The organism is Ktedonobacter sp. SOSP1-85 (assembly GCF_016587415.1).
In the GTDB taxonomy this organism is placed as follows: Bacteria; Chloroflexota; Ktedonobacteria; order Ktedonobacterales; family Ktedonobacteraceae; genus Ktedonobacter.
On the sequence record NZ_BNJI01000002.1, the window covers coordinates 115,344 to 1,038,089 of the forward strand.

Consider the following 922,746-nt stretch of genomic DNA (forward strand, 5'->3'; position numbering starts at 1 on the left):
GCCAGATCAAGATCCCAACCCCGGTGATGCACCCGATACACACTACCCATACCGCCCTCACCCAGTTTATCCTTTACCTCATACTGCTCCAGAATGACATCCCCTGTCCGCCAGTTCTGGTGGTTCATGCTGGTCCTCCTTTGTTGCCTGAAACGATCGCCCTATACTGGGCCTGAAGCACACAAGAAAAGGCAAATGGAGATCTCTCTTCTCTTGAAGGTTTCACTTTCTTTCTCTTGTTATACATTACTTTATGATGTGAAACTATGACTACGGTCACAGCATGGAAATCGAGTGGAAATAGAATGGAGGACCGATAGGGGTCCCGACATTTTTTCCCTCATACGCACCAACTTAAGCAAGGATGAGGCAAAAAGAAGCTCCATCTGCGATGATATCAAAAGCGATTGAGATATCAGAGGGTGGCCTAAGATGTTAGCGAAAATGTGCAGGAAGCCTGGATGAAGCTCAGACTGTGAACTGAATGTACTTTCAGTGAAGTCAACAGCCTATTCACGGTTGGTTGCTCCGCTCAGATTTTACGCTCGATCAGGGAAATGAGAGAGGAAAACTGTGAACTGAAAAGATTTGCCATCCACTCGTTTTTAGAACAAAGTTACGCTAATGCACAAAATTGCCAGGAGTAGGGATAGGTAGGGCCTTGCGGCCTTTCCCCCCCTCCAAACGCAGCATGCGACTTTTACCGCACTGCGCTTTCCAGTTGGGTCCAAGTACTCGCGAAGAGCAGATTCATGGAAATCCATGGGAAGGCGCACCAAGAGGTCGAGCCTCTCGTCATCTGCATTCCTTCCTTTATCCGTTTATTTCGTTTTCTCAGGACTTACCCTGGCGGACCTTCACCGTGTCCATCCCATTACAGGAAGGCATTTGGCATGAAGTAGACCGCCAGCGAGGTACCGATATTTGCTTAGACCTACCTGGAAACCAGGTGGTATCATAAGCTCGGCCCTTTTCCAACGGCCCCTTCCCGAACGTGACGGGCGCCTTTCGACGCATCATCGCTCTCCAGAGATCTGTGCCTTTTCAGCACCACTTTTAAGAAAGATCTCTTGACACATCCATGTCAACCCTTCCTTTTACGTGTGATCTCCTGTCGTCCTTCGCCCTGTATGTGAATTTCCCACACGCCTTGGTGGAGCGTGACTTCCACGACTACTGTAACGACTCTCTAACCTTACCGCTCTCGCGGGTTAGGTCAATCCTCAGTTCCCCCAAATGTCTCCGTCTGTACGTAGGTGCCCATTTCGTCATTTCCCTCTCCGTGAGGGCTGGCTCCAATGAGAGCTTGCAGCAGAAATAGTACCATTCTCCTGCACATTGGACACAGGCGATAATCCCGTTCCTGTGGGCTGGCGGTTTTCCGCCATGACTTGGATTAAGCCAATCAAGACTTCACCATATACAGCGTCACTTACTGACCTCTGGCTCCTGGGACTGGAGCTTCACCAGCATTTTGCACGACATGCTATTTTCCCCTCACGCCTTTCGGGTGAAGGTGTCCCCGCTCTCGTACGAGAGCGAGTAAGTCGCTGTGTTACTCACCTTGCTCTAGTGAGCTTACCCCGACGGGTAAGAGAGACATTTGTGGCACAAAGGCGCACTACTACGCCGCCTCCGTCCGCTCTTCCACCCGCTAGCATTCTCGCGGCTCTTACGAGCAACTGGTGGTATGAGCGTTCCCTGATTTCCCATCGAGGAGTGATAGCAATCCGTAGCTGCCTGCTTTACGCCGGGCGGGCAATGGAGTAGTGCCCATCGGACCAAGAAGCCAATGAGCCAGCCGCCTTGCCATTTTGGCTAGAGGGTAACAGCCATTTTCCCTCGACGGCGCGTAACGACATTTACGCAGGTTCCTTACGTCAGCATAGATCGCAGGGGTAGCCCGATGGCTCCTTTGGCTAGACCCATCTGGTACATTGTCAGCGGGCTTCCTACCCTCAGCAGTGCCACTGCTGAACGCAGGCCGCTTACCCCTCGTACCACTACTTAAGTACGACTCTTTGAGCAACTCCTCGATAAGCGAACAGGCGCACTCTTAGTCCTACCTCAAATAGGGATATCACCATGACATGCTCGCGCGATAGCTGAATGCTCATATCTTTTCTCCACAATTCCTCCACACCGGCGTGGATAAGTTCGTGGATAAATGGGTTGTGCCAGAGTCTATGGTTCAGGTATGCTTCTTAGGAACGAGCGTTCTTTCCTCTCTTACGCCCGACGGTGGCCCCTCTATTTCTTCTCCGATCTTATTGTGCTTTTTCTTATCAAAGAAGGGAACCATCATGCCTGCAGCCATCGAGGAAGAGGAGCAGCATCTCGCTCCGCGCAGTCTTGTTGTCCGTCGCCGGCCGAGGCCAGCGCCAGGGAAAGCGCCAGCGGTCCAGACGGTGCGTGCCTCTCAGTTCGCAAAACCACGAGCGCAGCGCACCACCACAACCGAGGAGGTACAGAAATTTTCGCGGCCGTCAGCTCCACCGAGGTCAGCGCGTCAAGGAGGGAGCTGGCTCCTGCCACTTGGGTTGGGAATGTTGTGCGCTCTGCTGCTTGCCCTCGCTGAGTCCATGGCGCTGACCTGGAGTAACACCTTCATCGACCAAATTCACTATGGCTACCCGCGAACGACCCAGGTGGACCACATCGTCGGACACGAACGCGATCCACGAATAGCAACGCACTTTACCGCTATTAATCTGAAAGGCCAGGTGTTGATTTTTGAGGTTCCTGGCGGCTATCCAGAACATGCGCGACTCCTGCAAGGCCCTCGCCTTGTTGGCCCTGGCGCTGACCTGGCACCGGTCATGCTCACCTTCACAGGTGATGCACAGCATCCTGACCTGGTAGTTATAGTCAATGGGCTGCAAGTGATGTTTCACAATACAGGAACGAGCTATGCGCCGTTTCGGTAGTGCGATGCGAGCAGGGACCACACCACCAGGTTACTGCACCTCGCGGTCATACTGGAATGTGGTCCCCTCAATCCGCACATTGTAGTATGTGTAATACTCGTCACCCAGCCTCACTTCTGCACAGCCTGCGCGGGTCTGCCCAATCGCAACCATCGCGAAGGCCAAAGCGCCTAGCGGCATTTTTGCCACCATGGGGATCGTGGCAAAGGCTTGCTCATCGGTTATGGCTCCAAACAGGCGCACCTCATAGGTTGGCCTCATGTAGGATCTCCTTCCTTCATGTTCATCTTGCTTCCATTCTATCAGCTTGTGCTTGTGCCTACGTGCATACTAGATCAAGCGGGCGAATCGGCTCAGTTCCAGGCTCTATCGCTTTGTACGGTGAGACAACCCATAATATCAAATGTCATTCCCACTAAGGGGGCCTTGGCAGGTAGGTTCTACGACCCTATAATACGAAGAATATGAACTTTACTCCGCAGCAAACAATGTATACACGATCTCGAGATGTAGGCGCGCTTATTGATCTCACCACCCAGTTCTGGGCTACTTATGGGGCCTGCGCTCGGGCTGCGCGTGGTCGCGTCCTTCTTCATCTTCCTGGTGGGCATAAGCAGGTTATTAGGCTTCTGTCCTGGTATCCTATTAGGTACCTGGATGTTCAGACAAATAGCCTCCTCCTCGGCTATCCTCAGGATCTTATCTATGACCTAGAGCGTATTTCGCTTACGGCTACGACAGAATACGGCCTGGCCAAAGGCGTTCTTCTGCCGAATTACGAAGATGAATACGGTGTCCTCTAAGCTCGACTTTGTACATTTTTTTCTTTGGCTAACAAGTGCTCTGAGCCTCTCCTCCAGCGAAAAGAGCTTCTGAAGAGCCCTGGGAAGCCAGCAGCAAGGAAAAACGTTGGACCAGCTGCCCTTTTTCAACGTCACCTGCACCAGCCTGATGTTGAAAAAGTCGGCGAGCGGAGAAGCACCCTGTATTTCGTATCATGGGGATTTTTACATAACCCCCCATACGCACCAACTTAAGCAAGGCAGAGGCAAAAAGAGGCTCCATCTGCGATGATATCAGAAAGAGAAACCTGATATCGAGAGCAGAAGGAGCACAGACAGGGCAAATGGAGCACACGTCGAGCAGTCTTTGAAGCACATCCTGGAAGAACGAGCGAATGTCCTGGCCCGCGAAACGGGCTGTATTGAACGGCAGAGAAAATTCAGTGGAGCCGACCTGCTGCAAACGCTGGTTTTTGGCTGGCTGAGCCATCCGGATGCTAGTCTGGAGCGGCTCGCATCCATGGCGACCATCCGCAAGGTGGAAGTGACAGATACCGCGCTGCACAAACGCTTCACGGAGCCCTGTGCCCACTTCTTGCATGCGGTGTTTGAGGAGATGGCCAGTGTGGTCGTTGAAGCCAGCCAGGATGTCCCGTTGGAGCTCCTGTGTCGCTTTCAGTCAGTCGTGCTGGAGGATAGGAGCAGTATCGCCCTCCCAGAGGAATTGGCAGAGCAGTGGCAGGGATGTGGGGGATCTCCTGGAAAGGGGCAAGCTGCGGTGAAATTGCATGTTCGTTGGGAACTCAAACGGGGACAGGTGCAAGGCCCAAGGCTCACGCACGGACGGATCATTGATCGATCCAGTCCGTTCAAAGATGATGGCTTGCCGGTGGGAAGTCTGTATATCGCCGATCTGGGGTATCTGGATTGGGGAGCGATTGCTGCTCGACGAGCGGCTGGCAGTTACACGCTCACTCGTGCCCAGGCCAGAACCAACTACTGGACGCCGGAAGGCAAACCGCTGGAACTGGATGCGCTGCTCCCACAGCAGGTCGGACAGACCCACGAACGCTGGGTTCGTGTGGGCAAAGAGCATCGGCATCTGATGCGTCTGCTCATCTTGCGAGTTCCCCAAGACGGAGCTTCGCGACGACGCGCCAACTTGGAGGCTGATGCCAAGCGACGCGCTCAACCCGTGCGGGAGCAAGCCTGGAAACTGGCCGACTGGACCATCTTGCTCACCGATGTCCCTGCGAATCTTCTGAACTTGCAGGAGGCTCTCGTCCTGGTGCGGGAACGATGGCAAATGGAAATGCTTTACAAGTTATGGAAGCAATACGGGCGGATTGATGAATGGCGCACCACGAATCCCTGGCGCGTGCTCTGTGAACTGTATGCCAAGCTCATTGGACTGCTCCTGCAACACTGGCTCATTCTCCTGTTCGCCTGGCAAGATGAGCAGCGCAGAATGCCGCAAACTGGCACAGGTGGTCCGCGATACCGCCAGTTCGCTGCTGGAAGCTTTTGCAGGGGAGCGCTCGTTTCTCTCTGCCCTACAAGCCATCCAACGTCGCATGCGTTTAGGGTGCCAAATGAACAAGCGCAAAAAGCATCCCAATTCCGCCCAACTCCTCCAGCGGAGATCGACCAACTGGGCTTTGAGTCCTTAAGTTGGTGCGTATGGGGGGGTATGCAAAAACCCCCTAATAGGTCTGTGCTGAAGCTTCGCGAGTATCTGCCACGTACCATGTGAGCAGGAGCTCTTGCGTCGTGTGGTTCTCGGTTACGACTACCCACGGCCACTCTGAGTATTCCAGTGCAGCCTGGTCATTTCTGCTCAGTTCAGTGGAACCGCTCGGGTGACTGTGAAACACGGCTACGATAGACAAGTCTGCTTCTGCTGCAAGCAGGCGCACCCGGCGCATTTCGTGATCGGGGATAGCAAAGCCACCAACCGTACTGACGGCGTTCAGCGTGCTCACCACCCTGTGCACAATCAAGCGTGTGCCGACGCGGCTGCCGAGCAGGACCCCGCAGCACTCGCGTGGGTAAGCGGCTTCAAAGGCATAGTGTAGTTGAAGGCAGTGCTCAGCTAGTATTTCCATCTTTCTGTCTTTTTTCTACTCCCCTGGACTTTCGTCCACCAGTTAGTGGAGTCCAAGATTGAGAACGTTTAGTGAATTTAGAGAAATTATAAATTTGACGCCTAAGCCCACGGTGCCAACTATCATTGCCAAAATGCCTAAGAAGAGCAAAACCTTTCCCAACTTGCAGACCCACCCATCATTACCATCGTTACAGTAATATGTGTCAAGGTAACCCCCGATAAGAACCGATAGCAACCCAGCAGCGAACACGATGATAAACGGGTCATTCCCGGCATAGGTGGACAAGCCTGTATCCTCGAGTTTGCGCTTATGCTGAGCAAGCAACTGAACACTCTGGAAGGCTCCGCTCAGGATCACATCCGCTATTTCCAGATCGTGTGGCTCGCTTGCCACGAGGCCCAGGGAAGCCCCATTGCTCTGGTCAAATTGTTCCACCATGCGCTCGAATTGCCCGCGTCTCAACAAACCATCGAGGCTTTGCGGAGCACCGGAGGCAGAATGTATCAGGACGGCGCGCTGTACCTGCTCTTGCCCCGCCAGCTTGACCTCGCTGACCAGCTTCCCGTCCTGAAGCACAAGGAGACCGCCCAATTTCTTCATATTCTCGTCCAGGGTGGTCCAGAGATCCTCTGTCAGTCCCTCGTCTTTCAGAAGCTGCCGCGCCTGCGGGTCGTTCGTGAGGTCATTCCACAGGTCATTGATCTGAACAGAGCCAGCGGCTTTGACGCCGTCAATCCAGCTGTTGAGCATGTGATCTAACCTGCCCGCTTGTTTGAGGTGTTTTGTGGCTCGCAGTGTGGCCGCCGCGAGAGTCTGCCCATCGGACAGGGCCTGGCTCGCCTGCGCTTGCACCTCATGTTCAAAAGTCAGCGGGACGCCCTTCTGAGCCGCCTTCCAACTCCGGGCCTGTGTCAGATAGTTCTGATAGCTGAGCAGGCTGGACGCTTTCTCCAACGCCAACTTCTTGTCCTGGCGTATGGCGCTGGAGTTGATCGGACCTTGAGAAGACAACTGGGGCGACTGCGTCATCGCCGCGTAGAATTTGGAAAGGATGTTTTCGTTAGACATTATATTACTCTCCCAATTGTTCCTCACTCCCTCTTTAGGAGTTACTTAATACTCCGGTAATTGGTGCTTTTATTACATCGAGCGGCGACGCCAGATTCCATCTCACCACGAGAGCGTGCAACGTGCTAGAGGTAAAACCTCCGATATCTGCGATGGTGAACTGTTCGATTAAGGGAACATACATAGGCAGGAGCTGCGCCACGAGCAGATTCTGGAGAGCTGGCTGCAACTGCGGTTGGGTGCCCACTGGCTGATCGAACATTTGTAAACTGAGCACGAAAGGCTCGACCGCCGGTGCGGCAAGGTCCCCCAAATCGGTCACCTGCTTGCCATTGGGATCCCATAATGCCAGGAGTTGAACAGTCTGCTCGGACACGAGTCGCAGCGGGTCTCCAAGTGTGTTGTTAGTGGAGGCCTTGATGCTGCTCTCTTTGAGCGTGTCGCTCAAGTTCACCTGAACCCGTGCCTTGCCCGTTCCCGTCTCATCCGAGTTCGAGTCTATGGGCATTTCCACCGGTACATCCCCAACGATGGGAGTATAGATGGCATTCGCATGCCACAGTCCCGCCAGGACCGCCGAAAAGACCTTATCCGAGACGTAATAGGCAAAGTCTCGCCCGGAGAGGAATGAGCGCACCATGTTAAAGACACCGCCGGAATCATCGCCGAGGCTGACGCAGAATGTCAGGACCTGACCCTTGTCATCTTGCACGAGGAGATCCTGGACATGCAGCGCCGGGAGTTGCAGGCGCGCAAGCTGATTGGGCGTGAGGCTGCCAGCGAGCGCTACCGTGGGCGATAGACCCACGTCGGCTTGGTTCAGCAGCGGGGCGATGGTCTGGGCCAGCAACGAGGCGGCATAATCGGTCTTGAAGAATTCGACCAGGATGGGGTCGTTCGACTCGTAGGCGGGCTGTACGCCTTCGAAATTGAGCGCCAGCCAGAATTGGAGCGCAGGAGAGAAGATTACCAGTTCGGCGGGCACATGCATCAGCGCCGTGCCTACGGTTAATGGTATCCGGTCTCCCTTTGGCAGGGCGCCGGGACCCGACCCTTGGGTGATGCCGCCGATTGAAATAGTTCCCTCGGTGATGCCTCTGACTGATGATACTCGGTTTCCACGGGAGCCGCCGGGAGCGGTTCCCTCTGTGCCACTGGTTGCAATCAGATCCATGCTGGGCTTGAACAAGTTGAGCTGTACCGCCCAACTGAGGTCGACCATCCGTCCAGGTCGAATGCGCGAGCGTGCGGTCGCCCTCGATCCCGCGGTGGTCCCCGTGGTGATATCAGACAGCGGCGGCCAGTGGAAGGTTTGGGGTGACGGATCGATCATCTGGACTTCGACAAACAGCCCACCCCGAGCAAAGTCGATCGGCCTGATATGCGGCTGGATTGCCGCCCGTAGACCGGGAGGCACAAGCTCCGATTGGTACGGCACACGAACGCTCAATTGATTGAGGCCGCGCTGTTCCAGGTTGAAAGTCAACGCTCGGCGCAGCAAAAAACTGCTGAACTGCAGGACGGAATCAAATCCTGCGGGTATGGTGCTGGGCGGTTGCTCAAACTCATTCACTCCGCTTACCATGCCCCCCGGGAATAGTTGAGAAAGAACCATAGTTTCCCTCCTTGCAGCCTATGTTGCTAGTATTGTGATGGACGACAATTAGATGGCAACAATAAATGGCGTCAAACTGTATTGGTCTCTGAGTGCCTCCGCCAGTTTTTCCGCGTATGGCCTAATAGGCCGACCACAACCTCGGACCTGCCGCTGGTGAGTTCCATTAACGGCGGAAGCTTGACTAAGTCCAGATGATTCATGGTTTTTCACCGTTTCAAATACTGGTGCAGCGAAGCAAACGCCAGACACTTTATAGACGCCACATCTGAGGTTTATTGGGTGATACAGAGGTAGGCCCAGGAGTGCGTCTGTTTGCTTATCGAGGAGTTGCTTGAAGAGCCGTACTTGAGTAGTAGTACGAGGGGTGAGCGGCCTGCGTTCAGCAGTGGCACTGCTGGAGGTGGGAAGCCCGCTGACAATGTATCGGATGGGCCTAGCCGAAAGGGACCATCTGGCTACCCCTGTGATCTATGTCGACGAATGGGGCACTGCCCCGCGAAGGAACTCGCACAAGTGTCGTTACTACCGAAAGGGGAAATGGCTGTTACCCCTTAGCCAAAATGGCATGGCGGCTGGCTCATTGGATTCCTGGTCTGATGAGCGCTACTTCATTGACCGCCTGGCGTAAAGCAGACAGCTACGGATCGCTATCACTTCTCGATAGGGAATCAGGGAACGCTCACACCGCCAGTGCTCGTAAGAGCCGCAAGAATGCCAGTAGGTAATGGCAGAGATAAGGTGTAAAAGCAGCTTCTGCAGTTTGAGCGGCTCATATGGCTGTCCCAGGAAGGAATCCTTGCCATATACCTCTATCCGTTAACGAGAGCGCAGAAGAGTCAGATCGTCCGTTTAGCCTGGGTGTGTGCCTACTGGGTACTGCATCCTGGGGGGACTGTTGAGCACAGACATACGCGAAGTTGGCAACTGTTAGAGGTCTGGGAGGTTGAGGTAGACGCGGATCTCTTCGCCGCTGTTGAAATAACGTTCACAGTGCCTTCAGGCTAAAGCTGCGTATAGAACGGCTGTATAGCAAAACACAACGGGTGAAGAACGTGATACGCGAAAAGGAAGGATTGCGACAGTAGGCTCCGGTTCGCGTACCTGGGTGCTGGTAGTAAGTGCGACGAGTTGACAGATTTTTGGGTGAAGAGTGAACAACCGGTGCGAAGAGTGAACAATCGTATAGATGTCCCTGGAAAAACCGCCTCTCATCTGGTATTCTTCTTTTGAAAACTGTAAATTGCGTCCTTTAGACCACTCTTGTCGGAAGGATACGGATGGTTACACTGGCTGTCGCTTGAGTAAAAAGAAGCAACAAGAGGCAACGGTAATGCACAAACAATTTGAGCACGTGGTGGTAGTGGATGTTCGCACCACTTGCTGGGAAAAAGGAGCACGACCAGAAGATGATGAGCATGAGATCATCGAGATCGGGACGTGTATCCTGGATATTCCCACCCTCTCGATTGCTCAAAAGCAGAGCGTCATTCTGCGACCACAGCGCTCGAAGATCAGCGCCTTTTGTACCGAGCTGACCACCTTGACGCAAGAACAAGTCGAGGCTGAGGGAATTGCCTTTCCGCAACTCTGCTTGCAATTGAAGCATCAGAAAATGCACAAGTATGCCTGGGCTAGCTTTGGAGAAGATCATCGACTTCTCGTCGAGCGCGAATGCCTCGCCCGCCAAGCCCCCTATCCCTTAAATGCTCTCCATTTGAACGTGCGATTGCTGACCACCTTCCACCTCCAGCTTACCCAGGCCCCCAGCCTGGCTCGCACGCTTCAGATGCTTGGACTCCCACCTCAGGAAGGACACCGTGCTGGTGATGCGGCATGGAGTTGTGCCCAGGCCCTAGCATTCTTTCTAGCGCGTTTGAGAGGACAGCCCGAAGCAATAGAGATAGGGGTGAAATGAAGGTTACTGCGATCAGGGGCAGGCCATCGGGCGTGACGAGCACTACGTAGCATGTTCCCAAAGGGCAAAGGAGCGAAAGCATTGATCACCACTTGGTGCAGCGGAACGAACATGCGCGATGACAGGAACTGTCACCTACGAGTTCCCATGCCAGCAAAGACACGCTCACCTCGCGAGGTCTCTCCACCTATTCTGAGAGAGCATACTGGCCTATTAGGCCTATACACAGTTCGCTTCGCTCAGCTATTTGCGTCGTCGCGAAGAGGGTGAGTTGCCGCGCCTCCTGTTGCGCCGTTTGCGTTGTGGCGTCAGGGATCGAGCCTTGAGAGCGCTTTGTTGGATGGGCGAGTTAGCTTCTTGAGCCATTGCGGGTTTGAGGGGAACTCCTCCCCAGACGGAAACAATGTATTGCTGGCCGATATTCATAAGGAGGGAGACGACGCGGTAGAGCGCCAGGCCTGCCGCGAAGTGCCAGGCAATGAGAACGGTCATGGCGGCAGGAAGAAGGAGTAGCAACCATTGCATATTCTGTGAGATATGTTGCATGGTGTCGCGTGTCTCGACTGCGGCCAGTGGTTGGGTCAGCCAGGTCTGGAGGAGGGTGAGTAGCCCGGTCAGTAGCGGTAGAATCGCCGTGGGATCGGGTGCGCCAAGCGAGATGTGCCAGGTGGCGTTGAGCACCGTGAACCACGTGAGGTGCAGATTGGGGAGAGAGGTAACGTGAGCAACAAAGGGATAGAGATAGCGATTGATGTCAGCAACCGAAGGCGCTTGCAGGATCATATTAAGGGCGAAGTATAGCCCAGAATAAATGGGAGCCTGAATAAGTAGTAAGAGGAAGGTCGAACTGGTACGAATACCATTCGCCTTATACAGTTCTTGCAAAGCGCGTGTCTGAGCCAGGCGATCAGAGGTATAACGCCTACGAAGCGCCTGAATCTCGGGCTGGAGCCGCCTCATCACTTTGCCCTGGCGCACCTGTCGCAGCGTCAGGGGCAGGAGGAGCACTGAGATGCTGACCGTCAGCATGACCAGTGCCAGGCTAAAATCCCCAAGCCAGGCATATAACTGAAGTAGGGCGTTAAAGATGGGATACGTAAAAAGCGTGTGGAAGAGATCTAGAATACTGGACATAAATTCCCTCACCAGGTAAACAAGTAAAAACTGCCTTTTACTTGTTTACGTCAGAAGAAATATAAAGTTGAATAAGGTGTGTAGTGGCGTGCTGGCTCTGCCAGCGCGCCACTACACACCTTATTCTGCTCTCCATAGTGGCCTGTTAGGCCCAGGCGCGAAGTTTACAACACTAAGGCGTGAGAGAGCTTCAAACCAAGCAGTACATTGTAGGGTTCGCGTGATCGAACATCACCGATAGGTGCCGTTATCGGCACTGTCCATCGCTCAAGATAGTCCAATCGCAACTGACAAAAACGGACTCGTTCACTTTGGGGCGAGGTGGGGATCACATAGCGGATCTCCACCTCCTCATTCGTTACAACGACGCGGTCGATCAACAACTCGATCAGCATCCGTTTTTCTTCAAAGGTAGCCTCAGCCAGACCGTGCTGAACATGCTGACAAAACGCTTCAATGGACTGAACCATGGCCGCTAGTTCGTCGCGCTGTCCAACGTTGGCTTCTAACTGACGAACTTGCTCAGCCAGAACTTGGAGACGCTGCTCCAGTTCTTTCCGCCGCCGTGCGTACTCCGAGAGGTCGAACACCTGAGCCAGATAGGCGTCGGTAAGCCGTTCCAACTGATGCTCGATGCTCACGCGAGCTTTGCGGAGATTCTCTCGTCGCGCGTGGAGTTCTTGCGGGAGCCACTGCCCACCCCGCGCTCGCTGGAGGGCCGCTGTGATCATGTCAGGATGTGTGAGAACCTGGCAAACATCTTGCCAGACGAGATCATCGAGCTGGCCAGTCGGGATGAAACGCGAAGGACACTTTTCCTGACGGCAGGAGACCAGAGGCTGGTTCTTCCCTCGGCAGGTATAGTAGGCATACCCTGGATGACTGGTGTGACCGATGCACGCGAGATGGCAGATCCCGCAACTCACCAGCGCACGCAAGAGGTACGAATGCGCCGTGTTGTTACGGCGGGCAAATTGCTGGTTCTGAGCTAATCTGGCTTGCACTTGCTCGAATTGCTCCTGGCTGATAATGGCAGGGATCTGAGCGATGGCGGTCCACTCTTCTGCAGGGGTTTGAACATGCCCCGTACGCCCTCGGCCGATGGGCATGACAGGGGACTGTCGCCTCTGGGCAGGGGTTGCGTGTGTCCGACCGATATACACTGTTCCCGTATAGACCGGGTTGGTGAGAATACTACGCACTGACCCTGGATTCCAGCGGGACTTGCCACTAGAGGTGGGCACCTGATGCTCCGTGAGGTGTTTCGCCATCCCGAGCAGCGTCTGCCCACCTTGTGCGTAATGGACAAACATCTCTGTAACTGTGGCCGCTTCTGCTGGCTCCACACGGACTCCTGTTGGATCGCGTGGCCGTGCAGGATCAACGCGATACCCATAGGGAGGACGCGTCCAGGGCAACAGTCCACCAGCTTGATACTTCTGGAGACGGCCACGCCGCATCCGCTCCGCGATCAGACTGCGTTCGTACTCCGCCACGGCTCCCCGGATCTGTAACACCAGTTGATCGTGAGGGTCCTGACTCATGGGACGATCGGTAAATTCGACTTGGCACCCTCCTCGTTCAAGTTCTTCTGTCAAGAGCACCTGATGGATATACTTGCGGGCTAATCGGTCGGGCGCAGTGATCACGACGCGGTCAAACTTGGCTAAACGAACTTGATCGCGTAAACGATCCAATCCTGGTCGCCGCAGATTGGCCCCGCTATAGCCGTCGTCACGAAAAATGTGCTCATCACACCACACCCATCCATGTGTTTGGCTATGCTTCCGAAGTTGTTCTAATTGCTGTTCAATAGTTTGCGCTTGCGCCTGGCGTTGGGTAGACACGCGCACATACATCGCTACGTTCATCCCTTTCCTCCTGATGTGGCGCTTCCTGCAAACGGCCTGGTGGCGCATCCAAGCTCCATCGGACCAGATTCTGATACGCTTGATCCCATCGTTGTTGCGCGTCGGCTGTTGGGACGACGGAACGCCGGACGCTCCACTGACGTGTCTTCATACGTATCCTCCTGAGAATCACATGCCCATTCATGTGCCTCATTAGGATACCTTGTTTGTGGAGTTGCCGAAAGGCGCCTGCGTAATGGCAATCTCCACCAACTGAAATGGAGAGAGCTGATCCGGCTCAGACAGAATTTGTCGTTTGTGATTGTACCATCAAATCGCCTCTATGCTGCTGATAAGATGCAGATTTTGAGGATGATCGATCAGAAAAGACAGTGCCGATAAGATTAGTAAATAGCGTGAATGTTCGACGGTTTTTAAGCTCAATGATGGGAATTCGGCGCGAATGTTGGGAAGCGACTGGCTCACTGAAAGTGAATCCGCTCTAGAAGCAGCTTGTTGCATGCACACGGTGGAAATTCATGGCAGCGTTTTCTTGTTTTTGTTGAGCGTGATTTCTGTCACATTTCAGTGCCACTCTTCGTTTCTGCAGCAGAACATCATTGTCATAAAAACGGAGGGAACAACGTGATGCGATGCATGACGCCACTTGGCGCAATCATCCTGGGTGCCATTGCCGGCGCTGTAGGGACCACGGCGATGGACCTCGCACTGTACGCGCGCCACCGTGCCAGCGGCGGTAGCGACCGATTCCTGGCCTGGGAATTCGGCGGCAAGAGCGATTGGGAGAGCGTCTCGGCCCCCGCACAAGTGGGCCGTCGCCTGTATGAGGGCTTGCTGCAACGTCCACTCGCCGACCGTTGGGCTCGCCTGACGAATAACCTCGCGCATTGGGGGTACGGCATCGGCTGGGGCTGCACCTTCGGGGTTGTCGGTGGAACGTTGCGCCGCCTGCCCCTGGCGGCGGGCCCAACGTTCGGAGCCTGCGTGTGGGTGAGCAGCTACGTCACCTTGCCGCTGCTGGGGCTCTACAAGCCAATATGGAAGTACAGCTTCACAGAGCTGGCTCCAGATCTGGCCGCGCATCTCGTCTACGGCACCGTCACCGAACGCACCTTCAGCACACTGGCATGACGAGCCGTCACGTCACTGAAACTCAAAGAAGCGAACATGAGGCGAACCACGTTGCTGTGAATTTACAAAAACGGTGTGCAAACGTCCGCTTGTAGAGTGGCTTTTCTCAGACGCTGAATGGTCGATTCCCATGTTTCGCGCCGATTTCCTAACATTCACCTTAAAAACCGTCGATCATTCGCGCTATTTACCAAAGATGCACTGGCCGCTAACGTTGTAAATTTCTCCGGCGGGCCTAATAGGCCAGAATGTTGTTCTGGTTTTCTCTGACGTATATCTTCGCCCGAAATGGAATTTGACCCATAAACCTGCCCAAAGTTTTCTTCTCCCAGATAGCTCGGATTTTCATTCACGAACCCACGTTTCACGCCTCAATCTGGTGGAGAATTACGTCAATGCGGCGAGAAAATGCGTCACTACCTTGTTTTTGATTCCAAAGTTGGGTATGCTCTCAGCAGAGGTATCCAGCACGCCATGCGGAAATGGTTGTAAATGTGATTACTGAATGGCGTAGTTTTTTGATAAGTATATGATGCTTATCGCAGATAGCCTTCCCAAAGAGAAAGCTCTTGAACCCGCTTACAAAGCCCTTTCCCTCGTTAAGGGAGGGAAAAAGCAACACCGAAATTACGTCAAACAATTATCAAATTTTGTCGCCATTTAGTAATCATATTTACACATGAATGAAGGTGGGCCATCGCCATGACCGGAATCGAAGCTTCGACCTCTCTCCCTCCCTTGCCGCGCTGGTTCGGACCTAGAGCCAGCCCAGATGATCCGGCCGTCTCGGCCCTGATCGACCGCGTCGCGCGCGGGGCCGGGTGGGCAGACATCGGCGGTTCGTTCAACCTCAACGTGCGAATAGACGCTGAGACGCCGGTTGTCCTCCGGGTTCATAGGCCGTGGGTAACGCGCGGCCGAGTGGCTGGATTGCGACGCCTGCGCGAGCGGCTCCAGCGCACCCAAGTCCGAGTCGCTCGGCCGATTCGGATGTTCGGCTCCGACTTTGTGAGGGTCGCTGATCGTTGGGCTGAGCTTGAGGAGTTCATCGATCACGTGCAGCCACCGGCGACCCAGGATTCCTACGTCCGCCTATTCGAGGAGCTCGGACGTCTTCACGCGGCGCTCAAAGCAGTCTGGGAGCCCAGTCCGCCCGAACCTCTCGACGACCACAGGACATTCGGCCAACTGCGTTACTCGGTCGGCTTCACTCGCTGCCGGCTCGGACCCCGTAGCGAGCCGGTCGTGCGTCGGATGCGCCAACTGATTGGCGAGCTGTCCAAGCTCCGCAAGGGTGTCGAACTGCCATTCGCGCCGATTCACGGTGACTACCGCTTGGGCAACGCGGTTGAACTGTCAGACGGCTCATGGGTCACCCTGGACCTGGATTTTGCGAGGGTCAGGGAGCGGCTGTACGACATCGCGGGCGCTCTGAGCCTGATGCGCGACCTTCCCGGCATCGCCACCAGCCTGAACCCGGGTGCACAGAGCGGCGAATGGATCGAGCCGCGACTACTGCTCGACGCCTATGAGCGCACCGCTCCGGAACCCCTGACTCCCGACGAGCACCGTTGGCTTCCCGGGGCTCTGGCCCTTGTACCCTTGCACTGGGCTGCCACCGCCGGACTCGCAGGAGACGGCGTCGAGGAGGCGGAGAGCGCAATGAGCGCCGCCGAGACCTGGTGGTCGCGTCGGGCTGAACTGTCGTCGTAGTCCGGCGGCTGCGCGACAAGATATCCTTGATCCGATTGCTGCCGCGACAATCCAGCAGTAAATGGGGAAAGAAGCCTGAAGCATCGATTGCAATCGCCAGACCCTCTCCAGTGATCTGGATATGTTCGACGCGCATCACTTCCGGTAGAGAAAGCAGAGATATCTCTTCCATCATGAACTCCCTCTTGCGAGAAAATACATGTTTCGATGAGACGCTATCACCTTTCACCGATATGTCGCAAAGCAAGCGAATGGTAAACCCCAAGAGTGGACTTGCACTAGAGCCGTCTTAGCCCAGACTTGACGCATATCTTCGCTATTTTCTCCCTCTGACGCATATCTCCCCCTTTTGGCGAATTTATGAATCTTACGCAACCTTGCTGATGAGTAATGTGGTATACTAAAAAGTTGAACATTTTTTCGCTTTTTTAGAGCTTTTTTGAGGATTCAAAAACCATTCTATGATCATTTTTCCAGACCTTCCTCACGTCGAAGTAGAAGGAGTAGAAATAGCTGAGGAGATCACCCTGACCTTACGGACGACCTCCCCAACTGCTCCTTGCCCCTCATGTGGGACCGTATCTTCGCGCATCCAAAGTCTCTATTCACGTGCACTCCGTGATCTTCCTTCGGTTGGACGTCCGCTTCGTCTCATTCTGCATGTGCGTCGTTTCTTTTGCAAAAAGAATACCTGTGCGCAAAAGATCTTCGTTGAACGGCTTCCAGAGCTTTGTCACCCTCACGCTCAGCGCACCAAACGGCTCCAAAAGGCCCTCTGTGAGCTCGGACTCAAAATCGGGGGCCAAGCCGGAGCGGATGTGGGAAGTGAGTTGGGCATCAGCGGAAGTCGCGATACCATCTTGCGTCTGGTTCGCCAATCACACCCGTCAGCTCAATCAGCCCCACACGTTATTGGGCTGGACGACTGGGCACGCAGGCGCAGGCTGCGCTATGGAACCCTGATCTGTGATCTGGAATTGGGCCTGCCCATTGACCTGCTTCCCGACCGCTCGGTCAAAACGGTCTCCACCTGGCTGCTCAAGCATCCCTCCATCAAGGTGGTTAGCCGCGATGGGTCCTCGGAATATGCGTCAGCTATTCAAAAAGGGGCCCCCCAAGCTGTACAGGTAAGTGACCGCTGGCATTTGGTGAAGAATCTAGCTGCATGTGTCTCAGTGCAATTGACCCAAAGCCTGACGCAACTGCGTCGTGCTGAGCAGACAGAAGCCAAGACCCTCGACGGGCAGCAACCCTCACCTGAACGTCAAAGTCATCCCAGGACACGCGCTGAGAAACGAGCACAACACGCTCGTCAAGCGGAGCGAACAACTCGTTACGAGCAGATGATGGCACTGCAACAGCAAGGGATGAAAAGCATTGAGATTGCGGCTCACATGGGTATGGCACCACGAACCGTTCGGGAGTGGCTTGATCGCGGAGATATTCCTTATTCCGGTTCTCGCAAGCCTCGAACACGTCTCATCGATCCCTACAAGACCTATCTCCTGGAACGCTGGCAACAAGGGTGCCGCCAGGGAGTACAACTGGAAAGAGAACTGAGAGCAAAAGGGTATAAAGGATCACCACGAGCCATCTATCGCTACCTGGAGACGGTAGATGCGTTGAGCTTTTCTGCCCGCAAAAGCGGTTCCCAATTAGCGACGAAACCACTCAATCCCCTCTTGACTCTCTCGGCACCACAGGCCACCTGGCTCTTTTTCCGCAAACATGAGGATTTGAAGGAAGAAGAACGGGAGACCCTTCAACAGTTAAGGCAGATGAGCCCACACCTTGAGACCGCCTACCAACTGGTAGAGATGTTTCTTCACATGGTCCGTGAGCGTACAGGAGAACAGCTTGACGCCTGGCTGGCAGCGGTGAAAGCCAGCCATCTTGAAGCGTTTGAGTCCTTTGTGACGGGTGTGCAACAAGACAAAGATGCCGTTCTTGCGGGATTGACGTTACCTTGGAGCAATGGTCCTTTGGAAGGAAATGTGAATCGGCTTAAGCTCATCAAAAGAAGTATGTATGGTCGCGCCGAAATCGATCTGCTCAAGCTTCGTGTGCTCCATCACAGCAAAAAGAGTCAGGAGAGAAAAAGGAAGCAAAAACAACAAGTGGCTCATTTGAAGAAACCGAAGAGTATGAAAAATGGCGTAATTTCCCAGCATACCACAACTGCGATCAGCAAGGTTGCGTAAGAATCAATTTATGTGTCAAACGACAATGTGATAACGTAAAGAGTGTTGGAAATGATAAATATACCTATTCATTGGGGTGTTGAAGTATCTGCTGATCAAAAGGCATATTTTGCAGAGCTATTACATAAACTTGCCGTAATAATTGATCCTGGAGATAGTTTGAGAGAAGTTCGCATTATTGCTGATAATGTTCTACCCTTAGAGGTCCAATTATGGGTGGGAAAACCCTATCAACCCGGACCTCATCTCCCAACCGGTGTTGCAGTTCCGGTTGAGCAAGGAAACGCTGTTGCAAGCAAGGTTTTTATTCGCAAAGTCTTCTTTGGTAGGTCAGAGACTCTAGAGGGGCAGCTCGAACAGTTATCTACCCTCTTTGAAGAACTTTATCATTGCCGGCTTTATCATCAAACCTGGCAGCGTCGTGGGTACATTAATTCCCGTTCTACCGACCCCTACTCCCACGATCTGTTTACAGTAAGCGGACAAGTACATGATGAGTATGCAGTTGCGCGACAGAAAAATATATTTTTCGGAGAGCGAATCAGCTTGCACGACGAGCAAGGACAAACTATTCCTTTTTTTATTGAATATGGTTCCTTATTAGCGGAGCTTCTCGACCAAGCTCTGGGACAATTACAGATTCGTGGTGTTTCCCACGCTCCACTTTCTGTACGTAAGAGTGATATGCTTTCTATTGCCTACCGTTTCATTTTTGAACCACTTACTCGTCATGCTGGCTTCTTAGCTCCAATTCCTCCTGCTTATCCTCTTCGTGTACCTAATAATACCCCAGAAAGTAGTACATTTTATCGAGATATTATTGCACCATATTGGACACCGATAAAAAGCGCTCTCGAATTATCTTTTGATAGTCAGTTTGCTGAAACTGAAGAAGCAGTGCATATCATAAGCACAACAATCGATGCATGCCTGGATAAGCTTCTGAAGATCTAGTTTTGGCCTCTGAGGAACAATAGAACTAAAGTGTACACTAAGCCAAAGCGTTGTTTTGCTTGATAAGCCATGTGATGGTGCGTTTAACTTGTTAAACAATGTTTTAGGGTGACAAGGAGAGGTCCGTGAAAGAGTTAATCAAGCGTATTGTGGCTATTGGTATAAGCGTGATCGTTTTTGTATCAAGTGTTCTGGGTATTGCCCAGACCTTTGGCTTTACCCTGCACTTTACCGATATCTATATCCCTAATCCAATTATCATTATCATCTCGATTGTGGTTGCGGCTCTTTTGTTTGTGGCTGCATTTTTCTTGGGAAGCATATATGTGTTACGTGTGATTGTGATGGGTATTGCAAGCTTGCTCGCTCCCAAATCTCCAGAGGAGCAAAAGCGTTTGCGTGAGATTGTGAACCAGATGCCCTCTATGGCAAAAAGTAAAGAGCCTGGCGTTTGACTAGGCTCTTTGTGTGGTGTGGGTGTAGTTATTCCCCTTGTAGCTTAGCGTACATTTTCGTTCCACTGTTTTACAAAATTTCAGTGAAAGAAACCAGATGGGGAGCGGCTTTGTCCAGGAAAGTTTGTCCCAGTGCTCAAGATTGAGGGCAACGTTTCACGTTTGCGGGCCAGATCTGCTCACTTCGTCGGGCATTTACCATTCGTGTCACCAGGGGCAGTGTGATGGTGAATTTGAGCTCACGTGGGATTAATGGAACGAAAAAATCACGCTACGTTAGCTGTCATGAGCCGCAAGGTAGCGGGTATTTAGGGCATCTTTAACGTGTTTTGTTCACCTTGACACTCAAGCATAGAATGCGAGTATGTTTGTCCATGTTATGCATGGAGAAGGCTTACCCGGCTTAGGAGTGGAATGCTAGACCTTTGGTCTGTGCTAGCGTGAACAGAGATTGTCCCCTCACTCCGTAAAAAGCCGGGCAGGTCATGCTATGCGACAAAAAGATGCGCCCCTCCAGATGGAGGGGCGCTCTGGTGTTTGCTTACTTAATCCGTTTCCATTCGTCAAGGTGCTGCTGTAATTCAGCAATGAGATGAGGCTGTAACTCAATCATCATGCCCTGGCCAGAGTAGTTGACAACCTTCTGAACAAAATCATGTACGGTCATTTCCATAGTTCCCACCAAGTGTGCCGGTGGGGGACCAGACACACACCAGAGCTTACCAGCTTGCGCGATGAGTGATAGTGGCTCCTGGTGGTCTTTAACTTTAAATGCCAGGTGAAACACGCTCCTAGTAGGCTCACGCATCTCTACACGTAACCCTACCAGCATGTTATGCTTGCCAAGATTCCCATAAAACCATGTGCATATGGCATAGCCGCCCTCTTCTGAGTGGCGATCCAAGAGCGTTTTAACATCTGGCCTCTCGGAAAGATTCAGCCATATAACAGCGATACCATCGCCAGGACTAAGCATCAGTATATCTACATCATCCACAGGTATAGCCGAGCGAAGCATCAACGTCAAATCTTCCATCTTGCCTCCCTTCTGTTATCATGTAAGCAAGAGCTTTGCTCTTTTCCGATCTCACACCAGGGCGGGCTTGTGCTACCATTGCTCGTTCCTGGTGCTTCTGTGTGAATGCCTCTAGTATACTCTACATTTGCTTTATGCGCTTTTCCATCTCTCGCCAGGCGTGGGGATCACACTGAGACAGGACTAGGATCTTGACGAAAATGTGCATTAGCAGAGGTAGGGCTAGGAGTGCGCCTGTTCGCTTATCGAGGAGTTGCTCATAAGAGCCGTACTTAAGTAGTGGTACGAGGGGTAAGCGGCCTGCGTTCAGCAGTGGCACTGCTGAGGGTAGGAAGCCCGCTGACAATGTACCAGATGGGTCTAGCCAAAGGAGCCATCGGGCTACCCCTGTAATCTATGCTGACGTAAGGAACCTGCGTAAATGTCGTTACGCGCCGTCGAGGGAAAATGGCTGTTACCCTCTAGCCAAAATGGCAAGGCGGCTGGCTCATTGGCTTCCTAGTCCGATGGGCACTACTCCATTGCCCGCCCGGCGTAAAGCAGGCAGCTACGGATTGCTATCACTCCTCGATGGGCGCATCAGGGAACGCTCATACCACCAGTTGCTCGTAAGAGCCGCGAGAATGCTAGCGGGTGGAAGAGCGGACGGAGGCGGCGTAGTAGCCAAATGCCTTCCTGTAATGGGATGGACACGGTGAAGGTCCGCCAGGGTAAGTCCTGAGAAAACGAAATAAACGGATAAAGGAAGGAATGCAGATGACGAGAGGCTTGACCTCTTGGTGCGCCTTCCCATGGATTTCCATGAATCTGCTCTTCGCGAGTACTTGGACCCAACTGGAAAGCGCAGTGCGGTAAAAGTCGCATGCTGCGTTTGGAGGGGGGGAAAGGCCGCAAGGTCCTACCTATCCCTACTCACTAAGCGGAGCCCTATTGGGGTCATAACATTTTTACCCAGCAAAATTCCCGCTAAGCAGATGACATTTAGTACAATAGGGGTAAAATACGCATCATGACCTCTCAATCAGTCGTGAAGGTTGGCTCTCATCTCAGATGGTAGGATGAAGAGTCGTCTTTCTGCTTCGCTGGCTGCTCACGGGCCTCGATCGAATGCAGCTTCTCCATGAAAATAGCGCTATTGTCTGCTATTTCTCTCTATGCTTAGCGGGAATTTTGCTGGGTAAAAATGTTATGACCCCGAGATTATCACGCAAAGTGCGGGAGAGCCGAAAACATAGGGGAAAAATGCCGGGCCCCCCAGTATGTCTTTCTTGGATGTCACATTTTTCGCGTTTCGGCATCTCTATATAGATGAACTTGCACAGAGCAGCGCTCTCTGTGACGAAAAGCGCCTGCTGCTATAAGGAGAGTTGTATGCCGCACCAAGATAAAAATACTTCTCCGATAGATCATGACCAACTCTTTGATCGATATAACTCGCTCATCTTTGCATACTTGCGTTCGTATACCATTTCACTCGAGGATGCTGAAGATCTCACCCTGGAAACATTTATCACGGCGTTAGAGAGTATTGATATTATCACGTGGGAGGGACCAAGGCAGCTTGCTTGGCTGAGGCGAGTGGCTCATAACAAATTGATGGAACGCTATCGCCATCTCCAGCGCCATCCTATTCTCGCACTTGACCACCTCACTGATATCATTCCAGATAGCCCTCATCCCGAGCAGATAGTTTTACGTAACGAAGAGCAGGCGCAATTATGGCTCTATATTCAGCGATTGCCCCTTTTGCAACAGCGACTCTTGCTTCTACGCTATGGGTATGGATTACCGACCTTGGAGATCGCGACCCTCCTCCAGAAAAGTGACCAGGCGATCCGCAAACTGCTTTCGCGCACCATTTGCTCTCTGAGAATAATGTATGCTCATTCCCTAGTGGAGAAAGAAGAGAGGTCATGAACAAGCACGAGTATCAAGATTTTCTTCCAGAAGAAGCAGATAATGTAGAACTTATTGCACACGTACAGGACATTCATCGCACGATGCCTCAAGATGAGCAGGCACTGGATCGCCTCCGAACGCGCTGGTACACAATGCGCCAAGAAGCGTTCTCGGGGTCCAGCACCCTTTCACCCAAACCCGAAAAGACACCAGTACGCAGAGACTTGCACAAACGGTCAACAGCCCTCTCCACCAAAGGGAAGACCTGGCTACGCCCACTAAATGCGATTGCAGCCATTCTCATCGTCTGCCTCTTAACCGGGACATTTCTCGTCACCATTTCTTTCCTCAAGCAGAGAACGATGACAACGGTCTCACAAGCAAAAGGAACATCCGGGATATGGCTTGGTTTTAGCCAAACATTCACTATGCTTGATGAGCAGGTGGGATGGATGATGGATCACCATCTCCAGACAAAAGAAGGGTATGCATCAGTGGAGCGTACAACTGATGGAGGGAAACACTGGCAACAAGTCACGCCGAACCTCTCTCCTCAGAAAGAATACTCATGGTCACTCTATGTACGCGACAAGCTAACGGCTTGGCTCATCACGAGATATGATGGAGAAAGATACGCAGCACTCTACCGTACGCTTGATGGGGGAAGAACATGGCAACGTTTCAATTGGCCTTATGCATCAGTACCCCTGGATTTTATGACGTTTACCGATCAGAACCATGGGTGGCTCCTACTTGTGGAATCCCCTTTCGTCATCAATCTCGGTGATGTCAGAACAGGAGCATATAATAGCGATGCTGATAAAGGGCTCCAGCAATTTTTGCTCCATACCAATGATGGAGGAAAATCCTGGCAAAAGATCGGTCCACTTCCAATTGCAGGAAGGATTGAGCAGGTGCAGTTCTTGGATGAACACACGGGGTGGATCACAAGTGAGACAGTTACATTGAAAAAAGGTGCGTCTCTCTCGCAACATACTGGGTACCTCTATGTGACTCATGATGGTGGACGTACGTGGCAACGACAATTACTCAGTGCCACGCTGGCAGGTATCAAACCAAATGCCTTTCTCAATCTCACGTTTTTCAACACGCAAGAAGGGTATCTCTATGCGGAATATAGTGATGTGGACGTGAACTTACACTATTACTTATATGTGACCCACGATGGGGGCACATCCTGGCAGAGAAGCGGGAATGCACTTCCCTACAAGGGCTTAATCATCCCTCCTGTAGAGATCCCCCAACAACAAGTCCTCCCTGATAGCCAACATATTGTCCAATACCAGGTAAGCCAAATTCCGTCTCAGATAGAAGCTATCACCATCTTCTCACTGATCAATGGTCGCTGGCAGCAAACTCAAGCCACTTTTCAGAGACATAATACGACGACTTTAAGCATCATACAGGGCTTTAGCTTCCTCTCCACCCAGAGGGGATTTGTCATGATCCAAGCAGAGCGGGGGGCCGAGAATTCTACCATACAATCGATGGAGGTAAGACGTGGCAGAAAGTGGGCAGCATATCATGATCAGCACATCCAAACGACGTTGCACCACCGCCTAAAGCAGGGGTGAAGGGGTTACGACAGGTGCCGGAATTTGGGGTCATAACATTTTTACCCAGCAAAATTCCCGCTAAGCAGATGACATTTAGTACAGCAGGGGTAAAATACGCATCATGACCTCTCAATCAGCCGTGAAAGTTGGCTCTCATCTCAGATGGTAGGATGAAGAGTCGTCTTTCTGCTTTGCTGGCTGCTCACGGGCCTCGATCGAATGCAGCTTCTCCATGAAAATAGCGCTATTGTCTGCTATTTCTCTCTATGCTTAGCGGGAATTTTGCTGGGTAAAAATGTTATGACCCCCTATTGGGACCCGATGGAGCCCGTATGGGCACAAGTGGGGACCTGGCAAGCGAGAAAATAGGCGCGGGACAAAAAGGTACCCGGACAGATGCTATCCGGGTACTAATGGGGCGAGAATGGAGATGTCAAGAATACCATTTGTGGATAAAGGCCTCGATAGAATGAGGACGAAAGAACTCAGCCTCAACGAGAGCTTCAAAGGGAGCTGCCAGAAAGTCAAGAGAAGCATGGTTCGACATGCGCGCAAGAATGTCCTGATCCCGTGCTTCTGTATTCAAGAGAGGCGCGCCTTGGCGAATATAGGGGTTTGCCTACAGTTGGAACAGAAAGTTGGAATAGGAAAATAGCCCAAAAGATCCATACTTCTCACAAAGAATTTTAGAAAAGCTCTTCAGAAGAAGACGTCAGGGGACGAAGAGGGCGACGGTGACCTTGAGCAACACTCTCAGGAAGCACGAAATGATAGGTACCATGAACATTGATATGCTGAAAGCGAAGCGGAGCAAGTCGTTCCACATCCTCTGATCGAACCTCTTGTCCGCTGTTGCGTAGCTCGTCCAACACGTCCTGGATATACCAGGTGTTCCAGAGAACGATCATGTTGACCACAAGCCCAAGCGCACCCAACTGATCTTCCTGGCCCTGGCGATACCGTTGACGAAGCTCCCCTCGCTGTCCATGAAACACATGTCGAGCCACACTGTGCCGTCCCTCTCCGCGATTTAATTGGTTTTGAATACGTCGGCGATAGCCTTCGTCATCAATATAGTTGAGTAAATAGAGCGTCTTGGCAATCCGACCAACTTCCGAAATGGCACGTGCAAGCGTTGTTGGCCGTCCTCCTCGTTGGAGGGATTGGATAAGTGTCGAAGCGTGAACAGTATAATGGATCCCATAATTAAGACAAAATGTTGAGGTGGCTGAAGGTGGAAGGAGGAACCATGTCGGTCATAAGAAAAACGTACACAACTGAGTTCAAAATGAAAGTGGTGAGGGAGATTTTGCGAGAGGAGAAAACACTCTCACAAATCGCTTCGGAATATGGAACGCATGCCAATGTCATTTCCCGATGGCGAGATCAAGCGCTCGCAGCTCTGCCAGGATCCTTCAATGACCAGGCAGCAACAGATCAGGCCGCCAAAGAAGCGGCCTGGGAAAAAGAACGTGAGGAATTATATGCCGAGATTGGGCGCGTTGAGTACACAACTGGCCTGGATCAAAAAAAAATGTGGCCACCTGCTTGACTCGCGATGAGCGAGTCAGGCTGATAGACTGGAGCAAGGCGAACCTTTCCTTAAGCGTACAAGCTCAATTATTGGGACTCAATCGAAGCAGCCTGTATTATCAGCCAGTTCTGCCTTCAGCCGAAGAAATTGCGCTCAAGCATCGGATTGATCAGATGTATACTGACCATCCCTACTATGGATCACGCCGAATCACGGAGCAACTCAAGCGAGAAGGAATGCAGGTCAATCGCAAAGCAGTCATCCGGCATATGCATGAGATGGGGTTGGTCGCGGTCTATCCTGGTCCCAATCTCTCAAAACGTGCTCATCAGGCTGCAATCTATCCGTACTTGCTTGCCAATATCACTGCAAGTTACCCCAACCATATCTGGGGGTTAGACATTACGTACATTCGGCTAAGGCAAGGCTGGCTCTATCTCGTCGCAATTTTGGATTGGTATTCGCGATATGTGCTCGCCTGGGAACTTGATCAGAGCATGCAGGTAGCCTTTGTGCTCGAGGCCATGCAACGGGCACTCGCTCATGCCAAACCCGTCATTTGCAACAGTGACCAGGGAAGCCAATTTACGAGCACACCCTATCTTGACTTGCTCAAGGCTCATGATGTGCGCATCAGTATGGACGGAAGAGGAAGAGCACTTGACAATATATTCACAGAACGCTTGTGGAGAACTATTAAGTACGAAGAGGTCTATATCAAAGATTACAGGAGCCCTCGGGAGGCACGTCGCAGTTTAACGGAATACTTGCAATTCTATAACGAGCGTCGTCTTCATCAATCGTTGGAGTATCGTACTCCAGCAGAGCTGTACTTCAAGTAAAACATGAGGAACATGACTGAAAAACACAAGGCCATGTTCCTCTGGAACCCAACACAGAGACACCTTCGAATCCCTTCTGTTTGTGTCTTGACAAAGGGGTCCACAAAATGTTGCGACGAAAGTCTCATTTTGAAAGCTTGGGGTATCCGACGGTTGCATCTTTTTCTTTCCTTCGTATTTCCTTCGTATTTATCTATGGTAAGTATAGATAAGAAGCAGCTCTAAAGCAATGTGACTATGACAAGTAGGGGCGGCTGATCGGGCTACATCTTTGTGGATTAGAACTCGCACAGGTTCCCTCGGAAGTATGGCAATTTTCGTCGCTGTGACAGCTTTGTTTATCTACCGGTCAGCTTATTATGTTGCCAGCGGAAGTGAATAACCTCTTTGCTCTACAATCGCTTACTCCAAATCACCACCAACTTAGCGTTCTGCCAATGGAAGTGGGCAAACTCTCCGCTCTACACATACTTTGGCTGGGCAGAAATCAAATGAGTATATTGCCAGCGGAAATAGGCAAACTCTCCGCTTTGCGGTGGCTTACAGCACTTGCTTGTTGACGATAGAGGGGAATGTCACTTCTTCACAGGAAGCACAACGACAATGAAGGACGTTCAAGTGCCACTTCAATCAGAGGTACATCTCGTTGCGAACCCCTAGACTCTTGCATTTCGCACGCGTTTCTGTTTGCCCTTTCTCCCTCCTTTGAGTTGTGCCACAATCAAGATGCTTATGATGACGAGCAGAAACCATGAGCTAATCTTCTCAGGCGAGACAATACGCCACATCTGTACCTGGTCAGGATAAGCCCATGCGCCGAAGAAGGTTGCAATGTTCTCTGCAATCCAGATAAAAAAGCCTATCAAAAAAAATGCCGCGATAAGCGGCATGCGATAGGACTGGTGATCGACTGAATAGAGAACGCCTGTCCGCCAGAAAACGCACGCCAGGAGAACAACTAGCGGCCAGCGCAGGTCAGGAATGAAGTGGTGCGTAAAAAAGTTCAGGTAGATCAGCACTCCCAACGGAACGATCCAGTATAGCGATGGCCAGCGCACCATCTCCAGATGCAGACGATGCCAGGCCTGACAGATATAGCTTGCAACACTGGCATACATAAAGCCGCTATAGAGTGGAACACCGCCCACCTTTGTCCATGCGTCCTCTGGATATGCCCACGAACCCATATGAACTTTGTAGAGTTCCAGGAGGAGTCCCACGAGGTGAAAGACGGCGATCACTTTGATCTCGTCTTTCGTCTCCAGCCCGCTACGGTACATGATCCATTGCGTTCCCAGACAAACGCCCAAGAGAATATCATAACGATGTGGTAACGCAAAGTGTTTTGAGAGCGCCAGTGAGAGGAAGATGACAGCAGGAAACATACATGAGAGCGCTTCTTGTGTAGTGAAGTGAAAAAGAAAATGCACGATTTTCAATGGATGCTATCTCCTTTATTTTTTGCTACACGATGATGAGGATGTGATGCATGACTCTGTTGAGAACCGCAGGCAGAACTAAAAGAAGTGTAGAGCTCACGCGGAGAAAACGCGAGTGGTTAGACACCAGATCAACGGTACTCGTGTGAAAGAGATGCAATAGTATTGCAACACCCGAGACCTTCTAGGCTGTACTCAGGTGATTGGTTGAAGTGTCGTTACTGAAGTATCAAGAGAAGAGCATTGCTTCCCTGAGCAATTGCACAGGAAGTAGGACTACACCCCAAACAGTAGCCGTCTATCTCAAAGTATGGTGTTGCTCGATACTGCTGCTTCCTCACTTCGCCCGAAACTGGGAAGGACTTCGCCCAACATTGGGTGGTTTTCCTCTTCCCATTTCATATCCTCGTTGAGTACACTTACCCCTGACACAGAGAGATCAATACCGAAGAAGGAGCTACTCGATGTCTCACCTGTTTACTCGCGCCTTACTCTCACTCATGACAAGAAGACCGTATGTCATACTCACAAGATGGGGAGGGATTGTTCTGCTTGTGATAGCGGGGATACTGCTCACTGTTCATCCTCCTGCTCCCTATGGGGCATCTCCCGCCGTTCAGGGGACCTCGCTTTCTGCTCCTCCCGTCACCCAGGCAGGTGGAGGCGAAAACACGGACATGCCTTTCAGCCCATCCTCTCAGCAACAAACCTTTGCCTGTGGCATCGGGGATGTGGCCTGCTACAGCAATGAGTTTCTGGCCAACCTGACCGAGCAGATCTGGAATATCGTGCGCCCCATCATCGAACTCTTTATGCAGAATCCCTTCAATTTCCTGTCCCAGACACCCGCGCTCGCTACCTATGACAACAGCCAGATTCAGCAGATGGTGAGCTGGGAGTTGGGCTTTCTGGATACCGCCGTGGTGGTCCTTGTCGGCTTCCTGGCCTACAATGTGCTCATTGGGCGAAGTATCGGCGTTCCCATGCCCTCCCTGCACGAAGCCCTTCCCCGGCTCTGCGTGGCCTTTCTTGCCGCTCACATCAGCCTGTATGTGTGTCGGCTCATTATTGACTTCAATAATGCCCTCTGCCTGGGTGTCGACGAGCTATTTCTTCACTCTTTTCTCAAGGACACCCTTTCCCTGATGATTAACTTCGTGGGGCAAACACCCGACCAGGTCGCCATCGGCTTCCTCTTGCGCGTCTGGTTTGTGATCTTCCTCTTCTGGCACATGGTCTGGCTCGCCTGGCAAATGCTGGTCCGTCTTGCCGTGGTCGCCTTGCTCACTGCCCTCTCTCCACTGGGCCTGCTCTGCCTGGCGCTGCCGCAAACCCAGCGCTGGGGCCAGATCTGGCTCTCCGCCTTTGTCTCCACCGTCATGATCCAATTTCTCCAGATCACCGCACTCAGCCTGGGAGTGCTCCTGGTCAGCTATAGCACCAGCATCCAGATCAGCACAGGCCCCGTCGCAGGACTCGACACCATCATCCAGCAAATTGTGGCGCTTCTTCTGAGTGGAGCCGTGTTCTACCTGGTCCCACGTCTGCCCTCCATGATCCAGAACTATGCCCTGCGTCCGATCTTGCAGGCGCAACAGCAAGCCGACTCCGTCCAATCACAGGTCACGACCCAGGTCGAGTCGATGGCCATTCGAGCTATCGCGGCCCTCTAAGCGAAGGGAAAGGTAGGAGAGAAAGGATGCTCAAGTTCCTTCTTCTTGGCGGCCTGGTCCTTGTTGTGTTTGGAATGTTTGGCACAAGCATGACCGTGGCAATGGACGCACAAGCTCAGGGAGCCCCTCAGACAGCATATCCAGGTCTCTCAACCATCGATACCTCGGACTCGGGCAAACGTGGCGACGTGGTGCAATGGGCGCTCAAGATGGCGGCTCACCTGCACTGCACGCCCGCTCGCCTTCCTACCGATTGCCAGGGCAGTGGCGCTGACCACTACTATGACGCGGGTTTCCCGCCTGAGATCGTCGTGTGGGCCAACGCGCACTGTCCCGGGTGTGCCTCCTGGAGTTCGGATAACTTTCAGTGCGTGGTGTTCGTCATCGCCGCCTATGCCTATGTCCAGCCACTCCCCGTCCAGGAGCAGAATGCCAATCAGTACTGGGAGCACTTTGCCTCCCAACCTGGCTGGCAGCGCCTCCCTGCGCGTGGGAACCTCCCACAACCTGGCGATATCATGGCCTGGAATGGAGGGGTCTATGGCCATGTGAGCATTGTCCTTGGCGTTGCCCCTCACCATACCGCCATCACCTTTGCCCAGGCCAATGGCGAGTTCCCGGTTCAAACGCTTCCGCTCAACCCGGATGGATCAGTCAATACTCAGAACGGGTACTGGAATGCCTTTGAGGTGGTGGGCTACCTCCACCCCCTGACCCTTTCCTAAAGAAAGAACGAAAAGGAGAGAATAACAATGATTACCATGATTTACTGGCACCCGGCGCTCGCTGCCACCGTGGTGCGGGTCCTGGAAGGACTGCCTGCGCTTCACCTTGTGGGCTGGCTCGCTGACCATCCCATTCCCCATCCCCTCTTCCCACTCGCCATAGCAGCCGCTGGGGGAGGAGGAGGGGACGCCTCGACTATCACACAGTTTTTCAAAAATCTCTATGACAACGGCATCAAACCCGTGGCCTATGCTGTCGCCCTCTTCTTCTTTGCGTGGGGAGCCATTGGCCTGATGTTTCCTCATGAGCGATCCCAGGATCACGCGAAGGCCGCGCTCTACCGCGCGCTGGGAGGGCTGGCCCTCGTGTTGCTTGCAACGGCCATCTCGTCCATCATCAATAACGCCGCCCCCTGATTGGGTGAAGAGACACGCCCAGCTCTTTCCAAATGAAAGGAGTTTTTTGCGATGACATCGACCCACACGACAGAGGTATCCACTAGACGCCAGACCTACACCGTGCCCACGCACATAAACGAGCCTGATAAGCTGCTCTTTGGGCTCACCGCACGTCAGCTTCTTCTCCTCATCACGGGCGCAAGCGTGGCCTATGCCACCTGGCTCCAGGTGCTGACCTGGGCCATGGCCTGGGGGCAGGATCTGCTCTGGAGCCAGATGCTCGCGTTGCTGGTCGTGCTTCCACTCATTCTGGTGACACTCGCCTTCACCTTCCTCCAGATTGCCGATCGCTCGCTTGAACTCTGGGTCGTGGTCTGGATGCGCGCGCCTGGCTCCGGTGACCTCTGTCTGGCGCAGCGCCAAATGGGATGAGACCGAGCAGCGTCGTCTTCACGCACGAAAAAGAGCCCACACACGGCAGCAGGCACAGGGACAGCGTGAGCACGAACAGGAGGGATGGTCATGACCGTGCAGGATGAGCAGCTCACCAACGAAACATCGTACCTCACAGCACAGCAGGAGCGTTCCCAGATGGGAACGATTCGCTCAGAACGCGCGCGCGCGCAACGTCCACCTCGTACTCGTCGCCGGCATCGACGGAAGCGGAAACATGGGAGCGTGCAGCAGCAATTTGTCTTGCTCGATCACATTGTTCAGGATGTACAGGTCAATCGGGCTCCCCTCTCAGAGGGACCGCGGGAACGTGACTATCTGGCAGCCCTTGAGATTCGAGCCACCAACTACACGCTCAAGTCCCCCCAGGAGCGCTCGACGATGATGCTGGCCTTTCGTTCGCTCTTGCGTTCGCTGCGCTTTCCCATCCAAATCCTCATTCGTTCTCAGCGTATGGATCTCTCCACCTATGTGGAAGAGCTTCATGCTCACGAGGCCCTCTGGCAAGGAGAAGCCTCCGAAATCGCCATCTCGCATGAACGCGCGATGCGTCTACTTGGAGCTGAGCGTACCCTCATTGATCGCCGCTTTTACCTCCTGCTCACCGCTGATCAAGAAAACGCGCAGAGCACCTGGAACAGCTCCCTCTGGCGCCTGCTCAGCCGTCGAGCCAGAACGCGTGCGCGACAGGCACGCCTGGACGAAGCCCAACAGATCCTTGCCACCCGCGTTCAGGCCATACAACATCAACTGGCCGCGATGGGGTTACTCAGCCATCGCCTGGCAGGCAAAGAACTGGCCGATCTGACGCATGGTGCGCTCCAGGGAGAGCAGGCGCTGCGCTTTCCGCTACCTGAACGCATCTTTGCCCTCTCCGACAAACCCTTCGCGCGTCCAGCCCTTGATGCGCTCTCGCCCTCGTCCCAGGAGGAAGAGACCTCGTTCGATCCGTATACCGTCGAGATGGAAGAGGCCTTGCTCCTGCCCTCAGCCCGTGACCGCTTGCTGGCACCTGCTGATCTCATGGCCCTCAAAGACCTGCTGGCCCCAGAAAGTGTTCGTGTTACCTCGCGCTATCTGCAGGTTGGCGCGGAATATGTGCGAGGGCTCGCCGTCGTTGGGTTTCCACGCGAGATTGTGGAGGGGTGTCTCTCACCGCTGCTCGCCTGTGATGAGATCTTTGATCTGTGTTTTCATTTCTCGCCACAAAACAATGCCGAATTCGTCAAGCGACTCCTCTTCCGCAAAGAGCAGTACGCCTCCACCCAGCGCATGAACCTGCATCGAGGCAGGCAGCAGGACCCCACCCTCCAGGTCGCTGAGGCCGATGTAACGGCGCTCATTGGGCCGCTGGCAGCTGGAGAAGAAAGCATGCTGGAGATAGGGTTCTACCTGTTAGTTCGTGCGCCCAACCTCGCCACTCTTAACGCGCGAACCGACCGTCTACACCAGATCCTGCATCAGCATCTCTTTGTGGCCCACCCAACCACCCTGGAACATGCTGAGGCTTTCCGCGCATGCCAACCCACCTGTATGGATACGTTGGGACGTACCTTCACAACGACCAGTACCGTCGCCGCCTGTACCTTCCCCTTCATGAGTGAGTCGTTCGCCATGCAGGATGGCACCTTTGTAGGGGTAACTACGAGTGGTGAACCCGTCCTGCTCAATCCCTGGGCGCTGGAAAGTCCCCATGAGTTTTGGGGAGGAGTCACCGGAAGTGGCAAGTCCTATGCCGTCAAGCTGTGGCTGCTACATCAACGCTTCCGCCATCCCGACACCCAGGTCCTCATTCTTGACCCGTCCCGCGAATATGAGCGCCTGGTCGACGTGTTTGGAGGAACGGTCCTTCGTCTCTCACCAGGGTCAGAGCACGCCATCAATCCCTTTGATGTGCTCCCGCGTGGCGTCGACATGGACTGGTATGTCACCACCCAGCGGCGAGGAGACCGGCTCGCAGAAAAGATGACGCAGTTGCACGCTTTCCTGGACCTACTGCTTGCTGAGTACATCCCTCATCCTACCACCCTCTCTGCGCGGGAGAAGGCCTTCCTGGATCGGGCCTTCTACGAGTGCTACCGGCGGGTAGGCATCACGACAGACCCACGCACCCATGATCGGCAGGCGCCCTTCTTGCGCGATCTCTACGATGTGCTCAAAAGCGGAGTAGTTGGCCAGGATGACTATGGGCTCGCTGATCGGCTGGAGCGCTACGTCCATGGTAGCCTCTCTGGTCTCTTCAATCGCCAGACCAGTGTCTCCTTGGATACTTCGCTCATCAGCTTTGATGTGAGCGAGTTACGGGGCAGTCGAGAACTGCGTCCCATCGGCATGTTTTTGATCGCGGAACTCATCTGGTCGCAGGCTCTCTTTCATCCACGCCCCAGGCGGTGCTACATTGATGAGGCCTGGTCCCTCATCGCCCATGAGGAAGGGGGGCGCTTTCTGGAACGCCTGGCACGTGAGGCACGCAAACACTACCTGAGCCTGGTCACCATCACCCAGAATCCGGAACAATTCATTCTCAACCCCTACGGCAACATCATCGCGCAGAACGCGCTCATCAAAGTCTTAAAACGCCTGGATAGCGTTGGCGCTCAGGCAGCCAGTGAGGCATTCGGACTCACACAGGAAGAAGAGCAGTTGCTCCTCTCCATGCCACAAAACCGGGCCTTGCTCTCTGTTGGCTCCAAACGCATGCTGGTTGAAATGAATGCCTCACCCGAAGAGCATGCTCTCATCACCACCGATCCACAAGAACTGGCAGTTCAACGCCAGCAGACACAGAAGGAAGGAAAGACAGCATGAAGAGCCTCTGGCCATTAACACAGCAAAAGTCTCTCTCCTTTGTCGCCCGCATCACCCCTGCTCGCGGGATGACACTGGTAGAACACAGCGGCCTGGAAGGCACCATGCAATCCCTGGTGCTGCAAGGAAGCGCGCTCGCTCTGGAAATCGCAAGCACACCTGCCAACGCACACCAGGCACGCAGCGTGCAATTTCTGCTACGCGCCCCATCTGAAGACGCTTTACGTGCCGCGACACGGCAGATCCAGGTGCGCTATCCCCAGGCTATCGTGCGCCACGTACCCCCTGAAGAAGACCCGTTCCACGTACAAGAACATGAGACAATAAGTGCGATGGAACTGCGAGCGGGGGGAGAAGCCTACGAGACGCTGCGATCCTGGTCTCCCGGGAAGTCCCCTGAGCAAGGGATCGATCCATTGCTCGGGGTGCTCACCACGCTTGAGCATCTTCCCGCCGGGATACGCGCCATTACCCAACTGGCGCTCACTCCGCTGCCGCCGACCTGGGCGCGCAAGTATCAACGCCTCTCCGTCGAACACCCACTTGAAGAAGAGCGAGAGCAACGTCGAGAGGCACAATCACGCCTGCGCCGGGACGCACCAGGCTGGGAACAACTCGTACTCCTGGGCATCGTGGTAGGGCTCCTGCTCGTCTGGAATTATGGTCAGGCGCATCACCTCGTCCCCTCGTGGCTCCAGGAGGATATGCTCAGTCTCCTGCATGGCTCCCTCCCCCATCTCTCCTCTTCCCAGCAAGCCATCCTTGGGATAGGGCTCGTGGTGGGAATCACGCTCATCGCGGGAACCATCAGAGGAATACACTGGCTGGGAGAGCGTCTGTTTGGTGAAACGCGCTACTACGATATGAAACGGGTGGCAGAGAAAATCAGCAAAAGTGCCTACCGGGCGCGTCTGCGTGTCTATCTCATCGAAGAGGCGGACCAGATGGATACAAATCAAGGGCAATCGCTTGCACAGGCACCACAAGCACAACTGGCAAACCTCACCATCAGAGCGCGGCTCGCGTCCTCCTGGCAAGCGTTGCAGCGCAAGCGAGCACAGCAACGGCGCCATCAACAGATGCATGCCACCCTCGTTGCCGCCTACAGGCATGCTCACACCGCAACAGCCTACTTCACCACCCACGGGCTCTCCGCACGTCACGCGCAGCGCCTGACGCGGGAAGACACCTGGTGGCAAGGTCTCCAACGGGGCTCGCTCTTTCTGACCGGAGAAGAAGTGGCCACCCTCTGGCATCTGCCACCTGGAGACCACTTGAGTGAAGGGACCAATGTGGAACAACGGCAAGAGCGCTCGCTGCTCGCCCCCCACGTGCTCACGACCGGGAACGGGTGGCAGCTTGGCACGTCAACACACGCTGGCAGAAGCGTGCCGGTGCGCTTTCCTCCCTCGGAACTGCTCAAGCATAAATTCGTGATCGGGCGGACCGGCAAAGGCAAGAGCACCCTTTTTCATCACCTGGCACTGGCGCATCTCTCTACCTGCCCACGACCGCAGCCTGGCCTCTGCGTCATCGAGCCGCACGGTGACTTGATCGAGGATCTTCTGGGGTTGCTGCCACCAGAACGAGAAGAGGAGGTCGTTCTTATCGACCTGCATCAACAGGGATTTCCTCCTGGGATCAATCCCCTTGATGCCACGCAGGTTGCCTCCCTGGAAGAAGCTGACCTCATTGTCAGTCATCTTTTGACGACCTTCAAAGGCATCTGGAGCACGGCCTGGGGACCACGTGTGGAGAATGTCATGCGCTTTTCGTTGAAGACGCTTTTAGAGGCCAACCGGACACTCGTACATACGGACCCCCACCAGGGTCCGGAGCAACAATACACTCTGCTTGATCTCACGGTCTTACTCAACAAACAGAGTTTCCGGGCGCGCGTGCTCGACCTGGTGGAGGATGTACATGTGCTTGACTGGTGGTATCAGTATTATGAACGTCTGGATGCCAGAATGCAGGATGAGATCACGACGCCCGTCCTGACCAAAATCTCGGCCTATGCCAGCGCGCCGATCTCGCGGCGTCTGCTTGGGCAACCCATCTCAACCATTGATTTCCGCCGCGTGGTGGAGCAGAGCCAGATCCTGCTCGTCAATACCGCAAGCGGATACATAGGCCAGGATGTCTCCTCGCTCATTGGAGCGTCCATCCTGGGTCTCTTTTCAGCGGCGCTCTCACGGCAACTCTCCCTCCCGCCAGCAGAGCGCAACGTCTTTTTACTCCTGGTCGACGAATTGAAGAATTACCCGGTCAATTACGGCTCAATCTTGAGCGAATTACGTAAAGCGGGCACCTTCCTGGTCCTGGCAACGCAATCACTGGCCCAACTCGATGTGGTGGACCGGGCCTTGCGTCCAACCGTGTTTGCCAACGCAGACCATCTCTTTGTCTTTACGCTCGCCGGAGAAGATGCCTACTTGCTACGGCACGAACTAGGGCACCTGCTCAGCCCCGAAGACATGACCAATCTCCCCGACTATACCTGCTACGCGCGCTGGTCGCTCAACGGGCAACGGTTACCGTTCTTTTCCCTCACCCTTGATCTGCCACCTTCCGGAAATACGAAAGTAGCAGAGCACCTGCGCGAGCAATGCACATTGCGGTATGGTCGCCCAGTCGATGAGGTCGATACCGTTCTTGATCTGCTCAATGCGCGTCATGGAGCGCGTCCACGCAAGAAAGAGAGTACTCCAACTCATGAACAGACAGCTTCCCCATCACCACAATCAGAGCCAGCCCTCCCTGCTCGGGAAGCACACAACTCAGATGTGGCACCATCATTCCCCCCACCTAACACCACGCCCATATCTTCCCTCTCTCGGATGGAGGAGAAAGAGAATGCAACTGTTCCCCAAAAAGTGGGAAAAAGGGATCAACCATGGGCAAGACGCCACACTTTCGAGCTTCTTGACATATGAGAACATTTGTCCTATACTTGAAAAAATAGTAGGCAAGAGAAAGAGCAGAACTGCATGATTCGCGCCCATAAGATCAGACTGCATCCCGCACCTGAACAGGCCAACGCCCTTGCTCGTGCCGCAGGCGTTGCTCGCTTTGTGTGGAATTGGGCGCTGGCCGAATGGAACCGCCAATACGAAGCCGGGGAGAAACCCACTGCCTTGAAACTCAAGAAGCAATTCAACGCGATCCGGCGGGTGCAATTCCCCTGGACATGGGAGGTGACGAAGAACGCCTCAGATCAGCCCTTTCTCGATCTAGGAAAAGCCTTCACCGCGTTTTTTGAAGGCAAAGCCAAATGCCCCACGTTCAAGAGCAAGAAACAAAACAAAGCCTCCTTTTACCTTGCCAACGATCAATTCGAGGTGGGGGATCACCGCCTGTGGGTTCCTAAGCTCGGATGGGTCAACATGGCGGAAAATCTACGCTTCAAAGGTCGCGTGACCGGAGCACGCATCACGAAAACAGCAGACTGGTGGTTTGTGTCTCTCCAGGTCGAACTCCCAGATGCGATCCCGACGAAGAAACCAGCCGCTGTTGGTATCGATGTCGGACTGAACCGATTGGCCACCTTGAGTACAGGAGAGGGAGTCGAGAACCAAGCCTTCCTCAAAACGGCGCTCAAAAAATTGCGTCAGGCCAATAAGCGACTGCATCGCCGCAAACCGGGATCAAAAAAACGCGAGAAAGCGCGTAGACAGGTGGCACGACTCCATTATCGTATTACCTCTCTGAGAGATGATGTGCTCCACAAGCTCACAACCAAGCTTGCCAATTGCTATGGAAGCATTGGCATCGAAGACCTCAACCTCAAGGGACTGCTCAAGAATCGGCGGCTGTCTCGTTCGTTCTCTGACGCAGCATTGGGCAAGCTGCTCTCCCTGCTCGGGGCGAAGGTAGAGCAGCGGGGTGGACAGGTGATCAAGGTGGGACGCTTCTTTCCTTCGAGTAAGACCTGCCACTGCTGCGGCTGGAAGTGGGAAGCGATGACGCTCAAAGATCGCACCTTTGTCTGCCAGAATCCATCATGCCCCTATTTTCAGTTCCCGCAAGATCGCGATCAGAATGCGAGCCAGAATATCCTGCGGGAAGCCCTTCACTTGATCGGGCTCATTGACCAAGTCGTCACCGGTATTGGCTCAGACGAGGACGTAAACTTGCCTGCGGACGCGGGGTAAGACCAAAAAGGCTTCGGCCTTGAGGCTCCTACGGATGAAACAGGAACAACAAAAGGTGTAGTAGAGCTATGCTTGCATACGTTTTACTACATTAATTGGAGCAGAGAATCACCATTACGCAGGAAGCACAAACGACCACAGTTCAGGCCGAGCAGGCACGCTCATCGAGCGAGAAACGAGTCCGTATTCGCCGCCCGAAGGCACAAGTGACGCAGACTTCAGCACCTGTTGATGAGGGACCTTCCCGAGAAGAGGCTGCTTTGCAACAAGAAATACAAGCCTCGCCTCAACCTGTTCCTTCCCCAACCTTACCTATCGAACGTATCTGAAGGCTCTCCCGGCTCACATTACGAGTGCGAGCCTGACTATGAAGGGTGTGTCTGTGAGACTGGCGTACTTGCCAGTCTCACAGACACACCCTTCATCCTGAGCGCCATAAGCGTGAATGTTCGCAGTCAGCAAGGATGCTACTTACGCACCATGCTATTCTGATACAGGAGATTGCGGGCGCTGTTGACAGCACCAGCTAGCGCTTGATAGCCCGCACTGTTTGGATGGAAAGAATCATGAAGCGCGTCATTCAGGCCCGCGATTTCGTTAATCCACTCCTGGCTTTCGTCAGCGGTACAGGCTTCGTGACCGGCGAAAGCCTGCTCAACCTCCTGCGTGGCAGCGGAGACTCCAGCCTGACTCGCTGCTTGCGCGATGGTGTCGTTCAATTGCGCAGCCAGGTCCCGAATCATCTGCATTTCGCCCGCGCCCAGACCCGTGTAGACGATAGGGTTATGACAGTCCGCGATAGTTGGGTCCGCGACGAGTAAAGGGTAACCAAGGATAATGATATCTGCTCCCGGTGCCGCTGTCCTTAGTTCCTTATAGACCTGAACCAGGCGTGGCTCCAGGTTCGTAATTCGTTGCGAGATCGCGTCGCGTCTGGATTTACAGGAAGTAAAGCTCGTGATGCAATTAGTTAGCTCAGACGAGAAACCAATATCATTGCCACCAATCGTGAGCGTAATGAGCGTCTTCCCGCGTGGGTAGCTTTGGAGTTCACCAAGTTGTGTGCCAGGTAACCAGGAATACTGAACGGTCTTGTCAATGTTATCCGCCACGGCTCCTGAGCAGGCAATCAAAATGGGTGTTGGTGCGCCAGAAGCAAGCAGATACGGATAGCTCTTGGTGGAGCGATAGCAATTCTTCGCGCCATTATAGGGCGGCGCGCCGTCGCCAGCCGTGTAAGAGTCACCAAGAGCATAATAGTTGTCATAGCTCCCAGAAAAGCCTTTTGTCCGAACTTCAATAGGATCGGACGACGGCCCCTGAGTTGTTTCCGCTACAGGCGTGATACTAAAGCGATACCAGCGTCCTACCTGTAAGCCGGTTAGCGAATACGAGGTACCAGTCACAACCGTTGGAAGCTGCGTCGTTTGCCCGCTCACCAGGTCCGTTTCATTGATCAGGTACCCCGTCGCGTTCGTTGCCGCGCCCCAACTGAGTGATACCTGCTGGTTGCCAGGCGTGCCATTGAGAGACGTTGGCTTGCCCGGTGTCACCGCCTCTGCCAGAGCGCCGCCAGGGAAAAAAATAGTTCCCGCCATCGCCACGATAGCAGGAACGAAGAGCATGAGCCAGAAGCGTGAAAATAATGGGAGCTTTTGGCCTCTCACCGAAACATGAGGGGAGTGTCGCATGGTTCCTTCCTCTCTTTACTCGAGCCGATTCAGGGAAACACCAATACATCCTATGTGGTATTTGCCACTACGCTCACCTCTGAGCGCACTCGAGCAGATCTATTTCAAGAGTAACATGCAAAACACTCTATTGCAAGCGTTTGAGGTATGGATTCGGAGAACCTTTGTACCTGCGACTTCGCGTCCTCTGCCACGTTTCACCTGTCCGGCTCAGGAGGCCCGCGTCTCTAGAGACGCGGGCCTCCTGAGCCGGACAGGTGAAAAGCAAATTTATCCCGTTGCAATAACCACTGCCTTTTCAGCCTGAATATGCTGCTGGAGTTGGGCCTGTCTGAGCCGTAGCATCCCTTGCAATGCCTCAGGAGAAATGCCTTTGTCCAGAATCTCGACAATCTGTGTGAGCCCCAGTCCAAGCTCCTTAAACGCCAGAATGCGATGCAGGTACGACAACTGATCCATCATAAGAATAGCGCCATGCGGGGACCTCAGGCTTGAGCCATGGAGAGGAGCATGGAACACTCCGTTTCTCATTGCATGCAATTGACGAATAGTACTCATATATGGTACACTTTGTGCATGGAAAGAACCGTGCGGATTCAGCTCCAAACGACGGGAGAACAGGCCAGAGCCTTGCAGGAGACGCTGGCTCAATTTACCCTGGCCTACAATCATGTGTGCGCCTACGGCTGGCACCAGGGCGAGAAGAATGGCGTGCGACTGCACCACGCCACCTATTACCAGACCAAAGCCCTCTGCCCTGGACTGGTGAGCGACTTGCTCATTCAGGCTCGCGTCAAGGCCACCGAAACGCTCAGGAGCGCCTTCACCTGGAAAGCCAAAAAGGAAGCGGCTTCCTCCAAAAAAGCCGCCAGGGCGCAACAACAAGGCAAGCCTGCCCCACCCTTCAAGCCAGTTCGCTGTCCTTGTTCGCAGCACTGTGCGGTTCGCTACAATATCCATACCTACACCCTCGACTGGGCGAGTCAAACCGTTCGCCTCTCTACGACCCAGGGCAAGATGAGCCTTGCCTTTACCGTTCCTCATTTCAGCGAGCGCTATCGAGGCTGCAAGATTGCCACGGCCGATCTGCTCTGCTGCAACGGACGTTGGTGGTTGCATGTGGTGGTGAACGTCCCCGAGCCCGTGGTGCCGCCTCATCCCGAGGTCATCGGGGTGGACCTGGGCCTCAATCGCCCTGCAGTCACCTCCACGCGTCACTTCCTTGGCACCCGCCGCTGGAAAGAGATCGATCGTCGCACCTTTCGCCTTAAACGCAAGCTGCAGTCCAACGGATCCAAATCGGCCAAACGCCACCTCAAGAAGCTGGCACGCAAGCAGATGCGCTTCCACCGGGACTGCGATCATGTGCTCTCCAAACACCTGGTGCAGCAGGCTGCCCCTGGCAGTACGATGGTGCTTGAGAACCTGACCAACCTGCGAGAAGGGGTTCGTCACCGCAAAGGAGAGGGACAGCGCAGGCTGCATACCTGGTCCTTTGCGCAATTGTACGGCTTCATTGCCTACAAAGCTCAGGAGCGAGGGATCGTAGTCGAGCGAGTCGATCCGCGCCATACCTCGCAAACCTGTTCGCGTTGTGGGCATCAGGAGCGCAACAATCGTCGCTCGCAGTCGCTCTTTCACTGTCGCTTCTGTGGATATCAGCTCAACGCCGATCTCAATGCGGCGATCAATATTCGAGACAAATATTGTCTTGCTCAGAATGGTAGACCTGTTCTGAGTGGGCCGCTGTCAGACGGCCTCTCGTCTCAGGCTTCGGCCTAGGGACAAGCCCCTGCATGTATGCATGGGGTCTCTGACCGTGTAGAATCTATAGTCAGTCTCAGGGTCGACATGGATCGGCTTGAGGAGTCCGATCTCATCGTAGTAGCGCAAGCTGGTCATCGGCACCTCGGCGAGCCTGGCAAAATCGCGAATCTTTAACATCTCATTTTATCTCTTCCTGTCCGTTTGCAGATAGGTGAACAGTTCTTGTCACAAGCATACAACCTTCAGGTAGGGTGAAAGTCAAGAGGGGGAATGAGTGTTTGGCCGATCTGGTTCAAATGAAAGATGTGGGCAAAGCGAGGTCTTGCTCTATCTCTGACCCAAGGGTCAAGCCCGTTTCATATACTGGAAAGGGTCTGCACTCTGATATAGTATGTCTTTGCGTCGGCACTGCGAGGAGGGAAGGCGTTTGGGGCCTAGAAGACCTAAGACCTTCCAGACCCAAATACTTCTTCCGCGTGCGGGTCAGCAGGCACAAAGAAGTAATGAATCCGTAGAAGCAACCTGGGAGACTTTTTCCTTGACTGGTAATGCGGCTTCAATCAATCCCTCTTCGTCAAAGTAGCTGATAGCATCTCCAAGATTGATCAGTTCTAGATAGGAAATAATTGTTTGTAATTGTTCTATAGTCATGATCTCTCCCTCGCTGTCACTTAAAATTCCTCTCCATCAAGGAGACTTTTCCTTGGCGATACAGACAATATGTACCGGCATGAGATGCGGAATGGACATAAACAAATTATCATCGCTCAGGCACATCCTCTACCTTGCCAGACAATATGAGCATATATCAATATTTTGCCGGAGGCATGGGTCAATGTACCCATTTTCTCCAGGTTGGGTGAGAATCTGCCCTTCCTCTTACTTTACATCCAACCACTTTATTAACTCACCAACGAACTATTTGTTGTCATATTACAAAAAGTAAGTACATATGTCAATAGGTAGAGTTATCGGACCGAGCGTAAAACCCCTGCCTTGAGGCCTGTCTTTTCCCCACATCTTTTTGGAGGAACTTCACAAGCCCCTCGCTCTCCATGTGTTTGTGAAACACTCAACAGGGGGAGTTGGCCTCCTATGCTGTTCCACAAAATCTGATTGTAAAATGTGGGTAAAAGACAGCCATAAATGGCGGGGTCTTACGCTCGACGTGATAACGAATATATGAAGGCGTCTCACATAAGACAGTGAGCAGGCCTGAATGGCTGGTTCGATGGTTCAGAGAAACTACTACGTGGCAACTTCCCACACGAAAACACAAGCAGGCCAAAGGGTCCCTTTGGCCTGCTTGTGTTTTCTACCCTGCTCTAGTTTTCCGCATTGCTCCCCTTTCGATGTGGAGAACATGTGGAAAACCGTTATCAGGCATGTGAACGGCAGTGCCTCATACTCATTCACTCAACGCTGGCAATAATCATGCCTATCTGACCGGTTCCGGGGCCTGACATACAGACGCATTTTCCCCTGATGGCATCAGATGCGCGAGAAGCCTGGCCAGCGGATCGGTGAGAGGAACATAGATACAGGTCAAAAAGACATTAAATCCCAAATGCGCCATGGCTACTTGCATTCCAGAGCTGGGCCAGTAATACATGAGGAAGGCTGCAAGGGGATGCAGAAAAAAGAAGAGAAGGCACGCGCCAATGCACTTCGTCCCTGTATGAATTAGTGCCAGGCGTTGTCCCATGTAGGCATTGCGAGAACCGGCCGCCAGCAGCGAGGGAAGGGTCGTCCCAATATTTGCCCCCAGGATGACTGCCAGTGCCGGCACGAGAGGCAGAACGTGACGTGATGTCAGGGCAAGCACCAGCCCGATGGTAGCGGTACTGGAATTGAGCACCATGGCCAAGGCTGTTCCCATGAGAAGGAGGAAGAGAGGGGTATTGGCAAATGTCTGGAGTCACCTACTCCAACAAATTCCGAAAGAAAGGTTGTAAATTCCAACATTATTCGGCTCATGGCCACTTCGGGGGACGATAAGCTTATCTATGGTCTCCGTTTCCAAAAACGTGCTCGGAGCGTCAATTGAATAAACCTTTCAATTATCCTTTGCTCTCAAAGTGGACAAGAGCCGCTTCCTGTTGGAATTTACCACTTGGGCTGGTGTCAAACGGTGAAGCGATGAGTATCTTTCTCGGATCTTGAAACGTGCCATGCTGGGATGCATTGGAAGGGAACGACACGTCAGCTCTACTGTTTGTTCCAGCATCTCTTATTGAGACCTGGATGGAATCACGCGTCAACAGCAGAGGAGAACCAACCATGGCTCAGATCACGCCCATCGAACTACCAGCTTCAGGAGGGGTTAGCACCGGGGCAGGGGAAGTCTACTTTATTGGGAACGCCACCACCCTCATCACGTACGCGGGGTTCACGCTTCTCACCGATCCCGCCTTTTTGCACAAAGGAGACTACACTCCACTTGGTCACGGCATCTATACCCGGCGCGAGGTCGAACCGGCTTGCTCTCCCCAGGACCTGCCGCCACTCGACCTGATCGTCCTCTCGCACTATCACGGCGATCACTTTGATGAAGTGGCAGCGAGGGAGCTAGACAAGCAGATTCCCATTGTCACAAACGGGTACGCGGCGGAACAGCTCGCTCAGCTGGGATTTACGAACCTCCACACGATTGACACCTGGGAAGCGCAACCAGTCAGAAAGGGCGATGCCGAACTCCTTGTAACAGCTATGCCTGCCAAGCACGCTCCTGACGAAGTTGTCGAGCTCCTACCGCCAGTGATAGGCAGTATGTTAGAGTTCAGCCAAGGAGGAAAACATCTGTTCCGCCTCTATATTACGGGGGATACACTCATCCATGATCTCCTTTACGACATTCCCAAACGCTACCCCGACATTGACCTGGGGCTCTTCCACGTCGGAGGCACAATGCTCCTGGGCATACTGGTCACTATGAACGGGGAGCAGGGTGTGCAGGCAGTGAAGATCGTCCACCCTCGTGTGGCTATCCCGATCCACTTTAACGATTTCTCCGTTTTTCTCTCAGGGTTGGACGATTTTCAGGCAGCGGCAACGAAGGCATCCCTCACCACGAGCATGCACTACCTCCTGCAAGGCGACACCTATCAATTCAGCGTGGAGCGAGGCGGGATATGATGCTGTCCCGATAACTCAGAAGCAAGTACTCAGGCGAAGGGGAGAGCCGTATGCCGCTATAAACGGCATGTACTGGTTCGGAGAGGGGGACTCTGAATTGTCCTTTGCGGTGTATCCAAAGACCGACACGCTCCACGTACCATCCGTTTTTTAGTGAACATTGCCTCAGCAGTTGTTCTGAGTTCGCTTTTCAAAAGGAGGAAGGAATGTCCCGGCAGATGTCCTTTACCACAGATGACACCGGCGTTGTCTTTATTGACCCGCGCTGAGTAGCGGTTGGTTTCGTAGACGATCATGCTGTATCCGTTGAGCCGGGCACTGGTCGTCGCGCAACAATCGTAGGCAAAAGGTGGCAGGCTACGCAGCTGCGGACGTTCGTGCTCCCACATTTGCCCAATGGTGGAGCGCTGCCGACTGACCCGGCGTTGATCATCCTTGAGGCAGGCTTTGAGTAAGTGCAGATTCAACTCCTCGAAGGAGGCCACATCGGGGATGGGCACGAGAAAATTTCTGCGACTAAACCCAACCGCTGCCTCGACCCCACCTTTCTCCCATCCAGCAGCAGGTTGGCAGAAATGGAAGTGTCAGAACGCAGGATAAAGCCGGATGACTGAAGGAATGGCTCCCCACTTTCGCTCCAAAAAGGCCAGAAAAAGAGTTCATTGTCCCCACCCTTCGCTCATTTTAAAAGAGCATTTCCCCACTTTGGACGAGATTTCCCAATCATGTTCTGAGTTCTGACACTTCCTCCCTCGACCTCTCTTCATAAGCCCGCCCGTCTCTTCCTTTGCTCCAACCAGGCCTCCATCATGCGTCCGGCCAGACCTCCGTCTCCCTGCTCCTTCCACATTCCTCCCTGCAATTCCTCCCTTCTCGGCTCGTTGCGCATTCCAGACAGGATCATTGTGGGAAATGAGCAATAATTTTCCTCGCTCGCGCAGATCGCGGCCGCTATACTTTGAAAAAGGCCTGTTGCATTTCTATCGTGTGAAAGAGAGGTTTTCATGAACAAGCTTGTAGCGCTTGCCCTGTGTGGGGCAACCCTTCTCGGTGGCTTGGGATTCTGGGCCAATGGCCATCACACAGCGGCAGCCACCGCTTCCCCTTCGACTGTTCATGCCACGCACATCGCAGTTGTTCCGAGCGGGGTGGTCCCAAGCGCAGTGGTCCCAACTGCTGCCCGACAGACCACCCAACCACCTACCAGGCTGAGCAGTTACCTCTTTTGCTTTATCTATATACATAATTTCCCTTTCCATATTCTAGTAAGAAGCATTTTTCCCGTCAAGCTTCTTCTGCACGACCATCTGTTTAAACGCAGAATCAGGATCAAAGTTAGTATCTGGGGGAAGATGAATGAGAAATCCACCACTCATAACATGTTCCCAAACACCACCATGCTCCTCAATAGCCTGCTGGAAGGCCAGAAATGAGGCCGATTCAAGGAAGTGTCAGAACTCAGAACATGATTGGGAAATCTCGTCCAAAGTGGGGAAATGCTCTTTTAAAATGAGCGAAGGGTGGGGACAATGAACTCTTTTTCTGGCCTTTTTGGAGCGAAAGTGGGGAGCCATTCCTTCAGTCATCCGGCTTTATCCTGCGTTCTGACACTTCCCCGAAATACGCACGGTGGATAGTACCCATCTACAACAGCCCAACGACAATGGATCGGAACGGGGGAACCCCGTCAATAGCTCTTGCCCGTGGTCGATCGGACAAGTAGGAATCCATCCAATGCTTGACGGAGAACGATGGTCTAAAAAGCAAATGCCTGGGGGAAAGCCCCAGGATAGGCTAACGTAGACCCTGCTGTATGGAGGATAGAGAGTGAGTAGAAGAACAGATAGGAATATGCGGCCTCATCAAGAAATTGATGAAGCGAGCGGGACTTGGAAGAACCTGCCCTGGAAGAAACTAGAGCAGCACGTCTTCCGTCTTCAGAAGCGCATCTATCGAGCCAGTCAGCGTGGCGAAACGAGAAAAGTAGAGAAGTTGCAAAAGTTGCTGATGAAATCGGAAGCCGCACGACTCCTTGCGGTACGACGGGTGACACAAGACAACCAGGGGAAGAAAACAGCGGGCATTGACGGGAGAAAATCTGTCAATCCCAAACAAAGACTTCTCATGGCTCAAGCCATTCACCCGAAAAACCAGCACCGTCAAAAAGCCAAACCGGTACGCCGCATCTGGATACCCAAACCAGGGAAGAAAGACGAACGCAGGCCGCTAGGTATTCCCATCCTGGTCGAGAGGGCACAGCAAACTCTGGTAAAACTGGCCCTAGAACCGGCTTGGGAAGCGGTGTTTGAGGGAAACAGCTACGGTTTCCGACCAGGGCGCTCATGTCACGATGCCATAGGAGCAATCTTTAACGGTATCCGCTTCAAATCCAAATTTGTGCTGGACGCCGATATCAAAGGTTGTTTCGACAACATCGACCAAAAAGCGTTACTCCAAAAGCTCAAAATATATCCGCAGCTTTGGCACCTCATGAGAGGATGGCTGAAGGCAGGAGTACTAGAAGGGGTGGACTTCACCCCAACGGAAACAGGAACGCCGCAGGGCGGCCCACACACTCCTCCCGCAATAGTGCAAACATGGCGAGTGGTGGTCCGAGGGAGAAGGAGGAGTCTGAGGTCCAACGCGAAAGATCACGTGGACCTGCTCCTCATCAATCTCCACCCGTTTGACAAGCGTTCGAATAAGCTCCCGACGTGTTAGCCAATCAGCGTCATGCAGTCCCTCTCTCACCTTCGCAGCAAAGGTTTCCAGCCGTCCAAGGATGAGCCGAAGCTCCTGCTCCAGGCTGGCCTCATCTTGGATCTGTCGAATATGCTCTTGCACCTGCGCGAGCCGTTCTCGCATCCGTTTGATCCGCGGTTCAAACTCTGCCTTCTCGATGGTGCCCTCCGCATAACTGTCAATCAAGCGAGCAATCCCCTGCCGCAGCCTTCCCTGACTTGCCAGGAACCCTCTCAGTTCTGGGGATGGCTCCTGCTCCGAAGTCTGCAGCCGCTGCCGATACTCCTGCTCTAAGCGCGTTGGATCCTCTAGCAAGGCACACACCTCATTCCAGACGGCCTCTTCGAGCAGATCCGTCCGGACTTGCTTGTTCCAGCAGAGCCGGACGCCGCCGAAGCGATAGGCATCGGCTCCAATGCAGCGGTAGTAGGCATAGGCCCGTGGATGACCTTTTCTGGCACTGGGACTGATCGCTTTGCCATAGAAAGCATACCCACACTGACCGCAGACCAGCAAGCCCTGCAGCAGATAGCGTGCGCCTCGTTTCCCGAGACGTGCCCGCTGTTGATTTTCGCCCAGTTGTTCTTGCACAGCCTCGAAGAGTGCTTCATCAACGAGGGCTGGAACAGGAATGCTCATCCAGTCTTCGCGAGGGACATCCTGGGTGGAAACGGCTCGCCGCGGCTGCAGAGGACGTCCTCGTTGCGCACGGAGTCGTGGCCGCAGTGGTTCCAAGCGCGTTTTGCCGAAGGCGGCTACCCCTTTGTACGCCGGGTTGTGCAGCATATCGCGGACCGTGGCCCGATCCCAGACCGTTTTGCCCGTTCGGGTGCGCTCTTTGGCCGCTGTGAGCCGCCGGCAGACCTCCCCGATGGAGCAGCGATCGCGTCCCACCCAGGTGAAGACCTGACGAACCACGCGGGCCTCCTCCAGGAGGATGTCAAAGCGTGCCTCTCCCGCCCCATCGTGTTTGCTGACATAGCGATAGCCGTAAGGAGCCCCACTCAAGACACTCACGGTTCCCACGTGCGCTGCATGCCGTTTCCCCCGACGGCTGCGTTCCATGATTTTCGCGCGTTCATATTCGGAAATCATGCCCTGGACTTGCAGTAAGAGCTGATCTTCAGGCGTTTGCCCCACTTCTCGATTGAGAAAGACCACCTCGACGCCGGCGCGCAACAATTCTTCAAGCAGAAGGACTTGATGAGCGTAGTTGCGGGCGAGCCGATCAGGACAATGAACAAAGATACGGTCGAGACCTCCCGCAGCCGCCACATCACGCAGTCGCTCTAACGCGGGGCGAATGAGCGTCGCTCCGCTGTAGCCATCGTCGATGAACTCATGCTCAGGAGGAAGTGGCAGACCTAACTCGGCCACGCGAGCGCGCAGTTCGCGCACCTGGCTCTCAATCGTCTTGGCATCACTCTGTTGTTCTGAAGAGACACGGGCGTAGATGCCCACTTGCACTTCATCCATGACAGCTTCCTTTCTCCGACACTCGTCGGCTCTGGAAAACCTGTTCAGTGATGGCTCGCTGAGCAGGAAGGTGCCGTCGAACGAGAGGCACAAGACAGCGATAGGCGTGGTGCAGAACAGTGTGCTCAAGGCGGTTTGGCTCAAACATGACCTGCACCTCCAATACGATGGCAGTTTTGTGAGATCGCTTGGTCATGGCATCCTCCTTGATCTCGCGTCTGTACACCTTCAGCCCAACGCCCACTCCCATGCAGTGGGGCTCCGTGAAAACCATCTCCATAGCTCGCCTGAAGGTGGTTACGCGGGATCGCTACTTGATACACGAACCCCAGAACCAGTTTTGCAACATTGGGGGTGGCGTGCTGTCGCCGCTACTAGCTAATATCGCTTTGCACGGCATGGAAAAAGTGGCAGCAAATGTCTGTTCGAAGCAGAAAGGGCAACCAATCTTAATTCGATATGCAGATGATTTCGTCATTTTACACGCCGACAAAGAAATATTAGAGAGAGCAACAAAAGCAGTAATGAAACACTTAAAAGGCATGGGACTCTGGTTGAGCCCGAAGAAAACAAGAGTCACCCATACGTTAACTTCATATGAGGGGAACGTAGGTTTTGACTTTTTAGGCTTCTCCGTACGTCAATTTCCAATGGGAAAAACCCATACCGGAAAAAACACGCAAGGAAAACCCCTTGGGTTCAAAACCTTCATCACCCCGAGTAGAGAAGCCATCAAACGCCACACGCTCCAAATGAAACTGCTGATACGAAAACGAAAATCTGCCCCTCAAAAGGCGGTCATTAGCGCGATCAATCCCGTCATCCGAGGCTGGGCGAACTACTACAAGTGGGTAGTGTGCAGCAAGGCATTTCATGCCTGCGACCACAACACCTTTCGCCAACTCGCACGATGGGAACAAGCAAGGCATTTAGGGAAGAGCAAAAGATGGGTCAAAGACAAATACAGCATTCCCATTGACGGATCCCAACGGTTCGGCACCTACATCCGAGATAAAGATGGGAACCCCAAAGCTGTATACGTCCGATATCATACAGAAACGCATAGCCAAGACTACGCAAAAGTCAGAGGATCGGCGAGTCCGTATGATGGGAACCACATCTACTGGTCACAGCGACTCAAGCAACACCCGCTTATGAAAAGCGAAAGAGCAAAACTCCTCGCCCTTCAAAAAGGACAATGTCCCAGATGCGGACTCTACTTTCGAGACGGCGATGTCCTAGAAACGGATCATATCACCCCAACCGCACTTGGTGGAAAAGATGATATCAGCAACAAATGGGTTTACCATCGCCACTGCCATGATGAGAAAACCGCCGAGGATGTAGCGAGAATCGCGCAACACAAGGCGGCTGGTGTCAATCACAGTTGACCATACACTGAGGAGCCGTGTGCGGGGAAATTCGCATGCACGGTTCTGGATTGGCGGTGGCGGGAGTGATCCCGCCGCCGACCATACGAAGCGAGATGAGGAGCGGTTTTTCCTGATAAGTTTGTGCTAGTGCTCACGATTGAGGGCAAATTCTCACGTTTGGGGGCCAAACCCACTTTTCAGGTCATTTACCAGATAGTAAATTGGGTGCGCATCAGCACAACTTTTGAGGTGAAACTGACAAAATCAGCGCGAAGAGTCGAAATTGACCATCCAGAACCTGGAGAAACCGCTCCTCATCTGGTATATTTCTCTCAGAGTTGTAAATAAGAGACGTAAGGCGCGCCTCATTTATCGCTCGGACAGGAGGGGTACCAATGGTTGCGCCGACTGTGCATGCACGCGCACTCTCAACCCTCAGGGCGAGGTCTTGCAGCTCAAAGCTCACGACAAACGCAAAACCAGCACGCCCAATACCGGACCACGTTGGGCCAAAGTGGAAACTGACTGGGATGTGATCGGGAAGTAGCCCTCTCCTGTTCGTTTCCCCACCCATAGCAGGTCAACATTTCGCCCACCGATTCTCAAAATTGACAATCCAAAGCGGGTAAATTGTCCCTCTCGTGCTCTTGAAAGCAGAGCAGAAACACGCTACTCTGAGAGGAAATTTACCCAGTCCTATCAGCGAACATGGCTTAGCGCTACGTTAGCTATCATGGGACACAAAGTAGGAGACATTATGAACGTCGATAAATCGACTCATCCATCTGTATATCTACTTCGTATCGTTCTCGGTCTAGGCATACTTTTTGCGCTCTGTTCCCTTTGTGCTGCTTTAGGGGCTTTCTATACATATGGCGGGATATCCCAGTGGTGGTTAACCATCTCGGAAGGTGTACGCCACGAAGGCGTTCTTTACCTCAATGGAGCGGGTTTTGAAGTTGCTTTCTTCGGATCCGTTCTCATAAGCATCTTGGGTTTATGTGCTTTTGTATTCACCTTTATTGCTTATCAACGCAGGAAAATAGGAAAAAAGCCGATCGTGTGGGCAATGCTTCTGTTTGGAATAGCCATCCTCATATTGATGGGTTCAATCATGTCTGGCAAAACGTTCTGTACTGCTGATGCAGGTAAATATGGAAATAGCGACAATGTTACCTGTACCATTCCGCTCCATCCTTGAAAATTTACAGGGCCGACTCCTCAACGATATCTTGATTAACAGAATGATGAGAGAAGAAACCAGATGAGGAGCGATTTCTCCAGGTTCTGGATGGTCAATTTCGACTCTTCGCGCTGATTTTGTCAGTTTCACCTCAAAAGTTGTGCTGATGCGCACCCAATTTACTAGCCACTCCTTGATATGATATATTAGTGAGTGTATCTTTAGGGTGTAATATTACAGTAGAAGCTATTAATATATTTATCGCATAACATGGTTTTATTTAGAGGAGGGACCCATGACGCGTCATCAAGGAAGCCAGGATCCGGATAGCTCCTCTGCGCGAACCAACAGCTTGTCACGAAGGCAGTTCCTGGCCGGGGCCGCAGCCCTTGGTGCGATTGGCTGGACTCCAGTCTTCGGCGTCACATACGCCTCCGCCTCCCAGATCCCGCCCAACTTCCCGACTTCAATCGCACTGTATAAACAAGCGTTCCAAAACTGGTCCGGCGAGATCATGGTCGACGACGTTTGGACCTGCATTCCCCAGACGCCCGGCGATGTGGTGACTGTTGCCAACTGGGCTCTGGCCAACGGCTATCGCATTCGACCACGGGGCATGGGTCACACCTGGACACCGCTAACCGTCCCGGCCGGATCGAGCTCAACCAATGTCGTGCTTGTTGACACCACGCAGCACCTCACGACCGTGACTGTTAACGGCCCGGGATCGCCTGCCACAGTCGTAGCCCAGGCCGGAGTCACAATGGACGTGCTGCTCGCCACGCTGGAGGAAGCTGGGTACGGCCTGACAGCCACGCCAGCTCCAGGGGACCTGACGATTGGCGGTGTGTTGGCGATCGACGGGCACGGTACTGCCATCCCCGCACAAGGCGAGACACCGGCTCCAGGGCACACGTATGGGTCCGTCAGTAACCTCATTGTGTCGCTTACAGCCGTAGTGTGGGACCCGAGCAGCGGACAGTACATTCTGCGAACCTTCGCTCGCTCGGATTCCGCCACCAGAGCGCTTCTGGTCCACATCGGCCGGGCTTTCGTCACTGAGGTGACGTTGCAGGTGGGCACCAATACTCGCCTCCGGTGCCAGAGCCGGGTTGACATCTCTGCGGCGACGCTCTTCGCGGCACCGGGTTCCGGTGGATCACAGACCTTCGCCAGCTTTGTTGAGAGCGCCGGCCGGGTCGAGACCATCTGGTTTCCCTTCACGAACAATCCCTGGCTGAAGGTATGGACGGTCTCGCCCACCAAGCCGCTCTCGTCGAGGGAGGTCGATAGCCCATACAACTATGTATTCTCTGACACTATCCCCAAGGTCGCCTCCAATCTCATCTCAGAGATCGAGGCTGGTGACGTAGCCGTGACGCCCACTTTCGGGCAGACCCAGTATTCCATCGTGAGTGCAGGTCTTATCAGTACCGACACGATGGACATCTGGGGGTGGTCAAAGAACCTGCTGCTATACATACGGCCCACGACGCTGCGCGTGACGGCGAATGGCTATGCGGTATTGACGAACCGCGGCAACATCCAGCGTGTTGTCAGTGAATTCGCTGCCTACTATCAGTCGCGACTCGCTGCCTACCAGGCACAGGGCAGCTATCCCGTAAATGGGGCAATGGAGATCCGCGTGACCGGGTTGGACGTTCCAGGTGATCTCGGGGTCCCGTCAGCTGGCTCGCCGCAGCTCTCGGCGCTGCGCCCACGTCCCGATCACCCGGAGTGGGATGTGGCGGTGTGGCTTGACGTCCTCACTATCCCAGGTACCCCACAGGCTGACCAGTTCTACTGTGACCTCGAGACGTGGATCTTCGGGAACTACTCCGGTTCTTATGCCGCGGTCCGACCCGAGTGGTCGAAAGGCTGGGCGTACACTAACAGCGCCGCCTGGGCCGACCCCACGGTGTTGACCAGCACAATTCCCAACGCCTACCGGGTGGGACAGGTGGCGGGTGACGATTGGGATGCGGCGATCGGGGCGCTGGACACCTACGACCCCCACCGCATCTTCGCTAATGCCTTTCTGGATACCCTGCTGCCCTGAGCGGTGGAGCGGGCACCCTCCTCAAAACGCTACACTGCGGCCGCTCTCACCCGTGCAACTGAAGAGATACTGTGATGGCTCCCTACGCCTGATTCTCATGGGATTTCCAGGAAGAAATACGGATGACAGGCGTGGTAGTGATGGGCCGACGTGCCTACGACATGGGAGAGGGAGATCTCATGGATTACGAATATCAAGTGCTGATCTTTGTCCTGACTCATGCTATTCCGGAAAAGGGGGCCTGAGCTTGCCCCCCCATGGGCATTAAGTTTAGAGAAACTGACAAAAGAAAGCTCCTTGAGAGAAGATGAAGTAATCACAAATTTCATCAAGGACCTTTAGGCCCGTCGTCGAAATTTACAACGGCAAGCTACCAGGGCACTCTATGAGAGAGACGAGTAAACAACGCTAAGGCTACACTATTGCCTCTACTACTCTCGATAAATGCTTGATCCCCTCGCGTATTTCCTGTTCATTGACTCCTGCATACCCCAAGAGTAGCCCTGGACGCTTGAGTTCTTGCTTGTTACATGCTGAGAGCGCACGAACATCTACTCCTTGCCGTGCTGCCAGTTGTGAAACCAGGCGGTCGTCCAGACCTTGCGGAAGCCAGCCGATCAAGTACATTCCTGCTTCATGTTCCGCCAATTCAATCACTCCAGGCAATTCTTGCCGTATTGCCTCAATCAGTATCTGCTGGCGATGGGCATACAACGTCCGCATCCGCCGGATATGCCGGAGAAAATGGCCTTCCATGATAAAATCAGTCACAATGGCCTGTTCTAACGTGGGAGAGGAGTGTCCAAGTAATGCTCGCATAGCAAGAAAGGGTTCCACTAACTCAAGTGGCAATACGATGTAGCCCAATCGCAGCGCCGGAAAGAGCACCTTGCTAAACGATCCCATGTAAATGACTCGTCCATGCGTATCCAGACCTTGCAGAGAAGCAAGTGGGCGCCCACAATAGCGAAACTCGCTGTCGTAATCATCCTCCAGTATCCACGCTCCTACACGTTGCGCCCAATCGAGCAGTGCAAATCGCCGTGCCAGGCTCATGGTGACTCCAAGGGGATACTGATGCGATGGAGTAACGTAGGCCAGGTGTGCTCTCTCGCACAGCCGTTTGCCAGCCTCTACATTGAGTCCTTCTTGATCGAGTGGGATGGAGATAACCCTGGCACCAGCCCCCAGAAGATTTGCGCGTGCTCGGGGATAGCCGGGATCTTCTACCCAGACCATATCCTCCTCGTCGAGGAGGATCCGAGCCGTAAGATCGATGGCTTGTTGAGCTCCTGAGACAATCAGCACCTGCTCAGGCTGACAGCTCACTGCTCGCGAAGCTGTCAGATACTGAGCAAGTGCATTCCGTAAGGGACGGTAGCCTGCTGGATCGCCATAGGTTAGCAGTTCAAGCGGTGGATGGTGGTAACGTCGTGCTGCCAGCCTAGACCATACGTCGAACGGAAATGCATCCAGAGCGGGCAATCCCGGCTGAAAAGCTCTGGCTGATAGTGCTTGGACGGGGGGAAGCAATGGGGAATGCATCACCTGTTGGACGCGTTGCGACAATCGAGGAAGCTTCTTCCTCTCCTGAAGAGGAGCTTGTTGGGCATGCACCTGCAGCATCTCTTCTGGTAACGTCGATGCCACAAACGTTCCTGCTCCAACACGTGCTTCGAGATACCCTTCGGTAACAAGCTGTTCAAAGGCCGTGATGGTAATTTGGGCCAAGAGTGAGCAGGTTTCAGCACGAAGCATGATCAATCGGCGCGAAGGGTGAGCAGCTCAACTATTGATGGGAGGAGAAACCGCTTGAGACATCTTTAGAGTAAAGAACGTAGAAGCCGCTTCTATACTTGTGCGAACGTCCTTTCATAGATGAAAGAGCGAAACGAGAATATGGAGGAGCTGGCTTGAGAACAGAAACGGAACGTAAACGTCTTCTCAAAAAACACAGAAACAACGTCACGTTTTAACGTTAAACGTTGATGTTCTTTCCGTTTTTTCTCCTGCGTTTTTATCTCCAAAGATTTGAGAGGCGGATTGTTCTGGATCATTTTGTAAATTCGCGTGCGAATTTGCCCGTTATATGCAGGCTTCAGTAGTAGTCTGACCTGGCGAGACTCGCTCCTTTCAACCCAAAAACTGGGCCGAAGGAGAGGAGCTTCTGCTCACAATTCAAGCAAATTTTGCTCATGAATTTACACCGCCGAAAGTGATGAACGTGCTTCCAGAGCCATGTTTCCAAACAGCAATAGTTGAGCTGCTCGCTCTTCGCGCCGATTGATCACTCGTCACCCTAAAACCTGATCAATCTTCGGTTCTTACACACTCTCGGTGATAAGCTCTTCAATAAAGTGATGGGTATCCCGAACTCTGAGCTTGAAACGTGAGAGAAGCCAGAAAGATAAACTCATCCTTCACCGAGAGTGTGTAAGAACCAATCTTCGCACTTACTACCACTTTCGACTCTCATTTGACCTTGTTCTGAGTTCTGACAGAACCCCTTCGAAAAGGACCAGTCCAAAGAGGAAGCCGAGGAGACAGCCCAGGGCAGGCGGCGTTCCTCGTGAGATGGTGTGGAGTCGTCATCTCAACAGAACAGGAGCAGGGAGGGCTTCCACCCTTTGCATTCCTCTTTACTTCTGCAACACAGCCCTTTTGCGAAACCCTGAGACACGTTTGCCAATGGGGCTTAAAACCCGGTTTCTTCGTCAGTGGAACGATCCCATTGGATGTCAGCGAAATTCACCCCTGGTTGGAGCACGAGGTTCATGAGAATCAGCCAAGGAATACCTCGCAGGTCGGTCCCCTGGAAATTCGCCCCATTCACTATGGCGTCTGTTAACTCAGCTTGCCGTAAGCGAGCATTTCTGAGGTCAGCATTACTCAGCCTTGCTCCTTCCAACCTTGCCTTGTTCAGCTTTGCTCCCTGCAAGATGGCGTTCATGAGCCGCGCCCCGCTGAGGTCCGCATAGCTGAGGTCCGCATAGCTCAAATTGGCTTCTTGCAGATTGGCTCCATGCTGGCTCATTGCGTGCAGATTGACTCCGCACAGGTTGGCACCTTGCAGGTTGACTCTAGACAGATTAACTCCACGCAGATCGGTTTCGCTCAGGTTGGCACTATCTAGCCGCGCATTTTCCAGACGGGCTCCACGCAAATCACTCCCGCGCAGATCAACTTTGCTGAGCGTACAAGCTCTGAGATCGGCTTTGCGCAGATCACTCTTGTTTAACTTCGCCGCAGACAGATTGACTGAGATCAGCTCGGCTTCGTAGAGATTGGCTTCACTCAAATTTGCCTCGTGCAGGTTGATGCGGATCAGTTGAGCCTGGCACAGGTTGGCTTCGCGTAGATCGGCATTGGTCAGGTTGGTATCATCGAGAACGGCATTCGTCAGATTGGCTCTGCGCAGGGTAGCATTGGTGAGATCTGCATGCTTCAAGCCAGCTCCTTTCAATTGAGCCTCGGAGAGATTGGCTCCTCTCAAATCGGCATCATAGAGCCGGGAAACATTCAGATTCCCTTTGACCAGGTTGGCTTCTCTGAGGTCCGCCTTGTGCAAGCTGGCTGCGGACAGATCGGCCTCACTCAGATTGGCGCCGTTTAGCTGTGCGAAGCGCAGATCAGACCTGCGCAGACAGGCTCCGCGCAGGTCGGTCCCGCGCAGGTCGACTCCGCTGAAGTCAGGCCGTCGCACATTCTGTTGCTCTCTCCACTGGTTCCACGCTCCGATCCCCTGCATGAGTTGATCAATACATTCCTGATCTGCTATCGGATTTCTCCCTGGCTTGTTTCAAGGTTCTCCAGGCTTTTAGGAAATGAGCGAGAGAGCCTGGGAGGGCACTTTTCCCTGGTCCGTTTTTTGCCTGGTCGCGCCTGACCAGGTTGGCTTCTCTCACGCTTTCTCGTACCTGGCTGACTGGCATGCTCTTCTATTGTATGCCAGCGGAAAGAAACGTGGCAAGAGGCGTAAGGAGAGAAACCAGCACTCTGAAGTTCTCGTATTGTCAAGTTGATGCCTGAGCTGAGCAATGTGAGAGAAGAGCCCCGCATTGCATCACGAGAAATCGGTTCACCGTTACTTTTGGTGAATGATGATCTCCTATATCGAGATTCTTCAAGCCCGCTATTTACGCTAGAAGCAATTTCAGTCTAATCAGATAATCATGCAGAAATTAGGCTCTTGCTCACTTTCAGTGTTTAAGCTCATCAACAAGCGCGCAAATTACCACTACAGCAATAAAGCAACGCCAATTCAGCACCTGCGGCTGTATAGACAATCATGCGTATTTGGGATATTATCGAAAAGACGCATTGATGTAGAGCAACGGGCACCTGAAAGAAATTGATGTAGAGGGAATACAACGACACATGACAGAGCAGTCAAAAGCGTTAGAAAACATAAGCGAAGAGCTTCTCACCCTTATTCGCGCCTCTGTAGAGATGGGTTTGGCCTCGATTGAGGGTGACGAGGATATGACCCCGATATTTAATAATCCCATCAGCATAATTGTTCTTGACACGAAAACAATCGAGGAAGCCCGCGCAACAGTCCAGAAGGTCATTCAATCTGGGACGATTGAGCGTGGTGTGCTGATCTATAATGGCCGTGTGACACTTCCTACCGGCGAAAGGCATCGCTTGCTACTCCTGGAAGGTTATGAGAGCGGTCAGGATACCATTGTCCGCTTTAATCAATACTATCGACCACCCGTCAAAGCGGGCTTCTTTGGCAAAAAACGCCCCCTGGAGAGGATTGGCCGCTTGAAGTTCATGCCTGCTTCAATAAAGGTGAAGGAAATCCAGTAGATATTAGCGACACAGATTCGGAAGTGCTTATAAATGGCGCGCCTATCCTCATAACGAGGGCAGGCGCGTTGTTTAGCTTATATTGCTTAGTGAGCGGGCGTTGACCAGCTATTGTCGGCTGCAGCGTGGGGCGAGTCCGGGGCAATCTGCATGATCTCGATGCGGTTGCCATCGGGATCGGTCAGCCAGTACTGCCAGTTGTTGTCCAGGCCACGGGTAGGCTCGCCGCTGATGGGGAGGCCACGCGTCTCCAGCTCTTTGAGTGTCGTTGCAATGTCCTCGACAAGAAGGCAGAAATGGTTGTCGCCGACCTAGGAGGACTTGTTCTCGCCAGTTGTGCCTGGGAAGAGTTCAATGAAGTGTCCTGGGGCGATCTGGAGATAGACAATCCAGGGCGAGGGCGTCCCCTCGCGATCCAGGCGGAAGGTCTCACGCAGACCCAGCTTATTGCAATAGAAGTCCAGCGAGTGCTCCAGGGTGGAGTTGGCCCAGTTTGGTGTAGTCGACGAAAGAAAAGGAGAAGACGAACGAGACTCTTGTTTTCTCATTTATTTTCTGCAAAGGGTCTCTCTTCTTCAGAAAAGTCTACCTTTGATATTGCAAAGGTAGACTTTTCTGAAGAAGAGAGACGTTTCGAGATGATAGGAGATCTTTCAGCAGTGGTAGACCCTTCATGCGCACTGGAATGGTAGACTCTTCGGCAAAAGGTAGACCTTTCACAGACGCATTGAGGCTGCGTTTCGGGGTTCGCTTGTCCGGTTGCTCATGCTTTCCAGTCTCATCATCAAAATGGCGAGTGAGCCTATGAGGACGACACTCTCACAGGCCTATTCTAGACACTCCTCTGTCAAGTGAATTCGCCTTCACTTTCAAGATTCTTGAGGAAGTCTTAACTTTGCATCTCCACAAAAACAGTTCTGCCCCACTTGCCCACTAGGACTCCATCAGCCTGTGTCGCCTCTGTGATCGGCTTCTCAGTAAAGGCAGCATGGAGAAGGGGTAGTAGAGCACCACCAATGTTCTGTTTGAGAGTTCCATATTGGCACATGGATATTGGCTGCTCGGTCATGCTACTGCTGCTAGCAGTTGTTGATGAGGGGCTGGCAGCGGCCTTCGCGGGCGTGCCCGCGCATAACTTCGCGCACTTCCGCGAGTTACTGGGTATTCCGTCTGAGGTCACTCCAGTTGGCGTGATTCCCGTTGGCCACCCAGCACAGGACCGCCTCTCACCCTCACTCAAACGCGGTCGCAAGGCGACCACGGATTTCATTCATCACGAGGGCTGGTAAACTGAGATAGAAGATGGCGGGTGGGCAGATGCCCACCCGCCATCTTCTATCTAGAATTAAAAAGCCCGGGAAATATGGATATTGTGTTAGCCACAGCAAAGCAAAATACAGTATTTTAGATAAAAAGCTGTGCTTTTAAAGGAATGAGTCGGGCATATCATTCAGATAAGCAAGCAGTAGCTAAGGCTGTAGAAACAGGCTGAGCGAGAGCGAGAAACCAGGCTACAAGAAAGGGGGGATGTGCTAGCGTAAATGCAGCAGATACAGACAGAAGAAGCACGCCTACAGGAGTGCAGTCACCTCGTGCTTATTATTGCGGCTCGCCTCCTGCACCATGATCTCATTCACCTCTGCAATCTTTGCTGCCAACTCATCGGAGATCATGCGCTCCACAGTGCCCTCCGGCAAAGGTGGCTGCTGCTCCAGTGGTGCTCTCTTGCGAGCGGCCACCCATCGGTCCTCTCGGAACTCTTTGGTGTTCTCAAACTTATAGGCATAGGCGATGCCACGGTAGCGTGTCTGCGAGCGCTCGATCACGGCGCGTACTGTGCGGGAAGTCCAGTCTGATTTGCCATTGGGGCTTGGAATCTTGTTGTCTACGAGGTACTTGGCGATAGCGAGGATACCATGCCGAGCTCATCTAGCTCCTCACAGATGATGTAGAAGTGTGCAGCAATGCGAGTGAGGCGGTCATAAGTGCGCACCATAATGCTATCAACCTCGCCGTTCAGGTAGCGCTCGCGCATCTCCATGAACTTCTTGCGCTCCTTCCAGACGGTGCCTGTGAAGATCTCTTGCACTACGTCTACCACAATCAAGTCGAGCTGTGCCGCATGTACTCTGCAATCCTTCTCCTGCTGCTCCAGGCTGGTATTATCTTCCTGCGCGTCACCAGATACATGGCAATAAATTCAGCGTCAATGATCACCTCATGAGGAAGAGGGCGCTTCCCCTCACCTGGCGTGATCCTTCCACTGTGCGCGGCGACTTCAAGCACCCACTCCAGGTAGTTATAGGTTAATCCACCATTCAACATCCACTCTGCCCAGGCCACCATTTCGGCGGGTGGCTCTTCCTGCCCCTCAACATACTCACGGTATTTCTTGTGCGTGCCACAATCTTACACTCCCTCGCAAATCAAAACAATAAAAGTATAATGGGGGCGGAAAACTGGACAGGGGGATGAGATAAAATAGCAGGAGGGAGAGCACATTCACAAGGAGGAAGATCGTGGCAAGTTCACCGAAGAAGTACAGCAGTGATTTTAAAGTGAAAGTGGCCTTAGAAGCCATCAAGGGACAGAAAACCCTCAACGAGATCTCATCAGAGTATGGAGTTCACACCACTCAAATCACGCAATGGAAAAAGCAAATGCGCGGATCGAACTGCCACAGATCTTCGCACGTAACGGCAATGAGCGAGCCAAGAGCGAAGAAGCCCTCATCGCTACCTTATATCAAGAAATCGGTCAGCTCAAAGTCGAGCTGGATTTCCTGAAAAAAATCTGGTCTTTCCCGTTGAGCAGAAGCGGCTCCTCATCGAGCCTGAGCATCCTCACTTGTCGATTGTCCGTCAGTGTGAGTTGTTGGGATTAGCCTGTTCGAGTTACTATTATCAGCCGGTCCCTGAGAGTGAGGAAGATCTACTCTTAATGCGCCTGCTTGACGAACAGTATACCAGGACACCATTTTATGGGAAGCGCAAGATGGTCGCCTTCCTGGCAGAGCAAGGGTATATGCTGGATCGCAAACGCGTCAGGCGGCTCATGCAACGGATGGGGCTGGAGACGATTTATCCCAAGCCACGGCTGAGCCGACCTGGCGAACCAAGTGTGCGTTATCCGTATCTCTTGAGAGGAGTAAGTATCACCAGCCAAGATCACGTCTGGAGTAGCGATATTACCTACATTCGCCTGGCCCGAGGGTTTGTCTACCTGGTGGCCATCATTGATTGGTTCAGCCGCTATGTCCTGGCTTGGGAACTCTCAACCACTCTGGATACCAGTTTCTGTTTGGATGCGCTTGACCGGGCTTTGGGGGCTGGGCAACCTACCATTTTCAATACGGACCAGGGAGTTCAGTTTACCAGTCACGAGTTTACCGCTCGTCTGCTTCGCTCAAACATTCGCATCAGCTGGGATGGGCGAGGGCGAGCCCTAGATAACGTGTTTGTAGAGCGTTTGTGGCGCAGTGTGAAGTATGAAGAAGTCTACCTCAAAGACTACCAAACGGTTTCAGAGGCGAGGAGTGGACTCACTCACTACTTCCATTTTTACCATCATGAGCGATATCACCAGTCGCTAGGCTACAAAACACCTTTTGCGATGTATCGCTCTGAGCATTCGTCATGACTTTTCCGTACTGCTGAGTCTACTCTCAAAATTGGTCAATTTCTGTCTAGACAAACGGTACCACCATATAAGTGCAAGTGGTGTGGAACTTGGGAAGTGTATGAATGTGGTAATGCACACACGCATTTCGGATCGGCGCTGGTTTGCAAAGACTGTAACACATACGACGGAAAGCCCGGCCTGGTCTGCAACGGAACGAGGCACCCCTCTAACAAACCGCGGTGGGACGTGTAGAGGGGCGAATGGAGGCACTACAATAGCTGCAAGGTCGTTAAGATGAGACAATTCTTCTACAGAAGAAATCCCCATGTCCCCACGTTAGGGGGCGATACCAATGATCCATCTGGCTACACACTACACAGGGTCGGCTCTACGCCACTAGCTATATGCGCGGCCTGCTCGAAGCAGTTCAGCCTGAGAGATAATTCTTATCTAACGAGCAAATAATATTTTTCAATGGTATTCTGTGTTTGAAAAGTGTTTAAATAAACCACATTAAGAAATACATTTCTCTTGACTATCATAGGACACTATTCTATACTTCCTGTATGAAACATAGTAGAGTATTCTATGGTAGTTGGAACGAGAAATGCCTTACCGTAGCACCGAGCGTAGTGAGCAGCGGCGTCAACAAATGCGGCAAGCTCTGATTACTGCCACGCGTGATCTTTGTGTGCCTCAGGGGTATAACGCCACGACGATGCAACAGATAGTGCGAGAAGCTGGTACCTCGATAGGCAACCGTTATTTCTATTTTTCCACCAGAGAAGCACTACTGAGGGCAGTTGTTGAAGATTTTACCACTTCTATCGGTCAGGCTATCGATATCGCCATTGCTCCTCTTCCTCCTGGTCCTGAGCAACTCGCCGTTGGGCTGCCCAGAGCCGTCTGGGCTACGCTATCCCAAGCCGATCTCGCCCGTGTTTTACTTGTCGAAACCCGGCTCCCTGAGCTACGATTCACTGTTCTGCACTACTTTCTTTTACGCCTGTCTCTTTTTCTACAAGCGGGCCATCTGGCTAATGAAAATACTTCTTTAGAGCTGGTCACACTGGCCTTGCAAGGCACAACCTTCCAGATACTAGAAAGCGTGATTATGGGCGTTACCGTAGCGGACGAAGATACTATTGCCAGGTTTCTCGTCTAGTGGGATCTTCGCGCACTCGGCGTGTCAGAGGAACGAATTCAACAGGTGCTTTTAGTACTGGAGCCATTCCTGCTTCAGTTTGCGCTGACAGGACGACAAAAACAGCATATGCAGCTGAGGAGATAGAGGAACTATAAGTACGCTTGCTCTTCACTTCGAATATATCAAACAATGTCGATGTATTTTGCTGCGTGTTTTCTGTAATGCGGTACACAGTAGCACAGTTCTTTGCGAAGGAATAGAACAATGCAAGAAGAAAGATGCGCAACCTGTGGAAAAGACATCTCTCATGGCGAGCTTGCTTGCTCGCAATGCCTGGCAGAATCCCAAGGTCCTTCAAATGCTCGTTCCTCTTTTCAACAATGGTTCTCGCGCCGTACTTTTCTGGCAGGCGTAGGAGCAGTCCTGCTAGGCCTGGTTACCGCACCCTGGAACACTGTGCGCGCTCGTCCCCTGGGATCTCATACACACGTATCTATTGCGTCACGAGACCTCTCTTTCTGGGAAGCAGAAGGACGAGCTTTTGACCAGCAACCCATTTTCGGCGATAAGTTTAGCGCCAGCCAGGTGAAGCCCGGCCTGGTCCCTCTAGGAGGGGATTATTGGGATGGTCCCTATCCTGTGGGGAACCTCAGCAACTACTGGCTGAGCACCGAGAATGAGCATACTGGCAGCCTCACATCGCATGAGTTCGCTATTGATGCGAACTATCCATGGTTCAGTTTCCAAATAAGTGGTCATACAGACCTGAAGACCCATCGTCTTGAACTACTAGTCAGGGTAACGGCAACCAATGTGGGTACCTTCGCAACGCAAACCAGCTCATATCCGTTGGTGAGCATACCTGGTCAGGGCAAATTCTACTGTATTTATCAGGCTACCGGTCATGGAACAGAGATCATGCGCCAGGAAGTGCTGAATGTGGGCTGGCTCGCTGGTGAACCAGCACGTGTGCGCATCATTGATAACTCTACCCTGGGTCATATCAACATCTCTGATATCCATTTTCTCGCCGAGGCTCCCCAGGTGGCAGTCAATGGGGGAGCAGTGAACACTCCCCTGTGGGGGTGGGCGGATATCCATACCCATCCAGCCGCAAACCTGGCCTTTGGGAGCGCCATTTTCTGGGGTCAGCCAGATGGTCCTATCGATCAGGCCCTGGCCTGGTGTTCACCGCTGCATGGGGCAGATGGAACAGGCATTGTCTCTAACACTGGCCCATTGATGGCTGCGGCTGAGCAGAAAGGCTACGGCATAGATATTGGGCATGGAGTTGGTGGTTTCCCGCTCTTCGACGGGTGGCCAAAATTCACCACGATCATTCATCAGCAGATGTACATTGATTGGCTCAAGCGTTCCTATCAGGGCGGACTCCGCCTGATTGTTGCGCACGCCGTCAATAACGAGGCGCTGGCGAATGCATTTAACGCACCCATGGCATATGACGACATCACCATGGTAGAGGTACAGATCGCCGCGCTCAAAGCTCTGGCCTCCCGCCATAGTGATTGGATGGAGATTGCCTACACTCCCGCTGATGCGCGTCGAATTATTGGGGAAAACAAGCTCGTTATCGTGCTCGGCATCGAAGTAGACACACTGGGCGGCTTTGGAGATTCCAACACGTGTGTGGACGCGGATGTGCTGGCCTACCTTCAGCATGTGTACCATGATCTAGGTGTGCGTCATCTCTTCCCCATCCATGTGGCAAACAATGCCTTTGGCGGAACGCAGATGTACATGGAGCTCTTTAATGTAGACAATCATTATCTGCGTGGAAAGTATTATGAGGTGGAAGATGGTTCAGCCACAGGCGTACAGTTTCGCCTGGGCGAGGACACAGAGGCGGCAGTAACTATCGAGAGAGACCTGGGTGTGTATAATCCACCGGACTACTCCAAAATTCCTGGCGGACACGTCAATAGAGCTGGCCTGACCATCCACGGAAACTACATGATTCAGGCCATGATGAGCCTGGGCATAATCATTGATGTGGACCACATGTCGCAAAAGAGCGTCGATGGAGTCCTGGGCCTGGCTGAGCTCTACAATTATCCGGTAGTTCTGGGGCATACGGGCTTCCGCGAACTGTCCTGGCAACGTGGAACAGAGACAAATAATAGCCATAAATACGCGCACGAAGGGTTAAAGACAGCGGCCACTATCCAGCGCATTCGGAACCTGGGAGGTGTCATCGCCCCGATCACCAACCAGGACGATATTCGCCCGGTGAGTGACGTCATCCCCTCGCTGACAGCTAAGGTCAACAACGATTGTGCCGGTTCAACCAAGACCTGGGCGCAATCCTACCTCTACGCCATCACCCACATGGGTGGTCAGGGGGTAGCCATTGGAACGGATGTCAACGGTTTTGCGCGCTTCCCAGCCCCGCGTTTTGGCATGAACGCCGGTTACAACCTCGATTATAATATCAGTGGCTACGGACCCGATACTATCCGTAACCCCTTACGAGCGCAACAGGTCGCTGCGCAAAGCAACGGCGTGCGCTACGATGCGCCAATCATCTCGCCTCGTCACTATCGCTTTGAGGGTGTCCTCCTGGGCGATGTGTACAACACGACCGATCAGGACATCTGGCAGGCCATGGGTCTCTATAACGCTGGCTTAAATCCCTGGACGAATGACACTATTCCTGACGCTACCAGGCCAGCCCTCAATTTCGCTAAAGGATTTTTTGCTACCAGGAAGAGCCAGTTAGATATCTTACCCGATCCACTCGACCTGAATTCTCCCTTTGAGGAGAAGACGGCCTTCCTGGTGAAAACAGGGCAGCAACCCTCATCTTCTGATGCGCGACAGGTGCGAGATCTCTATCCCAAAGTGCTGGCCATCTGGCAGCGCTGGCAGTCCATGCAGGGCAACAACACGCCATTAACGCGCAGTTATGCTGGTCAACGCGACTTCGATATTAATATTGATGGGGTAGCGCACTACGGTATGCTGCCAGATATGCTTCAGGACCTCAAAAATGTCGGCCTTACCGATACTGACCTGATACCGCTGTTCCGCTCTGCCAATGACTATATTGTTATGTGGGAGAAGTGTGAGCAGCAGAAACAGCAAATCCAAATATAATTGGCTTGCCTGCTATGCTATGTAGTCTCACAAGCGGGTGAAGACCCGAAAACACATGAGAAAGGCATACGGTGATGGCTGTTGCCATACCAAAAAGCCTGGTAAGTTTGGCTCACAATGTCGTAATCTGGATACAGCATTGGCACACAACGCCAGCCTCCCCCTTGCAGCACTATGGGCCAGTGCGCATGGTGCGTGATGTCTTTCAGATCAGCGGCTTTCTCCTCATAGATACTTTGGGCCGCATCCGTCAGATTATCCTCAATCAGGAGGCTCCTTTAGCGCTTGTTTTACTCATCCCTTTGCGGGCGCTTGTCGCTCCCTCACACGTTGCTATTCAGTTGGCCCAGACTTCGCTTCCAAGGAGGTGATGAGGGTGGTGGTTTTCTTGTGTTTCTATGTTTTTTTTGGTATGCTGCACTAGGTAGTGGCTGGTGCTGCCATTTTCTGGGCATTATTTTAAGAGAAAGAAGGAGCGATGGGCATCTTACGTCATTTAGAAGTGAAAGATTATCATCCAATTATTCAAGTAGTGGATGAATGGTGGGGTGGACGCCCTATGGCCAGCCTTCTTCCCAAACTCTTCTTTGAGCACTTTCAGCCGACCAGCTTTGTGATGGAGCAGGATGGGGTTATACAAGGGTTTCTTGTCGGTTTTCGTTCTCAAACTACTCCTACCCAAGCGTACATTCACTTTGTTGGAACCGACCCACATTACCGAGGGCAGGGAATTGGTCGCCGCCTCTATCAGCACTTCTTTGGAGTGGTTAGCAATCTGGGATGTACTGAAGTGCTTTCCATCACTTCCCCAGTCAACAAGGGATCGATTGCCTTTCATACAAGGATGGGCTTTGAGATCCTCCCCGGGGATGCAGAAACCGATGGAATTGCAGTTACCACGAACTATGATGGATCTGGCGTGGATCGCGTCTTATTTCGGCGTCGTTTGTGAAAACAGGTTGTTTGGGACACGAAATGGAGGAGGCAACTGCAATTTTTTCACTGGAAACGAGCGCAAATTTATGCATATCATAGGTAACCCACTTTAGATCCTCTTTTTCTTATTTACTACCCCTAATGTATACACATCTGGTACCATAGACCAAAGCCTTTTGGGAAAGCACGTTGTCACTAACGACGCCTTGTAAATTGAGGACGTCGCGTGCAACTCGTGCTGCATTCCTCAAAGGAGGGAACGGGGTAGGTGGTGCAGCGGAAGAAGAACGTGGTCGAAACTCTGGGCTGGCTTACAGAGCGGGTGAACAACACAGAGAAAAAAGCGTTGGATCGCTAATCTCGCCCTCTCTCTGCTCTTTTTGCATGCATTACCGCTTCTCCGAGGCTCTCTCGCGCTCGAATTGGCCTTCAACCACGTTCTTCTTCCGCTGCACCACAACCCCGATGACACACGTCGTGTGCGCGTCAACTGCTAGGTATCCCTCTTGCGGGGCAGGGTCACCGTAAAGGTCGATCCTTTCCCGGCTTCACTGTCCACCGTGATCGTTCCTCCGTGGCCCTTGACGATCTCTGCCACAATGTACAATCCCATTCCCAAGCCGGGGATCGCTCTCTGCCTGGGATCGGTGGCCCGATAGAACCGCTCAAAAATCTTGTCGCACTGCTCTCGCGGGATGCCCAGGCCATGATCGCGGACATGGACCGTGACCGCATCTTCGGAGGCGCTCAGGTCCACCTCGACCGTCTCGGCATCCGGAGAATACTTGATGGCATTACTGATCAGATTGATAAAGACCTGTCCGAGTCGGTCTCGATCTCCGATCAGGCTGGTCCCCACGGTGCCACGCACCATGATGGTATGGCTCGGATGAGTTTGTTGCATGGTGTCGGTAATGTCCTGTAGCAAGGCATCCAGATCGACTGTCTCCCAGACATACTCCAGTCTGCCCGCCTGGATCTTGGAGACATCCAGTAACTCTCCAATCAGGCGTTCAAGTTGCTTGACGGGCCCCTCTACCCTGGAAAGCGCTGTGGCAGCCTCGTGATGGGATTGCCTTTCCAGTCGTTTTCGTGCCAGTTGAGTCTGCATCTTGAAGGCCGTGAGCGGGTTCCTCAGTTCATGGCTGGCCATGCTGATAAAGTCATCCTTGCGCTGCTCTAACTCCTTGCGGGCCGAATTATCCAGCACAAAGACGATCCTTTTGCATGGGGAATGCGGTAAGGCGACCCCACCCGCGAGCACAGGAAGGCGACTGCCATCTTTACAGATGTACTCTTTCTCATATGTTACCGACCGCTGGGCGGCCAGTTCCTGATGGGCCTGCTGGGTAGAAGCCAGATACTCTGGAGGCGTCATCTGCATCCAGTTGATGCGTCCTTCGCACAGATCTTCGCGAGTATAGCCGGTCATGCGCAGAAAGGTGTCGTTGGCGTCCACAATCTGCTCCCTTTCGTCGGCAAAGATGCCGATAATGTTGGAGTTCATCAGGACGCTTGCGCGCTCCTGACTCTGGCGCAAGGCTTCCTCGATGCGCTTCTGCTCGTCGATATCGGTGCTGGTGCCAAACCATTTGACGATCTGACCCACTTCATCACGCACGGGCATGGCGCGGACTAAAAACCAGCGATATTCCCCAGTGTGAGCATTTCTTAGACGCTGTTCGTACTCAAACATGTCTCCTGTGTCCAGGGCATGCAGCCAGTGCGCTCGGTTGCCTTTATGATCATCTGGATGGAGAAACTGGAGGTGAGCCCATTGGTCGCTTTGTAGTTGCTCAAGCGTCGATCCGGTGTAGTCACGCCACCGCTGGTTCGTGTACGCGAACTGGCCATCGGGGCGTTTCGTCCACACCAGTTGTGGCACCATTTCGGCCAGCACCCGCAGGTTTTCCTCGCTGGCTTTGATTTTCTGTTCAGCCTGTTTCTGCTCATCGATGTCAGTGCTGGTGCCAAAATATTTCAGGATCGTGCCCTGCGCATCTTTGAACGGTGCTCCTCTGGCAAGAAACCAACGATAGTCTCCGGTGATACCATTGCGCAGGCGCTGTTCCGCTTCATAGGGCCTGCCTGCCTGGACGGCGCTCTGCCACCCCGCCAGGACGCGTTGCCGGTCATCGGGGTGGATGGCCTGGAGCCAGCCGTCCCCCTGGTATTGTTGGGAGGTCATGTCGGTATAATCGCACCAGCGTGAGTTCGCGTATTCAGCAGAACCATCGGGACGCATGATCCAGACAAATTGGGGGATGGCATCGATCAGGGAACGCAGTTCTGCTTCGGCCCGCTTTTTGTCATGAATATCGGTGCAGGTACCAATATATTTGAGGATCGTACCCTGGGCATCGGTGTAGGGTGTGGCTTGCATCAGGAACCAGCGATACTCCCCGGTCGTGCCATGGCGCAGGCGCTGTTCCGTTTCATAGGGCTCGCCGTTCTGGACGGCGCGCTGCCATGTCTCCAGGACGCGTTGCCGGTCCTGCGGATGCGTACACTGCATCCATCCCTCCCCCTGGGCCTCTTCGGTGCTCAGGCCCGTATAATCGCGCCAGCGTTGATTATACGAGTCGACGTACCCGTCCGGTCGCCCCGTCCAGACCAACTGGGGAATGGCATCGATGAGGGCATGGATGTCTCTTTCGGCTCGCTTGCGCGTGGTGATGTCGATGCCGGCGATGACGAGGTACTCGACGTGGTAATTCGCATCCATGTGGGGGGTGATCACGCTCTCAAAGGAAAGGAGCATCCCTTCCCTCGGGCGAACCAGGGCCTCGAAGCGCACCGTTTCTCCCCTGCTGGCTCGCGCGATGGCTGCGCGGAGCCGCTCTTGGCTGGCAGGAGCAAAGGACCACCAGGAGGTCTCGGCCAGCGGTTTGCCAATCACCTCCTCGCGTCGGACCTGCGCGTCGTCTAAGGGGACCGCATTGATATCCAACACAATTCCCTCGGGTGTCAGGAGCCCGATCCCGGTCTGCAAGCCATCCAGGTCATTGATACAGAGGCGCTCGCCCTGGGGAAACGTCTCCTGGCGTGGTGCTGGTGCTCTCATCTGGTGGAACTGCAACATGAGTCCCCCGACGGTGGAAGCGAGGTGTACGTGCAGCCAACTCTGGGTGACAGGCGAAACATACTGCACTTCGGTCAATGTTCGGGTCTGTCTGGTCTTGCGCACGGCCTGGTAGAGCGCGATGCTCACCAGAGGCGTCGCGCAGCGCCAGAAGCTGCTCCCAAGGTATGCCTCGGGTGTGGCGCCGAGCATGGCCTGCGCACTCGCATTGGCATACACAATGGTCTCGGTGTCATCGACGACAAACAAGGCGCCAGGAAGCGTCTCAAGCATGGTGAGGAGGGTCTCACTCGACGCAGGAGTGACACGCTCTGTTCGCTTTGGAGTGGACATACGACGGTAACTCTCTCTTTCCCATACCCCATCCCTGAGAACGAAGATGCATTCCTGCTCGAACCGAAAGCACGTCTAGTGAAATGATGTGATATCTGTGAGAAACAAGCAAGCTGGACTGGACTCCCGTACCAGGTCTCGAAGAAACAGGAGAACGAGCACCAACGAGAGATGCTCAAACAGCCTCGCAGAACGCTCTAGAAGCAGAGCATCCTCGAAATGTGGGAAACAGTGCCGAGAACGCTGCTTCTTTTGCTTCTTTTCTTATGGGAAACCGTTCTTGCAAAAGTCAGTAGCGGCTTCTCGTTGTTGGTCGTTCCGTTCTTTCTCACGGGCTTAGGTATGACGAAAAAGGCAGGTGCGGGGAACATCCAGGGCGACTCTTGCGATCGAGTTCCAGCCAGTTGCATTTGCAAATTTACAGTATAAGATCCAAACTTCGCCACTTTGACGTAATTATTCGCCTAAAAATGGTACTCAAACAAAATTTTCTCGGGAAATCGATCATTTTCTGAGTTCACCTAAAAAAGGCGTAACTATTCAGGTTCACGAGAAGGAGGGAAAGAGAGGAGCACCAGCGAGCACCGTTTCAAGAGCAGTGAGCAGGCGGTGGCCTTGTTTGCGCATGGTGGAAACGTAACTGCGCAGACGGCAAAAGGCATCAGCCCCTTGGACGGAGCGGAAACAGCCAGAGATTTTTTGTTGCACCTTGAGCATCCGTAGGTCCCGTTCGGCCAGATTGTTATCAAAAGGCACACGAAAATCACGCACGAAGGCCAGCACAGCATCAGCATGGATGCGAAGCCGATCTAAAAGGTTGCGTGCTGGGTGTTGCTTGGATTTGCCTCGTTTGCCTGATCGAGCGAGAGGCGGGGCCGGAACTGATTGATAGCCTTGCTCAAGAATCTGCTGATAGTGCTCCATGAGAACCACTTGCATGGGCTCAGCAAAGGCGTTCCATCCTCGAGCTTTGGCCTGAGCAACAAGTTCACGCATCAACAGCAGCAGCACCTTCATCTCACTCGCCCAGAGCTGATGCTCTTCTTCGGCGAAGAAGGTTAGTTCTCGCAAGTGATGCACATTGCAGAGGGCATGGCCCTTGCCGTACGCCCAGTAGCTGCTCCAGCCATCATGCACGCTCAGCCCTTGCAAGCGCGAAGCGATGCCAATGGCTTGCAGGGCCTCTCGCCCACGCTTAGGATGATGCGCATAATGGGTGAGCTGAGGGGTTGAGACGACATGAACCCAGTGGCGTTTGCCTTGGACGTAGAGGCCGGTTTCATCTTGATTGACAACGTCCTGGGTGATGAGCGCTTCTTTGAGGGCCTCTTCAACGGGTTCAAGGCTCTGGTGAGCACGGATGACAAAGCCCTCAATGCTTGCAACGGAAAGCCGATGCCCAAAGAGATCTTCAAGAACCTGGCTCACCCGAGCATAGGGCAACAATTGGACCTGGCTCAGATACACAGCCAAGGCTTGCAGAGAAGGTCCATATTGCACGGGTGCTCTGACTCCGACTGGAAAGTCGGCTCTGCAAAGCGCTCCACACTCAGGGCAGGCTACCTGCTGCACCTGATGCTCGGTCACCTGAAGGGGGTGAGATGGCAGATCGAGCACTTGTCGGCGTGCGGTGGGCCGGGCTGGCGTCAGACGCAGGTCACAGGAACAATGCTCACACTGCATTGGGCGATGAACCACGATCTGGTCTGGGTCGTGCCGTTGCAGCAACGAACGGCCTTGATGACCAGACTGCCCACCAGGACGCTTGCCGCTGCGCTCACGTCCAGAGCGAGGACGACGCGCAAAGCGGTCAGAAGAAGGAGGCAGGCCACTGTTATGGCTGTCTTTCTTCTGCTGGCACTCCAACTCGTGAATGCGTTCTTTCAAGCGCGTATTTTCTTGGAGGGCTTCATCCAATGCACGACGCACCGTGGTGAGTTCTTGGATCAGCCAGTCGATTTGAGCATCTCGGTCCATATGCAGAGCGTACCTGATTTCTTGTGCACAATGCAAGTCTTTTTAGAGAACCTGAATAGTTACGAAAAGGCGAGGTTATAAGTCAGGAGTGGCGAAGTTATGAATCTTACGCAACCTTGCTGATGAGTAATGTGGTATACTAAAAAGTTGAACATTTTTTCGCTTTTTTAGAGCTTTTTTGAGGATTCAAAAACCATTCTATGATCATTTTTCCAGACCTTCCTCACGTCGAAGTAGAAGGAGTAGAAATAGCTGAGGAGATCACCCTGACCTTACGGACGACCTCCCCAACTGCTCCTTGCCCCTCATGTGGGACCGTATCTTCGCGCATCCAAAGTCTCTATTCACGTGCACTCCGTGATCTTCCTTCGGTTGGACGTCCGCTTCGTCTCATTCTGCATGTGCGTCGTTTCTTTTGCAAAAAGAATACCTGTGCGCAAAAGATCTTCGTTGAACGGCTTCCAGAGCTTTGTCACCCTCACGCTCAGCGCACCAAACGGCTCCAAAAGGCCCTCTGTGAGCTCGGACTCAAAATCGGGGGCCAAGCCGGAGCGGATGTGGGAAGTGAGTTGGGCATCAGCGGAAGTCGCGATACCATCTTGCGTCTGGTTCGCCAATCACACCCGTCAGCTCAATCAGCCCCACACGTTATTGGGCTGGACGACTGGGCACGCAGGCGCAGGCTGCGCTATGGAACCCTGATCTGTGATCTGGAATTGGGCCTGCCCATTGACCTGCTTCCCGACCGCTCGGTCAAAACGGTCTCCACCTGGCTGCTCAAGCATCCCTCCATCAAGGTGGTTAGCCGCGATGGGTCCTCGGAATATGCGTCAGCTATTCAAAAAGGGGCCCCCAAGCTGTACAGGTAAGTGACCGCTGGCATTTGGTGAAGAATCTAGCTGCATGTGTCTCAGTGCAATTGACCCAAAGCCTGACGCAACTGCGTCGTGCTGAGCAGACAGAAGCCAAGACCCTCGACGGGCAGCAACCCTCACCTGAACGTCAAAGTCATCCCAGGACACGCGCTGAGAAACGAGCACAACACGCTCGTCAAGCGGAGCGAACAACTCGTTACGAGCAGATGATGGCACTGCAACAGCAAGGGATGAAAAGCATTGAGATTGCGGCTCACATGGGTATGGCACCACGAACCGTTCGGGAGTGGCTTGATCGCGGAGATATTCCTTATTCCGGTTCTCGCAAGCCTCGAACACGTCTCATCGATCCCTACAAGACCTATCTCCTGGAACGCTGGCAACAAGGGTGCCGCCAGGGAGTACAACTGGAAAGAGAACTGAGAGCAAAAGGGTATAAAGGATCACCACGAGCCATCTATCGCTACCTGGAGACGGTAGATGCGTTGAGCTTTTCTGCCCGCAAAAGCGGTTCCCAATTAGCGACGAAACCACTCAATCCCCTCTTGACTCTCTCGGCACCACAGGCCACCTGGCTCTTTTTCCGCAAACATGAGGATTTGAAGGAAGAAGAACGGGAGACCCTTCAACAGTTAAGGCAGATGAGCCCACACCTTGAGACCGCCTACCAACTGGTAGAGATGTTTCTTCACATGGTCCGTGAGCGTACAGGAGAACAGCTTGACGCCTGGCTGGCAGCGGTGAAAGCCAGCCATCTTGAAGCGTTTGAGTCCTTTGTGACGGGTGTGCAACAAGACAAAGATGCCGTTCTTGCGGGATTGACGTTACCTTGGAGCAATGGTCCTTTGGAAGGAAATGTGAATCGGCTTAAGCTCATCAAAAGAAGTATGTATGGTCGCGCCGAAATCGATCTGCTCAAGCTTCGTGTGCTCCATCACAGCAAAAAGAGTCAGGAGAGAAAAAGGAAGCAAAAACAACAAGTGGCTCATTTGAAGAAACCGAAGAGTATGAAAAATGGCGTAATTTCCCAGCATACCACAACTGCGATCAGCAAGGTTGCGTAAGAATCAAGTTATGGTCTTTTTGACAAGGTCTTTGTAACCTGAAACGTTTGAGGTGCATACTTTTTGGCATCCTCGATCAATTCCTGGCGCGTTTGCTCATTCAAAAAACCCGCTAGCGGCAGCATATGGGAAAAACGGCTCATCTGGGCAGCCAGCAAGGCCCACCCTTGAATAACAGGGACATGTTGTCTAAGACCGTCCTCAACGGAAAGCCCGAAAACAGCAGGCCGATAAAAAATGAAACCCTCAACCAGCTTAGCGGGCTGATAAAAACGCGTAAAGTACGCGCTGTTTCCACCATACCAGTCTGTCTTTAGCTCTTTGATATTGTCCCAGGGAGTGTAGACCTTATAACCAAGGCCATTCAGTATCACACCCTGTGGGGAGGTTATCAGGCGCATGCGCCGAAAGCCAAGAAAGACCAGAACGCCAAGCACTGCCATAATGCCCGCCCCAAAAAGGAACACGATACGTGATCCTATATCGATAGCCATGCGCAAAGACAGCACAAGGAATACCGCGCCAAAACCAAGACCAAGGGCAAGAATAAACAGGTGCGCAACTAGCAATATGCTGTTCTGCTTATAGACTTTTTGTGGGACCAATGCTGAGGAATCAGTTTGAACCATTTTGTGTCTCTCCTTTAAGTTCATAATTTTCATTTAAGACCCGATTGACAAATAGAGGGCTTTTCTCTGTGAAAAAAACGCTGAACAGTGTACAAGCCAAATGGTAGGATTGGGATTAGCACACAACGTAGCTGCCTCCAGATCTTTCAGTTGTTGCCTCCAGATCTTTACGGGTCTGGAGGCAGTTATCTATGTCCAGTAAATGCTTCGAGGAATGAATCTTATTCGGGTTTCCAGACGTGGACCGTGTGGTCGGCGCTGGCAGAGGCGATATATTGACTATCAGGAGACCAGACGACCGAGTAAACATAATCTGTATGGGCAGTGTAGGCGTAGACATGGGTCTTGTTTGGGTCCCAGACCTGGACAGTTTTGTCGTAACTGGCCGAGGCGATGCGTTTGCCGTCAGGAGACCAGGCAATGCTACTGACACTCCCTTTATGTTGACTAAAAACGGTGCTTGTCTGACCTGTCTGCGCGTTCCAGATGCGAACAGTCTGGTCATCACCGCCCGAGGCGATCTGCTTACCATCAGGAGACCAGGCGAGTGCGTATACGCGACCATTGTGCCCTTTATAGGTCTGTGCGAGGCTGCCGTTTGAAGCATTCCAGATCTGAACGGTGCCGTCATAACTGGCGGAGGCAATAAGCTTACCATCGGGCGACCAGGCAATACTGGTGACGTAGTTGGTGTGTCCCTGGTAGGTGCGAATGGGGTCGCCTGTTAATGCGTTCCAGATCTGGACGGTTTTGTCATAGCCTGCTGAGGCGATGTATTTTCCATCAGGTGACCAGGCAATGGAGAGGATCGCATCTTTATGGCCTTTATATGAAATGACCCTATCTCCACTTGTCGCGTTGATAACGTCAACAGTGTAACTGTTCCCTCCGCTGGCTACATACTTACTGTCAGGCGACCAGGCAACGGCATTAACAATAGCATAGTCCTGAAAACTTGCCTGTTTCTTCCCTGTTTCCGCGTTCCAGATTTGCACACTATCATCATTGAGGCCACCAGAAGAGGCGATGAGTTTCCCATTAGGAGACCAGGCAACCTGCCAGACGACTGAGGTATGCCCGGTGTAGGTATACGGTTTGATGGTAAGTTGGGGAACCGCAGGCATATTGCTCTTCGATGTAGTGCTATTGCTATGCTGGAAACGCGGTATAACGAAAACAACGAGACCCCCTCCGATGATTGCCAGGAGGAGAAACATGCAGATGATCGTGATAATGAGACCCGTTCGTGAGCGCTTGCGTAATACTCCAGGTGTATTTGTCGATGGTACGGTGTTGTATCCTGCGTATGCTTGTGACGCGACACCAGAGCCATTGTGGGGTATTGGTGTAGGATAGTATGGTTTACCACAATTAGAGCAGAAGGTCGCGTTTGGAGCCAGGGCAGTTCCACAGTTGGCACATACGCGCCCAGACGTTTGAATCATGACCCATATCCTTTCAAAGTATGTCTGTCGTTTTGGCTGCTTGCGCTTGATCACTTCTGATGAATGGAAGAGAGCGAGAAAATCTTTACAAGAGCAAGTATGGCATAGAAATTTGCTCAACAAGTATAGCAACTGTTTGGCGTTTATAAGGCAAGAGTGTAGAAAAGACATGTTGGTGCAAAGATGCCGGAAGAGGAAGGACTATGCGCATGGAAGATGCAAAAGCGAGGGTCAAATCCACGAAAAAGCGTTCCGAGAAAGCGATGCCAAATCAACAGTTAAAGGAGGCACGCCAGATGCGTGGTTGGTCCCAGCAATATGTAGCTGACCAGATTGGTGCTGACTACTACTACCTGAGTCGCTGGGAGCGTGGCACCACTTCGCCAAGCCCTTACTACCGGCAGAAACTCTGCGAACTTTTCGGGAAAAATGCCTATGAATTGGGATTCCTGCAAGAGAAATCTGTTGAAGAGGAGTTCGAAGGGGCAGTCGAGTCTGGAACGCTTCAACCCACACGAACGGAAGATATGCTGTATTCCTTCGTACTGCCTGCTACGGGTGAGCCTCTTGGCCGGGATGAAATCCTTGCTTCGCTGACAGCACAACTCTGTTTGGAACCCGCCCAGCGAATGGTGGCACTTTATGGACTGCCTGGTGTCGGTAAAACGACGTTGGCGGCGGCACTATTCACGCAAAGCAGGATTCTCGATCATTTTAGCGATGGCTTCCTATGGGCAAGCGTGGGGACACAGCCCAACCCTCTTGCTGTCTTTAGCCGCTGGGGGCGTCTTCTGGGCATCTCTGACGCCGAGGCTGCAAGGTTAACAAGTATTGAAGCATGGTCACAGACGTTACATCTGGCGATTGGGAGCCGTCGTATGCTGATTGTTATTGATGATGTTTGGCGAAGCGAAGGCGCGCTGGTCTTCAAAATCGCTGGAGCGCATTGTGCATATGTGTTTACCACGCGCTTCTCAACGGTCGCGATCCAGATAGCAGGAACGGGTGCGGTGGCAGTGCCGGAGTTGCCGGAGTCGGTGAGCCTGTCATTGTTGGAGCGCCTGGTTCCGGGCCTGGTAGCCTGCGAACCGCAGGCTGCACACAATCTTATACGTTCAGTGGGTGGGTTACCACTTGCCCTAACACTGGTGGGTAAATATTTGCAAGTAGAAATGCATAGTGGTCAGCCACGTCGCCTCTTTACCGCGCTGGCGCGTTTGCACACAGCCGAGGAGCGGCTGCGCTTAAGTGCTCCCCAGGCGCTCTACGAACGTTCTCCATCATTATCTCGCAATGAACCCATTACCTTGCAGTCCATTCTCGCGGTGAGCGATCAACTTTTGCCTGCCAAGGCGCAAGAGGCTCTGCGCGCCCTCGCCGTCTTTCCGGCTAAACCCGATACCTTTTCAGAGGAGGCTGCGCTTGAGGTGAGTCACACTTCAACCGGCACGCTCGATGTCTTGAGCGATATGGGGTTGATAGAGAGTGTCGGTATCGGGCGCTATACATTGCACCAGGTCATAGCGGATTACGCGCGTGTCCATCAGCGGACACAGGTTCCATACTATCGCCTGGTTGCCTACTTTATTCAGTTTGTGACCGTCCAGGAGACCGACTATGAACTTATGGAATTGGAGAGCAACAACATCCTGGCGGCGCTGGAGGCTGCGGCCACTTTGGGCTTGCACGCGGACTTTATTACACTTACACACGCGAGTATGCGCTTCTGGGTTGAACGCGGATTGTACGCGCTTGCCATGACGTACCTGGAAAAAGCCAGGGAGTTTGCCGAACTTGAACAGGATACACCGACACTTCTACGTACGCTCCTTCACCTGGGAAATGTCGCATTGAAGCAAGGGAAGTATGATCAGGCCTCTCAGCAACTGCAACAGGGACTCGTATTGATGCAGGGAGACGAGGATTGGGAGTTGACCTGTGATGTGCAGATACTCCTGGGGCGCACGGCTCTCTTTCAATGTCAGTACCAGTCAGCCGATGCGTATTTGCAGCAAGGAGTATTACTTGCGCGTCAGCATGGCGATACGCAACGACTTGGTGCTGCATTGAGATCGCTAGGGGCCGGGGCAAATGAGCAGGGCCAATATGCGTTGGCCACAACCTACTTCAAAGAGAGCCTGGACCTGGTTCGTCAGGGGCAGGATGTTGCGTTGCTGATTGAATTGTTGTCGGGTATGGGGCAGAATGCAAGCTATCAGGGAGACTACGCGCAGGCAGAAGCCTACTGGCAAGAGGCGCTTGTGCTTGCTCGTAAGATTGGGTATCGGCATGCACTATCGATCTTGTTAGGGAATTTAGGCGCGACAGGTATGGAGCAGGGACGATATGCGCAGGCGGAAGCCTATTTACGAGAAGCTCTGGCGAACTCACGCCAGATGGAAAATCGAGAGTTTGCCTGCTCTGATCTGGGGAATTTAGGTGCCCTGTTTCTGGAACAGGAAGATTATAGCCAGGCACATCGCTATCTTCAGGAAGCGCTGGATCTGACGCGTCAGACAAAGAATACCTGGTTGCTTTGTGGGGTACTGAATTATTGGGGTGAACTGCATCTTCGATGCCCGGACCTGGATATCAGCGTCGCAGAGGCTGCATTTCGGGAGGTCTATGAACTCGCGTCGGTTGGCTTGCAGGAGTATAAGGCCGAGGCGCTCTTTGGTCTGGGACGTGTGGCCTTGCTTCAGGGAAATGTCTATGACGCTTGTAAACTGGGCCAGGAGAGCCTTGCTATTCTTGACGTTATCGGAAATCGCACACGTACGAAAGTCGCTCAATGGCTCAAGACATTACCAGTTCAAGAGACCGAGATCGAATAATGCCTCTGACACTATTTGATCTCGATCTCTTACGTGCAAAAAACAGATGCGATTAGGAATTTGAGGCGGCATCAGCCAACCCACAACAGACGTAATCTCACGGACACAACGTGCTGCCCAAACGATGGGTGATGGCATGATTGTCTCATACGAAAGACTGGTATACACAGCACAAGAGGTAATAAGTATGAATGAATCGTTCAGTTCGCGCAAAATGAAAAAAGTCACATCTCTGACTAACCAGGAAGGAGACCATATCCAATGCAGCACAACGAGCCTCGCCCTATGCCTATCAATATATTTTTCTGTTACGCTCGCGAAGATGAAGTGTGGCTGAACAAACTCAAAGCTCACTTGATATCACCTTGTGGTGAAGCCAATCGTGAACGAGAATAACTGTTTCAAGGAGATGGAGGGATTGGTATGATCATTATCCCTGAAGAACGCTTTGTGGAGTCGCCCTATATCGAGTGGGTCGCCCATGGATATACGGTTGCGGATGGTCTTACAATGCGTCCGGCAGGATATAACTGGCATCTCATCTTTACGCGACACGAAGGTGTCCTGCGAACCTTAGTCGTGGGCGCATTGGAGGCGGCAAGGCCGCTCAGCTATGTGGCAGGGGCAGAGACCCTGTGGATACGATTCAAGGTCGGGACGTTTCTGCCCCATCTGCCTGCAACAGATACCCTCAATCGGGAGATAACCCTGTCAGAAGGCAGTGGGGACAATTTCTGGTTGGAGAGTAAAGTTTGGGAAATCCCAACCTTTGAAAACGCAGAGACCTTCGTGAAACATCTGGTGCGAACAGGCGCGGTGACCTGTGATCCACTCATAGAAGCGGCGCTCCGTGACGAACTGGCTCCCACTTCGGCTCGTACCCTGCGATACCGCTTCCAACACAGCACCGGGCTAGGACAACATCACATCCGCCAGATAAAACGCGCTCAACGTGCGGTGGAACTCCTCCGCCAGGGGAATCCCATTCTAGACACTGCCCATGAACTGGGTTACGCCGATCAATCTCACCTGACCCACTCACTGAAGCGCTTCCTGGGCTCTACCCCTGGTGAGATAGTGGCTTCTCATGTCCTGCCAGGATAGTTTGCCGTTTTTTTCAAGACGTGAGTACCTACCCTGGCGTAAGATGCAGATGTTGCTGACAACACTCGATTTCAGCAAATGAAAGAGGGAAATGTCTGTGTCGTTGGAATCCAAGGTCTGCGTCATCACACGCGGATATACTCGCGAAGGAGCCAGAGTTTTTCTGGCAGATCGCACTCAATCGAAACGCGATCAGGTGGCGGATGAATGGCTCCGCCCTGCACTGTCGAATGCCAGGGTCACTGTTCGTCTCGTGCATGATTGCACTGCTATGGAGGGAATACATGTCCGATCTTGTGTGTGAACTCATCATCAGTCTCGACGGCTTTGCCCGAGGTCAGCGTTCACCTGCTTATTATGGCTATTTGGGTCCCGATTTTGCCGACTGGATCAAGACCAACACGGCGCTTCCGCATCGGATGCTCATCGGACGTCGGACCTACGAGGCTATGGAGGGAATACCCGCCGAAGTGCGGGACGAAGGATGGCAAAGGATGGCAACAACGCCGGGCTGGCTGTTCTCGCGCTCCCTGGAGGTGACAGACTGGCCGGGGCTGAAAATCGTCCGCGATGACTTGGTGGGCTTTGTGCGCGAACTGAAACGCACAGACGGCCCCGAGTTGCGGACCCTGGGTAGCATGTCGCTGGTCCGGCAACTGCTCGCGTCTGGCCTGGTGGATCGCCTCAAACTCGTCGTCTGCCCCCTGGTTCTGCCGCAAACGGGCATGGAACCGACCTTTGAAGGGCTGCCAGACACCGGCTTCGACTTACTCTCGTCCAGGGTTCTTGATGGGCGCGTCCTGCTTCTAGAGTATCGGCCAACAGGGGCACCGCCATATAACCCTTAAGGAAAACTGCGACTCTTCCAGCCGTCTTGTCCTGCTTGCGACATCTTCCATGGACAAAATGACACCTATCCTGACCTCTCAGTCCGCTTGAGGCGAGAAGCACACGTCGGCAAGCGGATTGCCAAGGGCAACAGCACTTACGGTCAGGATAGGTGTCTCGGCTCTCATGGAAATAGAAGGAAACAATCAAGGCAAGAAGCCACTTTAAGAGTGTGTGGGGTCACTATATTGGTCAGTGATATGGCCAGGTATTACTTCGAGGCACAGCAAACTCCTGCAACCGAACCATTTTCTCAGCACTGACCATTTGGAGCAGGCCATCTTGGATTTCATGGCCTCAGACTTTTTCACATCTCTTTAAATCTTATGCGCGGCGTCAGGCGCGCCAGTGCGGACCGCTGTTGCCTGGGGTAGTGCGTGCCCGCTGCACAGCAGGCACGCACTACCCCAGGTGCAGAACCGCCTTGCCGGTGAACTGTCGTTGCAGCAAGCGTTGCGCGATATCAGCAACATCGTGCCAGGAAGCCTCAACCTCAATGGGCGTACGCAGCTTTTGCGCTGCCACCTGCTGCGCCAGCCAGGCCAGATCTTCAGCGGCTGCACGCTGGCGTAATTCTATATACATTCTCAGCCCGTAGAGGTTCACGCCCCCGGTAGCATTGGCTTTGCTGAGATCAATGGTCACCTCTGGCGATACCGACCAGCCCAGCGAGACACAGGTTCCCCCCGGTGCTATCAATGTGAGTGCGCTCGCCAGAGCCTGTCCACCCAGCGACTCGATAACCAGGTGGTACGGGCCATAAGCACGCGCCGGCTCAAGATCTTCCCCCACGACCACCTCATCGGCTCCCGCCTCGCGAACGAGCCCCGCGTTGCGCGCCTGACGAGAAGTTCCGACAACATAAGCACCGCTTTGCCGGGCTAGCTGGTGCGCGAAGAGCCCCACACCACCGGTGGAACCGGTAATCAGCACGCGCTTATTCAGTAAAAGTCCACCTTTCTCAAGGGCACGCAGCGCCGTGAGGCCAGCAACAGGCAGGGTCGCGGCCTGAGCAAACGTCACGCCATCAGGAAGCACAGCCAGCGCGTGCGTAGGAACCGCGACCTGCTCAGCCCAGGCGCCTGAAACAGGCATAGGCATGCCCACAACCCGGCTGCCGACCTGTGGTCCTGTCCCATCGGCCGCCTGCTGGATCACCGTTCCAGCCAGATCCCAACCGGGCCGCCAGCCCGCTTCAGCCGTCATAGCGCGCATCACTTCACCGCGATTCAAAGAAACGGCCTCAACCTGAATAAGCGCCTGCCCGGGACCCGGCTCGGGCGCTGCGACCTCCCTGATGGCCAGCCGCCCCGCAACATCAGGATCAACAACGATCGCACGTATAGAACTCATGGAACGCTTCCCTTTCGTTTACAGACCATTCCGCCTGGTTTCAGACAGCGCCTGGGCGAAATAGCCTTCTACATAATACTATGACGGCATAATAATAACAGAAAAAAAGAGGCTATGCGTGTTCATCTGCTGGCGAAAGCGAGCAGCGCGCGACATTGGCTGCCGCCTGATCGAGCAGGCGCTGAAAGAGCAACTGTTCAGCCTGACTCATCCCCTGCACCATACAAGCATCGAGATCTTGCAAGATCTGCGCAGCTGGTTCCCCAAGAGTGCGCCCCTTTTCCGTCAGATACACCCGCGAGATGCGTGCATCCTCAGCATCCTCACGACGGATCAGCAGCCCCTCTTTCTCCATACGCTGCACCATCTTAGCCACCGTACCAATCTCGACCTTGAGCCGCGCTGCGAGCTGCGACTGCGAAAGGCCATCGTCCTCCAATAGGCGGAAAATGACATGCTCCTGACCCGTGTACAGGCCGATCCGCTGACAACGTACGCCCGACTGCTGGCGGTGTCCCTTAGCAAGCCGGACCAGGGACATACTGATACTCCCTTGCAGATACGTTGCGATTGGTTCTTTCATAGACAACCCCTGTTATTATTATGCCGTCTAATTAATAATAATAATAGGTGAGAGGGAGTGCTGTCAACCCCTCTCCGAATAAATCGGAGAGAGAAAACCTGCATTCAGATCAGTCAGATCAGTTTGAGAAGCTTTTCAGCGTTTATTTCAAAATGCTCTTCTAGCGTAATGATCTTCATCTATCTTCTCCTTTTACCTGCTCTGCTGGGAGCAATTCGGCCTAGTCTGGCGTGCACAGGCTGCGCTTCCGGCTCCCCTCTATGCGCGCGTCAATTCCTCAAATAGATCAATATCCTTGCGCACAATGTCCAGGCTGGAGCGCCAGAAGGCGGCGGAGCGCACATCAATGCCGAAGCGTGCGGCCAGCGTGGCAGCATCTCCCAGTCCCGTCGAGGAGAGCAGGTCATCATAACCGATCTTGAAGCTTTCTGAATCTTGCTGGTAACGAGCATAAAGACCGAGACCAAAGAGCAAGCCGAACATATACGGGTAGTTGTAGAACGAGAGGTGTAACCAGTAATAGTGCGGCTTCATGGCCCACATGTAGGGGTGTAACAGGTTCTCGTCCAGCCCGTCGCCATAGGTCTCCTTCTGCGCTTCTACCATCAGTTCGTTGAATTCATTCTCGGAAAGTTCGCGCTGCTTGCGACGCTCGAAGACACGGCTCTCAAAGAGGAAGCGGCTGGTGATGTCCACGACGGCTTGGCACGAGCGATGGAGCGAGGACTCCAGAATGGCGATCTGCTCCTCTCTGTCGGCCCTGGCCAGGGCGGCGTGGGTAATAATGGTTTCGCAGAAGATGCTGGCGGTCTCAGCCAGCGTCAAGGGTGTCTCTTTCTGGAGCGCGGTGCGCGTGGCCAGATGAAGCTCGTGATAGCCGTGACCAAGTTCGTGGGCCAGCGTGCTGACGCTGTTGAACGAGGTCTGAAAGTTCAGGAAGACGCGCGATTCGTCCCGGCGCAGGGGCACGCAGTAAGCGCGATCAACTTTGCCGGGCCGTGGTTCAGCGTCGATCCAGTTCTCGCGAAACGCGCGGACTGCGAAGTCCGAGAGACGCTGCGAGTAGGTGCCGAACTTTTCAACAATAAAGTCACGGGCCTCGTCAAAATTCCAGGTCTGCTTTTCCTTGCTTACGGGCGCGCCAAGGTCGTACCAGGCAAGCTTTTCCAGACCGAGCACACGAGCCTTGGCGCGCAGATAGCGATGAAAATCGGGGAAGGACTCGCACGTGGCAGTCAGCATAGCTTCGAGTGTGGCCTGATCGATGCTGGAGTCAAAGAGCGATGCGTCGAGCGGCGAGTTCCAGCCCCGGCGGCGCGAGAGCGTATTGACGTGGCCTTTGATGCCATTGAGCGCGGCGGCCAAGGGTACGGCGGCTTTCTTCCAGCTAGCCAGTTCGGCTTCATAAGCCACGCGGCGTGTTTCGCGGTTGGGATCAAAGGCCAAGGTGCGCACGACGCTCATGGGCAATTCCTGACGCTCACCCTGCACCTCGATGGGCACGAGCATTTGTGAGGTGATGTCGCCATGCAATTTCTCCCAGCCCGCACCGCTGCTCAATTTGAGTTCAGCGGCCAGATTCTCTTCGACGGGCGACATAAGGTGCCGCGCTTGCTCGCCGGCTTTGTGGAGCATGTAGGCGTGCTCACGAGCTAGTTGTGAGCAGGCAATCAAGCCTTGCACATCGAGCGAGCCGATCCAGGCGGTGTAGCGCGTGACAAGTTGCGAGAGGTTGACCGCCTGCTGCTGAAATTCACTGTAACGGGCCCGAGCGAGCGTGTCCTGCGTGTTGGTGGTGACGAAGCAGCCCAGGTAGGTACCCAGGGTGGTCGTTTCCTCCAGCACATCGTTATAACGCGTCGTCACTTCCTCAAACGTTTGCGCTGTCGCGTCATCGAGTTCTGAGGCTTCCCGAGCCTGGATGCTATGTGCATCGAAAAGCTGAACAAGGTCGGCTACTTGCTGCGCGAAATGGGCAAAGCCCTGGTGAAATTCGGGCGAGTCCAGGCCCGGGTAGACCACACTCATGTCCCAGCGTGGGGGCGTCTTGGTCGTACTCATAAGGAAACCTCTTTGTTCGTATCATCCTTCTCTTCAGAGTGCGGATATCATTCGAGATACCCACACTGCCGTGAGCAACTGCGAATGATCTCTCGCTTGTGTCGGAGGCGCTCTCTGGATCGCGACTGTAATGCACACCAAACGTTTTCTCAATTACTTTTGCCACCCGTTTTGCGGTCCACACATCACCGCGAAACCTGTAGGCTGGCGCTCCTTTCGCTAGCAACTCTGGGATCTGAGCAAGCTCGTCCACCGTTAAGCGAGGGGATGCGCCTTTGGAATGATGCGCTTTCAACGCTTCTTCTCCCCCTTCTCTGCCCCGTTTCATCCACTGACTCATAGTGCTCTCGTTTACTCCTAAAGCGTAAGCAATGTCCTTTTGTCGCCATCCGTGTTGTTTCAGTTCCCAGGCGCGTTTACGCCGTTCTTCTCGCCAATCGGCTTTTCTCGGTACTCCCATCTTCTCATGGTATCACAGTTTACTTGCCTATGTCGAGATCAGTAGGTGCAAAGCCTATAAGGAGTTTCTTTGTCGAAGTAGGGCATAGTTATCGTAGTGGTTTGACTACTATCGGAGAAAGCGGCCAGTCTGGCGACGACTCACGTGCCATGCTGTTGCCACAAAGAGGATACCCTCAATCGTAAAGTTCATTCCTCCAAGCAAGAAGTAGCTAAGCCCTTTTTCGAAAGTGGGCTGAAAAAAGGATGAATACACATAGGCGGCTCCATAGAGCATCATGCCAACACCCACTGCCCAGGTAGCAATCAGGAGCATCCAATGCACGGGGCGCTGTGTTTTTGGCCGCACGAGGGCGACAACCACTCCCAGGATACAGATGCCAGCACCAAACAGAGCAACTCCAAGCTCCTGGGCAATGACCCATTCATATATCGTAAACCCGATCATTCCCATGTACGCCAATATGAGGGTAACCATCTGCATGTAGCCTTGACTCATCCAGCGAAATCGCCAAATTAACGCCAGCGGGAACAGCGCTGCTGCGGTAAACAAGAGAAGCGAAAGGGTCCAACTGAGTACATACAACCAGGGTTCGTGGACAAACTGGCTTTCACCATTGATAGATTCCCCACTCATGAAGAAATAGAGATGGATGGCGACAAACCACAGCCCCCAGGCGCAGGCAGCATATCCTATCCATACGTTCCAGCGCGCGATCCGAGAGGATGAAGCGCCTGCTTGATGCTTTGTTATCTTGATCATATCGGTCTTCCTTTCCGTGAAAACGAAGCTGGATTTGATGATAAATGAATATACTTCAATGTTTCTGCTGGGAGAAAAAATTCGCCCTTGTTATGAGATGAGTGCGATTTCGGTTAGCACAGGGTAATGATCGCTGGGATAGATGGGAGGAGCCGCTCAACTCTATTTGCCGGCGCAGGAGGAAGCGGATGAGACGCACCTTCAAAGCCCAAACGCCCACCATAGGCCCAATAAATGTGAAATGCAATAAAGATGACAACCCAGAGAAACGCAGCATACGCGGCCCACGCTCTGTGTACCTGCACTGGCGATCCATTAAAGGATCTTTTTTGATGGGAAACCATTTGTCGCAAATATCTTTCTCAGGAGCTCTTTGTGTGTGTAAGAGAAGCATATGGCCGAATCAACTCCTCTGACACGTGCCAGAGACGTTTGCGCACTGCCACGTCATAGGAACGCTTGGAGGATGGTGTTTGCTTGCACTTGGAGAAGTACTTCCCACTTACTCCCTCCACCTCGGGCGAGGTTGCCAGGTAGAGTGTCGTCTGCGCTCCTTTTTCCGCACTTGTTCCCACCAAATTGTTGAACGTTCCAATGAGACGCACCAAGCCTCTCAGGTTATCATTGAAGTTGGTGGCGACCGCTCCTGGATGGAGCGCATTCACGGTGATGCCCGTCCCTTTGAGTCGGTCGGCCAGTTCGTAGGTGTAATAGAGTTGCGCCAGCTTGGAATCAGCATAGGCTCTTGAGGGGCTATATCGTCGTTCGCCTTGCAAATTTGCAAAATCAATTTGCCCGAGGGTATGCCCAGCGGAGCTGACATTGATGATGCGCGCAGGGACGCTGGCCTTGAGTGTATCCAGCAGCAATTGGGTGAGCAGGAATGGAGCCAGGTAATTAGTGGCAAAGGCGTACTCCAATCCGTCAGGGGTCATTTCCCGTTCACTCTTCAATCCCCCTGCGTTATTGATCAACACGTGAAGCTGCGTGTATTTTTGTGTAAACGAGCTTGCGGCGCGGCGCACCTGGGAAAGCTCAGAGAGGTCGGCGACAATCAGGTCCACCTGCGCATTTCCGCTCGCCGCTTTGATCTCTGCCTGTGCGGCTTCACCTTTCGCGCGATTGCGGCAGAGCATCACCACCGTCGCGCCCATCCTGGCCAGTTCTCTGGCCGTTGCCTTCCCAATCCCCGAACTGCTCCCTGTCACCAGACACACTTTTCCTTGCATGTTTATTGTTGCCATGATAGATATCTCTCCGATCTTGGAAACTGAAACACATTTCATCCACGATCTCAAACGTGTGGATGAGAGAAATGACCATTGAACGTATCATGCTTCTGAGAATCCCCTTGCAAGGAGTCTCATTTCACACAGGTTGAGACTCTTGAGGCATCGAAACTTCTTTCCCAGGCGCGAACGCTTGCAGATCCTCAAATGACAAGGAGAAGTCAGGAATGATCTCATCGAGGATCGCCTCGAAACGTTGAGGATAGCCCTGGAGAAGCTCTGCCAGTAGTTGCCGCTCCTCTGAAGCTTCTCCCACAGCGAGTAAGGTGGAAAGTATGCGTGCATTAATCACTTCGCGCGGTGAGATCAGCAGTCCATTCATCAAGAAGTTTTTGAGTATGTACGTTTGCCCCTGCTTTCCTTCTTGCAGCAATTGTCGATCATGCACCGGGGCATATCTGAGATACAGGTCGAGATACAATTGGATTAGCCTGACGCCGCGCAATGGCGAAGGACCCATATAGGTGACGCCTGGCACGCTGAGATCAGAGACACTACTGAGCCACCAGGCCGGGGCGATGGCTTCCTGCATACGCTGGAGCACGTGTCGTTCAAATGTGGGTTGGGGACGGCTCTGCTGCTCGTGCAAACAACGCGCCAGAGTCTCTGCTTCAATCGCGGCCACGCTCATGCCTTGTCCGTAGATGGGGTCAAAATTGCACAGGGCGTCTCCCATGACCAGCAGACCAGTGGGCCAATCCTCCATCTGCTCAAAGTGATGGCGAACACACACCGGGATGCGGTAGCCGCGCGGATTGTCCAGCGGCTGAGCGTCTTGCAACAATTTGGGAAGGCATGACCCAATGGCGACGGCGAGTCGTTGCTCAAACGCCGCAGCATCGGTAGGAGGATAATGGCCTCCGATATTGCCGATGATCACGGCGCAGGTGTGGTTCTCAAGGAGCGAGAACGCGACCCCATCGCTCTGAGAGAATGGTTTGAGCGCGTTACTCCACTCGTGATGTGCGTCCGTCGGGAATTGGTAATAGCGGGTGCTATAGCCAATTGCGGAATGGACCTGCTCATTCTCAGGCAGAGTATAGCCCAGTTCCTGGAGCCAGTGGGGGAGTTTGGAGGAACGTCCACTGGCGTCAACGATCAGGTCTGCTGCGATGGTTGTCTGCTCGACAAGTTGTTCACGCTTGCGTACGCAGATCCCTGTGATGCGTCTCCGATCAGATGATGCGACGAGGCTAATCACGTCCTGATGGGTCAGAAAACGCACGCCTGCACACGCCTGCACGCGCTTGCGTATTTCCCACTCCAGCAGGCCCCGACTACACGATGCATCTTTGCCCGTGGGGTTTGGAGTGCTGAGGGCCGTGCGCCCATCCTTGGCAATCAGAAGACTTTTGGACTGCTCCAGAGAGAAGGCTCCGTGCTCAAGCAAACCATCAAGAAAACCAGGAAACAGGCGTTCCAGGATCATCTTGCCACGTGGCAACAACCGATGGAGATGATGTGATTGAGGCGTGCCTGCACGTGGTTGGGGCTCTACGGGCAACGCGTCTCGTTCTACCACCAGCACCTGCTCATAATACTCCGCAAGAACTCGTGTTGCCAGCAAGCCAGCGATGCCTGCACCAATCACTACTGCCTGCCGTTGCTTTTCTCGCGTTCCTGTTGTTTCATCCTGCATACTAGAGGACCTCTCTTGTTCTTCTATTTCTTTTCTGCTATCATTCTGGTTTGATATGGACGACAGCGTACAATCATCACGACCGTTGCTCGCACTGTTCTTCTTTCTAGTGGTCGTACCACCATGCTCTCGCCCAGCTTTACGTTTGTGTTTTGTCGCAAAACACACCATTTGGCCTTCGGAACGACCAGACGAGCTGCAGTCGTTTGTGCTACTCACCACGAACGTGTAGCCCTTGTTTCTCGATTTTTCTCGCGGAGTTTGAGAATCCCCTCAATTGCATTGGGAACGACCGGTTTCTAACCCTCCAACTCCCGGAAACGGTGATTAGGGTAGTTTATGGCCTTTCTTCCGCTTTGCTCATACTCTGTCGCTGGTCGAGTACAAGAAGCGCCTGTTGGATGCCCTGCCGATAGGTCGGGGCAAGCACTGGTTTCCAACCGAGTTCACGCGCCGCCTTCGCGTTGGAGACGCGCATGGAGGTCGCGAAGAAGTCGGTCGCCAGGGGGGCTAGTGGACGCATCATCCAGCTTGGGAGGGAAAAGGGCCTGGGGAGGTGCGCCTGCTGGCACAGAAACGCGAAGAAGTCTTTATTGGGTACCGGTTCGTCATCGACGATGTTATACGCTTCTCCTGCCTTGCCCTGTTCGAGGGCTGCGACCGTGGCGGCTGCCGCATCTTCCAGATAAATCCAGGACGTGATCGCGCGGCCCCCATCAGGCAGAGGAAGGCTTCGGCGGCGCAGGGCCTCCAGGAGAGGGGCGAGAGATGCTGCCCCATAGAAGTATCCATAGCGCAGCGATATCCCCTCGATCCAGCCTGCTTGGGTCGCCTCCCAGATCTGCCGCTCCAATGAGCGGAACCCGGCTACGTGCCGTTCAAGTTGGGAAGAGCTTCCAGCAGGTGCGAACGGACCGTCTTCAGTGATGACCTTTTCGTCCCAGTCCCCATAGCCATAGCCCAGCGTCATCGACTCCGCAACGAACCTGCGTGCTCCTACCTGCCTGGCGGCAGCGAGCAGATTCGTGGTCCCAGCATCGCGCAGCGCGTTGGTGGCATACATATCCTGATGACGCAGAGGTGACTTCTTGAGCGCGGTCAGCGCATGAATGACTGCGTCGGCTTGCATCCCTTTGACCGCTCTGAGCAGGTCGTCGCGATCCATCACATTTGCCTGGATTGGGTGAGCGCCAAGGTGAGAGAGGTGATCCATACTCTCAGGGGAACGGGCCAACCCAAGAACTTCATGTCCTTTTGCGATGAGGGCACGGGTCAAAGGGGTGCCCAGAGCCCCACTCGCTCCAGCAATCAGCACTTTCATCATAGCCTCCTAACTACGAAACTCTTTCAATAAACATGCATACCTTCTGGAATGCCGCTCGCTTTCCCAGATCTCCTAAAAGCCAAGTTGCTGCTTGACCAGGACCATCGTGATACGATCAGACTCGTGCTCTGCATTGATGGTCAGCAGTTTATTGATGGCGCTGGGCTGTCCGTAGACTTGCTGGGCACGTTCATTTTCTAGGGGAAGGCTATATTCGTGGATGCGGCGAAGTCCATCTTCTAGCGTCTGCACGAGCTTTTGCGTGCCAACCACCCAGATCACCGTGCTCGCGCCAAAAACGGCGGCCCCTAACTGGCTGCCAGATGCTGATGCAATGAGCACCTCGCCCTGTTCAGTGATTGCCTGGACACTTCCCACCAGGACATCGGGAGCAGCGACCAGTGTGCGCATCTCGCGGTGCTGTGTCGCCCGATCAAGCGTCGATAACCGAGCGCGCACCGCTTGAAAGCGGTTTGCGTGTTCGATCTGCTCTGCCAGGCCAATCACCTCAAGGGTACGCGAGGGCGAATCATAGACCTGCGCGCCATTGGGGATCAGGTCAAGCACATACGTTCTTGCTTCTTCGCCGGTCTCAAAGACAACCACTCGTATACCGTGCGCTTGTAGTGCCTGGACGGTCTTCTCGATCTGCTTCTCTGATGCCAGTTGCGTGAATTCAGAATGTGATAGATTAGTAGCCATTGAGATTGTTTTCACTTTCTTGTCTTTTCTATAGTGTCACATCCGTAGGGTTTCCTTTGTCATAAGAATGACAAAACAAAACGAGGAAATGTGACCGATGCGAGAGGCCCACAACTGGCTGCATCTCTTCCGTTCCGATTGCATCGGCCAGATTCCCTTCGTTATACCTATGACAAACCGAAACGAGGAAATGTGACCAATGATAGAGACACACAACTGGCTGGCTGCGCAATTTGAGGCGGAGCGTCCTCGCCTGCAAGCGATGGCCTACCGCATGCTTGGCTCCCTCGCCGAGGCGGAGGATGCCGTCCAGGAGACCTGGCTACATCTCTTCCGTGCCGATACAAGTACCGTCTCGAACCTGGGCGGGTGGCTGACGACGGTGGTGGCGCGCGTCTGCCTCAACATGCTGCATGCGCGCAAGTCGCGGCGCGAGGAGTCTCTGGAAGCGTCTGTGTCTATGCCTATCACCAGCCGCGAGGGCGGAATTGATCCTGAGGAAGAAGCTGAGCTTGCCGATGCGGTGGGTCTGGCGCTGCTGGTAGTCCTGGACACGCTTGCTCCCGCTGAGCGCCTCGCCTTCGTCCTGCACGACATCTTCGCCGTGCCCTTTGATGAGATTGCTCCTATTGTGGAACGTTCGCCGGTGACGACCAGGCAGCTTGCCAGCCGTGCCCGTCGCCGCGTGCGAGGGTCGGCACTGGTGAAAGGCGCTGATCTAGCCTCCCAACGAGAAGTCGTTAATGCCTTCCTCGCCGCCTCGCGCGAAGGTTCCTTCGACGCACTCCTGGCAGTGCTCGACCCAGATATTGTGTTCCGAGCCGACCACGTAGCCGTCTCCCGAGGCGCGGTAAGGGAGGTTTGTGGCGCACAGGACGTCGCCAGGGGAGCCAGGCAACTCCTGGAACGCATCCCGTTCGCGCAACCGGTGCTCGTGGACGGAGCAGTGGGAATCGTTCTTGCCCCGCGTGGGCGGCTCCTGCTCCTCCTGCGTCTCACCATCAGGGATGGCAAGATCGTCGCCGTCGATGCGGTCGTCGATCCTGCACACCTGCACCAGTTGCGCCTTGCGGTCCTGCCCGACTGACGAGTCACAGGTGGCTGCCAGCAGTCATCTGTTCATTCATGTGAGGTGTGGAAGCGAGACAAAGAGGATCGAGTAGTGGATCTGCGGCAGCCGTCGCGGCAGGCTTCTGCTCGTTGGCGTTGGGTACACAGGCCGGTGGCTCCGTCATTCGTCCGGCAGCTTTTTGACGAAAACTCCGGTGCTGGCTGTCCCAAACGGTCCCTATCTTACTCAGGCGTCGCCAGAGGCGCTGATGCGCTTCGAGCAGCATCTGTTGCGACTTGAAAAAGCTGGGTATACGATCAAGCGCGTGGCGGCCCTCCAAGATATTCAGGCTATTCACATGAAGCACCGGCATATAACCAGTGCGGAAATGGCACAGATACATGCGAGTTGGTTCGCAGCCTATGAGTCGCTCTATCGCCCACGCACAGCAGAGAAAATTCGTGCTGGACGATCAGTGAGCACAGAGCAAATAGTACAGGCTCGTGCCGAACGTGATACCCTTCGAGCCGAGCTAGAGACGTTCATGAGGCAAGAAGGGATTGATCTCTGGGTATGTCCAGCGGCCATTGGGCCTGCTCCAGAAGGTATTACGAGAACCGGCGATACAGCGATGAATGTGCCCTGGTCATATATGGGTATGCCTGTGTTGTCACTGCCGGCAGGGAGAGCAATGAAGCGATCCCTTGTGAGGAAACCAGACGTCTGAGAAAGCGCGAGAACTTTTTCAAATAATGCGCGAACATCAGCCTCGGTTTCAACAGGCATAAGGAGTTTTCCGCCATTGGACTGTAGGGGTATACCTTACCTCGTTCCATCCTTAGAAACTTTTCTTTGACTGTATCGTATCTAGTCCTACAGTTGTAGATGAAAGAGTAGTCTCTCCGGAGAAGCCTGATCAGCGTTCCCGGTTCGTATGAGCAAGAGGATCGTGCTCTCTTCTTAACGCCTCTTGCTTGATCGATTCTCCAGAGAGTGGCGTGGATAGGACAATGGATGTGGTGACAGGTCCAGCACTCATGAGTTGATTGAGGACCTGTTCCAAATGGGTGATCGATGTGACGACCAACTTCAAGAGAAAGCTCTCATTTCCCGTGACACGGTGACATTCCAACAGTTCCGGGAGTTCCGCCATAAGGGCACGCAGGCCAGCCTCCGTCTGGGGAGTCGTGGTAATGCGGACAAAGGCCATCATGGGCAAACCAACCTTTGCTGCATCGACGCGCGCTCCATAGCCAGTAATCACCCCAGCATCTTCCAGTTTGCGCACCCGTTCAGCGATCGCTGGGGTAGAAAGTCCCACCCGGCGGCCTAGTTCAGGAAAAGAAAGCCGGGCATCTTTTTGCAGTTCCCGCAGAATGCTCCACCCCGTATCATCCAGGAGGCGATCATCTTTGAAAGTCATTACACCATTTCCTTTCGACTTTGAAAGAAGTATAGCATATCTCTTTGGTAAATGCATGTACTCAACGCTGCTTTCCTGTTATACTCTGCACAGACAAGCAGACCTTTCAAGGAGATCCCATGACCAAAACCTTTTCGGAACAAGAAGTTCTCACCTTTGCGCGTCTTGCCTATCAAGAAGGGAACGCCGCCTTTGGAGTGGAACGAGACCACTGTGCATTGCTCGTGATCGATATGCAGGAGGAGTTTGTCAAACCACACTTCACGCCCTTCTGGGTTCCAGAAGCAACGCGACAGGTTCCGCGCATCAAGCGACTGATTGAGATGTGCCGCACAGTCAGTATTCCGGTCATTTATACGGCCTTTGCCAGGACCCATCATTACCTGGATCGTCCCCTCGCTGGGCCGCTCATGCCCAATCGCTATGCCGAAGAGGATGCAGCCTGGTTTCGCGATGGCGTCATCTGGCACGAACTGGCTCCCTTAGAAGACGAGATCGTGCTCAGCAAGCCGTCGTATGGCGCTTTTTATGATACACCCCTGGAGACTATCCTCAAGAACCTCCACAAGGACACGGTAATTATCTGTGGCACGCTCACCAATTTCTGTTGTGGGACCACTGCTCGGCAAGCGTATGAGCGTGGTTTCAAGGTCATCATCGGCAGCGATATCACCGCCACCGATGATCCTGCGATGCAGGAGCCCGAATTACAGGTGCTCAGAAAAGGCTTTGCAAAAGTCCTCTCTCTTGATGAGATTCTCGCCCAGCTTTCCCAGCCTTGAAGTGTATGTCCACCATGATTTCTGTCTCGGTAGGAGATGCCTTCATGCCTCTTCATGCTCCTTCAGCCCGTGCCTCTGCCTTACCTGAAGAGATTTGGGCCACTGCATTCAATGAACTGGGGCAGCAAGATCAGACATGCTTTTGCGCGGCCAGAATCGCATCAGCGGGCGATTGTCTATGTACAGGGATTGATGGGGATGATGGAACGTAAAAATGGATGGCAAGTAGCGGAAGCGGTGGGAGAAGCCACTCCCTATGCTATCCAGCATCTTTTGGATCGAGCAAAGTGGGATTGCGATGGGGTTCGAGATGCGTTGTGTGCCCATGTCTCGGAGAAACTTTCGACGCCTAAAGCAGTCGTGGTCATCGACGAGACGGGCTTTCTCAAAAAGAGGAGCAAATCGGTCGGAGTGCAACGGCAGTACAGTGGCACGGCGGGACGGATCGAGAGTTGTCAGATCGGCGTGTTTCTTTCCTACACGAGCGCACGTGGACATGCCTTATTGGACCGGGAATTGTATGTGCCGAAAAACTGGGCAGATGATCAGAAACGCCGTCAAGAAGCTCATGTGCCAGATTCAGTGACGTTTGCGACCGAACCGGAGCTAGCGCAACGCATGCTCGAACGAACCCTGGATTCAGGTCTTCCCGTCGCCTGGGTCACAGGCGATACCGTCTATGGCAGCGCCCGGTCCCTGCGGATGGCTCTAGAGGAGCGCCGACAGGCATAGGCCTTGGCGGTAACCTGCAAAGAGCAGGTGGAAGTGCAAGGCGTTCGCCAACGAGTGGATCAGCTCGTCCAGGCTCTCGCGAGAGGAGATTGGCAGGTATTGAGTGCAGGCGCAGGCAGCAAAGGCCCACGCCTCTTCGTATGGGCACATATCGAACTGGCAGCACCATTACAAGCGTCAATACACCCTCGCTCGTCATCTACAACTGTAGGACTAGGCCGACAACGAGTCGAACGTTGCCTACGGGAGCTTCCTTACACACAGCTATTATTGAAAAAAGCGCTTTGTACTTAACAGGTGACATGGAACAGACCGATGACTGTGCCGGTGGCCTCATTCCAGGTTTGGATTGCCTGGGGTGTGGGCAACAAATCCACCTGGCATTGTTTTTGCTGGAAATACTCAGTTGCCTCATCAGAAAGTCTGACATTGCCAAACTGTCCCGTGCCAATGATGAGCCGTTTCGTCCCTTTTTCATAGATGTATTTCGCCTCGTCTTGAGAAAGTATGTGCGATGTCCCATAGAGGGCCTTAGATAATTTTTTCTTCCGCTTTTTTACCTGGCCACTCTGCCTGATCATCACATCGTGCGCGAAGACGGTTCCTTCGATGGTAATTGAGCCAAAGATAGTCTGATCAATGCTGGGTTTCATCTTGTTACTCCTCCACATCTATGTGGCATGCCAATGTAGGCTCGTTCAAGAAAAAGTGCTCTGTGGACAAAAAGCTTTGGCTATAGTATATATCACTAAGCAAAGGCGTGGCTGAGAGGCAGAGCCGCCTACCTATTCTCTCGCTCATCTGTAATTGACCCGATTGGGAAGAATACCTGAAGTGAAGGGGGAAGGAAGAGCATCTCTGCTCAGGACGAAGGCACTTTACAGTGGGTGGCCTTATTGCATGCCTGGTACGCGTATTATCAGCACAGCCAGATCCTGGTGTCATTGCTCGCCCGGGATTTCAAGGCAGGCTCGACCAGCGAAGACGAAAATGGGACTTTGTCAGGCCCCTACACTGCCTTGCCAGATGACCTGGCAGCTGGACAAGGCCCTTTCCTACCGGGTTGGCACCCAATTGATGAAAGTGCCCTGCACCTGATCAAAGGCGAGCCTGATGCGCTAAACCACGTAGTCTACTGGTCCGTTGCGCTGCCTGAGTCAGATTATAGCTAGGATTTACACGCTCTAGAAAAGCAAAATAGCCCTTATCGCTCTTGTTGTAAGGGCTATTTTGTATATCATGCAAGCTAGCTCTTCGTAGAGGAGTGCAAACAATAATGAAATGCGTGCGGCAAACCGGCAATATATACTGAGAGGGGCTTCGCTTGAAGAGAAGCTAACTTCAGCCGCAAGATATTCGTCGTCAGCAACAAGAAAAAGGAAGTGTTCGCTTATGGAATGCATCGTTCGAGGTGTTCCTCTCTTTTATGAAGTCTATGGAACAGGTACTCCTATCATTTTGCTTCACGGATTCTCTTGTGATCATCGACAGATGAAGGGCTGCCTGGAACCGCTTTTTTCCCAGCTGCAAGGATGGCAACGTCTCTATCTGGATCTACCTGGTATGGGGCAAACGCCCGGCAAGGAGTCTCTCAAGAGTACGGATGACATGCTCGATGTTGTCGTCAATTTTATCGACGCTGTCATTCCTGGGCAACCGTTTCTTCTCGTGGGCGAATCCTATGGGGGATATCTGAGCCAGGGAGTAGTCCACCACAAGTTTGAGCAGGTTGCAGGGATGGCGCTCATTTGCTCTGGCGTTATTATGGAACGATCCCGACGCGATCTTCCACCGCGCACGGTGATGGTTGAAGACCCAGTTCTTTTGGCTCAGCTCGATCCTGCCGATGCAGAAGAATTTACTTCGATGGCTGTGGTGCAGGATCAATATCATTGGGAACGTTTTCGAGATGAGATTCTCAAGGGGGCGAAAATTGCCGATGAAGCGTTCCTTCAGGAAATCAGTCAGCGGTATAGTTGCTCATTTGATGTTGGGAAGCTTCCACGCCCTTTTCCTAGACCAGTCGTGCTTCTTACAGGGAGGCAAGATCATGTTGCAGGGTACCGCGATGCCTGGCGCATTCTGGAAAACTATCCCCACGCAACATTCGCGGTCTTGGACCGCGCCGGTCATAATTTACCAATTGAGCAGCCTCAGCTCTTCAATGCCTTGATAGGCGAGTGGCTGGATCGAGTGCGCGAAACCATGCAATCGTATTCTTTCTCCTAATGGTGGGTTACATCCACCAGGACCGTGAACGTAAGTGCGTTGCGAATTACTGAAAAGCTTGGCCGCTTCCTACTAAAAGATTGGCCATGAGCAGTTCTCACCGGGAAATGGGAAACAAGGCCACGCACGCCTTGCTTCCAGAAGCGTATCAGAGCTTTTGTGTGGCCTTGTGTGTCAATGATGGAAGGCTCTGGTTATTGGGAACTGCTAGTTTCTTCTGATGCCTGACTCAATTGCTTTAACCGTTGTAATCGTTCGTTCTCCTGGGCTACCAACCAGATATCCTGACTCAGCAACGTATAGGCCCGGGCGAAGTACGCTCGGCTCTCTGCTGCCCGGCCTAAGATGAGCAGACATTCCGCGATCTCCTCAGAGACATATCCATCCTGTTCCTCTTCGCTCTTTTCCCATTCGGCAAGCAGTTCCTGTTGCAAAGCAAGTGCTTCTGCTGTGCGTTGCAAGGAACGCAGCGCTCGGCCCACACACCACCGGGCAATCCGTCTCTTGCGTGCCGTCCCATGCTCCCGCTGCCAGGCCAGAGCCTGCTGAAAGAATTCCAGAGCGCGTTGATATGCTCCCTGGTCGTGATAGGCCCACCCCAGGTTGTTATACAAGGAACCGCACCACCCACGTGCTTGCTCGTCGGACGAGGCGAGAGCAGAATGGAGGGCGGCCTGGTTCCAGGTGGTTTTATCCTCGAAGGAACTAGCCACGATGGCCAGCATGTGGGCGGCATCCACTGCAAAAAAAGTGGCTTGTTTGTGGACTCGGGCAAGTTCCCAGGCTTGCTGAAACCAGATCTGCGCCTCGCCGGGGTAACCTGAAGAGTTGAAGACTCGCCCTCGCTCCAGAAGATAGCGAATGGTTGGCACCACCAGTTCTGGATGCAACTGATCCTTCACGCAGTCCAGGGTAGTGTGTGCCTCTGTAAATTTTCTCTGAAGTCCTTGCGTGCGTGCAACTTGCGTGAGCAGTTGCAGATGATAGGAGCGGTCGCGGGTGTGCTCTGCTTGGGCAAGCAACTGGCGAAACGTTGCCTCTGTCTGGTCGGGATGCTGGTAGTCCCACAAGGCATCAAAATCGTATGGGGGCATGCTTTTTTCTCGCTTTCCAGTAGATATGCTGAGTTTTCCAAATAACCAGATAACTTCTGAAGAAAACCGAACTACTCAACTCTTCCTCCTCCTCGGGGCAGAAATGGAAAGAAAGCATCTCTGGATGGAGATGTTGCGTTGCTCTCCGGTTCTGCCAGAACTCAAACCAGATTTTGGCACAGAGCTCATATTTCTGGTATGCTGATCTTACCATTCTGACAGAACGAGGAACGTGACTCATGAACTGCCCCCACTGCGCCGCAACGAGCACCAGGGAACGAACAAAGAAAACGAAACTTGGTTATGCAACGTTCTTCTGTCCAAACTGTCAGCACATTTTCAACGAACGAACTGGCACGCCTTTTAACTCTCTTGAATTTCCTACCGACGTTGTCCTGCTTGCGGTCTTGTGGCGGCTACGCTACAAACTGAGCCTGTGTGACGTGGCTGAAATGTTTTTGGCGCGAGGTTTTACATTCACACATGAAACGGTCAGAGAGTGGGAAGCACGATTTGCTCCTCTCATTACCAAACAACTGCGGGCAAAACGCCGGGGACAAGCAGGAACCTCCTGGTATGTAGATGAGACCTACTTGAAAGCGCATGGCAAATGGTGTTATGTGTATCGGGCAATTGGTCACGATGGCAATTTGGTGGATTCCATGTTGAGCGAGAAACGGAATATGGCGGCAGCCAAACGGTTTTTCCAGCAAGCAGTTGCAGTGGTTGGCTTTGTCCCTGATCAAGTGACGACTGATGGTCACACGTCCTACCCGCGAGCCATCCACGAGACGATGGGTCATGATGTGTTGCATCGGACCAATAAGTATCTTCATAACCGTCTGGAGCAAGATCACCGTGGTATCAAACAACGGTATTATCCTATGCGCGGCTTTGGAACCGTTGAAGCGGCGGCACGCTTTTGTTGTGCTTTCGATGAGTTGCGCAACTATCTTCGTCCTCGCCGCACTACCGGAGAGGTGGTCTCTCTCCTGAAACAACGACAGGTTTTCCTCCAGCGTCTGGGAGCCCTCCAGACGCTGCTATAAGCAACCTCATAAGCCAGTGATGCAGTGATAAACAATTCTCATGAGTCCGGTACGCTTTTCTGTGATCTCAGATCTGACAGAACCGGACGGCTGGCTTAAGCACTTCCTCGCACCATTGGCGGAAGCTCGTAGGAGTGGTGGACTCGGGGGTGCGCGGCTCGGCGGTGGCGAGTCCCTGATCGTAGGCCGCCATCATATCGACCAGGGCTTGCGCCATAGCCTCGGACCTCCCATATCTGGTCAGCGTGGCCTTCAGGGCTTCACCAGGGATCTGCTGGAAGCGCACTGGCCTGCCCAATACCTCGGACATGATCTGCGCCATGTCGTTGTAGGAGAGGTCCTCAGGGCCGAGCACCGGGACACTTGCGACTCCGCTCCAGGTGTGATCGAGCAGCAGCCTGGCGGCAACGCTGGCGATGTCTCGGGTAGCACAGGTTGGCTGTTTGAGGTCCCCGGATATCATGTCGAAGAACATGCCCTGGTTCTTGATCGACTCGACTTGACGGAGCAGGTTATCCATGAAAGGAGGCATTGCCAGCGCACGGTAACTGACCCCCGTGCTTGCGATCAGGTCGTCCATAGCCAGCGATGCGGTGACATTGCCAGCTTTCCCGGACACTGCTGCCCCACGACCGAAGGCCGAGACGCCGACCACCCGCTTGATACCCTGGCTCTTGAAGGCGTCACACGCCGGTCGGCTGAAGCCCACATAGGCGGCCTCGACGCTCTCGGCGTGGGGGTCCGGGGGCACAAGCCAGAACACGCTGTCTGCGCCTGCGAACGCCCTGCTGACGACATCGAGGTCGCCGTGCGATCCCTGCACGACTTCGACGCGCTCGCGCTCGCGCGGGGACAGACGGGAGGGATCGCGCACGATCACGCGGATCGGCTCGTCGCTATTGAGCAGGTTGTGAAGAACTTGATGGCCGATCAGGCCAGTGGGAGTTGTAATGACGATCATGAAAACCACCTCCAGGAGAGAGATCGTGTGATGACTATTGCTTGCATTGAGATAGTCCTTCCTCCATCTTTGTGTGCTCTCGCTGCGGCGAACACGCCCTGCCGGAACAGGTACCCCTGCATCTGATGGCTGCCGCATTTCTCGAGTGAACAGAAGTATGTCGGATAGACAACGCTGTTATCTAAGCAACACATTCGTGTATACTACACAGGAGGAATAGTAAGCTGTCTCTGAACTGAAAGCAATCAGCAAACAGACCGGATCGTTGTTTAGACAACACCAGAGGGCAACTGTTGCATTTCAGAGGGGGATTACGAGGACCTTTACCAGGGTAAGGAGGGAACATGACCACACCGGCTCATGAGAATGATCCACGGGTCAAAAGGACCCGTCAGTTGTTGCTGCAAGCGTTCATCTCATTGCTTGAAGAACGACACAACATTCACTCTATCTCAGTGCAAGATATCACAGAACACGCAACGGTCAACCGGGCCACCTTTTATGCTCACTTTGAAGACAAATATGCTCTCTTAGAGGTCTGGATGCGCGAGAAGTTTCACCATGCGTTGGAGAGCCAGCTTCCCGCCACATCCACCTTGCAGATGAGCACCTTGCGCCTGCTTATTCTCGCCGTGTTCGATTTTCTTGCCCTCTGGCAGTATCACCTCAAGCCAGCCGATAGGCAGTTTGTGCCGTTCTTCGAGGTCGCTTTGCAGCAAGAACTCCAGGAGGTCCTTCTGCACTGGCTGAACCAGGTCCCATCGTCGGTGCCCGTCTACCAGGAAATAGTAGAAACCACGGCGCTGATCATCAGTTGGGCCATCTTCGGTCCCGCAGTGCAATGGAGCCGTGGAGACCAGACCATCACGAAAGACGTGATGGCCCAGCACGTTTTGGCCGTCGTGATTGCTGGCTTGTCACCTGTTGTTACTGTTACTTGACCGATACTCTAGTACTACTTTGGTAGTTTCGTGTCTGTGAGCTTGTAGCAAACAATCGAAGCTGAGCACTGCCGAGATATTTCGTGCTCATATTGGCTCTCGATATAGCTCGTCAGTTACAAACTAACAGAGTAGTATTAGGGCGCCGACTGCTTCCAATGACCCTCGGAGATGACGTTGACGACGCCATCAACCACTTGTATAGCGGTTTGATCGTCAATCAAGTATGTCGGCACCGGCATGCTGGCGGCCCATTTTTCAGCGTTGGCCATGGAATTGTCTGGCATAGAAGGGTAATCCAGATGCGGAAAGATCGCAAAATCAACCAGTCCCAGCGTTCTATCGCCACCGGTGGGCGGCTTCCAGCGGACGAAGTCCTCCCCGATGCTGGGGGCCATCACCATGCTCCCGGCGCTCAGTCCCACATAGACCATCTCGCGCGGCAGCTCCGGCAAGAGATCGGCCAGTCCGGATTGCCGCATCCAGTAGCACAGATACATGGGATCGCCGCCTTCCACCAGCAGGACATCCGTCTCCTGGACCAGCGGGAGCCAACGCTCTTCACCGATACTGGGCAACGCGGTGAGCTCCAGCAAGCCCAACGACTTCCACCCCAATTCGCACATGGAGGTGTATCCGTCAGGGAATGGAGCGGTGTTGGTCTCTCCGCGGATCAGGCGGGCGACCATGGACGAACCATTGGTGTTGGCGTGCAGCGCGGTGGGAATGTACAGGGCGCTGGACTCAGCGATCGGTTTGCCCAGGAGCGCTACCAGCGCGTCATGGATACTGGTGTTGGTGATGCCACCCGAGGTGAGAAGAAATTTCATAAATGGTTCTCCTTGCCAATTTCATGGGAGCCGAAAGGCTCCTCCAGTCCCTCTCTTTGAGACTGAAGCAGAACTCCCCCAGAACGGAACGACTGTGTTTCTGCCAACATGGGTCGTCTGCTCTCGCTATCAGTCTTGCACACAAAGGTCTTCCGCTCCCCAATTGCATGCAAGATATCCTACCATCTTACAAAGCAAAAACTTCTCCTATCTTGCTCTTTTGGCCATGCAGCATTACCGCCGCGCATTCCAAAACACGGTCTAATCCGGCCTTGGTGCGTTCCCGGATCAGATCCCGCTCGAACTCAGCGAGCGCGCCCATCATGTGAAAAATCAGTTTCCCGCCTGGAGTGGTGGTATCGATCTTCTCCGTGATGCTCACAAAGTCGATTTCCCGCTCCTTGAGCGTGTTGAGGAATTCGATCAGATGCTTGAGTGAGCGACCTACTCGGTCCAATCTCTAGACGACCAGCATATCACCTGGTCGCAGATAGGCCAGCGCCTCATCTAATCCCTTACGCTCAAATTTAGAGCCAGTGATTTTATCAAGGAACCATTTCTTGCATCCCGCTTTCTTCAAGGCATCGATCTGAAGCGCCTCATTCTGTTCCTATTTGGAAACCCGGACATAACCGATATACATCATTCCCTCACTTTCGTGTCAGAACTCATGAAAATACCGATCAATTGACACGTTGACTCTGCCATACGTTTTGGCACTGTGCAATGAGCAGAGAGCCGTATGGTTTCGAGAAGGAAAGAAGGCATGTCAAAAACGATCGATTTTGAACCATTCGCTTGACGCGTCATTGAACCGTCTGGACAGACGAAGCTGGAGCGGATGGCGCACGCTTGCAGGCTCGTCTCCCCTTTGCTATACTCACCCTGTTGGGGAGTTGAGGAAGACGTTCATTGTGGAGTTGTGGAGAAGAAAGGACGCCATGCCAAAGCCAGCCGCTCATGCTCTGCTCTGGTCTCCCGAGAACCAGTGCTATTTTTTGCATACCCTCAACCAGCCACCACTGCCCATGCTTCCAGAAGACAAGGAAGCGTGTGGAGGGCCTGGTTGGCGACGCATGCCTCCTTTTCCTTTCAGGGCCAACATAGTCATTTGAATGTCCTCAAAGAGGGTCGGTCTCGTGGGAATGGCTACTGGTATGCCTATCACACCCATTCCGGCCAGACCCGGAAGCGCTATCTGGGAACCGATGCGACCGTGATCCTGGTTCGTTTAGAGGAGATGGCACAGGATCTCCACGAGGACCAGCAGAAGCCGTCGTCGTTCCCCTCGCGCGTGCTGGAGGCGAGGCCTGTTTCCTTGCAGCTCTTCCCTGCTGGTAACGAGACCCCTTCTCGCCTCGTTGAGCCTGGTGACTCCTTCGATGATCCCGACATGCTGATGGTGCTGACCAGGCTGGTTCCTCCCCCTCTTCCTGCCGCTCTCGTGGGACGGGAGCGTCTGCTCTCGGCTCTGGAGACCGCGCTGTCTCGCCCACTGACCCTGCTCTCTGCCTCTCTCTCGCTTGCGGGTGCGCGGGCACCTGGTCGAGATCCGCGATACCGATCTGCGCTTTACGCGGGAAGAAACGCAGCGCTTTCTCACGCAGCGCATGGGACTGGCCCTCTCGGAGGCCGACATCACGCTGTTGGAAGCGCGCACCGAGGGCTGGATTGCCAGCCTTCAACTGGCCGCCCTCTTCCTCCAGAAACAGACGGACCTCTCGGCTTCAGTGCACCTGCTCAGTGGCAGCCAGCGTTTCCTGCTCGATTATCTGCGCGAAGAGGTGCTCTCTGGTCTGCCGGAAGACATGCAACATTTTTTGTTGCAAACCAGCGTGCTCACCCAATTGAACGCCTCTCTTTGCAATGCCATTCGGGGCAGAGAGGATAGTGATCGCTTGCTGGACCAGGTAGAACGAGCCAATCTCTTCCTCCAACCCCTCAACGAGAGTCGGCAGTGGTACCGCTATCACGCGCTCTGGGCGCAGGCCATGCAACACGAGGCACCTCGTCGCCTCGGAGGGACTGCTGCTGTGCAAGGGCTTCACCGCAAAGCCAGTCAGTGGTATGAGCAACAACAGATGCTGCCAGAAGCGATTGAAGCGGCTCTCCGGAGCGAAGATTTTTCCCATACAACGACATTGATCAAGCGCTTTGTGGCTCCCAACAGCTTTCGGAATGAGTATCATCTGCTGCGCTCCTGGTTGGAACAATTGCCAGGGAGGTAGTGCGAACCCAACCAGAGCTGTGTTCCCTCTTTGTGCTCGCGACCATGTTTACGGTTGATCGACGTTCACCAGCCGTCCAGGAACGTTCTGAGCAGCTTCTCCAGTGGGCAGAGCAGGGCTTTGAGGTACAAGGGCAATGGGAGCAATTGGGGGATGCGTTAGAACTCCACGCCGAGTTGGCCTTCTATCAAGAGGATTTCCCGCGGGCACTCACGTTAGCGTACCAGGCGCGGCCCCATCTTTCCAGGGAAAGTGTCCTCTATCCCGACAATCTGTTGGCGAACGCGTTAGAGGCCTTTCTTGCAGGTGAGGTTGATGGAGCCTGGCCATCGCTCGTGGAAAGCCTCGAACTCTCAAAGCGCATCAATTCTGTTGTGAACGTGTTTTCGACGTTCCTCTACCTGGGAGGTATCTGCCTGGAAAAAGGCGAACTCCAGCAGGCCTCCCACTACTATCATCAGGCCCTGTCCTTCATTGAGCATGACCAGGAGTTATCCCGGCAACAATTTCTGGCCACCGGGAACATGGACCCTTTCTTCACCTCATGGGTCTATCATAGCCTTGCTCAGCTTTCCTATGAACGCAATGAGCTGGCTTTGAGGACAATGCCGGAGGAGGCAGTCCATATATTTACCTCGGGGGGGCTTATCCAGGCTCGCCTGTTGCACGCATCTGGAGAGACCGCGCGCTCGGGGCGCCGCTCCTGGGGATAGAGCGGATGGTTGGCAAGGCACCGCAGCGTCCCGTCTGGTTGCAGAGTAAAGGCGGAACCAGAGAAGCCATGGGTAAAGGTATGTTGCTGAGGTTGGAAAGAGTAACAGTGGTGGCTCGCTTGATCAGTTTCGAGCAGTAGTCTGGGATCTCCCGAGTCGGAAGCAAATCTGGAAGTCTCCGCCAGTTGGACACCTTGGCAACACCTCTTATCCTAGTGCCCTTGCCCCCAGTGGGGCCTCTTTTGCTCTCTGCCAGGACATCGGCGAGAGTTTGCACTACGATAGCAGTACGAATACCATCGTGCAGATCTGGGATATTCAGAAGAACCGCCTGATCAAGGACTGGAATGTTCAAGGTTCTTCCCCTGGGCCAGGGCAGACAGGAGATTTTGCCGTCACGACTCTCGCCTGGTCACCAGATAACACACGCCTTGCCGTGATCTGCACTGGCGGGTTTGTTCAGGTCTGGGATGTGACAGAGGGTTCCCGCCTGTGGACATCTCCCATTTCTAATGGACGAGGAGTCTCCGTACAATGGTCTCCTGATGGAACCACGTTGGCCTTGTGGACATTTAACGAGCAGATGGAGATGCTGGATGCGCATACCGGCAAGCGCCTTTTCCAAACCGCTGCGCTGAATTTCTCCCAACATGATGTAGATGGGCTGAGTCGTGGTATTACTCAAATCAGTGAGTCTCTGGTCTGGTCTAGCGATGGCACACGCCTGGCCATGTTGATCGACGAGCAAAGCACCTCTGTGGTGCAGGTCTGTGATGCCCGCACAGGTCAACGTCTTTTTACCTGCCAGCACTTTGAGGGGCGGTTGACTGGCTGCTCCTGGTCGCCGAATGGGCGCTATCTGGCTGCGGGGAATATTGCTGGTGGCTCTTCTGCAGACGAAACCTTGGGAGAAGGCTCGACCATCCAATTCTGGGATGCTCAAAACGGAAAAGCGCTTTTCTCTTATCAGGCACCCAGGGCTTCCGAGCGATTGGCCTGGTCTCCCGATAGTCATTTCCTTGCAACTTACAACCCTCAAGACTATGGGCATAGGGGAATACACGTCGATTTCCTTCATTTTGCTCTTCAGGTGTTTCAGGTCGTGTGACTGGGAAGTTCCACTCCCACCACGCCACCGGGAAGAGATTCATCGTTCTCGTCAGTCTCCCGTACATGAGGAGTAGCCCTCACCCCACTTTCAACCTGAGCACTGGTAGCCCCTCCTGGCCTTCCTTCGCGTAACCGGATTACGGCGGCACGAAGTGAGAATGCTGCACGTTGCACACATTCAGGAGCAGCCAGATGGACATGTCGTAATTCATGTGCAGGGGAAGGGCGGAAAAGTGCGCCAGGTCCCGGTCATATTAGGGCAAGAAGCAACCGTGCTCAGCCTGGTGCAAGGCAGGAACGAGGAAGAAAAGGTCTTTCCCCATATCTCCAGTCACCTCGATATCCATGCCTACCGGCGGCAGTATGCGCAGACACTCTATCGAGAACTCTCGGGACTGCCCCTTCCACCTTCCGCTGGTCGGCTTCCACGCGGCATTCTCGACGAGCAGGCCATCCTGGCCGTCTCACGAGCGATTGGGCATAACCGACGAGATGTGGTCCTGACCTACTACCTGCGTTAATCACGATACCATTCCAGGAACGACAAGGTTCCTGTTCATATACATTTCCATTCACTGGCTCATCGGGTGCGGCAAGTTTTTTTGCGCGCCCAGAAGGCCTATGGGCAGAGGATTGTTGAAAAGGAGAATTCAGTCCCAATGGGCAAAACCGTGCAAGATTCCATCAACCTGAGTACGATTGACGCATCAGCCTCCCTCATCCTATCATTTCTCACAAGATGAGGAAGGCGAATCACACAGAAAATTGTCTAGCTGAGCTTCGTATACGTGACATCGAAGTCGTGCTCCCACGTGGAACCATCACGTGATTTCTCCCAGCAGGCAGTGATCGTTTTGCCGTTCTGGTTTACTGTGCCCTCATAGCGCTGCCAGAATCCTGGGGCTTCTCTCCACATCTTCCACACACCTTCCGAGAAGCTCATCCCATAGATCCTCGAAACGCTTCGCGAGTCATAGTAGAGCACGGTATAGTTTGGAGCCGATTCATCTCGACCGATGAGCCAAAGGGCAGCGGGCGCGCTTGGTGGTTTGTCGCCCATGCGCATCAGCAAAAAAGCTCCGTTCTGCACCCATTCGAAAGAGATTGATCCTTTTGCTGTATCGGATGGGTGAGGAAGAAAAGATGCATTGGAAAGTTCCATTGTCCAATCGCCAACCAATCCTTCAAGAGATTTGAGTGCAGGGTTTGGCTGAGACGGAGGTGTCTTCTCTTGTGCATGAGTAAATTCATCTGTCATCCGGTTTTCTCCTTTTCCTTTCAGAGGGGACAGCTATTGCACAGATAACCCTAGTATAGGGCAGGAAAAACCGAAAAACTTCTTCTGTTTTGCTCTCATCAGCAGAGGGCTCGCATCATGTCGAAGTTAGCTTGCCCTGTCAGTTCGCTGCTGAAAGGAGGCCTCTCCGCGTATCGATGCGAGGTGCACATTCCTGCCAATGCAACAGGTTATAAGGTGCATGAAATTGGGAGTAAGATCCTGAACGTTTCGAGCGCTTGACGATCTCAACAAACGGACCAGCCTGTTGAAAAACCCTCCGATGGATGAGTATACCTGACAATTACACTACTATTCACGCTCAGATTTTACACGCCACCTGTAAAATGATGAGCTAATTCGGACTTTTTCAACAGGCTGCGGTCGATTTTGCAACTTGTCAGTCTTCGTGCGCAGAAATGAGCTATGAACTGGTGTCAGTCGAATGCCGCCGCCAAGGTCACCCTGCAAACGGATCTGCTCAACGACGATTGGGCTATCCCTCAGTGGTTGCGCGCTTTTCCTTCGCCACCAGCCTTTTAATAGATATCCCCAAAGAAGGGTCGATTCTGACCTCCTTTGAGGATATACTGTCTCTATCGAGACAATATAGAAGGAGTACAATATGACGACACTACCAAAGAACGTGCAACCAATCCCTGATGGCTATCATAGCGTGACGCCGTGGATCATTTCACGAGACACGGCTCAGCTCCTTGATTTCATAAGCAAAGCATTTGGCGCGCAGGAATTGGGACGGGTCTACAACGAGGATGGCACCATCGGTCATGCCGAAGCCAAAATTGGCGACAGCATCGTTATGGCCTTTGATGCGCAAGAGGGATGGCCTGTTACTCCTTGCTTCCTGCGCCTCTACGTCCCCGATGGGGATGCCGTGTATCAGCAAGCGCTTGCTGCTGGAGCGACCGCGGTCTCCGAGATGACTACCCTGGCCTTTGGCGACCGCGTGGGACGCGTCCGCGACCCCTTTGGTCATTTGTGGTGGATTCAGACCCGCCTGGAAAACCTCACCCTTGAGGAAATGGCAAAACGTGCCGCAGAGCCGCAGTATCGCGAAGCGATGCGCTCTTTTCAAGCATCTCTTGATCAGGAGATGAAGCACCGAAGCGAAGCCGAAAGCCACATGGGTGCCTCTCGATGATGCGATCAACAACAGGGGAACTCTCCCTCTCATGGAGCCAGGTGACTGCTCGTAGACTAGTTCGCCAAGGGCTCGACATCCCCTCACAGAGCGCTCGACCAGCAGATATCGTGAGAGCGCTCTGTGGAGCGCACGCTCAGGTAGTATCTGCGGCCTTCTGGTCCATCGGGCTACGAGGTACCTCTCTCACCTCGACAGAGGTCAAAGATGCCCTGTGGACCGAACATAGCTTGGTCAAAACATTCGGCCCACGCGGCACGGTTCACCTGCTCGCGACACAAGATCTGCCTCTATGGGCTGGTGCGCTTTCAGCGATACCTCCGTCCCACAACGGTCATCGCAAAGAGGTACGACTTACTCCCGAGCAAACCGATGAGGTCATCAAGGCCATTGCTGCCGCGCTTGTCGATACCGAGTTAACCATTGACGAACTGAGCGATGCGGTGATTGCTGCCACCGGCCCCTGGGCTGGCGAGCGGGTCATGCCTGCTTTCAACGATATGTGGCCTCGCTGGCGCATGGCTCTAGCTCAGGCTGGCTTTCGCGGCGCGCTGTGCTTTGGCCCCAATCGAGGTACCAAAGTCACCTACACCAGTCCGCGAAGGTTTCTCCCAGCATTTGCTCCCCTGGAAGAACGAAGAGCGCTCGTTTGGCTGCTCAAGAGCTATCTCTCTGCCTATGGGCCAGCCACACCTCAGCACTTCGCACAGTGGCTGAACGCCCCACGGAGTTGGGCAAGGGAGCTATTCAACGCTCTTTCTGATGAACTTGAGGAAGTTTCAGTCAACGGCAGTCTGGCATGGGTGGTGGCTGGAGATACCGCCTTCCCGTCCAGTTCGCTTCAAAGCGTCCGGCTCCTTCCCTACTTCGACGCCTATATTGTCGGCAGCCAATCGCGGGAGCTGCTCTTTCCCGGACAAGCCGCCCAACGTGCTTTGACTCCGAGTGGACAGGCGGGAAACTACCCGGTGCTCCTCATCAATGGAATTGTCGCAGGGGTCTGGCATCAACGGCGCTCTGGCCGCTGGCTTGATATTACCGTAGAACCATTTGACCAACTCACCGCAATTCAACGCCACGAACTCGATGGGCAGGTAGAGCGTATGGGAGCGTTTCTCAATACTCAACCTCGATTGACTCTTGGTCCAGTCATTGCAGGCGCACATGCATGAGTATGCGGCTATCCCATTGTCGAGGAAGCCTTTGCTTGCTTGATAATGGGACAGGCATACAAGAAGTTTGAATGTGGGATGCAACAAACGAAGGTTTAGCCGCAATACCCAATCAGGCTCAACCTCCACTAATGCGGCCGCGACCGTCGTCGAGACGCGAAATTTGGCTGAGTCAACGACTCTCACACGTCTCTTCTGTGCTTGCTTTTGAGAAAGCTCTTCCTCTTCTGAGTGTATTCGTGCGCAAAGCGTTTCACATCTGTGAAACAACTGTAATTTTCTCAGCATGTGAAAGATAGATACGTCAGGTAGAATAACGTACGGGGCATCTCGTGCTGATAGTATGCGTCGCGAAATGGAGGTACTGAGCCCACTGCACAAGTCAATATTTCATAGCAGTGTGGTACTGTGGGAGCTGCGCTGCTAAAGCACGCGCTTATACCATCTCCGGGTAATGGGTGATCAAAAAAGGGAGTGGAGGCTGTTCCCAGCGCACCGTCCCATCTCTTTTGTAAATCACGGCTATCAAGGTTTTGGGGTCAGTACAGATCAAATGGCGAGGAGTTGCGTCAAAATCCTCGCCCGATGGTTTCTCAATTTCTTATGAGAGGAGAGGTGCGGCTGCTCAACTATTCCTGTGCTTGCCTTCCGCCAAGAAAAGGAGAAAGAACTGGGAGCAGCAGATCAGGTTGGTCGACAATGTTGTAATGGGTAGCGCCAGGCAAGATGGCGAGTTGTGAGGGGATGAGGTTTTCACCACTCCAACCGGCATCCTTCAAGCCACCGCCAAGGAGGTGGAAAAACTCGGCGGCGTGCGAGGGAGGAAATGAATCCGAGTCGCCAGCGATAATTAAGGTTGGAGTTTTCAAGGCGGAAACACTGTCTCTCCAATCATAATCCCGACTCATGGCTTCCCTCATGGTGGCGACAAAGCGGAAAAAATCTTCTGGCTTTGGTGCGACACGCATATAGGCTTCGTACATGGGAGTCCCAACGAGGGATTCGGGATCGATGGCTGCCATGCCTGCTAGAATTTCGGGATACCAGCCGGTTCGTTTGAAGGGAATAGAGATCACGACGAGTTTGTTGACGCGTTCTGGATGGCGAATGGCGGTCTGGAGCGCCACGATGCCCCCAAGAGAGTAGCCAAGAAGATCGGCTGTTGCGAGTCCGAGATGCTCTATCAGACCCACGATGTCATCGGCCATATGCTCAAATAGGAAAGGGCGATCGGTGAGGGCTGTACGCCCGTGCCCGTACAAATCGACTCCGATGACCTGGTGGTTCTGAGTGAGCGCGGGAGAAAGAGCGGCGAACATATCAAAGGTTCCAAAACCACCATGCAGCATGATTAACGGCGAGCCCGTGCCATGAAGCTCATAGTAAAGATTGATCCCGTTGACAGGAGCGTATTTTCCTGCTGGATGGTTCATATTGGATGGCGTTGTCATGAGCAAAAACTCCTCGATTTTTGTGTAATGACAGGCGTGCTTACAAGATGCCACGCACCTATTCTACCGCCTTGGAAAGAAGAAAACTTCTCCCATCTTGCCCTTCTTGCACATACATACCAGGCACGCATTGCTCCACCAGGCACCTCGCTCGGAGGGTAAGGAAGTCACCTCAGCATCGCGAACGTAGTAGGCCACCAGTGGAAAAGTGTAGCGCGACGTAGATATGCTGGATCGTTTTGAAGGGTGACACAGCGCGCAGCTTGCACTTCTTGCAGTTCATCCAGCATCTTGAAGTGACGATTGGCGATAGCCTCATTGGAGAGTGGCCAAAGGCGCTCGCAGGGCTGCAACTCTGGTGAGTAAGGTGGCAGAAACACCAGATGGATGCCGTCAGGAATCACCAGCGTCTGACTGCTATGCCAGCCGGCACCATCCCTGACCCTGGATGATGCGCCGATCAGGGCCAGTCCACAATCCACCATCAGGAGAGATTTGCTCAAGCAATTGGCGTAACTGATGCTTTTGTCCGCTGGAAAGAAGAGCTGGAGCGCCTGCGTTCTGTTTCCGCTGATCGGCAAGTACCTGCGGCCCACCTTGGTTGTAGCGACGAGCAAGTATCCGAATCCAGTTAGCACAGTAGCCGGTGCTCTCTGTCACCTCCCTGACGCGTTTCCCCTGAGCCAGCAGCCAGATGATCTGAAAGTGACTGCGTTCGACAGGGCAGGCTGCCTTTCGGTAACGATTCTCCAGTTCATCAATACTGATGTGCGCAGCAATGCAGACATATTTGGGCACTGGCTTCTTCTCCTCTCAAAGTGAAACCTCTTCAAGATAAGGTTCTTCTAGCACTTCGTTTTTGGGGAAGGTCAACAGTGCTTTTGATCATTCTTCAGTCGGATTTGGTATTATATCAAATCCGTTTAGGCCGTGTATAATGTGGGCATGGCAAAAAGAGTGACAGTGAAGACGGAACTGACAAGCGAGGAGCTTCATGAGCGTTACCGAAGCACTACTGATGCTGTTGAGCGGACGCATTGGCATATTCTGTGGTTGATGACGGAGGGCCACACCCCAAACGAGATTGCGACCATGCTTGGCTACACGGCTCGATGGATTCGGACGGTCGTCGGACGCTACAATTATGGAGGCGAAGCCGCTATCCGAGATCAGAGGCTCACCCTTCCAGGTGCCCCCTGCTTGCTCACCGTCGAACAGCAGAAAGAACTGGATCAAGCTTTAGATCAGCCTCCTGCTGATGGGGGGCTCTGGAGTGGCCCCAAAGTCGCAGCTTGGATGGCAGAGCGCCTGGGTCGCGAAGTGGACCCTCGTCGCGGCTGGGATTACTTGCAGCGGCTGGGCAGAAGCACGCGCGTGCCACGCCCACAGCATGCGCGAGAGCGACGAAGCGACACAGCAAGCTTTTAAAAAAACTCCCAGAGGAGGTCGAAAAGCTCCAACAAGCGTATCCAGAGGCGAGAGTTGAACTGTGGAGTCAGGATGAACACCGCATCGGTCTCAAACCGATCCTACGCCGTGTCTGGGCCCGAAAGGGGACCAGAGTGCGAGCAATGGTGCGACCTCGCTATCAGTGGATGTACCTCTACGGATTTGTAGAGCCAGAGAGCGGTAAGACCAGTTGGTTACTCATGCCTACCGTCAACACAACGGTCTTTTCCCTGGTTCTCTCCGCTTTTGCCCAAGAACAAGCAGTGGGACCGAACAAGCACCTGCTCCTGGTCCTGGATCAGGCAGGCTGGCACAAGAGTGCCGATCTGGTGCTTCCTGAAGGTCTGCACTTGCTCTTCTTGCCAGCGCATTCGCCAGAGTTGCAACCAGCAGAACGCTTGTGGCCTCTCTCCAATGAACCACTTGCCAATCGGGTCTTCACTTCGCTTGACGAACTGGAACGGGTTCAGGCCGAGCGCTGTCGCTGGCTCCAAGCTCATCCTGAGTGCATTCGCGGGCGCGCCTCCTTTCATTGGTGGCCTGCTTCTCTAAACACTACTTAAACAGATTTGACATCATTCTTCGCTCATGATTCATGAGAGACCAGGTTATCTAAGGTCGACATTCCATTGTGGACCTAGATAACCTGCAATTTACAAGGAGGCTTTAATGGTCGGTCTTCTACACCAAGTTTTGGATCCTAATAGACAGCCCATTTATGCACTGGCTTGCTCTCCTGATGGGCGATATATTGCCTTCGGAGGTGATGGATGTGAGGTACACATTTGGGATAGAGGGAATAGAGCAATAGTTTCCACCTATCAAGAACATGAGAGTAGTATTTGCGCATTGATTTGGACCCTTGATGGAACAAGATTGGTTGTTGGATATGAGAGTGGGCAGATAGATATTTTGGATACTTTGGCACAAAAGATTATTTTCTCTTATCACGGGCATAGAGAGACCATCTCAAGTTTAGCTTGTTCTCCTGATGGAGAACGAATTGCCTCTGCAAGCTATGATCATACTGTACACATTTGGGATATTCAAACTGGACAAGTAAGAGGAATTTATGAAGAGCATATGGATGCCGTGTTTGCAGTCTCTTGGTCATCTGATGGAACACATATAGCAAGTGGAGGCTCATACGACGATGTTGTGTATGTTTGGAAGTGGGATACTCTAGAAACCATCATTACCTATTCAGGACACGGCAGTGAGATTCGGTCTGTGGCTTGGTCACCTGATGGTCGGTACCTTGCATCTGGATCTGCTGACAAGACAGTGCAAGTGTGGAATGCGTTCACTGGCATACCTGTTTATACTTATCGTGGACATGCCGCAAGTCCTCTAGGAAATGTCTGGTCTGTAGCCTGGTCTCCTAATGCGAAATATCTTGCCTCATCTGGCGATGATTGTACTGTGCAAATTATTGATGCACAATCAGGAAAACATGTAGTGACGTTTAATGGGCATCACGGCCATTGGTGGATTCGGTCGTTTGTCTGGTTTCCTGATAGCACTACTCTCGCATCTAGCGATCATGAGGGAGTCTTATCAATTTGGTCTATAGCATAGTGTACATTGTGGTCTTAACCCAGAAACGTGGATTTCATTGGTGGCCCTCTTTGAGACACGGCTTAAACGGATTTGATATTACATATGATGGCACGGCTCGACGCTATGGCGTTTTCAGAAGAAACTGCTGAATCACGTTTGTGCGCTGCTCTTTCTCTGTTGTGAGATCCACCATGGCCCGCGTCCATGCACGGAACTGCTGGCGGTCTGCTACGGGAATGCCCAGCAGATCAGAGATCACGGTGAGCGGCAGTGGATAGACAAAATCCGCGATGAGATCCATCGCTCCCTGCGCTTGGATGGCATCCAGCAGGTCATCGGTAATCTGTTGGATATGCGGGCGTTGGTGCTCAATCATGCGCGGGGTAAAGGCTTTGGAGACGAGATGGCGCAACCGAGTGTGGTCGGGCGGATCAACCATCAACAGCGTGCGCAGATCGAACGTTCCCCAGGTCTCATCCCGTTGCTCCTCTGATTCTGCGAGCTTGCGGCGATCCTTGGTGAAACGTAGATCAAGGTCCAACCTTTGTGCAAACCGCTGTAGAGTTTTTACGCAAAGGCATAGCCTGTCAAGTACGCCCAGATCATAACCAGGAAGGCTACCTGGTACAAACTTCGGCCAATTCACCAGCGAGAAACCCAACCAATTGGGGCGAGCGTCAGCTCACACTGGATCGGCAATCTTGCCTGGCTGTTGCAACAAGCTTCATAGACCCTTGAAGCCCGGATGGGTGGGGAGCCGTCTACGTAAGGAGGTCACCGTGCCACACGGGCTTCAAGCGCTAACCCTGGCTCTCCCGCTACCTCCATCATTCTACTCCTTGAATGAGTTGCCATCGTGCATTCTTCTGCCAATTATTATATGAGCGCTACCCCTATGAACAAGCCATTCCAGCTCGTTGCCAGCCTCCTCCCAGTGGCATCTGCGTTAGTCTCGTGCTAAATACCAATCCAGCACTCGTAAGGCGCGCAGGGTGATCCACCGGCTCGGCTGGCCCTCCCTTTCGTCCGTCTCGACCAGCATCTTACCAGGGTACTGGGTCTCGAGCGGCCACCGGCCATCGCCGTCGCGCTTCGACACGACCAGGTCGATCGCCTCGGCTACGCGCTCATCGGGCGTGACACCGGCGCGGCGCAGGTATTCGAGCCCCCGCAGCACGTCGTAGTGCCACCAGGTCGGGAAGGCGAAACGCGTCCACACAGCGTCGCCTTTGCGATCTCGCTCGATCACCTCGCCGGTTGACCGCCGACGGAAGAGGTGGCGCTCCAGGAGGTACTCCTGCCCGCGGAGACGGGCCGCGGTCAGCGCCGGGCTGCCCCCGCCCGCTCGTTCGTATTCGAGCAGGGCTTCGAGCACGCAGATCGTGGTGTTGAACGACGATCGCATCGAGCCATTGGGCGCCTCGCAGTTCCAGCCGCCATCGGCCAGTTGTTCGCCGAGCAGTCGGTCGATGATGCCCCGGACATCCTGGCCGAAGTAGGCACCGCTTGCCGCCACCTGTCCGTTGATGCAGGGCTCGACCTCGCCGGCAAAGAAGGGGTTGTCGTCCGCTTCCTGTGGACCGCATCCTTGCCACGTCACGCGATCACGAACGAGGCCCACCGCCCGTCGTGCCTCGGAGCTTTCGGGATCGAGTCCCATCTCCCGCAGGAGCGACAGGACGTGCATCGTGGAGTCCCACCCGCGACTCCACGCCGCGCCGCCCCACCGCCCGTCGGGCGCCTGAAGGGCGAGCAACCGCGCGCCGGCGCCCTCGGTTGCGACCCTTGCGCGCTCGGCCGCAACCTCTTCGTCGGGCGCATCGGTCAGGTCTCGCATCACCTGCCAACGGATCGAAGGGTCAGAATCAAGCAGCCACCGTATGACCGAACTCTTTGGCTTCGGGGCCTGCCATTTGGGTGAATGTGTCGACATCTGCTAATGCTCCTTCCTTTGGTGAAAAGACGCTGTTGATGGCTTCACTCGTATGATACCTATTTCGTCTCGCCGTAGCAATTTGGCATCCGCCCAAGTCTGTCCAGTATCTGGTCTTGTGCAAACAAGACGTTCTTTGCGTTCGGGTTCGCGCACAATGTCGAGCGGCGCGGCACCCTGAGCGTAGGATGAAAATACATCCTTGTCGGGATGCGCGAGATGCGGGAACGTGGCGTGAGACGCTGACACCCTACCTGACGCCGACGGTCAGGTCTTTGTCTTCCATTTCCCAGGCGTGATCTAGCGTGTGGTATGCGGTGTGCCGAATCAGATACCGCAGCGGCCAGGTTCGCGCCATTTTGCCTTCAGCATGGAACGCCCGAATGGCGTTGCGATAGGCGTTGTGGTGCGCTTGCAGACTCTCGTCGATCAGCATCGCCCCTTGGGGAGTGAGCACGCCGACCTTCTGTGCCCACTTTTGCTCCACGGCAATCGTATGATTGACGATGTGATCCCGATCACGCCCTCCCCCTCGCGGACCCTTCCGCATCTGAGCCGACACGCGCAAACGCACGTCATCGAAAAACGCCCAACACGCCTGCATCAAGGCCAGTTCCCGTTCCAATTCTCCGCTTGAGAGGTCTTGCCTATCGATGCTTGAGAACGCGAACGAGATGCCCCAGAAGTCGGTTGAGCCCATGCCCGGATAGTGCTCGACTACGTCAACCGTAGTGAGAACTGCAAACGCTGCATCCATCCCAGCCAGCTTCGCCACCTGGGCATAGCGTGGAAGATAGGCTTGCAACCTTTCAACTGCGGCCTCGCCGGTCTTCGCACCACGCTCGAGACCGGGCCAATCCGGCGCCACTGCCGCCACCTTCTTGCCTTTGGGTCCGATTTCGAGCGTCACTCGAAGTTGATGAGCCATCTCTGCTCTCCTTCCAGTCAAGAGGTTACGTTTTTGCCCCTTTGCCTTTCTGCTTCTTTTCTCAACATGGTACCATCAAAAGCGGTCAGAACCGACCCTGATATCGACGGCTTCATCTTCCAGCGTGACGTTTTTTGCCTCATTCGACTGCACACCCCTGAGTCTCGGCATCATATGGCAAGGTGTCTGTTTTTTCAATGCTGTCCCTCCTTTGTCTGACAAGACAGCATTTTTGCCAAGATATCTGAGAATCACGCCTGAAAATGCGTGAAAATGGTCGCACTTTTGGCCCATTTCAGGTATTGAAACAGATCATTGATGATATAGCGAATCCTTGACAATCACTGAGAATCATGGTACACTTTTCCTATGAAACTCAGTGATTACGCAAAACAACAAGGGGTCCGCTATGAGACGGCCTGGCGCTGGTTCCGAGACGGCAAGATTCAGGGTCGACGCGTGGGAGCGCACACGATCCTGATCGATGAACCTGCAAGATCCGCCAGCCCGGTGAAAGCTGTGACGGTGGTGTACACCCGCGTCTCCTCAGCCGAGAACAAGGCGAACCTGGACAGTCAGGCGGAGCGGCTCGTGGCGTACTGTGCGGCTCGTGGCTATCAGGTGAGCAAGGTGGTCAAAGAAATTGGTTCGGGGGTCAACGACAATCGGCCCAAGTTTCTGGCGCTCCTGGCTGATCCCAACGTCGGGCGGATTGTCATTGAACACAAAGACCGGGGGACGCGCTTTGGCTTTCGCTATATTGAGACGCTCCTCACCGCTTGCGGGCGGGAAATCGAGGTGGTCAATCAGGCCGAAAATGAGACCGAAGATCTGCTCACCGACCTGACGAGCATCATTTATAGCTTCTGTGCCAGACTCTATGGGCAGCGTCGAGCGAAACGAAAGACCGAGCGCATTGTCCAGGAATTGGAGGCGCAAGATGCACCTGGTTGAAAAGCATGTGATTGCGCAGACCGATCCGCGCTTTGCCTGCGTGGATGCAGCCTGTTTTGCCTCCAAGAATCTCTACAATGCCGCCCTCTATGCGTTGCGTCAAACGTTCTTTTTGACCAACACCAGCCTCTCCTATCCTGCGCTGGATAAGCGGATGCAAGAGCACGAGGCATACCGGGCGTTGCCTGCCAAAGTCGCGCAACAGGTGCTCAAGCAGGTCTGCACCGCCTGGTCGAGTTTCTGGGCGGCGCTTCTGGTGTATCGAGAAGCCCCGGCAACGTTCGTGGGGCGTCCTCACCTCCCAACGTACTTGCCCAAGGCGAAGGGGCGTAACCTGCTCGTCTATACCATGCAAGCGGTGAGCCGGGGCAAACGGACCCTGGATCGGGGGATCATCCAGCCCTCGCAACTGGGCATCCAGGTGAAAACCCGGCAAGACCCCAAAGCCATCGCGCAGGTGCGCGTGGTTCCCAAAGTGGGCTATGTCGTGGTCGAGGTCATCTCTGAACACGAACCCACCGTCACGGCGGTTGATCCTGATCTGCTCGCCGGACTCGATCCGGGTATGGATAATCTGGCCACGCTAACTTCAAACAAACCAGGCTTTGTTCCGGTGATTGTTAACGGGCGTGGCATCAAATCCTGTAACCAGTATTATAACAAACAACGAGCAGTGTTCCAGAAATCCCTGGGACATCCTGGCCGAAGTCGGCGCGTGGAACAGTTGACGACTCGACGCAACCGGCGGATCGAGCACGACCTGCATACGGCCAGCCGCTTCCTGATTGATCTTTTGGTCGCCGAGGGGATCGGGACGTTGATCATCGGCAAGAATCCGTTGCAAAAACAAGCGATCCGCCTAGGGAAGCGCACCAATCAGCACTTTGTGCAGATCCCGCATGCGCGCTTCATTGAGATGCTGCAGTATAAAGCGGAACTGGTCGGCATTGGCGTGATCCTCACCGAAGAGTCGTACACGAGCAAAGCCAGCTTGCTTGATCTCGACCCCCTGCCCGTGTATCGCAAAGGCGAGCAGGTGGCCTACCAGTTTAGCGGCAAGCGCATCGAGCGGGGACTGTATCGAGCAGCCGATGGGCGAGTCATCCATGCTGATGTCAATGGCGCAGGGAATATTATCCGCAAAGTAGCTCCTGGAGCTTTCGAGCGCAAGGGAGTAGAGGATGGGGAGTGCAGGGTCCATCTGCCGGTAGTCCATCCGGTGAGGAAGTCATTCCCTCACAAACCCGCTCGCGAGAAAATCCTGGCTCCTGTCAGGATTCGCTAGTCGCGACGGAACTATACTTGCTCTCTCCAGCATCGATGCCCCAATCGCCGGTCGGGCATCCTGAACGAGATAACGCGGATCTCCCGGGAGGAAGAGGTATTGTCATGGAGACACCAACCCAAATCACTCTGGTGCTCGCTGCTCAAGCGGGCGATCAGAAGGCGTTCGAGACCCTGGTGGGCGTATATCGGCGTGAACTGCTCGTACATTGTTATCGGATGCTGGGCTCGCTCTCCGACGCCGAAGATCTGGTGCAAGAGACCCTGCTGCGAGCATGGGAGAAACGTGCGACGCTCACCAGCCCGCAATCCTACCGTGCCTGGTTGTACCGCATCGCCACCAATCTCTGCCTCAATCGGCTCGCGCGCGCTCCTCGACGGCTCTTGCCATCAGAAACCCATCCACCGAGCGATCCCAGCAGCCCTGCACCACCACGGCTGCGGGAGCCGATCTGGCTGGAGCCGTTTCCTGATGATCTGCTCGCAGATCCCGGGGCCGATCCCGAAGATCGTGCGGAGAGGAGCGAACGAATCACCCTGGCCTTTCTGATGGCGCTGCAGCACTTAACGCCAGTGCAACGGGCTATTTTGCTCTTGCGTGAAGTGCTGGAGTGGGAGGCCTCCGAAGTAGCCGAATGGCTCAACCTCTCCGTTCCCGCTGTCAATTCCGCCTTGCAGCGTGCTCGACGTGCTTTGCGCCAGCGCAACGTTGGAAGCGAGGCGGAGATGGTCCTGCCTCGCCCTCAGTTACAAGAGCTTCTTGACCGCTATGTGACCCTCTGGGAGCAAGCAGACATCCCCGGTCTCGTGGCGTTACTGCGAGAGGATGCCTGGTTCACCATGCCGCCGCTTCCCGCATGGGTCCAGGGAAGAGCAGCTATCGCTACACTGTTCCAGACGAGTCTGTTTACTCCCGGCCAACAATGGCATCTGCTTCCAACGCGCGCCAATAGCTGTCCAGCGTTCGGCCTCTATCGGCGGGAGGCTGGGGCAGACGACTCTCAGCTTTTTGGCCTGGTGGTTCTGGATGTGGAGGGCACCCAGATTGTCAGCATGGTCGCGTTCCTAGAGGTGTCCAGCCTCTCATTCTTTGCTCTGCCGCCCAACCTGCCACACGTACGCAGATCGATGGATGAGCAAGGCTCGTGACATCCCCCGTTCACCACAGTACTGGCGGAGCTCGGGAAACGTTCCACGCATGATGGAGATGCGCGGAGCTCTGCTCCCCATCAGTACTGTGGTTCATAGGTGAGATTGACAATGCCTTTAGAGAAGCTCTTTGTCGCAACAAGCTTCAAGGCGGCGGTTTCGCCCTGCCGGAAGAGCTGTTTGCCCTGCCCGAGAACAAGCGGATGGATCGAGAGATCGAGGACGTCGAGCAAGTGGTGCTTGAGCAACGTCTCTGCGAGAAGACCATGCCCATAGATGAGAAGATCGCGTCCTTCTTGCTGCTTGAGCTTGGTCACTTCAGCGATCACATCGCCTCGAACAAGCGTCGAGTTGTTCCATTCGACTTTTTCCAGCATTGACGAGAACACATACTTTGGCATGGCATTGACCCTGTCAGACCACGGGTCAGGACGTCCCGGCCAAATCTTGGTAAAGTCCTCATACGTCGTGCGGCCCATCAACAGCGCGCCGCAGGAGAGCGCTTGGTCCAACTCGTACAGCAGATACGCCTCGTCGCGGTAGGGAGAAAATCTGGAAATGTGTCGATCCCTATTCTCTTCTGAGATGGCTGCTCCTTCGAAAACGCCGTCTAACGAGACGACGGTATGTGCGATAATTTTACGCATAAGATGGTGTCCTTTCCTCTTCAAATTCGATGTGCGAGAGGGATCAATCCCCTTTCACCTCTAGGACACTCAATTGATCCCAAACTCATCGCGAATGATCAGCAAATTTGGGAAGAGGGCGGTAGCCGCATCGATGAGCGCAAAAGGTAAGAGGAGAAGAGGATTTTCCGCAGATTGGTATGATGGCAAAGGGCACCAATCACGCATCATCCCAAAGCAACAAAGTACCGCTACAGCGGTATGCGGCAAGATTGAGCCCCTTTCAACTGGCAGCACGAATACGATTGGCGCAAGCAAGAGGCGACACTCAACAGGTACACGTAGTTTCGCACAGACCTCGATGGCTTGAGCATTCATTTTATCCATGAGCGGGGCAAAGGACCGAATCCACTGCCGATCATCCTCACCCATGGCTGGCCCGATTCGTTCTACCGCATGCACAAGATCATCCCCATGCTCACCGACCCGGAAAGCTTCGGAGGCAATGCGGCTGACTCTTTTGATGTGATTGTTCCCTCCATTCCTGGTTTTGGTTTCTCCGATCCAGTGCGAAAGCCAGGCTGGGCGGTGAAACAGACGGCGGAGTTGTGGGCCAGTTTGATGCGAGACGTGCTCGGCTACCAACGCTATGCCGCGGCTGGTGGGGATTGGGGCAGCCCCATCTCCCAACTCCTGGCGCTCAATAATCCCACATCGGTCATCGGCATCCATCTGACCGACATTGGCTTTCAGGCCACCATGAACCTGGACCCATCGAGCCTGACGCCTGTCGAGCAAGAGTACCTGAGAGCGAGGCAGCAGAGATTCTTTCAAGAGGGTGGATATGTCATGATCCAGTCAACCAAGCCACAAACGCTGGCCTATGGCCTCTCCGATTCGCCTGTCGGGCTCGCTGCCTGGATCATCGAAAAATTCTATGGGTGGAGCGACGTCGATGGTGCTCTTGAGCGTAAGTATACGAAAGATGAACTGCTTACCAACATCATGATCTATTGGGTGACTCAAACGATCAATTCCTCGATTCGCTTCTACTATGAGGAAAGCCACGCGCCATCCCTCAAAACGGGGCAGCGCGTCGAGGTTCCAGTGGCAATAGCCCTCTTCCCCAAAGATACTCCTGCTCCTCGCGCCCTTGCGGAGCGCACCCTGCGTATCGAGCGTTGGACAGAGATGCCACGAGGTGGGCATTTCCCTGCTCTAGAGGAACCAGAACTGCTGGTAGAAGACCTGCGGGCTTTCTACCGTTCTTTGCGGTAGTCAGATCAGATGGCAATCAACGGACACGCACAAGGGAGGGAGAAAGGGCCTTTCTCCCTCCCTTGTCTGCAAGATCAGTCGTGTGATCACAAGTCGTGTCGGAGCAGCCACTCATGATACCATGAGCTGTTCGCACCCGTTTTAAGGCAGATAGCCGCAGTGGCGAAACCACCCATGAGCATCGTTAGCAGTAATAGTGAGAAGTGCTTGTTACTGCAACACAACGCGATCTCCTGTACAAGTAATGCGTCCTGGCTCGATATCTTTTTGTGTGCTCAGTCCTGACAGGCCCTTGACATCTGCTAAATGCGGGTATATACTTGCATTATGAAAAGCACATTTCCCTGTCATTGCACAACGCTGCGCTACGCAGCACAGACACTCACCGAGGGCTATGATCGAGTTCTTGCGCCCAGTGGTCTCAGGGTGACCCAATATGTGCTTCTGAGAAGCATTCTTCATGAAGAAGCTGAGCAAAGCCTTACCGAGCTTGCCCAAAGGCTGGGAAGCGATCGTTCGACCATTGGGCGAAATGTGCGTATTCTCGCACGCGATGGGTTGGTTTCTCTCAGGAGAGGGAGCGATCGACGGGAGCATACCGTCCACGTCACCCAGAAAGGACGTGAAACTTTTTCTCTTGCCACTCCCTTGTGGGAAAAGTCTCAGACAGCTGTTGAAGAGACACTCGGAGAGGATCAACTGAAAACGCTGAGGACGCTCCTTTCTCAATTGGAAGAGATACGTATCTAATTTTTTGTCCAATGCGGGTATATACCCGCATTGGACAAAAGGGGGGTCAGCCATGAAGGTGAGTATTGCTGACCCCTTGAGCTTGATCTCAGCCTCACTGAGGATGCGCTGGTCATCGGTTCTCGTTGGGCGCTGAACAAGATGGCAAAGCAAAGAACATAGCAAAGAGAATCAGTCTGGAGAAACATGATGAGTTCAAAACGGTTTTTGATTACAGGAGCAACAGGAGCAACGGGTGGAAACACCCTCGAATTGCTTCTTGAACGAGGCTACCAGGTGAGGGCATTCGTTCATAAGCGCGACGAACAAAGTACCCAATTAGAAAAACGAGGCGTTGAGGTCGTTGTGGGGGATTTGCTCGATTTCACCACGATTCGGCCAGCTCTCGAAGACGTTTCAGGTGCCTACTTTGTGTATCCCATTGCTCCCGGCCTTATCGAGGCCACCGCCTACTTTGCGCAAGCCGCCAAAGAGACCAGGGTCCCAGCCATCGTGAATATGTCGCAAATCTCAGCAAGGCGCGAAGCGAAGAGTCACGCCGCGTTCAATCACTGGACGGCAGAACGCGTCTTTGATTGGTCAGGTCTTGCCGTCACCCATCTGCGCCCGACCTTTTTTGCCGAATGGTTTCTCTATCCAGCATTTGCCCAACAGATTAAAGACGGTTTGGTGCGATGGCCGTTTGAGGGCAAACATGCCCCCATCGCGGCGGAGGATCAAGCACGTTTCATTGTAAGCGTTTTAGAGCACCCATCAGCACATGCAGGGCAAATATACCGACTGTTTGGCCCCAAAGAGTACACCTACGCCGAGGCATTTGAGAAAATTTCGCAGATCTTGGGACATCCAATCAGGTATGAAAGAATATCGTATGAAGCGTTTCACGAGCAATTGCTCAAGATCAGGAGTCCTTTCTTTGCACAGCATATCGTGGAAGTGGCGAAAGATCACGGCAATGGTGTTTTCTCTGGCACAGATGAAGTGATCGAGCAAATCACAGGCCAACCGCCAATGGGCCTTGAGGAATTTATCACAAAGCACCGAGAGGCATTTGAATGAGTTGTCTCCATGATCATTGAAAGCGTGTCTCCTCTCTGTTCTCGTCAACAGAGGGGAGACACGCCGGGATCAGTAGCGAGAAGGATATGGACGCAAGATGCCTCTATCGCAACGGGGATACGGCTTGCCCGTACGAAGCCGGAACGCTTTGAGGTGGCGGCTGACTCTGCTTTGGCCAACATTCGTCAAGCGGTAGAGCATGCATCTCGTCCCGGAAAACGTGAGATGGTGCTGTTGACGGCATCGTGCCGTTTCTCAAGAAAGGAAGAAATAATAGGCTCATGGGAGCGCTACTCCTGTTCTTGAGACCGAATAGGGGCTGCTCCATGATGCTCATGGGCCAAGCACGTTGCTCTGCTTACAACGACTGATGGCCCAACGACGAGAGAAAGGAACATTGATGGTGGAGAAGCATTTTTCTCTTCGGAATGCCTGGGATAACGAGCGGGGGATCATCCGAGACCTCACCGTCGCTGCGTATGCGCAGTATCAAGACGTGATGCCTCCAGCTTTCTGGACACGCTATCAACACAATCTTATCACCGCCCTGGATGGGGAAGGGAACTTCGAACGGATTGTCGCTGAGCAGAATGGATCGATCATTGGCAGTGTTTTGTTCTACCCGCCAGAGTCTGATCCCTATGCGAGTGCAGCTATCGGCACCTCCTATCCAGAGGTCCGGTTGCTCGCGGTTCTCCCACAGATGCGTGGGCAGGGCATTGGAACCGCTCTCATGAAGGAGTGCGAACGACGTGCTCGGGAGGCGGGAGCACAGGGCATCGGGCTGCACACGGCAGAGGTCATGCAGGACGCGATACGCATGTATGAGCGTCTGGGCTATGTACGCACTCCCGAAACCGACTTTCGGCCCGGCGAAGGCGTGATTGTGCTCGGGTATCGACACACGTTACGTTATGAAGTTTCGCAATAACATTTGCACAAGGAGAATAATCATGAAGGTTTTGGCTTTAGGTTCGTTTGCCAAGACGATCACGAACGAGCAGCTGAAGCAGATCATGCGGAAGGAAGTCTCCGACACCTTGAAGCTGTATCTCGACGGCAAGATCGACCAATTCTGGTTCCGCGAGGATAAGCCCGGCGTGGTCTTCCTTGTGAACGCCGCATCTGTTGAAGGAGCCAGGTCGATTATCGAAGCTTTGCCGCTCGGGGCCAACGGCTACCTTACGTTCGAGTACATTCCGGTCGGTCCGCTCAAGCCTCTCGGTCTGCTCATTGATGACTCCATCTCGTTTTCTGTTTAACCTAACGCTGGGAAGCCAGTTCAGCATACTATTTACACAAAATTCGCGAGATGGCCTCCATTGAGCCCCTCAACCCAAGTAATACGGATAACGGTGAAACATGGCGCAGGATGAGACCGGAATGCGCGTAGGCACAAGCGGCTGGTGGGTCCATGTGTGCGCGACCGAGCACCTGACCCACTACGGGGCGAACAAGAGCAGAGGGCGCGAGGGCATGGATGCGATTGGGATTGCCCCGCAGTTTGAGGGCATCTCGGTGCATGATGGCCTCCCCAGTTATCAGGGCTACCGCTTTACCGAAGCGTTGTGCAACGTGCATCACTTGCGGGATCTCACTTTTATTGAGGAGGAACTCAAGCAGGATTGGGCAAAAGACATGAAAAGCCTGCTGTTGGAGATGAAAGAGGCCGTCTCGCAAGCTTGCGCCCAAGGCCAGCCGGAGCTGGAGACAGCAGCCCTTGCTGTTTTGCTCACGCGCTACGATCAGATTGTCCAGGCTGGGTACCAGATCAATCCGCTCGTGATGAAACCGAAGAAGTCGGGCCAGTACAAGCGGCTGCCGGGGCGGCCCAGGCAAAGCCTGGCGCGTAATCTCCTGGACCGCTTTGTCCAGCGAAAGTGAGATGTGCTTCGCTTCCTGCTGGATTTTACCGTGCCCTTCGATAACAACCAGGCTGAGCGTGATCTGCGCATAATGAAAGTACAGCAGAAGGTCTCAGGCTGTTTTCGTACCGAGGAAGGGGTGAAGGGCTTTTGCCGCATTCGCAGTTATCTCTCAACGCTCCGCAAGCAACGCATTCCGCTGTTTTCGGCACTGGAGCAGACGCTGGCGGGCAATCCCGTTCTTCCCGCTTTTTCATGACCCATCTGAACAGTTACGATTTTTACACGTACCGATGAAGTACCCTTGTCAAGTGGAGGAAGAAAAACGGGACTCCCTGTTTTTGCCATTCATCAAGTACAAACTCCCCTCACCACAGGAGCGCGAGCTGAGTCAAGGCTTGCGAGGCGCGAAGCAGAGTAGAGCAAGCCGTAGGGCTTGGCCTTGACGCCTGGTAAGCCTGCTACACTCATCTGTGCTCTTGATGCTATATTAACCACTAAACCAGCAATTTCCGGTCAAAAATGAACTGGTGCTGTTCTCGCTCGCTGCTGCTCTGGTCGCGGCTGCCTGCTATGGTTTTTCGAGCATCTATATCAAGCGGTATACCAGTGGGACAAGCCCCCTGGCGGTCGCCACATGCAGCCAGTTCGGGGCCAGCCTCTTTCTGTTGCCCCTGACCTTTGTGGCACCACCGCTGCATGTTCCGACCCTTCCCGTTCGCGCGGAAAATTGCCTGTGAGAGCCACTTCCAGATTCTCTTGTACAAAGCGCTGCTTCATGCGGATCACGGTGCGGCGACTGATGGAAAGCGCCTCGGCAATCTGCCCATTGGTGGAACTGGGTTCACCCTGGCGCTGATCGCTCATCAGCAACACACGCGCCACTAAGTAGTGTTTGGCTGGAGTACTACTCAGATGTATCATCGTCTCCAACCATCGACACTGCTCCTCATGCAATCTTACGGGGTAGGTGTAGTGAGAGGTTCTCATGACAGTACTCCTTCTACTGCATCTCCTAGAGGTAAGACTGGAATCACTGCAAAAATAGCTCGGAACGCAATTTGCCAGATTGCTACAGATCGCTCAGAATCCATGCCAGATTTTCAGGCACGAAGAACGAGGAGTACGAGAGCGTTCTTGTTCTGGAAGCCAGTCGCTCTCTGGCCTCCACGGGATTGCTCTGCAGGACACGCGAACCTGGGGTTACCCATCGTGAGAAGGGGCTTCGAGCCTTGCCATCTGGCAGTTAAACTCGTAGAGAGGTGCTGCATCCTCATTGCGTCGTTGTTCATAATCGGCCAGCGCCTCTTGCAGAGAACATGTATTGGAGATCCCGTTCTCGACTGCGTCGGCAAGCAGTTGAGCATCCCGGAAGGCGTCACTCATCCCATGCGCCAGAATAGGATCTTTGCAATGACCCGCATCTCCAGCCAGTGCCCAGCTTGGCCCATAGGAACGACGGAAAAAGTTGGGAAGATCCCCCGTTCCAACGAAGCGTTCCGCTTGCTCGCCCTCTCGTAGCCGTGTGGCAAGATGTGGAGTATACTGCTCAAGCGTCTCCAGAAAGTGACCTTTGATATCGCGCCGAACTTCATCGAACTGAACGCTCGGCCATTGCACAGCAACCACTACTTTCTTATCATTAGTGGGAAAGGTAATGATGGCGCGCTGATCGCGCTGATAGATTTCTTGCCCTTCCAGTGAAACACCGCTCCAGTAGCTATAATAGCCACAGGTGAAGGTGGGTGCAACCGAGTAAGTGGGAGCCTGGACGAGGCGTGCCACCACCGAACGCTTCCCATCGGCCCCTATTACGAGCGTCGCCTTCTCGCTGATCTCTTTGCCGCCAACCTGGAAACCGCGTATTCCGGTTACCTGTTCTTCCTCCCAGAGCAATTCTTGCACATGGAAACCTTCCCGCAGATCAACTCCCGCCTCGACAGCCGCGTTGACAAGGATCTGATCAAGTATGATCCGTCGTGGAGCATAGCAAGCGGCAACTCCATCTGTAGGCTCGACTGCTTCAGTGAACGAGGTAGGACCAACATCAATGGTTCTGCTCCTGATCTCCGGGCACCCGGTCGCAACGATGCGCTCTAAAATTCCCCAGCGCTTGAGATGAGCTGCTCCCCATGCTTGGAGGAAATGACTGGACATGGTATCGCTGGGGAAGGTCGCTTTATCGACGAGCAGCACCCGGTAGCCTTTGCGTGCCAACAACATGGCGGTTGGTGCCCCGGCACAGCGAGCGCCGACAACAATCACATCGTACATGGAAGAGGACCTCTCCTTTTCGAGAATACGCTTCTATTCATGACAGTCCAAAAAAATCAGAGAAAAACTGCAAAAGATGTGTATGTAGAAGGAAACGTTGTCCACAGAAAAACACCATCGTCAACAGAGCGAACCCTTTGCACAAAGGCTTGACTGCTTCGAGCATATCAGGCCGTGTACAAGTTATTTGGAATACTGATACTCGCTCGTATGGCCGCAGAAACCTTCCCTCCGTTATGTGTTTCTCTCAGCTTGTCTTTGGCTAGTCTACCACCACTATCCTGACATCTTCTGTCAGGATGCATTCATCTTCTGTGACAGCTTGAGGTAGTTGAAGCCGTCACTGCTTCAACTATGTAAGATTGTCACACAACTGGTCAGGAGACTGAGTATCAGGTTGTTGCACGGGATAGAGGCGTTTGAGTTTGATGGACACACCCGCCATACAGAAATGCCAAACCTTGACACCTCCATGGCCCTCTGGTAGTATGTACATTGAATGATGAGTCGATCAAAAAACGACGGAGAGAGAAACATGCCACGCCCATCGACCGAGAATCAGCGCATCCGCGACGAGCGCCAGAAACATATTTTGCGCGCTGCTGCACGTGTATTTGCCCGCAAGGGACTGATGGCGGCCACCATCTCGGATATCGCGGCGGCGGCACAGGTGAGCCATGGGCTTACCTATCACTACTTTACAAGTAAGGAAGAGATCTTTAAACAACTGGTCACGCGCGCAATGCACGGCAGCGAACGGCTCCTGCGCGAAGCTCACGCCCGCGAAGGGACGGTCACCGAACGGCTCCGTTGGCTCCTCACTGAAATGATCGAGGGTGCCAAAGAGTCCGCTGATGACCTGCTCATCGTGCAACAGGCTGTGATCAGTGAAGCGGTACCGCCTGATATTCGTGAACTCGTCCTTCATGGGTCACAAATCCCGCTTGAACTGTTGAGCAACCTTTTGCATGAAGGCCAGCTCCACGGCGAGATTGTCGCTGGCAACCCAGACCAACTGGCCTTGCTGTGTTTCGCCTGTATCCAGGGCATCTGCTCAAATACAACGCTCTCCCTCAATCAGTACAGTATCGAGCCAGAGACGTTGCTTCATCTGTTCCTGAACCATTAATTTTTTTGACTCTGTTTTTGATTGACTAGTCAGTTGAAAAAGGAGGAGAGAGATGACCACCCCCCATCGCGAAAAAGATATCGAGCGCTTCGATCACTGGGCCAGCACCTACGAACATTCCTGGCTGCAACGAGCCTTGCTTGATCGAGTACATCAAGCCATACTTGCTCTAGCAGCAGGGATTGTCCACCAGCCTGGGAACATCCTTGACGTCGGTTGTGGAACGGGAAAACTGCTGCGCCTCGCTGCTTCCTCTTGGCCGCAGGCACAATTGATCGGCTCAGACCCAGCCTCTGGTATGATCGAGATGGCACAACGCCTCACTCCCAACGCCACATTCTTTCCTTGCGCAGCGGAAGCATTGCCGCTCCAGGATGCCTCGGTTGACTTGGCGCTGAGTACCATGTCTTTCCACCATTGGCAGGATCAGGCAACAGGTCTCCGCGAGATCGCACGTGTGCTGCGTCCTGGAGGATACTTTCTCCTGGTGGATGGCTCCTTCCCAGGCTGGGTGGTGCGAGTGGCTCATATGCGGCGCTTTCATAGCCGCGCCGGGCTGCGCACACTCTTCACCCAAGCAGGCTTCCATGTCCAGACGCAGCAGGCAGTCATATGGCGCAATGTGCTTGTCACTGTTGGGCAGAAATAAAGCAGCAGAGAGCAAGAGTACAGACATGAGTATCTTTCACTACACGTATCCGGTCAGATTGAGTGAAGAGCAGCGAAGGTTTCTGGAAACGATGGTGCAGACCAGCAGAACACCAACCAAGCACTATCTCGTTGCACGCGCCCTCTTGATGAGCGATCAGAGTCAAGGTGAACCCAGTCACACCAGCCCAAAGAGGTGGTACATGAGGATCGTCACGCTGACGGCCAGGACTGTTCCAGCCAGTGCCTGGAACCATGTATGCGCATGCAGCCGCCAGCGTGCCCAGCCAACAAGCACTACCAGCGGTGACAGGAACAAACAGAGCGGTCCCCAGAGCAGGCAGCAGACCGTCACCGCGCCTGCTATCCCGACCAGATGCAGGCTAATTTTCCAGTACTGGGTGATGACCGCAGCAACGGCGACGGCGGCCAGTGTAGCCGTCACCGTTGCGAGAAGGCGTGACGATGTATGCACGAACAGCAGCAAGACGAAAGCAAGCACCATACACGCCAGGCCAAAGAGCAGGGGAACCCGGCGTTGCTCGCGTTTGCTGACATGGTGATCGCTATAACGTCCTCGACGTACTCCCTGCCAGATAAAGAGGAGCGGAGCGAGAGAAATACCGAGCACAGCAATACTCCACCAGAGGAGCGCGTGGAGAACATCCGGTGCCGTTGCGAGAGCGACAAGAAGAAAGGTGGGCAGGGCAACGAGGAGCGGGTTCGTCACTTCAGAAATGACCTTTGCTCCCCATTTTCCTGGCCCGACAGAGAGGGTGGTGTGTTCCGATTAAAGGCTGGATGGTTTGAGCACCGTGAGTTGGAAAGCGCCTCCGTGGTCGTGGGCATGTTGGACGGCTTGATTGACTTGTTCAAGCGAAAATGTAGAGACGGAGAATGGTTCAAGGGTGAGCAGGCCACTGTGAATCAACTCAACGAGCAGCGAGGGCGCATGCCTTGGACACATCCATTGGCCGCGAATTACCAGGTTGTTGCGCATCACGTAGTTATAAGGGATATCCAGATTGGCTTGCACGCCCCCCATCAAGACAGCTGTTCCTCCAGGGCGCACAGCCATAATGCCACGGCGGGTTGGTGCGGAATCATGGATGGGTCCCAGGATATCCAGCAGGCAATCGATAGGACCTTCAGCCGCTTCCATAAAGCGTTTGCGGTTCATCGCTTCATCTTCAGATAAAGAATAGGCCGAATACGTGATGGAAGAACTTTCAGTACCTTCTCTCAAGCGATTACTACCAGTCGTTTCATCTGCAGAAAGTAGCACAGGACGGACGCGCGAACCGAATTGGCGTACGAGTGTGTTAAGAGCTTGCTCATTGCGCCCAGGTGCAACGACACGAGCCGCGCCCATAGCCACAGCGATAGCTACTGCAGCACTGCCAAAGTGACCGGTGGCGCCATTCACCATAACAACCTGTCCAGGCTGGAGGCCCGCAGCTAAGAATCCACTGTAAGGAACCAGCAGTGTATTCATCCAGGTAAGCTTAGCGGGATCAATGGAACGCACATGGTCGAGAGAAAAAGCATTCTCAAGGGGCAAAAGCATTTTTTCGGCAAAAGAACCATTCCTGAAGTGTGCCTGGAGTTTCTGTGGCCCCTCGCCAGAAGCGACCCACCCCTGCAACATAATATCCGGGGAAAGCGCATCATCGCGTGACCGCACGGTGGGATCGCAGAAAACGAGCTGGCCGGGTTTGAGTCGAGTAGCGTCGGGACCGATTTTTTCTACGAGACCAACAGCGCCACAACCGGGAGCGAGTGGCAGCAATAAGGGATAGTGCCTTTGTCCGGTAAAGACTTCCTGTGCATAGGCCAGGACTGGAGCAGCCAGTACGCGAACAAGGACTTCGCCTGCACCCGGCACCGGTTCAGGAATATCTTCAATGGTAAGAGGTTGACCGATGGTTTTGAGAATTGCGGCTTTCATATAACATGTCCTTTCTGGATTTGCAAACTTGACATTGCTGCCCTTATGCGGGCATGCTAATTCTGGTAGTAGCATGCCACAGGTCCTGAGGCGCTACCAGAGCGTACTGATACTGGTATTGTTACCACCAGGGAAGGGAGCGCAAGATGACAAAGAACAACGAGCAACGTGGAGAACTGGCAACCTTCTTACGCACGCGCAGGGCCAGGCTGTCACCAACAGACGTGGGATTGCCACGCACGGCACGCCGCAAGACGGTGGGATTGAGACGAGAAGAAGTAGCACAACTTGCCGGTGTCGGGGTCACCTGGTATACCTGGCTGGAACAGGGGAGAGAGATCAACGTCTCCGTCCAGGTCCTCGATAGTCTGGCACAAACCTTACGGCTTTCTGCGGAGGAGAAAGCACATCTGTTTCTTCTGGCAGGTCAAGTACCACTTCAGCATCCTGCACCTCAGCAGGAACAGGTCAGTCCTTTCTTGCAGAAGTTGCTTGAGCACCAGAGAAGTAGCCCAGCCTATATTATGGGCCGGAGATGGGATGTGCTGGCCTGGAATCGTGCGGCGTGCCAGGTTATCACAAACTTTGCAGCACTGCCAGTAGAGGAGCGCAATATCATGCGTTTCATCTTCACCTATGAGGAATCTCGCCATCGTTTCGTGGATTGGGAAGCAATGGCGCAACGGATTCTGGCACAGTTCCGCGCGAGTAGCAGCCACTATCGCGATGATGAACAGTTGGGTGCACTGATTACAGATCTGCAGCATTGCAGTCCAGAATTTGCGTGCTGGTGGCCGCGTCATGAGGTGCAAGGGAGACAAGCTGGACAGAAGAAACTTCTTCATCCTCAAGCAGGTTTGCTTGAACTCGACCATAGTACTTTTCAGATCGATGGCTCTCCAGGGTTGAAAATGGTGATCTATCTTCCAGCAAATGAGGAAACTGCCAAGAAACTCGAACAGCTCTATAAAGACACCAGTATGGTCGGCGAAAGGATTGCTCCTTCCGCCGCCAATCCAGAACCGGGCATGATCGTTTCCCATCACCCGGCTCCTCAGTGTATGGTCACTTGTGATGGATACCAGCCGCTTTCTGTTTGGCAATGATCGCCAAATCTTCAGCGGTTTTTTCATCGTGGCAATGACGGTGATAGACCCATTTGTTGCCCCTATTGTCCTTTCCTCCAAGAACGGTGGGGACAATGTGATCGACTTCGAGCAGATCACCATCGCGAAAGTAGAGTCCACATCGTGGGCATTGCCCCTTTTGTATTTGGAGGAGCTTTGCCTTTTCGTTGTTCACGAGTGGATGCTGTTTGAGCCGTTTGACCCAGTAAAGCAGGTTGCCGTCATATGGGCTTGAGGTTCCTTTTACCAAGACATAGTTTTGATGGTGGGTGTCCACATGGCTCACCACATACATTGGTTTGCGGTTTCCTTCCTCATCCCTGAAGTACGTTCCGAAGCGGTTTCGTTCTTCAACTCTGATGAAGTACTTTTCTCTGACCCATTGCTTGCTTTTCTTCGGGTGTCGTGTGTTTCCCCATCGCTTGAGTTGAAGAAAGGTGATATGATCGCAGGTATTGAATGCCTCCGTGCATATCACCCAATGGTGGTAGAGACACCACCCTCGAATGATGGGATTGAGGTCACGGATGACTCGCTCTTGTGGAGCGTTTCTTTGTTTCCTCAACACTTGCCCAATCTGTTGCGTATGGCGTTTGATGGATTCCTTACTGGGTTTGATGACCGTTTTGAAGCCCAATGGCTTTCCATGAGTACTTTTTCCAGTGTGGGTTTTGCCCACCGCAAATTGTCTGATGGTGTAGCCAAGAAAATCAAAGCCTACACTTCCTTCGTGAGGAGTAAGTGTATGGGTGATTTTCGTTTTCTTTGGGCTTAACCAGAGTCCCATACCTTTGAGCCATTCAGTCACGAGCGTTGCTGCTTTTTGTAGCTCCTCTTTGATGGGATGAAGCACCACAAAATCATCAGCATATCGTATCATGATGGGTTTACCACCTTGATACTTTGCCTCTCTGGTTGCCGTCTCCATTCCATGTAAAGCTACATTCATGAGTAAGGGCGATATGACGCCACCCTGCGGCGTTCCGCTCTCGGTTGGACTGAAATCCAATCCTTCCATGACTCCTGCCTCGAGCCATCCTTTGATCAGATGATTCAGTTGAGGAAATGCATGGAGTTTCTCTAGTAACGCGTCGTGGGAGATGTTGTCGAAACAGCCCTTTATGTCGGCATCAAGGACAAATTTCGGTTTGCCTTTGATAGCCAGGAAGATTGCTCCGATGGCATCATGGCATGATCGCCCTGGTCGGAAGCCGTAACTATTCGATTCAAACACTGCTTCCCAGGCTGGCTCCAATGCCAGCTTGACCAGTGCTTGTTTCGAGCGCTCCATCATGACGGGAATGCCTAATGGCCTCCGCTCGTTTGGTTTGCCTGGCTTAGGTATCCAGACGCGCCGCACAGGTAATGGTCTTTTGTTGTGTTTCCAGTGCTTGGGGTGGATTTGTTGGGCCAGGGCGAAGCGTTCTTGAGGAGGGACCGATTTGACTCCATCCACTCCTGCCGTTTTCTTGCCCTGGTTGTCCTGTGTCACCCGTCGTACTGCCAACAATCGGGCAGCTTCCGATTTCATCAAGAGCTTTTGCAGTTTTTCTACTTTTCGCGTATTCCCACTCTGTTTGGCTCGATAGGTAGGGTAGGCCGCTGGCGAGGTATTGTTAACCAATCCTTTTCCCTCGGCCTCCCTCAGAACCGGACTTGATACTTTTGCATCATCCGGCTCGCCAGTGATTTATGTCCTGATATTCTGTCCGACAGGTCTTCCGGCATGGATAGCCCTGTGACAGTCTTGGCAGACGACAAGCGTCTTTCTATGCCTCGCTGCCATACGCTTTGCCCAGGTTGGCTTTTCGGCTTTTCCTTTCATGTTCAGGTCGGCGAGCTTGCGAATGTGATGAACTTCGATGTTCTCTCTTGATCCGCAAAGTTCGCATTTCTCCGCAAGAAGTCGTTTCAGTACTTCATTGCGTTGATTTCTAAACACCAGGAAGGGCTGATCGATGAGAATGGCTGCGTTTTGCCATCGCAATGGTATCCCACCAAAGCGCGCTACAAGCGGCTTTTTCCCTTCTCGCGGAACAATGACTTCTAGGCATTTCATGGTTCCATGTGGAGTTTTCGTCGTGGTTTGGTATTTCCTCACCACGTCGATCACTTTCTCTTTGTGCTTGCTCGCCAATGTTTTGAGCAGCGATTCCTTCATGATCCAGTGAAGTTTCCAGAATTGGGGAATGTTCTGGGCCAGCAGGTAGTACTGCACAATTCCGCGATATTCCAACTGGTATCGGCTCATGATTGTGAAATCATCATCATTTCTGAGCTCGGGACGATGAGTAGGCTTCCCGTGTTTCATGTAGATGCTGCATTTCTTCTCGATGACCGTTGTGGGAGCGCGTAACACAATACGTCCGTTCACCGAGCGGTGTCCGAGTCGATCATGTTTGGTATTTTCATGCTGCGTTGCAATCTCATACCCAAGAAAACGCGCTACCTCTGTATGTGCATGGGTAATGAGGGTCTTTTCCTGGGACAGTTCCAATTTGAGATGATCGCGTAGGAACTCTCCGAGTTGGCGCTTGATGTCTTCTGCTTCTTCCCTTGGTCCAGCAAATCCAAGCAATGTGTCATCCGCATATCGCACATAGCGGAGTCGCCTGTAATCGGGGTCGTAGGGATCACGACGTGGCAGTTTTTGCATCTGTTTGAACAGTGTTTTCGCCTGCTGTTTGTTTCCCTTTTTCCTTACCCGATACGAGCGCGTTTGGAGCGCGTCGTAGGAAGGATTGGTTTTCCTCATGTCCCCTTTGGTGTAAGCTGGAATGAGGGCTTGCTCGACATATTTGTCCAATTTGTCCAAATAGATATTGCTGAGTATTGGTGACACCACGCCGCCTTGTGGGCTTCCGCTCAGGGTTTCGTGATAGCGCCAATCCTCTAAATATCCAGCTTGGAGCAAATTCCGTATGAGTCGGAGAAACCGGTTGTCGTGCATCTTTTCTCGCAGAATTGCCAACATGACCTCGTGGTCGAGCTGGTCAAAACATTGAGCTATGTCTCCCTCCACCAGCCATTTCGTGCCTGTCCACGTGTTCTTGACTTCGCTGAGTGCCGTATGGCATCCGCGTTGTGGTCGAAACCCATGGGAACATGGACTGAACTGTGGCTCGTAGTATGCCTCAAGAATTTGCCGAATGGCTTCCTGAAGCAATTTGTCCGTCCATGAAGGGATACCGAGCGGCCTTAATTTCCCGTTCTTCTTGGCGATGTAGGTTCGCCGGACTGGAGTCCATCGATAGCGTTCGTGGCGAAGATCGTCGATGAGATGCTTGATTTTCTCCAGTTTCATTCCGTCTACGGTTTCTCCGTTGCTTCCTGGTGTCATGGCGCCGTCGTTGGCATACAGGCGGGCGTAGGCGCGCAGGTAAAGCGTTGGATTGTACAAGAGTCGATACACGTCCTCTAAAGGAAGTCCGCGCTTGCCTCGTTCATGGATGATATTCAGGACTGTTTCAGCATCCCGCATCTCGCTTGCTTCCCTTTCTGAATATCAAATCACCTGTGACCCTTCGCCCTGTGCGTGACTTTCTCACGCGCCCTGATGGAGCGTGACTTCCACGACTACTATGGTCACTCCGTCACCGTGAAGCTCTCGCTTTGTAGGTGATCCCATGGTACGTCACTGAGATACGTGGTAGTGCAACGTAGGTGGCCTGTTCGTTTCCTTCAATGACATCATTTGCCATCGTTCTCTGCTCTCAAGGGTGCAACACACACGCATCTAATGTATTGCAGAGCGAGATACCGTTCTTAGACGCTCTAGCGGCAGAGTCAAAAGCTCTCTGGAAACTGGGCTTTAAGCAGTTTAGCCTTCACCATATTGCACAGGTCTTGCAGTACCACAACCGCAGCGTCTCGGTTGCCCACCGCTTTACGAGTATGCTATTTTCCCCTCGGCCTTTCGGTTTCAGGTAAGCTCGTTGACCTTCGGCACATCCCTTGAGGTGCCACCTGGCTATGCCAAGGATATCTCAGTGCGCCTCATGGCGCACATGCGCTTTTGAATGCGGAAACAATACTGTTCTAGCTTACGCCAGGGGATCTTGCTCCAAGCCACGCTCATCTCATCAGTTTCCTGAGTTGATGACGTTTTCCTCTCTCTCATTCTACTCATCTCTCTATCCTCCATACAGCAGGGTCTACGTCAGCCTATCCTCCCCATTACAGAGAGGCATTCGCTTCTTAGACCATCTCTCCCTGTGTGACATTGGTTGGAACCTACTTGACGTATCGACCATCGTCAAGAGTACAACACAGGGTTACTCCGTTCAGATCTGTTGTTGTCCGCTGTTGTAGGTGGGTACTATCCACCGTGTGCCGTTCATCATGGGGTAGGACGATGACGAAATCGTCCTACGACGTTCCATGGGGTTCATGGAGAAGGCACAAGTACCATTTTGGTCAAGCCTGTCATTCCGCGTAGGCTTGTTCATCATGACGATGGGTCAGTCATACCTTCAATTCACTCCCTGGTGAGAGAGCATTTCACCATGACAGCACGTTACAGGCTTCTACTGCCTCGGACTTGCAGCTTTCTCGCCTCACATCCCGCTTCGTGGATTGATGTCCAGTCGCTACCACGGGGATGTCACTTTCTGGTGCCCATACACCAGGTGAGGCTTTGCACCTCACACCAACAGATCAGTTGTGTTGCAGTTCATCTGCAACCAGTCCATCCTCATGCATTCGCATGTTTCGGACTAACAGGATCGCACTCGTCATATGATGCTTGAAAGGGGTGCGCAGTCGAATTGGGCAAAAAAGCCCTGAGACTTGAAAATGGCAAAGAATCTGGGTACGATTGATGCATCTTCGGCCATTCGCTGGGAGGAGATTGTCGTTGTCTGGTACAGAGTGAGAACAAGTAGGCACAGGCAGTATAGAGGTGCTCACCCTTACATTCTCCAGCGGGGAGACGGCAGCCGATTTCAGCTCGGTAGCATCTCGACAAATCAAGAGCTGAAACACAGGATTGAGCAGGAGACAGCACGCCTACTCTTTCCAGAAGCACTGGTCACTTACCAACAAGGGCATCAGCTTTCCTTTGGCCCATTCACTCTCGACCAGTCAGGCCTCACTCGCAAAAGAAAATCGCTGCCCTGGAACGAGGTTGCAATGTTCCAGTTCGCCAATGGTTCTCTCTTGATCAAAAAGCAGGGTCGCTTCTTCGCCTGGGCCGACGTTAGTTATGAGGCTATTCCCAATCTGCACATCTTTCAGCGGCTTTCTGCCATGATCCTGGGCAGATCATCTGAGGAAAGTGACATCTCCTGATGAGCAATGAGCTGGAGAAAAATACTGTACCTCGAAGTAATTCCTGGCCAAATTGGTCACCCAGATAATGTTCGCCTATGTACTTCAAGTTAGGTCTAGCCTTGATCGCCATTATTGTGCTTCCATTGTTCAGAGACCCATATCCTGGCCACGAGTTCTTTGTGCTCCTTTATTGCCTGATCCTGGGAAACCCTCTTCGGAAACTGCGAACCGGAGGTTAGTATATATGTCATTTTGGCCAGCATTCTGTCGCTCTCTGCACTGTTGCAAAAGCGAGCGTCGGCCGGAACCGCTGCATCTGGCGATTGTGACCTCTCATCGAGTATCAGGTGCTCATCTCTTTGTTTCTCGTTCCTCAATAGCTTGCATGAGAACATGCATGGTTGACTGAAGCATTGCGCTGTCAAAAGCGAAGGTTGCCCCAACTGCTGCAAACAACTCTGGAACGATTTTTGTGGCTCCGAGCGCAAGCGCAGAGCGATACTGCTGCATGGCTGCGTGTGGATCTCGTCGATAGTTGCTCCAGACTTGCAGTGCCCCAAGTGCTGCGATGGCGTACTCGATAAAGTAGAAAGGAAAGCAGTAGATATGCTCAACCTGCTGCCATTCTGCTCGGAGGGCATCATCCAAGCCGCTCCAATCGATCCAGGGAAGATAGCGCTTTGATACCTCGGTCCATATCTGATCACATACCCGTGGGTCCATTGCCTGGGAGGGATGGTCGTACACCCAGTGTTGAAATGCATCAATCCGGGCACTATTTGGGAGCCAGTGCATCGCGGTTCTTTCCAGTCGCCGCACACAGAGATGGTCTTCCTCCCTCTGACTGCACAGCCCTGCCTCGTGCAGATGCATAAGTCCTATGAATTCCATACTGGTTGATGCCACCTCCATAAATTCGAGCGGAAGAAAGCCCTCCTTGCGTTGATGAAGATAAGGAAGTTGACGCATCTCGAACTCGTGAAAGGCATGCCCTGCCTCGTGCAAGAGCACAAAGACATCGCGAACCGATCCCCCCAGATTCGCAAAGAGGAACGCTCGTCGGCTGGCTTGGGCCTCGCGTTTGCCCGCACTCTGTGCCCATTGCTTGAGCCTGGCGAGCCGTTGCTCCAAGCGGGTTCGTCGTTTCGCCACCTCCGAATTTTCCACCGCCACTTTGGCAAACCTGTAGTTGGTGTCCAATCCAGAGGCAAAAGATAATCTTTGATGACATTTTCCTGAGCAGGCCAGCGATGAATGTAAGTCTGGGCAAGCTCGATGGCATCGATGTCCTTAGTCTTTTCTGTGGTCACAAGTGACATCGCCTTCGCTTCTCTCGTTTCCATCATTCCTGTCTTTCCTGTTGCAGGAGCCGACAATAGGCCTGATCTGTTTGTTCCTCGACGAGAGTCAGTTCAGGCTCATGAGTATGAACGGGCCTTCGCGTTGTTTTCCGGTCCGTTCATACTCATGGGCCAATTCTGACAGAACCCCAGGACAAGCCTCTCCCTGAGTTCTGACAGACCCATTTATTCGACAGACACGCGTGGGACTGATCTGCTCATCAGGCGAATCGCCAGCAGAGCGATCCAAATGCCGCCGCCAATGATGCCAATCCGTTCAATGAGTCCTGTTGGTCCCCCGTCTAACAATTTGGCGGTGAGGACGAAGGCGACATCAGAGGCGGCGACCAGCAGACCAGTGGCAACCGAATACCAGGACCAGCCGCGCCTCTCGAGCGCCGCATCGCGCCGTGCCAGCACGAAGCAAGCCGCAATCAGCGAAGTGAACTGAAGCTGACCAAAGAGGATATGAATGGCTCCGTGAATGGTTAGCGCGCTCGACGCTCCTGGTGGGTAACCTAGCGCCGGGTCGGGAAGGATAGGCCCGGTGACGATGAAGGTGAGGCCATAGATGCCGAGCAGTATGGGTCCCCAGGTGGAACCACGTCCGGTGCGCAGGAGCAGCCTCATCCCGATGGCAAAAGCGAGCAGGAGCGCTCCGGTGACGATGTAGTTGGTGATTTGTATCCACCCACCATCCCCCAGTTCGAGGTTGCTGTCAGGGACTATCCAGGCGTTGTAGCCAGGGCGTATGGCCCCAAGGATGAGAATGACAACACTGTTGAGCAGCGGAGCAATGACACCGCAAGCCAGCAGCAGTCTCATCGCCGCTGACTGCTCTCCAGCGCTTTGTGCTGAGGTTTCCATGTGTTTTTCTCCTTTGACGTAAGATGAGGGAATCATGATCGTGTGTTCCTTTCATGATTGCTTTGGTGAACAGGCTCCTCCTGTGAAAGTCGTGATCAGGGGAAAGCCAGGCCGACTTCCGAAAGAGGTGGGCACAAGACGTAACCACACGTTGGTTCCATACGCGTCCACGCTGCGTGTGAGAAAGCTCAACATGCGTCAAGCATTTCCGAAAATGCAGGCAGCAGCAAAGACCAGCACTCCTCCACCAACCACTTGCAGTGCCGAAGAGTCATGGAAGAAATCGGCGTCAATCATCTGCTATCTTCGTACCGATGGTGATACGCACAAAGCGCGCAACAGGACCTGGCTGCGCCTGTACATCCAGACCCGCCTGTTCAAAAAGCGCACGCATCTGTGCTGCACTGTGAACACGTGGAAGCAGCCATGCAAGCCAGGTGGGTAAGGTGAAATCAGCGAGCAGAAAGGAGCCACCAGGTCGCAACACTCGGGCGACCTCACGCACACCGGCAGCCTGATCCCGCCAGTGATGAAAAGAGATGGTCGAGAGCGCTAGATCGACCGAGGCATCCGAGAGGGGCAATGCCTCACCGGAGCCCATGGAGAAGTGAGCCTCTGGTGTGAGCTGGCGTGCGACTTCCAGCATTTTGTGCGCTGGATCAACCCCAGAAAGGTGCGCCTCCGGCCAATAGCCATGCACTTTCCGCAAGAGTCTCCCGCTCCCACAGCCGATATCCAGCACACTCACCGGTTTGAAGCGGCTGGCGGCTTGATGTAATACGGCAGAGTGAACCGGATCAAACAGGCGTCGCTGCATCCAGGAACGTTCGTACGTCGATCCCCAGCGCTCGAAGAGTTCAACATCAAGTGTGTGGTGTTTGCTTTTCATTTTCTATTTTCCTTCTTTCGCCTTCTCTGTTCCAGTTTTCAGAATGGCATGTTTTCTACCGAATATGGTATTCTGAGGAGAGAATACAAGGGAGGGTTCTCCCTGGCAAGCACACGCCAGGGAAACCGTTCTCTACCGAACAACTGGCTCTGATTGTTCGTCAAAGAAGGAGGGGCAGGAGTGAAACAACAGAAAGCCGATCGTCGTTCCCAACGTACCTATCGCCTGGTGAGTTCTGCCTTTGCTGAACTCATGGTAGAAAAACCCTACGATGAGATTCTGGTGCAGGATATTTTGGATCGGGCGGACATTGGTCGTACCACCTTCTATGCCCATTATTTCGATAAAGAGGATGTCCTCAACAGTATTGTAGAGCAGGAGCTGGAGCGGCTCACTCGCCAGATCACCCATGCAGCAGCAAGGCAACGGGTCGTGCCGAGTCTAGAGCTGTTTGAGCATGTGTACCACTCTCAGAATCAGCCGTTTCTGGCCCTGATGCGAAGTCGTGCGGGCGAACCCTTGTGGGAAGCCTTGCACACGGCCCTCTGCCAAGCGATTGAACCGGCGCTCTGCACCCTCTGTGCAAAAAAACGATCTCCGTCGATCCCTCTGCCAGTAGTCTCACAGTACCTGGCCGGGGCCTTGCTCACCTTGCTCAAATGGTGGATTGCTGCTGATATGCCCTACCCACCAGAACAGATAGAAAGCATCTTCCAACAACTGGCGCTACCCGGCGTGTGGGCCATGCTCAAGGAAAAGTGAGCAGAAATCGGCGAGGGTAGTGTTGCAAAAAAATTAAAACTCAGCAAGTCGAAATACATATGAGCATATTTCACAAGGAAAAGATCCAGAAAACTCACCTTTTCTCTGCGGCAATGATTCTGCTGCCGTAATTACTTGCTCCACGTTCTCATCTCAAAATTTTTTGCAACACTACCTTTCCCAATGCCCAAGCCGTGGCGGAAGCAGGTGTTGAACCCCTCATCCAGGTGTTGCAGGCACAGAAGCCCGCGCGGTATGGTCGCCCGACTGCCCAAAAACTGGTGGCTCTTGCGAAGCAGAGTGTGAGCAGCGGGCGGACGGTCGGTCAGTCTGCGGATTCTCTGCGACCAACTGGACCATACCCAGGCGAATCTGGCCCGCTTAGAAGCCGCGATTGAGCAACTCCTGACCAACGATTATGGTCAGCGTGGGGAAGGGCCTTTCCTTTCTCTGTTATGCGCTCTCTTTACTTTTTGCGTTCCAGCAGAACAACGGGGACCTGGCGTGTGATCGTCGCGGCAAGTTCAGCGAGAGCCGGTATCTTCTGTACCTGGATACGCCCGAGTCGCTCCCCCTCCTCGCTATCGACGACGATGGCTCTGGCCTCGAACTTCTCAGTGCCAAGCTCGACAGTCACATCGGGGTGTGCGACCAGATTGTGATACCAGGCGGGATTGGTTGGCGCGCCCCTGTTTCCGGCGAACACGTAGATGCGACCGCCTTCGGACAAGTATACCAGTGGGCGGGTACGAGGTTCGCCACTTTTTGCCCCCGTCGTCGTCAGCAGCAGTAAGGGAGCGTTAGTGAATTGACCACCAACGTTGCCCCCGCTGGCACGGAACTTTTCGATGATCTGGCGATCCCAGTCATTCAAGTCATGTATCTCAGTCATGCGCATCCTCCTTGCGATAGCATTGTATACGTATCCTGGGCCTCCCTTATGAGAGGTGAATATACCAGTCTTTTGACTCGTGTTTTCGGCATCGGCCCGCTACAGGGTCAGATCCGCTCAGGGACAGGCTGGAGCGGGTAGCGAGTCCCAGTGAGTTGCTCGGAAACAGCCCAGAGGCGATGTGCCAGATTGGCGTCCTGCGCGGTGGCAGAGCGTCCGATGAGCTGCGGAGCGCCGCGCATGTGTGCGAAATGGCGGGGCCCGGCGAAGCTGTTGCCAGGGATGTCGGCGACAGCGGCATACAGGGTAGGCAGTGCGCCCATATCGGCGTTCTGCGCCAGCAACTGGATCATGATCGCGGTCAGACCGGACGGGCGGCGGCCAGCATGGTTGTAGATGTTCGTTGCGACGAAGCCGGGATGCGCCGCGATCGCCAGTACTCCCGACCCTGCGGCGTTCAGCCGACGCTGCAGCTCCGCAGTGAACAGCAGGTTCGCCAGTTTCGATTGCGCGTAAGCGCCAAATGATCGGTAAGGTTTGCGCTCCCAGTTGAGGTCGTCAAAGTCGATGCGACCAGACCGCTCAGCCTGCGAGGCAACGGTCACGACCCGTCCGGTGATGTGCTCAAGGAGCAGGTTCGTCAGGGCGAAGTGACCGAGATGGTTGGTGCCGAACTGCATCTCGAATCCATCGGCGGTGTGGGAAAGCTCCGGTCCCCCCACGCCCGCGTTGTTGATTAGCAAGTCGATCCCGCCATCCCAACCGGCGGCGAACGCCCGCACGGAGTCCAGGCTGGCGAGGTCGAGTTCGCGGACCTCGGTCACGCCAGTTGTGATAGCCGCAGCCGCCTTGCCTTTTTCGATATTGCGCACCGCAAACACGACGCGTGCTCCGGCCTCTGCCAGCGCACGTGCCGTAGCCAGCCCGATGCCGCTGCTGGCGCCGGTCACGATCACCGTTTTGCCGGTCATGTCAGGAATGTCAGCGACACTGAAAGTACTCATAAGAAAATTCCTCCAGTAGATGTAGAGTAGGGAGTTCGATGGTATGATCACCTCATGTTTTGTCTACCATAACAAGTTGTTATGGTAGACAAAACATGAGGTGATCACACCCAACCAGCCTGGACATCATCTCTCATGATGGAAGTAGTGCCCTTCTTCGAGGTCCTGGATCAGCGTGGGGTGTACTGGCTGCCACCCCAGCAGCTCGCGGGTCAGCGCGCTCGACGTTACGTTGTCCGTTGAGGAGAAGAGTCCGAGCCAGCTGAAGTGCTTGCCCGCATCCTCAGGAGAGATGGAGACCACCGGGACATCGAGATGCCGACCGATCACCTCGGCGATGGTGCGAATCGGCACGCCCTCCTCCGCGACCCCGTGCAGCACTGATCCCGCCGGGGCCTTCTCCAAAGCCAGGCGGAACAGGCGAGCGGCATCAAGCTGGTGTACAGCGGGCCAGCGGTTAGACCCGTCGCCGACGTAGCCGGAGACGCCCTTCTCTCGGGCGATAGAGACCAGGACCTCCGCGAAGCCGCCTCTTCTTTTGTCGTGAACCGACGGAGACAGTCGCACGACCGATGAACGCACGCCGCGCTCAGCCAGCGCGAGCACCGCATTCTCCGACGCGACCCTTGGCCTGGACGCGACCGACCCGGCGTCGGCCACATCCTTCTCTGTCCCGAGATGCCCCTGCGGGAGGAAGAATGCGAGCATCAATGTTCCCGAGGTGATCACGAACGGCTTGCCGGAGCCTTCGAGCGCTGCTCCGATTGTCTGGACGGCGCGTAGATCTGTTCGCGCGGAGCCCTCGTAGTCCGAGAAGTCGTGGACAAACGCGAGGTGGATGACGCCGTCGGACGAGGCCGCCCCGCTGCGCAGGCTGTCAAGATCATCGAGGGAACCGCGATGCACCTCCGCACCTGCAGAGGCGATTTTTGCAGCGGCAGCATCGGAACGAGCCAGGCCGAGGACCTGGTGCCCTGACTCGATCAACTCGCGGACGACGGCGGAGCCGATGAATCCTGACGCACCGGTAACGAAAACTTTCATGAGAAATGCCTCCAGTAAATGTAGAGTAGGGGGTTCGATGGTGTAGCCACCCCCATGTTCTGATCTTTCATGGCGACAAGTTGATGCCTTCGCAACAACTTGTTACAATAGACAGTGTAGTCTGGACAGTGCCACGGGGCAAGCATCAATGCTTGTCTTTTGTTACATATGCAACACGGAGGGAAAAATGTCGCACGAAGAACAGACAGACTTACGTATCCAGCGCACCCATAAATTCTTGCAAGAAGCGATGATTGAACTGATTACCGAGAAAGGGTTTGATGCCATCACGGTGGGCGACATTGCTGAACGGGCCATGATCAATCGAGCTACGTTCTACCGCCATTATCAGGATAAATACGATCTGGTAGTCAAGATCTTTGAAGAAGCAGCCAATCACCTGGTGGAGGATATGAAACCCTTCCACAAAGACATTGATCCTGGTGAGAAGGAGGAGAATCTAGTAGGGCTCTGGAGCCAGTTATTTGAGCATGTCGCTGAACATGCCAGGCTGTACCGAGCGATGTTGGGGAAAAACGGCAGTCCGTGGTTTGCAGCCAGGATGCGTGAGCACACCATCAAGCTCATGCTTGAGAAGGAGAGACGGTGGAAACACCAGGTGGAACCCAGTCAACCGATTTATCCAGCCACGCCCCCTGAGCTGCCTATCATGCAACTTTCACATGTTCTGGTTGGCACTATCGTCTGGTGGTTGGAGAGCGAAAAGCGCTACACGCCCAGACAAATGGCAACCTGGTTTTACCGCTTTGCGTTTTATGGCTATCTCTCTGCACGCGGGTATGAGGCTCCTACGCCAGGGAAAGAATGAGCCTCATTCTTTTGTTGCAAGAACAGCCATTTCATCCTATACTCACGAGAAGTTTGCGACTCTCGCATGGGATCGGACCTGATCGAGCGCTTTGAACACGGTTGGCAAGATCGCGCGTGGTGTATGTACACCATTCTGACTTCTATCGAAGACTGGGGAGCGGCTTCTCACATGGTGAGTGGTTGTGCTATGCACTCTTCGCGTTGATGGCTCTCTTGTCACCTTCTTTCCCACCAATTTACAAGATAAGGTATAGGAGTAACTTTTGTAGCTATCGTACTCGTCTTATGAGTACGGCGGGCCATGGTAGGATCAATGCCTTTACGGCGGCTCACCTCTGTGATCCAGGTTGCAAGTTAGCTCATCCGCACTTCTCGTGCTCAGCCATTTCAGCGGGATAAGAAGAGGAGCGTGCGTGAGTTTGATGTCCGCGATACAATAAGCAGGGACATTTCATTTGTAAATGATTCTGGTTCGAGCGATCGGTGAGGTAGTATTGCATATCGCCAGGAGCGCTGTGGCACGTCCTTTGATCCCATCCAAACGTGGGAGAGCACGGTCTTCTGACGTTCTAGCCAAAGACGAGGAGGTCTTCCCATCTCATGCCGGTATTTTCTTCTCCTCGTCATGGAAAGAGAGGCCAGCCACATCAAAGGAGGAGCATAACTGAAGCGCGTTTTCTGGCTCTCGCCCACGGGTGTGCTGATGTCTTTTGGCTGCTAACCCCCGAGGGCTCCATGCCGGAAGCAGGCTTCAGCTGGTATACTTTTACCGGGCAAGGCAAGCGTGCGTGTCTTGGATATGGCTGGCTTGATGCCTTGCACCCTCTTGATCAACCGCAGGTCGAAGCAATGCTTCACCAATTGGTCACCACTGGCTCTCTTCGGGAGATCGAGTGTCACCTTCGTCGGAATGATGGGAGCTATCGTCTGCTTCGCCTGCGCGCGATTCCGGTCTACGAGCCTGCTGGCACGCTGCACGAAGTGCTCATCTGCGGCACCGACCTCACCCGGCAGGAATGGCCCGGACGCATGAGTGACGCGTCCCTCCAGTTAGCCTTGGCCGCATCTGGGGTGGGCATGTGGGAGTGGGATTGTCTCACCCATCACCTGCTCTGGACAGATCAAGAGAAAGCCCTCTTTGGCTGGTCAACCGAGGCGCCCGCAACCCATGAGCGCTTCCTGGCGGCACTCCATCCCGATGATCGCGAGCGCGTCGATCGCATGATTGCTCAGGCACTGGCTGAACCGCGGGAATATTTCACTGATTACCGCGTGATCTGGCCAGATGGCAGTGTACATTGGCTCTCCGACCGTGCACGAAGCATCGCGGATGCACAGGGCAATCTGGTACGCCTGGTGGGGGCGACGGTCGATATTACGGAGGTGAAGCAGGCGGAGGAACAGGTTGTCGCGATTCTCGAAAGCATTACGGATGCGTTTTCCTATGTGAACAAGCAGTGGCGCTACACCTATATCAATCGCGGGCTGGAAAAGTTGATCGGAAAAAAGCGGGAAGAGGTGGTGGGTCGGTCCTTTTGGGACATGCTTCCTGAGATTGTTGGGACTCCATTCGAGCGCGTGTACCGCGAAGTCATGGAGACACGGCAGACCAGGCATATTGAAGGTTTTCATCCGAGCTTCCGGCGCTGGTTGAATATCCACGTCTATCCGACTCCGGATGGGATTTCCTTTGATTTGCAAGATATCACGCAGCGCAAACAAGCAGAGGAAGCCTTGCGCGAGAGCGAGGCGCGGTTTCGCGGACTCGTGGACTCCAATCTCATCGGGATCGCGGTCTCTGATCTGGAGGGAACGATTCACGAGGCCAATGACGCCTTTCTCAATCTGGTAGGGTATACCCAGGAAGATCTGGGAGCGGGGCGTATCCAGTGGAGCATGCTGACCCCGCCAGAATATCAGGCGCAATATTGGCAGATCCTGAAGGAACTGTTCACGACGGGGAGGGCCCAGCCCATTGAAAAAGAGTATCAAGCGAAAGATGACAAGCACGTCCCGGTTCTGGTTGGCAGCACCCTCTTCAGGCGGGAAGGGGCGGAACCTCTGGCGATCACGTTCGTCGTCGATCTCACTGCACGCAAAGAGATTGAGCGGCAAAAAGATCTCTTCTTAGGGATGACCAGTCATGAACTGAAAACGCCACTGGCGGCACTGCAAGGTCTACTCCAATTGGTTCAGCGACGGATGAAACGCGTGGTCACGACGGCAGACCATCTGTCTCCAGAGGTGAATGCATTCTTTGAGAACGTGGCGAAGAGCATGGGGGCTTCCATGCGCCTGATAGATGTGCAAACGCGGTTGATCAATGATCTGCTGGATGTTTCGCGCATCACCGCCAACACCTTGCAACTCTCGCTGCGCCGCTGCGATCTGACCAGTATCGTCCATCAAACCGTTGATGACCTGCGAGCGATGGCTCCTGAGCGCGTCCTCTTGCTTGATATCCCAGAACAAACCAAGGTCTCGGTGTTAGCGGATCAGGATCGCATCAGTCAGGTCATTACTAACTATGTCAACAACGCGCTGCGATATTCAAGCCCCGATCAGCCGGTTCAGATTGGCCTGACCCTCCAGGAGGGCCGTGCTTGTGTTTGGGTGCGAGATCACGGACCCGGGCTCTCCGAAGATGCTCGGCAGGACATTTGGAAGCGCTTTCATCAAGTCAAAGGAGTGCCTGTGCTCAGTGGCTCGGGGAAAGGGTTGGGCCTGGGCCTGTATATCTGCCAGACACTCATTGAGCAACACCAGGGAAACGTTGGGGTAGAGAGCACCCCTGGGGAAGGTTCCACGTTCTGGTTTACCCTACCCCTCACCCCTGAGAGCGAAAAATGAGGCCTCATCTCCCTCGGGACAGGCAACCTCTCGAAGATCCTCGTCTCGTTGGCGGCATGAATACAAAGCGCACACTGAACAGAAACAAGAAGATGCTCTTTCTGAAAGGCGCGCACAATTGAAAGCTTTGAAAACGATGGATCTGGTAGCCTAAAAGCATCGGTTGAACGGATTCAACGTGCCATATCGTCTGCTAGATTCTCAGTTCTGACACATCTCGCTATTTTGATGATGAAGCAGAGGTCAGCCGCTGTGAGATTCTGGCGACATGACCCCACTTAGGGATAACCTCGGCTTCGTTGAATGCAGCTTTTCGGAATTCGTCTGCACTTTAAAGATTCTTGAGGAAGTCTTAACTTTGCATCTCCACAAAAACAGTTCTGCCCCGCTTGCCCTCTAGGACTCCATCAGCCTGTGTCGCCTCTGTGATTGATAGGAACGCTGCTTGCATCAAAAGGGGATCGACTTCTTTTTCGAAGCGAGGTTCCAGGTGAAACAGCTGACGTCTTCAATCAGGTTACGCAGGCCCTGGCTGTGCTCTCGTTTGCACCAGATGGTGTGCCTTGTTTTGGCCAGCATTTTGACGCTCAGGCAATCCTTGCAGGGTTCTTTGGGGAAGAGGCCGCGAAACGCTACTGTCAACGTATCACAGTCAGTGGGCAAGCCGGACGCGGGCCAAGGAACGCCAGCGATATGCGCCCTGGTGTTAGAGCGGCTACCTCCTGCTGCAAAGGTGCTGGAACTCGGTTGTGGGGTAGGTTTGCCGGTGAGCGGGAGTGAAGGTTGTTACCTGTAATCCCTATACTCCCGCTCATGTCGTTTCGTGCCACAATCATTGAACAGCAGAGGTATGCCTCTGGCTTTACTTTACAGCGCCCTGGGTAAGACCCGCAATAAACTGGCGCTGGAATACAAGGAACATAAGGATAATGGGTAGCGAAGCCAGCACAGCGCCCGAGAGTAGAATCCCATATTGATAGTCATATGGACCAACAAGGGACGCGATTCCCAGGTTAGCGACAAACATGGATGGATCGGTAGTCACGACGAGTGGCCAGTAGAAGTCATTCCATAAGCCAGTGAATGAGAGGATGCCTAGCACGGCCAGCCCCGGACGAACCAGGGGAAGGACGATGCGCCACCAGATCGCGAACTCAGATGCCCCATCAACGCGGGCAGAATCGAGAATCTCGTTGGGAACGGTTGATGTGTACTGACGCATCAGGAAGATCCCAAATGCTCCAACTGCGCGAGGGATAATCAAAGACTGGTAGGTATTGAACCAGTGAAGTTCGCGGATCACCTCAAATTGAGGAATTTGCAAGACCTGAGGCGGGATGAGAAGTGTTACCAGCATAAGGGTGAAGAGGACATTCTTGAAACGGAAGTCATACTTCGCGAAAGCAAAGCCCGCCAGCGAACTGAGCAGCAGAGAGGTAATTGTGCCGCCAATGGCTACAATTGCCGTGTTTAACATCCAGCGTGCGAAGGGAAATTGCGTAAGCAAGGCCCCCATATTTGCCAGGGTTGGGTTGCGAGGCAAGAGCGTAATTGGCGTACCAAAGATCTCCGTGTTGGGCTTGAAGGCACTAAAGACCATGTAAAGGAAAGGTATAACTGTCAGAAGCAACAGCAAAAGGAGCAGAAGGTTGACCAGCACTGATCCGGTAATAAAAGAATAACGACGTTTACGGGCGGCAGGAGAAAGCTGCATTTTTGTCTTCGGTTCCTGAAGCATTGTATCAATGCTTGCCATGATGAGATCCTCTCTAAAGAACCCTGTGCGTGAGGCACAGGCAAGGTACATAGCGCAAACTACCCGGCTATCACGCTACATCTGAAGAGGCTGCAGTTCCATACCCCCCGAAGAGTTTAATATTCAGTACGGAGAGGATGAGCAGCAGGAGCGTCATCGAATAGGCAATAGCACTCGCATAGCCAACGTTAAAGTTCTGGAAGCCCTGGGTGTAGACATAGAGCGTAATGGTGAGCGAGGCATCTGAAGGACCTCCACTGGTGAGTAGCAAAGGCTCAGCGAAGAGGTTATAAGAACCGATAATGGCCTGGATGACGATAAAGAGCGTCACTGGCTTAAGTAGCGGAAGCGTAATGGTCCAGAAAGCCTGCCAGCGATTAGCGCCGTCGATCATAGCCGCCTCATAGTACTCTTTATTAATGGCATTGAGACCCGCCATCCAGAAGAGGGTATTGATGCCCAGATAGGTCCAGATACCAATGAGGATAAAGGCTGGCATGACAACTGGCTGATCTGTAAGCCAGCCAATCTGGGGAATACCAAACCAGCCAAGCGCGACATTGAGCAAGCCATATTGCGTATCAAGGACGCGCGCGAAGATAACCGTAATGACCACGGTTGAGGTAATGACTGGAAAGAAGAGCCCTACGCGGTAAAGCCCTTTCCAGCGCACGAAGAGGGAATTGATAGCCAGGGCCATGATCAGGGCCAGGGGAGTGAGGACAAACAAACTACCGAGAGCATACTTCGTCGTATTGAGCACAGCAGTATAGTAGCGGGGGTCCTGGAAGAGATGGATGTAGTTGCCAAAGCCAAAAAACGTCTTCTTATCAAAGCCAAAGCCTTTGAAGAAGCTGAGCCACAAGGAGTAGAGGATGGGATAGATCCCAAATACCAGGAAGAGAATAAAGAAGGGTGAGATGAAGATGTAAGGAGCGAGCTTGCGTTGATTGCGATGCCACCAACTGCTACTCTGGCGAGGTTGGGCTGTCATGCTGGTATGTATCTGAGTCATGTGCATCTCTCCTTTGGGAATGGCATACGCGAATATTCTCAGGAGCTAAGTGGAGCCATGTGCTAAGCAGTTTCGAAATTGATGATGCTTAAAGCCTGGTTATAAGCAGTTTGTAGCGCCGACTCTGGCATGACGCCCGGCTGCTGTAAACAGGGGGTGAGTGCGAGACGTGTAAAAGCATCTGTTGTCTCAGGCCAGTAGGGGGAGTTATACCACTGGTTTATCTCTGGCGAAACCTCTTTGATGATCTCACCCGCCCTCTGATTATCAAAGAACTTCAACGGCTCGCTTAATTTGGCCTGTTCCAGCGCTGGCTTATAGGTTGGCCAGGTCTGGCGTATCCCATAGTCGCCAAGTAACGCTTCGATGCTTGTGTGCTCATAGAGCACAAAGTCGAGTGCTTCCTCAATACTGGAAGAGGTCTTAAGCACAGTAACGCCAGTACCGCCCTGCGTGGCGGTCCGTGAACCTCCCGCCTCCCATTGCGGAAGTGGTTGCAGATGCCACTTGCCAGCAGTATCTGCCGCGTTCTGTTGTACGAAACCGCTAAAGTTCCAAGAGGGGCCGATCAGAGAGGAAAATGTACCATCAGAAACCTTGGCCCAGTATGCCTGACCAATGGGGCGTATCCCTGCCCACTTTTCGTTGATGGCCTGCTTTTGATAGCGAAGCGTGTTTAAACCTTCAGAGGAGTTGAAGATAGGTTTGCCATTGGCATCAAAGAAGCCGCCTTTGTGTTGAAGTGTCTGTATCCACCAGTAACCGGAGTCGTTGAAGGGGAAATCGATGAAATATTTGCCTGTAGCTTTTTGATAACGCCGACCTGCTTCCGCGAACTCATCCCAAGTATTAATGGGGGCCTTAATACCGGCCTTTTCCCAGAGATCCCAACGGTAACTGAGCAGACAGGTGTTCAATTCATTGCCAATACCATAGATCTTGCCTTTCCAGGACCAGGGATCGGTAGCCGAAGGATGATAAAACTTGTCCATGACTCCCATTTGCTGAAGCTTAGGAGCGATATCCACAAAAATGACGTCGCCTTTAATGAAGCGCGCGAACTGGCCAATCTCGATGTCAGCGATATCGGGACCGCCTGAGCCAGCCAGGGCCGTAATCAGGACCTTGTCGTGCATTTGCTGAAAAGGAAAGATCATCCAGTTGATCTCGAAGTCGGGCTTCTTCTCCTTCTTGTAGCGTTCCCAGGCTTGTTGTTGCCATTGGATACGAGTGTTGGAGAATGCCCAGAAGTTGAGCGTCTTCTTGGCTCCAGTATTGATAGCCGGTGCGCAACCACTCAGCAATAAACTGGCTCCCGCAGTCGCACTTCCCACGGCCTTGAGAAAGGATCGTCGATGCATCTGCATATACGTACTCCTTCGTCCATATATCCATCTATACGCATGAGTAGACAACAGCTCATCTGTTACTAAATGCTAACTTCCATGTTGCATAGCATGAACAACGTGGTAACAGGCAAACAGATAAGGCTTACAGAAAAGATAACGTTTTCTAGATTGATTTGTCAAGCTTTTTGTGTAGAATTAAGCAACAAAACCATAAGACGATTTGACATGAGCATATTACTTACAGGGTTATTGAAGAGGTTTCACCAATCTATGTATGAGCCCCTCAAGACCTTTGCCTTTCTCTCCGATGGTTCCCACATTGACAACCCCAGGTTTTTTCGTGAGGAAGAGAACGCTCTGGCCAAAGCCCAACGCCGCCTCGCCAGGGCCCAGAAAGGAGCAGCGGTTCTGCTTGCCAGAACGAGCCTGAATGATGGCATCCAGTTCCTGCTGCGCCTGCTGGATGTTGCCCACGTAGATCAGGCCCATATTTTTTTCCGTAGGGGCAGAGAAGCCGACTGAGCCGATGTGATACACTCTCCAACAGGAAAGAAACTCAGAACCAGCAAGGAGAGACGTGCATGAAGCCAGCCAGGACCTATCCTCACGTCAGCCGACGTTTTTACCGTCCCGAAGTGTATCACTGCCCCAACTGCCAGAAACGGCTGCGGCGGGCCGTGACCTTGTCGGAACGCACAGTGATCACGTTGCAGGAAGTCATCAAACTGGTGCATGCGGGCTACCGTTGCCCAGATGAACAGTGTGTGGGACATCAGCGGACCTACCGAAGTGCGCGAGCGGATGCGCTGGGGCTGCCTCACTTCACCTATGGGTTGGATGTGGTGCTCCTGGTGGGACGGCTGCGGCTGGTCGAGCACCGAACCGTCGATGAAATGCATCGCGAGCTGCTCGCTCGTCTGGATCCGTTAGGAGTGAAGATCGCGCGCCGGGAAGTCTTGTATTTGTTTGATGCGTATTGCACGCTGCTACGGGCAGCAAGCGCGGCCAACGAGGACAAGGAATGGTTAGCCCAGGTGGAGAAGAACGGGGGCATCATTGTGGCCATCGACGGGATCCAACCCGATAAAGGCAATGAAACGGTGTACCTGGTGCGCGATGCGCTCACCGGGCGAGTCCTGGTGGCCGAGAATGTGCTCTCCTCAGCGACTGCCGTGATGAAAGCGCTGCTCACTCCAGTCGTCGAGCTCGGAGTACAGGTGCTGGGGACGATCAGCGATGCCCAGGAAAGTGAATTGCTGGCACTCCAGGAGCTCTGGCCAGAGGTGCCACATCAGGTGTGTCAGTTCCATGCGTTGCGCGATGCCTCCAAGACCGCCTTTGAAGCAGACAAAGCGGCGAAAACGGCGATCCGCAAACGCTTGCAGCCGAAGGTTCGTGAGGTACGCAAACAGATCCAGAAGGCCCTCTCGACCGCCTCGCCTCAGGAAACCGAGCAGCTCCGTGTGCTGGATACGTACGCCACTGGGATCTTGACTGCGCTCAATACCGATGGGGTGCAACCGCTCACCTTTGCCACGGTCCAGGCGAGCCAGATGTTGGAGGAGATCGAAGCCAGTCTCCAGCGGCTGGTGAAAAAAGGGGCGCCGTGAGTCGGCGGTGTGAGCAGAAACTGGTCCGGCTGCGGGCGATTGTGGCAGAACGGGCAGCCTGGACGGAGCAGCTGGTGCAGATCAAACACCTTCATGGCTGGCTCTGCGAGGTCGAAGCGATTCTCGCGAAAGAAGCGACGCCCTTACCTGGAGAACCCGTGAACAATGAGACGGTGGGGCGGCGGCTGGATGCCTGGCGAGAGGACATGGTCGGGCTGCTGGAGGCGTCCACGCTCTCCGAACTGGAGCAGGAAGGGCTGCGGCAACTCTTGCAAGTACTCTCCAACCTGCGCCCCTCCCTGGTACAGTGCTATGAGCGGGAAGACTTTCCCCGCACCAACAACGACCTGGAGCGCAATATTCGCGCGCTCAAAACGCAGTATCGCCGCGTGAGTGGCCGCAAGAATTGGAACGCGTACTTGCTGCGCTATGGACGCTGTGTGGCCTATGCCGCCTGGTGGGAGCAGGACGAAGCTCATTGTCAATTATTGCAGCGCCACGTCACCCAGATGGACCGGGGTCGGTGGAGAGAACTGCGCCAGCAGACCACCAGTGCACAACAGGAGCAGCTCACGCGGTTCCGCTTCCGTCACAAGCGTTCGTCCGTGCTGGCCTTGCTCGAATCACGCTGGAGTGAGGCTATCCAGTCGGCCTCTTTGCCCTGACGCTTTTTTTTCGCCACACGACCTCTCCAAACCAGGCAGGGGTCGAGAACTGGGACTCCAGGGTCTTGCTCCACAAAGCCACGTGCGCATATAGACATAGACTCGTCAATATGCTACTCTTCTTGAAGAGACCCTGTTTCATCGGCAGGAACTGCATCGCTCCCTCAACAATACTGAGAAGCGCGCAAGAGCCATTCCTTTTCTGGTGTCTTTTGAAAGGAGACACGATGTCTCAGACTCCGCCACCATCAGATGTGCTCATCATCGGTGCTGGGCCAACTGGGCTCACCCTAGCACATGAACTACTTCGTCGCGGGATCACGCCACGTCTCATCGAGAAAACCCCTTCCGCTTCTCCCAATAGCAAAGCGCTGGGAGTGATGGCGCGCACCCTCGAACTCCTGGCCTCATCGGGTATTACCAAAGAGATGCTGGCACAGGGGGTGAAGGTTCCAACCTTGCAGGTCTGGAGTTTGGGGCGGCACCTGGCACGCTTTGACTTCGCTACCGGCATTGACAGTCCGTACCCGTTTATCCTTATGATCCCACAGCATACGACCGAGGCCATTTTGACCAGGCATCTGGTTCGCCTCGGCGGCACCGTTGAACGCGGTGTTGAGCTGGTCGGTCTTACCCAGAGAGATGATCGCGTTGAGGTCGTCCTGCGTTCGGCCAGCGGGAAAGAGAAGCGAAGCTCTTGCCGCTTTCTGATCGGCTGTGATGGTGCTCATAGCAGCGTTCGCAAGCTTCTCGGAGTGCCCTTTGTCGGAAAGACGGTCGAGCACAGTTTTGCGACTGGGAATGTGCGCATGCACGGAGACTTCCCTCGCGACCAGGCTCTAGCCTACCTCCATCGTGGTCACCTCATCACCTATTTTCCTTTACCGGACGGCCAGCATCGTTTCATCCTTGCCTCTCCCCGAAGATGTGCGCCTACGGGAGACGTCACGTTAGAGGAAATTCAGCAGGCGATAGAGATCTGTGGGCCGAAAGGAAGCCGTGCAAGCAATCCAAGCTTTCTCGCTCGCTACCACGTCCATCAGCGTAAGGTGACTCAGTATGTGCATCAGCGAGTTATGCTCGCTGGGGATGCCGCGCACCTGCATTCTCCGCTCGGAGCGCAGGGGATGAATACCGGTATGCAAGATGCCATGAACCTCGCTTGGAAACTGGGGCTGGTAGTACAGGACCGGGCACCGGCTCGGTTGCTGGAAAGCTACCAGATCGAACGCGAAGAAGTTGGCAGGCGACTCTTGCAGGATGATGAGGGGATGGTGCGCCAGGCGTTTCTGCACCATCCTCTCGCAACTCCGGCCCGTGACTGCGCTGCGCCCTACCTGACGCAGCACTCCGAGGTGCAACAGGCCATCACCAGGACGGCGGCAGAACTGTCCATCTCCTATCAGTACGGGCCGCTGGTCTCCGACTATCGTGGAAAGGGAGAAAAACCGGCTTCCCCTCGAGTTCACGTGGGTGACCGCGCCCCCAACGGCCTCCTCTTTTCAAGAAAGCAGGCAGTTCCCTGTCAGCTCTATGATCTCCTCACGGGAAAAGGCCACGCACTTCTCGTCTTCCAGCATCACCGGGAGGATGAAGTGCAGCGCGAGTTGCAAGCTGCGGTGGCTCCCTGGCAAGATCTTTTGGAGGTCTATCCTATCCGAAGGCATGAGTTGGAAGAGTCAGGTGGACACACCTGGTACGATCCCGATGGCTTGCTCGCTGAGCGCTACGGCGTCGAGGATTCGGGGCTTGTTTTGATCCGCCCAGATGGCTATATGAGCTTCCGCAGTCGTCCGATTGCAGCAGAGCCATTGCGCTGCTATCTGCGTGCCCACTTCTCTCATCGGCACACGTAGGAGTGGAAAGAGGGAAAGAGGGAGCAAGACGACCGACGATCAGCCCGGCAGCGTCTCGTTGCCGCGATGCTCGCAGGTCAATCCTGGCAAGACATCGCCCCAACGGAGACCGTGCCATTGAAACGAGTGATGGCCTATCGCTTAGTACAGGCGGTACGCACAAGAGGGGATGGAACGTTAGCAGGCGGGCGACACGGCCATCCGTCGAAACTCCGTGGAGAGGCACGAGTCTTTCTGGAAGAACAGTGCCGACAAGCTCCTTCCACGCCGAGCTCCACCCTCCAAGTGAAGCTGTGAGAGCGTTTTGCTTTGAGCGTGAGTATCAGTCAGATCAACCGTACGCAAGCGGCTCTCGGTCTGAGCAATCCTGCTGCGGGCTCCAGGCAGGAAAGAAACGGGAGGAGAAGAAGTCTCCCCTCAAGCCCAGTGGCAGGAGGGGGGAGGGGGCCTGTTGCTGTTAGCGGCTGCCCATCAAACGCACTAGGAAAAAACGTGTCGCTACAAGTTGTCTTTTTTGATTTATATGAAACATTAATTACCGAATATACTTCTCCCAGGCAATCTCTCGCTTCGACAGCCGCTCTACTGGGTGTGGACACCCAATCTCTGGATCGGGAATGGCGAGCACGCCATCATTCACGTATGGTTGGGCACTATCCTGATGTTGCCAGTGTCTTGCGTGAGATTTGCCATGCACTGGGCCATACGATTGATGAGCGCGTGATTTGTGCTCTCGAACAGGAGAGACAGGCTACGAAAGCTCTGCCCTTTAAACATATTGACCATGCTCTCTTAGAGGGGCTCCGTGAAATACGGAAAACGGGAGTAATGCTAGGAGTAATCAGCAATTGTGCTCCTGAGGAAGCTATGGGATGGAGTACTTCACCGCTGGCGCCGTTCTTTGATGACTATGTATTTTCGTATCAGGTTGGATATGCCAAGCCGGATCCTCACATCTATCGCCTTGCCTGTAAGCGTATGGCGATAGAACCGGGGCAGGCTATCTTCATCGGCGATGGTGGAAGTGGCGAACTAGAGGGTGCAGCCCGGTTGGGCATATGTGCCTATCGTGCGGCCTGGTTCTGTGATTTATGGCCGGATGAGTGGCCTTCGTATTATCCTGATATGACTGGCTATCCTTTATTACACTCCTTTGGGGATGCATGCTCATTGGTCAAAGAAAAATATACAGCAGGATGCTGAGTGCGGTTCCAGATCTGGTCGGTCTTCTTTGGCCAGATCTGGCTGTTTGGTGTGTCCTGGCATCTATCGCCTGTGTTCAGGTTGGTTGTTGGGGAACATTGGTGACAGGAGCGAATAGAGCAATCACAAAACAGAGAAAAACGACCATTGCCAATCCAATTTGTAGGCCAAATCTATCAGATACAAAGCCAATGATTGGTGGACCGATAAGCAGACCGCAATAGCCACAGGTTGTGACAGCGGCAAGCGTAGCTCCAGTTGATTGCTGAGAAACACGGCTAGCTGCGCTTAAAATAAGCGGGAAGATGATGGAGAGCCCCAGCCCAATGAATGCGAAGCCTAGCAGAACTGTCGGGGTCCACGGTACGATGACTCCTAAGCCGAGTCCGATGCCTGCAAAGAGAGCAGCGATTCGCACTAAGACACCAGGACCTAGACGCATAGCCATATAATCACCAGTAAAGCGTCCAAATGCCATGAATAAGGAAAATACCGCATAACCTGTGGCCGCTAATCCAGCACCTGAATGCACGATTTCGGTGAGATAGACAACGCTCCAGTTTCCCATTGCACCTTCGCTGAGTAAGGCACAGAAGGCAAGGATACCCAGCAACAGTAAGATGTGGGATGGGAGAGTCAATCTAAATTTCCAGACAGATTTTTCACGGCGTGTGACTGCCTCGGGCTGCCTGTTTTCCTGGACTGGTGGTGTAGATAAGAGCCAGCGGGTAATTGCAAGGACACTGATTGCCCCAATAGTAGCTACGATGAGGAAATGGAGTAAAGGGCTCAGTCCCTGTGAAGCAACAAAGCCTCCAACAAAGGCGCCAAATAGGCTTCCCGCACTGTAACAGGCATGGAATGAGTTGAAAATAGGTTTTCCATATGCCTGCTCTACACTGGCTCCTTGCATATTCATTGTGACATCCATGGCGCCATTACTTGCTCCGCAAAATACAAGGTTGAGCATTAAAAGCGGGAGGCTTGGTTCTAAGGCAAGAAGAGGTAGAACTATGCATAGGCAGAGTGCTGCCAGCACCGTGATGGTTTTACTACCAATAGAAGCTGAGACTCGGCCAGCTATATTCATAGCAATCAGTCCTCCCAGTGAAGCCCCCAACAACGCGATCCCTAATCGTCCCGCCGATAAGGTGATGCGGGCCTGGATATCGGGAATACGCGTTGCCCAGGTAGCCAGGAGCGTCCCATTAATAAAGAAAAGTACAATGACCGCAATTCTTGCCTGACGAAGTCTTTGTTGGTTCTCCTGAGAGAGGGTTATAGATGTTGCAATATCTTTCATGCGACGTTTGCTCCAGATGGAAATAAGACACATCAGAAATTACCAGGCGTTAGTGTCGACTGATAAATGCGTTATATTTTGTCAGCAATTCATGGGCTCGGTCTTCTACCTCAGATAGAGGCAAACGTTTACAATCATACCCAAGCATGTTTTGCAGGACTGCGGCATGTTTTTCCGAAAAATGGACAGTACCATCATCTGCTATGGATTCAATACCATTCATCCTGAGTCCATCTTGATTGATGCGAATGGCCTCTTCACGTGTGAGTCCTGGTGGCAAAATGACTTCGATTCCCTGGGCTTTTCTCTGTATGGGATACGTTCCTGGAAGGCCATCGGGCCCAGGTGCATGTGTAATGGCCGAATTTTCAGTAGTAAGCGTCTCAAGGATCGTTGCTGCTGTGGCGGCTGTAAGCAATTGGGTATATTCATGCTTTAGTGTCAGTGGTAATGTGCGAAATAGTGCCGGGATATCGAGCTGTGGCGTAATATCCTCGCCTCTGGAGAATGCTGTGAGATGGAATGGAACCCCTCCTGCTGTCCCTGATCGGAGCATTTGCGATACGTCAGCGTGTGCAAAGAAAAAGATCTGTATGTACTCTACTGATTGGTGGAGCTGAGTAGCGATCGCTTGCCGTAGTGGTGAGATGGTATTGGCAAGATTCCCAATTCCGCTCGTTGGTGCCAGTCCAACCTTAGCGAGGACCGGGTGTAAATTATCCGGAGCAGCCGCATTGAGCACGATTATTTTTCTTCTTGTTTGTTGTACTGCCTGCATAAGTTTATAGAGGGGGGCAAGCGTTATTGGCATCCAGGCTCCCTGCGCTTTCTGTAACTGCTGGCTAAGAGCATCGGGGATCTGTCTAGAAACGCTCGTTGCAGAAAGCATTGCCATTGATGAAAAGATTACATCAGGCTGGAATGCAGAAATGATATGACTCATTTGATCAATATTCCAGACATCCATGGAGGTAGTATCGACATGGATTGATTTGCCGAGATGGAGAGCGGCACTGTGCGTCCAACGGCAGCGCTCCTGAATATAAGCTTGATTGCGTCCTGCTACTAAAAATTGATCGCCAGGTTTGGCACGTAGCACAAACAAGTCAAACACTTGTGAACTCAAGTTTCCAAGACCGGCAAAGAGAATCTTCACCAAATAATCTCCTTTATATGACCGCAGCTCCTTTTTTTATAGAGATACCTGCAAAAAACAGGTACTGCTATTGTGCTAAAAGCTGTTTGAGATAGCTATTGAGAAATATGCCATTCGGATCCAGGTTAGTGCGGATGCGTTGAAAGTCCTGCCAGCGAGGATAGAGCTGAGCCAATTGTTCTGCTTGCTGCGTATGGAATTTACCCCAATGTGGTCGTCCCTGGTAGTGTTTAAAAATGTCTTCGACGGCCGCAAAGAAAGGGCGATAGGGCATAGCGTGATACATATGAACTGCGATATACGCGGTTTCACGTTGATACGCCGGGCTGAGCCAGATATCGTCTGCTCGCCCAAAACGACATTGCACTGGGCCATGGACTTTGAATTGGTTGCGCTCGATACATTGTGCAATGTCCCGCATGGTTTGCCTGGCACATTGAGCTGGTAAGGCGTATTCCATCTCGTGGAGTGGAGATCCCGGCGTAAAAGTGAGAACGCTATGGCTATAGTCGATTTTTTCGACGTCGATAAGCGCTTTTTCGAGTAGCCCGCAGATAGGCGTACAGAGTGCTGGTATGTGTCGGCAGGTTTCTGAGAACGACCAGTAGAGTAGACGTCTAAAGGTGGGATTACGCAAATGCCGGTTCGACATTTGTATCATCTGAGGTGCGGTTGCCGTGGTATCCTGAAAAAATTTTGCATGAACCCATGGCGTATGAGGATACCAGTAGAAACCAAAGTGTTTATATTCCTGCTGGTACTGCTCTAGATTGTCAAGACAATCATCCAGGCGCATACGACGGCCCTGATAGTGGAGATAGTGGGCTGGAACCACGCGCAGCTTTACTTTGATAATGATACCTAACGTACCCAATGAGACCAATGCTGCCTGAAATATTTCAGGCTGTTGGTCAGGAGAGCAGACTAACTGCTCTCCTGTAGCTGTTATCAGCGTGAGTTCTACTACTTGCGTTGAGAGATTGCCGAAGCGGATACCTGTACCGTGTGTTCCCGTGCTGATTGCGCCCGCAATGCTTTGCACCACAATATCTCCAAGGTTCTCCTGTGCCAGTTGATAGTGAAGCAGTTCCTCTCCCAGGCGTGCCAGAATGGTGCCACCCATGACGGTCGCTGTGCTCTGTTCGGCATCAATGGCACTGATCCCCTGGATGCGCTGTAACGAAATGATGACATCGCTGGTGGGCACCAGCGGGACCATAGAATGGCCGGACCCGGCAACGCGTATATGGTGCCCCTGATGATTATGCGCTTTCACCAATTTTGTCAGCGCATCAATATTGTCAGGGCTGGCTATGACCTGTGGTGTACATTGCACAGTGCCAGACCAGTTTTTCCATTGGAATGGTTTTATCTGTCTCATAGAGGGTGCTCATGTTTTTCTTCATCTGCATAAATGTCGATAAGCCGGTTTATCAGCTTTTGTGCATCCTCTTTTTTGCGCTGGAACGAGTTGCGGCCAATGATGGAGCCGAACCCACCGCCTGCGCGAATCGCCCGTGCCTGTGCCAGCAATTGCTCTTCGTCGTTAAACGGCCCACCGGAGAAGATAACCAGGCGACGTCCATTGAAGGCGGCCTGGACGATATGTCGAATGCGATCGGCGGGATCCTCAACCGGGATCTGATACTGCTGATACGTCTCTTTGGCGGCAGTTTGTTCGACCCGTGAGGTTGGAAAGAGAACTTTGATGATATGAGCTCCGATCTGGGCAGCGATATGGGTGGTATAGGCCGTGGTGTCAACTGATCTCCACTCTTCTCGTTCAAGGTTAATGCCAAAGGGATAAGACCAGACGACAACAGCCAGACCAGCCGCTTTGGCCTGGGCGGCGAATTCACTGAGCTGCTCATACATCTCTGAGCGCAGGGTTGAGCCAGTGTAGATTGTAAAACCAATACCGACACAGCCCAGCCGAAGTGCGCTTTCAACTGTCGAGGTAATCGTGCTCTTAAATTCGTTCCCGCTCTGGAGAGAATCCATACTATTACACTTCAAAATCAAGGGGATCTCCCCACAGTAGTCAGAGACGCCTGCTTCTAAAAAGCCGATTGGGGCAGCATACGCGCTGAATCCGGCGTCTATTGCAAATTGGAAATGATATCGTGGGTCATAGGCCTCTGGATTGGGGGCAAAACTGCGTACTGGTCCTATTTCAAAACCCTGATCAACCGGGAGAATAAGAAGTTTCCCTGTCCCTCCAAGTTTGCCGTGGTTCAGGATGCGAGCAAGATTGGTACGAACACCAGGGTTTTCATTGGCATACCAGCTCAGTATTTCACGAACACGTTCTTTCATAGTCATGACTCCTTTTTTATTGTGATGAGTGTTGATAGATGTTCCGTCAATGCTGCGTTATGCATCTGCATGATCCAGGCTTGTGCTCAATAGCTGAGCAAGTGTCCGGCTGTTTGGGTGCTGCATCATCGTATAATGCGTCCCCTGAACAGTAGAGAGAGAGAATTCTGGTAGCGTTAGCTGTTGCCAACTTGAGGCTGCTGTACTCGGTGTTCCTTCAGGAAGATCGCGTGCCTGAAAGAAGAGAAGCTTGCCGAAATAGGGACGTGGTGTATAGTGCTGAAAAGCTCCTTTGTTTTGCCGAAATGTAGAGAAGAGTCGTAGCAGAGAAGCCGTATCTAACTCGGGAGGGAAGATCCCAGCACGTTGTGCCTGCTCGAGTATCGAGCGCACCAGTTCTTGTGGATGGGTGTGATGATGATTGAGATGGGCTGCTGATATATGTTTTCCCGAGAGACCCTCTAGATCGTGCAAGAACTCGCTCACAATACTCTGCTCATCGGAGAGATGTCCTGGTGCGTAACTATCGAAGAGCGTCAATGTACATACTGTGTGTCCCTGTTGTTGAAGCTGCTGGGCCATCTCAAAGGCGATGACGCCACCTAGTGACCATCCTCCCAGGTGATAAGGGCCGGTTGGCTGTACCGCGTACATTGCTTCAATATACCGCGCGGCAAGATCTTGCAGGCGAGGCTGTGTTGTTTGCCAGGAATCCGGGTCGGGTGATTGGAGTGCATAGAATGGTCTATCTTGATCTCCATCACGGGCGATATCAAGATAGCAGAAAACTTCACCTCCAATTGGATGGACGCAAAAGAATGGATATTTTTCTCCAGATGTGCGCATGGGAACCAGGATAGAGCGAGGCTGCTGCGTATCTTGTTGACGAATAAGGCTGGCCAAATGTTCAATCGTCGCATGTTGAAAAAGCGTGGAGAGTGGAAATTGCTGTTGGAATGCATGCTGAATGTGTGCCATCAGGCGTATCGCGAGGAGCGAATGCCCTCCTATCTCAAAAAAATTGTCGGTGATACCAATGGTCTGGTGTGGGAGGAGTTCTTCCCAGATACGGACTAGTTGTAACTCGATAGCATCGCGTGGCGGAGTATAGTTTTGCTGGGGCCCATGTGGAGCATGGGTAGGGAGCGGGAGGGCCGCTAGATCTAATTTATCATTTGGTGTGTGAGGAAATGCGGGTAAGTGTATAAATGCCGATGGGAGCATATATTGAGGCAACTGTTGGTATAGAAATTGTCGTAATTCCATTGATGAGGGAACCTGGTTTATCTGTGTCGTGAAATACGCGAGCAGCAGCGCTTCATCATCGGGCTGCTTGTGTGAGATGACAACACACTCATGGATAGCTGGATGACGGTGCAGTACTGCCTCGATCTCACCAAGTTCGATACGGAAGCCACGAATCTTCACCTGATGGTCGAGACGACCCAGAAACTCCAATGCGCCATTTTCGCGATAGCGTACCAGATCACCCGTTTTGTAGAGCCGTGCCCCGGCTTTGTCAGAAAATGGATGAGGAATGAAGCGTTCGGCTGTTAGCATTGCCTGGTTATGATAGCCACGAGCGATGCCGGCTCCCCCCAGATAGAGTTCACCCGCCACCCCGATGGGAACCGGTTGGAGTTGTGCATTGAGCACATATGTCTGAGCGTGGTTGATCGCCGGCCCGATGAGTGGTGGCTGATTTTGACCTGGTGTATAGTGCGCTCCAGTCGCCCAGATCGTGGCTTCAGTGGGTCCATAGCCATTATAGAGTCTGTGTGTTTTAGCTACCTGGTCAGCCAATTCTTTGGGCAGGGCCTCTCCTGCTGAGATAAACATATGCAGGCCAGAGAGTGCATTGCAGTCCAGGGTTGCTAGCACTGATGGCGGCAGCGTTGCTTGGGTGATGGCGTACTGGGTGAGGAAATGTTGGAGGTCGCTACCCGGCAGCAAGGCCTCACGTGCCCCTAGAACCAGAGTAGCACCAGCCGTTAAGGCCAGTGAAATCTCAAAGACCGAGGCATCGAAGCTCAGAGAGGCAAATTGCAAGATACGGTCCTGGGGCTGGATGGCAAAGATTTCCTGCTGCGTCTGAGCCAGATAGAAGAGCCCCTGGTGTTCAATTTGTACTCCTTTGGGTTGACCAGTCGAACCGGACGTATAGATCATATATGCCAGCGAGTGGGCTGGGATGGTCAGTGAGAGATTCTCTGGCGCTCCATTGCTGAGTTCAGGCCAGATTCCATCAAGCGCAATGTATGCACAGGAGGATGCTGGGAGGCGAGGGAGAAGATGTTGTTGGGTGAGCAGAAGAGAGATCTGAGCATCATGCAACATGAAAGAGAGGCGGTCCGATGGGTAGGATGGGTCGAGTGGCAGGTAGGCACCACCGGATTTGAGGACGGCAAGGAGCGCGATGAGCATGTCTGGAGAACGTTCGACAGCGATCCCGACCAGTGTTTCTGGACCCCCTCCCTGCCTTCGCACATAGTGGGCAAGTTGATTGGCTTGTGCGTTGAGGTGTTGATACGTAAGCTGTTGATCACCAAAGATGAGAGCTATGGCATCAGGTGTTTGCTCAGCGCGTTGCTCAAAGAGGACGTGCAGGGTGGAGGGCGCTGGCGCGGGCAATTGGGGAGACTGCCAGCCCTGGATGAGTTGGCGTCGCTCCTGTTCAGGTAAGATCTCCAGACGACTGATGGGACAGGCCGGGTGCGCGAGAATATCGGTGACCAGCACCTCATAGGAGCGGGCCAGGCGCTGTATCGTGGCTGCTTCAAAGAGATCGGTCCGATATTCCAGGGTAGCGTGGAACATGCCTGCTTCCTCTTCAATGATCAGGCTGAGGTCAAATTTGGTGGCGTGGGACTCGATGGGAAGCCATTGGGTGCTGATCTCAGCAAGCGAGAGCGGGGCGGTAGCCTGGGGCCGGAAGAGAAACATCACCTGAAAGAGTGGCGAGTGGCTGAGCAGGCGTTGGGGATGGAGCGCTTCGACCACCTGCTCGAAGGGGAGATCCTGATGCTCATAGGCTTGCAGAACGACGCTTTTGACCTGCTGGAGCAGGGCCTGGAATGATGGGTCCGCCGAGAGATCAAGGCGCAGTGCCAGAGTATTGACGAAGAAGCCGATCAGGTGCGCGACTTCTGGCCGGGTGCGGTTGGCAATGGGGGTGCCGATGACCAGGTCCTGCTGTCCACTATAGCGCTGCAGCAGGACCAGGAAGGTGCTCAGAAAGAACATGAAGGGTGTGCAATCACACCGGCGGCAGAGCTCGGCAAGGGAAGGATGCAGCTGCGTGGGCAACGTAAACGCGTATTGAGCGCCTGCCGTCTGCTGAACGGGAGGGCGAGGATGATCAGTGGGCAGTTCCAGCAGAGCAGGCGCATCGGCGAGTTGCTGTTTCCAGTAGGCGAGCTGCTGCTGGAAGATAGGAGTCTGGAGCCATTGGCGTTGCCAGAGCGCATAATCGGCATACTGCACAGAGAGGGTCAGTAGGAGCGCCGTGGTGCCGGTCAGGTGAGCATTATAGAGCAGCCCAAGCTCATGTAGCAGCAGGTCCATCGACCAGCCGTCAGAGGCGATATGGTGCATGGTGAGGATCAGGTGATGCTCGTGTGGGGAGAGGCGCAGAACATGCAGGCGGATGGGGAACTGCTCTGCGAGCAGGAAGGGAGCGTGGGCATCCTGCTGGCGAAGCGCGTGGGCGGTGGCCTCGCGCAGTGGCGAAGGGAGAGCAGAGAGATCAATGCAGGAGAGCAGATGCTCTGGCAGGGAAGCGAGGGGAGCGATGACCTGAATAGGATCTCCATCCAGGGAAGCAAAGGTCGTGCGCAAGACCTCGTGGCGCAGGATCAGGTCCTGGAGACCGTGAGCCAGTGCAGAGAGGTGCAAGGGTCCCTGACAGCTGAAGGCCAGGCTCATATTGTAGCTGGCATCAAGGGGGCTGAACTGATCGAGGAACCAGAGGCGTTGTTGGCCAAAGGAGAGAGGCAAGGGGTGATCGCGGGAAGCGGGAGCGAACGTGGGCAGGAACGGAGCCTGCTCGTGGTGCTGGGTCTGGGAAAGCAATTGGGCGAGTGCCGTGATGGTAGGAGCGGCAAAGAAGTGACGCAGAGAGAGGTCGATAGAGAAGAGTGCTCGGATGCGAGAGATCACCCTGGTCACGAGCAGCGAGTGGCCGCCCAGGGAAAAGAAGTTGGCAGTAACGCTGATCTGTTGCTGGGGGAGAGCCAGGACCTCGGCCCAGATGGAGGCAAGCGTCAGCTCGATGGGAGAACGAGGTGCGACAAATGAAGCATCGTGGATCTGGGCGCTCAGATCGGGAGCCGGGAGGTGACGACGATCGAGCTTGCCATTGGGAGAGAGGGGGAGGTGATCCAGGAACACAAATGCTGATGGGACCATATATTCTGGGAGATATTGTTGCAGGAATTGACGCATGCTTTCCGCTTTTATTGTCTCTTCTCCTGCCGTCGTCATATACGCGATCAGGCGTTTGTCATCTGTACGATCCTCATGTACGATGGCAACTACTTCTCGTATGGCAGGATATTGCCTGATGACCGCTTCAATCTCGCCGAGCTCGATACGGAAGCCGCGCAGCTTGATCTGGTGATCTGTGCGTCCAAGATATATCAGCGCTCCATCGGATCTGCGGCGTCCCAGGTCGCCAGTGCGATACAATCGTGACCCAGCGCGTCCACTGACCATGTCCGGCACAAAACGCTCAGCGGTCAATTCCGGACGTTGCCAGTAGCCACGTGCGAGACCGGCACCACCAATATATATCTCGCCGGTTACGCCGATAGGCACTGGTTGTAGAAAGGTATCGAGGATATAGACTTGCATCTGATCGATTGGATATCCGATAGCGTTCGCTTGGTCTGAAGGCTCATTCCCGATCTGATAACTTGTGGCATCTGCTGCAACCTCTGAGGAGCCATACAGATTGAATAAGTGAGCAGCTGGTAAGCACTGGCGAAAGCGTTGTATGAGATCCACAGGAAGCGCTTCGCCACTACTTGTCCAATGCGTAAGCCGGTAGAGCTGTGTCTGAAGAACGGCATCCTCCTCCTGGAGTAAAACGCGTAAGAGCGAAGGCACCAGGACAATCCGGCTGACGGCATACTGCGCTAATTGTTCTCGTAAACGAGGTGGATCCTTGACAACTTCATCGGTTAGGATGACAAGCGGCACTCCTTGTAGAAGGGGTCCAAAGATCTCTGACACCGCATCAACGAAACTCAGGTTCGTTTTCTGGCAACAGATCTCCTGTGCAGTGAAAGGTATGGTTCGCCACATCCATTGTAAGCGATTGACTATTGCGCCATGAGTACCCAGGACACCTTTAGGCTTCCCAGTTGATCCCGACGTGTAAATGACATAGGCCAGATTCGCATCACTGAGGGTCAGAGAGGGGGAGCCTGGCTCTGTCTGTGTAATCTGTTCCCATTGCTGATCGAGCGCAATAATAGTAGGCCCTTGCGATGGTAGGAGTGTACGTAACGTGCTCTGGGTCAGGACAAGCGTTACCTGGCTATCGGCGAGCATAAAGGCAATCCGCTCGGAAGGATGCGTCGGATCAATCGGAACATACGCCCCTCCTGCTTTGAGGATGCCTAATAATGCGACCAGCATGGTCGCGGATCGTTGTAGACATACACCGACTAAGCTCTCTGGCCCAATCTTTCTTGCTCGGAGATAACCGGCAAGCAGATCAGCATACCTGTTCAGTGTTTGGTAGCTGATCTGCTCTTCATTGCAGATTGCGGCTATGGCATCAGGTGTCTGTTCAGCGCGTTGCTCAAAGAGGACGTGCAGGGTGGAGGGCGTAGGCGCGGGCAATTGCGGAGACTGCCAGCCCTGGATAAGTTGGCGTCGCTCCTGTTCAGGTAAGATCTCCAGACGGCTAATGGGACAGGCCGGGTGCGCAAGACTATCGGCGACCAGCACCTCATAGGAGCCGGCCAGGCGCCGTATCGTGGCTGCTTCAAAGAGATCGATCCGATATTCCAGGGTAGCATGGAACATGCCTGCTTCCTCTTCAATGATCAGGCTGAGATCAAATTTGGTGGCATGGATCTCGATGGGAAGTCGCTGGGTGCTGATCTCAGCGAGCGAGATTGGGGCGGCAGCCTGGGGCTGGAAGAGAAACATCACCTGAAAGAGCGGCGAGTGACTGAGCAGGCGTTGAGGATGGAGCGCCTCAACTACTTGCTCGAAGGGGAGATCCTGGTGCTCATAGGCTTGTAGGGTGACGCTTTTGACCTGCTGGAGCAGAGTCTGAAATGATGGATCCGCCGCGAGATCAAGGCGCAGCGCCAGGGTATTGACGAAGAAGCCGATCAGGTGCGCGACTTCTGGCCGGGTGCGGTTGGCAATGGGGGTGCCGATGACCAGATCGTGCTGTCCACTATAGCGCTGCAGCAGGACCAGGAAGGTGCTCAGGAAGAACATGAAGGGCGTGCAATCACACTGGCGGCAGAGCTCGGCAAGGGAAGGATGCAGCTGCGTGGGCAACGTAAACGCGTATTGAGCGCCTGCCGTCTGCTGAACGGGAGGGCGAGGATGATCAGTGGGCAGTTCCAGCAGAGCAGGCGCATCGGCGAGTTGCTGTTTCCAGTAGGCGAGCTGCTGCTGGAAGATAGGAGTCTGGAGCCATTGGCGTTGCCAGAGCGCATAATCGGCATACTGCACAGAGAGGGTCGGTAGGAGCGCCGTGGTGCCGGTCAGGTGGGCATTATAGAGCAGCCCAAGCTCATGTAGCAGCAGGTCCATCGACCAGCCGTCAGAGGCGATATGGTGCATGGTGAGAAGCAGGTGATGCTCGTGTGGGGAGAGGCGCAGGACCTGCAGGCGGATGGGGAACTGCTCTGCGAGCAGGAAGGGAGCGTGGGCATCCTGCTGGCGAAGCGCGTGGGCGGTGGCCTCGCGCAGTGGCGAAGGGAGAGCAGAGAGATCAATGCAGGAGAGCAGATGCTCTGGCAGGGAAGCGAGGGGAGTAATGACCTGAATGGGATCTCCATCGAGGGAAGCGAAGGTCGTGCGCAAGACCTCGTGGCGCAGGATCAGGTCCTGGAGACCGTGAGCCAGTGCAGAGAGGTGCAAGGGTCCCTGACAGCTGAAGGCCAGGCTCATATTGTAGCTGGCATCAAGGGGGCTGAACTGATCGAGGAACCAGAGGCGTTGTTGACCAAAGGAGAGAGGCAAGGGGTGATCGCGGGAAGCGGGAGCGAACGTGGGCAGGAACGGAGCCTGCTCGTGGTGCTGGGTCTGGGAAAGCAATTGGGCGAGTGCCGTGATGGTAGGAGCGGCAAAGAAGTGACGCAGAGAGAGGTCGATAGAGAAGAGTGCTCGGATGCGAGAGATCACCCTGGTCACGAGCAGCGAGTGGCCGCCCAGGGAAAAGAAGTTGGCAGTAACGCTGATCTGTTGCTGGGGGAGAGCCAGGACCTCGGCCCAGATGGAGGCAAGCGTCAGCTCGATGGGAGAACGAGGAGCAACAAATGAAGCATCGTGGGTCTGGGTGCTCAGATCGGGAGCCGGGAGGTGACGACGATCGAGCTTGCCATTGGGAGAGAGGGGGAGGTGATCCAGGAACACAAATGCTGATGGGACCATATATTCTGGGAGCTGTGTACTCAGTACGCGGCGCATCACACTGGAATCTGTATTTTCTCCTACCAGATAGGCAACCAGTTGTTGCTGATCGGGTACATCCTCGCGTAGCACGACCACTGCCTGACGAATTGAGGGTAATTGCTGTAATATCGCCTCAATCTCGCCGAGTTCGATACGGAAGCCGCGTAATTTTACCTGCTGATCTTTGCGTCCCAGGAATACAATAGCCCCATCAGATCGATAGTGTACAAGATCTCCCGTACGATAGAGACGTGCGCCTGGCTTTTGACTGAAAGGATGGGGGATAAAGCGTTCAGCTGTCAGTTCAGGACGATTGAGGTAGCCATAACCCAGTCCATTTCCCCCCACATACAACTCTCCGACGGCACCGATGGGAACAGGTCTGAGCCAGTCATCAAGGATATAGAGCTGCGTATTGTTGATCGGCCGTCCAATGGGGGGATCAACAAGTTGCGCATTGTTAACATAGGTAAATGCGACTGCGTCACTGCATTCAGTCGGACCGTAGTAATTCACCAGAGCCGTCTGTTGTAAAGGTCCCTGGATAAGAGGTTGTAGCCGTGAGATATGGATAGGCTCACCACCTAGAACGACTGTCCGTAGAGACGACAGTGATGTCAATGGGGTCTCCTCAAGCAATGGATAGAACATACTGGGAGTGCAATTGAGAAGCGTAATGGCTTGCTCTGCAATCGTGTGTCGAATGATGGCTGGATCATAATAGTGAGACGGTAAGAGATGGACCGTTCCTCCGGTGAGTAAGGGGGCAAACAAATTTTTCTGGGTCAGGTCAAAGCTAAAAGAGGTGACAATCAGGATATGGTCACGGGATGAAATATGCATAGCGCTGACAAACCATTGGAGCATATTGATAAAGTTCTGATGTGCGATGACCGCTCCTTTTGGTTTACCCGTGGAGCCTGAGGTATAGATCATATAGATCGGATGCTCAGGACGGCTCAGATTGATCAGATTATCATGAGATGTTTGCCAATCTATATCTGGTACAAGTATTGGCGTCGTAGTTACAGGCAAGCGGTGCCGAAGCGAAGATTGCGTCAGGAGTAGTTGGAGCTGCGCGTCTTCTATCATATACGTTAAACGCTCCTCTGGATAGGCCGCATCCAGAGGAACATAGGCTGCTCCCGCTTTGAGAATAGCGAGCATTGATACTGCCAGTTCCAGTGACCGTTCCATGCTGACCCCGACCAGCGCTCCTGGCCCGATACCCATGGCACGCAAAGAGTGGGCCAGGAGGTTGGCTGCATTATTGAGTTCTCGATACGTTTTGCGTTCTCCCTCAAACACCAGAGCTATCGCCTCGGGCGTCCGTGCGACCTGCTGTTCAATGAGTTCATGGAGACAGGAAGCCGGGGGAGACTGGAGCGTCGTAACATTCCATTCATGCAGAAGTTGGAACTGTTCCTGTTCTGGCAAGATATTGAGCTGGCTGATGGGTCGATCTGGGTGGGCAACGATATCGTCTAGCAAGATCTGGTAATAGGATCCCAGGCGTTGCATTGTTGCTGCTTCAAAGAGGTCGGTGCGGTATTCCAGAAATGCCTGAAAAGCATCAGGCTCTTCCACGATAATTAGACTCAGATCGAACTTGGCAGTATTCGTATTGATTTGCATGCGCTGTGACCTGATATCGGTGAGCGCGATGGTGGTCGTGGGCTGTGTCTGGAGAACGAACATCACTTGAAAGAGCGGGGAGTGATTGAGCATGCGTTGCGGTTGCAGCGTTTCGACGAGCTGATCAAAGGGCAGGTCTTGATGTTCATAGGCTTCCAGCGTGATCGTTTTGACCTGCTGGAGGAGCGCTTGAAATGATGGATCTGCCGAGAGGTCGACACGCAGAGCCAGGGTATTGACGAAGAAGCCGATCAAGTGAGCGACTTCCGGGCGATTGCGATTGGCAACAGGAGTGCCGATGACCAAGTCATGCTGCCTGCTATAGCGATGCAGGAGCACCTGGAAGGCCGCTAAAAAGAGCATAAAGGGTGTACAGCCGTGCTGACGAGCGAAGCGTTGAAGGGCCTGGACTCGATGGAGAGGAATAGAGAACTGGTGGAGGGCTCCCTGTCCCTGCTGTTGAGATGGAAGAGGGTGGTCGTAGGGAAGTTCCAGGAGGGCAGGAGCGTCGGCGAGCTGTTGTTTCCAGTAGTCGAGCTGCTGCTGCAAGGCGGGACCCTGGAGCCATTGGCGTTGCCAGAGAGCGTAATCAGCGTACTGCACAGGGAGGGCAGGCAGGGACGCAGCATGTTCATTTACCTGAGCATTATAGAGTTGCCCAAGCTCATGCATAAAAATATCCATCGACCAGCCGTCGGAGGCGATATGGTGCATGGCAAATAATAGCTGATGCTTTTGCGGTGCCAGGCGTAAAATGTGTACTCGTAAAAGCGGCCCATGAGATAAATCGAAAGGGTCGTGGCTTTCTTGTTGTGTAAGCTGCGCGATGGCCTGTTCACAGTCCTGCGTAGAGAGAGACTGAAGATCAATGAGCAGGAAAGGAAGAGGTAGCGTCGCGTGAATCTGTTGTAGAAGCTCATTTTCGTGTTGCTGAAAGGTAGTTCGTAGCACCTCGTGACGTTGCACGATCTGATAAAGACTGATATTGAGCGCTTCCAGATTCAGTGGTCCGGTAAGTTGCACACCTTCAACAATATTGTAAGAGGCGGGATCGGCTGCGAGTTGATTGAGGAACCATAAGCGCTGCTGCGCAAAGGAGGCAGCAGTGAGCGCAGAGCGATCCTTACGGACAGGAATTTGCTCAGACAGGTTCGTTTTTCCTTTTTGCAACCTCTGGAGTAGCAATGCTCGTTTTTGAGGAGAGAGGTTGAGAATACGTGCTGTTGAATCATTCACGATATGTCAGGCTCCTTTGGATCTTTTTCTACTCCTGGGCGAGAAATGCCTCGACCTCTTCATCGGTGAGGGCATCAAGTTCAGCTAGAAGCTGTTCAGTCTCGCTATCGTCAATGTGTGCTGTGAGGGATTGGATCACGTGTTCTGCCACTCCGGCGACAGTTGGTGTTTCCAGGAGTGAGCGCAAAGAAAGTTCTGCATGAAGCAATTCTTGTATCCGGGTCAGTACGCGAGTCGCCAGCAGCGAATGGCCGCCTAGATCTAAAAAGTTATCGTAGACGCCAATAGGCTCGATACCCAGCAATGCCTGCCAGATTTCTACAATGGTTTGTTCTATCTCATTGCGAGGTGCCACGTAGGCCGTCTGTAGCTCTGGTCTCGTATGGGATGTGTCAATTGACCTGGGCGCTGGCTGCGGAAGTAAGGGTTGGCGCTTCTGCCTGATCCATTGCGTGACACGTTCCTCGAGGTTTCCTGTTGAGACAATCACTTGAGTCAGGAAGTCAGTCGAAAGGATGCGTAGCCATGCATCGATCCCTTCATCAGGAGTCAAGGCCAGATGTGCCAGGCGTGTGTCAAGCAGCGTTTTATCGGTAGATTCCTGCTCAAATTGCCATCCATCCCAGTTGATACTAATCCAACGGGTCGAGGTCTGAGCTGTCTGCTGCCATACGAATGCATCGAGGAAGAGATTGACCGCGGTATAGGCTGCAAAGCCCAGGCCTCCTAAGATGGACGAAAGCGATGAGTTGAGGAGACAGAAGTCCACATTTCTGTCACGCAGTAGACGTTCTAGCACCAGTACTCCATGAATTTTTGCTTCCATCTGTGCATCATAGATATGGGTGTTTGTATCGTGAATAGTATAGAAGATTTGCTCTGGACGTGCTCCGGCTGCATAGATGACACCATGTATCGTACCAAATTGGTCTTCAGCCTGCGCCAGAGCCGAACGCATCTGCTCTTCATTGGCTGCGTCCGCCGAGAGTGTAAGTATCTCTGCCCCATAGCTTTCCAGGCGTCGTAACGTCTGGATTTTTCGTATCTCGCTCTCAACCATATCATGATTGGAGAGGCAGGACTCCCATTGAGCTCTTTCGGGGAGGGGACTGCGTCCAATCAGAACAATTCTGGCGCGCTTTTGCCGGACAAGATATTCTGCCATCGCCAGTCCAATCTGACCCAGGCCGCCGATAATGAGATAGGTGCCTTTCTCGCGTAGGCATACATGGTCTGTTATTGCAGTATCAAGGTGCGTTGGCTCGTATAACTGAACCCAGCGCTGATCTCCTCGATAGGCCACAATAGAATCAGTCGTCGGCGCTAGCAGCTCTGCATGGAGTTGCGCCTGTTGCCTTTGTAGCTGTCTGCTCTGGGGTGCCGGTTGATCAAGGTCGATATACGTGCAGGTGAGGAAAGGATACTCTTGTGGTATAACTTTACAGATGCCACCAAGTGTCGCCTTCTCTGGCACAATAGACTCGGAGCCTGTGACAGTTTGCGTTGCATTTGAAATGACCGTGATCTGTATCGGCGTTGTTTGTTGTGCCTGGTCAATGGCTTGAATGGTGTAGAGCAGGCTCAAGAATCCACGCTCCTGAGTACTATGTATGCGCATATCATGTGGATCAAGCGGTTCGGCCTCGAAGGCATAGGTCATAGACCAGGCATGCACAATATTGTGCGGCCAGCGATCAGTCAACTGGAGGTCGTGGAATAGTGCATCGTAATCGGAGCGTGAACGAGGGTCCAGCAGATACAGGGCATCGCCTTGTCTGGTAAAGCGCTCTCCTACACGAATTTCTATGATCTGTTGTTGGTTCTCCCGTAGGGCTTGCACCATGCTCTGCGTGCTTGTTTCCGGATCGCTAAATACCAGCCAGCATGTTGAAGATATGCTCGTTTGCTTATGCCCATAGTCCAGGTAGAGCGGGGCACGTTTCCAGGTGGGAATGTAGAACCAATCGGACAGCGCTGCTTTTTGAGTACTCGCGCTGTGCGTACTTGGTTGCTCCTTTTCTCGTGGCGCAGACTCAATCCAATAGCGCTGACGTTCAAAAGGATACATTGGTAGCGGAACTCGTCGCTGGTGCTGGTGGGTGTGGAAGATCGCCCAATCGATAGAAACGCCACGGAGCCATAATCGACCCAGCGTTGTGTAATGGGTAAGCAGTTCAGATTCCGTCGTTTGCGCTGCCGGAAGTGAAGGCAATACCTGCGCGTGACTCATCAAGTTATGCTGCCTGACCAATGAACTGAGTGTATGTCCTGGACCGACTTCCAGCAGGAGCGGTAAGGGTTCCTGGAAGAGCGTTTGGACACCCTGAGCAAATTGGACACACTGCCGGGTGTGTTGTACCCAGTACATTGGATCCGTCGCTTGTTCTGGCGTAATCCAGGTGCCGGTAAGATTAGAAATATACGGTATCTCTGGTGACTGCAATTGAACCTGGCGTAGCCGTGAGGCGAATGCATCGAGCATCGGTTCCATCATTGGCGAATGAAAAGCATGGGAGTTTTTCAGGCGTTGATAGGCAATGCCTTGTTGGGACAGACGTCGTATGAGGGTGTCGATCCTGGCGCTTGGACCAGCGAGGACACATTTTTGGGGAGCATTAATCGCGGCCAGTGAAATATGCTCATCCAAAAATGCTTGAGCCTCTTCGGCAGAAAGAGCGATAGAGACCATTGCTCCTGGTGGTAATTGTTGCATGAGCTGACCACGATCGGCTACGAGCAACAAGGCATCCTCAAGTGAGAGAACCTGAGCAAGGCAAGCTGCCACATATTCGCCAAGGCTATGACCAAGCATTGCCTGTGGTGTAATGCCATGAGAATACCAGAGTTGTGCCAGGGAATACTCGACCGTAAAGAGTATGGGTTGCGTAAGCCATGTTTCATCAAGGTTTCTGGGCGTTTCCGTGTCTGGATATTCAGCAGGATACAGAAGTGATCGTATGTCCAATCCTAATCGAGGGCGAAGGATCTCCGCACATTGATCAATCGAGACGCGAAATACAGGTTCGTGCTGATACAACTGAGCTGTCATAGAGACATATTGTGAACCCTGACCGGGAAAGAGCCAGACCAGTGATGGTGTGCTCTCGTTCCAATGATCGGTGTAGACGCGCTCTGGAGTGTGTATTGAGAGGGTCTGGAGTGTATCATTGCGCTGTTGACAGAGCAGTATACGTCGGTGGGCGAAAGCCTGTCGACCTACGTGTAGTGTGTAGGCGATATCATTGAGCGACAAGAGTGGATGTTCCTGGATGTAGGTCAGAAGACGTGTTGTCATTGACTCCAGCGCAGCTATGCTTCTAGCCGAAAGCGTCAATACTTGCCAGGAATTGTCTGAAGGTGTTTTTGTAGGCGCTAATGGCTCCTGTTCCGGGGGGCATTTTCCAGAATGACATGAGCATTTGTGCCTCCGATGCCGAACGAACTCACCGCAGCTCTGCGCTGATGTGTGGTTGATTGCCAGGGGGTCAATAGGGTATTGACGTAAAAAGGGCTCTCTGCAAAATCAATCAGTGGATTGGGGGTTTCAAAGTGCAGACTGGCCGGAATCTCTCTGTGTTTGAGTATCAGAATGGTTTTGATGAATCCCGCAATACCTGCAGCAGCATCCAGGTGCCCGATGTTCGTCTTCACCGAGCCAAGCGCGCATCCGTTCTTTTTTGTCATAGCAGAGCCATACGCCTGTTTTAATGCCGCAAATTCTATGGAGTCGCCCAGCGGTGTCCCAGTACCATGTGCCTCAATATAGCCGATGGTATCAGGGTCTATTGCCGCTTGCTGTAGTGCCTTCGTAATCACGTGCACCTGTCCTTGCAAGCCAGGAGCTGTATAACTCACCTTGGCGGCTCCATCGTTGTTGATCGCAGAGCCTCGGATGACTGCATGAATTGTGTCACCATCCTGGAGAGCAGCAGATAGCCGTTTGAGCACAACGACACCCAGTCCATCGCCACCGACACTTCCCTGTGCCTGAGCATCAAATGCCCGGCAATGTCCATCGGGGGAAGCAATCCCCCCTTCTTGATACCAGTATCCTGTGGTTTGTGGAATACGAATAGAACACCCACCGGCCAGAGCCAGTGAACTCTCGTTATTGCGTAGGCTCTGACACGCCAGGTGGACCGCCACCAATGACGTTGAGCAGGCAGTTTGAATCGTGATCGCTGGCCCGCGAAGGTTGAGCTTATAGGATGTACGGGTAGCCAGAAAATCCTTTTCATTGCCTAATTGAATCTGGAAGCTATCGGCGAAATGTTCCGACTGCGCGTGAGTTTCAGGGTAGAACGGAAGATAGCTACTTGAACTGACGCCAGCGAAAAGTCCAACCGATCCCCGATAGTCTGTGTTCCCGTAGCCCGCATGCTCAAGAGCCTCCCAGGCGCATTCCAGAAAAAGACGCTGCTGTGGATCTATCGTCTCGGCCTCCCTGGGGCTGTAGCCAAAGAAAGAAGCATCAAAAAGATCAATGTCGTCTATGAACGCGTTCGCTTTGACATACTGGGGAGATTGCAGTGTCTGAGCATCAATGCCAGCGCTTTTCAGTTCTTCAGCGGTAAAAAAGGAAATGCTTTCAACCCCGTTGCGCAGATTTTGCCAGAACTCAGCAATATTTTTAGCGCCCGGGAAGCGACCGGCGAGGCCGATAATCGCAATTGGCTCATTGCTGGTATCCTGTGTTTCTCGCATTTCCAGTGTTTCAGGCGTCTCTCTCAAGGAAGAGAATTGTTGAGGTGCCGTTTGTTGCGATGAAGAAAGAAACGCAGCCAGAGCATTGATGGTTGGATATGCGAAAAGGTCGAGCACCGAAACGTCAAGCTTGAAGCGCTGCTGCAGTTCTCTTTGAACGCGTATAATCAGCAGGGAATGACCACCAAGATCGAAAAAGTTATCATGAGGCCCGACTTGCTCTCGGTGCAATACTTCTTGCCAAAGGTGTATGAGTTTTTGCTCAAGGGTCGTCAACGAGAGTGCCTGCGTCGCGGGAGGACTTGTAATCGTGAATGATGGATCTGGGAGTGCCAGACGATCTATCTTACCGCTTATTGTGAGTGGGAAGGCAGGTAGCGAAACGAAATGAGCCGGAACCATATAGGCAGGGAGTTGGTGCTTGAGTGCCTGACGCAGTGTCTCTATCCAATCTGGTGGGGTGCTGGTTGTTACCACATATGCCACTAAGGCAGGCATGTTGTCGTTATCTTCTTTCGCCAGAACGAGACATTCCCGGACCAGGGAATGCGTTAAGAGTGTGGCTTCAATCTCTGCTGGCTCGATGCGAAAACCACGGAGTTTGATTTGATGGTCAATTCGGCCAAGAAATTTGATACTTCCATTGGCTTGATAACATGCTAGATCACCAGTGTAATACAGACGAGCGTTGGGATGATCACTAAAAGGATCAGGCAAGAACCGCTCGGCCGTGAGGTCTGGGCGATTGAGATAGCCACGAGCGAGTCCGACACCTGCAATAGCGATTTCCCCTGGTTTGCCTACTGGAGCGATTTGCCCCTGGGTATCGAGTATATATAGGTGTGTGTTAGCAATGGGATGGCCAATCGGAATATAGTCAAGCTCGGATGTCTGGCTGCATTCCCAGAAGGTCACGTCTATAGCAGCTTCGGTGGGGCCATAAAGATTGTGAAGCTTTGTCGACGGGAGGCAGTGGAAAAAACGCAGTTGATGATGTGTTGATAAAGCTTCACCGCTACAAAAGACGTGCCGTAATGATACGCAGCGGTCCATACCCGGCGTGTCCAGGCAGGCCTGTAGCATAGAAGGCACGAAATGGACTATGGTAATGCATTGCTGGGTGATGAGATGAAAAAGAGCCAGGCAATCACGTTGTGTGCCGGGTGGTGCGATAACCAGACATGCCCCAGAGAGTAAGGGCCAGAAGAGTTCCCAGACAGACACATCAAAACTAAAAGGCGTTTTCTGTAAAACCCGATCTGTTGAGGTAAGGGCATAGGTCTCTTGCATCCAGTTCAGGCGGTTACACAGGCCACGATGCGTATTCATCACACCTTTTGGCTGTCCCGTAGACCCGGACGTGTAGATCGTATAGAGGAGATTATCAGGATGAGTCATCACATCTGGATTGGTAGTCGCATAGGTAGAGATTGTCTCCCAGGCATCCTCCAGGTAGATTGCTGTGATTGTTGTGTCAGGCAGAGATAGCTGTACATTCTTTTGTAAGAGCAGTACCGGTGCGTGGATCTCCTGCATCATCCATTGCAAGCGTGCAGCGGGATAGTCCGGGTCCAGCGGAACATAGGCACCGCCAGCCTTCATAATTCCCAGTAAGCCAAGAATCATATCGAGAGAACGTGTCATACATATACCTACAAGGGCATCGGGGCCGACTCCGAATGATTGTAAGTAATGTGCGATTTGATTTGCACGCTCATTGAGGGCACGATAGGTCAGAGTCGTATGCTCAAACTGAACTGCAATTGCGTCGGGTGTCAGTTCCACCTGTGCTTCTATAATCTGATGAAGGCATTGATTATTGGGAGGGGAGGAGATTTGTGTTGTCTGCCATGTGGAGAATGCCTGATTTTCTTCATCCGTTAAAAAAGAGAGCATCGCAAGAGGATTGGTTGGGTGTACCACGATTGTGTTCAGAAGACGTTGAAAATGAGCCACCATATAGGTGATGGTTGATGCCTCAAATAGATCAACCGCATAGCGGAACACGCCAGAAATTCCATGGGGTGTTTCTATCATCTCTAATTGGAGATCACATTGTATAGTTTCAGTGTGAACTTCCAGTTGCCGCACTTCAAGCTCTGGTATGGTTGGCTTATCGAGGTGAAGGGTCTGATTCTGGAAAAGGAACATGATCTGAAAAAGTGGGTTGTGACTTAAACTACGTTGAGGTTGCAGCAATTCTACAAGCTGTTCAAAGGGCAGATCTTGATGAGCATAGGCCTCCAGGATGATATTGCGGACATGGTGTAAAAAATCCAGAAAAGGCATATCGGCTGCCGGATGGGTACGTATTACCAGTGTGTTAGCGAAGAAGCCTAGTAAAGGTTCAAGTTCAGTTCTAAAACGATGAGCAATTGGCGTTCCTACCGCAATATCACGCTGGTCACTGTAGCGATAGAGTAGGGTCTGAAATGCTGCCAGTAAGACCATAAATACGGTGACCTGTTCACGTTGTGCGAGCGCGCGCACACGCTGTGAGGTCTGTGGAGAAAGAAGAAATGGTAGACTGGCGCCCTGAAAGGACGGGATCGGAGGGCGTGAACGCTCACCTGGAAGTGTCAGGACTGGGGGGAGTCCCTGGAGTTGTTGTTTCCAATAGGAGCTTTGTTCTGTGAATTTCTCCTGTTGATGGTATGCTTGTTGCCAGTGCGCGACGTCTGCATACTGTACGGAAAGCTCCGGCAAATGTGGTTCTTTGTTTAGAACAAAACTACTATAGAAAGAAGTAAACTCGTGAAGGAAAATATCTATCGACCAATCATCAGTGATGATATGGTGCATTGTCAGGAGAAGTATGTGCTCGTGGTCATCCAGCCGGAGGAGCATGACGCGTAATAATGGGCCATGTGCTAGATCAAAGGGTCTGTGAATTTCCTGAGTAATGATCTGTTGCACCTGCTGCTTTTTTTCTGTACCATCCTGGGTGCTAAGCTCAATCATGAGAGGTATGATTGGTCGATAAGGTGCTATGGACTGGAACGCTTGCCCTCGGTCATCAGGAAAAGCCGTTCGTAAGATCTCATGTCGTTGCATGATGTGATTGATGCTCTTATTGAGCACTGCGAGCTGTAGTGAGCCACGCAAATGGAGTGCAACCGGGACGATATATGCTGGCCTGGCAACTTCTAATTGATCCAGAAACCATAAACGTTGCTGCGTAAAGGATAGTGGGGCTGTGTGTGTGTGCGGGCGTTTTGTAATAGGCGGCAGTGATACTTGTGTTTTGTTATGCAGCGTTTCCTCGATATATCTTGCCATTTTTGCAATGGTTGGCAGCGCAAAGAATATTTGCAAGGGCACTTCGATCTGGAAAAGATCGTATATTCTGGCTGTCATTTGTGCCGCGATTAATGAGTGGCCGCCGATAGTAAAAAACGAATCATGTACTCCAATGTGTACAACACCCAATAACTGTGTCCATAGCGCCAGTAAATTTTTTTCAATAGAAGTACATGATCCTTCCAGGTCTGTTTCGGGTAATTGATCCAAGGCAGTAGGCTGTATGAGCATATGTCGATCAATTTTCCCATTTGGTGTGAGAGGGAAGGCTTGTAGAAAGGTAAAGCGAGAAGGAAGCATATAGTCTGGTAACCGTTGTTGAAGATACGCTCGTAGCGCATCTTTATCTGAAGCGTTCTCAGGATGAGGAATAACATAGGCGGTTAAGGACTGGTAGCCAGATGCATCTTTTTGCGCAACCACAAGGCTTTGCTGAACAGAGGGATGGGTATTGAGAAGCAGCTGAATCTCATCTGGTTCAATGCGGAAGCCGCGAATCTTCACCTGATGATCGAGGCGACCCAGAAACTCCAGTGCCCCATCTGCGTGAACGCGTACCAGATCGCCCGTTTTGTAGAGCCGGGTCCCAGCTTCCTTGCTGAACGGATCGGGGATGAAGCGTTCGGCCGTTAATGCCGCCTGGTTGCGATAGCCACGAGCGATACCGGGTCCCCCCAGATAGAGTTCACCGGAAGCTCCGATAGGAACCGGTTGAAGTTGCTCATTGAGCACATGCGTCTGAACATGGTTGATCGCCGGCCCAATGAGTGGTGGCTGGTCCTGAGCGGATGTGTAGGATGTATAATATGCCCCCGTAGCCCAGACGGTCGCCTCCGTAGGGCCATAGGCATTATAGAGACGATGTGTTTTCACCAACTGGTTTGCCAGTCCCCTGGAGAGCAATTCCCCAGCCGAAATGACTGTGTGCAGGCAAGGGAGCTGATCGCTGGTGAGGGAGGCTAGAACTGACGGAGGAAGCGTTGCATGCGTGATCGCGTACTGCTCAAGAACGCATTGGAGATTCTTGCCCGGTAGCAAAGCCTCACGCGTCGCCAGTGCGAGGGTCGCGCCAGCCATCAAGGCCAGACATATCTCGAAGACTGAGGCATCGAAGCTCAGAGAGGCAAATTGTAGAATGCGGTCCTGGGGCTGGATAGCAAAAATCTCCTGCTGCGTAGAGGCGAGAGCATAGAGGCCTCCATGTGTGATTTGCACCCCTTTGGGCTGGCCAGTTGAGCCAGACGTATAGATTATATAGGCCAGATTGTGTGGAGAGATCATCAAAGAGAGATCCTCTGAAGGCTCATCGGCGATAGCAGGCCGGGTGAGGTCCAGTGAAAGCAGAGGCAAAGATGAGGCAGGAAGTTGAGCTGTGAGGTATTGATGCGTGAGCAAGAGAGAAATGTGAGCATCATGCAACATCAAAGAGAGTCGCTCTGAAGGATAAGTAGGATCAAGAGGAACATAGGCTGCGCCCGTTTTGAGGACAGCGAGGAGCGCAATGAGCATATCTGGAGAGCGCTCGATAGCAATGCCAACCAGCGACTCAGGACCAATCCCTTGCCGTTGTAGGTAGTGCGCTAATCGGTTGGCTTGTTTATTTAATCCTACATATGTTAATGAAATATCCTCGAATGTAACGGCAATAGCATCTGGCCGAAATAGCACTTGTTGCTTGAAAAGCAGCAGAACTGACATTTGTAACGTATCCATGTATACAAAGGACTCCTTGAAGCTGAACCAATGTTTTCACATTTGCTAGGTTCTATTTATAATTTTTATGGAAAAATCAAGGCCCGGCAAAGTCATTGATACTTGTATGTTATAATGCCCCACGAACGGATAATTTCAGCCCGATTGTTCCAGGATCAAGGTTTGTAAACATAGAGTATTCTCTCAGAAAATACTCATGTCATAATTATGTATACAAAGTGCTATTTATAATAATACCATATACGAATAGAAAAATCTTCTTGAAAATGCTTAATTATATGATCAGTGGAACAAGATAACGCAGGAAAACTCATCACATAACAGCCAACCTCCCCAATATTTCACTGTTCCAGTATCTCTCCCCTTTATAACTCAGTAATAACCTCCGCTCCTACAAATAAGTTGACAATACCAGATCGAGAGTCCTTTCCACCATCAGAGCTGGAAACAGTTTCCTGGGTCCTGGCGAGATTCGTCCTCATATACGCATGATTTGCCCCTGGTGAGGGCCTAAGAAGATAATTATACTGTGACCATGTTTCCCTTGAAAGAGTTACGACAAAGGACAACCAGGGCAAAACCACATGTGGTTCTGATGTAACAGCGAAAGGACGACAGCTACGCAGTCTACCGCTACAACACAGGCTGTTGGCACCTTTGCAAAAGGATCTGTGGTCATTGCTCCTTATCTAAGTTGCCCCCTGAGCAGATGTCAAGTAACTGAAATAAGGGGGCGCCCTGTCGCAGAGTGTTTCCGAATTGAATAAGGAGTCTAATATGATGCCGAAAAATATTGCTGGTATTGCCATTCCTGATAGTTCCCTGGCCAACGAAGCCGCAGAACTCCTGCGCGAACATGGAACCCCACTGCTTTGGAACCATTCACATCGCGTCTACCTCTTCGGAGCCCTGCAGGGGCACCAGGCAGGGTTGCGCTATGATCCTGAATTGCTCTACATTAGCGCGCTCTTCCATGATCTCGGACTGACAGAGAAGTACCGTAGCCCAGACAAACGCTTTGAGGTTGATGGGGCCAATGCAGCACGGAATTTCCTTGAACAACATGGCATTTCCAACGAGTCTACCCAGCTTGTGTGGGATGCGATTGCGCTCCATACTACTAGAGGAGTAGCTCAATACAAGGAGCCGGTGGTAGCACTTGTCTATCGTGGTGTGGTTTTCGATGTAATAGGGGATCACTTTGAAGAACTTTCCGAGGAGACACGCTCTCAAGTCGTGTCAGCCTTCCCTCGTGAGGGTTTCAAGAACAAGATTCTGCATGCATTTCTCGATGGCTTTCGACACAAACCGGAGACAACGTATGGCAATATCAATTCCGACGTCTGTGAGCGCTACCTTCCCGGCTACAAACGTCCGAACTTTTGTGACTACGTCCTTCAGTCCCCGTGGAATGAATAACAATGCGTTGCCTTTGCCGGGTATCATAATTTAATCCAACTCCAGGTCAGCTACTTTCAGCTGGTCTGGAGTTGGATATATGGAAATCCTTTGGAATTTTGCCTTCTTTCTTGTTGTCATCTTCTGGCCCAGAGCCACCGCGATAAGAAAGAAGGCAAAGCGATTTTTTCGCAAACTGCTTAAAGATTTGCACTGTGCGCTACGCGTGACCACCGCTGATCCGCTGAAGAGTTATGGGGCGGCCAAACGTGAAACTATCTTGCCTGGGGTGGAGCATCGTCAGCGCAAATGGTTGAGCAGTCGAGCAGAGAAATCGCATCAGCCGACGCGACTGAGCGAGAGGAAATTGCGGCGCTTCAAATCAGCACAACACGCTCAACGCTTTCTCTCCCTCTCCACCTCTGGGCTGAAAGTGACGCCACTTGTGAGTCTCTTGAGGGGAAGCGTCACATGAAAGGTTGATCCTTTCCCGACCTCACTCTCCACCCGTATCGTGCCTCCATGATGCCTGACAATCTCAGCCACAATGTAGAGCCCCATCCCCAGCCCTGGGGCGGCCCGCTGGCTCAGATCAGAGATACGATAGAAGCGTTCAAAGATCTTCTCGTGCAGTTCCTGTGAAATGCCAATGCCGTGATCACGCACACTGACCGTCACGGTCTCACTGGAAACACGGCGGTCAATCTCAATCGTTGTGGCACTAGGAGAATACGTGATCGCATTGCAGATCAGATTGGCGAAGACCTGTTCGAGCCGCCCTTTATCTCCGATGAGCGTGCATGGGGCAGTCCCACGCACCACGATGGTATGGGTCGCACTCACTTGCTGCACAGATTCCGCAACTTCAGAGAGCAATGCCTCCAGATCCACTGGCTCCTGAACGTATTCAAGCTTCCCCGCCTGGATCTTGGACCCATCAAGCAACTCTTTAACCAGGCGTTCAAGGAGCTTCACTGATCCCTCCGTCATTGAGAGCACCGCGGCCACTTCATGATGCCCTTGTTTCACCAGGCGTGTTTTTGCCAGTTGGATACATATTTTCACGGTGGTCAGCGGTGTCTTAAGTTCATGGCTTGCCATGCTCAGAAAGCTCTCTTTGCGCTGCTCTAGCTCTTTGCGGGCGGAATTATCCAGCACAAAGTAGATACTTTGTGCTGGATAATGTGGTAAGATGGCACCTCCCACGAGCACAGGCAGGTAGCTGCCATCCTTACACACGTACTCTTTCTCATAGGGCTTCATCGACTGATATCGTGCGAGTTCCAGGTGTGCTTGCCGGGTACGATCAAGATCCTCTGCAGAGGTCATATGTACCCAGTTCATCTTCCGCTGGAGCAGATCTTCTCGGCTATAGCCGGTCATACGCAAAAAGGTATCATTAGCTTCCAGGATCTCTTCCCCTTCGGCGACGATGATCCCGATAATATTTGAAGCCATCAGTGCATGCGTTCGCTCCTGACTCTGGAGTAAGGCTTCCTCTCTCCGTTTCTGCTTTTCGATATCGGTACTGATGCCGAACCAATGGGTGATCTGTCCTGCGGTATCACGCACCGGGAGCGCGCGAGCCAGAAACCAGCAATAGGTTCCTGTCTGACCATCCCTCAGCCGATATTCAGTCTCATAAGGCTCACCTGTTTCAAACGAATGTTGTCGCAGAGCCAGCGTCCGTTCAAGATCCTCAGGATGCACGAACTGACGCCACCCAGAATCCTGTATCTGCTCAAAGCTGGCCCGCACCAAACGGCAATACCGAACATTGACGTAATCAACCCGACCATCTGGCTGTGCTGTCCATACCAGTTCTGGAATGGCCCTCAAGAGCGTCGAAAGGTCAAGAGGTGGTACGAGCGAGGCGCTCACTGGAGATGTATCATCAAACATAGCGTGGTCTTGCCCCCTTTCACATGCCCAATCCCTTGCGCGAATGAAGCGTTCTTGCCCTGACTCTCAAATGGTGCGCTTCAACATTCTCTCCATCAGAGCCATTGTGGCGAGGCATGGTCATTGATGTAGAAAACAACGCTTATGAGAGTGAGGATACGAAAACGTATAAGAAAGACATCCTGAGCGGCTTGCTCTTTCCCCCAGGTCACCTGGAGAATGCAGGTCTCACAGAAAGTGTCAGCAGTCAGGTGCTTCTATCTGCGCTGGTTGTATCCAGATAACGGGAAATAGCGTCAAGAGGGGAACCCCAACGGATTCCATCTCCGGCAAACAGAACGGGAATGTGGCTTGCCAGAGCTATGCTTCTTTTCCCCACTGTGCACGGAGAATGCCCCTACGCCATGTGGTGCAAGGTACGGCTCAACGAGGGAGGCATACCAAATTGCCTTTGCCAGAGTCGGCGAAAGTGCCGCACATCCTCAAACCCACATTGTATTGCGACATCCTCAACACGGAGGGTGGGATTAGCGAGCAATGTTGCCGCCAGTTCAAGGCGCAAACGCTGATGGTATTGAACTGGGGTCAGTCCCGTCGCCTCCTTAAAAGCACGATTCAATCCCCGAGAACTGACCTTTGCAATGTCGGCCAACTCATCGAGCGAAACATGCTCTGCAACATGACTGATCAGGTAATCTTGCGCACAGTGAACGCTAGAATGGAGATGTGTACGATATTCCAGGTAGATGCTCCTTTGTGGCTCGGACCCATTGCGCCGCATATACACAACCAGATGGCGCGCAACCTGGGCTGCAAACATCGGCCCCTGAGCATGTTCCAGAAATGCCAGCGCCAGATCAATACCGGAGGCAATTCCAGCACTGGTGGTAATCGTCCCATCATGGACGAACAACACATTATCGAGTACTCTAGCGCGAGGGAAGCGCGCTTGCAGCAATTCCAACTTCGCCCAATGTGTCGTACATCGTCGACCATCAAGAAGCCCCGCTTCTCCCAGAGCAAAAGCACCTGTGCAGACGGATGCGATATGCGCTCCTGCCTGAGAGGCGGAACGAAGCCAATCGCGCGTCTCCTGATCAAGCAGAGTCGCTTCTAAGGAAAAGTGTTCCCACTCCATTCCTGGCACGATGATCAAATCGTCCCTCGTGACAGAAGCAAGAGGGGTAAGTTGGGCAACAACCATCCCCTGTGCACTTTCCTGTATCGCTTGCGGGGAACAATAGTGCAACGTATAAGGCGCTCCCGCTCGGAGAGCAGTATCAAACACCTGCGCAGGACCTGCTAAGTCAAGCAAATGCACATGAGGGGGTACGAAAAACACAATGCGTTGCGCCCTGCTGTCGGTTGACTCCATTGGGCTTTGATTCTGAAGGTGCATCTTCTCCATATCTCCCTTCGATGTAGAAAAACCACGAGGAAAACATGTCTACATCAGTCTCCCATTGGAAGGTATGGACAGAGTATATGTCGTATCTGGGGTCTTCGCTAGAGGCAAATTCTGCCAAAGAAAGGACGGATCTCGCCAGAAGCTATAAATGGCGGAGAAGGTAACGTAGTTTCCACGAGGTGAACGATGTTCTCGATATTGATCTGGGACCTAAGAACCATTCGTGGCTCGATGCTCCCATCCCGAAATCGTAATGGAATGCTCGCGCAGTTCTGTGGCAAAATGCTCCTGGATCGTGGCCAGCAATTCATCGATGGAAATCGGCAAGGTCTTCTCATCGATTCCTGCAAGAAGAAAGGGTCTTGAGTATATATTTGCTCGTGAGTTCACTTCTCTTAAATCCCTTAGCACGATTCTTAAATGGTGAGGATGCCCTCTCGTCGGAGCAGATAACTCCTTGATGTCTGCCCATCTGATCAGAAAAACTCCGCGTGAAGTATTGCATATTCATCTGTTTCTCTTCATGAGGAGGAGGACTAGCAACGTCTCTCTCATCTTGTCCTCTGGATGTTTTTCTGGTGAGGCTCTCTTTGCATTTGTAGTATAGCACGAGGGCTGGTAAAATGAGATAGAAGATGGCGGGTGGGCAGATGCCCACCCGCCATCTTCTATCTAGAATTAAAAAGCCCGGGAAATATGGATATTGTGCTAGCCATAGCAGAGCAAAATACAGTATTATAAATAAAAAGCTGTGCTTTTAAAGGGATGCGTCGGGCATATCCATCAGAAAGGAGAAAGGAAAAGTCAGATGTTCATTCGCCGCACATTTACGGGGAAAAGCAGGGAAGCGCACTCTGAAAAAATGCGTAGCGTAGAACAACGCTTTCGTACGCTTGTCGAATTTAGTTCAGAGGGCATCAGGCTTCTCGATCTCCATGGGCAGGTCCTCTACACGAATGCTACCGCCGCACAACTACTCAACCTGCCCTCCTCCAACACGCTATCTATTAGCCTCTATGATGTCCTCTCTCATGCTGATAAGCAAGCAGTAGCTAAGGCTTTTGAACGGGTTACTACTGCTCCAGGCCTATCGGCAAAGGCGCAGTATAGCATCACTCAGGCCGATGGAACCACGCGCTGGCTAGAAGAAACCTACGTCAACAGGCTCAATGTACCAGACCTGGCAGCCATTGTCGCTACATTGCGCGACATTACTGAGCAGAAACAGGCTGAGCGAGAGCGAGAAACCAGGCTACAAGAAAGGGGGGATGTGCTAGCACAAATGCAGCAGATACAGACAGAAGAAGCACGCTTGCAATTACAAGATTTTGTAAAAAAACTGGTTATCGAGCAGGATATGTTGCGCGAGCGCGAGGCACAGGCTCGTACAACTGCCGAACTGACTTCAGACTACGCCTATGCCTACCACTTCCGCCCCGATGGGACGATTGAGCGAGAGTGGACGACCAGCGCCTTTAAGGCTTTGACGGGTTTTGAACCCGAGGAGTTCGACGAACGCGGCTGGGAGCAGTTCATCCATCCAGATGATAAAGAACAGGTTGAGGAGCGCCTGCGAACCGTGCTTGCGGGCCTATCCGATGTGCGCGAGTGGCGCATCACAACCAGGCAGGGTGAGATACTCTGGCTACGTGACTACTGCCGTCCTATACTCGATCCGGAAACGGGTGAGGTCGTGCGCGTCTACGGCGCAGTCCAGGATATCACCCAGCGTAAAGAGGCCGAGCAGCAGAAAGATGATTTCATTGGCATGGCGGGCCATGAGTTACGGACGCCTCTTACCTCGGTCAAAGCATATGTACAGCTTGCGCGGCGCGGCTTGCAACGCCTGGCCAATCCAAGCATTAGCGAAGCGGAGAAGATAACCCGAATCGATGACCTGCTTGAGCGGATAGAGCACCAGGTACAGATTCAGACGCGCCTGATAAGCGACCTGCTCGATGTCTCACGCATCACTGCCAATAATTTAGAGCTGCATTTCGATGTCTGCGACCTGGTCAAGGTCGTACGAGAGGTAGTCGCCGATCAACGAGCTGTCAACACCGAGCGGCCCTTTAATCTTACGCTACCAGAGGTCGACACGCTGCCAGTCATTGCCGACGCGGACCGAATAGGGCAGGTGCTCAATAACTATCTCACTAACGCACACAAATACTCAGATGATAATAAACCTATCGAGGTGCGCCTGGAGATAGAGCGTGAGTTTGTGCGTATCTCGGTTCAGGACGAGGGACCAGGCCTGACACCCTATGAGCAGCAGCGTATCTGGGAGCGCTTCTATCAGACTCCAGGCAAGAAGGTCCAGCATGGGCAACGCCCCGGCCTGGGCCTGGGCCTCTACATCTGCCAGACCATCATCAGCAAGCATAATGGGGAGATTGGAGTCACAAGCCAGCGTGGCACAGGCTCGACCTTCTGGTTCACACTGCCCATCATTCAGCAAGGCGATTGAGTCCATGCTAGCATGGATCCTACAGAGGGGTGGTATACCACTCGGAGGCGATGGTCAGGCCCGCGTCGCTTAGCATGGAGCGTTTGGCGTGGTCAAGGTGGGCGCAGACAACGACGATCTGGGCCGCGCCTCGCTGCTTTGCCTCCCCCATAACGGCCTCCAGTAATTTTCGCCCGTAATGCAGCCAGTCTTCGTGCGTTGCGACACAAAAATCATCGACACTACACGTCAGGCCGGGTACGTCATAGACAGGCGGCGAGGGTACAAAATTTGCGATTACGAAGCCGATGACCTCTCCGTCTCGCTCATAAACCAGCGTAACGATATTTTCACGCTGGACTAGCTGCGCGAACCAGGCGCTCTGCTTCTCGCGCGCATCCGTGGCAGGTTTCCAAAAGACAGGCTGATAGTGTGCATACTCCTGGCGCCTTTGCTCCGCCAGGTCAAGCATACGTGACACATCGTCAGCGCTAGCCTTCCTGATAGCTTCGCTCAAAATCGCTTCTCACTTTCACTGGCAGAGCGCGGGTGACGCAGAAAGCATCACCTGCGCTCTTACTGCTTAAAAAAGCAAACTTCTAAGCAGGACACTCATCGAGGACGGGATCTGGAGTAACCTGCGTTCCTTCGGGGGCGGGAAAGGGCTGTTTGAAGGTAAAGGCAAAGGCTGAGGGGCCGTGAGCTTGCAGGTGCTCCAGGCGCGCCTTCGCCTCTGGCACCGTTGGCACATGTCCTTCTGGCACCCACCAGAGCGTGGTGTATACGCCTTCGAAGCGCTCAAACCACTGCCGGCGCTGCTGCAAGACCTGGCGATGCGCGCTGTTATAAACATAATCCGCAAGCGCCGGAAGCGACGCCCAGACCGAGAGATTGACCAGGATTGCATTATCATCAAAGGGGCGAATGGCGGTGGCGTCGCCCTCCTCAGACTGCAAACGCCAGATAAAACCAGGGCTACGATCTGCCAGGGCATTAATCGGATCAAGCTGGGCAACGAATTCTGCCATCAGGGGATCGCTCAGGGGGGCACGCATACGCGCAACATTGACCTGGGCCAGGTGGTACATGTATGACTCCTTCACACTTGAGACTTTATTCTAGAGATATTTATACATAGCAATAGTATACAACAATGCCTGTATAGCCTCTTGAGAAGCTCAAATTTTTCATTATTGACCGGCTTTAGCACGATGGCTTACGCTCGACCGGTTACATTAAGGAACTTAGAAAAGGGATGTATCCGTTGTCAGACCTGGGCGCGGAGGAAGGCCAGGACGAGACGGTTGAACTCGGCGGGTTGTTCCAGGTTGGGGAAGTGAGCGGTGCCGCTGATCGTGGCTTTGCGCGCACGCTGGATATGGGTCGTCATATAGTGGGAGCCGGCGAGGATGTTGCGGTCATCGAGATCTCCTACAATAATCAGGGTTGGGACATGGATCTCTTCCAGGCGTTCCACGGCGGGCGGCTGTAGCTCCTGTTCGGATACTCGGTTGAAGAAGGCGACTTTATTAGCCATGGCGACACGGTTCATGGCTTCGACGCGCTGGATGAGGGCAGGCGGAAGATGATCGACTCGGCGCTGCACACCAACCAGCCAGTAGCGCGTCTCAAGATCGGCGGCCCGCTTGATATTTCCGGCGCGTACCGCGGCCACGTGCTCCTCCAATAGGGTTTGCGCGGAGGCATCCTCTATGTGATATTCATAGCCATTGGGAGTACTGGCTACCACGGTCAGGGAGCGCACACGCTGGGGATAGGCCAGGGCAAAATCCAGGATGGTGCACCCTCCCATGGAGCAGCCTACCAGGTGCGCGGACTCAATGTGCAGGTAGTCCAACAAGGCATGGAGGTCCTGGTAGTGTGCATACGTGCCTTCCACCAGTGGGGTCTCGCCAAAGCCGCGCAGGTCATAGCGCACGGCCTGGTAGGTGGCGGCAAAGCTAGCAAACTGCTCGTTCCACATGCTTTTATCAGTGATGCCAGCGTGCAGGAAGACGACTGGCTGACCCGTGCCTGCGATCTCATAGGAGAAACGTGTGCCATTCAGCGTGGCAAAGCCTACGCGTCCGTGCTCCTCGCTCATAGGTTGTTCCTCGCTTTCCCTCTAACGACCTTCTGGCTTTTAGCATAGCACAAATATGGCTCAGGCAACAAAAAATCCGACGGGGCTGCTAATACTGTTCCAATAATTAAGCCGAAAAATGTGAAGCACACCCTGGTGGCGCGAAATTTCGCTTGACAAGAAGGCTGAGTATCTGGTATCCTAGGCTCTAGTAGATAGGAAAAAGGCCCTGAGCCCAGGTGGCTCAAACATTGAAAGGAGCGTGCCATGATGCGCAAAGAAATCATGCCGTATCAACTGCATCACGTCTCCGAGAGGGCCATTGCTGCTAGCTGGCATCCATAAGCCAGGGCAAAGATAAGACCATAAACTGACAGGCCACCTCGTGAAGGTTGGTCTTTTTTATTGTGTGAAAAGAGGCCATGAGCGTGATGCTCATGGCCTCTTTTCGTTGTTCTGGAGCACATATCCGCTCTGAAATAAGAGGTGACACATGCACAACTTTCTAAACAATCACAACAACCACAAACAACATCTGTCTACATATATAAGGAGCAACCATTGTCTAAGCGAAAATTGTTACGCGCACTCGAAGAGCAGGAAGAACTAGAGGCCTTACAAGAGCAAGCCCAGGATGAGGCGGACCCCATTCAGGCATCGCTCGACTCTTTCTTCGCGGACGGCCTGATTAGCGAGATCCTGCACGTTGTGAAAAGTGGCAAGGAGGCGACCGTCTATTGCTGCCGCGCCCATCCCTCTCAGGATGTCCCCTATGTCGCGGCCAAGGTCTACCGCTCACGCAATAATCGCGGCTTTAAGAATGATTCGGTCTACCAGGAGGGACGCTACGTCGGCGACCAGCGTATCAAGCGCGCCATGAAGAATAAGTCGGACGCAGGACGCGAGGCCCAGTTCAGCATGTGGATCGCGCACGAGTTCACGATGCTCACCGGGCTATATAAAGCCGGAGCCACGATTCCCAGGCCCATCGCCCATAACAGCAACGCGATCCTAATGGAATACCTGGGAGAGCCGCAGCTGCCCGCGCCCGCTCTCCAGGGTGTACAACTGGCCCCCGACGAGGTCTATCCCACCTTCGCCAACCTGATGGACAACATCCAGCTCTGGCTCAAGCATAATGTCGTGCATGGCGACCTCTCGGCCTATAACATCCTGTACTGGCAAGGCAAGGTAACCATCATCGACTTTCCCCAGGCGGTCGATCCCCGCTTCAACTCACACGCCTACAACCTGCTACTACGCGATATCGATAACATTTGCAAATACATCGGACGCTATGGCCTGCACCGGGATTCTACCGAGCTTGCGAACCGCCTCTGGCACCAGTTCAAGAACTCGCTGCTGTAATCTGGCGTGATTTTTGGTTCGTAATTAGCCTTGACTTTCCGCACATTTCCAGGTATACTTGATTGTACTTAATAAATTTGATTTTGCGAAGGGCCACATCTCTGTGGTCCTTTTCTTTTTGCCCTTCTCTTCTCATTCTTCGTCTCTGGTCTCTAGTAGATGTGGTTGGACTGGTTCGGTCATGGCACGCTGGAAAAGGGATGTGTGTGGGAGACGGCAAAGCCGTTTCCCACACACATCCCTTTTCCCTTCTACTCAGAGAGCGAGATTGCGAGCTGGAACGAGATCAAAGAGCTGTATACCTGCCGCAGACCCTGCCTGTGGAGCGCCATGAAGTCCGCCAGGAGAAAGGTAACGAGGAAGGAGCTGGCTCCAATGAGGCTGAAGGCGCACCAGGCTGGCAGAGGGAGGCGTAGGATATAGTAGGCGCTGATCACAACGATGGGGAAATGCAGCAGGTACCAGTGGAATGAGGCGCTGCTGCTATATTTGAGCAGAGGGCATGTGCGGTTCATATATGTGCCTCCCAGCGCCAGCATAGCGATGAGGCTGGACCAGAGTGCGATACATTGGGTCGCCTGGTAAAGCATGGAGTTCAGGGTATAGCGAGGTATCAGCAGTTCGCCGCGTAGGAGTCCCATACACCAGAGGGCCAGGAGCGTGCCGAAGCAGAGCATGCTCAGTGCGAGCGCCTGGCGTCCCTGCTGGCGCAGCATCTTCTGGATAGAGGAGTTGGCAAAGAGCATATAACCATACATATAGATGAGCAGCCAGCAGGAGGCGTCCGCGAGGCTACAATACTCAGGGAAGGCTGGAAGCAGAGTCAGCCGCAGAAGCAGGAGAGGGAAGGCCAGAGTTAACAGGCCGCCGGGACAGTTGCCCAGGCACGCGGTCCACGTCTGCCCTCTAGCACTCCGTAGCAAGAGGCACAGGGGAAGCGTCAGTAGCGAGAAGCCGAGGAGGTACGCCAGGAACCAGAGATGGTGAATATAGAGCATAATCAGGTAGAGCTTTCCCCTGAGCAGGATCTCGCCTAAGAAGTAGGGATAGAAGGCAAAGAGAGAACCTTGATAACTATTATTGCTTGCCATCGTCACATAGGCCTGTAATGGGAAGAGCAGGACGAAGCCCAACGCAAGTGGCGTAAAGAGGCGGGAGAAGCGCTCCCTGACAAACTCGGCTGGCGATTTGCGTTTTAGCGCGAACCAGGTACTGGCCCCTGCCAGGAGAAAGTAGAGGGCCATACACCATTGCGTGAGCGCGGGCAGGAAGGCCGCGAGCGCGTCGCTCTGTAAACCTGGCGCGTTGCGGGCCTGGTAGAGATCATGAAACATCTCTACACAATGGATCAAGACGACGAACACGAATGCAAGCGTTCTCAGCCAGTCAAAATAGTATAGTCTTTGTGTTTTCTGTGCTTCTTTATGTACAGCATTCATACTATTACATCTTTCGTTGCAACTACTGCTCTGTTCGGTCTCATTGAAAGGTATTCATGCCGCCTGCGGCGGCAGGGAAAAGGGTCGCAGAGGGGCTGACGCCCCTCTGCACTCCCCACTTTGGAGATGTGCGTTGAGAGGGGTTAAAGCAGAGGGGTTAACCCCCCTCTGCACTCCCCACTTTGGAGATGTGCGTTGAGAGGGGTTAAAGCAGAGGGGCTGACGCCCTCTGCACTCCCCACTTTGGAAATGTGTGCGTTGAGAGGAATAATAGAGGTTAAATGTGAACGGGTTATCGCCAAACTGGAGTAAATTTGTGGCCAAAGTGTGTCAATTATGTATGGGGTAAGAAGGGGCAGTAGACATACTTCTGTAACATCTTTGCCTTATGCTATACACATTCTCGTAATTTCACACTGTTATAGCGAGGTCATCCAATGCAAGCGCAGGAGCCCCTTTCAAGCAGCAATAGAGGCCAGGCAAAATTATGGCCCGCCGCTGCCTATCTTTTACTCTCATTTCCGTCAGGAATACTGTATTTCGTTGTCCTGATCGTCTTCGTGGCCCTGAGCGTGGGCTTACTCATTGTCTGGATTGGCATTCCCATGCTCATTCTGGGGATGTATCTGAGCTGGCAATTCGCCATCTTCGAGCGCTACCTCACTATGCGCTGGCTCAATTGCTACATCACGCCGCTTGCCCTCTCCCGGCCTCCTAGAGAGAGCTGGCTTCAGTATCTCCGCGCGCATCTCACCAATAAGATGACCTGGAAGACGCTGGCATTTCTGTTGCTCAAATTTCCCCTGGGGATACTCAGCTTTGTCTTCGCCATCCAGGTTCCGATCTTGATGCTGGTACTGGCCTTGATCACGTTCATCCTGGGTTTCGTCTGCACGCCCATACTCTATCTGATACTCGTGGCCCGCAACGCGCCGCTTGTGATACGCTGGCCTGGACAGAGACCAATCTACCTTCACAGCATGAAGGATCTTGTACGTTATGTGTTTACGGGCTTTGGCCTGGTGCTGCTGCCCAGGTACATTCTTCTGGGAATGGCCTGGATATGGCAGCAATTGGGGCGCGCCTTGCTGGGCATGAACAACCAGGATCTCCGTGTCGCCGAGGCAGAAGAACAGGTGAGACGTGAACAGGCCAAAGTCGAGCGTGCCGAGTTGAGCCGCCAACAACTTATCGTCAATGTCTCGCATGAGCTACGTACGCCGGTCGCCAGCATACGCGCCCATCTGGAGGTGTTGCTTAAAGCCTGCGCGCAAGAGAACGGCCTCGTGCTCCAGCCCCAGGAGTTGAGTAATTACCTGGGCATCGCGCATCGAGAAACTGTACGCCTCGGCTCTCTGGTTGAGGACCTGCTCTCGCTCTCGCGTACGGAAGCCGATAAGTTGCGCCTGAATATGGCCTCGGTTCCACCCGGCGAAGTAATTGAAGAGGTCTACCAGGCGCTGCTCCCCCTGGCGCGCAAGGAGCGTATGATTACGCTGGTCCGCTCGCTGTCTGAGAGCTTGCCACGCGTACAGGCCGATCACCAGCGTCTCACCCAGGTCCTGATGAACCTGGTACGCAATGCCATCACCTATACACCTGATGGGGGCATTATCTCTATCTCGACACACCAGAAGCACAGCGATTACCTGGTTATCGCGGTCGCGGATACGGGGATGGGCATTCCAGCCGATCAACTAACGCAGATTTTCGAGCGTTTCTACCGTACGGATAAATCACGCTCACGCTCCTCCGGCGGCTTTGGCCTGGGCCTCTCGATTGTCAAAGACCTGGTAGACGCCATGGGAGGGAAGATAACGGTTGAGAGCCAGGAGGGCGAGGGAAGCTGCTTCCACATTCATTTGCGGCTCGCCCAGGGGGCAACAAACTGGTGATGACAAATTAGCGATAACAAAACAAACAATACCGCAGCAATAAGGCCTGGACGCCAGCACAAGCGGCGTGTACACTAAGCATGGGCTTGGGACCAATTCCCATGTATGTATTTTCACATGTTGTTGCGAAGGAGAAGTTGCCACATGGCTCGCGTGCTTGTTGTTGAGGATGAAGTCGCTATTTGTAACCTGATTTGCGCTGAACTGAGCGCCGAGGGGCATACTGTCTACCAGGCCAATGACGGCCTGCAAGCGCTGACCCTGGTTGAGCAGCACCAGCCACAGCTTATCATCCTCGACTGGATGTTGCCCGGCCTGGATGGCCTCTCCGTTTGTCGCCGTTTGCGCCTGAACTACCTCATGCCTATTCTTATGCTCACCGCGCGCAATGAAGAGATCGACCGGATTCTAGGTCTGGAGGTGGGGGCCGACGATTATATTAGCAAGCCTTTCAGTATGCGTGAGCTTATGGCCCGGGTGCGCGCCATGCTACGCCGCGTCGACCTGGACCAGCGCCTGGCCCAGACCCTCCAGCAGGCTCGAACAGAACCCCCAGTGGCGCAAGTATCACCCGCGATAACACCCACACCAGGCCACCCCCCTATCATACGCGGACAATTGGAGATCGACCCCAATGCCCGCATTGCTAAACTTCATGGCGAAGGTATCATGCTCACGCCTAAGGAATACGAACTGCTGATTTTACTGGCTTCACATCCTGGGCGCGCCTTTAGCCGCGAGTTCCTGTTGCAGCAGCTCTGGGGATACGACTACGATGGCTTTGATCGCACCGTCGATACACACGTCACACGCCTGCGCAAGAAACTCGGCGGCGTAGGAGAAAAAATTGTCACCGTCTGGAGCGTTGGCTACCGCTTCGTAGAATAGAGCCAGGGCTATTTAATCCTCCCCCTTAATCTTCCTCTAAGAAGTTGAGAAGAAAGTTGTGGTTGTATTTATACTAAAAAAACAGTGGTGTATGAGCATCGCTGTTTGCTTTTCAATCAAAGTTTACCGGTGGTACGTTAGCGAACCATCGTGACCGCCGAGCCAGAAAGGGAAAACGCATGACTACTACGTTACAGCGACCCGTACGCACGCAACTCACCAATGTTGCTTTCAAGAAGACCGCAACCGCCTCCTCCGAGTGGAGCGAAGCATGGAAAGCGGAGTTCGCTCTTGATGGACACCGTGAGGGAGGAGATGGACATGCCTGGGCTCCCAAAAATCGCAATGTGTTACCAGCAGATGAACTGACGTGGTGGCAAGTGGACCTTGGTCGTCTCCATCGGATCTGGGAACTCGACCTCACTACGCTCAGTGATCGCGACTATCCGCTGAGCCGCTACAACTTCGAAATCCAGGCTTCTGAAGATAGGCAGAATATGAGTCATTATCGCGTACTTGGAAGGGTTGATAGCGTCCACAGCCTCCCTATAGCAGGGACCCTGACCCTCGCGTTTGATACCCCTGTCTCTGCGCAATACATTCGCGTTGTCAAACTGACGACAGAGGCTAATCCCTATTTTGATATGGCGATTGCTGAATTTCGCGTGTGGGCGGAATAAGAAGTCGCGGTGGAAACTTCACATCCAGGTGTGAAGTTTCCATGTATTCATTCTTCATATCCGGGTATGGCAAATAACGAACATAGCTCTTCCACCTTTTCTCTGACTTCCGATTTTACATCTTCAGGTAATATATATTGCCTTTCATTACGCACAGAGATCGATATTATCGACAACAATACCTACATGATGCAATCTCATGTGTATCCTTTCCGGTGGCTCCTTGTCTGTTTCATATACTGCAATAGAATACAAGAAAGCAATCAGCCAATGCTTCCTTGACATAATGTAGTATTATGTTGAAGGGCAATCAAGCTGTCAATAGATTAAAAATTCGGTATTCAGACTATTCATGTTTCTGGCTCACTCTTTATTTAAAAATTTAATAAACCTGGCAATTGTTGTGAACTACCACTGAGCTGAAGACACAGCGGCTTCTTCGGGAGTCACTGAAGACCCAGTTCAGTAGCTTCGCAAGAAGCCTGAGTTCACCAGACTCAGCCCCAGAAATGGGCGCTACGTTCGAAGAGGTCAGGACACCTGCGGTTGACGCATCAGACCGCTGCTCTGTCGCTTGGGTTTAAGTAGGACTGAGGAAAGGTCCGGTGATCCAGGTGCAAAAAGCCTTTTGAACATTGTCGAGATGAAGCCGGATTCCCTTGGTGGTCACAGCGAAGGGATACGCATCACCTGCCTTCGGGCAGAGTTTTTTGAGTCAATGGATCGTCTCTTGCTCAAAAGAACAAGGGGCGGTCCGGCGATTCATCCACGAGGCTGAAGACCTCGTGGTTTTCTCGCCGCTCATGTATAAAGGCAAAAGTTTCAACCCCTATTCCTGTTAGGATTAACAAGTGGTTAAAGGCTCCACTACGCCAAAACGACATAATCCGTTTCTCGGACCTGTAACACTCATGCATACAGCAAGGATAAAATGGTGATTGATACAACAAAGGCCAATCCCTGGCTCCCCTGGCCAAGTGTCCATCCACGACCCCCCCCCTCGCCTGTTCTGTTTTCCCTATGCAGATTGTCTTCTTCCGACAACTTGCATTGTTTGCCAGTAGTTGATAATCAGCATATCCAACTGCAATTAGGGTGCTAAATCTGAGGGCGCCAAGAGAAAGTAGGACATTGACGGATGGCGGACTACATTGGACAGCAATTAGGCAACTATCGATTAACGCAGTTGCTTGGAAAAGGAGGCTTTGCCGAAGTATATTTGGGAGAGCATGTGCGGTTAGGAATGAAAGCGGCTGTAAAGATCTTACATACCAGCCTTTCGGAAGATGAGACTCGCGCCTTCCAGCAGGAGGCACAGACCATTGCTGCTCTCTCGCATCCACATATCATCCGGGTATTGGATTTTGAGGTACAAGCGGGTATCCCATTTCTCGTGCTGGATTACGCCCCCAACGGTACACTGAGACACAAGCATCCCAGAGGTACCCGATTGGCTCCATCGCTGGCTGTTGATTATATAACTCAGATCGCCAGCGCACTGCAATTTGCCCATGATCGTAAGATCATCCATCGCGACATCAAGCCAGAGAATATGCTCATTGGGAGTTGGGGAGATATTCTGCTCAGTGATTTTGGCATTGCCACGATTGCCCACTCCACCTCCTCTATGAATACGCAAACATTAATGGGCACCCTGGCCTACATGCCACCAGAGCAGATCAAAGGGAAGCCACGCATAGAGAGCGATCAGTATGCCTTAGCTGTAACAATCTATCAATGGCTAACGGGAGAACTCCCCTTCCAGGGCTCTTCCATGGAAATGATCGCGCAACACCTGGCAATACCAGCGCCTCCCCTGCGCAACAAAGTATCCGACCTGCCAGTCGAACTGGAACAGGTTGTCTTGAAAGCCCTAGCGAAAGATCCCAAAGACCGCTACGGGCAGGTCCAGGAATTCGCATATATGTGCGAAAAAGCGATAAAAAATGTGGAACAGCCAGGAACGCAGCTTGCGAATCAAGAAATTTCAAACACACTTCCTGGAAGAGCTTACACTTCTGTGAAAAGCAGCGATCTCATAACACCAATAGTATCACAGCCACTTCAGCAAACCACGGATTATTATCTTAACAAAAGCAAGGCTCTCATTGAAGTGAAGCAGTATCAGGAAGCATTGGCTATGTGTGAGCAGGCGTTGCGATTTGACCCCTCCTCTGCTTTGCTTTATGTGAACCGAGCCAGTGCTCTCTGTGGATTGAAAAGATATCAGGAGGCCCTTGAAGCCTGCGATCAAGCACTTCAGCGCGATTCTCGTATTTCCCTGGCTCACTATAATGCAAGCGAAGCCCTCATGCAATTAGGCAGGCACCAGCAAGCCCTTGAAGCCTGCGAACGGGCACTTCAGTTTGACCCTTCCTTCCCCAAAACCTATATCAATAAAAGTCGAGTTCTCATTGAATTGGGCAGATACCAACAAGCCCTTGATACCTGCAATCAAGGGCTTGTATATGACTCTCATAACGCCCTGGTACACAACAATGCAGGTGTGGCTCTCATGAATTTGGGCAGATACCAGCAAGCTCTTGAAGCTTGTGAGCAAGCCATCCGGCTTGATTCCTCTTCAAGCCTGCCCTATGTTACCAAAGGTTGGGCTCTCATTGAATTGGGACGATACCAGGAAGCCCTGGTTGCTTGTAATCAGGCACTTCAACATGATGCTCAGGATGCATGGGCACACAACAATGCAAGCGTGGCTCTCATGAAGATGGGGAGATACCAGGAAGCTCTTCATGCCTGCGAGCAGGCACTACAGCTCAATCCTCACAATACAAAAGCACATGCAAACAAGACGTTCATACTTCAAAAGCTCAGGCGCTATTAGCTGAAATAATATATAAATAAGGTGAATGATGCGGTTAAGCGAGTAACGGGAAAGCAAGAAATAACTGTTATTAGCAAGGCTCTACATCCACAAACATATTATACAAGTTTATAATTCAATTTACGAACTTTTTATTACACTTGTTGCTCAAGTATAGCAGTCATATTAGAGGTGCATAGACAGTACATCTATGCTCAAGAGAAACTACAAAAACAAGTCAATAATAATTGCGATTCAGGCACACCTTCAATGGTGCAAATCTCCGTTTGGGCATAGCTCCCCCTGTCAGGGCAACTTACCGGATTTCGATGCGAAACTTGGATATTCCCCTATAAACATCTTACTCGGTTCATGTTGTCCTGACAAGGATTTTTAGCCCAATGGGTAGGTCAGGTATGTGTCAAGAAGGTAGGCTCATACGTCTTTTACGGCTCTTGGATTGACACGACAATTGGTGTGAAGGTACTGCGCGACTCCGTTCTTGAAGTCGTAGATCGCGACGGTCTGTGTGTCCTCAAGCGGATCGTCCGAAGGCATTAAGAAGTGCGTCTCGCTTATCGGAAGCAGCTCGTATTTGATGCGTTCTGGTTTATCGAGAATTTGTGCCTGCAGAGAATTGAGAACGAATGTCAGGTAGAGCTTCCCGTCTTCGGCTTCTACTTCGTAACGGGCACCTGGCCGCTCGTAAGCACCTTCATACCTGGACAAGTCGAGCGAAAGCGTCGGATCGGGTCTCGGCAAGTCTGGGATCGTGACTGCTCCAAGGTCGGCCAGGATTTCATTGAACACCTTTTTGTAGAAGCACTCTCGCGGTCCTCCATTGGTCAGCATCGAGATCGCGATGTTCGAATCCGGCAGAATTCGCAGACGCGCGTTCTGACCAACAGTGCTGCCGTCGGTCGCGTAGACCGTCTCGCCGTGCCAATTACACACAATGAGGCCCAGCGCCCAGTACGGCCCGAACATGTATGGATCGGGAATGGGAACCCGCGACTCCATCATCTCGCGCATGATCTTGGCCGAGACAATTTGTGTCCCGTTTGGCGCTTTGCCTCCGTTGAGGAAGACGTGTGCCATCGCGAGCACTTCCCGAATTGTCGAGGTGATGTTGCCCCCCGGCCCGAAAGCGCGTGGCAGGTAAGCCAGTGGCGAAACAATGGGTCCCTCTTCAAGGGACCGGATCAAATGCCCCGTCGCAGCCCGATCCTGGTCCACTTGCTCACGCCAGCTGCTCGTGCTGGTCAATCCCAGGGGGTCGAAGAGACGATCCTTCATAATGTCGTCCCACCGCTTGCCGTCAATCACCTCCATGATACGTGCGAGGATCGCGTAACCCAGGGCTGCGCTGTAACCATGGGTGTAGCCCAAAGGCTGAACTTGCGATGCACTGGCGATGTTGTCGACCATACACTCATAGACATCGTCGTCTTCGCCGGGATAGCCGTAGTCCTCCTCGATACCGTTCGTGTGGTTCAGGAGATGCCTGGGCGTAACTTTGGCGCTGACCTCGGGGTCGGCGACCTTGAAACCGGGGAGGTAGGTCCGCACCGGCTCGTCCAGGCCGACTTTCCCTTCGTCGACGAGTTGCATGAAGGCGAGGGCAGTCCATGTCTTGGTCATGGAGCCGCACTGGTAGATGGTGTCGGTCGTCGCGGGTTCCTCCGTTGACAGGTTCTTGACACCGACGGCGAAGTCGGTGATCTCTCCGTCATAAAGAACACCGATCGCAGCACTCGGGATCCCGTATTCCGAAAGGAGCTCGGAAACCCGAGCTTGAATCTGCGTTGCATCTATCCCTTTTGTCATTGAGGGCCTCTCTTTATCTCAGTATTGTGCTGGTGTCGGCAGCTACTTCTTCGGGAGGCCGACCGCGTTAGTGGCGTCAGCCTCGAAGTACTCCGTCGTGCCAAAGGGGCCGGCGTGCTCCTCGAAGAAGCTCTTGACGCTGTCGATCGAGTCATGAACGATAACGTTCACCGCCTTAGTCCCGTCGGTGCTTCCCACTGCCAGGGTCCACCTGGCCCCCTTGGGCAGTTGGCCGTACGCCTTCTTCAGGGAACCCCAGAACTTGTCGTTGTCAGCGATCGTGGAAACAGCCATTACGTGCATCCTTTGTCCTCCTCAAATTTTAATAATAAAAAGTGGAATAGTCTGATGTCGCCGGGCACGACATGTCGCTGAAGGAGCAGGCACGCTCGCCCTGCTTCGCCTCATCGTGACACCTGACCCTCGCCATGCTATACTATATTCGCTGATATGAGCAGCGAATATTTAGAATCTATCCTTACATTATCAGACAGATTCATCATATTTATCTGATGATGTAAGATAAATATATTGTAGGATGGAGGGACGAGCCTTGTCAAGCTTTTCTCAGGATGAACGCGCGAACACCCGTGAGGAGTTTTCGCGGGAGATCCGGCAATTCACTGAAATCAACGCCTCTTTCTTTCGGGTGGCGGCAACTCGAATCGGGATAGCCGTTACGGATATGCAGGTGCTCGATATCCTTGATCTCATCGGTCCGGCGACTGCTGGGCAGCTCGCCGATCTCACGGGACTGACGACTGGGGCGATCACCAGAATACTCGACCGATTGGAGAAAGCCGGACTTGTGCGCCGGGAGCGCGATCCCAACGATGGCCGCAAGGTCATCGTCCGCCTCGAAAGGGGCAAGGATGAAATGAGCAAGGTTCGCTCGATTCTGGATTCCGTTGAGAAGACGTGGGGTGAGGTGGCGTCGCGCTATGACGATGAGCAGATCGCTTTCCTCCTGGAGTTTCTCAAATATAGCAACACGCGATCCAGGAAAGAACTTGCTCAGTTGCAACATGAGGCGCCAGCAGGCGAAGGAGAGATCTTCTCCGCGCCGCTAGAAGGCCAGGAGAGTGGCCGGCTCGTCGTCTCCTGCGGAATCTCCCGGCTGACTGTGCGCGCGGACGAGGAAATGGCGGAACTTTACCAGGCCCGCTTCGAGGGACCGGTACCGGGCGTGAAAGCGAAAGATGGGGTGGTCACCATCCGCTATCCGAGGCGCCTACTGGGCCTGGGCGAGAAGCAGGGCCAGGCGGTGGTCGCGCTCAGCATCGCCATCCCGTGGCGGATCGCGATCCAGGGCGGAGCAGCAGAGGCCGTCGCCGAACTGGGCGGGCTCAATCTCGCGGGGCTGGAAGTCAAAGGAGGATTTAACACGATCCGTCTGGATCTCCCCACGCCCTCTAGCATGGTTCCTATACGGCTCGCAGGAGGAGCGTCAGAGATTATCGTGCGCCGCCCCGCAGGAGTCGCCACCCGCATCAACTTCAAGGGCTGGGCCTCCGAGCTGGCCTTCGACGATCAAACCTTCAGCGTTGCGGGCAACATCTCGCAACTGCAAAGTCCTGGTTTTGATCCGACTGCCCCATGCTACGACATCGAAATCACCAGCTACGCCAACAGAGTCACCATCACTTCTGGCTGACGGCAGATCTGGCTTCCGACATGCTTGCATGTTTCCCAAAGGTGAGTCGCACCCGAGAGCAAAAGAGAAGAAGTTTTGCCAATCCTTCTGTGTTATACTGCTGCTTTGTACAGCTAGGAGCGGAGACGCGGAAGGCCTGAACAAAGGCGTTCCGACAGCGGAATAAAGGCGAAAGCCTGGTGAAAAGATCAAGAGGGAACATAGATCAGCATGGTTCAAGAATATATCGAGATTCGTGGCGCCCGCGAGAACAACCTCAAGGATGTCTCACTGAGGCTGCCCAAGCGCAAAATCACCATTTTTACCGGTGTGTCAGGTTCGGGGAAGTCATCGGTGGTATTTGATACCATAGCAAACGAAGCACAACGGCTGTTGTTCGAGAATTTTAGCATGTTCATTCGCAGCTTCCTGCCACGCTATCCTCAACCAGACGCCGATACGATTGAGAACCTGAGCATGGCGGTGATTGTTGATCAGAAACGTCTGGGTGGGGGATCGCAATCGACGGTGGGCACGGTTACTGACATCGCGTCTGTGTTGCGCCTGCTCTTTTCGCGCATCGGTCAACCCTACGTGGGCTCTGCAAATGCGTTTTCCTTCAACGATCCCCAGGGCATGTGTCTGGAGTGTAATGGGCTTGGCCGCAAAGTCGGCATTACCCCGCAAGATCTGATTGATACAACAAAATCGCTGAACGAGGGAGCTGTCATCGCCCCAGGACTGGCCGGATGGGAAAGCGATCTTTATGCGAATTCTGGCTACTTCGACAACGACAAGAAGATAGCCGATTATACAACAGAGGAACTGGACCTGCTTCTCTACAGCGAACCGCACAAACATACGGGTCTGGCGTACAACACCTATGAGGGTCTGGTGTACAAGTTCAATCGCAAGTTCGTTGCGCGGGACATCCAGACGCTCTCGCCTCGCATCCGGCAAAAGGTCGAGCCTTTATTGAAGCTCGGCCCCTGTCCGCTCTGCAAGGGGGCCCGGCTCAACCAGGCCGCCTTAAGCTGTAAGGTCAAGGGGTACACTATTGCCGACATGGCAGCGATGGAGGTTGATGAGCTTTTAGAGGTAGTCAAGGGTATCACAGAACCAGCGGCGGCACCAATCGTTCGCACGTTAACCGAACGGCTGCAACATCTGGTGGAGATTGGCCTGGAGTATCTCAGCCTGGATCGACCCACCGATACGCTGTCCGGGGGTGAGTCACAGCGAGTGAAGATGGTCAAGCATCTCAATGGGAGCCTCGTGGATGTGATGTATGTCTTCGACGAACCGAGTGTCGGATTACACCCGCGCGACGTCCACCGTTTGAACGAGCTGCTCGAAAAATTGCGTGATAAAGGGAACACGGTGATTGTGGTGGAGCATGATCCCGATGTCATAAAAGTCGCGGACTACGTTGTGGATATGGGGCCATATGCAGGGAATGAAGGCGGCCAGGTCGTTTACGAGGGTAGCTTTGCTGGCCTGCTCAAAGCTGACACGCTCACCGGCAACCATTTGCAGTCTGCAAGGCCGCTTAAGGATGAATTTCGGCAGGCCAGCGGTACCTTCCCGATTGTTCATGCGACGGTCAATAACCTGAAGGATGTCAGCGTAAATATTCCTGCCGGTGTCTTGACGGTAATCACGGGTGTGGCTGGCTCGGGCAAGAGTTCATTGATCAATGAGGCTTTCCTGGGCCAGCACCGGGACGCGGTGGTGATTGACCAGTCAGCTATGGGTACGTCCAGCCGTTCCAATCCCGCCACCTATACTGGTATCATGGATGATGTACGTAAAGCTTTTGCAGCGGTGAACCACGTCGATGCCGGTCTATTTAGCTTTAACTCAAAGGGGGCCTGCTCCAATTGTCAGGGTCTGGGCGTTACCTACACCGACCTGGGCTTCCTTGAGGGTGTCAAGCTTCCTTGTGAAGTGTGTGGTGGGAAGCGTTTTAAGGACGAGGTGCTGACGTATACCTTAGATGGGAAATCCATTGCCGATGTCCTGGGCATGACCATCCACCAGGCGCTGGAGTTTTTTACAGTCAAAGGTGTGCAGCAAAAACTCCAGGCCATGAGTGATGTGGGTCTTGACTACCTGACACTTGGTCAACCTTTAAGTACGCTCTCCGGCGGCGAGTGCCAGAGGCTCAAGCTAGCCAGCGAACTCCATAAACAGGGCAGTATCTATGTCATGGATGAGCCGACAACTGGCCTGCACCTGTCAGATATTGGTCGCCTGCTCACCATCATGAACCGGCTGGTCGATGGCGGGAACACCGTGATTGTGATTGAGCACCATCTCGATGTGATTCGCAACGCAGACTGGATCATTGATATGGGTCCAGAAGGCGGCAATAAGGGCGGCATGGTCATCTTCGAGGGGACACCGCGAGAACTACTCGGCGCCAGGCATTCGCTGACGAGCCAGTATTTGGGATAGATGCTGGTCTTTGATTTCCGAGAGACCGGGCCAGTTTCCTCCACTCGTGAACATGAGTAGAGGAAACTAGCCGCTCAAAAAGCTCCGCCGTGTGAGCAGACTTCTGTTGACAATAGGAGCCTTCGACGTCTATGCTGTAGGCACAGAAGGTGATGATGATCGACAGAATGAGAGAGACGATGGATGGCACGAACAACCCCACGCGTTGAGCAAGAAGTCTTAGTGTTGCCGGACGGCAAAAAAGCCTTGGTGACGGTTGGGTCACAGCAATGGTATTCCTGGCTGGCTGATGAGAAGAACGGTTCCTTTTTCTTTGTGAACGAAACCGGTTCATTTACGGCGCGCAAGGAGCGCCGGAAACGAGGTGGGTGGTACTGGATCGCCTACCGGAGCCGGGGTGGGAAACTTGCCAAGACCTATCTTGGGCGCTGCGAAGACCTGACCCTGGAACGGCTTCATGAGGTGACCTCCATGCTGGCTGGACATTCGGCCATACAGCCGAATATGGCCTTGCTTCGTCCAAACCTGCCGTTGGTCCCAACCAAATTTCTTCCTCCGCTGCTTTCCATCCCCGCAAACAGATTGATTGAACGCACAACGTTGCTGGAGCGTCTCGATCAAAGCCTGAGTGTCAAGCTCATGCTTGTAACCGCCCCGGCGGGCTTCGGGAAGACAACCCTCTTGAGCAGATGGTATGAACGCTTCAGGCAACAACAGGGAAACGAAAGCACCATCGCCTGGCTCACCCTGAATGAACGAGACAACGAACCCGCCCGCTTCTGGAACGCGATCTGGAGTGCGCTGCGAGGCGGGCTGGAAAGTGCTGACTTTGATGTTGCTGTACCGCTCTTCTCGACGCCCCAGATGCCTCTGGAAGCTGTCCTGGCTGCCCTGGTGAGTGCTTTGAGGAAGAAACCAGTTGGTGTCCTCATTCTGGATGACTATCATGTGATTACGCATTCCCAGATCCATGAGGGCATGAACGCTCTCCTGACCTATCTGCCAGCCCATATTCATCTTATTCTTGCCAGCCGGAGTGAGCCGCCGTTGGCCCTGGGACGAGCCCGCATGTATGGGGAACTCGTCGAGTTAAGGGCCAGCGATCTCCGCTTGACGCAAAACGAAACCAGGCGTTTTCTGCATACCATCACCGGTGTGACACTCTCGGATGAGGAACAGGCTATCCTGGAACAGCGGACCGAGGGATGGGTCGCAGGTCTCCACCTGGCGAGCCTGGCTCTGCGAGGACACGAGCCTCCAGGTGAAGTCCTGTCACGTTTCACCGGGAGCCAGCGCTCCTTCTTTGACTATTTCGCCGAAGAGATCTTCGCCCAGCAGACGGAGGCCGTGCAACGCTTTCTCCTGTCGACGGCCCTGCTGACAGAACTCACTCCATCACTTTGTGCGGCTATGGGTGACAGCCCTGGACTCCAGGGAAGAGAAGAGTATGCCCGGAGCCTGCTCGGCAGCATCGAGCGTGCCAATCTCTTTCTGGTCCCGCTGGACGAAGAGCGCCAGCGATATCGGTATCATGCCCTTTTCCGCGAATTCCTCTGCGAGAAATTGCGGCGCAGTCAGCCTGGTCTTGTCTCGCCATTATACCGACGGGCCGCTGACTTCTCTGAGCAGCAGGGGATGAAAGAAGAGGCGCTGGAATACGCCCTTGCTGCGCAGGATACAGAGATGGCTAGCCGTCTGCTTGCGCACATGGGTGAGGAATGGTTGTGGAAGAAGGGTGAGGCTAGGAGACTGCTGGCCTGGATGCAGAAGCTTCCCGATCAATCGCGCGAAGAACACCCACATCTGGAGATCCTGCACGCCTGGGCTTTGCTTTTGAGTGGGCACAGTGATCTGGAGGAAGTGGAAACAAGGCTTTGTGCCATCGAGAGGCGCCACGAAGAAGCGGTGAGCGGTGCGCTACGCGGAGATATCGCGGCCCTGCGCGCCAGACTGGCCGCCTTTCGCGATGATATTCCCCAGGTGATCGTGTTTTCCCAACAGGCCCTGCAAGCTCTGCCGAAAGAGCGAGCGCTCCTGCGTGCCGATGTCGCCTTTGGCTTGAGCGGGACATCCAGGAATCTCGACGAGTCCTACCGCCTGCTTGCAGAAGCGCGACACCTCAGCCTTGCTCTGGGCAGCTTGCGCACTGCCATGTTCGCCAGCCGCTACCTGGCTGCGACCTGTGTGGATCAAGGCAAGTTAACCGAGGCAGAAGCCATTCTCCAGCAGGCTCTGTATCTTGTGGGAGAGGGAGAGCAGGTGCGTGTGCCAGTCGCGAGCTTTATCCATATCGGGCTGGCTGAGCTCTGCTACGAACGCAATGAGCTCGTTGCAGCCCGCCGCCATGCCCTCCAGGGGATCGAATTGGGCGAACGCTGTGGGGAGATCAAATCGCTCTTATATGGCTACTGTCTCCTGGCCCTCATCTCCGCAGCTCAGGGAGAGATCGAGCAAGGGTGGCAGCACGTGTGGCAAGCGGAAAAGATTGCCCTGATGGGAAAAGTCACCTGGCTGAGCGAACGCATGGCCGCGATTGCCGTCCACCTGGCCCTCCTGGAGGGGGATCTGGGAAAGGCGAAGTGGGCGCTCCGCAAACAGGGGATCAACTCCGAGCAAGAGGCTGAGTACGCGCCAGGCGACGAGCAGGAAGACGAGCGGCTGATGTTAGCCAGGGTCTGGCTGGCCGAAGGGAAGTACAGCGCAGTGATCCACCTGCTTGAGCCGGTCGGAACTATCGCACGGCAGAGAAAACATCTGAAAAACGCCTTCGCGGTCCAGGCGTTGCAAGCGATCGCCCTGAGCGGATTGCGAGAACAACAGCAGGCCGTGCATCTGCTTGGCGAGACGCTCAAACTGGCGGGGCCAGAGGGATACTTGCGCACCTTTCTTGACCTGGGGAAGCCAGTGCAAAAACTCTTGCAGAGAATTGAGAAAGCAGGGAGCGCAAAGGGATATGCACGCCAGTTGCTCGATGCCTTCGGCAAAAGCCTCGATCCACTGGAACCCTCTGGCGGTTTGAGCGAGCGGGAGCATGAAGTCCTCCAACTTGTCGCTGCAGGCATGTCGAATCAAGAAATTGCTGACACGCTGATCGTCGCGGTGAGCACGATCAAAGTCCATATCAGGCACCTGTGCCAGAAACTAGACGCCCAGAACCGCATCCAGGTGATTGCCAGAGCGAGAGAGAGGGGCATACTATGATTCAAATCGCACAGCAGTTGGTTGAACCCAAATTTGCCCCAAAACTCCTACAATAATCGCAACAGGAATTTTTCACTGGATACGTCCATACCGCTTCAAAATGGCCAGGGTCTCGACGAGTGAAAGGGCTTGTGCCCAATGGTTATCTCGCCCATCCATGGAGTGCGCGGTACACAACGCATTGATCACGGCTTCTTCAGTTGTCTCGACCACCGCTGCGAAGAGCCCATCTATGGCTGGGTTCTGTTCGTTGAGCACCTGCACGCTGCGGACGAGAGGGCCTGCATCATGTGGAATGCGGTCAGCCGTCGAAAAGGCGATAGCCAGGTCGCCACTGCCATGTCCGCCAGAGGTCCCGGTGCGTGCGAGACCAAGCGGCACCCGCCGAGCAAGGCGACCAAGCTGGCGCGCATCAAGGGGCGCATCGGTTGCTAATACCACAATAATTGACCCCTGCTCCCGTCCCGGCTCCTGTCCCACGTGTTGCGCCACACGCTTCTGGCGCTGCTCCTCCAGTTCACGACCGACCGGAACCCCACCGATAATCAAATCGCCGCAGCGCCCAAAATTCGACTGTACTAGCGCACCGAGCGTGTATCCGCCCTGAGCGGGCGAGAGACACCGGGAAGCTGTTCCAATCCCGCCAGCAAAGCAATAAGTCGTCATCCCTGTTCCTGCTCCAACGTTGCCCTCCAAGACCGGCGTGCCAGGAGCAACAGTGAGCGCAGCGCGTACCTCTTGCTCCCCGACATGCCGACCCCCGATATCGTTAAGAAAGCCATCGTTGCATTCACACACGACGGGATTGACCGTGCCCGTCGTGACGCCGATCGCCGGGTTTCGCTCGACCATAAAGGCCACGAGCGCGTCAGCGACCCGACCCACGTTGAGCGTGTTTGTCAACAGAATGGGCGTTTCGAGTTGCCCAAGCTCAGCAAGCTGTACCAGGCCGATGGTTTTGCCGAAACCATTGAACACCGAAGCTGCAGCCGGCACCTTCAAGCGGAAGAGATCGTCGTCGTGCGGCAGGATTGCAGTGACACCCGTGCGTACCGGTCCCACTCCGCGGACCAGTGCGCCATTTCCGCGTATGAGCGTCGTATGGCCAACACGTACGCCTGCGACATCGGCGATGCTATTGGTTGTTCCCGGAGGCAGTGTCCCAAGGATAATCCCCGCCTCGCGCGCACGCATGCGCGTGTTGGGATCTCGTTCACTCATTATATCTCTCTCCTTCTTCTGTTTCTCTCTGGCCCCTGTTGAGGGCTAGTACGCTGTTCAATTTCGTTTGAAAGGGATTCATACCGCCTGCGGCGGTAGGGAAAGGGACGCAGAGGGGCTGACGCCCCTCTGCACTCCCCACTTTTCCATTGACACCTGCGCCTCCAAAATCTTATACTCAGTATAAGTTTGTTCCCGATGTATGCTTATATTCAATATAGCAAACAGATGAGAGGAGAAGCTGTGTGAATAAGCAACCTGATATGAACGGTGGAGGAGTTGCATTCAACTTCTTCAGCAACCAGTCTTCTGAGAATCCGTTTCCATTGCTTGCCATGGCACGCTCAATGGGGGCCGTTCTCCCGGTTCCTCTTCCATACAGTGACGGACAGAAAGCCTGGATGATTACACGAATGGAGGAAGCAGTACAGGTCCTCAAGGACAGCAAACGCTTCACTGTTGATAGAAGGGCAGCCGACTCGAAAGGTTTCTTTCGGCAACGGGAACGTGAGTTCGCTGACGCTCCTGGTCTACTCGGGCAATCCATGATTTCGGTCGACGAGCCAGACCATCGTCGTCTTCGAGGCCTGGTTTCCAAAGCCTTTACGCCCAAATATATCCAGAGCTTGCGACCTTCCATTCAACATATTGCCGATGAATTGCTTGATCGTGTACAGGACCAGGGGCATATGGACCTTGTGCATGACTATGCCTATCCGCTCCCCATCAATGTCATCTCCGATATGCTCGGGGTACCTAAGAAGAACCGGGAGCAAATTCGCCAGTGGTCAGAGGCTCTTGCCACTGGAGGGCCCGGCGATGAGCAACGTCGCAAACGCATTCAAGCCTTCTCCAACTACATTGTGGAACTGGTCGCCGAGAAGCGCAAGAACCCACAGGACGATTTGATCAGCCAGCTTATCCAGGCCGAAACCGAAGGCGACTATCTCAGTGAACCAGAACTCCTCTCGATGGTGGGCCTGCTCATCTTCGCGGGCCATGAGACGACATCCAACCTGATTGGCATCGGGACGCTCGTCTTGCTTGATAATCCAGAACAGTTGGCAAAGTTGAAGGCCGACATGAGCCTTATTCCCTCAGCAGTAGAAGAGCTTTTGCGCATTAACGGACCGGTGCTCATGCCCGCGCCACGCTTTGCCACAGAAGACACAGAGCTAGGCGGGCAGCACATTGGCAAAGGTGATATCATTATTACGGCACTGGCGTCTGCGAATCGTGATGAAACACAGTTCTCACAGTCCGATGAACTGGATATTGCACGTGACTTGAATCGGCATATCGCCTTTGGGCAGGGCATTCATATCTGCCTGGGTGCCCCTCTCGCTCGTCTGGAAGGAGACATTGCCTTCACGACACTGCTACGGCGTATGCCCGACCTGAGACTCAATGTACCACGCGAATCGGTTACCTGGCGAGGCTCCTTCAATCTGCGTGGTCTGACCAGCCTTCCCGTCGCATTTTAGTCGAAAGCGTCAGATACTGATTGATTGCAGTGCGGGCGCATTACAATCAATCAGTCATCTCCACTATGGAGAGTGAACGCGCCAATTTTCTTGAAAGGGAGTGGACATGCGTGAAGCAAGAGATTGACCGTTTACCCCTGCGTGAACGAAATCGGCAACGTACGATGCGGCGTATTATTGAGGCAGCGATCGAATTATTCTCAACCGCTGGCTACGACCAGACGACGATGGACAACATCGCAGATAAGGCCGAGGTTAGCCGGGCCACATTATTTAATTATTTCTCCACCAAACGAGCCCTGCTGCTTCCTTTCGCAAATGACCTCTACGAGAAGAATATTCAGCCACAGATACTTTCCTATCTGAAGGAGCAACCAGCCACACGTGATGTGTTACGGTTTCTGTTCATGAGCATCTACGAGCAAGTACTCACACTCCCTGAGATGGAGCGAGGTCTGCGAGCCGAACTCTTTCAGCCACAGCCTGCAATGATGAAGCTCAGCCACGGTCATGGCTTTTTCAAGACACTTGTCACGATTGTTCAACAAGGGCAGCAACGGGGCGAGATCCGTACTGATATCTCAGACGACAAACTTGGTCGTTATGTGGGAACCCTCTACGTATCACTCCTGATAATGGAACGTAAAGACAGCACATCCACGAGTTACGTGAGCGAAATCGACACCTTGCTCGCCTTCCTCCAGGGCGCACTCAAGGGATGACGCGATGACACCTTCACAGACCAACAAGCCAGTTCCAGGCGGAGAAAGATGGAACGTCGTCATCTTCCATCGATTACAGGGCAATCGCATCTAAATTTTCAAGCGGCCTGTAGAGAGCATCTATACAGCAGAGATTTAAAAATGGGCTTGTTAGGGCATGGCTTGTAGAGCCAATTCCCCAAATTAGATGCGATTGCCCTGCCATCGATTACTACTTATTTGCTTTTTTTACATGTTTATGTTATAATTACAGTTGCATAGTTTTTCCTCAAAACAAACCTCTCCAGTATATCCTCGTAAAGTGTTCTCTATACGTGCGCGTGTTGGAAGGGATGGGTGACGTGTGGAACAGAAGCAGCAGGTATCGTGGTTTGGACGTATACGCCAGGCAGTGAGTGGCGGCGCGCGGGGTGCGCGTATCAGTGAGCAGATGAATCCCGGTTTTTTCTCCTCGACAGCGGGTGTGGAGGAGGAGCGGCGCTGGGGCTATGCCAGCGGCACCGAGGAGGACTACTACTGGCGGCGCCTCTCGGACAACTTCTACCTGAAGGATCTTGTGCCCTCAGCCTACCTGGAGATGCACAACCAAGTCTACGAGGCCTATCACGCCAATCCCCTGGCCTTCGCCATCATTGAGATGACGACCAGCTTTGTCCTGGGGCGCGGTGTCAAGCTGGATGCCAGCAATAAACGTGTCAAGAAGGTCTTCGACGAGTTCTGGCAGGCCAATAGTATGGATGAGCGTGTCTACACCATCTGCAATGAGCTGGCCCTGTATGGCGAGATCTTTGTGCGCTACTTCGTCAATCGCTTCGATGGCAGCGTCAAGGTGCGCCTGACCGACCCCTCGCTTATCGACCAGATCGAGACCGATCCCGAGGATATCGAGACACCACTCCGCTTTCATCGCCGCCCGGTGGGCGAGAGTGCCAGCGCTCCATCCTCGACGACTGGCGGCTTAAAGCTGGTCTTCAGGCCGGGAGAGCGCGAGACGGAGGGCGAGTGGTTTGAGGCCGACAGCCAGATGCAGCAATTCGCCATCAACAAGGTCTCCAACGCCAAGCGTGGCAACTCCGACCTGGCAACCATGCTCCCCTGGCTCCGCCGCTATAAAGATTGGCTGACCGACCGTGTACGCATCAATAAATATAAAGGGGCCTTCATCTGGGATGTGACCCTGCGCGGGGCCGATCGCAAGACCATCGATACCAAGCGCATGGAGTATTCGACGCCTCCCCAGCCTGGCTCCGTCCTGCTGCATAACGAGGCAGAGAGCTGGCAGGCCGTCCAGCCCGCCATCAACGCCAATGACGCCAAAGAGGATGGACGGGCCTTGAAGCTTATGATCGCAGTTGGCGCGGGCCTACCAGAACACTACCTGGCAGACTCAAGCAACGGCAATCGCGCCACCGCCGCCGAGATGGGCATGCCCACCCTACTCAAGTTTCAGCGTCGCCAGCGCTATATGAAATATATCCTGCGCTGTATCCTCGACCGCGTGCTTGCCGAGGCTCAGAGCGCCGGTCGCCTCGGCGAAAACGTCAATCTCAGCTATGACCTGATCTTTCCCGAGATCGACCTCGACGATAATAAGCAGCTTGCCGGGGCCGCTAACGCCCTCACGCAGGCCCTCACCGCCGCCAAGGCCCAGGGCTGGCTCAGCGATGAGACCGCCATGCGCCTGCTCTTCAAATTCGCTGGCGAAGATATCAGCGTCCACGACGAGCTGGCCAGAATACGCGGCGAGCAAACCTCATGCCAGGCACCTCCTCCATAGGACGCCTGAAAAAGGCCCCAGAGGCACAGGATCAGGATCAGGATCTGCGCTTCCGGGGCCTTCTCCACATCGGGCCTGCCTCATACATTTCACCTTATGTGTACAGCAAACAAGACGAGGGCGGACATCTAGCCATTTCTCTTTGGGATTCCCGCTCTTGACAGTGCCATATTTACCTATTAGAATGCACGCAAAGCATCTTCAAAGGATTTGATATGTCACAAGATCTCTTGATTCTTCTTGTTCTGGCAGGCATAGTTTTACTCGGTTTCTTGATCTACATTGGTATCCAGGTCTATCGAAGCCGCTGGTATAAGACCCATGGGAAAGAAGTCATTGCCACAGTTGTTGATATTGAAGAACGCGAACGAGTCTACAACCGCCGCATTTATACAAAGTATAAGGTCTATGCACATTGGAAGGATCCCCTAACAGATCTCTCCTATGACTATGAAAGTCGTTGGGTACATAATCTCCCGCGCGTCCTCTATCCCAACAAGAGCAAAGTCAATGTCTATATCCAGCCAGATGAGCCTGAGAAATATCTCTTCAAGTTGTAGCGGACCACCATCCACCACTCTTCCCTTTCAGGTCTTTCGTTGATCCAATCACTCACTATATGAAGGCTGTGCCCGGTCGTGAAACGGGCGTTCAGGACGCGGATTGGATTGCCGATTTGTTGCAGCACGGCTTGCACACTGCTAGCAGTGTGCCTGATCAGGTACGAGACCGCAACGCTGCTGGCCGCTTATGTCCTGTACTTCCGGGCTTCCTCCAGTTCCTCCGGGGTCAGTGTGTCCGCCCTCACGTTACTCACGGTCACGATCTTCCCGTCTACCGGGCACTGCATCCTCCGGAATGGGCCCAGATGCACGGAGCCGAATAGGCGGGACGTCTGGCTCGCCACGAACAGGTGCCCATCGGTGCAGCGCAAGATACGATCGCCGAAGATGGCCATCAGCTAGCTCCCCTCTCTTGATTCCGGTGCAGGGCTTCACAGGTCCCGCGCCAAGTCACGGTCACGACGCTCTTACGATTCTACCGCTCCTATCCTGGCACCTCGCCCGGAAAGACACACGGTCTAAGCGTTTCAATCCACCGCAGCTATTTCGCTTGCTACCTCTGTAATATACATCCAACGCTTGGCAATTGCAAGATATAAATATATCTAATCATTGAAAAATTGAGCTTGCCCCATTTTTAAAGTGTGTCCGTAGCAAGACACACTCTTATCTTCCCACATACTCCAAAACAAAGCGGGGTAAACACCCTTGTGTCTCTAGTGGTGGCTACCTGCCTCCATGATGTGCTGCTCGACCAATACAAGCCAGCAGTATAGGCAGTTAGCGAGTAACCATCACCCACCACTCCAGTTTGATGAGAATTACATCTTCTACGAAAGAGATTGCTTCTCCACAACCTGGGGCAGTCCCGATGTTGCGCAGTCGTAGATGGCACGGATACAGGAAAAATTGAAGAGTGCTTGCTCATTTACTACTGCTGCTGATGGTTGATTGTGTATGCGTTGATAGAAATACACGAGCGGTTTCTCTCCGAAGCGCAGGGCCTCTGCTGCCGGTGGGGGGAAAGCGATGATTCGGCTCTCGCTTGCCCCATCGCGGTCATAGGTGTGCGTCAGGGTGGCACGACCTCTGGACAATGGCCAACTCCAGCGTAAGGAACCGTTGACGCCGGTAAATTCGATCATGGACTGCTCCTCGCTATGAGTGCCGGAGGCGCGTTCGTAATTCATGATCACGTTGCTGCCATCGACGAGCGTATAGCGGAGCGTAGCTCCGGCGTGCTGTTCGACGTCAACGATGGTTTGCGGAAGAAGGTGCAGGGCGGTGGCGGGATTGGCCAGCCAGGCGTTGAGCACTTCCACGCGCCTGGGTTGTAAGAGATCATTGAGCACGGTAAATTCGTAGGGAGCACGATCCATTAAGGTTCCACCACCGCTTCTGGCCTGGTCGAGAAACCAGTGTGTCTGAGGCTGAAACTCGATCCCTGGGCGATTACGCTGCTCTAGATTGAGAAAGCGCACATGATAAAGCTGGCCCAGTGCTTGCTTCTGCAGGAGACGGCGTGCCTCCTCGGCTGGCGGCCAGTTGAGACACCTGACACTACAGCAGCCAAGCAAACGGTGATAAGCGTGGGCTACCGCCAGCATATGCCGCGCCTGCTCCTGATTGAGCGCGAGGGGCTTCTCACACAGCACATGCCGGCCTGTAGCCAGCGCGGCACAGGTCAGTTCTTCATGCGCGAACGGTGGAGCTGAGATGATGACGATGTCATTCTCATCTGCTGCTTCAGCCAGCATGGTTTGCGCGTCCTCAAAGGCCCGCGCCTGAGGATATTCCCTGACAAAAGCTGCCAGCGCTTGAGGATTGGGGTCTGTGACCGCCAGCATAACCTGTTCCGGGTCAGGCAGGCGTTGGATAGCGGCGGCGTGGGAACGCGCGATGACTCCCGCCCCAACAAGATAAATACGTTGCGTGCTCATTCTCTGCCTTGATTTCTTGAAAGCGACTACTGGTCTTTGATCTGATCCGCTTGATGATTGGGCCTGCGCTTTTTACGCATGTGTAAACTGCTTGAGATAGGTCAGGCTTTCCATCAGCTGTTGCTCTTCATAGGCCACGATGACCTCGGCTGGCTCATGGCGTTCAAAAGGCGTTTGCCATTTCTCGGATTGTCTTGCGTTCGTATAAACGAAGCGCAGCACACGCGCAAGCTGTGACGCTGAGCGCGGTGGATACGCTGGCCAGTAATCGTCAGCTAGCACTCGGATATGACGCGCCTCTAAGGCTCCCATTTCCAAGGACATGGTAATATCTGGGCAAAATTCTGCCACAATGGCAAAAAGGTGCGGGAAGTCGATGACTCCCTGACCTATGGGACTGCGTGCCAGGCGATAGCCTTCGTCTGTAGGAAAGATCCAGTAGTCTTTGAGATGGACGTTTTTGAGATGTGGTCCGATGCGCCTGACAAAGTCCAGGGGTTCTTCAGCCGTAGCCAGCGGATTACCAGTGTCCAGCGTAATTCCAAAGCGGGATGAGTCGATAGCGTTGCATAGCCAGAGAAGCTCTTCCGAAGCCAGGTCTTGATGATTTTCGACGGCGAGATTCACTCCGACACGTTCGGCAACCTGTGTGACCGCGCGCAATCCCTCCAGCACTTCTTCTAAAAACGCCTTCCAACGGTTTGCAATGAGCCTGCGATCCCCGCCGATTTGCGCGCCTCCTACCACGGTACGCACTGTTTCCACGCCTAGCCGCGCTCCCAGTTCAAGCGTTTCCGCCAGCTTTTCAGGGGCATATCCTCCTGTTGCCAGATTCAGGAAGAGCTGATGCTCCCGAGCGTACCGCGCCACAGCATCAATGTCCTCCCCCTCCAGAAGCACTGCCGGCAGTTCAGCTCCCATCAGTCCACAGATCCGCGCGCGCTCTAAAAGCTGGATCGGCTTGATCCGGGGGCGCCCGGACTGGGGAGCCAGGCCCATGCTAAAAACGGTGCCATATGCTGTAAGGCCAAGCCGCATAGAATCTTTCCTTTCTTACTCGGCTGTCCATCCGCCGTCAATGGTCAGGGCTGCGCCAGTCATGAAGCTAGAGGCGTCCGACGCCAGGAAGACGATCGCCCCCGCCAGTTCCTCCGGTTTGCCCCAACGCCCCAGCGGAATGTGGTTGAGAAAGAACTGGTTGGCCTGCGGATCATTGATAACCGGCGCATTGAGTTCAGTCGCCATGGGACCAGGACAGAGGGCATTGACAGTAATTCCATGCCTGGCCCATTCCAGCGCCAGAACTTTGGTCAGTTGAAGCACACCACCTTTGCTGGAGGCATAGGCGCTGCGCTCAGGCAGAGCGACCTGCGCGAGCATTGAGGCGAGATTGATGACTCTGCCCGCGCCCTGTCTCTTCATATGGGGAGCCACAGCCCGCGCGCAGAGAAATGGTGCCTTGAGATTGGTCTGTTGCACCAGATCCCAACTGGCTTCGTCAAAAGCCTCGGCTGGCTTACGAATATTGATGCCGGCGTTGTTGACCAGGATATCGATGCGCCCGAAGGCTGCGATAACGGCCTCAACCATTTGCTCGATCTGCCGGGCGTCGGTGACATCGACCGCCAAGCCAAGGATACGGCGTCCAGTCGCGGCAGCCAGAGCCTCCGCGCCACGCTGCGCTTTCTCTTGATCCCTGCTTGTGACTACGACATCAGCTCCAGCCTCCGCCAGAGCCCGAGCCATGACCAGGCCCAGTCCTCGCGTTCCCCCTGTGACCAGCGCGAGCCGGCCATCCAGCTTAAACATGTCAAGCGCCATAGACACTACTCCTTTGTGACAACTACGGCCTGGCGGCGGCGATTGGCCGTGTGACGGGCGGCACATCTGGCACATCGACCCAGCGCCGCTCCCGCGCGGATTGCAAAACAGCGTCGATCACCGCCTGGCAGCGCATCCCATCGTAAAAGGTTGGAATGTCATTGCCTCCCGTGAGAATAGCCTGAATAAAAGCAAAATCCTGATCATAGCGGAAAGTCACGGTTGGTTCGCCGAGAGAGGGATTGCGTGGCGAATCGGGATAGACCAGGAACTCACGTGGCACCTCCCGCACCTCCAGCGTGCCGTCAGGGTGACCGACGAGAACCTCATGAGGGCGATGCAGATGATAGATGAGCGTGCCTTCTGTTCCGTACACTTCAAACTCATCGAGGCCATATCCGCCCTTTCCGCGTCCTTTGGCGACCTTGCTCAGATCGAACGAGGCCATTGTGCCCTGCTCAACACCCACACCAGCGGCAAACTCGGCCAGAAAAACAGAGGCATCCTCAACATCGGCGGGGAACGGTTCTCCGTCAGGAGTCGGGCGCACAGGCGCGAACGTGCGTGTCAGGCCGACCACACGGGCGATCGGGCCAATTACGTCATGACAGAAATCGATGCGGTGCGCGCCCATATCTCCCACCTCACCAGAGCCTGCCAGGTGACGCTGCTGGCGCCAGCCAAGCGAGGTCTCTGGAAAATCCTGCAAACGTGCCACGCGCAACTGACGCGGCAGACCGACCAGTCCCTGGCCCACCAGGTGTTTGAGATAGCGCATAGCGGGCACAAAGCGATAGGTAAACGCGGTCATATGGCGCACCCCGCCGGCGACCGCTGCTTCATACATTTCTACTGTCTCAGCGTAGGTCATGCCAAGCTGTTTCTCAACCAGCACATGCTTCCCCGCCGCGATAGCCGCGTGCGCGATCGGCGCGTGCAGCAGCGTGGGTGTCGCTATAACCACCGCGTCCACAGCAGGATGCTGGAGCAAGCGCTCGTACTCAGTGAAGGTATTCGAAACATGATACTCCTGCGCAACCCGCTTGAGCCGCTCGGCGTTATCATCACACAGAGCGATGATTTCCGCCTGCTCGCAGCGCTTCAACCCGGGCAAGTGGACGCTGTTACTGATACCCCCCAGACCAATCACGCCTACTCCAACCCGCGATTCTCGCATGGCATTGCTCCTTCCCTGAAAACAGGTTGACAAACTGAGTGGTTATTGGCTACAGTAATTGGTAATATAACTTTACCAATTACTGTAGCCAATAACCACTCAGTTTGTCAACCTCGAAAGACGATTGAGAAAGGCAGGAGAAGCCAGTGTTTGAAATGCCTCCCAAAAATGCCCTTTCCGAAGACATCGTGAACAAGTTGCTCGCTCTCCTCAAGGAAAAGAAACTCCAACCAGGCGATCGTCTGCCCTCCGAGCGGGATCTGGCGGAACAACTCCAGGTGAGCCGTCCTTCGCTGCGGGAGGCCTTGCGAGCGCTCTCGATCATGCATGTAGTGGAAATACGGCAGGGTTCTGGCACATACATTTCTTCTCTCGAACCCCAAAGTCTGGTCGAGCATCTTGATTTTGTCTTTGCTCTGGCTGATTCAACCTACCTCTCGCTTTTTGAGGCGCGCAAGGTGGTGGAGGTCGGCATCTGTGGTTTGGCGGCGCAGCGCATCACCAATGAAGAGGTCACTCGCCTGGAACGCTGCCTGGAAAAGTCGCTGCTTGGATTGACCGATGCGGAACTGTATTTTCAGGCTGATGTGGAATTACACGAAATCATTACCGAAGCAGCCGCAAGCCCTATTCTCAGCAGGATCATGGCCAGCATCCATCATCTGAGCCTCGCCAGTCGTAAACGCACCGCTGTGTTGCCGGGGATCGCTTACCAGGTTATTGAAGATCACCGTGCCATTATCCAGGCACTCAAGCAGCGTGATTCCAAGGCTGCGCGCCAGGCCATGTATCAACACCTTACCCATATCGAGCAGCGACTGCTCGATGATCTCGCGGCCAGTGCCACCACGACCGCGCCCCAGCCGACTACAACGGCTGAATCATGAGAGGAGACAATGGAATGTTGACCGATTCAGAGATGAAAGCACTAGTCTGGCTGGGACCGGAGGATATGCAGCTTCGCACTGTCTCGCTCCCCGAACCTGCTCCCGGTGAAGTGCTGATTGAGACAAGCGCTATCGGCATCTGCGGCTCTGAACTAAGCGGATATCTCGGCCAGAACAGCCTGCGCCGTCCACCGTTGATTATGGGGCATGAAGCTTCTGGTCGTATCCTACAAGCAGGCGAGCAAACGACCTTCGCCGATGGCACCACAGGCCAGGTGGGGACGCGTGTGACCTTCAACCCTCTGATCGTCTGTGGTGCCTGTGATCGGTGTCGTGCAGGTTATACCAACCTCTGTCGCCAACGCCAGCTCGTTGGCGCGCACCGCCCAGGCGCTTTTGCCTCCTACGTAGCCGTGCCTGCCACCCAATGCTGGCCTGTGCCAGAGAATCTCTCGGATACTGCTGCTTCTCTGGCAGAACCGCTGGCCTGCGCCATCCGTGCCGTCACACTCGCTCATATCTCTCCGGGAGACAGCCTGCTCATCATCGGAGCCGGCCCCATCGGCCTCTTTTGCCTGGCCTATGCCCGTTCACTAGGTATTACAGAAATCCTTGTGAGCGATATGCTTCCCGCGCGCCTAGAGATTGCGCAGCAATGGGGAGCAAGCGCAACCCTGAATGCGCGCACAAGCGATGTCGTGCAAAGCGTCCAGCAGATCTATCGCGGCGGCGCAATGGCGGTGATTGACGCTGTCGGCGCAACCGCCACACGAGCGCAGGCCATTCAGGCCGTGGTCCCTGGTGGCCGCGTCGTTTTTATTGGCCTCCATGATGAGGAATCGCCGCTCGCCGCGAATTATCTTATTCGGCAAGAAGTGACCATTACCGGCAGTTTTGCCTATACCCACCATGATTTCGGCAGCGCCGTGGCCATGTTGAAAGCAGGCAAGCTGCGGTCAGAGGCTGACTGGCTGGAAGAACGCCCGCTGGCTGAGGGACCGGCTGCCTTTGCCGAACTGGTCAAGGGCACGGCCAGAGCAACAAAGATCGTACTGCGGATGAGGTAAGATTCTTCTCTAAGATCTTATTCCGAAACCCAACGCCACTGGCGTGTCTAGCGCTTCGCGCTCAGGGTTTTCGGAGAAGTAGTAAGAACAGGAGAAAGGATAGCGGATGAAACTGGCTTTAATTTCTGATATTCATGGAAATCTTTTCGCCTTTGATGCGGTTTTAGAGGATATTCGTCGGCGTAAGGTTGAGCATATCCTGTGTCTGGGAGACGTTGTTACCTCTGGTCCTCAACCACGTGAGGCGCTCGCTCGCCTACGAGAAATCGGCTGTCCTACTGTAATGGGCAATAAGGGTTCCTCGCACTCCTTTCACAACGTGGAATGCCGCATACGGAGTGGTTAGTCAATTCGTGGAGCAAAGATTAATATTCTGATACCAAACAGTTGCCATCGGGTTTGGGTCAGTTCAGGGCCGTCATCTTCAAATGTGCGTGCCTTAAACAGGCTGCGGGTGAAGTAGCCGTTACTTGAGTACACGGCTACTGGACTCCTATGATGGTGACCAGGGTTCGGGCAGTTCGCTTGCTCCAAGCAGGCGGAAGATAACCTTGACCGAACCAAAGCTGACCACATCTCCGTCCTGGAGGACTTCTGGCTTGTGCGGGTTTAGAACCAACTCTCCCAGGCGTGTCTTATTTCGGCTATTCAGATCTTCGAGAGAGAAGCACGTTTGCTCGATGTGTATCTGCGCATGCCGACGCGAGACGCTGCTCGATGTATCGAACGGCGTCAGGTCAATCCCTGGCGTGATATTACGTTTGGGATCGGCCCGTCCGACAACGACACGATCCTCTTTGATGGCGATGCGTTGCACGATCTGTCCGTTCTGCTGAATATCCAGAAATGCGTAAATTTTTGCGCTCTCCGGCGCTACTGGCCCGATGCTGAGTTTCGACCTGATGATCGTCTGCTCCCCTTCTGCCAATTCCTGATGTTTGCTGGATCGGGGCCGGAGAAGGGTCTGCTCCCCTTCTGCCAATTCCTCATCTATTTTGAGCTTCGCGCTCGCCTGGTTCGCCATGGCTGGAAAAGACTTCATGACCGCAAGCAGGCTCGCCACATGCTCAGGACGCTGGAGGGGGTGTTCGGCCTCAAGTTCCGGCAGGACCGAGAGCACCCTCCCGTTGCGCACGAATAACCTTCTCCAGTTGGATGGATCGAGGGGAATGAGGGCATGGCGCCGGCGTCGCGCGGCGCCGATTGCGCTGGCGCGCGCGCTCGTGTCGATACCACTCGCTTTACTGATCTGTTCGATACGTTCGGCGCCGAAGTTGATCGGGGCCGCCTGGCTGTATTCCTGCGCGCTCACCTGAAGCCAGGCGTAGGTGTCCTCCTTAATGCGATCAGCGAGCCGGCGAAGGGCATCAGTTGGTAAGGTACCCGCATCCCGAGCCTGCCAGTACTCAAGAACGCGGGCGCTGTGCCCAATCATCCCGGTCATCGCTCCACCACTGGTCAGAAAGTGACCATTGCCAAAGGAATCGCCAGCGACCACGCCGTTGACCGCAATCAATGGATCATCGCCAACCCGCTCGACAAGGCTGAATAACGTGGGTCCATAGATCATCTGGACCTTCATCAACTCCTGCCTGGGAATGTCGAGAATCTCTGCGGCTTGCTTGATATAGTAGTCATAGATCAGTTGTTGGTAGGAAGCGAAGAACTCGGGCGAACCAGGGTCCGTTCCCACTGGAAGGAGTCCCGCCTCGATGGGATCGAAGGTTGTAAAGTCTGGAACCTGAACCAGAACCCAGCCGACCTCTGGATCATTCTCATGGCCCACAGCGATCTGCCGCACCCAGTATTCCTTGCCATTCTGGTCGAACGCTGAAGAGATTCTCCGCCGTAGGCGACCACCTACAAGCACCTCGACCAGGCCCGCCAGGAAATCCGCCTGCGCCACCACTGGCCCATACCCGTCTCCATGGTCAACCTCGACATCATGTTGCTCAAATCCCAGGCGGTTCGCGTCAGTACTCTTAAATCCCTGGGCGATCATGAACAGTTCGGGAATACCCAGGTCAATGATCTCACTATTCGGCTCCCTCACACGAACGAACTGCCCCTTGAAGTCAAATTCCTTGAGACTCTCAATGCGAATCCGCTTCCGACCATCGGGACCATCAATGAAACCCTCACCCTCCTTCGGAACCACGCGGTGATGCGTAAACAGTTGGACCCGAGGCTTGCTGTTCGTCTCTCGATCCTTCTGTTCGATCATCTCCAGATAGCGACGCAGCAACTTCTGAATGGAGGCAGCCTCCGCCTGGAATGTCGACGGGCCATCGAGCACCTCCATCATCGAAGTGCGAATCTTGCGAGGGTCAGGCTGCTCTGGCGGCTTGGGTGGCTCTAACACCGTAATGACGCGGTTGGGCAGGCCATCGCGCCAGCGGTCATCAATAAATTCGACATTGTGAATGGTTCCCACAATATGCTGGTCCGCGTCAAAGCCATCGATGATCTCATCGGCGACGATATCTCCAGCGGAAGTATGGGGCTGTAGAAGCACTCAGCGAGGCGAAATAATCGTCCATCCCCCCGACGAGGCAACCTGGCCTCGCCATATCGTTCAAGCATCATCTGATCGATCAGGCCAAGTTGGTGATAAAAGTCTGCACGGATATTCCAATGTACGCCAAGGAAGGGATCACCACGCATCTCAACACCTACCGCGGTCCGCCCCAGTGCCACAGTCCACAACATGGCCATCATGTTCGTACCGCCCAGACCCAATGCCAGAAAGTCTGGATCGCGTATCACGCCGTTCATAGGTCGCGTTACCCTCCTCATAAACATGTACGCTTTGTGCGATTAACGGATAGAAAGTGAGAGGTGTAGTACGCTTCTGTTACGAAAGAAAACAAACAAGGAGCGTACTACCGATGCTTGAGAAAGCAACACTTCTCACGACTCTTTTTACCATAGTTGACGACACAATGAAAGGATCAGCCGTGAGATCCAGCAAGCCTTACATCAGCCTGGTCCAGCTCTCCGCCCCTCTGAGAGCGAGCTGATCACTGGGGAGGATACCAAGGCGAGCTTGAGAGCTGGCGCCCTTGATTTTTGCTGTCTGTTGATTTACTATTTGACCAGAATAATTTTTTGAGTCAATAAGTCATTTTCTTGTCTCGTCACTCTTGTGTGACGAGACGAACTTAAGGGAGATCATGGAAACCAGAAGCAAGATCACTGATGGAACGTCAAACGACAAAGGGGGACCTGCTCAGCCTGACGAGCGTATGATTCGCGAACAGCGCCTGCTTGATGTTGCGAGCGCCCTGCTAGTGCGCTGGGGCTACCGGAGGACCACCCTTGACGATGTGGCTCGCGAGGCAGGTGTGGGCAAAGGCACGATCTATTTGCACTGGAAGGACAAAAAGGATCTGTTTCGTGCGGCCATCTGGCGCGCCAACCACCAGGTCAGCGAAGACCTCAAGCAGCGGATTGCCGCCGATCCAGAGGGGGGGTTACCGCATCGGCTGTGGATGCATAGTATGCTTGCTGCCCTCACCAATCCCCTTGTCGCGGCGCAAATCCGGGGTCAGCCAGACCTCTTTGCCGGACTCATCGACACGTTTGATCCCGCGTCCCGCGAGCAACTGGTGGGGCATGCCGACACCTACGTGGCTCAACTGCAACAGGCTGGACTGATTCGCACAGATCTGCCAGTTCCGGTCATTACGTATCTGCTCGCCTCCCTGAAAATGGGGCTGATCTCCGCGCCTGAGCTTGTCGGTCAGAAAAACATGCCATCTCTGGAGCAACTCGCCGTGGCACTCAGCGACCTGTTACGCCGCTGGTTGGAGCCAGAACAACTCCCTAGCAATACGGAAGCCGGCAAACAGGCTCTCGGCGAGTGGCTAGAGCAGTTCAACAGCATGGAAGGATAACGTGAGAAATATGGACACGATGAACACCAACCAGAATCTTGTCCAGTCGGGGCGCGTCACTACAGAGGGCGACGACCTGTACTATGAAGTACGTGGCCAGGGACAGCCATTCTTGATGATCCCAGCCGCCGGCGGGGATGGAGATTATTATGCGGCGGTGGCGGATCTGCTCTGTAACGAATACAAAGTCATCACCTACGACCGGCGTGCCAATGCCCGCAGTACCATGCATGCGCCGCAGAATTTTGAGATCAGCCAGCAGAGCCGGGACGCCGTGGCCGTCCTCCACGCAGTCGGTGAGACCTCCGCCTTCGTGTTTGGCAACAGCAGCGGCGCGGTCATTGCCCTGGACATGGCAAAAACCCAACCGCAGGCGGTGAGGGCGGTCATTGTGCATGAGCCACCGGTTCCGCGGGTGTTGCCACTCCCGCAGGCTAGAAAATGGCAACGTCGCTTTGCGAGCGCCTATCTGACGGCCTTTCGCTTTGGCTCGTATGTGGCTGCCACCCAGTTTATGCTTGGCGTTCGCATCCCCATGCTCAAAATAGCCCGGGCTCAAAGAAGGTCAAACGAGTACACCAGAAGCCGTAGAGAACAGAGTGGGGAACACCGCCTCAGCGTCAAGGTCGGCGTCGAGTTCCTGGTGAAAGGGGAATTGCTGCCCATGACGAATTACCTGCCAGATGTTGAACGGATCAAACACAATGGCGTCAAGGTCTTCATGGCCGTGGGAGAATGGGCTCGCTCAAGAAAGACCTGGCACCTCCAGGTGGCTCATATCCTGGCAGAACAGCTTGGCTGCGAACTGGTGACGTTTCCTGGCCATCACGGCTCGTATGAGGATATGCCGCAGGAATGGGCTGCCACCCTGCGCAGGGTATTGCACCAGGCAGAAGCCTAACCTGGTGGCTCAACACCAACAAGAAGCCGCACGGTTTCTCACTGACAGCGGGTATGTCACAAAAGAAGGATATGCATGACAAAAAGAGGTCGTATTTTCTTACCATAGTGTCGCTTCGCCGCATTGAAAAAGCGCAGGATTGGAGCGTACAATTTGCCTTAACGAATACAATTGATGGCAATTTTAGTAGAGAATTTTGCAGGAGGTTGAAGATGTTTCGTTGCCTCAATACGGGTGCATTGTCATTATCTGTGCATGTTGAGGAAGCACTAGGGCTAGCGTCTCGTCATGGTTTCGCGGGCCTGGATCTTCCTATCGGTGAATTGTTTCGACTCGCGGAAGCATCATCTGTGCAAGAGGTAAAGGATCTCTTTCATTCGACAGGAGTGCGTGCTGGGAGTTGGGCACCACCGGTTGATTATTATGGGGACGAAGCGTCGTATCGGGCTGGATTGGAGTTACTCCCAGCATACGCGAAGTTCGCTCAGGCACTGGGGAGTCCCCGGTGCTGTACCTGGGTTAAGCCTTTTTCGGATACACTAGAGTATGAAGCCAACCTGGAATTCCATATACAGCGCTTGCGGCCAATTGCGCGCATTCTTGCTGATTCTGGCTGTCGCTTCGGATTGGAATTTGTTGGGGCGAAGACGTTTCGGGCTGGTCATCGCTATGAATTTATCTCTACACTTCAGGGGATTTTAGACCTTGGCGAACGCATCGCCACAGGGAATGTAGGACTACTGCTTGACAGCTTCCATTGGTATACCTCGCATGGTTCATCTGAAGATCTCACATATTTAAGCGTTGATCAGGTGGTCTCTGTTCACTTGAATGATGCCCCTGTTCACAGGAGCGTTGATGAACAGATAGATAATCAGCGCCTTCTACCAGGCACAAGTGGGAAGATCAATATCACTGATTTTCTTCAAGTGTTGAAGCGTATGCACTATGACGGTCCAGTCGTCGTTGAGCCATTTAATGCTGAATTGGCGAAGCTGCCTGCCGATGAGAGGGTGGACGCGGTCAAACAAAGCCTGGACAAGGTATGGACGCTGGCTGGCCTCGCGTAAGCCACGAGAATAGAGTCGACATCAATACATAACATTCTCAGCTACCTTCATATCCATCAACTGCTGTAACTTCGCTAGCGTATCCGTTTCGGGCAGCGGTGTATAGATCATGATTTTGAGTTCGGGCGCGGTAGGCACCTGTAAGGTTGTATGCTCAAACATCAGGCGTCCTACAAGCGGATGCTCTATGCCTTTCCGTGCATCGGCTCTACCGCGTACATCGTGACGGGGCCACCATGCGCGAAACTCAGGGCTTACGCGCTGTAAGTCGGCGATCAAGCGTTTGAACCATTCTTCATCGGCATAATACACACTATCAGCACGGAATTCCGCTAGCACTTTCTGCGCTACCTGCTCCCACTTGGGGCTGTATATATGAAGACTCATCGGATCAGCAAAAATACGCCAGACAGCATTATATTCATATGGCGGCACCGACCTCGACAGCAAAAAGACATGCTCAGCAGTGGTGTTCCATGCGAGATAATTCCAACGACGACCAACAACGAAAGCTGGAGTAGGACTGAGCGAGTCAAGCACACGGCGTAACGCAGGGCTTACCTGTTCATGAGCTGCGTGTGTATCGACGAGGTGTTGCTGACCAGCAAGCAAGAAAAGATGTTGCCGTTCGTCGGGCGTGAGTTGTAACGCATCTGCAATGCTATGGAGCACCTCGCTTGAAGGGTGAATATCGCGCCCTTGCTCCAATAGGGTATACCAGGAAACGCCCACATTCGCTAGCTGCGCCACCTCTTCGCGCCGCAATCCTGGGGTGCGCCGCCTCCCACCACGTATTAACCCGACCTGTTCAGGCGAGAGGCGCATACGCCGAGTGCGTAGAAAATCCGCCAGGTCCTGTCTGCGTTGTTCGTCGCTCACCATCCTCTTTGCTCCTTATCCTGCTAGTCTCAATCATATGATAAAGCGGCTCTGGTTATACGATAGCCATTATGGCATACTCCTCAGTGTATCACACATCGTGATTGTCGTCGTTTCAACGAGAGAAAGAGAAAAATTTTTATGGTATCGCATTCAGCCAATGAATATAGCAATTTGCCAGCCACAGCCGCAGGAACGTTCACCATGGCCGAGGGTCTGACAGTCACCCGCATGGGGTATGGCGCGATGCAGTTAGCTGGCCCGCACGTGTTCGGGCCACCCGCCGACCGCGGCGCTGCCGTGGCCGTACTGCGCGAGGCGCTGGCGCTGGGTATCACGCACATCGACACGGCCGACTTCTACGGACCGCATGTCACCAACCAGATCATCAAGGAAGCCCTGCACCCCTATCCCGACTCGTTGCACATCGTCACCAAGGTCGGAGCGTTGCGAGACGCCGAGGGGAACTGGCCGCAGGCGGTAGCTCCCGAGCAGCTGCGCCAGGCCGTGTACGATAACCTGCGGAACCTCGGGCTCGATGCGCTCGACGTCGTCAACCTGCGCGTCGGGGGGTTAGACAGCCCCATTCCTGGCTCGATCGCCGAACCGTTCACGGTGCTCGCGCAACTGCAGCAAGAAGGACTGATCAAGCACCTCGGTCTCAGCACCGTGACCGCCGAGCAGATCGCCGAGGCACAATCCATCGCGCCGATTGTGTGCGTGCAGAACTTCTACAATATCGCCAACCGGGCCGACGATGAGCTGATCGACTCCCTCGCCGCACAGAGTATCGCCTACGTGCCCTACTTCCCGCTCGGTGGCTTCTCCCCTCTTCAGTCTGACAAGCTGAGATCAGTCGCCGCCCGCCTCAACACCACACCGATGGCCGTCGCGCTGGCGTGGCTGCTACAGCGCTCACCAAACATTCTGCTTATCCCAGGTACCTCATCCGTCGCGCATCTGCGCGACAATGTCACCGGTGCTGCGCTGACCCTTTCCGAGGACGAGCTGACCGAGCTAAACAGCGTTGCCTCATGAGCACAACCACAAAGACTTGTCCCCTGCTTCTCCTTCGCGGGAGGCAGGGGACAGCTACATGTTTAGAATCCTACTCTCAAGCCATGCAAACAGTGATTCCCATTTCTTGTAACTGCATCACCACATCAGTGGGAGCGTCGCGATCAGTGACCAGCGTCTGCATAGTTGTTATTGGCGTGATCGAATGGAGTGCTACTTTGCCAATTTTCGTGTGGTCTGCGAGGATAATGGTTTGTTGCGCGCGCTCCATCGTCAGGCGGTGGGTCAGGGTTTCCAGTTGATTGGGGCCCGTCAGCCCATAAACGGGGTGCAGGCCAGTAACACCGAGAAAGGCCTTCTCCACATAGATCTGACTCAAGCTCTGCTCAGCAAGAGGGCCAACCAGAGCAAAGAATTCGTCCAGCTGTAAACCGCCGGTCAATGTGAGCGTAATCCCCTTTGTGCCCGCCAGTTCCATGGCAATATTGACAGCATTCGTCACTACCGTCAATGGTCGGATCTGGGCGTGACGGATAGCGCGTGCCAGGTAGGTCGTTGTCGTGCCTGGAGAAAGCGCAATGGCATCACCTGATTGAATTAAACCTAGGGCTGCTTGCGCGATTTGCGTCTTCTCTTCGACCTGCCTACTCATATTCGTTTGAAACGTCAGCTCATGGCCATAAGCGCTATAGGACAACATGTCGATGAGAACAGCACCTCCATGAACGCGGCGAAGCAGGTTCTGCTTTTCCAGGCGCTCTAAATCACGCCGGATCGTAGAGGTGTTTACCTCTAGTTGACAACTCAACTCTTCTGCATCAACGCGTCCAAGACGACGTAATTCCTGTAAGATAAATTCGGCTCGCTTTGCTCCGTTGGCCATGTTCCCTCTCATGCACATTTTCAGTGGGGCCATTATAGGTCTCCCTTGACCATAAGTCAAGAATTACGCATATCTTGTAGGATTCTTCTAAAAACGCGCAATATTTTTGCACGAATGTGCATTGACAGCGACGAATTGAGGCATTATACTGGGAACAGAACGATATGATCACGTCTTTATAGTAGAAAATGGAGCTTAGATCTTCTATGAAAGTGTTAGTCACTGGTGGTACTGGCTATATTGGCTCACACACAGTGCGAGAAGTAACAGCTCGTGGCTATGATGTGGTGGTGCTTGATACGCTGGAGAGAAGTAGCAGGCAGACGATTGGTTCACTTCCCTTCTATCAAGGAAGTATTACCGATGATGCGTTTCTTGAGCGCGTCTTTGCACAGGAGAAGCCCGACGCAGTTATTCACTTTGCCGCCTACAAAGCGCCGGGTGAGTCGATGCTCGAGCCAGAAAAATATTTTCGTACCAACGTTGGCGGGACCATCTCGCTGCTCGAAACAATGGCTCGCCATCAGGTACGCTTCGTTGTGTTTTCGTCCAGTTGTTCTGTCTTTGGTACCCCTACGCAACTGCCCGTCACGGAGAATGCCCCGTTCAGCCCGGAGAGTGTGTATGGCGAGACGAAGCTGATGGGCGAGACCTTGCTCAGGTGGTTTGAGAAAACGCGCGACATTCGCTATGCGGCGCTGCGCTATTTTAATGCATCAGGCGCCTCGCTCGACAATGTGATCGGCGAAGACTGGGACCGCACACAGAATCTGATTCCGCTGGTCATGAAGGCGGCGCTGGGTGTTACCCCCTCGATCAAGGTGTTTGGCACTGATTATCCCACCGCGGATGGGACGGCTGTGCGTGACTATATCCACGTAGTGGACCTGGCGATTGCGCATGTGAAAGCGCTTGAGTATATCCAGCGGACCAATACCAGCGAGGCCTATAATCTGGGAACGGGCGTAGGCAATTCGGTCCAGGAGGTGATCAACGCAGCCAAGCGTATCAGTGGTGTTGACTTCAAGGTAGAATATGCTCCACGCCGCCCTGGCGATCCTGCGGCAGTCTGGGCTGATTGCCGCAAAGCAGAACGTGAGCTGGACTGGAAAGCCCAGTATGATCTGGAAGTCATTCTGCAAACGGCCTGGAGGTGGCACAGCACGCATGTGCAGGGTTTTCCTAACTGAGCACATGCCACCTTTCCACAAACTTGTTCAAGCATTCCTTCTCATCAGGTATGGAGTATGCTATGACACTACCCCCAACAGCGCACCAGGCAGAAGCTATCTGGGAAGAGCGCTGGCATCCACTACGTGAGGAATGGGTGGTTATCGCCGCCCATCGGCAAAATCGTCCCTGGATTGGCGCAACGGTCGACAACACGGCCGCCTCTGTCCCATCCTATCTTGCAGATTGCTATCTCTGTCCCGGCAACCAGCGTATCAGTGGTCAGAGTAATCCGCAGTATGAACGGACGTTTGTATTTGATAATGATCATCCCTGCGTTGGTCAGGATGCGCCCGCCGAACTGGCTATTCCTGCACCCCCTAACCGCGTACGCCGCGCCCAGGGACATGCACGGGTCATCTGTTATAGTCCATTGCATAATTTGACGCTTGCCGAGATGCCCCTTGCTCATATCACTGAAGTGGTCCAGGTCTGGCAACAACAAACGCTGGATCTGGGCAAGCGCGATGCTGTAAAGCACGTGCTCTGCTTTGAGAATAAGGGCGAGGTGGTTGGAGTCTCCAATCCACATCCACATGGCCAGATCTATGCAACCAACTTTGTGTTTAAGACGATTGAGCAAGAATTGCAAGCCTCGCAACGCTACTTGAATGAGGCCGGGCGTAGCCTCTTTGCCGATATCATTGCCGCTGAGCAGACCGATGGCCGGCGTATTCTTTTTGAGGATGAGTATAGCATTGCGTTTATCCCCTATTTTGCGCGTTACGCGTATGAAGTGTACCTCGCACCAAAGAGAGGCGTTCCACATATTCACGCCTTGACCGACGCGGAAACGGCTTCTTTGGCACAGGCGCTCAAGCAGGTGACGGTGCGTTTTGATAACCTCTGGCAGATGCCCTTTCCCTACGTGATGCCGTTGCACCAGGCCCCCTGTGATGGTGGAGATTATCGCGCCTATCACTTCTTCATTGCCTTTCACCCACCCTTGCGGCGCCCAAATGTGCTCAAATATCTGGCTGGCCCCGAAATCGGGGGTGGAAATTTCATCAGCGACACGTCCCCGGAGGCGAAAGCCGCTGAACTGTTGGCTCTACCAACAACGCATTATCGAGAGTTGTGAGGTGTGAAATGATCGCAAATGCAGCCAGGCTCCTGGCCCAGTTACGCACTATCCAAGCAGCCATTCGTGACGCGGTGGTGACTGTTTGCGAGCAACAGGCCATTGAGCAGCTCTCGCTGGTGGTGGCAGAACAGGCCGGTGATACCATTTTCGCCATTGATCGCATCTCTGAAGAGGTCTTGATCGAACATTTCAGCGTCCTGTCCCAGGAACGCTCATTTGTGTTAATCGCAGAAGGCCTGGGTGAGGATGGAATTATGACCTTTCCTGCGGGAACTGCGCCTGATGAGGCAGAGTTACGTATCATTATCGACCCCATTGATGGGACACGAGGGTTGATGTATCAGAAACGCGCGGCCTGGATTTTAACAGGGGTGGCTCCTAATCGTGGTCCCCTGACCGGTCTCCACGATATCGAGATCGCGCTTCAGACAGAGATTCCGCTGGTCAAGCAGCACCTGAGCGATACGCTCTGGGCTATGGCGGGCCAGGGCGCGCAAGGCGAACGCGTGAACCGCATAACAGGCGAGCACTCTCCGCTGCAGATCCAGCCGTCACAGGCGACAACGATCGCCAATGGGTATGGTAGCATCGCGCGTTTCTTCCCAGGTGGCCGCGCCGAACTGGCAGAGATCGAGGATACGGTGATTGATCGTATCCTTGGTCCAGGAAGCGAGGGGAGGGCGCGCACCTTTGAAGATCAGTACATTTCATCGGGTGGCCAGCTCTACGAATTATTGGTGGGGCACGATCGCTGGATCGCGGACCTGCGCCCCGGCATTGATGCCCAGATGCGCGCTCGGGGGCAGATTTTTGGCTTATGCGGCCATCCGTATGATCTCTGCACCGAATTGATTGCGCGTGAGGCGGGGATCATCGTGACCGACGAGCATGGAGAACTGCTTGCAGCACCGCTCGATGTGACCTCCAACGTCACCTGGATCGGCTATGCCAACCAGGCTATTCAGCAGCAGGTCGCTCCAGTGTTACACGACGCGCTGCGCCAGCGAGGGCTTTTCACCTCTCAAACAACAAAGGAATATACCTAATGTGGCGATTTACACACGTGCCAGAGTCGACACGGGCGGACGCCGAACGCTTTCTGTCGAACCTGAACAAGCAGGCTGATTTTTTCTCTCCCCAGCAATCAGTCGTGGTGGCGCGCGCGCCTGGTCGCCTGGATCTGATGGGCGGGATCGCCGATTATTCGGGCGCGCTCGTCCTGGAGTTGCCGCTTGCCGCCGCCACCTGGGCCGCAGTCCAGTTTAGCGATGAGCCAGCAATTACGCTGCGGAGTACAGGGGTTGAGGATACACCGCAGGTGACGATAGAACTCGCCGAACTCGCCAGGCTGGATTATACCGCGGCACACACCCTCCTCACCCGTGATCCCGAGCGTTCCTGGGCAGCCTATGTCGCCGGGTGTCTGATTGTTTTACAACGTGAGTGTGGGTTGCTAGTGGAGCGTGGCCTGCGTCTCTTTCTCCACTCAAATGTTCCGGCAGGCAAGGGCGTCAGTTCGTCGGCCGCGCTTGAGGTTGCGACCATGCAGGCGTTATCTACGCTCTATGATATGCATATCGCTGGTCGTGAGCTGGCACTTCTCTGCCAGAAAGTAGAAAATCTCGTTGTCGGGGCGCCATGCGGTATTATGGACCAGATGACCTCGGCCTGTGGCGAGCAGGATAGTTTGCTGGCCCTGCTCTGCCAGCCAGCCGAATTGCAGGAGAGCATCACGCTTCCAAACGAGCTAGAAGTCTGGGGAATTGATTCAGGGATTCGTCATGCCGTGACCGGCGCAGATTATGGCTCAGTACGTATCGGAGCTTTTATGGGCTACCGCATCATTGCTGACCTGGCTGGCCTGCCAGTCCAGACCCAGGGGGAGCAAAGCGTTTCCATCGAGGACAGTAGATGGCAGGGCTATCTGGCAAATATTTCCCCCTCGCTCTGGGAGAGAGCGTATCGCGAGCGTCTTCCACATCAGATCCATGGCGCAGCCTTTTTGCGTCAGTACCAGGGCTCGACGGATAGCGTGACACATATCGACCCAACATGTACATACGCCGTTCGTCAGCCAACGGCCCACCCGATTTACGAGCACCATCGCGTACGCCTCTTCCGTGCTCTACTCGCGCGCCCAGTGCTCACTGACGAAGACTGTTGCCTGCTCGGCGAGCTGATGTATCAATCACATGCCAGCTATAGCGCTTGTGGCCTTGGCTCAAACGGAACCGACCGTCTGGTAGAACTGGTGCGTCAGGCCGGACCTAGAGCCAATCTCTATGGAGCAAAGATTACTGGCGGTGGCAGTGGTGGAACCGTCGCAGTCCTTGCCCGACGCGGCTCACAGGCGCAAATTGAACACATTGCTGCACTGTACGCGCAGGAGACAGGATATGCCGTTGAGATTCTGGGAGGCTCTTCTCCCGGGGCAGTTGCCTGGGGTTCTCAACAACTTGTCGTCGCGTGAGCTCCGAAGAATGCACCAGAACAGATAGAAGACACTTGATCATCAATGCCACAACATGTTTTTAAGGGACCTGCCTCTTATCTGTCGATTGGATGCTTCGTACATGCTGTGGCTTTGCTGGAGAGAAACAGTATACTTTTCTTCTGTATCACTATGAGCGGGATGGGTGGACCCCATTGAGAGCAGCATCCGACCGACGCTACTGAAGTACGCGTCTACATATCCAGGACGAGATGCCCCGTACCTTGATATGTAAATACGTACTTCAGTAGCGTCGTGCCCCCGCAAAGCTCAATGCTTCATGCTCATATATCTAGGAGGAAAGTATGTCAAGGAAGAGACACTTTCGACTACTATCATTTGCCATTGTAGCGCTGCTACTCTGTTCCGTCGCGGCAATGGTCACGCTGCAGTCGCCTGGTGCTGCCAGAGCAGCCAGCGTACCAACGGGCCTGCATGTGGTAGGAAATCAGATTGTAGATGGCAGTGGACATGTCTTTGTGTCCCATGGGGTAAACCGTATGGGCACAGAATACCAGTGTACCAAGAGTGCGACAAACGCGCCCACCGACTTCGACGGGCCAGTCGACCAGGCGACAGTCAACAATATGCTGGCCTGGGGCATCAACAGCGTGCGTGTACCTCTGAATGAGGACTGCTGGCTGGGCATCAATGGCTTTCCCGCCAATGGGAGATCGGCCGCGCAATACCAGGCAGACATTGTCAGTTGGGTGAATTTGCTGAACGCGAATGGCCTGGTGGTCATTCTTGATCTGCACTGGAACAATTCCGGAAGCAATCAGTCGACAGGTCAGCAACCAATGACGGACCTGGATCACGCCCCAGCTTTCTGGACCTCGGTGGCAAATACGTTCAAGAGCAATTCATCGGTAATCTTCGATCTATATAACGAACCCCACGACATTAGCTGGACCTGCTGGCTTAGCGGTAGTACGGCCCCCCAATCGGGGAACTGCTCCAGTGTGGGATTTGCCGTGGCTGGAATGCAGACGCTGATCAACACCGTGCGTGCCACAGGGGCGACCAATATCCTGCTATTGGGCGGCCTGGCATGGTCAAATGATCTCTCGCAATGGCTGGCGAATAAGCCCAGCGATCCGCAGAACAATCTGGCCGCCTCAGTGCATATCTACAATTTTAACGCGTGCTCCAACAGTAGTTGCTGGGATTCGCAGATCGCGCCAGTCATCGCGCAGGTACCGGTGATCGCTGGTGAGATCGGCGAGAATGATTGCGCCTCTGGTTTTGTCAATACATTGACGAGCTGGTTCGATTCACATAATACCGGGTATCTGGCCTGGACCTGGACAGCCAGCGGCAACTGCGGCGGCACACCAGCGCTGATCAGCGACTGGAACGGTACGCCGACGAACTATGGTGCTGGATACAAAGCGCACTTGCTCTCACTGGGTGGCACGCCTACTCCCACGCCAACCGCGACTTCAACCAATACCCCTACGCCTACTCCAACCACCACGAGTACGCCTACACCTACTCCAACCACCACGAGTACACCCACGCCTACTCCGACCTCCGGGAGTTGTAAGGTAACCTACACGGTGACAAATCAGTGGACGGGTGGCTTTGGCGCGACCTTTACGATTACCAATACCGGGTCAACGCCAATCAACGGCTGGAGCCTGCAATTTGCCTTCCCTAATGGGCAGACAATCACCCAGCTGTGGAACGGGAACTACACACAGAGCGGGGCCAACGTGACGATCACCAACCTCTCCTATAACGGAAGCATTCCCGCGGGAGGCACGGTAAGCTCGGAACCTGGCTTTAATGGGTCCTGGAGCAGCGCTAATAATCCGCCGACCTCCTTTACTCTCAATGGTTCTCATTGTAGCGTCGGATAAACATCGTAAACGAAGCAGGCGACCGGTCAGCCACCTGCTTCGTCTCGCCCTCGTCTCACGCCCAATTTTCCGCTCGACTCACTGAACACAAATAATTTCCAGTATCCGTTCCACCATGAGAGACAACAGGATGATATTCCACTAGCTAGTCCTGGATGTTTCCTTACTACTTATCCGAAAATCTGAGCGCGCTTGCCGTGCCACCTTTAGGTGGTCCCCGAATGGGGGAAGCGCTAGGCACGCGAGTGACGTTGGGTTTCGGAATAAGATCTTGATCCAAGGAAGGAAAAGGAAAATAATGATGTTTCATCGTCTCACCCGAAAAGGATTTTTCACAGTAACATTGGTGTTTCTCCTCTTAGCGTTTGTGTGCAGCATGCCTTTGCTCAAGGCATCGGCCGCCGATACGCTCGGTTCAGCAGCAGCGGCAAAGGGCCGTGTCTTTGGGGCTGCAGTCACAGGCAATCTCCTTGGCACGACGCCATACACGACCGTTTTTGATCGTGAGTTCACAGGCACCACTCCCGGCAACGAAATGAAATGGCAGACGACCGAGCCTTCGCAAGGTACGTTCAATTTCGGACCTGGTGACGCCATTGTCGCTCATGCCCAGGCTCATAATATGAAGGTGCGTGGTCATGCCCTGGTCTGGCATAACCAGCTTGCAAGCTGGGTCAGCAATATCACCTCGGGTACGGCGCTCCTGAGTGCTATGCAGAATCACATTACCGGTGAAGTGAGCCATTATAAGGGCGAGATCTGGTACTGGGATGTCGTCAATGAGGCATTCAACGATGATGGGACACGCCGGAGTGACATCTTCCAGAATGAAATCGGGAACGCCTATATCGAAGACGCCTTTGTGTCTGCTCACGCGGCTGATCCCAATGTCAAGCTGTGCTACAACGACTATAACATCGAAGGCGTTAATGCAAAGAGCACAGCCGTCTACAACATGGTCAAGGACTTCAAGGCACGTGGTATCCCCATCGACTGCGTCGGTTTCCAGTCCCACCTGATCGTGGGTCAGGTGCCATCAGACTTCCAGGCCAACTTGCAGCGCTTCGCCGATCTCGGCCTTGATGTGCAGATTACGGAGCTGGATATTCGTATGCCAACTCCTGCCAGTAGCGCGAACCTTCAGCAGCAAGCGACCGACTACAGTAAGGTCGTATCTGCCTGCCTGGCAGTTACCCGTTGCAACGATATTACAACATGGGGGGTGGGAGATCCAGACTCATGGATACCAAGCACCTTCTCTGGTCAAGGGGCAGCACTGCTTTTTGATAATAACTACAACCCGAAGCCAGCATACACTGCTGTTATTCAAGCTCTTGGTGGCGGGATAAGCGTCACGCCCACGCCAATCGGCCAGACTCCCACGCCGACCCCAATAAATACACCGTCCCCAACACCAACCCCATCGCCTGTTGCTGGAAGTGTCCATGTGGCCTATCAGGTGGTGGACCAGTGGCCGGGCGGCTTTACGACAAATGTCACAATTACCAACAATACTTCGACAGCCATTAATGGATGGACATTAAAGTTCTCGTTTCCTGGAACGCAACAGATTACCAATCTCTGGAATGGTCAGGTGACGCAATCCGGGAACCAGGTAACGATTACTAATGCCAGCTATAACGCGACGATTGCTCCGGGAAGCTCTGTCTCGTTGGGCTTCAATGGGAGTTGGAACGGGAGCAATCCTGCCCCAACCTCGTTTACCCTGAATGGGACGCCGACCAGGTAATTCATTGATACCTTACCAACGGAATTAAAAAGCCGAATTTCAAGCTGCTGCCTGTGAGGCAGGTAGCAATACCTAAAGCCGGGAACGAACAAAAACGGCCCCATAAGTGTCAAGATAAGAGATGCCTGCTTGGTCCCACGCCCATGCAGGAGAAAAAAGGATGTGCTTCTAAACCCCCATACGGGGGCGCAGGGGCACTACCAAGGCTCCTCCTGCATGGACGGCGGACCTCGCGTAACCCATCCTGCAGAAGCATAGACTCCTTCACTTGACGCCAATGGGAACGAACAAAAACGGCCCTTAGGGATTACCGCCGTAAAGGGCCGCTGTGTTCAAACAGCGACGACGCGGGGGGCGCTTGCTCTACTTGGTGGTGAAAGTTGATCGCAGGTGCTTGCTGTTGACGACCCCCACGACGCCGAGCAGGAGCAGTCCGCAGACGCCCTGTTCGATCTTCATCCACAGCGGGAAGGTGCCGGGGAGCGCGATGATGACCACGATAGCTACCAACATGATGGCGGAGACGAGCCGGAGTCGGAGGTACCCGCCACGGGAGCCGCGGGCCATCTGGGCGGCGAAGAAGGTCGTGAGCAAGGCAGAGGCCACGACAATGGTCCCACGGACCCAGACCGCCGGGGTCACGATTGCTGTGTTGTCGCGCAGCAAGACGATGGCTACGAGGGTAAGCATGCTGAGGCCAAGGTAGCAGCCAACGAGCAGCTTTACGTTACGGAATGCCGTCTGACTCTGCGGATGATTCAGGTGTTCTTCGGTGATGATGCGGGCAGTCATGATATAATCCTTTCTTCATGCCTGTTGTTTCTCTGTCTTCGGTTCGACCATTCAGTGAACTCGATGGGTCGAGTATAGCCGGCATCAGCTCATTGATGCCCGTCCCATCGGTCACGAATCACAGGCCTATTTCTGCGCCTCTCTGGTATGACCTGCGTCATAGGTCAATCGGGCGGACCTATGACCGCAGACACTAGCGAGCGAGAAGAAACGTCGGGTATACTGAGGAAAACAAACACAACATATCTCTCACAGGAAGCTGGACGGATCCATGATAGGCAAGCGAGAACAGATCATCCTTACACATCCCATCCCATTCGGCTGGTTCCAACGCTCGGCTGCCTCTTGCGTCGCTGGCATCGGCTATCTCTTCGGTCTCTTTCTGGTGCAGCGCACCCTGGTCAGCGTTCTTCTGCTTACGGGGATCTATGGTGCCTGGCTCTTGATCTATCATCTCGGAAGACGACGCGCCCATCCCGGTTGGTTGCTTGCTTTGTTCTGTCTGGCTTGCGCCTCTCTCTTTCTCCCTTTGCCGCGTACGAACGTCTATTGGCTCCCGATCCTCCCAACCATGACTGCTTGCCTGATGATGGTGACCAAGCCACGCGTTCTCGGTCTGCTCGCGGCAGGTGTCCTCTGGCTGAGTACCAGCCTCGCGCTTGGCCTCCTCACCCGGCAGTGGGATGCTGGCGGTCAGATGATTCTCCTGATCTCGTTTAGCTCTACCTGTGGATGCACGGCGACCATCAGCGAACTCGCGGCGGCCCACGCACAACTACGGGAGTATAGCGCCCAGGTGGAGGAACTCTCCATCATCCGCGAGCGCAACCGGATTGCCCGCGAGATCCACGACACGCTTGGCCACTCGCTGACGCTGCTCGCGGTCCAACTGGAAACGGCCACGCAGCACGAAATGCGCGGCGATCCCTGTTTACGCGAGGAGCTCCTGGAAGCGCGCCAGGTGGCGAAATCCTGCCTGACGGACGTTCGTCATTCCGTCGAGGCGCTCCGGCCCGACGAAGTCACCAGCGGTTCGTTGCAGGAGCAGTTGCGCAGTCTGGTGGCGGCCTGCGAAGCCACCAGCCGAGAGCCTCGGATCACGCTTGATCTGGAAGAGGTGCCCCCCCCATTGCATCCAGACGTGTGCCTGACGCTTTACCGCTGTGCACAGGAGGCGCTGACCAATATTCGCAAGCATGCACACGCGACGAAAGTGCTGCTGCGCCTCTCCACAAACGATGCGCAGGTAGAACTGACGGTGCTGGACAACGGCCAGGGGTATCTACCGAAGCACGAGCACAGCGCATCTGGCTTCGGCCTACGGGGCATGCGCGAGCGTGTCACGAGTCTTTGTGGGACACTGCGGGCTGGTCCGGAACCACGGCACGGTTGGCGCGTTGAAGTGATCATCCCGCTCACACAACAAGGGCAAGCGGAGCAGAGCTCGACATGCGCACGCCAAAAGAAGGAGAACGTCTAGCTATGGCAGAACGGATTCGTGTCATGATTGTGGATGACCAGCGCCTGCTGTGCGAGGGCTTTCGCAAGCTGATTGAGCTGGAATCGGACTTGGAGGTGATCGGCATAGCAGGAGATGGCAAGGAAGCGTTGGCGATCGTCGAACGCCTCCAGGCTGAACACATGCTTCCTGATGTGGTGCTGATGGATGTACGCATGCCACGTCTGGATGGAATTGCCGCGACGCATGCCCTCAAAGAGCGCTGGCCTGAAATCCGCGTCATCATCCTGACAACCTTTGACGATCGAGAGCTGATCCAGACTGGTCTGCAAGCAGGGGCTCTGGGCTATGTGCTCAAGGACATTACCGCAGAGCAGCTCGCGGCAGCTATTCGGGTGGTCGCACAGGGACAGGTTCTTCTGCATCCCGATGTTGCACATAAAGTCCTGACTTCCCTTTCTTCTGCACAAAGCTTGCCCGCCGTGACCGCTCCTGCTCCCCCTACGTTCGATGGCGTGTGCGACGTAGAGCAGTTAACCGAGCGTGAGCGGGAGATTCTGACCTTGCTTACGCGTGGTGCCTCCAATCGTGAGATCAGCGAGACCCTCTACATCGCGAGCGGCACCGTCAAGAATCACCTCAGCAACATCCTGGGCAAGCTAGGGGTACGCGACCGGACGCAGGCGGCACTCAAAGCCAGAGAACTCGGGTTGCTGTAAAAAAAGCACGGGGTGCATAGCGTGTGTTCCCTGGAAATCTGCATGGATATGAACTTTTCATCCTCTGATACGTTAAATCCATGCCCAGTGCAAAGAGTGGTCTTGCTGTTTCTCACTCTTCTCTTTGGTGGAAAACGTGGCAAAGATGAGGCCAAGGACAGGCAGCACCCCCTATCGAACTCGCTCTCTTCCCAGGAAGAGATCTGCTGAGTGAGAAGATCAGTCTGTTCACAGCCAAAGTAGCTCGATGTCGCACGCACATTATCGTGATGACTCCTCATGTATGACAGCCTCACCATTGTGAGCAAATTGGACCAGACCAGGTAGACATTCGACCAGGTGTACAAGAGAGAGTGTTGGTGTGTTCTGGACGAACACACCAACACTCTCTATTACTATGAGCGCCACAGCGCGAGGATGCAAGCGGCTCAGGAGGTACTACATGTCGTGCCATTGAGGGTGAAGGAAGTGGGAGGCGAATTGGCGCTACTCCAGGAACCGTTGAAGCCTGGAGGGGAGCTCAGCGTAGCCCCCGGAGCAATCGAGCCATTATAGGACAGGTTGGTGATCGTCACATTGGCCCCGCTCTGCGTGTAGTTCCCGTTCCATACCTGTGTGATCGTCTGGCCATTGGGGAAGGTGAATTTCAGCGTCCAGCCGTTAATCGCCGTGCTCCCGGTATTGGTGATCGCGATGTTCGCGCCAAAGCCGCCAGGCCACTGGTTGGTCACCGTATACTGCACCTTACAGGCAGTGCCGGGGGTGGGTGTCGGGCTTGGTGTTGAGCTTGGCGTGGGCGTGGGGGTCATGGTTTGGGTCGGCGTGGGCGTGGGTGTCGTGGTCTGGGTCGGTGTGGGCGTAGCAGTTTGGGTTTGCGTCGGTGTGGGCGTGGGTGTCCCTCCTGACGAACTTGGGAACAGGATATCGACATCGGCCATGGCCATAGCGATATCGGACTGTGCCCAGAAGCGGTGGTAGTTGAATGTAGGCGCGGAACCACCATTCAGGTACGTCTGTACCTTCGACCAGGCGGGATCCGATGGATACTTGGGGCGCTCGCTGAGGAAGGTCGTTGACGAATCCAGCGTCGCGCCCTGAGCGTTCTTGCCCGTCCAGCCAGAAGGAATAGAGACGGAGTCGTTAAACTGGTTGTAGTCCTTGCGGGTTTCGGGGTTGGAAACACCAATGCTGTCTGAGTAGTTGGTCCACATGTCGTCCAGCAGCGTCTGGGCCAGGGTGCGTGACGCAGCATCGCCGGACTTGGCGGAGTAGTAGAGCAACGTCTTGGCCAGGGCAGCCGCTACACCTACATCTGTTGTGGTGTCCACCACGGTCACATGCAGGCCCGAATTGTTCACCGAGGTCGTGCTGGAAGTCCAGTTACCACCCGGCTGGCCGCTCCAGTTCAGGGTCGAGGGGATGGCATAGGTTCCATTGGAGTTGACCGTCGTCGCCGACTTGGTCCAGGCAACCCATTTATCCAGGATCGACTTGGCCGTCGCATTACCAGTCTCATAATAGTACTCGGCGACGCGCTCCATGGACCAGGCCTGGAAGCCGAACCAGTTGTTGCTGGGTGGATCGTGGTATACTGGCTGCCAGTCATATGCCATGCCGTAGAAGGTCGGAGTACCGGCAGGAGGAGCGCTGTAGCTGCCATTCCAGCTATTGGTCGCACCACCGGCAATCGCGCCTTCAGACGACTGTAACCACGTATAGAACTGCAACTGGCGTTGTAAGCTGGTTGCCCAGTCACCGGGCGCGCTTGGAGATTTGGGTTCGAGCGCGGGCACGCTGCTCAGCGCCCACGCGGCCAGAAGGTTCTGATAACCCTGGTGGGCCGCGCTGGAGCCAATGCGCCATGCCCAGCTACCGGAAGAGGGGACCGCCCCGCCCCAGGCGTAGTACCAGTCTAGCAGGTAGGTCGAGCTGTTCTTGCCACTACCAGCAGCACAGCTCGTGCTCGTACAACCTAACGTCTTAAAGTACTTGTCATACGTACCATAACGCAGATAGTCACCCATCTTCGCGGCTTCGGCAACTTGACTGGCAACGGCGCTCCCCTGCCCCTGGGCATTCGCCCACGTGTAGGCCCAGAAGGCCGCCTGGACGGTACGCGCGTCGGCGTCAGGAGCATCGGTATAGCGCCACTGCTGCGAGTAGCTGCCACCCGAAGCCGGTGTGTTGAAGAGGCTCAAGAAGCCGGTACCATCGTTTCTGCCCCAGGTGAACGTCTCACATTCTGGATGGACGACCGTCTTCCAGACTGACTCCGAGGCACCGCGCTGGTACGAGTTCACAAAGGACGGCTTGGTTGTGCCATCCCCACAATGGCCGTAGCCATACCAGTTGTCGGTGTCCAGCAGCCAGGGCATACCATAGATGTCGGCGGTGCCGTAGGTCTGCTGGAGTTCGCTCGCCAGTGGGTCCTGTCCCACAGATACACTGGTAGACAATTGAGTTGGATAATCGGTGATGTTGGGGGACTCGGGCGCATATTGCGCGGGGCTGCTAGCATTGTAGCCACTATTGGTCGACTGGTCGGCATGCGATGGAATCATATATTTGTCCATCGTCGCCCAGGCGCTAGTGAAGGGTTGCCAGTTTCCCGTCACTTCACCATACGTCGCCTCCAGCCAGAGCCAGAAACTGAAGGCTTCCGAGGTCGTTTCATGCCCATAGTCTGGCGCTTCAACGATGAGCGTCTCCACCGAGTGATAGGGGATGCCCAGTGGGCTGAAGTACCCGTTTGCCGGATTCTTGATCTCACCATACAAAGTCAAGAAACGCTGGGTATAAGTAGATGTGGCTTGCGTAGCGCCTGGACTGGCATGCGCGACCGGAATACGTTGGACGCCTAAAACGCCAGAAATCACAAGCGCGATCGCTATGATCACCAGCGATATGGATTGAGAGATCCTCTTCCTGGTCATTCTAACCTCCTTGTTATGAAAGATGTTAACCCAGAGGATGCAGGTCATCCTAATATTGCCCGCCTGCTCGTGACATTGATGTTCCATCATAAAAATCGCGGGCAGTTCACCTATCGATTCATCACCTCCTTCCATAGATGTCTGATGTATGATTCCTCTGGCGAATTTTAGTAGGTTGTTCGAACAGGCTTGTGTGGAACGCCCAAAATAGTGGTAGGGACCCGATTTATCGCGTCCGAAGGCCATAAATGGCCTGTCGGCGCAGCCGTGTTTTTGCGATATGGCAAGCACATGGTGACGTGAAAGGGGTTTCCAGCGTCTTTGGGGCTGCGCCCGCAGGCGATCAATCGCCTTCGGACGCGGTAAACCGGGTCCCTACCGGCCTCTGGAGCCGTCTGGCTACCTTTTCACGCTCGGGCACATGTCCGGATAAAATTTACCAGCGGAGTCATGTATCGCATATATAGTGAATTTGTGCGTGTAAACGTTCACGTGAGCGTTTACGGGCGAGTGTAAGTAATGTTAATATACTAAAATGACTGGTTTTATTTGTATTGTAGCTAATCCTTCTCTGGCACACAATGACATGCGCTAGACACCCTGTAGACAGGTAGAAGCAACAATATATGGGATTCTCGGCCAGGTGCTTAGTAACTGTCTAGTATATGCTCTTGTGCCCAGGTCAGGGATTAGATACAGTAACATCATACCTGGGTTTAGTAGCGTCGTGCTACTCTGTCGTTCTCGCTGTTCACAAAATACGAGTATTTGTGCTGACGTACTCTATGCTACCCGGCGTAGCTGGGTACACTCTGAAAGGATGCAGAGTTATATGATGTTGCTCAAGACGCTCGGCACACGCAGGTTGAAACGACCATTTACGATGATCCTACCCCTGCTCTGCGTGTTTCTCCTGGTGGTTTTTCTCATAGGTCCATTGCATACCCCAACCGTACATGCTGCTCCAGCCATTAACTATGGGGAAGCCTTACAAAAGAGTATTTACTTTTACGAAGAGCAGAGTTCTGGCCCTAAACCGTCCTGGAACCGTGTACCCTGGATTGGAGACTCCGCTCTGAACGATGGTTCAGACGTTGGTCTTGATCTGACTGGCGGCTGGTATGATGCCGGCGACCATGTCAAATTTGGTTTGCCGATGGCCTATAGTGTGACCATGCTCGACTGGGGCATCATCGCGAACCGCAATGCCTATGTCCAGGATGGTCAGTTGCAGTATAGTTTGAACAATATCAAGTGGGCCACCGACTACTTTATCAAGGCGCATCCTTCGCCTGACGTATTATATGGCCAGGTTGGTGACCCTAATGCGGATCACTCCTTCTGGGGACCAGCAGAGGTTATGCAGATGACTCGCCCCGCATACAAGATCAGTGAGAGCTGCCCAGGCTCAGATCTAGCAGGCGAGACAGCCGCCGCGATGGCCTCGGCCTCAATTGTTTTTCAAGCGACCGATCCAACCTACGCCAGTACACTCCTCACCCACGCCAAGCAGCTCTATTCATTTGCCGACAATTTCCGGGGCAAATACGACGCCTGTATTACTGCCGCCAGCAGCTTCTACACCTCATATAGCGGCTATAATGACGAACTGGTTTGGGGAGCCCTCTGGCTCTATCTCGCCACGAACGACTCCAGCTATCTCACTAAAGCCGAGAACTATTACAGCAACCTCAGCTACCAGTCACAGACCACCATCCACTCTTATCAGTGGACGATTAGCTGGGATGATGTCTCCTATGGCTGTTACATCCTGCTGGCACAGATCACGGGCCAACAGCAGTACAAGGACGACGCCCAGCGTTTCCTCGATTGGTGGACGGTCGGGGTAAACGGGCAGAAGGTTACATATTCTCCTGGTGGCGAGGCATTTCTCAGTCAATGGGGATCGCTGCGCTACGCGGCCAATACAGCGTTCTTAGCCCTTGTCTATGCCGACTACCTGGGAACAAGCAATTCACTGTACTCGCGCTACCATGATTTCGCCGTTCAGCAGGTCAATTACATCCTGGGCGCGAACCCGCGCAACTGTAGCTATATGGTCGGCTTCGGCTCATGCTCTCCCCAGACGCCGCATCATCGTACCTCGCATGGCTCATGGGACGATAACATCACGGACCCCTCCTACCAGCGCCATATCCTCTACGGTGCTGTGGTTGGTGGTCCCAGTTCAGCCAACGACTCCTTCACCGATAATCGCCAGGATTATCAGACCAATGAACCTGCTGACGACTATAACGCGGCCCTCACCGGCGCGCTGGCGCGTCTGTACAATGAGTATGGCGGCAGTCCGGCGGCTTCACTGCCCGACAAGGCCAAAGATGACGACGAGATCTACGCGACGGCCGCCGTTAATGCCTCGGGTACAAATTTTACCGAGATCAAAGCCATCTTCGTCAATAAGACCGGTTGGCCCGCGCGCGTAACCAGCAATCTCTCCCTGCGCTACTACTTCACGCTGGAGCCAGGAGTGACCCCGAGCATGCTTTCATTGAACACAAATTATACCGAGTGTGGAAGCCACCTCTCAGGGCCAATCCAATACTCCGGCAACATTTACTATATAACGGTAAGTTGCGCGGGCACTTCGATCTACCCTGGCGGGCAGAGCAATTACCAGAAACAGGTGCAGTTCCGCATCACCAGTTCGGGAGCGTGGGATCCTACCAACGACTGGTCCTACCAGGGGGTCGCTACGCCTGCCGGTACCACTCCAGTCAAGGTCACCAATATTCCGGTGTTTGATGGCAGTACGCAGGTATGGGGCAATACCCCCAACGGGGGCATACCAACGCCCACACCCACACCTGGCACTACGCCAACTCCCATACCGACGCCTGGCACTACGCCAACTCCCACACCCACACCTGGCACTACACCTACTCCCATACCCACACCTGGCACTACGCCAACTCCCACACCCGGGACGAGCTGCAAGGTACAGTATACGGTGACCAATCAGTGGGCTGGCGGCTTTGGCGCGAATATCGCGATCACCAATACCGGGAGCACGGCGATCAACGGCTGGACGCTGAAATTCACCTTCCCCAATGGCCAGACGGTCACACAGGGATGGAGCGGCACCTTCTCACAGCAGGGCAGTGCGGTGACCATTACCAACCTCTCGTATAACGGCTCAATTGCTCCGGGCGCCTCACTGAGTTCCGCCCCTGGCTTCAATGGCTCGTGGAGTGGCACCAATTCGCCTCCCACTTCCTTCACTCTCAATGGCACGACATGTAGTACCTCCTGAGCCGCTTCCGGCCAGTTATGGGCTTTAAGAGATTCACCGGGCAATAAGCCAACTGGCCTGAACCATCTTAGTCTGCTGCGAAAGGAGTCGCGCCTTGCTTACACGAAACGTGGGTGACGGTCGTTGCGTCATGCATTGTTTTTTTCTGCCGCTAACGATGCTCTTGCTTTTACAAGCATTTGCCAGCTGTAGCACCGATGCTCATACGACCTCTCTGCCCTCTGCTCCAACGGCCTCACAGACTCAACCCGTGCCAACCTCTGCGCCACCAGTACCAACTTCAACGTTACAGCCATCAGCCCTGCATGGGCCGACAAACTTCCTGCTCGCTACGCCCCTCAACTTTTCCAGCGCTGATGGGGCGACAAAGGATAACAATGGAGCAATCACACCCCTGGCTGCGAATGCCATCAAAACAGAGATTACCGGCGAACTGAAACGCCTCCTCTTTGTGGTTGACAACAGCGATCTCGTCAAAGTCTACAGTCCAGGAGCATCGCCCATAACGGCCCAGGTTGCGCTACATACAGATGGCGGCACGGCTATCGACTATACCCAGGTAGTGAACTCCGAGGCGGGCTCCGTCACTATCACGTTTAATGGCGTATTGCTCAAGGACCAGATGACGGCCACCTATCAACAGCAATACGCCCCTTCCATCCTGATTAACGCAAGCGAGAGCGCGGTAGTAGTTGCCTTCACAACGCAGGTAAGGTGGATAGAAGCAAAGCAGATACCAGCCGCGCCTGGGCATGGGCAATATCAGCGCACGAGTAACGGTGGGGTTGCCCTCTCCTGGTCCGCAGGGCAGAATGCTACGGCGTACAACGTGTATCGCCTGATCTCTGATCATGATCAGCAGTTTCAATTACTGGCTACGGTAAAGAATACCTCGTATATCGACGATTCAGCGGAAGCCATACACGATGTCAACTTAACCAAGGGGATTACCTATGCCATTTTCTCTCTTGGGCCAACCGGCGTTGAAAATCCCGGTGGTATCATCATAGCCGCATCGCAATAAATTTTCATTATGAATGTGAGGGTTGCGCTCTCTTGTTCTGAATAATGATGAACAGTCCAGTACAGAAGAGAAGGAGGCCAACTGTTATCATGATGATAATGATGGGCCACTGATACGGCTCCGGCAGATACAGCGCGAGAAACCAGGAAAGCACCCTCGTACCACTCAGTTTCATCACCATCGGCACTATCCCTTGAGGGATGAGTGGAATCCAACACGCTGATAAGCAAAGAAGAACTACTTGCCGTTTTGCGCGAGAAAGACCAGAGAGCAAGCCATTCGCGCCTTGGTGCCTGGAGGGGCTACTCGATCCCGAACGCATCAGATGCAGCAGTTCAGATCCCCGAGCTTCAAGTCGTCGGTAAGCAATACGACCAAGCAACCAGGAGAAAAGAGCACCAGTAGCAATGCCCACACCAACGCCCACCCATTGGAGAAGGGCATTGTTCTGTGTCATACCAACCAGCACTACAGAGGCCGCAGGTATGGCTGTTATGGGAACCAGTACAAGCATAAGGACGGCCTGCCCCATATCGCTACTTGCCTGCAATAGATCCTTTTTTCGCAGATGAGGCTCGGTTCTGGGAACAAGATAGAAGACTGAGGTCAACAGAAGAAGTCCTGCTGCTCCACCCAGCAATGCTGGAAGCAGGGCCAGCACCCAGGGCCAGGCCCAACTTTGCCCACTCACAGCAGTGCAAACAATGGTGAGTACCATTGCTGTCGGGGCAACGACCAGTACCCATGCTGCTTGTCTGCCACGCACATCATAACGCTCTGCATGGGGAACCACCAGGGTGAGCCAGAGCGCGCTCCCATCTGTCCCGTAGAAGTTGGTGATCATGGCAGCCATGACGATGAAGATTGCACTCACGAAAGGGATGAAGACTGTGAGGCCTAGCGCCAGAGGGAGGAAGCAGAAGAGAAGGGCATAGAAGAGTGCGAAATAGAAGTAATGCATGCGCATCGGATCACGCAACCAGCTCACAAGCTCTTTGCCAAGCACTGCGCCTATGGGGGTGGTCGAGAACAGATGATGTTGGTATACTGCTCCCATCCTCCACTTCGACGGATGAGTTGCTTTTTTCGTTGTCGTGCGCCGCACAAGCAATGCGCTCCATGTCATCAGTAAGAGACCAATGAGTGCCACCTGACAAAAGATTAGAGCAGTAGAGAGCAACCAATTCGATCTACTGGCTGCATCTATCGCAACAAGCCCCCAACCAGAGGGGAGCGCACGTACTGCCCCAGAAAGCAATGGCGGGAACCCCAGGGTGAGCGCCTGGCTGATGGTTGGAACCAGTGCCCATCCTGAACCTAAAAGAGCCATGATCGTGGCACTGATGAGAGCGCCAAGAGCGGCACCGATCTGCGAACTCATCGCCTGGTTAAATACTTCGGTTGTCAAGCGAGAGAGCAGAATAATGAGAACCAGTTGGAGGAAAGCGGCTGGTATGGCGACAAGAAGAGGTCCAATGCCTCCTCTGGCACCATAGACAATCAGGCTGGTGAAGGCGACCAGGGTAACGAGTGCTCCAGGTCCTACAAAAGCTGTACTCAGCAACCCCAGAGTTAAGCGACGTGGGGGGATAGGGAGCAACGTAAAGTGCTCTGGGCGCAGGGTTTGATCCCCACCTCCGAAGAAAATCGGTCCCATGATCCATCCAAGCAACCAGAGGGAGAATGTCGCTGCAAGCACATCTATTGAGAGGCTTTCGAGGCTGAAAGAACGCGTAGCAAGCCAGATGGTCCCTACTGCAACGAGCAGACCGAGGGAGATACCACTGACCAGATTGTTCGCTCGTTGTGAACTCATGGAGTGTCGTAACACTGACCATTTCATGCGGATCAAAATGCCAACCATGATAACTCCTCATCACCTTTGTGACGCGTACCAACTAACTGGATGAAACGATCTTCCAGCGTCATCCCATCACGTACCTGCTCCAGGGAACCAGAGGCAATCACGCGCCCTGAAGCGATCACCGCAACCTGATCACAGAGTTGCTCAACCAGGGCCATCACATGGCTGGAGAAGATGACAGAACCACCAGATGCCACGAACCGTTTCAGAAGTGATTTAATAGTAGATGCCGAGAGAGGATCTACTGCCTCTAGCGGCTCGTCAAGGATGAGTAATCTCGGGTTATGCAGCAAGGCTGTAGCCAGGCCAATCTTCTTGCGCATCCCGGTCGAGTAGTCGATCACCAATGTTTGTTCAGCGTTGGTCAGTTCGAGGACCGAGAGGAGTTCTTCAGCACGCTGGGCAACCGCACTCGCCGACAGTCCTCGCAGTAAACCAAAGTAGGTGAGGATTTCCCGTCCCGTCAAGCGTTCGGGCATGGAAAGTCCATCAGGCAATACCCCGATCAGTTTTTTTGCCTGGGTTGGCTCTTTCCAGATATCGATGCCGAAGATCCTGGCCGTCCCTGTATCTGGTCGTAACAAGCCAACGGCCATTGACAATGCAGTCGTCTTACCAGCACCATTGGGGCCGACAAGTCCGAAGAACGAGCCAGCAGGCACGCTTAAATCAAGAGAATCCACTGCAATTGTCTCGCTGAACGTTTTAGAGAGTGCAGTGAGTTGAAGTGCCGGAATAGGTTCCTCCTTATTGGATAGAGGGGGTTGCGGAAAGGCATGTTCAACAGGAGTATGGTTGTTATTTGGTTGCAGAAAATGTCGATTCATTCTTCTATCTTTCTTATCATCGCTCATCGGAGAGGGGGGGCTGCTAGTCAGAACTCACGTTCTGTTACTTCTCCCATGTCAAGGGCAACTGCTTCACCCCCAAAACGGACATGCTCTGAATCAGAGACAGCGGCGCATCGGACACGTGCCAGGAGCCAGGCAGGCGGTCGAGCATCGCGCTCAGCACAATCTTCGCCTCCAAACGCGCCAGGGGAGCGCCCAGGCAGAAGTGGATGCCACGCCCGAAGCCCAGGTGCCGATTCGGCTCGCGCTCGATCATGAACTGATTGGCATCGGGGAACTGGGCCTCATCACGATTCGCCGAGGCAATCCAGGCAAAGAGTAACTTGCCAGCTTCGATGCGCTGATCGCCAATCGTCGTCTCGGTCGTGGTCCCGCGTATCGTAAGTTTGAGCGGCGAGTAGTAGCGCAGGGCCTCTTCAAGAGCGCTCGGCACCAGGTCGCGATTGGCACGCAGACGTTCCACCGCTTCAGGATGCTCATCCAGGCACAGGATGGCATTGCCAAGCAGATTGGTCGTGGTCTCGTTGCCTGCGACCAGGAGCAGCACGCAGAACCCCAGCAATTCCTCGTTGCTCAGGCGCTCCCCATCCACTTCAGCCAGCAGCAGCGCGCTCACCAGGTCATTCTGGGGATGCGCACGCCGCTCCTCAAAGATCTGGGTGAAGTAGGCACTCATGCTGTCTGTGGCCTGCATGACCACCTGCCTGGCCTCTTCCGTCGCTTCCTCATCTCCCGAGACGAAAGCATCAGACCACTGCTTAAAATCCTCACGCCGCTCTGCTGGAACCCCCAACAACTCTGCAATGACCGTGACAGGCAGCGGATAGGCCAGATCCCTGATCACATCCATCTCACCCACCGCCTGCACCTGGTCGAGCAAGCCATTGGTGATCTCCTTGATGCGCGACTCCATGTGAGCCACCATGCGCGGCGTGAAGGCTTGCGACACGAGATAGCGCAACTTGTGATGACGCGGCGGGTCCATACGGAGCATGCTCGAACTGATCGGAGTGGCATTGCGGTACTCGGGTGGCAGGAAGCTGCTCTCATCGGAAGAAAACGTCGCGTGATCAGTGAGCACACGTACCACATCCTCGTAGCGGAAGATGTGCCATGCCTGTATATTCGGGTCGAAGAAAACGGGTTGTGTCTCACGCATCTGACGATACCAGTCATACGAGGCTGCGAGCTGTTCTCTCTTGGAATTTGTTTGCATCATTCTTCTTCTTTCTCTTTTTATGATCTTTTACTTCATTGGTGGTACATGCCCCACACACGTGAGCAGATCTGGCCCTCAGACGTGGGGCATGCTTTACAGACGAGCGTACATTCTGTCGGCTCTCTGTCATGTGGACGTATCGATCAAGAGCAGAGATGGTGTGAGCGCCTTTCCTCGGATACGGCCCTCTTTTTACACGCGCTTTTGATAGGCTCTCATCGCAAAGATGTAGGCCACCACCAGAATGCCGACGCACCAGGCAAGCGCCACCCAGATCTCCTGAGACACGGGCTGTCCATACAGCAACGCACGGATGGTGTTCACGATCGCCGTCACGGGCTGGTTTTCGGCAAAGACCCTGACGACCAGTGGCATCGATTTGGTGGGCACAAACGCCGAGCTGATAAAGGGCAGGAAGATCAGCGGATACGAAAAGGCGGTGGCGCCTTCCATCGATTTGGCGCTCAATCCGGCAATCACCGCTAGCCAGGTTAACGCCAGCGTAAACAACGCGAGAATACCGACGACGGCCAGCCATGGCAGAATGCCCGCCGACGAGCGAAAGCCCATAATCAGTGCAACGAGGATGATAACCGCCAACGAAAGCGCGTTGGAGACCAGTGAGGTCAGCACGTGTCCCCACAGCAGGGTGGAAGGGGCAATCGGCATAGAGCGGAAGCGCTCAATGATCCCCTTTTGCACATCGTTAAACAACCGGTACGCCGTATAGGCTATCCCGCTCGCAATCGCAATCAGTAAAATCCCAGGTAATAAGTAATTGACATAATTGCCTGTCCCGGTTTGAATGGCGCCACCGAACACATACACGAACAGCAACATCATCGCAATCGGCGTGATCGTGACCGTGAAGATGGTGTCCACACTGCGGAAGATATGGCGCATGGAACGACCAAGCATCACGCTCATATCGCTGAAAAAGTGCTTCTGGATCCGGGTTCCTGAGTAGTTACGCTGTATGGTTTCCTGTTTCTGTATCGCTTGCATTTACAGTGCCTCCTTTTTGCCAATGATGGCCAGAAAGATCTCCTCCAGGGTCGGTTGTTTTTCCACATACTCCTTTTGAGCAGGGGGAAAGAGCTGTTTGAGCTCTGCGAGCGTGCCGCTGGCAATGATCGTGCCCTCATGGAGAATGGCAATGCGATCAGCAAGCTGTTCCGCCTCGTCCAGGTACTGCGTGGTCAAGAAGACGGTGATGCCACCATCAGCCAGCTCCTTCACCACCTTCCACATCTCGATGCGGGCCTCGGGGTCCAGCCCGGTGGTCGGCTCGTCAAGGAACAGGATCGGCGGTGTTCCCACCAGGCTCATGGCGATATCAAGTCTGCGGCGCATCCCGCCTGAATACGTCGACGCACGGCGGTTGGCGGCATCGGTTAAACCGAAGCGGGTCAGCAGATCGTCGGCTACCTGGCGCGGATTCTTGAGGTGTCGGAGCCTGGCGATCATGATCAGATTTTCTTTCCCGGTCAATATCTCATCCACGGCGGCAAATTGCCCGGTCAGACTGATTGCTTGCCGCACGTGGGCTGGCTGTGACGCCACATCAAAGCCGTTGACGATAGCCGTTCCGCCGTCCTGTTTGAGCAGCGTGGTGAGGATTTTGACCAGCGTGGTCTTGCCCGCGCCGTTGGAGCCGAGCAGGGCAAAAATGCTGCCCTGCTCCACGCTGAAATGCACGCCTTTTAAGACATCAAGCTTTTTGTAGGATTTTTGTATATCTTGTACCTGAATTGCAGTATTTGACACATTTTTTCTCCTTATGATAGAACCGTTACCTTCGAGACATCAGCTCCCAAGCCTTTGAGCGCGGCATACGTGAGCTTATCCATCATCGCGCCGTCAAAGTGAATGGATTGTATGGCACGCTTCAGAGACCAGATCCCCACCTGGCGGAAAGACACATTTTTGAGGGTCGCGCCCTGAAACGACACATCCTTGAGTGCCGGCAGGTCAAACGTGACGCTGAGAAAGGTCTGCCCATCAAGTCGCTGTCCGCTCAGGTCGGAATGTTTGAAGTCCACGCCGAGAAAGCGACAGCGTTCAAAAGTTGTTTTTCTCAGGTCGGTCTTCGTCAAGGTGACATCCGTCAGCGTGACGCCGATGAATTGTGCTCCGACCAGCCCCGACGTGCTGAAGTTGGTGCGCACAAGGATGGCTTCACGGAAGTTCGCATCTGTCAGGTCAAGGGTGGAGAAATCGCAATCGGTCAGATTGGCGCCTGCAAAATTGGCTTCACGGACATCACTGCCTCGAAATGAGCTCCCGGTGAGGTCTGCGCCTGTAAAGTCAGAGCCGCGCAACGCGCTCCCTCGAAAATTTCCTTTCTGCGCGATCACGCCCGCAAAGTCGCTCTGTGGCAGATGGCTCGCACTCAAGTTGATGGCTACCTGCCGCTCCAGCGCGTGGGAGAGGTTGGCGACCTCCCGGACGGTTTGCTCAATGTCGCCGATACTCTCAATGGTCATGGTCAAGGCGGTTTCATCATCCTTGCCCTCGGCTTTGAGCTCACGGAAGCGCTCCTGCAAATCAGAGAGCAGATCAGCCTGTAATTCGGCGACGCTTTTGACCTCCTCGTAGGGAGCAAACACGCCGTGTACATAGTTGGTCAATTTCTCATTCATAACACTACCTTTCCTTTACAAGAAGTTCTCCAGCACGCGCTTGGCGTACTCCCAGTTGCGTTTGTTGGGATACCTCGTATGCTGATTATACGGCATAGTACTATGATTGTCAATGTAGTATTCAGATTACAATACTTTGCCCGATAAACCAGCGCTCGGTGCTTTCTTTGGCATCCCTGGGGTGCATGACAAGCTTCCGTGTCGTCGTTTTGTACATCCTAGTCCAGGGCTTGCTCATTCGTCTCAAGGGAAAGCAGAACGAGCCCGAGACTTTGAATTTTCAAGAGAACCCGGTAGAGTGCCGCTTGATCGACCAGTAACCCGCGCAGCACCGTTTTGCCGGATGCCTCGTGAAGAATATCGAGTCCCTCAAACCATTCTTGCCAGGACGTGTCCAGATGTCCTTCGATAGAGATAGAGCATCGCATCTGCAACGCCTTCCTCCTTTCGTTCAGGATGGTTGAAGTATAAAGCCCCATCGGGTGAGTTGTGATCGCCCGATGGGGTGGTTGTGAGCGGGTGAGGGGAGGAGGAAAGATTAGAGCAAGGAGAAGCGCCGTGCCGCCTCGCTGGCTTCAACACGACTGTGAACATCTAGCTTGCGGTAGAGGCTTTGGACGTGAGTTTTTACGGTATTGAGCGAAAGCACCAGGGTGTTTGCTATCTCTGGATTGGAGCGCCCGGCGGCCAGCAGGCGGAGAACCCGCTGCTCTTGCTCGCTGAGCGGGTCCAGGAGCAGTGAATTCTCCCCGCGAGGCTGCGCCTCCCGGGTTGGCTGAGCACCTGATTCCTGGGCAAATGCGCGCAGAAGGATCCGCGTGTAGGAGATTAGCGCAGTCTCGCGCAGTTCCGGCAACAGCGTTTTCAACAACGCCTCCATTGCCGAGCCTTCGTCCAGAAAGACGCGTTGGTAGTTTTCAGGGTGAGCTAGCCTCAATGCCTGGAGAAGAGAAGATCTGGCCTGGCTGTGCTCCTGGCAAGTAGCGTGGGCCAGGGCCTCTAGAATCTGCACTTCCAGCACGCTCCGCTTGCGTCCCTGAGCCTGGGCCTTCTCTTTCCAGGGAGCTAATTCCTTCAATGCGGTTTCCCCTCTCTGTTGCGCTATGTGCAAACGTGCGAGAAGCAGCGCTTCCTCCTGCTTTTTCAAGTGTGACAAACCTTGCTCAGGCGTTTGGGAACTCCATACATGCTCCTTTGCCTGAGCCCATTGTTCAACCGTGTGAAGATCTCCCTGTGCCAGACGAAGCCGTGCCAACAAGACACGTATCGAACACAAAGACCAGGGAAAGCGGGCATGCCTCTCCCATTTCAAGAGCAATTCCTGAGCCTGGGAGGTTTTTCCACAAGCATGGAGGAGGCGAGCCTGGATGAGCCCCCCCGAAGCATGAACGTGGATTTCGTCCTCCGGCTTTGCTCTCAACGCCAGTGCTTGCAACAGATAACGTTGAGCGTCTGCTACTTCATTGTGTTCATACGCGAGCCGAGCAAGACAATGGTAGGCCCAGGAGACGAAGAACGGCTCGGTGCCCCCTGTTTCCAGGAGAAATTGCTGCTGACCAAGACTTTGATCTTCATCGATGTGGCCCAGTGCTTGATGGAAGTAGTGCGAGGCCCTGCGCAGCTCGCCTTTTTCCAGGCACACCTCACCCAGGAAGAGGGCTGCCCCGAAGGCGCCGGCATAATCGCCGAGGTTTTTTATCTGCTCGTACCCCTTGAGAAGATACTGCCAGGCCACCTGCACCTCACCCGCGAGTAAGGCTTCATAACCCCTGGTCAAAAGATTATTAGAATACATGAGACTACGCTCGGTAAGGAGTGGTTGAGCCTGGTGGGTCAACGCAAACAGATGCATCAGGTCTTCTTGAAAAAAGGCCAGGACCGCGTGAAGTTGCAGAGCATCCCCTCGCCGTTCCCACTGTTCTCTGGCTTCAAAGCCCTGCTCTGCCCACTGGAGGAGCTGCTCGGAACGTGTCCAGGTATCAGATGAACGCCGATCGGTCGTAATCATCAAAGCATCTGCTGCCTGGAAACAGAGTTCCGGTTGGGCTTGCAGCACCTCATCCGGTATGCGTCTAAGCCAGGAGCAGACCAGGTGATACTCATTGCGAAAGCTATTAGGAGCCACAAAACGCCCAATCAACGCCGTTGCACGGGAAAAATGCTCGCCCCTGAGAGCTGCTTCAATCGCTTCCGGCAGCAACCGCTGCTGCTCATACCACTGGCTCGCTTTGCGGTGAAGTTCACGCACTGCGGCTGCTCCCAGGCGCAGGCGAGCTTCGTGCTGCATCGCCTGCGCCCACAGGGCGTGATAGCGATACCACTGCCGACTCTCGTCGAGGGGTTGGAGAAAGAGATTGGCCCGTTCCACCTGTTCAAGCAGGTGATCACTATCCTCTCTGCCTGTCAGAGCATCGCAGAGCAAGGCACTTAAACGGTCGAGCCCGCTGGTCTGCAACAAGAAGTCTTGCAACGCTTCAGGCAGGCTTGCGAGGACCTCTTCGCGCAGGTAATCGAGCAAGAAGCGTTGGTTGCCTCGCAGTATTTGCACATAAGCGGACGGGTCGGCGTGTTTCTGCAGCACGAGGGCCGCCAGTTGCAAGCTGGCAATCCACCCTTCGGTGCGAGCTTGTAGCAGCGCGACATCCGTCTCCGAGAGGGCGAGCCCCATGCGCTGAGTGAGAAAATCCTGCGTTTCTTCCTGCGTAAAGCGCAACTCGCTATTGCGGACCTCTCCCAGGTGCCCGCGCACCCGGAGGCGGGCGAGAGGAAGCTCTGGATCAGTGCGACTGGCCAGCAGCAGATGCACATGCGGTGGCAGATGCTCCAGCCAGAAAGTCAGCGAGGAGTGAATCGTTGATTCATTGATGACGTGATAATCATCCAGGATCAGCAGGATGGGCGAGGTCTCCGCGTGCTGGCCAGCCAGTTCATTGAGCAAGGCTGCCAAACTGGTCGCGAGAGGAGCAGACGCCTGTAGCAGCGTGAGCGCGCGTTCCCCGACCCCAGGCCAGCATCTGCGCAGAGCCTCAATCAGCAAGGTCCAGAAGCGCGTCGGATCATTGTCCATCTCTTCCAGAGGGAACCAGGCCACCGACTGGGGATGCCTGTGTGCCCAGCTCGCAAGCAAGGTGGTCTTGCCCCATCCAGCGGAAGCGGAAAGGAGGGTGAGCGGACGAGTGAGGGCGGTATCCAACGCCGCGAGCAACCTTTCTCGTACGACCAGCGTGGCAGGCAAATGTGGGGGAGAGAGCCTGGTCATCACGATCGTCGTTCTCAGCTCACCGGGTTCGCTGCCTTGCTGTGTCGTGGTGGAAGTGGCCTCTCTGCCAATATGGGCAGTCTGCAATTCGCCAGGTGGCGACTCCCGAAAGACTCGGGCTACCTCCTCTAGACGGGTAAGCGTCACAGTGGCACTTCGTCCGAGATAGCGCTTGTGGGTCTGGCCAGCGGCTGTATGGTAGGCATACCAGTAGCCTGCGCCTCGTGCTCGCTGCTCTTTATAGACGTTAAGATGCCCGTGTTGTCCCTGGAAAGAGAATGAAGTATGGGTTGTTAACCAGGCAAACCACGGCCCCTCGGTTCCCAACTCAATCCACATCGGTCGTTGGTCAGAGATATGGAGGTTATAGGCGTTGCTCTCAGGGGACCAGGTGAGAGTCGCTGCAGGTGTTTTTGGCATACGTCCTTGTTCCACAAATAGGTTCTTCCCAACATCCCAACAAGGATGAGTATATCATAGAAGAGAAACTGCAGACAAGACGAACGTTTCTATCACATCCTGTTTGAGAAGCCACTCGGCAATGATGATGCTCTGCTTCCCGATGATTTTCAATGGCTTAGAACTCGAAATCTGATTATGAAAAACATAGCTCTTGAGGGTTGTGGTGCTGGATACCTGCGGTATCCAGCACCACAACCCCTTACCCCATGTGAATCACCTCAGATGCCAGAGGTGAGATGGAAGAAATCCCCTCCACTCAGGAAGTACTACACGTCGCTCCGTTGAGGGTAAACGAGGTCGGAGCCTGGTTGCTACCACTCCACGAGCCATTGAAGCCCGGAGGGGAGCTCAGCGTAGCACCCGGAGCAATCGAGCCATTATAGGACAGGTTGGTGATCGTCACATTACTGCCCTGCTGCGAGAAGGTGCCGTTCCATACCTGGGTGACCGTCTGCCCATTAGGGAAGGTGAATTTCAGCGTCCAGCCGTTAATTGCTGTGCTCCCGGTATTGGTGATCGCGATATTTGCCCCAAAGCCGCCAGGCCACTGATTGGTTACTGTGTACACCACCTTGCACGTGCCAGATGGCGGTGGAGTTGGGGTGGGTGTATTCGTCGGGGTAGGCGTGGGTGTATTCGTTGGGGTAGGAGTGGGCGTTGTAGGCGTAGGTGTAGGTGTCCCTCCTGTGCCAGGTTGTAAAACCACGGTCGTGAGCGAGTAAGGCGCTATGCTCACGCTTGAGGATGATCCCTGCGTCGAGGTGATGGCACTGCTATTCTCGCCATAGGTGTAGAGCGTCGCGTTCGCGCCCGCGCTGTAGCCGTTAAGCGAGAGCGAAACGTTATAGGTCGTGTTGGGATCCTTGTTGATCAGCAGCACGGCGAGATTCCCATTGGCCTGTTTGACCGCGTGGACAGCCACCAGGCTCTGATTGGACGAGGACGAGACCTGCGTATCCCCCGGGCTGAACACGTGACCGAGCATTTCCAGGCCGTAATATGGCGGGAATGGTGTGTCCGCCGGTGGCTCGCTGACGCCTCCCGATGAGCTGCCATTAGACAACACACCCATATCGCCATAATTGGCCGTACCGTACAGGCTGGAACTATTGTCCCCACTGGTCGAGATGCCATTATGCTCAGCCCACCAGTCGACATTGAAGACACCGTTTTCTAGCCAGGTCATATACGCATCGGCCAGGAATAAGCCATTGACCAGGCTGACCGTTTGCTTACCAGGAGCATAGCCACCGCCATTGGAGTTCATTTCGGTCACGGCGATGCCAGTCTGGCTTGCCCTCGACCCCAGATATTGCGTATAGAGGGAGCGCAGCGTGGCGACCTTCCCGGCGATTTCGGCAGGGCTACCCAGTAACCCGGCATCGGTGTAGTTGCCACCCGAGGCATAATCCGTGTACCAGTGAATAACCCCGAAGTCCATGTAGGGACCGGCAATGGAGAGCACGGTATGGTTCCAATCCATCGTATCGCCATCGGTCGTATCGACACTGCCATCGGGCCAATCACCAGGGGTAGTCAGCACCACGCCGACCTTGATCGTCGGGTCCACGGCTTTCATGGCCTGGATCATCTGCACGGCATTCTGAGCGTAGGCGGTGGCGCCTTTCTTAGAGTGAGTATCGTATTCCCAGTTGGCGGTATAGCTGCCATTGCCGTACAGCTCATTGCCAATCTCCCAATACTTGATGCCATAGGTATGGCCAGTGCTACTGCCTCCCGTGTAGGTCGGTACCGGACCGCTATAGCCAGAGCCGCCTTTGTTCGCGTACTGTACCCAGCCAGCGGCCTCTTGCGGCGTGCCCGAGCCATAATTGACTGTAATGATCGGCTGCGCGCCGATGTTCTGGACGACGCCCATGAAGGCATCAAAGGTATTGCTGGGGTTGGCATAGCTCTGGCCTGACACTGTCGTATTCGATTGCCAATGATAGACATCTGAGGTCGAGCCGCCAGGATAGCGCACGACATTGACATGCGCGTTTCCAAGCGCGGTGGTCGCCGCGCTGTCAAGCATATTCCCATTCCAGACGGCGGTATTGATCCCTTCGCTTGTGTTGGGAAGAACACCTAGAGGTTGGCTAGCGTTAATCGTGACCTGGGCACTGGTCGCGGCAGCCGCGTGACTCAACGGGCTTACAACCAGGATGGACAGCATCAGTATGCAGCACATCCCCACCCCGATCATCCATTTTACCCTCCCATAGGGCAAACTCAAACTACCCGACATCCTTGTCATAACGAACTCTCTTTCTCTTCATAAATACTGGCATTCTCTCAGACAGAGAGAGAATGCTTATGAGGAGCTTGTTTACCAAGAGTCCCGCGTGCGGGACTTTCATTCCCCCTGCTCTAACACAGCAGGAGAGATCGTAAGCGTTACCGTGAATGTTTACGATCAAACGTAAGCAACGATAAGAGCCTGAAAGAGCCGATTCTGTCTGTATTGTAACGAATCCTTATCTAGCATCCAATAGCATCTACTAGACATATTGTAGACAGATAGAAGCCTCCAAATGACGTGGGTGACGTCGCCTGCGATGGCGGCGACAGTTCTCCGTCCCGATATTACGCGGCGTAGGTCTGTCTGGTGATCCTGTTCCTGGCGATCCTGGGCAGCCTGAACGTCTTCGATATCGTGCAGACACTGACTGGTGGCGGCCCTAATTTGATCGTTGGTTAGAAGGGGTGATACCATATCCATAATGGATTAGAGATATTCTCTCTTCAGAAGCAATGAGAAATCTGAGAGGAAGAAAATATGCCCCCAATAGAGGAAAAGAGCAAGCGCTTCGGTGATTTGACCTACCAGGAGATTGGCAAACGTGCTCAACAGGGCTGGTTAGCGATCATTCCTACTGGTTGTACCGAGCAGCAAGGCCCTCACCTTCCGGTCGACTTTGATACCTGGTTTGCTGAAACGCTCATGGTTGCAGCCGCTGAAAAAGCGGCGCAAGATGCTGCAGTCCAGGCTGTCGTGTTACCGGCGATGCCCTTTGGGCCAACGCCGGAACATCGCAACTTTGGCAGTGGATTTATTGATGTCCCCGTCAGCTTGCATGATGCATTGATCGAAGCGACCTTGACCTCGTTGGTGACACAGGGGTTTAAGAGAATGGTCATCTGGCGAGGCTGTGGCGGTCATGCTCTAAACGGGGTCGTTGAGCGCTTCAATCAGATGTACCAGGGCAAGGCGCAAGCATTCTTACCACCTCATCCCTTTCATGAGATCTGGTGCCGATTAGCTGACCCCATGATTCCTGTCGGGCACGCGGATAGCTTTACCACATCGATTTCGCTCTATCTCCGACCGGAAACAGTTCGACAAGAGTGGATCACCAATCCCCATTCCACAGAGGTTGACTGGAATGATCCAAACCTGGATTTTGCTCGTTATTCCTCTACCGGTGTGATCGGCGATCCGACGTACGCGAGTGCTGAGCTGGGCAAGAGATTATGGGAAGCCGTTGTCGAAGAAGCCGCTCAAATGCTGCAAGAAATTGTATCACTACCGTTGTGCCGTTGAAGCCACACTGGATGCCATGGGGGAAAAAACGCCAATGACGCCAAAGGGGATGGACGGGCCTTGAAGCTTATGATCGCAGTTGGCGCGGGCCTACCAGAGCACTACCTGGCAGACTCAAGAGAGATGATCGGGAATGTGGTATACTCATCAACATGAGATCACCCATTTTTGCGCGTCTCTTGGCTAAAGACGAACGAAAATGCAGAGAGAAACATGGAATCAACAATCCAGCCCCACCATCAACCAGGGCTCTCCCAGAGAGATGTCGTCGGCGGGACGACTCGCGCTCTGATTCCCACACAGAAGAGGATCATCGTCGTCACTGGCATCCAGGCTGCCGGGAAATCAACCATCTCACACTTACTTGCCCAGCGTTTTGTACGAGGCGTCCATGTCGAAGCCGATATTTTGCAGCACATGATTGTCTCAGGAAGCCAGGGAGCCCGAGAACCGGGCCCGCTCACAGGAGAAGAAGCTCGACAGTATCGGCTGCGCCTCAAACATATGTGTCTCCTTGGAAAATCGTTCTCGGAGGCAGGCTTCACCGTGGTACTCGACGATATTATCACTGGTGAAGATTGGCCCGAGGTGCAGATGTATTTACAAGGAACCTCTTACTCCTTGATTGTCCTCGCTCCGCGCGTCGAGGTGGTTGCGCAGATTCGCGACAAGAGTCGTGCCAAGCGGCCCCTTGGCGAAGCGTGGGCGCTCTATCTCGATCAGGTTCTGAGGACAACAATGGAGGGCATTGGCCACTGGATTGATACATCTGAGCAAACACCCGACGAAACAGTTGACCAGATTCTTCGCCAACTCTGGCCTGAACAGGAAATCTAACACAACCTCCCAAGTGCTGAAGGCAGGCTTGATCTTCTTATGGATGAGCGCATCGAGAGAAGACACAGAGAGGCTACACATGCACCTTTAATAGGATTGCGTGGCATCCGCTCCGGTTACTTTCGTCCCCGGCGATTTACTGTGATCCATTTTGGGAAGGTTATCCATGATATTGGTCAATACCACGGCATTTTCCAACTCCAAAGCACTGTGTCCCGCCGTAGTTCTTACATAACTCGCCGGTTCCGTCCCTACATCCCTGAGCGCAGCCACCAGAATATCCGCCTGGTACATAGGACATACCTGATCAAAACGGCCGTGTACAATATATATAGGAATATCTTTAATTCTTTCCACATTATTAATCAAATAATTATTTTCCATGAACATATTATTCGTAAAATAATGGTTTTCAATCTGGGCAAAACTGGTGGCGAATTCATCCCTGTCGTATTTACCGACATTTTTAGTATTAGGAACTATATTGCTTATTACCTCTTCCCACTTCGACCACGCCACCAGCGCTTTCCTTTTTGTTTCCTGCTGCTCGGGAGTCTTCGGAACCATATCAAAAATTTCTTTATAGGCCTTTACCATATCCTTGCGTCTATTCTGGGGAATAATTTCAACGTACTCTTTCCACTCTTCAGGGTAGAATAGATAAGAGCCGGGCGCTGTCACGTTATAGGGGCCTTTATGATACGTTTCCGCATTGCCCTGATACATGTAATCCAGATCCTGCTTGGTAGCCTGCCAGATACCCCGCAAAATTAGAGTTTGCACGGTTTTCGGGTATTTGATTGCATAAGCTTGGGCCAAAATACTTCCCCAACTGCCGCCAAATACATGCATTTTGCTTTTAATCTCCAGATGGTCACGCAGCTTGGCAATATCGTCCACCAGATACGGCGTTTCATTATTCGCCAGCCCCGCCTGTGCGCCATCCTTTGCTACGTTAGGCACACTTTTGCCACACCCGCGCTGATCAAAGAGAATGATACGGTAACGTTCGGGATCAAAAAACGGGAGAAATTAGGGGTACACGTGCCGCCCGGCCCTCCATGAAGAAACATAACGGGTCCCCCGTCAGGATTGCCATATTCCTCGTAATAAATCTTATGCGGAGATTTCAGGGGAGGGTTATCGTCTACCTGTAACCAACCGTTCTTTCTGTAAGACTGCTGGGGATATTTCCAATCCTCATCGGTCATTTTGCTTGTCTGCTGTATCGTTCTCTGTCGCATATATATCCTTTTCTGTTCATCATTGGCATTCTTATGTGCGGGCAAATCCGCATAAACTACTCAACTCACTCTCCCGGCGCTCTTTATTATACAACCCGCGAATTCCCCTCTTCATCCTCTCGCCTGTAGATTGGTCTCGATGTAAAAGAAAAACCCTCAGCGAAACAAGATTTCTTGACAGAAAGGGGCTATAGAAGCTACACTATATTCATAAAACCGAATAAACGTAAGCGTTTAACGTCAACCAACGCACATCGGCACAGCCTGCGATAACATAGAGGGCTGTAGGATGTGAAGGTTGGCGCTTTTTTGTTCCCTTCCACTATCCCAACGCCTCTAAAGCCTTAAATTTTGCCATACGGCATGCATTTTTAAGTGGGTTATCGCGGGAGACAATTTCTAGATCAAGGAAAACACATGGAACCTATCGCTGATGAAACGGCATTATCAGAGGATCAAGCCAGAGATATTTCACCTCCTGTAGAGACACCAAATACTTCCACCAGTGCCTTACAGTTCCTCGACTTTCGCCTGCTTTTTACTGGCGTGGGCCTGGCGGGTTTTGGGCAACAGATGCTGGCGGTCGCCATTGGTTGGGAATTATATATCCAGACGAAGTCCGCGCTTGTGCTTGGAGGAGTCGGGCTGGCCCAGGTGATTCCGCTTATTCTCCTCTTCCTACCCGCTGGCTATATCGCCGACCGCGTCAATCGCAAATACATTGTGCTTGTGGCACAGTTTGTTAACGTGCTGGCCGCTCTAAGCCTGGCGCTTCTCTCCTATCTGCATGGTCCCCTGGTGCTAATCTATTGCTGCCTGGCAGCGATAGGTGGAGCGCAGAGCTTCAGTCAGCCAGCCAACTCGGCGCTGGTCTCGCAGGTCATTCCAGAGACGGCCTATGAGAACGCCATGACGTGGCGCAGCAGCATCTCGCAGTTATCAGCCGTGATCGGACCTGCGGCGGGCGGCTTTCTGATCGGCTTCTTTCAGGGCGCGACTCCCGTCTATCTCCTGAGCAGCGGTTTCTTCCTGACCTTTGCTATCTTGCTTATCTTTATCCATGTTCAGCCACAAAAGAAAGCCCTGGGAGAGGGGCGCAAGCTCAGCTCACTCGTGAGTGGTGTGCGCTTCCTTGGACAGACCAAGGTCATGCTAGCGGCGATTACGCTCGACCTCTTCGCGGTCCTGTTTGGCGGGTCCGTCGCGCTCCTGCCTATCTACGCGACGGGCATCCTGCATGTCGGACCTGTAGGACTGGGATGGCTCCAGGCCGCAGACTCTATTGGGGGCATCGCGATGGCGCTCTTCCTGGCACGCCGTCCTCCCTTCAAGAGGGCTGGCCCGGTGCTGTTGCTGGGGGTAGCCGGCTTTGGCCTGGCAACGATTGTCTTTGGCCTCTCGCACTGGTTCTGGCTCTCATTCCTGGCACTGATCTTCATTGGCGCCTTTGATAACATCAGCGTCGTGATCCGCTCGACCCTCGCGCTGGTGCGCACTCCAGACGAGATGCGCGGCAGGGTGAGCGCGGTCAACTCGCTCTTCATTGGCACCTCCAACCAGCTAGGAGGCTTTGAATCGGGACTCACGGCCCAACTGCTGGGCCCCGTAGCCGCGGTCGTGGCCGGTGGCATTGGCACCCTGTTAGTCGTGCTCGTCGTCGCGGGCGCCTTTCCCGACATCCGCCGCCTGACCACGCTGCGCGAGTAATGCGAACCCGCTACTGGCGTACGCGGCTACTCTCCAAAGTAGCCGCGTACGCCAGTAGCGCACCCCTCGCTATGGAAGTACACACAAATGCGGGCCAAATTTGACCGCTTTTCGTGAGATACTCTCACTAGAAAATTTGTCGTTGCGAACTATGAAAGGGTACTTCCATGACTGTACAGCCTTTTAAGACCATCGTCCTCGACCTCTTGCAGCAGGGGCATCGCGATAAAGAAGCTTTTTTGCAGGAGCTAATGCAGTAGAACGAAAGAAAGTAGGAAAGTGAACCGATATGAATAGGTATGAAAGCACCCATCTTCATCCGGCCACTCACCGAAAACGAACAAAACGAGATCCAGGCAAGATTACGTTCCTCCTCAGCCTTTGTGTTGCGTCGCTGCCAGATTCTCTTGGCAAGTGCTCGTCACGAACATGCCAGAGCCATAGCCAAGCAACTGGGTTGCGACGACCAGACCGTTCGCAATGTCATCAAAGGCTTCAACGAGCGCGGACTCGCCGTGCTCAAGCGCGAGTCCTGCCGCCCACATCACCTTCGCACAAGCATTCCCGACGACGCGTTAGAGGCGTTGCAAGACCTCTTGCACCGCAGCCCTCGCGACTTTGGGCTCAACCGCAGCCTGTGGAGCTTGCCTCTGGTTGCCAAGATCAGCTTCGAACAAGGAATCATTCCGACTGCGACCAGCGTCACGAGCGTGTGCCGTGCGCTCAAACGCTTGGGAACCAGTTGGAAACGCGCCAAGCACTGGATTACTAGTCCCGACCCACAATACCAAGTAAAAAAAACGCTCGGCAACGGTTGATTGCCTACGCGAGCCTTCAGTCCGACTGGGCCATTGGCTTCCTTGACGAGGTCTGGTGGAGTCGCTTTGCTCTTCCTCGCCTCCACGCCTGGCAAGACGCAGAGCACCCCGTCCGTCTGGTTGAGCAATCCTGGCTAAAGGATGATCCTGACCCCAAAGCACTGGCTTGTTATGGCGTCCTCTGGCAACAAGGGAGCCATGATGATCCTCTACGAGAGGAGATGTGGCTCCGTTTTGTCACGGGACGCCCAGTCAGCGATATCACCATTCAGTTTCTGGATTGGTGTTGCCAGCACTTGGCAGCACAAGGCAAACGGCATTGGCTCCTCATTTGGGACAATGCCTCCTGGCATGTGAGCAAGATGGTACGTACCTGGATCCGGGAACACAACCTCACCGTTAAGCAATCCCATCAAGGCGTTCGGATTTTGCCTTTTCAACTGCCCACCAAAAGCCCCTGGCTCAATCCGATTGAACCAAAGTGGGTCCATGGCAAGCGCAATGTGGTCGAACTTGATGGCTTGCTTTCGGCCCATCAATTAGCCAGCCGGGTCTGCGCTTACTATGGGTGCTCGTATGAACCACATTTAACTCTTTCCGAAATGGTTTCGTAATCTTGCACTAAGCGAGACCGAACGGACTGCCATTGGGACGCCGGAACTCTGGTCTGCCAAAGATCACGTGGCTCATAGGACCTTCTGGCATCGGGACTTTGTACGCAGGTTGACTGCCATCCAGCAGCATCAGGAGATCCCGGAGAGCGAAGAAGACGAGGACCAGCTCAACGCGAGGAATTTTGAGGAGCACAAACTTCGCCCCTTCTCAGAGATACACACCGAATCTGAACGAGTCCACACCGAACTCATCACGTTAATTGAGCAACTCAGCGAAGAAGATTTGACAGCCCCGGGTCGCTTCCCCTCGATTTCCGGGGAAAGGCCATTGTATACAGTCTTCCTGGGCGGTTGCTACGAGCACGACCAGGAGCATCTCGCGCAGTACTATTCCGACCGTCACGATCTCCCACGGGCAATTGAGATCCGTGAGAAGTGCGTCAGCAGAATCATTGAGGCTGAAGTGCCAGAATGGGTGAAAGGGAGTTTCCTCTATAATCTGGCCTGCTTCTACGCGCAACAGAACCAGTTGGAGAAAGCTGCCGCGCTCTTACAGGAAGCGTTGACACTCGCTCCTCGTCTCAAAGAGCGCGCAAAGAGCGACCCTGAACTGGTTGCGTTACGCGATCTATTGGAAAGCGAGAACCTATGAGCCTGCCTTCTCTGCTCGTTCGACCTCCACGTTATCCAGGTAAATTATCATAGCATATCCCACGGGATGCGCAACGAGATGTAGCTCATCACTCAATGAGCTTGGAAATGTCCTTTTCTCAGGGCAAACAAAGACGATAAAGGGCAGGCTGACCTCCGAAAACGGCTGGTGACCCCCTTGCGAAGACAAAGACTAGTCTTTTCAACGGAAGATGTGTATAATTGAAGATACTTCGGAAAAAGAAGCGAAAGGCGTTGCTACCGAGAACACCTAAGAGGGGCCGATCTCGTCAGCAGGAACGCTTCTTCTTGCACACTTGTTCTCGTTTTCTGGAGCACATGCACTCGTTCACGAAATTTTCTCAAGGAGCGTACAATGCGGATACGGATGAAAGAGACGACCGCGATGATCTTTGGGATAATTATGGGGCTAGTGATGCTTGTGGGAGGTCTCTATCTCTTGCTTTCGCCGAATGTAGGCTGTGGTGGGCAGACGATGAGTTCAGGGGATACCTGTGTGTCCATGAGTAGTAATGGTTCTATTGTAACAAGCAATTATAGTGGCCAGCAAAGAGGGCAGCAAGCGATCGGGATAGTATCCCTCGTTCTGGGGGGACTGCTGGCAGCAGGGTGCGGGTATGTGCTTGTTTCCTCAAAACGGCAGAGACGTACTTCGGTTCCTCCTACTTCTCATCAGAAGACACAGAGCCTTTCTTTCGAGGAACTGATGACGCTGGGAGAGAAAAAGCCCCAAGCGCATCGCTACGCGGATGCGCTTGGGGCTTTTCGCCAGGCCGTGAAAGAAAAGCCGTGGGATGCTTCTGCTCATTCTCGTTGTGCCTACGTCCTGCTCCATCTCCATCAGCAACAAGAAGCGTTAAAGGCATTAGACGCGACACTTGCAACATCTCTGCTTCCCAACCAGAAACAACTCATAGTTGATGCTTCCTATCAGAAAGCTCTTCTGCTCAAAGGGATGAAACGATATCACGAGGCGCTGGAGACCCTGGATGATCTGCTCCAACTGGACCTGGAAAACGTGAAGGCTCTGGCTACAAGGGCAGAACTGCTTACTCTTCTGCAGAAACAATAAGTGTCAAATCGAACTTTTGGCGGAGGTGTATTTTGTCTTGCATGCTCTTCCTCTTGTTCCTAACGTGGTAACGAGTGCCTCCCATGCGGGTCAAGGCCAAAGCAAGCGCGCCCACTCTCCTGGATGCGGTTCAAAGTTTTGCGGAGAGTGGTATTTTATTCTACATTGAAGAGTAACTCAGAAGAGGTACGATTTGCTGTACCACAACATTTACCCTTTGTAACGTTCTCTTGCATTGCTGGTAATATATGAGAATACACGCCCAGCGTCATGGAGATCTGGCTATGTCCTGAGATTTCTCAGCTTTTACCGCCTTCTCTTACGCTGTACAGCGGCAACGGCTTCTTTGATGGTGAGTGCGATGAGAACTAATCCTACAAGCCCAATGATACCACCAATAAACGAGAGTATGGCAGCGAAATTGCCAGCAAAGCTGTTTTTATATTTTTGGCCCTGCTGCTGAGCAAGATCCTCGTTCTTTCGATTAATGGCATTTTGAGCGTTTTCTATACGCTGCTGTTTCTGGTAGACTTTCTGTTCATCATAAGAATAAGTGCCGACTTTGGCTCCGCTGAGCAGATGGTCACACTGGTCAGTGGGAGACATTGGGCTATTGTTGCAGGTAACGGGAGCATTGGGGTTTGGATCAGTTGCTGTGACTGTCGGAATTGGTTGATAATCAGCAGCTTTTTCATGCGCATCCAGGAGAGCGGCCAGCCCGATCAGAGCCGCGGTAAGACAGAAACAGATAAGTATGGCCACGAGGCCGCAACGGAGATTTGTTTGTGGTGAAGGTTTTGCTGGTTGCATACTATCGTTACTCCTTGAGAAACCTATATACATATAATATATACACATTTGTGCATGTAATGCCACTTTGTGTTACTCACGATCCTCATAAAACCCACGCGATGCGCAACAAGCCGAGAACAAGTTGAGAGAAAAGCCAGATAATCGCTCCATTCGGCGCTCAATGGCTGCTCAAGCTCCCGCGCTGGTGATAAACTGGTTGTATACTCATGCAGAGGGAAGGAACCTTGCATCATTTCCACGAAATATTTCAGGAGCACTTGTATGTCATCAACAGCGTTCTAGGAGGCCCTTGATGCGCTCGTCTCAGCCTGCAAGCTGGTTATTTCGCGGCTCCTCTCTTTTCGCAGGCAGAGTGTATATTCAATGAACAGTTGACACGACGCCTTGAAGTCCTGGGCATTACGGTCTTTTTGCCATAGCGAGATGGCGTCGAGAAAAACAAACCATCCCATAGCAAAAAGGCTTGACTTTTGGTTTTTTCAGGAGTATGCTGTTTTCTAACAACGTTAAATTTTCAAACGAGGTTAGATAATGAGTTTGAAACAACGACGAGAACGGGAAAAGCAGGCGATGCGCCAGGGCATCCTTGAGGCGGCCCGCCAGCTGGCCCGTACGGAAGGATGGTCGGCGGTCACGATTCGCAAGATAGCGGAGCAGATCGAATACAGTCCTCCGATGGTCTATGAGTACTTTGCCAGTAAAGATGACCTGCTGCTGGAACTCTTACGCGAGGGATACCGCGACCTGGCTACAACGATGCAGCATACCTCTCACGCAACCGAGGATAGCGAGCAGCGGCTACTCAGCATTGGAAACGCCTATTGTCAGTTTGCCCGCGCATATCCAGAGTTATACCAGGTGATGAATGGCCTGGGAGGCGTTCCCTTAGAGGCACAAGAACGCATGCTTGCCGCCAGGGAGGTATGCCGGATTACCTTAGAGGCGTTAACAGCCTGGACACAGAGCAATGGAGTCACACTAGCCAATCCTGATGAGACCGTAGAGATTCTCTGGGCACTTCTGCATGGATTGGTCAGCCTGTACATCATTGATCGCTCCCAGGAAGAGGTCTTGCGAGCCGAGCGCCTGGCGCAACAAACGCTCCAAAGTCTCCTGGCCGCTTGGAGCATCTCTAAGTCGGTCCACTAGTTGTTTTCTCTGCATCTAACTTTGTTAAATTTTTATCCATAGTTAGACATATTGAGGGACGAGCCAGCAGGGAAGCCTGTCGAATCGAAAGGGATCACTGCGATGCCAACCATCTCTCTTGAGCAGTTGGAAAACCACATTCAGGAACTACAAGTATTACAGATGCTTCTGCCGCGATGCGCATGCTCCGCTACACTGGCCTCTGTTACGAGCCTGGTTCAAACCTTATGTCAGGAGTTTGGACCAGCAAGCACGCTTGAAGATACCATTCAGGTGCTGGTAGGGAGACATTTACAAATACAGATGCAGACACGAAAAACGCACGCCATGAAAGCATAGTCTTTCAATCCATCGAACATTGTTAGTTTTTTTTACATAGTAAACAAAAAAGGTAAAATTCAGTGAATACGCAGAACGAACTTCATGTCATCTTTGGAATCGGCCCGGTTGGTCTCTCACTGGCTGAGGAATTGCTCACTCGGGGGAAACGCGTGCGCCTCGTCAACCGCAGCGGGAAGGGGCAGATTCCCGCAGGTGCTGAATTGATGGCAGGCGATGCGTCCCAGCTCGCAAATGCGCAGGAACTCAGTCAAGGAGCGGCCGTCATCTATAATGCCACTCACGCCCCCTATGAGCAGTGGCCAGAGGTGCTTCCCCGCCTACAAGAAAACATGATCGAGAGCGCAGCCGCTACTGGAGCAAAATTAGTGGTGATCGATACGCTGTACCTTTATGGCGAGACACACGGGAAGCCAATGACAGAGGCCATGGCCCATACAGCCACTTCACGCAAAGGGCGTATGCGAGCACAACTGGCCTGGGGATATTTGCAAGCCCATCGTGTGGGCAAGGCTCGTGTGACTATCGGGCGAGCGGCTGACTTCTATGGACCACGCGTCCTCAATTCATCTTTAGGCCAGTATGTCTTTCCGGCAGCGCTCTCCGGTCAGCCAGTTTTGACGCTTGGCAACATCGATCTGCCTCACAGCTACAGCTATATGCCCGATATCTCCAAAGGCCTGGCCACTCTTGGAGAGCAGGATGATGCGCTGGGACGTGAATGGCTCTTACCCGTGGCTCCAACCATTACGACACGCCAGGTACTCCAGATCATTGGCCAGGAGCTTGGGCAAATTCCCCAGATCTTTAATGTGCCAACCATAGAACAAGCCAGGGCTGCTGGTATCTTCGACGAAACCTTTGCACATGAGTATACCGAGTTGTTCTATCAATATACCGAGCCCCAGATTGTCGAAAGCAGCGCCATTGAGCAGGCCTTCGGCTTACATGCGACGCCCTGGGAAGAGGCACTTCGAGCAACCATTCGCTGGTATCAAGAGCAGAGCCGCCCCTCCAATTCATAGGCGTCACGTTTACAGCACACCGCTTTATCGCTCAGTGTGAATCAGCCATCCTATAACGTGAACCAGCTCCCAACGCCGGTTCGCGTTATAGGCCAACCGCCCGCCGAGATTGAGAGTGGGCGGTTGGCGAATTGCAGGTAGAATCGCTCGATGTCGCCTGCCAGCCGCTGCCAAAGCCTTGCCAGGTGAGAATAACATGTCCCTGGCATTTGGATTTAAGCTCGCTACTTGCGTACGCGGCTACTGAGGCTGCGTCCGGCGTACGCGGCTACTACTAGTTATGCGGACGCAATAGTCGGGCCATTCTCCAATTTGGGAGGTATGGTGGTTAACATTCTTGGTTTTCCCCTGGGGCATATGGCCGTTTTTGGGGAGAAACTGGTGTATGTCCGGCATTATCGCATATACTTATTGATAGATAACGATACATACTGGAGAAATGCTAAGCGCGGCGTCATCTCCGGCGAGAGGAAACGCCGGGGCGTGCGGCGCCAGATATATAGGGATATTTAGAGGGATATTTATGTCGGCAGCTACGATGACGTCTTTTCTGGCCATGTTGATGTTGCTTATCACCGCCGTTGTGGGGGTAAGCGCCTGGCGAGAGCATAGGCATAACAGGCAGATACTTGCCACGCAGAATCGCCTCCCAGCCCATCCGCTCGACCGACATGTGACCGCTATTTTGCACCTCAACGAGGGCCAGATCGTCTCTATCGAGAGTCCAACGGCCTCGCTGCCATCAGTCGCGACGCGCTCTCCCTGGTCGACGCATAGGCGCTCGCTGGTCTCTGTAGGAGTGCTCGTGCTCTTTGGCTTAACCCTCTTTCTCCAGGTAGGCCTGGCGGGTGGGACGCTCGCGAAGTTTTCGCAGGGTACCCTGGATGGACAGTACAGCAATAGCATAAGCTATTCGCCCTCTGGGCATGTCCTGGAGCAGCCCGCGAAGACCAACCCGGGCAATCCAGGTACTAACGATCCGGTATTTCTCGACGCGAGCGCGCGCCTGGTACGCCTCGACTCCGCTGATTCCAGCCAGTACTCCACGCTCTATGAGCGCCAGACGTGGGTCTATTCCTCCTGCTCGGGCTTCGCTATGGTGATGGTCATGGATGCCTATGGACGCCACCTGATCGCCTCCGATGTGCTGCAAGAGGAGCTTAACCTGGGCGTCTGGAGCGTCGATCAGGGCCTCTTACGTGAAGAGGGCATCTCCATGACAGCCAACTACTTCGGCTTCAACACGAGCTGGGGCCACACCATGACGCTCCAGCAGGTCATCGATACCGCCAACAGCGGCAAGCCTGTGATTGTGAGCGTGCGCCACCCAACATACTATCCCTATGGGCATATCTTCGTGGTGCGCGGCGGCGATGCCCAGAACGTCTATATCGCCGATTCCGCCCCCACCAATTTCCACAGCATGTCACGCGCCATGTTCCTCGGCATGTGGCAGACCTTCAGCGCGGTCTTGACCCCCCGCTAAGTAGAGCAATTGCAAAGTTGTAGGGTCCATGCTGGCATGGACTCTTCGGCCCGTAGGCCGCTGCGTCCCCGAATGGGGAATGCCCTGCCGCTGGAGAGATCGCTTCGTTCGTAGTCCATGCCAGCATGGACCCTACAACATCTCTTAATTAGGGTCAATTCTCGCCGCATAAGCATATATACTGGGGCCATAACATCATTCGTTGGAGGAACAACACTTATGTCTGGAGTGACCGATTTCGATTTTCTTCTTGGCTCCTGGAATATTCGCAACCTGCGGCGGACAAATCCCTTCGCACCTGAGAAAGAAGGCGTATGGGAAGAGTTTCCAGCTTTTTCCACAAGTGCCAAACAGCTTGATGGCCGAGTGCGGGTCGAGCAGTATGAGGCAACCCTGCCCAATGGAGAACTTGTGCAAGGAATGACCATTCGCGCCTTCGATCAGGAGACACAGCAATGGTCGATTGTCTGGCTCGATAATCGCAATTCACCAGATTTCAGACCGCTATTGGGACATTTCGAGCACGGCGTGGGGCTTTTTTATCAAGTCATTGAATCTCCGCTTGATGGAAAGCCAGTACATATTCGCTTTATCTGGGACCAGATCACCGAGAAGAGTGCTCGCTGGCAGCAAGCCTTCTCCTTTGATGGTGGTCAGACCTGGGATACGAACTGGATTATGGACCACCAGAGACAGTAAGCTGGAAACGAGTTATTTTGCATGCGAGCACTTCACGGATGTCATCGCGCGCAAGGTGAAGGCCCGAATTAGTGGTAGGGACGCGGTAAACCGCGTCCCTACCGGTCTCTAAAGCCTCTGGATATCTTTCCACGCTCAGAACTTGTCCAGACAAAATTTGCCAGCGGAATCAGCATATCACGCCATGATATGTAGAGGCGTACTTTAGTAGCGTCGTCCTCCCACGAACCCTAAACGGCCTCTGCGGCCGCGAGATGCACTAACTCTGCATCTTTGGCATCGAGGGCTAAGACTTTGCAGGCCTGGGGAGGGAAGACAAGGCGCACCTGGCTGCCTGGTGTATAGCTTGCAGCCTGGCGCGTGGGAATATCAACCAGGAGCGTTGTGGTTTCATCGATGCTTACATGCAGGCGCGTAAACGGCCCTAGAAAGGTACGGAGGTCAATTCTTCCCGCCAGAACGTTCAGGCCATCGTGAGTGTCCTCATCAACCTGGATAGCAATATCTTCAGGGCGAACCATGATCAATACGCTCTCGCCATCGCGGAATTGAGAGAGGGAAGAGACCTTCAAGGTCCGTGTGCCAACCTGGCATAGACCCTTGGCCGCCGACTCGATGATCCCGTTGAACTGGTTACTGTTGCCGACAAAGGTTGCGGCAAAGGCTGTCTGTGGCTGATTATAGATGTTTTCGGGAGCATCCAATTGTTCAATTTTGCCTTTTGCCATCACCGCAATGCGGTCGGAGAGCGAGAGGGCCTCTTCCTGGTCATGAGTGACATAAATAGCCGTTATCTTCAGCTCTTGCTGAATACGACGGATCTCGTTACGCAGCGAGATTCTGACCTTGGCGTCAAGCGCCGAGAGCGGCTCATCAAGCAACAAGACTTTTGGCTCGACGGCCAGGGCACGCGCGAGTGCGATACGTTGTTGCTGCCCACCCGAGAGTTGATGAGGGTAGCGCTGCCCCATCTCGGCCAGTCCAACGAGTTCAAGTAATTCGGCTGCGCGTTTCTGGATAACATGCTTAGGCTGGCGTTTAATAGTCATGCCAAAACCGATATTATCCTGAGCGCTCATATGCGGGAAGAGAGCATAGGATTGAAAGACCATTCCCATCAGGCGTTTATTGGCCGGGCGGTTGGTGATATCTTCGCCATCAAGCAAGATGCTACCAGTTGTAGGCGTTTCAAAGCCCGCGATCATACGCAGGAGCGTGGTTTTACCACAACCACTCGGCCCAAGCAGGGTCAAGAACTCGCCCTGCTTAATCGACAGGTCGATGTTATCGACAGCAGCGGTATGTCCAAAGTGCTTGGATATATCTAGTAGTTCGAGAAAAGCCATATCTTATTCCTTATCTGCAAATCCATAAATCCAAAAGACACAATCCTCGTTTATCTCCCCCCGCCAATTTCAACGGTCTGTCCTTTGCCTTGAGCCCTGCTGCGCACCAGTACAAGGATGCCGAGGACACAGAGCAGCGTGATGAGAAAGCTCATAATGGTGAGTAAGGCAGCCTGGTGAGCGTTGCCCTGTCCAATCTGATTCAGATACACAGGGAAGGTATAGATGCCCGAGAGCACGGCGATAGTGAACTCACCCATAGCGGTCGAAAAGGTCAGCAAGGCTGCGCTGATGACACCCGGCCAGATATTTGGCAAGATGATAGTGAGAAAGGTGCGCCACCAGCCACATCCCAGGTTTGAGGCCGCTTCAGAGAGCACCCGTGTATTGAGCGCGCGCAGACTGTTATCGATAGGACGATAGATAAAGGGGAGAGCAATCACCACGTAGGCGAAGATCAATAGCTGTGGCGTATTAGCGATAGTGAATGGCTCATTACTCAGCATAGGAACCAGCCCGAGTGAAAGCACGTCAATCCAGGTATGGGAATCGCCAAAAACTTCCAGGTAGCCCAGCGAAAGAACGATTGGAGGCACCGCAAAAGGCAGGAGGGAGAGAAACTCCAGCAGGGGACGGGCCTGGGGTAGGCGGAGCTGCATCCAGTAAACAGTAGGCGTAATCAATATAACCGCGATAAGCGTCGATGCAATGGCTAATCCCAGCGAAAGGAGCAGCGTTTTCGCAAAATCGCCATCACTGAATACCTGCGTCAGGACACCGAGGTTGAAACGGGAACCATCGTTAAGGCCAAAAACCAGGGTCGCCCCAAGCGGAATAATAAGGTAGAGCATCACTAGAAACAGGATAATTTTATCTAATGCCAGGGAGAAACGTTTCGCCTGTTGTTGTTTCATATCACTTCCCCTACCTTCCCTGCCAGGTGCTGGCGCGACGCAACATAAACACATAGAGAGAGACAGAGATCACAAGGACAAGAATCATCCCTACGGCCAGGGCATTTCCCAGGCCTACATCGACACTCACATTGCCTGCAACCGCGAAGCTAATCAGGATCGTAACCAGGTTAATATTGCCTTGCGCCAGTGCATAAGCCGTGGCAAAGGCGCCAAAGGCGTTAGCGAAGAGCAACATCAGTGCCGCGATAAGCGATGGGAGGAGGATCGGGAACGCCACCTTACGCCAGTAGGTAAAAGTCGATGCGCCCAGATTAGTCGCCGCCTCGCGCCACACATTCCGTAAAGCGCTTAACGCGGGAACAGTGATCAGCAACATGAGCGGCAGTTCAAAATAGACGTAGGTAAGAGCCAGGCCCCAGAAGTTATACAGATTGAAACCCAGATCATAGAGATTGACATGGAACCACGTCTTAAAGAGCACCGTCACAAAGCCCGTAACCCCCAACGTCGAAACAAAGGCAAAGGCCAGGGGAACGCCCGAGAAGTTAGCGGCCAGGCTGGAAAAACCTATAAGCAGATTGCGCAACCAGCTGGTGCGCATGGTATAGACACCATAAGCCGCAATAAAGCCGATAACAACACTAATCAGCGCGGAGACCAGCGAGAGCGAGATGCTTGTCTGGAAGGCACGTAACGTGCTGGGTTGCGTGAGAATTCGCTGATAATTGTCCAGCGTAGCGGCTCCCTGATCATCCGTAAAACTGCTCTGGAGGATGACAAGGGTCGGTAGAATTTCAAACAGTAGGCAAAACACAAGGAACGGAGCCAGGCCCAACCAGCTTACCATCGAATATCCCCAACGTATGCCTGAGCGGCGCTTGACAGAGCGGCTAAGCGTGACCTGAGTTGTATCTGTGCCTGGAATAACAGGAACGTCCATCACACCACCTTCTACAAGAACATGTGAGGGGCAAGCATACATCCTGCGCCCTCACACGAGTATGAACGCTTCTCAATCGAAGAGAAGCATGAAAAGCAATTACTGCCCAAGCACCTGGGACTGCCAGTTATTGGAGAGCGCGGTCGCGGCAGCATCAAGCTTGCTGAGGTCTGTCACGAACTTCACATTAGCATACTGTTCGGCTGGTGGAAGTTTGGCCGCCAGTTCAGTTGGAACCTTGCCAGCCTTGACCAGGGACTGATAGCGAGCAGGGTGCGCATAGCCCTTCAGGTAGTTCAACTGGCCCTCATCTGAGAAGATATACTCCATCCACAGACGCGCTGCGTAGGGATCTGGGGCCGTTTTGTTGATAATGGAGACATAGGGACCGGCAATAGAGCCATCCGAGGGGATAATAACCTTTAGATTGGGCTTACCCTTGAGTTGATCGCGGAAGCCTAAGCCCAGGTAGTCCCACATGATCGCGATAGCGACCTCGCCCTTGGTGACATTGGCCAGGCTCGAACGAGCAACGGTAAAATTACCCTTTCTCTTGAGCTGAGCGAAGAAATCAATGCCTGGCTGAATGCTATCAAGGCTACCGCTCGTCGCCAACGCGGCGCTGTAGACAGAGATAAAGGCATCATTGGCTTCACGTGGATCGCCATCGATACCAACCATATTCTTATAATCGCCATTGAGCAGATCCTTGAAAGAGGTCGGCTCATTTTTTACCAGGTCTGTATTAATGATGAAGGCCTGGGCGCCCCAATACTCGGTACACCAGTTGCCCTTAGGATCCTTCAATTCAGCGGGGATATCATCCCATTTGGAATGTTTATATGGAGTCACCAGTCCCTGCTGAACAGCCTGTGGACCGAATTTAAAGCCGACATCGCCGATATCGCCATGGGGATGAAGCTTTGATTTTTTAAAGACCTCCAGCTCCTGGGCGGATGAGAACTCAGCCTCGGCCTGGTACTGCACCTTTACATACTTCGAGGTATAGGTATCCAGGATGTCTTTATAGTCGGCCCATTCGGGTGGAATGCCAATTGCTTCAAGCTTTCCCTCTTTTTTCGCTTTCTCAAGAAGCGTCTCGATAGCGATTGGCCCGGCAAGGTCAACGGAGGAGGCAGTGGTGGTTGAAGTGGCGCTACCACATGCCGCTAAAAAGGCGGAGAGAGAGGCGGCGGAGAGGCCTAATGCGCCCGCCTGTTTGAAAAATAAACGGCGAGCATAACGCTCATTCATATCTACCATAATGCATAGCTCCTGGTCTGAAAAATTGTAATGCATACTTAAGCAGCCAGGCGTTCAGTCAGGCGTCCAAGACATTCTGACTGTTGCGCAGTTGCGGGTAAGGTATACAAGACAGCAAACAGAGAGTTATCTGGTAGATACAGATTGACAGGGCAAAGAAACTCGATATCATCGAAGGCAGAGAAAAGATCTTCTTTGATACCTAGAAGACAGTGTAGTGTTGAGCTTTCAAGAATACAATAGCTATTTGTCTACATTTTTCCTACAACATACATACATTTTATCCATAATAAATTTCTTAATATATTGTTCACAGTAAAATTACCAGATATACATCTTTCTTAAAAAGTACTTAACACTAAGCATGTACATTCTAACTACAGAGAAAAAAGAGATACAGACATGACAGAGGCAAGCAGATATATATATGTTTGGTTCGTTACACGGGCCAAGAAGGGTAAAAGAGTGTGGGAAGCGGCTGTTGTTGTGCCACTTCCCACACTCCTTACCCTATTTTTGTAGGGTCCATGCTGACATGGACTTAAGGGCGCGAGGGGCGGTCGCCCGAGGCGGATTGCAGAAGATAGCGACCAGCCAGGTTCTTCAAAAGTGGATCGAGCAACGTACCGGTGGGGGCAAGGCGCAGCGGGACGCGTCTCGCCTCCGACTCACTGACGATATTCACCAGGCGCAACACCTCGCCCCGGATGCGCTGTAACTCTTGCTCTGACTGGCTAGAGCGTTGCAAGCGTGAGAGTAGCGTATTCAGCGAGACGGCAACCGTCCAGAGCACATTCTCCTGGGCAAGCGGTGCGCGCGTGGCAAAATTGCCGTTTGCCGCCTCCACCAGTGCCCGCTGAATCTGCTGAATGCCAACCTCCAGGTCACGCTTCTGCTCGGCTAGCGCGAGCTGCAAACGCTCAACCTCCTCGATACGGTCTACGCGCTTAAAGGCTCGTAGGGCGCCGCGCACCCATAAGTAGGTCACGACCGCAACGACAATCTGCAAAGCGATGGGGCGCACAAGCAGGGTATACGACATTATAAGCCAGAAATGTTCGAGATCGGGGGCGTGCGGTTGCAGGAGGATATCTCCCCAAATGCAGCCAATATTGAGGGCAGCCACAAAAAAGACGCTGCTCGGCGGGAGCAGCGAGACCGCCACCAGTTCTGAGAAGACGAGCAGGTCAAACGTAAGAAAGCCATTCATGTCCAACATGCCACTTGGCGAGGTAATCAGGTTGAGCATAATGGCCGCATTCACCGTAATCACGCTTAGTATTCCTACCAGGGTCACATGTCCCAGGCGATTGAGGAAGAGAACCAGTAAGCAAATCCCAATAGCGGTCAGAATAATGGGAAATAACAGGGGATTTTTAGCGAGGAGTGCGAGTCGGATAAAAGAGACAAGGACAACAAGCATAAGGAGAAGGATAAGGCTGGCGAGACGAGATCGGCGAAGCTTATCCTGCACGGCAAAAGAGGTTTTGGCCTCTGGATCAGTGGGAGTGGCAACCTGGTACCACCAGTTTAATGGTTTCATAGAGCCGGTCGGCTGGGCCGGTTGAGAAGAAACAGTTTTCCATACATCGTTGTTCTTGTCTTCAAAAGGAGACAAATTTTTGCTATCCATGCGAGCGAAGCTCCTACGCCACAAGGCTATGTCTATGCCTATTAATTTACAGAAAAAGCGCTTTTTCTACACCTCACCTATTTTGCTATATATTTGTATATAAAACAAGGGAGCGTAGTACTATTTGAGGGGTAGAATTTAAGGGGTGCTGAACAAAAAGAGGCGCAGAAGGGGAATCCTTCTGCGCCTCTTTTTGTTCAGCACACTATTAAGAAACTGAAAACAGGGCCGCGGACTCGGCAAAGCCATAAAAATAGCGGTTCATGGTTTCGTAGGTGCCCTGTTCGTGGAGCTCGTTGGCAATAGTGCGCACCAGGCCCATGGTCGAAAGCATGGCGTTGTGGCCAATACTGATACGCGCTACGCCCAGTTGAAAGAGTTCGGGTGCGGATGGTCCGCCAGGAAGCGAGAGAAGGTTGAGCGGGACGGGAATTTCGCGCACCAGGATCTGGATAATTTCCGGGTCGAGGAGCAGGGGAACAAAGATGCTATCGGCACCTGCCTTAATATAAGCCCTGGCACGCTGGATAGTTTCCTCCAGGCGCGCCTCTCCCTCACCTACCTGCGCCAGGTAAGTATCGGTACGCGCATTGATAACCAGGGGGAGACCAGCATGATCCGCCACTTCACGTGCGGCTGCGATGCGCTCCACCTGCGCCTCTAACGGGAAGAGTGGATGTGTGGAATTGCCAGTATTGTCCTCAAGATTAATGCCGACTGCCCCGGCTTCAATAACACCTTGAACGGTGTCCGCCACGTCCCTGGGCGCTGGCCCATAGCCAGCCTCAATATCCGCGCTCACCGGAACCTGAACAACTGAGACCATACGTGCGATAACCTGGAGCATCTCCTCACGCTTCATCCGCTCCCCATCGGGATAACCATAGCTAAAGGCAATACCCGCGCTTGTGGTGCCTATGGCGGAAAACCCTGCCTCTTCAAAGAGGCGCGCGCTCGCCGCGTCCCAGGCATTAGGCAGTAGTAACGAGGAGCCACGCTGCTGTAAGCGTAGAAGTAATTCCGCTTTTTCACGTTGTGTCATATTAGCTTCTATCCCTCCGCAATTAATATATTGTAAGTTTATTGTTGCTTTGATGACATCATTCTACGCGAAAATCTGCATGCTTGCTGGCGGTTTTCGGACATATACACCGAGACACACTATTAAACAGTATGAACAAGAAGAACCAATATAGGTCCGACGCGTACATAAGTAGCATCGGGCCTATACTATAAACGGCTATTTGTCGCGGTGCAGTTTAAAAAAGAAGGGTTGCTCCATGCCTTTGAAGTCCATGATGCCCAGAAGCGTGTCTTGATCAATGAGGCGGAAGGTGTCGCAGATCGGCAGGTTGTCATAGAGCATGGAGGCGCTGACTTTGCCGCGATACTCCACCATGCGCACACGCGCCTTCGCCTGGCGGGTCTGCAAGAGGAAGCGCGTCATAATTATCAACTGGCGCGTTAGTTTGTTGCGTGGAAAGGGCAATTTGAGCACAAGAGAAAGGGGCAGGCGCTTGGGATCGATGGCGAAGATCTGGTTATGGTTATCAGAAAATAAGAGAGGGTGAACATGGTCGCGATCAATAAACTCTTTGCCGTACCAGCCAAAGGCCTCCAGCATCCCATCCATAGGGTGATGGGTGGAGACCTCGCTCCCACGCCACCTGCCCAGCATGGTCTCGATCTCGACACCTGGCAGGGCGTCGCACAATTCAAGCGCCTCTTGCAGGCTCATACGATCCTGGTATGCGCGCTCTCGCAGCGCGTCTGCTTCTGTCATCGGATACTCCATCCCGCTACTTGCGTACGCGGCTACTGTACGCGGCTACTGGTTTATGTAGTGGTTGAATTCATGGCATGAGTCTTCGGTGAAGGCCAGGTTAGAGATTTGCCGGGTGATGACCTCTCGCGAGATATTATATCGCCGGGCATAGAGCTGGTCGATGGAGCCAAAGATGGCCTCCTCGTAGGGCAGCTGGAGGTGGGCGCAGGCATCTCGTACGGTCTGCTCAGATGGTCCCTCGACCTCAACAAAGGGCTCTAAGAACGGCCAGGTATCAAGGGTAATTTGCACGCCATCCAGGTCCCATAACTCACGCTTGCTCTCCTGGTAGGCACGTCTGCGACATCCCAACATACTCAGTAACACTGATGTTTGCTCAAAATCGTTGACTTCGATTTCGAGCTCTTGCTGTAGTTCGATGGCCTGACCTGTGATAGCTTTCAGCGTCAGGGTAATCCGATCTCCCTCGTGTCGTAGACGCAACCATGCGCCAGGAATATCCTGTCCCTCTGGCAGGTCAAACACGTAACGCTTCTGGAGAAATTCTTCGCGCTCCAGCCGGGCCCGACATTGTTTAAGGCGCTGGCGTATCTCCTCCAAATCGACATCAGGAAATGTGGCCTCATATTCAGTACGCATGGCTCTCGCTTTCTTGTTAAAAAAATAGCGGAGGTGAGAGAGCAACTTGTGATATACAAGCGGCTTCTTCATGATACAATAGGGGACACAAAAGTTGAAAGGCATCGATATGACATCGACATCTACCAGACCGCGGGCTGCTGCCGCGGTTCTCCGCAATCAAAACCAGGAAATTCTGCTAGTAAAGCATCGGTGGCGTGACGGAAGCTCTTCATGGATCTTACCAGGGGGTGGACTCTTGCCACAAGAGAAGCCTGAAGAGGCTGCGTTACGTGAGTTGGAAGAGGAGACGGGCTTGAAAGGAAGAGTTCTCCGTTTCCTTTTCACGCTCCCCTACGATTTAGGCACGTCGGAGGTCTTTCTCGTTGAAATTGATGCTCAGGCGGAAGTTACGCTGGGATATGATCCAGAAGATGCAGAGGCGGAGCACAAAATGCTAGAGGATGTGGCATGGTTCCCAGTTGAGGCCGTCTCTGATAGCCCTGAGGTACAACGGGTGCTTACCTGTCTGCATGAAGGTCAAATGTAATCTCCTTCAAATACACCAGCTTCCCCAAATAAGACAGAAGGTGTTATCTATTTTTACTCTTTTCTCGCTATTTAAACAAGCGCCTTCCGCCACCATCAAGGCGAGAGATAACGTGTGTGATGCACTTGCGTGGCGTGCTTTCCACGCTCAGGCATCTCTCTTGAGGGGAAAGGCCACCGTAAAGGTCGAGCCTTTCCCGACGTCGCTGTCCACCGTGATGGTTCCCCCATGACCCTTGACGATCTCCGACACAATGTACAACCCCATACCCAGGCCGTGGATCGCCTTCTGCTTCGGATCAGTGACCCGATAGAAGCGGTCAAAAATCTTGTCGCGCTGCTCTCGCGGGATACCCAGGCCATGATCGCGGACCCGAATGGTCGCTGACTCAGGGGAGGTGAAGAGATCCATCTCGACGGTCTGGGCATCTGGAGAATACTTAATGGCATTGCTGATCAGGTTGGTGAAGACCTGTTCCAGCCGGTCTCGATCTCCAAGCAGGTTGGTCTGCACCGCGCCACGCATCAGGATGCGATGACTGGGATGGGTCTGCTGCATGGTATCGACAATTTCTCGCAGCAACGCGTCGAGATCCACCGTTTCCTGGACATACTCCAGTCTGCCTGCCTGGATCTTGGAGACATCCAGCAACTCTTCTACCAGCCTTGTGAGTGTGTTGATCTGGGTCTGCATGCTGGAAAGAGCCGAAGCCGAGGTGCCTTGCCTGGCCAGTTGCCTGTGCAGCAAGATGGTCTGTAGTTTCAAAGTAGCCAGGGGATTCCTCAGTTCATGGCTGGCCATGCTGATAAAGTCATCCTTGCGTTGCTCGAGTTCCTTGCGCGCGGTGTTATCCAGCACAAAGCCGATCGCTTGGCATGGGTGATGCTGTAAGATCACCCCACCCACGAGCACTGGAAGGCGACTACCATCTTTACACACGTACTCTTTCTCATAGGGCGTTATCGACTGCTGCGCGGCAAGCTCCTGATGGGCCTCTAAGGTCCGAGCTAGATAGTCTGGAGGGGTCATGTGCAACCAGTTCATGCGCCCTTCCCGTAGGTCTTCCTGGGTATAGCCGGTCATGCGCAGAAAGGTGTCATTAGCGTCCACAATCCGATCGCCTTCGTCGACAAAGATCCCGATAATGTTGGAGTTCATCAAGACGCTCACGCGCTCCTGACTCTGGCGTAAGGCTTCCTCCGTCAGTTTCTGCTCCTCGATGTCGGTAGCAGTCCCAAACCATTTCAGGATCATCCCCTGATCATCTCTGTGTGGCACTCCTCTGACAAGGAACCAGCGATACTCCCCGGTCGTGCCATGGCGCAGGCGCTGTTCCGCTTCATAGGGCCTGCCGGTCTGGACGGCACGCTGCCACCTCTCCAGGACGCGCTGTTGGTCATCGGGGTGGATGGCCTGGAGCCAGTCATCCCCTTGAGATTGTTCAGAAGTCATATTGGTATAGTCGTACCAGCGTTGGTTACAATATTCAGCAGAACCATCGGGGCGCATCATCCAGACGATTTGGGGGATGGCATCGGCCAGAACACGGATTTCGTCTTCGGCCTGCTTTTTGTCATGTATATCGGTGCAGGTGCCAACATATTTGAGGATCGTGCCCTGGGCATCTGTGTAGGGCGTAGCTTGCATCAGGAACCAGCGATACTCCCCGGTCGTGCCATGGCGCAGGCGCTGTTCCGCTTCATAGGGCCTGCCGGTCTGGACGGCGCGCTGCCATGTCTCCAGGACGCGTTGCCGGTCCTCAGGATACGTACACTGCATCCATCCATCCCCCTCGACCTCCTCGGCGCTCAGGCCGGTATAGTCGCGCCAGCGTTGATTATAAAAATCGACAGAGCCGTCTGGTCGCCCGGTCCAGACCAACTGGGGAATGGCATCGATGAGGGCATGGATTTCTGCTTCGGCTCGCTTGCGCGCGGTGATGTCGGTCCCGACATAGACGAGGTACTCGACGTGGTGATCCACGTCCCTATGGGGCGTGATCGTTGCCTCAAGGTGAAGGTCCATCCCCTCCCTAGGATGAACCAGCGTCTCGAAACGCACCGTTTCTCCCCTGCTGGCACGTGTGATGGCTGCGCGTAATTGATCTTGACTCGCGGGATAAAAGGTCCACCAGGGGGTTTGGGCAAACGGCTGGCCAATCACCTCCTCGCGTCGGATCTGCGCATCTGCTAACGGAGCCTCATTGATGTCCAACAAGATCCCCTCGGGCGTGAGAAATCCGACTCCGACATACATGTTCTCCAGGACATCAGCGGCGAGGTGTTCGTCTGGGGAAGACGTCTCTTGGCGTCGTGTTGGTGCTCTTTTCTCGTGGACATGCAACACCAGCCCCCCAGCGGTCGGAACGAGTTGCACATGCAACCAGTTCTGGGTGACGGGAGAAATATACTCCACTTCGGTTGGTTCCCGGGCCTGTCTGGCCTTGCGCACTGCTTGATAGAGCGTGGTGTTCACCAGGTGAGGAGCACCACGCCAGAAGCTGTTCCCGACAAGTGCCTCTGGTGTGGCGCCTGGCATGGCCTGCGCGCTCGCATTGGCATACACGATCTTCTCGGTGCCATCGATGACAAATAAGGCACCAGGAAGCGCTTCAAGAATGTGGAGGAGCGTCTCACACGACCCAGGAGTGGCACGCTCGGTCTGCTTGGCATTCGACATATAGAGGTCCCCTATCCTTTTCACACGCCCCTATCCCTGGTAGTGAAGATGTGTCCCTGCTCTCACCTCAAAAAACCCAGTAAAATTATGCGATAGATGCGAAAAACAAGCAAGCAGTACTGTACTACAATACTGCTCCAGTTATCCCGGTGAAATAGCTCGTCTGTCTGGGGATTGCCAAGCCAGCAGAGGCGAAAGTTATCGTTGCCCGCCAGGCTCAAACAATGCAGGCGCACCTATGCATGTTCAATCGCCTACCAATCTCGCAAGGAGGGCAACCCTCAGGTACGCTTATCATTCGCCAAAATTTGGTCAGAGGCAATTCCTCCCTCTTTTGTGCAAATAAAACAGAAGGTGTCATCTATTTTCACTCTTTCCCTACCATTTAAAGCGGCTCCTCACCTCATTTTGCTGGTGTCGACTCTCGAAGTTTTAAAGAGTTGACACCAATAATGACACCAAAACGCCCCGAAAAACGCTCAAATTAGCCCTTCAAACAGGGTATTGAGTTTTTCCGCAACCTCCGCTTGCATGGTGGGGAGAATATGAGAATAGGTGCTCATAGTGGTGTCGATATTCTCGTGACCGAGGATTTCCTGTACCAGCCTTGGGTGAATACCCAGGCTTAAGAGTAGTGTCGCGACCCCATGCCGCAGGTCGTGGATGTGCACCTTTGGGAGCTCGGCCTTTTTCAGCAGCGAGTAGAAATGGGCAATAACAGTTGGTTTCAAGAGATACCCGCCTACGCGCGTGCAGAAAACCAGATCGCGCTCTTCCCACGTATCGCCAGCCCTGAGCCTCTCCTGGAGTTGCCGGGTTCTCTGTTCCTTCAGAGCGTCGACGGCGAAACGCGTTAGCAAGATTTTGCGCTTGCTCCGTTTTGTTTTCGGCTCTCCTTCGACGAAATGGCAAACGCCATTCGCATCAGCGAGGTAGTTCACATTCCTCTGCACGGAGACGCTCATCTCCTGAAAATTGAAGTCGCTCCAGTGCAGGGCCAGTAATTCCCCGTGACGCATTCCCGTTGTGAGGGCCAGAATAAAAAAAGCTTCGAGGCGATCCCCCTGGATAGCCTGCAAAAACTTCTGTATTTGCTCTATCGAGAGAGGCTGTACGCGACGCGCGGATTCTTTGGGGACCGTAACGTGCTCGGAGACATTGTGCGTAACAAGCCGCCAGCGCACAGCGTTGGCGAGCGCATTATGGATAACCTTGTGCATGGACGTGACAGAGCTCGCAGACTGGCCCTCCTCCAGTTTGCGCGTGTAGAAGGTCTGGATCTGCTGCGCCGTTAGCTTCTGAAGCTGGATGTGCCCCAACGCGGGAAGAATATGGTTCTTAAGAAGCCCGTGGTAGCGAGCATAGCTACTCGGTCGAAGGGTTGGCTTATGTACCTCTTCCAGCCACTGTGTTAAGTACTTGCCCACTGTTTGTTTCGGGCCTGTCGCGAGCACGCCCTGTTTCTGCTCAAATAGAGCCTGCTGAAGCTTTTCGTAGGCCTCATCTTCGCTTTGGGCATACAGTTCCTTATAGCGCCCGGTCTCCTCGACCTTAAACTTTGCGACCCACCGACCATCACCTGCCCGTTGGTAAACGGACCAGTTGCCGGGCAGAACCTTCCTGCGCCGTTTAGAACCCTTACCGTCTTTCTTCCTGCTTGCCATAACGACCTCGCTTTCACCTTTGATGGGGTCTTTGTTGCTAAATCCTGCTGAAAACCTCAAGAAGCCTCTGTTTGAGGTTAGGCTATAAGATAGCAAAGAGGCTTCCCTGGGCGTTGTGTGCGCGTTTTTTGCTTACTCTTTTTCGCCTTCATTGTGGAGAAAATCAAGAATTCTTTGTATCGCATTCTCATAGTGGTCGAGCGTGATAGGTGCTATGGATATCGTGGAGGTATCGCGCCAACTGACTCCTAACATGCTCTGTACCACTCTGGGCTCGGCTCCAAGCATCAGCAGCAAAGAGATGGTCGTATTACGCACAGCGTGAAACGGGGTGGAAGGAAGGTTCGCCTCTTCCAGGGCCTGCTGAAAACACTGGCTGAGGCGATAAGGTGAGAGATAGTTTCCCCTCTCGTTGGGAAAGACGAGGCCCCTTTCTTCCCACTCCTCACCGGCCTGCTGGCGTACCTCGTGTTGCACTTGCTGATGGCGTTGGAGGTGTTGTACGAGCAAAGCGGGAAGTTTGATTGCTCGCTGGTGAAGAGGCGCGCACTCCCGTTCTAAGAAGTCACTTTTCGGGAAGAGCGATACGCTCCGATGAATGGAGAGGGCTCGCGTTTCCATCTCCAGGTCTTGCCAGTGCAGGCCGAGCAGTTCTCCCCGTCGTAGGCCTGTGCTGAGTGCTACCAGAAACAATAGGCCGATCCCCTCCTTTTCCGCGGCCTCCTGCAAAGAATAAAGCTCGTTTCTTGTAAACACCCTCACCAAGTTTCTCGTTTGTGGGCCACGTGCTCTCTTCTTCGGTTCTGTCATTCTCTTGTTCCTCTTGTTCTTTCTGAAGCTGAGAGCCACGTACAGAATGATCTTGTACGTGGCTCTCAGCTTCTTTTTTCAATGGTAGACGGCATTCATGTTGCTTTTAAAAAGGATGGTCGCCAGTCTCGAAAGGGTGATCCTCGCTATTTTCCGAGCCAAGTGCTTGCGTCACCGTGCTGCACGAGGTGACCGCATTCGCCATGGCTTGCAGGGTGTGTAGCTGTCCCCTGGCTCGGTCAATCCCTGTCTGATAAGGGCGTTCAGGAAGTGGATGTCCGATATGTGTGCAGGCATCTGCCAGCTTGATGTAGTTATCATTCAGAAAATGCCCCAGGTGCGGGCGGAGATCCTCACCAATAAAATTCATGCGAGGGAGCTGCTCACGGAGGGCTGTCTCGTTGAGCTTCTCCCGGTCAAAATCCTGCGCGAAGCTCACGATATAGCGACCCTGAAGATACTGCTCGATCCGTGGCCAGGCCTCGTGAATCGAGGGGGCGTGCTCCAGATCCTCATTGCGCAACCCGTTGATCTCGCTAAGATGTGGCGTGAGAGGATGCTTGGGCTTGATCAGGATGTCCTCAATGAGGGTGCCCGTGCGATCTAGAAGCGTCACGCGTACGATCTCGGCGTCTTCGGAGAGACCCGTGGTATCAATCTCCAGGAAGGCCAGGTTCGGCAGGGCAAGCACCGCATTTGCCCAGAGGACTTCTCGCTCTGGCGGGAGAGCTGGCAGAGACCGAACGATTCGCTGAAGTCTTTGCAACTCACTCTCCATGTATTGCAACCCCTCGTACAAGCTCGCTCGTAACTGCACACGCTCTTGCAAGTCCTGATAGCTTTGTACAGGTCCTTTGGCGCGTTCATCGGCGACACCAGTACCCAGAGTGACAACAATAGAATCCAGACTTTTAGACATAGAGAGGTTCCTTTCTGGTCTGAGACCACAAAACTTATAAAGAAACAGGCGAGACCAGATGAGGCATACCTCGTCTCGTCTCGCCTTTACAGAGGGGAAGGGCCTACACAACACCGCGCGTCTCTAGCTCTTTGAGCCAGGCAATGAGTGAAGAGAGCATGACGCGACGCACGCCATCACTCAGTTTGACCGAGGGAAGGCCGTCTCGGAGGTAGTCATAGACTTTAGGACGCCCAACGCCCAGATATTGCGCTGTCTGCTCAATGGTAAGCGCACGCTCCTGGCCAATATCGAAGGGTGGTTGTTGGGGCGTAACATCAGTAGCGCTCTCTTTCTTCTTGCGACCACGTCGGGTTTTCTCTGAGGTGCTAGAGGAAACAGGTGCTACAGGTATCAAAGCACGCGACATAGGTGTTTCTCCTTCTGAACTATTCGCTTAAAGAGCAGGGAATAACGCCAAATCGAAACCGGAGGAGCGCGTGTTACTAGACCGCGCCCCAACAGTGTCGCTTGTTAACAATTTCAATATGCTGGTCCTGATCTGGTCGAGTACGAAGCGGTGCATCAACAGCAGGTTTTGACTCTTCACTAAAGGGGAGAAAACCTATACCATCGACTATCCATGCAACCAGAGCACACAATGACTGCTATTCTAACTGGATTATTTCTTTCTCCATATCAGCCTCCATAAGAAAAGCTCTTATAACACCAGCTATAAGAGCTTGAAATCTAGACAAACATCATTTTGAGTTGTAAGGGTGGTAGCGACTTGTAGTGGGGTGTGGATCGAAACGAGAGTAACCAATCACGCGGCTACTCGTGATTGCAGACAAAGCGTGATGGTTAAAGACTCCCTCCCTTCTCTACGACAAGCCAGCAATAGTCGCTCAGCTGTTTGAAGCCTAATATGGAGTAAGGGATTTCTGGTTGCTCGTGTTCTAGAAGATAGCGCAGACTCTCAGGGCGCTTAGCATAGAAGCGTTTTACACAACGCAATGCGCTTTCCCTGGATCGGAAACGTACCATTGGCTCTTGAAGTGGGGGGAATGATTGGTACTGAAAGCCATGACTGGCAAACCAATGATAATCCTGTGGTAGTGGCCAAATCATCACAATTTTGCCACCCGCTTTCGTCACACGCCACAATTCGGCCAATCCAGACTCGCCTCCCTGGGCTTCCTTTGGCTGGAACGCTGAGCAAGATAGGGCCAGATCGACGCTATCATTTTCCAGCGGCAAGTGATCAAAACTCCCCTGACGTAAGATCACACGCTCAGATTCTCCTTCGTCGAACAGCCTGTGTTCCAGAATACGCAATAACTCTGGAGCAGGATCTACCGCGTAGACCAGCCTTGCTCCATGGCGTAAACACTCAAAGGTAGCACGCCCACTCCCTGCTGCAGCATCAAGGACGATGTGATGATGTATATCAGGCTCCAACTGCTCGAAGATGCTTGGATGCAATAACTCACCTTCTGTTAACTCGTGGTACCATTGAGGGGTTTTCCAGTAGGTCAAATCCCAGAAGAGCACATTGAGCACATATTCACGGGCTTGACGGATCTGATCGTCTGATATCGGGAGGAGCAATATTGTTCGAAAGTAGGCTTGTTGCTCAGTTGGAAGAGAGTATTCGATACGCTTGATTATGACATCTGATACGCCGTGGAGACTTTGAGCAAGGCGCGTCACTTCTAGTTCCGTTCCTCTACTTGCCAGCAAGCGGTGTAAGGTGGAGTCATCAAAGACCATAATATCTTCGATATGGAAAGGATTCTCGAAGAGTGAACCCATTTTCGGCTCTTCACTCGCATCTTCTAAAAAAGGCCATGTATCCATTTCTGCTCCTTTTTCTCTGTTTCTCTTAGAGGGTGCCTTAAGCTGGATTTCATGGGAGAGATTTGTGTAAGCAAAATATGCAGTATGCAACAAAGTAATATATTTCTTCTGCTCACAGCACTCGCAAGCATCTCATCTTCCATATGCTCCAGTGAAATTTACAATTTTCTCATCTCAAGACATGCTCTTATGATAGCAGAAGCGAATAGTGCTTTTAGGGGTAGAAGAGGGACAATTCATCTCTTTGCAGACCTCAAACTTTCTGAGCGCTGCTGTAGATTGATCTTGCCTCCAAAGCCCTTATAGCACCATCTATAAGGGCTGGATATATCTTTACGCCAACATCTCAGCAAGGGCGAGTCCATGCTGGATCGTGTGTCCTGTCTTCGCTTCAATGGCTAACGCTCGTTCCATAACTGCCCGGCCCTCCTGGGTGTAGTAGCCAGTGCGCAGCTGCTCAGGACTCTTGAGAAAGCACATCACACATGACATCCGGGGGCCGCCCTCCACGTCTGTTTCATACATGTCCTGCTTGGTCATGCCCTGGAGCTCATAACAGTAGTGAGGCTCGACCTGACAGGCTCGCATCTTTTGAAAGACCTCAATCCGTCGCCAGGAAAGCACAGGACGCCATTCATACATCCACCGCTGCTTCAGGCCAGAACGTTCACGCCAGACAGGCAACTTTGCCCGTCCACGAGACTCTAAGGCCCGCTCACCCAGACAGGTCACTGGATGATCACCCAGCAGGTAAGCATTGGCCCTGGCCCAGGAGTTGAAGTTATCGCGCTTAAAGTAGGATGTACAGAAGCGAACCGAAAGAGAGGGCCATGCTTACCGCCACTCCACCAGGTCAAGCACGCTTTCTACTTGGCGTAGGTACTTCGCCTGACGAGAGCCACAGGCCCGACACCAGGGGATTGAAAGCGTCGCACATGAGATAAGGTAGCGATGGTGGCATTCCAAACATTCATAGCCGCTGTAGCTTGCCTGTGTGCAGTAGAGCGGAACGCCTAACCGTCGGCAAACCGTTTCACAATACCCCACCGTTCCAGGCCAATCTTCCAGCACAATTTGATGGTGAGCGATTACCAGGTCGTGGGGTACTATTTCTAGTACCTGGAGCAACATGGCGATGCTGTCCTTCCCGCCACTCACGGAGACCACGACCCGTGTTAGTTGGCGCTGGCCAGCAAGATATTCATCCAGAAGAGAGGGACTCATTGTTTCTCCTCAAAAGAAAAGCCCCTATAGCTGGTGCTATAAGGGCTGGTTTGACTATCCATTCCTAACATTGATGCACTTTACTTTACCTTTGCTTTTGCGTTAATCTAAGCATGAAGTGCGAACAGTGTATTCAACGCATGGAAGGGGATTTCAAAAGACATGAAGTCAACAAGGACGATGCTTCTAGGTATCGTGATTGCCTTGCTAGGTGTGGGTCTTGCACAACCAGCGAACAATGAGCTGGCTGTGCAAACTTTCGGTACACCGTCACAAGCTGTAATTTTCTATTACCCACTCTTCTCCCTTCTTCTTATTTTCCTGGGGACAGTTGTTGGGATTATTGGCTACTTTCAGAAGAATTGAGAATGATCTAGAAATGCAACCAGCCCTTAACACCAAATGCTATAAGGGCTGGTTCTATCTCTTCGTACAAATGTAACAAAAACAGTAAGTGCTACGTCTTTAATAGAGGAAACAATGGAAGATAGATGCACAGCTATGCTCTCCCATCATTTGTACAGGATTGAGAAATGAGGTGTCTCTTAATGAGATGGAAATTGTGCTTCCTCCTATCTATTCTTTTTCTTTCACTGGCTGGTTGTGGATCAGTAGCCAGCACGTCAACACTATCTGAACCAACGGTACTCCACGTAGAGCGGGATAGTTTGATCCCCCTCAATCACTTTGCGCCTCTCTCTCGTACGATTACCAGAGGAGATGCTGTTCAAAAGCTGTATAACGCGGCCTCGGCTCTGCCAACGTTCACGGATACAAGAAATAGAAGTTGTCCAGCTGATCATGGATTGATTTATCACCTCCGTTTTTTGCATGCAAGCACGCTCATTCAGCAATTGGATTTACAACCTGGAGTATGCGGGGGTGTCTCCATAAGTAAAGATGACGTACGTCCCGATACCTATACTTTTGATACGCTGTTTGCACAAACGATAGGGATACCTCTTTCTCAAGTCTATGCAACTCCTTTCCCTTTAAAAACAAAGCCGGTTCCATAAACAAAGGCTGCGAGATGCAGGTCCTTCACTTTTACAGAACAAAAGGCTCCCTCTTGGTCTATAGGTTATAGGTAGACTTTTATGCCTGATTAGAAGTTCTGATATATTTTCATTGAAAAGGCCCTTATCGCAGATGCTATAAGGGCTGGTTATACCACCTTGTAGCCCTACTGATAGGGGTTCAGGTGTTCTTCAGGCGCCTCTCTGAAGGAGAGCGCTAAACCCTCGCCAGTCTTTCAAGAATGTGACCCTGTCCATGACTTGCATATTGAGGCGCGAGGAGTCGATGAGGCGGACGGTTTGCGCGTCTCCCCCGGCCAGGACGACGATATGGCCTCCACCAAAGGCCGGTGGGGGAAAGCTGACGATGCTTGGTTCCCCTCGCTGTGCCAGCGCGATCAGCTCATCGAGGGTACGCATATGGCTGATGGCTGTGCCTAGCCCAAAGCGTGCGGCCGTGCGCGTGATGCCCTCGTCGTCGAGCAGGCCCAGCTCCACGGAGATGGCATTGACGGCCAATTGCGCGTGCAGGATGTCTGTGAGACGGTAGGCCTGCCCTGTGTAGTAGTTGATGATCACCGTCAGTGCGGCAGAGGAGCAGGTCGAGAGGTGCCAGTCGTCGTATTCTTGCTGGTTGGCGTACTGGCTCATATCCCACTGGTTAACGCGTACGAGGTGGTGTGATTCCTCTGCCGAGTGTGTGTCCGCTGGGGTCGCTGTGACTGAGGACGATTGCGCATGCGTCTGGGCTGTAGGTGTCGCGCGGACATAGCTCCAGAAGACAAAGAGGACACAGACAAGCAGAAGAAGCAGCAGCACGTTTTTTGTAAGGTCTCGCATAATGGGTTCCCTTCAAAAAGAAACCCCCACACATGCGTGGAAAGCAAATGTGGGGTAAGTGGTAAAAAGCACGAAGAGTGAGCAGATTTTAAGGTGGAGCGTGAGCAATCGGTGCGAAGAGTGAGCAGTTCAACTATTGACAATGAGAGAAACTGCTTGAGAGGCGGATCGTTCTGGATCGTTTCTGTCAATTCGCACGCGAATTTCCCCGCTTTTGCCCGTTAGATGAATGAGAGATTGAAAGTCTCCAGAAAGGATTCTGCTATGAAAATAAAGATCGGACCTCTCTCCTTAGATATACTTCTGTTTTTCCGTCTTTGGTTGGCTGCACACGTGTTTTTTGGATTGTGTATAGGCATTTTCGTGGCTTTTGACTCCGTTTTGCTCCTGATAGATCAAATCGCTCCTCCTTCGTGGCTGAACCTTCTCATCGGAACAGCGTGGCTGTTGCTTCTCATCTTCTACATCCTTCTTGGAGCAGCCTTTATCTACTTTGTCGCCCGCTTTCTTCGTCGTTCCTCTGGGTTAGAAGAGGAGCGTGTCCAGAGACATATGGCTCTCTTGAGCGGTCTCCCTTTTTACGCCCTCTGCTTGCTTTTCTTGATGGCGTGCATTTATGGTGCTCTTTTTCCTGATAGAGTGGGTGGTCCAGCTGCGTTCGCAAGTGTGGCTGGCTTTATTGGTTTCACTCTTGTCTCGTGCGGCTACTTGCTTCTGTTACGTTTCTTCTTAGGCCGCTCAACTGCCATTGCTCATCAGGAAAAGGAGAAGTAAGAGGTATGCAGCAGTTTCTTGCTAGGCCGAAGCTCCGGCCTGATTTCCCATCATTGGACCACCTTCATCCGAACCATCGGCCTCTTTACCAAGTGGGGCGCCTTCGCTGGGTTGCTCACAGCATTCCATGCCAGTGCCCCACATGGGGAGCGGTTTTTCAAGTGGTCAATGGTTGACCTGCTCACTCTTCGCACCGATTGCTCACGCTCCACCTTAAAACCTGCTCGCTCTTCGTGCTTTTTACCAGTAAGCAAAGGCTTTGATGATGGGCATGGCAATCACTGCTGACGTGCCATGTTGCGCTTGTTATTAGAAGTCGTATCGTTCCTGATAGCGGTCTTTTCGTGTCCCTGCCATGACTTGATGCTGAAGGGCTTTGGTCCATTGCCAGAGCCCGTAGAGCACGATTGCCCCAAGCAGGTCAAAAAGCGCAAACGCTGATGCGCTCCAGCGCAATTCTGGCGTTCCTCCTATCATCGAGGGAAGGAAAAAGGCAGCGGCATGGCCGCCAAGCATCACCCAGACAATCCAGAGCGAGGACTGCATCTTCGCGACAGAGCGCCGATAGCTCTCACTCCAGAGCTGGTGATAGGGGCGTGGCTGGTTTTTGAGCCACCATGCCAGGCTCGCCACGGCAAGAACATAGAACAAGGTGATGACTGTAAGAAACCCGAGAATCCATTCCATGTGTTTCTCCTTCGTGGCTATTCAATCCTGAGGCGTTTCCCACGCTTCAAGTTTGCATAGGCCCGGACTTTGGCCTTCAAGCGGTAGCGTGTCGAGCGTGGAATATGCCTTTCATCTTCGAGCAATGTGAGGGCTTCCTGTTTCTGGGTAAGAATAGCTGCGACAAAAAGCGCATGCCCTGAGCGAGACCCTCGAAACGTTTTGCTCTCTAGCGCTGAAAGGGGGTGGGCTGTCTCACCAGGGTTGTAGACTTTCCCCTCTTCCACAGACCACACCGGAATAGGAAGACAGCTATCATGCCTGGCACATACCACCATTTCAATGAGTCCCATGCCATACAAGTTCAGTCGGTGCTCGTACCAGAGCGAGCTGCGCACCAGCACCACACATTCAAATTCCCGGTCAACCGTCCCTCGTTTGAAGTGAACGCGAATGCGATGACCGGGACCATCATTCATCTGGCGTACGCCCGTCGTGTACGCCCTGGATTCTAAGACAGAGAGGATCTGGTGACGCGTACGTAAGAGCATACCCATGTCCCCCCTTCATCAAACTAACGGAGCGTGCCATTCTCCTGATCATCGAGGCCCTGGTTGCGCATACGCCTGACCGCTTCACGCTGGCGTTTCGCTTCCTCGCGTGCGTCTGCATACAATTCCGTTAAGAATCGCTCTCCCTCTCGCCGAAGGTTCCGATCCTCTTCCATCTGTTCCAGCTTCATGCGGGCTTCTTTCTGCTTGGCTCTCGCTTCGCCAAGCGTCGTCATGACCCGTTGCAGCTTTGCAGCGCGCTCAACCTGCTCATTGGCGACGGTATCGACATCCGTCATCAGTTCCGTCCCGGCGAAAGACACTACAAACATGGTGATGAACAAGGAGAGAATACGAATGCCGACCAGCGCCCAGACCACCTGATGTGTAAAAAACGTGGAATCTTTAGTGGCGCCGTAGAGGAAGACCACCTGAGCGCTAATATCCATGACCGCAACCATCCACCAGAGCTTTTCCTGAAGGCGGACGGCTTTCAACTCATGGTCCTCGACCTCCAGGCCAGCCCGCCGTCGTTTAAAAATGGCTTCTTTGTTGAGTTCGAGCAGGACCGTGAGGTAGAGATAACCGAAATCAACCAGGACAGCAAAGATGCCTGTCAGAACTTCCAGCGTCTGGTCGGTCTTGGAATAGATGTGGCTAAAGACCCAGATACTCTCTGGAATCGTCAGGCACAGGACGGCAAAGGGGGCAAAGGTTTTGAAGACGAAGATAATCCACTTCTTCATCCGCGCATTGAGTGAAACCCCTGTATGGGCTTTAAGCACAATGCGTACGGCCTCGGCCTCCAAACTATCAATAGAGGTGCCAGGAAGTTCCGTCACGTTGGCATTGATGGTGATCGTCTCATCTTCCGATGCTTGCTGCCCCTGGGGTGCTGGCGTCTGTGTGTCCTGAGGTGCAAGAGCTTTAGATGTGTTCTTTGAGCGTTCCTGCTCAATCAAGCGTTGAGCCTGGGGGCGCAAACGTAACTTGACATCGTTTGGGTTGATATCATCGCCGGAGCCATTAGAAAGCGCCTGTGTGAGATCAGCATCATCGACCTGGGGATCGAAGTACACGATCTCGATCACGCGCTGGAGCGCAATGTCTTGCTTCGCTTTCTTCTTGGCCCGTTCAAGGACGGTGCTCTCATCGTATTTCTGTTTGAAAAAGTCGAGACGTGGCATAGATGAAAAACTCCCTCTCATTTTTAACACAAAAAAGGAGAGGCAAAAATGGTAAAGGTACCGGTTTGGCTGGAAAATGTACCGGAGATGTACCGTTAAGCTCGCCTCCATTCTCACCGGAGTCCCATGGGTGTCTCATGCCATCTCATGGATGTCTCACCAAATGATGCGCAAAAGGACGGGCCAAATTCTGGTCTCGCAATACTTCCGGTGACATACCCCGAAAAAAAGAGGAGAACATCACCGAGCTTTCATACCTTCCGCACACGTTCGGAATGGCGGTTCCAAAGAGGATGAGGCCCGGTGATTCCTCATGGTTCACTTAGGCTCGACGCTGCTGTGGCTGCGCGGGCTGCTGCTGTGACTGGCTCGTCGAGGAATTACTCCCACCTTTACGAGCCTGGAGGCGAGTTTGACGGGCGCTCTGGAACTTCGTAGTATGCTGCGTTCGTGTGGTACGAAGCGCGTTGCGCGCAGCTTCCTGGGCCAGCGCCCTGGAGCAGGCGCGTCCGATCTTGCCGTACACCACGGCGGCCTCGGCAGATGTGGCCGTGTTTTCAATCTCCCTGATCATTTCCTCTGAGAGGGTCTCCAGGCGGTTCACTTCGGTTTCTGAGAGCATGTGTATCTACCTCCCTACGCTCAATACAAACACTATTCATATGGGAGTGCAGGAGCAGCACCTCTGAGCGCAAAAGGCGCGGCTAACCCACGAGACAGGATGCCTATTGCAGCACCAAGAACAAAACCTACACCTATATATGTACAAAAGCGTCAACTACTTTTGGAGAAAGTGCGTATTTGGCAATTGCGTTGCCCTCATCCCTCGTCATTTCTGCTTCCGCCATTGGAATGGTGTGATGGACAGCGCGTGAAAGAGCAAGATAGGAGAAGTTTTCTTTCGATATGAGTGGGTAAGCTAGAGGCGTTGGAAGTTAGAAAAAGAAAAAGGAAGAGACACACGAGCGTCTGCACGACTCGATGGTGACAAAAGCGTTCATCGGATGAGCATGAACAAGCATGACGGGGTTCCTCGCATAACTTGTCGATGGACACATGGTCACAAGACAGAACGTGGATTTTTCGATAATGGCTTTCCCCAACAACCCAGAACAAAACGAGACAAATAGGAGGATGAAAATGTTACTGAAGAACAAAAACGCCGTGATTTACGGAGCAGGAGGGGCCATTGGTGGTGAGGTTGCCCGCGCTTTCGCCCGTGAGGGGGCGAAGGTCTTCCTTGCTGGTCGCACTCTCTCTTCGCTCGACACAGTGGCCCAGGATATCTCCAACACAGGGGGAGTGGCTGAGGCAGCTCAAGTCGATGCGCTCGACGAGCAGGCAATAGAGAGTTACCTCAGCGAAGTGGTAACAAAAGCCGGGAGCATCGACGTTTCTCTCAACGTTATCGGACTCGGCGATATCCAGGGGGTGCCGCTCGTTGAAATGCAGCATGAGCACTTCGCGTTACCGATCGTAAACGCGATGGCGACACATTTCCTCACGGCGACCGCTGCAGCACGTCATATGCGCAAGAACGGGTCGGGTGTTATCCTTGCCCTCACCGCCCAGGCCGCTCGTAAGCCATATCCCAATGTCGGCGGCTTCGGAGTTGCTGGAGCCGCAATTGAGGGATTTTGCCGGCAGCTAGCGGCTGAGGTAGGCCCGCAGGGCATCCGTGTCGTCTGCTTGCGATCAGCCGGCTCTCCAGACACACCCGGCGTAGATGAAGTCTTCAGCCGTCACGCCGAGAATGCTGGCATTTCCCGTGAGGCATTCGAGGCTGGTATCGCGGAGAAAACGCTGCTGAAGCGACTGCCCAGACTCGCCGAAGTAGCGAATGTGGCCGTCCTGATGGCCTCGGATCAAGCCAGTGCGATCACTGGAGCGGTTGCCAATGTGACCTGCGGCGAAATCGTGGACTAGCCAGCAATAGTGAGCTGGGACCGTTTTTTGGGTTGATTGGAATTAAACAGTAGAAATGAGGAAATGATGTCGATGACCCCATATACCATCGCTATCCTGCAGGCAGACTTAGACGATCTGCAGGAGCGGTTGACGCGTGTTCGCTGGACCAATGAGCTGGCTGGAGTAGGCGGAGACTACGGAGTGGACCTTCCCTCCGTCAAGAGGCTGGTCGAGTACTGGCAGAGCGGCTATGATTGGCGCATCTGGGAAGCGAAACTCAATGCCTATCCGCAGTTCACCACCACCATCGATGGACAGAACATCCATTTCCTGCATGTTCTCTCTGGGGAAGACAACGCGTTGCCACTGATACTCACCCATGGCTGGCCCACCTCGGTGGTGGACTACCTCGATCTGATAGGTCCGCTCACCGATCCCCGCTCTCACGGTGGCGAGGCGGGCCAAGCCTTCCACCTGGTCATCCCATCGCTTCCCGGCTTTGGGTTCTCTGGACCCACTACCGAGAAGGGCTGGGATCGCTACCGCGTCGCCCGCGCCTGGGCTGAGCTGATGCGCCGCCTGGGTTATGACCGCTACGGCGCACACGGCATGGATTGGGGCTCGACGATCTCCCCGGAGGTGGGTCGCTGCGATCCTGAGCATGTCGTTGGCGTGCACGTCACCGAGATTTTCTCATTTCCCTCTGGCGATCCGGCTGAGATGGCAGCCTTGTCTTCGAAGGAACAAGACCAGTGGCAAGCCTTTCAAGAGTGGGTGAAAAAGAAAGGAGCGTACGCGACGGTGCAGTCCACTGTTCCCCAGACCCTTGCCCACGCCCTGGCCGACTCACCAGTGGGCCAGCTGGTCTGGAACTACCAGATGTACGGAGACGAGCTGAGTGACAACTACATCCTCACGAACGTCATGATCTACTGGTTGACGAATACGGCGGCATCTTCGGCTCGCTTGTACTACGAGGACGCTCATGCCGAGCAGGTCCCCACTGAACCGACCACTGTCCCGCTCGGATTGTGCAATTTTGCCGATGTTTATCAGTCAATCCGACGCTTTGCCCAACGCGATCACCAGAACATCGTCTCCTGGAATGTCTATGACCGGGGCAACCATTTTTCCACTCAGACCGCTCCCGACCTGCTCATCAACGACCTTCGGACCTTCTTTCATAAGCTCTGTCCAAAGAAAGAAGCTAACCTCGGCGACGAGGGGTGAGCGAGGTGTTTCCTTCGCAGCCTGGAGAGTGAACAAGCATGTCCTCCCTCCCTCACACTATCCGTATCCAAGGCGCGTGGAGCAAGAAAAATGAAGTCCGACAGGAGAGAGGTACTGGAAATGTACATACCAACATAAAACTGGTCATTTCCCAACAAACCTTCTGGTGAAGGCGTTTGTTGTGCAAAGAAAGATGATGAGATCCACCAGGATAACTGAGTCAATTTCACCAGTTTCATGTTGGTATGTACAGATTGATACGAGTATTGTGAAACCTGTGCGCTGGCTTAGCACACGTGTCTGCTCATGATGAGCCAGATGTAACGTTGCGTCGATTGGGGGACCTGGCACCCCCATTGCCCACCCCCGACCCTGAGCGCATGTGCCAGGCACCCACCACCACAGTTATAGCCAGCCAGGGCTTTGGCATAGTCTTTCTCATTGGCCTGATAATATCTCGCCATCAGTTGAGCCGCTGCATGCAGGGCCTGATGAGGGTCTACTGGGTCAATTCCCAACCCCTTAGCTATTTCAGGCATAAACTGCGTGATGCCAATCTCGCCCGATCCTCCGTGAGCATTCAGGTTGAATCCTGACTCTTGATTGATCTGGTTCACGAATAGATCAGGGGGGACACCTGCGGCTGTGGCTGGCTCGCTGCGGAACCATTTCCACCTTTACGGGCCTGAAGGCGGGTCTGACGGGCGCTCTGGAACTTGGTGGTATTGCTGGTACGAGCGGTACGCAAGGCGTTACGTCCCGCTTCCTGAGCCAGCGCCCTGGAGCAAGCGCGGCCGACCTTGCCGTACACTACGGCGGCCTCGGCGGATGTAGCGGTGTTTTCGATCTCCTTGATCATTTCCTCGGGGAGTTCCTCCAAGTGTTTCACTTCGGTTTCTGTAAGCATGTGGCTTTTCCTCCCCGCGCTCAGTGCAAACACTATCTTTAAGAGTGGACCGCGTCCCTGAGCGCAAAAGGCGCGGCTATTCCCACGAGACAAGATGCTTATTGCAGCACCAAGAACAAAACCTACACCTATATATGTATGCGGGCACACACTACTTTTGGGGAGATGCATAACCCTCTCCCGTGTTATACTGATAAATGTCCCGGAAAGTGGCGGCTCACCCATTGACGAGCTGAAAAACCGCTCCAGATGCGAATGGTGTGTGCAGAGGGGTACATTCATCGAGAACGACCTCAGAGCAAGAGGTGGTAAATAGCACGAATGTTCGGCGATTTTTGAGGTGAATGGTAGGAAATCGGCGCGAAACAGGGGAATCGACCTTGCAGGCCTCCATAAAATGGCTCCAGAAGCGAGTGACAGTACGCCATTTCTGGTAATTCAGGCAATCAGCAAAAAGAGTATCTGAGGCTTGACCGGCATCTACCTATCGAAAAAGCGACGTGGAAAATCGGCACAGGCGCGCCTCCTCGAATTGCTGTTCACCAATCCGCTGATTTTCCACCGTTTGCACGTGATGCGTGGTCGAAGCAAGTGTGGGTTTGGGAATACTCCTCGCGACCTCAGGGATGTCTGCTTCCTGACACCGTGTTGGTTGTAATCGCGCCTGCACGCTCGTAATTCACGATAATGACACCACTTGGGGAAACTGTGCTCTCCGTCACCTTGAACGCCGCCGGGATGGTGCCATCGGCAAACAACCGTTTTCCACCGCCCAACGTCAGCGGAAATATCTTGAGCCAGAACGCATCGACCAAATCATGCTTGAGGAGCGTCTGAACGAGATTTCCACTTCCGTACACGTGCAAATCCGGCCCTTGCTGTTGCTTGATGTTGCTGACTTTTTCCGCAATGTCTCCGCCTAAAAACACGGAGGGCTGCCATTCGTGAGAAGTCAGGGTATTCGAGGCGACGTACTTGGTCGCTGCATTGACGCCCGGCCATATGTCCGCATGTTGCGGCCAGTACGGTGCCCAAATTTCAAAGGTTTTGCGCCCCAACAACAGATCAAACGGCATGTTCATCTGCCTGTTCATGACTGTTCCAGTAACATCGTCGGCATATGGAGCTGTCCACCCGCCATACGCGAAGCCACCACTGGTATCTTCCTCTGGCCCGCCGGGGGCTTGTATGACACCATCAAGGGAGACGAATTCGAGTACAATAACTTTTCTCATGACCGAGTTCCTCCAACATCTGGCGACCTTTGGTGCTGATCACGTGTGTTCATCGGTGTTTCCTTTCTTTTCTCTCCCTCTTGCATTCGGCATGACTGATGGAGAGTGTCGATTTTCTTGCAATGTGCATGTGTATCTATTCTGCGAGCCGAGAAAAAAACGGCTATTCGGATGTTGCTTCAATCCTCGGCCCGGCTCTCATCTGGGAAAGATCAGCCGACGCGCCTGCGCCTTCCTTGACCAAAGCCTATCAGGGGTGGAGTGAAGGTTACTGTCATCAGGGGCAGGACATCAGGCAAAGGACGCAAAAGCGAAGAGAGAAATGGGTCATTTGACTCATGGATCAGAGAGAAGCATTGGATATACTTTCTCTTAGTCACTGCTTAAACGCACATAGGAGGTAGGTGATGAACAAGCACGTTCCTGTCGTCCCTCGTCTGTATTGGAGAGCGCAAGTCAGTTGCGGTTTCTCTGTCTTCCTAGCCATCGTGTGCCTGACAAGGATAAGTATTCTCAGTTCGCTTTTCCCGTATTCATCTGGCGATGGGTGGTTTTTTGGGATCTATGCCCTCTCTCTTCTCCTGACATTGGATACTTTGGTCGTTGTGTTTCGGCCACAATGGAAAGGTCGAGGGCTCGCAGCCTTCAGTATGCTCCTCACAATGGGCACGTTCCTGCTCCACGGAATCTGGTTTTGTTGGCAAGTCGCAACCCATCTGCACTTTCTCGGGTAAGGCATGGGAGCAAACCTGCTTGCCACTGTACAAAGGGGACAACGAGGCATAACTTGCACATGAGGAGGAAACTTGCCTGTTATGCCCGATGTCCTGCCCCTGGTAACAGTAACCTTCATTCTACCCCTAGCATGAGTGCTGACGGAAGTCGTTCTCCTACGAATTTACAACATGCGCATGCAACAGCCCGCTTCTCAAGCCATTTTACGGAGTTCTGCGAGGTCGATTCCCCTGTTTCGCGCCGATTTCCTACCATTCACCTCAAAAATCGCCGAACATTCGCGCTATTTACCAAGAGGACAAGGCGCCTTTCCTAAGGTTCTCTGCCGGGTGGTGCGACTGCGACGCATGACGTCTTTGGATGGTCAGCGTGCCGCTCGGTGGGAAAAATGGTAGGGGCCTCATAGAGATGTTGAGCATATTTTTTCACAAGTACCCCTGAGGTTTATACATCTCATTGATGTGCAGAAGCCGATAGTCCTATGAAGAGGACAAGCGACTTCACCGGTTTCCCATTGTACAGTTTGCTTGTGGCTCGAAGATATTACATCATTTGAAGAGAGTTCTTGAGGTGAGAGCAAGTACGCATCTTCGCTACCAGGGATGGGGACATGTGAAAGGGACAGTGACCGCACTATGCCGAATCCAAAGCCGACCGAGCGTCTTACTCCCGCGTTGAGCGAGACGCTCCTCACGCTTCTTGAGACGCTTCCTGGTGCCTTGTTTGTCGTCGATGACGCCGCGACGATTGTCTATGCCAATGCGAGCGCGCAGACGCTCACCGGTGCCACACGAGAGGAATTATTAGGCAAGCCCTTGTGGCGCGGCGCTTCCCACCTGGTGAGCACCGCGCTCTACCAGGCCATCCAGAAGGCCACACAGACCCGAGCACCAGGCGAAGTGGAGTATCGTTCTCCCGTGACGGGGACCTGGCTGCATGTGCAGCTCGCTCCCACGGTTGACGGGCTGATGATGCAGGTCCACCAGGGGAGAGCCGCAAGCACAGCAGCCCAACGCCAGGAGACGGTTCCCCAGGGCGAGCGCCTCGGCCTCGATGACCTGGATGGCGTGTTGAGCAGGATCGGCGTTCTGACCCCCGAAGGGATCGTCCTGGAGATCAATGAGGACCTCTTAGTGCATGCACAGATCCGACGCGAGGAGGTCATTGGCCAGCCTCTCGCCGAAACTCGGTGGTGGTCCTTTTATCCGACCAGTCAAGCACAGCTGCGCGCCGCCATCGCGCGAGCCAGCAGGGGGGAAACCGTGCGGTTCGAGGCGGTGGTTCACCCCAGAGAAGGGATGGACCGTCACCTGGACGTCGCAATCACCCCCCACAGGGATGCGGAGCACCACATCGAATACCTCGTCTATGTTGGGATCGACATCACCGAGCGCAAGCGCGCCGAAGTGGAAATCCATGCCCTCATCGATGCCATCCCCCAGCAGGTCTGGACCGGGCGACCGGATGGGTATGTCGATTTTTATAATCAACGCTGGCGCGACTATACTGGTCTGAGCACTGAAGAGGCCCAGGGGGATGGATGGATGCAGTGTACGCATCCCGATGACCGGCAACGCGTGCTCTCCGTGTGGCAGAACGCCGTCCAGACCGGCACGCCATATGAAACGGAACATCGCCTGTGCTCTGGCACGACCGGAGCCTATCGCTGGTTCCTGATGCAAGCTGTGCCGTTCAAAGATGCGCAGGGCACGATCCTCAAATATATTGGCACCTGCACCGACATCGAGGACCAGAAACAGGCCGAGCAGCAGCTCAAAGAAAACGAGGAAAACTGGCGGGTGCTGGCCGAAACGGTGCCACAGCTCGTCTGGACGGCACAACCTGATGGATCTTTGGAGTACTGGAATCAACGGTGGTATGACTATACCGGCTCCTCCCCCGAGCACGCATTGGGCCAGAGATGGAGTCAGTTCTTGCACCCTGACGATTATCAGCACACCCAGACGGTCTGGCGTCATGCGCTCGAAACGGGTGAGCCCTATGAGATCGAATATCGTTTCAAGGACGGCCAAACGGGGAGCTATCGCTGGTTCTTAGCCCGCGCCATGCCCGTGCGTGATAATGCCGGCCTGATTACTAAATGGTTTGGCACCTGCACTGACATTGAGGACCAGAAACGAGCGGAGCAGCAGCTCAAAGAAAGCCGGGAGAACTTGCATGTGCTGGCCGAAACGGTGCCACAGTTGGCATGGACCACGCGACCAGATGGCCGTCTTGACTACTGTAATCAGCGCTATTATGAGTATACGCAGGCCGATTTTGAGCAACTCCACGGCTACGGATGGCGTCAATTCTTGCATCCTGAGGATGCTGAACGTATGCTGGCTCTTCGGCAGCACACACTCCAAACAGGTGAACCCTTTGAGAGCGAACATCGTCTCAGAAATGGTCAAACGGGAGCCTATCGCTGGTTCTTAGCCCGCGCCATGCCCGTGCGCGATGAAGCGGGTCAGATCGTCAAGTGGTTTGGCACCAGCACCGACATTGAGGAGCAGAAACGGACGGAGCAGCAGCTCAAAGAAAGCCGGGAAGAGCTTCGCGTTTTGCTGGAGACGATGCCTCAGCTTGTGTGGGCTACTCGACCGGATGGCTTTCTGGAATATGGCAATCAGCACATCCTTACCTATCTGAACGTTCCCCTTGAACGGGTCAATGGAGACCAGTGGTTGCATTTCGTCCATCCTGATGATCGACAAAAGACGTGGACTGTCTGGCAGACGGAGCTCCGCACCGGCCAATCTCATGATGTCGAATATCGCCTGCGCGAGGGCAAGACGGGGAACTACCGCTGGTTTCTGGTACGAAGCATCCCTTTCAGAGATGAGCAAGGACACATCCTGAAATGGTTTGGAACTTGCACCGACATCGAGGACCAGAAGCGGACGGAGGAAGCCTTGCGCCAAAGTCAGGAACGAGCGAGCGTCCTGATGAACTCCAACATTATCGGGATCTATGTCGGCAAAGGCGACCAGATTGTGGATGCCAACGACACCTTTCTGTACATGACCGGCTATACACGAGAAGACCTGCGTGCCGGGCGCATGAACTGGTCGCACATGACTCCTCCAGACTATCTGGCTCGGAGCTTAGAGGCCCGGCAGGAACTTGACGCCCAGCAGTCGATAACGCCCTATGAGAAAGAGTATGTGTGTAAAGATGGCAGTCGCCTTCCCGTGCTCGTCGGCGCGGTCCTCTTAGAGCATCACTCGTCCCAAGCTATCACCTTTGTGCTGGATAACTCAGCGCGCAAGGAACTGGAACAACGCAAGGATGACTTTATCAGCATGGCCAGCCATGAACTGAGGAACCCACTTACCGCCTTGAAACTGCAGACCACCTTGCTGCACCGGCAACTGGCCAAGCAAGGCCTCCAGACTCCGGCACTTTCGAGCATGGAGACTCAGATCAACAAACTCACCCGGCTGGTGGAAGAATTGCTGGATGTCTCCAAGATCCAGGCAGGCAGATTGGAGTATCGGCTGGAGATGGTGGATCTCGACGCCTTGCTGCGGGAGGTGGCAGATACCATGCAGCAGATCTCCACTACTCATACCATTGTCGTGCGTGGCGAGACTCTTTGCTCTCTGGAAGGGGATAAAGACCGACTCGGACAGGTTTTCATCAACCTGATCAGCAATGCCATCAAGTATTCTCCCGGCGCAGAGACGGTCGAGATGGACCTGAGCGTCTCCCCTGAGACCACTACCATTCGGGTCCGCGATCATGGCCTGGGTATCCCGCGAGAACAGCGCGGCAAAATTTTTGACCGGTTCTATCGGGTCACTGGTCCCAGGCAGCGAGCGATTCCCGGCCTGGGCATGGGGCTCTACATTGTGGCCGAGATTATCAAGCACCATGGAGGTACCATCACCGTGGACAGTGAAGTTGGGAAAGGCTCCACCTTTACGGTCACCCTTCCTAAGAAGCGTGATTCCCTGGCGGGCACCAACACGGATGAAACAGAGTGAGATGCTTGACGAGTAGACACCAAGGGTAGACTAGCCAATGGAAAGACTCTCATCAGAGAACGTTTCCCTCCATAAGGTTGCAAACTTGAACCAAGAAGAGGGATGCCTGACTGTAGAAAGCGCGCTACGCACGTTATGAGCACATGCGCTAAAAGCGTGAGGTTGCTCGCCACCTCACGCTTTTAGGGAAATTTACCCTTTTACACTATTTTCGCTCAGTTTTACTAAATTTTGGTATTTTTCCTGTTGAGGTGAGTGTACGCCTATATTCCGTCTATTCACTGTTTTGATGATTGAGACGAGTCCACGGAACCGTGAGCCTCCTTAGCATACACGCCTGCTCATGATGAGCCAGATGTAGCGTTGCGTCGATTGCGGGATCTGGCATCCCCATTGCTCTCCACCAACACTGAGCGCGTGGGCCAAGCATCCACCGCCGCAGTTATAGCCAGCCAGGGCTTTGGCGTAGTCCTTCCCGTTGGCCTGATAATATCTCGCCATCAGTTGAGCCGCTGCATGCAGGGCCTGGCGTGGGTCTGCTGGGTCAATCCCCAGCCCCTTGGCTGTCTCCGGCATAAACTGGGCAATACCAATCTCGCCCGATCCTCCACGGGCGTTTGGGTTAAAGCCGGATTCCTGGTTAATCTGGTTCACAAACAGGTCAGGGGGGATACCTGCGGCCGCTGCTTCCTGGCGGGCCATATTCTGGTACGATGTCGCGCTGGAAGAGGTGAGGGCTGCCGAAACGGGTTTGACATTCGTTCTGAGGTTCGCAATCACGAGGCCAGCGACGAGGCAAAGGAAGACAATACCAAAGAAACGCTTCATGCGTTTACCCTCCCGCCGGGCCTGCACGTCATGCTATACTACACATGTACATGCCCCGGCATGCTACAACCTGTAGCGGGACGTGTTTGGACGGCTCGGCCCGCTATAGTACAAAACTAACAGTAGCCCTCCTATAGGGCTACTCTTTACGCCAGTAGGTATCAATGAGTACCTCTGGCGCGGGGATATGAACCACCTTGAGAAAATCCCGGCAGGCCTGCACCATCACCTCCTTCATGGCCTGCTCAGCTTCCGCCATACATGACTCTGGACACTCCACTACGATCTCGTCATGTACCGCTAAAATCAGGTGCGCGCCAGGTGGAAGCGATGCATGCAGGAGTGCCAGGGCGCGCTTGAGAATGTCCGCATTCGTCCCCTGAATGGGGTGGTTTTTCGCGGAACGTTCTGCGCTGGCGCGTACCTCTCTGCTCCAGTCCACCGAAGTCGGTATCGATCCGAATGTGCGCCGTCGCCCAGCTAGCGTCACTGCATAGCCTTGCTCTAGTGCCTGCTTCGCGGTAAGTGGGAGCCAGCGCGCAATTCCCCGGTAGGTTTCAAAGTAGGTGCGGATCAAGGATTTTGCCGTCGGGAGGTCGACGCCTGCGCGGTTCGCAAGACCGTTCGCTCCCATCCCGTACGCGAGGCCAAAGTTAATGGTCTTGGCGATTTTGCGCACCGGTACGCCTTTGTAGAGATGCTTTTTTGTGTCGGTCTCAGGCGAGAGATGAAACATCAGCTTCGCGGTCTCAGCGTGCAGGTCCTTGCCTTCGGCGAAGAGGCGGAGCATGGTCTGATCACGCGAGACTTCCGCGAGAATACGCAGCTCGATGTTACTGAGATCCGCCTTGAGGATGCGGTACCCAGGTGATGCCACAAAGCAGCGACGCACCGGTTCTTCCTGGCCTTCTTCCTCTTCTTCGGCCGGGATTTGCTGGAGGTTGGGCTTGCTACAGATGATGCGCCCGGAGACGGCCCCAATCTGAGCGTAATCGGTACGCAATCGACCGTCGGTATCGATCATGGCAAGCAGGTTTTCCCCAAAGGAACTGGCAAACTTGTGCAACTCCTTCCATTGCAGGAGTGACGCAACTGCCGTATGCTCCTTGGTATAGGGTTCGAGCGTTTCCTCATCGGTCGCAGTGACGGGAACGCCAAGGGCTCGGAGCGCAGCTAGCAGTTGCGGCGGCGAGGCCAGATTGATGGTTCCCCTTTCTTTGGGCTGTGGCGGCTTTTTATGGGTGGCCTGCCACTGGGCAAGGCCCTTGCGTCGGAAGGGTTCCCAGCTGCTCTGTGCAGGGTTGGCGCGGTAGGCTTCGACCAGGCGTTTCTCCTCCTGGGTCAGTGCGGCCTGGTAGTCATCACACGCACGCTGTAACGCAATGCCTAGCGTCTCTCTCAGCTCAGGCTCCAGTGCCTGCTGACGCGCCTGTTTGCGTGCGAGGATGGAACGCCAGCGCTCGACATCAATGCAAACACCGCGCATCTCCATCGCTGCCAGCGCTGGAACGGCCTCGTTTTCGAGGTGGACGACCCTCGCTAGTTTCAGCTCCTTGATACGGGGTCGTTGGTGCTGCGCAATGGCATAGGGGATTTCAATGTCCTGCACCATGTAGACCAGTTGCTCAGCAGGGAAGGGGGCCACCCATTCCGTTGGGCGAGTGTGGAGTCCTGGGAACCATGCGCGTGCCTCTTTGGAGACTGGCAGGCGGTAGCGAGCCGCTGACTCGCGCATTCCTGCTCGGTTGAGGCCAACGCCATGGATAAGTTGCTCGGCCAGCATGGTGTCATAGACGCGAGGAAGATGCACCTGAAAATGGGCAGCCAGAAACTTCCAATCAAATTTGAGGTTATGCCCAATCCAGGTGATGCCGTCCAGGTGAAAGAGGTAGTGAAGGACTTCGCGCCAGAGGGCCTGCTCTTCGAGAGGAAGGTTGTAGTAGGGTCTCATATCAATGACGGCAACTTTGCCAGGCCTGCCCAGGGTGATCGCAACCACACGGTCGAGGTGTTCGTGCATACCCGTCGTCTCCAGGTCGACGACGAGGCTCTGATAGGTCTGCGTCCATTCGATAATACCTGCGACATCTTGCAGGAAGAACGGGGCCGAAGTCACACGTACGAGCGCTGGGGAGACCGCGCGCTGGGTACGCAAAGCCTGGTTGCGACAGTCTTCACAGAAGGGGTCTCCCTGGTCGCTGTAGCAGGTTGCGGATCGCTGGCACTGACATATGCTGCCATTTGGCGTGGCAGGGAGATCAGTGATCGGGGGAGCCGAAAGATGTGCGATCAGTTCGGCCTTCCTCTGCGCCAGCTGCTCGCACAGTTCCGGTGTGATCATCCCTTTTCTGGGCGCCTCAATTTTGAGGCGATCTCCTGCCAATGTCACGGCAATGCCCTGGTCTTGAAGCCCTTGAAGCAATATAGCAGGAGATGGTGTCTGTGTTTTCATGGGTGTATCTCTCCGAGATCCGACTTGCGGGAAGTTCACATGAACTTCCCGCAATTTTTGTGAGGCGGTTTCTTTACAATGAGGGGTTGGCGTGGCTTGCAGAGGCGCTTTATGGGTTTGGCTATCAGGAGCGAGACCTACTTGTGCGGGAAGTTGCGGAAGTTGTAGCCCGTGCTATATATATGTACTTTCTCCCTCAGAATTTTCTTTATACGTAACGGGTAGAACTTCCGCAACTTCCCGCACGACTTTCCAAACACCGAGTTTTCGATGCGAGTCAACATGCTTCTCCAGACGAAAATTCTCCTCGCCAAAGCATGCATCAACCCACTTCTCAAGCGCCCTGCCGAGGCGTATGCTAAAGCTACGGGGCTTCTCTTTCAGGGCGATTTGCAGGGTTTCAGGGAGCGCCTCAAAGAGGGGAATATTCTCACAACTTCCCGCAACTTCCGCAGAAGATTCGTCTTCGTGAGATAGCTCATTCTCGTTCTCTGAGAGATGGGCGATCACTTCCTTAATCGTGACCCCATCTTCCCCAAGGAGTGAATGCCAGGTGCGTAGGAATAGTTCCCACTGCGCAGAAACTTCATCCGCCTCCTCATAGAGCTTCCCCAGATTGGAGAGAAAACCAGAGACACCAGCATATTCGAGAATGCCTCCGACGGTATTCACCCATCCGGTAAATGTTCCCAGAGCAGGCAAATGAGCATACTTCGGCTTCCCGGCCGCAAACCAGGCTCTTGCGAGTGTGAGCAATGCTTTCACCAGCTTGCCCCGGTGCTCAGTAACCCAGGAAAGAAGGTCCTCATGTTTAAATCCTTTACGCATAAAGGGGCGTGATACTTTGGCGTCCAAACGAATACGGTAGCAGCGGCGAGCAAGGTCGCCGCCTAGTCTGATATTATTGCCTGTAGCGAGCCAGGTTGCCCGATGGGGGACCTTCGTCATCTTTGATTGGCCGAGAATACGGCCTTTCCATGTCGTGGAAGTGAGTACACCGTCCAGATGCTTGGATTGGAGGCGCCCCGTGATATTGTCGATGGTGATAATGGTAGAACCCTCAAGCAGGAGAGAGGTAATCGCCTTCTGCAATTCCTCCTCGCTGTCTGACATCGTGAGAATGGCGGCACTGGTGCCGGTTGCGATCACCGACACCACATCACTGAGTAAGCCCTTCCCGGTTCCCTGTTTGGGAGCATCAATGAGAGCAAGTGGTACGTGGCGAGCGATTGCCGGGCGCAGGATCGGAGTGAGAAGCAGACCCAGGGCATTCGCTTTGTCTGCTTCGCTCACGTACGGAAATTCCCCGATGGTATCCCAGAGCAAGGCCAGGGCCTCCTCGCGTTCCTGTTGTGTGGGATGGAGCGAGACTGTGCAGTCTCCCATGCCAGGGACTGGTGCATAGTAAAGTTTGGTTACTTGGTCATATCCTGGTGTATCAAGGATAGATCCATCCGGGCGAATCACAGGTGTTTCCACGATGGCGGCCAACGGGGGAAAAGGGAGGAAAGGAGCCTGTGTTTGTCGAGCAAGCGCCTGTTCAGCAAGCTCCCTGGGCGGAGAGATCGGCACCTTCTCATATGCGCCTTCTTCTCCAGCAACTTTTCTTAGCCGGTAGTAGTTGGCAGTCTGGGTGAGCACCTCCTTGACTTCAGTGACGCCCATCTGGGCAATGATCGGACGTCGCATCTCGTCACGACTGACACGAACCATGCGCGAAGACTGCATGAACAAGGAGGGATTGCGCCGTTCCTGCCGCATAATTGCGTCAATCGCCTGGTCAGTGCGCTCACGTAGTTGCGAGTTGTTGATCAGGATCTCTGGCAGTGGCTTCGGCTCCTCTGGCTCCTCAGGGGTTGCGGTCCCCGTGACCGTCGTTCCCGATCCGTTCCCTCTTCCACCGCCTCGCTGACCACTTGAAGCAGACTGCGCACCTTCAAGAGGGGTCCAGGGTTCACGGGCTTCTGAGCCATAGGCACTTCCCAGGCTTGCTAGTGCTTCATCGATGGTATAGGGCTCCACGATGCCTTTGGTATTTGTCTTTGGGGTGTGCTCGACATACTGGCTCATGACCCCCTCCGCCTCGTTGGCAGTATAACCGTTGTCGCGCAGCTGGCACACGAGCCAGAAGCCAGTATCGTTGCGCCCATTCCCCTGCTCATGGATATGTTTGAGCGCACGCTCAAGAAGGGTCGAGGCTGCAATGCGCGTCGTCGATGCCGCGCTGGTCACTTCCTGCCCTCTGGCGGTGCTGGCTGAGACCGGAGGCTGAAGCAGGTTCAGAAAGGCCCTCAGTTCCTCGGGCAAACAGTCGAGAGGGTCAAGCTGAGGATCACGGAGCCAAAGGTAGGGTCCGCTCTCGCTCTCCCCGCAGAAGGCCGCATAGCCTCCATCTGCTCGGATATCCAACCCCGGCCAGCGCGCACCAAGTTCACGCTTGCTCTTACTGTTGAGAGTGGGAACAGGCCAACCGGGATGCTCAAGGTAGACATGCGCGCCGCCTGAGCCTGTTTGAACGTGTGGGCTGAGTCCCAGCCTATCGCGTGTTTCCTGCCCTGCTTCCCCATCGAAGTCGAGCACAACCAGACGGTTGATTTTGCCAGTGATGACCGCCCACAATTGCGGTGCGTATCGCCGCTCCCAATACTGGATCTCTTTGAGCGAGGCGCACCGCGTTTGATGTATTTTCCACCCCAGCCGCTTGGGCGTTCCATCAGGATAATAGGTTCCTAAGGGAAAGGGGCGCTTGCCAGCATCGAGCGGAAAGACGGACCACCCACGCTGCTCTAATGCATCACGAGCAATCTGGGATGGGACCATCTCAGCCCAGGCCGGGGCTGAGGGACGCGATGAAGTGAGAAGCATTCGAGACCTTCCTTTCAGACTCGATGAGCGATTGAAGGAGCAAAAGAAGGAGAGCAGGCCATGCGGGACTACTCATATGGGGAATTTGCCTCATGATGTCTTTTGCCTGGATCTGGGGGCCTGTCTGGCGACGCGCTGTTTGGCTTTTGCTTGCTCACGTCTCGCCTTTTCTTGTCCGATCAGATCCGAGGCCTCGCCGCTGGTAATCTCTGGCTGAAAGTCGAGACCATAGTAGCGCAGCGTGGAGAGTTGTTTGAGAGATGCTGGGTACGAGCGCCAAGGCGCATGGCTATCGACCAGCACCCGCTTTTTCTCGTCGGTCTGCAAAAGCCGCGCTTTCATCTCGGCATGGGTCTGGGCCCATTCCAGCGGGGATTCTTTGAGCCAGAGCTGTGGCTTGAAGGTTGGTGCGAGTTTTGCCCAAACCGCATAGTACCCCTCCCTCAACGCGGAAGGGACGAGCGCGATCCGGTGCCTGTGCTCGCCGACTTCGAGGACATACGCCCCACTTGAGAGGCGCTTCCAGTCCATGGGTGCCAGGATATTGACGAGGAGATCGCTCGTGCGCGCCAGCACTTTGGTGGTTCGTTCATTGCCCTCCTTCCCTGGCTCCGATGGAGCTGGAGCCTCAGCCGCTTCGGTGTGAAGGCGATGGCGTGCCTCAGTGATACTCTCCCCATTGCGCATGTCTACACCCAGCGCCTGCTGAAGCAGTTGCGGTTGTAGTCGATGCTTGAGGCAGTTGTCGGTGACATCGAGGATCACACAGTCGCGCTTGCCTGGAGCCAGTCGCGTCCCTCTGCCTATCGCTTGAGTATAGAGCGCACGGGACTTAGTTGGACGGGCCATGATAATACAAGAGGTTGCGGGATGGTCATACCCTTCAGTGAGCACGCTGACATTGCAGAGCACCTCAAGCTCTCCTCGTGCATACGCCTGGAGGATATGCTTGCGCTCTTCTTGAGGCGTGTCGCCGCTGACCACAGCGGCCCGAAATCCCGCCTTCTGGAAGGCTTCGGCCAGGTGGTGGGCGTGCTCGACGGTAACCGCAAAGCAGATGGCCTGCCGATCCTTAGCATGCGCCTGGTAGGCACGCATGATGCGTAGGTTACGCTCGGGGGTATCGACAGCCTCCTCCAGCTCTCTGGTTTTAAAGTCGCCTCCTTGTGTGTGTACACCATCCAGGGATGTTGTGGTTCGGACTGCAATGGCGCGCAGGTCGCAGAGGTAGCCTTGCTCGACCATCTCAAGGATGGTGGTGGAAAACACCGGCTCCCCAAAGATGGACTCAATGCGCTGCTTATCGAGCCGGTCAGGGGTTGCGGTCACTGCGAGCACGAACGCGTTGGAGAGGGCTGCAAGCACCGCCTTGTAGCCATCAGAGGTCGCGTGGTGGCCCTCATCGATCACAACCAGCTGGTACCTAAACTGGGAGAGGTTCTTGAGGTGCTCAGGCCTGCTGATCGTTTGGATCGAAGCCACTGTGGTGGATGCGCCCCACTCATGTCGTCCAGTTCCCACCTGCCCAACGACTGCAGTCGGGTCAGCGAGGCGAAACTTATCCGCCGCCTGTTGGAGCAGCTCCTGACGGTGAGCGATCACCAGGGTCGTGAGACCGAGCCGTCGCGCTACTTCGGTAAAGACGACGGTTTTGCCGCACCCGGTGGGAAGCACCACCAGTGCTTTTCCACCTTCGGGCTGTTCCTGGTACGTATTCAGGACGCGTTGTACACATTCCTCCTGGTAGGGCCGAAGCGTGAGCGCCAGTGGTGGTGACGGTGCTGAAAGCATAGGCAAGGGGTCCTTCCTAGAAAAAGCCCTCCTGCACCTATCAGGAGGGCTCATTACGCTTCTCAACGTCTACTTTTGTTCTCTCGCTTTTATTGCGTTTACTTACTTGATTTGTCGCCCCTTTACGAGTTAAATATCTGTGATGGCTACATTGCTCTAGATGTAAGAGAAGAGGAAAAGTACGGTGAAGCAAAAATTGGCACATTGGTGGGGAAAGCGAAAAATGAGCATCGCTACGATTTTGGGAATCACAGTGTGCGTGGGGTTAGTTGCACTTTCACAATATCAAACGCCCAAGTCTCTTTGGGAATGGATGCAACTCCTTGTCGTACCTCTTGTCCTGGCAGTGGGTGGTTTCTTGCTCAATCACACGACAAGCAAAACTGAACAAGAAAACACCGAAAAACGATACGTAAATGACCAGGAAATAGCCAAAGAACGATATTTGAACGACCAGGCGATCGCGAAGGATAAACAACTGGAAGATTTACTCCAAACTTATTTAGATCGAATGTCCGATCTTTTATTAGAAAAGAATTTGCGCCAATCGGCAGCCGATGCTGAAGTCAGGAATGTTGCCAGGGTAAGAACACTGACTGCATTGAAGCAACTAGATACACCTCGAATAAATTATCTGCTTGCATTCTTACGAGAAGCCAAGCTCGTGACCAGTGAGCGAGGCGCCAGTATTGTCTCTTTACATCAAGCAGATATGAATCGTATGGATTTGAAAGGATTTGATGCCCATAATCTAGATCTGAGCGAAGCGGATCTCAGTGAAGCGAACCTGAGCGGCGCCAATCTTGAGCAAGCCGATTTGAGCGGGGCTCGCCTCAATGAAGCGAACCTGAACATGGCCAGACTCAGTAGATCGAGTATCAGAGGATCTCACCTCTTTAAAGCTCGCCTCAACAGGGCAATACTTGTCGGAGCCGATCTCAGCATGACTGACCTTATAGGAGCAGATCTCTGCCGAGCGGATCTCAGCGGGGCAAGATTGCACAAAACCCACTTCGATGGAGCAGACCTCAGTAACGCTGATTTGAGATCTGCCAAGCTTGAAGGAGCCTCTTTCTGCCGAGCGAATCTCAGAGACTCTTACCTGAACAAAACCGACCTGAGCGATGCAGATCTTAGCTTCGCAGATCTCAGCAATGCGGATCTGAGCGGAGCGTGTCTCAATGGAGCGAATCTCAGTGGAGCCAATCTGAGCGGGGCGGATCTCAGCAATGCAGACCTCAGCAATGCAGACCTGAGTGGTGCCAACCTACGTGGGGCGGATCTCAATGGTGCTATTCTCAACGGAGTAGTGCTTCTCGATACAAACATCCAGCAGGCATTGCGTGTCTCTAAGGATCAGCTCAGTAAGGTAAGGGTGAATCATGGCCAGCCATCGCAGTAATGCCCTGGAGGGCTAGCATATTCATTTGGAAGCTTGTCCGGTTCAGTATAGTAGCCCCGACCAGCTCCTTCCGCGATGGCTAAGCGGCTAAAGGACAACTGCAAGATCTGAAGAAACCGAAGACTGGCTCACCAGAAAAATGGGTGTGACAAAGAATATCCGAGCAATGAATGGAAAACATGAGGAGGATTGCTGTATGTTTGATAGTCTTTCGCATCTGAACCAGAGATTTTCGCCGTTCTGTGTGACCTTCGCTTGAGGGATAGATGGGCCCGAGATGCTCACCCGCTTCGGAGGAGACCCGTCCCATGCCTGGCCGATCCCCTGTGGAGATCTTGATACGTTCCAAGATCTTGAAGCCTATGAGGATCTCGATATCTGGCAAGATCTCCACGGACCTATTCTTCAGGTAGGACAGTGCGGAAACTGGGTTTTTGCCATTGAATTGATGCATGAGGATCAAAGCATTCGTCCGGAAGTGCTTTGCGCCCTTGCAGCCGGAACCGTAGCAGTCTCGGTGTACCGTGACGTTAATGCTCTCACACTCTTGAGTTATGCGGAGAATGGAGTGCTCTTGGAACAGTTTGAAGCATCAGATCCGATTCCAGATCGTCTCCAGACAGTGCTTCGCCAGGCAAGAATCGATCCGAATAGCGAGAATCGGAATGCCATCCAACTCATGTCTGCCCTCCTTGAGGCTCTGGGGATTCGCCTGGATGAGGAAGACCTAGCAAAACCGTTGCTCACCGGGATGATGACCCCATTGCCATAAACCTGAGAGGGCTGTCTATCTAAGGATATTGTTCTCTGGGCGTTCGAGAATCTAGACCTTTTTCACAGCCCATTCCTGCAGCCAGGAATTGAAGGGCTTCACTGTCTTCTCCAGTTCATAGTATCCCGGGCGTTCTGAGGCATACCAGTAACACAAAAAACCACGCTGATCACAGCAGATCTCCACGCAATCGCCCCAATCACAGAGGGGGATAATCTGGCGCGGCCAGACCTCAGCAGGGAGAAGAAGAACTTTGGAGCCAAATGCTTTCTGTTGCCACTGGTCAGGCGAATAAGCCTCAAGGTCTACCAGGGATGCAGAATCACTATGATTTTTCACCATGGACTCCTCGTTGTAGAACATCCCCCCATTCGGAAGCGCGGTATAGCGCGTTCCGTACCCTCCAATCGTTCCTCTCAGTCCCGCAGCAGGTCCGAAGCCGCCGTTGGCGAGGGAGAGATAAAGGTCGGTCAACTCTTTTGGCAAAGGGAAGCCAAGGAGGTCTTCTGTGACCCGAATTTGTTCGGACGTCGCTGGAAGACACCAAAAAACCGCTAACGTTGTGTTTCTCGGGCGCAAACCCGTTGGTCCATATCCCGTCACTTGAGCCTTTAACCGAATTTGCTCGATAAGTTGTTCGGTCGTAGGTGTGATATTCATCTGTTGTTGCTCCACAAAATCCTGCAAAGGGAGGGCCAGCCAGTCTGAGACCAGCAATGCAATCGCAATATCCGAGATTTCGGCCCGCTCAATCCGTTGCAAGGTTGCAGCGCTGACGCCAATCTCAGAAGCGGCATCGCGCAAACTCTGCTTCCCGCGCTTCGTTTGGACCATGGCGGCCATTCTCTGCGCATCAAAAACGCTTTTCACAACCCATTCTCCTATGGCACTTGTTTCTTTAGAGGTACATGTACCATAAGAGAAACAATCTTGTCAAGTCTTTCAAGGATACACCGGGATGACATCCTGAGCCCTCACGTTTATTGGTTTCGTCGTGTTGGGCTTGGGATCGCCAGGTGTATAGGGGCCGTAGGGGTAGTCAGCAGGAGCAAACCCGCTAGGAGAACCGGCCTGAATCTCCCAAACAGAAAGATCAACTGAAACGTTCTCTCTACCTGGCTTCTGCTTGATGAGTTGTTGCAACGTTGTCTGCCAGGCAGGAAACCCCTCATCGCAGGTATCACAGACTCGTACCTGCGAAAACACCACAATATGAATGACGTGAAGGTTTTTGAGTTTGGAGTAAACCTGGTCGGGAAACAGGTTGAATTGTACGTATCTCAGTGATTTCTGCTCACAGTGATTCTTATTGTTCTCCCTGCCGTACCCCTCATAGATCAACCCGGGAAGCGTTGCCAGGTTACCCTGTGCATCTTCAAGGACAACGGTGAAATCGCAATAGTTGGCATTACTGCGATTGACTCTCCGATAGGCCTCGGCTTCCTGAGCCAATGCATAGGCTTTTGCCCCGGCATCAAATCCGCCTCCTGGCACACCTTTAAGCCCGCCACTGCCAATGAGAGCGCCGCTATACAACAGGGCCGCCACGACAAGGCCTACAATGAGTACAATGATCCAACAGCCACCAGAACGGTGATGTTGCGCACCGCCGGTACGGAGCTTTTCGCCCTCGTCTTGATCCTGGTCCAGCTCTTCGAATTCCTGGTCTGGAGAAGACATGTTTTTCCCCCTCTTTGTGAGGTGTTAAAACTGTAGTTGCTGATTTGTAGGCATAAAAAAGCCCTTGAACGAAGGTGATCAAGGACAGGTGAAGTTTACGCGTAGATCCAGGGAACTCAATCGCCAGCATCATCGACAGGGGGCGGTACTGTTGTCGTAGTGGTGCCTGTATACTCACGGGATGCGCAACAAGATGTGCATTCGTCTGAATCCGCCTCGCAGGCTCGTTCAACGCTCACACTTTTTAAAACAGCGCAACCACACATTTGACAAGAGCAATCTGTCTACGTTAAGATCGAGACGAGTACTTCATTCAAGAGAGCAGAGGACAATACCATGCAACCCATTCCATGCGTGATCCTCCAGCCTCTCCGAGATCTCGCTCCCGCAAACCTAGACTCAGAATACTGAAAAGAAACAGAGGGAAAATTTATCTCATGCAGAATGAGCTTCTTTTGTTGAGCAGTTCAGCCGTTTTTGGCATGAAACCGTTGGAATACGCGCTGGATGTGGTGAAAGAATTTCTGAATGGCGAAAGCAATCTTCTCTTTGTCCCCTATGCCCTTGCCAATTACGATAGCTACACCATGAGGGTGCAGAACATGCTGGCCCCACTCGGCGTCGCTGTCGAAGGAATACACACGGCGGTCAACCCTCGTCAGGTCGTAGAGACGGCCCGCGTGCTCTTCGTTGGAGGCGGCAACAGTTTCCGCCTTCTCAAAGCGTTGCAAGAACACGACCTCCTTGCCATTGTGCGCGAACGTGTCGAGGCTGGCGAGTTGCGCTACATGGGATCGAGTGCAGGCACAAATATGGCCTGCCCCAGCCTGCGGACGACCAACGATATGCCCATCGTCCAGCCATCCTCCTTTGGCGCATTCGGCTTAATCCCATTCCAGATCAACCCACACTATCTCGATCCCGATCCCCATTCCCATCATCAGGGAGAGACGCGTGCTGATCGCATTGAGCAGTTTCTGGAAGAGAATGATGTCCCCGTGCTGGGGATGCGTGAAGGTTGCTGGCTACGTCGGAGTGCTTCCGCGCTCATTCTGGGTGGCATCACTGGGGCACGTCTCTTTACCCGGAACGCAGAACCACAGGAGATCACCCCAGGGACAGATCTTTCCTGGCTGTTAGAGACGCGAGCTCGCTTTGATTGGCGTGGGTAGTCAACTGCGTCCCGTGAATCACATCGTTGCATTGCTGAAGCTGCATGTCACCTCTCATTTATGGGTGCAATGTAATAGCGTGAAGCGTATGCTCGGGAGCCTCTACAGACTCAGCACACCTGCACCGTGTTGCATAGGCATGCTCAGCCGCTTTGGCTAGCGCTTCTTCTTCCGTTTGCCCTTCTGCGGTATACAAAGAGTGATAGCCACAGAAACGGCACCAATAGCCTCCTACAAGCGCTTTCGCAGTGGAATAGGGGCTGATAAGCGGCTCTTTGCCGGTAATAGCAACAATCTCGTCATGATAATGCACACATCGATCAGGATGAGATTCTCTGTGAGCTGCCATACGTTCCCAGCGCTGGCAGTCTCGCGCTTGTTCCTGCTCCCAATGGACCTGACAGGCCTGCACGGCATCTTGCGGTCGAGAGAAATGCATGTATTCGCACTCATCGTCGAGGATTCCATATGCAATAGGCGTACCTAGTGGGTGAGAGACAGTGGCTTCGAGGGGATACCACTCATCGCCAAAGTGAACAATTGCGTACCCAGGAGGAAGGGTTTGAGGCCTCATCAATAGACTCTCTTTCCAGGGCATCCAATGCCCTTTGTAGCAAAGGTCGAAGAAAAAGAGGGGTACTACAAGGACGCGCTAAGAGAGGACCAGGAATGTTAGGAGACGGCCTCGCCATCTGTCAGGCACCGACTCAGATGCTTATGAAGGTTTGCAAGCGCACGCTGCTTGTGCTGTTGGACGTTTTGCCTACTCCAGGTAAAGCGGCGACTAATGGTTGCGAGCGACTCAGGAGGACCGTCAACACCATAGAAATGATGGAGAATGACAGTTTGCTGTGCTGGCGTCAGTTTCGCGATAGCTGCCTGAAGCTGCTGAATAAGGCTTTGAGACCTATGAGGAAGGGGGGCTTCTTGCTGGAAAGGGGCTGCGATCACATCAGCTAGACATGTCGCGCGATCACTTTCACGTGAGAGAGGTGCATCCAGACTCAGCATTCGTAATCCATGTGTGCGTGTATGAGAAGAGGCACTTTTGATCATGGCCAGGCGTGCAGCCCCCATCAAGTACGCATATGGATTGGGCTTGCAGAGTGCTTCTGTATAGACTTCGAGCAAGACGAGATTCGCCTCCTGGACGAGATCCAGCCCGTCGATTACAGCCTCTGTCAGGCACATCTGGCGTGCAAATCGGTATGCCATGGCGCGCAATTGCGGTTGCAGAGACAGGATCACCATATCGCGCATGGACACATCAATTTCGGCAGGAGGCGTCCCATCAACATCAATGGCGGTACCCTGGGTACTCTCGCGATGCTCGGTCGTGCGGACCGGCTCTCTTAAGAGCATGGCAATATTTTGACGCATAACGTCTCCTCAGTCGGCTCGCGAGGAGCGACTACATGCATGATAGACAAAGTACAGGTGAGCAGAGAGAAGAGCGCTAGGCAGCCTGAAGGAGGTGTTCAGGCACTCCGATGAGCAGCCGCCAGGAGTGCCGCTGTTCGCGCTTGTTGAAGTATGGGATCGCATTTACCACGCGTTGCCTGGCATCGCGATGCCAGCGTTGTACCTGGGCGATCAGAGCACAGTTTGTCTTCACCGCGAGGTGATTGACCTGCTCCGTGGAGCGATAAAGCCTATCCATGAGGGTATCGATGGCCGCGCAGAGGAAGGCCTGCTGCATATGAAATGCACCGATGGAACGGGTCGAGACTTCGCGCAGTTTCTGGAGAGTATGTGCCTCGGTAGGTGTTCCGGCCATGACGGCTTTAAAAGCCTCTTGTAAGCGTTCCTGTGTGACTTCCACAGGCAGATCCAGACGCTGAAGGGCGACGGCTGGCTCAGGAGTGAATGGCTTTTTCTGTTCCTCTGGCTCGATGCGAATAGTTGGCTGATTCGCGGCTGCGCGTGCCTCAAGCCGTGCGAGGATAGAGTCGGGATCTGCGCCGTCTAGCCGTTTGTCCCAGGGCGCTGCATAGCGTAGCTGTTCTTCTGCGATGAAGACCTTGATAGGGTGGGTATGAAGCAACTGGGGGGTAGCCGCAACTTCGGCTTGATAGAGATCGCCACAGGAGAGGCAACGAAGGACACGGAGGTGGCAGAGACCGTCATGCGAAGCCTCCTGGCGTAGAGTAAGTGGCGTGAGACCGTCTTCCTCCATCTGAAGAGGATCGTCAGAAAGGATCGTTGCTGGTGCAACACACGGGTTGAAGAGACCAATGCGTTGCGCGAAAGTTTGCGGTGTCGTTGTCATAGTTGGCTCCTTTTCATACTAAAGCCGACTCGTGATTGACACCAGGCCTGAGTTGCGATAAGGTAAGAGCAGGCCCGATGTTAGGGCATCTGGACTGGGAAGTTTTCCAGGCTTTAGCCAGTCCAGATGTGAGTTGGGTTCCGGAACGCCCGTAGGTGTTGTCAGCGCCTGCGGGCGTTTCCTGTTTCAAGAATAGTGCATTTTTGCGTTACTGAGCCTTCAAAGGCCCATCATTCACCCTTGAAATACCCATCAGAGCATTCAAGGTTCGTAAGAGATCTTAATACCATCATGATAGCATTATGTTCTCTGGCGAACATAATAATTATGTCTCCTGGCGAACCTATTTGTCAAGGGGGTATGGTATAATGTTGTCCAATGAACATAATTTCATGAGGGAGGCTTGCATGCTAAGAGACATTGATGCTGGCCGGGAGTGCATTACAACGCCTGATGCCTCGATGAGGTCTGGCTTGAGTACCACACATCTGGCTCGTCTACTGAGGAATGGGACGTTGGAGGGCAAAAAGCTTGGGAATGATTGGCTTGTCTATACTGACTCACTAGAAAAATATCTGGCAAAACCACGCAAGCCTGGCCCCAAGGGCCCTATAAAGAAAAAAGCTATCCGGAAAGATAATTCTTTATCTTCATCGGAAGACGCTGGAAGTAAGACGTTATAAGTAGTTATAAGAGTTCGTGGATGCTGTTCTAGAGTAGTGCGAAGTAGCTAATGGCCAATGAGAGTGTGCATGGAGGTACCTCGATGAAAAACACATTACTTCGCCTGGAGCGGATGCGTAAGAGCTGGACACAGCAGCAATTAGCGGATTTTGCGGAAGTATCGCTATCGACCATCGAACGAGCGGAACGAGGCGAACCAATCAGAGTTGATAGCATCCAGAGAATATGTTCTTGCCTTAACAAGTCTCCCGAAGAACTCGGATTATTAAAGACAGGTATACCTCTGGAAGATATCACAGGTTCATTAAACCCAGAGGATAATGATATGCACAGACGCAAGGCTTTACAACTACTGGGTATAACAGGCTCCTCACTTATAATAAGTACTTCCTCTGCAACAATAGACTTGGACGAGTTGGAGACACTCTTTAGTCGAAAACTAGCACGTCTTCAGGAATGGGTTCTTGAGGGTTTGGAAGATGGAACACGACTACGTTGGCAACTCTACTATACGAGCGGGAATACACTTACTGAGGATGGATTACGCAATCAGATCATAAAGCTAGAGCAACTGGCCGATGAGGGTGGACCAGCACATGCTAAAATTTGCAGGGTGTTAGCGCAAAACTATCAGTTAGCAGGAAGCTTAGCTCGCGACAAATTCCACTACACAATGGCTCTGGATCAATTCCACAAAGCCCACATAGCTGCTGAAGAGTCGCAGTCATTCGACATGGTAGCTACAGCCGTCGCTCGACAAGGACTAGCGCTCCTCCGACAAGAGAATGTAGAAAAAGCTTTAGCCTTGTATCGTAATGCCTGCCAAATTGCTGTTAAAGCAGATCCTCTTACAAAAGCATATGTAACTTCAGGGCTGGCGGAGGCTCTTGCACGAAATGGGCTTCGGGATGAATGTTACCGAACCTTAGACCAAGCAGAACTTCTCTTCGAGCGCGCTCAGGGCGTTCCCCTGGAGGAAGACTTTTCATATGTGCGTCTATCCCTCCAGTCGCTGGAAGACTCGCGAGGCGAGTGCTATGTGCTTCTTGGGGAGCCATTAAAGGGCTTAGAATATCTCCAAACGGCCGCAGAAAGTCTTGATCAGAAGATCAGTCGCAACTATTGTAGATTGCTTATGCAACAGGCAGAAGCATTTCTCGTAGCAGAGCAGCCAGACCTGTGCGTACAGTATGCCCTCCAAGGATTACAAATTGCTCGTATGATTGAAAGCACCAGCAACATCAATTGGTCTCGTGAAGTCTACATGAAGCTACGAACCTCAAAATGGAAAAATGAGGGAGTGGTAAGCGAGCTAAAAGCTGCTATTGACGCTTAGTTGAAGGGGAATGTTATATGTTGAGATATGAGGGAGCCTCTGTTTATCTGGGGCATGCACAAATCTCAGCGAGCCGCATAGGTGTAGGAACTTGGGCTATCGGAGGAGGATGGGGGCCACAGCCTGATAATCAATCATTAAACGCTCTTGGTAAAGCTTTGGAACTTGGCAGCGCAGTAATTGATACTGCCCCACTCTATGGGAATGGCCATGCGGAACGATTAATAGCCCAGGCTTTCCGCTCCCAGGGGGAGAAAGTCACTACTTTAACAAAAATATATCCCCTTCAATACCACTGGGCGCCAGCTCCCGGTACTCCTATTCAGACCACTTTTCCTGCTAAACACATCTTTGAACAAGCAGAGGCAAGTCTACGACGCTTAGAAACAGATTGCCTTGATTGTCTTCTGTTTCAAACGTGGTGTCCCTCCTGGGCCAAGGAAACAGAGTGGTATGAAACTATGGTAAAATTGCGAGAACAAGGTAAAATTCGCTCCTTCGGCATTTCGGTAAGCGATCATCGTGCTTACGAAGCTAATGAGATCATCAAATCCGGATTAGTGGACATAATTGAAACGCCATACAATATCCTCGATCAGCGTGCAGCCCACCATCTTTTCCCACTCGCAGTGAAGCACAATGTAAGCATCATTGCTCGTAGTCCTTTAGCTTCTGGGGCTTTGACTGGCAAATGGTACGACGAAATGAAATTCCACCGCACCGATTGGCGCAGGCGAGTTTTCAGGGAAAAGGTGCTGCAACGGACACTTCGACGTATCTCGGCAATAAAGGATCTAGTAGAGCCTGGAACAAACCTTGCCCAAGTTGCTATACGCTTTTGTTTAAGCCATCCAGCTGTGACTTCTGTCATTCCTGGAGTGCGTTCTGAGGCTCAGGTGACATGTAATCTTGCGGCTCTCGAACAAGGGCCACTACAACAAACGTTACTTCATCAGATTGAGAGATTGTGGCAGGAAGATTTCCAATATGAGGTGCGAACAAGTGTGGGAGAAGAAGGAGAGGGGTAGGTTATGCATGAAAGATGCTAGCCTTGAATAATTGCGCGGACCAGAAGTGCTGACCTATCGAGCACGAGGTTCGCGCAACCGATGGCCTTTGCCAGAACATGGCTTGAGAAGTGGTATGAGTGTTTTTTTTCGGCATACGGATGTGAAAAAAGGTCGCGATTTGGAGAGAAAAAGCGTATGATAGAAGAGGTTCGCGCAGCATGAAGAAGGAACGGTCTGTCCAGGTTGGGTGACTGGGCAGCGATAGCAGCGTCCCTTGCGGGTCGCTGAGGATTGAAACAAGCTGGTGGCCATTTTATCCATGCTGGTGCTGGCATAGCAGCGTCCCTTGCGGGACGCTGAGGATTGAAACACCTCACGGCCTGAAACCATGTACCAAGCCACCAGATAGCAGCGTCCCTTGCGGGTCGCTAAGGATTGAAACAAGGGTGCAAACTTTGCCGGAGTACCGCAATCTAAAGTAGCAATGGCCCCGAATGGGTTGCTGAGGATTGAAATATCAACGCAGAGCCTTATGACCTTGCGCGAGCACGGTAGCAGCGTCCCTTGCGGGTCGCTGAGGCTTGAAACACAGAAGAACAGCTACGCTATGCAGCTCCCTGGGTTGTAGCAGCGGCTCGAAAGGGTCGCTGAGGCTTGAAACAACTACACACACTACAGTGGCACTTCTTTTGGAGAAGGATGGGCTGAGCGAGCCTCGGAAGCTCAGCAGTTCGGAGGAAGTGAAGTCCAACCAAGCGATCAGCTATGCCAGGTGAGCTTGCAGAGCCTTAGCTGCCTGTTCTAAGACCGCAATGGTCAACTCGTGGTTGGGTGCCAGACGCTGGATGTAGTTGTGGTTGCGGATATGCCGATGCGCCCGCCAGGCCCCTTTAGGGACGCGCCACTCGTGATGAGCCGTGAAGTGGCCCGATTTTCCCACAAACCGAAACGAGTCCTGCTTTGTTACCCAGGCAAACCACTCCCCTGTATCAGGCTCAAAGGGGAGCACGCCATGCTTCGGACAGATCACTACATAATACCCCTCTTCGCCATACTCGACGCGCGGGATGACATGAACCGGCTTGCGAGGCGTTTTGGCAGGAGGATGAGAGCGGGGAGCCTGTGGTGCAGGCTTGGATGGACGACTGGTTGCCCTGGCTGGCCTTGTTGGAACAGTTGGGGTGGTTGAGGCTTGCTCGTGCTGCTGGAGCAGGAGGGTGAGATCAGCCACCTGCTGTTGCAAGGCGGTGATCTGGGTCTGTAAACAGGAAAGCTGCTCAGGCAGCTCAAGGAGCGCAGCAGGCAACGGAGGGACCTCGCTCTTCACAGGGGCCAGTGGAACCTCGGGAAGATTAACCAGGCTGCGCTGATGCAAGCGAGCCAGCATCTGGAGGTGTTCCGATCTCACCCCTTTTTTACGGCCATCGCAGGGATGGCTTTGGAGGGGAAGCTGCGCATCAGCCAGCCAGCGGTGCAGCGTTTTGACATCAATGCCGAGGTGATGAGCCGCCTCGGCCACAGACACAAAGATCATGGGATTACTCCTTTCGGATAGAGTGCCTCACAAGAACGACAAACGAACCTTTTGACGTGTTGGGAAAAGTCCTGGGAGTTTCGCCGACAAAAGGCAAGGGATGATGACGAGGAAAATTCCCCGGAAAAGTCCTGGGAGTTTTCAAAGGCAGGTGTGCTGACAAAAGGTAAGGGATAGGTACGAGGAGCATTCCCCAGAAAACTCCTGACAAGAGCAGCAGCCAGCTTAGGCTGAACGGGCTTTTTGGCGACGGCGACGATGATAGTAGCCCGCCCAATACTGATGGGTGCGCCGAAAGAGGGACCAGGCAGAGATGAGAGGTGCCGAAGTGGGAGCAGGAAAGAACAGGCGAGCCAAGAGATGGTGCACTTCGGAGGGGGTCAGCGGGAGCAGCGGTAAACTGGGTGGAGGTTCCTCCTGGGAACCTGGGGGAGCAAGTTGCTTGAGACAGATGTTGACCAGGAAGGCGTAGGCCAGTATCACCAGGGTGATGTGGCGATACCAGCCGAGATAGCTGCGTACCTCATACTGGTCAAGTCCCAGCGCTTTGCACGCTTGCAGGTCCTCTTCGATGTGCCAACGGCAGCCAATGGCCTGCACCATGGTGGGCAAGGAGGTGTTGGAGAGAGCCCAGACCAGGAAGTAGGCCACCTCGTTTGGGTTGTCCAGACAGCGGCGAAAAACGAGCCAATGGCGACCGTCGGGGGTGCCTGCCTGTACGATCGGCAAGCAAGCCCAATCAAAAAGGCGCTCCCCTTTGGTGCCCTGACTGGCAGAGAGGCGCAGCCAATCCCGAGCACGCAGCGCTTGCTTGGCAATACTCGCTACATCACTGAGCAGGCATCCGGTTGGGGTTTGTACACACATGACTTCAATGGAGGGAACGGCCATCGCGTAGGCGTAGCCTTGCTCTTCGAGGAAGAGCCGTAGGTCGGGACTGTGGCCGTACACGGTATCGGCTACCACCCAGCAGATGGACAAGCCTGCCGCCTGAGCACGCTGGACCATACGTTTAGCCAGTTCAGGTTTGGTGGCAAAGGGAACCTGATCGGGGATATGAGCGGCTCGCCTGCGAAGCAGATCAGCGCACCACTCTTCGGGCAGATACAACTCGCGGTCGATGAGGGCATGGCCCCGGGCGGTGACGTACGAGAGAAAGACACCTACTTGACAATTTTCGACGCGCCCGGTACGTCCACAATACTGGGGGGCGACGCCAGCGGAGTGGTGCCCGCGTTTGGGAAAGCCGCTTTCGTCAATGACGAGCACCGGGAAGAGCGGGATGCCGGTTTGTGTCAAAGGGTGCAGAAGCAGGGTTTGGCAGACCAACGCACGCAGATCATCACGCACCCCATCCTCGTTCCAGACCGCCTGCGAGAGCAAGCGTTGCATGCCGTAGGGCCGTGCTTGTCGGGCGTGTTCAGCGATGTGCCAGCCATTTTTTCTGGGGATGTCACTCAGGACAGCTTGGAGGTAGAGTAAGGCGTGCAGGTGGACTTCGGGGCGCGCAAAGCGGGGAGAGAGACGCTGATGCAGGTGCAGTAAGCTCTGGAGCCAACTGCCCATCTCACCCAGGTTTGGCCCGGCTTGCTCTAATATGGTACACTGACGTTGCTTCATGCCTTTCTCCTGATCTATGAGACAGCTCGAATAATAACTGTAAATACTTCTAGCATGTCACATCGACACGCGAATGGCATGAATTTTTTGCTAATCGACGTGAGTTCTGGATAAATCGACCATTACCAATATTGTTTCTCCAGCATTCAGATGCTCTCATCAAGAGACTCCTTTGTCAGCTTCAAAGCTCAACTAGAAAAGGTCCTAAGACAGATGAAGATTTTACAGACCCTTACCAGGCTTTATATTCGCAGGGAACACCTTGCCACCAGCGTGAAGTTGTATGAAACACAGTTTCAGGTGAAAAGCAGCATGCGTGTCACTTTTCCTGAAGTTGGTTTGGAGGCAGTACAGGTGGGACCGTTGCTCCTCTTCGCTGGCCCAGAACAAGCGCTGGCTGCCATCAAAGGCACGCACGTGAACGTCCTGGTTGATTCAGTTAAAGAGTGGTACGATTTCCTGAGCCAGCAACAGGGAATCGTCTTTCTCGAAGAGCCTCATTATGCGGCAACCGGTTGGGAAATGCGTGTGCAAAATCCCGATGGGGTCGTGTTCAAATATGTCGAGCCCAGTTCTGGAGACGGCTCTTTTTATCAGGTTGTGTAAGTAACATGAGTTCTGGATACGTGCGCTCCATCGATGCACGTATCCAGAACTCATGTTACTCAGGGGAAATTCCGGGGAATTTGGTTCTCTTCTCAAGATGGGATGTCTCGCCGGGGAAACAAAGGGGAAGAAATGAGGAAAATTCCGGGGAATTTGGTTCTTTTCTCAAGTGCCACTGTAGTGGGTGCACACCGCGCACATCAAAGTCTGAATAGTTGCAGCGGCGCGTTGGCGTCGCTGAGGATTGAAACTCTTCAAGGTATTGCTGGAAGAGATGGAATGTTCAGGTTGCAGCGGCGCGTTGGCGTCGCTGAGGATTGAAACAGCGAACGGTATTTATCGCCTGATAGGCTTTTTACACGCTGCAATAATTGCCCAGTTTGAATCTTCCCAAATATAACTGCATGATGTTATATTTATGGATACAATCTATCTGTACTAAATACACTTAATGCTCCATTCCACAATAATTTCATTAAGATTAGATCGACTCAATCCTAGTGATGGTGAAGGACTTAATGTACAGCTTGAGAGCTCAAAATGCGGGAAACAGCCGAAAACGCTATCAATGAAAATATTTATATCATAATCATTAAAGGAGAGTTTACGAATGCGACGACTCAATGTGCGCCCAGCCCAGATTGACGAGTGTATTCAAAAGTCTATGTTTGCGTTTAGCTTTAAGCCACAGAATCCGGAATTGCAGCCAGGCGAGCTTCTTCTGCTTCAACTGGTAAAAACAGAAGCAGTCCGGTTAGGGAAATTGCACAGTCGCATCGATTTCGCGCTCGTATTTGACCACATCGAGCCAGACCATGATGGGGCGATTAGCCGCCTACATTGGCCGAAAGAGAACCGAGTATGGCCATGGATTGTTTATGGCTCAGCGACGGTCCCGACCATCCCTTTCAGTCTGGAAGATCTAGGCCTATCTGTGGATTATGACGGGCAAACTAACCCGCGGTACATCGAGCCGCGTGATGAGCAACTTATTAGACCTTACATTCAGTGGACGCTCGCCGAAGTTCCAGAGCCAGCTTTGCAACTTGTATCTGCTTCTGAGGTCGTGCAAACATTCGGTCAAAAGCGTACACTTGCGGCCATCTATAACCACGATCGCATTGCTGTCTTGCACAAAGTCCCAAAGAGAATGGTGACAATTGAGCAATTTACACGCAATCAGTTCCTTGCAGACAACCTCAAATCATATTATGGGAACCGCTGCCAGGTATGCGGCAAAGATTTTTTACCAGACTATGGTGTTGCTTTTTCTGAGGCGCATCATATCCAGTATCTGGCTCAAGGTGGTCTGGATGTCAGTGGTAACATTGCGGTACTCTGTCCAAACCATCATCGAATTATTCATTCCACAAACGCTCAATTCAATCGCAAAACTCTTACATATGAGTATCCAAATGGATTGCGAGAACAACTGCTTCACCCTGATCACTTCGTAAACGCACCACCATTCCTAGCCCTTGGATGAAATCATATTTTATATTTCACCGACTAAAGGAGGGTTGAGTCAAGGGTAAGTTGGACCGCTAGAAAAGCTACTCGATCTCTTCGTCAAGACGTCCCATACTTCTGGAGGCGCAACTCTTAGGGCTGGAGTCCCACGCAAGCAACTCATGCTGGCCGCGATGTTAATAAAGGAATTTGCGTATATGCATCACATGGGAAAGATGGCTTTATCAGATTGTCCCGTTTCTTATTCTCGCTTACAATGGCACCTAATACGCTTAGATTTAGAGCACTTTGTTTCCAGGTAGGTCGTGGTGCCTGTAAAAACATAGAAAGAAAAACAAGCAGCTATGAAAACCGTTACAGCAGCTATCCTCATATTGAATGACAAAATCCTTATCGCGAGAAGAAAAAAAGGGGATATTCTGGAGGATAAATGGGAATTTCCTGGGGGAAAAATTGAACCTGGCGAATCACCGGAACAATGTCTCAAGCGCGAAATGATGGAAGAATTCGGTGTTGAGATCGAAGTAAAAGATTTTTTCTGCTCGAGCATTTTCCGCTATCAGCATATCGAGATTGAGCTTTTAGCCTACCGTGCCGTGTATGTACAAGGTGAATTCCAACTTAATGCTCATGCAGAGATACAGTGGGTTACGAATAAAGAGCTCATGAAGTTCAATTTTTCTGAAGCAGATATACCTATTGCGCAAAAACTATACGAATACAATCTCCGTTAACTTTGCCTAGTTCTGTTTTCTGGCAGATATCTTCTAATTGTTCTTGATAGGAGAGAGGACGCGCTTATGTCATATGTAGATGGATCTACATGCGGTTGGCACAGCACTATCAATGCCTTTCTACAAACCTCTGAACATGACTGGCTACGCAGTCTTCAACACCACCATCTCGCTTGTATGAACGAGCAAGCCAATGCATCACAAGTGAGAGCATGGCAGAATTGCTTCAAAGTTCTTCAAACGCAGCTGGCCGCTCTCGTAAACCTTCGTAGGGATACGGCTGACTGGAATATTGTTTTTGAATATGAGTTGCCACGAGAACGTGGCCGGCGCATTGATGTTGTCATTCTAGCCCGTACCACAATTCTTGTTCTCGAATTCAAAGATTTTAGTACAATTCAACGAGCTCACATTGATCAATCTTCTGCTTATGCACGAGATTTGCAGCATTACCATGCGTATTCACACAATTATCGCGTCTATCCCCTCCTCGTTTTAACCCGCTCAAACACACATACTGTTAAAGATGATGATGTTTATGTCACCTCACCAACTAACCTGGTAGACTTACTCCAATCTTTGGTAACAACTGAAAACAAGCCCTCAATCGATCCTTATAAATGGTTGGCTGCAGATTATACTCCGCTCCCATCGTTGGTAAGTGCAGCTCGTACAATCTTCCGCCACGAGCCGCTGCCTCAGATCCGGCGAGCACAAAGTGCTGGTATCCCAGAGACCATAGCGAAGCTATTGCAGATTAGTCGGCAAGCACAAATGAACAACGAGCATCACTTAGCGCTTGTCACAGGCGTTCCAGGTGCTGGGAAAACGCTGGTTGGGTTGCAATTCGTCTACGAAAATCACTTTGGCGATAGCGAAAGTAAAAGAACAGCGGTATTTTTATCTGGGAATGGGCCGCTGGTCAAAGTACTTCAGCATGCTCTCAAAAGCAGCGTTTTCGTTCAGGATGTCCACGGCTTTCTAAAACGATATGGTGGCACGCAAAAATGGTTGCCAGAAGAGCATATCTGGGTATACGACGAAGCTCAGCGCGCATGGGACGCAAAGAGGGTTCAAGAAAAACGAGGACACAGAGCCTCAGAGCCTGAAGACTTTCTCCGCTTAGCTGAAAAAATGAATTCCTGGACACTCATGATAGGGTTAATTGGTGAAGGACAGGAAATCCATTTGGGAGAAGAAGCTGGTATTGAACAATGGAATTACGAGAACGGTACCAGGGCCAAGAAGAGAAGCGCTATGGGCTGCTAGCATCATCAAAAGCAAAGAATTTGAGTGCCTATGGCATACACAACGATTACAACTACACCAAGAACTTACGTGAAGGCCCTTGGTATAACGACTCTCCAAATTCTAACTTTTCTTGCTGTCAACTTCACGATGTAGCTACTGAGTTTGCTTGCCAAGGGCTTGAACTAGACTTTCCTATCATAGGATGGGGGAGTGATTTAGACCGTGTTTTGGAAATGGTAAGGGAGAAGCACTGTGATAGACTGGAAGGATGAGTACAAGTTATCCCAGCAGTCTTTCGGATGCGGAGTGGGCATGCCTGCAACGCCACCTGCCTCCTTTCCCCAAACGTGGCAGACCACCAATGCATTCGTTGCGAGCCATTTTTGACGCGATTTTCTATGTCCTGCGCACCGGTTGTCCGTGGCGCTATCTGCCAACGAACTTTCCGCCATGGCAAACGGTGTTCTATCATTTTCGCCGTTTGCGCCTCAAAGGCATTTGGTTTCGGCTGCTCACGGCCCTGCGAGAAGCCGAACGCGAGCGAGTGGGCAGGAACGCACAGCCCAGTGCTGCAATCATAGATGCTCAAAGTGTCAAGACCGTCGAGGAATCCGCCGGGATCTGTGGCTTCGATGGGCATAAGTGTGTGAAAGGACGCAAGCGCCATATTCTCGTGGATGCACTTGGCCTTCTCCTGGCCGTGTACGTCACTCCTGCCGATTTGCACGATGGGAAAGGTGCCCGATGTCTGCTCGTCGGACTCGCCCCACTCCTCCCACGCCTCAAAAAAATCTGGGCCGATGCGGCGTACCGTGGGCAGGAATTGGCTGTCTGGTGCCAAGCGGAGGGTGGCTGGGATCTCGAAGTAGTCGAGCGACAGCCAGGCACGCGTGGCTTCAGTGTTCTCCCCAGACGGTGGGTAGTGGAGCGATCACTGAGTTGGATCTCCCGTAATAGAAGAATGAGTAAGGATTACGAACGAAAAGTGCAGACCAGTGAAACGCTGATCCAGGTGGCGATGATTCGACTGCTGCTTGCTCGTCTGAGGCGAAGCAGCTGACCTGTTTCTAAAGACATACAGCGAAAGCCACTCCTTTCCTCAATCCTTCCCTGTAAATCCCAGGATGAAACTGGTGGCTTTCACAACAATTATCCTGGTAGGCAAGCTACTTATTGAGATCTTGCCCACTGGGATAATTGTTGTATTTTCGCCAGAATAACTCGATCATAAAGCAATTTGTTCTATTCACTTTTAGACCGGTACCCTTACCAGGGAACGTTGCCTGTTGTGTGAGGCAGACGATGCCATATCGGACAGGCATGGTGGCTCAGCGGTCAGAGCGTGTGAGGACCTCTTCCCGCAACCGTTGAACGTCGCGCATCGGGGGGGCACCGAAGAGGTTTTTGTACTCACGATTGAAGTGGGAGGCGTCCTGGTAGCCCACACGATAGGCTGCGCTGGCCGCGTCGAGGTCTTCACTCAGCATCAGACGTCGTGCTTCCTGGAGTCGCAACTGTTTCTGGAATTGCAGAGGGCTCAACGTTGTGACGGCTTTGAAGTGGTGGTGGAACGCTGAGACGCTCATACCCAGTTCGTGCGCGAGAGTCTCAATACGCAGTGGCTGGTCGAAGTTTTGATGGAGGAGCGCAACTGCTCTGCTAATATGGGTGGTATGGCCCTCCTGGATCGCCAGGTGCCGGAGCCTGCTCCCCTGTTCTCCCTTTAGAAGCCGATACATAATTTCCCGTGTGATCAGTGGCTGAAGAACTGGCGCTTCGTCAGGGGTATCCAGGAGCCTGACAAGCCGAACGATGGCATCCAGCAGATGGACATCCAATAGGTTGACATCAATGGCCCTCGTATGGGCAGTGCCGGGAGGCAAGGTGTAACTCGCCTCAAGCATCACTGCACTGACAAGGGCGGGGTCCAGTTTCAGGCGAAGACCGAGGTAGGGCCGCTCCTTTGAGGCTTCCAGAACCTGAGAGACATTGGGCATCTCGACGGTGATAAGCAGGTAATGCATGGGATTGTACTGGTAGCGGCTCTCACCAAAAAGCACTTCTTTGTTTCCCTGAGCAGTGACACACAAGGATGGCTCAAGGACACTGTGATGCGACTTGAAAGGGGCTGAGGAGCGGGACAGATGCAACCCCTGGAGCGGCTGGCTGGTCCCATCGAAACTCATGGCCTGCCCAATTCGCTCGCTCAGTTCTTCACGATTGGCTGCGAGCCTCTTCGTTTCGCGCTCTGCTGGCTTGTGGATCATGACACTCATCGAAACCTCTCCTCTGGTTTATCGCTGGCAGGTCTGGAAGACGTGCAGAATCAGACAATCATTGGCGAGAATCATTCTATCACCTGGTGCGAAGGTGCGTCTATAATGACTACCAGGGGAGCAGGAGGCGACACCGAACAGCTCTGGACAGTCTCCGAAGAGCGATGGAGAAGGACTGAGAGATATGGAATTGAAAGAGGCTCTTCCATTCTCAGCGTTCTACGCTGGCTATCCAACAATCCAAAGGAGAGAGATATGGAATACAAACGGCTAGGCAATTCAGGGTTGAAAGTTTCACGGATCATTTTGGGCTGTATGGGTTTTGGGGACTCATCACTTGACACGTATAACGCGAATAAGTGGGCGCTCGGGATCGACGAGGCTCGGCCCATTCTTAAGCAAGCTCTGGAAGCGGGGATTACGACGTTTGATACGGCTAATTCTTATTCGCTCGGTGCCAGTGAGGAGATTATTGGCAAAGTCCTCTTTGAACTGGCCAGACGCGACGACGTGATTCTTGCGACCAAGGTCTTTTTCCCGATGGGGCCGGGTCCCAAAGATACTGGACTCTCCCGGGCCGCTCTCTTTGCGCAAGTCGAGCAGAGTTTGAAGCGGCTCAAGACGGACTATATCGACCTGTATCAGATTCATCGCTACGACCCCGATACTCCGATAGAAGAAACGTTGGAAGCCTTGCACGATCTGGTGAAGAGCGGCAAAGTGCGCTATATCGGTGCCAGCAGCATGCCTGCCTGGCAGTTTGTTCAAGCACAGTATGTGGCTGATTTGCATGGCTGGACCCGCTTTGTCTCGATGCAAGACCATTACAACTTGCTCATGCGCGAAGAAGAACGGGAAATGTTGCCGTTCTGTCTCAACCAGGGGATTGGGGTGGTTCCGTGGAGTCCGTTAGCGCGAGGCCTATTAACTCACGAATGGAATGCGCAAACCAAACGTAGTGCAACCGACCAGTTTACGAAAGCCCTTTACTCCAAGACGGAGGAAGCCAACCAGCAGATCGTCGAGACCGTGAGAACTATTGCCCAAGAACGCCAGGTTCCCATGGCGCAAATCGCTCTGGCATGGCTGCTGCATAAGGAGGCGGTGACTGCGCCTATTGTTGGCGCGACCAAACCACAACATCTAACGGACGCTGTCGCGGCAGTCGATCTCAAACTGAGCGACGAAGAAATACGACGGCTCGAAGCACCTTATATCCTCTAGATTCCTGTGGGTCGCTACCTACGCTCGGGCGTCCGAACATGGCTGGCCAAATAGGAAGGTGTGTCACGCCCTTTGCCGTGCATCTCAAAGGAATACCGTGAGCCCCCGCTTGTCAACACACGAGTGGGGGGACTCATTTAAAACCCATACATACAGAGATTCACACGAAGATCGCTCTCAAGAGGCCCTCCCCATCAGGCGCGTCTCCTCAAGTCAACAAACAAACGGAAGTCGATACGGATCTGCTTTTCCCATCTCTCATCAGGTCGGCAAAAGGTTCACGATCTCACAGGCTCCTCGAGGAGGTTTTTCTTCTTCATATTCAGATAGCCCTTTTGCGCATTCCAAAACACGCTCTTATTGTGGAAAAATAGCAAGTGGGTGAGTCCTCCCCAAACTCGATCACAAGCGAGGGATCCACATCAACTTCGAATCAATAGTTATAGAGTTTTATTATCCCGAGGACGGGATGGTTTTATTGTTTTTGTGCCACAAGAACCTCTGATGGATACGACATATCAAGTACTTATATCAGCTGGGCTTAACCAGCTATAGCGTCGTTAATACCGTTTCGACATCGAGCATTTCTTGATTACGCTTCACTAAGAGATGTTCGCCATCTGATCCAACGCTATTTCAAGTTTTTACAATCATGAGCTACCTCATCATGCTCTGAACCATCAGACATATGGAAAAATCTTGGGCTCACCCGCCATCTTGATGATAAGACTGGAAAGTATGAGCAACCGGGCAAACAAACCCCGAAAAGCTGCGTTCAACGAAGCAGAGGTCAGCCACAGTGAGGTTCATGCGGTATGTTTTAATACGCTTTGCCGCTCAGATATTCCCCTCAACATCAAAATGGCGGGTGAGCCTTATTTACCAGCTGGCTCAGGCCTTAAAAACATGCGCTTAAGTGATATTTGTCGATGTGGAGCAAAAAGCATCGAGGTTGACCAGCACCAACCTCGATGCTTTTTGTTTTTTGCTGCTGGTGAGTTTAGGATTCGATGGCCAGGGGCTTTTCTTCACGCTAGTCTTCAAGCACCGCCTTGTGCTGCGCGTGTTTTGCCTGGTGTCCAAGCGCTTCCTCTTCGCTTCTTGTTCGGAAGTCGCATCCTGGGGCACTGCACTTCCACCAGCCTTTGTCGAGCAGATTAAATACCAACACAACCAACAGGATAACCAGGAGTATGGGCAAGGTCGATACTGCAAAGGCGTTCGGGTTGTTTAGTGGGTCCATTCCTCTTCTCTCTCCTTATCCCTGAAAAAACAAAAGCGAATTCGAGCATGCACATTTACAATTGTACTCGAGTTTACAAGAGACAAGCGGCATTATGTTGCGATCCGATTTTCGAGCTGTGACAAGGTGATATAGTGACACCAAATTTGACACCAACGACACAGAACACAAGAGAATTCCACGTAACACAAGAAGACACAAATGCGAGACTAGAAGATAGAATCCTACCTGTAATATACGAAAATGCTCCTGACTATGGTGTGGTTGGACGGTGAATTTCCGCCTCTTTTTGGCAAATAAGACAGAAGGTGTCATTTTGGCAGGCTATACTGCTTATTACGACCTTGGAACGGATTAGTCTGAAAGGAGTCGGTTTATGCGGTATGGTCTTTCGCTCCCAAATGGTGGCGTATGCGGGGATGCACGGGTGCTGGCAGAGTTGGGATGCTTGGCGGAAGAGGCAGGCTGGGATGGAGTGTTCGTCGAGGATTATATTGTGCATCAGAGCGATGGAGCGGTGCCAACTTGTGATCCCTGGATCGCGATGGCAGCGATGGCCATCGGCACGAAACATATACGCCTGGGAACGTCAGTGACGCCATTAAGCAGGAGGCGGCCATGGAAGGTGGCACGCGAGGCGCTGGCACTGGATCAACTGTCAAATGGACGCTTTATTCTAGGGGTAGGTTCAGGCGACGCGGGGGAGGCCGGTTTTACTCGGGTCAATGAAGTGAGCAATGCAAAAGAGCGCGCGAAGATGCTGGACGAGGCGCTGGATGTCATCGTAGGGTTGTGGAGCGGCAAACCATTCAGCTATGAGGGGCAATATTACCAGGTGCGGGAGATGACCTTCCTGCCAACTTCGGTGCAGAAACCACGCATCCCCATCCTGGTCGGAGGAGGCTGGCCACTAAAGGGGCCATCGCTCCGGGCGGCACGCTATGAGGGATGCTGCCTCTACAAACAACATGAGCCGGGAGATGACAGCGATTGGGCGCCCGATGAGGTGCGTACACTCAAGGAGTTTATCGAGAGCCATCGCAGCGAAGAGCAGAGAGGCAAGCCCTATGAAATCAAGCTGGGAGGACGCAGTCGTTCAGCAGACTGGGAACAGGATCGCACCCTGATGAAGTCGCTGGCTGAGGCGGGAGTCACCTGGTGGGTAGAGTACATACCCGCTGGCGACCTGGAGACGATGCGCGAGGGTGTATTACGTGGGCCGTTGCGGGTTGGGTAGGCACAACGCTGCATAAGCACGCGTCTACATATCATGGTACGAGCATATCGCGCCATGATATGTAGACGCGTGCTTATGCAGCGTCGCTCAGGCTCCCTCCGTCCTAGAACGTGACTGGCAGGGCCGCGAGGGCGCGCAGAGAACCAGCATCCTTGTAGGCGACCTGCTCTGGGGACACTGCCAGGCGCAGGTTGGGTAGGCGACGGAGCAGGGTTCCAAGGGCGACCTGGCCCTCCAGGCGGGCGAGGGGTGCGCCCAGGCAGAAGTGAAGGCCTTTGCCAAAGGCCAGGTGCTGGTTCTCCTGGCGCAGGATATTCAAGACTTCGGGGTCCGCGAATTCCTGGGGATCGATGTTGGCCCCCAGCAGGGCGCAGCGCACCATCTCGCCTCGACGGATTACCTGGTCATGCAACACGATGTCTTCTAAGGCCCAGCGCGGAGCGGTAAGACTTACGGGAGTGGTATAGCGTAAAAGCTCCTCGATGGCTGAGGGAAGCAAGCCAGGATCGCTTCGCAGAAGCTCTAGCTGGTCCGTATGCTCTAAGAGGGCCAGCGTACCATTGCCAAGCAGGTTCACCGTTGTCTCGTGTCCAGCCGTAAGCAGCAGAAAGATCATGGAGATAAGCTCATTCTCGCTCAGCTTATCGCCCTGCTCTTCGACGCGCACCAGATCGCTTGTCAAACTGTTGTCTGGATGTTTTCGCTTTGTAGCTATCAGTGCTTTGACATAGTTGATGAATTCTGCCTCGGCGGCCCGGCCTGCGGCCTGTTTCTCGGACGAAAGCGCGGCACCCTGGCTCTGCACGATGGTCTGGGTCCAGGTCCGAAACTGCTGGCGGTCTTCCGATGGGACGCCCAGCATTTCCGAGATAACGATAATGGGCAGTGGAAAGGCAAAGTTGGCGACCAGGTCCATCTCTCCCTGCTCCTGAACGGCGTCGAGCAGGTCATCCGCGATCTGCTGGATACGTGGGCGCAACTGCTCGATCATGCGCGGGGTAAAGGCTTTGGAGACCAGGGTGCGCAGGCGGCTATGGTCTGGAAGGTCCGTGTTGAGCAGGTGCCGCATGCCAGCGAGAGGCACATAGCGCTCAGCGCTTCCTCCACCGGGACTCTGCTCATACCCTGGGGGTAGAAGCTTCTGCATGTCTATGGTCAGGCGCGGATCTTTCAAAAGCGTGATGATGTCCTCATAGGTAGTCGCCAGCCACATATCCTGCCCCATCCAGTTCCAGCGGGCGAGGGGTCCCTGCTCGCGTAGACGCGCATAGGCCGGATAGGGATTATGTTTTTGCGCGAAAACGTCCTGTAATGTGATTTCTGTCATCTTGATTCCATTCCTTTCTCGGGCCGCGACTCTGTGGGATCGGCCATCATACCAGCGACCACAAAAGCTACGATATACTCGCGAGCGCGTTCCAGGCCCGCGCGAGATGAGAGGTCCTCTCCTGGTAACAGCGTCTTATATAAAGGTAGGGAGGCGAGATAGGTCAGGCATAGCTGCGTGATTGTCGACAACTGGATCGCGGGCAGATAGTCTGACCTGAGCAGTCCCGCGCTGCGCGCCTTATGAAAGAGGCGCTCAAACTGGTCAAGATCTTCATTAGGGAATTGTGAGGCAATCTGGGTATAGATCTGCCAGCCCTCAGCCATCTCCCAGGTCATGATACGCACAAAGCGTGGATGCTCAAGCAGGTAATCGAAAAGAGTGTAGAGCATCGATTCAAGGAAGGACTTGAACTGCTGAGCCTGGAGAGCGAGGGTTTCGTCCACCAGCAAAGGCGCGAAGACGCGAGCCAGGAGGATATTCGATTCCTGGTCGGCCCGCTTAAGCACCTCGGTATAGAGGCCAAGCTTATCGCCAAAGTAGCGAAAGATCAGCTTCTTATCATAGCCCGAGGCATGGGCAATTACGTCAACGCGCGCACCATCAAAGCCATGTTCCGCGAAGACGCTCTCCGCCGCCGCCAGAATAGCCTCGCGGCTGGCCTCTCCCCGTCTCTTTCCAGCTTCAGTCATGCTAGATCTCTCCTCGTAAAAATGTCACCAATTAGTGACGTCACTAACTAGTGACAATAGTACACGGAAATGCAGGGAGATGTCAAGGGGAAAAGAAGGTAGCGACAAGAGATTGGCGCGGAAGAGTTCGGCACAGAACTTGCCAAGCTACATAGAAATATTTCGGTAAGAGACGGTGGTCATGGTTATGCTCCTTTTGATGAAAATGCGTCCATGCTAGGGGCCTTAATGGTCCACACGACCCACAACGTCCCGCAGATGACGAGAGTCGTGACGGGGCTCCAGAAGGCGATCCCCAAAGCGACCAGATAGCAAGGGAAATCGAGAAAAGAAAGGACCATGCTCGTGGGGGGGCGCCAGCCAGACGGATCGTTTCTGCGCTGCTGCCGCGTCACCACCCACCAGAGCAGATTGTAGGAAAAATTAAGAACCGCTATATAGCCAGCATAAATAGCACACGCAACTGAGGCCGCTAGCGTTGTCAAATAGGCTCCAAGCAGGGCCGTAGGGAAGGGAACCGCCGAAACGATGAGTAAGAGTATCCCATTGATAAAGAGTAGCCCTGTTTCCGCGTGTCTCGCCCATTGGAGCAGACGATGATGGTAGACCCAGGTGATAAGCACCGTCGCAAAACTGAACATAAAGGTCAGGTAGGTTGGCCACTTTGCCCCCAGGGCCGCCGCTAACGTGTGAGGGGTGATAGTCGCCAATACAGGTACCTGCAAATTTATAAAAATCGTACCCTGCAAACCCAACTACCAGTACAGCCACTCTATGTGCTGTGCAATCACTTATGGATTACGTTGGTTCTGGAGTATATAATTACCCATACCGTGTAGATTTGAGGCATGGATAGGTATATGGTAGAAGCGGCACGTTATACGTTCAATATGGCGGGTATCATCATGCATCCTGGAGAGGAGCGGGTCCTCTTGCGGGCTGTGCAGGGCGGCTGGATGCTGCCCCAGGTGGAGTGGCAGGCAGACGAATATGTTTCGTGGAAAGAGGTCGCCCGCTTTAATCGTGAGATGCAGAGCTTGCTTGACGTGGGTTTGTCGACGGTGCGCTGCCTGGGCGAGGACTTTGAGCGCGCGACAATGCGCTTTAGCCGGGTCTATGTCATGGAGTTACACTCGTCCCACGATAATCTTCCGGCTGATGCATGCTGGATGGATGTTGAAGCCTTGAAAGAGATTATGATCACGCCGCCGGAGCATCTTGTATGGCTGGAAGAATGGTTGGCGAAGCGGGACGAAGAGGAGCGCACTCCCTGGTATCATCCTGGCTGGTTGTCGAGGGCTGAGGCCTGGATTGAGCAAGCATTGGCGAAGCTGGAGGTCCAGCCCATAGTCTCAATAGAGCAGATAGGCGTGGCGGAACGCGGCAGCCTGCTGCGAGTGCAGACAGCAAAAAACACTTTTTATTTTAAGGCCCTGCCTGCGTTCTTCCAACATGAGCTTACGCTGCTACAACACCTGGCACGATACCAGGTAGGGTGTGTGCCAGCGCTTGTGGCCGTGGATGAGCGTGAACGCTGGCTCTTGATGCATGACTTTGGCGATAGACACCTGGACCAGAGCCTGGACCTGGCGGATTGGCAGGAGGCGCTGCGCCGCTATGCCATATTACAGATTGATCACAGCGCACAGGTGGAGCAATTAGAGGAGCTGGGATGTCCACGCCTCCCACTGGCGACCCTGCCAGAGCAGCTTGGGCACTTGCTCACAAGTGAGCAGTCGTTGTTATTTGACACGCCTACGGCCCTCTCGCTAGAGCAGGTACGGCGACTGCATGACGCACTGCCGCTTACACGCTCGCTCTGCCAGGAATTGGCTGGCTATGCGCTCCCAGAGACTCTTGAGCATGGCGACCTGCACGCGCAGAATATTGTTCTGAGCGAGGGCGACTACCTATATTACGATTGGACTGATAGTTGTATCGCCCACCCCTTCTTTAGCCTGTACCCTTTCCTGCTCGACATTGAGGCCCGCTGGCCCGAGGCCCGGACTCGCCTGCGCGAAGCTTACCTTCAGCCCTGGGAGCGCTATGCCACGCGTGAGCAACTGGTAGATGCCTTCGAGCTGGCGCAACGACTGGCACCCCTGCACCTGTCTATGCTCTACGCCACACTTGTCATCCCGCAGATGAAGGACAGGTGGGAGATGCAGCACGGCATCCCCCTTAACCTCAAAGTGCTGCTGGATCGCCTGGATGCAAAAGTGCGCAATGGTTAACAAGAGCAAATAGAAGAGTGTGATAGAATAGCAACTGAGCAATCGTAAAGAACAAATGCCTCGTCTCTGTTCCAGAAGAAGGACCGTTAACAATGGAAGATCAACCGATGACGTATGCGATTGGAGACCTCCACGGGGAGGTGACCCTCCTCCGTCGATTATTAGCGCTTCTGCCCATACATGATGAGGACACGCTTGTTTTCTTAGGAGATTGTTTGGATCGCGGAGAAGACTCGGTGGCAACCATCCTCGCTTTGCGAGAACTCAAACGAACCCATGCAGCGTGCATTTTCTTACGAGGCAACCATGAAGATGCATGGCTGGCTTGTTGGAACGGCGCCCACTTCACTCATGTCCCCGATATTGAAGGAGCGCTCCAGGTCTGGGAGGACTGTGACGGATCGCTCCCATTTGCGGTGGGAGACTGGTTAGAAGAGACATGTATCGAATATGAAGATAAACACGCCTACTATATCCATGCCGGGCTACTACCGGGCAAACCTATTTCGCAGACATCGGCTTTCTACAAAATGTGGGGGGTGAAAGGCTTTCTTGAGAGTGAGTACGATTGGGGAAAGCCGGTCGTGTTTGGTCATTGGAACCTGCCGGAGCCACTCGTACAAGCCAACAAGATTTGCATCGATACGGGAGCCTTCCGCAGAGGAAAGCTGACGGCGATCCGGCTTCCAGATTGCCAGATTTTCCAGGTACAACGAGATTCTTGATTTCAATTTGCTATCCCTGGAGTTAAGCTGTGAAGGAGAGTCATGTGTCTATAGGAAGAATATATCTACAAGACATGGAGCAAGCCAAAGAGCTGTTGGAGATACAGCGAGCGGCCTACCTGATTGAGGCGGAGCTGATTGGCTCGTTCGCCATTCCAGCCTTGCAGGAGGATTTGGAGACGCTTCAAAACAGTGACGAGATCTTCTATGGCTACTGGATAGATGACAGATTGGCGGGCGCCATCTCGTATAAGAAAGAGGGTGGCCTCCTGGATATTTATCGCCTGGTGGTTCATCCCAGTTATTTCCGACGTGGGATCGGCAAAGCGCTTGTAAGCTTTGTGGAGGGTGTCGAGGAAGGGAGAGAGAGGATTATCGTTTCAACGGGAGCCAGGAACTTGCCTGCTAAAAGGCTATACGAAGGTCTGGGCTTTAGCGAGAGAGGGGAGAGAGAGGTCATACCGGGACTCTGGATTACGCTTTTTGAGAAGATTGAGCGTTGTTAGTCCATGCAAGCATGGACCCTACAACACAATCTCAGAGATCTCTTACAAGAGGTGCTCGTCGATGGCTTCGGAGAAGCGTTCGAGGGCGATGAGAGATGATTCGGAGCGGCGCGAGGCGACGGCGACGTAGAGGGCGTCAATTACGCTGAGATGGGCGATGCGGCTGGTAAGGGCCGCGGTACGGAAGGCGGTCTCGCGCGAGGCGGTGATCAGGGCGATATCGGCGTACTCGCTGAGCGGCGTGTGTACATGGCTGCTCAGGAGAATGCAGAACGCGCCAGCGGCGCGGGCTGAGCGGAGTGCGTTCAGTGTCTCGCGCGTGCGACCAGAGTGTGAGATGGCGAAGGCGACGGAGCCTGGGGGCAGGTTCGCGGCCGAGACCGCCTGCATGACGGCATCGTGAGTTACGGTCACGGGCAGACCAATGCGCAGGAAGCGGTAATAGGCGTCCAGGGCGACAGGCAGGGAGGGGCCAATGCCATAGAACTCAATGCGCGTGGCGCCTGCCAGGGCTTCGACCGCGCGCTCTAAGAGCTGCTCATCAAGCACGGCCAGGGTGTCGGCGATAGCCTGGATATCCGATTGGAGCACCTTGCGCGCTACCACGCCTACACTGTCATCCGGTAGAATGTCTTCGTGAATCTGATGGAGCGGGGTCATACTCTCCGCCGCCAGGGCGAGTTTGAGGTCGCGTAATCCCTGGTAGCCGAGCGAGCGGCAACAACGTACGATGGTCGCCTCGCTGACCTGAATACGCTGTGCCAGGGCCTGGACCGAGAGATGAATCGCCTCCTCGGGGTGCTGTTCAAAGAACTGTGCCACGCGTCCCTCGGCCTCAGTCAAGGTCTGCGAGGCGGCACGTAAACGCGCCTGGACGCCTTCTGAAATGAGGGGACGCTCCTGTGATTGCGACATGAGTATGACCTTCCTCTCCATCACATCTGCTGCTTGCTGTCAGCAAAAGTATATCCCGCTTTTCTGCGCGAGGCAACTTGTTGGCATGACTTCTTGCGCCCGCATCACACCTTCTACCCAGAATAACTTGCACGTGGGGTGTGGAAAACACCCCATTTATAGCGGGACCTCAAAAATCCGCGTCGTCAGGATGCCGTCTTGGATGGTTACCAGGCGATAGTGCAACGGTTGAAGACAAAAGAACGGCTCATCCAGAAACACTACCTGGGGAGCCGTCGAGCGCAGCCCAAAGACGGGAATGCCGCGCTTCACCTTCTCATAGGTCGTATGCACATGTCCACTAAGCACACCCAGGATCTGTGCTTGATACTGGGTTGCAATATTCCAGAATATTTCACTCTTCTCTTTATCCAGAAAATAATCATCCTGCCAACGATTGCCCATGGGAACCATGTGATGGTGGGTCAAGATCACTGATGGGAATCCGGCCTGTAATGAGCGCTCAAGGTAGTCCAGAGTCTCAGGATAAGCAACGGCATCATCGCCCGCGCCAAAATCCAGGCAGATAAATTGCACGCCTTTGTGCTGGAAGCTGACATTCATCAGAGGCATGGGAGGCGTATCGGCAAAGAGATAGCGGAAAAACAGCTCGCGGTCATCGTGATTGCCAGGCAGAAAATACATAGGGAAGGCCTGCAAGCCCTCTAGTGTGACTAACGCTGGTCCCGGCGCAGCGGAGACAGCCTGCAACTGAAACATCTGGCAGAAATTGCTATAAGATACCTCCGACGCATCATTGACCAGGTCGCCGGTCGTGATCAAGAAATCGATACGCTCGCCGACATTTTCCGCGATATGGCGTAGCACCTTGCGTACAGCATAGGCGGTTGCATATCCGCGCATCAATTGAGACTCGGTCTCCCCCAGGTGGTGGTCGGTAATCTGCACAAAAGAGAAAGCCATGCCTTTTTTCTCCTTACCTCATTAACGAATGAAATTTTATTTCTTTTTAGTGTATAGAGAAATAAAGTTTCTGTCAAGAGGGTTAAGCTTTCGCGCCTACGGCGCTCAAGGGGAGTATGTGTATTGGCATGACTGGTGGGCGAATGCCCACCAGTCATGCCAATACACATACTCCCCCTTAAAAAGAAGGTGGTAAGCTATCACTCACCTTGACAGAAATGAAACTTTATTTTATCTTTGTTTTAGGAAACAATATTTCTTTTTAGAGCAGGAGGCTGGGTGATTATGAGTCCTTTTGTGTTTCTGCTGGTGCTTGTGGCGGCGTTTTTGCATGCGAGCTGGAATTTTCTGGCGAAGAGGGCGGGGAATAGCAAGGGTTTTGTCTGGTTATTTAATGTGCTGGCGAGTATTATTTACGTGCCTGTGTTATCGTATGTGCTCTTCGCCGGGCATACGTCGTTCAGTTGGGTCCAGGTGGGTTTTGCGCTGGGGAGTTCCTGCCTGCACCTGGCCTACTTTCTCTTCTTGCAGCGAGGGTATGAGACCGGGGACCTCTCGCTCTCCTATCCGCTGGCGCGCGGCACGGGTCCGCTGCTCTCAACCCTCTTCGCCATCGCGATTTTTAACGAGAGGCCAGCGGTGGGCGCGCTGGTGGGCATAGCGCTGCTTATCGTGGGGATCGTCTTCCTGGTGGGGAATCCCCTGCGCATCTTTGCTGAGGGAAAGCGCCGCGCTATCCTGTACGCCCTCATCACCGGCGTGTTTATCGCTATCTATACGCTATGGGATAAAGAGGCCGTGAGTACGCTGCATACCTCGCCGCTACTGATGATGGAGTTTCCAAGCATTGTGATGGCTGTTTTGCTGCTGCCAGCTTCGCTAAAGCATTGGGGGCAGGTCAAGGAAACCTGGAGATCGCAGCGCCTGGAGGTATTGGGAGTTGCGATTCTCTCTCCCCTGGCCTACCTGCTCATTCTATTTGTCCTGATCTCGAATCCAGTCAGCCAGGTCGCGCCACTGCGCGAGAGCAGTGTTTTGATCGGTACCCTGATGGGGACACGCCTCCTGGCGGAGAAACAGGGCGCGCGGCGCATAGTCTCGGCCGCGCTTATCCTGGCGGGGATTACGCTTCTCGCGATCAGCTAGACCTGATGAGTTTGACCTCGTGAGATAGAATGGGAGAGTGCAAAACGCGCACACCGTCGTCTTTAACGCAAGGAGAATGGATTTTATGGCGAGCAACTTCACCTCATCCGAAACCGGCCTCCCCTCATACGACGAACCCATTCGCATTGTTCCTGTACATTCGCCCTCTCTAGAAACAGCTGCTCCTACGGCGCAGCTTGTCTATAACAATGGTCCCCTGCTTACCACTGTGGAGGTCTACACCGTCTTCTGGGGCTCGCAGTGGCAGCAGGCACCCGAGAGCGACCTCGTGCAGAAGCTGAACTCCTTCTTTGACTATATCCTGACCAGTCCTCTGCTGGACCAGATGGCGGAGTATAGCACCGCCGAGCAGAAGATTGGGCGCGGGAGCCGCTCTGGCACGACAACCCTTACCACTTCAGAGCCCGGCTCTAATGTCACAGACGACCAGATCCAGCAATTCATAACCGATGCGATTGCTAACTCTACGCTACCACAACCCACAGCCAATACGCTCTACTTTGTATACCTGCCGAGCGGGACAACGGTCACGATGAGTGGTGATAGCTCCTGCTCTTCGTTCTGCGGCTATCACAATGCCATCAACAACAAGGTCTATTATGCCGTCATGCCCTACCCCGACTGCGCAGGCTGTACCAATAACCTCAGTGCGTTCGATTCGCTCACATCGACCAGTTCGCATGAACTGTGCGAGGCGATCACGGACCCGGTCCCCGGGCAGGGCTGGTACGATCAGGCCAATGGCGAGATTGGCGACATCTGCGCCTGGCAGACCCGTCAGGAGGGGAACTATACTATCCAAAAAGAGTGGTCAAACAACTCTAACTCCTGCGTCTAGAATGGCACGACGCTACTAAAGTACGCGTCTACATATAAAGATACGGGCGTATCATATTTTTATATGTAGACGTGTACTTTAGTAGCGAATTCACAACATCTGTAGGGTCCATGCTGGCATGGACTGCCGAGGCCCGCAGGCCGATATCCCGCCGTTGCGGAGGTCGCTTCGCTCGCAGTCCATGCCAGCATGGACCCTACATCTATAAATTACGTAAATCTACCATTTAGTAGAGTCGTCCGTTACTCTTCTGTGATATCAGGCTAGCAAAATGCGTATTAACCACATATACGCTTTTGCGTTTATAGCATGCTAGCAAGCTTTAAAGCTTTCTGTTTGAATTGCCCTTTCTAAGAAAGAGATACCACATGCCACTATCCTCGCCGTTAGCCGCCACGTCACAGGATAGCCATACGGCTCTGGAACATAAAAAATATCGTCACGCAAATACGTCTGGCAGCATGGGGGAACGCCTCCTACCCTATTTATTGGCGTCTATCGATGCCTGTATCGTCCTGGTAGTGTTAAAGGGCATGGTGAACGCTCCACCTTTTAGAGAAGTTGACCAGGTTGTTCCGGCCTGGTGGCTCTTTCTTATGGCCTGTGGCTTGCTCTGGCTGGCACAAACTATGCAGCGGCTGGTTGGTTTCTGGCTGGCGCGGCATTCACAAAGTGAGGGTGTTACATTAAAACGACTGAGGCAGCTTACCACGCGCTGGTACTTGGGGTCGCTTCTGGTGCTGCTCCTGGTCGTGATCTGGGTCCAGTGGTATACTCAGCAAGCCTTCCTGCTTGATCCGCGCTGGCTGGCCTTCGCATTCGATGATATTACCAACAATCCCCTCTATATCGTCCAGGCGCTCTTCATCGCCATGCTTATAGGCTTTTTCGGCGTCCGGGGTCTCACCCTGTCGAGGAAGGAGATCGAGGCGCAAGACATCGTACAGGTATTCAAGAGTGGGATTGGCTTTCTCCTGGGCGTACTGCTGGTGCGCACGATTGGGGGAGTAAACACCACGGACAGTGCGCTCTTGCTGGTCATTCCGGGCTTCCTCTTTCTGGGCCTGCTAGCACATACCCTGGCGAAGGCGGCGGAGAAGCGCAATGAGCATTATCACGCTCAAGGATTGTTGGGGAGTGTCCGGGCACAGGAGGGAAAGCTCTTGCTCAACATCCTCCTCTTTAGCCTAGTGCTACTCCTGGTGACGCTATTGATTACCCTTATACTCTCGCCCAACTGGCTGGCTCAGTTGACTGATCCCTTCTTCCACTGGCTAAAGTCTTTGCCTACAAATCAGGTTCCCCCTCACGGAATCATTGGTGACAAGCATAAAGTAGCTAAACAACCCGGACCAGGGCAGGCCGATCCAGAGTGGAACATTTTGCTACGCCTGGCGGCTGGCATCCTGGCAGTCGTACTAGTGCTCATCTTAAGCACAAGGTGGATGATAGCGCGGGCCGCGAGGAGGCGCCATACACAGCAGATCATTGTAGAGATATATACCAGCGCCTGGTCCTGGGAGCTCTTTAAAGAGCAACTCAAGGCCTTCTTCAAGAGCCTCTGGCAAGGCATCTTCAGGGGCCTGAGCACTCTGCATACACGTATGCGTAAGCAGCAGGACATAGCCTGGAGCGAGGAGCTTACGGGCGAGCCCGCCACGCGCACCGTGCGCGAGATCTATCGCGCATTTCTCCGCCACGCCTTCAAAGCAGGTTATGCGCGCCATATTGACGAGACTCCGGCCGAGTTTCGCCAGCGCCTGCTTGAATCCATGCCCGCTGGAGAAGGAGAACTAACCCGGCTAACCAATGTGTACACTATGACGCGCTATAGCGGCACCCAACCAAGCGAAGGCGAGATAGCAGCCATGCGCCAGAGCTGGCAGGAGCTACGCCCCAAGGTAAGGTGAGGATTAATTGTGTGATGCCGGGTTGCCACAGGCAACCCGGCATCACACAATTAATTCCAAATATCAATATAGAGGCACTCTTCTTAATCGGTGTGAAAGACCTCGCGCATGACGGACCACCACTCGCCCTCGGCCCGGTCGGCGAGCGGCTCTTGCATGGGGTCGGTGTGCTGCCACCATTCCTGCGTCTTGGGATCGGCGGCCATGCGCGCCATATCGGCGGCGAAGTCGTCGCCAATATATTCAAAATAGGCAAAGAGCAGGGTGCCGTGGCGAAAAATAGTATAGTTACGGATATTGCAGGCCTCGATTGTGGCTAGAACCTCCGGCCAGACCTCCTCATGGATGCGCTCATAGGCTTCGATCTGCCCTGATTTTACCCTGATAATCTGTCCATAGCGTTTCATGTTCTGAATCTCCCTCCTCGAAGATAAGAGTACGCGAGAAAAGAGTGTTTTGTCAATGAGAAGGCGCCAGCCAGGTAACCTCAGATGTGCTATACTCAAAGGTACTTCATCAGAGGAGAGAAGGATCTTATTCCGAAACCCAACGTCACTCACGTGACTAGCGCTTCGCGCTCAGAGTTTCGGATAAGAAGAGAGGGAATAACGTGAAGCAAGATCTATTCTCACCGACCTCGCTAGGTTTTCTGCGTGTCGCGGTCGTGGTACCAGAATTGCGCGTGGCGGATATTCGCTATAATACACAAATTATTATTGATGCCTTGCAGGAGGCGGCAGCACGCGGGTCCCGCCTGGCCCTCTTTCCTGAGCTATGCATCACTGGCTATACCTGCGCCGATCTTTTCTATCAATCCGTGTTGCTCGATCAGGCGAGCAAGGCCCTGCTCGCAATCGCCCAAGCAGCGGCAGAGGCACAGATAGCTGCCGTTGTGGGCCTGCCCATGCACCTGGGAGGAAAGCTCTACAACTGCGCCGCCTTCGTCAGCGATGGCAAAGTCCTGGGCATCGTTCCCAAAACCTATCTACCGAGCACGAACGAGTATTATGAGGAGCGCTGGTTTAGCTCTGCCAAGGATGCCCCACTGAGCGAGATTCAGCTCGCAGGCGAAAGCATTCCCTTTGGGACCGACCTGCTCTTCTCCGCCAACAATTTCCCTGGCTGTATGTTTGGTATTGAGATCTGCGAGGATCTGTGGGCGGTCCAGCCACCCAGCGGCAGCATGGCTCTGGCGGGGGCGACCGTGATCCTGAATCCCTCGGCCAGCGATGAGATCCTGGGCAAGGCCGAGTATCGACGCGCGCTGATCCAGCAGCAGGCAGCACGCTGCCTGGCGATCTACCTCTACGCGGGGGCGGGACCGGGCGAGTCCACGACCGACGTGGTCTTCTCCGGGGGCGCCTACATTAACGAGAACGGGCGTATGCTGGCCGAGACGGAGCGCTTCCTCTTCTCCACTCAGATGGCCGTGGCCGACGTGGATGTGCAGAGTATGAACCACGAGCGCCTGCGCAATAGCAGTTTCTCCTCGGCCCTTCCCGATAGGGCCTATCGCACGCTGGCTTTCAACCTGCCCGAGGGAGTTGGATCAAGAGAACAGGCAGAACTCCTGCGCAATGATCTCACGCCAACGCCTTTTGTCCCCGCCGATCCCTCGCAGCGGGCCAAACACTGTCAGGAGATCTTCCACCTCCAGTCAGTGGGCCTGGCTAAGCGGCTCAAGCATACAGGCATCAAAAATATTACGATTGCCCTCTCTGGTGGCCTGGACTCGACGCTAGCCCTGCTGGTCGTCCAGCAGGCATTTGAGATGCTGGGATTGCCACGCGAAGGGATTGTAGCAATCACCATGCCTGGCTTTGGTACCACGAACCGCACACGTTCCAACGCGGAGCGGCTAGCGGAATCTCTGGGCATCTCCCTGCGCCAGATCCCCATTCACGACGCGGTTCTCCAGCACTTCAAAGATATCGGACACGATCCCAACCTGCACAATGTAACTTATGAGAACGCCCAGGCTCGCGAGCGCACACAGATCTTGATGGATATCGGCAATCAGGTTGGCGGCCTGGCGGTGGGTACTGGCGACCTCTCCGAGTTGGCCCTGGGCTGGTGCACCTATAACGCCGACCACATGTCGATGTACCACGTCAACGCGGGCGTGCCTAAGACGCTTGTGCGCTACCTGATCGAGTGGTGCGCCGAGAGCGTCTATAACGGCGTCACCTCCGAGGTGCTGCACGACATCAATGCCACACCCATCAGTCCCGAGCTGCTGCCCCTGGGCGAGAACGACGCGCTTGTACAGGAGACAGAGGCCACCATCGGCCCCTACCTTCTGCACGACTTCTTCCTCTTCCAGGTGGTGCGCCACGGCTTCACGCCGCGCAAGGTCTACTGGCTAGCCTGCCAGGTCTTCGCCAAGCACCACCAGCCCGCCGAGGTCCTGGAGTGGCTGAAAACCTTCTACCAGCGCTTCTTCGCCGCCCAGTTCAAGCGCTCGGCCATGCCCGACGGCCCCAAAGTAGGCTCAGTGGCCCTCTCGCCCCGCGGCGACTGGCGTATGCCCAGCGACGCCAGCAGCGCCCTCTGGCGCCAGGAGCTGGAGGAGCTAGCCAATTAACACGAGACGGCTTTTGATGCCGGTAGGGACCCGCTTTAGCGCGTCCAAAGGCGATTCATCGCCTGTAGGCGCAGCTCAAACCATTTCTGGGTTGTGATGTAGCCCTGCAAAAGAATGGCTTGCGTCGCACTGCCATGAATGGCATTCGGACGCGCTAAAGCGGGTCCCTATCGGGCTGGGGAACCACCGGGCGAAGGGGACGCCATTGTTAATAGGTTAGGGGTATAATAAAGGCTGGAAAGGCGTTATTATAGAGAGGTATAAAAATTGTAGATTGTGCAAGGATGTGGGTAGATGGCACACTCGCTTCAGCCGGGCGCGCAGGGTGCGCAGGAACCGTTCGACTTTAACCAGATCTTTATTGGGCGCGAGCAGCAGATGGCCGAGTTTTGCCGCTTGCTGCGTGAGTGGAAGTATATGCTAGCCCAGGAGGAGGCCGACGCGCCCGGCACACCAGAGTTTCCCTCACCTCGCAACAAGCTGCCAGGGCTGGTCGTGCTGCTCTATGGGCGCGGCGGCTTTGGCAAGAGCACGCTGCTCAACCGTTATTATGGCATCGCGGCTCAGGCGAACGAGCAGGGATTGGGTGGACGTCTCACGCTCTGCAGCCCTGTGGATTGGGAGTTCGCCGTCGAGGGGCGGCGCACGATCTATAATCCCTCTCAGCCCTCCCAGGGGCAGGCCCTCGACCCGCTGGCATACTACAAGGATCTCTGTGTGCAGCTCGCCTCCAGGCTCGACAGACAGCCTGGAGATTTTCGCGCCTATCAGCAGGCGGTCGGCGAAGTGGAGAAGGTCAGACACGAGAGCGGCAAGATCCTGGAGGAGGTCAGGCGCGAGCAGGATGATCTCGGCTCAGCCCTGCGCGGGGCGACTATTGACATCGTGGCCAGCGCCCTGAGCACGTATGTACCGGGAAGCAAGGGAATTGTCCAGAACGAGAAGGTCAAGAAGGGGGCGGACACGCTGCTCCAGCTGACGGGCGAACAGATCAGCTACCTATACCAGCGCTTCCAGCGTCGCCTGGGCGAGCGATTGGAGGAGTATCTGGACCCGGCGCGGAGGCTGGGCTTCGCGTTGGGGCGGGACCTGGCCCATTGCGCCGCGAACTATCCCCTCCTGATCTTCTTCGATACCTATGAGGAGGTCGACGAGGGCGATCAGCTCCTACGCCTGGTCATGGCCGCGGCGGGTCCGCGCGTGGGCTGGATCATCGCCGGGCGCGACAACCTCTGGTCGGGCGTGGGCCAGCGCGAGCGCAGCACCACACCCGAGTATGGCTACAAAGACCTAGTCCCCTTCGAACGCGGCCTCTCGATCAACTTCAACTCCGAAGACGTCGGCGCCTTCACGCCCGATAATATCCGAGAGTACTTCGAGCTGCTCTGCCAGCACTTCCCCTGCGAACCCCCCCTGCCAATGCTGGCACAGGACGAGATCACACGCGTCTGGGATGTCACAAAGGGCATCCCCCTGACCGTCAACATTGCCGCCACGCTCTACAGCGAGACCGTGGATATCAACAAGGTCACCGAGGAGGTCGAGGGGCGCAAAGAGATCATCGACAAGATGGTCTACCGCTATCTTCAGCACACACGCATCGACGAGAGCGAGCGCGGCAAGCTCTACGCCCTGGCCCTGCTCCGGCGCACCGATGAGTCTGTGATCCTGGCACGGGCGCTCGGCCTGACGCCCGAAGAGGCAAAGACACGCTACAAAGAGACGCTCAGTCACCTGCACCGCCGCTACAGCTTCATCTTCACCGAGAAGGGCGAGCCCTCGCTCCACCAGGAGGTACGCCACTTCCTGCGCCTCTTCCTCCTGGAGCGCCGCAAAGAGCCAGAGATCCAGGCCATCAACAGCTCGCTGAAAGAGAGCATAGAGACCGCCCTGCAAGAGCTAGAGCAGCGGCGAGCATATAGCACCCTTAAAGAGCGCCTGCTAGACGAAGACTGGACCGCCCTCTACCTCGACCTCTGCGAGCAACTCTACTGGCTCGACCTCACTGAGGGTCTGCGATACCTCCTGCCGTTTATGATTGTGGCAACTATCTATAACCGTAGGATCAATCGTGAGGCAAGGCAAATAGGAGCCTTCTTCGCTAATTCACTTCCTATGCGAGAAAAAAGCAGGTGGAATTGGGCAACCAATGGGCTTATTTACTTCTATAGTCGGAAGTCATCCTCAGAAGCATTGGCCCTTGAAGAACTCCATAGACACTATTCTCAGTCACCAGGAAGGCTTCCAGCGCTATTGAATTACCCTCAAGAACTTGAGGCGGCCCTCTACTGGCGCCTTGGAGATGCAAATCGCTGGCAGAATGAAGCGAAGGCAGTGGAATGGTATGAGAAAGCGTTTGAACAACTACCTCAAGAAGAAGAGCTGAAAGAAGCACTTGCTGAAGCTTATTATGACCTTGGCTACAAACTTCACGGTGAAAAAAGATACAATGAGAGCATCCACTTTTTGAATCAGGCCATTGAGTTAGAACCGAAGCATATACATGCATTCATTGTACAAGGCATTACCTATGCCGGACTGCAACAGTTTGACAAGGCCATTAACAACTTTAACACTGCCATTCGCCTCAATCCCAGCTACGCTATTGCCTACTTAGGTCGAGGATATTTGTACTTACATGTTAAAGATATAGAAAAGGCGCAACAAGACTTTGCAATAGCAACAGACAAAGGCCCCGAATATGTGATGACTAAATGGATGCACACTTTCGCATCTTTAACCAATACAAGACCTGGGCTGGATTTGGCGGAACGTTTGGAGCAGATTGCAGCAATTAACCCGTAAGAATCTACGGCTCAACTTTGTCTAGGAGTTGCGCTTGGGCTGCGGGGAAAGCTCGAAGAAGGGTTAGAGAAATTAGAGGAGATGCTTCGAGAAGAACCTGAAGCGGAAGGGGAGCTTTTCTGGAAGGGGATGTTATGCGCCTACTATTATCGGGGGAGGCCGCACCTGGCTGTGGAGGCAATTGAGCAGGCGCTGGCACATAATTTGCCGCCGGTGTTGCTGAGGCCGCTCTATTGGTTGCGGGAGGATAATCCGGCGTTCTTTGAGCAGTATGCCAGGCCTCTGCTGGAGCGGTACGGGGTGTGAAGCATCTCCCGCAACCTCCCACGCCCATGCAGGAGAAAAAGGAAGTGCTTGTAAATCGCGCACCTCCTGCTGAGCGTGGGGCATTCCCTAGAAGGTGAGAGTAGGTGCGCGGTTTACAAGCACTACTCGATCTGTAATTGCTCATTTACTTATCATGGAAAGGCAGGACGCCATATGGCATTCATTACGCGGACGTATGTAGAGGAGGTGGATAGGGAGGCGGTGCTGGCACTACGGCGGACGTGTACGACGCCGGAGAACGTGGCCGATTATCCCTCGCTGACGGATCTGCATGAGTTTCTTAATCCGGTGCGGAGTGGGCAACACACACATATTCGGCTGTGGGAGGATGGCGAGGGCCAGCTCCTGGCTTATGCGAATGTGGCGCTTCCGTCTGGCTTCTTCTCATTCTTGATACATCCACTGGCGTGGGAGACGAGCATTCCCACAGAGATTATCGCCTATGCGACGGCGATGCGCGCCGCCAGTGGAGTGGGCGAAGAAGAGCGAGGGTTGGGAACCAATTGCCGCGATAGCGATGAGCAGCGGCTGCACTACCTTCTCCAGGCAGGATTTGTGCTTGAAGAGGGCGAGGTACCAGTAATGGTGCGGACACTTGCCGAGGAGCTTCCTGAACCGAAGCTACCAGTGGGCTACAGGCTGCGACATGTGGCGGGAGAAGCGGAGGCCGAGGCATGTGTTGCACTGCATCGCGCCGCTTTCGGCACACAGAATATGACGGTTGAGCAGCGCCTCTCGATCATGCGCGAACCGGATTATGATCCTCGCGGGGACCTGGTGATCGAGGCGCCAGGTGGAGCACTCATCGCGTACTGTATATGCCAAGTACACCCTGAGGAGAACGCGCAGAGTGGACGCAACTGGGGCTATACCGACCCTATAGGTGTCCACCCTGACTACCAGCGCCGGGGACTGGGCCGTGCCGTGCTCCTGGGCGGTCTGCATTACCTCAAGGCGCGGGACGTCGACACGGCCTCCTTCATGACCAGCAGCGATAATGCCTCCATGCTCGGCCTGGGCACCACCGCTGGCTTCCACAGGCTCTACGCCTACCACTGGCTCTCGAAAAAAGTGTAGTAGCCGCGCCTCTTGCTTTTACTGGGCGATTAGCGTATATTGATGGTATAAGATTATTTTGGAGGAACGATTAGTGAGTAAACGAGCAACGCCAGGTACGCGAGTTTCCTGATAAGGTTTGCCCGAAGCTGACTTTTCCCGCTGCTTTCTTTGTGAGGCGCTGTGTGCCTCTCTTTTGCATATCCCTGGTTTGCTTTTGGCAGGCGTTGTCTCGTGGCAAAAAGCCTTCTGCTTGCTTGTCTCTTTTCATCCTCTGAGACGCTCTCCTTCTGGAAACTCCTTCTTCCTGCTTTACCCCAATGTGCAAGTTACTTCTGCCGCCTGCGGCGGCAAGAGGGTGAGGAGATTGGGGACACCCCAAACCCCGCCAGAGGCGCTGCCCCTGGACCCCATTCACACGCTAAGAGGTTTGAGGCATCTCAACCTCACTAGGACACTGCGCCTCTGAACCCTCACTCACTTGCGCATCACGTTATATAAATATGATCAGACAGGCAAGGGCTTTGAGATTGTTTCGACAGAAGGAAGTATCTGTTTTATGGATTTCTTTAAGTCGCTTAGTCACCGTGCTTTTGCCCTGCTGTGGAGCGGGCAGACTATCTCGCGCCTGGGTGATAGCTTCTATACGGTGGCGCTGGCCTGGTGGGGGCTGGAGAAAACGGGTTCGGCGACCACGATGGGCCTGGTGCTGATCTTTGCTAATGCGCCGACGCTCCTGCTACTCCTGCTGGGAGGCGTGGTTGTAGATCGCTTCTCGCGCCTGCATATGATGCTGGGCTCAGACTTCGCACGTGCTGCTATTGTAGGCGTGGCCGCGCTCCTGGCCGCCATGCAACTGCTGGAGGTCTGGCATGTGCTAGTCATCAGCGCGCTCTTCGGCGTGGTAGATGCCTTCTTTTATCCCGCCTATACCGCCATCGTGCCGGAGGTCGTGCCGTCCGAGGCCCTGCCCAGCGCGAACTCACTACGCAGCATTAGCGCCCGCCTGGCTGGCATCATTGGCCCCCTGCTGGCGGGCCTGGTGATCGCCCAGGGCGGCACAGCCCTGGCCTTCGGCTTTGATGCCCTGTCTTTTATCGTCTCGGCTATCTGTCTGCTCTCCATGCCGCGCAAGGGCGCCCTGGTACGCACGATGGAAGCTGAATCGAGCGTGCTGAAGGATCTACGCGAGGGGATCGGAACGGTGCTCGCCTCGCCCTGGCTGTGGGTGACCATCGCCGTCGCGGGCCTCAGCAACCTGACCCTGAGCGGCCCCCTGGACGCGGCGATGCCCCTGCTCGTCAAGCTGCGCTTTGGCGCGAACGCTCAGCTCTATGGCTTTATCCTGGCCTTCGAGGCCACGGGCTCGATTCTGGCGGCGATCTGGCTGGGATGCATGAAACGCCTGCGCCACCGGGGCTACCTGGTCTACCTTCCCTGGATGGTCGCGTCACTGATGCTCTTTGTCATAGGCCTGCCCCTGGTGCTTGTGGTGATGTGCCTCGTGATGTTCATATTGGGAGCAGGTACGAGCACGCTCAACCTGGTCTGGGCCAATAGTCTGCAAGAGCTGGTGCCGGACGAACTCCTGGGGCGCGTCTCCAGCATCGACGCACTTGGCTCCTACTCGCTTCTGCCCATCGGCTACGCCCTGGCGGGCATAGCCGCCGACCACATCGGACCCTCCATGACCTTCCTGGTTGGCGGCCTCCTCAGCGTGCTTATCGTCGGCCTGGGGCTACTGCATCCCGGCGTGCGCAACATAGATTAGCTCAATAAGATGCAGTGCCGCCTCCTGAGCGGAGGCGGCACTGCATCTTATTGAAACATATGTAATATTTATGCCAAACCCTCCTGGGTCGGGTAGTTTCCACACCATCACCCTGCTTCAGGCTTACAAGCTGGCACGATAAAGTCCTCCAGTAGGCGCCTGACTGACGAACCTGGTACAGGTTCACATGTGGTAGCGACAACGAGGTCGAGCTGCGGTAGCACAGCGATGATCTGGCCCCCAAAGCCAATAGCGCATTCAGCAGAGTAGCCAGCGAAGCCTGATCGATACCAATAATAGCCATAGCCCTCGTTGCGAGGAGTCCTGGTGTGCTCGCTGGTAGCCTCTTCAATGAAGGCGCTGGAGAGTACCTGTTGTTCATCCCAGCGGCCACGCATGAGATAGAGATAGCCAAGCTTCGCCATTTCACGCGTTGTCAGGCGCAAGCCAAAGGCTCCAATATAATAGCCCTGTGCATCTACTGCCCAGGGAAGATGCCCATCTGATAAACCAAAGGGATGCATGGGTCCTGCCAGGGAGGGATGCCGAAGCCAGGGATCGGGATTACCTTGGCTATCGCGCCAGATACCTAGGGTATCGAAGAGGTACGTGCGCGCAAATTGCGCTGTTGTCATGCCTGTGACACGTGTAAGCAAAATAGTGAGCAAGTGCGGGTCAACACTGTTATAGTAGTAGACTTCTCCCGGCTCATCACGCATGGGCAAATCTAAGAGCCTCTGGATCGTCGCGCTATCTTCAAGAAAGTGATCAATTGTGTCTTCACCGGGCGTCTGGAGTCCGCTGGTCATGGTCAGCAGATGGCGGAGCGTGACACGCTGCTTGCGCTCATCGAGATTGGCGGGAGCGTATTCGGGAAAGAAGCTGAGCAAGGGCTGATCCAGGCTGTGAAAATATCCCTTTTCCAAAGCGATACCAATGAGTGTAGCAAGCACAGACTTGGTGACTGAATTCACGTTATGATATAGGTCGCGCTGCCCTCCGTGATAGTAACTCTCAAAGACGATAGCACCAGAGCGTATAACCAGGAGGCTAAGTAGCCTCTCGATGTTCTGCGCCTCAGCCTCTAGCTGGCATAATATATCGCCATTCACCCCTAGCATTTCAGGCTGAGCAGTTGCCCATTCACGTGTGGGCCAGTTGAAAAGCGGATTTCGTGTCAAGGGTCCCTCCAAGTTCAAATGTAGTTACTTCATTATATGCTTTTTGGGGCCAGACCCACGGTTTACACCACCTTACTTACATTGACATCCTCCCCATGGCTAAAGCCAGGGGATTCCTCGAGTCACCTCGAGGGTTTCCTGCTTCGCGGAGTCTTGCCCAAACGAGCCAAAACCCGTCCAGGTCTTACGGACTCTCCACAGGCGTTGAGGACCGTGAGCCCCACGGTCACAATATTCTTGGCAGCATTGATGTCGCGGTCATGGTGGACACCACACCCTGGACAGTCCCATTGACGAACATCAAGCGGTAAGGAGGTGAGAATATGCCCACACGCGAAACACCGTTTACTGGAGGGATACCACTTGTCGATCTTGACCACGTTGCGACCGTACCAGTCGGCTTTGTATTCCAATTGGGACACAAACTCGGACCACCCCACATCACTGATGGCTTTGCTGAGGGTCGGGTGCTTGAGCATGTTCTTGACCTGCAAGCTCTCTACGCAGATCGTTTGGTTCTCACGGATCAGGCGAGTCGAGAGCTTGTGCAGAAAGTCACGGCGACGATCAGCGATACGGGCGTGAAGACGTGCGACCTTGAGACGTGCTTTGTCTCGATTCTTCGACCCCTTTTTCTTCCTGGCATGGCGGCGTTGGGCTTTCGCCAACTTCTTCTCATCCTTGTGAAAGAATCTGGGATTGCCCACCACTTCGCCCGTGGAGAGGACGACAAAGGACTTCAAGCCAAGGTCAGCACCAATTGCCTGCTCATTGGCAGGCAATTGGGCAATCTCGTCTTCCACCAGGATGCTGATGCGCGTAGCGGCCAGCACAGTCTTTGGAGATGGTGACACTCGAAGGGGGGGCGTCTTTTGGCAGAGGGCGCGACCAGCGTATATCAAGGGGCTCACTCATCTTGGCAAGGGTGAGACAGCCCTTGCGCCAGGTGAAGGCATTGGCGGTATAGGTCGCGGATTGGGTGTTCCGTTTCTTGTGGAAGGCAGGATATTTGGCACGCCCTTCAAAGAAATTGAGAAACGCTTTGTCCAGGTGACGAAGAGCCTGCTGCAAGGGCACACTAGAAACCTCATTCAACCAGTGGGTCTCTTCTTGCTGTTTCAGCTCAGTCAGCAAGAGGCTCAGATCTTTGTAATAGAGGCGTCGCTGCTCGTTGTAATAGGCATCAGTTTTCTTGCGCAATGCCCAGTTATAGATGAAGCGACAGCACCCAAAGGTCTGAGCAAGGATCTGCTGTTGTTGTGCTGTGGGGTACACCCGGTACTTGAACGCGCGTTTCTATTTCATGCATTACATTATAGCATATAAGATGTAAAGATACAACAATGTGCACCACCTTATCCACCTCATAAAAGGAACGCGCCATTCATCCCCATGTTTCAAAAACCTGACTCTTACCCACATTTAACAAAGCGAGCTTGAGCACAGACCGTTTCCATTGAAAATGAAAACCCATCAGCAGCGTTTCCAAGCTCACACATGCGATCAATTGTTAAATGTGGGTAAAAGACAGTGTTTCAAAAACAGGGGTCTTCTGGCGCGGTTTGATAAACTGGTACATCCTCGACTTTCCATTCATTGTTCACTTTGATCATCTTGACGTTCGGTGATCAAGTCCCTGATGAATTGCAGGCTCGTCTGAATGCGCGCGACATCGATCTCGCCCTCGGAGTCGACAGCTCGCGCCTCCAGGCTCAGAGCTCCATCAAATTCAGCTGCTTTCAGTTGCCGCACAAAGCGATGAAAATCAATATGCCCCTCGCCCGGATGCAGGTAGTAGCGCCCCTCGCTTGAGGCGAGCAGGCCATGGTGGTCTTTCAGATGCACATGGCGTACCAGCTTTGCCTGCCAGAGCCAGGAGGCTGTGAAGACGGCTTCAAGCTGATCATGCCACGCCAGGAATTCAGTATCTAAGGTCACGCGCGCACGAGGATCATGCTCAAAGGCTTGCTTGACGTTGGAGAGGGGGTCAGCACGATTACAGGGAATGGTCTCGATAGCCAGCGTGAGCCCATAATGCTCAGCGAGATCCAGGCAACGCGCTAAGGGTTGCAAGTTATACTCCAGATGGAAGTCAGACGATGGCATCCCCCACAAATGGAGTACTGCGATCTTTACCCCTAGCTGTTGGGCGAAGATGCAATTCTGCTCAAAGCGCAGGACTCCCTGCTCTCGCCCGCTTGTATCACTGCTGCCGAAGTATTCGCCGATGCTTTTCTCCATATGCATTACCGGGAAAGGCAGCTTGCAGGTGCGTAAGGCACGGATAATGGGTTCGGGCTCTTGATACCAGCGAGGATAAAACATAATTTCCAGGCCATCCGCCACAAACTCCTGGCTATACTTCAAGATGACCTCGTGGCAGTGAGGGTCAGAATTGCGGGTGAAGGCACCAGTTGAACAGAGTACTTGCATTTTTCTCCTTTGTAGCCGCGTACGCTAGTAGCGGACTCACTCACTAACCGAGATTTCACTCCCCACAGGGGACGCGGCGGGAAGCGGCTCGACAACGTGCAGGGCGAGACGGGCCTCGCGGACGCGGCGCGCGTTGCCCAGGATAAAGTAACCAAGCGCAATCAGCAAGCCCGTGACGAGACAGCATTGCCAGAAGAACGTTGCACCCAGGTATTGCAAAGCGAAACCGCCTAGCGCGGGCGCGATTACAGTTGACAGGGCGCGTACAGTCTGGAAAACACCTTGATAGGTACCACGCAGGTGCTTTGGCGAGATGTCGACAATGATGGCAGTCGAAATGGGATAATTCAGGATCTCACCTACTGTCCAGATCATGACGCCCACGAGATAGCCAGGATAGGAATGCCACCAGCTAAACACGCTCATGCCAGCCCCCAGGAAGAGGGCAGCAATCGCCAGCGAGGTGTTTGGTGAGCGTCGATTGAAAAACGCGGTGAGTGGCAGGCTGATGAGGACCACCTGGACGGCGTTGATGGCCATGACCGAGCCATAGATAAGCGGACTCAGGCCGTGCGCCTGCATATCAAGCGGCATGGCGGTCACATGCTGAAAATAGACCATATCGAAGAGCAGCCCTAATAGTGCGTAACTCCAGAGCCAGGGATCGGCCAGGGCTATGCGCAGCAACCCAGGTCGCTCGGTGCGCTCCTCACTCTTGACTGTGCGAAGCAGACGCGTCTCAGGAACACCAAACCAGATCAGGACGCCAAAGCAGAACGTGGTGAGCGCGTCGCCCAGGAAGAGTAGCAGATACGAGACGGGAGCCAGCAGGCCCGCGATGATCGGGCCAATGGCTGAACCAATATTGTTCGCCCAGTAACGCAGACTATACGCCTGCGCCAGCTTATCACGCGGCGTCATATCGGCAATCGCCGCTGAGGTCGCGGGACGCGCGAGGTCATTAAACAGCATATAGATGATCGCCAGGACCACAATCAGCCAGACGTTCCCCGCGAAGCTCAAGGCCAGCATCATCACCGCCGCAGCCAGCAAACTAATCAGGATCGTGACCCGGCGACCAAGCATATCGGCCAGCATTCCACCACATGCACCCGCCGCCAGCGAACCTAATCCCATGAGCGAGACGACCAGCGCGGCCTCGCTAATGGAGAAATGCCGGAAAGAGGTAAGATAGAGCGCGAAAAAGGGCATGACAAAGTTTCCAGCACGATTAATAAAAGAACCTGTGATAAGGAACCAGAAGGGGCGCGAGAATTGGAGATTTGTAAAAAATGTTTTGAATCGATTTAGAGGCGATAGCAAAAGAAGATCCTTCCATGTATAGAGCACACAGAGATACATCATTACCTGAACAGTTCCAGTGTATAATCCCTGGGGATAGCTCGTCAAGGAAACGGATCTGGACACAGGGCTTCCAATTCTCAAAACGGGAGGCAAAAAAGAAGAGTTTTCCTTGTAGAATACAAAAACCAAACTTCGTACCAAGGAAAACCCTGTGATGTCAAGCTCAGGATAGAGCCCGTTACTAGCATACGCGGTTACTCCTGCATCAGAGGAGTAGCCGCATACACCAGGTTAGAAAGGTACATTATTTTGTGTAGATGGTATAATTATATTAAAAGTTTGTTTACGCTAGCTAAAGCACTTAGAAGCTTGTGTGGTAGGAAAATATTATGTATAGTGGGAAATGTTACGTATAGTGGGGAATGTAAGCTCAGCGTTGGCTGAAAGATTAGCGCGGTCCCATGCTACCTTTGCATCGTTGCATGAAAATGCAAGAACTGAACGAATCATTTGATCACCCACGGAAACAAGAACCTACGCGAAGTTGCCCTGACCTTTGATGATGGACCCTTCCCCAATTTTACAGCGAAGGTACTGGACGCTCTTGAAGCGTATCAAATTAAAGCCACCTTCTTCTGCATCGGACGCCAGGTTCAGGCCTTTCCTGATCTGACGTTGCGCGCCTATAAGGCCGGGTATGAGATTGAAAATCATAGCTGGAGTCATCCCGACATGACCGGTTTAAGCCTGAAGGGCCAGTACTGGCAGTTGCAACATACCAGCAACACGATCGAACGGGTAACCCACCAGCGACCTCTTGCGATGCGTCCCCCCTATGGGGCATATAACGCATCTTCACTTCAACTCGCAACCAGCCTCCGACTGGTCGCGGTGGCCTGGGATGTTGATGCACACGACTGGTCGCGCCCCGGCACGGATACAATTCTACATAATGTGCTCGACTATGTGAAAAATGGCTCAATCATCCTGATGCACGATGGGGGGGGCGACCGCTCCCAGACGCTTGCCGCCCTACCAAAAATAATAGAAACCCTCCTTGGGCGCGGCTACCGCTTTGTGACCATACGCCAGCTACTCTCGCGCCTACCCCACGAACACAAATGAGAATCTGCGTTATGTCTCCCTAATGAATTCAGGCGCGGTCGGAAGGGCTCTTTGAATCAATGAGACGGTATGCTCGATGAGCGGCCTATGCTCTAGCAGCAATATGGGAGAGAGCAACCTTGCTGTTAGAGCATAGAGCTGGAGACCGGCCCGCACCTGTTCGTGCAGAGTGAGGGCATGTCCGCGTTCATCCTCAATACCAAAGGCGGCGCGGCGCAGGCGCACCCATTCTGGCTGATCATCCATAGCCTGCGCCACCTCGTCATAGATAGCATTATCACCAGAGAGTAAGATACCATGCTGCACTTTCATTACACGACTCATGCTCCAGGACAGGCCAAAGCGAGCATTCAACAGGCGCCCGACGTCATTGCGGCGTAGACCTTCCAATCCCTTGCGAGCCTCCTCGGCATTGCCCACCAGCATCTCGCTCGCCCAGCGGTTGGCTCGCTGCTGCATAGCATCATCCCATACAAAGACTTTGGCCCGGGCCTGGATCTGAGCAAAATAGCCCTCGCGATCCAGCAACGCCCGAGCACAGCGCACACCAGCAATCGTATCAGTCGCCGCCTGTGGCTCATGAAACCAGCGCTCGACTTCATCCGGCCCAACCGTACTCACAACCAGCAAGCGCTCCTGAAAGAGAAAGCTCTCCGGCTCAGAGGGCTCTGCTTTATATGTAAAGCGTACCAGGTCGATATCGCTATAGGGTCCAGCCTCTCCTCGCGCATGGCTCCCCATCAAGACAAGCGCGCACACCTCTGGTGCATCAAAACGCGCTACCAGGTCATTGAATGCAATACTCATTTTATTTACCAGCCACTTTCACTACATCTCCTTACAATTTTTTGGTCCTGGTTCGAAGACAGAAGACTGTTGGAGACATGGCGGAGCCATCACATCTTTGGTAGGCACCCCAAGCGTACTAGCAAAGAGAGACCAGAAGGCTTCATCTGGCAGATACCTTTCACCTTTTGACACCACGACCAAGCGACAGCCAGTAGGAGCGACAACCATCCCTGGCAGTGTGATATTCCTCTCGGAAAAGGTCAGGCGATAACGATAACCTGAATCCCTTGGGCAAGAAACGGAGTAATGCGTGATGCGTGGCAAACGAAAAATAGCGGTATAAAGCGTTTGTACCCGTTGTGGATCTTGAACGGTTTGGGTAAAGTAGGTCTTAATATCAATAAAGACAGGAACATCGATCTGAGGAGGAGCGTTGATAAGGTCAACATGCAAGCGATCAGGCTGACTAATCTTAGTTTCCTTAACTTTCGGTTGATTGGATGGCCCCTGTGCTGATATATTGTCACAGCTAGCAAACACAAGCACAAGGAACATGCTCAAACAGAGAGCTATTATTACCCGGCTGTTACACTTCATAATCCCTCCTTAATACATGAAGGCTTTTACGTCAAATACATCTATCTCTCTTAGAGAAGACGTGTATCTCTCTTTACTTGTTCCATAAGATAAGCATAAGAAAGTGAGATAAAGACAAAGCCATGATATACCACCTATGTCTTTATTATTGCTGACACTATAAATATCTCGGCCAAAAAAAGAGCTTTCACGATAGTAGTCCACTACCAAGTGCATATCCTCACGCCTAGTAGCGAAACCAACTTTTATACTTTACGTTTCTATATCTTGCAATTTAGCACCAGTTAGTGATATTGTTGGCGAATTGGTTTCCTGAGCTCAAACCAGAGATTTGTTGTTCTCCTTCACGAGCCCAATTTTTGATTTCGCCAACCACATCTTAGTGGGGTTCTACCCAAATAAGTTACAGGTCCGATATACAATCAGCTCATGAATGAACTAGTGGGTCAACTGACAAATGGCTGGCAAACCCGCATGGCCGCCCCAGAGCCAGCTAACCGGCGCAGGCGAGCGCGTTCACGACGCCTGCGTCGGTTGCCATTCCAGACAAAGGGTGTCGGATCAGCATTCCAGCCTGCCACCGTCTGCTCTAACCACTCAATGACTTGTTGCGCATCTTTGGGATGCTGCCCGCAGAGGGCGCGGCTCACAATGATGCGCTGCACCGACTCCGCCATGTTGAGCCAGGAACCACCAATGGGCGTGTAGAGCGGCATGACTCCGTGATCAAAGAACCAACGCACCAGATCATATGAGAGGTGTCCCGCCAGATTATCCAGCACCAGTACAATGCGTAAGGGCGGCTCAGGATTGCGTGGGGGATGGCCCAGCCAGGTCTCCCAGCGTGCGCAGACAGGGCGCTCCTCCTCCGGCAGCTGGCTTGCTGCTGGATGCTTCTTTTCGATGTCAGCTAAGATCTCGGTGAGTTGCTCGATCAGCCAGGGATGCAACACCGCGTTAGGAGCAGACAGCACGCCTTTGGCGCGCAGGTGGCCCGTGGCTGGACGGAACAGAGTCAGCAGTTTGGCGGTGCCCCCGCGCTCGTACTCATGTGGTTGCGTAGCAGGATGGCCTTCTGGTTCCCACGAAGCCCCTGGCTGGGGAATGGCCTGATAGGGTCCGGCTTCGTCTTCGTTCAACTGCACAATTCCGTCTGCTTCGGCTTGCTCGCAGGCCAGTTCGATCAGTCTTTTTTTTCCGGCGTCTCCAGGTCATACACCGTCACTGTCCCGCTTTTGCGCTTGCGCAGCGCGTAGCCGGTATGGCACCAGGTCCGCGTGCGCTGGTAGCTGTAGCCTGCTTCGTGGAGCACCTCCCGAATCGTTTCGGCGGCGACCTGGGGCAGGTCCGTCTTGCGCAGGGCATCGCGTAGCAGCATCAGCGACCAGGTGGCCGTCTGATCCTTTTTACGATCCGGTTCGCGCTGGACTTCTGCGAGGATAAGCGCCCGCTGCGCGCTCGTATACGTTGGTTTGCGACCACGCCCGGTTGCTGTTTCCAGAACCGCAAGCCCACACTGGTTAAAGCGGTGAACTATTTGAGCCACTGCCTCCCGGCTCAGACCCGCTTCCTGCCCCGCCACTGTCAGCGTCGCTCCCGCTGCCACTGCCAGCAGGGCTTTGGCTCGTTTCACGGCATCCAGACGCTCACTCGTCGCTTTCACTACTCGTGTCAGCTCTTTCTGCTCTTCTTTCTTCAGATCTCGGAGTTCTTCTTTTCTTGGTCTTCCCATCGCTGGCTCCTTCCTGCTTCTTTTTCCTGCAGTTTACCCCTTTCTTTCCTCTTTTGCAAACCAATTGCGAGTTGACCCACTAGCATATTTACACGAAGCAATCGAGACATTGTACGGGACTTTCGCCAGTTATCCATTGCGTCATCCCGTTATAGGCTGTCCTTGCTGCGTTTCCAGGGCAGATCAGGAGCGAATTGCCTCCAAAGTTCTGCGCCAGTTGGACGGCTACGACCTGGAGCGGTTTACATGGAAGGCTATGAGCACCTGGGGAGATGAGGACGACTTCAAACATTTTCTGCCGCGTATCCTGGAATTGGTGAGTGACGCCCAGGAGCGGAGAGACCTACCGTATCTCTTCGTCATCTTTGGGAAGCTGGGCTACTGCAAAGAGTGGACAGAGCAAGAGCGTGAAGCGGTCACCAACTATCTGCTAGCGCTCTGGCGCTGGATACTGGCGGGCCATCCGGGGCGCGAGGAGGATAGCCTGCTCGCCAGTGAATACCTGGAGGCGATGCTCTATGGTATCGATGATTTGGCGCCTTTTCTGAACGCCTGGCGAGATATGTGCATGCCTTCGTCGCTGCGCCAGCTCGCCGAGGTGATCAGCAATCATGCCTGGGACAGCCGATTAGCCAAAAGCAGCCAGGTCCAGGCCTGGCTACGCGAGGATGCAACCGGGCAGATGCTGGAAGAGGGATTTTACACATACATAGATGAGGACTGGGTAGAGGAACTGGCGCTGGCGGTGGAGGTGTGGGAGTGGACTGCGAATAGCGCGCTCCTGGCGTACACGGCTCCTAGAGATCCTCTCTAGGAGCCGTGTACGCCAGGAGCGCGCTATTCACTGAAGCCATTGATCAGCATGTCGCCCCAGGCCTGGCGCTGGGGCCCGGCGGGGTCGTGCTCGACGCGACTCTCGCGGTCGAAGATCATGGTCGCGCGCTCCTTGGGATTATAGGCGGGCCAGTTGGGGCCGGGAGCGCCTGTGCGGGCAAAGGCGAGCCAGGCCTCGCTCATAGCGTCGGCAATACCCTGGCGTTCGGGGCCGCCACCACCAGTAAAGCCTACGGCATAGGTCAGATTATCGAAGACGAAGGGAATCTCCAGGGCGTGCGTCGACTTCAGGCGCCCATTCAGGATCGGCGTCTCCCAGGTAAAGAGGTACATGTAGACCGGGGCCGCGCCCTGGGCGTATTTGCGCTCGGCCAGGGTGATCGAGTTGATGCGCATCATGCGGTCGCTGCCGATGGCCGTGTAGATGTCGGCAGGGGTTCCCTGGGGCTGCGCGTCACGATAGGCTGCAATCAACTCGTCCGCTCTGGCGCCCGCGAATTGGCTCACGCGAGCGCGCAGACCCGCCTCGTCGAGCGTCGCCAGTCCAGTATCGGCCAGCGTAAAGAGGGTGATCTCGTCCTTGTTTGTGCCGATTAGCAGCGGCACATTGGCGGAGATAGCAGGTGCGAACGGATCAAAGGGTTGCTGGAGGATGACCACGCCATCCATGACTGGTCCCCAGCCTGCCAGTGCGTTCGGGTTAATCCTGGCGTTGGCCTCAAAGAGCCGCTCAATAGGGATATCACGCAGACGCTCGACATCGCCTGGGGCGATCTCAAGCTCACGCAGGAGCTTCTCGGCGCGATGAGTAGCCTTCGCTCGTGGACTCACACGCAAGGCGGGACCGCTCTGGATGATGGCGCGATGGAAGAGACCCTGCGCGGCAGGCATGGCCATGAGGATGCTGACCTTGGCCCCGCCGCCCGATTCACCAAAGATCGTGACATTACTGGGATCGCCACCAAAGGCCGCGATATTGTCGCGCACCCACTCCAGGGCCGCCACGAGGTCGAGCATGCCGACATTGCCAGAGGCTGCGTACTCCCCGCCCGCCAGCTCGCCCAGGTAGCAGTAACCCAGCGGACCAAGGCGATGGTTGACCGTCACGATCACGGCATCGCCCCGGCGTGCCAGGTTGGTCCCTTCGTAGAAGCCCGCCGAGCCCGAGCCCATGGTAAAGCCGCCACCATGGCACCAGAACATTACCGGTCGTTTGCCACCGTCATTGAGCGCGGGGGTCCACACGTTCAAATAGAGGCAGTCCTCGCTTAGAGGCTCGGGCTCCGCGCCGCCACTCAATGAGAGCATCACTCCCAGGCCGCCCTCTGGCTGGGGACTGCTAGCGCCATAGCGCAAAGCATCGCGCACGCCGCTCCAGGGTTCGGGTTTCTGTGGAGGAAGAAAGCGTCCACGCCCGGCGGTTGAGGCTCCATAAGGAATACCTTTAAAAACATAAATGGAGTTCTTTGTGGCGCCTCGGACCTGGCCCGAGGCAGTTGCAACAATCGGGTCCATCATCATGACTCATAGTCCTTTCTATGTTTTCCGTTGTCCCATGCCCATGCAGGGTTGTCCACAATAACCATGTATGCTAGTAGCGGGCATCCCACGCCCATGCAGGGTTGTCCACAATAACCATGTATGCTAGTAGCGGGCATCCCACGCCCATGCAGGGTGGAGAAGATAGTGCTTCTAAAGGGCGCACCTACCTTCTCCACCCTGCCGGGCGTGGGGACATTCGCGGACATTCGCGTAGTGAAGTGAGGGTAGGTGCGCCCTTTAGAAGCACTACCCGATCTGCCTACAAGTTAGCGATACTCCTCGGTGAGCATCTTCTCCAGGGGCACGATGCTGTCGGCCAGGCCACCTTCGCGATTACGGGCCAGCCAGACCTGGCGGAAGTCGCCGAGAAGGCTCTGGACATCCTTGCGCGCGCGCTCTAATAGATTGGCGTTGGTGGGATCATGCGCTAGTTGGACGCGCAGGCTGGCATGGTGCATCAAGCGGCACACCAGTTCATACTCCTGCACAATCAGCGCGGCGTCGGGAGCTTGCAGGCGGATGCTCACGAGCTCACGCTCGATCTCCAGAAGTTGCTCGTCGGCCTGGATGAAGGTTTGGAGCGGGAAGAGCGGATCATCTTTCACCTGCGCGAGCGGGCGGTGCAGAGCCCAGAAGTGAGGCGTGCTATTATGAATGATCTCGAAGAGCTGGTAGACATTACCCAGGCGCGCGATAAGCTGGCCCATCTCCCCCTGCTCATCCTGAAAGGCATAGCGACCCGTCAGAGCTGGGATATCGCTGTCGGTGTTGCTCGCCAGGCACCAGGAGTAGGCGGCACCCGCCGCGTAGCCAGGATAGCTTATCGGCAAGGGCTGCCAGTGTCCGTTATCACCCCAATCGGTGTTGAGATAACCGCTGGCACCATAGGTTCGAGCCGCCTCAGCCGCGCTACGCAGGTTCCCCAGGGCGTTATCGACGCGCCCCCCAGCGAGTTCCATGAGGAGGTGCCTGGGCAGACATAGAAGGACATACCAGACGCCGCCAGGTGCTCGCTGCGCTCGGCGAAGGGATGGTTATCCTCATAGCCCCATTCGAGAGCAACCATATCACGTGGTAACTCTTTAAAGAGCTCGGGGTAATCATTCAGGATATCGCTCCAGAACTGCACAGTGCGCCCCTGACGTTGCGCGATATCGCGAATCTTGAGCACATACTCCAGGTAGACCTGGTCCAGTCCGCGCTCCTGGCAGGCCTCCTGGCTCTGGCCGTGTCCCACATCAAAGGTCTCGTCGCAGCCGATATTGACTACGCGGCTCGCAAAGTGCGGAAGCAGCTCACTAAGGAGTTCTTCCACCAGGGCCACGCTGCCAGGCTGAACGGGGGCGAGGCTGAATGGTCCCTCTAGCGTTCCCCAGGGAACGGGGAAGCTCCCGCTCGTCTCGGCCAGGTGCGCGTAGGTTGGATGAATCAGCCAGCGCTTCATATGTCCAAAGGTGTTCTGGTTGGGGACCAGCTCTACAAAGCGCTCACGGCAATAGGCATCCAGCTCCAGAATCTCTTCGCCTGTCATGGGTGAGGACTTGCCCCACACCTCCTGGTGCGCGCGATAGGCGAAGGTATGCTCAGTGTAGAGTTGAAACTGGTTGATCTTCCAGGAGGCCAGGAGATCGATGAGCTGGAACAGCGTCTCCATGGTCGGCACTTTATCGCGGCTGATATCAAGCATCACGCCACGTGCCGGGACATCGGGCCAATCGAGGATCTCCAGGCAGGGCAGGACACGCCCACACTGCTGGAGCAATTGGATCAGCGTACAGATGGCGTAGAAGAGGCCCACGGGCGTCCGCGCCGTAAGCGTGATGGCCTTAGATGTCACCTGGAGCTGGTAACCCTGCTCGTGGCCCTCCTGCTGCGGATCAAGGACGAGCTGTATGCCAAATTCATCACTCGCCATACCTGCTCCAGAGGCACGGATCTCGGCCGTTACAGCCGCCTGGTCGAGCAGGGCATGCTGCAAGCGTTGCGCGATGAGGAAGATAGCCCCGGCCTCGCTGGCGTGCAAAATAATAGAGGCGCGGGCCGGGAGGATGCAAAGATCCTCGTCTCGGCGCACTGAGCGCGGCGCGGGCAGGAAATAAAGGTCTTTGAGGTCGTTCATAGAGAGCGGTTTTCCCTTCCATGCAAATAATCATGAGTGTCTATCTATCAATTAAAAACACCCACCGCTGACTTTGTCAATTGGAAGAGTTCGTTATCCTTGAGGCCTCTTTCGTTTCAAGACAAAGAGGGGGAAGAAGTGAAGAAACGTGTGCCACCCTGCTGGCGAAAGAGGGCTGGAGTCAGGCCAGTGCGCTGGCGAAAGAGTGTGGTAAAGTAGCGGACGTCGGGGTAGCCGCAGGCCTGGGCGATCTCTTTGATCGGCATGTGGGCCTGCCGGTCCAGGAGAAGCTGCGCCGCCATCTCCAGCCGCAACCTGGTAAGATAGTCCATAATCGAGTCGCCAGTGACCTTGCGAAAGAGACGCGCAGTGTGGCGCTCGCTGAGATGCACCTGGGCCGCCAGGTCGCGCATGGTAATCGGGCGCGCATAGTTATCACGCAGGTAGCGCTTGATTGTCTGCGTCACAGCCTCCTCTGGACTACGAACTGGCGTGGGAAGCGGCTCACACAAGTCACTCGTATCCACGACGGAGCGCGCAGTATCCAGCAGGAGCTTGATGACCAGGCCCTCAACAACCTGGAGATAGCCCGGCTCACGACGTGTGCCCTCCTCAGTCAAGAGTTCGAGCGTGCGCAGCATCGCCGTGGTACGCGCACTAACCACGGATGGCGAGGCGAGATAGGCCCGGAGGAGCTCGTCCACGCCCGAAGCAGGCGCATTGTATGCATCAGCTCGCTCATAGAGCGTATACGACCAGAAATAGATGCCCAGCGGATCTTTCTCGGATGAGATAATCTCATGCGCCACACCGGGTTTCGCGATAAAGACATCGCCCACATGAACAGCATAGTCCACTCCAGCGAAGCGGAAGAGGCCCTGACCCTGGAAGGCATAGCAAACCTCAAAGAAGGAATGAGTATGCAGGTAATTCCGCCACCAGCGCGGCCCAATAAAGCCCCAACCCACAATCTCACTCTGAAAGCTACCCAGGCGTAACGAGAGCGTGAGATGGCTGAGATCGGTAAAGCGCTGGCGCGGCGCGAGACTATCCAGAGTAGGCCTCCTCTCTTTAGAGATAAGATATCATAGGCGCCCGATTGATGACGCTGCTGGCAAATTTTGTCAAGTTGTCCGAACAGGCTTGTGAGAAACGCCTGAATTGTTGGTAGGGACCCGATTTATCGCGTCCAAACGCCATTTATGGCCTGTGGGCGCAGCCGTGTTTTTGCGCTGTTACAAGCACATAGTGACGTGAAAGGTCTTTTTCAGCGTCTTTCAGGCTGCGCCCACGGGCGATTAATCGCCTGTGGACGCGGTAAACCGGGTCCCTACCGGTCTTGAAAGCCTCTGGATACCTTTCCGCGCTCGGAAACGTGTCCGGACAAAATTTGCCAGCAAAGTCATCAATCAGGTGCCTATGGAATTTGGTTTAGCGGATCAATACCCCGCAGGATCATCCCCTGCCCACGTGACTTATGTGTATCGACGGTAGGCGGATCGGCGGGATCACGCATCTGAATCAGGACGGTTGTGCGCGCCTCACTGCTTACATTCACGCCCGAGCCATGAATGGTCAGGTAGCTAAAGAAGAGCACATCACCAGCCTCGGCGGGGCAGGGCTGCGACGCCTCAAGGGGATACTCATCAAACGAGAGGTGCCAGCTTCCCTCGGGATTATGCGGAACCGGACCCAGTTTATGGCTGCCCGGCACCACGCGGACACAGCCCTTCTCCAGCGGCGCGTCATCGAAATGCACAATCGCCGCGATCATGCTATGGTTGGCATGCGGGAAAAAGGGATGATCCTGGTGCAGCGGGAAGGGCGATCCCTTCTCGGGCGGCTTGATAAACATCTTTGTATGATGCAACTGCACATTCTGGCTGCCAATAACATCAGCCGCAACACCCGTAATCCGTTCATCGAGGATCAGACGACCAAACGAGGCCGCGTAAAACTGCACATCATGACAGTGTAGGATTTTTGTATCGGTCGCCATGATCGCGTCGCGCGCACTGCCCCAGGTCGCATCGATATTGCGCTGGGCTGCCAGTCGATCCGCCAGTTCATGACACTCCTGGCGATATGCCGCCGCTTCCTCTCTGGAGAGCAATCCCTTTACCAAAATATAGCCGTTTTCATGGTAGAACGCCAGTTGTTCCTGTGTAAGCATGCCAAATCTCCTTGCCGCATGGCACTCATTACAACGATCAAACTATAGCCATAGTCTAACCGCCAGCATGGCTGAGAACAATCAAGCGCAGGGACAACTTTGTTTGTAAAACAGACATAGAGATAGACAGATAGATAAAACATGGTAACTTCGGTTAGCGTTTGCTAAAATAGCCTGTATGGCTGCAAAAACACATTTCTCAGAACAAGCATTGAAAGATATTCTCTCCCGTTACACATTGGGAGAGCTTCTCGCGTTTGAGTCAGTTACCACGGGAACGGTACAGACAAATTACTTTCTTCAGACGACACAGGGTAGATTTGTTTTCCGCTACTATCAGAATCGCTCCCTGGAGTCCGTCTTGTTTGAAAGCGAGCTCATTCGCTACCTGACACGCTGCAATTATCCCTGCCCGGCTGTATTACAAGACAGAAACGGGGAACATGCTGGCATCTATAACGAAAAACCGTATGCCATCTTTGAATTTGCCACAGGTCAGCATCTAGAGCATCCTAACGAGGCACAGAAGAGGCAGCTTGTCCAGCAAGTTGCCGAGCTAAACACCATCACCAGGGACTATAAACCACTGCATACACCATATAGGTTGAACTATAATGTAGAGACTTGCTGGGAACTAGCTCAAGAGGCCACTCAAAGGATCAACACTGCTCAAGCCAGAGAAAAGCTGGCGTGGCTTGAGCACACGCTCGCAGGGCTCCATCTACCGCCATCCCTTCCCAGGGGAGTCTGTCACTGTGATTTCCATTTCTCCAACCTACTCTTCACAGATGGGAAGTTTAGCGCTTTAATTGACTTTGATGATGCCAACTACACCTTCCTTCTCTATGATCTCGCTGCCTTGATCAACCCTTTCCAGGCTTCTTTCGACTGGAACACCTGGCATCGTTTTCAGAAGGAAGAGAATGTATTTGATTTCAACGAGACAAGGACCATCTTGCAGGAATACACCAGGCATCGGGCTTTGAGCATGGACGAAAAGCGGCACCTCTTTGATGTGTATAAATTGAGTATCCTCTTCGACTGTATCTGGTATTTCGAGCGCTGGGAAGGTGAAGACTTTTACGAGCGACGCAAAATCGGCTACCTTGACCGTTTAGGAAGAGACCAGTTTTATGCACAAATCTTTGCCGGCTGAACGGTCTCTCGCCATATTACATCTTTACGGGAGTATCTCCCGATGAATAGAGAGATGGTGATGAGTAATGCCCATCACCATCTACATGGTAAGCCAGATCTAGAAGTGACCGCCCGCGCCACCACCAGTGCTCCCGCCACCAAAACTTCCGCCGCCAGAGGAGGTACTTGACGGTATATATGTATGCGTATGCGTGTAGGTATTGTGGGCCCTGTAACCGTGATCACGACCACCTGGGGTCCAGGGACCTCTTCCTGAGCCTCTCCGCCGCCCGAGGGCAACCGCGATAATAATAAGCGCGCCAAGCAAAACAAAACCCAGCACAATCGCGACCACGATGCCAACCGGAGTAAGTGAAGATTGCTCATGATTCAGTGTCCCCTGGAGCGAGGCGATGGCCGCGATGGTCGCGCTGGTATAATCGCTCTTGTTATCCTTGTGAAAGGCATCGCCGAAGGCAGAGACGGCGTTCTGGGCCTGCTGATTGGAGAGCGAGACACTGGTGCCGCTCTGGATAGAGACGTTGCGATGCACAGTATCAATATCGATCACAATTGATTGCTGATCGGGAAGGAGACTACGCGCCTCCGTGTTGAGTGCATCCAGGTCTCCTTGAAATGTATTAGTCGTATAAACGATGAGGTCATTGGGAAGCTTCGCGCCCGCTTCTTGAACTGAAGCGACATTGAGCACCTGAGCCTGGTCATGAATAGTCACGGTTTTGGCGAGCCCGCTCAAAGGCATCATTAGCAGGCATATAAGTGCAAAGAGCAGGGCCAATACGAGGGAGAAAGCTTTATTTCTTCTTCTCCCAAGGTTGATATGCATAGCGCCCATTCCTTATATGTGATAGATACATGATAGACAGTAATTCTTAAAGAGATGGACGCTAATTACACGCGCTTCTCAAAAATATGGATATGTCCATATTCAGGATAAAGTGACCACCATCTGGCGCTTCACTGTGCGGTAGCCGAGCTTTTCGTAGAAGCGCAGCGGTCCGGCGGCAAAGTCCCAGGACTCAAGCTGGAGCTCGATCGCGCCCCGCGCCCTGGCCCAGTCATGAGCCGCCTGCATGAGGGCTCGACCACAGCCCGTTTTCCGGCAGGCCTCGGTTACAAAAAGGCTCTGTACGTAGCCATAGCGATGGGCCACCCTGAGCGGATGTACCTCGTCTTCGCGTAGGTATACTTCTACAAAGCCGATGATGCCGTCGGCTTGCTCAGCCATCAGGATCGCGGCATCCTCCCGCTGGATGATGTCGCGCAGGCCCTTTGCTAGTTCGCCAGTTTGCTGCTCGCGCACCTCCACTCTATCGGGCATACGCAGCCAATCGGGAAGGCCCACGACATGATAGAGGTGAAAATCCCAGTACAGGGGACAAAGCTGAGGAATATCCGCTTCCGTTGCGGGACGCGTCGAGAATGTCTCCATTGTTTTCTCTTTCTGCAGCATATACATTATTCTCTTTTTAGAATATAGATATATATAGGGAATTTGTCACGCTTCTAGAGCGCAATTCTCGGGGCCACCTTACTGCATTTCGTTGTGATGGTTACCAGAATAAGCAAAATCGATGATATACTCAGCGTAACCACTGCCCTAACACGCATAAGCCTCTTCGATAGCTGGCCCTTATCGACACTTGATCAGCGCGAGGTAGATATTCACGAGCGCCTGACCCCGATTATCCCCATGAAAGCAACATGTATTTTGCCTGGAGTCCCTCAGCCCAGAAGGCGCTATCTGGATTGAGGTCAAATCTCGCCCCGAAAGCATATGGGCCAGGATAGTCCTTTAAAACTTGTAATGCGGCCATAGATCCTTCCTCTCTGTAAAATCAGGTACCTCTCGATGAACAAAAGCCTAGCCATTCTACAGGTAACAGAAGTTAATTTCAAGTATTTGCTTTTCTTGTTCAAATAGAGTATGGTTAATGTTATCACAGCAATTAATCTAACCAACCTTATCTTAGGAAGGAAAGAAAAGCTGATAAAAAGACCGTATTGACGTTTAGATAATGCTATTTAACTTTTAAAAGTGGGTTATAAAAACGACTATAGAAGCTCGCTACATAGTAGGTAGATAAAGCATTTGACTATAAAATTCCTAAACATGGCTATAAAAGTATTTAAAATTTATGTATATCCAATTGCCATTTTCACTTTATCTATAACTTTACGCTTAATTTACAATGTAACGATTGCGCACAGTTATCAGCCTACATTTGATGCCGCTCTCTATGATATGATTGCGCGTAATATCGTTTCACATCATTGCTATTGTTTACACAGTAGTCATCAAACAGTGAGCCGCCCGCCTTTCTGGCCATTTGTCATAAGTGCTATATATTATTTTTTTGGTGAAAATGAATTTTATGCACGCCTCTTTTACTGTTTTCTTGGCTCTGGGACTTGTGTAGTCATTTATTTCTTTGCACGAGATCTCTTTGGTCGGAGGATTGGCTTATATAGTGGTATAATTGCGGCTCTCTATCCGGGCCTGTTTATTTATGATGGATGGCTATATTCTGAGTCTCTCTATACCTTTCTTACAACCAGTTTTATTTATACCCTTTTTCGACTTCAAAGATCTTCTCTGGCAGTTCAAAGCCCTTCAGAGCAGCAGTGGCTAAACAAATTAAGCTATAAAATGGTGAAGCAACGACATCTTTTTTTGTGTGGCCTACTATTAGGATTTATAACGCTTACTCGCCCAAATGGCGTGCTTTTGCTTGGCCTGGTCGGCATCTGGGGCATTTTTGTCTCTGTTGCAAAGATACTTCCCTGGCATACTGTACTCAAATATGTACTGGTCATTGCTTGTATTGCAGCTATTATAGCGATCCCCTGGACTTATCGCAACTATACAGTGACCCACAAATTCGTGCTTATCTCTACTGGTATGGGAGAAGTTCTTTTAGGTGCGTATAACAATACCATCGTTGATGGAGATCCAGGAGTTCGTGGCAGATGGAGACCGCCGGCCGATGCTCGCAATCATGACACATTCGGCTATACCCCCGATGATGATAAAGTGGACACGATGCGAGCGTTGTCATGGATACATACACATTTAAACGTAATCCCATATATTCTCACCATCCACTTTATCAATATGTGGATACCCTATACCTACGCACATGGTCTCCCTTTTGAAGCCTACCTCAATCAGCCAGCAGCACAGGTTATGATATATGCTATCACTATTACAACCTTTCTTATGATCGGTTTAGCAGTTAGCGGTTTTTTCGTGACCTGGAGACTAAAAAAGCAACAACTGCTTACAGTTTATCTTTTTCTAGCAACAACAATAATGCAAAATATTGCCTTTTATAGTGATATGCGTTTTCGTGCTCCTATTGAGCCACTACTAGTTTTGCTCGCAGGAGGTATGCTCTGGTGGCTGACACTGGTGTTCGCAAAGAGGCCTCTACCAGCAGAAACGTCATTCTGACGGCATCTGCATATGCTCTTTTAAGAAAGCCGAGCATTGTGGGGACTGCTAAAGCACACGCAGCCCCCACAGCACAGCGCCCACAGCATCGTTATATGAGATCATATTTGGAGATTCGTGAGCATTTTGCGGTAGTAAGTGCAACCTGGGTAATCCCCGTTTGCTGACTCAAAGCTTCCCATTGCTCCTGGCGTGGTCCGGCAGATCCTGACACAATCGACGCCACCCCTCCTGGGTTCCCTATCGCAGGAGGGAGGCAATCTGTGTCATTGTGCTTCGTTGAGCATGTCCTGTGAGGTGTTCCACAACCTTACAGCGTTCTCAGGGTCGATGGCATATGCCGCTACCCCTCGACGAATACCGGGCTGATGTGGCCCAGCTTCGTTACAGTCTTCAAAGTAGCGACCGCTGACGCCCTCGACTAACGGTGAGGCGGCCAACAAAACAGAGGTCGTCGCGCCTTGCTCAATATTTTTAATCGATACCCCTGTGCTTGCTGGGCCTGACTGTGCGGGGTTCACTGGTGCATCTTTCATGTGGCGTCCAAGATTGGTATTGGCGATTCGACCAGGGTTTAGTGCATTGGCAACGATACCATCACTTGCCCAACGCCTGGCCGCTTCTACTGCAAACAGGATGTTGGCCGTCTTGGATTGTCCATAAGCAACCCATGTATCATAGGGACGAGCGTGAAAGTCGATGTCATCAAAATCCACCTCGCCATTGATATGACCCACCGAACTGACTGACACAATACGAGCGTGTCCCGTCGCGGCCATCGCGTCATGCAAACCAAGCGCCAGCGCAAAGTGGCCGAGATGGTTCGTGGCGAATTGCATCTCGTGCCCTTGTGCACTGAGCTCCCGCTCTGGAATGGCCATGACGCCGGCGTTGTTCACGAGGATATCAAGTGAGCCCTCCCAGCCTCTCACAAACGCGCGTACCGAATTCAGGTCTGACAAGTCGAGCTGCCCGACACGAATATGCTGATTGCCTGTCGTCTGCCTGATGTCTTTGGCTGCCTGTTCACCTGCATGGGTATTACGAACGGCGAGCATCACTTCAGCACCAGCTTGCGCCAGAGCGCGAGCCGTTTCCACTCCGATACCGCTTGAGCCACCTGTGACAAGAGCTCGTTTCCCACGTAAATCGATCCTTTCAATGACTTCCATCGCGGCTGTTGTCGCACCGAATGGTGTGGTGATTAATTCTGCCATTTGCTTCCACCTTTATTAGTTATCTTAAATTCTTCACAATGCTCTCGTACTCTTGATGCTCAAGAGATGAAGCCCTCTTCATGTCCGTAGTATAAAAAACCTCAAGTGCTTGAGGTCAAGACCTTTCAGTGTTTCTCTTGAACGTTATGAGCTATAACCAAAACAGTGTAAACCGGGCACATCCTCCTCTCACGTGGGTACGAAACATCTGTCAACTGGTCGCACTTATTACCACATTTTCAAAAAGATATCGCATTTATACTAATATTTCTGCTCTTCTATTTGCATTTTTTATAAACATATGTTATAGTTTCTAAGGTTACTGTAATAAGAATGTTTTGTTTGTAGTTGACTCCTATATATCCAGGATAGTTTCTGGTACTTCCATAGTCGTATAACATATTCTCCTATCCACATGCTAGAGGGTTTGCCCGTTCACTGGCAGGGCACGTGGGACGGGAGAAGGTTGGTAAGGATGGGATGGAGAGGGGTTTCCACAATGAGACAACTACTACGTTTGCCACAATCACTATTACTAAGCAGCCCAATCTTCCTCGTGGGTGCAGTCCATGCCGCTCGATAACCGGAAGGCGGCTCACATCCAGCAGATGGTGAATAAAAGCTTCACCGGGCGCCAGCGTAATGTTGTGCTGGTCACCAATACTGCTGGCAGCTACAGCTATAGCGCGATGGCAGTCGTCTTCCGACCCGACCTGGCCATCGATCCACAAATACCTGACCAAAGCGGGATGCCACCTCATGCGCAAGCGGAACTCGTGCTGATCGCGCCCCTGGGCACCAATCTGGCCGGCGTCGTCTTCATCGCCGACACACCGACCGCGACCACAGCAGCCGTACAGGCCGCGCCCAAGTACGAGATCATCACCAGCGTTCCCGCCGGCATCATCCCAGGCGGCACGCACCTACGCGTCTACTTGCGCCGCTTCAGATAGCTGTAGTGTGAGTCCATGCAAGCATGGACCCTACAACACGCTCGACGCCCAAACCTTCTACCGGGTAAGGTGTGTTGATGGGACATCGCCCGCCACTAATATCGTTCGGCAAGCCACCCTCATCGAGTAAGGTGTGCTGGTTGGTGATGCCTGGCCAGAGGCCAGGCATCACCAACCAGCACACCTTACCCCCCCGGCGAGCCACGCAGTGGCGAGAAGTCTACGCGACCTGAATGTATATAAAGAAAGGATCAATGCTATGAAAAATAAACAACAGCTTGATATACATATGCACAACTCCTTTCACGAGGCGGACGCGATTCCACCCACAAGTACGCGCCCCACACTGGAGCCTGATGCCTACCCCGGCAATCCCTATAGTGTTCGCAATATGTCCTCTCTGGCCCATGACCCCATTCAACCTCAGTTCGACAGCGAGCTTCCCACGCACCAGGACCTGGGTTTTGCCGACCAGTTGGAAATGGAACTCTGGCTGGGCCTGGAGATTACCCCACCACTGCCAGCGACGCCTCCCCCGCTAGCGAAGGATGAGCGCCCAGGCGACCTGGCGCCCCAGGCCCAGGAGATGCTAGATGAGCAGCTACACAATGAGGACATTGGGGAGAAGATATATCCCGAGGTATTCATGGATCAATCCAACATCAATAGCCACCGCAGTCGTGACCTGACCCTCCAGGCCCAGGGACTCGCAGACGACCAGCTCTGGCAAGAAGAACAATGGGGGGACGGCGAGCAGGAGCCGAACTCATGAACCAGCACCCACATCAGGCAGAGGAGCCGCTCACAAACGCCTCTCAACAACCGATCACGATCACAGAGGCGCGTATCATTGAGCGCCTGGCTGATGCAAGCGTAGGCGCCGGGCATGCCGTGCGCGTGACCGTCATCCAGGGCGGGCGCTCCAAAAATGGCTTCGTCTATGATCAGGCAGCGCTGCGGCAGATCGCGGCGCTGCTGGAAGACACGCATGCCTATGCCGATCACTCGCGCTCGGAGGCCGATCTCCAGACGCGCAGTGTCCGCGATGTCGTGGGCTTCTACCACGACGCGGAGTATATTGCGGGCCCGGCTGGGCAGCCAGGACATGTCGATGCCACTCTGCACATCTTCGAGGCCGCCAACTGGCTCTGGACACTGATCAACGAGGCCTGTACCCTGGGTCGCCCTGAGCTGATCGGTCTCTCGGTCGACCTCTTCGGTGCCTGGCAGGTCAACGAAGCCACGGGCGCGAAAGAGATCAGCGCCATTCACACCCTCAACTCCTGTGATGTCGTTACCCGACCCAGCGCGGGCGGCGCCTTCCGCCGCATCCTCCATGCCGAGTCGTCACTATCAGAAGGAGAACATCTTATGGCAGAGCAGCACAACACACAGACCTCCGAAATCACCTCCTCAACCTCTATTACTCCGATAGATGCGCCCATTACCAGCACCCCCTCTGTCGCCACCCAGGAGATCGACCGCCTGCGAGAGGAACTGCAATGCCAGCGTTGCGAACTGCTGTTGGAACGCCGCCTGAGCGAGAGCATCCTGCCCGAGCCAGTCAAGACTCAGGTGCGAGGTCGCTTCCAGCAACGCCTCTTCGAGGAGCAAGAACTGGAGCATGAGCTCTCCTCCGCACTCACGATGATGGCCCAGTTGACGCGCGACGGTCTCGTACGCGGTCACGGCTATGAGAAGGCCAGCATTACGGGTATGGTGAGCGAGGCCGAAAAGGTTCAGGCCTGCTTCGACGCCATGTTTGACCTGGAGATCGACACAGGTCGCCTGGGCAATGTGCACGGCTTCACCAGCATCCGCGAGGCCTACGCCCGCGTAACGGGCGATTCCAGCCTCCAGGGCGGCATCAGTGGCTCCAGTCTGCTTGGGCAGCTTCCAATGTCTCCTTTCGGTCCCACGGGCTTCATTAGCGAGGCTGATGTCACCACGGCCAGCTTCTCCTACCTGCTGGGATCAAGCATGAACAAGCGCCTGCTCAAGGACTACCAGGCCTGGCCCGCCGAGTGGATGAAGTTCGTTTCTATCGTCCCCATTCGCGACTTTAAGCAGCAGAGCCGCGTGCGCATGAGTGCCTTTGGTAGCCTCGCCATCGTGCCCGAGGATATCCCCTACCAGAGCATCACGCTAGGCGATAGTGCCGCCACCTACGTAGCACAGAAGCGCGGCAATCTCGTGCCCATCTCGCGTGAGGCCATCATCAACGACGACCTGCATGCCATCAAGCAGATTCCGGGCAAGCTGGCCGTGGCCGCCGCCTATACCCTGGCCGAGTTCGTCTACGGCTTTCTTGCCAATAATCCGAGCATCTACGATGGGCAACCCCTCTTTACCACGGGTGCGCCCCACAACAACCTGGGAGCGCAAGCCCTCTCAACGCTCGCGCTGCAACAGGGCGTCACCGCCATGCGTGAGCAGACCAACTTTGCGGGCAAGCGCATCGGCCTGCGCCCACGCTACCTGATCGTACCACCCGAGTTGGAGTGGACCTCGATGGTCGTGACCAAGTCGGCTGGCGTCCCTGGCTCACCCAATAACGACATCAACCCCATGCTCGGCTACGTCCAGCCCATCGTCTCGCCCCAGCTGACCAGCGCCACGCAGTGGTTCCTGGCGGCCGACCCGCGCGAGATCGACACCATCGAGGTCGGCTTCGTCGGTGGGCAGGTCAACCCCGCCCTCTTCATCCAGGACCAGCCCATGCTCGGCCTCAACTTTACACAGGATGTTTTAACTTTTAAGGTGCGCCACGAATACGGCTCATGCGTTACAGACTTCCGTGGCCTCTATAGGGGTGTCTAGAGTTGGATGTGCGCTACTTTACGTACGCGCCTACAGGGGTGAGCTTTTTGGGAGGAAGGCTAGATATGCTTTCCGGACAATACGCACCCTTCGCGTTCACCATGCCCGCCTGCGTAGGCGCGTACGTAAAGTAGCGCACGCTCACCAATTTCCAAAGGAGCCTTAGACATGAGTGGATTCACCAATAATGACGGCTCTGGCCTGGTCGGCGCGCTCAATCCGCAGGGGATCGGGCAGACCCTGCGCGTCGACACGGGCGGGAACCTGCTTGTCACGGGCGGGACACTCCAGAACGCCCTGCTCAGTGGCAAGAGCTTTAGCGCCACTACGGGCAAGCAAACTGCCAGCAGCGCGGCGGTCGTGGCCTGCTCGCTCTACAACAATACCAGCGCCAACATCCTGCTCTACTCGATTACCTGCCTCTCGGGCAGCATACGCACGCACCAGCTCACGCGCGGCACGAGCAACCTGGCCCTGGGCAGTAACGCGCTCGTCAGCAATGCCAGCCTGGGCGGGAACAGCTCGCTCCTGCCCGCTGGCAACGTAACCTACGCCAATAGCAATCAGACCATCAGTGGCACGGCGCTCGACGCCTTTAGCGCTCCCGCCGGCCAGCTCATCGAGGTCCTGGGCAACGGCTCCCTGCTCCTGCTGCCAGCCAGCGCCAGCAACAGCCTCACGCTCTACCTGGACCTCGCCGCCGCCGGAGACTGGAAGATCACCTATAAATGGCTTGAAATATAAGTGTATTGGTGGACGGGCTGCGCCTGTCCGCCAATACACCTGACCTGGTGAGCCACGTAATGAGGCAAAGTCAATGTGTTAAAGAACATAAGAAGGAGCAAGCACCATGATGAACATTATGGAAATCAACTTTGGTCGCTATAGCGGCACGCAGACCTGCCCCATCGGCACCTATGTCAACATGCGTACCTTCGCCTATTACCAGCAGGCCAGTGATGGGACACTCCCCCTGGCGGGCACGTGGCACCTGGTCAGCACAAACGCTACCCTCACCGCCACGGTCATCGCCAGCACCATCAACACTGTCCTGGGAACAACCTATACCGCTGGCAACTTCCATAGCTATAGTGCAGGCAGCGATGCCCTCCCCGCCAGCCAGCTCGGCCAGGCCTGTAACGACGCGTAGGGCCTCGACACCGGACGCGGGAACACTGACCAGTGAGGGTAGGTGCGCCCTTTAGAAGCACTACCCGATCTGTGACGACGCGACAATCACGCTGATAGGAGGACAGCATGGCGCAGATCATCAAGCGTGGCTTCATCGCCAGTTTTAACCCGGCAACCTATACCTGCTCGATCTACCTCTTGGAGGCGCAGACCGTCACGCTTGATAATGTCCCGGTCGCGCTCCACGTGGACAACACGAGTATGCTGACCGGGGCTTACTGCGCCGTCCTCTTCTTCGATGAGCATAATCTCAATGACGCCGCCGTCATCGCGACCTATGCCAGTCCCACCAGTGGTAGCATCCCGGCCTATAAACCGGGACGCGTCGCCTTCATCCCTAAATACAAAATCTACGACGCCAGCCTCCCCGTCGGCGCGACAACCGTCACGGCGGCGGGCGTCAGCAATATTCCCGGCGCGGCCAACGCCGTGCTCTGTAATATTGCCTACATCTGTTCCAGTAGCGCCAGCGCGACCCTGAGCATTGGCCCCACGGGCGCGCCCACCTGTACTATGAACGTCCAGGCGACAAATAAGGAGATCGACATGAGCTGTACCGTGCCCCTCAGCGGCGGACAGTTCGTGTTGAACGCCAGCATCGCCAGTTACGCCACAGTCTACATTTATGGCTACATCATGTAATCAGCCGAAACAAAATAAAAGAAAGGACACAACACCATGCCAGAGCAGAAATCGGGCCGCAACGCCAAGAAAAATACTCCACAATTCACCCTGCGCTACTGGATCGAGCGGATAGAGCAACAGGTCAACGCTCTGCTTGATGGCATCGACCTGGGCGAGCTTAACGCCAAACAACGCCTGGAACTGGCAATCAAGTACATCGGTCTGCTCCAGCGCTACTACCTCATAGAGCAGGAGCAAGAGCAGGCCCAGAACTCAGACGACGAGACCTATGTCCAGCAGAAGATCATCGATTTGGCGGAATGGATGCGTACACCACCCTCACATCGCGACAAAACATTCGAAGATGAACAAGAAGAATGAAAAAGCCTATTACTATAGTACTCATTGATTTACGCATATTCTGATGCATGTTAACATGGGGCATGCTTCAAAGGTTTTGGTAGTGTGGTATTCGGAGTAGGAGCGTAGCAATGATTGCCCTCGTACAAGACAATAACGATCTGGCCTATGTGCTCGAAAAGTTTCTCGAAATGGAGCACATAGACGCCACCAGTTTCCCTAGCATGCTTCATTTTAACCTTCAGCGTTCACAAGGCTACGAGATGCTTGTAGTAAGTAGCGATAGTATTATAAAAGTGGGGCTGCCCCTGGAGATACTCCTGGGCAGCCCCATCCCAACCATTGTTACCACCGCCTACGATGAGGTGGCCGACTGGTGCAGCGAGCACGACATCTCCTGTCTGCTTCTCCCCTTCACGCTGCACCGCTTTCTCAAATTTCTGCACCACAACCAGGCCCAAGCCCTACAAGCCTGATTGCCAGAGGCACCCAGCTCGCTATCCCACCCACCCGGCATCTCTTGACTATATAAAAATTTATAATCCGAAACACATTAGAGCATATATAAATATCAATACTATAAATGCCCAATTATTGGTAGGAACCCTAGCGGGTCCCTACCGTCTTGTTAGGTTGGCTTGTTGAGCTAGCTCGTGAGGCTAGGCGCCTCTGGCGGCTCACTTCGTAGAGGCAGATGGAGGTGGCGCAGGCCACGTTCAAGGAGGAGGCCGATCCTACAAGGGGGATTTGCACAACCGCGTCGCACAATTCTTTATAGGCCGCGCTCATGCCCCAGGTTTCGTTTCCGACGACGAGGACCGTTGGAACAGTAAAATCATGCTGCGAGATTTCCTGTTCGGCTTTCTCGTCGGTACCAATAACCTGTAAGGCGCCAAGCTTCTTTTTCGCGCTTTGCAGCCAGGGTTCAATATCTCTCTGCGAGGGCAGCCTGACCGTCGGCAGGGCAAAGAAGGAGCCGGTGCTCGCGCTAATCGTTTCAGGATCATAGAGGTCGACGGCATGACCGGTAATAATCAAGCCATGGGCCTCAAGCGCGTCACATGAGCGAATGATCGTTCCCAGGTTGCCCGGGCTAGCTGGCCGGTCAAAGACCACCACAAGTAGATTCTGAGTCAGGGGAATACGTGCTAGGTCGTCCTCGGGCATGGCAACCAGCGCCAGCAGCTCTGAACTCTCGGCTTTATTGCTCAATTTCTCTAGCAAGTGCAGGGGAACTTCAAAATGCGTCTGCGCCTGGGAGCGCGCTAGAATACCCTTCGCCCAGTCCGAGAGCTGCTTTTCGCGCGAATACACGAAGGCATTGATCGTCCAATGGTGCGCAAGCGCCTGGTTGATAGGTCGCACGCCCTCGATAAAGAACTCTTTGTGGCGGAGCCGTTTCTCTCGTTTTCTGCGAAGCGTTTCGATATATTGAAATTGGTTATTCTCTGAATAAATCTTGACTATGTTCGGTCTCTTCACGTCTACTATTCCTCTATCCCAGATTGTCCACCGGATGCAGGTGGGAACTTTTTCCGTATCTTACCCGGTTTTTCTGGATTGGGCAAACTTTTACGGCATAGCGAAAAAGGGAGGATACGGAGGAAGATAGGTCGTTTTGCAACGAGTGGGAGGCGGGGCTATCTGCCCCGCCTCCCACTCCCTCTTGCTTTATCGCAAAGCACTCAGGTAAATCAGGCTACCGGAAACACCCGAACAACAGTCTGCATATTGGGGATTGTGGTGGGCTGTGTACTGGGCGTTGTTGAAGGTGTGACCTGGCCTTTGCTCATTATGGATTTCGTCTCAATAGCGAGCATATACTTGCCATTGGGCGACCAGGACAGCTGAGAAATTTGCACAGCACCCTCTTTGTAAACATGCACGACCTTGCCGCTATTAGCAGCTACAATCGTGATATTGCTTTCATAACTATTCTTGCCCAGTTGTGTAGAACCATTATAGGCTACCTGCTGACCATCAGGCGACCACGTTACCAAGTTGGCTCCAGGGTAACTGGTAACCATTTTATGGGTCTCCACATTCCAGACCTGGATAACTTCAGGAGCATTCATTTCGATTTTGTCAAAAGCGAGGTTGTGCGTCTGTGGCTGGAAGACAAGCGAACCAGAGTTACCACCGCCATTCTGTTTGAAGACAAGCGCACGGCTAGAGACCTTCCAGACCCATACAAAATTTGAGTCTAGACCACCACCCTGCGTATCGAAAACGGTACTGGCTAGATACTGACCATCAGAGGACCAGGCCAGGCCAGTTCCATTGTAGTCACCATCCCATTTTAGCGTGTAGTCAAGCGTGGCGGTCTGCGAGTTCACAACCTGAATGTAGCCGTAAGGCCCCGCGCTCACGTTTAACGCGATGGATTTACCATCAGGCGACCAGGCAGCGGCCCTAAAGCCCAGGCCACCACTGGCGGGGAACAGGGTCGAGAGATGTGAGCCGCCAACCAGCGAACTCATGGCTCCTGGAGTAGTCGCATGCGCCAGTGATGTCGTGTACGAGCGCACAACCGACCCCGACCGGCTATCGACTATACGAAGTGCCTGATTGGTAGAAATCGCGATCAACTGGCTATCTGGCGACCAGGATAATCCATAAGCCCACTCATTCGCTCCAGGAAGCTTGGCTGTCTGGAGCGTCTTACCAGTTGTCGCGTCCCAGATCCGTACACCACTATTAGTGGTAGAGGCAATCCGCTGGCTATCAGAGGACCAGGCCATATTCTGAAAGCCCATCTGGTCACCTGGAATGGTTACAGCATTGTTGCCAGTAGGCTGCGGGGTAGGCGACGGCTTTGGCGTGGCGCTAGCTACCGCTTTGGGATTGTTTGAGCCGGAGGCACCCAATTGCGCGAAACGGCTCTGCGCGACAAAGAAGCCGCCGACCAGGACGGCCAGGATAATAACGGCGACCAGGAGGCTCAGAGAGCGCTCGTAGCGTCTAAGACCAGTTTTTTTATCGTCCATGATGTTTTTTCTATTACCTCGCTGTATGCGTTGTGCCTGGAACAGCGCTTGCTCCTGCGGAGCTGGCAGAGGCCTGAGAGGCGGACGCGGCGTGGCGCCGATCTTTTCTATCAATCCGCGCTGCTCCACCAGGCGCTCTTCCACCCGCCGCAACACCTGCTGATAGCGCGTAAACTCTGGATCATATACACGCTGTAGGTCCTGCACCAGGCGTATATTCACGTCCTCAGACCGCTGTCCAGGCAGATGAGGTTGACCGGCGGTCAACATCTCTTCAATTGACTCATCTACGCGCTGAGGGGAGAAAGGCTCATTGTATTCATTCATGCTATGTGTTTCCTCCTACTCATTTTCGTAGACTTTGCGTAATAATTTGACTGCACGTGAGAGCATGACACGGACCGCGCCCTCACTCTTCTGCACAATAGTCGCAATTTCAGCGCTGCGCAGGCCATGAGCAAAACGTAGGCGTACCAGCTCCTGTTGCAGAGCGGGCAAACGCTTAATGTGTTCCTGTAGGCGTGTCGCCTCCTCTTTACGAAGCAGCACGACTTCAGGCGTCACATAGTCCTGCTCATATTCCTCCTCTGGCACGAACTCCAGGGAGATGCCCTGCCGGCGCTTGAGCTTGCGATGATAATCCGTCACCTTGTTGCGCGCCACGCACCAGAGCCAGGCCTCCTGCTCCTTCGTGCCCAGGCCTTCAAAGCCTGAGCGTTCCAGGGCCGCCAGAAAAACGTCGAGGAGCAGGTCCTCCGCGTCCTCCAGCGAGCGCAGATGCCGATACAGATAAGCCAGGAGCGCTGGCGAGTACTGTCGATAGACCGCGGTCAGATAGGCCTTATCATTCAGCGAGGGAGTGTGCTCTTTCCGCATATATTCCCCTACTTTATGTATTTTTGAGATCTCGCAGAACACATCGTATAGGTACAATTTTTGTTACAATAGCTTTTCAGGCAATCCAAATGGGGGAGAACATATGGAGAAGGGTGTGGTGATGGCCTGGCAGAGCCAGGCCATCACCACACCCTTCTCCATATGAAGCACCTTACTCGCCAAGCACGCCAGATGCCGCCTGCTCAGGCTCGGCTACGCTGGACGACATGCATACCAGCCAGACGCAGGCGCCTACCAGCAGCAGCGCGACGCCTGCCACGGTGAAAACATTGCCCACGCCGAAGAGGTCGGCGATGATGGCTCCTAGCAGAGGCGCGAGGAATTGGAAGGCCGTCTGGATGCCGTTGGCCATGCCGGAGACACGCCCCATCATCTCGGGCGGCGTCTCCTTCTGTAAGAGATAGCCATAAGGGACAATCATCGCCGCCACGGCCAGGCCACCCAACAACCAGAGAATGGTCCAGAACGGGGGCCATATATGCAACTGGATAATAATGCCCAGGCCAATCAGGCCAATCATCACGCCTACCCCGATATCGCCCGAGGCCATTAAGCGCAGAGGTGAAAAGCGCTTTCCCCACTGACCAACGATCAGACCACCGAGCACGGTTCCCAGGCCAATAGAGCCCACAGCGAAGCCAAAGAGGGAGGAATCAAAGCCCAGGGCTTGAAGCGCCAGCGCCGACATAGAGTCGAATGTGCCAATAATAAAAAGAGCTACGGACGTGCTCAACACAGCAGCCAGTAGCAGGCGGCGTTGAAGGATAAAGGCAAAACCAGCGCGAAACTCCAGCCAGAATTTGCCCCTGGCTGGCGCCTCCTTCTCCTCGGCATTTGTGGCAGCGGGAAGTACCAGGCGCGGCAGAAAACTTAAGAAGAGGGCCGAGGCTAGAAAGCTGACCGAGTCGCACACAAAGGCGGCATACGCGCCACCCAACAAAACAATAATGCCGCCAAGGGCCGGACCCAGGATCTTCGCTACCTGGAACATCGTCTGGCTAAGTGAGTTGGCGGAGAGCAGATCCTCTTCCGGGACCGCCCCACGAATGAGCGCCTGCTTGGCCGGATCAAAGAAGGTGCTCACGGCGCTCGCCAGGACCACCAGCACCAGCATAATATAAATATTCGAGGCCCAGACCAGACACAACACCAGGCCAGCGCGCACGAGATCACACACAATCATCGTAGCCTTACGCGGCCAGCGATCCACCCACACCCCCGCCACCGGCCCAAGCAGGACCATGGGCAGGAACATCACAATCGAAAAGGCCGCCAGGGCATTAGCCCCCAGGTGCCAGCGGTAGACAATAATACTGATAATCGCCAGGTAGTTTAACCAATCGCCCAGGTTAGAGATGGCCTGGCCGAGAAATAAGAGACGAAACGAACGATGAGACAATGCCTGCAAGAGCGCCACACGTCGCATTCTGGTTCCTTCCACTAGAAAACAACCATGCTAAATATACTTCAGGTTCTCCAGTATAGCATAACAGGGTTGTTTGCTGTGTTGTTTGATAGCTATAATCCATACACGTCTAAAACTATAGAAAACACAAAAAGAGGCACCCTTAATGAGACAACCCGATATTAAGCCATGTCCTGAATGTGGAGGGCGGCGTGTATTTGTCGAGGCTTTAACACCCGTTCATGGAGGATTTAATCTCCTTATGCTCAAACAGCCCCTGCGTTCAACTCCACTCTTCAGTAAGAAAAATAGATACTCTGATACAGTCGCCCTTACCTGTCTTGTATGTGGATACACAGCGATGTATGCGACCAAACCAGATAATCTTAAACCAGATAGCAAGTAAAAACCTATTCTCGATATATTATTTTTCCCAGGAGCGTATCTATGCTTAACACTCCGCCCGAAACTATTTACAGAGAGGCAAGCGAGCACCATGTTGGTAAACCGCTCAAGTCTTATCGCAATAAAAAGGAACTTGCTCTTTTAATTCTTGCGCTGGCCTTGTTTGTCATATCCACATATAGCCTCATCTACTCTATTTATGACTACCATCAATGGCAAAGCCGAGCCCAGAGTACCAATAACTTTTTTAAGGTATGTCCAACCTGTACTGAGAGCGATAAAGAGAGCATACAAAATATTGCTGACTCTAGATTACAAAACAAGCAGAGCGAGATCTGGCTATCCTGTCTCCCATTGCTTGTCTCGCTTGCCATCTTCCTTCTCTACTGGCCCGAGCGCAAAAAGCGTCTATATTTGTGCAGCGAAGGGCTGCTCTTTACCAATGGCAAGCAAACAAAGTCTATCCGCTGGGATGAAGTCGAAGAGGTAACCAGTGATACAGCGAGTTGCACACTCAAACGGGCCGATGAGAGCACGTTTCCTATCGAAAGTGGCCTCATAAATAGTGAGCGCTGGAAAGTTATCGAGAATAGGTTAGAAGAACGCTTACGTCCGAGTATGCTTGAGCGCTATGAGCGCGGCGAGACGCTTAATTTCGGCGACCTCCTTCTCGACACTCATGGAATAAAACGCAATGGCTATACCAATACCTGGCACGAGGTCGCCGATGCGCGCATCGAGGGACAGCGGATCGCATTGAAAATTGGCAACGAGTGGGAAAGGTTGCCGGGGAAGATTCCCCTGGCGCAACTCTGTGTTGAGCTGATCCAGCACGCCAGGGGTGGGGTATAATAGGCAGGCATCAAGCAGTATAAATAGAGAAGGAAGAGCAACATGTCCACGATTGAGATATTTCTTCACCAGGAGCAACCAATTGATCCTCACGCAGTGCGCGAGCTTTACACTAGCGTCGAGTGGTGGCCTGAACGGACCGAAGAGCAGATCGCCCAGGTCCTTGCCAGCGATATCGCGGTCGGGGCCTGGGATGGCGAGCGCCTGGTTGGCTTTGCGCGCGTCGTTTCCGATCATATCTTCCATGCCTATATCGAGGATGTGATGATCCATCCCGCCTACCAGCGACAAGGCATTGGACAACTCTTAATAGCTCGCTTGCTAAAGGCGCTCTCCACTATCAAGACCATCACGCTCTTCTGCAAGGAGAGGCTTCTTCCCTTTTATGAAACCCAGGGTTTCCGCGCCTTCCCATCCCAGGTCGTTATGCACCGGTTGCCATAAAGACCCTTAAAACCATGGGTGGGCGCCTAATAATACCACCCTCATCATTTGCACATTCGCGTGTTATACTTCTTGAGAAAAACTACTTTGCAAGATAGAGAAAAATGTATGCAACAATCGTCGATGGTGCTCTTCTGCGATGAGTGCGGGCTGGCCAATGAAGCCACCGCCAGCCATTGCGCCTCCTGCCAGCATTCACTTGTCCACCAGGATCATGAACACGACGCTCCACCAATTGCACCTATCACTTTTACCCCAAAGCCTGTACTCGAAGTGTGCGCCGGGGCTGCTCTGGACCAGGAGGACCAGGAGTCGTTTGTAACACCATCCAACACCTTAGCCTGCGATTTTCAACCCGGCAGCATCTTGGCCGGGCGCTACCAGGTTCAGGAAGAGATCGGACGCGGCGGCTTCTCTACTGTCTATCGCGCCCTCGACTTGAAAGCTGGCCCCGACCAACGCCTGGTTGCAATCAAACGCATTCAATTGAAGCAGCTCTCCGCACGCCAGATCATCGATGCCACCGAGACCTTTAACCGCGAGATTGCCATGCTAGCGCGCGTGAAAAATCTGAGCGGCATCCCCACCTATTACGAGCACCTGACCGACGCAGAAAACTGGTATTTGGTCACACAATATATTGAGGGCCAGACCCTGGAAGAGTATTTGCAGAAAGCTCCAGGCGGTTATCTTGAGGAGAAAGAGGTCATCGCGCTGGGCATCCAGCTTGCGGGCCTTCTGCACACTCTGCATATCACGGCGCCACCAGTTATTTTTCGCGACCTCAAGCCCTCGAACATTATGCTCACGCCCGATAACAAGCTATTTTTGATCGACTTTGGTATTGCACGCACCTTTACCCGTGATAAGGCAAGGGATACCGTACCACTCGGCTCCCCCGGCTACGCTCCGCCAGAGCAGTACGGCCGCGCCCAGACCAGCCCGCGCTCCGATATCTACAGCCTGGGCGCGACCCTGCAAACCCTACTTACCGGTCGAGATCCCCTGGAGCTAGGAGAGGGCGAACCCTCGCGCAATCCCAGGCCAATCTCACCTAACCTCGGCAAATTCCTGGATAAAATGCTCTCCACCGAGGCCGCGCACCGCCCTAAGGACATGGAGCAGGTAAGGTTGCGCCTGGAGAATATCGCTGCACGCCCCATCATGATTTTTATCATGGGTATGGTATATGGATGTGCTTTTAGCATCCTAAGCTTATTAAAGCCTATTCTGCCTGCTGGTTTAAGGGATTGGAGCGGATTTTTATGGCTCTTTGTAGCCGCCATCCCCGAAGGTACTATCCGCCACATACTCAAATTACCACCGGACAATCCAAAGGGATTCAGGCGCTACTGGTTTTTTGGCCTTCTCGCCTTTATTTCATTTTCAAGCATGGTTCTCTGGTTATGTCATACCTTCTTCGGCTAGCCATAGCAGTTGACTCTTTAACACCCATATGCTCTTAGGAAAAGTCTCTGGCGTGATCAATTGCCCATTCTTTGTAGGTATGTGCCGGGGTGCCGGTGATTTCTTCAACTATGGACGAGATTGGTTCTGGCTCCCTGACGAACCCTGCCCAGGCGTTGAGCATGCCATCTACCATCGCGGGCGGCAATTGGGTCAGCATCTGTTGGCGGATAACCTCGGGCGAAATCTCTTCATAGCGCAATGGACGTCCGATAGCCTCACCAATGGCCTGCACCTGTTCAGCCTGGGTGAGCACTTGAGGACCGGTCAGGATATACTTTGCCCCATTATGCCTGTCGCTGGTCAAGGCTCGAACCGCCACCGCAGCCACATCCTTCTCATGAATCAGCGTCCTGGCAGCCGCCGCATAAGGCCAGCGTACAACATCGCCAGAGCGCGTTTGTTGTGCCCAACCGAGCGTGTTCGTCGCGAGTCCACTGATACGCAGGAATGTCCAGTTAAGGTCAGATCCTTCGATCAATTTCTCGATAGTGGCGTGAAAGTCGGTAATCGGCTCAGCCTGTTGCGCGCGTCCTTCACGTATGCTCATTGATGAAAGATAAACCACGCGCCGGGCGTGCCTTTTCAGCTCATCCAGAACCGCGGGTGCCAGGCTCGTAGGTAAGCCAGGCCAGACCAGGAACACAGCCTCAACTCCGGCTAAAGCCTCACCTAACATGCTGGGCTCAGCCAGGTCCCCGCGCACAATTTCAACCCCGTCCGGCAGATCAACAGAACCGGGATTACGAACCACGGCCCGGACAGGAACGGCCATGTCCAGCAACTGAGATACCACGTGCCGGCCCACATTACCAGTCGCTCCTGTAACCAGAATAGTTTTTCTCTCTGAAAATCCATTTTCATTTATGCTCATCTTACACACTCCTGCTCCGATTTTCCTATGCAAACGTATGCAAGCACACGTTTGCACCGAATTTCGTTGTTCCTGTTTCATCCGTAGGTGCCTCCGGGCCGAAGCCCTTTGGCCTTACCCCGCGTCCGCAGGCAAGTTTGCGTCTTCGTCCGAGCCAGTACCGGAGACGGCTTGATCAATGAGCCCGATCAAGCGAAGGGCTTCCCGTAACACATTCTGACCAGCGTTGTGATCTCGATCCTGCGCAAACTGATCATACGGGCAAGCAGGATTCTGGCACACAAAGATGCGATCCTTGAGCCTCATCACTTCCCACGTCCAACCGCAGCAATGACAGGTCTTGCTGGAAGGAAAGAAACGGTCCACCTTGATCACCTGTCCCCCACGTTGCACCGCTTTTGCCTCGAGCAGACGTCTGAGGGTGCCCAGCGAGGCATCGGCGAACGAGCGAGCGAGACGGCGATTCTTGAGCAGTCCCTTGAGGTGGAGATCTTCCACTCCGATGATCCCGTAACTGTCTGCCAGCTTGGTTGTGAGCTTCTGAAGGACATCCTGGCGCAAGCACGTGATGCGATAATGCAGACGGGCGACCTGTCGGCGCGCTTTCTCCCGATTCGCGGATCCCAGTTTTCGGCGATGCAGGCGTTTGTTGGCCTGACGCAATTTCTTGAGGGCGGTTTTGAGGAAGGCTTGGTTTTCGACTTCCTCTCCTGTACTCAAGGTGGCCAGGCGGTTGAGCCCCACATCGATACCCACGGCGGCTGGTTTCTTCACCGCGATGGGATCAGGGATCTCGACCTGGATGGAAACAAACCACCAATCCGCTGTTTTGGTGATGCGCGCCCCTTTCACGCGGCCCACAAACCGCAGCTTCTCAGCCAGATTGACCCATCCGAGCTTGGGGATCCACATGCGATGATCCCCCAACTGGAATTGATCGTTGGCAAGGTAAAAGGAGGGTTTGCTTGTTTTCTTGCGCTTGAACGTGGGGCGTTTGGCTTTCCCTTCAAAAAACGCGGTGAAGGCTTTTCCCAGATCGAGAAAGGGCTGATCTGAGGCGTTCTTCGTCACCTCCCATGTCCAGGGGAATTGCACCCGCCGAATCTCGTTGAATTGCTTCTTGAGTTTCAAGGCGGTGGTTTTTTCTCCGGCCTCATATTGGCGGTTCCATTCAGCCAGCGCCCAATTCCACACAAAGCGAGCAACGCCTGCGGCACGAGCAAAGGAGTTGGCCTGCTCAGGTGTGGGATGCAGTCTGATCTTATGGGCACGAATCATGCGGTTCTGCTCTTTCTCTTACCTCATATTTTCTTCAGTATAGGACAAATGTTCTCACCTGTCAAGAAGCCCGAAAGCGTGGCGTCTTGCCCATGATTGATCCCTGTTTCCCACTTTTTGGGAAACAGTTGCATACTCTTTATAGCCTTTAAGGAAAGCTTGGCCTCGTTACAAAAGAGTTTAAGGCACAAATGAGCATCCCGCCTTGTCTGAAAGGCCAGTTATTCCCCTGCCCATTAGAGCGGTACGCCGTGGCATAGAGTTAAGTGGGGAGCGCGTCAGCTCTTTCATGTCACCATTGTGCCTCCACTCATCAGGCTTCTCAGACTGGAAGCTGGCGCTACCTCGCACTGGCATAGAGCCGATGCCCTTAAAAATGCTGCCAACCTGGCCTATGAAGTATGTAGCAACATGGCCACGCAGCATAGCTATGCCTGGCCTCAAGCACTGGCAGAGCGTGTAAAGCTCAATGAAGAAAAGTAGAGAGGCATTCTCAGTGAGTTAAGAATGCCTCTCTCTTTGTTGTGCTTCGACTGCTTTGACGCCCGGCGTGATTTTAGTTCGCGGTCAGAGACACGTCATCGACATACATATATCCATAGTAGGACTGGCTGTTAGAGTTCTCGTGGTCCAGGAAGCGGATGCCAATCGTCTGGCCCGCATAGCTGGAGAGATTGAAGGTTGCCTGCACCCAGGCGCGGTCATTAGCAGTCTTCTTAAAGAGCTGCTGCACGACCTGTCCGCTGCTGTTAATGACGTCTACCTCCTGCCAGGCATACGTGCTAGAGTCATTGGTAGTTGGCCAGTAGTAGAAGCTGAGCGACGCGCTGGTAGAGGTACTGGGAATAGTCACCATCTGGTAGGCGATTGAATCCCCTTGCTGACCACTGGTGGCACCGACACGCAACGAGTAGCTTCCACTGTGTTTCTGAGTGGTCGAGCGTACCGGATTAGGCGAACCCGAGTAGGTCCAGTTGCCGCTCGCCTCAAAACCACCATTTTGAATCAGGTTGCTGCCCGTCGGCGTCCCAGTTGGAGAGGGCGTAGGTGTAGTAGATGGCGTATGCGTTGGAGTGGGGGTTGGCGTTCCGCCGCTACCGCTGCCAAACTGAATATCAAGGATGGCATGCAGTTCAATACCGTTGGGGGCAACGCCCGTCTGACCATGCAGGAAGTCAAAGAAGCCGACACCAGTAACGGTCACAGGGACATTGGCAGTCTGGAAGCTACTCGTAACGTTATAGCGGGCATCAAAGGCCGTGCGGGCCTTCTGAATATCCGACATCAACGGGCTGGAGGAGCCGACGCAGGCTGGATCTGGAATCTCGACAATCATGGTCTTGCCCGATGTATCGCTGAGGATCAGGTGATAGTCGGAGTCGCTCTCCAACTTGTATTGTGTCAGTGTTCCCTGGACCTGGTAGACGGTGGTTTCGGTTGGCTGGATACGGTTATTGGCTGGCAGAGTGCCTGGCGCGGACAAGGCAGTTAAGGTGGCAATCGTGGTTGGGGTGATTGACTGGAGATTGACCAGGCCAATATCGGCATCCGTACCTGTTTTGACCGCCCAGCGCTCCACACCACAGCTTCCCGTGCTGCTCAATGGTTGAGATCTAAGGCTCTCATGGTCTGCTTCAGCATCTTGCAGGTCCTGTGGCTGTGCGAGCTTCGCGCTGACAAGCGAGTTGTACGAATACCCCACGCCTACAACCACAAGCAGAAATACAAGGACGAGGGCGAGCAAGAAGCGCCTTTTGACGCCAAAATCTCGGATGAGTAGGAACAATCTTTTCATACAAAACTCCCTTTCTGAATGAAAAGCGTACCCTCTTTGGTTAAGAGAGGAATGACACCAGAGGCAAAATAGAAGAGAGAATTTTTATGGTTCTCTGCATAAGTATAACGTATATTCTTTATACAAACATTAATAACGCGTTAAAGCAGCACTTTGACGTGAGCCACTTTATTCCTTTTATTCGCTGGCGCCTACGCGAGGAGATGCGCCGTCACTATGCCGCCGTGGCCAGCGGACTCCCCGGCGAACCTGAGTACGCGGCTGGCGAGCTACGCGCCTTCAAGCGGCTACGCGAGAATGGCGTTAATTTGTACTAAGAGACATACGTGATGAAATAGACTCCTGCCTCTTTCTTTCTTGCTGCATATATATATCTCCACTCAATGCTTTTGATTTCCTGCCGTTTTTGGCAAAGTACGATTCGATTGCCTTCAGTTCAATCCAGATTGAGCAACCCGAAGATGTCCTGGTGGATTGAAATAGTTAATCTGGAAACGATCAGAGAGAAAGCCAGATTCGTCGCGGGACCGTGGACCTGCCAGGAGCGTCGAGAAAGAGGGGGGCGGGCGATGATGAAATTTTGCCATACGTGATTTGTCCTTTACAAGCGATATATCTGGGGTTTGCGATGCTCCAGGCAAGGAATCTGTGCACGCGTACGCTCGATCTGGGAGAGGTCGATGTCGGCAACAACGACAGTAGGCCTATCCTGCGCCTGGGCAAGCACGATTCCCCAGGGATCAACGACCATAGCGCGTCCGTAGCACTGCTTATCATATGGATGCTTGCCAACCTGGGCGGGCGCGACCACGTAGCAGAGATTCTCAATGGCCCGCGCACGCAACAATATCTCCCAATGGTCGCGTCCTGTATGCAACGTAAAGGCAGCGGGGACCAGCAAGATCTGTGCCCCCTGAAGCGCCAATGAGCGATAGAGTTCAGGGAAGCGCAGGTCATAGCAGACACTCAGGCCAAAGGTAATACCATCTATCTCTGCCGTTGTAACCTGATCGCCTGCTACTATGCGATCAGACTCATGGTGTTTCTCACCATCGGCGAGGTCAACATCGAAGAGGTGGATCTTGCGATAGGTTGCGACAATCTCACCATCCCGGTTGATAAGCACAGACGTATTATAGAACTTTCCCTCTAAGGATGGATGCGGCTCCACGATGCTCCCGCCATGGATGATCATCTTATGTTTGCGCGCCTTCTCCTGCAAGAGCTGGATCGCGGGGCCAGAAAGCGTTTGCGCCGCGTGCTCATACCCCGCGTAAGGCCCCAGGTAGGTCCAGAGTTCAGGTAAGGCGGCAAACTGAGCCCCCAGTTCTGCGGCCCTATCTAAAAGCCGCGCGACCGCTGCCATATTCGCCTCGGGATCATCCTGTGAATTGAGTTGCACTACCGCTGTCCTCAAGGACATAGACGAGCTTCCTTTCATTGTGCTATCTGACCAACGCTGCAATTAGCCTGGAAATTTACGATGTCCACGCGCCCCAAGTACCGTCAACTAAAGAGCATCAGCGGCGTCCGTCAACAGTCAGGGATCAGCCTCCCTACACACTTCTCTAAACGCTTTACATTCTTCAAGAGTTCTGTTACATTCCTGCAGAGGAATATGCTTTTATTTCACGCTTCATATCTCAAACATTTTGAGAGTGTCAAGCAAGCACCATACCATATTTCTTGAGCATTCCTCTCCCTATTACTCATCTTCACAAAAAGAAGGTTTCTTTTTCATGAGTGATCAGACCCCTTACAGCTTCAATCTACCACAACATACTCTCTCTAGCGAACACTATCAGACAGGTCTGGTTGCGAGACTTTCCAAGAGGTCATTATGCTAACCATCAACATCGAGACAGCCCGTCGCTTCATTCTCGGCAAACAGGGCTTGTGGCCCGGACGGCGCTGGCGAGGCATCGAGGGCACCGAGCAGGCCATGCATGCGATGGAATACCTGCAACTCGACCCGCTGCACATCATCGCTCGCAGCCAGGACATTAAGCTGCACAGCCGCGTCCTCGATTACACGCCTGGCATGTGGGAAGACCTGGCCTATCAGCAGCGCAAGTTCTTTGACTGGGGTGGCTGGCTGGCCGTCCGGCCGATGGACGAGCTGCCGCATTGGCGCGTGGTCATGCGCCGCGAGCGCGATGGCGACTATGGCGACTCGCGCATTCGCCGCATGGCGCGCGAACACGCCGATGCCATCGTCGAAATGCGGGCCATCTTGCGCGAGCGCGGCACTGTGAGCAACCGCGACTTCAAGATGGCGACGCGAACACGAACACAGAGTTATCGCGGCCGCAAGGACAGCGCGTTGGCCTTGTATTATCTCTGGCGCACCGGCGAAGTGATGACGCACCACCGCAAGAACTTCGAGCGCGTGTACGCACTCACGGAAACGGTCGCGCCTGCGCATCTCATGTGCGAAAGCGACGAGGCCGAGGCTGACCGCTTCTTGATCAAGAAGGATGTCAGCTTCTCAGGCCTGTCGCAACCGAGCCGTGTGGCCGAGTCGTTTCGCGGGCACGGCGAGTCGGATCGTGCAGCGAAGAAGCTGCTCGAGGCGATGTTGGCCGACGGCGACCTCATCGAGGTGCAGGTTGAAGGCTGGAAAAGGGTGCACTACGCGCTCGGGAGCGACGCCGCGGTGCTGGGCGATGTGAGCGCTGGGCGCGTGCCGAAGGCCTGGACGCCTTTGGAGACAACCACGACTCAAGAGGTCGTCTTCCTCGCGCCGCTCGATCACGTCAGTGCACGAGGGCGAGCCAAAGTGTTGTTCGGCTTCGACTACGTGTGGGAGGTCTACAAGCCTGAGCACCAGCGCAAGTTCGGCTACTACACGTTGCCGATTTTGTGGGGTGACCGGCTCGTCGCGCGGTTCGACAGCAAACTCGACCGGACGACCAACACGTTTGTCATCCTGGGCTTGTGGCTGGAGGATGAGGCTCTCGGCAACGATGAGGACTTTGCGGAGGCATTGGCTTGTGGGTTTGCGCGATTCGTGAGGTTTCTCGGCGCGAGCAAGCTGGATGCAACGGCGATTCGCGAGCCGCTGCTGCGCCGACGCGCCTGCGAATCTGAACATTCACCGTCTTCCCAAAGCAGTCTGATGATGTATGACCAGACCTCAGCTAAGTGAATGCGCAATCTTTTGGCACTCCTCACTAGTACTCCAGGTGACACCCATGTTTGTGCGATAATGCAAGGAGTGTGGCAGGCACACGCTTATGCGGAGCGCCTGCTTTTCTTAGGAGGAAACTATGCGTTTAGGATTGCAAGTAGGCATAACGAAAACTCAAAATCGCTCTCTTAGCGATTATCTTATTGGCCTGGCCGAACAGGCGGACCTGGCAGGCTTCTCAACGCTGACAGTGCCGGACCACTTCTCGCTACGGCCAGAGAGTACGCCCTGGCTCAGAAGAGATGAGAGTAGTTCGGTACCGGCCGTGACCGATTTTTATGAGGCCTGGAGCGTGCTGGCCTTTATCGCGGCTCGCACCAGCCACATTAAACTTAGCACCATGGTCTCTGGCATCACCATGCGCTACCCGGCAGTCCTGGTGAAGACGGCGGATACCCTGGACGCGCTCTCAAATGGCCGGGCATACCTGGGCCTGGGCGCGAGTCCTGGTTTTGGCGCCGATGAGCACCAGCGCATGGGTCTGCCCTTTCCCCCGGCAGGCGAGCGCGTGACACGTTTAGAAGAGGTGCTCCAGATGGCTCTGCAGCTCTGGTCAGGCGAGGATAAGCCCTTTGAGGGGAAATATTATCAGCTCGCAAGCACCCTGGGCGACCCCTTCTATATCCAGCGGCCCCATCCCCCCATCTTGATCGCGGGCCAGGGCAACAGGATGCTACGCCTGATGGCCAGGTACGCTGACGTGGTCAGTATTGGCTTTGCACAAAATCTTGACGACATGCGCGCCAAGCTGGAGGCTCTGCATAAGCATTGCGAGGACTTGAATCGCCCCTACGAGCAGATCCAGAAGACCACGCTCATGCTAGCGCCTACAGCGCATAATGGGCACCTGGACCCGGCAGTACTCAACACATTCAGGGCCCTGGCCGAGCTTGGCATCGATGAAGTCATGATTGGCGCCCCCGCCGATCCCGCGACCTTTGATCTCCTCGCTACTGAGCTACTCCCGGCCGTGGAAAAAATCCCCGTCGCCGGGCGCTAAATGGTGAATTCACATAATCTGTAGGGTCCATGCTGGCATAGACTCGCGAGGCCCGCAGGCCGACATCCCGACGCTGGAGCATATCGCTTCGCTCGCAGTCCATGCCAGCATGGACCCTACACATAGCCAGCTCGCAGTCCATGCCAGCATGAACCTACACATAGCCAGCAAGAGAAGGAGAATGAATCTCATATGGGCAGCATCAAGCAAGCGGTTTCCTGGTGGTGTTTCGCCAACAGGGGCATGACGCCCCGCGAGTTACTACAGGCCAGCGCCGACATTGGCTATCAAGCTGTTGAGCTGATCGAGCCAGAATACTGGCCCCTGGTCAAGGAGTTCGGCCTAACTATCGCCTCGACCAATGGCGGTCTCTCCATTGAGCGGGGGCTCAACCGGCGCGAGCATCATGCACAGTTGGAGCGGGATATCCGCGCCACCATCGAGCAGGCGGAAAAATGGAGCATCCCCAATGTAATCGTCTTCAGTGGGAACCGCCAGGGGCTTGACGACAGAACCGGGGCCGAAATCACGGCAGAGGGCCTGAGCCGTGTCGCCAGGATCGCCGAGGACGCTGGCGTCACCCTGGTTATGGAGCTGCTAAATAGCAAGGTCGACCACCCCGATTACCAGTGTGATAAGTCTGCCTGGGGAATCGAGGTCTGCCGCATGGTCAATTCGCCACGCGTCAAGCTGCTGTATGATATTTACCACATGCAGATCATGGAAGGCGACATTATACGCACCATTCAGGACCACCACACGTATTTCGCTCACTACCATACGGCGGGCAATCCTGGCCGCCACGAGCTTGACGAAACCCAGGAACTCAACTATCCACCCATTGTACGCACAATTCTCGCCACCGGCTACGAGGGCTACCTCGGCCAGGAGTTCGTACCCCTTGGGGACCCACTCACAGCACTCAAGCAGGCGTTTGCCCTCTGCAATGTAAAAATATAATTCGATGTAGATGTGTACAGAATGTGGGCATCTGCCCACATTCTGTACACATCTACATCGAATTATGTACCCAAAGTATTAAAGGATGGTCCCATACTCGGCACACATCTGTTCGTACCAGGTGCGGGAGTATTTGTGCTCGTGGGGGTGCAGGGCGTGCTGGCAACGGGCGCTGTAGAGCTGTCCCAAGAGTGTGGCCGCTTGAATGATGCGCTGCTCCTCCGGGGTGAATGGCTGCTGGCGCGCCGCTTCGTAGTCGGCGATAAAGGCTGCGGCGTCCGCGTGGGTAGTCTCGACGTTGGTTATGCCTGGCTGCTCGCTATAGGTGAAGGTGGAGGCGGTGGCGCCGACGCTGACCAGCTCCGAGCGCAGGGTGAGGCTATCCCAGTCGTAGACCATGCGCAGGTGATCGTTCATGAAGCGCATCTGGTTAGCCGAGAAGTCGCCGTGAGCCAGGACAGGTGCTTGCTCGTCGGCTTCGATGATTCTTTTGACCTTCCAGGCCAGTTCGTCAATCCACTCCGCGCCCTCGCGCGTGGCCTCAAAGTCAAAGATGGCATTATGCGGTTTGGGCCAGAGAACATCGGACGGGAGACGCAGGTCAAAGGGCGTTGGATCAATGCCAGCCTGCTCTACATGGCGCAGGAGCTGGATCAATTCATGAAGAGCTGTGGCAATGGCCTTACGAATCACCGGCTCATGCGCGTCCCTGAATACGCCCTCATCGATCAGTTCATCAATGGTTGCCAGCCCCCTCCCCAGTGGACGCGGTCCTAAGATAGGCCGTGGACAGGGATAGCCCCGCTCAACTAAATAGCGCTGCACGTTTCCCATCTGGGTCAAGAACGTAAGGGGGCGCTCAGGCTTATGGGCCTTGATGACGATACGCTGCCCGCCAGGCATCTCTAGCCCAAAGACGACGCCGATACTACAGAAGAAGAAGAGCGCCTCGGCTGGCTGCTGGCCCAGCTCCGCGTCACAGAACTCATAGATATGGCGTGCTACCGTCGCTGGCTCTTCGCTCTGAAAGATCTCTTGCAGGAGCGGGACCTTGCCCCAGGGGGCGATGCGTTCAGCAATTAGCTTCGTCATGTGATCGAGCATCTTTTCTGCCTCTTTCTTCAATGTGCTCCTTAATAGTATCATATGCAGAGGAAAATGATGAGCAGAAGGAGTTGGTTATGAACTGGTTGGATCTTAACGCGGAGGCTGTAAGCACCGGGCTGGGGCTGGGCGAAGAGTTCGCGCCCTGGCTGGCGGAGTTGGAGCGTATTGGGGCGCCTACGCTGCCCTCAAGTTTACCTGATGAGCATGAGATTGATGAGCTATTCGCGCACCTGGGCATCGCGCCGGAGGCTGGGGAGGAGCTGCGCGCCAACTGGCCCTCACCTGAGCGCAATCCAGAGCTGTGGTGGCTGTTGCAACACTGTCATAGGCAGCTGGTGACGCTCATGGGGAGATCGGATATCTCCCTTTATGGTCAGTGGCACCGCCTCCCATCTCACCTGGGAGCCTTGGGCAGGCTCTTCTTTATCTATGTCTACCTGGCAACCGTGCCTGCTGTGCGCCAATGGCACCAGGAGCGGGGCATTGAGGACGCGGTCTCCTGGGCGACCCTTGCCGATCTAGGTGAACATATCGCCATCCACCGACGTGTGTATGGTAACGCGGGCCTATACAGCCACATATGGCTGACGCTACACTTTCGCGGGATCATCTACCGGCTGGGCCGCCTCCAGTTTGAGCTGTGGCGCTTCTCCCCCAAATGGCCAATCTATGATGAGGCGAACGGCGATAATCTGCCCGAACCAAAGCCCTTCCCTGAGGCGCCCGCGCTCTCCATCCATATTCCCGAATCAGGAGGATCAATAGACCCGGCAGCCTGCGACGCCTCGCTTGCCTGGGCCCGCGAGTTCTTCGCCCGCCACTTTCCCGAGAAACAATATCTCTTTGCGCGCTGTAACTCATGGCTGCTTGATCCCCAACTTGCGGACTATCTCCCACCCACAGCCAACATCGTGCGCTTCCAGCGACACTTCAACCTTGTTCCCGGCGGCGAAATCGGCGATGAGGACGTGATCTGGTTCGTCTTCAGACAAGATGGGACGTCGGTCGATCAATTACCGACGCGCACAACGCTGGAACGGGCCGTCGTCGAGCATCTACAGGCTGGCAAGCACTGGGAGATGCGCTCCGGGTGGATGACGCTTTAAGGAGAAGTAGCGTGCTCTCGACCGACGCTGCTAAAGCACGCGTCTACATATCAAGGTACGGGGCATCTCGTCCTTGATATGTAGGCGCGTAATTTATTAGCGCCGAGGCTTGTCCTACACTGTTTGAGTTTCGCATAGGATCTGCGTCTATTAGAAAGTAATAGAAAGAAAAGGCGTGCAAGCATATACCTATCCTGCCCTTTTCTGTGCAGATGAGGAAAGAATGAAACCTATACCATTAGATTCCCGCTTCTATGAGTCTCAAGGGCTGGCAGAGACCTATCAACTAGGGGAACTGCGTAAAGAATTCACGCCCAATATCTGGATGTATATATTCATTTGGAGCTCGTTTCCTATTGTAATGCTGTTTATAAACTTTTATCGCTATCCTATCAACGATGCGTCATTCGCCACCACGTGGCTCTCTATCTGTGGACTGGTCATCCTGGGCTGCCTTACGGTCATAATTGTCCTCTATAGAGGGCGCAACAGGCGCATATATGTCTATGAGCACGGGCTGCTTGCGGTGCGTACCAATGGCGTCGAGGCCGTTCGTTGGGAGGAGATAGCCATTGTCTGGCATAAGGTGACGCGGAACAAAAATAGTATTACGCACTCCTACACTCTTCAGCGGAAAGATGGCAGCGAGTTTAAGCTTGGTTTCTTCTTCCGCACAAATCAAAAACTGGGAAGTATGATCGAGGAGGAGACCGCGCGCCTGCTCTTTCCGCAAGCGCGGGCCTCCTATCAGCAGGGGCAACCACTTTACTTTGGGCCATTGACCCTCGATCTATCTGGCCTTACCTACAACACGAAGTTTCTGCCCTGGAACGAGGTCGAGGAGATACAATTCGGGAGGACGGTCATAGTGGTGAAAAAGCAGGGGAAGATCTTTAATTGGGCCAGCATATCCTATGGGAATATTCCTAACCAGCGCGTATTACAACAGCTCTCCACCGGTGTTTTGTACCGATCATATGAGGGAGCGTGAACATCCTCTGCCGCACGCTTCCTCATACATAGCTTACTCGATGACGCGGAGGACTATTTTGCCGCGCACATGGCCCGCCTCGGCGATCTCGTGTGCCTTGCGCGCCTCCGCGAGCGGCAAAATCGTCTCGAAGGCGACACGCACGCGTCCCTCACCAACCAGCCTGGCGATTTCGGCTAGCTGGCCCACATCGACCTGTACTCGCTTGCCCTTGACGAGCACGCCAGCCTCGGCGACCCGTTCGGGCGTGTAGTAGTTGAAGTTCACCGGGATCAGCGTTCCACCGCGCCTGAGCGTAGCGAGCAGCCTGTCGCTGTTCGCGCCTCCCACCATATCGATGAGCAGGTCGACATCGCGCGCCGCCTGTTCTACAGGTGTAGTTGTGTAGTCGATGAATTGATCGACGCCCAGGTCGCGCAGGAAGTCGGCGTGACGGCCTGACGCTACTCCGATGACCCGCGCTCCCCTGACCTTTGCCAGTTGGACCGCGAAGTGACCGACGCCGCCCGCCGCGCCGTTGATCAGGACCGTTTGCCCGGCTTGTAGATTTGCCTGGTCAAAGAGTTCCTGCCAGGCTGTCAATCCAGCCATCGGGATTGCCGCCGCCTGGAGATGGTCGATGGTCGCTGGCTTGCGGGCCAGTTGCGTCACAGGGGCCGTGGTATACTCGGCGTAGGTCGAGGCCCGTTCGGGGAAGCGGATCATGCCGAAGACGGCGTCGCCCTCGCGGAACTCGCTCACGCCCGGTCCCGCCGCCTCGACAATGCCAGAGGCATCGAAACCCGGAATACTCGGACGGGCGACGCGAGGCCGGAACTTCTCCGGAATGTCGGGAAAGCCCCTCTGCCCGCGCCAGTCAGCGGGATTAATGCTCGCGGCATGAATGCGCAGCAGGACCTCGCCCGGTCCCGCCGTGGGACGTGGCACGTCCTCATACACTAAGACTTCAGGCCCTCCTTCCTTATATATGCGTATGGCCTTCATAGTTTCAGCGTTCATATCTCCTCCTTGTATGCTTGTTAAGATTATCTTTTGTCCAATCGCGGCTGCTTGACTTCTCAACTGCTGCCTTTCATACTAGGGGAAAGAGAACGCGCGATCAATAAGCAATCGCGGATGTGTGTTGGAAAGTGAACAAAAGAGTCAATCTGTCGGGTCGCTACCCGGCAGTAAAGGAACAGGAGCAAGCGTCATGACGACCCCTACGAAGCGCATGGACCGGAGCGTCCAGCGAACGCGCCAGTTGTTGCGGCAGGCATCCATTGATGTGATGAAAGAGAAGGGCTTCAGTGCCACGAGCATTCGGGATATTGCCGAGCGTGCCAACGTCAATCGAGGAACCTTTTACGCGCACTTCGCGGACAAGTACGACTTGCTGGAGGCGCTGCTCCGCGAGGAGGTTCAGCATCTCATACTAGACGGACTTCCCCCCGTGTCGCGCTGGGACAAGGACACGTTGTGCTTGCTCATTCAGACTGTGCTGGAGGGATTCGAGAAGCTGCTTCACGCTTGCTATCCATCGCCAGTCAGGGACGCCTTGCTCGAAAGGGTTATACAGGAGGAACTGGCAGCCCTCCTCCTGGCGTGGTTGAAACAGGCGAGGCAAGGGACGACGCACAGGCAAGTATCGCTGGAAACGACCGCGCAGGTCGCGAGCTGGGCTATCTTCGGCGCGGCGGTCCAGTGGAGCCGGGGAACGACCACAAAGACCTCAGAGCAAATGGCCCAGGATGTCTTGCTCATCATCACAGAGGGGATGGCTCCTGGCATGTTACGCGCCAGGTGAGATCAAGTGTAGAGAACGAGAGAAGAGAATCTAATCTCGGCGGAACGCTCCAAAGCCAGTGCCAGTCCATAGGCGAATGAAGAAGATGATACCCCAGATGGTGGCGGCGGCTGTAGACAGGCGTTCAAAGAGGCCAGCGATCTCGCTATGCTGCCCATTGAGCATCCCAAATGTGGCAATGAAGACAATCGTTAAGATTCCTGTGATTACCGACCATGTGGCCCAGCCACGCCATTCGGGTTCCCGGGTAAAGCGCCGGGCAAGGACGAAGAAACCTGAAGCGATAGATATAAGGGAGATGAAGGCAAAGATGACATGTAGCGTCCCGTGAAGCGTGGGAGGCACGAGGACCGCGCCCTTGGGATAGCCATACGCCGGGTCCTGTGAGAAGATGCCGTCGGCAATCAGGGCCACGCCTTGCAGGGCGCGAAAAATCGGATACCAGGTCGCTCCCACGCCGCCTTTGAGGAATACGCGCCAGCCAATAGCGGTCAGGATGGCGCTCAAGCCGAAAGCGATAAAATTGACTTGCTGCACCCAGCCGCCAGGTCCCAGGCTCAGCGAGCTAATCGACTGCTGTAAGGCATTGTAATCGGGACGTGTGGCCCCCTCAACCAGGTAGGTGGTCGCGAAAAGCAATGATCCAAGCGTTCCACAGGTAAGCCATACCAGTAAAGGCGTAGGAACTGGCCTGTTAAGTTGAGGTGTTGCATCAGAATGACTCGCTTGCTCTTCTCCATACTCGAATGTCTCTTCCATTGTTAGAATCCTTTCTTTATTGCTCTTAAATTATCTGCCAACATATACAAGTTGTTTCTGCCGCCTACGGCGGCAAGGGGGAAAAGAATGTGGGGACACCCCACACCCCGGCAGGAGGGTCTCCCTCCTGCACCTCCCCTCAATTTTGTAAATCCATTACTCAGGTTTGTTGTTTCTGCTGATAAGTGTAGAAGAAAATGGGTGAATATCCATCCGCGCCAGGGATGACTTAGGGTTGAGATTTGCGCGTGGATAATCTCAACCCTGAGGTGGATGTTAATACGGATGAGGTACGCTACAATACGATACAATAGAGAAAGGCGTTTCTATCGCTTCAATAGGAGAAGGCGGCTATGAACCTGTTACCGGAGAGTGCAATATTTGAGGTGGCATCCGGAGAAGAGCGGCAAGCCTGCCGCTGGTGGCGCGATGTCCGGCTGGGGCCAGGCGTCCCCTTTGCCTTTGGGCGAGGGATCGCGCTGACCTCAGATATGATCCTTGTAAGTGTCCTGGTCGTTATTGGCCTCGGCACACGCACACCCGCGACAACAGTTATATTGATGGAGCTGCTCTTCGCGGGCATTCTGGCGCTGATGCTTGTTACCAGGCTGCTTAAACATAGTCTGCTAGTCGTCTGTGCCTACCTGACCGTGCTTGGTCTGGGCAGTATCTTGAATCTCGCCTTTCCGGGCGCCTGGGGAAATGTAGGCTTCTACTCGCTCTGCGTGATCACCTGCTTTCGCCTGCCGCGTCGCTGCTCTCTGCCCCTGGTGAGCCTAAGCATTCTGGCGTTTGCCTACACCAATGGGATGCTGAGCTTTCTCCCCCTGCCACAGCCAGCCTATGCAGGCGTCTCCGTCTTTAATCTCATCCTCCTGGGGGCGCTATGCTGGTTTGGCTTAAACCTGCGTGCGCAATACCGGCTCGTCGTGCGCCTGCATGAAGTTCAGATGCAGCTACAGGAGCAGATGGCACGCAATGCGGAGCTGGCGGCCGAGCATGAGCGGACGCGAATCGCACGCGACATTCACGATGTCCTCTCGCATTCCCTGGCGGTGCTCTCGATCCAGCTCCAGGCGGCGCGGCACCTGCTCACGCATAATCCCGAGCGCCTGGCGAGCAAGCTAGATGATATGGCGGCGCTCCTGCGCGAGAGCATCACCGAGAGTCGCCAGGCAGTTGGCCTGCTCAGAGCACAGCTAGCGGCACATGCCAGGAGCGAGAACCTGGGCGAAAGCCTCTCCCGGCTCGCCAATACCTTTAATGAGCGAACCGGCATCCACTGTCACTTTAGCGAAAGCGGGGCGCCCCAGCAGGTAAGTGCCCAGCAGTGGGAAACGTTGCACCAGGCCCTGCGCGAGATGCTGACCAATGCCCACCGCCATGGAGCGGCCGAGACAGCCGAGATCACCCTCCGCTGGCAAGCCACCAGTCTCAGCCTGGCAGTACACGATAATGGACAAGGAAGCGCTCAACCAGCACCACAAACGGAGAGTATTAACGTAGGTGGGCATCATGGAATCGAGGGCATGCGCGAGCGTGCCATAGCCCTGGACGGCGAGGTCGTAGCCGGATCCGCCGTCGAAGGTGGCTTCACAGTCACGCTCCACCTACCACTACAACCGCCTGTTGCAAGCGCTATGCAGAAAGAGAGAACAGCGTGAGCGAGGAAAAAATTCGCGTTCTCATCGTTGATGATCAGCGCCTGATGCGCGAGGGGCTGCGCATCATCCTGGAGGGAGCACCCGACATCGAGCTTGTTGGCGAGGCCGAGAACGGGCTGAGCGCGCTCCAGATCGCCGAGAGCCAGGAACCTGATGTCATCCTGATGGATATTCGCATGCCCGTGCTCGATGGCATTGCCGCAACCGAGCGCGTTCTCCAACAGGCGCTCAAGAGGCCACGCATCCTACTCCTGACCACCTTCGATACACCGGAGCTGGTGATTGAGGGCATGCGAGCGGGCGCCTCCGGCTACCTGCTCAAGGATTGCAGCGCGGAGGAGTTGTGTACCGCCATCCGGGCCGTGGCGCGTGGCCAGGTACTTTTGCAGGCATCAAGCGCCGCACAGCTCCTTGCCAGCCTGCAAACTCGACCAGCGGCCCTGGAAGCCACTCCCTTAAGCGTGGCGGAGCAACTGGGGCTGACCACGCGCGAACTGGAGGTCGTGCGCCTGGTCACGCTAGGACAGAGCAACACTGAGATCGCCGCCACGCTCTTCGTCAGTGAAGCTACCGTCAAGACCCACATCAACCATATCTTCTCCAAACTGGGCGCCCGTAACCGCTCCCAGGCCATCATCAAAGCCCGCCAGCTCGGCTTAAGCCGAGAGTGAAAAAGTATTATATATCCATTTAGGCAAAGGGACTATAGGTTCGGCAAGAGCAAGATCGAAGAAGTTTTGGCCTCTCCTCTATGTTACGATACTCACACTCCCGCTCATGGGAGCACATCATCGGAAGCAAGGAGCAGGCATCCATGACAGAACAGGCATCTCCCCTCGTCACATTTTACCAACAAGGTTGGGAGAACTACCAGCAAGCCCTCATCGCAACCATCGCATCGCTTTCATCCGAACAACTTGCCCTCCCTATTGCACCACATTACTTGTCAATCGGAGAACTTCTCGCCCATATGATCGATGCACGCGTCTCCTGGTTCTCCAGGTGGCTGGGAGAAGAAAATGCCGATATGGCTCACTGGCATGAGGTACGGAGCAGAAACGAGCAAGCTGTGTATGAGGCCGCAGAACTGGTCGCCATATTCGAGAAGACCTGGCACGTAATGTCTTCTGCCATGACCCGCTGGACTTCCGCTGATTTGGAACAGCTTATTTCACCTCCGGCCTCTCATCAGGCATGGCTACAAAATCAAGGGCTAGAAGAAGAGCCTGAGCACACCCGACAGTGGATTGTCTGGCATGTCCTTGAACATGAGATCCATCATGGAGGCGAGCTTTCCCTGGCATTGGGAACATATGGTCTGGCAAGTTTCTATACCTGGTGAGTAAGCCCATCCTTCATCAAAAGCAAGGAACATAAGAAAGCGGGACGGTGAACCTCAAGCGGTCCACCGTCCCGCTTTCTTATCATAGGCTCAGGCGTAGATGCCGAATTCTCATGTCCCTAAGCCAAACAGTTAGTCACACGCCACCACACAGCTGGCGTGTGAACCAACGAAGCTAGAGTATAATAAATGTAGGTCCTGTAAGAGTCAGTTATTTCCCTCACCTATCTACTGAGTCACCCTAATTACAGGAGCTACAGAGATAAGGCGAGCCGGGATCTCTCCCGGCTCCCTTTTTGTTAAGAACTTTCGGTAACCTGGTTATGGATGCGTCCAGGTGTACCAGCCAGTATCATACTGGAGACCACTCTTCTGGTAGGTGAAGGAGTATTTGACAGTTTGGCCTGCGCTAAAGCCGCCAACGCTATACTCCCAGTGCCCGGTTCCACTGTTATAGCTCATATAGACGTTCTGCTGGGTGTTGCTGCCCACGATATAGTGCACGATCACATAGCCCGCCGTCCAGCTACAAGGCTGGAACCAGAGGAGGCCCGTGCTGGAGTTGACGCTCTGTGCACCCTGGGTGAAAGTGCTTCCCGTACAGCCACCACTGGGTGTGGGCGTGGGTGTGGGTGTAGATCCGACGGGCGTCGGTGTGGGCGTGGGAGCCGTCCCATTCGAGGTATAGACCTGAACGTTGTCAACGAGCATCGGCACATTGGGCTGGGTCGCGGAGGTGGGCGTATTGGTGCCGGAGACACCGTTGGGGAAGCCACCGCCGATGGCGAGATCGAAGATGATAAAGAAGCCATGATCGACGGCACTGGACCAGGTCGTCGCGTCCACCTGCGAGGCACTGACCGTAAAGTAGTTGACGCCATCCAGGTACCAGTGAATCTGCTCTGGGGAGACACTGCGATCAATGATCTCAGTATAGGTATGGTAGCCAGTCTGACAGCCTGAGCACGCCCGCTGACCGCTGCCAATACCCGTGGTTTCATTGCAGGGACCGCCGGGCGAGACGCCGCAGTGCAGCGTGCCATACACCGAACTCAGGCCGTTGACATCCTCCATAATGTCAATCTCGCCATCATGAGGCCAGTTATGGTCTGTGCGATAGGGAGTTCCCAGGGTCCAGAAGGCAGGCCAGTAGCCCAGAGCCGCCGAGCCAGAGACATTGGGCTGTTGCAGCGAGGCGGTAATCTTCAACTGACCGCCAGCGGGCGCGGCAAAGTTATCCTGTACCGTTTCGATACGCCCGGAGGTCCAGTTTCCGCTCCCGTCGCGCCTTGGGGTGATCGCGAGATGTCCACTTCCATCCAGGGAGACGTTAGACGTACTGTTGGTCATGTTCTCAATCTCGCCCGTACCCCAGCCCGTGCCAGTATCATACTTCCAGGTACTTGTATTTACACCGGTACCAGCGGCCCCATTGAAATCCTCGTTGAAGACCTGGTTCCAGGTAGCAGCCTGGGCGCTTGACGTCTTACCATAGGGGAAAAAACTTACAGCGGCGAAAACCAGAGCGGCAATAAGTAGGAGTGCCGCGATGTGGAAGGTGCGCCGCCGTCCTGGCGGTCGCGAGGAAACAAAATTGCTTTGCATGGATTGCTCCTTCTCCGATGACATTATCGGCTATAGCAAATCAACATCCTTGTATTTGAGCTACTGGCACAGCTCCTGTGCCTTCAGCTCTGCTATTGCGGAGATGGGTCATACGCGAGATCGCTGCTAGATACAGCTTGTTTGTGGTTGCAACCACCCCCTTTCCGGGTAAAACATTACAACGAAAAAACACGACAACATGATGACTACGCGACAAGCTATTGTAGGGTTTATGCTTGCATGGACTTCTCGCCACTGTGTGGCTCGCCGGGGTAAAGGGGTGTGGTGGTGGCTGGCGGGCGTAGCCCGCCAGCCACCACCACACCCCTTTACCCCGGCTATCTTCTAAGTCTTGACGGACAGGGATGCCTGAGTGCTGGATGCTCTAATCACCATGCTGGTTGGTAGTTGCAGGTGCACAGGTTGATCCCACTCGGAGAGCTGGAAATCTGTTGGCGCCTGGACTTGCTGCGATGCTTTTGGGCCAGCGAGGTATTGGGGGTCGATCATGTTCAAGAGCAGCTCGGTGGCTCTGCGACCCATTTCAGAGAAGGGCTGGTGTACAGTGGTTAAAGGAGGGCGCGTATAGGCAGAGAGCAGATTATCATCGAAGCCCACAATCGTCACATCTTCTGGGACGCGGATTCCCTGCTGCTCCGCGTACTCCAGCACGCCATAGGCCATCTGATCATTGGCGACAAAAATGGCGCTGGGCCAGCTCGCCCGCTCACGTGCGAACAATTGCTCGGCACACTGGCGACCATGCAGCGGCTCAAAACCGCCCTGAAGGAGCAGTTCAGGCTCAGGCGCGATCCCTGCCTCCTGCAATGCCTGGCAGTAGCCCCTATAGCGCTCATTCGCCCAGTAGTAATGCTGTGGGCCACTAATATGCGCAATGCGTGTGTGGCCAAGTTCCAATAGATAGCGGACCGCAGTGCGAGCACTCTCCCTGTTATCAATACCCACCCAGGGGATGTGTCCAGGCTCCTCCTGGTCATCGATCAGGACAATGGGCAAACCATCTTGCGCGAGGCGGGTAATCTGAGGCATGAGTTCATCTGTGAAGATAGCGAGCAGACCGGAGACCAGGTGCAGATTCAAAATACGCTTGACCACTTCAGAGTGATTGCACTCGGCATTGGCGAAGTTGATGCTGTAGAGGACGATTTCATACGCGCTATCTTCGATATATTCGGCGACGCCACGTATAATCTCGGGTAGAGCGGGCCAGACCAGGGGAGGAGCCAGTACCCCTATCAGGTGCGTATTTCCGCCCGCCAGGCTAACCGCGGTAGCATTAGGCACAAAACCATGTTCCTCAACCACGCGCATAACACGCGCGCGCAACTCGCCATTCACGGATGGATTGCCGTTCAGCACACGCGAAGCCGTGGCCTTCGATACGCCTGCCAGGCGCGCAATATCCTGAATGGTCAGCTTTTTCTGCATGCCCACGCTCCCGCTTCTTCGCGATACACTCCTAGTAAACAACTGTGTTGTTGTGAAAAGTATAAGTTAGAAACCGGTTTCTGTCAAGGGAAGATAAAATTGTGAAGGACTGGCTGCCTGGCAGGTGCCAGGCAGCCAGTCCTTCACAATCATAACCAGGTTAAGCGCTAACAGGAGCGATAGTGTCCGCTTTCTCTGGTACAATAAGGGAAAGATGTAGGAACAATACCATAAGCCTCATTGAAAGGATTCGAATCCATGCCCGAGAATGGCTCGACCCTCGCGGTCTTCTACGAAAACTGGCTGAACTATCAGAATTTAATCATTAAAGCCATCGCACCACTGACCTCTGAGCAGCTGACGCAGCGCGCCGATCCCCGCCTGCGCTCAATCGATATCATCCTGCGTCACGTCATTGGCGCGCGTGCGCGCTGGTTCCACCAGATGATGGGGATAGGAGACGAAGAGTTTATTAGTATGGGAGGTTGGGACAGGCGGGATGCGCCTGAACGCAGCGCCGCCGAACTGGTCCACGGACTGGAGAAAACCTGGAGCGTCATGTATGAAGCAATCTCCAGATGGACGGAGGAGGACTGGCATATTACCTATCAGAACGATCCTGGCGACGAGCCAGAGACCTTCACCCGCCAGTGGATCATCTGGCACCTCATCGAGCACGATATCCATCACGGCGGCGAGGTCTCCCTGACCCTGGGCATGCACGGCCTGCAGGCTCCCGACCTGTAGCCCGTTACTGACGTATGCGGCTACTTGAGGCCGGCCTCAAGTAGCCGCATACGTCAGTAGCAGGCTCAAACCTTCTTCACGTAGCTGTAGTCGAGCGCGACGCGCTGGAAGCCGACGGACTCATAGAGACGGCTGGCAGGGTCATTACCATAGCCGGTGTTAACGCCGACGCGCGTGGCTCCTAGAGCTTGTAGACGCCGCATACCTTCGTACAAGTGTCGCAAGCGCTCCAGATCCTCTGCGCCACCAAATGGGCGCGAAATATAATCCATGCCTTGTCTCTCCTCGTCTTTGCATATCTACGCCATTATATGCAGAGCGGACGGCGCTTGTAAACGGCGCATCTACTCTGGGTCCGTATCCATCCAGCTTCATTCACGACCTTCTTCCTACTCTTTCTAAACAACAAGCACTCGCTTCTCCGCCAGAGGGATTCCCCATACAACTTCGTCGAACACAGTCAGCGTCAGATTGTCATCCTGGAGGAAGGGTGTGAGCAGTTTTCTAACTTCTGCATCAAAGGTCTGTGCCGCGGCCTTGTCCATGCGTTCTCGTGAGAGGCCATTGCGCGAGTGGAGGGAGTAAATATAGTCTTCTATAGATTGTACAAAGACGCTCGAATGTGTACGAAAGCTTCCCTGTTTCTGGAAGAGGTGACGCTCTTCCAGTTCCTCAATGAGGTCGTATGGGCGGTACTCTTTATTCGTGGAGAAGTGCTGAATGAGTGCCCCGAGTCCCTCATTCCAGGGTGCAGGCTCGTGTCCGCGCTCAACAATCGCCAGGTAGCCATGTGGGGTCAAGATGCGGTGAAACAGGGACATGACCACATCCCATTCCATCCAATGCAGGCTTTCTCCAGCTGTGACAAGCCCATAGGGAAGCTGTAGCTCGACCTCCTCCACACGCCCATAGATCCAGCGCAGGTGAGGATGATCGCCGCCGGGGAGCGCTCGCCCCTCGTTTAGCATAGCCTGCGAAAAGTCGACGGCATCAACGCGCGCCACCAGGCCTACAAGCCGACGCGCCAGGTCCCCAGTGCCGCAGCCCACATCGAGGACCGTCCGTGGCTCGTCGGAGATAAGCTCAACGAGCTTGTGAATGGCCTCATCAGCATAAGGCGGTCGGTGGTGATACGCCTCAGCAATGCTGCTATCCTTAAATTGTTCGGCATACTTCAGGCCGAGATGACCAGGTTTCGGCTTCATACCAGTGCCTCCTTTTCCCATAGAATCAATAAACAGAGACATTTATCCTCCTCAATTACGGATAAATATCCCCAGGGTTATATAGGCATCACTCTGGCAGAATGGCCATTCACAGAGCAGCTAGTGCTTCGCCCATGCAGTGGACATCAGCCGTTTAATGTTGGGATTTCCACCTGTTGATCGGTGTGGCATAGATAACACGTTGTTTTTCAATCATTTGGGTCATGCTCATCAATCCTTTCCTTCTGTGATGCCATGGTGGCATTCTCTTCTTCCGGGGTGGATGGTGTGCGTGGCTCATCAAGTAAATAGCTCCGCAAAGCAGCCAAACGATGATCCCAGCGTGCTTCGATGGCCGCAATCCAGGTTGTGACGGACTGCAAGGCCTCTGGATGTGGCGTATACCGCCGTTCTCGACCGGCCTCGTGGACTACCACGAGGCCGGCCTCCGCCAGAATCGTCAGGTGCTTGGTCACTGCCTGGCGTGTGATTGGTAAACGTGCAGCAAAGCTCGTTGCTGTCCCAGACCCTTCTTGGCAGAGCTGTTCGAACAACAAACGGCGCGTTGGATCTGCGAGGGCCACTAAGACCAGGTGCGTCTGTGAATCTGTCATCGCATGTTCCCCTCTCCTGTTTGCGACCCTGAAAACGCCATACACAGGAGAAAACGCAAACGGTGGATGCTGCTTGTGCTATGTTGCTGAAATGGTGCTCTCAAGGTACACACGCAGCTAAGGTGTTTCCTCCTTGTGAATTACTCCACTTTTCCATTCTTTTTAACTTGCAACTATTCGATTGCATAAGGATAGTATATCTCAGAAAACACATTTACGGTTGAATGATAGATCGCCGAGCGGTTCCATCGGCCCCTGTCCTTGCATCTCCAGACGCCAGATCTCCTGCTCTGGTTGCCATCCGCACTTGCGGTAAAAGGCACGGGCATGCTCATTGCTGGTCGTGACATACAACTGTATGCACGCTGCTCCACTCGTGGCTGCCCAACGCTGGGCCTGGCACATCAGATGCTGAGCCAGACCCGTGCCGCCATACGAGGCGCGCACATAGAGCGTGGACTGAGGCAAAAAGGGAGAGGGGAGTCTTTCTTTATCCATGAGCATCTATTTTACCTTGCAAAAGGGCGCGAAGTTGGGTACAATCAAAGCATTATAGTATCGCTTAGACAGAAGCGGCCTGGGTGGCTGCTCGCAAGAAAGGTAGGTATCTTCTGCATGTTGTTGTTTTTCGCTTTGGGCTACTTTGAGGTCAAACAAACACGGCAGAGATTACATACCAGAGCCCCGCTCGCATTGCATATGACGAGAGAAGCATCTCGCGCCTTTATATGTAGACGCGTACTTCAGTAGCGTCATCCCCTTCGTGTTTGCTCACCTGGCCTCATTGTATCCCTTTAACCTCTCTCCTCTTGCCTTTTAAAGATGTTTTTGGGATTTCATGACTATAAGAATCAGAGGCTTTGAGATGCAAACACGCAATAGTGTTGCCACTATATACCTGCTCTTGAGGGGTATCTCCTCGCTGTTTGTGGCCGTTGTCTATACGGTTGAGTTGATCTACCAGGCTCAAAGTATTGGGCTTAATCCTTTCCAACTCGTCCTGGCTGGTATGGTTAATCAACTGGTGGTCTTTGTGTGCCAGGCCCCAACGGGCGTGCTGGCAGATATGTATAGCCGCCGCTGGGCGGTGGTGAGTGGACTGCTTATCATTGGACTAGGCTTCTTGATCGAGGGCGGGATTCCGTCGTTCGCAGCTGTGCTCGCCGCCCAGGCGTTCTGGGGCCTGGGGTCCTCGCTGATGGATGGCGCTGACGCAGCCTGGATCGCCGATGAACTGGGAAGCGAGCAGGTAGGCTCGCTCTATCTGCGCGCGACCCAGATTGGCTGGCTCTGTACCTTGCCGGGCATAGCGCTTGGCGCAGGTCTGGGCAGCATCCACCTGAATCTACCTATGCTTGTAGGTGGAGGCGGCTACCTGGCCCTCGGCCTGCTACTGGCCGTGATCATGCCGGAGCGTCGCTTCAAGCCCGCCACCAGGGAATCCGGCTCATCCTGGCGCCAGATGCAGCAGACACTGGTGAAGGGCTTCCGCCTGGTCCGCTTCCACCCCACATTGTTGGTTATCCTGGGAACAGGTGTTTTCTCGGGGGTTGTGGGAGAGGCCTTTGGGCGCCTATGGCAATATCACCTGCTGCACAATTTTGCCTTTCCAACTATAAGCAATCTGCCCTCAATCACCTGGTTTGGTGTTATCGAGATCGTCATTGCCCTGACAAATATCGTCGGGATAGAGATCGCTAAACGCCGCCTTGATACCAACAACCAGCGAGCCGTGGCCTGGGGCCTCTGGCTCATTGAGGGCGCCACCCTACTGGGTATTGTGCTCTTTGCCCTCTCCGGACAATTTGTCCTGGCCCTGGCGGGTCTCTGGCTCCTCACGACCGCCAATGGACCTCGCATTCCTCTCCGGCAAGCCTGGATTAATCAGCATACGCCCTCCAGCGTTCGCGCCACCATTCTCTCGTTTAACTCCCTGGTGGGCGCGCTGGCGGCGATAGCAGGTGGGCTGCTCATTGGCGCGCTGGCTACAGCCCTGACAACCCGGCCCGCTCTCCTGTTCTCCGGGCTGCTACTGCTTCCCGCCCTCTACCTCTACGCTCGAACCCTTCGCGGGAAGCAATCAATTACGACAACAAAAACTGAGGAGGAAGACATCATGCCCGAAAATACGTAATCGCGTCTCATACATACATAAACGTGCGCTACTGACGTACGCGCCTACGCAAGTGTGCTGGATGAAGGACTTGCGTAGGCGCGTACCTTGTGCCCTTTAGTGGTAGATTCACGTAGTTCGTCGATGTAGGGTCCATGCTGGCATGGACTGCCGAGGCCCGCAGGCCGAGACCCGAGCGCAAGCAGATCGCTTCGCTCGCAGTGCATGCCAGCATGGACCCTACAGATGTTGTGAATTCACCATTTAGGGTAGTCAGTAGCGCACCTCCTTCGCTGGTGACGCGGCAGGGTGGGCTGCTCCTCAAAAGCCACTCCGGCTCAGATTTCAAATTCCTCCCTTGAGAGATATACTGTGAGCAAGCTAGGAGCAAACATCATGACTCAACGACCATTAAGCCCAGAAGAAAAACTGCATATTGTTCGACACCTGATAAGCGGCGAAAAGTACCTGGGCCAACTCAGTCGTGAGTACGAGGTCTCGCATACCGTCATCAGCAACTGGCATGAGGCCTCTATTTTTGAGGTAGGCAATGAAAGTCAATGAGAAGCAACGAAAGCATCGACAAGCTGACCACCGTCACTCGTGGCGGCATTCTCCTCTCCTTGGCTATCCTCTTGCTGTTCTCTTTACCGCCGGCGCGTTTTTGATTCCCCTGTCTGAGAAATCTTTGGGTATTGAGGATCGTTTTATTGAGCCGCCGTTTGTCATCGCTATGCTTCTGGTTGGATGGCTCTGGGGTATCGGTCCAGCACTGCTGGCTTTGCTTCTCGAAATCCTTGCTCTCGATTATTGGATTGTCCCTCCTTTAGGAGGTATTGATTTTTTCCTCTGGCCCGATATTGTTTCATTCGCGCCGTTTATTCTCATCCAGCTCATTGTCCTGGGTCTGATCGTCGTTCAGAAAAACTACCGGCAACAGCTTCTCCATGCTAACCAGGCGATCTCTCAACATGCTGAGGAATTGGCGGAGAGCAATGCTCAACTCGAACAAGCGGATCGGGTCAAAGATCAGTTTCTCTCAATGGCCTCCCACGAACTGAAAACACCGGTGACGGGTATTCAAGGGTATGTACAATTGCTCCTGCACCGATCGAAGAAGCAATGCATACAGAATCCGGAATGGCTTCCCATGTACGACGCTCTGGGTAAAGTGGATGAACAGACCCGGCGGTTAACGGAGCTAGTGAATGATTTGCTCGATATCAATACGTTGCGTTCAGGGAAGATGCCGGTGCACCTGGCATCCTGTGAGCTAGGTTGCCTGTGCCGGAGGGTTGTCGAAGAACAACAGGCTTTGGTAGGTCGTTCAATCGATCTGCGACTTCCTGCCGATCCTGTGACCGTGCAAGTCGACGACAGACGATTCTCTCAGGTCGTGACCAATCTGGTCAGCAATGCTTTCAAATATTCACCTAAGAATACGTCCATACTCGTGGAGGTGAGCCAGAGACCAGGAGAGGCCATCCTTGCAGTTCACAATGAAAGCCCTGTGCTTACCAAAGAACAACAGAAAACCCTTTTTGAGCCATTCTATCGGAGTCCTGAAGCCCGATCCTCCGCGACATCCGGATGGGGGCTGGGACTTGCCATTTGTAAAGAAATTGTTGTATCGCACAACGGACGCATCTGGGTAGAGTCTTCGGCAGAAAAGGGCACGACCTTCTTTGTCGCCTTGCCTCTTCCAACAAGTTCGGAAAGCGCATAGCTCAAAAACGCGCGACAAAATCATATTCAATCGTATCAGACTATTCAGTGGGTATGTGTTACAATAATTGAGCTGTAACGCGCAAGAAGCCGATGACAAACAGTGAGAAAGAATGGATGCAAGTATCTATGGACTACCAACAGGTCACGACCCTTTTGCAAGAAGCCTACAATCGCGAGAGTGCCAGCAAGCGCAACCAGGCCAAAAAAGAGGATTGGAAGGTTGCCGAGCGGCAGGATTTTCTCGACCTCTTACAACGTGAGGGGAAGCAAACACTGCTAGAGGTGGGAGCAGGAACCGGCACGGATGGCCTCTTCTTTCAGCAGCAGGGCCTGCGCGTCGTCTGCACCGATCTCTCGCCTGCTATGGTCGAACTATGCCGCGAGAAGGGCCTGGAGGCTCACGTCATGGATTTCCTGAGCCTGGACTTCCCCCCCGCCTCCTTCGACGCGATCTACGCGCTCAACTGCCTGCTCCATGTGCCAACAAAGGATCTCCCCAGTGTGCTGGAGAAGCTGCGCGACCTCCTCCGCCCAGGCGGGCTCTTCTTCCTTGGCGTCTACGGCGGCAACGAGCAGGAGGGTATACATGAGGAAGACTCGCATAAACCATCCCGTTTCTTTGCCCATCACACCGACGAGTTCATGCGCGAGGCCGTCTCACCCTTTTTTGAGATTGTCTCCTTCAAATCTATCTCAATCACAAATTCAGATTGGCGCTTTCAATCCCTGGTGCTCAAGCGCTAGTGTGTTTTGAGCTTTAAATCGAGGTCCAGGTTGGGTAATAAGTGATAACTATTATGGTTGACTTGATACTCAACCGTGCTTCCCTGATTGTTTACCTGGTTTCCGCTATTGCCTGCATTATCCTGGTTATTGCCCTGGTTCCCTGTGTTCCCCTGATTGGTTCCGGTATAATAGTTGGTGGCATTGTTGTTGTCAGAGCCCTGATTGACTAGATTATTTATCTGGTCTTTATTTCCCTGGCCCTTAGGGGGAGATTTCCCGGAAGATGTCCCCGCGTTATTGACCTGGTTGCCAGCATTCGCGGCATTATCCTGGTTCAAACCTACATTGTAGCCCTGGTTCCCTAAATTCCCCTGGTCAGCTCCTATAAACAGCAGTGATAAGGATATCTATTGTCCCACGACGACATAATTAATTATGCGAAGATATATTTCTAACTTTTATCATCCTACTTCCAGGGAAATCCAGCAACTCCCTCCAGTACTGGGAGCAAGGGACCTTGTGGTCTTCTTGCTCTTTGATGTGGTGGTCTTTTCAGACGTGATGCTGATGCAAATAGAAGAGCCCTCGGCTCTGCTCTACTGGATACTTGGCGCATGTATCTTCTTATTCCCTGCCGCCCTGGTCCTCCAATGGCTAATAAAGCGCTTGCCGGGACAGGGAAGCTTTTATGCCTGGACCAGTCTTGTCTTTGGTACAGTGCCTGGTTTTATCGCTACCTTTAGCGTGTGGATTACAGGCATGATCCTTACCGCCGCGTCCATTGAAAATACAGTGGGTTATCTGCGCATTCTCAAACCAGGATGGCTTGCGATGCCTGTTCAGCAAGGCATAGCGATGATGATAGTGCTCTTGCTTGTCACGGGTATCAGTTGTATACCTCTTATTCACTTAAAAAAACTTTTATTTTATGCCTGCATCTGTTACTGTGCTCTCTACATTATCTTAGGCGTAGATGCCCTCTTATGGTTGCTTCATGGCCACCACTCGGCCCAGCATTGGACTCAACCTGAAAACTGGCTCCTGATGAACAGCAATGTGCAGCATAACTATAGTGTGGTTATGCTCTCATTCCTTGGCGTTAATCACCCTCTCTTTCTTGGGAATGAGGTGCGCGGAGGAGAGGCAGGGCTACACCGGGCCTCCAGCTATGTCTGGTGGGGAAGCGTCATCACGCTTCTCCTCCATCTACTCGCGACAATGAGTGCGTCTGTCTTCCTCTTCTCTCACCCTACTAATGAACTACAAGCGGGGTTCGAACTCTCCTTCAAGGAACTAGGCTCACGCCTGGCCCCTCTGGCTGTAGTTGTACTCGCTGGCGCGGCTATCTTCCAGGCCGTGGTCTTCATGTTCCTTTTCGCTCGTTTACTGGTAACCCTGGCTCAGCACCAGCGTGCCCCTTCTTCCTTCGCGCGCGCCTATCTTCCAGGCGTCCCCCTCCTCAGCCTGCTCCTACAGGCACTGGTGATTGGTATCGTGCTCTCGCTTGGTTTTATTCTGCTCCCCTCTCTGTTTGGCGAGAACGCTGTTTTTGTGGAGATGACACGCAATGCTTACCAGATCCTGCTGGCGGGAGCCAGTGTGATTCTTTTAGGTTCGATGGTCCTAATTTTTCTACTGCCCGTCCTGATCGTCTATCATAGGCCCTTACAGCATGAGTTGTCTCTACGTGTGCGGCCCAAACATATTTTCCTGCTCCTGGTCGCGCTTATGGGGGTCAGCGCATCACTTCTGGGTATCTGGACCACGCTTTCTGCTTCCTGGATCACAACGCTCTCCAACAAACGTTGGAGCAGCATTGTGCTTATCGTTGTGCTCGTCATCTTGCTCTTAAGCTGGTTATGCGGCGAGTCGCCACGCCTGCGCACGCTGGCGCACTATCAACAGGATGAGACGACAAAAGAGCAAACCTTGCGTGAACAACTACAGGAGGCGTATCAACAACAGGAGGTATTACTCTCAGAGCTGGACCGCCTCTATCGCGAACAGGCACTCGCCGCGCTCACCGACCCCGTGACGGGCCTCCCTAATCATCGGGCTGTGATGAACGCCCTTGAGGCAGCTTTCAAGGCAGCTACAACCCCCTTTGCCATCATCTTTATGGACCTGGATCATTTTAAAAACATCAATGACCGCTGGGGACACCGGGCAGGAGATGCAATCTTACACGAGGTTGGACAGCGCTTACGCGCGGGGATACGCGCAGGAGATTTTATTGGTCGCTATGGTGGCGAAGAGTTCGCCGTACTATGCCACAATGTGACGCTTGCGCAGGCCAGCGAGATGGCACAACAGCTTCAACTCACCCTGGCGCGCCATCCCTGTTCCTGGCACACAGAAGGGCAGACGCATAACATTGTCGTTACAATAAGTATAGGTATAGCCCTCTACCCACTACACACGACAACACAAGCGACTCTCCTGGAACTGGCAGATCTCGCCATGTATCAGGCAAAGCAAGCTGGGCGAAATTGTATCTGTATCGCGTCAACTAGAGATGAGCAGGTTTGAACTATGCTTACATCTTCACAGAAGCCCTCACCCCTACCATCCTTGCCAGCTATACTCAGCACACGCGACCTGATTGTACTTGTAGTAAACTTTGTACTGCTCATCGACACTATTGCATATGCCCAGTTTGCCGGAGGTAGCGCCTTACTTCCTTTACTTGTCGGCATCGTATGCTTTCTCCTTCCGTCCGCCTTTATCATACAGTGGCTCACCAGCCGCCTCTCACACTGGGGGAGCTATTATGATTGGGTCGAGCACCTATTTGGGCGTTATACCTTTATTGTTATTTTTAATGTCTGGTTCCCCAGTATTCAAACGCTTGGAGGGATCTTAATCGGCCTGGCGGGCTCCGTTCAGGATAGCCTGCCTTACTGGCTACAAACCCCTGCGGGCAATAGCATCTTCTTACTAGGCATGCTCTTTCTGGCGGGATTTATGGCCTGCTTTCCCACGCGCCTCCTGCTCCGTTTTCTCCTTGTCGCCTGCCTCTTTACGATTGTAGCCTGCTTCTGGCTTGGGGGCATCTCACTCTGGTTTCTCTGGCATAGCCAGGCCTCCTCGCCTCTCTTGCTCATCTCTAGCTGGCACCTCAATAACACAACATCGCCTCTCTATGGCGAGATAATCTTTGCCCTATCAGGCCTTCCCTTCCCCATCTTCCTCTGGTCTGAGGTCCGCCAGGCACACTCCGGGCGCCCGCATCCCTCAAGCTATGCCTGGTGGGGCGCGATCATCATCGGGCTCTGCTATCTTCTTATCTCCGCTTCCCTGCTCATCCTGGTCCCTCCTACGGAGAAGAGCACCCTGCTTACCGCGGGACAGGTGATCTCGCTCAAGCTGGGTAGCGGGCCCGGAGTCCTTTTCCGCTGGATACAGCTCTGTAATTATGGGATTATGCTGACAACCTCGATCTTTTTCTATTCGCGTGCCCTCTTCTTGCTTGCCCAGCATCGCCGTCTCCCTGCCTTGCTCGCTCGCTTCAATCGCTTTGGTGTTCCAATCTACAGTACTAGCGTACAGACCATCGCGACGGCCTGTCTCATGTTCCTCTCCTTCTTTATACTGCCACTACTTTTTGAAAATCCTAATCAGCTAGGAGAGACGGCACAGATTATTTCACAGGTCTTCCTGGCAAGCTCAAGCGTGCTCTGGTCAGGTTCTATGATCGTTATGTTTCTACTGCCGATAATACTGCTTTTTCGTCCACACCGTTCTACGCACCGTCTCCGACGAGAGCGCATTGCGGTCTCGCTTATTTCGTTCGTGGGCATAAGCGCGACCCTGGCAGGTAGCTGGAGCGTATTGACCGTCTCCTGGATAGCCAATTACATTTCGGGTGCGCATTGGAGCATTCTCATTCTGCTGGTCGTATTCAGCACGCTTGGCATTAGCTACATTGGGAGCGAGTCTCCTCGTCTGAGAACATTTCTCCGTGAGCAAAAGTTGTTGATGGAACGGGAACGACAGATGAGGCAAGAACTCGATCAGGCATATCATTACCGCCACCAACTGCTTGAAGAGCTAGGAAGGCTCTACCAGCAGCAGGCTCAGGCCGCGCTTACGGACCCGGTAACTGGCTTACCAAATCACCGTGCCATTATGGATAAGATGGAGGAGATACTTACGACCTGCCTCTCTGAGCAGCGTACCTGTGCGATCCTCTTTGTTGACCTGGATCGTTTCAAGCAGATCAATGATCGTTGGGGACATATCGCGGGCGATACCGTACTTGTGCAGATTGGTCAGCGCTTCCGCTCGGCTCTGACACCTCAGGAGTTCGTGGGGCGTTATGGCGGTGAGGAGTTTACCCTGATAAGTGCTGATAAAACGCTAGAGGAGGCGCTCGTACTCGCCAGGCGAATCCAAGCGCTTCTCACCTTTCAGTTACCTATCTCCCAGAGCGAGAACAACATAGCCCTTATTTCCGTTACCGCCAGTATTGGTATTGCGCTTGCACCACTTCATAGCACAACACTTGAGGGGTTACTGGAGTACGCGGACCAGGCAATGTACCAGGCCAAGCAGCGTGGGAGAAATGCCATCTGTTACGCATACAAACATGAGAACCTTATTTCTTGGAGATGCTCTTACTAATTCCAAAGGTCTAAGGCTGGTTACTACAAAATATCCTCAACCGTTCTACGAACTGAATAGATAAATGCCACTATAAGGCTACAGAACACCGCTCATTGCCGCAGAAACCAGACCCTTCTCAATTTTTTCATAGTAACCGGAGGTTATTTCATGTCCCTGACATCCCTAAAGCCCCAGGTGTGCGATGAACAAGCTCCCTCGGCCAAAGGGGCTCGTTCCCTATTAACCTGGCTGAAAAGCTGGGAGCTCTATGCCATTCTCCTATTAGCGATTCTCTTCCGCTTTTATCTGCTTAAAACAGGCGGATTTATGGATGACGAGGCGATTGTCTTTCGCATGGCCCATGACGCCTTCGCACACGGACTCTTCCCTATTACCAGCAATCGGGCCTCGCTGGGAAATCTTAATTTTCCCCTCGTTGAGTATATCTTTATGCTACCCGCCGCCTTTAGTGGCGACCCATTGGGGGGCATATCCTGGTTGCGCTCTTCAATGTCGTGGCGATCTTCCTCGCATATTTCTTTACCCATAAGTATTATGGACGGCTCGCCGCAATCATTGTCGCGCTGCTCTATGTCACCTCCGTTGCAGCCCGAACATACAGTCAAGATATCTGGCAGCAAAACTTACTGCCGCCCCTGGTGATACTCTTCTTCTTCTGCCTGTTTCGTGGTGTCGTAGCCAGGCGCGGCAACTGGCTCTTTCCGGCGCTCGTTCTGCTGGGGCTACTCTATCAACTACATGGCAGTTCTCTGCTGCTCGTCATTCCCTTACTAGTAGCATGTGTCCTGGCATATAAGACTATTCGTTGGCATGAAATCGTCCTGGCGGCCCTGGTTATCTTGCTCATCATCACCCCCTTTATTTATTGGGAATTTCAGACCAATTTTCAAGATATTCAGATCATGCTCAACGCATCAAAAAGAACTGTTTATTTTGACACAGTATCTATCGACTATTACAAATACTTTCTCTCTGCCTACTTTATGAGTCCAGCATTTCGTGTGGACATAAGTCCAACCCTTCACGTGAACCAGTTGCCAAATTACCCAACCTCGATACTCCTCACCACGCCGCTGCGCCATTTGCAACGTCCCCTTCGCCTTGAGAGCGAGGTTGTGATGCCACTACTCTTCGTGGTCAGCGCCGTAAGCGCGTTGCTTACTGTCATCTGGCCGTCAAGACGTGAGCAGGCATCACAGGCGGCAAAAGGTATCAAGGGACAGGTTTGGAACTGGCTGAAGGACTTCTGGGCATCGCCTGCTCGCCAGGGCCTCTTGCTCCTCCTCATCTGGCAGGTTATTCTACCCTTGACACTCCTGCGGCACTCGATTCTACTCTATCCACATTACTACATCATGTACCTGCCAGGTCAGTTTATTCTGATTGCCATCTTTGTGACCAGGGCTGTGAAGTTCCTGCAACAGCATCGCTCCCTTGGCACAACAATCGCACGCTTTGGCCTGCTCACGCTCGTTGCGCTCATCCTCTTCGCCCAAACCCTGGGTATATCGATCATGATGATTGATACGGCTCAGAGCCGCTTCGATGCGAATATTACCAGGCACAGCTTTGACGATCTCGGATCTATGCAGTCAGCCTTAAACGATGCGGATCAGTTTGCCCAGGCTCATCATATTCAGCGCATCTATATCTCGACCGCGATTCCCGACGGGCAGGCACTGCGCTACCTGGCGGAGCAACTGCACACCCCGACCACACTCTATGACTCGACCATGTGTACCGTCCTGCCCGGCTCACAGGCTGGCTCAGTCCTCTATATCGCTGACCCGGGGAATGCCATTCAGAACCAGCTTATCCAGCAGTATACCCACGCCACGCTTGTCGCCCGCCCACCCCGCCTGGGCCAGCAACCCTACAATATGTATCTGCTGACCGCCCAGGCTGAGCCCGCGCCCGTAACAGGCACATTCAGCAGCAACCTCAAGGCGTTAAGCTCCTCCGCGCAGGTCCTGCACACGCCTGATAACCAGCTTCAGTGGCTCTCAACCCGCTGGCAGGTTCAGCAGACCCGACCAGCAGCGGCACGCACCTTCTACAATACCCAGTTTCTCTTTAATCCTGCTGGCTCGGCCAAAGACAATCCCACTTGTCAGCTCACCGCTCTCAACCAGGGAGATCAGATCTTCACCCAGCAAGCCATTTCTACAACAGATCCAATGCCAACCGCATTGACCTTCCAGGTACAGACCAGTACCAGCGTGCCTGTCACCCGGCCCCTGGGTCCCTTAACGCTTACCACCTATGACAACGTTGTACAGCAGACACAAACGCTGCAAACCGCTACTGGTCAGCAGAGCGTGACCATGCCTGTAAAGATGCAGTAAGCGAGTAAATATGACAATAATCGGAGGTTATTTCATGTCCCTGGCATCCCTAAAGCTCCAGGAGAGCGATGAGCAAGCTCCCCCGGCCAAAAGGGCTCGTTCTCTATTAACCTGGCTGAAAAGCTGGGAGCTCTATGTCATTCTCCTGTTAGCGATTCTCTTTCGCTTTTATCTGCTTAACACAACCTCATTTATGGATGACGAGGCGATTGTTTTTCGTATGGCCCATGACGCCTTTGCGCATGGGCTCTTCCCCGTTACCAGCAATCGGGCCTCGCTGGGAAATCTTAATTTTCCCCTCGTTGAGTATATCTTTATGCTACCCGCCGCCTTTAGCGCGGACCCGCTGGGAGGCGAGATGCTAGTCGCGCTCTTCAATGTCGTGGCAATCTTTCTTTCCTATTTCTTCACTCGGAAGTATTATGGACGGCTCGCCGCGATCCTTGTCGCGTTGCTCTATGTCACCTCCGTCATGGCCCGGGCATACAGTCAGAATATCTGGCAGCAAAACTTGATGCCCCCCCTGATCATGCTCTTCTTCTTCTGCCTGTTTCGTGGTGTCGTAACCAGGAGAGGCAACTGGCTCTTCCCGGCACTCGTCCTGCTGGGCCTGCTCTATCAGCTTCATGGCAGTTCTCTGCTGCTCGTCATTCCCTTGCTAGTAGCCTGCGTTCTGGCGTATAAGACCATTCGCTGGCACGAAATTGTGCTGGCTGCGCTGGTCATCTTGCTCGTCATCACGCCCTTTATCTACTGGGAATTTCAGAACAATTTCCAGGACATTCAGATCCTGCTCAATGCATCCAAGAGAACCATTCAATTCGATACACAAACCATCGACTATTATCAATACTTGTTCTCCGCCTACTTTATGAGTCCAGCATTGCGCGTGAATCATCTGCCAAACTATCCAACCTCGGTACTTGTCAGCACACCACTGCACTATTTGCAGCGTCCCCTCCGCTTTGAGAGCGAGCAGGTGATGCCGCTGCTCTTCGTGGTCAGCGCCGTAAGCGCATTGATTACCGTCATCTGGTCCCCCAGGAAAGAGCAGGCGACACAGGCATCACAGGGTATCAAGGGGCAGGTTTGGAGCTGGCTGAAGAATTTCTGGGCATCACCTGCTCGCCAGGGCCTCTTGCTCCTTCTCATCTGGCAAATCATTCTACCCTTGACACTCCTACGTCGCTCGATTCCTCTCTATCCACATTACTACATCATGTACCTGCCAGGTCAGTTTATTTTGATTGCCATCTTTGTGACCAGGGCTGTGAAGTTCCTGCAACAATATCGCTCCACATATACGGCTATCGCACGCTTTGGCCTGCTTACGCTCGTTGCTCTCATCCTCTTCGCCCAAACCCTGGGCATGTCTGTAATGTTGATCGATACGGCTCAGGGCCGCTTTGATGCGCATGCCGCCTACCCGGGCTATGAGAATCTCTCGTCTATGCAACCGGCCTTAAATGAAGCAGATCAGTTTGCCCAGGTCCACCATATTCAGCGCATCTATATCTCGACCACGTTTGCCGATGGACAATCGCTGCGCTACCTGGCGGAGCAACTGCACACCCCGGCCACACTCTATGACTCGACCACGTGTACCGTCCTGCCCGGCTCACAGGCTGGCTCAGTCCTCTATATCGCTGACCCGAGGAATGCTATTCAGAACCAGCTTATCCAGCAGTATACCCACGCCACGCTTGTCGCCCGCCCACCCCGCCTGGGCCAGCAACCCTACAATATGTATCTGCTGACCGCCCAGGCTGAGCCCGCGCCCGTAACAGGCACATTCAGCAGCAACCTCAAGGCGTTAAGCTCCTCCGCGCAGGTCCTGCACACGCCTGATAACCAGCTTCAGTGGCTCTCAACCCGCTGGCAGGTTCAGCAGACCCGACCAGCAGCGGCACGCACCTTCTACAATACACAGTTTCTCTTTGATCCCGCTGGCTCGGCCAAAGACAATCCCACCTGTCAGCTCACCGCTCTCAACCAGGGAGATCAGATCTTCACCCAGCAAGCCATTTCTACAACAGATCCTATGCCAACCGCACTGACCTTCCAGGTACAGACCAATACCAGCATGCCTGTCACCAGGCCCCTGGGTCCCTTAACGCTTACCACCTACGACAACGTTGTACAGCAGACACAAACGCTGCAAACCGCTACTGGTCAGCAAAGCGTGACCATGCCTGTAGTGACACAGTAAGCGAACAAGCGCTACTTACGTACGCGCCTACGCAGGTGGGCATCCCCCCGGTTGCTAAGCAATATGCAACCTTTGCCTTTACCAGGCAACCCAGCGTAGGCGCGTACGTAAGTAGCGCATTCCCTTACATAAAATTATTGGCAGGGATAGAAGGCCACGGGGACGCGGCGCAGGACGTAAACCTTGCGCTGGCGCAGGAGGCGCACGCCCTTTGGCGTCGTGTTATAGCGTACGTAGAGGTCGAGCGCTGCCCAGTCGCGAGCGGCCTCATATGGACATGGCGGCAGGCGCCAGTTGCTGAGCATGGCCCACATCTGCTTCAGGTAGGCCTCAAAGTGCTCTCCATCGCGGAAGTACTCCTCGTAGAAGTACACCTTGGAGCTTACTGGGAAGAGTCCCAACTCCGCGTATGTGCTTATAATCAACTCGTGATCGGTGTAGTAGTAGGGTGTATAGTGCCTGCGGCCAAAGATCTCGCCCAGCGGATAGCCATCGAAACCACTGACAAACTCCTGCACCACCATGGCTTCCTGGCGCAACTTAGGTATAAGTTGCTCGCTGAAATTCGGCCCCCGGCGGCTATAGGCCAGGTCAAAGGTATCGTCTGGCAGACTGGCAATGGCTTCAGCATCGTAAATACTACCATACACGGTAGTTACGTTCTCCAGGCCCAGGCGCTCAGTGCGCAAGCGTGTGGCCGCCAGCAGCTCTTGATTTTGGTCCAGGCCCCAGATATGCTTCACCTTTGGCGCCAGGCGGCAGAGGGTCTGTCCCGCACCACACCCCAGGTCCAGCACATTACGCTCCGAGGTGGCATACAGGTCCAGCAAGCGATCAACTTCAGCAGTGGGATTCTCGCCATAATACTCGACGAGAGCAGGGGAGACAGCAGACGTATAGCTAGTAAAGGCGCCATAGCGCTCGGCCAACTCGGCATCAAAATCAAACATGCATCAAACTCCAGTCATTGCGTGACACAGAGAGGGCGCAACACAACAACCCTCCTGCCAAAAGGAAAAGTAATAGCTCGCGGACATGCCTCATCTGTAGGGTCCATGCTGGCATGGACTCTTCTCCCAAACGATCCGCAAGTAATTATCCCCTATCGCCTCTCAAGAGGCATGCAATGACTAAAGCAGCACAGTAAAGTTCCAGCCTTTCAATCTATATACTCAAGTATAACACACAAAAAAGTATCAACGGACCAGTTATATATGCACAAGTGCTAGTTGTCGTATCCCCCATTCAATTTCGTCGTCTCTCTCGGCGACTTGTGTGAGGACCCGTAAATCCTCCTCTATGCTATTGATCAGGTCAGGGGAGTAGTGTTGTTGGATGAATGGCTGGTGTTTCCAGGATTGAATATTCATCCAAAACATCATCGCGGCTTGTGCCGTCGTCACTTTGACGGCCTGCACCCGATTTCTATGTATTTGAAGGGAATTGCTTTGTGTTAGCGCCTCTAAGGATGGTCCTATGTACAGATTATTTGCTTGATGAGCTAGCATGGTCGCAACGATCTCTAGATACTGGGCAAGCAATTTATGCTGTGTATGAATCCATTCCGTCTCTTCTATCAACAAGAAACCGCCTGGTTGCAATTGTGTCGCCCAACGCTCAATGATAGATTGGGGCTGTTGGAGGTGAGTCAGCAGGAAGCGGCAGTAGATCAGGTCCGCCGGGCTGTAGGGAAAGGGTACAACAGTGATATCATGACAAGCAAACGAGATATGAGGCGTTGCAGTCTTTTGTGCAGAGGCGATAAAGCTTGGAGAGAGATCCAGGCCAATCACTTGTTTTGCTTGAAGAGTGTCTGCAAGCAGGTGTGTTGTGCAGCCTGGTCCACATCCCAGATCTATCACAAGAGAGGGCGTCTCCTCAAGGCACTCGCGCAAAAAGAGGCTTGTTGACGCAGAATATACTTCCGCGAGCACTTCTAGTCGCTGTCTGGCACGATCAGTGTGCGTAAAAGCGTAGGTCATCTATCCTCCTTAGAAAGAGAAAATCGCTTTATTCTCTGATAACATAGGCGCCGATGTAGTTAATAGGCCTTTTCATCCTATCACATCGTGCAGAGGCCGTGTAATGATGCAATATCAGCGGACGCGGTCGTTTGCAAGGGCCTGCCGCACTTGCTGGAGGAGCTCGGCATACTCAATGCTTTGCGGTGTTGTGGTGTCGATTGCAATTACCTGGCCACCAAGCGACATGGGCGCAAGCTCTCCCTGTAAGAGCCGCTCTTTGTTGTCTTCAAGCCATTCCAGGTCACTGTGGCCTGCGTGGCGTTCTACGCTCTCCACCCGTGCCAGGAAGCGTTCCAGCAGGACCTGGCCATCGGCCTTACAGAGAATCTGCAGTGGCTCAAAGTCATAAGTGCTTTGCAGTTGCAGGAACTCGGCGCCCCTCAATTCTGGGCGCCCAAAGAAGCCCTCGATCAAAAGGGATTGCCCTGCTGCTAACAAACGACCGGCAATGTAATAGAGCAGGGCGAAAGAGGCGGAGCCAAGCTGTGAGGGTAGCTTATTGCTCGCGCCTCCAAGGCCATCATGAAGCGCCTCAAATATCCCATCTCTGGAGAAGACTGGAAGGTGCGTATCCGCTCCCAGGCGCCTGGCCAGGGTTGTCTTTCCAGCCCCAGGGAGACCATTTACAATTACCAGTAACGGCTTGCCCATATAAATCCTCACCTTCCTCTTAAAAAAGTATCAACTTCAAGACCTGGATCAACCTCTTTTCAACCTTCCTCGACGCACTATATCATCGAGAGACATAGGTAGAGAAAGTATATGTCAAATGCCAGAGGAAAACACCGGCATTTCGCCCGATGCGCCCAGATTGACGCTTATGCTATGCTACAAGAATGAGCAAGGCCTCTCCTGTATGTGATAGAATAAAGCGAACATAGAAAAAATGTTCATCAGGATAGAATAGCAGTCAGGAAGGCAGAGACAAAATGAGCCAACCCACACCAGATTCCACGACCAATCAAATTCTCCTGCGCGACGTGATCGCAAGCGACCTCCCCATTTTTTACGAGCAGCAGCTAGATCCCGAGGCCAACTATATGGCGGCCTTCACGACCAAAGACCCAACTGACCGCGAAGCCTTTATGCACCATTGGCAGAAGATTCTCAAGGATGAGAGCACCACGAATAAGACTATTATTTCTGGGGAACAGGTGGCAGGAAGCGTCTCGAGCTATCGAGATGAAGAGATGGAGGGGCCAGAGGTCACCTACTGGCTTGGCAAGTCCTACTGGGGCCAGGGCATCGCCACCCAGGCCCTGGCGGCCTTTCTGAAGATTATGCAGGTACGCCCCATCTTTGCCCGCGTGGCGAAGGATAACCTCGCCTCACGCCGCGTTTTGGAGAAGTGCGGCTACACCATCTGCGGCGAGGGCAAGGGTTATGCCAACGCCCGTGGCGCGGAGACCGAGGAGTTTATTCTCCGCCTGGAAGTTTGAAGCGCAAGAATCAGATAGTCTCCCATTCATTTATGCCGTATGCTTGGCACATGTAGAGGCCATGCTGGCATGGCCTTATACCACACCTGAAACATGTAGGGGCCATGCTGGCATGGCCTATCCTCGCATAAGCACAAAGAATGGAGCTATCCTAATGCATAGAGTCATCGAACCGAAAATTCTCTACTTTGGCACGCCCGTCGTCCTCATCAGCACACGCAATCCAGATGGATCGTTCAATCTCGCCCCGATGTCCTCAGCCTGGTGGCTAAACCAATCATGCATGTTGGGAATGAGTGGGAGATCAAAAACGGTGGAGAATCTGCTGCGCGAGGGCCAGGGCGTGCTCAACCTCCCCTCGACCGAGCTTGTCGGCGCGGTCGACCGGCTGGCCCTCACCACAGGGAGCAATCCCGTCCCTGAATCCAAGGCAGAGATCGGTTATCGCTATGAGCCGGACAAGTTCGATATCTCAGGCCTAACCCCCATCCCTGCGGACCTCGTCAACGCGCCACTCGTAGCCGAATGCCCGGTCCAACTGGAGGCGCAGGTCGAGCAGGTACACGCCTTTGACGAGCAGAATGGAAGCATCAAGGCTATCGAGATGCGCATTCTCCGCGTCCACATCGCGGAAGACCTCCTCGTCCCCGGCACAAGCAACTATATCGATCCCGAGAAATGGAGCCCTCTTATCATGAACTTCTGCGAGTTCTTCGGTCTCAGCGGCAAAATCCACCCCTCCCGCCTGGAGCCCGCCTTCTACGGCCTCCCACGCAAAACAGAACCAGCCTTGCACAACTCCATGCAAGCATAGTCCGAAATTATGAAGCCCGAAATTTGACAAATAACATTTGCATTCTTTGCATCCTTATATTACCATACTGTTCCCCCTATGCACATCGTTCCTTTGAACGTTTTTTCTGCTGCTTTTCGCCGTATACTCTAGTTGAGGCTGAGGAAGGAAACGATGGGGGCCCGTTGTCCTCTCCAGATTAAAACGCTTCGCGAGCAAATTGTATACGTACTCTATTTATGAGCAAGAGGAGTCATAATGACGGCAGGTAAAAAGCTGAGCTTTGGCATCAAAACGGTACCACAGCATACGACATATGAGGATATGCTCCGCGTCTGGCAGGAGGCCGATAGTATCCCATCCATTGAACACGCCTGGCTTTTCGACCACTTTATGCCCCTGGGGAAGGATTTCACAGGTCCCTGCCTGGAGGGTTGGACGCTGCTGGCAGCCTACGCGGCTGTAACCAAACGCGTACGCCTGGGCCTGATGGTGACAGGTAATACATATCGGCATCCGGCAGTGTTGGCCAATATGGCAGCCACTGTAGATATTATTTCAGGGGGTCGTCTGGATTTCGGCATCGGCGCGGGCTGGAATGAGCGTGAGCACAGCTCCTATGGTATCCCCCTTTACTCTACTGGAGAACGTATACGGCGCCTTGGCGAGGCATGCGAGATCATTAAACGGATGTGGACCGAAACCGCGCCAGGCTATGAAGGCAAATACTATCAAATAAAAGACGCTTACTGTGAACCCAAACCCATACAGAAGCCTCATCCGCCCTTTGTTATTGGCGGAGCGGGTGAGAAACTGACCCTGCGCATCGTTGCTCAGTATGCCTCTATCTGGAACTTCGTGGGAGGCGGCGCTGAGATTTTTCAGCAGAAGAGCGCCGTCCTCGATAGCCATTGTGCCGCCATTGGACGAGATCCACAAACAATTCAGCGCTCAATCCAAGTATTGGTCTATCCCGAAGACCTAGAGGAAACTCGCAACCAGGTACGCAGCTATGCCCAGGCAGGCGCGACCCATCTCATTCTGAGTTTGCGCGCGCCCTATCCAGAAGGTATCGTTCACCGCCTCGATGAGGAGATCATTAAACCGTTATCCAGAACTTAGACATTTAGGACATGCCTAAACGATGTCTGGTTCCTGCTTCAACCACCATTGCTTGATGTCTCAAGTCTGACATGATGTCCACAGGCGTATTACTTTCCGTGTAACTCACGGTAGTTCTCATGTTCTGCTAATCGTGCGAGGTTCTTCGCGGCATTATAATCTCTGTCAGTGACATAGCCACAGTCCTCGCACACAAACACCCGTTCATTGAGTCCAAGCTTCTCGCGCACCGTGCCACAGCAGCTACAGGTCTTCGACGACGGCTCCCAGCGGGATACGATGACGACCCGCACTCCAGCCGAAGCCGCCTTGTACTCAATCTGCCGTCTGAACTCGTACATGCCCACGTCGGCTATCGCTCTACTCAACTTGCGATTTTTGAGCATGCCTGAAATGTTGAGGTCTTCCAACACAAGAGCAGCCGGGCGCTCATGATTGGGCTTGGTTCTCGCCACCAGAGCACTCGTCGCCTTATGCAGAGTATCTTGACGCACATGAGCAATGCGCGCATGCATGCGCGCGAGTCTGCGTTGCGCTTTCTTGCGATTGTTGCTGCCTTTCTTCTTGCGTGAATGCCGCCTGCACACCCGTTTTAATTTCGTGATCTTTTTCCTCAGTGCCTTGGGATTGTCAAATGTCCTTCCATCAGAGACGACGGCTAACGTCTTGATGCCCAGGTCAACCCCGATCACCTCTCCGGTTGCAGGCGTTGGCTCGGCTTGCTCCTCGTGCACGCACATGGAGACATACCAGCGGCCACCATGCTCAGAAAGGGTCGCAGAACTGATCTTGACGTTCATCGGCACGTAGTTGTGCTCTTTCAGTCGAAGCAAGCCAAGACGGGGCAACTGGATGGTATCAGGATAGACATGGATGAAGCCGGTAAAGCGAGCACTGCCAATAGCCTTCTTACGGCTTTTGAAGCGAGGATAGCCACATTTCCCCTTCCACTTGCCCTCTTTTTTGAGACGGCACTTGCGAAAGAAATGCTTGAAGGCATTGTCCAGGTCACGCAACCCCTCTTGAAAGGCACACTTGCTGATCTCATACATCCAGGGCATGGACGCTTTGAGGGCGTTGATTTCCCGATGCAAATCGATAGCGGTGGGCGTTTTCTCCCCTGCCTTGTATGCCTCTCGTTTGCGGCGTAGGCCATAATTGTAGGCCCAGCGAGAGGCCCCAGCATGTTTGCGGCAAAGCGTCTGTTGCTCGTTATTGAGGTCAAGTTCTACCCGATAGCCACGTATCATCTTCTACTCTTCTTCCATTAGGGTGAATGTGGAACAAATATACCACACCGTTGCTGCTGGTGCAAGGAAAGAGACATCCATGCTTGTCCTTCTTTGTCTATACTCTCGAAAACAAATTATAGCCCTTGAAAGCAGAATTTGAGAAATAGGCTTCGATTCTTCGAGAGGGATTTTCTTGTAAAAAAGAGAAAAGAGCTTGTACAATAGAGCAGGCTGCTACAAGTTTTCTGAATTATTTGTCTCTTTTGCATGAAAGAGGAAGTATGAGCAAAATTCCTATTCAAGAAGTCAGTGTACAAGAGGGATATGCCCTCTGGTCTGCCTCGTATGATCAGGAAAAAAATGGCTTGATCTTTCTTGAAGAACGGCAGGTAGATCGGCTGCTGGCTCCGCTCTCGTTCAGCAAGGTACTCGATGTGGGCACCGGGACCGGCAGGCATGCCTTAAAACTCGCCCGGCGCGGAGCATATGTCACCGCAATTGATCAGTCCCCCGAGATGCTCGCCGTGGCGAGCCTTGCGGCACAGCGCGAAGCCCTGCCGATTGATTTTCACCTCCTCTCGCTAGATAGCGGTCTGCCTTTCGCGGCAGGCCAGTTTGACCTGCTGATCTGTGCTCTCACGCTGTGCCACGTTCCTGACCTGGCCCATACGCTTCAGGAGTTTGCGCGTGTGTTGCAGGATGGTGGTTCCCTGCTCATTACCGATTTTCATCCCAACCATACCCTCTACGGTTGGAGGACGGCCTTCCGGAGCGCGGGAGTACTCTATCATCTTCCCACCGTAGAGCGTACCAAAGATGATTACCTGGAGGCAATCCAGGCCTGTGGTTTGACGATCCTCGATACAGCCGAGAGCCTCGTCGGTGAAATACCAGAGGGCTATCTTCCAGAAGAGATGCGACGCACATATGCTGATAAGCCGTTTTGCTTAAGCATTCTGGCACGCAAGTAGATTAATAATTAAACCCCTAAACTATCTTGACAAAAGGGCCTCTCGTCGTATATGGTACAGCTATTAAATATCGCTACTATGTAGCATTACCACAAAAGAATGGAGAATTACATGCGCCAATTCAACAATACAAACAAGGAGATGAAAATGAGAAAAGAGCACATACAGAGGATTGTACTGAATGACAACAGTGAACATTGGGATCGTCGCGCACGTAGACGCGGGAAAGACCAGCCTGACGGAGCGCATACTGTTTGAAACCCATGTCATCGACGCCACTGGTCGCGTTGACCAGGGCAATACCCAGACCGATTCACTAGACCTGGAGAAGAGACGAGGCATCACGATTAAAGCCTCGGTCGTTTCCTTCTTTATACAAGATAAAACGCTAGATAAAACCCTTAAAATCAACCTGATTGATACCCCCGGGCACGCAGACTTTATCGCCGAGGTTGAGCGTTCTTTCAGCGTGCTAGATGCGGCGATTCTGGTGATATCCGCCGTGGAGGGGATTCAAGCGCAAACCAAGTTCCTCATGTCCCTCCTCACCAGGCTTGGTATTCCCACGATCATTTTTATCAACAAGATTGATCGAAGCGGAGCACAATCCCACACCCTCATCAAGCATATCAAGGAGAAGCTCGCGGAATCAGTGCTTCCCCTCTATACCCCTGAAGATCTCGGCACAAAGCAGGCCTTTATTGTCGAAAATAGCTTTAGCTACGCCAAAAATCCAGCCTTCATGGAGGAGTGCATTGGGCTGCTCGCGCTCAACGACGAGGCCTTCCTTGAGGCTTACGTCAACGAAGAGCAAGTGGCAGAAAAGCAGGTCAAAGAGGCACTGAAGCGCCAGGTTCGAGATGCCAGACTGTACCCCATCTTCTTTGGCTCAGCTATGACCGGGATCGGCGTTGCTGAACTGCTCGCTGGCGTCGCAACCTTCTTCTCAGAAAATCCCAGGTCAGAGGATGGCCCTTTATCTGGGGTCGTCTTCAAGATTGAGAAGGAGGCATCGGGCGAGAAGATCGCCTATGTGAGGATCTTTTCGGGCAGCTTGCATGTCAGAGAGTATGTGCCTGTGAGCCGAAAAATCAGCGAGAGCGAGGTCGAAACCCACACAGACAAGGTGAAAAAGCTGCATGTCTTCTGGGAAGGGAAAATGCTTCAGTCTTCCAGCGTCGAGGCGGGCGAGTTCTGCAAGGTCTGGGGCCTGAAGGACATTAAAATTGGCGATGTCGTGGGAGAGTGGTCCGACAGCATCAAGGATCTGCATTTTGTGGCCCCGCAAATGGAGGCACGTATCGAAGCCCGGCACCAGGAGCAGAGTCACCGGCTCTATCAAGCCCTGCTGGAGCTATCGGAAGAAGATCCGCTGGTCAAAGTACTGCAAGATACCTTTCATCATGAGATCTACCTGCGACTCTTTGGCGAGGTACAGAAAGAAGTCATCGAAACGATGCTTCAGGAAAACTATGGCCTGGACGTCCAATTCTCAGAGACAAGGGTCGTCTGCATCGAAAAGCCCGCCGGGACCGGGCAGGCCCTGGAGGAGATGGGAAAAGGAGGAAATCCCTTCTATGCAACCGTTGGCTTTAGAGTCGAACCAGCGCCCCCTGGCAGCGGCATCAGCTATAGGCTAGAGGTAAAGCTGGGCGCGCTTCCCCTCGCCTTTCACCGGGCGATTGAAGAGACAGTCTACGAGACCTTACAACAAGGACTCTACGGCTGGGAGGTCACCGACATTGTCGTAATCGTGACGCATACCGGCTACAGCAGCCCTGTCTCAACGGCGGCTGACTTCCGTAACCTGGTGCCACTTGTGGTGATGGAGGCACTCTCTCAGGCGGGTACCGGGGTCTATGAGCCCCTGAACCAGTTCGAGTTGAGCGCCCCCGCCCATGTTATCAGCCAGGCTATGTTCAGGTTGTCAGCACTAAAGGCAAGTGTTGAGAGACCAATCCTGCGCGGCGAAACCTTTCTCTTGGCGGGTACGCTACCCGTGGCGACGACGGAGGAGTTTAAAAGAAGCCTGCATTCGTTTACCGAGGGCGAAGGCATTTTTCTGACGAAGCCCTCCGGGTTTCGCAAAATAGAGGACGCCTTCCCCACCAGAAAGCGCGCCGACTTCAACCCCTTGAACCGCAAGGATTACATGCTGCACATCCTGCACACGTATTAAAGTGTAAGGAAGCCCACCGCCCATGCAGGAGGACTGAGGATGTGCTTGTAAACGGCGCACCTACCTCAGTCCTCCTACTGGGCAGCTGCACACGGTTGATACTCCCCACACTCGGCAGGAGAAAAAAGGTAGGTGCGCCGTTTACAAGCACATCCTTTTTCTCCTGCACGAGTGTGGGATGCTGGCTTCCTTCCCCTCCCACATGGATATCGCTTCGCTCGGAGTCCATGCTAGCATGGACCCTACAAGCGCCAGATTTTGAGGTTGGAGAAGCTCATCTCGGAGGTGCTATTCCTGGCGTAGGTGGTCAGGCCAAGGGCGCCATTGGCATAAGTGTTATCAATAAAGCTATTTACAAATTTGCCGTTGACGTAAAAATGGAAGGTCGATTTGTGCGCAATGAGCATAAGTGTGTTCACCTGCTGCGAGCCCGTTTTAAACTCATCGGAGTGCGCGCCTGAAAGCAGCGAGTACTTATACAGTCCACCACTGTAGACAAGCACCCTGTAGGCACCTTGCGTGCTGTAGAGCAGGGTATAGTGATTGCCCTGGCTGGGATAGCGGAAGGAGATCCCTCCCTCGTCTCCCTGTGCGATTGTAGCATCAATCTGCATTGCGAAGTCGCTATAGCTTGTCTTCTCTTTGCATGTATAAATAGTCTTCACTTTCGTCAGCGTTACATGGTATGCCGCATCCTTATACTCACAGGCATAGGGATGACTATTAGAAGCGGACACAGTCTCTGTCCAGGAATTTCCACTCGCGCTATCGAGCTTAGAGGTCGTTGTAGGAGGTAAGGCTTGCACTCCGGAGTAAAGCGCGTTCGGATTGTCCCATTGCAGGCCTTGAACAGCTTGGCTCCTCTGGTTATTCTGGGCGACAAAATAAGTTATGCCACCACCTAGAAGCACAACCAGCGCGATCACTGTCACCAGCGTGACGATGAGAGCAGTCTTCTTACGACGGCGAGGCTGATTTGGCGCCGTCCCGGCGAAATATGGAGCGTATGCGCTCTGTGTGGCATATGGATCATTGGCATTGGATGGAAAGCCCGGCGCGGGATAGCCCGCATAGGGAGCGCCAGGGGCAGGCGTTCCCGGCGCAGACGCATACGCCGTAGGGGCAGGAGCTAGCTGAGACGGAGCTGCATACTCCTGATAGGGCGCTGGCGCTCCGTACTCTTGATAAGACGCGGGTGCCTGATAGACCTCAGTCGGCTCGGATGCCGCATGGGATGCTCCCTGCTCCTGGTCGAAAGGAGAACTTTGAAATACCTCAGATGGCGTAGGTGCCGCCTGGGGAGCAGGTGCAATCGAGGTTCCACACTCCGAGCAAAACCTGGCTCCCTCAGGCAATTCACTATGGCAATTCTGACATTGCATAGATGTTCTGTTCCTTCACAAATAAATACATGCGTAATGAAAACTCATCCGCATGATTATGCCATATATCTGTTTGCTTGTACAGAATAAGATAATAGGTTGTGTGAGTGGGCTGGCTCTGCCAGCCCACTCACACAACCTATTATCTTTACTACTCTCATCGTTTTCTACTCCTCACTCGTGATGTACTTGAGTGTTTGCACATAACATTGTTGGGTCCATGCTTGCATGGGACTCAGAAACAAGAGAGGAAGAGGAGATGATTCAGCATCCTGCCTTCAAAGTGGAGGAGTGGAGCGTACGCGAGACAAAGCTGCATTTTGATGTCCTGGCACAGACGGAGTCTATTTTCGCGCTCTCAAATGGACATATCGGGCTACGCGGCAACCTGGATGAGGGCGAGCCTCACGGACTACCCGGCAGCTATCTAAACTCTGTCTACGAGCTGCATCCCCTCCCCTACGCGGAGAGCGCTTACGGCAACCCTGAGTCCGGGCAGACGATCATCAATGTTACCAATGGCAAACTGATCCGCTTGAGTGTAGAGGATGAGCCATTCGACATCCGCTATGGTACCATCCATAGCCATGAGCGCGAACTAGACTTAAGAAATGGCGTCCTGCGCCGCAGCGTATGCTGGACCTCGCCCGCCGGGCAAACGGTAAAGGTGACCTCCACCCGGCTGGTCTCCTTTACCCAACGCGCCATAGCGGCGATCAACTATGAGGTCGAGCCAATAGATACGCCCATGCGCCTCGTGCTCCAGTCCGAGCTGGTCGCCAACGAAGAAATATCCACAAAACAGGGTGACCCACGCGCGGCAAGCACGATTACCAAGCAGCTGGTGAGTGAGGAGAACCACGCCAAAGGGATGCTTGGGCTGCTAGTACACCACACCCAGGAGAGTGGCCTGCGCATCGGGGCGGCGATGGACCATGTGATTGAGGGGCCAGAGAAAATGGCCGTTGATGTCGATAGCTCACCCGATATCGCGCGTTTAACTGTGACGGCACAGGTGAAGCCAGGCGAGAAGATCCGCATCGTCAAATTTATCGCCTACGGCTGGTCGAGCCTGCGTTCTCGGCCTGCCATCCACGACCAGGTCATTGCCGCGCTCTCGGCGGCGCGCTTAACGGGCTGGGAGGGATTGCTGGCGGAACAACGCGCCTACCTGGATGCCTTCTGGGGCCGGTCCGATGTCGAGATCGAGGGCGATCCCCAGATTCAGCAGGCGGTACGCTTCGCGCTCTTCCACATCCTACAAGCTGGGGCCAGGGGCGAGCACCGACCTATCCCGGCCAAGGGTCTGACCGGCCCCGGCTATGATGGGCATACTTTCTGGGATACCGAGATCTTCGTCCTGCCAGTCTTGACGCTCACCCAACCTTCCGTGGTAGCCGATGCCCTCTACTGGCGCTACTCTATTCTGGACCAGGCACGTGAGCGCGCGCGACTCCTTGGCCTGAAGGGTGCAACCTTCCCCTGGCGCACCATCGCGGGCGAAGAGTGCTCAGGCTACTGGCCCGCGAGCGTCGCCGCCTTCCATATCAACGCCGATATCGCCTACGCGGTCGTGCACTATGTAGGAGCCACCAATGACCTCAAATTTGAGCAAGAGGTTGGCCTGCCCCTGCTCGTGGAGACCGCCCGGCTCTGGCGCTCGCTTGGTTGCGAAGATGCTGAAGGCAAGTTTCGCATAGATGGCGTGACCGGACCCGACGAGTATAGCGCCCTGGCCGACAATAATGTCTATACGAATCTCATGGCACAGCTCAACTTGCGCGCCGCCGCCGAGGCGGTCGAACGCCACCCGAAGTCAGCGCATAAGCTCAACGTCAAGGATGAGGAGGTCAAGAGCTGGCTTAGTGCCGCTGAAAACATGCTTTTGCCATACGATAAGCGCCTCAAGGTGACGCCACAGGACGAGAACTTTACGGAACACGAGGTATGGGACTTCTCGCAGACGAAAAAAGATGAGTATCCTCTCTTTCTCCACTACCACTATGTCCATCTATACCGTAAGCAGGTCGTGAAGCAGGCCGATCTCGTGCTCGCCATGCAGCTCTTCAGCAGTGCCTTTTCTGCCGAACTCAAGGCGCGCAACTTCGCCTACTATGAGCCGCTCACCGTGCGCGATTCCTCGCTCTCAGCAAGCACCCAGGCCGTGCTCGCCGCCGAGGTTGGTCATCTTCAGCTCGCCTATGACTACCTGAGCGAGGCCGCGCTTATGGACCTGTATAACCTGGAGCATAACACCCAGGATGGGCTGCACATGGCTTCACTGGCTGGAAGCTGGACCGCCCTCGTCGCGGGCCTGGGAGGCCTGCGCTGTCAGGATGGCTCGCTCACCTTCGCGCCCCGCCTGTCTGAGGGGATTACACGCCTGGTCTTCCGCATCCTCTTCAAGGGCCGCTGCCTGCTCGTCGAAATCAAGCCGGGCGAGGCCAGCTACCGCCTGCTGGATGGCGACCCCCTGCAAACCTGGCATCACGGCCAGAAGATAACGCTCTCTACCAAAGAAGCCACAACCCGGGCCATCCCACCCATCAAGGCTGGGGCACCACCCAAACAGCCGGCGGGACGCGCACCAGCCCACCGCGAGTCAGTTTACGATTCTTCTAGCGGCTCCTCAAATTCAATGTCGTAGTAAATCTCATCCATGCTTAGCTGCAGGTCCAGGCTCGCCAAATGCAGAAGCTGCCCGCGCTGGTAGTCCTGGTAGCGCCATTCGCCTCCTGATCTAGAGTAGACCCGGACTTCGGGAGCGAATTGGTTCACAAACATGATCTCTTCGATAGTGCTACATGCCATATAGGCCTGGAGCTTATGGTTCTTATCCTTGTACTCAGTTGATGGGGAATGGACTTCTACCACTATATGCGGCGATTGTATGATCTTAATGTCTTGTTTGTGGTCTGCCACATCGCATGAGATAGTGACATCTGGATAGACTTTTTCACCATTAGCAAGCACCTGCATATCTGAGCCAACGACAAAGCAAGGGCCTGAGCCTCTTTTGAGCTGGCTTCGTAACTCTGCCGATATATTCAAGCAGATCGTTGCGTGTGCGCGTGAGCCACCAGCCAGATTATAATACAACCTGCCGCCGATGAGCTCCAGGCGAAGCTCAGGGTAAGCGCGCTCCAGCGCTTCATACTCTTGCTCGCTGATAGGCGAGCCATATCGGGGCAACGCTTGCCTCTCGGGGTTTATCGCCATACTATCCTCCTCCTCATACACAATACTGCATCAAGTATAACATATGATATGATAATACAATGGCTATGGCGCTGCTAAAGCACGCGCCTACTAGATGCTCTTCCTCCGAAATGGGTCGGTATCCTACAAGGCTCTAGCGCTAATCCTCGGTCTTTGATGTCGCGTAAGGACACTTCTGCTCTGCCGTTGCTTCTGTCGTCGACGCTTGGGAAGCATGGTTGGTGCTTTTGCGCTTATAGCGAATATAGGTCTTTTCGGGCCGGGCGGCACCCAGGCCGTAATCCACACGAGGATCTTTTGTGATCAGCTCAAGGTCAAACTGCTGGAACAAAAGCGCGGTAATAATCATCATCTCGTTGTTGGCAAAGTTCATGCCTGCGCATTTATGCGTTCCACCGCCAAAGCCAATTAGAGAGAAGCGATGCTGACGATCCTCTTCCCGGCCGGGAGCATAACGCAGTGGATCATAGGTAGCAGGGTTCTGGAAGAGATCTGGCAGCCGCTGGGCAATGTCTGCCGCGACCATCAAATTCCATCCCTTGGGAATCCGATACTCGCCAACCTGAATGTCTTCTTCGGCTCTACGCGCAAGCACATCGGCAGAGGGATGCATCCTGGTTGTCTCCTGAACGGCCCAGAAGGTATGTTTCATGGAACTGAGGTTTTTGGCCGTGAGGGCTTCACCAGGAGGAAAGCGGTCGGCAATCTCTTGCTGGAGCAGTTGCAAATACGAGGGCGTCTGTAAGAGCTGAATAATAGTCCAGGCAGCCTGGCCAGCGGTTGTTTCATGCCCAGCAAACATCAGTCCCATAATGGTTGCGATAACCGCGTCATCCTCCATTGGCGTACCATCTTTATACGTGGCTGTAGCGAAGTCCAGCAGGAAATCATCATACTGCTCGGGATGGGCACGCCGCTCGACGACAAAGGGCCAGATCATTTCGCGTAGCTTCTTCTTGGCCCGATCACGGCGAATGAATTTTGGCAAGGGCAAGTAAGGTGGGAGAGCAGGGTCAATGGCTTTGCCCAGTATCAAGTACAACTTCCAGAACTCTGGCCCCAGACTATCGCGAAAGTCTTTACCCATCAAGGCATGCGCGGCCACATTCTGCACAACCTGCGTCACGGCGGCCCTCAATTCCAGCTCTCCCTGCTCCCCAAGGGTATCAAGCCACTGCTGGACCTCCAATTGCATAATACCAAGATACTTGATCATTCTTTCGCTCTTAAAAGGTTTGAGCAGAATGGGGCGCTGCGCGAAATATACCTCTGGCGGTGCAGTAAACCCGACCTCGCCCAGGGCCGCCTTGAGATAGGCATAAGATTTATGCATGCTCAGTTTTTTGTCTGTCTCAGTAAAGAAAATCTGCTGATACTCTGGACCTATCAGAAAGGCCACCGGCTGACCGAGCAGGCGAATGCCAAACACAGGACCCAGGCTATCAAATCCTCTCTGCAAGAGACCGTGACGATCTTTCATAAACTCAAGCAAGTTGCCAACCACAGGCGAACCAGGAAGCATTGGAGGAGTAGAATTCATAAGTTGCTCCTTCACAGCCGTTAAAGAGATATCGATCTGCCGTTACAAAATACAAAGTCCTGTATATGATAGTACCATATGTTGCTAACTTTATCACGCGTAGGGATATTATAATAATGTTTAGTTCGTATTTCTTGCCACTAATAAGGAGCCATTTCGTGTCTATTACACGCTCTCCCTTTCGGGGCATGGTTGATGTGCCGCGCATCCTGCCCCTGGTCGCCGCTATGCCACTCTCCTCTCGCCACGTGGTTGACTTGCCCTGGCGCTTGAGTGCGCCGCGTATGCAAGAGGGGCGTGACGCTGTTCTGTGGGAGGACACCCTGGGACAAATTGTAGGCTTCGCGGCCTGGCAGTATTACTGGGCCGCGCTCGACTTCTTTATCTTGCCGGGACCCACGGCACAGCAGGTTGAGCAAGATATCTTCGCCTGGGCTGAGGAGTGCTTTCAAAAATTGGACGCGGAGCGCGGACGACCTCTCCCCTACTGGGTCGAGTTTCGCGATGACGACCTGGCACGGCGCGAGCTGGTCGAGGCGCGTGGCTATCTGCTGGACGAAGGGGATCACTATGTGGCGCTTGAGCATCCGCTGACAGATCTCCCACCAGTTCCAGCCCTACCCGAGGGCTTTACCCTGCGACCACTCGCGGGCGAGCAGGAGGTCGCGGCCTATGCCGAGCTTCACCGGGCGGCCTTCGAGAGCACCTCCATGACGCCAGAATGGCGAGCGCGCACGCTCCAGATGCCCCCGTACCGGCCCGAACTCGACATAGTCGTGAGCGCCCCCAGTGGCGAGCTGGCGGGCTTCTGTGTTGGCTGGCTGGCGCCTGAGCGCGGCGTGGCCCAGATCGAGCCACTGGGCGTCCATCCACGCTATCAGCACCTGGGCCTTGGGCGCGTCCTCCTGCTGGAAATGCTGCACCGTTTCCAGGCGCATGGAGCAGAAAAGGGCCTCGTTGAGACAAACCTTGAGCGCACCGCCGCCCGCAAGGCCTACGAGTCGGTTGGCTTCTCCCAGGGCCACATTGTCTACCGCCAGGGCAAATGGATGACAGAGTTGTAGGGTCCAAGCTAGCTTGGACTCTTCTCGCTAGAGCAACGCGCATCGTTCTCCGAGAGTAAGTCCAAGCTAGCTTGGACCCTACAACCCAATGACTGCTACAATAAACAATAAAACATTGGAGGTACGATGTCCGATACACTTACGACAATTCACGGCGTTCAGGTTCTCGTCTGCGCGCCAGAGGGGGCCAAGCTGCGAAGCGAACAGGATGCTGTGGAATTGATTGGTGAGACCTTTCAGCAAGGGGTAGAATGGATCATTGTACCAGTAGAGCGCCTTGAAGATGATTTTTTCCAGCTCAAGACCCGACTTGCAGGTCACTTCATTCAGAAATTCGTCACCTACAGGCGCCACCTTGTAATCCTGGGCGATATAGCTAAATACGCAGCTCAGAGCCGCGCATTCAACGATTATGTCTACGAAACGAATCGTGGCAACGACGTATGGTTTCTGCCCGATATGCAAGCACTCGAAGATCGGCTAAAGCGCATGCAGCAAGGTTGATACGTGAACAAAGCCGAGGTAAACAAAGATTATTAAGAGAGGGGACAGATCTACTCACCTCCAATCAAGGAATGCTTGCTGGATTGGAGATGAGGTTTCCCCGCGGTGGCGCGCAGGACGCGCGTTTGATGAGGGGGGTGGCAAGTTCAATACGAACGCTCTCGACCGGCTCACCAGCTATCAAACGCAACAACAACTTGGTCGCGACACGCCCCATCTCTAAGAGGGGCTGGTGGATAGTCGTCAAAGCAGGCGTCACCCATTCCGCGTAAGGCATATTGTCAAATCCAATCACGCTCATCGCTCCTGGGACCGCTATGCCACGCTCAAATAATGCTCTGTACACGCCGAGACACTGCTCATCACTCCCTACAAAGATGGCTGTAGGCATTTCTGGCAACGCAAGAATCTGCATCATCTCTTGATATGCCTGCTCGGCATGAAAATCAGCAAAATGGATCAGCGCTGGATCAACAGGGACGCCTGCCTCTTGTAGGGCGTGACGATATCCAGCAATCCGATCTTGTGTGCAAGGATGATCAGGCAGACCCATCAGGGCCGCAATACGACGATGGCCCAGAGATAACAAATACTCGGTCGCTAGTTTTCCACCAGACCAGTTCGTCGCGCTCACCGAAAGATCTTCTGGTCCCAATTCTCCAAAGGGATCCACCACAACAAAGGGAATACCACGACGGGTTAGTTCTTGTAGGTAGAGAGACCGCTTGTCAGCGAGAACCAGGACTGCTCCATCGATCGCCCCTTCGGATAGTCTCTGCCGCCACTGCTGCTCTCGTTCTCTAAGGGCGTGGGTTGAGGCAAGCACCATGCGTACCTCTGTAGGCAGGAGGGCCTCTTCGACGCCGCGCAAGATCTCGAACGCATAGTAACTGTTCAGTTCTTGCCCAACGAGAAAATCGATCTGCCCGCTGTTTCCTTTTCTTAGCGAGCGGGCTGCTTTATTAAGCATGTAGCCTCGTTCCGCCATCACCCGCTCCACGCGTTCACGGGTAGTTGGAGCCACGTCCGTGCGTTGATTAATCACTTTCGAGACCGTCGCAACCGAAACGCCAGCCACAGCAGCAATCTGTGCCATTGTCAGCGGCGGCTCTTCTGGAGATTTCGCCATCTCACACCTTTTCGATAACCATTTCGACAGTATATTTGACAGTGTAACGCACTACCTCCAGGACTGTCAAACGTATCCTATTTGACCTTAGTAATCAGGGCACTCTCCTTGACAGCCGATTTCCGCCATGCTATGCTCTAAAAAACCTTGAAATTATCGCAATGGATTTCGATACACATTTAAGCAAGAGGAAGCATCTTTCATGGATAGCACTCCATCTACACTGCCTAAGCGTCGCTTGCAGGGCTTGATGCTGTTTAGCATACTCGCGGCTCTACTCTCAACTCTCTTTCTTGAAGCACTCGATAACACAATGGTTGGCCCCGCGCTACCACAGGTCATTCATCAGTTTCAAGGCGCTGATCGATATAGCTGGGTTGCAACGGCCTATCTCCTCTCCTCTACTATCGTAATTCCTGTTGTTGGGAAATTCTCAGATCAGTTTGGGCGCAAGTGGCTTTTGCTTGGTGGAGCCTGTCTCTTCCTCCTGGGGTCGCTCCTCTGCGGAATTTCGCAAACGATGGATCAACTCATTGCTTTTCGCGCCTTGCAGGGCCTGGGAGCTGGTATGGGGATTACCCTGGTGGCGACACTCATCGGCGACATCTTTCCGCCTGAAGAACGGGCCAAGTGGCAGATGAGCGTCAACATCGTCTATGCGCTTGCCAACCTGCTCGGACCAGGACTGGGCGGCTGGTTTACCGATCACGGCCCCTTGCTTACTCCGTTCGTCACAAATATGACACGGTGGCGTTGGATCTTCTACTTAAATCTCCCACTCGGCATTATTGCCCTGACTACCTTGCTCCTGTTATTGCCTTCAGGCATCTCGGAACGCAGTCCCAATCCCGATGGGCGCTCAATATTCAAGCGCATCGATATTACTGGCTCACTCCTATGTATGAGCGCCACCACATGCCTGCTGCTGGGACTTACCTGGGGGAGCAGCCAGCCCTCGGCCTGGACTTTGCCGCAAGTGGATGGCATGCTAGTTGCCGCTGCCATGCTTTTATTGTTCTTCCTGTACGCTGAACATCACGCGTCAGAACCAATTCTGCCCCTGCATCTTTTCCACAACCAGGTCTTTGCAGCAGACGCAGCCCTGGCTCTGCTGGTATATATGATCCTTCTTGGCCTGGCGATCTATCTACCACTCTCCCTGCAAGTAATATGGGGTCTATCAGCCACTAGCGCGGGCATAAGCATCACGCCCTTTCTCCTCTCCATCACCGGGGGAGCAACCCTCGCTGGCTGGTTAATTGCTATACGCAAACGTTACCAGGCAATACTTATTGTGGGCATAAGCATTATGGCCTGTGGGGTCTTTTTTCTGACACGCATAGCGCCTCCAACTAACCTCCTGGCGATGATCATCTGTATGGTTTTGGCCGGGCTTGGCATTGGCTCGATTTTCTCCGTACTCTATCTCGCGGCCCAGAACGTGTTGCCATTGACACAACTGGGCGTGGGCAGCGCGGTCATACGCTATCTCGGTCAAGTTGGTTCAACGCTAGGAGTAGCTCTAATAGGCGCTGTAGTCAACCAGTCTCTCATCAGTTCTGGCAAGCAAACAACTGCGACATTCATGATTGCTCTCCAGCATGGCTTCCTAGCTGTATTGGTCTTCTGCGCTATCGCTCTGCTAGCGGCCTGCTTCCTGAAAGATCCTCCAGTCATACAATCGCCAGGATAAGAAGCAGCAAGAATTGCACTACTGTGTAGATGAATTTGCGCTAGACCATGAAGACGAAGGAGATAAGTAAACAGCGGAAGGCCCTGGCATGATGCCAGGACCTTCCGCTGTTTGTCACCTTATGAGACGTAACCCTTTATAGAAGAGGAACCTTTGAAGTGTGTCCTCCCAATGCCCACGGGATGCGCAACGAGAGTCCAGCGTCCTGCTTCATCAGTTTAGAATGCCTATAGCTTGAAAAAGCCCAGAGGAAACAAAGGTGGTGCACCAAAGCGCCATTTGCTGGGGGGGATAGGGCATTCCATTTTCGAGCCACCAACGGATCATACTGATTAACCAGTTCGTCAGAGAAGCAACGGCTAGCTCTTCTGGCATTCGTTCGAGAGCGTTCTGCGAACTTCTAGGGGGCAGATGGAGACGCTTGCCCAGCAGTTCCGCCAGGGTGTCATACATCTTTGCGGTGAACCATACATTCCTCACCATCACCCGATACAAACTCGAATACTCAGCAATGTGTGTGAAAGAGGCAGCCAGGAGGAGGGTCGCCCCCTCGACTTCGGAGGCGGAGGGGGACTTAAGTGGAGAGCGCAGATCGCAGGTAAGTTGATCAATCGCTTCTTGAAACAGGCTGTTGCCTAACGCATATTTATCCTGATAATGGCGATAGAAGGTGGCCCGATTCACCATCGCCCGCTCGGCAATTTCCCCCACGGTAATCATCTCAAAACGTTTTTCGGCCAGTAAAGCAATCAACGTCTCCTGAAGGAGTTTGCGTGTAAACCTGGCTCGGATATCCTGGTGTTTGCGCATCAATTTTCCCTTTGTGTCGTCAAATGCGACAGCGTTCCATCTTTGATGCTTGCTTGTGCTCGGCTGTCGCCCTATACTCCATTCAGCGACAGTATATCGTATTTTGCGACACCATGTTGCCTCTACTGCTTACCCTCCATCTGGTTTTGAGGAGAAAATATGTCTTTTGAAACAACATCGCTCGTAGTCAACCTGCTCGGCATTGTCCTTGGCATCTTCTTCCTGTTTGCTGGGGCAAGGAAACTGTATGGGTGGGAATGGGCGAAAAACAGTTATCTCAAACATCACCCGCTTTGGGTCTATTACGTTTCTGCGGTCGTGGAGGTCGTTTCCGGAATCGGGCTCATCTTACCCCCTTTGAGATTCGCCGCCGCGCTTTTGCAGCTCCTGCTGATTCTCTGCGTCTCCATTCATCCCTGGCATCATGTCGAGGTCAAAAGTGTTCTTCCTGCGGTCATTACGACGTTCTTGCTTCTCTTGTTGCTGTGGCTGACCCGTCCTTGAGCGGCGCGTGAAGCATGGTTTTGGCACGGCAGGCAAGGAGCATATCCCACCAGTATGACGCAATCAGAAGTCACCATCCAGATTACGCCAGAATCCAGGCCCTCGACTCCTTCCTGGTTGGCAGAAGTGACCGCCTTTGCTCAGGTGTTGACCCATACAAGACTCTTGAAGAAGATCCAGGGCCAGGTGCGGTTTGCCCACGCGCTTTGGTCACTACGACCTGATCGATTGTTGGAGATACGGGCGCATCCTTCAAGTGGGCACTGGATGACCCCCAGGACATCAAGCTGCGGCTCAAGCAGCTTGATGTGGTCAAGGAATTCAGAACGCGTGAACTGGTCGGGTTTTCCCGCTTCCCGTTCTGGATGCGTGTGCTTTATCGAGCGATGGAGGTCAGCCCTGCGCTGCGCAGGTTGGACCATATACTTGTTTACCGATTTTAGCTCACGCGTGGTGAAGCCATCGGAAACTGCTCAGCCTCCTGTGTACTCTCGTACCAGGCTGTTGCCGAAACATCCCATGCGCATGGCTATGGCTTGAGGGAGAGCACCGCTTTGCCATGCTCCAAATCGACAGGCACCGAGTTCTGATGGTGCACGATCAGCCACTTGCCGTTGATCTTACGGAAGCAGGCGGTCCAACGCAGCCAGAGAGCAGTCTTCTGCCCATTGGTCCTGGTTCCGCTTATCCGGTTGAGGCTGTAGGTGAATGCAACGTCACCGCCCACAGTGATGTTGAGGTCGTGAAATTCATAGTCTATCGGCCCCTGGAACGACGAGAACACCTCTTCCCAAACTTTCCTGAATGCATCTGCTCCTATGTATTGCAGCGGGGGCACGATGTCGAACGACACGACCTCCTGCGCGTAGATAGACATGAGGCCTTCGATGTTCTTGTCATGAAGCGATCTGATGCAATCGTCTAGGAGTCCTTGGATTGCTGCTTCCTCGTTTTTCTTGTTTTCTTCGACTGCCATAGTTTCCTCGTTTTTCTTGTTTCTTCGACTGCCATAGTTTCCTCCTGAGAAGACGCCTGGTATGAACCGCAAGTTCTCGTGGTGATTGGCCCTCGAATTCCGTGTCTGAACGGGGTTGAAACCACAAGGCGTTGACAGTTCAGATGAGAACGAGAAACAGGCGTCTCTTCCAGGACTCAATTCTCACGCTCAAAACGATCTGTTTTTGGCGATACTCCTGAGATACATATCATTCTCGCAGGATTCCGCCAGGAGGGCTAACGCGAACCTCTCTTTCTAGATCCCTCAAACAGAAGACAGAACAGATGCCCAGATTGTGACAGCAGGGCAGCTTCTTTTTTCAAAAGGACGTCGCGTAACAAGAAGAGGGCCTACTTCTCCTGCCTGCTGAGATCCATTACCCAGTTTGTCTCCCAGGTGTTTCCTCCATCCACGGAAAACGCCTGCTCCCAATGGCACGACGTAGGGGTAATGTCCGACCAGAGCCACCGACACAAGATGTGCTTGCTCCCAAAGGTTTCGTGCGCATAGAATGCTCCACGCCCTTGGTGAAACCCGCCAATCATCGGGAGAGTATAGGTCCCCTGGGCTCCTTCTGCCGTTCCTCCTGCGTAATAGATGCTCCACTCCCCTGACTCGGGGTCAAAGAGGCGCGTCGAAAAAGCTTCCACCGTACCCGTTGCTCGATACATGTTGACCTCGCTGACACTGCCCCACCCCGCCAGGATCTTGTGATCCACCGCTGTCCCCTCAAAATCTTCCCAGGATGCGGAACCCTTGAGCCACTCCCGTAGCCGTCGATGGTGGATATTCCACCGTCCAATGATGAAATCAAAATCAGTTCGTCCATCCTGGGACGCTCCATGTGACGCGGTCATTGTATTTCTCCTCTATCAAACGACCATTTTCACGTTGGGTCGTGTAATCCATACACGACGGTCTCCTTTGTAAAACTGAAATGGCTCGCGACGCAACGCGAGCGCGCTCTCCTGCATGCGAGTGGCGCTCTGTTCAAACATGCCTTTATGCAGTGCTTCGCGCATCCAGAAAAAGCTGCCATTGTTTAAGCAGGCTCAGGGCAAAAATGTCATGCACCACAAACGGATCGCGCGCAAACAAGTCAACGACTGCTTGCTCGCTTTCAGCCTCAATGACGACCAGTGATCCTGTGGCATCGGCGAAGGGGCCACCAAGAACCACCATCCCGCTTTCAAAAAGCTGGTCCATGAAGTCGGCATGTTGCGCCCAATATGGCTGTTCGCGCACCGTTTTGCCCTTCATCCAGGCCGACCCAGGTATCCAAAGGAGAACAAAAGTGTTGTTCATGCTCTTTCCTTGTTTTGGTAGTGAGTTGCTGCTTGCTTCTCTTTGCGTGCCTCACGTACAATACTATAGTCTGAGGATGGCATTCCCAAAAGGGCCACATTTTGCAGCATGGCAGATGCCACTTGAAGGAGCAATGATGCCTGGAAAAAAATTCGCACCCGGCCTCGATCTGCCCATTACGCTTGATCGTACCGCATCAACATCGATCTATCGACAACTCTGTGAGCAATTACGGCGAGCTATTCTCGATGGGCGCGTCTCAGGAGGGACGCGCCTCCCCTCGACGCGCACCTTAGCACAGGCTCTTGGCGTCTCACGGACGGTCACGAGCTCCGCCTATGATGAGCTTTTTGCCGAAGGGTATCTGGAAGGGCGGCACGGATCGGGGACCTATGTCAGAACGGATCTTCCTCCGCTGCCACGTCAGACTCCTTCGCTGCCGAATACTCTTCCGCGCTGGCTTGAGAAAGCTCCTCCGCTGGTGTACGAAGCAACCATTCCCCCGCAGGCTATCGCCTTTCGCCTGGGGATACCTTCCCTCTCATCTCTCCCTCTCCGTGTCTGGCGCGAGACCTGGGGAACGGTCACTGCTCGCTTGCCACCGAACAGCCACGGTCCCACCGATGGAGACCCGACGCTGCGAGCAGAGCTTGCCGCCTACCTTGGGCGATCTCGCGGCCTGGCCTGTACCCCAGAGAACATTCTTATCACAGCGGGAGCCACGCACGCGCTTGACCTCGTCGTGCGCGCAACGCTCTCCGTCGGTGATTGCGTCGGAATGGAGGAGCCGGGCTATCCTTCTGCCCAGCAGACCGTGTTGGCCCGGGGAGGACGCCTCTTGCTGGTGCCGGTTGACGAGAATGGGATGCAAGTCGAACGGCTCCCACATGGACCTGCCGCTCCACTACTGGTCTATACCACCCCATCGCACCAGTATCCACTTGGAACCCGGCTCGCCGTTGACCGACGTCTGGCGTTGCTGACCTGGGCTCAGGCCAACGATAGCCTGATTATCGAGGATGATTACGATAGCGAGTTCCGTTTCGATGCCCTCCCGCTCCCGGCCCTGGCCAGCCTTGATGAGGTCGGGCGCGTCGCCTACATCGGAACATTCTCCAAAGTGCTGACCCCTGCCTTGCGCGTTGGCTATCTGGTAGCTCCTCCCCAACTGTGTGAACGGATCAGGCAACTCACGTATCTGACGGATGAGCAGGTTTCCTGGCCGCTGCAACAGATGCTCGCTGACTTCATCGCTCGGGGCATCTGGATCGACATATTCGACGCATGCGGTATCAGTATGCGCAAAAGCGACGCATCGTGGCGCAAACTCTTGCACCCATCGCGCATCTCGCGCGCTTACGTGGGCTGGAAGCTGGCCTGCATGTTTATCTTGAACTGGAATCCTCAATTTCGGCCACGCGCGTCGCGCATCTGGCTCGGCAGCGCAATGTCATCGTCACCCCTCTTGACTCCTACTATCTTGGTCCCCCTGACCGTTCTGGTCTGCTTTTGGGCTATGCAAGCCTGGAGATCCCTGAGATTCTTCACGGCATGACGGTCCTGAGGGAAATCATTGCACACGTTGCAGGCCTTTGAAGCACTCTACCGCCTGATCTTCAGGTGCTCTCATTCCCAACATGTAAATCTTCGCGTAAGATCCTGTCAGGGTCGCGACTCCCACGCCTGTATGCTATACTAAACTCCGTTTGTACATGCGGATAAAGAACATAAAAGGAGAAGGTACCAGAACGTCATCGAACCTCAGCTCGACGAGGCCATCGCCCGCCAGCACAACGCGGAGAGGTATTGGCACGTTCCAGGCTACATCGTCATCTCCGCCAGCAAAACCTTCTAGAGATGTGTGGGAGATGATTGTCCTTCTGACCTTTGGAACAGGCAGGAACTACCCTAAAGGACAGTGTGCTTCCATAAGAAGAATGCTATTATTTTTCAACAAACAAAATGTAAGTATCTATTTAGAAGAAAGCTCAAAGCTAATTGTAAGGAATGATGAACATGAGTGTCTTTACGGAAGCAGAGTTGAAATACATGCAGTCTCAGCGCCTGGGCAGGCTGGCGACGGTGAACGCGAAAGGGGAGCCGCAGGTGGCTCCTGTATCCTTCCGCTACAATCCAGAGCTTGATACTATCGATATTGGTGGCCATAATATGGGGCAGTCGCAGAAGTTCCGCAATATCGCGCGCAATGGCCTGGCCTCGCTCGTCATTGATGATGTTCTGCCACCCTGGAAACCACGCTGCCTGGAGATTCGCGGACGCGCCGAAGCGCTCGGAGAAGGTGGACAGGTGGTAATGCCTCAGTTTAGCTCCGAGGTCATACGTCTAAAACCAACGCGCATCATCTACTTTGATTCCACCGACCCCGACAGCGGCTCCCGGCGCGACGTTGAGTAACTGACCTGGCCCACACATCACTATCAGCCAGCGTAGAACCAAGCCAATGGTAAACTCCTACAAGCGAAGGGCGAAAAGATGGAACGCTCTATGGCGCAAACTACACGCCTGCGCTCTCCTCAGCGGCTGCCTGTTGCCAGGCGTAGAAATATGCCTGGTCTCCGGTGGTAAAGAGACCATACCAGGCTTCAAGCACACGTGGACTATAGGCCTGTAACTTCTGCAAAATATGGTATGCGAAGGCAATGGAGGCGGTCGCGCTCGCCGTAATCAGGTTGTCATCGGTCACCGCTGGCTGGTCTTGATAGAAAGCCTCGCCACGATAGTCCAGCGCTTGCAGGTACTCGCGAGCATTGCTCGTATGGGGTCTATCATCCAGTAGGCCTGCCTGCGCCAGGCCTGCGGTCGCGCCGCAGATAGCCGCTACAGGCACATCTGCCGCTAAAAACTTCCTGGCTTTATCGATCGCTTCAGGATAACCGCCCTGCTCCCAGGCACCACTACCAGGCAAAATCAACATCGCGCTCTGCGCTGGTTCTAGTTCAGCAAGCTGGAGGTCAGGCAGGATGGCCAGGCCGCCAGCCGTTCTGATTGGCTCCCAGCTCACCCCAACAGTTCGCACACTATAGCCTACAACTGGATTATTCAGCATGGGCAGCACATAGCCTATCTCCCAATCGGAGAGGCCATCACACACAAACAAGTGGACAATTCTTGGGTCCATACGTACTCACCCTATCCTTTCTCATGCGCACAGAGCACTATTTGCTCTCACACCGCTACTGTAGCACATTTACAGGATAGAATTGGCCCTCTTAACTCACCCTGCTATTTACAAAATCGTGCATGCCTGCCCATTCGCGCCAGATATTGGTCATACATTCCCATTGCCACTGTTCGTGGTTGACGTGGCGCAGGCGGAAGAAGATAGCGTAGCGGATATAAGGCGAAGTATTTATGGTGATTCCATGCCCCAATTGATAATGGCAGAGGACGGCATCGCCGGGCTGGGCGGTAATCTGCTGTAGCTCAGGCAAATTTACCTCGGGCAGACCCTTGAGGAGGGACTGTGGCGTGTGCTTGCGAAAATAGTCCTCATATAACCGATGCGTTCCGGGCCAGACCGCCAGGTTACCCATAAAATCATGAGGAATAGCGCTCAGGAAGACGCCGATAAGCGCCGTAAAATTGTCTATCGTTCCCTCTTTGACCCCATTGTTTGCCGAATACATTCCATCCAGGTGAGGACGAGGTGGGCGGGTGGGACCGGGCGCGGGAAAGCGCAGAGCAATCTGGCCACTTTTTACAGGACGAATACTCCCCTGTCCAATAACCGACTCGCTCAGGCTCCAGAGCGGCGATTCAGTGAGTAAACCGGTAATTTCTGGCGATGCCGTAATTTCTGGGCAGTATGTTTGTGCCCGTAAGATAGGTAAGCGCTGGGGATCCATCCCCTCAGAACCCAAAGAGGCGTTTATCGCATGCAAGGCCTTCTCAACCAGCTCCTGCGGCACAATACCAGGCAGTGCCACATACCCTTGTTCGTAAAGCGCTTGCTTCTGTGTAGGTGTCAATTCCATGACAGAAATCTCCTTCCATGGGTAAAACAAAGCATTTACATGTTTCTATGCGTTTTTTTATAGTATCAGCTTTTGAGAAAGATCGTCAAACGCCTAGCCAGGACCTTTAAAAATTATTTCATGTAGCGCTTCAAAAAGGCTCGCGTTTTGGCGGCATATACTTGAGGGTCGGTCGAGTAGGCCATGCCATGGGTCGCCTCAGGAATGATCAGGAGTTCTTTATCTACAGGGCAAGCCTCGTAGAGAGGGTAGACCATCGAAGTGGGGACGAAGGTGTCGTCCGCGCCATGGATGAAGAGGGTTGGGAGCCGGGTCTTGCGCACCTGCTTGAGGGCCGAGGCCTCACCAAAGAAGTAGCCGGCGTGCAGCTTGCAGACCAGGCTCGTCAGGTAGACCAGGGGGAAGGGTGGTAGCTTAAACATGCGCCCCAGTTGGTAAGAGAGAATGTCCTTCACTGAGGTATAGGCACAATCGGCAATCACGCACTTTACCTGCTCCGGCAAGCGCTCTCCGCCCGTCATCAGGACCGTCGCGCCCCCCATCGAGATGCCATGCAGGACAATTTCGCTCTCTGGGCCAACGCGCTGAATAATAGAGTGAATCCACTTGATGTAGTCCAGGCGGTCGGGCCAGCCAAAGCCAATATAGCCGCCATCGCTGGCGCCGTGCCCACGATCATCGGGCATAAACACATTATAGCCAAACTCTTCATGATAGAGCTGAGCCAGCAAAGCCATATCTTTCTTGGCGTGACCGGCATAGCCATGCGCCAGGATGGCAGTCTTCGCCGTGGGAGCCGGCGCGGGCAGGTAATAGCCGCGCAATTTCAGCCCATCCATAGACATCATGTCGATGTCCTCAAAGGGCTGCCGCTCGATCCAGGGCGTCTCCTCGACCGGAACATCCCCCTCCTGGTAATTAGGCAGGTCGGGACTCGTCGCCAGCATCTCCTTGCTCGCTTGCCGCACGATCCCCAGGCGGTAAAAGTACAGCGGTGTGGTCAGCAACACCAGCAGAACAATACCGAGAATTGCGAGTATAATCACAAAAATTGTCGACACGCGTTACAAATCCTTGTTGCTTAAGATTTTTTCTTGTTTCGGTGGTATGGTGGTCCTGGCAGGCTGCGCCTGCCAGGACCACCATACCGCCGAAACAGCACGCGCATATCTTATCATCACACCTCTACTATAACAAGCGAGCAGGAAACTCTTACATTCATCGCCAGCTCCAGTTCTTGACCTCTTCAACAGGAAGGCTCAACACCTCTAAGACGCGCTCATAGAGCTCATCGGACCAGGTCAGCGAGGGCTCACAGCGGCAGCAGTAATAGTCGTTCCCGCCATCGCCTCGCGGTTCGATATACGCAAAGCGGCAGTTGCATGCTGGACAGGTATTTTTCAACTCAAGCTGTTCCTGCACTCCCAGGCGCTCCAGCAAGCGTCTGACCTTTTGACGCGCCAGATAGGGGAAAGGATCTACCTCCGGCTGCTGCGGCTCCAGGGCAACACTCGCTTGCTGCCCTTCATCACATGGCATATTTGCCCAACGTGTAGGATCCATGCTGGCATGGACTCCTGCCCCCCCTGGCTGAAGCTCAACCACTGGCGGAATCGCTTCGCTCGGAGTCCATACCAGCATGGATCCTACGGAGGCTTCATGGCTATAGGAATTTCCTTGTGGAGAGGGGCAGGCAATGGTAGGAGTGGGATCCTGGGCATGCTCCTCGTCTTTCGCCAGGGGATTTATTGCCTCGCCTGGCTCATCTGGCTGAATGACGTTCGGTTGTTTGTTAGCACCTTGCATACTGAATTCAGGTAATACGCCTGGCTGCTCATCAGATGTTCGCGCGTTGATTTCAGCTGGCTCGGCTGGCTGCATAGAATCCTCCTCACAAGGCTCCAACATTGGTGTGATGGCCTCTTTATCCACTTCTTCATCCCTCGCCTGATTGGCAGGTTCTGGCAGAGGCTCGCCGCGTGAGAGTGCCTTGCAGGCATCGACGACGGCGTTTTTCAGGGCTGTAATAAACCAGGGCATACGCTTGATCTGCCCCTGGTCGGTGTGGCTGCGCACGCCAGGCAGAGCATAGGCAGCATCCCGGTAATACTCTATGGTCTGGTAGAACCAGTCTTCGACGGTGCTAGCGTGGTCCTCCAGCCCCGCTTCGAAGGCGAAGTGCAGGAGGCGCTGCATGTGGTTCACCAGGTTGCTCTGCGTCGAGTAGGGATTGGCATCACGGAACTTCTCCGAGACGCTGTAGCCCAGCAGCATCAGGCGGCGCGTCAGGGGCCGGCGAGGCTGCATACGCTGCTGCTCCTTGATGCTAGGCAGGCGCTGCGGGCGATACTGTTGTGCCACGTCTTTCTTGCCTGTTGGCCTGGTTTTCCCGCCTCCAGCCTTGCGCCGGGCTAGCTCCTCGTGTGTGAGCGGTCCCTGCGCCAGGGGCCGATAGTGCTCCTGCCAGTTGCCACCTCCTGGCTGCACGGCGACCTGGGCCACAAGCTGCCTGGCTGGCTCCTGGACCTTCACTGCTGCCTGCTTGACCGCGTCAACCGGGCGAGGATACCACATGGGCGGATTGGGCCGGTATTCCCACTCTCGCGGATTGGGACCCGGCGGAGGTGTGTTCTGTGCCTGGCGGACACGTGGTCTCTCACTCAGTTTAACGGGCTCAGGCAGCGCTTCAATAAGCGAGTCAGGCCAGTACGCAGGTTCAGGCATCACCTCCTCGGGTGAGATCGACCAGTACATTAGCTCCTGTGGCTTCTCACTCGCATAAGGCGGTTCCTGTGGCTCCTCGCTGACGGCACACGTCATCTGCGCCTCCTGTCCGCTTGCTTCTGTCTGCTGTACCTCAGCTTCTACGCTTGCTTCATGCTTGCTCACCTGCTCGGGGCCAATTTCTCCAAAAGCGGGGGTGCTAGAAGGCTGCTCGTCCCGAGAATGCTGCCCACAGGAGTCTCCCTGAGTGGGAGTTATCCGCCTGCAATGCTCGCAGCTATACTTCTGGCGTAGATCCTCTTCTTCTCGCAGAAAAATCTCTAGCCATTTTTGCAAAAAATCCAGCTTCGAATTCGAATTCGAAGTTAAACTATTATAAACTATAGTATCTATACTATAGAGGGAATATTCTTGGAGATATTTATTCCAAAGTGCGCTTATTTTGTCTTTATCGCACTTTAGTACATCTTCTGCATTTACAAGCTTGAGCGCAAGCACATGGATCTCGGATTCGAGCGCACCGGTGTGCTGATAGCAATAGCTGCACTGATGGTTAGAGCAGCGGACAGCGGGTCGTAGTTCATGACCCTGAGACTGGTGACGCTTAGGCCCAGGCTTCTTCTTAAAGAGGCGCTGGTAACAGGCGAAGTCGCGCACCTGGTCGAGAATTCCCTCGTGGTTAAGAATAAACTCGGCGTATTCCCAGGTGGGTGGTACATATCCTGGCGAGCGCCTCCATTGCAGAAAACGATACGCCAGGTCATAGAGTGGTTGAAAGAGCTTTAGCGTGACGAGGCGACACTGGTAACTCTCATCCTCATTCTGACGGAAGATCCAGTCCTGTTGCAATATCAGCAGGCCTCGCTCATGTAGCGCCTTAAGGCCATTACTCACCGTGCGGTCACAGCGGTTCATAAACTTCGCCAGGGCTTTGGCCCCGACATAGGCCTTGGGAAATTTCTTCTGAAACTCGATGATTGCTTCCCAGAGGTTACATTCCGCGCTAGAAAGAATGTGTTTTATCAGCTCGCGAAGGAGATGTTTTCCATTCTCCCCTTCAAACTCACGATAGCCAAACTGGAAGGTAGTAGTACTTTCAAGTGGGGTATTTTTAGAGATTTTTTTTGAGGTTATTGATGCTACTGCTGGCGTATCCTCGCCCTGGTGGCTTCCCTGCACCGGCTTTAGGTGCGGCATAGAGACCTTTCCAGACTGTGGTACTACGCTACAAGAGGCACTTATATTGATATTTAATTCGTTGACAAGCTCAAGAAATGGCTGTATTATACCCATACACATATGGGGCGGAATCACCTGAGAAAGCTACTGACGGCTAATCGGTACTTCTCATACAAAAGGTGGTTCCGTTTTCCTTTCTATAGAATTACGGTATACACCTGCGTAGCAGTGAGAAGTGTGGACAAGTGCCATGGGCATATCTGCGTGTTTGACTCGTGGTCATAGTGTTGCTGTCCCTTCCACCTATCAACCGCCGCATACACATGCAAAGAAGATGAAGCTACCCTCTCGCATATCTTGTATATTGGTGCATTTGTTCTTACTTCCAATCATATCACATAAACCCATCTATTGTACAGCCTTTATCCAAATGTTCTAAGCACGATTTTGTGGTAATACCTCACAGCCAAAATAGTATGTTCATATGCATGAAAAGCTCCGCCTTAAACTGCTAGCCCATATTTCCCCTTCTCAAGAGAATCATCGCACCTGCGGCGCTCAAGGGTAAGGGTTGTGGGTGGAAAAACGGCAAAGCCGTTTTTCCACCCACAACCCTTACCCCGAGGAGAGCTTGCGAGCCAAGGCAGCGGTGGGCATGGCTTCTAGAACGCTATAATGGTATAATACGCTAAATAGAACATATTTTCATGGAGGGACCTGATGAAGGTAAAGCAACGCCTCGCAGGCAAGTGGCATGAGCAGCACCAGCGGCCAAGGGGCCAACTTGGCCGCGTGGTTGGCGAGAGGATGATACAACAGCACCAGCCAGAAACTGACTGGACGCTTGAATTGCTGGACATTCAGCCAACGGATACAGTTTTAGAGGTAGGCTTTGGTGCGGGCCGGGGCATCATGCTAGCTGCAGCGAAGGCCTCGGCAGGGCACGTCATGGGTATTGACCTCTCCGAAACTATGGTGCAGGTAGCGGCAAAGCGCAACGCACAGGCCATCCGGGCCGGACGCGTCGTCTTAAAGCAGGGAGACATCGCAACCCTCCCCTTCGAGGATCAGCAATTCGACAAGATCATGACCATCCACACCTTTTATTTCTGGCCCGAACCTTCACAGATAGTCCAGGAACTAAGGCGTGTTCTCAGACCCGGTGGCAAAATGATTGTCACGCTGGCGACGGGCATGCTCAACGCCCAGGGAGTGGAAGAACTATGGCCCCTCCAGGCCACCCTTGAGGAACAAGTCGTGCCAGACATGCTGCGCAACGGCTTCAAAGTGGCGCGCCTGGAGCGCGGCCCCTTCTCCCGCCAATACAACAACATGGCCTTGATTGGCGAGAAATAATAATTGGCTTGACAGTGGCTTGCCCCAGCACATATGATCCTTAACAGTAACAAGCAACCAATAGCGCCGCTGGCGAGCGGCGCTATCCGCGAGAAATTGTGAGGATACATTCCATGTTCACCTTGCGCCGTTATGAGCCTGCTGATCGAGAAGCAGTCGAACACTTGCATGTGCATGCCATTCAGCAGACCGGGGCCTATCTGGGACGTGGTCCCTGGGATGATGATGTCTATGCCATCGAGGAGGTGTATCTCCAGAATGGTGGAGAGTTTCTGATTGGTGAATGCGATGGCCAGTTCGTGGCGATGGGCGCCTTCAAGCGCACAGGTCCGGAACGCGCTGAGATCAAACGCATGCGTGTCCACCCCGATCACCAGGGGCACGGCTACGGCCAGCTCATTCTGACCGAACTCGAAGCCCGCGCCCACGCCCTCGGCTATCGGACCCTGCACCTCGACACCTCCATCCTCCAGCTTCCCGCCCAGAGGCTCTACGAGAAGAACGGCTTCCGCGAGGTAGGCCGCGACAACTACCAGGGCATTGAAGTAATTTTGTACGAGAAGCAATTGAGTTAAAAGTCAAAACATAGGCGCCACGGCTCGCCCCCGAATGGGGGGTTACGGCGCGGGGTGGCTTTCCAGGCCGGTAGGGACCAGCTTTAGCGCGTCCGAATGCCATTCATGGCAGTGCGGCGTAAGCCGTTTTTGCCTTGGAAACGTGTCCGCAACGATGGAAAAACAGGAGCGTTTGAGCTAGCGCCGAAGTGCGATTAATCGCCTTCGGACGCGCTAAAGCTGGTCCCTACCGGAAATGAATGCACCTCCCTTATTATTCGCTCTATTAAAATAGCGTCTATATTACATTAAATGCGGGATAGTAGGGCGGGCTGGCGGCCTCGGGCCAGCGTTGGGTGAGCTGTTTGGCGCAAGCGTGCAGGGTATCGCCCACAGCCTGAAGGTAGCCAAAGGATGCGCAGGCCTGGACAGCGGAGTTGAGATAGAGCAGGAAGCGCTGGCGGTCGGTAAGCGCGATCAGCAGGCGATCCTGCTCCAACATCTTTTCCAGGGGGCGTATCATGGCGTGAAAGCTCAGTGCCCAGGTGACGCAGGCTCCAACCAGCCCACGGTAGAAGAGCGCGTCATCTCCAGCGGCAGAACAGCCCTTTACCAGCTCGGCCCGGTAGGCAGTCTCCATACGCTCTATCAGCGGCTCCGGCATGCGATAGACGCACCAGCACGTTGGGAAGGGCATGCGGCAATAGGCAGTTTCAAGCAACGCGTGCGTATAGCGAGCGCCCTCAAAGTCCAGCAAGCACCAGTGCGTACCATCGAAGAGGAAGTTATCCGGCGCGGCATCTGACTGCACGAAGACATTGAAGGGACCGGGAGCAAGCAGGCTAGCGCGCAGGTCTTGTAGTTCCTCATCCGCGCCCGGCTTAACCAGCACATCCAACAAGCCAGTGATCTCATACAGGGCTGAGGAGAGCCATTCGTAGTTATAGTAGCTATCACTGCTCGCGACTGGCCCCAGGCGCTCGCGTATGCTCACATACTCCGCCTCGCGCCCGGCTGTCAAAGCATGCAGGCGTCCATGTAGACTGGCATAGGCCATCAGCCCGGCCTCGGCAGCCTCTGGATTGCTTCCCAGCAGCAGGTGATCCAGGCGCGTCCCCGCCTTGAGATCCTCCATCACATACAGCCCCACCTGTGGATCTCCACCATAGAAGGCAGGAGCAAACGGCTCTGGTGCCTCCACTTGGCTTAGAAATTGTAAGCTAGCCCAATCATTAAACAGACGCCAGGCCGCGCCATTCCCCGCCTCGGGGGCGAACGTCTCGCTATTGGTATGCTTCACTATCACGCTCTCAGGCGCCGATCCCGGCCCCTCCTGCACTGGGAAGCGCAACACGCGCGAGCGCGCATTCCCCTGCAATTCCTCCCCCTCACCCAACTTTACCCGCCCACCAAATCTCTCTGAGAGAATGCTCTCGACCCTCCTCCCGGCCGTCAGCAAGAGATCGCTCATAACATTATCTTTCTATTCAAAAGACATAGCACGCCGCCCATGCATGAGGACTGAGGATGTGCTTGTAAACGGCGCACCTACCTCAGTCCTCCTGCTGAGCGACTGCGGATTGTCTTCCTGGTAAGAGAACAAGGCAGGCGCACGCTCTCCTCTTCGTCAGCCCGCCCAGCAGGAGGGGAAAGGTAGGTGCGCCGTTTACAAGCACTACTTTCCCCTCCTGCATGGGCGGGCGTCCCCCCTGAAATACCTTTTCCCTCCTGTATGGGTGACGCCCTATGGATAACCAACTCTTCTATCTCAATCTTTTAATGCGTACCCGCTTCAACACCCCTTGCGGAAAAACACTCCTACTATCCAGCAAGCCAATAGTAATAGACTCCAGCTTTTCAAGCCGCTCCAGCACTGTAAAATCGTTCACCTTGGGTAGGTTGTACAAATCTAGGGATGTGAGTCTGGGCAACCTCTCCAACCCAGAAAGATCTGCCAGTTCAGGAAAATCAGACAATGAGAGTGAGGTCAGAAGTGGCAACTTCTCCAGTATTGTCAGATCTCTTATCTCTCCCAGACCTGACAATTCCAGAGAGGTCAGTTCCGGTAACCTCTCTAGCACTGTTAAGTCCCTTACCTTGTCCAGATATGACAATTCCAGAGAGGTCAGTTCTGGTAACCTCTCTAGCACTGTTAAGTCCCCTACCTTGTCCAGATATGACAACTTCAAGGATGTCAATTCCGAAAACTGCTCCACCACGGTTAGGTCCCTTACCTGGGGCAGGGCTGACAACTCCAGAGAAGTCAGGCCTGGCAGCCTCTCCAGCACGGTTAGGTCCCTTACCTGGGGCAGACCTGACAACTCCAGAGAAGTCAGGCCTGGTAACCTCTCCAACACGGTTATTTCTCTTACCTCGTGCAAGACTGACAACTTCAGAGAGGTCAGTCCTGGTAACCTCTCCAGCACTGTTAGGTTGCTTACCTCACGCAGATCAAACAACTCCAGGGAGGTCAGTCCTGGCAATCGCTCCAGCACGGTCAGGTCCCTTAACCCAGGCAAGGATGACAACTTCAGGGAGGTCAGTCCTGGCAATCGCTCCAGCACGGTCAGGTCCCTTACCTCGTCCAGGTCAAACAATTCCAGGGAGGTCAATCCCGGCAAACTCTCCAGTACGGTTAAGTCCCATAACAACTCCAAAGAGGTAAGATGAGGAAGCCAGGGCAAGAGTTCAAATGTTTCTGATGAGGCGACAGCACTCTTGACATGAGCGAGGAAGCGTTGGGCGTAGGCAGGCTTATCGATAACGCCTTTAAGTCCCAAGACCAGCGCTCCTATAACCCTATTAGTATCGTCTTTAGTGTAGGCCATAAGTGCCTCATATGCCGCTTCAGTCCCTATCTGGAGAAGGACGCGAACGCAGGCCGCGACTATATATGAGCTATACTCAAAGCGAGGGGCCAGGTGGGGGATGCCAAGCGTTCCGGCAGCGCTCATGGACTCAACCTCTTCGACGCTCTGGAAGGGGACGAGGGTGGCGAGGCCCTGCGAGATCCGAGCCTGGATCTCTGGCTTCATCTCTTCGTGTGCAACCTGGGTGCAGGCTGCGGCCAGGAGGTAGAGCTTCTCGCGGACGCGTTTTCTGGTTTCGGCTCGCTTCAGGAGACGCTCAACGAGGTTTTCGCGGACGGTGCGCGGGGCAAGACCGACAGTGAGCAGGACGACCTCGCGCCACTGGTCATCGTGGGCATGCTCGACGAGCAGGGGGATGTCGTTCTCATCAACCACAGCTTTGGCGGCGAGATACTCCTGGAAGGTACGGTGCGTAAAGTCGAGCGCGTCCTTGACTGGCTCGCGTAGGATGCCTGAGCGCTCAATAAAGAGCTGACGCGCATCCGCTCCTTGCAGATTGTCCGGCACGCCAAGCATACGGCCAAGGCGGCGCGTCAGTCTCTCATCTACAGTCTCGATGGAGGCTTCGGTCTGCCCGTTGCGCACGAGCCAGTAGGCCAGGTCGGAGAGCAGCAGGCTCTTTTGCTCGTAGGAGAGCACGGCGGCGGGATAGTCCACCAGCGAGATACGTCTGACCCGGTCGCGTCGCTCGATGAGCAGCTCACAGCAAGCCTCGTAGAGCGCGACCCGGTTGGAGGGAAGCTGCTGGCGCCACTCGCGATTGAGCGCGCAGAGCATGGCGCAGAGTATGGGACTGTTGGCTAGCTGCTGAAGGGCGTGGTTGTCCCGGATCTCGGCGACGAGGCGCGTCGCGGATGCACGTAAGTCTTGCTTCTCCTGCGCATCCTGGAGATTGGCCGCAATAGCATCGTGCCAGTGGGTAATAAAGTCCTCGATGGCCGCCGGACTCCTAGGAAGTACCTGCGCTTCTTTGAGCTGCTCCGATGGCGGGAGATCATCCTTGCTCGCCGCATATGGACGCGAGGTGACGATAAAGCGAGACGCGGGATAGCTTTCAAGCAGATCCGCCAGCCAGGTATAGACACTTTCACGCATGGCCCCTGGCACCTCGTCGATACCATCAATCAGCACAATGGCGCGGCCATCCTGCAATTGCCTGTGGACCCATCCCTGGGGCATCGCGCCCGCGATGGCCGGCGCGACCAGACCTGGAAAGTCTTCAGGCGCCGGCCAGTACGGCACACCCCCATCTTCAAGGCGCACATGACGGCGCAAGCGAATGAAAAATGGTACCAGCCCATTCCAGGAAGCCAGTTCTGGCGGGAAGCATTGCGAGGCCGCCTGCACAGCAATCCAGCGCATCAAGGTAGTTTTCCCCGATCCGGCATCCCCACGCAGCAAGAGGTAGGAAGACTCCGCTAGCAGCTTAGGAGCCTCCACCACCGTACGCACCAGTTGCGATTTGGGCGCCAGATTGGGATCGCGGTGACGAAACTTTTCATGTTCCTGGGGCGGCCTGAGTACCTCGTACTCAAGCGAGGGCGCGACATAGGATAGGCTCAAGGAGTATTTGCGGGCCGTGACCGACATCCCGGAACCAAAGAGTTCTAGCTCATCCAGCTTGCGAATCACCGTCCGGCAATAGTCCAGCTCAAAGCGCTTCGCCTCTACCTGGGGATTGAGCTGCTGGCGCAGACGCGTGACCTCGTCCACAATACGCTCGGCGGTCTTCACGAGCTGGCGCTCGCGTAGAAGCACCTCGGAGAGCGTGCGCTCGGTAAATTGGGGAAGCTGCGAGGCGATATCCACAATATACTGGCAGGATTCATTGACGATCCGCTCATAGAGATATCCCTCGCTCTGCGAGAAATGATAGGAGCTTGCTGGATGCTCCTTCAGCAACTCGCGCGCGATCTCGACTGGCTCCAGGTTATGCCGCGCCAGGAGGGCACTATTAGCCGTGTTCAGTGTATCGGCTACGGCGTTGGCGATGGCTGCGCGTGAGCTCTCATCCAGGGCGGCTCCCTCTATCTCGAAGATGGGGACCAGGCTCTCGCCCACCTTCTCCCCAATGGTCTCGAGCTGCTGGCGCGCACGCTGTTGTGCCAGGCGATCACTGATCTGTGTCTTCAACACATCCGTCAGGCTCGAAGCGACATCTGAGACCAGGGCATTGCTACTGAGCCAGCGCGTCAGCAGTCCCTTGGCAATCGCGCCTCCAACGTCAAGCATCAGTATCTCTAAAAGCGGCATATGACGGTAGCCTCTCTGCACTCTTTAAATGAAATAGAAGCAGATCGATTTTATAAGAATTCCAGGCACCTGTCAAACGATCAAGGGGGAGGGGTGTCCGTCATATTTTTGCGCGTTGCATCACATAGACGCCACGTTCACGGCGCGTCGATTCATCATCTGGGCACTCGGATGCCTCACTGACGCGTCAATGCGACCCACGTCATACGCCCTTGCTGCCTTTTTTGCAGCTATGTAGACAGGTATGAAGGCGCTGGGGGAGCATTCCAACCCAGGGGATACATCGGCCCGCCGTAAACGTGGGGCAATACGCATCAAGTTTAGGAGTATTGCTTACCTCCCACGCCCATGCAGGAGAAAAAAGGAAGTGCTTCTAAAGGGCGCACCTACCTTTTTTCTCCTGCCGGGCGTGGGCATTTCCATTCCCAGAGAAGTGAGGGTAGGTGCGCCCTTTAGAAGCACTTCCCGATCTGTGATGCAAGTGCGGTGCTGGCCTAAACTTGATGCGTATTGGACGCGGTAAACCGGGTCCCTACCAGCCTCTGGAGCCGTAAGGAATCGTAAACGTGGGGCCTATGTGAGGCAGCCCTGCAAAAAATTGACGTCACCAAGAGGGTGAGAGCCGCACTACTGAAACACGCACCTATATATCATGGCACGACACGCCCCGTACCTCTATATGTAGACGCGTGCTTCAGTAGCGTCGTGCCAGGTTCACATATTTGCCTGCAGGCATGCCTGTACATCGGCGATGGCCTGCTCAGTCTCCCCACAGTGGATGGCGTGGATGCCCAGCGCCTGCGCCGCTGCAATATTCTTCTGGTTATCATCCAGAAACAGCATCTCCTCGGGTTGCACGCCTAGACGCTTACATGTCAATTCATAGATGCGTGGGTCGGGCTTGGCGATGCCCTCCTCGTGAGTATAGATGATCAGATCGCACATCTCCTCAAAATGGTAGCGTTGCTGCTCTTCGCGCCGAGCACCTACAAAGCTATTGCTCAGGATGGCCGTCTGATAGCGTGGGCGCAGGCTGCGAAAGAAGTCAGCCATGGGCACATTCAACCGGCCACAATACCAGTCCCACATCTCACGCATATACTCCTCTACCTGCTCCTGATCCATGCCCAGGCGTTTACCCATCTCCTGATGCACATGCTCCTCAGTACACTCACCCAGAGAGCCAGCCAACCATATCGGTTGCATGCGTTGATTCAACTCCCCAGATTGCAGGCCCAGGCGTTGCTCCCATCGAGCGTCGAGGCCAATATCCACCAGTTCAATCACATCCAGTTCCAGCACACCCCCAATATCAAAAACTACAGCACGAATAGCCATTTGTCCATTCCTTTTTTAGTAGAATTCTCTGCACATCATTATATCCGTTACAGATATATCTGTTATGGATAGCGTAACACCCACAGGGCCATACGTCAAGGTGGATTTAAAGCTTTGGAGGGGAAACTAGCTGTACCAATTTTTGTGATGATGGTACAATCAGAGGCATCCACATGGGAATAGAAAGCAGGGAAATGGTGATGTCTGAAAGCTTACAACAACTGGCCGAGAATATCTGGATCTTTCCTCGGGATCGAGATGCCAACAAAGTACAGCCAAACGTTGGTATTATCTGCACAGCGACGCAGACGGTACTCATAGATAGCGGCAATAGTCCCTCACACGCGCGGCGTATCCAGGCCGCGCTGGAGAAGATTCAGGCGCCCCCGCTCAGCCATATCATCTACACACATCACCATTGGGACCACACCTTTGGCGCCTGCGTCTTTGGCGCGCCGGTTATCGCACACGATCTCTGCCAGGAACTGCTCACACGCTCAGCAGAACAATTGAGCAAGCAGCAAGAGTCGGCGCAGCATAACCCTCTGGCCCAGGCCATCGAGCGAGAGAGCATATTCCGCTATATCCTCCCCACTACCACCTTTGCGCGAACTATGACTTTGCCGCTGGATGGACTGACCTTAGAGCTGGAACATGTTGGGGGCGCCCACGCCGCTGACTCAATCGTCGTACGTATCAAAGAGCGTGGTGTGATGTTCCTGGGCGATTGCTATTATCCCCCGCCCGCTTATCAGCAGAGCGACAAGCAGAAGACCAACTGGTCCATGCTCGCATCCTTCATCAAGGAACCAGGCTTTGAGATCTTTGTTGAAGGTCACAGCAATCCCCTCAAAGGAGCCGAGTTCCTCAAACGGCTAAGCATATCGCTCATGGCGCGCATCTAGAACATCGGTCACATAACAGTGATGAGAGGGGACAAGCCAGCGACCACGACTGTCAAGACGTGATGGACCATCTCCTCTGCCAGGATGATGCGTTCTCCCCGGCTCCATTGAGCGGCTGGACCAAAGATCGCCCAACTGATGACCAATGCTGTTGTTTCTACGATTTCCCTTTGGTTAGGATCTCTTGAGACAACAGGCGTGAGCCAGGTCAGGAGAACTTGATAGAGTTCTTGTTGCAAAGCAATCTCGAAAAGCGGCTCAAACTGCCTATCGGCAGGCTTGAGCTGATCACGAAAGCGAGCAAGAAAATGAAACACGGCCAAAATAAGCAAGCGGAGCGTGTCAATCTGCAAAGTGGATGAAGCAGGGAGCTCACTCAAAAGCGCCCGGTGAAACTTCTCGCGCATCCAGCTCTCCAAAAGGGCATATTTGTCTTCAAAATGGGCATAAAACGTGGCCCGATTCACCGTGGCCAACTTTGTAATCTCTTGCACCGAGATGGAGTGAATGTTGTGCCTTTCTTCCAGTAACGCCATGAACGCTTGCAGCAGCAACTGACGGGTGCGCTGCACTCGTGGGTCGTTTCTATTCACTACTCCAGGCATCTTTTCGCCTCGCGATCTGCGCGTTCTCATTCACACGTCGTAGAAACCAACACTTTCCCTTTGATGTTGTCTACACAACAATCTGGTCTATTTGCTGATTGCCGAAAAACCGTGATTTCTCTTACACTTCCAACAGTACAACAGTGTAGTATACACTAAACTGTTGCTTATACAACAATGTTGCGTATTCAATGAGCACTGTTGAAAGAGGAAAAGGAGAGAGATAGATCTATGACAAACATGCTTTCCAATGAGGCCAGGGAGTTTCTCCGTGAAGACCGTGTGGCAGTGGTCAGTACTTTAAACAAAGATGGGAGTTCCCACGTAACCTCAATCTGGTATCTGCTGGCAGATGATGGGACACTGATCATAACGACCCCGGGCCGCAGCCAAAAAATCAAGAATCTGCGTCGTGATCCTCGCATAGCGCTTTGTGTGGGAGGTGCGGGTCGCTCTGTCAGCCTCTATGGACGCGTTTCCATCAGCGAAGATCAGGCACTCGTCCGGCAGGATATCGAGCAACTAGTCGAACACTATGTGAAAGAGGCAGGCATGCGGCCGCAAGTAGTGACGACCTTACTCCAGCGAGCTCCTGTGGCTCTGCATTTCCTACCAGAAAAAGTCACCGAGTTTTCCGCTATGAGCGCCGGGAGTATACTGAGCCAATAAAGTATAGCTCCGCGTGCCTGTAGGCGGCGACCATGAGTACCTGGCAGGGCCAATTACTGCACCGTCTTCTTCAGGCCTGGCTCGTGCTCGCTCTCGGACGTTCGAGAGCGAGCACGAGCCAGGGGCAGAAGACTGAAAAACCCATTGGCGTCAAGTGAAGGAGCCTACGCTTCTGCAGGATGGGTTACGCAAGGTCCGCCGCCCAGCTGGTGGGGCCTGGTAGTGCTTCTAAAGGGCACACCTACCAGGCCCCACCGACTGGGCGGCTGCGTGTCCCTAGCACGCCCCACGCCCAGCAGGGACGGAAGGTAGGTGCGCCCTTCAGAAGCACTACCTTCCGTCCCTGCATGAGCGTGGGAACCAAGCAGGTATCTCTTATCTTGACGCTTATGGGGCAGAAGACTGAAAAACCTTACGCAGATTTGATATGTTTTGCCGCAGCAGGGTCCAGATATATCGTTACATTGCTATGCGAGCGGAGATATGTTGCGGGAACATTCGCATTGACGGGGCCATTGATTGCTTGTTGGACAGCATGCGCCTTCTTGCTCCCCGAAGCAATTAAGATAATTCTCTGGGCCTCCAAAATGGTCGCAATGCCCATCGTAATAGCTTCACTTGGAGTGTTCGTTTCTCCACCAAATTCAGCGGCAGCGTTCTGCCGAGTAATCGGATCGAGCGTTACCAATCGCGTGCGTGTATCCACGTCTGATCCAGGCTCGTTAAACCCAATATGGCCATTCTCACCTATCCCCAGAAGCTGCAAGTTTATCCCTCCTGCCTGCTGAATTTTTTCCTCATATTCAGCGCAATAGTTTGCTATGTCCTTTCGGGAGAGTGTGCCATCGGGAATGTGGATATGAGCAGGATGTATGTCAATGTGATCGAAGAGATTTGCGCGCATAAAGTGATGGTAACTCTGGGGAGAATGAGTGTTCATAGGATAGTATTCATCAAGATTGAAGGTAATGACCCGTGAAAAATCCAATGCTTTCTCGCGAGCGATGCGAATAAACTCACGATAGAGTAAGATCGGTGTTTTTCCCGTAGCTAACCCAAGCACGGTAGGTAAATCTGCGGCATTGCGCATCTGAATCAAGTTGGCAATTTCTGCCGCTCCCATGCGTGCAATAGCCCTGTCGCTTTCTGCGATCACAACCTCTGGTTTTTTCTGAGTCACTATATGCATACCTTCTGACCTCCATAAAGCTTAGTTGCGCTCATAGGTATAGACATCTATACCTATTGCTCTCTCATTTGAGACGTCTCATGAGAATATGAAGTAACATTTTCAGACAGAGTTTGAGGACATTTCCCAACGCAGAAAAACCAGCAAACGGGGAGTCAATCGTTCTACCCAGTCTATGCCAGCATCTCCAAACCTTTCCTGGAAAGCAAAAAGGCCTTTCCTTCTCTGCTTCCGGAGTAGGATGCCAGCTCGACGACCGCATCGGCAACATCTTCGGGTGTTGGCGATGATCCCAGACCCTTGACGAAGTCCTCGACGGAAATACGTGGACTCACGGATGATAGTAGAACCGCTCAACCCATTTGCACCGGTAAAGCGTGTCACTTATGGCCCGCATCTAAGCCTGTCTAGCTTCTGCTTGCTTCATACCTTATCGTGAAGGTCTGTGCCACGCATGTTCGCGCAGACCAAAATCAACATCGATATAACCGAGCTTCTGATAGACGCTTTTGCCCATATTTGAAGCCCATATCCAGGTATCAGCATAGCCCCGGTTACGAATCTCCTGCATCAAAGCATGCGTGATCGCGCCTCCAAACCCTCTATGGCGAAAGGCTGGTGGTGTCGATATATCATAGATTGTGGCACAGCCCCCAGCATCCAACAGGGTACCAGCAGTTACTGGCATGTTGTTCAGATACCCAATATAGTGCAGTGAGAAGGTGTCCAACCCATACCCATGCCGCTTATAGGCATCGTAGAATATTGATAGATCTGAGCCAAAACCTGCCTCTGAGACGTAAACCCACTCTGAGAGCATCTGATCGTTGTGAACCTGTTCGATACGAAAGTTATCCGTCACAGTGGGGGCAGCGCCAAGAGATGTTAGATCGGCTAATAACCAGTTGCCACCTGGTCCGCCTGGCATCCCGCGTGCTTCCAAACGCTTGCCAAGGTCCCCTGGCTGATCGTCAGGAAACACAAACCAATCAATATGCTCAATACATTGGCCAACCTGTTCGAGCATGTCATTTATTCGCTCCTCTGTACGAGAATCTTCGAAGCTTGTGCGCAAAATGTAGTTACCAGGGGCCGGTTTGTTGCTTACGAACCAGAACGACTCCGCGTCATACATAGTTATACTGGGCAGTCCAGCAAACAAGCGCATATAAGCTATCAAGTTTTCCTGTATCTGGCGAGGTTTTTCTGTGCCTGATAAGTCCAGAGGTAACAAGGTCATAAGTGTTTCTTTCACTTGCAAAACACATTAACTTGAATAATTGTATACTATGCAAGCGAACAAGACAATAGCTTGTCTTGCATCTACTACTTGGTGCCTTGTCTGGTGAGTGTAGTCCTAAAATTGTAGATAAGGTAACGACTTTTCCCCGCAACAGACGATCCCACCATGCAAGAAGCTGAATTGCAGGTCTTGCGTAAAGGCTTCGCGAAAGTCCTCACCCTGGACGAAATCTTCGAACAACTCTGAAAAATAAGTAGCGCTACTTACCAAGACTTTCAGCAAGATCGGAGAAGTTTTTTTCGCTGGTAGCGAGTAATGTGGTAGCAAAGAAAACATTTACTTATGCTCTGGAGGTACTATGGGAAAAGTTATTATCGGCGCGACCATCTCACTGGATGGGTTTATGAATGACCGTCATGGTGATATCAGCCGCTTGTATCCTGATTTTGAAGCGTTACGAAGCACAGAGATGTTACAGGAAGAAATACGGACGACAGGCGCGGTGGTGATGGGTCGGCGTTCCTACGACATGGGAGAGGGTGATTTGACGGGTTACGAATATCAAGTGCCAATCTTCGTCCTGACTCATGCCATTCCAGAAGGGGAAATTAAGGGGCAAAATGATAAGTTGACAGTGACCTTCGTCACAGATGGCATCGAAAGTGCTTTTGAGCAGGCTAAGGCCGCCGCGGGCGAGAAACAGGTCACGGTAGTAGGAGGCGCGAATACAGCTCAACAATGCCTACGAGCCGGACTGGCCGATGAGATCCATATGGGCATCGTTCCTGTTCTCTTTGGTGAAGGTCTACGATTTTTCGCGCCTCTCGTCAATGAGCAGCTACAACTGGAGAAAATAAGAGTCTTCGAGTCTCCTACGAGAACTGATCTCTGGTTCCGCATCGTCAAGTGAACGAGCGCTACTTACGTACGCGCCTACGCGGTTGTTGCTTGGTGAACGGATAGTTTAACACCCATATCCTTTCACTTCGTTGACTCCACCCAACGCCGCGAAGCGGGTAGGCGCGTACGCCAGTAGCGCTCCTCCTACTTCTTGACGTTATATGTGAGGTGCGTGACCCCTTTGCCGATGCTTACGTGAGGGCCATCGAGTTGGACGGGAGCAACCTTGAGGTGCTCAAAGAGACGCACGCCCTCGCCCAACAGGACGGGAACCAGGTCGATGTGAATTTCGTCGAGCAAGCCAGCGTCGAGGCACTGCTGCACGATGGTTGTGGAGGCGATGACAACGTTTTTGTCGCCTGCGATCTTCTGGGCCTGCTCAATGGCGCTCTCGATGCCATCTGTGACGAAGGTTACTGGCCATTCCTCCTGAACCCATTCTGGTGCGAGCCGATGTGTCACGACGACGACCGGGGCTGTTATGGGATGGTGTCCTCCCCATCCATGAGTAAGTTCGTACAATCTGCGCCCAGCCACTAGAGCCCCTGCGGTGTTGATGGCATTATCATACATCTCGATGCTTGCCGCCGAGAGCTTGAGCGTTTGCTCTCTATCGCCAATTTTGACCGTGTAATCGGTGTCGCCGCCCATCATCCAGGCAAAGAGGTGTTGGAAGTCTTCGTTTGGTCCCGCAACAAAACCATCCAGTGACATTGAGAATCCTGTGGAGACCTTTCCCATATCTATTTCCTTTCATATTTCTCTAGCTGTAATTATCGTTGTGTAAGAACATGCATATGGTAACGCAAGCAATGCTCAAGCCTCTGCTCCTCATCTCTCTAATGTTACAGCACCAATTAAGAAGTACCCGGACCTACCCAATTATGCGTTTCTACTCATCTATTCTTTCTATCCTGGCCATATCCGGCAAGGCTTATTATTCGGGCACCGCGCTCAACGCGGCCTTCCCCCAGCAAGGCGCCCCCCTACTGCGACAAATTGCTTGCCTTGTGTTTTTGTCTATGATATATGTGTGGCATTGTAGAGAGCATTATAAGTGTTGAGTTATTTTAAAGCAGAACAAATTTGTTGAAGAGTAAAAGTAGAAATGTGACCAGGAACGAACAAAAAGGATCTTTGCTCTTGCTGTAGGGAAAGGATAGCCCTGGCTTTGCAGGTTAAAAGGGGCAGGCATTATGAGTCAGGAGCCACAAATTGATAATATCTCGGCGAGAGTGAAACATATTGTAAAATATCGCGAAGTTGTCAATTACGGCTCCCGGTTTGGCCTTATTGTCATGACACGCGATGGCCGCTTCCTGGAAGTGAATCACACCATTTTAGAAGATACCGGCATGAGCCTGGATGATCTTGTAGATAAGTATGTTGTGGAGATGCCCTGGTGGTCGCACTCCCTCGAAACGCACCACCAGATCCGCGAGGTCATGGAACGGGCTATGAGAGGCGAGACAGTACGTTTTGATATACGCGTGTTCCCTCGCCCCGATTTTTACCGCGATGTCGATGTAACGATCATGCCATTTCTTGATAGCACAAGGCAGGGTGAGTATCTTATCTGGACCGGGTTTGACGTGACCGAGCGCAAACGCTTAGAGGATGAAAAGCATTTTTTGATTGACGCCATTCCAACCATCATCTGGACCGCTCGACCCGATGGTTTTGTCGATTACTTGAATAAACAGTGGAGTAATTATACCCTGACATCGATTGAACAATCGCGTGGGGATGGCTGGAGCGAGTGTGTGCATCCCGATGATCGCCAGAAGGCGCTGGCAAATTGGTACCGTATGGTTCATACGGGAGAACCGGGCGAGAATGAGTATCGTTTACGGAATGGGATTACCGGTGAATATCGCTGGTTTCTGGTTTACACTATACCCATACGTGATACGGAGGGCAATATTGCGGGCTGGTGTGGCACCTGCACAGATAACCATGACAAAAAGATGACTGAGGTCGCGCTACGTGTGAGAGAACTGCAATTTCGCACCCTCTTTGATGCCAACATCATTGGCATCGGTATCACCGATATTTATGGGCATGTGTGGGAGGCGAATGACGCGTATTTACAAATGTTGGGGAGCACACGCGAAGATATGAATAGAGGCGAGGTGCGGTGGGACCAATTGACACCACCAGAGTATCTTGAGCGAGATGAGAAAGCGATCCAGGAATTGCGGGAGAGTGGTACCTGCCATCCCTATGAAAAGGAGTATCAACGTCCCGATGGGAAGCGTGTCCCTGTGGTAGTAGGGACAGCGTTGTTTGATAAAGAGAGTGGGAAAACCATCAGCTTTATTGTGGATATCACCGCACGGAAAGAGCTTGAGAAACGCAAAGATGAGTTTATCAGCCTCGCCAGCCATGAGTTAAAGACACCTATTACCTCGCTCAAAATGCTGATCCAATTTCTGCGCCGCAGAGTCCAGAGAGAGGGCGATAAACGCACAAACTATGATCTTATACGTATGGAGTTGCAGGTTGATGCCTTAAAGCGTCTCATTGACGACCTGCTGAACGTCTCAAAAATCCAGATGGGCTTGTTCAGTTATGAAGACGAAATTCTCGACCCAGACAAAGTGCTTCACGAAACCATTGAGATACTTCAACCTATGCTTTCCGACCATATGCTCATCCTGCATGGACACCTACACCACGTCCTGGTGTGCGACCAGCAACGCTTCACTCAGGTCGTGACCAACCTGGTAACGAATGCGGTAAAATACTCCCCCGAGGCCCATGAGGTGGATATCTTTCTGTCAGAAAGCGAGCGATGGGTTTGTATTAAAGTATGCGATCATGGCGTGGGTATACCAGCCCCCCAACGCGAGAAGATCTTTGAGCGCTTCAACCGTGGCGCGTATGGAACAAGCGAGAAGGCCTTCCCCGGCCTGGGCATGGGCCTCTACATCACCTACGAGATCGTCACCCACTACCACGGCTCGATTACCGTCGAGAGCGAGGAGGGCAAGGGCTCCACCTTTACTGTTTACTTCCCCTTTGCACAGCAGACCTAAAACAGGATGTGATTCATATTTTTGTGTTTCCATCCCATAGACGCCACGTTTACGACTTTGCTGGGAAATTTTGTCAAGTTATCCGAACAGGCTCATGAGAAACGCCCGAACTATTGGTAGGGACGCGGTAAACCGGGTCCCTACCGATCTTTAAAGCCTCTGGATACCTTTCCGCGCTCGGAAACTTGTCCGGACAAAATTTGCCAGCAAAGTCGTTTACGACGCGCTGATGTATCATTCAGGCGCGACCAAGCAAGCCACCACACACCAATGCCCCCCAAGCAACACGCCCTTGTTGCCTTTTTTTGCAGTAGTGATGGGGGCGTTGGAGCATTCAAGGAAGCATCTCGCCCGGGGAGATACATCAGCCCACCGTAAACGTGGGGCCTATGATAACGAGAGGCACCTCTGTAAAAAATGAATTGCGCCCCTTAAAACAGAATGACTTGACAGGCATAAAGTGCTTCTATATACTCATCCTCAAACTCTTGTTCCAGGCTTGTGGAAACACATCAGAGCCGAAGATGGCATGAATGCCGCTCTGACTACATAATTTGGAGAGGATGCATGAAGTCAACTGTCACCAGGGAAGAGATGAACAGGGGAGGCCGCATGGCCCTCTGGCGCAACCGTGATTTTATGCTGCTGTGGAGCGGCCAGGCATTCTCGTCCCTTGGCACGACGGTTACCCAGACCGCCTACCCGCTCCTGGTCTGGGACCTATCGCATTCAGCGGCGTTAGTTGGCCTGGTGGGTGGCCTTGGGACATTGCCCTATATCTTTCTCAGCCTGATCGTTGGCGCGTTGATTGATCGTTGGGATCGCAAACGCCTGATGGTCGTCTGTGATACTGGTCGGGCCATCAACCTGGCAAGTGTGCTTGTCGTGATGTGGCTGGGACGCCTGACCGTCGCCCAGATCTGCGCCAATACGCTGATTGAAGGGACATTCTACGTCTTCTTTAACCTGGCTGAAGTCTCCTGTCTGCCCCAGGTTGTCAGTAAAGAACAGATCCCATTGGCCACGTCACAAAATGAGGCGACGACGGGTACCACAGTACTCGTCGGTCCGGCACTCGGCGGCGCCCTCTATACACTGAGCCAATCTGTGCCATTTCTGGCTGACGCGATCTCCTATGTGATCTCTGTAATCACCCTGAGCTTTATCAGAGTGCCTTTTCAGGGGAAACGCCAGGAGGGTCAGCAGCGCAAACTGCTGGCCGAGATTCGTGAGGGCCTGGCCTGGCTCTGGCATCAGCCACTCATTCGCTATATCGCCTTTCTCACAGGCGGCTGCAACTTTATCGGCGCAGGTTTACTCCCAGTTCTCCTGGTTCTGGTCAAACAGCAGCACGGCTCTTCGCTGGCCTATGGAACGATCTTGACTATTGGTGGAGTCGGGGCGATTATTGGCTCTTTGCTGGGCGCGCCAATTCAGAAGCGCTACCGCTTTGGTACGGTCATTATTTGCTTCATCTGGTTTGAGGCTTTGTGCTTTCCGCTCTACGCCATAGCTCCTAATCCACTCCTGCTGGGAGTAATCTCCGCGTGCCTCTTTGTAGCAGGCCCCATCTATAACGTGGTCCAGTTTAGCTATCGGATCTCGCTAATTCCCGACGAACTCCAGGGACGCGTTAACAGTGTTTTTCGCCTGCTGGCCTTTGGCTTCCAGCCGTTCGGCTTTGCCTTGACTGGCCTGTTGATCCAATGGTTTCAAGTAGTTCCAGCAATTCTGTTTCTATCAGCCTGCGCATTGCTCCTGGCGATCCTGACGTCCGTCAACAAACATGTCATCCATGCCGGACGCGCATAAGAAGCGTCGAAGACTGGCCCCAGGCCCCACACGGCGGCGAAGCTGAGATTGCTGCCCTCTGCGAACGCCTGCGCCATGTCTTATAACATAATGAGGGTAGCCTATGTATTAGGCTACCCTCATTTCTCTTTTGTAGTATGAAGGTAACTTCCCCGGACTTTGCATAACTAAAACAGCACCTGCTCATTCTTCGCGCAAAGTCCGAGGGAACTTGCAAGTCTTTATCCTTCCTTCGTGAAAGATTTTGTTGGAACGAGCAAAATCAGCGCCATTGCTCCCAATAAGAAACCTGCACCAAGGAGGCCGAGAGACCCTAGCTCCTCTCGGAAAAGGAGCCATGCGAGGAGCGCAGCGGTTAGCGGTTCGCACATTGTCACAATACTTGCCACCGTTGCCGATAGAGACCGAATGCCCATTTGAAAGAGTCCATAGCCAAGTGCGGTTGGAATACTCCCCAGGTAGAGCAATATCAACCATCCCCACGCTGGATACACCAGCACCAGATCCGTTGCCGAAGCACAGACGAGCAACATGAGCGCACCAGTCCCAAACGCTACAGCACTGATCTGGACCGGGTGATACTTGTTGGTCAGCAAGCGTCCACACAGAATGAAACCAGCATAGCCGCAAGCCGAGAGAAACGCCAACCCAATTCCCACGAGTGAGACCGCTTCTTTGCCTGCGTGAGAACGTGTCCCGATGAGAAGAATAGTTCCGCTTAAAGCAGCTACCAGGGCGATGAGGGTCATCAGGGTCAGGCGCTCTCGTGTTATAAGGGTAGAGCAGACAGCGATAATCACGGGAGCCGCACAAATGGCAATCAGTGTTGAGACACCTACGCCCGCAGAAGCAATGGCCGCAATATAACAGGCCTGGGAGAGAGCGATCAAGCTTCCCATAAGCATCATTACACACAGGTCACGAGGCTTGATGTGAAAGAGGCGACGACCAAGGCGTATCCAGCCTACGAGAAAAAACAGAGGAGCGGCAATCGCCAGGCGCAAAAAAGTCAATGAGAGAGCATTGGTCGCGCCATAGGTATACATAGCCTGGTTCGCGATGCCAACCGTACCCCAGGAGATCGAGGCGCAGACGACGAGCAAGAAATCACGACGAGATGAAGGTTGCGAGAACATGAGGTATCCCTTCCTCTTGATGCACACGGAGAATCAAAAAACAAGAATGCATGGAGGGCAGGGTGAGATCACAAGAAAAAGGCACAAACTCTTCAGAGAATGTGTTAAAGAGGTGGATAAAACCGTTCTCCCTGCCCTAACGGGTGGAGAAGGGAGGAGGGGAGCAAAAAGGATGGGAATAAGAAACGGTACGATCAATCACTTTAAATACGTCCTTGTCTATGACGACACTAGAAGCAATGCATTTGCTCTTCTATTTTACCAGGGTGAAGGGGGGCCATGTCAAGCGTTTATCCTTTAGAAGCAGAGCAAACCAGGAGTGACCTCAACCACTCCAGTCTTGCGCGAGTACAAGACCCATGCGTTGATGCTTTCTCTGTACACTTATGATGCAGGCATGCAAGTCTGCGTGAGTAACAGGGAGAAAAGACCAGACGCCCTTTTTAATAGGGATCTGGCTTATATAGTATTCTCCACCTGGCTCAAAGAGGTCTATAAATGCCTCGGCCAGGTGAAGGACATCCTTACGAATGATATATGGTCTGGTCCTCTCTCTATCCCATGGCTCAAGTAAGACATGCCCTGTAAGGAAGGTCGCTACAGCGTTGCGGGCCTCAGGCATCTCGACTTCGCGCCATAAAGGGAGAGCGCCGGGCCGAGCATACTGGTTGCGCTTTGCCTCTGACAGGAAATACGATCTGATCTCTCGATGAAGGTCTGTGTCAGTGGTAAGGTGCGCAAAGAACCCGTCAATCATCGCAATACTGCTGGTCTGCTGTGAGAGCTCTGTCTGCTGAAAACCATAAATCTGCATAAAGGATGTCTCATAGAGCCACTCAGCCCTATCATCATGAAAATTTGGAGGGCTTGAGTCTGCATTAGAGCGATTGCAGAAGTCCCGAAACATTTGCAAGACCGTGGCGCACACCTGGTCCGCCGGGCGAAAGTCAAACATGCCGTAGCTCTTTCGTGCTTATTATATCCATCTGGTTTCTCAGGTCCACTTGAGGTCACGCTCCCCAGGTTGGTGCAGACAGTATACAATACCAATATATGGCTCTTTGGCGTCCCATTATATATAAACGCGTGCTTTTAGCAGCGCAGCCCCCGCAACGTCCCCCACGCCTGGGTATCGGCCTGCGGACCTCCAGTCCATGCCAGCATGGACCCTACAGGGCAATGCCCAGGGTGATAACGGTCAGGACGTGCTCGCATACCTGCTCGATTGGTAGGTGGCGCTCGCCGCGGCTCCACTCGACGGCGGCGCCGAAGATGGCCCAGCTTGCCACGGTGGCCGCCGTCTCGGGATCATTATGCGGGTCGCCACTGGCCTTGCGCTGCTTGATACCTCGCAGCAGCAGTTCATATAATTCCTGCTGGGCCGCGCGCGCGACCAGGGGTTCAAAGGGGCGGTTCCCCTCCTCCCAGCGCCGTTGTACCTCTCCCAGGAACTCAAAGATAATATGGATAAGGACCTGGAGCGAATGCCGCTCCCATTTAAAGTCTCCCGGCAACCTCTCACTTAACATCTGCTGAAAGCGGCTATGTACCAGGGCATTGAGCAAGGCGTATTTATCCTCGAAGTGGGCATAGAAGGTCGCCCGGTTCACCGTGGCGCGCTCGGTAATATCCTGCACCGTGATCGTGGAGTAGCTCTTTTCGCGCATGAGATCAAGAAATGCCTGCTGTAAAAGAGTACGCGTACGCTTTACACGCGGATCAAGACCTTTGGTTAGATTACTCATGCGCCTATCCTTTCAAGCCAGAACCCATTTTTCCATGCACTGAGCTACAACATCACAACACATTTCCATATTTGTTGTTTAGACAACACATTCTTTTATTTGTCCCTTGATTGAGCATGGTACTATTATAAACGACACCTGTTGTTTAGACAACACTCGCTTAGTTAGTATTATTAAGGAAAAGAAGATGAACATCGCGCTCTGGATTATACAAGTTATTCTCGCGCTGCTATTTATTATGGTTGGCATCATGAAACTTTTTATGCCAATCGCGGGCCTGCAAAAGAGCCTGCCCTGGGTAGGCGACGTGACCTCGATTACGGTACGCTACATCGGCACATGCGAACTTCTCGGGGGCCTGGGGCTGATCCTGCCCGCTTTTATCCATTCCATATCTGACCTGACGATTGTCGCGGCCTTCGGCCTGGCGCTTGTGATGATCTACGCTGGTATCTTTCACTTTACGCGTAAGGAATTCTCCAATATCCCCGTCAATGTCGTCCTTTTCGCTCTCACCATCTTCCTGGCCGTTGGGCGCCTGCTTCTCAGTCCGCTATAATCTATTGTAAGATAGGGATGCATGAGGCGTCAGCCGCGCTGACGCCTCATGCATCCCTATCTTACAATGAACCAAACGAAGTCAGCGGAAAGGATCGGACATGGAGAGTCAGGAGATCGAGCTGTATTTGCAGGACCTGGGCGATGAGTTGGAGCGGCGCCGCTTCAAGGAGCCACTGCGCATCTTCCTCGTCGGGGGCGCGTTTATGCTGCTGACGGTCAAGAACCGCAAGGCCACCGATGATGTGGATGTCGTGCTGCTCGATATGCCCGATACAACCAATGTCACGCCCCAGGCAAAGGCCTTTCAAACGGCTGTCCGCGCCGTGGCGAGCAAGCACCATCTCAAGCGCAAATGGATGAACGACGACGTGGCCTATTTTATCAAGGATATGGCGCCCGATCCCCAGCCCACGCTCTGGCGCAAATACAACATGCTGCATGTCTATCTACCACCCAGGGAATACATCCTGGCACTCAAACTGATGGTCTTCCGCCAGAAAGATATGAACGATGTCCAGGCCCTGCTCACAGAACTCAAGGTCACGACCCGCGAACAGGCCCAGGCCATCGTTGACCGCTTCATCCCCGATCCCCGCTGGCAGGAAGAATACCTCCTCGAGGAGACCCTAGAGGCACTATTTTGATAGTGGGACGACGCTACTAAAGTACGCGTCTACATATGCTCGTAATATGTAGACGCGTACTTTAGTGGTGAATTCACGTAGTTCGTCGATGTAGGGTCCATGCTGGCATGGACTGCCGAGGCCCGCAGGCCGATACCCGAGCGCAAAGCAGATCGCTTCGCTCGCAGTCCATGCCAGCGTGGACCCTACAGATTATGTAAATTCACCATTTAGTAGCGTCGGGCTTGATAGAGGCGCTCTCCTAACCCTTCGCGCCTACCGCGCTGCTAAATCAACGCAGTGCGCGGGCCTGACTCGTTACCAAAAATTGTAATATGTTACAATGTTTGCGAGGGCGAAATATTGTAACAATCCTATATGAGGTGAGCGGGTGAAACTGCTGCACGAATTGCAGACGATGAGCATATCCTATCAAGAGATCTGCGCGGGTGAAGATCCCTGGATCGCGCTGGGGAACTTCATGAATGACTTCTTTGGCAATTTCACCGAGCAGCGCTCAGAGCTCGTGCAAGACCCCATTCAGCTCCCTGCGGATGCAACCCCTGAGCAGTGGCGCTGGGCGGTCTTCTGCGCCGCCTCGGTCGAGTATCTCTGCCAGCAATACGCGCTCGCTTGCCCCACCTGGGTGCTCAATCCCGCCTATACCCTTGATGAGCCCTGGTACTACGCCCCTGGCACACACAAGGAGAGCGTGCGTGAACGCCTGCGCCAGCGCACCCCCAGCGAGTTCACCCGCCGCAACATCTACTGCGGCAACCGTATGTTCGCCAACAAATACGAACTCGCCGCCCAGCACCGCGCATAACATCATGGTGTAAGGGTATGTGTGGCCGGGCTAGCTTTGCTAGCCCGGCCACACATACCCTTACACCATTACTTCAAAACGAAATCCATGAGCTGGCGCGCGAAATAAGCATCGAGGGGCGCGTGTTGGTTGAGCAAGCGATACCACATTGGGCCGTAGATCATATCCAGGAGGAAATCCAGGTCGGTATCGAGCGGCAGTTCTCCTCGCTGTATGCCTCGCTCCAGGAGGGTCTTGAGGGCCTTGCGGCGAGCCTCTATGAAGGTCTGACGAAACTCCTTCCCAAACTCAGCGTCGAACTGTGCCTCGGCCATCAGGCTGCGAACCGTCTTCTCCATCCCCTCGTTCAGGCTGCGAAAGGTATTCTCGATAAAAGCTAGCACATCTTCACGCACAGTGCCGAGATCGGGAAGCGGAACATCTAACGCAGCCCGGGCGGCGAAGGCCTCGAAAACCACTGCCCCTTTCGAGGGCCACCAGCGATAGATGGTCTGCTTCCCCACTCCCGCCAGGGCCGCGATAGCCTCGACCGTCAAGGCTTTATATCCGTCACGCTCCAATAAGTCGAGCGCCGCCTGCAAAATTGCTTCGTGTGACTCCTTATTTCGCCGACGCGCAGACGCTTTCGATTCTTTTCCTGGCTCTTCCATATGTTTATCCCTTCTTTTCAATTTGCGACAAATCCCCTTGACGAGACGCAACGTCTCGCTATATAATACTGACAAGACGAAACGTCTCGTTCCATTGTAGTAAATTGTAAATGGGAAAGCAAGCTCATAATATTGGCATTTCGAATATAGAAGGGATCACATATGAACCTCGATCAGCAGCGGATTATTATTCTTGGTGGCACCTCGGGGGTTGGACTGGCAACAGCGCAGATGCTCGCGCAGGCGGGCGCGCAGGTTATCATTGGTGGACGCCAGGCGGAGAAGGTACAACAAGCCATGGCGGTCGCTGGCAGTAATGTGACTGGAGAGGCAATCGATGCCACAGATGCGGAGCAGCTTCGAACCTTCTTCAAGCGTGTGGGCACGTTTGATCACCTGGTACTCACGCTAAGCGGTGGCAAGGGCGGCGGCGCCTTCGCCTCACTTGACTTGAACGAGCTTCGCGAGGGTTTCGCGGCCAAGTTCTGGCCACAGATCCAGGCGGCCCAGCTTGGGCTGGAGACGCTGCGCAGAGATGGCTCGCTCACCTTTGTCACGGCCATTTCTGCTCGCTCGTCCATGCCTGGGGTCGCGGGCCTCGCGGCGATCAATGGCGCCCTGGAGGCCATGATCGCGCCGCTCGCCGCCGAGCTTAAACCCTTGCGCGTCAACGCGGTCTCCCCCGGCGTCATCGCTACCCCCTGGTGGGATAACCTGCCCGAGAACCAGCGCCAGGCGCTCTTCGACCAATCAGCCACCACGTCGGCTGTTGGGCGCGTAGGCCAACCCGAGGACGTGGCCCATGCTATCACCTTCCTGCTCAGCAACGGCTTCACAACTGGCTCCATCATTGAATGCGATGGCGGCCTGCGCCTGGGCTAGCATACACACGGGAAGCGGCCCGACTCCCCCGTCTCCTTCAACGGCAGGCGAACTTCAAAGAGTGAGCCTGCCCCAATCGTGCTCTGGACGCGTATCTCCCCTCCATGGCTGTGGGCGATCCACTGGGCAATAGAGAGGCCGAGGCCCGTGCCACCGGGTTGGATATCCTCGGGTTGGGCCTCTCCCTGCCTGCGTGTACGCGCTTTATCCACCCGGTAAAAGCGATCAAACAGGTAGGGGAGGTGGTTGTCCGCTATGCCGGGACCATCGTCCTGGATGCGAATAATACCCCAGGATTTTTCAGCCGTTAGCTCTACGCAGACATGTTTCCCTACGCCACTAGTATACTTGATAGCGTTCTCCACCAGGTTCATGAGCATCCGGCTCAAATGCTGGGCGTCTCCCTCGATCAGAAGTTCGGGTAATTCACCTGTGGCCAGGCTTACGTGATGCTGCTGCGCCAGGGACAGCAGGCGCTCAACGCTGGCAAGAGCAATATCACTCAAATCGACCTCTTCCTTGTGCAGAGTAAACTGGCCCGTGTCCGCCCGCGCCAGGAGGAGCAGGCTGTTGACGATGGTCGTCATCTGCTCATTCTCGGCCTGGATACGCTCCAGTGTGTCGCGGTAGTTCTCGGGATTTTGTAAGTGCGTCGATTGCGTTAATGCCTGGTTGATCTCCAGATTGATAATGGTGAGCGGCGTGCGCAGTTCATGGCTGGCGTCGGCGGCAAACTGGTTCTGGCGTTTGAACGCAGCCTCCAGGCGCGCTAACATCTGGTCAAAGGTCGCGGCCAACTCACCAAATTCATCTTTGCGTCGGAGATGCAGGCGTCGGCGCAGGTCGGTCGCATTGATCTCGTTGGCGGTACGCGTGATCATCTTGACTGGCTGGAGAGCCTTGCCAGCCAGCCAATACCCTCCTATGGCCGCGACCAGCAGCCCCATGGCGGCATGGAAGAGCCAGATGGATAATAACTGCACAGGATATGCTTTCGCCTGGCCCACCATGAGCGTCGCGACCCGCGCATCGTGCTCCAGAAGAGGCGTGGCCAGGAAGCGATAGGTGCTGCCTCCGCCTCGCCAGTTCGCCGAGTGCTGCGACTGAGATATGGTTATATCAAATAATGCCTGGTTACTATCAGCACGTTCCTGGAGCTGCTGTATACTGTCAGCCGGGAGCGTGCCTCGTACGTCCAGAACTGTGTGATCCGGTCGTAGCAGGAGCACGACCTCGTTTTGGGAGAGAGAGAATCGCAGTGAAGAAAGAGCGGATTTCTGCAAGAGGGCCTGCTTATAGGTATCGCGCAGGTGCTGCGTATCCTGGTACAGCTGTGTCTCCAATTTACTTTCAGCCACGTCAGGACTCAGAAATGTCTGAGTCGCATACAAGCTGCCGCCGAAAAGGAAGAGGATGAAGGCAATGATGGCCAGGTACCACAGCGTCAGGCGCACACGCACACTGGAGAGAAAGGACACGCGGGCAGGTTGGCGTTTTTTCATTGCGCCTCCTGCTTGTCGCCCGGCGACGAGAGGCAGTAGCCCACGCCGCGAATAGTTGTCAGGAGCTTCGTAGTAAAGGGGGCATCGATCTTGCGGCGTAGCCTGCGCACATAGACATCAATGACATTCGAGCTGCACTCAAAATCATAGTTCCAGATATGCTGTTCAATCATATCTCGCGTCACCACCTGGCCGGGATGATACATGAAGTATTCCAGTAATGCATACTCCCTGGGTGTAAGTTCGATGGCCTGCCCTTCGCGTTCCACGGTATGCGTAGCCGGGTCAACAACAAGACTTCCTATCTCCAGGCGCGCGCTTTTGTAGGGCTGCTGGCGTCTCAACAAAGCTCGCAAACGCGCCAGCAATTCATTCATGGCGAAGGGCTTGACCAGGTAATCATCGGCGCCACAATCCAAACCCCGCACGCGGTCATCGATGCTATCACGCGCGGTCAGGAGCAAAATGGGCGTTTGCACGCGGCGCCGGCGCAGCTCACGACATACCTCCAGGCCATCCTTCTTGGGCAAAAGGATATCCAGGATGATCAGATCATAGGGAGCTAGCTCGGCAAGGTCCTGCCCCTCCTGACCATCATAGGCTGCATCCACACTATATCTCTCATTGACGAGATTTGTCTTCAATGATTCGCTGAGGCGGTAATTATCTTCTATCACAAGAATACGCATCGGAAAATTTCACTCCTCTCTTCAAGAGGTGTTTTCAGCATCTGCCACGCCAACATATCTTACCCCCTAATTATCGCATGGATAGATGACAAAACGATGACAAAAAAAGGCGCGAAAGTTCACGCCGCTGTCATTCAGGCTGAGTACACTATGGCTACCACTAAAGACGGTATATGAAAGGAGTCTTCTTAAATGATTGCGGTACAAATCACACGCTGGGTAGCCAGTATCATTGGCCTGGGGGCGCTCTTACTGGGCCTGGCCTTCTGGCTCTTCCATATCGATCTGCTTAATGTACACATGCTGTTTGGATTTATCGTGACACTCTCGCTGCTGGGTCTGGGCATCGCCATGCTCTTCTCCCGAGGTCTACGCCTGCTAGGCATAATCAGTATCATCTATGCACCGATCCTGCCGATCTTTGGCATGACTCAGGACAGGCTGCTTATCGGCGATCTTCACTGGCTTATTCGCGTCGCGCATATGCTCGTTGGCATCGGCGCCCTCGTGCTCATCGGCCTTATTGGCACACGCTATCAAGCCCTTAAGCGCAACCCGACCCTGAAGGCGTCTCTCTCTTCCGAGAAAGGATAGCTGTATGTGGCAAACCATCTGCCTTTGCCCCCCTACAATGCCTGAGAGTGAGCGACTACGTTTTCTTAACCTCTTTGGACAATTTGTCCACCCACACCAGGAGTTTAACGAGGTAGACCTGGGGCTGGCGTTTCTCTCGCATCTCACGCCCGCCGAGGCCCTGACGGTCCTTCAGGAGCGCCAGAATCTCATTGAGCGCTCTCAGGAGTGGCTAAGCATACACAAGCGGAATGATGATGGAGAATTGCTAAACCTGCTCATTCAAGATCACACATATACCTTGTTAGAGGCCGAGCACAGCTGGCTAGAAGGCGCTGTTCACCGCTTGCGTAGCACGGCCACAATGGAGCTAAAAGCGCGTTAGAAGAACGTGTGTGGAGATAGCGAGGCGCGTGAAGCCCGCTGCCCAGCAGGAGGGGCCTGGATGTGCTTCTAAAGGGCGCACCTACCAGGCCCCTCCTGCTGGGCAGCTACGCCTCCAGGCAAGAGAAACGCACCCGCCCGGCAGGGTTACCTTAACTTTTATGGTGCCTCCTGCTGGTGCTTTGCTTTGCTTGCCTGAGTGACATGCTCCATGTCGGCGGGCTGGGGATGCACAATCAATAGGGGTTGGCTTGAGGCTTGCAGTACATCCTCGGTGACGCTCCCCTGGCGTAGGCGGGGCAGGCCCTCGCGTCCATGCGTCGCCATGGCGATAATCTCACGTTGAGTGTCATAACAGGAGGTGGCGAGGATTTTCTGCCAGAGCGGCTCACCGGGCCTGTAGGTGACAATGGAGGAGACGATCTTCAACTCATATTGCTTGAGATCGCCAGTCTGGAAGCGCTCCTGACAGGCTTTCAGGTAGGTCGCCGCCTCCTCTTGTGCCTCTCCAGGCTCTTCTGTAGCTGAGGGAACCTTGACCGCGTACATGAGATGTATACGTCCAGGCTCAGGCTGGGCAAGGGCCTGCGCAAGTTCAGCGGCGGGCTGAAGCACGGTCTCTGCATAGGGCGAGCCATCGAGGGCACACAGAATTCCTGGTGCCTCTCCCTGCCTCAGGCCCGTGAAAAATCGCTCATCCCGCACAATCAGCACGGGGACTGGACTCTGCCGCTCGACATACTGCGCCACGCTGCCCATAAGCCAGCGCACGCCCTCCGCTCTCTCCCCATGACTACACATGACAATCAACTGAGCATCATACTCCTGAGTCTGGCGCAAAATGCAATCGCCTGGCAGCCCAACCACGACTTTGCTGCTCGCCCTTACGCCCTGGAGGCGCGAGGACGCCATGACCTGCTTCAGATATGTCTCGGCCTCCTCAAGATACATCTTGCGCGCCTCCTCCAGCACATACTCCGAGACGTCCGTATGCAGATGCATATGGAACTGCTCCGGCGTGATGACGCGCATCAGGAGTAGCGAGGCGCCCGTAGCTCGTGCCAGGCGCCCGGCGATAGTCAACGCCTCTTCTGATCTAGCCGACCCATCAAGCGGGGCAAGCATGCGCTCGATCATAACCATTCCCCCTCATAAATAAACCACTTATCTTTGCATTACCCTCTACCTTTAAGATACTCTTAGACCATGAATGAGTAGGGCCACCATATTTTTCTATCTCGGAGGAGTACATTATGTCATCGACACCGCCGTCAGAGCTTGTGCTCAGCGAGCGCCAGGAGAATGTCCTGGTCGTGACACTGAACCGTCCCCAGGTCCGCAACGCCATCAATCCCGCTACGGCGCGCCGCCTGGCCGAGATCTTTCGCGCCTTTGACGAGGATGATACGCTGTCCGTCGCGGTCCTGACGGGCGCGCAGGGGACCTTCTGCTCTGGCTTCGACCTGGCCACCGTCTCACAGCAGGGCGACATGCCGGATCTGCTGCAAGGCGGCGACGCGCCCCTGGGGGTGACGCATATGCAGCTCAGTAAGCCAGTGATCGCAGCCGTTGAGGGCTATGCCGTGGCGGGTGGGCTGGAAATCGCCCTCTGGTGCGACCTGCGCGTGGCCGCCGAGAACGCGACCTTTGGCGTCTATAATCGCCGCTGGGGCATCCCGCTCATCGATGGCGGCACCATTCGCCTGCCCCGCCTGATCGGCCATGGCCGCGCGCTCGACCTGATCCTGACCGGGCGCAGCGTCCCCGCGCAGGAAGCCCTGGCCATGGGCCTGGTAAATCGCCTCGTCCCCAACGGGCAGGCTCTTGCGCACGCGCTCGAACTCGCGCGTGAACTGGCCCGCTTGCCACAACATTGCCTACGCTCCGACCGCCTCTCAGCCTATGAACAATGGGGCATGGAGATGCCTGCCGCCCTGCATAACGAGGCCAGCCGGGGCCAGGAGGTGCTCAACTCGGGCGAGGCCCTGCGTGGCGCCCAACGCTTCGCCTCAGGCCACGGGCGCCACGGAAATTTAAAAGACATATAGGGTGTGAGAGCGAGCAGGCCGAGCCTGCTCGCTCTCACACCCTATATGTCTTTTGGGTACCTTTGTGTGATATCCTTTGGGTACCTTTGTGTGCTAGCAGGGCAGGCTCCATCAGCTCTGCCAGCATATACCCTTACCATCCCAATACAGGAGTATACATATATGACACAAGCGCGTCTGCGTGACCTGGGCATTACGATTGGCAACTATCCCACGGGCACCTATAACGCCATTACCGATGTACCGGGCGTTCTGGTGGGGCATGAGACCATTATTTCCGACGAGGGCCGCACTGCCCGTACGGGTGTGACCACGATTGTGCCACGCGAGGGAGCCATCTGGAGCGACCACGCCTTCGCGGGCTACTTCAGCTTCAATGGCTGCGGCGAGATGACGGGCCTGCCCTGGGTCGCCGAGTCCGGGCTAATCCATACGCCTATCGCGATCACCAATACCAACTCGGTCGGCGTGGTGCGCGACGCCCTCTGCGCCTACCCGCTTGAGATAGCCTCTAGCTTTGAGGTTCCGCCCTCCATCGCCTCATCCTGGTCAGGGAGCCTGCCCGTGGTAGGCGAAACCTGGGATGGCTGGCTCAATGATATCGAGGCCTTTCATGTGACGCGTGAGCATACCTTCCGCGCGCTCAAGGCCGCCCGTACAGGCGCGGTCGCCGAGGGGAACGTCGGCGGCGGCACGGGCATGATCTGCCACGAGTTCAAGGGCGGCATTGGCACCTCCTCGCGCATCATCAAATATGCTCATGCCAATTACACCGTGGGCGTCCTGGTGCAGGCCAACTATGGCAGTCGCAACCTGCTCTCCATCGGCGGCGTTCCCGTGGGCCGCGAACTCGACTTCTCACAGATCGCCAGTCCCTGGATCGAGCCGCCCAAGGGAGGGTCTATTATCGTCGTTGTCGCCACCGATGCCCCGCTCATCCCGGTACAGTGCCAGCGCCTGGCACGCCGCGCAACCGTGGGACTGGCGCGTGTAGGTGGAGTGGGTAGCAATGGCAGCGGCGATATCTTCATCGCCTTCGCCACTGGCAACCACCTCCCGGTCGGCTCGCAAACTCCCATCGACCTCCAGATGCTGCCCCATGACCACATGGACCCCATCATCGAGGCCGTTGCCGAGGCCACCGAGGAATCCATCCTTAACGCCCTCACCGCCGCCGACACCATGGTCGGCTATAAGGGCCGCACCGTCTATGGCCTCCCCCTCGACGAGGTCACCCGCGTCATGCGCAAGTATCGCCCCACTTCAATATAAAAAGAATGAGAGAGAGTGCGCGGAAAACGGCTGAGCGGTGTAGGCCCGACGCTGCTAAAGCACGCGTCTACATATGCACGTAATATGTAGACGCGTGCTTTAGTGATGAATTCACATAATCTGTAGGGTCCATGCTGGCATGGACTTGTGCCCTGAACATCGCTTCGCTCGCAGTCCATGCCAGCATGGACCCTACATCGACGAACTACGTGAATTCACCATTTAGTAGCGTCGGGCCACATACTCACTCTCATTACTATTCTCTTTGCTCAGAACAACTTTTTGTTGTATCCTAACACATGTATAGTATATGTAATTAATAGTTCAGTGATCTTTACAATTCTAAATAAAGTAGAGATTATACTCTCAAGGAGTGATTCACTATGCCTTTGGGAACCTGGTGGCGTGGAGATAACCTTCCACAACTCCCCCCTTTACCATCCTTTTCTGCGCGCACCAGCACAGATATCTCTCTCATCACTGAGATAGCTGAGCTTTCTACGCAGGAGGTTGAAAAGCGCCTCGGCGAGGAGAATCTCTTCTACATCGCCTACATGGAAGAGACACCCACCTCCTATGGCTGGGTCGCGACACGTGAAGGCTACATTCTCGAATTTCAACTCTTCTTCCCTATTCACGCCAATGAGCGCTACCTGTGGGACTTCAGGACACTTCCCGAATGGCGTGGACGCGGCATCTATCCCCATCTCTTACAGGGCATTATGCGCCAGGAACCCGCCCAGGTGGAACGCTTCTGGATTGGCTATGCCCCTGGTAATGAAGCCTCCAGGCGCGGCATTAGCAAAGCCGGCTTCCACTTTGTGGGCGAGTTCGCCTTTGATGGCGCGCATAAACTCAGCTTTGAGACCTTTGATATGAGCGAGCGCTCCCTGGCTGGGGCCGCTTTCTACCAGCTTCCCATCCTCGTCCAGAAACCCTCCGAGCAAGATGTCCAGGGCGCCTGACAATTGATTTATGCAATTGTAGGGTCCAAGCTGGCTTGGACTTCTCCCGCTATAAGAGCAATTTACAAACCGATACGCTCGTGGCTTAATAGCCAGCGTTTCCGTTCCAGCCCACCCGCGTACCCGGTGAGAGAGGCGTCGGCTCCGACGACGCGATGACATGGCAAGACGATTGCCACCGGGTTCAACCCATTGGTGCGTCCCACCGCCCGGGATGCCGTTGGCCTCCCTAGCTTGCTCGCCAGCGCACCATAGCTCAGCGTCTGCCCTGGCGGGATAGAGCGCAGCGCCTGCCAGACCTCCTGCTGGAAAGGCGTTCCACCCGTATTTACAGGTATCTCGTCCAGACTCTGATAATCGCCCTCCAGGTAGCGGCGCACCCGGCTGCTAAAGCCGCAGGGGTCCGCCTGTGGCTCCAGGCTCACCGGACCATACCTCCGCTCCAACAACATCATCATGCGTTGCTCATAGTCCGTGTAGTCCAGCGAACAGAGCCGCCCCTCGTCCTCCACCAGCACAATCGTGCCAATCGGCGATTCCAAACTATCCATATGTAAGCGCTTCATAGGTTATGCTCCCATCCTTTCTTGCCCGACGCTGCTAAAGCACGCGTCTACATATAAAGATACGGGCATCTCGCGCCATCATATGTAGACGCGTGCTTTAGCAGCGTCGGGCCCTAGCTCTACGCCTATAATAGCGCATATCCTGGACCCTCGCTGGCGGTTTTCGGACATGAACGTGCCTCAGCATCTTCAGGCAGAGCGATATGCGACGCTCAGGCCCTTGCCAATGGGAATAACCAGCTTCTCAAACTGTGGGAGTTCATCGAGAGTCTTCAAGTAACCAGTAATCTCGTCGGGATGCGAAATGACATTATCGGCCAGGAGGAAGACATCGGTAGCCAGTTTGGGGAGCAGCAGCCTGACCTGCGCGGGCGCGCTATAGCGGTCGGCATCGAAGAAGACACAATCCAGTGGTCCGGATAGGTTGGCGATAATCTCTGTGGCATCGCCACACTTGAGGTCGACAAGCTCGCGCAGGCCAGCTCGGCGCAGATTGGCATCTGCCAGCTCATGCTTATGCGGATCGCGATCAATGCTCACCACGCGACCGCCATGCTCTGAGGCCGCCCAGGCCAGCCAGGTCGTACTATAGCCATTCGAGGTGCCAATTTCCAGGATATGCTTGCGCCGCGTGCTACGCAATAAGATATGGAGAAACTGAGCCGTCTCTGGCTCCAGATTGAGCATCTTCTGGCCGCGCTCTTGCACGTGGGCATCGTTCGCCTGCCCCTGCGCATACAGTTCTTCCAGGAATGCTTGAACATCAATGTTACTCATAAATCGCTCCTTTTTCCTTCCCAGTGTAGCACACACTCAGGATTCCGCCGCTCGTACCATCTCATCCTATGATGCCTGAGACGGAAGCTCTTGCCCTGGTGGAATGACGATATCCTTATCCATGCCTTTTCTCCGAATGGTTGCATATTCTTTTTCTTCTATGCATAGTAGCAGATTGCCCTTCTTTTTCTTCGCTATAAATACAGATTATATGAATAGAACTCTCCGTCTCTCTGCCATCCTGCAACCTCGTAGAGAGTTTGCGCACTGCTATTATTGATGGCAGTTGTTAAGGTTAAGCCTCTGGCCTGGGTTTCTACGGCAAATTCTCTTGCACGGTCTAAGAGGGCCTTGCCAACACCAGAACGTCTTGCTTCCGGTATGACAAAAAGATCGTTTAATATCCACAGAGGTTTCAGTGAGACCGAGGAGAAGGAGGGGTACAATTGCGTAAATCCATACGCCTGCCGTACTCCATTTTCGTCACTTTTGAGTGACAGGGCGAGGAAGATCACTGAACTGTTTTCCTGCAGTCGCGCGGTGAGAAAGTTTTGCGCGGCTACTAAGTCTGTTGCTTGCTGATAGAACTGGCGATATGCGTCGAAGAGCGGTGCAATGAGTGCTACATGTTCTATCGTTGCCCTGGTAATCTCAAAGGTAGATTTGCGCGTATTCATAACTTGTCTCTCTGGCCTTTCCAATGCTAATTGCGGAACTGACAGTTGATGGTAAATGGCATCGAGCAATTACGCTCTTACAATTTGTCCAGCTATCTTAGTCAGAAGATGGTCTGCTTACAAGGGCCACTTCGAGATATATTGAACATACCAATTGAGATGAGAGCAGATCTGGCACACCCGGTATGTGATGAGCAAAGTTGGCGGGCAGATGCCCGCCAACTTTGCTCATCACATACCTCTAATGTTCATGTCCGAAAACCGCTAGTCAGAACCTCCCTGGTGGCGTATGATAGTCACACAAAGGAACCAGGCCTGGGTGTTCCGCGTGTGTCGTCGTCTCATTATGCCAAAGGAAAATATGCCATGGAAGCCTCCACCAGTCTGCATACCGACTTCGATCTCTGTTATCGCGCGGTCTGTAGCCGCGATCCCCGCTTCGACGGGCGCTTCTACTCGGCGGTAACCTCGACGGGCATCTATTGCCGTCCCATCTGCCCGGCGCGTACACCTCAGGCTCGCAACATACGCTTCTTCTCCTCCGCAGCGGCAGCGGAGGCGGCGGGCTTTCGCGCCTGCCGCCGCTGTCATCCAGAGTCCAGCCCCGGCTCCTCGGACTGGAATGTCCGCGCCGACCTCGTGGCACGGGCATTGCGCTTGATCGCCGCAGGGCTGGTAGATAGCGAGGGCGTATCCGGGCTGGCGCAGCGCCTGGCCGTTAGCGAGCGCCATATTCATCGCGAGCTGACCGCCGAGGTCGGCGTGGGTCCACTGGCCCTGGCGCGCAGTCGCCGCGCCCAGGTCGCGCGCCTGCTCATAGACCAGACCGACCTGCCCCTGACCGAGATCGCCTTTAGCTCGGGGTTCGCCAGCATCCGCCAGTTTAATGAAACTATGCAGCAGCTTTTTGCCTGCGCGCCCTCGGAGTTTCGCCGCCGCCAGATCGCAGAAGGAAATGGCGCGGGCAAGTTGACACTCCGCCTGCAATATCGCCCGCCCTACGCCTTTGGCCCGCTGCTGGCCTATCTGGAGAAACGCGCCCTACCAGGTGTCGAAGAGGTCGTCAATGGTGTCTACCGCCGCACCATCCGCCTTGCACGCTCTCAGGGCCTCCTCGAACTGGAGCCTCAGCCCGCCATACACGCGGTCGCGGTACGCCTCTCGCTGGATAACCTCAATGATGTAAGCGCCATTGTCCAGCGCTGTCGCAACCTCTTCGACCTGGATGCCGATCCCAACGCCATCATGCACATGCTAGAAGCAGATCCCCTGCTCGCGCCGCTCGTCACCGCCCTGCCCGGCCTGAGAATTCCCGGCGCCTTCGATGGTTTTGAGCTGGCGGTACGCGCCATCCTTGGTCAGCAAGTCTCGGTCGCGGGTGCGCGTACTCTAGCGGCCCGCGTCGCTCGCGCCACCGGTGAGCCGCTCGCCCAGCCTGATGGCACACTCACTCATTACTTCCCGACGCCCGCCCAGCTTATAGAAGGCAGCCTGGACGGCCTGGGCATCACCACCTCACGCATCAAGGCCATCAAAGAGTTGGCGCGTAGCGTAGACGCAGGCGAGGTCGTCCTCGACCGTGGCGCCGACCGCGCGGAGACTGTCACCCGCCTCCAGGGCCTCCCCGGCGTTGGCCCCTGGACCGCCAGCTATATTGCCATGCGCGCCCTGGGCGATCCCGACGCCTTCCCCGTCACCGACCTGGGCCTGCGCCGCGCCTTCGAGCAACATAACCTGCCCGCCAGCCCCAAGCATATCGCGGCCCACGCCGAGGCCTGGCGCCCCTGGCGCGCCTACGCCACCCACTACCTCTGGCACAACCTCGCCTCCTCGAATAAGAGCAAGATAGGAGAAGTTTTTCCCGATGTGAGTGAGTAAGCTTGATACATATGCAAAGCAAAAAAATTTGAAAACGGGAGGCGTACCCGAGTCCCTCCCCAACACAGCCCCTGGGCGGGACGAGATCATCTCCGGGCTAGAGCAGGCGGCCTTGCTAAAGAGAACGGCACAACTCGCAGATGTGGGCAACGTGGCAGCTTCGTAGCTTCAGATCAAGCTCGCACCATGACTGCCTCCACCGTGAATATCTCCTGCGGCGCGCTTATGGACTATTAAGCCACAAGAGACATGATCCGACTCTTTCTTTGCATTTACGAAGCGCTCGGCTGAGCTGCGAAGGAGCGCGCATAGGCAAACGCCGCGTGGATGACAGCCTGCTCAGAGAGGTCTACGAGGAGTTTGGCCTGGCCGATATCCTGGGAAACAATATTGGCATTTACACCTCTATTTCAATCGCAGTCTGGCTTGTTACAAAATAAAAAACTTCTCTCGCGCTATTGCTCTTCACTTCACACATAACAATACAAATAAAGTAAACACGTCAAGATGATCATAGAGGATAAACTGACCGGAAAGTGTCCGGTGCCTGTCCTGGGAAATGGTCATCTTTTCTTCTATACTTTCGATTGTAAGAGATCGTTTAACCAATCTGATGTTTCACAGTCAAGGAGAAAATACCATGCGAAAAGCATTGAAAATGGTGGTGTGCGGTGCACTTCTTCTGGCAGCACTGTTCTCATTGAGTGCCTTTACCTCGGCACCTTCAGCACATGCAGCGGCCCTGGGCATGAATCCTCATACCACGCCAGCAGGGGCAACGGCGCATGTTGTATCTTATGCAAGCATTCCGCCTGATGGACCAAATTGTCCAAGAACAGTCCAAAAAGGTGATAGAGGATCAGCTGTGAAGCTCGCGCAACAATCCGTGAATTGGTTCTATAACCATACGAACCTTAGAAGCTTAGTCCGTGGTAAGGGTATTCTTCCTATTGCGGAAGATGGAATTTTCGGTCAACGTACAAAAGACGCTATAATGGCTTTCCAAGAATGGGATTATCCTGCTGCTGGTTCTGTCGATGGCATTGTTGGACCAACGACCTGGCATGCTCTCTACCACTGCTAATACTTCGCTGACGACTGTCACGGGTCTCTAGATCTGAGGCAATCAGGATGATGTGAGCGTTTTTCTTGTGCCTAGGAAGGCGCTTTTTATTATCCTGGATTCATTCATACACGGCTGACAATTTCAATTGAAGGATACTGTTTGAGCCAGGCGGCCACCTGGCACGAAAGGCGCGGGGGCGACGCATGGATGATATACGATTTCACCCATGTGCCGCCCCGCCCTTGCTATTCAAGGTCGTGTATAATTAGGGGAAGTATTGTTATTTCTCGCCTATGTGCCTCATCCTGGAGGGAAGGTATGCCTGTCTCGGTGACTCATTCCAGGCTGATCTATGACGCGCTTAAAGCCTGCGATGTCAAAATTATTTCGGCCCTGCCCGAAACCTGGCTCATCCACCTCATTCGGATGGCCGACGATGACCCCGAGGTGACGCTGGTACGCGTCGCCAAGGAGGAGGAGGCGATTGGCATCTCCGCCGGGGCTCACCTGGCGGGCGTCAATTCGGCACTCCTGATGCAGAATCATGGCTTCTTCGCCGCCATCAATCCCATCGTCTCCCTCGCTCAGTTGTATAAGATCCCACTTTTGATGCTTATCAGTTACAGAGGGTCCTTCGGTGAGCGTGATCCCTGGCAGACCCAGGGTGGGCTGGCTACCGAGCCGCTCTTGCGCGCCCTGAATATCCCCACTACCCAACTGCGTCATCCCGAGGATGTCCCGCGCTGTATCAAAGAGGCCCAGACCCTCGCCCTGGCCTCGCAGCACCCGGTCGCTGTCCTGCTCTCACGCGAGCTTATGTGGGAGGATTAGCCATGCTACGCATTGACGCGCTTAAAGCGATCTATCCCGAGTTGGAGCACTGCATCGTCGTCACGATCATGGGCGCCGTCGCCGCCGAGCTCTACTCGCTTGGTCATCGCCATAACTTCTTCTACCTGGAGCACGCTATGGGGCTGGCCTCCTCGATGGGCCTGGGCATCGCGCTCTCCCTGCCAGAACACCCGGTGGTGGTACTGGATGGTGATGGCTCGCTCCTGATGAACCTGGGGACCCTCAGCACAATGGCCCGCTATCAACCAGGCAACCTGCTCCACATCGTCTTCGATAACGAGAGCCTGCTATCGGTCGGCGGCTTCCCCACAGCGACGGCGGTCCATACCGACCTCGCGGGTATCGCGCAGGCCTCCAACATTCCCAGGGTCGCACGCGCCAACACGCCCGAGGAACTTCAAGCCTGTGTGCACGCGGCCCTGGCCAGCCACACCCTTACTACCTGCGTCTCTAAAGTTGAGGCCATCGGCCCCAAAACCTTCGCCATGGACCTGCCCCTGCTGGAAAACCGCTTCCAGTTCAAGCGCTACCTGGAGACCTTGCGCCAGCCAGGCGCTAAATGACTCCAGAGGTCGATAGGGACCAGCTTTAGCGCGTCCGAACGCCATTTATGGCAGTGCGGCGCTAGCCTGATTGTTGCCAGATCACAAGGTAAACTATCCCAAGACAGGTCGAAGCAAAAACGTTTTGGGCTAACGCCGAAGTGCGATGAATCGCCTTCGGACGCGCTGAAGCTGGTCCCATCGGCGTCAAGTTAGGGAGCAATTGCTTGATTCCCACGCCCATGCTGGAGAAAAAGGTAGTGCTTGTAAACGGCGCACCTACCCTTTTTCTCCAGCCGGACGTGGGACGCACTGACCACCGAACGCCGCCGTTCAGCAGGTGCGAAAGGTAGGTGCGCCGTTTACAAGCACTACCTTTCGCACCTGCATGAGCGGCGGGCCTGCAAAATGACGCTCAAAAAGCCTTCCGACAGAATCGGGAACTCTTAACTTGACGCCAATGGGACGCGCTGAAGCTGGTCCCTACGGGCTTCTGGATCCGTTCCGTTCAAACATTCACACAGATGGAGGTTACAATTATGGCAACTCCCGACAACGCTATTTTGCTGCAACTGGTACAGGAACTGGCCAGTGGTCGCCTGCGCGTCATTGATCTCACCACGCCACTGGGACCCGATACCCCCGTCATTGATCTTCCACCCCTGTTCGCGCCTTCGCCAGGGCTAACTCTCGCCGAGATCTCGCGCTATGACGAGCGCGGCCCCGCCTGGTACTGGAACATCCTCAATCTGGGCGAGCACACTGGAACGCACTTCGATGCCCCGGTCCACTGGATCACAGGCAAGGATCTCCCCAATAACACGACCGATACCATTGAGCCACGCAACTTTGTCGCGCCCGCCTGCGTCATCGATGCTACCAGGCAGGTCAGCCAGAGCCCCGATTTCTTGCTCAACATTGAAGATGTACAGCGTTGGGAAGAGCAACATGGGCGCATCCCCACGGGCTCCTGGCTCCTCTACCACACCGGCTGGAGTCAGCGCCACGGGCGTGAGGCCTTCCTCAACGAGCGCGAGGACGGCGCGCACTCGCCTGGGGTTCACAAGGACTGTATCCAGTTCCTCATTCAGGAGCGCGGCATCCTCGGCCTGGGCGTGGAGACGGTCGGCACCGACGCGGGCCAGGCGGGAGGCTTCGATCCCCCCTTCCCCTCACACACCTTCCTGCATGGCGCGGGCAGGTTCGGCCTGACTAGCCTCATCAACCTGGACCAGCTCCCACCCACGGGCGCCATCGTGCTCGCCGCCCCTCTCAAGATCGTCAACGGCTCCGGCAGCCCCTTACGCGTCCTCGCCATCGCGCCCGGCAAGTAGCGCCCTGCACACCTGCTCAAGCTCGCTGCTCTCCTCCTGGGCGCGCCAGGCGATGTAGCCATCGGGGCGGACCAGGAGCGCTCCGCTGGGCGAGATGCCAGCCAGGGCGGGCCAGCGATTCTCGGGATCGAGGAGATCGCCATCCGCGCCTATACGGTAGGCCTGGATATCGAGGTGCAGGTCTTGCGCGACCTGCTGGGCAGCCTCGTGCCATTTGTGACCCTCGGGGCCGGCCAGGAGCACAAAGCCTGTGCCACAGAAGTCAAGCGTCGAGATGGCCTGGCCCTGGCGCTCTCCCCAGAGGTGAGGAACACGCGTGCCGGGGCGCCCATCCAGGTCCAGGTCGCTGCTGATGGGTGCCTGGTCGGGAATAATGGCCTGAGAAGGCTCGCCATAGCTGTAGTAGCCCAGGATACGGGTGAAGCGATTGGCGATATCACCGGGCCCCCCCTGCTTATTCATGGCCATCATGCCGGAGCCATCAGCCGCCGCAGCCGACTCCGCCGCCGCGAGGTAGTCGACCGGGTGGCGCTCAGCGTTATAGCTCACGAGCAGGCTGGGACCAGCCACCCTTTTGAGAACAAGTCCCAGCTTCCAGACCAGGTTGTTGACATCGGCGATGCCGCTATTGGCGCCTTGCCCACCCCAGGGAGGCATCTGGTGCGCGGCATCCCCGGCGAAGAAGACACGCCCATGCTGAAAATTGTCCACTACGCGCATGGCCGATTCCCAGGGCATGATGCTCTTGACCTCAATCTCGATATCTGGTAGCCCCAGGGCAATACGCACCAGCTCCTTGCAGCGCTCGGGCTTAAACTGTTCGGCACTCATGCCCTGGCCTGGATCATAGCCAATGTGGAAGACCCAGGTGTCCGACAGATTGATCGAGGTGAAGAGGCCATGCACCAGGGGATTATTGATGGTGCAGAGACTAAACTCGCGCTCATGCACCAGCTCGCGCAGGTCTGCCTTGAATAGAACGTTGATCAGGTGTCCCAGTGAGCCTTTCCCGCTTACAGAACAACCAAGCTTCTGACGAATTGGGCTGTTGGCCCCATCCGCAGCGATCATATAATCGGCCTGCACAGTGCTCTCCTGCCCGGTCGAGCGGTCGCGGATCGTGGCCGTGACCCCCTCCTCATTCTGCGTAAAGGAAGTTAGCTCAGTGAAGAAGCGCAGGTCGCCCCCGCGCTGGCGAGCACTTGCCAGCAGAACCGGCTCAAGCTCGTCCTGGGTTACGCGTGTGCCTGCGGTAGGGCTGACCTCGCCCAGTGAGCCAAGCATGCCACCAAAAGCAACTCGGGCCTTGGGCGCCTGAAAGCCGTCCAGGGCCTCGACCAGGGTTGAACCATTCAATATTCCCATGGCAGGAGCCAGTGAGGCGCCCGCCTCGCGTACTGCCTCCTCCAATCCCAGGGTTCGATACAGTTCCATCGTGCGGTTATTGACGCCACGTGCGCGAGGATGGATCGAGGTGCCGCTATGGCGCTCCACCAGGAGGAAGGGAATATCCTGCTGCAACAGGAACAGAGACGCGGAGAGTCCCACGATGCCACCGCCAACGATCAAGACTGGGACCCGGAGGGTTGTATTATTGTTATTCATGGTTTTGCTCGCTTTCTATGAGAGGCTTTGTGTTTGCGCTTCGTTGATGTTGCAAGTATAGGTCGTTAGGGGGCAAGGGGGCATCGCCCGGGTGGGTGAGCGGGAGGATGATTATGGCGGGAGGGCTTGCATGTTAGGGAATAACGAGTAGCCGCGTACGCCAGTAGCGGGCGAACCCGCTACTGGCGTACGCGGCTACTCGTTATTCCACATATTTAAACCAGCTTCAATTGCCGAGCAGCCTCACTGGCCTCGACACGGTTGCTGACGTTGAGCTTGCGGTAGATACTCTGGAGATGAGTCTTGACGGTGTTGATGGAGACGACAAGCTCGTTGGCAATCTCCGGGTTGGAGCGGCCAGCCACGAGCAGGCGCAGCACACGCGCCTCCTGTGAGCTTAACGCCTCGCTTAGCTCCAGGCTGGTTGCGGCAGAGTTGCCCCGGGTCAGAATTTGCAGGAGTTCGCGCGCGAAACGGAGTGGGGTCTCGTCCTGAAGCTCTGGCAGCAAGGAGCGCAGGAGCGGGACCAGCTCTTCACCTTCGTCCAGGAAGAGGCGGAGGTAGTTTTCGGGGGCGGCCTGGAGTACTACCTCCTGCACGAGTCTCCTGGCTTCACGCACCTGGCGCAATCCTGCATGCGCCCGCGCCATAAGCAGCTTCATCTTTAATGCTCTGTCGATACGCCCCGCGCCCTGGGCTTGCAGCGAGAGAGCAACCAGGCGCGATAGAACTTCCTCATACTGGCCCTGCACAAGCTCGTAGCGAGTAATAAGTAGCTCTTCTTTCTCTGCAAAGAGGGGTGGGAAAGGCTCTTCATTCTGTTCCCGATCCTTCAGCCAGCGCTCAACCGCTACCAGGTCGCCAACTACGAGATGCAAATGGGCCTGGACCGCCTGGACCTGGCGATAGAGTTGGGTATGCAGAGGCGTAAGGCCAGGCTGTATCCCGGCCTGAAGCTCGCTCAATAGCTGCAACGCGCCCCCGTTGTCGCCACGTGCCTGCCGGATATCTACTAGCAGGAGCGAGGCATAGACAATTGTCTCTTCAACGTGAAGCTGCATTGCCAGGACCAGGGCCTCCCGCGCCTGTTGCTCCGCCTCGTCGAGCCTGTTCCAGGCATAGGAGAGGCGCGCTAGCTCCAGCAAGGCATCAGAGATATCGTCGCGATCCTCATCTTCACGCGCCTGTGCCAGGAGGGGCCGCAGGTGCGCCCCCGCCTGGTGCAGCGCGATCTGCTCGCGGCAGATGCGGCTATAGATAATAATGCCTGGTCGCGTAAAGGAACGCCTTGGCGGCGGCACAGCTTGCGTAGGACGAGGCTGAAAGAAGTCTCGCGCAACATTGAGTTGCCCCGAGAGGTACAGGTGTGTGCCAATGACGCTCAAGCTGATGGGGCGCCACATAGGGGAATCTTCAGGAAGATAGGTGAGCGCCTCTTGCGCCAGTTCTATAGCCTCGTTAATCGCACCATACTGCCTGGCAAGTATCGCGCGATAGCTCAGAACCTCTCCCAGGCGCGGCATGTTCCCTTCGCGCTGCCAACCCTCCTGGGCCATGTCCAGGCTCTTCATAAGGAGCCTGCCCTTCTCCTCCGTCAACGGTATCTCATCCAGCACAAAGGTGTAGAGCAGAGCATTGGCATAACTAAAACAGAGCATGGGATGCTCGCGCAGCATATCTTCAGGAAGCCGAGCCAACCAGCGACAAAGGGTGTGGAACTCGTTGATAATAAAATGTTCCCCCGGTCGCTGGGGATGGATACTCTCGACCAGTTGCTCAATAAGATCAGCGGAGCGCGTGATGTCATGTGCGCGGAGCGCGGCCTCGACCGCCTCGATAGGCATCTGGTGCTGCTCAAACCAGAGACTGGCTTTCCGCGCCAGGCCCCGTAGCGCCTCCTCGCCCAGGCGGGTGCGTGCCTCGGCCTGCATCGCCTCGGCGAAAAGAGGATAATAGCGGTACCAGCGCTCGTCCTCCTCTCCCTCAAGTTCTTCCAGAAAGAGGCCCGCACGCGCCAGGGCATCCAGCAGTTCGGCGCTCTCCTCGCGCTCAGTCAGCGCCGCGCAGAGCGAGCCACTCACGCGGCTCAGAATGCTCGTGCGCAGGAGTAGAGACTGGAGCGGCACTGGCTGTGAAGCCAAAATTTCTTGCACAAAATAGTCTTGAAAAGAGCGCTGCTCGCCCGTAAGATGCAAAATATATTGCTCGACCTCCTGCGGCGTCCGCTTGCCACGCACGGCCAGCGAAAGCAGACGCAGCCCGGCGACCCACCCCTCCAGGTGCTTTTCCAGGTGGTGCAGGGCCTCAACCGAGCAGGCATATGGCAGGGCCTGGCGCAGAAAATCCGCCATCTCCTCCCGCGAGAAACGCAGATCGTTTGTGTAGAGGTCAGAGAGTTCACCCCTGGCGCGCCAGCGTGTAAGCGGCAAAGGTGGCGCGCTCCGTGACAGCAGCAGGACATGCACCATAGGAGGGAGATGCTCAATAAAAGAGGCCAACGTCGTATGGACGCGCGCCTCCGTGATCACATGATAGTCATCGAGCACCAGCAAACTCTCTTCAGCCAATTGAACCAGCTCATTCAACAGCGTGGTCACGATAGTCTCAAAAGAGGGAGTCGCGAAGGGCGATGGAGGCACAGCCGAGAGCAGCGCCAGGACCTCTGTTCCCAGGCCCGGCGCAAGGCGCTGGCAGGCCATAATCATATAGCGCCAGAAGCGCACCGGGTCGTTATCACCACCTTCTAGCGAGAGCCAGGCTACGGGCGTCTGCGCGTGACGCGCATTCAGCCATTGTCGCACCAGGATCGATTTGCCAAAGCCCGCCGGGGCACATACCAGCGTTACCTTCTCTCCCCAACCCGCATCGAGAAGCGCAAATAGACGCGAGCGCTCAACGGGAAAGGTGGGGAGGCGCGGAGGCTGCAACCTGCTATCCAGCAGCGAGGAGACCGTGGATACCGAACCCGAGGACACCTGGCTGACAGGTACATTAATCTGAGGGCTATTCTCCACACCTGCCCTGGGCATTGCTACCTGGGGAGAAAACTCCGCGACCTGCTCCAGCATGGCGGGCGTTAACTCCGCGTGGCGACCAATATAGCGCTTGCTTGTGCGCCCATTAAGCGAGCGATAAGCGTACCAATAGCTATCACCCCGCTGCATCTTCTCCCTGCGCACCGTGCAGTGCGGCCCCAGGCGACTGGTAAAGGCGAACGAAGCGAGTTCAGCCAATCCCTTTGACCAGGACTCCTCACCCGCCAGCGGCACCTGCTGCCCCCCAGCATCGCGCAACACATACGCCCCTTCCTCCGGCGACCAGAGCACATGGTAAGACGCGCGCCTGGGCATACAGGTTCCCTCCTCATAGTATTTAGTAGACCAACGCTGCTAACCCCCATCCGGGGGCAAGCGCACGCGTCTACATATGATGATACGGAAATTTTCGTACCATTATTCGTACCATTATATATAGGCGCGTGCTTCAGCAGCGCCGCCCCCTCGCAGAAGGGATTATATCACACATTAGAATGCGTAACGCACGCAGCAGTAGGGCGGGTATCTGCCAGTGGATACCTAGCTAAGTCCCCAAAACGCTATTTGTAGGCATCAACTTCTTGGGCGCCTCTCTAGCTCATGCTCATTTATAACCTATAACCCGTGTATTATAGGACAATCCGCCTGCCTGCACTGGATAGAGCATTTGCCACATCGAGACAATTTTACCCACAGTGTCAGCCTCGCTGTTCAAAAAGTTGTAAAATGAAGAGAATAGGAGGTAGCTATGCAGGTTGATTCTTTAGATCATCTCGTCCTCACCGTACAGGATATTGAGGCAACGTGTCAATTCTACTCGAACGTCCTGGGAATGCGCGTGATCACTTTTGCCGAAGGACGAAAGGCGCTTCAATTCGGGAGTCAGAAAATCAACCTTCACCCAAAGGGGAAAGAAATCGATCCGAAGGCTCAATTTCCAACGCCTGGTTCTGCCGACCTTTGTTTCCTGACATCGATACCATTAGAGCAAGTGATCGCGCACCTTGAAGCATGGAATGTTCCTCTCCTTCTAGGGCCAGTAGAGCGAACTGGTGCCACAAAGTCCCTCATATCTCTCTATTTTCGTGATCCTGATGGCAACCTGCTTGAAATTTCAAATGCTCGTTGATCGGTTTCTTTGATCAGCGAATACAGTCATCAAGATATTAAATGTGTATCATAAATGAGCTTTTCATGGTATAAAAGAGAAGAGACAGGACAAGAGGAGGAACATTAATACTATGGCTCAACCCATTAACGTTCCAGGAAAACAAGCGCGAACAGAGGGCCAACTTCCCATCAGCGCCAACGGGCAATCCTTCGATGTCCACGAATGGAGCGGAAGCGGCCCGGACTATTTGCACGTCCATTACTCCGACGACGAGGCCTGGCATATCCTGGAGGGAACCCTGACGTTCCGCTTCGCTGACAAAACCGTTGAGGCCTCTGCCGGGACAACCGTGTTTGTGCCAGCGGGCGTGGCTCATACCTATTATGAGGCTGCGGGTCCGACCCGGTATCTCATCATCATGACACCACGGTTACGCGAGCTGGTTGCCGCATTACATCAGGCTCCTCACCAGGAGCATCGAGCCATTCTACGCCAGTTTGCATCCGATATGGTGGATTATTAGAATTATTAAATCCCGATAATATAATAGGCGCGACACATACACCCTTCAGGTGTATGTGTCGCGCCTATTATATTATCGGGATTATAGAAACACGCCGGTCTTTTCGCGCTCTTCGGAGATGGTAAGGCCGAGCTGGGTAAAGCGGCGGATGACGGCGCTACAGCCGCGCTCAATCATGCTGGCGTTCTCGATGATGGTCTCGCCCTCGGCGACGGCTCCGGCGAGGACCAGGGCCATACCTGCCCGCAGGTCGAGGGCCTCAACGGTCGCGCCTACGAAGGCGGTGGGGCCCTTGACGACCGCCGCCTCGCCGTCCAGGCCGATCTGCGCGCCCATGCGGTTGAGCTCCTGGGCGGCGGCGAAGCGCTTGTTGAAGACGGTCTCGCGAATGTAGGAGGTGCCCGAGGCGCAGCAAGCAAGGGCCATCATCTGTGGTTGCAGGTCGGTGGCAAAGCCGGGATAGGGCCAGGTGGTAATGTTGATCGGGCGCAGGGTGGAGGGGCGGCGCACGCGAATAACGGGACCTTCCTGCTGTAACTCGACGCCCATCTGCTCTAGCTTGGCGCGGGCCACGCCGAAGTGGCGCAGTTGCGCACCAATTAGCTCGATATCGCCCTGAGTGGCCGCCGCCAGCATGGCGAAGGTGCCAGCGTCGATGCGGTCCGGCATGATGGTGTATTCTACGCCGGAGAGCTCGGAGACGCCTTCGATCTGGAGCACGCCCGTGCCAATGCCGGAGATGCGCGCGCCCATCAGGTTGAGGAATTTGGCAACGTCGGCGATCTCGGGTTCGAGCGCGGCATTCTCGATGATGGTGGTTCCCTGCGCCATACAGGCCGCGACCATCAGGTTCTCGGTTCCAGTATGGCTGGGAGTATCCAGGTAGAGATAGTTGCCCTGCAAGGGTCCCTCGCGGCTCACGTCGATATTCTCGCCTTGCTCGCTTACAGTGGCCCCCAGGCGTGCGAAGCCGCGATAGTGGAAGTCCAGGCTGCGCTTGCCCAGGCTACAACCACCCACGGTCTCAATCGCAACATTCCCCACGCGCTGGAGCACGGGCGCCAGGAAGAGCACGGAGGCACGGAAACTACTCGTCAGGCGCTCGGCGAGAGTGCTCGCATTCAAGTTGGAGGCATCGACTACCAGTACCTGGTCCTCCTCGTGGAGGGTCATTTTGACGCCCAGGGAGCGCGCCAGCTCAATGGCAGCGTAGACATCGCGAATCAGGGGTACATTGCGCAGGATGGTCTGGCCCTTGGAGACCAGGAGCGAGGCGGCAATAATGGGGAGCGCGGCGTTCTTCGCGCCCTGCACCACGACAGAACCCTCTAGCCTCTGTCCACCCTCGATGCGATAGCGTAGCGCCTGGCTGTTCAGCATGTCCTGCTGGGCCTCTTTGATGAAGTGCTGGGGATTAACCTCAAGCCAGTCGCAGAGCCGCAGAAAGGTCTCTACATCCAGCATCTTGCCGTTCTCGATGCGCGAGAGGGTCGCCGGGCTGACATTGCCAATCTCCTGCGCGATATCGCGTAGCCCCCGATCACCACGCCTCTCCTTCAAAAGGATCGCCAGTTGCTGTGTATCTAACATGCTTCCCATGATTGCTTTCTCCTACTCTTTTCGTTTCTTACATGAGACAATTGTATAATATATGAAACAAAGCTGTCAAGAAAGCAGTGATTTGCTGTGGATGTGTGGCATGATCGAATGCTCATACCACACATCCACAGCAAATCACAAAATAGGAATAGCTCTTGTATACATCATACTCATCTATGCAAAGTGATGGTGCATGAGGGAGCGCCGGGCGGGTAATAGTTCCAGTACTTCTTGCGGCCTTGCCAGCCATCCTTGCAGGGTAGGAGTAAGGGTCGCGGTCCAGGTATCGCTTTCGGAGAGCGCGGAGAGATAGCTCTCATATGCCGCTTCGTCGGCAAATGAGGCGAACCAGGCAAAGATGTGCTCACCTTCGCGTACCGGCAGCGCTGGGAAGGTATTCTCGCTTGTTTCAGTAACGAAATACCCTGAAATAGCTGCTCCAGCCGCACGCAACACGGACACTACCTCTTTTTCGAAGAACTCGACGAATTTCGCTTCAACCGGGGTGGTGAATGTGTAGAGAGTCGCGATAATAATTCCTCCCGCCGCCCCTGAGGCATCCTGGCCTGGACGGTTACCCAGGTCAAGACGGAATTCTCCTGCACGGCTGACTGGTTTGAACAACAAAACGTTATCTGAGTCGATCATTGTATCGTTGGCGGCATCTCGATGCTCTCGCCAGATCGGACCATAATAGAAGTTCTGGAGAGCCTGGCGACGTGCCTCCATATCGGTAAAGCCGCGCAGCCAGACGAATTGATCTGGCCTGTTGCGCCGGCGAAACTGACCCAGAACGTGCGCGCCAGCCTGCTCCTGTCCCTCGATAAAATGCTTCTCAAACAAGGCAATCAGATCATCGCGCCGGCCAGGCTTGAGCGTATATTGCCGTAGCTCGATGATGCTGCTATATGCCTCTCCGGCCTGCTTCGGTGCCAGGTCTAAGCCCGCCTGGATATTTACATCTGACATTCCTCTTAATCCCTTCTGCTTATGCTCTTTGACGAATAACTATGGGAAGGCAACCCATCGCACGAAACTGCTCCAAAATCGGGTAGGGACCCGATTTATCGCGTCCAGAGGCGATTAATCGCCTGTAGGCGCAGCCCAAAACGTTTCCTCTTGAGAATGTTGCGTTTCAAAACAAAAACCGGCTTGCGCCGCACTGCCATGAATGGCATTCGGACGCGGTAAACCGGGTCCCTACCGAGGTAGTCGCCTCGCTTTTCATGCATATAGAGAGCCTACGCCTCCCTGGTGAAATTCATGATCCAGTTTGTTTCCCAGTGTTCGCCTCCATCGAAGGAGAAGGCCTGCTGCCAGCGCGCGGTGGCCGCCGTAAATTCGTCCCAGATGTAGCGTACGTGGAGTGGCTGGCCATCGGGGGTCTCGATGACCTGGAAGAAGGTGCCGATCCCATTCTCAAAGGTGCCATACAATGGCCTGTAGTCAAGAGGATTACGATTATCGATCCAGATAATTGACCATTGTTGGGTTGTAGGTTCAAAGGCCTTGATGCTCAATCCTAGAGCACGTTCGCCCGAGGGAAGTGTGGCTTCCCAATGCTCAACAACCGCCCGCCCATCAAGCTGCTTCTCGAAGCGATCACGGCCCTGGAATTCCTCCCATACCGCCTCTTCTCCAAGAGCTTGATTCGCAAGAAAGTAGTTTCCCGCCTTGCGCCTGTTCGCCACTTTCCACGTGCCAATAAGCGCATCGAAATCGTGTCCAAAATTCTGCGTATGCTCGTGTGTCATGCATCTACTCGCTTTCTGTTCGGGCCCGCTACTTGCGTACACGGCTACTTGGGCTATGCCCTGGCGTACCACGGCTTACTAGCGGACGCGGCCTGTATCTGTAGGGTCCATGCTTGCATGGACTTGCAGCCCATGCGAGACATCTCCCTTCCCCGTTACATTTCACATCGCGAGATTCTTAGTCCATGCAAGCATGGACCCTACATATTGACGTTTCACATTTTGATGTTTCACATAGCGAGGTCTTCCTCTACTTTTTTGCAGTATAGAGCTTAAAGGTGGTAATATTGACCCTAATTAAAGTTGATTTTAGATAGGAGAGAAGAAAGTGGTCTATCGTCCAACGGCGCGGGTCTTGACGGTCCTGGAATTACTACAAGCGCATGGGCGCATGACCGGGAACGAGTTGGCGCACAGGCTGGAGGTCAATATCCGCACGGTTCGAGATTATATTGAGACGCTAAGCGATCTGGGTATTCCTGTGGAGGCTGAGCGGGGTCGCTATGGAGCCTACCGGCTCAGGCCCGGCTACAAGCTCCCTCCACTTATTTTCACCGAGGATGAGGCCCTGGCCCTGACACTGAGCCTGATGATGGCTCGCGAGAACGGCCTTGCGCAGACCTCGCCCGCGTTTGAAGGGACGCTGGCAAAGATCGAGCGTGTCCTGCCTGTGTCGACACGTGAGCGCATCCAGGCGGTTGGAGAGACCGTGGTCATCGAGAACAGTTCGGCACATGCCGCGCCTTCAATCGTGGCTGTGATGATGCTGAGTACCGCTGTCCAGAGTGAGCGCAGCGTTCGTCTGAGCTATCACACCCCAGGCTCAGAGGTGACTGAGCGTCTATTTGATCCTTATGGCGTGGTCGCGCATGAAGGCTTCTGGTATACCATTGGCTACTGCCACCTACGCCAGGCTCAGCGCCTCTTCCGCCTGGACCGTATCGTTAAGATTGAGATGACGAGTGAGCCGTTTCGGCGCCCAGAGAACTTTGAGACGCTCCCCGCCGTTCAGCGCGCCCTGGCCTCCGTCCCTCGCGTATGGCAGGTTGAGGTCTGGCTGGAGGCAACATTGGAGGAGGCACAACGCCAAAGCCGGCTTTCAAAGGGGCATTTTACAGAGGTCAACCAGGGGGTTCTTGTGCGCAGCGAGGTGGGAGATCTGCCCTGGATGGCGCGCTTGCTTGCTGGCATGGGCCTTCCCTTCGTCATTCATCACCCGTCTGAATTACGCGAGATGGTGCGCCAGTACGCACTCACGCTCATGGGCTATGCCGAACGCACCAGGGGGGGTCAGGCAGAGATGTAAAAACGGAGGCGTGTCTCTGGCAGAAGCGTGATGCCGAAATGGCGGGTTAGCACGGCCCGGTACTCCTCCTCCGTCTGGATCTCGCAAAGGGAACGTTCAGCGCTTGAGGAGATGACGAGTTTGCGGTCGCAGAGCGTGATGCGCCCGGTCTCTGTCGCCCGCGTGAAGAGGAGATTCTGCGTGAAGTAAGACTCTGGCGAGGTCTCTTGATAGCGGCACCTCTCAGCAAAATGATGCATCTCGTGTGGCTTAAGCTGGAAACGGTAGAGCGACTCCCAGGCGCTGTTCCTGGCTCGCTGCACGATCCAGTACGCGCCCTCGCGGTGCAGGCGATAGCTATGATCGTGAAAGGCCTGGACAACTTCAGCCTCAAACTTTAAGGGATGCCTGAAAGAACTGCTAAAGCCGACATCCGCCAGCCAATCGCCATCCGCGAGATGCACCAGTAAAGCCAGGTGATCGAACTCGGGACCAAAGTGTACATGATCCCGCGCGACGCCAGCGGAGATCAGCGAAACGCGAAAGCCCAACCTGCGTAGTAGGGCGGCAAAGAGGCCATTCAGCTCATAACAGATGCCCCCGCGCCGCATGAGTACAATCTTCTTAAAGATCGCTGCCTCGTCCAGGCACAGGGATTGACCGCAGTGGATATCTAGATTCTCAAATGGGATCGCGATGAGATGCGCCTCGTGTAACGCCTTCAACGTCTCCAACGTCGGCTGCCATCCGTCAGAGGCCGCCAGTTCTCTGGGGGTGAAACGACGCAGGTAATCCGTAACATCCATAGGCACACTCCTCGCATACTCTTCTATACCTCCAGTATAACCCGACCATAGAAGCGCCTGGGTGAGGGTATGTGATGGTGGCGCGGCTGTGCCGCGCCACCATCACATACCCTCACCCAGGCGAGCCACGCAGTGGCGAGAATACGCTGGCATGGATATTACAGGTATATGGATATGCTTATAGGCCAGTGGGCATGTTGGGGATGGCGGGCTGCCAGGGGGAGTTATCGGCACCTATGCCTTTGGCATCGCCGGGAGCCTTATCGTTCACGTTGGTGAAGAGATAGTATCCCTGGTAGAGTACAACACGGTTTCCATTAGCGTCGGTACCTACACTCAGCTTGCCTGGAAGCTTGGTAGTGCTAGTTGGCGTCCCCGTACCCTTGAAGAGGAGCGGCTTCCAGGTTTGCGCGCATGTACCATCACAGCTAAAACCACCTGCCCCTTGCATCAGGTGCGCATAGACGGTCATACCCTGCGTGGTGGTCAGCACAGTAAAGGTAGAGCCGACGGCCTGAGTGCTGGGGATATCTCTCACCGCGATAACGACATTAGGTGAAGAAGTACTAGATGTACTAGTAGGGGTCGCGGCAGGCGTGCTATCACTGGTCGCTGTCGTGGTAGTCGGAGTGGCGCTAGTTGCGGTCGCAGTCGGAGTGCTAGCACTGGTGGCGGTCACAGTCGGAGTGTTTCCGGCTGATGCTGACGCGGATGTAGAGCCACACGCCGTCAGCATTGCCGCCAGCAGAAGCAGTAAGAACATACTGAGGATAGACTTCTTTAGACGCATAATAGAGTTTTCTCCAGATTCATAAGTATTACTGTGTTATTCTAAATTACAATATACTCGGTATATCAAGGTGGCTCATTATTATGCTTGATTGCCTGCCACACCAGCATAATAGTGAACGCTTGTCAGGAAGTCTGTGAGCTATCTCACATTTTTGTTTATGCCTCGACCAGGGTTATCGAGACTTCGTAGGAAGCGCCGGGCGAGCCGCCTGTAGCTGGGGCGATGACCTGGTTGTGGAGATTGAGGATACGCTCCTGATAGGCGTCGAAGTGGACCGCGATGCTGCTGGAGCCGATTGGCTCGCTAAAATTGATGGTTGTGCCGATGCTGGCGAGAAAGCTGGCGCGCAGGGCGTCGCGATACTGTTGCCCCGTCAAGGATACATTCGCGCCATCGTAGCGCTTGAGCTCGTTGAGGCAGAGGATAGTCAGCTCCCATAGGCGCTTGCCTAGCCCAATATCAACATAGGCATTGGCGCCATCGGCGCGCACAGTAATCTTGCGATTACGCGGCTGGCGCATAATATAGCTCCCCGGCTTAACGAAGTAACCGGTATTATCAAGAATAATCTCGCAATCCAGGCCGATTTGTGGCATATGTCCTCCTATAGTGCAATTGCACGACGCTACTAAAGTACGCGTCTACATATAGAACGAGCATATGTAGACGCGTACTTTAGTAGCGTCGTGCACATACGGTTTATTGTCACACATAACTATATCCTCCACCAGTAGCGCTGGACCTGGCCCCATTGGGCGATGGCGGAGGAGGCGTAGTCACGCTGGCGCTTGATCACCTCCAGGCGTTGCTGGAATTGTGTCATCTTGTTCTGGGAGGCCCGCAGCCAGGCGCCGGGAATAGCTGTATCATCCAGGTGATCGCGGACGCTGCCATCCTGGAACGCGAAGTTATCGTTGGTCGGTGTCTGGTAGGCCTCCAGGGCATAGGCACAGGCGCCTAGCACGATGATGTCGCGGTGAATCTCGGGAATAGTGCTCCCCTGGCTATCCAATTGGTGGCGGGTGGCATAGAAGACGCGCATGGTCAGGGTGTTATCCTTTGGTAGCTCGCTATTATCGAGCTTGAGAGTAAAGGTAGGCGTGCTGGTACCTGTAGCGCCCTGGCCACTGCCGACCGCGCCCATGCTTCCCAGGTTGCCACCCGCCGCCAGGGCCGTCGAGCTATCATAGAGATTGCTATACTCGGCGAAGGCGCGCTCCATGGGCGGCCAGAGCATGATACCCGAGGTATTGACGAGAGGTGGTTGGGGCATGTTCGCCAGGCTGGCATCGCTGGCAGTGTCGAGGTAGCTTGTGGTGGTGTTATCGGCGAGCGTGGCGAGCAGGTAGAGTGTAGAACCGCCCACGAGCGTGCGGTAGATGTTGCGCCCGATGACGGTATTGGTGCCCACGGCGGGGAGGACCTGGGCGAGTGGTCCCAGGGGAATACTGGCCAGGTTGACAGCCTGGTAGCTGCTCGTAGTCGTAATCTGAACCAGGGGACCGGGCGTCGTCTCGCCCCCCTGAGTGAGCAGGCTAACTGCATACTTGTAGACACCCAGGCCCAGGTTGGTACCTGAAGTGAGGGAGAGGCCTGGTCCAGCCGTAGGAGATGCGAAGGCGCTACCATAGACCTGCAAGGGATAGAGGATACGCTCCAGCCAGAGCACGGGATAGGCAGGATTCCAGGAGGCCGGATAGGGATAGGTACGTTGAAAGGGCTGCGTCTGCATATCGACCATGGCGATATTGGGATAATACTGAGTATAGCGCTCCACAGCCTTATCAATGGCTCGGTCCAGGTCCGCATTGCTCCAGCGCTGACTCGCACCCGCCGGATCAAAGAGGTCCAGGCGGCAAGCATTCTCAACATCGCTTAATAGCATAGGGCTACCTCCTTATGGCGCTATTCATCATTTTACGTAGGCTAAGCAACACTGCCTGCATGTTTTCGGTAGGGACCCGGTTTACCGGGTCCCTACCGAAAACATGCAGGCAGTGTGAGCATTTACGCGCCTTCCAGGTTGATGACATGCTCAAACTTCGCGGTCTGGGCGATGAACTCGGCCTGCATGGCGTTGATGCGAAACTTGCCGCTCTGGCCGGTACCTTTGGGCGCGGCGTAGTCTGTCAGCGTCAGGGGATCGTGTAACTGTAGCGCTGGGTTGAGCGGCACATTGATGTGGTGCGATGCGGTGGCGCGTTGCTCCTGGTAGAGCAGGGATGACGCGCGTAGGGCACACTGCGCAGGCGTGGTCAGCTTCAAATCAACGACATGCTTGATACGCTCGAACCCGATCAGCTTCTCGGCCGTCATATCGTAGGCCTCGCCTGTACTCACCTTGGCCGTCGTGGTATTTGTGGTCGCGGCTCCGGTTACTATGACGTGGTTCGCTGGCTCGTCGTCGGTGCCCAAACTCAACACCTCAACCTCTGGCTGGTATGTCCACACTGAGGCATCGCCCACATTGAACTCGCGGAATTGGACCTTCTCGTCCTGGTCTATGAAGTAGCGCAGGTTATAGGTCTGACACACCTCGTTCAGCGTGGCACGTAGCGTGCGGTTGGCCTGCAAGATGAAGATGGGAACCGTCTGAGTAAAAGTCGAGCTACCCGGCACCACAACCGTAAACAGCCCGGCCCTCGCACAGATCTCCGTAATGAGATAGGCCACCGTCTGAGCTGCATACTGGATCTGAAAATGATTGATCGTATCGAGCAAGTAGGAGGTATCGACTCCCACAATCTTGATGCGGTGTGTGCTCGGCCCACGCTCGAACGTCACCTTCTTCATCCTGAAAGTCGCGGTCTTCACCGTCTCGGGCGTCGTGTGAGCCACGCCGGTCTTATACCCCTCGCTCAATACCAGGCTAGAGCCGATATTGATGGGGGCAAACGTCGTCAAGCTGCCGACTTTGGTGTTGAACACGCCGCCTGTATTGTCCAGTTCTAGCTCAATCGTGGCAGGCTTGCTCTCATGCTCGGTGCGCTTGTAGGAGAGGATCGCCGCCGAGATGTCGAGGTAGCGCGCTGTGTTGGCCTGGCTATAATCGCTACGCGTATAGGTTCGATTCTGTGCCACCATATAGACGGTGGTATCCGTAGGGCGATACAGAGGCACGATGCCCAGATTGGCCGCCAGGTTGGCATCCTGGAAGATGTAGCCATTGCTCCAATGCACAAAGTCTATGCTCTGGCGCACACGGGGATAGAAGAAGCTGGCGCCCGTGATCGTGCCTGGATCATAGTCAACATAGGTCACGGTATACGTCCCATTTGGCTCCCTGAGCAGAAAGGGCGATTGATGGATGAGGCCGTTAGCGCTCGCGGCAACGAGGTAGTTTTGTCCGCTCCAGGTTGTACCTGTGCTATTCACATTGAAGCTGTAGATCTCGGCGCCCGTCGAATAGACCAGGCGATAGAGCGATGCTGAGGAATCCCAATATACAGCCACTCCGGCCAGGCCTGAGACGATGCCACCAGGCCAAACCGCAAGAGCTGACCAGGACGTACCGTTAAATGTCGTCATGCCCATTGACTTGCCGCCAACGACATCGTACTGCAAAAAGATGTCGTTATTGCCCCCACTGCCCAGGCCCCTCATCAGCGCGCCAGTTGACGCAGGTGTATAGACCACACTGGGGCTGGCGCTCCACGTCACGCCGTTATCTGTCGAACTCCATGTCCATAGTGCATTCGGGCTAGCGCTTTGCTGGGCAAAGGCGCGCAGCGTGCCACCATTGTTGGAGACGCAGCAGGCACCATTAAGCGCGATGGTCGCGCTTGCCCCGCCAAAGGTTGTCCAGGTTGTCCACTGGCTTGATGTCGCTGGATTGGTGATGCGCTGATACTGGAAGGTCGCCGGAGAGCTGCCCGCTACCACCCACACACGAATAATCGAGCCATCACTGGCAATGCAGGCGCTAAAAAAGCTTTGCGACTGCGCCGTGTTGGCGGCTACGAGCTGGTTGTAGCGCGCGATATGATCCTCGCATGTCGCTGAGATAACAGGGACGCGCGTGGTATCGCCTACTGCTGTGGTAAGTGTGGTGGTGAGCGTGCGTACCATCCTCTTCCATCCTCCTCTTCAACCCCATACAGATTCTACCTATGTTCAAACTATTCTTTTTGTACCACTCAAAAACGGAAATTACAGGTATTTGCTTCCACTATGCCTCCTGGCGGTACTGGCAATAGTACACAGGGTAATCGAGGGCCTTCTCGAAACCCAGTTTTCTGGCAGTGGCGACCGAGGCCGTGTTTCCGGCCCAACAATGCCAGCCAATCTCGGTCGCGCCCTCTACAAAAGCTTGCTCAATGACGGCCTGGGCCAGGGCGGTCGCGATCCCCTGGCGCTGATAGTCCTCCTGCGTCTCAATGCCCAGTTCGCAGCGCTCCTGGTCACGATACTCGGCCAGGCACCAGCCAGCGAGCGTATGTTCATGCTGTGCGCAGAGGCCAAAGTTATATGTAAGAAAGTGTTCAAGTGAGGGGCTTTCTGAACAGATCTCTTCAAGGACATGCGCTCTATTTGTTGGCTCCAGTTCTTGCAGAAGCTTCTCATGGAGGCGGCGCAGCACAAAGCCCTCGGGAAGGGGAGAACTTATAGTAGTATGTGGCAACTTCAAGCGGTGGAACTCTCGCTCGCCCATAAAGGTCTCCTGCCCCTGGAAAACAGTATCGAGAAGAGCCTGCCAGTTCTCGTCTCCAGTAGGATAGTACAACAAAGCCCCATAGCCATCTGCACCTGGGGATAATTCGTGATATTTTTGCGCTAAAATAGCTTGTATGGTCTGTTGCAGGTCTGGATGCCCTGCTCGGCCCGCGAGATAGATACGATGCGGATTAGTAGGCAGAAGTAGCGCGGTTTGGGGCGCCTCGGGGTCATCAACATACACCTGTCCCGGCGTCTTCCCTGCCAGGACAGTCACAATGGCGAGGTGATACGCCATATCGGCAAAGAGTGGCTTCACACGCTCAAAAGCAGGTGGAGTAAGAATTACAAACATGCTCATCTCCTATGGTGTTTCGCCAAGGTCATTCAGGGTATATAAACATGCGTCCCTCTTCGCGCAAAACGTCAATGAAATTCCGGGCCGCGTTTGAGAGGTGCAGCCTCTCGCGACTCAGACACACCAGGGCACTCTCGCGCGCGAAGGCGGGAAGGTCCTGCACGGGAAGCACTACGAGGCGCCCGGCAGCCAGGTCATCCGTGACGAGGGGGCGCGCCAGGAGCGCTACGCCAATGCCACGCACAACCAGGTCATGGGCAGTATGAATAGGCAGCGAGGTCAAAGCCTGCTCCGCGCCTATCAGATGTGTATGCCAGCTTCGCGTCTCCGTCTCCCAATCGACCTGCCAGTAAGGGTTCCCCTCACGTACTACGTCCAGCGACGTGAGGCTCTCTCGTTGCGCCAGCGGATGGGCGGGATGGGCAACGACAACTAAAGGCTCGCGAAAGTGCAGGAGAGGCGTCAGGCTGATCGGACTAAAGAGGGGCCAGTTCAACAAGCCAAGCTTGACCAGGTCATCATATAGCATCTCCAGAATTTGATCGCTGTGGTTCGTGTGAATATTGAGGTCGACCTGCGGATAGCTGGCGTTAAAGCGGGCTATGGCGGAGGAGACAAAACCCGTGGTCATGGCGGGCAAGGTCGCCAGCGAGACTCTTCCCCTGGCACCTTGCTTTGTCTGGCGCACAATCTCGGTTCCTGTCGCCAGAGCACTCAGGGCCTGCCTTGCATAGGGGAGAAAGCTTGTTCCCAGTTCCGTCAGTTCCAGGCGGGTACCACCACGCACAAAGAGTACGCCTCCCACAGCCTCCTCCAATGCCCGAATACGCAGGCTAATCGTCGGCTGCGAGATATCGAGCGCCCGCGCGGCCTTGCTAAAGCTTCCGTGGCGTGTCACCATGTCAAACGCCTGCAACTGATTAATCTCCATTGCCCTCTTCCCATAAAAAAATTCAATAATGATTATATCAGCTATTATATTGCCTCATAGGCCACTATCGATTACTCTTATGCATATACGATGCATCCAGCGATGCAACCCTGGCCAGGGACAACAGCAACAGCAATGGAAAGAGAACGGACACGATGGATTTTTTAAAGGTTTTACGTACGCCGCACCTGGCTATTCTCTGGGGTGGGCAGATGCTTTCGGCGATTGGCGACCAGTGCTTTAGCGTGGCGCTTATCTGGATTACGACCCGCCTCCTGGGCAGCACAGCCGGAGTCGTGAGCGCGCTGGGATCGTTGACGGTCCTCCTGTTTAGTCTGCCCAGTGGGACCCTGGCGGACCGCTGGCCACGCCGCGAGACTATGGTCTATACCGACCTGCTCCGAGCGCTGTTGGCAGGCACGCTGGCGCTCCTGGCGGTCAGCGGCACGCCCCAAATCTGGCAGCTCATCCTGCTGAGTATCGGCCTTGAGGCGCTGGGCACACTCTTTGATCCCGCGCTTATCGCCAGCCTGCCCCTCCTGACGAGTGATGGCAAACAGCTTTACGCCACCAATACCCTGATGGATGGCACGCAGAGGATGGCGCGCGTCCTGGGTCCGGGTCTCACTGGCCTGCTACTTCTGCTCATCCCGCTGGCCCATTTCTTTACCCTGGACGCCATCAGTTTTACCCTCTCAGCCTTCAGTATCCTCCTGCTTGCCAGGCACTTCCCTACCAGGAAAACGAAAACGAACGAGCAGAAGCCAGAAGCCAGGGGACATATCTTTAGCAATATGCGTAGCGGGCTAGTCCAGTTACGCGCCCATCGCCCGCTGGCCTGGGCGCTTGGTAGCCTTGGCCTGAGCAATATTTCCTGGGCGGCTATCTTTCTCATAGGGGTGCCTCTGCTGGTTGCCCGCATGCCGAGCGCCAACGCTGGCACCTATGGCCTGGTCGTGGGAGCATACGGCGTCGGCAATGTGCTGAGCCTCTTCCTCACAAACCACCTCTCGCGCACACGCGACCTGCGCTGGATGTACATTGGGCAGATCATTCTAGGACTGGGCTTCCTGCTTATCGGCGTGGCGACGACTCCCATCCTGGCCATGCTAGGCGCCGCCATCGCGGCCTTCGGCAGCCCAATGGGTGACCTGATTCTGGTGAGCATCATCCAGACAGACTTTCCCTCCACAGACGTAGGAAAGATGTACAGCCTGCGCCGGCTCATCGCCGGAACTGGCCTGATGCTTGGTTCCGCGCTTGCCACGCCCCTCTTCGCCAGCCACCAGTATCTAGCCAGCGGAATCGCGCTCTGCTCCTGCTCCATCCTGCTCATCGCCATCATCAGCCTGGCCTACGAATGGCTCACCAAAACACCAAACAATCACCCCTCACTTCCATAGGCACCCGCTTTAGCGCGTGCAAGGCGATTTATCGCATTAATACGGAATATCGGGCTTCTTCCCATCATATATGGTAGAAGAATCAGGAGGAAGCCCGTCTTCCATAGATGCCACGCCCCCATGCAGGAGGGGACCGAGATCATCACCCGGCTGGCACGCCGCCCATGCAGGAGGGGACTGCGTTTCCCTGGGGGCATCGATGCGACTCCTCTGACAGATTGATCTCTCGGCTACCAACGTTGGGCAAGTCTTTAGCCAAGCAGAAATCGCGAGCATTTATGTTCGCGATTTCTGCTTTCCAGCCTAGTGCGCCGATTGATACCTTACCTTGAAGAATAGGAAACGAAGTAAGATAAACAATATGAGTAAAATTGTACCAGCCACAACAATAAATCGGTCTCGTTTTTCATTATCAACATACTTATTGCTTAAATCATAGAGTATCAGCCCAAGAAACCCACCAGCAGTATTCGTGATCACGTCTGTTATATCTGTTGCTCCGATCGCGAATACAAATTGAATTATCTCGGCGGCAAGGCTAAAGATGCATATAAAAGCGAGCCTTCGCCAAATGTTAGCCCGTTTGAGATTGACACTTAAAAGCAAACCAAAAGGAATAAAAACGACAAAATTATCGATCATCTCTCCCAGCGAAGAATCTGCAAATGGAATCAAGTTAAGACTTCTAGTTTGATAATCTAATACCGAGGATAAATTAAATGAAAATTTGAACAAAACTAACCATAGCAGGATTAGTAGGTATAAGGCTAATAATGTTTTAGATAATGACTTCACTTGTGGTACCTCTGAATCTTTTAATATTTTAGTAATTATAGCGTAGTTTCGTCGGACCAAATAGGCTGAAAAGAACAAAAGGTCGCCAGAAATAAGAGCTACTTTCTCCTTTTCATCTTTCAAAGTTCCGACATATGTTTCATCGTGCTATCTATGTACTTGCTTTGTGAAAGTACACAGCGGCTGGCGTCTGGTAGTCCAGAGCCTGATGCGGGCGCTGATGGGTATAAAATGCAAAATGGCGTGCGAGGCCTTGGCGTGGCTCGGCTACTCCTTGACGGACCAGAGTGTCTGCGGACTCTGTTCCTTGCAGGATCCTCCAGCGGATCGATCTCTCTGCTACGCAAGGGACCTCTTAACATCCCCCATATCATATACTGCTTGCAGGATCCTCCAGCGGATCGATCTCTCTGCTACTAATCGGTTGCATGAAGATGCTGAATATCATCTCCCCTTGCAGGATCCTCCAGCGGATCGATCTCTCTGCTACTATAGGTCTTCTGTAGACGTTTTATCTCTGCTTCCTCTTGCAGGATCCTCCAGCGGATCGATCTCTCTGCTACGCCAAAGAGGTCAGGAATGTCGTGCGTGCCCAGTCGACTTGCAGGATCCTCCAGCGGATCGATCTCTCTGCTACCGAACGTGTGAAAATGGGGGTGGGTAGTGTGTTTAGACGTTTTGGGCGTTTGGGGCCGTTTCCTGGCGATCTCAGGGCTTTGATTTTGTTCGATGTACCGCACCTAATATACCATATCTAGTGTGATTTCGAAAAGCGTTTTTTGTGCCAAAAGTGAGGGTGTTTTCGGACGCCTTCTGCATTTTTCGCCTTTCAATCTCGCCGTGCCGGGGAGTTTTGGGGCTATCAGGGTCTATCTGGCCCGCTTTTATTTGGGTACGGAGAAGATTTTCGAAGGAGGCCCAAGAATGGGCATAATTTCAAGGGGGTGAGGAAACTTGAAGGCCTGTAGGAAAAGGGAGATGCTCTAGGGCATCTCCCTTTAAAAATGTAGCCGCCCAGCAGGAGGGGCCTGAGTAGGTGCACCCTTTAGAAGCACTCTCAGGCCCCTCCTGCATGGACGGTGGCCTTGCCTGATCTTACTAGTAGCTGGTTCTATTGATCAAGTATGGAAAAGAGGTTGTTGAGAGCCTCAGAGAGGTTGGGGTGGGAGAAGACGCCGTCGCGCAGGGCCGTATAGGGCAGTTTGCCCATCATGGCGATTTGCAGCATGGCCATGACCTCGCCGCCCTCAAGGCCCAACACGGCCGCGCCCAGGATTTGCTTCGTCTGGGGGTCGACGATGGCCTTCATAAAGCCACGCGATTCGTCAGTCTCCAATGCGCGGGCGACGTAGCTCATGGGCATCTTCGCCACGCGAATATCAAGCCCCTGCTTGCGTGCCTCCTCCTCGCTCAGACCGACACGCCCCAGTTGTGGGTCAATAAAGACGGTGTAGGGCAGCAGGCGATCCTTGATGCTGGCGTTACCATTCTCGATCAGGTTGGTGCGCAGGATGCGGAAGTCGTCATAGGAGATGTGGGTAAAGGCCGGACCGCCATTGACATCGCCAATGGCGTAGATGCCCGAGACATTGGTCTCCAGTTTGTCATTGACCTGGATCAGGCCATGCTTGTTAGCCTTGACGTCCGTGGCCGCGAGATTGAGCTTATCTGTGTTGGGAACGCGGCCAGGGGCCAGCAGGAGGTGCGAGCCTACCAGGGTGCGCTCGCCCTCGGGCGTCTCGACTGTGAGATGAATCTTGCCGCTGGCGTCCTTCGCGACACGCTTGAGCTTCGTCTGTAAGAGGACCTCGACGCCGTCCTCGCGCAAGATCTTTGCCACCTCATCGGCGACATCCTTATCTTCTCGCGAGAGAAGCCGCGCGCCGCGCTGTATCAGCGTGACCTGGCTGCCAAAGCGGCGGAACATCTGCCCAAACTCCAGGCCAATATAGCCACCACCAATGACCAGCAAATGCTCAGGCACAGTATCCAGCTCCATGATGCTGGTCGAGTTGAGCGTGGGAATGGTCTCTATGCCCTCCAGGGGCGGAGTCGCTGGCCGCAGGCCGGTATTGATGATAATGGTCTCGGCCTCGATCTCGCGCACACCGCCATCGTTGAGGCTGACGCGCAGGCGCTTCGGCCCGGTGAACTCGCCCTCGCCCATGAGCAGATCCACGCCGGAGGAGACTAGGCGCTTCTCGCTGCCTGAGCGAAAGCTATCTACGATATCGCGCTTGCGCTTCCGCACGACCTCCATATCGATGCTTATGGGACCCGTTGAGACGCCATAGTCGGCGCCTCGACGTGCCAGGTAGGCCACACGGGCGCTGGCAACCATCGTCTTCGTCGGCGTACAGCCTTCATTGACGCATGTTCCGCCCACATGCTCGCGCTCGACCATAGCGACCTTCTTCCCGCTCTGCTCCAGGGCCGAGGCCAGCGGACCGCCTCCCTGGCCCGCGCCAATCACAATCGCGTCATAGGTTTGTATCTCAGCCATCGCTTTCGCTCCTCATTTTCAACAAGAAATAGTTGCTTCTATCTCTATCTTACAAAGCCTCCCGATGCAGTACATCTGGCATATTGTAGAGTCCATGCTTGCATGGACTCTTGCTCACCAGCCAAGTTTGTTCTCGGCGAGAGAAGTCCATGCAAGCATGGACCCTACAGGTTGTGAATCACATCACTATACTGGTACACGAATTGGCTAGCGGATATGGTCCAGGTTGCGCAGAAACGCTTCGGCTTCCTGCCGCCAGATCTGAGGTTGACTCAGGTGAAGATCATGGTCCGCGCCCGCGATCTGGACATAGCGTGCATGAGGGAGTTGTTGAGCCATGGCGCGTAGCTTCTCTTGCGGAAGGAAGCTCTTTTCACCACCCACAAGCAGAGTCGGGCATTGGATGCGCAGCCACTCATCCGTATAATCGTGTACCCCCTGGTCGGCCACTGAACTGATCATATCCTCGAAGTGGAACTGGGGCCAGAAGCCATCACTGCGCTCCTCAAGGATCTCCAGCAAGGTCTGAGCATAGAGAGTGTCACCTCCAAAGTATGCCCTGGCATCGGCAAGGGAGGGGAAGGGGAGGGGCCACCTATGCAGCCACTTACGGATTACCTCTTGCACATCAGGATTATCGGGATTGGGGCTGACCGTGGCTTCAACTACAATCAAGCCACGCACAAGATCTGGTCGACGCGAGGCCACGAGATAGGCATTCTGCCCGCCCATAGATTGCCCGATGAGCAATACTGGCTGAATCTGGAGCTGTTCAATAACGTTTATCACATCATCGACATAGGCATCACGTGAGTAGTCGCTTAAGCCCTTGTCGCTCATGCCATGCCCGCGCTGATCCAGAGCGTAGACGTGATAGTGCTCTCGTAGCCAGCTCGCGCTCTCCCGCCATTCCAGCCCCCGTCCCGCGAGACCATGCAGAAGCAGTACCGGCGGACCATCCCCGCCAAAATCCACACAACAGAGGCGTACTCCTCCAACCATCAGGTAGCGCCGCATTTTTGTATTCATCTATGCCTCTTCCCTTGACCCTATGCCTCTTCCTTGACGCGTTTGAGCCATTTGGTGGCAGTGCTGCGAGCGCACCTCAGCTCATCAACGATATCCGTCACTTTCAGATCAGGATTCTCCTGGTACATGTCCGCGATAAGCTTGCCGTAATCTGGCGTAAATGGTTGAGCGCCACGAAACTTGAAATCAATTGCGCTCAAAGCCTCTGTTGTGCGCCCTGGCTCATCTTCAAAGAGGTTCTGCTCGTTTAGGGAGGGGTGCGACTCGCTTGCGGCCTCGTCTTCGGCCTTGCCAGCGGGCAGGGCAGGCAACTCCGCAGAGGGGAGGGCAACAGTGGCGACGGTCCGCTCAATTGTCTCGCGCACCAGTTCAACGGTGACCTGGGAGAAGCGATTGAGCATCTCGTTGTTCATGGCCTGCATGGCCGCCAGGTTCTGCGCGTTCATCTCCTGCATGGCCTGAACCACCTGTGTGAGCTCGCCAGTCTGCACGTTTTGCGCTGGCTGGACGCTCTCTACCTGTGTCTCCACCTCGCTGATCTGCGCCTGCTGCTTCTCAAGCTGCTGCTGCCGATTTCCCACCGCGATCTGCATCCGCCAGCGCTCCATCGTGCGATCAATAGCCATCAGGATCAGCAGGCAGGTCGCCAGGGCCGCGCGTTCATAGACAAAACTGGTTGAGTTGATGCCCAGCATTTGCATGGCTTGCGCTATGGTTCCCGGCACATCGCGATGTTGTGTAAAGACAGCCCCAATGACAATTGAGACATAAGCGAGGAAGGCCAGGAAAACAATATTAAAGGTCACAAGCACCCATTTGCCCACCGGGTGCCCAACCATACGCGCCAGGTCGGGAACGCGCCCGATCACCAACAGGATCTGGAAGTCAACGCCCAGGCCCATGATGAGAAGCCAGATATAGAAGAGGAAAGGTACATGGCCCAGGACCTCACCATTTGAGAGCACATCCATAAAGCCCAGGACCGAAGCGATTGCCAGCAGATACCCGAGCACCAGGTTGATAATTTTGTCGGCACGATGCGTCCATTCAATGGCCTGCTCATAGAAGCTTCCAGGCTCCGTCCGTGTCACATCAAACGCGTTGAGGGATGCCGCCTGGTCTTTCCTGGCTGTCTTAGCTAGCTGCCTGGCAAGTCTGGCCGCCTCGCGTTCCTCTCTACGCCTCGCCCAACCGCTCTTACCCATGCTAGAAGATGCCTGCGGTTCCTGCTGCGAATTCTGCTCTATAGCTTGCTGCATACGCAATGAATCCTTTCAATATATAACTCCGCTGGAAACGTGCCCCCCCTCGGTAGGGACCAGCGTTAGCGCGTCCGAAGGCGATTGATCGCCTGTGGGCGCAGCCCAAAACGTCCCATTGCACTATGGCGGTCGCTGGAATGTCTGTTGCCCGCTACAAGGCTTTGGCTTGCGCCGCACTGCCATGAATGGCATTTGGACGCGCTAAAGCGGGTCCCTACCACAGCGCACACACAGCTTCGGCAGAGTCACGTTCTCATAGCTTTTAATAGATAAATATACAAAATATACAAAGTCCACCTGGCCTATCGCTTAAAAATTTTGGTTAATGATCAGGCCAGCAAGTCATTACACTACAGTTTCCTATTATACACAGCATGGCAACAAACACCGCTCTTCCATTGAGATATGAGGTGAGGATGTGGTTTGCGGATCGCAAACCACATCCTCACCTCATATCATCTTCTTTACTTCTGCTCGGGCAGGCGTTCTTTCTCGGCGTGCTTGTAGACGACTACGAGTGCGCCGATGCCGAGGATGCTGATAATGAGGGTCGCGACCGAGATGGGGAAACCTGGGGGAACCACGAAGTAGAGCGAATGGGGCAGGCCATCCCAGGCTCCATGCAGCACCACGACGAAGGCAAAGACCAGGATGACGGGAATTGTGATACGAAAACGATGGGGCGCGCTCTCGTGGAAGAGGACGGCGCTCAGGATGGCGGTCCATGTGCCATGCCCAAAGGGAGCGATCAGGCCACGCAGGATCGTCTCTACGATAGACGCGCTAAAATGGCCCTTACTGTAGATAAAGGCATTGAAGGCATAGCCCGTGCTCTCCAGGGCCGCGAAGCCCATGCCCACAGCCGCGCCGAGCAGCAAGCCGTCAATGGGTGAGTCGTGGCGCATCTTACGCGCGAGGAAGATCACAGCCAGGATTTTACATCCCTCTTCAATGAGGCCAATCAATAAGCCACTACGAAATGAGAGCTCCTGGTCAGGGCTGGTCTGTGGTGGAAGCAATAGCGCCTCAAGTATCGACGCGCCCAGCACCCCAAGCACGCCACCCAGGCAGAAGCTTTTGGCAATTTGCTCTGGCGAAAGCGATGTGATGTGCTGATGATCGTACAGGAAAGCGACAAAGACGACCGGAATGAGAAAGTTACCGATCACGATCACGGTGGGATAAAGGTTTGAGTTACTCGTCAAGGCCATAACTACCACGGTTAAAACGAATAGTAGAAAACCGAGAAAAAAGACCTGAAGCCAGCTACGCGATGGGCGACGAGGCGCCTGCCAGGTGCCTGACATAGATCACATCCTTTCATAGCCATGCCTCTTTTACAGGCACATCTTTTAGCGTGTTGCTCCCAGGAGCCTGCACTTTTGCCATCCAGACCTTTCCTGTTTGCGGAAGACCAATCACGACTGAGCCATCGGAGCAGCCATAATCGATGCGCTGATTATTTACCAGGCCAGTGGCACCGGTGAGGAAGGAGCAGAATGAGCCATTGGCAAGCACAAGCAGCCAGGCCTGAGTGCCTTGTCCCTTATAGGCTTCCGCCCGAGGCGGAGGCTGATTCAGGTTTACCCGAATGCCTTTCTGCCCCGTAGCGGGATTGGGATTGCAAATGACCAGGCTTCCAGACTTGGACGCGACTGGTTCAAAGCATGGATCATAGATGATATTGCCGGTAGCACACCGCCAGGCATCACTGCGCGAGGCAGCCAGCGATCCAATCCAACAATAACCCGAGGCGGTGGCCTGTACTGTTGAGGAGGGATAAAAGTAGGTCACGAGTGTCGGCTCAACACGCGCTACCGCCCTGGCAAGAGGCGTATACCCACCGAAGGAGAGTGCCCCCAGCAAAAGGGCCAGGCAGAGCACAACCAGGGCCTTTCCTGAAGAAAGCCAGCGCTTACCTTGTATCATCAATCCTCCACTTCTTTCAAACAGGTGTGTTCACCACATCCAGGGGAGGTGCAGGAGGGTCTCCCTCCTGCCGGGGCGTGGGGTGTCCCCACACATTCCCCCAACTTACCATTCTCTAACCAAGCAAACATCTATCTCTAATAAAGCATAAACACATGGAAAAATAAGTACTAAGGTAACGCTAAAGGAATAAAAATTGAAGTTCATAGTATAATATATAGGAGAAAACTTACCCATCGGCGGAGAGAGGGCGTCATTGTTGTCTAGAGGTGGAATAAATTTAACCCCACAGGTGTTTTCTACTATGCAAATGCTAAAAGCACCTATCCTTCCACCTGCTTATGCTACAGACATTTAGAAATTGTGTCGAAATTGTATCGCGCCCGACCTGTCTTCCTGGTACGGGGGTGCACTTACGAACGATATGTACTTAAGGACTCCGCTATTCCTGCCGATATTTAGATGAAGACCGACCAACCTATAATCAATAGCTAAACCGTAATACATTGAGCGAAAAGCACGCGCACACATTGCCTTATTTTATTGTGCGTTTATCAATATGGAGACCCGCCTATGGCAATGTTACTTCAAGATCATGAGAAGAATATGACACGTTTACTCCCTCTTCAGGAGTCTCCTTTTACGACGAAACCAGGTGAGGAGGAGCACGATTTCGACCTGGACGAGGCCGAACTCCTTCACGAGGAGGACGCTTTGGATGAGGACGAAGAACAGGAAGAGGCTGAAGACACAACAGAGGAGCCTCTGCAAGAGGAAGAGCCTGTTCCTACATATACAGCGAAGTCCAGTCATCCCGCCGCCCTTATAGAGGCCGCGGGCGAACCTGGAGATACCCTTGAGACTTACCTGCGCGAGATGGGTCGCGTTCCCCTGCTGACCGGCGAACAAGAGGTGCAGCTGGCACAGCAGATCGAGCGCGGCAAGCTGGAGCAGGAGCGCGCACGCCTACTCAAGGTCCCACCAGAGCACGCGATCATGGACGCGGCCCAGAATGCGCGCGACCGCCTGACTGAAGCCAACTTGCGCCTGGTCGTAAGCATTGCGCGCAAGTACATGGGACGTGGCATGGCCCTGGCAGACCTCATTCAAGAGGGGAACGCGGGCCTGATGCTCGCCGTCGAGAAGTTCGACTACACCCGGGGCTATAAGTTCAGCACTTACGCCACCTGGTGGATTCGCCAGGCCATCAATCGCGCCATCGCGAACCAGGCCCGCACCATCCGCCTGCCGGTCCACTTTCACGAGGCCGTCAACCGCCTGCACCGCACCAGCTCTCAGCTCTTTCAGGAACTGGGACGCGAGCCAAGTGCCGAGGAGATCGCGGAGCGCATGCATATCAGCATAGATACCGTCTACGATATCCTGGAGGCAGGCAAGCAGCCCATCAGCCTGGAGTCGCCTGTTGGTGACGATGGAGATAGCTCCCTGGGCGACTTCGTCGAGGACCAGGTCACAGCCTCGCCAGCCGACATCACTACGCGCAACATCCTCAGGGAGCAGATCGCGCATGTGCTCGACGAGCTGAACGAGCGCGAGCGCCACATCATCCAGTACCACTTTGGCTTTCTGGATGGCAAAGAGCACACCCTGGCCGAGATCGGCGAGAACCTGCATCTCTCCCGCGAACGCGTACGCCAGATCGAAGCCAAAGCGCTCCGCAAGCTACGCCAATCCTACAGCAGCCGTCAGCTCAAGGACTTCTTGAACTAAAGAGACAAGCACGAGCAAGGGCGGCCAGGTACCATTATGCGTATCTGGCCGCCCTTGCTCGCTCTATTCTCCGCTACTTTACCAGGCGTCGCAGCAATGATGGCAGCCATTGGCGTAGGTAGTCCCGGCGTTCAGGGGTTAGCGGCTTCGCGCCATAGCGCTCGCGGGTATAGTCCTGGGTTAAGGCCGCAAGAATCTCCTGATCCGCTGGCGTTTGCTGCTCCTCCGCTTCAGGCAAGACCTGAGTGAGAGTCAACAGGCGGGCCTGATATTCAGCGGGCGTCTCGTCAGCACGGCGTGGCAGCCCTTGCGTCGCCATGGCTGTGAGGAGTTCACGGTAGCGCGCACGCGCGGATGAGGGATCTAGCGCCTCAAGCTTGGTCCGCTGATTGCGCTCCTTCCGCCGCTCTTTTTGAATTTTCTCCTTATCGAGATTTTCGCGCACCTCGTTTCCTTCCCCTGCATTTGTCTCGTGCACCCTCCTTTTGAGTATGACCAGCATAAGTATGACAACCAGGAGAATGCCACAGACAAATCCGATCAGGGTAAGAGGCAAGGCAAGAGTAGTTGGCGGAGGGGTATGCAATACCGGGATGGAAGATGGTGGCTGAAGTTGGCGTTTGGATAGGTCTGGTAGAGATGGCCCCTGTGAAGCCTTCCCAAAATTGAGCAGGCTAAAGAGATAAGCCAGTAGGCTCAGAAGCGAGATAAACAGGCCCAGAATTACATTGACCACGCTGGCTAACACCTCGGGCGGAAGGGCTTCAAAGGCAATACCGCCAATAATCACGGCCACCCAGGTGAGCGCCAGACCCGTAATCCACCTTCCTGTCTTAAAACTGCCTGGACCCTTGCTCTGCCGTGCTTGCTCTTGCTTAAGGATGCTGAGACGTTTAAATGAGAGAGCCAGCAGGCCTGAGAGGAAGAAAATGGGGAGATCGGTCATCAAAGTGCGGTTCAGGTCCGGAGAGCCCATGGACTGTTCGGCGAGCGCAAAAACCATTACACCGAGCAGGAGCAGGAAGCCAAACTTTAAGCCACACACAAGCTGATTCGTCTCCTCGTCGGGCCGCGTACGGGAATAACTGCGGTACCAGACCACGGCGGTCAGGAACAGCATGATCGTCCAACCGCCCGAGTCTTCGGCAAAAGCGGGATTCGTCCACAGCAAAAACGCAAAGACGACCAGTACGCTCAGTATATGCATGAGCTGAATACGTATTCTTGATGCATTGGCTGCTGCAGCTTTTGTACGTCGCCACAGCATCCACCAGTGCAGACCAAGCAATACGAGTGCCACACTGGCAACGTTAAGCTCAAGTTGAGCGTTGGAAGCAAAGAAAATCTTCTCGACCAGGACCTGGAACGCCAGGGCGATGGGCAGCGCCTCCATGATGGCTGAAGCAACAGGGATTGCAAGAACCTCAATCCAATTGGAGGTGAACTGCGCTCCTACCGACGAGCGTTCCCTGCGCATCGTTGATCGCGTGGGTAACTTCATGCCATTTCTCCTTTCCCCCAGGATAGTAGCAGGAAAAATCCTCAATTCCTGGAAGCTCTCGTCGTTCCTCTGGTTCCCCGACCAACACGAGATGGACCGCGCACTCATGCCTCTGCTGTTCCTGAAGCAGTTCAAGCGTGTCTTCACTGAGCGTTTGGGTAGCGCTGATCAGCAGGATAGTGGTACCCCGCGCAAACATTTCATACCCATTTTCAAGCACATACTCCATAGGCATGTGCTGATCAGGGATCAAACATGCAAGCATAGTCAAGAGATCCTCAGCTTGCTCATAGTTCAGGCCAAAGGGAACGCTCACCCCTGGCACAGAGTAGTCTACCGCGTTGGACATACCTGCCGTCCCTGCATCTCCTTCCTGGTCAGTATTGACTACAGAGCTGAGTGCATGGCTGGGCGTTGCCAGCGCACAGTTGGCGAGCAGGCCTACCTTATACCCCTCTTCAAGTCCCCACATCGCCAATGAGGCGGCCATTGAGATACAAAACTCCTGAAGAGCGCTATCGGGTCCCTGGAGTTGAGGCGAATAGGCGCGGGTATCCAGCAAGAGTAAGAGCTGGCGCCGGGTAGTCGACTCGTAGATTCTGCTGCATAGCTCACCTATGCGCGCGGTCGCTTTCCAATCGATGCGGCGCAAATCGTCGCCCGGCTGATAGGCGCGAATACCGGCAAACCAGAGCGGATCTTCAAGCAGTTGACGTGGCCCGATATAGTCGCCCATCAGGAACTTTGAAGGGAGGCCCAGGCTCTCCAGCGGGGCGATCAGCGGATAGACCACTACTTCTTCGCTGGCAGGCAGAAGAAGCTCGCGTTCCAGCCAACCCAGGGGATCACTGCAGCGCAGCTTGAGCGGCCCAAAAATATGGCAACCGCGCACATAAGCGCTCATCGTAAAACGCTGCGTCACACGTTGGTAGGACCATAGCAGCCATGAACTGGTGAACGTTTCGCGCGGGGCTACCTGGAGCCTTGTCTCTGCCTGCTTCAAGACCACAAGTGGGGGAGAAATAGTATTATCCATCTGCACCCAGGGGAGGGGCAACCACTTGCGATTCTCGATGCTCATCGTCAGCGTGACTTGTTCCCCCAGGAAAAGCTTCTTCCGGTCTACACGCTGGCGGACAAGCAGGTGCCTCAGCGCGTAGCGAAAGTAGAGATCCGGGACAATCGCGATCACGAGCGTGAAAACGCCCGCTTGCAGTGGAAGCGGCTGACGGCTGAGCCCGCTCACAACAAAAAGAATGCAGGCCACAAGATACCAGGAGCGGCGCTGTTTAAGGATCTCCCGATAGAAATTAGCTTCGTAAGCGTCCTGTATGTTCATTGCCTGGCTACCTCGGGGCAAGCACCGAAGGAATTTCCTCGGTGGGAACAGGTGTTGTCTGGATGATCTCAGCAATAATTTCCGCGTTGCGCCTGCCACGCATACGGTTACGATGCGTGGTCATGAGACGGTGGCCCAGGACAAAGGGAGCCAGGTACTTAACATCGTCCGGCACGACAAAATCGCGCCCCTGGATCGCGGCATAGGCTTCGCAGGCACGATAGAGCGCCAGCGTGCCGCGTGGACTCACGCCCAACTGGATGTCCTTGTGCGAGCGCGTACTACGGACCAGCGCCAGGAGATAGCGCTCAACGACGGGTTGCCACTGCACCTGGCGAATGGCCTGTTGCAAAGCAAGAAACTCCTCCCCGCTCACCACGGCCTGTAACGTGTCCAGTGGCTCCTCCTGCTTAAAGCGATGGAGAATGGCCTGTTCTTCCTCCTCACTGGGATAGCCCATCTGAACCCACAGGAAGAAGCGGTCAAGCTGCGCTTCTGGCAGCGGAAAGGTTCCCTCAAGCTCGACCGGATTCTGCGTCGCAATGACCAAAAATGGCTGGGGGAGACGTCTGCTCTCGCGCTCAACTGTGACCTGGCGTTCGGCCATCGCCTCAAGGAGAGCCGCCTGGGTGCGTGGGGTCGTACGGTTAATTTCGTCTACCAGGAGGATTTGTGAGAAGAGTGGTCCCGCACGAAAAGTAAACTCGTTCTGCTTCTGGTCAAAATAGCTGACACCAATAATGTCAGTTGGGAGCAAATCAGGTGTTCCCTGGATACGCTGGAAAGCCGCATTGAGCGAACGCGCCAGCGATTTTGCCAGGACCGTTTTCCCCATGCCGGGTACATCTTCAAGGAGCACATGTCCATTGCTGAGCAGCGCGACAAGCAAAAGATCAACGATCTCTGATTTACCAACAATAACACGCGCAATGTTCTCGCGGATCAACGCAGCATACTGCCGGGTAGAACTCAAGGAAGGGGTCAGCGAATCATTCGCCATCGATGGGTACCTCCAAAAATACTCGCTTCTGGGTCCATAACCAATAATAACTATCTGCTATAATTTTTATAGCTGTTTACAATCTCACCTGTCAAGGTAGAAACTGCGCAGCTCCCACGGCGCGATACCGCAGAAGCCAGCGTTGCTCCAGCCGAGCTCTATCTCACGCTCCCCTGCTCGCTCACTTAGATATGTGTAGAGCTGGTGGGCCGCGCTCGTCTCAGACCAGCTGGACTCCACATGGGCAAAGGGGCTATGCGCGGTACGCCTGCCTCCAGAGCCGTCTCCATCTACGACGGTATCTACGATGACGCGCCGCGCTTCGCTGGTGAGCAGGCGCTCACCAAACTGTTCTACACTGGAATAGGGGAGGCAGGGGCTGACGGTGATCTGGGTAGGCACACCATGCTGACTCGCCTCCCACACAAGCTCCCAACGCTTCTCCAGCGCGGGACCTCCTCTTAGCTGCTTTAAATACGCCTGGTCGTCTGTCTCGATGGTGACGGAGAGCCAGGCATAGGGGATACGCGTTAGCAGGGGCAGGTCACGCTCCGCCAGGGGCGAACGCGTCTGAATTACCAGCAGGTCCAGGTCGGGGAAGTCCGCGAAGACCTCCAGGCATTGGCGCGTTACCTCATATGTCCGCTCAAGTGGCTGGTAGGGATCGGTGGTGCTGCTCATAAAGATGCGCAGGCGCCTGCGCGCATCGGGCGACATACGCTTGAGTTCTCGCTCCAGCAAGGTGGCGGCGTTCGTCTTTACCTGTACCGCGTCGCCCCATGCCGCTCCGTTGCTACCAAAAGACCAGTTGGGCAGGAATTGGGCATAGCAGTACATGCCACAGGTGGTTCGGCCGAAGCCACACCCCACATAGGCCGAGAGGGCATGCGTGAAGGGGTATGGTCCGCCCGCCAGGAAGCCCTTGCGCTGCGGCGTCAGGATGCTCTTCGCCTCCTTCAAGGTTGTTTCCATCGCGTCCTCACATGTTAAAAGAAACACATTCTTTATAGCATACCATAGTCATTCTGATAAAAAATGTGGTATGAAAACGCCTCTGGCGTTTTCATACCACATTTTTTATCAGAATTATGTCTTCACACCATCGATGTCAATCGGTAGGTGGCGGGGGCCACGCAGGACGGCATTCTGGCGATAGGGAGGCGGATCAAGCACGAGGCGGGGATTGATGACGCGTCCGAACAGGATATTGAGCGCGATCTGGACCTCGAGGCGCGCCAGGGGTGCACCAAAGCAGTAGTGGATGCCACTGCCAAAGCCCAGGTGCTGGTTATCTTCGCGGTCAGGAACGAAGCGCTCGGGGTCAGGGAAGCGCTCGGGATCGCGGCTGCCAGCGGCCAGCATGAGATAGACGGGCGAGCCTTTAGGAATCGTTACCCCATCGACTGTTATGTCAGCAATAGCAGTACGCTGCGAGTTAAACTGCACGGGTGGCTCATAGCGCAGCAGCTCTTCCACTAGCGACACAGCCAGCTCAGGCTCTTTGCGCAGGCGCTCAAGCACATCGGGGTAGCGCAAGAGGGTCAGCACACCGTTAGTCAACAAGTTGACGGTGGTCTCATGACCAGCGATCAGTAGCAGAACCGAGGTTGTTACGAGATCCATGGGTGTGAGCTGACCCTCAGGTCCGTCATCGTTGATAAGCCGGGAGAGCATGTCCTCGCCTGGCTGCTTGCGCCGGGCATCTATCAGCTCGCTCATGTACTGGCCGATCTCTTTTAAAGCCTCCTGGACATTCATAGGCCCATCATGCCCGCTCGCCTTGGGCTGCGGATCAAGCGAGGCCACGATAGCTTCCGCCCAAACATGGAAGCGGGCCTCGTCCTCCTGGGGTACGCCAAGCAGCTTGCAGATTACCGTCACGGGGAAGGGATAGGCGAAGTCATCGACGATATCGATGCGCGTTTTGCCCTCAAAGCCATCAATCAGGCCATTTACGATCTGCACTAGCTCACCTTTCATGTTATCGATCATATCTGGCGTATGCGGCGGACCAAACTGGCGCGATACCATACGGCGCAGGCGATCATGATCGGGTGGGTCCAAGCGCAGGAAGGGAACGGGATAGGGATTGGCCAGCGCCGTCTTGGCCTTGGGATCTTCCGGTGAACGCTTGCGCACATCCGAACTCAGGCGTGGATCATGCAGCAGCGCGGTGATCAAACGATAGCTACTGACGAGATAGCTCCCATCCGGTTCGCGTAGGACAGGCGTCTTACGCAATTCAGCATAGAGTGGATAGGGATTAGCACGATTGGCATAGTCATTTATCTGCTGAAACAAGCTTGCTTCTGTTATCATCTTTTCTCTGTCTTTCTATTTACCTAATCACATGACTTCTCGCGCCTGCGGCGCTCGCCTGGGGTATGAGGGTGTGATATGTGCTGGCAGCCTGTGGCTGCCAGCACATATCACACCCTCATACCCCAGAATTCTATACAAGCACATGCGGAAAGCGGGCAGGTACCGGCTGGAGCGTGGTAGGTATGTCGAAGGAGGGCGACTCTGGCGGGAAGGGCGCGGCGGCCGCGATCTGCTTCTCATAAAATGGGAGCCATCTTCCATGATCAAAGCTGACCGCCGCCACCGCCCGGCCCTGGTAACCGTAGACAGCCACGAACTGGCGCTTCTCTACTGACCCCTGCATGATTACTACTTCGTCGGCGAATGATGGCAGACCCACGCACTTGATATTGACGCCGAATTGCAGGGACCAGAAGGCGGGAATGGTCAGGTAGGGACGACACTCGGCCTGGGAGCTGAGCATATTATGCGCGGCAACCTCAGCCTGGGCTACGGCATTCCCCCAGTGCTCCAGCGCGACAAGCTGATAGCCATACCAGGGATGAGGGAAACGCGCGACATCGCCCGCCACAAAGATATCGTCAGTAACGATACCATTGATGTTGAAAGCCCGGCAACCGGCATCACAGGTTACGCCCATCTTCCCCACAGCCAGCCCTGAATCTTGCAGCCACTCGGTATTGCGGACCGCGCCCAGGGCGACTATCGCCACATCTACATCCAGCGAACTACCATCGGAGAAATGCGCCTCGCGCAGGCGTCCACTCGCGTCTCCCTCCAGTGAGGAAACCATCGTATTGCAGCGCAGGTCTACTCCGCGCTGACGTTGCAGTTGGGCCGCTACAGAACCAATCTCACCGCCCAGCGCGCCGAACAACGGCGACTCTCCCCGCTCTGCGACCGTGACAGATAAACCCAGGTCCATGCAGACCGAGGCGATCTCGGAGCCGGTGAAGCCCGCACCGATGATCAGCACACGGCGCGGCTTCTGGCCCAGGAGCTGGCGTAAGTACTGAGCGTCATCACGTGTGCGCAGGACTGCCACGCCCTTCAACGCTGCCTCGTTGGCCTTGAACCAGGGGCGAGCACGCGTCCCCGTCGCGATCAGCAGGCGATCAAACGCAACTGTTTCACCATTGGCAAGCTGTACCTGCTTATTTGCTATATCCAGCCCGGTCGCGGCCACACCCAACCGCCACTCCACATCATCAAGGGGCTGCAAACGCGGGAGGGTCGTGTGGTCTGCCGGTATCCAGCCACTCAAGACCTGTTTGGAAAGCGGCGGACGGTCATATGGCTCATACGGCTCATCGCCAATCATCGTCAGCTTGCCAATGAAGCCCTCTTTACGCAAGGTCTCGGCGGCTCGCAGACCCGCTAGAGAGGCGCCCACAATCACAATATGGCCATTCTTCTTAAAACTCTCTTCAACCTGCGTCATACTACGCTCCCTCCCTAACGAGCGCCTGCTCTTTCTGCTTGTCCTCATGATGACCTTTTGACCGCTCTACTCTCTCTATTAAAATGGCCTGGACGGGACAAGCAGCGGCAGCCAGCAGAATCTTCTCACGCAGGGCCTCGTCGGGATTGGCATCATACATAAGTGCCTCTTCACCAATAAGCTTGAAGGCCTCTGGCGCGAGGAAGCAGCATTGGGCATATCCCTGGCAACGATTAAGATCAACAACGATTCGCATCTATATTTCCTCCTTTATATCGGGATGGAGCATGTGATAGATCATAAGGGCGGCGGCCTGCACCTCGACCGCCATCTCCTGCTCGCTCTTCTCGTCGAGCATATCCGTTAGGCGCGAAACAATCGCCAGCAGCATCCAGGCGCAGGTCGAGCAGCGAATATCCTCGCGAATGTAGCCCGCCTGGCGCAACTGCTCCAGGTCCCACGTCAAACGCTCGTGCCGGCGCTGCTGATAGGCGCGCTCATGCTGCGCGAACTCAGGATCCAACAGTAAAAGTTCCTGGCGCGCACGCAGCAAACCACTTCTCTGGTAGAGAATTTTCCAGATATAAGCCTCGGTCTCGGGCAGGGTTAGCAAGCGCTGGGGAAGCACAAAAAGGCCGTCATCATCTGCCTCCATCTCCTGACGAAACAGGTCCAGGATCAACTGTTGCTTTGAGGCGAAGTAACTATAAAACACGCCCACGCTTACACCACTCCGCTCCACAATTGCGTCTATAGTCGTCTCGGTATAGCCACGCTCACCAAACAATTCAAGCGCGGCCTGAAGTATTGCGTTATATTTGGCCCGGCTTCTCGCCTGCCGTGGAACTCTCTGACCCATACATAGTGCCTACATCTTTTCGACTACCAAAACAGAAACGTATATATGCGTTCTTGTTTTTCATTGTAGCAAACCCTGATATAGAAAGCAAGCGGCTTGCTATATTATGTAGGGAGCATGAACATGTGGCCTGGGCAATGCCCAGGCCACATGTTCATGCTCCCTACATAATAATTTATTACGCCAGTGGAATACTCTGGGCGAAGTGGAAGAAGTTGCCGGGATCATAGGTGGCCTTGACGCGTTTGAGACGCGCCAGGTTGGAGCCATAGTAGGCCTGCTGCCAGTTGGGCAGGTCGGGATCGATATAGTTCTGGTACGAGGTGCCAGTGGCATAGGAACGCATGGCCTGCCAGGTGGAGCTAAGCCAGGAGCGGTTGGCCGCGACCAGGCTGTCCGAGTCGCCTGGCTCCCAAGTCGCGGTATATTGAGCCGAGAAGAGAGCATTGCGATGCGAGAAGGCCGTGGCATCGCCGGCGACGCGGTTGATCGCTCCGCCATGCGCATCAATGCCAATGCCTCCGCCCGTGAAGTTCCCGTTGGCCTGGCGAGTATTAATCGCGTTGACCAGGGCATTAATGCCCGCTCGCGGAAGCGCGTTGGTGAAGTAGTCGGCCTTGGAGAGATCGATCTCGCGCTGTACCTGGCCCTGAGGCCCCATGCTGGGCAGGCGACACTGCTCCACGCTCTTGCCATAGCAACCAGCCTCGTAGAGCATGGCATCGCGCACGCCAGATTGCCATACATAGCGGCTCGTCGGCCCGATCCCCAGGCGATCAATCAGTTGCTGGAGCTGCGCGTTGGCCGCGCCCTGGTCTCCCACATACACGCCATTTACGCGCACCAGCGGGCCATCTTTAGTCGCTAGCAGCAGACAGTTAGACCAGAGTTCGTCGGGAGCCTGGGGTGCCCAGTTCTGCCAGGCGTTCACGACATCTCCGGCATTGTCCCACGACCAACCCAGCGTAAAGAGCGTCACAGAGGAGAGCTGGTGTACTTTGAAGGTAAAGGAGGTCACAACACCAAAGTTGCCGCCGCCACCGCCACGCAAGGCCCAGAAGAGGTCTGGCTCCTGGCTCTCATTGCAGATAACGACCCGCCCATTGGCCAGCACTACCTGCGCCCCCAGGAGGTTATCAGAGGTCAAACCATACTTCCGACCCAGAACACCAATACCCCCGCCCATAGTTAAACCCGCGATGCCCACTGAGGGGCAGGAGCCGGCGGGAATGATCACCCCCTGATCGGTAAGCGCGGAATAGACATCGATCAGACGTGCGCCTCCGCCAATAGTCGCGGTCCCCGCGCCCGTATCCACATTGACATCGCCCAGCTTCGTCATATCCACAACCAAACCAGTGGTTGTGGAGTAGCCCGCATAGGAATGCCCGCCCGAGCGAGGCGTGAAGGGCAGGTTAAAGCGTCTGGCAAAGTTCAGGCAGGCCTTCACGTCCTCGGGCGAGGCACAATACGCGATGCCGGCTGGCTTGATATTATCAAAGCGCGGATTAAACAACTGGTGCGCGACATCATATTTGCCGTCTCCAGGCCGCACCAGCTCTCCCTTGAGGCGCTTCCCCAGGTTCACCCAATCGGCATCAGTCAGCCTCGGAGGCTTCGTCGGGCTCGCCGTCGCCTTAGGCGTTGCCGTAGCGGCGCTCACAATACCCGAGCCTTCACTCTGGCAGGCCGCCAGCAACGCGGATAAACCGCCCGCACCTAGCGCGAGAAATTTGCGCCGATCCATTTCATCTATATGCTCAAAAATTGTCAATGCGCTATATCCTCATCTATATCAAAGTATTTATATATCAACGCCACTATGTAGCAAATTTTGCTTACACTTTTACCAACGACATCGAGAGTCGATTCATCGCGCTAATTATTCCGGGCAGTGTATGGTGGCACGACGCTGCTAAAGCACGCGTCTACATATCATGTGCTTATATGTAGACGCGTGCTTTAGCAGCGTCGGTCAGAGTACTTCTGCTTTATTATGTGACGGGCAGCCTTAAGAGCAGCCTCTCACGCATCTATATAGCGTTCTATTCTCACTCTAAACCAGCAGTGGTATCCATCTATATAATCGTCAATATCACCCTCAAGAACATAGACGTATTCGCCATACTCGAAGATCACCTGATTCCAACTTTGCTGCAAATCCCAAAAGTCTAACGGATGAAGAAATTGTCTTGAGAGTAATCAATATCTGCACCATCGCGGCATCTTCCAGCTTCTCGCGCAGATTACGAGCCGCGCTACGTACGCGCCTACGCTGCCCAGGCAGAGTGCGAGCGCCCAGCGTAGGCGCGTACGTAAGTAGCGCTTTTACTAGAAATTAAACTTGTCGATGTTGTCCTTGTCGAAGACGGTTGGCGGGCCAAGCAGGACTACGTTGTTCGCGCCAATAGTCTTCTTCCCAAGCTTGCCAGCGTCAAAGCTCTCGCCTTGCTGGCCCTTGATCTTACCCTGTACCAGGGCACTTGCTGCGTAGTAAGCCAGGTAGCCAAGCTGACCGGGATCCCACAGGGCGAAGGAGGGACAGGTGCCATCCTTAACATATTTACGCATCTGGTTAGGCGTCCCCAGACCTGTGATCAGGACCTTTCCACCCTTATTTACGGATTCGACGGCACGCGCAGCGGCGGCGATACCAACAGTCGTCGGTGAGATAATACCCTTGAGATTGGGATAGGCTTGCAGCAGGCCCAGGGTCTCGTTGAAGCTCTTCTGGTCATCATCGTTTCCGTACGCTACCTTTACAAGCTTCATATTCTTATAATCCGGCTTGCTCAGCTCGTCCTTCATAAACTGAATCCAGGTATTCTGATTGGTCGCGGTACTGGCTGCTGAGAGAATCGCGATATCGCCGGTGTAGTTGAGCTGCTTGGCCAACGTCTGCACCTCGATGCGCCCGATATCCTCAGAGTTCGCCTGATTAATAAAGACCTGGCGCGCATCGGGCGCAACGTCCGAGTCATAGCTAACGACCTTGATGCCCTGCTGAATGGCCCGCTTGAGCGAGGGAGCCAGGGCGTTTGGATCGTTCGCGGAGACAACAATAGCGCTCACATGCTGCTGTGTCAACGTGTTAATGTACGTCACCTGCTCCGAAGCACTGGCATTCGATGGGCCGACCTGCTTGAACGTTCCTTTCAGTTCACCCGCCGCGTCTTTGCCACCATTGGCAGCGGTGTCGAAATAGGGATTGTTGATGGCTTTCGGTAAGAACGCGACGTTTAGTGAAGTCCCGTTCCCGCCAGTAGCGCCCGCGTTGCCATCCGACGAACCGCCACAGGCCGCTAGAAGCAACAAAATACCAACCATGAATCCGAGGCCAAGTGTGCGAAACAGCTTCATTGACTGTCCTCCTTCGTGACACACGTTAAGCGTAAAAAAGTTAGTGGCTCGGTGCTACTGGCGCACGTGCGCCAGTAGCACCTTTGAGACGCCTGCGGGTTATGGTAGCCTGGATGCGTTGTGCCAAATTTGGCCCAAGCACTGAGAAGATCAATAACACGCCGATCACAGTGTTCTGGATATCGCCACTGATATTGGCGAGTCCCAGGGCGTTGTGTAGCATCGCTATAATGATGAGCGAGAGGATTACGCCCACCAGACTCCCGCGACCACCGAAGATATTCACACCGCCCAGGAGCACAATTGTCACTACATCCAACTCAAAGCCGACCGCGTTATCGGCCCGCGCGCTCGCGAAACGCGCGGTGAAGAGGATGCCAGCCAGCGCCGCGATGGCTCCTGAGATGACAAAGAGCGTCAGTTTCAGGCGGTCCACGCGAATGCCTGAGAAGCGTGCTGCCTCCTTATTATTGCCAACCGCATAAATGCGGCGCCCAAAGCTGCTCCAATGCAGGATGACCACAAAGACCAACGCGAGCACGATAAAGACCAGCACCGTCCAGGGAATCAAGGTACCTGGAACCACGCCAAAGCCGAAGTTGGTAAAGGCCACGGGAAAATCACTTACGGCCTGATCGCCAAGCACTACATAGGCCAGGCCGCGATACAGCCCCAGTGTACCCAGAGTCACCACCAGCGAGGGCAGACCCAGGCGTGTCACCGCCGCTCCATTGAGCAGGCCCGCGCACGCCCCCAGCACCAGCACCAGCAGCATGCCCAGGCCAATGGGCAATCCTGCGCGTACGCAGACACCCAGGACCACGCTTGCCAGGCCCAGAATCGAGGCCACAGAGAGATCAATCTCGCCCGCTACGATGATGAGCGTCATAGCCAGGGCCATGATGGCCTTCTCCATCACGTCGCTGGCCATCAGCGAAAAGTTAGAGAAGCTCAGGAAGTATGGTGAAAGCGAGCTACCAAGGATCATTACCAGCACTAACAGGACTAGCAACAGGGCCTCCCATGAGCCAACATTTTTCCGTAGCCAGTTCATCTCTGCCTCCGTGCAAGCAATCTGCGCCGTATCCAACGCGTGATAAAGGCGTCCAGGGTAACCGCCGCCAGGATCGCGGCCCCGTCGATAGCCTGGAGCCAGAACTGAGAGAGCTTGAGCAGCGTCAGGGAGTTATCGATGGTTCCCAGAATAATGGCGCCCAGAATGACGCCCAGGATCGTGCCCGAGCCACCAAAGATATTCACGCCTCCTACCACGACCGCCGCGACCACCTGTAACTCCAGCCCCGAAGCGGCACGCGCATCGACCGTGGCAAAACGCGCTCCCCAGAGCACGCCCGCCAGGCCACACAGCAAACCCGAGAGCACAAAAGTGCCGAAGATCAGCCAGTTACTGCGAATGCCGATCAGCGAGGCAGCCTCGGGATTGCTCCCAATGGCGTAAAGCTGGCGACCAGAGCGGCTGTAGCGTAGGAGGAAGGTGAAGATCAGAGCCACGACCACGGCAAAGATGATTAGCGCTGGCACACCCAGAATCTTTGTCGTTGCCAGGGCGAGATAGCTATCCGGCACCTGGTAGGCTGTGACCTCGTTGCCACCTGCCATCATGAAGTCAAGGCCGCGAAAGACGTAGAGCGTGCCCAGGGTAGCGACAATAGCTGGTACACGCCCCCAGCCCACTATCAGGCCGTTCACTGCTCCCAGCGCCAGGCCAACGATACAGCCCAATAAGACTATGAGTACGATATTGGTGCTCGGACTATTCTTGAGTATGTTCGCGGCGATATAAGCCGTCAGACCAACAATGGAGCCAACCGAAAGGTCTACGTTACGCGTGAGCACGACCATGGTTTCGCCAACAGCTACAATAGCCAGGATCGCGATTGAAAGCAGGATCTGCTCCAGGTTGTCCAACCCTAGAAAGCGCGGCACCTGGACACTTACTACAATCACGATCAGCAGCAGAACCGCCAGCAGGCCAAGCTCGCGCATCCGGCTCACCAGGTTCACAAAACGGCTACTACTGGCCCGCACTGGCGCGCGCGGCTTCTCCAGTTTGGTACTTGTTGTGCTCATACAGCCACCTGCCCCGTTGCAGCAAACATAACCTTCTCCTGATTCGCCTCGGCACGTGTGAAGACCTGGCTGACATGCCCCTCGTGCATAACCAGCACGCGATCAGACATCGCCAAAACCTCTGGCAGCTCACTAGAGATCAAAATAATCGCCAATCCGCGTCCCGCAAGTTCCGAAATGATGCGATGCACCTCGGCCTTAGCGCCGATATCAATGCCACGCGTCGGCTCATCAAGAATCAGAATCTCTGGCTCGGTCGCCAGCCACTTGCCAAGGACCACCTTCTGCTGATTGCCGCCCGAGAGAGCTTTGGCCAGTTGATTGAGGCCCGCGGCACGCACATGCAGTTGCTCGGCATAGCTCTTCGCCAGCTCCATCTCTCGGCGTTGATCAACCAGGCCCAGCCTGGAGAGCCGATCGAGTAGCGGCAACGCCACATTCCTGGCGATGCTGAAATCCAGTACCAACCCATGCTGATGCCGATCCTCGGGTACATAGGCAATCCCATGACGCATGGCCGCCTTGGAGGAGGAGATCTTAATCACGCGACCTCGGAGCAGGATCGTGCCGCTATCAGCTCGGTCAATGCCAAAGAGGACGCGTGCGACCTCGGTACGGCCCGCACCCACCAGACCCGCAAAGCCCAGAATCTCGCCACGCCTGAGGGTAAAGCTTACATCGCGGAAGACACCGGCACGCGTGAGATTACGTACTTCGAGTACGACCTCGCCAATCACAGCCTCGCTTTTGGGAAAGAGCGCCCCCAGTTCGCGACCCACCATATGCCGGATCAGGTCTTCTGTGCTCAATTCTCTGGCGGGCGCGGTAACGACATGCTCGCCATCCCGCAGAACCGTCACACGATCCGCCAGTTCTGCGATCTCTTCCAGGCGATGACTGACAAAGAGAATCGCCACCCCCTGCTCGCGCAACTGTCGCACGATCTTGAAAAGCTCCTGCACCTCGTGGGGTGAAAGCGCCGCTGTAGGCTCATCCATCACCAGGACGCGTGTATCCAGTGAGAGCGCCTTGGCGATCTCCACAAGTTGCTGATCCGCGACCGAGAGGCCTTGTACGAGAGTTCGTACGCTCAACTGGACATTAAGCCTATTTAGCAGCTGGTCAACCTCAACGTACATGCGTCGCCAGTCCACGCGTCCAAAGCGGTCACGCGGGTGGCGGCCCATAAAGATATTCTCAGCCACGTCGAGATCGGGAAAGAGGCTTGGTTCCTGGTGGATAACAGCGATACCCAGGGCCTGCGCCTGGGCGGGGTTCCGTAGCTCGATAACTTCTCCATCCATCTTGAGCATACCCATGTCGGGCCGGTAAACGCCAGCAAGCATCTTTACGAGTGTACTCTTGCCTGCTCCGTTCTCTCCGACCAGGGCATGCACCTCCCCTGGATAGAGCGCCAGGTCAACGCCTTTGAGAGCCTGAATCGCTCCAAACTGCCTGGCTACGCCTATGAGTTCAACAATGAGCTCAGAAGGTTTCATACAACCTCCCCTTTGTAAGTAGCCTCAGCCAATTAGAAGTTCGAAGTGTATGTTTTGCAAATAAGGTGAAAGAAAAATGTCCCGACAAACATTGTATTGAAACGTTTCAATAAAACAAGTATAATCAACACACAATAGTTTTGTCAAGGGTAAAGCTGGCATAAATTGCGTTTTATCGTTTTTCACATCAACTATAGACTCTACAATCCTGGCTGTCAGCTTTGCATAATGGCATACTATAGCTGGTGCTATGCTTCTCTTCAGCAGTAAACAAACAGACATTATCAGCATCTTCTGGAGCAGGGGCATCGGGACATCGCCTTTATCAATGGCCCTTTGAGTATGCGCCAATGTATCGACCGTCTTGAAGGGGTTAAGCATGTCCTATTTTATTGCTACGTACAATCCCTATGCAGCCCAAGGGTGTGATTCATTCCTCTGAAACTGCTGCAAAAAAGGCCGCAATTAGCCGCAATTACTGGTAGGGGCGCGTCCGAAGTGCGATTAATCGCCTTCGGACGCGCTGAAGCTGGCCCCTACCGACTTGGGAAGCCATCTCGCGCCAGAGGTTACTCTCCAAGCTTGCATGGATCCTACATTTATTGTGCGTTTACTGCCAGGAGCTTGCCTGCTCCAGGGTCTTAATCGCGGCCTCGTCGAGCTTGAGATCAATCGCCTTCATAAGGTCGTTGACCTGCTCCACTGAGGTGGCGCTGGCAATGGGGGCCGTCATGCTGGGGCGAGCGATCAGCCAGGCCAGTGCGACCTGGGCCTGTGTAGCGTGGTGCGCCTCCGCAACCTTGTCGAGAGCTGCCAGGATGCGCTCACCGCGCTCATTCATGTAGCGCTGCTTGACTCCCTGCGCCCTTGAACTCTGAGGCAGATCCTTATCTGAGCGATATTTACCCGTCAGGAAGCCGCTCGCCAGGCCATAGTAGGGAATGACACCAATCTGCTCCTGAAGGCAGAGAGGCTCCAGGTCACGCTCAAAATCGGCACGATCATAGAGGTTGTAGAGCGGTTGCAAGCTCTCATAACGTGGATAGCCATGCTTCTGACTCGCCTGGAGCGAGAGCCGCAGGCGCTCAGCCGTGAAGTTTGAGGCCCCCAGCACCCGAACCTTTCCTTGCTGCACCAGTTCGGCATAGGCCGCCATCGTCTCTTCAGGATCAGTCTTGGAATCATCCCTGTGTGACTGGTAGAGATCGATATAGTCTGTCTGCAAACGCTTGAGCGAGGCCTCAACCGCCTGCATTATATACTTGCGCGAGAGTCCCTTCTGCTCCGGCCCCATTTCAGAGCCCACCTTGGTCGCGATGATCACCTGCTCGCGGTTACCGCGCTGCTTCATCCACTTGCCCAGAATGGTTTCAGACTCTCCACCCTGATTACCAGGCACCCAGCGCGAGTAGACGTCGGCGCTATCAATAAAATTGCCGCCCGCGGCGACATAGGCATCCAGTACTTTGAAAGAGACGGCTTCATCTGCCGTCCAGCCAAAGACATTGCCACCCAGGCAGAGCGGCACAACTTCAAGCGATGAACGGCCCAGTTTACGCTTCTCCATACTATAATATGCTCCTCATTTTCAAAAAAAGTAAATACAGTCAAGCTGCCTTCTCTCACACGCCAGGCAAGCCAGCCGCGTTTCAGCGACCACGCCCACTCAGCACTTGCAGTGGTACTTTTAGGAAGCTCCTCTTCCTTCTCATCATTTTCTCATTTTTACTTCGTACACTCGCAATAAGTAGAGATTTCAGGTAACATAGTGTGGTGCAGTAGCGGCTACTGGCGTGCGCGGCTACTGCACCACACCCAGAACGAGCGCCGCAGGCGCGATAGCACAGCAACATATACAATTTATATATAATCTCTACAAAGAAAGAAGGCAGATCCCAATGAATAATCGCAAGCTCCTCTTCATCGGCGGCATCATCGTTGCCATCGTTGCGCTCCTGTGCAGTATCTACTATATCATTCCTGGTTACAATCACATCCTGGTCACTCATGACTCGACCGCCTCGCACCCCACGCATTTTGTGGCCTTCCTGGGCCTGGCTATTGTCGGCGCGCTCGTCGCCCTCGTCTCGCGTCCCAAAAAAGGCGTAAATCCGGAGCAGGCATAGAAACAGCTTTAACGTCTTTTAAGAAAGGATTTGTAAGGTATGAACCTGACGCTCTGGCAGGCCATTCTCCTGGCGCTTCTACAAGGATTTACAGAACTCTTTCCCATTAGTAGCCTGGGTCACACCGTGATTGTCCCTGGCCTGCTCAACTGGGGAGACCTGGTCCATGATGAGCGTTTTCTTCCCTTTATCACCGCGCTCCACCTGGGGACCAGTATCGCGCTGGTTATCTATTTCTGGCGCGACTGGCTCCAGGTCTGCAAAACCCTCTTTACCAGTATTAAAGAGGCAAACGTACAGGTAGGAACTGAAGGCTGGGTAAGCTGGCTCATTATTATTGGCTGTATCCCCGCTGCCCTACTGGGCGTTTTTCTAGAGAAACCGCTCAAATCGCTCTTTGCCTCGCCTATCATCGCGGCAACCTTCCTCATCGTGAATGGCGTCCTGCTCTTCATCGGTGAGTGGTGGCGTCGTCGTAATCTGAAGAAGCTCCAGGACATGCCAGCCAAAGAGCAGGAAATTCTCTCCCGCCCGCTCAAATCGCTCAAATGGTGGGAAGCCATCCTGATCGGCTTCGCTCAGTCGCTGGCCCTGATCCCCGGCATCTCACGCTCGGGCGCGACCATGGTTGCGGCCCTCGGCGCGAAACTAAGCCACGAGGATGCGGCGCACTTCTCCTTCCTGCTGGGCACGCCTCTCATCGGCGCCGCCGCCCTGCTCGAAGTGCCACAGCTCTTCCATGTGCCAGCCGCGACAATGGGCATGATCCTCCTGGGCATGGTCCTCTCCGGTATTATGGCCTTCCTGAGCACCAAATTCCTGATGCGCTACTTCCAGACCGGGCGCCTCGATCCCTTCGGCTACTACTGTATCGCGGTAGGCGCGGTCTCCCTGGTCCTCTTCACCCTGGTTATCAAATAGACTTCTCGCCACTGCGTGGCTCGCAAGTAAGTAATTGTGTGTGGTGGCAGGTTGGCTTCGCCAACCTGCCACCACACACAATTACGTATGGAAGTGGGGCTATTTCCCTTCCGCTTTTGGTATTGAGGGATGCATAGATATATTCAGAGGGACTAAACGACCTCGCGAGCAATTTATCTTCGGTAGGTGGTGTTATGCAGGTTGGCAGCCGGAGGCTGCCAACCTGCATAACACCACCTACTCAAGCGAGCGCCGCAGGCGCGAGAAAGTAAAACAGGAGGGAGAACAAAATGCGCATTCTTATCGCGGAAGATCATCCTAGCTTAGGGCCAGACATCCAGCGTGGCCTGGAGCGCTTTCACTATGTCACCGACCTGGCGACTGATGGCGAGGACGCGCTGGCGTCCGCACTGGCAACGCCTTATGATCTGCTGATCCTCGATGTGATGCTCCCATCGCTGGATGGCTTTGAGGTGTGCCGTCGCCTGCGCAGCGCTCATCGTACCCTCCCCATTCTCTTTCTTACCGCTCGTGGCGAGATCGATGACCGCGTGCATGGACTCGACCTGGGCGGCGATGATTATCTCGTCAAGCCCTTTGTCTTCCGCGAGTTGGAGGCCCGTGTACGCGCGCTGTTGCGCCGCGAAAAGAGCGCTACCTCGGCAACGCTCCAGTTCGAGGACATAACTCTGGACACCCAGACACGCGAGGCCTGGCGTGGCTCACGCCAGCTTACCCTCTCCAGCCGCGAATATGCCCTGCTAGAGTTTCTCCTTCATCACCCACGCCAGGTGCTCAGCCGGGAAACCATCGCGGACCACGTCTGGGATGGCGAGGCCCCCTACCAATCGAATATCATCGACGTGTATATCCGCTATCTCCGCAACAAACTCTGCGCATCGGGCGAACCCGATGTCATTCAGGCCATTCGTGGCGTCGGCTACCAGCTCAAAGGAAAAACTATATGAAAACCTTGCAGCGCCTGCGCTCCCACCTCTGGCCCATGGGGACGCGGCTCCAACTCACCTTCTGGTATACCGCCGTGCTCGCCCTGATTATCCTCTGCGCGGGAGCTATCGTCTACAAATACCTGGAAAGTTCGCTTGAGGGCAGCTTCGACACCACACTCTCACTCCAGGCCGGCCTGCTCACCAGCGAAATCAGCGAGCAGAATAACCACCTGACCATTAGCGACCGTACTGGCAATATCCCGAGCCTGGAGGCCACACACTCCGATCCCCGCAGCATTCCCGCCGACATCACTAATGGCTTACTGGTCCGCATCCTTGATAGTAATGGGCGCGTCGTACGTGAGTCGCCGGGCTTTCGCCTCTACGCCCTGCCCACCCTCACCCCCACTCAATTTGGTACCCAGCAGATCATGCAGCAGACGCTGAAGCTAAGAGAGCAGAAAGGCGACAAGGTTGAGCTGCGCCTGTATAGCCAGGTCATCACAGATCATGGCCGCCCCTACGCCATTATCCAGGTTGGCGAGTCTCTGAACCAGTTGCACAGCGTACTGCGCAACACCGCCTATGTCCTGCTACTACTCACACCCTTCTTGCTGGCTATCAGCGGCCTGGGTAGCTACTGGCTGGCCGCGCGCGCCTTCGCGCCTATCCACCAATTGACCTCGACGGCCCGCGCCATCAATTCCGGTGATCTTAGCCAGCGTGTCCCTCTTCCGCGCGCGCGCGACGAGGTCTATTTCCTGGGAGCCACCCTCAACGCCATGATCGCTCGCCTGGAAGATGCCTTTACGCGCCAGAAGCGCTTCGTCGCCGACGCCTCACATGAGCTACGCACGCCTATCGCTGCCATTCAAAGCAAAACCGACGTCGCCCTGCTCCAACCACTCAGCACACAGGAGTATGTGGAGGTCATCCAGCAGGTCAATACAGAGGCCCTGCGCCTGGGCGACCTGATTAGAAATCTCCTGGCCCTGGCACGTTCCGACGAGGAAGAGGCTCATCTCATCTATGAGTCCGTCCACCTGAACCAGGTTGTCGACGCAGTCATCTCCACCGCCACCGAATTAGCCCAGGAGCGCGACATCATCCTCGTCGCCCAGGACCTGGCGCCCGTCGAAGTCCAGGGCGACGAGGCCCGCCTGATCCAGGTTGTCATGAACCTGGTCGATAACGCCATAGCCTATACATCACCCCACGGCTGCGTTAGCGTGACCGTCAAGCAAGAGGGCGCTCAAGGGCTGCTCGTCGTGCGCGATACAGGCCAGGGCATCGCACCTGAACACCTCCCGCATATCTTCGAGCGCTTCTACCGCGCCGATGCCGCCCGCAGTCGCGACGCCGCCCACAAGCGCGGCAGTGGCCTGGGCCTCGCCATCGTCGATTGGATCGTGCGCGCCCACCAGGGCCACATCTCGGTCGAGAGTACTGTGGGCAAAGGTTCAACCTTCACCGTCTCGCTCCCCCTCAAACAAATGATCAAATCTAATTCAGCCAGAGAATGATTAAGCACAAAAAATACAATGATACCGCTTCTCTTACAAGAGTAATTCTAATTCTCGCGTAATTCAACTCTTGCTACCTAAATATAAATCTAGCCTCATTTTTACCCTTTTTTTAACATTTGTTTAGCAAAAGCATAATGATTTATCAAACAAATCTACTAATCGTATTATTATATTTACATTTCTATTATTTCCACATAAATAACCCTTTTAGGTATAAAAAAACAAAATATACGCAAGATATGTTATATTTGCCTTGTGTATTTGTTAATTGTCCATTGAAGGGAGTGAAGTATTTCTGAGTAAGTTGAAATTTATACCTCGACGCACATCATACGCACTCAGTGCGACAGTTTATGTCTCCCCCTGGGCCTCTTCCTGGGAAAGGCTCTATCGCCAGGTTTTCTGGTTGTCAGATGGACAGAGAACAACCGAGCGTATAGCATTACTCCTGCATAAGCCAGATGAGGAAGTCGCTCGCATCGTTGAAGAGCTTACCGTGAATGGCTATCTTAGTACACAAACTGAAGGGAAAGTATTTGTCATGAATATTGAGTTACTGAAAGAAAGCTTTAAAATGGTTGCTCCGCGCAAAGAAGAGTTCGCACAGAGCTTCTATAACCGTCTATTTACTTACTATCCTGAGACCAAAACCCTGTTTGCTAACACCGATATGCGGCGCCAGGAAAGCTCACTGATGGCCACACTTGCGACTGTTATTTCGGGCGTGGAACGTGGTGATAATTTAGTGCCAGTCCTGAATGGACTTGGGAAGCGCCATGATAGCTATGGGGCTGCCCCTGAGCATTATCCTCTCGTCGGCGGCGTACTGCTTGAAACCTTTCACGAATATCTTGGCAATAGCTTTACCCCCGAGATGCAGGAAGCCTGGAGCCAGGCCTTCGAGCTGATCAGCAACCAGATGATCCAGGGCGCCCACGCCTAGAATATCTATCCAGTAGAGAGTAAAATCAACTGCGTCACCTCACCATACCCATCAGACGTGCCAGAGATAGCAAGCGAGCTACGCTTGCTATCTCTGGCACAAAACGTTTATGATCGGAGGTGGCAGTATGAGTAATTCTTCCGCGCACGCGCTTACTATTGTCTATCAGGAGCAGCCCTTGAATGCAGGCACTCCCCTACCCATTTTGCGCCGCTCCTTTGTGACGCCTCAGACGCTCTTCTTCGCCCGCAACCACGGATCTATACCCACTATCGATCCCGCAACCTACCGCCTTCACGTTACAGGCATGGTCCGGTCTCCTCTGGAACTCAGCCTGGAAGAGCTGCAATCCCGCTTTCCCTCTCGGATAATCATGGCCACCCTGCAATGCACGGGAAGCCGGCGCAACGAGCTTATGGCCTTGCATACAATCCCCAACGAGATTCCCTGGGGCGCCGAGCCTATCAGTAATGCCAACTGGCGTGGTGTCGCCCTACGCGATGTGCTTCAGGCGGCCGGAATTGCACACGAGGCGCGTTACGTCTCCTTCAGTGGTCTCGACGAGGTGTGGGAAGAGGGCAAGGCCGTTGGCTTTGGCAGCTCTATCGCGCTTGAGAAGGCCCAGGTGCCCGAGGTCCTCCTGGCCTTTGAGATGAATGGAGAGCCACTCACGCCTATGCATGGCTTCCCTGTACGCGTCATCATTCCTGGCTATATCGGCGCGCGTAGCGTCAAATGGCTCGGGACGATTACCCTGCAAGACGAGCCTTCGCATAACTATTTCCAGGCCCGCGCCTATAAGCTCTTTCCACCCAACGTCACCCAGACACCGACAGATACCAGCCAGGGTAGGATGCTGGAGACGCTTCCCCTGAACGCGGTCATCTGCATACCTCAGGATAGGCAGATGCTAGAGGCGGGACCAGTACGCATCCTGGGATATGCCTTTACAGGCGAGGGATCGCCCATCCAACGGGTCGAGGTCTCGGCTGACAAGGGCACGACCTGGACCATCGCCACGATTACGGAGCGAAACGATCCCTGGGCCTGGTGCTTCTGGGAAACAACACTTGACCTTCCACCCGGCCCATATCAACTATTCGCCCGCGCCTGGGACGCTACCGGGCATACCCAGCCCGCCGATGCCCGCCAGCTCTGGAACTTCAAAGGATACGCCAACAATGCCTGGCACCGCATCCGCCTCCATCTGGCCTGACAAACCACAATAAATTGTGACCTGACAAACCACATAAATCCTGTAGGGTCCATGCTGGCATGGACTGCGAGCGAAGCGACCTTCCCGCGTCTGGGTGTCGGCCTGCGGGCCTCGGAGTCCATGCCAGCATGGACCCTACAGGATGCACGTTATCAATGGCTCTGCAAGAAGTGCTCTATCTGGGGCTGCTCGGCAGGGGTCGCGGGGCGGAACTGGTCTTGCTCGTTGATGTAGGCGATTTGCGTCCCCTGAAAAGACACGATCATATCTGGGCGATGATCTCCATTGACGTCTACAAAGCGCAGCGTTACGGGCACGAGGTCATCTTGCGCGCCATATAACTGCGGACCGGTATAAACATGGGTGTGCGCGGGATCTCCGCCCGAAATTTCAATAACCTGGATACGTCGATTCAAATTAAGAGCAATAAAGTGGCTGGGCTGGCCCGCCTGCTCATTGTGCCCCACGCGCATATCCATCTGGAAGGTGCGAGGTCGCCCATAATGCATATCATCAAGTATGCCCTGGCCCCAGCCGAGAAGCAGACTCAGACATATCCAGAGCACAAGCATACCCAGCATACCCAGGCCAAGATAGACCAAAGGGTGCGCGACCGGCCCCCGTCTCCCACGCGGCGCATCCATTATCTCGGACTCAGGCAGCTTAGCCGTGACCTGGGGTGGATAATCTTCGGTTGTGCGCACACGCGAGGCCCGCTGGATCGGAGCTTGCATACCCTTACGCGCCCCATTCTTCACGTTCGCATGAGAGGCGCCCTGTTTATCGGACGAGCGATACCGCACCAGACTCCTGGGGGTATGGCGCATCTCCGCCTCCTGCTCCTCGGCGCCAGTTATCGGCATCGACATCAACTGCTCCTTTCATGCAACCACGCCGTGGTACCCGACCGCAGAGTGGCCCCTTACCTGACAGCATAACTTATTCTATGCTTCAACATTAACAGCGATAAAAAAGCGCGCTACTCCAATAAACGTGTGTCTAACGCGAAGGCCAATAAAACCGTAATCCTGGTAGAGATTGTAGCAAGAAAAAGATGGGCTGTCTATACTTTTTTAGACCAAATTTTCTAATATCCAGACATTTTTAGAATTTTTGTTCTAATTCAGATCGGCTAGTGCTTGTAAACGGCGCACCTACTCTCACTTCTCTGGGAATGCCCCACGCCCATGCAGGAGAAAAAGGTAGGTGCGCCCTTTAGAAGCACCTACCTTTTTCTCCTGCATGGGCGTGGGATGCCCTTCTATCGAGCGAGAATATAACGAGAAGCCACCGCAATGCATTGACATGTCAACACGCATGGTCTATAGTAGAGATAGTAATACAAACCCTGTTTGATACTTATGCCTGTATAAACGGTAGCGATAGAAAAATAGGGAGGATGACGCGTGCCAATATCATGTCAATTGCGAGTCCTACTCGCGCGCCTGAACGTTGAGCGCGCCATGCAGAACGCGAGTCCAATCAGCCTGCGCCGCATGGCGGAAGAGAGCGGCGTCTCGCTCAGCGTCCTAGTGGCGCTTCATACCGGGCGTAGCCAGAGGGTGGACTACGCGACGCTGGATCGCCTACTTACCTACTTCAACCGCTTCTTCCCGGTCACAATCAATGACCTGCTCACCTGGGAAAGCGCCAGCGAAGAAGAGGCGCACATAGCCGTTGGTTAAACACATTCTAAATTGAGGAAAAAATAAAATCATGCCACTACGCAATATCGTTATGCTGGGCGACCCTATTCTGCGCCAGAAGGCCAAACGCATCCACCGCTTTGATGCCTCGCTGCGCAAGCTCGTTAAGGATATGTTTGAGACGATGCATGCCAATGACGGCGCGGGTCTCGCCGCGCCCCAGATTGGCCTCTCGCTGCGCCTCTTTGTCGTGGAACTTGAAGATCCCAAGACTGAGAAATACTACAAGGTCGCCATGGCGAACCCGGAGATTATCAAGACCGAGGGCGAGCAAATCGGTCTTGATGGCTGTCTGAGCATTTCAGGCTACTACGGCGTGAATGTGCGCCGCGCCAATAAGGTCATCGTCAAAGGCCAGGACCTGAATGGCAAGCCGATGAAGGTCCTGGCCGAAGGCTACTACGCCTGGGCGCTCCAACATGAGATTGATCACCTGAATGGTGTGCTCTTCATCGACCTGCTCGACAGTCCCGAAGACTTGCGCGAGGTACGCCACAGCGACAACGAAAAAGAAGAAGTTCTCAAGTAAATAGTATATAAAGCTTTCTGAGCAGCCTGCAGGCTGCTCAGAAAGCTTTATATACTATTTACTTGAAGCACTTGATTTGTGGTCAGGTTTATGATGGTAGAAGGCCGAACCCCCTCAAAGAGATCCTGCTCCACGCTCCGCCCGCTATTGACCAGGCTGAAGGCGCGGTAGAACTCCTGCGGACCCCATAGCCGCTTATGGTCCTCGGGCGAAAGTCTGGGCAGTTTCTCCAGGGGCGGAATCTGCGTGACATGACTGCGGACGGCTTTCCAGGCCTGGCGCCAGTAGGCGCTGGTATCCAGGCGTGTCGTTACGGCCCACTTCATCCAGGAGAGGCAGGTGCGCTCCTGCCCGTCGATGTGCATGATCATGTCACCAAATATAGGGGTGTAGTGCGCGAACCAATCCTGGGTCGAGACGCGATAGTAGAGCTTCGCCACACGATGAGGACCCAGGTCCCAGTTCTGTCCATAGCCCTGGTCGGCGGCGCACAGCACGGCGGCCGTTGTAAACTGCGAGATGGCGATATGATCGGGATGCCCATACAGTCCATCCGGGCCAAAGGTCACAACCACGTCGGGTCGCACCTGGCGTATGAGCGCCGTGATTTTCGCTACGGCTTCATCCCCACCTGCCTGGTCCAGGTCGCCGTCGATATAGTTTAGAAAGTTCAGGCGCGCTATCCCTAGTGCGCGGCAAGCAGCTCGCAGTTCCTCCTCACGTATACGCCCCAGGCCCTCCTGGCCTGGATACTCGCTCCAATCCCTGAACCAGCCACGCTCACCGCGCGTGGCAACCACCAGGGAGATCTCCACACCCTCCGCGGCATACTTCGCTAACGTGCCCCCCAGGGCAATTGACTCATCATCCGGGTGCGCCAGCACGCACATCAACTTCAATGGGGTAGGCATACTTCTTTCCTTCCAACAACAATCCCGATTTCTACACTGGCATTCAAATAAAACTTACTTGATCTAATAAGTCAAGTATAATAAGCCGGGCAAAAGAAGTCAAGAGCATAGGAGGTCTGGGCGTACATATCGTTACCGCATGTAGTTAAAATCGTCTAAAACTTATACTGTTGTAGATGAGATAAGGCGAATAGATGTTTAAGAATCCACCCTTAAGACTCCAATACTCCAAAGCAAAGTTGATATCCTGGCTGCGCATGGTCGGTCAGCTAGTAATGCTCGGTATCGTCGCGGTCGCGCTCCTCTTGCCTGCTCCCTTTACCTCTAATCAGTTGCCCGCCGCCTGGGAGAAGAGCGATTTGATCATCAGCCACTGGCCCACGGCGCTCTTGATTCAGCGCACCTTCGCGCAGTATCACCAGCTCCCCCTCTGGAACCCCTACTTTGGGGGTGGGCAGCCATTGATCGCTGATCCGCTGGCGGCGCTCTTCTATCCCCCCACCCACCTGGTCCACTTTCTCCCTCTGCGTGACTACTATCTCGTGCTTATCCTGGGCCATCTGCTATTCGCTGGCCTGGGTACTCTACTGCTCGCACGTCGCGCGTTTGGCCTGTCGCATCTCGCCGCGCTGGTGGCCGCGATTGGCTACATGGCGACGCCACGACTGATCAGTCACCTGGGTGCGGGCCACCTGACGATCTTTCAGACTGTGACCTGGTTCCCCTGGCTGGCCCTCTCCTGCTGGGCGACTGTGCGCGAGCCACGCCGCTGGGGCGCGCTGCTTGGCATCTGCATCGCCATGACTCTGCTGGCCGGACATCCCCAGATGGCTTACTATGGTATGTTGATGCTCACGGGTCAGGCCACCTGGCTCCTGGTCAAGCGCTGGCGCCTGGAGGGACATCAGGCATTCTTCGCCTCCCTGGCTGGTTTAGCCGTGGCTGGCATCATTGGCGCGCTTATCGCCTCCATCCACCTCTTGCCGCTGATGGAATTTACAGCATATTCAACGCGCCAACTCACCCTAAGCTCCAGTGATACATATCCTCTGCAAGACTTTCTCCATGAACTACTCAATCAGCAACCCAGGTCCCAGTTCCCCTGGGAGGGCTTAATCACACCTGGATATATTGTCCTCGCCCTGACCCTACTCGCGCTGGTGACGCGCTGGCGTAAAGCCTGGCCACTGCTCCTGGGCATCATACTCATAGCTGGACTCGCGATGGGTAATTCCTCGCCCCTGTATCTGCTTGTCTCACACATATTGCCCAGTTTTGATCGCTTCCGTGGGCAGGCGCGTATCTGGTTTGTGGGACTTTTCCTCTTTGCCATCCTGGCCGGATTAGGGACAGACGCTCTCCTGCATTATCTACGCCGTATTTCTGTGTATAGCGCTGTTCCGGCTGGCCTTCTTATCGTTCTCGCCATCTCGACGACGCTTATTATCATAGATAATGCCTCTACCCAGCTCGGCGATGTACGCACAGTAACCACTCCCTCCACACTGGCATATACCGCGGCGCATCTCGCGGGAGGTGGACGCATCTACGGCGTCCAGGAGAACCTGCCGCAGGTGAATGCAGTCCAGACCCAGACTCGCTTTGCCGATGGCTGGAATCCGCTTCTGATCGAGTCCTATGTCTCCTATATGCAGCGTGCCGGTGACTATCAAGCAGATGGTTACCAGCTTCACTTTCCACCCGCCGATTCTCCCAGCGTCAAACCAGACCCCAGGCTCCTTGGGTTGATGAACGTAAGCATTGTAATCTCGCGCCGACCGCTCTCCGATCCACGCCTGGTGCAGGTCGGGAAGGTTGATGATACCTTCCTCTACAAAAATACAGCCGACGCGGGCTACGCCTATCTCGTCAACCCCGACTCAGCCGGTCGCTTACCAACGCTGAACTCACTTCAGCCGCTTAAAACGCCCATCCATATTGTGAACGCATCGCCTGAACCAGACACCTTTACCTTCTCTACGGATAAGCCTGCTTACTTCGTGATTGGCACCCCCACCTATCCTGGCTGGGTCGCCTCGCTCGATGGTCAGTCCGTGCCCATCCAGCAGATCGATGGTATACTGCCCGCGCTCAAAGTAGGCCCAGGCACTCATCGCGTGCGCTATACCTATGAGCCGCTCTCCCTACGCGTCGGCGCGACCCTCTCGCTCATCGGCCTCCTGACAGCCCTCATATGGCTCTTCGTCGCCCTCCGCCCCAGGAGGCGTACCCAACCCCAACCACCTGCACCGAAACAGGCCGAAAGCACTCCTGTACCCATTGGCGCCTAAGCCCTCTTTCCCAATCAAATAGAACGCTGAAGGGCCTGGGCAACTGCCCAGGCCCTTCAGCGTTCTATTTGATTTTTTCTCTTGACAGATGATGCATAATATTTTATTATCTGAGTAGTTACTCAGATAAGCAGATAAGGGATAAGGGAGAGAAGCGAGAGACCCATGGCAAAAGAGACTGGACGTTCACCTATTGACGCCGAGGCCGTCGTGGCCGCACAGCAGCAGGCCCTGCCCGAGACCAATCTCCTCTTGATCGTGGAGACGTTTCAGGCCCTGGCCGATCCGACGCGGGCGCGCATCCTCTATGCCCTGACGCGCCAGACGCTGTGTGTGCGTGACCTGGCTATCGTCGTAGGCGTCTCGGAATCGGGTGTCTCACATCACCTGCGCTTTCTGCGTGATCGCCGCCTGGTCAAATCCCGACGCGATGGCACAACGATCTATTATTCAGTGGATGACCAGCATGTGGCCGCGCTCTTCCAGGAGGCCAACTATCACGTCGATCATGTCCGACGCGGTCTCCCCGATCATCCCTACGTCATTCATTCACACGAGGACTAACTTCTTATCAGGAGGAACAATACCTATGGCACATTCCAGCGCCGCCCATGAGCATCATGAGCACTCCCATTCCCCAGAGCATACGCACGATCACGACCAGCACGACCATGCACATGAGTCACATGAGCATGACCATGACAATCATAGTCATAAGCATGATCATCAGCACGACCATACACATGCTCACCATGACCACGACCATCATGACCATGGACATAGTCATGGTCCGCTGGGCTGGCTTGTTGACGCAATTCCCTTCCTCCATGGACATAGCCATGGCGAGGTCAATGTCGATACCGCTCTTGAAACCAGCGACCGTGGCCTCTGGGCACTGAAAATCTCTCTGCTGGGCCTGGGGGCGACCGCGCTCTTCCAGCTCATTATCGTCCTCATTAGCGGTAGCGCGGGCCTCCTGGCGGACACCATCCATAACTTCTCGGATGCCCTGACTGCCATCCCCCTGGGTATCGCCTTCGTGCTGGGAAAAAAGCTGGCGACCCGGCGCTATACCTATGGCTTTGGGCGCGCGGAAGACCTGGCAGGCGTCGTCATTGTGCTGATGATCTTCTTAAGCTCCCTTGTGGCGGGTTATGAGAGCATCATCAAGCTGCTCCACCCAGAACCACTGCGCAACGTCTGGTGGGTCATGGTGGCCTCCATCATTGGTTTCCTGGGCAATGAGGGGGTAGCGATCTTTCGCATCCGCGTCGGGAAAGAGATCGGCTCTGCCGCGCTGGTGGCCGATGGTCAGCACGCTCGCGTCGATGGTCTGACCTCCCTGGCTGTGCTCTTTGGCGCGCTTGGTAGCCTCCTCGGTCTCCCCCTGGCGGACCCCATTATCGGCCTGCTCATCACCGTCGCCATCCTCTTTATCGTCAAAGACACGGCGCGCACCATGTGGCACCGCCTGATGGACGCGGTCGATCCCGCCATCGTTGACAAACTTGAACGCGTGACTCGTGAGACGCCTGGTGTCCAGCAGGTCCGGCATATTCGCGCACGCTGGCTTGGACATAAGCTCTCCGCCGAGATGCAGATCCTCGTCAACGAAAATCTCTCGTTGCGTGAAAGCAACCAGGTGGTCGAGAATGTGCGCCACAACTTGTTCCACGCCCAGCCACGCCTGGCAAGCATCTCCGTCCACGCTCAACCCGACTCCCAGGTCTCCGAGTCGCTCACAGCCCACCACGAGGCCCTGGCCCTCTAGTACAGTGTGTGGGGCACGAAACATCATGTGCCGCTAGCTCGGCACATGATGTTTCGTGCCCCTTTGGCATGGCGATCCGCTTCATAGCCATCGAACCTTCCCTTTTTGCACTCCAGCGACAAGGGTAAGGTGAAGGCGGCAGCAGCCAGGTCGTTCACTGCCACCTTCTTCCTCTCTCTTACCCGACAAACGTCGCGCCAGTCATCACTCCGACAGCCAGTACGGTCAAGATAAATCCTGCAAGAGCCCAGCGGCGGGCCGGGACATTTCCCGTTTTGTTAATCAATTGGATCGCAGGACGTAACGCGCCATCGCCGATACCGAGAAGTATAATCGCGATCACAAAGCCCGCGATGATTAGGCTTCCCCATGCACTTCCAAAGAGATTGGCAAAGCCACGCGTTCTCGTGATGAGAATGAGACCAAAGCCCATTGTGAGTGTTCCTGTATAGGTAAGAACTCGTGCGGTCGTCAGAGCCAGCTGTTTGAGTGTCTCGTTCGGCTCTTTTCCTAGAAGCGGTATGATGAAAAAGGCCAGGAGTGCGTAGCCGCCCACCCATATTGCCGCGCTTAAGACATGTCCGTAACGTATCAGCCATGAGACGATTGTTGTCATACCGGCTCCTTTCGTTCATCCCGCACGTGCTCTTTTGTTGATGGGAAAGGTACACTGGACGTGCCGGTCTCCCTTTCAGCCGCTACAACGGCTGTCTTGTCTGAGACAGCATCGCGGATCAGAGCCTTCTGTGTTCTCACGCGTCGATTTATGATCCATTCACCAACGAATGCTCCTGGCGGGCCTGCGGTCAGCAAGACCGCTACCGGAAACCACCATTCCCAAACGCCATCGATCGCGCTGACGACCCATGAGCGGAGTGGTGTCTCTTCCTGGCTGAAGGGAAATGTCGCCGAGCACGGTCGTCCCCTTCAACCTCTAGGAGGAGAAGTGCTCAGGGCTAAGCATGTCCAGAACCTCCTGCTCATCCTTATTGGTGGGAAGGTAGTCATCGGTGGCAGGCTCAATCTTCCAGACTACCCCTTTAAGGGTCACGAAGCGCCAATCCAGGTTGGAGCTATTATTGAAATCCGCGGGAGTGGCGGTCTTTAACAGGTCCAGCACATCTCCTGGCGCGGTCTGGTGAATATCAAGCCGCCCAGATTGGACTTTGTGGATATAATCTGAAACAATGCCCTCGGGATCCTCGCGGAAGATCACTCTGTGCATATTGCGCAGATTGTGCTCGGCGGTCTCGCGGTGCGCGGGAATGTCTATATCGCGCGCGATACGAAGGCGCAGGGCCTCAAAGAAGCTGTATTGCACCAGGCCGCTACAGATAAAGCGTAACACAGATGTCCGAGAGGTCTCATCCTCGTCCTCATGCTTGAAGAAATCTGCGACCTTCTGCGCGCCATCGGCGGCCTGTGGTAGGACTGAGAGATGGCGGCGGGCGGCGCGGGCGGCGTAGAGCGCGCTCAGCTCATAGACGGTTGTCTTATCGTAGAGACCATTGATCTGGTCGAAGGCGATGCCACGCACATGGCGTAGATACTCGATACCATGGGTATCTTCCGGGCTATGGGAATCGTGCCACGCCCGCTCCAAAGGGTTCTCCATATACCAATCCAGGTTGGGACGCTTGATACCGACGGTGAACTCGTCATATGGCACGACCTCGTTGCGCCAGCTCGCGATATGCACCCCCTTAGTTTTGGCCTCGATCAAAAAGGTATTGTGATAGCCCATGTCAGGCTCACGGACGAGATACACGATAGAAGAGTGACTCCACTTGCTGGCCGTCGCCATCCGAATCAGGTGGGCAAAGATCTCGCGTGGATTCTTATTCTCGCGCAGAATAACATCGGAGACGCGAAGAAAGGGCCCGCCATTACGCTCATCAAGAAAGAAGTTCAATGGATCTTGTTGAATGCGAACTGCTCTATAGGCCATAATACATCCTGCCTTTTTTAATTCTCATGCCTGCAACACTCACCACACATCCCTACTATTTACTGATACGGATGACTTTTAAGAGCGGATGCGTGGATAGGCAATACTGCCAGGAAGAATTGCTGTGTAACCTTTTGGTAAGCTAAGGGGTGTATATGGTAAGTACTTTTGGTAAGTGCTTTTGCTACTTGCACGTTTTAGCCCGACCCAGGATTTTCTCGCCGGTCGGTATACGATAGTCTTGAAAAGGAGTAATTTCACCATGGAAGAGAAGGATAAAGATCTTGGCACCAAGGGGAAAGAAGATACCTTGAAAGGCAAGCTTGACAAGACCGCAGGTAAGATTCAGAGCAAGGTCGGCGAGGCCACTGGCAACACTGAGATGGAAGCCAAGGGCAAAGCCAAGGAGGCGGGTGGCACGCTTCGTTCCACTGCTGGCAACGCCGAGCAGAAGGTTGACCACACCCTCGACCGCGAGGAGCGCCGCGAGCGCCTCGACGAATAGAGAATAAAAGAAAAAAGAGCGCCCCCATCCTGTACAGGATGGGGGCGCTCTTTTTTCTTATCCTCTTGTGTATTGACAACAGTTGTGTTAAATATGATTTATATTCAAAAACATGAATGTAGATGAACCACAAATGAGGATTGTATTTTATGAAAAAGCGCGGGTATGGCCCTCTTATTGCCGTATTTTTAGTGACCTTGATCATGTTCGGGGCGCTTTGGGAAAGCTGGTCGGCCCTTAACACGCTCCTCACCCCTCCAGAGGCAACAAAGACTGACAAAATTTCTCTGGTGATCAATGATGGCGAGAGCACGCAGCAGATCGCCGATGAGTTGCAGGCGCGGGGACTGGTACGCAATGCCCTGGCCTTTCGCCTCCTGGCACGAATCAAGGGCCTGGATGTCAAGCTACAGGCTGGCGCGTATACCCTCACACCCGGCATGAATACGGATCAGATTATCGCCAAACTGCTGAATGGCCAACCCGACGGCAAACGCTTCCTGGTGCATGATGGCTATCGCCTGGAGCAAATAGCCAATAGCGCCGCGGCGGTAGGACTGCCACATTTTAGCAAGGATGATTTTCTCAATTATACCAAGCATCCCGACAAGTTCCCCGACAAGGCAAAATATCCTATTTTGAATAATCTCTCCAGCATGGAGGGCCTGCTTTTCCCAGAGACATATATCGTGCCCGTGACCTATAACACGGTGCAAATGATCGATATGATACTGGATCAATTTATCAAAGTTGAGAAGGACAATAACCTGGTAGCCCAGGCGCAACAACATCAGTTGAGCGAGTACCAGATGATTATTCTGGCCTCGATTGTGCAACGCGAGGCCAGTAACGCGAAACAGATGCCAACCATCGCCGGTATCTACTGGAACCTGGATAAGAATCCGACCGATGAAACTGTAGGATTCTTAAGCTCTGACCCGACTGTGGAGTACGCCTACGATACAGACCACCCGCCGGCCAATGGGAAGTACTGGAACGACCTCAATAACTACGGCTCGGGCAAGACGGTGGAGTTGGATAATCCCTTCAACACCTATATGCACAAGGGCTGGACACCCACACCCATCAGCAGCCCCAACCTCGACGCATTGAAGGCCGCGGCCTCGCCCGCCAAGACTGATTACTACTATTTCCTTACCGATCCAGCTACTGGCAACCTGATCGGCGCAAAGACTTACGCGGACCATCAAAAGAACGTGGCTAAGTACTTGCAGCACTAGCGCTGCTTGCAAGAGCTCAGAACTCACTGGAGACGCTTATTCTGCTCATCCATCTGTTTTATGATACAAGGGAGGCAAAAAGTGGGTAAGTGTAACGGCATCCTGGCAATGCCAGGATGCCGTTACACTTACCTTATCTTCCCAAAGTGCTGGCGCGCGCATGGAGGCGGAAGGGGACCATAATGGATTCTGGTGGTTGGGTGCGCTGGCCCTTGATTCTCTCGATGAGCAGGGTCACGGCCAGGCGGGCTATCTCCTGCTTATCTGGTTCGATAGTGCTGAGGGCGGGCGTCGCATAGCGCCCATCTTCTATGTCGTCAATGCCAATGACCGCGATATCTTCGGGGATGCGATAACCAGCCTCGTGAATGGCAGACATCGCGCCCAGGGCCATAAGGTCATTAAAGCAGAACACGGCGTCGGGTAGACTGGCTCGCTCCCGGTTGAGCAGGTCGCGCATGGCCTGGGCGCCATCGGCGCGATGCCAGGAACCTCCCGTAACCAGGAGAGAGGTATCCAGGGGGATACTGGCCTCTTCCAGCGCCTTTTTGTAGCCTTGTAAGCGCAGGGATGGCGCCTCGTTAAGAGCCTGCTGGACACCGATTGCCGCGATGCGGCGCTTGCCTAGATCAATGAGGTGCCTGGTAGCAACATACGCGGCCTCCGTATTGTCGATAAGCACGTGGTCGAAGGGCGCACCAAATAATCTCTCACCTAGCAATACAATGGGGCCTTGAGACTGATTCTGGGCGATACTCTCCACGTCCAGCGTGTGCGAGTCTAGAATGACGCCGTCAAGCATGTGAGGACTCATCCCGGTAAGGACCGCCAGTTCTTTATCGCGCTGGGCAAATGTGTAGTCAAGCAGGACAGTGTAATTCATTTCGGACGCGGTCACAGTTATCGCGCGCGCCACGTCCGCGAAATATGGGTTGGAGAGATCTGGGAAGGCATAGGCCAGAACACTTACCTGGGCGTTGCGCAGGCGCCGCGCGGCCACGTTGGGCTTATAATTCAGTTTTTTAATCGCTTCAAGCACGAGCGCTCGTGTCTCTGGTCCAACATGTTCAAAATTACCATTGACGACATTCGAGACCGTCTTAATCGAGACACCAGTATAGGCCGCGATATCCTTTAAATGTACCGTCATTGCGAAGAGAGAAATCCTTTAAAATAATCAATTTACTATTTTTATAGTCGGCTATTGGAGATAGTACCCGCTTTTCTCAACAGTGTCAACGTATAACTCAGAGTAAGGTGTGATTTATGGGCAGGGTCTGTGACGGGAGCGAATGCTCCCGTCACAGACCCTGCCCATAAATCACACCCTTTCCTCCTTGACAGGGAAAATTTTTGTATGTTATACTTCGTTCAACGTTGAACTGGCAGAACTAGAGGGATTTACCGGTTGCCAGTTCCGAGCATACTCTATTTTATGCATGGCAGCTTTCTTCGTTGTCGTCATGATGACTACAGATGCTGTTGTATGTGTTATTGTCCCTGCTACACGCATGGTTGTTGGTTTATGCGCCGTTGCATAACGTTTTCCAGGTCTTCTTTTGAAGAGGAAAGGAAAGTACACGGATGTCAAGACAGTTTGATTCTCTGACCCCTGATGCCCCTCTCTCAGATATGCAAGCTATTTCTCGCCGCTCATTTCTCAAAACCTCAGCGACTATGGGAGCCCTGGCTGCCGCTGGAAGCTTCGGCCTGGCTGCCTGTAATTCACCCTCTGCCAGTGGGACCGCGACTGGCAACGCGACTGCAACCGAAGGCACAATCACCATCTGGGACCGCTCTGGCGATCTGTTCCAGGTCTTTGACGCCACTATCGCTACCTTCAACAAGAAGTATCCCAAGATCAAGGTCAAGCACGTATCGGTCGATGTCGATTCCAAGTTGCCCACAACCCTGAATACCGGGGTGAATGTGCCTGATGGTTCGTTCTATGAGGATACCAATTTACCCGTGTTGGCCTCGCACTACTACGACATCACGGATTGGATTCAACCCTATACAAAAGATATCGTGCCGTTCAAACTACGTGTGAATACGCACAATGATCGCGTGGTGGGCATTCCCTGGGATCTCGATCCAGGCCTGTTGTATTATCGAGAGGACATGCTACAGGCAGCGGGTATCAGCCCGGATTCTATCCAGACCTATGATGATCTGCTGGAGGCCGCGCACAAGGTACAGGATAAGTTCGGGCCTAAATGTAAACCTATCCACCTGGAGCAGGATCCGGGACTTACCCAGCTCTGGGTCGAGATGTTTGCCAATCAACAGGGTGCCAGCATGGTAGACGCGAGCGGCAAGTTGCAGCTCAACTCTCAGGCCTACCTCAATATCATGAACTTCCTCAATCGCGTGCGTACGGAGAATCTCGGCACACGGGCTGCGTATTTTAGCCCGGGCGATCTTGCCGCGATCGATGCCGACCAGGTAGCCTTTTATCCCTGGGCGGTCTGGGCGGTCTATGGCGCGGACCTCCTCTTCAAGAAGAGTAAAGGCAAGTGGCGCGCGATGCCTCTGCCAGCCTGGACAAAGGGTGGCGCACGTGGAGCGGTCATGGGTGGTAGCTCCTTCATTATTCCGAAGAAGGCCAAGAATCCGCACCTGGCATGGCTATTCTACGAACACCTGGTCTTCAGCAAAGAAGGCTACTCAGCGGTTTACGGGCCAAACAAAATATACCCTGGTGGCATCAATACCTCGCTGCCATCATACCTGCCTGCCTTACAGACGCAGTTGTATAAGAACTCGGATGGCCTGGGTGGGCAGAACCTCTGGGATGTAGCCACGGGAACCGTCAAAGATATCCCAGGTAATTACTACATCGCTCCCTGGTATAACCAGGCGGTACCCTACTTCGGCACAAATGTGCAGCGTATGCTGGATGGGCAGATGACCCCGCAACAGGTGCTCCAAAAGTCTTCGTCCGATATTCAGACGAAGCTGGTTGACCGCCAGTAGTTCCGACATATTCCGCGTGTATTACTTGTCAGGGGAGGGTGCGTAGCGTTATGCGCTCTCTCCATCCTCAGAGAGGAGTCGTTGCTATGGCTGTCGTCACGCCCCCGCCACGTACAGTTATCCCCGAATCTGTGCCTTCACGCTCGCCTATTCAGCGCATTCGCCGTTGGCTAGGGGGTAGCTTCTCACCATATCTGTTTATCGCGCCGTTCTTCATCTTCTTTTTCGCGTTCTCGTTGTTCCCGTTGCTCTACGCGTTTGTCCTCAGCTTTACCCACTGGCATGGGGACGCGGACCCGCGCTTTATTGGCCTGGCAAATTACCTGTTTCTGCTCACAGATAGTGACTTCTGGGGTTCGCTGGTTAACTCCGCGCTCCTGTGGCTGCTCATCATCCCGGTGCGTGTGCTGAGCGCGGTCGTGGTCGCGGCCTTGCTCTCGCTGCCAAAATTGCGCTTCCGTGGTTTCTTTCGTACCTCGATGCTACTCTCCTACGTGGTACCCCTGGTGGCTATTGTCCAGGTCTGGCTGGTGCTCTTTGACCAGGACTTCGGCGCGATCAATACCTTGCTTGTATGGCTGCACCTGCCCACCATTGGTTGGCTAACTACCAGCATGTGGTCAAAACCAACCCTGGCTATGCTAGTGCTGTGGTGTGGAAGCGCCTTCGCGGTTTTGTCGATGCTGGCTGCCATTCAGGCTATCCCCGCCGAATATTATGAGGCCGCCGCGATTGACGGGGCAGGCCCCATCCACCAGTTCTTTACGATTACGCTGCCCCTCTTGCGCCGCACAGTCGGGTTCCTGGTGGTGTTCAGTACCTTGGGCGTAGTGCAGATGTTTGCCGAGCCAAAAATATTGACGAATGGCGGACCGTATAACTCGACTACCACGGCGGGCTTCTTTCTAAACTCCTACATAACTAACTCAGATTTTGGCACGGGCGCCGCGAACTCGTTCCTGCTGATGATTATTCTAGTGATATTGTCCCTGGTAATGCTGCGCTTTTTACGTGCTGGAGATGAGAGGTAAACGCTATGGCAACACTTGCATCAAACATTTCGCTAGCGAGGACAGATTCAGCCTCCAAGCGGCGTAGGACCTTCCGCATAAGTAGCATTCTGGCCTATCTTGTTTTGTGCCTCGCGGCCCTGATAACGATCTTCCCCCTGGCATGGATGTTTATCTCATCCTTGAAGCCGGGCAACGAAATAGCCGCGACTCCCCTGGGGCTGGATATTCATACACTATCCTTCAACAATTACATGGCTCTGTTATCGGCTGTGCCAATATGGGTGGGCTTTCAGAATACACTAATCGTCCTGTTTATTCAGGGTGGAGCAACTTTGCTGCTCTGCCCCCTGGCAGGCTTTGCCTTTGCCAAGTTTGAGTTTCGCGGCAAACGCTTTTTCTTTAACTTTGTGCTCTCCACAATGATGCTCCCCGTCATCGCCATGATTCTGCCGCTCTTACTTGAAATGGGGGCCTTGAACTGGGTGGATAGCTATCAGGGCCTGATTGCCCCAGGCCTCGTGAATGCCTTCGCGATCTTCTGGATGCGGCAACAGATCGCGGAAATTCCAGATGAATTGCTGGAAGCAGCCAAAGTAGATGGATGCACACCTTTTGGGATGTACTGGCGGATTGTGGTTCCCTTGATGCGGCCCGCGCTCGCGGCCCTGGCAATCATGACCTTCCTGGGCATCTACAATGACTTTGTCTGGCCGGTAATTATTACCCAATCGGATACCATGCAGACCTTGCAGGTTATGCTCTCAAACCTGGCGACCCAGATCAATAACACCAGTCCTGGAACGACAGGACACGACGCCTGGGGCATGATTATGGCCGCGAGCACAATAGCAACTGTGCCTGTACTGGTATTGTTTATTGCGCTCCAGCGCCAGTTTATCAGCGGTATCCTGGCGGGCAGCGTGAAAGGCTAATCAATTTCGGCAATGTGTAGGGTCCAAGCTGGCTTGGACTCTAAAATGCAGAGGGTGCGAATTGGGAGGGGAGTTAGTCCATGCAAGCATGGACCCTACATTCTGGTAAAGGTTACAAAACACTATGGTTACTAATAGCAGGCGTGAGGCTTATCCACGCCCAGATTTTGATCGTTCGCATAGTTGGCTCTGTCTCAATGGAGGCTGGGAATTTCGGCCCGATCCCGAGGGAGAGGGAGATAAAGCGCATTGGGAGCAGCCAGGAGCGGCGCAGTGGCCCCAACAGATCCAGGTCCCATTCGCTTGGGAGAGCAAAGCCTCCGGCGTGGAACGCGAATGGCTCTCGCTTGGCTGGTATCATCGCCATATCGCTCGTTCCCAGGCATGGGAAGGCGAGCGCACCATTCTGCATTTTGGGGCCGTCCACTATCACTGCCGGGCATGGGTGAATGGGCAGTTCGTTGGCGAGCATACGGGAGGCTACACCCCCTTCGCATTTGATATCACCGATGCGCTCCAGGATGGTCAGGGTGAGCTTATAGTGCGCGTTGAGGCCCCTCTGGATAAACGGGCCATTCCTCACGGCAAACAGCGTAGCCAGCCCCATGATGACTACTATGAGTGCCAGTTTACCGCCAGCAGCGGCATCTGGCAGACGGTCTGGCTGGAGGGGCGCCCCGCGACCTATATTAAGCGCATTCAGCTCTCAGCATCCGCTTCGCTCGATAGCATTCAAGCCCATATTGAGCTAGAGGGCGCATTACCAGCGCAAACACTGCTGTATATACAGCTCGAAGGCATGGAGGAAGAGTGTATTCCCGTTGAAGGGAACGCCTCGCTAACCCACAATTTGCCAATTACACAGCCAAGGCTCTGGACACCAGCCGATCCCTTCCTTTATTACGTCACATTCCGGCTTGAGAGTCCTGCTGGCAGCGACCGGGTACGAGCTTATACCGGGTTACGCAAAATTGAGGTACAAGGAAAATACCTCTTTCTCAATGGTGAGCAGCTCTACCTGCGTGGCGCCCTCGAACAGGGATACTGGCCTGAGAGCGGCTATACCGCGCCCAGCGACCAGGCCTTGCGCCAGGATGTTGAGATAGCGCTAAAAGCTGGCTTCAACCTGATGCGTAAACACATCAAGCTGGAAGATCCCCTCTGGCTCTACTGGGCAGACCGCCTGGGCTTGCTGGTCTGGGCCGAGCCTCCCTGCTATGGGCGCTTCTCAGAGGAGGCCGCGGCAATCTTTGAGGCCCAGCTCCCTCTCATGGTTGAGCGCGACTACAATCATCCCAGCATCATTCTCTGGGGTATTTATAACGAAGAATGGGGCCTGGACTGGCGGAGCGCCGAGGATCACGAGAAACAGGAAGCCATCATTCGCGCCTATGATCTGCTGGCCGCTTGTGACCATAGCCGTCCCATTATCGATGATTCAGGCTGGAATCATGTAAAGACCGATGTCCTGGACTGGCACTATTATGACGAAGATAACCAGCGCTGGCGCGATATCACAGCGGCCCTGGCAAGCGACAACACGACCTGGTTCGGCCATCAGCTAGGCGTTGATCACTGGTACGAGACCCAGCTCAGCGTGGCAAACCAGGATCACAACGGCCTGCCACTACTGAATGGTGAGTATGGAGCGGGAAGAAACGCGGAGGAGCGGGGCTGGTATTTCCGCTGGCAGACGCAGGAGCTGCGCCGCCACACCGCGATAAGCGGATACATCTATACCGAACTCTACGACGTCGAATATGAACTCTGTGGCCTCTACGATGCCGAAAGACGCCTCAAGCCCCTCGGTTGCGATCCCGCGTGGGTAAACGCAGAAACCACCTTTATCTTTGATTTCCTGCCCCAGCGTCCCGGACTGGATTACATTGCCGATGGTGGTGAACTGGAGTTTGGGCTACAACTCTCGCACCAGGGCGCGCAGGCGCTAGCTGGCCAGCTTACCTGGTGGTGGGGAGAGGCTTCAGAGCAGAAGCAGAACCAGGCTTTGCGTATTGAACCCTTTACCATAACGGAACCATTTGTTTTGCACGCGACAATGCCCGTGGATGATAAGCGTGGAACGCTGCATCTACAGCTGCTGGATGAGCAAAATCGCGTGCGTGCTTATGCCTTCCTGGATGTTGCTCAGGCGCAAGAAGCGAATCTTGAGGCCACCCACGAGCCTGGAGAGGGCCTGGCCTTCTCCGAAAAGGGTATCTCCCAGGTGGCCAACGGATAAAATCATTGGGTTATGGTGTGGTTGCCGGGCTGGCCAGGCCAGCCCGGCAACCACACCATAACCTGGCGAGCCACGGAGTGGCGAGAAGTATCGGAGTTGATACGGACAAAAGGAGAAAAGGATTTCTATGCAAAAGTTTGTACAGCGATGGCGCTGGCTTGTCTTGTCCCTGGCAGGTGCCATACTCAGCGTCTTTATGCTTACATCCACCGTCTACGCGGCTGGACCTATCAACTGGTTCGTGATCAGTACCGTCAGCTCGACGGATGGACCCGCCTGGGGACGCATGCTACCCTGGGATCAGCAGGGAGACAACCTGGTAACCTACACCGCCTATCCCTCGGGCAGCAACCCGGTAATTAAGGTCGCGCGGAGTAATCCTGCTAACCCAGGCTATGTCGATATCGCGAGCATCCCTTCGCCGGCTGGGCACATTCAGGAGCAGTCGCAGATGGTGCAGATATCCAATGGCGACATTCTCATGGCCATGCGCAACCGTCAGACGGATCTCAACTGGTACGGCCTGCCCATTGTCAAGAGCACCGATGGCGGCTATAGCTGGAACTTTGTGAGCCAGCTAGACACGAATCCCAATTCGAATGGGCGCTTTGACCGAGGCCTGTGGGAGCCATTCCTGTATGTGCTACCAAACGGCTGCGTCGCGGGCTTCTATGCCAATGAGAAGCATGCTGAAGACAACCCATCCTACAGCCAGGTTGTCTCGGAGCGTGTCTCCTGTGACGAGGGGCAGACATGGGGACCGGAGATCTATGCCGCCGCTCAGCCCGGCTCGGCCCGTCCAGGTATGCCGGGTTTCGCGCGCATGGCAAATGGTCAGTATATCCTGGTGTTCGAGGTCTGTGGCACCGATAACTGCAATATCCATTACAAGTTTTCTAACGATGGCACGAGCTGGTCCAATGACCTGGGAAGTACGATCCCCAATCAGCAGAGTGGGCCATATGTAACCGTGCTTTCCAGTGGACGCATCCTGGTCACCTCGGCCTGTACCAACCAGATCTCCATCAGCGATGATAATGGCAGCACATGGTATCAGAATGATCCACCAGCCTGGAACACTGGTTGCTCGACCTGGCCCGCCATCTATCAAACTGGCTACAACCACTCAAACGAGGTAGGTGTCATTGTGAACATTGACAATGCGATCAAGATTAACTTTGGCAACTACTGATCAATTAGGAAAGGAAGAGAGACGGCATGGCCTCTACTCGAAATAAGCTTCTCCCCTGGGTAGCTACACTGCTCTCGCTCTGGTTGCTGGTAGTGGGTTGCACGTCGTCCAATTCATCTATGCTAAAATCAGATGTATCTCTGCGCAATCCAATAGCGCCAATCGCGGACCCATTTATTGTCAGGCACGCAGGAAGCTATTATCTCATTGGCACGCGAACCGGGAACTCGCTTGAGATATGGCACGCGCCGCGCCTGGAGGATGTGGGCAAGACCTCGCAGACGATCTGGACGCCGCAACAGGGCGAGCCAGCTTTCCAGGTCTGGTCCCCCTCGATGTTCCTGCTAGACTACCATGGAAGCAAGCACTGGTTTGTTTACTTTACGGCAGCCATGCACGATAAAAACGAAGATCACCGTATTTATGTCTTGCAGAGCGAGGGCAGCGATCCACTCGGACCATACACCTATAAGGGGCAATTGGCGGGGACCGATGACACCACCGCTATCGACGCCTCCTTGCTAGAGCTAGACAATAAGCTCTACCTAATGTATGTGCTGGAAAAAGGCTCAAACGCCGTCTATCTCGCACCAATGAGCGACGCCTTGACGGTCAGTGGTGAGCCGCGTTTAGTCATCGATCCAGACCAGCCCTGGGAGCAAGGGGACCAGGCATACTCGCACTATCCAGTCGCTGAGGGACCCGAGGCCCTCTATCACGATGGCAAGACCTTTATTGTCTACTCGGGTAGCGACACGGGTAACTACAACTATTGCCTGGGGCTTATGATCTATAAAGGCGGAAATCCCTTAGAGGCAAAATCCTGGGAGAAGAAGGGGCCGGTTTTCCAGTATAGTAGCGATAATGGCGTCTTTGGTCCTGGCAGAGCACACTTCACGACCTCGCCAGATGGCAAGCAGTCCTGGATGGTCTACCATGCCAAAACCAGCGCCGATTTTACCTATGCTGGCCGCGAAACGCGCGCGCAACCATTCACCTGGAACGCGGACGGAACACCAAATTTTGGCACCCCCGTCAGCGTGAAAAACCCGCTAGAGCCACCCGCTGGAGAATAAAAGAAAAGAGAAAGGCGGCCATGTGTCCGGGTGTACGCTCGGACACATGGCCGCCTTTCTCTGGCTACCCTGTGGACTTGCTAGCCCCGCGTTTTCCTCAATTCCTTGACAAATTATAAAAAATAATGTTACATTTAGTTTGGTTCAACGTTGAACCAAAAAATGCAAAAGACTAGCTTCATAGCAGCTTTACAGGAAGAGAACGCGAGTTCATAGATTATTTTCTGTATGAGCATGCATCGGAACAAAAACGCATATTGCTTCAGTATTCATATCAAGGAGGAAAAAATACTTGATGAAGATGCTCATTTCACGATGGAAGCTACCCATGATTTTGTTTATGAGCCTTGTTGCCAGCTTATTGATTGCTCCACCTGCAGCCTATGCATCTTCCAGTAGTGGCCCTATCAACTGGTCTACTACCGTGACAATCAGCAATACACGCAATCCTGCCTGGGGGCGTATGCTGCCCTGGAATAAACACGGTGAAAACTTGATTACCTACACAGAGTATCCAAGCAGCGGCCCTTTCGTAATCAAAGTAGCTACTGTCGACAAAACAGCAGAACATTACGACATCATTTCCTCTATACCTTCGCCTGCTGGTTATGTACAAGAGCAGTCGCAAATGGCGCAACTACCCGACGGCACAATCTTGATGGCAACACGTAGCCGCACGACAGACCTTAATTGGTTCGGTCTTCCAGTTTTCAAGAGCACTGATGGAGGCCATACCTGGGTACTACTGAGCCAGTTAGATACCAATCCAAATTCTGCCGGGCGCTTCAACCGTGGCCTGTGGGAGCCGTTTCTATATGTGTTACCCAATGGCTGTGTCGCTGGTTTTTACTCTAGTGAGAAGCATGCTGACGACAATCCATCTTACAACCAGGTTGTATCGGAGCGTGTCTCCTGTGATGGAGGGACAACGTGGGGACCGGAGATATTTGCAGCAGCCCAGCCTGGAGCGGCACGACCTGGTATGCCTGTAATGGCGAGAATGGCGAACGGGCAATATATTCTCGTCTTCGAACTCTGCGGGACAGATAATTGTAATGCTCATTACAAAACTTCGAGCGATGGCGTGACTTGGTCAAATGACCTGGGTACAAAGGTTCCAGATCAATACAATGGTCCCTATGTGACCGTCTTGCCAGGTGGTCGCGTTGTGCTCACCTCGGCTGGCTCCAACCAAATCTCGATCAGTGATGACAATGGAGCCACGTGGTACAAAAACGATCAACCGGCCTGGTATACTGGATGCTGCACCTGGCCCGCCATTTACCAGGTTGACAATAATAAACAAGAGATTGGCGTCATTGTGGGTTTAAACGGAGCACTTACGATGAGGCTTGGTCGCGTAAAATAAGCAACTGAGACATAACGGCTGCACTTGCTTAGCCCACAAAGCAGCCACATAGGGAACCGCTTCGCATAATGCGAAGCGGTTCCCTCATAATAGGTTCAGGATTTGAATCACACTCGCGCTAGATGCCGCTTTTCTCTTTGAGAGGACTTTGTCGTATGGCTGTAGGATAGAGAGAGAGATCGATACCCTTGACTGATTGCTCTATGCCGTGTACTATTTTACCGATAAATATATTTTTGTTCATAATGATGCCTACGCTTGTTTAACTCCATTAAGTTATTTCTAGTGGTGTGGTGCAGGGTGGCAGCCAAAGGCTGCCACCCTGCACCACACCACTAGAAATAACTTATACTAGCTTCAGTCTGAGGAGCCGAGATGTTTGCATTTGGCATCGAGCATGAGGTCGCCTTTCTCAACCGGCAAGGAGTTTTCGCCGATTATACCAATACCACCTTTGAAGAGTTTGATCGGATTGTAGCGCAGTTACCACGTTATGAAGCGGATTATCCGCAGCTACGTATCGGGGATGCTGGTATCAAGGTCAAGCGCTGGTATATCGAGGGCTTCGAGCGCTATAGCCTGGAGGGAAGGGTCACTGCCTGTCCCCCCAAGGGCATCGAGATACGTACAACCATCCATTCATCCATCGCGGGCGCGGTGCAGGAATTGACGGAGAGCTTTGACCTTCTGAGGCAGGTCGCACACGCAGAGGGCTTTACCCCGGTGCTTGTGAGTTATCACCCCTATCAGCGCGCCTTCACACCCAATCCACCCCTGAATGCCTACGAGCAGCAGCGCCGCGTGCTCTCGCCTGAGAAACGCACAGCCTTTCTCCCCATGGTGACCTATGGTCCTGATCTCAACCTGTCATTACAGGGGATGAGTAACGCCGAGATCATTGACGCGGGGAAGAAGCTGACCTACTATAGCCCCTTTATAGTGCCTTTTAGCGCAAGCTCACCCTTTTACGAGGGAAAGGCCTGGGAAGGGCTTTCGGTGCGCACCTTTATTCGTACAGGTATCCGGCCCGCCACCATGGTTTTTCTCGAACGCCCTGAGGACCTGATTGCAAGCTCGCCCTCGCTGACCAAGCCTGCGCGCCTCCCAGCTGAGGTGGGGCGTATCGAGTTCAAGGCCTGCGATAGCTGCGCGGACTTCACACTCTACTCTGCACTGCTGGCGCTCCTCAAGGGCCTGCTACTGGATGAGACCCTGCCAGAACGACTGCTAGTACCAGATACGGCTCTACACCAGGTGACGGCCCGCAAAGGCTTCGCGGATGCGCGCATTGAAGAGGGAGCGTGGCATCTCCTTGAGGCCGCGAGCAAGGCACTATGTGATGATTCCGATCACGCCTACCTGCGCCCCCTCTATGCCCTCCTGCGCGAGAAGAAGACGCCTGCCCACGCGCTCATTCAAGCTTACCAGAGCACAGGATCAATTGAAGAGGCACTTCAAACAACCTATCCCTCTACAGCGTAAAGGTGATCCGAACAGGCTTGTGGGAAACGCCCGAATTGTTGATAGGGACCCGGTTTAGCGCGTCCAAAGGCGATTCATCGCCTTTGGACGCGCTAAACCGGGTCCCTACCGAATTTTGAGCTCTCCCTCGCACTGTATACAGCTCGGCAAGCTCGGCAACTTGTTCGAACAAAATTTCCCAGCAGAGTATTCTGAAACGCCCCGAAAAGCTCTAGTATTCGCGTTTCATGTGGAGTGGTGCGCCGCCCCAGTGGCGCATGACGTTTCATTTATCGCGCGCCTATGGTTACCGGGGGTGAAGGGATACAGGCATCCTCGGATTTTTTTAAAAGAGCATAAGCACGCGCCTAAATATGATGACATGGGGCATCTCGTATCATTATATGTAGGCGCGTGCGCTTGCCCCCGAATGGGGGTTAGCAGCGCCATCCCCCGCACCGTCCGCCAGTACCTTTTGCGAGGAGGAGACGGGGAAAGAGAGGTAGAAGGTTGAACCCTCTCCCTCCATCGACTCAAACCAGGTATGCCCGCCATGGCGCTCCACCAGTTCTCGGCAGAGGTAGAGGCCCAGACCCGTGCCGGCAATCCCCTCGTTAAGCGCATTGTCCGCGCGCATAAAGCGACCAAAGATCTGCCCCTGCTGCTGCTCAGGAATACCAATGCCTGTATCTTTGACGCTTACCAGCACCGTATTCTGCTGGTGCGCATCCACGTCGATCTGGATGGCCCCGCCCAGGGGGCTATACTTGATCGCATTGCCAATAATATTCGTCAGCACCTGCTCAATACGCTGCTGGTCGATATCGACGACAAAGTGGTCGGTAAATATATGTAGCGCCAGCGTATGGCACTCGGTGGTGACTTGCAGACGCATGACAACGCGCTTCAGCAACGCGATCAAGTCCACAGGCTCAAAATGTAGTTGCAAGCTGCCGGTCTGGAGACGTGCAACATCCAACAGGTCCGAAGCCAGGTCTACCATGCGCGATGTGGCCTGGTCAATGTTCTGGAGCGCCTCCACCTGCCATTCGGCTAGTTCGGCCCCCTTGCCGCGCGCGGTCTGCACCAGCAAGGTTTGAGCAAAGCCCTTCAGGACCGCCAGGGGCGTACGCAATTCATGGGCCGCGATAGCGATAAACTCATCCTTTAACCGCTCAGCCTCGGCATAGGCCATCAAGCGGCGTGTCTCGGTCACATCATTCCAGACAATCACGGCGCCCGAGGCCTTTAACGACTGCTCCTCCTTCGTCGTACGGTGCCGGGGATGCATGGGAACAATCGAGGCCTTGGGCAGATGTAGTGGCGAGACATTGACCATATACTCGCGCACCTCGTTATTGGAGGTATTGACCATGACCGTAAAGTTCAGGTCACATCTCTCCGTCGTCGCGCTCTGAATCGGCCCCGCGAGCATAGCCGTAATCTCTTGTCTGTGATTCTGCTCATCTTGAAGTAGTTCGCGAATATGGCGCGCGGCCAGGTTCTCGCGCAGTATACACCCATGCACATCCATCAACATAACCCCGTCGGCGATATGCTCAAAGATGGCATCCGTCTCCAGCACATGAATATGGGCTGAGTGATAGAGCCGCGCGTTATCCAGGGCAATGGCCGCCTGTGTGCCCAGACCAAGCAACAGGGCCTCATCCTCCTCCGTAAAATGATCCGGCGCACCATGACCCAGCAGCAAGCCTCCGCGCACGACAGATGAGCGATCTAGCAAAGGCACACCCAGAAAGCTCCGCACCACGGGATGGTTCTTAGGCACCCCTACGCTGAGCAGTTTCTCCTTCGAAACGCGCCCTTGCGCATAGTCCACAGCAGCCTGCCGTCCCGCTTTAATCCACTCAGGCGACATATCGTGGTGATGCACACCAGCCGTACGCCCATGCACCAGAACATCCGCTATGCGCACCGGCACCCCCTCCCAGAAAATGGGCGCGAGCAGCCCCTCGCCCTTGAAAGACATATGCTGGAAAAAATGCTCTTGCTGAGGCGAAACCCCCACGACCGCCGCCAGGTAAAACGCATTCCCGCCAACAGGGGTTATCGGCTGACCAAACTCATTCAGGGGGCGCAAGGTAAAGGCCGCGAACTCCGCTCCCGTCAACTGGCAGGCCGTCTCAGCGATCAGGTGCAGCAACTTCTTCTCGTCTAGCTCGCTAGAGAGCGCGGTTCCCACTTTATAGAGAGCGGCAAACTTGCGGGCGCTCTGTTCCGCACTCTGGCGTCGTTTGACCGCAAACCGTCCCCCCAAACGTTGCAACCATAAATTGTTTTTCAAATAAGAGCTTACTTTCATGAGTCTATAATAATAGAATTTAAGGTGGATAACAAGATAAAAGGTATTAAAACCTCGTGAAAGAATTCTCGCTCCACTTTTTTGTTGAGATAAACACTTTACAAATAGAGGCGTTTCCGGCACAATACATGCAGATACACACATGATAGAGATACGTGTGTTCTGTCTGGCTACCACTACATATCTCCACGAGAAGAGGATGCATAAACATATGCCTGCCAAAAAAACTGTCATTCTCACCGCTGACGACGACTCACAGCTTTTACGGCTCGTCTCGCGCAACCTGGAGCTAGAAGACTATGAGGTACTCACAGCCAGCGACGGGGAACAGGCCCTGGCCATCGTAGAGAAACAGCTTCCCGACCTTATTTTACTTGATGTTATGATGCCCAGGGTGGATGGCTTTACAGTCTGCAAGCATATTCGTGAGTTCTCAATGGTACCCATTATCATCATTACGGCCCGTGGCCAGGATCGCGACAAGGTCAAGGGGCTGGACCTGGGTGCCGATGACTATCTGACCAAACCTTTTAGTATTGAGGAACTCCTGGCACGCGTGCGCGCGGTCCTACGCCGCTCACGCTTCAGCGCCAGCGAGCCAGGCCAGGCTACACGCATGCAAGCCAGCATCGGCGAATTGACCATTGACTATTCACAGCATCTTATCATCAAGGGCACAAAAGAGCTCTCCCTCACGCCTATCGAATACCGCCTGCTTGCCTACATGGCACAGAACATGGGGCGCATCGTCACTCATGACCAGCTACTCGAACACGTCTGGGGGAGCGAGTACATAGGCGAGAGCCATATGCTCCAGGTCAATATCAACCGCCTGCGCCGCAAGCTGGAGCCCGATCCCTCGCATCCACGCTACCTGCTCACCAAGGTCGGCATCGGCTACCTCCTCGCCTCCCCCTAGGCCCGCTACTTGCGTACGCGGCTACTGGAGCAGTCTGCTACCTGAAGCACAACTTCGCCCTCCTGCATGGGCAGTGCGCCTTAAACCACAAAAAAACAGTCCCGCTACCCATCCAGGTCGGGTAACGGGACTGCTATAGCGGGCAAGAGAGTGAGAGGTGTCTGCTGTCTCTCCTACCATCATATGTAGACGCGTGCTTCAGCAGCGTCGTCCCACCCTGCTGTCTCCCCTATGACGGTATCATCATATGTAGACACTTGCTTTGGAAACCTTACCTCGCGAATAATTTTATGCACCGTACCTATATTAAGCATTTCGTATCACAAATTTATCACCGAAAACGCCGCAGGATGCCTCTGCCCTTTCAGGCATGGGGAGGAATGCGGCGTTCCTTTGGAGGTGGCTTGGGTGGAATATGCCGTAGACATGCTTTCATCTGCTCATGTATTGTTGACAGTCAGATGAAAACAATGGTATAATTCAGAGTATGAAAACGGTATTAACAGCGAAACTTAAATTGAATACAACGCCCGAGCAATTCAAGGCATTACGCACAACGCAACTGGCGTATCGTGATTCACTACAACTATGTGAGCCAGTACGCCTTTGCGAATGGCAAATTGAGTAATGCTCTTCGTTTGCAAGATGCCACCTACGAAGAGATCCGTCTCCGTTTTCATCTGCCTTCGCAAATGGCCTGTTCTGTTCCTCGCCAAGTTGGTGCCACCTATAAAGGCTTATGGACAAAGGTGAAGAACAATGCTGCTCATCGTAAGGCAGGTCTCACCAAGAAACGGTATAAAGGGCTTGATCAGGCTCCTACGTTTCTCTCTCCCACGTTGACCTACCAGTATAAGAAAGACTACACGTTCAAGAAAGAGCAGCACGTGAGTCTTCTCACGCTCGATGGACGTATCGTTGTGCCCTATACTGGCTACAATAAGCATGTGGCATTGATCCAGCGTGGTACGGAGATTGGTGCATCGAAACTCTGGTATGACAAAGCCAAGAAGCAGTTTTACCTCCTTGTCTCCCTGGAAGTGGAGACGGCTGATCCTACCCCAGAAACACACAAGCAGGTCGTTGGCGTGGATGTGGGGATGCGATACCTTGCCGTCACGGCGACAATGCAAGGCAATTGCACCTTCCATGCTGACACCTCCATTGTTGCTAGATCCCATCACTCTGCACGACTGAGAAAGCGTCTGCAAAAGAAAGGCACTCGTTCCGCGACGAGAAGGCTCGTTGCCATCAGTGGACGAGAGAGACGGTTGAAAGCAAACGCCAATCATGTCGTGAGTAAACGGATTGTGAAGCAATATCCTCAAAGCTTGATTGGACTGGAGCATCTGACAGATATTCGCGAGCAGACCAAACGACGGAAAGGCAAGCGAGCCAGTGCAAAACAGCGCAAAGCCAATCGTGCCTTTTCCAAATGGTCCTTTGCAGAGTTGCACAGTATGATCGCTTATAAAGCGCTCTTGCATCAAAGTATGGCGATCAAGGTGGATGCCAACTACACCTCGCAGGCCTGCCCCAAATGTGGGCATACCTGCAAAGAGAATCGTCCACACAAGGGCTTGCTCTTTCTCTGTCAGAATTGTCAGTACACGCTCCATGCCGATCTGGTTGGTGCAAGAAACATTGCGATGCGAACGCTTCTTATCCGGCAAGACTGGATAGGAACGGGCCTCTTGTCAGTACGCCCTGATGTGTCGGACGATGAAGCCAAAGCAGCACGCCTGAAAAGGTATGCTGAATTGCGGTGGAGTTCAGACACAACTCCAAGCCCTCGGCTTTCGCCGTAGGGTACTGACAGTCTCACATTTTACTCACATGAGTATTAAAAATTTATAAATGTAGCAAACAAACTTATGATTATTTAGCATTTAGGCATGTATATTTGCTGTACAAGCGTTGAAAAATTGTCATAGAATAATATACATAGCACATAGTTTGCTTATGCCAAGCGTAACGCATACATGCAACCACACGTGTTAGAAGTGGCTCGCGCAGGCACCAAGAGGCTGTAGGGTCCATGCTGGCATGGACTCCGAGGCCCGCAGGCCGATACCCCATACAGCAATTCGCTACGCTCGGAGTCCATGCCAGCATGGACCCTACATAAACTGTGCAATAGCCCTTTGTAAGGATATAGCTCTCATAAAAGTAGAAAGCATAATTCTCTGTATCAAGGAGAGTGTCATGGCGCAACTCGACCAGCCTCAGCTTGAGCGCATGCATCGTTACTGGAACGCGGCCAACTATCTGACTGTCGGTCAGATCTATTTGCAGGCTAATCCTCTCTTACGAGAGCCACTTTGCCCCGAACATATCAAACCCCGCCTGCTGGGTCATTGGGGGACCTCGCCTGGTCTGAGCTTTATCTATGTCCATCTTAATAGGCTCATCAAGGAGCGCGACGCGAATATGATCTACCTGGCGGGACCCGGCCACGGTGGACCCGCTATCGTGGCCAATGTCTATCTGGAGGGCACCTATAGCGAGGTCTATCCCCATATCACACAGGATCACGATGGGATGCATAGGCTCTTCCGCCAGTTTTCCACTCCAGGCGGCATTCCCAGCCACGTCAGCGTTCCTACCCCTGGCTCCATTCACGAGGGCGGTGAGCTGGGCTATGTGCTCTCGCATGCCTTTGGCGCGGCCTTCGATAATCCTGATCTAATTGTGGCGGCGGTGATCGGCGATGGCGAGGCGGAGACCGCGCCGCTTGAGGGAGCCTGGAAGAGCCTGAGCTATCTCAATCCCATCCGCGATGGCGCGGTCCTCCCCATCCTCCACCTCAATGGCTATAAAATCTCCAGTCCCACGGTGCTGGGGCGCGCCTCTGATGAGCGCATTCGCAGATTAATCTCTGGCTATGGCTACGATGTGCATTTCCTGGAGGGCGACGATCCCATGCAGATGCACCGCGCCTTCGCCGAGTTACTTGATACCTGCTATGAGAAGATTCACGCCTGCCAGGAGCATGCCCGCTCACACGGCGTCCAGGGCGTGCCCCCCTGGCCCGCGATCATTCTGCGTACTCCCAAAGGGTGGACCGGGCCAAAGGAGGTCGATGGCAAACGCATCGAGGGGACCTACCGCGCGCACCAGGTTCCCATCGACGGAGTCAAAAACAATCCAGAGCATCTGCATATGCTCGAAGAGTGGATGCGCAGCTACCAGCCAGGCGAGCTCTTTGACGAGAACGGAAAGCTTATCTCCGAACTGGCGAAGCTAGCACCACAGGGCGCGCGCCGCATGGGCGCCAATCCTCACGCCAATGGTGGTCTCCTGCTTCAGGATCTACATCTCCCACTCTTTACCGATTACGCCCTGGGTGTCAAGAAGCCCGCCACGGAGCAGCATGAGTCCACGCGCCAGCTCGGCATGTGGATGCGCGACATCTTCTCCGCCAATAAAGAGCAGCAGAACTTCCGCCTCTTCTGTCCCGACGAGACCAACTCCAACCGCCTGAGCAATGTGTTTGAGGTCGAGAATCGCTGCTTCGTCGAGCCAATTATCAGCGATGATGACAATCTCTCGCCCGATGGGCGTGTGATGGAGGTCTTAAGCGAGCATCTCTGCCAGGGCTGGCTAGAGGGCTATCTCCTCACCGGACGCCATGGCATCTTCGCCACCTATGAGGCCTTCGCCATGGTCTCGGCCTCCATGACCATCCAGCACTCTAAGTGGATGGAGGAGGGCATCAAGCTCCCCTGGCGCGCAGATATCTCCTCGCTCAATATCCTGCTGACCTCAACCTGCTGGCGCAATGACCACAACGGGTTCAGCCACCAGGGACCCGGCCTGATCGATACCGTGCTCTCCAAGAAAGGAACCGTGGCGCGTATCTACCTGCCACCCGATGCCAACTGCCTCCTTTCGGTGGCTGATCACTGCCTGCGCAGCCGCAACTATGTCAACCTGATTGTGATCGATAAACAGCCCCAACTCCAATGGCTCAATATGCAAGATGCCATTGACCACTGTACACGCGGCCTCTCGACCTGGCAGTGGGCCAGCAACGACCAGGATGTTGAGCCGGACGTGGTCATGGCCTGCGCGGGCGATATTCCCACCCTGGAGACCGTCGCGGCGGCCTGGTGGCTACACCAGCACATCCCAGAGCTAAAAGTACGCGTGGTCAACGTGGTCGACCTGATGACGCTCTATCCCCCCTACCTCCATCCTCACGGCATGGAGGAGGCCAAATTCGTCGAGCATTTTACCGAGGACAAACCGGTCGTCTTCGCCTTTCACGGCTATCCACGCGCCGTTCACGAAATCGTGCACGGTCGCGCTAACGAGGAACGCTTCCACGTACGCGGCTTCAACGAAGAGGGCACAACCACGACTCCCTTCGACATGGTGGTGCTCAACGGCATGAGCCGCTACCACCTCTGCATTGAGGTGTTGCGCCGCGCCCAGCGCGTTCGTGGACTCACTCCGGCCCTGATCGCCGAATGTAACGACCTGCTTGCCAAGCACCATACCTACGTCCGCGCTCACCTCGAAGACATGCCCGAGATCCGCGACTGGACCTGGACTGATTAGCGATATAACATAGGGGTGATAGCGTGATGATGGGCTGGCGAAACCAGCCCATCATCACGCTATCACCCCTATGTTATGCGAAGCACCGCAGGTGCAAGCTAACGAGACAGGAGTCCTCGTTCAAGCGCGACCGCAACGGCTGAGGTACGTGAGTCGACCCCAAGCTTGGTATAAATACTGGTGAGATGCGCCCCCACCGTGCGCAGGCTGATACCAAGTTGGGCCGCAATCTCTTTGCTGCGCTCGCCGCTCGCCACTCTACGCAAAACTTCTAGCTCTCTCTCGCTTAGCTCACCCTCGCCACTCCTCCTGGCCCTTGGAGAGGGACGCTGCTCCTGAGAAGCATGAGAGAGCAGACGCGCCACAATTCCCGGCTGTAGCAGCGTTTCTCCACGCGCCGCGCTCCGTATGGCCTGAAACATTGTTTCACTACTGGTGTCTTTCAGCAAATAGCCGCAAGCGCCGGCACGCAGACCGCGTAACATAAGATCGTCCTCGTTATAGGTAGTCAAAATAACGATCGCGATATGCGGCCATTGCGCTCGCAAATGAGTGATCGCCTCCAGCCCATCCATTCCTGGCATACGCAAATCCATCAACACTACATCGGGTTGCGCCTCTTTGACGACACGAAGAGCGCTTGCTCCATCTGCCGCCTCCCCCACCATGACAAAGCCCTCACCCAATATCTCTAGCATCATACGCAAGCCTTCACGCACGACCTGATGATCGTCTACAACGACGACACGGATTAGCCCCTGCTCATGCTGATTCGCTTTCATACGCGTATATTCTTCACTCATGACGCACCTCTTCCCAGGCCATTTCACGCTGTTCTTGCGGATGCTGCTCCGAGGAGAGCAGGCAAAAGAAACGCAGGGTCGTTCCCTTACCCGGATCACTGCATACCTCAAAGCGAGCCCCGATCAGGCGCGCGCGCTCACGTAGTCCGAGCAAACCGAAATGGCCAGGTAGCTGCTGCGCCTGGGCAGGAGCAAAACCAACCCCGTCATCGCGTAACATAATGATTAGCTGTTGTCGCTCACACACGGCACTCAAAAAAACGTTATGCGCCTGGGCATGCCGCACAATATTGCTAAGTCCCTCGCTAATCATTCGCTGGATATGCTCATACGAGGCAGGAGGTGCCATGGTCAGGGCTTCGATATCACACTCACAGGGAATGCTTGTGTACTCAGTAAAGCGTTTGACCTCCTGCTGGATAGCCTCTTGCAGGTCGAGGGAACCAGGGGTTTCGGCGCGCAGATCGTCAATGACGTTGCGAGCCTCTGTAAGGGTTGCACGCGCACGCGCCATCGCTTGCTGCACAATATCGCGTGCCTGTCTAACTTGCTCGCGTGCGAGCAAACCATTCGTCGTCTCCAACTGCATAGTAATGGCGACCAGGCCTTGAGAGAGCGTGTCATGCAACTCACGTGCCAGCCGCTGACGTTCCGTAATCAGCGTCAGGTCTTGTACCTGGGCTGCGTAATCCTCAAGCTGTATATGCGCCTCCTCCAACTGCGCATGTGTATGTTCCAGTTCGTGGTGCGCCTGTTCAACCTCACTGAGCAACTCCTGATCACGCTGGTGAGCCTGTGCGCGTTGGCGGTAGAGGAGAAGGCAGGCAACGATAAACATCAGAATGACCAGGAAGTTGGCGGACTTGACGAGGGCATTCTGGAAATTGGTTGTAAATAGACCTTGTTGTGGAAGAGTCGCAAGCGTATATAAAACAAGGTAGCTACCAGAGATGATAATCGTCGGGCGCGTCCACTTAAGCAAGCTCACCGCCTCAAGCGTTAATGCGAGAAAGAGCGTTGAGATCGCAAACTGCGAGCCAGTAACTACCAACATACTCTCTACGAGTAACGCCTGGACAAGAAAATAGACCCAGAGGTAACGCTGCTTGAGATGCCCGTAGAGCGCGATCCAATGCAGCGCACCATGGAACAATAATCCGCAAGAGACAAACACCAGGTCTCCAAGGACTGAGTAGAGTCCCGCCGCTCCATTTTTCCCCATCACGCCCATAGAATCTTGCATAGCCGACAGGTACATCAACACACTCTGAGCATACACAACTCCTACCCATACCAGGAGAAGCCAGCGCAAAGGATGTTTCTGACTGACAACTATATTCCGCTGCTGCATCTTACGTATTGCTCCATTTTATAGGGCGTTCTCGGCGCCTACGTCGCTTCATCTGGGTATAGGCTGCGATGTGCAAATGCCACAGCTTATACCCAGACGAGTGATATTACCCAAGTATAGCATCGCTCACTAGAAAGCCAAGCTGTCAAAGCATGCATTCTTGATTGCAGAGTTGTGCAATACAGGTTTGATCAATGAGGTTTGCATGGATATACGATGTCTTCCGCCTCAATGTTGCGTACAGTTTAAACAGGTCCAGTACCGTGTAAAGTCTCTATTAAGCGCTATACGTAATAGGAGCAGTAATTATGTTTGTACTAGAAATACAGGCGCAAAAATCAGATATTATTGAGGCCATTGATGTGCGCAAAAATTACGCTACAGGAAAATTACATGTTCAGGCCTTGAAAGGTATCAACCTTCACATTCGGCAAGGCGAGGTTGTGGCAATCATGGGTCCGAGCGGATGCGGAAAAACCACACTTCTCAACTGCCTGAGTGGGCTCGATAATGTCTCTTCCGGCATCATCAAAATCGCGAGCAAGGATATTCGCAGTTTCTCAGACCGCGAGCTTACCGCCTTCCGCGCTCGTGAAATGGGTTTCATCTTTCAAACTTATAACCTGCTACCGATTCTCACCGGATTGGAGAATGTTGAGTTACCTCTTCTCGCCAGCGGAGTGCGGGCGAAAGAGGCTCGTGAACGAGCCCTACTCAGCATTGAACAGGTTGGCCTGAGCGACTGGCGCTCCCATCGTCCGGCCGAGATGAGCGGAGGTCAACGTCAACGCTTCTCCATCGCTCGTGCCCTCGCCACAGCCCCCTCTATCATCTGGGCCGATGAGCCAACAGGTGCGCTCGACAGCCAGACCAGCCAGGAGATTATCGATCTGATGCTCTCACTCAATCGCGATTACAACCTGACCTTTGTCTGGGTAACGCATGCACCTGAGGTTGCTCGCCAGGCTCAGCGCCTGATTATGATGCGCGATGGTTCTATTGTGGAAGATCAGCCACTTTTAGCAACCGGGTCCCCCTTAACCGCAATTCAGCAGAGTGGAGAAAGCCATGCATAATATTATCAATGACCTCTCTCCTACGATCCTCGTCGCCTGGCTCGGACTCATTACCGGTACATGTCTTCTCGGCATCCTGTTATCAGGAAGCCTGAAACCATTTTTGCTAAAGATGGGCGCGCGTAATGCCGTGCGCCGCCCCCGGCAAGCCCTGCTCCTGGTATTCGGTCTGGCACTGGCAACTGGCATCATCGTGGCCGCGCTTGGCATCCAGGATAGTTTTAACGCCTCAATGGCTCCCTATCGCCTGGCACAGATGGGCAACGTTGATGAATCGATCACTGGAACCTTCACGCAACAGCAGATCGCTACTTATCAGGCGCAGATACGGCAGCAACACGACGTGCAGGCGATCTCAGCGCTTTTCTATGTGCATGGGGCTGGTGGCTCAAATGTCTGGTCAAGCCGTACAGGTACCTCCCTGGGGAGTCTATCCACCTACGCTATTCCCCCGGACTTCGACACTGTCTATGGTCCACTTACCGACAGCCATGGGCAGCGTATCCACTTCGCCGACCTGCGTCCAGACGAGGTCTACCTGAGCAAGACCCTGGTTAGCAGTTTTGATGTACAACCAGGAGATACCTTACAAATCCAATTCTTCTTTAGTGGCGTGGGAAAATTCATATCGACAAGCGCTCGTGTACGCGCCCTGCTGCCTAACGACTTGGCCTTTACTTCCGGTGAACTGGCTAGCAACAATCCCGCAGGAGAGATCATCTTACCGCTCGCTACCTTGCAGCGATTGGCAGCCCAACAGCTTCACCAGGATTTTATTGTGAATACCATTTGCGTGAAAAATGTAGGCAGCGGGGGCATGGATGATATTGGGCCCGCCGGAGAACGTAGCCAGGCCGTACAGAGCGCTCTCAGCCATATCGTCGGCGTACCCGTTCTCGATGTAAACGGCGGCCTTGACCTCGATACACAATTTAATGATGTGCTAATTCATCCGCTCAAGCCGGATATGGTGCAGCGTTACGGCGTACCTTTAAGCTTCGCCTTACGCCAGACAAGCGCCGCGCAGCAGCTCCGCTTCTCCATCCCCCTCCTCAGCGATCTCCTGGTTGGCGCGGCGCTGCTTCTCCTGGTGCTCCTCTTCCTCTTACTGGCCGCTGAGCGACGCTCTGAACTGGGTATCAGTCGCGCGCTTGGGCTTCAGCGTGGACACCTCATCCAGCTATTATTACTTGAGGGCTGTATCTATACCCTGGTAGGAGGCTTACTCGGCATTCTGTTGGGGCTGGGTATTATCGCCGCTCTGTTAGCACTTCTCTCCTCGGTTCCGCAATTAGGGGGCGCATCCATAGCGCTACACGTCTGGGTGAGCTGGCAGAACCTTGGAACGGCCTATTGTCTGGGTACACTGGTGGCGCTACTTGCCATATTCCTTAGCGCTATCTGGATCAGTAGCACAAATATTGTCGCGGCTATCCGCAATCTCGATGAGCCACCTACCCTTACAGCTCGTTTATCACAACTTGTGCTCGCGCTATGGCTACCACCTCGCGACGAAGCTGGTTTGGTAATCCCTGAAACCCTGGCGCGCCAGATAGGGCGACGAGTCGAGGCCATAGGGAGACTGCTCTGGGGACTCTTTGCTCGCGGCGTACTTAGCCTTCCGCTAGGACTTTACCTGCTTCAGCAAGGCATGTTCCAGGAGCAGATCTGGTTACAACACCTTGGCATTACCCTCGCCTGTGCCGGAGCCTGTCTGTTCATTGCCTGGCTCCTTCAATGTATCAAGATACCTTCTAGCTTCGCGCGCCGCCTGGGCTTTACGCTCCTGGGGTTAAGCTGGCTGGCTTTCGGCCTCTATAAAAACATTCTCCTGGGCTTCTTTATCGACGTTCCAGGTGACAATGAGCCATTTCTGACGCTGGATACGCTGTTGAGCACACTCACGCTCGTGAGTGGAGCAGTCATCCTGGCGATGTCCAATGTTGATCTCCTACTTCACGCTCTTTCAGCACTTATACGACGTGTACGTGGCCTGGCGCCTATCAGTCGTACAAGCCTGGCCTATCCGCTAACATTCCGCTTCCGCACTGGCGCGACCATCTTCTTGCTGAGCCTGGTCATGTTGCTTGTAACTTTCTTTACCACCATCAATCTGGTAGACATTCAGCACAATCAGCTAGACACCATCACAGGCGGTTACCAACTTGGCATGACAGATTCCAGGCCAGGACTGGAGCAACAATTTCAGTCTACGCCCGAACTACAGCAACAGTTTCAGCGTATAGCATCCCTACACGCACTGCTCGGCATTATCAAAGGCAATCAGGTAGCCCTCAACGTGCCACTACACCTGCATCTGCCCAACGGCGACACCACTCTTAAGAGTCTGATGCCAACTGAGGCCAGTGACGCCTTCCTTGCTAGCACCCAGCTTCCCTTTCTGGCACGTGCCCAGTCCTATACCTCTGACCGCCAGGTCTGGGACACGCTACAAAATCAGGCTGGATATGCGGTGTTGCGCTATGACACCGATGCGCCAGGGCTACCTACAGGCAATGGTTTTAAGCCCTTTACGGTTGATATTCCTGATCGCACAGTCCCTCAAGGCGTGCATTATCATCCTGTGACCATTATTGGCATCCTCGCGCCCGACACCTATTATCCCTCCCTCTTCGTATCTCAGCGCACAGCACGTGATCTTGTGGTTGGACAGTCAGGTAAAGGGAAGGACAACATCACGTACTACACCTACCTCTTCCAGGAACGGAATGGGGCACAGAACAGCCAGGCCATAGGCGTGCTGAACCACATCTTCAGTCCGGGCAATCGACGCCTGGCCTTTCAGGTACTCGATCCCAGCGAGGGCAATACGGCCACAGCTATATTAACGCTAACTATCACAGGATATCTCGGCCTGGGACTGATCTTTGGCATCCTGGCAATCGCCATCATCATCAGCCGGGCAGTAGTTGAGCGACGACAACAGATTGGTATGTTGCGTGCGTTAGGCTTCTCGCGTGGATTAATCCTACGCTCCTTCTTGCTAGAAGCGAGCATCATTGTCACTCTGGGTCTGCTGCTTGGGACGCTGCTAGCCTGTGGCCTCGCTTACCAGGTCTTTACTGCCTACTCCGAGAACTTTCCCTTGCCCATCTTACCCTTGCTGTTGATACTCCTGGCCTGTTACCTGGTAGCATCTCTCGCGACCATTTTCCCGGCTCGCCAGGCTGCACACCTCTCGCCAGCGGAAGCTCTGCGCTATGAATAAAGAAGGGAACAACTTCGCCATGCCAGCACCACAAATTGATCTCAATAAAAAACCTCAAGCCAGGTCCAGTACATGGGGCAAGCTGCTGCTTGTCGTCGGACTGACCGCTATTATCCTGCTAGGTGGAGGCATAATTCTCTGGCAGGTAACGACACGACAGCCTGCAAACCATGTGACTCAAGATGAAGCATCTTCAAGCAACTCGCAGGGTAAAAACACTGCCTGTGGTCCTCGTCTCCCTATGGATAGCATCTTACAAGAGATAGCTAACCAGCTTCAAATGAACCTCGACCAGGTCAAGCAACAGGTACGCGCAGGGAAGAAACTCCGTGATCTCGCCGCAGGCAAGAACATCTCGCTTGTCCGCCTGCATACTATTGAAATACAGGCCTTCGAGGATGGAAACAACCAGTGGCAGCGCCAGGGTTGCCTCTCGCCACAGGATTACAAAGACAACCAACAACGCTATAGCGTCTTAACTCCCCTGCAACTAGATGACGAAGTTACTGACACTCTCACCCACTAAGATCTTATTCCGAAACCCAACCCCCATTCGGGGGCGCAGCGCCACTTGCGTGTCTAGCGCTTCGCGCTCAGGGTTTTCGGAGAAGTAGTAAGATACATTTGCTATGTTCCAGGGTCCAGGCATGCCTGGACCCTGGACTTTTTTCGTCAGATACGGTGCATTCGCCAGATGAAATATTCTTTCCCCGTATGCCTCAACAGCCTTCCCTGCCTGCAAGCAGAACTATACAATAGGGCATCCCAATTTCAAGCGCGTCCCTAAAGGCAAAAGGCAGGATTTACATATTTTGTATACATTGTGTCAATTCTTTATTCAAACCTTTGACATATAGACATAAATAATGAATAATAAGGAGACAAGAGGGCGATCTTCCCAACGCTCTCATTGGCAATCCCGTACAAGGCGTACTCACTGGGTGGTCTCCACCCCTGGCAAGATCGAGGGCACATATGAAAAACGCGACTCCTGGTCTCACCTGGCTGATTGAGCACATCCTCCCTCGGGGAGAACTTACCGTTATGCAAGGCCCGCTCCACGTTGGTAGATCGCTGCTCCTGCTCGATTGGGCGCTCTGCTCCGCCACTGGCAAATCCTGGTTTGGGCATCTGGTTCATCCTGGTTCAGTAGCTTTCTGCTCCACCGAGAAATTGCAGGACCTTGGACAACGGGCACGCGCCTGGTACACAACCTACCAGGCGGACATCGATCTCCCCGTCCAGCACACTCCCATCTCCTTCTTTGAGCTAGAGGCTCTCTCTGAAGAGAACTATCTTGTGGCCAGTGAACAGCTCGTAGAAGAGATCAAGGACATGCAGGATCCGCCATCGCTCATCATCCTGGATGTCGAAGGCACCAACGAACGCCAGGCACGCGTGCTTGCCTACCGCTTATGGCAATATTTCGGCGCCACAGTCCTGCTAACCTCCTCCGATTCCTCCCGCGATGATATCCTCAAGCTCGTTCCCTCTGGCTATAAAGATGAGCAGGAGTTCCTCTTGCATTTCCCCGGCACCTATGGCACCTCTGCGCTCCAATTGCGCCTGCAATCAGTTGCCAGGCCGGGAAAGGACTTTCCGCCCTCACACATCATCGAATGTAGCGACCAGCAAACAGCTTAAGGGTGATATGGTAGTGTGGAGCGTCCTGGGTCAGGACGCTCCACACCCTACCCCTTACGTCCCCAGTATGCTTTCTTCAACCCCCCTTTCAATTGCTCACTACTTGCAAAAGCAAGGGAATGGTAACCAACTTCTGGCTTTCTCCGTGATCAGAGTAAGAGTACCTGTACCTGGTGATATCACAAGGAGTACTGTCATGCCTGGCTCATTTCGCATCGCTACTATCGCGGGCATTGATATCCATATCAATCTTAGCTGGATTATTATCCTCTTGCTCCTGACCGTCTCACTCTCGACCGGCCTGTTTCCTCGATCTTTTCCGGGCTTTACGAGTAGTACTTATTTTCTGCTCGGCCTGGTCTCGGCGCTGCTCCTCTTTGTCTCCGTGCTCCTGCATGAGCTGGCGCATTCGTTTGTCGCGCGAGCGCGTGGCCTGCCTGTGAAAAATATTACGCTCTTCATCTTTGGCGGTGTCTCTAACATCGAGCGCGAGCCACGGAGCGCGGGGGCTGATTTCCAGGTCGCAATCGTTGGCCCTCTGGCCAGCCTGCTCATAAGCGGGATCTGTTACGCGCTCTGGGCCCTCTTGACCAGGGGCGCGGATAACCCTATCGCGGCCATCTTACTCTACCTTGGGGCAGCCAACCTATTGCTCGGCCTCTTTAATCTGATTCCCGGCTACCCGTTGGATGGCGGGCGCATCCTGCGCGCCATTGTCTGGAAGTTTACGGGCAATATCAATCGTGCCACGAATATCGCCGCCGCTATCGGGCAGGTGGTCGCGATCAGTTTTATCATCTGGGGCATCTTCCTCTTCTTCGGCGGAAACAGCTTTGGCGGTATCTGGATCGCCTTTATCGGCTGGTTTATGCTTAGCGCCTCTCAAGCGGCACGTGCCCAGAGCACCTTCGAGGATACCTTCCACAATATTACCGTTCAGGAGGTCATGAGCCATAATGTAATCCTCATTCCCGCCAATATCTCGCTCCAGCGCCTCATCGATGAGTATATCCTCCCGCAGGGTCTGCGCTCGGCGTTGATAACACAGGGCGAGCAGTTCGCGGGCCTGATCACGCTCAGCGATATTCGCCATATCCCACGCGAACAATGGGCCACTACCCCTGTTGGCTTCGTTATGAAGCCAGTCTCCCAGTTACACGTTGTCGCACCAGGGCAGAATCTGCGCGATGTCATCACCCTGCTCAATGACCGCGACATCAACCAGCTCCCCGTGGTCGAAAATGGCCGCCTGCTGGGCATTTTGAGCCGCGATGCCGTCCTTCGCGCGCTTGAGGTCCGCCGCCGCCTGGGCATCAAGCAAGAAACCGAACAGGACCAGCACCAGGCCACGTCCTCATAAAAACTGTAAAAAAAGAGAGTATCCAGGCTCGCGGGTGGAAGACCTGCGAGCCTGGATACTCTCTTTATGTCACAAAACCGTTAGCGCTGCTGCGCGGGCTGGTAAGTTCCTGGCTCGGAGCGGAAGCCAACTCCGAAGCGGTTCCAGCCATTGATGGCGACAATAGCCAGCGTCAGGTTGGTCAGCTCCTCATCATTAAATTGGGCATGCACGCGCTCATAAAGCTCATCGGGGACATCATTGCTCGGCAGCAGTGTCAGGGCCTCGGTCCACTCCAGGGCCGCCTGCTCACGCTCGCTATAGAATGAAGTCTCACGCCAGACCGAGAGCAAATAGAGACGCTGCTCGCTCTCCCCCGCCGCGCGCGCATCCTTCGTGTGCATATCCATACAATAGGCGCATCCATTGATCTGCGAGGCGCGGAACTTGACCAGTTCCAGAAGGGAATGCTCTATGCCACAATTGCGCACATAATGCTCAAGCTGGTACATCGCTCTCACTGCTCCGGGCGCGGCTTTAGTATATTCTATTCGCTGGGTCATATAATCCTCCTTCAAATTCATGTCACTGTTCATCTTGGATATTTTTTATCCTGGATATTCCATGTCTTAAATATACCATGATTAGATACAATTTGTCCAGGAAAAAAGAGCTTTCCGGCAAAGTTTTGCCGGAAAGCTCTTTTTTTCCTGCGTCTCAATTTACCTGTAGGACCCATGCAAGCATGGACTCACTTGCGACGCTGTTTCGCCAGGGCTATCTACCCAAATTACTGATTCTGGGTATCCGTGTCGCTAGTCGCATTCTGCTGCTGATCAGTATTCGTCGCGTTCTGCTGCTGATCGGTATTCGTCGCGTTCTGCTGCTGATCGGTATTCGTCGCGTTCTGCTGCTGATCGGTGCTAGTCGCGCCTTGCTGCTGGTCAGCGTTGGTCGCACCCTGCTGCTGGTCAGCATTGGTCGCGCCCTGCTGTTGGTCACTAGTGGTCGCGCCCTGCTGTTGGTCACTAGTGGTCGCACCCTGCTGCTGATCAGTGCTGGTCGCGCCTTGCTGCTGGTCAGCATTGGTCGCACCCTGCTGCTGATCAGTGCTGGTCGCGCCTTGCTGCTGATCGGCGTTTTGCGGGTCAGTGCTGATTCCATACTGTTGCGGATCAACGGTGTTCCCATCGCCAGTAGCAAATCCACCTCCCATTTTGACGGCATAACGATTCTCATGCGCAGAGGCATGAGAAATATGGGAAAAGGCTAGAACGCCTGCGAACATGCAAAGGGCCACAAATAGGATGACTCTCTTCATATCAGTTTCCTCTCTATAAAATGATCAAATCAACCATCTACCTATAGGATAATAAAAAGTGCAAATCACCTGAGATGCATGTGTCACTTTTCTATTTTACCTTTATCACGCGCTTCGAGATACGCATTGCCTATCCACTAAAATAGAAGAGAGAGGATATTCCATACACAATATGATCTTATTCCGGAACCCAACGTCACTGGCGTGACTAGCGCTTCGCGCTCAGGGTTTTCGGATATGAAGTATGTGGCTTAAGAAAGAGAAGCTTTGCAATGTCTGATACAGAGGATTTTAACCAGCAGTTCTCTGCCTCATCTCCGCCCAGGCAGATTCCATGCGCCCATCTTCATGTACTTCTAGATATTTCTTCGGATGCCCTGCTGTTACTCGACGAGGCAGGGAAGATTGTTATGGCGAATAAACATACAGAGGAGCTTTTTGGATATGCAGAGAAAGAGCTGTATGGAGCATCATTTGAGTTTCTCTTTCCATCCCACCTTCACGAGGCCTCACTTTATGAGCGAGAGCAGTACTTCGCCATTCCACAAAATTATCCCAAAGCAGAGGGTCTGGAGTTGTATGGACAAAAGAAGGATGGTACTGAGTTTCCGGTAGAAATCGACCTGCATCAGCTTATGCTTGATGATAAGCTCCATGCCCTGGGCGTCATTCATGATATGACCGACCACAAGGCCGAGGAACGGGAACATGCGACGCAGGCCTTACACCTGAGCCTCTTGATCAATCTCGTCAATCTAGCTGCCGATGCCATTCTTATACGCGATCCAGTCAGCCGTATCCTCTTCTGGAATCGCGGAGCAGAGCGGCTCTATGGCTGGAGTGAACAGGAAGCCCTGGGCCGAGTCACGCATAGCCTGCTGGAAACACACTTTCCCCAGAGCCAGGCCGCGACCGACGAGGCCCTTGAGCAAAAGGGAGCGTGGGAAGGTGAATTGACGCATACCAGCCGTGATGGGCGCACGGTCGTGGTGGAGAGCCGCCAGGCGCTTATACGTGATGATCAGGGCAAGCCCCAGGCCATCCTGGAGGTCAACCGTGACATTACCGAGCACCAGCGCCAGGAACAGCACCCCCAGGTAGGAACACCCGGCAGTCATTCTTTCTTCCTCCGCATTCTTGACAGCTTATCCTGCGGCGTCTTCCTGCTGGCGGGGGCAGATGCACGCCTCCTTTTTGCGAATCGTTCCGCCCATCAGGTATGGGGTACTCAGTGGCCATTTCTCCAACCATTGCTTGAGTTCCTTCGCACACACGATATCACCATCCTGAATGCCCAGGGACAACCATTTGCCCCAGATGAGATGGCCACTTTTCGGGCATTCAAGAAGGGGGAGTATGTACGTGGTCTACAATCGATAGTGAGCCGCCACGACGGAAAACGGCTTCCCATCCTGATCTACGCGGAACCATTCGAGCTTCCCGCCAACATGGGGTTACCAGCCTCTGAGCGTGCCGTACTACTCATGTATCAAGACATTACCGCTATCAAGGAGGCCGAATATCTCAAAGATGAGTTTGTGGAAATCGTCGCTCACGAACTACAAAAACCCCTGAGCACCCTTGCCAGCTATGCGGATCTCTTACAAAGAGACGCCAAAGCAGAGAACTTACCTACCTTCACACCACACCAACAAAAGGCCATAGCTGCTATAACAGAGACAACAAACGGCCTCTCATCACTGACCGAAGACCTACTCGATGTTACACGTCTACAAGCCGGGCGACTCGTTCTCAATGTCCAGTCAGTCAACATTGTGCCACTCATCCAACAGGTGACTGCACGCCTCCAGGCTACAACCAGCAGGCACCAGATCGAATTTCAGGCCAGCAGCGAAACTATGCTTGCGCACGTCGACCCCTCACGCCTGGAGCAGATCATGCGCAACATCATCGATAACGCTATCAAATACAGCCCCGAGGGAGGCCCCATCCTGGTCGCATTCAAAGAGGAACCTGAGCGGCAACGCATCCTCGGCAAAGTGCAGGATCAAGGCATTGGCATCCCCAAACAGCAGCACGGACGTGTCTTTGGACGCTTTATGCGCGCCGATAACGCCCGCGCCCGCCAGATCCCAGGGATCGGCCTGGGACTCTACCTCTGCCACGAACTCATCGAACTAATGGGCGGCTCCATCTGCTTCGACTCCGAGGAGGGCCAGGGTTCCACCTTCTACATCACCTTCCCCTGATAGAGTAGTTAATAGGATCGTTAATGTTATATGGGTTGGCAGCCTCAGGCTGCCAACCCATATAACATTAACGATCCTATTTTATAACCTCTTCGAGGCGGCGCAGGGATTGGCGGTCGCCCAGGCGCTCTAGCACGGGGCGGGCAAGGGCTAAGGGCTTGGGATCATGGCTGCGCTCAGCCAGGATGATGCGCATGCGCGCCGCGTGGTGGACTAACTTGTGGGCCTCGGCCTCATCAATCGCATGCACCAGGCGGGACAGGTCATTCGAGGTGAGAGCGAGAGCGATTTCGCGGAGGCGGCGATCTCCATCGCCAATATCCCTGACATGCCCCAGCATCTCCTCCGAGAGCGAGAATCCATGCTCGTTCACGAAGAGCAGCAGGGCCACACTGAGCATATCGCCCACGTGATCGAGCCTCTCCTCGGATAGTTTGCGCACATCATCCTCCACGATGGCATCGATTACGCTCAGAAAGGCTGATCCAAGCGATAGAATGTCTTTGCGTAATTTTTGGGTTAGCGCATCGATTAGAGATTGATCCTCGCGGGCGAGCGCCATCAACAGCATGGCATGATAGCCGCGCGCGAGTTGCGCCGATGCGGAGGGATCATAGAGCACCAGCTCGTGGATCTCGTCCAGCCTGGGCAGCAGTTTCTCCATCTCCTCCCAGCGGCCAGAGAGATAGGCCGCCAGCAGACCATAGCTCACGACTTTGCCCAGGCGTGCGACAGGCTGGCCCGGCTTCAGATTCGCGAATGTCTCATGCACGCTGGTAATGCAGCAGGCATAGTCGCCCATGAGGAAGAGACAGCGGATGACAGAGCCGACCGCGTCCGCCCATTCGGTGATTGGGAGATCTGGAATGGTGAGCCGGCGCTCCATCGCAGCCAGAGCCTCCGGCAGAGCATACGAGGAGATTGAGAGCACGCCATAGGCGTCCAGCGCCTCGCTGAATGCCTCCCAGTAGTGACGCCGCTCGAAATAGCTTGCCGCCTGCTCGGCCAGGCTCCTCTTCTGCGCAATCAAGCTCAGCCTGGCGGGGTCATTCCCACCGGGGTTATTCTCGCCATAACATACCTGCGGGCTGAAACATTCTGTCAGGCGAATACGCCAGCGTTCATCCTCGTCATTTGTGCCTTCAAGCAAAGCCAGGGCCTCTCGCTGCAACGTCTCTACCTCCTCTGAGGAAAACCTGGCTACTAACGAGTTACGCGTGCCCTCCATAAGCAACTTGCGCATGAGCCGCGCACCCACCTGTGGCTGACGCGCTGCATGCGCACGCCAACTTGCAAGCGCTTTCTGATAGGCCTCAAACGAGATATCACCATACGAGACATTCTCGCCTAATAGCTCGTACAGGCGTGCATGTTCGGAGGGAGGCGCGAGATCGATGGCCAGTTGCAGGTAACAACTGGCTTCGGAGAAGACGCCGGAGCGCCCCGCGTAGAGGCCCGCACGCTCGAAAGCTTTAGCCGCGCGCTCCGTTTTGAAGGGCAGAGCCAGTGGCACCGCCGACTGGCGCGCCAGTTCCACGGCCTTCCGGTAATGATAGGCGCTTAGTTCAATGTAGTCGTCGCGCCCGCCGGGTTGCTGGGCGCTAAGATCTTCGAGCCAGAGCGCGGTCTTGCCGTGCAGGCGAATGCGTTCAGGACGCGCCAGAGTTCCATAGGCAACATCACGAATAAGCACATGCTGGAAGGTATACCGCTCCTCGTCGAGGGCCATAAGCATATTGCGGCTCTTCAAGCCATCCAGGGCCACGTCCAGCTCCTGCTCATCCATAAGAGCCATGAGCAACTGGCGGCTGAAAGCGCGCTTGGAGACGGAGGCCGCTTGCAGTAAGGAGCGCTCCTGGCGGGACAGCAGGTCGATACGCGCCAGGATGGCCGCGTGCACGGTATCGGGTAAGTCCAGGTTAGCGTCCACCTCGCCGCGTTGCGCACGCTCAGCATACCCACGCAACAGTTCAAGCGTGAAGAAGGGGTTGCCACCTGAGCGCTCGGCAATCTGGCGCCTGATCCTATCCGGAACATCAGCCTGTACCCGCTCTAGCAGTTCTTGCGTCTCCGCCTCTGCCAATGGCTCCAGCGTCAGGACGGTCATCTGCCAGCGATTATCACGCCAGCTTACCCGGCGCTCTAGCAGTTCTGGACGACTGAGAATCACAAACAAGATGGGGGCGGAGGTCCCGAGCTGTACTATATGCTCTACCAGGTCGAAGAGGGCGTCGCTAACCCAGTGCAGATCTTCAAAGACAACGACACGGGGAGCCTGGCGCGCCAGCAGCTCAATAAGCAGGCGCCAGGCAGCAAAGAGACTCTCACGGTCCGTCGCCAGGAAGCGCGAGGGCACAACCTCGCGTAGCGTACTATAGACGCTCTCATTGATCGCATCCCTGAGAGCCTCGCCACTCACCCGCAGTTTCTCCCCAAGCGCTCCCAGGCGCTCGCCATCCTTTGGCCCAGGGGAAGAACTAGTCAAACTAACCAGTTCATCCAGCCCATCTAACTCCAGCAAGGAGTCCAGATTAAAGATTTTTTTAGCGGAAGCATCTTTAGCTTGCTTGCCAGATTTTGTCCCGTTTCTAAGGTCGCCCAGGCGCTTCAAGGCGTTAGACTGCTTGAAGTTGCCTATAAGCCTCTTATTAAAGCTCGCAAATACATCTCTGGCCTCAGCGCCACTCAAATTCAGCCTCAGGCCTTCTGGCATTGAAGGTAAACCTTCTGGCATTGCAGAAGGAACCCAGCTGACTCTCTTCTCGTCATCCTCTTCCATACCCAGGGTGGTCATGATCAAGTCGGCCAGGCGGGCCGCGTCTATGCTTTCATAGCCCCCTTGCTGATAGATGGCCTGTACCTGCTCCGGAGTGGGGGATTGGCCTAGCAACTGGGTCAGCAGGCCGCGCAGGGGCCAGTAGGTCAGCGTCTCGCCATAGGGGAGACACTGCGCAGAAGCGACGCGCAGACCCTCTTCAGGCTTGATCTGCGCGAGAAATTCCTCCAGGAGGCGCGACTTACCCGTGCCCGCCTGGCCAACGATGGAGACCACTCGCGAGCTACGCTCTTGCAGTACACGCTCTTTTAAAATCTCTAGTTGGCGTAGATCCTGGACACGCCCCACGAAGGGGTGGCGCTCGACCAGGCGCGTGGCCCGCTGGCACTTCAGGGGAAAAATCTGCAACGGCTGTGGCTTCCCCTTAGCCTGGAGCAGGCGCGGCTCTTCAAAGAAAAAGGCCTTGCGTGTCGCGTTAGCCGTACGCTCGCTCACAATAATCTCGCCTGGATTGGCACCCTGCTGCAAGCGCGCCGAGATGTTCACGGCATCGCCCGTGACAAGGAAATCCAGGCGGTCGGGATTATTGGTGGCAATTACCTCGCCGGTATTCACCCCGATACGCAGGCGGAAGATGGGGCTGAGAATTTCATCGCTGGCGACGGCCTCGCGTAGCGCCAGGGCAGAGGCCAGGGCGCGTTCAGGATCATCCTCATGCGCCTGGTACAGCCCAAAGATCGCCATCACCGCGTCGCCAATAAACTTCTCTAGCGTGCCGCCACGCGGAGTAATCACACGGCGCGCATGATCATAATAGCGGCTCATCAGGGCACGCACATCCTCGGGATCAAGGGAGTCGGCCAGGGCGGTCGAACCAGTAACATCGGCGAAAAGAATGGTAACCAGTTTGCGCTCTTCGGGCATGAGCATCTCCTTAAACCCCCATTCGGGGACATGCAGGCCTCGTACCTGGAATGATATATATCGATATTGTGGAGTATATTACCACAAAATGCGAAGGATTGGAGCTCCGACCGACGCTGCTAAAGCACGCGTCTACATATGAAGGCGCGCGAGAGGCCCCGTACCTTGATATGTAGACGCGTGCTTTAGCAGCGTCGAGCCACATGCGGCTACTCCACGACGTCGCGTGGGTAGGTTCGCTTCGCCTGGGTGCTCTGCTCCAGGTCGATGTCGACTGTGACAAATGGCTTTTCACGTGATGTCTCGGCCAGCAGCTTGCCATCGGGATCGATCACCAGGCCGCGCCCACTAAACAGGTGTTCATCCACGCGGTTGGATGAGAGCACAAAGGCGCCGGAGGCAATCGCGGCCATCTGTGGCGCAATCACCCAGCGCTCATGCCTGGTCGCGGCGCGTGGCACGACGATGATATTCGCGCCCTGCCGTCCATAGTGCCTGGCCCACTCACTGAACATAACCTCGGTACAGATCAGGAAACCAAGCGCCAGGTCCTGTTGCACATGCGCCACCGTGAAATCACGCGGGCTGCGGTCAAACCAGCGCCGCTCATAGAAATCCTCTTCGTCGGGAAAATAGTATTTATCATGAATGCCCCTGTAGCCCTCAGCAGACGACCAGGAGAAACCGCGATTGAGATGTCGCCCTTCCGCAGTCAGCAGATGCGTCCCCAGGACGGTCGCAGGCGCCAACTCCGGCAGGCGTCTCATCATCACCTCATGCTCCGCCTCGGCCCGCTGCCAGACATCAGCCTTAAACTCAGGTGTGCGCCCAAACCAGGCCGAGAAGGGCAACTCCGGCAACAGCACCAGTTCGCTCTTCTGCTCTTTGACATAGGCTACAAGCGCTTCCCAGGCGGGAGCAAAGGCCCTCCGCTCATCGGGCAACTCACAGACAGTTACTCTCATACAGCTCACTTTCCCTTTTTTGCGGGTATTCTTCATATTTTGCGGCCCCCCCAAAGGTGGCGTGGTGGTGACACCTTCCATTCCATAGGCACCACGTTTACGGCGTGCAATACACATCTGCGAAAGGCACGAAAGGTCGGCTGTCGGTAGGGGCGCGCTAAAGCGGGTCCCATTGGCGTCAAGTGAAGAGTTCCCGATTCTATCGGAAGGCCTTTTGAGCGCCATTTGGCAGGACCACCGCTCATGCAGGTGCGAAAGGTAGGTGCGCCCTTTAGAAGCACTTCCTTTTTCTCTCTGCATGGGCGGGGGCGTTTCTCTTTCCTGAGTGGCTCCCTCTCCCTGCCATGCCCCACGGCCAGCAGGGACGGAAGGTAGTGCTTCTCAAGGGCGCACCTACCTTCCGTCCCTGCATGGCCGGGGGACCAAGCAGGCATCTCTTATCTTGACGCTAATGGGACGCGCTAAATCTGGTCCCTACCGGCCTGGGGAGCCGCCTCGCGTTATGGGCACTTTCCCAAGCTCAGAACTAGTCTGGACGAAATTTTCCGGCAAAGTCATAAACGTAGCGCCTATACACGAGAGGACGCGAGAGGTCAGAGGAGAGAGACCGGGTCGCCCACGGCAATATAGGTGATCGAAAGCTCAGGAACTTTGGGCTGGAGCCATTCGACGAGATAGTGCATGCCCTCTTCCTCGCTCTTGGCGTGTCCGGCGATAAGCAGAGCCTTGTTGAAGCCCAGCGCGTTGGCATCGCGCACATACTCGCACGTCTGCCACTCAACGGTCTCGCCACAAATAATCGCGTCCAGCTGCCAGCGCTCGAAGGCCTTGATCTGGAACTCGCCTCCTATCGCGCCCACAATCAGTCCGATGCGTTCACAGGACTGTTCCGGCTCGCCCACGACGCGCGCAATTGGCAACGCCAGTTTCTCCTTCAGGCTGGCCGCCAGTTTCCCGACCGTCATCCCAGGGATCACCACCACCATCCATTCATCCTCCTGTTTATAGGCCTCCCAGCCCAGGACCTTGACCATGCCGGTAACAATGCCATCAGGCGTATGCATATGCCAGTAATCGTGAAAGCGGAAGATCGCCAGCTTATGCTCCTCAATAAAGGCACGCTTAGCCTGCACCACGGGATCGCCAGCCAGCCAGTCACTATCATAGTGATTGTAGTAGGTAGGTTCATGTGTAATCACCAGGTTCGCGCCCAACTCGACCGCCTGGCGCAACACATCCATCGAGGCCGTAAAGGTCGTTACGATTCCTGTTACCTCCCACGCTGGATCGCCACTCTTCAATACATCGACCGAGCCAGCCTGCGGCGCCCCCGGCACCGCCGCAATAATCAGGTCAAGCACTTCCTGAATCGTTCTCGCCATAAAATATCCTTCCCTTAAACGCGCCAGCTATCGCGGCCTAGCTCATCCTCTAGCTCCAGCTTGCTATACAGTATATACCACTGGCCCCGCTACTTGCTCGCGACTTATGTACACAGCTACCAACCCTGCCATTGTCCTTGACTGTACCAATGTTTCAATGTATCATATCTATGACACAATTTAGCAGAGGAGATGAAGGATGCCAAATTGGCTCGATGTCAATCCTCGCAGCGGTGTGCCGATCTATGTGCAACTGGTGCAACAAATCACGCATGCGCTAGAGATCGGCATCCTGCAGACCGGCGATCAATTGCCCACGGTGCGCCAACTGGCAAGCGAGCTTACTATTGCTCCAAATACCATTGTCAAGGCTTATGATGAGTTGGCAAGGCTAGGGTTGATTGAGAGTCGCCAGGGGGTAGGAACGCTTGTAACCGCGAAATTGAATGGCGCGCTGCGCCAGCACCAGCTTGATGCGCTCTTTAAGCAGCTAAGTGTGCTGGTGCGTGATGCTGCAAATCTCGGAATCAGTGAGCAAGAGTTGTGCGAACAGTTTGAGAGAGAACTCGCCCGCTTCTATCATGGGCAGCAGGACAGGTAAGGGGAGAACACTGATGGAAAACATGCAGGCCCCCCTCCTGGTCAGCAGCAGTTCTTTGGAAAGGAGTAGCATGTCTGTGGGAGCAATGAATCAGCTGGAAACAAAAAGCACGACATCGGCAGCTATTGAACTCCAGAATCTGGAGGTGAAATATGGCAAGCGCCCAGCAGTGAATGGGTTGAGCTTGACCGTGCCAGCAGGGGCGATCTTTGGTTTTCTCGGTCCCAATGGTGCAGGCAAAACGACGACGATCAAAACCATGCTGGGACTACGCAAGCCGGATGGCGGCAGCGTGCGCGTGTTGGGCTATGATGCCGTCACGCAAAGCCTGGAGGTGCGGGGTCGCGTGGGCTATATGAGCGAAGTCAACAGCCTGTACGATTTCCTGACGATCCCGCAGCATTGCGCCTTCTGCCACTCAGTCAGCACGCAGTGGGATCAAGGGATGGTGGACCACTATGTGAGCCTGTTCGGGCTGCCAACGAACAGCAAAGTTGGCACCTTTTCCAAGGGGATGAAATCGCAACTGGCGCTCAGCCTGCTGATGGGCAGCAATCCTGATCTGCTGATTCTGGACGAGCCAACAGCGGGGCTGGACCCGGTAGCACGCCACCAGGTTTTGAACCGACTGGTGGCAGAGATTGCCGCCCAGGGCAAGACAATCTTTTTCTCTTCGCATATTCTCTCCGAGGTAGAAGCGGTAGCCGACTGGGTGGGCATTATCCGCGATGGGAAACTGATTGTGTGCGATGAATTAGACCATTTGAAGCAAACACAGAAGGTCTTGAAGCTGACCTACGTTGAACTCCCACCGGCAGCGGAAGTCACCGCGCTGCGCGACCTGCCAGGCGTGATGAGCCTGGAACAGGAGGGGCGTAGTGTGAGGTTGCTGACACATGGCAATGTAGAGTCCCTCTCGCAGACGATTCAGGCGCGGCCCCACGCGCTGCGCGATGTGGACATCGTTGATCTCGATCTGGAAGATCTCTTCCTGACCTACATGAAAGAGGAACGCAATGGTCGTTAAGGAGTTCATTGAGGCGCGCTGGAAGGCCATCATCGGCGGCGTGGTAGCGGTCCTGGCCGCTGCTGCCCTGGCGAGTACGTACAATTTGATCAAAAATATGCTGGCGGGTCCGTTGACTGGCAAGGCTGCCCAGCAAATTCCGCCGCAATTGCAGGGGCAGGTTCAACAGCTTACCGGCAGCTATGATGGGTATGTCTGGTCGCAGTGGTTCTCGAAGAATGGGCCAGAGATCCTGGCGATTCTGGCGGCTGTGCTGGGAGCAAGCCTGATTGCCAGTGAAGTCAACAAAGGAACGATTTTCTTTCTGTTGAGCAAGCCAGTGAGTCGTGATCGTGTGCTCCTGACGAAATATCTGGTCAGTGTGCTTATTCTGCTAGGGGTGTCGCTGCTGAGCGGCGTCACAATTCTCGTCGCGGCGGCAATTGTGGGCCATCCGCAAAATGTGGGCGGAGTGCTGATCTCGACGGTTCTGCTCTGGCTGGGGATGCTCTTTGTCCTGGGCCTGGCACTGCTTTTCTCGGTGCTGTTTCATGATGTGCTCCGGCCCCTGATTTTTTCACTCTTGTTCACGCTGCTGCTGAGTATTCCGGGTCTCATTCCAAATGCCACGCTCAATGACTGGAGCCTGACTTTCTACTGGTCCAATTTTGCGGCCTATCAGGGGACGATGTTCCCGCTGAAAGCGTTGCTTATCTGCCTCGTTGCGGCTATTGTGCCGGTGGCACTAGCGATTCCCCTGTTTCGCAAGCAAGCATATTAGCAGGGTTTTGCGTCAGTCACTCAGGAAGAGGATCATAGTCCATCTGTGGGCAAACCCCGGAAAGAAAAAGAGATCATGAAAGGATATGCAGAATGACTGATCAGGATTTGTATGGAGAGAGTTCGGAAGTCACCTGGCCGATGGGCGAGACGACCATGTATGGCACCCTGGTCAGGCCATCTGGCCTCGGACCGTTTCCTGCGGTGGTGATGGTGGCCGGCAGTGGCCCAACTGACCGCGATTGGAATTCCCCACTCCTGCCAGGAACCAATGGCAGCGCACGCCTGCTTGCAGAGGAGTTAGCACGGGCAGGGATCGCCTCACTGCGCTACGACAAGCGTGCTTCCGGTCCCCATGTTCGTGAGAACATGCCACTACTGATCGGCAAAGTGAGCATGCAAAGCCATGTCGACGAACTCGCCGGAGCGGTACGCGTCATGGCAGGTCAGGCGTACGTGCGTCACGACCGGATCTTTGCGCTCGCCAACAGCGAAGGAACTCTTCACGCCCTGAACTACCAGCTGCACAACCCCGAGACTCCGTTCGCGGGACTCGTACTCACCGGCCCTCCTGGACAGCCCGTTGGCACGGTTGCGCACGCCCAATTGGCCGCGCAGGCTGCTCGCATCCCAAATGGAGATGCGATGCTGGCGCTCTACGATGCCGCCATCGCCCGCTTCCTGGCAGGAGAGCCCATCGTCCCAGATCCGGCACTACCGGAGGGTGTCCAAATGCTGCTGAAGAGTCTGGAAACCCCAGCCAACCTGCCCTTTGCCCGTGAACTCTGGACGGCAGATGCAACTCCCCTGCTCAGGCAGGTGAATGTTCCGGTGCTGGTCATCATTGGGAAGAAGGACCTCCAGATCGACTGGCAAGCTGATGGTGAGAAGCTTGTGCAGGCTGCTGCGGGATGGAAGGAAGTGACCTTTCTCTTCCCGGAGAACGCCAATCACGTCCTCAAGCAAGAACTGCGGCCTCGGTCGGAGTTGGTACCTGCCGAGATAACGGAGAGCTATAATGGCCCCGATACCCGCCTGGATCCGCAGGCGCTGGCCAGCATTCAAGAGTGGCTGGCTGCTCACGCTTGAGTAGAGGTTGCGGATCGAAGAAGCGAAGCTCAGGCGTAAAAGAACATTCCCAGGTGAATACGCGAGTTCACTTCAAGGTTTTTACACGCTGTTTTTATCTTTGTGTGCAGGACACCTGCACACATCCATAACTGAAGGAGAAAGTCATGCTCATTGTCACGACAGAAGGGATCGCCCAGCATCGGATTGTGGAAACCAAAGGACAGGTCTTTGGCGTGGTGGTGCGCAGCCGGGGCCTGGGGGGAAACATCATGGCGGGCCTGCGCTCCCTTGGAGGCGGCGAGATCAAGGAATACACCGCACTCCTGGAGGATGCGCGCCGGCACGCGATTGACCGCATGGTCCAAAATGCCACCGCTATGGGTGCGAACGCGGTTGTGCGGATGCAGTTTGATTCCGCGGAGATTGGCAGCACGATGAGTGAAATCGTGGCCTATGGCACGGCAGTGGTAATCGAGCCAGAGAGGTAGGGGCAGCATGCTGCGGAGAGGAATCATTGTATATGGTTTGCTCTACTTGGTTGGTGCCGCTGTATTGCTGTTCATTGTCCATGCGACGCTCTGGCTGGTTTTGTATCTCGCAGTGAACGGCTTCATTCTAATCGGCGCCATGCTCCTGGAACGCCAAAGATACCGCACTCGGGTGGATCGAACGCAGGGGTATTGGCAGCCCACTGGCGAGCGTTTCATTGATCCAGCCAGCAAGCGACTTATGGAAGTGTTCTACAATCCCGCAACCGGTGAGCGCGATTACAGAGAAACGTAGTTTGGCTCAAACGGAAGGAGTGCGGGGTGATTGTTCTGGCTGCGATGGCTCCACACCGTCGGGCAGAAGAAAATCCTGAAAAACACTTGTACCGAGACTATGGTATAATTAAAGCATAAAATCTCATATGCTTCTTAGAAATACATAGTAGTATTTTATAATACATAGGTACAAAAATATCATGGATGATTTCAACGAGCCAGAACTCTTGGAAGAGAACGAAGTCCGCATAGAAGATCTTGAAGCGCCCAATGAAGGCTTCCGCGCTCGCTTATTCTACCTTGTGGAAAAACTGTCTGGCGCGACCCATATCAGGAACAGGCCAGCTATAATCCTACTTACCCTGAGTCTGCTGGCCTTCTTTCTCCTGCCCAGTTCAGCCTCCACAAGCTCAGAAGCATCTACGCCACATCTAAATTCTACCGAATTATACACACAAGATACTGTCATATGTCAGGGACTGACTTTCAACTCCACAGATGGAACCTGGAAAACATCCTCCCCTAATCCAGTAGCCTCCAGACAAACCTATACCTGTATCAACGTTGCAGCAACCATTGTGCCAATCCATACATCATCTAGCAACAAAACGCCGCAACCATAGGTAGACAGATCCATCATCACCCATACAGAAGGAAGTTGGCATCTTGCGCAACGATACCGCCACCCATGCAGGAGGGGGCTGGAAGTGCTTCTAAACTCCCATTCGGCAATACAGGAGCACAACCTACCAGGCCCCTCCTGCTGGGCAACTACGCTTCCCTGGTGCACCCCACGCCCGGTCGGAAGAAAAAGGTAGGTGCGCCCTTTAGAAGCACAACCTTTTTCTTCCGGCATGGGCGTGGAATCGAGCAGCCACTCTTCACTTCATGCTTATGGACAGAGGTCCATCATCTTCACCCCAATCCCCTGACCCTGTGAGCGCCGTAGGCGCGAAAAGTCTGCTTACAGATCTGGACAAATTGCATCCAGGATATATAATGTCTGATTATAACCATTATATAAAAAAGGATGCATCTATGAAGCTAAGCGAAGGAGTTGAGTGGGGACTGCACTGCACCAGCGTGCTGGCAAGCCTGCCAACAAAGGCTACCCTACCAACGAAGGCCCTGGCCGAATATCACGGGGTCTCGGAGACCTACCTCTCCAAGCATCTTCAGGCCCTTACCAGGGGAGGCATTATCGAATCAGTGCCGGGTCCCAGAGGAGGCTACCGCCTGGCGCGCCCAGCCACCGAGATTACCCTGCTGGATGTCGTCGAAGCCATCGACGGGCCAGAGCCGGCCTTCCGCTGTACAGAGATTCGCCAGCAGGGTTCCTGCGCCATCGAATCATCCGCCTATCGCCTCCCCTGCACCATCCATGTCGCCATGGCACGGGCCGAAAAGCTCTGGCGCAACGAACTACGCGCACAAACCATCGCCGATATTGTAGCGCAACTAGGCGATATAGTTCCTCAACGCGTGCAACACCTGGCGGAGAAATGGCTCTCAGAAAACGTGCGCACGGCCAGCGAATTGGGGCGACGCTACTAAAGTACGCGTCTACATATCAAGGTACGGGGCGTACCGCGCCTGCATATGTAGACGCGTACTTTAGTAGCGTCGGGCAATCCCATATCGCATGCATATACCCAAATGTCTCATCATGTATTTTTGTGCACCTGTTTGCCTGCTTGATCAGCCTGAAAAGCCCGCTTAGCCTCTTTCTTTCATCTCCAAATCTCGCAAAAGGTTCAATTCATCAATAATCTTCGTTCATTCGTTCGTTATATACCACAAGGGAAGCTACAAACTGGTTTTGCAGAAGCAGTGTATCGATTAGCAGAAAGGCAGAAGGAAGACGTGCATAAGCAAGGAAAGCAGGCCTCATACCATAGTCAGTACACGCTGACCACTGAACTTGAGACCGAACACCTGGTACTGCGCCGCCCCACGCAGCAGGATGGCGAGGTGCTATTTCAACGCTGGCTTGCGGATGAGCTTCACCAGCCATCGGGAGACACGCTTACACAGGAGGAGACGCATCAGTGCATCGCTAACGTACTACGCCATTGGGACCAGTACGGCTTCGGCTGCTGGAGCGTCTTCGAGCGCGGTAAACACCAACCAGCGGGGCTCTGTGGTCTGACCCATACCCAGGACGAGATAGAGCTGACATATTCGCTCACCTCAGAGTATTGGGAGCACGACTTCGCCACCGAGGCCACGACCGCCTGCCTGGCTTATGGTTTCCGCGTTCTGGGGATTGAACGTATCATCGCCCACACCCATGAGGAGAATCCGACGCTGGAGCAGACCCTGGCACAAATACTTACAAAACTAGGGATGCATCAGCGAGAACATGGCGAGACCTGGCATGTCTACGAAATCACCCGCGCCAAATGGACCAGCCAGCACCTCATACCAGCCTGAGCCATATGACCTGATAACATCATCTGAGAAAAATACTGGACCCGCCGCGAATGCGGCGGGTCCAGTATTTTTCTCAGATGGCCTAATACATCAAAATTGAGGTGTTATAACTGGTGTGATCATAGATCCAGGCAGCCTGGTCGGTTGGCATATTGACACAACCATGCGTCCCATAGTTGGCGCTGGTATTGCCGCTGGAGTCACGGTGGAAGTACTGCGTCCCCGGGCCGTAGTCGTTGCGCCACCAGGAGTCATGCAGGAAGTACCCACCCTCGTGATACATGATCGCGTAGTTGATGGGCGTATCCGCGTAGTAGTAGGGCGACCCCTTAGGATAAGGTGACTTAAAGACGGTCTTGGTCTTGCGCCACATCACCGACCAGAGTCCTGGTACGGCAGGCAGTTCTGGGCGACCCGCCGTAATCTGGAAGGACCTGACCACGACGCCGTTCTCATACAGGCGCAGAGCCTGCTCAGCGAACGAGACGACGATCACCTGTGTTCCCATTAGTTTATAGTGCTGGAGTAGCTGGATATCTGTGGCATGCGACTGGGTATAGGGCGTCTTGTCGTTGAAGTCGGTCTCGTACATTTGCAGGTGGAAGGCCTCATTCTCGACATCTGTCAGGACCTGCTGGTAATCCGCCAGCTTTGAGGCGGCGCTCAACTCGCGATCCAGGTCCTCGCCGATACCCTTGGTCATATACCCCATATCCGGCCAGTAATCCTTGCCATCATATGGATTGTGATAGACATGCGCGCCACCCCAGTTCGCGACCTCCTGGTGGAACTGCTTGATCTCATAGGAGGCCTTGCCCATCGTCAGGTCTTTCTGCATACCCTGTAGATCGCTGTTATAGACCTTGGCAAAGGCCAGGTAGTCCTGAAGATTTTTGACGCTATCCCCTTTTGTATGCAGATCACCGGAGACCTTCTGGTACTGTGTGTTATCAACGCCATAGGTCTTAAGCTGCTGCACCTGGGTATCATACTGGTCAACCTTGTTTTTGACCAGTTGCGGGATCAATTTCTGGAAACTTCCCGCCGCCTGCTCAGTCTGCTTATCAATATTCTTCTCGACCTGGGTCAGTTCCTGCGACTTCAGCGCTTTCGAGATCTCGTTGTAATTGCCATCATACTGCTTCTGGAGGGTGCTTGAGTCCTGCTTACTCTCCTTCATCAGATCAATGATATCCTTGAGCGTCTGAAGTTTCTGAAGCGTGGTAGGCATCTGGTTCAGCGTCGCCAGCGCCTCTTTCGCATTGGCGCTGATCGCGAGATAATCCTTGGGATACTGTGCCTTCTGCTCCTGGCTCATATTCTGCTGATAAAATTTTGTCAGCGTATCCAGAGGGAAGTTCTCTTTTTGCTTGTTGGCGAGGCTGCTCTGAAGATGATCGAGGTCGCTTACAGCCTGCTGGCGATAGCGATCGGTCGAGGAGTCTATCAAGCCCTCGGTCTGAATCGAGAGTGCACCGTAGCGCTGGGAGAGGTTGCGATAGTAGTCATCGACAATACTGGTATCAAAAAAGTTCCAGGGCGCAGAGGAAGACTGGAGGTCCTGCTGCTGTTTCTCAATCGGCTGCAATAGTGTGTTGGGCACGCCCACGCTCTGAGCATGACTCAATGCCTGCTCAAAAGACTTCTGTTGCTGCTGCGCATCCTGTTGCAGATGAGCGTCACCTCCACATGCCGTAAGCAGCCCCGACAGCATACCCATACAGAGAAGGAAGAGAAGCGAGAAGCGCACCCTTTTGCTCGGCCCTTGAGCATGCCTGCGGCGATCTCGCGTACTTATAGAAGGCTGGCTGACACCCATAGCGAAGTAGTCCTTTTCAACATCCGCTTCACAATTAACCATATGTTTCCCTACATGCGGATATATGAGAATAAATTCAATTTGCTACACACGTACATATATATAGAAAGCTATTCAAACCTAATGATACACCTTTTTCGTAATCAACAATGCACGACTATCAGGCATTTGCCATGGCTTCAGAAGCGGCTTAATAAACTTGCCTGCTTGCCAAATAGTGATTACAGTGTACCACCAAAAAATCCTAATTCCTCATCAGTTTAACATTCAAACTCGCCATTGTCCACGTATTTACACATAAGTATATATGGAAGAGCATACTAATTTCTATATATTAGTAAAGTTTTCGCCTCTTCTCTTCCTCACACATCTTATGCCCTGTGTATGCTAGAGGTAGATACCCATGCATTGATATCGGAACTGACTGCATACCATAAAAAACAATCGTGAACGCCGCTTCGCAGTTATCCAATGGAGCAATCGTTCAATTGTAGGGTTCATGCTGGCATGGACTCGCGAGGCCCGCAGGCCGCCGCGTCCCCGAATGGGAGAATACCCTGACGTGGATAGATCGCTTCGCTCGGAGTCCAAGCTAGCTTGGACCCTACAACGGGGCGAATGCACTACTTACTGGATGGCAAAGGAGGTTTTTTGATGTCTAGAAGCGCTTATCGTCTCGGCTTCCAACTCACTATGGCACTACTATTGCTGCTGCCCTTCCTGTTTACAGGGTGTAAAGTAGGCACGCGCGAGGATGTGACCAGCAATAGCAATACCGCGAAAAGCAGTGTTTCAAACAACAATACATCCTTTCCTGCGGCCAATCCACTCTTACCCATCAAAACGACCCAGCTCACCCTGACTGGTAAGTCCAGCACAGTCCTCACCGATGCACGCGGCTTCGTGCTCTACTATTACACACCCGACACACTCAACAAACCGGCCTGCACAGGTGGTTGCCTGAAGGCGTGGCCTCCCCTCCTGGTAGATAGCCAGCAGAAACAAATTAGCATGACCACCCTGCCAGGCCAGTTTAGCATACAGAAGATCTCCGCTGGCAACCAGGTTGCCTACAACGGGCACCTCCTCTACACCTACATCAGCGACACCCATCCCGGCCAGGTAACCGGCAACGGCATCTACAGCTGGTACGCGGTCACCTCCGATTTAAAATAACACCTATGCAGGAGGGCAAGTAAGGCAGATGCTTGCCCTCCTGTATGAGAGGAGCATAAACAATCTTCATAGGTACCCGATTTATGATTCCGCTGACAAATTTTGTAGGACATGTTGCAGAGAGTAAAAAGGTAGCCATGCGACTCCAGAGACTGGTAGGGACCCGATTTACCGCGTCCACAGGCGATGAATCGCCTGTGGACGCGATAAATCGGGTCCCATCGGCGTCAAGTTAGGGAGCAATTGCTTGATTCCCACGCCCATGCTGGAGAAAAAGGTAGTGCTTGTAAACGGCGCGCCTACCCTTTTTCTCCGGCCGGACGTGGGACGCACTGACCACCGAACGCCGCCGTTCAGCAGGTGCGAAAGGTAGGTGTGCCGTTTACAAGCAATACCTTTCGCACCTGCATGAGCGGCGGCCTGCAAAATGACGCTCAAAAAGCCTTCCGACAGAATCGGCAACTCTTATCTTGACGCCAATGGGACGCGATAAATCGGGTCCCTACCGACATTTCGTGCCTTTCACAGGTGCTTATTCAGACAACCTGACAAAATTTGCCAGTGGAATCATTTATCATGCATAGGGCGATTTATCGCGCAAAAACAGAGCAGCAGTTATGAAACACAACATTTCGTTGCCCCATATCAAGCGGCGCCAGACAATATAGCTGATCGTGCCCTATACTCAGACGATAAATCGGGCGTCTATGCTCGATCTTTAATAAGCTCGACGAGGGTTTGCGCGCCGATATAGATTTGCTGCGCGTCGAGGCCGCCATAGCCCAGGAGCAGGCCGTTGCGGTCGGGCGTTCCTGTATAGTACTCATCGAGGGTGGGGACGTAAACATCTCTTGCCGAGGCTTCGCGGGCTATCTCGTATGCATCCAGGGCGGGATGGAGTTCCAGGGAGACATGCATTCCAGCTTCCAGGCCGCAGAGGCGCGCCCAGGATGCAACGGGAGCAAAGATCTCCGCCAACTGCCTGCGCTTCTCGGCGTAATGCAGGCGCATACGCCGAATATGGCGCTCCAGGTGCCCATCGCGCAGCATCGCGGCCAGCATATACTGTGTGGGCCAGGTGACATGATAATCGAACATGCGCTTCAAACGGGCGATTCGCTCGCGTAGTGGAGCCGTCGCAACCAGGTAGCCCACCCTCAGCCCAGGCATCAGAACCTTGGAGAAGGTGCCAATATAGACTACCCTTCCGGCGCGGTCCATGCTCGCCAGCGCCGGCAGGGGAGGCGCGTGAAAGCGGAACTCGCCATCATAATCATCCTCAATCACCAGGCTATCATTGGCCTCGGCCCACTGCAAGAGCGCGACCCGCCTCACCGAAGACAGGCGCGAACCAAGCGGATACTGATGCGAGGGCGTGACATAAACCAGGTAGGGCGCGGACTCTCCATTGGCCAGCTGGCTGACGTCCACGCCATCGTCATCTACGGGTATAGGAACAATATGTAGACCGCTGGCACGAAAAGCAAAACGTGCCAGCGGATAGCCGGGTTCCTCCAGGGCGACGGTATCGCCCGGCACCAGGGTCGCCTGAACAATGAGGTTCACGGCCTGTGTGGCTCCCGAGGTAATAATGATATCCTCGGCCTGACAGGCAATGCCACGGGCGCGCCCCAAATAAGCGGCGACCTCTGTCCGTAGTTCGAGGAGGCCCGCAGGCTCGCCATAGGTATTGGGCGGCACGGCGTGTCCAACCTGGCGCCAGAGCTCGCGCCAGGTTCGCTCAGGAAAAAACTGCATATCAGGCGTACCTGGACGAAAATTTATCACCTCTCGCGGCACAACGGGACGTGGTATAAGCAGCGGCTCCACGCTACGCAGCCAGCGCGGCGGGCCGGAAGGACTGGGAAAAGGCGAGCGCTTAAGCAACGAGAGGTCTTCGACGACATAGGTGCCCGAGCCATGCCGTCCCTCGATATACCCTTCGGCAAACAACTCATCATAGGCCGCGATAGTAACGGTACGTGAGACATGTAACAGCAAGGCCAGCGAACGCGTAGAGGGCAGGCGCGTACCCGCAGAGATGCTGCCTTGAAGGATGGCCTCGCGCAATTGTGTCACCAGCTGGTGGTGCAAAGGTTCATTAGCGTTATGGTCGAGGAAGAGCGGCAATTCCAAAATATGAGAGACATGCGAGGTTTGTCGTTTAGACAAAAAGACCATGACAGAACTTCCACAAAGTTCAGTTGAACACCAAGCATTCTGATTGAAAGGCTGGTTATGCGATTACGATGGAACAAGGTGAGGCAGCTTTGGCCTTTTGCGAATGACGGCAAAGCGCTCGGCCTTCTTCACCCGCTCCCCTTTTTGACGGCCTTTCGATTTTCCGCGTGGTTGAGGGGCACAAGCAGGAGTCCCCAGGGTGCGCAACAATTTGTCCATGCCGCGTCTGATCTGCTGAGGCGTCGGCTGCCGCTCTCGGTTTTCCCAGGGACGCAACTGGGGTTGCACCAAGCCACGTGCCAAGACCAGCTGATTGTGGGCAATGGCAACCACCTGGCTCCAGCGCTCGAATTGCTCAGGAGTGCGCAAACGAGCTTGCTCCCACAAGAGCGCCTGTTTGTCAAAGCGATAGCCATGCTCCTGGCCAAAGCGCAGCACATAGCCCAAGGCAATCTGCACCACATCGGCTTCTTGATCCCCGATCCAGACAAACCAACTGCTACGGGGATCGCGTTCCTTGTTGCTGGCATGAGGCCGCACCACACGGATCACGGTCAGTTGCAGCCAGCGAGCGGCTTTCACATGCATGTGCTTCCAGAAGGTGACTTGCACCGGGCGCCCCTTGGCATCGGTACCGCTAAAGACCCCATCGGGATGTCTATGCGTACTCGTGTCTTTGGGTTGGAGCTTGTCTCCATCTTTGCGTGGGGCTCCTCTTTTCCCCGTTGGTGGGGGAGCCTCCCGATACAAGCAGCGGTTGCTTTTGAGCCGACCCAGCACGCCAGCCTGCAAGCCGCTACAGCGACACCACAACCAGGTCGCATCGTAGCCTCGATCCAGCAAGACAATGGCCTTGGCTCCCAATTGGGGAACCAGGCTCGCCAGTTGCTCGTAAGCGACTTCAATGGCTGTGGTCTGCGAATCCACTCGTCGTTGATCCAAGATGTAGGTCCAGCTACTGGGAACGCTTGGCAAGGCGACCACGGTCGAGAACTGCCAGCCAAAGGTCACGGGCTTCTTACACTCAGGCAGATTCGGCACGTGTTGAGCCGTCCGATCTGCTGAGGTTCCTGCCTCAGCACGGGCAATGCTACTGGCATCAATCCCGATCCATACCCAGTTCCCTGGCTTTGGTGGCTTGAGGTAGCGTACGAAGATGCTTCGCAAGCGCCCTTCATCAATGCGTCCCCTGACAAACGCTTTGTAGAGGCTGGGCCATTTGCGCTCAAACCACAACGATTGCGAGAGTTCAGGAAAGGAGGTGGCTTGTGGGGTGCTTATGAGAGCATCCACCGCATTCCACAACGCGTCCGCAGATCGCAGAAAACAGGCATAGGCCTCGTGACGAAATCCTTTCAATGTGGTACAACTGTCCATGGAAGCAAAGTCCTTTTTGGGTTTTGTAATTACAAGAACTTTACTTCTTTGAGGCAGCCCTCCGCAAGGTTGGGGTGCCTTTTGTTTTCTTTTGTCTAAACGTCAAGCGAGGTGGTCATACACATCCTTTCAAGCGATCTGTAGGGTAAACGCAGCAGGCAAGATCCGCGAGACCTGGCAGCGCGGCGCGATCATGTCTACCATACTGCCACTCAATGCCTCTTTAGGCAAGAGGGAAATTCCTTCACTGGTAAGTTATGCGCAGGATAACGTAGCCTCTGGCAAGCTCAAGAGGAAGGGCTCCACCTTCTGGTTCACACTCCCCTCCCCCTCATCCAATAAAGATGCAACTTTGCCGCCCCTCCTACGTAATAAAAGCTGAGCTGGCAAGTTTTTTTTCTGGTGGAAGCTCATCATCTTCGGGAGGATGCATATGAATTTTATGACCATCATGGCGCAAAATCTGTTTTTATCGGTTGCGCTCATGATTTTTATGATCACAATGGTAAGTATTGTGTTCGGTATTTTATTGGAAGTGTACAAAGTTAATCTGCGAGCACGCCAACGCATGCAGGAGTTGCGCAATGAGGAGCTGCACCTGCAATTGCAACTGGAGCAGCAGCGTGGAACCAGCAGGGGCAAGCCTTCGCGAGATGACCTCCCTCATCCCAAGGAGACCGCGTCCTGGGACGAGCAACCTCAGAGCAACTATGAGATGGGGTACCAGGCGCCAATGCAGTCATTGTAGTAGCGCGCCGCGACGAGCATTTGCCCGCGGCTCAAGAGGAAGCGCATCACCGCCGTGTCGGGCGTGCGTGGCTGATAGAGCCAGTCTACCTGCTCGCCTGCTACTTCTTTGCGCAGGCGGGCAATGGCCTCCAGCGCCTCCACATGTGACGCGCCGCTGCCAGCACTAAAGTAGGCAACGGCGTCGCCAATAGATCCCGCCTGGAGCAACAGAAGTGTAACCACAGGATCGACCTCGGAGAGCGCGATATCATCGCCGAATGCGCCTTGAGAATTACTGGCGCGCATATTGCTTTCCATATAACGTTCAATACTGCTTTCGAGTTCTCGTATTGCCCATTCGGCCTCTCCTGGTGATACGCCAATCTCCTCCTGGTAGCGCTGTATAGCGCGCTGGCGCACCAGCGAGATCAGCCAGAGCGGTGGCAGCGTAAGCTGAGCAACTACACGCGCGTGCGGCTTCTCAAGGGCACGCACCAGCCCAGGAAGCGCCGCCCTCTGAGAGCCTGCGTCTCTTGGCCTATCATACGAAGAGGTTACGCGCCGCGCGGGATAAGAAACCGGCCTGTCTCGGCTATTGCTACGGGGTACGGTATTGCGTTGGACTGACCGCCTACTGCTGGCGCGGCGCGAAATGAGCAAGCCACCCAGGCAGAGCACACAAAGTAAAAGCACAACATAAAACATCTTACTAGCTCCTCAGAGATATACACGCCAATAAAACACCTACACTAGAATAGACGCTAATCCTGCCCCGCCCTAAAAGGCGCATCGACTGCAAGCTGCTCTCCAGGCACGTCCCTACCAAAATATTTCTCTCGAAAGTAGAATCACAGGCCCTCCCTTTCCTGCCTATCAACAGGGGACAGGAAAGGGGGATTGATTGCGGGCAGGTCCCTTGCAATCCCCCTTCTCGTATGCTATCATCGTTCGCACGCTCAACGAGGAAAGGAAGGCTTGGAATGGACTTAGATACATCAGCGTCAATCTGGCAGGGCAAGCGGGTGCGATTGCGTAGCCATGAGCCTGCAAGATTCGATAGGCCTGCATGAACATCTTGGTTTCCAATGGGAGGGACGCATTCGCAGGGCTGGTTTTACCAAGGGTCAATACTTTGACGTACTCAATTATGGGCTAACGGTAGAGGAATTTGAGGAGAAGCATGCTCACAAGTTCTCCTAAAGTAGTGTGCAGATGCATTGAGCTTTGCGGAGGCACGACGCTGCTAAACGCACGCGTCTACATATCAAGGACGAGATGCCCCATACCTGACAGATGTTGTGATTTCACCATTTAGCAACATAGCACGCAGACATTGTCAGGTTATTTTTTTAACGAGCATAAGTACGCGTCTACATATCAAGAACGAGATGCCCCATACCTGGATATGTAGACGCGTACTTTAGTAGCGTCGGTCAGAGCGCTAAAAAGCGACGGGCAGGGAGGCCACACTCCGTGAGACCAGAGCGTAGTGCCAGGTGACACTCTCACGGGGGACGCTGAACCGCAGGTTGGGCATGCGCTTGAGCAAGGTGGTAAAGGCAATGTCTCCTTCTATACGGGCCAGCGGTGCCCCCAAACAGGTATGGATGCCCTGTCCAAAGGCGAGATGCCGACTGATCGTGCGCGCAATGTCCAGCTCGTCTGGCTGCGTAAACTGGCTCTCATCGTGATTCGCCGAACCCAGGAAGGGAATGATGAGATCGCCTTTCTTGATCTGCTGCCCGCCGAGCTCAATATCTTCGGTGGCAAAGCGCGGTCCTGCGATGTTAGCTGGCCCGCTAAAGCGCAGCAGCTCTTCGACCGCCGCAGGAACCAGGCTGAGGTCGGTTTTGAGCCTCTCAAGCTGATCGGGATGATCTAGCAACATCAAGGTGCCGGTGCCGATCAGGTTCGAGGTCGTCTCATGGCCGGCAAAGATCAGCAGCGTAAGCATCGAGATCATTTCCGTCTCGCTGAGCCGATCCCCTTCCTCTTCGATGGCGATCAAATGGCTGATCAAGTCATCCGCTGGTTGCAGGCGTTTGTCGGCCACCAGGCGCGTGACGTATTCCCCAAATGCGCGCATGTGAGTTGTGACTTCCGGATCGCGCTTTCCAATACCCAAACCTCGCGCCAGCGCCTCTGACCAGACACGGATCTGGGCCCGATCGGCGTGAGGAACTCCGAGCATCTCAGAAATGACATTGATAGGCAAGGGGTAGGCGTAGTCCTTGATGAGATCCATCTCGCCCTGATCTTGCACGCGGTCGAGCAATTCGTCGGCTATCTCCTGCACGCGGGGGCGTAAGCTTTCTATATATCTGGGCGTGAAGGCTTTGGACACCAGCAGGCGTAAGCGTCGATGATCGGGCTCATCGACCGAGAGCATCGTTTTGGAGGTGAAGAAGGTAGGCGTGTCGGAGGTCTCGGCGGCGTTGTGCCCCAAAAGACTGTTAACCCCGATGGAGCTGGGGTCCACGGTAAAGTGTGCATGATCTTTGAGGACCTGTACCACCTCTTCCATGCGCGTGATCGCCCAGGCTTGGCGGTCCATTCCCGGGAGAGGGAACGGTATAGGTACAACGGCGCCCATTGACCGCAGCAGCTCGAACAACGCAAAGGGGTTCTCAACCAGTGCAGCGCTATCACCGCTAAATGGATTGAATGCGGCTTCCCCTGGTGTGGTCTGATCCGGAATATTCATAAGGACCTTCCTTCCTTTCGTTCGTACGCTTCTTTCTCAACGCCTCCTGCCACGCAGCAACACGATGTTTCTGCATGGCAGGAAGGGTCCGTGAGATTTACCAGGTTACGGGCAGATGCGCAGGGCCAAATGTCAGCGCCTCATCCGCGCGCCAGGGAACCTCCGAGGGGGCAACGGCCAGGCGGACGCTTGGGAGCCGGGTGAGTAGCGTCTGCCAGAGGACCTGCAACTCCATGCGGGCGATCTGCTGTCCCAGGCAAGCATGAATCCCGCGCCCAAAGCTCAGGATGGGCTGGAGGTCGCGATCAAAGCGAATCTCACGGGCATCGGGAAACACAGATGAATCATAGTTGGCGGCGTGCGGCGCAAGGAAGACCACTTCCCCGGCAGGGATCGTGGTCTCACCCAGTTGGACGGGCTCGCGGGTGATTCTCGGCCTGCCATGTCCGATCGGGGTGACACGCAAGATCTCTTCGATTGTATTCGCCAACTGATCTGGCTGCTCAAGGCGGGTCCGTAGCTGCGCCACCAGTTCAGGTCGTTGCAGGAGAATGAAGGCGGAATTCGTGAAGGTCGTGCTGACTGTTTCAAAGCCCGCCCCAATCACGGCCATGGCAAACCCATACATTTCGGTCTCGGTCATCACCTCGTCCCCTTTCTCTCGGGCCCGAACGAGCAGACCAAGGATATTGTCTCGCGGATTCGTTTGCGCCTCTTTGAGAATGGGTGTGAGATAGTGCATCAGTTTCATGCCCTGCGCCTGTTTTTCTTGCGCGCTTGCCGTCGTCGAAACCAGCATCCGTGCTGATTCGCGGTAGAGGTGTTCCTCTTCCCGAGGAATCCCCAGCATTTCACACAACACCGTCATCGGGACCTGGATCGCATAGTCCTCAAACAGGTCCGCAGGCGGGCCGGAACGCTCCATGGCATCCACCAGCGCATGAGTGACCTCGATTACCCGTGAACGCAGCTTATTGGCCGCCGCGACCGTAAAGGCCGGGCCAATCACGCGGCGCAGCTTGTTATGACGCGCATCGGAGACAGCAAAAATCGACGCTGCCGCTGAATCCTCCACCCCGGTGACGTGGCCTGCTTCCAGCCGGGGAACCTCTCCATCTGAAATCCGGATCGCGCCACATTTCGGGTCGGCGAAGGCTTGCGCAATTTCCTCGTAGCGGGTGGGCATAAACGCATCGCCCCCATAGGGCATATGAACCCGGGCGACTGGACACTTTTGCCGCTGCCGATCATACTCCTCGGAAAGTTGTAGGCTATGATCGGCAAATGGAAACGGATATGTGGGAAGCTCTTCTTGACTGGCTTCAGTGGTGGGTGTCAATTGCTCTTTGCTCATCTATTTCTTCCAATCTATACTAAGATCTTCTTCCGAAACCCAACGTCACTGGCGTGCCTAGCGCTTCCCCCATTCGGGGACAGGCGCGCTCAGGGTGTTCGGATCAGAAGTTACTAGCGGCCGCAGACAGCTCGCAGGTTGACGTTTCGGGTGTTCTCAACAAGAAAAGAAAGCGTGCGAGAACAAACGTGTTCCGCTCATTCGGTACTACATATCCTCATCGTTTGTGGTCAGGGTGAGTTCGGAGAGATCCTCTTCCTCCTCCACGACAAAGACCTGGGAAGGGCATGCCGCGACCGCCTGCTGCACCTTCTTCAAGACGTCCAGGGAAGGACGTTCCTGGAGCAGCTCCACGACGCCATCGCTCTCACGCTGGGTAAATACCTGGCTCGCGGCCAGGACACAGGCCCCACTGGCAATACATCGATTGGTCAATGCTGTTACTTTCATCTTTGTATTTCCTTACTTTTCCTTACACTAGAGAACGCCAGAAGTCTTGATTTCCTGGGACGGCGTATATGCCGCCAACAACTGTTGTCGATAGGACAGGAGTTGCTTCGGGCTATTCCAGCCCAGAACCGCGACGAGGCGTTCGCCTTCTTCATAATAGGCCGCGACAAAACGATCCTCGTGCAGCGCCCCTTCAACTATCCGCAGTTCTGCCCCACGGGAGGCGATTCCATACATCTGGATCTTCACGTCAAATTGGTCACTCCAGAAGAAAGGCACGGGCGCGAAGGGTTGCCGCTCGCCAAGGATGTTTCTCGCGACGGCCTGGCCCTGTTCGGTGGCATTCATCCGATGTTCCAGGCGCACCTGCCGCTTGACATGCGGATGATACCAGTTGGCCACATCTCCGGCGGCATAAATGTCTGGAGCAGCTTGACAGAAGGCGTCGCACGCAATGCCGTTCTGCAGCGTCAGGCCGCTTCCCTCAAGCCAGCTCACATTGGGCTGTGCCCCGACCGCGACCAACACTACGTCCGCTGGCAGCGTCGAGCCACCCTCCAACACAACCTCTCTGACTGCGCCTCCACGCCCTTGCTCCTGGTCGCCGATCAGGCGACGCACCCCAATACCATTATGCAAACGCACCCCATGGGCTGTTTGTAAGTGCATCACCCGCTCACCAATCGCTCTCCCGAGAGGTCCCTCCAGGCAGACCGGCAATGGCTCGACCACATCGACCACCAGGCCCAATTGGTGTGCCGTCGCCGCAGCTTCTAATCCCAGAAAGCCGCCACCAACAACAACGAGACGTGTCCCTGCTACGAGCGCCTGGCGCAAGGCGAGCGTCTGCTCCAGGGTCCTCAGGACAAAGACACCTTGCAGATCATGCCCTGAGGAGAGGAAACGTGGCGTCAGACCCGTTGCGATGACCGCTGCATCAAACTCCAGGCGCTGACCATCAGAGAGGGCAACGCAGTGCCCTGCGACATCCAGATGGGTTGCCTCAACGCCATGAAACCAATCAAGCGCCAGTTTCTCCAGCGCGACTGGTGAACGTAAATGCACCTTCTCGGGTGCCCAGGTGCCAGCAAGCACCTGTTTGGATAAAGGGGGACGATCGTACGGAAGAGTGTGCTCGGCATGCACCATCATGATCGTTCCCTGAAATCCAAGCCGCCGTAACATTTCTGCGGTGGTGAGCCCGGCGGCGCCCGCACCGATAATCACGATCCTGTTGAGATTCCTCATTTCCTGTTTCCTTTGCTATTGCGCTTCTTTCACAGAAAGATTTCCTTCAGTGGAAAGAACAGCAAACGGGCTGCGATCAAGAAATGGGGAGGTCAGGCGGCGAACCAGCCGCCATCAACGGGGAGAATTGCGCCATTGATAAAACTGGCATCTTTGGATGCCAGAAAGGCAATAGCGGCAGCGAGCTCTTCGGGGGTAGAAACCCGCGAGGGAGAGCTGGCATTGAGAAACGGCATCACTCTGCCAAGACCGGCTTCACTTGGGACACCATTTCCGATACCGATGGCGGTCGCCACGGCACCAGGACAAACTGCATTGCAGCGAATACCGCGTTCTCCATAGTGGAAGGCAATACTCCTGGTCAGTCCCACCACTCCGTGCTTGGCAACGGTATAGGAGGTGCCAGCAGCCCCGCCACGTAATCCTGCTTCCGATGCGGTATTGACGATACTGCCTCCACCCTGTTCGAGAAATAGAGGGATCGCCCGCCGGCAGGCCAGAAAGGGACCATTCAGGTTGACGGCCAGAACCCGCTCCCATAGGTCCAGAGAGACCTCGGCAGCAGGGGTCATGAGATCCATAATCCCGGCATTATTGCAAAGGATATCGAGCCGCCCAAAGGTGGACGTGGCGGTGTTCAGCATAGCTTCCACGTCACTCTCTGACGCCACATTGGCGGTACATCCGGTAATTGTTGCTCCCTGGTCCCGCAGTTCCGTGACCAGGGCTTGCAGTGGTGCTTCCACGATGTCAACCGCGACCACGGCTGCTCCCTCAGTCACCAGGCGCTGGACAAGCGCGCGACCAATGCCAGAAGCGGCACCAGTCACCAGGGCGACCTGTTGCTCAAAACGCATACCTTCTTGCTCCTTATCTGAACATGGCTTCAGGGGTGAGAAAACCGCTGAGGCACATCCCTCAAAAATCGTCATCTCAAGGCACCGACACAACATGTATACTGTCTCCAGTTGTCACCTGTGTCCTTTTGGATTATAATGTCACTCAATGACAAAAGTCAATAGGAGAAAAAAGGGAGTGAATGTCATGATATCTTCGCCACGCGACGAATCGCAACCAATGAGTTTGCGAGAACGCAAGAAACGTCTGGCTCAAGCCACCATTGAGGAGGCAGCGCTCCGACTCTTTCAGCAAAAGGGCTACGAGCGCACCTCCATCCAGGACATTGCTGATGTGGTGATGATGTCACCGCGCACCTTTTTTCGCTATTTCGCGTCTAAAGAGGAGGTGCTCTTGGAGCCCATGCACGCGATCCAGAGCGAAGGTCTCCGCTTTCTACAGCACACTGCGCCAACGGAATCACCCCACGCAGCCCTGCGAGCAACCTTTGAGTACCTGGCACTCCTCCATCAGCAGCAGCGGGCCAGTTTTCTGACCCTCTATCACGTGGTTATGCAGATCCCCTCGCTCGCGTCCATCTATATCTACGCCCTGATGAAAGCAGAGCCAGCCCTCTGTGACGCGCTGTACTCCCGGCTGGAAGCGGCTACAAACCGCCAGGAGATCCGCCTCCTGGTAGCCATCTACATGGCGGCGTTGCGTGTGGCTCTTGAGGAATGGCTGGAGCAAGAAGCGCAGGGAGATCTGGTTTCCTTGCTTCGTGGGTACCTGGACGACTTCTCGTCGCTTTCCCACCATGCCTAGAATATCGGCCAAGTGGTCGAGAGAAAAATTGATGGATAAAGAAAAACAGGGCTGGTTCGCTTCACCATCCGGGGCTTGACATCTGCTAGACCGGTCGGTACAATAGAAGGAATAGCTAGACCAGTCGGTACAGGAGGATCTCTTGGAGACAGAAGGAACACGGGCACGCATCATTGCTACTACTGTTGAACTGATGGAGGCACAAGGCTATCATGCGACAGGCTTGAACCAAATCCTCCATCAGAGCAGTACGCCGAAAGGCTCGCTCTATCATCACTTTCCTGGGGGAAAGGAAGAGTTGGCGGCAGAAGCGGTTTCGGCAGCCGGGCAAGCTCTTACTCACGAGCTCGATGCCATCATTGTGGAAGGCACGGATTTGGGCATGGCGCTCTCTCTTCTCACCTCCTTCTTTCGCGAACGCCTCCAAACATCTAATTTTCAAAAAGGCTGTCCACTGGCTACCGTCACATTAGAGATGGCGGCCACCAGCGATCCTATGCAGCATGCTTGTCGTGCCGTCTACCATGACTGGCAAGTACGTCTCGAACGCTTGCTGATTGCCTCGGGTTGCGAACCAGCGCGGGCTTCTGCGAGAGCGCTCTTTGCGCTCTCTGTAATTGAAGGGGCGCTCTTACTCTGTCAAGCCGAGCGCAGCACACACCCCTTAGAACAGGTGGTGGAAGAGCTTCGGCTTCTTTTCGAAGGAGATGCAAAAGCACCATGAACCTATCCAACCATTCACTACGACAGAAGGATTCAGTCACCGCTTCTACAATAGAGCTGGGAATGAAGATGATCGCTCATCATGTCTGGCAGTTGAGCAACCGTTTCCCAGCCAACCTCTTCAATGTCTATCTCGTTGAGGATGTGCTCATTGACGCAGCCACACGCTGGGATGCTTCCAATCTGCTCAAACAACTGGCAAACATTCCCCTTTCACAGGTGGCACTGACCCATTGCCACCCCGATCATCAGGGAGCCGTCAAGCAGATCTGCGCAACCAGAGACATCCCCCTTGCCTGTCCTGAAGCGGACATCGCGAGCATAGAGGGACGTACCCCTATGCTCCCAAGGACTGCCGCCATAAAAATAATGCAACTGGGGTTCGCCGGGCCAGCGTATTCCGTCCAACGGAGCTTGCATGATGGTGACGAAATAGCTGGATTTCGCGTCATTCATACGCCCGGACATACTCCTGGTCATGTGATGTACTTTCGCGAGTCCGACCGGGTAGCGATTGTAGGAGACGTGTTGCGCAATAACCATCCTATCACGGGCAAAATTGGCCTGTATGAGCCACCAGCCGTCTTTACGCTGGATCGTGAAGAGAACCGCCGCTCCATTCGTAAGCTGGCGCAATTACGCCCAGCTCTCGTGTGCTTCGGTCATGGGCCTGCGCTCTACGATATGGAGCAGCTTGATCGATTTGTCGCCCGGCTCCCGTCCTAACCTGCTATTCTTGCTATCTCATTCGCCAGAACTGCAATCAGGCGAACGCTTGCGGCCCCTCTCAAATAAACTGCTCGCCAACCGGGGCTTGACTTCGCTTGACGAGCAGGAACAGCTCCAGGCCGAGCGCTGTTGTTGGTTATAAGCTCACCCTGAAGCAATACAGGGTCGAACCTCCTTCCATTGGTGGCCTTCTTTGGATACTACCTAAACGGATTTGATATCAATCGGCATATCGCCGCCAGGTGAGAAGACGGGAGCCGCTTAGTCCTCTGCGACTGCTTCCAAGTTGATCTCGATCCTGACATCTTCGCCAACCATAATCCCGCCAGTCTCCAACGCTAAATTCCAGGTGAGACCAAAATCCTTACGGTTGATGGTCGTGACGGCTGTGAGGCCTGCACGCCGGTCCCCAAAGGGATTGTGTTCTTTGGGAATCTGTCCGCCATACTCGGCGTCAAACGTCACTTCTTTCGTCACCCCATGCAGCGTGAGATCTCCCAGGATAGAGTAACGGCGATCGCCCCTGGACTCAACTTGTTTGCTCTTGAATGTGAGGAGTGGATACTGCTCAGTATCAAAGAAATCAGGTGAACGTAGGTGTGCATCACGCTTCTCGTCACGTGTGTCGATGCTGGCAGTTTCAGCCTCGGCCTCTACCCAGGACTTCTCTGGATGGATTTCATCGATTTCGAGTGTCGCTCGAAATCGATTGAAGCTTCCGCTAACTTTGCTGAACATCATGTGCCTGACCGAAAATGTGACTTCTGAGTGAGTAGTATCGAGTGTCCAGACCATATTTGGCATTTATCCTTTCTCAACAGGGATCTGTGCTTCGGTAACATAAAACTGATTCTCGCCTTTGGCAAAATACACCTCACGGCACGGCTGCGAAAGTGAGATGGTATAGCCGTTTTGCTCCATCCATCTTCCAAGATCAAGAAGCGCTGTACACGTCCCATGCGGCTGACATTCATGCATGAGACTTGCGACCAGTGGAAGAGCTGGTAACGTGCGAATGGTTAGATGCGCATCCACCGATACTTGCTCTGGAAGAGGACAGGCGACCTCCACATCAAAGGTGTCGTCCTGATCATCCCGACATGCTCCGGTATCCTGCCACAACACCATATGGGGAAGCGTCGCTGGTTCGGAGAGACCAGAACGTGACAAGGAACGATTCAATTCCTCAAAGAAGAAAGGCAAGTGGGAAGAGGACAGGTTCGCACACGTTGGTAATGAAGCCACTCGCAGTGCTTTGATACTTTTGAGCGCCACATCGTGTCCAGTCTGGGTCTCTCCCTCGCGCTCAATCAGATGCAGGCGCGCCTCAATACGAGCAAGGCGTGTGGATTCTTGCTCGATCAAGGCATGAATTTCAGCCTGTTTGAGCCGGAGCATTCCACGAACCTCCGCAAGTGGAATCTGTACATCAAGTGCCTGCGCAATCTGCTCTAATGTTAACCCCAGATCCTTGTAGGCAAGAATACGATTGAGCCGAAATAACTGTTCGGTCGTGTAGTAGCGATAGCCGTTAAAAGGATCAATAGAGGCTGGTTTCAACAGACCAATCTGATCATAGTAACGCAGGGTTTTCATCGAAACCTGACTGAGCCTGGAAAACTCGCTAATCTTGAACACTGCTTCTCCTTCCATGTCTGTGCCGATCTCTTCGTTACAATCATACACTTTCCCCTTAACTGGAAAGTCAAGAGGGAAATGCTGTTCTCAACACACCTCAGAAGAGATTGCTCAAGGATTTCACCTGGAACGTGCATGAACAGACTGCATTACGATGAGCTATTGCGGCGAACAAGCTCCACGACCGGGATCTTCCTGGTCGTCTTCTTCTCGTACTCGGCAGCGCCTGGATGGACTTGCGTCTCCTTGGCATAGAGCTGGTCGCGCTCCTCACCTTCAATAAGCACTGCCGTGGCCTCGAATCGCTCTGTGCCAAGCTCGACGGTCACCTGTGGATGGGCGACCAGGTTGTGGTACCAGTCAGGGTTCGTCGGCGAGCCACCTTTGGCGGCGAAGATAAACAAGCGCTCGCCATCAAGAAGGTATGTAAGTGGGTTGATACGCTTTTGCCCGCTTTTCGCGCCTGTGGTGGTCAGCAAAAGCAAGGTCACACCCTCAAACGGTCCTCCGACCTTGCCCCCATGCGTGCGAAATTCCTCGATAATCTGCCGATTCCAATCGTTAAAGTTCGGTTCTGCCATATCATTCTCCTCTCATGCATCGAACGATGACAATTGCGGTCGTGCATTGCCATCGTTCGATGAGATCTTTCAAGCTCTCTCCTCGAACCGCGAGGTGATGCTCAGAAACTGGCCGATGACGTTTCTCTCGGTTCCAAAGGAGTATATTGGTTCAAGTGAACTTGAAGTCAAGAGGAAAAAGGCTGAATATGATGACGGAATTCACCATCAAGGCGCGTCTTTGTTTCCGTAACCATTTGTTAAAGGGTCAAGCATAAATACTAAACCTGGGTAAGGTTGTGCTGGCCTGAGGCCAGCACAACCTTACCCAGGTTTATGACTTTTAAAACAGGGTGATGCCAAAGAGGCTCAGCACCCGGACAGTGAGATAGGCAATGCTCAGCAGGCTAACGGTAATCGTCAGGCCATAGGCCAGGATATTGAAGAACCAGCCATTGGTGTGCCTCCCCATCAGGCGCTTATCGTTAACCAGGCGCAAGATCGAGAAGAGGATGATCGGCAGCAGCATGCCGTTGAGCAGGTAGAGGTTGAGCAGGATCTGCACCACAGGCAAATTGGGAAGCATCGCGATTACGACGCTGATGAGAATCAAAGCCGTAAAGAGTCCCCAGAAGACAGGCGCCTCGCGCCAGCGCTTGCTGACCCCATTCTCCAGGCCCAGCGCCTCCGTAATAGAGTAGCAGGTGGAGAGCGGTATCACGCCTGCCGCGAGAAAAGAAGCGCCCAGCAGACCCAGGGCGAAGATATTGGTCGCGAAGTTGCCCAGAAAGGGTGCCAGCGCGGTGGCGGCCTGGGCGGCATCCATAAGAATGATGCCCTTACCCTTGCTATTGACAAAGAGGGTCGCGGCAGTGGCGATAATGATCACGGAGGCGACGACATTGGAGAAGATGGCAGAACTGTAAACATCGACGCGCTCATGGTTATACTCACGCATACTGACCTCGCGCTCCACTACCGCGCTCTGGACGTAGATTTGCATATAGGGGCTGATCGTGGTTCCCACCGCCGTTACCAGCATTAAGAGATAGCCGCTATTCAACTGCACCGTGGGAACCAGGGTCCCGTGGAGCACCTGTCCCAAATTGGGATGCGCCATAAACGCGGCTACGAAGTAGGCTAGAAAGACCAGGGTCAGGGCTAGAAAGACCTTCTCTACCCGGGCATATGACCCCTTGACGACCAGCAGCCACAGGAGCAGGCCCGCGCAGGGCGCGCTTATCCAGGCCGGGATATGAAAGAGATTGAGCGCAGCGGCGATGCCAATAAATTCAGAGACGATCACGCCACTGTTGGCGAGCAGAAAGGCCAGCATGATCAACGCCGTCAGGCGCAAGGGAAAGTTCTCGCGAATGAGGTCCGAGAGGCCCTTGCCGGTGACCGCGCCCATGCGCGTGCACATCTCCTGCACGACAGCCATGCCCAGGGTCAGGACCACCATGACCCAGAGCATAGAATAGCCGAACTGAGCACCCATGCTGCTATAAGTATAGATGCCGCCCGCGTCATTGCCCGCGCTCGCGGCGACCAGCCCCGGCCCCAGCATGCCCAGGTAGCGCAACCAGCGGAAAGGCCTGCGCACCCGCCCTCGCCTCAGTGTCTTTCTACCTGCTTCCTTCGGCTGGGAAACCACTACCAAATCTTTCTGGATATCCATTGTCTTCACCTCCTGGATGCGCTCACTTACTACCCTAAAGGGCACAAGGTACGCGCCCACACGTTTGGGTTCGCATAGGGCAACGCATACACACCTCTGGCGCGTATGCATAGGGGCAACGCGTAGGCGCGTACGTAAGTAGCGCACGCTTACTTGCGGAGGGGTAGAGGCACATTCCTTGAGGACTGTACCACCTCACGCTTCTCGCTTCTTACCGGATTATTGGCCACGGCAAGCGCGATAGTGAGGTGATAGCGGGGAAATATCGGGAGGGTGATAGATCGTGGCTACCAGGTCAGATAGGCGTCTGCCATGGAACAGATGATAACCTCCATAGCTTGCGGAGGTTTGCTAGGGTCACCGTCCATACGGACTTTTTTTCTCCTCTTCATACTGGCGCGCCCGAGGCACGCGCTATGTGTTTCCATTGGCAAAAGAATGCCTGCAAGCATCCTCTGGGCAAAAACGTTCCAAGCCCATCATAGCGATGCTTCCCACAAAAAGTCAAGAGCCTTTGGACGAATGGGCAATAGTAGCGAAGCTAATAAAAAGGCGATACAGGAAGAAATTCTCCTGTATCGCCTTTTTACTGACTTCGCTAAGAGGATGAGAGTGCTAGCCCTTCATGCCAGAGGTCATGATACCGCGCACAAAGTAGCGCTGAGCAAAGAAAAAGATCAGGATCTCGGGTATGATGTAGATCAAGGCGCCAGCGGCCTGTAAGGTTGGAATGCCATTGCCATGCGGGTCCAGGTAGGATGTACTGATGGCCACGGCCAGGGTGGTATTGTCCAGGCTCAGGAGGAGTGAGGGCGTGATATAGTCGCCCCACACACCTGTAAACGAGATCAGGAAGGCCGTCACCAGGACCGGGGCCGAGAGCGGGAGAAAGATCCGCCAGAAGATGCGCCCATAGCCACAACCATCGAGGATGGCGGCCTCCTCCAGTTCTGAGGGAATGGCGCTAAAGAACTGGCGAAACAGGAAGGTGAGGTAAGGGGTCGAGGCCAGACCCCAGAGTACCCAGGGCCAGTAGGTATCGACGATGCCCAGGCGCGCAAAGATCATGTATGTTGGAATAAGGGTCACAATGTTGGGAAGCATCATAGTGGAGAGCATTACCAGAAACAGGGGGCGCTTGCCCCGGCCCCTGAGGCGCGCGAAGCCAAAGCCAACCAGCGCGCTTGATAGCGTGACCAGTACCGCGACGGTCAGCTTTTTCGCGAGTTCGAGCAGATCGTCATAGCTGACAGGCTCGGTCTCGCTCAGGGGTGTGACGCCTGCCTGCTCGAAGAGGGCCTTGTTGTACCAGAGCGTGGCATCCTGGCTCCAGTCTTTCACAATACCATAATAGGGTCCCTGACCTGACTGCTTGCCATCCCAGCGAAAACCATTATTGATGGCTTGTAGATCGCTCTTTTTCAGCACGCTGCTCTTCTCAAGATAGGCGTCCAGGTTAAGGGCCAGGCCGCGCGCGTTGTTGTTGGCGCTGCCGACCGCCGCGCCACGCACAAAGTCAGGAGGCGTGCCAGAGGCCAGCATGGCACTCAAGCGCGTATCATCATACTCGATAAACTTAATCTTAATGGTTGAATTGAGTTTTTCGAACTCGCTGATATACGCCTTGGTAAACTCACTGCTCGCGTACATAACGGTCAGGGTGGTGACGCCACGCCGCCACCACTGCTGGCGTTGGCATTACATGCTTCAAGCAGGGCACTGGCTCCGGCCACTGTCCCAAGGGTCAACGCGGAGTTCTTAATAAAGCGACGGCGATTGATGGAGAAATTCTTCATAGGTTGCATCTTGCTCTTTCCCTTCCTTCGCTGAAGAAGGATAACGATGTCGTTAAAAAACAGGCAATGAAGAGACAATGAGAGAGCGATCTATGCTACCTGGTGGAAGCCAGGCGGGCATGATACTCTAGCCGCGATGTAATGGAACGTATCTCAATGGGCATAAACCCATCAGTGCTCGGGCGAAAGGCCATCCCGGTTGGGAAATAGCTCAAGGTTTGCGCATTCTGGCGGATCGGGTTGAGGCGCAGAACCAACTCTTGGACCTCATCCTGGCAAAGGAAGCGCTTGAGCCCGATTTCCCAGGGCGTGCCATTCGCGAAGTGATCGGCGACCAGGCGACCATCCAGGAACGCCTGCCCGGTATCTCCAAGATAATCGATGTGCAGGAAGACATCCTGCACCGGCTCCAATGCCAGTGCCGGGAGTGCCAGCTTGAGCGTTTGCGCGTTGACTTGCTCAACCTGTAATTCAAAATGCTGCTCAGGGACGTGCAACGTCGCCTGCGTAAAGACACTCCTTTCTGTCGTCGTAAAGCTGCCTTCAGGCGAGGCTGGCTCCTGCTGTAAAGGTGGATAGAAGGCGAGGTGAAGCGCCTCTTCTCCCTGCCAATTACAGTGCAGCTCGTCTTCCTGATTGAAAATAAAGGCGTCGGCGAGGACAAGGCGCTCTTCGCCCCACAGAGGCAGCTTCCAGGCCGTCATGGCCTGTTCCTGGGTCAGGACAAGCACCTGAACCTCGCGACCATCGTGGCTGGTAATTCGTGCCTGGAACTCCAGGCCACCGCTGGCGCTGACATAGCTCCAGGCCTCTTCCTCGCGTTTCGTCCCTGCGGCTACCTCAAGCTGTCGATAGGTGGTCTTTTCAAAGGCCAGTTCTGGGGCCATCCCGGTGGGTGCGAAGAAGATGTAGGTCGTCTGGCCCGCGTTCTCAAGCTTCATAAGTAGCTGCGCGGTCGCATATTTGAGCAGGACATTGCCAGCAAGGCGCAGATTAAAGGGCAGAATCGCGCTAACGCCCTGGCGCAGGGTAAACCCTTCCTGGCTGTGAGGAATTGTGAGCGTTTCATTCGGCAGATCGACCTGAATCTGTACCCCCTCGTGATCTTGTAGCTCCGCGTGATCCTGATAATTATTCAGGAAGAGGAAACCAGATGTGCTGTCGTGCCGCGCCGAATAGCGTAGCGTCTGTGTGTCCTCTGGTGTGATCTCCTGGCTTCCCTGGGGAAGCGCGACCCTCATGGGAGCGAGCAGGGCATCAAAGTCATGCAAGAAATAGTGGAGCGCCTTCAGACGATGGTAGGAGGCGTTGAGTTGTCCATATTCACGCACGGGTGCCTGGAAATCATAGGAGATGCGTGGCACGGTATATTCATTGAGATAGCTATGTTTCCCCACAGGATTGGAGCCACCGTGATACATGTAGTACCCAATCCAGTTTGATCCGCTGCCCAGGGCCACAACCGCCATCGCCTGCGAGCACTCTGGCGGCACAATCGGGCGATGATGATAGGTAATCTGGATACCACTCCCAAGCTCGCAACTGACGTAGGGATAACGGGTTGCTTCATACGTGACCTCGGCGTTTGCCAGCGGCTGCTGGTGGCGGTCGCGGAAGAGGAACTCATGCGTTGGCCCCTGGCGAAAATCGGGATCGGGAATCCAGGGAGTGAAGGCATAGCCGCCATGCATCGGCAGCAGACCCTGTTTCGGTATCGGCGAACCGACCCAGGCGGTTGCAGTATAAATAGGCGCACGCAATCCGGCCTCTATGGCGAGGCGTTGGAGCGTTTGCAGGTGTGCGCTACCATCTTCGCCCGCTGGAACCCACTCGCTACCCTGCCTGGGGGTAACCTCCCAGGGCGCGCCACAGTGCATGTATTCATTCTCAAGCTGAAAGCCGATGATTGGCCCACCATCCTCAAAGAGGAGTCCACGTACCTGTTCCCCAACCTGGTCGTAGTAGCGTTTGACATAGGCGAGGTACTGCTCATCATTAGAGCGCACCTGAATGGCCCTGCCATACAGCCAATCGGGCAAGCCACCATTGCGGCACTCGCCATGCGCAAAGGGGCCAACCCTGAGCACGAGTGAGAGTCCTACCTTCTGGCAGATTTCAACGAACAAGCGTACATCACGATCTCCAGACCAGTCAAAGATGCCCTCATCCTCCTCGACATGAATCCAGAAGATATAGGTCGCGACAATCGTTACCCCACCGGCCTGCATTTTGCGCAGCTCCTGCTCCCAGTACTGGCGCGGAAAACGCGAAAAATGGAACTCACCCATAATGGGAATATGAGGACGCCCATTGCGGGTCAGGTAGTAGTTGGTAAAGGCAAAGGCTTCACCCTGGGGACTGATACCTCCTAGCCCGAATGTTCCCTCGCTTACCCCGGGTATCTCGCAGGTCAGGTTGAGTACATGCTTGCCGCGTGGCGAAACGCGCTGATCAATGGTCACGTGCTAGCTCCTTGCTAGTGAAAGCCATGGACATCATGGCATTGAGTGTATAGAAATTACGTCCTGTTGTGCATACTTGCTGATATTTGCACATAGGGATATCTGATACTATGCCTTAGGGCATAGCGCTGATGCGAACAAGAAAGAACGTATAGATAGGTGTTAGTGAAGGGTAAGCCTTACTTTTCTCTTGACCTCCTTACGGCATTGAAAGTAGACTCGGCGGTGAGTCTTGATAGTAAGAAAAGCTTTGTTTAGGTGATTGGATAGGTGGCCGTTGAACGTCGTAGAACCAGGTGGGGTTCCACGAGTTGGGCGTCGGAAACTTGCGCCTCGCCATTGATCTGTGCGAAGAGCAAGTGTGTTGCTGCCTGCGCGAGTTGGAGTTTGGGTACGGCAACCGTTGTGAGTGGCGGCCGAATATGCGCGGATACAAATATATCATCCAGGCCGATAATAGAGACATCTTCGGGCACGCGCAATCCAGCATCCAGGGCTGCTTCTATCGCACCAATCGCCATAAGATCGGTGGCGGCGAAGATGGCCGTGGGTGGTTGCTCTTCTTTAAAGAGGCTCTTTGCTACGTTGTAACCGCTCTCCAGGGTAGAATTGCCCGGTAGGATCCTTTTACCAGGTAGAGAGAGGCCCCTGGCTTGCAAGATTGAGAGAAAGCCTGCCTGGCGCAAGGATTGTTGTGGGTCATCAACGATAACAGCCAGGTCGCGGTGCCCCAGTTCAAGCAAGTGTTGAGCCGCCAGTTGCCCAGCGCGGAAGAAATCAACACTGACCTGGGGAATACCCTGAGGGGCTTCGTTCTCCTGCCAATCGCAGAGAACGATGGGTATGTCTTGCTGAAAGTGACCTGTGATATCGGTGATATCCATACTGGAACCCATAATGATATAGCCATCAACCCAACCGCTACGTAGGCGCTCCATACGTAGGCGCCCATGTTCAAAGTTATAGTGGGTATTGCAGATGAGGGTCTGGTAACCATGCTCAAGCGCCGTTTGTTCGATAGCCTCAACGATTTCTGGATAGAAGGGATTGCTGATGGTAGGCAGAATGACGGCGATGGTCGAGGTCTTATGATTAGAGAGGCTGCGTGCGACCATATTTGGTCGATAGCCCATCTCCTCCGCGCACTGTAAAATGCGGCGGCGGGTCGCCTCACTAACGGTTCCCTTGCCCGAGAGCGCATTTGCCACCGTACTCTTGGCGAGTCCAGTAGCTCTGGCAATGTCGTAAATCGTTACCATAACCCTCTTCATCTTTGAACGGCGTTTATCGGTTTCAGCCCTTTGAAATCCTTGTGTGGACCGGTCCATATGTGTAGTATACATAAATGGACCGGTCCATGTCAACAGTAATTTTCCCATCTTTGCGCTGCGCATCTCGCCCACGAAATAAGCTTCTCAACGAAGAAGAGGCCGCCTGCGAACAAGCGGCCTCTAGTGGGTGAGGATATGTTAACCCTTCAAGCCAGTGGTACCGGCAATGCCCTGTACAATCTGTTTCTGGAAACAGAGGAAAACGATCAAGACCGGGATACCGCCCAGGAGAGCAGTAGCCATAATCTGCGCGTAGCGAATGCCAAACGAGGTCTGAACGGTCGCTAACCCCACCGGTAGGGTCATCATATTGTTGTTGGAGATAATGATGAACGGCCAGAGGAAGTTGTTCCACGAGATCACAAAGGTAAAGATGGCAACGGCAGCGAGGGCAGGCCTGGCGAGCGGCATCCAGATGCGCCAGTAGATGTTCAGGCGGCTGGCGCCATCGAGGAGAGCCGCCTCCTCGAACTCAGCAGGAATGCCATCGAAGTATTGTTTAAGGATGAAGACCGCCACGGGCGAAGCGATCTGGGGCAGGATAATTCCCCAATAGGTATCGACCAGTCCGAATGACTGCATTTCGGTAAATAGCGGCACAATCAAGATCTGACCCGGAACCATAATACCCGCCAGGATCACCCAGAACACGATGCGATTTCCACGGAAGGGGATGCGCGAAAAGGCAAAGGCCGCCAGGCTCGCCAGGAAGATCGTCAGCAGACTGATCAAGCCAGAGGTCAAGGTGCTATTGAAATACCAGCGCCACATCTGGCTGTTTGCCAGCGTACTGGTAAAGGCATCCAATGTGAAATGTGAAGAGAGCCAGGTGATTGGGATCGTTGTCGTTTCGGTCTCTGGTTTCAGGGAGGTATCAATGGCCCAGAGCAGAGGTAGAATCCAGAGAAGCGCTAAGAGAACGAGGAGTCCAAAAGATGCCCAGTAGGCAAGCTTATTGGCGCGGCGATAATCATAGGGCTGCCTCGTCGTGCTATTTTCCTTGCTAGCAGCTGATTGTACACTCTGTATGGCCATCAGGCATCCCTCCTTTGACGGTTGAGCAGAGCAAACTGTCCCAACGAGACCAGTAATACTAGAATAAAGAAGACATAGGACATCGCGGAGGCGAGGCCCATGCGAAACGAGGTGAAGCCGTTTTCATAAATGTATTGAATGATCGAGCGGGTGGCAAAGTTAGGGCCACCGCCCGTCAGCAGATAGGTCTGCGTAAAGAGCTGTAACGAGGCGATCACCTGCAAGATAATGATCAAGACGGTCGACCTATTGAGGAGCGGAATAGTGATCCAGCGAATACGTGACCAGGAGCCTGCTCCATCGATATTAGCGGCCTCCAAGAGCTCCTGGGGAATCTGTTGCATGCCCGCGAGATAGAGCACAAAGTTAAAGCCGACGGTCCACCAGGTGGTAAGAATGACGACAGCGATCATCGCCACGTGGGTATCTGTCAGCCATGGGACCTCTTTTAGTCCAAGGGAGGTCAGGGTTCCATTGATCAGGCCGAAGCCGGGTTGGTAGAGCCAACCCCAGATCAGTGTGACCACCGAGACCGGCAGAATGAAGGGCGCGAAGAAGATGGTACGGAACAACGATTGGGCCGGAATAGCGCGATTCACCAGTAACGCCAGGAACAAGGCGATAATCACCAGGACTGGTGTGCTGATGACGGTAAAAACAATGGTTGTCCACAGCGAGGACCAGAAGGCCGGATCGCCTATGAGTTCCTGGTAGTTTGCCAGGCCCAGAAAATTGGAGATCCCCTTGCCGCCGATGGTCCAGTTAAAGAAGCTCATCCGAAAGCCGAGAATGACCGGCCAGACTAAGAAAACGACATAGATGAGTAGAAATGGAAGCACAAAGCCAAAGCCCACCAGGTCGATACGGCGGCGCTGAGCCTTTTTGCTCTCAATCTGCTGCTGGCTCGGCGTTCCTACGCTCACGTCTCTTTGTATTGATACGTCCGACATCGTTTCTCCTCTCATTGACTACAGTGTCAGCGGGATTCCTTCCGCGTGAGATAGCTGTGCGTGTACGGTTAAAATGGCGGCGTAATTTTCAGTAGCTTATTGATTGCGCCCGTAAACTGGTCCAGAGCTTGTTGTGGTGTGAATTGTCCAGCCAGAAGAGACTGGAAGGCAGACCCGGCCTGAGTCTCCAATTCAGAGGCTGAGCCGCTGAACCAGGCAATGGGATCAACGACCGCGTGAGCGGCTGCGTCGGCATAGTTCGACTGTGGTTGGAGCTGTTTATACTCTGTGCTATCGGTGATGGGCAGATAGGCGGGAATATGGCCTCCCTGAGCCCAGGTCAGGCTGTCTTTCAGCATAAAGGCGATAAACTCTAGCGCGGCCTTGCGCTGCGCCGGATCAACCTGTATCTGGTGTGGAAGGATGAACGCGTGTGAGTCAGCCTGGGCGCGATTCAGATCAAAGACTTTAGGGAGAGGTACCATGTTAAACTTCAGATCTTTCTGGGGTAAGAACGTGGAGACCTCCCACTCGCCATTCCAGTGAAAAGCGGCCTTCCCGCTACTAAAGGCCGCAACCGCGCCAGCATAATCTAGCGTGGAGGATGCCACCTTCTCTTTTTGCGTGAGATCGGACATGAATTGGAGCGCCTGGATGGCCTTAGCATTGTCTATCGTTAATTGACGTCCATCCGCTGATAGTACCTCGCCTCCGAGCTGTGAATAGAGCGAATAGAAGACACGCCAGGGGGTAACATCCTGCGTATCAACCGCCAGGCCTAAATAATTGGTGATTTGCCTGGTACGCTTAAAGGCATCCATGACGGCCTCCGCCCCTTCCAGCGGCTTGAGCGTACCATCAGCGTTCAGCAAGCCAGCTTTTGCGCAAATATCCACGTTGTAATACATCACAAAGGGATGGGTATCCAGTGGAATCGCGTACAGCTTGCCGTTATACTGCGCCCGCTTCCAGATATCGGGGAGGAAACGATCTTCGGTAATGCCTACCTTCGCTAACTCGTCCAGATCAAAAGGATCGAGCAGATTGTTTGCGGCATAGAGTGGTACCCGCGTCATATGCGAGACGCCCACATCGGGAGGACGCCCCCCCGCCGCGGCCATCGCCAGTTTGGTATAGTATGGCGCACCCCATGAAAGCGTGACCGCCTCCAACTGGACATCTGGACGGGACTTGCGGAAGTTATCTTCCATCTGCTCCATACGCACACCATCACCACCGCCGAACAGGTTCCAAAAGGTGAGACTGGCGCCTGCGCTGCCTGGAGTCGCGCAGGCATTAAGCGCCGCAAGTGCGGCACTCCCTCCGATACCTAGCGCGACCGCGCGCTCCAAAAAGTGGCGACGAGTCATGCCTTGCGCGGGTGTAGGCATTGTCGCACTCGGCAACCGCCCATCCTGCTCTGAGAACATAACTATTTCCCTCCTGAGGTCTTGCACAACGACGTACATGTGATCCTACATCAGACGATGATAAAACGATACTGATGGAATATAAAAAAGCCTGGCTTCCATACGCCGTGCAAAATGCTTACACGGCGCTAGAGCACCAGGAGGATAGGCGTTAACGTTAGCCGAGCAATATATGTAACCCATGCAAGAGAGCTAGAATGTGCGTGCGCGCCAGGCTGGTAGTGGGAAAAGGCAGATACATATCCATAGAAAGGATGGCGAGGAAAAGATAATTTCACAGCAGTGTGGCCTTTCTAGTTTTATCGTCTGCAATATCTGGTTATATATCAAGCCAGTGAATGAAACTAGGAAGAGATGCATCAGGATCAACACCTTTGTTAATTTATTTGCAACGTTGCAAACATAACATATAAAATTTATGCTTGTCAATAGTTTGCGCGCACATTTACAGTGATGAGGGAAAATGATGGATGGCAAGCTAAAAGTGAGGGGCCGACGCTACTAAAGTACGCGTCTACATATCAAGGTATGGGGCATCTCGTCCTTGATATGTAGACGCGTACTTTAGTAGCGTCCGTCAGAGCTCTCGCGGATGACCAGGTGGCAAGGCACTTCAACGCGCTCAGGCGGCCCATTGCGTGTGCCATGGATACGACCAAGTAGGAAGGCAACCGCCAGGTCACCAATCCTTTCTTTGTCAGGCGCGATAGTCGTAAGCGCAGGGACGGCATAGCGACTATCTTCGATATCATCAAAGCCAACAACGGCGATATCTTCAGGCACGCGATAGCCTGCCTCATACACCACGCGCAAAACGCCTAGTGCCAGGTGATCGTTAAAGCAGAAAATTGCGTCGGGGGGCTCATCCAGCGACAGCAAATAACGCATGGCGCGCGCGCCAGTGCTGCGGCTATATACAGGCAGACCACGAATAATCAGGTGAGGATCTATGGGCAAGCCTGCCTGTGTGAGTGCTTCAGTATAGCCACGCAGGCGTAGGCGAGAGGTTTCGGTCTCATGTGCGTTTGTCTCCTGCATCCCAAGAGCCGCAATGCGTCGCCTACCTGTGGCAATGAGATGCTGGGTTGCCGTACGAGCAGCAGAGACATTATCGTAGGTGACGTGATCATAAGGCACATCATAGATACGATCACCCAGCAGCACCACGGGGACCGAGCCTACGCGCGGCTGGAGATCTTCTGGCTCCAGGGCCAGGGGGCTCAGAATAACCCCATCAATCAAATGAGGAGTTAAGCCCTTGAGCACGGCTCGCTCGTTGTCGCGTTTCCCCTGTGTATGATCGATAAGCACGGTATAAGAGCGTGTCGCGGCTGCGCTAATAATCGCATTGGCGATCTCGGAGAAATAGACATTACTGATGTCAGGAATAGCAAAGGCCAGTAGTTGCGAATGGCCTTTACGTAAGTAGCGGGCGGAGAGGTTTGGCTGATATTGCAGTTCTTCGATGGCTGCCTTGACGCGCTCACGCACTTCAGCAGTGACGTAGGGGTAATCATTGACGACATTTGAGACAGTGCGGATTGAAACCCCAGCTTTGAGGGCAACATCCTTTAATGTGGCAACCAAGGAGCATCCCATTCTTTAATTTCAGCGAATTTCAGCGAACTTCTTCTCCGAAAACCCTGAGCGCGCTTGTCCCCGAATGGGGGGAGCGCTAGTCACGAGAGTGACGTTGGGTTTCGGAATAAGATTGAAGAACCCTGCCGCAAATAGTAGCACCTTAACTGTGCAATTGTCAACAGAAATACATCTTACGATGGCACAGCTATTGACAAAAGGCAAATGGATAGGGTACGTTATTTGCAACGTTGCAAAGACGATTGCAAAGCAGTAGTGACTGTATAGCGCTAGAAGGAGCTAGTTCTTGGCAAAGATACATGTTGATATGGCTCGCAGCCTTGGTACTGTCGATCGTAAGATCTTTGGAGGTTTCGTTGAGCATTTAGGGCGCTGTATATATGGGGGCATCTATGAGGAAGGCTCTCCATTGAGTGATGAGCAGGGGTTCCGCAAAGATGTCATGGCGGCGGTACGTGGTCTCCAGACTCCCGTCTTACGCTGGCCCGGTGGCAACTTTGTGAGCGGATATCATTGGGCTGATGGTATTGGGCCCGTTGAGAAGCGGCCGCGCCAATTGGAGCTAGCCTGGCATTCGGTGGAGTCTAATCGCTTCGGTACCGATGAATTTATGGAGTACTGTCGGGTACTGGGGGTTGAACCCTATCTGTGCGTCAATATGGGCTCGGGGACGATGGACGAGGCGCGGGCCTGGGTCGAGTACTGTAACGGTACCGGTGATACCTATTGGGCGAACCTGCGGCGGCAAAATGGACATGAGGAGCCGTACAACGTTAAATACTGGGGACTGGGAAACGAGGTGTATGGCGCCTGGCAGATAGGTCATCTCAGCCCAGAGGATTATGTCAAAAAGGCCATTGAGTTTGCCAAGGTCATGAAATGGACCGACCCGAGTATTCAACTGGTGGGTTGTGGCGAACAGGGATGGAACGCGTGGGATCGCGTTGTGATCGAGGGATTGGCTCCCTGGATAGATTACTATAGCATTCATCTGTATACCGGCAGCGCCAACCACTATAGCAATGTATTTGCGCCTGCGCTCGCCGATTTGGCAATTAAGAGCAGCCAGGCTCTCATCGAAGCCGCACGCTTCACGCAGAAGATTGAGCATCCTATTTATATCGCATACGATGAATGGAATGTCTGGTATCGCCAGAGGACAGCCGAGAGTCGGCTGGAGGAGCAATACACGCTCTCCGATGCCCTGGCTATTGGCGTCTATCTCAATACCTTCATTCGACATAGCAATGTGGTCAAGATGGCGAACCTGGCTCAGCTTGTGAATGTGATTGCGCCTATTTTTACCAGCCCCGAAGGCCTCTTCTTGCAAACAATTTATCATCCTCTACGCCTGTATGCTGAACAGACGCAGGAGATTGCACTGGATGTGTATGTCGATAGCGAGCAGATGGCCTTGGCCGCTGAGCAGCAGCAATCGCCCTGGGGGCAGCAATTTGCCGATATAGGGCCTTTTCAACTACTGGATGTGACCGCGACACGTGATGAAGCTGGCAAAGTGCTCACCCTGGCTGTGGTCAATCGCGATAGCGAGCGGGCACATGAGACAACAATCAAACTGGCCGAAGAGACCACCATCACTGAGTTCACAGCATATGAAGTGAACGGGCCTGAGGTCGATAGCCTGAACTCGTTCACGGAACAGGCGGTGGTTGCCGCGCAGGAGCGTGTACTGGAGGCTCCTGGGTCCGTGCGAACGCTGAGCTATACATTTCCGGCGCATTCGTTGACCGTGTTGCGCTTGCAACTTGCGTAGGTAGAGAGCAACTTATGGTTGGCCTACTTTAGAAGAGTACCTGAAGAGAAGAAAGAAGGTTCGCAAGCGGGGTTGCCCCCGCTTGCGAACCTTCTTTGTTGAAGCATCTAGGCTTGAGTACGGCTGGCAGCTTTCTTCTCGCGCTGGGCTTCTTTTTTTTGCTTATTTGATTTGGGTGCAGCTTTCTGCACTTTCTTCTGTTCTTTGTTTGCCATGAAAAGGACTTCCCTTCTTTTTCTAGCGAAAACCATACGCAGTTGCAATGGACATGCTGTTGTTCAATTCTTTCGGAGTCTTATCTTCCTCTATCTAGTCTATCATAGGCTGTATAGAGGAAGTGTTGAGTTTGAGAACCAAAAAGAGAAGCGTTTCCAACCTCAGCATTCTCAGTCAAGGTTTTTTACTCTCAATGGATCATAATTAAGCGCACTCTTTTAAGTATATCAATCAAGGTGTTCATCTCTCCCTTTTGTCCTCATCTGATTTTATTTCTGGATCGTGTACTAATTGATAGATGAACATTTACATACATCTATCAGATATTGTTAAGATTTTCCATATCGAGAGGTGAAAAGTATGCACTTGATTCTTGCTGCAGCACTCAACCCTGGCGGTATTATTGCGTGGATCGTTATTGGTCTGGTGGCTGGCTGGTTGGCTGGCGTGGTTATGCCAGGCAAAGGCTATGGCCTTATCGGTGACCTCGTCCTGGGTCTAGTAGGCGCTTTGCTCGGTGGCTTCATTGTTGGCCTGCTGGCACCCGATGCAACCTTTGGTTTCTGGGGAAGTCTGCTCGTTGCTCTGATTGGTGCCTGTATCCTTGTCGCGATCTTGCACGCCGTGACAGGACGAAGAGCGCTCTAAACAATAAGTTGCTTATAAAAAGCAGAGAAGGACCGAAACGAGCTTCGCCCGTTTCGGTCCTTCTCTGCTTTTTATAAGCAACCAAATTTTACCAATATGTGTATTTATTGGGCATTGTGTACAAATATGTGTCGTAAATTTCTTATCTTTCGCCTGTGTCTTCTTGTTGGAAGAGCTCTTATACTGTAGAGACAAGATGGGTTGCTTGCTTTCCTGGCTAACTTTTATAGAGACATCAGAGACATTTTTCTCGACTCACCTGGCAAACACTTATCTTTTCTGTGAGAAGCGGAGAGCGTTTAAATCGCCAATGATGTCGATGGATCTCTTCCTCCTCCGCTTGAGGGATGGTCTGTATACGTGCAAACCCGTATACCGGCCATCTCTTTTTTTAGAAAATACGAAGTGTGGTGTGAGATGCCAGGTTGCCTGCGGTAACCTGGCATCTCACACCACACTTCGTATTTATATCGACAAGAGAAGACTCCATATTTTCGAGAATTAAATGGCCCTCGCTTGAGCTTAGTAAGAAAGCAGGGTAGAATAGGGGGAAGACAATCTGTGACCAGAGCAGGAGAACAAGCATGTACACATTCGCAATTCCCCCCACCCTTTTTCTCGGACGCGAGCAGGAAATCGCCGAGATTAGCGCGCTGTTGGACAATCCATCCTGCCGTTTATTGACACTCGTCGGCCCGGGTGGGATTGGTAAGACGCGCCTGGCAATGGAAGTTGCCACCCATAAACGCGCTTTGTTCTCCGATGGCGTCTATTTTGTGCCGCTCGCTGCGCTGAACCAGGCCGATGAACTGCTCACGGCAATCGCCGAAGCTATGCCGTTTCGTTTTCAGCAGGACCAGCGCAGCCCGCGCGAGCAGTTTTTTGCCTATTTGCGCGAGAAGCAGGCGCAGCGTCTCCTCCTGGTGCTGGATGATGTTGAGCGGCTCCTGGACGGCATGGACCTCATTTCCGACATCCTGGCAGCTACGACCAACCTAAAAATTCTCGTTACCTCTCGCGAGACACTTAACTTGCAGGAAGAATGGGTCCGGCAGATTGGGGGCCTGACCTATCCTGGGCGAGCAGAGGGCGATCCGCTTAGGGAGTATAGCGCGATACAGTTGTTTCTAGACCGGGCGCGACGCATACGCGGTGACTTCGACCTGGCTGAAGACCGCAAGAGCGTGGTGGACATCTGCCGCCTCGTCGAAGGGATGCCGCTGGCTATCGAGCTAGCGGCTGGCTGGTTGAAGACACTCCAACCTGCCGATATCGCCCAGGAAATCCAACACAATCTAAATTTGCTCGCGACCCGTTCGCGCAATCTGCCAGAACGGCACCGTAGTATCCGCATTGTGTTCAGTCATTCCTGGCAGCTTATGACGGAACACGAGCGTGATGTCTTCCAGAGGATATCCATCTTTCGCGGCGGCTTCACACGCGAGGCTGCACAGATTGTGACCGGAGCCTCCCTCGATACGCTGGCCAGTCTGATTGATCAATCGATGATTCGTTTGAATGCAGCGGGGCGCTATGATGTCCATGAATTGCTGCGGCAGTACGGCGCGGAACAACTGGAGGCCGCGGGCCAGACAGAGGCTATACAGCAAGCGCACATCGATTATTATCTCGGACAACTTCACAGGCTTGAGCGCGACATTAAAGCCCAACAGCAAATCACCGCGCTCGACACCATCGCCACAGACTTTGAGAATATGCGTCACGCCTGGCACCTGGCCATACAGCAAAAGCAGCTTGTAGTCCTTTCCCGGGCCGCCGAAAGCCTGCATTTGTTCGCCGATATGCGCGGGCGATATCACGAAATTATGGCACTGCTACGGACAGCAGTCGAGCAGTTCCCATCTTCCCCCTCACAAGAGCAGCTAGCCATGCGCTGCCGCGTCCAGGCGCGACTGGCACGCCTGATCTTACTGAGTCACCTGCGCATATATGAAGGTTTACGCGCCCAGATCGACAACTGCCTGGCAACGGCACGTGCGCGACAGAACCAGGCGGAAATTGGCTTCTGCTTACTGGTCTCGGGTATTCATATCGTTTCTGAAGTACAGAATGAAGAAACCTATGCCTATCCCAGAGCTGCGGCGCTCTTTCGGGAATCTGCCACTGTATTTGAGGCACTTGGCGATACTTTTTACCGGGCAGAGGCGCTGGCCTGGTTAGCATGTAATACGCTAGAGATCTATAATAAAGAGCAACTTTCGAGCCAGGAACTCCTCAAGCAAAGCCTCAAGCTGAGGCGGGAGATCGGGGATTCCAATGGCATAGCCTGGATTTCCCTCAACCTGACCGAGGTCGCGCTTGCAAAACTAGATTACATCGCCTATGAGCATTATGCGCGTGAGGCCCTTGCGTTGATGCGTGAGATCGGCAGCGTCAAAGGCATCCTGCAAGCGATGTTCAAGCTAGCCCTGGCAAGCCTCTTGAAGGGCGACCTGGAGGAAGCCTTAGCACTCGCAGAGGATATGCGTGACCTGGCCGAGAAAACCAACAGCCAGGATGGTTCAATCTCGGCAGCGGACATCCTGGCCTTTCTGTACTGTGTAATGAATGAAACATATACAGAAACCTCGGTGCTAGTTCCTGCAAGTCAGACGACATCGCAGGAGCTATTCTTCAACAGTCACGGCGATCTGGATATATGCTGGGGGCAAACGATAGTGGACTGCGAGCGGGGCCAATATGCATCCGCCAGGCAGCGCTATGCCTCTTTATTCTGGGGACGCCATGACGATCCCGGTCCCGCAAGCATCTGCCTGGCGCTCGAAACCGTCGCACTCGCCAATGAGGGCATACCAGAAAAAGCGGTTGAACTGCTGGGACTGGCTTTTCATCAGCCCGCCTGGGCGAACGGCTGGCTCCATCGCTGGCCTCTACTCAAACGCCTGCGTGCCGACCTGAGACAGCGACTGGGCGAGGAGGCATATCAAGCAGCCTGTGAACACGGCCGCTCCTACGACCTGGAAACGACGATCCAGTCGATCCTGGGCGAAGAAGATGACGCACCCCGCGAGACCGCTAAACAGGCGCTCCTCGAACCGCTGAGCGGGCGTGAAGTAGAGGTCCTGGGTTTGATTGCCGAGGGCTTTTCCAACAACGAGATTGCCCGCCGCCTGGTGCTTTCGGTAGGCACCGTCAAAGTCCATACCCGCAACATCTACGGCAAGCTGGGCGTAGGCAGCCGCACCCAGGCCCTCGCCCAGGCCACCAGGCTCAATCTCCTCTAGGGTATTTAGCAGCGCGGCCCCAGCAGCGTCGTCCCCAGGTACCATAGGTGCCTGATAATGATTCCGCCGGCAAATTTGAAACGCGCAGATCTCGGTAGGGACCCGGTTTACCGCGTCCGAAAGCGATTCATCGCCTGTGGGCGCAGCCCGAAAGATGCTGAAAAAGACCTTTCACATCACCATGCGCTTGCCACAGCGCAAAAACACGGCTGCGCCCACAGGCCATAAATGGCGTTTGGACGCGATAAATCGGGTCCCTACCAATAATTCGGGCGTTTCGCACAAGCCTGTTCGGACAACTTGACAAAATTTGCCGGCGGAATCATAAATCGGGTGCCTATGATACGTGAAAATAGTTCGCCTGGTATTCCAAGATTATGTTTTTAAGAGAATATTAGCAGCGTAGTCCCCACAGCCCCATCCCCAGAACTTCCGCTAGAAATACCACCGCCGACACGGTCAATTACCACTTTTGGTAGATCTCACTACCACCACTTATCGCCTATACTTCAAACATCACCAATCAACAAAGTAGTGCTCACAAATAAAACGGACATCTGATAAGCCAGTTCATATCATTCAGCAAAACAGAAAAGAGTTTTACACATGCAGTTTCAGCCTTATAGCAGCCTCAAAATCGTTCATGATCAGCGGATTCAAGAAGCTCTGGAGCGCCATCGCCCTGACGCGGGGCATACAGCACCAAAGCTAGAATGGCGCCAGGTGTTTGGAAAATTGTTCGCGCGTTTCCATCACCAGCCCGATTGCCAGCCAACAGGCTCCTTAGCCCTGGCGAGAAAACCCCAGTCCTGCTAAGGAAGCGACTTCTCGCCACTGCGTGGCTCGCATATAGAGGGTATGGTGATGAACTGGCTGTGCTAGTTCATCACCATACCCTCTACCTTATTATTGTAGACCAGTCTGCACAGCTGCCAGGGTGGTGATGGGCACGCTGGTGACGAGCAGACCATTGCCGAAGGGGTCACGCAGGGCGAGCGTGTGGGCGTCGCTGCGCTCTACGAGGTAGCTGGTGGTCTGGAGGCGCTCGTAGATACGCTCAAGCTCTGTGTCATTGGGAAGTTGCAGCGTGTAGAAGCGCAGGCCGACAGCGTTGGAGGGAGGGGGTGGCGCGCCCTGGCTCTCCCAGGTGTTGAGGCCGATATGGTGGTGATAGCCGCCAGCGGAGACGAAGAGCGCTCCACGCCAGCTCTGCATGATATCAAAGCCTAGCAGGTCGTGATAAAACTCCTCGGCCTTCTGGATATCTGCGATACGCAGGTGCATATGGCCCAGGCGCGTGCCAGCGGGCAGGCCATTCCAGGGGCGGTTCTGACTCTGAGCCTCGGCCAGGAGCGCATCGACATCGATAGGAGCGTTGGCCATCTGGACCTCGTTCTCCTTCATCGGCCATTCTGAGCGTGGGCGGTCACGGTAGATCTCAATGCCGTTGCCATCGGGATCAGAAAGATAGAAGGCCTCGCTGACAAGGTGATCGGCCATGCCGTCAACGGGGGTACGAGACTGGGCCAGGTGCAGCACGACATAGGCCAGGTCTTCGCGTGAGGGCACCAGGATCGCGAAGTGATAGAGGCCGGTGGTATGGGGTGGTTGTGGCTGAGCCTGCTCTTGCTCTACAAGTGCCAGCAGAGCAGTATCGCCCGCGCCCAATAGCGCCGACTGCGCGCTCTGTTCAAGAACCTGGAAGCCCAGGCTCTGCTGGTAGTACTCCAGGGAGCGGTCTAGTGACGAGACCGCGATGGTCACCAGGCCGGTATGGGTCTCCGGTGACAGCGTGAATTTCTCCATCTTTTCTGTCTTTCTTGTCGTTGACTTCTCGCCACTATGTGGCTCTACATGGGGTATGATGTATGTGGCGGGCAGGCTGCGCCTGCCCGCCACATACATCATACCCCATGTAAGCTATTGAGAGATAGGTGAGCGGTTCGTTCACGATGTAATATTGTAGGGTCCAAGCTAGCATGGACTCCGAGCGCAGCGACCATCCCGACGTCGGGGTGTCGGCCTGCGAGCCTCGGAGTCCATGCCAGCATGGACCCTACAAGTCATTTGGGCAGAAGGGTTGGCTCTCCTGCCTTGCCGGAGAAAGGTATTACAGCCTCAGTAGCCGCGTACGCCAGTAGCGGGTTACAACAGGCCCTCTACGGTTGCGTAGAAATCTGTCAGGTTGGGTGCGCCCAGGCCGGTGGCATAGTCCCAGCCTTTGGTCGCGGGATAATACAGGTTATCCCCCTTTGTGATGTCGTAGAAGGGATGCCCCTTGCTCTGATTCGCGTGCGCTACTTCATAGAAGAGATCGGTACTAAAGACATACATCTTGTGTTTGACGATCAGCTTCTGGTTCAGCAGTGCCATGCCCGCGGCCCAGATCGGCGTGGCCGCGCTGGTTCCCGCGAAATTGTACCACTCGCCCTTGTAGAATACGGCCAGGTTCTTGGCGGCGGCAGCAATATCAGGCACCTGGCGATGACCATTGGAGTAGCTGTTCTTCAGACCTGTGGCATCGGCATACTGCGGCTGATCGAATGCACTGCTCAGGCCGCCACCACTGCCCCACTGGTTTTCACACTTGCTTTTATCTGAGCCATCCTGCCAGACGACCTCGCTGCTGCGATTGCCCTGCCCATCCACGCTTAATTGTGTTCCACCTACCGCTGTCGCATAGGGATCGGAGGCGGGATAACTCACACCTAGCTGATTCCACTCACGATTAGAGAAGGCGCCACAGTCCATGCTAGCGATAAAGACAGTCATATGCTCGGCATCGGTCAACAGTTGCAGGTTGGTGCTCATGGCGTTATAGACTTCTGGAGTCATGTCTGCCTCCGCCCCACCCCAACTGATGCTCACCACGCTCGACTTCTTTGAATTTGCATTGTCGTTCGCGATTTTGGCCAGGATGTCATTGAAGACGTTCCAGGAGCCAACTCCCTGCTCGTCAACGCCCTGGTAAACATTGATGTTTGCGTAGGGGGCCAGACCCGCCACCATGTCGATATCGAGGGTCGACTCGCCTATGCCCTTACCGGCTGGTGGCTCCTGACCGACATTGACAACATTAAAGTTGCCTTTATAGCCGACGCAATCGAAATAGCCCTGCGCGTCACTCTGGTCAAAGCTCTCTAGTTCCACCAGGTTGACAGTCATGCCTTTGCCCGAGAAGCCCTCTTTCCAGAAGCTATCATAGCCATAGGCGTGCGCGACCTGCTGGTTATCCAGGGTCTGGTTATCAAGGAAACAATTGTCGGCATGTGCCGTCTGCTTGCTAGCGCTAGTTAAGGGGCTGGCCTTCTGGAGGCCCGCGTGCCCGGTTGGCGCCTGGCTGTAGTTATCCAGGCCATTGATTCCAACGATGCGATCCTTCATAAAGTCAGGAATCTTGGGGGCCGTCTCCGGCGCGTAGAAGACGCGGCCATTTTTGAGCTTATGCTGCACAAAGCGGGTCTGCAAGAGACGCTCGAGGAGGCTGGCCTTGGCATCGACGGTGAGGTTAGTATGCAGTGTATCCAGGCTCAGGCTCACGCCATCGACGCCAAGATACTGCTTAATCTTTGCATACTGCTCATCAGTAATACCAATTTTATTCGCTTCCTGCTTAAGATCAACACCCGAGTCAGCCTTGTCCTTGAGTGCTTTCAACTTCTTCAATTCATCTTGATTGGCCTTGAAAGTGATTATAACGTGCAGCTTTGTATCGGGTGGCAACGGGCCAATGGTTGGAGAGTTAAGCCCGTCGGGCGGAATATGCAAATCATAGTCTACATATTGCACATTGGTTGGGGTAGGGGTAGGGTTCGCTGTCGTCTTGTCGCCGGAACTACATGCCATGAGCAAGACGGCCAGCAGACTCAAGACCGAAATCGTGGTAGAGAAACGTTTCCTCGCGCCACTATAACATCCTTGCATAGGTTCATTTGCTCCTTAATTTCATAGTATATATAAAGTGTCACAGATGCTTATGAATCCGCGGCAAGAGGACAGAAGTCCCCTGGACCCGAGGATAAGAGTGCACTGGAGTGCAAAGTATGGGGGGACGTCCACACTTTACACACCATTACATTCTCTACCCGCAGTCATATGTAGCCCTTAAGTGTCTATTGGTTTGTTCACAAAGAAAGTGGGTGTAGGGTCCATGCTTGTTGCATGGCCTCTGCTCACCCGGGAGAGTCCATGCAAGCATGGATCCTACAAACTTGGTAAATTCGCTACTAAGCAGATAAGAGTACATAGACGAAAAGTAGTATAGTTGAGAATATAACAGAAAACATCACCCTTGTTGGTGATTCATTTCACAATTGCGAAAATTTCAGCAGAACGCGGAACCCAACCGTACCCATCATATGTAAACGCGTGCGCTTGCCCCCGAATGGGGGTCCCCAGCGTCGTCCCACCCTAGCGTAAAGGAAGGCGCTGGACCAGGGCGATGGCATCCAGGCGTCGATTGACACCCAGCTTGCGATAGATACTCGTAACGTGTGTTTTAATTGTGTTGCGCGAGACGATCAGCGTCTCTGCCATTTCCGCATAGGTCTGTCCACCCATCAGCAGACGTAACACTCGTTGCTCCTGGGTTGTGAGCGGTTCAAGAAGGACCTGGGAGAGCGGCTTGTCACCCGGTGTGAGCATATGTGTTGGCTCTACCTGAGACGCTTGCTCCATCTTCTTGCGCGCTCTCCGGGCCTTCTCTTCTTTGAAGGACTGGAGCAATAGCGAGATATGTGAGATCGAGAGAGTGGGAAATGCGTTGGCTGTATCTTCCATACCAGGCGTGTCGTCGAGGAAGCTCTGAAGCACCTGCTCCATCGCTTCTCCGGCATCGAGATATGGGCGAATATGCCCCTCTGTCTCTGTTAGCATTAGCAAGTGGGCCGCGATCTGCCTGGCCTGAGAGAGGTCGCCAGAGCCATGGAGCGCCGCGACCTGGAGTGCCAGCAGGGGTATAATATCCCATGCTCGCTGGCCCTGTTCCGCGTTTGCCAGGAGGTGCGCCAGGACGTGTTGTGCCTCTGCGTATTGCTTCTGGGCAATATAGGCTCGAACCAGCGCCATGTGCTCCCATTCATCGTTGTTTTCTAGCGCTCCTGGTTCAAAGACATACGCGGATGTCCAGGCCCTGGTTGCCGTAAGATTCCCCTGCGCTAACCAGAGATCCACGCGTGCAGCCGTTACTTTGACGCGATGAATTTCAAGTTTATTGCGTCCAAGCAATGCCTCGGACTCCTGAAGCGCCTGTTCCGCCTCCGCCAGGTCTCCCATCGCGATAGAAACCATAACCTGAGAGTAATATCCCAACATGAAGAGGTCTAGATTCTGCCAGGAGCGGGCGTTCTGCAACAGGTGGTGTAGATGTGCTTGTGCCTCCGCCAGGTTATTCCACACCAGGTGCAATTCAATCAGAGTGAGGTGCAGGTAGCCGCGTGTCGTCATCTGCCCCTCCATCTGATCCAGCAACTCAAGGGCGTTCAAACACTCCTGGTGAGACAGATGCATATAACCTGTCACCATGTAGGCATTCGCCAGCCACTGCATCATCTTAATAAGCATATAGCTATCCTGAGCCTGCTGCGCCAATGCCTTCGTTTTGCGCAGAGAGGGCACAAGCGGCGCGAAGTCGCCAAGCAAATGGTGACTCAGGACCATGCTGACCGTTGGTGGTAGTTTCCAGGCCACTTCGTCATCTTTCACCAGTTCTTGCATCTCCTGGCTGAGCGCGTGCAATCGCTCGCCATCGCCTTCTTGATACACATCTCTCATGGCTTGCCACCCGCGCAACAGACGAATGCGATTGGAGAGCCGAATTCGTTCTCTCTCTGTGAGCAGGTCTTGCTGGCTGCGCTGGAGCATCTGCTCTACAGCGGAAATTGTCTGCTCTACCTGGAGGCGCATTTTCGCGCGGTGGTTATCTGCCATATAGAGCGTATTATGCAAAAGATGCAGAGCGGAGGAGAGCGCGAGCGCGGCATGCACCTGTAGCACCGCCTCGGGTAGGCCCATGATCCAGGTATGTAAGGTTTGTGCTTCTCCTCGCAGCCACATCTGGTCAGCGACGCGCTCCATGAGAGACGCGGCATAGCTGTAGTCTTCTGCCTGCAAGGCATAGGCAATGGCCTCTCGCACATCCCCATGCTGCTCATGCCAGCGAGCCGCGCGTTGCTGGAGCAGCGGTATCATCTCTGGTTGTGTGGTCCGTAAACGGACGAGCAACGCCTCACGAAAGAGAGCATGCACACGATACCAGCGCAGCTCCTCATCTAGAGGCACCAGGAAGAGGTTAGCGCGCACCCCTGCCTCTAGAAGCTCCCAGCTATTGGCCTGAGCGGTAACAGCCTGGCAGAGAGAGGCCGTCATCTGATTGAGGATGGAGGTGTGGAGCAAAAACTCCTGCAAAGCCTGTGGCTGGCCAACCAGGATTTCCTCCTGTATATAATGCAACAGGTGGCGATGGCCGCCGGAAAAGGTCCGCACAAAGGTAGAAGGGTCCACATGGTGACGCATAGAAAGCGCCGCCAACTGTAAGCCCGCGACCCAGCCCTCAGTGCGACTCGCCAGCGTCGCTATCGCTGCCTCCTCCAGCGAGAGCGCCATTGTGTGCGTCAAGAAGTGCGCAGCCTCTTCGGTCTGAAAGCGCAGATCCACGTCCCTCAATTCTAAGAGCTGATTGCGAACACGCAGGCGCGCGAGCGGGAACGGTGGGTCGACTCGGCTGGCAATCACAAGATGCACATCTGCTGGCAGGTGCTCAAGCAGGTAGAGGAACGTATCTTGCACGGATTGCTCACCGATCACATGATAGTCATCCAGCACAAGCACGATTGGTTCGGCCAGGGCGCTCAACTCATTGAGCAGTGTCATCAGAATGGTGGTAAGTGGAGGAGGTTGCGCTGCACGCAGCATCGCCAGGACCGTCTTGCCCAACCTGGGCAAACTGGTACGCAACGCCGCGAGTATGGAGATCCAGAAGCGCGCTGGATCATTGTCCAGTTCATCCAGCGACAACCAGGCAATAGAGCAGGTAGAGCGTGCCGCCCACGCGGAGAGGAGTGTCGTCTTGCCCCAGCCAGCCGAGGCGGAGATCAGCGTCAGAGGATAGGAGAGAGCAGTATCAAGTTGGTCCAGCAGGCGTTCGCGTGTTACCAGTAGAGCTGGCAAGCGGGGATGAGAGAGCCTGGTCTCTACCAGTTGCAGCATTTGTCCCGTCTCAGGCGGTGGCGGGATTGGCGTAGGGGTGGCGGGCACCTGCTCGCTATTGAGAGCTCTGGCTACCTCTTCCAGGCGCGCGAACGTCAGGTTGGCTTCTCGTCCGATATAGCGCTTACGTGTATGATTAGCAACAGTGTGATAGGCATACCAGTACCCTGACCCTCGTGACCGGCCCTCTTTCAGCATGCTCAGGTGGCCATACTGACCTTGAAAGGTGAAAGAAGTGTGCGTTGAAAGCCAGTCAAGCCAGCGCTTTTCCTCGCCTGGCCCTAATAGCTGTGGTGGATTATCAGGCGTATGAAGGATATAGGTGTTGTTCTCGGAGGACCAGGTAAGGGCATGAGTGGGTGATTTTGGCATGAATTCCTTTCACAAAGTGTATTTCATCCCCAACTCCCCCAACACAAGCTGAGTATAGCAAAGACAAAGCATGGAAGCAAGCAGTATTGTAAGTGTATGGGCGGGTGGCGCGGACAGAATGCCCGCGCCACCCGCCCATACGTATACTTCTTGAGTGCCGCAAGCGTGCTACTGAACGATGCGTGGATAGAGCTGCGCGCCGATAATGATCAGGATGGTTGTGACCACAAAGAGGATGCCGAAATCGGCTAGCAGGGCAGGAGCACTAATGCCGTCACCAATCATGAGCATGCGGACACCATCGACGAGATAGGTCAGCGGATTGATGTGCGCGATAACCTGAAGCCACGAGGGCATAATAGCGATAGGATAAATGGCATTACTGGCGAAGAACATGGGCATGGTAATTACCTGGCCAATGCCCATGACACGATCACGCGTCTTCAGCAGACAGGCGATGATCAGCGAGAGAGTTGAGAAGCAGGCAGCGCCCATCATGACCAGGACCAGGACGCCCAGGATCGCCAGCGGATTGGCATACATATGCACGCCTAGCAACAGCGCCAGCAGGTAGATGACAACGGCCTGGGGAAGCGAGCGAATGCCAGTAGAGAGGGCTTTGCCCAGTACAAGCGCGCCACGTGGCGTCGGGCTAGCGAGAAACTTATGGATCACCCCCAGGTCGCGCTCCCAGATGATGGCGATGCCAGCAAAGATCGAGATGAAGAGCACGCTCTGTGAGAGAATACCGGGAGACATAAACTCCAGGTAACTAATCTTGCCCGTTGGGATAGCGCGAATGCGAGTAAAGACTTCACCAAAGACGAGCAGCCAGAGAGCTGGCTGGACCGCGCGCATTATCAGGTCAGTGAAATCGTGGCGGATCTTGCGCACCTCCCACTCGGCGATGGTAAAGGTCTTGCGGAAGAAGTTGGACGTGACCGCTACAGGTGAATGTTGAAGCGCGATGGTGGTCGCGGGTTGTTGCGCCAACGATAGCTGTTCGCTAGCCAAGCCTTCGGGCCGTGCGTCTTGCTCGTGAAGTCTCACGGTAACTCCCTCCTGATTCCAGGGCATCGCCCGCGTAGTAGACAAACACATCGTTAAGGTCAGGGTCCTCGCCATCCACCGTCGCCTTGAGCTCGTCCGGCGTACCGATAGCGGTGATCTCGCCCCGGTGCATGATGCCGATGCGCGAGCAGAGGCTATCGGCCTCTTCCATCGAATGCGTGGTCAGAAAGATGGTCATATCATTTTCCTGCCGAAGTTGCATCAGGTGGTCCCAGATGGCCTGGCGCGCCACGGGATCGAGGCCCACTGTCGGCTCATCCAGGAAGAGCACGCGTGGCTGGTGCAACAGAGATTGTGCCACCTCCAACCGGCGAATCATACCACCAGAGTAGTTGCGCACCAGTTGGCCACTGGCGTCAGTAAGGCCCACGAAGGAGAGCACCTCTTCAATACGCTCCTTGCGCCGAGCGCGAGGAAGGCTATATAACTTCGCGAAGATGAGCAGATTCTCAAAACCTGTCAGGTTACCATCGGCTGAGAGGGCCTGGGGAACATAGCCGATACTACTGCGTACCGCGTTAGTCTGGTGGATAATATCGAAGCCGTTGACTGTCGCGCCTCCCGCTGTGGGCGAGAGCAAGGTGGTCAGCATCTTAATGGTCGTGCTCTTACCCGCGCCGTTGGGTCCAAGCAGACCAAAGACCTCGCCTTGTTCAACCTCAAAGCTAATGCCCTTGACCGCCTCGTGATCGCCAAAGCGCTTCACCAGTTGTCGGACCTGAATGATTGCTGTCATGCGTATCCTATTCTCCAAATCCCTGGGCTTCCGCGACCTCCAGCAACCGACCTATCAGGTGCTGGAGCTGCTCCTGTTCTTCAGCGCTAAGCTCGCCTAGCAGGCTCATTAGCACCGTACGCCTACGTTTGCGCCCCGCTTCAATAAGGGCCTCCCCCTGCTCCGTAAGCGCGATATGCACTACCCGCTCATCGTCTGTGCGGCGCTGGCGCGTGATAAGCTCAGCCTTCTCCAGGCGCTTACACGCTGTAGTCGCAGAACCTGGACTGATACCCAGTCCATGTGCCAGTTCGCCCAGACTTGCGGGTCCGTGCTTGTCCAGGTAGCGCATCAACCAGTACTGCTGCGGCGTCATTTCGGCGGTACGCAGTGGTCTGATTATACGTGTCAGGGTCAACAGCTCTTCCGCGAGGTGCTCTGTCTCCATATACGTATGTACTGTATCCTTCCGCATTTGAGGATCAAACGTTTTGATATTCAAATTAATTATACGTAGTTTTCTCTCTTTATACAAGGAGAAGATAAAAACACTTCAGGGCTTCTCAAATGCTCTTTTTGAGAAGCTCTGAAAATCACATTTGATTTAGGGGGAGAATGAAGTAGAAGGTGGAACCCTGGCCAGGTTCGCTTTTAACGCCGATCTCGCCACTGTGAAGTGAGATGATTGTCTGGCAGATATAGAGCCCCAGGCCCAGGCCCATAGAGCCGCCTGGGCCACCCTGGATACGCCTGCCAGGCACCTGGTAGAAGCGCTCCCAGATGCGTTTCTGCTCCTCCGGAGTAAGGCCGGGGCCTTCGTCATGTACGGCAACCTTGACGTGTTTGGCATTCACTTCGACATTGATTTTGACAGGTTGATCATCGGGCGAATATTTGATGGCGTTTGCCAGGATGTTATCGAGAACCTGGCTGATACGCATGGCATCCACAATAACCGGGATATATGGCTCTGCGGGAAACGTCAGCTCGAAACAGCGTTCAGGATTGGTGATCTGTGCATCCCCTATGACCTGGCGCACAATACAGATGAGATCGAGAGGCAAGGGATTAATGGCCAGTTGCCCCCTGGCGATACGGTTGGCATCTACGATATCGTTGATAATACGACATTCAGCGGTCACCTGCTGTTCGGCGCGCTCCAGATTTTTTTGCAAGCGGTCTGTGGTCTCAATAAGCTTCTCTGGTTCTTCGGGGGTTAGTAATTTTAAGCGCTTACGCATCATCTGCAAGCTTGTGCTGATACCAGTCAGCGGGGTGCGCAGTTCATGACTGGCCATGCTCAGAAAGGTATCGCGAAGCTGCTCCTGGGCCTTCTGCTCATCAATATTGCGCGCCACGATATAAATCACACCTTCATCCAGATTGGGGCGTGCCGACCAGGCGATCCAGCGATAGGTTCCGTCTTTCGTGCGGTAACGATTTTCTGCTGCATGTATGGCTTCTCCACACCGCAAGCGTTTTATCTCAGTACGTTTGATCTTTATATCATCAGGATGCACATAATCTAGCGAATCGCGCCCAATAACGTCCTCTGGTTTATAGCCAAGCAGTTTCTCAAAGGCAGGGTTGACCTGGATATAGCGCCCCTCCATATCAATCACACTGATGATATCCAGCGACATCTCAAAGATGTGGCGTAGCTCTTCTTCTTTACGCTTATGCTCTGTAATATCAAAGGCCTGGTGAACAATCTGTGTCACCATTCCCTGTTCATCGATAATAGGATTAAAGATGTAGCTATTACAACGCTCCTCGCCTTCCACTGTGTGGTAGCGCGTGCTCCCGCGTATGGAATGCCCTTTCGCGGCCCTGGCAATTTCGCCTTTTATTTGCTCCTGTTCACGGGGAAGTCCATCCCACCAGCCCACCTGCCATAAGGGTACTCCGATCTGCTTCTCTTTGGGGATAGCTGTAATAGGCAACCAGGTCTCGATTACATCTATAATCACACCTTCAACATCTAGAACAACAAGATAACCTCGTACATGGCGCAAAATAGTATGCAGATAATCTTCTTGCGTTTGCGTTATCACAACTTGTTTTTGCAGCTTTGGGCGCGGGAACATATATATGTACTCCTCCATAGTAGACGATGAGTAAGCATCCCTACTAACTCCTGTCTCCGCGTAAAAAAGGCACAGTTACTTTCATGTTGAATATATCATAGAAATTTGTGTAACACAAACTGATCGATTAAACAATTAGTGTGCATCGCGTCTCTTTATAAATAACGTGACTGAATACGCTTTTTCTATATTGCTCTATTTTGCGCCTGCGTAACTTAAAAAGCTAGTGTGCAGATGCATTGAGGGGGCACGACGCTACTAAAGTACGCGTCTACATATCAAGGACGAGATGTCCCGTACCTGGATATGTAGACGCGTACTTTAGTAGCGTCGGTCTGGTCGCACTTTATAGTAGCTAGTATTGGGCTCTATTCCCCAGTCTTGATTGATTGGACTGGGGTAATAGCGCTGGCTGGCACCCAGGCCTGGCGATGATTATAGTTAATCTCGTACCAGAGGTTGGTGGTGCCATCTTCAACATAGGTATAGCCTGAGACAAAGACAGCGTTGCTAGGAGCCGTCGCAATGACCGTGGCCCCCGTCTGGGGCTTGCCATAGATGGAAACTGTGCCACTAGGATCGTTCAGCGTCACCGCCGTCCCCTGTCCCTCTACCGCGGCACCAGGAGGTACGGCGAGCCAGGCCAGGTGCGCCGACTGCACGAGGCTGGAGGGCGTGCTATGCGCCTGGTCGGATTCACCATACCAGATCTCATAGAGTGTATCCCCTGTTCCCGCCGGGTCTTTAACTTTCGCCAGGTAGTAGTAACTGATGTTCGTCTCGACGTTGTTGGTCTCGTCCGTTACATCAGTTGGGTCGCCCAGTTGGGGGATGCGCGCCGATTGAGTACTCGGCCCGGTGTAGAGATAGAAAAAGTTAAAGTTGGCGGGCGTCTCTGTCCCATTCTTACCAAGCGGCTTCTTATCCGTTGAAGGCTTGAGCGTAATGATATGTGTATCCTTACTCTTGGCCGTAAACGGAGCACCCGATTGCTGTTGTACCAGGTTGAGGTAGTAGGTCCAGAGCCAGTAGGGACCCGGATCGACATGGTTGGTGGAGAGGCCTGGAGATGGGACCGTTCCATGCGAAACGATGTGATCATGGTCCAAAGGAATATTGTACTTATTAACCAGGTAGGCAGTCAGCTTCGCCGAAGCGAGATACTGCGCGGCGTTATACCAGAGGAAACCTGTCGAATCATAACCAATATGCTCGATACCAACGGAATGCTGGTTATACCAGTAGTTGCCTACATGATACGCGAAATCCTTGTCATGCAAAAGTTCATATACCGTTCCATCAGTATCTACAATATAGTGGATACTGACGCCCGACGTATGAGATTGGAAGACGTTGAGTGCCCCCTGCAGACTTGTTTCGGTATCGTGAATAACCACGTAGTTCACGCTTAGATCGGTAGGACGATTCGCGCTCTCATATGTACAATAGGGATAAACCGCCGGTGGGGGAGTACAATCATAGGCGTTAGGGTCCAAAATACAATCGACAGCGCCTGGATAGTCAACATTGGCATCGACCTGGCAACCCGAAGGTATCGTAGTCGCAGCCTTGACATTCATCGCGGTTGCCTTGTTGACCTTCACACTCTCAGGAGCAAGTGTGACGACCTCTCCAGTTTCATTAGGAGCACTAAAGCCGTTCTGCACAATTTTAAATAGCGCATCTGCATACATCAATGCAGTGGAGTGAGTTGTGGCATGGCTGTATGCCACAAGCGTGCCATACCAGTCACCTAGGTTCCCTGGTAGCGTGTGGCTGGGCGAGAGCTGAATTGCCTCATCATGCAGCACAGCTGCGCCACCACGAATATTGGTCGCGATATCGCTTTTCAACTGCTGTGGATCTACATGTAGCGCTTTAGCTGCCTGGGTAAGCGTATCACCGCGCTCGTTTTGAATCAAGTGCATACATCCATAGCCTCCATCAAGGCTAGGATGGCCTCCATGATTACTTAGACGCCCCTCCATATAACAGAGCGCCTTAAGAATCGAGACGGGAACTCCACTCTCCTGAGAAGCTTGCGTAAAAGCCGTGTTCAGACTAGTGGTAGTAGAGATATTGGCTCTGGCTGCTCCCCCACTAAAACCAGTCAGGATCAGGGCACTCAAAAGTGCCATAAGCATAGGGAGGGCGAAGGACGCGAGAGATTTTTGGCGTCGCATAGTACAACATACCCCCAATCATGTTTTCAGTAGAACATTAGAAGGAAGGAAAGAAAGAAGCCGATCTATCTCTCTATCGGCCTGAGGGTGCATGAGCATTTATAAGATACTGTTCCCCCGAAGAATCTTTATAAACTGCTCAATTACTTGTAAGTATAACATATCAATATGTAAATATGCTTGTCAAAAGAGCAAAGGGTGCTTATGGGACTAGAACATAAATTCCCCTGGCATCTTGAGAAAATCATGAGATATAATTGTGTTTAATCCAGTGCTCTAGTTAAGAGCCGTCCTCTACGCGCAGGGCGGCCATGTGGTGCATCAGGCAAAAAGGCGACTGCCTTTCGGAAACCTGAGTGCTTCGTCCCAAAATGGGGACGAAGCACTAGTCACGTGAGTGACGTTGGTTTCCGCATAAGAACTAAGCAGGAAATGAGAGCCTTTATCTTTTCTCTCCCGACTGTGCGAACGTTCCATATCACCTGTACCTCTTACAATGGCGTAGACACAAGCACTGGCGACCATTGGATCGATCCGGTAACACTGGCCTGATATCCACTGGACACATCACAGCAGGAGGAAGAGACCGTATGCCTTTTAACTTGTTTAACAAGAGCCTACTCACGCTGAAGGATTTCTCGGCAGAAGAAATTCATTATTTGCTCGACCTGTCAGCCGAGCTGAAGGCCGCCAGGGCGGAGGGACGCGAGACCCAACGTTTGCGCGGCAAGAATATCGTACTGATATTCGAGAGAGATTCCACACGTACACGCACCTCATTCGAGGTCGCGGCCTTTGAGCAGGGCGCTCAGGTCACCTATATCGGTCCCAGCGGCTCACACATTGGCTATAAAGAGACAATCCAGGATACCGCGCGCGTGCTTGGACGCATGTATAGCGGCATCGAGTATCGTGGCGCCAGCCAGCAGAATATTGAGGCCCTGGCCCGCTACGCTGGCGTCCCGGTCTGGAATGGTATGACCGATGAGGAGCATCCCCTCCAGGTCCTGGCCGACCTGCTTACGATGCGCGAGCATACATTAAAGCCGCTCAGCGAGGTCGCCTTTGCCTTCCTGGGACACGTTGGTTTCAACATGGGACGCTCGCTCCTGCTGGGCGCAGCCAAACTGGGCATGGATATCCGCCTGGGCGGCCCCAAGGCCTATTGGCCGGATGAGAGGAGCCTGGATTATGTGCGGACTCTGGCCCTGGAGACAGGTGCGCGCATCACGGTAACCGAAGACCTGGAGAGCGCGGTCAAGGGCTGCGACTTTATCCACACTGATGTCTGGCTCTCCATGGGCGAGGACACCAGCCAGTGGGGCGAGCGCATCCAGCAACTCCTCCCCTACCAGGTCAATAGCCGCGCCATGGCCCTGACCGGCAATCCCGACGCCAAATTTATGCACTGCCTCCCCGCCATCGCCAACAAGGAAACAGTGCTGGGTCAGAAGCTCTACAAAGAATATGGGCTGGATGGGGCCGAGGTCGTCGATGAGGTCTTCGAGTCCAAAGCATCCATTGTCTTCGACCAGGCCGAGAACCGCCTGCACACCACCAAGGCCGTCCTCGTGGCAACCCTCAGCAAGTGCTTGTAGATAGGCATAAGAGAAAACAACAGTGCACCAGGTCACGTTCCGCGACCTGGTGCACTGTTGTTTTCTCTTATATTTAATCCATGACAGTGACCTGGATGGAGTCGCTGCCGAGCATACGGGCGACCTGGCTGTGCAGGACGTCGTTGTAGTTCATGGTGTTGTTGTGCGGCGTCAGGCGCACCATCCATTCGCCATTACAGACGCAGATCTCGTAGTAGTCGCGACCTGGCTTCTCGCTCAGGCAGCGATGGAGGTCCTGCACCTTCATGATGTCGTTGGAGACGGAGATGTCGTCATCACCGCTGATATTGACAGTGAACCAGACCTGGTAGCGCTTGCGGTTCATCTCCTCCTCGGCCTTCTTGAGCGGCTCCACGCTGTCACAGAGGATGCCGGGCTCGTCGCGGCGCACCTGGACGGTTCCCTTGACGAGCACGATGCTTCCCTCCTGCCACAGCTCTTTGGTCTGCTCATAGGTGCGGGGAAAGATGGTGATGCCCAGGGTGCCATACATGTCCTCAAGCTGCACGACACACATATCATCGCCCTTCTTGGTCGTGATGCGCCGCGCCTCCTTTATCATGCCACCCACAGTGACCTTCTTGGTGTCCAGTTCCTCAGTCACCTGGTCGATGGTGTGCGTCGCTCCACGCTCCACAAAGATATCGCTCAGGTAGGCCAGGGGATGCTTGGCAATATAGACGCCGATCAGCTCGCGCTCCCACTCCAGCAGTTGCTTGCGCGGAATCTCCTGGGCATTGGTCGAGAGACTAAACTCCAGCGAGCCGCCGACCTCCTCCAGATCGCCAAAGAGGCTTACCAGGCCACGCTCCTTGGCTGAACGCTCGCTCTTGCCATACTGGACCGCGCGCTCAACCGAGGCCAACAGGATATGGCGCTGGTTCTCACCGGACATGAGCGAGTCCATCGCGCCCACCTTGATCAGCGTCTCGATGGCGCCTTTACCAACTGCGTGAGCATCGACGCGGGTACAGAAGTCACCCAGGGATTTGAAGGGGCCGCCCTCGGCACGGGCCTGGATGATACCGTCGATTGGGCCATCGCCGATGCCCTTGATGGCGAGCAGGCCAAAGCGAATGCCGCCGTTCTCAATGGCGAAACCCTTCTGGCTCTTATTCACGTCGGGGCCAAGCACCTCGACACCCATACGCTTACACTCGGCGATGGCGTTGGCGATCTTCTTGGCGTCCGCGGCCTCAGCGGTCATGGTCGCGGCCATGAACTCGGCGGTATAGTTGGCCTTGAGGTAGGCGGTGTAGAAGGCCACGACGGCGTAGCTCGCGGCGTGGGCCTTGTTAAAGCCGTAACCACCGAAGGGGAGGATCTGCTCAAAGAGCGTCTCCGCGACCTCTTGTTTCACGCCATTTTTGACGCAGCCCTTCAAGAAGTCGCCCTTGTAGCCCTCGACCTCGTGCATGATCTTCTTACTGAGCGCCTTACGGAACTTGTTGACCTTGCCCCAGGAAAAGCCCGCCAGATTGACAGCAATGAGAAGCACCTGGTCCTGGTATACGATGACACCGTACGACTCCTCCAGCCACTGGGAGAGGCGCGGATCGAGATAGGTTACCTTCTTGCGTCCATGTTTGGCATCAACGAACTCGGGAATACTATCCATCGGACCCGGACGATAGAGCGCGACCATGGCGGTGATATCCTCGATGCAGGTTGGTTTGAGCATCTTGATATACTCGCGCATCTTCGCGCTTTCCAACTGGAAGACGCCGGTGGTCTCGCCTGCCGCCAGGAGTTCATAAGCCTTCTGGCGCTTGCGATCAAGCTCGGGATCGCCGGTGGGGTCCAGCGGCAACTTCTCCAGATTGATGTCCTCGCCCCGTGACTCTTTAATAAACTTCACGGCATTATCGAGGATGGTCAGGTTGGAGAGGCCCAGGATATCATATTTGATCAGACCAATCTCTTCCAGGTGGGCGTGCTCGTACTGGGTCGAGATACGACCCTCACGTTTCTGGAGCGGCACAAAATTGACCAGTGGCTCATTGGCGACCAGCACGCCCGCGGCATGCACGCCCGTCGAGCGCACCGAGCCCTCCAGCTTGAGCGCCATATCCAGCAGATCCTTGGCCTCGCCATCACGCTGGTAGAGGTCGTTCAGGTCGCGCACATCGTTGAGGGAACCTTGCAATGTAATCTTGGGGCCTGTAGGAATCAGGCGCGAAATCTTATCGCCGAGGTCCTGGCGTCCCATCGAGCGCGCCACGTCCTTCACCGACTGCTTGGCGGCCATACTGTTGAAGGTCACCATCTGCGCCACGCACTCGTGCCCATACTTCTCGCCCAGGTAGCGGATGACCTCTTCACGCCGGTCATCGGGGAAGTCCATATCGATATCAGGCATGTCGTCGCGCTCAGGATTGAGGAAGCGCTCGAAGAGCAACTGGTAACGCAGAGGATCAACGTTGGTGATACCCAGTGTAAAGGCGACCAGGCTACCAGCCGCCGAACCTCTAGCCAGGCAGCGAATACCCTGCTCACGCGCCCAGCGCACATAGTCCGCCACGACCAGGAAGTAGGGCACAAAGCCTTTTTGCACGATGATGCTCAACTCATAGTCAAGCTGGCGCTTCAACGGCTCGGTCAGATCGCCAAAGCGATAGCGAATGCCTTCAAGGCACTGAGCATAGAGGAACTCGTCGGGCGTGCTGTACTGGGGTGGAATATCGACTTTGGGCAATTGCGCCTTGTAGGCCAGGGGATCGACCTCGCACTGCTCCGCCAGGCGCACCGTGTTGAGCAGACCATCATGTAGCTCTGGGAAGAGAGCGAGCATCTGCTGCGGGCTACGCAGGAAGTATTCATCGCTATCGAAGGCGAAGCGGTTGGGGTCGCTGAGGGTGCTACCCGTCTGCACACAGAGCAGGACCTCGTGCGCGTGCGCGTCCGTATCCTGGACATAGTGCAGGTCATTGGTGACGATCATAGGCACGTCCAGCTCGTTGTGCAAGCCATAGAGCATCTTATTCAGCTTGTCCTGGGGAGAGGGCGTGCCGTCCTTCTCGTGGCCATGGTGTTCCTGAATCTCTAGATAGTAGTTCCCTCGCCCCAGCACATCCTGGTACCAGCGAATAATGTTCTTGGCCTCGTCTTCCTTCCCCTCCAGCAACAGTTGGGGAACCTCGCCGCCCAGGCACGAGGAGGTAGCAATGATGCCCTCGGCATATTGAGAGAAGATGTTCTTATCGATCCTGGCGTGGTTGGCGTACATGCCCTCGGTATTGGCGATGGTCATCATCTTCATCAGATTGCGGTAGCCAGTGTTATTCTTCGCCAGCAGGAGCAGGTGAGTATAGTCACGCTGACCACGCTTCTTGGCCTTGACGTTCATATCCTCGGTCAGATACGCCTCGACACCCAGCACAGGACGGATATCGTTGGCCTTGCACGCCTTGTAGAACTCCAGCGCGCCATACATCGCACCATGATCGGTGATCGCCAGGTGCTTCATACCCAACTCTTTGGCCTGTTTCACCAGCGTCTTGATACGGCTAAAACCATCGAGCAGGGAGTACTCGGTATGGACATGGAGATGCGCGAAATCAGTAAAATTTTGCATAAAATATCTTCCCGCTAATATATCAATAATTATAATCAGTGACAGAGCTTCTCATTATCCGCAATTGCTCGTTGTGATGGTGGTATGTGCCTGGTCGTGGTGAATACCACGACCAGGCACATACCACCATCACACCAACAATGATACCTCTTTCAACACGAAGTTATGCTAGGCTTGGGAGAAAAGAGGGACCTTTTGGCCTTCTTAGTATACCAGATCAAACGCCCGCTCGGACGTTTCCTTGAAGACAGCCTTCGGCATGGGGACGCCTATTTGGAGAGGAGGAGAGAAAACCAGAAGATGGAGCCGATGCCAGGGGTACTCTCCAGGCCAACCTCGCCTCCATGAAGCTTGATCAGGCGTTTGCAAAGGTAGAGGGCCAGGCCCATGCTCAGATCGAGCCGATGCTGCACACTGAGGCCCTGGGAGCGGTAGAAGCGCTCCCATATATGCTTCTGGTCCTCAAGCGATAAGCCAGAGCCTCGATCCTGGATCTGTACCCGCACCTCACTCCCCCTCTTGCTCACACATACATCAACCGCGCTCTCTCGCGAGGAATAGGCCAGGGCATTCTCAAGAAAACAATGCAGCACCTCTTTGATGCGGTCCCTATCCACGCAGACCGGGTAGTCGGCCTCCGGATTAGCAAAAAAGACGCGAATAAGACGCTGAGGATAGGCGGATTGCATCGTTTCTACCACATCATGCACAATATCAGCCAGGTTATAGAGATGTTTATTAAGAGTAAGGCTATTGCTCTGTAACAGCGAGTCATCAATTATATAATTGATTATGTGCTTCTGTTGATGCGCACTCTCCAAGGCACTATGGAGAGCACTTTCAACGCGTTCTAACTGCCTCTGGACTCCGGGCTGATTCTGCTGACTTTTCCGTAAGCGCTGCAAGCGATGCTGCGCCAGTTGAATGCTTCCAATCTCGGCGGTAAGCGGCGTATTAAGTTCATGGCTTGTCAGATTGATGAAGTCATTCATACGCTGATTGGTTTCTGCCAGCGCCTTTTCGCTAGCACTGGCCTCCATCCATTTTCGCATCGCCAACAGGCGTTCGAGAATCAGCACAATTAGGGTCGTGATAGCCTTCACCAGTTCAATATCTCGCTCAGAAAAAGACCTTTCTTTATCTGCCCGGCCAACGACCAGGCGACCAATCAGGTGCTGCCTGGTACAAAGAGGAGCGATAAGTATGACTTGCTCGCCAAAGTCGTCAGCGTACGCGGGAGGTAGGTGAACCTGGGAGCGCAGTAGGATGATAACTTCCTGGTTCTGGAGGCGCTTAATAACGTCCTGGTCAAAATAATCACTCAGCCTGTATGTACCAGAGGCTGCGCAGCGCTTGTGAAGTTGTTCCTCTGAGAGACCACACCCACTAAGTAAAAAGGTATAGCCTTCGGGAAAAGTATGGGTATACAACAACACCTGGTCACATCTCATCTGTTGCTTGACAAGTTCTACCAGGTGTTGGCCAATATCTGTCATTTGCGTGAGCGAGCTCCACGCTTCCTGTGGGAAGGCCGAAATTTGGCACACAGGCAGACCAGGAAGCCTGGTGACAAACTCCAGAAGGGATTTATTAATTTCTAAAAAGGTTGTTTCCTCCATGACATGCTCTTTATAGGTTTACTAGCCTGCTATAGCCTCTCTCTAGGCACTCAATTTAGTAAAAGTATCCTTCTACATTATTATCTCGCCATCAATCAAGCTAAGCTACACCTATTTATGACTATGTTGATAAATTAACTCAATATTATCTTGACAAAAGGAAGGCCAGCCTTTTACAATACGAATAGCTTCACTTTATCTGAGAGTGCTGCCCTATTTATTCTTTGCGAGGATGGAATTTTGTATGTGGATAAGACAAAACGCAATTACTAGCCCGCGTTCCTCAACCCCTCTACCACTCTTCTGCTGTTCTTCTATGCGCCGTCTCTGTTGTTGCCCTCGCTAATATTCCCTTTGGTCTTGCCTGAAAGAAACGCGTAAACGAGAAAATACCTGACGTACATTTGTACTATCATGCTGATGGCATGATGGCTAGAGGCATATGCCTTTTTTTAAGAGGAGGTAAAGCAATGAGCACTACCCTCAACTATGCACAGCCAGCATTCTCCACCAGATCAGAAAACATTATTAAGAAAGACCGGACCGACCTCTTCGTCCTCAACTTTATGCACACGCGTTTGCGCTGCCTGCTAGAGCAACCCATACCCGAGGAAGGTGAGAGACAACCCTGGCTGCACACACTTGTAGAGCCAAATAACCGTGCGCATCGGATCGCCATCTATCGACCAGATGTCTTGAAAAGCGCCCCTCAGCTCTCCTTCGTTGGCTTTGTGAGCCAGCGGCGTTCACAACTTCCGCCCTGCCTGGTTGACGAGATCAGCCGCATAGATCAGGAGCTACTGGTAAACGTGGCTAATGTACCGAGCCTGGTGAGCTACTCCTCGTTCGCGCTACGTCCTCGTCTCTGGTATAACCTGGTGCTCTTTCAAGGTTCGGGCCTGGGTACACACCTTAAGGGAATGGCCGGGCATACCTATGCGGCATATGAGCTGGCACCCGCTTACTATGACTGGATTCGCCTGCATCAAGGCATGCTTACGCCTGCTTCACAAGATGCCTTACAACTACACGCCAGCCGCTATTATCTCTTCAAAGGCATACAAAAATCGGTGGTGGAACTGGCTACACTGAGCGGGAAGGAGCAGTGAGGGATATGACTGACCATCAGGAGCTACGCGTCGCCACCTATCTTTCGCCGCTGCTCTATGAGACCTACGCCTATATTACGCGCTACCTCGGCGAGCGCCTGGGCAAGGTCGCCACTCTACGTACCGGCGAGACCCTGGAAGAGCTGATAGCAGGCAAGCACGATATCGCCTTCCTCTGTGGTCTCCTCTATGTACGTCTTAGGGACGAGCCGTCCTCGGAGGTCGAGTTACTGGCCGCGCCCACGCTCCACGGCGAGCGTTACCAGGGTAGGGCCATTTATTTCTCCGATATCGTGGTTCGCCAGGAGAGTCCCTACACCACGTTCACCGATCTCTATGGGTCGAACTGGGCCTATAACGAGTTTTCATCCCACTCGGGCTATAACCTGGTGCGCTATAACCTCTACCAGCGCGGACTGGACCCCAGTTTCTTTCGCAGCGCCCTCGCGACTGGCTCACACCTGCAATCGCTCCAGGCGGTACACGATGGACGCGCCGACATTACGGCCATCGATTCGCATGTGCTCGACGTTCTGCGCCTGCAACGGCCAGAGTATGTGGCGCAGTTCCGCATCATCGACGCGTTCGGCCCCTCGGGCGTACCGCCACTAATTATCTCAACCCGCCTGAAGCCACAACTCAGGCAAGAGATACGCGCGGCATTGCTCTCAATGCACCTGGACCCCGAGGCGGCCCAACACCTGCAAGCCGGTCGCATAGAGCGCTTTATCCCGGTCGCCGACTGCGCATACGATGACATCCGCCACATGTTCGCCCTGGTAGCAAGCAAATAAAATATCCTCCATGCATAAAGGGGCGAGGGGTGGCATTGCCGCCCCTCGCCCCTTTATGCATGGAGGATATTTCAAACCCTTATGGAAGGGTGATGAAGGAGACGCCTGAGCCGGGATAGAAGGTCCAGTAGGAGAGCGTGGCGAAGCCACCGCCATTGTTATACCAGTTGTAGTTGCTGGTATAAACAGAGCCGTCGGCATTGATGCTCTCGACATACGCCACGTGTCCAACACCGCCAGCTCCCTGCACTCCCGGCTGGAGAACGATGATCGCGCCCACGCTTGGCTTAGACGAGACATGCCAGCCATACTGAAGCGCTCCAGAGGCCCATTCCCAGGCATTGCCATACCAGGGCACCCAGACGCCAGTCACAGCATGAAAACGCATTGCAGCCCAGTAGGTACATTGCCCATAAGCTCCATGATTAGAGGAACCACCAGCCACCGCGCCAGCCGAACCGTTATCCGAATAGCTAACATCATTATTACCGTAAATCGAGACTGCTGTTGCCGTCGCTGCCTGCGAGAGAATCGAACTCTGATTGGGATCTTGCGAATCAGAGAGATTATTGGAATTGTTGAGACCCAGGTTGGCGGGATTCGTGGCGACACTACCGCTGGCGGGACCTCCCAGTGTATTTACCGCGAGCAGGCTTCCAACCATAATAAAGAGCATCAGGACCGCGACCGAGATCTGGATAACTACACGCCTCCCTTGTGGGGGGCGAATACTTGTTTCGCGTTTCCCTTCGCCCTTGATAAGCAGGGGCTCGCGTAGAGCTGTCGTCTTGCTCTTGCCCAGCATCCCGGTTTGGGCCTTGTTTTGGGCATGATACGGAAGCGGCGTGGTAGGATTGGGCATCAGTAATGCCCTGGTCGTGTTGGGCGACCCGAGCGGTCCCGTCTGCCCATACTCTGGAGTAGGCGCTATAGGAGTAGGCGCGCCACCCCCGGCATTGTGGGCATTATAAAAGGCTTGCTGATCACCAGTAAACACACTGGTTCCCCCATAAGGGCCCGGACCATAAATAGGTTTTAGATCCGTCGATTCTCGATCCATCGCAGACATGCAAATACATCCTTTAAAGGCTCTTGAAAAGCAAATATGTGTATAGCCGTTAATGCTAGATTTTTCTCTTTAGAGATAACTCTACAGAAGATGCTATTCGTGGGTCAAGCTTTGCATCCACAAATAGGAGTATATGGCTGTAAGATTGGTTAGTTGTATGGGTAATGATGGGCTAGCTGTGCCAGTCCATCATTACCCATACAATCATTTCAGCGCATATGCGAATTAATAACTCGGTTACACCTGAAATAGGAGAAAGCGGTGTATAGAGAAAGAGGAAGGAGCTGCAAGATGCGGATACTGATCGCCGAGGATGATCTCTTCGTCGGAGAAAGTATGAAGACGGGGCTGGAGCGCCAGCGCTATGTTATCGACCTGGTGGACAACGGCAAACAGGCCCTGGCGCTGGGAGGCTTAGAGCCTTATGACCTGGTCATTCTGGATGTCTTACTCCCTGACATGGACGGTTTTGACATTTGCCGGACCTTGCGCGAGCAGGGGCAGACCATGCCCATCCTCTTTCTCACAGCGCTCGACGGTATCGACTATCGCGTGAACGGCCTGGATATCGGCGGGGATGACTATCTGACCAAGCCCTTTGCCTTTCGCGAGTTGGAGGCGCGCGTGCGGGCGCTGCTAAGGCGCGAGGGACCCAGCAAGACGTCACAACTCAAATTTCTGGACATCACCCTTGATACTATCAACCATCAAGTGTGGAGGGGAGAGCGCAAGGTCAATCTGACACGCAAGGAGTATCTCCTGCTAGAGTTCTTGATGCACAATCCCAGGCAGGTCATTAGCCGGACCATGATCGCGGAACATATTTGGGAGAGCGACGCGGAAAACCTCTCCAACGTTATCGATGTCTACGTACGCTACGTGCGGCGCAAATTATGTGAACAAGGAGAATCCGATGTTATTCACACCATCAGAGGCTTCGGTTACCAGCTTAAAGAGCCATAGCAAGCGCAGGCATGCATGGCCACTAGGCATACGCGCCCAGGTAGCCCTCTGGACAAGCATGGTCTTTGTGCTCCTCCTGCTGCTCTTTGGCACGCTCTTCTACATGCAATTACGTGCAACCCTGAATCACAACATAGACACCTCCCTGCTCGTGCGCGCACAACATATTACCAGTGGGCTAAACTATAAGAAAAAGATGGAACAGCAGGCCAATGGGCAGAGCCCGATCTATGAGCAATGGCAGGAACACAAGAACGAGGCTATCGAGATGATGCGCCTTCAACCCAACCTCGCCGTGGATATGGAGGGACCCGTGCGCATCATTGGACCGGACAACACTGAGATCTACAGCTCGCCAACCTTCCAGGTGCTAAAATTGCCGAAAGCCATTGAGCAAAACACCAGTAAAGGCAAGGCCTGGATTGGGACGGTGAGCGCACGCGATGGACAGGAGGTGCGCCTCTATAGTCTGCCGCTAATTGACCATGGCAGCGTCTATGGCCTGGTACAGGTGGGCACCTCGCTGGCCGCGCTGGACGCCACCCTCAATAATGTCATATACGAACTCGTACTGCTTGGTCCCCTGGTGCTGCTCCTGGGGGATTCGGCAGCTACCTGCTAGCCTGCAAGGCCTTCCAGCCTATTGGGCGCCTGACCAGTGCCGCGCGTACCATCGCCGTGGGCGACCTCACGCAACGCGTTCCCGTCCCACGCGCCCAGGACGAGGTACAGCGCCTGGCCCTGACCTTCAACGAGATGCTGGCCTCGCTTGATGCCATGTTCGCACGCCAGCGCCGCTTCACGGCAGATGCCGCACATGAGTTGCGTACCCCTGTCGCCGCCATCCGCAGCCTGGCGGAGGTCGCCCTCTCTGAGCGCAGTGAACCCGAAATGTACATGCATGTCCTGCAAAACATCACCAGTGAATCCGAACGCCTGGGCGAACTGATTCGCGACCTGCTGGTCCTGGCGCGAGCCGACGAAGGTCAGGCAAGCTTTGAGCACGAGCCTGTACGCCTGGATCTCCTGGCGCAGGGCGCGGTCGCAACCATGGAGCACCTGGCACAGGAGCGGGCCGTGCATCTCAGTGTCCAGTCAAGAGAACAGATCCAGGTTATGGGCGACGAGGCACGCCTGATCCAGGTCGTTCTCAACCTGGTCGAGAACGCCCTTGTCTACACCAACCCGGGCGGCAACGTCACGGTCGAGACAGGCATAGAGCAGGAGCGAGCCATACTCCGCGTGCGCGACACGGGGATCGGCATCGCGCCCGAGCACCTCCCCCACGTCTTCGAACGCTTCTACCGCACCGACAAAGCCCGCTCCCGTGCCGCCGGTGGAACTGGCCTGGGCCTCTCCATCGTCGAATGGATCATCCACACGCACGGAGGCACCATAGACGTCCAGAGCCAGCCCGAACAAGGCTCCCTCTTCAGCATCAGCCTCCCCCTCGCCAGGCAGTCTGAGGCAAGCGAGGGAGAAGGCAACACTGCTAAATATCTTGAAGAACACGTGGGCGCCTCAAAAGCATGCGTTAAACTAGCTTATACTCTCTTATGAGATACTGAGGCTTGGAATGAATAGAGGCTGAAGTGATGTTATTTCACTTCAGCCTCTTCCTCTTTGATCTCCAGCGTATTTTTCCCATCTTCGTCCTCTCACTATAATTAAATTACTAAGGAATGTCGCACTGGCCTTTGCGATTGTGACTGATGTCCTGATCGTAAATAGAGGCACTCGCGCTTCTCGTCGTGCGGCCCACGAATAGGTCCCTGCTTGAAGTCTGTGTGTTTGCTCACTGTGTAGAAGGAAGAGGCATCTGCTTCAAAAACAGAACAAGAGGCTTCATCATATTCTCATAAAAGCTCGCTATATTGCATATGTAACCGAAATGGACACGGCGAAATAAAACATTATAGGGAGGAACAACGCCATGACTCACTACACAAACAACTATAACCATTCTGAGTATGGCAGCACGCCTGCATATGCATATGATGTAGAGCACATTAACCACACACATCTTGAGATGGAAACCATCAAACGCCTGTGCCGCCAGGATGCGGACACGATCCTGCTCGACCTCTCCAGCGAGTACGACGACTATGCAGACTATGGCTCCGGCGGACCCGCCCAGGCCTACATTTCCACCAGGTCATAAAAAAGCAGCGGTTGGCAAGCCTGTGGCTTGCCAACCGCTGCTTTTTTCATCTTTTATCCCCAGCGCTGGCGCAGGCGGGGAAGAATCTCTTTGGCGTAGAGCTGTAGGAAGCGCGACTGATCGTCGCCGGGGGCGTGGAAGATCAGGTGCGTGAAGCCCAGTTCGATGTAGGGGCGAATCTGCTCAATATGCTCATCGGGATCGCTGGAGACGAGCCAGCGGCGATGGGCCTGGTCCTCAACGCCTTTAGCCTTCTCCTCCATCTCACGGGCATCGTGAATGCTGACCTTATCCTCGGCAGGAAGCGCCAGGGCAGCCCAGATACGCGTATCCTTCAGGGCGCGATCCTTGTCGGTATCGAAGGAGACCTTGACCTCAATGGTGCGCTCGACACTCTGCGGATCTTTGCCCGCGGCTCGCGCGCCCTCCTCCATGGCTGGCAATAACTTGTCGCGATAGAGCTCATCGCCCTTGCCAGAGGTGCAGATAAAGCCGTCACCCTCACGGCCCGCGAACTTGGCAGCCACCGGGCCACCCGCGCCGATATAGATGGGAACTGGCTGCTTGGGCTTATCATAGATAGTCGCGTTCAGCGTATGGTAATATTCTCCGTTAAAGGTTACCATATCTTCCTGCCAGAGCTGCTTGATCAAGCGTACCGACTCACGCAGGCGTGCCAGGCGCTCTTTGGCCTCGGGCCACTGCATACCTGTAACCGCGACCTCGTTTAGCGACTCACCGGAACCAACACCCAGAATGAAGCGTCCAGGATACATCAGGCCCAGTGTACCAAAGGCCTGGGCGACAACCGCGGGCTGATAGCGGAAGGTAGGCGTCAGGACACTGGTGCCCAGGACGATCTTTTTAGTACGCTCAGCCGCCGAGCCGAGCCAGGAGAGCGCGAAGGGCGCGTGCCCATTGGTATGGCGCCAGGGCTGGAAGTGATCACTGGTCCAGACGCTATCAAATCCCAGGTCCTCCGCCTCAACCGTGAAATCGAGCAGTTCGCGTGGACCAAACTGCTCCGCGGATGCTTTATAGCCAAACTTCAAACGAGAAGTACTCATCGATATATTTCTCCTTCTAGCAAGCAAGTGCCTACTGGCAGTAGACGATATTTATTTTGCCTCTGTCAACCGTTTTGCCGCGTATAGATGAGCCTTAAAAACCTGTTTCCATTATATACACACGCACTGGCATATGAATAAGAACACGGGCAAGGTGAGCATTTATGCCCAGGCCTGGAACATGTGACAAACATAGTGAAGCACGCGCTTACACATAAGACATATGTAAGCGCGTGCTCTAGCAGAGCGGCACCTCGCGTTAGCTGACGATAGTGACGGCACTGGCAGGCACAAAGGCCTGGCGATGGTTATAGTTAATTTCATACCAGAGCTTGCTGGTGCCATCTTCAACGATGCTATACGCGGAGACAAAGGTCGCGCCAATTGGCGCATCCCCGATATAGTAGGAGTTGCTAGTGGTTGGTCGGCCAGAGACCTGGATCGCTTTGCTACCTTTGCCCGTCAGCTTGATGACATGCGCGTTGGCACCGGAGATCGTGCTCTCAACCGCAGACCCGGCTGGAACGGCGAGCCAGACCTGTTTGGCGTGCGCGGTGTGAGCTGGCGTGAAGCTTGGGTCTTGCTCGCCATACCAGATCTGGTACAGTGTATCACCCGTGCCCGCGGGGTCCGTTACCTTGCTGGTATAGACATAGCTGATCCTGGCCTCAACATTGCTGGTCACGCCTATGGCAGAGCCATTATCAGGATTGGGAATGATGCTTGAGGCGGTACTGCCACTTGTGTAGAGCGTGAAGAAGTTAAAGTTGGCGCTTGTCTCAGTCCCATTTGTGCCATATGGCGCCTGACCGGTCGCGGGATCGACAGTGACAACGTTCGCCTTGTTGCTGGTGGGTGCGGCGGCAACGCCTTGCTGCTGAATCAAATTAAAGTAATAGGGCCAGAGCCAGTAGGGGCCTGGATCTTCATGGTTAGGGGTCGTCCCCAGAGTTGGCGCGGGAATGGTCCCATGCGAAACGATATGATCGTGCTCCAGAGGAATATGATACTTATTCAGCAAGTAGGCGACCAGTTTGGCCGAGGCCAGGTACTCGGTCGCGTTATACCATTGATAACCTGTGGCATCAAAGCCTGCGTGTTCAATACCGATTGTATGCTGGTTATACCAGTAGTTGCCAGCTTGATAGGCGATATCCTTCTCATGCAATAATTGATAGACGGTACCATCGCCTCCCACAACATAGTGAATACTGACGCCGCTATTGGGGTCCTGGAAGACATTCAATCCGTCCTGCGCGGTCCCCTCAATGTCGTGAATCACGATATCGGAGATGCTATAGGAGCTGGGGCGACTGGCGGATTCATAGGTACAGGGGCTGCCATTAGAGACCACGTTACAATCAAAGGTCGTGGGACTGACGATACAATCGATGGCACCAGGATATTCGACATTGGTGTCGCTACTACAGCCAGCGGGAATCGTGGCGGTCGCAAGGGAGTTTGTCCCCAGATGCGTAAACGTTACGTTTTGGGGCGCGAGCGTTACCAGTTCTTGGTTGTCGGCCCGTGCCTGAAAGCCCTGGCGTAAAATACGATAGGTCTCATCAACGTACATCTGCGCAGTCGAGTGGGTCGTCGCGTTACTATAAAGGGCGATGGCATCGGCCCAGCCAGACAGCGTCCCGGGGAGCGTATGCGTCGCTGACAGCTTTAAGGCATCCTGCCGCAGAATATCGGCGCCACCGCGAATGTTTGTGGCCAGGTCACTTCGTAGCTGCGCGCTGCTGACATGCAGATCTTGCGCGGCCTGGTCCAGGGTATCCTGCTTCTTGCTTTTTACAAGGTGCATGCATCCATAGCCCTGATCAATGCTGGGTGTGCCGCCATGCATGCTTAAACGCCCTTCCATATAACAGAGGGCCTGTAAAAGCGGGACAGGGACATCCGTTTCATGAGAAGCTTGCAGAAAAGCCTGGTTAATCGAAGGACTGCTGGCTGCATAAGAGTGGGAGAAACTCAGACTGGTGAGGGTAAGAAGAAGGGAGAGGCCCATGAGCGTCTTCAGCGAAGCCCATAAAATACGTTTGTTCAAGGCAGAATCCTTTCACTTATCCTTGCGCGCTTCCTAAATAAAGCAGGCAAGGATTGCCTCAAGCAGAGAAATAATGCTCAAAACGTATGTGCGGGAGATGTCCTTTGGGATTTGTCGGTAGCGAGTTTTAGGGAATAGATAGCACCTCCTCCAAATAAATAGTAAAACAGCCTTATACATTTAATTACCACAATTTACCGTGAATTACAATATTTGCGAAGAAATTGAGTCCGAGGCTGAGAATCACGCTGCGGGACAGCGCCGCCTCCAGACATGCTCGGGTTATTTCTTAAAAGAGCATAAGCGCGCGTCATCTTGACTTTATCCCTTTTTCTTTCTACACTTTATCCATACCCATCTACTTACCGCTCTCATATTTGTAGCCTGGCAAACAGCTTGGATCATATCTATACTTGACCAGGTTGTGCGTCCTCTATTTCACAGAAAGGGATTTCTATGCCTCTACCTCAGACATCCCATCGCCTATCCTCCTATTTGCGTCGTCTGGGTATCGCAACGTTGCTCGCGCTCTTTTGTCTGACGCTCGCCCTGGGGCAAAGCACCCATGCAGCCACAGCCAAATCAAGTAAAGGGCAGAGCCAGTACGATGAGTTCTGGCAGCAGAGCAGTTCTAGTGACTTCTCTACCTGGACCCTCAATGGCGTCGCCGTCTCCTCCAGTGGGACAGTCATCCTCTCGCCGCACGCAGGCTTAAGCTGCACCACAGACGCGACAGATGGGGGTAGCACCAGCTTTGATGCAACATCTCAGCTCTGCCAGGGCCAGGACCCATATGCAGCTGGAGCCTACAACGGCAACAACTACTACAACGGTGGTTCGTTCTACTACGGCACTATCACCTCGCCAATACACACGACCGCGCAAACCTTTACCGATCTCGTCGCCTCCTGGAACGCCACAACGCCCACAGGAACCTGGGTTGAGACCCATGTGCGCGTCCTCGAGAATGGCACCTGGACGCACTGGTACAAGCTCCCCGTCTGGGCCAGCGACTTCAGCACCATTAAACGCCACAGCATCAATGGGCAATCCGACACTACCGGGAATGTGGCAACCGATACCTTCCAAACCGGTTCGCAGCCCGCTAGCGCTTACCAGCTCTCCCTCACACTCTTTACGACCTCACCATCGACGACCTTGAGCTTGCGCCGTGTCACCGCTATGGTCTCCTATAACTCCACGACTGCGCCCACTGTCAACCCCGACCAGAGCGTGTGGGGAACCAACCTGAATGTGCCTCAGCGCTCACAGATGCTGCCCGAATACCAGGGCCTGGGATATGGTGGCGGTGGTGAGGTCTGGTGTAGCCCAACCTCAACCAGCATGATCCTGGCCTACTGGTCCACTGTCCTCAATCAGCCGGACCTCAATCAGACCGTGCCGGACACCGCTCGCGATACCTATGACTACACCTACCAGGGTACGGGCAACTGGCCCTTTAATACCGCCTATGCCGGCTCGCATGGCCTGCATGCCTATGTCACACGCATGTACTCCATGAGCCAGATCGAGCAATGGATCAAGGCCGGTGTGCCTATCGCGATCAGTATCGCCTACAAAAAAGGCGAGCTGCCCGGCACGCCCATACCCAGTTCCAGTGGGCACCTGCTGGTAGTCCGCGGCTTTTCCTCGACCGGAGACGTCATCACCAATGATCCCGCCGCCTCTACCGATGCCGGAGTGCAAATCACCTACAGCCGCTCTTCACTACAGGCTGTCTGGCTCAAGTACTCCTATGGCACTGTGTATGTTATGTATCCTGAGAACTGGACGACTCCCACCACCAACCGCCTGACCAACTGGTCCTAAATCTTAGGGAGTAGTCTCTACCGCTCTCTTTAACGTCCGGCGCTTTCATCCTTCCCCGCTTGAGGGGAAGAAATGAAAGCGCCGTTCCTTTGGAAAGTGGATAAAAACAACGAAAAGTTCCCCTTCTGAAACAAGGCAGCCAGGAGGAGAACTTCGGCCTTCATATTAAAAGAAGAGCTTACGCAGTTAGCGATACCGCAGCTCGCGCCATCAAACTGGCAATATGCTCAGGGGCGAAGAACTCAGCAACTGGTACTGAACGCTCCAGGACACCGAGATAGCGAGTTGACTCTTCCGGGTCAGCGGCAATAATGCTCAATAGCCTTTGCATATCAGGTGGTGGTGGTGCCAGAGTGGCAAACTGCATTGCGAGCTGATACTGTGGCAGGCAAATTTCATTGCGCTCCCGCTCATACTCTGCCAGTGCCTCCTCCATTATTGTCTCTCCGGACAGGCCACGCGTAAGTGCTTTTGCCAACATCGCAGCATCTTCAAGGGAATCAGCAATGCCCTGGCCCAGAATGGGATCTTTATGATAGCCAGCGTCACCCACCAGTGCCCAGCCAGGGCCGTATGGCTTATGGAAGAAATTGGGAGCGTGCCCGGTACCGATGAAACGACCCACTTGCTTTTCTTGACGCACCTGTGTAGCTAGTTCCGGTATCTGGCCCATGAGTTCGTAGAAATGGGTGGGTACATCGGTGCGGATACGCGCAAAGTCTTCAATCGGCCACTGAGCGCCAACCAGCATCAGATTATCATTCGTGGGAATGCATACAGCGAAACGATAGGGACGGATATAGACTTTCGGTCCTGGAACAGTGACGTCACTGAAGAAACCATAGTAGCTGCAGGTCAGCATTGGATTCACATGATATGCTTCTGGCTTGACAGTGCGGGCAACAAATGAGTGCACACCATCGGCACCAATCACGATACGCGCCTTCTCAGTCACGGTTGTTCCCTGTGCTGTACGGGCGCGAATGCCAGTAATACAACCATCTTCGTCCGTGAGCAATTCTTGAACTGTGGTGTTATCACGGAACTCTGCCCCAGCCTCCACCGCTGCGGCTACTAGAATGGGGTCCAGCAAATACCGCCGTGGGGCACATGTAAAATCGACTCCATCAACCGGATGAAAGCCGGCCTTCAGTTCTATTGGACCCAGATCGAACGTCGCTGAATGTAATTTCGGACAACCGGTTGCCAATACGTCATCTAACACACCCCAACGCTTCAACAAAGCCGTGCCTCGTGGGTGGATGAATAGACCGGACATAATGTCAGCCGGAAAACGAGCTTTATCGACGAGTAATACGCGATAGCCTTGACGAGCCAGCAACATAGCAACTGGTGCTCCAGCACAACGGGCACCAATGATAATTGCATCATACATAGGGATTTTTCCGTCTCCTTATCAGCAAAAACTCTTTTCATTCAATAGCGTTTCCTATTCGATATATCAAAGCAAGCTCAACTTTTTTTTGGTGCATAAAAATGAGAAAACCTCTACCTTGTAGCAAAAGATGAGTAGCAAAAGATAAAAATTCCACTTCAAAGAGTGCTCAATCATGATTCTTGTCAGGCCCTTTGGCTATTTCCAACTATGCTCGCTCTAGAGAATGGCTGTTTCCTTCCTGTTTTTTGTAACGTGATTGGGTAAGAGTAATTGACCCTCTCAAAGAAAGGAGACAGTAATGGCAGAAAGTGTATATAAGGTGATTCAACTGGTAGGCACCAGCAACGAATCATGGGAGAAAGCTGCCGCAGCCACTATTGAACAAGCCTCACAAACCTTACGAGATTTACGCGTCGCGCGCATTGTTGAGCAGGATATCCATATCGAACCCGGGAAATCTCTAACCTACCGGGTCAAGATGGAACTCTCCTTCAAGTACGAGGAGGGCGCGTAATCAGTATTAGATAACTTGCTCTGGCCAATTACTGGACAACATTGGCCGACTATAAGGTTGGGTGGTCCACTGATCAGATTAGTGGACCATCAAAGAAGACTACAACTCACAGCACTTGAGTGCTCCTCAAAATACACACGGAGGGTCGCCTCCAGGTGATGCTTATGGTATGCTCTTACCACTAGGATGAGTGCAGTTATTCCAACGCAAACGTCGTTATGAAAAGCAAGGAAGACATCATGACCAGCATGAATCCAACCCTAAGGCAGCCCAGTGCTTATTTGCCGGTAGCCATGTCATTAGTGGCCCTGGCCCTGGTGCTAGGTTACGTTGCCATATTCGGCGTTACCCATGAGGCCGATGAGGGGGCAGCCGCCCATATCTGGCAATTACTCATGGTTCTACAGGTACCAATCATAGCATTCTTCGCCATCAAATATTTCCCGCGACAGCCCAGGCAAGCGTTGCTAGTTCTAGCACTCCAAATTGTCGCCGCTCTTGCTGCCTGTGCCCCTGTTTTCTTCCTCAAACTATAGCTCACCCTAAAGCGTATCTTCTGAATAACTATAGAGAACAAAACTATATGAAATACACGCAGGCATTCTTTGGCCTTCAACTGGGCCTCTTAGGCCCGCCGGAGAAATTTACAACGCTAAGCCCTCAAAGAGAAGGTGTTCACCGAGCAAACGAGGCATCGCCTCGTTCACCTGCTCACGCAGGACGACCAGGCCGATAGTGAACACGCGATCGTTCTGCCAGATGCTGCGCGAACTGCCCCAGTCTCCACATGGTGCGTGATCGCGCCGAGGAGGTGAAAAGGAGTTTCCAGGTGGCCTGCGCGGAGGATGGTGGAACATACCGATGGCGTCGTGGGTCTTGAGGTTTCATCCCCACCCTGCTATACTTGATGTTAGGGAACTGCTCAGAGCATCCCTAACATCTCCTACCTTTCTCGCGGAGGGTTGTCACATGGAGAAGGTATCGCCACCCATTGGAACGGTTTGCAACGGCTGTTTGGTATACGAGCAGCAGGGCCAGCACCTGGTCGTACTACTCGATACCCCATCCTGGTATGCCTGGCTGGAAATAGCCACCACTTTCACCTTTACCTGTGAAGAGGGAACCTTTACCGCGCACAAGGCGCGGGCTGGCAATCGGCGGGGTGGGTGGTACTGGCGAGCCTATCGTCGCAAGCGCGGACGACTCGCGCGCTGTTACCTGGGCGTCTCCAGCAATCTCACGTTCACTAAACTACGGGAGGCGGCCCGCCGCTTGGCAGGAGAGGCTGAGGATACGCCACCTCTTGTGCCGGTTCCCATCTCACCTCGAGGACGAACATCGACGGTGATCCTCCAGAGCACCATCACTCCCCCGCGTCTGCCAATGCAGCATGTGGCGCGCCCCCGCCTGCTCACGCTCTTGGAGCAGGGTCTGCGAGGACCAGTGACGCTGGTCTCGGCTCCTGCTGGCTCTGGCAAAACCACACTGCTGGCCGAATGGGCTGCCACGGCTACGAAGCCGGTGGCTTGGCTTTCCTGCGAGGAGGCAGAGAACGACCCGGCGCGCTTCCTTTCCTCGCTCATCGCTGCTCTGGCGCGTGTCGATGCGCGCCTGGACAGCGCGGCTCAGACGGATCGGCCCTGGCATCCCCACGAGCACGAACAGGTGCTAACTCGTCTCCTCAACGACCTTGAGCGCCTGCTCCAGCGCGACACGGTCTTGGTCTTGGATGACATCCACCATCTCACGACCGAGGCGAGTCAGGCCCTGCTGCTCTTTATGTTGACCCATCTTCCCTCGCGCCTGCATCTGCTGCTCGGTACACGAATGGACCCGCCGAGGCTTGCACGTTTGCAAGCAGGTCAGCAGATCTATGAACTGCCCAGAGAGGCTCTGGGGTTTCTATCCGCCGAAGTTGAGGCATTTGCGCATGCGATGGGGCTCCCGCTCAGCTCTGAGGCGATCCGTCTGCTGGAAGAGCGGACTGAGGGCTGGATTGCTGGCATCCAATTGCTGACGCTGGCCCTACGCGGGCACATCGATGCTGCAGAAGTGCTCCGGACGACGAGGGTAACTCATCGCTTTCTCCTGGATTATGTGTGTGAAGAAATCCTGCTGCGGCAACCACCGGAGATGCAGCGCTTTTTGCTCCGGACCAGCATTCTGGAGCGACTCACCGGGCCGCTCTGCGAGAGCGTTACTGAAGAGTCTGGTGGCCAGCGGAAGCTCGCAACCCTGCTCCAGGAAAACCTCTTCGTCAGTGCGTTGGATGACACAGCTACCTGGTATCGCTACCATCCGCTCTTCGCCGAAACGCTGCGCACCCTGCTCCAGCAACAGGAGCCAGCGCTGGTGCCGGAACTGTATCGTCGAGCCAGTTGCTGGTATGAACAGCATGGGTGGGCAGAGGACGCCTGTGAGTATGCGTATCGAGCTTCCGACCTGCCTCACGCAGCACACTTGCTGGCGGAGTTGGTGCCATCTTTCGTGGAACAGGGAAAGCTTGTGCGCCTGAGACACTGGCTGGATCGGCTTCCGCAGGAGGTCATCGCGGCCTCGGTGTATCTCTCCCTTGCCTTGATCTGGACCCAGCCCCTACGCACGTCGCAGCCGCCTGACCCTGAAGGGGTCATCAAGCACCTCACAGGGCTGCTCAAGACGCATGAAAAGGACGATCCCGAGGCACAGGCAGAACTGCAACGAGAGCTGGCGTTGCAACAGGCAACGCTGGCGCTGGCCCGAGGGGATATCCCGCAAGCGCTTTCCCGCGCTGCGGAGATGACGCGTTCGCTCACGGGCCCCGAAACAACCTGGAGTCGGTTCACCCTCTGGCGCCAGCGCGTGCTCCTTGGAGCTGCCTATCATGTCAGTGGGGATCTCCTGGCCTCGGAGCAGACCTTGCGGCAAGCCTTGCCTGCTGGCGGACCCAGCCCCAATTTCGTGGTCATCGCCAGTCTCGATGAGCTGTACGAGGAACTGGGGCAATTACGCGAACTGGGACGGCTCTATGAGGACTTGTTCCGCGCGCTCGCCTGGCACCACCATCTCCCGTCCCTGGCTCTCGCCATGGCGCATCAGCGCTATGGAGTCCTGTTGTATGAGTGGAATCGCCTGCAAGAAGCGGAGTCCTCTGCACAGCAATCCCTCGAACTGGTTCCACACCTGGATCTTGCTCGTCCCAGCCCCTGGCTGGCACTGCTCGGGCTCGGAGTCCTGGCGCGTGTGGCCCTGGCGCAAGGCAACATTAAGCGAGCCAGGCAGCTCCTGGAGAGCGAAGCGTTTGACGTGGCGCAGTTTCCAGTTCCCCAGGGGAGCAAAGACGTGTTGATCCTGATTCCGGTCCGCCTTGCCCTGCGTTGCGGGCAGCTTGATCCTGCCTTGCAGTGGGCCTCGACCTGCGGGTTACACTCTGATGATCCGCTCACGAGCCCCCTGGGGAAGGGTCGCTACGCGGGCTATGTCACGTTGGCGCGGGTTTTGATCGCACGTGGACGAGGCCACCCGAATGCCCTGGCGCTCTCTCAAGCACAGATTCTTTTGGACCATCTGCTGGAGATCGCCGTTGGGACAGGTGCTCATGGTCGGCTCATCGAGATCCAGATGCTGCGCGCGCTAGCGCTGCACGCCCAGGGCAAGGCCAGGCAGGCGCTAGCCACCCTGGGACCCATCCTCGCTCAAGCCGAGCCAGAAGGGTATCTGCGCCTGTTTGCCGATGAAGGCGAGGTGATGGGGCACATGCTCGCGCTGATGGCCCCCTTTACCACCGCCTCGCCTGACTACCTTCAGCGCATCCAGGCGGCGATCGTGCCCGTCTGGCAGGCCCAGCCCGATGCCGCGACACAACCAGCACCACGCTCGACGCTCTATGAGCCGCTGAGTGCACGGGAGTGGGACGTCTTGCAACTGGTGGCCGAGGGCCTCTCCAACCAGCAGATCGCCGAGCACCTGGTACTCAGCCTGTATACTGTCAAACTCCATGTCAAGCATCTCCTGGCGAAACTGGGCGCCACAAATCGCACCCAGGCCGTGGCCCGGGCACGTGCCTTGCACATCCTCCCTTCCTCGTGAGGAGGACATGATCCCCACGAAATACCTCTTTCGAGGGAAGACAGCCTGGCTGTTTTGCGGTAGATTCTGCAATAGAAAGAACATAACAATATGTTATATCTCCTGTTTCAACCAGCAATAGACATGGGGGAAAGGAATTCCTATGCAAGAACAAGGTATGGCGCGCCGGGGAGGCGCTGCGTTCATCTGGAAATGGGGAGCGATCTGTGGGGCCGTGCTGGGCGCGATCCAGATCATCATCTCGCTGCTCTCCCCTGGATCGCTCAAGACAATCATTGACGTTCTGGTGTGGCTGGTCGCATTTTTCGTGATCGGCCTGTTCGCCGCTCGCCAGACCGGCAGGGTTACGACCGGCGCGCTGGTCGGACTGGTCGCGGGTCTGATCGGTGGCCTGATCGCGGTGATCTTTGCCATTGTGCAAATCGCGACCAATGGGCAGGTCACGCAGGCCCTCAATCGAGCCGGGCAGCGTGGCGGGAGTCTCTCGCCAGGTGTATTATACACGATCGTCGTCGTTCTCATCGCTCTCAGCCTGATCGTGACCCTCGCCTTAGAGCTCGGTCTGGGAGTGGGCCTCGGCGCTCTGGGAGGTCTGGTTGGACGGCGTCTTGCCAGGCCAGCCACATCCACCCCCGTTGTCGATCCGGGATGGACCCCACCGTCCCCTCCCTTGCCTCGTTCACCGGCCAGACATCGAGCCTGGGCTTCCCTCCTGAACCTCGCGTTCGCGGTGCTGGGGATTCTCGCGGGAGCGGTGCTGGCAATTCTCACGGCCGGTCTTCTCATTAACGCCCAGGCCAATGCCATGCAAACGACGACCAATGGCTGGAATATCAGCTTGCAATGTGGCAAGGCCAGCAATGGCATCTTTCTGCAAGCCGCCTGCGCCCAGACCCTCCCCATGGTCAACCTGCCGCAAGAGGCGGTGTACTGGACGGCGACGGTGGATGGGGCGGGTCAGACGCTCACTGGAGGCCATGACTACCGCCTGCACTTCCCACCGGGAGGGCTGCCGCCCAACCAGGCCTTCTGGTCGCTGACCATGACCAACACGCAGGGCCAGATGGTGGCCAATCCGAGCAACCGCTACAGCGTCGGTGACCGGTCGGGCCTGGTGCCCAACACCGACGGCTCCATTGACATCTACATCCAGCAGGCCGCCCCGGCGGGGCACGAAGCAAACTGGCTTCCGGCCCCCGGCGGGTACTTCAAGCTCTGGCTCCGGGTCTATCAGCCCGGCGCGGCTATCCTCAGTGGCGCGTACCACGTGCCGCCTATCGTGGAGGTGCACTAATGGCGAACATGGAAAACCAGGAACCGAACAACCAGGAGAGCGCGGCTGCGTCCAGCTTCTCGCAGACCTCGCAGACTCGGACGAGAAGCTGGTGGAAGGTCCCCCTGCTCACCTTCGCCGTGACCGCCCTGGTCGTGTGGGGAGTCGGCGCCTTCGCTTACCCCTACCTCTATACGCGTCTCATCTACAACGGGTTGGAGAACGCGGTCGTCCAGCACGGCATAAGCCCAGGCAGTTCCTCTGGCATTCCCATCAATACGCTCTATACGATGCCCACCCTTGCTTCCCCCTCGCAGTCCAACGCCCTGGGGAGCACCGGGAACCACGACACGCTCTACACTGGGGGCTGGCTCGATCTGAGCACAGGGCCGGAGGTGTTGCACGTGCCGGACATGGCTGGCCGCTATTACAGCGTCCAGTTGACGGACCCGTGGGGAACGGACTTCGCCTATGTGGGCCGGCGCACCACCGGGACGCAGGCTGGCGACTATCTCATTAGCGGACCGGGCTGGCAGGGAAAGGTGCCGGTTGGGGTGAGACAGATCGCCTCGCCGAACAACATGGTGTTGCTGATCGGACGCACGCTCGTGGAAAGCGACAGCGACCTGGCCACGGCCTATGGGCTGGCGAAGCAGATCCAGCTCACACCGCTAAGCCAGTGGAAACCCAGCTACAGGAGCAAGATTGGATAGGCTGACCCTTTCCATGTCCTATGCAGTCGCTTGCGCAGGCCGCTCCACGACGCCTCGTGTTTCGTCTGGACCGTTCAAATGCTCCAAACCGGACATCCCTGCAAGCGACGAAGATATCCAGCAAGACACCAAATGGGCCCTTTATTTATCGCCCGTTTTACCTCATAATTAAGAGATATCAAGCTTCACAGTTTGCTTACTACATAGAGAGGAAAAAGACGTCAGAGATCTCTCAGAAAGGTTATTGCTCATGAGTCCGTATAGTTATGATGATGATTTTTATAGACAGGAGGAGGAGTGGCAACGACGGGAATATTGGCGCCGACAGGAAGCATGGAAAAAGCAGGAGGAACTACGTTGGGAAGAGCTGCGCAAGCAAGAAGAGCTACGCATGGAAGAAGAGTGGCGCAGGGAGGAGCAACGCAGGCGGCAAGAATTACGTTGGGAAGAGCAGCATAAGCAAGAAGAGCTACGTGTAGAGGAAGAGCTGCGCAAGCAAGAAGAGCTGCTTCAGGAAGAGGATCAACACAAGCAAGAAGATCTCTACATGGAAGAGAAAAAATATGCCGATGATGAATATTATCAATCACGAGCACATATGAGATATGATGGAGCATATAAAGAACCGACTGGAGTTGAAGGCTTTTATTTTGCGAAGCGGCCTCAAAGATCAGTAGGGTCAGCGAATGATGGGAGCCTCATTTTTCTCCTGGTTGCCGTGCTTGTTGCCTTGCTTCTCTACTTCATGTATACAGGGTCACTCCATTTTTAGAAATCAAATTATGAGAGGAAACGATAGTAACTGGTGAATTCACGTAGTATGTAAGGTCCATGCCAGCATGGACCTTACATACTACGTGAATTCACCACTAGAATTTCGCCTCTAAGCCTTCAGGCATGATGTCGCCAACTACGCATCGCCCAGACCAGCGCACCAAGCAGGATCAGTAAGAGGTAGATGTGGTAGGCATAGGTGACAAAAAAGTCTACCAGTGCATGCTCAACATTTAGCATCATGTACACCTCCCTTGATTTGCCCGGCGCTCGCAATTTGCGCTAACTCAACTCCACGAACAGGCGCTTCATGCCGAAAAGGAGGCTGTTACGCACCTGCTCAGGGAGTTTGTCTTCGGCGATGTGGATAGCTCTGATGCGCTGGGCAAGCTTTGTAAGAGCTATTTTGGTCTCCAGACGGGCCAGGGGCGCTCCAATACAGAAGTGAATGCCATGGCCGAAGGATTGATGGCGATTGGGGTTGCGCTCGATGTCGAAGCGCTCGGGATCAGGAAAGACCTGTTCATCGAAGTTGGCCGAGAGGCGGTTGATCTGCACATACTCGCCTGCGTGGATCTGCTCACCACCGATCTCGACATCTCGCTTTGCCACGCGCCCAAGCACAAGGTCATTGGGGCCAGCGCGAAATGGCGGCATATAGCGCAGAATCTCTTCTACGGCACTGGGAATCAGCTCGGGTTGCCCGCGCAGACGCTGGAAGGTCTCGGGATGCGCGTCAAAACAGAGAAAGGCATTGCCCAGGATATTCGTCGTCGTAATATTGCCCGCGATAAAGAGAGTAAAACAGAAGCCGATCAACTCGTCATGGCTGAGGTGCTCGCCATCGACCTCCGAGTTGATCAAAAGGCTGAGAATATCCTGGCATGGCTCGCGTCTCCGCTCCTCAATCGAGCGCTCAAAGTATTCAGTGAAGAGCTTGTTGGCCTGCTCGGCCTCTTCATCGTCGCTGGTGAGCGCGTCATTCCAGGCCTTAAACTGGCGCCACTTCTCGCGCGGCATGCCCAGCATATCGGAAATGACCATCACGGGGAGCGGATTGGCGAAGCTATCCATCCAGTCCACGCGCTTACGGGCAAGCGCCTCGTCGAGCAGTTCATCGACTATATGCTCGATCTGGGGCGCCATCTCGGCAATAGTACGGGCCGAGAAGCTTGCCGTCAGTAGGGAGCGCATCTGGCGATGGCGCGGCGGGTCCAGTTCGATAATGCTGGGCTGGTCTCTTCTGGGTCCCGGCCTGCGATCGCGATTGAGGCTCCGCTCAGAGGAGAAGGTAGCATAGTCGCTCTGCACACGCACCACGTCCTCATAGCGGAAGACGAGCCAGCTCTTGCTCTCATCATCAAACACAACCGGGTGAGATGCGCGCATCGAGCGGCACCATTCACGCAACTGCTCATGATAGACTCTAGGCTCGATACTCAGGTCATCGATAAAGGCAGGAAGACGCATAAAACCTGTTCCCCTTTCTTATGCCAACAAGACAAAGCAACTGAGAACCTTGTTTCATTATACGCCTGCATGTATCAATACCCGCTTGCTATGCGCCATCTTCAGCAGCCATGTTATATCTGCCTACCACGCGCCAGCGCCCCGGAAGCGCACCCAAACCACAGGCATTCCAGGACGCTCCATTCATTTTGTGAACCACTAGCCACTGAACGCTAAATTTCATTTGCTACCAGGCGCTCGAAGCCCCAACGGCGGCCGTACTCGTCCATCTCAATGACGCTGTGCTTGAGACGGGCCTCCTCGGCAGCGAAGGCCAGCAAGTGGCTCTGGACGGAGGTCGCGGCAGCCGTCAGGCCAGTCTCTCGCCCCTCGCTACGGACCAGGCGCAGGAAGTCGCGTATGATACCAAAGTCGCCGCCACCATGCCCCTGCGGGCCTCCCTCATTGGAGAGGGTATAGACCTTATGTGTGCCCGTGCCGAACTCGTTGACTTCGATCTGGTTGGTGTCGCGCGCCATGGTTCCCCACATCTCGCCCTTTGTGCCCATGAGCTTGATCTTGCGTGTCACGTCATCGGTGAAGGCGCACATGGTGAAAGCGGCGGTGACATCGTTGTCAAATTGGAGGCTCACGACCTGGTGATCTACGACATCGTTATCACAGTGATAGACACAGCGGCCATATGGTCCCTCCTCCAGGGCTTTCATCAGGGGCTCGCGGCTGGTATCGACACTGACGACCGAGGCAGGCCAGCCGTCCTTGCCTGTCAGATAGAACTTTGGCGCATAATAGGCGCAGGTATGTGCCGCCGGGCAGCCATCGGTACAGCGCATAGGCGCTCCTGGAGGTGCGTTCTCCGACTTAAAGTGGGTCAGGGCGCCGAAGGAGGAGAGCCGCGTACAGTTGGCGTCCGCGAGCCAGAGCAGGATATCCATGTCGTGACAGGACTTGGCGAGGATCATGGGGCTGGAGAGCGCGGTATTGCGCCAGTTGCCGCGCACATAGCTATGAGCATAGTGCCAGTAGGCAACATTCTCGCTATGCTCAATCGATACCAAGCTACCAATCGCTCCTTCATCCAGCAGGCGCTTGAGGGTACTGAAGAAGCTGGTAAAGCGCAACACATGGCAGATGGAAAAGACGCGCCCGACCTCAGCCGCGTATGCCCCCATCTTCACGCACTCCGCCGGGTCCGGCGACATGGGTTTCTCCAACAGGACATGGTAGCCCGCCTGGAGAGCCGCCATGGCTGGCTCAAAGTGCATACGGTCCTGCGTGCAGATCAAGACGGCATCGGCAAGCTTTGGCTGGCTCAACAGCTCACGCCAATCGGCGAAGACACGCTCAGCGGGGAGATTATGCAGTTGCTGAAACTTCGCTCTACGGCCAGAATTGATCTCGGCCACAGCGACAAATTCAAGCTCATAGGGGTTCTGTAAGGCATAGCTACCATAGCTCTCCATTCCTCGCGAACCCGCGCCAATCAACGCAATAGTTACCTTCTTCATAAAGACCCTCCTTGCAAATAGCATCCACAGTTACCAATGACTATACCACCTTCCGCTACTGTTTAAGACTATGCTACATAAAACGTTCGTGACAATTGTGAGTCTGGTAACCTGGCAATTCATCAAAGCATCTGATAGTATGGAAGAGTACTATCAGCTCTAGCAAGATGGAGGGAAACCAATGCCAGCCAGGCGCCAGGTCACAACTATGTGCCCAATGAACTGTCTACCTACGCAGTGCGGTATGACCGTCGAGGTTGAAGAGAATAAGCTCGTGTCGCTCAAGGGCGATGTCCATAACCCGGATAGCCGGGGCTTCCTCTGCATTCGTGGCAGAGCGGCGGGCGAGATTTTTGACAATCCCAAACGCTTGCTACACCCTCTGCGGCGCGTTGGAGCACGAGGCGAGAACAGGTGGGAAGAGTGCTCGTGGGACGAGGCATACAACCTGATCGTTGAGAACATACAACAGACGCAGCCTGAGCGCGTTGGCCTCTGGCGCGGACATGGCGTGGGCACAACCGGGATAGCCTCATCGCTGATCAGCCGCCTGGGAATCCTTGCTGGTTACCAGAACTGGAACACGGGAATCGTCTGCTGGAACATGGGCGGCTATGGCCTGGGCCTAACCGGCACACTGGAGACCCATACCAAAGAGGATATGGCGGCGAACTCGCGCACCATCCTCTTCTGGGGTTCGACCCTCTCCAGCCAGCCAGGCACGGCGCCGCACCTGATCGAGGCACGCAAGCGCGGCGCATATGTCGTCCATATCGATACACGACGCACAGAGATCTCGCGCCACGCCGACGAAGTAATTCTGCTACAACCGGGCAGTGATGCCGCGCTGGCACTCGCCATGGCCCATGTTATCCTACAAGAGGGCCTGAGCGACCAGGCCTTTATCGATCAGCATACCCTAGGCTTCGCGGAATTCGCCGCGCACGTCCAGCAATACACACCAGAATGGGCGGCGGAGATGACCGGAATTGAGCCAGAGCGCATTCGCCAGTTAGCCCGGCGCTATGCCACGGCGACGCCAGCGATGATCGTGCTGGGTGGCAGTTCCATGTACAAGCATCAGCATGGCTGGGAGGCCAGCCGGGCCATTGCCTGTCTCCCCGCCCTCACGGGTCAACTGGGTCACGCGGGCGGCGGTCTGGGACCTCGCCACGGCGCCTCTCCTCGTAGCGATGGCAATGCGAATGTCATGCAAGATATCGTTGCCAGACCAAACCCCGCACCCATTCCCAGTCATATGCCAACGATTAGCGCGGCGTTCCAGGATGGCAAGATCGACGTTCTGCTCGTACTTGGCAGCAATATGCTCTCCACCTTCGCAGACAATAATGCGTTAGCACGTGGGTTAGAACAGATCAAGTGTATCGTTTCGTTTGACCTCTTTATGAACGAGACGGCCCGGCGCTATGCCGACTTGATTCTTCCCGGCACGGCCTGGCTGGAGGATATAGGCCTCAAGCAGACGGCGACACATATGTACCTGATGGAACGCGCCCTGGAGCCAGAGGGCGAGTGCCGCTCCCTGATCACCGTCTTGCGCCAGCTCGCAGACAGGCTAGAGCTAGAAAACTTCTTTCCCTGGGCCAACGAAGAGGTGTATATCAATGCCCTCCTGGCGAAGCAGCAAACACCATCTGGCAATAAGCTCACAGTAGACGATCTACGAGCGAGCGGCGGCTACTGGCAGAAAAGTGGGCTTGAGCATATCGCCTACCTGGATCACCAGTACCATACGCCATCGAAGAAAGTCGAGTTCTGGAGCGAGCGCGCACAGGAAGCGGGCCTTCCGCCACTGCCAACTTATACAATGCCCCAGAGAGAGGCCTATCCCCTGCGCTTCTGCCAGGGCCGCACGCTGACCGCCTTCCACGCCTTCTTCGATGAGGGACAGGCCTTGCCAACCCTGGCCAGGGTCAATCCAGGACCAGAGCTATGGATCCACCCCCAGGATGCGCAGGCGCGCGAGATCGAGACTGGTAGCCTGATTGTTATGAACAATGAGCGTGGCAGCTTCGAGGCTAGGGCGCACATAACCGAGGATGTCCTGCCGGGCGTAGTCTGGATGCGAGATGGCTGGGCGGGCGTGAACCGGCTTACCAGCGGCGCGCCAGTCGTTCCCCTGGCAGCCAACGACGCGGTTGCGGGCATTCCTGGCGGCCAGGCCACCTACGACGCCTGGATTGAGGTACACAAAGTGGTCGGGATCAAGGCATGAAGCTAAAATTGGGTTTTCTCGCATCTCATGGCGGAAGTAGCTTTCAAACCATTTACCGGGCCATACGGGCTGGCCACTTGGACGCCGAGGCTTGCGTTGTTATAAGCAATAATAGCAAGTCTGCGGCACTGACCTTTGCCAGGACGGCTGGCGTGCCAGCTTATCACCTCAGCCTCCAGACGGAATCTACTTCCGAACTGTTGGATGAGGAGATCAAGCGCACCCTCCAGGCGCACGGGGTCCAGTTTGTGGTCCTCAGCGGATATATGAAAAAGCTGGGGCCACAGACGCTCGCGACTTACCACCAGCAGATCTTCAATATTCATCCCGCCCTCCTGCCCAACTATGGAGGTCAGGGCATGTATGGAGATCATGTTCATCAAGCCGTGCTGGCGGCAGGCGAGCACGAGACTGGTATTACGGTCCACCTTATAGACGAGCACTATGACCACGGCGAGATCCTTGCTCAATGCAGAGTGCCCGTCCTGTCAGGAGACACCGTGGAGAGCCTGAGTCAACGCGTCAAAGAGCGGGAGCCAGGCTTCTTTCTCGAAGTATTGCAACATCTGGCGGCACAAGACACATTTATAGAGTGGTAGATTGTTTTCAAGCTCAGGCCCAGATCTTTTGCTCTTTGAGAGAAGAGCGCATATCGCCAAGAGTATATAAAAGCCTTGTAGGCATCCTGTGTCGATCAATCGGATGCCTACAAAGAATTCATCGAACTATCTGAAACGATACCATCGGTTCCTACAAACGCTTGCGTACTTCAAAGCGAAGCGTTGCCAGCCCATGACGCTCCCAAAGCCGTTGGTAGCGTGAAAGGACCGGGGCATCGAAACCAGACAGGTAGCGCTCGGCGTGTGTTTTCTCTTAGAGGGTGTGCTTCTTCACCTTGTTGACGTTGTTGTGCTGCGGGTTAAGGGATGACATGTGTTTCTACTCTCTCTTTTAGAAATATCAGAAGCAAATACACCATATTGAGGCAGTTCCATCAACTATTGGGGGTCAGTGGGGTGCGATTCATTTTTTTGCACGCGAACCCATAGGCCCCACGTTGACGATTCCGCTGGGAAATTTTGTCAAGTTGTCCGAACAGGCTTGTGAGAAACGCCCGAATTGTTGGTAGGGACCCGATTTATCGCGTCCAAGCGCCATGTATGGCCTGTCGGCGCAGCCGTGTTTTTGCGATGTGGCAAGCGCATGGTGACATGAAAGGTCTTTTTCAGCATCTTTCGGGCTGCGCCCACAGGCGATGAATCGCCTTCGGACGCGCTAAAGCTGGTCCCTACCGGCCTGGGAAGCCGCCTCACGCAATGGAGGGCTTTCCAAGCTCAAAACTTGTCCGGACAAAATTTGTCAGTGGAATCGTTGACGTCGGGCAGATTCATCATCTGGAGTCGAGGCGCTTCTTTCGTGCGTCAATGTTCCCTTCTCATCACGTAAAAAAGGCAAAAAGAGCGTGTTGCTTGGGGGCATTGATGCGTCATCGTCTGCTTGGTTGCCCCAGGATGATGAATCGCCGCGACGTCAACGTGGCGTCTATGAGATAGAAGCGCAAAAATGTGAATCACACCCGGATCAGTGTGTCGGCATCAGCCACTCGGCGATGTCGGCAACGACGGCTGGATCGATGTGTTGCGCCGGCTCGTATTCCGCAGGCGTGGATGGACCTGTGCCGGAGAAGAAGAGATGGTTATCAGCGTCGTAGACTCGGATGGTGACATCAGGCCGATGACCGAGGCCTGCCTTCCACCGTGAGAGATCATCCTCGACAGTCACTTGATAGTCACGACCACCCTGGAGAATGAGCATTGGTTTGTCCAGCGTTGCCGCAGTCATGACCGGATCGTAGCCGCGCAGGTCTAACCAGTACGATGCCGACAGATCGAAGGGTAATTCCCTGGTCGGCGTCGACGGGGACAGGTGAGGGCTGTCAACCATCGCGGCCTGTCGCGTAATCGTCTCGATCATAGCTTCCATATCTGGGCCGGGATAAAGTTGGGCGAGATAGCGAGTTACGCGGATGGCTGCATGTTGCATTGGTTGCGCGTCACCAGCCAGGATGACCAAACCGGCAACGGACACCTCAGTGGTGGCAACGCGCGGGGCAACCTTACCGCCCATGCTGTAACCAAGGATGAAGACCCGTGCGGGGTCCACGGTCGGCTGTTGCTGAAGCAAGTGGACGGCGGCAACAGCATGCGGCACATACTCGTCAGTCATAGTGAAATCGCGCGTGTTCGCCACTTGGCGGCTATGGGTGTAGGTCACCTTGTCGAAGCGTAATACCGCCACGCCACGACTGGCCAGCCCCCACGCGAGGTCTTTGAGAGGCTTGTTCGACCCGCTGGTTTCGTCGCGGTCGAATGGCCCTCCTCCGCTGAGCAGCACAACGCCTGGTCGTGGGCCGCGTCCATGGGGCAGGCTCAGCGTGCCTGATACAGCAAGCGGGTCGTCGCCGACCGTGACATCACGCTCGTCGAAGCTATCCGGGTCCGCGTAGGTTGGCTGGGTCCACGACGTGGCTGGGGGCGCAAGTCGAAAACCGTTCAGGAGACCCTTGCTGTCGACCGACATAACCATTGTGAGCGCACCATGCTCACACGTGACTGGGACACTCACGCGGACCAGCCCTTCTCCCATTTGATCGAGTAGGGGCTCCCCGATGGTGGAAACTGGGCCACTTTTGCCTATCTCGGCTAACCAGGCAACACGCACCGTCTCTGCAGATACTGCCGCCCGCAGCGGCGGCGCGAACAACTCCTCAATATCTACGAAGCGCCCGTCCCGAGCCATCTCGACGACTGTAATGGCGATCACTGCTGCATCGATTGTAGTCAACTTAGTAATCTCCTCTCTCATTTTTGCGAACGTTAGCTCATAATTAGGTATTTCTTCAATATTGGCTTCATATCGTAGTCTCAATATTGAGAATGATATCACATATTCTCAAAATTGAGAATAGTCTCACAAGTGAGACAATAGGATCATGGATACAATCGAACTACTCTTACATCCAGTGAGGCTTCGCATCGTGCACGCCATGTCTGGTGGGCGAGCTCTCACGACTTTCCAACTGCGCGCTCGGATGCCCGATGTCTCGAAGGCCACCATGTACCGGCAGGTCGGCCTACTTGTCGATGGAGGCATCCTCGAGGTGGAAGGTGAACAGAAGGTGGGTGGCACCGTCGAACGGCGGTACCGGCTACGAGGACCGAGTGCGGTGATCAGTGCCGACGCGGCCGCGTCGGTATCACTGGAAGACTATCGCCGCGCATTCGCCACGGCGATGACCGCCTTGCTTGGCGAGTTCAACGCCTACCTCGACCGGGGCCACGCTGACCCGACAGCCGACTCTGTAGGATTCCGGCAACATTCGCTTTGGCTCAGCCCAAACGAGCGTGACGAACTGATCAGTGAGATGCGCAAGGCAATCGTACCACAATTGAAAAACGAACCCGCGCCGGGCCGCAGGCAGCACCTTCTCAGCCCGATCCTGTTCCCAATCGAGGACTCGCCACTACAGACACCTGAGAAGTAAGTCCATAGGTCGGTATTTGTTTGATGGGTGAGTAAGATTCCCCTATGCTGGGGAATCTTACTCAGCTCTCGGCTCAAGCCAGTTCAATGGCGAGCACTTCGCAAATGCGGCGCCAGGCATCACCTGCCGCACCCTGGCGATAGCTCTCTCCGTCTTCATAAAAGAAGCGGTGTGGTGTATCGGGGTAGGTTACTAGCTCATGCCTGACATTGGCTGCCCGCAATTCTCTGGCAATGGCTTCACGTTGCGAAGCCGGGATGAGGCTATCTTGTTCACCAACAAGCAATAACAGGTATCCATCATGTTCAGCTATTCCAGGTGTTAGAGACAGCGTGGAGGTCGGTCTGCTTAGTGGAATATCCTGAGCGGTGAGCCAGCTTGGATAAAAGGCCACCGTTGCCTTGAGATCGAATTGGGTGGCAACAAGGTAGGCAATATGCCCGCCAACGCTTAAACCCACCATGCCGATCTTCGAGCTTTTCCCCTCATTGCGCAGGTAGATCATTGAGGCGCGCACATCATTGATCGCTTGCTGGCGGGTGAACTGATGCAACAATTCAAAACCGCGAGTGCGGCCCTCGACAGTCGCTTCCAGCTCTATGCCAGGTAAAGAACGGTGATAAAAATCAGGTGCCAGCACTACATAACCAAGTTGGGCAATCCGATCTACAACATTTCGGATATAACTGGTCACTCCAAAAAGTTCAAAGCCAACGATCACCCCAGAATAGCTGCCCGGAGCTTGGGGACGTGCCATATAGGCTCCCATCATGGATGAGCCAGATTCCTCATTTACCATGATGTCAACATATCCCGTCGTGATCACATGCGTCTTGGTAGCTTGAAACATGAAAATCCCTCTTTCCTCGTTTCTGCTGTTTGTTCTCTTATCCCTGAAGGGATGTCGTTATTTCCTATTCACTCAGCTCAGAAGCAGAAGCGGAATGAGGTAGAGCGTCACGTTGAGCCAGGAACGCTTTTTTATGAGCGATCTTGTGTTGCAATGCTGTCATGTGCTGCTCCAGCCTCTGCATTTGCTGCGAGAGAGCGTACTGGTGTTGTTCAAGGATACGCAGGCGCTCAGTTGCCGTGGTTTCTCCCTGGCGGCGAAGCTCGGCAAAGTGGTGAATCTGCGCGAGAGGCATCCCTGTTTCGCGTAAATTGATGACCAGGCCAATCCAGTCGATGTCCTTTTGCATGTAGCGACGATGGCCGCTTGATGCACGTCTCACCGGCTCAAGCAGTCCAATACGCTCATAATAGCGCAGGGTATCGATGGAGAGTCCTGTTCTTTCCGCAACCTGTTGGATCGAGAATTCTGTTTCCATGCAAGAACTATACAACCTGAAGTGAACTCCAGGTCAAGGGGTATCAGGGAATTTTTTCTCAATTTCTCAAGCAGGGCAAAATTCAAGGAGGTTATTTGCACCATTTCATACCAATACCCCCCTCGTTGTGCTCCTTTACCACGCAGCGCGCTGACCTCCCGACCGTCCTCTCCCCATTGCCGCACGAAGGCTGGTCACGCTCGGCAACGGTGACGGGGGCGGGCAAGGTCCTGGAACGGACTGTGCAGTTCTATGCGCAGTGGCTGGTGAGCCACGAACGGCCGCACGTCAAGCAGATCAAATGCATCGTCAACACGATGCACATGTAGGGTTATCTACAACGCTCATTAGCCTACAATTAGCCCCCTAAAAGCCCTTTCGTCTTGTCTGACAATATTCCATACTTTTTTTATCTCATGAAGATGCGCTGCGAAGTTGCAGCGTCATTGCCATCATGGCTGTGCATACGAGGGCCATTGCATAGAGGGGATGTGGGTTATATGACACAACCAGACCACCGGTATCACCCGATCAATTCCTATGGCGTCATCGGCGACTGCCACTCAGCGGCATTGGTCGCCCCCGATGGCTCAATTGATTGGGGCTGCTTCCCAGATTTTGATAGTCCCGCTGTCTTCTGCCGCCTGCTCGATGCCGAGCAGGGAGGGTACTTCCAGATTGCGCCTACGGACAGGAAGCGAGAAGGAAAACAGCGTTACCTGCCTAACAGTAATGTCTTGCAAACAACCTTTACTGGCAAGCAGGGACGCGTCATGCTTACGGATTTTATGCCTGTTGAGGACCTGAGCGCCTGGTCATATCGGACCCTCAATAACAATACCTGGTTGCACGAAAACGGCTCCTGTCACTCCCTGGTACGCATTATTAGCTGCCAGGATGGGCATATGGAGCTCACAATGCGCTTCAAAGCGACGCCTAACTATGCTATATCGCCAGCGACCGTCCAGCTCATTGAGGAGAAAAGCGGTGTCATCTGCACCAGCCACGAGCAACATGTCGGCCTGGCCATCCTTGGGATACATGACATTCATGCGTTTAGTATGCATATGGAGCATGGACCACAAGCACGGCATGCGACCATTATCGCGCACTTCACACTCTATGAAGGCGAGCGCCTGACCTTCGCGCTTGGTGTAGGGCGTAGCCAGCGCGCGGTACACCGTCTCGTGTCCTGGGACCTTCTCCAGCGCAATTTCGATTGGGAGCTATCACACACCCTCTCGTGCTGGCGCAAATGGATCGCGGCGTGCGAGTATGGCGGCCCCTATGCCGAATGGGTGAAGCGCAGCGCCCTCACGCTAAAGATGCTCTGCTATGCACCTACAGGCGCGCTTGTAGCCTCGCCCACGACCTCCCTGCCAGAAGAGATAGGCGGTGTACGCAACTGGGATTACCGCTACACCTGGCTACGCGACTCCTCTTTCACTCTCTATGCCCTCAACATGCTTGGCTTTACCGAAGAGACACGCGCCTTCACACGCTGGCTGCTCCATCTCTCCTATACAGACGGTGAGGACCTCCAGATCATGTACGGCATTCGTGGCGAGCGCGAACTACCAGAAAAGCTCCTCACGCACCTCAGTGGTTATCGCGGCTCACAACCGGTACGTGTTGGGAATGCGGCGGTCAAGCAAAAACAGCTTGATGTCTTTGGCGAGGTTCTGGATTGCATCTGCCTCTACTGGAGCACGGGCAACTATGAGCGTTATGGCGAGCAGCCCAATGGTTCTCTCTGGCAGCTCTTGAGCATCCTGGTCGAGTATGTCTGCCAGCACTGGCAAGACACAGATAATGGCATCTGGGAGGTACGCGGCGATCCCACGCACTTCGTTCACTCCAAGGTAATGTGCTGGGTCGCGCTCGACCGGGGCATACGCATGGCCCAGCGATACCACCTGGCGGCCGACCTGGAACGCTGGAAGAAGGTACGCCAGAACATCCATGAAGATATCATGGTGCATGGCTATAACCCGGTCCTCCAGAGCTTCACCCAGCGCTACAGCGATACCGCCCTCGATGCCTCAAACCTAATCATGCCCCTGGTAGGCTTTATCGCCCCCGATGATCCACGCATGGTCAGCACTGTCCAGCGTACACTTGAACGCCTTACTGACCAGCAGGGCTTTGCCTATCGCTATCGCAACGAAGACGGTCTGAACGGAGACGAGGGAACCTTCACCATGTGTACCTTCTGGTTGATTGAGAATCTCGCGCTCCAGGGGCGTGTCGAAGAAGCCCGCCAACTCTTCGAACGCGTCCTGGCATGCGCGGGTCCCCTGGGGCTCTTCTCCGAAGAGGTATCCCCTGTGAATAAACTCTCACTCGGGAACTACCCCCAGGCCCTTACGCATATCGCACTCATCAATAGCGCCACCACCCTGCACCGGGCAGAGCAACGCAGGAAGGACGACAAATCTGCTTGATGTTTTTTGGGTGGGTGATGTGGTGTGCTGTGGCAGCCGCAGGCTGCCACAGCACACCACATCACCCACCGTAAGATTTGTGATAGGTTCTGGCGTAATCCGCGATCACCGGATGGAGCAGGTAGCGCCCCTGGTCATTTACCTCAAGCAGGCCAGCATCTACCAGTAGATCGAGCGTCGCCCCATCGCCGACGCCAGCACAGGCTGCCAGGGCCGCCCCCTCAGAGAAGCTCAATGGCTTCGTGGGTAGGATGGCAAGCATAGCCAGGGTGCGCAATGCACAAACATCCAGGCGCGACGTCGTCCGCTCAATACACTCGTGCAAAGACCAGGTCGCGCCTGGTTCATCAAAGGCCGAAGGCATACGCAATTGCAGGCGCGCAGAGGCATGACTCAGGTATTCCAGAGCATGCTGGAGACGGCGAGGCTGGCGGCCATTAGCCTGGGCTTGCAGGTATTTACCAAGCAGGCACAGCGCTAAGGGTAAACCACCTGTCGCAGAGACAAGCGAGCGCAACGGTTGATAGCGCTCCTCGCGGATATCGGGAATAAAGCTTGCCAACAGGTCCAGGCTCTCCTCCAGGGATAGCTCTGGTATCTGGAGGGAAGCAGTATTGGCGAAGTGATAAGCCAGTGCGGGTATACGCGTCGTGAGCAGGTAGGCGCAATGGGGGCCACCAACCTGTAACGTTTGTGCATTTTCTAACGTCCAGGCATCATCAAGGAGAAGGAGAAGGCGTCGCGGGCCAATAGTGGCGCGTAGCAGCATGGCCAGGGTCTCCGAGCTTTCCGCGCGCTCTAGAAAAATCTCATTGATCCCCAGGACACGCCCCCAATGGCGTAGCAAGGCCACGAGATCGGGTGAAGGTCCTAAAGATGCCCACAGCGTTCCATCACAGAAGTGGGCCGTTATCTCCTGGTCGCGAGCCAGGGTTACCGCCAGCGAGGTCTTGCCTATGCCTGGAAGGCCATACAGTGCCGCGCAGACGGGCAACTCCTGGTCACAGAGACAGGTTTTTAGAGAGCGTAATAGGGCCTGGCGCTCAAGCACATTCTTCTGCGGTAGAGGGAGCGCCGGATCATAGATTATCTGTGGGAACGCATGCATGCAGCTATGCGTACAAGCGGGATACGGATATAAAGGCGGGTCGTCACGAAAAAGTCCTAGCTCCTGGGGGAGCCTGGCATATAGCTCGCATAACTTTTGTAAGAAAAAGGCGCTGGGGAAGGCGACTCCGCGCTCCCAGCGCCCAATTGTCTTGGCGTCAGCGATGCCGATCTGGCCCGCCACATATTCACGCGTCCATCCTCTGCGCTGACGCTCACGCAGCAGTAGCTCATTTGGCTGCATCCTGGTGTGTCTTCCCATATTCCGATCCCTTCCACCATACACAATTTCCACTTCACCTTAATGCTTGTATAATACAACTCAGCTCTCCTCTCTTTCAAAGAGATGCGCATCAATTTCGAAGGGAAGTACACAATGGACCATCAGATTAAGGTCTTGTCTGAGCCAAATCCAGCATTTGCAGCCTACCTACATGAACAGATCAGAGAATTTAATAACCAGCAATCGCCGGCGCATAAACAGGCCAGGGCTGAAGGAGCAGTAAAACCAGTGCACATCATGGTTGTAGATAAAGATGGTCAATGGCAAGGCGGCATTACAGCCGAAATCTACTGGAACTGGCTGGAGCTTAGTGATTTCTGGCTGCCGGATACGCTTCGCGGCCAGGGCCTCGGCAGTTCAATCCTGGCGCAGGTTGAAAACTTAGGCAGGGAACATGGGGCGAGCAAAGTCTTATTAACTACCTTCGAGTTCCAGGGCCGCACCTTCTATGAGCGTCATGGCTACAAAGTCGTCGGCGTGGTAGAGGATTATCCTCCGGGCACAAATTACTATACGATGGTAAAGGTGCTTTAGAGAAAGTGCTACTCTACGTACGCATATACTCTATTTATGCAATTATTATTTGAATCGGATATTTGCTGAACGTACTTTATGGTGTTGGCCCGCTGTGGGCCCGGCCTGCCACTGGATCTCGAAGAGGCGCCATGAGCTTTTGCCAGTCAAGATAGCTGGCTGATCGTTGACCATGACCACAGCGCCCACACCGGCGCGAATGAGCGCGAGATGCTGAGAAAAGCCAGGATTCTTCTCTATTTGCTCGCTCTCCAGAGGAAGCCAGCTCTCTCCTTCGCGGTTGAATAGTTCGCGGCCATGCGCCAATAGCTCCAGGCCCCAGGCTAGCCGCTCGTCTTCATCTGCGACCTGTGTACAGAGCTGAGCATAGGTAAAGGGCTGGCCCTGAGCACGCTCCCAGCAGGTGAACAAATCGACCCAGCAGGTTTCGAGCTGCTTACGCCAGGCCTGAAGCTGCTGCTTTATCTCGCCTGGCGCCAGGGTGAGCCATTCTGGGCGGCTTACGCCTGGTAACAGTTGGATGACGTTGAGGGGTCTCTGGGCCTGCTTCCACTGGTCCGCAACGAGCGAAAGCGTGCCGTCCTGGGGCGCGCTCAACACAAGCGCGATTTGTGGGCTGGCGTTCTGTCCCTGGACAAGTACAACTTCACCTGGAACAAGATCGACAAGAGGCGTGAGGCGCTGTATGGCTTCAGAGGCGCGGGGCTGATAGGTTGTCTGCGCGCCCAGGCGACCCAGTTTGAAATGTGTGGTGGCATCACGTAACACCTGCTCAATGAGAGGGCGAAGCGCTGGGCGATAGTCTGGGCCATAATAGTGCTGGCCTAGCTCCACGGAGGTCCAGGGGCGGAGCGGTCCATGAGTATGAGCCTTCTCCCATAGCGCCTGTAGCGTTGGGGAAGGTATGTCCTGGACAGGATCACCTTCCGCGAGAAGAGGTGTGGCATCTGGCAACAAGGCGTCTGCATACATGGCTCTTTGCGAGGTGTCAGAAGATGCCAGCACCTTCGCAGTGGGTGCAATAGAAAGGGTAGTGCCAACATGAGGAATAGCGACGGAGAGATGCTTGAAACGCTGTGAAAGTGCCTCTAGCGCCTCGCTGTCGCCGTGGACTAATATGAGACGCGCAGGCTGTATTTTACTGACGACAACCTGAATCTGGTTGGCGTCCGCGTGACCAGAGAGATTGTAGCGCGCGACCTGGCAATTAAGCGTCACAAACTGCTCACCAATACGAATACGGTCGCCCTGCTTCGCGTTGAGTAGCGCGTAGCCAGGACTCTCCTCATCCTGGTAACCGGTAAAGAGCAAGCAATCTTGCTCGCGCGCGGCAATGTCCAGCGCATATAACGGGGAGGCACCGCCAGAAAGCATACCCGAACTACTGATAACCATCTTGGGTTTAGTATGCTGTACGAGGTCCTGGCGCTCAAATGAACGCACGGAAAAGACATGCAATTGAGGATCCGCGAAGAGCGGGCGCCGCCCATTGATCAGGTGGCGCTGGAGGGTTGGTTGCAGGTCATGAGACTGCTGCTGGTACACGTCACAGACCGAGCGCACCATGCCATCCAGATAAATGGGAACAGGCGATATCTTGCCACTGGCACGATAGGCCTTCAGAATCAAAATGATCTCTTGCGCGCGCCCCACGGCGAAGGCGGGACAGAGAATGCGGCCTCCTCGCGCCAGCACAGCCTGCACAGTTGCCGCCAACTTCTGCTCCTCCTCCTTGCGACTGGAGTGAGAACGATTGCCATAGGTCCCCTCGGTAATCATCACATCGGCCCTGGGCAGCGCATTGATATCCAGACCCTTGATGGTACGCTGATCGGTCAACGAGATATCACCGGTATGAAAGAGGGTGCCCTCAGGGGTCTCAAAGAAAAGCATGGCTGCGCCCAGAATATGGCCAGCTGGAATAAACTGTACTGTGATGCCAGGAGAATCTGCAAGAGGCGCGAAAGGTTGGCGAAAACCCATTACCTGAATACGCCCCAGAAAGGCATCAACCTGCTCGGCATTGTAGAGTGGAGTTTCACCATCTGGGCGTAGGTGCTCCTGCTCCATAATACGCACAGAGTCGCGAAGCAGCACCTCGGTCAGGACACGTGTACTTTCAGTGGCATAAATGGGGATATGCGGCAAGAGCGAGGCAATAAGGGGCAGAGCACCAGTGTGATCGATGTGGGCGTGTGTGATAATAAGCGCTTCAGGCGACTGCTTATCTAACAAGGAGAGATCAGGAAGGCGAGATTGTCCTTCGCGAGCCGCGGGGCGCATCCCTCCATCAATCAACAGCGTACGGCCCGCTACCTGAAGAAGCGTGCAGGACGCGCCAACCTCCGAGGCACCACCTAAAAATGTAAGCTCCACAAACGATCTCCACTTCTATACAACTGGCATAATTCCCCACAGGTAACCCATATACGATCAGGCAACCTGGATACGCATATACTTGCTATCCACACTTCTATCCCGCTAGAGCAGTATAACGCTTCTCATCCCATTGGGCAAATAGATATCGTGCTAGAAGTAGCGTATCATACCTGGTCCATAGCCCTTTGTAGGCCGCTTCATAAAGCTGTAAGGTAAATAGAAGTTCTCCGCGCCGTCTGCGACATTCTCTTTATCCATCCTTTCAGCCATAATATTACACGCCTGTAGGCAAAAATCCACTTACCAGTACTATAAGAAACCTAGCAACATCATAAAAGGGACCTTGATACTTTTTATTCTTTAGTCTTGTACTTGATCTGTTCCCCTCAGGTTCAGTGCTCTTATATTTGCGCCTGTTTGCTTATATGTGCTACTAATATAGTGTTCCGCCTCTATTTAATCACCTCTACATACAGTTATGAAAGTGAGGTCTTTAGGAACAATAGCATGGAAAATACGAAAGAATACCAGACTCACATGCAGGAGAAGCCAATTTTCAGCATTGTCGGAGAAAAAGTTGCGCTCGGACCCATCCGTCGTGAGCTCATCCCACTTTACCAGCGCTGGATCAACGATTTCGAGGTGTTGCGCACGCTGCACATTCCTCGTCCCTCCACATTTGAAGAAATTCAGGCCACCTATGAGGCTGACGTCGCGGCAGAACGCCAGCGTAAAGTCGCCTACTTCACCATTTATGACCGTGACACATTGCAACCTATCGGTAGAACAGACTTATGTAACATCAATTATCGCGACCGCACTGCCGATTTCGGCGTCGAGATTGGTGAGACCGCGTATCGCGGGCGTGGCTATGGTACTGAGACCGTTCGCTTGATGCTTGATTACGCTTTCACTGGCCTGGGTCTACACAATATTATGCTTGAAACCTGGGAATATAATCGCGCCGGGCAGGGAGCTTATAAAAAGGCTGGCTTCCAAGAAATCGGCCGTCGCCATCAAGCCAAGTTCATGAACGGCAAGTTCTGGGACATAGTTTATATGGAATGCCTGTCCACAGAGTTTGTCAGTCCTGTTCTCGGCCAGATACTAGTACCTGATGAACTGCGCTGACAAGCAGATTCAGAGCAAAGATGAAAGTTCCTTCTCATCTTCTCAATTTGTCACTTCTAACAACAGGAAAAATTACGGCATTTTCCTCTGAGCACTGGAAAATGTCGTAACTACAGATTGATTTAGCCTTATAGCCCATCTTATTTTACAATCTGTATCTGCTGCCATTCATCTTCCAGAATCGAGAAGAGAAGTCGGTCATGCCATTTCCCTCAAGAGTGCTTAACATGACTATTATCTCGGCAGTTATATCCATTTTTAGGAGCTTTATGCAACTAGCGTCTTTTTAGTAGAGAGCAAAGATAAGAATTGCAAAATAACAAATACGGGGGCTTACTCCAATAATGCGTTTATGGGTTGAAGAACTTAGTAACCGGATAAAAGCAATGTTTAGTCACCAGAGCACGTGGTATGGAGCTGTGTTTATTCTGGTATTGCTAGCAACCACCCTCTGCATAATCATGGGATACATCTATCGCTGGGATTGGATTGGCGTAGCGGATAAGAAGCTCTGGGACTGGCTTAGTATCTTAATTGTTCCTTTCGTGGTCGCGCTGGCCGGGACAATATACACTCACGTACACAATCAGAGTGAGCGTGAGGAGGCGCGCCAGAAAGAGGCTCAGGAACACGAACTCGCATTGGACAATCAGCGTGAAGCGGCGCTACAGACCTATTTTGATCGCATGTCAGAGCTATTGCTAGATAAACAATTAAAAACGAATTCCCAGGCCATGGCCATTGCTCATGCACGTACAGTCACAGTGTTACGCATGCTTGATCCAGCCCGGAGAGCGAGCGTCTTGCGTTTTCTGGGAGATGTAAATCTCGCAAGCCGAATTTTGAATCGCGATATGCGTGGTCTTGACCTCAGTGGTACTGATCTCTCTTCGGCACATTTAAAGCAGGTCATGCTGATCCTGGTAAACCTCATCGAGGCCAACCTTAAGCGTGCCGATTTGTCTGAAGCCAATCTGGAGAAAGCCTGGATGAGGTCGGCAAACCTGGGCAAGGCTAATCTGGAAGATACTAACCTATGGCGTGCAGACTTGAGCCGGGCCCGCCTGGACGAAGCCAACCTCCACTGGGTCAATCTCGTCGAGGCCAACCTCTACCGCGCAAGCCTCCTTGAAGCCGATTTAACGGGAGCGAACCTATGGCGCACACAGCTCAACAAGGCGCGCCTTGACTATGCAAGATTACGCTGGGGCAACCTGATAGAGGCCAATCTGTCAGGGGCCACCCTTCTAGGCGCAGATCTCACAGGCGCCAATCTTAAAGGTGCTAATCTCGAGAATGCAAACCTCAGCGAAGCAATCCTTGTGAAAACGCAGCTCATCGACGTGCGAGGCATCACCAGTGAACAAATGGAAGACTTCCGTAAGCGAGGCGCATACACACAAATACAGCCAGGGAGTTCACAGGTATTGGACATTATCCAGATAGAAGCCTCTTCACAGACAGAGATAGAAGGGCCACAAATCATATCAACTGAAGAGCATATAGATGAGGTAGGTTCAATGCAACAAGAAATAAAGTAAAATCGATCCGTGTACAATAAAAAAAAGAGAGTGACTATCTGTACAGCAACTAATAGAGTGAATGGGAAGGAATAGCGCATGGCAAGCCAGAAGACAATGAAGGCGGCATATATTGACCGACCTGGAGGTGCTGATAAGATCATTTATGGTGATCTCCCTATCCCTACACCAGGGCCGCGCGACATTCTTGTCAAAGTCGCCGCCGTAACGGTCAACACAGTCGATATTTATATTCGAGGAGGAGTTTTTCAGACACCACTCCCACAGCCCTTTATTATCGGGCGTGACGTGACAGGTATAGTTGTGGAAGTGGGAGAAGAGGTCTCGCTCTTTCATCCCGGCGAGCGCGTCTGGGCCAATAACCAGGGCTATGATGGTCGCCAGGGAACCTTTGCCGAGTACGTCAGTATCCATGAATGCCTGCTCTATCACCTACCACCTAATGTTGACCTCCATGAATCCGTTACAGTGCTACACTCAGGACTTACCGCCATCATTGGCCTCTTTAACAAAGCCCAGATACGTGATAAAGAGTGCATCTTCGTCAATGGCGGAGATGGCTCGGTAGGAACCGCGATTATTCAACTGGCCCGTGCCATGGGGGCGCAAATAATTGTCACATCAGGTAATGAACAGAAGGCACGCTGGTGCGAAGAGTTGGGAGCTGACCTGGTTATCAACTACAAGACGCAAAATGTGAACCTGGCGCTCAAACGTTTCGCGCCTCAAGGCGTCAATGTATACTGGGATGCTACGCCCCAGCCGGATATAGAATGCGCGCTCAACGCTATTGCACAGCGTGGACGCATCATCTTTATGTCTGGCCCCCTGCACCAGACCACCCTCATGGTGGGTCCGTTCTATATGAAAAACTGTACGCTCTATGGTTTTACCGTGACAGACGCCACAATTGATGAGTTGCACACCTGTGCCTCACAGATTGACTATTGGCTAGGTAGGGGCGTACTCAAGGGCAGAACCGCGCTCAAACTCCCGCTCTCACAGGCAGCCGCCGCACACAGGATATATGAAACACAATCGCTCTCCGGCAAGATTGTTCTCTCGCCTGACTGGGATTAACTTCTCCCTCAATCAATAGTACTTTGACTTCGAGCCAGGCGGAAGTTGGGGCCGATCAAATAGAAACTCCTTGCTTTTTAAGTTGCCAAATGCGTCTAGGGCATATTTCCCGGACTCAAGATGGTCAACAAAAGCGGATAACAAGGCTTGAAAACTAGGAGCAACCCAGTGGCTTCCTGTTTCATGGTCGAATTGAATAATCTGCCCTACTCGTTCTTTTAGCTCTGGAGCGACATCGACGCATAAAAGATCCCCTGCACCATCAGAAGCCAGGGGAAGCAAATGTGGATACCACCACCAGACCACGCCTTCCTGCAGCGAGCGCAACACTTTAAGCTGCACCTGTTGTTGCCTTAAGATGTCATCAACGTTGAGAAGTCCCCAGATATCAGCGAAACGGTCAATAGTGCCATTGTGAATACGCAGAGAGGCCCGGACGTCTTCAGGAAACTGGTATCCTAGTTCCACTTCAATTTCTTGGATATCATCGTCATCAACTCCCGGAAGTAAATTGTCTAGAGCTTCCGGAGCATAGATTTTAAGCCACCCTTCGATACGATTCCAGATTGTTTGCATAGTGTACATGTCGTCCTCCGTAATGATAGCCTCGCTCTCGTTTGAAATCGCCTCCTTGTTTCTCCACTTTGGTTTGCCATAACTATAAGCCTACCACACACTACGAATCTCAAAAGGCTTCTTTACAGGCCCTAAGCTACTGCCCTTAGAGAACCATATCCCCAGACATATAGGGCAAAGTACGTCTATAGGAAATACAGAGACAGTGAAGCTGAAGGACAGTATCTCTCGGGAATATGACAGGAGATGACATCAATGGCCCGGTATACTCTTCGAAGAATCAGAAAGATATCAGTAAAGGAGTATACCCTATGCATTACGGCTTCGTCATTCCCATTGGAGATGTACAGACCATCGCGGAACTGGCTCAATTAGGAGAAGAGGCTGGTTGGGACGGCATGTTTTACTGGGACGGTATCTGTATCGAGTCAATGGCAGAGATGTATGATCCCTGGATTGTGATGGCAGCAATGGCCATGCGTACAAAGAGTGTGCGCCTGGGAGCCATTATTACTCCCCTCTCGCGTCGTCGTCCCTGGAAAGTCGCACGCGAAACGGTTACCCTTGATCACCTCTCACAGGGACGTCTTGTTTTACCAATCGGCTTGGGAGCAATCGACGACAAAGGATTCGGCAAGGTTGGGGAAGTAACAGATCGCAAGGGGCGCGCAGAACTGCTTGACGAAAGCCTGGATATTATCACTGGCCTATGGAGTGCTCAGCCTTTCAGCTACCAAGGTAAACATTATCACCTCGAAGAGATGACTTTCCGTCCAGGGCCAGTTCAGCAGCCACGCATTCCCATCTGGGTTGTCGGGGCATGGCCGCGCGCAAAATCAATAAATCGCGCCATGCGTTATGATGGCCTGCTCCCAACGAAAATGGAGCAAGATGGTCCAGTAACACCAGAAGATATACGCGCTATGTGTGAGCATATCATCAGTCAGCGAAAGCAGACAACCCCTTTTGATATTATCTGGGAAGGAGAGACACCTGGAGATGACACAGAGCAGGCGGCAACTATTGTGCGTCCCTGGGCCGAGGCTGGCGCGACCTGGTGGCTAGAATCACGCTGGTCCGCATCAAACATTGAAGAGATACGCACGCGCATCCAACAGGGCCCGCCACACCTCGCCTAGATTATCATCCTTTCGCCCATTTGACGCGCATCGCAACTCCTGCCTATTTTCCATCTCATTGGAAAGACATCCTATTCCAAGATATACTTAAGAGCCATTGATAATTTCATGTATCTATCGAGAAACGGAGAAACAAAGAAAGTATGTCGCAAAGGCTGAAACGTTGGATGATGCGCCTGGCACTCACAGAGCAACAAGAGGCTTCAACCTTGAGTGCTCGTCCTATTTCACAGCACGATGCTCAACTTCTTGGGAAGTTATTGTATGAAGCCTATCGCAACACCATCGATGATGAAGGCGAGACATCGAACGAAGCCCAGAAAGAAATAGAGGGGACATTTGCAGGGAAATATGGCCCTGTACTGACAACATGCTCTTTTCTCATTGAGGAGCAGGAACGTATACTGGCTGCGTCAGTGCTGACAGATTGGACAAATGACCGGACAGGAAAGAAACAGCCACTGCTATCTTTTCTCATGACTCAACCCGATGCCAAAGGGAAAGGGATAGCAACCTTTCTGCTCAAAAAGAGTATCAACGCGTTATTAGCTCAAGGTGAGAAAGAGCTCGTGCTCTTTGTAACCGTTGGCAATGATGCAGCCCAGCATATCTACCAGAAACTCGGATTTCAAATTGAAGAGGAATTTGAGACTGATCGCATCAAACCTGTTTGAACCATCGATCTCCTAATGTAATACGTTTTGCCAAAGGACCTTTTCGAGTTGATAACGTGAGTATTTGAACACTCACGTTATTTTGTTATGTAATTGAGAAAACGCACTAGTAAAATCGCATGCGACCCACTGATGTTTCTCTGCTGCTTAAAAAATTATTTTCAGCAGAGAAGTAAATACCCCCTTGACATGTTCATAAAACCATGTTATATATCCATTACAGATACATCAAAGAATGATATAGTAAAAGTAGGCATATTAGTAGTGGGTTTATAAGCGGTCAGATAGAAGCGGATGGATGGTTTCATGAAACACTCGCAAAAAAGTCCAGAGGAAATGTTACCTCTCACGCCAGCCGTCTTTCACATTCTGCTGGCGCTGGCGGACAAAGAACGCCACGGCTATAGTATCATGCAAGAGGTCGCGACACGAACCGATGGGCAAATGCGTATGGGTCCTGGTACCCTTTATGGCTCGATCAAGCGCATGCTCGCAGACGGGTTGATTGTAGAGTCGGGAGAGCGGCCCGATCCAGATATGGATGATGAGCGTCGACGTTATTATCGGCTAACGGATATGGGGCGTCGTGCTGCCCAGGCTGAGGCATATCGACTTGAGCAGCTTGTTCGTGTAGCACACATCAAACAGCTACTTCCAAATCCAGGTATAGCAGGAGGAATCTTATGAACATAACGCCAGCCAGACCTCCTTCTCGCATCGGAGAGAGCCTCTACAGTGCGCTCCTCTACCTCTACCCACGCCAGTTCAGACAAGAGTATGGTCGGCATATGTGCCAGGTCTTTCTCGACTGTTATAGGGATGAGCTACGCTACAAGGGTAGTCTAGCGCGCTTCTGGAGTTCCATTTTTTACGACACTATAGCGAGTGCTGGATCAGAACATATGCATTCTCTGATAGTGCGTTGCAAACGCCTGCTTGGTCTGGAACAACGCCACGCGCTAGCGTCCGCATCCATCAGCCTCAATGTTGGCTCACTTACCGATATTGGACGCAAACGTGCAGTAAATGAAGATACGATGATCTCTATTGTGCCAGAAGATCCGAATATTATGGCTCATAAAGGAGCACTTTTCGTTGTCGCCGATGGTATGGGTGGACATATGAAGGGAGAGGTTGCCAGCAACCTCGCAGTGAAGTATATACATGAGATATATTATCAGGATACCAGTGAGGATCCACAGGTAGCGTTGTGTCATGCAATTGAAGTCGCCAATCATGAGATATGTCGTCACAACGATGAGCAGTTGGGTAATGAAGAGCAAGAAGCTCGGAAGAACGGAATGGGAACGACCTGTGTGGCGGCGGTCCTCAAAGACAACTTCATCTACATTGCCAACGTTGGCGACAGCCTGGCTTACATTGTCCGTGGTAATAGCTTGCTCCAACTTGCGCAAGATCATTCCTGGGTCGCGGAACAGGTACTCCTGGGAAAATTAACGCCCGAAGAGGCAAAAAATCATGATAAGCGCAATGTCATCACGCGCTGCCTGGGTACTCAAGCCGATGTAGAGGTTTACACAACATCCGAGCCCGCCCAGGATGGTGATATCCTGATTCTCTGTACCGACGGGCTACACGCTCTTATCGGCGAAGATGACCTGCGCAGTATTGTGCAACAGTATAGCCCCGAGGAGAGCACACAACGTCTGATCGCGCGAGCAAATGAGCAAGGCGGACCTGATAATATCACCGCAGTTGTGGTGCACATCTCACTTGCAGCCTAATTATTCGTAACGCTAAAGCAAAAGGAGCGTCTAACTCAAATAAGATGAGTTAGACGCTCCTTTTGCTTTGTAGGTTAGCTATAACGCAATTTAGCTATAGCTGGCGATAAAGTTTAACATCTGTCTCCAGGCATCTGATGAAGCCTCGGCGTAATCGCTGGCACGGCGATCAAAGAAGCTATGGGGAGCGCCCTCGTACACCAGAATCTTTTCCTCGATGCCCTTCTGCTGTAGCTTCGCCTCCAGCTCGCGCACATCGCTAACGGGAATCCCCTGATCAGCCCCACCAAAGAGACCTAGCACTGGATACACAATTTTATCGGCCTGCTCCAGGGCGGTAGCGCCGCCACCAAAGGCCCTCTTAAGGCCTGCGTAAAAGGCGATAACGCCCTTAAAACCGAATTCGGAACGAGTGGCAGACTGCAGCGAGAGCGCTCCACCCATGCAAAAGCCAACTGGGAAGGTTGCGCCCTGCGCATCAGCATTCTCGCGCAGATAGTTTAATCCAGCCTGCACATCCTGGAAAAAGGTATCCAATTTTACCTGCTGCACATGAGGCATAAACTCGAACGACTCGTCGCGTGAAGATATGCCAGCAGTACGACCGAAATAGTCGATAACGATGGCCGAAATGCCAACCTCCGCGAAACGTAGCGCCAGCTCTTTGTAAAACTGATGTAGGCCTCGCACGTCAGGATAGATGATAACCTGGCCCTTGCCTGGCTTCTCGGGACGCGCAAAGTAGGCCATAAAACGGGTGCCATCCGCAGAGTTTAAAACTACATCATCACCATGAGCAGCCCCACGTTCGCCATCAGGAATAGGTGGACGCGCATTATCGTCATAACACATTTATAGATTCTCCTTCTTAACTAAGACACAATCAAGAGATGTTTTTCTGCTAGAAAAACAGCATCTCGACTTTTTCCTCACGTATAAGTAAATGGAAAAAGTAACGTCTCTTGTGTTGCACCGACTGTATAGGCCAGTCTGATAACCGGGAGATGATATTTATATTATCTCCCATAGGTTACTTCAAATACAACTACATTATGAAGCGCCAGGCAAGATAAACACGCTTTAAACATACATTTTCGCCGGAGATAAGCCAGCCGGGTTGTCAATTTTGCCCGCAATGGTTTCGTGAAACCATTGCGGGCAAAATTGACAACCCGGCTGTAATCTTTATTACTTGGCGGTAAACACCAATCCTCGAACAACTTGACACGAATCGTCGAACAGACTGGCTCTGCGCTTTTGCTTGCATTGCTGTGTCTCTTCTGAATATACTTGGGACAGAAATGGATTGGCCTTGAGTACTAAGGAGAAGAAATGAGATGCAATCCCGTATCCCGGAAATCGCGTCGGGTATCATGAACCAACGCGAACAGCAGACGAAGGACCAGTTAGCGCGATTGTTTGAGCAGTATGCTCTGGATAAATGTTTGTATACCGAGCACATACAGATTGATGAAAGGGCTATCCCGCACAGCCATCCCGTGCTCACACTCAATACACCCTATCCTCCTGACGATCCTCAGGCATTGCTTGCGAAGTATATTCATGAGCAGATCCACTGGTTTGTCCTGCTTGTTGAAAAAGCGGAAGACGCATATAAAGCAATGGGGATATTTCGTCAGATGCATCCTGATTTGCCGGTCGGTTTTCCAGATGGGTGCAGGGATGGGCAGTCGAATTATCTGCATATTGAGGTGAACTATCTGGAATATATGGGCCTGATCGAACTCTTTGGAAGCGAGGCCGCGAGCCAGGTAATCGAGCGCAAAGACTACTACAAAAAGATCTACGAAACTATCCTTCACGATACAGAAAAGGTTGCGCAGGTGATGACGCATCATGAGCTCATTCTGCCAGAGCATCCACCAGAGCAACGTGATTTTCTTCATCTGGGAGCATAATCGGCGAAAACACGATGCATTTTGACCGCAACGTCCATGGATCCTGTGGTTCGTGATGATGATAAAGGATGCGGTTCATTGTTTGGCACATCTGCACATTCCCCTTTGGTTATGAGTTTGCAAACACGCTCTAGTACTAGTATCCGGTGCGAAACGCACAAGTTGGCTTGAAAAGCAGCTTAGTAGCAACCTATCGGTTTTTGAAGTGATAGGTTGCTTTTCTGTCTCATGGATGGATCATGCTCTCCTTAGGGCTGCCTGCTTCTTCGCGGCTTTGGTGACTTGCGCTTGGGCAATATGGCGCAGATTACTGGCAATGATTGCGAAGCCAATCCACCGTTGCATCCCTTCCTGCCCGTGATAGGCACATGTACACAATCCATAATCGCGTCGCAAGCTGGCAATTCTGCCCTCGATGCCCGCACGCCATCGATAGGCTCGCTTCCAGCGCCGCGTCCGTTCTACCGCTTGCCGCAGAGGTGAAACCTTCCCTACTGCTGGGATGGCCACCACCTCGACTCCTGCCGTGAGAGCTTGTATCTCGGTGTTCGCGGAATGAACCCCACGATCTCCAGTGAGCATCCTTGGGGGATGATCAAAGAGACGATGATGGTGATCCAACGCCTGGAGCCCTTGTCCATGCTCATGCGGTGACTCCAGGATCTGGAACCGGGTCACGATTCCTCCCTCCACCTCGTCGAGCACGACCTGTCGGCCAAACTCTACAGGTGCAGCACCTTTGTGGCGCGGAATGAGACGCGTGTGAGGTTCGAACAGGCTGAGCACTTTGTCGTGAGAGGCCGCCTGCTTGCCTTCCAAGACCCTGGTGCGTGCCTGGATGATGACACGTTCGACCAGAGGGAGAAGGGGCTGAACCTCAGCCAGCAGGCGCTCTGCCTGCTTCTCAGCCTGGTGGATCAAGTGCGTTCTCACCTGCTTGGCTTGCCGCACCATCTGCTCCGTTGTGGTGATCAACTGCTGATAGAGGGTTCTCAGTTGGTCAGCTTGCCGTTCCTGCTGCTGTTTCCCCGCCTCTGCTCTTCGCACGAGTCGATGGAGCTTTTGGGCTACCTGACGCGCACTTCGTACTCGCGAGCGGCAGACCTCTGCCGTTTTAGCGAGTGTGCCTTCCACCAGGGGTTTAGCTCGCGCGACGAAGCGGGAAAGCACCCGGACGCTATCGACCAGGAGGCCGCTATCAGTTGGATGATGGATGTTGGTCTGCACACAGGTGCCATCCAGACGCAGTTTCCTCCCTTTGATCACCTTTGCTTGAGCGGCAAGCTCAACCACTCGATCGTTGAGCGCATGCATGGTGTCAGGACGGATGAAGTGTGCCCAACGAATCAAGGTGGTATCATCGGGAACATGCTCAAAGTAGACGCGAGAGAACCAGCATAGCACCAAGCTATCATTGACCCGGTCCTCGGTTTCCTGGAAGCTCCATTGATAGAGGTGTTTGACGATGAGCAGGCGCACGATGACTTCCACCGGCGTCGAGTGACGACCACACCCGAGCGTTCGGGGATGCCGCCGCGCCAGATCCGCTTTTACTTGGCTGAAGAGCCTATCGTCGTCGAGGAGTCTATCCAGCTGTCTGAGCACGGGATCGGTCTGAGCTGCCACCTGAGGAACCCGAGCAAACACATCTTCTTCGGCATACCTCTCAATCAGCATCGTGCCTACCTCCTGTACTTATCCTTCCTTGGGAGTCTTCCTCTTCGTCTGCGTCTTGCGGCCTCCCTTGGATTGCGTGAAGACTCTGACCACACGTTCAGTGATCTCCTGCCTTGTTTCAGGCTGGATGAGTTGTACCCAACGAAGAAGGGTGGTATTGTCTGGGACTCGCGAGTCTGGAATCCGACAAAACCACTGCAACAGTGGGCTCTCGCGAACCTGCTTTTCCGTTTGCTCAAAGCCCCAATTGAAGAACTGTTTGAGGACAAACAATCTCAGGATCACTTCCACAGGCGTGGAGTGACGTCCGTGCTGGCTGGTCAACCGATAGCGTCGTGCCAGGTCCGCTCGGACGTGTCCAGCAGGTCCTCATCGTCGAGCAACCCATCCAATCGTTTGAACAGAACGTCGCTCCTCGTGACCTCCTCAGGTGCCTGAGCGAGCTCCTCATCGAAGGGAGCACGTGTAATGAGCATACCCTTTCCCTCCTCTAGAGCTTGTTTTCCACCTCATTTATGTATTTTACCACCAATTTCACTTCACATTCCTGATCCTGAGTCGTCTCAACAGCCTGTTTTGCACCGGATACTAGTACTACAGTGACAGTTAGTGGGAAACCGTTATAGACTGCTTCCAAGAGGAGAAGCAGAGAACCATGGAAGAACAAGGTAACGGAGAAAACACGGAAGAAGAACTGTTGCAGTGGGCAGCAGCAGAATTGGATCAGGTCCAGGCACGCATCGGACCGCGCTTTCGTCATGCTGAGGCACGCCTACGGGCAGGTCGCTTCCTCCAGGCTCTACTGGCCCCGGTGGAAAGTAAGAATGGGTGGCAGATGGCTGAAGAACTGGGCGAGCAAGGTCCGCGTGCGGTACAGCGGCTATTAGGAGAGGCGGACTGGGATGAGGAGGTGGTCTGCGATGATCTGCGAGCGTATGTGATCGAGCACGTGGGAGACAACGGAGGGATTCTGGTTGTCGATAAAACGGGCTTTCTCAAAAAAGGAAAGAAATCCGCAGGGTCTCTCGGCAGTACAGTGGGACTACCGGGCGGCGGGAGAACAGCCAGATCGGCGTCTTTCTGCTCTATGCCAGCGCCAAAGGCGCGGCGTTTGTAGATCGAGCCCTCTATTTGCCAGAAGAATGGACGAGCGATCGCGTCCGTTGCCGAGAAGCGGATATTCCCGACGAGGTCAGCTTTGCCACGAAAGGAGCGCTCGCCAGACAGATGCTCTCGCGGGCGTTTGCTGCAGGTGTGCCAGCCGAGTGGGTGGTGGGAGATACCGTCTACGGATATGATGAATTGTGTCTCTGGCTGGACTGCCAGCAGAAGAACTACGTGATGGCAGTCCCAGAAACGTATGTCGTGTGGGTGGCTGGACGCCAACAACCCATCGGGCTACTGGCCTTACTGTTACCACAGGAGGCATGGGTAGTGCTCTCGGCGGGAGAGGAAAGCAAGGGCCCGCGCCTCTATGAGAGGGCTTGGCTGCAGTTGCCAGAGCAAACTGAGAGAGGCAACGAGCGCAGGCGCTGGATCTTGATCCGCCGCAGTTTGGCAGACCCGAGTAAGCGAGCATACTATCGCGTGGCGGCCCCGCTCCCACAACGCTTCCTGATCTCGTGCGGGTGGCTGGCAGTCGCTGGAAAATCGAAGAGGCTTGGAAGAAGCCAAGGGAGAAGTCGGATTGGATCAGTATAAAGTGCGCTGTTTTCGGGCCTGGTATCGTTTTGTCACCCTCGCGCTCTTGGCTCACGCCATCCTGGTGGTGCGGGCTCAAGCCAATGAGCAGGAAAAAAAAGTGGAACAGACTGGGCAGCTCTCCGGCTAAGTGTTTCTGTACTACGCCGGTTGATCCACATTCTGCGGGAGCCAGAGGTGCGACGCGGACGGCGACTTTGGTGGTCACGCTTCCGTCGGGGACATCAGGCCAAAGCCAGAGCGTACCATATACAACGCCGCGCGTGTCAGGCGCCTCTGGCTCCTTCCCTGCTTCCCGAGGCGATCCGATTGCCCGATTTGCCAACTCTCACGGATGCCCAAAGGGAGCAACTTCGTCCGCTTCTGCGCGGGCAGAAGCCTCCCACAGGCCGACCAGCCACTGATCATCGTCTGGTGATAGAGGGCATGCTGTGGGTCGTGCGCACTGGCTCGTCCTGGCGTGAGTTGCCCGAACGCTTTGGACCCTGGTCCACTATGGCGAGTCGCTATCAACGTTGGTGTAAAGCGGGCCTCTGGACGCAAATCTTGCACGTCTTGCAGGCCCACGAGGTCCCCGTTTCCTCGTCAGCTTGAACCTTTAACTGTCACTGTAGTACTAGCCCATGCGATTCATAGCTACTATGGTAGTATGCAACTGCTGGATTACCAGGAACAACCACTATGGGTAGTCAATGAGGGTGAATATCACATCATAAATACCTTTGATCTGACGGTTGATCAACTTTTTTAAGAAATACGCTTTAGCCCATGGACAGTAAAGAATGTGCTTGATTTCTATGCGATACGTTATAGCTATGAGGATACTATATATTTTCCAGATGACTTCACTGAGCATTCTGGCGGCATTAGTTTCACCCATGATATGGGGGTCGCCAACGTCTTCTCTCCTCCCCACTACTCAGCATCAGAAATGCTTGCTTGAAGCAACTTAAAAAGGAGCAGACATACGCGGAATGCGTATGTCTGCTCCTTTTTAAGTTGCTTCAAGAAAAGTTACTTCACAGAGCTGACTATTTGCTGCACCATATCCTGAATTTGTAGCAAGAGATCGTGCTCTTCTTCAAAGATTTCTTCATCATCACTTCTGGCGGACATTAACCTCTGGTAGTCGCTCAGGTAGCGCAGAATCGTCTTAAGCTTTGTCTTACGCACACGCTCTTGAGACATGTTGGTAACCTTAGAAGGTTCACCTTGATCACTTTCACTGAGGCGCTCTCTGGCAGAAGCCGATACTGAACTCTGTTCAGCAGAGACGCTTATTTCACTTGCCAGTACAGCATTTACATTGGCACTTGTAGCACTCTCATCCTCAGCCAGCAGACCTTCACGTTTTCGACGCTTGAGTTCTTCAATATATCCGGGAAGGTCTTCAGTCGTCAGCTTTCTATTAAGCAGCTGCGCAATAATCTGAGCACGCTCTGTGACATCTTCAATATCAAGCAGGTAGATGACAGCACGCATACTATCTGTCTTCATCTCGACAAAAGCCTGGATATCTGCCGGTGCTTTTGCCAGGCGCAGACGGTTGCGTACATAACCACGATCTTTCTTAATCGCGCTTGCAACCTCTACCTGAGTCAGTCCCATCTGGTCAATCATAATCAAGAAAAGCTTGCCCTCTTCCAAAGGTGAGAGATCTTCGCGCTGAATATTCTCTGTCGCGGCCAGAGTAGCCATATCTTGATCAGACCATGAATGAACAATAACCGGCAGTTTCTTGAGGCCCGCTCGCTTAGCGGCTTCGCGCCGTCGATGGCCAGCAGTTAATTGATAAGTGCCAGGACGTTGAGGGTGAGGGCGCGCAACCAACACGCCCTGGAAGCCGTGGCTAGCAATAGTCTCTGAAAGCTGCTGCAGGCTCTCTTCCTCCATGGCTACACGCGGCTGAAAAGGATTATCAAACAACAAATCGATATCGATTTGTTGGGGCTGCTTTTCGTGAAGCAAGCGCTGCTCTTCTTCCTGAACCTTGGAAGTAAAAATGCTTGAAGCAAGGCCATTGGCGGTTGCTGTCCTGAGGTAACCTACATCTAAGGCTGATTTTTTAGATCTCCCTGGCACACGTTCCTCCTAGCGTTTAACGGTTTCAATAGCAGAGAAAGCTCGATTGAACAGTGTAATTACAATGTGTCTGCATGAATGGCCTGTACGACCCGCTCAACGGGTTCGCGAGCTGGTCCACCTACAGACCGGAGGAGTTCTTCCAGCAGACGCCAATAATCCTTAGCATGTTCACTATATGGATCACTGATTACAACAACAGAGCGCCTGTTCGCCGCGTTAGTAAAAACAGCGCTCTGGCGCAAGTATGAATCAAAACAAGAAATACCTAATTCCTTTGAAAGGTCCCCTCGTAGGGTATCTATGATTTCCTGGTGACCTTTGTATTTTTGCACCTTTGTGAAAACGACACCTGCAATAACCAGGTTAGGATTAAGCGAATCGTCCTTCACCTGGTGAACCACCTGGAGCAAATCTCCCAATCCCTGGACAGATAACACCTCTGGAATCAGGGGTATGAAAAGGACCTGTGACGCACACAGTGCATTAACCGTCAAAACTCCAAGCGAAGGATTAGTGTCAATCAAGATGTAGTCATATTGACTGGCTACAGGAGCTAAAGCTCGTCGCAGAAGTACTGGCCAGGTGAGCTTGCCTCGTAGTTCTCCATCAGCGGCACTTGCACGCATATTGATAGGAATCAAATCTGGGCCATGCACAACCTCACCACGCGCTTGATTTGTCCCGGGATCAAAAAATGCAAGTGACTCCGAATCAATACACGTAGGGAGGATAATATCTTTTAACGCAACCTTACCTAGAAGTACATCATATAAAGTATGTTCTAGTGTGTTACGCTCATAGCCAAAAGTAAACGTTAAATGTCCCTGAGGATCACTATCTATTGCCAGAACACGAAAACCAAGTCGGGAAAGCATCACAGCTAGATTTGCCGTTGAGGTAGTCTTAGTAACTCCTCCCTTTTCGTTTACAGCAGCTAAAACAATTGCTTCCGTCTGCCTCTGATCATTCATACGTGCATCCTTCCCACTGCGTAAGCCAATCTCAAAACCAAAAGCCTTACCGACCTTTTTTCTCTTCTTCCTCGTCATCTCCACCACCTCCAATTTTGTCAGTCCCATCATACCATTAGCCATTTTGACTTGCAATGCTTAAACCACTTTTTTAAAGCCAATCCTAAAAAGTTGTTACACAATGGTTTCGCGAAACCATTGTGTAACAACTTTTTAGGAGGATTTTCCTCACTGCATAGCGAAATTACAAGTTCTTAGTAATTAAGAAGCAAATTGGAACAAGAAATAGTGGTTCAGTCAGTCGGTCAGTACTTTTCGCGTATATAGTAAACAATCTTAAAGACAAGATTTTCCTCAGGAAAAATGGTATTATATGATATAGAGAGACAAAACAATAACATCATTTTTCTGTTTTGCGCAACCTATGCGACCAGTAGCTTGAGCCAGCTTAACACTATCAAAATAAGTTACGCTTGTTTCTATTACATATCATAACGGTATAATCTCAGTTGCTGATAGCTCTCCCTAACGATGCCTAGATAGTACTCCAATTGAAAAGCTAAAGGATTATCCAGAAAAAGAAAATAATCTGGTAATCTTAAGAGTAAATATAACTGTTTCCATGTGTAGGATAAAAAGGAGCTTGATCCTATTTATTTTTTGAGCACTGAGGGGAGTGGCAACTAGACCTCTCGTAAGATAGGTAAAGAACCAAATATATAGAAGATTTCTCCCTACTAGCGAAGGAGCTTTAATGTGATAACAGGTATGTGGACGATATGGGGCACCGATCCCGATACACATCAGGAAATCTGGTACTGGCATCCTCCTATCGTCCCGGTCGAAGAGGATGCTGAACAGCTACGCACTGATAAATGGGTTCCCGTTGATCCAGAACAACAACACACCCTCTTTTTAACACTCCTTGGCCAGTTAGCCGAAATCCGCTATCTCAAAAAAGATGCAGATGATACTGTTGAAGCCTGGGTCCAGCAAGAAGATATGGTCTATGCCAGTACTACCCCGGTTGTTCTGGCCTTTTATCTGCCTGAGCATCTACGAGGCGCAACTGCTTCCTCCTCTATTTCGCCTTCTGTGGCAGATATCGCAGACGCCCCTTCAATGCCGCTACTGGTAGGCGACACCCTTGCGTCCGTCCAATTTGGAGAGGTTGCCCTGGTCGCCGATCCAAGCGCTGGTGGCTGGCATCCATATCGCCTCCAGTTTCTTGGCGAGGAGGGGCTAGCTATTCAGCAGCAAATGCTTCGAGAAATTACGCAGCTTGAGGTAGATGCTCGTACTAGTCGTAGCCACAAGCGCTTTAAGACACGCCTGCTCAAATCTTATCAGGTGGCCGTCCGCCAGGAACGCTATTTGAAATTACACCAGTTGGCGCAAAAACTTGCAGAGCTTTACTGGAAAAGCTATCAAGGCCTCTCACCTCGCACTTCAACGACATCTCTTATTCGAACATTGCCTGAGACCCCATATGTGGTCGGCAAGGGCACGATCATTCCTGCTCCTCAGCCAGTACAGGCTGTTCTCGCAGCTTATAGTAACGCCCAGGCTGGAGCAGAAGATTGGGATACTATTAAAAGTGTCCCTACATTTGTCTACAACAAAGAAAATGGAACTACACATGTTGAGTTCCGTCCTAGCGATCCCAGTACTCAACTCGATAATGCGACTATTCAGTCACTCTGGTCTCAGGTACGCCAGCTCTCTGACATCGATGGGGATGTGCTAATTGCGATGCTGGCCCAGGCTATTGCGGCACCTCACGATGAAAAAGACGGTGTATGGATTACGGGAAAACTTATCCTCGATTATCGGGGAATTTCACCCATTATGAAGCGTGAAAACGGGAAGCTACGGCGTGCAGGTCATCGTCAGGAGGATCTTGCAGATGTGGCAGCTTGCATGAGTCGTATGAGCAATACCTGGATACGTGTCGAACAGTGGATTGAGGATGATCGTGAGCATTCAGGGCGTAAATCGCGTTCAAAGAAAGAGCCAAAAACATATCTTTATACCCGTGAAAGCCGCTTAATTAATGTAACTGACATTATTCGTCAACATGAATTACAGCAGATTAACGGCAAACCTCCCATGGAACAACCACAAAATAGTATAGCAATTGCTTGGCGCTACCAGGTAGGTAGCTGGGTGGAACCATTTCTGCAAGGGGCGAACCGACAGGTTGCCTGGCTTTTACAACAGGTGCTCAGCTATGATCCTTATCACGAAACGTGGGAGAAACGCCTGGCACGCTACTTCACTTTCCACATGCGTATCAATTCGACCAAGGGAGGAGTCATCATTGAACGTGAGGTGGGAAAAATTATAGAGGAATTAAGCCTTCCAGTAAATCAACGTGATCCAGATCGAACGCGTAAACGCTTCGAAAAAGCCATGGATCGCTTACAAGCTGATTTATTAGTATCAGAATGGATTTATGTATCGGATAATCCTCCTCTGCCTAAACGCAAGTGGTTACCAACATGGCTACAATATCGTATTAGGATAGCCGCGACCTCGGCACTCCAAAACCACTATTTGCCTGAGGCAAATTGACCCCTAGATGTTGCACTCTCTGCACAATTCGGTTTATTGTCAGGGAGTGCGACTATACTCCCAAACTTTTGAGTAAAGAAGTTTCCTTACAGTAAACGAGCCAGAAAGCCCCAGTCATTTATGCCGGGGATGAATGGCTCTTCCTTGTTTGGGGTGTGGGTGGTGTAGGATGATATGTAGGATCGTACCACATGAGAAAAGCATCAACCGCACGTCGTACTAATTCGGCAACAGGGACACCCTCTTTCTCAGCTTGCTCATGCAATTTTTGGTGCTGCTTTTCATTGAGATAAATGTTTGTGCGTTTCATTCTTTCCCCTCTTGTATACATCGTAATTTTGATGTATACTATAACACAGCAAGGGGAAAGGAGCAAGGGCGTAATGCTTATCTACGAATATAAGTGTGATGGCACCCAAGCACAATACGCAGCTATTGATGAGGCTATTCGCATCGTGCAATTTATTCGTAATAAATGCTTGCGTCTTTGGATGGATGACCACGCAAACAAGAATGATTTGCAATGTTATTGCGCTGTTCTTGCCAAAGAACACCCCTTTGTCTTTTCCCTCAATTCTCAGGCTCGTCAAGCCAGTGCGGATCGGGCATGGTCTGCCATTGCGCGCTTCTATGACAACTGCAAACAGAAGAAACCAGGGAAGAAGGGCTATCCTCGCTTTCAGCATGATAACCGCTCTGTGGAGTACAAACAAACGGGCTGGAAGCTGGACCCTGATGGCAAGCATATCACCTTTACCGATGGCTGTGGCATTGGCAGGCTGCGTTTAATCGGGAGTCGTGATCTGGCAACTCGCCCCATTCCTGCTCTCATGCGTGTTCGTCTCATCCGGTGTGCAGACGGCTATTATGCCCAATTTTGTCTTCAGGCACAGCGAAGGAGAGAGCATACTCCCACAGGCAAACAGGTCGGGATTGACGTTGGCTTAAAAGCGTTCTATACCGATTCTGAAGGGAATACCGTTGAGAACCCTCGCCATTATCGCAAGGCAGAAAAACGCCTCAAACGCTTGCAACGTCGTCTCTCCCGCAAACAAAAGAAGAGTAAGAACCGTAAGAAAGCTCGTCAAGCGGTCGCCAAAGCCCATTTACAAGTCCAAAGGCAGCGTGAAGATTTTGCCAGAAAGCAGGCAAACACGCTCGTCTCGTCTCACGACCTGATTGCCTTTGAAGACGTGCAAATCCGCAACATGGTACGCAACAGACACTTAGCCAAGAGCATACACGATGCCGGGTGGGGGCAATTTCTGGCCTGGGTCAAATACTATGCGGCAATGCATAATATCCCTGTTGCAGCTGTCCCGCCACACTACACCAGTCAGAACTGTTCAGCGTGTGGAACGCTGGTGAAGAAAAGCTTGAGTGTGCGAACTCACCTCTGCACAGGGTGCGGCGTCGTGTTGGATCGAGACCACAACGCCGCGATGAACATTTTGCAGAAGGCTCTCAGTACCGTAGGGCATACGGGAACCGATGCACCTTTGAGTGCATGAAACGCTTCTGGACAGGAAAACCTCTACTGGCTCCCAGTGATGGGAGGAAGCAAGTTGCCTGGATGAAGGAAGAATCCCCTGGATTTATTCAGGGGAGTGTCAATAACACAATAATCTGACACAAAAGTAGTCCATCATCCTCATCACCACATCTTTAATTTTAAAAACTTCGTCATCCACATTTGCGCATACCGCTACGTTATCACGCGCGTAGCTAATTCCACTCCTATCCTGATGGCAAAAATCAACAGACAAAATACCGGGCTCGCTTGTCTGAAGAGCAGCAAAATCAGCCAATAACTGGTAAATTACACAGACCACTCATACCTATAGAGCTCGATTTTACTCGTTAAAACCTTCACTTATTGCCCAAATTGGCAGTTTACCAGAGCAAATAGAGATTTTACATTGCTTCGCTATAGAGATGAAGCATCAGTTTATACAAAATTTACTCTTACTTATCTTGTAAAGGCCTTATTATTGCAAAAAGATTGCGTGAATAGGCTACGTTATTAGGCGCGCTCTCGTATGTACGCATCTTTTCTTCTATCAAATAAGCACATGCACTGTTAGTTTTTCTACCCGCTACGTTATTCAGCGGGATATTTTTAGCGTTTTGGGGCTACGCTATTAGGCGCAAACCGCTATTTGAGTTCCTTGAAGGGGCTTTTAACCAAAATGGCTAAAGGTCTAGAGAGAGGGGGCTACGTTATCATGCGCAAACCGCTACGTTATTGTGCGTAATACAGAGATGTGAGTTGGCTCTAGAAGCCAATTCACCCAAAAAAATATAGGTGCGACAATAAAAAGGTGTATTGAATTCTGCTCTAGAACCATTGATACTAAGAATACAGTTGTCACACAAAAGCGGAGTAGGGGAGGATACTTTGTTATGAAGCAAAGTGGATGGAGGATCTTAATGTTGTACAACTGGAGGAATTTTCCGAGGCAAAAAAAGTGCCAGTTATCCAGATCCTTTTGCCAACCACTGGAAAACTGGCCAACACCCTAAACATATAACCAATACGAAAGTATCAGTTACATGCTTAGAATATGCCACAGCCTGCCCTTTGTCAAGTGAACGGGACTCATAGGGAGACCAGGGCAAGGTCGATGAAAGCGCATATCAGGCTCATCCCTCGGAAAATTCGCTGCAAAAAATTGCCAGGTGAGGGGATGTATGTATATAGCGTCGAATGGACGAAAACGATATAGCCGGGAAATGCCAACAATAGAAGATGCAAGTAAGGATGTAGGTGTCGCAAGAGAATGTGTTCAACCTGCGACATTAGAGGCAATCGAGAAACTATTTCCATCTCCAATGAATGGTATAGAGTTCCTTGGATTAGTTCTGCGCTATGCAACAATTAAGCAGCTCACTTTACCTTCCTTCGCGCAGGAACAGAGCTTCGCCGTCATTACCGTCAAAAATATTCGTGTGTTGAGTAAGCTCATTGGCTGGAGCTACGATACAACACATAAATATGTGGCACTCTTTTGTGCGCTTGGCTTCTTCGTAAAGGGAAGAAGACAACGCCAGGTAGAGCTCTACTTCCCACTAGATAGCTATATTCCACCAGAATCACTTGCAGCGCTAGACAACCTTATTGCTGAGTATCGCCCTAAGGTGCGTCAGAGTGCCCAACAGGTGAAAACACGTTTTCTATTGTATTTTAGCTCGCCACAAACCTTCTTCGATAAGATGGGAGTTCCCGGCGAGCTACAACCCATGCTGCAAGAAATTCGTCAACTTTTCCAACATGAAGGGGTAGACTCTAAAAAGCAACAGAATCTCCTTGTACAAATTGCACACGTCTTTCAACGTGTGCTGCCGAGTAAACAATTCGAAACGGTAGACACAGCACAAAAAAGTCTTCCTACCTCAGCACATCCAATTCTGTCGTCCAGGCAAGCAGAGGACCAGTCCTCCGAGCAATTGTCGCTTAAGAGCAATGCAAGCACACTAAAAAATCGACCCTCTAAGTCAGAAAAGGTAGACCCTTCTTATAAGATTCCGCTCTCAGCGAGACCTGCATTGCCACAGAAAAAAAGTCGGCCCTCTACACCAGAGAATCTAATGATCGACTCCAAGCAACAGAGAGTAGACTCTTTTCCTTCATCCACTCAAAATGTAGTAGACTTTAAGCAACAAAGGGTAGACTCTTTCTCCATACCTATATCTGAGAAAGCAGACTTTTCTTTACTAGAGGTAGACTCCTTGGAGGAGCAAGAGGAAGTCATGCCAAAAAGTCTCCCTTTGGGTGTAGACTTTTCACATATTCAGGAAAAAGAGGGCGACTTTTTAGCTGAGAAAGGTGACTTTTCCTCTTTGCATAGCACGCAAAAAGTCAACCCCCTTGATGAGAAGGGAGACTTTTCGCAGCATGAGTCGCCTGTTAGAGTCGACTTTCATCCGACAAGGGACGACTTTTCGCAAAAAGTCGCCTCCATTACCGAAAATCAGGTAGACTTAAACGACTTAAATAACGTTAACGTTAATAAAATAATTACTAATAACTTAAATAACGTTAACGTTAAAAGTCTACAAACCTTAGCAGCGTTTCTGGGAACTATTCTGGGCGAGGATCGCTCCAAGTGGGGAATTTATGTTGTTCACCTCAAGCAGCATTCACAACCGGAAGCCATCATAGCAGCCTTGATGAAGACTTTAAGTTGTAAGTTCCGTGATGGTTCGCTACATAATCCGCCAGCTTTCTTCCTGGCACGTAGCAAAGAGTATCACGTTGCTATTCCAGATGATGTGCACCAACTCGTAGACCAGTATGCGTCCCTGTCATACGGTCAGTTGATTGAGGCACTCAAACAGCCAGCATCATCTTTAAAAGAAGGTCATAGCCAGGGTAACTATCAGGCAAGGGAGATTAAGTCTTCAGCGCTTCAGGTGCTAAAAGCGCCACCACTATATATTCAACTACAACCTGATCAGGCTCATATGTCTTTGCAGGATGCCACAGAACTCTATAAGCAACTTTGCAATGATCCACGTATGGTTCTCTGTAAGAAGTTTATTCTGCCAGTGGATGTTGAGAAAACACGCTATGTTCTCTTGCTTGATGTTACTGTCTCTAATAAAGTACGCCAGACATTTCTCTATTCCCAGCAAGAGTGGTATGAACGCAGCCAGAACATGCGTACCTGCCTCAGCCTCTTTGAGTCTTCAGAGGTGCTACAAAGGTCACAAAATCGCTTTGCCGCTCTACGGGACCTACTAAAGAAAAAAACGCCGTAGTAAGCCTCTCAGCGCGAAAGCATGCAGGAAATGCTACTGTTTTCCCATGTGGCTTACACATTAAGCCATTTTACAGGGCTTCTTAGAGAATCCTCTCGTGAAATTGCTTACCTCATGATGGTTTCTTGAAACCATCATGAGGCTGTGAAATCCGAGCTTACAGTTGGATGCATGTGTAACGCTTATGATCTGGTTGGGGCAATCCATATTCGGTTAGTTTGCCAGCTTGCCAACTTGCAGGCGTATGGCGAAGCGTAGCAGTTGTATCTACCATGGGAAAGGTACCCAGCTTGGAGGTGTGAGCTGGTCAAGCAGTTGGCCGAGAATGTATTTGGGCAAAATAGGGAAGGGTGGCTCTGGCCAACGTGAATCCCAATGATGCCCGTTCACAACTAGGAGCGCACGATAACGTGCCTTTTCACCATTTTCGAGCGTGATTTCCCAGCCTGCATTTGCCAGGGGGTGGCGTCCACGACTTTGCTATTAAAGTGAATTTCGTCGCGAAAACCGAAGTTGTTAACGCTGAGTCGCCCTGTCAAGGATGTGCTGATTATAGTACGATAAAGGTGAAGCCTCGTTGTTGCAGTTCACTGATGATGAGTGCAAGTGCTTGTACCGTTTCTGCACGATCCCCTCCTCCATCGTGCATCAAGATAATATCGCCCCCTTTTATCTTAGTGAGAACTGTTTCTACAATCTGATCTACGCCTGGCTGTTGCCAGTCCTGTGTATCAATAGACCAGAATATCTGAGTAAGGCCAAACTCTCTCGCAATATTATTGACATTTTCGTTTGTCGAGCCGTAGGGAGGCCGAAAAAGCTCTGGCGTAATTCCTGTAGCTTGCTCTATCTCTGTAGAGGTGGATTGTATTTGTTTGCGAATAATATCAAGAGGAAGCACTGTGAGGTTCACATGGCTCCAGGAGTGATTCTCTACGGCGTTGCCTTGCTGGTTCTCCTGTAGTGCTAAATCTGGGTAAGTTTGGACTTGCTCTCCAACACAGAAAAAGGTGGCATGTACTCCATAATGCGCGAGTACATTGAGCACGAGGGGGGTATAGGTTGGATCTGGCCCATCATCGAATGTTAACGCAATTGAGCTAGAAACATCCCCGCGTGTTATAGTTTGAGGAGCTAATAGTGAAGAAAGTAAAAAGCGAGGGTAGTTTATATTGCTATGAGCAACATGTGCTTGAAAGGCAATGGCTTGAGCCTGTATTGTACCAGGCAGCAGGCTTAGCACAAAGAGCCAGCACACTAGACCCCAGCGTATATCATGAGCGCCTTGTTGCATCTTTATACCAGACTTTCTTACCTATACATGCTGCTTTTTTCTTATAGTTTAATCCTAGAAAACAAGAGAAGGAAAATTTACCTTTGGATAGCTTCAAGTATACTGTTATCTCTCATGAGGGAATGCGCTATTGTAATCCTTTAAGCTCAGAGAAAATTGAGACTGTGCTGGATTTGTTGGATTTCGTAAATACGGCGCGGGTGTTAGATCTTGCTTCAGGGAAGGGCGAATTATTGCTTCGCCTGGTCGAGCGTTATGGCGCTGAGGCGCTGGGTGTCGATCTTGCTTCTCCTTTCATTGCTGAAGCTCAAGCTCAGGCGAGCACAAGGATTCCTCATAAGAAAGTTACTTTTCTAGAGCAGGATGTTACAACGCTTCAGGTTGAGCCGGAATCTCTGGATCTGGTGAGCTGTTTGGGTGGATGTCACATCTTAGGCGGTTTTCAGCCCACACTCCAGCAGGTTAAAAGCTGGGTGAAGCCTGGCGGGTATATCCTCTTGGGCGATGGATATTGGAAGCAGGAACCGCAGCCCGAATATCTTGCTGCTTTTGGGGGGAGCCGCGATGAATGTATGACACATGCTCAGAATGTCACCATTGGTCCCGCAGAAGGTTTGGTTCCTCTCTATGCCTGTGTCTGTAATGATGATGAGTGGGATCGTTATGAATGGCTACATTTGCGCAATATAGAGCTCTATGCCAGAAAGCATTCAGAAGATCCAGATGTGCCTGGACTACTAAAACGCATTCGTGCTTGGCGTGATACATATGTGCGTTGGGGGCGCGATACTTTAGGTTTTGGTTTATACCTTTTTCAAAAATAAGAGCTATCAAAACTTTTGCCAGCTTATAGTGTAACCCAACTGTAGCCCAACATCCTATGCAAGCGCATCGCGACGCAAGTTTGAACCAAAATGCTCCTGCTTAACGTAATATAAGCACAATTGCATCTACAACTTACCAAGTTGCAGGAGGAATAAAAGATTATGGTATTAGCTGCATTCGTTATTACCTTTACTAAATTGCTTGTCTGGTTCCTGGTGGCATTGCTTGTGGGCGTTGTTGGCGAACTTATCGCGCGCCGTCGTGCTCCTGATGGCATCATTGGAGCCGTTTTGTTGGGTTTCCTGGCGATTTTTATCGTGGTTGGTCTCCTAAACTTCAGCATCGCTGGTGAACCACTTCTGGCGGGTGTACCCCTGGTTAGCTCGATTCTTGTGGCCGCGATCCTGGTGTTCATCTGGAGCGGCTTTGCTTACCATCGCGTGCGTCCTTATTACTATCGTCGTGGTACCTATACACGTGCCCCTCGCCGCCGCCGTCGCTGGTTCTAAGCCATACGGTAAATCAGCATAAGCAAAGAAGAAGCAGGCAAGCTCTCTACGGAAAGAGCTTGCCTGCTTCTTCTCTATGAGTTGAGAAGGTATATATTTAGTCCTTCTGTTTAGGAAGCGAGAGGTGGTATGCCTTGTTTGACATAAATTGGTCATTTTCTTATGTCCAAATGAGGTGTAAGATAATGCTGGGTTTGTATTTACTAAAATAGATATTTCTTATAGTATTTGGAAGGATATTTTATGTTAGCTTATGTATTCTGGCATCAGCGAGCAAGCAATGTAGAGAAGGTGGAGTATCAGGAGCGCCTCGTCGCTTTTCATCAGATATTGCAAGAGCGACGGATACAGGGCTTTAAGGGGTCAATCGTTCTAGAAATGCCTCAACTGCCATGGATGTGTGAGGGGAGCGAAGTCTATGAAGACTGGTATCTCGTTGAGAACTCGGCCGCGCTTGATCTGGTGGATGAAGCGGCTGTCTCGGGAATCTGTCGGGAGCCTCATAATCAGGTTGCGCGGCTGGCTGGTTATGGAACAGGTGGCCTGTATCGCCTGAAAGACGGGGCGACTACTCCCGCGACTTTTGCTGGTATTCGCTCCGTTACCTGGTTTGGTAAGCCTGCTGGTATGAGTTATACTCAATTGTATAGTCTGCTCCAGGCTGCTAACATCGAGCAGCAGGGTATCTTCTGGCAGCGACAAATGACAATGGGTCCCGCGCTGGAGTTTTGCGTGCATACCTCTCAAACTTATCTTCTACCAGAAAATATTGAGAGCCTACAGGTTGCAGCACAGCCGCTATTTGTTCCTGAGGGATCAAATCAAGCTCTATAGCAAAAGGCTTTTTATTCGACGGATTGTAATATGAAGTGCGACACCAAGGGATTCTTAATTGCCTGTAAAAGAGAAAAGGAGGTAGCATGTACGTTCCCAAACATTTTCGCGAAGAAGATTTGGTGGAGCTACACGCCTTTATGAGCGGTAACCCTTTCGCTCTGGCCATTTCAAACCAGGAGGGCGTTCCGGTCGCTAGCCATATACCTGTAATTCTTCAGGCAGAGCCAGGCCCATATGGTCAACTCCTTGGACATTTCGCCTTGGGCAACTCACAGTGGAAAACGTTTGATGGTTCGCAGGAGGTTTTGATTATTTTTCAGGGGCCTCATGCCTATATCTCGCCTTCGTGGTATAGTGAGCCGGCAATAAGCGTTCCTACCTGGAACTACGCTGTCGTGCATGCCTATGGTGTTCCCAGGCTAGTTGAAGATCCTGATGATCTTATGGTCCTATTAGGAGACCAGGTACATGTGTTTGAGGGTACAGATAAGCCTGCCTGGTCCCTCCAACCGGAGAACGAGGCTATGCGTAAAATGACCTGTGGCGTAGTTGGATTCACTATGTCAATTACGCGTTTGCAGGGAAAGTATAAGCTCAATCAGAATCGCTCACTCACAGATCAGGAGCAGGTTGTTGACCAGCTTGAGACTCAGGATGATGTTAGCAAGGGAGTGGCTGCCCTGATGCGTAAGCGTATAGCGCAGTGATCAGAGCAGTTTGTTTTTGATGAGGTCTGTGCGCGTACTTGCTCTCCGGTTGGAGTACCAGCGTAGCCTTTCATAGAGGAGCATGGGGAGCCAGAAGACGCCTTCAATAAGGATGATTGCGCTCCACATGCTCTCTCCTGCCTGCCCAAAGATGGTATAGGTTGATGAACCATTGTTGTTGCTGTCGAGAATGCCAGGAATAAGCAAGCTAATGACAACAGCATAGACAAGCCTTCCCAGCCAGCCATAATGCGTAATAAACCAGTCATAGTGACGGACGAGGGGGAAAGAGAAGACCGAGCCACCAAAGAGCAAGGTCAGGATGAGCACGGGTAGTGAGAATACCCATGACGGGTTGGCGACAAGTGTTGCATCGAGCGTGATAAGTATGCCAATGCATGTGGAGGCAATGAGCATGGCCCATGCCTCTGTGCGCGAAGAGCGCCATGCCCAGGCCACGAGGAGCACATAGAGTAACAGTGATCCTCCAGCCAGGCAGATATTCTCAAGCAAAGAGAGGAGAGGTGTCATGTTTTCAGTATAATCCTTGCCTGCTATTACAACCAGGCGATATTCTCCAGTGGTATCCAACCGGCCTCGCCCAGGCGTTTGACGCACCAGAGCCAGCCATTTAGCTCTTGTTTTGCGAGCAATTCTTCACCTTCATTGGCGGTCAATTCTACGGCTATATATCTCTCCAGAGCTATTCCCATGGATGTATCAATATGCTTGTGAAGGAAATTCTGGGGAACCCAGCCGCTCTTCTCGCGCTGGTCTGTACACCAGACCCAGATCCACTCTGGATTATTATTCCACCTATCAACCTTCTCGCTAATGTAGACGTTTTCGCCAGCCTCAAATGAAATTGGTTCGGCATTGGTGGATTGATAGGCCTTTATGACGCGACATGGCCGTGGTGGATTAAAAGACTGCATGACTTCCTTTTTATTCTGAGAAGTGACACAACGCAAATAAGCGCCGCTCAGATTTTTCTAGCATTTTGCGTAAAAAAAGTTCCTCAAGCATATCAGAATATCTCTTCCCGCGTAAAGGCTTTTGATCATACTTTTTACTTTGCCATGAGTCCCGGTGAATTGTCTGATAGGGATAAGTCTGGTAGAGTAGCCTTTGTAATGTGCACAAGCGGTCAGATAAAGGCTACCTCTTGCGTAGAGACGTTAGGATAGAGTAAACCAGCCTGTAGCGCGTGGAAGGAATGTAGAATTATGCTTGGACCCTCCAAACCGAAATATCCTTCTAGGAGAAAGAAAAACTTTCAGCAAGTGCGTGAAGATGAGTTTCTTCAGAAGAAGAGTAGGAGTAGCCTGTGGTTAAGCTTAGGCGCAATGGCCGCTGTTTCCGCGTGGGGCCTTCATAAGGCATATCGTTCCTGGCAATACAAAGAGGCCAGGCGTGTGTCAGAAGGTGGCCTCGTGGTCAATACTGCGCTTGGTCCCGTGGAGTATCAGATTACAGGCTCCGGTCCCGTTGTCATCTACGCTCACGGTACGCCGGGTGGCTATGATCAAGGTTTATATTTCGCGCGTTTTCTGGGCGAGAACTCCTGCACACTTATCTCCCCTTCACGTCCGGGCTATCTACGTACCCCCCTGGCTTCCGGAGCTACTCCCGAAGCTCAGGCTGATCTCTATGCTGCCCTCTTAGATGCATTAGGTATTGAACAGGCCAGTGTGATAGGTTTCTCAGGTGGCGGCCCTTCGGCACTTCAATTTGCACTGCGCCATCCTGAGCGTTGTCAGGGACTGATTATGATTGGCGCCATTGTGCGTCGCTATGCTCCACAAGAGAAGTTAGCGCAAGCCTCGCTTTGGGCAAAGGCCCAGGCGCGCCTCATTGAATACCTCCTGGTGTCCGAGCCATTCTTATTTCTAGTTGCGCCTATCGCACGCTTGCTACCCTTTGGCGATGCCGTTGAGGGAATGCTTTGTTCTGGCACGATCTTTGCACAGCGTAAAACTGGCTATGATGCTGACTATGTCGCCTTTGCAGCGATCAAAGATGGCTCTCTAGAGAGTATCACAGCTCCAGCACTCATTATTCATGGATCCGATGATCCTGACGTTCCCATTGAGGATGCCGAACTTCTGGCACGTAAAATCAAGCAAGCAGCGCTTTTTGCTATCGAAGGTGGAGATCATGCCTCGTTTTATACGCAGTCTCGCATTGTCATGCCCATGATTACCCAATTTTTACGCCACGTAAGCCAGCAGAAGGCTACTCCCACTGCCTTGTCTCCCTCGACCATCAGCCAGACTGTATAGCTACTCTCGTCACTGCATGGCTCGCCGTAAGGGTATGTGATAGTGGATTGGCTCTGCCAGCTCACTACCATATACCCTTACTTATGCTAAGATCACGGATGTGAGGAGAGTTGATATCTTCCTGTTTGTGATTGGTATTCTCCCTTTCTGGAATCGTCTGCGGGGCTTTGAACCCTTTCAGGCCGCCTTACGTGGTGTTAGTGCCGCAGTAGTAGGTATCCTTCTGGCAGCCCTCTATCAGCCTATCTGGACAAGCGCTATTCACGCTCCTACAGATTCTGTGCGATTTTTGCTGGCGTCCTGTCATTATAGAAAATAGGCACGCATGGTCGTGCTTATAGAGATCTCAGAGGATGCTCACTTATTTTCTGGTTCTTTTTAAAAGAGCATCAAACACTTCCATTTAGAGAGAAATATGTATATACTCATCTTTAGAGGGAGAATTCAGTATTGCATTAAAAGGGAGGAATTCTATGCAAACCCTCATGAAAAAAATTTTTGCTCTTAGTGCGCTTGCCCTGGTAGGGACGTGGCTTCTAGCTGCTGCTCCGCTGACCGCGCATGCTCAGACACATCACAATGCAGTAGCGCAAAGTACACAGGTTGGCTTGACAACTGGCTGGGCGAACGTACGTACTGGCACGTCAACTGGCACAAGCGTGGTTACCACGTATGCTCCCAATACCAGGGTCACCATTTACCAGGCGGTCAATGGCCAGATTGTCTGGGGGGGTATTCGTACCTGGTATCGCATCTCAAGCACGAGTAGCGCTCCCCGCTACATTTATGGCGGTTTGATCTCGATTGGTAGTAGCGCTCCCTCTGGGCAGGGAAAATCTATCGTGGTCAATCTCTCTCAGGAGCGCCTGTATGCTTATGAGAATGGTAGACAGGTCTACACGACGCTGGTGACGACGGGCCGACCCGAACTGCCAACGCCTACTGGCACCTTCCACATCTTTGTAAAGCTGCATCCAACCACGTTCTACTCGCCTTACCCTGTAGGATCGCCGTATTACTATGCGCCAACCTACATCAACTACGCCCTGGAGTTCCAGTATGGCGGCTACTTCCTGCACGATTCCTGGTGGCGCTATAACTATGGCCCCGGTACTCAGTATCCCCACCACGACTCCAGTGGTAATCCCAGTGCCAATTATGGTACACATGGTTGCGTCAATATGCCTGTCCCCGCGGCGGCATGGCTCTACAACTGGGCACCAATCGGCACTACGGTAAAGATTACTTACTAATGTATGTATGATTCGGTCTAATGGCTTGGCACTCCTAAGAAGCAGAGGAAAAACGCTGAAGCGGTTTAAGCCACTTCAGCGTTTTTCCTCTGCTTCTTACTATAAATCTCAATTCGTATAGTCACGGCTGCCACTTTTCCTTGAGCTTTCGTGCTAAAGTGCAATTGATTTTCCACGTTGTGCTAAAAGATTCGGTGACTCGTGCTGAGCGCCGCAGGCGCGAAGAGTCTTTTGAGAAGAGAAAACTCCTAGAAAGAAGTCGTACTTGCTTGACGCATTGCATTAATTGTCTATACAATAGACGCATCTATTGCTCTTAGATAACTTATTTTGATCTGTCTCATCTTGTGTCAAGGTGTTGGAGAAGGCTTGCAATGACAAAGTATATCGATCTATCTGGTCAGCAACTTGGTGATTACCGCCTGTCTCGCTGGCTTGGCGGAGGGCAGACCAGCGATGTCTATCTTGGGCAGCACGTTGAGAACCAGCCCGAGGTCGCGCTGAAAGTATTTAATGTCAATCTCGCGAAAGAGGAAGATCAGAAGGCTTTTCTCGACGAGGTACAGGCGCTAAAACTGGAACATCCCCATCTCATGCCGCTATTAGATCGTGGTATTGGTAGAGATCCTGTGTCGTTGCCGTTCCTGGTAATGGAGTATGCGCCACATGGTACCTTGCGTAATCGGCACACCAGAGGTTTGCAGCTATCGCTTGAAGAGGTTTTGCGTTATATCACACCTCTTGCCTCGGCTTTACAGTATGCACATGACCAGTGTGTGGTACATGGCAATATCAAACCAGGAAACATACTGTTTGATGCCGATGACAAGGTCTTGCTCAGTGATTTTAAACTTGCTACTTTGATCGATAATGCTACATATCTTAATGTGCTGGATGCCAAACAGGATACTATCTCCTACTCTGTGTATACAGCCCCCGAACAGCGTACTGGTGTGGCTGGTCCCGCCAGCGATCAATTCGTGCTCGGTGTCATGGTCTATGAATGGCTTTGTGGCAAGTCGCCATTCCAGGGCGTGTTAGATGAGGGCGTGCCTCCGTCTCTGCGTGCGCTGGCCCCTCGCCTCTCCGTGGAGGTAGAGCAGGTCGTGCAGCGAGCACTTGCCAGTGACCCGCAAAAGCGTTTCGCGAGCGTGCAGGAGTTTGCCGCTGCGCTACAATTAGCCAGCCAGGATGAGCACACGCTTGAGCCTGTTGTATCTACTGGGGCGACGATCATAATAACTGAAGACATCGACCCCTATGAATCTATGTCAGTAACCACTAACCAGGAGAACGGTGTTTCTGCCGATGAGAGCATTTCTCTCCAGGAGCCGACACAAACGGAAGATGTCTCCCAGGAGAGCAGAACACTTATACCTACCGAGCTTGCTTCCAATACCCTGAAGCTCGCAACATACCCAGAAGCATCCATTGCGGGGCACACTGGTAAGGGTAGTAAGAAGCACTACTTCGCGCTTGCCAGTATCGGGCTGGTGATGCTGATATTGCTGGGCAGCGTTCTAGTGGCGGGTTCTGTTGTTGGCATACAGGCTTTCGCTGTGCCCATAGGTTTATTACAGAATCAACTTGCAACAGGAGGAGCATCTCTTGTCAGCGACCGTCAGGGTGCTCCTGATAGCACAGCCACGCCCAGCAATTCCCTTACGCCAGCTTCGAAGAATAACTCTAACACCAACAATCATTCGCAGGCTACATCTACCTCGACCTCTACGACGCAGCCTTCGCCCACGCCAACCTCTACAACAAAAAATACTTCCCCACCGGCCCCCAAACCTACACCTACGCCCAAACCTATAATCGCGGCAGTTGATGGCAAGAATCCGACCACGTACACCGTTAATGGGCAAACGTGTGATCAGACACTCTCAAACTCACATTCAAGGCATGTCACGTTAGGAGGCGTGGGCGCTACAATCTATTTCCGCTTTAGCGTCACATGTCATGCTGCCTGGGCCAAGATCGTCTTCGATAAGGCTCTCCCCTCAGGTAAATATGGGAATGCCAAAATTGTGCGCATAAATGATGGCAAGGCCTTTACCTGCGATACTGGTGGCAACAAGTATGTCGCGCCGGGACAGACCTCCTGCTATACCGGTATGGTTCAGGATAATGCCAGCGAGACCGCCTCAGCCTATGGCAGTTATCTGTCTAGCTGGTCCTCCCAGTTAGGTCCGTACTAGATGAAAGGCACACGAGAGGACGGAGCGTCAGGCATGAAACTTCATGCCTCTCATGAACAAGCGCACTTCATTTTCCAGGTGGAAATAATTTGCTGGAGTTGACCGTGTAAGGCTGGGGGAGCCGCGCAAAAACTAAACATTTCTGTCGCTTTCGTCAAAGGATGTCTGTAATCGATGGGCTGGCCAAAAAAATCGGTATAGAGAACTCCTGCTTCCTCAAGCAGGATCTGCTGTGCCACATTGTCCCAAATTTTACAATTCTGATAAAGAAATCCTCCATACACTCCTTTCACTACCATTGCGGCATCAAAAACGCTACTGCTTGTTTGTACGCCTCTGCATGCTAAGATGATTTCTGCTAATAGTTCGCATTCTTTTCTCGTTCTGTTTGGATCTTCTTGATGCCGCTCTACTCCATAGGCAACCAGGGCTGAAAGCAATTCCTTCTGATCTTGCACCCGCACACGTTGCTGATTACAGTACGCCCCCTTTCCTCTCTCAGCAGTATAGATTTCGTGGAAAGCAGGAAGCGCGAAACCACCAGCGATGGGTTCGTGGTCTTTGAGGAGTCCTAGCATACAGCCATAGAGCGGGCTTGCCTGCGCAAAATTACTCGTTCCATCAATAGGATCAATGACCCAGGTGTAGGGTGAGTGCTTGTCAACGATACCCGTCTCTTCATCAAGAATATTGTGGGTTGGATAGGTTCGTTTGATCTCTTCGCTTATCATCCTTCCTATCTCTATATCAGCCTCAGTGACCACCTGGCTTGTGTCGCCGTCCTTTATTGCTGGTGTGACGCTTCCAAAATGGTCACGCGCTATTTGGGAAGCGTCTGCGAGCGTCTTCATGAGAAACAGTTGGTAATCCATCTATGTCTTTCCTTTCTATTCCCTCTGCGCCTCTGGTAAGCGTTGTCTCGCTCAACTGACCAACTGGTCAGTCTGCAAAGAAGAACGCAATTTACGCTCTACACGGGGTATACCAGATGGAGAGTGATTTCCCATTTACAATGGATTAAAACATGGTATAGGTTTCCCATGCCTGAGCCAACTTTCTCATTCCCTCCCGGAGCGTCTCTTCATCGAAAAGAAAGGGCAAACGGATATATGCCTGGTGGGAATTATCGACTGAGAACAGTGTTCCTGGGCTGATCACGACTCCATGGCGAAGCGCGGCTTGAGCAAACTCAAGCGCGTTGCCGTCTGGCAATCGAAGCCAGAGAAAATATCCTCCCTCAGGTGGTCGCCAGGTCCATGTGGGGAATGATGTGGAAACGAGCTCCGTGATGAGTTTGAGCTTCTGTTGCAATTCATTTTGACGAGCTCGCCGAAGAGAATCAAGGTGCTGGAGAACCTGTAACGCCAGTGCTTGAGAGATCAAACCAGTGCCTAAATCACTGGTCTCTTTGAGATGGGTGAGCCGTTCGATGATTGGCTCAGGCCCACGTACCCATCCAATTCGTAATCCCGCCCAAAAGAGCTTGTTGAGGGACCCGACGGAGAGGATCGTTGCCTTCTGTTCATAGGCGGCAATGGGAGGAGGGCTTTCTTGTTCCAGCAAGACATCAGCAAAGGTCAGATCCTCCAGCACGGGTAATTTCGCCTCCTTTGACAGTTGAGCGATGTCCTGCCGAACGCTGAAAGGCATCAACATGCCAGTTGGATTCTGAAAGGTAGGAGAGACGACCAGTAAGCGTGGGGAGGTTTCTCTCACCTGCTTGCGGAGCGTAAATCGATCGATACCGGTCACGTCCATCGCAAGCGGGATGAGTTGCGCTCTCAGCGCTCGTAGCACATCAATCGTCCCAAAGTAGGTGGGATTTTCGAGCAAGACGCGCTCTCCTCGTTGCAGATAGAGCGTGGCAATCAGCGAGATCGCTTGTTGGGCTCCAGTTGTCACCAGAATCTGTTCTGCCGATGTTGGTAGATTCCAGTGGTGATAGTAAGAGGCAAGAGCCTGGCGCAAAGGCCGCCAACCTTGAGGGGTGTACCCTCGTTGGGTCATCATTTGCTCGATGTCGGGGCCAGAAAGGTGAAACAGGGAAGCTGGCATTTCTGGGAGAGGGCCAGGAGTTCCCACAGAAAAATCGATGAGTTGCTCTTCTTGTGTTTGGGAAAGATGCCAGGGAGCCTTGAACGAAGCAGGAGGAACAGGTGAGGCATAGGTTCGACCGAATGGCAGTGAACAGACAAAGGCGCCGCTTCCCTGCCTGAGCTCAATCCAGTGCTCTTGCTCCAGAAGTCGATAGGCCGCAACCACCGTGCTTCGGCTGACCGCCAGCGCTTCAGCCAGTACACGTTCGGCAGGCAGTCGTGCTCCTGGTGCAATATCCCCGCGCAGAATGAGCGTGTGGAGAGCGGAGGTCAGACGACGATACAATGGTCTCTGTCTCGTCGTCCAGGGACCAAGAAGATGTACAAACTGCTGACTATCCACTTTTCATACCAATCATATTTGAATTGGATCTATTTTTTCGATCTATTCTCTTTTATATTGGATAGCAAGAGAGCTTGTCAAGAGCGCAGCGGTTCTCTTCAGGATAAGTTTACCCGCATTCTTCTTTCTGGAGGACACATGACCATCACTATTCTTGGCCTGGGAGGGAGTCCACGTACCGGTTCTACCGCTACCCTGGCTCTGCAAATCGCGCTGGACGGCGCAAGACAGGCAGGAGCACGAACCCACCTGATCGACCTGGCAACTTTGCGGCTACCTTTATTCGATGGGACCTATACTCTCGATGGGTATACTCCTGCGGAACGCAAGGTGATTACGACACTGTTCGATGCAGTCTATGAGGCACAGGGGTTCATCCTGGCCTCCCCGGTCTATCACAACGCCATCAGTGGCTCGCTCAAGAATGCCCTGGACTTTCTGGAGTTGTTGTACACGACACACGCATCGGGGATGAAAGGGAAGGTAGCCGGGATCATAGCAGCACAGGGTGGCACCTCCGGCTCGGGCATGAATACCCTCACTACTATGTTGCTGGCGGCCCGTGCTATGGGTGCCTGGGTCGCGCCTACGATGGTTGCTATTCCCGGCAGCCGTAAGGCCTTCGATGGAGCCGGGCTGGCTCAGAATCCCACCGTCGATCAGAGGTTACTCCGGCTGGGAGCCGAGGTGGCACGGGCAAGCGCGATGTTTGCCGCGCATTGGATCGTTGAGGAACACTCCCAACGGACTTTTCACCAGGCTCTCATGAAGGAATAGAAAGGAACAATGATATGCGTTTCCATCAAGATCGTGAGCAGCTAGAGCGTATTCTTGACGCTGCTCACAACGCCGCACTCCAGTTTCTGCACAGTCTCGCGGAACGTCCTGCTGGCCATACTCCCGAGCCTCTTCTACCCGATACATTACCAGAGGAAGGACTGGGGGCACAAGAAGCCCTCGCCTGCTTTCGCCGTAAATACGAGGCCCAACTTTCTGGATCAGCCGGACCACGTTATCTAGGATTTGTGACCGGCGGAAGCACCCCGGCAGCCTTAGCAGGAGATTGGCTTGTCTCGTCCTATGATCAAAATGTGAGTAATGATGGAGATTCCATTGCCACCACTGTGGAGCGCGAAACGCTTGCGTTGTTGCGTACCCTTTTTGCTCTGTCCGATGACTTTGATGGTGTCTTTGTATCCGGTGCGACCCAGGCCAATTTGGTGGCTCTGGCGACCGCGCGTCAATGGGCTTTCCAGCGACTCGGGCACGATCCTTCAGAGGAGGGCTTATGGAATATGCCTCGTATCCCGGTCTTTGGCTGTGTTCCGCATGCCAGCATCCTCAAAGCCCTCTCGATCCTGGGGATGGGCCGGAAAGCCGTCGAATATGTGCCTTGTTTGCCGGGGAGACAGGCCATCGATCCTGCCGCCCTGGCTCAGCGTCTCGCTGCTGCTGGCGGTAAACCTGCCATTGTGATCGCCAGTGCTGGAGAAGTGAATACAGGTGACTTCGATGACCTGGAAACGTTGGCCTCGCTGTGTCAGACCTATGGCGCGTGGTTGCATGTGGATGGCGCCTTTGGACTCTTTGCCGCCTGTGATCCCTCCCGATCCCATCTACTGCGTGGTTTGAATGCGGCTGATTCGATCACTACCGATGGGCACAAGTGGCTGAATGTCCCCTACGACTCAGGCCTCATCTTTACCCGCCATGTCGCGTTACAAGAACAAGTCTTCAAGGCCGTTGCCGCTTATTTGGGAGCAGGTCCAGACTTATTGCACCGCACGCCTGAGAACTCTCGCCGCTTCCGCGCGCTCCCTGCATGGATGACATTGATGGCCTATGGTCGTTCCGGCTATCAAGCGCTGGTCGCACAATCTTGTCTTTTCGCCCAGACACTGGGACAAAGCATCGAGCAATCCACACACTTTGAGCTCTTAGCCCCGGTATCCCTCAATATTGTGTGCTTTGCTTTACGTAAAACAGATGCAGATCAGCGTGATCGATTCTTAGAAGCACTGAAACGCGATGGTGAGGCGATGCTCACGCCCACCCTTTTTGCTGGCAAACCAGCGATACGTGCAGCATTTGTCAACTGGTCGACAACCGAACGGGACGTACAACGAATGATTGAAGCATTAGAGCGTGGTGCCTTACAGATTACGTTCCACACCACAAACAGCAGAGAGGATTAGTATGGATATCCAACATCTTGCCTATCATCATGTCGATGTGTTCAGTGCTCGACCGTTTACTGGCAATAGCTTGACCGTCCTTCCAGAAGGCGACAGCCTGAGTAGCGAGCAGATGCTGTGCATTACCCAGGAGATGCACCATTTCGAGTCGATTTTCCTCTTTCCGACGAAGGAAGGAAACATCATTAGAGCGCGGGTTTTTGATCTGCATGAAGAGCTTGATTTTGCTGGCCATCCTCTGTTAGGAGCGGCAAGTGTCTTGCACGCGCTGTGTGGCGCATCAGGAACGCGCACATGGAGCTTCGTGCTGAAGCAAAAAACGGTGCAGGTGACAACTGAGCAAAACGGGAAGCACTATCGGGCGCTGCTAGACCAGGGCCAGCCCAAATTTCTCAATGAAGTGGCGCAGAAAGACACTGGTGAATTGCTCTCGGCCCTGAATCTTGTGCCGGATGATCTCTATGCCCATCTTCCATTAGAGGTTGTTAGTACCGGACTGCGCTACCTGATTGTACCCATTAAACAAGGGCTGGAACGCGCCCGCATCGTTTATCCCACGTTTGAGAGCCTCCTGGCTCAGGTGGGCGCGCAATTTGCCTACGTCCTCGATATTCCAACGCGAGAAGGTAGACATTGGAATAACGATGGCTTGCTGGAAGATGTTGCGACAGGGAGCGCCGCTGGGACAGTTGGTGCATACCTGGCGAAACACGCTTACATCCAGCCTGGACAGGAGTATCTTCTGCAACAGGGGCGCTTTACAGGGAGGCCCAGTCAGATGCGTATTCGTGTCGAGGGGCAACCGCATGATGTGCGGTCGGTGTTGGTAGGCGGTGATGTCTCACTAGTCGGACAGGGAATATTGCACGCCCTCCCAGACGAACGGTCCTTTGTGAGCCTACAGCCTTAGAAGCTCTCGTTCTTTCAACACAACGCGCCCATCGAGCAGCCGCGCGCCTTTGCCACTTCAAGCGTCGTCTCGCCTCTCTTCCTCATTTACCACTGTAGAACTAAGCAGGGCGGACAGGGGCGAGTATCTCGATGTGCTCCTGGCAATGGTCCAGAACATCTTTCGTGCGGTCGTACATATAATTGCCTGGCTGGTAGAACGTATCGTCGAACTTCCTGAGCTGTTCGAGATTACGCTGGTATGCCTGCCGCAACATGTTACAGACGGTTTCCAGTGATTGGTTTCCAATCATCGTGACAATCATGGCGTTGATCGCGTCGTTCATAACGGTTTGCCGAGTTCCTTCCTCGTCATCCAGAGGGACCATGCCAGCAACAATATGCGGTAGCCACTCCGTTGACATGATCTCCCAACCTGCCAGGTGCGCGACGGTCTCGCGTGGCCCCCACGTGCCTTCTTTGGGTACGATACCACGCCGTGCCGCATCAGTAGCGGTCTCTATGACTTGCTCGTAGGCATTTGCGAACTTTTGTAGAAGCTGCTCCTTTGTCAGGATTTCCTCTGACATGTTTTCCTTTTACAGTAAACTACTAACAGGCCTTCTCGACACAAGGCCACAGCAAGCAGTACACTTGCTGGTATGAACGCTCGAATCTGGAAGGCGAAAGACTCCTCTCACCATGTGGGCTTGACCAATTAAGAAAGATCGCTCTTCGCCTTCCTGGGTTCCTGGGAAACGAATCATTGGAGAGTCGCGCCGTGAGCGCCGCAGTAAAAGGACCCTCTCGCCTCACCAGGAACCGTTGTTTCAGCAGGAGGACCTGCTCATGTGGTTTGCAGGAATCGATTGGGCAGATACCCATCACGACATTCTCGTCCTCGATGAACGAGGGCAAAAGCTCGCCTCGTTTCGAATCATGCACACGCCAAAAGGACTCGACGAATTGACCAGCCGACTGACAGCCATTTGTGGTCCAGAGCACAAGGCGGAGCTGGCGTGCCTGATCGAGACCAATCATGGATTGCTGATTACACACTTGTTGGAAGCTGGTTTTGCCGTCTATCCGGTCAACCCCAAAACGGTGGATCGCAAACGCTCGGCATCGGGAGCCAAAACGGACCAGATTGATGCCTATCTGCTGGCGAAACACGGCAGATCGGAGGTGGCTGATCTGAGACGACTGGAACCCGATAGCCCCTTGATTGCCGAACTCAAAGTCTTGACACGCGATCAAGATGGCTTGATCCAGATGCAAACCCGTCTGGTCAATCAACTCACCGCCTGTCTCAAAGCGTACTACCCGGTTGCGCTCACCCTTTTTACCAAGGTGCAACAACCTTCGACCTTGCAGTTCTTGCTCACCTATCCGACCCCGCAGGAGGCGATGAATGCTTCGTGTGAAGAGATTGCTGAGCTGTTGAAAAGCACTGGGCATCCAACGCCAAAGAAGACCGCGGCCTCGATTGTGCACCAGATGCATCAGCCCCAGTTGACTGCCGATGAAGTGATGGGCAGGACCCGCATCGCGCTTGTTGATCGCTCTGATCCGCCAATTGCAGCCCGTGATGAAAGAGATTGCCGCCTATGATCAGGAGATCGAGCGCCTTTTTTTGATGCATGCTGACAGTCATCTCTTTCGCACGCTGCCTCGTGCAGGCAAGCGGATTGCCCCACGACTGTTGGCAGAAATCGGGGATGATCGCTCGCGCTATGCGGATGCTGCCAGTTTGCAAGCCTTGGCTGGTACCTCGCCGGTGCCCTATGAAAGTGGCAACTATGCCAAAGCGCATCGGCGCTATGCCTGCATCAAGCCGTTGCGCAACGTGCTGCAGCAGTTTGCCTGGCAAAGCACTCAGACCGAAGCTTGGGCCAGCGAGTACTATGAGCGCAAACGTCGGGAAGGCAAAAGCCACAGCGTCGCTGTCCGCGCGCTGGCCAATGTCTGGGGACGCATTCTCTTTGCGCTGTGGCTCAAAAGAGAAGCCTACCAGCCTACGATCTTTGAACACGCCAGACGCCTGCATGCGCCTCGTGCGGCGTGAGTGCTGAATCGACCACAGAAAAGCGAAGCGCTCTTCCTCCCAGGCAAAACAGGCGCCTGTTTTTTGCCTTTCAACTCGGCATGCCTTTTTTTGACCACGCAAGCTCAGGCGTGTCAAGGAAAGCGCAGCGGCTTGACACGCCTGAGCGGCGTGGTACACTCCTTCATGCCGTGTTGAAAGCATCCTTCTTCCCCCTGTCTTCTTCATGTTTGCCTGGTTTTAAATTGGTCATTTTAGGGTTTGACATAGAGAGTCTCCTTCTTTAGAACTGAATATCTGCTCCGGTTGTAAGTGGATAGGGTGGAACGAGCGAGTTAGGCCAGTAGTTTATTGCGGTGGGCTAACACTTCTTTACTAAACCAAGTATACCTTCTTAACGGTTGTGCCCAAAACTGGGGGCTGTTGGCTACACAAATGCTCGATGAGATGGATGGCGCTGCCAATCGGCATTGAGAAAGTCGGTTCGTAACGTCACCAGTGCTGTGGCATTGTCTCGTTTCCAGCGCATCCCTCGTCGTTTCATACGCCGATTGATGACCAGAGACACCGCTCGCTCAATAATCCCACTGCCCACCGGATAGCCTGCCTGTCTCCATGCTTCATACGAGCCGATCCACTCCCGTTGCTCCTGCAGATAGGTCACAGCGGCTTTCAAGGCCTTGCCTTCCCCTTTCTCTTGCCAACTCTGTAACCGCTTGACAGCTTGATCGACCTCGCCATGCCACAACCAGCTTTTGATCTCAGTGATCTGCTCGGTGAGCCAGGTCTCAGGATATTGCTGGTCGCGTTGGGTCTCTCGAATGGCTTTGCGCACCACGCGCCAGAGATGAAACCAATCCAGGATATGTGTCGCCTTGGCAAAGTGCTGCTTGGCTTCTTGCTTGATCCACTGCGCCCCATCAGCTACCACCACGCTCTTGGCTTGATCCAGTCCCACCTCACGGGCCGCTGCCTCAGCCAATATCCCCAAGGCTTTGGAAGGGGCAAAGGTGGCCACGTAGCAGCGTTTCATCCAGCGAGCTCGCTGGTGAACTGGACCCAGTCGCTTTCCTTTCGCACTGCGCTTCGCCAGCTCATACCAGGTCAATTGCGAGGGATCAGGTTGCGCTTTGGGCTCTTGCACCTGCTTGTTGCAGGCAACCACAGCCACCTTGCCTTCCATGCCTCCCGCTTGCTCGCAACTGTGCGTCCAGCCCCCATCCATGCCCACCACGCCAGCTTCGCCCTTCCCTTCGTTGGGAGCTGCGTTCAGCACCTGCTCAGCATGCTGCTGCTGGACACAAGCTTGTTGCTCTCCTTGCTGCATCGTGAGCTGACGAAGTTCCTCGGCACTGATCTGAGCCCCACTCAAGCGTTCCAAGAGCTGAGTAGCATGCCGGTAAGGCCAGGAGCTTCCTGCAAGCACGGCTGCCTCTCGCAGGCCAGGGCTCACCTGCTGCCCACGCAGATCACGCAAGAGATGACGGGCTGGACACCAGCGATGCAAACAGTGCTGACAGCGGTAGCGTCGCAAGGCCAAGCGCACTCGGCCAAAGACCAGCAGCACCCTTCGACCAACGGTGCCTTCCACGCGCACATCGTCATTTTTACATCGAGGACAGCGCCGCTGGCGCTGTTCCCACTGCCTGATAGCCTGTTGCAAGGCCCTACACATGCTTTGACGGCCCTGTGTCACAATGGCCTCTTCCAAATCAGCCAAACCTGTAGTTGCAGAAACTTCGAGCGTGAGCGATACTTGCACTTGCATGAGGGCATTCTCCTTTGGATCTTCAGATGTTGCGTTTCTGTTTCCAATACGGAGAAGTCCTCTTGTTTTCTTCAACCCCCTCTTTTGGGCACAACCCTTCTTAACCGGATAGTATCCGACCTCATTGGCCTGATTCTGGCGACGATGGGTATTCCAGTTCAAAGAGCCTGGTTGGCTTCCAAATGGGCATGATTTTAGCATTTTGTGTACTTTTTCCGTCATACATATTGAGCGATCGTTAATGTATTAAGAACCATATGGGAACTAAGAGGATAAGTATGCATTCTTCAAACGATGATCTGGACACCTATGTCAAGGATGTGGCGTTGCTGCCTTTAACACTTCGCAGGCTCCCACTTCAGAGCTTCAAGACAATCATGAAACCTGGAGTGCAGACCATACGTGAGGCGATGGATCAGGCGAACTGGTCGACGATCTGGGTACAACTGACCGTGCTTGTGCTGATCGCAAGCGTGGTGGAATATCTCTTCTACCTGGTAAGTGCCCTTCTCCGGCACTTGAGCGTGTTTGAATCGTTCTGGTCTTTTCAAGAACAGCCTTCGATTGCCTTGAATGTGCTGATGATGCCCCTCTTCGCGTTTGTAAGCGTCGTGGTGCTCCACTGGATGGCACGTCTGCTTAGGGGACAGGGGGCTTTCCTCGTGATGCTCTACACGAACCTGCTCTTTCAGGTGCCGCTTCTGCTTCTCATCATTATTAGCTCCATCCTGTTAGAAGGAGGAACATGGCTCACCATTGCTCGTAATACGGTGTTGTTCTCCATTCAACTTTACATTGCCGTGCTCCAAGTCTTCACCTTACGTGCTGTGCATGGGCTGAGCTTGAGGTGGGCTGTGACTGGTGTGCTCCTGCTGGTAGTTCTTTTCCTCCCGCTGGCGCTCTTGTTCGGCGTTATCATTCTCTAGCGATTCGAGTCAAGGGCATTGGAAAACGGGAAAGGAAGTGGAAAGTGTATTTGCTCATGGGTTGTGCAAGGAGATAGCACTAAAATAGTTTCAGGTGCCTGTACCTTGCAAGGGGAGCTTATCTTCTGGGATGAGTAAAAACGGCGAAAAGAATGGTTTTGAGGGAAAAAACTCCTAGCAACTTGTGCAATGAAGGTTGCGTTATTTAAAGTAGGGTATGCAAGCTCATCCAATGGCTTGCAGCGATTACTGTGACATCCAAGATCGTTGCATGGAAATGCAAGAAAAGAGCGGATCATATGGAGATTCGATCCCCTTCACTATTATATCGTGCCAAACGCCCGGGCTTATTGCTCAAATTGGGGGTGCTGGCGAGCCTTTTCCTCTTATTGACTGGATTGTTCGTCTTTTATTTTACTCAACCCTCTGTAGCGCAAAAAAACTCATTGCAAACATTGGTACATGCGAGTATTTCTCCTGTTCCAGCGGTGCAACCATTTTCGTCTGTGGCTTTTGCCACGGCGAGTCCTCTGCTGGCGGGTTCGGGACAGGTCGTCGAAATTCCTGATACGCATATCCCTCTGATTGCGCATGGGAACGAGAACCTGCGCGAAGTGGCTCTGACCTTTGATGATGGCCCCTTCCCCAACTTCACGGCGAAGGTGCTAGATGTCCTCGAAAAGTATCATATCAAAGCCACCTTCTTCAGTGTTGGACGCCAGGTCGCAACCTTTCCTGACCTCACCTTGCGCGCCTATAAAGCGGGTTATGAGATCGAGAATCATACCTGGAATCACCCCGTCCTGACTGGTCTGAGCATGGAGAGCCAGTACTGGCAGTTGCAGAATACCAATGACGCCATTCAACGGGTGACACATCAGCGCCCCTTTGTGATGCGTCCCCCCTATGGCGAATACAACCAGACCTCTATTCAGGTAGCTACCAGCCTGAAACTAGTTACCGTAACCTGGAATGTCGACTCGCTTGATTGGTCGCGACCGGGCGTGAAGACGATTCTGCATAATGTGCTCGACCATGTGCAGAATGGATCCATTATTCTTATGCATGATGGTGGTGGTGACCGTTCCCAAACGCTTGAGGCTTTACCGACAATTATTCAAACCCTCCATGATCGCGGCTACCATTTTGTTACCATCCGCCAGATGCTCGCGCGCCTCCCACACGAGCAAAAAAAGAAATGACTTCTCGTCACTACGTGGCTCGCTGAGTAAGGGAGTGTGGTAGTGGGATGGCTCAGCCATCCCACTACCACACTCCCTTACTCTTTTTGTTACTGCCAGGTGTGACGAGGCGTGTGAAAGGAGATGCATATATGTTGCTGTTGACATTTAAAAGGGAGAGATGGAGATGCAGAACAGGCAGAGTCCGTTGCGCTTTTCGCTCTGGGTAGATGGGCGAACGACGCGGGGGCAACCAGTGACGACGACAACCTATCGAGAGCTGATAGAAGAAATTACCTTGGCCGAGCGCCTGGGTTTCGCTGGTGTGTGGGATACTGAACATCATGGCTTCGATGATGGCTACCTGCCCGCGCCCTTCACCTTCCTGGCATACCTCGCGGCCCGCGTGCAGAAGATAAGCCTGGGCACTAATATCGTGTTGCTACCTCTCTGGCCCATCCGCCTGCTAGCCGAGGAAGCGGCGGTGCTGGATGTCTTATCTGAGGGGCGTTTTACGTTGGGCCTCGGCCTGGGTTATGTTCAGCATGAGTTCACGACCTTTGGCGTTGATCGGCGGAAGCGCCGCAGCCGTATGGAGGATGGCGTGCATTACCTGCGAGCCGCCTTCAAGGGGGAGCCAGTGCCTGATGGCTATCAGGGCCAGCCGTTGCCCGTGACGCCTCGGCCAGCCCAGGGCGAGCATTTTCCTATATACATGGGAGGAGCATCTGAGCCAGCCCTGGAGCGTGTTGCTCGCTTAGCGGATGGCTTCCTTGCGGCAGTCAACTATAATCCTCTTGACGAGTTGAAGAGCCAGTGTGAGCTATTGCAAAAGCACCTGGAGCAGCATGGTCGCGATATACATAATTTCCCTGTTGTGGCCAGTATGCATATGTGGGTGAGCGATGATCCCAAGCGCGATTGGGAGATCCTGCTCGCGCCCGCTCTGGCCTATCAGGCGGATGTCTATGCCCGCTATGGCACCGATGCCGAGCAACCCCGTCCACCCGCCACAGACCCTAAGAAGTTGTCGCGCCAGGGTCTTCTGGTCGACACCCCAGAGAACGTGGTTAAACGCATTCGTGAGATGCAGACACATACGCCCCTCACCGAACTCTGTTTCTGGTCGCATCCGCCAGGGGTACCTCATGACGCGATCATGGCGCACCTGGAACGCGTGGCGCAACGCGTCCTGCCAGCCTTCAAATCCTCCTGACGAGGTATACGAGAGACGGGAAGCCACTTCAAGTGGTGGCTTCCTGTCCATCTTTGGGTGAGCCAGGCGAAAAAGAGCTGGGCTGACGAATTACTCGTCAGTGGTATCAACAGGCTCATCACGCGAAAAGCTGACAGTGGTTCCAAGAATCTCGTTGAGCGGCTTGTTGAGAGCAGCGAGAGCATTGCGCGTTGAAGCAATAAAGCGTTGATCCCCCTTTTCTTCTCGCAACACCAGTGCTTGTTCGAAAGAGGCTCGTGCCTCGTCGATCTTTCCCTGCTCTACGTAACAGCGTCCCCGATGATGCAAGACAAAGTCCTCGTAATCTCGCACTCCGTGGGTTCGACCTATATCTAACGCTTGCTGAAAGAGCGCCTGTGCCAGCTCGCGCTTGCCGAGATATTGCTGGGTCGTCGCAAGATTCAGCAGGTTTTCTATTTCAAATGGTTTATCTCCTCGCTTCCTTGCCAACGCTAGAGCTTGTTCTATGAAGGGCAAAGCCTCGGTTTCTTTCCCCAGGATAGTGGTATTGCCTCCTATCCCACTCAGGAGTTCGAGTTGCCAAGGCTCGTCCTGGACACGTCGAGCCTGCTCTAACTGCTCAACTTCTTGCTGGACCTGCCTGAGCAGCTTTTGCGGATCGGACGACTGGAAGCGCTGGAAAAACGGTTGTTTTGTTGCCATGTTTTCCTTCTTTTTCAAATTCTCGGTGTATCTTCATATTCGCGGAAACGAGAGCGCTGTGTAAGGGCGTACGGTAAGATGAAACGGTCAATATATATGCTATAACATGGCTTTGTGCCATAACCACCCTCCAACCACGGCTAGCAGACTGAGCAGGGCGCCAGCGAGCAGGGCATTGGTAGGGCCATAGAGTGCGGAGAGCCAGCCCATCAGCAGGTAACCCAGCGGGAGGCTGCCATCGAATATGAGCACCTGTACGCTCATGACGCGGCCACGTAGGTGGTCCGGGACCACTGTTTGTAGGGTGGTGATGGCCTGGGCAGCAAATGTGCTCTCCGCGAAGCCTACACTGGCGATAAGTACTATGGATAGAGGATAGAGGCGTGAGAGCGCAAAAGCTAGCTCCAGGATCGCGAAGATCAGCGTACCGAGCAGCATGCGGCGCATGGTTGGTTTCTGGTTGCTCCAGGCAAGCCAGAGCGTCGCGAGCAGCGCCCCAATGCTGGAGGCGGCAGAGAGAGTGCCAAAGCCCGTTGCCCCCATATGCAGGAGATCTGTGGCGAAGAGGGGGAGCACAACATTGAAGTTTGAGCCGAAGAGCAACACTAGTCCCACCACCAGGAGTAACAGCAATACTACAGGCGTCTCCCTGATATAGGCGAAACCTTCGCGCAGGCTCTGCCACATTGACTGTCGCGCGCCTGCTTCAGCAACCTGGCGCGCCTGGGCGTACAGCTTATCATTGTCGATGAATGCTAGACCTATAAGCACCGCGAGGAAGCTAAGGGCATTGATGAGAAAGAGCACGCTGACAGCGCTTCCAGCAAGAATAATCCCAGCTAACCCGGGACCCACGATGCGGGCTAGCGTGGAGAGAGATGAGTTTAAGGCCACAGCGTTGGGCAGGTCCTCGCGCCCAACCAGCTCAACGACAAAGGCGCTGCTGGCAGGCCTGTACAAACAGTTCATGCATCCCAACAGGAGCGCCAGTAGATACAGATGCCAGACCTGGATGACTCCGCTGATTGTAAGTACCCAGAGGAGCAGCGCCTGGAGCATGGCCACAGCCTGGGTCACAAAGAGAACGTGCCGCTTGGGCCAGCGATCGGCTACGAACCCACCAAAGAGCGAGAAGAGTAGGATGGGCACAGCCTGTAAGGCTCCCACCAGTCCAAGTTGCCAGGCGCTATGAGTAATCTCCAGTACCAGCCAGGCCAGGCCGATGGTCTGCATCGAGCTACCCAGCAGCGATATCACCTGTCCCGACCAGTACAGACGATAATTGCGATGCCTCAGCGAGGCAAAGGCGCGCCACAAGCCCTTTGGTCCTGCCTCTACTGGCGGCGCTGTATTTTCAGTCATCATTGGCCCTGTCTCCCTTATGTATGTTTCTATGGGTAAATAAAATGAGACGTTGAGTATACAGGGAGCCGAACCCAAAAACATCGGCCAAAAGCCCGTTGCCGCTGACTTGACAATTATGCTACAATTAAAATGAGAAAAAAGGTCTTTTGCTTGAGATACTGCTTTTGCTTTTCCATTATTTGTGAAATAGGTAGTATAAAGGGGTGTGGGGGTGATCGGCTAGCCGATCACCCCCACACCCCTTTATGCTACATGATTAGAGGGCGATGGTGAATTGGCGAAGCTCATAGCCTTTGATCATAGCGTGCCAGCTGACATTGGGGGCATGCACGATGTGTAGGGTATCGAGGGAGAACAGGCGCTGGAGTAGTACATCTGTCTCCTGGATGGCGATATAGGAGCCGGGGCAGCGGTGTCCGCCATCGCCGAAGCTCATCATAGCGGGCGAGAGACGCTCTCCATGTAGCTCGCGTACAGGACAGATTGCCAGGGGATGATCACCGACCATGGCTTCATCGGTATTGGCGTTATAGATGTGCAGGTCGATCAGGGCGTCCTGAGGAATGGTATAGCTGGTGCCTTCATGCTCAAGAGTGATCTCGGCAGTGGCGCGGCGAAAGAGATGGCCAACAACTGGCTCGACGCGTAGAATCTCCTCCAGAATGGCATGGCGCTCTTTTTCCGAGGCTTCCATATAACGCTGGCGCAGCGCGGGCTGCTCCAGAAGATGCCAGGTCGCGACCGAGATGAATTCGCGAGTGGTAGCCATCCCAGCAGCGGCATAGGTGACGCATTCGGTCAGGATCTCAACCTGGCTATAGTTCTGTGCGACCAGGTGTGAGATGACATCTTCCTGCGCCTTGCGTTTGCGTGCTTTAATGGCTGGTTGAACATCCAGGTAGTAGAAGGCCGCCATGCGCGTCTGGTTGCGCAAGAAGCTCAGCAGGACGCGTGGTGTCCAGTTAAAGGTGAGCGGTTCGCTGCCAAAGAAGGCCTCTAGGCGTTTAGCCATCCCTGGCAGGCGACTATTGGTCAGCCCAACTACCTCGGCTGCCACGCGGACCGCCAGCTTCATGCTGAGCTGGCTGAGGTCCGCGCTCCGCTTCTGTTGTAGCTCAGCAATGATCTCGTCTACCAGCTTCTCCATGACCTGGTAATATTTATCGCTGACGACCTTGGGCGCGAAGAAGCGCGCCGTCTGCCTGCGCTGCTGGTGGTGTGCTTGCCCCTCCAGATAGAGAATAGGCGTATTTGTCATATTGGGGATGCGTGTAATCAGGTCGGCATTGAAGCCTGCCTGGCGTGTATCACCGCTGCGCAGAATAGAACGCATACCCTCGAAATTACGAATATGCCATGTGCCCTCGGCGTCGCGCTCTATAGCGGGCGCACCGTAGTCAGGCTCTTTGGCGGTCTTCTGCTGGTTCAGCAAATGATGCGGAAATGGACATACTGCTGTCGTGTCAGCATTTTGTTGTGCCTGCATCTCTGTGCCTATCTCCTTCTCTTCTTTCCTTCTATACACATGAAAAAAACTACCTTGTCTCAGCCATACTTATGATATACTGTGAATCATAATATATACGATAACTCATAAAGCGGTAAAAGGTCAAGGAAATGAGAGAAGCGTCATTCTTCACGCTTGCGGCGCTCAGGTGTAAGGGGTGTGCATGACTACCCAGGATAGGCGTGTGAAGCGCACGCAGCAATTATTAGTGAAGGCTCTGATCGCGCTAACGTTGGAGCGCGAATACGATAAGATTACTATTCGCGACATTACCGAACGCGCGGAGGTTGGTTACGCGACTTTCTTTCGCCATTATCCAGATAAAGACGCGCTCTTGCGTGATGTGCTGGATGTCGTGCTAAACGAATTGATGACCAGGCTTCCCGATCTCTCCGCGCACAGCGATGCCGCTATTGTGGGCACACTTCTCTTTCATTATGTGGAGGAGCACGAGGAGGTTATACGCGTGCTTTTACGCCAGAGTTCTTCCTCGCTAGTGCAAGAGGCGATTGCGCAGAGCGTGCAGAATATATTGCGACAGAGAAAGGCTCGCCCCGAAAGCCCCGTTCCTCTTGAAATTGCTGCCTACCATATCGTCACCTCGTCCATTTCCCTGATTCAATGGTGGCTTCAGCAGGGTCGTCCCTATCCTCCTGAACGCATGGGCATTATCTACCGCGAGCTTATCGTCCAGCCAACTAGCAATGTCGCCTTCACTTTAGAAAATATAGAGGGATAAAAACTGTGGTGCAACCGTTGGTTGTACCACAGTTTTTATCCCTCTATATTTTAAGCTTTGCGCTTGAACTGGCGATAGCGCTCGATGAGGCGGTTGGTTGAGCTGTCGTGCTTGAGTTCAGGCTCTTTCTCCGCTTCAAGTTCGGGAATGATACGCTTGGCCAGGACCTTGCCCAGCTCGACGCCCCACTGGTCGAAGGAGTCGATGTTCCAGACTGTGCCCTGGACGAAGACCTTGTGCTCGTAGAGGGCGATAATCTTGCCCAGCGCCTCGGGGGTCAGGCGCTCCAGGAACAGCGTGTTCGAGGGACGGTTGCCCTCGCAGACGCGGTGAGGCGTCTGGTAGTCGGGGCTGCCCTCGGCCTTGAGCTCTTCGGCGGTCTTGCCAAAGGCCAGGGCCTCGGCCTGCGCGATCATATTGGCGATCAGCAGGTCGTGGTGTGGTGGCAGTGGGTTGAGCGCCTGGTAGAAGCCGAGGAAGTCGCAGGGAATGAGCTTTGTCCCCTGGTGGATGAGCTGGTAGAAGGCATGCTGCCCGTTCGTACCCGGCTGACCCCAGATGATGGGACCTGTCTGGTAGTTTACTGGCTGACCCTCCTGGGTGACATGCTTGCCATTGCTCTCCATATCGAGCTGCTGTAGATATGCGCTCAACTTCTCCAGGTACTGGTCGTAGGGGAGGACCGCGACGGTCTGCGCGCCAAAGAAGTTATTGTACCAGATACCGATCAGGCCCAGCAGGGCTGGCAGGTTCTTCTCGAAGGGCGCGGTACGGAAGTGCTCGTCCATCTCATGGAAGCCTGCGAGCATCTTACGGAAGTTCTCGGGTCCGATAGCGATCATGAGTGAGAGACCAATGGCCGAGTCATAGGAGTAGCGACCGCCCACCCAGTCCCAGAAGCCAAACATGTTCGCCGTGTCGATGCCGAACTTCTTGACCTCCTCAGCATTGGTGGAGACGGCCACAAAGTGCTTGGCGACGGCGGCATCGTCCTTGAGAGTGCGCAGCGCCCAATCGCGAGCGGTGTGCGCATTGGTCATGGTTTCAATGGTCGTGAAGGTCTTTGAGGAGACGATGAAGAGCGTCTCCTCGGGATTGAGGGCGCGGGTAGCCTCGGCGAAGTGGGTGCCATCGACATTGGAGACGAAGCGCACGGTCAGGTCGCGGTCACTGTAGTGGCGCAGGGCCTGGTAGGCCATATCGGGACCGAGGTCCGAGCCGCCGATACCGATGTTGACGATATTGCGGATGCGCTTGCCCGTATAGCCCTTCCATTCGCCGTTGCGGACCTTATTAGAGAAATCGGTCATCTTATCGAGGACTTCGTGGACCTCAGGGATCACGTTATGGCCATCCACTTTAATGACCTGGTCTTTGGGGGCGCGCAGAGCCACGTGCAGCACGGCGCGCTGCTCGGTGACATTGATTTTCTCGCCGCTGAACATCGCGTTGATGCGCTCGCGCAGGCCAACCTCGTCCGCCAGTTTCAGCAAGAGGTCCAGCGTCTCCGATGTGATGCGGTTCTTTGAGTAATCGAGGTAAATGCCAGCAGCCTCAGTGCTCAAGCGCTCGCCGCGCTTAGGGTCTTCGGCAAAGAGGTCGCGTAGATGTACATCTTTAATCTTCTGGTAGTGCTCCTCAAGCGCCTTCCAGCTTGAAAGCTGGGTGAGGGGCGTACGGCTTGTACCAGTAGTAGCCATGTTTTTAAAATCTCCTCCAGATCGCTTTGTGTGCTCAGTAGAGCAGCACGTATAGTACATGCTTATTATTGCACATTCTTAGTATACAGGTTGCTGCCCGACGCATTGGCGTATCCCTTCATATGTATGATTCGTTCTACTTGGCGTGACGTCTCGCGCCAGCGGCTCTATTCTTGAACTTATCAAGGGATAAAACGTATTCATTTTAAATATTGTTCTCTGGCTCACTTTCTAAGGAGCATGACATGAGGGTACGGCATCTGTTCTGGCCCCTGGCGCTGTTGGCTGGGGGAGTCATGGCGGTGCGGGGGCGGGCCACCTATAAGGGGTGGTGGGAGAAGGAGCGCGCGCGTCTATTGACAGAGAGCCGCGTAGTGCAGACGAAGCTGGGTTCCATTGAGTACCAGCGCTTTGGCAAGGGCAATGTCGTACTCATCGCGCATGGCACACCTGGTGGGTATGACCAGGCCCTGGCTTGCGCACGTGTCATGGCGAACATGGACCATGACTCCAATGCAAACTATACATATATCGCGCCCTCCAGGCCCGGCTATTTGCGCACCCCCATCGAGAGTGGACGCACGCCGGAGGAACAGGCCGATCTCTTCGCCGCGCTTCTCGACGAACTGGGTGAGGAGAAGGCTGCCATTATCGGTATCTCTGGCGGTGGACCCAGCGCCATCCAGTTTGCCTTGCGCCATCCTCAGCGTTGCCAGGGCCTGATTATGCTGAGTGGGGTCGCGCAACACTATGACGAAGACGAGTTAAAGCAAGAGATGAGTCCCTTTGGGCGCTGGTATCGCGGCCTGTATGAGCGCCTGGTCATCTATGATCCCATGTACTATAGTTTGCTTAGATTGCTGCGCCTCATTCCCAATGGGGGCACACTGCGCAACCTGCTAAGCTCCTGCCTCTTCTTTGATATTCGTGCAATTGGATACACCAATGATATGCGGCAATTCGCGCGTATCACCACCTATCCTCTGGCCGAGATCCAGGCGCCAACGCTGGTCGTCCATGGTACAAGTGACGACGAAGTGCCCTTTGAGCACGCACACGCGGTCGCGAGCCAGGTTCCCGGCGCCCGTCTGCTCGCTTTACCGGGTGGCAAGCACCTGGCCTTCTACACACGTGCGCGCCAGGTCATGCCCAGAATTCAGGACTTTCTGAAAGATGCCAGCGTGATGCGAGGCTCTGCCAGCGTATAACTAAAAATAAGGGATGCGGTATGAGAGTCTCGGCTCTCATACCGCATCCCTTATTTTTAGTTATACCTCAGTTTTTTGCGTATGGTCAGACTGGAAAGAGAAATGGTTTGGATTGGGAGGTAAATGACCATGACGCGCTGGCTCTATTTGCTCTTACTGGCGGTTCCCGCTGTCTTTATCGCCGAGACGCAGCATGCCTCGGCTTTGCTACTTTTTGTGTTGGCCGCCCTGGGACTGGTCCCGCTGGCTGGCTTAATTGGTTTGGCCACGGAGGTCCTGGCTGAACGCCTGGGGCATGGCATTGGTGGCCTGCTCAACGCGACCTTTGGCAATGCTGCGGAGATCATTATTGGCCTGGCCGCGTTGAGGGTTGGCCTGCCCGAGGTCGTGCGCGCCTCGTTGGCAGGTTCCATTATTGGTAACGCCCTGCTCGTGTTGGGGACCGCTATGCTCCTGGGTGGATGGCGCTATCGCCGCCAACTCTTTAGTGCGCGTGTGGCGGGCGAATACGCCTCGATGCTGGCCCTGGCAGTTATCGGCATGGGCATTCCCTCCCTGCTGGCTACAGTTGGCGAGGGCACTCAACCTGGAAGTGCTGTTGTGCGCGGCAGCCAGCTACATCTCTTGAGCATCGGGGTCGCGCTTGTCCTGCTGGTGTGTTATGTGGCCTATATTGCCTACTCCGTCTTCGGCGTGCGTACCATGCGCGAGGAGCCCGTCGCGGGAACAGAGACCGCTAAAGGGAAGGCCGGGATGGCAGTAGCGGCGCATGAACTGGCCTATGCCCAGGTGCCTATCGGCAAGGATGATCTAGTGGTACCACAAAGGACGCAGGGGCGTGGCTTCTTCGGCAGTATAAATACTCTCTGGTATCACTCGCTCTGGCTGCCCCTGCTGGTGCTGGCGGGCGTGACGGCTGTGACGGCCTTTGTAAGCGAGATTCTGGTTGGCACCATTGAGCCACTGACGCACCAGGTGGGGTTGAACCCTTTCTTCGTCGGCCTGATCATTATCCCTATCGTAGGCAATGCCGCTGAGCACTTTTCCGCCATCACCTCGGCTATGCACGATCATATGGAGATCTCCCTGGCGATTACGGCTGGCTCCTCGATCCAGATTGCGCTGCTGGCAGCTCCCATCCTGGTTCTCGCGGGTACGCTGATGGGGTCGCCTCTCGACCTGAACTTCTCCATGCTGGAAGTCTCGCTCTTTGCCCTTGTGGCGTTTCTCTATGCCCTGATCAGCCTCGATGGCGAATCCACCTGGCTTGAGGGCCTGCTCCTCTGCGCCTTCTACCTCATCCTCGCCGTCGGCACCTTTTTTACCCCTAGCTAGCGCCTTCTCCCTTCTTAAACGTCCTGTTGACGCGAGATGGCTTCCCAGGCTGGCCCCTACCATAAACAAATGCGTCAAATAAGTGTAAGGCCTGCCCTGTGCTATTCATTGAGATGATAGGAAAGATAAAGAAGAGCGCCGCTGTAGATATATTACAGCGGCGCTCTTCTTTAGAGATGCGAAAGAAAATAGCGGGATGATTAGCGGGTCTTGATGACGACCGTGTGCGCAGCGCGGTCACCCAGGCGCTGCTTGCGGGGAGAGGTCCAGATCAGGATCGCCCCAATGAGATAAGCGAATAGGCCATCAATGATGCGCAGTAGGTTGCGGATGATGGACTCGCTCCAGCCGATGGGAGAGCCATCTTCCTTTACGATGCGCAGGCCAAGGATCTTCTTGCCAAAGGTGCCACCCTGCGTGGCTTCCATGTAGAAGTAGTAGACCAGGGCAATGATACCGCCAATCCCACTACCAATTGCAGGTCCGGTGTTTTTAATGGCCAAACCAAAGACTGCGTCAAGAATACCAATTACAATACCAACAATGATGCCATCAATCAAGAGGGCGAGGAAGCGGCTGCCTACGCCAGCGTACTGTTGCGCTGGGGCCGCCTGGGCTGATTCCTGTGCTTGATAGTCCATAATAATAGACCTCCAAATAATGCTTGAGGAGCTTAAAGATAGCCTATGCTATCTTTTGCGAATGTTATTATAGTTGAACTTATCAATAAAAGTCAAGTAGAAAAATGGTCATAAATGCGTATTTTTCCGGGGTTTGGCAAAGGAAAGGCATAATCATGTGGGGGAAAAGGTGTGTATGTGCGAGTGTGTATATTAGCGTATAGAGAGTATTTCTATGTATCTAAAGAGTTGTAGAGTCTAAGCTAGCTTGGACTCTACACTTTGGCGGGTGGCTCAGTGAGCCAGGGAGAGAAAGAGAGCCTGTTAGTATGGTACAGAATGTTGCAGACCACTATGATACAGAGGTGCTGGTCGTGGGCGCAGGCCCGACTGGTATGGTGCTGGCGAGCGAGTTGACGCGGCATGGGGTACGATGTCGCATTATCGACCGCTTGCCGCACGGCTCCCAGGAGTCGAAGGCGCTGGGAGTTCAGGCGCGTACACTGGAGTTGTTTGAGAAGATGGGCATCGCTAAGGCTATGCTGGAGTATGGGGGGCAGATCAAGGGGATGAGCGTTTATAGCCATCACCAGCGCATTGCTCAGTTCGATACCAGGAGCATTCCCAGTCACTATCCCTTTATCCTCTCTATTCCTCAATGGCAGACGGAGCGCATCTTGAGCGATCACCTGGCGCGGCAACAGGTCTGGATTGAGCATGAGGTGGCGCTGGTGGCATTGCGCCAGGATGATAGCGGCGTTGAGGCCCTGCTTGAGCACGCTGATGGCCAGCAAGAGCGGGTGCGTGCGCGCTGGCTGGCTGGCTGCGATGGCCCACATAGCACGGTGCGCCACCTGCTGAAGATGGGCTTCGAGGGCCGGACCTTCGCGCAGTCCTTTGCCCTGGCCGATGTCTTTATGGACTGGTATCTGCCTCATCAGCAGGCGGCCTTCTTCCTGCAGGAGGGGGATATCGTTGCCTGCTTCCCCTTACCGGATAGCCTGCATCGCATCATAATCGCATACAGGCCTAAGGCGGCTCCCGAGGGGGATGTTACGCTGGAGGAGGTGCAGCAGGCGCTTGAGAAGTGTGGGCTGAGGGATGCACGCATACATGATATGTCCTGGTCGTCCCGCTTCCAAATCAATCAGCGCAAGGTGCAACACTATCGCCAGGGTGCAGTCTTTCTGGCGGGGGATGCCTGTCATATTCACTCACCTGTTGGGGGGCAGGGGATGAATACAGGCATTCAAGATGCCTTTAACCTGGCCTGGAAGCTCGCGCTGGTGAGTAAGCAGAAGGCGCATCCAGCGTTACTCGATAGCTATGAGGAGGAGCGCGAGCGCGTGGGGCGGCAGCTCCTGCGTGTGACCGACCTGATCACACGCCTGGCACTCCTGCACAACTCGCTTCCCTCGCGCTTGCGCGATGGCGCGGCTCACCTGGTTACCAACAGTAAGCAGGTGCGCAATCTCCTGGCCACGACGATCTCGCAGCTTGGCGTGTCTTATCGCCGTAGCCCTGTGATCTGCGAGCACCAGCCAGGTCGCCTGTATGAGGCTCTTAGCGAGCAGCGTTTGCTACCAGGCGAACTCCATGCTGGTGAGCGCGCGCCGGATGTGAATGTCCATCTAGGTATTACGCCTATGCGCGTGCATACACTCTGTCTGGGGACACATCATGTGCTCTTTGTGTTCGCGCGTCGCCACGATCCAGAGCGCAGCATGAAGCTCTGGGAGGAGATAGATGGTCTGGTCAGGCGTGAGTTTAGCGACCTGGTCGATGCTTACCTGGTGCTGCCGCGTTCACAGGATGCAAGCGAGAGCGGTAGAACGCGAACCATCTACGATGCCAGCGAGGCTATGTATACCGCATATGGTATCGCCGAGGATGGACTGGTGCTTGTGCGACCCGATGGCTATATTGGCTTTTTATGTCGTCCAATAGAGCTAGAGCGGCTCTGGTCCTACCTTGATCGCATCTTTATTGTATCTGAGCCTCGCCCCGTAGGGGTAGTGCGCCAATCCGCCACACGCGAGCAATAGGGAGGAGTATGGCTATGTTTCAGCGCATTCTCGTTCCCCTGGACGGGTCTACGCGATCCGAGCAGGCTATACCGGTCGCGGCCCTGATCGCGCGGGCCAGCGACGCGACGCTGGTACTCTTACGCGTCGCCAATGTGCCACGCGAGTATGGACTCTACCTCTTCGAGTCCTATATCGCTCAGACGCCAATCTTTATCGATGAGGTCTTACGCGAAGAAACCGACAAGGCGCGCAATTACCTGGATATTCTGCACCAGATGCAGGATCTAGCGGATCTCCAGGTCGAGAACCTTGTGCTTAATGGGGCTGAGGCTCCTACTATCCTCGATGCCGCTCGCGATCAGCAGGCTGATCTTATGGTCATGAGTGGTCGCGGTTCGGGGGAGTTTCGCCATGGTACGATGGGAAGCGTGGCGATGAAGGTTGTGCGCCATAGTGCCTGTCCTGTGCTTGTGCTGCGTGAGGAGCATACGCGCCTGGTCTCCCTCCAGACCTCAAGTGTCGCCAATACGGCTCCGATCCTGGCTGGCCTGGATGGATCAACCTTTGCCGAAGCGTCCCTTGCGCCCGCCATTGCCCTGGCTCAGGCCCTCTCGCTGAGCGGCCCCGCGCGTTTGCACCTGATACAGGTCGTTCGCCCAATTGATGAGGGTGGTAGCCCCGAGGAACAAGAGGCCCAGCGCCAGCCTGTGACCGCGGCAGAGAAGTATCTCGACGCGCTTACAGATAAGCTTGGGCAGCAACAGGAACGCAACAAAGCCCTGCCAGATATTGTTATTACCTGGTCGATCCTCCAGGAACGTGATGTCGCCGACGCGCTCATCCGTGCCGCCCAGCAAGGGACAGGTCTGGAGCATAAAGAGAGCGGTGGCTATGGCGTGCTCGCGCTGGCCACTCATGGCCGTGGAGGCATTCAGCGCTGGGCAGTTGGCAGCACCACGGATCGCGTCATCAAGGGTTCGACCATGCCCCTCCTGGTTGTCCGCCCCGCCGAAGCGCGTTGATGGTATAAGGGTGTGGTTGTGTGTTGGCGGATTCAGCACACAACCACACCCTTATACCCGGTTAGTAATCAGACCTTAATGTCGGCCAGGAGCTGGGCGCAGGCGATGGTATCCGCTGGATACTGGCCGGTATCCTCTATGCTCCACCAGGCGGAGAGAACGCATTGGGCGAGGCCCCAGCTGCGAATGCGGGCGCGGCCAATACCTAGCTCTTCGCTGAGGATGGCTACGCGGCGCTCCTGGATGCGCCCAGGATTGGGCCTGTGTAAGAGATCGGGAAGCGGGTTGCGCAGGAGCGCGCCCGTCTCGTAGGCAGGTTCGCCGATCAGGCCCTTGGGGTCAATCGCCAGCCATGGTTCGCGCTCGGCCTGGAGGATGTTATCGTGGTGCAGGTCGCCGTGCAGCAGCATGGGCGTTACCATCGAGGCGGTTAGCTCGGCATAGAGGCGCTCGGCCTCGTCGAGCAGGCGCGATGGAAAGGGGCCATATCCCCCGCCATACTGCTGGCGCAGGCGTTGGAAGCCGCGTCCCCAGTCCGCCACGCTGGGAAAGTCGTGCTGCTCAGGGGCGGGCCGCCAGAGCTGGCGCATGACACCAGCTGCATAGCGCGTGGCCTGCTCATCATCTGTCAGGGTGTTCAAGGTTTTGCCAGGCGTGAGAGATTCGAGCAACATGACCTCGCCTTCGGGAAAGGTGTCAAGCAGGCGTACCATGCCGTGCCCCTCGTAATGCGCGATAGTCGCGGCCTCCATGCGAAACTCGCCTGTGGGCGAGCAAGCCTTGAGTACGACTGGCGTGTTATCTGTCCTGCGGCGAGCGCGCGTGACATAGTGAAAGGAGAGATTGCTAAAGGGTTCCTCAACGACAAGACCCCATAGCTCTGCGCATGTGGCAAGGATACGTGGAAGTCGCTCTAACCATGCCTGCCCCTCTTCCTCATGAAGCTCGAACATAAAACGCTGAAACGCGGGTGGAATTGTAATCATCTAACTTGTTTCTCCTGATGAAAAGTTGAGAGTGTGGTAACGAGCTGGCAGAGCCAGCCCGTTACCACACTCTTTACCCCGAACACACTTCAGGAGTGTTTTCCCGGGTAAGAAGGAGATATAGTGCCGGGTCGCCATAGGCGACCCGGCACTATATCTCCTTCCTTTAACGCACAAGGCGCGCCCTGGTCTCAGGTTGTTTATAGTCTTGTGGCGGCTGAGCATGGACGAACTCGCGCTCCCAGCAGTGCTCGCTCCGGTTGTAAATATGAGTGAGAGGAAGGAAGCGCGCGATTTGAGCGTCCCGCAGGTGTGGCGCAAGAAAAGGATGCCTGTGAGCGCTCAGGAGCGCGTCCTGAATGCACTGCTTCAAGTGCCTGGGAACATGTCTCCCTATGACCACAATGGGTGTTGTCGACAGACTATAGGAGCCAAGGCTGCGGATCTTCGCAGTCATGTCGGGACTATTATGAATGACGAGATTGAGCAGAAATGAATCAATGGAGGTCGCATCCGCCTCGCGATTGATTACCATGCGCAAGGCCTGCGCTTGAGATGGGGCCTCTTTGACCTGGCGTGCGCTGATCTCAGGCAGATCCAATTTCTCAAGTTCATCTTCTGAGAGTGTGACAAGCTGGTTATGGCAGGTCCATATGCAGCGATAGAGATCATCAACCTGCTGATAGGGACTGTCCTGGCGGACAACAATGTCAAAAAAGGGAAAGTTAAGCTCCTGTGCATCTAGCGCTAGCGGGGCTGCGATAGCCTCTACTGAACGAGGAGACTGGCGAAGTAAGCCTAAATAGTAGGGTGCGCTGATAATACCTATATCCGCTGGTGAGGTAGCGAAGTCCTCGATATCTCCACCCTGGACGAGCAAAGTGGGTACTTTTACGCAACGCTCGATATACTCGGCGAGATAATGGTAGGTATTATCGCAAGAGGAAGTAAGGATGGCTTCAAAGATAAGGGTAGAGCTTGGCATGTCTCTGTATTCCCCCTACTGGTAAGTGCCCGTTAAGAGGTAAGCGTATACCAGGGTTTTCTTTGTCCCACAAAGCCAATATTGTCGGTGACTTTAAGGTCAACCTCTTCGAGTATAGGTTGTGGTAAGAGTGACTGTCAAGGTACGTTTGCCCATTACAACGTAAGTGCCTTTTCCAGAATCCGAATTGCTAAAAGTCGTTTATAGCGATAAAATCGCGCGAATAAAAGAAGAAGAGCATAGTAAACGCTGAGTTTTTTCTGCGTCTTAAAGTTATCTACACGATGCTGCTGAAGCACGCGCCTAAATATAATGGTACGAAGCACGGCGTACCATTATATTTAGGCGCGTGCTTCAGCAGCGCAGCCCCCGTAGCGTCGGCCCTCGTATGACATCTATGTCCTGACCTAATGTAGCTCGCCTGTTTCTTGTGAGAGCCAGTCTATACTCCAGTGCTCGATGGCTGTGATGACTTCCTCTAAAGCATAGCCTTTCTCTGTGAGGCAATATTCAATGCGTACAGGGATATCGGCGAAGACCCGGCGCTCAATAATGCGTTCCTGTTCGAGTCCTTTGAGGCGCTCTGAAAGTACACGTGAGCTGAGACCCTCGATCTGTTCTTCAATCTGCGTAAAATGCTTGGATCCCGACAAGAGCACTTTCAGGATCAAAGGTACCCAGCGCTTTCCAATCAGTTTGGCGGCCTGCTGATACTGCCGCGAGCATACGTTGTGACAGGCAGACATAATTTATCGCTCCTCTATTTCCAGCGTCTTAAGTTACTTGCAATTATAAACTAACATAAAAATAGTTGCTTGACAATAGAAAGCCAGTGTGTTACTATTCACCTCGGAATAAAAAATACTAACTTATTGTTAGTATTGACGAAAAGAAAAGTCCGGGGCTGTTATAATTACCCTTATTTCAACTCCCATTTTGTTGGAAACAAATTTTTAAAGAGGGTCACATACATGGAAATCTCACTTGCACTTCTCATCATTCGTATCGTTGTTGGCTTGCTCTTGATTGGGCATAGTTCGCAGAAATTGTTTGGCTGGTTCGGTGGTCATGGTTTCGCCGGAACCGTAGGTTTTCTGAAGTCATTGGGCTTCAAGCCTGCCGCGTTCTGGACACTGCTTGGCTCACTGAGCGAGTTCGGTGGTGGAGTGCTCTTCGTGCTGGGCCTCCTGACGCCCCTGGGCGGAGTTGCCATCTTCGCCAGCATGCTCATGGCGGTGATTAAAATACACTGGAAGGCTGGTCTCTGGTCGCAGAATGGCGGCTATGAGTATCCCCTGGTGCTGGCCTTGGTCGCCCTGGTTGTTGGTAGTGTTGGTGGTGGTAGCTACTCCATCGATGCCCTGATTGGCTTCTCGCTGCCCGCGCTCTACTACTGGATCCTGGTTGTCCTGGCGGTAGTCGTCGACCTCATTGGTGTCGCCACCAGCCGTCAGCCTGCCGCACAGACGCAGGCCGCCTAAGAAAAATTCCTGACAGCCGCAAGATCCCGTCACTTACGGTTGTGTGCCTCCAAACGCATCGGTTCCTCGCCAGAGAAATACACCCTGGCGAGGAACTTTTTTGTGTTACTCTTTTTCAATGGGGCGCGCCTGGCTTAGGGCGCGATTAAATGTCGCGGCCAGCGCCACGACGAATTGTGGCACGAAGGTAATCCAGATGGTCGTGATTGGTCCCAGGTATTGCAGCAAGACTCCGGTCATGGCAATACCAAGGGGCTGACCGCCAAAGGCGACCAGGCGAAAAACACTGTTGACACGTCCCTGGAGCCGGTCGGGTACTCTAGCCACGCGATAGCTATATTGCGCCACCATATAGATAGGCACAATAGCGTATCCCACGCAGTTCATCGCGGCCAGAATCAATGGGTTGGGCGCGATGATGTAGATCAGCCAGAAGCCAGCCCAGATCCATGCCGACCAGATGATCAGGCGCTTAAAGCCCAGCCACTTCTGTAAGGGAGCGGCCAGCAGCGCGCCGAGGACGCTTCCCAGACCGCCAGCGGCGAAGACATACCCCGTTTCTACCGTGTTGGCATGTAAGCTTTGTGCAAACACAACCATCAGGAGCGAATAGCCAGCGCAGGGAACCATTAGACCCGCTGTAAGAATGCCCAGGAAGCGGACCAGCGGCTCATGCCAGAGCCAGCTTAGTCCCTCTTTAATGTCCTGCACAATATTTTGCGTAGGCACATCGATGGCCTCTTCATGAAAGTTGATGCGGATACATAGCAGCGAGATGGCTGAGATAACGAACGAGGCTGTGTCGAGTACGAAGGGCAGCATCGGGCGGAGACTGTAGAGCAGGCCACCGATGAGCGGCCCTACCATGATCCCCAGTGAGTTGATGACCTCGTTCTGCCCGCTGGCGCTGGCGAGCTGCTCGCGCGGCACGACCCGGCGCAAGGCCGCGCTCTCGGCCATCTGATAGAAGACAAAGAGCGCGCCCTGAAGCGTCGCCGCTATGTAGAGATGAATGAGCGTCAGGTGTCCAAGCCACCAGGCCAGGGGAATGCTTCCCGTGACAATGGCGTTGCCCCATTCACAGATGATCATCAGGCGCTTGCGGTTCCAGCGGTCCGCGAGTGCGCCAGCCAGCAGACTTAGCAGGTTCATGACCAGGCTGCGAATTCCAATGAGCAAACCCGCCTGTGCCGCTGATCCCGTAACCGCTAGTGCCAGGAGCGGAATGGCGAAGTTAGAGGTATAGGTGCCAAGTGAAGAGATGCCCTGCCCGCCCGCGAGCAAAAGATAATGCACATTGCGCCAGAGCGGCCTGGGGCGTGCCCTAGCCTCGTCAAAATGTTGTGTTGTTTGCATACAAACGGTACTCCATTTACTACTTCTCCGAAACCCTGAGCGCGCGTGTCCCCGAATGGGGGAAGCGCTAGTCACGAGAGTGACGTTGGATTTCGGAATAAGAGTTCCTGTAAAGAAGGTGAAAAACTGAGAGAGGGGACACCGTTTGTCGCGTGGGATATCTCTGCCTATTGGAGTAGAAGAGGGTTCATGAGACGAGCGGTGTCCATAGTGCGACACCGCCAGAGAAGCGTGAGGAAAACAAAGAGGTAGACAATAGATGGAAATGCATGCCAGACGCTGCTAAAGCACGCGTCTACATATGATGGCACGCCTATGTTTCCGCCGCATAAGCCTGGCGTTATCGCGCTTATACGGCCATGTCTTCCATGAAGATGATGATTTCCGCTGCGTTATTCATGATAGGAAAATACCATACTCTTCTGTATACGTCAAGCGCCTGTCGCTCTTTCTATTCCGGCTCGCAAGCTCACCGGATGAGTATAAAGGGTGAGCGTGGGACACGGGCGTAAAGCCCGTGTCCCACGCTCACCCTTTATACTCCTGAGCGCCGCAGGCGCGAAAGGCTCAGCCTGAAGCAAAATTTTTGCGAAGCCTTAATCCTCAAGAAACTCTTGAATGACCTGTTTACTGGGATGGATCGAGACCATTTGAAGTGGTGCTACACCGGAGTTTACAAATTTATGCGGTGTATTGGCGGGCGCGATAGTAATCTCGCCTGCATGAAGTTCAAGTGTTTTATCGCCAATGGTGAAGGTTGCCTGTCCCTCCTGTAAGATAAAAACTTCCTGGTACGGATGCACGTGCAGGCCAGGGCCACGTCCTGGAGGGGTTAATACCCAGAAGAATGAAGTTGGCACATCACCGTAATCGCCCCCTTGAAAGCGGAAGGCGGTCTCGTTGATGCGGAACTCTTCCCTTGAGATGATATCGCTCATACTTAGCTACCTTTCATACTATCTGTAGTCAATATTGTTTCTTCTTGTTAGCAGTAAGTATAGCATAATAATGGCTCCTCTTAAAGATCCAATTACATATAAAATAGGGAGACCATTTTGCCTTCCATTCTGACTCACAAGCTTCCCAGGGTTAGGAGGGTTGGGCTGGGCCGCAGGCGTGAAGGGACAACTGCTGATTGACGCCATATATATGCATGTGTTACTCTGTAATTCTCCACAGAAGAGTTGAGAAAGATTGCTATATTATGATTGGCATAGTGACCCGACAGACTGAGAATGAGGCATTTCGGCGACTGTGTGAAGTATGCACCGTCGCCCAGGGCCGTACTATGCCATTTTTTAGAATGAACGCATAAGCGTTTCGCTTGTAGCGGCAGGCCGTGGGTGCTTAGAAGAGCAGACCCACGGCCTTTTTGTTGTCTATTTTGCCTGCTTAATCTAGTGGGCGCAATCAATAAGGAGCATGAATTTATGGTGGAACTTTCTATTGAAAATAATCCATGGTCTGAGGCTGGTTGGAAGGATCAGGCAAGCGAGTGGATTACTAAAGAGCTTACACACAGAGGAAATGTCCTGATAGGGCCAATCGAGGAGGTTCAAAATACAATCTGGTCTTATGTATCAAAGGTTCCAACCAGCACAGGGTATTACTACTTTAAGGCCGTTACAGCTTCTCTCAGTCATGAGGTTCCGCTCACGGCGCTTCTGGCCGAGATCGCGCCCACGTTTGTGCCCGAGGTGATTGTCGCGGATACCCAGCGCAACTGGCTGCTGCTCAGAGATGGCGGGCAAACGTTGAAGAGCGTTACGAGGGCTGATGGAGACATGACGCGTTGGGAGGAGATGGTTCGCCATCTTGCGTGTCTGCAAATCCAGATGATTGCTCAGAAAGAGCGACTGCTGGCAACAGGCATCTTTGATCGACGCCTACACGTGCTACCACAGCTCTACACTGAGGCGCTGGAGAATACGCTCCTGCTGTTGATTGGCGAAGGAGGCCTGCGCGAGGGCGAACTGGAGCAGCTTCACGCGTTCGCGCCCCAGGTGCATGAGATGTGCGAGGCGCTGGCGGCCTACCACATTCCTGAAACACTGCATCACGATGACCTGGGTGCGGGCAATGTCCTGGTCAATGGCGAACGCTGCCTTTTCTTCGATTGGTCTGATAGCGCGGTCGCGCACCCTTTCTTCACGCTAATGATTGTCTTGCGCTACGCGGAGGCGGTCTTTGAGTGCGGCGAGGAAACGCTTGAGCGCATCACAGTCGCCTACCTCTCTTGCTGGACAAAGTATGAGCCTATGGAGCGTTTGCGGGAGGCGCTCGCGCTGGCCCTGCGGTTGGCTAAGCTCTGCCGCGCTCTCTCCTGGCAACATATTCTCGGACATCTCACGCCCCAGCAGCGAGGAGAGTATGCTGACTCCTTCCCCTACTGGCTCCAGGTCTTCCTGGGCACTGAAGAGTAAGGAAACCTGCAAGCAGTAGCCGCGTACGCAAGTAGCGGGCGCCGCTACTTGCGTACGCGGCTACTGGGGCTGTGCCCTTGAGAACGCGGCTACTGCTGAATTGTATGGTATACGATATCGCTATTTCCAATAGATTGCATCAATGTAAACGGTTGCATTCGTGCCGGTAAACTCAAGGCCAATGCGCGTGGCCGTACCCTGAAAGCCAGAGGGGAGAATATAGCTCAAGCGATGCCATGCGCCAGTCGTCAAGTACGATAGGTAGACGCCAGGATAATAGCCTTTAAAGTTACGATCAAGCATGTATATTTTTCCCTGGACATTCTTTCCGGATGTTACATATACATAGGCATAAACTGTCTGGTACGCGTGTGGAGCGCTGGCGCTAATAGCCGCCGAGAGATGGGGGTAGGTCGATTTAGCCTTATTATTAAAGGTGATAAGCAGGGAATGAGCCCCATCTTTAGCCATCTTCGTGCTATTTTCTAGCGTCAAGCCTGGACTCACTTGTGGTTCCCAGCCGTCGATTTGCCCATCCTCGAAGGAATATGCATAGTGTATGATTGGTGTCGGAGTAATGGTTACCGCGGGCGTAACACCTTTTGTCGGTTTGGGAATTGGTTGGTTTGCGTAATTGAATGTGTTCTGCGCTCTCTGGAGAAATAAGGCCGTGCCTATGCTTCCAAGCAGGAGGCCAGCTACCAGGCTCACAATAAGGAAAGCATACAAGGCCTTTTTACCCACCCGCTTATCTTCAGGCGCATGCATGGGTAATGCTGGCATCTGAATTAAGATATCCGTTGTTGCCGCTGAATTGCCAGAAGAGACTAGTGTTTTGTGCTCAAACTGCGCGCCAGATGTCTCAACATCACCCTTTAATACGTTGCGTATGATCGAACCTGGAAGAGGCAGGTGCTCTGGTATTGTTGGCGATGTAGGGTTAACAGTCTCGCTTCCATTGACGTCCATTTCCATTTCTCGAGGCAATGAGGAGAGCTTTGGCATTTTTTCAGTGGGTGCATCCTCGTTCACTCTAAATCTCCTTTTACGCACGCGTAATTTATGGAGGAAAGAAAAATAATAAGTGCAATTTAAGCTACAACTGTCTAATAATTTAATTATAAGTTCTAGCCGCGTGTATGGCCCAATAATAGCATGAATGGTCAGTAACATGCTAGTTGCGCTACTTACGTACCTACGAGTCCAGGCTCACTCACGTAGGTACATAAGTAGCGCTATTAAAACCCGTTGATTTGACCTGTAAAGGTTACCTAATTCAGTCGTGTATATGGAGTAAATCGTTCACTTACTGGGGAGGAGACCCATGCAACTTCTATTGGCGACGCTCAAAAAGAGGAACTATCTTTTACTCACACTTGTATTGACGCTGGCTTTCGCCTCGCTCTATACCTTTCTCGACCTGCGCCAGGGCGGGACACGCAACAATATGCTTAACACTCACACCGTCACGCCACAGTACCTGGGGACGCACTTTGGCGCGCTCTACATTTATAGCGCGCTGGGCCTGAGCCTGGTAAGCGCCTTCCTCACTTCTCTTCTCATCGCTTTTAGCATCGACCACTACCGTATGCGTAGCGGCCTCTTCTCGACCACGGCCTGCTCAACGGCGGCCACGGTCTTTCTTGGTATCGCGACCTTTGGTTGCCCCAGTTGTATTCTTCCTATAGCCGGAACGCTGGGCCTGATCTTTACCGCGCAGACGTTGCCCTTCCTGGGTATCGAGTTCCAGGTTCTCGCCGTGCTAATCCTGCTGGCGACCTTCGCCTGGCTCTTCTATCTCATACGCAAACGCGGCATCCAGGTCTCGGCACCTGTGCAGCAATGAAAGGGGAGCCGTTTCATCAGCAACGCGCAGCCAGCGATTACTCTTGATCCCAGTGGTGATGAGAAAATCCCGCTCGTGGGCAGCTTACCACATTCAGGCAAAGCATTGGGACTGGCATTGGACACCTCCGCGGTCTCAAGGATGTTTATTCACCTTTTTGATACTACAGAATTCCCTACGTTGACAGAAGATAGCCGTTAACAGCGTATGTATAATGAGAAGCAAACCATGAAAGAAAGGTTTAGGAAGCAAGTACGTATGACACAGATACCATTCCCCTGTTTGCCATCTCTCCCCGAGATAGCATTTCGTCATCTCCATGGTCCAGAAGATGCCCCCGCCTACGTCAGGCTCGTCGAAGCATGCCGCGAGATAGATGCAATTGATCCCTTCTCCACACTGGAAACGATCCCGACCCTTGAGGAGATGCGCGCCTCTTTTGCGGGTTACGATCCACAGAACGTGCTCTTTGCTCTGCATGATGATGAAATGATCGCCTCCATCCGTCTTTCCTGGTGGACAGAAGCAGATGGCACCTGGCTTTACCTGCATCTGGGTCGGGTTGTTCCGCAATGGCGCGGGCGCGGGCTTGGCACAGCGATGCTGCGCTGGGCAGAGGAGCGTATCCGTACACTTGCCAACGAGCATCCCACTCATGGCAAAGGTGCTTTTGGAGCGAACGCTTCGAGTACGGAGAAAACCGCCACAGAACTCTTGTTGAACGAGGGGTATAGGTGTGTTTACATCAATGCCTTGATGGATTTCACTGACTTCCGTAAGCTCACCGAGCCGCGTTTGCCCGCGAAGATTGAACGGCGCTCCGTGAGGCCAGATCAACTTCGCTTGATCTGGGAGGCGATCGCCCACTTTTGGGCTGGAACCTCTTGGGGAACGCCGGTTCCTTCTGAGGAAGAGTACCAGGAATTTCTCCACCAACCTGATCTCGATCATACTCTCTGGCAGGTAGCCTGGGATCAAGATCAGCCTGTTGGCATGGTCCTTGGGCGTATCTCCAAGGGCTGGGGCTATATTGACGAGGTCAGTGTAGAGAGGACGTATCGACGCCAGGGTATTGCCCAGGCTCTCATCCTGTACGCGCTCGCGGCTCTGCGCGAACGTGGTGTGCAACGGGTTCGCCTGCACACAGACGCCAACAATCGCCATGGCGCAAGGTCGCTGTACGAAAAGATCGGTTTCTCTGTGACCAAAGAATTTCCGCGCTATCGCAAATCGCTGTAGTTGGCTGTTACTTGAGCGTAACCCTGACTTTACACTTTTCCTCATCTCGTCCCTCTTTCTCCCTATCTTAGCCACACAAAAACGGTAATGCCCCAGTAGCCGCGTACGCCAGTAGCGGGTGCCCGCTACTGGCGTACGCGGCTACTATTCCCCGTTCCAGAGGGCGCGCATTTCGGCGCAGTTTTCGAGGAGGTCTTCGAGTTTGCCCTGGGCTTCGATGTGCCCATCTTTGAGCACGATGACCTGGTCGGCGTGCTGGAGAGCGTAGCGCCGGTGCGAGACGAGCAGGCAGGTGCAGTCGCCTCGCGTGAAGAGGCGCTGCCAGAGCTGCTGCTCGGTCTCGACGTCGAGGGCGCTGGAGAGGTCGTCGAAGATCAGCAGGTCGGGCTGGCGAACAAACATACGCGCAGCCGCTGCGCGCTGCATCTGTCCTCCCGAGAGTTTGGTGCCCTTGGGACCGACGATGGTGTCCAGGCCCTGTTCAAGTGCGGTGATATCCGCCTCCATGACGGCGGCGTGTATCGCTGCCTCCAGATGTACAGGTTCTTCGGGATAGCCCATGAGAATGTTCTGCCTGAGTGTCTCGCTGGCGAGGCGCGGCACCTGGGGTGTATAGGCGCTTTGTGGTGGCACAAAGACATATTCAGGACGCGATACAGGCTTGCTATTCCAGCGGATCTCGCCTGCCTGTCGGGGAAGCAGTCCCATGATCGTACGTAGCAGCGTGCTCTTCCCCGAGCCAATACGGCCCGTAATCACGGTCGTGGTGCCGCGCCGGAGCTGAAGATTAATACCCGCTACTCCATTGCTGGACCTGGGATAGAGGTAGGTTAGCCCGTTGACCTCAAGGTGCTCCAGCTTTGGCATCTCTCGTTCGGGCAGGCGGATTTCGGGATAAGCTCCACGCAGGTAAACAGGCTGGTGTGCGACCACGGTCTCACTCGGAGTCCCGGCCGGCAGGGCCTCTTGTAGGCGTTGCAGGGAGACGCCCGCCTGCTTGTAAAGTGTCAGGTTTTGGATCAGCGTCGCGACAATGCTGGTGACCCAGAATTGATAGGAGACGAAGAGCGCCAGCCCGCCCACGGTAAAGGTGCCATGCTGGATGGCCTGAGCCGACATGAGGAGCAGCAGGCCGGTGCCCAGGTTCGCGGTATTACTGGCGACGTTGTTTAGCACCACGCTGGTAAAGAAGAGGCTGCGCAGCGTGGTTCGCCGCCGTGTGTTATTGAGTTCGCGCAGGTGAGCCAGCACACGCGGCTGGGCGTTGGCGAGCTGGATGGCCTGGGGTGAGCTAAACATCTCGCCCATAAAGGAGCTGACCGCGCCTGCGGCCTTGCGGCTCTCGCGATGATACTCCTGAATGCGCCGGCTGAGCCTGGTCATGAGCAGGCTTGAACCGATAAGCGGGATAAAGACCACGAGTGTGGTTACTGGCTGCATTATCAGCATAATCACAAGCGCGCCCAGGGCCTGGAGCAGCGAGCCGATATTCATGAAGGTATAAGCGATAGTGTTGGTCAGCGATTCGGTATCCGCGTCGAAGCGGCTTACCATCTCGCCAGGCGAGGCGGGCAGCTCCTGCGCTCCAACGCGAGAGATCAATTGACCAAAGATGTTGCGGCGGACCAGGGCATTGCCGTGCTCGCCACAGATGGCGTCCATGCCCGTACTGCTGAGCATCGAGACGACGCGTGCGATGGCGGCCCCCACCAGGAGCGCGCCCAGCGTCCAGAGGTCCCAGCCGATGGGGCGATTGGCTGTGATGATATTGAACATGTTGTAGACAAGCACGCCGGGCAGGAGCAGGATCAGACTGCGGAAGAGCTGAAAGAAGAGATCAATAGCATATAGTCCCGGCGTGAAGCGGATGAGCCGCCAGAGAGCTTGATAGGTCTTCATGCGAGTACCTCCACCAGGCCAGTTTGTAGCAGGTGCGCGAAGTGGGATGTGGGATCGGCCGCGAGCTGCTGGCGTGCGCCATACTCCTGTACCTGGCCCTCGTCAAGAATCAGAATATCGTCGACGTGGCGCACGGTTTCGAGGTGGTGCGCGATGATAATTCCCGTGCGACCCTCCAGTAAGTGCTGAATGGCTCCCTCAATCAACTTCTCTGTTACGGGATCGAGGCGTGAAGAGGCTTCGTCGAGGATAACGAGCGCGGGATCTTGCAGGAAGACGCGCGCGAAGGCCAGAAGCTGTGCCTCGCCCGATGAGAGCGTCTTGCCGCCTGCCGCGAGCATGGTGTCGAGTCCCTCTGGCAGAGAATCATACCACGGAGCGAGCCTGAGATGGTCCAGCACCTCAAGAATGCGCTCATCTGAGATGCTCGCATCGAAAAAGGTCAGGTTATCGCGGATACTGGCCTGAAAGAGCTGTACATCCTGCGTGACGACGCCAATGCGTGAGCGCAGCTCGGCAAGCTTGTATTGCTTCACATCGATATTGCCCAGCAGGATCGAACCCTCGCGGGCGTCATAGGCCCGGTAGAGCAGGCGTGTAAGGGTTGTCTTACCACTTCCCGTGCGCCCCAGCAGCCCAAGTGTGCGCCCTGGTGTCAGTTCCAGCGAGATATCTCGTAGTACACCCTGCTCAGGGGTATAGCCAAAGCCGACCTGTGCGAACTTGACCGCCAGCGCGCCCTCTGGCAGGTCCGCGCCGGGGCCATCAAGGATGGCGTTGGGCGTGTGATGCAGCTCGGTAATACGCTGAAGACTGGCCGTAGCGACCTGCATCTTATTGATCTGGAAGGTGATGATGCTCAGGCTTCCTGAGAGCAGGGAGGTATAGGCATAGGTAGCATAGATCGTTCCCAGGCTCATCTGCCCATTGCGCAGCAGGTATGCTCCCAGAGTCAGCACCGCCGCCATCGTCAGGGCCACGCTGATCTCGACGGCACTAGAGAAGAAGCGTCCCGTGACGCTGCTCAAGAGCGTGAAGCGTAGTCGCTGGCGCGAGAGCTGATTTAGCTGGGCGAGCACATAGGATTGCGCGCCGTTGCCGCTGATATCCTCGACACTCACCATGCGCTCCTCAAAGAAGCTAGACAGTTCCGCGCTGGCCTGGCGCGAGGCGCGAAAGAAGGGGACCGCGATGCCCTGAAGTGAGCGGATGGCGGTCAGCATCAAAGCCGTAAAAGCGAGTAGCAGGAGTCCAACGCGCCAATCCGTCCAGAACGTCACCGCCAGGATGCCTATTAGCAGCAGACCCTGGCCAAGCATATAGAAGATGAACTGCGAGAAGAAATCGGACAGCTGAGCCACGTCCCCATCCACGCGCTCCAGCAGCTCGCCCGGCGTATGCTCTTTGTGGAAAGACATATCCAGATTGAGGCAGTGTAATGCCAGGTCGAAGCGCAGCTCATTCGTGGCTTGCCAGCCAATGACCTCGCTCAAGTAGCTAGCGAGCGTCGTCAAAACCTGGTGGACACAGACCAGGCCGATGAAGAGGAGAGCGATCCATAGCAGGCTATCCAGGCCTTCATGAATCGAATCAATGAAGTGCTCTAGCAATTGGGGATTATACAGATCAAGCCCGATACTACCGAAGAGGAGCAGCATTAACAGGCACACCTTAAGCCATTGAGGGCGGAGATACATACGCAAGAGGGATAGATAGTGGCTAAACGAAAGCTTCATCCATAACCCTTTCATTTTTAAACATATCGAGGGTATACATTTATTATTGATATATCTGTTACGGATATAATAAGCGCGAGGGCAGAGCTTGTCAAGCGGTGAAGAGTATTGTAAATGAGCAAGAGGGCTAAGCAGCCGTGCATGCACGGCTGCTTAGCCCTCTTGCTCATTTACAAAAATTAGTCTAGATTGAGTTCTTTGAGGAATTTCCGGAAGTCGCCGTTGATGTCGGGGTGTTGCAGGGCCAGCTCGACAACGGTTTTCATATATTCAAGTTTGTCGCCAGTATCGTAGTATCTTCCGTTCTCGATCTCGCAGGCGTAGACGGGATAGCCGGTTTTGATTAACTCGGAGATGGCCTCCGGTAGGTAGATTTCGCCACCTGTGCCGGGTTGCTGCTGGCGGAGAATATTAAAGATTTCTGGTGGTAAGATATAGGCTCCATGTGCTGCCAGGTTGGAGGGCGCTTTATCGGGATGAGGTTTTTCAACGATGTTTTTGATTTTGTAGACGTTGCCCTCAACTGGCTCTACATCCGCGATACCATAGCGTTTAAGATCGCCTTTGTTCTGGATTCTGACCGCTGAAATAACGGCTCCGCCAAATTTCTCGTAGACTTTGATCATTTGGGAGAGTCTGGGTGGATTACTATAAATAAACTCATCTCCCCACATGACGGCAAACATTTCGTTCTCGATTACGGGTTCAGCTGAGAGCACAGGTGTACCGTTCCCATATAAGCCTTTTTGGCGAATATAGACGAAGTTTGCTAACTCGGATATAGCGTGGATTTTCTCAAGGAGATCGGTTTTCCCGCCTGCTTCAAGGTTTTTAAGAAGTTCCGCGTTAGGAACATCGAAGTGATCCTCAATGGCACGCTTGAGCGCGCCGGTCACGATCACAATGTCTTCAATGCCAGCAGCGACGGCTTCTTCAACCACATACTGGATGACGGGCTTATCGACGATGGGAAGCATTTCCTTGGGCATGGCCTTCGTTTGTGGCAAAAAGCGTGTCCCAAACCCTGCCGCAGGAATCACCGCTTTACGAATTTTCTGCATTACTATTTCCTTTTTAATAAGATTGCCTTCTAGAACTTAACCTTGAGGCAATATCTATTCTGCTGTGTGTTCTCCCAATAAGGGTCGCCAGAGTTATCCTACCTTAGAGAACGCGCTTTTGGCAAGAAAGGTTTCCAGGTTTGAGTACACCTCAAAGCCGCCACGATGCACGACCGCAGCCATGCGTGGAAAGAGCCAGGTGTGTGGTTGTGACGGCACTTTGAGGATCTCTTTAGCCTAACATTTCTGGTACTGAAGCACTCCCTGGTTTGAGCGATCTTTCCAGAGGAAGCGTCACAGAAAAGGTGGAGCCTTTTCCGACTTCGCTCTCTACCGTTATGTCCCCCCCGTGATGCCTGACGATTTCCGCGACAATGTATAGGCCCATTCCCAGACCGGGAATGGCCTTCTGGTTCGCCCCAGAGACGCGATAGAAGCGCTCAAAGATTTTGTCGCGCAGTTCCTGGGGAATACCTTGGCCATGATCGCGTATCCTGATAGTAGCTGTCTCAGGGGAGGTGCTCAGGTCAATCTCAACCGTCTTTGCATCGGGAGAATATTTGATGGCATTGCTGATCAGGTTGATGAAGACCTGTTCGAGCCGACCTTTATCTCCTTCCAGGGAGCAAAGAATTGCGCCACGTACGACAATGGTATGAGTAGTGGAGATTTGCTGCATGGTATCTGCCACCTCGTGAAGCAACATATCAAGATCGACCGCCTCTTGTAGGTACTCCAATCTACCTGCCTGGATCTTAGATACATCCAATAACTCGCCGATGAGGCGTTCTAGTTGCTGGATTGGCCCATCGACCCTGGAAAGTGCTGTGGCAGCCTCGCGAGGAGACTGCCGTTCCAGGCGTTTTCTCGCCAGTTGAGCCTGCATCTTTAACGCGGTGAGCGGTGTCTTGAGCTCATGGCTCGCCATACTGATAAAGGCATCCTTGCGCTGTTCGAGTTCCTTGCGGGCCGAGTTATCCAACACAAAGGCGATTGCCTGATTTGGGCGATGCTGTAAGACGACAGCACCCACAAGCACCGGAAGGCGGCTGCCATCTTTACACACATATTCTTTCTCGTAGGGCGTTATATACTGCTGGATGGTAAGTTGCTGATGGACCTGTTGCGTAAGCGCCCGATACTCTGGAGGGGTCATCTGCACCCAGTTCAGGTGCCCGGCACGTAGGTCTTCACGAGTATAGCCAGTCATGCGCAGAAAGGTGTCGTTTGCCTCCACAATTTGTTCACCTTCGATGATATTGATCCCGATAATGCTGGAGTTCATCAGGACGCTTGCTTGCTCCTGACTCTGGCGTAAGGCTTCCTCGATGCGCTTCTGGTCATCAATATCAGTGCCAGTGCCAAACCACTTGACAACCTGACCAACTTCATTGCGGACTGGGAGCGCACGGGCTAAATACCAGCGATATTCTCCCGTCCGTCCATCCCTGATACGATATTCGTTCTCGTAGATGTTACCGTTTTTGAGCACCTGGTGTCGGAGCATCAGTGTCCGCTCAATATCCTCTGGATGTATGAACTGACGCCAGAGATCATCTCCTTCGAGGTGAAGATTAGCCTGCGTCACGTCACGATAACGCTGATTGGTGTAGTCAAGACGACCATTGGGCCACATGGTCCAGACCAGTTGCGGCACCGTTTCGGCCAGCACGCGAAAGTTCTCTCGGCTTTCTTTGAATTGCTGCTCGGTTCGTTTCTGCTCATCGATGTTAGTGCAGGTGCCAACCCAGTGCAGGATCATGCCCTCTGCATTTCGCTGCGGCATGCCTCGTACTAGAAACCAGTGATACGCTCCGCTGGTGCCGTCTTGCAAGCGATATTCTACTTCATAGGGCGTGCCGGTCTGGATGGCTGTCTGCCAGGCCTGCCTTACACGTTGGTGGTCATCAGGATGTACCCTCACCATCCAACCATCACCTTCGACTTGTTCGAGGGTCATTGCTAGATAATCGATTAAGCGCTGATTGTTGTAGGTAATATATCCATCGGGACCTGCAATCCAGACGAACTGGGGGATGGCATCAACCAGCGTGCGAAACTCGTCTTCGCGCTCGCGTTGGGCTGGTGCTTTTATTTCGTGAAACTGCAACGTGAGTCCCCCAACGGTCGGAGAGAGATACACATGCAGCCAGGTCCGGGTCACGGGAGAACAATACTCCACTTCAGTCAATGCTTGGATTTGTTTGGCTTGAAGCATTGCATGATAGAGTACGCTGCTCACGAGTTGTGGCGCTCCACGCCAGAAGGGAGTTCCACGCAATTCCTCTAGCGTGGCTCCAGTGATAGCCTGCGCGCTCGCATTTGCATACACAATGGTCTCAGTGTCATCGATGAAAAAAAAGGCACCTGGAAGCGCTCTAAGCATGGTGATAAGTGTTTCATGAGACGGAAGCACGTCTCGATCGTTTTGCCAAGAATTTGGCATATAGCAATACTCTCCCTTTCCCATGGCCCCATCCCTGGCGAGGAAGATTTCCCTAACACTGACATCAAGAAGTCAACTACGACTCTCAGCGTAAAAATCGCAGATCTGTTCGCCATTCCTTGCTTGTTTTAGGGAATGCGAGTTTCGTCATCTATGCCGAGGTCAGTAAGAATGGTGGAATATATACGTGGAATATATATAAGAAACAAGCACGATATACTTATGTATTCCCATTGAAATCTTTTCTACGTCTGCATGTCAAGCTCAAGTGTTCTTGGCGTCCATTGGCTCATTCACATCTGCCTTTTCTATTGATAAATAAGCTTCTGTACCTATAAAATGTTCTCTCTTGCGACAAGTGTCAATGTGCGTTATAACAAAGGTGCATTCTGATTGAGAGGCAATGTCCTGGTAGCCAGGCAGAGGTATGCGTGTATGAGAAGTCTCTGTTGTATTTTGCTGAGTCTTATTGTATTGACGAGTTGCGGGACATCCTTGCAACAGAATCGCCCCAGCGAGAGCACTCCAGCTAGCTCGCAGGTTCGCCTCCTCATCTTCTCGCGCACGACGGGCTTCCGCCATGCTTCCATTCCCGATGGCATTGCCAGTATCAAGCAAATGGCAGCGGCGCAGCAGGTGGTTGTCGATGCGACAGAGGATGCCTCGACGTTTACACCTGCCAATCTGAAGCGCTATCGAGCCATCATCTTTTTAAGCACGAGCGGAAACGTCCTCGATGCTGCGCAGAAAGCGGCTTTTGAGGGCTATATACGAGCGGGGGCGGGTATGTTGGTATCCATTCGGCCAGTGATACTGAATATAATTGGCCCTGGTATGGACAACTGGTTGGTGCGTATTTCAAAAATCATCCCTCGCGCCTTCAACAGGCACGCCTCACCGTTGAAGAGAGACATCATTCCTCGACTGCGAAGCTCCCCCGATCCTGGACATGTGTCGATGAATGGTATAACTTCAGATCGAATCCTCGCAGTCATGTGCATGTATTGCTTACCATTGACGAGACTTCTTATCAAGGTGGCGAGATGAACGGTGATCATCCCATTTCCTGGTATCACACCTTTGATGGGGGACGTGCCTGGTACACTGCCATGGGTCACACATCCGCGAGTTTCGCTGAGCCTCTGTTCCGTGCCCACCTCTGGGGTGGAATCCTCTATGCAGCCGAGCTCCCCTCCTGACTGTCTCTTCTGCATGATAGGTCTGCCGCAACTTGCATACTCAGCAATATATCACATGTAGTTAAACTTCTGATTGATGGTGTGGTGCTGGTTGGTAACCGCAGGCTGCCAACCAGCACCACACCATCAATCAGAGCGAGCGCCGCAGGCGCGAGCTGTGAAAATGAATGCGCTATTATTCCAGCACTAGTTCCATGATCTCCAGGTGGATCCAGTGGGAGGCGTAGGCGCGGAATGGCACCTGCTGCTTCAGGCCGAATTTATAGATGGCATAGGTGAGACCCCTGTTGGCTGCGTCTAGCAGCTTACCTACGTCTCTGCCGGGAGCCAGGTACTCCTTGATGATGGTGAATACCTGCTCCTGGCATGCCATGAAGAGTTGATAATAGGCGAGCTTGCCCTCCTCAATGACCTGGCTATCTGGCTGTACGCTACGGTATCCGGCGCGTTTCTTTTCCCTCTCAGACCGAGTCACTGTATGCGCCAGTTGCCGCTCTTGCTCCGGGCTGAGCGTGGGAGTGAGGTCGCGTAGATAATCCGCCAGGGCCAGGGCGCTCTCGTTGGTCTGTTCATCAACGGATGGCCTTACTGCCGCTCTGCGCTCGACCCCCAGGGATTGAAGCAACCCATACGTGATCCCGTATTCGCTCTCTGCGCTTTGTAGGGCGCTCAAGATGTAGTGTGGGCTGATGGCCTTCTCTCCGTCCGCCTGGGCTTGTTGTTCCGCTCCGGCCAGAATGTGGCGCGCCTGCGGAGTGAAGGCAGTCTCGTCTTTTGCCCCGCCCTGGTCTCTGCCCACAAGGAAAAGCAAGCCAGAGCGAACATGCTCAAGCGTTATGCCCTGTTCGGCCAGGGGGGCCGCGGCACTCCCCTCGGCCAGGATACCCAGCAGGAGGTGCTCGGGTCCGATATAATAGTGCTGTAAAGCCAATGCCTCTTCTCTGGCCAGCTCAAGCACATGTTGTCCCTGCTTAGTGTAGGGAAGCACAATTTCATGCATTGGTGAAAGCTTCCTTTCTTCCGTTTCAAAAAGAGCCGCCTGGCGTAAGGCACGCAGTTGTAGTACGCGCACATGTCCAGGGGTCAGGCCTAATTCTCGCCCAACCTCTGCCGCCGTATAACCCTGCATATAGCGCAGGAGTAATACCTGGCGCTCACGTTCGGGGAGCAGTGAGAGCAGGCGCTGGACGCGTACCTGTGCCTCTCCCTGCTCTAACTCATGAGGAATGCTGGCGTAATCTTCCAGGGTCTCAAGAGGAAGAGTTGCGCCCTTTGCTTGCTCCTGCCAGTAATCGGCAAGCGTGGTACGAGCGGCGGCATAAAGCCAGCTTCGAACTTGCCGCATGCCTCTGTCTTCAAGGAGCCAGCGCAGCGCCTTAATAAAGACCACGCTGGTCAAATCATCCGCTATCTCAGGTCGCCGTACCTTATGAAGGATAAAGGCGTGGATCTCGACATAGTGCTCACGGAAGATCGCTTCCATGAGTGTGTATCGCTGCCTCTCCTTCTCTGAAAAGGATATTTCCATGACTGTTTTGTATCTTCCTCTCTGCTCACCTTTCCATATATATAACAGGCGGGCGTTACAGAGTGTAGGGTCCATGCTAGCATGGACTTCCGAGCGCAGTGACTTTCTCACACCTGGATGTCGGCCTGTGGGTGCAAGAGTCCATGCCAGCATGGATCCTACAAATACACAAAGCCCCTGGCGAGATATCTCGCCAGGGGCTTTGTGTATTATTGCTGTAGACGGCTATTTATAGGCCGGTGGGGATGCTGGGGGTGGCGGGTTGCCAGGGGCCGTTATCGGCAATGGGCGCATTGAAGTCGCCAGGCTTCTTGTCACCAACGTAGGTGTAGAGGGGATAGCCCTGGTAGAAGACGACCTGGCGCCCCATATAATCGGTACCCACGCTCAGTGTTCCGGGCAGCGGTGTGGTAGAGGTAGGGGTGCCTGTACCCTGATAAAGCAAGGGACTCCAGGTCTTGGCGCATTCCCCATCACAACTAAAGCCGCTTGCCCCTTGCCACTCATGGACATACAATGTTATGCCTTTGAGGGTTGTCAAAACAGTGAATGTGCTCCCCACCGCTTGATGGGATGGAACCTGGCCCACGGACACCACGAGCGAAGAAGATTTGTGGTTTGCGTTGTTTGTGAGTGTCGATTGCGTGGTAGTTCCTTTGAGCGACGTAGCGAGCGAATCGGTGCTGGTTGTTGAAGTAGCAGGACCGCAGGCCGCCAGAATTCCGACCAGTAGTAGGGCGAGCCCCAGGCTAAAAACGAGGTTTTTCAAACGCATAGTGTTTTTTCTCCTGTGTTCATAAATGGTTTTTTGACATAGTTTTTCATTGGGCACATAGGCATTCCAAAACTTATGGATGGGCTGAAGCAGCCACGAGAGAAGCTTTATCCTCTCTACTGTGTTCACCGACTTGAACAAAAGATACCATACGAGCAGACTACATCATATGGGTCATATGACCCATATGATGAGGAATGTGAGCTAGTTCACATTTTGCATTAGTCTGCCCTCAACAGGGGCTGAAGTGCTAAATATCGGCCTTGACTTTTCTCTTCATTGCCGGGTATACTTTCAAAAACGTTTTTCAAAAACGTTTTTGTATTCTTTCCCTGGTAAAATGGAGGTCGGCCTGATGCGCCGCAAAACGGTAACCATACGCGATGTAGCCCAGCGTGCCCAGGTTTCGGTCAGTACTGTTTCTCAGGTCTTAAATGGGAATCATAGCTATGTCAGCGCAGATAAGCGTGAGCGTGTCTTACAGGCGGCTGAAGAGCTACAGTATCGTCCGAACGCGATTGCCAGGAGCATGGTGAAGCAGCGGACGGGGACCGTGGGAATGATCTTCACCTCGGTGGTTGATCACCTGTTTATACATACCATTAAGAGTGCGCAGGCCGTATTGAGACCGGAGGGCTACACTATTTTCCTGGCCGATACTCCCGATATCAAGAGTGAGATCCAGGCGATTGCGGCTTTACAAGATCGCCAGGTCGATGGGTTTATTTTTGTCTCGATGACCTCCGTGGCGGATTCTGCCCATCTCCAGCGCCTCAAAGAAGAAGAGGTGCCCTTTGTTGTCATCAATCGTCCGCGCGTACAGGCCTATGATTTCAACCAAATTCAGTGGAACGATTGGGAGGCAGGCTACCTCGCGACCAGGCACTTGCTTAACCTGGGCCACACATCTATCACCACGATCAGTGGGCCTCTCCAGGGGGAGCCTCATTGGCAGAGCGCCTCTGATCGTCTTGAGGGTTGGCAGCAGGCCCTGGCGGAGCAGGGAATCACGGCCTCGCCTGACTGGGTATTCGATGGTAACTATACCTGTCAGGGGGGATACGAAGCCACCATACAGCTTCTTAAGCAGGCTGGATCAAAGAGTAAGTTGCCAACCGCGCTCTTTGTTGCCAATGAGGAGATGTCCATCGGCGTCTTAAGGGCGCTTCATTATGCTGGTGTTCGTGTTCCACAGGATATCGCCCTGGTTAATGTTGGTGATACCTCCTTTACAGCCCATATGACCCCAGCATTGACGACACTTGCTCATCCAGTCGCTGAGGCGGGCCAAATTGCAGCCCAAATTCTCTTAAAGCAATTTGCCGTCAAAGAACTGCTGCCAGCACAAAAAGTGATGCTCAGCTTTGCTATGCGGATACGTGAGTCCTGTGGCTCTAACCCGGAACCTTCCGAACTATTTTTCTAAGATTTGATGTTTTAAGAAACACAAGAAAGGAGCTTGCAAGGCAGAGAACTTATCAGGAAGAGAACTTATCAGGAAGAGTAAAGAAGCTCTTCTAAGTGAGCAATGTGCAAGGAAAAAGCAAAGGAGACAACGTTGTGAAAACTTATTTGCGACGCACCCCCCTGTATTCATCGTTGATCGTCGTCTTGTTACTCATGCTGACCGCGTGCGGCGGCACTTCTTCCGGAAATACCTCTGGCCAGACGCTCCATGTGCTGGTGGGCGCCAATACCACGTATCCCACCCAGCAGAAACAATGGATGCAACAAATTGGGACGGAATTTCACAAGCTCACCGGGTCTACGATTGCCTGGGATACCTACAGTAGCTCAAGCGAGGAGCAGACCAAGCTGCAAACCGCGGTTGTTAGCGGCAACGGTCCCGATATATTTAGCCTGGGGACAACCTTTGTCCCTACCGCGCAAGCTACCAACGGTTTTGTGACGCTGAGCGATGCTGATTGGCAGCAGGTCGGCGGGAAGAGCAAATTCTTCCCCCAGCAGCTAACCATGGCAGGCAAGACCCCCGACCAGACGATTGGAATTCCCTGGATCATGGCGCCCTTTGCGATGGTCTACAATAAGGACCTCTTCCAGAAGGCGGGTATTACCACTCCCCCTACTACCTGGACCGAGTTTATTCAGGATGCCCAGAAGATAAACCAGCCCTCGGCGGGAGTGTATGGCACCGAGATCGACCCCTCGGACTCATTTGATACGTGGAAGGTTATCTGGACCCTCAGCAAACAGTTGGGTAAGGATTTCCTTTCGCCAGATCTCAAGACCGCTCAGTTAAATAGTCCTGAGGCCCAGACTGCTCTCCAGTTCTGGTTTGATTGGGCGACAAAATACAAGATCACCGATCCAAATGCCATGTCCTGGAAATCGGGAGACGCCACGCGGGCCTTTGGTAGTGGCAAAGTGGGCATGCAGCTCATGGTCTCCACATCGATCATTCCGACCCTCAATAAGTCTGGCCTGGCTGGTCACTATGCTTTTGCTCCCATGCCCACCATCCCGTATGGTATGCAGCAACGGCCCGCCAGCGGTATTGCCGCGACCTCGATTGTTTCGGGCCAGATGCTGGCTATCGCCAAGTACTCGAATCAAAAAGACCTGGCCTTGAAACTTATCAACCTGCTCACCGATAACCAGCACCAGCTAGACTGGCATAAGACGTTTGGTGACCTCCCGGCTAATGCCGCAGCCGCCAATCAGTTAGCCAGCCAGGACGCTCTAACGGCCGCGTTTATCCAGGCCGAGGCTGGAGCTACGCCGACACCTTTCTCTGGTTCCTGGGCCTCTATCCAGGTTTCCATGGCTGGCGTCTGTTCCAAAGTAGCCAACCTGGTCGCTACGAATCAATATTCGCCTTCTTCGATCAAGCCCTTGCTCGACCAGGCGAATCAGCAGATTCAAGGCTCACTGCACTAGAGAAATTTCTTCTTCCATGCGGGATTCATCTGTATTGTGCAGGCGAATCCCGCGACCGAAAAGGTGGTAGCCATGTCTATTAGTTCTACACCAGAAAAGATGCCACCCCCAATTCGCACGACCGGCGCGTTAAATAAGCGTTTGCTTCGCAAGGGCATTGGCAGCCATCGCCCTTTGTGGCTGCTCTGGCCGGGGCTCGTGCTGCTGCTGGTTATCGTTGGCATTCCTTTTCTGATCGCTTTCTATATCAGCTTTCTCAACCTCGATCAATATAGCCTGCGTAGCTGGCTAGGGGCTCCATGGGTCGGCTTGAGCAACTATCTTGCCGCCTTTACTAATGGGAACGTGGTTGGGGCATCCCTGCTTGTCTCGCTAGGCGTCAGCCTGGGTTTCTCGCTGCTTACTACGCTGTTCATTGTGCCTATTGGCATCCTGGCGGCGCTGACGGTGAACACGCCGTATCGCGGGCGAGCCTTTGTGCGCATTCTCTATCTAATCCCTTATGTCATCCCTACCTTTGTCACGGCGCTGATCTGGCGTATGATGTTCTTAAATGGGACGGGCCTGGTTGATCGTTTTCTGGCGGCGATACATGTTGCTAACGTCAATACCTACTGGCTGCTCGGCGCGAATAGCTTCTGGGCGATGGTGATCGCTGATACCTGGGCCTCGTGGCCGTTTATTTATATGCTGACCCTGGCTGGATTACAATCCCTCCCCTCCGAGGTCTACGACTCAGCCGCAGTGGATGGAGCAAATTTCCGGCAGAAGATGCTATACATTGTTCTACCCCACTTGCGCCATACGCTGGCGCTGGCCGTGTTGCTCTCCACGCTCAACCACTTCAATAACTTTACCCTGCCCTTCGTCATGTTTGGGACGCCTCCTCCCATCCAGGCCGATGTGCTCCCCCTCAACATCTATGTCTCTTCGTTCCAGCTCTTTAATTTCGGCGGTGGCGCCGCCATGTCGGTGGTTACGCTGATCCTTGTATTAATCCCCGGATTCCTCTATATCCGCTCGTTGCGCTTGAGTGAGGTGAAGGCATCATGAGGCACCGCAACAATTACAATGCGCAGGAAGTTTTACCGCCATGGGTGCGCTGGCTACTGATCGTGGTGCTGGCGATTTTTGTCCTCGTCCCCGTTGGATATATGCTCCTGCTCTCTGTGACGCCGGATATCGAGGTGAATGGTGCGCATTTCTTGCCATCCCACTGGGCCTTTGAAAACTATGCGCAGATGTGGTCCACAATCAATCTTGCTCAGGGCCTGTTCAATAGCGTGCTTATCTCGCTGGTCGCGAGTACGATTGCGGTGATTCTGGCCGTTGGGGCTGCGTATGTGATTACGCGCTTTCACTTTCGTGGTCGCGTCGCCTACCTGTATTCCCTTATTGGTTTGCAGGCCATTCCAAGCATCATGCTCCTGCTGCCCCTCTTTGTGCTTTTCGTCTCTCTGCAAAGCTTCTTGCAAGTGAAACTGGTTGGGAGCTATACCGGGGTAATTATTACCTACCTGACCTTCTCGCTGCCTTTCGCGACCTGGCTGTTAGTGACGTATCTCGCCAATATTCCCCTTGATGTCGAGGAGGCGGCTATGATCGATGGCGCGACGCGGCTGCAAACCCTCTGGCGCATCATTGTACCCCTGGCGCTGCCCGGCCTGGTAGTGGCCCTGGTCTTTTCCTTCTTGACGGGTTGGAACGACGTGCTCTTTGCCAGCGTACTGACCTCGCCAGAGACGCAGACGGTTGGCGTACAATTGCAGGCCTTTAGTGCCGCTCAGGAAGGCGGGGCGCTGCCACTCTATGGTCAGCTAATGAGCGCCGCTCTCATGAGCGGGCTACCCGTGGTCATTTTGTACCTGATCTTTCAGAAATACCTGATCGGCGGCCTGACCGCTGGCAGCGTAAAAGGATGATTCAAAGAGTGCGTACGTAAGTAGCACATCTTGACAGTTCCTTTTATTTTATATAATATATCGGAAGTGGATATATCCGATATTGATATAAATATATTGCAAATCAGAGGCGGAAGGAACTGTAAAGTGATGAATCTCTATTTGATACGCCATGGCGATTATCTTGAGGATCTGGAGGATGGTAAATACCAGGATCTAGGTCTCTCGCCTGAGGGTGTTAGGCAGGTGGAGGCTCTGCGCGAGCGCCTGTCCAGGACGGATGAGATCAAGGCCGATGTGCTCTTGAGTAGCTCTATGCGACGCGCCAGAGAATCGGCAGCAATCCTGGCACCTGTGTGGGACCAGCCAGTGCTCTTTGAGAAAGACTTTGAAGAGTGGGTCTGCGATGATGGCACCTTGACTCCCGAGGAGTTTTCTCGGCGCTGGCAGCAGGTATCTGAAGCACAAAAGCCTTTCTATCGCTTCATGCCTGGCTATGAAACGGCTCTGGAGTTTTCCGGACGTGTTCAAGCGGCTTTTAATCGCATTCTGCAAGAGCATCAGGGGAAAACGCTTGTGCTGGTCACCCACGGGGGCGTTATCGGCACGGCATTTAGTTATTTCTTTGGTCTGAGTGCCGCACTGCCCTCGCGGGTTGGTCTGGGTACGAAAAACGCTTCTATTACCCACTGGTATCAACCCGCGAGCGCACCCAAGTGGATTCTTGAGCGCTACAATGACTACCACCATTTAAGATAGAACGCTACTGGCATAGTGCCTATGACCAGGTCAGGCGTAGGACGCGAAGCCAGTTCTCATGGGTTAGTTTGCGCAGGGCGGCTTCATCATAGCCATGTTCGCGTAAGGCGCTGACGAGTTTAGGGAGTCCACGTACATCTCCAATTTCTCGCGAAACCGTGGTGCCATCAAAGTCTGAGCCGAAGCCGACGCGGTCGATGCCAAGATGCTCGACGAGATAATCGATATGGCGCACCATGACCGTCAGCGGCAGGTTGGGATCGGAATTGGTGTCTGTTCGCATGTCGGAAACACCAAAATTGAGGCCGACGATGCCGTCTGATGCCTTGACGGCGTCTAGCTGGCGATCAGTGAGGTTGCGCGTGGAGGGACAGAGGGCATGAACAGCAGTGTGCGTCACGACCAGCGGGGCGTCAGAGATCTGCGCCACATCCCAGAAGCCCTGCTCGTTGAGATGTGCGAGGTCCACCAGGATACCCAGGCGATTGCAGGCGTGTACAAGCTCACGTCCAGCCGCTGTCAGTCCTGGACCCGTATCAGGCGAACGAGGAAAACCAAAGGGGACGCCATGCGCGAAGTCATTGGGGCGGCTCCAGACGAGGCCAAGTGAGCGCAGACCCTTCTGGTAGAAGCTCTCTAAATTATCGAGATCAGGCGCGATGGCCTCAGCCCCCTCAAAGTGTAGAATAATGGCCAGGATGCCTTTCTGCATGCAGTCCTGTAGCTCATCAACCGTGCGCACAACTTTAATCTGTCCCGCAGACTCCGCCTCCAGGTGGTAGAGGAGTTCTATGACCTCGCCAGTCATTCGTTGAGCGTAGGCATGCTCAATCGCCGGGAAGGGACGCACCTCATATCCTGTTTCCGTCACGATCATGCGCTCTTTCATCGTCTGCGTCTTCCCTGGTGCGGGACAAAAGATGGCGAAGAAGCCGCCCGCAAAGTTTCCTTGCCGCGCTCGTGGCAGATCGATATGCCCCAACTCACTCTGCTCAAAAAAACTCCGCCCACTTCCCCGTTCCGGCGAGTAGAGATGCAGCAAGGTATCATTGTGCCCGTCTAAGATAGGTAGAGTGTTTGTCGTCATGTAAAATATCTCTTTTCATGAATATGTTCTTTGAATTATATGCATGGCGGGCGGTAATAGACAAGCGTTGGCGAAAAGGAGGATGTGCTGGCATGTCCTCGCGGATCATTTTGTGTTATAGCGATTTCTGTGCCATAAAGTGGCAACTTATGTGTCATAAGCTTACTCAGCATGGACTCTACAACTAATGAGGAACAATCTTCTCCGCTTTATCTGGTAAAGTAATAGTGGTTATGCTCTGGTTGACACTTTATAAGCAGTTGGTAAATAAGGAGATTGTATTTATGACAGGGATGGTTACTTTCAAGGTGGATGATCGCCAAGTGCCGGGTTATTTGGCGGTGCCCAAGCAGGGGGCTGGCCCAGGTGTGCTTGTGTTGCATGCCTGGTGGGGACTCAATGATATCTTTAAGGGAGTCTGTGAGCGTTTGGCACAGGCTGGCTTTGTGGCCTTCGCACCTGATCTCTATCAAGATGGCCGTGTGGCAAAGACTATTGCTGAAGCTGAGCAACTGCGCGACTCACTGGATGAGGGCAAGACATATCAGAATATTATGGGAGCCATTAGCTATCTCCAGGCGCAAGAGAAGACGCGTGGGGAGAACATTGGTGCCATCGGCTTCTCCCTGGGTAGTGCCTGGGGGCTCTTGTTGGAAGACCCGGCCACGGCGATCGTGACCTTTTATGGGCTTTCAGATGCGGAGAAGGTTACGGCTAACGCGGCCTTTCTCGGTCACTTTGCTGAACACGATGAGTATGAGTCCGCCGAATATATGCAGTTCTTCGAAGAGAGCCTGCGGGCGAGAGGTAAGGAGGTGAAGTTCCACCTCTACCCAGGAACGCGTCACTGGTTCTTTGAGGAGGATCGCCCCGAGTATGACGCGCAGGCGGCCCAGTTGGCCTGGGAGCGTACCATTAGCTTTTTAAATCAGCATTTGCAGGGATAGGGTTAGTGGGGAAGCGTGTGCTTTGACTATACAGTAGCACACTTCGCGTCCTTTGTCAGTAATGCCGCTTACAGTTTATGTTGATGGCGCTCGGGTATACTCAACCAGAGGGTAGGCGAGCGCCTGCCAGTGCGCAAAGATTATTGCATGTACCAGGTAAGAAGGAGTACTGACAGTATGACAACAGGTAGTGTGACACCAAGCCGACTATATCTCTTCCAGCTATCGACCTCGACAGTACCTGTCGGGGCAGGGCGAACGCTCTCCATGGTCTCAGGTTGCTACCTCGTGGAGCTAAGCGACGGGCGCCATATCCTGATTGATAGCGGTATGCCCGCCGATGTGCCCTTGTCGCCAGGGATGCCGCCAGCCGAGGATGCAAAGAACGTGTTGGAGCACCTGGACGCGCTTGGCCTGCGTCCAGAGGATATCTCAATTGTCATTGCCACTCATTTCGACGTAGATCACGCGGGCTATCACGATGCCTTTCCCCAGGCCGAGTTTATCGTGCAGCGCACTCACTACGAACTGGCACGGAGCGGGCATCCGCGCTTCGCCCAGGCTCGCTCTCACTGGGATCATCCCGCCCTGCGCTATCGCCTGCTGGACGGGGATACAGAGCTGCTACCGGGGATCACGCTCATAGAGACCAGCGGACACACGACCGGGCATCAATCGGTTTTGCTGCGCCTGCCTCAGACGGGTCTCGTGCTGCTGGCCGTAGACGCCGTGGTCATGCAACGTCTCCTCACACCTGAGCGCACAGCCTGGCCCACTGATGAAGATCAGGAGCAGCTTCGCGCCAGCACGCGCAAACTGCTGGATATCGTCGAGCGCGAGCATGTCACGCTCACCATCTTCGGCCACGACGGCGAACAATGGCGCACACTCAAGAAATCACCTGCGTATTATGACTAGGCAATTGGTGCTGTTAAGGAATTTAAAGCAGGCGCTATGTGTAAGGTATTGTCAACTTATTAAAATAATGAAGAGCTTTTCAGAAAGAAGATGAGGGAAAAAAAGAATGGTGAGTGGTGAGTGGCGGGTGGTGGGGTGCTACGCGACGAAAGTGCTGGCAAATGGCTTAGCGGACGGAGCAAACATAGGAATCGTTATGTCAGGGCGACGTTAGTTCAAGCTGCGCATGGAGTACGCTGATCCAGAACGTACTTGGGAGAGTGCTGTCGTCGGCTAAAAAACGCCGAGGGAGTAAACGGGCCGCGTTAGCGATTGGTCATAACATTCTGGTGATCTACTATCAGATGATGAAAACGGGAGAGGAGTATCAGGAAAAAGGGGGAGGCTTTCTTCCGGCCAACAGATCAAAGCAAAGTGGAGTACCAACTTCTCCAACGCCTGGAGCATATGAGGTATGAAGTCGTCTTGACTCCGCGTCCGGCAGCGTAAGCGGGAAGGCGAGCACGAGAAAGAGGAAGGCAAAGCATTACCAGAACTGGTAGCGTTTAGCAAATCTTATACTCTTTTTGCAACTATTTTTAGAAGATACTGTTTGGCTAATTGCCAAAAGCTAGGCAACCACCGCACGTTTGGCAAAAGCAACTAGATATCAATGTGATCATCATTACGAAAGACGAGGCCGCACCATCTGCATTTCCTTTGCTGCTTCTGCAAAAGATTGCCAAGCTTACTACTCTAGGGGGATATTTTCTTATCTGCGAGCACCAGTAACCACTAGAGGCAGGATTTCCCGACCTCCTCAAGCTCACAATATGTTATATGATATTGGTATACAAATAAAGCTGATTTTGCTTGTATGTTGCAAAAAGAGACGAGGGCAAACTTGAAATTAATTATTAGTTACTTTATTGTACTTAACATCCTGACTTTTGTCGTCTATGGCCTAGATAAGCATTCATCCAGAAATAGAGGACGAAGAGTTCCAGAGAACGTCTTATTGTTACTCGCATTTGCTGGTGGCACCCCTGCCGCCTATGTTGCACGAAATTATTTTAGGCATAAGACGATCAAGCGCCCCTTCATCACAAGGCTGCGGCTTATACTCATCGTGCAAATATGTGTTTTGCTTCTCTATATTCTGTTATCTTTCCGTGGACAGGCTTAGTTTTCATTCGTTTATCAAAGAGATCCAGATAGTTACTTTTTTAGATATTCTTATTGATATTTTTGCAAAATGTGGGACAGGCAGCAGCCGGGACTCCCACGCGCCCTCTGGCGTGATCCTTCTTCACGCTTCTTTTCTCTCTCTCAAACAGCCTGTCCCTACAACTGCTGCCGTACTGATTTAGAAATCTCGGTGAAGAACTTCCCTTTAACGTGACATGACGCAAGGGAACGGTTCGGGCTGCGCCTACAGGCGATCAATCGCCTTCGGACGCGCTAAAGCTGGTCTCTACCAAATTAGCGTTTGGGCGATTTTTGCACGTATCATGACTTATACGTTTCAAGCAGGGCCAGCAACCTGGCGTCCAATTGGCGTAGGTAGTCTCTGCCGTAGGGGCCATTCTCTAGAGTGTCCAGCAGGTGAGGTGGAAGGTCCTGGGCGATCTCGTGGCTACAGGAGCCAGCGGCCAGGGCAATAGTTGCCACCGTATCCACATCGCCAGAGAACTGAATGCAGGTTCGCAGTAGGGTGCTCATAGATGCGCTACGGGTAAGGGCCGTAACGGCGGCCTGGACGCTCATCCATCCTTGGGACTTTACAGAACCTCGCCAGGGCGAGGACCAGCGGCCGGGTACATGTTTTTCCAGGAAGGCCCCGAGATTCTGTTTGGGGCCGAGGTCATAGAGGAAATAATGCGTCATAAGCGAGGCCGCCACTGCCGCGTTAATGCCGCCGGGTGTGTTATGCGTGAGGGTGGCCTGAAGAGTGCAACGCTCGATTACCTGGTCAATGGACGGATAGATGCCAAGGGGCGCGGCACGCATGGCGGCTCCACTCTTATCGCTGACCGGCTTGATCTCCTTAAGAAACTGCTCGCCATCACGTACTTGCTGTAAGAAGTGGTAGAAGCCCGTGGCATACCCTGGGCGTGGATCGCGCTTGAAGACCTCGACGAATTTCTGCGCCAGCGGGAGTGGCTCCCAGAGGATGTTTGAGACCATTGCTTCGGCGATAGCCAGGGTCATCTGGGTATCGTCGGTATAGGCGCCGGGGTGAATATTGTGGCGGGGATGTTGCACATAGCGGGCCAGGTTATTGTGTTGACGGATCATCCCTATATCTGCATATTCAAAGCCAGCTCCATAGGCATCGCCGATGGCGAGTTCGAGTAACATCTAAAGTCGCTTTCTATGCGCTTTCTATGCGCTTTCTATATAAGGGGGGAAGCTGCGTAATTCCGTGAAGTAAGCACGCACAAGCAGGTTTCTTGAAGAAACAATATCATGTGCATTCTTGCCTGTCAACGGCAGGAGCGAGCTTATACAGATTTTGCTTTGCCGGGCCTTCTGCGTCTGCTTAGAAGAAGAATGAGTCCGCCAGGCAAGATGATCAACAGAAGAACACCCAGAATTATATATGTCCAGTAGTTATTCCCTTTGGTGATGGTAGAGGGCTGATGGGTGGCAACCGAAGCCTGAGTGTTTAACATCTGTGAGGCATGAACATCGTGGAAATTGATAAGGATATCAAACGCCTCGCCAGGGCGATATGTTCGGTCCTCTCCTACCCCTTCTTCCGTGCCAATGAGGCGCAGCGTTTGCCCTGTGGTGAGCCAATCATAAACGGGACCGCTCGTAGGAGTCTGGCGCAGATCGAGTATGTAGCGTGGCGTATTTATACTACCCAGAACGCCATTGAGGCTGGTTGGATCAAAAGCCGTAATTGTATTGGTGTTCAGGTAGGTGAAGAAGCCATCGTTAAAGGACCCGCTGGAGAAGGTCATGCCAATGGAGAGATAGGTAGGGCCGAGCCAGTGCCGTAGGTATGCCCCCATTGTCCCTTCAATGTCGGCGTCATTCAGCGTATATTGCCAGTGATCATTCGCTGTGTGATAATCATGTGCCCAGAGCACCATACGCCCTACACCGTGCTGCTGAAGCCAATGGGCGTTCTCGGCCATATAGGGATCGCGTTGCATATACCAGAAATCTGACGCGCCAATAGGCGGCGAGGCGCGATTCGGCTCGATCACTGCGTATTGAACGATGATACGGGCATCTTGTAAAGCCTGGGCAAAGGCCTGTGCTGAGGAACGCTGTGCATACTCTGCTCGGTGGCTGAGGAGCAAGTCATAGATTTCTTGCGCATCGTCTTTATAGCGTTGCTTGCCTGCCTCATCCAGATTTGCGTATTGTTGCCGACCGCCAGAGAGCTGATTATCAGCGATAAACTCCTGGTAGACTGTGTGGGCCTTTTCTACCTGGGTTGGATCAACCTGGCGCAGATAGTTGAGCACCTCATCAACCGTTGGGCGTTCGATGCCCTGAATATCAATACCATAGAAGTGAACCTTATGAGCATGTGCTGGATTGGCGTTGTAGCTACGCAACCATTTGAGCAGATCCTTTACCTCCTGCGTGCGCCAGGTAATAAAGAGATCATTGTGGAGGATACTCCAGATATCGCGTGATCCACCATTAATGTAGGCATCGACCTCCTCGCTTGCTCCCCAATCGTTCTCCATGGCGAAGGCCGTAAAGCCCATATGTGTCACTAGATATTCAATGACGCGGGCCTTCATCGCGAAAAACTCGTGTGTACCATGTGTCTCTTCCCCCAGACCCACAACCTGAGCTGACCCAATCATCTGCCGCAAGGGCTGTAAATCGGCGTCCGACCCTCCCGGCTCCGCTCGTGAAAAGGGGACAGCGTGCTGCTGAATCCAGCCTGTTAGATCATCACTTGTCGCGGCATATACAGGCTGTGGGTTTGCCAGCAACAGATAGAGACAGAGTAAAAAAAATACCAGGCCTCCCTGAACTGATGAGCCTGAGGTACACCAGCGCTTCTGCATTTTATGCCCCCTTGCTTCTTTATACAACTGTTATCCACTAAATTTCATCAATATTTATAGCTAATAGTTATAAAATTAAAAGCAAATAGCTATCTCGAATTATATGACACAGAGACATTTTGTTTGCCAAGGAGTGGAGTATACCCTTAGTGAAATTTTCTATAAGAGGGGCAAGAAATGTAAATGTATAAACAAGGCTTGTATCTATAAATTTTTGCCTGAGGCATGAAACTAATAGAAGCGGCTTTACAAGAAATACGCACAAATGAGAGGGCCTGGTATTGAAATCTCTCAGGCACGTCCTGGCTTGCAAAGATATGCTGCCCAGGCAGTTAATTGTGAAAATGCAACTGGCCGCGTTCGCAAATTCGCAAATCGACCTGGATTGGTCGATGTTAGCTCCTCTCGGCTGTGGGGGCGGCTCCAACGGATTGACGACTGATCAACTGGGTGGCGATCTCGACACGTGCAGGCGTGGCTTCGGGTCGATGGTAGCGGTCAATCAGCCGACGAGTGGCGAGCAGGCCCATCTCTTTACAGTCTACCCGCATGGTTGTCAGGGAGGGAGTCAGGAGGGAGGCGGTGGGAATATCATCGAAGCCAATAACCGAGACATCTTCGGGAACGCGCAACCCTGCCTCTTGCAGAGCGCGCATGGCGCCAATCGCGCTGGCATCGTTGGCGCAGAAAATAGCGGTAAATAGGATCTCGCCGCTCGTCAGGAGATCGCGCAAGGTGTTCTGCACATGCTCAACGCCGAGGGGACATTCGATGACAAGGCGGGGATCAAAAGGGATATCGGCCTCTTGCAAAGCCGAACGATAGCCTTCATTGCGGCGGTAAAGCGTGCGCCGGTTGACTGTGGTGGGTTTGGTGATATGGAGAATATGGCGGTGTCCTTGAGCGATAAGGTGCCGGGTGGCCTGGAGACCTCCGCCAAAGTTGTCTGGTAGAAATGTATCGACCGGAAGGTCGCTCTGATCCACGTTGATCAAGGCTGTTGGGATGTTGAGATTGAGCAACTGCTCAACAATTTCGCGCTCATTGACGCTGATCAGCAGGGCGCCCTCTACCTGGCGCTCGCGAATTTTCTTGAGCATGAAGGCCGTACCAGTTTTGTTCTCCTCAAGAATAGAGTAGCTAAGCTGAATGTCGTGTTGGCGGCACTCTCCCTCCACGCCCTGGAGGATATCGGTGTTGAAGGTGTCCAGGTCTGAGCCCGGGTTAAAGGTGGTTGTGAAGAGACCAATGTGTTCTAACCTCGCCGTGGACGCGGAATCGTAGTATCCCAGTTCCGTGGCGATACCCATGACGTGGTGCCGCAACTCAGGGCTAATGCCTGGTACATTGTTGAGTACACGGGAGACCGTACTGATCGAAACGCCAGCCCGCTCAGCGATATCGCGCTGGTTGATGCGCTGGAGGGGCAGGCTTTGAGAGAAAGTTCGTACTTTCATTTTCGCTCCTTGTCTTTGCTTCTCGCGCCTGCGGCGCCCGCCAGGATTAATGGTGTGGTGGAGGGACGGTTGCCGAAGGCAACCATCCCTCCACCACACCATTAATCCTTTTTTGTATATCGATTGCAATGATTATTTGCAATTTATTCTACATTGGGTTTGCTTGAATTGCAAGTATTTTTCGAAATCGCTCAGTTTATTAGGTCGATTCTTCAAGATCAAAGCGGTTTTTTATGGCTTAAAAGGCAATTTATGGGAAATGCTGTAAAAATTTCGCAAATATATTGCAAAAAAATCGTTGAAAAATGCGCAATGATTTGCGTATACTTGACAGCATAGATTGGCTCTTGCAAAAATATTTGCGTGAACATCCCACCCAAAGGAGGGTTATTTCGATGTCCTTACGCCGTTTGCGCTTGTCCCATGTGGGCCTTGCATTGTTGCTCTTAATTGGTCTCATGCTGGCTGGTTGTGGTGGCTCTGACTCCTCAGCTTCGTCGGCTACCCCGGACAAACCAGTCAACTTGACCTTCTGGAACTTTAACAATCTCCAGCAATCAACGGTCGATGCCTTCAATAAAAGTCATCCACTTATCCACGTGACAATGAATGTCATTCCCGCCGCTCAGCTCTATCCCAAGCTAGAGGCAGCTATCAAAGCTGGCAATGCACCGGATATCACACGCGTTGAGTACCAGATGCTGCCCACAATAGAGGCGACTGGTGGCCTGGTCGATATCTCCCAGTTTGGCGTGGGGAGCCTGAAGGATCAATTCGTTCCCTGGACCTGGAACCAGGTGACGCGTGGCAATGCCATCTATGCCCTGCCTATGGATACCGGCCCCATGGCGCTGGCCTATCGCACAGATATTTTCCAGAAATATCATCTCTCAGCTCCCAAGACCTGGGATGAGTTTGCGCAGGATGCCGCGACCCTGCATGCCGCCGATCCTAGCCTCTATATCACTAACTTCCCAAGCAATAACGCCGCCTGGATGGAGGCCCTGGCCTGGCAGGCTGGCGGGCGCTGGTTCAGCCCCGCGAGCGATGCCTGGAAGGTCTCTATTAATGACGCTGGTACATTGAAGGTTGCGAATTATTGGCAGAAGCTGATCGATAGCCATATAGTGGCGACCGACTCGGATGCCAGCCCGGTTTTCTCCCAGAACCAGATCAATGGAAAGCTGGCGACCGTTTTGACGCCTGCCTGGAATACCAAGTATATCGCGAGTGGTGCGCCCCAGAATAGCGGCAAGTGGGGACTGGCGCCTCTGCCCCAGTGGGTCGCGGGTCAGCAGGTTTCCGCCAATATGGGTGGCTCGACCAATGCCGTGACGACCAGTTCCAAGTATCCTGAGCAGGCGGCTGAGTTCGTCAAATGGATCAGCACGAATAGCCAGGCTCTGACCGAGCAGGTAAACACGCAGAAGATCTTCCCCTCAACCAATGCGGGCCTTGCTCTCAAGCCGCTGCATTCGCTGAATACCTACTATAATCAGAATATCGTAGACGTTTTCAAGACCGCGTCGGAACATATTGATACCTCCTTTACTTGGGGACCGTCCATGCTCCAGACGAACTCTGACTATGGAGACATGACCAAGGACGTCATCTCGGGCAAAGAGACGCTTGCCTCCCTGCTGAATAGCTTGCAGACAAAAACGGTAAGCTCTTTGCAGCAACAAGGGTTTAGCGTCCAGAAGTAGTCACTAATTTGCTTGGATGCTCCCCGCCCATGCAGGAGGGCTAGGTAGGTGCGCCCTTCAGAAGCACTACCTAGCCCTCCTGTCGGGCAGGGCCTTTCAAAGGATGGTGAGGGTAGGTGCGTCCTTCAGAAGCACTACCTGATCTGTTTCCCTTTCTTTCCATCATCTTTACCCCTAGAACGAAGGGAGTTGTGCTATGGAAGCCCAGGTCACTGACGTCGTTGTCGCGCCTGCGACGGCGACGTTGCGCCGCCCGCAGCGTGTGCGGCGCGCATCGCGACTGCGCTCTCTCATTCCCTATCTCTTTCTCTCACCAGCCATCGTGCTTTTTCTCTTGTTTTTTGTGCTCCCCCTGGGCTATGCCGTCTGGCAGAGCCTCTTTCGGCTCCAGCGTGATGGCCTGGGCCTGGGCGCTCCCAAGCAGGTCTTTACTGGCCTGAGCAATTATCAGCATGTCTTGAGCGACCCGGTGGTCTACCAGGGACTCGGGCGTGTGCTGTTGTATAGCGTACTGCAGGTGCCGATTATGCTGGGCCTGGCCCTGCTCCTGGCCTTGTTGCTGGATAGTGCGGTTATCCGCCTGCGTGCCTTCTTCCGCATCGCGTTTTTTCTGCCCCATATCATCCCGGGCGTGGTTGGCGCGCTGCTCTGGGCCTTCCTCTATAATCCCCAGTTCAGCCCGGTGCCACAGGCCCTGGCGGCTCTGCACCTGGGTGTGGTCAATTTCCAGAACCCGAACCTGGTGCTGTTGTTAATTGGGAATATTGCCGTCTGGGCGGGTACTGGCTACCAGGTGCTGATTATTTTCTCTAGCCTGCAAGCCGTTCCCACTAGCTTGTACGAGGCATCGAGCCTGGATGGCTGTTCTGAATGGCAGACTGCTTGGTTTATTAAGGTACCGCTGATCTTCCCGGCACTGGTGCTGACTGGTGTGCTTGCCATTATTGGTGCCCTGCAATTGCTGATGGAGCCACTGCTCCTGCAGACCGTTTTGAATGGCATTACGTCGAACTTTACGCCGAACATGTATATGTATCAGATAGCGACGGGTGGCGGAAACTATTACTATGCAGCGGCCCTTTCAGTGGCTCTGGCTCTGGTGACTGGTATCTTCTCGTTCAGCGTTTTGCGGCTCGTCCGCCGGAAGGCAGGAGTATAAGCACTATGGCTTCAAATGCCCTCTCTAATCAGGCCACCACGCGGCAGCGGCGCTCGGGTTTACAGATCACGCGCGTTGCACTGTATGTCATCGCGGGCGCGGCGACTCTCTACTTTCTCTTCCCGCTGGTCTGGCTCCTGATGGCTTCGACCAAGAATAACTCAGATCTATACACATCATCCGCCTTCTGGTTTGCGCACTTCAATCTCGTTGCCAATCTCCAACAATTGCTGACCTACGATAACGGTATCTATCTCCAGTGGATGGGCAATACCTTTCTGTATGCCTTTGGGAGCGCGAGCCTCAGTATTCTGATCTCAGCCCTGGCCGGGTACGCCCTGGCCAAGTTCACCTTTCCCGGCAAGAAGCTGATCTTTAATGTGATCGTCTGCGCGGTCCTGGTGCCCGGCACGGTGCTGGTGCTCCCGCTCTACCTGCTTATGAGCAGCGTGCACCTGGTAAATACCTACTGGTCGGTCCTGCTGCCATCGCTGTTTAGCGCTTTTGGCATCTGGTTCTCGTATATCTATGCGGACGCCTCGATTCCCAGGGAGCTATTAGAGGCGGCGCGTATGGATGGCGCGGGCGAGTTGCGCATCTTTTTTACCGTAGGCCTGCGCCTGATGTCGCCAGCGCTGGCGACCGTCTTTCTGTTCCACTTTGTAGGCGTCTGGAACAGCTTCTTCCTGCCACTGATGATGCTGAGCAATGAACATTTGTATCCCTTGTCTGTAGGCTTGTACCTTTGGAATCAAGTCGGCACGGACGCTACCTACTCGCTTACAAACCTGATGATTACTGGCTCGTTGCTTGCTGCCCTGCCAATCGTGCTGAGCTTTGTATTCCTCCAGCGCTACTGGCGGAGTGGTCTCTCGCTTGGCAGCATCGTTGGGTAGCTACATATTCCTAGATGGAGAACCTGATCGTGATTTCTGTTGATACACGTCCAGCTGTCGCTATGCTGGTAGACCCGAAATGGCGGCAGCGCATCTTCTCACCCGCGAGCCTGGAGAGACTCTCCATGTTCGCACGCCTGATTCCAGACACAGAGGTCGCCCTCTCTGAGGAGCGCCTGCCCGAACTGCTCAACGGAGCTGTAGCCTGCCTAACGGGCTGGGGGACGCCCACGCTGACAGATGCGACCTTGGAGCAAGCACCCTCACTGCGCCTCATAGCACACACGGCGGGAAGTGTTCATCACCTGGTCCCTGAGACCATCTTTGAGCGCGGCGTGCGCGTGACGCATGCCGCTGCCGCCCTGGCCGAAGGGGTCGCGGAGTTCACTGTCTTACAGATCCTACAAAGCCTGCGTCGCCTGGACCAGTTTGAGCGGCGACTGCGCGCTGGCGAGCCGTGGCATGTGCTCTCGCATACGCCGGGTCATCTATTGAGTACCCAGACCGTGGGCCTGGTAGGTGCCAGCCGTATTGGGCGTGATGTTATCGGACTCCTGCACCCCTTTGGTTGCCGCCTGCTGATGTTTGATCCCTATCTCACGCCAGAAGAAGCAAGGGAAATGGGCGTGGAGCTGTGTGAGCTGGACGACCTCTTTGCCTCCTCCGACATTGTCTCCTTGCACGCGCCCCTCTTGCCCACCACACGAGGTATGATTACATCCAGGCACCTCGCGTTATTGCGTGACGGCGGTGTCCTGGTCAATACGGCGCGGGCTGGACTGGTTGACGAGGACGCACTGGTATGCGAACTGGTCTCGGGCCGCATCAACGCCGCTCTAGACGTCTTTGTACAGGAGCCGCTCCCCGACGAGCACCCTTTCCGCACTCTGCCCAACGTATTGATCTCGCCGCATGTAGCCGCCATGACCTGCGAGACGCTCCTGAAGCAGGGCGAGATGATGGTTGACGAGATATTACGCTTCCTGGCGGGCGAGCCACTGCTCTACGAAATTCGCCCCGAGAAGTTCGCGATTATGGCATAATATCAATATTTCGTCAAACTTGCGAAAGGTCGTATAAAAAATCGTGGGTACATTTACGCATAATGAAGAGCATTTTTTGTTGGATGGAGAGCCTTTTCGTGTGCTCTCGGGGGCGATGCATTATTTTCGCGTGCCACGTGCCAGTTGGGATGATCGCCTGTATAAGCTCAAGGCTATGGGCTTGAACACGGTGGAGACCTATGTGGCCTGGAATCTGCATGAGCCACGTCCGGGTGAGTTTCACTTTGAGGATAACCTGGGCCTGGCGGAGTATATCCGCTGTGCCGCGAGGCAGGGGCTGCATGTGATTGTGCGCCCTGGACCCTATATCTGTGCCGAGTGGGAACTAGGCGGCCTACCTGCCTGGCTGCTGAAAGATCCTGGGATGCGCCTGCGTTGTAGCTATCCCCCCTATCTCAAGGCAGTGGATCGCTTCTTTGATGCGCTGCTTGCTGAACTGGCTCCTTTGCAAGTTACGCGTGGTGGTCCGATCCTGGCTATGCAGGTCGAGAATGAGTATGGCAGTTACGGGAATGATAGTGAGTACCTGCGCTACCTGGAAGATGGCCTACGTGCGCGTGGTATCGATGTGCTGCTCTTCACCTCTGATGGCCCAACGGATGAGATGCTCCAGTATGGGACGTTGCCCCATATTTTGAAAACCGCCAACTTTGGCTCTAAGGCGAATGAGGCCTTTAGCAAACTGCGCGACTACCAGCCTGAAGGACCACTGATGTGCATGGAGTTCTGGAACGGCTGGTTTGACCATTGGGGGACTGAGCATCACATGCGTGACGCTCAGGATGCTGCGGCCACCCTGGACGAGATGCTGGCGGCAGGTGCCTCGGTCAATTTCTACATGTTCCACGGTGGAACGAACTTCGGCTTTATGAACGGCGCTAATTATATGGGAGAGCAGTACCAACCCACTACGACAAGTTATGACTATGACGCGCCCCTGAATGAGGCTGGTGATCCCACGCCCAAATATTTTGCCTACCGCGAAGTGTTGGGGAAGTATGTTGAACTGCCGGAACTGCCTCTACCCACGCTCACGCCCAAACAGGCTATTGGCAGCATCCAGCTTTATGAGTCGGTTGGGTTCTTTGAAGGGCTGCCCATGCTGGCGGAGCCTCAGCAAGCAGTCACGCCAGAACCAATGGAGTTCTTTGACCAGAACTATGGCTTTATCCTCTATCGCACAACCATTTCGGGTCCACGAGCCGAGGTGCCGCTGATCCTGCGTGATCTGCACGACCGGGCGCTGGTCTTTGCCAATGGCGCCTTGTTGGGAACCCTGGAGCGTTCTGTACCCTCACCCTCGCTGATGCTGAGTGTGCCCGCCAAAGGTCTGACCCTGGATATCCTGGTAGAGAACATGGGACGCGTCAATTATGGCCCTGATCTGTTAGATCGCAAGGGCATTACCGGTGGTGTACTGCTTGGACAGCAATATCTCTATCACTGGAATGTCTATCCGCTGCCTCTTGAGGATCTAAGTACTCTACCGTTCCAGGCGCAAGGCGCGCTCAAAGGTCCAGCGTTCTATCGCGCTACTTTTGAGGTGAGCAGCCAGGAGGACACCTTCCTCGCACTGCCCGGCTGGTCGAAAGGCGTGTGCTGGCTCAATGGCTTCAATCTTGGGCGCTACTGGCAGCGGGGTCCGCAACATACCCTCTATGTCCCTGGCTCCCTTCTAAAATCTGGAACCAATGAACTCGTAATCTTTGAGCTTCACGAGCCCGGTACCTGCACAGTCGAGTTCCGCGAGCAGCCCCATTTGGCTTAAGGAGAGAAGCTGAAGCTTGTAGTGTGTCATATAGGGTATCTGGCTATAAAGATGCCGAAGTCCATGGTAATGGTGAGCTCCTGGTCTTGTTGTAGTAGGCGCTCTACAGCTTCCTGGGCGGCGCGTAGCTTTGCGGCGTCCTGTTGCTCCTGCTTGCTCATGCCGGAGCGAACCAGGCCCAGGAGCAACTCGCGTTCATTGATCAGTAGCTGTTTCTCCATGTGATCCAGCTTTACGTGCGTGAACCAGCGCTCAAGTTGCTGGCCCCCGTTCTCGATGCTAAAGCCAAAAGGGCCGCCTAGCCAGGCGCCATAGCCGACCTGCTGCATAATCGCTCCCAACTCGGCGACGGCTCTATCACCGATCGTTGTGGCGTAGAATTTTCCGCTGGGCTTCAGCACGCGCCGCACCTCGGAGAGCGCTTTAGCCAGGTTGGGAACGTGATAGAGCATGGCGTTAGCGATCACGGCATCGAAATGGCCTGCTTTATAAGGAATGGCCTGGGCGTCGATGACCTGGTATGCGAAGTGCTCACCACCTTTTTCCAGATTGTGGCGGGCCGCCTCCAGCATACCCGGCGAGAAGTCCGAAAGCGTCACCTCCCAGGTTTGGGGTACACGATCCAGGTTCTCGCGCCAGAGAAAGCCGGGTCCACAGCCCAGTTCCAGCACACGACTCTGCTCCGGGATCTGAATATGGTCAAAGATCCAGCGATACCATGAACCCTGCATAACGCCCATCTGCTGCAAGGTTTCCACGCGCAGCGTGAAGTTTGTCGCATCGCGATACTGATCTTTAAGTAGATACTCCTGATTCGCCATATCTGACATAGGTAAAGCCCTCCACATACTAACTTCTCATCATGCCTCTACCTCTATTCTACATACTGATGGATGCCGGAAAACAATGCATGATACACCAGCTCAGAACCTGACCGAAACGTCATGCGCTGTCTTAGTAGCACATGGTATTTCGGGCTATGTACAAACAGCTTGTGTTTCTTGTCTAACTCTGCTATTGTGATATTTGCAAGCGTTTATGCGGACGCTTCTAAATGAGACGACTGTGACAGGAGGAGATCATGGCGAGAGACACACGCGCCCCACATGAGATACTTGAACATATCATCGAGGCGCGCGTTGCGCTCACTTCCGCCTTGTATGGCTTGAGCGAGGAGCGCTTGACGGATACCAGCGCCTTTGGTACCTGGTCGTGTAAAGAGATTATGGGCCATATTGGGCGCTGGGAAGAGGTCTGTTACCAGGTGATTCAGGATCATCTGAAGGGAATTGAGCCGACAGAGAATTACAGTCAGGAATTCCTGGCCTTTAATGATAGTTGGGAGTCTGAGCTGCGCACACTCTCGCTCTCCGAGGTCGTAACCCTCTTTGAAGTCGCCCACTATCGCCTCTTCGGCCTGCTTAATCGCTTACAACCAGAGCAATGGGACACTTTCGTGCGTGGCTGGACACAGGTCTGCACCTACGGTCACTTTGAAGAACATACCCACGAGATCCAGGCGTGGCGCAAATAGCCCGCTACTGGTGTACGCGGCTTGGGACTACGCCCTGGCGTATATGGCTACTGGAGTGGGATATAGCCAGAGGTTTTGAGGGATATGAGCATTGAGCTGGCCCAGGCGCGTACGCTATCGCAGTAGTTGTCGATGCCTGCGGCGATGACCTGGTTGGTGGTCATGCTCCATACTACTGGAGGATCGTAGGTGCCATGTGACTCGGGTGTTCCCTTGATCTTCCAGGTGCGCGCGCCTGAGTCGACTTGCGCGCCTCTCTGTTTGCGCACCTCCGTGGGGGTCGTGCCACGCTCCAAAAAGTCGGTGAGCAGAGTGAAGCCTGCGCGCAGCCCTTCTGGCGAATAGAGGCTCGGGTGTTGCAGGTGATAGCAGAGCACCGTAAGGTGGTGTACCGCCCAGTTTGCCGGTTGTTCGCTTTCCCAACCCAACATCTGGTAGAAATTCTCCTGGCACGTCTGTCCCTCCTGTACCTCCGCCCCACATTCAGGACAGCGTTGTGTTATCTCCATTATGCGTTCCTCCTCCTTTTCCTCCTCAGTATAACCAATCCTGGCGGTAGAGCGCTACTTGCGTACGCGCCTACACGATTCATGCCTGGTAATGTCCCCCCAACGAATGCCTACCTATTCTATCTTCTTTTTACCTGTGTAGGCGCGTACGCAAGTAGCGCATGTGCCCCTACAAAAAGTAGTAAAATATGATAAAAAGCTTGTTACCTGATGATAATACGCTTATACTATATTCGTGGGAATCAGAAATTGCAACTCTTGAGGAGAGGCATTTGTTCGGCTGTTAGATTTGTTTATGCGAATGTAGAGGAGTTTGTATTGATGGAGCGAGCGGAGTGGCTTAAGGCGTGCCGCCAGCGCAACGAAACGCGGATGGACACGCTTATTTCTCCTATCTATGATGAGAATTGGGGCGGCTATATCAACGGGACACACCTGCATATGCTTAACCGGTTGCTGGATGCCTCTCCGGTGGGTGGGAGCGTGCTGGACGCGGCCTGTGGCACGGGAAAATACTGGCCAGTTTTGCTGGAGCGTGGCTTTACCGTTGTGGGAGTTGACCAGTCTCAGGGGATGTTACAGCAGGCGCAAGAGAAGCATCCAGAGGTTGCAGTAAGGCATGTGGGTATGCAGGAACTGGATTTCGTGGATGAGTTTGATGGGATTATCTGCCTGGATGCGATGGAGAATGTCTTCCCCGAGGATTGGCCACGCATTCTGGCTAATTTCGCCCGGGCGCTCCACCCCTATGGCTTTCTCTATTTCACAGTAGAACTGGAGAGTGAGGAGAACCTGCGTCATGCCTTTGAAGAGGGGAAGAAGTTGCAGCTACCACTCGTCTATGGCGAGCATGGGCACGAAGGCTATTACCACTATTACCCCAGCGATGAGCAGGTCTGCAACTGGTTCACCGGGGCTGGCTTCTCCCTGCTGAGCACTGATGAAGGGGATGGATACCTGCATTATCTTGTAAGCAGGCAGCACTGACACTCAATTCTTTGTCCCTGTGGCGCATAGAGTAAGGGTGTATGGGTGGGAAAACGAGCATTGCCCATTTTTCCACCCATACACCCTTACTCTGTGAATTGGGATAGAAGAGGTTTAGAAGGCCTCTGGAAGTAATAAATAGCCATAGGTGTTGACGCAATACACATAAATGCCTGTGCCTCTGAGCTTGCTTCGAATACGATCTATGTGTTTGTCCATCATCATACGGACCTTGGCATCCATTTTACAGTTATAGGCCATTGAAGCCAGGTTGGCGTAGGTGACCGGGTTGCCATGTCGTAGTGAGAAGAGTAAACGGTACTCAGTCGATGTCAGCACAATCGTGGTATCGCCAATTGTTACCGCCCGCTTTTCTAGATCCCATGCCATATCTTTCACTCGTTCCCCTTTTTGCTTATAGGTTTCCATTGAATTAAAGTAGCGATTAGAGATTGTCATATGTAGAGTGCTTCCTTCCTGATCGATATGGGTTTGCGTATGTGCAAGAATCTCTAAAAAATAAAAGAGCAAGTTCACAGATACTATAGTACCTGATTGCTTGCTCTTTGCGCTTTGAACTACTTCACAATTTTTGGGCATTTCCCAATGGTAATGGGTTAATTAGTTCTCTTTCTTCTTTTGGCCTCCCTTTTGTTCTTCGGGCGATTGGAGTTCGCGTACTACGCGCTGTAAATCCTTATCATGGTGAAAGACGTCAGGGAGTGGTCCTTCAAAGGGATTCCCAAACACATAGAGTTGCTCAGGGTCGGATGTCTCCTCTATGGCCGGGTTTTCGCCCTGTTCTTCTATTGCGCTACTCTCTTGAAAGAGGTCTATTAAATCGCTCTGCACATCAAAGGGATTGGCGACCGCGCTTGGTTGTGCCCGTGTTGGCGCGATGGCTTCGATTTCTGCCAGGTCGTGCTTCACTGCTGTTTGCTCTGTTGTGTCTTCGCTGCCTGGTTTCTCCGTGCCTGCTTCGGATTGGAAAAATCCGAGGTCTTGTAAGACTGCTATTTGTTCTTGCTCGTTGGCTGGCTGGGGCTCCCGCTTTCTGCGAGCGGACCTGGCAATCCGTTGATGTTTAGCTGTATCTTCCTCTTCTTCAAAGGGATTCTCAATTATACTTGTGCCAGGAGGCGGAAGCGGAGCTTCTTCTTCTGCTTCAGCCTCTCCAGTAGTGGAAGCCTGTTCGGGCCTCGCTTCTGGCGTGAATGAGGGGGCCTGTGTCTCCTCTTCTTCCTCAAAAGGATTGGCGAGCTTGAGATTGTGTTGGGGAGACAGACGCGGGGTTGGACTGGACGTAAGCAATGACCCCATTTCCTGGCTGTGGTCTTGGTAGTCCTGGTTTATATGTGTTGGTATTGGTGTTGGCGGGAGAGGCTGTCTCTCCTGCTGTGTCCAGGTGCCAGACTGCATAGCCTGCGCTGATGCCGCCTGTTGTTGATATTGCTCTGCTGAGGTGACAGGGGGTGGCGAATACAGCGGAGCGGCGGGCCACTGCTGACTATTCGCGACTGGCTGCTGTGCCTCACTCATTGGCCTGAAATATGGCCGTTCTTGCCCTGGCAGGCCGGGCTGAGCTTTGCTCGATTGAGAGAGTGCAACAAGAGCCATAATTTCAGCACAAGCCAGCCTGAACCAGAGTATCCATGCCGCCAGGAGCAGAATTGATTGGAGGAATAGACAGAAGGCAGGCAACAGCAGTGTTGCCTGCGGGTGGGACCATAAGCTACTCCACTGCGCACAGACGCGTGTGAACTGTACCCAGGCTGTTGGGGGCCAGCCTTCCAGGCAGAGAATGAGTACCGCTGTCACCCCGATGGGGAGGCAGCGATACACAAGTTGTTTTTGTCGTGGCGTGTATGTTGGTTTTGACCTGCTCTGTGATGCCTGCATATGATTCCTCAGTCCCTACGACTCTGGTCAATAGGCGTAAGCGATCCCTGCACTACTGTCTGCCCATTTGGCGGCCTGCGCCCATTTTTCTGCGGGGCATGCCCATTCGCGAGGTATTCTAGCTGTTCAATGCTATCTTCGATGTTGGCTGCATGAGCCGTGCTTGCCTGCAGAGTTGTGTTCGCCATTTCGGCCTCTTTGGGAGAGGCCACAACCTCCATAGGTGTCCAGTTTTTGGTGGCGAAAAGTCCCTCGCCACGCCTGGCCGCCAGCAGGAAATTGCGCTGTCCTCGACTCAAACGGAAGGTGCGTACCACCGATTCTATGGTTGAAGAATCCTGCTTCATCAAGAACTTCATGGTTGCCATGGCTAGAATCGTCCTGCCCTCTTCCGTGCCCAGGAAGTCGTCGGAGTTCTGGGTTGTACACCAGAGGCCGCCACCATACTTACGAATTCTCCTGGCAAACTCCGCGAGGAACTTCGCGCCTTGCGGGAACTGCATGAGTAGCCAGGCCTCGTCGATCAAGATAATGGTATTGCGATCCATCGTTCCTTCGCGAGCCTGGCGCATCTTGGTCCAGAGGAACTCAGTGATGAGAAAGAGGCCAATGGGTTTCAGCGTATCATTTAACTCGCGAATATTGAAGTCGACAAAGCGATTATCCAGAATGATGCGTGTACGAGCCGGGAAGAGGTGCAAATAACGCTCTAAACGCTCGCTCAGGCCGAAGGTATCCTCGCCCACTCCGAAGCGCTGATCTCCACGTGAGGCGCTGGACATGATTACAAAGAACTCCTGCATATTGGGTGGAGTCCGATGATGGGTCGCGCTATCCATGGTGATGCCCCGGTTCTCATAGGTTTTGGTCAAGCACCTATAGAGGAAGGCTTTCTCTTTCTGGGTCAGCATACCGCTATCGGAGAGCAGTAGCTCAAGGAGACTGACCAGGTTGATTAACTTCTCGCGGAAGAAATTGGCCTCATCGTCTTGCTCCTCCTGTTCGGTCTGGCCTGGGCGCTCGATAGCGCTATACAGATCAAAAGGATTGAGTTGTAACGACTCGGAGGAGAGGCGTACATATTGCCCTTTGACCTGGTTGCAGAGATTGTTATATTCGGCTTCAGGGTCGATGACATAGACATTGCTCGTTGGGAGCAGGCGGCATGCGACTGTCTTGAGGAAGAAGCTTTTGCCGGCGCCAGACTTGGCGAAGACCACCATATTGGCGTTCTCCAACTCCTGGCTATTAAAGGGATTGAGAATGATCAGGCTTCCATTGGGGTGAATGCCGAACATGACTCCTGTGTCCATGCTGATATCGCTACCAGTAAAGGGATAGAAAGTCGCGGCAGAGCCTGTGCCAAAGAGACGCGCGCGCCCGAGTTGATTATCGCCATCAGGGAGGCAGCTTAAGAGTCCGGCGTGATGCTGCCAGTGGGCGGGCAGGGCTCTAAAATCAAGGCTGCGGATAGCCGAGATGAGGCGATTATTGCGCTCGCTCAATTCGCGACGGGTGCGCGCGCGTACCTGTACGAAAAGCGACATGGTAAAGATGCGCTCATCCCCGCGTGCCAGTTTTTCGCGCAGGGCCTCAATATCATTAAGCGCGATAGCGTCTGTGGGATCGGCGGATCTGCCCTGGCGCTGCGAGGCCAGAATCGAGCCACGGAACTCCGTCGCCTTCTTGCCCAGGCGCGCCGTGACCTGCTGAGGCGAGAGGGGCGAGATATGAATGCTAAAATCGACATGTGGCTCATCGACCTGGATGATAGCATCAAGCCAGCCGGGATAGACACTACGCGGGTAATTGACAAAAGCCAGGGTGCGCACAAACTCGTGCCCCATCTCACCCGCGATGCGCACATACCAGGGAAAGACCTCGATGCTACTGGGCGCGATAAGCTCAGGAATACTTACAAAATCAGGCGTTTTCTGTTTGGCCTTTTTCTCGCGCTTCTTTCCCTTTTTACCCTTCTTGCCGCGTTGTTCTTCCTCCCTGGAGGCCTCTTCGTTTAACTCCTCAAGCGAATATGTCCCTGGATTGAATGGCGTCTGTTCGCGCGCTGAGCCCATCAGGTTATTTGCCCCGTTCACCAGGTTATCGCTCATGGGGAACTGGCGGGCCTCTTCTGAGAGAAGGCACTGCTGGTAGAGCTCGATAATCTCTTTATCGTTCAAGCGACGCCCAGAGAGTCCCAGGCGCTCTAACTGGCGTAAGAGTTCTTCTGAGCGTAATTTGAGCTGTGTCTGGGCGTTGACCAGGGCTTCGGCCTGGTTTCTGGTTATGGTGGCGTCCGCGGGAATAATAATATAGAAGTTGCGCTTCACCAGAGCGCGTTTAGATGCCAACTGGCGCACGAAGTGGGCGTGATCATGCATGACGTCCGCGAGGTCGCCCTGGGTGTCTTCCAGTCCTCGCAGATAATTGTCGAGTTGATGTGGCAGATTTTTGATAAGGATCTGAATAGGAAATGACAACCCATTGAGAAAGCTTTTAAAGCCCTCAATCAGTGCATCCTGATCTTCTTCAGACATAAGCGAAAAATTGACGGTTTGGATCTTGAGAATGGAACGGTACTCACGGACCTTCCTGCCGAAGCTTAAACACGCCACATCGCCCGCAGCTTCACGCAGTCGCACGAATGTCTTGATCACATTGCCGGTTCCACTTATCATCTGGCTAGGTGTCTGCGGGACCGTTAGCATAATAGGAACTCCTTGCGCTATTCGAGAAGATCTTCTTCTTCGTTTATTTGCTGCTTCGTCTTTTTCTGTGCCTCCGCCAACGCGGGGTTCTCCCTGGTATCATCATCCTCTAGAGGTTTATAGATAAAAACCCTGGGCATACCGATATAGAGGAGCCAGCACATGGCCCACTCCTCCAGCGGACGTTCCGCGATAGGGACCATCGCGATCACAAGCGCCAGCAGGGCTGGAATGCAAGCGATAATGACGCTTGCCACCCCCCACCAGGCACCAGGCAGCAGGGGAGAGATACTCCCCCAGAGGGAGTATCCACCCACGATGCCACATACGATGATGAGCAGCTCGCGCCCGGTTCGTCCAAATATCACCTTTGGCTGCTCATTGAGAAATGTTGGTATCTCCTCTTTCTGCATCAGTAAACTCCAATGCGATTACTTTTGGAAGGCGTTTTGGAGAAGGGTGGAGAGGCCAGCTCCTAGCAAGATGATGATCAGGCCAATAACCGCCGCCGTCAAGGCCATATTGGACATAGCCACGCGCCTATCGCTACCAAAGGAAAGTATGCGCATAATGCCCGCGCCTATTATACCGATCAGGAAGATCGTAAAGCCAAGTACATAGACAAGGCTTCTAATACTATTCGCAAAATTTACAATATCCTTATAAGGATCACCAGTTGATTTAGGATCTCCAGGTGTTGGAGGGGGTGCCAGGTGCTGGAGGGCCGAAGAAATATTATTGAATACAGGAATAATCCCATGCACCTGATTCAAAACCAGGTGTGGATCAATCATCAGCTGTGCGATGTGAAGCAAGAACATAAGCTCGTCGTCCCTTTCTCTTTGATGAGTAATACCCTACCGTTGCATCTTAACTTCTATATAGGCAAAAATCAATCTACCAGCGCATATTAGCCATATAGAAGCTAAGATTCTATGAAATACGTAACAAATTACGAGAATTTGTGGATTGTTGCGTCCCTTTCTCACGCCTCCCCGTTGGGCATAAACTTTCTATAGGCACCACTGGTATAAGTTGCCCAGGGATGAAAGCTTGTGCCCTTGCTACTGATGCGATAAGCCTGCTCAAACGAGCATTTAGGGTCAAAGGCACACGCATCGCTTACTTCGCTGTGCCAATAATTGTTGATCTGCATGATGCCTCTATCTAAGGTATGGTGGGTATCAGTATTCCTTAGACAGGCCTTGGGATTGAGGCTACTCTCGGCATGTGCGATTGCTACAACCACCAGGAGCGAATGCCCGGTAAAGCCCGCCTGCGCGGCAAGAGCACGTGCTTGCGCATCCGAGAGCGGTGGTGCGTTTTTGTCGCATTTTGCACCTCCCGGCGATCCCGCCGGGATGTCGGGAGAAACGATCGCAGTTGCGTCGCGCCCGCCATGTAGGCTGTATGGGCCAACTTGCGAAACCTTATTGCTGTAGTTCCCTTCAATACTAATGACTTTACCGTCTGGCTCCACCTCGACAATAATTCCGACATGACCATGCGGACCCTCGCCGGTGCTAAAGATAATAGCATCCCCTGGCTGTGGGTTCGACAGTCCTTGATGAAGGGTGCCATGTTTCCTTCCATAATCCATGAAATCAGGAACATAGGCTGTGCTATAGTCGATACTGGCCTGTCGCCAGGTCCAGGTTGCGAAAAGGGCACACCATTCCTCACAGGGGCCGTAGTGGTTGCAATTATTTCCCCACTCTTTATCGCCAAGCCGCGAACGCGCTGCCGCTACGATTTTAGCGCGAATATCAGAACCATCACTCGATGCATGGAAGGGATCTCCCCACTTCTGACTCAGGGCCTGGTTATGGATAAAGCCCTCAATTGTAAATGAACTCCATCCAGACTGCATCAGGCCAGAAGAGTTGATTGACCAGCGCATAAAGGTGAGATGGTCAGCCGCGTTTTTAGTATAGTTGTTGGGGGCATTGGCCTGGACCATATATACATAGCCGTTTTTTCCGCCCTGGGGGGGATCGACGCCAGCGACCATGGCGATATGCCCGGCGGGATTGGGACCTGCGAGCACCACCAGGTCACCAGGAGACGGCATACCCGTGCCATTCGGGATGTAATTCCAGCCACGGCTTTCATAGGGTGCGCGATTTGTCCAGTATTCGTGCGCTGTCCCCTGGGATGGAAGGTCGACGCCTGCCACCAGGAACGTTGTATGGATAAAGTAGGCGCACTGCATGGGATCGAAGTCCGGCTCGTCCGGTATTGAACCTCCACCTTGCTGCTTCAACTTGTTTATCACGACCTGCATTACCGGGTTGCTGCGGTCAATGACATTGAGGCTGCCCTTTGAGTTCTCTTTCAAGACACGCTCAATGGCGACACCCACCAGGACCGCGTTCTTAGAATTGATCATCTGCATAAGGTCGCCATCGAGCGTGTCGCTAGAGGTTGCGGGTGGGTTCATTTCGCTGTCATAGGCAGTCTTCATATTGGCTGTCCACCAACCTCCAATGCCCCCCAGGAGGAAGATGCCTCCCACGAGGAATGCGAACATGTGCAGGCCCAGCGTGGTTACAACGCCTCCAAGGGAGCCTAGTATGCCGCCACCCCCACCCAGGCTCCTCAGTCCCAGGGCACTACTGCCTCTACTGTTACTCATAGGTTCCTTCCTCTTGTTCCCTTTCTAACGAGCTGCCGCAGCGATGGATACCGCGCTAGACGCCACCTGGGTGATCATCTGAAACTGTGTAATTTGCATTGAGATGGTTGTTCCAACGGCATATCCCATCATTTGCCCGGTTGCCGTCAGGGTGCGCATTGGGGCATTTCCTATGAGCGAGGGAATACGCGCAACGAACCAGAGGCACGCGATACGCATAATGTCTCCCAGCGTTCCGTCCGACAGGTTGCCTATGGGATGCTGTGGATCGCCGCCCACAAAGGCCAGCATATTTCCCAATAAGACCTGAATTACAATTAAGGCCACCACCATCAGAAATTGCACCATGACAGTCGAGATAAAGCCGTGAAGCCATAGGCGTGCCACGGGCTGTCCTACCTTGCCGGGTAAGGCCCAGCAGGCGATGCCAAGAGGGGCAGTGATGATATACAGGTTAATAAAGAAGAGGCGAATGATCATCTGGCCCAGGAACATCAAGGCCAGGATTTTTGCCATCATTTGCGTGAAATCGCCCAATTTCTGTAGATTATCAAAGAGGTGCGTGAAGTCTAGTTTATCAGGTACAAGCTGAAAGGCAGTACCAGTGGCATCATTCTCACACGAGTAAATGATCGCGTCTCCCTGGTAATCGCCTCCCTCCATGCCGATACCAACTCCTCCCCCCTGGAAGAGGAGACTCATGTTGCTTTCAAGCGTGTTAGATTGGTCTCGCCATGTATTATCCTCCACAGAGTAGTCGTGACTCCCAAGTTCATCCATTTTCTTTTTGTCTTTGGCCCAGTCTACAAACCATTTCGTGTGATTGTCGCCGAAGTAGTCAAAATCTTTCAGTAGATCGGGCGCCATTTTTTTAAGCTCATTTTTATCGGCGTCCGATATCGTGGTTGAGTGCATTAGGAAGTTGTTAGCGCGGTCTCTGACAGTGGTGTAGACAGGAATATCCTGGGTTTTGGCGCTTGTGCCAAAGACGGTTTTACGCCTGTCCGTGTCATAATTGATTCTGCCGAGCGTGCAGTGCATATCTGGATTAAATTGCGTCAAATCCTTGGCAGTTGAGGTCTGTAAACCAGGGGGGACTGGCCACTTCTTCGCCGCATCTTGCCAATTGGGCATGGGCATCTTTTCATATTGCTGCTCTGTCTGTGAATCCGAACCCATATTATCGAAAAATACATGTAAAATGAGATCTTTCCTGTCGCCAGCGCCAAAGCCAGAGGCCGAGCGATGAATATTTGGATTAGTTTGTGCAAATGTATAGATGCCTTCGGTCATATTATTGTTAAGCCCAATCATCATGGTCATAAATACCAGGCTGATGTGTGCCACGATGATCGCCAGCAATACTCCAGGTAAGTTTTCAATTGCGCTGGAATAGCGAAAGACGCTGCCTGCGAAGATCAATTTCAGCCCATTGAGTGCGATAACGAGTGCGAGCAGCATATCTACAAGAGCGAGCATCAATTGCCAGAGTGCTCTGACACTATCGTTATCGATGGTGATATCGGCTGGCGTGAGAAAGAAGAGGGCGTTCCCTTTCGAGATAGGATTCTGGATCTTGTTATCGCCTGTGTAGGTCCCAGGGTTTCCATTTCCCTCCAGGCAGTTTTTATCATATGGTACGGGGGTACCAGGAACAGGCGTAATGTCACAGGGATTGGGGCTATCAGACGTGAGATGAGAGGCCTGCTCAAAGGGAGCCGAGATGGTGTTGACTCCCATTATGGTGTCTGGCAAGTGTAGGTGTGGCGTGGCAGTGGCGATAGTGTACTGGAAAGTAGGGAGCAGCCTGAAAAAGAGCATGCCCATATTCGCCGCTAACACAATACATGCCAGTGCCAGGTACCACCACCAGCGTTTCTTCTGCTGACCGCGTTTGAGCGGGCTTGTTCTTTTTATCTTTAGCATATGTAAGCTCATCTTTTTTTCTCAAGCTGACCGACTCAATAGTAGGGTCCAAGCTGGCTTGGACTCCGAGCGTAGCGATCTCCCCACGCTGGGATCGGCCTGCGGGTCGAGCGAGTCCAAGCCAGCTTGGACCCTACAACTGCCCTAACGGGCGAATGAGGCTACGACTCCGACAGCGCTGGTGACTGCTTGCATGACCATTTGCGCGCGTGCTATCTGTCCTTGTACTGTGGTTACAGCCACCTGTCCCAGCATCTCTCCCGCCATTGACATGATGTGCATGGGAGCATTACCAAAGAGCGAAGGCATGCGCATGACAAACCAGATACAGGCAATGCGCATAATCTCGCTCAAAGTGTCGTTTGACAGGTTGCCTATGGGATGATTGGGATCGCTTCCGACAAAGGCCAGCACGTTCCCTAACAAGACCTGAATCGCGATCAGAGCTACCACCATCAGAAACTGCACCAGGACCGTCGAGAGAAAGCCCTGCAACCAGAGCCGGGTCACCGATTGTCCTATCTTGCCTGGCAAGGCCCAGCAAGCGATGCCGAGTGGCGCCGTAACGATATACAAGTTAATGAAGAAGAGGCGTACAATCATCATTCCCAACAACATCAAGGCCAGTAGCTTGCTAAATACCGATACGCCACTTATGAGATCCTGTAAATTTTTAAAAAGATCCTTGAAGTTCAGGTCATCTGGCACAAGCTGAAAGCTATTTCCTGTCGCATCGTGCTGGCAGCTATACTCAAGCATGTCGCCTTCGTGCGGCGGTACGCCTTGCAGCAGCTTGTGAATATTGGCGCGTAGCATACCTTCGCCGCCGCGACCATAGCGATCATCCCCCAGGCGGTTTTTCTCGGCCTGTGGTATATCCTGACCATATTGATTCCAGGCATCGTCCATCTGTTTATCCCAGGACTCCTGGGATGGAGTCCCTACAAAGGCATCGTTATACCAGGCCAGGCGATCACTGCCACTGCTGAACTCTTGCATATCTCTATCGATTCCTGTCAATATACTGTCCAGCGCTGTTTGTACGCCATCGGGAACCTTTGAACCATCATATTTTTTTAGATCATCGTTGCGTTGTTTAAAAAGATTGTATAAACCACCATTTTGATAGTCGCCATTGGGGCCAAATATTTGCAACCTTAAATTGCTATCAAAGTTTGTCCATTCCCAGGTGCAGACCAGGTCCTGAAACTGCTTGATGTCTTGATCTGTCTGAGGCGTTCCCCACTGTTTCGCGGCCTCTTGTGGGGTAAGGTTGGGATCCCCATTGAAGCTTGACCCCATTTTTTCATTGTATGAGGGAAAGAGCACGTGCAGGTACAAATCCTGGGTCTTGCCACCATTTTTAAAGCCCGAGGGCGAGCGATGGATCGCGGGATTGTTCTGTGTAAAGTTATAGATGCCCAGTGTCATTGAATTGCCGAGACTGAGCATGGCGAGTATGAAGGCTAAACTGACATGCGCCGCGATAATGGCCAGGAGCACCCCAGGAAGGTTTTCGACCGCCTGCGCATAGCGAAAAGTTGTTCCCGCCATAAGGACATACAGGCCATTGAGCATAAGCGTAAGCACAAGGAGAATATCTACAATAGCCAGGATCGACCCCCAGAGCAAGTTTATCTGGGGATTGGCGATACTGACTTCGTAAGGCGTAAAGAAGAAGAGAAGGCTTCCTTTCGCGATAGGGTTCTGAATTTTAGGATCTGAATTCTGTTGCGTATAGGTACTTCTCCCCTTGAGGCCATCCAGACATTGTTGGAGCTGAGTAGTGGACGCTCTACAAGCCTGGGCGAGATCCGCACATTGTGTTGCTGTAGGATCATTTTTACAATGCTCCACGATATCTTGCACACATTGGGCATACTGGGTGGCATCCTGTATCCCCCCGCAGGGATCAGCCTGGGTCTGTGTGTCGCTGTATCCTAGTAGATGCTCAAGGGGGCTGCCAGGGTTGCCAGTCCAGCCAGAGGGGCCTGCTTCCCTTGAAGAGGGGCAGCAGTTGGTAAAGACACTGAATGCGAAGAGAAGACCAGAAAGCCCAGGATCGTATTTACCACGACTAGCGCAATAATCAGATCAAGGAAATGCCACCATCGCCGCCTCCGTTGCGGCTTCGTGCCAGGCAAGAGCAATCGTTTTATATTCATAAGCATTACTCGTTGTCGTTTTCTCTTTGCATGTTTAGTAGCGCATCCGGCCCCTTGTAGGGTCCATGCTGGCATGGACTGCGAGCGAAGCGACCTCCCTGCGTCAGGGTATCGACCTGCCGGTCTCGGAGTCTATGCCAGCATGGACCCTACAAGGTCAGTGCGGTCCCCGGATTTCGTGAATAGGTCATCTAGCGGGCAGAAGCTGCTATAGAGGCCACGCTTGATACTGACTGTATGACAAATTGGGCCTCCGCGATCTGGATCGCTATGGTAGCGCCAACGGCCTGGGCCATTCCCTGTCCCGCCAGGACCATAGAGCGCGTGGGCGCCGTCCCCAGGAGAGAGGGGATACGAATAAGAAACCAGAAAAAGCAGAGACACATCAGCTTTAGCAGTGTAAAGATGTCGAGCTGCCCTGGTCCAATGTCCATACGATCCACAGTAGTAATCGGGTTAGTGACGAAATGAAGTATGGCACCTGCCATCATTTGCATTATAATGAGCGCTACCACCATGACAAATTGCACCATGACGGTTGAGATAAAGCCTTTGAGCCACTGGTTGGTTACTGACTGACCAATCTTGCCTGGCAAGGCCCAGCAGGCCAGGCCAAGCGGCGCCGTAACGATATAGAAAATAATAAAGAAAAGGCGAATAATCATCTGTGCCATAAGCATCAGGGCCATTACCTTCAGGATTATCTTTAGCCCGTTTGATAAGTCCTGTAGGTTATCAAAGAGATCGGTGAAATTAAGATCATTTTGTATGATAATGCTTCTTACAATCGCATCTGTCGGGAGATTTTTGCAGTAATAGGTTCCAAACCAGTGATGATCTTTGAAAAACGTATTTACTATATCATCCCAGGGAGCGGTATATGGGCAATCCTTTTTGAGATCATCAGGAAGGTTATCGTATTCGGGAGTTTTGTCATGCCCTGCGCCAATGACGATATTGACTGTGTATGGATTGTTTCCCTCGCTTGCGGCGATTCCGTTGCTCTGGAAGATATATTTGCTGGACCACTGGTAGGTATCATAAACCAGAATATTATTCAGGCCCAGGAATGCCATGACAATGGTTATGCTGAGATGGGCCGCGATAATCGCGAGAAAGATACCAGGCAGCTCTTCAACGGCCTTGTCAAAGCGGAAAACCATGCCCGAGAAGATGACTCTGATGCCGTTGAGCATGAGCATAAGCGCGATAAATGCGTCGACAATTATCAGGATACCTGTCCATAGCTGGCGTACCTGGGAGTTATCAACCGTGTATTTGTAGGGTGTATAGAAAAATAAGGCGCTATTATCAGCGAGGGGATTCAGGACAGGCGATTTGTTATTTGGGTCCTTTACGCTATTTTTATAGGTATCCCCATCATCATTAAAGATACCCTCCAGGCAACTCCCATCCAGATGTTCCCCAGTTGTACACTGGGGGCTGGGCTGGGGATCCTGTGAAGGTGGTGGCGGTTTGACGTCCTGGGTGCTATGAGGTATAGCTGGAATAGCCAGGCTTGTCTGACTGCCTTGCTTCTTTTGTGAAGGGGCTGCCTGGGCAGGCGAAACAGGTGTCCTGGGCAGCAAAAAGATCAGGACTAGCACTATATTGAAGATTGCAAATACAATGATGAGGTCAAGATACGAGAGCCAGCGACGCTTTTTTCGTGGCCCCGCTTTTGACTCTGGCACACGCTTTTCTTTTATTCCCATAATGCGACCTAATTTCATGCACATCGTTTTATGTATATAAGCATATCAGTTAGAGAATGGCAAGCTTTGGCCCTAAATGACTAGTCTGGGCTATTCTGGTATACATGCACGAATAGCACTGAATATGTAGGATGGCCAAAGCAGGCTAGAGTCGCGGCAGTCCTCTACTATGACTATGTATTAGCTAAATGATAGAGCAATTTGCTACGAACAGATAGGGGTAAATAGGGACAAAAAGTTTCCCCATTTATACCTATGAAAAACAAGGTTTTTATGCTATTCTGGCAATTGTATAGGTATGTATAGGTATAAGTACAAGGTGCTTTTATTTGGTGAGCCAGTCTTCTTCGTGAAAGGTTGCTTCTATGGTTCCCGGATTTGATGTTGAGTCATTGAACAAGCTAGGGAAGCTCATCGCCGGGCTTGAAAGATATAATTTAGAGGGGTCCGCGCCAGAGACTTTTGATGCCGTAGATCTACTGGAAGAGGGGGAGCAGGTCTTCTTCCAGGTAAAGGGTTTGACAAACTTCTGGAGTCAGAACAAGGAGATGGACTTCGCGCATCATGTGGTGGACATCGTTATGGGTGCCCATCATCAGCGCCATGCCGATTTAAGCTTTCTTTTGCTAGGGATGGAAGCAAAGCTGGCTGTGTATATATCGTTAGGAACTGAGAAGACGACCAGGAGTATTCTTGAGGGCGTCTTCCCCGGAATTGTGCTAGAGCTAGTGGCTACTCGGGATCTCGCGGCTTTACTACGCTTCCCATTTAAATCCCAGGGAATCTTGACAGGCATCCCCAGTCGGAAGGCCTTCGATCCGGATCGTCCCTCTGCCCAGAGTGAGTCGGGTGCACAGAATGTAACCCATGCCGTTAATGGGGCCAGAGACCAGTCGCAACTGGAGCGTGTCATTCGGGGTATGCATAGTGCGAACTGGGCCTATATGGTCCAGGCCCACCCACGACCCCGGCAGAAGGTTGTCGAGGAGCGTATGCGTACCGTCGACCTGCTGACCCAGATCACGACCCGTTCACATGTTCAATGGTCATCCACAAAGCAAGAGAACCAGCAATTTACCTCCATTGATTCGGGCGCACAGATAAAAAGCTTCAGTGGCGATATGATTAACTATCGTGCCCAGTATCTCAAAAAATTGTTAGAGCGTGAGCTTGAGCGCCTGGACCAGGCGGCCGCGGCCGGCCAGTGGATTGTCCATTCCTACTTTGGGGCTAGCACGGCTGATGACGCCCAGCGCCTGGCCTCACTCTTGCTGGGAACCCTGGCTGGTACCGATTCGCGTCCAGAGCCATTGCGTGCCTTCACCTGTGAGAAGTATGGAGGCTCTCTGGAGGAGTACTATACCTTTCTGAGTTCACAGGAGGTCGCGACGCTGATCCAGCTTCCACGGGAAGAGGTGCCCGGGTACGCGATCCACGATTATGTCAAATTCGATGTCGATTTCGACGTGCCTGGGAGCGGCAATTTGCCCCTTGGCAAGATCCAGCATAATGGACATGACTCACAGGAGACCTTCGATATCTCCCTGGATGCCTTGACCAAGCACGCGGTCGTCATTGGCGTTACAGGTAGTGGCAAGACGACGACTGTGATGAACCTGCTTGATCAGGCGGTAGAGGCAAACAAGCCATTCCTGGTGATTGAACCAGCGAAGACCGAATATCGCGCCTTACGTAGTGCCTTCGGTGAGCGAGCCGATCTACGCATCTATACGCTCGGTAATGAAATGGTGGCGCCCTTTCGCCTCAATCCCTTCGAATTTGAGGTGACCGACGAGCCTGGGAGCGGCGCCCTGATGACGCATATCGATTTCCTGAAGGCGGTCTTTACCGCGGCCTTCCCCATGTATGCGCCCTTGCCCCAGGTCTTAGAGACCGCGATCTACGAAATCTATGAAGATAAAGGCTGGGATGTTACCAGCGGCACCAACAGGCGCCTGACCAGGTGGACGGAGCGCCAGAAATACCCTATCTTTCCGACGCTGGCCGATCTCGACCGCAAGGCCCAGGTTGTCGCTGATCGTCTCCAGTACAATCCCGAGGCGGATGCGCATATTAAGGCCTCACTCAAAGCGCGTATCGGTTCGCTACGCATTGGCGCGAAGGGCCTTATGCTCGATTGCGCACGCGGCATTCCCATGGCCGAACTGCTAGCGCGCCCAACGATCCTCGAACTTGAGCATATCGGCAATGACGACGAGAAGACCTTTATCATGGGCCTCTTGCTCTCCCGCTTGTACGAATATCGTCGACTCCAGACGGATAGCGTGAATGGTGGCAATAAGCTGACTGGACAGGGGCTACGTCACCTGATCGTCTTTGAGGAGGCCCATCGCCTGCTCCAGAATACCGGCCCAGTCATGCCCTCGAATCCCGACTCGGCGAACCCGCGCGCCCAGGCCGTCGAGGTCTTTACCAACATGCTCTCTGAAATACGCGCCTACGGCCAGGGAGTGCTGGTCGCGGAGCAGATTCCCAGCAAGCTCGCGCCCGACGTATTGAAGAATACCAATCTCAAGATTGTCCACCGTTTGATCGCGCAGGATGACCGGAAGAGCCTGGGGCAGACGATGAACTTGACGCCCGCGCAGCAGATGCACCTGGGAGTGCTCACGCCCGGCCAGGCCGTGGTCTACGCGGAGGGTGCGGACCACTCCTATCTGGTGCGCATGGAAAACTACAAGCGCAACTTGCAGCCATTAGCCGACTCTGACCTCAAGCGTATCAGCCGGACATATGCCTCGGTCAAGCCGTTCCAGGCTATCGTGGATTATGATGCCTATCAGATCCCGCTGACCCTGATGGGAGGCCCAAATCCTACCCTCTACCAGGCTGCCACCAGGCTGCTGGATATGGAGCAGAGCCAGTGGCTCTGGGCCAATCTTCTGCTGCGCCTCGTCGCGAATCCTGAGAGCTTATTGAGAGTACTTTTGCGTTTTATTGAGAGTATAGAGACTGAAATGACCTATCTCTCTACAGAGCAGCAAGACGAGCTCTTGCGGATGGTCATTGTCCAGGGATGTGCCCAGGCCATTCAGGCGCGAGGCGCTAAATTTGGCTGGCCGTACTCTGTAACCGAAGAATTACGTTTAATGCTCACCTATGGGCTTGTGATAATGTCTAATGGTTATCAAACGTTAAGCGCGGAAGGTGCGTCCTCCTCTGAAGAGCAGTTACAGCAGGTTCAGGCTGAGCTTGAAAAGGGTGGGGAATACCTGGATCAATTTATTGCTAAATATACCCAGCTCTCACAGCGTAGGCATGGACCCTTTAACGGATGCACCATCTGCCAGGCCAGGTGCCTGTATCGCAGTGATGTAAGCACCCTGTTGACACCCAGGGATATCCAGCGACTGCATGGCGAGCTTCTGGATGAAGCACATACAACAGTGGAGGCGCGAAATGCGGGTGTGATGCAGGCGGCTACAAGCCTTGCTCAAAGCTGGCTAGCAAGTGAGGAGGTTAATGATGCTCTGGTGGGTGTAGGCTACTGTGTGGTCTTACATACCATCGCCAACGCCGACATGAGCGAATATGAACGTGTCATTGTCAGCGACGGATTACAAGCCTATTTTGCGCCACAGGATCAGGATGTAGAAGAAGAATAAAAACGGGCGCCTATTCGGGAGGAGGATGTGTGATGGGATGTTTCATTACTCAACAATGGAGAAGTTGTTTACAGTTTTTGCAAGCAATAGGAGAGTAATTGAGATGCCAAATCCTGGTTTTAAAGGCCCTAGTCTGAATTCTGGACCTAAGGCGATCACGGCTGGTCCCACCATCAAAGCTCTTCCATCAGCTCCGGCGCCTAAGGCAATCACGGCTGGTCCCGCGCGCAAGGCGATCACAGCGGGTCCGGCGCCTAAGGCGCCCACGGCGACTTCCACCATCAAAGCTCTTCCATCGGCTCCCGCGCCTAAGGCGATCACAGCGGGCCCAGCGCCTAAGGCGATCACGGCGGGTCCAGCGCTAAACAAAGGCTTTAATATGCGTATGCCGTCCCGGGGGGCGTGGTAAACAACCATCCAGGGGCAGCCGGAAAAGGTCTGAACAAGCCCACACCCACGCCGGGGTCTGGCGCGAATCTGGTCAAGCCAAATGCTCAGCAGGGACAGCCGCAACCTGGCGCGAATCTGGCCAAGCCAAATGCTCAGCAGGGGCCTGGTGCGCCTCCGAGTCCCCCACCCCCGCAGGGGCCTGGCGCGCCTCCGGCCAGTCCCCCACCTCCGTCGGGGCGTCCTACGATCAATATTACTAATCAAGTTATTAATCAGGTTAATATTAATCAGGTTAATATTAATCAGGTTAATGTTCAGGTTAATAATCATTATAGTGTTACCAACAATATTACTATCAACAATCCAGCGGCAGAGGCGGGGGGCGCTGGGAAGAGAGATTGGGGAAATATAATAAAGACGATGGTGGACGAATCAGTGAAGCTCGCCAATTCTGGTTTAAACCTTATGGAAAAAACATATGGAGCAGGCATGAGGGTTGTAGAGACCGCGGCAAAGTAGTAAGTTCGCTCGCCCGGGGTGTGGGTGTAGTGTGTACTGGCGGCCGCAGGCGGCCAGTGCACACTACACCCACTACCCTGAAGGGTGAATCATAACTGGCAAGGAGGCAGAAACGTGCCGTTGATAAAGTGTGATACCTGTGGGTACCGTAATAAGTCGTCTGGTGGGTCACAAGTATGTATTAATTGTGGCTCACCCCTGTCATCCAGGCAGGCAGCGGCACAAGAATTTGCACCAGATGTAGTTATAGTGCAACAGTCGGACTCTCCAGGCATGGCACCCTTGCTTCCTGCGAAGCATTCTGCTTCAACACAGCCGCTCTTACCGGTGCCTATAGATCAACCTTCACAGCCTCCGCTTGTTTTGAGGGAGCTTATGGGACTTGAACCTCGCCAGGATGTGTCACCCTACGCGGTTGTGGATCCATCCCTGGCGCCCTATGATGCCCCCTCAAAAGATCTGTATGCTATTGTGCGTGAGGAGAGAGGACTGCAAGCGCCGACTTCTTCACAGGCTCCATGGCAGGTTGATAAGCTGCCTATGGGTTTCCCCCACAGGCCGCCAGAACTCTGGGGCAAGGTGGTACTGGTACAATCACAGCTGGAGAATCCGCCTCTAGCTGGTTTAGGCTTCTTTCTGCGCCTGCTACGCGATGTTCTCTGGCCCGTTCCGAATGAGGTACGCTCTAAGGAACAAGAAAAAATTATGATAACGACGATACGTGTGCGTGCAGAGAATGGCCAGCCTCAGGATGCACGTATACATGGCTATCTGCGAGGCGCCAATGTATCACTGGGAGATACAATCTCCATCTGGGGAAAAAGAGGGCGTAGAGGAGCCATCTATATACGGAGAGCCTATAACCATACGGTCCAGGGGGCTGTCTCGACTTCGGCGATGATAGGGTCCGCTCAATTCTTTCTCTTGCTTATCATTGTGACTATTGTTGGTCTCCTGGCCCTTTCCTGGCTCCAGATACCTATTCCATTTTTACCGCATTTGTCATTACCATCTCTGCCTGGACAATAAGGCCCAGGTTATAAGGAATTACCTTATGTCATCTCTATTTATTCAAGATACATTTGATACGGCTCGCCTGACTGCTTACTATCGCGCCTTAGAAACGGAGCGCCCTGGCGGTCTCTTTAAGGACGAGTATGCCAGGCAACTGGCGGGTGAGCGTGGAGCCGAGGTTATGCACTCTCTGCCGCGTGGCGAGCAGGAGAAATGGTCGCTGGTTGTACGTACGCATGTGTATGACGAAATTATCCAGCGTATCATCGGTCAGGAAGAAATCGATACGGTCGTCAACCTGGCCGCTGGCCTGGATACGAGACCGTATCGCCTTTCGCTACCGCCCTCGCTACGCTGGATCGAGGTTGATCATACCGATGTGATAACCTATAAAGAGTCGCAACTGGAGGGGAAAGAGTCGCACTGTGCCCTGGAACGCGTCGCACTCGATATTACTGATCACCAGGCACGCAAAACTTTTCTCCAACGTGTCAACCAGGACGCTAAGCGAGCGCTCATTTTAACTGAAGGTCTACTCATCTACTTATATCCTGAGCAGGTTGTGGCCCTGGCGAAAGATATCCAGGAGTGCGAGCATCTCGGCTGGTGGTTGACCGAGTATGTCTCCCCCTTTGCCCTCAAACGCGATGATGCTTACTGGAACACCTTCGTGGCTGATAGCGTCAAGACGCGTTTCGCCCCCGAGGGAGGCCTGGCCTTCTTCCAGCGCTTTGGCTGGCAGTCCGAGGAGTTCCACGGACCTCTACAAGAGGCCCTGCGTTTGCGGTTGCCTATCAAATTGAACTGGTTTATGCGTGTGCTGCTCTTCTTAGGTGGCAAGAAGCCTGATCCAGCCGCAGGTGGCTTTGTCTTACTCAAACGCACGGTAGAGGAAAGAACGGTAGATGTGCCATCCCAGGAGCCAGAAAAAGAGGATGTAAAATGAGTAGATATCGAGACGATGAGCAAGATGATGAGCAGCACCAGGCGAATTTTAAACTCTGGCTGTGGCTGCTGATTATCCTCTGCCTGGCAAGCCTGGGTTCGCTCTTGCTGGCACCGCATTTTATTCCCGGCCTTTAAGACCTGGGAAGACCTGAGAGGCCCTCTGGTGCCTGCCCGATACGATGGTGAGATGCAAGTTGCCAACTTGCATCTCACCATCGTATCCCTCCTTCCTTCAGCAATTTATGAGGTACTTCATAGTATGTATGAATCATATATGAGATATTTTAAATAAAGTGTGTACCAGCTAGTATGAGATGGGGTAGCGGTAGGCATAGAAAGGAATCTATTTTTATGGATACAGCAAAAGATCCATTTCTAGGGAGAAAAATTCGCGGATATCGCCTGGAAGAGTTGCGTAACCGTGGAAATATGACTGCAACATATCATGCTCGTACGCGTGAACTCTGGCTGGTCCCCGAACTATTTATCACCATTTTTCTCCTTCCTCAAGCGCTTCCACACAGTACGAGGAGGAATTTTCAAACAAGATTTGAACGTGAGGGAGAGCAACTCGTCACATTCCGTCATGCTCATCTCTTCCCGCTCTATGGCTATGGGGTACAAGAGGGCATCTTTTATCACATTCATCCCATATTTTCAGGTGAGACGCTGGCTCAGCGTTTAAAACAGCAGCGACAGTGGACGCCGCATGAAGTGCTTACGATCCTGAACCCAATCGCGGATCTGCTTGATTTTATTCATGAGCAAGGGCGTGCATACCACTATCTCAATTCTAGCAATGTGCTCCTTCTCGATAAAGCCGATGTCAAACTCATAGAGTTGGGTACAATCGCTATGTTGCGCCTCAGAGGGCTTGAAGAGAGTGCTACACAGACTACCATGTACGAACACCTTAAAAATGTCGCCGGCAATTACCTGAGTCCGCCCGAATATCTTGCGCCAGAGATCGTGCGAGGAGCCGAGGGTGATCCTCGCTCTGATGTCTACTCGCTTGGTGTCATGCTCTTCGAACTGTTGAGTGGGGCTCCGCCTTTTACGGGGAGTGACTATCTAGAAGTGGCGCGTAAACATATTACTGAGCCTCTCCCGTCATTGCATGAGATCGCGCCAGCTATTCCGGTCGCGCTAGAGCTGGTGGTTAACCATGCACTGCATCGCGATCCAGAACGACGCTTCCAGACGGCCAGGGAGCTGGTAACGGCCTATACGCATGTGCTGAATGAGCGTTTATATACGCCAAAACAAGTGGGGATCGCGCAGAGAATCGAAAAGATACGCGAACTGGCGGGTCCTGCCATACCGCCTCCCGTGCCTCTGCCGGCTCCTCAGCCGCAGGAACAAAAGGTTGTGTCATCCAATCTAGGGCAGAGCGCCATTTCTACTGATATGACAGTACCCAAACCGCGTGAGAATAGGTTGACGCGTGCTTCCTTACAACAGCCAGAGAGGGTTGAGCCAGCGTCTCAATCATTTCCTGATGTTGTATCTGATCCAAACGAGACATTCTTACTTGCCTGGCGATCTGAGCCGCAGGGGCCGTCGGCCCCGGGCAGTATTCCCATAAGGAGTCCCAAGCCATGAAGTCAAATATTTTCCGCCTGGAATTACTTCTCGCCGCCATGTTGCCTGTCACCGCAATTTTTATTGTTGGTGTCGTTGGACTGGAACAGCGCGAGAATACAGGTGTCAGCCTTTTTTTAGGTGTGCTTTTTGCCTGTGCCATCGCGGTCTTTTTCGCTGAGATCGCTCTCGTACGCTTTATGCAACGCGCGACGAAAAATCAATATGCGCAGCTAGTAGAGGTCTGCCAGGCGTATATGTCCGGACAGAGAGAGAGACGCGTTCCTCTTCTGAGAAACAACGCGCTTTCTCCCCTTGCCCAGACGCTCAATGCTCTTCTCGATAATGTCAATGTTGGTATTCAGCAGGCTCAGTATACTGGTAAAGCGACCAATGATGTCCAGCAACTGGAGCTACAAATTCGCCAGCTTGTGACTGATATCAAGCCTATCATGGATGGGAATTTGCGTGTCCGAGCCAGCGTGCCTTCCGGTAGGCTTGGCATGGTTGCGGATATTTGTAACGCGCTTATCGAAGAGCTGGCAAACCTGGCGAAGTGGACGCGTTATTCTTCTAAGCAAGTGATGTCTAAGACACAAAGCCTGCTCTCTAGCTCGATTGAACTGGCTCAGACCTCCGAGATACAAACCACGCGCTTCTCTGATACTACCGAAACTGTAGAGAAGCTTGTAGCATTCATACAGCGCTTGAGTAGTACTCTTCAGCTCAATGTCGAACTTATCCATGAGATACGAGCGATGCTGTTGAAACGTCCAGAGCTGCAAAAGGGTTCGGGTGAGAGCACGCTGATTGTCAATACGACGCAGTCATTGGAAGATGCGCAACAACAGACGCGCCTGCTGACGCGCATCAATACAGATACCCAGCGGTTGGAAGCCTTGCTCAATGAGCTTCTCGTTTCCGCGCAAGCCAATGCCACCCTGGCAGAATCTATGATCTCCGATCTGTATGCCATCGCGCAACGCATTCATCAATCCAGCGCCTCTATTCTCCAAACCGCCGAGCACATTCACTCCCTGGCGAAACTCGCGCAGCAATGGAACGCCTCTATTGAGAACTTTCAGTTGCCAGAAGAGGCCCTGGACTACGCGGTTGTCGGCGAGGATAGTACCGCTCTGCGGGCGCCAGTACCAACGGATACCCTCGGTCACAAAGCGGGTATGTAAGGAAATTTATATGTGCAAAAACAGAAAAAACTGTTTTTGCACATATAAATTTCCTTTTTTATCAGACCGAGCGTAAGACCCCTGCCTTCAGGCATGAGGATACAAGCGAGTCCTTTTCTGGTGGATAGGGTTGTGGGGGAGACACCCGTATTGACATACTCACTCTTCTCCGATATACTAGAACAAGTGTTTTTGTACATACACAAATGAAAAGTGTTTCCTGGGTTCGTAGGTAAATTCGCGTCCTACGGTAAAAATGCTTGCGTGCAAGTGTTCCTGTACCTCTCGAAAGGTCTTTAAGAGCTCACAAGCCGCCTTTCACACAAGAGAGCAAACACGTTTTGGCTCGGACGGAGCCATCAGGAAGCTTCGGCTTGCTGAGAAGCCCCCGGCTTTAGCCGTGGGGAGTCGTCACTAGGCGCGTCCCTTGAGGTGTCTGCCCCTTCCCTCGAAGGCTGAGGTATGGAACGGATCGTTAACAATTTCCTAATGTATGCCAGGTAATAGGTCCGACTTGACCATCAACCTGTATATGCTCCTTTGTCTGCCATTCTTTAACAGCGTATTGTGTATTTGTGCCAAAGTCTCCGTCAACAGCCAGGGCATGCCCGTTCTGGTCTAACATCTTGCGCGCATTCAATTCTTGCTGAAGCGTTTTGACCCAGCTACCTGTACTCCCATACTGAATCAGGGGAGGGCAGACCGGTTTGGGCGTTGGTGTCGGGCGTGGGGGAGTGGGTTGCCTGGGGGCCCCGGGCGTAGCGGGAACTGTGCGAGTAGTCCCGGGTGTGGGAGTAGAAGCTGGTGCCAGGTGGAGTATGCGGGTGGAGGGGACGGGAGAGGGTTCACCCCCATTAGCACTTTTGACAATGGTTGTTGATAGTGCTGGAAATGCTAAAGCGGTTCTTGCTGTATCTATGGGTGATAAAAATATGCTAGACGCTAATAGTAGTAAGGCTACACCGATAAGCGCGATCATCAGGATAATCTTCTTCTCTTCATTTGCAGAGCGTTTCTTGACTGGTGGGGGTGGAGACGGTGTAAGTGTGGATGCATCTATGTTGATAGCAGGCCGGGAATACTCAAGAGGAGACTCGCCATCTTTTAGCGTAATGTCATCTGGTGAGGCTGGCTGGTCTGGATTGGTGTGTTTTGTCATCCTTGAACCTTCTCCGATTTGTCATAGATAGAAATATGCAAGTGTTCGTTCACTCTAAAAATGGAAGTTTTCTTTGTAGATTCCTTTTCTAGGATACTCTGTTTCTTTGCCTGGGGCAAGGTATTGTGTCTTAATTTAGGTATTTCTCGCTACTATGTGGCTCGCCATTTTAAGAGTTATGGTGTGGGTTGCCGAAGGCAACCCACACCATAACTCTTAAAATGACATTGCCGTATTTGAGGTAGGGGAAGAGGGTACTCTGCTCTTGCAGAGGTTACCGGGCCAGAGGAAGGGTAAACCAGAAGGTTGAACCTTCACCTGGCTGGCTCTCCAGACCAACCTGGCCTCCCAGCCCTTCGATGATGGTGCGACTGATGTGCAGGCCAATGCCCAGGCCCACGGCGGAACCGCTGCGCACCTCGACATCTGGATCGCGGTAGAAGCGCTCCCATATTTTGCTCTGTTGCTCCGTGGTGATGCCGGGTCCATGGTCGATGACTGCCACACGCACCCTGTCTCTCTCCAGGCCGACGGTTAGTGTGATAGGTTGGCTGGTGTCCGAGTATTTCAGGGCATTTGTAAGGTAATTCATGATAACCTGGCGCAGGCGGTCCACATCGGCGATGACTGCTATTCTCTGTTTCCCTGGCAGGTTGAGAGTGAATGAACGTTTGGCGTCCATGTCGCGCAGATCTTCGGCACACTCGCGTACAACCTGGGCCAGGTTGCAGTTTTCAGGCTGAAGTTCGAGCTGGTCGGCGCGGATACGCGAGACATCCAGCAGGTCGCGAATCATGCGTATCTGGGTATTGATCTGCCGCTCGGTGCGAGTAAGAAAGCTCTGCACGGAGGCTACCAACTCAACCATCTCTTCGGAGAGGAGATTCTGTTGCTTGAGGATGCGCCTGACCTGCCTGCGTGCCAGTTGTACACTGGTTTTGATGGCCGTCATAGGCGTGCGTAGCTCATGGGCCGCGATGCCGATAAAATCATCCATCATGCGCGTGGTTTCCAGGGCGGCAAGCTCACGGGCGCGCGCCTCGGCTCGCTCGCGGACCAGGTACTCGCGCTCGACAAGCAAGGCCGTAAGTTTCCCTACCGCCGAGGCAATGGCTCGCTCTTCCGCGGGCGAGTATTTGCGCCCGCTTGCCTCATAGTCAAGGGAGAGAACGCCGATAAAGCGGTCACCGATGCGAAGTGGTGCGAGGAGTACCGCTTGAAGGCCATAGGTGGGCGCCTCTGGCTTGCGGCGCTCGCTCAGATGGAAATTAATAACCTGCCCGGCGCCCAATTGGGCGATTTGTTGTGGCGAGAGGTAGTCGTCCAGGCTGGCGCCAGAGACATGCTGCCACCAGTGGCTTTCATAATGCGGGGGGAATCCATAGACGTCGATGGGTTGAAGTTGCTCTGTCTGGCTATCAAGGGTGACGGCACTGGCAGAGCGATAGCCGAGCAGGTCACAGGCGAGCTTGAGCAGGCGGTGAAAGACATCGCGATTGCCTTTGCCAGCCAGTGCCTCGCTTGTGGTGGGGTCTGCGATGCCGACCAGGGCCTCGGCCATGATGAGCATGGAGGCCAGGGCCTCATGTGTGCGCCGCTCTTGCTCGCGGCGTTGTGTCACATCGCGCAGCACGAGGACGCCGCCGATGATGCGCCCATGCTGGCTGCGAATCGGTGTTCCGGTGATGCTGACATGGATTGTACGCTTATCCAGGGTTTGCAGGGTAATATCGGTGGGCTGGGAACTGGAGAGTTCTTCTCCCCGTAGAATGCGCCTGAGCGGCCACTGTTCGAGGGTGAGCGGGTTGCCATATTCGTCGCGCGGCAGCACCTGAGCGCCACGCCGGGCTGGTGGTAGCGAGGGATAGTCTTCATCAAAGGCGAGCAGCTTCTGGAGCGCCTGGTTAAAGCGGATAATCTTACCATCGGTATCCATGACCATGATTGCGTCATTGATATTCTCGAAAATTGTTTCTGTCTGGATAAGCAGGCTTTCTACCTGGTGGTGAGCGCGGGTTGCTGCACGCCTGGCGTGTTGTGTCTGGCTGGTGACCAGGCTTACACTCAGGCCGATGATAGCGAAGAGGCCCAGGCCAAAGATATTTTCAGATTGTGTGAGCGCGAAGGTGTTACTTGTGAGCATAGGCGTGGCATGAGAGTACTGTAGCACAAAGGCGAGCATAAGCGTCCCAACCAGGGTTGCCAGAATGCCTGGGACCGTTCCCCAACCCAGTGAGATGATAACAACCATGAGAATAATGGGAGTCTCAATAAAGTGAAATGAGGGTGCCATGCGCAATATGGAGAAGAGAAAGAGGGTTGCCAGTATAGGCAGGAGTACCGCACAAACATAGCCAACAGCGGCGTGCTGTAGTTGTGGAGGAAAGAATTCGGGTGCGAAGGTATGGAGCTGCAAAAAGCGTCCTATGCGCTGCCCCCTGGTGAGGGGAACCGATGGTGGCAGGGGACGTGAAGGAGAGAGAAACTTATCCGTGTCCGGGTCTGGTTTAGCAAATTTATCGGTTTCTTGCGTCCCCTCATGGATATGATTGCGCGGGTCCATACGCTTTCTCCTTTGTAGGGTCCTGGGGGGATAACATGTAATAGGTGATAGCAGAAAAATTGGGAAGACAGGACCTCTGTTTAGAATACGGAGAAAGATGCTTAACCGTGCCAACCGGGCATTCAGGAAGGACTTCAGGGTAATGAGGCTCGCTACTTGCGTACGTGACTACTTCCGGAAGTAGTCACGTACGCAAGTAGAGGGCTATATCACACTTACAAAATAGAAAGAAGGATACTTTAATCATGCTAGCTGTAATATTTGAAGTTATTCCAAAGCCAGAAGAGAAGCAGGAATATCTCGATATCGCTGCTTCTCTTCGTCCATTGCTTAATGAAATCGATGGCTTTATCTCTATAGAGCGTTTCGAGAGCCTCTCGACTCCTGGGAAGATTCTATCGCTCTCATTCTGGAGGGATGAACAGGCGATCCAGGCATGGAGGCAAATGGAAGAGCACCGGGCGGCGCAGTCCAGGGGCAGAGCCGATATATTCAAAGACTACCGGTTGCGTATCGCTGGTGTTGTCAGAGATTATGGTATGTTTGAGCGAGAGCAGGCACCACGCGATAGCCAGGCTTTCCATAGCTAGAGGAACCGTGTATGGTCCGACGCGTGCTTTAGCAGCGTCGGGCCTGCCTTGCGTTTGTGGTAAGTTGTGAAACGAGCTTGTCCGCGAGGGCCTGAGCGCCCTGGAGATAGGCGGAGAGGTCCTCATCGCCAAGCTGGTGCAGGCAGGCGGCGATAGTCTGCCGCCCAATGAGCAAGCGCGCGTAAAGCTCTTCGCCCTGACTGGTGAGCGTGACCAGGCAGCGACGGCGGTCAGCGGGATCTTCGAAACGTCGCGCGAAGCCCGCCTGCACCAACTTCTCTACCAGGTGACCAGCCGTGGGAATGCCGATCTCCATATGGCGCGCCAGGTGACCGACCTGGAGCGGACTATGATTCGCCAGCAAGAGCAATGTACGCAACTGCGCAAGCGAGAGATCAAGGTCCATCCAGGTCGTCGCCAGGCTATGCCAGAGCGCCCGGTGAATTTCCAGGTAATAGCGCAGGGCCTCCTCTTCCTGCGTTGCGCGCGGAGGATGGGCTGGCATGTGGGATCTCCTCCTTCTGTTTTATGGCGTTACGACATGATACTCTTGCAACCAGGCATTGGCCTGAATCAAGTAGTCAAAGAGGAAGTAGGCATTCTCCCCACGTCTCTCCTCATCGGGATGCTCCGCGAGCTGGCGGATAAACTCCACATTGACGAAAGAGTTTACTGGCGCGTTGGCATTATTGAGGATCTCCAGCGTCCAGCGGCGCACGGCCTGAGTATAGGCCGGATCGAACGAGGTTGGGTACGCGCTCTTGCGGCGCATCCGTACCTCTTCGGGAAGCAGGCCGCTAAAGGCGCGGCGCAGAATACCCTTCTCTATATTATCGACGGTCTTCATCTCCCAGGGAATATTCCAGACATACTGTACCAGGCGATGGTCGCAGAAGGGGACACGTACCTCCAGGCCAGTCGCCATGCTCATACGGTCCTTGCGGTCCAGCAGCAGGAGCAGGAAGCGCGTCATATTCAGGTAGAAAATCTCACGGATACGGGCATCGCGCGGGGACTCGCCCTCCAGGCGCGGAACCTCGGCCAGGGCTTCCTGGTAGAGGCGCTGCATATGCTCACGTGGATGGAGCTCTTGCGCCAGGGCTGGCGAGAGGAAGGGCGTACCCATATTCATAAACTGGTTATCGCCCCTGGGATTCATGCGCGCGGCGATCCAGGGGAAAGTCGGCGTATTAAGCACGTGCTCCTGGTGGAACCAGGGATAGCCGCCAAAGACCTCGTCGGCCGACTCGCCCGAGAGCGCGACCGTCGCGTTCTGTTTGATGACCTTAAAAAGCAAGTAGAGTGAGGTCTCGATCTGCCCCATCTTGGGCCGATCATGGGCGCGCATGGATACGAGCAGGTTCTCAATCAGCTCATCAGTGGAGACTACAACATCATGATGATTGGTCGGTAGGTAACGCGCCACCTGCTCGACATAAGGGCGGTCGATGCTTGGACGAATGGCGTTGCTCTCAAAGTGCTCCTCACTATTGGCATAGTTGATGGCATAGGTATCAAGCACCTTGTGCTCGCTCTGAAATTCGCGTGCTGCCAGCGAGGTCACACCACTGGAGTCCAGCCCGCCCGAGAGGAGTGTCACCACGGGTACATCGGCGATGAGCTGGCGCTTGACGGTATCCTTCAGAAGCGAACGAATATACTCGGCGGTCGTCTCCAGGTCATCGGTATGGGGCCTGCTGACCAGCTGCCAGTAGGGACGAATATGTGTGCGCTCACGTGTGAAGGTTGCGCAGTGGGCGGGGCGTAGCTCATGAATATCGCGGAAGATGCCGCCACCAGACATAAAGAGCGAGACAAAGATGGCCTTCATGCCCTCATCATCCAGTACAGGCTCGACCAGCGGATGGGCCAGCAGGGCCTTGATCTCTGAGCCGAAGACGATGGCGCTGCCTACCTGAGCGTAGAAGAGCGGCTTTACACCCAGGTGGTCGCGGGCGATAAAGAGCCGCTGACGCGCCTCGTCCCAGATGGCGAAGGCGAAGATGCCATTAAAGTGGTTGACGCACTCCTCGCCCCACTCAACATAGGCATGTAATAAAACCTCAGTATCGGAATGGGTGCGAAAGACATGATCGCGCGCGCGCAGCTCCTCGCGCAACTCGCGGAAGTTATAGAGTTCTCCATTATAGGTCAGGGCATAAGTCTGTTCACCCTGGGTAAAGAGCATAGGTTGCTTGCCGCCAACGGGATCAATAACGATCAGGCGACGGTGCGCCAGGGCGGCGCGGGGAGAGAGCCAGTAGCCCTCGCGGTCTGGCCCGCGCTCCTTTAGCGTGCAAGCCATCTGCTCCAGCACAGGTTGCTGCTGCGAGAGATCCTGTTCCCAATCGATCCAACCGGTGATACCGCACATAGGGGAAACTCACTTTCCAGGGGTTTTTACCTCTACTATATATGTATATCAAAATTGCTTTGATACTATAAATATACTTGATGACATCAAGGTATCGAATGGGTAAAGGGGTATCGTGGCAGACGGGCAAGGCCCGCCTGCCACGATACCCCTTTACCCATTTCGTAACATCTATGCCTTGGGGTTCGCGTAGGCGTGTACGTTAGTAGCGCTTCTACGTTCGGCGGGAACCTGGAAGGTGTAGGAATCGCCATGTGAGAGGTAGTGGACACGCGATGTGAGTTTTGCACCTTCGACGGCGCGCTGGAAGTCCTCAAGGGGCGACTTGAAGACAGTATAATCATTGTAGTGGATGGGGATGGAGGTCTTGGGATTGATAAGCTTTACGGCTTTTAGCCCCTGCTTTGCGTCCATCGTAACCATCAGGCCCATGACGCGTGTGCCGCCGAGGTGGAAGAGCCCTAGGTCGATATTAGGATAGCGATAGCGACGAGGAATCTCCGCCAGGTCTTTGATATAGAGAGTATCGCCGCTGATGTACATACGCATCAGCGTCTCACCGCTGGTTTGCTGGAATTCGAGCATGCTTCCCATGACCGGAGGCAGGAGTTTTGCGAGTGGCCCTGGAGCGTGCTTGCCGGGCATGGCCGTGATAGCGAGCTGTTGCGCGCCACGCTCCCAAATGAAGGTCTCCCAGGTGTTGAGGGGATAGGTGGTTATAAAGCCCTTTTCTGCCAGCGCGCTCGCGGCCTTTGGCGTTGTTACAATAGGCGTATTCTTGGGAAGCTTGCGTGCCACCAGGCGGTCAAAGTGGTCCTCGTGCAGGTGCGAAAGCAGCACAAAGTCCAGGCGTGGCAACTCTTCCAGGTTCAGCGCCGGACAGGTCAGGCGTTTTGAGCGCAGCCCATAACCAAGATGCACATGCTCCCCCCGGTGCAGGAAATTGGGATCGGTCAGGAAGGTAAAGCCAGCGTACTTGACCAGCACCGTCGCTGTACCGACAAAAAAGATCGATCCCTGCTCTAATTGCGCGGGCGATTGTGTCGCAGGTAGCACAACGCGATGAACATACGCAATACGCTTCTGGTCACTTTCCTTCTTTTTGCTGCTCATAGCGGTGCTCCTCTTTTGTGACTGATGGGAAATACCTGTAAACTGTTGTGCGTCCGCTCTTGATTCGGTAGGGACCTCCGCGATGAATCGGGAGGCTAGCGCGTCCAAATGCCAACTTTGGTAGGGACCCGCTTTAGCGCGTCCAAAGGCCATTGATGGCAGTGCGGCGCAAGCTAAAACCTTGTAGCGGGCAACAGACATTCCACCACCCAACATGGTGCCATGGGAAGCTTTTGGCTAACGCCGAAGTGCGATGAATTGCCTTCGGACGCGCTGAAGCTGGTCCCTACCGAAAAGATATTGCTGCTTATTATATACTTGCTGATCTTTGTGCATATTTAGTTTGTGCGCTCTTTGTATATACATGTCACGTCAGGAATAGTGCGCAGCGTTACAAATTACTCCTGAAACCCAACAATAGCCGCGTACGCAAGTAGCGGGTTCCCCTCGCAACGGTTATAATATGCAAAGTGGAATGAAAGGATTTGTTGATGGCGAGTGATGAGAAGATCGTAAACGACCGTTACGCGCAGCAACTGATGACCCGCCTCACGGAATGGTCGGACTATAAAGAGCGTATTCAGGCCGAGCATCAGATTATGCCCAGACCAGCGCGGCATGCCAGCGTGGCGGATGAGGTACAGGCCCTGCTCCCTCCCGGTATCACACAGCTCTATACCCACCAGCACGAGGCGCTGACACGTGCGCTGGATGGCGAGCATGTGACCATTGCCACCGCCACTGCCTCGGGGAAGACCTATGCCATGGCGCTGCCCTCGCGAGTGCGGCGGCATCGCCAGCAGGGCGCGACCCTGTTGTGCATCGCGCCGACGCGGGCCTTGATCCAGCAGTGGCAGGAACGGCTTCAGGCCTGGGACGCGGACCTGCGCGTGGATGTCTACACGGGCGATACGCCTCAGTCCGAGCGCGCCGCTATTCGTACACGCGCTCAGGCCGTCATCACCACGCCCGATATGCTGCACATGGGGTTGCTGCCCTATCATCGCTCCTGGTCGAGCTTCCTCTCACGTCTGCAAGACGTTATCGTTGATGAGTCGCATATGTACCGGGGCGTCTTTGGTAGCCATGTCGCGCTGATCCTGCGGCGGCTCAAGCGTGTCCTGGCCCTGCATGATGCGCAACCTACCTTTATTTTCGGCTCGGCCACCATCGGCAATCCCGAGGATCACGCCATCCAGCTCATCGGTCAGGATGTGAGCGCTATCACCGAGAACGGCGCGCCTTCGGGTGGACGCCTCACTCTGCTCTGGCAGCCGCCCGATGCCCAGAGTTATGTCGAGGAGGCGGCGGGCCTGCTGGCCTTCTTTATCACTCAGGGCGTGCGCTCAATTCTCTTTGGCCAGGCTCGCCAGACGGTCGAGCGTATGGTGCGCTATACCCGTAACAAGCTGCCATCCTATCTACAATCCAAGGTCCTGGCCTATCGCGCGGGCTATACTCCAGAGCAAAGGCGCGAGATCGAGCGCCAGCTGGCCCAGGGTGAGATCTTAGGCATCATCTCGACCAGCGCCTTAGAGGTGGGTATCGATGTGGGAGACCTGGATGTCTCAATCGTCGCGGGCTTCCCCGGTAGTATCTCCAGCTTCTGGCAGCAGGCGGGACGCGCCGGGAGGCGTAACCGCAGTGCCTTGAGCATCTTCGTCCTGCGTGAGGATGCCCTCGACCAGTACTTCGCTGCCAACCCATCGATGCTGCTGGATCAGCCTGCCGAGCGTGCCCTGGTCAACATCAACAATCCCTATATCTTTCCACAGCACCTGCTATGTGCGGCCTTCGAGCAACCCCTCTCCCTGGCGGACCAGCAACTTTTTGGCGCGGCCACCGCGCGTACGCTGGAGCTGCTCGTCGAGGAGAAGAGGCTCGTCAGGCGTGGTGACTACTATCACCTGCGCGATCCACGCAAGAGCGTGGCCTTCCAGGTCTCGCTACGCCAGGTGGGGGTGCGTATCCCCATCATGAGCCTGAGTAGTGGCGGCAAGGAGCGCCTACTCGAAGAGACCGACATCTACCACGCTATCAGCGAGTGCCATCCAGGGGCCATCTACTACTCCCAGGGCGCCGCCTACGAGGTGCAGCGGCTGGACCTCTCGCAGGGGCGCATCGAGGTCTTACCCAATGAGACCCATTTCTACACGGAACCTATCGTCCAGACTGATGTCGAAATCCTTAAGAGTGAGCAACACCAGCAGCGTCCACAGCTTGAGTTGTATTCCGGGCAGGTTCTGGTCACACGCGAGGTGCAGGGCTTCAACAGGAAGCATAACCAGTACCGCACCGTTCTTGAGCAGTGCGAGCTGGAGGAGCCCCTCTCCGCGCCCCTGGAGACCAGGGCTTTATGGATGCTTATCGATGACAGATTTATCGATGCCCTCATCAAGCGACGGCTCGACCCGGCGGGCTCGCTGCATGCCGTCGAGCATGGCATGATCGCGCTGCTCCCGCTCTTCGTCCTGGGCGACCGCCGCGACGTCGGCGGTGTCAGCATCGTGCCATTTCATCCCCAGACGCGTAAGGCCACCATCTTCATCTACGATGGCTATCCCGGTGGCATCGGTTACAGCGAGGAGGCTTACAGGCAGTGGCACGCCCTGGCCCAGGCCACCCTGGACACCTTGCGCAAATGCGAATGCACCAGTGGCTGCTACGCCTGCATCATGTCGCCCAAATGCGGCAACCAGAATCGTCCCCTTGACAAAGCCGGAGCCATCTACCTGCTAGAGTGCCTGCTGGAAGGTGACAAATAAGGATAAGTAGCCGCGTACGCCAGGGCGCAGCCCCAGTAGCCGCGTACGCAAGTAGCGGGCCGCCCGCTACTTGCGTACGCGGCTACTCGTTGATGGCCAGGACGCGGAATGTCTGGCGCTCTACGAGTACATCGATATGTTTGGCTCTGTCTTTGTTTTGAAAGGTGCTGACCAGGGTGGGGATGCCTGCGTGTTCGATCTGGTTGCCTTGATGCCAGGTGATGCGTTTCTGAGCCTTCCAGAAGCGTTGGACCTGGGGACTGACATACTTCTGTGCCCTGCTTTAAACGAACGAGTTGGCAAACTGACGGAAGTCTATGGCTTGAGGGAAGGGCCAGCGATGGCACTGCTGATCTGGCTCATCCACCTGGCTAGTTGCTCGGGTGGACAGGGCTGCTCTTGCTCTAACCACCAGGTGGTCGCGCCAATTCCTGCATAGGCGATACAACTGAGTCTTAGATCGATTTGAGGCGCGTCGGCCTCTGGTTCTGTGGGGGTCTGGGTAGAAAAAGAGCGAAAGCGTTTCTCCGTATTCTGGCGAAAGCGTTGCGTGAAGTGGGGGTCACCTTTCGCGCTGAGCATCACACGATAGAAGTCAGCGTATTGTTGAATGTGCTTGAGCAGATTAAGGGGGCCAGGGGAGGCCTGTTCTTGTTTCTCTGCTGGAAAGTTCTGGTCTTCGGTTAGCTCATAGATCTCGTTCATATACTGTTCGAGTAAGTCATATTTGTCCAGGTAATGGCGGTAAAACGTTGAGCGGTTGACCATGGCTCGTTCTGTAATATCTCGCACTGTGAGCGTAGCAAATCCTTTCTCTACCGTGAGCTCGATGAAGGCTTGCTGGAGCAGTTTGCGAGTGCGGCGGACGCGTAAATCCTCTGTTGTTTCTAGTTTTTGCGTCACTTTTCTCTCCTTTGTCGCATATGCAACATTCTAAGTTTCTTTGCTGATTGACGCATCATTGTATCTCCTGGTAGGCTTTTTATGCAACACTCTGTTGGATAAGCAATGCCTCAATGCTTAGTTTTAAAGGAATTTCTTGAAGGAAGTACAGAAGGAAAGTCTAAATGGAAGAGAATACAAAAGTTCGTTCTTTACAGGAACGCATTGGGTTATCGGTTGTGCCCGCTGATCCGGCAACGCTTGTCGCAAGGCTTGTTGAGATTGAGGGGGCGGGAGTTGACCACATCTGGGTAGGCGGTCCGCCCTGGAATCCAGATTTGCTCACAACACTGACGGCGGCAGCGATGCGCACGACGCATCTCAAATTAGGAACTGCCATCGTGCAGATCTTTTCACGCCATCCTGTATTGTTGGCTCAGCAGGCTTTAAGTCTAAACGCCCTGGCTCCAGGTAGACTGCGGCTAGGTCTTGGTACAAGTTCGCCAGAGTTCGCGAAGAGCGTGTACGGCGTAGAAATGGAGCGACCTCTCTCCTATCTGCGAGAATATACTCAGGTGTTGCGTTCGCTACTCTATCAAGGCGAGGCTCATTATCAGGGGCGCTACTTTACGACTGATGCCTCATTGCATGCTTCAGCGCAGCTTCCCTTGCTTATCGCAACGCTTGGACCAGGAGCATTTCGCCTCGCTGGCGAGGTTGCGGATGGTGCTCTCTCCGTTATGTGCCCGCTTCCATACTTGCTTAATACGGCCCTTCCAGCCATGAGAGCAGGGGCGGACGCAGCTGGGCGACCCCGGCCGCCGGTCGTGGCTCATGTGCAGGTAGCCTTTACAAAGGATCGTGCCACTGCTTTGCAGATAGGGCGTCAGGCGATGAGCGTTTATCATACGCGCTCGGCCTATCGTAATATGTTTGTTGCGGCAGGTTTCTCGCAACAAGAGATCGATACGGTCTCGGATAGTTTCATTGAAAGCCTGCTGGTCTTTGGAGATGAAAGTAAGATACGAGATCGCCTGCTGGAACTACTTGAGGCAGGAATTGATGAGCTGACCCTTGGCCTTGTTCCAGTCTCAGACGCAAATCAGGAAGGAATCCAACTGGCACGGCTCATCGGCCAATTATGAGTGTTAAACTTTAGGCGCTGATGCTCAGAGCAAGCAGGTATACCTGACTGAAGAAAGAAGTTCACCTTCCAGTACGAAGGCGATAGTGACGCAGAGGAAGCCACAGGTATGCATGCTCAGAATGATGAGATTCTAAGTTGGAATGGCTCGGCAGGTACGCCGAATGGTATTCGCGCCATTCTATGTGATGTTGGCGGAGTGCTTATCCATAAGCGGCGGTCGCCGGATTTGCAGCGGTGGGAGCCAAGGTTTGAGGGTTCGCCCCTGGATTGCCGCTCGCCATCTGGCTTTGTGAGTCGAGCCAGCGGGCCATGGTGGGGCAGGCGAGCGTCGAGGATGTCTGGCGCGAGATTCAGCAGACCTATGGGTTGATGGATGCAGAACTGAGCGCCTTCAGAGATGATTTTGAAGGTGGCGACTATGTCGATGGCGTGTTTGTACAATTCCTACAGCAGGTGCGCCAGGCCAGGAAGATCGCGCTTTTGAGCAATGCCTGGCCCGACGCTTGCCACAGCTTTGGCAACACCTCCGGCCTGGCAAAGCTCGCTGATATGATGATTCTCTCTTACGAAGAGGGGCTGGCGAAGCCTGATCCACGGCTGTATGCCCTGGCGGCTGAGCGGCTTCAACTGCCTCACGCATCCATTGTATTTATCGACGATTATCTTCCGCACGTCGCCGCGCAAGCCTGTGGCATGCACGGCGTTGTCTTCGAAACACGCGAACAGGCGATTGCCGATTTGCAGGCGTTATTGTATAGTTGATGGTAAGCATGCTAGCGCGGCGGAAGGCGTAGAATGCCCTCGTAGACTGGGACGACACTGCCGCCAAAGTCAACGGACAGCGCGTCATCCTGGCGCTGGATATGGACGTGCAGAAAACTCTGGCGTCCCATCTGCGTTCCCTGTTCTACGACCAGTTCTGCCTCATCCTGGCAGGGGACCAAGCCATGCTGGGCGAGGTAGGCGCCGAGGGGACCAGCAGCGCTCCCGGTCGCGGAATCTTCGACGATGCTGCCCTGGTAAGGCTTGAGCATACGCGCGAAGGCGTGAAATCTCCCCTGCTCGTCGGCCTGTGGCTCAGGGGCGAAGATGTACAGCTTGAGCGAGGATACACCCGCGAAATTTGTACGTAGCTGTGCCATATTGACCTCGACCTGCTCCACCAGGGAGCGGCTGCGCAGGGGAATATAGACGAAGGCGTTCCCGGTCGAGATGAGCTGGATGGGAGCCTCTGTGAGGAAATCAGTGGCGCGTAGGCCCAGAGCTTCCGCGATAGCCTCGCGGTTCTCAAAGGAGGCTTGAAAGGTCAGGGGAGGGAGCGTGGTCCAGAGAAATTCGGGAGCAGACGGCTCGCCCGAGAGGCGGACGGTAATAGGTCCCACGCCCTCTTCCAGTACGATCTGCTGTGTGTTCGCCGGAAGAAGATCATTGGTAGCGAGCACAAAAGCAGTGCCGAGCGTGGGATGACCAGCAAAGGGAATCTCGCCAGCGGGCGTAAATATTCTGACCCGGGCATGCGAGCCAGGCTGAGATGGCGGAAAGAGAAAGGTTGTCTCCGAGAAATTCATCTCACGCGTAATGGCAAGCATCTCTTGCTCGGTCAGGCCTGTGCCGTCTAGAAACACGGCTAGCTGGTTGCCGCCAAAGATATGATCGGCAAAGACATCTACCACGCGGAAGTGGTAGGGGCGCGAATTTTTACTGTGCATATATTTATACGCGGTGCGGCGAGAAAACCACGAGGTCTTCAGCCTCGTGGATGAACGCCGTATCTTACTCCTATCCCTGACTTTCAATAGACTGGCGAATAGTCTCCTGGCTTGCATTCCCGATAGTGCAGCAAAAATACCCACCACTCCAAAAAGTTGGTAGAGGAGAAGGAACTTGGTCAGGGCAATCGCATCTAAATTTTCAAGCGGCCTGTAGAGAGCATCTATACAGCAGAGATTTAAAAATGGGCTTGTTAGGGCATGGCTTGTAGAGCCAATTCCCCAAATTAGATGCGATTGCCCTGGGAACTTGGTAGGATTTTTTGACAGGTCATCCATGAGGAGCGCGCACTCACTCTCTTCATCTTCTCAAACTTGGGAATTGGTTTCAAATCGACCTTTTTCCCGTCTATCATCATCAAAATGGCATAACCAGTAGACATACGGCCTTTGATAAAGTATTCCTGACCCTGGTAGCGCACTTTGTCGAATTTGCGAAAGCCCTGGATTTTCCCTGTTGTGATCCGTTGCTCGCTTCGCTTTCCTTTGGTTTGCTGATACTCTCCATCTGGAATGCATTTCTTGACAAGCACCGTTTGTATCTGAAAAACAGGCTTCTTTCCGCGTGTGGCAATCATGGCGGCATCAAAGACATGTTCTTTGGGAAGTCCCGCAAGCAATCGATGTTCTTTCGTCACGAAGCCCCACGTTTCTTCCGCCTCAACGCGTTTCAGCAATTGCATGCGGATGCTGTTCATCTGGGTGGCATGCAGCAGATTCCCTTTTTTCTTGCCGGTGCGCTTGAGCGTCATCATTCCCGCGTGAAGGGCTTCATGACAGGTCTTGCAGAGTGTCAAGAGATTGCTTTCCTCATCGCTTCCGTGTTGGCTACGAAAGATGATGTGATGGACTTCGAGTCGTTGATCCTTTGATTTCCCCCGGCAGTGTTGACAGGTGTAGCCATCTCGTGTCAGCACATAGGCTTTGGTATTCGCATACTCGTAGTTCATCCCTTTTTGATACAGCCACTTCTTTCGCAGCACCTCCGGGTTTTTGAGTGCATGTGGGTCAAAGGTTCCTGTTTCCAGCACCATGGACGTGATTGGCAACAAAGATTGCGCAAAGCGGATTTCTCGCAGATGGGCATCGATCTTGCTTCTCATGGTTGGGGAGAATCGCCCGATCTTGATGGAATTCCTCCGATTCAACCAGCGTGCAGGCCGATAGCGTGTCTTTCGGTTGCGGCGATCTCGGCGATGGGTGGCTCGTGCTTTCATCGTCGTGGCAATATCATTGCGCACTTCTACTTCAGAAAGATACAAGATGCTGCCCTGTTCGCTGGCGACAGCCGAACCAATCACCGCACTCCCGGTATCCACTCCCAGGGTCAAGGGTTGTGTGTAAGTACACTCTGGCTGTGCGTACAACTTGATCGTAAAAGGGATTCTGCGGACGACTTTGGCCTTTCCCTCTTTGAGTAACAAACGAGCGATCACCGAAGAGCAAGGCATAAGCGGCGTCCTATCTGGTGATACAACATAGACTCTCTTCATACGATTCCTTTCGGAAAAATGCTCCGGCAAGCGCCGGGTGATGCGTATCTCTGCACTGTGACCATGCAGAGAATCCGACCTCATCTCGACAAGGTTCAAAAGGCTTGTTAGGCCTGGATCACCGGACCTTTCCTCAGCCCTACTTAAATCCAGGCGACAGAGCAGCGGTCTGATGCGTCAACCGCAGGTGTCATGACCTTTCAAACGGTCTCACCATTTCTGATGAGGAGTCTGGTGAACTCAGGCTTCTTGCGAAGCCCCTGAGTCTTCAGCTCAGGGGTAGTTCACCCATATCGGTATTACTCGTCAGGTGTGAGATTTTCTGGGTTAGTGGCGAAGACGGCTGTGTAGCCGCAGTCGAGGCAGGTGGTAGTGCTTACCTCGGATGTTCTGAGCCTGCCCTTGAACCAGTTACTCCTGCGCTCAGGCTGCTTAATGCGGATGTAGGGCGGGTTAAGCCATTGGTCATCTCCGGCTATTTCAGTTATCGTCTGCACACGTCTCCCGCCGCATTCGGGACAGGGCTTAATGGATTTCATATAGTACTCATTCCTCCTTCTTGCTCTCTAGATATAGTACGATGCTTTTGGCTCGACATCAAACACGAATAGCGTAAAAGGGTAGAGTTGGATGGCTGCTGACTTGTGATGCTAGTTGGCAACCATTCAACTCTACTGGAAGGTGTAACAATTTGGGGGGCTGAAGCGATAGTATCATATGGTGCAATAGAAAAAACTGGAGAAAGCATTCATGGTCTTTTTGGTCTTCTTTGTGCTCAATACCTACACAGCCTCCTCTCTGCTGGCCTTAATCATCAGCGTTCTCGTGATTGCACTGGCGACGAGAGGTGTTCGCAATAGGAGCAAATTCGTTGGGGTTGCTTTCACTACTCTCTTTGTCACTCCATGCGTTGTCGCACTCACCTATCTGTTCACTACCTGGTCGTGGACGGCATACGTCCTGGCACATGATTTTCATACATCGCTGCTCCTCTATGGATGGAGATTAGCCATTGTGCCTCATATCGTGGCAGCCGTCGCGCGAGCGTTGCTTCCGGCGTCCTGGTTTCCCAATGGAGTGGTCGGGGGCGTGCTTGGGTGTGCTTGCGGTGTGCTCGTTGGGATAAGACACAGCAGGCGTCCTCAGGCGGCTACTGTAGCCGGGCCTACACGTTTCTCCAGGCGGACACTTTTTCTGGGAGTGCCTCTCGCTTTTGGAGCACTGGCATTGCCCGAGATAGCTATAATGGCGCTGAGTCGTCATGGTCTCGGCGGTTTCTTCTCGCTGGCTCCACGTCGCTCGCCCACTCCAGGGTCAACGCCTTCACAACCAAAGCCACGGTTGAATTCTGTTGCGCTCTCGCCCGATGGGAGTCGTGTCGCTTTTGGAGAGAGTAATGGTCTCTTACAGGTCTGGGATGTGCGGTCCCAGGTACCGTTATTGACCCTTAGTCGTTCAAAGACTTCCATCGAAAGTGTAGGCTGGTCGCCTGATGGAAAGTATCTTGCCTCGTCGGGAGATGCTGGCCTTATTTTGTGGGATGCCAGGAATGGGGCGTTGTTGAAAACATTGAAGAGCGACAATCCTCATCCGGGTTCTCTTTTTCCGCTGGGATGGTCACCTGATAGCCAGTTTATTGCTGCGAGCGACTACTGGGCGGGTCGTGTGTACGTCTGGCGCGTGGCAGATGGGAGCCACCTTTATACCTGTGATGGTATCTCGGCGAACTGGTCACCTGATGGCCACTATCTGCTCACTGGCAGCGGCCCCGATGGTCCGTTGCTGGCCTGGGTGAGGGATGCTCAGACGGGGAAGCTGCTTTTTATCTATGAGGGGTTTGGTCAAGCAAGCGTGTTCAGGCAAGGGGGAAACTTTTCTGATATCCTGGCCTGGTCTCCCGATAGCAAACGCATTGCGATAGGCGTGGGTGATACTGTTCACATCCTGGATGCACTTGATGGGGGAAACCTCAGGCAGTACCAGATGCCTAATATCGGCGCCTTGATCTGGCTGCCTGGCAGTGGACTGATCGTAAGTGGGGATAACAATGGACAGATCGCCAGTTGGAACGTCACCGATGGCAAGCCTGTTCATACCTACAGACCAATTAATCCAAATGTTCCCTCACGCACTTGGGCATTGACCAGTACGCCCGATGGAGCATTCATCGCCGCCGGTTTTCTCACTGATCCCCCTGAAAAACTTGTCCAGGTCTGGGAAACGCATAGCGGGAAGCTCCTCTTCCAATATTAGCCCAAAGCATAAATGAGGCAAGACAAAGGCCATAAATGGTCCGAGGAATCTCGGGACCGCTTATGGCCTTGGCTTATCTTATGTGCTTATAGGAGGAAGAACTAGGCAGTCACTTCCAGGCCCAGGCCGGCGGCGACGCGCTGGCCGTACTCGGGATCGGCGCGGTAGAAATGCTTCAACTGGCGCTCGACAATCTCCTTGTTCTTGACGTTGCGCATATGACCGACGAGGTTGTTGACCAGGTGGGTCTTCTCTTCCTCGCTCATCAAGCGATAGAGCGCGCCCGGCTGCGCGAAGTCATCATCCTTCAGCTCATAGGCGAGGCGCTCAGCGTTGCCGCTGAAGGTGTCCTGGTGATCGCCGCGATAGAACTCGGGGGCTGCATTAGGACCATCGAAGCTGTTGGGCTGATAGTTGGGGGTCGCGCCACCATTGCCATCGAAGCGCATGGAGCCGTCGCGGCGATAGTTGTTGATCTCAACCTGGGGACGGTTAATGGGCAGGTGCGCGTAGTTGGTGCCGACGCGATAGCGATGGGCATCTGGATAGGCGAAGATGCGGCCCTGGAGCATCTTGTCAGGCGAGAAGCCGATGCCGGGAACGATGTTCGTCGGCGCGAAGGCGGCCTGCTCGACCTCGGCGAAGTAGTTCTCCGGGTTGCGGTTAAGCACCAGGCGACCAATCGGGATCAGTGGATAGTCGCTATGCAGCCAGACCTTGGTTACATCGAAGGGATCGAAGCGGTACTTCGCCGCCTCTTCTATGGGCATGATCTGTACAGAACAGGTCCAGGCGGCCTCTTTCCCGCTCTCGATATGCTCGAAGAGGTCCAGGGTCGCGAAATCAGGATTGATGCCCGCCATGGCCGTAGCCTCTTCGTTAGTCCAGTTCTCAATGCCGGCCTCGGTCTTGAAGTGATACTTGACCCAGACCGCTTTGCCCTCGGCATTGATCCACTTGAAGGTGTGCGAGCCAAAGCCATCCATATGACGGTAGGTCTTGGGCGTGCCACGGCTGGAGAAGAGGATCGTGATCTGGTGCAGGGCTTCTGGCGTCAGCGAGACGAAATCCCAGAAGGCATCGGGATCCTTGGCGTTGGTCTGTGGATTGCGCTTCTGTGTGTGAATAAAGTCAGGGAATTTGATGGCGTCGCGCAGGAAGAAGACGGGCGTATTGTTACCAACGAGATCGTAGTTGCCCTCTTCAGTATAGAACTTAATGGCGAAGCCGCGTGGATCGCGGGCGCTATCCGCCGAGCCCTTCTCACCACCAACTGTGGAGAAGCGCACAAAGGCAGGCGTCTGTTTGCCAACGGTATTGAGGAACGCGGCCTTTGTGTACTGGCTAACGTCGTGCGTGACCTCGAAATAACCATGCGCGCCCGCGCCCTTGGCATGGACGATGCGCTCAGGAATGCGCTCGCGATTGAAATGCGCCAGCTTCTCAACGAGATGAAAATCTTCTAACAGCGTGGGGCCAGGATAGCCCACGGTAAGTGAATTGGTGTTATCTGGAGCGGGAATACCGAAATCAGTCGTAAGAAAACGCTTATCTTGTTCCGTCATGTCTCTGCGGACACCTTTCCAAACTGGCCATGTGTGGAACATGACCAACTAAGCTTATTAGCTGTGCCGGAGGGTCCGGCCTGCTAGCCATGAAAATGCAATCGTGAATGCCGCTTCACAGCGGTTAGTTTCGCTCGCACGATTGAATAGCATACAATTGAAATGTATGATATGATAATAGCATGGCAGTATATTTTTGTCAATTTAATTGTGTACAATGAAATGTAGTACTGTGGACCGACGCTGCTAAAGCACGCGTCTACATATAGACTGGATATGTAGACGCGTGCTTTAGCAGCGTCGGCACAGCTGATCTTTTCTTGTCCTTATTCAAGAGGTTCTAATGACTCCATCGACATCGCCCGAGGAAGCTTTAAAGCTCGACAACCAGCTCTGTTTTGCTCTCTATGCCGCTACCCGAGCCATGATGAGCACCTATCGTGGTCTGCTTGAGCAACTAGGCCTGACCTTTCCCCAGTACCTGGTTATGCTGGTGCTCTGGGAGGTAGGCCCGAGTACGGTCAAAGATCTGGGGCAGACGCTCTACCTGGACTCTGGTACGCTTTCGCCACTCCTGAAGCGCTTGGAGGCGGCTGGCCTCATCCATCGCACACGCAGCGCACGCGATGAGCGCGCCGTCGAGATCAGTCTGACCGAGGCTGGGCAGGCTCTCAAAGAGCAGGCCTTCCCCGTCCCAGGCCAGTTCAACTGTCGCGTTGGCCTGGAGGCCAGCGAGTTCGCCCACCTGCGCGGACAACTCCGCGACCTGGCCGAAACCCTCACGCTCAGCAACGAACTCTCCACCACTCAAAGCTGTACCCCGGAACAAATCGGGTGAAATGCAGGGTCGATGCAAGACATTACTTAGAACCACTTCAATCGTGGATGCCCGTTCGAGCAACCTGATGTGGTATGCCAGCAGAGTCGATCATGAAGTGCCTCTTGACAATGAGAGAATTGTTGGCTATAGTTTAAATGTGAAACCGGTTTCAGCAGCATAAACATGAATTTTGTTCGTCCAATGCAAGGATGCAGGGATACGAATATGCAAGGATGCAGGGATACGAATATGCAAGGAATGCTCAACCCTTCCGCTTTTATCTCCCGCAAACTCCCCTGCTCATTGCAGCCACCACGCACCCCTTACCCGGCGAGTCGCGCCGGGGCGAGAAGTCACTTCCTCATTCTTTTCCGTATCTTTTTATAGTATCGAACAACTAGACCACATGATGTTAGTCTAAGTGTTCGACAACAGTTGAAAATGGAATTTCAATTTTGTCATGCTGAGCCTGGTCTCGGGTGACAAGGAAAGAGGGATCTGATGTTACGCCGCTTTGTTCTTCCTTGTGGGATTATCCTGAGTCTCCTGGTCGCGCAGAGTCTTATGCTCTTTAAAGTCCCAGTTGCTCATGCTCATGCGCTGGCGACCCAGAATCTCGTGCAGTATGTGAACCCTTTTATAGGTACCGCGAGTAGTAATGCGCCTAATCCGGTGCCAGGAGGGAGCGGTGGCAGCACCTATCCTGGTGCAGTCGTTCCCTTCGGCATGGTTCAGTTCAGCCCTGATACGCCCAATGGCTCCCCCTCTGGCTATGCCTATAACGATAACACCATTCAAGAGTTTAGCGTGACGCATTTCGATGGAGCTGGTTGTGCCAATAATGATGATCTTCCCATCCTTCCCATTACTGGCTCCCTTGGCGCATCGCCTGGTAGCAGCTGGACCAGTTATAGCTCTACCTATACCAAAAGCAATGAGAGCGCATCCCCTGGCTACTACAAAAACAAGCTGGATAAATACAATACCCAGGTCGAGCTGACCGCGACGACGCGCACTGGCATGGCCCGGTTTACCTATCCTAGCACGAGCCAGGCGACGGTTCTGCTCAATACCAGTCGTAGTGCGACGGGTAGTCGTAGTGGTTCTGTGCAGATCAGCGGCAGCAGCGTGACCGGTAGCGTGACCGCTGGCGGCTTTTGTGGATCGAGCAAGACCTATAAAATCTATTTCGCGATCCAGTTTGACCAGACTCCCACGGGCGTAGGCACCTGGTCGGGAGGAACTATCTCCGCTGGTTCTACAAGCACAAGTGGTACCAATACGGGTGGTTACCTGACCTTTAATACAAGCGGAAACGCCATTGTGCAGATGAAGGTCGCTCTCTCGTATGTGAGCATTGCGAATGCTCAGCAAAATCTTGCCAGCGAGAATGCGGGCTGGGATTTCGCTGGCGTCCAGAGCAATGCGAGCAATACCTGGAATGCCATGCTCAATCGTGTGCAGGTAAGTGGGAACTCAACAACTGACCTGACCGAGTTCTATACCGCGCTGTATCATACGGTTCAGAGTCCGAACGTCGCCAGCGATGTGAACGGCCAGTACCAGGGCTTTGATGGCGCGGTGCATACGGCGAGCTCTATGACGGTCTACCAGAACTATTCAGGGTGGGATATCTATCGCTCGTGGACCGCGCTGGTCTCCATGATCGCGCCCAGCGAGATGACGGATATCGTGAAGTCGATGGTGCTCGATGGCCAGCAGGGGGGTGAACTACCGAAGTGGTCGCAGGAGACGAACGAAGACTTCATCATGACGGGCGATCCCGGACCTATTATTGTGTCGAGCGCATACGCCTTTGGTGTGCGTAATTTCGATACGGCAGGCGCCTTTGCCTTGATGGACAAGGTGGGCAGTGATGTCAATGCGACCACGCAGGGAAGCCCGATTCGCGGGAATCTCGGCTCCTATCTCAGTCAACACTATGTGGCTGGCGATGCCTCGGACTCTCTGGAGTACTCGGCCTCGGATTTTGCCATCGCCCAATTCGCGAAGGCGCTGGGCAATACCAGTGCTTATAACACCTATATGAGCCATGCCCAGTGGTGGGAGAATGTCTTCAATCCAACCACCAGCTACATTACGCCCCGCAATAGTAACGGTACCTGGGCGGTGCCTCTCAACCCGGCGAGCGGCTCCGGTTTTACGGAAGGGAATGCAGCCCAATATACCTGGAATGTGACCTACAATGCGCAGAGCCTGATTAATTTGATGGGCGGTAACGCCACGGCGATTCAGCGATTGAATCATCTCTTCACCCAGGTGAATGCCGGTCTCAGCCAGCCTTATTACTACATTGGCAATGAGCCTGAATTCGCCACGCCCTGGTTCTACAATTTTGCTGGCTATCCTGCGGGGACACAGACAGCGGTTCGTAGCGTGATGACGGGCGCCTTTACCTCTGCGGCCGGAGGCCTGCCTGGAAATGATGACCTGGGTGCGACCTCTGCCTGGTATGTCTGGGCCGCCTTGGGTCTCTATCCAGCCACCCCTGGCGCTGATACCTTAGTCCTGCATGGACCTCTCTTTAGCTCCGAGACCATCCAGCTAGCAGGCAGCAAAGTGCTGCAAATCAATGGCTCTGGCGCCGGTGATAGCGCCCCCTATGTGCAGAGCTTGAATGTGAATGGCGTTGCAAGCAATCAGGCATGGCTGCACTACAGCGATATTGCCAATGGCGCAACCCTCGACTTCACCATGGGGAATAGCGCCTCGAATTGGGGCGCCAGTGGGACGCCTCCCCCCTCTTTTAACGATGGCTTTACTCCGCCACCTGCGGCCCCGGCCCTGGGGACGAATCTGGCCCTCAACAAAGCCACGACCGGTTCCACTGCCTGTGCCAGTAGCGAAGGGGCAGCCAATGCCGTCGATGGCGCCTTGAAGGGCAATAGTAAATGGTGTTCGGGCGTGACTCCCTCCTCGCTCGTGGTCGATCTCGGTTCAGCCCAGACGGTTGGCTCCTTTGTACTCAAAAACGCTGGCCTGGGCGGAGAGACCACGGCGTGGAACACCAATGCCTACACGATCCAGTTGAGTACCGATAACAGTAACTGGACAACGGTGGTCAATGTCAGTGGCAATCAAGCCAGTCGCGTGTACAACACCATCACGCCGCGCAGTGCTCGCTATGTGAAGCTGAACGTCACCAAGCCCACCAGCACTACCGATACCGCGACCCGGCTTTATGAGCTAGAAGTCTATAGTGCCGGCGCGGGGGCGCCCTCATTTTCAACGGGCTTCGAAAGCGGCGATCCGCAGTTGACCTGGACAAATACCGTTGACACTGGCAGCTATCCCCATGGCGGGAGCAGCAACGTGACGGGCATTTGTTGTAGCCTGACTGGCCCAGAGACGGATATACGTAGTGGCGAAACCCAGCATACGGGGAACGTGGCCCTGATGTATTCCGGTCTCACCCAGGGAGCCTCAAGCGAATACGCGTATATGAAGCTCTTTGACGTTAGCTCACGCAATATTGCTGTAAACACCAATACCACGCTCACGTACTGGATCTACCCGCAGAGCACGGCGACCAGCAACCTGGTCAGCGGCAGTAACAGTACCTGCGTGGCGTTAGACCTGATCTTCAGCGACGGAACCAACCTTCGTGACTCCGGCATCGTCGACCAGAATGGGAATCGCAGCCATCCCGCCTATCAATGCAACCACCTGACGCTGGATACATGGAACCAGGTGACCATCAACCTGGGATCGCTTGCCACGGGCAGAACGATCACCAGTATTAACCTTGGCTACGACCAGCCCAACAGTAGCGGGGGCTACCGTGGCTACGTCGATGACATCGTAATCCAGTAAATCGGCTTGCGGGAAACGGCTTCCCAAGTCGGTAGGGACCAGCTTCAGCGCGTCCGAAGGCGATTAATCGCACTTCGGCGTTAGCCAAAAACGTCCCGATGGAAGCATGTTTTGAGAATTATTGCATGTTAGAGAGCAAGAAGGCGGCTTGCGCCGACATGCCATACATGGCGTTCGGACGCGCTGAAGCTGGTCCCATTGGCGTCAAGATAAGAGTTGCCTGCTTGGTCCCACGCCCATGCAGGGACGGAAGGGAGTGCTTCTCAAGGGCGCACCTACCTTCCGTCCCTGCTGGGCGTGGGGCATGGCAGGGAGAGGGAGCCACCCAGCCGGGGGGGCCTGGTAGGTGCGCCCTTGAGAAGCACTACCAAGGCCCCTCCGGCATGGTGGCGGACCTCGCGTAACCCATCCTGCAGAAGCGTAGACTCCTTCACTTGACGCCAATGGGACGCGCTGAAGCTGGTCCCTACCGAGAATCTTGCGTCTTATCGTTTGTATGACCCTACAACTTAATCCGATTCTTGGAGGGAGACCAGAATGCGAAAACGACCATGGATGTTTGCGCTTGTCATGTTAAGCATGTGTCTTGTCGTGCTGCTGCCGAGGCCTGGGCTGGTAAAGGCAGCCTCAAACGTGACGACCGATTACAATGCCAACGATGAGCAGGCTGTCACGGCCCTACAGAATTGGTATAACATTAATGCCGGCAACTGGAACTCATTAAACCGCTGGCAATGGGCCAATGCGGTTGATGCCCTGGAGAATACCTATACGCGCACAAACGGTATGGAGTATGGCTACGGGTTGAGTGATACGTATGATCAGAACGTCAGCGGTAATTTTATCAATGACGCTGGCTATGATGATGAGGGCTGGTGGGCGCTGGCCTGGATTCGCGCCTATGATGTCACTGGCAATAGCCGCTACCTCTCCATGGCGCGAACGATCTTTAACGATATGGCGAGCAATGGCTGGGACACGACGGTCTGTGGTGGTGGCATGTGGTGGAATAAGGCCAAAACGTATAAAAATGCCATTACCAACGAACTCTTTCTGACCATCGCTGCCCGCCTGCATCAGCGCACGGCTGGCGATAGTGGGAGTGGCAGCTATCTCAATTGGGCCACTACCGAATGGACCTGGTTTAGCAATAGTGGGATGATCAACACTTCAAACTTGATCAACGATGGCCTCTCCAGTGCGTGCGCCAACAACCAGGAGACGACCTGGACCTACAACCAGGGCATCATTCTGGGTGGCCTGACGGACCTCTACAAGATAACCGGCAATACTAGCTATCTCACGAAAGCCGAGTCTATCGCTAACGCGGCGATCAGCAACCTGATCTCGTCGGCAGGTACCTTGCGCGAACCCTGTGAACCCTCCTGTAATGGCGATCAAGAGCAGTTCAAGGGTCTCTTTATGCGCAACCTTGCCTACCTCTATGACGTGGATCATCAGCAGACATACTTTCATTTTCTCGCCACCAATGCTAATTCAATCTGGGCCAATGACAGGAATAGCAGTAATCAGCTAGGCCTGGCCTGGAATGGCCCCTTCGACTCGGCAACCCCGGCCAAACAAAGCTCCGCTATGATTCCTATGAGTGTACTGGCTGAACCATGGACGCAGGGGGCCGCGTTCGCTCGGGGAGCGCAAGACCCGGCCTTTGGACATAACCTGGGCGTTGCGGCTGGTTCACAGGGATGGGCCTGTAGCGCCAGTACCTGTACGACCGCGAACCATATGGTGTACGGGCCATATATCTCGTATCTGCCGCCTGGCACGCATACGGTGCACTTCCATCTCAGTGTTAATGCCACCAGTTCCGTGACCGCAAGCCTGGTAACACTGGACGTGCGAGATGCAAATAATGGCAACACGCTCGCGAGCAGCAGCGTGCCCTGGAATGCCTTCACGACCGCCAATGCCGCGCAGGACTTTGCATTGACATATACGAATGCAACACCTGGCGACTCCGTCGAGTACCGCATTTACTGGAACAATGTTTCCGGCGCACCAACGTTGACCGCCTCGGATATCGTCGTGGATGGTGGAACCTCCAATTGGGTTGCCAGTAACCTCAATCACAATATTGGGCGTCTCGATAGTCTCAACGCCTGGGAAGTAGATCCCACCAGGGATACGCACTCTGATTTCTTAAGTTGGGGACCCTATACCGCCATGCCTGGGGCAGGCAACTACACGGCGTCATTTGAACTCAAGGTGGACAACTTCAATCTTGACACATCAACGGTGGCCACTATTGATGTGCGCGATAATGAAACGGGCCAGGTGGTCGCCTCACAGAATATCCTGCGCAACAACTTTCCGAATACGCTCTACCAGCTGTTCCCCCTCAACTTTAGTGCCGTCAGTGGGCACCACTACGAGTTTCGCGTCTTCTGGGACTATAGCTCCGGCGCTCCACGCCTGACCGAACGCGGTGTGTATGTCCAGCCGACCATCCATGATACGAGCGTTACTCTCCCTTACAATACGCGAGGTATCGGTAATTCCGCGGGCGATGCCAACCTGGATGGCGTGGGCGACGCGTTCAAGTCCACCATTGGCACATCTGTCTTCGCCAACTACCACCGCTACTCGATTGGGCCAACGCAGGCGGGCGCCAACAACGTCTTGCGGGGCGGCTCCAATGTGAGCGTCAATCTCCCGAACAACGCCTATCAGGAGGTCCACATCCTGGGGACAGCCATCAACGGGAACCAGGTGAATCAGCCCTTTACGATTACCTATACCGACAACACAACGGCCACGCAAAACCTCTCCCTCTCGGATTGGTTCGCCCCCGCGCCCCAGCCCTATGAGCGCTTTGCCGTCGCCCAGGATACCCGCTGGGGACCTTCCTCAACGCAATATGGCAACATCCACCTCTTTGATTACACCATCGCGCTCAACAGCGGCAAAGCTGTGAAAAGCCTCACCCTGCCCAACAACTCAAACGTCGTGATCATCGCTATTACCCTCACGACGAACGGCTAGAGCCTATAGACAGAGTAGGAGGTTCATTCCTGGTTATTACGACCAGGAATGAACCTCTAACCGTTTTCTGGAGCTTTCTGGCACAAGTGCAATGGGATTTGTCCAATGTTGTTATAGCGTGCATTATATAGGGTTATTTCTGGATTTCCACACGGTCTCTTTTTATGTCGTGAAGTGGAAGCGATATGTGCCTGGTAGTATACGTGGGCAGGTGAAAAGGTTCTCAAATGAGGAGCGAGATCAAAAGGTATGTGGAAAAGTAAGTAAGAAGGTGTAAATAGGAGTATTTGGATCTCGTTACGAGCTTTGGATTTTTTAGTTTAATGAATGAAAAAGCGTCTATATTTAAGGGAAAGATATTTTAGGAGGGTAAACATGCGTACTGTAAAGCCAGCCGATAAATTTTTTGATAAAATTATCGGCTTTTTTACCTTAATTAGACTTGTGCGAATTATAAAGGCCATACCTTTCGTCATATTGGGTGCTTATTTAGGCAGCAATAATTGGCACGATATATTTACTATCAAAATAGTATCAGGTGTTCTGGTTGTATCGTTAACGATGGCATTCAGTTATATTATCAACGATTTGAGAGATATAGCCGTTGATGCTATAAGCAAGGCAGATCGTCCACTTCCTTCTGGAAAAGTGACCCCTCAGGAAGCCAGGATATTAGCTATAATATTCTCTGTATGTGCCATTTGTATATCTATCACTTTAGGGTCGCTGTTTGCTCTATTTACCTTATGTACGATTTCAGTTAGTTTTTCATACTCTTTTCGTCTAAAGAATACGGTGCTATTAGGCAATATAACCGTGGCCATCTTAGTGGCATCCATTATTATTTTTGGCTCACTTCTTACGCAAGGTCCCGGATATAAGACTTGGATTATTGCAATTCTGGCTTTTCTGCTTCTCTTTGAGTACGAGATCATTCATTCAGCCGCAGATAAGGAAGGTGATATTGCTGCTGGTCTCGCTACCACAGGTACAGTTTTAGGTACGCCCCAGATTATTCGCCTATGCCAGATCATTGCGGCAACGTACGTTCTATTTGCCATATTACCATGGCTCTTGGGGCTGGCATCTTTCTGGTATTTACTCAGTATGGCGCTAGGCGTTATTTTACCTCTTATTGGAATCGTTTATATCGTTACCACCAAACCTACGACCAGCTCTTTTCATTCCTCAGAAATCTTTATTGAATTCCTTTGGGTTACAGGACTGATACCAATAATCCTTTTAAGGTAAAGAGTTTTTGGACAGATTAAACGGAGAGAAACCGCGATGTCTCAGATCCCAGCAGACTTCAAGGTGAAGGTTGGTGTTCAACTTCATCCTCAACATATAAGCTATGAGAATTTTGCAGAAGCGGTTAGTATTGTTGATGAGATGGGGGTAGATAGTATATGGAATTGGGATCACTTCTTCCCGATATATGGAAGATCACAAGGTAATCATTTTGAAGCCTGGACTCTTCTTGCTGCAATGGCAGTGCTTAGCCAACGGGCTTACATAGGTTGTCTAGTGACCTGTAATGCATATCGTAACTCTGCTCTTCTTTCCAATATGGCAAAAACCATTGATCACATCAGTAACGGTCGACTTATCCTAGGCCTTGGAGCAGGTTGGTTTGAGCGTGATTTTCAAGAATATGGTTACCAATTTGGTTCTAACGGAAGTCGCTTAGCTGAATTGGAGGCATCTCTCCCAATTTTATTGCATCGATGGCAAGTAGACATGCCAAAACCAATTCGTGGCACTATTCCTATTCTTATAGGTGGTGGAGGTGAGAAGAAAACACTTCGTATAGCTGCTCAATATGCCAATATCTGGCATGGTTATGGAGATTCTGAGATACTTCTTCACAAGAGGCAAGTTCTTCATCAATGGTGTCGTAAATGTGGTCGAGACCCTCAAGAGATAGAGTGCTCTACTACCGTAAGAAATCCTAGTGAGCAGCGTCTTGAGGAATTAGTAAGTGTTGGAATTACGCATATAATCCTTGCTATGAAGTTCCCGTGGGATTTTGCCACATTAGAACGTATCATTCAATGGCGTAACCGTTTCTATAATACTTCCACCTAGGAGTTTTTATGTCTGCTAAGCCTCCATTTCTTGAGAGAAATTTGCAAGATTTCTCTCAAATATTTATGACGTATTATGGGATAGTTCAGGGATTGACTTTAGGATACTTGTTACTCGTTAGTATTGATCCTACTATCAAGTTAGATTTTCAACGCTGGACCTTAGTATTTACTATGTTTCTTGTTGTCTATGCAAATTGGTTGCAATACGCTATTAATACTATAAACTTTCGTTGGATACCTGGTATTTGGGATGCGACCATTCCAATGTCAGCAGGATTGGCCGAACTCTATTCAATACATGCAGCGGCTTATGAACCACTAAGTCATTGGTTTTTCGGTTTTAGCATAATTGGTCTATTGGGTTGGCTTGCATATAGCAATTTTTATCGTGAAACAAAAAAAATTCAAGAGAATAAGAGTATAATGGACTCAACAAAAATATATAAATGGATTAATTACAGTATTTGTATTTCTGGTTTTTTCTCTGGAATATCTATGGGTACCATCTTGCAACAATATTCCTTTCTTCCATTTAGAAATTTTATATCTTTGAATATGTTTGCAAATGTAGCAGTTTCTTTATTTGCATTTACTGTAATTGTATTTACTATTCAAAGTGTTATGTACTGGCATTCCTTGAAAGAACATATTAATTATATAGAAAAACGCGGTAATTTATTAATATCAAAAGAAGAGCCTGCAAATACAAATAAATATGCTAATATTTTTCAAAAAGGCGTATCATCTACGAAATATATGGCCGCTGATCATTCTGATGAAAATACTTCTAAGTATTCAGGGATAATAAAAACACTTCTGTTATTTGCTATTGCTTTGATATGCGTAAATGCCTTTATGTTAAAACTGATATCCTCTTTGAGGGAAAAGAAGGCGGTATAGAACAAATTACATATCCACAGAGCGTCTATTGTAGACGCAAGTCGATACTATAATAGACCCGCTAGGAGCATATGCCCCTAGCGGGTCCTGGCTCTAGCTTCTTCTGTTCTATTCTGTTACTAACTTCCAGGCGATCCCCGTGTGCGACAAAGTATGCTGTGGCGCAACGATGGATGCATGCTTCTGGGGAATGAGCATCCCGTTATTTGACAACCTTTAATGATGCTCAACTGGTACTCCGTGGGCTACGCGCAGGCGCCTGTGGTTACCTGCTGAAAGACTGCGACCTCGAAATTCTGCTCACCGCCATCCGCAGAATGAGCCAGCAATAAAGAAAGCGATAGGAAGGTATATGCAAGCATACGTCTTCCCACCGCTTTCGCAGTAGTACAAGGCCCCTAGCCCACCCTCACCTGAAGGATATAACCAACCTTTAGTAGTAACAAGAAGTGATGCTCAATGCATTTGTGACAATGCAGGACAAAACAATAATGGGGGTGAGCTGTCCACGCTCAAGAGTCCACATTCAGGCGTGGCGCCTTAAGGTTCGCTTTATATCTGCCAGGCTACCAACTTGTACGCTGTCCGCATTGGTTCAGACTTCTGAAAACTCGGTCGTCCAGTTGGTGGCTTGTATTTGTGTATCAAGCTCACGCCGCTGACGCGCCAGGTCATCATATTGCTGGCGCAACTGACCAACCGAGACCGTTGTTTCATAACGAAGTTCGCTGTGGCTATAGCGCTCTGATTTCGTGGATGCTGCTTCGATGACGCTCATCAGAACACTTTGCTGGAGCGAGAATATGTCGCGCTGGGCAATAGCCTTGGTGAGTGTTTTGCCATCGGGAAGTTGCGTCTGAAGATTGAGGCGATTGATCTGCATGATGAGGGTGACTAATTGAGCAAGAGGCTGTTCAAGCTCGCGAAATAGAACATCGGGATTCTCGGGTGGCGTTTCGCCTTCCTGTACTTTTGCGCTTCCAACCAGTCTCGTACGAAGGAGTTCCACGCGCCTTTGCAGGTCTGCGCGGATGACGAGTGCTTCGGCTAATTTCATAACGGAGTGGGAGCTGCAGCTTCACTTACTCCCTGCTGGGCCATAAGCTGAAGTTCAGTCGCGAGTTTCTCGGAGTCTTCGTACACATAATCCTCAACGACGCGTCCCCAGCGCAGGCGGAGGAACTGCATCCCAACATTGTGGTAGGGCCTGCCATCGCTCAATGTCGTCTCCACCGAAAAGTGAGTCGCCACAACTGTATTCCAGGGCCAGCCATTCACCAACATCGTATGTGGTTGAAATTGAATGCCGGGAAGAAGCTGGTAAAAGCGCTGGAACCATGCTCGTACAGGCGCTCTATCACGGTAGTCGGCACCAAGGGCGTGCTTTCCCAGGAAGACAAAATGAACATCGGGAGCAAACCTTGCGAGCACTGACTCATAATCCCCCTGGCTGAGGCTTTTAAAGTTCTTACGCAGTATCTGTTTGAGAATGAAGTGATACATGAAATAGACCTCCTTGTTCATAGCATGCGCGGCCTGACATTCCCTCTTCTATTCCTTTTGCTCTTCCCTCTTTTCAGGAAGATGGTCAAGGGAAGCTAAAGCGGTCTGCGCCCAGCGCAAATCAAAGTGGAGCTTTTGCAAGCCATAATCTAATGTAAGCAGCCAGTAGGGCAGGTCGGATACCGCATTGTAGGTTTCCGCATACAGCGCGGCGCTGGTGGGAATCGTCTGCTCAAAATGCGCAAGCTGCTGCTGGAGATCAGCAATGCGTTGTTCGAGGACCTGTTTGAGTTGTCCTTTGCTCAATTCGATACCAAAGAAGACCTGACCCAGCCACGCCTCATGCGATGATGCAAGCCCGTGAGGCGTGGCTAACCAGTCCCGTAGCACCTCAAGCCCCTTCTCCGTAATATGGTACATCTTCTTGTCGGGCCGCTTTTCCTGAGCGACCCGTTCGATTTCTACCCACCCCGCCTCGTGCAGTTTGGCGAGTGAGCGATAAATCTGGCTTTGCTCGGTATTCCAGAAATGCTCTACCGATGCCTGGAATGCCTTGTTGAGGTCGTAACCAGACTGAGGGCCATATTTGAGTATGCCCAGAATCAGATGGGGTAATGACATAATCTATCCGTACTCGCACATATATGTATTTGCATATAATATAACCAAGGCGCAGCCCTTTTGTCAAGGAACTGCAGGATTCGCCACATTTGACCTACCCACGCTTAAAGCATTGCATAAACCCATGCGATAGAGTATGCTAAAGGCTCCCAGAGCAGTCACTTAACATCCAATAAATTCGATAACACCTCGTACGCATCAATGAGGAGGCAAGGATGCAAGCACAGGTCGGATATTCTCAAGCGCGCAAGCTTCTCGTGTGGGGTCTAATTGCTCTATCTATCGCTCTCATCAGTGCGATTGCAGAAATACCGCTTTCAATTCAGGCTAACCAACTAACACATGTATCTAGTGCAGGCCTGGTCGATCCCCAGCCAGATGCGCCTGTCACCTGTAATGACAAGCCCATGCAAACTGACGAGATATGTCAACTTAGAATAACCTACAACGGCACGACCTCAAAAATAGACAAAACATATGACATGCAGAAGAAGATACAAAGTGATGGTCGCATAAATGCTATTGTAGAGCAGAAAAATAAGGCGATTGATCAGCAAGAGGGAATCCTGAATGCAATAGGTGTGCCCCTGAGCCTCATCCTGCTAGTTAGCTTTATTACTGCTATCATCCTGCTCGTAAAATACTTCAACACCCGTCGCAGAGTCAGAGTATCGACGAGCACAAACCTTTAGTAGTAACAAGACGTGATGCTCAATGCCTTATTTCTGATCCTTTCCAGAGAGTTTTCAGCGCTCCAGTCAGAACCCACGGAAAGCGGGCATAAACTGCCCGCTTTCCGTGGTAATCTAAGAGAAAAGAAGCAAAAAGGAGCCCATTCTATGGCTGAAGACAACTTTACGCTCACGACGTACTACACTATCTGGAAAGAGTATCAGGAGCACATCAAAGGGGCGATTGCTCCGCTCACCGCTGAACAGCTTGCGCTGCGTGCCACGCCTCACCTGCGCTCCGTTGGCGAGAACGCCATGCACATCATCGGTGCCCGTATCGGCTGGTTCATCATAACCCTGGGAGAAGAGTTTGGTGAGGAGATGAGTGCGTACCTGAAGCGAAACGAGGTTGCGTTGCGACAGGGGACACCCATCCCAACCGCAGCCGAACTGGCTCAGGGTCTCGACCTCACCTGGCAACTCATGGCGGATTGCCTGGCTCGCTGGAGTCCCGCCGACATGCAACAAACCTTCCCCGATGAGATGGACGGCAAACAGGTCTACCTGTCGCGCGCCTGGGTCGTCGGGCATGTGATGGAGCATGATATGCATCACGGCGGCGAACTCTCGCTCACCCTCGGCATGCACGGGGTTCCAGCTGATTTCCCTGGCTAGAGCCTGTGAAAGACTCAACGAAGAAAGCAATGCTCAAATGCTTTGCTGGGTCAAAGGGTATGGTGGAGCTGGTGCGTCCGCACCAGCTCCACCGGTGCGGTCATTAGTATTCGTGCCTCTCGAGAGTGCTCTATAGAGCTTATCCTGCGAAGTAGCAGGAACTTACAAGCTGGCAGGATATTTCTGCTGAACACACTGCATAATCTTCTCTCGCGTTTCCGAGGCATGCAAGCCAGTATTATCAATAACCACATCCCAACGCCGCGTAAAATCCTCCTGCTCGGTCTCACCATAAAAATCTTTGATGAAAGCATCCAGTTCAAGGCGTGTCTCTGGATCCTTGTGCAGCTTCTTGGACACAGTTCCAAGACAAAAGTAGCAAATGGCTAAAAGCAGGCTTCGAGCCGGTTCGCAGGAGAAAGCATCTCGTTGCGCATCCCGTGGAACTCTATCATGGCGGTCAATGTGCTTTCGCGTTACAGGACAATCGCATCCTATTGATGGGTTTATTTAGATGTGTCGCCCTGTGCTTTTTAAGTATTTATTTGACCTATCTTGATGAATGATGATAGAATGGCTCCTGTACCGCCACGAATAGCACATAGTAGGTTCTAGCCCGCAGAAAGCTGCGAGTCGCTAATGTATATTCGTGCATTTGTATGTTGGAGAGCGTAATGAATAGGAAGGTCTACTATCTTGACCTGCAAACTTTGCTTGACTATCTCTCTGTGCATGGAGAGTCTTGCCTTTTGAGCAAGACCCTCAAGGAGAGGGGACAGACTGGTTACGTTGAGGTGCGCGCTGGATCTATGATTTCCTGCTATATTCAAGAGGGGGAAAGAGTTGTCCTGCAAGGAAAGCAGGCTTTTAAGGTGTTAGCGCGCTTCTCAGAATGGCAGGTACAGCTTCAGAATGAGCAGACCCCGTTACAATCTTTGATGTCCCCACCAGATCTTCCATCATCTACCAATAGCCCATCTTTGCCCATAATACGGCCAAATGCACAATTGCCCACGACGAAACCAGGCATTTCGAGCGGACAATGGCCCGCGACGAGGCCGACCACGACAAGTGGACAATGGCCTGTGCTCGGACCTGGCTTCGCGCGTGGATGGCACCCAAGAATGAGACGTAATATGATGGAAGAAGAGTTTACGGCTCTTCCTATGCGTCAACGCGTCGTACTACGCCTGGTATTGACGAAGGTGAATGGAGTGCGAAGCGTAGAAGAGATCAAGGCACAGTTACAACTCTCTCCAGAAACTGTCGAAAGCGCGCTGGCATATCTGCGTGCGCGTGGCATTATTGAATAAGTTAGGAGGTACGGCGACATGAAGCGATTTATGACCTGGTGGTATGCGTTCTCGATGCCAAAGCGCGGACCAGACACAACCCCAGGTGAGCGTGAGCGTTCTCGCTATGCGCGTTTGACGAGTGGATTTCTATTCCTTATTTGCTTGCTCTTTGTCCCGATCTCGCCAATCATGATTTTCGATTCTCCGAATAGCCCTTCATCACCACCTATCGGCATTGGTACTCTTATACTACTTGCATGCGCGTTTGGCTTTGGAAAAGCAGGATGGAACTACATTAGCGCTGCCTTCATTGTCGCATACAACATATTATGTATTAGCGCTGTAATGGTGACGAATCCTCTGGATCCCTCGCTTTTGCCACTCTTTGGCATCTTTCCTATCTCAGTCATCATGGCTGGAGCTCTACTGCCTCCTATCGCATCTCTGGTCGTAGGAGTGTTATGTTGCCTGGACATCGCTCTTATTAGTCAGCTCGTTCCTCATACGCCTGCATATCAGCAAATGCTCGATAAAGGTCTTTTCACCGTTACCCTGATTGTGCCAGTCAGCATACAGCTCATGATTAGCGTTATGACCTATGTCATTATGCGTAACCTGATCAATACTATTCGTCGCGCTGACCGCGCTGAAGAGATTGTCTCGTTGCAGCAGGAGCTCGCGCTACATGTACGGACACAGGTGCAGCAGAAGCAGCAACTTGAAGAAGGCTTCCAGAAGATCGCGGAGACGCATGCACGTATCAGCAATGGTGATCTGAGTGTGCGTGTGAATCTGAGTGAGGGGCATATGCTCTGGAATGTTGCTGGTTCACTCAATAACCTTCTGAATCGCATGCAACGCATGAAGAGCGACGCGGACATGCTTATCGCGACGCGCCAGGCCGCCTATCAGGTCTCGAATGTGCTCCACCAGGCTGTCACGATGGGCACGATTAATAATGTTCATCTACCCACCACTGGTACTCCGCTTGATCCGGTTATCATCGAACTCAATAACGTAGCTCGTAGTGCTACGTCCCATTCTCAGTCTCGCTATGGGAACACGTTAGGACAGCATTAGCGATACCGTATTTGTGAAAATAACAAGAGAAGGAAGCATTATATTTATGCGTATTCTGGTTACTGGCGCTTTTGGTAACGTTGGCTTTAGCACTGTGCAGGCGCTTATCGAGCAGGGGCAAACGGTTCGCTGCTTTGATCTGAAGTCGAAGGGGGCGGAGAAGAAGGCCCACCTTGTCGAGGGCAAAGCCGAGATTATCTGGGGCGATATCCGCGATGCCCAGGCCGTAGCTGAGGCTGTGAAGGGGCAGGAGGCTGTTATTCACCTGGCTTATATCATTCCACCTGCCGTGGATGAGAACCCTCAACTGGCCCAGGAGGTGAATGTTGGGGGAACACGCAATGTCATCGAGGCGGCCAAAGCACAGAGCCAGCCACCGAAGGTCCTCTTTAGCTCTAGCCTGGATGTCTTTGGGCCTACACAGGATCAGGAGCCGCCGCGCCGCCTGACCGATCCCGTTATGGCGACCGACGAGTATACCAGGCATAAGCTAGAGGGCGAAGAGATGTTGCGAACCTCTAACCTGGAATGGGCAATTTACCGCTTTGGCGATGTGCCTCCGTTAGAGACACGTCAGATGCATCCTATCATGTATACCATTCCCTTGAACACACGCCTGGAGGTGGTTCACACCCATGATGTGGGCCTGGCAATTGCCAATGGTATGCATAGTCCCATCTGGGGCAAGGTCTGGTTGATTGGTGGCGGTCCTAAGTGCCAGATTCGCTATCGTGACTACCTCTATCGCACACTTGGCGAAATTGGTATTCAGCCTCCACCCGACGAAGCCTTCGCGCCCGATAGCAAGCCCTATTGCACCGACTGGCTCGATACTGAAGAGAGCCAGGCGCTCTTACAATACCAACGCCATACCTTTGACGAGATCATGCGCGACGTGGCGGAGGCGACCCGCCCCAAAGGAGCCGTGGCCCTTATCCTGCCGCTCCTGCGTCCGCTGGTCCGCAGGCAGATGTTGAAGATGTCACCCCACCTTCAGCAGAAGTAGACTGAGGGACTGGTGAATCTAATGAAGAGAGCATGCTATCGCGCATGCTCTCTTCGTTATCAAACAACCTTAAAACAACTCTATTAGGAATGATAACAGTCGCATAGCACTCCACTATTTGCTACCACTCTTTTATTTTCTCTTTCTCCATTTCTAGAAAAACTCTTCCTTTAATTGATACGTTGACAATGCCACTTTCTGTTACCTTTTCTCCTACTTCTACGTAGAAAAAGTAGGAGTTATATTTGACCCCTAAAAGCAGGAGGCGTTGCGATGAACCAGACGATGCGCGCTCCCCGAGGAGCGGCGATCCCGTCCCCTGATGGCTATGATATTCTGCGTCAGAATGGGCGATATTTTCCTGTTCGTGTCCATCTGCATGATCCTGTGCATCCTGGAACGACGGCCTTCAAGCGTCCAGATGGAACGGTGGTTTCCTTTGCTAAACGCCTCTCTGCTCTGGTCTTCCTGTATCAACAACAGGAGCATCAAGCTGAGGATCAGGAGCAAACCACCTCTCACGCCTCGTCTTTGTGAACATATTATCCGCCTCTGTGCTCTTTCCGCACCCACTCAGAGGCTCAGACGAGAAGACCCTCTGAGTAGGTGCAGGAAGAGAGTAATATGAATGGATGACTTACAAGATCAAATGAGTACGCCCCAGCAAGACAACGGCGCGGAGTCACGCCTCATGCATGAACAGGACTGGGGGCTCACTCCTCTGAATATCCCATCAACAGGACAGAATACTCTCTCTGAGCACACATTCGCAGGCCATACGCATGTTGTTTGCTTTAGTGAGCACGATGCCTCACTCATCACCATGCTCAGCGCATTTCTCGGTGATGGTTTACGGGCAGGGGATAACTGCATTGTCGTCGCAACACCCTCTCACCACGAACACCTGGAGCAGCACTTGCAAGCTACTGGCTTCGATCTGGCTCAGGCCGTGGCCACGGGGACCTATATCCCTTTAGATGCCGCTACAACTATGGCGCGCTTCCTCGTCGATGGGCAGCCAGATTCGACCCGCTTCATAGAGGTGATAGGACCGCTCATCGAACAAGCAACGCAGGGAGACCGCCGCGTGCGTATCTTTGGGGAAATGGTCGCGCTCTTGTGGGCACAGGGGAAGCAGGCGGCAGCCATTCGCCTGGAAGAACTCTGGAACGCGTTAGGCCAGAAGTATACCTTTTCCCTTTTCTGCGCGTACCCACTCCAGGACTTTGATGGAAGGAAGCACGAGGCAGCATTCACCCACATTTGCCAGTTGCACTCCCAACTCATTCCCCCTACGAGCTATACCCAGCTCACTGAACAGGAACGGTTACAGACCTTTACACTGCTGCAACAGAAGGCTAACACCTTACAGGTCAAGATCACGGAAAGCCAAGCCGCGCAGGAGCGGCTCCGGGCTCTAGCAGCCATTGTGGAGTCGTCTGATGATGCCATCCTCAGCAAAACTCTCTCAGGCATTATCACCAGTTGGAATAGCGCGGCCCAACGCATCTATGGCTATACGGCCCAGGAAATGATTGGAGCGCATGTGACCCGGCTTTTCCCGCCGGATCAATACGAGGAATTTGAGCAGATCATGGCGAAGATTCGCCTTGGTGAACCGGTAGATCACTTTGAAACCCGGCGTATACGCAAAGACGGCCAGGAACTCCTGGTTTCCGTTACGATCTCCCCCATCAAGGATGAAAATGGCGTGATTCATGGTGCCTCGACCATTGCCCGTGATATCACGGAGCAGCGGCGCTTAGAAGCAAAGTCGCAGCGACTCTTTGCTTCTAATTTGATCGGGATTTTTGTTGCGGATGAGACGGGAAGACTTCTAGAAACCAATCAAGCCTTCCTGGATCTGGTGGGCTATACCCAAGATGAGTGGCAGGCAGAAGCGCCCCTCGCCATGACGTCTCCCGCTTTTCTGGCCTCGTTCCTTTGCCCACTCATTCAGTCTGCACGCGCTGGAAATGGCTCCTCTGACCCGCAGGAAACCATCTTGTTGCATAAAAGTGGGAAGGCTCTCCCGATACTTATGGCCCTGACCTGCATCGAGCACACTCAGACCTGTATCGGCTTCGTGCTCGATATCAGTGAACGCAAAGTCTTGGAGCAGCGCAAGGACATCTTTATCGGCATGGCTTCCCATGAACTCAAAACCCCGGTGACCAGTCTGAAGGGCTTTCTGGGCCTGGTACAACGACTCCTTTCACAAAAGGAATTTTCGCAACAGAGCAATGAAAAAATCCTGCAATATCTTGCCCGCATGGATGCACAAATCGAGAAATTAACCAAACTCATCAATGATCTGCTGGATGTTTCCATGATGCAGACAGGGCAACTGACCTACCGAGAAGAGCAGGTAGAGGTGGATACCCTGGTACGAGAGATTGTGGAGAACGTGCAGGAGACGACGCAGACGCATCGCTTGCTTCTGCAAGGAGAGACGCGAGCTGCTGTGTTTGGAGACCCGGATCGCCTGGGGCAAGTGCTGATAAATCTTCTCCAGAATGCTATTAAATATTCGCCCAATGCCAACACCGTTCTTATCCATTTGGGCGTAACTGAGGAGCAGGTGCAGATCCGCGTTCAGGATTTTGGCCTGGGCATTAGCAAAGAACATCACCAGAAAATTTTTGAGCGTTTCTATCGGGTCACTGATCAAGAGGAGAAAACCTATCCAGGTATGGGGATTGGCCTGACCATCTCACAAGAAATTATCAAGCGACATGGAGGACACTTCTGGGTCGAGAGTGAGCGCAACAAAGGAGCCATCTTTTCTCTAAGCTTGCCCCTTATGCAGCGAGAAAGCCAGGTACTCTCTCAGGAGGAAGAGCGTGAAAGGATGAAGCAGCCAAATGCAGAGTAGACAAAGTCAACAGAAAACGCTCCTGGTGGTTGATGACGATCTCGACATTCTCGACTTTTTGCACGACCTGCTTTCCATGGAGGGCTACCGAGTGCTCGTCACAACGAAGACAGAGGCACTGGATCAATTGCAGCAAAATGCTTTGCCTGACCTCATCCTGCTGGATGTGTTTCTATCGGGTCGAGATGGACGAGAGGTCACCAGACACCTGAAAAGCCAGGAGGAGACAAGGGCGATCCCTATCATCATGTTTTCGGCTTATCCTAATGTGAAAGCGACCGTGCAGGCAGCAGGTGCCGATGCTTTTATCGAAAAACCCTTTGATATGGATATCTTAGTCACAAAAATCGCGCACTTCCTCTGCTAGTGACCAGTTGCGTTGATCCTGCGCTTTCACTGCCTTCTCTCTCATCGTATTTGTCCGCTTTTGCTGCTATACTAGCTCTAGAAGAAAGATGCTGTTTTCCCTTCTTGGATGGAGTATGCGTGTGGAGAAAAGACGCCAGGGGGCCGGGTCGGGCCTGGAAGAAAAGGCGACGTTCTGGCGCGACCCGGCATTTAATGATCTAGAGATGTTGCAGGCGACGTATGTGACGCATAGCTTTGCCCCGCATACGCATGAGGGCTATGCCATTGGCGTGATTGAGTCAGGTGCCGAGCGCTTTAAGTATCGCGGTAGCTCGCATATCGCTCCCCAGGGCTACGTGGTCGCGGTTAATCCGGGCGAGGTCCATACGGGCGCGGCGGCCATTGAGCGGGGGTGGAGCTATCGGATGTTCTATCCCGATGTCTCGCTGGTCCAGCGGGCCGCCTCGCCGGATGAGACACGCACGCTGGATGTCCCCTTCTTCCCCTCTCCTGTAATCCATGACCCTATGCTGGCTGGCATGCTCTCTCAGCTTCACCTGGCGCTGGCGACCTCGCCCTCCACCCTGGAAAGGGAGTCCAGGCTGACCTGGACCTTCGCGCACCTGGTGATGCGCCACGCGGATACACACCTCATCGAGCGTCCCACCAGGGGAGGTCGCTCGATTGTTCAGCATGTGCGAACCTACCTTGAGGAGCATGCCACAGAGAATGTCTCGCTGGACCAGCTGGCGAGCCTGGTGCAGCTTAGCCCCTTTCACCTGCTACGCGTCTTCCGCGAGACGATGGGTCTACCTCCCCATAGCTATCTCACTCAGCTACGTGTGACGCGTGCCAAGCGTCTTATCGCGTCCTCAATGCCCCTGGCGGAGGTGGCGGGTGCCGTTGGCTTTAGCGACCAGAGCCACCTGACGCGCCACTTTAAAGCCCTGGTCGGTGTGACGCCGGGGCAGTATGCGCGCGCCTGCCAGCGATAGCAAGAACGTTCAAGACGGTCTCCCAACATATGCCCTAAAATAGGGATATGCAAACATCACGTTCCGAATTTTTCGCAGGCATCAAAAACACGCTCCCCATCCTGATGGGGACGGTACCCTTTGGCCTGATCTATGGCGTCACCGCACGCAGCTTGGGCCTCTCGCTGGCCTTGACTCAGGCCATGTCATCTATAGTCTTCGCTGGCTCGGCTCAGTTTGTGACGGTTCAGCTCCTGGCGGCCGCCTTGCCAGCGGGTATTATTTTGCTGACGGCTGGCATCATCAATTTACGCCATGCTCTCTATAGCGCATCCATCGCGCCCTACCTGCGCCGCCTGAGCACAGGCTGGAAGCTGCTGCTGGCCTATCTCCTGGTCGACGAGGTCTACGCTATCGCGATTACGCGTTTTCAGCAGCAAGACGAAAGCCCGCATAAGCACTGGTATTTCCTGGGAGCCGGACTGGCGCTCTGGAGCACCTGGCAGACAGGTACAGCGGTAGGCATGCTCCTGGGGGCCAACATTCCGGCAAACTGGTCGCTGGACTTCACTTTGCCGCTGACCTTTATCGCCCTCGTGGTCCCGGCGCTCAAAGAGCGGGTGGAAGTCATTGTAGCGCTGGCTGCTGGGCTGGTCGCGGTGCTGGCGGCGCATCTGCCTCTCAACTCCGGCCTGCTGGTGGCGACCTTTACCAGCATCTTGCTTGGCCTCCTGCTTGAGTCAAAGATGAAAAAGAAACCTCCGCTTAAGGAGAGCGTGGAGCAGAGCGAGCATATCCCCTCGACCTCTCTGGAGGAGAGAGACGGCAAGGAGTTGAAATCATGATGACCTGGCTGCTGATTATTGGGATTGGCCTTCTGACCTACGGGTTACGCTTGAGTTTTATCCTGGGCCTGGGGCGGGTGGAGATGCCCGCGCTGGCGCTCAGGACCCTCCGCTTCGTGCCGATAGCGGTGCTCACGGCCATCATTGTACCCCAACTTCTGCTCCCAAGTGGGGCCGTAGATCTCTCTCTGCACAATCCGCGCTGGCTGGCGGGCCTCCTCGCCGCCCTTATCGCCTGGCGAACGCGCAACGTTTTTCTGACGATTGTGATAGGGATGCTCGCCCTGTGGGGCCTCCAGGCGCTTTTTAGTTAAATTAATGCTTGTATTGCAGCCCAGGAGTAGTGTATACTAAATTCCGTGGTTAAAATTTATCCCTTTTGCTGCCGCTGTAATTATTAAAAATAAGAAAGGAGGTGCCGTATATGAAGCGCATAAACCTCATTGATCCAGGGAGAAACGCTGGCATCTTCTTTCAGAGAGTACACCCTGTAAAGGGCTGACGTTGCTAAAGCACGCGTTGGTCGGTAATCCTCTTCCCCTCTTTTTGAATAGATGCATTGTTTCTCCTCACTACTCTGTTTTTGGCTTTGACATAATGTGATTAAGGAGAACAATTTGCATACCCTCACGCAAATCTCTGGCTGCGAATTGCATATGCATATTCTGGGTGCCTACTATGCTGAAGACGTTTTTCAACTTGGAAAAGATGTTTATCAGCAAGGTGCCTGGGATGAATACCACTACGAAGAGACCTATCAGGCCCTCTTTGATGTCAGACCTGATCCCAAAGCTATCTTTGAGGAAGCACTCGGCAAAGGAGACGCAGGCCTAGAGCTGATTAAGCGCTGGCATGTCTACACGGAAGAAGATGGGGGAGACTTTGCCCGCTGGGAGGCTAAGTCCAACTTCTTTATGGGTATCTGGACACGCTATCGCGACATTGGCGGTCAGGCTGATGTCACCTTGCTTCAGCACATGATAAACCGCTATTGGGAACAGGGATTGGATTATGTTGAGTATCGCTGTGGCACTGGCATAGCAATAGATAATTTTCTCTACTTTCATAGCCTTTGTGCTCGCCTACTTCAGGAAGCGTCTGATGAACGCCGGACCGCTCGCTATATTCTGAGCCTACAGCGCTGGGCACCTATGCAAGCGTATACCAACGTGCAAAGGCTCTTTGCTGAATACCCAGATCTGATTCCAACCATTGTGGGAATCGATTTTGCCAGCGTCGAGCAGGGGTTCCCACCCAAAAATATGCGTCCTCTCTTTAAGCAGATCGCCATGGATAACCGGCAGCATCCTGAACGTGCATTGGATATTGTCTACCACGTAGGAGAAGAGTTTTTCGATAAATCAGTTGAAAGTGCTATTCGTTGGTGTCATGAAACCGCTGAGATGGGAGTATTGCGTCTCGGGCATGCCATTGCTTTAGGACTGGATCCTGATGTTGCGACACAACGCAGGGCGCATGCTCACACGTGTGAAAGCGTTAGTGAGCGGCTTGATCAGATTGACTACGATCTTCGCCATCAAGGTGATTTGCAAGCTTACAATGTGGAGATTGATGAACAGGCACTGCTTGCAGAACGGGCAATATTGCAGCAGATGCAGCCAGAAGAACTGGTCGAGCACCGTTATGCAACCTCACGCCTGGCCGAGGTACGCAGACGGCAGCAATTTGTTCTGGATCGCCTGGTACAATGGGGAACTGTCATTGAGTGTTGCCCTACCTCTAATTTGCGAATTGGTGGAGTGCCAGATGCAAAGCACCATCCTGTGCATCGCTTCCTGGCCTCAAAGGTCAACCTCGTCATTTGCTCTGACGATCCTGGTAACTTCGACGTTACGCTCTCATCAGAGATCGACTGGGTCTTACGGCAGACAGGAATGAGCGCAGACGCCTTACTCCAGCGGCTGGGAGACCCTCGGCGCTTCCGTTTAGGACAGCGACGAGATAGAGGTAAATAGGGAGCGGAGGCCTGAATGCCTTGCATGGCCTTGCAAACGGAAGACACTCCTTCCGTTTGCAAGGCCACAAAAGCGTAGGCGCTGCCAGTAGCGCACTGACAACTCTTAACGCGTGACGGTAGTTGTGCCGCTGGCCTGGGTCAGGCCAGCGGCATAGGTGATCGTGACGGTGCCGGGGCGGCGGGCCTTGAGCTAGCCAGTGATGGCGTCAATCGTTGCGACACTCTTGTCTTAGCTGCTCCAGACGTACGAGGCTGGATTGGCGATGGGCAGTTGAACGGCTTTGAGATCGATGCCAGTCACGGTTGTGCCAGTGGCCTGGAGTTACAGGCTCTGATCCTTCTGGGCCGTGGTTGTGGGCGTGTTGATCTCGATTTTATGGCATCCGAACTTGCTCGCGCCCTCAATTTTAGACTTCTCCCCAGCCAGCAATCCAGACAGTATTGATGGATTGATCTGACAGGATAGGAATTTGTGTATTATGCTCTAGCCTGCCAATGGCGATGCTTGTCTGGTTCATCGTGTCTTTCCTCGTTACATACATGTTGGCGTCTGGCGAGAGCATTGCCCATTCTTCACTGGCGTATGTGCTCAGGAGGTTGAGCGTTGGTGGCAAGCGGGTCAGACCACTTCCATCGATGTTGAGCCGCCAGAGTCCCAGGGCATTTCTCTGACCGGTGATGAGCAGCAGGCTATGGTCTGTCAGCATACGTATATGGCGAATTTGCGGATCTGAACTTTTATAGATGGTGCTCAGAGAGCCATCTGTGTTGAGCTGGCTCACACTACAGGGAGGTATCGGCGCGCCTGCCTGGTCGATAGAGCACTGGTGAATAAAGAGGTGGCCTGGATTCGTCGCGTATGTATAGCTCCAGTTCCTATCATAGCTTCCATTATTGCTATCGAAGGCCAGGCGCATATCTGGCTGATGCCGCTTCTCCCCTTTGGCGATGTCGAGTGCATACAGACGATCAGGTGGAAGTTGAGGGCTTCCCGTCGTGTTGTGGAACGGGCTGCGTGCGGCCAGGGTAGAGGTTGGTGGGAAGAGGCTGCTATCATAATGGGTAAAGCATTTGGACGAGAAGCCAAGCACCGCGAGATGAGTATTATCGAGCCAGGCATCGGGCATGAAGGGTTGAATCTCGTTCATCTGCTGCAAATCGCCTGCTGGCACGAAAGGCAGGACCACTGTTGCCACCCCACTTTCCAGATTAAGCACATAGATGCCACCATTCTCGTCCTGGTTACCCACGAAGGCAATATGCTTCTGATCTGGTGACCAGTGCAGGAACATGATGCCACCATTGAGACAATAGAGGGTCTGCGCATACTTGCCATCGCTGCGTACCAGTTCTAGTTTTTTCTCGCTTGCCTCGCTGACAACGAAGAGTATCCAGTGTCCATCGGGAGAGAGTGCGGGTCGGACGCCCGTGCCCTGTCCACCAAGGAAGATTCCACGCGTCTGCTTTGTCACTGTGTCATAGCTACTGATGAGATACTGATACGATCCTGTCGCATATATTACTGCGGGATGCCTAGCTCCAACGAGAGGAAGCATGTGGGCGCCATGTGCTTGCACAGGGCAACTCCCAAGAGTCGATGGCGTAATCGTTGGCGTGGGTATCTGCGCATTCGATGAATCTTTGCTCAAAGTTATTTTTGTATAGTGGTTGTTCTGTGTTAGCCCTCCACAGGCTGTGATGCCTATTATGCATAAACACAAGTTGATGGCGAAAGCCATTCGGTAGATCGTGGACACAATTTTCATAAAATAAGTTTCCCTTACTGCATTGATAGACGAGCTTGTTTCGAAGTTTGAAATAGTTGTAGCTACTGTCGTAAAAAAGGCGCTTGAAAACCTGAGGATAGACTTACTTCTATCTTAAATGGCGTGGAGCGGCAAAAGATCGCATGTGTAGCTCATATTGCTTTTTAATATCTACTTTCGCGCCTGTATCGCGACTGAGACGGAAGAGAGGCGGTGTAGATGGTATAATCAGGGCAAAAAAGCGAGGTTATGCTTTTGAGTATCCAGCCGTGGCAAAAGCGTGCGGAGACCAAGATTTTTGCTGGTTTCCGCCATATTCTTCGTAGGACGTATCACCTTCCCAATGGGGCCGAGACCGATTTTGAGATTAAGCATGAGCCTTACGCGGCCTGTGTCCTGGCACTAACTCCACATAACACAGTGCTCCTGGTACAGCAGTTTCGTCCCGGCCCGGAAGAGATTTTGTTGGAACTGCCTGGTGGAGGGGTCGAGCCGGGTGAGGATCCCGCGCAGGCGGCCGCCCGCGAACTGCTGGAGGAAACAGGCTATCGTGGCGAACTTGAACTGGCGGGAACGTGCTGGCACTGCGCATACTCGACGATGCTCAAGCATAACTTTGTGGCGCGCAACTGCGTCAAGGTTCAGGAACCGGCGCTCGATGAGCACGAGTTCGTCAGGGTAGTCGAGATGCCTCTGGAGGATTTCAGGAGCCATGTGAGAAGTGGCAAGATGACGGATGTTGCGGGCGCCTACATGGGCCTGGAGAAGCTACAACTGCTCTGAACAAGCAAAATTTTCTTAATCCTAAAGAGAACATTTCTGGAATAAATTTAGGAACGATTCTAACCCTTATACACGCTAAAATGGGGATATTTGAGTGTTTGTGAATACTTTATCCAGGGAGGGAACATGCTTGACCAGAACGCCTATAACCATCAGCTTATTGAAGATTTTCGCGCTAGCCGAGGCAAGGAGAGTAAGCCGCTGAATGGCAGGCCTTTGCTCCTGCTCACGACTATTGGAGCGCGCAGTGATCAGTTGCGCACGACTCCGCTTATGTACATTCCCGATGGCGAGCATTTGCTTATAATCGCTTCCAACGCCGGTGCGCCTAAACATCCCGATTGGTACCATAACCTGGTGGCGCATCCTCGTGTCACTGTCGAGGTTGGTAACGAGACCTACGAGGCCACTGCACACGTTATAGAGGGACCTGAACGAGAATCGCTTTGGAAGAGGATCGTTGAGTTATACCCTTTCTTCATTGAGCACCAGGAGAAGATTACACGTCAAATTCCTATAGTCGCGCTAGAGCGGTAAGCAGTCGGACTTTTTTTATTTAGAGAGGATGGAAACCTGATATGGCTTTGCGTCTAATTCAAGTTGGTTTGGGAGGGATTGGTGGTCACTGGTTTCGCACGGTTTTGAACTCAAACACAGAGGTGGAGGTGGTAGCCTGGGTAGAGATTGTGGAGGAGGCATTGCAGCGTGCCATTGAGAAGTGGCCGCTACCGCAGGAGCGCTGTTTCTCCTCATTGGAGGCGGCTCTAGAAGCGTATGAAGCGGATGCTGTGCTCATCACCGCCAGCCTGACAGGACATGTGCCAAGCGCCCGGACGGCACTCCTGGCGGGAAAGCATGTCTTGATGGAGAAGCCCTTCGCGCCAACCATACAGGAGGCGCGCGAGCTTGTCACGTTGGCGCGGGAGCAGCAGCGCATCCTGATGATTAGTCAGAATTATCGCTTCTTCCCACGAGTGCAGGCGGCCAGGCAGTATGTGCAAGAAAAGATCCTCGGAGAACTGGGAACTATCACCGTCGACTTCCGCCATTATGCCAATAGAGCGCCTGTAGAAACCAATCGTCATTATCATATCTGGCAGCCCTTGCTGGCGGATATGTCGATTCACCACTTTGACTTGATGCGCTATGTCCTGAAGCAGGAGCCGGTTAGTATCTCCTGCACAAGCTGGAATCCAGCCTGGAGCCGCTTTGAGGAGCCGCCAGCCGCCGCGGCCACTATTCGTTTTGACGGTGGCGCGGTCGTCACTTATCGTGGAAGTTGGGTCAGCCCTGGTCAACCAACATCCTGGACTGGTGACTGGCACATGGAGTTTACCGATGGCGAGCTGATCTGGAATGATCGCAGCGAGATTGGTGGGGTGACGAACAATATTTTTGTGCGTCGCCTCGGCGAAGAGACGGCCCCAGTCGAGCCACCAGCCATGGCGCCTACCGACTTCGCGGGCAGCCTTACTGCCTTTGTCCAGGCGATACAGACAGGAAGCGAGCCAGGCTCCTCGGGAAGAGATAACCTGAAGACCCTGGCCCTCATGTTCGCGGCCATCGCATCTGCCGAGCAACAGGGGCTTCCCATTGAGATTGCCAGCCTGCTTTAAGTAAAGAGGAGTGTTCCTAGATGGGAACACTCCTCTTCTTTGCTAAACTTTATTCCAGCGTAGCCACTTCTCCTCGATCTCGTGCTCCAGGTCTATGCCGTAGTGCTTGGCGAGCAGAAGCGTCTGGCAGAGGACGTCGGCGATCTCTTTGCGGAAGTCGGCCTGGATTTCCTCGGGCGACTTGCCTTTGGTGCGAGCCTGGCCCGAGAGCATGAGATAGGCCTGCGTGAGCTCGCCAACCTCTTCCTGTAGCTTCAGGACAAACCATGTCGCGTCACGCTCGATATTAAAGCGCTCGGCATAGGTCTGCGATACACCCTCTACCGCTGAGGAGAGCTGTTCTAAGTCCATATCGTGCTCCTGTCCGACGCTGCTAAAGCACGCGTCGAGACTCTAAACGCTTTTAGCGCAGCTTTATCTTACCACAATGCCCCTTATTTGTCAGAGTAGAGCCGCATCTTTTCGGTAAAATCAGCGAAGTCAGAGTACACCTCGGCTTGCAAACCAACGCTGCGGGCTGTGGCTACGTTCGCTGGACTATCATCCCAGAAAAGAACCTCTTCAGCGTGCGCTACGTCTAGCTTCTTGAGAATGTGGGCATAGAACTCTGGCTGGGTCTTTTTATAGCCGATAAAAGCCGATGAGAATACGCCGTCAAATTGCTTCTCAAAGCCCATCTCTTGCAGGATATAGGCGGTGCGATACTGTTCCTGCATCGTTGCCACGTAACAGGCTGCACCCTGACCCCTGAGCGTCTGGATATAGGCCAGGAGTGGCTCATTGATGTTATGCTCTGCGCGAAACCAGTAAGCTATGAGATCATCAACTGTCCCTCTCCAGCCCCATTGTTGTATGTATGGCGTAAGCTCTTCTTTCAGATCAGCCTTGCCAATAATACATGCGCCAAATTTGTTGGTGAAGAACTCCTGTGTCATAGCTCTGGTGATGCCATAATCCCGCTCCAGATGCTTGCCCCAGTGATCACCAATGGCGAGTACGCCATCAACGTCGAAAAGTAGAATTTTTGGTTTGTTACGCATATATATTTTTCTCTACAAATAAAATTTGTGTATGCTATACGCTGATTTGTGTTTCCAGGCGAGCTTTGTAATGCGCAGCCAGTGGGAGTAAGGGAAAGCGTTGTTCTTTGAGCTGCGTCATGAGCTTTCTGGTCTCGTCCCAGGCCAGGTTATACTCGTCAGGTGAGATGATGCCTTGCGCATAGGCCTCATTCAATTCATCCTCATCGAGCAGTTCAACTTCTCCACCAGGGAGAAAGACCAGGTCAAGGTACAGGTCGTCATAGCACAACATGCCCTGTTCGTCTATGTATGTATGTTTGCTTATATCGATATACCAATGATGAATCCTGTCTTGCGCATCGAATGTAATCGTGGCGACATGGTTTGATCCCTGGGGAAAGAGTTGTAGCCATGAGTAGCCGTTATTGACCACGCAAACTCGCTCTCCAGCTATCGGCATCCATAATGGAGCATCGACCTCATCAAAGTAGAATAGGCTTGCATAGCCTTGAAAGGCAGCATCGTTAATCTCCTGTAACAAAAACCTGCTCTTGATGACGTGGTGCCAATCGCTCATATCCGCGCGCTTCTGCTTCATCGAGTCCTCATGCCTCTATCTTTTTAAACACAGCATATCATATCGTTTGACTCCAGCGATAGAGAGTAGCCGCGTACGCCAGTAGCGGGCCTTCCCTGAGAGAGCATATAATACAAGCAGAGATTAAGCTCTTCAGAATGTAGAAGGATCGGTAATGCAGCTGGTAACGAAGTTTCAAGAGCGTTTGCGGATGAGCGCGGACGAGTTTCTCTGGGCTGTGAGCCTGGTGCCGCATGAGCGGCTCTTTCTGGCTCCGCGTGAGGATAAGTGGCCGGTGGCGCGTTTACTTTTCCACCTGACTTTGTATGAAAAGACGATAGCTCTCCCGACAATGTGCCAGTGGTCTGGCGGGGCAAAATCAATTGTAGGCACGCAGGAGGAGGGCGAGGCGCGAGAGAATCAGGCCTGGAACGAGGGTCAGGATCACGAGATCGCCGCCTTGAGCGAGGAGTTTAAAGCAGGGCGCGCCGAACAGATCGCCCTACTGGCTGAGTTGACGGATGAACGTTTGCAGGAGCGCTTGCCGGTGTTGTGGGGGGAGCGCTCCCTGCAATGGGTATTGACTAAGACCTATCAGCATACGCTTGAGCATACCGACGAGGTGCTGCGTGCCTACCTCTGGTGGAAATAGGGTCTGGAGAGAAGTGAGTATGCATAACGTACGAGAGAAGCGGCCGTCAGAGCAAATGGCCCTGACAGGGGATTGCTGGACGCGGCTGGCGCAGATTGTCTCCTCTGTGACAAATCCGCTGTATATCGCCTTACCAACCTTTCTGCTGGTGGCGTTGGCGACCGCTCCCAGCGTAGAGCGCGCCTTGCTCTGGTGGCTTGTAACCTCGCTGGGGATTACGCTGGCGCCACTGCTGTTTATCTGGCGTGGCGTGCGACTGGGACACTACAGCGATCACCATGTGAGCGTGCGTGAGCAGCGCTTTGTGCCTCTCCTGTTTGGCGTTCTCTGTATGGGAACTGTCTTTGTGTTGCTCCTTGTGCTTGGGGCCTCGCGTGCGCTGTTGGCGACTGTGACAGGGGGGCTCGTTGCCGGAGCTATAGCGACCATCATCACGCGCCGCTGGAAGATCAGTTTGCACCTGGTGGGGATGGCGGGCGCCGTGACGACCTTTGGCCTGGTGCTGGGAGCACTCTATTTCTGCCTGGCTCCGCTGGTCGTACTTGTCGCCTGGGCGCGCTGGAAGGTCTACGCTCACACTATCGCTCAGGCCTGCGCCGGAACTGTCCTGGCCGTGGTGGTGGCCCTTATTATCTTCTGGCTCTTTGGAGTGTATAAATAAAAACACAGGTACCGGGCAGCGTGCGCTGCCCGGTACCTGTGTTTTTATTTGAGGGAGAAAAGCGGGGACACCCCACACCCCGGCAGGGGCAAAGGCTCCCTGCACTCCCATTAGAAAATTGATTGGATGGCGCTGGTGAGCAGGTAGAGGTTGAGGGCGATGATCAGTCCAGCGACTGTGCAGGCGATGGCGGTCGTAATGCGATGGTTAACCAGGTTTTTCATGAGCTTGCGCTGGCTGGTGAAGATGACCAGGGGCACCAGGGCGAAGGGGATACCGAAGCTCAGGACTACCTGGCTGATGACCAGCGTGCGCGTCGGATCGAGGCCGATGGCGATCACAATGAGTGCGGGCAACATCGTAACCAGGCGGCGAATCCAGATGTGAATGCTGCGTTTTAAGAAGCCTTGCATGACGACCTGTCCCGCCATGGTCCCCACCACCGAAGAGGAGAGGCCCGAGGCCAGTAGCGAGATGCCAAAGATCTTGCTGGAGGCGTTCCCCAGCAGCGGTCTGAGTGTGCGGTAAGCCTCCTCGATAGAGGCGACATTGGTCAGGCCATTGGTGTGAAAGGTCGAGGCCGCCATGATTAGCATCGCCATATTAACCAGGCCAGCGATACCCATGGCGATGATGACGTCGATGATCTCGAAGCGGTAGATGCGCTTCTGGTGCGCGGGATCGTCGACTATAATGCGTTTCTGCGTCAGAGATGAGTGCAGGAAAATGACATGTGGCATCACGGTCGCGCCTAGAATGCCGACTGCGAGCAGCAGGCTCTCTGTGCCATCCAGGCGGGGAGTGACAACACTCAGGCCGATCTGGCCCCAATCGGGACGACTGATGATGCTTTCAAGCAGATAGCAAAGGGCGATAATAGTGATGAGAACAGTAATCACGGCCTCTAATGGGCGGAAGCCTCGCCTCTGCAAGCCGAGCAGCAGAATGGTACAGACTGCGGTAAGCAGGCCTGAGATGAGCAAGGGAATATGAAAGAGCAGCGTGAAGCCCAGGGCCGCGCCAAGAAACTCCGCCATATCTGTGGCAATGGCGACAACTTCGCTCACAACCCACATGCCCCATACCACGGGGCGAGGAAATTGTTCGCGGCACATCTCGGCCAGGTTATGCCCGGTCGCGATCCCCAATTTTGCCGAGAGCGCTTGAATGAGCATCGCCATAAGGTTGCTGGCTATGATGACCCACACGAGCAAATAGCCAAATTCCGCTCCACCTTGAATATTCGTAGCGAAATTTCCAGGATCGACATAGGCAACGCTGGCGATAAAAGCGGGACCAAGAAAAGGGAGGAGATCACCTAATGCGGGCTTTCCTTTACCCTTGAGCACCTTCTGTGCGGCTAGTACAGTGGCATCATCTGAGGCCGTGGATGGTGGCGGGAGGCAGCGCGAGAAGAAGTTCCCCCCCAACTTATTCAGTGGCTTAGAAGACATCTACGAACTCCATTTCCCGATTTTAATAAGAGCAGAACGACGCAGTTTTTAATAGGGTAAAAAAAATTTTTAATGCTCTAAAAAATAGAATACCTGGAGATAAAAGTTTTGTCAAGGGATGCTTGATTATAGAACGTCGAAAAACGGGGAAATGTAGGGCGGAAGCAATTTAAAGCCGAAGAAACAGGCAGTAGCGGGTCCGGGTAGCCCGACGCTGCTAAAGCACGCGTCGGACGGCTTTTGGTTATGCGGTGGTGCATTGCTGATTATTGAGCCTGAAGGATGCCGGGTTGGTGTTGGCGCTATAACGTAAAAAGCCATGGTGTCTTCCCGCTATGAGAAGGCACCATGACTTTTGGGTAGGTGACGATGGAGCGAGGCTAGAACTTAATCGCGCCCGCAGAGATGTTGGCGATGAACTGGCGTGTTCCCAGGAAGAAGATGATAATGAGTGGGATAGTCGCCAGCAGGGTGCCAGTCATGACCATGCTGTAATCGGTGTTGTAGACGCCATTCAGATTGGCGACCGCGACCTGTAGGGTGAACATCTTGGGGTCATTGAGTACGATCAATGGCCACAGGTAGTCGTTCCAGGAGCCGATAAAGGTAAAGATGCCCAGGAAGCCCAGGGCTGGGCGCAGAGCGGGTAGCGCCACATTCCAGTAGACGCGGAAGTGTCCTGCCCCATCGATCTTCGCGGCATCAATCAATTCGTTTGGAATCGCGCCGAGAGAGTACTGGCGCAGCCAGAAGATACCGAAGGCCGTCACCATGGTTGGAACGATAAGTGGTAGGAAGGTTCCAATCCAGTGCAGGTTCGACATGATGACGAACGAGGCCACCAGAGAACCTGCGGAGGGCAGAATCATCGTACCGATCAGGACCACGAAGAGCGTATTTTTCCCTGGAAACTCAAACTTGGCGAAGGTGAAGCCCGCCAGGGAGCAGAAGAAGAGCACAAGCAGCGTGACGCTGCCCGCGACCAGGACGGTGTTAAGGAAGCTGCGATAGAAGTCAATGCTCTGCAAGACGTGAGCAATGTTTGTCAGCAGCTGACTACCAAAGATCAACTTGGGTGGGACGCGGTAGATATCGCTCGTCGTATTGGTCGCCATGACAATCATCCAATAGAAGGGGAAGATCGAAATAATCAGCCCCAGCAACAGAGCGATCTCGACAATAACGCGCAACCAGCGTGATTCATGTTGTATCATTGCTTTTTCTCCTTCTTGCCGTAGCCTTAGCGCTCTGTACCCTGTACAATTTTCCAGTTAACGAAGGTGAAGATGACCAGGATGAAGAACATGATCCAGCCGACCGCCGCGCCGAAGCCATAGTGGAAGGAGGCGAAGGCCTGCCAATACTGGTAGAGTGACATCGTTAAGCCGGAATTGCCGACGCCGCCATTATTGCCAAAGAGGATCTGAGGCTCGGTGAAGAGCGTCATACCACCAAGGGTAGAGGAAATGACAGTGAAGAGAATCACTGGCCTGAGCAGCGGAAGTGTGATGTGGTAGAACGTTCTCCAGGTATTGGCGCCATCGATACGTGCCGCCTCGTAGAAATCACTGGGAATGCTCTGTAAGCCAGCCATGTAGATCAGGGCGTTATAGCCAGTCCAGCGCCAGATGGTGATCAGAGCGACAGCCCAACGCATCGGCCAGGCATCGGTAAGCCAGCCAATGGTGTTCAGGTGCATCGTACCGAGCATCTGATTGATAAGCCCATATTGATCGCCAAAGAAAGAGCCAAAGATCAAGGCAATAGCCACCGTCGAGGTGATGTTTGGCAGGAGGTAGGCCACCTGGTAGGCGAACTTGGAGCGCTTGCGCATATTTAAGAGGAAGGCTAGTAGTAGCGCTAGCGCCAGCATGGGAATGGTGGAGATGATCCAGATTTCAAAGGTATTGAGAATAGCCTGGCCAAAGATAGGATCTGTCAAGGCGAACGCGAAGTTGTTCAAGCCAATGAAGTTCATCTGGCCGATGCCATCCCAGCGCTGAAAGGCCAGGTAGAGCGAGAAAATGACTGGGGCTATGCCGAAGCAGAGATAGATAATAAAGAAGGGCGCAATCGAGAGATACATGGGCAGGTACTTGCGCAGACTGCTCTTCCTCGCGACGGTTTGTTGCTTCTCAACCTTCTCGGCAATACTCACAGGTGTTGCACTCATCGAATATTTCCTCCTTGAAGTATCGAAACACTAGCGTAAGAGACCACGTTGTGTCGCCGCCTGTGCATCATTCCAGGCCTGGTCAGGGTTTTTTCCCTGGTACTCCACCAGGCTGAGCTGGTCGGTAATGGCGGTTCCGGCGATACCGTCGTATGGCCCCGAGTAGAATGAAGGAACATTTTTTACCGCGACGCCGAAGACGTCTTGCGTATCCTCACCGCCGTAGAAGTCCTCTTTCTGATGCAAAGCGGGATCATTGAGGGAATCTAACGCCGAGGGATAGAGCTGGAGATCTTTATACCCAGCAACCTGATTCGTGGGCGACTGGAGCCATTTGATGACCTCGAAAGCCTCTTTCGGATGCTGACAGTACTTGGTAATTGCCAGGAAGGAGCCGCCAGAGTTGCCATCGCCACCCGGAGCGCGAGCGATACGCCATTTCCCCTTGGTATCGGGAGCCGCGTCCTGCAAGACCTGTTTCATCCAGACCGCGCCTACAAATGATGCAATGTAGCCGTTGCTGACGCCCTGGTTCCATGAGGTCCCCCACATGGGAACTTTGCCATCCACACCCGCTTTGTAGGTCTTGATCGCCTCGTCCCACATGGCCTTGATGTGAGACTGGTCGCCCAGATAGGTGCCGCTCTTATCAAAATACTGTTTGGCGCTTTGTCCAAGCATCTGGCCATACACGGTGCCGATGTTGTCGAACATAAAGGATTTGTTGTTGGTTGCCTGCTTCAATTTGGCGCCAGCGTTGATGTAGTCGTCCCAGGTCTTGAGCTGGGCTGAGACTTGTTGGGGATCGGTTGGCAACCCGGCTTTCTCAAAGAGATCTGTGCGATAGAAGAGAGCGGTGGGACCGGTGTCCATGGGAAAGCCAATCATCTTGCCATCGGGGGCAATACCCAGGTTCCACTTCCAGGCTAGATACTGTGATTGCACATCGTTGGCGCCCAGGGAGTTCAGATCAAAAAACTGATCCTCGTCGGGAAAATAGGTAGAGATGTTCGAGTTGATACCCATGATGTCGGGCACACCACTATGGGCCGCCATCGAGGTACGCACCTTATTGTCATAATCCGTAATCTTCTGTGCATCCAGGACAATATTGGGGAATTGTTTATTCACCTGCGCGATCAGGTTATCGCTAATAGAGCGGTTCCAGTACCAGAGGGTCAGGTGAATCTTGCCGTCATCGCTGCCCGCGCAGGCGGCCAGGCCCATAGCGGTACTAAGGAGGGCAAGGAGACAAAAGAATGTGTTGAGCCATACTTTGCGCCGACGCAAAGCTGGACCAGAGGCATGGATCATAATGAACCCCACTTTCCTGAGAATGTCCCCAACGTCAGGGGATAGGCGACATTGCGATCTATTCACATCATGGTTTCGCGTAACAAAACCTATGAAGGGAATACCTAAGGAAGTAGTGCCACCGAATGGCGTATGATAAGTTCTGGTTTTAGGACGTGTGTTGAGACTATGGGTTGGTGCTCAATCGCGTGTTGTAAAGTGTGCAGGGCCTGGTGTATTAATTTATATTTATCGATTCTGACGGTGGTCAATGGAGGACTGGTATACCTGGCCAGGTTGATGTCATCGATGCCAACAATTGAGAGTTCTTCTGGAACACGTATGCCTAAATCCCAGGCAGCTGACAAGACCCCAATGGCCATGAGATCATTGGTTGTGAAAATAGCAGTAGGCCGTTCAGGGCGCTTAAGAAGTTCGTAGGCCGCTGCCTTTCCCAACTCCAGTTTAGATGCTCCCCCTGCTATGAACTCTGGATCAATAGAGATGCCATGCTCTATGAAAACACTTTTAAAGCCGTTTGTGCGTATGGCATGGTGGTCGCAATTATTATTGTCTAGATGTGTGACTATACCAACCTGCCTATGTCCGGACGTAAAGAGATGTTCCGCCGCGAGCCTGCCCCCTTCAAAGAAGTCAAACAGGACAGTCTCATAGTCGGAGATGTCTTCACCTTCCCAAAGGCAGTAAATTACTGGGAGGGTGGGTGGTATAAGTTCTCGCACAGTTTGTGGCGAGAGTGAGCAGGCGATGATAATGCCATCAACTTTCCGGGCGACCAGGTCTTTCAGCATAAGCTGTGTCATCTCGTCATTGTCGGTAAGAGTGGTGACAAAGATACGTAGACCAGCGGCATAGGCCAGCGTTTCCGCCGTGTACACAATTTCCGCGAAGAAAGGATTATCAACGGGATGGACAATCAGGCCAATAATGCTGGTACGTCCCTTGATCAGGCTGCGCGCGACCAGATTGGGACTATAGCCCAGTTCCTGAGCGTACTGAAGTACACGTGCGCGCGTCTTCTCGCTCACTGAGCCTTTGCCCGAGAAGACATTTGAAACCGTTGTCGCTGTGACACCTGCCGCCCTGGCGATATCATAAATAGTTGTCATGGCGCTCCTTCGTCTTTGGAGAAGCCTTGTAGTTAATCGATAAACTAGATAGTATTATAATTAATTAACATATATTGCTGCTAAAGTCAAGGAATCGCATGCTGATAATGAAATTAGACTGATCGAAGGGGGCTTGCAAAGAATGCATTTTTTTGTTTTTGACATCAATTTGAGTAACTTCTTCTTCGCCAGTGTTTGAAATGGGTCAAATGACTCATAGATTACGCTTATAAATTGGGTACACTACCTCTTGCTTAGGTAATACGAAAGCACACTCAGGAGTTCTTGTTATGGATGGTAAAACACCTGCCTCTCTGCACTCTCTACTATAAACTCATCCCTTTTTTCGCGTGACAAAACCAAGCTTTTTGCGATAATAATTATAGATGTACTTTCTCTTGCATTGATGCGTTTTGAGATACATTGACGTGCAGCTATGCTAATTGATGCATTCTAAAAACTAATTGAACCCAATCCCCTTTGTCTTGTCATGCAGACATGATAACGATATGTTTTGAATTTAGATAGCTAAAGTGAGATTACTGCTATACTCCTGTGACTGCGAACCTGGAATATAAAAAGGATAAGGTACTGAGATGCAGACATTATATACTAATAACGACAGTATTAAGATAAAAAAGAAGGCAACGTTTTATACCTGGTGGTTACTTGCCTCTCTTCTCGCCACGCTTTTTACGCTGCTGCCAGCCTATAGTAGTATTCCTCTAATTTATAAGTTACTTAGAGATTTGCCAGCAGGTGACGCAATTGCTAATCTGTCACATCATCCGGAGACTATTCCTGCTGCGCTGGGCTTTACCCTATACTGGCTGATCGCTTCATGCTCAACCTTCCTCATGCTCTGGATCTGGATGTGTATCGTTGAGCGGCGAGGCCCCTGGCCTTTTAGGTTGCCGAGACGCCAGGCCTTGCGTACTTACTTACAAGGTCTGCTCCTTGGTGTCGTATTGATGAGTGTGATTGTCTGCATCTTGCTCTCTTCCGGTACCGCGACACTACAACTGGCGGGTTCAGCAGAGGGAGGTGGCGTGGTCGCCCTTCTCTTTACCTTGTTTGGCTGGATGGTTCAAGGACCAAAAGAAGAGATCGTTTACCGAGGCTGGCTGCTCTCCAGACTGACCAGGCGTTATGGTCGCTGGTTCAGTATTATGATATCCTCCCTGGTATTTGCGCTTGCGCACATCCTTAATCCTCACGTTAATCTATTGGCCCTGTTTAATCTCACATTATTCGGTGTGCTTTGTGCTCTCTGTGTCCTTGCCGATGGCAATATCTGGCGCGTGGCTGGTCTACATACCGCGTGGAACTGGATGCAGGGTCATATCTTTGCCCTGCCCGTAAGCGGCGTGCAGTATCACGGTGGAAATCTGTTCCTCTTCCAGAACACTTACGCGACCCTGCTCAATGGCGGCGAGTTTGGACCTGAAGGCGGCTTAGTTGTCACGCTCGTCCTTGTACTGGGCATTTCCCTGATCTGCCTCAGGCAGCAAACGCTTGCCACCCCAGAATTTCTCGCCAGGCGTGCCACCCAACCTCTCTAAGCGAATTGACTCTACAGTAGCTGCGTACGCCAGTAGCGGTCTTGACGGCTGCTGGCCATTTGCTATACCATGCCTTACGCATATCCGGAGTTCTCGCTCCAGTTCTTGGAGCGAGGCAAGCGTCAGGCGGTTTTTATGGTTTCCCTCGATTCAGCATCAGACTTTGTGCATTTGTTACAGGCAGGCAGTGATGTAGTGCTGCTTGAGAATACTTTGGGAGGGCAGGGTGATGGGTGGGACTACCTCTTTGTCGACCCGGTGCATACGCTACAGATCCACCAGGTAAGCGACTTTCTGCCGTTGCTTGCGACGATGCAGAAATATGTCCAGGAGGGCTACTACCTCGCCGGTTACTTTGCCTATGAATGTGGCTACTTTCTGGAGAAACTGGGCAATCTCGCTTATAGGGATGAACACTCGCCCCTGGCCTGGTTTGGGGTCTACCGCCAGGCATATCGAGTCGATGCCGCTCTCAGGGAGGCTGCCTGGCAAGCCTATGCCTTAGATCACCAGGATGAGATGGACTGTGAAGTCCAGGACGTACTTTTTGATCTTGACGAGGAGACGTATCGCCAGAAGGTCGAGCGAGTACGGGAGCATATTCGCGCCGGAGATGTCTACCAGATTAACTTGACGGGACGCACACATTTTCGCTTTGCGGGTTCGCCCCTGGCCCTGTATGCGCGCCTCCGCCAGGTTCAGCGCACGCTCTATAGCGCCTATATGCGTATAGGTGAGCGAGCTGTATTGAGCTTCTCGCCGGAGTTGTTTTTCCAGATGGATGGACAGCGTATAACGACTCGCCCTATGAAGGGGACGGCCCCACGAGGCCGCACGCTGTTAGAGGATGAGCAGCAGGTCTCGTGGCTGCGCGGCGATGCCAAGAACCGGGCGGAGAATATCATGATTACGGACCTCTTACGCAATGACCTGGGGCGTGTGTGCGAGATCGGCTCGGTGACGGTTCCACGCCTGCTAGAGGTTGAGAGATATGAGACCGTGTTACAAATGACCTCGACCGTCACGGGCCAGATTCGACATGATGCCAGCTTTGAGCAGATCTTCTCCAGCCTTTTCCCCTGTGGCTCGGTGACGGGCGCACCCAAGCTCAAGGCCATGGAGATTATTGGCCAGTTGGAGCAGACGCCCAGGGGCGTCTACACCGGGTCTATTGGCTATATCGCGCCTCCATCGAGACAAGGTTCAGTCCAGGCCATGTTCAACGTGGCTATTCGCACCATTGAGTTTGAGCATGGACAGGGGATGATGGGCATTGGTAGTGGCATTGTCTATGACTCGTGTGCCGCTGAAGAGGCCGCCGAATGCGCGATCAAGGCTCGCTTCTTGACCACACAAGCGCAAGAGTTTGCTCTTCTGGAATCCATTCTCTGGGACGCTGGCTATCAACGCCTGGAGAAGCATCTCAAGCGGATGCAGGACTCAGCTCGCTATTTTGGTTATCCCTGGGATGAGGAACGTCTCCAGGCGCTTTTACGTCGGCAGGAGCATGAGATGCTGCCAGGGCGTACTTATAAAGTGCGTGTGCTGCTAGAGCGTAGCGGCGTCTTCACTTGCGAGAGCGTACTGGTTCAAAAGCCGCGAGAGGAGCTAGTGCGAGTGATCATCAGTCCCGAACGAACGAACTCGCAGGACCGCATGTATTTCCATAAAACCACGCAGCGCCCCCTCTATGAGCGGGCCTTTCAGTTAGCCCATCAGCATGGCTATGCCGATGTACTCTTCCTCAACGAGCGCGGTGAAGTGACCGAGGGTGCCATAAGCAATATCTTCATTGAGCGTGATGGCCGCTTGCTTACCCCGCCCATAACCTGTGGTTTGCTGCCAGGAATCGCGCGCCAGTGCATCCTGGAGGAGCACCCCAACGCTCAAGAGGCCATTCTCACCCTGGACGACCTCCTGACAGCGGAAAAAGTCTATATCTGTAACGCCATCCGTGGCCTGCGCCAGGTTGTAGTGGCACAACGCTGCTAAATGGTAGATTTACGTAATTTGTAGATGTAGGGTCCATGCTGGCATGGACTGCCGAGGCCCGCAGGCCGTTATCCCGCCGTTGCGGAGGTCGCTTCGCTCGCAGTCCATGCCAGCATGGACCCTACAGATTTTGTGAATTTACCATTTAGCAGCGTCGGTCGAGAGCGGGAATCTGTTGCTTGTTAGCTCGGCGTTTTTAGATAGGTTGCGAGATCTTGCAGAGCTTGAGTGCTCATAGAGGTTGCTAGATACTCGACCTCTGACATCTCGGCCCAGGTCTGGTGGTAGCCGCTGGGGATGAAGATGGGGTCCCAGCCAAAGCCGCCATGGCCACGAGGGGTGGGCGCGATGGTGCCTTCACAGGCGCTGGTGAAGATGCGCAGGGCATGACCATCATATAAGCCAATGTGTACTGAGGCCAGAGCCGACCTGTCCTGCGACTCGGCGAGTAGTTTGCATAGCCCTTCTGTGCCTAGCTCTGCGTAGAACCATTTGATGAATGGCCCTGGTAGTTTCCCCAGGGCCAGGAATTGCAGCGAGGTATCCTCCACCAGTACAGGCGCTTGAATATGTCTATATGCCTCCCTGGCTTTATGCTCGATGATTTCTGCTGACTCAAGTGATTGAATTTCAAGTAGATCCAGGTCCTTGTGCAATAGTGGATAGTCAATATAGTGGCTGAAGCGTTTCACCTTGCCAGGGTTGCCTGTGACGTATGTTAAGGTATCAAACATGGATGCTCCTCATTGTGCTGCTATTTGTTGGTCGCGAGGACATGATACAGGCACTTCCGACCTTTTTCAAGCTAACTTTTCGCGCCTGCGGCGTTCATATGAGGGATAGTAAGAAGATTTCTGGGCATTCGCCCAGAAATCTTCTTACTATCCCTCATATGATGATGTCGATTTGCTACTCACCAGTAGCCGCATATGCCAGTAGCGCTTTAACCCTGGATAAAAGCCAGCAGGTCGTTGTTGAGTTGATGCTTATGGGTGATGAAGAGGCCATGCCCCGCGTTCTGGTACTCTTTATAGATATTGCCTGGCACCAGTTTGGCGGAGCGCCGCCCGGTCACGTCGATAAGGGCGGAGGCGTCCGCCGTTCCATGGATGATCAGCGTTGGCAGCGTAATTTCTTGCATCTCAGCGCGAAAATCGGTGTAAAAGTTGGTGCGCCAGCATTGGAGCAGAGCCATGGGAGAGTTGTAGAGACATTGCTCGGTTGTCCACTGGACGAGCTCTGGCGAGACCTTATTGCCCAGGTGCGTGGCGAAGAAGGCCTGTGCTCTTTGGGTAAAATACTGCACTCTATCTTCGCGAAATTGTCCGGAGATGGACTTAAATACGGCCTCGGGCACGCCTTCTGGATTATCCTCTGTTTGGCATAGGAAGGGGAGAATTGCCGAGATAAGCGCGATTCTGGTAATGTGGTCGGAGCCGTGGCGAGCCAGGTAATGCACGACCTCGCCACCTCCCATCGAGTGTGCTATCAGCGTGACGTTGCTCAGGTCGAGGTGCGTGATCAACGCGGCCAGGTCATCGGCGAGGGTATCTATGTCGTAGCCATGCCCGGTTCGGTCGGAGCGTCCATGCCCACGGCGATCATAAACGATGCAGCGGAGTCCCTGCTCAACCAGGGCAGGGACCTGGTACTCCCACATATCGGCATTCAATGCCCAACTGGAGGCAAAGACCACGGGTGCTCCCTGGCCCCAATCCTCGTAGAAGAGACGTGTACCGTCGTTAGTTGTAAAGAATGACATAGCTATAACCTCCCCAAAAAATGTATCCCGGATGTATATTGGAGTTCTTTTTATGTGGTAAGAGAACCAGCCAGTTTGGCACTGGTTTATTGATGGCTGGCTGGTTCATGATGTCGTAAGTAGTTCAGGTTAGATAGGGTAACCTTTGGCTCCCTGGAGTCCTTTAAGGACCGAGATCTCACCTGTCATGTTGTCGATATGCCCCAGGACCATACGGTTCAGGATTGTGCCAACCGTCATGTGTCCGAGGCCGAAGGCTGTCAGGTCGAGGTCGCGGGCCAGGTCTTCATCCGTCAGGGTCGCGAGGTAGGCATCTGTGGCTGCGTGGACAGCCTGGGTGTAGATGCTCGTAGCGGGTAGATCGATGCGGACACGGCGTGCCCATTCTGCTGTGCTTAGAGGCTGCACCTCGCTAATGCCGGTCTTCTCCGCCCACTCGCTTGCATAGAGGGGCGCGCCGCCTTTGAGCACCATGTTGATGGCCAGGTCTTCGCTCGCAATGGCATGTACATAGGTGGCGGCGATGGGGTTGGCGGTTCCGGGAGGCGCCCAGTGAGCCTGCTCGGTCGTGATGCCCTCCAGGGTGGCATTCAGGAAGCCATGCGCCTGTTGAATCTGCTCGCGTAGAAGTGTCGTTGCGTTCATAATGTAGTTACCTTTCTTTTTCTCACCTGTTTGAGGTAGATGTATGTTCATCTCTTGATGTGCAAAGTATAGCTGGAAAGCATGGGGTGTGACTTCACCTGTCCTGGTGATTGGGCGGGTGATTAGTATCTAGCGTTGGGTGAGATGGGTAGTTGTGGGTTGGCACACAACGCTTCGATGAGAGGCTTTAAGTTAGAGGAGATGGAGACGCCTGGCGACAGCGATAGCCTCGGCGCGCCGACTGACATCCAGTTTGCGATAGATGCTGCTCACCTGAGTCTTGATAGTATTGGGGGAGACGATCAGCTTTTGCGCGATCTCGGCGTAGGTTTGCCCGGCGACCAGCAGGCTTAGGACGCGTTGCTCCTGAGGACTCAGGGGTTCATAGAGTCCTTCTGGAGCCTGTGTAGTGTGTCCTTCGCTTGGTAGTATGGCTGCTTGCTGTGTGCGTTTCTGTTCCTCCTGGACAAAAGCTGTCAACAGGGTGGAGATGTAGGAGACGCAGGCAGAGGATAACTCTTGCCCGGGTGGGTTTTTGAGCAGATTCTGGAGTAGCTGGCGCATAGGTTTGCCCGCGTCCAGGTACACACGCATATAGCCCTCAGGCTCCGTCAAGTTCAGGAGGCGTATGACAATCTGTTGGGCCTGTTCCATTTCTCTTAGTCCGTAGAGTGCGTTGGCTTGTAGTGCCAGCAGGTGAATGATATCCCAGGTGCGCTTACATTGCTCCATTCTGCTGAGCAGTGGAATCAGGATGTGCAATGCTTGTGCATATTCTTGTTGCGCGAGGTGAATATTGACCAGCGCTATATATTCCTCAATATAAAGGAAGCTCAGAGTTTGGGGATTGAAATCATAGCGAGCCGCCCAGTCCTCTGCCGCTGTGAAGTTGCCCTGTGCGAGCCAGAGTGCTACCTGGGCGGCTGAGACATCATGTGCATAGTTTGTAAAGCCAGTGCTTTGGATCAGGTTTTGGGCCTGTTCCAGCGCTTCTTCCGCGTCCGCAATCTTCCCGGATGCCAGGGCGATTTTTACATAAGTCGCATGGCCCCAGATGAGCAAGTTCATATCTTGCCAGCGCGCGGCATGTTGCAAGGCTACCTGTAAGCTGCCTTCTGCCTGCTCCAACTTATTCCTGGCATAGTAGAGGAAGGAGAGATCAAAAGCGGGATAGGCCGTGACCGAGACATTCTGTCCTAGCTGAGCGAGGAGATCCTGAGCCTGTAGGCATTCCTGGTGGAGTGAGTGAAGCTGGCCTGCATAGAGAAAGGCGGCCGCAAGCCAGCATGTGACAACAATCGCTATGGCGTGGTCCTGCTCCTGAAGAGCCTGCTGCTTCAAAGCGAGCAGTTCTGGCAGCAAGAGGACTGAGTCACCTACGACTTGAGAGCTGACAAAGAGTCCGTGGAGCGCGAGCCATTTCCAGGCAACGGATTCGCTTACAGTGAGAGGTTGTATGCGTTGGGCGATCAGGCGAAGCTGTTGCATATTGCCTTTGCGGAAAGCCTCGCTCATCAGGATAAACTCACGCAAGAGACAGATACGATTCTCAATTTTTTCCACATCTGTTGGAGCGAGGGAGGTGGTTCTTTCGCTGGACAATATCTGCTCGACACGCGCGATAATCTGTTCACTCTGGCTCAGAGCCTGCACACGCTGCTGCTCCGGCATATATTGCGTACTGGAAAGCAAGTTCAGGGCCGAGGTGAGGGCAAATCCCAGGTGTTCGAGCAGGATATTCTCAGGCAGTTGCAGTAGCCAGGTCGCGATCGTTCTGGCTTCGCCTTGCGTCCATAGCTGTCTTGCGCTTTGCTTCAACGTTGTGGCCGCGAATGGATAGTCTTGAGCAGCCAGTGCATGGGACATCGCCTCATGGATAGAACCCTGGGCCGCGTGCCAGCGGGCGGCGCGCTGGTGTAGCGTGTTTACCTGTTCTGGTTGGGTGGCTTGCAGACGTGCCAGGAGCACTTCGCGAAAGAGGGTATGTAAGCGATACCACTGCCGTTGCTCGTCCAGCGGAACGATAAAGAGATTATGGCGTTCTAGCATCTCCAATAGTTCCTGACTGGCAGGCTCTCCCGTCAGTTCCTGGCAGAGGGCGGCGTTCATGCGCGAGAGTACCGCGACCTGGAGCAGAAACTGCTGTACAGATGGCGCTTGATGTTGAAGAATCTCCTCCTGTACATAGTCGAAGATGAAGCGATATTCGCCCGTAAAGTGCTCGATAAAGGTAGAAGGCTTTTTGTGTGAGCGCAGTGAGAGTGCGGCCAGTTGTAGGCCCGCGATCCAGCCCTCTGTGCGCTTCTCCAACACTTGTACTTCTGTCTCAGAGAGCGAGAGCGTCATACCCTCATTGAGAAAGGCCTGGGCCTCTACTGGCGTAAAACGTACCTCTGGCTCGCGAATCTCGCTCATCTGGCCTCGCATGCGCCAGCGTGCCAGAGGGAGCGGCGGATCAACACGACTGGCGATAACCAGGTGCATATTCGCGGGGAGGTGATCGAGCAGGAAGAGCATGGCCTCATGAATGGCCTGGTCTTCAATTACATGGTAGTCATCCAGAATAAGGATAATCTCGTTGGAGGACCTGAGAATCTCATTGATAAAGGTGATGAGTATAGTTGAAAGCGGGGGTGGCTGTGGCGTGTAGAGCATGGCCAGGGCGATATCGCTAATCTCTGGCAGGCAGATGCGCAGGGTAGTAATGACCGAGGCCCAGAAGCGTGTTGGATCATTATCGGCCTCATCCAGCGAGAGCCATCCCACGATATGCGGCGAACGTGACGCCCACGTGCTCAGCAGCGTCGTTTTCCCGCTTCCAGCCGAGGAGGAGAGCAAGAGCAAGCGATGAGTAAGCACCTTATCCATCTCTTGCAGCAAGCGCTCGCGCCTCACTAGGATAGAGGGAAGTTGAGGATGAGTATGCTTGGTTGCGATGAGTGGTATGTGGCTCTGATGCGCAAGGTTTAGCGAGTCAGAACTCGCCTGTGTAATCTGTTGACCCGTTTGGGACACGGAGCGGTGCTCGTTCGCGAAGGCCTGCGCTACTTGCTCTAAACGTTCTAGCGTGGCGCCGCTTGTTTGTCCAAGATAGCGCTTGCGTGTCTGTCCTTGAAGTGTGCTATAGGCATACCAGTAGCCATTTCCCCGGGCTCGTGCCTCTTTCACCACGCTCATATGCCCAAGCCGTCCCTGAAAGGCAAAGGATGTTTGTTCAATCAGCCAGTCTTGCCATGGCTGGTTGTTTTCAGAACCAAAATATTGCTGTAGTTCGCCTTGCGTGCGAAGTTCATAGCGCTTTTGCTCTTCTGACCAGGTAATTGCATGGAGAGATGACTTCGGCATAAATCCCTAACTGCTTTAACTCCACGTGGAGCGCCTCGGAAGTGGATAACATCCATTACTAAGTCTCAATTACTCAATCTTGAAGAGTGTAACATAAGCCAGGATGAGTATGCAAACAGTAGCGTGACCGGAATGTCAATAAAAATAAGAATAGTATTTAGGAGCGTATCATTTTATAATTGAGGTAAAGGATGCCGTGGCGGGCAAAAGAAGAGGAGCGGGCAATGGCTGAACCAATTCCCTTATCAAAGGTTTCGAGGCATGCGCAGGCCTGGATGACGACTCATTTCCTGGCTCTTCTGGCCTGGATACCCACATTGGTACATGCCTGGAGTATGCCTCCAGGCCATCAATACGGCCCGATGGGTCTGACCTTTCTTGCCTTCTTGCTGTACTGGACAGTAATGATGATCGCGATGATGTTGCCCTCCTTCTCGCCTGCATTTTCCTGGTACCTTGAGTCGCTGCATATGGAGCGCGAGGTGACGTTTCGCCCAGTTATACGCGCCTCTAGTTTTCTGCTCGGGTACATATTTGCCTGGTTCCTCACCGGCATCCCCATCTACGGACTCTCGCTTGCCAGTGAATATCTTGCAACACATTCGCCATCACTAACCATCTTAGGCCCAATTTTGCTTATAGCCGTTGGAGCTTATCAGCAGACACCATTGGCGAGAAACTCCCTCAGTCACTGTAAGCCTGGTATGGCTACTGGTTGTGCCATACCTGTAACGTCAGTCGGACTGGCTGATGTCAGTTTAGGGCTTAGAAATGGTCTCTACTGTCTGGGGGCTTGTGGAGGGCTGATGCTAATCATGCTTGTCGTCGGCCTGATGAATATTCCCTGGATGCTAGGCTTGACTGCGTTGATATTCTGTCTGAAGACATGGGGGCAGAGTGGACGCTTCAGCGTCATGGTCGGAGTCTGCTTGATCCTCACGGGTATTCTGGCTTTCTTCTATCCTGTGCTGTGAGCCCGCTACTGGCGTACGCGGCTACTGTAGAGGAGCCAGCTACGTACGCAGTTGTGCTGTGGCTGGGATGGCTCTCCACTTCGGTAGAGACCAGCTTTAGCGCGTCCAAATGCCATTCATGGCAGTGCGGTGCAAGCCAATCCTTTGTCAGTGAACAGGCGACCCACAGCGCAACATGCCGCTATGGAATGTTTTTGGGCTACGCCTACAGGCGATCAATCGCCTTCGGACGCGCTAAAGCTGGTCCCTACCGAAAAGAAGCACTTAGCTTCTATTATAGATAATATTGCTTTTGCATTTATTGTTGATTTGATGGACTCAACGTGGATCCCGTTTACTTGTGCCTATGTGCTACACTGTGCAAAAATACGTGTTTAAGCTGAGCCTGTGAATGGCTTATGCTAGGGGAGAGCGCATGGGGACTGATATCTCAATGTATGTGGAGCAGCGCATCGACAATGAGTGGTATTTTGTTGGGCAGATGGTCGAGAATGAAATGCACCGGTACGATCCAGACGATGCGCTGGAGTATCGCCCTGAATCGATTTATGATAGGCGACACTACTACCTCTTTGCGGTTCTTGCCGGTGTGAGAAATGATCAGGAAGAGCCATTTGAGCCAATCGCGCCCCTTCGAGGCCTTCCAGACAATCTCTCGGCTGAGTTGCAGGTGTGGTATAACTATGTGCTCTTTGATGAAGAAACAGGCGAACCCAATACAGATTGGTTGCAGGCGAGCTGGTTGACACTGGAGGAGTTGGCGCGTTTTGACTGGCATGGTAAGCGAAACAAATTTTATGCCCGTGTAGATGAGCGTGTAAAGCACATTTTTCATCCAGATAGTTCTCCCGCCTGGAATGATTGGCCAGAAGATATTCCAATTAGTTACCACCATACAGGCAAAGATAGTCCGTATTGCAACGCAATCTGGACATCAACTTATGCAGAGGCTGTGGAACCTTTTCTGACAGAAATCCTCAATGGCCTCCTAGAGGCATATGGCCCTACGAGTGATGTCCGGCTGGTCTTTGATTTCGCGTCTTGAGCAAAATTTACATGTTTGCTCTCTGATATGCTTTATTTGTGTTCTGCTTTTTGTTAAAGGATGCCTCAAATATATGATAATTCTTATTAATGGGTCGTTCGCGGTGGGGAAGACGACGACTGCTGAGTTGCTGGTGCCGCGTCTCTATCATAGTATGCTCTATGACCCAGAGATTGTGGGGGCTGGCCTCGCGCATATCGCGAGGCCTATCGAAAAGTTTGAGGATTTTCAGGATTTGACGGCGTGGCGCCCCCTGGTGGTCGAGACGGCACGTGTGCTGAAGCAGGTCTATGGGCGCACGCTGGTCATGCCTATGACCATCTGGCACCGACCCTATTTTGAGGAGATTATCGCTGGCCTGCGCCAGGTTGATCCACAGCTCTATCACTTCTGCCTCACGGCTCGCGAGGAGACACTGTATGTTCGCTTAGAGCAGCGACAACATGAGCATACGGCGGAGTCTCTGGCCTGGATTCGTGAGCGTTTCCAGCGCTGTGTCACCGCCTTTGAGTCGCCCGCCTTCGCCACACATATCCCGACCGACGAGAAGAGTCCCGCTGAGATCGTTGAGGAAATCCTGGGCCAGATACACTAGCAGCCAAGATCTGTCGCAAGCAGGCAGAGAAGCTGCGCAACACTATTGGAAGGTAAATAACATGCAACTTGAGTGTGAGATTTCCCAGATAGATACATATCTTCGCGAAGACGAGATCATAAACTACTCCCATCCCCTGGTGCGCCAGGCAATTCAGCAGTTACAGCTAGCTTCCGAGTCGGAAGTAGAGCGCGTTCGGCGCACATTTGAGTTTGTGCGCGATACCATTCCTCACTCATGGGATGCACAAAATCCTCAGGTAACCTGTATCGCTTCCGAGGTTTTACAGCATCAGACAGGCATCTGTTATGCTAAATCCCATCTACTGGCTGCTCTCCTGCGGGGGCAGGGTATCCCCACAGGTTTTTGCTACCAGCGCTTGACGCTGGGAGACACGCCCGAGACGGGCTACGCGGTCCATGCGCTTAACGCTGCCTATCTCCCATCGCTTCAACGCTGGATACGCCTCGATGCACGCGGCAATAAGCCAGGAGTACAGGCGGAGTTTTCGCTGGAGCAGGAGAAACTAGCCTTTCCTGTGCGCCCAGAGCTAGACGAAATAGACTATTCCACTATCTACAATCAGCCGCATCCCAGAGTTGTCGCGCCCTTGCAACAGCACAGCGATAGCCTGTACATGTACCAGCACTGTTTGCCTGAGAGGTTGTGAGCAGCCAGATGCCTTAGTGAGTATCATTTCTATGGCTGTATCAGTCGGAGCAGGATCGCTATGACATCCTCGAGACAAGCACTGGTATCGATCTCGTGTCCCGCAGCACGTCGTAGCAATGGCTCAACCGTTTCTACCAGGCCAAGCACACGAGCGATTTCGTCGGGATGCTTCCCATACTGATTGTTTGTCCTTGTGCGCAAGCGTTCAACGATGATATCAGTGGGCGCGCTCAGCAGTACGACGTGGTCGAACTGGGAAAGGAACTTCTGCATATTCTCCGCGCATCCGCTCAGGAACAACACATCGGTATCCTCGGTGGACAGGAGGTCTTGAATGCGGTCCTCTCGCCACACCCAGTCTCTATCCACTTCCACCGGTGACTCTAAGGTGCCAGCGTTGCCGGTGACCTCCACCCACTCTGAGAATTCATCGCAGTCCGCATCCACTGCCTTATATCCACGTGCGGCAAGCTCGCCGATTACCGTGGACTTACCGGTTCCAGACATCCCCGTCAGAAGAATTCTCTTCATGATGATATACTCTCTTCTGAGAACAGAATGTGCAACCTCCGCAAAATACTTAGGAATTATATTGTGATTACGATGGGTCCTCAGAAAAGCATAATGTACATTGAGGATAAAAACAAGCTGACAAAGAATAGCATGTTTATGCTGGCATTTACTTTTTCTGCTCCCTTGTATATACTGGCCGGGTAAATATATTTTCTTCATGAAGGAGCTACTATGCCCGCTCATTGCTAACGTATGCCTGGAATGTATGACGAAGGAATGCCACTGTCGCCTGGTGCGGCAAGGGCTTGTTTTGTCTACCATAAAAAGTAGGGCAGGGCGTTAGCAATTTCTCCCCGGGGCTCGGCGGCTCTCATGCATTTCTTTGATTCATCAATCCCGATCCCTCATGTGAAGTTGTCTCCCTATTGATTGCTGCATAAGATGGTGGTCGTCTCTCGCATGCATTTCAGGTATCCTTTCCCGCCTTGTTTTGTGGATTTTGTAATTTTGCAGATTAATATGCACTGAAAGAGAGACTTATGGCGAAAATTTTTATCCTTGGAGGTCCTGGCAGTGGCAAGACGACCCTGGCGCAGGATTTATCGCGCAGGCTTGCTGTACCACACCACGACTTGGATAAATTGGGCTGGAAACATGGCACGGATATGAAGGCCTGGATAGAGGATACTGCTATTATTGCGGATCAGTCTGCATGGATCGCTGAGGGGATTTATATTATCTCGACTGATCACCTTGCCTACCAGGCTGATTATATTGTGTTGCTTGAGGTCCCCTGGTATATCGCGGCCTGGCGCGTTTTGTGTCGCCATATCTCCAAGACTCTGCGTGGCACCAATCCCTATCCTACAAAGCTGCTTTTCAACTTTATGAAAAATGCGTATCGTTATTGCGTCGACACGGTTGACGCTGATCCAATCGTGTTCGAGGCTGTGCAAATGTACCGAGAAGAGGTTAAAGCGAGCGCTGAACCCGCTGGCGCGGAGGTTTTGATTGAGCGCCTGGATATGTGTAAGCAGAAGATACCGCTATCAGCGGCCTTTATGCGTGTCTATCTTGAGAAGCATTGGGAGCGTGTCTATGTTGTCCGGAACAATGCTGATCGAGAGCGTCTAATCGCACTTCTTACCAGCGTATAGCAGCCTTACATTTAGAGCGCGTTCCTGATGTATGCCCTTATTGCGACATGGCAGATAGGTGCATACACCAGGAGAGGCGAATGGCTAGATAAACTCGTAGTCGAGGGTAAAGGTGGCACCCTTATCATCGTGCTGAAAGGTGCAGTGTCCGCGCAAGCCCTTGAGGTCGTCGGTGCCGCTACCGGGCACGATGTAGCCAAAGGAATCGGTCACAGCATTGTCCGCCATCGCCCCTCCATGCTGAATGACGAAGCTTCCTGTACGTTCCCCAATGTGCCCGGTGACGCGCTCGGTAGCTACGTAGCCACCTCCATCATTCTCTCCCTGACACATAAGCAGAATGGCAGTGCCTTCAGCTTCGATATCACCGCTAAAGATCTTTTTTACTTCGACCCGGAATAGCTTTGCGCCCTGCTCGGGTTCTTCGTAGGGGACCTGTTCCCAGGAGGCAACCTTAAACGTTGACCTGGCGTGTGTACTCATGCTAGTGTTCCTCTCCTCGTTATTGTGTGCTGACAATGCGCCTGGTGTTGAGTATTACGGTCTTCTTTAGAGTAACACCAGTTTAGGAAAGATTTGGTCCTTTATTCCTAGTTATTTTGGCTTCTTTGCGAATTCTCAGTGTCTATGGCGCTTTGCAGGGTAAATAAGTATGTGGCGGGCCATCGCATTCTCGATGACCCGCCACATACTTATTAGTATTAGGGAATTAAGAGGTAACTGACCTCATGTTAGGGGATTAAGGAAGTAGTTCGCCGCGTAGGGTGGTGATAGCCTGGCCTCCCAGGCGCACGCGTTCTCCATCCAACTGGACGCGGACAACGCCGCCACGTGTTGAGGCCTGGAAGCCGGTAAGCTGGTCTCTGCCTAGTTGCTTGCTCCAGAAGGGGCTAAGTGCGCAGTGGGCCGAGCCCGTCACGGGATCTTCGTTGATGCCTACGCTGGGGCAGAAGAAGCGCGAGACAAAGTCATACTCATGGCCAGCATCGGCTTGCGCGGTGACTATGATGCCGCGAGCCGGGATAGTTACCAGGCGCGCAAAATCTGGCTGGAGGTCGCGCACGATTGCTTCAGATTCGAGCCTGACAACATAGTCGAGGTGGCTCTTGCCGACATAGAGTGGTGTCGCACCGAGGCTCTCGGCGAAGATGGGGAGGATTTCCGCTGGCTCCTCGGGCTTGGCAGGAAAGTTAAGCTCGATCCACTCTCCAACCTTATTAGCTGTCAGGAGGCCAGCTCTGGTGTGGAAGCGGGCCTGGGCATCGCTTGCCAGGTAGCCCTGGTCCCAGATGGTGTGTGCGCTAGCCAGGGTACCATGACCGCACAACTCCAGCTCGACTTTTGCCGAGAACCAGCGCAGGTTGTAACCATCGTCCTGGGGATAGATAAAGGCGGTCGCGGCCTGGTTCATCTCGCTGGCGACGCGTAGCAACCAGGCATCCTCACGAGGTCCACCCAGTATTACGACTGCCGCCGCGTTGCCCGCGAAGGGCGTACTTGTAAAGGCATCCACAAAAAATACGGGAAGGCTCATTTGTCTCTCTCCTTCATCTCTTCTTTTATTATCGACCCGAGCGTAAAACCCTGGGCTTTAGCCCTAGGGATAGAAGCGAGTCCTTTGAAGGCGGATAGGGTGGTTAGGGATATCCCTCTCTTGACACTATCCACCTTTTACACTATACTAGAACAAGTGTTTTGGTACAGACACAACTGAAAAGTGTTTGGGCGTTGCAAGGTAAATCGTTCCCTTGCGTAAAAGCACTTGCGTACAAGTGTCCCTGTGCCCTCTCGGTGAGGCCTTTTAAGAGCTTCAAAGCCGCCTTGCCATCCAAGAGAGCAAACACGTATTGGCTCGGACGGAGCCTTCAGGAAACTTCGGTTTGCTGAGAAGCCCCCGGATTTATCCGTGGGGAGTCGTCACCAGATTATCCGCCATTGTAGTAGGAAGCAGCCCTCTCGTCTACAGCCAAATGGATCTGCTTAGAGAGCCAAAGTGCAATAAAGACTGTTGTGCCTTTGAGAGAGAACCTGCAGAATAAGTAAAAAAGAATAAAATATGTTTTGTCATTTTTATGGAGTGAAGTATCTTTTGATATATAAACTTTAATTATGTCTAATGTGTCATATATCGAGTAGAACAACTATTTCATTTGACGCAAAATCTTGCCTCCATAAATCATATTGACTAATTCACGAAGCATATACTCTACCCAGGTTCGTGTGTCTTTATACTCAGCAGCTTTGCCAAAAAGGTCTAAGAATTGAAATCGGAGCTCCGACCGGCCTACTAGTAGACCATCACGTGCGAAGTACCAGGGTTTTTTGGCAATCAAGTCACCAACCTTTTCACTGGGTTCATTTGTGCGCACTTGCAAGCAAAATTCCTCCGAAGCTTTTTGCTCTTCCAAGAACTCGTCTACTGTGTCAGGATAGTAGATATGCAAGCGAGACAAAAACGCCTGGATCATGTGATCAATCTGAATGTCTCCGTTCTTGAAAAATATTTCCAGAACCTCCAGGGCTGCTTGTGGTTCCTGCCTATCAATCGCTACGTATGGTAAATCTGTGCCAAGCATGATCTCAAAGTACTTACGATTGTGTTGGGAGAGTGCCGCCAGAATAGGAGCTTCTAGCCAGGGGGTTCTGGCTGTGCCAGTCCTTTGATGTTGAAATAGAATATAAGGTGCTGTAGATATAATTTGCGGAGCTTCAGCACTACGACTATGGTGTTTTTCAGGATGGCGTGTGTAGCATTCCCGGGCAACCTCGGTTGTATACACGAAAAAGTCAAACATCTCATCATTCAGCGGATCGCGGTCTAAAACATCTTGAGCCACATGATTAATTATGGTCAGATAGGGGTAGGTTGCGACGTCGCTTTTCGCGGTTTCAAAGAGTTGTTTAAGGAAGGGCAAAAAAAGATGCGGGTTATCGCAGGTATGAGCGGTAAGCCCTAGAGCGGCGGTTAGAATTACCAGGACATTGTCAATTTTCAGTACGGCGAGGTAATCCTGCTCCATCCGCTCTCTAGAATAATCCCCATTGAGATCCAGGTAGTTGATCAGATTCCTATAAACTGTTTTCTCTGTAGCTCCGAGCTGAAAAAAAGAATCAAGGGCTGAGTAACTTACCATATTATAGGTAGGTAATTCTCGAATCAGGCGGAAAGCAACAGAAATGGCGAAGGAGATAATTTGTTCGCGGATGAAGTTTGTTGCCACGGCTTTCCACGTGCTACTGTTCTCGTGAATCCTAAACAGCCTGGCAATTATTTCATGCCAGATGGTATGTAACCTGCTGAGAACTTCCTCATTCTGGTAGTGGTCGAAGAAGATGATCACCGACAAGCCAACCACTGACTCGCAAGCTACAAAATTAGGAAGCAAGCCAGTCACGGCCTTTTTTGCCAGATACTCAAGAATCTCAAACCCTGCGGCTTGATCTCGTTGCCAGAGATAGTAACTATGGCGTATAGCTACCATTCTCACCGTTGAATCGGCTTGTAGGGCGGCAGTTTGCAGAGCCCAGCCCAAATTTAACTGACTTGCAACCTCAATGGCGATTTTGCAAGCATTGCGCGTTCGGAGATCGTTTTCTCCAGTGGATTTGCTTGCTATCTGTCGGAGTTTCTGCACCTCTCCAACTTTTTTCTCCTGAGGGAGCAAGTGTCTCAGAATATTTTCAACCTGTTTGGGAGCAGTGAGCCCGAGAGTAATGAGTACATTGACCAGCATTTCTTTTACAGGCTGCTCTGTCGTGCGGCACAGCTTCAGAATCGTCTCAATGCTTGACCTCCTGGCCTCATCTACCAGCGCATTTCTGATCGCCCCCCACAGAAACGGTTTGCCAGTAGCTTCTTTCTTGCCACTTATCTCGCCAATCAACTTGAGGTAAAAGGAGTATCGATCGGCTTGCGTTTCACTAAGGCTTGTGAACCTCTTGCCCGCGAAATACTCGTAGAATCGCTCATATTTGAATGCGATTTTTTGCTCGCGTCCTTGCTCTTGGAGCACAAGAATGTCGGCGTCAGATAAGGCACAAAACATCTGATTCATCTGGTCGCTGTAGACCATCTCATAGAGGGCGCCACTAGCAGCATCGAGGTCGGATTCGGAGATCGCATTACTGTAGTGATTCTCTCGCACCATTAGGGTGACCAATCGATGTTCTAAAAAATGTTGCTCTTCCCTGGGCAAAACGGTATGTATATACTGGTCGATTAGTGCGGAAACGGTTACATGCTCAGGAATAGCTTGTCCCTGGTACGTCTTCGCGAGTAATCGCAATTGCAGTGGATCTCGCAATGCCTCCCGTACTTGATGTGATAAAGCCTGGTATGACGTTTTCAGGCCAAATTCTCGCTCATATTTTCCATAAACCTGGGGGAGTTCCTGGTGAGTGAATGGGTTCATCTGCTTTGAATAGCTGAATGGTTCTAAATCCATGACCGCTGTTTCGTTGTCTGGATCTTGATAATAGAGTGCCTCGGCGATTTTTACTCCCCGCTTGATTTCCTTCCAGGTCTCGGGACGGGAGCTTAGAACGATCTTGAGCCAAGGCCAGGAGGTTTTTTGGACGAGCTCATCAAGTTGGCGCAACAGTCTTGCGGCGTCTGGATTCTCATTCACGGCATCTACACACACAATGACCTGTCTCTCATTGATATCATCGAGTTTAGCGATCTCATGCCAGATTTGTTGTATTGGCTGCTGGAAATGGTCAGTAAAATCTTGGCTGATGATGTCAGTGAGTGTAGAGGAGGCCACAGGCAGATTGGCCCCATCATACATTAATACACAGACATCCTTTCGTATTTGTCGCAGTTCCTCGGCTAGAGCGAGGAGGAAGTTGCTTTTACCTACGCCAGATTTGCCGACCAGGACAAAACCGCGCTTCTTCGGATCTGCTAGAAAGTCTTTCATGTGCTGGTGCACTGTGTCACGCTGAAGATAGAGGTCGTGACGATATTTGCCTTGTATGGTTGCCATCCGGCCAGTGCTAATCCTCTCGCAAATGTCGCACAAATCCTCCCAAGTCAGCCTGTCGATTTTTTGACGCTCTTGCCTGATCTGTTCGACTGCGTCCAGTATCAAATAGACAAAATCCTTGAAATACTTCTCATCGAAGCGGTTTTGACTTGGGACAGGCAGTAAATATTTTAACCGTCGCTCAATCAGGCGATCAAAGACGCCTATATTCGTTGATTCGATGGAGTCCCTCCAAAAGACCAGTAATGGATGGAGAGGGAGAAACTCTTCTGTGGCTGTTCGTAAGTAGAACTGTCCATTGACCAAAGTAGCATGTTGAGGCAACGGCCTTTGGCTCTTTTGAAATTGTAGGCCTTTATGCAACTCGAAGGTATAGGACTGTTCATCCTGAGCATGTACAAGAATGAGGTCATATTGGGCCATAAAGGAGAGATATTCGAGGACCTGGTGCAGGTGTCCGTATAACTCCTGAGCTAATGCCTGCCAGTGGTTCTTGTTTTGTGGCTGACGCTCCAACTGAAGATCTTGTGTTGCCCTGGTTAGACGTTTGAAGGGTAGCGTCACCTCGGTCCGCTCTCTATGAGGGTAGGTTGAGGTATCCCAGTAGAAGTCATACAGTTCTGGCATGAAAACGAGATCGCGGTTGTCTTTGTAGGTTCTCAACGTGGCAAAGAGAATTTTTTCCCAGGCATCTGAAGTCAAATGAGCAAATTTCTGATCCAGGAGCCTGTCTAAATAAGCATCCCTCACCAGGTCTCGGTCGTGAAAGAGATACTGGCTCACGAGGTTGATGGTTAAGGTGCGGAGTCCAAGGTTGTAGATATGTAGTTGTAGCGTGACCTGCTCCTGTGGTTCTTGCGTTTCAAGCAGGCGTTGATAATTGACTGCGATGAACGAGGGCATGGATGCTAAAATAAACGCTTCAAAATTGGCTTCTTCCATTGATTTCCCTCCGAGAGAACGTTAAAAACATGTGAGCGCAAATACAGCTTCACTGTGTTATTTTTAATTTTTCTTACAAAGAGGATGACATTCCGCTTTCGAAAAACAAAATGCCGGCAGCGGTAATACGTGGTCTATGAAAGATTCGTGTTGTTATCTGGTTCTTTCTTGTAATGATATAGCCTTTTTCTTCCAGATTGGTCACATCAGATTGGATTTCATACCATCGCTTACCTATGAGATGAGCCAGGTCCTCTCCATCGAACGTAGGATCAGACCGTTTCTCGTAAAGTATCTGTAGGATTCTTTCTCTAATAGATGGCTGAGTCACTTGGGAATCTATGGCTTGTCCTGTCAGCTTAGCATTAATTTTGCTAATTGCTTTGCTGATGCCCCTTGCAACGTCCAGGAAAGCTTCATCGCGATTGGGCCACGTGGTAACTGGTCTGGCACCTTCAGGTAAGACCGCGAGATTTCTGGGCAGGGTGTCTTGCCAGTCGACAGGACGCAAGATAACAGGGATGACGTAGGCAACTTCAGCTTTGTACCTCTCTAGGGCACGCGGGAGCTCTTTTTCGTAAATAGAAGCAGATGCCATAAAATCTGGGCTAACAAGCAATAAAATCACGTGTGCTGTGTCCAGCATTATTTGAACTTCTTTCTCCCTCTCTATACCGGGGGAGATATCACTTTCTTCGCAAAACTTGAGTTGATACTGTCTTACCAATGGCCTGAGCCGTTTTTCGAGTTCATTTTTTAACTCTCTGTCTTCAAATGCATAGCAGTAGAAAATGTTAATCAAACTCTTTATTTCTACAGTCATAGGCCCGTTTCCAATCAAGTAGGCGTAGCTGCCAAGTAAGCACAAGATGCGTTGCTGTGCTTAAATTTAAATGTGAGAGCAAGGCTTCACGAGGGTTTTAATCACTATCCAAAAATTTAATAACCAGATAGGGTTGCTTTTTCTCGCGTCTTCAGGTCTCTTTGTTCTATGGACTATGTCACCTCATTCGGCCTGCGGAAGCCCCTGGGTTCACCCATGGGGAGGAAGCAGGCGTTCCTTTCCTGGTGGCAGGAGAGGGGGCTCCTCGGTCCGTCATCCCTGCAAGGGTGTCGCCACCACAGCATAGTCGTAGCCGTCGGCCCGTTGGAGGACCCGGCAAAAGCGCGCAGGAATCCCCTGCACCTTGCCCATGCGAAACTGCTTGTTCGCGCGCACGGCGATGCGCCCGGTATGCGTCCCCTGCGCCGCAAACCCCTCTGGGACCACCGCCCGCACCCGATCACCGGTCTTGATGTCCAGGACCTGCTTGCGGCGCATCAGATAGCCAACGGGGAAACCATGTTCATCGACATTGGTCCGGCTGTAGCGCCCGCGACCGGTGGCGGTGATCGCAAGGGTGTTCTGCCCACCCACCGCAACCCCTGCCAGTTCCCCCACACACAACGCGTCCAGCGCGTGCGTCTTAGGGATCGAGAAGCGAGCACGGTTCCACCTCGTGCGCCCGCCGCTCCAACTGGTGAGCGGCAGACCCAGTGCGCGCAGTTCGTCACAGAGCGCGTAGCGGGTGGCGTTGACCGCAGCCGCGTCCCGTAGCGGCTGCTTCGCCTGGGCGGCCACTTCGGGATGGCCGAACTCCGCGGCGGTGCGCTCCCCCTTGGCCGCATTGCACGCGTGGCAACTGAGCGCCAGATTCGACACGCGGTTGGAGCCACCGCGACTGCGCGGCTGGATATGGTCCAACTCGAAGGGCGTGTCCGTGCGCCCGCAGTACACGCACCTGCGCCCGAATTTCTCCAGGAGATAGGCGCGCACTTCCCAACCGGCCAGTTCCCCGCGCTGGTACTCGATCCCGGAGATCTCTGGTTGCTGCAAGAGCTGGGTGTCGAACTTCACGCGCTCCACTGCGATGCGCGCCAGCGGGACCCAGCGCTGGTAGCGCCTGCCCCAGGACAGGACGTTATCGATGCGTGAGCGCAGGGACGGCGCAAGCCAGCCAGGCGCTCGGCGGCGGTTGAGGAAGCGCGCTGGCCGGTAGCGCAGGTTGCTCGAACGCCTGCGTCGCCGATACCCCGCCCGTTTGCGCAGCCGGTCGCGGATCTCCTCCCCACGGTGGGAGAGTTCGGCCAGGTGCAGCGCGTGGTGCACCTCTCCCTCGCCGGTCTCTTCCACCCGCGCCAGCGCCAGGCCAGTCGTTTTCGAACCGGGATCGATCTTGAGCACCACCGGTTGCAGCGCGCTCTGCTGGACGCTGCGGTCCTTGAGCCGAATCGTGAAGGGGCTGAGCCGGTGGACCACGGCCCGCTTGCGTGCAAGCAGGAGGCGGGCGCGCCTGGGGGTACACGGCATGAGCGGATTTTTGTGTCTGTCGAGCACAAACACCATGGGTGACTCCTTTCTCTTCCCTCGTGGGAGGGACCCGTTACCGGGCTGTTTGACGGTCCCGAGCAGGCTGACTCAGGACGCTCCCCTCGCCGGTGTTATGCTCGCTTGTTTGGCTCAGCGCACCGCCCCGTACCCCGACGGGTGCTTTTAACGCTGAGCGACAGCGCCAGCCGCTGAGGAAGCACGGCTGGGTGTCATGACGAGCGTAACGCTGGTGCCAATCAGCGCCTTGCCTGCGGGCTCTGGGTGAAGTAGGCGGCTGGCGCGTTGCTTCTCAGTACGTCTCCATCCGCCCCTTCCCAAACCGGACTTGAACCTTTCAGCTCATCCGGCTTTCCAGAGATCTATGCCCGTAAAGGTTGTCGCGTCGGCTTTCCGGCATGAATAGCGACGTGACATTCATGGCAGACGATGAGTGTCTGCCACGATCACGGATAACAGCTAACACTGTTTCGGCGTTTCTCATCACGAGTACCTCTCTGTGTGAGCTATTGAGATCCCCTGGACCCCTTCGCCATGTTCTCAGCTTTCCTGAGATCGGACTACTATGGGTCCTCCGTACCCCTGGGCCTTTTGGCCTGTAGGGTATCCCGCGTTCCGTCACTCCTGTACGTATCGAGCACGACGTAGGCCCCCTACTCATCCCTTTATACCTGTCTCGTTGTCAGGCACCCAGGGTGCGGAAGTTGCCACCATCAAGGTGCCAAATGGCGGCACACCCTGGCATCGCTCATCGCGGTGAGAGCCAGCATTCTCCGTTTAGGGATTAGGGTTCAACCAGTTTAGGTTTAGCCATATCGCGCGGGTCTTGCAGCGCTTTTTTTTGCTGCGTTATCGGCATGCTAAGGTCCCCTTTGCGTTTCCGCTCCAGGTGAGCCGATTGACCCATAGACCTCCTTCCGAGTCTATCCTCGCTGTGCGAGGGATACAGATGCTCGTGACGCGGCGCACCACCTCGGCTGGACAACGAAAACGGCATGAACCCGGGGGGCAAGCCCCCGCATTCATGCGTGGGGATCATTGACTTTTCCAAGATAGTTTATTAAATCTAATTTTATAACATATTAAAGCCTCATGGATACAACACAAGCGATTTAGGCAGGTCTATCGATTTCTCTTCCGCTTCTCACCTCGGCTCGCTACGTTCACCTGGGTGGAAAGAGTCTGGATGCAAAACGGCTCTTTCGTTTTGCATCCAGACTCTTTCCACCTGAGCACCGCAGACGAGTGGAATTTTCAAAGAAAGGTGGAATCTTCCTATATTCACGAGAATTAAATAGTCCTGGCTGCCTTCCTCCCTCTCTCCCCAACAGAAAATAAGTTCGTATACTACTACGTTCCTCAATGACATGAATAAAGCGATGAACCGAGGTCTGGAGTCCAAAGAGAGGTCGACTGTTCGCAGGTCTCGGCTTGTAGAAATGATAGCGCCATTAAGGAATACAGCAATACTGGTACTTTGTTGCTTTGGGATTTTGCCCCATTTGAAACCCATCAAGTGAGAGCAATCTGTGCTTAAATTGCTCTGAATATACGCCCAATATCAGACGCGATTCCCCTAGTCCACAAAATACCGATACAGCGGTGTTCACAAAGATTGAGCCAGATGGCAAGGGAACGTGTCTCATTTTCCTAGAGATGGGGTGATGGGCAAGGTAAACCAGAACGTGGCGCCCTCACCAGGAGCACTCTGTACCCCAACGCTCCCCTCATGCCGTTCAATGAACACCTGGCATAAATAGAGGGCCAATCCGAAGCTCAGATCCAGTTCATGCTGGACGGCACTGCCTTTGGCGCGATAGAAGCGTTCCCAGATATGATCAAGATCGTCTCTCGCAATGCCTGATCCCTCGTTATGGACTGAGACACGGGCGAGCGCCTCCGTAATGCGTAACTGCACCACCACAGGCTGTCCTGGGGGAGAATAGGTGTATGCATTCGTCAGATAGGTGGTAAGCACGTGCTTGATCCGCCCGGCATCGGCGAGAATGGGCACGCCTTGTTCCAAAGGCGGAGCATCCAGTACGATGGGGCGCTCTGGCGCGGCGTGTTGCTGCCGGGCCACCACCTCTCTGAGCAAGGTGCCCAGATCCTCAGGGTTCAAGGACAACGTGAGCGTATGGGTCTGGATACGCGCATCATCGATCAAGTCATTGATGATACGCTGCTGAAGTTGGGCACTCTGCGAGGCAGCTGCTAAGGGGCGCTGAGCATGGGCAAGGGGTTCACGGATCTGAACAGACAGAGGAGCGAGCTGCTTTTTTAAGGTCTGCAATCGACGCTGTGCTAATTGCAGATTGCCCATGATCCCCGTCAGCGGAGTGCGCAGTTCATGCGTGGCCAGGGTCAGAAATTCGCCAGCCAGGCGTCTCACCTCCTGCTGGGCAAGTGCTTTCTTCTGTTGCTCTTCTTGCGCGTAAAAACAGTGGATCCCCTCAATAAGCAGCATGGTCTGCGCGGTGACGGCTTTCACGAGCGCGATCTCCTCTGGTGTGTATGCTCCTTCCGAACTCGCTGTGGTGACCATCAGCGCACCAACCAACTGCTGCTCCAGAAACAGCGGAAGTAACAGGAAGGTCTCGGAGCCAGGAGACGAGGGGTAAAGAGACGCCGGAAAAGGCAGTTGTTTCCCGAGACGTTCAATGGTGTGCACCTGATTCATCGCAATCACGACCTCCTGGTGGGCGCCCAAGCGAGCCCATGCCGCGTCGTCAAGCAATTCTGAGAGATGGAAGTGTCCCCCAATGTCCCGCCAGTACTGTTCTTGTTCAGCGGTATAGCCAGTTCCTGCGACATAATACAGATGGCCCGTTCGATGACCGAATGCGAGCATACCTACCCGGTGACAATCCAGGACAGACTGGATGACACCCACCACCTGCTGGGCCACATAGAGCACGGGAGGCGAGAGGAGGAAGGTCTCTTCCGGCAAGATAGATTCCGTCTGTTCAGGAATCTGCGCGATCGCGTTGAGCAGGTCCAACATCGACTCGTGGACACGTTGGAGACGGGAGACTGCCTGAGAATAATACGCGAGCTCCTGGAAGACAAAGATGATTTCTTCTATGCCTCGCTCTTGATCAATCACGGGAAAGGAGCGGACAGAGACTGAGATCTTGCGCCCCGAAGGCAGATCCAGCAGAAGCGTCTGTTCTGGCGGGCTGGCTCCTGCTTTCCCAGCAAGAGCGAGGTTCATCAGCCATTGCCCTGAGGCAACGAATGGTGACTGCTCATCAGAGCGGATGTAGTGTTTGAGAAACTGCTGGTAGTCTCTTCCTTGACATTGAGTTTCGGAGCCCACTTCAAAGAGCTTGCGAGCAGCGGCATTGATCCGGACAACCTTCTGGTTGCGATCACACGCAATAAGACTATCCGGAAAAAACTCCCAGGTGGCTTTCAACCGGTTAAGTTGCATGTGTGCTCCCCTCAAAGGGCGGGCATGAGGAACGGATTCCCCTGCAGGTGTCCTACCCTGTTGCTGTTTGCGTTGTGTGACATGGTGTGAGCTTTTATCCACCACAGAGCTCCTTTAGGAAATGCTCAATTACGCTGCAAGCTGAGAAAAAGAACATTATTCTAAGGTCATTGTATGCGTCGTAGAGAGAGATGGCAATCTCATCACACGATAATTGCCAGGAAGAACACTCTGGTTTTGAGAGAAGGGCTGAATAATGAGGTAGCTCAATTTTTGTGAATATCGCTGTAGCGGTACTTTGTTGACCAGGGTCAAGCGGAGCTGTAGAGAGCAAGGCCCTGCCCCCGTTCAAGCCTTTGAAAGAGGCGTTGCACGGCAGGAGGTGGGGGCAGTGATGACCAACCGCTCCAATAGCGCCTGAGCATGATCCAGGGCTCGAGCCATCCCCGCACGACTCGAAGGGCTGCTGGCCAGGACATCTGCGGTCGCATCCCGTGGGCCGTGGTGATTTTTTTCCCCCGTGTCTGCTGGTACGGACGAGGCACTCGTGGCGGCAGCCGTTGATGGCTCAGGCGGCTGGCTGACCACGTGGGTCGCACAGACGGTCGGATGACGGAGATGGTACCAGCAAAAGGAGAACGCGCAACAGACCAATTGCCAATGCCGGCGGATCCCTGTGTCGCTTCTCACCTGATACTGTGACCAGCCCAGGGCGTGTTTGACGTGTTTGTAGCTCTGTTCAATCCACATGCGCAACCCATAGAGCCTCATCACTTCCTCCACCGTGGCTGGAGACCATGAGGATTCCGTTTCAGAGGATGTTGCCGAGGCAGGCAGGTTCGTTACCAGGTATGAGGTGGTGAGGTCAGGCAGTTCCTGTGGGTCGGTCGTTACCACCAGGGCCCGTTCCTTCTGATCTGGGCCAAATGGCCCCGCCACGATCTCCAGCGCCCACCAGTCTTCTTGGCTCCCATCGCGGAAGGTCCTGGTGATATTCACCCACTTGCCCGGATGCTTGCTCCCCTCCCATCCAGCCTCGTGGGCGACATCTTGCAAGGTTCCGGCTTCTTCTTCTGGATGCCACCAGGCATGGGAAGGCTTGAGGGCCAGCACATATGGGACCTGCAGATTGGCTAAACCACTGCGAAAGCCGCGATCCTCGCCATAGAAGGAGTCGGCCACCACAGCTCGAAAAGGGAGGGCTTGGCTCACGGCTCGTTGCACCAGTTGTAGGGCAATCTTCAGCTTGGTGCGGAAGGCAGGATCCTGTTCTCCCTTGGCAAAATAGAGCGCCGGGGTGTAGGGTTCGACATCCAGCGGGTAGTAGACGCGCTCGTCGGCCCATACACTGCTGACGGAGACCACGCCATTGTCAATCTTGCCCACATTGGCCAGGTACTGCCGACTCACATGAGCCGTTTTGTGACCATCCTTGCGATCCCCTGTCTCATCAATGACCAGGACCCCGTCCTTGGTCGGTGTTGTGGTGGGATCCTCGCGCAATATGGTGAGCCGCTCGGCTTGCACCTTGCGCTCATCCCAGTCCGACTCGGAGAGAAACCATTGTAAGGCTTGCGCTCGTGGCTGGTGCGCTCCTACCAGTGGCTCCGTGTTGACCAGCCCGGTGAGGGTCTTATTTCGCTCGCTTGGCAGTAAGAGCCCCTCAAGATAGCGCCGAAACCCTTCACGCTGATTGCTCTTGCCAAAGATGGGGTCAAAGGACCTCGCATAGTCCTCCAGTGGTCCTGGAGCTGCGGCGACCTCGATGCGTCTCGTCATCTTCTTCTCTCCTCCTTCTCTCTTCTTCTCCCTTCATTCTACTCCCCCTTCCACCCTCGTCAACAAAGTACCGGTAGGAGGGGAGCGGAGAGGCATGAACCCTGTGCAATCTGCATCTCTCGAAGAAAGGTTGAGGTATTCGAGAGATTGAGGTGAGGGACGTGGGTTGGAACGCGTCAGGCCTGTTCGAGAATACGCGCAAATGCCTGGAGATAGCTTGAGTCAGCGCATTGTTCGCGGAGCAGCCAATACTCTGCTCCCCAGAAGAGATATGCATACAGGGGAGTTTCTTGCTGAGACCTGCGTATGCAGGTGTTGTAGTTGGCGATGACCTGCTCTGGCAAACAACTATACATGCCTTGCCCGGATGGGCTGGGCGGTGTCGTCACCGTCTCCCACGGCTCCGCCTGCCCCTCAGTAATCATCAGCTTTTGTCCATGAGCTTGGGCAGTTGTGAACAATTGCTTCCGTCTGCGGTGCTGCCAGGGGCTCCGGCTTCCATCCAGATACAGAGTTCTGGTGCCAAGTGCCAGCAGAGCATGACGCGGATAGTAGTCGATCCCAACAATATCCGCCAGATGCTGCGCCACCGCAAGTGAGTCACCCTGATCACGCGTTTGCCACCATTGAGAGAGATACACCAGCAAAGAGGTCGGCAAAAAGCCGTTCATCATAACTGGTCTGTCGGGATCAGCTTTTCTGAGTGCTTCAACTTCTTTTGCGACAAAGGCGGCATCCAGACGCCAGCTGTGTTCTATGCCAAGAGGATCAACGGCTTCGTGCTCGAGTTGCCACGCGACAATGCTTTTCCGCTGCTTATATCGCTCTACGAGACGGGTGATGAATGTAGTTGCAGCTTCGAGAAGTGAGGGATAAGCGGATGGTTTGATGAGAGTATGCTCAGGGAAAGGGGAGCTCAAATGATGCGCAGGCACAAAGAACTCGGGATAGCCAAAGGTTTTTAATGGGCCAACGCATAAAATGATCTGCTTTCCCGCTCGTTCGGCAGCATCAATCTGCCAATCGAGCTCATCAGGAGAGAATGCTCCTGGTTCGGGCTCAATGCGATTCCAATAGGCTCCCAGGCGAATGAATTGAAACGGGTAGCCAAGCAATGTTTGCAGAGTGGAGCGCGCATCTAAGCCGAACGCAGTAATTTGTGGCAAGCGAAAGCTTATGCCAAGCAACGTGGAATGACGAGGTTCAATGGGGAGGCGTTGCCATGCATCTGTCAGGGGCTGCGTTGCTTGCTTCAAGCGAAACTCTGATACGAGTGGTAGCGCGAGCTTGCTGGCAGTGCCGACAGTTCGCGAGATTTGTTCTTTTCTCTCCATATAGGTCCTTCCCTTTGCACTAATTCGCCTCGGCAAAGTACTCAAAAAGCATCGTGGCAAGGAAAAACCAGATAGGGAGAAGCTTCCCGATGCCCTTTGTCAAAGAGGCTCGCTGGCTCTTATACGTATACCACGATTTGATCTTTGGCAACACACTGCTCCCAATGAATATTTTATGCGTGGGCAAGGCCTGTTTTTCTCGCACCTGGGAATTTGTGCCGATATGTTCCGGCAGACGGACTCTTGCCAGCACGATCTCAGGAAATGTTACATACCATAAAGGAATCTCTCGAAATCTGCTTTTTTTCAACGTGGTGATAATCTCTGCACATACAATATGATCCGGATGGCCATAGAAGCCGGCGAGATCATAAGTAATAAGAAGATCAGGTTGCTCCTGCTGGATAAGCGTATCAAGGAACATTGTCAGTTCCGGTCTTTTCGCGTACAATGTTCCATCTCCAAAGTCCTCCTGGATAAGCCTGGAGATTCCCAGGATCGTTGCTGCTGCCCGCGCTTCTTGTACGCGAATGTCTTTGAGCCCCAGACTCAAAGTAGCCTTCGATGTTCCTCTTTCTCCCCCAGTCAAAAGCACCAGCGTTACTGCACATCCGCTTCTCGCTATCTGGTGGAGAAAACCTGCGCAACTGATAGCCTCATCATCCGCATGAGGGAAAATCACGAGTATATGGTGAAATGGCCGCCCATCTCTTAAAGGAACCGAAAAATCCGTAACAATAAGAAATCCTGCAATCCAGAGAATAGGGATGATCAGGAAAATCATCAAGAGGGTCCACATCGTTCTCTTCCTGCTCTTTCCTCTCTAAACGACGATATACCTTTCCTTATTCACCGGAGAGATGCC

At 53.7% G+C, this 922,746-nt stretch carries 777 protein-coding genes, 22 pseudogenes and 1 CRISPR repeat array (2 of these 800 running past the window's edge); of the genes and pseudogenes, 403 read left to right on the top strand and 396 right to left on the bottom strand.

Going from position 1 to position 922,746, the window contains the following annotated elements:
* Positions 1 to 128, bottom strand: partial view of a protein kinase gene (locus tag KTE_RS28760; protein ID WP_201387496.1) — the 5' end (the start) only. It extends 3,454 nt beyond the left edge of the window; 128 of the gene's 3,582 nt are visible here — the first part of the coding sequence; the start codon lies at positions 126 to 128; its stop codon lies off the left edge, out of view.
* 2,175 nt (positions 129 to 2,303) lie between these two features.
* Here KTE_RS28760 and KTE_RS28765 point away from each other — a divergent pair.
* A complete protein-coding gene (locus KTE_RS28765; RefSeq protein WP_201387498.1) occupies positions 2,304 to 2,927 on the top strand; it encodes a hypothetical protein in 624 nt (207 codons plus the stop codon).
* A 30-nt stretch (positions 2,928 to 2,957) separates the two neighbouring features.
* Here KTE_RS28765 and KTE_RS28770 read toward each other — a convergent pair whose 3' ends face one another.
* Positions 2,958 to 3,188 (bottom strand): hypothetical protein, encoded by a 231-nt coding sequence (locus KTE_RS28770; RefSeq protein ID WP_201387500.1) that lies wholly within the window; start codon positions 3,186 to 3,188, stop codon positions 2,958 to 2,960.
* Positions 3,189 to 3,415: 227 nt separating this feature from the next.
* Here KTE_RS28770 and KTE_RS28775 point away from each other — a divergent pair, with 227 nt between their 5' ends.
* Complete coding sequence (locus KTE_RS28775) at positions 3,416 to 3,730, top strand: hypothetical protein (RefSeq protein WP_201387502.1); 315 nt, start codon at positions 3,416 to 3,418, stop codon at positions 3,728 to 3,730.
* 346 nt (positions 3,731 to 4,076) lie between these two features.
* Positions 4,077 to 5,462, top strand: a complete 1,386-nt coding sequence (locus tag KTE_RS28780) for an IS4 family transposase (RefSeq protein ID WP_236600716.1) — start codon at positions 4,077 to 4,079, stop codon at positions 5,460 to 5,462.
* On the opposite strand, the gene KTE_RS28785 is transcribed toward KTE_RS28780, so the two are convergent.
* The 3 genes from KTE_RS28785 to KTE_RS28795 are packed head-to-tail and all read right to left on the bottom strand — an operon-like array spanning position 5,413 to position 8,323.
* Positions 5,413 to 5,814 carry a Mov34/MPN/PAD-1 family protein gene (locus KTE_RS28785; protein WP_201387510.1) on the bottom strand — a complete coding sequence of 134 codons (402 nt, stop codon included), beginning with the start codon at positions 5,812 to 5,814 and terminating at the stop codon, positions 5,413 to 5,415. The genes KTE_RS28780 and KTE_RS28785 overlap by 50 nt on opposite strands.
* A 42-nt stretch (positions 5,815 to 5,856) precedes the next feature.
* Positions 5,857 to 6,885, bottom strand: a complete 1,029-nt coding sequence (locus tag KTE_RS28790; RefSeq protein ID WP_201387512.1) for a hypothetical protein — start codon at positions 6,883 to 6,885, stop codon at positions 5,857 to 5,859.
* A gap of 34 nt (positions 6,886 to 6,919) precedes the next feature.
* Positions 6,920 to 8,323 (bottom strand): hypothetical protein, encoded by a 1,404-nt coding sequence (locus KTE_RS28795; RefSeq protein WP_201387514.1) that lies wholly within the window; start codon positions 8,321 to 8,323, stop codon positions 6,920 to 6,922.
* Positions 8,324 to 8,867: 544 nt separating this feature from the next.
* On the opposite strand from KTE_RS28795, the gene KTE_RS28800 reads away from it, so the two are divergent.
* Both KTE_RS28800 and KTE_RS28805 read left to right on the top strand, forming a co-directional pair.
* A complete protein-coding gene (locus KTE_RS28800) occupies positions 8,868 to 9,131 on the top strand; it encodes a hypothetical protein (protein WP_201387516.1) in 264 nt (87 codons plus the stop codon).
* Positions 9,132 to 9,833: 702 nt separating this feature from the next.
* Positions 9,834 to 10,418: a 3'-5' exonuclease gene (locus KTE_RS28805; RefSeq protein ID WP_201387518.1), complete on the top strand. Its 585-nt coding sequence runs from the start codon at positions 9,834 to 9,836 to the stop codon at positions 10,416 to 10,418.
* 243 nt (positions 10,419 to 10,661) lie between these two features.
* On the opposite strand, the gene KTE_RS28810 is transcribed toward KTE_RS28805, so the two are convergent.
* The 3 genes from KTE_RS28810 to KTE_RS28820 all read right to left on the bottom strand — a co-directional run bounded on the left by KTE_RS28810 (position 10,662) and on the right by KTE_RS28820 (position 13,574).
* The gene (locus KTE_RS28810; RefSeq protein ID WP_201387520.1) at positions 10,662 to 11,552 is read right to left on the bottom strand and encodes a membrane protein insertase YidC; all 891 of its coding nucleotides are present in this window, start codon (positions 11,550 to 11,552) and stop codon (positions 10,662 to 10,664) included.
* A 164-nt stretch (positions 11,553 to 11,716) separates the two neighbouring features.
* A complete protein-coding gene (locus KTE_RS28815) occupies positions 11,717 to 13,423 on the bottom strand; it encodes a recombinase family protein (RefSeq protein WP_201387523.1) in 1,707 nt (568 codons plus the stop codon).
* Complete coding sequence (locus KTE_RS28820) at positions 13,362 to 13,574, bottom strand: hypothetical protein (RefSeq protein ID WP_201387525.1); 213 nt, start codon at positions 13,572 to 13,574, stop codon at positions 13,362 to 13,364. Before KTE_RS28820 ends, KTE_RS28815 begins: the two co-directional genes overlap by 62 nt.
* A 344-nt stretch (positions 13,575 to 13,918) precedes the next feature.
* Between KTE_RS28820 and KTE_RS28825 the strand changes: the two genes are divergently transcribed.
* The 5 genes from KTE_RS28825 to KTE_RS28845 all read left to right on the top strand — a co-directional run bounded on the left by KTE_RS28825 (position 13,919) and on the right by KTE_RS28845 (position 19,877).
* Positions 13,919 to 14,554 carry a DUF1440 domain-containing protein gene (locus tag KTE_RS28825; RefSeq protein ID WP_201387527.1) on the top strand — a complete coding sequence of 212 codons (636 nt, stop codon included), beginning with the start codon at positions 13,919 to 13,921 and terminating at the stop codon, positions 14,552 to 14,554.
* A 702-nt stretch (positions 14,555 to 15,256) separates the two neighbouring features.
* On the top strand, positions 15,257 to 16,267 hold the full coding sequence (locus tag KTE_RS28830) for a phosphotransferase enzyme family protein (protein WP_201387529.1): 1,011 nt from the start codon (positions 15,257 to 15,259) through the stop codon (positions 16,265 to 16,267).
* Positions 16,268 to 16,728: 461 nt separating this feature from the next.
* Entirely contained in the window at positions 16,729 to 18,468 is a 1,740-nt protein-coding gene (locus KTE_RS28835) for an ISL3 family transposase (protein ID WP_201387531.1), read from the top strand.
* Positions 18,469 to 18,519: 51 nt separating this feature from the next.
* Positions 18,520 to 19,422 (top strand): hypothetical protein, encoded by a 903-nt coding sequence (locus tag KTE_RS28840; protein WP_201387533.1) that lies wholly within the window; start codon positions 18,520 to 18,522, stop codon positions 19,420 to 19,422.
* Positions 19,423 to 19,547: 125 nt separating this feature from the next.
* Entirely contained in the window at positions 19,548 to 19,877 is a 330-nt protein-coding gene (locus KTE_RS28845; RefSeq protein WP_201387535.1) for a hypothetical protein, read from the top strand.
* A 541-nt stretch (positions 19,878 to 20,418) separates the two neighbouring features.
* Here the strand turns inward: KTE_RS28845 and KTE_RS28850 are convergent.
* Complete coding sequence (locus KTE_RS28850) at positions 20,419 to 20,913, bottom strand: hypothetical protein (protein ID WP_201387537.1); 495 nt, start codon at positions 20,911 to 20,913, stop codon at positions 20,419 to 20,421.
* Between the two features lie 1,371 nt (positions 20,914 to 22,284).
* Between KTE_RS28850 and KTE_RS28855 the strand changes: the two genes are divergently transcribed.
* Positions 22,285 to 22,830 carry a sigma-70 family RNA polymerase sigma factor gene (locus KTE_RS28855; protein ID WP_201387539.1) on the top strand — a complete coding sequence of 182 codons (546 nt, stop codon included), beginning with the start codon at positions 22,285 to 22,287 and terminating at the stop codon, positions 22,828 to 22,830.
* Positions 22,827 to 24,407, top strand: coding sequence for a hypothetical protein (locus tag KTE_RS28860; protein ID WP_201387541.1), 1,581 nt, complete (start codon positions 22,827 to 22,829; stop codon positions 24,405 to 24,407). The genes KTE_RS28855 and KTE_RS28860 overlap by 4 nt, the downstream gene beginning before the upstream one ends.
* A 668-nt stretch (positions 24,408 to 25,075) precedes the next feature.
* Here the strand turns inward: KTE_RS28860 and KTE_RS28865 are convergent.
* Positions 25,076 to 25,576 (bottom strand): annotated as a pseudogene (locus KTE_RS28865) (Tn3 family transposase); the annotation flags it as partial.
* 62 nt (positions 25,577 to 25,638) lie between these two features.
* Here KTE_RS28865 and KTE_RS28875 point away from each other — a divergent pair.
* A pseudogene (locus tag KTE_RS28875) lies at positions 25,639 to 26,765 on the top strand (IS3 family transposase).
* Between the two features lie 656 nt (positions 26,766 to 27,421).
* Here the strand turns inward: KTE_RS28875 and KTE_RS28880 are convergent.
* The gene (locus KTE_RS28880; RefSeq protein ID WP_201387547.1) at positions 27,422 to 28,204 is read right to left on the bottom strand and encodes a DUF817 domain-containing protein; all 783 of its coding nucleotides are present in this window, start codon (positions 28,202 to 28,204) and stop codon (positions 27,422 to 27,424) included.
* Between the two features lie 464 nt (positions 28,205 to 28,668).
* On the opposite strand from KTE_RS28880, the gene KTE_RS47970 reads away from it, so the two are divergent.
* The 8 genes from KTE_RS47970 (at position 28,669) to KTE_RS28925 (ending at position 38,745) form a co-directional block, all read left to right on the top strand.
* Positions 28,669 to 29,877 carry a type IV secretion system protein gene (locus KTE_RS47970; protein WP_236600718.1) on the top strand — a complete coding sequence of 403 codons (1,209 nt, stop codon included), beginning with the start codon at positions 28,669 to 28,671 and terminating at the stop codon, positions 29,875 to 29,877.
* A gap of 26 nt (positions 29,878 to 29,903) precedes the next feature.
* Positions 29,904 to 30,602, top strand: coding sequence for a CHAP domain-containing protein (locus tag KTE_RS28895; protein ID WP_201387549.1), 699 nt, complete (start codon positions 29,904 to 29,906; stop codon positions 30,600 to 30,602).
* Positions 30,603 to 30,629: 27 nt separating this feature from the next.
* A complete protein-coding gene (locus KTE_RS28900) occupies positions 30,630 to 31,019 on the top strand; it encodes a hypothetical protein (RefSeq protein ID WP_201387551.1) in 390 nt (129 codons plus the stop codon).
* Positions 31,020 to 31,070: 51 nt separating this feature from the next.
* Entirely contained in the window at positions 31,071 to 31,433 is a 363-nt protein-coding gene (locus tag KTE_RS28905) for a PrgI family protein (RefSeq protein WP_236600719.1), read from the top strand.
* A 90-nt stretch (positions 31,434 to 31,523) separates the two neighbouring features.
* The gene (locus tag KTE_RS28910; protein ID WP_201387559.1) at positions 31,524 to 34,262 is read left to right on the top strand and encodes a VirB4 family type IV secretion system protein; all 2,739 of its coding nucleotides are present in this window, start codon (positions 31,524 to 31,526) and stop codon (positions 34,260 to 34,262) included.
* Positions 34,259 to 37,198, top strand: a complete 2,940-nt coding sequence (locus KTE_RS28915) for a type IV secretory system conjugative DNA transfer family protein (RefSeq protein WP_236600720.1) — start codon at positions 34,259 to 34,261, stop codon at positions 37,196 to 37,198. The genes KTE_RS28910 and KTE_RS28915 overlap by 4 nt, the downstream gene beginning before the upstream one ends.
* Positions 37,199 to 37,252: 54 nt before the next feature.
* Positions 37,253 to 38,416: an RNA-guided endonuclease TnpB family protein gene (locus KTE_RS28920; protein WP_201387561.1), complete on the top strand. Its 1,164-nt coding sequence runs from the start codon at positions 37,253 to 37,255 to the stop codon at positions 38,414 to 38,416.
* A 95-nt stretch (positions 38,417 to 38,511) separates the two neighbouring features.
* A complete protein-coding gene (locus tag KTE_RS28925; RefSeq protein ID WP_201387563.1) occupies positions 38,512 to 38,745 on the top strand; it encodes a hypothetical protein in 234 nt (77 codons plus the stop codon).
* A gap of 138 nt (positions 38,746 to 38,883) precedes the next feature.
* Here KTE_RS28925 and KTE_RS28930 read toward each other — a convergent pair whose 3' ends face one another.
* A complete protein-coding gene (locus KTE_RS28930) occupies positions 38,884 to 40,107 on the bottom strand; it encodes a GDSL-type esterase/lipase family protein (RefSeq protein ID WP_201387565.1) in 1,224 nt (407 codons plus the stop codon).
* Between the two features lie 270 nt (positions 40,108 to 40,377).
* Positions 40,378 to 40,569, bottom strand: a complete 192-nt coding sequence (locus KTE_RS28935) for a hypothetical protein (RefSeq protein WP_201387567.1) — start codon at positions 40,567 to 40,569, stop codon at positions 40,378 to 40,380.
* Between the two features lie 126 nt (positions 40,570 to 40,695).
* On the opposite strand from KTE_RS28935, the gene KTE_RS28940 reads away from it, so the two are divergent.
* Positions 40,696 to 41,889: an RNA-guided endonuclease TnpB family protein gene (locus tag KTE_RS28940; RefSeq protein ID WP_201387570.1), complete on the top strand. Its 1,194-nt coding sequence runs from the start codon at positions 40,696 to 40,698 to the stop codon at positions 41,887 to 41,889.
* Here KTE_RS28940 and KTE_RS28945 read toward each other — a convergent pair.
* From KTE_RS28945 to KTE_RS28955, 3 genes and pseudogenes are all read right to left on the bottom strand, one after another.
* Positions 41,857 to 42,051: a MerR family DNA-binding transcriptional regulator gene (locus tag KTE_RS28945; protein WP_201387572.1), complete on the bottom strand. Its 195-nt coding sequence runs from the start codon at positions 42,049 to 42,051 to the stop codon at positions 41,857 to 41,859. The two genes, KTE_RS28940 and KTE_RS28945, sit on opposite strands and share 33 nt — an antisense overlap.
* 306 nt (positions 42,052 to 42,357) lie before the next feature.
* Positions 42,358 to 42,525, bottom strand: a complete 168-nt coding sequence (locus KTE_RS28950) for a hypothetical protein (protein WP_201377924.1) — start codon at positions 42,523 to 42,525, stop codon at positions 42,358 to 42,360.
* A gap of 787 nt (positions 42,526 to 43,312) precedes the next feature.
* Positions 43,313 to 43,780 (bottom strand): annotated as a pseudogene (locus tag KTE_RS28955) (Na/Pi symporter); the annotation flags it as partial.
* A 374-nt stretch (positions 43,781 to 44,154) separates the two neighbouring features.
* On the opposite strand from KTE_RS28955, the gene KTE_RS28960 reads away from it, so the two are divergent.
* A complete protein-coding gene (locus tag KTE_RS28960; protein ID WP_201387577.1) occupies positions 44,155 to 45,009 on the top strand; it encodes an MBL fold metallo-hydrolase in 855 nt (284 codons plus the stop codon).
* 56 nt (positions 45,010 to 45,065) lie between these two features.
* Here the strand turns inward: KTE_RS28960 and KTE_RS28965 are convergent, their stop codons facing one another.
* A complete protein-coding gene (locus tag KTE_RS28965; protein WP_201387578.1) occupies positions 45,066 to 45,509 on the bottom strand; it encodes a hypothetical protein in 444 nt (147 codons plus the stop codon).
* Positions 45,510 to 46,013: 504 nt separating this feature from the next.
* Between KTE_RS28965 and KTE_RS28970 the strand changes: the two genes are divergently transcribed.
* Positions 46,014 to 46,442: a hypothetical protein gene (locus KTE_RS28970; RefSeq protein WP_201387580.1), complete on the top strand. Its 429-nt coding sequence runs from the start codon at positions 46,014 to 46,016 to the stop codon at positions 46,440 to 46,442.
* A 418-nt stretch (positions 46,443 to 46,860) separates the two neighbouring features.
* Positions 46,861 to 47,589, top strand: a pseudogene (locus tag KTE_RS28975) (reverse transcriptase N-terminal domain-containing protein); the annotation flags it as partial.
* Here KTE_RS28975 and KTE_RS47975 read toward each other — a convergent pair.
* Positions 47,527 to 49,227 (bottom strand): recombinase family protein, encoded by a 1,701-nt coding sequence (locus KTE_RS47975; protein ID WP_201387582.1) that lies wholly within the window; start codon positions 49,225 to 49,227, stop codon positions 47,527 to 47,529. The pseudogene KTE_RS28975 and the gene KTE_RS47975 overlap by 63 nt on opposite strands.
* A complete protein-coding gene (locus tag KTE_RS28985) occupies positions 49,220 to 49,423 on the bottom strand; it encodes a hypothetical protein (RefSeq protein WP_201387584.1) in 204 nt (67 codons plus the stop codon). The genes KTE_RS47975 and KTE_RS28985 overlap by 8 nt, the downstream gene beginning before the upstream one ends.
* Before the next feature lie 67 nt (positions 49,424 to 49,490).
* On the opposite strand from KTE_RS28985, the gene KTE_RS28990 reads away from it, so the two are divergent.
* From KTE_RS28990 to KTE_RS49005, 5 genes are all read left to right on the top strand, one after another.
* The gene (locus KTE_RS28990; protein ID WP_236600723.1) at positions 49,491 to 50,618 is read left to right on the top strand and encodes a group II intron maturase-specific domain-containing protein; all 1,128 of its coding nucleotides are present in this window, start codon (positions 49,491 to 49,493) and stop codon (positions 50,616 to 50,618) included.
* Between the two features lie 265 nt (positions 50,619 to 50,883).
* Complete coding sequence (locus KTE_RS28995) at positions 50,884 to 51,147, top strand: hypothetical protein (protein ID WP_201387586.1); 264 nt, start codon at positions 50,884 to 50,886, stop codon at positions 51,145 to 51,147.
* 210 nt (positions 51,148 to 51,357) lie between these two features.
* The gene (locus tag KTE_RS29000; RefSeq protein WP_201387587.1) at positions 51,358 to 51,801 is read left to right on the top strand and encodes a hypothetical protein; all 444 of its coding nucleotides are present in this window, start codon (positions 51,358 to 51,360) and stop codon (positions 51,799 to 51,801) included.
* 277 nt (positions 51,802 to 52,078) lie between these two features.
* A complete protein-coding gene (locus tag KTE_RS29005; protein WP_201387589.1) occupies positions 52,079 to 53,842 on the top strand; it encodes a cholesterol oxidase substrate-binding domain-containing protein in 1,764 nt (587 codons plus the stop codon).
* A 122-nt stretch (positions 53,843 to 53,964) separates the two neighbouring features.
* Entirely contained in the window at positions 53,965 to 54,087 is a 123-nt protein-coding gene (locus KTE_RS49005; RefSeq protein ID WP_255552995.1) for a hypothetical protein, read from the top strand.
* A 169-nt stretch (positions 54,088 to 54,256) separates the two neighbouring features.
* On the opposite strand, the gene KTE_RS29010 is transcribed toward KTE_RS49005, so the two are convergent.
* Both KTE_RS29010 and KTE_RS29015 read right to left on the bottom strand, forming a co-directional pair.
* On the bottom strand, positions 54,257 to 55,573 hold the full coding sequence (locus KTE_RS29010; protein WP_201387591.1) for a PLP-dependent aminotransferase family protein: 1,317 nt from the start codon (positions 55,571 to 55,573) through the stop codon (positions 54,257 to 54,259).
* A gap of 964 nt (positions 55,574 to 56,537) precedes the next feature.
* Positions 56,538 to 57,590 carry a pentapeptide repeat-containing protein gene (locus KTE_RS29015; protein WP_201387593.1) on the bottom strand — a complete coding sequence of 351 codons (1,053 nt, stop codon included), beginning with the start codon at positions 57,588 to 57,590 and terminating at the stop codon, positions 56,538 to 56,540.
* 629 nt (positions 57,591 to 58,219) lie between these two features.
* On the opposite strand from KTE_RS29015, the gene KTE_RS29020 reads away from it, so the two are divergent.
* Positions 58,220 to 58,657 carry a hypothetical protein gene (locus KTE_RS29020; protein ID WP_201387595.1) on the top strand — a complete coding sequence of 146 codons (438 nt, stop codon included), beginning with the start codon at positions 58,220 to 58,222 and terminating at the stop codon, positions 58,655 to 58,657.
* Between the two features lie 86 nt (positions 58,658 to 58,743).
* Here KTE_RS29020 and KTE_RS49845 read toward each other — a convergent pair.
* Together KTE_RS49845 and KTE_RS49850 are read right to left on the bottom strand one after the other, a co-directional pair.
* A pseudogene (locus KTE_RS49845) lies at positions 58,744 to 58,944 on the bottom strand (VOC family protein); the annotation flags it as partial.
* A gap of 24 nt (positions 58,945 to 58,968) precedes the next feature.
* Positions 58,969 to 59,205 (bottom strand): VOC family protein, encoded by a 237-nt coding sequence (locus KTE_RS49850; protein ID WP_201387597.1) that lies wholly within the window; start codon positions 59,203 to 59,205, stop codon positions 58,969 to 58,971.
* A 498-nt stretch (positions 59,206 to 59,703) separates the two neighbouring features.
* Here KTE_RS49850 and KTE_RS29035 point away from each other — a divergent pair, with 498 nt between their 5' ends.
* A complete protein-coding gene (locus KTE_RS29035; protein WP_201387600.1) occupies positions 59,704 to 59,946 on the top strand; it encodes a nitroreductase family protein in 243 nt (80 codons plus the stop codon).
* Positions 59,947 to 60,228: 282 nt separating this feature from the next.
* Here KTE_RS29035 and KTE_RS29040 read toward each other — a convergent pair whose 3' ends face one another.
* The 3 genes from KTE_RS29040 to KTE_RS29050 are packed head-to-tail and all read right to left on the bottom strand — an operon-like array spanning position 60,229 to position 61,003.
* A complete protein-coding gene (locus tag KTE_RS29040) occupies positions 60,229 to 60,570 on the bottom strand; it encodes a recombinase family protein (RefSeq protein ID WP_201391007.1) in 342 nt (113 codons plus the stop codon).
* Positions 60,543 to 60,857, bottom strand: a complete 315-nt coding sequence (locus tag KTE_RS29045) for a recombinase family protein (protein WP_201391009.1) — start codon at positions 60,855 to 60,857, stop codon at positions 60,543 to 60,545. The genes KTE_RS29040 and KTE_RS29045 overlap by 28 nt, the downstream gene beginning before the upstream one ends.
* Positions 60,761 to 61,003, bottom strand: a complete 243-nt coding sequence (locus KTE_RS29050) for a hypothetical protein (protein ID WP_201387602.1) — start codon at positions 61,001 to 61,003, stop codon at positions 60,761 to 60,763. Before KTE_RS29050 ends, KTE_RS29045 begins: the two co-directional genes overlap by 97 nt.
* Before the next feature lie 173 nt (positions 61,004 to 61,176).
* Between KTE_RS29050 and KTE_RS29055 the strand changes: the two are divergent.
* The 5 genes and pseudogenes from KTE_RS29055 to KTE_RS29075 all read left to right on the top strand — a co-directional run bounded on the left by KTE_RS29055 (position 61,177) and on the right by KTE_RS29075 (position 67,491).
* Positions 61,177 to 62,296, top strand: a pseudogene (locus KTE_RS29055) (IS3 family transposase).
* A 589-nt stretch (positions 62,297 to 62,885) separates the two neighbouring features.
* Positions 62,886 to 63,443 (top strand): TetR/AcrR family transcriptional regulator, encoded by a 558-nt coding sequence (locus KTE_RS29060; RefSeq protein WP_201387603.1) that lies wholly within the window; start codon positions 62,886 to 62,888, stop codon positions 63,441 to 63,443.
* 246 nt (positions 63,444 to 63,689) lie between these two features.
* Positions 63,690 to 66,539, top strand: coding sequence for a membrane dipeptidase (locus tag KTE_RS29065; protein ID WP_201387605.1), 2,850 nt, complete (start codon positions 63,690 to 63,692; stop codon positions 66,537 to 66,539).
* Between the two features lie 74 nt (positions 66,540 to 66,613).
* The gene (locus KTE_RS29070; RefSeq protein WP_201387607.1) at positions 66,614 to 66,910 is read left to right on the top strand and encodes a hypothetical protein; all 297 of its coding nucleotides are present in this window, start codon (positions 66,614 to 66,616) and stop codon (positions 66,908 to 66,910) included.
* Between the two features lie 107 nt (positions 66,911 to 67,017).
* Entirely contained in the window at positions 67,018 to 67,491 is a 474-nt protein-coding gene (locus tag KTE_RS29075) for a GNAT family N-acetyltransferase (RefSeq protein ID WP_201387609.1), read from the top strand.
* A gap of 477 nt (positions 67,492 to 67,968) precedes the next feature.
* Here KTE_RS29075 and KTE_RS29080 read toward each other — a convergent pair whose 3' ends face one another.
* Positions 67,969 to 70,890, bottom strand: coding sequence for a PAS domain S-box protein (locus tag KTE_RS29080; protein WP_201387611.1), 2,922 nt, complete (start codon positions 70,888 to 70,890; stop codon positions 67,969 to 67,971).
* Between the two features lie 546 nt (positions 70,891 to 71,436).
* The gene (locus tag KTE_RS29085; protein WP_201387612.1) at positions 71,437 to 72,867 is read right to left on the bottom strand and encodes an IS66 family transposase; all 1,431 of its coding nucleotides are present in this window, start codon (positions 72,865 to 72,867) and stop codon (positions 71,437 to 71,439) included.
* A 200-nt stretch (positions 72,868 to 73,067) separates the two neighbouring features.
* Between KTE_RS29085 and KTE_RS29090 the strand changes: the two genes are divergently transcribed.
* Complete coding sequence (locus KTE_RS29090; protein ID WP_201387614.1) at positions 73,068 to 73,736, top strand: ISL3 family transposase; 669 nt, start codon at positions 73,068 to 73,070, stop codon at positions 73,734 to 73,736.
* A 44-nt stretch (positions 73,737 to 73,780) separates the two neighbouring features.
* Complete coding sequence (locus KTE_RS29095) at positions 73,781 to 74,806, top strand: transposase (RefSeq protein ID WP_201387616.1); 1,026 nt, start codon at positions 73,781 to 73,783, stop codon at positions 74,804 to 74,806.
* Positions 74,807 to 74,814: 8 nt separating this feature from the next.
* Here the strand turns inward: KTE_RS29095 and KTE_RS29100 are convergent, their stop codons facing one another.
* Complete coding sequence (locus KTE_RS29100; protein ID WP_201387618.1) at positions 74,815 to 75,435, bottom strand: hypothetical protein; 621 nt, start codon at positions 75,433 to 75,435, stop codon at positions 74,815 to 74,817.
* 221 nt (positions 75,436 to 75,656) lie between these two features.
* Positions 75,657 to 76,880 (bottom strand): WD40 repeat domain-containing protein, encoded by a 1,224-nt coding sequence (locus KTE_RS29105; RefSeq protein ID WP_201391011.1) that lies wholly within the window; start codon positions 76,878 to 76,880, stop codon positions 75,657 to 75,659.
* 209 nt (positions 76,881 to 77,089) lie between these two features.
* Here KTE_RS29105 and KTE_RS29110 point away from each other — a divergent pair, with 209 nt between their 5' ends.
* From KTE_RS29110 to KTE_RS29120, 3 genes are all read left to right on the top strand, one after another.
* Positions 77,090 to 79,714 carry a helix-turn-helix domain-containing protein gene (locus KTE_RS29110; protein WP_201387620.1) on the top strand — a complete coding sequence of 875 codons (2,625 nt, stop codon included), beginning with the start codon at positions 77,090 to 77,092 and terminating at the stop codon, positions 79,712 to 79,714.
* A 423-nt stretch (positions 79,715 to 80,137) separates the two neighbouring features.
* Positions 80,138 to 80,818, top strand: a complete 681-nt coding sequence (locus KTE_RS29115) for a helix-turn-helix domain-containing protein (RefSeq protein WP_201387621.1) — start codon at positions 80,138 to 80,140, stop codon at positions 80,816 to 80,818.
* Between the two features lie 284 nt (positions 80,819 to 81,102).
* Entirely contained in the window at positions 81,103 to 81,666 is a 564-nt protein-coding gene (locus KTE_RS29120) for a dihydrofolate reductase family protein (protein ID WP_201387623.1), read from the top strand.
* A gap of 442 nt (positions 81,667 to 82,108) precedes the next feature.
* On the opposite strand, the gene KTE_RS29125 is transcribed toward KTE_RS29120, so the two are convergent.
* The 9 genes from KTE_RS29125 to KTE_RS29160 all read right to left on the bottom strand — a co-directional run bounded on the left by KTE_RS29125 (position 82,109) and on the right by KTE_RS29160 (position 91,879).
* Positions 82,109 to 83,059: a zinc-binding dehydrogenase gene (locus KTE_RS29125; RefSeq protein ID WP_201387625.1), complete on the bottom strand. Its 951-nt coding sequence runs from the start codon at positions 83,057 to 83,059 to the stop codon at positions 82,109 to 82,111.
* A gap of 112 nt (positions 83,060 to 83,171) precedes the next feature.
* Positions 83,172 to 83,642, bottom strand: coding sequence for a MarR family winged helix-turn-helix transcriptional regulator (locus KTE_RS29130; RefSeq protein WP_201387627.1), 471 nt, complete (start codon positions 83,640 to 83,642; stop codon positions 83,172 to 83,174).
* Positions 83,643 to 83,900: 258 nt separating this feature from the next.
* A complete protein-coding gene (locus KTE_RS29135; RefSeq protein ID WP_236600876.1) occupies positions 83,901 to 85,670 on the bottom strand; it encodes a M3 family oligoendopeptidase in 1,770 nt (589 codons plus the stop codon).
* Positions 85,567 to 86,163 (bottom strand): helix-turn-helix domain-containing protein, encoded by a 597-nt coding sequence (locus KTE_RS47985; RefSeq protein ID WP_236600724.1) that lies wholly within the window; start codon positions 86,161 to 86,163, stop codon positions 85,567 to 85,569. The genes KTE_RS29135 and KTE_RS47985 overlap by 104 nt, the downstream gene beginning before the upstream one ends.
* A 108-nt stretch (positions 86,164 to 86,271) precedes the next feature.
* A complete protein-coding gene (locus tag KTE_RS29140) occupies positions 86,272 to 86,925 on the bottom strand; it encodes a hypothetical protein (protein ID WP_201387631.1) in 654 nt (217 codons plus the stop codon).
* Between the two features lie 362 nt (positions 86,926 to 87,287).
* Entirely contained in the window at positions 87,288 to 88,169 is an 882-nt protein-coding gene (locus tag KTE_RS29145) for an SDR family oxidoreductase (RefSeq protein ID WP_201387633.1), read from the bottom strand.
* Between the two features lie 124 nt (positions 88,170 to 88,293).
* The gene (locus tag KTE_RS29150; RefSeq protein ID WP_201387635.1) at positions 88,294 to 89,853 is read right to left on the bottom strand and encodes an NAD(P)/FAD-dependent oxidoreductase; all 1,560 of its coding nucleotides are present in this window, start codon (positions 89,851 to 89,853) and stop codon (positions 88,294 to 88,296) included.
* Between the two features lie 337 nt (positions 89,854 to 90,190).
* Complete coding sequence (locus KTE_RS29155; RefSeq protein WP_201387637.1) at positions 90,191 to 91,177, bottom strand: NAD(P)-dependent oxidoreductase; 987 nt, start codon at positions 91,175 to 91,177, stop codon at positions 90,191 to 90,193.
* A 72-nt stretch (positions 91,178 to 91,249) separates the two neighbouring features.
* Positions 91,250 to 91,879 (bottom strand): LUD domain-containing protein, encoded by a 630-nt coding sequence (locus tag KTE_RS29160; RefSeq protein ID WP_201387639.1) that lies wholly within the window; start codon positions 91,877 to 91,879, stop codon positions 91,250 to 91,252.
* Between the two features lie 199 nt (positions 91,880 to 92,078).
* On the opposite strand from KTE_RS29160, the gene KTE_RS29165 reads away from it, so the two are divergent.
* From KTE_RS29165 to KTE_RS29175, 3 genes are read left to right on the top strand one after another with little or no spacing between them, the layout of a single operon-like run.
* The gene (locus KTE_RS29165) at positions 92,079 to 92,966 is read left to right on the top strand and encodes a sigma-70 family RNA polymerase sigma factor (protein ID WP_201387641.1); all 888 of its coding nucleotides are present in this window, start codon (positions 92,079 to 92,081) and stop codon (positions 92,964 to 92,966) included.
* Between the two features lie 47 nt (positions 92,967 to 93,013).
* Positions 93,014 to 93,133, top strand: a complete 120-nt coding sequence (locus KTE_RS49855; RefSeq protein ID WP_201387644.1) for an amidase family protein — start codon at positions 93,014 to 93,016, stop codon at positions 93,131 to 93,133.
* Positions 93,130 to 93,657, top strand: a complete 528-nt coding sequence (locus tag KTE_RS29175) for a hypothetical protein (protein ID WP_201387646.1) — start codon at positions 93,130 to 93,132, stop codon at positions 93,655 to 93,657. The genes KTE_RS49855 and KTE_RS29175 overlap by 4 nt, the downstream gene beginning before the upstream one ends.
* A 189-nt stretch (positions 93,658 to 93,846) precedes the next feature.
* Here KTE_RS29175 and KTE_RS29180 read toward each other — a convergent pair whose 3' ends face one another.
* Complete coding sequence (locus tag KTE_RS29180; protein ID WP_201387648.1) at positions 93,847 to 94,353, bottom strand: Lrp/AsnC family transcriptional regulator; 507 nt, start codon at positions 94,351 to 94,353, stop codon at positions 93,847 to 93,849.
* Between the two features lie 119 nt (positions 94,354 to 94,472).
* Here KTE_RS29180 and KTE_RS29185 point away from each other — a divergent pair, with 119 nt between their 5' ends.
* The gene (locus tag KTE_RS29185; RefSeq protein WP_201387650.1) at positions 94,473 to 95,135 is read left to right on the top strand and encodes a cysteine hydrolase family protein; all 663 of its coding nucleotides are present in this window, start codon (positions 94,473 to 94,475) and stop codon (positions 95,133 to 95,135) included.
* A gap of 198 nt (positions 95,136 to 95,333) precedes the next feature.
* Positions 95,334 to 95,867, top strand: a complete 534-nt coding sequence (locus KTE_RS29190; RefSeq protein WP_236600725.1) for an IS701 family transposase — start codon at positions 95,334 to 95,336, stop codon at positions 95,865 to 95,867.
* Positions 95,868 to 96,157: 290 nt separating this feature from the next.
* Here KTE_RS29190 and KTE_RS29195 read toward each other — a convergent pair whose 3' ends face one another.
* Entirely contained in the window at positions 96,158 to 96,520 is a 363-nt protein-coding gene (locus KTE_RS29195; protein WP_201372533.1) for an MTH938/NDUFAF3 family protein, read from the bottom strand.
* Positions 96,521 to 96,754: 234 nt separating this feature from the next.
* Here KTE_RS29195 and KTE_RS29200 point away from each other — a divergent pair, with 234 nt between their 5' ends.
* Positions 96,755 to 97,039 carry a hypothetical protein gene (locus KTE_RS29200; protein WP_201387654.1) on the top strand — a complete coding sequence of 95 codons (285 nt, stop codon included), beginning with the start codon at positions 96,755 to 96,757 and terminating at the stop codon, positions 97,037 to 97,039.
* Positions 97,040 to 97,259: 220 nt separating this feature from the next.
* Entirely contained in the window at positions 97,260 to 98,096 is an 837-nt protein-coding gene (locus tag KTE_RS29205) for an alpha/beta fold hydrolase (RefSeq protein WP_201387656.1), read from the top strand.
* 194 nt (positions 98,097 to 98,290) lie between these two features.
* On the opposite strand, the gene KTE_RS29210 is transcribed toward KTE_RS29205, so the two are convergent.
* The gene (locus KTE_RS29210) at positions 98,291 to 99,190 is read right to left on the bottom strand and encodes a M48 family metallopeptidase (protein WP_201387658.1); all 900 of its coding nucleotides are present in this window, start codon (positions 99,188 to 99,190) and stop codon (positions 98,291 to 98,293) included.
* A 239-nt stretch (positions 99,191 to 99,429) separates the two neighbouring features.
* Here KTE_RS29210 and KTE_RS29215 point away from each other — a divergent pair, with 239 nt between their 5' ends.
* Positions 99,430 to 100,239: an IS6 family transposase gene (locus KTE_RS29215; protein ID WP_201387659.1), complete on the top strand. Its 810-nt coding sequence runs from the start codon at positions 99,430 to 99,432 to the stop codon at positions 100,237 to 100,239.
* Between the two features lie 67 nt (positions 100,240 to 100,306).
* On the opposite strand, the gene KTE_RS29220 is transcribed toward KTE_RS29215, so the two are convergent.
* Positions 100,307 to 101,200 (bottom strand): NAD(P)H-binding protein, encoded by an 894-nt coding sequence (locus KTE_RS29220; protein WP_201391013.1) that lies wholly within the window; start codon positions 101,198 to 101,200, stop codon positions 100,307 to 100,309.
* A 344-nt stretch (positions 101,201 to 101,544) separates the two neighbouring features.
* Here KTE_RS29220 and KTE_RS29225 point away from each other — a divergent pair, with 344 nt between their 5' ends.
* A complete protein-coding gene (locus KTE_RS29225; protein WP_201387661.1) occupies positions 101,545 to 102,141 on the top strand; it encodes a TetR/AcrR family transcriptional regulator in 597 nt (198 codons plus the stop codon).
* Between the two features lie 137 nt (positions 102,142 to 102,278).
* On the opposite strand, the gene KTE_RS29230 is transcribed toward KTE_RS29225, so the two are convergent.
* Both KTE_RS29230 and KTE_RS29235 read right to left on the bottom strand, forming a co-directional pair.
* The gene (locus KTE_RS29230) at positions 102,279 to 102,971 is read right to left on the bottom strand and encodes a Type 1 glutamine amidotransferase-like domain-containing protein (RefSeq protein ID WP_201387663.1); all 693 of its coding nucleotides are present in this window, start codon (positions 102,969 to 102,971) and stop codon (positions 102,279 to 102,281) included.
* Between the two features lie 262 nt (positions 102,972 to 103,233).
* Positions 103,234 to 103,617, bottom strand: a pseudogene (locus tag KTE_RS29235) (recombinase family protein); the annotation flags it as partial.
* Between the two features lie 877 nt (positions 103,618 to 104,494).
* Between KTE_RS29235 and KTE_RS29240 the strand changes: the two are divergent.
* The 4 genes from KTE_RS29240 to KTE_RS29255 all read left to right on the top strand — a co-directional run bounded on the left by KTE_RS29240 (position 104,495) and on the right by KTE_RS29255 (position 107,543).
* Positions 104,495 to 105,199, top strand: a complete 705-nt coding sequence (locus tag KTE_RS29240) for a hypothetical protein (protein ID WP_201387665.1) — start codon at positions 104,495 to 104,497, stop codon at positions 105,197 to 105,199.
* Positions 105,199 to 105,912, top strand: a complete 714-nt coding sequence (locus KTE_RS29245; protein ID WP_201387666.1) for a hypothetical protein — start codon at positions 105,199 to 105,201, stop codon at positions 105,910 to 105,912. Before KTE_RS29240 ends, KTE_RS29245 begins: the two co-directional genes overlap by 1 nt.
* Positions 105,913 to 106,183: 271 nt before the next feature.
* Entirely contained in the window at positions 106,184 to 107,020 is an 837-nt protein-coding gene (locus tag KTE_RS29250; protein ID WP_201387669.1) for a WD40 repeat domain-containing protein, read from the top strand.
* A 160-nt stretch (positions 107,021 to 107,180) separates the two neighbouring features.
* Positions 107,181 to 107,543, top strand: coding sequence for a hypothetical protein (locus KTE_RS29255; RefSeq protein ID WP_201387671.1), 363 nt, complete (start codon positions 107,181 to 107,183; stop codon positions 107,541 to 107,543).
* 248 nt (positions 107,544 to 107,791) lie between these two features.
* Here KTE_RS29255 and KTE_RS29260 read toward each other — a convergent pair whose 3' ends face one another.
* Complete coding sequence (locus KTE_RS29260; protein ID WP_201387673.1) at positions 107,792 to 108,280, bottom strand: DUF1579 family protein; 489 nt, start codon at positions 108,278 to 108,280, stop codon at positions 107,792 to 107,794.
* A 643-nt stretch (positions 108,281 to 108,923) separates the two neighbouring features.
* Here KTE_RS29260 and KTE_RS29265 point away from each other — a divergent pair.
* Entirely contained in the window at positions 108,924 to 109,460 is a 537-nt protein-coding gene (locus tag KTE_RS29265; RefSeq protein ID WP_201387674.1) for a VOC family protein, read from the top strand.
* Complete coding sequence (locus KTE_RS29270) at positions 109,457 to 110,632, top strand: winged helix DNA-binding domain-containing protein (RefSeq protein ID WP_201387676.1); 1,176 nt, start codon at positions 109,457 to 109,459, stop codon at positions 110,630 to 110,632. The genes KTE_RS29265 and KTE_RS29270 overlap by 4 nt, the downstream gene beginning before the upstream one ends.
* 629 nt (positions 110,633 to 111,261) lie before the next feature.
* On the opposite strand, the gene KTE_RS29275 is transcribed toward KTE_RS29270, so the two are convergent.
* Together KTE_RS29275 and KTE_RS29280 are read right to left on the bottom strand one after the other, a co-directional pair.
* Positions 111,262 to 112,083, bottom strand: a complete 822-nt coding sequence (locus tag KTE_RS29275; RefSeq protein ID WP_201387678.1) for an alpha/beta fold hydrolase — start codon at positions 112,081 to 112,083, stop codon at positions 111,262 to 111,264.
* A gap of 167 nt (positions 112,084 to 112,250) precedes the next feature.
* Positions 112,251 to 112,881 (bottom strand): annotated as a pseudogene (locus tag KTE_RS29280) (transposase).
* A 165-nt stretch (positions 112,882 to 113,046) separates the two neighbouring features.
* On the opposite strand from KTE_RS29280, the gene KTE_RS29285 reads away from it, so the two are divergent.
* The 3 genes from KTE_RS29285 (at position 113,047) to KTE_RS29295 (ending at position 115,110) form a co-directional block, all read left to right on the top strand.
* Complete coding sequence (locus tag KTE_RS29285; protein ID WP_201387680.1) at positions 113,047 to 113,511, top strand: winged helix-turn-helix domain-containing protein; 465 nt, start codon at positions 113,047 to 113,049, stop codon at positions 113,509 to 113,511.
* Positions 113,421 to 114,095 (top strand): IS630 family transposase, encoded by a 675-nt coding sequence (locus KTE_RS29290; protein WP_236600877.1) that lies wholly within the window; start codon positions 113,421 to 113,423, stop codon positions 114,093 to 114,095. Before KTE_RS29285 ends, KTE_RS29290 begins: the two co-directional genes overlap by 91 nt.
* 106 nt (positions 114,096 to 114,201) lie before the next feature.
* Positions 114,202 to 115,110, top strand: a complete 909-nt coding sequence (locus tag KTE_RS29295) for a WD40 repeat domain-containing protein (protein WP_201387682.1) — start codon at positions 114,202 to 114,204, stop codon at positions 115,108 to 115,110.
* Positions 115,111 to 115,213: 103 nt separating this feature from the next.
* Here the strand turns inward: KTE_RS29295 and KTE_RS29300 are convergent, their stop codons facing one another.
* From KTE_RS29300 to KTE_RS49010, 4 genes are all read right to left on the bottom strand, one after another.
* The gene (locus KTE_RS29300; protein ID WP_201387684.1) at positions 115,214 to 115,633 is read right to left on the bottom strand and encodes a cytochrome P450; all 420 of its coding nucleotides are present in this window, start codon (positions 115,631 to 115,633) and stop codon (positions 115,214 to 115,216) included.
* 405 nt (positions 115,634 to 116,038) lie between these two features.
* The gene (locus KTE_RS29305) at positions 116,039 to 117,025 is read right to left on the bottom strand and encodes a hypothetical protein (protein WP_201387685.1); all 987 of its coding nucleotides are present in this window, start codon (positions 117,023 to 117,025) and stop codon (positions 116,039 to 116,041) included.
* A gap of 250 nt (positions 117,026 to 117,275) precedes the next feature.
* On the bottom strand, positions 117,276 to 117,953 hold the full coding sequence (locus KTE_RS29310; RefSeq protein WP_201387687.1) for a hypothetical protein: 678 nt from the start codon (positions 117,951 to 117,953) through the stop codon (positions 117,276 to 117,278).
* A 75-nt stretch (positions 117,954 to 118,028) separates the two neighbouring features.
* The gene (locus tag KTE_RS49010; RefSeq protein WP_255552999.1) at positions 118,029 to 118,151 is read right to left on the bottom strand and encodes a hypothetical protein; all 123 of its coding nucleotides are present in this window, start codon (positions 118,149 to 118,151) and stop codon (positions 118,029 to 118,031) included.
* A gap of 171 nt (positions 118,152 to 118,322) precedes the next feature.
* Between KTE_RS49010 and KTE_RS29315 the strand changes: the two genes are divergently transcribed.
* The 3 genes from KTE_RS29315 (at position 118,323) to KTE_RS29325 (ending at position 121,340) form a co-directional block, all read left to right on the top strand.
* Positions 118,323 to 118,907: an IS607 family transposase gene (locus KTE_RS29315; protein WP_201387689.1), complete on the top strand. Its 585-nt coding sequence runs from the start codon at positions 118,323 to 118,325 to the stop codon at positions 118,905 to 118,907.
* Entirely contained in the window at positions 118,894 to 120,192 is a 1,299-nt protein-coding gene (locus tag KTE_RS29320) for an RNA-guided endonuclease TnpB family protein (protein ID WP_201387692.1), read from the top strand. Before KTE_RS29315 ends, KTE_RS29320 begins: the two co-directional genes overlap by 14 nt.
* A gap of 104 nt (positions 120,193 to 120,296) precedes the next feature.
* Complete coding sequence (locus KTE_RS29325; protein WP_201387694.1) at positions 120,297 to 121,340, top strand: RNA polymerase subunit sigma-70; 1,044 nt, start codon at positions 120,297 to 120,299, stop codon at positions 121,338 to 121,340.
* A gap of 80 nt (positions 121,341 to 121,420) precedes the next feature.
* Here KTE_RS29325 and KTE_RS29330 read toward each other — a convergent pair whose 3' ends face one another.
* Positions 121,421 to 121,987: a dihydrofolate reductase family protein gene (locus tag KTE_RS29330; RefSeq protein ID WP_201387696.1), complete on the bottom strand. Its 567-nt coding sequence runs from the start codon at positions 121,985 to 121,987 to the stop codon at positions 121,421 to 121,423.
* Between the two features lie 336 nt (positions 121,988 to 122,323).
* Here KTE_RS29330 and KTE_RS29335 point away from each other — a divergent pair.
* The 7 genes and pseudogenes from KTE_RS29335 to KTE_RS49860 form a co-directional block, all read left to right on the top strand.
* Positions 122,324 to 123,244, top strand: a pseudogene (locus tag KTE_RS29335) (alpha/beta fold hydrolase); the annotation flags it as partial.
* A gap of 327 nt (positions 123,245 to 123,571) precedes the next feature.
* Positions 123,572 to 123,994 (top strand): MarR family winged helix-turn-helix transcriptional regulator, encoded by a 423-nt coding sequence (locus KTE_RS29340; RefSeq protein ID WP_201387700.1) that lies wholly within the window; start codon positions 123,572 to 123,574, stop codon positions 123,992 to 123,994.
* 186 nt (positions 123,995 to 124,180) lie between these two features.
* Complete coding sequence (locus tag KTE_RS29345; RefSeq protein ID WP_236600727.1) at positions 124,181 to 125,053, top strand: NmrA family NAD(P)-binding protein; 873 nt, start codon at positions 124,181 to 124,183, stop codon at positions 125,051 to 125,053.
* Positions 125,054 to 125,453: 400 nt separating this feature from the next.
* The gene (locus tag KTE_RS29350; RefSeq protein ID WP_201387702.1) at positions 125,454 to 125,984 is read left to right on the top strand and encodes a GNAT family N-acetyltransferase; all 531 of its coding nucleotides are present in this window, start codon (positions 125,454 to 125,456) and stop codon (positions 125,982 to 125,984) included.
* A gap of 22 nt (positions 125,985 to 126,006) precedes the next feature.
* The gene (locus KTE_RS29355) at positions 126,007 to 126,315 is read left to right on the top strand and encodes a hypothetical protein (protein WP_201387704.1); all 309 of its coding nucleotides are present in this window, start codon (positions 126,007 to 126,009) and stop codon (positions 126,313 to 126,315) included.
* 100 nt (positions 126,316 to 126,415) lie between these two features.
* Positions 126,416 to 126,937: a transposase gene (locus KTE_RS29360; protein WP_201387706.1), complete on the top strand. Its 522-nt coding sequence runs from the start codon at positions 126,416 to 126,418 to the stop codon at positions 126,935 to 126,937.
* A gap of 3 nt (positions 126,938 to 126,940) precedes the next feature.
* Positions 126,941 to 127,177, top strand: coding sequence for a transposase (locus KTE_RS49860; protein ID WP_201387708.1), 237 nt, complete (start codon positions 126,941 to 126,943; stop codon positions 127,175 to 127,177).
* Between the two features lie 335 nt (positions 127,178 to 127,512).
* On the opposite strand, the gene KTE_RS29370 is transcribed toward KTE_RS49860, so the two are convergent.
* Positions 127,513 to 127,908: a helix-turn-helix domain-containing protein gene (locus tag KTE_RS29370; RefSeq protein WP_201387710.1), complete on the bottom strand. Its 396-nt coding sequence runs from the start codon at positions 127,906 to 127,908 to the stop codon at positions 127,513 to 127,515.
* Positions 127,909 to 128,121: 213 nt separating this feature from the next.
* Entirely contained in the window at positions 128,122 to 129,192 is a 1,071-nt protein-coding gene (locus tag KTE_RS29375) for an NAD(P)/FAD-dependent oxidoreductase (protein WP_201387712.1), read from the bottom strand.
* 535 nt (positions 129,193 to 129,727) lie between these two features.
* Between KTE_RS29375 and KTE_RS29380 the strand changes: the two genes are divergently transcribed.
* Both KTE_RS29380 and KTE_RS29385 read left to right on the top strand, forming a co-directional pair.
* Positions 129,728 to 130,321, top strand: coding sequence for a TetR/AcrR family transcriptional regulator (locus KTE_RS29380; protein WP_201387714.1), 594 nt, complete (start codon positions 129,728 to 129,730; stop codon positions 130,319 to 130,321).
* Between the two features lie 52 nt (positions 130,322 to 130,373).
* A complete protein-coding gene (locus KTE_RS29385) occupies positions 130,374 to 130,970 on the top strand; it encodes a class I SAM-dependent methyltransferase (protein ID WP_201387717.1) in 597 nt (198 codons plus the stop codon).
* 177 nt (positions 130,971 to 131,147) lie between these two features.
* Here the strand turns inward: KTE_RS29385 and KTE_RS29390 are convergent, their stop codons facing one another.
* On the bottom strand, positions 131,148 to 131,699 hold the full coding sequence (locus tag KTE_RS29390) for a hypothetical protein (protein ID WP_201387719.1): 552 nt from the start codon (positions 131,697 to 131,699) through the stop codon (positions 131,148 to 131,150).
* Between the two features lie 60 nt (positions 131,700 to 131,759).
* A complete protein-coding gene (locus tag KTE_RS29395) occupies positions 131,760 to 132,917 on the bottom strand; it encodes a zinc-binding alcohol dehydrogenase family protein (RefSeq protein WP_201387720.1) in 1,158 nt (385 codons plus the stop codon).
* 146 nt (positions 132,918 to 133,063) lie between these two features.
* Here KTE_RS29395 and KTE_RS29400 point away from each other — a divergent pair, with 146 nt between their 5' ends.
* Positions 133,064 to 134,023, top strand: a complete 960-nt coding sequence (locus KTE_RS29400; protein WP_201387722.1) for a helix-turn-helix transcriptional regulator — start codon at positions 133,064 to 133,066, stop codon at positions 134,021 to 134,023.
* On the opposite strand, the gene ltrA is transcribed toward KTE_RS29400, so the two are convergent.
* The gene (gene ltrA, locus KTE_RS29405) at positions 133,983 to 135,668 is read right to left on the bottom strand and encodes a group II intron reverse transcriptase/maturase (RefSeq protein ID WP_236600728.1); all 1,686 of its coding nucleotides are present in this window, start codon (positions 135,666 to 135,668) and stop codon (positions 133,983 to 133,985) included. The genes KTE_RS29400 and ltrA overlap by 41 nt on opposite strands.
* Positions 135,669 to 135,734: 66 nt before the next feature.
* Entirely contained in the window at positions 135,735 to 137,525 is a 1,791-nt protein-coding gene (locus KTE_RS29410) for a reverse transcriptase/maturase family protein (protein ID WP_201387724.1), read from the bottom strand.
* Positions 137,526 to 138,838: 1,313 nt separating this feature from the next.
* Here KTE_RS29410 and KTE_RS29415 point away from each other — a divergent pair.
* Positions 138,839 to 139,333: a DUF6585 family protein gene (locus KTE_RS29415; protein ID WP_307812046.1), complete on the top strand. Its 495-nt coding sequence runs from the start codon at positions 138,839 to 138,841 to the stop codon at positions 139,331 to 139,333.
* 333 nt (positions 139,334 to 139,666) lie between these two features.
* On the opposite strand, the gene KTE_RS29420 is transcribed toward KTE_RS29415, so the two are convergent.
* The 3 genes from KTE_RS29420 to KTE_RS29430 form a co-directional block, all read right to left on the bottom strand.
* A complete protein-coding gene (locus KTE_RS29420; protein WP_201387728.1) occupies positions 139,667 to 140,467 on the bottom strand; it encodes a M3 family metallopeptidase in 801 nt (266 codons plus the stop codon).
* Positions 140,468 to 140,841: 374 nt separating this feature from the next.
* Complete coding sequence (locus tag KTE_RS29425; protein WP_201387730.1) at positions 140,842 to 141,522, bottom strand: DUF998 domain-containing protein; 681 nt, start codon at positions 141,520 to 141,522, stop codon at positions 140,842 to 140,844.
* Between the two features lie 289 nt (positions 141,523 to 141,811).
* Complete coding sequence (locus tag KTE_RS29430; protein ID WP_201387733.1) at positions 141,812 to 142,411, bottom strand: class I SAM-dependent methyltransferase; 600 nt, start codon at positions 142,409 to 142,411, stop codon at positions 141,812 to 141,814.
* A 180-nt stretch (positions 142,412 to 142,591) separates the two neighbouring features.
* Here KTE_RS29430 and KTE_RS29435 point away from each other — a divergent pair, with 180 nt between their 5' ends.
* A complete protein-coding gene (locus KTE_RS29435; protein ID WP_201387735.1) occupies positions 142,592 to 143,173 on the top strand; it encodes a TetR/AcrR family transcriptional regulator in 582 nt (193 codons plus the stop codon).
* Positions 143,174 to 143,639: 466 nt separating this feature from the next.
* On the opposite strand, the gene KTE_RS29440 is transcribed toward KTE_RS29435, so the two are convergent.
* The 3 genes from KTE_RS29440 to KTE_RS29450 all read right to left on the bottom strand — a co-directional run bounded on the left by KTE_RS29440 (position 143,640) and on the right by KTE_RS29450 (position 146,113).
* Positions 143,640 to 144,065 (bottom strand): nitroreductase family deazaflavin-dependent oxidoreductase, encoded by a 426-nt coding sequence (locus tag KTE_RS29440; protein WP_201387737.1) that lies wholly within the window; start codon positions 144,063 to 144,065, stop codon positions 143,640 to 143,642.
* Between the two features lie 107 nt (positions 144,066 to 144,172).
* Positions 144,173 to 145,069 (bottom strand): oxidoreductase, encoded by an 897-nt coding sequence (locus KTE_RS29445; RefSeq protein ID WP_201387739.1) that lies wholly within the window; start codon positions 145,067 to 145,069, stop codon positions 144,173 to 144,175.
* A 126-nt stretch (positions 145,070 to 145,195) separates the two neighbouring features.
* Positions 145,196 to 146,113, bottom strand: coding sequence for an SDR family oxidoreductase (locus KTE_RS29450; protein ID WP_201387741.1), 918 nt, complete (start codon positions 146,111 to 146,113; stop codon positions 145,196 to 145,198).
* A 187-nt stretch (positions 146,114 to 146,300) separates the two neighbouring features.
* On the opposite strand from KTE_RS29450, the gene KTE_RS29455 reads away from it, so the two are divergent.
* Together KTE_RS29455 and KTE_RS29460 are read left to right on the top strand one after the other, a co-directional pair.
* Positions 146,301 to 146,942 (top strand): TetR/AcrR family transcriptional regulator, encoded by a 642-nt coding sequence (locus tag KTE_RS29455; protein WP_201387743.1) that lies wholly within the window; start codon positions 146,301 to 146,303, stop codon positions 146,940 to 146,942.
* Positions 146,943 to 147,544: 602 nt separating this feature from the next.
* Positions 147,545 to 149,794, top strand: coding sequence for a HAMP domain-containing sensor histidine kinase (locus KTE_RS29460; RefSeq protein WP_201387745.1), 2,250 nt, complete (start codon positions 147,545 to 147,547; stop codon positions 149,792 to 149,794).
* An 862-nt stretch (positions 149,795 to 150,656) separates the two neighbouring features.
* On the opposite strand, the gene KTE_RS29465 is transcribed toward KTE_RS29460, so the two are convergent.
* From KTE_RS29465 to KTE_RS29475, 3 genes are all read right to left on the bottom strand, one after another.
* Positions 150,657 to 151,550, bottom strand: coding sequence for a carbohydrate ABC transporter permease (locus KTE_RS29465; RefSeq protein ID WP_201387747.1), 894 nt, complete (start codon positions 151,548 to 151,550; stop codon positions 150,657 to 150,659).
* 70 nt (positions 151,551 to 151,620) lie between these two features.
* Positions 151,621 to 152,565 (bottom strand): carbohydrate ABC transporter permease, encoded by a 945-nt coding sequence (locus KTE_RS29470; protein ID WP_201387749.1) that lies wholly within the window; start codon positions 152,563 to 152,565, stop codon positions 151,621 to 151,623.
* A gap of 62 nt (positions 152,566 to 152,627) precedes the next feature.
* Positions 152,628 to 153,932, bottom strand: a complete 1,305-nt coding sequence (locus KTE_RS29475) for an ABC transporter substrate-binding protein (protein ID WP_201387758.1) — start codon at positions 153,930 to 153,932, stop codon at positions 152,628 to 152,630.
* A gap of 264 nt (positions 153,933 to 154,196) precedes the next feature.
* Between KTE_RS29475 and KTE_RS49865 the strand changes: the two are divergent.
* From KTE_RS49865 to KTE_RS29500, 5 genes and pseudogenes are all read left to right on the top strand, one after another.
* A pseudogene (locus tag KTE_RS49865) lies at positions 154,197 to 154,319 on the top strand (RNA-guided endonuclease TnpB family protein); the annotation flags it as partial.
* Positions 154,320 to 154,495: 176 nt separating this feature from the next.
* The gene (locus KTE_RS29485; protein WP_201387762.1) at positions 154,496 to 155,524 is read left to right on the top strand and encodes a hypothetical protein; all 1,029 of its coding nucleotides are present in this window, start codon (positions 154,496 to 154,498) and stop codon (positions 155,522 to 155,524) included.
* Complete coding sequence (locus KTE_RS29490) at positions 155,521 to 156,189, top strand: transposase (protein ID WP_201387764.1); 669 nt, start codon at positions 155,521 to 155,523, stop codon at positions 156,187 to 156,189. The genes KTE_RS29485 and KTE_RS29490 overlap by 4 nt, the downstream gene beginning before the upstream one ends.
* 227 nt (positions 156,190 to 156,416) lie before the next feature.
* Positions 156,417 to 158,045 (top strand): FAD-dependent monooxygenase, encoded by a 1,629-nt coding sequence (locus tag KTE_RS29495; protein ID WP_201387766.1) that lies wholly within the window; start codon positions 156,417 to 156,419, stop codon positions 158,043 to 158,045.
* A 492-nt stretch (positions 158,046 to 158,537) separates the two neighbouring features.
* Positions 158,538 to 159,248, top strand: a complete 711-nt coding sequence (locus KTE_RS29500) for an HAD family hydrolase (protein ID WP_201387768.1) — start codon at positions 158,538 to 158,540, stop codon at positions 159,246 to 159,248.
* 76 nt (positions 159,249 to 159,324) lie between these two features.
* Here the strand turns inward: KTE_RS29500 and KTE_RS29505 are convergent, their stop codons facing one another.
* The 7 genes from KTE_RS29505 to KTE_RS29535 form a co-directional block, all read right to left on the bottom strand.
* Positions 159,325 to 160,551 carry an MFS transporter gene (locus KTE_RS29505; RefSeq protein WP_201387770.1) on the bottom strand — a complete coding sequence of 409 codons (1,227 nt, stop codon included), beginning with the start codon at positions 160,549 to 160,551 and terminating at the stop codon, positions 159,325 to 159,327.
* Positions 160,552 to 160,600: 49 nt separating this feature from the next.
* On the bottom strand, positions 160,601 to 161,707 hold the full coding sequence (locus tag KTE_RS29510) for a hypothetical protein (RefSeq protein WP_201387772.1): 1,107 nt from the start codon (positions 161,705 to 161,707) through the stop codon (positions 160,601 to 160,603).
* 67 nt (positions 161,708 to 161,774) lie between these two features.
* Positions 161,775 to 163,088, bottom strand: a complete 1,314-nt coding sequence (locus KTE_RS29515; protein WP_201387775.1) for a D-arabinono-1,4-lactone oxidase — start codon at positions 163,086 to 163,088, stop codon at positions 161,775 to 161,777.
* Positions 163,085 to 164,023 (bottom strand): class I fructose-bisphosphate aldolase, encoded by a 939-nt coding sequence (locus KTE_RS29520; protein WP_201387777.1) that lies wholly within the window; start codon positions 164,021 to 164,023, stop codon positions 163,085 to 163,087. The genes KTE_RS29515 and KTE_RS29520 overlap by 4 nt, the downstream gene beginning before the upstream one ends.
* Positions 164,024 to 164,080: 57 nt before the next feature.
* Positions 164,081 to 174,538: a non-ribosomal peptide synthetase gene (locus KTE_RS29525; protein WP_201387779.1), complete on the bottom strand. Its 10,458-nt coding sequence runs from the start codon at positions 174,536 to 174,538 to the stop codon at positions 164,081 to 164,083.
* A 28-nt stretch (positions 174,539 to 174,566) separates the two neighbouring features.
* Positions 174,567 to 177,833, bottom strand: a complete 3,267-nt coding sequence (locus tag KTE_RS29530) for an acyltransferase domain-containing protein (RefSeq protein WP_201387781.1) — start codon at positions 177,831 to 177,833, stop codon at positions 174,567 to 174,569.
* Positions 177,834 to 177,910: 77 nt separating this feature from the next.
* Positions 177,911 to 184,255 (bottom strand): non-ribosomal peptide synthetase, encoded by a 6,345-nt coding sequence (locus KTE_RS29535; RefSeq protein WP_201387783.1) that lies wholly within the window; start codon positions 184,253 to 184,255, stop codon positions 177,911 to 177,913.
* Between the two features lie 780 nt (positions 184,256 to 185,035).
* Here KTE_RS29535 and KTE_RS29540 point away from each other — a divergent pair.
* Together KTE_RS29540 and KTE_RS29545 are read left to right on the top strand one after the other, a co-directional pair.
* Positions 185,036 to 185,674, top strand: coding sequence for an HD domain-containing protein (locus KTE_RS29540; protein WP_201391017.1), 639 nt, complete (start codon positions 185,036 to 185,038; stop codon positions 185,672 to 185,674).
* A 120-nt stretch (positions 185,675 to 185,794) separates the two neighbouring features.
* A pseudogene (locus KTE_RS29545) lies at positions 185,795 to 186,065 on the top strand (DDE-type integrase/transposase/recombinase); the annotation flags it as partial.
* Here KTE_RS29545 and KTE_RS29550 read toward each other — a convergent pair.
* Both KTE_RS29550 and KTE_RS29555 read right to left on the bottom strand, forming a co-directional pair.
* A pseudogene (locus KTE_RS29550) lies at positions 186,050 to 187,495 on the bottom strand (ATP-binding protein); the annotation flags it as partial. The pseudogenes KTE_RS29545 and KTE_RS29550 sit on opposite strands and share 16 nt — an antisense overlap.
* 457 nt (positions 187,496 to 187,952) lie before the next feature.
* Positions 187,953 to 188,963, bottom strand: a complete 1,011-nt coding sequence (locus KTE_RS29555; protein WP_307812006.1) for a helix-turn-helix domain-containing protein — start codon at positions 188,961 to 188,963, stop codon at positions 187,953 to 187,955.
* 808 nt (positions 188,964 to 189,771) lie between these two features.
* On the opposite strand from KTE_RS29555, the gene KTE_RS29560 reads away from it, so the two are divergent.
* Positions 189,772 to 191,433 carry a PAS domain S-box protein gene (locus KTE_RS29560; RefSeq protein WP_201387789.1) on the top strand — a complete coding sequence of 554 codons (1,662 nt, stop codon included), beginning with the start codon at positions 189,772 to 189,774 and terminating at the stop codon, positions 191,431 to 191,433.
* A 19-nt stretch (positions 191,434 to 191,452) separates the two neighbouring features.
* Here KTE_RS29560 and KTE_RS29565 read toward each other — a convergent pair whose 3' ends face one another.
* The 3 genes from KTE_RS29565 to KTE_RS29575 all read right to left on the bottom strand — a co-directional run bounded on the left by KTE_RS29565 (position 191,453) and on the right by KTE_RS29575 (position 193,516).
* Positions 191,453 to 191,929: a GNAT family N-acetyltransferase gene (locus KTE_RS29565; protein ID WP_201387791.1), complete on the bottom strand. Its 477-nt coding sequence runs from the start codon at positions 191,927 to 191,929 to the stop codon at positions 191,453 to 191,455.
* A gap of 82 nt (positions 191,930 to 192,011) precedes the next feature.
* On the bottom strand, positions 192,012 to 192,500 hold the full coding sequence (locus KTE_RS29570) for a DUF3291 domain-containing protein (RefSeq protein WP_201387792.1): 489 nt from the start codon (positions 192,498 to 192,500) through the stop codon (positions 192,012 to 192,014).
* 179 nt (positions 192,501 to 192,679) lie between these two features.
* Positions 192,680 to 193,516, bottom strand: coding sequence for an alpha/beta fold hydrolase (locus KTE_RS29575; RefSeq protein WP_201387794.1), 837 nt, complete (start codon positions 193,514 to 193,516; stop codon positions 192,680 to 192,682).
* Between the two features lie 540 nt (positions 193,517 to 194,056).
* Here KTE_RS29575 and KTE_RS29580 point away from each other — a divergent pair.
* Positions 194,057 to 194,863 carry an RIO1 family regulatory kinase/ATPase gene (locus KTE_RS29580; protein WP_201387796.1) on the top strand — a complete coding sequence of 269 codons (807 nt, stop codon included), beginning with the start codon at positions 194,057 to 194,059 and terminating at the stop codon, positions 194,861 to 194,863.
* Positions 194,864 to 195,114: 251 nt separating this feature from the next.
* Here the strand turns inward: KTE_RS29580 and KTE_RS29585 are convergent, their stop codons facing one another.
* Positions 195,115 to 196,302: an acyltransferase family protein gene (locus tag KTE_RS29585; RefSeq protein ID WP_201387798.1), complete on the bottom strand. Its 1,188-nt coding sequence runs from the start codon at positions 196,300 to 196,302 to the stop codon at positions 195,115 to 195,117.
* Positions 196,303 to 196,739: 437 nt separating this feature from the next.
* Between KTE_RS29585 and KTE_RS29590 the strand changes: the two genes are divergently transcribed.
* The 4 genes from KTE_RS29590 (at position 196,740) to KTE_RS29605 (ending at position 202,607) form a co-directional block, all read left to right on the top strand.
* A complete protein-coding gene (locus KTE_RS29590) occupies positions 196,740 to 198,197 on the top strand; it encodes a cell wall metabolism sensor histidine kinase WalK (protein ID WP_201387800.1) in 1,458 nt (485 codons plus the stop codon).
* A 144-nt stretch (positions 198,198 to 198,341) separates the two neighbouring features.
* Positions 198,342 to 199,085: a response regulator transcription factor gene (locus KTE_RS29595; protein ID WP_201387802.1), complete on the top strand. Its 744-nt coding sequence runs from the start codon at positions 198,342 to 198,344 to the stop codon at positions 199,083 to 199,085.
* Positions 199,086 to 199,264: 179 nt separating this feature from the next.
* On the top strand, positions 199,265 to 199,765 hold the full coding sequence (locus tag KTE_RS29600) for a discoidin domain-containing protein (RefSeq protein WP_201387804.1): 501 nt from the start codon (positions 199,265 to 199,267) through the stop codon (positions 199,763 to 199,765).
* A gap of 1,138 nt (positions 199,766 to 200,903) precedes the next feature.
* Complete coding sequence (locus KTE_RS29605) at positions 200,904 to 202,607, top strand: serine/threonine-protein kinase (protein ID WP_201387806.1); 1,704 nt, start codon at positions 200,904 to 200,906, stop codon at positions 202,605 to 202,607.
* A gap of 414 nt (positions 202,608 to 203,021) precedes the next feature.
* On the opposite strand, the gene KTE_RS29610 is transcribed toward KTE_RS29605, so the two are convergent.
* Positions 203,022 to 204,413: a serine hydrolase gene (locus KTE_RS29610; RefSeq protein ID WP_201387808.1), complete on the bottom strand. Its 1,392-nt coding sequence runs from the start codon at positions 204,411 to 204,413 to the stop codon at positions 203,022 to 203,024.
* 42 nt (positions 204,414 to 204,455) lie between these two features.
* On the bottom strand, positions 204,456 to 204,707 hold the full coding sequence (locus KTE_RS29615) for a hypothetical protein (protein ID WP_236600731.1): 252 nt from the start codon (positions 204,705 to 204,707) through the stop codon (positions 204,456 to 204,458).
* A gap of 355 nt (positions 204,708 to 205,062) precedes the next feature.
* Here KTE_RS29615 and KTE_RS29620 point away from each other — a divergent pair, with 355 nt between their 5' ends.
* The 3 genes from KTE_RS29620 (at position 205,063) to KTE_RS29630 (ending at position 211,704) form a co-directional block, all read left to right on the top strand.
* On the top strand, positions 205,063 to 206,067 hold the full coding sequence (locus KTE_RS29620) for a MarR family winged helix-turn-helix transcriptional regulator (protein ID WP_236600732.1): 1,005 nt from the start codon (positions 205,063 to 205,065) through the stop codon (positions 206,065 to 206,067).
* A 210-nt stretch (positions 206,068 to 206,277) separates the two neighbouring features.
* Positions 206,278 to 208,503 carry an excinuclease ABC subunit UvrA gene (locus KTE_RS29625; protein WP_201387815.1) on the top strand — a complete coding sequence of 742 codons (2,226 nt, stop codon included), beginning with the start codon at positions 206,278 to 206,280 and terminating at the stop codon, positions 208,501 to 208,503.
* 183 nt (positions 208,504 to 208,686) lie between these two features.
* Positions 208,687 to 211,704, top strand: a complete 3,018-nt coding sequence (locus KTE_RS29630) for a LuxR C-terminal-related transcriptional regulator (RefSeq protein WP_201387817.1) — start codon at positions 208,687 to 208,689, stop codon at positions 211,702 to 211,704.
* A 72-nt stretch (positions 211,705 to 211,776) separates the two neighbouring features.
* On the opposite strand, the gene KTE_RS29635 is transcribed toward KTE_RS29630, so the two are convergent.
* Entirely contained in the window at positions 211,777 to 212,898 is a 1,122-nt protein-coding gene (locus KTE_RS29635; protein ID WP_201391019.1) for a P1 family peptidase, read from the bottom strand.
* Positions 212,899 to 213,170: 272 nt separating this feature from the next.
* Here KTE_RS29635 and KTE_RS29640 point away from each other — a divergent pair, with 272 nt between their 5' ends.
* The 5 genes from KTE_RS29640 to KTE_RS29660 all read left to right on the top strand — a co-directional run bounded on the left by KTE_RS29640 (position 213,171) and on the right by KTE_RS29660 (position 217,794).
* Positions 213,171 to 214,409 (top strand): cytochrome P450, encoded by a 1,239-nt coding sequence (locus tag KTE_RS29640; protein ID WP_201387819.1) that lies wholly within the window; start codon positions 213,171 to 213,173, stop codon positions 214,407 to 214,409.
* A 110-nt stretch (positions 214,410 to 214,519) separates the two neighbouring features.
* Entirely contained in the window at positions 214,520 to 215,131 is a 612-nt protein-coding gene (locus tag KTE_RS29645) for a TetR/AcrR family transcriptional regulator (RefSeq protein WP_201387821.1), read from the top strand.
* Between the two features lie 343 nt (positions 215,132 to 215,474).
* Complete coding sequence (locus KTE_RS29650) at positions 215,475 to 216,908, top strand: phage portal protein (RefSeq protein WP_201387823.1); 1,434 nt, start codon at positions 215,475 to 215,477, stop codon at positions 216,906 to 216,908.
* Between the two features lie 215 nt (positions 216,909 to 217,123).
* Positions 217,124 to 217,468 carry a hypothetical protein gene (locus KTE_RS29655; RefSeq protein ID WP_201387825.1) on the top strand — a complete coding sequence of 115 codons (345 nt, stop codon included), beginning with the start codon at positions 217,124 to 217,126 and terminating at the stop codon, positions 217,466 to 217,468.
* Between the two features lie 68 nt (positions 217,469 to 217,536).
* Positions 217,537 to 217,794, top strand: a complete 258-nt coding sequence (locus KTE_RS29660; RefSeq protein ID WP_201387828.1) for a hypothetical protein — start codon at positions 217,537 to 217,539, stop codon at positions 217,792 to 217,794.
* A gap of 507 nt (positions 217,795 to 218,301) precedes the next feature.
* Here the strand turns inward: KTE_RS29660 and KTE_RS29665 are convergent.
* The 4 genes from KTE_RS29665 to KTE_RS29680 all read right to left on the bottom strand — a co-directional run bounded on the left by KTE_RS29665 (position 218,302) and on the right by KTE_RS29680 (position 222,409).
* Positions 218,302 to 219,411, bottom strand: coding sequence for a Gfo/Idh/MocA family protein (locus tag KTE_RS29665; RefSeq protein ID WP_201387830.1), 1,110 nt, complete (start codon positions 219,409 to 219,411; stop codon positions 218,302 to 218,304).
* Positions 219,412 to 219,483: 72 nt separating this feature from the next.
* A complete protein-coding gene (locus KTE_RS29670; RefSeq protein ID WP_201387832.1) occupies positions 219,484 to 220,449 on the bottom strand; it encodes a sugar phosphate isomerase/epimerase in 966 nt (321 codons plus the stop codon).
* Positions 220,450 to 220,464: 15 nt separating this feature from the next.
* Positions 220,465 to 221,232: an SDR family NAD(P)-dependent oxidoreductase gene (locus KTE_RS29675; protein ID WP_201379512.1), complete on the bottom strand. Its 768-nt coding sequence runs from the start codon at positions 221,230 to 221,232 to the stop codon at positions 220,465 to 220,467.
* Positions 221,233 to 221,254: 22 nt separating this feature from the next.
* Positions 221,255 to 222,409 (bottom strand): Gfo/Idh/MocA family protein, encoded by a 1,155-nt coding sequence (locus KTE_RS29680; protein ID WP_201387835.1) that lies wholly within the window; start codon positions 222,407 to 222,409, stop codon positions 221,255 to 221,257.
* Between the two features lie 155 nt (positions 222,410 to 222,564).
* Here KTE_RS29680 and KTE_RS29685 point away from each other — a divergent pair, with 155 nt between their 5' ends.
* The 3 genes from KTE_RS29685 (at position 222,565) to KTE_RS29695 (ending at position 224,709) form a co-directional block, all read left to right on the top strand.
* On the top strand, positions 222,565 to 223,296 hold the full coding sequence (locus KTE_RS29685; protein ID WP_236600880.1) for a FadR/GntR family transcriptional regulator: 732 nt from the start codon (positions 222,565 to 222,567) through the stop codon (positions 223,294 to 223,296).
* Between the two features lie 14 nt (positions 223,297 to 223,310).
* Positions 223,311 to 224,363 carry a zinc-binding dehydrogenase gene (locus tag KTE_RS29690; RefSeq protein WP_201387839.1) on the top strand — a complete coding sequence of 351 codons (1,053 nt, stop codon included), beginning with the start codon at positions 223,311 to 223,313 and terminating at the stop codon, positions 224,361 to 224,363.
* Positions 224,364 to 224,469: 106 nt separating this feature from the next.
* Positions 224,470 to 224,709: a metallophosphoesterase gene (locus KTE_RS29695; protein ID WP_201387841.1), complete on the top strand. Its 240-nt coding sequence runs from the start codon at positions 224,470 to 224,472 to the stop codon at positions 224,707 to 224,709.
* 147 nt (positions 224,710 to 224,856) lie between these two features.
* Here KTE_RS29695 and KTE_RS29700 read toward each other — a convergent pair whose 3' ends face one another.
* Both KTE_RS29700 and KTE_RS29705 read right to left on the bottom strand, forming a co-directional pair.
* The gene (locus KTE_RS29700; protein ID WP_201387843.1) at positions 224,857 to 226,797 is read right to left on the bottom strand and encodes an FHA domain-containing protein; all 1,941 of its coding nucleotides are present in this window, start codon (positions 226,795 to 226,797) and stop codon (positions 224,857 to 224,859) included.
* On the bottom strand, positions 226,719 to 227,138 hold the full coding sequence (locus KTE_RS29705; protein ID WP_201387845.1) for a hypothetical protein: 420 nt from the start codon (positions 227,136 to 227,138) through the stop codon (positions 226,719 to 226,721). Before KTE_RS29705 ends, KTE_RS29700 begins: the two co-directional genes overlap by 79 nt.
* 398 nt (positions 227,139 to 227,536) lie before the next feature.
* On the opposite strand from KTE_RS29705, the gene KTE_RS29710 reads away from it, so the two are divergent.
* From KTE_RS29710 to KTE_RS29720, 3 genes are all read left to right on the top strand, one after another.
* Positions 227,537 to 228,259: a TetR/AcrR family transcriptional regulator gene (locus KTE_RS29710; protein ID WP_201387847.1), complete on the top strand. Its 723-nt coding sequence runs from the start codon at positions 227,537 to 227,539 to the stop codon at positions 228,257 to 228,259.
* Positions 228,260 to 228,269: 10 nt separating this feature from the next.
* Entirely contained in the window at positions 228,270 to 229,160 is an 891-nt protein-coding gene (locus KTE_RS29715; protein ID WP_201387849.1) for an alpha/beta fold hydrolase, read from the top strand.
* A 212-nt stretch (positions 229,161 to 229,372) separates the two neighbouring features.
* Entirely contained in the window at positions 229,373 to 230,230 is an 858-nt protein-coding gene (locus KTE_RS29720) for a sugar phosphate isomerase/epimerase (protein WP_201387850.1), read from the top strand.
* A 21-nt stretch (positions 230,231 to 230,251) separates the two neighbouring features.
* Here KTE_RS29720 and KTE_RS29725 read toward each other — a convergent pair whose 3' ends face one another.
* Positions 230,252 to 231,112, bottom strand: coding sequence for a helix-turn-helix transcriptional regulator (locus KTE_RS29725; protein WP_201387853.1), 861 nt, complete (start codon positions 231,110 to 231,112; stop codon positions 230,252 to 230,254).
* 138 nt (positions 231,113 to 231,250) lie between these two features.
* Between KTE_RS29725 and KTE_RS29730 the strand changes: the two genes are divergently transcribed.
* Positions 231,251 to 232,147 (top strand): aldo/keto reductase family oxidoreductase, encoded by an 897-nt coding sequence (locus KTE_RS29730; RefSeq protein ID WP_201387855.1) that lies wholly within the window; start codon positions 231,251 to 231,253, stop codon positions 232,145 to 232,147.
* Positions 232,148 to 232,223: 76 nt separating this feature from the next.
* Here KTE_RS29730 and KTE_RS29735 read toward each other — a convergent pair whose 3' ends face one another.
* The gene (locus tag KTE_RS29735; protein ID WP_201387857.1) at positions 232,224 to 233,009 is read right to left on the bottom strand and encodes a DeoR/GlpR family DNA-binding transcription regulator; all 786 of its coding nucleotides are present in this window, start codon (positions 233,007 to 233,009) and stop codon (positions 232,224 to 232,226) included.
* 206 nt (positions 233,010 to 233,215) lie between these two features.
* Here KTE_RS29735 and galE point away from each other — a divergent pair, with 206 nt between their 5' ends.
* The 6 genes from galE to KTE_RS29770 all read left to right on the top strand — a co-directional run bounded on the left by galE (position 233,216) and on the right by KTE_RS29770 (position 241,426).
* Positions 233,216 to 234,199, top strand: a complete 984-nt coding sequence (gene galE / locus KTE_RS29740) for a UDP-glucose 4-epimerase GalE (RefSeq protein WP_201387859.1) — start codon at positions 233,216 to 233,218, stop codon at positions 234,197 to 234,199.
* A gap of 62 nt (positions 234,200 to 234,261) precedes the next feature.
* Positions 234,262 to 235,320, top strand: coding sequence for a galactose-1-phosphate uridylyltransferase (galT, locus tag KTE_RS29745; protein WP_201387861.1), 1,059 nt, complete (start codon positions 234,262 to 234,264; stop codon positions 235,318 to 235,320).
* Positions 235,321 to 235,328: 8 nt separating this feature from the next.
* A complete protein-coding gene (locus KTE_RS29750) occupies positions 235,329 to 236,369 on the top strand; it encodes an inositol monophosphatase family protein (RefSeq protein WP_201387863.1) in 1,041 nt (346 codons plus the stop codon).
* On the top strand, positions 236,369 to 237,793 hold the full coding sequence (locus tag KTE_RS29755; protein WP_201387865.1) for a galactokinase family protein: 1,425 nt from the start codon (positions 236,369 to 236,371) through the stop codon (positions 237,791 to 237,793). Before KTE_RS29750 ends, KTE_RS29755 begins: the two co-directional genes overlap by 1 nt.
* A 326-nt stretch (positions 237,794 to 238,119) precedes the next feature.
* On the top strand, positions 238,120 to 239,676 hold the full coding sequence (locus tag KTE_RS29760; protein ID WP_236600734.1) for a cellulase family glycosylhydrolase: 1,557 nt from the start codon (positions 238,120 to 238,122) through the stop codon (positions 239,674 to 239,676).
* A gap of 298 nt (positions 239,677 to 239,974) precedes the next feature.
* A complete protein-coding gene (locus KTE_RS29770; protein ID WP_201387867.1) occupies positions 239,975 to 241,426 on the top strand; it encodes an endo-1,4-beta-xylanase in 1,452 nt (483 codons plus the stop codon).
* A gap of 363 nt (positions 241,427 to 241,789) precedes the next feature.
* On the opposite strand, the gene KTE_RS29775 is transcribed toward KTE_RS29770, so the two are convergent.
* Positions 241,790 to 242,218 carry a hypothetical protein gene (locus KTE_RS29775; protein WP_201387869.1) on the bottom strand — a complete coding sequence of 143 codons (429 nt, stop codon included), beginning with the start codon at positions 242,216 to 242,218 and terminating at the stop codon, positions 241,790 to 241,792.
* Between the two features lie 271 nt (positions 242,219 to 242,489).
* On the opposite strand from KTE_RS29775, the gene KTE_RS29780 reads away from it, so the two are divergent.
* Both KTE_RS29780 and KTE_RS29785 read left to right on the top strand, forming a co-directional pair.
* A complete protein-coding gene (locus KTE_RS29780) occupies positions 242,490 to 243,698 on the top strand; it encodes a sensor histidine kinase (RefSeq protein WP_201387871.1) in 1,209 nt (402 codons plus the stop codon).
* Between the two features lie 2 nt (positions 243,699 to 243,700).
* Positions 243,701 to 244,396, top strand: a complete 696-nt coding sequence (locus KTE_RS29785) for a response regulator transcription factor (protein ID WP_201379488.1) — start codon at positions 243,701 to 243,703, stop codon at positions 244,394 to 244,396.
* A gap of 428 nt (positions 244,397 to 244,824) precedes the next feature.
* On the opposite strand, the gene KTE_RS29790 is transcribed toward KTE_RS29785, so the two are convergent.
* The gene (locus KTE_RS29790) at positions 244,825 to 247,329 is read right to left on the bottom strand and encodes a glycoside hydrolase family 48 protein (protein WP_201387873.1); all 2,505 of its coding nucleotides are present in this window, start codon (positions 247,327 to 247,329) and stop codon (positions 244,825 to 244,827) included.
* Between the two features lie 832 nt (positions 247,330 to 248,161).
* Between KTE_RS29790 and KTE_RS29795 the strand changes: the two genes are divergently transcribed.
* Together KTE_RS29795 and KTE_RS29800 are read left to right on the top strand one after the other, a co-directional pair.
* On the top strand, positions 248,162 to 250,600 hold the full coding sequence (locus tag KTE_RS29795) for a glycoside hydrolase family 9 protein (protein WP_201387875.1): 2,439 nt from the start codon (positions 248,162 to 248,164) through the stop codon (positions 250,598 to 250,600).
* Between the two features lie 94 nt (positions 250,601 to 250,694).
* On the top strand, positions 250,695 to 251,624 hold the full coding sequence (locus tag KTE_RS29800) for a hypothetical protein (protein WP_201387877.1): 930 nt from the start codon (positions 250,695 to 250,697) through the stop codon (positions 251,622 to 251,624).
* Positions 251,625 to 251,631: 7 nt separating this feature from the next.
* On the opposite strand, the gene KTE_RS29805 is transcribed toward KTE_RS29800, so the two are convergent.
* The 9 genes from KTE_RS29805 to KTE_RS29845 form a co-directional block, all read right to left on the bottom strand.
* Positions 251,632 to 253,488: a hypothetical protein gene (locus KTE_RS29805; RefSeq protein WP_201387879.1), complete on the bottom strand. Its 1,857-nt coding sequence runs from the start codon at positions 253,486 to 253,488 to the stop codon at positions 251,632 to 251,634.
* On the bottom strand, positions 253,473 to 254,315 hold the full coding sequence (locus KTE_RS29810) for an ABC transporter ATP-binding protein (protein WP_201387881.1): 843 nt from the start codon (positions 254,313 to 254,315) through the stop codon (positions 253,473 to 253,475). The genes KTE_RS29805 and KTE_RS29810 overlap by 16 nt, the downstream gene beginning before the upstream one ends.
* 64 nt (positions 254,316 to 254,379) lie before the next feature.
* Entirely contained in the window at positions 254,380 to 255,558 is a 1,179-nt protein-coding gene (locus KTE_RS29815) for a cytochrome P450 (protein WP_236600735.1), read from the bottom strand.
* Positions 255,559 to 255,750: 192 nt separating this feature from the next.
* On the bottom strand, positions 255,751 to 256,563 hold the full coding sequence (locus KTE_RS29820; RefSeq protein ID WP_201387883.1) for an ABC transporter permease: 813 nt from the start codon (positions 256,561 to 256,563) through the stop codon (positions 255,751 to 255,753).
* Positions 256,564 to 257,325 carry an ABC transporter ATP-binding protein gene (locus KTE_RS29825; RefSeq protein ID WP_201387885.1) on the bottom strand — a complete coding sequence of 254 codons (762 nt, stop codon included), beginning with the start codon at positions 257,323 to 257,325 and terminating at the stop codon, positions 256,564 to 256,566.
* 11 nt (positions 257,326 to 257,336) lie between these two features.
* Positions 257,337 to 258,200, bottom strand: coding sequence for a pentapeptide repeat-containing protein (locus tag KTE_RS29830; RefSeq protein WP_201387887.1), 864 nt, complete (start codon positions 258,198 to 258,200; stop codon positions 257,337 to 257,339).
* A gap of 218 nt (positions 258,201 to 258,418) precedes the next feature.
* Complete coding sequence (locus KTE_RS29835; protein ID WP_201370403.1) at positions 258,419 to 258,628, bottom strand: hypothetical protein; 210 nt, start codon at positions 258,626 to 258,628, stop codon at positions 258,419 to 258,421.
* 110 nt (positions 258,629 to 258,738) lie between these two features.
* Positions 258,739 to 261,879: a LuxR C-terminal-related transcriptional regulator gene (locus tag KTE_RS29840; protein ID WP_201387889.1), complete on the bottom strand. Its 3,141-nt coding sequence runs from the start codon at positions 261,877 to 261,879 to the stop codon at positions 258,739 to 258,741.
* 298 nt (positions 261,880 to 262,177) lie between these two features.
* Positions 262,178 to 264,178: a cellulose binding domain-containing protein gene (locus tag KTE_RS29845; protein WP_201387891.1), complete on the bottom strand. Its 2,001-nt coding sequence runs from the start codon at positions 264,176 to 264,178 to the stop codon at positions 262,178 to 262,180.
* Positions 264,179 to 264,700: 522 nt separating this feature from the next.
* On the opposite strand from KTE_RS29845, the gene KTE_RS29850 reads away from it, so the two are divergent.
* Positions 264,701 to 265,465, top strand: a complete 765-nt coding sequence (locus KTE_RS29850; protein ID WP_201387893.1) for a creatininase family protein — start codon at positions 264,701 to 264,703, stop codon at positions 265,463 to 265,465.
* A gap of 213 nt (positions 265,466 to 265,678) precedes the next feature.
* Positions 265,679 to 266,302 (top strand): hypothetical protein, encoded by a 624-nt coding sequence (locus KTE_RS29855; RefSeq protein WP_201387895.1) that lies wholly within the window; start codon positions 265,679 to 265,681, stop codon positions 266,300 to 266,302.
* An 87-nt stretch (positions 266,303 to 266,389) separates the two neighbouring features.
* Here KTE_RS29855 and KTE_RS29860 read toward each other — a convergent pair whose 3' ends face one another.
* Positions 266,390 to 267,301, bottom strand: coding sequence for an alpha/beta fold hydrolase (locus KTE_RS29860; protein ID WP_201391023.1), 912 nt, complete (start codon positions 267,299 to 267,301; stop codon positions 266,390 to 266,392).
* A 662-nt stretch (positions 267,302 to 267,963) separates the two neighbouring features.
* Between KTE_RS29860 and KTE_RS29865 the strand changes: the two genes are divergently transcribed.
* From KTE_RS29865 to KTE_RS29885, 5 genes and pseudogenes are all read left to right on the top strand, one after another.
* Entirely contained in the window at positions 267,964 to 269,253 is a 1,290-nt protein-coding gene (locus KTE_RS29865; RefSeq protein WP_201387897.1) for an MFS transporter, read from the top strand.
* Positions 269,254 to 269,552: 299 nt separating this feature from the next.
* A complete protein-coding gene (locus KTE_RS29870; protein ID WP_201377570.1) occupies positions 269,553 to 270,071 on the top strand; it encodes a helix-turn-helix domain-containing protein in 519 nt (172 codons plus the stop codon).
* Positions 270,071 to 270,685, top strand: coding sequence for a transposase (locus tag KTE_RS29875; RefSeq protein WP_201386915.1), 615 nt, complete (start codon positions 270,071 to 270,073; stop codon positions 270,683 to 270,685). The genes KTE_RS29870 and KTE_RS29875 overlap by 1 nt, the downstream gene beginning before the upstream one ends.
* A 19-nt stretch (positions 270,686 to 270,704) precedes the next feature.
* Positions 270,705 to 271,337 (top strand): annotated as a pseudogene (locus KTE_RS49870) (DinB family protein); the annotation flags it as partial.
* Between the two features lie 375 nt (positions 271,338 to 271,712).
* A complete protein-coding gene (locus tag KTE_RS29885; protein WP_201387902.1) occupies positions 271,713 to 272,429 on the top strand; it encodes a tetratricopeptide repeat protein in 717 nt (238 codons plus the stop codon).
* 306 nt (positions 272,430 to 272,735) lie between these two features.
* On the opposite strand, the gene KTE_RS29890 is transcribed toward KTE_RS29885, so the two are convergent.
* Entirely contained in the window at positions 272,736 to 273,239 is a 504-nt protein-coding gene (locus KTE_RS29890; RefSeq protein ID WP_201387904.1) for a hypothetical protein, read from the bottom strand.
* Between the two features lie 534 nt (positions 273,240 to 273,773).
* On the opposite strand from KTE_RS29890, the gene KTE_RS29895 reads away from it, so the two are divergent.
* The 5 genes from KTE_RS29895 to KTE_RS29915 all read left to right on the top strand — a co-directional run bounded on the left by KTE_RS29895 (position 273,774) and on the right by KTE_RS29915 (position 277,940).
* Positions 273,774 to 274,391 carry a TetR/AcrR family transcriptional regulator gene (locus KTE_RS29895; RefSeq protein WP_201387906.1) on the top strand — a complete coding sequence of 206 codons (618 nt, stop codon included), beginning with the start codon at positions 273,774 to 273,776 and terminating at the stop codon, positions 274,389 to 274,391.
* Between the two features lie 102 nt (positions 274,392 to 274,493).
* On the top strand, positions 274,494 to 274,730 hold the full coding sequence (locus KTE_RS29900; RefSeq protein WP_201387908.1) for a hypothetical protein: 237 nt from the start codon (positions 274,494 to 274,496) through the stop codon (positions 274,728 to 274,730).
* Positions 274,731 to 274,792: 62 nt separating this feature from the next.
* Complete coding sequence (locus tag KTE_RS29905) at positions 274,793 to 275,755, top strand: NAD-dependent epimerase/dehydratase family protein (protein ID WP_201387910.1); 963 nt, start codon at positions 274,793 to 274,795, stop codon at positions 275,753 to 275,755.
* A 523-nt stretch (positions 275,756 to 276,278) separates the two neighbouring features.
* Entirely contained in the window at positions 276,279 to 277,241 is a 963-nt protein-coding gene (locus tag KTE_RS29910) for a C39 family peptidase (protein ID WP_201387912.1), read from the top strand.
* Between the two features lie 219 nt (positions 277,242 to 277,460).
* A complete protein-coding gene (locus tag KTE_RS29915) occupies positions 277,461 to 277,940 on the top strand; it encodes a DUF1579 domain-containing protein (protein WP_201387915.1) in 480 nt (159 codons plus the stop codon).
* Positions 277,941 to 278,170: 230 nt separating this feature from the next.
* Here the strand turns inward: KTE_RS29915 and KTE_RS29920 are convergent, their stop codons facing one another.
* The 8 genes from KTE_RS29920 to KTE_RS29955 all read right to left on the bottom strand — a co-directional run bounded on the left by KTE_RS29920 (position 278,171) and on the right by KTE_RS29955 (position 286,464).
* The gene (locus KTE_RS29920) at positions 278,171 to 279,286 is read right to left on the bottom strand and encodes an ABC transporter ATP-binding protein (protein WP_201387917.1); all 1,116 of its coding nucleotides are present in this window, start codon (positions 279,284 to 279,286) and stop codon (positions 278,171 to 278,173) included.
* 50 nt (positions 279,287 to 279,336) lie between these two features.
* Positions 279,337 to 280,200, bottom strand: a complete 864-nt coding sequence (locus tag KTE_RS29925) for an ABC transporter permease (RefSeq protein WP_201387919.1) — start codon at positions 280,198 to 280,200, stop codon at positions 279,337 to 279,339.
* Between the two features lie 10 nt (positions 280,201 to 280,210).
* Complete coding sequence (locus tag KTE_RS29930) at positions 280,211 to 281,143, bottom strand: ABC transporter permease subunit (protein WP_236600737.1); 933 nt, start codon at positions 281,141 to 281,143, stop codon at positions 280,211 to 280,213.
* 99 nt (positions 281,144 to 281,242) lie between these two features.
* A complete protein-coding gene (locus KTE_RS29935; RefSeq protein ID WP_201387923.1) occupies positions 281,243 to 282,406 on the bottom strand; it encodes an extracellular solute-binding protein in 1,164 nt (387 codons plus the stop codon).
* A 541-nt stretch (positions 282,407 to 282,947) separates the two neighbouring features.
* Complete coding sequence (locus KTE_RS29940; RefSeq protein WP_201387925.1) at positions 282,948 to 284,039, bottom strand: hypothetical protein; 1,092 nt, start codon at positions 284,037 to 284,039, stop codon at positions 282,948 to 282,950.
* A gap of 208 nt (positions 284,040 to 284,247) precedes the next feature.
* A complete protein-coding gene (locus KTE_RS29945) occupies positions 284,248 to 285,081 on the bottom strand; it encodes an isocitrate lyase/phosphoenolpyruvate mutase family protein (RefSeq protein ID WP_201387926.1) in 834 nt (277 codons plus the stop codon).
* Positions 285,082 to 285,279: 198 nt separating this feature from the next.
* Positions 285,280 to 285,822: a DUF4334 domain-containing protein gene (locus KTE_RS29950; RefSeq protein ID WP_201387928.1), complete on the bottom strand. Its 543-nt coding sequence runs from the start codon at positions 285,820 to 285,822 to the stop codon at positions 285,280 to 285,282.
* Positions 285,823 to 285,867: 45 nt separating this feature from the next.
* The gene (locus KTE_RS29955; protein ID WP_201387937.1) at positions 285,868 to 286,464 is read right to left on the bottom strand and encodes a class IV adenylate cyclase; all 597 of its coding nucleotides are present in this window, start codon (positions 286,462 to 286,464) and stop codon (positions 285,868 to 285,870) included.
* A 109-nt stretch (positions 286,465 to 286,573) separates the two neighbouring features.
* On the opposite strand from KTE_RS29955, the gene KTE_RS29960 reads away from it, so the two are divergent.
* Positions 286,574 to 286,993, top strand: coding sequence for an NUDIX hydrolase (locus tag KTE_RS29960; RefSeq protein ID WP_201387939.1), 420 nt, complete (start codon positions 286,574 to 286,576; stop codon positions 286,991 to 286,993).
* 147 nt (positions 286,994 to 287,140) lie between these two features.
* On the opposite strand, the gene KTE_RS29965 is transcribed toward KTE_RS29960, so the two are convergent.
* The 8 genes from KTE_RS29965 to KTE_RS47995 form a co-directional block, all read right to left on the bottom strand.
* On the bottom strand, positions 287,141 to 289,672 hold the full coding sequence (locus KTE_RS29965; RefSeq protein WP_201387941.1) for a PAS domain S-box protein: 2,532 nt from the start codon (positions 289,670 to 289,672) through the stop codon (positions 287,141 to 287,143).
* 479 nt (positions 289,673 to 290,151) lie between these two features.
* A complete protein-coding gene (locus tag KTE_RS29970; protein ID WP_201387944.1) occupies positions 290,152 to 291,336 on the bottom strand; it encodes a tyrosine-type recombinase/integrase in 1,185 nt (394 codons plus the stop codon).
* A gap of 132 nt (positions 291,337 to 291,468) precedes the next feature.
* A complete protein-coding gene (locus tag KTE_RS29975; RefSeq protein WP_236600738.1) occupies positions 291,469 to 292,146 on the bottom strand; it encodes a tyrosine-type recombinase/integrase in 678 nt (225 codons plus the stop codon).
* Between the two features lie 106 nt (positions 292,147 to 292,252).
* A complete protein-coding gene (locus KTE_RS29980; protein ID WP_201387948.1) occupies positions 292,253 to 293,065 on the bottom strand; it encodes an exonuclease domain-containing protein in 813 nt (270 codons plus the stop codon).
* A 103-nt stretch (positions 293,066 to 293,168) separates the two neighbouring features.
* The gene (locus KTE_RS29985; protein ID WP_201373172.1) at positions 293,169 to 293,474 is read right to left on the bottom strand and encodes a helix-turn-helix domain-containing protein; all 306 of its coding nucleotides are present in this window, start codon (positions 293,472 to 293,474) and stop codon (positions 293,169 to 293,171) included.
* Between the two features lie 434 nt (positions 293,475 to 293,908).
* Positions 293,909 to 294,997, bottom strand: a complete 1,089-nt coding sequence (locus KTE_RS29990) for a class I SAM-dependent methyltransferase (RefSeq protein ID WP_201387950.1) — start codon at positions 294,995 to 294,997, stop codon at positions 293,909 to 293,911.
* A gap of 240 nt (positions 294,998 to 295,237) precedes the next feature.
* A complete protein-coding gene (locus KTE_RS47990) occupies positions 295,238 to 295,636 on the bottom strand; it encodes a phosphoadenosine phosphosulfate reductase family protein (RefSeq protein ID WP_236600739.1) in 399 nt (132 codons plus the stop codon).
* Positions 295,637 to 295,738: 102 nt separating this feature from the next.
* Positions 295,739 to 296,128, bottom strand: a complete 390-nt coding sequence (locus KTE_RS47995) for an ATP-binding protein (protein WP_236600740.1) — start codon at positions 296,126 to 296,128, stop codon at positions 295,739 to 295,741.
* A 162-nt stretch (positions 296,129 to 296,290) separates the two neighbouring features.
* Here KTE_RS47995 and KTE_RS30000 point away from each other — a divergent pair, with 162 nt between their 5' ends.
* On the top strand, positions 296,291 to 296,494 hold the full coding sequence (locus KTE_RS30000; protein ID WP_201387952.1) for a hypothetical protein: 204 nt from the start codon (positions 296,291 to 296,293) through the stop codon (positions 296,492 to 296,494).
* 842 nt (positions 296,495 to 297,336) lie between these two features.
* Here the strand turns inward: KTE_RS30000 and KTE_RS30005 are convergent.
* Entirely contained in the window at positions 297,337 to 297,984 is a 648-nt protein-coding gene (locus tag KTE_RS30005) for a hypothetical protein (RefSeq protein ID WP_201387953.1), read from the bottom strand.
* 264 nt (positions 297,985 to 298,248) lie between these two features.
* Between KTE_RS30005 and KTE_RS30010 the strand changes: the two genes are divergently transcribed.
* Positions 298,249 to 298,758, top strand: coding sequence for a hypothetical protein (locus tag KTE_RS30010; RefSeq protein WP_201387955.1), 510 nt, complete (start codon positions 298,249 to 298,251; stop codon positions 298,756 to 298,758).
* 309 nt (positions 298,759 to 299,067) lie between these two features.
* On the opposite strand, the gene KTE_RS30015 is transcribed toward KTE_RS30010, so the two are convergent.
* The 4 genes from KTE_RS30015 to KTE_RS30030 all read right to left on the bottom strand — a co-directional run bounded on the left by KTE_RS30015 (position 299,068) and on the right by KTE_RS30030 (position 301,784).
* Entirely contained in the window at positions 299,068 to 299,445 is a 378-nt protein-coding gene (locus tag KTE_RS30015; protein ID WP_201387957.1) for a hypothetical protein, read from the bottom strand.
* A gap of 17 nt (positions 299,446 to 299,462) precedes the next feature.
* Complete coding sequence (locus KTE_RS30020; protein ID WP_201387959.1) at positions 299,463 to 299,975, bottom strand: hypothetical protein; 513 nt, start codon at positions 299,973 to 299,975, stop codon at positions 299,463 to 299,465.
* 23 nt (positions 299,976 to 299,998) lie between these two features.
* Entirely contained in the window at positions 299,999 to 301,162 is a 1,164-nt protein-coding gene (locus KTE_RS30025) for a hypothetical protein (protein WP_201387960.1), read from the bottom strand.
* Positions 301,163 to 301,484: 322 nt separating this feature from the next.
* Complete coding sequence (locus tag KTE_RS30030; RefSeq protein ID WP_201387962.1) at positions 301,485 to 301,784, bottom strand: hypothetical protein; 300 nt, start codon at positions 301,782 to 301,784, stop codon at positions 301,485 to 301,487.
* A 518-nt stretch (positions 301,785 to 302,302) separates the two neighbouring features.
* On the opposite strand from KTE_RS30030, the gene KTE_RS30035 reads away from it, so the two are divergent.
* Together KTE_RS30035 and KTE_RS30040 are read left to right on the top strand one after the other, a co-directional pair.
* Complete coding sequence (locus KTE_RS30035; RefSeq protein WP_201387964.1) at positions 302,303 to 303,088, top strand: SDR family NAD(P)-dependent oxidoreductase; 786 nt, start codon at positions 302,303 to 302,305, stop codon at positions 303,086 to 303,088.
* Positions 303,089 to 303,154: 66 nt separating this feature from the next.
* On the top strand, positions 303,155 to 304,300 hold the full coding sequence (locus tag KTE_RS30040; RefSeq protein ID WP_374226849.1) for an epoxide hydrolase family protein: 1,146 nt from the start codon (positions 303,155 to 303,157) through the stop codon (positions 304,298 to 304,300).
* A 287-nt stretch (positions 304,301 to 304,587) separates the two neighbouring features.
* Here KTE_RS30040 and KTE_RS30045 read toward each other — a convergent pair whose 3' ends face one another.
* The 3 genes from KTE_RS30045 to KTE_RS30055 form a co-directional block, all read right to left on the bottom strand.
* The gene (locus KTE_RS30045) at positions 304,588 to 304,917 is read right to left on the bottom strand and encodes a lytic transglycosylase domain-containing protein (protein WP_201387968.1); all 330 of its coding nucleotides are present in this window, start codon (positions 304,915 to 304,917) and stop codon (positions 304,588 to 304,590) included.
* On the bottom strand, positions 304,914 to 305,207 hold the full coding sequence (locus tag KTE_RS30050) for a hypothetical protein (RefSeq protein WP_201373183.1): 294 nt from the start codon (positions 305,205 to 305,207) through the stop codon (positions 304,914 to 304,916). Before KTE_RS30050 ends, KTE_RS30045 begins: the two co-directional genes overlap by 4 nt.
* Before the next feature lie 620 nt (positions 305,208 to 305,827).
* Positions 305,828 to 306,442, bottom strand: a complete 615-nt coding sequence (locus tag KTE_RS30055; protein WP_201387970.1) for a dihydrofolate reductase family protein — start codon at positions 306,440 to 306,442, stop codon at positions 305,828 to 305,830.
* A gap of 1,370 nt (positions 306,443 to 307,812) precedes the next feature.
* On the opposite strand from KTE_RS30055, the gene KTE_RS30060 reads away from it, so the two are divergent.
* On the top strand, positions 307,813 to 311,166 hold the full coding sequence (locus tag KTE_RS30060; protein ID WP_201387972.1) for a PAS domain S-box protein: 3,354 nt from the start codon (positions 307,813 to 307,815) through the stop codon (positions 311,164 to 311,166).
* Positions 311,167 to 311,490: 324 nt separating this feature from the next.
* On the opposite strand, the gene KTE_RS30065 is transcribed toward KTE_RS30060, so the two are convergent.
* From KTE_RS30065 to KTE_RS30080, 4 genes are all read right to left on the bottom strand, one after another.
* On the bottom strand, positions 311,491 to 311,994 hold the full coding sequence (locus KTE_RS30065) for a lytic transglycosylase domain-containing protein (protein WP_201387974.1): 504 nt from the start codon (positions 311,992 to 311,994) through the stop codon (positions 311,491 to 311,493).
* Positions 311,995 to 312,133: 139 nt separating this feature from the next.
* Positions 312,134 to 314,446, bottom strand: coding sequence for a DNA polymerase (locus tag KTE_RS30070; protein ID WP_201387976.1), 2,313 nt, complete (start codon positions 314,444 to 314,446; stop codon positions 312,134 to 312,136).
* Between the two features lie 174 nt (positions 314,447 to 314,620).
* The gene (locus tag KTE_RS30075; protein ID WP_201387978.1) at positions 314,621 to 317,311 is read right to left on the bottom strand and encodes a bifunctional DNA primase/polymerase; all 2,691 of its coding nucleotides are present in this window, start codon (positions 317,309 to 317,311) and stop codon (positions 314,621 to 314,623) included.
* Positions 317,312 to 317,401: 90 nt separating this feature from the next.
* Positions 317,402 to 319,102 carry a DEAD/DEAH box helicase gene (locus KTE_RS30080; protein ID WP_201387980.1) on the bottom strand — a complete coding sequence of 567 codons (1,701 nt, stop codon included), beginning with the start codon at positions 319,100 to 319,102 and terminating at the stop codon, positions 317,402 to 317,404.
* A gap of 184 nt (positions 319,103 to 319,286) precedes the next feature.
* On the opposite strand from KTE_RS30080, the gene KTE_RS30085 reads away from it, so the two are divergent.
* Together KTE_RS30085 and KTE_RS30090 are read left to right on the top strand one after the other, a co-directional pair.
* Complete coding sequence (locus KTE_RS30085) at positions 319,287 to 320,504, top strand: pentapeptide repeat-containing protein (protein ID WP_201387982.1); 1,218 nt, start codon at positions 319,287 to 319,289, stop codon at positions 320,502 to 320,504.
* Between the two features lie 277 nt (positions 320,505 to 320,781).
* Positions 320,782 to 321,276, top strand: coding sequence for a DUF6461 domain-containing protein (locus KTE_RS30090; RefSeq protein ID WP_201387984.1), 495 nt, complete (start codon positions 320,782 to 320,784; stop codon positions 321,274 to 321,276).
* A gap of 51 nt (positions 321,277 to 321,327) precedes the next feature.
* On the opposite strand, the gene KTE_RS30095 is transcribed toward KTE_RS30090, so the two are convergent.
* On the bottom strand, positions 321,328 to 322,146 hold the full coding sequence (locus KTE_RS30095; RefSeq protein WP_201387985.1) for an SMI1/KNR4 family protein: 819 nt from the start codon (positions 322,144 to 322,146) through the stop codon (positions 321,328 to 321,330).
* A gap of 72 nt (positions 322,147 to 322,218) precedes the next feature.
* The gene (locus KTE_RS30100; protein ID WP_201387987.1) at positions 322,219 to 322,956 is read right to left on the bottom strand and encodes a hypothetical protein; all 738 of its coding nucleotides are present in this window, start codon (positions 322,954 to 322,956) and stop codon (positions 322,219 to 322,221) included.
* A 437-nt stretch (positions 322,957 to 323,393) separates the two neighbouring features.
* Between KTE_RS30100 and pepE the strand changes: the two genes are divergently transcribed.
* The gene (gene pepE / locus KTE_RS30105) at positions 323,394 to 324,128 is read left to right on the top strand and encodes a dipeptidase PepE (RefSeq protein WP_201387989.1); all 735 of its coding nucleotides are present in this window, start codon (positions 323,394 to 323,396) and stop codon (positions 324,126 to 324,128) included.
* Positions 324,129 to 324,186: 58 nt separating this feature from the next.
* Here pepE and KTE_RS30110 read toward each other — a convergent pair whose 3' ends face one another.
* From KTE_RS30110 to KTE_RS30120, 3 genes are all read right to left on the bottom strand, one after another.
* Positions 324,187 to 324,702: a hypothetical protein gene (locus KTE_RS30110; protein WP_201387991.1), complete on the bottom strand. Its 516-nt coding sequence runs from the start codon at positions 324,700 to 324,702 to the stop codon at positions 324,187 to 324,189.
* A 98-nt stretch (positions 324,703 to 324,800) separates the two neighbouring features.
* A complete protein-coding gene (locus KTE_RS30115; protein WP_201387993.1) occupies positions 324,801 to 325,508 on the bottom strand; it encodes a sigma-70 family RNA polymerase sigma factor in 708 nt (235 codons plus the stop codon).
* A 76-nt stretch (positions 325,509 to 325,584) separates the two neighbouring features.
* Positions 325,585 to 326,397 (bottom strand): hypothetical protein, encoded by an 813-nt coding sequence (locus KTE_RS30120; protein ID WP_201387995.1) that lies wholly within the window; start codon positions 326,395 to 326,397, stop codon positions 325,585 to 325,587.
* A gap of 766 nt (positions 326,398 to 327,163) precedes the next feature.
* On the opposite strand from KTE_RS30120, the gene KTE_RS30125 reads away from it, so the two are divergent.
* Together KTE_RS30125 and KTE_RS30130 are read left to right on the top strand one after the other, a co-directional pair.
* Positions 327,164 to 328,417 (top strand): helix-turn-helix transcriptional regulator, encoded by a 1,254-nt coding sequence (locus tag KTE_RS30125; RefSeq protein WP_201387997.1) that lies wholly within the window; start codon positions 327,164 to 327,166, stop codon positions 328,415 to 328,417.
* A gap of 17 nt (positions 328,418 to 328,434) precedes the next feature.
* Positions 328,435 to 329,445 (top strand): aldo/keto reductase, encoded by a 1,011-nt coding sequence (locus KTE_RS30130; RefSeq protein WP_201387999.1) that lies wholly within the window; start codon positions 328,435 to 328,437, stop codon positions 329,443 to 329,445.
* A 745-nt stretch (positions 329,446 to 330,190) separates the two neighbouring features.
* Here the strand turns inward: KTE_RS30130 and KTE_RS30135 are convergent.
* Positions 330,191 to 330,961 (bottom strand): hypothetical protein, encoded by a 771-nt coding sequence (locus KTE_RS30135; protein ID WP_201388001.1) that lies wholly within the window; start codon positions 330,959 to 330,961, stop codon positions 330,191 to 330,193.
* A 225-nt stretch (positions 330,962 to 331,186) separates the two neighbouring features.
* Positions 331,187 to 332,527 carry an IS701 family transposase gene (locus tag KTE_RS30140; RefSeq protein ID WP_201391025.1) on the bottom strand — a complete coding sequence of 447 codons (1,341 nt, stop codon included), beginning with the start codon at positions 332,525 to 332,527 and terminating at the stop codon, positions 331,187 to 331,189.
* Between the two features lie 267 nt (positions 332,528 to 332,794).
* Here KTE_RS30140 and KTE_RS30145 point away from each other — a divergent pair, with 267 nt between their 5' ends.
* The 6 genes from KTE_RS30145 to KTE_RS30170 all read left to right on the top strand — a co-directional run bounded on the left by KTE_RS30145 (position 332,795) and on the right by KTE_RS30170 (position 337,702).
* A complete protein-coding gene (locus KTE_RS30145) occupies positions 332,795 to 333,187 on the top strand; it encodes a VOC family protein (RefSeq protein ID WP_201388003.1) in 393 nt (130 codons plus the stop codon).
* 610 nt (positions 333,188 to 333,797) lie between these two features.
* Positions 333,798 to 334,673, top strand: a complete 876-nt coding sequence (locus tag KTE_RS30150) for an HNH endonuclease (protein WP_201388013.1) — start codon at positions 333,798 to 333,800, stop codon at positions 334,671 to 334,673.
* Positions 334,674 to 335,001: 328 nt separating this feature from the next.
* Positions 335,002 to 335,391, top strand: a complete 390-nt coding sequence (locus KTE_RS30155; protein WP_201388015.1) for a (deoxy)nucleoside triphosphate pyrophosphohydrolase — start codon at positions 335,002 to 335,004, stop codon at positions 335,389 to 335,391.
* Between the two features lie 66 nt (positions 335,392 to 335,457).
* Positions 335,458 to 336,660 carry a DNA/RNA helicase domain-containing protein gene (locus tag KTE_RS30160; RefSeq protein WP_201388017.1) on the top strand — a complete coding sequence of 401 codons (1,203 nt, stop codon included), beginning with the start codon at positions 335,458 to 335,460 and terminating at the stop codon, positions 336,658 to 336,660.
* Positions 336,606 to 336,914 carry a DNA/RNA helicase domain-containing protein gene (locus KTE_RS49875; protein ID WP_201388019.1) on the top strand — a complete coding sequence of 103 codons (309 nt, stop codon included), beginning with the start codon at positions 336,606 to 336,608 and terminating at the stop codon, positions 336,912 to 336,914. The genes KTE_RS30160 and KTE_RS49875 overlap by 55 nt, the downstream gene beginning before the upstream one ends.
* The gene (locus KTE_RS30170; RefSeq protein WP_201388027.1) at positions 336,911 to 337,702 is read left to right on the top strand and encodes an IS5 family transposase; all 792 of its coding nucleotides are present in this window, start codon (positions 336,911 to 336,913) and stop codon (positions 337,700 to 337,702) included. Before KTE_RS49875 ends, KTE_RS30170 begins: the two co-directional genes overlap by 4 nt.
* 268 nt (positions 337,703 to 337,970) lie before the next feature.
* On the opposite strand, the gene KTE_RS30175 is transcribed toward KTE_RS30170, so the two are convergent.
* Complete coding sequence (locus KTE_RS30175) at positions 337,971 to 338,918, bottom strand: AraC family transcriptional regulator (protein WP_201388028.1); 948 nt, start codon at positions 338,916 to 338,918, stop codon at positions 337,971 to 337,973.
* Between the two features lie 255 nt (positions 338,919 to 339,173).
* Between KTE_RS30175 and KTE_RS30180 the strand changes: the two genes are divergently transcribed.
* On the top strand, positions 339,174 to 340,142 hold the full coding sequence (locus KTE_RS30180) for an aldo/keto reductase (protein WP_201388030.1): 969 nt from the start codon (positions 339,174 to 339,176) through the stop codon (positions 340,140 to 340,142).
* A 381-nt stretch (positions 340,143 to 340,523) separates the two neighbouring features.
* Entirely contained in the window at positions 340,524 to 340,697 is a 174-nt protein-coding gene (locus KTE_RS49880; RefSeq protein ID WP_201388032.1) for a DNA/RNA helicase domain-containing protein, read from the top strand.
* A 478-nt stretch (positions 340,698 to 341,175) separates the two neighbouring features.
* Here KTE_RS49880 and KTE_RS30190 read toward each other — a convergent pair whose 3' ends face one another.
* The gene (locus KTE_RS30190; protein WP_007904733.1) at positions 341,176 to 341,385 is read right to left on the bottom strand and encodes a hypothetical protein; all 210 of its coding nucleotides are present in this window, start codon (positions 341,383 to 341,385) and stop codon (positions 341,176 to 341,178) included.
* 376 nt (positions 341,386 to 341,761) lie between these two features.
* Between KTE_RS30190 and KTE_RS30195 the strand changes: the two genes are divergently transcribed.
* Positions 341,762 to 342,622 carry an LLM class flavin-dependent oxidoreductase gene (locus KTE_RS30195; RefSeq protein WP_201388034.1) on the top strand — a complete coding sequence of 287 codons (861 nt, stop codon included), beginning with the start codon at positions 341,762 to 341,764 and terminating at the stop codon, positions 342,620 to 342,622.
* A gap of 103 nt (positions 342,623 to 342,725) precedes the next feature.
* Here KTE_RS30195 and KTE_RS30200 read toward each other — a convergent pair whose 3' ends face one another.
* The 3 genes from KTE_RS30200 to KTE_RS30210 form a co-directional block, all read right to left on the bottom strand.
* Positions 342,726 to 343,949, bottom strand: a complete 1,224-nt coding sequence (locus KTE_RS30200) for a cytochrome P450 (protein ID WP_201388036.1) — start codon at positions 343,947 to 343,949, stop codon at positions 342,726 to 342,728.
* Complete coding sequence (locus KTE_RS30205; protein ID WP_201388038.1) at positions 343,946 to 344,641, bottom strand: TetR/AcrR family transcriptional regulator; 696 nt, start codon at positions 344,639 to 344,641, stop codon at positions 343,946 to 343,948. Before KTE_RS30205 ends, KTE_RS30200 begins: the two co-directional genes overlap by 4 nt.
* Positions 344,642 to 344,826: 185 nt before the next feature.
* Entirely contained in the window at positions 344,827 to 345,396 is a 570-nt protein-coding gene (locus KTE_RS30210; RefSeq protein ID WP_307812007.1) for a TMEM175 family protein, read from the bottom strand.
* A 105-nt stretch (positions 345,397 to 345,501) separates the two neighbouring features.
* On the opposite strand from KTE_RS30210, the gene KTE_RS30215 reads away from it, so the two are divergent.
* The 3 genes from KTE_RS30215 to KTE_RS30225 all read left to right on the top strand — a co-directional run bounded on the left by KTE_RS30215 (position 345,502) and on the right by KTE_RS30225 (position 348,106).
* Complete coding sequence (locus tag KTE_RS30215) at positions 345,502 to 346,875, top strand: aminoglycoside phosphotransferase family protein (RefSeq protein ID WP_201388042.1); 1,374 nt, start codon at positions 345,502 to 345,504, stop codon at positions 346,873 to 346,875.
* Positions 346,876 to 346,967: 92 nt separating this feature from the next.
* Positions 346,968 to 347,600, top strand: a complete 633-nt coding sequence (locus KTE_RS30220) for a metallophosphoesterase (protein WP_201388044.1) — start codon at positions 346,968 to 346,970, stop codon at positions 347,598 to 347,600.
* Positions 347,601 to 347,644: 44 nt separating this feature from the next.
* On the top strand, positions 347,645 to 348,106 hold the full coding sequence (locus tag KTE_RS30225) for an N-acetyltransferase (protein WP_201388046.1): 462 nt from the start codon (positions 347,645 to 347,647) through the stop codon (positions 348,104 to 348,106).
* 42 nt (positions 348,107 to 348,148) lie between these two features.
* Here KTE_RS30225 and KTE_RS30230 read toward each other — a convergent pair whose 3' ends face one another.
* Both KTE_RS30230 and KTE_RS30235 read right to left on the bottom strand, forming a co-directional pair.
* Positions 348,149 to 349,021, bottom strand: a complete 873-nt coding sequence (locus tag KTE_RS30230; RefSeq protein WP_201388048.1) for a MurR/RpiR family transcriptional regulator — start codon at positions 349,019 to 349,021, stop codon at positions 348,149 to 348,151.
* A 156-nt stretch (positions 349,022 to 349,177) separates the two neighbouring features.
* Positions 349,178 to 349,984: a metallophosphoesterase gene (locus tag KTE_RS30235; RefSeq protein ID WP_201388050.1), complete on the bottom strand. Its 807-nt coding sequence runs from the start codon at positions 349,982 to 349,984 to the stop codon at positions 349,178 to 349,180.
* Between the two features lie 285 nt (positions 349,985 to 350,269).
* Between KTE_RS30235 and KTE_RS30240 the strand changes: the two genes are divergently transcribed.
* The 3 genes from KTE_RS30240 (at position 350,270) to KTE_RS30250 (ending at position 353,899) form a co-directional block, all read left to right on the top strand.
* Positions 350,270 to 351,130, top strand: a complete 861-nt coding sequence (locus tag KTE_RS30240) for a DMT family transporter (RefSeq protein WP_201388053.1) — start codon at positions 350,270 to 350,272, stop codon at positions 351,128 to 351,130.
* Positions 351,131 to 351,215: 85 nt separating this feature from the next.
* A complete protein-coding gene (locus KTE_RS30245) occupies positions 351,216 to 351,989 on the top strand; it encodes a hypothetical protein (protein ID WP_201388055.1) in 774 nt (257 codons plus the stop codon).
* Between the two features lie 368 nt (positions 351,990 to 352,357).
* Positions 352,358 to 353,899 (top strand): DUF4129 domain-containing protein, encoded by a 1,542-nt coding sequence (locus KTE_RS30250; protein WP_201388056.1) that lies wholly within the window; start codon positions 352,358 to 352,360, stop codon positions 353,897 to 353,899.
* Between the two features lie 83 nt (positions 353,900 to 353,982).
* On the opposite strand, the gene KTE_RS30255 is transcribed toward KTE_RS30250, so the two are convergent.
* Positions 353,983 to 354,306, bottom strand: coding sequence for an L-rhamnose mutarotase (locus tag KTE_RS30255; RefSeq protein ID WP_201388059.1), 324 nt, complete (start codon positions 354,304 to 354,306; stop codon positions 353,983 to 353,985).
* Between the two features lie 203 nt (positions 354,307 to 354,509).
* Between KTE_RS30255 and KTE_RS30260 the strand changes: the two genes are divergently transcribed.
* The 5 genes from KTE_RS30260 to KTE_RS30280 all read left to right on the top strand — a co-directional run bounded on the left by KTE_RS30260 (position 354,510) and on the right by KTE_RS30280 (position 362,442).
* A complete protein-coding gene (locus KTE_RS30260) occupies positions 354,510 to 356,483 on the top strand; it encodes an NAD(+) synthase (RefSeq protein WP_201388061.1) in 1,974 nt (657 codons plus the stop codon).
* Positions 356,484 to 356,777: 294 nt separating this feature from the next.
* Positions 356,778 to 359,288, top strand: a complete 2,511-nt coding sequence (locus KTE_RS30265; protein ID WP_201388063.1) for a tetratricopeptide repeat protein — start codon at positions 356,778 to 356,780, stop codon at positions 359,286 to 359,288.
* Between the two features lie 81 nt (positions 359,289 to 359,369).
* Complete coding sequence (locus tag KTE_RS30270) at positions 359,370 to 359,594, top strand: hypothetical protein (RefSeq protein ID WP_201388065.1); 225 nt, start codon at positions 359,370 to 359,372, stop codon at positions 359,592 to 359,594.
* A gap of 174 nt (positions 359,595 to 359,768) precedes the next feature.
* A complete protein-coding gene (locus tag KTE_RS30275) occupies positions 359,769 to 360,692 on the top strand; it encodes a GNAT family N-acetyltransferase (protein WP_201388067.1) in 924 nt (307 codons plus the stop codon).
* A gap of 538 nt (positions 360,693 to 361,230) precedes the next feature.
* The gene (locus KTE_RS30280; protein ID WP_201388069.1) at positions 361,231 to 362,442 is read left to right on the top strand and encodes an MFS transporter; all 1,212 of its coding nucleotides are present in this window, start codon (positions 361,231 to 361,233) and stop codon (positions 362,440 to 362,442) included.
* Between the two features lie 107 nt (positions 362,443 to 362,549).
* On the opposite strand, the gene KTE_RS30285 is transcribed toward KTE_RS30280, so the two are convergent.
* The 4 genes and pseudogenes from KTE_RS30285 to KTE_RS30300 form a co-directional block, all read right to left on the bottom strand.
* Positions 362,550 to 363,623, bottom strand: a complete 1,074-nt coding sequence (locus KTE_RS30285; protein WP_201388071.1) for a serine hydrolase — start codon at positions 363,621 to 363,623, stop codon at positions 362,550 to 362,552.
* Between the two features lie 122 nt (positions 363,624 to 363,745).
* A pseudogene (locus KTE_RS49885) lies at positions 363,746 to 364,898 on the bottom strand (RNA-guided endonuclease TnpB family protein).
* A 318-nt stretch (positions 364,899 to 365,216) separates the two neighbouring features.
* Complete coding sequence (locus KTE_RS30295) at positions 365,217 to 366,056, bottom strand: sugar phosphate isomerase/epimerase (RefSeq protein ID WP_201388073.1); 840 nt, start codon at positions 366,054 to 366,056, stop codon at positions 365,217 to 365,219.
* A 36-nt stretch (positions 366,057 to 366,092) separates the two neighbouring features.
* Complete coding sequence (locus KTE_RS30300; RefSeq protein WP_307812047.1) at positions 366,093 to 367,421, bottom strand: MFS transporter; 1,329 nt, start codon at positions 367,419 to 367,421, stop codon at positions 366,093 to 366,095.
* A 450-nt stretch (positions 367,422 to 367,871) separates the two neighbouring features.
* Here KTE_RS30300 and KTE_RS30305 point away from each other — a divergent pair, with 450 nt between their 5' ends.
* Positions 367,872 to 368,486, top strand: a complete 615-nt coding sequence (locus KTE_RS30305; protein ID WP_201388097.1) for a polysaccharide deacetylase family protein — start codon at positions 367,872 to 367,874, stop codon at positions 368,484 to 368,486.
* A 9-nt stretch (positions 368,487 to 368,495) separates the two neighbouring features.
* On the opposite strand, the gene KTE_RS30310 is transcribed toward KTE_RS30305, so the two are convergent.
* From KTE_RS30310 to KTE_RS30325, 4 genes are all read right to left on the bottom strand, one after another.
* Positions 368,496 to 369,293: a nucleotidyltransferase domain-containing protein gene (locus KTE_RS30310; protein ID WP_201388099.1), complete on the bottom strand. Its 798-nt coding sequence runs from the start codon at positions 369,291 to 369,293 to the stop codon at positions 368,496 to 368,498.
* Between the two features lie 21 nt (positions 369,294 to 369,314).
* Positions 369,315 to 369,872 (bottom strand): hypothetical protein, encoded by a 558-nt coding sequence (locus KTE_RS30315; RefSeq protein WP_201388101.1) that lies wholly within the window; start codon positions 369,870 to 369,872, stop codon positions 369,315 to 369,317.
* Positions 369,873 to 370,318: 446 nt separating this feature from the next.
* Positions 370,319 to 371,017 carry a transposase gene (locus KTE_RS30320; RefSeq protein WP_236600254.1) on the bottom strand — a complete coding sequence of 233 codons (699 nt, stop codon included), beginning with the start codon at positions 371,015 to 371,017 and terminating at the stop codon, positions 370,319 to 370,321.
* Between the two features lie 38 nt (positions 371,018 to 371,055).
* Complete coding sequence (locus KTE_RS30325) at positions 371,056 to 371,604, bottom strand: helix-turn-helix domain-containing protein (RefSeq protein WP_201378174.1); 549 nt, start codon at positions 371,602 to 371,604, stop codon at positions 371,056 to 371,058.
* Positions 371,605 to 371,713: 109 nt separating this feature from the next.
* Here KTE_RS30325 and KTE_RS30330 point away from each other — a divergent pair, with 109 nt between their 5' ends.
* Positions 371,714 to 372,418 carry a hypothetical protein gene (locus KTE_RS30330; protein ID WP_201388103.1) on the top strand — a complete coding sequence of 235 codons (705 nt, stop codon included), beginning with the start codon at positions 371,714 to 371,716 and terminating at the stop codon, positions 372,416 to 372,418.
* A gap of 23 nt (positions 372,419 to 372,441) precedes the next feature.
* Here KTE_RS30330 and KTE_RS30335 read toward each other — a convergent pair whose 3' ends face one another.
* The 4 genes from KTE_RS30335 to KTE_RS30350 all read right to left on the bottom strand — a co-directional run bounded on the left by KTE_RS30335 (position 372,442) and on the right by KTE_RS30350 (position 378,272).
* Entirely contained in the window at positions 372,442 to 373,959 is a 1,518-nt protein-coding gene (locus KTE_RS30335) for a carboxylesterase/lipase family protein (protein ID WP_201388104.1), read from the bottom strand.
* 841 nt (positions 373,960 to 374,800) lie between these two features.
* The gene (locus KTE_RS30340; RefSeq protein WP_201388106.1) at positions 374,801 to 376,099 is read right to left on the bottom strand and encodes a family 20 glycosylhydrolase; all 1,299 of its coding nucleotides are present in this window, start codon (positions 376,097 to 376,099) and stop codon (positions 374,801 to 374,803) included.
* Between the two features lie 116 nt (positions 376,100 to 376,215).
* Positions 376,216 to 377,067, bottom strand: a complete 852-nt coding sequence (locus tag KTE_RS30345; protein ID WP_201388107.1) for an AraC family transcriptional regulator — start codon at positions 377,065 to 377,067, stop codon at positions 376,216 to 376,218.
* A 449-nt stretch (positions 377,068 to 377,516) separates the two neighbouring features.
* Positions 377,517 to 378,272, bottom strand: a complete 756-nt coding sequence (locus KTE_RS30350; protein WP_201388109.1) for a phytanoyl-CoA dioxygenase family protein — start codon at positions 378,270 to 378,272, stop codon at positions 377,517 to 377,519.
* A 178-nt stretch (positions 378,273 to 378,450) separates the two neighbouring features.
* On the opposite strand from KTE_RS30350, the gene KTE_RS30355 reads away from it, so the two are divergent.
* Positions 378,451 to 379,428 (top strand): homoserine kinase, encoded by a 978-nt coding sequence (locus tag KTE_RS30355; protein ID WP_201388111.1) that lies wholly within the window; start codon positions 378,451 to 378,453, stop codon positions 379,426 to 379,428.
* 99 nt (positions 379,429 to 379,527) lie between these two features.
* On the opposite strand, the gene KTE_RS30360 is transcribed toward KTE_RS30355, so the two are convergent.
* From KTE_RS30360 to KTE_RS49035, 3 genes are all read right to left on the bottom strand, one after another.
* Positions 379,528 to 380,256, bottom strand: coding sequence for a hypothetical protein (locus tag KTE_RS30360; protein WP_201388113.1), 729 nt, complete (start codon positions 380,254 to 380,256; stop codon positions 379,528 to 379,530).
* A 102-nt stretch (positions 380,257 to 380,358) separates the two neighbouring features.
* Positions 380,359 to 380,883 carry a GNAT family N-acetyltransferase gene (locus KTE_RS30365; protein WP_201388115.1) on the bottom strand — a complete coding sequence of 175 codons (525 nt, stop codon included), beginning with the start codon at positions 380,881 to 380,883 and terminating at the stop codon, positions 380,359 to 380,361.
* Positions 380,884 to 381,115: 232 nt separating this feature from the next.
* Entirely contained in the window at positions 381,116 to 381,247 is a 132-nt protein-coding gene (locus KTE_RS49035; protein WP_255553005.1) for a hypothetical protein, read from the bottom strand.
* Positions 381,248 to 381,543: 296 nt separating this feature from the next.
* Here KTE_RS49035 and KTE_RS30370 point away from each other — a divergent pair, with 296 nt between their 5' ends.
* Positions 381,544 to 382,884, top strand: coding sequence for a glycosyltransferase family 39 protein (locus tag KTE_RS30370; protein WP_201388117.1), 1,341 nt, complete (start codon positions 381,544 to 381,546; stop codon positions 382,882 to 382,884).
* 266 nt (positions 382,885 to 383,150) lie between these two features.
* Here the strand turns inward: KTE_RS30370 and KTE_RS30375 are convergent, their stop codons facing one another.
* Complete coding sequence (locus tag KTE_RS30375; RefSeq protein ID WP_201388119.1) at positions 383,151 to 384,101, bottom strand: SDR family NAD(P)-dependent oxidoreductase; 951 nt, start codon at positions 384,099 to 384,101, stop codon at positions 383,151 to 383,153.
* Between the two features lie 569 nt (positions 384,102 to 384,670).
* On the opposite strand from KTE_RS30375, the gene KTE_RS30380 reads away from it, so the two are divergent.
* Positions 384,671 to 385,054: a hypothetical protein gene (locus KTE_RS30380; RefSeq protein ID WP_201388120.1), complete on the top strand. Its 384-nt coding sequence runs from the start codon at positions 384,671 to 384,673 to the stop codon at positions 385,052 to 385,054.
* Here the strand turns inward: KTE_RS30380 and KTE_RS30385 are convergent.
* Complete coding sequence (locus KTE_RS30385) at positions 385,047 to 385,223, bottom strand: hypothetical protein (RefSeq protein ID WP_201388122.1); 177 nt, start codon at positions 385,221 to 385,223, stop codon at positions 385,047 to 385,049. The two genes, KTE_RS30380 and KTE_RS30385, sit on opposite strands and share 8 nt — an antisense overlap.
* A gap of 90 nt (positions 385,224 to 385,313) precedes the next feature.
* Here KTE_RS30385 and KTE_RS30390 point away from each other — a divergent pair, with 90 nt between their 5' ends.
* The 7 genes from KTE_RS30390 (at position 385,314) to KTE_RS30420 (ending at position 390,525) form a co-directional block, all read left to right on the top strand.
* Positions 385,314 to 385,826 (top strand): hypothetical protein, encoded by a 513-nt coding sequence (locus KTE_RS30390; protein WP_201388124.1) that lies wholly within the window; start codon positions 385,314 to 385,316, stop codon positions 385,824 to 385,826.
* Positions 385,823 to 387,874, top strand: a complete 2,052-nt coding sequence (locus tag KTE_RS30395; protein ID WP_201388126.1) for a hypothetical protein — start codon at positions 385,823 to 385,825, stop codon at positions 387,872 to 387,874. The genes KTE_RS30390 and KTE_RS30395 overlap by 4 nt, the downstream gene beginning before the upstream one ends.
* 168 nt (positions 387,875 to 388,042) lie before the next feature.
* On the top strand, positions 388,043 to 388,618 hold the full coding sequence (locus KTE_RS30400) for a hypothetical protein (protein ID WP_201388128.1): 576 nt from the start codon (positions 388,043 to 388,045) through the stop codon (positions 388,616 to 388,618).
* Between the two features lie 106 nt (positions 388,619 to 388,724).
* A complete protein-coding gene (locus KTE_RS30405) occupies positions 388,725 to 389,024 on the top strand; it encodes a hypothetical protein (protein WP_201379345.1) in 300 nt (99 codons plus the stop codon).
* 107 nt (positions 389,025 to 389,131) lie between these two features.
* Entirely contained in the window at positions 389,132 to 389,707 is a 576-nt protein-coding gene (locus KTE_RS30410; RefSeq protein WP_201388131.1) for a hypothetical protein, read from the top strand.
* Positions 389,708 to 389,743: 36 nt separating this feature from the next.
* Complete coding sequence (locus KTE_RS30415; RefSeq protein ID WP_201388133.1) at positions 389,744 to 390,070, top strand: hypothetical protein; 327 nt, start codon at positions 389,744 to 389,746, stop codon at positions 390,068 to 390,070.
* Between the two features lie 110 nt (positions 390,071 to 390,180).
* Positions 390,181 to 390,525, top strand: coding sequence for a hypothetical protein (locus KTE_RS30420; RefSeq protein ID WP_201388135.1), 345 nt, complete (start codon positions 390,181 to 390,183; stop codon positions 390,523 to 390,525).
* 130 nt (positions 390,526 to 390,655) lie between these two features.
* Here the strand turns inward: KTE_RS30420 and KTE_RS30425 are convergent, their stop codons facing one another.
* From KTE_RS30425 to KTE_RS30440, 4 genes are all read right to left on the bottom strand, one after another.
* Positions 390,656 to 391,531, bottom strand: coding sequence for an RNA methyltransferase (locus tag KTE_RS30425; RefSeq protein WP_201388137.1), 876 nt, complete (start codon positions 391,529 to 391,531; stop codon positions 390,656 to 390,658).
* Positions 391,532 to 391,743: 212 nt separating this feature from the next.
* Positions 391,744 to 393,363: a WD40 repeat domain-containing protein gene (locus KTE_RS30430; protein WP_201388139.1), complete on the bottom strand. Its 1,620-nt coding sequence runs from the start codon at positions 393,361 to 393,363 to the stop codon at positions 391,744 to 391,746.
* A gap of 15 nt (positions 393,364 to 393,378) precedes the next feature.
* The gene (locus KTE_RS30435; protein ID WP_201388141.1) at positions 393,379 to 393,912 is read right to left on the bottom strand and encodes an RNA polymerase sigma factor; all 534 of its coding nucleotides are present in this window, start codon (positions 393,910 to 393,912) and stop codon (positions 393,379 to 393,381) included.
* A 172-nt stretch (positions 393,913 to 394,084) separates the two neighbouring features.
* Entirely contained in the window at positions 394,085 to 395,359 is a 1,275-nt protein-coding gene (locus KTE_RS30440) for an MFS transporter (protein WP_201388143.1), read from the bottom strand.
* A 426-nt stretch (positions 395,360 to 395,785) separates the two neighbouring features.
* On the opposite strand from KTE_RS30440, the gene KTE_RS30445 reads away from it, so the two are divergent.
* From KTE_RS30445 to KTE_RS30455, 3 genes are all read left to right on the top strand, one after another.
* Positions 395,786 to 396,595 carry a DUF6585 family protein gene (locus KTE_RS30445; protein ID WP_201388145.1) on the top strand — a complete coding sequence of 270 codons (810 nt, stop codon included), beginning with the start codon at positions 395,786 to 395,788 and terminating at the stop codon, positions 396,593 to 396,595.
* Positions 396,596 to 396,637: 42 nt separating this feature from the next.
* Positions 396,638 to 397,039 (top strand): GNAT family N-acetyltransferase, encoded by a 402-nt coding sequence (locus KTE_RS30450; protein WP_201388148.1) that lies wholly within the window; start codon positions 396,638 to 396,640, stop codon positions 397,037 to 397,039.
* Between the two features lie 108 nt (positions 397,040 to 397,147).
* A complete protein-coding gene (locus KTE_RS30455; protein WP_201388150.1) occupies positions 397,148 to 398,467 on the top strand; it encodes a protein kinase in 1,320 nt (439 codons plus the stop codon).
* Positions 398,468 to 398,501: 34 nt separating this feature from the next.
* Here the strand turns inward: KTE_RS30455 and KTE_RS30460 are convergent, their stop codons facing one another.
* From KTE_RS30460 to KTE_RS30470, 3 genes are all read right to left on the bottom strand, one after another.
* Positions 398,502 to 399,380, bottom strand: a complete 879-nt coding sequence (locus tag KTE_RS30460) for an NAD(P)H-binding protein (RefSeq protein WP_201388152.1) — start codon at positions 399,378 to 399,380, stop codon at positions 398,502 to 398,504.
* A 114-nt stretch (positions 399,381 to 399,494) separates the two neighbouring features.
* Positions 399,495 to 400,658: an RNA-guided endonuclease TnpB family protein gene (locus tag KTE_RS30465; protein WP_201388154.1), complete on the bottom strand. Its 1,164-nt coding sequence runs from the start codon at positions 400,656 to 400,658 to the stop codon at positions 399,495 to 399,497.
* A 556-nt stretch (positions 400,659 to 401,214) separates the two neighbouring features.
* On the bottom strand, positions 401,215 to 402,453 hold the full coding sequence (locus KTE_RS30470; RefSeq protein WP_201388156.1) for a hypothetical protein: 1,239 nt from the start codon (positions 402,451 to 402,453) through the stop codon (positions 401,215 to 401,217).
* 158 nt (positions 402,454 to 402,611) lie between these two features.
* Between KTE_RS30470 and KTE_RS30475 the strand changes: the two genes are divergently transcribed.
* On the top strand, positions 402,612 to 402,770 hold the full coding sequence (locus KTE_RS30475) for a hypothetical protein (protein WP_201388158.1): 159 nt from the start codon (positions 402,612 to 402,614) through the stop codon (positions 402,768 to 402,770).
* A gap of 114 nt (positions 402,771 to 402,884) precedes the next feature.
* Here KTE_RS30475 and KTE_RS30480 read toward each other — a convergent pair whose 3' ends face one another.
* Both KTE_RS30480 and KTE_RS30485 read right to left on the bottom strand, forming a co-directional pair.
* Positions 402,885 to 403,040 carry a hypothetical protein gene (locus KTE_RS30480; protein ID WP_201388160.1) on the bottom strand — a complete coding sequence of 52 codons (156 nt, stop codon included), beginning with the start codon at positions 403,038 to 403,040 and terminating at the stop codon, positions 402,885 to 402,887.
* A 14-nt stretch (positions 403,041 to 403,054) separates the two neighbouring features.
* Positions 403,055 to 403,876, bottom strand: coding sequence for a carbon-nitrogen hydrolase family protein (locus tag KTE_RS30485; RefSeq protein WP_201388162.1), 822 nt, complete (start codon positions 403,874 to 403,876; stop codon positions 403,055 to 403,057).
* Between the two features lie 417 nt (positions 403,877 to 404,293).
* On the opposite strand from KTE_RS30485, the gene KTE_RS30490 reads away from it, so the two are divergent.
* The 3 genes from KTE_RS30490 (at position 404,294) to KTE_RS30500 (ending at position 407,603) form a co-directional block, all read left to right on the top strand.
* Positions 404,294 to 405,601 carry a winged helix-turn-helix domain-containing protein gene (locus KTE_RS30490; RefSeq protein WP_201388164.1) on the top strand — a complete coding sequence of 436 codons (1,308 nt, stop codon included), beginning with the start codon at positions 404,294 to 404,296 and terminating at the stop codon, positions 405,599 to 405,601.
* A 121-nt stretch (positions 405,602 to 405,722) separates the two neighbouring features.
* Positions 405,723 to 406,643, top strand: a complete 921-nt coding sequence (locus KTE_RS30495; protein WP_201388166.1) for an LLM class flavin-dependent oxidoreductase — start codon at positions 405,723 to 405,725, stop codon at positions 406,641 to 406,643.
* 192 nt (positions 406,644 to 406,835) lie between these two features.
* On the top strand, positions 406,836 to 407,603 hold the full coding sequence (locus tag KTE_RS30500; RefSeq protein WP_201388168.1) for a hydroxypyruvate isomerase family protein: 768 nt from the start codon (positions 406,836 to 406,838) through the stop codon (positions 407,601 to 407,603).
* 78 nt (positions 407,604 to 407,681) lie between these two features.
* Here KTE_RS30500 and KTE_RS30505 read toward each other — a convergent pair whose 3' ends face one another.
* On the bottom strand, positions 407,682 to 408,695 hold the full coding sequence (locus KTE_RS30505; protein ID WP_201388170.1) for a phosphotransferase: 1,014 nt from the start codon (positions 408,693 to 408,695) through the stop codon (positions 407,682 to 407,684).
* Between the two features lie 89 nt (positions 408,696 to 408,784).
* Here KTE_RS30505 and KTE_RS30510 point away from each other — a divergent pair, with 89 nt between their 5' ends.
* Together KTE_RS30510 and KTE_RS30515 are read left to right on the top strand one after the other, a co-directional pair.
* Positions 408,785 to 409,816: an acyltransferase domain-containing protein gene (locus KTE_RS30510; protein WP_201388172.1), complete on the top strand. Its 1,032-nt coding sequence runs from the start codon at positions 408,785 to 408,787 to the stop codon at positions 409,814 to 409,816.
* A gap of 223 nt (positions 409,817 to 410,039) precedes the next feature.
* On the top strand, positions 410,040 to 410,807 hold the full coding sequence (locus KTE_RS30515; RefSeq protein ID WP_201388174.1) for a DUF6585 family protein: 768 nt from the start codon (positions 410,040 to 410,042) through the stop codon (positions 410,805 to 410,807).
* A 33-nt stretch (positions 410,808 to 410,840) separates the two neighbouring features.
* Here the strand turns inward: KTE_RS30515 and KTE_RS30520 are convergent, their stop codons facing one another.
* Complete coding sequence (locus KTE_RS30520; protein ID WP_201388176.1) at positions 410,841 to 411,806, bottom strand: NADP-dependent oxidoreductase; 966 nt, start codon at positions 411,804 to 411,806, stop codon at positions 410,841 to 410,843.
* Positions 411,807 to 411,999: 193 nt separating this feature from the next.
* Here KTE_RS30520 and KTE_RS30525 point away from each other — a divergent pair, with 193 nt between their 5' ends.
* Complete coding sequence (locus KTE_RS30525; RefSeq protein WP_201388178.1) at positions 412,000 to 412,593, top strand: TetR/AcrR family transcriptional regulator; 594 nt, start codon at positions 412,000 to 412,002, stop codon at positions 412,591 to 412,593.
* Between the two features lie 30 nt (positions 412,594 to 412,623).
* Here the strand turns inward: KTE_RS30525 and KTE_RS30530 are convergent, their stop codons facing one another.
* On the bottom strand, positions 412,624 to 413,352 hold the full coding sequence (locus KTE_RS30530; RefSeq protein WP_201388180.1) for a DUF998 domain-containing protein: 729 nt from the start codon (positions 413,350 to 413,352) through the stop codon (positions 412,624 to 412,626).
* A 353-nt stretch (positions 413,353 to 413,705) separates the two neighbouring features.
* Between KTE_RS30530 and KTE_RS30535 the strand changes: the two genes are divergently transcribed.
* From KTE_RS30535 to KTE_RS30545, 3 genes are all read left to right on the top strand, one after another.
* Entirely contained in the window at positions 413,706 to 415,016 is a 1,311-nt protein-coding gene (locus tag KTE_RS30535) for a sensor histidine kinase (RefSeq protein WP_201388182.1), read from the top strand.
* On the top strand, positions 415,013 to 415,687 hold the full coding sequence (locus KTE_RS30540; RefSeq protein ID WP_236600742.1) for a response regulator transcription factor: 675 nt from the start codon (positions 415,013 to 415,015) through the stop codon (positions 415,685 to 415,687). The genes KTE_RS30535 and KTE_RS30540 overlap by 4 nt, the downstream gene beginning before the upstream one ends.
* Positions 415,688 to 415,830: 143 nt before the next feature.
* On the top strand, positions 415,831 to 416,358 hold the full coding sequence (locus KTE_RS30545; protein WP_201388184.1) for a DinB family protein: 528 nt from the start codon (positions 415,831 to 415,833) through the stop codon (positions 416,356 to 416,358).
* 321 nt (positions 416,359 to 416,679) lie between these two features.
* Here the strand turns inward: KTE_RS30545 and KTE_RS30550 are convergent, their stop codons facing one another.
* On the bottom strand, positions 416,680 to 417,963 hold the full coding sequence (locus tag KTE_RS30550) for a glycoside hydrolase family 16 protein (RefSeq protein WP_201388186.1): 1,284 nt from the start codon (positions 417,961 to 417,963) through the stop codon (positions 416,680 to 416,682).
* A 199-nt stretch (positions 417,964 to 418,162) separates the two neighbouring features.
* Between KTE_RS30550 and KTE_RS30555 the strand changes: the two genes are divergently transcribed.
* Positions 418,163 to 418,312 carry a hypothetical protein gene (locus KTE_RS30555; RefSeq protein WP_201388188.1) on the top strand — a complete coding sequence of 50 codons (150 nt, stop codon included), beginning with the start codon at positions 418,163 to 418,165 and terminating at the stop codon, positions 418,310 to 418,312.
* Here the strand turns inward: KTE_RS30555 and KTE_RS30560 are convergent.
* Positions 418,309 to 419,412: a LacI family DNA-binding transcriptional regulator gene (locus tag KTE_RS30560; RefSeq protein WP_201388190.1), complete on the bottom strand. Its 1,104-nt coding sequence runs from the start codon at positions 419,410 to 419,412 to the stop codon at positions 418,309 to 418,311. The two genes, KTE_RS30555 and KTE_RS30560, sit on opposite strands and share 4 nt — an antisense overlap.
* Before the next feature lie 258 nt (positions 419,413 to 419,670).
* Here KTE_RS30560 and KTE_RS30565 point away from each other — a divergent pair, with 258 nt between their 5' ends.
* Complete coding sequence (locus KTE_RS30565; protein WP_201388192.1) at positions 419,671 to 420,159, top strand: DinB family protein; 489 nt, start codon at positions 419,671 to 419,673, stop codon at positions 420,157 to 420,159.
* A 65-nt stretch (positions 420,160 to 420,224) separates the two neighbouring features.
* On the opposite strand, the gene KTE_RS30570 is transcribed toward KTE_RS30565, so the two are convergent.
* From KTE_RS30570 to KTE_RS30585, 4 genes are all read right to left on the bottom strand, one after another.
* Positions 420,225 to 420,431 carry a hypothetical protein gene (locus KTE_RS30570; RefSeq protein WP_201388194.1) on the bottom strand — a complete coding sequence of 69 codons (207 nt, stop codon included), beginning with the start codon at positions 420,429 to 420,431 and terminating at the stop codon, positions 420,225 to 420,227.
* A gap of 126 nt (positions 420,432 to 420,557) precedes the next feature.
* Positions 420,558 to 421,364 carry a trans-aconitate 2-methyltransferase gene (locus tag KTE_RS30575; protein WP_201388196.1) on the bottom strand — a complete coding sequence of 269 codons (807 nt, stop codon included), beginning with the start codon at positions 421,362 to 421,364 and terminating at the stop codon, positions 420,558 to 420,560.
* 209 nt (positions 421,365 to 421,573) lie between these two features.
* Positions 421,574 to 421,978 carry a helix-turn-helix transcriptional regulator gene (locus tag KTE_RS30580; RefSeq protein ID WP_201388198.1) on the bottom strand — a complete coding sequence of 135 codons (405 nt, stop codon included), beginning with the start codon at positions 421,976 to 421,978 and terminating at the stop codon, positions 421,574 to 421,576.
* Between the two features lie 201 nt (positions 421,979 to 422,179).
* A complete protein-coding gene (locus tag KTE_RS30585; protein ID WP_236600743.1) occupies positions 422,180 to 422,476 on the bottom strand; it encodes an N-acetyltransferase in 297 nt (98 codons plus the stop codon).
* Positions 422,477 to 422,843: 367 nt separating this feature from the next.
* On the opposite strand from KTE_RS30585, the gene KTE_RS30590 reads away from it, so the two are divergent.
* The 4 genes from KTE_RS30590 to KTE_RS30605 all read left to right on the top strand — a co-directional run bounded on the left by KTE_RS30590 (position 422,844) and on the right by KTE_RS30605 (position 426,563).
* Entirely contained in the window at positions 422,844 to 424,112 is a 1,269-nt protein-coding gene (locus tag KTE_RS30590) for an MFS transporter (RefSeq protein ID WP_201388203.1), read from the top strand.
* 375 nt (positions 424,113 to 424,487) lie between these two features.
* Positions 424,488 to 424,655: a hypothetical protein gene (locus KTE_RS30595; RefSeq protein ID WP_201388205.1), complete on the top strand. Its 168-nt coding sequence runs from the start codon at positions 424,488 to 424,490 to the stop codon at positions 424,653 to 424,655.
* The gene (locus tag KTE_RS30600) at positions 424,642 to 425,817 is read left to right on the top strand and encodes a sensor histidine kinase KdpD (RefSeq protein WP_201388207.1); all 1,176 of its coding nucleotides are present in this window, start codon (positions 424,642 to 424,644) and stop codon (positions 425,815 to 425,817) included. Before KTE_RS30595 ends, KTE_RS30600 begins: the two co-directional genes overlap by 14 nt.
* 128 nt (positions 425,818 to 425,945) lie before the next feature.
* Positions 425,946 to 426,563: a bifunctional 2-polyprenyl-6-hydroxyphenol methylase/3-demethylubiquinol 3-O-methyltransferase UbiG gene (locus KTE_RS30605; RefSeq protein ID WP_201388209.1), complete on the top strand. Its 618-nt coding sequence runs from the start codon at positions 425,946 to 425,948 to the stop codon at positions 426,561 to 426,563.
* On the opposite strand, the gene KTE_RS30610 is transcribed toward KTE_RS30605, so the two are convergent.
* Entirely contained in the window at positions 426,560 to 426,883 is a 324-nt protein-coding gene (locus KTE_RS30610; protein ID WP_201388211.1) for a hypothetical protein, read from the bottom strand. The genes KTE_RS30605 and KTE_RS30610 overlap by 4 nt on opposite strands.
* Positions 426,884 to 426,980: 97 nt before the next feature.
* Between KTE_RS30610 and KTE_RS30615 the strand changes: the two genes are divergently transcribed.
* The 4 genes from KTE_RS30615 to KTE_RS30630 all read left to right on the top strand — a co-directional run bounded on the left by KTE_RS30615 (position 426,981) and on the right by KTE_RS30630 (position 435,725).
* Entirely contained in the window at positions 426,981 to 429,074 is a 2,094-nt protein-coding gene (locus KTE_RS30615; RefSeq protein ID WP_201388213.1) for an amino acid permease, read from the top strand.
* Between the two features lie 3 nt (positions 429,075 to 429,077).
* On the top strand, positions 429,078 to 431,168 hold the full coding sequence (locus tag KTE_RS30620; protein WP_201388215.1) for a diguanylate cyclase: 2,091 nt from the start codon (positions 429,078 to 429,080) through the stop codon (positions 431,166 to 431,168).
* Positions 431,169 to 431,644: 476 nt separating this feature from the next.
* Positions 431,645 to 433,516, top strand: coding sequence for a glycosyltransferase family 39 protein (locus KTE_RS30625; RefSeq protein WP_255553042.1), 1,872 nt, complete (start codon positions 431,645 to 431,647; stop codon positions 433,514 to 433,516).
* 34 nt (positions 433,517 to 433,550) lie between these two features.
* Positions 433,551 to 435,725 (top strand): glycosyltransferase family 39 protein, encoded by a 2,175-nt coding sequence (locus tag KTE_RS30630; RefSeq protein ID WP_201388219.1) that lies wholly within the window; start codon positions 433,551 to 433,553, stop codon positions 435,723 to 435,725.
* A 134-nt stretch (positions 435,726 to 435,859) separates the two neighbouring features.
* On the opposite strand, the gene KTE_RS30635 is transcribed toward KTE_RS30630, so the two are convergent.
* The 3 genes from KTE_RS30635 to KTE_RS30645 all read right to left on the bottom strand — a co-directional run bounded on the left by KTE_RS30635 (position 435,860) and on the right by KTE_RS30645 (position 438,400).
* Entirely contained in the window at positions 435,860 to 436,675 is an 816-nt protein-coding gene (locus KTE_RS30635) for a class I SAM-dependent methyltransferase (RefSeq protein ID WP_201388221.1), read from the bottom strand.
* 258 nt (positions 436,676 to 436,933) lie between these two features.
* Positions 436,934 to 437,707, bottom strand: coding sequence for a trans-aconitate 2-methyltransferase (locus KTE_RS30640; protein ID WP_201388223.1), 774 nt, complete (start codon positions 437,705 to 437,707; stop codon positions 436,934 to 436,936).
* 114 nt (positions 437,708 to 437,821) lie between these two features.
* Entirely contained in the window at positions 437,822 to 438,400 is a 579-nt protein-coding gene (locus tag KTE_RS30645; protein WP_201388225.1) for an AAA family ATPase, read from the bottom strand.
* Between the two features lie 278 nt (positions 438,401 to 438,678).
* On the opposite strand from KTE_RS30645, the gene KTE_RS30650 reads away from it, so the two are divergent.
* The 3 genes from KTE_RS30650 to KTE_RS30660 all read left to right on the top strand — a co-directional run bounded on the left by KTE_RS30650 (position 438,679) and on the right by KTE_RS30660 (position 441,103).
* Entirely contained in the window at positions 438,679 to 439,188 is a 510-nt protein-coding gene (locus tag KTE_RS30650) for a GNAT family N-acetyltransferase (RefSeq protein WP_201388227.1), read from the top strand.
* A gap of 154 nt (positions 439,189 to 439,342) precedes the next feature.
* Positions 439,343 to 440,002 carry a flavin reductase family protein gene (locus KTE_RS30655; protein WP_201388229.1) on the top strand — a complete coding sequence of 220 codons (660 nt, stop codon included), beginning with the start codon at positions 439,343 to 439,345 and terminating at the stop codon, positions 440,000 to 440,002.
* A gap of 237 nt (positions 440,003 to 440,239) precedes the next feature.
* A complete protein-coding gene (locus KTE_RS30660) occupies positions 440,240 to 441,103 on the top strand; it encodes an LLM class F420-dependent oxidoreductase (RefSeq protein ID WP_201388231.1) in 864 nt (287 codons plus the stop codon).
* An 89-nt stretch (positions 441,104 to 441,192) separates the two neighbouring features.
* Here KTE_RS30660 and KTE_RS30665 read toward each other — a convergent pair whose 3' ends face one another.
* A complete protein-coding gene (locus tag KTE_RS30665) occupies positions 441,193 to 442,353 on the bottom strand; it encodes an RNA-guided endonuclease TnpB family protein (RefSeq protein WP_201388233.1) in 1,161 nt (386 codons plus the stop codon).
* Positions 442,354 to 442,616: 263 nt separating this feature from the next.
* Here KTE_RS30665 and KTE_RS30670 point away from each other — a divergent pair, with 263 nt between their 5' ends.
* Both KTE_RS30670 and KTE_RS30675 read left to right on the top strand, forming a co-directional pair.
* Positions 442,617 to 443,306, top strand: a complete 690-nt coding sequence (locus KTE_RS30670) for a class I SAM-dependent methyltransferase (protein WP_201388235.1) — start codon at positions 442,617 to 442,619, stop codon at positions 443,304 to 443,306.
* 181 nt (positions 443,307 to 443,487) lie between these two features.
* Complete coding sequence (locus tag KTE_RS30675; protein ID WP_201388237.1) at positions 443,488 to 445,485, top strand: translation factor GTPase family protein; 1,998 nt, start codon at positions 443,488 to 443,490, stop codon at positions 445,483 to 445,485.
* A 242-nt stretch (positions 445,486 to 445,727) separates the two neighbouring features.
* On the opposite strand, the gene KTE_RS30680 is transcribed toward KTE_RS30675, so the two are convergent.
* A complete protein-coding gene (locus tag KTE_RS30680) occupies positions 445,728 to 446,867 on the bottom strand; it encodes a family 16 glycoside hydrolase (protein WP_201388239.1) in 1,140 nt (379 codons plus the stop codon).
* A gap of 259 nt (positions 446,868 to 447,126) precedes the next feature.
* On the opposite strand from KTE_RS30680, the gene KTE_RS30685 reads away from it, so the two are divergent.
* On the top strand, positions 447,127 to 449,514 hold the full coding sequence (locus KTE_RS30685) for a glycoside hydrolase family 65 protein (protein ID WP_201388241.1): 2,388 nt from the start codon (positions 447,127 to 447,129) through the stop codon (positions 449,512 to 449,514).
* Here KTE_RS30685 and KTE_RS30690 read toward each other — a convergent pair.
* Entirely contained in the window at positions 449,475 to 450,086 is a 612-nt protein-coding gene (locus KTE_RS30690; protein WP_201388243.1) for a Uma2 family endonuclease, read from the bottom strand. The genes KTE_RS30685 and KTE_RS30690 overlap by 40 nt on opposite strands.
* Before the next feature lie 139 nt (positions 450,087 to 450,225).
* Entirely contained in the window at positions 450,226 to 451,626 is a 1,401-nt protein-coding gene (locus tag KTE_RS30695) for a cytochrome P450 (protein WP_201388245.1), read from the bottom strand.
* 158 nt (positions 451,627 to 451,784) lie between these two features.
* Here KTE_RS30695 and KTE_RS30700 point away from each other — a divergent pair, with 158 nt between their 5' ends.
* On the top strand, positions 451,785 to 452,690 hold the full coding sequence (locus tag KTE_RS30700) for a GNAT family N-acetyltransferase (RefSeq protein WP_236600744.1): 906 nt from the start codon (positions 451,785 to 451,787) through the stop codon (positions 452,688 to 452,690).
* A 126-nt stretch (positions 452,691 to 452,816) separates the two neighbouring features.
* Positions 452,817 to 453,194, top strand: coding sequence for a DUF4180 domain-containing protein (locus KTE_RS30705; protein WP_201388247.1), 378 nt, complete (start codon positions 452,817 to 452,819; stop codon positions 453,192 to 453,194).
* 64 nt (positions 453,195 to 453,258) lie between these two features.
* On the opposite strand, the gene KTE_RS30710 is transcribed toward KTE_RS30705, so the two are convergent.
* Positions 453,259 to 454,323, bottom strand: a complete 1,065-nt coding sequence (locus KTE_RS30710; RefSeq protein ID WP_201388249.1) for a LacI family DNA-binding transcriptional regulator — start codon at positions 454,321 to 454,323, stop codon at positions 453,259 to 453,261.
* Positions 454,324 to 454,525: 202 nt separating this feature from the next.
* On the opposite strand from KTE_RS30710, the gene KTE_RS30715 reads away from it, so the two are divergent.
* Positions 454,526 to 456,016, top strand: coding sequence for an MDR family MFS transporter (locus KTE_RS30715; RefSeq protein ID WP_201388251.1), 1,491 nt, complete (start codon positions 454,526 to 454,528; stop codon positions 456,014 to 456,016).
* A 213-nt stretch (positions 456,017 to 456,229) separates the two neighbouring features.
* Here KTE_RS30715 and KTE_RS30720 read toward each other — a convergent pair whose 3' ends face one another.
* Complete coding sequence (locus KTE_RS30720; protein WP_201388253.1) at positions 456,230 to 456,826, bottom strand: TetR/AcrR family transcriptional regulator; 597 nt, start codon at positions 456,824 to 456,826, stop codon at positions 456,230 to 456,232.
* Positions 456,827 to 456,985: 159 nt separating this feature from the next.
* Between KTE_RS30720 and KTE_RS30725 the strand changes: the two genes are divergently transcribed.
* Complete coding sequence (locus KTE_RS30725) at positions 456,986 to 457,330, top strand: DoxX family protein (RefSeq protein ID WP_201388255.1); 345 nt, start codon at positions 456,986 to 456,988, stop codon at positions 457,328 to 457,330.
* Between the two features lie 54 nt (positions 457,331 to 457,384).
* On the top strand, positions 457,385 to 457,870 hold the full coding sequence (locus KTE_RS30730) for a hypothetical protein (RefSeq protein ID WP_201391120.1): 486 nt from the start codon (positions 457,385 to 457,387) through the stop codon (positions 457,868 to 457,870).
* On the opposite strand, the gene KTE_RS30735 is transcribed toward KTE_RS30730, so the two are convergent.
* From KTE_RS30735 to KTE_RS30745, 3 genes are all read right to left on the bottom strand, one after another.
* Positions 457,860 to 458,306 carry a nuclear transport factor 2 family protein gene (locus tag KTE_RS30735; RefSeq protein WP_201388257.1) on the bottom strand — a complete coding sequence of 149 codons (447 nt, stop codon included), beginning with the start codon at positions 458,304 to 458,306 and terminating at the stop codon, positions 457,860 to 457,862. The genes KTE_RS30730 and KTE_RS30735 overlap by 11 nt on opposite strands.
* Positions 458,307 to 458,677: 371 nt before the next feature.
* The gene (locus KTE_RS30740) at positions 458,678 to 459,184 is read right to left on the bottom strand and encodes a hypothetical protein (RefSeq protein WP_201388259.1); all 507 of its coding nucleotides are present in this window, start codon (positions 459,182 to 459,184) and stop codon (positions 458,678 to 458,680) included.
* A gap of 145 nt (positions 459,185 to 459,329) precedes the next feature.
* Entirely contained in the window at positions 459,330 to 459,632 is a 303-nt protein-coding gene (locus KTE_RS30745) for a YciI family protein (protein ID WP_201388261.1), read from the bottom strand.
* A gap of 133 nt (positions 459,633 to 459,765) precedes the next feature.
* Between KTE_RS30745 and KTE_RS30750 the strand changes: the two genes are divergently transcribed.
* The gene (locus KTE_RS30750) at positions 459,766 to 461,187 is read left to right on the top strand and encodes a PLP-dependent aminotransferase family protein (protein WP_201388263.1); all 1,422 of its coding nucleotides are present in this window, start codon (positions 459,766 to 459,768) and stop codon (positions 461,185 to 461,187) included.
* A gap of 461 nt (positions 461,188 to 461,648) precedes the next feature.
* A complete protein-coding gene (locus KTE_RS30755; protein ID WP_201388265.1) occupies positions 461,649 to 462,047 on the top strand; it encodes a PPOX class F420-dependent oxidoreductase in 399 nt (132 codons plus the stop codon).
* 100 nt (positions 462,048 to 462,147) lie between these two features.
* Here KTE_RS30755 and KTE_RS30760 read toward each other — a convergent pair whose 3' ends face one another.
* From KTE_RS30760 to KTE_RS30775, 4 genes are all read right to left on the bottom strand, one after another.
* On the bottom strand, positions 462,148 to 462,771 hold the full coding sequence (locus KTE_RS30760) for a type 1 glutamine amidotransferase family protein (RefSeq protein WP_201388267.1): 624 nt from the start codon (positions 462,769 to 462,771) through the stop codon (positions 462,148 to 462,150).
* 91 nt (positions 462,772 to 462,862) lie between these two features.
* Positions 462,863 to 463,627: a hypothetical protein gene (locus KTE_RS30765; protein ID WP_201388269.1), complete on the bottom strand. Its 765-nt coding sequence runs from the start codon at positions 463,625 to 463,627 to the stop codon at positions 462,863 to 462,865.
* A gap of 113 nt (positions 463,628 to 463,740) precedes the next feature.
* Complete coding sequence (locus KTE_RS30770; protein ID WP_201388272.1) at positions 463,741 to 464,688, bottom strand: alpha/beta hydrolase; 948 nt, start codon at positions 464,686 to 464,688, stop codon at positions 463,741 to 463,743.
* Positions 464,689 to 464,845: 157 nt separating this feature from the next.
* Positions 464,846 to 467,548 carry a hypothetical protein gene (locus KTE_RS30775; RefSeq protein ID WP_201388274.1) on the bottom strand — a complete coding sequence of 901 codons (2,703 nt, stop codon included), beginning with the start codon at positions 467,546 to 467,548 and terminating at the stop codon, positions 464,846 to 464,848.
* 702 nt (positions 467,549 to 468,250) lie between these two features.
* On the opposite strand from KTE_RS30775, the gene KTE_RS30780 reads away from it, so the two are divergent.
* Together KTE_RS30780 and KTE_RS30785 are read left to right on the top strand one after the other, a co-directional pair.
* The gene (locus KTE_RS30780) at positions 468,251 to 468,886 is read left to right on the top strand and encodes a class I SAM-dependent methyltransferase (RefSeq protein WP_201388276.1); all 636 of its coding nucleotides are present in this window, start codon (positions 468,251 to 468,253) and stop codon (positions 468,884 to 468,886) included.
* Positions 468,887 to 468,999: 113 nt separating this feature from the next.
* Entirely contained in the window at positions 469,000 to 469,461 is a 462-nt protein-coding gene (locus KTE_RS30785) for a GNAT family N-acetyltransferase (RefSeq protein WP_201388278.1), read from the top strand.
* A gap of 277 nt (positions 469,462 to 469,738) precedes the next feature.
* Here the strand turns inward: KTE_RS30785 and KTE_RS30790 are convergent, their stop codons facing one another.
* From KTE_RS30790 to KTE_RS30800, 3 genes are all read right to left on the bottom strand, one after another.
* Entirely contained in the window at positions 469,739 to 470,911 is a 1,173-nt protein-coding gene (locus KTE_RS30790; protein ID WP_201388279.1) for a phosphotransferase family protein, read from the bottom strand.
* Positions 470,912 to 471,203: 292 nt separating this feature from the next.
* Positions 471,204 to 474,563, bottom strand: coding sequence for an NACHT domain-containing NTPase (locus tag KTE_RS30795; RefSeq protein WP_201388281.1), 3,360 nt, complete (start codon positions 474,561 to 474,563; stop codon positions 471,204 to 471,206).
* A 714-nt stretch (positions 474,564 to 475,277) separates the two neighbouring features.
* The gene (locus KTE_RS30800; RefSeq protein ID WP_201388283.1) at positions 475,278 to 475,901 is read right to left on the bottom strand and encodes an HAD family phosphatase; all 624 of its coding nucleotides are present in this window, start codon (positions 475,899 to 475,901) and stop codon (positions 475,278 to 475,280) included.
* A gap of 200 nt (positions 475,902 to 476,101) precedes the next feature.
* Here KTE_RS30800 and KTE_RS30805 point away from each other — a divergent pair, with 200 nt between their 5' ends.
* Positions 476,102 to 476,806 carry an MBL fold metallo-hydrolase gene (locus KTE_RS30805; protein WP_201388285.1) on the top strand — a complete coding sequence of 235 codons (705 nt, stop codon included), beginning with the start codon at positions 476,102 to 476,104 and terminating at the stop codon, positions 476,804 to 476,806.
* Between the two features lie 8 nt (positions 476,807 to 476,814).
* Here KTE_RS30805 and KTE_RS30810 read toward each other — a convergent pair whose 3' ends face one another.
* Entirely contained in the window at positions 476,815 to 477,399 is a 585-nt protein-coding gene (locus KTE_RS30810) for a TetR/AcrR family transcriptional regulator (protein WP_201388287.1), read from the bottom strand.
* 243 nt (positions 477,400 to 477,642) lie between these two features.
* On the opposite strand from KTE_RS30810, the gene KTE_RS30815 reads away from it, so the two are divergent.
* Together KTE_RS30815 and KTE_RS49040 are read left to right on the top strand one after the other, a co-directional pair.
* Positions 477,643 to 478,080, top strand: a complete 438-nt coding sequence (locus tag KTE_RS30815; protein ID WP_201388289.1) for a pyridoxamine 5'-phosphate oxidase family protein — start codon at positions 477,643 to 477,645, stop codon at positions 478,078 to 478,080.
* Between the two features lie 32 nt (positions 478,081 to 478,112).
* The gene (locus KTE_RS49040; RefSeq protein WP_255553008.1) at positions 478,113 to 478,238 is read left to right on the top strand and encodes a hypothetical protein; all 126 of its coding nucleotides are present in this window, start codon (positions 478,113 to 478,115) and stop codon (positions 478,236 to 478,238) included.
* Positions 478,239 to 478,492: 254 nt separating this feature from the next.
* Here KTE_RS49040 and nagB read toward each other — a convergent pair whose 3' ends face one another.
* Together nagB and KTE_RS30825 are read right to left on the bottom strand one after the other, a co-directional pair.
* A complete protein-coding gene (gene nagB / locus KTE_RS30820; protein WP_236600745.1) occupies positions 478,493 to 479,269 on the bottom strand; it encodes a glucosamine-6-phosphate deaminase in 777 nt (258 codons plus the stop codon).
* A 430-nt stretch (positions 479,270 to 479,699) separates the two neighbouring features.
* Positions 479,700 to 480,296, bottom strand: coding sequence for a GNAT family N-acetyltransferase (locus KTE_RS30825; protein WP_201388291.1), 597 nt, complete (start codon positions 480,294 to 480,296; stop codon positions 479,700 to 479,702).
* 574 nt (positions 480,297 to 480,870) lie between these two features.
* Between KTE_RS30825 and KTE_RS30830 the strand changes: the two genes are divergently transcribed.
* Positions 480,871 to 481,422, top strand: coding sequence for a dihydrofolate reductase family protein (locus KTE_RS30830; protein ID WP_201388293.1), 552 nt, complete (start codon positions 480,871 to 480,873; stop codon positions 481,420 to 481,422).
* 134 nt (positions 481,423 to 481,556) lie between these two features.
* Here the strand turns inward: KTE_RS30830 and KTE_RS30835 are convergent, their stop codons facing one another.
* The gene (locus KTE_RS30835; protein WP_236600746.1) at positions 481,557 to 482,153 is read right to left on the bottom strand and encodes a dihydrofolate reductase family protein; all 597 of its coding nucleotides are present in this window, start codon (positions 482,151 to 482,153) and stop codon (positions 481,557 to 481,559) included.
* 455 nt (positions 482,154 to 482,608) lie between these two features.
* On the opposite strand from KTE_RS30835, the gene KTE_RS30840 reads away from it, so the two are divergent.
* Both KTE_RS30840 and KTE_RS30845 read left to right on the top strand, forming a co-directional pair.
* Complete coding sequence (locus tag KTE_RS30840) at positions 482,609 to 484,450, top strand: PAS domain-containing sensor histidine kinase (protein WP_201388295.1); 1,842 nt, start codon at positions 482,609 to 482,611, stop codon at positions 484,448 to 484,450.
* A 567-nt stretch (positions 484,451 to 485,017) separates the two neighbouring features.
* Positions 485,018 to 486,262, top strand: a complete 1,245-nt coding sequence (locus tag KTE_RS30845; protein ID WP_201388297.1) for an MFS transporter — start codon at positions 485,018 to 485,020, stop codon at positions 486,260 to 486,262.
* Positions 486,263 to 486,483: 221 nt separating this feature from the next.
* On the opposite strand, the gene KTE_RS30850 is transcribed toward KTE_RS30845, so the two are convergent.
* The 3 genes from KTE_RS30850 to KTE_RS30860 form a co-directional block, all read right to left on the bottom strand.
* Positions 486,484 to 487,398: a DMT family transporter gene (locus KTE_RS30850; protein ID WP_201388299.1), complete on the bottom strand. Its 915-nt coding sequence runs from the start codon at positions 487,396 to 487,398 to the stop codon at positions 486,484 to 486,486.
* A gap of 325 nt (positions 487,399 to 487,723) precedes the next feature.
* Positions 487,724 to 488,353, bottom strand: coding sequence for a hypothetical protein (locus KTE_RS30855; RefSeq protein WP_201388301.1), 630 nt, complete (start codon positions 488,351 to 488,353; stop codon positions 487,724 to 487,726).
* A 214-nt stretch (positions 488,354 to 488,567) separates the two neighbouring features.
* Positions 488,568 to 489,143, bottom strand: a complete 576-nt coding sequence (locus KTE_RS30860) for a TetR/AcrR family transcriptional regulator (protein ID WP_201388304.1) — start codon at positions 489,141 to 489,143, stop codon at positions 488,568 to 488,570.
* 187 nt (positions 489,144 to 489,330) lie between these two features.
* Between KTE_RS30860 and KTE_RS30865 the strand changes: the two genes are divergently transcribed.
* From KTE_RS30865 to KTE_RS30875, 3 genes are all read left to right on the top strand, one after another.
* A complete protein-coding gene (locus KTE_RS30865; RefSeq protein ID WP_201388306.1) occupies positions 489,331 to 489,702 on the top strand; it encodes a DoxX family protein in 372 nt (123 codons plus the stop codon).
* Positions 489,703 to 489,802: 100 nt separating this feature from the next.
* Positions 489,803 to 490,348 carry a DUF6036 family nucleotidyltransferase gene (locus KTE_RS30870; RefSeq protein ID WP_201388308.1) on the top strand — a complete coding sequence of 182 codons (546 nt, stop codon included), beginning with the start codon at positions 489,803 to 489,805 and terminating at the stop codon, positions 490,346 to 490,348.
* Between the two features lie 370 nt (positions 490,349 to 490,718).
* Positions 490,719 to 491,153 (top strand): hypothetical protein, encoded by a 435-nt coding sequence (locus KTE_RS30875; protein ID WP_201388310.1) that lies wholly within the window; start codon positions 490,719 to 490,721, stop codon positions 491,151 to 491,153.
* 68 nt (positions 491,154 to 491,221) lie between these two features.
* Here the strand turns inward: KTE_RS30875 and KTE_RS30880 are convergent, their stop codons facing one another.
* Positions 491,222 to 491,803 (bottom strand): TetR/AcrR family transcriptional regulator, encoded by a 582-nt coding sequence (locus KTE_RS30880; protein WP_201388312.1) that lies wholly within the window; start codon positions 491,801 to 491,803, stop codon positions 491,222 to 491,224.
* Between the two features lie 162 nt (positions 491,804 to 491,965).
* Between KTE_RS30880 and KTE_RS30885 the strand changes: the two genes are divergently transcribed.
* On the top strand, positions 491,966 to 492,685 hold the full coding sequence (locus tag KTE_RS30885) for an SDR family oxidoreductase (protein WP_201388314.1): 720 nt from the start codon (positions 491,966 to 491,968) through the stop codon (positions 492,683 to 492,685).
* Here KTE_RS30885 and KTE_RS30890 read toward each other — a convergent pair.
* The gene (locus KTE_RS30890; protein WP_201388316.1) at positions 492,682 to 494,187 is read right to left on the bottom strand and encodes a cell wall metabolism sensor histidine kinase WalK; all 1,506 of its coding nucleotides are present in this window, start codon (positions 494,185 to 494,187) and stop codon (positions 492,682 to 492,684) included. The genes KTE_RS30885 and KTE_RS30890 overlap by 4 nt on opposite strands.
* A complete protein-coding gene (locus KTE_RS30895) occupies positions 494,184 to 494,876 on the bottom strand; it encodes a response regulator transcription factor (RefSeq protein WP_201379145.1) in 693 nt (230 codons plus the stop codon). Before KTE_RS30895 ends, KTE_RS30890 begins: the two co-directional genes overlap by 4 nt.
* A 192-nt stretch (positions 494,877 to 495,068) precedes the next feature.
* Between KTE_RS30895 and KTE_RS30900 the strand changes: the two genes are divergently transcribed.
* Entirely contained in the window at positions 495,069 to 495,470 is a 402-nt protein-coding gene (locus tag KTE_RS30900) for a hypothetical protein (RefSeq protein ID WP_201388318.1), read from the top strand.
* 4 nt (positions 495,471 to 495,474) lie between these two features.
* Positions 495,475 to 495,834 carry a hypothetical protein gene (locus tag KTE_RS30905; RefSeq protein WP_201388320.1) on the top strand — a complete coding sequence of 120 codons (360 nt, stop codon included), beginning with the start codon at positions 495,475 to 495,477 and terminating at the stop codon, positions 495,832 to 495,834.
* A 158-nt stretch (positions 495,835 to 495,992) separates the two neighbouring features.
* On the opposite strand, the gene KTE_RS30910 is transcribed toward KTE_RS30905, so the two are convergent.
* Positions 495,993 to 496,970, bottom strand: a complete 978-nt coding sequence (locus tag KTE_RS30910) for a universal stress protein (protein ID WP_201388322.1) — start codon at positions 496,968 to 496,970, stop codon at positions 495,993 to 495,995.
* Between the two features lie 116 nt (positions 496,971 to 497,086).
* Here KTE_RS30910 and KTE_RS30915 point away from each other — a divergent pair, with 116 nt between their 5' ends.
* The 3 genes from KTE_RS30915 to KTE_RS30925 all read left to right on the top strand — a co-directional run bounded on the left by KTE_RS30915 (position 497,087) and on the right by KTE_RS30925 (position 500,118).
* Complete coding sequence (locus tag KTE_RS30915; RefSeq protein ID WP_201388324.1) at positions 497,087 to 497,881, top strand: crotonase/enoyl-CoA hydratase family protein; 795 nt, start codon at positions 497,087 to 497,089, stop codon at positions 497,879 to 497,881.
* A 162-nt stretch (positions 497,882 to 498,043) separates the two neighbouring features.
* A complete protein-coding gene (locus tag KTE_RS30920; RefSeq protein WP_201388326.1) occupies positions 498,044 to 499,153 on the top strand; it encodes a P1 family peptidase in 1,110 nt (369 codons plus the stop codon).
* A gap of 383 nt (positions 499,154 to 499,536) precedes the next feature.
* Positions 499,537 to 500,118: a GNAT family N-acetyltransferase gene (locus KTE_RS30925; protein ID WP_201388328.1), complete on the top strand. Its 582-nt coding sequence runs from the start codon at positions 499,537 to 499,539 to the stop codon at positions 500,116 to 500,118.
* A 62-nt stretch (positions 500,119 to 500,180) separates the two neighbouring features.
* On the opposite strand, the gene KTE_RS30930 is transcribed toward KTE_RS30925, so the two are convergent.
* The 3 genes from KTE_RS30930 to KTE_RS30940 all read right to left on the bottom strand — a co-directional run bounded on the left by KTE_RS30930 (position 500,181) and on the right by KTE_RS30940 (position 502,138).
* Positions 500,181 to 500,669, bottom strand: a complete 489-nt coding sequence (locus KTE_RS30930; RefSeq protein WP_236600747.1) for a methylated-DNA--[protein]-cysteine S-methyltransferase — start codon at positions 500,667 to 500,669, stop codon at positions 500,181 to 500,183.
* Positions 500,670 to 500,873: 204 nt separating this feature from the next.
* The gene (locus tag KTE_RS30935) at positions 500,874 to 501,461 is read right to left on the bottom strand and encodes an O-methyltransferase (RefSeq protein WP_201388332.1); all 588 of its coding nucleotides are present in this window, start codon (positions 501,459 to 501,461) and stop codon (positions 500,874 to 500,876) included.
* A 194-nt stretch (positions 501,462 to 501,655) separates the two neighbouring features.
* Positions 501,656 to 502,138, bottom strand: a complete 483-nt coding sequence (locus KTE_RS30940) for an N-acetyltransferase (protein WP_201388334.1) — start codon at positions 502,136 to 502,138, stop codon at positions 501,656 to 501,658.
* Between the two features lie 366 nt (positions 502,139 to 502,504).
* On the opposite strand from KTE_RS30940, the gene KTE_RS30945 reads away from it, so the two are divergent.
* The 7 genes from KTE_RS30945 (at position 502,505) to KTE_RS30975 (ending at position 507,810) form a co-directional block, all read left to right on the top strand.
* Entirely contained in the window at positions 502,505 to 504,016 is a 1,512-nt protein-coding gene (locus KTE_RS30945) for a DNA-3-methyladenine glycosylase 2 (RefSeq protein ID WP_201388336.1), read from the top strand.
* A gap of 28 nt (positions 504,017 to 504,044) precedes the next feature.
* Positions 504,045 to 504,182 carry a hypothetical protein gene (locus KTE_RS30950; protein ID WP_201388338.1) on the top strand — a complete coding sequence of 46 codons (138 nt, stop codon included), beginning with the start codon at positions 504,045 to 504,047 and terminating at the stop codon, positions 504,180 to 504,182.
* 100 nt (positions 504,183 to 504,282) lie between these two features.
* Positions 504,283 to 504,456: a hypothetical protein gene (locus tag KTE_RS30955; protein WP_201388340.1), complete on the top strand. Its 174-nt coding sequence runs from the start codon at positions 504,283 to 504,285 to the stop codon at positions 504,454 to 504,456.
* 200 nt (positions 504,457 to 504,656) lie between these two features.
* Positions 504,657 to 505,100, top strand: coding sequence for a peptidoglycan-binding protein (locus tag KTE_RS30960; protein ID WP_201388342.1), 444 nt, complete (start codon positions 504,657 to 504,659; stop codon positions 505,098 to 505,100).
* Positions 505,101 to 505,400: 300 nt separating this feature from the next.
* Positions 505,401 to 505,913 carry a thiamine pyrophosphate-binding protein gene (locus KTE_RS30965; protein WP_201388344.1) on the top strand — a complete coding sequence of 171 codons (513 nt, stop codon included), beginning with the start codon at positions 505,401 to 505,403 and terminating at the stop codon, positions 505,911 to 505,913.
* Between the two features lie 2 nt (positions 505,914 to 505,915).
* Complete coding sequence (locus KTE_RS30970) at positions 505,916 to 506,497, top strand: thiamine pyrophosphate-dependent enzyme (RefSeq protein WP_201388346.1); 582 nt, start codon at positions 505,916 to 505,918, stop codon at positions 506,495 to 506,497.
* Positions 506,498 to 507,015: 518 nt separating this feature from the next.
* Positions 507,016 to 507,810, top strand: coding sequence for a cyclase family protein (locus KTE_RS30975; protein WP_201388348.1), 795 nt, complete (start codon positions 507,016 to 507,018; stop codon positions 507,808 to 507,810).
* Here the strand turns inward: KTE_RS30975 and KTE_RS30980 are convergent.
* Together KTE_RS30980 and KTE_RS30985 are read right to left on the bottom strand one after the other, a co-directional pair.
* Positions 507,778 to 509,415 carry an FAD-dependent monooxygenase gene (locus KTE_RS30980; RefSeq protein WP_201388350.1) on the bottom strand — a complete coding sequence of 546 codons (1,638 nt, stop codon included), beginning with the start codon at positions 509,413 to 509,415 and terminating at the stop codon, positions 507,778 to 507,780. The two genes, KTE_RS30975 and KTE_RS30980, sit on opposite strands and share 33 nt — an antisense overlap.
* Before the next feature lie 215 nt (positions 509,416 to 509,630).
* Positions 509,631 to 512,765: a LuxR C-terminal-related transcriptional regulator gene (locus tag KTE_RS30985; RefSeq protein WP_201388353.1), complete on the bottom strand. Its 3,135-nt coding sequence runs from the start codon at positions 512,763 to 512,765 to the stop codon at positions 509,631 to 509,633.
* A 433-nt stretch (positions 512,766 to 513,198) separates the two neighbouring features.
* Between KTE_RS30985 and KTE_RS30990 the strand changes: the two genes are divergently transcribed.
* Together KTE_RS30990 and KTE_RS30995 are read left to right on the top strand one after the other, a co-directional pair.
* Positions 513,199 to 513,579, top strand: a complete 381-nt coding sequence (locus tag KTE_RS30990; protein WP_201388355.1) for a VOC family protein — start codon at positions 513,199 to 513,201, stop codon at positions 513,577 to 513,579.
* A gap of 112 nt (positions 513,580 to 513,691) precedes the next feature.
* Positions 513,692 to 514,084 (top strand): cupin domain-containing protein, encoded by a 393-nt coding sequence (locus KTE_RS30995; RefSeq protein ID WP_201388356.1) that lies wholly within the window; start codon positions 513,692 to 513,694, stop codon positions 514,082 to 514,084.
* A gap of 81 nt (positions 514,085 to 514,165) precedes the next feature.
* Here the strand turns inward: KTE_RS30995 and murA are convergent, their stop codons facing one another.
* The 3 genes from murA to KTE_RS31010 all read right to left on the bottom strand — a co-directional run bounded on the left by murA (position 514,166) and on the right by KTE_RS31010 (position 517,437).
* Positions 514,166 to 515,683 carry a UDP-N-acetylglucosamine 1-carboxyvinyltransferase gene (gene murA, locus KTE_RS31000; RefSeq protein ID WP_201388358.1) on the bottom strand — a complete coding sequence of 506 codons (1,518 nt, stop codon included), beginning with the start codon at positions 515,681 to 515,683 and terminating at the stop codon, positions 514,166 to 514,168.
* 174 nt (positions 515,684 to 515,857) lie between these two features.
* Positions 515,858 to 516,652 carry an NIPSNAP family protein gene (locus KTE_RS31005; RefSeq protein WP_201388360.1) on the bottom strand — a complete coding sequence of 265 codons (795 nt, stop codon included), beginning with the start codon at positions 516,650 to 516,652 and terminating at the stop codon, positions 515,858 to 515,860.
* A gap of 272 nt (positions 516,653 to 516,924) precedes the next feature.
* Positions 516,925 to 517,437: a DUF1579 domain-containing protein gene (locus KTE_RS31010; RefSeq protein WP_201388362.1), complete on the bottom strand. Its 513-nt coding sequence runs from the start codon at positions 517,435 to 517,437 to the stop codon at positions 516,925 to 516,927.
* Positions 517,438 to 517,765: 328 nt separating this feature from the next.
* On the opposite strand from KTE_RS31010, the gene KTE_RS31015 reads away from it, so the two are divergent.
* A complete protein-coding gene (locus KTE_RS31015; RefSeq protein ID WP_201388364.1) occupies positions 517,766 to 518,743 on the top strand; it encodes a YafY family protein in 978 nt (325 codons plus the stop codon).
* Here KTE_RS31015 and KTE_RS31020 read toward each other — a convergent pair.
* The 7 genes from KTE_RS31020 to KTE_RS31050 all read right to left on the bottom strand — a co-directional run bounded on the left by KTE_RS31020 (position 518,728) and on the right by KTE_RS31050 (position 526,263).
* Positions 518,728 to 519,528 carry an arylamine N-acetyltransferase gene (locus KTE_RS31020; protein ID WP_201388366.1) on the bottom strand — a complete coding sequence of 267 codons (801 nt, stop codon included), beginning with the start codon at positions 519,526 to 519,528 and terminating at the stop codon, positions 518,728 to 518,730. The two genes, KTE_RS31015 and KTE_RS31020, sit on opposite strands and share 16 nt — an antisense overlap.
* Before the next feature lie 178 nt (positions 519,529 to 519,706).
* The gene (locus KTE_RS31025; RefSeq protein WP_236600748.1) at positions 519,707 to 520,291 is read right to left on the bottom strand and encodes a hypothetical protein; all 585 of its coding nucleotides are present in this window, start codon (positions 520,289 to 520,291) and stop codon (positions 519,707 to 519,709) included.
* Between the two features lie 185 nt (positions 520,292 to 520,476).
* Positions 520,477 to 520,917 (bottom strand): hypothetical protein, encoded by a 441-nt coding sequence (locus KTE_RS31030; RefSeq protein WP_201388369.1) that lies wholly within the window; start codon positions 520,915 to 520,917, stop codon positions 520,477 to 520,479.
* Positions 520,918 to 521,036: 119 nt separating this feature from the next.
* Positions 521,037 to 522,206 carry a hypothetical protein gene (locus KTE_RS31035; RefSeq protein ID WP_201388371.1) on the bottom strand — a complete coding sequence of 390 codons (1,170 nt, stop codon included), beginning with the start codon at positions 522,204 to 522,206 and terminating at the stop codon, positions 521,037 to 521,039.
* A 122-nt stretch (positions 522,207 to 522,328) separates the two neighbouring features.
* The gene (locus KTE_RS31040; RefSeq protein ID WP_201388373.1) at positions 522,329 to 524,389 is read right to left on the bottom strand and encodes a hypothetical protein; all 2,061 of its coding nucleotides are present in this window, start codon (positions 524,387 to 524,389) and stop codon (positions 522,329 to 522,331) included.
* Between the two features lie 100 nt (positions 524,390 to 524,489).
* Positions 524,490 to 525,329 carry a GNAT family N-acetyltransferase gene (locus KTE_RS31045; protein ID WP_201388375.1) on the bottom strand — a complete coding sequence of 280 codons (840 nt, stop codon included), beginning with the start codon at positions 525,327 to 525,329 and terminating at the stop codon, positions 524,490 to 524,492.
* A 28-nt stretch (positions 525,330 to 525,357) separates the two neighbouring features.
* Positions 525,358 to 526,263: a LysR family transcriptional regulator gene (locus KTE_RS31050; protein WP_201388377.1), complete on the bottom strand. Its 906-nt coding sequence runs from the start codon at positions 526,261 to 526,263 to the stop codon at positions 525,358 to 525,360.
* Between the two features lie 155 nt (positions 526,264 to 526,418).
* On the opposite strand from KTE_RS31050, the gene KTE_RS31055 reads away from it, so the two are divergent.
* The gene (locus KTE_RS31055; protein ID WP_201388379.1) at positions 526,419 to 527,666 is read left to right on the top strand and encodes an MFS transporter; all 1,248 of its coding nucleotides are present in this window, start codon (positions 526,419 to 526,421) and stop codon (positions 527,664 to 527,666) included.
* A 303-nt stretch (positions 527,667 to 527,969) separates the two neighbouring features.
* Here KTE_RS31055 and KTE_RS31065 read toward each other — a convergent pair whose 3' ends face one another.
* From KTE_RS31065 to KTE_RS31095, 6 genes are all read right to left on the bottom strand, one after another.
* A complete protein-coding gene (locus tag KTE_RS31065; protein WP_201391036.1) occupies positions 527,970 to 528,461 on the bottom strand; it encodes a VanZ family protein in 492 nt (163 codons plus the stop codon).
* A gap of 306 nt (positions 528,462 to 528,767) precedes the next feature.
* A CRISPR array of direct repeats spans positions 528,768 to 529,098; the repeat unit is 37 nt; unit sequence CTTGCAGGATCCTCCAGCGGATCGATCTCTCTGCTAC.
* A 474-nt stretch (positions 529,099 to 529,572) separates the two neighbouring features.
* On the bottom strand, positions 529,573 to 530,964 hold the full coding sequence (locus KTE_RS31075) for a mercuric reductase (RefSeq protein ID WP_201388382.1): 1,392 nt from the start codon (positions 530,962 to 530,964) through the stop codon (positions 529,573 to 529,575).
* Positions 530,965 to 531,171: 207 nt separating this feature from the next.
* Positions 531,172 to 531,993 carry an alpha/beta fold hydrolase gene (locus KTE_RS31080; RefSeq protein ID WP_201388384.1) on the bottom strand — a complete coding sequence of 274 codons (822 nt, stop codon included), beginning with the start codon at positions 531,991 to 531,993 and terminating at the stop codon, positions 531,172 to 531,174.
* A 20-nt stretch (positions 531,994 to 532,013) separates the two neighbouring features.
* Positions 532,014 to 533,252: a hypothetical protein gene (locus KTE_RS31085; RefSeq protein WP_201388386.1), complete on the bottom strand. Its 1,239-nt coding sequence runs from the start codon at positions 533,250 to 533,252 to the stop codon at positions 532,014 to 532,016.
* A gap of 467 nt (positions 533,253 to 533,719) precedes the next feature.
* Entirely contained in the window at positions 533,720 to 534,562 is an 843-nt protein-coding gene (locus KTE_RS31090; protein ID WP_201388388.1) for a PrsW family intramembrane metalloprotease, read from the bottom strand.
* A gap of 13 nt (positions 534,563 to 534,575) precedes the next feature.
* A complete protein-coding gene (locus tag KTE_RS31095) occupies positions 534,576 to 535,184 on the bottom strand; it encodes a hypothetical protein (RefSeq protein ID WP_201388390.1) in 609 nt (202 codons plus the stop codon).
* A 573-nt stretch (positions 535,185 to 535,757) separates the two neighbouring features.
* On the opposite strand from KTE_RS31095, the gene KTE_RS31100 reads away from it, so the two are divergent.
* A complete protein-coding gene (locus KTE_RS31100) occupies positions 535,758 to 536,915 on the top strand; it encodes an RNA polymerase sigma factor RpoD/SigA (protein ID WP_201388392.1) in 1,158 nt (385 codons plus the stop codon).
* A 73-nt stretch (positions 536,916 to 536,988) separates the two neighbouring features.
* On the opposite strand, the gene KTE_RS31105 is transcribed toward KTE_RS31100, so the two are convergent.
* From KTE_RS31105 to KTE_RS31170, 14 genes are all read right to left on the bottom strand, one after another.
* The gene (locus tag KTE_RS31105) at positions 536,989 to 538,416 is read right to left on the bottom strand and encodes a DUF4129 domain-containing protein (RefSeq protein ID WP_201388394.1); all 1,428 of its coding nucleotides are present in this window, start codon (positions 538,414 to 538,416) and stop codon (positions 536,989 to 536,991) included.
* Positions 538,340 to 539,755, bottom strand: a complete 1,416-nt coding sequence (locus KTE_RS31110) for a DUF58 domain-containing protein (RefSeq protein ID WP_201388396.1) — start codon at positions 539,753 to 539,755, stop codon at positions 538,340 to 538,342. Before KTE_RS31110 ends, KTE_RS31105 begins: the two co-directional genes overlap by 77 nt.
* 7 nt (positions 539,756 to 539,762) lie before the next feature.
* Positions 539,763 to 540,755: a MoxR family ATPase gene (locus tag KTE_RS31115; protein WP_201388398.1), complete on the bottom strand. Its 993-nt coding sequence runs from the start codon at positions 540,753 to 540,755 to the stop codon at positions 539,763 to 539,765.
* 84 nt (positions 540,756 to 540,839) lie between these two features.
* Positions 540,840 to 541,727 carry a radical SAM protein gene (locus KTE_RS31120; protein WP_201388400.1) on the bottom strand — a complete coding sequence of 296 codons (888 nt, stop codon included), beginning with the start codon at positions 541,725 to 541,727 and terminating at the stop codon, positions 540,840 to 540,842.
* A gap of 114 nt (positions 541,728 to 541,841) precedes the next feature.
* Positions 541,842 to 543,071, bottom strand: a complete 1,230-nt coding sequence (locus KTE_RS31125) for a cytochrome P450 (RefSeq protein ID WP_201391040.1) — start codon at positions 543,069 to 543,071, stop codon at positions 541,842 to 541,844.
* A 136-nt stretch (positions 543,072 to 543,207) separates the two neighbouring features.
* A complete protein-coding gene (locus KTE_RS31130; protein WP_201388402.1) occupies positions 543,208 to 544,518 on the bottom strand; it encodes an NAD(P)/FAD-dependent oxidoreductase in 1,311 nt (436 codons plus the stop codon).
* Position 544,519: 1 nt separating this feature from the next.
* Positions 544,520 to 544,774, bottom strand: coding sequence for a ferredoxin (locus tag KTE_RS31135; RefSeq protein WP_201388404.1), 255 nt, complete (start codon positions 544,772 to 544,774; stop codon positions 544,520 to 544,522).
* Entirely contained in the window at positions 544,775 to 545,377 is a 603-nt protein-coding gene (locus KTE_RS31140; protein ID WP_201388406.1) for a TetR/AcrR family transcriptional regulator, read from the bottom strand.
* 178 nt (positions 545,378 to 545,555) lie between these two features.
* Positions 545,556 to 547,151 carry an FAD-binding oxidoreductase gene (locus KTE_RS31145; RefSeq protein ID WP_201388408.1) on the bottom strand — a complete coding sequence of 532 codons (1,596 nt, stop codon included), beginning with the start codon at positions 547,149 to 547,151 and terminating at the stop codon, positions 545,556 to 545,558.
* A gap of 557 nt (positions 547,152 to 547,708) precedes the next feature.
* Positions 547,709 to 548,737, bottom strand: coding sequence for a rhamnose ABC transporter substrate-binding protein (gene rhaS / locus KTE_RS31150; RefSeq protein WP_201373413.1), 1,029 nt, complete (start codon positions 548,735 to 548,737; stop codon positions 547,709 to 547,711).
* Positions 548,738 to 548,777: 40 nt separating this feature from the next.
* A complete protein-coding gene (locus KTE_RS31155) occupies positions 548,778 to 549,791 on the bottom strand; it encodes an ABC transporter permease (RefSeq protein ID WP_201388410.1) in 1,014 nt (337 codons plus the stop codon).
* The gene (locus KTE_RS31160; RefSeq protein WP_201388412.1) at positions 549,788 to 550,828 is read right to left on the bottom strand and encodes an ABC transporter permease; all 1,041 of its coding nucleotides are present in this window, start codon (positions 550,826 to 550,828) and stop codon (positions 549,788 to 549,790) included. The genes KTE_RS31155 and KTE_RS31160 overlap by 4 nt, the downstream gene beginning before the upstream one ends.
* Positions 550,825 to 552,327 (bottom strand): sugar ABC transporter ATP-binding protein, encoded by a 1,503-nt coding sequence (locus KTE_RS31165; protein ID WP_201388414.1) that lies wholly within the window; start codon positions 552,325 to 552,327, stop codon positions 550,825 to 550,827. The genes KTE_RS31160 and KTE_RS31165 overlap by 4 nt, the downstream gene beginning before the upstream one ends.
* A gap of 610 nt (positions 552,328 to 552,937) precedes the next feature.
* A complete protein-coding gene (locus tag KTE_RS31170; RefSeq protein ID WP_201388416.1) occupies positions 552,938 to 553,894 on the bottom strand; it encodes an aldo/keto reductase in 957 nt (318 codons plus the stop codon).
* A 331-nt stretch (positions 553,895 to 554,225) separates the two neighbouring features.
* Here KTE_RS31170 and KTE_RS31175 point away from each other — a divergent pair, with 331 nt between their 5' ends.
* The 6 genes from KTE_RS31175 to KTE_RS31200 all read left to right on the top strand — a co-directional run bounded on the left by KTE_RS31175 (position 554,226) and on the right by KTE_RS31200 (position 560,009).
* Entirely contained in the window at positions 554,226 to 554,453 is a 228-nt protein-coding gene (locus KTE_RS31175; RefSeq protein ID WP_201388418.1) for a hypothetical protein, read from the top strand.
* A gap of 39 nt (positions 554,454 to 554,492) precedes the next feature.
* A complete protein-coding gene (locus KTE_RS31180; protein ID WP_201388420.1) occupies positions 554,493 to 555,374 on the top strand; it encodes an undecaprenyl-diphosphate phosphatase in 882 nt (293 codons plus the stop codon).
* Between the two features lie 290 nt (positions 555,375 to 555,664).
* Positions 555,665 to 556,342, top strand: coding sequence for a response regulator transcription factor (locus KTE_RS31185; protein WP_201388422.1), 678 nt, complete (start codon positions 555,665 to 555,667; stop codon positions 556,340 to 556,342).
* Positions 556,339 to 557,847, top strand: coding sequence for a cell wall metabolism sensor histidine kinase WalK (locus KTE_RS31190; RefSeq protein ID WP_201388424.1), 1,509 nt, complete (start codon positions 556,339 to 556,341; stop codon positions 557,845 to 557,847). The genes KTE_RS31185 and KTE_RS31190 overlap by 4 nt, the downstream gene beginning before the upstream one ends.
* A gap of 307 nt (positions 557,848 to 558,154) precedes the next feature.
* Positions 558,155 to 558,793 (top strand): globin family protein, encoded by a 639-nt coding sequence (locus tag KTE_RS31195; protein WP_201388426.1) that lies wholly within the window; start codon positions 558,155 to 558,157, stop codon positions 558,791 to 558,793.
* 127 nt (positions 558,794 to 558,920) lie between these two features.
* Positions 558,921 to 560,009, top strand: a complete 1,089-nt coding sequence (locus KTE_RS31200; RefSeq protein ID WP_201388428.1) for a sulfite oxidase — start codon at positions 558,921 to 558,923, stop codon at positions 560,007 to 560,009.
* Positions 560,010 to 560,161: 152 nt separating this feature from the next.
* Here KTE_RS31200 and KTE_RS31205 read toward each other — a convergent pair whose 3' ends face one another.
* A complete protein-coding gene (locus KTE_RS31205; RefSeq protein WP_201388430.1) occupies positions 560,162 to 560,878 on the bottom strand; it encodes a hypothetical protein in 717 nt (238 codons plus the stop codon).
* A gap of 537 nt (positions 560,879 to 561,415) precedes the next feature.
* On the opposite strand from KTE_RS31205, the gene KTE_RS31210 reads away from it, so the two are divergent.
* Entirely contained in the window at positions 561,416 to 561,694 is a 279-nt protein-coding gene (locus KTE_RS31210) for a helix-turn-helix transcriptional regulator (RefSeq protein ID WP_201388432.1), read from the top strand.
* Between the two features lie 31 nt (positions 561,695 to 561,725).
* Entirely contained in the window at positions 561,726 to 562,244 is a 519-nt protein-coding gene (def, locus tag KTE_RS31215; RefSeq protein ID WP_201388434.1) for a peptide deformylase, read from the top strand.
* A 47-nt stretch (positions 562,245 to 562,291) separates the two neighbouring features.
* On the opposite strand, the gene KTE_RS31220 is transcribed toward def, so the two are convergent.
* Positions 562,292 to 563,155 (bottom strand): PIG-L deacetylase family protein, encoded by an 864-nt coding sequence (locus KTE_RS31220; RefSeq protein WP_201388436.1) that lies wholly within the window; start codon positions 563,153 to 563,155, stop codon positions 562,292 to 562,294.
* Between the two features lie 194 nt (positions 563,156 to 563,349).
* Here KTE_RS31220 and KTE_RS31225 point away from each other — a divergent pair, with 194 nt between their 5' ends.
* The 3 genes from KTE_RS31225 (at position 563,350) to KTE_RS31235 (ending at position 567,217) form a co-directional block, all read left to right on the top strand.
* Entirely contained in the window at positions 563,350 to 565,446 is a 2,097-nt protein-coding gene (locus KTE_RS31225) for a YfhO family protein (RefSeq protein WP_201388445.1), read from the top strand.
* A gap of 165 nt (positions 565,447 to 565,611) precedes the next feature.
* On the top strand, positions 565,612 to 566,010 hold the full coding sequence (locus tag KTE_RS31230; protein WP_201388447.1) for a metalloregulator ArsR/SmtB family transcription factor: 399 nt from the start codon (positions 565,612 to 565,614) through the stop codon (positions 566,008 to 566,010).
* Positions 566,011 to 566,035: 25 nt separating this feature from the next.
* Positions 566,036 to 567,217 carry a cation diffusion facilitator family transporter gene (locus KTE_RS31235; protein WP_201388450.1) on the top strand — a complete coding sequence of 394 codons (1,182 nt, stop codon included), beginning with the start codon at positions 566,036 to 566,038 and terminating at the stop codon, positions 567,215 to 567,217.
* 178 nt (positions 567,218 to 567,395) lie between these two features.
* Here KTE_RS31235 and KTE_RS31240 read toward each other — a convergent pair whose 3' ends face one another.
* Both KTE_RS31240 and KTE_RS31245 read right to left on the bottom strand, forming a co-directional pair.
* A complete protein-coding gene (locus KTE_RS31240) occupies positions 567,396 to 567,833 on the bottom strand; it encodes a hypothetical protein (protein ID WP_201388452.1) in 438 nt (145 codons plus the stop codon).
* 318 nt (positions 567,834 to 568,151) lie between these two features.
* Positions 568,152 to 569,165 carry a hypothetical protein gene (locus tag KTE_RS31245; RefSeq protein WP_201388454.1) on the bottom strand — a complete coding sequence of 338 codons (1,014 nt, stop codon included), beginning with the start codon at positions 569,163 to 569,165 and terminating at the stop codon, positions 568,152 to 568,154.
* A gap of 262 nt (positions 569,166 to 569,427) precedes the next feature.
* Here KTE_RS31245 and KTE_RS31250 point away from each other — a divergent pair, with 262 nt between their 5' ends.
* On the top strand, positions 569,428 to 569,670 hold the full coding sequence (locus tag KTE_RS31250) for a CsbD family protein (RefSeq protein WP_201388456.1): 243 nt from the start codon (positions 569,428 to 569,430) through the stop codon (positions 569,668 to 569,670).
* A 149-nt stretch (positions 569,671 to 569,819) separates the two neighbouring features.
* A complete protein-coding gene (gene mltG / locus KTE_RS31255; protein ID WP_201388458.1) occupies positions 569,820 to 570,911 on the top strand; it encodes an endolytic transglycosylase MltG in 1,092 nt (363 codons plus the stop codon).
* Positions 570,912 to 571,044: 133 nt separating this feature from the next.
* On the opposite strand, the gene KTE_RS31260 is transcribed toward mltG, so the two are convergent.
* Positions 571,045 to 572,061: a LacI family DNA-binding transcriptional regulator gene (locus KTE_RS31260; RefSeq protein ID WP_201388460.1), complete on the bottom strand. Its 1,017-nt coding sequence runs from the start codon at positions 572,059 to 572,061 to the stop codon at positions 571,045 to 571,047.
* A gap of 434 nt (positions 572,062 to 572,495) precedes the next feature.
* On the opposite strand from KTE_RS31260, the gene KTE_RS31265 reads away from it, so the two are divergent.
* From KTE_RS31265 to KTE_RS31300, 8 genes are all read left to right on the top strand, one after another.
* Positions 572,496 to 573,887 (top strand): substrate-binding domain-containing protein, encoded by a 1,392-nt coding sequence (locus tag KTE_RS31265; RefSeq protein WP_201388469.1) that lies wholly within the window; start codon positions 572,496 to 572,498, stop codon positions 573,885 to 573,887.
* 86 nt (positions 573,888 to 573,973) lie between these two features.
* Positions 573,974 to 574,918 carry a carbohydrate ABC transporter permease gene (locus KTE_RS31270; protein ID WP_201388471.1) on the top strand — a complete coding sequence of 315 codons (945 nt, stop codon included), beginning with the start codon at positions 573,974 to 573,976 and terminating at the stop codon, positions 574,916 to 574,918.
* A gap of 5 nt (positions 574,919 to 574,923) precedes the next feature.
* Positions 574,924 to 575,832, top strand: a complete 909-nt coding sequence (locus KTE_RS31275; protein WP_201388473.1) for a carbohydrate ABC transporter permease — start codon at positions 574,924 to 574,926, stop codon at positions 575,830 to 575,832.
* A 124-nt stretch (positions 575,833 to 575,956) separates the two neighbouring features.
* Positions 575,957 to 578,071, top strand: a complete 2,115-nt coding sequence (locus KTE_RS31280; RefSeq protein WP_201388475.1) for a glycoside hydrolase family 2 protein — start codon at positions 575,957 to 575,959, stop codon at positions 578,069 to 578,071.
* A gap of 127 nt (positions 578,072 to 578,198) precedes the next feature.
* The gene (locus tag KTE_RS31285) at positions 578,199 to 579,263 is read left to right on the top strand and encodes a sialidase family protein (RefSeq protein WP_201388476.1); all 1,065 of its coding nucleotides are present in this window, start codon (positions 578,199 to 578,201) and stop codon (positions 579,261 to 579,263) included.
* Between the two features lie 26 nt (positions 579,264 to 579,289).
* On the top strand, positions 579,290 to 580,339 hold the full coding sequence (locus tag KTE_RS31290; protein ID WP_201388478.1) for a family 43 glycosylhydrolase: 1,050 nt from the start codon (positions 579,290 to 579,292) through the stop codon (positions 580,337 to 580,339).
* Between the two features lie 328 nt (positions 580,340 to 580,667).
* Complete coding sequence (locus KTE_RS31295) at positions 580,668 to 581,708, top strand: sialidase family protein (protein ID WP_201388480.1); 1,041 nt, start codon at positions 580,668 to 580,670, stop codon at positions 581,706 to 581,708.
* Between the two features lie 375 nt (positions 581,709 to 582,083).
* Positions 582,084 to 583,190, top strand: a complete 1,107-nt coding sequence (locus KTE_RS31300; RefSeq protein WP_201388482.1) for a glutamate-cysteine ligase family protein — start codon at positions 582,084 to 582,086, stop codon at positions 583,188 to 583,190.
* A 379-nt stretch (positions 583,191 to 583,569) separates the two neighbouring features.
* On the opposite strand, the gene KTE_RS31305 is transcribed toward KTE_RS31300, so the two are convergent.
* Positions 583,570 to 585,474, bottom strand: a complete 1,905-nt coding sequence (locus KTE_RS31305; protein WP_201388484.1) for an ATP-binding protein — start codon at positions 585,472 to 585,474, stop codon at positions 583,570 to 583,572.
* Positions 585,475 to 585,703: 229 nt separating this feature from the next.
* Between KTE_RS31305 and KTE_RS31310 the strand changes: the two genes are divergently transcribed.
* The 3 genes and pseudogenes from KTE_RS31310 to KTE_RS31320 all read left to right on the top strand — a co-directional run bounded on the left by KTE_RS31310 (position 585,704) and on the right by KTE_RS31320 (position 590,974).
* A complete protein-coding gene (locus KTE_RS31310) occupies positions 585,704 to 586,411 on the top strand; it encodes a response regulator transcription factor (RefSeq protein WP_201388486.1) in 708 nt (235 codons plus the stop codon).
* A 487-nt stretch (positions 586,412 to 586,898) separates the two neighbouring features.
* Positions 586,899 to 588,219: pseudogene (locus KTE_RS31315) on the top strand (RNA-guided endonuclease InsQ/TnpB family protein).
* Between the two features lie 397 nt (positions 588,220 to 588,616).
* Complete coding sequence (locus tag KTE_RS31320; RefSeq protein WP_201388488.1) at positions 588,617 to 590,974, top strand: phosphoketolase; 2,358 nt, start codon at positions 588,617 to 588,619, stop codon at positions 590,972 to 590,974.
* Positions 590,975 to 591,072: 98 nt separating this feature from the next.
* Here the strand turns inward: KTE_RS31320 and KTE_RS31325 are convergent, their stop codons facing one another.
* Positions 591,073 to 591,777: a response regulator transcription factor gene (locus KTE_RS31325; RefSeq protein ID WP_201388490.1), complete on the bottom strand. Its 705-nt coding sequence runs from the start codon at positions 591,775 to 591,777 to the stop codon at positions 591,073 to 591,075.
* On the bottom strand, positions 591,770 to 593,128 hold the full coding sequence (locus KTE_RS31330; protein WP_201388492.1) for a sensor histidine kinase: 1,359 nt from the start codon (positions 593,126 to 593,128) through the stop codon (positions 591,770 to 591,772). The genes KTE_RS31325 and KTE_RS31330 overlap by 8 nt, the downstream gene beginning before the upstream one ends.
* A gap of 308 nt (positions 593,129 to 593,436) precedes the next feature.
* Between KTE_RS31330 and KTE_RS31335 the strand changes: the two genes are divergently transcribed.
* From KTE_RS31335 to KTE_RS31355, 5 genes are all read left to right on the top strand, one after another.
* Positions 593,437 to 594,204, top strand: a complete 768-nt coding sequence (locus KTE_RS31335; protein ID WP_201388494.1) for an ABC transporter ATP-binding protein — start codon at positions 593,437 to 593,439, stop codon at positions 594,202 to 594,204.
* A complete protein-coding gene (locus tag KTE_RS31340; protein ID WP_201388496.1) occupies positions 594,197 to 597,433 on the top strand; it encodes an FtsX-like permease family protein in 3,237 nt (1,078 codons plus the stop codon). The genes KTE_RS31335 and KTE_RS31340 overlap by 8 nt, the downstream gene beginning before the upstream one ends.
* A 19-nt stretch (positions 597,434 to 597,452) precedes the next feature.
* Entirely contained in the window at positions 597,453 to 597,959 is a 507-nt protein-coding gene (locus KTE_RS31345; RefSeq protein ID WP_201388498.1) for a hypothetical protein, read from the top strand.
* Positions 597,960 to 598,408: 449 nt separating this feature from the next.
* Entirely contained in the window at positions 598,409 to 599,077 is a 669-nt protein-coding gene (locus tag KTE_RS31350; RefSeq protein WP_201388500.1) for an AAA family ATPase, read from the top strand.
* A gap of 196 nt (positions 599,078 to 599,273) precedes the next feature.
* Positions 599,274 to 600,437, top strand: coding sequence for a site-2 protease family protein (locus KTE_RS31355; RefSeq protein WP_201388502.1), 1,164 nt, complete (start codon positions 599,274 to 599,276; stop codon positions 600,435 to 600,437).
* 80 nt (positions 600,438 to 600,517) lie between these two features.
* Here KTE_RS31355 and KTE_RS31360 read toward each other — a convergent pair whose 3' ends face one another.
* Both KTE_RS31360 and KTE_RS31365 read right to left on the bottom strand, forming a co-directional pair.
* Positions 600,518 to 600,979 (bottom strand): carboxymuconolactone decarboxylase family protein, encoded by a 462-nt coding sequence (locus KTE_RS31360; protein ID WP_201388504.1) that lies wholly within the window; start codon positions 600,977 to 600,979, stop codon positions 600,518 to 600,520.
* Positions 600,980 to 601,206: 227 nt separating this feature from the next.
* Positions 601,207 to 601,737 carry a hypothetical protein gene (locus tag KTE_RS31365; protein ID WP_201388506.1) on the bottom strand — a complete coding sequence of 177 codons (531 nt, stop codon included), beginning with the start codon at positions 601,735 to 601,737 and terminating at the stop codon, positions 601,207 to 601,209.
* A gap of 272 nt (positions 601,738 to 602,009) precedes the next feature.
* On the opposite strand from KTE_RS31365, the gene KTE_RS31370 reads away from it, so the two are divergent.
* Positions 602,010 to 603,947 carry a PAS domain S-box protein gene (locus KTE_RS31370; RefSeq protein ID WP_201388508.1) on the top strand — a complete coding sequence of 646 codons (1,938 nt, stop codon included), beginning with the start codon at positions 602,010 to 602,012 and terminating at the stop codon, positions 603,945 to 603,947.
* 76 nt (positions 603,948 to 604,023) lie between these two features.
* On the opposite strand, the gene KTE_RS31375 is transcribed toward KTE_RS31370, so the two are convergent.
* From KTE_RS31375 to KTE_RS31385, 3 genes are all read right to left on the bottom strand, one after another.
* Positions 604,024 to 607,647, bottom strand: a complete 3,624-nt coding sequence (locus KTE_RS31375) for an adenylate/guanylate cyclase domain-containing protein (protein ID WP_201388510.1) — start codon at positions 607,645 to 607,647, stop codon at positions 604,024 to 604,026.
* Between the two features lie 209 nt (positions 607,648 to 607,856).
* Positions 607,857 to 608,612: a carbon-nitrogen hydrolase family protein gene (locus KTE_RS31380; protein WP_201388512.1), complete on the bottom strand. Its 756-nt coding sequence runs from the start codon at positions 608,610 to 608,612 to the stop codon at positions 607,857 to 607,859.
* Positions 608,613 to 609,205: 593 nt separating this feature from the next.
* Entirely contained in the window at positions 609,206 to 609,994 is a 789-nt protein-coding gene (locus KTE_RS31385) for a Nif3-like dinuclear metal center hexameric protein (protein ID WP_201388514.1), read from the bottom strand.
* 199 nt (positions 609,995 to 610,193) lie between these two features.
* On the opposite strand from KTE_RS31385, the gene KTE_RS31390 reads away from it, so the two are divergent.
* From KTE_RS31390 to KTE_RS31430, 9 genes are all read left to right on the top strand, one after another.
* The gene (locus tag KTE_RS31390; protein ID WP_201388516.1) at positions 610,194 to 610,595 is read left to right on the top strand and encodes a GntR family transcriptional regulator; all 402 of its coding nucleotides are present in this window, start codon (positions 610,194 to 610,196) and stop codon (positions 610,593 to 610,595) included.
* Between the two features lie 70 nt (positions 610,596 to 610,665).
* Positions 610,666 to 611,622, top strand: a complete 957-nt coding sequence (locus KTE_RS31395) for an ABC transporter ATP-binding protein (RefSeq protein WP_236600750.1) — start codon at positions 610,666 to 610,668, stop codon at positions 611,620 to 611,622.
* Positions 611,612 to 612,382: an ABC transporter permease gene (locus KTE_RS31400; RefSeq protein WP_201388520.1), complete on the top strand. Its 771-nt coding sequence runs from the start codon at positions 611,612 to 611,614 to the stop codon at positions 612,380 to 612,382. Before KTE_RS31395 ends, KTE_RS31400 begins: the two co-directional genes overlap by 11 nt.
* Positions 612,383 to 612,474: 92 nt before the next feature.
* The gene (locus tag KTE_RS31405; protein ID WP_201388522.1) at positions 612,475 to 613,470 is read left to right on the top strand and encodes a S9 family peptidase; all 996 of its coding nucleotides are present in this window, start codon (positions 612,475 to 612,477) and stop codon (positions 613,468 to 613,470) included.
* Positions 613,471 to 613,616: 146 nt separating this feature from the next.
* Positions 613,617 to 613,940, top strand: a complete 324-nt coding sequence (locus tag KTE_RS31410; protein WP_201388524.1) for a heavy metal-binding domain-containing protein — start codon at positions 613,617 to 613,619, stop codon at positions 613,938 to 613,940.
* A gap of 37 nt (positions 613,941 to 613,977) precedes the next feature.
* Positions 613,978 to 614,235 (top strand): hypothetical protein, encoded by a 258-nt coding sequence (locus KTE_RS31415; protein WP_236600751.1) that lies wholly within the window; start codon positions 613,978 to 613,980, stop codon positions 614,233 to 614,235.
* Positions 614,236 to 614,874: 639 nt separating this feature from the next.
* Entirely contained in the window at positions 614,875 to 615,156 is a 282-nt protein-coding gene (locus KTE_RS31420; RefSeq protein ID WP_201388528.1) for a hypothetical protein, read from the top strand.
* A gap of 98 nt (positions 615,157 to 615,254) precedes the next feature.
* Positions 615,255 to 615,770 carry an Rrf2 family transcriptional regulator gene (locus KTE_RS31425; RefSeq protein ID WP_201388530.1) on the top strand — a complete coding sequence of 172 codons (516 nt, stop codon included), beginning with the start codon at positions 615,255 to 615,257 and terminating at the stop codon, positions 615,768 to 615,770.
* 309 nt (positions 615,771 to 616,079) lie between these two features.
* Positions 616,080 to 616,649, top strand: a complete 570-nt coding sequence (locus tag KTE_RS31430) for a GNAT family N-acetyltransferase (protein ID WP_201388532.1) — start codon at positions 616,080 to 616,082, stop codon at positions 616,647 to 616,649.
* A gap of 82 nt (positions 616,650 to 616,731) precedes the next feature.
* Here KTE_RS31430 and KTE_RS31435 read toward each other — a convergent pair whose 3' ends face one another.
* Positions 616,732 to 618,510 carry a L,D-transpeptidase family protein gene (locus KTE_RS31435; protein WP_201388534.1) on the bottom strand — a complete coding sequence of 593 codons (1,779 nt, stop codon included), beginning with the start codon at positions 618,508 to 618,510 and terminating at the stop codon, positions 616,732 to 616,734.
* Positions 618,511 to 619,122: 612 nt separating this feature from the next.
* Here KTE_RS31435 and KTE_RS31440 point away from each other — a divergent pair.
* The gene (locus KTE_RS31440; protein WP_201388536.1) at positions 619,123 to 619,644 is read left to right on the top strand and encodes a hypothetical protein; all 522 of its coding nucleotides are present in this window, start codon (positions 619,123 to 619,125) and stop codon (positions 619,642 to 619,644) included.
* Positions 619,645 to 619,812: 168 nt separating this feature from the next.
* Here KTE_RS31440 and KTE_RS31445 read toward each other — a convergent pair whose 3' ends face one another.
* From KTE_RS31445 to KTE_RS31455, 3 genes are all read right to left on the bottom strand, one after another.
* Complete coding sequence (locus tag KTE_RS31445; RefSeq protein ID WP_201388538.1) at positions 619,813 to 620,106, bottom strand: hypothetical protein; 294 nt, start codon at positions 620,104 to 620,106, stop codon at positions 619,813 to 619,815.
* A gap of 243 nt (positions 620,107 to 620,349) precedes the next feature.
* The gene (locus tag KTE_RS31450) at positions 620,350 to 621,825 is read right to left on the bottom strand and encodes a PLP-dependent aminotransferase family protein (protein ID WP_201388540.1); all 1,476 of its coding nucleotides are present in this window, start codon (positions 621,823 to 621,825) and stop codon (positions 620,350 to 620,352) included.
* 63 nt (positions 621,826 to 621,888) lie between these two features.
* A complete protein-coding gene (locus KTE_RS31455) occupies positions 621,889 to 623,202 on the bottom strand; it encodes an NF041680 family putative transposase (RefSeq protein ID WP_201388542.1) in 1,314 nt (437 codons plus the stop codon).
* Between the two features lie 433 nt (positions 623,203 to 623,635).
* Between KTE_RS31455 and KTE_RS31460 the strand changes: the two genes are divergently transcribed.
* Positions 623,636 to 623,950 carry a hypothetical protein gene (locus KTE_RS31460; RefSeq protein ID WP_201388544.1) on the top strand — a complete coding sequence of 105 codons (315 nt, stop codon included), beginning with the start codon at positions 623,636 to 623,638 and terminating at the stop codon, positions 623,948 to 623,950.
* Here the strand turns inward: KTE_RS31460 and KTE_RS31465 are convergent.
* A complete protein-coding gene (locus tag KTE_RS31465) occupies positions 623,911 to 624,636 on the bottom strand; it encodes a hypothetical protein (RefSeq protein ID WP_201388546.1) in 726 nt (241 codons plus the stop codon). The two genes, KTE_RS31460 and KTE_RS31465, sit on opposite strands and share 40 nt — an antisense overlap.
* 333 nt (positions 624,637 to 624,969) lie before the next feature.
* On the opposite strand from KTE_RS31465, the gene KTE_RS31470 reads away from it, so the two are divergent.
* On the top strand, positions 624,970 to 625,131 hold the full coding sequence (locus KTE_RS31470) for a GNAT family N-acetyltransferase (RefSeq protein ID WP_201388548.1): 162 nt from the start codon (positions 624,970 to 624,972) through the stop codon (positions 625,129 to 625,131).
* A gap of 241 nt (positions 625,132 to 625,372) precedes the next feature.
* Here the strand turns inward: KTE_RS31470 and KTE_RS31475 are convergent, their stop codons facing one another.
* From KTE_RS31475 to KTE_RS31495, 5 genes are all read right to left on the bottom strand, one after another.
* On the bottom strand, positions 625,373 to 626,635 hold the full coding sequence (locus KTE_RS31475; protein ID WP_201388550.1) for a cytochrome P450: 1,263 nt from the start codon (positions 626,633 to 626,635) through the stop codon (positions 625,373 to 625,375).
* 97 nt (positions 626,636 to 626,732) lie between these two features.
* A complete protein-coding gene (locus KTE_RS31480; protein WP_201388552.1) occupies positions 626,733 to 627,989 on the bottom strand; it encodes a cytochrome P450 in 1,257 nt (418 codons plus the stop codon).
* A 207-nt stretch (positions 627,990 to 628,196) separates the two neighbouring features.
* Positions 628,197 to 628,439: a ferredoxin gene (locus KTE_RS31485; RefSeq protein WP_201388554.1), complete on the bottom strand. Its 243-nt coding sequence runs from the start codon at positions 628,437 to 628,439 to the stop codon at positions 628,197 to 628,199.
* A gap of 27 nt (positions 628,440 to 628,466) precedes the next feature.
* On the bottom strand, positions 628,467 to 629,687 hold the full coding sequence (locus tag KTE_RS31490) for an NAD(P)/FAD-dependent oxidoreductase (RefSeq protein ID WP_201388556.1): 1,221 nt from the start codon (positions 629,685 to 629,687) through the stop codon (positions 628,467 to 628,469).
* A gap of 92 nt (positions 629,688 to 629,779) precedes the next feature.
* Positions 629,780 to 630,544 (bottom strand): SDR family NAD(P)-dependent oxidoreductase, encoded by a 765-nt coding sequence (locus KTE_RS31495; protein ID WP_201388558.1) that lies wholly within the window; start codon positions 630,542 to 630,544, stop codon positions 629,780 to 629,782.
* 187 nt (positions 630,545 to 630,731) lie between these two features.
* On the opposite strand from KTE_RS31495, the gene KTE_RS31500 reads away from it, so the two are divergent.
* The 3 genes from KTE_RS31500 (at position 630,732) to KTE_RS31510 (ending at position 632,798) form a co-directional block, all read left to right on the top strand.
* Positions 630,732 to 631,349 (top strand): TetR/AcrR family transcriptional regulator, encoded by a 618-nt coding sequence (locus KTE_RS31500; RefSeq protein WP_201388560.1) that lies wholly within the window; start codon positions 630,732 to 630,734, stop codon positions 631,347 to 631,349.
* 142 nt (positions 631,350 to 631,491) lie between these two features.
* Positions 631,492 to 632,073: a TetR/AcrR family transcriptional regulator gene (locus KTE_RS31505; protein ID WP_201388562.1), complete on the top strand. Its 582-nt coding sequence runs from the start codon at positions 631,492 to 631,494 to the stop codon at positions 632,071 to 632,073.
* Positions 632,070 to 632,798: an MBL fold metallo-hydrolase gene (locus KTE_RS31510; protein WP_201388564.1), complete on the top strand. Its 729-nt coding sequence runs from the start codon at positions 632,070 to 632,072 to the stop codon at positions 632,796 to 632,798. Before KTE_RS31505 ends, KTE_RS31510 begins: the two co-directional genes overlap by 4 nt.
* A gap of 264 nt (positions 632,799 to 633,062) precedes the next feature.
* Here the strand turns inward: KTE_RS31510 and KTE_RS31515 are convergent, their stop codons facing one another.
* From KTE_RS31515 to KTE_RS31570, 12 genes are all read right to left on the bottom strand, one after another.
* The gene (locus KTE_RS31515; RefSeq protein ID WP_201388566.1) at positions 633,063 to 633,596 is read right to left on the bottom strand and encodes a YceI family protein; all 534 of its coding nucleotides are present in this window, start codon (positions 633,594 to 633,596) and stop codon (positions 633,063 to 633,065) included.
* A 9-nt stretch (positions 633,597 to 633,605) separates the two neighbouring features.
* Positions 633,606 to 634,439, bottom strand: a complete 834-nt coding sequence (locus tag KTE_RS31520; protein ID WP_201388568.1) for a MerR family transcriptional regulator — start codon at positions 634,437 to 634,439, stop codon at positions 633,606 to 633,608.
* A gap of 149 nt (positions 634,440 to 634,588) precedes the next feature.
* Positions 634,589 to 635,020, bottom strand: a complete 432-nt coding sequence (locus tag KTE_RS31525; protein WP_201388570.1) for a nitroreductase family deazaflavin-dependent oxidoreductase — start codon at positions 635,018 to 635,020, stop codon at positions 634,589 to 634,591.
* Positions 635,021 to 635,342: 322 nt separating this feature from the next.
* Complete coding sequence (locus tag KTE_RS31530) at positions 635,343 to 636,677, bottom strand: Nramp family divalent metal transporter (protein ID WP_201388573.1); 1,335 nt, start codon at positions 636,675 to 636,677, stop codon at positions 635,343 to 635,345.
* Positions 636,678 to 637,292: 615 nt separating this feature from the next.
* Complete coding sequence (locus tag KTE_RS31535; protein ID WP_201388582.1) at positions 637,293 to 638,327, bottom strand: extracellular solute-binding protein; 1,035 nt, start codon at positions 638,325 to 638,327, stop codon at positions 637,293 to 637,295.
* A gap of 5 nt (positions 638,328 to 638,332) precedes the next feature.
* Positions 638,333 to 638,482 (bottom strand): hypothetical protein, encoded by a 150-nt coding sequence (locus KTE_RS31540; protein ID WP_201388584.1) that lies wholly within the window; start codon positions 638,480 to 638,482, stop codon positions 638,333 to 638,335.
* A gap of 86 nt (positions 638,483 to 638,568) precedes the next feature.
* Positions 638,569 to 640,935 (bottom strand): beta-galactosidase, encoded by a 2,367-nt coding sequence (locus KTE_RS31545; RefSeq protein WP_201388586.1) that lies wholly within the window; start codon positions 640,933 to 640,935, stop codon positions 638,569 to 638,571.
* 254 nt (positions 640,936 to 641,189) lie between these two features.
* The gene (locus tag KTE_RS31550) at positions 641,190 to 642,194 is read right to left on the bottom strand and encodes a LacI family DNA-binding transcriptional regulator (RefSeq protein WP_201388588.1); all 1,005 of its coding nucleotides are present in this window, start codon (positions 642,192 to 642,194) and stop codon (positions 641,190 to 641,192) included.
* 210 nt (positions 642,195 to 642,404) lie between these two features.
* The gene (locus KTE_RS31555; protein ID WP_201388590.1) at positions 642,405 to 643,301 is read right to left on the bottom strand and encodes a carbohydrate ABC transporter permease; all 897 of its coding nucleotides are present in this window, start codon (positions 643,299 to 643,301) and stop codon (positions 642,405 to 642,407) included.
* Complete coding sequence (locus KTE_RS31560) at positions 643,301 to 644,251, bottom strand: carbohydrate ABC transporter permease (RefSeq protein WP_201388591.1); 951 nt, start codon at positions 644,249 to 644,251, stop codon at positions 643,301 to 643,303. The genes KTE_RS31555 and KTE_RS31560 overlap by 1 nt, the downstream gene beginning before the upstream one ends.
* 68 nt (positions 644,252 to 644,319) lie before the next feature.
* Positions 644,320 to 645,681 carry an extracellular solute-binding protein gene (locus KTE_RS31565; protein ID WP_201388593.1) on the bottom strand — a complete coding sequence of 454 codons (1,362 nt, stop codon included), beginning with the start codon at positions 645,679 to 645,681 and terminating at the stop codon, positions 644,320 to 644,322.
* 564 nt (positions 645,682 to 646,245) lie between these two features.
* Complete coding sequence (locus tag KTE_RS31570; RefSeq protein WP_201388595.1) at positions 646,246 to 647,280, bottom strand: LacI family DNA-binding transcriptional regulator; 1,035 nt, start codon at positions 647,278 to 647,280, stop codon at positions 646,246 to 646,248.
* 286 nt (positions 647,281 to 647,566) lie between these two features.
* Between KTE_RS31570 and KTE_RS31575 the strand changes: the two genes are divergently transcribed.
* The 4 genes from KTE_RS31575 to KTE_RS31590 all read left to right on the top strand — a co-directional run bounded on the left by KTE_RS31575 (position 647,567) and on the right by KTE_RS31590 (position 653,979).
* Positions 647,567 to 649,054 (top strand): alpha-N-arabinofuranosidase, encoded by a 1,488-nt coding sequence (locus tag KTE_RS31575; protein WP_201388597.1) that lies wholly within the window; start codon positions 647,567 to 647,569, stop codon positions 649,052 to 649,054.
* 576 nt (positions 649,055 to 649,630) lie between these two features.
* A complete protein-coding gene (locus tag KTE_RS31580) occupies positions 649,631 to 649,918 on the top strand; it encodes a GlsB/YeaQ/YmgE family stress response membrane protein (protein WP_201373497.1) in 288 nt (95 codons plus the stop codon).
* Between the two features lie 584 nt (positions 649,919 to 650,502).
* Complete coding sequence (locus KTE_RS49255) at positions 650,503 to 653,163, top strand: LuxR C-terminal-related transcriptional regulator (protein WP_201388599.1); 2,661 nt, start codon at positions 650,503 to 650,505, stop codon at positions 653,161 to 653,163.
* Positions 653,164 to 653,769: 606 nt separating this feature from the next.
* Positions 653,770 to 653,979, top strand: coding sequence for a hypothetical protein (locus tag KTE_RS31590; RefSeq protein ID WP_201388601.1), 210 nt, complete (start codon positions 653,770 to 653,772; stop codon positions 653,977 to 653,979).
* A 90-nt stretch (positions 653,980 to 654,069) separates the two neighbouring features.
* Here the strand turns inward: KTE_RS31590 and KTE_RS31595 are convergent, their stop codons facing one another.
* The 8 genes from KTE_RS31595 to KTE_RS31630 all read right to left on the bottom strand — a co-directional run bounded on the left by KTE_RS31595 (position 654,070) and on the right by KTE_RS31630 (position 666,797).
* Positions 654,070 to 654,969 (bottom strand): VOC family protein, encoded by a 900-nt coding sequence (locus KTE_RS31595; RefSeq protein WP_201388603.1) that lies wholly within the window; start codon positions 654,967 to 654,969, stop codon positions 654,070 to 654,072.
* Between the two features lie 339 nt (positions 654,970 to 655,308).
* Complete coding sequence (locus KTE_RS31600) at positions 655,309 to 657,087, bottom strand: protease pro-enzyme activation domain-containing protein (protein WP_201388605.1); 1,779 nt, start codon at positions 657,085 to 657,087, stop codon at positions 655,309 to 655,311.
* A 486-nt stretch (positions 657,088 to 657,573) separates the two neighbouring features.
* Positions 657,574 to 660,741, bottom strand: a complete 3,168-nt coding sequence (locus KTE_RS31605; RefSeq protein ID WP_201388607.1) for a LuxR C-terminal-related transcriptional regulator — start codon at positions 660,739 to 660,741, stop codon at positions 657,574 to 657,576.
* 168 nt (positions 660,742 to 660,909) lie between these two features.
* Positions 660,910 to 661,710 (bottom strand): ABC transporter permease, encoded by an 801-nt coding sequence (locus tag KTE_RS31610; RefSeq protein ID WP_374226850.1) that lies wholly within the window; start codon positions 661,708 to 661,710, stop codon positions 660,910 to 660,912.
* 37 nt (positions 661,711 to 661,747) lie between these two features.
* Positions 661,748 to 662,548, bottom strand: a complete 801-nt coding sequence (locus tag KTE_RS31615) for an ATP-binding cassette domain-containing protein (RefSeq protein WP_201373594.1) — start codon at positions 662,546 to 662,548, stop codon at positions 661,748 to 661,750.
* A gap of 7 nt (positions 662,549 to 662,555) precedes the next feature.
* Complete coding sequence (locus KTE_RS31620) at positions 662,556 to 662,975, bottom strand: MarR family winged helix-turn-helix transcriptional regulator (protein ID WP_201373593.1); 420 nt, start codon at positions 662,973 to 662,975, stop codon at positions 662,556 to 662,558.
* 145 nt (positions 662,976 to 663,120) lie between these two features.
* Positions 663,121 to 664,614: a PAS domain S-box protein gene (locus tag KTE_RS31625; protein ID WP_201388609.1), complete on the bottom strand. Its 1,494-nt coding sequence runs from the start codon at positions 664,612 to 664,614 to the stop codon at positions 663,121 to 663,123.
* 368 nt (positions 664,615 to 664,982) lie between these two features.
* Complete coding sequence (locus tag KTE_RS31630; protein ID WP_201388611.1) at positions 664,983 to 666,797, bottom strand: peptidoglycan recognition family protein; 1,815 nt, start codon at positions 666,795 to 666,797, stop codon at positions 664,983 to 664,985.
* Positions 666,798 to 667,387: 590 nt separating this feature from the next.
* Here KTE_RS31630 and argF point away from each other — a divergent pair.
* A complete protein-coding gene (argF, locus tag KTE_RS31635) occupies positions 667,388 to 668,395 on the top strand; it encodes an ornithine carbamoyltransferase (RefSeq protein ID WP_201388613.1) in 1,008 nt (335 codons plus the stop codon).
* A 73-nt stretch (positions 668,396 to 668,468) separates the two neighbouring features.
* Here the strand turns inward: argF and dnaE are convergent, their stop codons facing one another.
* Positions 668,469 to 671,990, bottom strand: coding sequence for a DNA polymerase III subunit alpha (gene dnaE, locus KTE_RS31640; protein ID WP_201388615.1), 3,522 nt, complete (start codon positions 671,988 to 671,990; stop codon positions 668,469 to 668,471).
* Between the two features lie 269 nt (positions 671,991 to 672,259).
* A complete protein-coding gene (locus KTE_RS31645; protein ID WP_201388617.1) occupies positions 672,260 to 673,609 on the bottom strand; it encodes a HAMP domain-containing sensor histidine kinase in 1,350 nt (449 codons plus the stop codon).
* Positions 673,610 to 674,079: 470 nt separating this feature from the next.
* Between KTE_RS31645 and KTE_RS31650 the strand changes: the two genes are divergently transcribed.
* Positions 674,080 to 674,718, top strand: a complete 639-nt coding sequence (locus KTE_RS31650) for a hypothetical protein (protein ID WP_201388619.1) — start codon at positions 674,080 to 674,082, stop codon at positions 674,716 to 674,718.
* A gap of 5 nt (positions 674,719 to 674,723) precedes the next feature.
* Positions 674,724 to 675,512 (top strand): PhnD/SsuA/transferrin family substrate-binding protein, encoded by a 789-nt coding sequence (locus tag KTE_RS31655; RefSeq protein ID WP_201388621.1) that lies wholly within the window; start codon positions 674,724 to 674,726, stop codon positions 675,510 to 675,512.
* Positions 675,513 to 675,591: 79 nt separating this feature from the next.
* On the opposite strand, the gene KTE_RS31660 is transcribed toward KTE_RS31655, so the two are convergent.
* A complete protein-coding gene (locus KTE_RS31660) occupies positions 675,592 to 676,581 on the bottom strand; it encodes a CHAP domain-containing protein (RefSeq protein WP_201388623.1) in 990 nt (329 codons plus the stop codon).
* 291 nt (positions 676,582 to 676,872) lie between these two features.
* On the opposite strand from KTE_RS31660, the gene KTE_RS31665 reads away from it, so the two are divergent.
* From KTE_RS31665 to KTE_RS31680, 4 genes are all read left to right on the top strand, one after another.
* On the top strand, positions 676,873 to 677,544 hold the full coding sequence (locus tag KTE_RS31665; protein WP_201388625.1) for a response regulator transcription factor: 672 nt from the start codon (positions 676,873 to 676,875) through the stop codon (positions 677,542 to 677,544).
* Entirely contained in the window at positions 677,495 to 678,166 is a 672-nt protein-coding gene (locus KTE_RS31670; RefSeq protein ID WP_201388626.1) for a hypothetical protein, read from the top strand. The genes KTE_RS31665 and KTE_RS31670 overlap by 50 nt, the downstream gene beginning before the upstream one ends.
* 20 nt (positions 678,167 to 678,186) lie before the next feature.
* Entirely contained in the window at positions 678,187 to 679,104 is a 918-nt protein-coding gene (locus tag KTE_RS31675) for a HAMP domain-containing sensor histidine kinase (RefSeq protein WP_255553044.1), read from the top strand.
* A 373-nt stretch (positions 679,105 to 679,477) separates the two neighbouring features.
* Positions 679,478 to 679,705: a hypothetical protein gene (locus KTE_RS31680; RefSeq protein WP_201388630.1), complete on the top strand. Its 228-nt coding sequence runs from the start codon at positions 679,478 to 679,480 to the stop codon at positions 679,703 to 679,705.
* A gap of 53 nt (positions 679,706 to 679,758) precedes the next feature.
* On the opposite strand, the gene fgd is transcribed toward KTE_RS31680, so the two are convergent.
* Both fgd and KTE_RS31690 read right to left on the bottom strand, forming a co-directional pair.
* On the bottom strand, positions 679,759 to 680,772 hold the full coding sequence (fgd, locus tag KTE_RS31685; protein WP_201378927.1) for a glucose-6-phosphate dehydrogenase (coenzyme-F420): 1,014 nt from the start codon (positions 680,770 to 680,772) through the stop codon (positions 679,759 to 679,761).
* Between the two features lie 259 nt (positions 680,773 to 681,031).
* Positions 681,032 to 682,825 (bottom strand): N-acetylmuramoyl-L-alanine amidase, encoded by a 1,794-nt coding sequence (locus KTE_RS31690; RefSeq protein WP_201388632.1) that lies wholly within the window; start codon positions 682,823 to 682,825, stop codon positions 681,032 to 681,034.
* A 456-nt stretch (positions 682,826 to 683,281) separates the two neighbouring features.
* Between KTE_RS31690 and KTE_RS31695 the strand changes: the two genes are divergently transcribed.
* The gene (locus KTE_RS31695; protein ID WP_201388634.1) at positions 683,282 to 684,655 is read left to right on the top strand and encodes a C39 family peptidase; all 1,374 of its coding nucleotides are present in this window, start codon (positions 683,282 to 683,284) and stop codon (positions 684,653 to 684,655) included.
* A 178-nt stretch (positions 684,656 to 684,833) separates the two neighbouring features.
* Here KTE_RS31695 and KTE_RS31700 read toward each other — a convergent pair whose 3' ends face one another.
* Positions 684,834 to 686,051, bottom strand: a complete 1,218-nt coding sequence (locus tag KTE_RS31700) for an NAD(P)/FAD-dependent oxidoreductase (protein ID WP_201388636.1) — start codon at positions 686,049 to 686,051, stop codon at positions 684,834 to 684,836.
* Positions 686,052 to 686,352: 301 nt separating this feature from the next.
* Here KTE_RS31700 and KTE_RS31705 point away from each other — a divergent pair, with 301 nt between their 5' ends.
* Together KTE_RS31705 and KTE_RS31710 are read left to right on the top strand one after the other, a co-directional pair.
* Complete coding sequence (locus tag KTE_RS31705; protein WP_201388638.1) at positions 686,353 to 686,568, top strand: dodecin family protein; 216 nt, start codon at positions 686,353 to 686,355, stop codon at positions 686,566 to 686,568.
* A gap of 239 nt (positions 686,569 to 686,807) precedes the next feature.
* Entirely contained in the window at positions 686,808 to 687,104 is a 297-nt protein-coding gene (locus KTE_RS31710) for a hypothetical protein (RefSeq protein WP_201388640.1), read from the top strand.
* A 108-nt stretch (positions 687,105 to 687,212) separates the two neighbouring features.
* On the opposite strand, the gene KTE_RS31715 is transcribed toward KTE_RS31710, so the two are convergent.
* On the bottom strand, positions 687,213 to 687,425 hold the full coding sequence (locus KTE_RS31715; protein WP_201388641.1) for a hypothetical protein: 213 nt from the start codon (positions 687,423 to 687,425) through the stop codon (positions 687,213 to 687,215).
* Between the two features lie 112 nt (positions 687,426 to 687,537).
* On the opposite strand from KTE_RS31715, the gene KTE_RS31720 reads away from it, so the two are divergent.
* The 4 genes from KTE_RS31720 (at position 687,538) to KTE_RS31735 (ending at position 693,394) form a co-directional block, all read left to right on the top strand.
* Entirely contained in the window at positions 687,538 to 690,636 is a 3,099-nt protein-coding gene (locus tag KTE_RS31720) for a LuxR C-terminal-related transcriptional regulator (RefSeq protein WP_201388644.1), read from the top strand.
* A gap of 142 nt (positions 690,637 to 690,778) precedes the next feature.
* The gene (locus tag KTE_RS31725; protein ID WP_201388646.1) at positions 690,779 to 691,930 is read left to right on the top strand and encodes a DUF1214 domain-containing protein; all 1,152 of its coding nucleotides are present in this window, start codon (positions 690,779 to 690,781) and stop codon (positions 691,928 to 691,930) included.
* Entirely contained in the window at positions 691,930 to 692,622 is a 693-nt protein-coding gene (locus tag KTE_RS31730) for a DUF1254 domain-containing protein (protein WP_201388648.1), read from the top strand. The genes KTE_RS31725 and KTE_RS31730 overlap by 1 nt, the downstream gene beginning before the upstream one ends.
* A 250-nt stretch (positions 692,623 to 692,872) precedes the next feature.
* Entirely contained in the window at positions 692,873 to 693,394 is a 522-nt protein-coding gene (locus KTE_RS31735) for a hypothetical protein (RefSeq protein ID WP_201388650.1), read from the top strand.
* 119 nt (positions 693,395 to 693,513) lie between these two features.
* Here the strand turns inward: KTE_RS31735 and KTE_RS49045 are convergent, their stop codons facing one another.
* The 3 genes from KTE_RS49045 to KTE_RS31745 form a co-directional block, all read right to left on the bottom strand.
* Positions 693,514 to 693,639, bottom strand: coding sequence for a hypothetical protein (locus KTE_RS49045; protein WP_255553013.1), 126 nt, complete (start codon positions 693,637 to 693,639; stop codon positions 693,514 to 693,516).
* A 39-nt stretch (positions 693,640 to 693,678) separates the two neighbouring features.
* On the bottom strand, positions 693,679 to 694,866 hold the full coding sequence (locus KTE_RS31740; RefSeq protein ID WP_201388652.1) for a cytochrome P450: 1,188 nt from the start codon (positions 694,864 to 694,866) through the stop codon (positions 693,679 to 693,681).
* Positions 694,867 to 695,078: 212 nt separating this feature from the next.
* Positions 695,079 to 696,374 carry a Gfo/Idh/MocA family protein gene (locus KTE_RS31745; RefSeq protein ID WP_201388654.1) on the bottom strand — a complete coding sequence of 432 codons (1,296 nt, stop codon included), beginning with the start codon at positions 696,372 to 696,374 and terminating at the stop codon, positions 695,079 to 695,081.
* 181 nt (positions 696,375 to 696,555) lie between these two features.
* Here KTE_RS31745 and KTE_RS31750 point away from each other — a divergent pair, with 181 nt between their 5' ends.
* Both KTE_RS31750 and purN read left to right on the top strand, forming a co-directional pair.
* On the top strand, positions 696,556 to 698,610 hold the full coding sequence (locus KTE_RS31750) for a molybdopterin-dependent oxidoreductase (RefSeq protein WP_201388656.1): 2,055 nt from the start codon (positions 696,556 to 696,558) through the stop codon (positions 698,608 to 698,610).
* A complete protein-coding gene (purN, locus tag KTE_RS31755; protein WP_201388658.1) occupies positions 698,607 to 699,209 on the top strand; it encodes a phosphoribosylglycinamide formyltransferase in 603 nt (200 codons plus the stop codon). Before KTE_RS31750 ends, purN begins: the two co-directional genes overlap by 4 nt.
* Before the next feature lie 982 nt (positions 699,210 to 700,191).
* Here purN and KTE_RS31760 read toward each other — a convergent pair.
* Positions 700,192 to 701,475, bottom strand: a complete 1,284-nt coding sequence (locus KTE_RS31760) for an alpha/beta fold hydrolase (protein ID WP_374226851.1) — start codon at positions 701,473 to 701,475, stop codon at positions 700,192 to 700,194.
* 127 nt (positions 701,476 to 701,602) lie between these two features.
* Between KTE_RS31760 and KTE_RS31765 the strand changes: the two genes are divergently transcribed.
* The gene (locus tag KTE_RS31765) at positions 701,603 to 702,154 is read left to right on the top strand and encodes a helix-turn-helix domain-containing protein (RefSeq protein WP_201388660.1); all 552 of its coding nucleotides are present in this window, start codon (positions 701,603 to 701,605) and stop codon (positions 702,152 to 702,154) included.
* A gap of 73 nt (positions 702,155 to 702,227) precedes the next feature.
* On the opposite strand, the gene KTE_RS31770 is transcribed toward KTE_RS31765, so the two are convergent.
* The gene (locus KTE_RS31770; protein ID WP_201388662.1) at positions 702,228 to 703,004 is read right to left on the bottom strand and encodes a dienelactone hydrolase family protein; all 777 of its coding nucleotides are present in this window, start codon (positions 703,002 to 703,004) and stop codon (positions 702,228 to 702,230) included.
* A gap of 64 nt (positions 703,005 to 703,068) precedes the next feature.
* Entirely contained in the window at positions 703,069 to 703,482 is a 414-nt protein-coding gene (locus tag KTE_RS31775; protein ID WP_201388664.1) for a MerR family transcriptional regulator, read from the bottom strand.
* A 95-nt stretch (positions 703,483 to 703,577) separates the two neighbouring features.
* Here KTE_RS31775 and KTE_RS31780 point away from each other — a divergent pair, with 95 nt between their 5' ends.
* Both KTE_RS31780 and KTE_RS31785 read left to right on the top strand, forming a co-directional pair.
* Entirely contained in the window at positions 703,578 to 703,811 is a 234-nt protein-coding gene (locus tag KTE_RS31780; protein WP_201388666.1) for a hypothetical protein, read from the top strand.
* Between the two features lie 171 nt (positions 703,812 to 703,982).
* The gene (locus tag KTE_RS31785; protein WP_201388668.1) at positions 703,983 to 705,926 is read left to right on the top strand and encodes a glycoside hydrolase family 15 protein; all 1,944 of its coding nucleotides are present in this window, start codon (positions 703,983 to 703,985) and stop codon (positions 705,924 to 705,926) included.
* A 61-nt stretch (positions 705,927 to 705,987) separates the two neighbouring features.
* Here KTE_RS31785 and KTE_RS31790 read toward each other — a convergent pair whose 3' ends face one another.
* Entirely contained in the window at positions 705,988 to 707,295 is a 1,308-nt protein-coding gene (locus tag KTE_RS31790; RefSeq protein WP_201388670.1) for a helix-turn-helix transcriptional regulator, read from the bottom strand.
* A 114-nt stretch (positions 707,296 to 707,409) separates the two neighbouring features.
* Between KTE_RS31790 and KTE_RS31795 the strand changes: the two genes are divergently transcribed.
* Positions 707,410 to 707,850, top strand: coding sequence for an N-acetyltransferase (locus tag KTE_RS31795; protein WP_201388672.1), 441 nt, complete (start codon positions 707,410 to 707,412; stop codon positions 707,848 to 707,850).
* A 45-nt stretch (positions 707,851 to 707,895) separates the two neighbouring features.
* On the opposite strand, the gene KTE_RS31800 is transcribed toward KTE_RS31795, so the two are convergent.
* A complete protein-coding gene (locus KTE_RS31800; protein WP_201388674.1) occupies positions 707,896 to 710,226 on the bottom strand; it encodes an MBL fold metallo-hydrolase in 2,331 nt (776 codons plus the stop codon).
* A 510-nt stretch (positions 710,227 to 710,736) separates the two neighbouring features.
* Here KTE_RS31800 and KTE_RS31805 point away from each other — a divergent pair.
* The 3 genes from KTE_RS31805 (at position 710,737) to KTE_RS31815 (ending at position 713,981) form a co-directional block, all read left to right on the top strand.
* The gene (locus tag KTE_RS31805; RefSeq protein ID WP_201388676.1) at positions 710,737 to 711,360 is read left to right on the top strand and encodes a GNAT family N-acetyltransferase; all 624 of its coding nucleotides are present in this window, start codon (positions 710,737 to 710,739) and stop codon (positions 711,358 to 711,360) included.
* 419 nt (positions 711,361 to 711,779) lie between these two features.
* Positions 711,780 to 712,901, top strand: a complete 1,122-nt coding sequence (locus KTE_RS31810) for a pentapeptide repeat-containing protein (RefSeq protein ID WP_201388678.1) — start codon at positions 711,780 to 711,782, stop codon at positions 712,899 to 712,901.
* A 78-nt stretch (positions 712,902 to 712,979) separates the two neighbouring features.
* Positions 712,980 to 713,981, top strand: a complete 1,002-nt coding sequence (locus tag KTE_RS31815; RefSeq protein WP_201373533.1) for an NADPH:quinone reductase — start codon at positions 712,980 to 712,982, stop codon at positions 713,979 to 713,981.
* 12 nt (positions 713,982 to 713,993) lie between these two features.
* Here the strand turns inward: KTE_RS31815 and KTE_RS31820 are convergent, their stop codons facing one another.
* On the bottom strand, positions 713,994 to 714,557 hold the full coding sequence (locus KTE_RS31820; protein ID WP_201388681.1) for an SMI1/KNR4 family protein: 564 nt from the start codon (positions 714,555 to 714,557) through the stop codon (positions 713,994 to 713,996).
* Positions 714,558 to 714,868: 311 nt separating this feature from the next.
* Between KTE_RS31820 and KTE_RS31825 the strand changes: the two genes are divergently transcribed.
* From KTE_RS31825 to KTE_RS31840, 4 genes are all read left to right on the top strand, one after another.
* Complete coding sequence (locus tag KTE_RS31825) at positions 714,869 to 715,696, top strand: LLM class flavin-dependent oxidoreductase (RefSeq protein WP_201388682.1); 828 nt, start codon at positions 714,869 to 714,871, stop codon at positions 715,694 to 715,696.
* Between the two features lie 143 nt (positions 715,697 to 715,839).
* Positions 715,840 to 716,370: a GNAT family N-acetyltransferase gene (locus KTE_RS31830; RefSeq protein WP_201388684.1), complete on the top strand. Its 531-nt coding sequence runs from the start codon at positions 715,840 to 715,842 to the stop codon at positions 716,368 to 716,370.
* Positions 716,371 to 716,676: 306 nt separating this feature from the next.
* The gene (locus KTE_RS31835) at positions 716,677 to 717,057 is read left to right on the top strand and encodes a PadR family transcriptional regulator (RefSeq protein ID WP_201388687.1); all 381 of its coding nucleotides are present in this window, start codon (positions 716,677 to 716,679) and stop codon (positions 717,055 to 717,057) included.
* Positions 717,054 to 718,115 (top strand): Stp1/IreP family PP2C-type Ser/Thr phosphatase, encoded by a 1,062-nt coding sequence (locus tag KTE_RS31840; RefSeq protein ID WP_201388689.1) that lies wholly within the window; start codon positions 717,054 to 717,056, stop codon positions 718,113 to 718,115. The genes KTE_RS31835 and KTE_RS31840 overlap by 4 nt, the downstream gene beginning before the upstream one ends.
* A gap of 90 nt (positions 718,116 to 718,205) precedes the next feature.
* Here the strand turns inward: KTE_RS31840 and KTE_RS31845 are convergent, their stop codons facing one another.
* Positions 718,206 to 718,967 carry a dienelactone hydrolase family protein gene (locus KTE_RS31845; protein WP_201388692.1) on the bottom strand — a complete coding sequence of 254 codons (762 nt, stop codon included), beginning with the start codon at positions 718,965 to 718,967 and terminating at the stop codon, positions 718,206 to 718,208.
* 485 nt (positions 718,968 to 719,452) lie between these two features.
* Here KTE_RS31845 and KTE_RS31850 point away from each other — a divergent pair, with 485 nt between their 5' ends.
* A complete protein-coding gene (locus KTE_RS31850) occupies positions 719,453 to 720,034 on the top strand; it encodes a hypothetical protein (protein WP_201388694.1) in 582 nt (193 codons plus the stop codon).
* 237 nt (positions 720,035 to 720,271) lie between these two features.
* Here the strand turns inward: KTE_RS31850 and KTE_RS31855 are convergent, their stop codons facing one another.
* Genes KTE_RS31855 through KTE_RS31865 form a run of 3 tightly spaced genes read right to left on the bottom strand, consistent with a single transcriptional unit; the run spans position 720,272 to position 722,187 of the window.
* Complete coding sequence (locus KTE_RS31855; RefSeq protein ID WP_201388696.1) at positions 720,272 to 721,711, bottom strand: ISNCY family transposase; 1,440 nt, start codon at positions 721,709 to 721,711, stop codon at positions 720,272 to 720,274.
* An 18-nt stretch (positions 721,712 to 721,729) separates the two neighbouring features.
* Positions 721,730 to 722,035, bottom strand: coding sequence for a transposase (locus KTE_RS49890; protein ID WP_374226830.1), 306 nt, complete (start codon positions 722,033 to 722,035; stop codon positions 721,730 to 721,732).
* Positions 722,032 to 722,187, bottom strand: coding sequence for a hypothetical protein (locus KTE_RS31865; RefSeq protein ID WP_201388700.1), 156 nt, complete (start codon positions 722,185 to 722,187; stop codon positions 722,032 to 722,034). Before KTE_RS31865 ends, KTE_RS49890 begins: the two co-directional genes overlap by 4 nt.
* 179 nt (positions 722,188 to 722,366) lie before the next feature.
* Between KTE_RS31865 and KTE_RS31870 the strand changes: the two are divergent.
* The 4 genes and pseudogenes from KTE_RS31870 to KTE_RS49900 form a co-directional block, all read left to right on the top strand.
* Positions 722,367 to 723,412 (top strand): annotated as a pseudogene (locus KTE_RS31870) (IS701 family transposase).
* Positions 723,399 to 723,542, top strand: a complete 144-nt coding sequence (locus KTE_RS48010; protein WP_236600755.1) for a hypothetical protein — start codon at positions 723,399 to 723,401, stop codon at positions 723,540 to 723,542. Before KTE_RS31870 ends, KTE_RS48010 begins: the two are co-directional and overlap by 14 nt.
* A gap of 47 nt (positions 723,543 to 723,589) precedes the next feature.
* Positions 723,590 to 724,006: a transposase gene (locus tag KTE_RS49895; RefSeq protein WP_201388702.1), complete on the top strand. Its 417-nt coding sequence runs from the start codon at positions 723,590 to 723,592 to the stop codon at positions 724,004 to 724,006.
* A 19-nt stretch (positions 724,007 to 724,025) separates the two neighbouring features.
* Positions 724,026 to 724,346, top strand: a pseudogene (locus KTE_RS49900) (glycoside hydrolase family 52 protein); the annotation flags it as partial.
* An 80-nt stretch (positions 724,347 to 724,426) separates the two neighbouring features.
* Here the strand turns inward: KTE_RS49900 and KTE_RS31890 are convergent.
* Entirely contained in the window at positions 724,427 to 725,494 is a 1,068-nt protein-coding gene (locus tag KTE_RS31890; protein WP_201388708.1) for a ParB/RepB/Spo0J family partition protein, read from the bottom strand.
* Positions 725,495 to 725,553: 59 nt separating this feature from the next.
* Positions 725,554 to 726,591, bottom strand: a complete 1,038-nt coding sequence (locus KTE_RS31895; RefSeq protein WP_201373550.1) for a ParA family protein — start codon at positions 726,589 to 726,591, stop codon at positions 725,554 to 725,556.
* 633 nt (positions 726,592 to 727,224) lie between these two features.
* Between KTE_RS31895 and KTE_RS31900 the strand changes: the two genes are divergently transcribed.
* Positions 727,225 to 729,042, top strand: a complete 1,818-nt coding sequence (locus KTE_RS31900) for a hypothetical protein (RefSeq protein WP_201388710.1) — start codon at positions 727,225 to 727,227, stop codon at positions 729,040 to 729,042.
* Between the two features lie 118 nt (positions 729,043 to 729,160).
* Here KTE_RS31900 and KTE_RS31905 read toward each other — a convergent pair whose 3' ends face one another.
* The gene (locus KTE_RS31905) at positions 729,161 to 729,373 is read right to left on the bottom strand and encodes a ribbon-helix-helix domain-containing protein (protein ID WP_307812015.1); all 213 of its coding nucleotides are present in this window, start codon (positions 729,371 to 729,373) and stop codon (positions 729,161 to 729,163) included.
* Between the two features lie 52 nt (positions 729,374 to 729,425).
* Between KTE_RS31905 and KTE_RS31910 the strand changes: the two genes are divergently transcribed.
* The gene (locus KTE_RS31910; protein ID WP_201388714.1) at positions 729,426 to 730,553 is read left to right on the top strand and encodes an RNA-guided endonuclease TnpB family protein; all 1,128 of its coding nucleotides are present in this window, start codon (positions 729,426 to 729,428) and stop codon (positions 730,551 to 730,553) included.
* A 1,222-nt stretch (positions 730,554 to 731,775) separates the two neighbouring features.
* On the top strand, positions 731,776 to 733,803 hold the full coding sequence (locus KTE_RS31915) for a hypothetical protein (RefSeq protein WP_201388716.1): 2,028 nt from the start codon (positions 731,776 to 731,778) through the stop codon (positions 733,801 to 733,803).
* A gap of 550 nt (positions 733,804 to 734,353) precedes the next feature.
* Here the strand turns inward: KTE_RS31915 and KTE_RS31920 are convergent.
* A complete protein-coding gene (locus KTE_RS31920; protein WP_201388718.1) occupies positions 734,354 to 735,097 on the bottom strand; it encodes a polysaccharide deacetylase family protein in 744 nt (247 codons plus the stop codon).
* 83 nt (positions 735,098 to 735,180) lie between these two features.
* On the opposite strand from KTE_RS31920, the gene KTE_RS31925 reads away from it, so the two are divergent.
* The 4 genes from KTE_RS31925 (at position 735,181) to KTE_RS31940 (ending at position 737,975) form a co-directional block, all read left to right on the top strand.
* Positions 735,181 to 735,921 carry a cyclopropane-fatty-acyl-phospholipid synthase family protein gene (locus tag KTE_RS31925; RefSeq protein ID WP_201388720.1) on the top strand — a complete coding sequence of 247 codons (741 nt, stop codon included), beginning with the start codon at positions 735,181 to 735,183 and terminating at the stop codon, positions 735,919 to 735,921.
* A gap of 162 nt (positions 735,922 to 736,083) precedes the next feature.
* Positions 736,084 to 736,431 (top strand): transglycosylase, encoded by a 348-nt coding sequence (locus KTE_RS31930; RefSeq protein ID WP_201388722.1) that lies wholly within the window; start codon positions 736,084 to 736,086, stop codon positions 736,429 to 736,431.
* 243 nt (positions 736,432 to 736,674) lie between these two features.
* On the top strand, positions 736,675 to 737,265 hold the full coding sequence (locus KTE_RS31935) for a hypothetical protein (protein ID WP_201388725.1): 591 nt from the start codon (positions 736,675 to 736,677) through the stop codon (positions 737,263 to 737,265).
* 86 nt (positions 737,266 to 737,351) lie between these two features.
* On the top strand, positions 737,352 to 737,975 hold the full coding sequence (locus tag KTE_RS31940) for an FMN-binding negative transcriptional regulator (protein WP_201388727.1): 624 nt from the start codon (positions 737,352 to 737,354) through the stop codon (positions 737,973 to 737,975).
* On the opposite strand, the gene KTE_RS31945 is transcribed toward KTE_RS31940, so the two are convergent.
* Positions 737,976 to 738,506 carry a hypothetical protein gene (locus KTE_RS31945; RefSeq protein ID WP_201388729.1) on the bottom strand — a complete coding sequence of 177 codons (531 nt, stop codon included), beginning with the start codon at positions 738,504 to 738,506 and terminating at the stop codon, positions 737,976 to 737,978. It lies immediately after the preceding gene.
* A 26-nt stretch (positions 738,507 to 738,532) separates the two neighbouring features.
* Positions 738,533 to 738,910 carry an SH3 domain-containing protein gene (locus tag KTE_RS31950; RefSeq protein WP_201388731.1) on the bottom strand — a complete coding sequence of 126 codons (378 nt, stop codon included), beginning with the start codon at positions 738,908 to 738,910 and terminating at the stop codon, positions 738,533 to 738,535.
* A gap of 480 nt (positions 738,911 to 739,390) precedes the next feature.
* On the opposite strand from KTE_RS31950, the gene KTE_RS31955 reads away from it, so the two are divergent.
* The 4 genes and pseudogenes from KTE_RS31955 (at position 739,391) to KTE_RS31970 (ending at position 743,711) form a co-directional block, all read left to right on the top strand.
* Positions 739,391 to 740,257 carry an alpha/beta fold hydrolase gene (locus KTE_RS31955; protein ID WP_201388733.1) on the top strand — a complete coding sequence of 289 codons (867 nt, stop codon included), beginning with the start codon at positions 739,391 to 739,393 and terminating at the stop codon, positions 740,255 to 740,257.
* Between the two features lie 118 nt (positions 740,258 to 740,375).
* Positions 740,376 to 740,555, top strand: a pseudogene (locus tag KTE_RS31960) (chromate transporter); the annotation flags it as partial.
* Between the two features lie 175 nt (positions 740,556 to 740,730).
* Positions 740,731 to 741,510 (top strand): L,D-transpeptidase, encoded by a 780-nt coding sequence (locus KTE_RS31965; RefSeq protein WP_201388735.1) that lies wholly within the window; start codon positions 740,731 to 740,733, stop codon positions 741,508 to 741,510.
* A 374-nt stretch (positions 741,511 to 741,884) separates the two neighbouring features.
* A complete protein-coding gene (locus tag KTE_RS31970; RefSeq protein ID WP_201388737.1) occupies positions 741,885 to 743,711 on the top strand; it encodes a protein kinase in 1,827 nt (608 codons plus the stop codon).
* A 50-nt stretch (positions 743,712 to 743,761) separates the two neighbouring features.
* Here the strand turns inward: KTE_RS31970 and KTE_RS31975 are convergent, their stop codons facing one another.
* Positions 743,762 to 744,583: an inositol monophosphatase gene (locus KTE_RS31975; RefSeq protein ID WP_201388739.1), complete on the bottom strand. Its 822-nt coding sequence runs from the start codon at positions 744,581 to 744,583 to the stop codon at positions 743,762 to 743,764.
* A 145-nt stretch (positions 744,584 to 744,728) separates the two neighbouring features.
* Positions 744,729 to 746,150: a PLP-dependent aminotransferase family protein gene (locus tag KTE_RS31980; protein WP_201388741.1), complete on the bottom strand. Its 1,422-nt coding sequence runs from the start codon at positions 746,148 to 746,150 to the stop codon at positions 744,729 to 744,731.
* 138 nt (positions 746,151 to 746,288) lie between these two features.
* Here KTE_RS31980 and KTE_RS31985 point away from each other — a divergent pair, with 138 nt between their 5' ends.
* From KTE_RS31985 to KTE_RS31995, 3 genes are read left to right on the top strand one after another with little or no spacing between them, the layout of a single operon-like run.
* Positions 746,289 to 746,927, top strand: a complete 639-nt coding sequence (locus KTE_RS31985; RefSeq protein WP_201388743.1) for an NADPH-dependent FMN reductase — start codon at positions 746,289 to 746,291, stop codon at positions 746,925 to 746,927.
* A 14-nt stretch (positions 746,928 to 746,941) separates the two neighbouring features.
* Positions 746,942 to 748,345 carry a pyridoxal-dependent decarboxylase gene (locus KTE_RS31990; protein WP_201388745.1) on the top strand — a complete coding sequence of 468 codons (1,404 nt, stop codon included), beginning with the start codon at positions 746,942 to 746,944 and terminating at the stop codon, positions 748,343 to 748,345.
* 1 nt (position 748,346) lies between these two features.
* Positions 748,347 to 749,255 (top strand): PhzF family phenazine biosynthesis protein, encoded by a 909-nt coding sequence (locus KTE_RS31995; protein ID WP_201388747.1) that lies wholly within the window; start codon positions 748,347 to 748,349, stop codon positions 749,253 to 749,255.
* 100 nt (positions 749,256 to 749,355) lie between these two features.
* On the opposite strand, the gene KTE_RS32000 is transcribed toward KTE_RS31995, so the two are convergent.
* Complete coding sequence (locus KTE_RS32000; RefSeq protein ID WP_201388749.1) at positions 749,356 to 749,823, bottom strand: ClbS/DfsB family four-helix bundle protein; 468 nt, start codon at positions 749,821 to 749,823, stop codon at positions 749,356 to 749,358.
* 259 nt (positions 749,824 to 750,082) lie between these two features.
* Here KTE_RS32000 and KTE_RS49905 point away from each other — a divergent pair.
* Positions 750,083 to 751,298 (top strand): annotated as a pseudogene (locus KTE_RS49905) (IS110 family transposase).
* Between the two features lie 406 nt (positions 751,299 to 751,704).
* Here KTE_RS49905 and KTE_RS32010 read toward each other — a convergent pair.
* The gene (locus KTE_RS32010) at positions 751,705 to 753,045 is read right to left on the bottom strand and encodes an ISKra4 family transposase (RefSeq protein ID WP_201388751.1); all 1,341 of its coding nucleotides are present in this window, start codon (positions 753,043 to 753,045) and stop codon (positions 751,705 to 751,707) included.
* A gap of 278 nt (positions 753,046 to 753,323) precedes the next feature.
* On the opposite strand from KTE_RS32010, the gene KTE_RS32015 reads away from it, so the two are divergent.
* The 3 genes from KTE_RS32015 to KTE_RS32025 all read left to right on the top strand — a co-directional run bounded on the left by KTE_RS32015 (position 753,324) and on the right by KTE_RS32025 (position 756,368).
* Positions 753,324 to 753,971 carry a YIP1 family protein gene (locus KTE_RS32015; protein WP_201388753.1) on the top strand — a complete coding sequence of 216 codons (648 nt, stop codon included), beginning with the start codon at positions 753,324 to 753,326 and terminating at the stop codon, positions 753,969 to 753,971.
* A 299-nt stretch (positions 753,972 to 754,270) separates the two neighbouring features.
* Positions 754,271 to 755,173 carry a polysaccharide deacetylase family protein gene (locus tag KTE_RS32020; protein WP_201388755.1) on the top strand — a complete coding sequence of 301 codons (903 nt, stop codon included), beginning with the start codon at positions 754,271 to 754,273 and terminating at the stop codon, positions 755,171 to 755,173.
* 166 nt (positions 755,174 to 755,339) lie between these two features.
* On the top strand, positions 755,340 to 756,368 hold the full coding sequence (locus tag KTE_RS32025; RefSeq protein ID WP_201388757.1) for an LLM class flavin-dependent oxidoreductase: 1,029 nt from the start codon (positions 755,340 to 755,342) through the stop codon (positions 756,366 to 756,368).
* 90 nt (positions 756,369 to 756,458) lie between these two features.
* Here the strand turns inward: KTE_RS32025 and KTE_RS32030 are convergent, their stop codons facing one another.
* From KTE_RS32030 to KTE_RS32040, 3 genes are all read right to left on the bottom strand, one after another.
* Positions 756,459 to 757,052, bottom strand: coding sequence for a tetratricopeptide repeat protein (locus KTE_RS32030; RefSeq protein WP_201388759.1), 594 nt, complete (start codon positions 757,050 to 757,052; stop codon positions 756,459 to 756,461).
* A 99-nt stretch (positions 757,053 to 757,151) separates the two neighbouring features.
* Positions 757,152 to 758,417 (bottom strand): MFS transporter, encoded by a 1,266-nt coding sequence (locus KTE_RS32035; protein ID WP_236600759.1) that lies wholly within the window; start codon positions 758,415 to 758,417, stop codon positions 757,152 to 757,154.
* Positions 758,418 to 758,673: 256 nt separating this feature from the next.
* The gene (locus KTE_RS32040; protein ID WP_201388761.1) at positions 758,674 to 759,903 is read right to left on the bottom strand and encodes a cytochrome P450; all 1,230 of its coding nucleotides are present in this window, start codon (positions 759,901 to 759,903) and stop codon (positions 758,674 to 758,676) included.
* A 184-nt stretch (positions 759,904 to 760,087) separates the two neighbouring features.
* On the opposite strand from KTE_RS32040, the gene KTE_RS32045 reads away from it, so the two are divergent.
* Complete coding sequence (locus KTE_RS32045) at positions 760,088 to 760,663, top strand: TetR/AcrR family transcriptional regulator (protein ID WP_201388763.1); 576 nt, start codon at positions 760,088 to 760,090, stop codon at positions 760,661 to 760,663.
* A gap of 50 nt (positions 760,664 to 760,713) precedes the next feature.
* Here the strand turns inward: KTE_RS32045 and pgi are convergent, their stop codons facing one another.
* Entirely contained in the window at positions 760,714 to 762,363 is a 1,650-nt protein-coding gene (gene pgi / locus KTE_RS32050) for a glucose-6-phosphate isomerase (protein ID WP_201388765.1), read from the bottom strand.
* A 245-nt stretch (positions 762,364 to 762,608) separates the two neighbouring features.
* On the opposite strand from pgi, the gene KTE_RS32055 reads away from it, so the two are divergent.
* Positions 762,609 to 763,571 carry an alpha/beta fold hydrolase gene (locus KTE_RS32055; protein ID WP_201388766.1) on the top strand — a complete coding sequence of 321 codons (963 nt, stop codon included), beginning with the start codon at positions 762,609 to 762,611 and terminating at the stop codon, positions 763,569 to 763,571.
* Between the two features lie 129 nt (positions 763,572 to 763,700).
* The gene (gene cax / locus KTE_RS32060) at positions 763,701 to 764,906 is read left to right on the top strand and encodes a calcium/proton exchanger (RefSeq protein ID WP_201388768.1); all 1,206 of its coding nucleotides are present in this window, start codon (positions 763,701 to 763,703) and stop codon (positions 764,904 to 764,906) included.
* Positions 764,907 to 765,106: 200 nt separating this feature from the next.
* On the opposite strand, the gene KTE_RS32065 is transcribed toward cax, so the two are convergent.
* Positions 765,107 to 765,547 carry an RDD family protein gene (locus KTE_RS32065; protein WP_201388770.1) on the bottom strand — a complete coding sequence of 147 codons (441 nt, stop codon included), beginning with the start codon at positions 765,545 to 765,547 and terminating at the stop codon, positions 765,107 to 765,109.
* Positions 765,548 to 765,855: 308 nt separating this feature from the next.
* Here KTE_RS32065 and KTE_RS32070 point away from each other — a divergent pair, with 308 nt between their 5' ends.
* On the top strand, positions 765,856 to 767,571 hold the full coding sequence (locus KTE_RS32070; protein ID WP_201388772.1) for an FAD-dependent monooxygenase: 1,716 nt from the start codon (positions 765,856 to 765,858) through the stop codon (positions 767,569 to 767,571).
* Positions 767,572 to 767,585: 14 nt separating this feature from the next.
* Positions 767,586 to 768,575 (top strand): universal stress protein, encoded by a 990-nt coding sequence (locus KTE_RS32075; RefSeq protein WP_201388774.1) that lies wholly within the window; start codon positions 767,586 to 767,588, stop codon positions 768,573 to 768,575.
* A gap of 68 nt (positions 768,576 to 768,643) precedes the next feature.
* On the opposite strand, the gene KTE_RS32080 is transcribed toward KTE_RS32075, so the two are convergent.
* From KTE_RS32080 to KTE_RS32090, 3 genes are all read right to left on the bottom strand, one after another.
* Entirely contained in the window at positions 768,644 to 769,561 is a 918-nt protein-coding gene (locus KTE_RS32080) for an aminoglycoside phosphotransferase family protein (RefSeq protein ID WP_201388776.1), read from the bottom strand.
* A gap of 166 nt (positions 769,562 to 769,727) precedes the next feature.
* Positions 769,728 to 770,546, bottom strand: coding sequence for a PhnD/SsuA/transferrin family substrate-binding protein (locus tag KTE_RS32085; RefSeq protein ID WP_201388778.1), 819 nt, complete (start codon positions 770,544 to 770,546; stop codon positions 769,728 to 769,730).
* A 407-nt stretch (positions 770,547 to 770,953) separates the two neighbouring features.
* Positions 770,954 to 771,292 (bottom strand): helix-turn-helix domain-containing protein, encoded by a 339-nt coding sequence (locus KTE_RS32090; RefSeq protein ID WP_201388780.1) that lies wholly within the window; start codon positions 771,290 to 771,292, stop codon positions 770,954 to 770,956.
* A gap of 225 nt (positions 771,293 to 771,517) precedes the next feature.
* On the opposite strand from KTE_RS32090, the gene KTE_RS32095 reads away from it, so the two are divergent.
* Complete coding sequence (locus KTE_RS32095; RefSeq protein WP_201388782.1) at positions 771,518 to 772,027, top strand: DoxX family protein; 510 nt, start codon at positions 771,518 to 771,520, stop codon at positions 772,025 to 772,027.
* 105 nt (positions 772,028 to 772,132) lie between these two features.
* Here KTE_RS32095 and KTE_RS32100 read toward each other — a convergent pair whose 3' ends face one another.
* Together KTE_RS32100 and KTE_RS32105 are read right to left on the bottom strand one after the other, a co-directional pair.
* Positions 772,133 to 773,383 (bottom strand): MFS transporter, encoded by a 1,251-nt coding sequence (locus tag KTE_RS32100; protein ID WP_201388784.1) that lies wholly within the window; start codon positions 773,381 to 773,383, stop codon positions 772,133 to 772,135.
* Positions 773,384 to 773,979: 596 nt separating this feature from the next.
* Entirely contained in the window at positions 773,980 to 774,321 is a 342-nt protein-coding gene (locus tag KTE_RS32105) for a cupin domain-containing protein (RefSeq protein ID WP_201378798.1), read from the bottom strand.
* Positions 774,322 to 774,813: 492 nt separating this feature from the next.
* Here KTE_RS32105 and KTE_RS32110 point away from each other — a divergent pair, with 492 nt between their 5' ends.
* Positions 774,814 to 775,806: a phosphotransferase gene (locus KTE_RS32110; RefSeq protein ID WP_201388787.1), complete on the top strand. Its 993-nt coding sequence runs from the start codon at positions 774,814 to 774,816 to the stop codon at positions 775,804 to 775,806.
* Between the two features lie 120 nt (positions 775,807 to 775,926).
* On the opposite strand, the gene KTE_RS32115 is transcribed toward KTE_RS32110, so the two are convergent.
* On the bottom strand, positions 775,927 to 776,838 hold the full coding sequence (locus KTE_RS32115; protein ID WP_201388789.1) for a hypothetical protein: 912 nt from the start codon (positions 776,836 to 776,838) through the stop codon (positions 775,927 to 775,929).
* Between the two features lie 292 nt (positions 776,839 to 777,130).
* Between KTE_RS32115 and KTE_RS32120 the strand changes: the two genes are divergently transcribed.
* Together KTE_RS32120 and KTE_RS32125 are read left to right on the top strand one after the other, a co-directional pair.
* Positions 777,131 to 777,652, top strand: coding sequence for a hypothetical protein (locus KTE_RS32120; protein ID WP_201388791.1), 522 nt, complete (start codon positions 777,131 to 777,133; stop codon positions 777,650 to 777,652).
* A 258-nt stretch (positions 777,653 to 777,910) separates the two neighbouring features.
* Positions 777,911 to 778,891: a GNAT family N-acetyltransferase gene (locus KTE_RS32125; RefSeq protein WP_201388793.1), complete on the top strand. Its 981-nt coding sequence runs from the start codon at positions 777,911 to 777,913 to the stop codon at positions 778,889 to 778,891.
* A gap of 144 nt (positions 778,892 to 779,035) precedes the next feature.
* Here the strand turns inward: KTE_RS32125 and KTE_RS32130 are convergent, their stop codons facing one another.
* From KTE_RS32130 to KTE_RS32145, 5 genes are all read right to left on the bottom strand, one after another.
* Positions 779,036 to 780,790: an ABC transporter ATP-binding protein gene (locus KTE_RS32130; RefSeq protein WP_201388795.1), complete on the bottom strand. Its 1,755-nt coding sequence runs from the start codon at positions 780,788 to 780,790 to the stop codon at positions 779,036 to 779,038.
* A complete protein-coding gene (locus KTE_RS32135; RefSeq protein WP_201388797.1) occupies positions 780,787 to 782,526 on the bottom strand; it encodes an ABC transporter ATP-binding protein in 1,740 nt (579 codons plus the stop codon). Before KTE_RS32135 ends, KTE_RS32130 begins: the two co-directional genes overlap by 4 nt.
* Before the next feature lie 179 nt (positions 782,527 to 782,705).
* Positions 782,706 to 783,587 (bottom strand): UTP--glucose-1-phosphate uridylyltransferase, encoded by an 882-nt coding sequence (locus tag KTE_RS32140; RefSeq protein WP_201388799.1) that lies wholly within the window; start codon positions 783,585 to 783,587, stop codon positions 782,706 to 782,708.
* Between the two features lie 93 nt (positions 783,588 to 783,680).
* On the bottom strand, positions 783,681 to 783,806 hold the full coding sequence (locus KTE_RS49050; RefSeq protein WP_255553015.1) for a hypothetical protein: 126 nt from the start codon (positions 783,804 to 783,806) through the stop codon (positions 783,681 to 783,683).
* A 13-nt stretch (positions 783,807 to 783,819) separates the two neighbouring features.
* Positions 783,820 to 786,033: a PAS domain-containing sensor histidine kinase gene (locus tag KTE_RS32145; protein WP_201388801.1), complete on the bottom strand. Its 2,214-nt coding sequence runs from the start codon at positions 786,031 to 786,033 to the stop codon at positions 783,820 to 783,822.
* A gap of 435 nt (positions 786,034 to 786,468) precedes the next feature.
* Between KTE_RS32145 and KTE_RS32150 the strand changes: the two are divergent.
* Positions 786,469 to 787,232: pseudogene (locus KTE_RS32150) on the top strand (ThuA domain-containing protein).
* A gap of 175 nt (positions 787,233 to 787,407) precedes the next feature.
* Here KTE_RS32150 and KTE_RS32155 read toward each other — a convergent pair.
* Positions 787,408 to 788,760, bottom strand: a complete 1,353-nt coding sequence (locus KTE_RS32155; RefSeq protein ID WP_201388803.1) for an RNA polymerase sigma factor — start codon at positions 788,758 to 788,760, stop codon at positions 787,408 to 787,410.
* Positions 788,761 to 788,989: 229 nt separating this feature from the next.
* Positions 788,990 to 789,535 (bottom strand): hypothetical protein, encoded by a 546-nt coding sequence (locus tag KTE_RS32160; RefSeq protein ID WP_201388805.1) that lies wholly within the window; start codon positions 789,533 to 789,535, stop codon positions 788,990 to 788,992.
* 355 nt (positions 789,536 to 789,890) lie between these two features.
* Between KTE_RS32160 and KTE_RS32165 the strand changes: the two genes are divergently transcribed.
* The 5 genes from KTE_RS32165 (at position 789,891) to KTE_RS32185 (ending at position 795,093) form a co-directional block, all read left to right on the top strand.
* Positions 789,891 to 790,961, top strand: coding sequence for a LacI family DNA-binding transcriptional regulator (locus tag KTE_RS32165; RefSeq protein ID WP_201388807.1), 1,071 nt, complete (start codon positions 789,891 to 789,893; stop codon positions 790,959 to 790,961).
* Positions 790,962 to 791,095: 134 nt separating this feature from the next.
* Complete coding sequence (locus tag KTE_RS32170; protein ID WP_201388815.1) at positions 791,096 to 792,433, top strand: ABC transporter substrate-binding protein; 1,338 nt, start codon at positions 791,096 to 791,098, stop codon at positions 792,431 to 792,433.
* A gap of 72 nt (positions 792,434 to 792,505) precedes the next feature.
* A complete protein-coding gene (locus KTE_RS32175; RefSeq protein ID WP_201378763.1) occupies positions 792,506 to 793,486 on the top strand; it encodes a carbohydrate ABC transporter permease in 981 nt (326 codons plus the stop codon).
* Positions 793,483 to 794,355: a carbohydrate ABC transporter permease gene (locus tag KTE_RS32180; RefSeq protein ID WP_201388817.1), complete on the top strand. Its 873-nt coding sequence runs from the start codon at positions 793,483 to 793,485 to the stop codon at positions 794,353 to 794,355. The genes KTE_RS32175 and KTE_RS32180 overlap by 4 nt, the downstream gene beginning before the upstream one ends.
* Positions 794,356 to 794,484: 129 nt before the next feature.
* Complete coding sequence (locus KTE_RS32185) at positions 794,485 to 795,093, top strand: histidine phosphatase family protein (protein ID WP_201388820.1); 609 nt, start codon at positions 794,485 to 794,487, stop codon at positions 795,091 to 795,093.
* Positions 795,094 to 795,112: 19 nt separating this feature from the next.
* Here KTE_RS32185 and KTE_RS32190 read toward each other — a convergent pair whose 3' ends face one another.
* Positions 795,113 to 796,180: a dipeptidase gene (locus KTE_RS32190; protein ID WP_201388823.1), complete on the bottom strand. Its 1,068-nt coding sequence runs from the start codon at positions 796,178 to 796,180 to the stop codon at positions 795,113 to 795,115.
* A gap of 284 nt (positions 796,181 to 796,464) precedes the next feature.
* On the opposite strand from KTE_RS32190, the gene KTE_RS32195 reads away from it, so the two are divergent.
* The 3 genes from KTE_RS32195 to KTE_RS49910 all read left to right on the top strand — a co-directional run bounded on the left by KTE_RS32195 (position 796,465) and on the right by KTE_RS49910 (position 799,210).
* Positions 796,465 to 797,127: a dienelactone hydrolase family protein gene (locus tag KTE_RS32195; RefSeq protein ID WP_236600760.1), complete on the top strand. Its 663-nt coding sequence runs from the start codon at positions 796,465 to 796,467 to the stop codon at positions 797,125 to 797,127.
* Between the two features lie 177 nt (positions 797,128 to 797,304).
* Positions 797,305 to 798,045, top strand: a complete 741-nt coding sequence (locus tag KTE_RS32200) for an N-acyl homoserine lactonase family protein (protein ID WP_201388825.1) — start codon at positions 797,305 to 797,307, stop codon at positions 798,043 to 798,045.
* A gap of 856 nt (positions 798,046 to 798,901) precedes the next feature.
* A complete protein-coding gene (locus KTE_RS49910; RefSeq protein WP_374226831.1) occupies positions 798,902 to 799,210 on the top strand; it encodes a DUF1294 domain-containing protein in 309 nt (102 codons plus the stop codon).
* A 323-nt stretch (positions 799,211 to 799,533) separates the two neighbouring features.
* On the opposite strand, the gene KTE_RS32210 is transcribed toward KTE_RS49910, so the two are convergent.
* The 3 genes from KTE_RS32210 to KTE_RS32220 all read right to left on the bottom strand — a co-directional run bounded on the left by KTE_RS32210 (position 799,534) and on the right by KTE_RS32220 (position 803,521).
* The gene (locus tag KTE_RS32210; protein WP_201388829.1) at positions 799,534 to 800,385 is read right to left on the bottom strand and encodes an ADP-ribosylglycohydrolase family protein; all 852 of its coding nucleotides are present in this window, start codon (positions 800,383 to 800,385) and stop codon (positions 799,534 to 799,536) included.
* A gap of 143 nt (positions 800,386 to 800,528) precedes the next feature.
* The gene (locus tag KTE_RS32215; RefSeq protein WP_201388831.1) at positions 800,529 to 802,064 is read right to left on the bottom strand and encodes an erythromycin esterase family protein; all 1,536 of its coding nucleotides are present in this window, start codon (positions 802,062 to 802,064) and stop codon (positions 800,529 to 800,531) included.
* Positions 802,065 to 802,459: 395 nt separating this feature from the next.
* A complete protein-coding gene (locus KTE_RS32220) occupies positions 802,460 to 803,521 on the bottom strand; it encodes a LacI family DNA-binding transcriptional regulator (protein ID WP_201388833.1) in 1,062 nt (353 codons plus the stop codon).
* Positions 803,522 to 803,916: 395 nt separating this feature from the next.
* Between KTE_RS32220 and KTE_RS32225 the strand changes: the two genes are divergently transcribed.
* The 5 genes from KTE_RS32225 (at position 803,917) to KTE_RS32245 (ending at position 810,114) form a co-directional block, all read left to right on the top strand.
* A complete protein-coding gene (locus KTE_RS32225) occupies positions 803,917 to 805,227 on the top strand; it encodes an ABC transporter substrate-binding protein (RefSeq protein ID WP_201388835.1) in 1,311 nt (436 codons plus the stop codon).
* 196 nt (positions 805,228 to 805,423) lie between these two features.
* A complete protein-coding gene (locus KTE_RS32230; RefSeq protein WP_201388837.1) occupies positions 805,424 to 806,386 on the top strand; it encodes a carbohydrate ABC transporter permease in 963 nt (320 codons plus the stop codon).
* 5 nt (positions 806,387 to 806,391) lie between these two features.
* Positions 806,392 to 807,282 carry a carbohydrate ABC transporter permease gene (locus tag KTE_RS32235; protein WP_201388839.1) on the top strand — a complete coding sequence of 297 codons (891 nt, stop codon included), beginning with the start codon at positions 806,392 to 806,394 and terminating at the stop codon, positions 807,280 to 807,282.
* A 29-nt stretch (positions 807,283 to 807,311) separates the two neighbouring features.
* Positions 807,312 to 808,325 (top strand): hydroxyacid dehydrogenase, encoded by a 1,014-nt coding sequence (locus tag KTE_RS32240; RefSeq protein ID WP_201388841.1) that lies wholly within the window; start codon positions 807,312 to 807,314, stop codon positions 808,323 to 808,325.
* A gap of 43 nt (positions 808,326 to 808,368) precedes the next feature.
* Positions 808,369 to 810,114: a beta-galactosidase gene (locus KTE_RS32245; protein ID WP_374226832.1), complete on the top strand. Its 1,746-nt coding sequence runs from the start codon at positions 808,369 to 808,371 to the stop codon at positions 810,112 to 810,114.
* Positions 810,115 to 810,140: 26 nt separating this feature from the next.
* On the opposite strand, the gene KTE_RS32250 is transcribed toward KTE_RS32245, so the two are convergent.
* Positions 810,141 to 810,944, bottom strand: coding sequence for a class I SAM-dependent methyltransferase (locus tag KTE_RS32250; protein WP_201388844.1), 804 nt, complete (start codon positions 810,942 to 810,944; stop codon positions 810,141 to 810,143).
* A gap of 251 nt (positions 810,945 to 811,195) precedes the next feature.
* Here KTE_RS32250 and KTE_RS32255 point away from each other — a divergent pair, with 251 nt between their 5' ends.
* Entirely contained in the window at positions 811,196 to 811,648 is a 453-nt protein-coding gene (locus KTE_RS32255) for a DinB family protein (RefSeq protein ID WP_201388846.1), read from the top strand.
* A gap of 47 nt (positions 811,649 to 811,695) precedes the next feature.
* Here KTE_RS32255 and KTE_RS32260 read toward each other — a convergent pair whose 3' ends face one another.
* The gene (locus tag KTE_RS32260) at positions 811,696 to 812,157 is read right to left on the bottom strand and encodes a DUF5946 family protein (protein ID WP_201388848.1); all 462 of its coding nucleotides are present in this window, start codon (positions 812,155 to 812,157) and stop codon (positions 811,696 to 811,698) included.
* A gap of 321 nt (positions 812,158 to 812,478) precedes the next feature.
* Between KTE_RS32260 and KTE_RS32265 the strand changes: the two genes are divergently transcribed.
* Positions 812,479 to 813,144 (top strand): class I SAM-dependent methyltransferase, encoded by a 666-nt coding sequence (locus tag KTE_RS32265; protein ID WP_201388850.1) that lies wholly within the window; start codon positions 812,479 to 812,481, stop codon positions 813,142 to 813,144.
* A gap of 114 nt (positions 813,145 to 813,258) precedes the next feature.
* On the opposite strand, the gene KTE_RS32270 is transcribed toward KTE_RS32265, so the two are convergent.
* From KTE_RS32270 to KTE_RS32315, 10 genes are all read right to left on the bottom strand, one after another.
* Positions 813,259 to 813,603 carry a response regulator transcription factor gene (locus KTE_RS32270; protein ID WP_201388852.1) on the bottom strand — a complete coding sequence of 115 codons (345 nt, stop codon included), beginning with the start codon at positions 813,601 to 813,603 and terminating at the stop codon, positions 813,259 to 813,261.
* A 162-nt stretch (positions 813,604 to 813,765) separates the two neighbouring features.
* Positions 813,766 to 815,043: a hypothetical protein gene (locus KTE_RS32275; RefSeq protein ID WP_201388853.1), complete on the bottom strand. Its 1,278-nt coding sequence runs from the start codon at positions 815,041 to 815,043 to the stop codon at positions 813,766 to 813,768.
* 8 nt (positions 815,044 to 815,051) lie between these two features.
* Positions 815,052 to 817,751 carry a VirB4 family type IV secretion system protein gene (locus KTE_RS32280; protein ID WP_201388856.1) on the bottom strand — a complete coding sequence of 900 codons (2,700 nt, stop codon included), beginning with the start codon at positions 817,749 to 817,751 and terminating at the stop codon, positions 815,052 to 815,054.
* Positions 817,752 to 817,768: 17 nt separating this feature from the next.
* On the bottom strand, positions 817,769 to 818,164 hold the full coding sequence (locus tag KTE_RS32285; RefSeq protein ID WP_201388858.1) for a PrgI family protein: 396 nt from the start codon (positions 818,162 to 818,164) through the stop codon (positions 817,769 to 817,771).
* 18 nt (positions 818,165 to 818,182) lie between these two features.
* Complete coding sequence (locus KTE_RS32290; protein ID WP_201388860.1) at positions 818,183 to 818,572, bottom strand: pilin; 390 nt, start codon at positions 818,570 to 818,572, stop codon at positions 818,183 to 818,185.
* A gap of 164 nt (positions 818,573 to 818,736) precedes the next feature.
* On the bottom strand, positions 818,737 to 820,386 hold the full coding sequence (locus KTE_RS32295; RefSeq protein ID WP_201388869.1) for a CHAP domain-containing protein: 1,650 nt from the start codon (positions 820,384 to 820,386) through the stop codon (positions 818,737 to 818,739).
* 24 nt (positions 820,387 to 820,410) lie between these two features.
* Positions 820,411 to 822,312 (bottom strand): hypothetical protein, encoded by a 1,902-nt coding sequence (locus tag KTE_RS32300; RefSeq protein WP_201388871.1) that lies wholly within the window; start codon positions 822,310 to 822,312, stop codon positions 820,411 to 820,413.
* A 144-nt stretch (positions 822,313 to 822,456) separates the two neighbouring features.
* Positions 822,457 to 824,181 (bottom strand): hypothetical protein, encoded by a 1,725-nt coding sequence (locus tag KTE_RS32305; RefSeq protein ID WP_201388873.1) that lies wholly within the window; start codon positions 824,179 to 824,181, stop codon positions 822,457 to 822,459.
* A 71-nt stretch (positions 824,182 to 824,252) separates the two neighbouring features.
* Positions 824,253 to 824,477, bottom strand: coding sequence for a hypothetical protein (locus KTE_RS32310; protein WP_201388875.1), 225 nt, complete (start codon positions 824,475 to 824,477; stop codon positions 824,253 to 824,255).
* 191 nt (positions 824,478 to 824,668) lie between these two features.
* Positions 824,669 to 826,171: a hypothetical protein gene (locus KTE_RS32315; protein WP_201388877.1), complete on the bottom strand. Its 1,503-nt coding sequence runs from the start codon at positions 826,169 to 826,171 to the stop codon at positions 824,669 to 824,671.
* 386 nt (positions 826,172 to 826,557) lie between these two features.
* Between KTE_RS32315 and KTE_RS32320 the strand changes: the two genes are divergently transcribed.
* The 8 genes from KTE_RS32320 to KTE_RS32355 all read left to right on the top strand — a co-directional run bounded on the left by KTE_RS32320 (position 826,558) and on the right by KTE_RS32355 (position 835,457).
* Entirely contained in the window at positions 826,558 to 829,818 is a 3,261-nt protein-coding gene (locus KTE_RS32320; RefSeq protein ID WP_201388879.1) for an ATP-binding protein, read from the top strand.
* Positions 829,819 to 829,921: 103 nt separating this feature from the next.
* On the top strand, positions 829,922 to 830,227 hold the full coding sequence (locus tag KTE_RS32325) for a hypothetical protein (protein ID WP_201388881.1): 306 nt from the start codon (positions 829,922 to 829,924) through the stop codon (positions 830,225 to 830,227).
* Positions 830,221 to 830,727, top strand: a complete 507-nt coding sequence (locus tag KTE_RS32330; RefSeq protein WP_201388883.1) for a hypothetical protein — start codon at positions 830,221 to 830,223, stop codon at positions 830,725 to 830,727. Before KTE_RS32325 ends, KTE_RS32330 begins: the two co-directional genes overlap by 7 nt.
* Before the next feature lie 375 nt (positions 830,728 to 831,102).
* The gene (locus KTE_RS32335) at positions 831,103 to 831,756 is read left to right on the top strand and encodes a hypothetical protein (protein WP_201388885.1); all 654 of its coding nucleotides are present in this window, start codon (positions 831,103 to 831,105) and stop codon (positions 831,754 to 831,756) included.
* A 25-nt stretch (positions 831,757 to 831,781) separates the two neighbouring features.
* A complete protein-coding gene (locus KTE_RS32340; protein ID WP_201388887.1) occupies positions 831,782 to 832,687 on the top strand; it encodes a class I SAM-dependent methyltransferase in 906 nt (301 codons plus the stop codon).
* Positions 832,684 to 832,824 carry a hypothetical protein gene (locus KTE_RS32345; protein ID WP_201388889.1) on the top strand — a complete coding sequence of 47 codons (141 nt, stop codon included), beginning with the start codon at positions 832,684 to 832,686 and terminating at the stop codon, positions 832,822 to 832,824. Before KTE_RS32340 ends, KTE_RS32345 begins: the two co-directional genes overlap by 4 nt.
* Positions 832,825 to 833,040: 216 nt before the next feature.
* The gene (locus KTE_RS32350; protein WP_201388891.1) at positions 833,041 to 834,291 is read left to right on the top strand and encodes a serine/threonine-protein kinase; all 1,251 of its coding nucleotides are present in this window, start codon (positions 833,041 to 833,043) and stop codon (positions 834,289 to 834,291) included.
* Entirely contained in the window at positions 834,288 to 835,457 is a 1,170-nt protein-coding gene (locus tag KTE_RS32355; protein WP_201388893.1) for a methyl-accepting chemotaxis protein, read from the top strand. Before KTE_RS32350 ends, KTE_RS32355 begins: the two co-directional genes overlap by 4 nt.
* 475 nt (positions 835,458 to 835,932) lie before the next feature.
* Here KTE_RS32355 and KTE_RS32360 read toward each other — a convergent pair whose 3' ends face one another.
* Positions 835,933 to 836,616 (bottom strand): peptidoglycan-binding protein, encoded by a 684-nt coding sequence (locus KTE_RS32360; protein WP_201388902.1) that lies wholly within the window; start codon positions 836,614 to 836,616, stop codon positions 835,933 to 835,935.
* Positions 836,617 to 836,890: 274 nt separating this feature from the next.
* Complete coding sequence (locus KTE_RS32365; RefSeq protein WP_201388904.1) at positions 836,891 to 839,179, bottom strand: ATP-binding protein; 2,289 nt, start codon at positions 839,177 to 839,179, stop codon at positions 836,891 to 836,893.
* Positions 839,180 to 839,424: 245 nt separating this feature from the next.
* Here KTE_RS32365 and KTE_RS32370 point away from each other — a divergent pair, with 245 nt between their 5' ends.
* Complete coding sequence (locus tag KTE_RS32370) at positions 839,425 to 839,769, top strand: antibiotic biosynthesis monooxygenase (RefSeq protein ID WP_201388906.1); 345 nt, start codon at positions 839,425 to 839,427, stop codon at positions 839,767 to 839,769.
* Positions 839,770 to 839,797: 28 nt separating this feature from the next.
* Here KTE_RS32370 and KTE_RS32375 read toward each other — a convergent pair whose 3' ends face one another.
* From KTE_RS32375 to KTE_RS32385, 3 genes are all read right to left on the bottom strand, one after another.
* Positions 839,798 to 840,274: a MarR family winged helix-turn-helix transcriptional regulator gene (locus KTE_RS32375; protein ID WP_201388908.1), complete on the bottom strand. Its 477-nt coding sequence runs from the start codon at positions 840,272 to 840,274 to the stop codon at positions 839,798 to 839,800.
* A gap of 21 nt (positions 840,275 to 840,295) precedes the next feature.
* On the bottom strand, positions 840,296 to 842,143 hold the full coding sequence (gene asnB / locus KTE_RS32380) for an asparagine synthase (glutamine-hydrolyzing) (protein ID WP_201388910.1): 1,848 nt from the start codon (positions 842,141 to 842,143) through the stop codon (positions 840,296 to 840,298).
* Between the two features lie 171 nt (positions 842,144 to 842,314).
* On the bottom strand, positions 842,315 to 843,256 hold the full coding sequence (locus KTE_RS32385; RefSeq protein WP_201388912.1) for an MBL fold metallo-hydrolase: 942 nt from the start codon (positions 843,254 to 843,256) through the stop codon (positions 842,315 to 842,317).
* A 491-nt stretch (positions 843,257 to 843,747) separates the two neighbouring features.
* On the opposite strand from KTE_RS32385, the gene KTE_RS32390 reads away from it, so the two are divergent.
* On the top strand, positions 843,748 to 846,021 hold the full coding sequence (locus KTE_RS32390) for a DEAD/DEAH box helicase (protein WP_201388914.1): 2,274 nt from the start codon (positions 843,748 to 843,750) through the stop codon (positions 846,019 to 846,021).
* Between the two features lie 315 nt (positions 846,022 to 846,336).
* Here KTE_RS32390 and KTE_RS32395 read toward each other — a convergent pair whose 3' ends face one another.
* On the bottom strand, positions 846,337 to 846,924 hold the full coding sequence (locus KTE_RS32395; RefSeq protein ID WP_201388916.1) for a TetR/AcrR family transcriptional regulator: 588 nt from the start codon (positions 846,922 to 846,924) through the stop codon (positions 846,337 to 846,339).
* Between the two features lie 164 nt (positions 846,925 to 847,088).
* On the opposite strand from KTE_RS32395, the gene KTE_RS32400 reads away from it, so the two are divergent.
* On the top strand, positions 847,089 to 848,048 hold the full coding sequence (locus tag KTE_RS32400) for an LLM class flavin-dependent oxidoreductase (RefSeq protein ID WP_201388918.1): 960 nt from the start codon (positions 847,089 to 847,091) through the stop codon (positions 848,046 to 848,048).
* 269 nt (positions 848,049 to 848,317) lie between these two features.
* Positions 848,318 to 848,812 carry an HAD-IA family hydrolase gene (locus KTE_RS32405; protein ID WP_201388920.1) on the top strand — a complete coding sequence of 165 codons (495 nt, stop codon included), beginning with the start codon at positions 848,318 to 848,320 and terminating at the stop codon, positions 848,810 to 848,812.
* Positions 848,813 to 848,823: 11 nt separating this feature from the next.
* Here the strand turns inward: KTE_RS32405 and KTE_RS32410 are convergent, their stop codons facing one another.
* The 4 genes and pseudogenes from KTE_RS32410 to KTE_RS32425 form a co-directional block, all read right to left on the bottom strand.
* Entirely contained in the window at positions 848,824 to 849,759 is a 936-nt protein-coding gene (locus KTE_RS32410; protein ID WP_201388922.1) for a PhzF family phenazine biosynthesis protein, read from the bottom strand.
* A gap of 70 nt (positions 849,760 to 849,829) precedes the next feature.
* A pseudogene (locus KTE_RS49915) lies at positions 849,830 to 849,907 on the bottom strand (IS200/IS605 family transposase); the annotation flags it as partial.
* 139 nt (positions 849,908 to 850,046) lie between these two features.
* Entirely contained in the window at positions 850,047 to 851,312 is a 1,266-nt protein-coding gene (iscB, locus tag KTE_RS32420; protein WP_201388925.1) for an RNA-guided endonuclease IscB, read from the bottom strand.
* A 299-nt stretch (positions 851,313 to 851,611) separates the two neighbouring features.
* The gene (locus KTE_RS32425) at positions 851,612 to 851,851 is read right to left on the bottom strand and encodes a hypothetical protein (protein WP_201388927.1); all 240 of its coding nucleotides are present in this window, start codon (positions 851,849 to 851,851) and stop codon (positions 851,612 to 851,614) included.
* Between the two features lie 211 nt (positions 851,852 to 852,062).
* Here KTE_RS32425 and KTE_RS32430 point away from each other — a divergent pair, with 211 nt between their 5' ends.
* Complete coding sequence (locus KTE_RS32430) at positions 852,063 to 853,565, top strand: WD40 repeat domain-containing protein (RefSeq protein WP_201388929.1); 1,503 nt, start codon at positions 852,063 to 852,065, stop codon at positions 853,563 to 853,565.
* Between the two features lie 101 nt (positions 853,566 to 853,666).
* On the opposite strand, the gene KTE_RS32435 is transcribed toward KTE_RS32430, so the two are convergent.
* Positions 853,667 to 855,130: a catalase gene (locus tag KTE_RS32435; protein WP_201388931.1), complete on the bottom strand. Its 1,464-nt coding sequence runs from the start codon at positions 855,128 to 855,130 to the stop codon at positions 853,667 to 853,669.
* Between the two features lie 343 nt (positions 855,131 to 855,473).
* Here KTE_RS32435 and KTE_RS32440 point away from each other — a divergent pair, with 343 nt between their 5' ends.
* From KTE_RS32440 to KTE_RS49055, 7 genes and pseudogenes are all read left to right on the top strand, one after another.
* Positions 855,474 to 855,968 carry a MarR family winged helix-turn-helix transcriptional regulator gene (locus KTE_RS32440; protein ID WP_201373664.1) on the top strand — a complete coding sequence of 165 codons (495 nt, stop codon included), beginning with the start codon at positions 855,474 to 855,476 and terminating at the stop codon, positions 855,966 to 855,968.
* A 483-nt stretch (positions 855,969 to 856,451) separates the two neighbouring features.
* Positions 856,452 to 859,784 carry a GH92 family glycosyl hydrolase gene (locus KTE_RS32445; RefSeq protein WP_201388933.1) on the top strand — a complete coding sequence of 1,111 codons (3,333 nt, stop codon included), beginning with the start codon at positions 856,452 to 856,454 and terminating at the stop codon, positions 859,782 to 859,784.
* Between the two features lie 537 nt (positions 859,785 to 860,321).
* Positions 860,322 to 862,787 carry a glycoside hydrolase family 76 protein gene (locus KTE_RS32450; protein ID WP_201388935.1) on the top strand — a complete coding sequence of 822 codons (2,466 nt, stop codon included), beginning with the start codon at positions 860,322 to 860,324 and terminating at the stop codon, positions 862,785 to 862,787.
* 375 nt (positions 862,788 to 863,162) lie between these two features.
* Positions 863,163 to 864,038 (top strand): UbiA family prenyltransferase, encoded by an 876-nt coding sequence (locus KTE_RS32455; protein ID WP_201388937.1) that lies wholly within the window; start codon positions 863,163 to 863,165, stop codon positions 864,036 to 864,038.
* Between the two features lie 36 nt (positions 864,039 to 864,074).
* Complete coding sequence (locus tag KTE_RS32460) at positions 864,075 to 864,875, top strand: LLM class F420-dependent oxidoreductase (RefSeq protein ID WP_201388939.1); 801 nt, start codon at positions 864,075 to 864,077, stop codon at positions 864,873 to 864,875.
* Between the two features lie 8 nt (positions 864,876 to 864,883).
* Complete coding sequence (locus KTE_RS32465) at positions 864,884 to 865,777, top strand: hypothetical protein (protein WP_201388941.1); 894 nt, start codon at positions 864,884 to 864,886, stop codon at positions 865,775 to 865,777.
* 206 nt (positions 865,778 to 865,983) lie between these two features.
* Positions 865,984 to 866,100: pseudogene (locus tag KTE_RS49055) on the top strand (DNA-binding response regulator); the annotation flags it as partial.
* A 272-nt stretch (positions 866,101 to 866,372) separates the two neighbouring features.
* Here KTE_RS49055 and KTE_RS32470 read toward each other — a convergent pair.
* The 3 genes from KTE_RS32470 to KTE_RS32480 are packed head-to-tail and all read right to left on the bottom strand — an operon-like array spanning position 866,373 to position 867,901.
* Entirely contained in the window at positions 866,373 to 866,834 is a 462-nt protein-coding gene (locus KTE_RS32470) for a DIP1984 family protein (RefSeq protein ID WP_201388943.1), read from the bottom strand.
* Complete coding sequence (locus KTE_RS32475) at positions 866,831 to 867,280, bottom strand: nuclear transport factor 2 family protein (RefSeq protein WP_201388945.1); 450 nt, start codon at positions 867,278 to 867,280, stop codon at positions 866,831 to 866,833. Before KTE_RS32475 ends, KTE_RS32470 begins: the two co-directional genes overlap by 4 nt.
* A gap of 48 nt (positions 867,281 to 867,328) precedes the next feature.
* Positions 867,329 to 867,901, bottom strand: coding sequence for a PadR family transcriptional regulator (locus KTE_RS32480; protein WP_201388947.1), 573 nt, complete (start codon positions 867,899 to 867,901; stop codon positions 867,329 to 867,331).
* Positions 867,902 to 868,116: 215 nt separating this feature from the next.
* Between KTE_RS32480 and KTE_RS32485 the strand changes: the two genes are divergently transcribed.
* Together KTE_RS32485 and KTE_RS32490 are read left to right on the top strand one after the other, a co-directional pair.
* Entirely contained in the window at positions 868,117 to 868,593 is a 477-nt protein-coding gene (locus KTE_RS32485) for a hypothetical protein (protein WP_201388949.1), read from the top strand.
* A gap of 147 nt (positions 868,594 to 868,740) precedes the next feature.
* Entirely contained in the window at positions 868,741 to 869,247 is a 507-nt protein-coding gene (locus tag KTE_RS32490) for a DinB family protein (RefSeq protein WP_201388951.1), read from the top strand.
* Positions 869,248 to 869,409: 162 nt separating this feature from the next.
* Here KTE_RS32490 and KTE_RS32495 read toward each other — a convergent pair whose 3' ends face one another.
* Positions 869,410 to 869,607 (bottom strand): hypothetical protein, encoded by a 198-nt coding sequence (locus KTE_RS32495; protein WP_201388953.1) that lies wholly within the window; start codon positions 869,605 to 869,607, stop codon positions 869,410 to 869,412.
* Positions 869,608 to 869,921: 314 nt separating this feature from the next.
* Between KTE_RS32495 and KTE_RS32500 the strand changes: the two genes are divergently transcribed.
* From KTE_RS32500 to KTE_RS32545, 10 genes are all read left to right on the top strand, one after another.
* Complete coding sequence (locus KTE_RS32500; protein WP_201388955.1) at positions 869,922 to 870,560, top strand: sigma-70 family RNA polymerase sigma factor; 639 nt, start codon at positions 869,922 to 869,924, stop codon at positions 870,558 to 870,560.
* An 18-nt stretch (positions 870,561 to 870,578) separates the two neighbouring features.
* On the top strand, positions 870,579 to 871,622 hold the full coding sequence (locus KTE_RS32505) for a hypothetical protein (protein ID WP_201388957.1): 1,044 nt from the start codon (positions 870,579 to 870,581) through the stop codon (positions 871,620 to 871,622).
* A gap of 46 nt (positions 871,623 to 871,668) precedes the next feature.
* Positions 871,669 to 872,628, top strand: a complete 960-nt coding sequence (locus KTE_RS32510) for an NAD(P)-dependent oxidoreductase (RefSeq protein WP_201388959.1) — start codon at positions 871,669 to 871,671, stop codon at positions 872,626 to 872,628.
* A gap of 273 nt (positions 872,629 to 872,901) precedes the next feature.
* Positions 872,902 to 873,165 carry a hypothetical protein gene (locus KTE_RS32515; RefSeq protein ID WP_201388961.1) on the top strand — a complete coding sequence of 88 codons (264 nt, stop codon included), beginning with the start codon at positions 872,902 to 872,904 and terminating at the stop codon, positions 873,163 to 873,165.
* 91 nt (positions 873,166 to 873,256) lie between these two features.
* Positions 873,257 to 875,503, top strand: a complete 2,247-nt coding sequence (locus KTE_RS32520) for a PAS domain S-box protein (RefSeq protein ID WP_201388963.1) — start codon at positions 873,257 to 873,259, stop codon at positions 875,501 to 875,503.
* Positions 875,493 to 875,870, top strand: a complete 378-nt coding sequence (locus tag KTE_RS32525; RefSeq protein ID WP_201388965.1) for a PleD family two-component system response regulator — start codon at positions 875,493 to 875,495, stop codon at positions 875,868 to 875,870. The genes KTE_RS32520 and KTE_RS32525 overlap by 11 nt, the downstream gene beginning before the upstream one ends.
* Positions 875,871 to 875,985: 115 nt before the next feature.
* Entirely contained in the window at positions 875,986 to 876,846 is an 861-nt protein-coding gene (locus KTE_RS32530) for an AraC family transcriptional regulator (RefSeq protein WP_236600761.1), read from the top strand.
* 47 nt (positions 876,847 to 876,893) lie between these two features.
* Positions 876,894 to 877,670 carry an AzlC family ABC transporter permease gene (locus KTE_RS32535; protein ID WP_201388969.1) on the top strand — a complete coding sequence of 259 codons (777 nt, stop codon included), beginning with the start codon at positions 876,894 to 876,896 and terminating at the stop codon, positions 877,668 to 877,670.
* Entirely contained in the window at positions 877,667 to 877,984 is a 318-nt protein-coding gene (locus KTE_RS32540) for an AzlD domain-containing protein (protein ID WP_201388971.1), read from the top strand. Before KTE_RS32535 ends, KTE_RS32540 begins: the two co-directional genes overlap by 4 nt.
* A gap of 303 nt (positions 877,985 to 878,287) precedes the next feature.
* Positions 878,288 to 879,646, top strand: a complete 1,359-nt coding sequence (locus KTE_RS32545; RefSeq protein WP_201388973.1) for a hypothetical protein — start codon at positions 878,288 to 878,290, stop codon at positions 879,644 to 879,646.
* Between the two features lie 409 nt (positions 879,647 to 880,055).
* Here the strand turns inward: KTE_RS32545 and KTE_RS32550 are convergent, their stop codons facing one another.
* A complete protein-coding gene (locus KTE_RS32550; protein WP_201388975.1) occupies positions 880,056 to 881,225 on the bottom strand; it encodes a hypothetical protein in 1,170 nt (389 codons plus the stop codon).
* 438 nt (positions 881,226 to 881,663) lie between these two features.
* On the opposite strand from KTE_RS32550, the gene KTE_RS32555 reads away from it, so the two are divergent.
* The 3 genes from KTE_RS32555 (at position 881,664) to KTE_RS32565 (ending at position 883,813) form a co-directional block, all read left to right on the top strand.
* Entirely contained in the window at positions 881,664 to 882,197 is a 534-nt protein-coding gene (locus KTE_RS32555; protein ID WP_201388977.1) for an NUDIX hydrolase, read from the top strand.
* A 126-nt stretch (positions 882,198 to 882,323) separates the two neighbouring features.
* Positions 882,324 to 882,734, top strand: a complete 411-nt coding sequence (locus KTE_RS32560) for a nitroreductase family deazaflavin-dependent oxidoreductase (RefSeq protein WP_201388979.1) — start codon at positions 882,324 to 882,326, stop codon at positions 882,732 to 882,734.
* A gap of 41 nt (positions 882,735 to 882,775) precedes the next feature.
* Complete coding sequence (locus KTE_RS32565; RefSeq protein WP_201388981.1) at positions 882,776 to 883,813, top strand: Gfo/Idh/MocA family protein; 1,038 nt, start codon at positions 882,776 to 882,778, stop codon at positions 883,811 to 883,813.
* 42 nt (positions 883,814 to 883,855) lie between these two features.
* On the opposite strand, the gene KTE_RS32570 is transcribed toward KTE_RS32565, so the two are convergent.
* From KTE_RS32570 to KTE_RS32580, 3 genes are all read right to left on the bottom strand, one after another.
* On the bottom strand, positions 883,856 to 884,164 hold the full coding sequence (locus KTE_RS32570; protein ID WP_201388983.1) for a MazG nucleotide pyrophosphohydrolase domain-containing protein: 309 nt from the start codon (positions 884,162 to 884,164) through the stop codon (positions 883,856 to 883,858).
* Between the two features lie 83 nt (positions 884,165 to 884,247).
* Positions 884,248 to 884,853, bottom strand: a complete 606-nt coding sequence (locus KTE_RS32575; RefSeq protein ID WP_201388985.1) for an HAD-IA family hydrolase — start codon at positions 884,851 to 884,853, stop codon at positions 884,248 to 884,250.
* Positions 884,854 to 884,887: 34 nt separating this feature from the next.
* The gene (locus KTE_RS32580) at positions 884,888 to 885,433 is read right to left on the bottom strand and encodes a DUF402 domain-containing protein (protein WP_201388987.1); all 546 of its coding nucleotides are present in this window, start codon (positions 885,431 to 885,433) and stop codon (positions 884,888 to 884,890) included.
* Positions 885,434 to 885,587: 154 nt separating this feature from the next.
* Between KTE_RS32580 and KTE_RS32585 the strand changes: the two genes are divergently transcribed.
* Together KTE_RS32585 and KTE_RS32590 are read left to right on the top strand one after the other, a co-directional pair.
* A complete protein-coding gene (locus tag KTE_RS32585) occupies positions 885,588 to 886,064 on the top strand; it encodes a DinB family protein (protein ID WP_201388988.1) in 477 nt (158 codons plus the stop codon).
* Positions 886,065 to 886,083: 19 nt separating this feature from the next.
* A complete protein-coding gene (locus KTE_RS32590) occupies positions 886,084 to 886,725 on the top strand; it encodes a hypothetical protein (protein WP_201388990.1) in 642 nt (213 codons plus the stop codon).
* 110 nt (positions 886,726 to 886,835) lie between these two features.
* Here KTE_RS32590 and KTE_RS32595 read toward each other — a convergent pair whose 3' ends face one another.
* The 5 genes from KTE_RS32595 to KTE_RS32615 all read right to left on the bottom strand — a co-directional run bounded on the left by KTE_RS32595 (position 886,836) and on the right by KTE_RS32615 (position 892,775).
* Entirely contained in the window at positions 886,836 to 888,179 is a 1,344-nt protein-coding gene (locus KTE_RS32595) for an Nramp family divalent metal transporter (RefSeq protein ID WP_201388992.1), read from the bottom strand.
* Between the two features lie 380 nt (positions 888,180 to 888,559).
* On the bottom strand, positions 888,560 to 889,393 hold the full coding sequence (locus KTE_RS32600; protein ID WP_201388994.1) for a carbohydrate ABC transporter permease: 834 nt from the start codon (positions 889,391 to 889,393) through the stop codon (positions 888,560 to 888,562).
* Positions 889,394 to 889,419: 26 nt separating this feature from the next.
* Entirely contained in the window at positions 889,420 to 890,352 is a 933-nt protein-coding gene (locus KTE_RS32605) for a carbohydrate ABC transporter permease (RefSeq protein WP_201388996.1), read from the bottom strand.
* Positions 890,353 to 890,382: 30 nt separating this feature from the next.
* Positions 890,383 to 891,666 (bottom strand): ABC transporter substrate-binding protein, encoded by a 1,284-nt coding sequence (locus KTE_RS32610; protein WP_201388998.1) that lies wholly within the window; start codon positions 891,664 to 891,666, stop codon positions 890,383 to 890,385.
* Positions 891,667 to 891,770: 104 nt separating this feature from the next.
* Positions 891,771 to 892,775, bottom strand: coding sequence for a LacI family DNA-binding transcriptional regulator (locus tag KTE_RS32615; RefSeq protein WP_201389001.1), 1,005 nt, complete (start codon positions 892,773 to 892,775; stop codon positions 891,771 to 891,773).
* A gap of 596 nt (positions 892,776 to 893,371) precedes the next feature.
* On the opposite strand from KTE_RS32615, the gene KTE_RS32620 reads away from it, so the two are divergent.
* Positions 893,372 to 894,337, top strand: coding sequence for a CPBP family intramembrane glutamic endopeptidase (locus KTE_RS32620; RefSeq protein ID WP_201389003.1), 966 nt, complete (start codon positions 893,372 to 893,374; stop codon positions 894,335 to 894,337).
* Between the two features lie 135 nt (positions 894,338 to 894,472).
* A complete protein-coding gene (gene pabB / locus KTE_RS32625) occupies positions 894,473 to 896,329 on the top strand; it encodes an aminodeoxychorismate synthase component I (RefSeq protein ID WP_201389005.1) in 1,857 nt (618 codons plus the stop codon).
* 182 nt (positions 896,330 to 896,511) lie between these two features.
* Here pabB and KTE_RS32630 read toward each other — a convergent pair whose 3' ends face one another.
* The 4 genes from KTE_RS32630 to KTE_RS32645 all read right to left on the bottom strand — a co-directional run bounded on the left by KTE_RS32630 (position 896,512) and on the right by KTE_RS32645 (position 902,081).
* Entirely contained in the window at positions 896,512 to 897,063 is a 552-nt protein-coding gene (locus KTE_RS32630) for a non-canonical purine NTP pyrophosphatase (RefSeq protein ID WP_201389007.1), read from the bottom strand.
* 209 nt (positions 897,064 to 897,272) lie between these two features.
* Positions 897,273 to 898,091, bottom strand: a complete 819-nt coding sequence (locus tag KTE_RS32635; RefSeq protein ID WP_201389009.1) for an alpha/beta fold hydrolase — start codon at positions 898,089 to 898,091, stop codon at positions 897,273 to 897,275.
* A gap of 129 nt (positions 898,092 to 898,220) precedes the next feature.
* Positions 898,221 to 898,736: a DinB family protein gene (locus KTE_RS32640; RefSeq protein ID WP_201389011.1), complete on the bottom strand. Its 516-nt coding sequence runs from the start codon at positions 898,734 to 898,736 to the stop codon at positions 898,221 to 898,223.
* Positions 898,737 to 898,928: 192 nt separating this feature from the next.
* Positions 898,929 to 902,081, bottom strand: a complete 3,153-nt coding sequence (locus KTE_RS32645) for a LuxR C-terminal-related transcriptional regulator (RefSeq protein ID WP_201389013.1) — start codon at positions 902,079 to 902,081, stop codon at positions 898,929 to 898,931.
* Positions 902,082 to 902,305: 224 nt separating this feature from the next.
* Here KTE_RS32645 and KTE_RS32650 point away from each other — a divergent pair, with 224 nt between their 5' ends.
* The 4 genes from KTE_RS32650 to KTE_RS32665 all read left to right on the top strand — a co-directional run bounded on the left by KTE_RS32650 (position 902,306) and on the right by KTE_RS32665 (position 905,365).
* Entirely contained in the window at positions 902,306 to 903,055 is a 750-nt protein-coding gene (locus tag KTE_RS32650; protein ID WP_201389015.1) for a DUF2182 domain-containing protein, read from the top strand.
* A gap of 415 nt (positions 903,056 to 903,470) precedes the next feature.
* Complete coding sequence (locus KTE_RS32655) at positions 903,471 to 904,100, top strand: hypothetical protein (RefSeq protein WP_201389017.1); 630 nt, start codon at positions 903,471 to 903,473, stop codon at positions 904,098 to 904,100.
* A 73-nt stretch (positions 904,101 to 904,173) separates the two neighbouring features.
* The gene (locus tag KTE_RS32660; RefSeq protein ID WP_201389019.1) at positions 904,174 to 904,695 is read left to right on the top strand and encodes an AAA family ATPase; all 522 of its coding nucleotides are present in this window, start codon (positions 904,174 to 904,176) and stop codon (positions 904,693 to 904,695) included.
* 61 nt (positions 904,696 to 904,756) lie between these two features.
* On the top strand, positions 904,757 to 905,365 hold the full coding sequence (locus KTE_RS32665) for a transglutaminase family protein (protein ID WP_201389021.1): 609 nt from the start codon (positions 904,757 to 904,759) through the stop codon (positions 905,363 to 905,365).
* A 29-nt stretch (positions 905,366 to 905,394) separates the two neighbouring features.
* Here KTE_RS32665 and KTE_RS32670 read toward each other — a convergent pair whose 3' ends face one another.
* Complete coding sequence (locus tag KTE_RS32670) at positions 905,395 to 905,898, bottom strand: shikimate kinase (RefSeq protein WP_201389023.1); 504 nt, start codon at positions 905,896 to 905,898, stop codon at positions 905,395 to 905,397.
* A 521-nt stretch (positions 905,899 to 906,419) separates the two neighbouring features.
* Here KTE_RS32670 and KTE_RS32675 point away from each other — a divergent pair.
* Positions 906,420 to 907,037, top strand: coding sequence for a hypothetical protein (locus KTE_RS32675; RefSeq protein WP_201389025.1), 618 nt, complete (start codon positions 906,420 to 906,422; stop codon positions 907,035 to 907,037).
* A gap of 84 nt (positions 907,038 to 907,121) precedes the next feature.
* Here KTE_RS32675 and KTE_RS32680 read toward each other — a convergent pair whose 3' ends face one another.
* From KTE_RS32680 to KTE_RS32725, 11 genes are all read right to left on the bottom strand, one after another.
* On the bottom strand, positions 907,122 to 907,520 hold the full coding sequence (locus tag KTE_RS32680) for a DUF3224 domain-containing protein (protein ID WP_201389027.1): 399 nt from the start codon (positions 907,518 to 907,520) through the stop codon (positions 907,122 to 907,124).
* Between the two features lie 256 nt (positions 907,521 to 907,776).
* Positions 907,777 to 908,571 (bottom strand): PhzF family phenazine biosynthesis protein, encoded by a 795-nt coding sequence (locus KTE_RS32685; RefSeq protein ID WP_201389029.1) that lies wholly within the window; start codon positions 908,569 to 908,571, stop codon positions 907,777 to 907,779.
* Between the two features lie 607 nt (positions 908,572 to 909,178).
* Entirely contained in the window at positions 909,179 to 912,967 is a 3,789-nt protein-coding gene (locus KTE_RS32690) for an NACHT domain-containing NTPase (protein ID WP_201389031.1), read from the bottom strand.
* A gap of 73 nt (positions 912,968 to 913,040) precedes the next feature.
* A complete protein-coding gene (locus tag KTE_RS32695) occupies positions 913,041 to 913,790 on the bottom strand; it encodes a toll/interleukin-1 receptor domain-containing protein (RefSeq protein ID WP_201389033.1) in 750 nt (249 codons plus the stop codon).
* Positions 913,791 to 914,063: 273 nt separating this feature from the next.
* On the bottom strand, positions 914,064 to 915,353 hold the full coding sequence (iscB, locus tag KTE_RS32700) for an RNA-guided endonuclease IscB (protein ID WP_201389035.1): 1,290 nt from the start codon (positions 915,351 to 915,353) through the stop codon (positions 914,064 to 914,066).
* Positions 915,354 to 916,119: 766 nt separating this feature from the next.
* Complete coding sequence (locus KTE_RS49060; protein WP_255552921.1) at positions 916,120 to 916,242, bottom strand: hypothetical protein; 123 nt, start codon at positions 916,240 to 916,242, stop codon at positions 916,120 to 916,122.
* A 735-nt stretch (positions 916,243 to 916,977) separates the two neighbouring features.
* Positions 916,978 to 918,870, bottom strand: coding sequence for an ATP-binding protein (locus tag KTE_RS32705; RefSeq protein WP_201389037.1), 1,893 nt, complete (start codon positions 918,868 to 918,870; stop codon positions 916,978 to 916,980).
* A gap of 246 nt (positions 918,871 to 919,116) precedes the next feature.
* Positions 919,117 to 920,547 (bottom strand): IS701 family transposase, encoded by a 1,431-nt coding sequence (locus tag KTE_RS32710; protein WP_201389039.1) that lies wholly within the window; start codon positions 920,545 to 920,547, stop codon positions 919,117 to 919,119.
* 176 nt (positions 920,548 to 920,723) lie between these two features.
* Complete coding sequence (locus tag KTE_RS32715) at positions 920,724 to 921,881, bottom strand: beta-galactosidase (RefSeq protein WP_201389041.1); 1,158 nt, start codon at positions 921,879 to 921,881, stop codon at positions 920,724 to 920,726.
* 19 nt (positions 921,882 to 921,900) lie between these two features.
* Complete coding sequence (locus KTE_RS32720) at positions 921,901 to 922,665, bottom strand: PIG-L deacetylase family protein (protein ID WP_201389042.1); 765 nt, start codon at positions 922,663 to 922,665, stop codon at positions 921,901 to 921,903.
* A 65-nt stretch (positions 922,666 to 922,730) separates the two neighbouring features.
* A protein-coding gene (locus KTE_RS32725) for an FAD-binding oxidoreductase (protein ID WP_307812048.1) crosses the window boundary here: on the bottom strand, positions 922,731 to 922,746 show its final stretch. 1,463 nt of this gene lie beyond the right edge of the window; 16 of the gene's 1,479 nt are visible here — the last part of the coding sequence; its start codon lies off the right edge, out of view — the gene reads right to left on this strand; it ends in the stop codon at positions 922,731 to 922,733.

Excerpts from the sequence above, each read along its gene's own strand:
- KTE_RS28765 (WP_201387498.1), top strand. The coding sequence starts at position 2,304 with ATGCCTGCAGCCATCGAGGAAGAGGAGCAGCATCTCGCTCCGCGCAGT.
- KTE_RS28770 (WP_201387500.1), bottom strand. The coding sequence starts at position 3,188 with ATGAGGCCAACCTATGAGGTGCGCCTGTTTGGAGCCATAACCGATGAG.
- KTE_RS28775 (WP_201387502.1), top strand. The coding sequence starts at position 3,416 with ATGTATACACGATCTCGAGATGTAGGCGCGCTTATTGATCTCACCACC.
- KTE_RS28785 (WP_201387510.1), bottom strand. The coding sequence starts at position 5,814 with ATGGAAATACTAGCTGAGCACTGCCTTCAACTACACTATGCCTTTGAA.
- KTE_RS28790 (WP_201387512.1), bottom strand. The coding sequence starts at position 6,885 with ATGTCTAACGAAAACATCCTTTCCAAATTCTACGCGGCGATGACGCAG.
- KTE_RS28805 (WP_201387518.1), top strand. The coding sequence starts at position 9,834 with ATGCACAAACAATTTGAGCACGTGGTGGTAGTGGATGTTCGCACCACT.
- KTE_RS28810 (WP_201387520.1), bottom strand. The coding sequence starts at position 11,552 with ATGTCCAGTATTCTAGATCTCTTCCACACGCTTTTTACGTATCCCATC.
- KTE_RS28815 (WP_201387523.1), bottom strand. The coding sequence starts at position 13,423 with ATGAACGTAGCGATGTATGTGCGCGTGTCTACCCAACGCCAGGCGCAA.
- KTE_RS28820 (WP_201387525.1), bottom strand. The coding sequence starts at position 13,574 with ATGAAGACACGTCAGTGGAGCGTCCGGCGTTCCGTCGTCCCAACAGCC.
- KTE_RS28830 (WP_201387529.1), top strand. The coding sequence starts at position 15,257 with ATGACCGGAATCGAAGCTTCGACCTCTCTCCCTCCCTTGCCGCGCTGG.
- KTE_RS28835 (WP_201387531.1), top strand. The coding sequence starts at position 16,729 with ATGATCATTTTTCCAGACCTTCCTCACGTCGAAGTAGAAGGAGTAGAA.
- KTE_RS28840 (WP_201387533.1), top strand. The coding sequence starts at position 18,520 with ATGATAAATATACCTATTCATTGGGGTGTTGAAGTATCTGCTGATCAA.
- KTE_RS28850 (WP_201387537.1), bottom strand. The coding sequence starts at position 20,913 with ATGGAAGATTTGACGTTGATGCTTCGCTCGGCTATACCTGTGGATGAT.
- KTE_RS28855 (WP_201387539.1), top strand. The coding sequence starts at position 22,285 with ATGCCGCACCAAGATAAAAATACTTCTCCGATAGATCATGACCAACTC.
- KTE_RS28860 (WP_201387541.1), top strand. The coding sequence starts at position 22,827 with ATGAACAAGCACGAGTATCAAGATTTTCTTCCAGAAGAAGCAGATAAT.
- KTE_RS47970 (WP_236600718.1), top strand. The coding sequence starts at position 28,669 with ATGTCTCACCTGTTTACTCGCGCCTTACTCTCACTCATGACAAGAAGA.
- KTE_RS28895 (WP_201387549.1), top strand. The coding sequence starts at position 29,904 with ATGCTCAAGTTCCTTCTTCTTGGCGGCCTGGTCCTTGTTGTGTTTGGA.
- KTE_RS28900 (WP_201387551.1), top strand. The coding sequence starts at position 30,630 with ATGATTACCATGATTTACTGGCACCCGGCGCTCGCTGCCACCGTGGTG.
- KTE_RS28905 (WP_236600719.1), top strand. The coding sequence starts at position 31,071 with ATGACATCGACCCACACGACAGAGGTATCCACTAGACGCCAGACCTAC.
- KTE_RS28910 (WP_201387559.1), top strand. The coding sequence starts at position 31,524 with ATGACCGTGCAGGATGAGCAGCTCACCAACGAAACATCGTACCTCACA.
- KTE_RS28915 (WP_236600720.1), top strand. The coding sequence starts at position 34,259 with ATGAAGAGCCTCTGGCCATTAACACAGCAAAAGTCTCTCTCCTTTGTC.
- KTE_RS28920 (WP_201387561.1), top strand. The coding sequence starts at position 37,253 with ATGATTCGCGCCCATAAGATCAGACTGCATCCCGCACCTGAACAGGCC.
- KTE_RS28930 (WP_201387565.1), bottom strand. The coding sequence starts at position 40,107 with ATGCGACACTCCCCTCATGTTTCGGTGAGAGGCCAAAAGCTCCCATTA.
- KTE_RS28935 (WP_201387567.1), bottom strand. The coding sequence starts at position 40,569 with ATGATGGATCAGTTGTCGTACCTGCATCGCATTCTGGCGTTTAAGGAG.
- KTE_RS28945 (WP_201387572.1), bottom strand. The coding sequence starts at position 42,051 with ATGTTAAAGATTCGCGATTTTGCCAGGCTCGCCGAGGTGCCGATGACC.
- KTE_RS28950 (WP_201377924.1), bottom strand. The coding sequence starts at position 42,525 with ATGACTATAGAACAATTACAAACAATTATTTCCTATCTAGAACTGATC.
- KTE_RS28960 (WP_201387577.1), top strand. The coding sequence starts at position 44,155 with ATGGCTCAGATCACGCCCATCGAACTACCAGCTTCAGGAGGGGTTAGC.
- KTE_RS28970 (WP_201387580.1), top strand. The coding sequence starts at position 46,014 with ATGAACAAGCTTGTAGCGCTTGCCCTGTGTGGGGCAACCCTTCTCGGT.
- KTE_RS47975 (WP_201387582.1), bottom strand. The coding sequence starts at position 49,227 with ATGGATGAAGTGCAAGTGGGCATCTACGCCCGTGTCTCTTCAGAACAA.
- KTE_RS28985 (WP_201387584.1), bottom strand. The coding sequence starts at position 49,423 with ATGACCAAGCGATCTCACAAAACTGCCATCGTATTGGAGGTGCAGGTC.
- KTE_RS29000 (WP_201387587.1), top strand. The coding sequence starts at position 51,358 with ATGAACGTCGATAAATCGACTCATCCATCTGTATATCTACTTCGTATC.
- KTE_RS29005 (WP_201387589.1), top strand. The coding sequence starts at position 52,079 with ATGACGCGTCATCAAGGAAGCCAGGATCCGGATAGCTCCTCTGCGCGA.
- KTE_RS49005 (WP_255552995.1), top strand. The coding sequence starts at position 53,965 with ATGACAGGCGTGGTAGTGATGGGCCGACGTGCCTACGACATGGGAGAG.
- KTE_RS29015 (WP_201387593.1), bottom strand. The coding sequence starts at position 57,590 with ATGCAGGGGATCGGAGCGTGGAACCAGTGGAGAGAGCAACAGAATGTG.
- KTE_RS29020 (WP_201387595.1), top strand. The coding sequence starts at position 58,220 with ATGACAGAGCAGTCAAAAGCGTTAGAAAACATAAGCGAAGAGCTTCTC.
- KTE_RS49850 (WP_201387597.1), bottom strand. The coding sequence starts at position 59,205 with ATGAGAAAACAAGAGTCTCGTTCGTCTTCTCCTTTTCTTTCGTCGACT.
- KTE_RS29035 (WP_201387600.1), top strand. The coding sequence starts at position 59,704 with ATGGATATTGGCTGCTCGGTCATGCTACTGCTGCTAGCAGTTGTTGAT.
- KTE_RS29050 (WP_201387602.1), bottom strand. The coding sequence starts at position 61,003 with ATGGTGGCCTGGGCAGAGTGGATGTTGAATGGTGGATTAACCTATAAC.
- KTE_RS29060 (WP_201387603.1), top strand. The coding sequence starts at position 62,886 with ATGCCTTACCGTAGCACCGAGCGTAGTGAGCAGCGGCGTCAACAAATG.
- KTE_RS29065 (WP_201387605.1), top strand. The coding sequence starts at position 63,690 with ATGCAAGAAGAAAGATGCGCAACCTGTGGAAAAGACATCTCTCATGGC.
- KTE_RS29070 (WP_201387607.1), top strand. The coding sequence starts at position 66,614 with ATGGCTGTTGCCATACCAAAAAGCCTGGTAAGTTTGGCTCACAATGTC.
- KTE_RS29075 (WP_201387609.1), top strand. The coding sequence starts at position 67,018 with ATGGGCATCTTACGTCATTTAGAAGTGAAAGATTATCATCCAATTATT.
- KTE_RS29080 (WP_201387611.1), bottom strand. The coding sequence starts at position 70,890 with ATGTCCACTCCAAAGCGAACAGAGCGTGTCACTCCTGCGTCGAGTGAG.
- KTE_RS29085 (WP_201387612.1), bottom strand. The coding sequence starts at position 72,867 with ATGGACCGAGATGCTCAAATCGACTGGCTGATCCAAGAACTCACCACG.
- KTE_RS29090 (WP_201387614.1), top strand. The coding sequence starts at position 73,068 with ATGATCATTTTTCCAGACCTTCCTCACGTCGAAGTAGAAGGAGTAGAA.
- KTE_RS29100 (WP_201387618.1), bottom strand. The coding sequence starts at position 75,435 with ATGGTTCAAACTGATTCCTCAGCATTGGTCCCACAAAAAGTCTATAAG.
- KTE_RS29105 (WP_201391011.1), bottom strand. The coding sequence starts at position 76,880 with ATGATTCAAACGTCTGGGCGCGTATGTGCCAACTGTGGAACTGCCCTG.
- KTE_RS29110 (WP_201387620.1), top strand. The coding sequence starts at position 77,090 with ATGGAAGATGCAAAAGCGAGGGTCAAATCCACGAAAAAGCGTTCCGAG.
- KTE_RS29115 (WP_201387621.1), top strand. The coding sequence starts at position 80,138 with ATGATCATTATCCCTGAAGAACGCTTTGTGGAGTCGCCCTATATCGAG.
- KTE_RS29120 (WP_201387623.1), top strand. The coding sequence starts at position 81,103 with ATGTCCGATCTTGTGTGTGAACTCATCATCAGTCTCGACGGCTTTGCC.
- KTE_RS29125 (WP_201387625.1), bottom strand. The coding sequence starts at position 83,059 with ATGAGTTCTATACGTGCGATCGTTGTTGATCCTGATGTTGCGGGGCGG.
- KTE_RS29130 (WP_201387627.1), bottom strand. The coding sequence starts at position 83,642 with ATGAAAGAACCAATCGCAACGTATCTGCAAGGGAGTATCAGTATGTCC.
- KTE_RS29135 (WP_236600876.1), bottom strand. The coding sequence starts at position 85,670 with ATGAGTGTGGTCTACCCGGGCCTGGACTCGCCCGAATTTCACCAGGGC.
- KTE_RS47985 (WP_236600724.1), bottom strand. The coding sequence starts at position 86,163 with ATGGGAGTACCGAGAAAAGCCGATTGGCGAGAAGAACGGCGTAAACGC.
- KTE_RS29140 (WP_201387631.1), bottom strand. The coding sequence starts at position 86,925 with ATGATCAAGATAACAAAGCATCAAGCAGGCGCTTCATCCTCTCGGATC.
- KTE_RS29145 (WP_201387633.1), bottom strand. The coding sequence starts at position 88,169 with ATGGCAACAATAAACATGCAAGGAAAAGTGTGTCTGGTGACAGGGAGC.
- KTE_RS29150 (WP_201387635.1), bottom strand. The coding sequence starts at position 89,853 with ATGCAGGATGAAACAACAGGAACGCGAGAAAAGCAACGGCAGGCAGTA.
- KTE_RS29155 (WP_201387637.1), bottom strand. The coding sequence starts at position 91,177 with ATGATGAAAGTGCTGATTGCTGGAGCGAGTGGGGCTCTGGGCACCCCT.
- KTE_RS29160 (WP_201387639.1), bottom strand. The coding sequence starts at position 91,879 with ATGGCTACTAATCTATCACATTCTGAATTCACGCAACTGGCATCAGAG.
- KTE_RS29165 (WP_201387641.1), top strand. The coding sequence starts at position 92,079 with ATGATAGAGACACACAACTGGCTGGCTGCGCAATTTGAGGCGGAGCGT.
- KTE_RS29180 (WP_201387648.1), bottom strand. The coding sequence starts at position 94,353 with ATGACTTTCAAAGATGATCGCCTCCTGGATGATACGGGGTGGAGCATT.
- KTE_RS29185 (WP_201387650.1), top strand. The coding sequence starts at position 94,473 with ATGACCAAAACCTTTTCGGAACAAGAAGTTCTCACCTTTGCGCGTCTT.
- KTE_RS29190 (WP_236600725.1), top strand. The coding sequence starts at position 95,334 with ATGATGGAACGTAAAAATGGATGGCAAGTAGCGGAAGCGGTGGGAGAA.
- KTE_RS29195 (WP_201372533.1), bottom strand. The coding sequence starts at position 96,520 with ATGAAACCCAGCATTGATCAGACTATCTTTGGCTCAATTACCATCGAA.
- KTE_RS29205 (WP_201387656.1), top strand. The coding sequence starts at position 97,260 with ATGGAATGCATCGTTCGAGGTGTTCCTCTCTTTTATGAAGTCTATGGA.
- KTE_RS29210 (WP_201387658.1), bottom strand. The coding sequence starts at position 99,190 with ATGCCCCCATACGATTTTGATGCCTTGTGGGACTACCAGCATCCCGAC.
- KTE_RS29215 (WP_201387659.1), top strand. The coding sequence starts at position 99,430 with ATGAACTGCCCCCACTGCGCCGCAACGAGCACCAGGGAACGAACAAAG.
- KTE_RS29220 (WP_201391013.1), bottom strand. The coding sequence starts at position 101,200 with ATGATCGTCATTACAACTCCCACTGGCCTGATCGGCCATCAAGTTCTT.
- KTE_RS29225 (WP_201387661.1), top strand. The coding sequence starts at position 101,545 with ATGACCACACCGGCTCATGAGAATGATCCACGGGTCAAAAGGACCCGT.
- KTE_RS29230 (WP_201387663.1), bottom strand. The coding sequence starts at position 102,971 with ATGAAATTTCTTCTCACCTCGGGTGGCATCACCAACACCAGTATCCAT.
- KTE_RS29255 (WP_201387671.1), top strand. The coding sequence starts at position 107,181 with ATGCTGCACGTTGCACACATTCAGGAGCAGCCAGATGGACATGTCGTA.
- KTE_RS29260 (WP_201387673.1), bottom strand. The coding sequence starts at position 108,280 with ATGACAGATGAATTTACTCATGCACAAGAGAAGACACCTCCGTCTCAG.
- KTE_RS29265 (WP_201387674.1), top strand. The coding sequence starts at position 108,924 with ATGACGACACTACCAAAGAACGTGCAACCAATCCCTGATGGCTATCAT.
- KTE_RS29270 (WP_201387676.1), top strand. The coding sequence starts at position 109,457 with ATGATGCGATCAACAACAGGGGAACTCTCCCTCTCATGGAGCCAGGTG.
- KTE_RS29275 (WP_201387678.1), bottom strand. The coding sequence starts at position 112,083 with ATGACAACGCCATCCAATATGAACCATCCAGCAGGAAAATACGCTCCT.
- KTE_RS29295 (WP_201387682.1), top strand. The coding sequence starts at position 114,202 with ATGGTCGGTCTTCTACACCAAGTTTTGGATCCTAATAGACAGCCCATT.
- KTE_RS29305 (WP_201387685.1), bottom strand. The coding sequence starts at position 117,025 with ATGTCGACACATTCACCCAAATGGCAGGCCCCGAAGCCAAAGAGTTCG.
- KTE_RS29310 (WP_201387687.1), bottom strand. The coding sequence starts at position 117,953 with ATGGCTCATCAACTTCGAGTGACGCTCGAAATCGGACCCAAAGGCAAG.
- KTE_RS29315 (WP_201387689.1), top strand. The coding sequence starts at position 118,323 with ATGAAACTCAGTGATTACGCAAAACAACAAGGGGTCCGCTATGAGACG.
- KTE_RS29320 (WP_201387692.1), top strand. The coding sequence starts at position 118,894 with ATGCACCTGGTTGAAAAGCATGTGATTGCGCAGACCGATCCGCGCTTT.
- KTE_RS29325 (WP_201387694.1), top strand. The coding sequence starts at position 120,297 with ATGGAGACACCAACCCAAATCACTCTGGTGCTCGCTGCTCAAGCGGGC.
- KTE_RS29330 (WP_201387696.1), bottom strand. The coding sequence starts at position 121,987 with ATGCGTAAAATTATCGCACATACCGTCGTCTCGTTAGACGGCGTTTTC.
- KTE_RS29340 (WP_201387700.1), top strand. The coding sequence starts at position 123,572 with ATGAAAAGCACATTTCCCTGTCATTGCACAACGCTGCGCTACGCAGCA.
- KTE_RS29345 (WP_236600727.1), top strand. The coding sequence starts at position 124,181 with ATGATGAGTTCAAAACGGTTTTTGATTACAGGAGCAACAGGAGCAACG.
- KTE_RS29350 (WP_201387702.1), top strand. The coding sequence starts at position 125,454 with ATGGTGGAGAAGCATTTTTCTCTTCGGAATGCCTGGGATAACGAGCGG.
- KTE_RS29355 (WP_201387704.1), top strand. The coding sequence starts at position 126,007 with ATGAAGGTTTTGGCTTTAGGTTCGTTTGCCAAGACGATCACGAACGAG.
- KTE_RS29360 (WP_201387706.1), top strand. The coding sequence starts at position 126,416 with ATGGCGCAGGATGAGACCGGAATGCGCGTAGGCACAAGCGGCTGGTGG.
- KTE_RS29370 (WP_201387710.1), bottom strand. The coding sequence starts at position 127,908 with ATGAGAACCTCTCACTACACCTACCCCGTAAGATTGCATGAGGAGCAG.
- KTE_RS29375 (WP_201387712.1), bottom strand. The coding sequence starts at position 129,192 with ATGTACGATGTGATTGTTGTCGGCGCTCGCTGTGCCGGGGCACCAACC.
- KTE_RS29380 (WP_201387714.1), top strand. The coding sequence starts at position 129,728 with ATGCCACGCCCATCGACCGAGAATCAGCGCATCCGCGACGAGCGCCAG.
- KTE_RS29385 (WP_201387717.1), top strand. The coding sequence starts at position 130,374 with ATGACCACCCCCCATCGCGAAAAAGATATCGAGCGCTTCGATCACTGG.
- KTE_RS29395 (WP_201387720.1), bottom strand. The coding sequence starts at position 132,917 with ATGAAAGCCGCAATTCTCAAAACCATCGGTCAACCTCTTACCATTGAA.
- KTE_RS29400 (WP_201387722.1), top strand. The coding sequence starts at position 133,064 with ATGACAAAGAACAACGAGCAACGTGGAGAACTGGCAACCTTCTTACGC.
- KTE_RS29410 (WP_201387724.1), bottom strand. The coding sequence starts at position 137,525 with ATGCGGGATGCTGAAACAGTCCTGAATATCATCCATGAACGAGGCAAG.
- KTE_RS29415 (WP_307812046.1), top strand. The coding sequence starts at position 138,839 with ATGGCAAAGAATCTGGGTACGATTGATGCATCTTCGGCCATTCGCTGG.
- KTE_RS29425 (WP_201387730.1), bottom strand. The coding sequence starts at position 141,522 with ATGGAAACCTCAGCACAAAGCGCTGGAGAGCAGTCAGCGGCGATGAGA.
- KTE_RS29430 (WP_201387733.1), bottom strand. The coding sequence starts at position 142,411 with ATGAAAAGCAAACACCACACACTTGATGTTGAACTCTTCGAGCGCTGG.
- KTE_RS29440 (WP_201387737.1), bottom strand. The coding sequence starts at position 144,065 with ATGACTGAGATACATGACTTGAATGACTGGGATCGCCAGATCATCGAA.
- KTE_RS29445 (WP_201387739.1), bottom strand. The coding sequence starts at position 145,069 with ATGAGTACTTTCAGTGTCGCTGACATTCCTGACATGACCGGCAAAACG.
- KTE_RS29450 (WP_201387741.1), bottom strand. The coding sequence starts at position 146,113 with ATGAAAGTTTTCGTTACCGGTGCGTCAGGATTCATCGGCTCCGCCGTC.
- KTE_RS29455 (WP_201387743.1), top strand. The coding sequence starts at position 146,301 with ATGTCGCACGAAGAACAGACAGACTTACGTATCCAGCGCACCCATAAA.
- KTE_RS29460 (WP_201387745.1), top strand. The coding sequence starts at position 147,545 with ATGCCGGTATTTTCTTCTCCTCGTCATGGAAAGAGAGGCCAGCCACAT.
- KTE_RS29465 (WP_201387747.1), bottom strand. The coding sequence starts at position 151,550 with ATGGCAAGCATTGATACAATGCTTCAGGAACCGAAGACAAAAATGCAG.
- KTE_RS29470 (WP_201387749.1), bottom strand. The coding sequence starts at position 152,565 with ATGACTCAGATACATACCAGCATGACAGCCCAACCTCGCCAGAGTAGC.
- KTE_RS29475 (WP_201387758.1), bottom strand. The coding sequence starts at position 153,932 with ATGCAGATGCATCGACGATCCTTTCTCAAGGCCGTGGGAAGTGCGACT.
- KTE_RS29485 (WP_201387762.1), top strand. The coding sequence starts at position 154,496 with ATGAAGCCAGCCAGGACCTATCCTCACGTCAGCCGACGTTTTTACCGT.
- KTE_RS29495 (WP_201387766.1), top strand. The coding sequence starts at position 156,417 with ATGTCTCAGACTCCGCCACCATCAGATGTGCTCATCATCGGTGCTGGG.
- KTE_RS29505 (WP_201387770.1), bottom strand. The coding sequence starts at position 160,551 with ATGAAAGATATTGCAACATCTATAACCCTCTCTCAGGAGAACCAACAA.
- KTE_RS29515 (WP_201387775.1), bottom strand. The coding sequence starts at position 163,088 with ATGAGACAGATAAAACCATTCCAATGGAAAAACTGGTCTGGCACTGTG.
- KTE_RS29520 (WP_201387777.1), bottom strand. The coding sequence starts at position 164,023 with ATGAAAGAACGTGTTCGTGAAATACTGAGCTGGTATGCCAATGAAAAC.
- KTE_RS29530 (WP_201387781.1), bottom strand. The coding sequence starts at position 177,833 with ATGACAACACGTCTTCTGACCTACATCCAGGAACATCCACTCTTGTCG.
- KTE_RS29535 (WP_201387783.1), bottom strand. The coding sequence starts at position 184,255 with ATGGATACGTTACAAATGTCAGTTCTGCTGCTTTTCAAGCAACAAGTG.
- KTE_RS29540 (WP_201391017.1), top strand. The coding sequence starts at position 185,036 with ATGCCGAAAAATATTGCTGGTATTGCCATTCCTGATAGTTCCCTGGCC.
- KTE_RS29555 (WP_307812006.1), bottom strand. The coding sequence starts at position 188,963 with ATGGAGAAGATGCACCTTCAGAATCAAAGCCCAATGGAGTCAACCGAC.
- KTE_RS29560 (WP_201387789.1), top strand. The coding sequence starts at position 189,772 with ATGTTCATTCGCCGCACATTTACGGGGAAAAGCAGGGAAGCGCACTCT.
- KTE_RS29570 (WP_201387792.1), bottom strand. The coding sequence starts at position 192,500 with ATGTACCACCTGGCCCAGGTCAATGTTGCGCGTATGCGTGCCCCCCTG.
- KTE_RS29575 (WP_201387794.1), bottom strand. The coding sequence starts at position 193,516 with ATGAGCGAGGAGCACGGACGCGTAGGCTTTGCCACGCTGAATGGCACA.
- KTE_RS29585 (WP_201387798.1), bottom strand. The coding sequence starts at position 196,302 with ATGAATGCTGTACATAAAGAAGCACAGAAAACACAAAGACTATACTAT.
- KTE_RS29590 (WP_201387800.1), top strand. The coding sequence starts at position 196,740 with ATGCAAGCGCAGGAGCCCCTTTCAAGCAGCAATAGAGGCCAGGCAAAA.
- KTE_RS29595 (WP_201387802.1), top strand. The coding sequence starts at position 198,342 with ATGGCTCGCGTGCTTGTTGTTGAGGATGAAGTCGCTATTTGTAACCTG.
- KTE_RS29600 (WP_201387804.1), top strand. The coding sequence starts at position 199,265 with ATGACTACTACGTTACAGCGACCCGTACGCACGCAACTCACCAATGTT.
- KTE_RS29605 (WP_201387806.1), top strand. The coding sequence starts at position 200,904 with ATGGCGGACTACATTGGACAGCAATTAGGCAACTATCGATTAACGCAG.
- KTE_RS29610 (WP_201387808.1), bottom strand. The coding sequence starts at position 204,413 with ATGACAAAAGGGATAGATGCAACGCAGATTCAAGCTCGGGTTTCCGAG.
- KTE_RS29615 (WP_236600731.1), bottom strand. The coding sequence starts at position 204,707 with ATGGCTGTTTCCACGATCGCTGACAACGACAAGTTCTGGGGTTCCCTG.
- KTE_RS29625 (WP_201387815.1), top strand. The coding sequence starts at position 206,278 with ATGGTTCAAGAATATATCGAGATTCGTGGCGCCCGCGAGAACAACCTC.
- KTE_RS29630 (WP_201387817.1), top strand. The coding sequence starts at position 208,687 with ATGGCACGAACAACCCCACGCGTTGAGCAAGAAGTCTTAGTGTTGCCG.
- KTE_RS29635 (WP_201391019.1), bottom strand. The coding sequence starts at position 212,898 with ATGCGTGCGCGCGAGGCGGGGATTATCCTTGGGACACTGCCTCCGGGA.
- KTE_RS29655 (WP_201387825.1), top strand. The coding sequence starts at position 217,124 with ATGTCACAAGATCTCTTGATTCTTCTTGTTCTGGCAGGCATAGTTTTA.
- KTE_RS29665 (WP_201387830.1), bottom strand. The coding sequence starts at position 219,411 with ATGAGCACGCAACGTATTTATCTTGTTGGGGCGGGAGTCATCGCGCGT.
- KTE_RS29670 (WP_201387832.1), bottom strand. The coding sequence starts at position 220,449 with ATGCGGCTTGGCCTTACAGCATATGGCACCGTTTTTAGCATGGGCCTG.
- KTE_RS29675 (WP_201379512.1), bottom strand. The coding sequence starts at position 221,232 with ATGGCGCTTGACATGTTTAAGCTGGATGGCCGGCTCGCGCTGGTCACA.
- KTE_RS29680 (WP_201387835.1), bottom strand. The coding sequence starts at position 222,409 with ATGCGAGAATCGCGGGTTGGAGTAGGCGTGATTGGTCTGGGGGGTATC.
- KTE_RS29685 (WP_236600880.1), top strand. The coding sequence starts at position 222,565 with ATGCCTCCCAAAAATGCCCTTTCCGAAGACATCGTGAACAAGTTGCTC.
- KTE_RS29690 (WP_201387839.1), top strand. The coding sequence starts at position 223,311 with ATGTTGACCGATTCAGAGATGAAAGCACTAGTCTGGCTGGGACCGGAG.
- KTE_RS29695 (WP_201387841.1), top strand. The coding sequence starts at position 224,470 with ATGAAACTGGCTTTAATTTCTGATATTCATGGAAATCTTTTCGCCTTT.
- KTE_RS29705 (WP_201387845.1), bottom strand. The coding sequence starts at position 227,138 with ATGAACGGCGTGATACGCGATCCAGACTTTCTGGCATTGGGTCTGGGC.
- KTE_RS29710 (WP_201387847.1), top strand. The coding sequence starts at position 227,537 with ATGGAAACCAGAAGCAAGATCACTGATGGAACGTCAAACGACAAAGGG.
- KTE_RS29715 (WP_201387849.1), top strand. The coding sequence starts at position 228,270 with ATGGACACGATGAACACCAACCAGAATCTTGTCCAGTCGGGGCGCGTC.
- KTE_RS29720 (WP_201387850.1), top strand. The coding sequence starts at position 229,373 with ATGTTTCGTTGCCTCAATACGGGTGCATTGTCATTATCTGTGCATGTT.
- KTE_RS29725 (WP_201387853.1), bottom strand. The coding sequence starts at position 231,112 with ATGGTGAGCGACGAACAACGCAGACAGGACCTGGCGGATTTTCTACGC.
- KTE_RS29730 (WP_201387855.1), top strand. The coding sequence starts at position 231,251 with ATGGTATCGCATTCAGCCAATGAATATAGCAATTTGCCAGCCACAGCC.
- KTE_RS29735 (WP_201387857.1), bottom strand. The coding sequence starts at position 233,009 with ATGGCCAACGGAGCAAAGCGAGCCGAATTTATCTTACAGGAATTACGT.
- galE (WP_201387859.1), top strand. The coding sequence starts at position 233,216 with ATGAAAGTGTTAGTCACTGGTGGTACTGGCTATATTGGCTCACACACA.
- galT (WP_201387861.1), top strand. The coding sequence starts at position 234,262 with ATGACACTACCCCCAACAGCGCACCAGGCAGAAGCTATCTGGGAAGAG.
- KTE_RS29750 (WP_201387863.1), top strand. The coding sequence starts at position 235,329 with ATGATCGCAAATGCAGCCAGGCTCCTGGCCCAGTTACGCACTATCCAA.
- KTE_RS29755 (WP_201387865.1), top strand. The coding sequence starts at position 236,369 with ATGTGGCGATTTACACACGTGCCAGAGTCGACACGGGCGGACGCCGAA.
- KTE_RS29760 (WP_236600734.1), top strand. The coding sequence starts at position 238,120 with ATGTCAAGGAAGAGACACTTTCGACTACTATCATTTGCCATTGTAGCG.
- KTE_RS29770 (WP_201387867.1), top strand. The coding sequence starts at position 239,975 with ATGATGTTTCATCGTCTCACCCGAAAAGGATTTTTCACAGTAACATTG.
- KTE_RS29775 (WP_201387869.1), bottom strand. The coding sequence starts at position 242,218 with ATGACTGCCCGCATCATCACCGAAGAACACCTGAATCATCCGCAGAGT.
- KTE_RS29780 (WP_201387871.1), top strand. The coding sequence starts at position 242,490 with ATGATAGGCAAGCGAGAACAGATCATCCTTACACATCCCATCCCATTC.
- KTE_RS29785 (WP_201379488.1), top strand. The coding sequence starts at position 243,701 with ATGGCAGAACGGATTCGTGTCATGATTGTGGATGACCAGCGCCTGCTG.
- KTE_RS29790 (WP_201387873.1), bottom strand. The coding sequence starts at position 247,329 with ATGACCAGGAAGAGGATCTCTCAATCCATATCGCTGGTGATCATAGCG.
- KTE_RS29795 (WP_201387875.1), top strand. The coding sequence starts at position 248,162 with ATGATGTTGCTCAAGACGCTCGGCACACGCAGGTTGAAACGACCATTT.
- KTE_RS29805 (WP_201387879.1), bottom strand. The coding sequence starts at position 253,488 with ATGGTTGGCATTTTGATCCGCATGAAATGGTCAGTGTTACGACACTCC.
- KTE_RS29810 (WP_201387881.1), bottom strand. The coding sequence starts at position 254,315 with ATGAATCGACATTTTCTGCAACCAAATAACAACCATACTCCTGTTGAA.
- KTE_RS29815 (WP_236600735.1), bottom strand. The coding sequence starts at position 255,558 with ATGATGCAAACAAATTCCAAGAGAGAACAGCTCGCAGCCTCGTATGAC.
- KTE_RS29820 (WP_201387883.1), bottom strand. The coding sequence starts at position 256,563 with ATGCAAGCGATACAGAAACAGGAAACCATACAGCGTAACTACTCAGGA.
- KTE_RS29830 (WP_201387887.1), bottom strand. The coding sequence starts at position 258,200 with ATGAATGAGAAATTGACCAACTATGTACACGGCGTGTTTGCTCCCTAC.
- KTE_RS29835 (WP_201370403.1), bottom strand. The coding sequence starts at position 258,628 with ATGCGATGCTCTATCTCTATCGAAGGACATCTGGACACGTCCTGGCAA.
- KTE_RS29840 (WP_201387889.1), bottom strand. The coding sequence starts at position 261,879 with ATGCCAAAAACACCTGCAGCGACTCTCACCTGGTCCCCTGAGAGCAAC.
- KTE_RS29845 (WP_201387891.1), bottom strand. The coding sequence starts at position 264,178 with ATGACAAGGATGTCGGGTAGTTTGAGTTTGCCCTATGGGAGGGTAAAA.
- KTE_RS29850 (WP_201387893.1), top strand. The coding sequence starts at position 264,701 with ATGCCCCCAATAGAGGAAAAGAGCAAGCGCTTCGGTGATTTGACCTAC.
- KTE_RS29855 (WP_201387895.1), top strand. The coding sequence starts at position 265,679 with ATGGAATCAACAATCCAGCCCCACCATCAACCAGGGCTCTCCCAGAGA.
- KTE_RS29865 (WP_201387897.1), top strand. The coding sequence starts at position 267,964 with ATGGAACCTATCGCTGATGAAACGGCATTATCAGAGGATCAAGCCAGA.
- KTE_RS29870 (WP_201377570.1), top strand. The coding sequence starts at position 269,553 with ATGAAAGCACCCATCTTCATCCGGCCACTCACCGAAAACGAACAAAAC.
- KTE_RS29885 (WP_201387902.1), top strand. The coding sequence starts at position 271,713 with ATGCGGATACGGATGAAAGAGACGACCGCGATGATCTTTGGGATAATT.
- KTE_RS29890 (WP_201387904.1), bottom strand. The coding sequence starts at position 273,239 with ATGCAACCAGCAAAACCTTCACCACAAACAAATCTCCGTTGCGGCCTC.
- KTE_RS29895 (WP_201387906.1), top strand. The coding sequence starts at position 273,774 with ATGAGTTTGAAACAACGACGAGAACGGGAAAAGCAGGCGATGCGCCAG.
- KTE_RS29900 (WP_201387908.1), top strand. The coding sequence starts at position 274,494 with ATGCCAACCATCTCTCTTGAGCAGTTGGAAAACCACATTCAGGAACTA.
- KTE_RS29910 (WP_201387912.1), top strand. The coding sequence starts at position 276,279 with ATGTCGGCAGCTACGATGACGTCTTTTCTGGCCATGTTGATGTTGCTT.
- KTE_RS29915 (WP_201387915.1), top strand. The coding sequence starts at position 277,461 with ATGTCTGGAGTGACCGATTTCGATTTTCTTCTTGGCTCCTGGAATATT.
- KTE_RS29920 (WP_201387917.1), bottom strand. The coding sequence starts at position 279,286 with ATGGCTTTTCTCGAACTACTAGATATATCCAAGCACTTTGGACATACC.
- KTE_RS29925 (WP_201387919.1), bottom strand. The coding sequence starts at position 280,200 with ATGAAACAACAACAGGCGAAACGTTTCTCCCTGGCATTAGATAAAATT.
- KTE_RS29930 (WP_236600737.1), bottom strand. The coding sequence starts at position 281,143 with ATGGACGTTCCTGTTATTCCAGGCACAGATACAACTCAGGTCACGCTT.
- KTE_RS29935 (WP_201387923.1), bottom strand. The coding sequence starts at position 282,406 with ATGGTAGATATGAATGAGCGTTATGCTCGCCGTTTATTTTTCAAACAG.
- KTE_RS29940 (WP_201387925.1), bottom strand. The coding sequence starts at position 284,039 with ATGGATAGCAAAAATTTGTCTCCTTTTGAAGACAAGAACAACGATGTA.
- KTE_RS29945 (WP_201387926.1), bottom strand. The coding sequence starts at position 285,081 with ATGACACAACGTGAAAAAGCGGAATTACTTCTACGCTTACAGCAGCGT.
- KTE_RS29950 (WP_201387928.1), bottom strand. The coding sequence starts at position 285,822 with ATGACAGAAGCAGACGCGCTGCGAGAGCGCGCATACCAGGATCGTATG.
- KTE_RS29955 (WP_201387937.1), bottom strand. The coding sequence starts at position 286,464 with ATGCGTACTGAATATGAGGCCACATTTCCTGATGTCGATTTGGAGGAG.
- KTE_RS29960 (WP_201387939.1), top strand. The coding sequence starts at position 286,574 with ATGACATCGACATCTACCAGACCGCGGGCTGCTGCCGCGGTTCTCCGC.
- KTE_RS29965 (WP_201387941.1), bottom strand. The coding sequence starts at position 289,672 with ATGTCGAATGCCAAGCAGACCGAGCGTGCCACTCCTGGGTCGTGTGAG.
- KTE_RS29970 (WP_201387944.1), bottom strand. The coding sequence starts at position 291,336 with ATGGCAAGCAGGAAGAAAGACGGTAAGGGTTCTAAACGGCGCAGGAAG.
- KTE_RS29975 (WP_236600738.1), bottom strand. The coding sequence starts at position 292,146 with ATGACAGAACCGAAGAAGAGAGCACGTGGCCCACAAACGAGAAACTTG.
- KTE_RS29980 (WP_201387948.1), bottom strand. The coding sequence starts at position 293,065 with ATGTCTAAAAGTCTGGATTCTATTGTTGTCACTCTGGGTACTGGTGTC.
- KTE_RS29985 (WP_201373172.1), bottom strand. The coding sequence starts at position 293,474 with ATGTCGCGTGCTTTGATACCTGTAGCACCTGTTTCCTCTAGCACCTCA.
- KTE_RS47995 (WP_236600740.1), bottom strand. The coding sequence starts at position 296,128 with ATGAGTCCCTCTCTTCTGGATGAATATCTTGCTGGCCAGCGCCAACTA.
- KTE_RS30000 (WP_201387952.1), top strand. The coding sequence starts at position 296,291 with ATGAAGTCAACAAGGACGATGCTTCTAGGTATCGTGATTGCCTTGCTA.
- KTE_RS30005 (WP_201387953.1), bottom strand. The coding sequence starts at position 297,984 with ATGCGAGACCTTACAAAAAACGTGCTGCTGCTTCTTCTGCTTGTCTGT.
- KTE_RS30010 (WP_201387955.1), top strand. The coding sequence starts at position 298,249 with ATGAAAATAAAGATCGGACCTCTCTCCTTAGATATACTTCTGTTTTTC.
- KTE_RS30015 (WP_201387957.1), bottom strand. The coding sequence starts at position 299,445 with ATGGAATGGATTCTCGGGTTTCTTACAGTCATCACCTTGTTCTATGTT.
- KTE_RS30020 (WP_201387959.1), bottom strand. The coding sequence starts at position 299,975 with ATGCTCTTACGTACGCGTCACCAGATCCTCTCTGTCTTAGAATCCAGG.
- KTE_RS30025 (WP_201387960.1), bottom strand. The coding sequence starts at position 301,162 with ATGCCACGTCTCGACTTTTTCAAACAGAAATACGATGAGAGCACCGTC.
- KTE_RS30030 (WP_201387962.1), bottom strand. The coding sequence starts at position 301,784 with ATGCTCTCAGAAACCGAAGTGAACCGCCTGGAGACCCTCTCAGAGGAA.
- KTE_RS30035 (WP_201387964.1), top strand. The coding sequence starts at position 302,303 with ATGTTACTGAAGAACAAAAACGCCGTGATTTACGGAGCAGGAGGGGCC.
- KTE_RS30040 (WP_374226849.1), top strand. The coding sequence starts at position 303,155 with ATGTCGATGACCCCATATACCATCGCTATCCTGCAGGCAGACTTAGAC.
- KTE_RS30050 (WP_201373183.1), bottom strand. The coding sequence starts at position 305,207 with ATGCTTACAGAAACCGAAGTGAAACACTTGGAGGAACTCCCCGAGGAA.
- KTE_RS30055 (WP_201387970.1), bottom strand. The coding sequence starts at position 306,442 with ATGAGAAAAGTTATTGTACTCGAATTCGTCTCCCTTGATGGTGTCATA.
- KTE_RS30060 (WP_201387972.1), top strand. The coding sequence starts at position 307,813 with ATGCCGAATCCAAAGCCGACCGAGCGTCTTACTCCCGCGTTGAGCGAG.
- KTE_RS30065 (WP_201387974.1), bottom strand. The coding sequence starts at position 311,994 with ATGAAGCGTTTCTTTGGTATTGTCTTCCTTTGCCTCGTCGCTGGCCTC.
- KTE_RS30070 (WP_201387976.1), bottom strand. The coding sequence starts at position 314,446 with ATGAAAACACAGACACCATCTCCTGCTATATTGCTTCAAGGGCTTCAA.
- KTE_RS30075 (WP_201387978.1), bottom strand. The coding sequence starts at position 317,311 with ATGCTTCTCACTTCATCGCGTCCCTCAGCCCCGGCCTGGGCTGAGATG.
- KTE_RS30080 (WP_201387980.1), bottom strand. The coding sequence starts at position 319,102 with ATGCTTTCAGCACCGTCACCACCACTGGCGCTCACGCTTCGGCCCTAC.
- KTE_RS30090 (WP_201387984.1), top strand. The coding sequence starts at position 320,782 with ATGCTCACCCGCTTCGGAGGAGACCCGTCCCATGCCTGGCCGATCCCC.
- KTE_RS30100 (WP_201387987.1), bottom strand. The coding sequence starts at position 322,956 with ATGTCTTCTCCAGACCAGGAATTCGAAGAGCTGGACCAGGATCAAGAC.
- pepE (WP_201387989.1), top strand. The coding sequence starts at position 323,394 with ATGCAGAATGAGCTTCTTTTGTTGAGCAGTTCAGCCGTTTTTGGCATG.
- KTE_RS30110 (WP_201387991.1), bottom strand. The coding sequence starts at position 324,702 with ATGAGGCCTCAAACCCTTCCTCCTGGGTACGCAATTGTTCACTTTGGC.
- KTE_RS30115 (WP_201387993.1), bottom strand. The coding sequence starts at position 325,508 with ATGCGTCAAAATATTGCCATGCTCTTAAGAGAGCCGGTCCGCACGACC.
- KTE_RS30120 (WP_201387995.1), bottom strand. The coding sequence starts at position 326,397 with ATGACAACGACACCGCAAACTTTCGCGCAACGCATTGGTCTCTTCAAC.
- KTE_RS30125 (WP_201387997.1), top strand. The coding sequence starts at position 327,164 with ATGAAAAACACATTACTTCGCCTGGAGCGGATGCGTAAGAGCTGGACA.
- KTE_RS30130 (WP_201387999.1), top strand. The coding sequence starts at position 328,435 with ATGTTGAGATATGAGGGAGCCTCTGTTTATCTGGGGCATGCACAAATC.
- KTE_RS30135 (WP_201388001.1), bottom strand. The coding sequence starts at position 330,961 with ATGATCTTTGTGTCTGTGGCCGAGGCGGCTCATCACCTCGGCATTGAT.
- KTE_RS30140 (WP_201391025.1), bottom strand. The coding sequence starts at position 332,527 with ATGGGCAGTTGGCTCCAGAGCTTACTGCACCTGCATCAGCGTCTCTCT.
- KTE_RS30145 (WP_201388003.1), top strand. The coding sequence starts at position 332,795 with ATGAAGATTTTACAGACCCTTACCAGGCTTTATATTCGCAGGGAACAC.
- KTE_RS30150 (WP_201388013.1), top strand. The coding sequence starts at position 333,798 with ATGCGACGACTCAATGTGCGCCCAGCCCAGATTGACGAGTGTATTCAA.
- KTE_RS30155 (WP_201388015.1), top strand. The coding sequence starts at position 335,002 with ATGAAAACCGTTACAGCAGCTATCCTCATATTGAATGACAAAATCCTT.
- KTE_RS30160 (WP_201388017.1), top strand. The coding sequence starts at position 335,458 with ATGTCATATGTAGATGGATCTACATGCGGTTGGCACAGCACTATCAAT.
- KTE_RS49875 (WP_201388019.1), top strand. The coding sequence starts at position 336,606 with ATGGAATTACGAGAACGGTACCAGGGCCAAGAAGAGAAGCGCTATGGG.
- KTE_RS30170 (WP_201388027.1), top strand. The coding sequence starts at position 336,911 with ATGAGTACAAGTTATCCCAGCAGTCTTTCGGATGCGGAGTGGGCATGC.
- KTE_RS30175 (WP_201388028.1), bottom strand. The coding sequence starts at position 338,918 with ATGAGTGTCATGATCCACAAGCCAGCAGAGCGCGAAACGAAGAGGCTC.
- KTE_RS30180 (WP_201388030.1), top strand. The coding sequence starts at position 339,174 with ATGGAATACAAACGGCTAGGCAATTCAGGGTTGAAAGTTTCACGGATC.
- KTE_RS30190 (WP_007904733.1), bottom strand. The coding sequence starts at position 341,385 with ATGGACCCACTAAACAACCCGAACGCCTTTGCAGTATCGACCTTGCCC.
- KTE_RS30195 (WP_201388034.1), top strand. The coding sequence starts at position 341,762 with ATGCGGTATGGTCTTTCGCTCCCAAATGGTGGCGTATGCGGGGATGCA.
- KTE_RS30200 (WP_201388036.1), bottom strand. The coding sequence starts at position 343,949 with ATGACAGAAATCACATTACAGGACGTTTTCGCGCAAAAACATAATCCC.
- KTE_RS30205 (WP_201388038.1), bottom strand. The coding sequence starts at position 344,641 with ATGACTGAAGCTGGAAAGAGACGGGGAGAGGCCAGCCGCGAGGCTATT.
- KTE_RS30215 (WP_201388042.1), top strand. The coding sequence starts at position 345,502 with ATGGTAGAAGCGGCACGTTATACGTTCAATATGGCGGGTATCATCATG.
- KTE_RS30220 (WP_201388044.1), top strand. The coding sequence starts at position 346,968 with ATGGAAGATCAACCGATGACGTATGCGATTGGAGACCTCCACGGGGAG.
- KTE_RS30230 (WP_201388048.1), bottom strand. The coding sequence starts at position 349,021 with ATGTCGCAATCACAGGAGCGTCCCCTCATTTCAGAAGGCGTCCAGGCG.
- KTE_RS30235 (WP_201388050.1), bottom strand. The coding sequence starts at position 349,984 with ATGGCTTTCTCTTTTGTGCAGATTACCGACCACCACCTGGGGGAGACC.
- KTE_RS30240 (WP_201388053.1), top strand. The coding sequence starts at position 350,270 with ATGAGTCCTTTTGTGTTTCTGCTGGTGCTTGTGGCGGCGTTTTTGCAT.
- KTE_RS30245 (WP_201388055.1), top strand. The coding sequence starts at position 351,216 with ATGGCGAGCAACTTCACCTCATCCGAAACCGGCCTCCCCTCATACGAC.
- KTE_RS30250 (WP_201388056.1), top strand. The coding sequence starts at position 352,358 with ATGCCACTATCCTCGCCGTTAGCCGCCACGTCACAGGATAGCCATACG.
- KTE_RS30255 (WP_201388059.1), bottom strand. The coding sequence starts at position 354,306 with ATGAAACGCTATGGACAGATTATCAGGGTAAAATCAGGGCAGATCGAA.
- KTE_RS30265 (WP_201388063.1), top strand. The coding sequence starts at position 356,778 with ATGGCACACTCGCTTCAGCCGGGCGCGCAGGGTGCGCAGGAACCGTTC.
- KTE_RS30270 (WP_201388065.1), top strand. The coding sequence starts at position 359,370 with ATGCTTCGAGAAGAACCTGAAGCGGAAGGGGAGCTTTTCTGGAAGGGG.
- KTE_RS30275 (WP_201388067.1), top strand. The coding sequence starts at position 359,769 with ATGGCATTCATTACGCGGACGTATGTAGAGGAGGTGGATAGGGAGGCG.
- KTE_RS30280 (WP_201388069.1), top strand. The coding sequence starts at position 361,231 with ATGGATTTCTTTAAGTCGCTTAGTCACCGTGCTTTTGCCCTGCTGTGG.
- KTE_RS30295 (WP_201388073.1), bottom strand. The coding sequence starts at position 366,056 with ATGCAAGTACTCTGTTCAACTGGTGCCTTCACCCGCAATTCTGACCCT.
- KTE_RS30300 (WP_307812047.1), bottom strand. The coding sequence starts at position 367,421 with ATGATGTATCTCTGTGTGCTCTATACATGGAAGGATCTTCTTTTGCTA.
- KTE_RS30310 (WP_201388099.1), bottom strand. The coding sequence starts at position 369,293 with ATGAGTATTGCATTCAATGACCTGGTAGCGCGTTTTGATGCACCAGAG.
- KTE_RS30315 (WP_201388101.1), bottom strand. The coding sequence starts at position 369,872 with ATGAAGTGTAACAGCCGGGTAATAATAGCTCTCTGTTTGAGCATGTTC.
- KTE_RS30325 (WP_201378174.1), bottom strand. The coding sequence starts at position 371,604 with ATGGGAAGACCAAGAAAAGAAGAACTCCGAGATCTGAAGAAAGAAGAG.
- KTE_RS30335 (WP_201388104.1), bottom strand. The coding sequence starts at position 373,959 with ATGATGATGGACCCGATTGTTGCAACTGCCTCGGGCCAGGTCCGAGGC.
- KTE_RS30340 (WP_201388106.1), bottom strand. The coding sequence starts at position 376,099 with ATGAACGACCTCAAAGACCTTTATTTCCTGCCCGCGCCGCGCTCAGTG.
- KTE_RS30350 (WP_201388109.1), bottom strand. The coding sequence starts at position 378,272 with ATGCTTACACAGGAACAACTGGCGTTCTACCATGAAAACGGCTATATT.
- KTE_RS30355 (WP_201388111.1), top strand. The coding sequence starts at position 378,451 with ATGGCTGCAAAAACACATTTCTCAGAACAAGCATTGAAAGATATTCTC.
- KTE_RS30360 (WP_201388113.1), bottom strand. The coding sequence starts at position 380,256 with ATGCATATCAACCTTGGGAGAAGAAGAAATAAAGCTTTCTCCCTCGTA.
- KTE_RS30365 (WP_201388115.1), bottom strand. The coding sequence starts at position 380,883 with ATGCTGCAGAAAGAGAAAACAATGGAGACATTCTCGACGCGTCCCGCA.
- KTE_RS49035 (WP_255553005.1), bottom strand. The coding sequence starts at position 381,247 with ATGGCCGCATTACAAGTTTTAAAGGACTATCCTGGCCCATATGCTTTC.
- KTE_RS30370 (WP_201388117.1), top strand. The coding sequence starts at position 381,544 with ATGGCTATAAAAGTATTTAAAATTTATGTATATCCAATTGCCATTTTC.
- KTE_RS30375 (WP_201388119.1), bottom strand. The coding sequence starts at position 384,101 with ATGGCAGAATTAATCACCACACCATTCGGTGCGACAACAGCCGCGATG.
- KTE_RS30380 (WP_201388120.1), top strand. The coding sequence starts at position 384,671 with ATGCCGCTCGATAACCGGAAGGCGGCTCACATCCAGCAGATGGTGAAT.
- KTE_RS30385 (WP_201388122.1), bottom strand. The coding sequence starts at position 385,223 with ATGCCTGGCCTCTGGCCAGGCATCACCAACCAGCACACCTTACTCGAT.
- KTE_RS30390 (WP_201388124.1), top strand. The coding sequence starts at position 385,314 with ATGAAAAATAAACAACAGCTTGATATACATATGCACAACTCCTTTCAC.
- KTE_RS30395 (WP_201388126.1), top strand. The coding sequence starts at position 385,823 with ATGAACCAGCACCCACATCAGGCAGAGGAGCCGCTCACAAACGCCTCT.
- KTE_RS30400 (WP_201388128.1), top strand. The coding sequence starts at position 388,043 with ATGAGTGGATTCACCAATAATGACGGCTCTGGCCTGGTCGGCGCGCTC.
- KTE_RS30405 (WP_201379345.1), top strand. The coding sequence starts at position 388,725 with ATGATGAACATTATGGAAATCAACTTTGGTCGCTATAGCGGCACGCAG.
- KTE_RS30410 (WP_201388131.1), top strand. The coding sequence starts at position 389,132 with ATGGCGCAGATCATCAAGCGTGGCTTCATCGCCAGTTTTAACCCGGCA.
- KTE_RS30415 (WP_201388133.1), top strand. The coding sequence starts at position 389,744 with ATGCCAGAGCAGAAATCGGGCCGCAACGCCAAGAAAAATACTCCACAA.
- KTE_RS30420 (WP_201388135.1), top strand. The coding sequence starts at position 390,181 with ATGATTGCCCTCGTACAAGACAATAACGATCTGGCCTATGTGCTCGAA.
- KTE_RS30430 (WP_201388139.1), bottom strand. The coding sequence starts at position 393,363 with ATGAATGAATACAATGAGCCTTTCTCCCCTCAGCGCGTAGATGAGTCA.
- KTE_RS30435 (WP_201388141.1), bottom strand. The coding sequence starts at position 393,912 with ATGCGGAAAGAGCACACTCCCTCGCTGAATGATAAGGCCTATCTGACC.
- KTE_RS30440 (WP_201388143.1), bottom strand. The coding sequence starts at position 395,359 with ATGCGACGTGTGGCGCTCTTGCAGGCATTGTCTCATCGTTCGTTTCGT.
- KTE_RS30445 (WP_201388145.1), top strand. The coding sequence starts at position 395,786 with ATGCTTAACACTCCGCCCGAAACTATTTACAGAGAGGCAAGCGAGCAC.
- KTE_RS30450 (WP_201388148.1), top strand. The coding sequence starts at position 396,638 with ATGTCCACGATTGAGATATTTCTTCACCAGGAGCAACCAATTGATCCT.
- KTE_RS30455 (WP_201388150.1), top strand. The coding sequence starts at position 397,148 with ATGCAACAATCGTCGATGGTGCTCTTCTGCGATGAGTGCGGGCTGGCC.
- KTE_RS30460 (WP_201388152.1), bottom strand. The coding sequence starts at position 399,380 with ATGAGCATAAATGAAAATGGATTTTCAGAGAGAAAAACTATTCTGGTT.
- KTE_RS30465 (WP_201388154.1), bottom strand. The coding sequence starts at position 400,658 with ATGATTCGTGCCCATAAGATCAGACTGCATCCCACACCTGAGCAGGCC.
- KTE_RS30470 (WP_201388156.1), bottom strand. The coding sequence starts at position 402,453 with ATGAAAAGATTGTTCCTACTCATCCGAGATTTTGGCGTCAAAAGGCGC.
- KTE_RS30480 (WP_201388160.1), bottom strand. The coding sequence starts at position 403,040 with ATGGCAAAATTTCATCATCGCCCGCCCCCCTCTTTCTCGACGCTCCTG.
- KTE_RS30485 (WP_201388162.1), bottom strand. The coding sequence starts at position 403,876 with ATGTCCTTGAGGACAGCGGTAGTGCAACTCAATTCACAGGATGATCCC.
- KTE_RS30490 (WP_201388164.1), top strand. The coding sequence starts at position 404,294 with ATGCTAACCATCAACATCGAGACAGCCCGTCGCTTCATTCTCGGCAAA.
- KTE_RS30495 (WP_201388166.1), top strand. The coding sequence starts at position 405,723 with ATGCGTTTAGGATTGCAAGTAGGCATAACGAAAACTCAAAATCGCTCT.
- KTE_RS30500 (WP_201388168.1), top strand. The coding sequence starts at position 406,836 with ATGGGCAGCATCAAGCAAGCGGTTTCCTGGTGGTGTTTCGCCAACAGG.
- KTE_RS30505 (WP_201388170.1), bottom strand. The coding sequence starts at position 408,695 with ATGACGAAGCTAATTGCTGAACGCATCGCCCCCTGGGGCAAGGTCCCG.
- KTE_RS30510 (WP_201388172.1), top strand. The coding sequence starts at position 408,785 with ATGAACTGGTTGGATCTTAACGCGGAGGCTGTAAGCACCGGGCTGGGG.
- KTE_RS30515 (WP_201388174.1), top strand. The coding sequence starts at position 410,040 with ATGAAACCTATACCATTAGATTCCCGCTTCTATGAGTCTCAAGGGCTG.
- KTE_RS30520 (WP_201388176.1), bottom strand. The coding sequence starts at position 411,806 with ATGAACGCTGAAACTATGAAGGCCATACGCATATATAAGGAAGGAGGG.
- KTE_RS30525 (WP_201388178.1), top strand. The coding sequence starts at position 412,000 with ATGACGACCCCTACGAAGCGCATGGACCGGAGCGTCCAGCGAACGCGC.
- KTE_RS30530 (WP_201388180.1), bottom strand. The coding sequence starts at position 413,352 with ATGGAAGAGACATTCGAGTATGGAGAAGAGCAAGCGAGTCATTCTGAT.
- KTE_RS30535 (WP_201388182.1), top strand. The coding sequence starts at position 413,706 with ATGAACCTGTTACCGGAGAGTGCAATATTTGAGGTGGCATCCGGAGAA.
- KTE_RS30545 (WP_201388184.1), top strand. The coding sequence starts at position 415,831 with ATGACAGAACAGGCATCTCCCCTCGTCACATTTTACCAACAAGGTTGG.
- KTE_RS30550 (WP_201388186.1), bottom strand. The coding sequence starts at position 417,963 with ATGCAAAGCAATTTTGTTTCCTCGCGACCGCCAGGACGGCGGCGCACC.
- KTE_RS30555 (WP_201388188.1), top strand. The coding sequence starts at position 418,163 with ATGATGACTACGCGACAAGCTATTGTAGGGTTTATGCTTGCATGGACT.
- KTE_RS30560 (WP_201388190.1), bottom strand. The coding sequence starts at position 419,412 with ATGCAGAAAAAGCTGACCATTCAGGATATTGCGCGCCTGGCAGGCGTA.
- KTE_RS30565 (WP_201388192.1), top strand. The coding sequence starts at position 419,671 with ATGCCCGAGAATGGCTCGACCCTCGCGGTCTTCTACGAAAACTGGCTG.
- KTE_RS30570 (WP_201388194.1), bottom strand. The coding sequence starts at position 420,431 with ATGGATTATATTTCGCGCCCATTTGGTGGCGCAGAGGATCTGGAGCGC.
- KTE_RS30575 (WP_201388196.1), bottom strand. The coding sequence starts at position 421,364 with ATGAAGCCGAAACCTGGTCATCTCGGCCTGAAGTATGCCGAACAATTT.
- KTE_RS30580 (WP_201388198.1), bottom strand. The coding sequence starts at position 421,978 with ATGACAGATTCACAGACGCACCTGGTCTTAGTGGCCCTCGCAGATCCA.
- KTE_RS30585 (WP_236600743.1), bottom strand. The coding sequence starts at position 422,476 with ATGGATAAAGAAAGACTCCCCTCTCCCTTTTTGCCTCAGTCCACGCTC.
- KTE_RS30590 (WP_201388203.1), top strand. The coding sequence starts at position 422,844 with ATGCAAACACGCAATAGTGTTGCCACTATATACCTGCTCTTGAGGGGT.
- KTE_RS30595 (WP_201388205.1), top strand. The coding sequence starts at position 424,488 with ATGACTCAACGACCATTAAGCCCAGAAGAAAAACTGCATATTGTTCGA.
- KTE_RS30600 (WP_201388207.1), top strand. The coding sequence starts at position 424,642 with ATGAAAGTCAATGAGAAGCAACGAAAGCATCGACAAGCTGACCACCGT.
- KTE_RS30605 (WP_201388209.1), top strand. The coding sequence starts at position 425,946 with ATGGACTACCAACAGGTCACGACCCTTTTGCAAGAAGCCTACAATCGC.
- KTE_RS30615 (WP_201388213.1), top strand. The coding sequence starts at position 426,981 with ATGCGAAGATATATTTCTAACTTTTATCATCCTACTTCCAGGGAAATC.
- KTE_RS30620 (WP_201388215.1), top strand. The coding sequence starts at position 429,078 with ATGCTTACATCTTCACAGAAGCCCTCACCCCTACCATCCTTGCCAGCT.
- KTE_RS30630 (WP_201388219.1), top strand. The coding sequence starts at position 433,551 with ATGTCCCTGGCATCCCTAAAGCTCCAGGAGAGCGATGAGCAAGCTCCC.
- KTE_RS30635 (WP_201388221.1), bottom strand. The coding sequence starts at position 436,675 with ATGTTTGATTTTGATGCCGAGTTGGCCGAGCGCTATGGCGCCTTTACT.
- KTE_RS30640 (WP_201388223.1), bottom strand. The coding sequence starts at position 437,707 with ATGACCTACGCTTTTACGCACACTGATCGTGCCAGACAGCGACTAGAA.
- KTE_RS30645 (WP_201388225.1), bottom strand. The coding sequence starts at position 438,400 with ATGGGCAAGCCGTTACTGGTAATTGTAAATGGTCTCCCTGGGGCTGGA.
- KTE_RS30650 (WP_201388227.1), top strand. The coding sequence starts at position 438,679 with ATGAGCCAACCCACACCAGATTCCACGACCAATCAAATTCTCCTGCGC.
- KTE_RS30655 (WP_201388229.1), top strand. The coding sequence starts at position 439,343 with ATGCATAGAGTCATCGAACCGAAAATTCTCTACTTTGGCACGCCCGTC.
- KTE_RS30660 (WP_201388231.1), top strand. The coding sequence starts at position 440,240 with ATGACGGCAGGTAAAAAGCTGAGCTTTGGCATCAAAACGGTACCACAG.
- KTE_RS30665 (WP_201388233.1), bottom strand. The coding sequence starts at position 442,353 with ATGATACGTGGCTATCGGGTAGAACTTGACCTCAATAACGAGCAACAG.
- KTE_RS30670 (WP_201388235.1), top strand. The coding sequence starts at position 442,617 with ATGAGCAAAATTCCTATTCAAGAAGTCAGTGTACAAGAGGGATATGCC.
- KTE_RS30675 (WP_201388237.1), top strand. The coding sequence starts at position 443,488 with ATGACAACAGTGAACATTGGGATCGTCGCGCACGTAGACGCGGGAAAG.
- KTE_RS30680 (WP_201388239.1), bottom strand. The coding sequence starts at position 446,867 with ATGCAATGTCAGAATTGCCATAGTGAATTGCCTGAGGGAGCCAGGTTT.
- KTE_RS30685 (WP_201388241.1), top strand. The coding sequence starts at position 447,127 with ATGATTCAGCATCCTGCCTTCAAAGTGGAGGAGTGGAGCGTACGCGAG.
- KTE_RS30690 (WP_201388243.1), bottom strand. The coding sequence starts at position 450,086 with ATGGCGATAAACCCCGAGAGGCAAGCGTTGCCCCGATATGGCTCGCCT.
- KTE_RS30695 (WP_201388245.1), bottom strand. The coding sequence starts at position 451,626 with ATGAATTCTACTCCTCCAATGCTTCCTGGTTCGCCTGTGGTTGGCAAC.
- KTE_RS30705 (WP_201388247.1), top strand. The coding sequence starts at position 452,817 with ATGTCCGATACACTTACGACAATTCACGGCGTTCAGGTTCTCGTCTGC.
- KTE_RS30710 (WP_201388249.1), bottom strand. The coding sequence starts at position 454,323 with ATGGCGAAATCTCCAGAAGAGCCGCCGCTGACAATGGCACAGATTGCT.
- KTE_RS30715 (WP_201388251.1), top strand. The coding sequence starts at position 454,526 with ATGGATAGCACTCCATCTACACTGCCTAAGCGTCGCTTGCAGGGCTTG.
- KTE_RS30720 (WP_201388253.1), bottom strand. The coding sequence starts at position 456,826 with ATGCGCAAACACCAGGATATCCGAGCCAGGTTTACACGCAAACTCCTT.
- KTE_RS30725 (WP_201388255.1), top strand. The coding sequence starts at position 456,986 with ATGTCTTTTGAAACAACATCGCTCGTAGTCAACCTGCTCGGCATTGTC.
- KTE_RS30730 (WP_201391120.1), top strand. The coding sequence starts at position 457,385 with ATGACGCAATCAGAAGTCACCATCCAGATTACGCCAGAATCCAGGCCC.
- KTE_RS30735 (WP_201388257.1), bottom strand. The coding sequence starts at position 458,306 with ATGGCAGTCGAAGAAAACAAGAAAAACGAGGAAGCAGCAATCCAAGGA.
- KTE_RS30740 (WP_201388259.1), bottom strand. The coding sequence starts at position 459,184 with ATGACCGCGTCACATGGAGCGTCCCAGGATGGACGAACTGATTTTGAT.
- KTE_RS30745 (WP_201388261.1), bottom strand. The coding sequence starts at position 459,632 with ATGAACAACACTTTTGTTCTCCTTTGGATACCTGGGTCGGCCTGGATG.
- KTE_RS30750 (WP_201388263.1), top strand. The coding sequence starts at position 459,766 with ATGATGCCTGGAAAAAAATTCGCACCCGGCCTCGATCTGCCCATTACG.
- KTE_RS30755 (WP_201388265.1), top strand. The coding sequence starts at position 461,649 with ATGAGTGTCTTTACGGAAGCAGAGTTGAAATACATGCAGTCTCAGCGC.
- KTE_RS30760 (WP_201388267.1), bottom strand. The coding sequence starts at position 462,771 with ATGGACCCAAGAATTGTCCACTTGTTTGTGTGTGATGGCCTCTCCGAT.
- KTE_RS30765 (WP_201388269.1), bottom strand. The coding sequence starts at position 463,627 with ATGGAATTGACACCTACACAGAAGCAAGCGCTTTACGAACAAGGGTAT.
- KTE_RS30775 (WP_201388274.1), bottom strand. The coding sequence starts at position 467,548 with ATGCCGCACCTAAAGCCGGTGCAGGGAAGCCACCAGGGCGAGGATACG.
- KTE_RS30780 (WP_201388276.1), top strand. The coding sequence starts at position 468,251 with ATGAAGGTAAAGCAACGCCTCGCAGGCAAGTGGCATGAGCAGCACCAG.
- KTE_RS30785 (WP_201388278.1), top strand. The coding sequence starts at position 469,000 with ATGTTCACCTTGCGCCGTTATGAGCCTGCTGATCGAGAAGCAGTCGAA.
- KTE_RS30790 (WP_201388279.1), bottom strand. The coding sequence starts at position 470,911 with ATGAGCGATCTCTTGCTGACGGCCGGGAGGAGGGTCGAGAGCATTCTC.
- KTE_RS30795 (WP_201388281.1), bottom strand. The coding sequence starts at position 474,563 with ATGCCGCTTTTAGAGATACTGATGCTTGACGTTGGAGGCGCGATTGCC.
- KTE_RS30800 (WP_201388283.1), bottom strand. The coding sequence starts at position 475,901 with ATGGCTATTCGTGCTGTAGTTTTTGATATTGGGGGTGTGCTGGAACTG.
- KTE_RS30805 (WP_201388285.1), top strand. The coding sequence starts at position 476,102 with ATGTCTGAAAGCTTACAACAACTGGCCGAGAATATCTGGATCTTTCCT.
- KTE_RS30815 (WP_201388289.1), top strand. The coding sequence starts at position 477,643 with ATGACAAACATGCTTTCCAATGAGGCCAGGGAGTTTCTCCGTGAAGAC.
- KTE_RS49040 (WP_255553008.1), top strand. The coding sequence starts at position 478,113 with ATGAGTACCTGGCAGGGCCAATTACTGCACCGTCTTCTTCAGGCCTGG.
- nagB (WP_236600745.1), bottom strand. The coding sequence starts at position 479,269 with ATGCATATAGTGACTCAGAAAAAACCAGAGGTTGTGATCGCAGAAAGC.
- KTE_RS30825 (WP_201388291.1), bottom strand. The coding sequence starts at position 480,296 with ATGCTCGAACAGGTTGGCCAATGTATTGAGCATATTGATTGGTTTGTG.
- KTE_RS30830 (WP_201388293.1), top strand. The coding sequence starts at position 480,871 with ATGGGAAAAGTTATTATCGGCGCGACCATCTCACTGGATGGGTTTATG.
- KTE_RS30835 (WP_236600746.1), bottom strand. The coding sequence starts at position 482,153 with ATGGGAAAGGTCTCCACAGGATTCTCAATGTCACTGGATGGTTTTGTT.
- KTE_RS30840 (WP_201388295.1), top strand. The coding sequence starts at position 482,609 with ATGAGTCAGGAGCCACAAATTGATAATATCTCGGCGAGAGTGAAACAT.
- KTE_RS30845 (WP_201388297.1), top strand. The coding sequence starts at position 485,018 with ATGAAGTCAACTGTCACCAGGGAAGAGATGAACAGGGGAGGCCGCATG.
- KTE_RS30850 (WP_201388299.1), bottom strand. The coding sequence starts at position 487,398 with ATGTTCTCGCAACCTTCATCTCGTCGTGATTTCTTGCTCGTCGTCTGC.
- KTE_RS30855 (WP_201388301.1), bottom strand. The coding sequence starts at position 488,353 with ATGTTTGACTTTCGCCCGGCGGACCAGGTGTGCGCCACGGTCTTGCAA.
- KTE_RS30860 (WP_201388304.1), bottom strand. The coding sequence starts at position 489,143 with ATGAGTAATCTAACCAAAGGTCTTGATCCGCGTGTAAAGCGTACGCGT.
- KTE_RS30865 (WP_201388306.1), top strand. The coding sequence starts at position 489,331 with ATGAACATCGCGCTCTGGATTATACAAGTTATTCTCGCGCTGCTATTT.
- KTE_RS30870 (WP_201388308.1), top strand. The coding sequence starts at position 489,803 with ATGGAGAGTCAGGAGATCGAGCTGTATTTGCAGGACCTGGGCGATGAG.
- KTE_RS30880 (WP_201388312.1), bottom strand. The coding sequence starts at position 491,803 with ATGGAAGAGCCAGGAAAAGAATCGAAAGCGTCTGCGCGTCGGCGAAAT.
- KTE_RS30885 (WP_201388314.1), top strand. The coding sequence starts at position 491,966 with ATGAACCTCGATCAGCAGCGGATTATTATTCTTGGTGGCACCTCGGGG.
- KTE_RS30890 (WP_201388316.1), bottom strand. The coding sequence starts at position 494,187 with ATGAAAAAACGCCAACCTGCCCGCGTGTCCTTTCTCTCCAGTGTGCGT.
- KTE_RS30895 (WP_201379145.1), bottom strand. The coding sequence starts at position 494,876 with ATGCGTATTCTTGTGATAGAAGATAATTACCGCCTCAGCGAATCATTG.
- KTE_RS30900 (WP_201388318.1), top strand. The coding sequence starts at position 495,069 with ATGATTGCGGTACAAATCACACGCTGGGTAGCCAGTATCATTGGCCTG.
- KTE_RS30905 (WP_201388320.1), top strand. The coding sequence starts at position 495,475 with ATGTGGCAAACCATCTGCCTTTGCCCCCCTACAATGCCTGAGAGTGAG.
- KTE_RS30910 (WP_201388322.1), bottom strand. The coding sequence starts at position 496,970 with ATGATCGAGCGCATGCTTGCCCCGCTTGATGGGTCGGCTAGATCAGAA.
- KTE_RS30915 (WP_201388324.1), top strand. The coding sequence starts at position 497,087 with ATGTCATCGACACCGCCGTCAGAGCTTGTGCTCAGCGAGCGCCAGGAG.
- KTE_RS30920 (WP_201388326.1), top strand. The coding sequence starts at position 498,044 with ATGACACAAGCGCGTCTGCGTGACCTGGGCATTACGATTGGCAACTAT.
- KTE_RS30925 (WP_201388328.1), top strand. The coding sequence starts at position 499,537 with ATGCCTTTGGGAACCTGGTGGCGTGGAGATAACCTTCCACAACTCCCC.
- KTE_RS30930 (WP_236600747.1), bottom strand. The coding sequence starts at position 500,669 with ATGGATAGTTTGGAATCGCCGATTGGCACGATTGTGCTGGTGGAGGAC.
- KTE_RS30935 (WP_201388332.1), bottom strand. The coding sequence starts at position 501,461 with ATGAGTAACATTGATGTTCAAGCATTCCTGGAAGAACTGTATGCGCAG.
- KTE_RS30940 (WP_201388334.1), bottom strand. The coding sequence starts at position 502,138 with ATGAATACGCGCAAATCTACCTTTGAGATTACCAGGGCAACGATAGAA.
- KTE_RS30945 (WP_201388336.1), top strand. The coding sequence starts at position 502,505 with ATGGAAGCCTCCACCAGTCTGCATACCGACTTCGATCTCTGTTATCGC.
- KTE_RS30960 (WP_201388342.1), top strand. The coding sequence starts at position 504,657 with ATGCGAAAAGCATTGAAAATGGTGGTGTGCGGTGCACTTCTTCTGGCA.
- KTE_RS30965 (WP_201388344.1), top strand. The coding sequence starts at position 505,401 with ATGCCTGTCTCGGTGACTCATTCCAGGCTGATCTATGACGCGCTTAAA.
- KTE_RS30970 (WP_201388346.1), top strand. The coding sequence starts at position 505,916 with ATGCTACGCATTGACGCGCTTAAAGCGATCTATCCCGAGTTGGAGCAC.
- KTE_RS30975 (WP_201388348.1), top strand. The coding sequence starts at position 507,016 with ATGGCAACTCCCGACAACGCTATTTTGCTGCAACTGGTACAGGAACTG.
- KTE_RS30980 (WP_201388350.1), bottom strand. The coding sequence starts at position 509,415 with ATGAATAACAATAATACAACCCTCCGGGTCCCAGTCTTGATCGTTGGC.
- KTE_RS30985 (WP_201388353.1), bottom strand. The coding sequence starts at position 512,765 with ATGCCCAGGCGCGCGTCTTACCATGTGCTCTGGTCGCCGGAGGAAGGG.
- KTE_RS30990 (WP_201388355.1), top strand. The coding sequence starts at position 513,199 with ATGCAGGTTGATTCTTTAGATCATCTCGTCCTCACCGTACAGGATATT.
- KTE_RS30995 (WP_201388356.1), top strand. The coding sequence starts at position 513,692 with ATGGCTCAACCCATTAACGTTCCAGGAAAACAAGCGCGAACAGAGGGC.
- murA (WP_201388358.1), bottom strand. The coding sequence starts at position 515,683 with ATGGGAAGCATGTTAGATACACAGCAACTGGCGATCCTTTTGAAGGAG.
- KTE_RS31005 (WP_201388360.1), bottom strand. The coding sequence starts at position 516,652 with ATGTCAGATGTAAATATCCAGGCGGGCTTAGACCTGGCACCGAAGCAG.
- KTE_RS31010 (WP_201388362.1), bottom strand. The coding sequence starts at position 517,437 with ATGACACACGAGCATACGCAGAATTTTGGACACGATTTCGATGCGCTT.
- KTE_RS31020 (WP_201388366.1), bottom strand. The coding sequence starts at position 519,528 with ATGGATGTTACGGATTACCTGCGTCGTTTCACCCCCAGAGAACTGGCG.
- KTE_RS31025 (WP_236600748.1), bottom strand. The coding sequence starts at position 520,291 with ATGTTCTTACTGCTTCTGCTGGCGGCAATGCTGACGGCGTGTGGCTCT.
- KTE_RS31030 (WP_201388369.1), bottom strand. The coding sequence starts at position 520,917 with ATGCCACAAATCGGCCTGGATTGCGAGATTATTCTTGATAATACCGGT.
- KTE_RS31035 (WP_201388371.1), bottom strand. The coding sequence starts at position 522,206 with ATGCTATTAAGCGATGTTGAGAATGCTTGCCGCCTGGACCTCTTTGAT.
- KTE_RS31040 (WP_201388373.1), bottom strand. The coding sequence starts at position 524,389 with ATGGTACGCACGCTCACCACCACACTTACCACAGCAGTAGGCGATACC.
- KTE_RS31045 (WP_201388375.1), bottom strand. The coding sequence starts at position 525,329 with ATGTTTGTAATTCTTACTCCACCTGCTTTTGAGCGTGTGAAGCCACTC.
- KTE_RS31050 (WP_201388377.1), bottom strand. The coding sequence starts at position 526,263 with ATGGAGATTAATCAGTTGCAGGCGTTTGACATGGTGACACGCCACGGA.
- KTE_RS31055 (WP_201388379.1), top strand. The coding sequence starts at position 526,419 with ATGGATTTTTTAAAGGTTTTACGTACGCCGCACCTGGCTATTCTCTGG.
- KTE_RS31075 (WP_201388382.1), bottom strand. The coding sequence starts at position 530,964 with ATGGCTGAGATACAAACCTATGACGCGATTGTGATTGGCGCGGGCCAG.
- KTE_RS31080 (WP_201388384.1), bottom strand. The coding sequence starts at position 531,993 with ATGAATACAAAAATGCGGCGCTACCTGATGGTTGGAGGAGTACGCCTC.
- KTE_RS31085 (WP_201388386.1), bottom strand. The coding sequence starts at position 533,252 with ATGCAGCAAGCTATAGAGCAGAATTCGCAGCAGGAACCGCAGGCATCT.
- KTE_RS31090 (WP_201388388.1), bottom strand. The coding sequence starts at position 534,562 with ATGTCAGGCACCTGGCAGGCGCCTCGTCGCCCATCGCGTAGCTGGCTT.
- KTE_RS31095 (WP_201388390.1), bottom strand. The coding sequence starts at position 535,184 with ATGATACAAGGTAAGCGCTGGCTTTCTTCAGGAAAGGCCCTGGTTGTG.
- KTE_RS31100 (WP_201388392.1), top strand. The coding sequence starts at position 535,758 with ATGGCAATGTTACTTCAAGATCATGAGAAGAATATGACACGTTTACTC.
- KTE_RS31105 (WP_201388394.1), bottom strand. The coding sequence starts at position 538,416 with ATGAAGTTACCCACGCGATCAACGATGCGCAGGGAACGCTCGTCGGTA.
- KTE_RS31110 (WP_201388396.1), bottom strand. The coding sequence starts at position 539,755 with ATGAACATACAGGACGCTTACGAAGCTAATTTCTATCGGGAGATCCTT.
- KTE_RS31115 (WP_201388398.1), bottom strand. The coding sequence starts at position 540,755 with ATGGCGAATGATTCGCTGACCCCTTCCTTGAGTTCTACCCGGCAGTAT.
- KTE_RS31120 (WP_201388400.1), bottom strand. The coding sequence starts at position 541,727 with ATGGAAACAACCTTGAAGGAGGCGAAGAGCATCCTGACGCCGCAGCGC.
- KTE_RS31130 (WP_201388402.1), bottom strand. The coding sequence starts at position 544,518 with ATGACGCAGGTTGAAGAGAGTTTTAAGAAGAATGGCCATATTGTGATT.
- KTE_RS31135 (WP_201388404.1), bottom strand. The coding sequence starts at position 544,774 with ATGCGAATCGTTGTTGATCTTAATCGTTGCCAGGGATATGCCCAATGC.
- KTE_RS31140 (WP_201388406.1), bottom strand. The coding sequence starts at position 545,377 with ATGGGTCAGAGAGTTCCACGGCAGGCGAGAAGCCGGGCCAAATATAAC.
- rhaS (WP_201373413.1), bottom strand. The coding sequence starts at position 548,737 with ATGAAGCTGTTTCGCACACTTGGCCTCGGATTCATGGTTGGTATTTTG.
- KTE_RS31155 (WP_201388410.1), bottom strand. The coding sequence starts at position 549,791 with ATGAACTGGCTACGGAAAAATGTTGGCTCATGGGAGGCCCTGTTGCTA.
- KTE_RS31160 (WP_201388412.1), bottom strand. The coding sequence starts at position 550,828 with ATGAGCACAACAAGTACCAAACTGGAGAAGCCGCGCGCGCCAGTGCGG.
- KTE_RS31165 (WP_201388414.1), bottom strand. The coding sequence starts at position 552,327 with ATGAAACCTTCTGAGCTCATTGTTGAACTCATAGGCGTAGCCAGGCAG.
- KTE_RS31170 (WP_201388416.1), bottom strand. The coding sequence starts at position 553,894 with ATGGAGAAGCGTAAACTGGGCCGTTCATCGCTTGAAGTTGTGCCGCTC.
- KTE_RS31175 (WP_201388418.1), top strand. The coding sequence starts at position 554,226 with ATGAATAATCGCAAGCTCCTCTTCATCGGCGGCATCATCGTTGCCATC.
- KTE_RS31180 (WP_201388420.1), top strand. The coding sequence starts at position 554,493 with ATGAACCTGACGCTCTGGCAGGCCATTCTCCTGGCGCTTCTACAAGGA.
- KTE_RS31185 (WP_201388422.1), top strand. The coding sequence starts at position 555,665 with ATGCGCATTCTTATCGCGGAAGATCATCCTAGCTTAGGGCCAGACATC.
- KTE_RS31190 (WP_201388424.1), top strand. The coding sequence starts at position 556,339 with ATGAAAACCTTGCAGCGCCTGCGCTCCCACCTCTGGCCCATGGGGACG.
- KTE_RS31200 (WP_201388428.1), top strand. The coding sequence starts at position 558,921 with ATGAGTAATTCTTCCGCGCACGCGCTTACTATTGTCTATCAGGAGCAG.
- KTE_RS31205 (WP_201388430.1), bottom strand. The coding sequence starts at position 560,878 with ATGTCGATGCCGATAACTGGCGCCGAGGAGCAGGAGGCGGAGATGCGC.
- def (WP_201388434.1), top strand. The coding sequence starts at position 561,726 with ATGCCACTACGCAATATCGTTATGCTGGGCGACCCTATTCTGCGCCAG.
- KTE_RS31220 (WP_201388436.1), bottom strand. The coding sequence starts at position 563,155 with ATGCCTACCCCATTGAAGTTGATGTGCGTGCTGGCGCACCCGGATGAT.
- KTE_RS31225 (WP_201388445.1), top strand. The coding sequence starts at position 563,350 with ATGTTTAAGAATCCACCCTTAAGACTCCAATACTCCAAAGCAAAGTTG.
- KTE_RS31230 (WP_201388447.1), top strand. The coding sequence starts at position 565,612 with ATGGCAAAAGAGACTGGACGTTCACCTATTGACGCCGAGGCCGTCGTG.
- KTE_RS31235 (WP_201388450.1), top strand. The coding sequence starts at position 566,036 with ATGGCACATTCCAGCGCCGCCCATGAGCATCATGAGCACTCCCATTCC.
- KTE_RS31240 (WP_201388452.1), bottom strand. The coding sequence starts at position 567,833 with ATGACAACAATCGTCTCATGGCTGATACGTTACGGACATGTCTTAAGC.
- KTE_RS31245 (WP_201388454.1), bottom strand. The coding sequence starts at position 569,165 with ATGGCCTATAGAGCAGTTCGCATTCAACAAGATCCATTGAACTTCTTT.
- KTE_RS31250 (WP_201388456.1), top strand. The coding sequence starts at position 569,428 with ATGGAAGAGAAGGATAAAGATCTTGGCACCAAGGGGAAAGAAGATACC.
- mltG (WP_201388458.1), top strand. The coding sequence starts at position 569,820 with ATGAAAAAGCGCGGGTATGGCCCTCTTATTGCCGTATTTTTAGTGACC.
- KTE_RS31260 (WP_201388460.1), bottom strand. The coding sequence starts at position 572,061 with ATGACGGTACATTTAAAGGATATCGCGGCCTATACTGGTGTCTCGATT.
- KTE_RS31265 (WP_201388469.1), top strand. The coding sequence starts at position 572,496 with ATGTCAAGACAGTTTGATTCTCTGACCCCTGATGCCCCTCTCTCAGAT.
- KTE_RS31270 (WP_201388471.1), top strand. The coding sequence starts at position 573,974 with ATGGCTGTCGTCACGCCCCCGCCACGTACAGTTATCCCCGAATCTGTG.
- KTE_RS31275 (WP_201388473.1), top strand. The coding sequence starts at position 574,924 with ATGGCAACACTTGCATCAAACATTTCGCTAGCGAGGACAGATTCAGCC.
- KTE_RS31280 (WP_201388475.1), top strand. The coding sequence starts at position 575,957 with ATGGTTACTAATAGCAGGCGTGAGGCTTATCCACGCCCAGATTTTGAT.
- KTE_RS31285 (WP_201388476.1), top strand. The coding sequence starts at position 578,199 with ATGCAAAAGTTTGTACAGCGATGGCGCTGGCTTGTCTTGTCCCTGGCA.
- KTE_RS31290 (WP_201388478.1), top strand. The coding sequence starts at position 579,290 with ATGGCCTCTACTCGAAATAAGCTTCTCCCCTGGGTAGCTACACTGCTC.
- KTE_RS31295 (WP_201388480.1), top strand. The coding sequence starts at position 580,668 with ATGATTTTGTTTATGAGCCTTGTTGCCAGCTTATTGATTGCTCCACCT.
- KTE_RS31300 (WP_201388482.1), top strand. The coding sequence starts at position 582,084 with ATGTTTGCATTTGGCATCGAGCATGAGGTCGCCTTTCTCAACCGGCAA.
- KTE_RS31310 (WP_201388486.1), top strand. The coding sequence starts at position 585,704 with ATGCCTGCCAAAAAAACTGTCATTCTCACCGCTGACGACGACTCACAG.
- KTE_RS31320 (WP_201388488.1), top strand. The coding sequence starts at position 588,617 with ATGGCGCAACTCGACCAGCCTCAGCTTGAGCGCATGCATCGTTACTGG.
- KTE_RS31325 (WP_201388490.1), bottom strand. The coding sequence starts at position 591,777 with ATGAGTGAAGAATATACGCGTATGAAAGCGAATCAGCATGAGCAGGGG.
- KTE_RS31330 (WP_201388492.1), bottom strand. The coding sequence starts at position 593,128 with ATGCAGCAGCGGAATATAGTTGTCAGTCAGAAACATCCTTTGCGCTGG.
- KTE_RS31335 (WP_201388494.1), top strand. The coding sequence starts at position 593,437 with ATGTTTGTACTAGAAATACAGGCGCAAAAATCAGATATTATTGAGGCC.
- KTE_RS31340 (WP_201388496.1), top strand. The coding sequence starts at position 594,197 with ATGCATAATATTATCAATGACCTCTCTCCTACGATCCTCGTCGCCTGG.
- KTE_RS31345 (WP_201388498.1), top strand. The coding sequence starts at position 597,453 with ATGCCAGCACCACAAATTGATCTCAATAAAAAACCTCAAGCCAGGTCC.
- KTE_RS31350 (WP_201388500.1), top strand. The coding sequence starts at position 598,409 with ATGAAAAACGCGACTCCTGGTCTCACCTGGCTGATTGAGCACATCCTC.
- KTE_RS31355 (WP_201388502.1), top strand. The coding sequence starts at position 599,274 with ATGCCTGGCTCATTTCGCATCGCTACTATCGCGGGCATTGATATCCAT.
- KTE_RS31360 (WP_201388504.1), bottom strand. The coding sequence starts at position 600,979 with ATGACCCAGCGAATAGAATATACTAAAGCCGCGCCCGGAGCAGTGAGA.
- KTE_RS31365 (WP_201388506.1), bottom strand. The coding sequence starts at position 601,737 with ATGAAGAGAGTCATCCTATTTGTGGCCCTTTGCATGTTCGCAGGCGTT.
- KTE_RS31370 (WP_201388508.1), top strand. The coding sequence starts at position 602,010 with ATGTCTGATACAGAGGATTTTAACCAGCAGTTCTCTGCCTCATCTCCG.
- KTE_RS31375 (WP_201388510.1), bottom strand. The coding sequence starts at position 607,647 with ATGCCCGAAGAGCGCAAACTGGTTACCATTCTTTTCGCCGATGTTACT.
- KTE_RS31380 (WP_201388512.1), bottom strand. The coding sequence starts at position 608,612 with ATGAGAGTAACTGTCTGTGAGTTGCCCGATGAGCGGAGGGCCTTTGCT.
- KTE_RS31385 (WP_201388514.1), bottom strand. The coding sequence starts at position 609,994 with ATGGCGAGAACGATTCAGGAAGTGCTTGACCTGATTATTGCGGCGGTG.
- KTE_RS31390 (WP_201388516.1), top strand. The coding sequence starts at position 610,194 with ATGCCAAATTGGCTCGATGTCAATCCTCGCAGCGGTGTGCCGATCTAT.
- KTE_RS31395 (WP_236600750.1), top strand. The coding sequence starts at position 610,666 with ATGTCTGTGGGAGCAATGAATCAGCTGGAAACAAAAAGCACGACATCG.
- KTE_RS31400 (WP_201388520.1), top strand. The coding sequence starts at position 611,612 with ATGGTCGTTAAGGAGTTCATTGAGGCGCGCTGGAAGGCCATCATCGGC.
- KTE_RS31405 (WP_201388522.1), top strand. The coding sequence starts at position 612,475 with ATGACTGATCAGGATTTGTATGGAGAGAGTTCGGAAGTCACCTGGCCG.
- KTE_RS31410 (WP_201388524.1), top strand. The coding sequence starts at position 613,617 with ATGCTCATTGTCACGACAGAAGGGATCGCCCAGCATCGGATTGTGGAA.
- KTE_RS31425 (WP_201388530.1), top strand. The coding sequence starts at position 615,255 with ATGAAGCTAAGCGAAGGAGTTGAGTGGGGACTGCACTGCACCAGCGTG.
- KTE_RS31435 (WP_201388534.1), bottom strand. The coding sequence starts at position 618,510 with ATGGTTAATTGTGAAGCGGATGTTGAAAAGGACTACTTCGCTATGGGT.
- KTE_RS31440 (WP_201388536.1), top strand. The coding sequence starts at position 619,123 with ATGTCTAGAAGCGCTTATCGTCTCGGCTTCCAACTCACTATGGCACTA.
- KTE_RS31450 (WP_201388540.1), bottom strand. The coding sequence starts at position 621,825 with ATGGTCTTTTTGTCTAAACGACAAACCTCGCATGTCTCTCATATTTTG.
- KTE_RS31455 (WP_201388542.1), bottom strand. The coding sequence starts at position 623,202 with ATGGACAGTTGTACCACATTGAAAGGATTTCGTCACGAGGCCTATGCC.
- KTE_RS31460 (WP_201388544.1), top strand. The coding sequence starts at position 623,636 with ATGAATTTTATGACCATCATGGCGCAAAATCTGTTTTTATCGGTTGCG.
- KTE_RS31465 (WP_201388546.1), bottom strand. The coding sequence starts at position 624,636 with ATGTTTTATGTTGTGCTTTTACTTTGTGTGCTCTGCCTGGGTGGCTTG.
- KTE_RS31470 (WP_201388548.1), top strand. The coding sequence starts at position 624,970 with ATGAGCCTGCAAGATTCGATAGGCCTGCATGAACATCTTGGTTTCCAA.
- KTE_RS31475 (WP_201388550.1), bottom strand. The coding sequence starts at position 626,635 with ATGAATATTCCGGATCAGACCACACCAGGGGAAGCCGCATTCAATCCA.
- KTE_RS31480 (WP_201388552.1), bottom strand. The coding sequence starts at position 627,989 with ATGAGCAAAGAGCAATTGACACCCACCACTGAAGCCAGTCAAGAAGAG.
- KTE_RS31485 (WP_201388554.1), bottom strand. The coding sequence starts at position 628,439 with ATGAAAGTAACAGCATTGACCAATCGATGTATTGCCAGTGGGGCCTGT.
- KTE_RS31490 (WP_201388556.1), bottom strand. The coding sequence starts at position 629,687 with ATGAGGAATCTCAACAGGATCGTGATTATCGGTGCGGGCGCCGCCGGG.
- KTE_RS31495 (WP_201388558.1), bottom strand. The coding sequence starts at position 630,544 with ATGCGTTTTGAGCAACAGGTCGCCCTGGTGACTGGTGCCGCTTCTGGC.
- KTE_RS31500 (WP_201388560.1), top strand. The coding sequence starts at position 630,732 with ATGATATCTTCGCCACGCGACGAATCGCAACCAATGAGTTTGCGAGAA.
- KTE_RS31510 (WP_201388564.1), top strand. The coding sequence starts at position 632,070 with ATGAACCTATCCAACCATTCACTACGACAGAAGGATTCAGTCACCGCT.
- KTE_RS31515 (WP_201388566.1), bottom strand. The coding sequence starts at position 633,596 with ATGGTCTGGACACTCGATACTACTCACTCAGAAGTCACATTTTCGGTC.
- KTE_RS31525 (WP_201388570.1), bottom strand. The coding sequence starts at position 635,020 with ATGGCAGAACCGAACTTTAACGATTGGAATCGGCAGATTATCGAGGAA.
- KTE_RS31530 (WP_201388573.1), bottom strand. The coding sequence starts at position 636,677 with ATGGATATCCAGAAAGATTTGGTAGTGGTTTCCCAGCCGAAGGAAGCA.
- KTE_RS31535 (WP_201388582.1), bottom strand. The coding sequence starts at position 638,327 with ATGTACGCGAGCAGTGAGTTTACCAAGGCGTATATCAGCGAGTTCGAA.
- KTE_RS31540 (WP_201388584.1), bottom strand. The coding sequence starts at position 638,482 with ATGCAACCTATGAAGAATTTCTCCATCAATCGCCGTCGCTTTATTAAG.
- KTE_RS31550 (WP_201388588.1), bottom strand. The coding sequence starts at position 642,194 with ATGGTAACGATTTACGACATTGCCAGAGCTACTGGACTCGCCAAGAGT.
- KTE_RS31555 (WP_201388590.1), bottom strand. The coding sequence starts at position 643,301 with ATGGCCATACAGAGTGTACAATCAGCTGCTAGCAAGGAAAATAGCACG.
- KTE_RS31560 (WP_201388591.1), bottom strand. The coding sequence starts at position 644,251 with ATGTCGGACGTATCAATACAAAGAGACGTGAGCGTAGGAACGCCGAGC.
- KTE_RS31565 (WP_201388593.1), bottom strand. The coding sequence starts at position 645,681 with ATGTTCTCAGAGCAGGATGGGCGGTTGCCGAGTGCGACAATGCCTACA.
- KTE_RS31570 (WP_201388595.1), bottom strand. The coding sequence starts at position 647,280 with ATGGGATGCTCCTTGGTTGCCACATTAAAGGATGTTGCCCTCAAAGCT.
- KTE_RS31580 (WP_201373497.1), top strand. The coding sequence starts at position 649,631 with ATGCACTTGATTCTTGCTGCAGCACTCAACCCTGGCGGTATTATTGCG.
- KTE_RS49255 (WP_201388599.1), top strand. The coding sequence starts at position 650,503 with ATGTACACATTCGCAATTCCCCCCACCCTTTTTCTCGGACGCGAGCAG.
- KTE_RS31590 (WP_201388601.1), top strand. The coding sequence starts at position 653,770 with ATGCAGTTTCAGCCTTATAGCAGCCTCAAAATCGTTCATGATCAGCGG.
- KTE_RS31595 (WP_201388603.1), bottom strand. The coding sequence starts at position 654,969 with ATGGAGAAATTCACGCTGTCACCGGAGACCCATACCGGCCTGGTGACC.
- KTE_RS31600 (WP_201388605.1), bottom strand. The coding sequence starts at position 657,087 with ATGCAAGGATGTTATAGTGGCGCGAGGAAACGTTTCTCTACCACGATT.
- KTE_RS31605 (WP_201388607.1), bottom strand. The coding sequence starts at position 660,741 with ATGCCAAAATCACCCACTCATGCCCTTACCTGGTCCTCCGAGAACAAC.
- KTE_RS31615 (WP_201373594.1), bottom strand. The coding sequence starts at position 662,548 with ATGACAGCAATCATTCAGGTCCGACAACTGGTGAAGCGCTTTGGCGAT.
- KTE_RS31620 (WP_201373593.1), bottom strand. The coding sequence starts at position 662,975 with ATGGAGACAGAGCACCTCGCGGAAGAGCTGTTGACCCTGACACGTATA.
- KTE_RS31625 (WP_201388609.1), bottom strand. The coding sequence starts at position 664,614 with ATGTTCCCGCGCCCAAAGCTGCAAAAACAAGTTGTGATAACGCAAACG.
- KTE_RS31630 (WP_201388611.1), bottom strand. The coding sequence starts at position 666,797 with ATGCGACGCCAAAAATCTCTCGCGTCCTTCGCCCTCCCTATGCTTATG.
- argF (WP_201388613.1), top strand. The coding sequence starts at position 667,388 with ATGCCTTTTAACTTGTTTAACAAGAGCCTACTCACGCTGAAGGATTTC.
- dnaE (WP_201388615.1), bottom strand. The coding sequence starts at position 671,990 with ATGCAAAATTTTACTGATTTCGCGCATCTCCATGTCCATACCGAGTAC.
- KTE_RS31645 (WP_201388617.1), bottom strand. The coding sequence starts at position 673,609 with ATGGAGGAAACAACCTTTTTAGAAATTAATAAATCCCTTCTGGAGTTT.
- KTE_RS31650 (WP_201388619.1), top strand. The coding sequence starts at position 674,080 with ATGAGCACTACCCTCAACTATGCACAGCCAGCATTCTCCACCAGATCA.
- KTE_RS31655 (WP_201388621.1), top strand. The coding sequence starts at position 674,724 with ATGACTGACCATCAGGAGCTACGCGTCGCCACCTATCTTTCGCCGCTG.
- KTE_RS31660 (WP_201388623.1), bottom strand. The coding sequence starts at position 676,581 with ATGTCTGCGATGGATCGAGAATCGACGGATCTAAAACCTATTTATGGT.
- KTE_RS31665 (WP_201388625.1), top strand. The coding sequence starts at position 676,873 with ATGCGGATACTGATCGCCGAGGATGATCTCTTCGTCGGAGAAAGTATG.
- KTE_RS31670 (WP_201388626.1), top strand. The coding sequence starts at position 677,495 with ATGTTATTCACACCATCAGAGGCTTCGGTTACCAGCTTAAAGAGCCAT.
- KTE_RS31680 (WP_201388630.1), top strand. The coding sequence starts at position 679,478 with ATGACTCACTACACAAACAACTATAACCATTCTGAGTATGGCAGCACG.
- fgd (WP_201378927.1), bottom strand. The coding sequence starts at position 680,772 with ATGAGTACTTCTCGTTTGAAGTTTGGCTATAAAGCATCCGCGGAGCAG.
- KTE_RS31695 (WP_201388634.1), top strand. The coding sequence starts at position 683,282 with ATGCCTCTACCTCAGACATCCCATCGCCTATCCTCCTATTTGCGTCGT.
- KTE_RS31700 (WP_201388636.1), bottom strand. The coding sequence starts at position 686,051 with ATGTATGATGCAATTATCATTGGTGCCCGTTGTGCTGGAGCACCAGTT.
- KTE_RS31705 (WP_201388638.1), top strand. The coding sequence starts at position 686,353 with ATGGCAGAAAGTGTATATAAGGTGATTCAACTGGTAGGCACCAGCAAC.
- KTE_RS31710 (WP_201388640.1), top strand. The coding sequence starts at position 686,808 with ATGACCAGCATGAATCCAACCCTAAGGCAGCCCAGTGCTTATTTGCCG.
- KTE_RS31715 (WP_201388641.1), bottom strand. The coding sequence starts at position 687,425 with ATGTTCCACCATCCTCCGCGCAGGCCACCTGGAAACTCCTTTTCACCT.
- KTE_RS31720 (WP_201388644.1), top strand. The coding sequence starts at position 687,538 with ATGGAGAAGGTATCGCCACCCATTGGAACGGTTTGCAACGGCTGTTTG.
- KTE_RS31725 (WP_201388646.1), top strand. The coding sequence starts at position 690,779 with ATGCAAGAACAAGGTATGGCGCGCCGGGGAGGCGCTGCGTTCATCTGG.
- KTE_RS31730 (WP_201388648.1), top strand. The coding sequence starts at position 691,930 with ATGGCGAACATGGAAAACCAGGAACCGAACAACCAGGAGAGCGCGGCT.
- KTE_RS31735 (WP_201388650.1), top strand. The coding sequence starts at position 692,873 with ATGAGTCCGTATAGTTATGATGATGATTTTTATAGACAGGAGGAGGAG.
- KTE_RS49045 (WP_255553013.1), bottom strand. The coding sequence starts at position 693,639 with ATGATGCTAAATGTTGAGCATGCACTGGTAGACTTTTTTGTCACCTAT.
- KTE_RS31740 (WP_201388652.1), bottom strand. The coding sequence starts at position 694,866 with ATGCGTCTTCCTGCCTTTATCGATGACCTGAGTATCGAGCCTAGAGTC.
- KTE_RS31745 (WP_201388654.1), bottom strand. The coding sequence starts at position 696,374 with ATGAAGAAGGTAACTATTGCGTTGATTGGCGCGGGTTCGCGAGGAATG.
- KTE_RS31750 (WP_201388656.1), top strand. The coding sequence starts at position 696,556 with ATGCCAGCCAGGCGCCAGGTCACAACTATGTGCCCAATGAACTGTCTA.
- purN (WP_201388658.1), top strand. The coding sequence starts at position 698,607 with ATGAAGCTAAAATTGGGTTTTCTCGCATCTCATGGCGGAAGTAGCTTT.
- KTE_RS31760 (WP_374226851.1), bottom strand. The coding sequence starts at position 701,475 with ATGAGAGAGGAGATTACTAAGTTGACTACAATCGATGCAGCAGTGATC.
- KTE_RS31765 (WP_201388660.1), top strand. The coding sequence starts at position 701,603 with ATGGATACAATCGAACTACTCTTACATCCAGTGAGGCTTCGCATCGTG.
- KTE_RS31770 (WP_201388662.1), bottom strand. The coding sequence starts at position 703,004 with ATGTTTCAAGCTACCAAGACGCATGTGATCACGACGGGATATGTTGAC.
- KTE_RS31775 (WP_201388664.1), bottom strand. The coding sequence starts at position 703,482 with ATGGAAACAGAATTCTCGATCCAACAGGTTGCGGAAAGAACAGGACTC.
- KTE_RS31785 (WP_201388668.1), top strand. The coding sequence starts at position 703,983 with ATGACACAACCAGACCACCGGTATCACCCGATCAATTCCTATGGCGTC.
- KTE_RS31790 (WP_201388670.1), bottom strand. The coding sequence starts at position 707,295 with ATGGGAAGACACACCAGGATGCAGCCAAATGAGCTACTGCTGCGTGAG.
- KTE_RS31795 (WP_201388672.1), top strand. The coding sequence starts at position 707,410 with ATGGACCATCAGATTAAGGTCTTGTCTGAGCCAAATCCAGCATTTGCA.
- KTE_RS31805 (WP_201388676.1), top strand. The coding sequence starts at position 710,737 with ATGGAAAATACGAAAGAATACCAGACTCACATGCAGGAGAAGCCAATT.
- KTE_RS31815 (WP_201373533.1), top strand. The coding sequence starts at position 712,980 with ATGGCAAGCCAGAAGACAATGAAGGCGGCATATATTGACCGACCTGGA.
- KTE_RS31820 (WP_201388681.1), bottom strand. The coding sequence starts at position 714,557 with ATGCAAACAATCTGGAATCGTATCGAAGGGTGGCTTAAAATCTATGCT.
- KTE_RS31825 (WP_201388682.1), top strand. The coding sequence starts at position 714,869 with ATGCATTACGGCTTCGTCATTCCCATTGGAGATGTACAGACCATCGCG.
- KTE_RS31830 (WP_201388684.1), top strand. The coding sequence starts at position 715,840 with ATGTCGCAAAGGCTGAAACGTTGGATGATGCGCCTGGCACTCACAGAG.
- KTE_RS31835 (WP_201388687.1), top strand. The coding sequence starts at position 716,677 with ATGAAACACTCGCAAAAAAGTCCAGAGGAAATGTTACCTCTCACGCCA.
- KTE_RS31840 (WP_201388689.1), top strand. The coding sequence starts at position 717,054 with ATGAACATAACGCCAGCCAGACCTCCTTCTCGCATCGGAGAGAGCCTC.
- KTE_RS31845 (WP_201388692.1), bottom strand. The coding sequence starts at position 718,967 with ATGTGTTATGACGATAATGCGCGTCCACCTATTCCTGATGGCGAACGT.
- KTE_RS31850 (WP_201388694.1), top strand. The coding sequence starts at position 719,453 with ATGCAATCCCGTATCCCGGAAATCGCGTCGGGTATCATGAACCAACGC.
- KTE_RS31855 (WP_201388696.1), bottom strand. The coding sequence starts at position 721,711 with ATGCTGATTGAGAGGTATGCCGAAGAAGATGTGTTTGCTCGGGTTCCT.
- KTE_RS31865 (WP_201388700.1), bottom strand. The coding sequence starts at position 722,187 with ATGCTCATTACACGTGCTCCCTTCGATGAGGAGCTCGCTCAGGCACCT.
- KTE_RS31895 (WP_201373550.1), bottom strand. The coding sequence starts at position 726,591 with ATGGCTAATGGTATGATGGGACTGACAAAATTGGAGGTGGTGGAGATG.
- KTE_RS31905 (WP_307812015.1), bottom strand. The coding sequence starts at position 729,373 with ATGTATACAAGAGGGGAAAGAATGAAACGCACAAACATTTATCTCAAT.
- KTE_RS31910 (WP_201388714.1), top strand. The coding sequence starts at position 729,426 with ATGCTTATCTACGAATATAAGTGTGATGGCACCCAAGCACAATACGCA.
- KTE_RS31915 (WP_201388716.1), top strand. The coding sequence starts at position 731,776 with ATGCCAACAATAGAAGATGCAAGTAAGGATGTAGGTGTCGCAAGAGAA.
- KTE_RS31920 (WP_201388718.1), bottom strand. The coding sequence starts at position 735,097 with ATGCAACAAGGCGCTCATGATATACGCTGGGGTCTAGTGTGCTGGCTC.
- KTE_RS31930 (WP_201388722.1), top strand. The coding sequence starts at position 736,084 with ATGGTATTAGCTGCATTCGTTATTACCTTTACTAAATTGCTTGTCTGG.
- KTE_RS31935 (WP_201388725.1), top strand. The coding sequence starts at position 736,675 with ATGTTAGCTTATGTATTCTGGCATCAGCGAGCAAGCAATGTAGAGAAG.
- KTE_RS31940 (WP_201388727.1), top strand. The coding sequence starts at position 737,352 with ATGTACGTTCCCAAACATTTTCGCGAAGAAGATTTGGTGGAGCTACAC.
- KTE_RS31945 (WP_201388729.1), bottom strand. The coding sequence starts at position 738,506 with ATGACACCTCTCCTCTCTTTGCTTGAGAATATCTGCCTGGCTGGAGGA.
- KTE_RS31950 (WP_201388731.1), bottom strand. The coding sequence starts at position 738,910 with ATGCAGTCTTTTAATCCACCACGGCCATGTCGCGTCATAAAGGCCTAT.
- KTE_RS31965 (WP_201388735.1), top strand. The coding sequence starts at position 740,731 with ATGCAAACCCTCATGAAAAAAATTTTTGCTCTTAGTGCGCTTGCCCTG.
- KTE_RS31970 (WP_201388737.1), top strand. The coding sequence starts at position 741,885 with ATGACAAAGTATATCGATCTATCTGGTCAGCAACTTGGTGATTACCGC.
- KTE_RS31975 (WP_201388739.1), bottom strand. The coding sequence starts at position 744,583 with ATGGATTACCAACTGTTTCTCATGAAGACGCTCGCAGACGCTTCCCAA.
- KTE_RS31985 (WP_201388743.1), top strand. The coding sequence starts at position 746,289 with ATGACCATCACTATTCTTGGCCTGGGAGGGAGTCCACGTACCGGTTCT.
- KTE_RS31990 (WP_201388745.1), top strand. The coding sequence starts at position 746,942 with ATGCGTTTCCATCAAGATCGTGAGCAGCTAGAGCGTATTCTTGACGCT.
- KTE_RS31995 (WP_201388747.1), top strand. The coding sequence starts at position 748,347 with ATGGATATCCAACATCTTGCCTATCATCATGTCGATGTGTTCAGTGCT.
- KTE_RS32000 (WP_201388749.1), bottom strand. The coding sequence starts at position 749,823 with ATGTCAGAGGAAATCCTGACAAAGGAGCAGCTTCTACAAAAGTTCGCA.
- KTE_RS32010 (WP_201388751.1), bottom strand. The coding sequence starts at position 753,045 with ATGCAAGTGCAAGTATCGCTCACGCTCGAAGTTTCTGCAACTACAGGT.
- KTE_RS32015 (WP_201388753.1), top strand. The coding sequence starts at position 753,324 with ATGCATTCTTCAAACGATGATCTGGACACCTATGTCAAGGATGTGGCG.
- KTE_RS32020 (WP_201388755.1), top strand. The coding sequence starts at position 754,271 with ATGGAGATTCGATCCCCTTCACTATTATATCGTGCCAAACGCCCGGGC.
- KTE_RS32025 (WP_201388757.1), top strand. The coding sequence starts at position 755,340 with ATGCAGAACAGGCAGAGTCCGTTGCGCTTTTCGCTCTGGGTAGATGGG.
- KTE_RS32030 (WP_201388759.1), bottom strand. The coding sequence starts at position 757,052 with ATGGCAACAAAACAACCGTTTTTCCAGCGCTTCCAGTCGTCCGATCCG.
- KTE_RS32035 (WP_236600759.1), bottom strand. The coding sequence starts at position 758,417 with ATGATGACTGAAAATACAGCGCCGCCAGTAGAGGCAGGACCAAAGGGC.
- KTE_RS32040 (WP_201388761.1), bottom strand. The coding sequence starts at position 759,903 with ATGCAGGCACAACAAAATGCTGACACGACAGCAGTATGTCCATTTCCG.
- KTE_RS32045 (WP_201388763.1), top strand. The coding sequence starts at position 760,088 with ATGACTACCCAGGATAGGCGTGTGAAGCGCACGCAGCAATTATTAGTG.
- pgi (WP_201388765.1), bottom strand. The coding sequence starts at position 762,363 with ATGGCTACTACTGGTACAAGCCGTACGCCCCTCACCCAGCTTTCAAGC.
- KTE_RS32055 (WP_201388766.1), top strand. The coding sequence starts at position 762,609 with ATGAGGGTACGGCATCTGTTCTGGCCCCTGGCGCTGTTGGCTGGGGGA.
- cax (WP_201388768.1), top strand. The coding sequence starts at position 763,701 with ATGACGCGCTGGCTCTATTTGCTCTTACTGGCGGTTCCCGCTGTCTTT.
- KTE_RS32065 (WP_201388770.1), bottom strand. The coding sequence starts at position 765,547 with ATGGACTATCAAGCACAGGAATCAGCCCAGGCGGCCCCAGCGCAACAG.
- KTE_RS32070 (WP_201388772.1), top strand. The coding sequence starts at position 765,856 with ATGGTACAGAATGTTGCAGACCACTATGATACAGAGGTGCTGGTCGTG.
- KTE_RS32075 (WP_201388774.1), top strand. The coding sequence starts at position 767,586 with ATGTTTCAGCGCATTCTCGTTCCCCTGGACGGGTCTACGCGATCCGAG.
- KTE_RS32080 (WP_201388776.1), bottom strand. The coding sequence starts at position 769,561 with ATGATTACAATTCCACCCGCGTTTCAGCGTTTTATGTTCGAGCTTCAT.
- KTE_RS32085 (WP_201388778.1), bottom strand. The coding sequence starts at position 770,546 with ATGCCAAGCTCTACCCTTATCTTTGAAGCCATCCTTACTTCCTCTTGC.
- KTE_RS32090 (WP_201388780.1), bottom strand. The coding sequence starts at position 771,292 with ATGTCTGCCTGTCACAACGTATGCTCGCGGCAGTATCAGCAGGCCGCC.
- KTE_RS32095 (WP_201388782.1), top strand. The coding sequence starts at position 771,518 with ATGGAAATCTCACTTGCACTTCTCATCATTCGTATCGTTGTTGGCTTG.
- KTE_RS32100 (WP_201388784.1), bottom strand. The coding sequence starts at position 773,383 with ATGCAAACAACACAACATTTTGACGAGGCTAGGGCACGCCCCAGGCCG.
- KTE_RS32105 (WP_201378798.1), bottom strand. The coding sequence starts at position 774,321 with ATGAGCGATATCATCTCAAGGGAAGAGTTCCGCATCAACGAGACCGCC.
- KTE_RS32110 (WP_201388787.1), top strand. The coding sequence starts at position 774,814 with ATGGTGGAACTTTCTATTGAAAATAATCCATGGTCTGAGGCTGGTTGG.
- KTE_RS32120 (WP_201388791.1), top strand. The coding sequence starts at position 777,131 with ATGCAACTTCTATTGGCGACGCTCAAAAAGAGGAACTATCTTTTACTC.
- KTE_RS32125 (WP_201388793.1), top strand. The coding sequence starts at position 777,911 with ATGACACAGATACCATTCCCCTGTTTGCCATCTCTCCCCGAGATAGCA.
- KTE_RS32130 (WP_201388795.1), bottom strand. The coding sequence starts at position 780,790 with ATGAAGACCTATCAAGCTCTCTGGCGGCTCATCCGCTTCACGCCGGGA.
- KTE_RS32135 (WP_201388797.1), bottom strand. The coding sequence starts at position 782,526 with ATGAAGCTTTCGTTTAGCCACTATCTATCCCTCTTGCGTATGTATCTC.
- KTE_RS32140 (WP_201388799.1), bottom strand. The coding sequence starts at position 783,587 with ATGCAGAAAATTCGTAAAGCGGTGATTCCTGCGGCAGGGTTTGGGACA.
- KTE_RS32145 (WP_201388801.1), bottom strand. The coding sequence starts at position 786,033 with ATGCCAAATTCTTGGCAAAACGATCGAGACGTGCTTCCGTCTCATGAA.
- KTE_RS32155 (WP_201388803.1), bottom strand. The coding sequence starts at position 788,760 with ATGGAAATATCCTTTTCAGAGAAGGAGAGGCAGCGATACACACTCATG.
- KTE_RS32160 (WP_201388805.1), bottom strand. The coding sequence starts at position 789,535 with ATGCGTTTGAAAAACCTCGTTTTTAGCCTGGGGCTCGCCCTACTACTG.
- KTE_RS32165 (WP_201388807.1), top strand. The coding sequence starts at position 789,891 with ATGCGCCGCAAAACGGTAACCATACGCGATGTAGCCCAGCGTGCCCAG.
- KTE_RS32175 (WP_201378763.1), top strand. The coding sequence starts at position 792,506 with ATGTCTATTAGTTCTACACCAGAAAAGATGCCACCCCCAATTCGCACG.
- KTE_RS32180 (WP_201388817.1), top strand. The coding sequence starts at position 793,483 with ATGAGGCACCGCAACAATTACAATGCGCAGGAAGTTTTACCGCCATGG.
- KTE_RS32185 (WP_201388820.1), top strand. The coding sequence starts at position 794,485 with ATGAATCTCTATTTGATACGCCATGGCGATTATCTTGAGGATCTGGAG.
- KTE_RS32190 (WP_201388823.1), bottom strand. The coding sequence starts at position 796,180 with ATGACGACAAACACTCTACCTATCTTAGACGGGCACAATGATACCTTG.
- KTE_RS32195 (WP_236600760.1), top strand. The coding sequence starts at position 796,465 with ATGACAGGGATGGTTACTTTCAAGGTGGATGATCGCCAAGTGCCGGGT.
- KTE_RS32200 (WP_201388825.1), top strand. The coding sequence starts at position 797,305 with ATGACAACAGGTAGTGTGACACCAAGCCGACTATATCTCTTCCAGCTA.
- KTE_RS49910 (WP_374226831.1), top strand. The coding sequence starts at position 798,902 with ATGTTGCAAAAAGAGACGAGGGCAAACTTGAAATTAATTATTAGTTAC.
- KTE_RS32210 (WP_201388829.1), bottom strand. The coding sequence starts at position 800,385 with ATGTTACTCGAACTCGCCATCGGCGATGCCTATGGAGCTGGCTTTGAA.
- KTE_RS32215 (WP_201388831.1), bottom strand. The coding sequence starts at position 802,064 with ATGCAGAAGCGCTGGTGTACCTCAGGCTCATCAGTTCAGGGAGGCCTG.
- KTE_RS32220 (WP_201388833.1), bottom strand. The coding sequence starts at position 803,521 with ATGAAAGTACGAACTTTCTCTCAAAGCCTGCCCCTCCAGCGCATCAAC.
- KTE_RS32225 (WP_201388835.1), top strand. The coding sequence starts at position 803,917 with ATGTCCTTACGCCGTTTGCGCTTGTCCCATGTGGGCCTTGCATTGTTG.
- KTE_RS32230 (WP_201388837.1), top strand. The coding sequence starts at position 805,424 with ATGGAAGCCCAGGTCACTGACGTCGTTGTCGCGCCTGCGACGGCGACG.
- KTE_RS32235 (WP_201388839.1), top strand. The coding sequence starts at position 806,392 with ATGGCTTCAAATGCCCTCTCTAATCAGGCCACCACGCGGCAGCGGCGC.
- KTE_RS32250 (WP_201388844.1), bottom strand. The coding sequence starts at position 810,944 with ATGTCAGATATGGCGAATCAGGAGTATCTACTTAAAGATCAGTATCGC.
- KTE_RS32255 (WP_201388846.1), top strand. The coding sequence starts at position 811,196 with ATGGCGAGAGACACACGCGCCCCACATGAGATACTTGAACATATCATC.
- KTE_RS32260 (WP_201388848.1), bottom strand. The coding sequence starts at position 812,157 with ATGGAGATAACACAACGCTGTCCTGAATGTGGGGCGGAGGTACAGGAG.
- KTE_RS32265 (WP_201388850.1), top strand. The coding sequence starts at position 812,479 with ATGGAGCGAGCGGAGTGGCTTAAGGCGTGCCGCCAGCGCAACGAAACG.
- KTE_RS32270 (WP_201388852.1), bottom strand. The coding sequence starts at position 813,603 with ATGACAATCTCTAATCGCTACTTTAATTCAATGGAAACCTATAAGCAA.
- KTE_RS32275 (WP_201388853.1), bottom strand. The coding sequence starts at position 815,043 with ATGCAGGCATCACAGAGCAGGTCAAAACCAACATACACGCCACGACAA.
- KTE_RS32280 (WP_201388856.1), bottom strand. The coding sequence starts at position 817,751 with ATGCTAACGGTCCCGCAGACACCTAGCCAGATGATAAGTGGAACCGGC.
- KTE_RS32285 (WP_201388858.1), bottom strand. The coding sequence starts at position 818,164 with ATGCAGAAAGAGGAGATACCAACATTTCTCAATGAGCAGCCAAAGGTG.
- KTE_RS32290 (WP_201388860.1), bottom strand. The coding sequence starts at position 818,572 with ATGTTCTTGCTTCACATCGCACAGCTGATGATTGATCCACACCTGGTT.
- KTE_RS32295 (WP_201388869.1), bottom strand. The coding sequence starts at position 820,386 with ATGAGTAACAGTAGAGGCAGTAGTGCCCTGGGACTGAGGAGCCTGGGT.
- KTE_RS32300 (WP_201388871.1), bottom strand. The coding sequence starts at position 822,312 with ATGCTAAAGATAAAAAGAACAAGCCCGCTCAAACGCGGTCAGCAGAAG.
- KTE_RS32310 (WP_201388875.1), bottom strand. The coding sequence starts at position 824,477 with ATGAATATAAAACGATTGCTCTTGCCTGGCACGAAGCCGCAACGGAGG.
- KTE_RS32320 (WP_201388879.1), top strand. The coding sequence starts at position 826,558 with ATGGTTCCCGGATTTGATGTTGAGTCATTGAACAAGCTAGGGAAGCTC.
- KTE_RS32325 (WP_201388881.1), top strand. The coding sequence starts at position 829,922 with ATGCCAAATCCTGGTTTTAAAGGCCCTAGTCTGAATTCTGGACCTAAG.
- KTE_RS32335 (WP_201388885.1), top strand. The coding sequence starts at position 831,103 with ATGGGACTTGAACCTCGCCAGGATGTGTCACCCTACGCGGTTGTGGAT.
- KTE_RS32340 (WP_201388887.1), top strand. The coding sequence starts at position 831,782 with ATGTCATCTCTATTTATTCAAGATACATTTGATACGGCTCGCCTGACT.
- KTE_RS32345 (WP_201388889.1), top strand. The coding sequence starts at position 832,684 with ATGAGTAGATATCGAGACGATGAGCAAGATGATGAGCAGCACCAGGCG.
- KTE_RS32350 (WP_201388891.1), top strand. The coding sequence starts at position 833,041 with ATGGATACAGCAAAAGATCCATTTCTAGGGAGAAAAATTCGCGGATAT.
- KTE_RS32355 (WP_201388893.1), top strand. The coding sequence starts at position 834,288 with ATGAAGTCAAATATTTTCCGCCTGGAATTACTTCTCGCCGCCATGTTG.
- KTE_RS32360 (WP_201388902.1), bottom strand. The coding sequence starts at position 836,616 with ATGACAAAACACACCAATCCAGACCAGCCAGCCTCACCAGATGACATT.
- KTE_RS32365 (WP_201388904.1), bottom strand. The coding sequence starts at position 839,179 with ATGGACCCGCGCAATCATATCCATGAGGGGACGCAAGAAACCGATAAA.
- KTE_RS32370 (WP_201388906.1), top strand. The coding sequence starts at position 839,425 with ATGCTAGCTGTAATATTTGAAGTTATTCCAAAGCCAGAAGAGAAGCAG.
- KTE_RS32375 (WP_201388908.1), bottom strand. The coding sequence starts at position 840,274 with ATGCCAGCCCATCCTCCGCGCGCAACGCAGGAAGAGGAGGCCCTGCGC.
- asnB (WP_201388910.1), bottom strand. The coding sequence starts at position 842,143 with ATGTGCGGTATCACCGGTTGGATCGATTGGGAACAGGATCTCTCGCAG.
- KTE_RS32385 (WP_201388912.1), bottom strand. The coding sequence starts at position 843,256 with ATGAGCAGCAAAAAGAAGGAAAGTGACCAGAAGCGTATTGCGTATGTT.
- KTE_RS32390 (WP_201388914.1), top strand. The coding sequence starts at position 843,748 with ATGGCGAGTGATGAGAAGATCGTAAACGACCGTTACGCGCAGCAACTG.
- KTE_RS32400 (WP_201388918.1), top strand. The coding sequence starts at position 847,089 with ATGGAAGAGAATACAAAAGTTCGTTCTTTACAGGAACGCATTGGGTTA.
- KTE_RS32410 (WP_201388922.1), bottom strand. The coding sequence starts at position 849,759 with ATGCACAGTAAAAATTCGCGCCCCTACCACTTCCGCGTGGTAGATGTC.
- iscB (WP_201388925.1), bottom strand. The coding sequence starts at position 851,312 with ATGAAGAGAGTCTATGTTGTATCACCAGATAGGACGCCGCTTATGCCT.
- KTE_RS32425 (WP_201388927.1), bottom strand. The coding sequence starts at position 851,851 with ATGAAATCCATTAAGCCCTGTCCCGAATGCGGCGGGAGACGTGTGCAG.
- KTE_RS32430 (WP_201388929.1), top strand. The coding sequence starts at position 852,063 with ATGGTCTTTTTGGTCTTCTTTGTGCTCAATACCTACACAGCCTCCTCT.
- KTE_RS32435 (WP_201388931.1), bottom strand. The coding sequence starts at position 855,130 with ATGACGGAACAAGATAAGCGTTTTCTTACGACTGATTTCGGTATTCCC.
- KTE_RS32440 (WP_201373664.1), top strand. The coding sequence starts at position 855,474 with ATGACTCCATCGACATCGCCCGAGGAAGCTTTAAAGCTCGACAACCAG.
- KTE_RS32445 (WP_201388933.1), top strand. The coding sequence starts at position 856,452 with ATGTTACGCCGCTTTGTTCTTCCTTGTGGGATTATCCTGAGTCTCCTG.
- KTE_RS32450 (WP_201388935.1), top strand. The coding sequence starts at position 860,322 with ATGCGAAAACGACCATGGATGTTTGCGCTTGTCATGTTAAGCATGTGT.
- KTE_RS32455 (WP_201388937.1), top strand. The coding sequence starts at position 863,163 with ATGCGTACTGTAAAGCCAGCCGATAAATTTTTTGATAAAATTATCGGC.
- KTE_RS32460 (WP_201388939.1), top strand. The coding sequence starts at position 864,075 with ATGTCTCAGATCCCAGCAGACTTCAAGGTGAAGGTTGGTGTTCAACTT.
- KTE_RS32465 (WP_201388941.1), top strand. The coding sequence starts at position 864,884 with ATGTCTGCTAAGCCTCCATTTCTTGAGAGAAATTTGCAAGATTTCTCT.
- KTE_RS32470 (WP_201388943.1), bottom strand. The coding sequence starts at position 866,834 with ATGAAATTAGCCGAAGCACTCGTCATCCGCGCAGACCTGCAAAGGCGC.
- KTE_RS32475 (WP_201388945.1), bottom strand. The coding sequence starts at position 867,280 with ATGTATCACTTCATTCTCAAACAGATACTGCGTAAGAACTTTAAAAGC.
- KTE_RS32480 (WP_201388947.1), bottom strand. The coding sequence starts at position 867,901 with ATGTCATTACCCCATCTGATTCTGGGCATACTCAAATATGGCCCTCAG.
- KTE_RS32485 (WP_201388949.1), top strand. The coding sequence starts at position 868,117 with ATGCAAGCACAGGTCGGATATTCTCAAGCGCGCAAGCTTCTCGTGTGG.
- KTE_RS32490 (WP_201388951.1), top strand. The coding sequence starts at position 868,741 with ATGGCTGAAGACAACTTTACGCTCACGACGTACTACACTATCTGGAAA.
- KTE_RS32500 (WP_201388955.1), top strand. The coding sequence starts at position 869,922 with ATGAATAGGAAGGTCTACTATCTTGACCTGCAAACTTTGCTTGACTAT.
- KTE_RS32505 (WP_201388957.1), top strand. The coding sequence starts at position 870,579 with ATGAAGCGATTTATGACCTGGTGGTATGCGTTCTCGATGCCAAAGCGC.
- KTE_RS32510 (WP_201388959.1), top strand. The coding sequence starts at position 871,669 with ATGCGTATTCTGGTTACTGGCGCTTTTGGTAACGTTGGCTTTAGCACT.
- KTE_RS32515 (WP_201388961.1), top strand. The coding sequence starts at position 872,902 with ATGAACCAGACGATGCGCGCTCCCCGAGGAGCGGCGATCCCGTCCCCT.
- KTE_RS32520 (WP_201388963.1), top strand. The coding sequence starts at position 873,257 with ATGGATGACTTACAAGATCAAATGAGTACGCCCCAGCAAGACAACGGC.
- KTE_RS32525 (WP_201388965.1), top strand. The coding sequence starts at position 875,493 with ATGCAGAGTAGACAAAGTCAACAGAAAACGCTCCTGGTGGTTGATGAC.
- KTE_RS32530 (WP_236600761.1), top strand. The coding sequence starts at position 875,986 with ATGCGTGTGGAGAAAAGACGCCAGGGGGCCGGGTCGGGCCTGGAAGAA.
- KTE_RS32535 (WP_201388969.1), top strand. The coding sequence starts at position 876,894 with ATGCAAACATCACGTTCCGAATTTTTCGCAGGCATCAAAAACACGCTC.
- KTE_RS32540 (WP_201388971.1), top strand. The coding sequence starts at position 877,667 with ATGATGACCTGGCTGCTGATTATTGGGATTGGCCTTCTGACCTACGGG.
- KTE_RS32555 (WP_201388977.1), top strand. The coding sequence starts at position 881,664 with ATGCTTTTGAGTATCCAGCCGTGGCAAAAGCGTGCGGAGACCAAGATT.
- KTE_RS32560 (WP_201388979.1), top strand. The coding sequence starts at position 882,324 with ATGCTTGACCAGAACGCCTATAACCATCAGCTTATTGAAGATTTTCGC.
- KTE_RS32565 (WP_201388981.1), top strand. The coding sequence starts at position 882,776 with ATGGCTTTGCGTCTAATTCAAGTTGGTTTGGGAGGGATTGGTGGTCAC.
- KTE_RS32570 (WP_201388983.1), bottom strand. The coding sequence starts at position 884,164 with ATGGACTTAGAACAGCTCTCCTCAGCGGTAGAGGGTGTATCGCAGACC.
- KTE_RS32575 (WP_201388985.1), bottom strand. The coding sequence starts at position 884,853 with ATGCGTAACAAACCAAAAATTCTACTTTTCGACGTTGATGGCGTACTC.
- KTE_RS32580 (WP_201388987.1), bottom strand. The coding sequence starts at position 885,433 with ATGAAGCAGAAGCGCGCGGATATGAGCGATTGGCACCACGTCATCAAG.
- KTE_RS32585 (WP_201388988.1), top strand. The coding sequence starts at position 885,588 with ATGCAGCTGGTAACGAAGTTTCAAGAGCGTTTGCGGATGAGCGCGGAC.
- KTE_RS32590 (WP_201388990.1), top strand. The coding sequence starts at position 886,084 with ATGCATAACGTACGAGAGAAGCGGCCGTCAGAGCAAATGGCCCTGACA.
- KTE_RS32595 (WP_201388992.1), bottom strand. The coding sequence starts at position 888,179 with ATGTCTTCTAAGCCACTGAATAAGTTGGGGGGGAACTTCTTCTCGCGC.
- KTE_RS32600 (WP_201388994.1), bottom strand. The coding sequence starts at position 889,393 with ATGATACAACATGAATCACGCTGGTTGCGCGTTATTGTCGAGATCGCT.
- KTE_RS32605 (WP_201388996.1), bottom strand. The coding sequence starts at position 890,352 with ATGAGTGCAACACCTGTGAGTATTGCCGAGAAGGTTGAGAAGCAACAA.
- KTE_RS32610 (WP_201388998.1), bottom strand. The coding sequence starts at position 891,666 with ATGATCCATGCCTCTGGTCCAGCTTTGCGTCGGCGCAAAGTATGGCTC.
- KTE_RS32615 (WP_201389001.1), bottom strand. The coding sequence starts at position 892,775 with ATGACAACTATTTATGATATCGCCAGGGCGGCAGGTGTCACAGCGACA.
- KTE_RS32620 (WP_201389003.1), top strand. The coding sequence starts at position 893,372 with ATGCAGACATTATATACTAATAACGACAGTATTAAGATAAAAAAGAAG.
- pabB (WP_201389005.1), top strand. The coding sequence starts at position 894,473 with ATGGTTTCCCTCGATTCAGCATCAGACTTTGTGCATTTGTTACAGGCA.
- KTE_RS32630 (WP_201389007.1), bottom strand. The coding sequence starts at position 897,063 with ATGTTTGATACCTTAACATACGTCACAGGCAACCCTGGCAAGGTGAAA.
- KTE_RS32635 (WP_201389009.1), bottom strand. The coding sequence starts at position 898,091 with ATGTCATTCTTTACAACTAACGACGGTACACGTCTCTTCTACGAGGAT.
- KTE_RS32640 (WP_201389011.1), bottom strand. The coding sequence starts at position 898,736 with ATGAACGCAACGACACTTCTACGCGAGCAGATTCAACAGGCGCATGGC.
- KTE_RS32645 (WP_201389013.1), bottom strand. The coding sequence starts at position 902,081 with ATGCCGAAGTCATCTCTCCATGCAATTACCTGGTCAGAAGAGCAAAAG.
- KTE_RS32650 (WP_201389015.1), top strand. The coding sequence starts at position 902,306 with ATGGCTGAACCAATTCCCTTATCAAAGGTTTCGAGGCATGCGCAGGCC.
- KTE_RS32655 (WP_201389017.1), top strand. The coding sequence starts at position 903,471 with ATGGGGACTGATATCTCAATGTATGTGGAGCAGCGCATCGACAATGAG.
- KTE_RS32660 (WP_201389019.1), top strand. The coding sequence starts at position 904,174 with ATGATAATTCTTATTAATGGGTCGTTCGCGGTGGGGAAGACGACGACT.
- KTE_RS32665 (WP_201389021.1), top strand. The coding sequence starts at position 904,757 with ATGCAACTTGAGTGTGAGATTTCCCAGATAGATACATATCTTCGCGAA.
- KTE_RS32670 (WP_201389023.1), bottom strand. The coding sequence starts at position 905,898 with ATGAAGAGAATTCTTCTGACGGGGATGTCTGGAACCGGTAAGTCCACG.
- KTE_RS32675 (WP_201389025.1), top strand. The coding sequence starts at position 906,420 with ATGGCGAAAATTTTTATCCTTGGAGGTCCTGGCAGTGGCAAGACGACC.
- KTE_RS32680 (WP_201389027.1), bottom strand. The coding sequence starts at position 907,520 with ATGAGTACACACGCCAGGTCAACGTTTAAGGTTGCCTCCTGGGAACAG.
- KTE_RS32685 (WP_201389029.1), bottom strand. The coding sequence starts at position 908,571 with ATGAGCCTTCCCGTATTTTTTGTGGATGCCTTTACAAGTACGCCCTTC.
- KTE_RS32690 (WP_201389031.1), bottom strand. The coding sequence starts at position 912,967 with ATGGAAGAAGCCAATTTTGAAGCGTTTATTTTAGCATCCATGCCCTCG.
- KTE_RS32695 (WP_201389033.1), bottom strand. The coding sequence starts at position 913,790 with ATGACTGTAGAAATAAAGAGTTTGATTAACATTTTCTACTGCTATGCA.
- iscB (WP_201389035.1), bottom strand. The coding sequence starts at position 915,353 with ATGGTGTTTGTGCTCGACAGACACAAAAATCCGCTCATGCCGTGTACC.
- KTE_RS49060 (WP_255552921.1), bottom strand. The coding sequence starts at position 916,242 with ATGGGTCAATCGGCTCACCTGGAGCGGAAACGCAAAGGGGACCTTAGC.
- KTE_RS32710 (WP_201389039.1), bottom strand. The coding sequence starts at position 920,547 with ATGACGAGACGCATCGAGGTCGCCGCAGCTCCAGGACCACTGGAGGAC.
- KTE_RS32715 (WP_201389041.1), bottom strand. The coding sequence starts at position 921,881 with ATGGAGAGAAAAGAACAAATCTCGCGAACTGTCGGCACTGCCAGCAAG.
- KTE_RS32720 (WP_201389042.1), bottom strand. The coding sequence starts at position 922,665 with ATGATTTTCCTGATCATCCCTATTCTCTGGATTGCAGGATTTCTTATT.